Genomic DNA, 717,552 nt, shown 5'->3' with positions numbered 1-717,552 from the left:
TGGTGCACTGCGAAGTCGAGCAATACTCAACAACCCCCGTCGGAAAGGACAGCTCGCCCACTTCTTCTGAACAAGGTCCATTTCGGCGGTAAGCGCTGTCCGGGGTGGCGCATGCCAATAGTCTGGCGTGGAAACGGGGGAGAGAATATGAAAAGTGCGATGTTGGCCGGGTGTCTGGCGCTGTTAGCGGCCGGCTGCCTGAGTACCGATGCGGATGCGAGGCGATCATCGCACTCGGTCGCAAAGATGCACACGACCCGTGTTCGTGGATCCCGGGGATCCTATGGCACACGGGGGGAGGCGGCGAGCGGTCAATGCCCGTGCAATGGCGGCGACGTGTGTGTTGGCCCGAGAGGCGGCCGCTATTGCATCACCAGCGGGGGTAACAAGCGCTACGGTGTCTGACCCCGACGTCGATGCTTGACACGCAAGCTGCTGAAACATCTGATGAGTGTCTGGTCGGGGGGACCGACCTGTATCCGGGGGGAAATGAAGTATGAGAGGATTGCTTTGCGCGCTTGCGGGCGCGTCCATGGTGTTGCCGATCGCTGCCAGCGCGCAGACCGCGATCGTTCAACCAGCGTCGCCGCCTTCGGTCACGGTCGGCGCATCCGCGGATACCGTTCTGCGCGTCGGTACGCAGGTGCCGCTGAAGATGGCGGAAGGCCTGACGACGAAGGGCAAGAACTTGAAAGTCGGACAGCGCTTCAACCTCGAGACGGCAGAGGCCGTGATGCTGAATGGTAGCGTCGTGATTCCGGCTGGCAGCCCCGCGGTCGGTGAAGTGACCGATGTGCGCAACAAGGGCATGTGGGGCAAGTCCGGCAAGATCAATGCCCGTGTTCTCTATGTCCGTGCGAACGGACGCCAGATCCGATTGAGCGGTTCGCTCGACGACAAGGGCACGACCGGAACCGCAGGCGTCGTCGGCGCCATCGCAGTCTTGCCGATCGCTGGCTTTTTCACGACGGGCACCAGTGCCAAGATTCCGCTCGGCGCGCCGGTCACGGCGTTCATCGACGAGGACGTGCCGGTCGCTTTTGCCGCAGGCGCCGGGCCTGCTCCAATGGTAGTTGCACCGGCGGCATCGGTTCCAGTCGAGGGTGCCGTGAAAACCGGTAAATAGGCTGGCCCGGGCGCCGGCCCTTACGCTGGCGCCCGCACTAACGGCATTGGCCCATGCGGTAGCTGCGCCAGTATCGATCCCACCGGACCGCCGCACCGGTTGCCAGGATTGCGCAGGACAGCGATCGCCCGTCGGGCAGGGTGCATCGTGCCACCACCCTGCTGTAGCTACGGTCGACCGGCTGACACGACAGCCTCCGGCCTAGTGTCAGCTGCTCGACGGTCCGTTGGCTTTCCCTCGCACGCCGATCATCACAGACATATTCTGAGCGCCGCTGGCGACAAGGGCTGGCAGTTTCGAAATCAGGCGCTTGAATGCCCGCGACACGGACTTTTATCCCATTGGCACACCAGATGGGACCGTCACCATCATGAACCCTGACGACCTGACACTCGAAAACCATTGGTAAAGCCGCAATCACGACCAGCTGCCCGCGAGAAGCGCGATCAGCGCTGCGGTCGCCACGGCAAAGATTGCCATATCTCTTACACCGGATACCGGAGCGGGGCGGCGTCGTTCCTCCCCCCGCCATGCCCGATACCATTCATCCCGCCGGTTCAATGGAGCCGCACGCCCGCCGCACGCAGCTCATCAATTCTTCGGGCGATCAGAAGCATGCGAGCGACGCCACCGGCATCGCCCGCAGATGCCAGGTCGCCGATCCTGTCGGCGACCCAGGCAGGAGCGTCGTCACCATACATCCGGTCGATCGTGAGAGCTTCGGCCCAGCGCTCCTGCTCGGCATTCATCAGGCGGGCTTTGCACCCGGCGTTCCGCACTTTGCGAACTTGCCCTTTGCATCCTTGCAACGGACCGGCTTTGCAGGCGCCTTGTCCGCGCATTTGATGAACTTGCCCTTGGCATCGCGACACGCAACGGCATTGGCGGGCACCGCGCCGAACGACAGCAACGCGGTGGCAAGAAGAACAGAACGAAGCATGGCATCCCTCCAGCCGGTGAGTCGGCACTCTGCAGGGTAGCCGACGCTGCTAGGCGCTCAACCACGTAGTGAACGTAAACGGGCCTTCGATAGTCCGTTATAGAGACGGAAGGGCGTCCAATTTTTGCTGCTCTGCGCTTCAGGCTCTTGCGAACCAACGATTTAATGCTTCGACAGCGACCGGCGTCAAAGTCAGGAAGTGTCGTCGTCCGTCCAATGGGTCACTGTGCCGGTTGATCATTCCCTCTTCGCATAATTTGCCAACCCAACGCAGGGCGGTGGTGGCTGGCACCCTCGCCGCAATACAAGCGCTCGACACCGAGACTTGGGCACCTTCGGCAGTGGCGGCGTAGAGGTCTACGAGAATGTCCCATGCCGGATCTGCAAGAAGGCCCGGCGGGAAAAGCTTGGCTCTTAGATCACGTTGCCGAATGTAGCGTTTTACCACCACAATGTTGGTGGCGGGATCAGCTTCCTCTACCAGGTCGCCATAATTTTGTTTCGCTGCCCTTCGCAGGGCTACTGACAACGTCGCCTGTTCGATGCTGTCAGTATGTGTTCTTCCGAACTCTGGCTTCATGCCGTACCCGCCAGTCGGCCATTACTCCGAAGAGAAGCACCGCCATTTTGGGTAGTGACCAGAGCGCCTCTAGAACGAAGTAGAATCGTCCCCCGAACGAGGGAGCGATGATCGCGCTGATATGCGCACATACCGTCAGGAGATGCAGACCGGTAATCCACAGCGGCCACCACCGGCGACTGCTCAATGCGACGGCATAAAGGGCTGCCAGAAGTAGCGCGTCGATCGCCAGAACCAGATAGTTCGGCCTCGTCCAATCCCAGTCGACACGAGTTGCAACGTTCGTCGCGGCACAGGCCGCGACATAGAATAAGGCTATCCATCGCCCCTCCTTGCCCCCAAGCGATGCGGCGGTGCCGCATGCTAGAAGGACGAGAGTCCAGAAAACGTAAGGTGCAGCCAGGAACAGAGATTGAATCATAAGCCTGGCCGCTGCCCCTTACGCGTCGATGCGAGCGGTATTCATAGCCGCAAGCGCATGGGACGGGCCGTCGTTCGGCTCATCGCCAATCATGGCGCTCGCGGGGCAAGGACCGGAGCAGCCTTCCATCACTTCTGCAGCGCCGCAGCGAACAGCGAGGTTGCGAACCATTTTGAGGCTGTTCCCGATAGCCCACCGCGTTTCGAGCATCTTGGTCGAACTGGCGTGAAGCGTGGCAAACATCTGCTGTTCGTCCTTGAACGCCACGCGTGCGTTACGAGCGGTTTTGATGATGGACACAAAAAGCATCTGATTGGCCAGCAGGGCGTCATCCTGCGCGGTGATCAGCGCGTTGACCTCTTCAGAAATTATCGTAGCGGCTGACATTGGAACGTGCGGCATTTCCCGTCTCCCGAGACTGCTGCGTTATCCGGCCAGCCATAGCAGTCCGGCCCCGGCGACGATGATGATCGCGAGTAGGCACAGCGAGACTATGGCAATCCGGAGGATCGCGAGCGTCTTCTCAATCCAGTTAAGGTCTTGTTCGATGCCTCCGATCGGAGGGACGTCGAACAACCACCGAACCCCGGTGGTTGGACGAGAAGAACCTGCCGTCGTGGGATTGCCAAGGCGGTCCGATCTGGATCGAGAAAGCGATCCAGAATTCTGGGCAGGACCGTTAAGAGCGTCAAGATACCTCTCTGCCGCGATCTGCCTCGTATCCGCGTCGAGCAGCTTGCACGCGCGTGACAGATACGTGTCGACCGTGCCCGGCTGCAGGTTCAGTTCGCGAGCAATCGCCTTCGATTTAGATACCCCCGATGCAACGAGGCGCAGGCAATCTATCTGAGCCGGAGAAAGCTCGGCGATTCGATATTCGATGCGCGTTTCCACCATATTGGTGGGATACCTACATCGTTTGCGGATGCCGCGGCAAAATTGCGGAAAGCCTCCATTTTGGAGGGACCGGCCTAGAGCTAGGTCGCAATGATGACCGAACCACTAGCCAGCCGGCTTAGCGGTCGCGGTCACCCTAAAACGTGAAAGCAGGCAATCGCAGTCGATAGCTCTTTCCGGTTGGCGGGAATCGTCCGAACGTTCGCAGGAGCTCCGAAAGCATCTCGTCGGCTTTGCTGCCGACGGAGCCCTGAAGCCGTTCGATCGAAGACGCCCTGCCATCGGGCGTAACGACGACAAGGATCATCACCTGCCCGCGCAATCCGGGAACGCGTGCGCGCAGCATGCCGTGGATCGCCTCGAGCATCAACCGGTCGACGCTGGCGGTCTGCGACGCCAGTCCGTTGGCGGTGACGGGGCCCTCGCGTCGCATCGGCGTGGCGCCCGCATAGGGATCATAGCCTCCCCCACCGGCCGATGCGGAGCCGGTTGCGCCCGCTGGACCTGACGCGATCGCCGGCGCTGGAACGGATGTTTCGGACGGAGCGAGCAGCGCGGGGATGGAAACGCGAATTCGCGCGGTCGTCCATTCCGCGGGTACTGGCGGTAGCGGCGGGACGACCGGCGTTCGCGGGGGCGGGGCCGAGGCTGACTTCGTGACCGGCTCGGCCCGGAGTGCCGGCGTGTCCGATGGGTTCGCAACGGTGAACACCTTGAGCGCGGCGGTATCGGGGCGATGCGCCGGTTCGACGGCCGCCACGAGACGGGAGATCAAGGCCCATAGCATCGCCGACGTGACCAGAACCGAAAGCCCCGCCGCGATCGGACGGCGTAGGGCCGTCGGGACGGCCACGCGGCCTCTGCTGCCCAACCGCTGCGCGATCCGGTCCTGTTCGACGATCTGGAACGCCACGCGAGGAGGTTTCGCCGATCGGTCGTCGCGGCGCCAGTCGCCCCGCCGGCAGATTGAACGGAAACCGACATAGTCACGATAGGCAGGGTCATCGGCCGGTCTATGGTCTGCCGGGGGTTGCGTGTGACATCGATGGCGTTCGAGACGAAGATCATCGACGGCGGGCTGGTGAGCGCCGCCGATCTCGAGCGCGCGCGTTCGCTGGCGGGGACATCGGGGCGACGACTGCCGGCCACGCTGGTCCGGCTGGGCATGATCGCCGAGGTCGATCTCGCGCCTATTCTGTCGGAGACGACCGACACACCGTTGCTGGGGCGCGACGCGCTTGCACAGGCCAGCCCGGACGGCCTGAACGTGCGATACCTGCGCAAGGCCGCGATCGTCCCCGTCACGACCAAGACCGGCTTCCTGCTTGCAATGGGCGACCCTGACGATGACGAGGTGGCGATCGCGGCGGCGTTCGCGCTTGGAACCGCGGAACTGCCCCGCGCGACCGCGAGCTTTTCCGATATCCTCGAGGCGATCGGCACCGATCCCGAGGAGGTCGTGGACGTGGCTGCGGTCGGGCACGGCGTCGACGATCTCGCGCGGATGGTCGAGGGTGAGTCCGATGCACCGGTGATCCGGCTGGTGCAGCGGCTGCTGACCGAGGCGGTGGATCGGCGCGCGTCGGACGTCCATATCGAGCCGATGGCGCGCCGGGTCGCGGTGCGGTTCCGGATCGACGGGCGGTTGATCGAGATCGAGGAGCATCCGGTTGCGCTGGCCGACGCGATCGCCTCGCGCGTGAAGGTTATCGCCGCGCTCGACATCGCGGAGACGCGGCTGCCGCAGGACGGGCGGCTTCGGATCACGGTGCGGGGCCGCGATGTCGATGTCCGTGTCTCGACTTCGCCGATTGCGCATGGCGAGAGCATCGTGATGCGGATCCTCGGCCGGGCCGAAGTGCCGCTCGATCTGGAAAAGCTCGGCCTGCCGCCGCAGGTGCTGGCGCGACTGCACGCGGTGCTCGACCGCCCGCACGGGATCATCCTGCTGACCGGACCGACGGGCAGCGGCAAGACGACGACGCTGTATGCCGCGATCAACCGGCTGCGGCGGCCCGACGTGAAGATCCTGACCGTCGAGGATCCGGTCGAGGTGCTGCTCGACGGGATCAACCAGGTCCAGGTGCGGCCCGAGATCGAGCTGAGCTATGCGGCCACGCTCCGGGCGTTCCTGCGACAGGATCCCGACATCCTGATGATCGGGGAGATCCGCGATGCGGAGACGGCCGAAATCGCGATGCGCGCGGCGTTGACCGGGCATCTGGTATTGTCGACGCTCCATACGAACAGTGCGACGGGGGCATTCACCCGGCTGACCGATATCGGGATCGAGCCGTATCTGACCGCGTCGACGGTGATCGCGGCAATCGCACAGCGGCTGGTACGCGTGTTGTGCGCGGACTGTGCCAGCGCCGTGCCGCTCGCGCCGGTGCACCGCGCACTGTTCGGACGCCACGGCGTCGAGGCGCCCGGCACGGTGCGCGAGGCGGTCGGGTGCGTCCGGTGCGGCGGCAGCGGATATCGCGGGCGGGCGCCGATCATCGAGATCTTCGAACTCGACGATGCAGCGCGCGATGCGGTGAGACGCGACGCGATCGAGGATCTGGTCCAGTCGGCCGATCATACGCTGCTGGCGCACGGGCTGGCGCTCGTGGCTGAAGGCCGCACCTCGATCGCCGAGATCCAGCGGGTCGTCGACATCGCATGACCGAATATCGGTGCCTGGTCGCGACCGAAGCCGGTCGCGTCGACTGGCGTCGGGTCGAGGCAGTCGACGCGCGGCAGGCGGCGGCGTCGTTGAGCGCGAGCGGGTTCACCCCGCTCGATATCCGCTCGGGGCGGATGGGCGTCGTCGAACGGCTCAACCAGCCGGTGCGACTGGGAGGTATCGGTCTGGCGGAGCAGGCGCTCGTGATGGGGCAATTGGCGGCGCTCGTGCGCTCGGGGCTCCCGGTCGACCGGTCGCTCGACCTGCTGCGCGATCAAGCGCCGAAGGCGCGGCAACGCGCGCTGTTGCGCGACATGCTGGCGGCGGTGCGCGAGGGACAGGGGCTGGCGAGCGCGATCGAGGCGCAGCGGATGTTTCCGGGCTATGTCGTCGGCGTCGTGCGCTCCGCGGAACGCTCGGGGCAGCTCGGGAGTGCGCTGACGTCGCTTGCCGACCGTCTCGCGCAGGCGTCGCGGACGCGTCGCCTGCTCGTTACCGCGCTGACCTATCCCGCCGCGGTGCTGGTCGCGACGGCGCTGGCGCTGGTGCTGGTGCTGACGGTCGTCGTGCCGCAGTTCGCACCGATCTTTCGCGGGCAGGAAGACCGGCTTCCGGCACTGACCCGGATGGTGCTGGCGCTGTCCGACGCGATCGACCGCCATGGCGTCGCGCTGGCGGGGATCGCGGTCGCATTGCCGGTGGCCGTCGTCATGCTCGTTCGCGCGCTGGCTGCCGATGCGCGGTATGATGCACTGCGTGCGCGTATTCCGGGGGCGGCGCTGCGCGATCAATATCTGGCGGCGCAGTTCACCGGATTGCTCGGGATGCTGGTCGCCAACGACGTCAGGGTGGTCGGCGCGCTCGAGCTGGCGCGCAGCGCGATCGGGAGCCGGCGCTGGCGCGCGCAGATCGCGCTTGCGACGGATCGGGTGCGTGAAGGGCAACGGCTCTCGCAGGCCTTGCAGGCGACGCGATTCGTGCCGCGCACCGCGATCCGGCTGATCGAGGTGGGCGAGCGGACGGGATCGCTGGCATCGACGTGCCGGCAGGCCAGCGAGATCCTGGCCGATGCGGCGACCGCGCGGATCGACCGTATCGTGGCGCTCGCCAATCCGATCGCGATCATGACGCTGGGCGGAATCGTCGCGCTGCTGGTGGGCGGGGTGATGCTCGGGATTTTCGCACTGGGGGATTTTGCCGGATGAGATCGCGACGCGAGCGCGGGTTCACGCTCATGGAAATGCTGATCGTGCTGGTCGTGATCGGGCTGATCGCGGCGGTCGCGGTGCCGCAGCTCATGCGGATGCTGGGCGGTGCGAAGTGGAAGGCGGCCAAGATCCAGCTCGAGACGGTGGGACAGGGGATTCATGCGTTTCAGCTCGACACCGGAGGCGAGCCCACCGACCAGCAGGGGCTCGACGTGCTGTGGACTGCGCCGCAGGGCGTGGGCACCTGGACGGGTCCCTATCTCCGCGAACAGACGCAGCTGATCGACCCGTGGGGGCGCAAGCTGATCTATCGGACGACCGCAAAGGGGTTCGAACTCCAATCGCTCGGGGCCGATGGCAAGGCGGGCGGGACGGGGGACGACGCGGACCTCGTCTATGCGCGGTGACGGGTTCCGCGGCGGCGGCGCGTCCGGCTTCACGCTGATCGAACTGATGGTGGTGTTCGCGATCATGGGGGTGCTGATGGCGGTGGCGCTTCCGGTTCTTCGGACGCGGTCGGGCGCGATCGACGCCGGCCGTGCCGGTGCCACGCTCGAGGAGGCGCTCGCCACGGCGCGTGCGACGGCGCGGACGACGGGCAAGCCGCAATCGATTTCGCCACGCGCGATCGCGGCGGAGGCGGTCTACACCGACCGGCGCGGAAGGCGTACTGACACGATCATCGTCTTCCCGGACGGATCGTCGTCGGGCGGGAGCATCAGTCTGGCGGGGCGACGCGTCGCCTCGATCGACTGGCTGACCGGCGCTGTGGTTGCTGCGCGATGAGGCGCGAGCGCGGGTTCACGCTGGTCGAGGTGCTGGTTGCGTTCGTGGTGACCGCGCTGCTGCTGACGATCTTGATGCGCGGCGAGTGGCAGGCGGTCGGGCGCAGCCAGGTCAACGACGCGCGTGCGCGCGCGTTCATTCTCGGGCGCGCGATGCTCGAAGAGCGTAAGGTCGGGCCGTTCGCCGAAGGGACGCAGGAGGGCGATGAGCAGGCGCTGCACTGGTCGCTGCGCGAGATGGGGGTGATGGCGGATCCGCGCGGATTGCTGGTGCTCAGCGAAATGCAGGTGACGGTATCCGACGCCCTTGGCCGCACTCTTTTCACCGCCGGCGCGCGACGGCTGAAGGCGATGCCGCGGGCATGAGGCGCAACGGGTTCACGCTGGTCGAGCTGCTCGTCGCGATGGTCGCGGGGGCGCTGCTGCTCGTCGGCCTCGGCTGGGCGATGGCGGGAACGACGCAGGCTTGGCGGCGTCAGGGCGCTACGGGCGAGCAGACGCGCATCGTGGATGCGGGCGTGGCGTTTGCGCGGTTCGTGGAAGCCGCATTGAGCCCCGATCGCGACGACGCTCCCGTTCTCGACGCGGATCGGCTGGTGTTGACGATCCCGCCGCCGCAGGCCCTTGGCCCGGTCGGGCCGGTGAAGCTCGAACTGGCGACCGTCGCGCGCAAGGATGGCACGGCCGTGACCGCAAGGGTGATCCCCGAACCGGGACAGGTCGACCGCACGCCCCCGGAGACGGTCCTGCTGGCGGGACTGCGTTCGGCGCGCTTCGCCTATGGCGAGGTTGCGGACGCGGCGCGACCGTCACTTCCGCGGACGATTGCGCTCGTCGTGGTCGATCGGCAGGGGCGGACGTCGCGGCTCGTCGCGTCACCGCAGATCAATGGCGGGGGGGCATGCCGCTTCGACCCGGTATCGCTGACATGCCGCGACTGATCGACCGCCTCCGGCCCTATGGCGCGATGGCCGCTGCCGCCTGGGCGTGGTGGATCGCGGAACTGGCCGCGATGCTGCCCGCGGCGTTGCGCAGGCCGGATCGGGTGCCGTCGGCGGACATCACACTGTTCGCCGACCGGGTCGAGATCGTGCGGATCGAGCGCGGCGAACGGATCCGGTTCGTCGATGCGCGCCCGGTCGAGGCGCTCGACGCCGAGGCGTGGGACGAGATGGCGCGGATCGTCGAGGGCAGCCGCGCGCGGCTCCTGCTGCCGTCGCCGCAGAGCTATATCGCCACGCTCGCGTTGCCGCGGCAGGCGCGGACGCGGCTTCGGTCCGCGGTCGCGCTGCAACTCGATACCGTGTCGCCGGTGCCGGTTGCGCAGATCCTGTGGGTGCCGCGCGTCGTCGGAAGCGATCGTACATCGATCACCGCCGCGATCGCGATGGTGAAGAGCGAGCGCATCGCGCAACTGTCGAGCCTGTTCGGGCAGCACGACTTGCCGCTGCCCGGCATCGCGGCAGTGCGCGACGCGCGCGTGATCGATCTCGTGCCCGGGCATGACGGCAGCCGGACGACCGATTGGCGGCGAAACCGGCAGGCGTTCGGGGTGGCGGCGGCGTTGCTCGCCACGATCCCGGTGTTGATCGTGGCGCTCGCGTGGATCGAGACGCAGGGGAATGACAGCCAGACCGCGTTTCTCCGCCACCAGGCGGCGCCGCGGATCGCGGCCGAGCGCCGGCTGCGCGATGCGGAGGCGGCGCGGACCGCGCTGCGCCCGATCCTGGCGCGGCGATCGGCGACGAAGACGCTCGATGCGATCGCGCGGATCCTGCCCGGCACCGCCTATGCGCGCCGCGCGATCGCGTCGCCGGCCGGGCCGTTGACGCTCGAGATCGAGACGAGTGCGCCCGACGCGGTAGAGGCGGCGCTCGTTTCGACGGGCGCGCAGCTGCGCGATCAGACGCCTATCGAGGCGGGGCGGGTGCGGCTGACCTGGGAGTTGCCGCGATGATCGATGCGCTGTCCCCGCCGATGCGACGTATCGTCGCGGTTGGGCTTCTGGTGCTGGCGATCCTGCTTGCGTTGCGGTTGGTCGTGCTGCCGGTGACCGCGCTGATCGGTACGAGCCTCGATGCGCTCGCGGCGTCGCGCGAGCGGCTGGCGCGGACGGCCGCGATCGCGTCGCGTCCGCCGCTTCCGACCAGCCAGCCGCTGCCGCCCGGGCTGACGATCGCGGCGGCCAGTGGCGCACGGGCGCAGGTCGCGCTGGCCGCGCGTCTGCGGTCGATCGCGGGTCGTGCCGGGCTGGCGGGTCTCGATGTCACGCCGCTCGCACGGCCAGTGCCGGGTCAGCGGATCGCAGCGCGGGTGGGAGCACAGGGACCCACGGCTGCGATCATGGCGCTGGTTCAGGAGATCGAGCGGAGCCGGCCGGTGATGCGGTTCGCCGCGTGGGAGATCGTGGCGGTCGACGGACAGCCCGGACAGTTGCGTCTCGCGGGAACGCTGGAGGTGGCATGGGCGTCGCATCGATGAGCCTCGTCCGGACGCGTTGGATCGCGATCGCGGGCGCCGCGGCGACCGCGGTCGCGGTGCCCGCATGGGCGTTGCGCGAAACGCCGGTCGCGATCGAGGGCGTGGCCCCGATCGTCGTGACCGTGCTGCCCGCGATCGAGACGCCGTCGCTCGACATGGCGGCGGTCGCGCCGCCCTTCTCGCCGACCCGTAGCGATGTCGTCGACACCACCGGGGTGATCGCTCCGGTCGCAGACCTCGCTTCCACGCCGGCACCCGCCGCGGACCCGCCCAGGCTGGTCGGGACGGTGGTCGCACCGCGCGGCCGGGCGGTCGCGCTCCTCAAGGACGCGGGCGGGCAGACGGTGACGGCGGGCGTCGGCGAGGCGGTCGGCGGCTGGACGATCGCGCGCATCACGGCATCGCGCGTCGATCTTTCGAAAGCAGGCGAGCGGCGCAGCGTCGCGCTCGATTACGGCAACCGGCAGGCCTCGACCGGCGCTGCCCCGACGACGGAACCCCCACAATGAAGGCTCTGATACTTGTGCCCGTGGCGTTGAGCGCGCTGGTGCTTGCGCCACCGGTGCTGGCACAGACATCGCGTGGTGCGCGTACCGAGGTTCAGGACGGCTATCGGCTCGCCTTTGTCGACGCCGATGCGAAACGGGTCGTCGATGCGGTGCTCGGGTCGATGCTCGGCGTCGACTATTCGGTCGATCCCGCGGTGCAGGGCAATATCACGTTGCGGACGCCGCAACCGGTATCGCGCGCGCAACTGGTGCCGCTGCTCGAGGGGGCGCTGCGGTCGGTCGATGCCGCGATCGTGGCGGCCGGGAAGGGCTACCGGGTCGTGCCGATCGCACAGGCACGCGCGCGTGCGCCGCTGGCGTCGGACGGTCCGACGACGGATGGGGCGACCACCGGCGCATCGCCGCCGGTCGCAGGCTTCGCGAGCGAGATCGTGACGCTCAAGCGTGCCAGCGCGCGAGAGATCGGACGCGTGCTGCAGCAGTTGCTCGGCAAGGAGGTGGTCGCCGGCACCAACGAGGCGTCGAACCAGATCATCCTGACGGGCACCGCCGACGAACGGGGTGCCGCGCGCCGGTTGATCGAGCGCCTCGATGTCGACAGTCTTGCCAGCATGAATTTCGAGCTGTTCCGGCTCGAGAATGTCGATGCCGACACGCTGCGCGCCGAACTCCAGAAGATCTTCCAGCCGCCGTACGACATCATCGGCTCTCGCGTCCGTCTGGTGCCGCTCGCGCGGTTGCGCTCGATGCTGGTGATCGCGTCGGATCGCGCGGACATCGCGAAGGTCGAGCCGTGGATCCGGCGGCTCGATTCGGGGGTGTCGGGCAAGCGCCGGCTCTACAGCTATGCGGTGCAGAACGGCCGCGCGCGCGATCTGGCGTCGTCGCTCCAGCGGGTGCTGGGGGTTGCGACCACGAGCGGTTCGACGCCCGTCGATCCGCAGCCTGGTCCAGCGACGGCATTTGCGCTCGGGACCGGAACGGGGGCGACCGGCGGGACGGGTGGGATGGGCGGCACCCCGGCGTCCGCGGCGCCGTCCGACGTGATCGGCGCGCAGACGCCCTTGCCGGGGTCCGAAGCCCCCGAGGTCGTCCCCGCCAACCAGCGCGGGCCCCGGATCGTCCCCAACGAACCCAACAATTCGCTGCTGATCTATGCGGATGGTGAGGAGTATGACTTCATCCGCGACGCGCTCCAGAAGCTCGACCAGCCGGTCGCGCAAGTGCTGATCGAGGCGACGCTGGCAGAGGTGACGTTGACGCGGGACCTGCGGTTCGGGGTCAATTTCAACGTGCTCAGCAAGGAGACCAGCATCGTCCATTCGAGTGCTGCGACCCCGATTCCGACCTCGATCTTTCCCGGCTTCTCGGTCTCGGTACTCGGCAACACCGCGCAGGCGGTGCTCAACACGCTGCAGTCGCGTACCAATGTCCGCGTCCTGTCGGCGCCCAAGCTGATGGTGCTTAACAACCAGACCGCGACATTGCAGGTCGGCGATCAGGTGCCGATCGTGATCCAGCAATCGCAAAGCGTGGCGGCGCCCGGCGCGCCGATCGTCAACAGCATCGAGCTGCGCGACACCGGCGTGATCCTGAAGGTGACGCCGCGGGTCAACGACAGCGGGACGGTGACGCTCGACATCGCGCAGGAGGTGAGCGACGTGTCGACCACGACGACGTCGGGGATCAATTCGCCAACGATCCAGCAGCGCCGCCTCGCCAGCACGGTCGCGACGCAGAGCGGTCAGATGATTGCGCTCGGTGGGCTGATCCGCGACCGGGTGTCGCGGACGAAGTCGGGGATCCCGCTGCTCAGCCAGATCCCGGTCGTCGGCGGGCTATTCGGGACGCAGTCGAATACCGGCACGCGCACCGAGCTCATCATCCTGCTGACGCCGACGGTGATCCGATCGCCGCAGGACATGCGCGCGACGGTCGATGCGCTGATGACGGGTCTGGAGGATGTCCGGCCGCTGGTCGACCGGGCGCTACAGAGGCAGGTGAGTGGCAGGCCTGCGCCACGTCGCTGACGCCTTGCCGCCCGCATCCGGCGAGCGCGGATTCGTCCTGATCGCGGTGCTGTGGCTGCTGGTGCTGATGGCGTCGATCGTGGCGCTGATGCTATTGCGCGCGAACCAGGCATCCGACAGAATCGCGTCTGCGCGCGACGACTATCGCGACGCCCAGGCGCGCGAGAGCGCGATCCAGACGGTGGTGGCGGATCGGATCCTGAGAGGTGTGCGCAGTCCCTGGTGGCAGTTGCCCGCGTCGGGTTCGGTCGTCATCGACGGGCAGGCGATAGCGGTCACGCTGTCGAGCGAGGCGACGCGGATCGACATCAATGATGCGGACATGCCGCTCATCGACGATGCGTTGCGCGGCGCTGGCACCGACGCAGCGGAGCGGGCGGCGCTGCTTGCCGAGCTTGGCACTCTCCGCGCGGCGAAACGGCGGATCGGGTCCTTTGCCGAGCTGGAGGCAATGATGGCGCGTCATCGCATCGCACCCTGCCGGGCACTGGACTTCACGTTCGCATCGGGTTTGGCCGCACCAGCGGCCGGCCGCCCGTTCGATGCGATCCGTGCGCTGACATTGTCATCTCAAGGGAGGCAGCAGGGACTGATCGTGCGCATGACACCCGGTGGAACCAATCCGGTGATCATCACAGCAATGCTAGGTGATGGAGATTGCGGACAAAGTTAAAGATCCTGCGCGGTCATGATTTCGACATACAACGGAAACGGACCAATATGTCCGTATCTGTCACGGAACGAGCGTTGACTGGAGACGGGCGCGTATCGCATTCCAATGTTGCTGGCCTGGGGGCAGGCTGAAAGCGGGGGGTTGCGTGATTAGCGGAACGATGTGTCGGCGCGCCTTGCTCGCGCCGTGTCTGGTCTTGTGCGCCTCGATGACGTACGCTGGGGAGACCGTCACCTATACCTATGATGCGCTCGGCCGCCTGGTCACCGCGCAGCACAGCGGGGGCCCCAACTCCGGCGCATCGGTCACGTACGACCATGACGTTACCGGCAATCGCAACGCTGTGATCGTGAGCGGCGTACCCGCCTCGGGGGCGTCGACGAGCGTCGTCAACGGATCGTTCGAGACGCCGTCGATGAACGGGGGTTATGCGTATCGCGGGTCGTTCACCGCACCTACAGGTATGTCGTTCAGCGGGAATGCAGGTCTGACCGCGAATGGAACGGCATGGGGATTTCCGAACGCGCCCGATGGCAGTCAAATCGCCTTTCTTCAAAGTGGTGATCCATCAAGCGTCGGCACCGTAACCCAGACGGTAACCGGCCTGACGGTGGGGGCCAGCTACAAGATCAATTTCTGGGCAGTGTACCGCCCCGGATTCGCTGCGACGAACGTCGGCGTGTCAGTTGGCGGAGCGTCGCTTGGCACGTTCAACCTGTCGCCCGGTTTCCAGCCCTTCAACAGCGCAGCCTTCACCGCGACCGGCACCAGCGCAAGCATCACGTTCCGTACCGCACAGACCGGTAGCGATACCGCAACCGGGCTCGATCAGGTGACCGTGACGCTGGCATCGGTTCCAATGCCGACGGTTGCGAACGCCTCGTTCGAGAACCCCGTCGTGACCGGATATAGTACCGGCTTTACCTATAACCCGTCCGTCTCGGGCCAGACCTTCCAGAGCGTGGCGGGCATTTCGTCGAACAACTCGGCGTTCGCGTTCGCGTCGGCGCCCGACGGCAACCAGACCGGGTTCGTGCAGTCATCGGCGGATGGGTATGCCGGGACGATGACGCAGAACGTCTCGGGCCTTGTATCGGGGCAGGCGTACCGGCTGTCGTTCAGTGCGGCGACACGGCCGAACTATCCCGGCAATCCGCTCGACGTGAGCATTGGCGGTGCGACGACTTCGGTCACGCCCGGCAACGGCTTTGCGACCTACGCGCTCGTGTTCACCGCGAACAATCCGACGATGGCGATCACCTACGCGGCCCGCAACACTGGCCAGCACGGTGCGTCCGCGATCGATAGCGTGTCCGTCACACCGCAATAGCGCTGCCGTCGACGGCACCCATTCTCTCCTCCCAGGAGTCTCCTCATGCTTGCCAGCCTCCTGTTCCTGACGCTTCAGGGCACCGACCTCACCACCAAACTCCCCGTCCAACTGCCCGTCTGCATGACGCGCCGATTTATCGACGCGAAGGGAAAGGCGCGCGACTTCGTCGTTGTCGCGCAAACAACGGATCGGGAAAAGCTGACTGCAGCCGGGTTTTCCGCCGTCATTTGCTCGAGGCTCAAGCTCGATCCGAAGCTTTACCGCGACAGCATCTGCAAAATGGCAGCATCTGGCAATCAGGCGGTGCAGAACCGGCTGGAGCATGTGGTCGGTGTCCAGCCAAAACTGATGTGCGACACCGCGAAGTCTCTCGGGACGACGCTAGATTCGGTGCTGTCCGCGCTGCCGACGGGATAGCCGCGCGCGCTCGACCGATCAGGGCAGATATTATTCCGGGGAACGACGATGACAAAGGGTAGGGGATATCATGGTGGCGTGAAAGCGCTCGCGTTGATGCTGGGCGCATCCTGTTCGACCGCCGCGCTGGCGCAGGCGGATATCCCGCTACCCCCAGTGCGCTCGCCGGTGGATGCCAAGGGGATCAACCTCAGCAATGGTCAGGTGCAGCTGGCGACGACCGACGTGGCGATCGGAACATCGGACATGGGGCTGTCGCATCAGCGCTTCTGGGTGCAGACCGGCTGGCGGCACAGCTATATGGCGTCGATCTCGATTTTCTCCGGCGGCGTCAGCGTCACTCTGGGGAACGACACCAACAACTTTCAACTGTCCGGCAACACTTACACGTCGTCCGAGCGCGACGGCTCGACGCTCAGCAAGTTGGGGACGCAATACACCTATCGAACCGCAAACGGCACCGTCGTCACGTTCGACAGGGGGCCGGTGTCGAACGACCAGGCCTACTACCGCGTCGTCGATGCGGTCGCGACGACGATCGTGCGCCCTGATGGCGAGCGACTGGAATTGAATTACACGCCGGATCAGTATGACGAGGAGTATTTCGACCCAAGGATTCAGGATAGCTATGCGATCACGCATTATGTCGTGAGATTGAATACGGTCACGAGCAGCAAGGGATTCCGTCTGCGCTACGGCTATGCGGGCAATGACCCCAATGCGACCAGCTTGTGGTATGAAATCGCATCGGTGACAGCGGAAAATACGGTAAGTTCCAACCCGCCCGTGCAGGGCTGGCCGCGGGTCAGTTACGCCCGAAGCGGCAATACGCAAACCGTGACCGACGCGATGACCCACCAGACGCGGTACACCGTCGATGGCAATGGTCGCATGCTTGCCATCAAGCGACCTGCGGCTGGATCGGATTCGACGATCTATCACTGGGACGGGAACGGCCGCGTCGACAGCGTCTCGAACGGTCAGGTGTCGTGGGGCTATGCCTGGACGCCGCTGGCGAACAACCAGATGTCGGTGACGATCACCGATCCGAAGTCTCATCAGAATGTGGTGACGGCAGATGCCTCGCAGGGCGTGATCCTGTCGCAGCGCGACGGGAAGAACCGGACCGACACGTTCGAACATGACCAATATGGCCGGTTGACGGCGTGGGTGATGCCGGAAGGGGGTCGCGTCGACTATACCAACGATGCGCGCGGCAATGTGACGGCGACGGTCTACACGGCAAAGCCGAGCGTAGGGGGCGGCCAGATCGGGACGTCCGCCGGGTACGATACCAACTGCGCCAATCCCCTCATCTGCAACCAGCCGATCTGGACGAAGGACGCGCGGGGCAAACAGACCGACTATAGCTACGACCCGACGCATGGCGGGGTGACGTCGATCACGCGGCCGACATCGCAGCAGGGGACCCGGCCGCAGACCCGGTTCACCTACACGCCGCTGTATGTGAACGGGAATACGGGCTCACCGCCGGTCTACAAGCTGACCGGAGTCTCGACGTGCGCGAGCGGCCAGTCGTGCGGCGGACAGGGGTCGGAGACGCGCACGACGCTGGCGTATGACACCCCGAACCTGTTCCTGTCGTCGGTTTCGCGCGGATCCGGTGACGGAACGCTGACCGCGACCGACGGCTACCAATACGACACGGTCGGCAACCGGATCAGTGTCGATGGTCCGCGCACCGACGTCGCCGACGTGACGAAGACCTTCTACGACGCCGACCGTCGGGTGATGCAGGTCGTCGGTCCGGATCCGGATGGCGGCGGCAGCCTGCCGAACCGTTCGGTGAAACTCTACCGCAATGCGGATGGCGCGGTCGAGGGCACGGTGTTCGGCACCTCCGACGGGGATGGCAACGCATTCGGCCCGTACCAATCGCAGACGACCGACTACGATACGCTGGGCCGTGTCTGGCGCACGCAGGTCTTCGCGAGCAGCACGCGCGAGAAGGTGACGCACTACAGCTACGACGTGGCGAACAACCTGCAATGCGTGGCGCTGCGGATGAACCCCTCGACGCTCGACAACACCAACCAGCCGGATGGACAGAGCAACCGGGCGTGCGATCAGACCGGCGCCGGGGTGTATGGCTATGACCGGATCACGTACCGCGAATATGATGAGGCGGATGCGCCGACGCTGGTGGCGAACGGCTGGGGGTCTCCGCTCCAGCAGGCGACGCAGAGCTTTACCTACAACGGCAGCGGTCAGGTCCAGACCGTGCGCGATGCCGCAAACAATACGACAACCTACGCCTATGACGGGTTCAACCGGCCGCTGCGTACGACCTATCCGGACGGTACTTACGAGGAGGTCGGATATAATGAGACCGGGCACGACAGTGGCTCGCTTGTGACAGGAAAACGGTTCCGCGACGGGACGGGAATGGCGTTCTTCTACGACGATCTCGGACGACTGATCTATCGCAATCGCCCGCAGCCGGCGGCGGTGCCGGCGGACACGAACACGGCGTACGCGTATGACGATCTGGGGCGGATGACGCGGGCGTATGACAGCCGGGGCTACGACTATCGGTATAGCTACGATGCGCTCGGGCGGCTGTTCGAGGAGACGAATACCAACGGGATCGGGACGCTGCGCTGGTATTACGACCAGGCGGGCAACATCCATTCGCAGCAATGGGCGGACGGGCTGTGGACCGACTATGCCTATGACGCGACGAACGCGCTGACGCGGGTCCGCGAGAATGACGGTTTCGTGCTGGCGACGTACGAATACGATGCGTACGGCCGACGCAAGACGATCGCGCGGGGCAACACGACGTGGACGCATTACGGCTATGACGGGCTGTCGCGGCTGTCGTCGCTGACGCACGACCTGATCGGCACGGCGCAGGACGTGACGCGCAGCTTCACCTATACGCCGGCGGACGAGATCCGGACGGTGACGATGTCGAACGACGCGTACGCGTTCGCCGACCGGGTGGATGTCCAGCGCGGGTATCAGAAGAATAGCCTGAACCAGTACACGACGGCCGGTCCGGCGTCGTTCGGCTATGACGGGCGCGGCAACCTGACGTCGTCGTCGACGCCGCAGGGAACGACCCAGTATCGGTACACGGTGGACAACCTGCTGGCGCAGACGCCGGGAGGGTATCTGCTGTACGATCCGCTCGACCGGCTGTTCAGCCAGGACGCGATCGGAAACGTGCTTCGCTACCGCGGCGACCAGCTGACGACGGAGCAGTCGGGGGCGACGGCGACGATCCTGCGTCGCTATGCGCTCGGCGCGGGTGGCGACGAGCCTTTGGTGTGGTATGAGGGGTCGGGCACGAACGACCGTCGGTGGCTGTACGCCGACGAACGTGGATCGGTGGTGGCAGTGGCGGACCAGGGCGGCAACACGCTGGCGATCAACACGTACGACGAGTACGGGATCCCGGGTGCGGCCAATCTGGGCCGGTTCCAGTATACCGGGCAGACGTGGCTGCCCGAGGCGCAGATGTACCACTATAAGGCCCGCGCCTACTCGCCCACGCTTGGGCGGTTCATGCAGCCCGACCCGATCGGGTATGGCGACGGCATGAACATGTACGCCTATGTCGGGAGCAGTCCGCTCAACGCGACAGACCCGACAGGATTAGAAGACGATATAATCGTTAAGGGGCGAAGGTACGATAATTTGCCAGAAATAAGTTTGGCAGATTTGATCGGAACTTGGTCTTTTGCTTCTGGCGGAGGTAGCAGTGGTCTTGCATCTGGCGGTGCTGGCACAGCAGCTAATGTCCCCTCGCAGCAGAATAAGCAGTGCTACGGGCCTCCGGCGGCCCCTGGAACAGGTGTCTCGCAAGCTAGGCTGGCTAGAGTGGCGCGAGCTAACGGTGCCGAAGCTGCCAAGCACTACGCAAACGCGATAGCGGCCCTTTGGTTTAAAGGCCAAGTCCAGAATAAAGGGCCTTGGGATTACAAGCAAAGGCATCGTGGATTTCAAGATTTTGGTAACTACAATTACGGTTATACTGGGAAAGCGGCAGGCATAGCGCCGAACATATTGCTCCAGCAGGCTGGTCGCGCACAGCAGGCTGCCGGGACGTCTCAGCCTGATTGGGGAGAGCCTGGGCCTTTGATGGGGCTCTTTGGTGGGGGCACCGCTCCTTACGGCGACGATCCGCACGATCAGGAAATGATTCGTCGTGGCATCGCAGATCGTAAGAACGGTTGCTGACATGCGGGTTGCGATCATCAGCGTCAGCGCGATCTTGCTGGCATCGTGCAGCACCGAACCATCATGCCGGAACGAACCTAAAGGGCGATCTATAAGTCCAAACGGCAAGATGGCTGCTGTAGTATTTTCTAGAAACTGCGGAGCGACAGTCGGAGACAATTACCAAGTATCAGTCATCCCAAGTTCCGATGAGCCGGAAGGCAAGGGCAATGTCTTGGTGCTCGACCAAGCCCCAAATTACTCACCTGATCTGAAACCGGTATGGAATGGAAATGGTACGGTTACTGTTCCGGTTCCTGCCGGGACGAGGACATTCAGTAAAAGCGACCATGCGAACAGTATTCAGGTAAGATTCCGAAATTTATAGGAGTGCCGTTCACCCGATCGCCATCCCTGCGGCCCTGACGGGCGCAGGCTTGGGGATGGTGATCGCGGCCCCCTTGCGCATCATCGTCTCGTCGATCGCGCCTACCTTGGCGCTGCTGCGTCTCTCGATGGCGCTGGCGAGGCGGTCGCGGTCGTCGGTGTAGATGATGGCGGAGGCCTTGGCGCGGGAGACGGCGACATAGGCGATGTTGGCGTCGACGTTGCTGCGGAACGATTCGAGGTGCGCCATGACGCGCTCGCAGGTTGCCCCTTGCGCGGAATGGATGGTGCGGACCCAGCCTGGGCGGATGTGACGGTCGGCGACGTTGGCCATGTCGAGGGCCTGGCGCTTGCCGTTCCTGGAGCGGACGACGAGGATACCTTCGTCCGGGTCGATCGCGACCACCTCGGCGGTGCGCCCGTTGAGCCGCTTGGCCTCGTAGTTGTTGCGGGTGAACTGCACCTTGTCGCCGGTGCGGAACTGCTGCTGCACCTCGGTGAAGGCGTCGGCATTGGCGGCGCTGCCGTCACCGGGGGACCAGGCGAGCGCCTGACCTTCGGGGTCGATCAGCCGGACGGTGCCGGCCTCGGCGTCGACAGACCCGACGCGGTAGCCGGTGTTGCGACGCGGCGCGCCGTCCTCTGCACCTTTACGGAAGATGACGACGGTGCCGGGGCGGTAGCTGGCGGCGCGGGCGCGCGCGGCGGGCATTGTCAGACCAACGTGGCAGGCAGGGCAGGGGGCTGGTAGCAGGCGTTATGAGCCGCAAATCTCGAGCGTTGCCACCCAGCCCGTTCCGCCGTTTCAACTCGTCGGCCGAAGTGATCCGGCTGGTGGTGCTGATGTACGTGCGCTTCCCGCTGTCGTTGAGGAACGTGGAGGACCTGCTGTTCGAGCGCGGGATCGACATCTGCCACGAGACAGTGCGTATGTGGTGGAACCGGTTTGGTCCGATGTTCGCAGGCGACATACGCCGCCAGCGGGTGAGCCGGATGCGGGGCTTCCGGCACTGGCGCTGGCACCTAGACGAAATGTACGTGAAGCTGAACGGCGAGATGGTGTACCTGTGGCGTGCGGTCGACCACGAGGGCGAGATTCTCGAAAGCTACATCACCAGGACCCGTGACAAGGACGCAGCGTTCACCTTCATGAAGAAGGCACTCAAGCGCCACGGCTCCCCGAACATCATCACGACCGACGGCCTTCGATCGTACCGTGCGGCGATGAAGGACCTGGGCAACGCCGACAAGCAGCAGGTCGGCCGCTGGGCAAACAATCGGGTGGAGAACAGCCACCTGCCGTTCCGACGACGAGAACGAGCGATGCAGCGTTTTCGGCGGATGAAGACGCTACAGAAGTTCGCCTCGGTACATGCCAACGTCCATAACCATTTCAGCCTGGAACGCCATCTCGTCGACCGGCAGACCTACAAGCAACGCCGCTCGGCCGCACTGGCCGAGTGGCAGATCCTCGCCAGCTAGACCGCTGTACCCAAAGCCCGAGGTGCATCGTGTGGAGAGCGGTTCGCGTTAGACTGACAGCACCCTCCAGTGCGCTGCGAAGTCGAGCGGGCTTTCAAGAATCTTCGACAGCCTCCACGCGCATATGAAGATCATGCATCACGTCGATCCTCTGAATCACAGCTACAACGTTAGCTATCTTAATTAACAAGACAAATTTATAAGTGGAAATTACATAAGTAAGAATTTAACTATAGCAAGACATCTTGGAGTATATAAGGATAAACAAAATAACTAAAACTTGTGAATTGTTTCCGACAAATGTCGAATTGTAGCTAAAATGGTAGCGGACAAACCCATGTTCACCCGCTACCTGGCACCACCTTTCAAGGGTAATAAATATATTTAGTGACTAGAAATTGTTAGTAACTGTCTTGTGAATTCCGGTGCCGTTATCGCTAACCCCCGCTTGCGTATTCCCACTAACGAGATTGGCTGACACGATGTAACGGTCGCTGTTGCCGGACTGGAGAAAGAAACCATAGGCCTGCTGCCCGGAAAATCCCAGCGTACCACCAAGTCTACTATTTGTGATTGAAAAATCACTTGTTCCGGAGTCTGCATAGATTCCTGAGAAGGTTCCCGGGCTAGACGTGCTGTTTCCTGACGCAGTGAAGTTGTTGAACGAGACAAATTTCGCATTCGCCCGTAGGACCGCTCCATGCTGCCCGTTATTGACGGCTCGGCCACCACTGAATCGCATACTTTCGACATCGGTCATTGTAATGCCAGGGCCGGGGCGATTGGAGAACCAGCAGCCGATAAAATCAAAATCGGCCACTTTCTCCAAGAGTACTCCGTTGTCGGAACTGTCGAAAAATACGTTCGCGAAATTATTATAGGCAGGCCGCTTGGACGCAACGTTCGCCTGCGCGTCCGTGGTCATCCCAAAAGCGCCTCCGATCACATCTCCGTTATTGGCTATAAGTGCTTCGACCTTATTGAGCAGGCGGATCCCACCCAACGCATGGTTCGGTGTCTGCGCGGCAACCACGAATGTGGCGCCGCTCGTGACCCCGGTCAACGTCTCGCCAACCACTAGATTGCCGTCGTAGACGAACATGCGGTATCGGGTTGGCGACAGGACGGTATCAATGCGGCCCAGGACGACGCCGTTCGAACGACGAATCTCCTCGCCTGCAACGATTGTTCCGCTTGCGCTGGACGCAGTCACGCGGTCGACCGGGGCGGAAATGAGGAAATTATCTATAAACACGTCGTTCGCATCGTGAACATAAAGCCCAATGGTAGAGCTGTCCAATATATCTGTAGATAGCACACGGGTTGCCGAAGCTTCATTTCCTATATCAATGCCGATATTGGATCCGCGAATAGCCACATCTCGAACGGTCACAAACCCGATCGATATCTCGATAGCTTTCCCTGAATCTGGTACGGTGTTGTAAGATTCGACTCCTAGCGTCATTCCTTCAAGGTTACTGCCGAGGGCTGAACTAAATGAAAAGCCGTTCGTGGTTGATGATGTATAATAGATTGTTGACTTAAATTTCCCAGCACCGCGGACGTGCTGGCCGTTGGTAACGGTGATTGGGGTTGACGTGCTCCCCAAAGCTCTACCAGTCATAACTGGAGTCCGGGGTTGGTATGGTGCCCCTCGGGGCGGTGTTGCGCAACCTGCCTGGCAGCATCGGCGGGCGTCAGCCCGCCAACGCCGCTATGCGGCCGCACGTGGTTGTAGTCGTCGCGCCAGAGCCGCAGCACCGAGCGGGCGTGGCCGAGCGACACGAACAGCGTCTCGTTGAGGCACTCGTCGCGCAGGCGGCCGTTGAAGCTCTCGACGTAGCCGTTCTGCTGCGGCTTGCCGGGCGCGATGTAGTGCCACTCGATGGGTCGCTCTTGCGTCCATCTCAGGATCGCCAGGCTGGTCAGCTCGGTGCCGTTGTCGCTCACGATCATCAGCGGCGGTGCGCCTCTGGCCGCGATGATGGCGTCGAGCTCGCGAGCGACGCGGGCGCCTGACAGTGAGGTGTCGACCACCAGCGCGAGGCATTCCCGCGTGAAGTCATCGACGACCGCAAGGATGCGGATGCGCCGGCCGCTGATCAGCGTGTCGCTGACGAAGTCGAGGCTCCATCTCTGGTTCGGACCTTGCGGCAGCGTCATCGGCGCCCTTGTCCCCATGGCTCGCTTCCGGCCACGACGGCGCCTGACCCGCAGGTTCTCCTCGCGGTAAAGCCGCAGCAGCTTCTTGTGGTTCATGACCAGGCCCTCACGAGCCAGCATGATGCCAAGCCGCCGGTAGCCGAAGCGACGACGTTCCGACGCGATCTCTCGCAGCCGCGACCGTAGGTCGCCATCATCACTACGCCGGGGCGCGTAGCGCACCGACGTCCTGTCCGCGCCGAAGATGGTACAGGCCCGACGCTCGCTGATGCCGAACAACCGTCGAGCATGCTCGACAGCCTTCCGCTGAGCGGCGGGCCTCACCAGTTTTTTGCCGCGACCTCCTTCAGAACGGCATTGTCGAGCATGGCATCGGCCAGCAGCCGTTTGAGCCGGCCGTTCTCCTCCTCCAGCACCTTCAGCTTGCGCGCCTGCGACACGTCCATGCCGCCATACTTGGCCTTCCACGCGTACAAGGTGGCGCTGCTGATCCCGTGCTTGCGACACACGTCGGCGGTCTTCATCCCGCCCTCCTGCTCGCGCAGCACCGCAATGATCTGCTCCTCGCTGAACCTGGTCTTCTTCACGTCCGTCTCCTCACGAAGGCGGACTCTAGCTCAAACTGGCAGAGTTTCAGGGGAGCACGTCAGGGTTTGTCCCGTGATACGAAAAGTACCGACCGGAAACTCAACGACTCCACCTGCAATTACGGCGTCCATCGCAGTTTGAAGTCGTGCGAGGGCGTCGCTGTTAATGTTCAATAACGAACCGGCGAACCATAGGACCTTCGATGTCTGGAGACCCTGGACCGCGCCTCCACCATAAAACACCTGCGAGTCCGGGATCGTCGGTTGCTGCTTGAATGTCAGTACCGCACCCGCATTGATGGTGATCTTGGCGTCGTCGACGAGATAGACCCGCCCCGAAAGCGTTGCGCTCGACTCAATAGTCAGTGGCTTGTCGATGACAATCGCATGGGTGGCGGACAAAGCGGCGAGTTGAGAAGCCGTTGTGCCTGCAGGAACGCGTAGCAGTGATTGCTCGAGGGCAATGGGCGTAATTCGTGACTGAAATATGTTGGATTGATCCAGGCAGCCGATCGGTACACCTTTTACCGAGCCTGTAATATTAGGGTCATCAATCGTAACGTTCCGACATTGACCAGATGGGTCTAGACCCCATCGTGGATTGATCTGCTCAGAGACTTGAGAAATAGCTGGGGCGCTGATAAATATAGATAATAAGATAATTGCAGGTCGCATGCCTAATCTCCTATTATAGTAGCGTAGATCAATCTGATTGAAGTTTTCCAACATCGCAACCGACCGAGGTGGAAAAAATTTCATATTGTTAGATTAAGGTGCGTTTTGCGTCGGGACTACCGAAGCCTTGTCTAGAAAAGTGTTCTGTCGACAATTCCTCAATGGTAACCATTCTGGCGGGAACCATTGTCCGGGGTGGCGCGTGCCAATAGGCTCGCGGCGGAAAACGGGCGGAATGTGAAAATCGCGATGTTGGCTGGGTGTCTGTCGCTGTTGGCAGCTGGCTGCCTGAGCGCCGGTGTAGAGGCGAGGAGATCATCGCACCCGGTCGGAAAGAAGCACACGACCCGTGTTCGTGGATCCCTTCGGCGGAATGATAGGCTCCACGCTGTCGAGTGACAGCTCGACGGTAGAGGTGTTGCCTGTCTTTATCGGTTTTAACGCCGGCAGGGACGCCGTCTGGCGAAGACGGACTGGTAGGCTGGTAGGCCACTGCATGCGGAGATGCGCTCGTCCGATCGGAAAGCCGTTCCAGGCTCCTGCGATCTGCTCGACATGTCCCTTTAGCTCGTGTCTGCATTAGCGGAGCCAGATCATGGCGCATGCAAGATGGACAAACCCCATGAAGGCAGGAAGCGTCTTCTCGCAGCGCAGAGCGATACGACGGAACCGCTTGAGCTTGTTGAAGAAGCATTCGACCTGGTGGCGTTCCTTGTAGAGCCTCCAGTCAATGGGCGGCTTTTTGGTACGGCTGGGATTGGCCTTGATCTGCGCAGTTGCGCCGAGGTCATCGGCAATGAAAGCGCGTAGCGGATCGGCGTCGTAAGCGGCGTCGGCGATGACGTGACCGACGCCCCGCAAGCCAGTCAGGAGACTCTCGGCCTGCGGAGCGTCACCGCGGTGTCCCGGCGTCGGGTGAATGCGGATCGGCAGGCCGATCGCATCGACGGCGGCATGGAGTTTGGTCGTCAGGCCACCGCGCGAACGCCCGATCGCGGCAGCTTCAGCCCCCCTTTTGCGCCGCTCGCATCGGCGTGGACTTTCGAGATGGTGCTGTCGATCAGGACGTATTCGAAGTCCGGCGTGTCGGCCATGGCGTGGAACAGCCTCTCCCAGACGCCGGCGTGCGACCAGCGCCGGAACCGCGCGTGGACCGCTGTCCATTTGCCGAACCCCTCCGGCAGGTCGCGCCAGCGCGTCGCGTTACCCGCCATCCACAGGATCGCATCCACAAACAGTCGGTTGTCGACACCGCTACGACCCCGCGTCCCGGCTCGGCCAGGAAGATGCCCTTCAATCCGTTCCCATTGCTCGTCTGTCAGCATGCGTCTGCTCATGGCCCGGCTCCTTCGCCAGACTTGAATCAGAACCGCCTAAACTTGGGAATCCTCTAAATGCAGACACCACCTGGCGTCGAATCGCTCGACGAAACTGACGCCGCGAACTCCAGCGTATCCCCGACCTGCAAGCCCTCGGGCTGGATGTTGGCTGTGAGGACGCCATCCAGTGTCGCGCTCTCCAGGTTCTGCTCACGTCTGAGAACCGTGAACGTCTGACCCGATTTGAGAACGTCAATGATCTGGTCGCCGCGTCGGATCAGGAGTTTGTGGACCGTCAGAACATCGGTTTCGGGGCGCCACGGCAACGAGATATTGCCGGCCGCCAACCCCTGCGGCGTCTGAATCTTCAACGATGTTTCAGAGTAGACCGTCTGTCGTCCGGGCTCCAACGCGAATTGCTGATCGGACAGCAAAATCCGGACGGGCACTTCGTCCGCCTTTGCGGGAAGGGGTAGCGGAGCGACGGGTTTTACCCAGGCAGGTGCCGGGGCAATTACCGGCTTGTCCGCAGCAAACGCTACACTCGTGAGCGCACTCGTGGTGACAAGCGCAGCGAGAAAAAGCTTCATAACCCCCCAAATTTACCCAACGGAAACACTATAGAAACGGAGATGGCGAACGGGCTAATGACCAAGGCGCTTACAAGTGACGAGCCGCATCCATGCGCTGATGCAGGATGCGAATAACGGCAATCCCATAACTGGTTGGCCGGAAATAGATAACATGCTGCTCGACCCCGCGCCGTCGATAGCCTGGCCGAATATTGGCGCAGCCCTGCGCCTGCTGCGGCGCTTCGGCCAGATCGGCACAAGCGGCTTCGATTAGGTCGGTGTAGCGCATCGCCTGGGGCAAGCCCCAGTGCGTCACGGTATAGTCGAACAGCCCATCAAGGTCGCGCTGCGCCCTCGGGGTGAGCCGGTATTTAGCCATGCTGCGCAGCTTTGCGCTGCTTGAACTCAGCGAAGTCGAACGGCTCCGGCTCGCCGCTCTGCTCGCCCTCGATCAACGCTTGGCGGATGCTCTCGATCTCAAGGCTGCGCTCCTGCTCGCGCCGGATGAGGTCGCGGATCGCCTCGCTGTCGTTGGTGTAGCTGCCGGCGTCGATCTGCGCGGCAATCCATGAATTCTGCTGCTCGGTGAGGGTGATGGTCTTGCGCACGGTCGCCATATTGGCCTCCATATCATACTATTGGTGCTATTTAGCACATTGCTTAGCTGATGTCATGAGGACCGGTGAGAGGATGTTCGGAAACGGTCAGCCAGGCATTGTCAGACCAACGTGGCAGGCAGGGCAGGGGGCTGGTAGCAGGCGTTATGAGCCGCAAATCTCGAGCGTTGCCACCCAGCCCGTTCCGCCGTTTCAACTCGTCGGCTGAAGTGATCCGGCTGGTGGTGCTGATGTACGTGCGCTTCCCGCTGTCGTTGAGGAACGTGGAGGACCTGCTGTTCGAGCGCGGGATCGACATCTGCCACGAGACGGTACGGATGTGGTGGAACCGGTTCGGTCCGATGTTCGCAGGTGACATACGCCGCCAGCGGGTGAGCCGGATGCGGGGCTTCCGGCACTGGCGCTGGCACCTAGACGAGATGTACGTGAAGCTGAACGGCGAGATGGTGTACCTGTGGCGTGCGGTCGACCACGAGGGCGAGATTCTCGAAAGCTATATCACCAGGACCCGTGACAAGGACGCAGCGTTCACCTTCATGAAGAAGGCACTCAAGCGCCACGGCTCCCCGAACATCATCACGACCGACGGCCTTCGATCGTACCGTGCGGCGATGAAGGACCTGGGCAACGCCGACAAGCAGCAGGTCGGCCGCTGGGCAAACAATCGGGTGGAGAACAGCCACCTGCCGTTCCGACGACGAGAACGAGCGATGCAGCGTTTTCGGCGGATGAAGACGCTACAGAAGTTCGCCTCGGTACATGCCAACGTCCACAACCATTTCAGCCTGGAACGCCATCTCGTCGACCGGCAGACCTACAAGCAACGCCGCTCGGCCGCACTGGCCGAGTGGCAGATCCTCGCCAGCTAGACCGCTGTACCCAAAGCCCGAGGTGCATCGTGTGGAGAGCGGTTCGCGTTAGACTGACAGCACCGACGCGAGGAATACCGCCGCGCCGCCCAGATCCTCCGCGTCGCCCCATCGCCCCGCCGGGATCCGGTCGAGGATCGACCGGTTGCGCGCCTCGTCCGCCTGGAGCGCCGCGGTATTGTTGGTCGCGATATAGCCTGGCGCGATCGCGTTCACCGTCACGCCGTGCTTCGCCCATTCGTTGGCGAGCAGCTTGGTCAGCCCGCCGACGCCGCTCTTCGACGCGGTGTAGCTCGGCACGCGGATCCCGCCCTGGAAGGTCAGCATCGACGCGATGTTGATGATTCGCCCGCCCCCTTGCGCGATCATGTGCCGGCCCGCCGCCTGGCACAGGAAGAACACCGATTTCAAATTGGTGTCGATCACCGCATCCCAGTCGTCCTCGCTGAAATCGACCGCGTCGGCCCGCCGGATGATGCCCGCATTGTTGACTAGGATGTCGACCCCGCCCAGCGCCGCGACCGTCTCGTCGACGACGCGCCGGACCGGCTCGATCGTGGACAGATCGGCGGACACGATCGCGGCCCTGCGCCCGAGCGCGCGGATCTTCGCCGCGGTGTCCTCGGCCGGGGTCCGCCCGACGCACGCCACGTCGGCGCCCGCCGCGGCGAGCGCGACCGCGATCGCCTGTCCGATCCCGGTATTCGCACCGGTGACGATCGCGACCTTGTCCGCAAGGTCGAAGGGGTTGGTCATGGAGTGCCTCAAATCCCCCCTCCCGCGTGCGGGAGGGGCCGGGGGTGGGCTCGCGCTGGATCACGAGCGATACCGCTGGAGGCCGGCCGGGCGCCCACCCCCCAACCCCTCCCGCATGAGGGAGGGGAACTCTCACGTCACGCCAGCTGGCAGATGTCCAGCACCGTCATGTCGGTATAATCCTGGTTCTCGCCCGCCATCGCCCAAATGAACGCATAGGCCTTCGTGCCGCTGCCCATATGGACCGACCAGGGCGGCGAGATCACCGCCTCCTCGTTCGCCATCACGATGTGGCGCAGATAGGCGGCTTCTCCGCATCGTGTGTCTCAATAACCAAATAGGAAATCGCCAGTGTATAAGCTCTGACAACGCCCGTATCGGGCAGGGGGGCAGGCTGCCGTCATCACGACGAGCAGCGTGGGCGAGCAGGATCGACTGGGTGTCGCTGAGCCTGGGCATGGTGGTGTCCTTTCGATCGGGGGAGCGTCAATGCTGCCCCCACCACCCAGAGCCCCGTCGGTCGCGCCGATCATGGCTGCGCCGGGCTTGTCTACCCCCGGCGAGTCGAGCTGTGCTGTCGCCCCGGTGCGCTGCGAAGTCGAGCGGGGTCATGCAGGCTGAAGCGCGGATATGAAGATTGCGCATCACGAGAGATCACAGCGTCAGCCCGTATTTCGCCGCGCGCGCGACCGTGCCGGGGTTGATCGCCAGCGCCGCCTTGCGGTCCGCCTCGGCGGCGTCCTTCCTGCCGACACGCATCTCGGCGATGGCGCGGCCATAGTGTGACCAGGCGTTGCGCGGGTTCGCGCGGATCGCGGCGTCATAGTCGGCGATCGCGTCGTCGAGCCGGCCCATGCGCAGCTGCACCAGCGCCCGGCTGTCGAGATAGGAGGCGTAGCCGGGGCGCAGTTTCGCCGCCGCATTGCAGTCGGACAATGCGCGATCGAGCTCACGATTCAGAAGCGCGCGTGCCCAGCAGCGCCCGTTATAGGCACGCGCGCGATCGTCGTCGTCGCGATGCAGCTTCAGCCACGCGTCGTAATTGGCGATCGCGGCCTCCGGCTGGTCGAGGTTTTCGTACAGCCCCGCCAGCGGCAGGCGACGATCCGACCCAGGCGGCAGCTTCAGATCCGCGACCTTCGCATCCTCCGCCGCGCCCGCGGGGTCGTGGCCGGCGAGCCGCAGGCGCGCGCGTGTCAGCCGCACCTCGCTGTCGTCGGGCATCAGCGCTGCGGCCTTGTCGAGGTCCGCTGCGGCCAGCAGCACCTGCCCGTTGGCGAGCCGCGCCTGCGCGCGCAGATAGACATAGCGTCCCTCGGCCGGCGCCATCGCGACGGCCCTGTCGAGATCGGCCAATCCCTCGGCGAACCGGCGCTTCGACAACAGGACCGCGCCGCGCCGGCTGAACCCGGCGGCATCGGTCGGCTCGGCGGCGGTGTCGGTCAGGTCCAGCGTCTGGCCGGTCGAGGTCTTCGCACCCGTCGGCTGGATGCCGAACAACGGCCCGCCCTCGTAGGTCATGTACATCTGGTGGGTCGCGTTCGACACGAACATGCGGTGGGTCCGGAAGAAGTCGAACCCGACGAGCATGTCTCCATCGATCTTGATGTCGGCGATCCGCAGCTTTGGATGAGGCACGATCTCTCCGCCGAGATCGATCGTGTCGAACGGGGCGAGCCAGGTCTCGACTTGCTTCGAGCCGAGTCCGCCATAAATGGCATCGGGCTTCACGCCCGGGCTCGACGGGAGCCTGCCTGCGCGCTTGGCGGCGGCGAGCGTCATGACCGTGCTCTGCGCGCCCGAATCGAACACCGCGCGCATCTTTACGCCGTTGACCAAGATCGTGCCGATCGTATGCGGCTTCCACGGTCCACCATCGCCGTGTTCGAGCGCGATGGTCGAGAACGGCCGGCCCGCGGACCAATAGGCGAGCGCGGCGTTGCCGCAGCCCTGCACGCGCATCAGCCGGACCGCCCCGTGCGGCAGATCATATTCGACGTCGGCCAGCCCCAGGATATTCTGACCGAGCAGGCCGGCCGTCCCGGTATCGCTGCCGCCGACGATGAAATCGGCCTTGGGAATGCGTACCCCCGCCAGCGCGAAATCCTTTGCATTGGCGACCGACGCCGACGTGTCGCCGTTGATGCCGCGCAACCGGAACGTCGCGGGCAAGGGCTCGGTCGACAGAGCGAATTCCGCAGCCGACGCGCGGGACAAGGTGCTGTAGAACGCGCCGCTGTCGACGATGAAGCGCGCGTCGTGCGCACCGAACTTCGCGTCCACAATAGCGCGACGGCCGGTCAGCGTGACCGGCAGGTCCGCGAGCTTGCCGATGCTGCACGCGGCGATCGCCGGTGCGGGGAGCAGCAGGACCAGCGACAGGAGCGGTCTTGCCAGCGCGAGCATCGTGTCCGCGAACTTCCCGCATGCGGGGCGACTGGCTGGCCGGGGGGCGCGGGGCAGGCGGCGGGGCGATGTGGGGGCCATAGCCGAATCTAGGCCGATCGAGTCTGACGGTTCGCTGACGGCGAGATGAAATCGACGATCATGCGAGATGCAGGTTGGGGCCTCGCAGGCGCCGCGTCTGACCGGCGCGCATCGTTTCGCTGTGGACGACATCGCCCGACCGGACCCGCACCGGGCCATCTGCCGTCGCTGTGATTGTCGCGGTCGCCAGACGCCCCGCGTGCCACGAGAACGCGATCTCGAACCCGCCGCGGGCACGCAGGCCCGTGATATGTCCGGCGGGCCATGCATCGGGCAAGGCCGGCAGCAGTACGATTTCGCCATCGACGCTGCTCATCAGCATTTCGATGATCGCCGCCGCACCCCCGAAATTTCCGTCGATCTGAAACGGCGGATGCGCATCGAACATGTTGGGATAGGTTCGTTTCGGCCCGATCAGGAACCGCAGGATCCGGTGCGCGCGATTGCCGTCGCCAAGCCGCGCCCACAACGCGATGCGCCAGGCGGTAGCCCACCCCGTCGCCTCCGATAGCTGGAGATGAAGCTGGCGCGAACCCTGGCGCCGAACTTCTCATCGCTCCGGGCACGCGCACTGGGCGCCCGAACCAGCCAGGCATGAAAGCCGCTGCGCGAAACACCGAGCGCTTCGCAGATCCACGATACGGGCCAGATCCCCCGGTGCTTCGCGACGAACTCGAACCTCATATCGAGTCCCTGGCGAAGTAGGCCGCCGCTTTTTTAGGATGTCGCGCTCCGCCTTCATCTTGGCCAACTCGCGGCGCAGCCGCTCAATCTCCTGCTGCTCGGGCTTCATCACGCCGTACCCAGGAAACGCCGACCCCGGGTCCGCCGCCTGCTCCCGCACCCATTTGCGCAGCACATTCTCGTGCAGGTCCAGATCGCGTGCGGCCTGCGACACCGACACCCCGCGTTCCCGCACCAGCTTCACCGCCTCGAGCTTGAACTCACGGCTGAACTTCCGTCGTTGCATCTCCATCCTCCGGTCTCAAAAACACCTTATCTCGGTGTCCGCGAAACCGGCAGCAGCTCAACGGTTCCCGACCGGCCACGTCACGCTCGATGCGCCGATCTAAATAGGAGCGAAAGATGTTGTGGACGGATCAGCACCGCAGTTCTGGGCCTTATAGCGGAAGTTTCGGAAAGGCTGTTTCGTAAACAAACAGGGTGGAGTTGTCGTCGTCGGGCATGAAATAGGCGCGTAATCCGCTTATGGTCGGTTCGATCCAGAACGGGTTCTGCGCCATCGCGCGACCCGACGGTGCCCATAAAGCGATCGGGGCTTGCCAAACTGTTCGATGTGTCTTCAAGTCGAGCAGATCGAGGCCGCCAAGCTGGAACGCGGGCGTGTCAGGGGTAATATTATATTCTGCGACCCCGCTACACAGCATCATCCGCAGCCCGGCGTAATGGCAATCTTGATAATCGACGTAGTTTTCAGGATTGGCAATCGGGTGAGCCGTGGAAGCGCTGACGCCGCCATAGCGGCGCGGGACCGGCCAAGAATAGAAGCGCCGAGATCCCCAGCTAAAACCTTCTATCTGTTTGCTCATTCTGTTGTGAACGACGCCGCCGATATGATCCGCTACGCTCAAAAACTTCGTTGCGGTCATCGCGACCGGATCTATCGCGTAGATGATCGCTCGGCTATTGGGACGGTATTCAGATACCGGAATCCAGATCGATGCGCCATCGTAATCAATTCCGCCAGGGTGATAGATCGATCCTTCACCCAAAATCATATCGGCGAGCAAATTGCCGTCCGCGTTGATTTTGAACAGATGCCCGACGCCAATTCCGGTATCGTAGGTGTGCCCTTCGATCGGCGTAGGCAGCTTTTTTGGCAGTGCCCGGATTTCCACCGACGACACGTAGAAATCGTTTCCGATCTTGACCATGCCTTGTGGGTGAAACGTTTTGAAGGCGATCGGTATCGCTGCGACTTGTGTCCACTTCGTCGCGCGCGTCAGCATTTTTACTCGCGTTGCGACACGCTCATTGAGCGGTGCGGCCAGCGTTGGCCCGCCCGGCGCGACCAGCGATGCCAGTGCGATCGTTAACCGCAATCGGCGTATCGAGCGTATCGCCGGTCTTTCTTTAGAACACCAACAATACTTCATAGGACCACTCGACCCTGCCTATTACCAATGCCAATCGCATTATGATTGCGATGCCTCAAGAAGTACGCATCACATTCAAGGAAGTCGATGGTGAAAAGTATCAAAATGTAGACGCACCGGTCGAAATATTTGGGCCGCGTCTTGGTCGATGCCGTGATCGTGCCGCTTGGCGGTGAAAATGGATGGCGCGGATCGTCACCAGCGCGTGATTGTACTTGTTGACGTGCTCCCCTGAAACTCTGCCAGTTTGAGCTAGAGTCCGCCTTCGTGAGGAGACGGACGTGAAGAAGACCAGGTTCAGCGAGGAGCAGATCATTGCGGTGCTGCGCGAGCAGGAGGGCGGGATGAAGACCGCCGACGTGTGTCGCAAGCACGGGATCAGCAGCGCCACCTTGTACGCGTGGAAGGCCAAGTATGGCGGCATGGACGTGTCGCAGGCGCGCAAGCTGAAGGTGCTGGAGGAGGAGAACGGCCGGCTCAAACGGCTGCTGGCCGATGCCATGCTCGACAATGCCGTTCTGAAGGAGGTCGCGGCAAAAAACTGGTGAGGCCCGCCGCTCAGCGGAAGGCTGTCGAGCATGCTCGACGGTTGTTCGGCATCAGCGAGCGTCGGGCCTGTACCATCTTCGGCGCGGACAGGACGTCGGTGCGCTACGCGCCCCGGCGTAGTGATGATGGCGACCTACGGTCGCGGCTGCGAGAGATCGCGTCGGAACGTCGTCGCTTCGGCTACCGGCGGCTTGGCATCATGCTGGCTCGTGAGGGCCTGGTCATGAACCACAAGAAGCTGCTGCGGCTTTACCGCGAGGAGAACCTGCGGGTCAGGCGCCGTCGTGGCCGGAAGCGAGCCATGGGGACAAGGGCGCCGATGACGCTGCCGCAAGGTCCGAACCAGAGATGGAGCCTCGACTTCGTCAGCGACACGCTGATCAGCGGCCGGCGCATCCGCATCCTTGCGGTCGTCGATGACTTCACGCGGGAATGCCTCGCGCTGGTGGTCGACACCTCACTGTCAGGCGCCCGCGTCGCTCGCGAGCTCGACGCCATCATCGCGGCCAGAGGCGCACCGCCGCTGATGATCGTGAGCGACAACGGCACCGAGCTGACCAGCCTGGCGATCCTGAGATGGACGCAAGAGCGACCCATCGAGTGGCACTACATCGCGCCCGGCAAGCCGCAGCAGAACGGCTACGTCGAGAGCTTCAACGGCCGCCTGCGCGACGAGTGCCTCAACGAGACGCTGTTCGTGTCGCTCGGCCACGCCCGCTCGGTGCTGCGGCTCTGGCGCGACGACTACAACCACGTGCGGCCGCATAGCGGCGTTGGCGGGCTGACGCCCGCCGATGCTGCCAGGCAGGTTGCGCAACACCGCCCCGAGGGGCACCATACCAACCCCGGACTCCAGTTATGACTGGTAGAGCTTTGGGGAGCACGTCATTGTGACGGGGGCAGGCACCCGTATGCACCGCTCCTGCGTGTCCAATCACATGATCGTAAACTGGAAAACAAGGGGGGCAACCTGGCTGGCGACTTTTCCTAAAAATTCTGTCAAAGGCAATTTTGAGTTTAAAGATGGGATCCGCAATTATTATGAATGTCTTCGAGCTAAGATGATCGCTAAATGCTATCGTGAAAGGTCAGCTTGCATAAGCCTTGCTGCGTAGCTGAAGGTTTCGTCAGCAGAAAGTCCCGTCTCCTCCTGAAGCATCTCGTCAATCGCAAATCCGATCTCGACTGAAATGCGAAGCCGGCGCCAGAGCTCAGCTCGGTCCAAGCGGGAGCCGAGGCGCATATAAGCATCGGTCAGGCGATCTGTGACGTAGCGATGGGATTCGAGCCGGACGTGGATCAACTTCGGCGATGCATGAAGAGCGCGCAGAATCCATACCGCGCCCGGTTCGCTGGCGGTTACTGCGGCGGTCGCTCTCAACAAGTCCTCGACGGCGCTGCGGAGCGCGGCGGCCCCGCCTGCCTCGTGGCGACGGATCCAGTCTTCCAGTGCGGCATTCTGCCGCCCCATCAGTCGGCGACCCAGCGCCTCGAGGACGGCATATTTGTCCACGAAGTACCGATAGAGCGCGGGCGGGGTGATTCCCGCCCGCGCGCAGATCATGTTGGTCGAGATCCGATCGATCCCGACCTCGGCCAGCAGGTCACCCGTCACGTCCAGGATCAGCTCGTACGTCTGCTGCGCCCGCTCCTGCTTCGGACGGTTGCGTGCCACCGGCTCCTCGCTGCTCATCATGCCTCTCCGCAGGATTTGGGCTTTCGCCATGCCCGTACCCTAAAGGATAAATCCATGCGGGCTAAATCAGCGATTGGTGTTGACCGGGTCACCGGGGCTGTAGTCGCGTTCGACATGGCCGGCGAGCTCCGCCTCGGTGAAGAGCACCGGTTTTGTCCGATGCGCCGCGAACATCGCCGACTGGTCGCTGTAATGCGAGGAGGCGGGGTCGAGCGTGGCGGAGCCGAACTGGTGGATGCTGCGCGAGGTCACCGCGCCGCTGCGATCCCAGTCGACGAACATCGTGTAGCCGTCGCCATTGAACGCGCGGTACCGCCCGTCGGGATCGGCGCGGCCGTAGATCGCGCGAAAGGCGTCGGGCCCGCCGTCGAGCGGCACGTCGACGGTACCGCGGCGCAGGCGGTTCACGTCCCCCCAGCGCGGATCGAGGCGACCGAACTTCGTCTTCAACTCGGCGATGACGTCGAGCGCCGCGGGCAGCGCGGCGCGGTGCGTGCGGCGCATGTTGAGCCAAGTCAGCCCGACGAGCGGCATCGCGCGATTGTCGAGGTCCGCGCGATAATCCCATTTGCGCACGATGGCCTGCGCCGCCGCCAGATCGGGGTTGCTCGACGCATCGGCGCCGAGGATCGCGACGACGATGTCCTGCGTGTCCGAACGACGGCTATAGGCGATGTCGTACTTGTAGGCGTCGAATTGCTCCGCGGTGATCCGGGTATTGACGCCGTACGTCTCCAGCGCGCGCCAGGCGCGGTTGGTCATCTCGGTCTGCAACCCCATGCTCGCCGGGAACCGCGCGCGCACCACGTCGTCGCGGGGATCGGACGCGCTGAACGGGGTGTTGTTGCTGTTGTAGACATAGCCCGATCGCGGGTTCCAGATCTGGGGAACCTGGTTCCACGGCCGCAACGTCGTCCAGATCAGGTCGCTGCGATCGCCGGGGACGACGCCGCGCCAGTCGAAGCCGTCCTTGCGCAGCGGGTACAGCCCGTTGGCGACGAAGCCGATATTGCCGCGCCCGTCGGCATAGAGATAGTTGATGTTGGGTAGCGCGCGCATCTTCATCGCCGCCTGCCACTGCGCCATCGTCCGCGCGGTGTTCATGCGGTAATATTGCAGCAGCTGGCGCGCGCCGCCCCAAGTCGGATAGCGCACCGCGAACGTGCCGCGCGCGTTGCGGATCACGGGGCCGTGGCGTGAGCGCAGCAGCGTGCGGGTGACCGTCGCCATCGTGCCGTCAGGCTGGCGCACCCTGATCGCGACGTCGCGCTTGTCGAACGCCAGCCATTTGCCGTCGAGCCGGTATTGGTCCGCATCGGTGGGGTTGATCGTCAGGCGATAGACGTCGACCAGATCGGGCCGGTTGGTGGTCGCCGCCCACGACAGATGCGCATTGTGGCCGCCGAGCAGGAACGGCGTGCCCGGGAAGAAGCCGCCGGCGACGTGCCAGCCCTCGCGGCTCTCGACCACGGCCTCCCACCAGCTGAACGGCCCGGTGAACGGCTGATGCGCGTTGAACAGCAGACGGGTATGGCCGTCCGCCGAGCGCGACGGCGCGACCGCGACCGCGTTCGATCCGGTGCCGTTGTCCTCGGGGAGCTTGCCGGTCGCCAGGTCGCCGATGGTGGTGTCCAGCCCGTAGAAGCTGGGGCCGCGCAGCAGCTGGAGCGCGGCGATGTCCTGCCCGGTGAACGGCGCCAGGCCCGGTGCCACCTTCGCCCGATGCGCGCGTGCATAGTCGTTGAGCCCGGCGGCATAGGCATCGAGGATATTGCGCAGCGACGCGGGCAGATCGGTTTCATAGCGATCACGCAGGACCTGCGGGATGTCGAGCAGCTGGAATAGCAGATCGCCGGCGACTCCGTCCTTGCCCTCGAACATCGCCCGCTGCCCGCGCGCGGCGACCAGCGTGGCCTGGATCGTCCCGAAATCATCTTCCGCATGGGCGTAGGCGAGGCCGTAGGCCGCGTCGGCATCCGTCCTGCCCAGGATGTGCGGCACCCCGAACGTGTCGCGGCGAATCCGGACATCATGGCCGGAGGACGCCTGCGCGGATGCGCCCGGCGCCTGCGGATGGGCGGGCGCGGCCAGCGTCGATCCCGCGACGATCGTCATCATCGCGACGCGAAACCCGGTCAAAGACGGCATCGATCGTTTCCCTCTTTCCATTTCGATAATCATTGCTAACATTCTGAGGCGTTGCAACCAGAATGTCGGCGGCGAGCATCCTTCAGCGAAGGAGCGCGAAGGCATAGAGGGAGATGAGGGTCATGGATATTTCCACGCTCGACCGGCGCTTTGCGCGCTTCGGCATGGCGAGTGGCGTAGCGATCGCATCGGCCTTGATCGCCTTGCCCGCGGCGGCCCAGCAGGTGCAGCCGCCGCAGCCGCTGGCGGATCAGACATCCCTTGCGCCGACCGCCGCCCCCGCTCCGCAGGATAGCGAGATCGTGGTGACGGGTTCGCTGATTCGCGGATCGCGCGAGGACAGCGCCCTGCCCATCGACGTGATCGGGCGCGACGAGCTTGAGCGCCAGGGATCGCCGACCCTCGTCGACCTGCTGAAGGCGTTGCCCGGATCGAACGGCATTCTGGGGGAGACGAATCAGTTCGACGGCCGGGCGTCGGGGGCGGAAGGATCGGGATCGGTCAACCTGCGCGGGCTGGGCGCGGAGCGGACGCTGGTCCTGCTGAACGGTCGACGGATGGCGATCAACCCGGTCGCGGCGGGCGGATCGGGGATCGTCGACACTAACATCATCCCGGTGGCCGCCATCGGCCGGATCGAGGTGTTGAAGGATGGCGCCGCCGCGACCTACGGTTCGGACGCGATCGGCGGGGTCGTGAACTTCATCACGCGCGACGATCTCAAGGGCTTCGAGCTTGGCGGCGACTATCGCTTCGTGGGCGGCAGCGACGACGATTACAGCGTGCGCGCCGCCTATGGCTTCCAGAAAAACGGGATCAAGCTGTTCCTGGCCGGCGGGCACCAGCATCGTAGCGAACTGAGTACCTTGAAGCGCGACTTCTTCCGCTCCAGCTATGCCGCCAATCCTGAGGGCGGCTATACGGCGGGCGGCAATCCGGGCAGCTTCCTGAGTTCGGCGGGCACGCTGTTCCGCGATCCGGGCTGCGCCAGCCTAGGCGGTACGCCGGGGTTCAGCGGTTCCACCCCGGTCTGCTACAACCGGTACATCGACTATGACAATCTGGTCGAGACGGAGAACCGGTATCAGGTGTTCGGATCGTTGAACGTCGACTTGGGCAGCAAGGCCGAAGTGTACGTCAACGGCATGTATTCGCATACGGACGTCCCCGAATACAACACGTCGCCCTCCTACATCATCCTGGCGTCGCCCTCGGCGGAAGCGCAGCAGGCCGGGCTGCCGAGCTTCCTGCAGGGGCGCTATTACGTCCCGCGCACCAACCCCGGGCTGATCGACTTCGCGGCGCGCAACCCGACGCTCGCGGCGTCGGTCGCCGGCGGTGCGGCGGTGCTGGCGCCGGCGGCGCGCCCGATCCTGCTGGGCGGCAACCCGCTGTTCGGCAATGGCGGCGCGGAGGCGCAGCGGCGCTACGACGCATTCCGGATCAGCGGGGGCGTGCGCGGCCAGTTCGGCGACAGCGGCATCGATTACGATGTCGGCGCGACGTACAGCGAGGAGAAGGTGTTCTTCACCAACTTCGATACGCTGGCGAACCGCTATGCACTGGCGCTGCGCGGGTTCGGCGGCCCCAATTGTGATACCCAGCCGGGCACCCCCGGAATCCAAGGACCCGGCGGCAGCGCCCCGGTCGCTGGGGCCAATGGCTGCCAGTATTTTAACCCGTTCGCCAGCGCGATCCAGGCGAACGCGATCACCGGACAGGTGAACCCGAACTACGTCTCCGGGCTCGCCAACGGCAACGACCTGATCGGGTGGTTCTTCCAGGAGCGGCGGACCCGCCAGAAATCGCGGCTGTTCGTCGCCGACGCGCTGGTCAGCGGCGATACGGGCATCGGGCTGCCCGGGGGCACGATCAAGTTCGCGCTGGGCGGCCAGTACCGCAAGGATTATTATGACGCGCAGTTCAGCGACCTGAACAACGAACTCGTCAATCCGTGCGTGTCCTCGGTCGACTTCAACAACAACAACTGCACCGGCGCGCAGCGCAACGGGCCGTTCGTCTTCCTGGGCACCGCGACCCCCAAGAGCCTGAACAACGACGTCTGGGCCGCCTTCACCGAATTGCAGCTGCCCGTGGCGGACCGGCTGAACTTCCAGCTGGCCGCGCGCTACGAAAGCTATGGGGGGCTGGTCGGCTCGACCTTCAATCCCAAGATCGCGGGCAAGTGGCGGGTCGTCGACGGCATCGCGATCCGCGGTTCGGCGGGCACCACGTTCCGCGGGCCGCCGACGACCCAGCTGGTCAACAGCAATTCGTCGACCGCGCTGTCGTCGATCCTGGGATCGTTCCGCGCCGTCGACGTGTTCGGCAATCCCGCGCTCCGCCCGGAAAAGGCGAATACCTACAATGCGGGCTTCCTCGCCAATTTCGGCGGCTTTCGCGGGTCGATCGATTATTACCGGTTCGACTTCAAGGACGCGATCGTGGCCGAGCCGGTGTCCGGGATCGTCAACGCGGTGTTCCCGAACGGATCGACCGGCGCGAACAATTGCGCCAACCCCGCGCTGGCCGCGCTGGTCAACCGCTTCACCTTCATCGGCGCGTGTTCGCCCGCCAATATCAGCCGGTTGCGCACGCAATATGTGAACGGCGCGGACGTGAAGACGTCGGGGGTCGACGTGGTGGCCGACTATGAGATCGACAATGTGTTCGGAGGCCAGTTGGAGCTGGGTGTCAACGGCACTTATGTCATCGAGTATAAGACGGGGGCGCAGCAGGTCGAGGGGGTTACAGTCGCGCCGGGGTTCGAGGCGGCTGGCTTCCTGAACTACCAGACGACGGCCTTCCCGATCCCCAAGATCAAGGGCCAGGGTTACGCGCAATATACCCTTGGCGCTCACAATGTCCGGGTCAGCGTGAATTATGTCGACGGCTATACCGACCAGCGCACCGGGCCGTTCGCGACCGACGCGTTCCGCAACGCCGACGGCAGCTTCTTTACGAACACCGACGGCAAGCAGATCGGATCGTTCACGACCGTCGACGCGACGTATCGGGTACGGCTGCCGATGGGTGCCGCGCTGACCTTCTCAGTCGACAATGTGTTTGACCAGGCGCCGCCGTTCGCGCGGCTGGACCTGTCCTACGATCCGTTCACCGCCGACGCGCTGGGGCGGACGTTCAAGCTCGGCGCGAGCTTCGCGTTCTGATGCGCAACGCCACGCCATCGATCGCGACGCTGGATGCGACGGCGCGGCGCATCCGCCGCCGGGTCGTCGAAATGGTCGCACGGCTGGGGATCGGGTATCTCCAGCAGGGACTGGGCGCGGCGGACCTGTTCGCGGCGCTCTACGGCGCGGAACTGCGCCTCGACGCGACCGATCCCCACTGGCGCGATCGCGACCGGATGCTGTTGTCGACCGCGCACAACACCGCGGTGTTCTATGCGGCGATGGCGGAGCGCGGGCTGATCCCCGAAGCCGCGCTGGAGGAGTACACACGCGACGGATCGCCGTTCGAGGTCAACGCGTCGGAGCGCGTCGGCGCGCTGGTAGAGGCGACGTGCGGGTCGCTGGGGCAGGGCTTGTCGGTGGGGGTCGGCATGGCGCTGAGCCTGCGCCGCCAGGGATCGCCGGCCCGCGTCTATGTCGTGCTGGGCGACGGCGAGTTGCAAGAGGGGCAGGTCTGGGAAGCCGCGATGAGCGCGGCGGGCTTCGCGCTCGGCAACCTGTGCCTCGTCATCGATCGCAACTTCATGCAGGTCGAGGGGCATACCGACGCGGTGATGCCGATGGAGCCGGTCGCGGACAAATGGACCGCGTTCGGGTGGCGGACGCGGACGATCGACGGCCATGACATGGCGGCGATCATGGCGGCGTTCGGCGATGCGCGCGTCGCGACAGATCGCCCGACCTGCATCATCGCCAACACCGTGCCCGGCCGGGGCGTCCCGGATTTCGAGGGGCGGCTGAGCCACATGACCGCGATATCGCGCGATCAGGCGGACGTCGCGCTGCGCGCGCTGGAGGATGTGGCATGACCGGCGGGCTGGATGGCGCGACGATGGGCGGGTTCGCCGACGGCCTCTACGGGTCCGAGGACCTGACCGCGCGGTCCTATGGCAAGGCGCTGATCGCGCTGGCAGAGGCGGACCCGCGGATCGTCTGCCTGGGGGCCGACCTGACCCAGCCGACCGAGACGCAGCTGATGCGCGATACCGCGTCCGACCGGTTCGTGATGGTCGGAATCGCGGAGGCCAACATGATCGGCATCGCCGCCGGAATGGCGCGGTGCGGCGACATCCCCTTCACGCATACCTTCTGCGTCTTCGCGACGCGACGATGCTACGATCAGGTCGCGATGCAGGTCGCCTATCCGCGCGCGAACGTGAAGATCGTGGGCTTCATGCCGGGATTGACGACGCCGCTGGGCGTGTCTCACCAGGCGATCGACGACGTCGCGCTGATGCGCGCGCTGCCCAACATGACGATCGTCGAACCGTCGGGCCCCGAACAGGTCCATGCCGCGGTCCGCGCGGCGGCGGCGCATGACGGGCCGGTATATCTGCGCCTGCCGGTGTCGACGCGGCGTCCCGACGAAAGCGTGGCCCTGCGCGGGCTGCGCATCGGTCGCGGCGAAACGCTGATGCGGGGCAGCGATATCGCGATCGTCGCCAGCGGGATCACTGTGGCCGCGGCGCTGGAAGCGGCGGCGCGGCTGGCCCCTGCCGTGACTGCGACGGTCGTCAACATGCACAGCGTCAAGCCGCTGGATACCGAGCTTGTGGTCGAACTGGCGCGGACGCACCGCGGGGTGCTGACGGTCGAGAATCATTCGACGATCGGCGGGCTGGGCGCGGCGGTTGCCGAAACGCTGGCGCTGGGCGGCATCGCGACGCGCTTCGCGATGCTGGGCGTCCAGGACGTGTTCGCGGAGGGCGGATCGACCGCTTTCCTGATGCGCCGGTACGGGCTGGATGCCGACGCCATCGTAGCGAAGGCGCGGGAGATGACGGCATGACCGACGTGGCGGATGCGCGCGTACCCGCGCTGAGCGCAACCTACGCCTGGGCCCTGCTGGGCATGGGCGTGCTATCGCTGCTGTCGACCGGGGTGATGTCCGCGCTGCTCGGCGCGATGGTCGACGAACAGCGGCTGACGCATGGCGGGGTCGGCTATGCCGCGACGCTGGAAGCGCTGATGATGGCGTTGTCCACCGGCGTCGCCAGCGTGTTCTTCCGCCCGCAGCGGCTGCGTCTGATCGGCGTGGCGGCGACGATCGCGCTGATCGTCGCCAATGTGGCGACGATGGGCGCGGCGGGGGAGGGCGTCTACCTGATCCGCGGGATCGCCGGATTCGCGGAAGGCGTGCTGCTGTGGCTGGCGTCGAGCATGATCGTGCGGACGCAGACCCCGGCACGCTGGGCCGCGCTGCTGTTCCTGTCGCTCAGCCTGTTGCAGCTGGCGGTGTCGGCGGTGCTCGGCGCGTGGACGCTGCCGCGTTTCGGTGCGGACGGCGGATATCTGCTGCTTGCCGGCATCACGCTGGCCGGGCTTGCGCTGGCGGCGCTGTCGCCGCGCGAACTCGGCGCATTGCCGGGGATCGCGGGGGAGGATCACGGATTGCCGACCCCGCGCGGCTGGGCGGCGTTGTTCGCGACGGTGCTGTTCACGGGGGCAACCGCGGCGGTCAGCATCTATCTGGTGCCGCTGGCGCAGGATGCCGGGCTGAGCGTCGATGCGGCGCGACTGGCGCTGTCGGCGGGGCTTGGCGCGCAGATCCTGGGATCGATCCTCGCGACCGTGCTGGCCGGGCGCGCGCGCTACCTGCCGGTCTTTGCGCTGGTTACAATCGGTTATCTGGCGGTCTGGGGCTTCTACACGCTGCCGACGACGACATGGCCGTTCGTGATCGTGACCGCGGCCAGCGGCGTGGTGGCGATGTTCGTGTCGCCCTTCCTGCTGCCGATGCTCATCAACGCCGACCCGACGCGCCGGGCCGCGCTCCAGGCGCCGGCCGCGCAGCTGTTGAGCGGCGGGCTGGGGCCGTTCGCGGCGGCATGGGCGGTGGAGCAGGGGGGGATGCGGCTGATGCTGCAACTCAGCGCGGCGCTGCTGGTCGCGGGGTTCGCCATCATCCTGCTGATCCGCCGCCGCGACGCCACAGCGGCGTAGCGGCGCGCGGATCAGGGCAGCCAGCTGCGATACAGCGGGTGGTCCGCGCCCAGCGGCAGCGCCACCGGCGCGTCGGTGCGGCTGGAATGATAGGCCGCGGTGATGAGCTCCAGCGCGTTGCGGGCGTCCTGCAACGTCACCGGTGGTTCGCCGCCCGTCATCAGCGCCTGGTGGAACAGCTCGAACTGGCGCGTATAGCTGTCCTCGGTCGCGACGAACGCGGCCAGCGCCGCATCGACCTTCGCCTGATGCGCCGCGTCCCCCGCCACAAAGGTCCAGGGATCGCGGTACATCGTGTAGGCGTCGGTCTGGCTTTCGGCGACGAGGTCGCGAAACGCGAAGCGCAGGCGGGAAATCTCGCGGCGCGATCCCAGGGTCATCGACAGCGCGGCTAGCGATCCGTTCGCCATCCGCACCGACAGCGCCGCAGTATCCTCCACCTCGATCGGATTCACAAGCGTCGAGGTCATCGCATACACCGCCGCAGAGGGGCCGTGGACATAGTTCAGCATGTCGTGCGCGTGGATCGCATGGCCCAGCAGCCCGCCGCCCAGTTCGGTCGCCCATTTGCCGCGCCACGGCACCGCATAATACTCGGCATCGCGCCACCAATGGGTCTCGATCGTCGTCAGGAAGGGATCGCCCGCCAGACCCTCGGCGATCAGATGCTTCAGCTTCTGCAGCCCCGCGCCGTACCGATATTGGAAGATCGGCATGACGACCCGGTTCGCCGATCGCGACAGCGCGATCATCTGGTCCACTTCGGCGATCGACCCGAACAGCGGCTTCTCGCAGATGACGTGCTTGCCCGCGGCCAGCGCCTTGCGACACATCTCGTAATGCAGGTCGGGGGGCGTCGCGATATCGACGATGTCGATGTCGTCGCGCGCGATCGTGGCGTCGAAATCCTCGCTAAACTCGGCGATGTCGAACTTCGCCGCGACCCGGCGGCCGCGCTCCGCGTCGAGCGAGCAGAGGACGGGAATGTCGTATAGCTCGGGAAGCCAGCGAAACCCCTTCGCGTGGAGATAGGCGATGCCCGATCCGATGATCGCGACGCGCAGTCTGGTCATGCGTTACCTTTCCGACAGGGGCGAGAGGATCTCGGCGCGACGCTGGGCGTCGATGGCCAGTCGCGAGACTTCGAAGACATGCGCCTGCGGCATCGCGGTCTCGGTCCGGTCGCGGACGTCGGCGAGGAAGTTGGCGAAATAGGCCAGCGGCTCGTCGCGGCAATCGATATGCTCGACGCGGTCCGCATTGGCCAGGAACAGGTGGTCCCCACCCTCGCGCCCGGCGATGTCGACATATTTGCGCAGCTCGATGTAGCCATCGGTGCCCAGGATCGTCAGCCGGCCATCGCCCCAGGTCGGCAGCGCGTCGGGGGTGAACCAGTCGACGCGGATATAGCCGGTCGCGCTATCGCTCTTCAGCAGCAGCTGGCCGAAATCCTGTAGGCCCGGGTCGCGCGGATTGCCGTAATTGCCGACCGTACTCGCGATCACCTCGCCGTGGGTCGAGCCGGTATAGAACAGGAACTGGTCGATCTGGTGCGATGCGATGTCGGTAATGATCCCGCCATAGCGATCGGGATCGAAGAACCAGTCGGGCCGGATCTTTCGGTTCAGCCGGTGCGGGCCCATCCCGATCGTCTGGACGACACGGCCGATCGCGCCCTGCGCGATCAGCTTGCCCGCGCGTTCGGCGGCACGCACCGTCAGGCGTTCGGAAAAGCAGATCGAGAAGATCCGCCCGGTTTCCTCCACGCAGGCGCGCAAGGCCGCGACTTGCTTCAGCGTCGTCGCGCCGGGCTTGTCGACCATCACGTCCTTGCCGTGGCGCATCGCGGTCATCGCCATCCCCGCGCGGTCCGCGGGGATCGATGCGTTGCAGACGACCTGAATGCTCTCGTCGCCCAGGATCTTCTCCGCGGTGAGCACGGGGGCGTCGGGCCATGTCTTCGCGACCCCCGCGATGATCCGCGGGGATCCCCCGACCTCGGCGAAGCCGGCGAATTCGGCGCCGGCGGCGATTAGGCCCTCGATATGGTCGAAGATGTGGAAATGGTCGATGCCGAGCGCGGCGAAGCGGATGGTCATGCGGCGATCCTCGTGTCCGGTGTCATGACTTGCCGAAAAGCCCGGCCAGCCGATCGACCGGGCTCAGCGTCGGGATCGCGGCCTTCAGCCGCACGAACGCGTCCTCCGCGGCGTCGAGCGCGGCGTCGATATCGGCCTCGGTCATCGCGGCGCCAACGAACATGTTGTGCCACGGGTGGGTGTAGATGCCTCGGCGCAGCATCGCCTCGCACCAGAAGAACCCGCGGCGCAGGTCGGGATCGTCGTCGAACAGGATCAGCGGCATCTGCGCTGGCCCCGTCTGGCGGATCGACAGGCCGGATGCGGCGGCACGATCGGCCAGCCCCGTCCGAAACCGCGTGCCCAGCGCCTCGATCCGCTCCAGATAGTCCGTCTCGCGAATGCGGCGCAGCGTTTCCAGGCTGGCGGCCATCGCGGCGCCGGCGAACCAGAAGCTGCCCGTGACGTAGATCGACGATGCCGCCGCGCGCGCGGTGTCGGACCCGAGCAGCGCGGAGATCGGGTGTCCGTTGGCGATGCACTTTCCCCACGCCGACAGGTCGGGCCGGACCCCGACGAGGCTCCACGAACAGTCGCGCGACAGGCGGAATCCGCCGCGGACGTCGTCCACGACCAGCAGCGCGCCGTGCCGGTCGCACAGCTCGCGCGCGCGCCGGGCATAGGCGGGATCGACCGGATGCTGGTCGACGAAGCTGTCATGCTTGAACGGGGTGGCGAAGATCGCGGCGAGATCGTCGCCCGCGCGCGCGACGGCTTCCTCCAGACTGGCGACATCGTTGTAGACGCAGTGGATTTGGTTCGCGCGATCCTCGGGCGTCACGCCGCCGCGGCGGGGCGTGCACCAAGGGGCGGCGCCGTGATAGGATCCCTGCGCCAGGATGACTGTCTTGCGCCCGGTATGCGCGCGCGCGACCGTCAGCGCCATCGTCGTCGCGTCGGTGCCGTTCTTGCACGGCATCGCCCAGTCCGCATGCGTAACCATCGCGGTAAAGGCCTCCGCGAACGCGACCATCAGTTCGCCCGGCCCGGTTAGGCAGTCGCCCTGCGCCAGCCGCGCGACATAGGCGGCATCGATCCCGGCATCCGCATAGCCGAACAGGCTGGGGCCATAGGCGCACATCAGGTCCAGATAGCGCTGGCCGTCGACGTCGGTCAGGTACGCGCCCTGTCCGGACGCGAAGAATTGCGGATAGCTCTCGGGCAGCATCGCGGTCGACAGGTGGCCGTACATGCCCCCCGGGATCACGCGCTCGGCCCGGTCGCGCAGCGCGCGGTCGCGGGCATTGGACGATTGCTGGGTCATCATCTCTCCATTCCGTCGCGACTAACGATAGCGTACGCTATCTTAATGCGCAATCAGGCGTTCTGACGAGTCGCGCGGACACTGTCAGACCAAATGCACTCTTCGTTAGGGGGAGGTGGGTAGCGCGCGCAGATGCCCCGCCCGCGCAGACTGAGCAGCCCCCACCGGGTGGTCCGGGTAGTTAGTTAGTGCATCGTCGTCTTGAGGGTCCCCCGGTTTCTCATCCGGGCTGAAGGTGGGTTTCCGGCGCTCATTCGGCCACGATCTTGGCCGCGACAGCAGCATATTCGACCGGCGTCATCCAGCCAAGCGATGTGTGAGGACGCCTCTCGTTATAGTCCCGTCGCCAAGCCTCGATCTTGGCTCGAGCGTCCGCGATGGACAGGAACCAGTGCGCGTTCAGGCACTCATCGCGCAGGCGGCCGTTGAAGGATTCCACAAAGGCATTGTCGGTGGGTTTGCCCGGTCGGCTGAAGTCCAGCGTCACGCCATTCTCGTACGCCCAGCGGTCGAGTGCCTTCGAGATGAACTCCGGCCCATTGTCCACGCGAATGGTCTTGGGGGCATTGTCAGACCAACGTGGCAGGCAGGGCAGGGGGCTGGTAGCAGGCGTTATGAGGGCAAGGCGCGAACCCTACGCTAAACAACGCCAAGATCCGCTGACTGGTATATGCGGGTATGTCATTTTGTAATGACAGGGATGCTATAGCGCCACGGCATGATTGGCAGTCGTTCTCCGCAAGCTTCCAACCGACGCCTGTTCGGAGCGGCCCATGCGGCGCGGTCGCTCGGTTGGTCCGTCGTCGATCTTCTGTTGGCCTGGCATCTTCATGCCAGGATGGGGCTGACGGGGACGCAGACGGGCTGGTTGCTGTTCGCGTTTCTCCTGCTGGGCGGCACCGCAACGTTCCTCGTGGGACTTGCCTTCAGCCGATACCAGGCGAGGGGCGCTTTAGTTGTCCGTGTCCAACTGCCCGCCACGATAGCCACCGCAGTGCTGTTGAGTATCCAGTTTTCCACCGCCAGTATCTCGATCGCCGTCTGTGCCGGCTTTGCCTTCCGTCTCGCCTATGCCGTCCAGGACGTAGCGCAAAACATGCTCGCATCCCTGCTGCCAACCGACGCGGCCGATGCTTTCCGCTATGCCCGGTTACGCGTGATCCTCAGCGCCGTTACGCGTTGCATCGTGGTGGGTGGGTTCGCACTGGCGCTACCGGTTGGCATGACCGTCATGCTGGTGCCGGTCGGGTTCGCCATGGTCGTCTCGGCAATCTCATTGCGGAAACTGGTCTTTCCAGCTCGTCCCGATGTCGCCCCGCCGTGGCGCGTCGATGACATCATGCCTTTAAGGCTCCCGATCCTACTCGTAGCGTGGGTAATCGCAGCATCCTTGCTGCCGACACTCAACCGGCTGCTGATCTTTGCACCTGCCATCGATGGGCTGAACCGATCGGGGGCCTGGTTGCTGGGGGGATTTTGCCTCGGCTCGGTTATTGGTCCGCTCTTGCGGGATTATGTCGAGCGTTCGGCGTTGATGGCAATGATTGCGGCGAGCGGATTGGTAATGATCCTGCCCATCCCATTCCTGAGCAGCGCATCATGGCCAGTTGCGGGAGCGATCGTGCACGGCATGGCGGTCAGCATCATCGGCGTGCAACTCTGGACCGCGACATCGCGCATCGCGATGGACGATACTCGCCGCGGCCGCAGCAGCGACGGGGTGGTCTTCGGCAGCGTGATCCTGACCATCCATCTGGCCTCCGCTGCGGGGATGCTGGTGCTGGGGCCGTTGATCGAAGGGTTCGAGGCGGGGCGGCCGGGCATCGCCCTTGCCGCGCTGGCGCTGACTTTTGCCGGGGCGCTCCTCATCACGGCGATCGGCGTTAGCGAAAGAAGAGCGCCCGCAGCGGCATAAGCGCCGCGCCGATCGCGGTGGCGTCGCCATCGACCTCGCCCGCTACGACGACGGGAAGCGGAAAAGGCCGCTCGTGGCGTGTGGGACTTGTCGGCAGATGTACCGACCCTGCCAGCGTTGTCGCAAGCCATCGCGGCAGCCGCCCCCCGATCACGACCTTCTCCGGCGCCACGATATGGCCGAGCAGGAAGGCGAGCGTCGCAAACGGCTCCTTGGCCTCGGTCAGCCAGGCATCGACACCCGGCGTGGCTGGCGTGACATTGGCCAGCATCTCCTCGACGGTCGCAAAGACGGTTCCGCCATTCGTGACCAACGCATGGAGCCGGTCCAGCCCCGGATATCCTCCATCTGCCCGCTCCCGTCCCAGCAGCCACCACACAGCGCCGAAATCGCCGGCATTGCCCAGCGCACCGCGCATCGGCTGACCATCGACGATCAGACCGCCACCAAAACCGTTGGTCAGGTGGCAATAGGCGAAGGTCGCCGTGGTCCGCCCGACGCCCAACAACCCTTCCGCGATGGCGGCGCAGGTCGCGTCGTTATCGCACAACAGATTGGGTCCCAGCACTGGAGAGAGAGTCTCTACCAGATCGATATCAACCCAATCCGCCAGCATCGCCGGTGGATTGAAGCACGGCGGATTGCCTACCAGGAAGCCCGAAAACCCTACCCCTGTCCCGACCAGACGAGCTTGATCGATCGCCGAGGTGGAGAGCAGATCGGCGCGCATCGTCGCCAGTTGCGCCACGACCGCCCGGGATGATCGATCCGCTATTGCACTGCGTCGCGTCGCGCGGACCGCGCCGGCAAAATCGATGAGCGCCATCGAGACAGCATCGCCAGCGATGCCGATGCCAAGACTGAAGGCGTAATCCGGCATCAGTCCCAACGCGACGCTGGGGTTGCCCCGACCGGTCGCCGTGCGGGTGGTCGCGTCGATCAGACCGTCGCTGATGAAACCGCTGGCGAGCCGCGCGACGCTGGGTTGCGACAGGTCCAGCAAGGCTGGCAGCGCCGCCTGCACCGCTGTTTGGCGTCGCAATAACAGATCGAGCATCGCTCTCCCGCCGACACCGATCGACCGGCTCCAGTCAGGGCGATCGACCTTTCCGATCGGAATTTCGCAATCGATTGTCATTTTACTGTCACCAGATCAAAATACATGGCAAATACTATTCGACTCGATCGTGCCGTAATTGAACGCGGACCGCAACCGGGTCGGGAGGATGCAGGGAAACGGTCATGGCATAACGCCATGTTTCGGCGAGATTAAGCAGTCGAAGCTGCTGATCCACCGTGCCGCCCCGCATTGCACGGACGACAAAAGGGGCAAGACAATGAACACGTTCACGATAATCCGGTTGATGGGCGCGGCATCGACGCTGACCTTGTCGAACGTAGCCACCGCGGAGCAGATCGCTGCCCCGGCACCCGAACCCACTACCGCGCAAGCCCCTGATTTGCAGGCCGGGGACGACATCGTGGTGACGGGCACATCCACCCGGCAGCGTAAGTTCGATGCCCCCTACTCGGTTTCCACCATCGATGCGGAGCAGATCGCCGATGCCGCTCCACACAGCGTCGCCGACCTGCTCGCTGCCACGCCCGGCATCACGGTCGAAGCATCGGGCGGCGAAGGTGGTGGCGAGAATGTCGTCATCCGCGGCCTGCCGTGGAGTGGCTGGCGGCTGATCGATTTCAATCAGGACGGATTGCCGCTGTTCGAGAGCAATACCGAGCGGTTCATGAACATCGACCAGTTCTACCGCGTCGATCTTGATACCCAGCGGGTCGAGGTAGTCCGTGGCGGCACGGCACCCTTGTTCTCGAATAACGCGCCGGGTGGCGTGGTCAATTTCATCACCAATCATGGCACCGACACCTATCAGGGCGCGCTGCGGCTGGAATCGGGAACCGGCAATCGCGCGCGGACCGACTTGACTGTCTCCGGGCCGCTCAGCGATCGGCTGCTGGTCAGCGTCAGCGGCTTCTATCGTCGTGACGATGGCCTGCGCGATCCGGGCTACGACAATGCCGACCGCGGTGGCCAGTTCAAGGTTGGTGCCACCTACAAGTTGGATCATGGCCGCATCTGGGGCGACTTCAAATATCTCAACGATCGTAGTATCTTCTACACCGCTGTGCCGCTCGCCGATCCGGTAACGGGCGCCTCGCTGGAAGGGCTCATTGATCCGCGCGATGGAACACTCAGCTCTCCCGCCTTCCGCCGTGTGACGCTGCGCACGCTCGACGCCAGTGGCCGACCGACGATGATCCGCCGCGATCTCGCGGACGGCATCCATCCCGACGTGTGGACCGCGACGCTGGGCGGCGATCACGAACTGGGCGCGGGCTTTGCGGTCGCCGCCACCTATCGCCACATGGAGGGCACGACCGGATTCGACACTATCCTGAACGGCGCGCCGGTGACGGCAGCCTCTTTCCTCGCCGGACGCCTCGCAGGCGCGCGCACGGCATTCGGGGCTGGCGTATCGTCGCTGCGGTATGTGGTGGCCGGCACCAACACCGTCTATGATCCGGCGACCACCGGCAATCTGGTAATGGCCAACACCTGGGCGTCGATCCGCACCCGCACGCGGTACGACGCGGGTGACATCAGGCTGACCAAGACGCTTGAAACGCCGATCGGCAGCCACGCACTGACCGGCGGAGTGTATTACAGCGACTATCGCTATGCCCAGGACCAGTCGCTCAACTCGCTGCTCGTCAACGTCAGGAACCAGCCGATCGCGCTCGACGTACAGGCGCTGAACGCGACCGGCGCGGTCGTCGGCAACGTCACCGAGAACGGGTTCATCAACTATGGTGCGGGCAGCCAGAATGGCTCGCTCGACGGGCGCTCGTTTGCTTTCTATCTTGCCGATACCTGGAAAGTGACATCCGCCTGGTCAATCGACGCTGGTATTCGCCGCGTATCGCGCAAGCAGGACGGCGTGCAGGGTATCCTCGGCACGGTCAACGCCGATCCAGGGGGCTCGGTTGCCGCCCGTTCGGTCGCCGGCGTGGTTAGCACTGTCGCCAGGTCGGAAAATCTGAAGGGCACGAGCTGGACGGTGGGCAGCGGCTATATCTTCTCGCGGCAGGCCAACGTGTTCGGACGCTATACCCGCAGTTTCAGCTACCCGCGCTTCGACACGATCTTGGGTGGCGCGACGCTGCCCGGTTCGACCGAGCCCTTGCCCGTCGCCAAGGTCCAGCAGGCGGAAGCCGGCTTCAAGTTCGCGACCACCGGCCTGCGCCTGACCACGACGGGGTTCTGGTCAAAGTTCGACCGGCTGAACGGCGGTACGCAGGTCGCTGCTGCGGACGGCACGATCACCAACGCCAACATCATCTTTGACACCCGCACCTACGGCGTCGAAGTGGAGGCGGTCGTCAGCCCGTTCGCAGGGTTCGACGTCTCGGCGGTCGGCATGTGGCAGGATCCGAAGATCATCCGGGTCGACACGCTGACCGGCGCCAACGCACAAAGCTCGCAAGGCGGAGACATCACGCGCGTGCCACGCGTCCAGCTGACGGTACAACCGTCCTACGCCTTTGCACTCGGCGATGCGCAGGCACGGCTGTACGGCACCTTCTTCACGATCGGGCGCCGGTTCCAGGATGCGTCGAACCTGAGCCGTCTGCCGGCGTATTCATCGGTTGATCTGGGTGCCAGCATCGAGACTGGCGGACTTGAACTGCGCGCAAGCGTCAACAACGTCTTCGACGTGGTCGGCCTGACCGAGGGCAATGCGCGCGCGGCCGTGATCGGCAGCGGCACCGGTGTGCTGGACGCGACGGTAGGCCGGTCGATCTTCGGCCGCAACTTCACCGTCGCACTGACCAAGCGGTGGTAAGGCTGTCGTTGTCCGCCGCATTGGCGGCGCTGGCTTTTGCCGGTGCCGTCTCCGCGACCGCCCCCGTGACCGCACGTGGCCCTGCCGTATCGGTCGCGGCGCGGTTCGGGGATCCGGCCATGCCGGTGCTGGTGGTGGCGCATCGCGCCTGCCACAATCCGGCACCGCGGCATGGCATGGCCATGAGCAATCCGGAAAACGCACTGGCTGGCATCGAGCGCTGCATCGCGCTTGGCGTCGATGTCGCGGAGGTCGACATACGGCGGACGCGCGATGGCTATCTGGTGCTGATGCACGACGAGACGGTCGATCGTACGACCGACGGGCATGGCAAGGTGGCGGATCTCTCGCTGGCTGAAATCCGCATCTTGCGGCTGCGCGAGAATGAAGGCGGGGCCGGTGCGCCGCTGACCAGCCTGCACGTCCCGACGCTAGACGATGCGCTGGTTGCGGCAAACGGCCGTATCCTGCTCAACCTCGATGTTCAGGCGGGCCTGTATGTCGAAACTGTCGCGGCGGTGCGCCGGGTCGGGCAGCAGGACGGCGTGATCGTCAAGCAGCTTGCCGGTATCGGCAGCCCGGTGTTGGCGGATACCCCGCCGTTCAATACCATTCCGTTCATGCCGGTTCTGGCCGGAGAGAGTGACTTACCCGAGGTCGCTGCCCACCAGTTGACGGGCGCGCGTTCTCCGATCGCCCTCGAACTGCCGCGTATGACGGTTGCCGCGCTTCCTGCATTGGCCACTGTGGCACGTCGCGCCCGGGTCCGCCTGTGGGTCAATTCCCTCTGGGAGGGCTTCCTGGCGGGCGTAGGCGGCGATGTCGATGCGTTACGCGACCCGGATGCCGTCTGGGGGCGCATGCTCGGGGCGGGCATTTCGGTAATCCAGACCGATGAACCCGAGGCGCTGTTGCGTTACCTGGGCCGATAGAAATGACGTGAAGATCGAACGCTAGTCACGCGATATGCCGACCCGTTTCATTTCCCTATATACGGTCGAGCGCCCAATCCCGAGTTGGCGCGCAGCCTCTGTCGGCGTCACCTTTGCCGCAACCAGTTTCAATGCCGCGTCCACCTTGTCGTCATCGAGGGGCTGTCGGCCGGGCAGTTTGCCCTTCGCGCGCGCCGCAGCGATGCCGTCGCGGGTACGTTCGGAGATCAGTCGGCGTTCGAAATGCGCGATGGCACCGAAAACGTGAAAAACCAGCTCGCCGGCCGCAGAAGAGGTATCGATTTTCTCCTCCAGACTGAGCAGCGCGATCCCGCGCTCGCGCAGCATATTCACCGTCGTCAGCAGCTCGCCCAGTGAACGGCCGAGGCGGTCGAGGCGTACGATCGCCAGCGTGTCACCCTCGCGCGCAAAATCGAGCAACTCGGCCAAGCCTGGCCTGACCATATTTTTGCCCGACATCACGTCGGTGAACACACGGATCGCGCCTGCCTGTTCGAGGCGCATCCGTTGGCCCGCCACATCCTGATCGCCGGTGCTGACGCGTGCGTAGCCCAGAATGCCGCCCATCGATCGCGTCCCCCAAACGGCCGTTCTGTGGACGATCGTGCAGACCGACCACCAGTGTACTCAAACTCGTCCACAAACTACGTCTCTTTAACTCGATCCGTCTACGCGCGCCAAGCACGTTTCAGGGACGGTCAAATGCCAGCACGCGAGGATGTTCTTCTCAGTGATGCCGAAAGGACAACGTTGTTCGGCATTCCGACCGCCCCGGACGAACTCGCTCGGCGCTTCGCGCTCGAACAGCCTGACCTCGACCTGATCGGGTAGCGCCGACACGATAGCAATCGACTGGGCGTGGCGTTGCAGTTCGCGTTGATCCGTCATTCCGGAATGACGCTCGCGCAGGTGCTCCAGATCGAAGGCGACGTAGCACGCCCGCTTGTCACCTTTATCGCGCGTCAGCTTTCGCTCGATCACTCAGTCCTGTCCGATTACGCGACCCGCTCGCAGACCATGACCGATCACGCCCGGCTGATCGCTGCGTCCCTCGACGCTCGTCTGCCCGTGCGCGGCGACATCGCGCTGATGATCGCGAGCGCCGAACGGGCCGCTGCGGCGACGGATGCCGCTCTCCCCATCGCAACCGCCGTCGTCGAGGCGTTGCGTGCGGCCAATATCCTGTTGCCGATGCCCTCGACGATCGAGCGGGCGGGGATCGCAGACCGCGCCCGCGCGCGAAAGCACGCCGCGCGCCTGATGGTCGCCGACCTGTCGCCGGTGCAGATCGGTCGCATCGATGCGCTGTTCGACGAACAGGGCGGGGAACGACTGGGCTGGCTGAAGACGATCCCGATCGCAACGAAGACCGACAGCGTGCGTGATATCGTCGAGCGCCTGCGCGTCGTGCGCGCAATCGGCATTGCCCATGACGCCGGAAGCGGCGTCCATCCCAACCGGCGTCATCAGTTCGTGCAGGAAGGACGGCTGTCGCCCGCCTGTCTGATCCGGCGCTAAACACTGCCCCGGCGACGCGCGATCCTCGCCGCGCTGTTGGTCGATCTGGAAGCCCGGCTGATCGACGCCGCGCTGGACATCGCCGACAAGCTCATCGGCGGCATGTTCCGGCGCGCCACCAATATGCAGCAGCGCCGCTATACCGCGTCGTCGCGCGAGGTCGCGCGGCTCATGCGCCTGTTCCGCATCACCATCGACACCCTCGCGCAAGCCCACGAGGAGGGCCGCGACCCGATCGCGGCGCTGGAAACCGCGGTCGGATGGCCTGCGCTCATGAAGGCCCGGGGCCAGGTGGGCGAGATCGCCGATACCGTCGAGCAGGATCCGCTGGTCATCGCCACGGACAGATATGCGACGCTGCGCAAGTTCGCGCCGCTGCTGATCGAGGTGCTGGACTTCCAGTCGGGGCGCGGCAGTGCCGCCAGCGTAAAAGCGATCGACATGCTGCGCGATCTGAACGCTTCCGGCAAACGTGACATACCGGCCGACGCACCGATGCCGTTCCGCAAGGAATGGCGCAGGCTGGTGGTGGGCAAGGACGGCCGGATCAACCGCCGCCTCTATGAAACCGCCACGATGGCGCACCTCCGCAACAAGCTGCGATCCGGGGATATCTGGGTTGAGCGGTCCTCGGGCTATCGCAGGTTCGACAGCCATTTTCTTTCGGCCGAGGCGAGCGCGCCGATCGTCGCGAGTTTGAACCTGACCCCGTCCGCCGACGCCTGGCTAGCCGAGCGGACCGCCCGTCTCGATCGACGGTTAAAACGCTTCGCACATGACCTGTCGAACGGTCGGCTCGAAGGCGTCCGACTGATCGATGGCCGGTTGCAGATCACGCCGGTCAGGACCGATCCCGACGCCGGGGCGAAGGCGCTGGGCAACCGCATCGATGGACTGATGCCGCGGATCAGGATCACCGAGCTGCTGCACGATGTCGCCAGCGAAACCGGCTTCCTCGCCGGCTTCACCAACCTGCGAACCGGACGGCGGAGCGACAACCCCAATGCGTTGCTCGCGGCGATCCTCGCCGATGGCACCAATCTCGGGCTCGCGCGCATGGCCGCGGCCAGCCAGGGCGTGACCCGCGACCAGCTGGTCTGGACGAAGGACGCCTATGTCCGGGAAGACGGCTACCACCGCGCGCTCGCGATCCTGATCGACGCGCATTCCCGGTTGCCGATCGCCTCGACCTGGGGAACGGGCACGACATCGAGTTCGGACGGCCAGTTCTTCCGGGGCGGCAAGCGGATGGCGGTCGGCGATATCAACGCCCGGTATGGCGTCGATCCGGGCTTCAGCTTCTACACCCATGTCTCCGACCAGCACGCGCCATATCATGTCACCGTCATATCCGCGGCGACGCACGAGGCACCTTATGTCCTCGACGGCCTCCTCCATCACGGCTCGTCGCTGAAGATCGGCGAGCATTATACCGATACGGGTGGCGCAACCGACCATGTGTTCGCGCTCTGCGCGATGCTGGGATTCCGGTTCTGTCCGCGCCTGCGCGATTTCCCCGACCGGCGTCTGGCAGCGCTCGGCCCCGTGGCCTCCTATCCGGCGATCGGGTCGCTTCTCGGCAAGCGCGTGAAGACCGACACGATCCGCGAGCATTGGGGCGAGGTCCTGCGCCTCGTCGCCTCGCTGAAGGCGGGGCACGTCGCGCCATCGGCGATGCTGCGCAAACTGGCCGCCTACGAACGCCAGAACCAGGTCGACCTCGCCCTCCAGGAAATCGGCCGGATCGAGCGGACCTTCTTCATGCTCGACTGGCTGGAAAATCCCGATCTTCGCCGGCGCTGCCAGGCCGGGCTGAACAAGAGCGAGCAGCGTCACGTCCTGACGCAGGCGATCTACACGTTCCGCCAGGGCCGGATCATCGACCGGACCCACGAGACGCTGCAATATCGCGCGTCCGGATTGAACCTGGTCATCGCCGCGATCGTCTACTGGAACTCCACCTACATCGCCGATGCCGTCCAGCATCTCCGGTCGATCGGCGAGGCACCGGATCCTGCGCTGCTCGCCCACACTTCCCCGGTCGGTTGGGAGCATATTGCGTTCTCCGGCGACTTCCTGTGGGATCGCGCAGCCGAAACCGTCCGCCGCAAGCCCCTTAATATCGCAGGCGACGGTAATCCCCGCTAAGGGCACTGTCAGACGTAATGCACCGGTCGTTAGGGGATGCCGGGTAGGGCGCGCGGATGCCTCGTCCGCGCAAACCTGCCAGCCCGTTTCGCTATTTCAACTCGTCGCCGGAGGTGATCCGGCTGGTGGTGCTGATGTACGTGCGCTTCCCGCTGTCGCTGCGCAATTTGGAGGATCTGCTGTTCGAGCGCGGGATCGACATCTGCCAAGAGACGGTACGGATGTGGTGGAACCGGTCCGGTCCGCTGTTCGCAGGCGACATCCGCCGCCGCGGGTGAGCCGGATGCGGGGCTTCCGGCACTGGCGCTGGCACATGGACGAGATGTACGTGAAGCTGAACGGCGAGATGGTGTATCTCTGGCGTGCGGTCGATCACGAGGGCGAGATCCTCGAGAGCTACATCACCAGGACCCGCGACAAGGATGCGGCACTCACCTTCATGAAGAAGGCGCTCAAGCGCCACGGCTCGCCGGACAAGGTCACCACCGATGGCCTTCGCTGGCGCTGTCAAACTAACCAGAATGCGGTTCGTTTGAGCCGCGACGACGGTCGCGCTTGGCCCTGCGGGCATGAACGAAAGCCGATCAAATGGGCGGCATTCTGGTAACGGCTCTGCATCTCGCTCCGCCCTAACCAAATAGGAAATCGCGAGTACATTAGCTCTGACAATGCCCTTTCCTAGCATCAAGGCTATGGTCCCCTCCCACGGATTTTGCCGGCGTAGTGTGGTCGCATCTACGTTGCACATAGGCGGCTCGCCAGCCGATCGTTGCGCTATCTGAATTATCTGGTATGATGTTCAAATGAGAATTGAGCCAGATATTGATTTGGACGCGGATGCGACGCTTGGATACCGCGTTCCCGTCATCGAGAAGATGATGGAAATTCTGACGTTCCTGGAGGAGGAACCGCATAAAGAACCGCGGATTGCGCAGATCGTCGCGGAGACGAAATTGTCGCGCTCGACGGTTTATCGCATCCTGAACACTCTGGTTCATCACGGCCTTCTTTATCGTTCGCCGGAAGGAGGTTATCGGCTGGGTTTGCGGATCAAGGGCTTGGCCGCGTCCGTAACGATGGAAATGACGCTCGACGATCTGCTGGCGACTATTCGCCCTGTGTTGAAAAGCTTGTCGGAGCAGACGCGCGAGACGAGCAAGTTCACGATCCTGGACCAAGGGTTCGCCAAGGTCGTGGCGCTCGAGATCGGCACCGATCCGTTCGCGCCTACGTCGCGTCTGGGAAGTACGTTCGAGCTGCACGCGGGCGCCGCCTCGAAGCTGCTGCTGGCCCATGCGCCCGCGGCGCAGCGGAACGCCGTCCTTGGCGAGCCGCTCTCCCGTCACACGGACGCGACGATTGTCGACGCGGCGGTCCTCGAACGTGAATTGGCGCAAATCCGGGAAACGGGCATCAGCTTCGATCGTGGAGAATGGACGAGCAACGTCCACGCCGTGGCCGCGCCCGTACTGGGGCCGGGTGGTGCAGTCCTGGGCGCGCTGAGCGTCACCTTCTTCCCCAAGCCGCGCGAGGGGGAGTTCCTCGTCCCTATCATGCAGGTCCTGCGTGATACCGCCTCGGACGTTTCGGCGCGTTTGGCGCGTGGCGTCTCGCCCGTCCTGCCAGTTACCTCACCCCGCTAGACGGAAGAGGGGCATCGCGCGATGACACAAGGACGTGCAGCGGCCACGTCCCTTCCGCTGCCAGTTGGTCGAATGCGATCTGCTGCAACGCGACCGCGACCGCGGGATCGATGCCCAGTTCGTCCGCCGCCCGTTCGCCCCGGCCGAGCCAGCGGGGATCGTCCCGCGTCACGGCGCCGAACGTCACGAGGGCTTCGAGGTAATAGCCTTCGATGCTGCCGTGATAGTCGTCATATGCCCATAGATTTGCCTGGCCACGGGTCTTCCCGTCATAGGGATCGGGGTCCGCGACGCCGGTGGCGAAGCTGCGGTTCCACGCTTCTCCCACCGGCACCACGCCCATCAGCCCGGGGATCGCCGCCACCGCATCGTCGGCGGCGGCGCGAAGATCGAGCGCCATTCTGGCGATCGGCTGCCCATGCCAGCGGCCCGTCGCGGCATGGACGAGATCGGCCCGGCTCCATGTCGCCATGAGGTGGATCGCGACCTGTGGATTGCGCCCCCGGAACAGCCGCGTCAGATCCGCGACGCCCGCCTTGTATCGCGTCGTGTCACCCGGGCGCTCGCGGTCGAGCGTGCTGTATTCCTGTAGCACCACGACATCCCAGTGCCGGTCGATGACATCGCGGCGTTCGGCATGGTGGAAGGCGAGCGATTTTCCCCCGATGGTTTCCTGGGCGACCGCGTATCGCAACCCCCGTTGTTGCGCGAAGGCCGCGAACAATGCCGGCACCCCGCCCAGCCGCGTCCGGTTGAGGTCCTCGACACTGTCGGCGCGCCAGTTGCGCAGCGCCGAATGCGCGCCTTGCGTGAAGCTGTTGCCCACGAACAGGATCGTGCGCGATGCCGGCGTGGCATCCGGGCGCGGCACCGCCGCGGTGCGAGCCTGCGCGGCGAGGGGCAACGCGAGGAGCAAGAGCGCGAGGATGGACGTGGTCAGGTACGGCAACCTCATCGGCGTTTCTCCCACGCACCATTTAGCGACGCGAGCGGATAGGCGAGCAGTTCGCCCCGCTCGGCTTCGGTCACGACCAGTCCCAGAGGCCCGCCGGGATCGAAGGCGAGGTTGGTCGGCCGGGAACCGGGGGTCCGCAGGCAGACGCGCGTATTGCCGTCTTCGGTGACGGCATGGATCTCCCCGCGGCCATAAAGCGCGACGTACAGGACCCCATCCGGGCCAAAGGCCATCCCGTCCGGTCCGATCGGGATCGGCAGGCGGGCCCAGGGGCGGCGCGAGCGCCATGTCGCCGTCGCGCCATCCCACGCGCCGCGCCACAGCTGTCCCGTCAGCGTCTCCGCCACGATCAGCTCATCCCCGTCCGGCGTGAACGCAAGCCCGTTAGGAAAACACATCTCGTCCGCGAGCAGCGTCGTCTCCCCCGACGGATCGAGGCACCATATTTGGCCGTGCCGCTCGCCCGTCGGCAGGCCCGGGCAGGTGAAGACCAGCGTTCCGCCCGCATCGAAGGCGAGATCGTTGGGCCTGCGTAGCGGCGGATGATCTTGCGGCAGGACGATCGCGGGCGCCGCCGCGCCATCGAGCCGCCGTATCGATCCGGCGGCGTCGCAAAACCACGGTACGTCGCTGGACATCGTCAGGCCGTTCGGCTCGCCGCCGACGTCGAACCGCTCGATCCCGTACTGCCCGGAGCCATCGCTCGTCAGGCGCGCCAGCGCGCCGCCGCGCATTTCGACGCACCACAGACGGCCATCGGTCGCGAAGGCGGGGCCTTCGGGAAATCGAAGCCCTTGCGCGATGACGCGTGGCGCATCCTGCGCCGCGGCATCATCGCACAGCACGGCGCTGTGCCGCGACGGCCACGAGCAGCAGAATTCCGGCCGCCAGGAAAACGGCGGCGATCAGGACGAAGCCGCCGGTCAGTCCGTAATTCTCCTTCATCGCGCCCATCGTCCATGGCGCAACGGCGCCAAGCAGAAACCCTGACGAGATGAGCAGTCCGACGACCGTCGATCGCAGCCGGTCCTCCACCATGTCGATGATCGCGGCGAACAGATTGGCATCATACACCCCGCGCGCCACGCCGAAGCCAGCCAGCCCCACGAACATGACCAGCGGTGTCGTCGCGGCCGCGGCAAGGAGGATCCACGGCGTGCACGCGACCAGTCCCGCTCCCATCGTCATCAACCGGATCCGCGGCCAGCGCGAAACCAGGCGGTCGGTCAGCACGCCTGCGCCGAGCACGCCGACATACGCCGCCAGATAATGCCACAGAACGGCATGAAACCCCGCCGCGGTAATGCCATAGCCGAACCGTTCCCGCAAAAGCGTCGGCGTCCAGGTCAGAAAGCCGACCGTGCCGAACACCATCGCGCCGAACGCGACGAGCTGCACGATAAGCAGCGGGCGCGAGGCGATCAACCGGATCGCTTCGCCGAACGGCGCAACATTGAGACGGCTACGCGCCGCAGGTGCTGGCCCGGGCAATCCACCGCGCCGTGTCCGCCAGTGGAATATCGCCGCCCATATCAGACCGCCGATGCCATAGACCAGGAAGGTGACACGCCAGCCGTAATTCTCCGCGATCCATCCGCTCAACAGTGATCCCAGGACGATGCCCGAATAGTTCGCGGTCTGGTGGATCGACAAGGCGCGGGCGCGGGTCCGGTCGTGCGTTTCGCTGATGAGGGACGCGGCGGCCGGTGCATAAAAGGCCTCGCCGCCGCCGGTCGCTACCCCACGCAGCAGGATAAGTGCGATGAGCCCGGACGCGAAACCGGTAGCCAGCGTACCGAGACTGAACAGAACCAGGCTGAATACCACTATACGGCGACGGTCGAACAAGTCGCCCGCCAGCCCGGCGACCGGCACCAGCACGCCCAGTACGATCGTGAAGACGGTTGCGATCGCGCCGACAGCCTGGCTGGACAGGTCAAGATCGGCCTGGATAAGCGGCAGGACGACGTTGAAGACCTGTCGATCCGCCTGATTGAGGAAGAATGCCACCCAGAGCAGCCCGATGATGCCCCAATCGGCTTGGCCGCCATCGGCACGATCGGCCCCGTCATCACGCTTCGCATCGACCTTTGGATACATTGACCTTCACTCCCGCGGTCACTTTTGTGACTTGACCGAGTCCGTACCAGCATTCAATTTCAAAGCCTAGCGGTTCAAAAAGGAATAATGATCGCATTTGAATTGACTAAGTCGTGGTTCGGGTTATGGCGACCGTCACAATGCGGATCGATCGGCGATCCGGGCCTCGCCCACGTCGTCGATGGCCGGCAACGCACGGCGGTCGATCCACGGTGACGGGGTCAGGACGGCGTGTCCGGCCTCATGCAAGCGTTCGACGCGATGTGTTGTGAAGTATCGACCGACCGCAATCAAAGCGGCGTATCTTTTGGGGGAGTAAGTAAATGTCCAGTCGCAGCATCGCTCTTTGTCACTGGTCCGCAGGCGCCGGAGCACTGGCATTCGCGTTGGCCGCGCAGTCGGCGTTCGCGCAGACCGTCGATGCGCCTGCGGTCCAGCCCCCCGGCACCCCGCCTGGCACCATCCTGACGGAACCTGTCACGGGCGAGGGACCGGGCACGAGCGCCGGTGACGATATCGTCATCACAGGGTCGCGCATCCGGTCTCAGAACGTCGTGTCGGAGGCGCCGATCCAGTCGGTGGGCGAGGAGGCGATCGAACGCGCCGGCGTGACGCTCGCATCCGAGCTGCTGACCGATCTTCCCCAGTTCGGCAGCACCTTCGGCAATTCGAACCAGAATTCCAACACCGCCGCCGCCGGGTTCAATACGGGCGTCGAACTCGTCAACCTGCGAAACCTGGGCGTTCAGCGGACGCTGGTGCTGGTCAACAATCGCCGCCATGTCGGCGGGGACCCCGGGACGTCCTCGGTCGACCTCAATTCCATTCCCAGCTCGATGATCGCGCGAATCGATGTCGTCACCGGCGCGGCGTCGGCCGTCTATGGCGCCGACGCGGTCAGCGGCGTGGTCAACATCGTCCTGAAGGATGATGTGGACGGCCTGATGGTATCGGACCGTTCGGGCATTTCGAGCCGCGGCGATGGCGGGCAGCGGCAAGTCAGCGCGGTGCTGGGGGGCCGGTTCGCGGACGATCGCGGGCGTTTCACCATCGGGGCTGAATATAGCGACGACGACGGCGTGATTGCGGGCGACCGCGCCTATGGCCTCGCCGACGGCCTGAACAACCGTGTCGACCTGGCCGGCGGATCGACCGGCATTCCCGGCGGCACGATATCGGGCGGCGCCAACGGCACCTTCATCTTCGATCTCCAGAACCGGCTTGTCCGCGCCGCGGGGCAGCCGCTGACCGAGACGCGCTACCAGCGCGCGCCGGAGCGCAGCCAGCTTGCGGCCAACGAACGCTTTCTGGTGTCCGCCAATGGCCGCTATTCGCTGATCGAAGGAGACGGTCGCGCACCGCGCATGGAGGTCTATTTCGAAACCGGCTACGCCAACACCACGACCAATCTCCAGATCGAGCCGCAGGTCATCTTCTTCCAGGGGCTGCCGCGTCTGGGTACCGAGGCTGAATCGCCCGCCGACGCTCCTGCCATCCCCGCGAACAACCCCTTCCTCCTGCCGCTGATCCCCACCATCGGCGCGGTTCCCGCGACCGGGGTGCAGGTGCTTCGCCGAATCTCGGAGTCGGGCAACCGCAGCATCGACGTCGAGCGCGAGACGTTCCGGATCGTCGGGGGGGTGCGCGGCGAGCTTGCGCCAGGTGTCAACTACGACGTCTATTACCAGCACGGCACCGTGCGCGCGGTCCAGGAGGATACCGAGGTTCTCGATCGGTTCCGCCTGGCCGCGGCGCTGAACGTCGACAATAACGGCACGCCGACGATCCTGTCAGACGATCGTTGCGCCGATGCGCGCTTCCGCGCGCTCGGCTGCACCCCGCTGAACGTGTTCGGCATCAACTCCATATCGCCGGCGTTCCTGGCTTATGCACGAGTTCCGTCGGTGTCCGTGACGAAGGCGACGCAGGACGTCGTCTCGGGCTATGTCAGCGCCGACCTGTTCGCGCTTCCGGGCGGTGACGCCACCGTCGTGGGCGGCGCCGAATACCGCCGCGAATCAGTGCGGTACGATCCGGCAGCCTCCAACCTCGACCGGTCCAGCTCGGTCCGCTTCCTCGATGCATCCGACGGCAGCTACACCGTTACCGAGCAATTCGGGGAGGTTCGGCTGCCGCTGCTGCGCGATCTTCCGTTCTTCCGCGCGCTCAGTCTCGGGGGCGCCGCGCGCTACAGCGACTACAGCACCATCGGCACGGAGTTTACCTACAACGTCAGGGTCGACTGGATGGTGGACGACTGGCTACGCTTGCGCGGCACCACGGGTACGGCCGTCCGCGCGCCCAACATCAACGAACTGCGCGCACCACGCAGCCGGGCCAACAGCTCCGCCTTCGATCCGTGCGATCGCTTCACCGACGCCGGTGCTCCGATCACGCTGTCGGGCACGCGCGCCACGAATTGCAACGCCGCGCTCGGCGCGCTGGCCGCTACCCTGAACCAGAGCCAGATCCAGCGCGACACCGTGGCGTCGCAAAATTCGGGCAACCCCGATCTGACCGCGGAAAAGGCGCGTACCTACACCGGCGGCGTGGTCCTGACGCCGCAATCGTTCCTGCGCGGATTGTCGCTTTCGGCGGATTATTACCAGATCAAGATCGATCGGGTGATCTCGAACCTCAGCGTGCAGGACACCGTCAACCAATGCTACGATCAGGTCGGTCTGCCCGCCGTGTTCTGCGACCGGGTGGCGCGCGACCCGGTTAACGGTCAGCTGATCGGGGTCAACAACCAGTTGTTCAACGCCGCTACCGAGGAGGTCGCGGGCGTCGACGTCCAGCTCCTGTACGGGTTCGGCCTCGGCACGATCGGTGGAGCGCCGGCGCGGCTCAATCTGCGTGGCAGCTATGCCTTGTTGCTCAAGCACGATTTCATCGCCCGCGAAGGCGCCGCGGTCGACCGGCGTGTGTCGCAGGTCGGCGATGCGCGTCACCGCGTGCAGGGCGGCGCGACGATCGCGCTCGGGTCGGGGCGTTTCAGCTGGGATACCCGTTTCGTCTCCCGCAGCATTGCCGACACGACCGCGACGGGTGCCGCCGCGCTCAACAACGTGGTTCCGAAATATTTCATTCACGATGCGCAGTTCAGCGTCGACGCCGCGCGCAACCTCCGGCTCGATTTCGGTCTTCAGAACGTGTTCGACAGACAACCGCCGATCGTGACGAACCCGTCGCGTACGGTATCCGGTGGCACCGTCGCCGGTGGGGTGTACGACGTGCGCGGACGCTTCTTCTACGTTTCGGGCGTCGCGCGCTTTTAAGGACACCGGCGATGATCCCGACGATGCTTCTCACTCCACCGCACGACCGGCGCTGGGGCAACGCGCGGCAGATGGGGGTCACCCATGCGATCGCCAAGCTGGCGCCGGAGCTGACCGGGGATCTCGCCATCGACGATCCAGCGGCGCTGGATCGTCAGGTGGCGCGCTACCGGGCCGGCGGTCTTGAGATCGCCGGCCTGGAGGGCGATCAGTTCGACATGACCCGTATCAAGCTGGGTCTGCCGGGCCGAGACGAGGACATTGCCCGGTATCGCGCCATGCTCTCGAACATGGGCGCGTGTGGAATCGGGCTGCTCTGCTACAATTGGATGCCGCTGGGCTGGCTGCGCAATCGCTTCGACGTTCCCGCACGCGGCGGCGCGACCGTGACGGGATATCGCCACGACGTCGATGCGCAGGCGCGTTTCGACGCGGTCATCGACGCGGAGGCGCTCTGGGCCAACTACCGCTATTTCATCGCAGGTGTCGTCGATGCCGCGGAGGCGGCGGGCGTTGTCATGGGGCTGCATCCCGACGATCCGCCGCTCGCCACGATCGACGGGGTCGCGCGCATCTTCACCACGGTTGCAGGTGTGGACCGGGCCCTGGCGCTGTCCGACAGTCCGGCGCATCGGCTGACCTTTTGCCAGGGTACCTACAGCTTGATCGAGCCGGACCTGCCGGGGCTGGCGCGCCGCTGGGGGGAGGCGGGGCGGATCGCGTTCGTCCACGTCCGCGACCTGCGGGGCACTGCCGAGGACTTCGTGGAGACATTCCCCGACGATGGCCATACCGATATGGCGGCGATGTTCGCCACCTATCGCGCGGTCGGGTTCGACGGGTATATACGGCCCGATCACGCGCCTGACATGACGGCGGAGGCCGCGACCTTCAACGGCGGCACCAGCGTTGGCTACAGTGCCGAAGGCATGATTTTTACCATGGGCTATATGAAGGGCCTGCTGCACGCGGTAGCCCGCTCGTGACCGCCCTCGCGCTTGCCGGCCGGACCGCCCTTGTGACCGGGTCGAGCGACGGCATCGGCGCTGCGATAGCCGATGCGCTCACCCGGTGCGGCGCGCGCGTCATCCGGCACGGGCTCGAGCTAGCGCCGCCGCAGGGCATTGTAGCCGACGACTGGATCGACGGCGATCTGGCCCAACCCAATGGCGGCGCCATTCTGGCCGCGCGTGCGATGGCGCGGACACCGACGATCGACATCGTCGTCTCCACGGTCGCGATCCAGACCCGGGCGACCTTCGCCGAGGTCAGCGATCAGGATGTCGTGCGGATGTTGACCGTCAACATGGGCGCGGCCTTTGCGCTGATGCAGGCGCTGATCCCGCCGATGATGGCGCGCGGTTGGGGCCGGGTCGTGACGATCGGGAGTGTCCAGCAGCGCCGGCCGCGGCCCGACATGCCGATCTACGCTGCCACGAAGGCGGGGCAGGCGCACTTGGCCGCCAATCTGGCGCGGCAGGTCGCGTCGCGGGGGGTCACCGTCAACAACGTCGCCCCCGGCGTCGTCCTGACGGGCCGCAACGCCGAGGCGCTGGCCGATCCTGCATATCGTGCGAGCGTCTTGACCGAGATACCGGCGGGCCGCCTGGGCGGGGTCGAGGAGGTCGCCTCGCTGGTGTCGTTCCTTTGTTCGCCTGCGGCCGATTATATCACGGGTCAGGATATCGCGGTCGACGGCGGCATGGGCGCGTGATGTCCCGGCGGTGCGCACCCTGTTCGATCGCTTGTGCCGCTGCGCTGCTGACGCTGCCCGCGCCAGGCATGGCGCACATGGCGCCGCCTCCGCCGCCCGCGCTGGTTTCGGTTGCGCAGACGCTGACCGCGCCGGATGCGCGCAATCCTGCACTGGCCATGTTGCCGGGGGGCATCGCCGTCACGCAGTCCGACCTGCTGCGCTGGATCGATGACAGCGGGGGATCACCGCGAGACTTCGACACGGCCGATGCCGAAACCCGGACGGAGATGCTCTGCGGCTTTGTCGACGACCTCGACCTGGGCACCGAGCAACTGGCGATGACGCGGCCGATCGCACTGGACGTGGATCGCGCCGCCCTGTGGCGTGAAACGCTGATCCGGGCGGCGTATCGCGATCTCGTCGATCCCGCGATTGCTGACGACAGCCTGCGGACGCCGGCGGTCCGGATCGCCCGCCTCCAGACGGCGATGGCCCCGATCGGTCCGCGACCGTCCAACGTTCCGGTCGACCGTTTCGCCGCCGACCCCAGGCTTGATCCGGCGCTGGTGCGCCATGCCATCGCCAATGGTTTCGCGACCCGTACGACAATGGCGGACCGATACCGCCGCGCATTGTTCACCCGGCTGGCGCAAGCCCGCAAGGCGGCGAAAGTGTCCGCCGCCGCCGAGCGATACGCGCGCGATCCAACGGTCGAGATCGACGCCGGCCGAAGTGTTCGCATCGGCGCGCGCCCGGCCTGTCTGCCGGATGGGCAGCCCGTACTGACCTTCGTGGCAGCGCAGCGAGCCGGTGCGCAAAGGGCGTTCCTTGATCGGTCGGTCACGCTGGACATTCGCCGCCGATCGCGAAGCACCATCATCCAAAACGCCGGGCCGCCCCCGCAATGACCAACTTCCAGGAGGAACCATGAGGTATTTTCTAGCGGCTTGCGCGCTCGCCCTCCTGCCCGGCACGGCGGCGACGGCGCAGATATCCGATTACAAGAGCCTGTCGGCAATACGGTCGCGGTTCCCCACCGACGGTTTCGCCAATGTCCAGATCTTCTCGACCACGGGCTGGTCGACGCTGGATGTCACATCGGCGGCCGATGTCGGGGCGGCCAACGTCATTACCCCGAACACGTCCTCGATCGATGCGGCGGCGCGGATCGAGGCGATCGTCGCGGCAACCTCGGGCAATCGCATCCTGCAGTTTCCGGCCGGCGCCTTCTATCTCTACAGCCACCTTTCCGTCACCGAATCCAACGTCCTACTTCAGGGTGCCGGCGTCGGCGCCACGCGCTTTTTGATAAAGACCGAGGATATCGAGAACGGTGAGGTATCGTTTTCGGGGCCCGGGATCGGCGCGGAGGTCGATGTCGTCGGTCTTCCCCAACGTGGCGACAACACCGTGACGCTCGCAAGCGCCGCGGGCCTGACGCTTGGCAGCATCGTCCACCTCTATGACAAGTCCTTCGGGCCGCATCTTGGCACCTATACCTATGGACAGATGGGAGAGATCATCTCCATCTCGGGAAACAAGATTGTTGTGTCGCCCAGCATCGACCTCGACATGGTCAGCGATCCGAAGATCAAGCCCGTATCGGTGATCCGCAACGTCGGGATTCGCGGGATTTCGGTCTATCGCGATCGTGCCGCCGATGCGGCTGGAACCCACAATATCAAATTTGCCTTCGTCAAGAACGGGATGGCCCGCGAGGTTGAAAGCTCCTGGCTGGAACGGGGCGGTATCGCGAGCCTCTGGTCAATGGACGTCGTCGTCATCAGCAGTTTCATCCACGACGCCTATGCCTATGGCGGCGGTGGCCAGGCATACGGGATCACGATCACCGGCAACGCCACCCGGAACCGCGTGACGGACAACAAGGTCTGGAATATGCGGCATCATTTCATCCTGTCGAACGGCGCGAACCATAGCGTCGTCTCGCTGAATTCCGCCGAACCCGCCTTCAACGGCGGATACGGATCACTCGATACGCATGGCTTCACCGTCCACAATTCCCTGTTCGAGTCCAATATGGGCGTGGACCTGGACTTCGATGGCCGCTCGGACCCCAATGCCGAACAGTATCAGGGACTGTGGAACGTGGCATTTCGCAACAATCTGCAGAATTATAGCGGAAGCGAGTTGCGTATTGCGGGGCCGGTCGAAGCGGGAAACTTTCCCCATGTCAGCCCCACGATTATCGGAAATTTGACCGACGCGATGCCGATTTCGCCGACGACCCAAGATCTATGGGTCGGGGCCAACAAGATCGGCTCGACCGTGGCATATGGTCAGGCGTCCGCAAGCTGGACCTACCCGGCTTCTCTCTACACCACCACGAAACCTCCCTATTTCGGATCGCGGCCGTGGCCCCTGTTCGGCCCCGGCGTCACCGTCGGCGGCACGTTCGGCGTGGGCAACAACCTTCCCGCGCTCGACCGAGCTAAGCCTCCGACCTACCCATAAGGCACAGGCCCCTGTCGCCGGCGGTCGTCACAAGACCCGCCCGGCACCTTTCTATGGCCCGGCCGGTAATTTGAATTCGCGACCGGCACCGTCGGTCGCCACGCTGCGCAAACGGACTCGCCCAACAGATGCCGGGCGCGCTGCCTTGCCTCGTCATCAGCACAGCGCCGCCAAGGCTGCGGCATAAAGGGATTGCGCGATGTTGCCGGTAAAGCTCATGCGAAGCCGTGTGGAGACGGTGTCCCGTCTTCCCGGTCTGGTCGCATTCTGGTCGTTCGCGGACACCGAGAATTGCGACATTGTGTCGCGGTGCGATGCATCGCTGGACATCACTCCGCTGCCGTTCCTGTTGGGGCAGGTGGGAGACGACACTGCCTATCCGATTTCGCGATGGCCCTATGACGGCGCCGCCCGTTTGCTGTTTCCAGACGCCGGTCATTTCGGCCGATCGATCAGGCTGAACCAAGGGCACCTGTTCGGGATCCTTCCGCGCGAAATGTTCGAGGGGTCGCTGCTCGACATCAATCGCCGGCAGGCATTCACGATGGTGGCGTGGCTGCGCTTCACCGGGGCGCGGCACCTGATCGGCGGAATATGGGATGAAGGCGGATGGGATCGATATGGCGGTCGTCGGCAGGTGGCGCTGTTTGGCGGGCTTTTCGAACAACCCGGCGTCATCGCGCATGTGTCGGCCACCGGCGCTGCCTGTTACCCGCAATCGACCGCCGAAGGTGCGCAATATGCCAGGACCCGTGCGATCGACGGGGCCGCGATCGAAACCGGCGAGTGGGTATCGGTTGCGATGACGTTCGACCCGGCGTCGGACGAGGTGACGGCGTACAAGAACGGCGTTGCTTCCGTCATGTCGCTTACCGACCCGGTCATGGCCGACGCGCTGGGTATCAACGAGGCCTTGCCGGCGAATCCGATCCGGTTTCCGGACAAGATATTCCATCCGGACTCCACCCTGCTGAAATTCTCCGGTTTCGATTACAAGGACGGGACGGTCGCTGAGCACCGACTGGCGATAGATTTCGGCGCGGGCTTCCTCGAGTATCAGCAGATCGGCAGGGAGGGTCTGCTCGACTTTCGCGTGAGAGGCTGCGTGACGGCGGGCGATACCGCGGCGTTTGAGGTCGACAGGAACGAGCCGATCGTAATCTTCAAGCCTGCTTCGGAAGGCCATGTCGCCGCATCGCTGGAGGTGCGGACCCAGAAGGGCTGGAGTCGGATCGCAAATGATCTGTCCTACACGACACGGGCGGGCGCGCCGTTCACGTTCGGGCGTGCGCCGGGGGTAGGCGACCACGGGCTGGATTTCGGATCCCAGATCGACCTTTCGGGATTTGCTGTTTTCAACCGGACGCTCTCATCGGCCGAGTTGGCTAGGATCGCTTTTCCTGGCTGACGAGCTTCGTCGGATGCTATTGCCCTGGCCATCTTCACGTACGCCTGGATTTAGCTGAGGACATTTCGCGGAACGGTCGGGTCGCCAGCCTGATTGACGTCTTCGGCCCTTGCCTGCTGGGCCAGCAGGAGCGCTCCCAATATGCCGGATGGCACTGTCAGACCAAGTGCACCGATCGTTTAGGGCAGGGGGGGATAGGGCGCGCAGATGCCTCGCCCGCGCAAACCTGACAGCCCGTTTCGCTACTTCAACTCGTCGGCCGAGGTGATCCGGCTGGTGGTGCTGATGTACGTGCGCTTCCCGCTGTCGCTGCGCAATTTGGAGGATCTGCTGTTCGAGCGCGGGATCGACATCTGCCAAGAGACGGTACGGATGTGGTGGAACCGGTCCGGTCCGCTGTTCGCAGGCGACATCCGCCGCCGCGGGCGAGCCGGGTGCTGGGTTTCCGGCACTGGCGCTGGCACATGGACGAGATGTACGTGAAGCCGAACGGCGAGATGGTGTATCTCTGGCGTGCGGTCGATCATGAGGGTGAGATCCTCGAAAGCTACATCACCAGGACCCGTGACAAGGACGCAGCGTTCACCTTCATGAAGAAGGCGCTCAAGCGCCACGGCACGCCAAACAAGGTCACCACCGATGGCCTTCGCTCGTACCGCGCGGCGATGAAGGACCTGGGCAATGCCGAGAAGCAGGAGGTCGGTCGCTGGGCCAACAACCGGGTGGAGAACTCCCACCTGCCGTTCCGACGACGAGAACGAGCGATGCAGCGTTTTCGGCGGATGAAGACGCTCCAGAAGTTCGCCTCGGTACATGCCAACGTCCACAACCATTTCAGCCTGGAACGCCATCTCGTCGACCGACAGACCTACAAGGAACGACGCTCAGCCGCGCTGGCCGAGTGGCAGATCCTCGCCAGCTAGACCGCTGTACCCAAAGCCCGAAACGCATCCTGTGGAGAGCGGTTCGCGTTAGACTGACAGCACCCACCAATGATCTGATCCTCGGTAAATCGGCCTCGCCGCATCACTCGTCTCCATCTGACGAGCTAACTTACCAATGGCATGAATTCTGGGGAGCAGGTCAGCGGCTATGACCAGGACTGATCGGAATCCGTTCTAGTGGCTCTTAGTTGGTACGTTACGAGCGGTCAGCAACGTTCCAATTATGGTCGTTTAGAGGCCAGACCCACAATCTTCAAAGCTGCCATTTCGCCGCAACCTCGGACTGGGCTCGAAAGGAGCGCTCTTCCCAAGCGTGACCAGGATATGTCACCCGACTAGCGGGGCATCGAGCTCGGTCATGGACTTGCAGATATGCTGGACCAACAGCACCGCTGGCGCGGGCAGCGTGCGGCCGTTGGCGGTGATCAGCGAGAAGACCGACAGCGGGATTTTGAAGCCCTTGAGCGGGATGAAGCGCATCGTCCCGGCCTCGATTTCCTTGATCACGTCGATCCGCGTTAGCATGGCGATGCTGTTGTCGTCCTCGACCAGACGCTTCATCAGCCCAATATTGTTGACCGAGATCGAGAAGCGCTCCTTGCCGCCGACGGTCTTGGCCCAGGCTTGGTCAAAGATTGCACGCAGGCGGAAGCCCTCGACCGGAATGACCAGAGGGTAATCGGCGCAATCGGCGAGCTCGAGCTCTTCGGCATCGGCCAAAGGATGCGCCGACGATACCACTGCCCCGATCTGGAAGATCAACGCGCGCTCTATGCGCAGCGCGTGCGAATTGGGCGGATTGAAGGTCAGCCCAATATCGGCGTCGCCGCTTAGCACCATGTCGATGATCGACCCCGAGGTGTTGACGCGCATGCCAAACGAGATGCCGGGATAATCGAGCTTGAACGACTTGATGCTGCGCGCGAGGAAATCGACGCTGCTTTCGGCCAGCGCGATCGAGACTTCGCCGCGCTTGAGACCCTGGAGGTCATCGATCTGTGCCTTGACGTTCTTGAGGTCACGCTGCCAGCGGCGGATCGCATCGACCAGCACTTCGCCGGCCGCGGTCAGCCGCAGCCCTTGCGGCCTGCGTTCGAACAGCGGCACGCCGAGTTCTTCTTCCATCTTGAGGATATGACGATCGACCGCCGAGGGCGCGATATGGAGGCGTTCGGACGCGCGGCGGATCGAGCCGGACCGCGCGACCTCTTCGAAATAGCGGGTGAACCGCGAGAACATGATCATCTCCAGGCGCCCGGCCGGCGATCGGGCGCCTAGAAACGTCTAGCGGTCGCACCGATCCACGAACAAGTCACTTTGGTTGCAAGTCTCAGAACTTCACGGTCGCGCCGACAAAGGCGTAGCGGCCGAGCGGATCATACATGCCGGCATAGAAGCTGCCGTTCGAGGTCTGGCCGCCGAGGCTGGCGGTGACCGGCGGGTCGATGTCAAAGGCATTGTTGACGCCGGCGCGCAGGGTGAACTGGTCGATCGTGACGCTGCCGGCGAAGTCGAAATAGTCGATCGTGGGCAACGTACCGTCATAGGCGCGATAGGTGGCGGCGAGGAACGGGCTGGTGCTCGACTTGTCGTTATGCGTGCGGGCGATGTGCCGCCAGGTTGCCGAAAGCTGGAGGTTGGATGGCGACGTCCAGCTCAGCCGCGCGCGGTGGCGCCATTCGGGGATCGGCTGGCCGCACGTCGCGCCGAACAAGCCGGCGCAATCGTACGAGCCGAGATTGGGCAGGCTCTGGACGCGGTACTTATTGGTATAGGTGCCGGCGAAGGCGAGATCGATGCGGCCGGGATCGCCACCGAACACGTCGCCGAGTTGCTGGCGGTAATTGACCGAGACATCGACGCCGGAAGTTGCCAGCGAGCCGGTATTGAGGCTGGTGCTTGAGACATAGACGCCCGGTGCCTGGAGCAGCGAGCCCGAGGCCGGATCGCGGTGGATCAGCCCGCAGAAATAAGCGGCGCCGGTGGTGATGCATTGCGCCAGGGACAGGTTGATCGGGATCGTGCCGATCAGATCCTTCACCTTGATGTTGTAATAATCGACCGAGATCGACAGCCGCGGCAGGAAGCCCGGGGTGAGCTGGAAGCCGACCGACCTGGTGTTCGAGGTTTCTGGGCTGAGATTGGGATTGCCGCCAATCAGCGTCCCGAGCGCCTGGCCGTTGGAAGGGGGCAGCGTGCCGTATTGCGCCGCGGTCAACCCGGTGCGCTGGCACGCCGCCAGCGAGTTGACCGGGGTCGTACCTTCGCACGGATCGAGCACGGTGAAGATCGACTGGCGCTGCGGCGCGAACAATTCGATCAGGTTGGGCGCGCGTACCGCGCGTTGATAGCTGGCGCGGATGCGGAAGCCGGAGACCGGCGCCCAGTCGCCACCGATCTTGTACGAGGTGTTGCCGCCCGAATTGGTATAATCCGAATAGCGGATGCCGCCTTCGAGCGAAAGTGAGTGGAACAACGTCACGTCATCGATCAGCGGGACGCGGATTTCGCCGTAGACCTCCTTGACGGTGTATTTGCCCGAGATCGGCAGCTTCTTGCCTGCCGCCGAAAGGTTGCCCGATTGCCATGCCGCGTCCGGCGACAGGCCCAAGGCTTCCTCGCGGTATTCGGCGCCGACCGCGACGGCGAGATTGGATTTGGCGAACGGGCTGGCGAAGCCGAGATCGCCGCTCACCGAGCTGCTGATGACGGTCTCGCGGGTGAAGCCGGTTTCGTCGGCGGGGACCTGCACATAGTTCAGCGCCTGCTGGGTGATGCCGCCTACCGCGAAGATGTTGAATGGCACGCAGGCGAGGTCGGTGCCGGAAATCACCGACTTGCAGGTCGGTGCGCCGCCGGGGCCGGCGACGACCTGGAGCGCGTTGCGGACGCGGTCGAGCGAATAATCGTTGACGTAATGCGAGCGGTAGTCGGTGCGGCCATACTGGGCGTAGACGTCGTAGGTCCAGTTGGGCGCGAACTCGCCGCGGGCGCCGACGATGCCACGATAGGCGCGGTGGCGGACATAATCGAAGCGCGAGCCGCCGGTGACGTTGCGGTTGCCGAGCGCGACGCTGGCATTGGCGGCGCCGACAAGCCCGACCGAGGTGCAAATCAGAGTGCGCTCCTGCGCCGACATCAGCGGGTTGTCGCAATTAAGCGAGAAGACCGTCGAAAAGGTCGCGGTCGGCGAAATCTTGATGTTGGCCTGGTCGTTCATGAACATCGCGTCAGCGTAGAGATCGAGCGCCCGCGACACTTTGAAATGCGCCATGATCCCGGCATTGTAGCGCTCGTCGGGCGCCTGCAGGTCGTAGGTGGGCCCGATATTATAGCCGTCCGCGGTGGCATAGGTGCGCAGCGTGTTGCCGGTCGCCGAATCGAGGATGTAGTTGCCGCGGCCGATGCCGGCGTTGGTGCGCAACTGAAACTGGGTCGGGCTGGTCGAGCCCGACAGCGCGCAGCTATAGGCGGTGACGCCGGCGGTGAGGCCGCAGATTGTATAGTCGCGGTCGCCGGTGCTGACGCCCTCGATCTTGCGATAGCTGCCATAGGCAGTGACGTTGCCGCGGCCGGCGGCGAAATTCTTGCCGAGCGTCAGCGACAGGCTCGACTGGCCGCCATCGGCGGTCCGGCCACTCGGTGCGGGTGAGCCGGCCAAGGCGGCGACGCTACGGATCGGATTATCGTTGTTGTGGAGGAACAGGCCGTATTGCCCGTCGAGCTGCACGCCCTCGAAATTGCGCTTCATGATGAAGTTGACGACGCCCGCGATCGCGTCCGAGCCATAGACCGCCGAGGCGCCGCCGGTGACGACGTCGATGCGCTGAACGAGCGTGGCGGGGACGTTGTTGATGTCGGGCGCCTGCGCCGAGACGCGATCGGGATCGCCCGGCATCAGTCGGCGCCCGTCGATCAGCACCAGGGTGCGCTGGTTGCCTAGGTTGCGCAGATTGATCGTCGCGGTGCCACTGGCGCCGGTGCCGCCGCCGCGGTTGCTGCCGCCCTGGTCGGCAAAGGCCTGGGGCAAAGTGTTGATCAGTTCCTCGACGCGCGTTGCGCCGCGCACGGTGAGGTCTTCCCCAGAGACGGTATTGACCGGGCTAATGCTGGTGTTGTTGGGATTGCGGATGCGCGATCCGGTGACGACGATGGTTTCCTCGGGCGCGGGTGCCACGGATTTGTCGGTCTGGGCCGTAGGATCCGCGGGGGTCTGCTGCGCCAGCGCCGGCGCGGCAAACAGCGAAGCGAGGACGAAGGGCAGTCTGGAGACGCCCTTGATGCGGTTTGACCTGGCCGAGCTCGGCGCTGTGTCGGCGGCGTGAATCATCTCCGGTGATGCGATTGGCTGCTGCATGTGCGACACAGTAATTCCCCCATTAGGTCAGACGGTTATCTGGCCATCTCCCGGCTTAATGAGATCATGATGCGCAGCGGAATTGTCACATTCCAGCGCCGAATATGCTTCGTGCGGTCCTCATTTCGAGAACGGCAGGTGTTTCAGGCAGCTGCGGCTTCGCCCTCGTGCGCGTGGTTGAAAATGGCGCGGATGTCCTCGACGCAGCGGGCGAATTCGGGGGTGACCAGCAGGGTCGTGTCGCGCGGGCGCGCGAAAGGAATGTCGATCACCGCCGAAACCTTGCCCGGCCGACTGGTCATGACGACGACGCGATCGCCGAGGAACACCGCTTCGCCGATGCCGTGGGTGATGAACAATACGGTCTTCTTCTGCTCGAGCCAGATGCGCTGGAGTTCGTGGTTCATCGTCTCGCGAGTCATCGCGTCGAGTGCGGCGAACGGTTCGTCCATCAGCAGCACCGCCGGATCGTGGACCAGCGCGCGGGCGAGGGCGACGCGCTGCTGCATCCCGCCCGACAACTCGGCGGGCAGGCGCTTCTCGAACCCCCTGAGCCCGACCATCGCGATCAGTTCGTGCGCGCGGTCGAGATAGTCGCGGCGGCGGCGGCCCTGGACGGTGACCGGGACCAGGACATTGTCGAGCACGCTCAGCCAGGGCAGCAGCAAAGGCTGCTGGAACACCACGCCGATATCGGGGCGCGGGCGCGCCACGGCTTCGTTGGAGACGCGGACCGTGCCCCAGCTCGGGGTGAGCAATCCGGCGACCATCCGCATCAGCGTAGTCTTGCCGCAGCCGCTGGGCCCGAGCACGCTGACGAACTCGCCGGCCGCGATTTCGAGATCGACCTTTTCGAGCGCAAGTAGCGGCTGGCCGGCGCGGGTGACATATTCCTTGCCGGCGCCCTGGAACGAGATGCCCTTCGAAATCTGGGTCATGGGCGTGCCCCCTTGGCGGTCCAGCTCCGCGCCGAGCGGACGATCGCCTTGTGGTCGAAGCGATTATAGTCGGCGACGAACTTGTTGGTGAAATAGTCGTTGAGGTCGATCGGCGCCTTGATCTGGCCGAAGCGCAGCATGTCGTCCTGCATCCGCGTGATGGTCGCCGGATCATGGCTGCCCCAGGCGAAATCGACCGGCAGGCTGGTCTGGAGATCGGCCATCTGTGCCGTCAGGATCGCGAGATCGGTGCGGAAGGCCTCCGGATCGTTGCGATCCTTGGGTGCGCGATCGGGATATTGATCCCAGAAAATCCGCACCGCTGCCTGAGGGTTGGTCTTGAGGAACACCGTCGCCTTGGCGGTGGCGCGACCGATCGCGGCGATCACTTGCGGGTTCGCGGCGATGTAATCGGTGCGGGCATAGAGGTTGAAGCTGTAGCGGCTGACCTCGTCCTGGCTGCGCGGCAGCAAGCGGAACTTGTAGCCGGCGATCAATGCGCGGGCGAAACCGGCGCCATGGATGTAGGTGGCATCGACATCGCCGCGCTGCACCGCCTCGTACGATGGCGTACCATAGCCGGTAGCGATCAGCCTGATCTCGTTCTCGGCAATGTTCGCGGTGGTCAGGCTGCGGCGCAAGGCGAAATAGCCGCCGCTGCCATAATCGGGCGTGCCGATGCGTTTGCCGCGCAGATCCGCGATGGTCCGCACGGGCGAATCATCGCGGACGACCATGCCGCCGCCATTGATGCGCGAGGCGGTGAAGAATGAGATCAGCGGGGCACCGGTGGTGGCGCGCTGAATCATCACCGATTCAGGAACAGCGACGCCGACGTCGGCGCGGCCCGACAGCAACAGCTGGATCACTGCCGATGTCGATTGGCCGGGGACGACGGTCACCTCGAGGCCTTCGTCGCGGAAGTAGCCGAGCGCGTTGGGCAAGGTTGCGAAGGGATAGCCGACATTGAGGTCGGCGGTGGCGATGGCATAGGTGACATGGGTCAGGCGCTTGCCCCCCGTCGGCAGCGCTTCCTTGCGCGGCCACAATGCGATGGCGGCGAGGATCGATACCAGCAGCATCGCCAGCAGACCGTATTTGGAACGTGGCGGCATCAGCGCGTCTCCCCTGCGCGGTTCATATCGCCACCCCGTCGCTGCGGCCGTTGCCCCAGAAGATGATGAAGTCGCCGCAGGCGCGGACGATCGCATGCAGCGTGAAGCCGACCATCGACAACAGGATCAACGCCGCGAACTCGGAGGCCATTTCGAGATTGGTGTTAAGCTGGAGGATGCGGTGGCCGAGCCCGGCGGTGGAGCCGAGATATTCGGCGACGACCGCGGACAACAAGGAGAAGACGATCGCCAGCTCCAGTCCCGCGAACAGTGACGGCAGCGCGCTCGGCAGCTTGACCGCCGCGAACACTTTCCAGCGCTTGCCGGAGAATGCCCGCATCATGTCGAGCTGGTCCGCATCGATCCGCGACAGGCCCGAGAGCATGTTGATGAACACCGGGAAGAACGAGGCGAGGATGACCTGCGCGATCTTGGATTCGATGCCGAAGCCGAACCAGATGAGGAACATCGGCGCCAAGGCGGTCTTGGGCATCGATTGGAAAGCGATGACATAGGGATAGAGGATCGTGCGGACGATGCGGAATTCCGACGTCAGCAGCGCCAGCACCGCGCCGACGATGCTGCCGACGACGAAACCGACGGTGATCTCGGCCATCGTAACGCGCAGATCGCCGAGGAAGGTGCCGTCGAGCATGTTCTGCCAGAAGGCGTGCCAGACCGCGCCGGGGCCGGGGAAGATCGACGGCGAGACGTGCCTGCTGGTCACGGACCAGTCCCAGAACCACACCAGCAGCACCGCGCTGGCCAGCCAGATCAAATGCCCGCCAAGCCGCTGCGCCAATAGCCGCCGGCGCATCTGGCGGCGGCGCTTGCTGACGTCGCGGCGCGAGCGATCGTCGGCAGGGATCGGCGCGGCCTGGGTCACACGAAGGCGCCGACGTCGGTGAATTGCTGCTTCTGCCACTTGAGCGCGACGCTCAGACCGTCGATCCGCGAGCGGCGGGTGAACTCGTCTTCCTCGCGCTCGGGGCGGCCCGAGGCGCTGGCGATGGTCGATCGCTGCATGAACTGGGCGAGCCGCTCCTGGCCGTAATGGTCGTAGAATTCGTGGTTGATGCGCTTGTTGCGCGTCAGCGTTTCGGGCGGGAGCAGCAGCATGTGCCGGGCGATCTTGTCGACCCGGGCATCGAGCTGGTCGAGCGGAACCGCCTCGTTGATCAGGCCGAGCGTCTCGGCGCGTCGCGCGGTTAGCGTCCGGCCGGTGAGCAGCAACTCGTTGAACACGCGGATCGGCAGCGCCCAGACCAGGATCGGCGACATCGTTCCCCCGCCGAACTTGACCTCGGGTTCGCCGAAGATCGCGTCGTCGCTGGCATAGCACAGGTCGCACATCAGGCTGAGCGCGAAGCCGCCGCCGACACAGGCGCCGCGGACCTTGGCGATGATCGGCTGGGGCAGGCTCCACATCCGTTCGAGCGTGCGGAACGCCAGGCGGAAATGCTCGCGCCACCACGCCGCGTCGCGGTCGGGAATGTCAGGGGTGAAGCCAAGGTCGTAGCCTGCCGAGAAGGCGCGGCCCTCTCCCGCCAGCACGACGACCTTGATCGCGTCGTCTGCGGCGATCTTATTGAACAGCGCATAGAGTTCGCGGTTGATCGTATCGGTCAGCGCATTGAGCCGCTCGGGGCGCTTGAGGGTGATGGTGGCGACGCCATCGGCCAGTTCATAGCCTATCTGGGTCAGTTCTACGGTCATGCGATGTCCTTCAGGATCAGTCGGGCGTCGGCGATGCAGCCGCCGGGATGGTCGTGGTTGATGATCACGGGATTGAGATCGAGGATATCGAGCGAGGCCCCAAGCGCCGCGCCGAAATCGCCGACCTTCACCAGCAAAGCCGCCAGCGCGTCGAGATCGGCCGCGGGGCTGCCGCGGAAGCCGGCGAGGAATGGCGCGGCACCGCTGCGATGGATCGCATCGAGCGCTTGTTGGGGAGTGAAGGGCGCGATCAGCATCGCGGTCTTGCAGAGCAGCTCGACCAGCTTGCCGCCCATCCCGCACAGGACGACCGCGCCGAACGCCTCGTCCTGCTTGACGCCGATGTAAAATTCGACGCCGCCGGAGAGCATCTCGGCGACAAACACGCCTTCGCCGGCTTCGCTACCGATCAACGGGTCGAGCGCAGCGACGATGCGATCGAAGTTTTCTGCCGCGGTGTCGGGGGTGACGTTGAGGGCAACGCCGCCGACATCGCTTTTGTGAATCACGCGGGCGGTGTCGATCTTCATCACCACCTTGCCGCCGATGCGCTCCGCCGCGGCGATGGCTTCGTCGGCAGTGCCGGCAAAGGCGGAGGGGGTGACCGGCAGGTCGTGGTTGGCGAGCAGCGGGAACAGGGCCGCCTGTGGCACCAGGCCGCTGCCAAAGACCGGTCCGTCATAAGCGATCGGGGCCGGCACATCGCGACGCAAGTATGGCAGGTCCACGTGGTGCGACATATGCTTGACGGCGCGCAGCGTCTCGCGCGCACCCTGCATGGCCGGGATGCCCGATTCGCGAACCTCGGCGAGCGTGTCGGCATTGGCCGCTTCGCTGCGCACCGAGAACACCATCACCGGCTTGCCGAGCGTCGGCGCCTCCGCGGCGGCGGCCGACAGCATCTCGCGGGCGTGCGGATTGGGGCCGAAGCTGGCCATCACCGCGACGATGTCGACAGCATCGTCCTTGGCGATCTCACGAATGCTGGCGCGCATGCGGTCGTGGTAACTTGCCGGATTGCGGAAGCCGATGCCGACATCGACCGGGTTGCGCACGCCGACGTCGTCGGGGACGTGCAGCACGTCCTGGAGCCCGCGCACGGTGGCATCGGCAAGCGCGGGCAGGGCGACATCGTGCGCGATGCTCTGGTCCGTGATCGCGCCGAGCTCGCCGCCCGAGGTCGATAGGATTCCGAGCTGGAATCGTTTCGGTGGCGCCTTGAGCGCAGTGACGAGCTCGACGGTCTGGACCAGTTCGTCGAAATCCTCGACCAGCATGATCCCGGCCTGGCGAAAGGCCTGGCGGTTGACTTCGCCCGATCCGGCCAGCGCGCCGGTATGGCCGCGCGACACTTCGGCGCCGTGATCGGTCAGCCCGACCTTCATCACCACGATCGGCTTGTTGGCGGCATGTGCACGCTCGGCCAGGGTGAACAGGTCGCGCGGACGGCGCAGCGCCTCGATGAAAGCGGTGATCACGCGTGTCTCAGGATCGTCGATCGCGAAGGAGATCAGATCCTCGGTGGTGGTCACGGCTTCGTTGCCGGTCGAGGCGAGGAACGACAGACCGTGGCGGAAGCCAGCGGCGAGGAGGATGCCGGCGACCGATCCGCTTTGGCTGATCGCCGCGACCGGACCCGGCTTCCAGCCCGGCGAGGCACGAAAACTCGAGGCCGATACGCGGTTCGCATAATGGAGGATGCCGAGGCAATTCGGCCCCATCGCCGGGACGCCGGCGGCGGCGCAGAGCTGCTGCAACTCGAGTTGGCGCGCCGCACCCTCTTCGCCGCGTTCGCCGAAGCCGCCCGAATGGATCACGAGCGCCTTGGCGCCATGCGCGATGGCATCGCGTACGGCGTCGAGCACCTTGGCGTCGGGCAACGCGATGATCACCAGCTCGGCGGGTTCGGGAAGATCGGCGAGACTGCGCCAGCAACGTTCGCCGAACACTTCGTCTCGCGTCGGGTTCACAGGCATAATCCGGCCCGTGTAGCCGAGGTCGCGATTAGCCTGGAGGAAGGTGGCGGTGAAGCCGACTGCGCTGACCCGGCCGCTGGCGCCGACCAAAGCAATCGTGCGCGGGTTGGTGAAGGCGTTCCAGCCGACGGCGGTGAGCGGGGGGATCGAGATCGTCATGCGGCGAGGGTCTCGGCATAGGCGGCATCGAGATCGGCGAGGTAGCGCTGGCGCAGATCGTCGGCGATGAACGAAGCGGCGAAGGAATTGCGCGCGACCTGGAACTGCTCGGCGAGCGTCAGGTCATGCGCGTCGATGACGGCACGGTAATTCGCGTTGACGAAGCCGCCGAAGAAAGGCGGATCGTCCGAATTGATCGTCACGCAAACACCCGCACGCAGCATCTTGGCGATGGTGTGTTCGGCCATCGTGTCGAACACGCGCAAGGCGATGTTGGACAAAGGGCAGACTGTCAGCGGCACCTGTTCGTCGGCCAGCCGCTCGATCAGTTCCGGGTCTTCCCAGGCGCGGACGCCGTGATCGATGCGATCGACCTTGAGGATGTCGAGCGTGTCGCGGACGAATTGCGGCGGGCCCTCCTCGCCGGCATGCGCGACGGTCTTCCACCCCCAGTCGCGCGCACGATCGAACACCGGCGCGAACGGCGCGGGGGGATTGGGCGATTCGAGCCCAGCGAGGCCGAGCGCGCAGAACCGTTGCTTGTCGGGCGCGATCGCGTCGAGCAGCGCCATTGCCATCTCCGGCCCGCGATGCCGCTGGAGCCCAAGGATGACGCCGGCGCTCATCCCGAAGTCGCGCTGCGCCTCTTTGAGTCCGGCGAAGGTCCCTTCGAGCACCAGATCGAGCGGGATGCCGCGGGCGAGATGGTTGTGCGGCGCCAGCGCGATCTCGGCATGGACTACATGGTCGGCATGGGCGGCCTTCATATAGGCATAGGTGATGTCGCGATAATCTTCGGCGGTCTGGAGCAGGCTGACGCCGAGCTGATAGGCCGCGCCGAAGCTAGCGAGATCGGTGAAGACGAAAGTTTCGGCGATCGCCTCGGGCGAAGCATAGGGAATGGCGATGCGGTTGCGCTCGGCGAGCCGGAACATCGTCTCGGGTTCGATCGAACCCTCGATATGCAAGTGCAGCTCGGCCTTAGGAGCGAGCTCGATCGGACTCATGCGACCGCTCCGCGCAGCGGAATCTCGACGCGGACGACACCGCTGTTGGCGCGGAAACCGAGCTCGCTATGACATTCGACCGCGATCTCGACGATGCCGCGACCGTCGACGGTCCGCTTGCCCGTGACAACGCCTTTCATCGTCAGCGCGAAGCCGACCAGCACCCAATCCTCGTTGCGCTGGTTGATATGCGTGACGAACGCGTCGGGTCCGGCCCAGCGCAGAACCAGCGACCCGAACCACTGGATGCGCAGCACCCCCGGCGCGAACGCGTCGGGGATATGCCCGGAACGGCCGATCCGGTCATAGCCGGAGCCGGCCGTTGCGCCGTTGAACAGAGCAATGTCGGCGACCTTGAGCTTGGGCAAGGTCCATTCGGGCAGCACTTCGCCGACCGTCACGTCTTCGAACAAGCGCGGGTCGTCGTAGCGCTTGGCCGGCAGCTCGAACGTACCCGGCAGCCGCGGCGGGGTGGCGGTGTTGCGCGTATGCTGCCCCGGTGCCATCGGCGGATAGTGGCCGGCAAGCTCGCCGCCGGTCGCGGCCTTCTGATTGTCGAAGCGGAAGCTGTACGAGCTGAGTTGCGCGACAATCTCGCCGCGCTGGTTGATGTAGCGCATCGTCTCGTTGACCAGCACCGCGTCGCCAAGCTTGCGCGACTTCTTGACTACCGCGCTGGCGACCTTGCCGTGCGACAGGATCGTGTCGCCCGGGCGGACCGGGCGGTAGAAATCCCATTGTTCGGTGGCATTGTCGGCGCTGGTGAGCTCCTTGCCTTTGGCATCGACGATGCCGCTCAGCTTGGAAAGCCAGGCCGGCGAGCCGTGCGCATAGAGATAGCCGGGCGGAGCGATAACCCCGCCCCAGCGCGTCGTGCGGGCATATTCGGGATCGAGATATAGCGCGTTGGCGTCTGGCACGGCATACGCGAAATTGCGGATACCGTCGCGGCTGACATCGTACAGATACTGCTCGGGCTGCGGATAATCCTGGCCGACATGCTCCAGGAACTTGTCGATATTTACGGCGCTTGCGGGCACGGGGATCTTTCGGATGCGCGATCGGGGCGATCGCGATGCCCCGATACTTTCACCCTCAGCCGGTGCTTTCCATATCCGATTTTTGGTCCAGCTGTTCTCAAAAAGAGGTCAGGCGTACCTAACCGGCTCGTTGCGGGATTTCCGGCCCGGCATGTAAGGCTTGATACTCTTGGCCTGCAGAGAATCCCTGAACCAGTCGGTATGGCGTTGTCAGACCAACGTGGCAGCAGGCGTGGGCTGCTGATAGTGGCGGCTGATGGCCCGCAAATCTCGAGCGTTGCCACCCAGCCCGTTCCGCCGTTTCAACTCGTCGGCCGAAGTGATCCGGCTGGTGGTGCTGATGTACGTGCGCTTCCCGCTGTCGCTGCGGAGCGTGGAGGACCTGCTGTTCGAGCGCGGGATCGACATCTGCCACGAGACGGTGCGGATGTGGTGGAACAGGTTCGGTCCGATGTTCGCGGGCGACATTCGCCGCCAGCGGGTGAGCCGGATGCGGGGCTTCCGGCACTGGCGCTGGCACATGGACGAGATGTACGTGAAGCCGAACGGCGAGATGGTGTATCTCTGGCGTGCGGTCGATCACGAGGGCGAGATCCTCGAGAGCTACATCACCAGGACCCGCGACAAGGATGCAGCGCTCACCTTCATGAAGAAGGCACTCAAGCGCCACGGCGCCCCTGACAAGGTCACCACCGATGGCCTTCGCTCGTACCGTGCCGCGATGAAGGATCTTGGCAATGCCGAGAAGCAGGAGGTCGGTCGCTGGTCCAACAACCGGGTGGAGAACTCCCACCTGCCGTTTCGACGACGAGAGCGGGCGATGCTCCGATTCAGGCGGATGAAGACGCTACAGAAGTTCGCCTCGGTACATGCCAACGTCCACAACCATTTCAGCCTGGAACGCCATCTCGTCGACCGGCAGACCTACAAGCAACGCCGCTCGGCCGCACTGGCCGAGTGGCAGATCCTCGCCAGCTAGACCGCTGTACCCAAAGCCCGGCCTACATCGTGTGGAGAGCGGTTCGCGTTAGACTGACAGCACCACTGTCAGACCTTCCTCGCGGTAAAGCCGCTGTGTCTTCTTGCGGTGGATCGTGATGCCCTCCCGCCGCAGCAGGATGTGCAACCGCCGATAGCCGAACCGTCGGCGCTGCTGCGCCTGCTCACGCAGACGCGACCGAAGGTCGCCATCATCTGCCCGGCTTGAACGATACCGCATGCTCGTGCGATCCGGTCCGACGACAGTACACGCCCGCCGCTCGCTCATCACCAGCGCCGTCTGGAGATGCGCGACCGCTTCCCGCTTCGCGGCAGGCGTCACCATTTTTTTGAAAGCAGGTCCTTCAGACCTGCGTTGTCGAGCATCGTGTCCGCCAGCAGTCGCTTGAGCCGGGCGTTCTCCTCCTCGAGCGCCCGCAGCCGCTTCGCATCGGACACCTCCAGGCCGCCGAACTTCGCCTTCCAGGCGTAGTAGGTCGCGCTCGGCATACCGTGCTTGCGGCACAGTTCCGTCACCACCGCACCCGCCTCGGCTTCTTTGAGGATGCCGATGATCTGCTCTTCCGAAAACTGCTTCCGCTTCATTCCGTCCGTCCCTTCGAGGGGCCGGTCTCTAGCTCCAGGTGGATGAAGAAACGGGGGTCACGTCACATCTTGCGAACTGATCCGATCAGCGCGGCGAGGTCAACACATCAGCATAGCGCGCGCCGGCGCATCGTTAACTGGTGGCAGGTCATGCACCGGAAGCCGCGAAAAAGGGGATCTGCAATGAACGGCAGATTTGTCCCAACCCAGGCCGTTCCGAGCTTTGGCTGGTGCGGCCAAAATCGTTCGACTCGCGTACATGAGGGCAGAGCGCTGATCCTCCGCTAAACAACGCTAGCGGCGGTAGTCGTCAAAAAATGGAAGCTTATCGCTCCGGCAGAAACAATCGAAACATGGTTGGCGGTGTCGGTTCGAGGGTCAACGTACCACCGTGGGCATGGCCGATCTGACGGGCAAGGCTGAGGCCGATGCCGGTGCCGTCCGGCTTGGTGGTGTGAAATGGCCGAAAGACGCGGTCGATACTGTCCGGGGGGACGCCATCACCATTGTCGCTGATCTCGATTGCCAGCCCGGTTCCCGCCACGTAGGCCGTCAGCGACACCTGCGGTTGCCGATCGTTCGCGACGGATGCGGCTTCCGTTGCGTTCTGGAGCAAAGCCCAGGTCGCCTGGCTCACCTGATCGCGGTCGAACGTCCATGACAGGTCATCGGGTACGTCCACCGACAACGCCACGCCGGGCCAGCGTCCGGCGAACAGCCGTGCCAGGTCTTTGGCCAGTTCGCGGACCGATACCGGGCGGACGCTCGGCTCCGGCAGGCGGGCGAGCGCGCGGTACGCCTCCGTAAAGCGTTGCAGTCCCTCCGCGCGGCGGGCGAGCGTGCCGAGGATCTCGGGCAGCAACGTCGGGTCGCGGTCGGCTATCCCGACGGCAGCCAGCCCGCTTTCGGCGAGCGAGACGATGGGAGCCAGGCCGTTGAGCAATTCATGGCCGAGGACATGGATCAGCTCGGCGGTCGCACGCGCCTCGGCGGCGCGCTCCTCCCGCTCGATATCGATCAGCGCCACGACCATGCGCCCGGCACCGGCATCCGGCACGTCGACGCGGTCGATCCGCCAGCTTCGTCCCTCGTGGCGCAGATGGCTTGCGCTCTGGTCGAGCAATTCGCCGGGCACGGGCAGGACACGGTCGTCGGTCATGAAATGCTGGCGCGCGGAGCGGTTGAGCGCGCGTACCGTTACCCCCTCGATGCCCAGCAACGGCGTCGGGGCGGCGTCGAGCAGTACCCGCAGCACGATCGCATGGCCGACTTCGGGAGCGGGGGCGGCGGGACCGGCTATGGGTCGTGGCCGCAGAACGCTCCAGCAATGCAGCGCGCCCAGCCACACGACTACGAGCACCGCACCCGTCAGCAGCCCCCACAATCCGTTCCGCAACGCCGCGGCGCCGATCGCGCCACAGGCGAGCAGGCCTGCCGCGCTCAGGACGGGGAACAGCGCGCGCCTATAAGCCATAACGCGCCATCCGGCGGTACAGCGCGCCCCGGCTCAGCCCCAGCGCGGTTGCGGCATGGGTGACGTTGTGGCGATGCTCGCGCAACGCCGCTTCGATCACCTTCCTTTCGGCATCGCTCAGATCGAAGCCGCCGTCTGCGGCAGTCGCGATGGCGGCACGGACGGGAAGCGCGAGGGCCGCGGCGTCGATCGTCCCGTCCTCGGCCAGCAGGACCGCACGCTCGACCGCCAGCGCGAGGCCCCGCACCTCGTCGGGCCAGACGGTCGCGCGGATCGCTGCCTCCGCCCCATCGGTTAGCGTCGTCGCTGAACGACCGAAACGCCCGGCGGCCACGCGGACGAAGTGGCGCCCGAGCAGCACCGCGTCGTCGGAACGTTCGGCGAGCGGGGGCACCGCGATTTCGACGGTCGCGATCCGCCGGTGCAGCGCCGGGGACAGCGGCGCGACGCTGTCGGCGATGGCGATGCAGCGCAGCCCTGGCGGCAGGCGATCGAGCAGCCGCGCCTGCGCCACCATGTCGAGACGGTCGGGATGCCGCAGGATGAGGGTGCCCGATGCGGTATCGAGCGACGCCCAAGCCGCGTCATCGCGCAGATCGACGCGTACCGGCGGGGTGCTGGCATCGCGCGAGGCGACGACGATCGCCATCGCCGTCAGCGTGCGGCCCGAACCCGATGGTCCGGTGATCGTCACCCCGGCCGATGTCGGGGCGACGCGCCGGATGAGGTCGCGCAGCGCCGTCATCGCCGGACTGTCGCCCAGCAGCCGCGCAGGACCTTCGTCGGTCGCCACGGGCCTGGCGGCAGGCTGGGCATATCCTGTGCTACGCGCGATCGCCGCTTCGACCTTGGCGATGAGTTCGGCATTGCGCCACGGCTTCATCACGAAATCGCGCGCGCCGGCCTGCATCGCGGAGACCGCGATGCGGATGCCGCTGTGCGCGGTGATGACCACCACGCATGCGCCGGGATCGTCGGCGATGATCCGGTCGAGGCAGGCGAGGCCCTCGTCGCCGTTCGACCGCCCGGCGGTGAAGTTCATGTCGAGCAGGGTCGCGTCGTACCGGCGCAGCGCGAGGCGCGAATACGCGTCTTTCGGCCCGGTCGCGGTTTCGAGCCGGTGACCGGCCATGCGGAACGCGATCTCCATCGCACGCGCCACCGCCGGATTGTCGTCGATCAGCAGGATCGTCGCCTGGCTTGACACTGCGTCGGACCGTCCATTCGTGGACGGTGTGTCCATCGCTGGACGGTCACCCGCTCGGGGGTCGTGTGAAAATGGTTCGATCATAGTGGTTTAGGCTTTCGGGCCATTCCGGGTGACACTGCGCCCATGATGACCGAACAGCCCGAACACGCAACTGCCACGTCCGAACCGGCGCCGGGTGCCGCGATGGATCGCCGCGTGGCCCGGAAAGCGACGCCGTGGTGGCGCCGCCGCACGACGCTCGCGATCGTCGCGGTGGTGCTGGCGACGCTCGTCGTCTGGCGGTTCCTGCCGGCGAGCGGATCGACCGATATCGCGGCTGCCGACATCGAGACCGGTGTCGTCGCCCGCGCACCGTTCGCCGATTACCTGCCGGTGCGCGCGACCGTCGCGCCCAAGGTGACGACCTTGGTCGGCGTGCTGTCGGGCGGCCAGGTCGAGACGCTGCTAGTCCAGGACGGCGCGATGGTCGTCGCGGGGCAACCGCTGGCGCGCCTCGCCAACCCGGAATTGCGGCTGGAGGTGCTGACCCGCGAGGCGCAGATCGCCGGACAGCTCGGCGACGTGTCAGGACAGGATTTGAGCATCGAGCGCAACCGGCTCGACCGTGCCGGCCAGATCGCGCAGGCCAACTACGACCTCATCAAGGCGCGCCGCGAGCTTGCGATCCGCCAGCAGCTTCACGATCAGGGGTTCGTCGCCGATGCCGGCGTCAAGAGCTTCGCGGAGGAAGCCGCCTATCAGGAGAAAAGGCTCGGGCAGCTGCAATCGGGTGGCGCGGCGGAAGCGCGGATCACCGCGACGCAGGAAGCGCGGCTCGCCGATACGCGCGGGCGGCTGTCGGGCAATCTGGCGGCGGTGCGGGCCGGGCTGGATGCGCTGGTGGTGCGCGCGCCGGTCGGCGGGCGGCTGACCAACTTCACGATCCAGCCGGGGCAGACGCTGAAGCCCGGCGATCCGGCGGGGCAGGTCGACAGCGAGGGATCGTGGAAACTCGTCGCCGACGTCGACGAATATTACCTCGGCCGCGTCGCGGTGGGGCAGAAGGCAAGCGTCGATGCCGCACGCCTGACGGTTTCCAGGGTACTGCCCGCGGTGAAGGACGGGCGCTTCCGCGTCGAACTGACGTTCGATGCGCAGCCGCCCGCCGGTCTCAACCGCGGCCAGACGCTCGACATCCGCATCACGCTGGGCAGCACCGCCCCCGCGCTGGTCGCACCGGTCGGCGGCTGGCTGGACGCCGGTGGCGGATCGTCGGTCTTCGTCATCAATGCCGACGGCCGCCATGCCCGCCGCCGCACCGTGAAGGTCGGCCGCCGCAATCCCGAACAGGTCGAGATCCTCTCCGGCCTCGCGTCGGGCGACCGCATCGTCACCTCCGACACGTCGTCCGTAAAGGGCGACATCCTCAACCTCCGCTGAAAGGCCGCCCGATGATCCGTCTAGAGAATATCCAGCGCCGCTACGTCTCCGACGAGGTCGAGACGACCGCGCTCCACGACATCGACCTGCATGTCGAGAGCGGCGAGTTCGTCGCGATCATGGGGCCGTCTGGGTGCGGCAAGTCGACGCTGCTCAACACGCTCGGCACGGTCGATCGGCCGACCTCCGGCAAATACCTGTTCGGCGACCGCGATCTCGCCGCGCTGGACGAGGCGGCGCTGGCGCGCTTCCGGGGGCAGACGCTCGGGTTCGTGTTCCAGAGCTTCAACCTGATCGACGAACTGACGATCGCCGAGAATGTCGAACTGGGCCTCGCGTATCGCAAGGACAAGGCGGGGGATCGCCGCCAGCGCGTCGCCGCGGCGATGGACAAGGTCGGCATCGCCCATCGTGCGCGCCACTATCCGCACCAGCTGTCCGGCGGCCAGCAGCAGCGCGCGGCGATCGCCCGCGCGATCGTCGGCGACCCGAAGCTGATCCTCGCCGACGAGCCGACCGGCAATCTCGATACCGAGAACGGCGCGCAGGTCATGAACATCCTGACCGGCCTCAACCAGGAGGGCGCGACGATCGTGATGGTCACCCACTCGCCCAGCCATGCCGACATCGCACGTCGCCGCATCGACATGCTCGACGGCCGCATCGTCGCCTCCGTCGCCCGCGCGCTTTGAGGATCGCCCGATGAACCGCTTCGCGCTGCTCACGCTCTACCGCTCGCTCACCCGCCACAAGCTCTACGCCGCACTCAACATCGGCGGGCTGGGGGTCGGCATCGCAGTATTCCTCGTTCTCGCCCTCTACGTTCGGTTCGAGACCAGCTACGAGAAATGGCTACCCGACCACGATCAGATATATCTGGTCCAAACTGAAAACGTGCTGGTTCCGGGTTTCCAGTCCGGCACGATGAGCGGGATGCTCGAACAGCTGAAAGTCTATTTCCCTGACGTACGAGGCACACGCATCCGTGGTGCGACAGCCAATGTGATCCGGAACGGCGTCGCGACCGCGGAGCAGGCCGTTCAGGTTGATGCGACCTTCCTGGACACGTTCGCGCTGCCGATCGTGCGGGGCGCGGCAGCAGGAGCGCTGGCTAACCCGTCGAGTCTTCTGATCGACCAGGCTATGGCTGAGAAGTATTTCCCAGGCACCGATCCGGTCGGGAGGCCCTTGAAGATCAGCGTCGCCGGCGTAACCGCGGTCTATCGCGTTTCGGCTGTCTTCCGTAACGTTCCCGCCAATTCCGATTTCGAATACAATTTGGTCGCGCGTCTGCCCGACGGACCAAAGAGTGCGGATTGGTATGATTGGTCGACGCGATCGCTCGTTACGTATCTTCGTTTCGCTACGCCTGCCGCCGCGCAAGCCTTTTCCAGGAACTTTCCCTATTTCGTTCAACGACACGGAACGGCAAACCTCGGACCGGATGCGAAGACCCGTTATCACTTCAGGCTGATGCCGCTAACGGATCGGCATCTGTCGAAACCGATCGACAAGCTCACTGTGATGGCGCTTGGGATCGTGGGCTTGCTCACGCTGCTTATCGCCGTCGTGAACTACGTGAATCTGGCAACGGCACGCGCCGGTATGCGTGCTCGTGAAGTGGCTATGCGAAAGGTGTTGGGCGCGGACCGGGCGGCACTTGTCCGTCAATTCCTCGGCGAGGCCGTGCTGACAGTGATATTGGCGGCGTTGATTGGTCTGATAATCGTCGAGCTCGGTTTGCCGGCCGTCAACGCGGCCGGCGGACTATCGTTGTCGATACCGTACGCCATCATGGCGCCGGCCCTTGCCGGACTCGCGATCGTGGTCGGCGGTATGGCGGGTTCCTATCCGGCTCTATTGCTCTCAAGATTTCCCGCCGCGGCCGTGCTCGCAGCGGCTCGGTCGCCTGGTGGCGGGCGGTCCGGGACGCGCGTCCGCGAAACCCTGGTCGTGTTTCAGTTCGCACTGACGATCGCCTTCATTATAGGGACCTCCGTTCTTACCGCGCAAACGCGGCACTTGCGGTCGTCCGACCTCGGGTTTCAGCGCGACGGTTTGTTGGTCGTCAGTTCGTTCAGCGACAATGCGCTGACCGAACCCCAGCGCAAAACCTTGAGCGCCGCCATCGCCGGCATTCCTTCCGTCGGCTCGTCGACGGTTGCCGATACCGCGGCAGGGGACCGGCTAAATAACAGCAATGACGTCATTTGGCACGGAAAAGACCTGCAAATCCAAAGAGTTGAGGTCGGTCCTGAATTCTTCAAAACCTATGGCGCACGTCTGATGGCAGGGCGGCTATTCGATAACGATCATCGCACGGACGACACGGCCGATCGTCAGTGGGACGATTCGGGAAGCTATAATATCGTCATCAACCGGCGCGCCGCTTCTGCACTCGGTTTTGCGTCGCCCGCCGACGCCGTCGGTACGACGATAAGTGGCGGGGGGCACCCACGAACGATCGTCGGGGTGATTGACGACCTGCGCCTTTTCTCGCCGCGCGATCCGCTCATGCCGGCATACTACAAGTACGGCACGCGCGGACCGGCAGCCAATTCCATATTGACCCTGCGGTTTTCCGGCGACCCACGCACGACGATGGGCGCGGTCCGGGCAACGTGGCAACGCATCGCGCCGCAGGTGTCTTTCGAAGCGAAGACGGTCTCGCAGAGATTGGCCACCTATTACGAAGCCGATGAGCGGGTGGCGCGACTGTTCGGTATCGGATCCGGTCTTGCGGTGCTGATCGGCTGCGTCGGCCTGTGGGGCCTTGCTTCCTTCAACACCGCGCGGCGTGTGAAGGAGATCGGCATCCGCAAGGTGCTGGGCGCTTCATCGACCGATATCGTCAAGCTGCTGATAGGCCAGTTCCTGCGGCCGGTGCTGATCGCCAACCTTTTCGCGTGGCCGCTTGCCTATGTCGCGATGCGAGCCTGGCTCGCAGGGTTCGACGACCGCATCGCGCTGTCGCCGCTCTACTTCATCGGGGCCAGCCTCGTCGCGATCGTCATCGCGGTCCTCACAGTGCTGGCGCAATCGCATCGCGCATCGCGCGCCGCCCCGGCCTGGGCGCTGCGTCATGAATAGAACCGTCGCGACTATTGTGGCGCTGCTCCTTGCCGCGCCGGCGTCCGCTGAGACACTGAACGAAGCGATCGCTCGGGCCTATGAGACCAACCCGCAGCTCGCCGCAGCACGGGCGCGGCAGGAAGCGTTGGCCGAGACGGTGGAACAGGCGCGCGCTGCCGGGCGTCCGGTCGCCGAAACCGATGCCGGTGCCGGTTACGATCGGCTCGGTTACGGCAACGCCGCATCGATGACGGTGGGCGCGACGCTGCCGATATGGACCGGGGGCCGGGTCCGGTCGGCAATCCGCGCGGCAAATGGCGATGTCGCTGCCGGGGCCGAGGGGTTGCGTGATACCGAAGCCGCGATCCTCGAAAGCGTCGTCTCGGCTTATGCCGACCTGCTTTACAACCAGCAGGCGGTCGAGGTCGCACGGGTCGGCATCGGGCGGCTCGATGCCCAGGTAGCGGAGGCGCGCTCCCGCTTCGGGCTGGGGCAGGCGACCCGCACCGATGTCGCCCAGCTGGAGGCGCAGCGGGCGACCGTCGTCGCCAACCTCGCCGATGCGGAAGGAACGTTGGCCACTGTCGCGGCATCGTACCGCGCCATCGTCGGGCAGGCAGCGGGAACGCTGTCTGCCGATGTTCCGCCATCGACGGCCATGCCGCACACCCTGGACGAAGCACGCGCGGAAGCCGGTGCGAGCAATCCGTTGCTGCGCCAGCAGCGCCGCGTCGTCGAGGCATCCGGCGCACGGATCGACCAGGAGCGTGCCGCGCGCGCGCCCTCGCTCGGGCTGAGCGGCAGCTATGGCTATGGGGCGCGCCTCGTCGACGGCGAGGTGCGGGGTTATGACACGGCCGCCACGGCAGGCCTTGCCTTGCGTATCCCATTGTTGACGGGCGGACTGGTGGCATCGCGCGTCAGGCAGGCCGAAGCGACCTACCGCGCCGAACGCTTCCAGGCGGATGCAGCCACGCGCGAGGCGATGCGTACCGTCGAAGCCGCCTGGGCGACGCTAATTGCCGCGCAGGGACGACTTGCGGCCAACATTCAAGGGCTGGCCGCCGCAGACCTCGCGCTCAAAGGTGTGCGCGCCGAATATGGCTTTGGCCTCCGCTCGACGATCGACATCCTCGTCGCCGACCAAAGCTTCCGTTCGGCTCAATTGGCGGTGGCACGCAGTCGCAGCGACATGCTGGTCGGGCAGGCTGCCCTGCTACGCGCAACGGGGCGGTTGGGGCGCGACGCCTATGCCTGACCACATGGAATGGGCCGCGCCATCCCAAGTCGTTTCATCTCCCGGTAGACGGTCGAGCGCCCGATACCGAGCTGTTTGGCAACTTGCGCAGGCGAGACGTTGGCTGCGATGAGAGCGAGCGCAGCGTTCACCTTGTCGGCATCAAGCGGTTGTCGTCCCGGCAGTTTGCCCTTCGCGCGCGCCGCGGCGATCCCGTCACGGGTGCGGTCGGAAATCAGTCGGCGCTCGAAATGCGCGATGGCGCCGAAGACGTGGAAAACCAGCTCGCCGGCCGCGGACGAGGTATCGATCTTTTCCTCCAGGCTGAGCAGTGCAATGCCGGGCACTGTCAGACCAAATGCACCGATCGTTAGGGGAGGGCGGGTAGGACGCGCGGATGCCCCGTCCGCGCAAGCCTGCCAGCCCATTTCGCTACTTCAACTCGTCGCCGGAGGTGATCCGGTTGGTGGTGTTGATGTACGTGCGCTTCCCGCTGTCGCTGCGCAATTTGGAGGATCTGCTGTTCGAGCGCGGGATCGACATTTGCCAAGAGACGGTACGGATGTGGTGGAACCGGTCCGGTCCGCTGTTCGCAGGCGACATCCGCCGCCGCGGGCGAGCCGGGTGCTGGGTTTCCGGCACTGGCGCTGGCACATGGACGAGATGTACGTGAAGCTGAACGGCGAGATGGTGTATCTCTGGCGTGCGGTCGATCACGAGGGCGAGATCCTGGAGAGCTACATCACCAGGACCCGCGACAAGGATGCAGCACTCACCTTCATGAAGAAGGCGCTCAAGCGCCACGGCGCCCCTGACAAGGTCACCACCGATGGCCTTCGCTCGTACCGCGCGGCGATGAAGGACCTAGGCAATGCCGAGAAGCAGGAGGTCGGCCGCTGGGCCAACAACTGGGTGGAGAACTCCCACCTGCCGTTTCGACGACGAGAGCGGGCGATGCTCCGGTTCAGGCGGATGAAGACGCTCCAAAAGTTCGCCTCGGTGCATGCCAACGTCCACAACCATTTCAGCCTGGAACGCCACCTCGCCGACCGACAGACCTACAGGCAACGCCGCTCAGCCGCACTGGCCAAGGGGCAGATCCTCGCGAGCTAGGCCGCTGCCCCCAAAGCCCAGAGTGCATCCTGTGGAGAGCGGTTCGCGTTAGACTGACAGCACTCACTAACCATCTACCCGGACCACCCGGTGGGGGCTGCTACCGCTACGACCGATGCCCTACCGTCCTCTTCTTCGTCATCGCCCTCGCGGCCACCATCATCTTCTGGCTATGACCAATGAGTTCTGACTCTAGACTGACAGTACCTGCGGTCGCTTGCTTCACGCACCCATGTTAAGTACGGCTGCTTAAAAAGGGTATTCGTGCATGAACGGTACACGAGTGTTGGTGGTCGGCAGCGTCAATCTGGACATCACGGTAAGCGTGCCAGCAATACCACGGCCGGGCCAGACGATCCTCGGCGGCGACGCGCGACAGACGGTCGGTGGCAAGGGGCTGAACCAGGCGGCGGCTGCGCAGGGGCTGGGTGGATGGGTCCGCTTCGTCGGGGCGATCGGCGACGATGCGTTCGGGGACAGCATCGCGCGTCATCTGGACACGCTCGGGCTGGCGGGTGACCTCGTTCCGACGATCGCCGATTGTCCGTCGGGCATCGCCCTCATCACGGTCGACGCAGCCGGTGCCAACGCGATCGCGGTATCCCCCGGCGCGAACGCGCGCGTCACGGTGGGGCAGGTGCAACGGGCGATTGCGGCGGAGCGACCCGACGCGGTGCTGGTCCAGTTGGAAATTCCCATCGCCACGGTCGTCGGCGCGCTCGAACAGGCGCGGCGGCAAGGGGCGAGGACGATCCTCAATCCGGCGCCGGCGGATGCAGCGATCCTCGATCACCTGCACCTTGTCGACGTGCTGATCCCGAACGAACATGAACTGGCCGAACTGACCGGCGCGGCGGTGGCCGACGTGCTGGCCGGTGGTGCGGCGCTGGACCGCGCCGTGATCGACCTGCAGGCGCGCAGCGGCGGAACGATCCTGGTCACCCGCGGAGGCGAGGGTTGTCTGGCGTTCGATGGCGTTGTCTTCATCCGTATGCCCGCGTTCGCCGTGACGGTCGTCGATACGACGGGCGCGGGCGATGTCTTCAACGGCATGTTCGCCGCGGCGATCGGGGCGGGGGCCGAGCTTGAGGATGCGATGCGTACGGCGTCGGCTGCGGCAGCGCTGTCGGTCACGCGCCGCACCGCGCAGGGCAGCGCACCGACGCTGGACGAGGTCCGCGCGCTGATCGACGGAACCAAGGCATAATGGTCGCGGTGATGTCGCGACAGGAGCGTGGGATGACGATGGACAGGCGATCGGCGATCGGCGGAATCTCGGCGCTGGCGCTGGCCCCCGCGGCATGGCGCGCGACGGCGGCGCCGGTGCGGCGACCCAATATCCTGTTCCTGCTCGCCGACGACTGGGGCTGGGGCGGGGCGCGGCCGATCGACCCGTCCAACGCGCGGATGCCCAATCTCGACCGTCTGCGGCGGACGGGAATGGACTTCACCAACGCCTTTGCCGCCGCGCCGTCGTGCACCGCGTCGCGCGGCGCGATCCTGTCGGGCCGATGGCCGTGGCGGTTGCGCGAGGGCGCGAACCTGCAGGGCAGCCTGCCGCGCGACATACCGTTGTACACCGAGATGCTGGCGCAGGCGGGGTATCACGTCGGGGCGACCGGCAAGGGCTGGGCACCCGGATCGATCGAGGCCGCGGGCCGCACGCTGAACCCGGCGGGGCGGGACTATGCGTCGTTCGATGCGTTTCTGGCGGCGCGACCAGCGGGCGCAGGGTTCTGTTTCTGGATGGGAACCGCCGACCCGCACCGGCCCTTCCGCAAGGGCATCGGTGTGGAAAGCGGGATCGATCCGCGTTCCGTCGATGTGCCCCCCTATCTGCCCGATACCCCCATGGTCCGCAGCGACATCGCCGATTATCGCTATGGTCTGGAACGCGTCGACCGCGATCTGGGGCTGGCACTGGCGCGGCTGGAGCGGGATGGCGAACTCGACAATACACTGGTCGTCGTGACCGGGGACAATGGCTGGCCGTTCCCGCGCGCGAAAGCGACATTGTTCGATGCGGGCTGGCATGTGCCGCTGACGATCGCGTGGTCGGGGCGCATCCGGGCCGGGGGGACCAGCGACGCGATGATCAGCCTGATCGACCTGGCGGCGACGTTCCTCGATGTGGCGGGCGTGTCGCGCCCGCGGACGATGGACGCGCAGAGCCTGGTGCCCCTGCTGTTCGGCCAGCGGACGCAGCATCGCCCGGCCGTGCTGGGCGGGATGGAGCGCCACATGGACGGGCGCGCGGTGGCGGGGCAGGGCTATCCGGCGCGGGCACTGCGCACCCGCGATCACCTGTATATCCGCAACTTCCGGCCAGATCGCTGGCCCGCTGGCGACCCGGAACGGCGCGCGGTGACCGCGACCGACGTCGAGAGCGATATCTGGACCGCCTTCGCCGATATCGACAAGGGGCCGACCAAGGCGGAGGTCGTCACCCGGCCGGAGTTCCGGGCGTTCCGCGCGCTGGCGACGGCGCGACACCCGGCGCGAATGCTGTTCGACGTCCGCGCCGATCCGTTCGAGTTCCGGGACCTGGCCAGCGATCCGAGATACCTTGCGCTGGCCGATACGCTCGACCGGCGGCTCCTTGCCGAGCTGCGCCGGACCAACGACCCGCGCGTGCTCGATCCGGCGAGCGACGTGTTCGACCAGTACCGGCCCAACGCCAGCGGCGCCTTCGCGCGGCCGGCGGACTGGCAGGGCCACTGAGCGGCCTGGCGAACGTTGCAGATTTTCGAACGGCGTGGGCGGTTTAAAAGCGCCGCAACATGGCCCTCTGTCAACCCGCTGATCCACCATGAAAAATTCTCAAGCGCGGTGTCGTAGAGTTAAAGGGCGCCGGCACGACTCACCAAATATAAGTATATTGACTTAAATCCACCGTCCCGGCAGTTTGCTCCCCGGATCGCGAGACGCTCCACGCCGCGGTTCACATCCTTTGGGGGGAACAGACATGGTTGCGCTTCGTCACGACACCCTGCGTCGGTCGCGCGTCGTCCTGCTGGCGGCGACGACGCTGGCCGGCCTGCTCGCCCCCGCCGCCCAGGCCCAGGATGCCCAGCCGCAGCGCACCGAGGCGGACGCGCGGGCGGGCGAGGGCGCGGCCGGCGATATCGTCGTCACCGGCATCCGCGGCAGTCTGACCCAGGCGGTCGACATCAAGCGCGATTCGGCGTCGATCGTCGATGCGATCAGTGCAGAGGATATCGGCAAGTTTCCCGACACCAATATCGCCGAGTCGGTCCAGCGCATCACCGGCGTCCAGATCAACCGCACCCGCGGCGAGGGGCGGACGGTCAACATCCGCGGCCTGCCGGCCAATTTCACGCTGACTACGCTCAACGGCCGGTTGCTCCCCAACGCCATTTCGAACGCCACGTCGTCGTCGTCGCGGACGTTCGACTTCTCGATCATGGCGCCCGAATTCGTCCGCACGCTGGAGGTGTCGAAGTCGCCGACCGCCGACCTGGAGGACGGCGGGCTTGCGGGTAACGTCAACATCCAGACCCCGCATGCCCTGTCGATCCGCAAGATGATCCTGTCAGGATCGGCGCAGGGCGAATATTCCAGCAACAACGGCAAGACTTCGCCGCGCGTCTCGGCGATCTTTGCCGACACCTTCTTCGACCACCGGCTGGGCGTAACTCTGGGGCTGTCCTACACCCGGCGGCGGGGCGAGACGCATCAGGTCAGCCAGGCCTATACCACCGCGCAGGAAGCCGCCGGCCGCGACTATAATGGTGACGGGGTCATCAACGCCGCCCAGACCTATCGCACGCTGGCATCGGGCTTCTACAGCATCTTCCAGGAAGACAGCGAGCGGATCGGCGGGATCGGGTCGATAGAATTCCAGGCGACCGACAGCCTGCGCTTCACGATCGACGGCTTCTACAGCCACCTCGACGTGGTCAACGTCGCCAACCAGCATCTCCATTTCAACCAGATGAACCCGGTCGTCGTCAGTTCGGCGGTGCAGGCGCTGGAGGGGATGGGGACGGTCACCAGCACCCGGCTGCGCAATCTCGACCTGCGCGATATCGGCCGCGTCGAGGATCGCAGCGGCGACATCGCCAACTCGGTGGCGTCGGTGAAGTACAAGCGGGACGGCTGGGACGTCTCGGTCGAGGGTTCCTACGGCAAATCGACCCAGACGCGCAGCAACCTGGGCCTCGCCAACCAGATCGTGAACAACGCCAGCACCTCGACCGGTGAAGTGAGCTACACCGCGGTGCCCGGCGACATCGTCGGCACGACGACCTACTTCGCCGGCTTCGACCAAGCGCGGCTGAGCCCGGCCAATTTCCGCCTGCTCAGCATCAACGGCGAATTCAACCGCCGCAGCCGCGACACCGTCTGGGATCTGAAGGCCGACGTGCGCCGCGACGTGGACGACAGCATCGTGACGCGGATCAGCGCCGGTGCCAAATATGCCGATCGCGCAATCTATCAGGACAACAACGCCCTGAACGTCGCGGTCGCCGGGTTGCGCACGCTGCGCCCCGACACGCCGGCCGGGCTGGTGTCGGGATCGCTCAGCGCCGCGCCCTACATGACCCAGGTGTCTGCGGGTAAGGGCGCGTTCCTGGGCAGCTACGACGGGCCCGTCACCTTCCCGACGACGTGGCTCAGCGCGGACTATCGACTGTTCACCGCGGGCATTACTGACGCTCAGCTTGCCGCCGCCGGAACGATCACCAACGACGCGTCCGGCGTGATCGACGTCTCCGAACGCACGCTGGCCGGCTATGCCCGCGTCGACTGGGCGTCGGGGCCGCTGACCGGCAACCTGGGCCTGCGCGTGGTCAGGACGTGGCAGGCGTCGACCGGCGCGGTGCCGAACTTCAACGGCATCACCGTCGATGCCGAAGGGGGCAACGTCCTGCGCCTGCCCGTGTCGACGGCGACTGCGGTGAAGAAAGACTATACCGACCTGCTGCCCAGCCTGAACATGAAGTGGGAAGCGGCCGACGACCTTCTGGTCCGCCTGGCGGCGTCGCGCACGCTGACGCGGCCGAACCTGATCGAGATCTCGCCATCGGCGACCGCCAGCTTCTTCAACCTGACAGTGGTGAAGAACAATCCGCTGCTCGATCCCTTCCGCGCCGACAATCTGGACCTGTCGGTCGAATATTATTTCGGCCAGGGCAATCTGGTCGGCGCGGCGCTGTTCTACAAGAATCTGCGTTCGCTGGTGCGGCGCCAGATCAGCATCCAGACCTATCCGGTCACCTTCCTGCGCGCGGCGGGCAACACGGTCGAGAACCGCAATTTCGCGGTCAGCGAACTGGTCAACGGCGGCGGCGTGAAGGTGAAGGGCGTCGAACTCTACTACCAGCAGGCGTTCACCGGCCTGCCGGCGCCGCTCGACGGGCTCGGCACGATCGTCAACTACACCTACATCGACAATTCCGACCCGCTGCAGCTGACCGCGGCGTCGAAGCATAATTTCAACCTGATCGGCTATTATGAAAAGGGGCCGGTCGGCCTGCGCCTATCCTATTCGTGGCGCGACGGCTTCCTGACGACTGCTCCGGCGTTTCCGGTGATGGGCGAGAAGGTGAAGGCCTATGGCACGCTCGATGCCAGCCTGAGCCTGAAGATCACGCCGCAGATCAGCGCGACGCTGGAGGCGCTGAACCTAACCGATGCCGACGACGTAACGCTTTTTACAACCAACCTGCCGTCGGTCTACACCGATCCGGGCCGCCGGTTCATCGCCGGGTTCCGCTTCTCATTCTGAATTCGCCGAAAGGATACCGGGGGTGCCAAAGCTGACACGTACGATCCGGCACCTGACTCTGGCCGCTGTATGGGCGACGTCCGGTGCGACCGGTGCGCTGGCGGCCGGACGGGCGGTCGACCGCAGCGTGCTGCCGATCCCGCTGCCCGTTTTCCGGGGCGAGATCGGCCCGACGCTCGCCACGTCGCGCGTCGAAGGCGCCGCCGGGGTGCCGGTGCAGGCTCCAAAGGGTGCCCCCAACATCCTGCTTATCCTGCTCGACGATGCCGGCTATGCGCAGACGAGCACCTTCGGCGGACCGATCCCGACGCCGACGCTCGACGCGCTGGCGAAGAATGGCCTGCGATATCCGCGTTTCCACGTCGCCTCGATGTGTTCGCCGACGCGCGCGGCGCTGCTCGGCGGGCGCAACAACCATGTCATGGGCATGGGCCAGATCTCGAACATCACCGGACCCTATCCGGGCTATACCGCGATGCTGCCGCCCGACGCGGCGCTGGTGTCGGAGGTGCTGCGCGGCAACGGATACTCGACCGCACTGTTCGGCAAATGGCATCTGACGCCGTCGCGCGAACTGTCGATCGCCGGGCCGTTCGATCGCTGGCCCACGCGGCAGGGGTTCGATCATTTCTGGGGTTTCCTGGCGGCCGAGGCCGACCAGTTCAACCCGCAGCTGACGCAGGACCAGAGCCCGGTCGACTTCGCCAAGCCCCCCGGTCGCGACGATTACACGCTGACCGAGGGGATGGCCGACCACGCGATCGCGTGGATCCGCTCGCAGGAATCGGTGGCGAGGGATCGGCCATTCTTCGTCTATTTCGCGCCCGGCGCGGTGCACGAGCCGCAACAGGCGCCCAGGGCATGGATCGACCGATTCAGGGGCCGGTTCGACATGGGCTGGGACGCGTATCGCGAGGCGGCGCTGGCGCGGCAGAAGGCGCTGGGCATCGTGCCCCCCGATACCCGCCTGTCCCCGCGACCGAAGGAAATCCCCGCGTGGGCCACCCTGTCGCGCGAGGAGCAGCGGGCGCAGGCGCGCGAGATGGAGGTGTTCGCCGGGATGGTGGCGCAGACCGATCAAGAGATCGGGCGGGTGATCGATGCGGTGCGCGCGACCGGGCAACTCGACAACACCCTAATCGTGTTCCTGACCGGCGACAATGGCGCGTCGCAGGAGGGTGGGCCAGAGGGCGCGACCAACACGATGGGCTACATCAACGGTATCGCCGAGACGCTGGCGGCGAAGCAGGCGAAGGCCGCGATGCTGGGCGGGCCGCATGCCAGCGGCGGTTACTCGGCGGGCTGGGCCTGGGCGGGCAATACGCCGTTCCCGTGGGGCAAGCGGATCGGGTCGTCGCTCGGCGGATCGATGAACGGCATGGTCGTGCAATGGCCGCGGCGAATCCGCGATGCGGGCGTGATCCGCACCCAGTTCGGCCATGTCATCGATATCGCGCCGACCCTGCTGGAGGCGGCCGGAGTGCCGCAGCCGCGGACGGTGAATGGCGTCGCGCAGCGGCCGATGGACGGCCGCAGCCTGCTTGCGACGATCGACGACGCCCGCGCTCCGGCGCCGCGATCGATTCAGTATAACGAGATGCTCGGCAGCGTCTCGATCCTGCAGGACGGCTGGATGGCGTCGCGGTGGAGCGGCATCCTGCCCTGGTCGCACCGCGGGCCGCAGCCGGGGCAGGCGCCGCCGGCCGAACAACCGTGGCAATTGTTTGACCTCAACACCGATTTCTCGCAATCGACCGACGTCGCACGACGCCATCCGGCACGGCTCAAAACGCTGCAGGCGCTGTTCGAGGCCGAGGCGCGGCGCAACCGGGTCTATCCGCTGTCGCCCGCCACGACCTTCGTCGAACCGCTGCGCGCGCCCGCCTTCGCCGCGACCTATTACGGACGGACGCGGCTCTATGCCTGGCCGCCGCTCGAGAACCGCAGCTATACGCTGACCGCGCGGATCATCGTGCCGGTGGGCAAGGGCGACGGCGTGATCGCGAGCGCGGGCGCGGATTCGGGCGGCTGGTCGCTCCACGTGCGGGACGGGCGCATCACCTACACCTATAATTATTTCCAGCAGCGGGTGACGACGATCGTCGCCGATGCGCCGCTGCTGCCCGGGCCGGCGATAGTCGCCCTGCGGATCGCGGCGCAGGGGACGACGCCGGGCGGGCCGGCTGCGGTGACGCTGACGGTGAACGACGTCGAGGTCGCGCGCGGCGTGCTGCCGGAGACGACGCCGGGAAAATTCTCCTACGAGGACACGTTCGACATCGGCGAGGACAGCGGATCGCCGGTTGCCGACTATCCGGTGCCCTCGGCCTATCCCGGAACGATCGAACGCGTCGACCTGACCGTCGATCCGCGCAACGGCTGACGAGGGTATGGCAATGAACAAGCGGGATGTACTCAAGCGGGCGTCGCTGCTGGCGCTGGCCGGGCTGGTGCCCGGCGCGGCGGCGGGTCAGGCGCCTGCGGCCAAGCGGCCGAACATCCTGTTCATCATCGCCGACGACCTCGACTATTCCCTGCTCGACTTCATGGGCGGGCCCAAGGGGCTGATGCCCAACACCGCCGCGCTGGCGGCGCGGTCGCACCGGCTGGTCAACGCGCGCGCGGTCGCGCCGATCTGCCAGCCTTCGCGCGAGGCGCTGCTGTCGGGCCGGCTGCCGCACAACAGCGGCGCGATGGGCTTCGATCCGATGCGGGAAGGGACGCCGACCCTCGTCACGATGTTGCAGTCGCAGGGCTATGTCGCGGGCACGGTGCGCAAGATCGAACATATGCTGCCGGCGTCGTCCTTCCCGTGGGACTATGCGCAGGGGGCGGGGACGTTCGCGCGCGCGTCGACCGATCGCAACCCGCTACTGTATCCGGCGGGACTCGAGCTTGCGATCGCCGAGGCGCGGTCGCGGTTCCGGCCGTTCCTGTTCTGCTGTAACATCAGCGACCCGCACCGGCCGTTCTACGGCAGTCCGGCGGGGATGCAGATGGACCACCAGAACGAGGGACCATATCGCATTGCGCGTCCGGTGGGACCGGCCGACGTCGTCGTGCCGGCATGCCTGGAGGATCTGCCGCAGGTGCGCGCCGAGATCTCGCAATATTGGAACAGCGCCCAGCGGCTGGACGTCTCGGTCGGCAAGGTGCTGGCGGCGCTGAAAGCGAGCGGCGCAGCAGACGACACGATTCTGGTGTTCCTGTCCGACAACGGCATGCCGATGCCGTTCGCCAAGGCGACCGTGTACGACAGCGGGACGCGCTGCCCGGTACTGATCTCCTGGCCGGGGATGCCGCCGCCGCGGACGCACGACGCCCCGACGACGCACGTCGATATCGTACCCACGCTGCTTGACATGCTGCACGTGCCTGCTCCGGCGGGTCTCGACGGCCGGTCGCTGCTGCCGCTGCTGACAGGCGTGACGTCGACGCTGACCGACCATGCCGTCACCTATGTCAACACGCTGGCGGGCGGTGCCAATTATCCGCAGCGCGCGATTCAGACTAGGCAATTCGCCTATCTGTTCAGCCCATGGTCGGACGGAACGCTGGCGTTTCAGGCCGAGAGCATGCGCGGCCTGACCTACCCCGCGATGGTCGAGGCGGCGAAAACCGATCCCGCGATCGCCGAACGCGTGAAGCAATACCGCTACGGCACGGTCGAGGCGTTCTACGATATCGTCGCCGATCCGGGGCAGCGCCGCAACCTGATCGGCAGCCGCCGCCACGCCGCGCAGATCACGCGGATGAAGGGGCAGTTGCGCGAGCACATGCGCCGCACCGCCGACCCGCAGCTCGACAATTTCCTGCGGCTGGGGACCGGGCAACCGATGGTCGTCCCCCAGGCAAAGGCCGGCGGGGACAAGGTGGAGTGACGCCGGCAATCTGCCAGGCGCTGTCGTCGTGAAGACCCCGTCCGCATCCGCACCGATCGACGCCCGCACTGCCGGCATGCTGCACTTGCCCGGCGGCACGTTTGCGATCGGATCGGACCGCTATTACCCCGAGGAGGCGCCGGTCCGCCGGGTCAGGGTCGGCGCGTTCTGGATCGACGAGACGCCCGTCACCAATCGCGATTTCGCGCGTTTCGTGGCGGCGACGCGCCATCGCACCTTCGCCGAGATCGCACCCGACCCCGCCGACTATCCCGACATGCTGCCCGGCATGGCGCAGGCCGGGTCGCTGCTGTTCCAGCGGACGTCCGGGCCCGTCGACCTGAGCGACTATGCGCAGTGGTGGACGTTCAGCTTCGGCACCGACTGGCGCCACCCGCACGGGCCGGACAGCGACCTCGGCGCGCTGTGGGATCATCCCGTCGTCCACGTCAATTACGACGATGCCGCGGCCTATGCGGCGTGGGCGGGCAAGGCGCTGCCGACCGAGGCGGAATGGGAATATGCCGCGCGCGGCGGACTGGACGACGCCGATTTCGCCTGGGGCGATGAACTGGCACCCGGCGGCGTCCACCGCGCTAACACCTGGCAGGGGCTGTTCCCGTTCAGCAACCTGCTCGACGACGGTTACGAGCGGACATCGCCGGTGCGCGCGTTTCCGGCCAACGGCTATGGCCTGTACGACATGATCGGCAACGTCTGGGAATGGACCGCCGACTGGTATGCGATGCCGCGCCGCCACGTGAAGGCCAGGGGCGCCTGCTGCGTCCCCGCCAACCCGCGCGGCGCGACGCGGCGCGAGAGTGTCGATGCCGCGCAGGGCGATACGCGGTTCGGGCGCAAGGTTCTGAAGGGCGGATCGCACCTGTGCGCACCAAACTATTGCCAGCGTTACCGACCCGCCGCGCGGCATCCCCAGACGACCGACAGCGCGACCAGCCATATCGGCTTTCGCTGCGTGATCCGCGGCGCCTAGCCGACCCGCCCGCTGCGGTTGGAGACAAGTCGCCCGCCGACCCACACCGCGGCCAGGTTGGACGCGGTCGCGTTGAGCAGGATGCGCGACACCAGATCCTGGTTCATCGCGCATCCGAACCGCCGGATGCCGCCATGGGCGTGGTCATAGTCGACCAGCACCGCATCGAAGTGATAGCCGGCCCGGAACAGCCCGATCGGCAGGCCCAGTGCTTCCCCGCCGCCGCGGGTGGCGAGGTGGAAGGCGGTGGCGAGCGTCACGCGTGACCCCGTCCGGCCGCGCCGGTCGCGCGACAGGGCGGGATCGACGCCCTTCTCCAGCTGGCGCGAGGCATTGAATGCCGCGCGCACCGACCCGAGCATTGCGGGATCGTATCCACCCGACACGTCGCTGCCGAGCCCGACGCGGACCGATCGCGACAGCGCGTGCGCCAGCGGGAAGACGGCGTCGGAGAAATGAATGTTCGACAGCGGGCAATGCGCGACCGCACTGCCACGCGTGCGCAGCAGGTCCATGTCGGTATCGTCCAGGAAATTGCCATGGGCCAGTACGGTGTGCTTGCCGAGCAGGCCGAATCGGTCAAGGCTGTGGGCGTCGGTCATGCCGTGGCGGTCGAGGACGTAGCCATGTTCCCAGTCGCTTTCCGAACAATGCGTCTGGACGTGGCAGCCGGTCTCGCGGGCGAGCGCGCCCAGGCCATAGAGCACCTCGTCGCTGCACGCGGGAATGAAGCGCGGGGTGATGACCGGAAGGACGCGACGATCCGCGTTGTCGGGATGCGCATGCAGATAGTCGATGAGCGCGCGGTTGTCGGCGAGCGCCGCTGCGGGGGAGGCGTCGCGGTAATCCGGCGGGCAGCTGTCGGCCAAGTCCATCGTCACCTTGCCGACCAGCGCGCGCTGGCCGCGATCCAGGCAGATGTCGGCGAGCAGCTTCGTCGCGGCGAGATGGATCGTTGCGAAGTACAGCGCGGTCGTCGTGCCCGACGCCAGCAGGTCGTCGACCACCGCGGAATAGACGGTGGTCGCGAGCTCCAGGTCTTCGAAGCGCCGCTCGGTCGGGAAAGTATAGTGCTGCAGCCAGTCCTCGAGCGGCAGGTCGAGCGCGGTGCCGATCTGGGCATATTGCGGGGCGTGGCAGTGAAGATCGACCATGCCGGGCATCAGGCACGTGCCCGCGGGCAGTGCATACAGGCGCCCGCTGGCGGCATGGCGGTCGATTAGCGCCTGGCCGCCTGCCGCGTCGGCATTGATCACCTGCGCGCACCGACCCGCCGCGTCGACCTCGATCAGCCCGTCGGCGACGATCGTAATCGCGTCGGCATCGGTGGCGTGGAAATAGGCGCCCCTGACCAGAAACGCCGCGCCTGTGCTCACATCCATGGCTTCAGATCCCTACAAGCGCCTTGCCGTGCCGATATATTGTTCTAGGAAATCGCCATGCCGCAACTTGCCGACATGCCGGTGCCGATGACGCTCGATACCACGACGACGTCGGGCAAGCTGATGGCGGTCGGCGAGACGATGATGGGTCGCCGCGGGTTCAGCGTCGCGATGCACGAGATCGCGCAGGAAGCGCAGCAGGCCAACAAATATTCGGTGCAGTATCATTTCGGCAGCCGCGAGGGGCTGGTCGGCGCGATCTTCGAGGCGCGCGGGCGGCTGATCTTCGAACGGCGCGCCGAATTGCTCGGCATCGCGGGCCGTGCGCGCCGGCTGCGCAACGTGGCGGCGCTGCTGGAGGTCATCTACCTGCCGATCGCCGAACAGGTCGATGCGCAGGGGCGGCACAGCTTCGCGCGCTTCTGGCTGCACTATTATGCCCGCCCCGACGCGGGCGGACTGCACCTCCACCCGTTCGGTGACGACGTGGCGCAGTATGAGACGATCATAGACCGGCTGGCGGGTGTCCTGAAACTCGACTCCGACCTGGTCACCCACCAGTTGCAGCTGATCGGCTGGATGTTCTTCGCCTCGCTGATCGACCGCGAAAGCCGCGATGCGGCCAGCGGCCTGGTATCCAGCCTGTTCGACGTGCTCGACAATGCCATCGCGCTGGCCGTGCCCGCCATATCGAACTTTGCGCAAGTGCGGCGCAGAATGAGATCGGGTGATGGGCACGTTCAGTAGATTTACTTAAACTCAGGATTTTGGCAAGGTGGCATCCGCGCCACCCCATCCGGCGCGATTGGCGCAGGACACCGGCGTGACGCACAACCGTTTCATCATCGACACCGATACCGCGGGCGACGATTGCTTCGCACTGCTGCTGGCGCTGTCGGACCCCGACACGACGGTCGAGGCGGTGACGATCTGCAACGGCAACGTCGATTTCGACCAGCAGGTCGAGAACGCGCTCTACACGATCGAGGTCGCCGGGCTGGGCGGGCAGGTGCCGGTGATACCGGGCTGTCGTCGCCCCCTGCTGCGCGACCCGATCGACGCGACCTATGTGTTCGGCCGCGACGGCATGAGCGACATGTCCTTCGACCGTGCGCTCCAGCGGCCGGACGAGGCGCATGCCGTCGACGCGATGATCGAATGCATTATGCGCAACCCAGGCGAGATCAGCCTGATCGCGTTGGCACCATTGACCAACATCGCGGTCGCAGTGGCGAAGGAGCCGCGGATCGCACAGGCGGTGCGCCATCTGTGGATCATGGGCGGGACCGACAATGGCATCGGCAACGTGACGCCGGCCGCCGAATTCAACATCTACGTCGATCCTGAGGCGGCGGCGATCGTGCTGCGTGCTGGATTCCCGACGTCGATGTTCACCTGGACCGGCACGGTCGCGCACTCGCGGCTGACCGAGGACGACCTGGCGGCGCTGGAGGCGTTAGGGACGGCGCGGTCGCGCTTCTTCACCGACGTCAACCGCCAGTCGTCGCGGTTCAGCCGCGACCGCTACGGCCACGGCGGGACGCTGCATCCCGATGCCATGCTGATGGCGTGCGCGCTCGACGCAGGGTCGATCCTGGGCCATCGGATGAGCCGGGTCGAGGTCAGTACGGAGCAGGGGCTGACCCGCGGCTATACTAGCGTGTCGTCGACCCTGCTGCCCGATCAGGCGGAGGCCGACCCGGCGCTGGGCACGGCGGGCGAGGCCAATGTCCGCATCCTCGAGAAGGTCGACACCGCGGGGTTCCGCGAGCGACTGAGGCTTGCGCTGGCAGGATAGCGGTCACACCAGCGCGGTGACCAGCCCGACCACCGTGGTGGTGAAGAAGGTCGTGACCAGCGCAGCGGCCAGTGCCCGCATGCCCAGCGCCGCGACATCGTGGCGCCGCTCGGGCACGATCGACGAGAACAGGCCGATCACGATCGCGACGCTGCCGAAATTGGCGAAGTTGCTGAGCGCGAAGGTCATCATGACCAGACCGTGCGGCGAGATCGCGCCCGGCGGCAGCGCGAGAACGCGGGTATAGGCCAGCACCTCGTTGGCAGCGACCTTGCTGCCGATGATGCTCGCCGCGGTCGACACGTCGCCGCCCGGAAAGCCCATCAGCCAGGCGGCGGGAGTCAGCAGCCAGCCGAGAATCCGCGCGACGCTCAGGCCGCCGGGGACCGGAAACAGCATCAGCACGGTGTCGATCAGCGCGAAGATCGCGACGAACACGATCAGTAGCACGACGACCGTCACCGCCAGCCGCACCGCCGCCATCGCGCCCTCCGCGACCGCGTCGACCAGCCCGTGGTAGCGGCTTTCCATCGCGATCGGCGTGCCCTGCGTCACCGTGTCGTCGGGCAGGATGGCGCGCGCTACCGCGATCGCCATCGGCGTGCCGATCAAGGTCGCCATCAGGATATAGCCGAACGCATCGGGGGTGCGCTGGCCCATAATCGTGCCCAGCACCACCATCATCGATCCGCCGACGATCGCCATGCTGTTGACCATCAGGATGAAGATCTCGCTGCGCGTCATCGCGGGCAGCAGCGGCTTGATGAGCAATGGCGCCTCGACGCTGCCGAGCAGGATGCTGGCCGACGAGAAGGTGCCGACCGGGCCGCTGACGCCCAGCAGGCGCTGGAACACGCGACCCGCGACGCGGATGACCGGCGGCAGGACGCGCAGGTGCCACAGCACCGCCGACAGCGATCCGACGAGCAGGATGACCGGCACCGCCTGGAATGCGAACAGGAACGGCGCCCTTGCCCCTTGCGCCATCACGAACGGCTGTTGGCCTCCCGCCAGATAGCCAAAGACGAACCCCGTGCCGGTGGTCGCCGCCGCCTGGATCGCCAGCACCCCGTGCGACAGCCACAAGAAGCCGGAGGTGACGATCGGCGTGCGCGTCAGCAACAACGCCAGCACGACCTGAAAGCCCAGCCCTCGCGCCATCAATCCGACCGGAAAGCCACGCTTGCGCGACGACAACAGCCAGACGATGCCGGTGAACACCCCGAGCCCGATAAGTGCGCGCAAGATTTCCGACATCGCGTTCCGATCTGTCCCGTGCGGCCTGCGAGATGGGAGCGGGACCGCAGAGCTCAGGTCCGATGCGTATCACCGGGGCCGGATCAGCACAACGAGTTAAGTGATAATACTCAAGTCGAAGCGGAGGGCATTGTCAGACGGGTACTGTCAGACCTGCTGTTCGAGCGCGGGATCGATATCTGCCAAGAGACGGTACGGATGTGGTGGAACCGGTTCGGTCCGATGTTCGCGGGCGACATCCGCCGCCGCGGGCGAGCCGGGTGCTGGGTTTCCGGCACTGGCGCTGGCACATGGACGAGATGTACGTGAAGCCGAACGGCGAGATGGTGTATCTCTGGCGTGCGGTCGATCACGAGGGCGAGATCCTGGAGAGGTACATCACCAGGACCCGCGACAAGGATGCGGCACTCACCTTCATGAAGAAGGCGCTCAAGCGCCACGGCGCCCCTGACAAGGTCACCACCGATGGCCTTCGCTCGTACCGCGCGGCGATGAAGGACCTAGGCAATGCCGAGAAGCAGCAGGTCGGCCGCTGGGCCAACAACCGGGTGGAGAACTCCCACCTGCCGTTTCGACGACGAGAGCGGGCGATGCTCCGGTTCAGGCGGATGAAGACGCTCCAAAAGTTCGCCTCGATACATGCCAACGTCCACAACCATTTCAGCCTGGAACGCCATCTCGTCGACCGACAGACCTACAAGCAACGCCGCTCGGCCGCACTGGCCGAGTGGCAAATCCTCGCGAGCTAGGCTGCCGCACCCAAAGCCCGGAGTGCATCGTGTAGAGAGCGGTTCATGTTAGACTGACAGCACCGTTTTGGGTGTTAAACCTGTTTCACGGCAAGTTTTTATTGCATCGCCGGCGTGACGGGCTCGGTGCATCGTCGATGGCGAGCGAGCGTGCAAAAATCGGCGGAAATGTGCGGATAGTAAGCTTCTTCAAACACGGCTGGAGCACGGCAGCCGCACGTCGTGGCGATATCAGAACAGGTTCTGAACAGGTATTTAACCGGGCAAAACAGGTAACTTGGCGGTCGGCAACAAAGAATCGACACACACACTAGAAACCTCTTGCATCCAGTCGCGACGGAGCATCGATAGATATCAGGCCGTGTGAGAGCGCAACTATCGTCGCCCAAGGAAAGAAACGCCGATCAGGTTTCTCGTCCGTAAGGATGAGTGGCTCGATCTGCGGTCCTTTGCGGGTCGATCGAGCTATTCACCCCTGCGGCATGCTGTGGGGTGCTGATATGAAGTCCATTGCTACCTGTTTGTTGAAGCCAGCGCTTCTTGAAAAGAGTGCTAGGATCAAGAAAGCGCAGAAGGCCTGCTCGTTAACCCAGGCGGTGGTTCGCGTTAGACTGACAGCAGCGAATATCGACCTCGCGCATCGCCGCAATCAGGGCATGATGACCGAGCGGCCGGTCACCGTCGTTCGGCACGGCGACGTGACGGGTCGCCAACACCTGCTCGACCGGATCGGGGAGGCGTCACGTGACGCGGACGGTCGCGTTCACCGGGCCACCAAGGACGGCAAAGGTGCGTCGGCCCGCACCAGACCCTCCGTTGCCAGTGCTTGCCAGAAGGCATCGGGAATAGGGAATCGATATCCGTCGAGCGTCTGCGCCAAGCGATACGGATCGCCGATGCCCGGCAGGACGCTGGCGACGCACGGATGCGCCAGCGGGAATTGCAGCGCCGCCGCCGACAACGGGACCGCGAAGCCATCCGCGATCGCCTCGATCCGCCGCACCCGCGCGACGACGTCGGCCGGGGCGGGGCCGTAGTCGTAGAACGGCGTGCCCGATCCACGCGTACCGGTGGCCAGGATGCCGCTGTTGTATGGCGCCCCGGCGATCACCGACACGCCGTTTGCCGCGCACAGTGGAAACAGGGCGTCGAGCGGGGTTTGTTCGAGCAACGTGTAGCGATTGGCGAGCAGCAACACGTCAACCGGCGCGGCGCGGATCGCGTCGATGCACACGTGCACCTCGTTCACCCCCAGCCCGAATGCCGAGATCGCCCCCTGTTCGCGCAGCGACACCAGTGCATCGAACCCGCCGCCCGTCGTGAGCTGCTCCCAATAGCCGTCATGCGCGTCGCCCTGCACGAAGCGGCCGATGTCGTGGACCAGCAGCACATCGATGCGATCGAGGCCCAGGCGATGCAGGCTGGCCTCGAACGACCGCAAAATGCCGTCGCGGCTGTAATCATACGTGACGCGGAACGGCATTGGCGAGAGGAAGCCGTCGCGCGCTTCCGTCGCCGAGGCGGAGGGGTCGGGCGCCAGCAACCGACCCGCCTTTGTCGACAGGACGACGCCGGAACGATGTTCGCGCAGCGCATCGCCGACGCGTCGCTCGCTGAGACCTCGACCGTAGAAGGGCGCGGTATCGACGAAGTTGATCCCGGCCGCCAGCGCCGCATGCACCGCCGCCTGCGCTGTCGCGTCGTCAATGGGCCGGTTCAGATTGCCAAGTGAGGCCGCACCGAAGCCGAGTTCGGTCACATGGAGCGCCGTGCGCCCGAGCGGGCGGGTAGGCAGATCGATCATCGCGCCTTCAACTCCTGGCCGGTGCGGCGACGAAGTCCTGGCGCTGCTCGCCGAGACCGGCGATGCCGAGCGTCACCACATCGCCCGCCTTCAGGAACCACGGCGCCGGCTTCTGGCCAAGGCCCACGCCTGGGGGCGTGCCGGTAGTGATGATGTCGCCCGGCTCCAGCATCATGAAGCGCGAGCAATAGGCGACGATCTGCGCCACCGAGAAGATCATCGTCGCGGTGCTGCCGTCCTGCTTGCGCTCGCCGTTGACGTCCAGCCACATCGACAAGGCCTGTGGGTCGCCGACCTCGTCCGCCGTCACCAACCACGGGCCGATGGGGCCGAAGGTCGGGAAGCCCTTGCCCTTGTCCCACGTCGGGCCGCGCTCCTGTTGCCATTCGCGTTCGGAGACGTCGTTGACGACGAGGTAGCCGGCGACATGATCGAGCGCTCGTTCTTCGTCGATGTCGTGCGCGGCCGATCCGATGACGATGCCCAGCTCGACCTCCCAGTCGGTCTTGATCGATCCGCGCGGGATCGTAACCGGGTCGTTCGGCCCCTGGATACAGTTCACCCACTTGTTGAACACCACCGGCTCTTCGGGGATCGGTAGGTTCGATTCGGCGGCGTGGTCGGCATAGTTCAAACCGATCGCGATGAATTTGCGCGTGCTGGTGACGGGCGGACCATAGCGGACGCCCGAATCGACCAGCGGCAGGTCACCGGGTGCGATCGCCGACAGGCGGCGCAGGGCATCGGGACCGATCTCGGCCGGTCCCAGATCCGCGACATGCGCGGACAGGTCGCGGATGCGGCCTTCGTCGTCGATCACACCGGGCTTTTCCTGGCCGGCCTCGCCGTAACGACAGAGCTTCATGGATTATCCTTTCGATGTTTCGGTCAGTATCCTGTGGTCGATCGCGGAAACGGCGTTGACGCCGGTCAGCGTCATCGCGACTGCCATCTCGCGCGCCAGCATCGTCAGCATCCGGTCGACGCCCGCCTCGCCCTGCGCCGCCATCGCCCAGAGCCATGCGCGTCCCAGCATCACGCCTTTCGCCCCCAGTGCCAGCAGGCGAACGACGTCCAGCCCCGAGCGGACGCCGCCATCGGCCAGCACGGTCAGCCGGTTGCCCACCGCCGCCACGATCGGCGGCAGTGCGGCGGCGGTGGACAGCACGCCGTCCAGCTGCCGTCCGCCATGATTGGAGACGACGATGCCTTCCGCGCCATAGTCGGCGGCGGCGCGTGCATCCTCGGGATCGAGGATGCCCTTGATGACGAGCGGGCCGTCCCATTCGGTGCGCAGCCAGTCCAGGTCGCGCCAGCGGATTCCAGGATCGAAATTGGCGCCTAGCCAGCCGATGTAATCGTTCAGCCCGCTGGCATTGCCGAGCACTGGCTCCAGGTTGCCCAGCCGGTGCGGCCGCCCCTTGATGCCTACGTCCCATGCCCAGCCAGGCTTGCCGATCGCTTGCGCGATCCGCTTCACCGCCGCCCCCGGCCCCGACATGCCCGAATGCGCGTCGCGATAGCGGATGCCGGGGGTCGGCATGTCGACGGTGAAGACCAGTGCCTCCGCACCTGCCGCCTTCGCGCGCGCGATCAGTTCGCGCATGAAGCCGCGGTCGCGGATGACGTAGAGTTGGAACCACAAGGGGCCGTCGGACGCGCCCTTGCGCAGTTCGTCCATCGCGCAGATGCCGACCGTCGATAGCGTGAAGGGCACGCCGTGCTGATGCGCGCCGCGCGCCGCCTGCACCTCGCCGCGGCGCCGGAACATGCCGGCGATCCCGACCGGGCCAAGCACGACGGGCAGTGGCAGATGACAGCCGAACAAACTGGTGCCCAGATCGAGTGTTGCGACGTCCCGCAGTACGCGCTGGCGCAGCGCGAGACTGCGCAGGTCGGCGACGTTGCGACGCAGCGTCTCCTCGGCGAACGCGCCCCCGTCGGCATAGTCGAACAGGAAGCGCGGCAGCCGCCGGCGCGCTGCGGTGCGAAAATCCTCGACCGAGGCGATCGCGGTCATCGCCGGCTCAGGCCATCGTCCAGCCACCATCGACCGCCATAAGGCAACCGGTGGTGTAGGCGCTCTCGTCCGACGCGAGGTAAAGCGCGAGCGCGGCGATCTCGGTCGTGGTGCCGATCCGACCCATCGGCTGGCGTGCGACGAAGGCGGCGCGTGCCGCATCGGCGTCCCCGGTCGCTGCCAAGCGCTGGTCGAGCGACGGCGACTGCACGGTGCCGGGGCAAATGGCGTTGCAACGAATACCCTGCGCGACGTAATCCACCGCCACCGATTTTGTCAGGCCGCCCAGCGCACCCTTGGATACGCAATAGGCGAAGCGGTTGGGCACGCCGATCATCGTGCCCGCGACCGAGGCGATGTTGACGATCGATCCGCCGCCGCCCGCGATCATCGTCGGTAGTAGCGTGCGGATCATCCGCATCGCGGCGTCGACGTTGAGGTCGAATGACAGCCGATAGCCACGCTCCCCGGTCGACAGAAGGTCGCCGGCATCTACATAGCCGGCGCAGTTGACGAGCACGTCGATCGTTCCGAACTCCGCGCCCAGCGCATCGACGGCCACGGCATCGAGCAGGTCGATGACCTTCGTCGTGCACCCGTCCAGCGTCGCCAGCGCATCGCCCTGTACGTCGATCGCGATTACCTCCGCGCCCTCGCGTAAGAACAATTCGGCGGTCGCGCGCCCGATACCCTGCGCCGCGCCGGTGATTAGGGCGCGCTTGCCGGCCAGTCTTGTCATGAAGCCTCCATCGTCGTCAGATGATCGGATTGCCGGAACACGCGCTGCGCCTCCGGCCAGACCACGCCGTCCGCGAACGGCGCGCGTTGCAGTCCGGCCATGCGCCGGTGCCAGTTGTCGATGACGGCCTGTACGGCGCGTTCGGCATCCAGCGCATCGGGGTCGAAGTCCGCCGTCACGTCCATCAGCATGACCAGCCGGTTGCCGACGCGGAATATCTCCATGTCCGCGATGCCGTGGCGGCGCTGCGCCGCGAGAACCGCGGCCGGGGTCTGGCCCGGCGAATGCGCATGATCGTACGCCGCAAGCGTCGTGGCATCGTCGTGCAGGTCCATGATCCGGATCTGGCGGCACAGCGTCATTTCGGCACCGCCACCGGCTCGATCACTGCGCACGCCATCATGGCGCGGTCGATGGTGGACCGGCGCGGTCTCGCCGGCGCGCGCGTGGCCGCGGTCGCGATCGTCATCCGCATCGATTGGGCTCCAGTCCGTAGAAGTCCTCGGCCGCTCCGGCGAACAACCGGTCGCGTGCCGGGCCTTGCAGTCCGGTCAGCCGGTCGGCGTCGCGGAACCAGTCGCCTAGGTCGTCGCCCGCCAGCCGCAGCACCGGCCAGTCGCTGCCCCACATCAGGCGCTCGCCGAAACAGGCAACGAGGTGATCGACACAGGTGCTCAACTCATCGGTAGCCGCGCCGGGGGTCTGCTCGGTGCGCAGGCCGGACAGCTTGCACCACGCCCCGCGCGCTGCGAGCGCAGCAATATCCTCGCGCCAGGGATCGAGGACGCCGCGGGCGACATACGGCTTGGCGGCATGATCGATCACGATCGGCAGATCGGGCCAGCGATCGGCGAAACGCGCCAGCATCGGAAGGTGACGCGGCTGCACCAGCGCGTCGAAGCGAAGACCGTGCATCCGCATCGCGTCGAGCGCCGGTTCCAGCGCCGCGCTCATCAGCCAGTCGGTATCCGCGATCGATTGCAGCATCGGCCGCACACCCCGCAGCTTGCGCCGTCCGGCCAGCGCGGCGATCCGCGTCGGCGCGGTCGGCTCGGCCAGATCCACCCACCCGACCACAGCTGCGATCAGGGGGTCGCCATCGGCTGTCGCCAGAATCCAGTCAGTATCGGCGTCCGTTGGCTGCGACTGAACCAGGACCGTCGCCACCAGCGGCACATGCGCCGCCGCCGACGCGAGATCGGCTCTACCGAAATCACGATGGATCACCGCTTCCGCCGGGGTCGGCCACGCGTGCCCTGTGGTGTCGAGCGCCCACAGATGGTGATGCGCGTCGATCACCCGCATGTCGCTACGCCATTCCGAGGATCCGTTGCAGCGCCTGCTGGAAATGATGCGCAAGGGCCGCTTCCGCGGCGTCCGCGTCGCGGTCCGCGCACGCTTTCAGGATATCGAGATGCTCGCGCAGGGTTCGTAGCGCTAACGGCCGGGTCACCAGCCGATCGAGCCTGACGAGGGTGACGTAGTTCTTGAGACGTCGCGCGGTCGTTTCGATCAGCGGGTTGCGTAGAGCAGCGATCAACGATCCATGCAGTTGCTCCTCCAACTGGTCCAGGCGGTCCTCTTCGGACGGCCCCAGATCGCGTTGTTCCAGTATCGCGATCAGATCGCCGTGCGCTGCGATCATCTGGGCGATTTCTCCCGCATCGCCCATTTCCGCCATGGCGCGTGCGCCCGCCCGTTCGATCAGCGATCGGAACTGATAGGTTGATCGCGACAGTTCCAGATCCGCCTTCACGAACCGGATGCACGATCGGGCGTGGATCGTCACCAGACCTTCCGTTTCCAGCGTACGCAATGCGTCGCGCAATGGCTGGACGGTCAGACCCAGCAGCCGCATCAACTCGTTCTGCGAAACTTCCGCGCCTGCGGGAATGGTCCGGTCGAACAATCCTTGCAGGATTGCACGATATGCCTTCTCCGCCAACGGGAGCTCGGCTTCTTGCCGGCTCGCGGCCAAGTCGCTCGCCGGTATGGCGCTGATTTTCAATCGTGGCATGGCATGTCAGAATGACGCTCCTACGAGAAAGGATCAACCGCAAAGCCTGTCGGGCGCCAACTCGCATGTCCATCATCGCACCGACCGGATCGGGAGAACGAGGCACGCGCCCGCCACGACGAACAGGCCCGCCACGATGAACAGCAGAGGATAGTCGTTGCCGGTGGCTCCCAGCAGCATCGCGGCAAACACAGGGCTGAGGATTTGCGGCACGTTGACCGCGGTGGTCAGGATGCCCAGATCCTTACCGGTGTCGTCGGTGGCCTCGCTTTCAGGCAGAACCTGCGTCATCAACGCGAGGTCAACCGACATGAAAGCGCCGTAGCCGAGCCCGATCAGCACCGCATAGGCCAGCATGCCCCCGGTCGTGGGGTAGACGAGTGGCGCGGCGACGGCGAGCGCCATGACGACGCCTGCGACGAACACCAGCGGCTTGCGACGCTGCCACCGGTCGGAAAGCCAGCCCGAAATCAGACCTGAGAAGACCAATGTCACGAATGTTACCGACGACAGGCGTGCGATGGTGGTGTTCGCGTTGTCCTGGCTCAGTCCGATATGATCCTGCAGGATATAGAGCAGGTATGTGACGATCGCCTGATAGCCCATGTAGATGGTAAATCTGCCGAGGAAGGCCCAAGCAAAGTCAGGATGCTCGCGCGGATCGATCCAGAAGGATCGTACGAAGGCGCCTAGACGGAACGGCGGTGCCGGCTTCAGCACGCCCCTCGGCTCCGGGTTGAGCGCGACGAATCCGATGCAAACGACGATGATGGCCACGCCAAGAACGCCGTAGGCGCGCGACAGATCGTCGGCGAGCAGCCCGCCATAGATGGTGCCGGCCGATATCCCCGCAGTCATTGCCGCGCCGACGACGCCGGATACGAAGCCGCGCTCTTCCGCGGCGAACCGGTCGGCAACGATAGTGGTGATCGCCGGCTGCATCGAGTTGAGGCTGATCGTCGCGACCACCCAAAGGGCGGTGACTGCGACGATACCAGATCCGTAGGGCACCAGAATGACGGCGATCCCGCCGATGACGCCGCCAATGACGATCCACGGCGTCCGCCGGCCGAAGCGTGACCGCGTCCGATCGGAGAAAGCACCCGCAAGCGGCGTCGCCAGCGTGCTGAACACCGAGGTGACCGCGAACACGATGCCCAGCGACCGCGTCTTCGTTTCAGGATCAATGTCTTGAATCTGGTTGGGCAACAGTACGCCCAGCACCGCCGCATAGAGCGTCAGCAGAACAAAGAACACCACGCCGAGCGAGAGAATCAGTCGCCAATCACGCTGCCCCGCGCGTTGCGTTATGCGAGCGGAAGCAGGCGAGGGTGCTGTCATGCCACCACCAATGCGGGCACCGCGCGGGATTCATCCTGCGCGGTGCGGCTCAGGCGGAGCCCATGGCCAGGTGCATCGTTGCCGAAGATCATGCCGTCGCGGATCGCGAACGTCTCCTCCACCAGATGATCGAAGTTCTGGAAGCTGTATTCCAGCCATCGCACGCCGGGCAGCGCGAGCGCCATATTGACGCCGATCTCCAGGAAACTGTTGCCAAGCGTCACCTCGACATTGTGCTCGCTCGCCAGCCAACCCGCGCGCATGACGTCGCCGACTTGCGCGTGGACGTTGAGCATGTCGCACGCGCGCTGTTCGAGCAGGCGGCGCTTGCCCGACAGGTCGAGATATTCGCCGGCGTTGACGCGGGTGATGCCAAGGCTTCGGATCAGACGCAGCCCGTCGATATCGTCGCGCGGCACCGGATCCTCGACCCAGAAGATGCGGTGCCCGGCCCGCTCGAACGTCCGCAGCGCGTCGATGGCCTGACCGGCATTCCACGCCTCGTTGGGATCGATCATGATCGGACGATCGGATCCAACTGCGCGGCGTAGAAGGTCGAGCCGGTGGACGTCGCGCTCCAAGTCGGGATGACCGACCTTGATCTTGAACCCGCGATAGCCCTGTTCGGCGGCATTGCCGAACAGTTCGGTGAACGCATGATCCGAAAGATGGAAATCGAGCCCGCTGGCATAGACCGGCACGGACGACTGCTCCGCCCCCAGCATCCGCCACAATGGCAGGTCTTGCTGTTGCGCGAACAGATCCCACACCGCCTGCTGGATCGCTTCTTCGAACGGTAGCGACATGCGCCGCACATTGCCCCCGCGCGACCTGCGCACGGCAAGCGCGAGCGCGGAGGGCTCCTTTCCTTCAAGGCTGGGCCAAGCCTGCTCCAGAAAGATTCTCTCGATCTCGACGGCTTCGGGAAGGACCGCGAACAGCGTCTGGGCGAAGCCCAGTCCGGCCCGATTCGTTGCGTCAAGCAATTCTATTGCAGCGACGTTGACCTCGGTCGTTCGCACCTGCGAGTCCCCGACCGGTCGGTCACGAGGATACTGAAAGCGTGTGATGCGGAATCCCGCTATCCTCGTCCCGTTGCTCATTTTTTACCTGATCTGATATTTCAACTATCCATAAAACATATCTGGTATTGGCCTGCAAGAGGCTTTTACAAATCGGCTTGGCCTGCCGGTCCAGCGTCGCCTCTAGCGGCTTCACGACGTACCTGGCTCCATCGGACCGCCCTAGCATCGACAAGAAGGCCATACGGCCCTGAGGTGGCGACCAACCAAATCAACTGCGTGAAATATCAGAACGTGGTGATTTTGTCATTTTTTGTCTTGAATGAAATTCAGATTACCGTCATCTACTGGCTCAAGTGCGGCGAGCGATCTGCATTTTAGGGAGAGTGATAATGAAGCGACTGCGGTTGATCTGCCTGTGTTCGGCAGGGGTATTCTCTCTGGCGCAGGCATCGGTTGCGTCGGCGCAGTCGGGTAGCGCCGCCACCGTACCGCCCTCCGGAACGGCCCCGCAGCCGCAGAACCCCGTGGCCGCGACCGCCCCGTCGTCCACGACGACGGATGCGGCCGATGCGTCTCAGGTCGAGGATATCGTCGTCACTGGTTATCGTGCGTCTGCGGAGCGTTCTGTCGCCGTCAAGCGCGACGCGAGCTCGGTGGTCGAGGCGGTCACCAGCCAGGATCTCGGCCGTTTCAGCGACGTCAACATCGCCGATGTGCTGCAGCGCGTTCCCGGCGTCCAGATCGAGCGGAACGATAGCGGCACTGCCGGTGACCGGGCATCGATCCGCGGGCTTGGACCGAGCTATACACAGGTTACGTTCAATGGCCGCGTTCCGCTGACCGGCGGCAATGAGGGTATCGGGTCGCTGCGCCAAGTCAATCTCGATGTGCTGCCGACGGAGGTCATATCCGGCATGCTGGTCTACAAGACCCCGACCGCTGACCTCGTCGAAACGGGGATCGCCGGCGCGATCGACGTCCAGACGCTTCGCCCGCTGGACTATCGCGTACCCAGCGGCGGCACGTCGTTCGGCAGCGTCACCACGCGCGCCGACTACGACGACCAGACCAAGAACTTCATTCCGCGGATCAGTGGGATCGTCGGCACCAAGCTTCTCGACAACAGGCTCGGCGTTTACCTGTCTGGCCTGTGGTCACGGGGCGATACGGCGAATTCGGAGCTGTTCTCGCGCTTCGCCACCCGCGACCTTTCGTTCGACGACAATGCCGACGGCCGGGTCGACCGAATCGAGCGGGGCGTGCTGGTGCCCTCGCGCATCACAACGTCCAAGAACGACGGCAAGATTACCCGGCTCGCGTTCAGCGGCGGCCTTCAGTTCAAGCCGAACGACCATTGGGAATTCACCGCGGACGGCACCTATTCGAAGTTCCTCAACCGCCAGTATCGCCCGACCAGCGACCTTCAGCTCAATAGCGCGAACAGCGTCTATGACGGGGTCGCGCGTCCGGGCGGCTACACCACGCGCGACGGGCGCTTGATCGGTTTTGACACCTCGCGCCTCACTTACGCCGGCGGGACCGGCCCGGGCGTCACGCTCGATCCGCAGCCGCTGAAGTTCTTCAACGATCAGTACGCGATCGTCGCTGGCGGCAACATCAAATACACCGGTGAGCGTATCCGTGCGAGTGTCGATTACGGCTATTCGAACGGGAGCTACGATCAGGATCTGCGGTTGTTCTTCGGTGGGACCAGCGCGCCGAATCTCAATGTGCAATTCGACGGTAGTACGATGGTCCCCACGATCACCGGCGTGACCAACGTCACGACGCCGGCGGGCGGCGTCTTCAACGGCTTCTTCGGGCGGAAATACTTCAATCGATCGCATGCCCACGCGCTGCGCGGCGACGTCGCCTTCGATGCGACGCCCAATCTCGTTTTGAAGGCAGGCGCACGCTACCAGAACACCACCATCCGTCTGCGCAGTACGTCGCTGTTCGTGCCCGCGCCGGATATGGCCACGGGCTTCAGCACCGCGATTTCCCAGCAGTTGCCCAGCGTCGTGTTTAACGGGACCAGCGCCGATTTCCTGACTCGCTTCAACTTCGGCGTGCCGGTTCCCTTCCTCGACTATCCGGCGGCGGAGAACCTCGTTCCGGCGCTACGCGATGCGCCGATCGATCGGGAGGATGCATCTTTCGCCGTCACGGCGCTGGAGACGACGACAGCTCTCTACGCCCAGGCCGAGGGTGATGGCACGCTGGCGGGCGTGCCCGTCAAGGGTAACGTCGGCCTGCGCGCGGTTCATACCGATCTGACCTCGCGATCGGCGCAGAGCACGACGATCCTCAACGGGCTGAACGCGACGCTGAGCCAGACGCTGACGCCGACCAGCGACACCAACCGCTACTGGACGTTCCTGCCGTCGGCGAATCTCAACATCAGCGCGAGCGATGATCTGCGCCTACGGCTCGGTGTGTCGCGCGTCATGTCCCGCCCGGAGTATGAGGACACGGCACCTCGCAATGCAGTCAGCTACTACGACCCCAACGACCCGCGCGTCGACCGCAGCCAGCGCGGCACGGCGACGCTGGGCAACACGCAGTTGAAGCCGCTAACGGCGTGGCAGTTCGATGCCACACTGGAATATTACACCGGTGGCGGCGGTGCGCTCTACGTTGGCGGCTTCTACAAGAACGTCGACAACTTCATCCTGCGCACGGTCACGCTGAACACGACGGTTCCCGGACAGGGTGCAACCCGACTGGACGTTACCCAGCCGGTCAACGCCTCCGACGGTCGCGTCTATGGCGCAGAGATCGGGCTGAACCAGCCGTTCACCTTCCTGCCCGCGCCATGGGACGGTTTCGGCGTGCAAGGCAATTACACCTACATCAACTCAAAGATCAGCATCGACAGCGTAGCCAGCACTACGTCCTACGGCTTCCCGGGTGCATCGAAGCACAATGCGAACGCGGTAGCCTATTACGAGAAGGGGCCGTTCGCGACCCGAGTCGCCTATGCCTACCGGTCGAGCTACTTCCAGGCGCTGGGCGGCGGCAACGATCGCGCCGCACAGCCGACTTTTACCAAGGGATATGGCCAGTTGAATGCCAGCATTTCCTATCGTCCGCTCCAGCATCTCGAACTGAGCGTCACGGGCACCAACCTGACGCGGGCGGACAGGCGCGACTATATCGTCGATCCCGACGTTTTCCGGTCGTTCATCCAGCGCAGCCGTACGATCGCGTTCGCGGTGCGCGCTTTCTACTGATCGATCAGATACCGGCCATGTTTCTTGGCCTCGATGTCGGCACGTCAGGCGTAACGGCCGTCGTTCTGGACGAGGCGGGAAGCATGGCCGGTGACGGCGCGGCGGCGCCGACGATGCAGCGCGCGCATCTGTCCTGGGCGGAGGAAGACCCATGCGCATGGCGGTGCGCGACGGATGCGGTGGTGCGGGCGATCAATCCGACGCTGCGCCGGTAGCTGACGAACAGCGCGCCACGCATGATGCATGCGCAGCGCGCCCGACTACCTAGTCTGCCAAAGCCGTTCTGATGGCCTGATCCAGGAATGCCGCGGCGTTCGCGATCGCCTCCCGCCCTTCGTCCAGTTCGGCATGGAACATGTGCCAGACATGGAACATGTCCGGCCATACCTCCAGCGAGACGCGTACGCGGTTCTCGCCCAGATGCGCCGCAAGGCGGATGGCGTCGCTCAGCATCAGTTCGCCTTCCCCGATCTGCACCAGGATCGGCGGCAGTCCCCGGACATCGGCGAAGACCGGTGACGCCTCGGGGCTGTTCGGCAGTGCGCCGCCCAGAAATGTGCGGGCCATCAGGTCGAGGCCTGCCTTGGTGTTCAGCTTGTCCAGCCCCTCGCGGTTGAACATCGACGCGCCGGTGTGCTCCAGGTTCGCCCAAGGCGAGAGTGCCGCCCCGCCGGCCGGTAGAGGGACGCTGGCATTGCGCGCCATGACCATCACCGAGATGACCATCGCACCGCCGGCGGAGTCGCCCGCGAACGTCACCGATTTCGGGTTCTGACCCTGCGCGATCAGCCAACGGTAGGCGGCGAACGTATCCTGGATCGGCACGGGGAACGCGTGCTCCGGCGCCAGTCGGTAGTCCGGCAGGTAGACGCGCGCCTTCATGGCCTTCGCAAACGCGGCGGCCAGCCCGTGATAGCCACCCGGCCCGCCGACGATATAGGCCCCGCCGTGGATATAGAAGAGCACCCGGTCGCCCTCGATCTCCTCCGGGGTGACGAGCGTCGCTGGTACACCGCCCATGTCGACCTGCTCGATGCGCACGTCGGCGGGCGTCGGATGTTCGGCCATCTTGCGCACATAGGATTGGCGGATTTCCTCGATCGTCACATCGGTGTTCTCGCCGAGGATGACGGGGCCGAGATCCTGCAGGCTTTCGGCCCATTGGTCGAGGCGGTGGGTCACCATGTCGTTGAAGGCCATTTCGCTTGCTCCTGCTGTCGCTGATCTGCTCAGATGATTCATATAGGCCATCGATTGGCGAATGGCTGTCGACACTGCGAAGGAGCGGAAGCGTCCTGGCACCTGGAAATATCAATGATATCGTCGCCTTCGTGGCGGCGGCGGAAGCGGGAAGCTTCGTGGGGGCGGCACGCGCGCGATCGATGACGCGATCGGGCATAGCCAAGAGCGTCGCCCGCCTGGAGGATCGGCTGGGCGTGCGGTTGTTCCACCGAACGACACGCAGCCTGGGGCTGACCGATGATGGCGGTGTCTTCCTCGATCGCTGCACGCAGATTCTCGCCGACCTCGAAGACGCGGAGTCGTCGATGTCGGACGGCGGCGGAGAGCCGCAGGGCCTGTTCCGGATGACCGCGCCGATGACGTTCGGACGCGTGATGATCCTGCCGCTGCTCAACGACTTTCTTGCGTCGTGGCCCAAGCTCAAGGCGGATGTCAGTTTCACGGACCGGGTCAGCGACATCATCGAGGACGGCATCGATCTGGCAATCCGCATCGGCGAGGCTCGCGAGAACAGCAGCCTCATCACCAGAACCCTGACCCATCAGCATGACCTGGTCGTCGCAAGCCCCGCCTATCTGGCGGTGAATCCGTCACCCCGGCACCCCGACGACCTGTCAGGCCACATCTGCCTGAACTACATGAGCGCCGGGCATAAGCGAGCCTGGCGGTTCGCGGTCGAGGGCACGACGGTCGCGGTCAAGCCGCGAGCACGTCTTTCGCTCGACAGTGGGGAAGCATTACGCGATGCTGCGGTTTCCGGGGCGGGATTGGCGTTCCTGCCCCGCTACCTTGTCGACCGGGATCTGTCCCATGGCCGCCTCGTGACGCTGCTGGCGGACTATGCGGCACCCCCGGTGCCGATCAGCATGATCTATCCAAGTCGCCGCCACCTCGCTTCCAAGGTCCGTCGATTCATCGATCTGCTGGCGCTGAATATCGGCCTTCCGACTCCGCCCACCACCTGAACGTGCTGTGTGTCAGGGCCAAAGCTAGGCGTTCACACGTTCAAGCACCCTGACTATTCCCAAAACTGGCTCCGTCAAACCAACGTGGCAGTTGGGGCAGGGGACTGGTATATATGGAAAATGAGCCAGAAAACGAGCGCATTGCCGCCCAGCCCGTCTGGCAGGTTCAACTCCTCACCGCAGGTCGTAAGGCCGGTGGAGCCGATGTAGGTCCGCTTCCCGTTGTCGCTTCGCAAAGCCGAGGATCTGCTTTTCGAGCGCGGGATCGACATCTGCCATGAGACGGTAAGGCTGTGGTGGAACAGGTTTGGTCCGCGGTCTGCCGGCGATATCCGCCGGCAGCGGATCAGTCGCAGAACCGGGTGGAGAACAGTCATCTACCGTTTCGACGCCGAGAGCGGGCGATGCGCCGGTTCTGGCGGTTGGCGGCGTCGCGCGGCGTCAGCGACACCAGGCCAGCGCTGCGGCATGGCCGGGCGGGGCGGGGAGGATGGCACATCCGCCGACGGACAGGTCGGCGGGGGCGTTCAGGATCGTCGGGGGGTCGGCCAACACGTCGATGGATAGGCTGCAAGGATTGACGAGCAGGCCTTGGCCCGCGGCCTTCAATACGGCTTCCTTGAGCGTCCATAACCGGAAGAACAGCGCGATCCGGTCGCGCGCATTGCGCAGAGCATCCAATTCTGCCGCCGCGAATACCTGCTGACCAAGCGTGAGCGGATCGATATCGTGTCGAATCGTCTCGATATCGATTCCGATCGCCAGCCCTTGTTCTGGGGCAATCGCAAGCACGACATGGTCGCCCGCATGGGTAAGACTAAATGGGGGCGCATCGGCGATACCGGGCCGGCCGTAACCGTCGATCACGATTGAGACATCGGCTGGAGCACATCCCAGCAGTGTGCCGAGCGTCGTGCGGACAAGATGCCGCCCGGTTACGAACCGGCGCTGGTCGTCGGCTTTCACGAAGCGGTCCGCACGGTCGCGCTCGTCCGGCGACAGTGGCTCCCACAGCGCCGGGGACCAATCGCGGCAAAGATTCCGGCTGTGGATCGCGATCCCCGCGGGCCGGATCGTCACGAGCGCGCGGGGGCGACGCCCAGACTGCGCAGGCGGCTTTGCTTGAACCGCTCGAGCTGGTCGATCGCGGTCTGCCCGGTGCCGGGAGACATCAGCAGACTGGCGCGATCGACGCCGACGAACCGTGCACAGACCTGTTTGTGATTGTCATAGAGCCGGATCATGCTGGCGACCAGATCGGCATGGGGGCCGGGCACGCCGTCGCGCAACGCCTCGAACATCGGCCGCTCCTCGCGCAGTCGGCGGACGAGATGGCGATGATCGCTCGAGAAGACGCCACTGAACCCTTCGGGCATGAACGGCGGCGCCATCGCCACGCGGATCACCTGATCGTAGATGTGCGCGCAGAAATCGCCCGTCAGGCAGATCGCGTCGGCCGACGCGTCGATCAGCGCCGAAAACGACGCCAGCGCCGCCATCCGATTCGTCTCGTGTGCGGTATCGCCCGCCTGCGTGGGCGCGGTGTCGACGACATCGTCGAGCGCTCTTATCAGGCCGTGCGTGATCGCGAGGAAGATGTGATGCCCGCGCAGCCAGCGCCGCGCCGCGCGATCGGGATCGTCGATCGTGCCGGTCCGGCGTGGCGGCAACATCAGCGTCGCGGGTCGCACGCCTGTCGCCAGCGCGAAGCATTCCTGGATCCCGCGCGCGACGCGTTCGAGCATGGTATCGTCGAGCGCCGTTTGCGAATCGCCGAGATCGGCCTGAAGAAGCAGTGCGGCGTCGAGGATCATCGCCAGATGACGGACCTCGGGCTGATCCTCGCTGCGATAGATGTGGAAGAAGGCGTCGTGGACGTCGCTGTCGAGCGTGTTGCCGCGCTGCACCAGTTCGGTCACATCGGGCCAGTGGTTGTCGGGTATGCGCGGCATCGCCGCGGCGAGCTGTCGCCGCCTGCGCGCCAGGGCGGCGGGGCGGGCGAACGATCCGGCGATCACGGCCAGTGCCTTGTCGCCGAACGCGGCGCGAACCGTCGCGCGCGACGGCAGCCGATCCGCGGGCAACGCGACGATCCGCGACAATGTGTCCCGCGCACGGGCAATCGGACCGCGATCGGCCGGCGCACGGTGTGTTACGTCGATCTGGTAGTTCGCCACCATCTCCAATCGCGCCGGTGCAAGCGGCTGCATCTGCGCGCTATCGGGCGAAGCACCGGATGGCCGGGCATCGGGATAGACGGGAGTGGGGATCACGGTCATGATGACGCCCAGTAACGCGGTTTCGTTAATAGGCACTTTAATCGCCGTCGCGCCATCAATATTGTCATCGTGAATAAGATTTTGTCTTATGAGCCTCATTAACAAGATTTATTTCTCATCCAGCGCGCCAGATTGGTAGATTGTCATCGTTGCAGGGCCAAGCCGGCCGGCACTTAACCGTGTGTCGATCGTGCGGACTACGCTGAATTTTAACCTCTCAGGCAGTACGGGGTGGGCGGATACTGCTATCATCCTGAATCTGGGGCCGCCCGTGACCGTTCAAGACTATCGCTTTCCCTCCGCCGACGAAGCCAGCCGGACGATGGTGGCGCCGATCGCGATCGTGGGCCTGTCTGGCCGCTATCCCAAGGCGCCCGACCTCGACACGCTGTGGCGCAACTTGGTCAATCGGCTCGACGCGGTCGGCGAAGTCGACGGCGTGCGTTGGGACATCGGCCATCATGTCGCCGGCACCTCCAACGGGACGCGCATCTATACCAAAGCGGGCGGTTTCCTCGATCGGATCGACATGTTCGATGCGGACTTCTTCGGCATCACCCCGCGCGAGGCCAAGCAGATCGATCCGCAACATCGCCTGCTGCTGGAACTGGCATGGGAGGCGTTCGAGAGCGCGGGCATCGTCCCTGCCGCACTGGCGGGCAGCGCGACGGGCGTCTTCGTCGGCATCTCCGGCAACGATTACGCCAACCTGGCGCAAGACGAGGTGCCCGATGCGTACACCAACATCGGCAGCGCGCTGTCGATCGCGGCCAACCGCATCTCCTATGTCTTCGATTTCCACGGACCGAGCATGGCGATCGACACCGCATGTTCGTCGTCGATGGTCGCGATTCACCAGGCCTGCCGCGCGTTGGCATCCGGCGAGGCGGAGGCGGCACTGGCGGGCGGGATCAACATCCTCGCCAGCCACCGCCCCTTCATCGGTTTTGCACGCGCGTCGATGCTGTCGCCCGATGGCCGCTGCAAGAGCTTCGATGCCGACGGCAAGGGCTATGTCCGCGCCGAGGGCGGGGGGCTGATCCTGCTCAAGCGGCTGGCGGATGCCGAGCGTGACGGCGATCCGATCCTGGCGGTGATCCGCGCGACCGGGGTCAATTCGGACGGGCGGACGATGGGCATGGCGCTGCCCAACGGCGCGGCGCAGGAGGCATTGCTGCGGCAGGTCTATGGCGAGAGCGGCGTCGCGGCGGACGACGTCTTCTATGTCGAGGCGCACGGCACTGGCACCGCGGCGGGTGACCCGATCGAATGTGGCGCGATCGGTCGGGTGCTGGGCGCGCCGCGCACCGGCGACGGCGACGTTTGCCGAATCGGGTCGATCAAGTCGAACATCGGCCATCTGGAATCGGGCGCGGGGATCGCGGGCCTCACCAAGGTGCTGCTGTCGATCAAGCATCGCGCACTGCCCGGGAACCTGCATTTCCACACCCCCAATCCCAAGATCGCGTTCGACGACTGGAAGCTGCAGGTCGTCGATACCGTCACGCCGCTGCCCGACAGCGCGACGCCGTTGTGCTTCGGGATCAATTCGTTCGGGTTCGGCGGCACCAATGCGCATCTGATCCTCGAGGAATATCACGCGACGGCCCCGCTTCTCGCCGCCGCCGGTGACATCGCGCCCGACGAAGCGTGGAATCCGCTGTTCATCCTGTCGGGGCAGTCGGCTGCCGCGCTCGACGCGCAGGCCGCGGCGTGGATCGACCGTCTCGACGGCCTCGACGCCGCCGGTTGGAACCAGGCGAAGGTCGGCGTGGCGCGGATGCGCGCGCTGCACGCGCACCGGCTCGTCCTGTGGGCGGACGATGCGGCGGATGCGCGCGCGCAGCTGATCGCGTTCCGCGCGGGTGAGACGCCCGATCTGTCGAGCGCCGCGCGCGGTCGCGGGCTCGCCGCGGCGGGGGGCGCGCCGATCGCGTTCGTGTTTTCGGGCAATGGCCCGCAATGGTGGGGCATGGGGCGCGAATTGCTGGCCGAATGTCCGCCGTTCCGCGCCGCGATCGAGGAGGTCGATGCGGTGTTCGCGCCGCTCGCCGGATGGTCGCTGATCGAGCGGATGGCGCGCGACGAAGCCGCGACCGACATCGCGCTGACCGAGATCGCGCAGCCGATGCTGTTCGCGCAGCAGGTGGCGCTGTGCCGCGTGCTCGCGCTGGTGGGCATCGCGCCCGCCGCGGTGTTCGGCCACAGCGTGGGCGAGGCGGCGGCGGCCTGGGCGTCAGGGGCGCTGACGCTCGAACAGGCGACGACCGTGATCTATCACCGCAGCCAGCAGCAGGCGACGACGCGCGGTGCGGGCAAGATGGCCGCGATCGGCCTGTCCCCCGCCGAGGCGGAGCGCGAGATCGCCGATATCGACGGCTGGATCGAGATCGCCGCGGTCAATTCGCCGCGTGCGGTGACGGTCGCGGGTGACGAGGCGGCGCTGAAGATTTTGGAGGAACGCCTGACCGCGAAGGACCGGTTCGTCCGCATCCTCGCGCTCGACTATGCCTTCCACACCCGCGCGATGGATCCGATCGAAGCGCCTCTGCGCACGGCGCTGCACGGTCTGGCCCCCGGTGCCACGACGGTGCCGATGGTATCGACCGTGACCGGCGCGGTGATCGAAGGCGCCGCGCTGGATGCCGATTACTGGTGGCGCAACATCCGCTGCCCGGTCGCGTTCGATGCCGCCGCACGTGCGGTGATCGAGGATCTGGGGATCACGACGCTGATCGAGGTCGGCCCGCATCCGGTGCTCAAGGACTATATCCTTCAGGTCGCCAAGGCCGCGGGGATCGCAGGCGTCGACGCGCGCACGACGCTGCGCCGCCCGTCGGAGCGCAAGCCCGCGCCCGAGATGCCGACGCTGAAGACCGCGATCACCGGTGTGTACGCGGCAGGCGCGGGCAATGTCGAAACGCTGTTTCCCGTGGTCGACCGGACGCTGTCGCTGCCGACCGTGTCGTGGCAGCGCCAGCGCCACTGGCGCGGCGGCGCGGAACTGCCCGATGCCGTGCCGGTCAGCGTGCGCGATCATGTCCTGCTCGGCGCGCGGTCGCGCACCGCCGAGGGGCTGTGGACCAACGCGATCCAGCCGACGCTGCAACCGCATCTGCGCGACCATGTGATCCAGGATGCCGCGGTGTTCCCCGCGGCGGGCTATATCGAGGTCAGCCTGGCCGCGGGCCGGCTGACGATGGGCAGCGACCGGATCGATATCGAGACGTTCGAGATCCTGCGCCCGCTGGTCCTGCCGACCGACAGCGAACCGGTGCTGGAAACGACGCTGGACGCCGCCGACGGATCGATCGTGATCCGCTCGCGCAGCGACATCTTCGCGACCGACTATACCGTCCATTGCAAGGGCCGCCTGTCGAAGGTCGACGGCGCGCAAGCGGGGACGATCGATCTGGATGCGCTGCGTATCGCGCTGCCGGTCGCGGTCGACGCCGCGGATCACTATGCCGGCTGCGACCGCCGCGGGCTGCGCTATGGCTCGACCTTCCAGGGCGTTCGTTCGATCGCGCTGACCGCGCCCGACGCGCGCACGCGGATGGCGCTGGGCGAGATCGCGCTCGACTGGCTGGGCGAGGCCGACCTGGCCGACAATCACTCGCATCCGTCGATCGTCGATGGCTGTCTTCAGGTGCTTATCACGCTGATCGGGCAGAACGACGCGCGGGCCTGCGCGACGATTCCGGTGCAGGTGGACCGCATCCGATCGTTCGCGCCGATCCCCGCGCGCGTGTTCTGCCGCGTCACGCTGCGCCGCGAGAGCGAGCGATCCGGGGTGGCCGACATCGACGTGACCGATGCCGAGGGCACGGTGCTGATGCAGATGTTCGGCGCGCGGTTCCAGAAGGTGGAATTCGGCGCGGTCGCGCTGACCCGCACCGCCGAGGACTGGCGCCCGGACCTGACCTGGCTGCCGCGCCTGTCGCAGGCGCTCGCGCTGCCCGACCTCGACACGCTGGTCGGCGCGATCGGAACCGATGCGACCGATCCTGCGCTGGTGGCGGGGATCGACCGGCTGATCGGCGCGCATGCGGCCCTGGCGCTGCGCGCGCTCGACGATACAGGCACTGGGGCGGACGACGGCTTCACCATCGCGGGCCTTGCGCTGGCCGGGGATGTGGAGGAGGACCGCAAGCCGCTGCTGCGCGCGCTGGTCGCGATGGCGCAGGCCGATGGCGCGCTGGTGCGCGACGAGGCGAGCGGGCGGTTCCACTGGGCTGCCGACAATGACGAAACCGATGCCGGCGCGACGCTGCGATCGCTGATGCTCGACCACCCGTCATGGGTCGCCGAGCTGGTGGCGATCAGTCGCGCCGGTGCCGCGCTGGTTGCGACGCTGCGAGGCGAAGGCGACGGAAGCGTCGCGATGGTCGAGGCGCTGGAGGATGGTGCGCCGAGTCGCGCCGCCGCCAACCGCGCCGCCGCCGACGTCCTCGCGCGCGTCGTCGCGTCGTGGCCCGAAGGGCGCGGCATCCGCGTGCTGGAGATCGGCGGCGGGACCGGTGGACTCGCAGCGGCGCTGCTGCCCGTATTGCCTCCGGTGCGCGGCGATTATCTGTTCACCGATCCGTCCGAGGCGCTGGTCGCGCGCGCGCAGTACCGGTTCGGCGGCGAGATGCATTTCCGTGCGGCCGTGTATGACGAGGCGCTGGTGGCGGATCGCGGGTTCGACGTGGTCGTCGCCGGATCGGCCGAGGATCCCGCCGACCTGGCGCGGCATCTGGCGCCGGGCGGCGTGCTGATCGCACTGCACCCGCGCGCCAATCGCCTGACGACGCTGCTCCACGGTCCCGTGGAGGCGGCCCCCGCCGCCGATGCCGCCCACCTGCCGTTCGGCGGGCAGCAGGTGGTGGCCGAGGTGTCGCCGTTCGGTCCCGATCTGGTCGTCGCGCGGCGCGACGCGGCGGCCGACGTCGTCCTGCCCGACATGCCGACCGACACGCTGCGCCGCACGCTGATCGTATCCGCGGCGGAAATCGGTACGCCGTTTCTCGACGCGCTGGTTTCGGCACTGGGCGCGGGCGGCGTCGCGCCGTCGGTGCGGGTGATCGACCCGTGCGCGCTGGACGAGGCGACGATGGCCGCGCTGGTCGCCGAAGAACGCCCCGACGCCTTCGTCCACCTCGCCGGCTGGGCGCACCGTAGCGATGCCGCCGATCTGGACGCGATGCTCCGCTATCAGGACACGCGCGCGTTCAGCCTGATCGCGCTGACCAAAGCCGTCGAGACGCATATCGCCGACCATCCCGACGACGTCGATTTCCAGCCGCAGATGCGCATCGTGACGCGCGGTGCGCTGGCGGGCGTGACGGACGGGCCGATCGATCCGTTCCAGGCGACCGCCGCGGGCATCGGGCGGGTGATGGCGAACGAGGTCGGCAGCCTGCACTGCCGCCTGATCGACGTGCATGCCGAACCCGACGACGTGGCCGCCGCGCAGGATGTCGCCCGCGCGCTGCTGACCACCGGCGACGAACCCGAGGTGCAGCTGGTATCGGGCATGCGCTATGTCGCGCGCGTCCGCGAGACGGGGCATGCCGAACAGGCGCGGATCGCACCGTCGCCGACGCCGGTCGCGGCATACCGTCTCGACACGCTGGCGCAGGGCGGGCTCGATTCGCTCCACCTGCGCGAGATCGCACGTCGTGCGCCGGACGCGGGCGAGGTGGAAATCCGCATTGCCGCCGCCGGCCTCAACTTCCGCGACGTGTTGTGGGCGATGGGGATGCTGCCCGAGGAGGCGGTCGAGCACGGCTTTTCCGGCGCCACGATCGGCATGGAATGTTCCGGCATCGTCGAGCGCGTCGGCTCGGGCGTGACCCATATCGCCGCGGGCGACCGCGTCGTCGCCTTCGCGTCCTCCACCTTCGCCACGCATGTGACGACCGCGGCGCTGGGCGTCGCGAAACTGGCCGACGGCATCGCGCTGGCGGCGGGCGCGACGATCCCGACGACGTTCGTCACCGCCTGGTACGCGCTCGACCATCTCGCGCGGCTGGAGCCTGGCGAATCGATCCTGATCCACGGTGCCGCCGGCGGCGTCGGGCTGGCCGCGATCCAGATCGCCAAGATGAAGGGCGCGACGGTCTTCGCGACCGCCGGTGCCGACGACAAGCAGCGGCTGGTGCGCGACATGGGGGCGGACCACGTCCTGCATTCGCGCTCGCTCGCCTTCGCGGACGAGGTGATGCGGCTGACCGGCGGCAAGGGCGTCGACGTCGTGCTCAATTCGCTGGCGGGCGAGGCGATCACCAAGGGGTTGCAGTTGCTGAAGCCCTTCGGTCGCTTCCTCGAGATCGGCAAGCGCGACCTGTACGCCAACAGCCGCATCGGGCTTCGTCCGTTCCGTCAGAATCTCAGCTATTTCGGGATCGACGCCGACACGCTGCTGGTCGAGCGCCCCGATCTGGGCGCGCGCGTCTTTGCCGAGGTATCGACGCATCTGGCGAGCGGCGCGCTGCGCCCGCTGCCCTATCTCGCTACCCCGATCGCGCGGGCGCACGAGGCGTTCCGCGCGATGCAGCAGTCGCGCCACGTCGGCAAGCTGGTGGTCACGATCGACCATGATGCGACCCCGGCGGTGGTGCCGATCGACGGCGTGCGGCTGCGCGACGATGCGACCTATGTCGTGTCGGGCGGCCTCGGCGGTTTCGGCCTCGCCACCGCGATCTGGCTGGCGGAACGGGGCGCCAAGCACCTCGCGCTGTTCAGCCGGCGCGGCGATGCGACCGACGAGGCGCGGGACGGCATCGCGACGCTGGCCGCGATGGGCGTGACGGTGAAACCGATCGCGCTCGACGTGACCGATGGCGCCGCGGTGACGGCGGCCTTTGCGGACATCCGCGCGGCGATGCCGGCGATCCGCGGCATCGTCCATGCGGCGGCGGTGATCGAGGACGCGCCGATCATCATGATCGACCGCGACCTGATGCACCGCGTGATGGCCGCCAAGATGCAGGGCGCATGGAACCTGCACGTCGCGTCGCTGGCGGATCCGATCGAGCAGTTCGTGCTGTATTCGTCGTCCAGCGCGGTCGTCGGCAATCCGGGGCAGGCCGCCTATGTCGGCGCCAACCTGTTCCTCGACGCGCTGGCGCAGTTGCGGCGGGCGGCGGGGCTGCCCGCGCTGTCGATCGGCTGGGGCGCGATCAAGGGCGCGGGCTTCCTGACCCGCAATGCGCAGGTCGAGGAGATGTTGTCGAGCCGTGCGGGCATGGGCGCGACGCCGTTCGCGGTGGCACTGGAGGATCTGGGCCGGATGCTCGCGGTGGATGCGACGCGGGTCGCGGTGGCGCAGTTCAACCTGCTGCGGCTCGGCCAGTCGCTGGCGCTGGCGCGCACGCCGCGGTTCGAACGGCTGGTGCCGCAGGGGATCAACGTCGGCATGGTCGGCGGCGGATCGATGGCGGGCGTGCTGGAGGCGGCGGACGAGGACGAGCGGTTCGACCTGCTGATGACGGTGGTGCGCGAACAGGTCGCGCGCGTCGTCGGCTCGACCGCGGCGCAGATCGAGGCGGATCGCGCGCTGGCCGAACTGGGGCTCGATTCGCTGATGGCGGTCGAACTGGCGGAATCGCTGGAGCAGGAGATCGGCCGCCCGGTGTCGGTGATGCAGATGATCCAGGCGGGCACCGTGCTGGGCGTCGTCAACGTCGCGATGCGCAGCTTCCGTGTCAGGGGCCCGGCGGCGGAGGCCCCTGCGGCGCTCGCCGATGCCGCCTGAACCGGGCGTCGGCGGGCGCCCGCGCGGGATCGTCGCGCGGCTGACCTTCCTGTCGGAAACCGCCCCGCTCATCATCTCGCGCGCGGGGCTCGCGACGATGGGGATCGTCGACATGGTCATGCTCGCGCGGCACGGCTCGGCGGACCTGTCGGCGGCGGCGCTGGCGGAGGGGAGCTTCGGGCGCGTCCTGGACATTTGCGTCGCGTTCCTCGTCGGCGCGCTGCCGTTGCTGGGGTTCGTGCAGATGATGGGCAACCGCGCCGCCGCGCTGGCGATCTGGCGGCGCGCCTGCGTCGCGGCGCTGGTGCTGGGCGCGCTGTGTCTGCTGCTTGCGGTGGCGTCGGGAGCGCTGTTCGCGCTGGCCGGACAGCCCCCTGTGCTGGCGGCGGCGGCGGGCCGGGTGGTGGCGATTCACGGCGCGGGTGCGCCGTTCGCGCTGATCGCGGTGGCGAGCGCGGTGCTGCTGGAGGGGATGAAGCGCGCGCCGGTCGTGGCGGCGGCGGTGGTTGTCGCCAACCTCGTCAACCTGGCGTTCAACCCGCTGTTCATCGCCGGCGGGTGGGGGGTGCCCGCGATGGGGGCGGTCGGCTCCGCGCTGGTGACGCTGGGCGTGCGCGTCCTGTTGTGTGCGATGCTGGTGGCGCTGGTGATGCGCGAGGCGCGGGCGTGGGGCGAACCGGTCGCGCGGCGTCCGGCGCTGATCGAACGGGGCGGACGCGAACAATGGCGGATCGGCGGCACGATCGCGGGCACCGCGGCGTCGATGCACGTCTTCGGCATCGTGCTGACGATCATGGCGGGGTGGCACGGTGCGCTGGCGTTGGCCGCCTATTGCTCGTGCTGGATATTGAACCTGCCGTTCATGCTGGTGGCGGGCGGTTATGGCGATGCCGCGACGCTGCGCGTGGCGCGTGGCGAGCAGCGGCGCGTGCGTCGCGACGCCGCGTTGCTGGCGCTGTGGCTGGCGCTGCCCGCGCTGGCGCTGATCGGCGGCGCCAGCGCGGTCGCATCGCTTTATTCGGGCGACCCCGCGATGCGCGCGATGCTGGCGGCGTTGCTGCCGATGAGCGGCGCGGTGCTGTGGCTGGACGGCATGGGGCTGTTCCTGCTCGCGGCGCAGCGCGGCGCGCGCGACGTGACGATCCCCGCCGCGATCCAGATCGCGACGATGGCGCTGACCCCGCCGCTCGCCGCGCTGGCGGCCTTCGCGCTCGACCGCGGGATCGCGGGGATGGTGATCGCGATCCTGACGACCAGCGTGCTGCGCCTTGCGCTGCTGGCGCTGCGTGCGGCGCCGCTGTTCCGGTCGACGCCATCGACCGGCCTGCCCCTTGCCGATACGAGGCCGATTTGACCCCTGTCCGTACCGATCACGACTGGTATCCGCTGGGCCTCGCGCAGCACGGCGTGTGGCTCGATGCCGCGCTGCTGGACGATCCGAGCGTCTATCAGGTGGGCTGCGTGCTGCGTGTGCGCGCGCCGCTCGATCCGGCGACGATGCGCGCGGCGACCGTCGCGCTGATCGAGGATCATGACGCATTGCGGCTGCGGATCGATGCGGATGCGCCGCGCCAGCGGATCGCGCCCGCCGCCGCCGCCGCGTTCGTGCTGACCGAACTGGACGATCCCGCCGCGCTCGACGCGCATCTGGTGGCGGGGATGCGACGCGGCTTCGCGCTGGGCGACGTGCCGCTGTTCCGGGTGGAGGCGATCCGGCTGGCGGCGGACGACTGGTGCGTCGTCCTCGCGGCGCATCACCTGGTGTGCGACGGGGTGTCCGTGGCGATGCTGGAAGGGGCGTGGACCGCGCGTTACGATCGGATCGCGGGGCGCACGACCTCGCGCGCGCCGCTCGCGCCGTCGAGCATGTTGGCCGGGCTGGCCGACGACCAGAGCTATGCGGTTTCGCCGGCGATGACCGCCGACCTCCAATACTGGCGCGCACGGATGGCGCCGCTGCCGCAACTGGCGTTCGACGATCGCGCCGCGCCGGCCACCAGCGGCGAGGGGCCGTCGCCGCTCGTCATCGCCGCGGATCGTTATGCCGCGATCGCGGCCGCGGCGCGGGGCGTGGGGACGACCCCGCATCGCGCGCTGGTCGCGCTGGCTGGGATCGCGGTGGCGCGCCGCAGCGGTCGCGACGATCTGGCGATCGGGATGGCGCTGCACGGGCGCGAGCCGGCGATGCTGAACAGCGTCGGCATGTTCGCGCGGGTGATCCCGGTGCGTTGTCCCGCCCCCTCCGCCGCGACTCTGGGCGAGACGGTGAAGACCATCGCCGCCGGGATCGACGCCGACCTGCGCCACGCGCGCCTGCCGATCGATGCAATCGGTCGCGAACTGGGGCTTGCGGCACAGGAGCGTGCCCACCTGTTCGATGTCGCGGTGACGATCATGCCGTGGCTGGGCGACGGCATCGAGCCGTCGCTGGCGGGGGTGCCGATCACGCGAAAGCCGCTCGACAAGCGCGAGACGACGCCGCTGTCCTTCTACATGCGCGAAACCGGCGATGGCGGTGTCACGGTGGCGTTCGGCTTCGATCCCGCCGCGCTCGACGGGGCGGAGGTCACGCGGATCGCCGAGCGTTTCGATGCGATCGTGCGGCGGTTTTGCGAACGCCCGGCCACGAAACTGTCGGCGATATCCCCGCTGGCCACCGGCGAGGCGCAACGGATCGCCGCGTTCGGCCATGGCCCGCGCGTGGCCGTGCCCGCCGGCACCGCGTTCGACGCCTTCGCCGCGCGCGTCGCCGAATCGCGGGATGCCATCGCCGTGATCGATGGCGACGACGCAATCGACTATGCCACGTTGGATACGCGGGCCACGCGCCTTGCGATGCGGCTGGTCGCGGCGGGCGTCGCCCCTGGCCAGGTCGTGGCTGTCGCGATCGATCGCTCGGCGGGCAGCGTCGTCGCGATCCTCGGCATCGTCCGCGCGGGCGGAGTCTATCTGCCGATCGATACAGGCCACCCACCCGCCCGCATCGCCGCCACGCTGGCCGCCGCCGACGCGCGGATCACGATTACTCGCCCAGGGCCGGACATTTGCCTGCCCGCCGACACGGTCCGTCTCCACATCGACGATGACGATGGCGCGGTCGCCGAACTGCCGTCGCCGCGCACGGCGGCCGACCCCGCCTATGTCATCTTCACCTCGGGATCGACGGGGGTGCCCAAGGGCGTGGTGGTGCCGCACCGCGCGCTGGTCAATCTCGACGTCGCGCGGCAGGATCACGATCCTCTCGGCCCCGGCGACCGCGTGCTCGCGGCGATCTCGGTCGGCTTCGACGTATCGATCGGTCAGCTGCTGCTGCCGCTGCTGCGCGGTGCCGCGATCGTCGTCGCGCCCGATCTGCGCGGGATGGCGGCGGCGGGGTTCTGGGCGTTCCTGAGCGACAACCGTGTCACCCACGTCAACAGCGTGCCGTCCTTCCTCGAGGCGATGTTGGCCGAAGCGCCCGCCGATGCGCGGCTGACCCGGCTGATGCTGGGCGGCGAGCCGCTGTCGCCGGCACTCGCCCGCCGGTTGCGTGCGCGGCTGAACGATACGCCGGTCGTCAACATGTACGGACCGACCGAGGCCTGTATCGACGCCAGCGCCTTTCCTGTTCCCGCGGATCTGGACCCGGCGTGCGCGGTGCTGCCGATCGGGCGGCCGCTGCCCAACTACGTCTTTCATATCCTCGACGATCGTGGCGGGACCGTCGGCATCGGCCGCAGCGGCGAACTGCATATCGGAGGCCCCGGCCTTGCGACCGGCTATCTCAACGATCCGTCGCTGACCGCGGCGCGGTTCGTCGAGACCGACCATGGCCGCCTCTATCGCACCGGCGATCTCGCCGCATGGCAGGAGGACGGCACGGTCGCGTTCCTCGGCCGCGTCGACGGGCAGGTGAAGATCCGCGGTCACCGCGTCGAAACCGGCGAGATCGCGGCGGCCCTGCTCGCGCACCCGGCGGTGCGGCAGGCGGCGGTGATCGCGCGGCCCGATGCGCGCGGGCTGCTGCGCCTGATCGGCTATGTGGTGACGGACGTGGCGGTCGATCCGGCGACGCTTGCGCGGCACCTGTCGGCCACCCTGCCCGGTTACATGGTGCCCGCCGCGATCGTCGCGCTGCCCGCGTTGCCGCTGACCGCGAACGGCAAGCTCGATGCGGGCGCGCTGCCCGATCCGGCGCGAGAAGCGATCGCGGGCAGTCCGCCCGAAACGCCGACCGAGATCGTCGTCGCCGGGCTGTTCGCCGAGCTTCTCGGCGTCGATGCGGTCGGGCGCGAGGACGACTTCTTCCGGCTGGGCGGCGATTCGCTGCTCGCGACCCAGATGGCGGCGCGATTGCGTGAGCGCCACGCGATGACGGTGCCGATCCGCGCGCTGTTCGAGGCGCCGGGCGTCGCCGCCTTTGCCGCGCGGCTCGATGCGGCGGGTGCCGCGGATGCCGGGCGTCCGCCGCTGGTCCATGTCGCGGCACGCCCCGCCGCGCTGCCATTGTCCTTCGCGCAGGAGCGGCTGTGGTTCACCGACCGGATGATGCCGGGTTCGCCGCTGTACAACATCCCGATGCTGTTCCGCATCGACGGCGCGATCGACCCCGCGCGGCTCGGCCGGGCGCTGGATGCCGTGATCGCGCGGCACCCCTCGCTGCGCACCCGGTTCGCCGACGATGGCGGCGTTCCCGTCCAATCCATCGATCCCCCCGCCGCGATGCCGTTCGACGTCGAGGACATGACCGGCGCGTCGCCGCACGACGTGCAGGCGCGTGCGTTCGCGGCGGCGATGCGGCCGTTCGATCTCGGCACCGCGCCGCTGTGCCGCTTCACGCTGCTGCGGCTGGGCGACGACCGGTATCTGGCGGTGCTTACGATCCACCACATCGTCGCCGATGGCTGGTCGATGGGCGTGCTGCTCGGCGAACTGGGTGCATTCCATGCCGGGCAGGGCGATGCGCTGCCGCCGCTGGACGTCGACTATGCCGATTACGCGCTGTGGCAGCGCGTGCTGCTGGACGGCGCCGAGATGGAGCGGCAGCTGGCGTTCTGGAAGCGCGCGCTGGCGGAGGCGCCGACGCTGCTCGCGCTGCCCACCGATCGTCCGCGCCCGGCGGTGGAGACGCACCGCGGCGGGCTCCACCCGGTTGCGTTGCCGCCGGCGCTGGCCGGGCGGATCGCGGCATTCGCGCGCGATCGGCGCGCGAGCCTGTTCACAGTGCTGCTGGCGGGCTGGAGCGCGACGCTGGCGCGGTGGAGCGGGCAGCACGACGTGGTCATCGGCACTGCGATGGCGGGGCGCACCGATGCGCGGCTGGAGCCGCTGGTCGGGTTCTTCGTCAACATGCTGCCGGTGCGGGCGACGATCGACATGGGCGACGGGTTCGCCGTGCTGGTCGACGCGCTGCGCGACCGGATGCTCGACATCCACGCGCATCAGGACGTGCCGTTCGAAAAGCTGGTCGAGGCGCTGCGCCCGCCGCGCGACCCGGCGCATCACCCGCTGTTCCAGGTGATGTTCGTTCTGCAGAACACGCCCGCCGGCGCGCTCGCGCTGGGCGATGCGCGGCTGGAGCCGGTGGCCCTGCCCAGCGCACCCGCGCGGTTCGACCTGACGCTGTCGCTGAACGAGGGCGCGGACGGGATCGCGGGCGAGATCAGCTATGCCGCCGACCTGTTCGATGCGACCACGATCGCGCGGCTGGCGGACCGGCTGGTCGCGCTGCTCGACGCCGCGCTGGCCGATCCGGCGCAGCCGCTGGGCGCGGTGGCGGCGATCGGGGACGACGAACGCGCGACGATCGCGCGCTGGAGCGAGGATGCGACGGCCCCGATCCCGGCCGCGACGATCCCCGCGCTGTTCGCGGCGCAATGCGCAGCGACGCCCGATGCGGTTGCGGTGATGCACCGCGGCACCGCGCTGACCTATGCCGAACTGGATGCACGATCGGATGCGCTCGCCACCGCGCTGGCCGCGCAGGGCGTCGGGCCGGGCGTCGCGGTGGCGACGATGCTGCCGCGATCGGTGGACCTGTCGGTCGCGGCGCTGGGGGTGATGAAGGCGGGCGGGATCTATCTGCCGCTGATGCCCGATCATCCGCCCGCCCGGCTGGCGGCGGCGGTCGCGGCGGCGGAGGTGCGCGTCGCGGTCGTCGCGCGCGACACCGCGGCGCGGTTGCCCCCGGTCGCCACGTCGATCGCGATCGAGGATCTGGTCGATGGTCCGCGTTTCGTCGCCCCATGTTTCGTCGCGGAGACGCCGCCGGAACCGGCGACGATCGCCTATGGCATCTTTACATCGGGATCGACCGGCGCGCCCAAATGCGTCGCCATGTCGCACGGCGGGCTGGCGCATCTGGCGCGCGCGCGGCTGGCGCATGACCCGATCGTGTCGGGCGACCGCGTGCTGGCGACGTTCAGCGTCAGCTCCGACGTCAGCGTCGGCCAGCTCGTCACCCCGTTGCTGAGTGGAGCCACCATCGTGATCGCCGACGAGCTGGCGACGATGGCCCCGGCGGCATTCTGGCGACTGGTCGCCGACGCGCGGATCACGCATATCAACAGCGGCCCCGCCTATATGGCGGCGGTGATCGACGCCGCGCCGCCGGGGCTGGCGCTCAAGCGCGTGATGCTGGGGGGCGAGCCGTTCCCGGTCGCGCTGGCCGCCCGGTTGCAGACGCGGCTGCCCGGCGTCGAGCTGTTCAACATGTACGGCCCGACCGAGACGTGCATCGACGCGGTCTGCCACCGCGCGACGGGCGCGGAAACCGGCGCGGGCCTGCCGATGGGGCGGCCGCTGCCGGGCTATGCGGTGTCGGTGTTGACGCCGCTGGGCGACGTCGCCGGGATCGGCGTGACGGGCGAGATCCATATCGGCGGGCCGGCGCTGGCGGCCGGGTATCTGGGGCGCGCCGATCTGACCGCGGAACGATTCGTCGAGCGCGACGGACGGCGACTCTACCGCACCGGCGACCTCGGCCGCTGGACGGCGGAGGGCGTCCTGGAATTCGGCGGGCGGATCGACCAGCAGATCAAGCTGCGCGGATTCCGTATCGAGCCCGGCGAGATCGAGGCGGCGCTGTGCGCGCATCCCGCGATCGCCGCCGCCGCGGTCGTCATCAGCCGCGACGACGGCCCACAGCGGTTGCTCGCCTATCTGGTCGGCGAACCGGGCGCGGAGGATCTGCCTGCGCCGGCGGGTTTGATCGCGTATCTGAAGGCGCGGTTGCCGGAGGCGATGGTGCCGCGCGGCTATCGCTTCCTGGATGCGATCCCATTCACCGCGCACGCCAAGCTCGACGTGGCGCGGCTTCCCGCGATCCCCGTGGAGGCGGATGCGGGGACGTTCGTCGCGCCCCGCAATGACGCTGAGGCGACGATGGCGGCGCGCTGGGTCGAAACGCTGGGGGTGGAACGCGTCGGCGTCCACGACAATTTCTTCGCGCTCGGTGGCCATTCGCTGGCGGCGCTGCGGCTGATCGCGGCGATCGGTGCGGACAGCGGCCGGGACGTGGCCGTCAGCCTGATCTTCCGCCACCAGACCGTCGCGACCCTTTGCGCCGCACTGGCGGACGGGATCGTGGACAGCACCGGCCCGCTGGTGCCGATCCAGCCCGGCGAAGGCCCGCCGCTGTTCTGCGTCCACCCGATCGGCGGCGGCGTGTTCGGCTATGCCGCGCTCGCCCGCGCACTGATGCCGGGACGCGTCGTGTACGGTCTTCAGGCCGCCGGGTTCGACGGCCCCGCCGACCTGCCCGACAGCGTCGAGGCGATGGCGGCGGACTATGTCGCGGCGATCCGCGCGGTCCAGCCGACCGGTCCCTATCACCTGCTCGGCCATTCGTTCGGCGGCCTCGTCGCGCATGCGATGGCGGTCGCGCTGATCGCGGCTGGGGAGGCGATCGGGACGCTCGCGATGCTCGACACCGACCGGTGCGGGGAGGGCGGGGCGATCGTCGCGCCCGCCGACATTCCCGACGGCCATCTGGCCCGCCTGGTCGCCAACGGCATCGCGCTCGCCGGGCGCTACCGCCCCGCCGGGCGCGTGCGGTCGCTGGTGTATCTGCGCGCCGATGGCGACGGTCGCGACATCGCGCGCGAGGCCTTCTGGCATGCGCTGGCCGATCATGCGCCCGCGGTCGCGCCGGTATCGTGCGGGCATTACGCGATGCTCGACACCGACAAGGCGGACCTGATCGCGTACCATCTTCGTGAGGGCGGCATTAACCGGGATTACACGCTGCCGCAGGTAGAGGCGGCGTGATGCGGACAGGAACGATCAGCGCGGGCATGGCCGCGGCCATGGCGGCCCTGCTGGCAGGATGCGTCCGCGTCGCGCCGCCGCCGCCGCTGGCGACGAAGGTGCCCGCGGCGTTCACCGCGGATGCGGGCGACGACGGCGCGGATAGCGCGATGCTGACCGAGTGGTGGCGCGCGTTCCGCGATTCACAGCTCGATACGCTGATCGCGGGCGCGCTGCACGATTCGCCCGATCTGAAGACGGTGCAGGCGCGCGTCGCGGAGGCGGACGCGACGATGTCGCGTGCGCTGCGCCGGTTCGATCCGCAGGGCGGGCTGGCCGCCAATGCCGGCGCCCGCAACGTCCGCCAGTTGAGCGGCGACATCAACCTGCCCAACCTGCCGGTCGACGTTCCGCTGGTGCAGACGGGCACGACCGGGACCCTCAATTCCAGCTTCGACGTCAGCTGGGAAGTGGACGTGTTCGGTCGACGCGGCGCGACAGCCGTCGTCGCGCGATCGCGGCTCTATTCCGCGCAGTTGCAGGCCGCGGCCTCGCGCGCCAGCCTTGCCGCCGCGGTCGCCGACGCGCTGTTCGCGGCCCGCGGCGTCGCGGTCGAACTCGCCCGCGCGCGCACGGCGCTCGACACCGAGCGTAGCGTTGCGAACCTGCTGGAACGGCGGATCGTGCGCGGCCTTGCCCCCACTGGCGAGCGGCTGCCCGCGCGCGCGCGGCTGCGCGCGGCATCGTTGCAGGCCGATGCGCTCTCGACCGAACTCGACGTCGCGCGTCGCCAGTTGCTGGTGCTGGTGGGCCGCGGCACCGCGCCTCTGGCCGATCTCGTGATCGAACCCGCGCTGCCCGATGCGCCGCCGGTGCCGCGCACGGCCCCGGGCGACCTGTTGAAGCGCCGGCCCGACGTGATGGCGGCGCGCAGCGCGGTGACCGCCGCGCTCGGCAACCGCGCGCTGGCCAAGCTCGATCTGTTCCCTACCTTCTCGCTGTCGCCCGGGGTCGGGATCGAACAGCGTGTGAGGACGAACAACAGCTTCGCCACCAGCTTCTGGTCGCTGGGGATCGGGATGCTGATGCCGATCCTCGACCGTGGACGCCTGATGGCCGAGCTGCGCGCCAGCGACGCGCGCGTGGCGCAGTCGATCGGCGACTATGAGAAATCGGTCCAGACCGCCTATGGCGAGGCCGATGTCGTGCTGGCGCGGCTGGTGTCGGATCATCGCCAGCTCGACGGCGTCGCGGACAACGAGCGTGACGCGCAGGCCTATTACCGGACGATGCGGACCGGCGAGGCGGCGGGCGTGCTCGATCCCGACGTGGCGTTCGCCGCGCGACGACAATGGCAGTCCGCCGAGATCGATCTGGTCCGGTCGCGCGTGCTGGTGCTGCGCCGTTCGGTCCAGGCGTTCAAGGCGCTGGGCGGGGGCTGGGACGACGGCATGGTCTGTGCACAGGGGCGGGGCTGCGGATCATGACCTCGATCGTCATCTATCGCTACAAGCGCAAACCGCCGCCGTCGAGATGGTGGCTGCCCGCGATCCTGCTGGGCGTATCGACGTGCAGCGTGCCCGCCGCGACACCTGAAAAGCCGGCCGAGGCCGACGCGGCGGTGCCGCGCAGCGTCCGCGTGACGCGCGTCGAGACGCGGACCGGCGATATCGGGCTGAGCGCGCCCGGAATCCTCGTGCCCCGCCAGATCTTCGCGGCGACCAGCGACGTGCCCGGCATCGTGGTGAAGCGCGTGCTGGCCGACGAGGGCGCGTTCGTCGCGGCCGGGCAGGTGTTGGTGGTGCTGGACGATACGCTGATCCGATCGCAGATCGCGCAGCAGTCCGCGGTGATCGCGCAGCAGCGCATCGCGGTGCGGCAGGCGGAGGCGGAAGCCGCGCGCGCGAAGCCGATGGCGGGCGCGGGGGTGCTGTCCGCGGAGACGGTGCAGGCGCGGCGGTTCAAGGCCGATGGCGCGACCGGGGCGCTGCGCGTGCAGGAAGCGCAGATGCGCGATCTCCAGGCGCGCGCGGCGCGGCTGCTGGTGCGCGCGCCGGTCGGCGGGCGCGTGATCGAGCGCAACGTGCGGGTGGGCGACATCACCGGAGCGCCGCAGCCGATGTTTACGATCGTGCCCGGCGGCACGATCGAATTGCAGGTGCAGGTGCCCGAAAACCGGCTGGCGCAACTGCGCGTCGGCATGCCCGCGGCGGTGACGCTGGCGGACGGCGCCGCGCTCGACGGGCGCGTGGCCTCGCTCGGCACCCGGATCGACCGGCAGTCCGCGCAGGGCAATGTTCGCCTGCGGCTGACCCCGCCGGCCGGTGCGCCCTGGCCCGAACTGCGCCCCGGCGCGAGCGGGTCCGCGCGGTTCGAGGGGGCCGGCCGCGCCGCCAGCGCCGTGCCCGAGGCCGCGGTCCAGTATGACACCGGCGGCGCGAGCGTGATGGTGCTGGGGGCGGGCGACCGCGTCCGCCGGGTTGCGGTCCGCACCGGATCGCGCGGCGGGGGGTATGTCACGCTGGTCGACGGGCCACCGCCGGGCACCCCGATCCTCGCCGCCTCTGCCGCGTTCGTCGCGGACGGCGACACGGTGACCCCGGTGTTCGCGGGCCGGTGATGCCGCGCGCGGCCAGCCGATCGTTCCGCCTGTCGACCTGGGCGGTGGCGAACCCGTTGCCCGTCGTGCTGCTGTTCGTGGTCCTGGCGATCGCGGGCGCGATCGCGTTCGCGACGCTGCCGGTGAAGCGCTATCCCGACATCAACTTCCCCGCCGTATCGGTGACGGTCGTCCAGCCGGGCACCGCGGCAGGAGAGATGGAAACCACCGTAACCCGCCCGATCGAACAGGCGGTGGCGGGGCTGCCGCGTGTCGAGATCGTGGTCTCCACGGTTGCACAGGGCGTGTCGACCACGGTCGTCCAGTTCGACCTGGGGCAGGACCTGCGCGAGGCGACCGACCGGATCAGGACCCAGATCGAGCAGGTCCGCACCCGCCTGCCCGCGGGCACCGATCCGCCGATCGTCCGGCAGGTGGAGATCGAGGACATCCCGATCCTGAGCTATGCCGTCACCTCGTCACGACGTTCGATCGGGGCGCTGTCGACGCTGATCGACGACGATGTGGTCGCCGCGATCCAGCGCGTGCCCGGTGTGTCGAAGGTGACGCGCGTCGGCGGCGTCGCGCGCGAGATCAACGTGATCGCGGATCCGGCGCGGATGACCGCGCTGGGGCTGACGGTGCCGCAGCTGAACGAGGCATTGCGCCGGTTCAGCCGCGACGATCCCGCCGGGCTGGCGCAGGTCGGCGGGCGCGAACAGGCGATGCGGCTGGCCAATGCCGCGATCGGCGTCGACGACCTGCGCGCGATGACGATCCCCACCGGCGACGGCCGCGTCGTGCGGCTGGGCGACGTCGCGGAAATCGGCGACGGTGCGGCCGAGACGCGCAGCTTCGCGCGGCTGAACGGCGCGCCCGCGATCGGCTTCCAGATCGCGCGCACCCGCGAGGCGAGCGAACTCGCGGTCGAGGACGGCGTGACCAAGGCCGTGGCCGCGCTGGGCGCCACGCACCGCGACCTGCAATTCCAGCGCATCTTCTCGACCGTCGACGAGACGCGCGCGAGCTATGACGCGACGCTGAAGGCGCTGCTGGAGGGGCTGGTCCTGACCAGCCTTGCGGTGTGGCTGTTCCTGCGCGACTGGCGCGCCACCGCGATCGCGGCGATCGCCATGCCCGCCTCGCTGGTCCCCACCTTCGCGGCGATGGCGCTGCTGGGGTTCAGTCTCAACATCGTCACGCTGCTCGCGCTGACGCTGGTGATCGGCATTCTCGTCGACGATGCGATCGTCGAGATCGAGAATATCGAGAAGCGCCTGCAGGCGGGGATGCCGCCGCGCGAGGCCGCGATCGATGGCGCGAACGCGATCGGGCTGGCGGTGGTGGCGACGACGCTGGCGATCGTCGTGGTCTTCCTGCCGGTGTCGTTCATGGCCGGGGTGCCGGGGCGGTTCTTCCACGAATTCGGGATCGCGGTGTCGATCGCGGTGCTGTTCTCGCTGGCGGTCGCGCGGCTGCTGACCCCGCTGATGGCGGCACGGTTCCTGCGCGCGGGCCGTGTCCATGCCGCGCCGCCGCGCTCGCGCGCCTATGCCCGCATCCTCGATCGCGCGCTGCGCGCGCCGTGGTGGACGGTCGCGGCGTGCGTCGCGATGCTGGCGGGCACGGCGGCGATCGTGCCGCTGTTGTCGACCGGGTTCCAGCCGGCGGGCAACCCCGACCATATCTATGTCAAGGTGCAGGGCGCGCCGGGCGCCTCCGCGGTCGAGATGGACCGCGCGGTCGGCACGGCGACCGCGCTGTTCCGCGCCGAACCCGAGGTGGCGAGCGTGTTCGCGCAGGTCGGTTCCAAGATCGGCGGCGGCGCGGGCGGCGATCGCGGCCTGCCCGACCTGCGCGACGCGACGCTGACCGTGGTGTTCCGCGCCGACCGCACGACCAGCGCCACCGCGTTCCGCGACCGGTTGCGCGCGCGGCTGCGTACGCTGCCCGACGCGCGGGTCAACTTCCTGGGCGATACCGCCGGACCCGATCTGGTGACCGTGCTGACCGGCGACGATCCTGCGGTGCTGGAGGCGGCCGCCGCGCGCGTGCTGAGCGAGATGAAGCGCCTGCCCGGCGTCGAGGATCCGCGCCTGTCGTCCCCGCCCGGCGCGCCCGAGATCGTGATTCGGCCGGATCGCGACACGATGGCGCGGCTGGGCATCAGCGCGGACACGCTGGCGGCGATCGCGCGCGTCGCGACGATGGGCGACATCGACCGCAATCTGGCCAAGCTGGCCGATGGCGCAGATCAGGTGAACATCCGCCTCCGCTTCCCCGATGCCGACCGGCAGGACCTGGACCAGCTGCGCAACCTGCGCATCCCGACGGGCACCGGCGGCACGACGACGCTGGGTGCGGTCGCGACGCTCGACTTCGCCGCCGCGCCGCCCAAGATCACGCGCATGGACCAGCGCCGCCAGATCGCGATCGAGGCGGATCTGGGGCCGGGCACGGAGTTCGGCGACGCCACCGCGGCGATCCGCGGCTTGCCGGCGATGCGCGCGCTGCCCGCCGGGGTGGAAACCGCGGCGCTGGGCAACCAGCGCGCGATGGAACAGCTGTTCACCTCGCTCGCGCTCGTCTTCTTGACCGCGATCGGGCTGCTGTACATCCTGCTGGTGCTGCTGTTCGGCAACCTGTCGCGGCCGGTGGTGATCCTGTGCGCGCTGCCGCCCGCGCTGACGGGCGCGTTCCTGGCGCTGCTGGCGGGGGGCTTCGCGCTCAACCTGCCGTCGCTGATCGGGATCCTGATGCTGATCGGGCTGGCCGCGAAAAACTCGATCCTGATCGTCGATCACGCCATGCAGCGCGAACGCGACGGCGACACCGCACGGAACGCGATCGTCACCGCATGCCACGAGCGCGCACGCCCGATCGTGATGACCACCGTGGCGATGGCGGCGGGCATGGTTCCCGCCGCGCTGGCGCTGGGGCAGGGTGCCGAGTTCCGCCAGCCGATGGCGATCTGCGTCATCGGGGGGCTGGCGACCTCGACGCTGGTGTCGCTGGTGATCGTGCCGGTCGTCTATCTGCTGCTGGCCGGGGGGCGTGCGCGCCGTCTGGCATTGTCAGACCGAATGCATCGCTCGTCGGGGGAGGGCGGGTAGGGGGCGGGGATGCCCCGCCCGCGCAAGCCTGCCAGTCCCATCGGCTACTTCAACTCGTCGCCTGAAGTGATCCCCTGATGGTGATTATGTACGTGCGCTTCCCGCTGTGATTGCGGAACGTCGAGGATCTGCTGTTCGAGCGCGGCATCGATCCGCATCGTGTAGAAGCGATTTCGCGTTAGACTGACAGCATCAGCATAAGTGCTGGCCGCACCACCCAGAGCCCGTCGGTCGTGCCGATCAGGACTGCGCCGACGCGTGTCCACCACCCGGCGAGTCGAGCTGTCCTGTCGCGTCTGTGCGCAGCGAAGTCGAGCGGGTTGCACTCGAGAGGCGCCTCGCACTTACCTGCCCTTAACCCGCTGATGTCATTACCGGATTCGACCAAGATGGGATGCGTTCGGATGATCGGAAGGCTATTGCGCGAATGTGCCCGCACTCGTGAGGTCGGTAACCTTACTGGTAGCGTCGCAAGATCGAAATCATTCTATGAAAAACTTGTTGAACAGGCCGCGAACGCGTTCGCCGCTCCGATCGCTTTGATCACCTTGGTCCACGACAATCATCTTTCGATTCAGGCGAGCCACGGCTTCCCGATCGGATGCGTCCCGCGGGAAGACAGCTTCTGTACGCATGCGCTCGATCATGACGGAGTGATCTTCGAGGTGTGCGATGCAACGGTCGACGTGGTGTTCCGTGCTCTGCCTGGTGTGATCGGCGAACCGCATGTGTGCTACTATATCGGCGCACCACTGATTCTTGAGGACGGGATCGAGGTGGGTATGCTGTGCGTCCTCGACACAAAGTCCAGGCCGCCGGCATCGCGCGACCAGCGCACTTATCTGTCCGCGCTCGCTCGCCAGGCCGCCATCGGGATGGAGCGAAATGCCCGCCTCCCGGGCATGGTTGTGGCATGATCGACGTCGTCGCCTGCATCGGCCAGGATCACAACCTGTGGCTGGTGGGGCTCGCGCTCTTGGTCTGTCTGATCGGTTCGGCGGGCACCGTGCAGCTCTTCGGTCGTATCCGTGCGGCACGGGGCCGTAGCCGGGCCGGCTGGATCACGCTGTCGGCGGTCGGCACGGGGACGATGGTATGGTGCACGCATTTCGTCGCGATGATGGCGTTCCATTCGGGCGTTCCCGTGACGCTCGATCCGGTGCTGACGCTCGCCTCGCTCGCTATCGCAATCCTGATTGCCGCGCCGGGTCTTGCACTGGCGTCGTCGACACGACGCAAACATGTTCTTCCTGGTGGCGCAATCATCGGAATCGCCATTTCCGCGATGCATTATACCGGCATGGTCGCGTACCGCATCGACGGACTCGTCGAGTGGCGTCCGGGCTACGTAACCGCGTCGGTATTGTTGTCGTCGCTGCTCGCAGCGGCCGCCTTCGACATGTTGCGCAGTGGACGTCGACGGCGCAGCATATACGGGGGCATGCTGCTGGGAGCGGCTGTTGCCGCGCTGCATTTTACTGGCATGGCCGCAATGCGCATCCGCGCGTTCGATCTGCGCGGTGGCGAGGGACTGTCTGATCCAGCGATGACCGCGCTGGGGGTGGCCACCGCGTGCGCAGGACTGCTGTTCATCGGCTGCGCAGCGGTGAGCGCGTTGATCGACGGGCAGACGCAGACCGATTCCTATCGGCGGATGCGTCGCATGGCTTTGCACGACGGGCTGACCGACTTGCCGAACCGGATGTCCTTCAATGACATGCTGACCGCTCAACTGCATCATGAGGAACGGGTCTCGAACACGGCAGTCGTCATGCTCGACCTGTCGCGGTTCAAGAGCGTCAACGACACCTATGGGCATCAGGCGGGCGATCAGCTGCTGATCGCGCTGGCAGGGCGGATGGCGGAGGTCCTTGGCCAGAACGAATGCATCGCCCGCCTTGGCGGCGATGAATTCGCCGCATTGATCCCGTATGAGGACCGGGGCGAGCTCGACGCGTTTTTCGGCCGTTTGTCCGCGATCTTCAGGGAGCCATTTCTGTTCGAGCGGTTCTCGACATCGGTCGGCTGCAATATCGGCGTCGCCACGGCGCCGCAGGACGGGTTCGAAGCGGATACCCTGCTCGCCCGGGCGGACCTTGCAATGTATCGTGCCAAGCGCGAGCACTCGGGCGTGCCATGCTTCTACGACCCGACGATGGACGAGGCAGTCCGCGAGCGACGCGAACTGGCGAACGAATTGCGTCAGGCGGTCGCCACGGGTGCCTTCGAATTGCACTATCAGGTGCAGGCATCCCCCGTTGCCGGTGAAATCATCGGCTACGAGGCTCTGGTCCGCTGGCGACATCCGTCGCGAGGCCTGATGTCACCCGCCCTGTTCATCCCGCTCGCCGAAGAGATAGGGGAGATCATTGCGCTGAGCGAGTGGGTCCTCAACCAAGCCTGCTTCGAAGCCGCGCTTTGGCCGAACCGGCACGTCGTTGCGATAAATCTGTCTCCGCTGCACCTGTCTGATCCCAGGCTGGTCGATACGGTCCGCGATGCGCTGGACCGCAGCCGATTGCCGCCGGAGCGGCTTGCGCTGGAACTGACCGAAAGCGCGATCATCCGCGACCGCGACTTCGCGCTGATCCAGCTGCGCGCGCTCAAGGAGATGGGTGTCGGCCTGGCGCTCGACGATTTCGGCGTCGGCTATTCCTCGCTCGACGTGCTGCGATCGTTCCCATTCGACAAAATCAAGCTCGACGCCTCCTTCGTGGCGGAGATCGACAAGGACGAACAGGCCGTCGCGATCCTGTGCGCGGTCGTGTCGCTGGGTAGCACGCTAGGGATACCGATTCTCGCAGAAGGCATCGAGACAGCGGGTCAGCTTCGCATCGTGGCGCAGGAGGGCTGCTCGGCAATCCAGGGCTATCTCATCGGGCGACCGTCGCGCTCACTCGCTGATGCGCATATGGTTCGGTCTACCATTCGGGGGACCGCGAAGGCGCCGCCAAGCTGCGCTTTGGTAGCTTAAACGCCTCGATGCCGGTTGGCAGCGGGTCGGCCGGTCGATCTTGTGGACGATGATGATGTCGAGCCATTCGGCTGCCACGTCGGCGAGTGGCCACTGTAGGGCAGGGCGGGCAAGCGTGCCCCTCAAGATGCTGCCGTCGTCATAGCGTTCGGGGGTGAGCGTCCAGGCATCGCTCGCCTGCGAGAAGATATAGGCCGCACGGCATTGTCAAAGCCGATGCACCGGCGATGTCCTATCCGGTTAAGGAAGCGCGAGATGCGGAGCCGTTACCAGAATGCTGCCGATTTGATCGTGTTTTGCTCATGCGCGCGTGCTGGCGCGACTCCCGTCACGACCCAAACGAACCACTTCCGGTTAGTTCGACAGCGCCAGCTGCGCTTGTTGGAAGATGAACGCTCAACTTCGACGGATGAGCGCCCTGACGAGACGGCGATCTTCCAGCGAATAATATAGCCAGATCATGCCGTCGGCGACGACCACGGACGCGGCAAACGCGATATCCGTGGCTCCACGATCATCGACGGGCGGCGGAGTGATAAGCGGTTCGATGCCTCGTGCCACCACACGGGTATAGTCCGCATCGAAGGCGATCCAGCCGATGCGCCAGCGCGCATCTCGCGTCGCGCCGTTGTAGAACATGACCGGCATGGCGGCGTCGTCGGTCAGCAGGGGACCCGTGGACAGGTGCCAGTCGTCCCAGCTCTCTTCGCGCGGCATGAAGGGCGTCGACTGCTCGGTCCATGGCCCGGCGACACCGGTGCCGATCGCCAGCCCGACACGCGATGCATCGTCGGCAGCATATTCGTAAAAGAGGCGCCAGCGACCATCGGCGGTGCGATCGACCGTCGCTTCTTTGGTGTTTCCTTCGGATCTGGAAGAGGCCAATGCGACGCCGCTCTTCACCAACCGGTCCAGAGACGGGCCGGTGGCGTAGGACAGTTCGCCGTGCGCGTGATCGGCCAACACGCCCGAATAATAGACGATATAACCGTCAGGCTGTCGCACGACCGTCGGGTCCTCCACCCCGCCGGAATCGTGGGCGTCCGGGCCGGGCACGATCGAAGGCGCGTCCAGCATTCTGAACGTCACGCCGTCGTCGCTCCATCCGGCCCATATCTGCCCGGTATCGGTCATCGGTTCTCCGGCCTTGAGCGTGGCGCGGACCATGATGCCCCACCGACCATCCGCCTCGCGCCAGATATAGGGGCTCATCAGGTCGCGACGCATGAGATCGGCCGGACCGTCCAGCACAACCGTCTCGATCCGCTTCACGTTGAAGTCGAGTGCCATGTCCGTCGCGGCGACCGCCTCCTTGCGATGGGGATCGGCAAGGGTAGTGCCTGCGTCCTGCGTCATCATGCGCCGATCGCCTGCATCAGCGACAAACCGCCATCGATCACGATCCGCGCACCGGTGATGTAACGCGCGCGGTCGGACGCGAGAAATACGGCAAGGTCGGCGACCTCGCCGGGGTTCCCGGCGCGCCCCATCGGGATGTTGTTCTCAAGCGTACGCCGATAGGTTTCGTCCTGCTGCGCCCGAGCATTCATCGGCGTCAGGATCATGCCCGGCTCGATCGCATTGACGCGAATGCCACGCGGCGCCTCCTCGATCGCCAATGTCTCGACCAGGTTCGTCAGCCCACCCTTCGCTGCACAATAATCCGCCCCGCCCGCGCGCACCGCATAGGCGTGGATCGAGGATATATGAATGATCGCCGCATCGCCGGTCGCTTCCCCCCTCCCGGTCAGAAAACGGCGTGAAACGAGGAACGCACCAGTCAGGTCGGTGTCGAGCAGACGACGCCATTGCACCAGGCCCATGTCGCGGACCGCAACCCCCGTCATGTTCAATCCCGCCGAATTGACGAGCACATCCGCCGGGCCCCATGCCCGCTCGACACTCTCAAAGGCGGCATCGACGGATCCTTCGTCGTTGACATGCGCCTGGACCAGCATCGCCTCGCCACCCGCCTTCCGGACCGCCGCTGCGGTAGTCTCGGCTGCGGCGGTGTCGCCGAAATACAGAACTGCCACCCGGTCGCCCGCGATGCCGAACGCCGCGGCGCAAGCGGCTCCGATCCCAGACTCCGCGCCTGTCACTACGATCGTCCGCTTACTCATCGATGTTCCCTTGTGAAGCCCGATAGTGACCGCGCTTCTATCGATGCTAGTTAGGTTTGTAGCCCATCGCGATCAATGGTCCGCCTCGGACCCGAGGGGAAATTAGCGATCGAAGGGGCACTGTCAGATCGAATGCACCGATCGTAGCGGAAGGCGGTAGCGCGCCCCGATGCCCCGCCCGCGCAAACCGGCCAGCCCGTTCCGCTACGTCAACTCGTCGGCCGAAGTGATCCGGCTGGTGGTGCTGATGTACGTGCGCTTCCCGCTGTCGCTGCGGAGCGTGGAGGACCTGCTGTTCGAGCGCGGGATCGACATCTGCCATGAGACGGTACGGATGTGGTGGAACCGGTCCGGTCCGATGTTCGCAGGCGACATCCGTCGCTAGCGGGGCTTCCGACACTGGCGCTGGCACCTAGACGAGATGTACGTGAAGCTGAAGGGCGAGATGGTGTATCTCTGGCGTGCGGTCGATCACGAGGGCGAGATCCTCGAGAGCTAGGCTGCTGTCCCCAAAGCCAGAAGTGCATCGTGTGGAGAGCGGTTCGCGTTAGACTGACAGCACCCGTCCCCGGCAACGCAGCGACCCCAGGCCCGTCGAATGGCAGCCCGCCCGCTGGGGCGCCGACGCGGCCGAAGCCTTCACCGAGGTGCAGCAGGAGTTCCGCGCCGGCGACCGGGTGCAGTTCACCCGCAACAACTACCGCGCCGACCGCCTCAACGGGCAGACCGCCGAGGTGGTCGCGATCGACCCCCAGGGGGCGAGCATGGTGCTGGAGCGTGAGGACGGGCTACGCGAGATGCTCGACCTCGCCCACCTCGCCCACCTCGCCGACCGGCATGTCCGGCCGGGCTGGGTGCGGACGATCCATTCCGTGCAAGGGGCGACGTGCGATCGGGTCATGGCTCATCTGGAGGCGTTCAGCGCGAACACGGTGGATGCGCGCTCCGTCTATGTCGCGATCAGTCGGGCCCGACACGGCGCGGCCGTCCGCAGCAACGTCGATGCCAACATCGCCTATGTCGCCGTCTCCCGCGCCAAGGCCTCCGCGATCATCTACACCGACGACCGCGACCGCCTCGCAGGTGCCATCAAAGGACGCAGCAGCGCCAAGGTCGGCGCGATCGATGAAATGCTGATGCGCAAAGGGGCGACGATCGCCATCCCCAAGCCCGTCAGGGCGATGGGGGTGGCGATCGGGTGATGCGAGCGTCGCTATCCACACATGCCAGTTTTATTAGTATGGCGCGTTTAAGAACGGAAACGGCTTTTGAAATCTGAGATGCATATTGCGAGGGCTTGTCGAATATGTTCGACCGCCTCGATTGGCACCTCACTAGCAAGAAGATCGTCTTCCATACCTGCTAATGAGTTTAAAACAGTTATGTGATACTCTCTCTGCTTCTGCGGCGTAATTTCCATCTAAATAAACTATAATGGCAGTTTTCAGATTGAGCTGGAGCGCACCCTTTAGGAATATTAAATAAAGATGGGATATAGGCACGGATGAGAACTGTCTCGGCATTATGTCGAAGAGTCAGGCCTGAATTGCTGAAACTGGTGTAACCCGAGACAGGATTTGTGCTCACAAGCCAACTGTCACCCATGCCATGCGGTATCGCGGCCAGGATTGATGCTCCGGTGGTGAACGAGTTCACCATCACATCACCTAGCGGCTTTATCCCATTCGCAGCTGCGATGCGGCCAACATCGTTTAATGCCGTGCAGTCACCTCCAGTTTTACCTGAGTTGATGCGGCCAAACGGGTTGAAGCGGTTGGCACGTCCAACGGTGGGTCCACCACAGAAGGTATCGCCTGTATAAGGCTGGGCCACCTTCACTATTTGCGGCGATCCGGCGGTTCCTGCCCCGAGCGAGGAGGTGCCCTGAAGCAACGAATTCTGCCAGTTTAGGATGGTCCTGCCCAGCGCTCCATAGTCGATCGTCACAGAAAGGTAGACGACGTCCGGTAACGACGATGTCGGTGCCAGTCGGCACCGGGCAGATTTCCGCAGGTCCGCCACCCCCCGGGCAACTCGCATCGGCAGGCGCGGTCTGCTCAGCCAACCCGCTCGGATCGATCCGGTTCACTGGACTCCCCTCGACATAGTCGTACAGGTTCATCCCGTCGCCGTACCCGATCCGAAACACATCGTCTGGGGCGGGGGAGGGAGGGTGGCTACGGGCTGCTCGTAACCTAATCGATCGCGAGCCATCGGGTGATAGACCCACATGGCGACATGCGTGGAGTTAAACGGTCGCTCCAGTTCCGTACATTCATCCACCTTGCCTCGATGCTCCACAACACCCGCTCATTGGTGACGCAAAGGCAGGGGTGCATAGCCTGCCAGCCCCTTGGCACAGCGAAACCGTTTGTCGATCCGCGCCCGATGCGCGCAGCCTGTCCTGATCGTTCCAGCGGACATCGGAGCGGTGATGCAGTCGGCGAGCGCCGCCGTCCGCGTCGGCCATTCCGACAAACGGGAGGCGTCGCGCGCTAGGAGACGGTTATGAAGACCGCATGGATGCCGGCACTGACCATCGCTGGTGCAGGGATGGCCGTGGCGGCGACGCTCGGACTGTCTGGCAGCCTTGGCGTCGGCTCGAATATTCCAGCGATCGCGGTGGTAAGCGGCACCGCGAGTGTATCTGCCGTTCCGGCCATCGCGATTGCCAGAACGCCGGCCACCACCGCATGCACCGTGCTGACCGCTTCGGCGGGCGCAACCGATCCCGCCCCCGGGACGACCGGATGCGGCCTCCCGAGCCACACCGCGCTGCAGGATCGCGTTTGGTTCGGCGCGTACTGGCAACTGCTTCAAACGCCGATCGTGCTTGGCGGCGGCTATACCAATGCGCGCATCGATCGCACGAGCGATGGCGGGGAGACGCGTGTCGAGATCGCGCTTGGGGGCGGCGCTTCGCCCGACAGGGTCATCCGCCTGAGCGGGCGCGTTCCGCTCATCGCCAGCGACTTCCGGCTGAGCCGTGGCTGAGGGCCGACACGATGCGACTTGATCGTGTGAACAACGTTGCCGACCTGCGCGCGATGGCGCGGTGCCGGCTGCCGCGACCGATCTTCGACTATATCGACGGCGGCGCGGATGACGAGCTGTCGCTGCGTCGCAATGCGGCCGCGTTCGCGGAGTATGAGCTGGTCCCCGACGTCCTTAACGACGTGTCGCAGATCCGGACGGGCACCAGGATCTTCGGGCAGCCATCGCGCTGGCCGCTGATGCTGTCGCCCACCGGTCTCACCCGCATGTTCCACGGGCATGCCGAACTCGCGGTGGCCCGCGCGGCGGCGCGCCACGGGCTTCTCTATAGCCTCTCGACGATGGGCACGACCCGACTGGAGGATCTCGCGCAGGCGTCTGCCGGCCCAAAGGTCTTCCAGATCTACATCTTCAAGGATCGCGGCCTGACCGCCGAGTTCGTGGCGCGCTGCCGCGACGCCGGCTTCCACGGCCTTGCACTGACGGTCGACACGCCGGTCGCCGGCAATCGGGAGCGCGACCGGGTCAGCGGCCTGTCGCTGCCCCCGAAGCTGACGCTCCGGTCGTTGCTCAGCTTCGCGCTCCACCCCGGCTGGTCGATTCCCGCGCTGACGGGGTCGAAGTTCGATCTCGCCAACGTCAGCCACAAGGTCGACGCGCTGGCCTCGGGGCCGATGAGCCTGTTCGACTATATCGGCGGTCAGTTCGACCGCTCGGTCGGCTGGCGCGACGTCGAATGGCTTGCCCGCGAATGGGACGGGCCGCTCGCGATCAAGGGCGTGATGACGCCCGAGGATGCGCGCCGCTCGATCGCCTCGGGAGCGACCGGCGTCATGATCTCGAACCACGGCGGGCGTCAGTTGGACGGTGCGCCCGCACCGATCGATCAGATCGAGGCGGTACGAAACGCCGTCGGCGACTCAGCGGACGTAATCTGCGATGGCGGAATCAGACGTGGCTCGGACGTGGTGAAGGCGCTCGCGCTGGGGGCGACCGCCTGCTCGATCGGACGCCCGTATTTGTATGGCTTGGCAGCGGGCGGTGAGCCGGGCGTCGATCGCTTGCTGACGCTGCTGAGGGAGGAGTTCGAGCGCACCCTGACGCTTGCGGGGATCAACGACATCGCCGACTTGTCCCGCCGCCACGTTCGCTGCAGGCTGGGTGAACGCGGTCACGCATGTTGACGGCGCAGGATCGTGACGGTGCGGCCAACGGCTTCCTTTCCTCGGTCGCTCGTTGCCTGAAGGGAAGACCCACCCCCCAGGTGAAAGATGCCCAGCAGGTCCCGCTCGCGGCGGGATCGTCGTTGTTGCTGCGGACGCGGTGCTTGGTACGGTTCAGCCGGGCCAGCAGTGCCGGGACGTCCGCCGAACGGCGTGCCACGTCGCCCATGCGCCGCCGATGACGGTTTGGTCTCTTGCATCGACGTCATCAATCGCTCGCGTCTCTTGAGGGAGCCACAGTTCGGTTGGTTCGACGGCAACCCCGCAGAACGTCGGCCCGCGGGCGCGCCTGTCACCAGCTCGGTGGGAGCCAGTCGAACGCGTGTACGGCGGAATAGCCGGTCCAGCGTTTGCAGAGGCGCTCCAGCGGCCAGGAGAGCAGGCCGCCAAAGGCGAGGCCGGGGAGGAAGCCCAGCATGAAGATGCCGAAGCCCGCATCTCCCGAGGCCGGTCCCGCGATCGCCTGCGCGATGACGACGCCAAGAACGACGCCGCCCAGCAGCATCGCGAGCTCGAGCCCCACGAAGACCAGGAGCAGCATGCCCTTCCATAGCGGCTCGGGCTGCTGACGCCGCCGCATCCGTTCGATGTCGCGGTCGGCGACCCGCTGTTCGCGAAGACGCTCGCGCTGGACCGCGGTCAAAAGTCGGTCGAAGCGCAGGCGCCGGATCGTCAGGAACGCTCCGATCATCACCGCAACGGTGGCGAACGCGATATAGGACGACGCCGGCTGCCGGGTGCCGATCGCCGCCGCGAAGAGCAGAAGCGCCACCACCGCCACGATCGTCGAATAATTGGGCTGTGTCGACGCGTCGGGGTCGCGGGCAGGCCGCTGCGGCGGACGCCGTACAAGCGCGCGGGCGGGTGCATCGGCATGGTGGCCAAGCGACCCGTAGAGCGCCATCCCGATCAGCGAGAGGACCAAGCCGAACGCGATCGCCTGCGAATCGTCGCCCCAGCCCGGCAGCATCCGTTCGACGAGCAGCCATGCAAGCGTCGCGAATACCGCCAGCGCGGTCGCGTGCAGGATGACCGCACGCCAGCCGGCGCGCATGAAGCCGGCATATTCGTCGTCGGACACGTGGATCGCGGGGCCGTGGCCATGACGGCGGAACCACCAGCCATTGTCGGTGCGTTCGAACTGCGGCGGCACTCCGGCAAACCGGTCGATGCCGGCGTGTCGATGAAAGCGTCGGAACTGCGGTGAGGTCGGCATCGGGCTCTCCTGTCAGTGTCGTGTGCGCTCCGCGGCCAGGCTCTCGCGAACCCGCATCAGCGCGACCGCCTCGGGATCATGCTGTCCCATCGCCGCCCAGGATCCGGTGATCGCGAAGCTGCAATGGCCGTGGACGGTGGCGACGAGCGAGCGCGCGAACGTGCCGAGCGCCGCGTCCACGCTGCGGCCCAGCGCCTGCGCGACTTCCGCGGCGACGATCAGCATAAGCCGCCCGCGCGTCGCCTCCTGCTCGGGCGTCAGCGTCTCGCAGGCCGGCCGGTGATCGTAGATCGCCGCCCAGCGATGCGGGTTGTCGCGCGCGAACGCGAAATACCCGGCGACGAGCGCCGCGATCCGGTCCTCGCTCGTGGCATCGAGCTTCGCCTCAAGCGCATCCGCCCACTCGCCGAACGTGGCGGTGTTGATCGCGGTCAACAGGCCGTCGACGTTGCCGAACACGTTGTGGACCGTGCCGATCGTGTAGCCGACGCGCTTGACGACCTCCCGCGCGGAAAAGGCGGCAAACCCCGTCTCCGCCATCAATATGGTGCCTGCGTCGAGGAGCAGCGCGCGGAGTTCGTCGCGGCTGTGGTCGGATCGTCTGCCCATATGCGGCGGCGGCTTTCGTAAGAGGCGAGGGCGTGGCTGCCACGTCCGGTGGCGGCCACGCCTTTCGGGGGGTATCGGTCGATCAGCCGACGCGGCTGAAGAGGCGTCCGCTGCGCGGGCTCATCTCGCTGGTCGCATCATAGGCTTCAAGCCGGGTCATCAGGCCGTTCTCGCCCCGCGTGATCCGGAACAGGCGGGTGCCGGACACCCCGCGGCCGGGATCGGTCGGACGCAGCTTGAACAGCTTGATGATGACCGACTCCATCTCGGGCGTGGCGGTGCACTTCCAGTGCTTGTCGGTCTGGTATCCCTCGGCGTCGAGGCGGCATCCGGTCGGGCCCGCGCTCGGCCCGAGGGTCAGCGTATGCGTGACGAAGATCGCCACGCCGTCGCGGCCCTCCCCGCCGATGCGGCCAAGCGCCTCTTCCCAGACGAACTTGCCGTACCAGGTCGATAGCGGCGCGGCCGAGGCGGGCGCGATGGCGAGAAGGCTGGCGGCGGCGAGCACTGCGACACTTTTGATCGACGTGAACATGATGATTCTCCCGTTACGTGAAGGACTGAACGTTTCGCGGGCGGTTGGGCTTCACCGCGTATACAGCGGCATCGGGCCGCTGGCGCGTTGCACCGCGTAGTCGCTGCCCCCGCGCGGCGAGGGCCACATGGTGATGCGGAACCGCTGCTTTGCGCCGCACAGGTTGAGCGTCCAGATCTCCGCGTGAGCGCCCTGCTGCGTGAAGCTGCCGGGCACGACGCGCATGTCGGCCGAGAAGATGAAATTGCACCCGCCGGCCGCCCTGGAATAGCGGGCGATGTCGGTGAGCACGTCGACGGTGAGGCGCGGGGTCGCGAGCGTCCGGCCGGTGGTGGTCAGGCCGTAGGCGGCGGCGGGCTGGCTGGCGAAACCGGTCGCTGCGACGATCGCGGCGGCGATCAGGGTCATGCGTTTCATGGTCGTTCTCCTGTGTGCCGATCCCGCAAGAGGATCTCCGGTACGGTCGAACATGGCCGTGGAAGCAGAAATGCGCACTGCTCAATTAATGGAAAATGAACGGTGCTTAATTAAATTTGTCGATGGGGGTCCGGTCGTTGTGGTCGATACGCCAAGGGAACGATTGGCGGGACCGAGCGTCGTCGGTGGGAGCGAACGGGAGAGCAGGCCATGTCCTTCTGCAACCAATGCGGAACCGAGCTTCCAGATGACGCCAGGTTCTGCGCAAAGTGCGGCGCCGCTGTCGCTGGCGCCACTGCCGATCCGCCCGGCTTCGATCGTGTGCCCGACCAGACAGCGACGGTTGATCGGACAGCGCCTTCAGCCTCGCCACCCCGCTCGCGGGGAACTGAGCCGCTCGTGCCGGGAACTGGCGGTGGCCTGCGCTGGGTCCTCCCTGCGCTGGTCGCGGTGGCGGTCATCATCATCGGCTATCTGCTGCTCGCACCCAAGGCGACGACTCCGGTGACCGAGATGCGTGACGTCGCCGCCATGGCGGATCGAAGCGACGCCCGGCAGGGCGGGGCGTCGGATCGCCGCGCGGTCGACGAAGCGTCCGACGCTGCGACGGTTGCGGCCGGCAACACGCGCGCGAGCGACAGCGTGTCGGCAGCGGTGCTCGATTCGGCCTTCAACAGCGACCCGGCCGGCGCCGCGGTGCGTTATGCGGGGCCGATCCGCGTGTCGGGCACGATCGCGACGATGGTCCAGCCCGGGCCGACGCCGTCGCTTTCGCTCGAGGGGCGGACGCGGTTCAACTACATGATCGTCGAGTTTCCCGAGGGGTATCGCACGCGTCTCGCGCCGCTCGCCAAGGGGCAGTTCGTCAGCGTCGCCTGCGATCGGGTCCGGGGACTGGCTGGTACGACGATCCTGTCGGGGTGCCTGCTGTCCTGACCCGTCAGCGGACGCAGCGGCGCCGCAACCGATCGGTCCAGATCACCGGGTAGATCGCGATCACCGCACCCAGCCCCCATGCGATCAGGAAGCCGTTCCCGATATTGATGTTGTATCCGCGCGCGGCCAACGACGGCGAAATCGCGTCGGCGACTAGCGCCATGACGACGATGCCGACCACCAGTTCGATATGGAAGAACAGGACGGTCAGCAGGCAGCCACGCGCGTCCGCCAGCGGAGAGCGGGTGCGGGGAGGCGGATCGGGAGGCATCGTCACGCAGTGCGGCTCCTGGCAGAAGACTGGCCGCGCGAGGGTATCAGACATGCGCGCATGCTCCCACCGCGGTGCTTTCCATTGAAATGACGGCTGGCGGCTGGCAGGTTCGCTACGGCAGGAGAGACGTTCGATGGACAAGGTGCGGCGGTTCGGCTGGCTCTATTTCATCGGGTTCATGGCCGTCGTCGCGATCGGCTATGTGCCCGCTTTCCACGACGCGGATGGCAACCTGTTCGGCCTGTTCAAGCTGGACCTGTACGACGACAGCCTGCACGCCTTCTCGGGCCTGTGGGCGGGCGTCGCGGCCTGGTGGTCGTACGGCGCGGCGCGGACGTATTTCCGGTTGTTCGGCCCGCTCTACTGCGCCGACGGGGTGATGGGGCTGTTCCTGGGCAGCGGGTATCTCGACGGCGGGATCTTCCTGTACGGGCCCGTCAGGGAATCGCTCTATGCGCATGTCTTTGCCAACCTGCCGCATCTCGTGATCGGCGGGCTGGCGATCTGGGTCGGCTATCGTCTGGCGCACGGACCCGCGAACCGTGGCGTCGCGTGAAGCGGCGCTGGCGCATCGGCCTCGCGCTCGGCGCGACGGTCGCGGCGATCGTTATCGTCCCGCTGGCCTATATCGAGGGCGGGTGCCGCAGGGCCATCGCGGCACCTGCCGCCGTGCCGCACGCGTCGGTGCTGCCGCCCGCGGAGCGCCGCCCGCTCGCCCGCACCTTCCTGACCTATCCCGAATGGCACATCGTCTATGAGGCGGACGCGTTCGCACGCCATCTGATGCGCGGCGCGCCGCCCAGCAGCTTTGCGTACGGAACGCAGATCGCGAGCTTCTGGACATCCTATTGCGCCGTCAATCGCGCGACGCGCGGCAGCGCGGCGGCAGGCGATGCCAAGGTGATGATCTACACGATCGGGATCAGCTATACCGTCGAACTGGCAGTGAAGGCAGCGTACGAGCGCACGATCGGACGGTTCTTCGAATGGGCGAGCGGCTGGCACAGCGCGGACGACCGTTATGCCGCCCGCGTCCAGGCGGACTATGGCGCGTTCATGCACGAGACGCCGTGGTATCGCTTTCCGTTCGGCAAGGCGCTCGCCGGCCTGTGGCGGACCAGCGAACCCACGCTGCATGCGCGACACTGGGAGCGCCGCCTCGCGCTGTCGGGCGAATATGGCGTAAAGGCGGGCTATGCCTGGTCGATCGATCGCGCGACCGGCGCGACGCTGGGCCGCGACGACGCCACGCTGCGCTTCGTGGCGACCGCGTCGCCCGCGGCTATCCGGGCGATCGACCCGCGGCTCGTGCCCGTCCGGATGGTGGCAGGGGGTGGCACGGTCGTCGAGGCACCGCGCTATCAGCAGTTCAACGCGCTGCTCGAGAAACTGGCGGCGGCGCGGGTGCCGTTGGTCGAGATCGCGGGCAACGACGCGATCTTCGTCACGCTGCTGCTGCCGGCATCGCAGCCGAACCCGGCGGGGGCCTTGCTGACCATGCCGATCGAGCGCGCGGGCTGGCGGCGCGTCGGGGTCACGGTTAGCGTACCGGGACTGACCGCCTTGCTGCGCGAGACGGATGCGCGCGGCGGCGTGGTCGAGCATGTCTATGACTATTAGGATCGCGCGCGCTGCGGCGCTCGCGGCGCTGGTGCTGGGCATGTGGACGCTGGTGATGGTCGCGATGCCGTTCATGGGGCCGGCGGGGCGGCAGGTCGCGGTGATCGGCGATGGCGCCGCGGCGGTACGCACGATCGTGGCGGCGGGCGGCACCGTGGTCGAGGTCCGGCGCGGTGCGACGCTCGCGCGGTCGGATCATCGTGGTTTCGTCGCGGCGCTCTATGCCGCGGGCGCGCCGCTGGTGATCGAGGGGCGGATCGCGGCGGGATGCTTCGCGAAGGCGGGGGCGTAGCGCGCATACCAGGTGTTGCTGAACACGCCGCCTGGATCCCATGCGCGCTTGACGGCGAAGAACGCGCCGATTTCCGGATAGGACCGCTCGAGCTGTGCGGGCGTGTAATGGAGTTGATAGGGCAGGAAGAAGCGACCCCCCTCCTGATTGGTCAGATCGATCAGGTCGCTGGTCAGCCGCCGCATCCGCGCCGTGCCCTCGTCGGTAGTCGGCTGGTTGAGATAGAGCACGACCGAGAAGGCGGGGGCGGGGGCATAGGACAGCGCATTGTCCTCCACCCCCACCGCGCGGATCGAGGCGTTGACGACATTGGCATTCTGCGCCTGGAAGATCCGGCGCATGCCGTCGATGAACGGGACGATGCGCGTCCGCGGCACGAAATACTCGTGGAGGATATCCGTTTCGCCCGGCAGGTCGTTGAAAAGATAGGCGACCGAATCGTGCATCGGGTCGTTGCGCGCGACGAGGCATGCCTCGCCCGATCCTTGCGCCTGCGCGCGCGTCACGGTGCAGGTTTCGATCCGATGCTCGATATTCTTCTCGCTCCACCATTTGAGCGATTTGAACAGGTCGTTCTTCTTGGCGAGGTTGACGGTGAGCCGCCGGACCTTGGTCGAGGCGACCTCGCCCAGCGGTGCGCGAGCGAGCGCCTGATCCTCCGGGAAGCGGCGATATTCGTAGACCAGCGCTTCCCGCAGCAACGTCTTCGGTGCGGTCGACAGATGGACGTAGCTCAAGCCCACGCTGGGATCGGCGGCAATCCGTGCGAACGTGTCGGGGAAGGCGCGATAGTCGATCAGCTGGCGTTCGGAGCGGTAGATGTCGTTGGGCACCACATCGAGGACGGCGGACAGGATCACCCCGAACAAGCCATAGCCGCCGACGACGTGGCGGAAGAGATCGGCGTTCTCCTCGCGCGACGCGGTGACGATCCGGCCGTCGGCAAGCATGACGCGCAGGCTGCGCAGCGACCCCATCACCGCGCCCGCCTGATGATCCATGCCGTGCGCGTTGACCGAGATCGACCCCCCGACCGAGAAGATGTCGGTCGATTGCATCGCCTTCACCGCGAAGCGCGGATGGACCGCCCGCTGGATCGCGTGCCACGTCGCGCCGCCACCGACGGTGACCGTCCGCGCGGCTGCGTCGAGCCGGATCGCCTGCATCCCGCGCATGTCGAGCACGACGCCGCCCGCGCGGAAAGCCTGCCCTCCCATCGAATGTTTCACGCCGGCCGCCGACACCGGCAAGCGGTGCGCGCGCGCATAGGCCAGCGCGGTCGCGACGTCGCCCTCGCTGCGCGGACGCACGACGCCCGCCACCGCGGTTCGGCTGAGACAGCTGGCGTCGTTGACGGTGCCGCCGCGTTGCGACCAGCGCGGCTCGGCGACCGTCGCGGCCTGCGCGGGCACTCCGGGCAGCCGTGGCAGGATGTCGGCGCAATCCTTCGGCCCGACCGGATCCGCCGCGAGCGGTGCGACCCATAGCGCGGTTGCGGCCGCCATCAGCGCCAGCACCGATGCCCCTGCCAGCCAGTGCCGTGCGCGCCGCGACATGATTCCTTCTCCCTCGATCCGCCACGCATCGGCGACGGGCCGGCAGTCTGGTCGAGCTTCGCCTGCGGTACAAGCGTGCGCGATGCGCTCGCCGCCGGACCGCGCGGCGGTGGGAGCCGCGCAGGGCACCGTCAGACCAGATGCACCGATCGTCAGGGAAGGGCGGGTGCCGGATCGTAGGGCCGCGTCCGCCATCACCGGCCATAGCGTCTCGCACGCCGCTACGGCGGCGCGATCACCGCGAAGCGTCGAGCCGGTCGGCAGCCGCCTTCAGATAGGGCCTTGCATCCACGGATCGGTATCCGGGCGTCGCGATATTGATGAGCTTGGAGAAGATCTTGCCGTTTCGCAGATACCACATGGCGTTCAGGTATGCGCCCGGCTGATCTTCCCCGTCACCGAAATGAAGGAGCGCGTCATACAGGTCCTGGCCCCCCATCGGCGTGGAGGGATCGTTGTACCGGATCAGCATCCGGGGAATGCTGGTCGTCCCCTGGTCGGCCTCGAACCGGCGCGCTGCCGCCCGCACCAACGGCGCTTACGTGCTTCGCTTCGGCTTTCGGGATTTAGGTGTCGGTAGCTCCGCCGCCGTGACGCGCAGCAGTTCCCCCAGCCACTCCGCGTCGTCCCACCGATCGGTCTCGATCAGCAGGTGCGGCTTGGCCCCTGGATAGGGCGACGCTTCCGATACCGTTTCGGCATGGAGGCGACCGGATGCCGTCGGCTTTACGTAAAGCTGATCGTCGCAGATCGAGCCGACCATCTTGCCGTCGACGTAGACGCCGTATTCGCCAAACATCGGCTTGGTCGACACCGCGCCGGCGCCAGTCGCCTGTTCGAGCAGGTAATCGACTGTGCCTCGCTGCGTTGCCATGCCCCGAACCTAACAGACGCGTCGCCGGGAGCAATAGGCCCACCATCGTCTGTGTCGCCGACCTCATTGAACGCGCCGCCGCTTTCAGGGAGGGGCAAGGTGTCGGTGAATGAACGAGGATGGGTCCCTGCCGCCGTGGCGCAGGCGCGGGTAACCAACGGAGCATCAGCTATGGCGTCCGAACTATCTGCCCCGGACTGTGACGACTTTCCCGCTCCCGTTTCCGCCGATCATTTCCGACAAGACGGCCTCATTGCCTTCCGCCAGCAGAATTGGAGGGGATGCTCTTCTCGGCAGATTTCCAATCGGAAAGACTGGTAAGCGGCGGTTGTTGCACGACAGTTCATTTTCTGAGAGCGAAGCGGCGGCAATGTTCGAGGTAGCCGACTTCATGTGTTCCAGCCATGGCGACGATGGCTTGCCATAGCCATGACGGGGCATCGAGTTCGCCATCGCGGGCCGTCAACTGGTCGCACCATGCCAATCGGGCGTCGTCGCTGAGCTGGCGAGCGTGCGCCTCCCCCACGATGAACGACAGGTAGGACGCGGCGACGACCGCTTCCTTGCGGCTGAACTGATCGACTTCGATCTTGAGATCCTGCGGAGCGAGTTCGCGCAGGATCACGGGCTTGCCCATGAGATGCGCTGCGATCATCCGGTTTCCCAGATTCGGAGACAGGGCCCTGGCGCCCGCGACCACCCGTTCGGCGGGGTCGGGTGGCATCTTTGCTTTTGCGGCAACGGGTACGACGGAGGGGACCGCCTCCTTGATGTCGACCAGCGCGAGGCGTTCATCCTTTGCCTTTCCGTCCGGAATGCCGATGAGCACGGCAAAGCGAAGGCGACCGAGCGAACTGCACCCCTTGCGCCAATACGCGGCGTCGATCACCCGAAGGCGTCCATCGCCCGTAACGCCGGCCAGCCCGATGCTCCGTGAGCGGATCGGTTCACTGGCGAACAGTGCGTCGATCGCGTCCTTTTCAGCGCGCAAGAGCTTCCAGAAGCGCTTGTTGTGCGGGATGTTGGGTTCGACATCCTCGAGCCGGTCCTTGGCGAGATGCCGCCACCGCCTGCCGATCGCCTCGCGCCGTACCGACCGCACGACATCGGGTTCACGCGGATCGTCGTCGACCGTCGGGGTCAGCGCCCGGATATATCCATCGATCATCGCCTCGACCATCTGTGCGGTCGTGACACCCGGCAGGTCCGAGCTGCGCGCCGCGGTTTCGAGCGAGAGGCCGAGGCGGATGAGATCGTACGCGGGGTTGGCGATCACGGTCTGGTCGAGATCGCGGATCTGGATGTCGACGCGATGATCGGCGTCGGCCACCGGCCCCAGATTGCCGAGGTGGCAGTCGCCGCAGATCCACACCGGCGGGCCGTTCGGGATACTGGCGGCGACCTGGGATGCTTCGAGCCATTCATAGAACTGCGCCGTGTTGCCGCGAACATAGGCGTGGACCGACCGCGCCATCTTGAGCGCGCGGGTTCGCGCGAGCACGGTCGAACGTTCGTCGGGAGACACGGCCATCAATGAACTTTCGAAGCGAGAACGGCGAAAGGGCGACGCGTACCTTATTGATAATCATGCTGCGACTGCGCATCGGCGGCTTTCGGCGATGTCGATCCGGTGACGCGACGATAGTTCTGACGCTTTCTCCAGCGGCCGGCGAAGACGCGCTGTTTACCGTGGCGCTCGGTTGCCGGTTTACGGGCAGGCTGGCAGCACGCAGCCGGCATTCATCACCGTTTCCGCGACGCGAGCCGGCGGCGGTGGCGCGTCCGGGTCGTGCGACGGACCGCGCCTTGGATCGTCCTGGCGTGCCGCCCGATCCGAGCCGCGCCGTCTGGCGATGCGCGCCGATAGTCGCGGTGCAGATCCGATGCTAGTGCAACACTTTGTTTGCCCTTGGGGGGTACACACCCGGGGTATTTACGGCCGGCGGGAGCGAGCATGTGGTTGAGGTAACGGATCGGCGTGCGCTGCTGACGATCTTTTCGCTGGCGGGTTCCGATCCGGCGGGCCAGCCGCTGACGAACCACCCGATCTTCGTCACCTATGCGTTTCAGGACAGCGTGGCCGGCCTGTCGATCGCCAGCAATGGCCAGGCGTTTGCAAACAGCTTCCGCGTCCTGAGCGACGTCGAGAAGGCGAACGCGCGAGCAGCCTTCGCCGAATGGGACAAATGGAGCGGGATCACCTTCCTTGAGGTGCCGAGCGGCCAGGGCGACATCAAGCTCGCGCACTTCAATTTCGACCTCGGCGGACCATACACCTCGGCGCAGGCGGCTGCGTATGGCGGCGGCGGCATCGTCTTCGTTTCCGACAAGGTCGTCGGATCGGTCCAGCTCATGCTTCACGAGATCGGGCACAATCTTGGCCTGAAGCATCCCTTCGAAGGCGACTACACGTTGCCGAAGGCGGGCGACAATTTCCAGGCGACCGTCATGAGCTATACCAGCGGCGGGACGAGCGGCGATACGCTCGGCACGCTCGACAAGGATGCGATTTCGTATCTTTACGGCGCACCCGGATCGGACGGAACGCAGGTCGCGAGCTGGAGCTGGAACGCCTCGATCTACCAGCTGACGCAGATCGGACGCGATACCAGCGAGACGATCACCGGCGTCGGCACCAGCGACGTGATAGAGGGGCGGGGCGGGGACGACCGGATCGACGGATTGGGTGGCAACGACCGGTTGTACGGCGGCGCCGGCAACGACGTCCTCAACGGCGGCGACGGCCGCGATCTGCTCGATGGCGGCGATGGCAACGATACGCTGACCGGTAGCAACTACGAGAACGATCAGGCCGGCGGGGACACGCTGTACGGCGGCGCCGGGCAGGATATGCTGTGGGGCAATGTCGGCGGGTTCCTAGACCTGCTCGACGGTGGCGACGGCGACGACGTCATCTATGCGAATGCCGGCGACACCATCTATGGCGGCGGCGGCAACGATCAGATCCTGTTGTCGAACGTCGTCGACCTGGGTTCGACGATCATCGACGGCGGGGCCGGCGACGACCGCGCCTCGATCGGCTTTTCGGGATCGACCGGCCGAACCCTCGCCGTTTCGGGGCTTCGCCTGACCGGGATCGAGACGCTCACGCTGTACGGCGGCGCCGGCAACGACCAGATCACGGACGATTCCGCGCTGGCGAAGGTGGACCTGAGCGGCGGCGCGGGGGACGACGTGATCCGCGCGGGATCGGGCGATGGCAGCATCCGCGGGGAGGCCGGCAACGACGTGCTGTTCGCCGGCACGGGGTTCACGTTCCTGTATGGCGGCGCTGGCGCGGACCGGTTCGTGTTCGCCAGCGCCGCCACCTCGCCCAATTCTCGCGCGGACCAGATCGAGGATTTCGAGACCGGCGTCGACGTGATCGACCTGTCCGCGATGGGCGCGACCGCTATCCGTATCGAGGCGGCGGGGACGAGCAACTGGATCACCGCCACGGCGAAGGACGGCGCGTTCCGGTTGTTCGTTCGCCAAGCGGTGAGCATGGGCGATATCGTGACGCAGAGCGGGCTGATTACCGGCACCGCGGGCAACGACGTGCTGAAGGGCAGCGCGGCGAACGACACGATCTATGGCTATGCCGGCAACGACTCACTCGACGGCGGCGCGGGCAACGACCTGATCGATGGCGGCGACGGGCAGGATACGCTGGTCGGCGGCAGCGGCATCGATACGCTGATCGGCGGGCTGGGGAACGACCTGCACGTCATCGGGTCGACCGACACGATGATCCGCGAGAATGCCGGCGAGGGCACCGACACCGCGGTCGTCACCGCGGCTGCGGGGCTGACGAGTTACACGCTCAACGCCGACGCACAGGTCGAGATCGTCTCTGCCGAGGCTGGCACCGCGAAGATCAACATCACCGGCAACGGCTTCTCGCAGGTCATCAACGGCAACGACGGCGCGAACATCCTCTCCACCGGCGGCGGCGCGCCCGACACGATGAACGGCGGGCTGGGCGACGACATCTACCGCGTGTTCTCGACCGGGGACGTGATCGAGGATGCGGGCGGGTTCGACACCGTCTACGCCTCGGGCACCAGCTATTTCCTCTATTCGACCGCCTCGGTGGAGTATCTGTCGACGTCGGAGCAGGCGGGGACGCAAGGCTTCTACATGGTCGGCAACGGCGCATCCCAGGTGATCGTCGGCAATTACGGCGACAACACGATCAACGGCCGCGGCGGCGACGGCGTGCTGCTGCCCGACACGCTGATCGGCCTGTTCGGCAACGACACCTACGGCGTGTTCAGCCAGGGCGACGTCGTCCGCGAGGTCGACGGCCAGGGCACCGACATCGTCTATGCCAACGCCAGCTACCAGCTGCGCGCCGGCACCTCGATCGAAGTGCTGTCCGCGGTCGACCAGTCCGCGACGGGCGCGGCCAACGCGTTCACGCTGCGCGGCAACGCCTTTGCGCAGACGGTCGCGGGCAACGGCGCGGACAATGTGCTCGACGGGCGCGGCGGCAGCGACACGCTGGTGGGCCTGGGCGGCGCGGACGTCTTCGCCTTCACCACCGCGCTCGACGGGACCGGCAACGTCGACACGATCCGCGACTTCGGCGACGGCGCGGACCGGATCGGGCTGGCGACCGACATCTTTGCCGCCGTCACCGACGGCGGCGTCACCGCGGGCGAGTTCGTGACCGGCACCGCCGCCGCCGACGCCGACGACCGGCTGGTCTACGACCAGGCGACCGGGCGCCTCTGGTACGACGCCGACGGCAACGGCGCGGGCGCGCAGATCCTCTTCGCGCAGCTGACCGCCGGCACGACGCTGACCGCTGCCAGCTTCATCCCGATCGCGCCCGTCGCGGAGCTCGCCGCGGCGTAAGGAATCGCGAGGGTTCCGTCAGCCGAACGGGGCATTGGGTCACTTTTGCAATTCTGTCTTTCGACCGGCAGTCAGCCGCCCGCGTGCTGCTCTTTCGTGGCTGATGGAGCGCTTCGATGGACGCAGGTAGGACGACCGGCCGCTTCCCCGATATGTGATCCCTAGCTTCTGGTGTCGACGACGCTAAGGCTGATCGGCATGGATCTGGTCTTCGGCTGGCGGACGGCTGTGCTCACGGTGGCGGCGGCAGTCCTGATTCCGTTGGCGGCCGGCTTGTGGGCGTCGTTCCGCAATCGGCTGGCGGCGCGTACGCTCGCCGCGCTGCTCGTCGTGATGATTGGCGTCTTCGTGCCTTGGCTGATCGGGTTCGCCGGCTTTTACGATCGCTGGTGGTGGCTGACCTTCGCGCCGTTTTCGAACGCGCTGCTGGTCCCGCCGCTGCTCTATCTTCACGCATGCGCGCTCGTCACCGGCCGCTGGCCGCGCGCGGCGTGGCGGCACCTGCTACCGGGCGCGATCCAGTTCGTCTATCAGGCCGCCGCCTTTCTCCTGCCGACGCCGCTGAAACGTCGCTGGGCGGATATTGCTTTCACGGCCGGTGACGCGATCGTCGCTTTGCTGCTGGCGATCAGCTTCGTCGTCTATGGCGTGTGGACGGTCCGCCTGTTGCGCGGCTATCGCACCTCCTTGTCGCAGCAGCACAGCGACGACGCGCGGTTCGCGACCGCCTGGCTAAGTCGCACCGCCGTTGCCTACCCGGCGTTGGCGATCGTCTGGGCGGGCTGGCTGCTTGTCGATGTCGCGACGCCGCTCGGCTACACGGGGCTGATGCCGCTTTACGCCGCGATCGCGGGATTTGCGCTGTATCTGGGGATCGCCGGCTGGCGGTATCTCGCTTTGCCGTTTCCGGCATTCGACGCGCTGCGGCTACCGGAGGTGCCATTGCCCCCGAGCCGGAACTGGCGAGCGCAGGGCGAGGACTGGGCGACGCGGATCCGCGACAACCGCTGGTATCGCGACGACGCGCTTACGCTGCGGCGGCTGGCGAACCTACTCGCGACCAACGAGACGTACCTGTCGCGCGCCTTCAATGAAGGGCTGGGCGTCGGCTTTTCGGACTTCGTCAACGGCCTGCGCTGCGAGGATGTGGCGGCGGCACTGGCGGCGGCCGACCCCCGGCCGCTGCTGGCGATCGCGCTCGACGCCGGGTTCGCGTCGAAGGCAAGCTTCAACCGCGCTTTCCAGCGGCGCTATGGCCAGTCGCCGAGTGCGTATCGGGCGTCTCACAAACCATAAACCGCATGACGTTGGCGATCATGAGGCGACCGGCATGGGGCGAGCCATGCTTGGAACGCGCATCCATAACACCGGAGCTGCCATGATCGTATCGAAGCCTTCCCGCCGTACCATTCTCGGCGGTATCGGCGCCACGTTCGCCGCCCGGCAGCTGTGCGCCCGGACCGTCTCCAGCCCGACGCGTCTTGATCCCGCCGCGATGCGCGCGGACGCAGCTTTGCTGCGCAGGGCATACGACGCACTTCACCCCGGTCTTCTGCGTTACAACACGCCCCGCGAGATCGACATCCGCTTCGACGCGCTGGAGCAGGCGGTGGCTGCTCCGATGACGCTACGGGCCTTCTATCTCACGCTGTCGCGCTTCCTCGCCACCGTGCGCTGCGGCCATAGCTATGCCAATTTCTACAACCAGCGACGCGAGGTCGCCGCCACGTTGTTTGAAGCGCCGGACCGATTGCCGCTCGAATTCCGCTGGATCGACGACGCGATGATCGTCACGGCCGATCCGTTCGCCAGCGGAATCGCGCCCGGCAGCCGCATCCTGGCGATCAACGGCCGATCGGCGAGCGCCATTCTCGCCGCGCTCATGCCGTTCGCGCGCGCGGACGGGCACAACGACGCCAAGCGGCGCCGGCTTCTCTCGGTCCAGGGCGACGATCGCTACGAGACCTTCGACGTCTTCTTCTCGATGCTGTTCGGGCAGGACCGCTACCGGTTGGCGGTGGAGGATCCGTCCGGACGGCGACGCGTCGCGACCGTTTCCGCCGTCTCACTGGCGCAGCGCCGCGCCACCGCGCACGCCGGCGTCGATGCGGGCGGCGACACGCCGGTCTGGACGTTCGAGCGGCGTGGCGACGCCGCGCTCCTGTCGATGCCGAACTGGGGTCTCTACGACAGCAAGTGGGACTGGCGCGGCTGGCTCGACCAGGCAGTCGATCGGCTCATCGCCGAACGGGTGCCGCGCCTCGTCGTCGATCTGCGCGCGAACGAGGGAGGGCTCGACTGTGGAAATGCGCTCGCAGAGCGCCTGCTCACGCGCGAGGCACCGTTCGAGGAAGTCCAGCGGCTTATCCGCTACCGCAGCGTTCCCGACGACCTGCGCCCCGCGCTCGATACCTGGGACCGTAGCTTCGACCATCTGGGCGAGAATGCGACCAGGATCGACGAACGTTTCCTGCGGCTCGATGCGAAAGGCGATCGGGTCGATCCGATCACACCGCGCGGTAAGCGCTATGAGGGCGACGTGCGTATCCTGATCGGTCCGCAGAACAGCTCGGCGACGTTCCAGTTCGCCGATTTCGTCCGCCGCAACCGCCTCGCGACGCTGATCGGTGAGACGACAGGCGGCAACCAGCGCGGGATCAACGGCGGCTGTTTCTATTTCGTGCGTCTGCCCGCGACCGGGCTGGAAGCCGACCTGCCGCTGATCGGCCGGTTCCAGACGGCACCGCAACCCGACCAAGGTGTCACGCCGGACATCGCCCTCCCGATCACGCGGGCTGACATCATGAGGGGCAGGGATAGCCAGTTGCTCCGCGCACTTGCGTGACGGATCCCGGCGAGCTGGAGCGTTTGGAAGGCGAAACGGGACGCGATTGTTCGTCGTGATTGGGTCCGTCACTTCGTGAAACGCCACCCGGCCACTTCCAGACCGGGCGGCGCTTTTACGCAGTTACTTTTTATCTTCGCCCGATGCGCTGGAGATCGCGGTTCCCGCGGACTTCACGTCCTTGCCAGCGCCGTTCACCGTATTGCAGCCTGCAAGGCCGATCATGGTCGTCAACGCCAGCACCAGGCCGATTTTCTTCGTCATGACATTCTCCTTCGGATGGGGAAACGGGGCACGACGGATACGGTATGCCGATCCGCCGCGATCACTCAGCGCAGGCGACGACGGGTTGCCGCGGTCGCGCCGAATCCTGATGCAGCTGCGCCGATCAGCAATGCGAGCACGAGAACGAACGACGTGCCGGCAGCTGCGCCGGCAGCCTTGTCGGTGGCCGACTTGGCGGTGGCGACCGTTTCGTTCTTCGTCCGAACGAACTGCTGCTTGGCGCGCGTCACCTGGGCCTGGGCTTCGGGACGGCTGATCTTGCGCTGGGCAGCGACGATATCGACGATGCGGCTCTCGGCCTGCCGGCCATCGTTCCCGCCGCGCGCGAGGGCGGGAAGCTCCTTGGCGATTTCCTTCTGCGCCTGCTCGGGCGTCATCTGCGACGGATCGCTGGGCGCATCGGACAGATAGGCCGCGGCTTCGCTGCGCACGTCGCCTTCGTCGATACCGGCGATCGAGGCGGCCTTCGGTGCCGCCGCGCCCACCGTCGTGCCGGCCGCGCCGGCCACCGCACCGACGGTCCGGAATGCGCCGCCGATGATTCCGCCGACGGCCGAGGTCAGCAGGTACAGGGTGAGGATTAGGGTCACGCCCCAAACGACCAGGCCGTGGACCAGGGCATCGAACCGCTCGTGCACACCCGCGACCCGCGCCGCGGCATAGCCACCGGCACCCAGCGCCAGGATGGTCGTGACCAGCCAATAGATGCCGGCGCCGATCCCGAATCCGGCTGCACCCGGCGTGGAGCCCTCCACCGGATCAATCATCGTCAGCCCGATACCCGCCCCGAGAATGCCCAGGACGAGTTGCACCGCGACGGCGATGACGACACCGGCGAAGATCGCCCCCCATGACAGCCGGGTCACGGTCTTGCCGACATAAGCATCGTCGACCGGCGCGAGGCCGGTAGGTACGTTGGTCGCCATATATACTCCTGTTGAAACGATTGGATCGCCGCGGTCAGGGCCGCGATGATTTTGGGATGTCGGCGGCATCGGCTGCGCCGGCCTCCTTCTCGGCCGTACCGCGCGCGGCCGCCGCGTCGTCGCCGATCAGCTTGCCGATCGCCTCTTGGACGGAGCCCTTGGCTTCACGCGTCGCTGCGGTCTTCGCCTCGGCATCGGTCGGTGCCGCTGCGTCCGAACGTCGGGTGGTCATGCTGCCGTCTCCTGTTCCGTCCGCTCCTGCATGACGCCTTCGCCGTCGAAGCCGCGGGCACGGGCCCAGGCGACTGCGGCGATACGGCGATTGACCCCGATCTTGGCGTAGATGCGGGCGACATGGTTGCGGACGGTGTTGCCGGCGACATCAAGGGTCCGGGCGATCGTCTTGTCGTCGTAACCGCGGCAGATCAGCGCCAGCACATCGCGTTCGCGCGTCGTGAGATCATCGAGGCCGGGGCCGGTGACGTCCGGCTGGGGCGCTCGAAGCCGTGCCAGCTTGTCCATGATCGAACGGCTGAACCAGCTCGTATCCTTCATCACCGCCTCGATCGCCTCGACCAGTTCGAGTTCGGTCGCCTTGCGCTGCGTGATGTCCTGGAACGCCCACAATACGCAGGCGTCGTCACCCAGCGTGATCGCCTCGGTCGAGACGATGCAATCGATCCTGGCACCGTCCTTGGCACGAATACGCGCTTCGTGGCCCCGCAGGTCGTGTCCGCCGTGGATCGACGCCTCGATCTCGCGACGTTTCGCGTCGCTTTCCCACAACTCTATGTCGCCGAGCGGGCGATCGATGATCTCGGTTGGGTCGTAGCCGGTCATCTCGGTGAAGCTGGCGTTGACCTCGCACAGCAGGCGTCCGTCGCGCACGCCGATCGCCATTGGTACGGGTGCGAGCTGGAAGGTGCGGGTGAACCGCTCTTCGCTGTGCCGTAATGCCCCTTCGGCCTTCCGGCGCGGTTCGAGATCCGCGAAGGTGAACAGCATGCAGGGCTGATCGCCCATATCGATCGGCTGCCCCGCGACGATGACGAGCTTGGTGCCGCCATCAGGCAGTTCGATTTCCGCCTCCATTTGCAGGATGGTCCGCCCTTCGGACAGGCGTTCCTTGGCCAGGTCGCGCTTTTCCGCGTGGCGCAGCACATCGATGTCATAGACCGTCTTGAGCAGCACCTGATCTCGATCGTGCCCGGTCATGTCGAGAAACCCCTGATTGACCTTGATGAAGCGTAGATCGCTCAGACGGCAGATCAGGGCGGGCGCCGGGTTGGCGTTGAAGGATTGCTCGAAGCGATCCTCTGCCTCGAACCGCGCCGATACGTCCTGAATCACCATCACCAGGCACGCAGGCTCAGCGTCATCGGCATCGTTGAGCACGAGACTGCGCACTTGGTGCACCCAGCGCGGGTCGTCTTCCCCGGCGACGGTGACCTCCACCACGACTTCCGAAAAGGAGTCGCCCGTGACCACGCGTTCGATGGGATAATCATCCGCTTCGAGGCGGTGATTGTTGCGATAGCGCAGCTGGAACCGCGAACGATACTCGTCCACGGTCGCACCCAGTTCCGCAATGTCCTTGACACCGTGCATGGCCAAGGCGGCATCATTAGCCCAGAGCAGGCTCTGATCGGGATCGATCAGGATCACACCCTCGTCGAGACCGACGATGATCTGGCGCAGGTGCCGCAGATCCGCCGTTTCGCGAAGGGATTTGAACGCCGCTTCGGCCATGACGGGATCAGGAGCGTCGTGCGTGAATGAACCAGGCAAGGCCGTAACCGACCAGTGCCGCTGCGACCGCCCAGAGTGCGGGCGTATCCTGAACCGTCTGCGCTGCGGCTTTCCCGGTCTTCTGGGCGGTGTCCGCGATACGCTCGCCGGCGTCCTTCAGGCGGTCGCGCGCCTCATCGGCCAGCTCGGGCGCACTGTCGATCGCATCGCCGACGATGGACCGGGCGCGGCCATATCCGTGCTGCGCCCCGCCAGCGACCTGATCGACGACGCCATCGACCTTCCAGTCGCGGCTGTCGACGGCATCGCCGATCGCCTTTTCGACCTTGCCGCCTACATAGCGGGCGCCACCCTGAAATTCGTCTTTGTTCATGATCGCTTCCTTGCAGGAGTGAATAGATGGATGGTCAGGGAAGGACGCCGCAACCCGCGGCGGCTTTACCCACCGCCAGCGCGATGGCCGGGTCCTTCAGCTCACCGGCAACACGCAGGAGGTCACCGACCGTCAGGACGCCGGGCGTGGAATCGTCTTTGCCATAGGCCGCAGCGGCGCGGCCGAGCTGCTGAAGCTGACCGAGCGACAGATCGCCCTGGAGGCGGGTGCCGACGCAGTCAGCACGCTGGCTGTCTAGGCCATAGCGCTGAAGCCCGGTAGAAATGCGGGCGGCTGGCGCGGCACAGCCGGTTATCGCCAGCGCGCAGAATGCTGCTATTGCAAACACCTTCATGGGGGTTCCTTCCCGGCCGGATCCGCAAGCGCGGCCGGTTCGGGCGGTTGAACAGTCCGGGGAGGTGCCTGTTCCTGGTCTTTTTGCGTGGTAAGCTAGTCGGTAAGTACCACAACCGTGCAAGCGGCGCGTTCCTCATAGAGTTGCTGGAGACGTTCGTGGATCAACCGGGCGCCCGGCTCATAGCTCTCTTCCGCGAGACGACGATGGTCCGCAGCGCGACGCTGCAGATAGTCGCGCTCCTCCATGCCGGATCGGACCGCGTGGTGGGTATCAGGTTCTACGCTCATCGCTTTCTGCTATCAGCGGAAAGCATGCCAGGACATCGTGCGGATGTACCATGCGCCTGGTAGTTTTGCAGCGTTCCGCTCAAGCTCTCGAAGGCGATAGTCCGACCACGGATGAACCATGATGAAAATTCGTGAGACGATGACCTTCATGGCGGCGCTGGCGCTCTGTACGCCAGCCACGTAGGCCGCGCCGGGTCGCGCTCAATTCGCCAGACAGGCCCCGGCCGTCGCGGACGGCGTGTCGAACGAGCGCCTGGCGATGCTGGACCGTGTGATCGCGGCGCGGGTTGCGAAGGGGGAGATGGCGGGTGCCGTGGTGCTGGTCGCGCGTCACGGAAAGATCGTTCACCTGACAGCGACCGGCATGGCCGATATCGATGCCCGGCGCCCGATGGCGGACGACACGATCTTCCGCGCCTATTCGACGACCAAGCCGGTCGCCGCGGTCGCGATGATGATGCTCTACGAGCGGGGGCTGTTCCAGCTCGACGACCCGGTCGCGAAATACCTGCCCGAGTTCAAGGACGTCCGGGTGCTCAAGACGCCGAAATCGCCGCTGACCGAGACGGTCGCGGCCGACCGGCCGCCGACGATCCGCGACCTGATGCGGCACACGTCCGGGCTCAGCCGCGGTTGGGGCGACGATGCGGTCAATGCCGAGTACCGCAGGCAGGGCGTCTTCGAGCTGGACGTGTCGATGACGGCGATGTCGGAGAAGCTCGGGCGAATACCGCTGCTCTTTCAGCCCGGCACCGTGTTTCACTATGCCGTGGGCGCGGATGTGGAGGCGCGGCTGGTCGAGTTGCTCTCGGGCGAGCCGTTCGACCTGTTCCTGCGCGACGAGCCGTTCGGCCCGCTGGGCATGGCCGACAGCGGCTTCTGGGTCGACCCCGCGCGCGCCGGGCGGCTCGTCACCGTCTACTGGCACAAGGACGGCAAGCTGACACCGCTCGATCAAGCGCATGGCTACCCGACGGGGCAGGGCTTCCTGGTCGAGCCATGGAGCGTGAACAACTATACGGTGGACCACCCGCGCAAGGGCGGCAGCTATCGGCTGGTCACGACCGCCACCGACTATTGGCGGTTCGCGCAGATGCTGCTCGATCACGGCACCTTCCGGGGGAAACGGCTGCTGAGCCCGAGCACGGTGGACTATATCGCCCGCGACCATCTGCCCCCGAAGGTGAAGCCGGGCGTCCCGTCGGGGCTGGGCCATGGACTGGGTTTCGCGGTGGTGGAGGATGCCGCGGCGACCAGCGGGGTGGGGACCGACGGCACCTTCTACTGGAGCGGGGCCGCCAACACACATTTCTGGATCGATCCGAAAAAGAACCTGATCGTCGTCGCCATGACCCAGGAAATGGCCAACCCGCAGACCCAGCCGTTCCGCGATCAGGTCAGGTCGATCGTCTATGGCGCGCTGATCGAATGATGACCGGTAGCGGCCTCACGCTGCTGGCCGACCATTGTACCTCACGACCATATCGGACACTTCGCGGCGGATCGGCGGTAGTCTTCGGATCGCCGCCAATCGGGTGCGCTTGAAATGATCGCCGAGAGCGGCTGGTTCACCTCATGCGCGATCGAGGCGGCAAGCTGCCCCAGCGTCGTCACGCGCGCCATATGGGTCAGCTCCGCCTGCGATTCCGCCAGCCGTGCCTGCGCCCGGTTGCGTTGCGTCACGTCCAGCGCGGTGATCAGGACATGCCGCCATCCATCATGGTCGGGCCGCAGCGTCACCCGCGGGACGACGTCGATCACCTCTCCGGCGATGGTGCGGAACTGCATCTCCTCCTCGACCGGCATAATAGCCGCGCAGCAACCGGTCGAAGATGCGGACCTGCGCCGCCATTGCCGAGGTCGTGTGGTGCGCGATGATGTTGCCGCCGATCAGGTCGGATCGATCCGCATAGCCGAACAGGCGCGCGACCTCTTCGTTCGCATCGCGGATATGGGTGCGCCCGGCAGCGCGCTGTACCAGATCGAGGCTCGGTGTGTCGCCCGCATGAAGCATCGCATGGACTGCCGAGCAGTCGGATTCCCAGAACGGAAATCCCGCCACGCTGAAGATCATGCCATAGCGCTGGTCGGCCCGCCGCCGTTCCGCCGCCACCGTGATCTGGCGGGCGTACAGCAGGGCGGTGGTCGCAATCGCGACCAGGCTGACGGCGAGGCGCATCGTCGGCGAACCGATGCCGTCGGCGCCGTGGCTGATCCCATAGCCGACGATCGCCAGCGCTGCGCAGACCGAACCCGCCAGATGGACCGCCGATCGCCGCTATTCGCGCGACGCCAGGAGGACGACGATCGTATAGAGCACCGCAACCGCGCCCTGGAGCGGGCTGAGCACGTCGAGCGCGAAAATGCCAAGGGCGAGCAGCGCGGCCATTCCGATCCGCCCGGCGGCTATCCACCGCCCCGCCTCGCCGTCACCGCGCATCGCCGCCCCCCGGACCGTCCGAAAGGATCGCCGTCCCGAAGCGACGCTGGCCGATCGCGCAAGGAACCGCAACTCCACTCCATCTCCATCCGGTCAGAGCCGCACGTCCATCCGGAACCGCGTTCCCGGGCAGGCGGCCTCCCACGTCACGGTCGCGCCCAGCTTCGCCGCCGTGGCGTGGATCAGGCGGCTGCCCAGTCCGGTCCGTTACCTGGTGTTCCGGAGCCAACCCCCCGGTTCTCCACCGAGAACCGATAGCTGCCATCCGCACGACCGCGAAGGGTCACCAGAATGCCGCCGGGTTCGCCGGATCGGTAGGCGTGTTTGCAGGCCTTCGTCACCAGCTCGGTCGCGAGTACGCCGACCATCGTTGCGGCAGTGCTGGCGGCGGGAACCCTCGCGGCATCCACGACCACCGGCCGGTCTGGCCCGCAACTGCGGGAAAGCCACCCGCCCAGGCCCTCGAGATACTCGCCCAGATCGATCTCGTCGTCGTCGCGCGCGTAGAGATGGCGGTGCACGGCACCGATCGCGACGATGCGCTCGCGCGTCCGTTCCGGCGCCGCCAGCGTCTCCCGCGAAGCCCCTCGCACCTCGACCGCGATCAGCGCCGCGACGAGCTGAAGCTGGTTGGCGATGCGGTGGTTCGCTTCATCGGCGGCGCTTGGCATTGCCGGCCCCGGCGTTTCGCACGTCGGCGAAGGCGGCAGCCCTGCGATCATCATGCACATCCTGGCCACACCCCGCTGCGATTGACGATGTCATCTGGCAGGGGAAAACGGGGGGGCACCATCATACGCAGGTTTATGTATCGGGCGATGTCGCCCGAAACCTGCGTATGATGGCGTCGAGGAGACAAAGGGACGATCGTCAGCTGTTGAACGATGCGGTCACGGCCGGCACGAAGGGGAATCAGCATGATCGATACGCGTGAGCACCAGCGCTTTCCGGTTCTGACGCCGTCGCAGATCGAAACCGCGCGCCGGTTCGCCAGCGGCCCTGAGCGACGCTTCGCGGCAGGCGAGACGATCTATGCGATCGGGGATCATGGCGCACCGGCGTGGCTGGTGCTGGACGGCGCGATCGAGGTGGTCCGCCGCGACGGCTTGAGCCGCGAGGCGACGATCACGGTCCACCATGCCGGGCAATTCTCCGGGGAGGTCAATCAGCTGGCGGGGCGGCCGTCGATCGCGGCTGGCCGGGCCGGGCCCGGCGGCTGCACGGCCCTGCCGATCGACCCTGCGCATCTGCGCGCGCTGATGGTCGGATCGGCGGATCTCGGCGAGATCGTCATGCGCGCGCTGATCCTGCGCCGGGTCGGCCTGATCGAGGAGGGCGGTGCCGGCACGATCCTGATCGGTACGCCCGGCAGCCCCGACATGGTGCGGTTGCAGGATTTCCTGGCGCGCAGCGGACTGCCCAACCTGATGCTCGACGTCCGGTCGGACGAGGAGGGCAGGGCCCTGGTCGAGCGCACCGGCGTGCTGCCGGAGGACCTTCCGCTGGTGGTCTGCCCGACGGGATCGGTGCTGAAGCGGCCCGGCGTCGAAGAACTTGCCGCCTGCCTCGGCGTCGTTCCCGACATCGACCCGGATCGCGTGTTCGATGTCGCGATCGTCGGTGCCGGCCCGGCCGGTCTGGCGACGGCCGTCTATGCGGCATCGGAAGGGCTGTCGGTCCTCGTCCTCGATGCCAGGGCGATGGGTGGGCAGGCGGGTGCATCGGCGCGGATCGAGAATTACCTCGGCTTTCCCACCGGCATCTCCGGTCAGGCCCTCGCGGGCAGGGCGTTCAATCAGGCCCTGAAATTCGGTGCCGAGGTCGCGATCCCGGTCTCTGTCGAGCGGCTCGACTGCGACGCGCCGGACCTGCGCCTGCTATGCGCTGACGAGCGCCGGGTGAAGGCGCGCGCGGTGGTCATCGCCTCCGGCGCGCGATACCGCCGGCCCGACGTGCCGAACCTCGCCGCATTCGAAGGCGCGGGCATTTCCTACTGGGTCTCGGCGATCGAGGCGCGGCTGTGCGCCGGCGAGGAGGTGGTGCTGGTCGGCGGCGGCAATTCCGCCGGACAGGCCGTCGTTTTCCTCGCGCCGCATGTCCGCACGCTGCACCTCGTCGTGCGTCGGGAACTCGCCGCCACCATGTCGCGCTACCTGATCGACCGTATCGCCGCACTGCCGAACGTCGAATTGCATATCGGCACCGAGATCGCGGGCCTGGAGGGCGATCGCGAGACCGGGCTGACCGCCGCGACGTTCCGCAACCGGCGCGACGGCTCGCTCACGCGGCGCGCGGTTCGGCACATGTTCCTCTTCATCGGCGCGGATCCGAATGCCGATTGGGCGCAGGGCTGCGTCGAGACGGACTCCAGGGGTTTCATCGTGACCGGCGGCGGCACCCTGCCGCTGGAGACGAGCCGCCCTGGCGTGTTCGCGATCGGCGACGTTCGCGCCGGCTCCACCAAGCGCGTCGCCGCCGCCGTCGGCGAAGGCGCCGCGGTCGTCGCCCAGATCCACGGCATGTTTGCGGCACGGTCCAGCGAGGAGACGCATCGATGACCTGCACGCACATGGCCACCATCCATGAGGTGACGCCGAGCGCCAGAGGCTGCGAGGAGTGCCTGAAGATCGGCAGCGAATGGGTGCATCTGCGGTTGTGCCGCGAATGCGGTCACGTCGGCTGCTGCGACCAGTCGCCGCATCGTCACGCACGTGCGCACTTCCACGCGACCCGGCACCCGATCATCGAGGGCTATGAGCCGCCCGAGGGCTGGGGCTGGTGCTATGTCGACGACGTCGAGGTCGACCTGCCGGACCAGACGCCGCAGGTCGGGCCGATCCCGCGCTTTTGGTGAAGGCGGTTCGGTCGCACGATCCGTGCAGGCCGAACCCGTCGACGTCGCGCCGTCCACGATCATGGGTCGTCGTGGACGGCCGCGTCTCAGGTCGCAATGCAACAAGACGAGGGGCGGATCCCGTCCGCGCCTCGTCCCCGGGGTAAGACGACGATCAGTCGCGGACGAACGCCAGCAGGTCCGGGTTGATTACGTCGGCATGGGTGGTGAGCATGCCGTGCGGGAAGCCCTCATAGACCTTCAGCGTCGCATGCCGCAGGAGCCTCGCCTGGAGTAGCGAGCCCGTCTTGTAGGGAACGATCTGGTCGTCATCGCCCTGCAGGACCAGCGTCGGCACGATGATCGCCTTCAGATCCTCGGTCTGGTCGGTCTCGGAGAATGCCTTGATCCCCTCGTAACGGGCCTTGGCACTGCCCATCATGCCCTGCCGCCACCAGTTGCGGACGAACCCGTCGTACATGGCCGCGCCATCGCGATTGAAGCCGTAGAAGGGGCCGGACGCCACATCGAGGAAGAACTGGGCCCTATTGGCGGCCAGCGCCTGCCGGAAGCCGTCGAACACCGCGATCGGCGTCCCGTCCGGGTTGGCCTCCGTCTTCACCGTCAGCGGCGGCACCGCGCTGACCAACACCGCCTTGGCGCCCCGCCCTTGCGGCTGACCGTAGTTCGCCACGTACCGCGCCACTTCGCCGCCCCCCGTGGAATGGCGATATGCACCGCGTTGCGAAGATCGAGGTGTTCCGCCACGGCCGAGGCGTCCGCGGCGTAATGATCCATGTCGTGGCCGATGCCGACCTGCGCCGAGCGCCCATGACCGCGGCGATCATGCGCGACGACGCGATATCCATTGGCGAGGAAGAACAGCATCTGCGCGTCCCAGTCATTGGACGACAGCGGCCAGCCGTGATGGAAGACGATGGGCTGCGCGTCCTCGGGCCCCAGTCCTTGTAGAAGATCTCGACGCCGTCTGCGGTAGTCACGTAAGCCATGCTGTCCTCCGTCCGGTCGGGCGGGGCGATCGCCCGTCCGACACGCCGGACATCGGACATCCACCGCCGTGGCGCTATCATACGGACGTTTCGGGTGGTGCGCCGCAGGCGATCGGTGGGTCCGATCGCTGCCGCGACTGGGAACGACCGAGATGGCCGCGCTCGGCAGGCGTAGCTATTCGAGCAATGACCCTCGCGCGCTGCTCTTCGTGGGCCGGGTCTAACCCGGCGGCGATCGCCTTCCGCGCCTCCCGGCATGTCCCTCGTGCGTCGGCGCGCGAGTTGGTTGCTCAGGCGTCGATGTGACGCGTCTTCTGCTGGCCGGCAAATCGATAGCGTGGAGCCCGTCGTCTGGACGACAGGAGCAGTCCCTGGCCGTCGATGAGATTGTACGGCTTCGCCTTCGGTTTGGCGGAGGGGATCCGGCGTTGTGTCCGTGTCGCCGTGTTGATCGCGCCACACGACTGCCGGCGATCGGCGATTCAATCGTACTGTAAGGCCAGCCGCCTGCTGGACGCCCCTGGACGAATCCGGGGAGAACAAATGGTGCCCAGAAGAGGACTCGAACCTCCACGACCTTGCGATCGCCAGCACCTGAAGCTGGTGCGTCTACCAATTCCGCCATCTGGGCACGGGGTAGGCCGGCGCCTCTAGGGGAGGGGTGGCGGCCTTGTCAACCGTGCTTGTGCGCGGCTAGGGCGGCGGCACGAGATTCCTATCGACAAGGGTGTGCGACGATGACCATCGGACTGGTGACGCTGATCGGCGGCGGGGGGTTCCTGGGGCGGTACATGGCACAGGCGCTGCTGCAGGCGGGGGCGCGGGTGCGCGTCGCGCAGCGCGATCCGCGGCAGGCGTTCTTCCTCAAGCCCCTGGGTGGGTTGGGCCAGACGCAGTTCGTCGCGGCGGACGTGACGCGGCCGGCGACGATCGCGAACGCGGTCCATGGCGCGGATGCGGTCGTCAATCTGGTGGGCACGTTCACCGGCGATCTCGACCGGGTGCATGTTCGCGGTGCGGGGGCCGTGGCGGAGGCCTGCACGGGGGCCGGGGTCGGCGCGCTGGTGCATGTGTCGGCGATCGGGGCGGACGCTGCGTCCGACTCGCGCTATGGCCGGACGAAGGGTGAGGGCGAGGCTGCGGTGCGCGCGGCGTTCCCCGGCGCGACGATCCTGCGCCCCTCGACGGTGTTCGGCCGCGAGGATGCGTTCGTGAACCGCTTCGCCGACATGATCGCCAAGCTGCCGGTGGTGCCGGTGCTGCGCGCAAGCGCGCGGTTCCAGCCGGTGTTCGTCGGCGACGTCGCGAATGCGGCGGTCGCGGCGCTCTCCGACCCGGCGGCGCATGGCGGGCATGTCTATGAACTGGGCGGCCCCGACATCCTGACGATGGGCGAACTCCAGCGCTGGATCGCCGCGGCGATCGGGCGCGACCCGTCGTTCGTCGAACTGCCCGATGTCGCGGGCGCGGCGATCGCGGCGCTGGGCTTCCTGCCCGGCGCGCCGATCACCGGCGACCAGTGGAAGATGCTCCAGCGCGATAGCGTCATGTCACAGGGCGCCGAGGGCTTCGCCGCGCTGGGACTGACGCCGACCGCGCTGGAGGCGATCGCGCCCAGTTGGTTGATGCGGTATCGGCGGGCGGGGCGGTTCGGCGCACGCACCGCGGCGGTCCAGGCCTGACGTGAGCGACATCCTGACCGCGATCCTGCTCGGCATCATCGAGGGGGTGACCGAGTTCTTGCCGGTGTCCTCGACCGGGCATCTGGTGCTGGCGACCGAACTGCTGGGGTATGACCCCGAGCGCTGGGCGGTGTTCAACATCGCGATCCAGCCGGGTGCGATCCTGGCGATCGTGGTGCTGTACTGGCGGACCTTCTGGGCAGTGTTGCAGGGGCTGGTACAGCGCGAGCCCGCCTCGATCGCGTTCGTGCGCAACTTGCTCATCGCGTTCGTACCGGCGGTGGTGCTGGGGCTGGCGTTCAACAAGCAGATCGAGGCGCTGCTCGAGAGTGCGGTGGTGGTCGCGTGGGCGCTGATCGCGGGGGGCGTCGCGATCCTCGTGATCGAGCGGGTGGCAAAGACGCACGGCGTCGGCGGCATATCGGGCGTGACGACCGCGCAATCGGCGAAGATCGGGCTGGTGCAGTGCATCGCGATGATTCCGGGGGTGAGCCGGTCGGGAGCGACGATCATGGGGGCGATGGCGCTGGGGATCGACCGGCGGACCGCGGCGGAATTCTCGTTCTTCCTCGCACTGCCGACGTTGACGGGGGCGACCGTGCTCCAGCTGTTCAAGCATCGCGACGCGATCACGCACGACCAGCTTGGACTGATCGCGATCGGGTTCGTGGTCTCGTTCGTCGTCGCGCTGGCCGTGGTGAAGGCATTCATGGCGGTGGTGACGAAGCATGGCTTCGCACCGTTCGCGTGGTATCGGATTGTTGCGGGCGCCACCGCGCTGGCGATGCTGACGTTACGATAGGCATGAATTCGGCCGTAAAAACTGTTCGCAATTGCAGCAGGATCGGGTTTGTTGGCGTAAAGTATCAGTTTTTAGGTAAGCAAAACTGACCCATCATCTGGACGTGCCTTCCCACCGTCGCTAAAGCGGCGGTCGGAGGGCGCACATGGCTGCTGATTCGATGCTGAAGTTCGTGGGGACCGCGCAGGCTTATCCGGCCAAGCGTGCCGCGGAGGCGCGCGCGGAGGATTTCCGCGAGATCGCCGAGCGCTATGCCGTCCAGCCCGCGGAGGACCAGGCGTCGCGCTGTTCGCAGTGCGGCGTACCCTATTGCTCGGTGCATTGCCCGCTTCACAATCATATCCCGGACTGGCTCCGGCTGACGGCCGAGGGGCGGCTGCGTGAAGCGTACGAGCTGTCGAACGCGACCTCGACGATGCCCGAGATCTGCGGGCGGATCTGCCCGCAGGACCGCCTGTGCGAGGGCAATTGCGTGATCGAGTTCTCGGGCCACGGCGCGGTGACGATCGGGTCGGTGGAGAAGTTCATCACCGATACCGCCTGGGAAGAAGGCTGGGTCGAACCGCTCGTCGCCGGGCCGGCGCGGGGGCAGTCGGTGGGCGTGATCGGCGCTGGGCCGGCGGGGCTGAGCGCGGCGGAATATCTGCGCGGCTATGGCTATGAGGTTCACGTCTATGATCGCCACGATCGTGCGGGCGGACTGCTGACATACGGCATTCCGGGCTTCAAGCTGGAGAAGCCCGTCGTGATGCGCCGCGTCGATCGGCTGAAGGCGGGCGGGATCGTGTTCCACGAAGGATTTTCGGTCGGGGTCGACGCGACGCTCGACGAACTGCGCCAGCGCCACGACGCCGTGCTGATCGCTACGGGCGTGTACAAGGCGCGCGCGATCGACGTCGAGAATGCGGGCGCGCACGGCGTGGTCGAGGCGCTCGATTTCCTGACCGCGTCGAATCGCAAGGGCTTCGGCGATATCGTGCCTGCGTTCGAGGACGGCTCGCTCAACGCCGAAGGCAAGGCCGTCGTCGTGATCGGTGGCGGCGACACCGCGATGGACTGCGTGCGCACCGCCATCCGGCAGGGCGCGACCAGCGTGAAGTGCCTCTATCGTCGCGACCGCGCGAACATGCCGGGATCGCAACGCGAGGTGGCGAATGCCGAGGAGGAGGGCGCCGAGTTCGCATGGCTGTCCGCGCCGCAGGGGTTCGCCTCCGCAGAAAATGGGGGATTGGAGCGGGTGACTGCGGTACGCGTCAACCGGATGCGCCTCGGCAGCCCTGACGCCAGCGGGCGGCGTGCGCCCGAGATCGATCCGGGCGCGGGCGAGACGATGGACGCCGATCTGGTCATCAAGGCGCTGGGCTTCGACGCGGAGGAGTTGCCGCGGCTGTTCGGCGCGCCCGAACTGGGTGTGACGCGCTGGGGCACCGTGCTGGTCGACGGCAAGACGCTGATGACGAGCCTGGACGGCGTGTTCGCGGCGGGGGACATCGTGCGCGGGGCCTCGCTGGTGGTGTGGGCGATCCGCGACGGCCGCGACGTGTCCGCGCAGATGCACAAGCATCTCAAGGCGAAGGCGGCGGCGGGAAGGCAGGCGGCGTGAGGTTGAGTGCCGGAGAGGTGGATGCGATCAAGGCGGCGGCGGCGGAAGCCTTCGGCGCGGATGCGGTCGTGCGCCTGTTCGGCAGCCGGGTGGACGACAGCCTGCGAGGGGGCGATATCGACCTGCATATCGAGGCGAGGGAGGCTTGTGCCGATCTCGATCACGAAATCCGGTTCCGCGCGCTGGTCTGGAAGATGCTCGACGAGCCGCAGATCGACGTGGTGGTTGCGGCGCGGGGCGCGACGCCGCGATGGATCGACCGCGCGGCGTTGCGCGACGGGGTCCGCCTGTGACGCGCGACGAGGTCCTTGAGGCAACGACCGAGGCGGCGCAGGCCGCGGGAGCGGTCGCGGCGCATCTCGAACGGTTGATGGCGCGGATGGCGGGGTGGTTGCCCGTCGAAGGCTCCGTTATCGCCGACTGGGACGACGATCGTCGCGAGAGGCTGCATGCATTGCTGAGGATGTTCGATCAGCTGTACGACATGACGACGCGAAAACTGTTCCGCGGACTGCTCTTCCTGTCGGGCGAGACGATCGCGGGCCTGTCGGCGCGGAACCAGTTCCGGCGCATCGAGGCGATTGGCGGACCAATGGCCGATCGCTGGATCGAACTGGGCGCGACCCGCAACCTGCTGGCGCACGAATATCCGACCAATCCGGTCGCCCAGGCGCAGCGTGCGAACCGCGCCTGGGCCGATCTGCCGACGCTTATCGACGGTACGCGCACCACCCTCAATCTGCTTCGTTCGGAAGGCCATCTGTCATGACCGCAACCACCGACCAGCGTGACCGTCTCGCCGAGCATGGCATGTACCGCCCCGAATTCGAGGGCGACGCGTGCGGCGTCGGGCTGGTCGCGGCGACCGACGGCACCGCCTCGCGCCGGGTCGTGCAGAGTGCGATCGATGCGCTGAAGGCGGTGTGGCATCGCGGCGCGGTCGATGCGGACGGCAAGACCGGCGACGGCGCGGGAATCCATATCGACCTGCCTGCGCGGTTCTTCGACGATGCGATCGCGGCGGGCGGGCACAAGGTGATGCCGAACCGGCTGGCGGTGGGGCAGATCTTCCTGCCGCGCACCGATCTGGGCGCGCAGGAGAGCTGCCGGACGATCGTCGAGAGCGCGATCATCGAGGCGGGCTATACCATCTATGGCTGGCGACAGGTGCCGGTGAACGTCTCGGTGATCGGGCAGAAGGCGCAGGCGACGCGGCCCGAGATCGAGCAGATCATGATCGCAGGGCCGCTGCCCGAAGATCAGGACGCCGACGAGTTCGAGAAGACGCTGTATCTCGTCCGCCGGCGGATCGAGAAGCGCGTGATCGCGGCGCAGATCCAGGGCTTCTACATCTGTTCGCTCAGCTGCCGGTCGATCGTCTACAAGGGGCTGTTCCTCGCCGAGAGCCTGTCGGTGTTCTACCCGGACCTGACGGACAAGCGCTTCGAGAGCCGGGTCGCGATCTTCCACCAGCGCTATTCGACCAACACCTTTCCGCAGTGGTGGCTCGCGCAACCCTTCCGCACGCTGGCGCACAACGGCGAGATCAACACGATCCGCGGCAACAAGAACTGGATGCTCAGCCACGAGATCCGGATGGCGAGCCTGGCGTTCGGGGACAATTCGGAGGACATCAAGCCGGTGATCCCGGCTGGTGCGAGCGATACCGCCGCGCTCGACGCGGTGTTCGAGGCCATTTGTCGCTCCGGCCGCGACGCGCCGACCGCCAAGCTGATGCTGGTGCCCGAGGCCTTGCTGGAGGACGGCGACACCCCGCCGACGCACGCCGCGATGTACCAGTATCTCGCCTCCGTCATGGAGCCGTGGGACGGCCCAGCCGCGCTGGCGATGACGGACGGGCGATGGGCGGTGGCGGGGATGGACCGCAACGCGCTGCGTCCGCTGCGCTATACGCTGACTGCGGACGGGCTGCTGATCGTCGGGTCGGAAAGCGGGATGGTCGTGGTGCCCGAGAGCACGATCGTCGCCAAGGGCCGGCTGGGGCCGGGGCAGATGATCGCGGTCGACCTGAAGGACGGCGTGCTGCTGTACGACCGCGACGTGAAGGACCGGATCGCGGGCGAGCAGGACTATGCCGCGATGACCGGCGCGTTCCAGACGCTCGCCGACCTTCCCAAGGTCGAGGATGCGGTGGTGCGCTACGATCGCGCCGAGCTGGCGCGGCGGCAGGTCGCGGCGGGGCAGACGCTGGAGGACATGGAGCTGATCCTGTCGCCGATGGTCGAGACCGGCAAGGAAGCCGTCGGCTCGATGGGCGACGACACGCCGCTGGCGGTGATTTCCGACAAGCCCCGGCTCATCAGCCAGTTCTTCCGGCAGAATTTCTCGCAGGTGACGAACCCGCCGATCGACAGCTTGCGCGAACGCTATGTGATGTCGCTGCGGACGCGTTTCGGCAACCTCGCCAATATCCTCGACACCGAGGATCGGCGCGAGCGCGTGCTGGTGCTCGATTCGCCGGTGCTGACGGGCGAGCACTGGGCGCGTCTGAAGGCGTATTTCGGCGCGAGCGTCGCGGAGATCGACTGCACGTTCGAGGCGGGCGCCAATGGCGATCGTGGAGGCCCCGAGAAGCTGCGCGCCGCGATCCAGCGGATCCGCAACCAGGCCGAGCAGGCGGTGCGCGAGGGCAAGAGCGAACTGTTCCTGACCGACGAGCATATCTCGGTAGACCGCGTCGCGATCCCGGGCGTGCTGGCGGCCGCGGCGGTGCATACGCATCTCGTCCGGCGGGGCTTGCGTTCCTACGCCAGCGTCAACGTGCGGACCGCGGAATGCCTCGACACGCATTATTATGCGGTACTGATCGGCGTGGGGGCGACCACCGTGAACGCGTATCTGGCGGAGGCCGCGATCGCGGACCGGCACGCGCGCGGGCTGTTCGGCACGATGGCGATCGAGGAGTGCCTCAAGCGGCATCGGATCGCGGTCGAGGAAGGGCTGCTCAAGATCATGTCGAAGATGGGGATCGCGGTGATCTCCAGCTATCGCGGCGGGTATAATTTCGAGGCGGTGGGCCTGAGCCGCAGCCTCGTCAACGACCTGTTCCCCGGCATGCCCGCCAAGATCTCGGGCGAGGGCTATGCCTCGCTCCACATCAACGCGAGCGACCGGCACGACATGGCGTATGACGAGGCAGTCGCACGGCTGCCGATCGGCGGCTTCTATCGCCAGCGCAACGGCGGGGAGCCGCATGCCTATTCGGCGCAGTTGATGCACCTGTTGCAGACCGCGGTGTCGACCGACAGCTATTCGAGCTACCTGCAATTCTCGCGCGGGGTGGCGGACCTGCCGCCGATCTACCTGCGCGACCTGCTCCAGTTCAACTATCCGGCGGAGGGCGTGCCCGTCGACCAGGTCGAGGCGATCACCGAGATCCGCAAGCGGTTCGTGACGCCGGGCATGTCGCTCGGCGCGCTGGGGCCGGAGGCGCACGAGACGCTGGCGATCGCGATGAACCGGATCGGCGCGAAGGCGGTGTCGGGCGAGGGCGGCGAGGATAGCAAGCGCTATGTGCCCTACGCCAATGGCGACAACGCCAATTCGGGGGTGAAGCAGATCGCGAGCGGGCGCTTCGGCGTGACCGCGGAGTATCTGAACGCGTGCGAGGAGATCGAGATCAAGGTCGCGCAGGGCGCCAAGCCCGGCGAGGGCGGACAGCTGCCCGGCTTCAAGGTGACCGAGTTCATCGCCAGGCTGCGCCATGCGACACCGGGGGTGACGCTCATCAGCCCGCCGCCGCATCACGACATCTATTCGATCGAGGATCTCGCCCAGCTCATCTACGACTGCAAGCAGATCAACCCGACCGCGCGGGTGTGCGTGAAGCTCGTCTCGTCGGCAGGCATCGGGACGGTCGCGGCGGGCGTGGCGAAGGCCCATGCCGACGTCATCCTGGTCGCGGGGCATGTCGGCGGGACGGCCGCGAGCCCGCAGACCTCGATCAAGTACGCCGGCACGCCGTGGGAAATGGGGCTGAGCGAGGTCAACCAGGTGCTGACGCTCAACGGCCTTCGCGGGCGGGTGAAGCTGCGCACCGATGGCGGGCTGAAGACCGGGCGCGACATCGTGATCGCGGCGATCCTGGGTGCGGAGGAGTTCGGGATCGGGACGCTGAGCCTGGTCGCGATGGGGTGCATCATGGTGCGCCAGTGCCATTCGAACACCTGCCCGGTGGGCGTGTGCACGCAGGACCCCGCGCTGCGCGAGAAGTTCGTCGGCACGCCCGAGAAGGTCATCAACCTGATGACGTTCATCGCCGAGGAAGTGCGCGACATCCTCGCCAGGCTGGGCGTGCGCAGCCTCGACGAGATCATCGGACGGACCGAGCTGTTGCGGCAGGTGAGCCGCGGGGCGGAGCATCTCGACGATCTCGACCTGAACCCGGTGCTGGCGAAGGTCGACGCGAGCGATGCCGAGCGGCGGTTCAGCCTGACGACGTTCCGCAACGAGGTGCCCGACAGCCTCGACGCGCAGATCATCAAGGATGCCGCGGCGGTGTTCTCGCGCGGGGAGAAGATGCAGCTGACGTACAGCGTGCGCAACACGCACCGCGCGGTCGGCACGCGGCTGTCGAGCGAGATCACGCGCAAGTTCGGCATGTCGAAGCTGAACGACGGGCACGTCACGATCCGGCTGCGCGGCTCTGCGGGGCAGTCGCTGGGCGCGTTCCTGTGCAAGGGGATCCGGCTGGAGGTGTTCGGCGATTCGAACGACTATGTCGGCAAGGGGCTGTCTGGGGGCGAGATCATCGTGCGCCCGGCGGTGTCGTCGCCGCTGGCGAGCCAGGACAACACGATCGTCGGCAACACCGTGCTGTACGGCGCGACCAGCGGCAAGCTGCTGGCGGCTGGGCAGGCGGGAGAGCGGTTCGCGGTGCGCAATTCGGGCGCGACCGTGGTGGTCGAGGGCTGCGGCGCGAACGGATGCGAATACATGACCGGCGGCGTAGCGGTGGTTCTGGGCAAGGTGGGCCAGAATTTCGGCGCGGGGATGACCGGGGGAATGGCGTTCGTCTACGATCCCGATGCGCTGTTCGCCAAGCGCGCGAACCCGGACAGCATCGTGTGGCAGCGCGTCGCGACGCTGCACTGGGCGGAGCTGTTGCAGGGTCTGGTGCGCGAGCACGCCGACGCGACCGACAGCAAATGGTCGCGCGCGCTGCTCGAGGACTGGGATCGGGTGGCGGGCGATTTCTGGCAGGTGGTGCCCAAGGAAATGCTGACGCGGCTGGCGCATCCGCTCTCGGACGAGGTGGAGCCGGTCGCGGCGGAGTGAGGTGACTAAATCCTCTCCTGGAAGGGGAGGTGTCAGGCGTCAGCCTGACGGAGGGGGGCTTCCTCAAGCGACAGCGTTCGTGGCGTGCCCCCTCCGTCGCTTCGCGCTACCTCCCCGTGCCGGGGAGGATCTGACTGTCGCAAACCCGCTTCCGTCGCGCGCCGGTGCGCCGTAACAGGGGGCATGTGGCAGCTTCACCAGTTCACCCTGTGTCCCTTCTCGCGCAAGGTTCGCCTGCTGCTTAACGAGAAGGACGTCGGCTACGAGTTGGTCGCGGAGAAGCCGTGGGAGCGACGCGACGAGTTCGTCGACATGAATCCGGCGGGGCAGACCCCGGTGATGGTCGACGCGACGCGCGGGACGCTGCTGATCGATTCAATGGCGATCTGCGAGTATTTCGAGGAGACGGTCGAGAAGGCGGCGATGATTAACGGCAGCGCCGCCAATCGCGCCGAGATCCGCCGGCTGGTCGCGTGGTTCGACAATCAGTTCCACCGCGACGTGACGGGGCCGCTGCTTCACGAGCGGATGGTCAAACGCGTGGTGCACCGCTCCTCGCCCGATGCGAAGGTGCTGCGCGAGGCGATGCGCTCCGCGATCGGGCATCTCGACTATCTCGACTGGCTGCTCGACCATCGCCACTGGATGGCGGGCGCGACGATCAGCCTGGCCGATCTGGCCGCCGCCGCGCAGATCTCGATCGCGGACTATCTGGGCGGGATCGACTGGAAGGGGCACGAGGCGACCGCGCGCTGGTATCGCGGGTTCAAGAGCCGGCGCAGCTTCCGCCCGATGCTGGAGACCGAGCGGATGAGCGGGATCGAGCCGCCGTCGCATTATGCGAATCCCGACTTCTGAGATGCACATGACGCATGACGATGCCGCGCCGATCGCGGAGACGATCGGGTTCGACGATTTCCTGAAGGTCGACATCCGCGTCGGCACGATCGTCGCGGTCGATCCGTTTCCCGAGGCGCGCAAGCCGGCGTGGAAGCTGACGATCGATTTCGGCGACGTGATCGGGCGCAAGCGATCGTCGGCGCAGATCACCGAGCATTACGACGCGGCGACGCTGGTCGGGCGGCAGGTCGCGGCGGTCGTGAACTTCCCGCCGCGGCAGATCGGGCCGATGATGTCGGAGGTGCTGACGCTGGGGTTCCCCGATGCGGACGGGCGGGTGGTGCTGGTGTCGCCGACGCTGGCGGTGCCGGACGGGGGGCGGTTGTTCTGAGCAGGCGATGATCCACCCCCGTTCTTGCTGAGCCTGTCGAAGCACCGGTCTTCTCGATTGAGCGGTTGGCAGAAGAAGGGCAGCACTTCGACACGCTCAGTGCGAGCGGATGGGGAAGCGCGTGCCCTCTCTCAAGTCAGCGATGCGCGGCTCTCTGTAGCCGGTCCATGATCGCCTCGCCGATGCCGGTCGCGGGGATCGGCGCGATCGCGATCCTTGCGCGGGGCGACGCGTCGGCGCGGTGGAGCGCGGCGAAGAGGGTGGCGGCGGCTTCGGTGAGGTCGCCGGTGGCGGAAAGGGTGTCGTCGCCGGGAACGGGGCCGAAGCCGATCAGCCATTCGTCGCCGGCGGCGTCGGTGGCGTTCAGGCGGAGGGGTTTGGCGGGCGCATAATGGGTCGCTTGCTGGCCGGGGGCGGTGATCTTCGAGCTGGTCGGGACTGGCCCCCGGCCCCTTCGGATGCCTGCCAGAGGCAGACGCTCAGGACAGGCTTCACCGGGGAATAGCGCTTCGTACGGGATCGGGCCGGGGCGCAGGATCGTCCGGCCTTGCACGATCGTCGACTCGAGGCCCGCCTCGCAAGCGCCGTCGTCCAATATGAGCGGGACGCGGTCGCCTAGGCTGGCAGCGACGTGCTCGGCGCGGGTCGGGCTTATGGCGTTGCTGGCGTTGGCGGACGGGGCGGCGAGGGGGCGCTGCGTCGCTTCGAGCAGCGCGCGCATCGCCCGATGCGCGGGGACGCGGATCGCGATCGTGTCGAGCCCGGCGGTGACGAGCGACGCGATGCCGCTGTCGGCGCGGAGCGGCAGGACGAGCGTGAGCGGGCCGGGCCAGAAGCGGGCGGCGAGCGCGCGTGCATCGGCGTCGAACGTCGCGAGGCATTCGGCGGCGGCGACATCGAGGATGTGGACGATCAGCGGGTTGAACGACGGGCGGCCCTTCGCGGCGTAGATCCGCGCGACCGCGTGCGAATCGGTGGCGTCGGCGGCGAGGCCGTAGACCGTCTCGGTCGGCACCGCGACGATGCCGCCCGCGCGGATCAGCGCGGCGGCCTCGGCGATCGCGGCGGTGCCGTAGCGTCGGATGGCTGGGTGTTGAGCGGTCATCGCGAGCGGCTATAGCGGCGTGAACGAGGAGAGAGAAATGGCCTTCACCGCCCCCACGCCGGAGCAGCGTTTCGTGCTGGAGCATGTCGTGCGTATCGGCGAGCTCGCCGCGACCGAGCGGTTCGCGGCGGCGAGCGACGACGTGGTCGACGCGGTGCTGGAGGGGGTCGGCGACTTCGCGGGCGGGGAATGGGCGCCGCTGGCGCGCGCGGGCGACACGGTGGGCGCGACATGGACCGCCGAGGGCGTGGTGATGCCCGACGGATACCGCCAGGCGTATCGCGACTATGTCGATGGCGGCTGGGGGACGATCGGGGTCGAGGAGGCGTGGGGCGGGCAGGGGCTGCCTTTCGCGATCCAGACCGCGGTGCTGGAGGCGCTGGGCGCGGCGAACATGGGGTTCGCGCTGTGCCCGACGCTGACGGTGGGCGCGATCGAGGCGCTGGCGCATCATGGCAGCCCCGAGCAGCAGGCGCTGTACCTGCCGCATCTGGCGACGGGGGCGTGGACGGGGACGATGAACCTGACCGAGCCGCAGGCGGGGAGCGACGTCGGCGCGCTGCGGAGCATGGCGACGCCGCTGGGGGACGGGCGGTTCTCGATCAAGGGCACGAAGATCTACATCTCGTTCGGCGATCACGACATGGCGGAGAACATCGTCCACCTCGTACTCGCGCGGACGCCGGGCGCGCCCGAGGGGACGCGCGGGATTTCGCTGTTCCTGGTGCCGAAGTACCGGCTGGACGCGGACGGAAAGCCGGGCGACTTCAACGACGTGCGGGTGGTGTCGATCGAGCACAAGATGGGGCTGCACGCCTCGCCGACCTGCGTGCTGAGCTTCGGCGACCATGACGACTGCATCGGCGAACTGATCGGGCGCGAACATGGCGGGATGCGCGCGATGTTCACGATGATGAACAATGCGCGGCTGAACGTGGGGCTTCAGGGCGTGCAGGTCGCGGAAGGCGCGACGCAGGCGGCGATCCGCTATGCGAAGGAGCGGGTGCAGTCGGCGCGCGCGGGATCGGCGGACAAGACGCCGGTCGCGATCATCGAGCATCCCGACGTGCGGCGGATGCTGATGCGGATGACCGCGCAGACGCAGGCGGCGCGTGCGCTGGTCTATTACGCCGCAGGGCAGGTCGATCGTGCGGGGCTGGGGGACGACTCTGCGAAGGACCGGCTGGAGCTGGTGACGCCGCTGGCGAAGGCGCACGGGACCGACCTGGGCAATGAGGTCGCGTCGCTGGGCATCCAAGTGCATGGCGGGATGGGCTATATCGAGGAGACGGGGGCGGCGCAGTTCTTCCGCGATGCGCGGATCACGCCGATCTACGAGGGGACCAACGGCATCCAGGCGGCGGATCTGGTCGGGCGCAAGCTGGGGCTGGCGAATGGCGGGGCGTTCGCTGCGCTCGTCGCGGACATGCGCGGCGAGGCGGAGCATCAGCGGCTGATCGCGCTGATCGACGCGTGCGAGGGCGTCGGGCGGCGGCTGGCGACCGCGGATGCGGACGACCGGCTGGCGGCGAGCTATCCGTTCCTGACGATGCTGTCGGTGGCGGCGTGCGGCTGGCTGATGGAGCGCGAGGGGCGCGCGGCGGGGGACGATCCGTTCGGCACGGCGAAGCGCGCGGCGGTGCGATTCTATCTGGAGCAGGTGGTGCCCGAGGCGCTGGGGCTGGAGGCGGCGGCGTCCGCGGATGCGAGCGTGTTGTATGCGGTGTCGGCGGAGGCGTTCGGGGGGTAATATATCCCGTACCCCGGCGCAGGCCGGGGTCCAGGCTCGGCCCGCAGGGCCGATCGGGCTGCCGCGCGAGTTTTTCTGATTGGGGCTGGGCCCCGGCCTTCGCCGGGGTACGGCTTCGCCCCCTAGTGGTTTCGCCCGGATTTGAGCGGCACGGACATTGGGGGTATGGGCGCTTCATGTTCGATCTCGACGCCTATCTCGCGCGCATCGGCCTGGCCGAGCGACCCGCCGCCGATTCCGACGGGCTGATCCTGCTCCAGCGGGCACACCGGCTCGCGATCCCGTTCGAGTGCCTCGACATCGCGCTGGGCCGCGGGATCGCGATCGATAGTGCGTCGGTGTTCGCCAAGCTGGTGACCGCGCGGCGCGGGGGCTATTGCTTCGAGCATGACCGCCTGTTCCGCGATGCGCTGGCGGCGCTGGGGTTCGAGGCGCGCGCGCTGCTCGCGCGGGTGTGGCTGGGCGAGCCCGCCGAGGTGCCGCCGCTGACGCACACTTTCAGCCTCGTCACGATCGAGGGGCAGGCGTGGATCGCGGATACCGGGTTCGGCGGCAGCTATGCGCCCGCGATGCCGCTGATCGACGGGGTGGAGGCGTCGGCGCCCGACGATGCGCGGTTCCGGCTGGAGACGCATCCGTCGCTCGGCTGGATGCTGTCGCGCGACGGCGATCCGGCGAGCACCGACGGGCGGACGACGACTGCGGGGCTGCACCCGCAGTACAGCTTCTCGCTGGAGCCGGTGCACGATGCCGACCTGGCCCTGGCGAGCCACTGGACGGCGACCGCGCCCGCCAGCCGGTTCGTGCGGCACCGGATCGTCAGCATCGTGCTGCCGCACGGGCTCGCGTCGCTGACGGGCACGCAGTATCGGCGGCGCGCGGGGGCGGACGTGAGCGCGGGCGAGATCACCGATCCGCGAGTGTACCGGATGCGGCTGAGCCTGATGTTCGGGATCGACCTGTCGGCGGAGGAGGTCGCGGCGCTGGGGTTGTTCTGAGGGGGTGAGGATTGGCGCGATCCGGATGGGGAGTGGGTCAACGGACCGTGAAGGCGCGCCTCAGTTCGCGTCGTCGCCCGATGGGCAGGTGGTCGCGTCCGCACCGTCCGGTGTTCCGCCGTACCAGCGGGCGTCGGCGTCGTCGGGTTTGTAGCACAGCGCGGCGGCCTTGCCGTCCGGAGTGATGCTGAGCGCCCAGTTGTGCGGGCCGCAATTGTGCGCCTCGCAGCCCCAGGACAGGAGACGACCGTCCTGCGACACGATCGGGGTGGATGGCCCATCGCCGGCGAGGACGGTGCGCGCGACATCGGCGTCGGGGGCGAGCGCCTCGACCTGCCGGCGGACTGCGGGGGCATCGAGGAAGCGCTGGCCGTCGACGCGGTCGAACGGATAGTGGCCGGCATAGCGGGCGAGTGACGCGGGCGGGGGCGTGGCGGACGGGGTCGGCGATGGCCTGGGCGTCGCGGCGGTGTCGGGCGCGGAGGGTGTCGGGCCGCAGGCGGCGAGCGCGAGGCAGGTGGCGGCGAGAGTGAAGGAGCGGATCATCATCGGGTCCAACGAATCAGGCGGCGCGAAAGGTTCAGGCGCGTTCCATCAGGTCGGCGATGTCGAGCCCCAGCAGGTCGATATGCGCGCGGATTCGGGGCCAATGGACGGTGACGAAGCTGTCGCGCTCGGCGAGGCGCAGCTTCTCCGCCGCGCCGGGAAGAACGAACATGCCGACGCCGCGGCGGACCTCGACATAGCCGTCGTCCTGGAAGCTCTGATACGCTTTCGCGACGGTGAGCGGGTTCGCGCCGTGCTCGGCGGCGAGCGCGCGGACCGAGGGGAGCTGGTCGCCCGCGCGGAAATCGCCGCGCAGGATGCCCGCGGCGATCGTGCCGCGGAGGCGGATGTAGACGGGACTGTCCTCGCTGCTGAGCGCTGTCATGCCGTTATACTACAGCAACTGTGTCCCGCGTCGAGTCCCTATGCGCGCCAGTGGCTGACGACGCGTGCCATGTCCGGGCGGGGGCGTTCGTCGAGCGGGCGCGATGGGGTGCCGAGGAAGACGAAGCCCGCGATCCGTTCCGGCTCGGCGCCGAACGCGTCGCGCACCGCATCGCTGAACGCGGGCCAACCGGTGAGCCAGCCGCCGGCATAGCCGCAGGCGTGCGCGGCGTGGAGCAGGTTCATGCACGCCGCACCCGCGGACAGCTCCTGTTCCCAGAGCGGGATGTGGCTGTCGGGCTTCGGACTGGCGAGGACGACGACGAGCGTCGGGGCCTGATGCGCGAACTGTTCGAGCGATTCGATCTCCAGCCGCTTCGCCTCGGGGCGCTCGGCGCGGTACGCGTCGGTGATGACGCGTGCGAGATCGGCGCGGGCGTGCGCGTCGACGATGACGAAGCGCCACGGGGCGAGCTTGCCGTGATCGGGAGTGCGCGCGGCGATCGCGAGGATCGCGTCGAGCTCGGCGGCGGTCGGGCCGGGCGCGACGAGGTCGCGCGGCTTGCCCGAGCGGCGGGTGGCGAGGAGCGCGAGCGGGGTGGAGCGGTCGTTGAACATGCGGGACAGGTAGGGCGGATCCCGGACTATTGCGATCCTCCCCTCGATAGGGTGGTGGCGCGAAGCGATGGAGGGTGTCGCGCCATCGAGAGGGCGACACCCCTCCACCACCCTGCGGGTGGTCCCCCTCCCCTTGCAGGGGAGGATCTCGGGTGTGGCGGGCATTTACACGCGCGGCGTTGGCGTTAGTCTCCGCCGCAACGAAGTCCGGGCGCACGACCCGGCATGGTCTTCAGGGAGCGTATCTTTTGCCCATCATTCCGACGATCGCGTTCGCGTTCCTGGCGCTGCTGCTGGGGGGCGGGGCGTATGCCGCGACGACGAAGAGCCCGGAGGTCTTCGGGCATCCCAAGGGGCTCTACATCCTGTTCTTCACCGAGATGTGGGAGCGGTTCTCCTATTACGGCATGCGCGCGCTGCTGATCTTCTACCTGACGAAGCACTGGATGTTCAGCGACGGCAAGGCCAACCTGATCTATGGCGCGTACACCTCGCTGGTCTATGTCACCCCGGTGCTGGGCGGGTATCTGGCGGACCGCTATCTGGGGCAGCGCAAGGCGGTGACGTTCGGCGCGGCGCTGCTGACGCTGGGCCACCTGCTGATGGCGTTCGAGGGCGACGGCGGGCAGGCGGACGCGACGATCAACATATTCTGGCTGGCGCTGGCGTTCATCATCGTCGGCGTCGGCTTCCTGAAGGCCAACGTCTCGGTGATCGTGGGCGAGCTGTACCCGATGACCGACGTGCGTCGCGACGGCGCGTACACGATCTTCTACATCGGCATCAACGTGGGCGCGGCGATCGGGACGGTGCTGGCGGGCTGGCTGGGCGAGACCTATGGCTGGTCGTACGGGTTCGGCGCGGCGGGCGTGGGCATGCTGCTGGGGCTGGTGGTGTTCGTGCTCGGCAAGCCGCTGCTGCTGGGCAAGGGCGAGGCGCCGCGGGTGCTGGCGAAGTCCAAGGAATGGTCGGTCTATGGCATCGGGGTCGCCTCGATCGCGGTGATCTGGGCGCTGGTGCAGTATCAGGACGTGATCCAGACGCTGCTGATCGTGTCCGGCATCGGGTTGCTCGGATACGTGCTGTTCGAAAGTTTCAAGCTGGAGCCGCATGCACGCGACCGGATGTTCGCGGTGCTGTTCCTGATCGCGTTGAACCCGGTATTCTGGGGGCTGTTCGAGCAGGCGGGCGGGAGCCTCAACCTCTACACGGACCGGTTCGTCGATCGCGGCGGGGTGCCCGCGTCGCTGTTCCAGTCGATCAACCCGATCTACATCGTGCTGCTGGGGCCGATTTTCGCCGCCTTGTGGGTGTTCCTGGGCAAGCGTGGAGTCGAGCCCTCCGCGCCGGCAAAGTTCGGGCTGGCGCTGGCGCAGGTCGGGCTGGCGTTCCTCGTCTTCGTTTGGGGCGCGCGTTCGGTGGGGCCGGAGATCGCGACGCCGGTGTTCTTCGTGTTCCTGACCTATTTCTTCCAGACGACGGGCGAGCTGTGCCTGTCGCCCGTCGGGCTGTCGGCGATGAACCGGCTGGCGCCCAAGCACCTGGCGAGCCTCATCATGGGCGCGTGGTTCTACATGACCGCGGTCGGCAATTTCGTGGCGGGGAAGATCGGCGAAGCGACCGGCGGCGGCGAGGGCGGCGCGATGACCAAGGAGGGCACGCTGGCGATCTACGCGACGATCGGCTGGTGGACGATCGGAGTCGCGGTGGCGGTGCTGGCACTGTCACCGATCGTGAAGAAGTGGATGCACCTCGATACGCTGCGCGACGCGGACCATGCGATGGCCGGCGAGGCGGAACTGGGCGAGCCGGCGGCGGCGGGCCTGGATACGCGCGGAGAGACGCGGCGCTAGGCTCCGTATCGAGCAGGCTTGCACCGCCATTCCTTCGTGCTGAGCGAAATCGAAGCATGGCCCTTCGATTTCGCTCAGGGCGAACGGGTGGAACTGGTCAGACCCGAATGAAACAGAGTGCGGGCGAGGGGTGAGCCTCGCCGCAAAAGGGAGAATCCCCGGCCGGTTACAACCGGACCATCGCCATCATGCGTTCGCCGTAGCGGGGACCCGCGGTGGCGCCGCGGGGGGCGGCTTCGTCGAGCTTCGTCAGATCGTCGGGTGACAGCGTCAGGTCGGCGGCCTTCATGCTGTCTTCTAGCGTGACGCGGCGCTTCGAACCGGGGATCGGCACGATATCCGACCCCTGCGCGAGCAGCCAGGCGAGCGCGACCTGCGCGGGGCTGGCGTGGTGCGCGTCGGCGATCGCCTTGACCACCGCCACGATCTCGAGGTTCTTCGCGAAATTCTCTTCCGAGTAGCGCGGGTCGTTGAGACGGTAGTCGCCGTCGGGGAGGTCGGCGCGCGACGCGATCTGGCCGGTAAGGAAGCCGCGGCCGAGCGGGCTGTAGGGGACGAAGCCGATGCCGAGTTCGCGGCAGGCGGGAAGGATCTCCGCCTCGATATCGCGTTCCCAGAGCGAATATTCGGACTGGAGCGCGGCGATCGGATGGACCGCGGCGGCGCGGCGGAGCGTGTCGACGCCCGCCTCCGATAGACCCAGATGGCGGACCTTGCCCTCGCGGACCAGCTCGGCCATCGCACCGACGGTGTCCTCGATCGGAACCGCGGGATCGACGCGGTGCTGGTAGAACAGGTCGATCGTGTCGATGCCGAGCCGCTTGAGCGAACCCTCGCACGCCTTGCGGACATTTTCCGGCGAGCTGTCGGTGCCGCGGATGCCACCCTCGCCGATACGGAAACCGAACTTGGTCGCGATCACGAGGCCGTCGCGGCGCGCGCGGATCGCGCGGCCGACGAGTTCCTCGTTGACGTGCGGGCCGTAGACTTCCGCAGTGTCGAAAAAGGTGACGCCGAGTTCGATCGCATGGTGGAGCGTCGCGATGCTCTCGTCCTCGGTCGCGGCGCCGTACATGTTGGGGCCGACACCCGCCATCGGCATGCAGCCGAGGCCTAGGGCGGACACGGACAGGCCATCGCCTAGCGTGCGGTATTTCATCGTAGGGGCGCTCCTTCGCGAGGGGAAGCCGAATATATGGGGAGATCGGATGCGCGGGGGGAGGGGCGATTTGTCTTCTACCCGTTCGGGTTGAGCCTGTCGAAGCCCTGTCCTCCTGCGGCGTCCAAGAAGGAGAAAGGCAGCACCCTTCGACTGCCTGCCAAGGCAGGCGCTCAGGACAGGCTTCGACAAGCTCAGTGCGAACGGGCTTGGTATACCGGCGGCGTTCTCTCAGCTCGCATCCTCGTCCGCGATGCCGGCGCGGCGGGCCAGCGTGGCGGTGGTGGCGATGTCCATCATGACGTTGCCGAGCGTGCGGACGATGTCGGGGATCGTCTCGACCGCCACCAGCAGGCCGAGCGGTGCGATCGGGGCGCCGATGGCGGACGCGATCGGCGCGATCGCGCTGACGTAGCTGATCGTGCCGGGCAGGCTGACCGAACCGAGCGAGGTGAGCGTGGCGACGATCACCCCGATCGCGAGCGTCGCGGGGCCGAGATGGATGCCGAACCACTCGGCGACGTAGATCGCGACCGCGAGGTTCATCGCCGGCCCCGTCCAGCGGAAGATCGCGACCGCGAGTGGGAGCGTGACGCCCGAAGTCGCGACGGGCACGCCGAGCGCGCGCGTGCCCTCGAGCATCGCCGGGAGCGAGGCGAGCGACGACTGGGTGCTGACCGCGACCGCCTGCGCGGGGAGCGCGGCGCGGGCATAGCGCGCGAGCCCGGTGCGCCCGGCGAACACCGCGACCGGATAGGCGAACAGCGACACGACGATGCCGACCGACGCGACCGTCAGGATGTAGTGGATCAGCGCGCCGAACGCGCCCGTCCCCGCCTTCGCCCCGACGACGAGCGCGAGCGCGAAGACGCCGATCGGCGCGATCCACAGGATCCAGCCGATGACGACCAGCATCGTGTCGCGGATCGCGGTGAAGAAGGCGACGAGTAGGCGGCGGCCCTCGCCGTCGATCCGCGCGATCGCGAACGCGAAGATGAGCGTGAAGATGATGATCGACAGGAACGCGTTGTCCGCGGCGGCCTTGATGATGTTCGTCGGGACGATCGCGGCGAAGAACTGGCCGAGCGGCGGCGCGGCGGGGATCGCTTCCGCGCCCGCGAGCGCGGCACGGAGCGCGGCGGCGGATTCGGCCGGGAGCGGCGCGATCGCGAGGAACAGCGGGGTCAGCAGCGCCGCCGCGGTCGCCGAGAGCGCCAGCATCGTGGTGTAGAGCGCGATCGCCTTGCCCGCGAGCCGGCCCGCCTTCGCGGCCTCCGCGGTGGCGGCGACCCCGGTGACGAGCAGCGAGACGACGAGCGGGACGATCGTCATCTGGAGCGAGTTGAGCCACGCGGTGCCGATCGGCTGCGCGACGAGCGCGACCGGATCGACCGCGGCGGGTGCGAACGCGGCGAGCGCGATCCCGCCGGTGAGACCGATCACGAGCGAAAGGAGGATGCGGGAGGCTTGCGACATGCGGTTGGGCTTGGCTCTTGGCTGGAGGCGGGACTATCAGGCGGGACATAGCGGAACGGAGCGCGGCCACGATGGCAAGGAAATATTTCGGCACCGACGGGATTCGCGGGCGGACGAACGCGGGCGCGATGACCGCGGCGATGGCGATGAAGGTGGGCATGGCGGCGGGCGCGTATTTCCAGCGCGGCGACCACCGGCACCGCGTGGTGATCGGCAAGGACACGCGGCTGTCGGGCTATATGCTCGAGAACGCGATGGTCGCGGGGTTCACCGCGGTGGGGATGGACGTGGTGCTGCTGGGGCCGATGCCGACGCCCGCGGTCGCGATGCTGACGCAATCGATGCGCGCGGACATCGGCGTGATGATTTCCGCCAGCCACAATCCGTTCGCGGACAACGGGATCAAGCTGTTCGGCCCCGACGGCTACAAGCTGAGCGACGAGGCGGAGGAAGCGATCGAGGCGCTGATCGACGGCGACGTGCCGCTGGCGCCCGCCGAGCAGATCGGGCGCGCGCGGCGCGTGGAGGATGCGCGCGGGCGGTACATCCACTTCGCCAAGTCGACCTTTCCCGAGGATCTGCGGCTCGACGGCATGAAGGTGGTGGTCGATTGCGCGAACGGGGCGGCGTATCAGGTCGCGCCCTCCGCCCTGTGGGAACTGGGCGCGGAGGTGGTCGCGATCGGGGTGGAGCCCAACGGCAAGAACATCAACGACCGCGTCGGATCGACCGCGCCGCAGACGCTGAGCGAGACGGTGGTGGCGAGCGGGGCGGCGATCGGGATCGCGCTGGACGGCGATGCGGACCGGCTGATCGTGGTCGACGAGACGGGGACGGTGGTCGATGGCGACCAGCTGATGGCGACGATCGCGACCGGGTTCGCGCGGCGCGGGAAGCTCGTCGGCGGCGGGCTGGTGGCGACCGTGATGTCGAACCTGGGGCTCGAGCGGCATCTGGCGGCGCAGGGGCTGGGGCTGGTGCGGACCAAGGTGGGCGACCGCCACGTGCTGGAGGCGATGCGCGCGCGGGGGTATAATGTCGGCGGCGAGCAGTCCGGGCACATCATCCTGTCGGACTATGCGACGACGGGGGACGGGCTGGTCGCGGGGTTGCAGATCCTGGCCGAGCTGAAGCGCGCGGGCGCGCCGGCGAGCGAGGTGCTCCACCGGTTCGAGCCGCTGCCGCAGCTCCTGAAGAACGTGCGGTTCGCGGGCGGCAAGCCCCTGGAGACGGCGGCGGTGAAGGCGGTGATCGCGGAGGCCGAGGCGGAGCTGAAGGGGATCGGGCGGCTCGTGATCCGTCCATCGGGGACCGAACCCGTCATCCGCGTGATGGCGGAAGGGGACGACGCCGCGCAGGTGACGCGCGTGGTCGACCGGATCTGCGACGCAGTACAGACGGCGGCCGCGTAGATGCTGGAGATGCGGCCCGATTGCGAGCGCTGCGGCGCGGACCTGCCCGCGAATGCGGGGGGTGCGTTCATCTGCTCGTTCGAATGCACCTTCTGCGCGGAGTGCGCGGACGATCTCGACGAGCGATGCCCGAATTGCGGGGGCGAACTGCTCGACCGGCCGACGCGGGTGGGGGCGGCGCTAAAGAAATCCCCGGCATCCGGCGAGCGGCGGTTCGCAGGGTGATTCCGGGGATGACGGCGCGGATATTGATCGTCGCGGGCTCCGATTCCGGGGGCGGGGCGGGGATCCAGGCGGATATCAAGACCGTCACGATGCTGGGCGGCCACGCGATGACCGCAGTGACCGCGATCACCGCGCAGAACACGCTGGGGGTGCATGCGGTGCATGCGGTGCCGGCGGATGTCGTGGTGGCGCAGATGCGCGCGTGCATCGACGATATCGGCGTGGATGCGGTCAAGATCGGGATGATCGGGTCCGCGGAGACGGCGCATGCGGTGGCGGACGTGCTGGAAGGTCTGACCGAACCGTACCCCGGCGAAGGCCGGGGTCCAGTGGCGTTGGACGACGAGGCGCACGCAACGCCGGCCTCACCGATACTGGGCCCCGGCCTTCGCCGGGGTACGGGGCAGGGTATTCCGATCGTGTTCGATCCCGTCATGGTCGCGACCTCGGGCTCGATCCTTGCCGATGCGGAGACGATCGCGGCGTTCGGGCGGCTGATGGCGCTGGCGAGCGTGGTGACGCCCAACCTCCCGGAGCTCGCGGCGCTGGGGGGCAAGACGGTGGTACGGGCGAGCGGCGCGGCGGTGCTGGTGAAGGGCGGGCACGGCGCGGGCGACGTGATCGAGGACCGGCTGGTCGCGGCGGACGGCGCGGTGACCCGGTGGCGCGACGCGCGGATCGAGACGCGACATACCCATGGCACCGGCTGCACGCTGGCGAGCGCGATCGCGGAGGGGCTGGGGCGCGGGATGGCCCTGGCCGATGCGGTGGCGCGGGCGCGGGTGTTCGTGCGGATGGCGTTGCGGGAGGCGCCCGGACTGGGCGGCAGACACGGGCCGATGGGGCATCAGGCGGTGCGGCTGGATTGCGACCTGGGTGGGCCGGTCGGCAATCAGGTGACGGTTGCGACGGACGACTATGGCGCGTCGCGGGACTTCTATGCGCTGCTGGGGTTGCAGCAGATCGTCGACGCGGCACCGCGGTACGCGCGGTTCGAAAGCCTCGGGGGGACGACGCTGTCGATCGAGGCGCGGGGCGAGATGCCGGCGGGACCGGTCGTCTATTTCGAGTGCGGGGACCTCGACGGCGTCGTCGCGCGGTTGCGCGCGGGCGGTGTCGCGGTGAGCGATACGCGCGACGAGCGCTGGGGGTGGCGCGAGGCGCGGTGCGTCGATCCGGCCGGGAATGCGGTGTGCCTGTACCGTGCGGGCGAGGCGCGGCGCTATCCGGACTGGCGGATCGCGTGATGCGGCCGTCGATGCGCCACGAAAAGCTGTGCGTCGGCCCCGTCGCGGGGGTCGACGAGGCGGGGCGCGGGCCGCTGGCGGGGCCGGTGGTGGCGGCGGCGGTGATCCTGCCGGCACGGGGCGTGCCGCGCGGGATCGACGATTCGAAGAAACTGTCCGCGGCGGAGCGCGAGCGGCTGTGCGCGCGGCTGAAGGACTGCGCGATCGTCGGCGTCGGGATCGTCGAGCCGGAGGAGATCGATGCGCTCAACATCTACTGGGCGACGATGAAGGCGATGACGTTGGCGGTGGACCAGCTGTCCGGCGCGCTCGGGTGCGCGCCGGGGCATGTGCTGGTGGACGGGAACCGGCTGCCGCGCTGGGGCTATGCGGGGACGCCGATCGTCGGCGGGGACGCGAAATCGCTGTCGATCGCGGCGGCCTCGATCGTCGCCAAGCACACCCGCGACGGTATCATGATCGCGGCGGCGGACGCATATCCGGCGTATAACTGGCATTCGAACAAGGGCTATGGCTGCGCGCACCACCTGCGTGCGCTGCGCGAGCATGGGCCGACGCCGCTCCATCGGCGCAGCTTTTCGCCGGTCGCGGAGGCGTATCGGCGGCTGGCCGGGGCGGTTGCGACGAACTGAGTCGTCGCCGCCACACCCCTAGCGGTTGAGTCCGCGCGCGCGGCGGGACTCAAGATGTGGATGCGGCGACTCGTTTCGGCGACATTAACCGGATCTCCACGAAACTGGTTAACCATTGTTTTCTTGACGGAGTCGCCGTCATCCGCATTTTCGCGTCCTGGATACCCGGGGGACTGCATGGCCGTTATCGACATTCTCGCGCCGAAGCGCGCGACGCGGGCGCCCGCCCCGGCTCCGGTGGTGGACCCCTCGACCCTGCCGCTCGACACGATCCTGCGTGGCGACTGCATCGCGGCGATGCGCGCGTTGCCCGCCAAGTCCGTCGACATGATCTTCGCGGACCCGCCGTACAACCTCCAGCTCGGCGGCGACCTGAACCGGCCCGACGGCAGCCATGTCGACGCGGTGACCGACGACTGGGACAAGTTCGACAGCCTGGCCATCTACGACGCGTTCACGCGCGCGTGGCTGGCGGAGGCGAGGCGCGTGCTGAAGGACGACGGCACGATCTGGGTGATCGGCAGCTATCACAACATCTTCAAGGTGGGCTCCGCGATCCAGGACCTGGGGTTCTGGATCCTGAACGACATCGTGTGGCGGAAAGCCAACCCGATGCCCAATTTCAAGGGCACGCGCTTCACCAATGCGCACGAGACGCTGATCTGGGCATCGACCGCGGAGAAGGCGAAATACACCTTCAACTATCGCAGCATGAAGACGCTGAACGACGAGATCCAGATGCGCAGCGACTGGGAATTCCCGATCTGCGGCGGGCAGGAGCGGCTGAAGAAGGACGGGCACAAGGTACACCCCACGCAAAAGCCCGAGGCGCTGCTGTACCGCGTGCTGCTGGCGTGCACGAAACCCGGCGACGTGGTGCTCGATCCGTTCTTCGGGACGGGGACGACGGGCGCGGTGGCCAAGCGGCTGGGACGGCGCTGGATCGGCATCGAGCGCGAGGGCGTGTATATCGCGGCGGCGGAAGAGCGGATCGCGGCCGCACTGCCGCTCGACGAATCCGCGCTGGCGACGATGCAGTCGCCGCGGGCGCAGCCCAAGGTGGCGTTCGGGGTGCTGGTCGAGAACGGTTACCTGACGCCGGGCGCGGTGCTGAGCGATGCGAAGCGGCGGTGGCGCGCGACGGTGCGCGCGGACGGATCGCTGCTGAGCGAGTGCGGGCAGACGGGATCGATCCACAAGCTGGGCGCGGCGTTGCAGGCGGCGCCCGCGTGCAACGGGTGGACCTTCTGGCACCATGACGCGGCGGACGGGCTGCGGCCGATCGATACGCTGCGGCAGACGTATCTGCTGGCGACGCAGCCTTGACCAAAGGTGCCGTTCGTTTCGAGCCCTTCGACTGCCTGCCACGGCAGGCGCTCAGGACAGGCCGAGGTCGAGAAACGTGAACCGGTCTTAGCGTTTCTCGACTTCGCTCGAAACGAACGGATGAGCTTTTGACCGGTCTTCACCTGAAACCCACGCAATTCGTCGACACCCCCGTCACGCACGCCGACGGCGCGGTCGCTCGGCTGGCGGGGGGGATGCAGTGGTTCGCGGCCTATGAGGTGCGCGAGGGCGGCGCGCGGCGGACGGTGCCGGTGGCTGAGGTCGCTTCGCTGGGTGCGCAGGCGATGGCGGTGCATGCGCGTGTGACCGCTCCGCGGACGCCGCTGGTGCTGGGCGCGCGGACGCTGCGGTTCGATCAGGCGGCGGTCGCGGGGATCCTGAACGTGACGCCGGACAGCTTTTCCGATGGCGGCGCGCACCATGACGATGCCGCAGCCGCCGCATCCGCGGGCGTCGCGCTGGCGGCGGAGGGGGCGGCGATCGTCGATGTCGGGGGGGAATCGACGCGGCCGGGTGCGGCGCTGGTTTGGGAGGGCGACGAGATCGAGCGCGTCGTGCCGGTCGTCGAACGGCTGGTGGCGTCGGGCGCGATCGTCTCGATCGATACGCGCAAGGCGGCCGTGATGGAGGCGGCGCTGACGGCAGGGGCGCAGATCGTCAACGACGTCTCCGCGCTGCTGTGGGACGATCGCGCGCTGGCGGTGGTGGCGGCGGCGGGGTGCCCGGTGATCCTGATGCACTCGCCCGACCCGAAGGCGGGGCCGCATGCGGGCGGCGGGCAGTATGGCGACGTGGCGGGCGCGGTGTTCGACTGGCTGGCGGCGCGGATCGACGCGGTGGTGGCGGGCGGAGTGGAACGGTCGCGGATCCTGGTCGATCCGGGCATCGGGTTCGGCAAGACGCTGGGTGACAATCTTGCGATCCTGAACGCGCTGCCGCTGTTCCATGGGCTCGGCTGCCCGATCATGCTGGGGGCGAGCCGCAAGCGGATGATCGGTGCGCTGTCGAACGAGGCACCCGCGGACGCGCGGCTGGCGGGATCGATCGCGCTGGCATTGAAGGGCGTCGAGGCGGGCGTGCAGCTGCTGCGGGTGCACGACGTGGCGGAGACGGTGCAGGCGGTGCGGGTGTGGCGCGGCCTGCGGGATGCGGCACTGGTGGCGCGGTAGGATCGGCATATGGAACATGCCGGCGTCAGGTCGGCCGGCTCCCTTCTCCGTTCGTTTCTCGACCTCGGCCTGTCCTGAGCGCCTGCCGTGGCAGGCGGTCGAAGGGCTCGAAACGAACGGATCCAAAGCCGGACCTCTCGAACCCGGACGGTCGCGTTGCACCCGATCATTGCTGGACAGGCCGTCGTCCCGGCAGTGTGAAGGCGTCGAAAGACCTGTCTTGTGGCGATCGCCACGCATCCATTCCGGCTCGGTAACGTTGGGCCGGGCGTGACACCGATGGGAGCCCTTACGTGATTGTCGACGCCGTTCCGCGCCTGAGCACGATCGTCCGCGAGGTGTGGAAGCCGCTTCTCGTGCTGTTCGTATGGGACTGCATCGTCACGCTCGTCTACTTCATCCTGCCGTTCAAGGCGCCGTCGCTGCCGCTGACGCTGTTCGGCTCCGCGCTGGCGCTGTTCCTGGGGTTTCGGGACAATTCCGCCTATCAGCGCTGGTGGGAGGGGCGGATCCTGTGGGGATCGATGATCAACGCCTCGCGCAGCCTGGCGCGCGCCACGCGCAACTATCTCCAGCAGCCCGAGGCGCTCGACATGAAGCGGTCGATCGTGCTGCGGCAGGTGGCCTATGTGAACGCGCTGCGCTGCCAGCTGCGGCGCCAGCCCGCGGACGGCGAGGTGCTGCGCTTCCTGTCGAAGGGCGAGGCGGACTTCGCGCTGGCGCGGACCAACATCGCCAACGGGATCGTCGACGGCACGGGGCGACGGATCGACCTGGCGCGGCAGAACGGGTGGATCGACACGATCCAGCAGGCGTCGTTCGAGCGCGTGCTGGTCGATATCGCGAATGCGCAGGGCGGGATGGAGCGGCTGAAGAACACGCCGTTGCCCAACCAGTACCGGTTCTTCCCGACGCTGTTCACGCATCTGTTCTGCATCCTGCTGCCGATCGGGCTGGTCGAATCGCTGGGGTTCGCGACGCCGCTGGGATCGACGGTGGCGGGGCTGATGTTCCTGGCGGTGCTCCAGATCGGCGACGACCTGGTCGATCCGTTCGCGAACACGGTGCACGACGTGTCGCTGTCCGCGATGTGCCGGACGATCGAGATCGACCTGTTGCAGGCGATCGGCGACGAGGCGCCCGCTCCGTTGCAGCCGGTGAAGGGGGTGTTGTGGTGAGGGCTGATTATCGGCGGTTCATCGTCGGTTTCCGTTCGTTTCGAGCGAAGTCGAGAAACGTATGACCGGCGCGGCGTTTCTCGACTTCGCTCGAAACGAATGGATCGGCGGGCGATCCTAAAGCGTGTAGCCGCCGTCGGTGACGAGGGTGGCGCCGGTGACGAGTGCGGCGGCGTCGGACAGCAGGAACGCGGTCTGCGCGGCGATCTCCTCGGGCTTGGCGTAGCGCGCGAGCGGGGTCGCCATGGCGGCGAGTTCGGCGAAGGCGGCGTCTCGGCCGACCTGCGCGGCACGATCGGCGAACATCGGGACCGCGTCCCACACCGGGGTTTCGACGCCTGCGGGGGCGATCGCGTTGACGCGGATGCGGCGCGGGGCGGCCTCCTTCGCGGCGACCTTCGTCAGGTGGATCAACGCGGCCTTCGACGCGCCATAGGCGGCGACGCCGGCTTCGGGCTTGATCCCGGCGGCGGAGGCGACGGTGACGATGCTGCCGCCGTCGGTCATCGCGCGGAGTGCGGCGCGCAGCGTGAGGAATGCGCCGTCGAGGTTGACCGAGAGGATGCGGCGCCACTCGTCGAGCGCGAGGTCCGCGATCGTACCCGCGCCCGCGACGCCAGCGTTGAGGACCGCGTGGTCGAGCCCGGCGAGGCGGGGGGCGGCCTCGTCCCAGAACGCCTCGTCGCGGATGTCGCCGGGGAGCAGGTCGAGCGTGCACGGCAGGTCGATGCGCGCGAGCGCGGCGGCGTCGATGTCGACGAGGATCAGGCGGTGGGCCCCGTGCGCGGCGAGGTGCCGCGCCGTGGCGAGGCCGATGCCGGAGGCGGCGCCGGTGACGAGCGCGGTTCGGTTGTGAAAGGGGAGCATGGGGCGTTTCTACGCGGTTGCTTCGCTGGGAGTCGAGACAAGTCGCTCCCCTCCCGCTTGCGGGAGGGGAGAAGGTTAGGCCGCGGCGTTGTCGATGCCGAGTTCGCCGAGCTTGCGGTAGAGCGTCGAGCGGCCGATGCCGAGGCGACGGGCGACTTCGGTCATGCGGCCGCGGTAGTGGCCGATCGCGAGGCGGATGACGTCGGCCTCGATCTCTTCCAGCGCGCGCAAATTGCCGTCGGGGCGGAAGAGGGTGACGCCGCCGGACATCGCCATCTGCGCCTCGACCGGCAGCGTCTCGCGGCGGTTGCCGAGGCTGGCGATCTGCGGGAAATCGGCGCGGGTGAGCGCGGCGCCCTCGCACAGCACCGCGGCGCGGAAGAGCGCGTTCTGGAGCTGGCGGACGTTGCCGGGCCAGTCGTATCCCTCGAGCAGCGCCAGCGCGTCGTCGGTGATGCCGAGCGGGCGCAGGCCGGGCTGGCGGGCGATGCGCGCGAGGAGGTGACGCGCGAGCGCGGGGATGTCGCCGGTGCGTTCGCGCAAGGGCGGGATCGTGACCTGGACGACGTTGAGCCGGTAATAGAGATCCTCGCGGAAGCGGCCCGCCTCGACCTCGTCGAGGAGGCGCTTGTTGGTGGCGGCGATGACGCGGACGTCGACCTCGCGCGGGTGGCGCGCGCCGATCGGCTGGACCTCGCCCGACTGGAGGACGCGAAGCAGCTTGACCTGCGCCTCCAGCGGCATCTCGCCGATCTCGTCGAGGAACAGCGTGCCGCCGTCGGCGGCGACGAACTTGCCGATCTTGCGTTCGAACGCGCCGGTGAACGCACCCTTCTCGTGCCCGAACAGCTCGCTTTCGACGAGGTTCGCGGGGATCGCGCCGCAATTGATCGCGATCATCGGCTTCTTGCCGCGCGGGGAGGCGGCGTGGACGGCCTCGGCGACGACTTCCTTGCCGACGCCGCTCTCGCCCTCCAGCAGGACGGGAACGCGCGCGCGTGCGGCCTTGGCGGCGATCGCGAGCGCGGCGCGGAAATCGGGCGTGGAACCGACGATCTCGTCGAAGGCGAGGAGCGCGGGGATCTTCTCGGTCAGCGGACGCAGCTCGCCCGCGGTGGTGCCCGCGACCGCGGCCTCGAGCGCGGCGAGCAGGCGTTCGGGTGCGATCGGCTTGACGAGGAAGTCGGTGGCGCCGCTGCGCATCGCGGCGACCGCATGCGCGACCGAGCCGTTGGCGGTGAGCATCAGCAACGGCAGCGCGGGGCGGCGTTCGCGCAGTTCGTGGATCAGCGCGGACGCATCCGATTCGTGGCGCCAGTGATCGAGGATGATCGCATCGAGCTGCATCCCGTCCTGCGTGCCGAGCGTGGCGATCGCCATTTCCGCATCGGTGGCGAAGATCGCGCGCCAGCCGCCACGCGCGGCGAGCGCGGCGACGAGGCGGCGCTGCGCGGGCTCGTCGTCGATCAGCATCAGCAGGCGCTGGCCGTTTCGCGTCATGGTGTATCCCGTTCCATCCAGCGGCGAGCGATAGCGCCGCGAGGTAAAGTTCGGCTTAAGCGCGATGAAACCCGTCCGGCATCGGTTAAGGCTTGAGGACAGGAGATGTGCGCGATAGGACCCCTGACCGTAACGATATGTCGTACAGGAGGGTTTATGGCGGGACAGTCCAGCGCAGGCGCGGAGCCCAGGGCGAACATGAAGGCGCATGTCTCGACCTACGACAGCGTGATCTCGCTGATGAAGTGGGGCGCTGTCGGCTGTGCGCTGATCGCCGCGCTCGTCGTCTGGCTGATCGCCTGACGCGATGAAGATCGCCGTCCTGAAGGAAACCGCCGGCGGCGAGCAGCGCGTCGCCGCGACGCCCGAGACCGTCAAGAAGTTCGTGGGGCTCGGTGCGACGGTGGCGGTCGAGGCCGGCGCGGGCGCGACCGCATCGATCGCGGACCAGGCCTATGCCGAGGCGGGCGCGACGGTGGGCGACCGTGTCGCCACGCTGGCGGGGGCGGAGATCGTGCTGGCGGTGCAGGGGCCGGAGGCGTCGGCGCTGGCAGGCGTGGCGCCAGGCGCGTGGCTGGTCGCGGGACTCAATCCGTTCGGTGAGCGCGCCAAGATCGACGGCTATGCCGCGGCGGGCGTCGAGGCGCTGGCGATGGAGTTCATGCCGCGGATCACCCGCGCGCAGTCGATGGACATCCTGTCGTCGCAGTCGAATCTCAGCGGCTACAAGGCGGTGCTCGACGCGGCGGCGGAATATGGCCGCGCGTTCCCGATGATGATGACCGCGGCGGGGACCGTCAGCGCGGCGAAGTGCTTCGTGATGGGCGTCGGCGTCGCCGGGCTGCAGGCGATCGCGACCGCGCGGCGGCTGGGCGCGCAGGTGTCCGCGACCGACGTGCGCTCCGCCACGAAGGAGCAGATCCAGTCGCTGGGCGCGAAGCCGATCTTCGTCGAGAACGTGAAGGGGATCGAGGGCGAAGGCGCGGGCGGCTATGCCGGCGAGATGTCGCCCGAATATCAGGCGGCGCAGGCGGAGCTGGTGTCGGCGCATATCGCCAAGCAGGACATCGTCATCACCACCGCGCTGATCCCCGGACGCCCAGCGCCGCGGCTCGTCAGCGACGCACAGATCGCGACGATGCGCGCCGGCAGCGTGATCGTCGACCTGGCGGTGGAGCAGGGCGGCAATGTCGAGGGCGCAGTCGCGGGCGAGGTGGTGGTGCGCCACGGCGTGAAGATCGTGGGGCATCGCAACGTGCCGTCACGGCTGGCGGCGGATACGAGCGCCCTGTTCTCGCGCAACCTGCTCAACTTCCTGTCGGCGTTCTGGGACAAGGAATCCGGGCGACCGGTGCTGGACGAAGAGATCGGCGATGCGGTGCGGCTGACGAAGGGCGGGCAGATCGTCAACGCGCGGCTGCTGTCGTGAGCACACGGGCGGCCACGGTCGCCGATCCTCCCCGTGCGGAGCATGGGGAGGGGGACCGGCCGCAGGCCGGTGGAGGGGTCTCGACCGTTCGGCAGGCGCGCCGCCTGCGTCGGAGCATGAGCCTGCCGGAAGTCCTGCTGTGGCAGCGACTCCGCGGGCGGCAGGGTGGCGCGCGGTTCCGGCGACAGCATCCAATCGGTGGCTATATACTCGATTTCTACTGCCCGTCTGCCCGGCTGGCTATCGAGATCGACGGGGCCGCGCACGATCATGGTGATCGCCCCGGTCGTGACACCCGGCGCGATGGCGTGCTTGCCTCGCTGGGCCTGACAGTCCTGCGTATCACCGCCGGCGACGTCCTGCGCGATCCCGATGTCGTTGCCGACGCGCTCGCGCGTGCGGCGTTGCCCCTCCACCCCCCGGCTGCGCCGGGCGGTCCCCCTCCCCATGCTCGGCATGGGGAGGATCCATGCGGAGCCGAATAATGGACTTCATCGCGATCCTTTCGATCTTCGTCATGGCCTGTTTCGTGGGCTATTATGTCGTGTGGTCGGTGACGCCCGCGCTGCATACGCCGCTGATGGCGGTGACCAATGCGATCTCCAGCGTCATCATCGTCGGCGCGCTGATCGCCGCGGCGGCGGCGGGCGTCGGGGCGAGCGGATCGTCGTCGAAATGGCTGGGGCTGCTGGCGGTGGTGCTGGCGAGCGTCAATATCTTCGGCGGCTTCGCGGTGACGCACCGGATGCTGGCGATGTACAAGAAGAAGGAGCGGCCCGCGGCCGCATCCAAGTAACGGTTTGATTTCGTCATCCCGGCGCAGGCCGGGATCCATCGCGCCGCGCGAGCGCCGGTGGAAAGATGGACCCCGGTCTTCGCCGGGGTGACGACGGGGGTCTGGAATATGGAACATCAAGTCAATCCCTGGGCCGCGCTGGCCTATCTGGTGTCCGGCGTGTGCTTCATCCTCGCGCTGCGCGGGCTGTCGAGCCCGGCGACGAGCCAGCGCGGCAACCGGATGGGGATCATCGGGATGGCGATCGCGGTGGTGACGACGCTCGTCACGCACGTGCCGACGATCGAGGTGCTGGTGACGGGATCGACCCCGGCCTATGATTACTGGGCGATCCTGCAGCGTGTCGACGCGGTCGCGGTGATCGAGATCCTGGCGGCGATCGCGCTGGGCGGCGTCATCGGGCTCGTCACCGCAAGGCGGATCGCGATGACCGACATGCCGCAGCTGGTGGCGGCGTTTCACTCGCTGGTCGGGCTGGCGGCGGTGCTGGTCGCGTGCGCGGCGTATCTCAACCCGGTCGCGTTCGGGATCGTCGACCCGCTGGGGCAGATCCTGACGGTCAGCCGCGTCGAGATGGGGCTGGGCGTCGCGATCGGCGCGATCACCTTCTCGGGCTCGGTGATCGCGTTCCTGAAGCTGAACGGCAACATGGGCGGCAAGCCGATCATGCTGCCGGGCCGGCATGTCATCAACCTGGGCGTGCTGGCGGGGATCCTGGGGCTGATCGCGTATTTCACGGTCGACCAGGGGCCGGGCGTGTTCTGGACGATCACGCTGCTGAGCTTTGCGATCGGATTCCTGCTCATCATCCCGATCGGCGGCGCGGACATGCCCGTCGTGGTCAGCATGCTGAACAGCTATTCGGGCTGGGCGGCGGCGGCGATGGGGTTCACGCTCCACAACAGCGCCATGATTATCACCGGCGCGCTGGTGGGATCGTCGGGCGCGATCCTGAGCTATATCATGTGCCGCGCGATGAACCGCAGCTTCGTCAGCGTGATCGCGGGCGGGTTCGGCGCGGAGGCGGCGGTCGCCGGCGGCGAGGCGAAGGAACAGCGGCCGTGGAAGCGCGGCTCGGCGGAGGATGCGGCCTTCCTGATGCAGCAGGCCGAACAAGTCATCATCGTGCCGGGCTACGGCATGGCGGTGGCGCAGGCGCAGCACGTGCTGCGCGAGATGGGCGACAAGCTCAAGGAACACGGCGTCCGCGTAAAATACGCGATCCACCCGGTCGCGGGGCGGATGCCCGGGCACATGAACGTGCTGCTCGCCGAGGCGAACGTGCCGTATGACGAGGTGTTCGAGCTGGAGGACATCAACTCCGAATTCGCGCAGACCGACGTGGCGTTCGTGATCGGCGCGAACGACGTCACCAATCCGGCGGCGAAGACCGACAAGACGTCGCCGATCTACGGCATGCCGATCCTGGACGTGGAGAAGGCCAAGACGGTGTTGTTCATCAAGCGGAGCATGGGGGGCGTGGGCTATGCCGGCGTCGACAACGACGTGTTCTACATGGACAATACGATGATGCTGCTGGCGGACGCCAAGAAGATGGTCGAGGAAATCGTCAAGTCGCTGGATTGACCCGCGCCGGAGGTTCCGGCGGAGTATCTCCGAAACGGACGGAACGGGTGCGTGACGCCGCCAGATCGATCGGTTCCGGCGGGAAATCGTCGCGACCATTTCGGCGGGATGCGTAGACTTGGCGGCATCCAACCGGGAGACTGCATCTTGACGACGCCGCACGAGACCATGCCGTGGCAGACGCCGGCCGCCGACGGCTTCGCCGCGCTCGTCGTCGCAAGTGACGATGTAGAGGCGGCGGATGCGTTGCAGGCGGTGGCGCTGACCGGCGGGCGGACGCTCGCGCGGATCGGGTGGAGCGCGGCGGCGGAGGCGATCGCGGCGTCCGGGCCGCGCCCGGTGGTGTGGCTGGAGGCGATCGGGGTGTCCGATGCGGACCTAGTTGCCGCGCTGCCGAAGATCGTCGCGGGCGCGGAGGCGGAATCGCTGGGGGTGGTGGTCGCGCTGGAGGAGGCACAGATCGACCTGATCGGTGCCGCGACATTGGGCGAGCGGACGCACCTGCTGTGCCGGCCGTCGATGGCTGAGCGTGTGGCCGCGCTGGCGATGATGGCGGAGGATGCGGGGCGGGTGACGCTCCACGACCAGCTGGCGGAGGGCGAGGCGGCGCGGCTGGCGCGGCTGAACGCCGAGGTCGCGCGGATCGCAGGCGTGCTGGCGCGGCTGACGCGGCGCGACGGGTTCGAGATCGACCCGATGGGCGCGCGGATCGCGGACCGGCGGCAGACGTTCGACGTGGGGCCGGTGAGCGATCACGAGGCGATCGACCCGCAGGAGATTCGCCGGACGATCCGCGCGCGGCGGATGCGCGACCAGCAGTTCGGCGCAGGGCTGTTCGAGGATCCGGCATGGGACATGATGTTGGACCTGTTCGCGGCGCATCTGGAGCATGCGCAGGTCTCCGTTTCCAGCCTGTGCATCGCCGCCGCGGTCGCGCCGACGACCGCGCTGCGCTGGATCGGGAAGCTGACCGATGCGGGGCTGTTCGAGCGGCGGCCCGATCCGTTCGACAAGCGTCGCGCCTTCATGGTGCTGTCGCGGCGGGCGGTGGAGGGCATGCACGCGCATTGCGCGGCGTTGCGGCGGGCCGGGCTGGCGCTTGCGTGATCCGCGGCCTGACGACGCGCGACCGGCGTCGTTCCGTGTCTCGACCGCGCTCGTAACGACTGGCAAACGGGCCGACCTGATGGAACCCCGCGCTCTTGGGCCTGATCCGGGGTCTGATCGTGGTGGGCGCTGACGGGTTCGAACCGCCGACCTACTCGGTGTAAACGAGCCGCTCTACCAGCTGAGCTAAGCGCCCCACGCGGGATGCTGTTGGCAGCATGCGCGGCGGATCGCAAGGGGTTGGGCGATCGGTGCGTCGCAAGCCGGCCATCACCCGCGACGCGTCGATGGAAGCGGGGTGACGACGGTGGCGTATGCGTTACTTCGGCAGCGTGATCTCGTAGAGCTTCGGCCAGTTCTTGCCCGTCACGTAGAGGCGGCGCGCCGTGCGGTCGTAGGCGATGCCGTTGGCGACCGAATCGCGATCGGTGGCCGCGACGTCGGCGACGAGCGCGGACAGGTCGACGATGCCGCGGACCGCGCCGGTGGCGGGATCGATCCGCGCGATCGCGGGCGTCATCCAGATGTTGGCGAGGATCTCGCCGTTCACATATTCGAGTTCGTTGATCTGGCGGAGCGGGCGGCCGGCGAGCGTGACCGTCAGGCGGCGCGCGACCTTCATCGTCGCGGGATCGAGGAAGCGGAGCACCGGCGTGCCGTCCGACAGGATGATGTGGCGGCCGTCGTCGGTCATCGCCCAGCCCTCGCCCTCGTAACGGAAGCCGCCGGTGCGTTTCAGGAGGGGGAGCGACCAGCGATAGCCCTGACCGCCATGCCAGGTGACGCTGCGCAGCTCGCCCTTCCACGCGACGATGCCCTCGCCGAAGACCGCGGGCGGGAGCGCGACCTGGCGGACGACGCGCCCGGTGGGGAGATCGACCTCGCGGATGTACGACTGGCCCTCGCGGCCGGTGCTTTCGTAGAGCTTGCCCGCGGTGACGAGCAGGCCTTCGGTGAAGGCCGCGGGATCGTGCGGGTAGGTGCGGACGATCGTCGGACGGCCGACGGGCGGGGTGGCGGGTTCGGCGGCGCCGAGCGTGCAGAGCGCCGCGAACGCGAGGGCGAGGCGCGCGATCACAGCGTGCGGACCAGCCGGACCGCGCGTGCGATCCAGGGCGGATCGGCGACGACCTGTTGCCGGGCGCCCGTGCCGAGCGGGAGGAGGTGGAGCTTCGCATCGGCAGGGTCGCGGCCGATGAGGCGGCCGAAGAGGAACTTGCCGGTGGGGCGGGGGACGAGGATGTCGCGGTTCATGGCGTCGGCGAACATGGCAGGCGCGAGCGGTTCGCACCAGAGCGCGTCGCCCGCGCGATAGTCGCCGACGCTGCCCGTGACGGTGACCGCGACCATGCCGGGACCGGGCGCGGGCGGTGCGACGGTGGCGGACCGGCGCGGGGCGTGCGCGCCGCCCGCGTCGAGGAGCGCGGCCACGGGCAGGTCGGCGCGATCGGGGAGCGTGACGAGATCGGCGGCGGTGACGCCGAGCGCGACGGCGATCCGGTTGAGCCACGCGACCGAGACGGTGCGAGTGCCCGTCTCGAGGCGGCCGATCGTCTGTGCGGTCGTCGGGGGAACGCAGGCGCGCGCGACGTCGTCGAGTGTCATGTGCTTCGCGCGACGGACTTCGCGGATCGCGGTTATCATGGGCGGGTCTTTCTAACCAGATCGGTTTTAACGCTGTCCTACAAAGCGGGCGGCATGGCAAGCACCGGCGCGAAGGAGACGGCGATGCGGGATCTGGTGGAGCGCGGGGTGGATGCGACGGGGGTGACGGCGGAGGCGCCGGCGCGGGGGCGGCGGTCCGTCCGGGTGCATGTCGGCGAATCGCCGCTGGCGTGGTTGCGGTCGCGGGACATGATCGATGCGCGGCAGTTCGAGGCGGGCGAGCGGCTGCGTGGCGATTACGAGATGGCGTCGCTGGGTGCGCGGGTGACGATGCGATGGGCGGCGCGGGTGGATGGCGGCGCGGGGGGTGAGCGCCTCGACCCGACGATGGCGCAGGTGTCGGCGAAGCGGCGGTTCGACGCGGCGGTGGCGGCGGCCGGCCCCGGGCTGGCGGATGTGCTGTGGCGGGTGGTGTGTGCGGGCGAGGGACTGCCGGTGGCGGAGAAGGCGCTGGGCTGGCCGGCGCGGGCGGGCAGGGTGGTGCTGACGCTGGCGCTCGACCGGGTGGCGGGGCATTACGGGTTGCGGTAGGGCGTGGTCACTCTTGATGGAGGGACGCGTCGGGGCCGGCCCCCTCCGTCAGGCCTGCGGCCTGCCACCTCCCCGTGCCGGGGAGGATCTTTTGAGGATCATCAGGGTGAAGCTGTCGTTCGTGAAATGCCATGGGTCCGGGAACGCGTTTCCGCTGGTCGATGGGCGGGGCGTCGATTTCGACGACGCGACCTGGGCGCGGGTGGCGCGCGCGCTGGCGGATCGCGACGGACCGGTGGGCGGCGACGGGATCCTGGTGTTCGACGACAGGGTTGCCGCGCCAGCGCGGTTTTCGATGCAGATGCGCAACAACGACGGATCGGAGGCGGAGACGTGCCTCAACGGACTGCGGCTGGTGGCGCGGATGGGGTTCGAGACGCTCGGGATCGATGCGGCGACGGTGCGGCTGAAGACGAGCCGCGCGACGGTGGCGCGCGACACGGATCTGGCGGCGGGGGTCTACACGGTGCGCGAGACGGCGGGGCCGGCGACGCTCGACGTGGCGGCGTGGCCGATGGCGATCGGCGCGGAGACGCTGGTCGAGGCGGTGGTGCCGGCGCTGTCCGGGACGCTTCGGTTCACCGCGGTGGCGATCCCGAATCCGCACCTGATCGCGTTCGTCGATACGATCGACGAGGCGGAGCTGGTGCGGGTGGGATTGCTCTGCGAGGCGGCGCCGGCGTGGCTGCCGAACCGGGCGAACGTGTCGTTCGTCGAGGTGCGCGCGCGCAATGCGATCTTCGTGCGGACGCATGAGCGCGGGGTGGGGCTGACCGACAGCTGCGGGAGCGCGATGGCGTCGTCGACCTATGCCGCGTGCCTGACCGGGCGATGCGACTGGGGCACGGACGTCACCGTGTTCAATGCGGGCGGACTGGTACGCGCGCGGGCGGAGCGCGATGCTATGGTGACGCTGTCGGGCAATGCGACCTGGGAATGGGCGGGGTCGATCGCGGTCGATCCGGCGACGGGGGCGCTGGGGGACCTGGTGGTCGAGCGGCGGTTTCCGGCGGAAGTGGCGGCGTGGGCGGCGGTTCGGGCGGCGGCGGGGTAGGGGGTGGCGGAGAGTCGCTGCGCTTCCGCCCGTTTCGGGCGACGTCGGGAAACGTAGCGCGGCGGCTGTGGCAGGTTTCTCGACTTCGCTCGAAACGAACGGGTGTACCCGGACCTCTCGTCGACGAAGCGGTGCTCGTGGGGATGACGAACGGCTAGATCGCGATTGATAACCAGATCGGTTATTTGTTCTTGACAGCGCGACGCTGTTTTGGTACATATCAGGAACGCTGAGGAATTGCGGGTCGGGCGGTGTCGGGGCGGGGGCCCGGGCGTCGCGCCGGCCCGTTCGCGTTTATGCCGGGGGGCCTGACATGGTGGTGACGACGGGCAAGCAGCGCCGCATGCCGGTGCGCGCGGCGCGCAAGGGCGGATGGACGAAGGCGCGCCGCGCCAGGTTCCTGTCGGTGCTGGCGGAGACGTGCAACGTGCGCGCCGCGGTGCGCGCGGCGGGGATGGGGCAGCGCGAGGTGTACCGGCTGCGCCAGCGCGACGCGGAGTTCGCGGCGCTTTGGGCGGAGGCGCTGGCGAGTGGGTATGACCGGATCGAAACAACGCTGATGGCGCGGGCCATGGGCGGCGGTGACGGCGACGACCGGGTCCGCGAGGACAATCCCGACGAGGACGAGATCGCGGCGGCGGATAACGGCGAGGCGGCGGCTGGGCCGTTCGATGCGGACCTGGCGCTCAAGCTGCTGGCGCAGCGCAATGCGGCGCTGCGTGCGGGCGGGGCGCGGCGGGGGCCGGCGCTCCAACGGGTGACGCTGACTGCGCTGGAGGCGTCGCTGCTGCGCAAGCTGGACGCGCTGGAGAAGGCGATCGCGCGGCGTGGGCCGGTGGTGTCCGCTTGAGCGGCGCGGAGACGACGGTCCGCGCGCTGGCCGAGCGTGCCACGCGGCTGGGCGTGGCGGACCGGCTGACGCTGCTTCGGCGGCTGGGCGCGCCAGGACAGCGGACGCTGGACGAGGCGTGGTGGCTGTGGGCGCATCCGGGGCAGCTGGCGCCTGTGGGGGATTGGCGCGTGTGGCTGATCCGCGCGGGGCGCGGGTTCGGGAAGACGCGGGCCGGCGCGGAATGGGTGAGCGACATCGCGCGGCGCGTGCCGGGCGCGCGGATCGCGCTGGTCGGCGCGACCGGCGACGATGTGCGCCGCGTGATGGTGGAGGGGCCGAGCGGGATCCTGGCGGTGGCGCGCGCGGACGAGCGCGTCGACTGGCGCGCGAGCGCGGGCGAGCTGACCTGGGGGAACGACGCGGTCGCGCACGTCTATTCGGCGGAGGCGGGCGAGGCGCTGCGCGGCCCCGAGCATCATGCGGCGTGGTGCGACGAGCTGGCGAAGTGGCGGCACGGCGAACGCGCGTGGGACAATCTGATGATGGGGATGCGCGTGGGCGACGATCCGCGCGTGCTGGTGACGACGACGCCCCGGCCGACCGCGCTGATGCGGCGCGTGATCGCGACGCCGGGGCTGGCCGAGACGGTGGGGCGGACCGCGGACAATCCGCACCTGCCCGCCAGTTTCGTCGCGGCGATGGCGGAGAGCTATGGCGGGACGCGGACCGGGCGGCAGGAGCTGGACGGCGAGATGCTCGACGACGTGGCGGGCGCCTTGTGGACGCGCGCGATGGTGGAGGCGTGCCGGGTCGAGGCGGTGCCCGCGGTGGCGCGCGTGGTGGTGGGCGTCGATCCGCCGGCGGGGGTCGGGCACGATGCGTGCGGGATCGTCGCGGTGGCGAAGGCGCGCGACGGGCATGCCTATGTGATCGAGGACGCGAGCGTCGTCGGCGCGACGCCCGAGGGCTGGGCGCGCGCGGTGGCGGCGTGCGCGGCGCGGACCGGCGCGGACCGGGTGGTGGCGGAAGCGAACCAGGGCGGGGCGATGGTCGCCTCGACGCTGAAGGCCGCGGAAGCCACGATGCCGGTGACGCTGGTGCATGCGACGCGAGGCAAGGTGGCACGCGCGGAGCCGGTCGCGGCGCTCTACGAATGCGGGCGGGCGTGGCATGTCGGCGCGTTTCCCGCGCTGGAGGACGAGCTGTGCGGGCTGGTGACCGGCGGCGGTTATGAGGGGCCGGGCCGCTCGCCCGACCGCGCCGACGCGCTGGTCTGGGCGATGACCGCGTTGATGCTCGGCGGGCGCGAGGGCGGCGGGCCGGCGGTGCGCGGGGTGTAGGCGGTACGCTTCGTTTCGAGCGGCGATGCCCCTCCACCACCCTTCGGGTGGTCCCCCTCCCCCTCCGGGGGAGGATCTGAGTCAGGAGATCTTGCATGAAATGGTTCGGCTTCGGGGCCGGGCGCGAAGGGTCGCGTCCGGTGCTTTCGCGTGGAGGTGGTCTGGGCGTCGCGGCGCCGCCGGGAAGCTGGCCGCAATCCTATGAGGCGCAGGTTCGCAGCGGGTATCTGGGCAATGCGGTGGCGCAGCGGGCGGTGCGACTGGTGGCGGAGAGCGTGGGCGGGGCGCCGGTGGATGCGTCGGACCCGGCGCTGGCGGCGCTGGTGTCGGCGCGGTCGGGCGGGCAGGGGCTGACCGGCACGGTCGCAGCGCAGCTGCTGCTGCACGGGAACGCCTATGTCCAGGTGCTGCGCGATGCGGACGGCGCGGCGGCGGAGCTGTTCGCGCTGCGGCCCGAGCGGGTGAGCGTCGAGGCGGATGCCGGCGGGTGGCCCGCGGCGTACCGGTATGCGGTCGCGGGGCGGGTGACGCGGCTGTCGACCGAGGAGGTGATCCATGTGCGCGCCTTCTCCCCGCTCGACGATCATTACGGCGCGGGGTGCCTGGGGGCGGCATCCGCGGCGATCGCGATCCACAATGCGGCGGCGATCTGGGCCAAGGCGCTGCTCGACAACGCCGCGCGGCCGTCGGGGGCGCTGGTCTATGATCCCGGCGACGGATCGACCTTGTCGGCGGACCAGTTCGAGCGGCTGAAGCGCGAGATGGACGGCGGCTTTGCGGGCGCGGCCAATGCGGGACGGCCGATGCTGCTGGAGGGCGGGCTGAAGTGGCAGGCGATGAGTCTCAGCCCCGCGGACATGGACTTCGTGGGGACGAAGGCGGCGGCGGCGCGCGAGATCGCGCTGGCGTTCGGGGTGCCGCCGATGCTGCTCGGGCTGCCGGGCGACGCGACCTATTCGAACTACAAGGAGGCGAACCGCGCGCTGTGGCGGCTGACGGTGCTGCCGCTGGCGGACGCGGTGCTGTCCGCGCTGGCGGGGGGCCTCGCGCCGTGGTTTCCGGGGGGGACGCTGACGGTCGATCTCGATCGGGTGCCCGCACTGGTCGATGATCGCGAGCGGCTGTGGCGACTGGTGTCGGCGGCGGACTTCATCACCACCGAGGAGAAGCGGCAGATGGTGGGGTGGGCGCAGTGATCCTTCAATACGCGCCCCTTCGACTGCCTGCCTGCGGCAGGCGCTCAGGACAGGTCTCGATACGCGCCTGCGGCGCTACTCGATCGCTACTCGGGACGAGCGGACATGGGGGTGGGGCATGATGCAGTCCCAGGCAAACGGGGCGCAGGGCGGGGCGGTGCTGGCGCAGCTGATCGCGCAAGCGGCGGCGGCGGGGGCGGACATGGCGACGCTGCGCGCGATCGCGGAGGAGGCGGGCGAACTGGGCGCGATGCGCGCGCTGACGCGGCTGGGGCTGTCGGACGAGGGGGCGTTGCGCGACGTGGCGGAACTGCGCGAACTGCTGGCGGCATGGCGCGATGCGAAGCGATCGGCGTGGAAGGCGGTGGCGGGGTGGCTGTCCGCGATCGTGCTGGCGGCGCTGGCGATCCGGCTGGGGTTCGGGGAGTGGGTGAAGTGATCCTTCGAGACGGGTCTTCGACAAGCTCAGCCCCTCCTCAGGACGGGCGGGTACGGATCACGGGCTACGCGGCGGTGTTCGACCGGGTCGACCGGGCGGGGGACGTGGTGCGCGGTGGTGCGTTCGCGGACGCCGTGCCGGTGCCGCTGCTGGTGCAGCATCGTGGGGACGCGGTGGGCGAGATCCTGGCGATCGGGGAGGATCCGACCGGCGTGTGGATCGAGGCCGACGTGACCGCGCCCGAGGTAGCGGCGGCGGTCCGGTCAGGCGCGTTGCGGGGACTGTCGGTGGGGTATCGCGCAACCGCGGTCCGGCAGGGCGCGTGGCGGGAGATCCTGCGCGCGGTGCTGGTCGAGGTGAGTCTCGTCGCGATCCCGATGCAGGCGGCGGCGCGGTTGACGAGCGTGGAGTCTATGGGCGCCCCGCTTCCGGCCCAGGGGTAGGAAGAAGCGGAATCCCCGCCTTCGCGGGGATGACGAGAGGTTTTTCGGGGCGTGGCCGGTCGGCTGCGCCCCTTTTTCTTTGCAAGCAGGAGACGGACATGGGTGAGACGGTGATGGCGCGGCCGGTGCTTGAGGGTGCGGCTGCGGGCAAGAGCGATGCGGCATTCGCGGGTTTCGTGCGGACCGGTGCCGCGATCGAGATGAAGGCGTTCACCGGGGTGACCGGGGATGCGGGCGGCTATGCCGTGCCGCGCGAGATCGATGCGGAGATCGGGCGCGTGCTGACCGCGGCGAGCCCGATCCGCAGCATCGCGAACGTGGTGACGGTGGGAAGCGCCGGGTATCGCAAGCTGGTGACGACGGGGGGCACGCCCTCGGGCTGGGCAGCGGAGACGAGCGCGCGGCCCGAGACGGCCTCGCCCGTGTTCGTCGAGATCGCGCCGCCGATGGGCGAGCTGTACGCCAATCCGAGCGCGAGCCAGGCGATGTTGGACGATGCGGCGTTCGACGTCGAGGACTGGCTGGCGGCGGAGATCGCGGCGGAGTTCGCGAAGGCGGAAGGGGCTGCGTTCGTGAACGGCAGCGGGGTGAACCGGCCGAAGGGCTTCCTGCAGCAGCCGACCGCGGCGACGCCGGACGGGGTGCGTGCATTCGGGACGCTCCAGCATAGCGCGAGCGGGGCGGCGGGCGATTTCGGCATGAACCCGCAGGAGCGGCTGATCGACCTGGTCCAGGCGTTGCGCGCGCCGTACCGGCAGGGGGCGTCGTTCGTGATGAATGCGGCGACGCTGGCGCGGATCCGAAAGTTCAAGACAAGCGACGGCGCGTTCGTGTGGCAGCCCTCGCTGGCGGCGGGGCAGCCGGCGACGCTGCTGGGCTATCCGGTGGTGGAGGCCGAGGACATGCCCGACATCGCGGCGAACGCCGCCGCGATCGCGTTCGGCAACTTCAAGGCTGGCTACGTCATCGCGGAGCGCAGCGAGACCGCGATCCTGCGCGATCCCTATTCGAACAAGCCGTTCGTCACCTTCTACGCCACGAAGCGCGTCGGCGGGTGCGTGGCGAACAGCGAGGCGATCAAGGTGATGAAGTTCGCGGCCTGACGCGCGGCCTTCCCCCTTATCTTTCCTTCTCCCCCGGCGGGGGAGAGGGGTTTTGCTTCGGAGACTTTCGATGGATCAATTTGCCAATCTGGCGGACCAGGTGTCCGCGCCGGCGTCGCGGGCGGTGGCAGTCGTGCCGAGCGATGCGGCAGTGTTGGCCGATGTGCCCAAGGCGATCTGGGTCGGGCGCGGCGGGACGGTGGTGCTGCGCGGCGCAGACGGGGCGGACAGCGTATGGCGGGGGGTGCAAGACGGCACCGTGCTGCCGTTCCGCGCGCGCGGGGTGCGTGCGACGGGGACGACCGCGGCCGACCTGCTGGCGCTGTACTGATGCGCGGCGTCGGCATGGCGATCGGACTGGGGCCGGCCGTGACGCGCGGCATCGCGCGCGCGGCGGGGACCTATGACTTCACCGGCGGGACGCTGCCGCCTGGCGCGTCGCTGGCGCGTGCTTCGCAGGCGACGAGGATCGCGCCCGACCGTCGGATCGAGACGGTGGCGGCGGACGTCGCGCGGTTCGATCACGATCCGCGCACGGGGCTGCTGCTGGGCCTGCTGATCGAGCCCGAGGCGACCAACCTGATGCGGGGCGCCACGGGTACGGCCACCGTCGCCTGTACGGCGACGCCGGGGGGCGCCGATCCGGCAGGTGGCACATCGGCGGTGCGGATGGTGGTGAGCGGCAGCGATCCGTCGTTGCGGATCGATCCGCCGGTGCCGCTCGCGCCGCGCGGGATCGCGATCGCGACGAGCCAATATATCCGCACGACCTCCGCGACGACCGCGGTGGCGACGTCGTTCGCGATCGCGTCCGGCTATTCCGAAGTCCAGGTGGTGACACGGATCGTCGATCAGGACTGGCGCCGATTCGTCCAGATGGTGACGACGATGACGAGCGACGTGCCGGTATTCGTCGTCCGGCTCGATCCGTTCGACGGCGAGGGCGGCACCAACGACCCGGCGATCGGCGCGACGATGGACACCGCCTTCTGGCAGATCGAGCTGGGCGCGCGCGCGACGAGTTATATCCCGGTGATCGGCAACGCACCGACGACGCGCCGCGAGGACGTGCTGACGCTCGACTGGGGCCGACGGGGCGTCGCCGACGGCACGACGACGGTGCGTTACGTCTTCGACGACGACAGCCACGCCGATGTCGCGACGACGATCGCGGACGGGCGGGCGACGGTGCCGACGACGTTGCCGCGATCGGTGATCCGGCGTGCGACCGCGCTGTAGCAACCAAGGGGACAGGACATGGACGTGATGACGGACGGCGCCGACGCGCGCCGGGCCAAGGCGTGAACGCGTCCGCGATTCCGCCGGCTGCGGTCGCGGCGGCCTCCGCAGCGGCGCGCGCGTTCCTGCGCAGCGACGCGGCGGGCGAGGACGCGCTGGTCGAAAGGCTGGCGGCGACCGCGATCCAGCTGGGCGAGGCGTTCACGGGGACGCTGTTCGTGCGGCGCGGGTGCGAGGACGTGCTGGCGGCGGCGAGCGGGTGGCAGCCGCTGGCGGCGGTGCCGGTGGTGGCGATCTCGGGGGTGACCGGGCTGGTCGCCGACGGGGCGCCGTTCGTGCTGTCCGCGGCGGACTTCGCGATCGATATCGACTCCGATGCGCGCGGCTGGGTGCGGGTGCTGCGCGGTGGCGCGGCGACGCGGGTGGCGGTGGCCTATCGCGCGGGGCTGGCGGAGACCTGGGACATGCTGCCCGCGCCGATCGCGCAGGGCGTGGTGGCGCTGATCGCGCATCTGTTCGACGACCGCACGGGCGCGACGTTGCCGCCCGCTGCGGTCGCGGCGCTGTGGCGACCGTACCGGCGGATGCGGATCGGGGAGGAGGCGCGCGCATGAGCGGCGCGGTGGAGCGCATCGCGGCGGCGCGCGCGGAGGCGGTCGCGGCCCGGTTGGCGGAGGCGCTGGCGGGCGAGCCATGGGTGAGCGTGACGCGCGCGGGGGGCGATGTCGTCGTCACCGGGCGCGCGCTCGACACGGTCGCGGCGCTGCGCTGGCCGGCGGGGCTGGTGCGATGAGCGCGGCGGGAGCGGTGCTTCAGGCGGCGGTGGTCGCGGCGCTGGACGATGCGCTGGCGGGCTTCGCGGTGTTCGACGCGCCGCCGGTGCGCGGGGGCGTGCCGCACGCGATCGTCGAGGAGCCGGTGCTGGCGGACTGGTCGACCAAGGACTGGACCGGGCGCGAGGGGCGCGTCGCGGTGACGCTGGTCGATGCGGGCGAGCGGCCGGTGCGCGTGCGCGCGGCGATCGGTGCGGTCGAGGATCGGGTGGCGGCGCTGGCGCGCGACCTCTCCGGCGGGTGGCGGGTGGCGACGGTGACGCTGGTGCGGTCGCGGCTGGTACGTGCCGGCAGCGACCGGTGGCGCGCGACGATCGAGTTTCAGGTGCGGATGCACCGGGTGGACGGCTGAGGGAGACACGAGATGGCGGTGGAGAAGGGATCGGCGTTCCTGCTGAAGGTGGGCGACGGGGCGACGCCGCCCGCGTTCGCGACGGTGGCGGGAATGCGCACGACGCAGATGAGCGTCAACGGCGAGGCGGTGGTGGTGACGACGAAGGATTCGGGCGGGTGGCGCGAGCTGCTGTCCGGGGCCGGGGTGCGCCATGTCAGCGTGTCGGCGGCGGGGGTTTTCACCGGATCGGCGGCGGAGGCGCGGGTGAAGGCGGGGGCGCTGGCGGGAACGCTCGACGACTATCGGCTGACGTTCGAGGGGGGCGAGACGATGACCGGGCGGTTCCTGGTGACGCGGCTGGACTATGCCGGCGATTTCAACGGCGAGCGATCGTACACGCTGGCGCTGGAGAGTTCCGGCCGGGTGGTGGCGGCGTGACGCCGGCGGCGAACCCCGTCCGGGGGGAGGCGTCGTTGCGGGTGGCGGGGGAGACACTGGTGCTGCGGCCGACCTTCGCGGCGCTGGTGGCGGCGGAGGCGGAGCTGGGACCGCTGTTCGCGCTGGTCGAGCGCGCGGCGTCCGGCGGGCTGACGCTGGGGGAGATGGTGGGGCTGTTCTGGCACTGCCTGCACGATGCGCCCGAGGGGGTTGCGCGCGACGCGGTCGGCGAGGCGGTCGTGGCGGCAGGGCTGGCGGGGGTGACGCCGGCGCTGAAGACGCTGCTGGGACAGATCCTGGGCGGGCGGTGAGTGTCGCGGGGACACGGCGATGATGCGTTTGCCGACGCCGCGACGCGGCTCGCGGGGCTGGCCGGCGTCGTCTTCGGGTGGAGCCCGGATGCGTTCTGGCGCGCGACGCCGGCGGAGCTGGGCGCGCTGGTGGCGGTGATCGTGGGGGATGAGGGGCTGCCGCCCGATGCGGGTCTGGTGGCGCGGTTGAGAGAGGCGTTTCCCGATGGATGACGAGATCGAGCGGCTGGTGGTGCGGGTGCGCGCCGACACGGCCGGGTTCGCACGCGACGTGGCGACGATGCGCGAGACGCTGGACGGGCCGTTCGGCGCGGGCGTCGACCGCGCGGGGCGCGCGCTGGAGACGACGCTGGCGCGCGCGGTGCGAACGGGCAAGCTGGGGTTCGAGGACCTGGCGAAGGTGGCGTTGCAGACGCTGAACGCGATCGCCTCGGCGGCGCTGCGCGAGGGGATCGACACGATCCTTGGCGGCGGAGACCGAGGCGGTGGACATGGCGGACTGCTGACCGCGTTGGGGCGCGTCGTAGGCGGACTGCCGGGGCGCGCGACGGGCGGGCCGGTGTCGCCGGGGCGCGCATATCTGGTCGGCGAGCGGGGCCCGGAGATGTTCGTGCCGACCGCGACCGGATCGATCGCGACAGGCGGGAGCGGCGCGCGCGAGGTGCGGGTGGCGATCACCGTCAATGCGCGCGGGGGCGAGGCGCCGGGGGCGCTGGCGCGGTCCTCGCGGCAGGTGGCGCGGGCGGTGAAGGCGGCGCTGGCGGGAGTGGAGGACTGATGGGGTGGTGGCTGGCGCGCGAGCGGGACGAGCAGGCGGAAGGCCTGATCTCGCGGTTCGATCCTCGGTTCTGGACGGTGGACTTTCCACGGCCGATGATGGCGGCGGTGACGACGCCCGACGCGGCGGACGCGCTGCGGGTCGATTGCGTCTTCTATCGGCGCGACGATCTGGCGGGGCTGATCTGGGCGTCGGCGGATGCGTACGACCACCCGCTGTTGGGGTACGAGACGAACCGGGATTACCGGGGGTGCGGGCTGACGTTCCGGTGGCGGTCTTCGGGGGTGAAGCCGCTCGACGCCATTCATGGGCCGACGCTGACGATCGAGGGTCGCGACGAGGGCGGCGTGGCGCGGGCCTGGTACGTGCGGCTGTGGAACCATGCGGTGGGGACGCCCGAGGATGCGGTCGTCACGATCGACTTCGCGGATCTCGACGGCGGGTTCGCGCTGCCGGGGGAGGCGGACCCGGTGTGGGCGGGGGATGTCGAGCGGATGTTCGTGTCGCTGGTCGCGCCGGGGTTCGATACGACCGATGCGCCGCTGGATGCGCCCGCCGAAGGGTGGGTCGAGCTGAGCGGCATGGCGTGCACCGGAGTCGATTGCGTGCTGGCGATCGGCGAGGTGGTGGTGCCCGAGCATGGGCTGGGAATCGCGAGCGGGTATGACGACAGCTACAACCTGACGCCCGCGCGGCTGCTGCGCAACGCGCTGATGCTCGGCTATCGCGGGGCGATCGACCATTATGTGGGGATGAGCCATTATTTCCGGCTCGAGGGAGCGGCGGGCGGGCTGTTCGTCTCGCTGGCGGGCGGCGCGCTGAACGTCGCGTGCGCGGCGTGGCACCGGGATTTCGCGCGGCGGGCGAAGGCGCTGGGCTATGACGTGATCTGGTCGCTGAGCTACGAACTGTTCGACGCGCATTGCTGGGGGGACTGGAAGCAGCGGGCGGCGGACGGGTCGCCGGCGCTGACGGGGTGGGTGCCGCCCTCGACGCTGCTGTCGCCCGCGCAAGGGTCGGCGATGGCGTATCTCCAGGTGGTGGCGCGCGCGTTCCTGGCGATCGCGGGGGCGGCGGGGTTGCACGCGAGATTCCAGGTGGGCGAGCCGTGGTGGTGGATCCGCGGGGACGGGACGCCCTGCCTCTATGATGCGAGCGCGGTGGCGGCGTTCGCGCCGGTGCCGATCGCGAGCGTGAAAGGGGTGCTGTCCGCGGCGCAGTGCGCGACGCTGGATGTGGCGGGGGCGTGCCTCGCGGCGTCGACCGCGGCATTGGTGGCGGCGGTGCGCCTCGATCATCCGGCGTGCGAGACATATCTGCTGGCGTATCTGCCGACGGTGCTCGATCGCGAAGCGCCCGAGGCGAAGCGCGCGAACCTGCCGGTGGGGTGGGCCAGCCCGGCGTTCGATGTGCTCCAGCTCGAGGATTATGACTGGGTGACCGCGGGGGACACCGCCTCGACGCGCGCCGGCGTGGCGGCGGCGGAGGCGCGGCTGGGGTATCTGGTGGCGCAACAGGACTATCTGTCCGGGTTCGTGCTGCGCGCCGAGCAGGCGATGCAGTGGCGCGAGATCGATGCGGCGGCCGACGCGGCGCGACGGCGCGGGGTGCGCCGCGTGTTCCTGTGGGCGCTGCCGCAGGTGATGCGCGACGGGTTCGTGCACTTTGACGGGGAGAATGATTTGGAGGCGTTCGACGACGTGACGTTCCCGATCGCGCTGGGGCGCGAGGCGGAGGTGAGCCCCGAATATGCGACCGCGATCACCGCGAGCGCGGGCGGGCGCGAGGCACGCAATGCGGGTTGGGCGGAGGCGCGGACGCGGTACGACGTGGGGCCGGGGGTGCGCAGCGAGGACGATATCCGCATGCTGCTCGACTTCTTTCGCGCGCGGATGGGGGCGGCGCGCGGGTTCCGGTTGCGCGATCCGTTCGACTTTGCGGGCGATGCGACGATCGGCGCGGGCGACGGCGCGACGCGGCGGTTCGCGCTGGTGAAGCATTATGGCGGGGTCGCACGGCGGATCACGCGGCCGGTGGCGGGAAGCGTGTCGGTCTCGGTCGGCGGGGTCGCGACGCAGGCGTTCGCGGTCGCGCCGGGCGGGTGGGTCGTGCTCGATGTGGCGCCCGCGACTGGAGCGGCGGTGAGTGCGCGATTCGTGTTCGACGTGCCGGTGCGCTTCGCGGAGGACCGGCTGAACGTGACGCGCGCGACGTTCCTGGCGGGAGCGGCGGCGTCGGTGCCGCTGGTCGAGGTGCGCGACGATGTTGGGTGACGGGTCGGGTGACGCGGTGACGACGCTGGCCTTGTGCTGGCGGGTCGAGCGGCGCGACGGGGTGACGATCGGGCTGACCGATCATGACCGGGATCTGGTGATCGACGGACTGGTCCATCGCACCGCGCCGGGGATGGTGCCCTCCGCGATCGTGCGGAGCGACGGGCTCGACGCGGATACGATGGAGGTGGCGGGCGCGCTGTCGGCGGCGGCGATCGGCGAGCGCGACCTGCTGGCGGGGCGCTGGGACGGGGCGCGGGTGGCGCTGTTCGCGATCGACTGGGCGACGCTGGACGGACGGATCGCGCTGGGCGTCGGGACGATCGGGGCGGTGGAGATCCGTGACGGGGCGTTCTCCGCGGAACTGCGCGGGGCGACCGCGGCGCTCGACGCGGCGGTGGTGGAGGAGACGTCGCCCGATTGTCGGGCGGAGCTGGGCGACCGGCGGTGCCGGGTGGCGATGGCGGGGCGGCGGCGGTTCGCGGGGGTGGTGGCGGGCGCGGGCGCGACGCTCACGATCGATGCGGCCGAGCCGGTGGCGAATGCGTGGGGCGGGGGGCTGGTGCGATGGATCGGGGGCATGAATTCGGGGCTGGAGAGCGCGGTCGCGGTGTCCGCAGGCTCCGAGCTGACGTTGTTCTCGACACCGCGGCTTGCGGTGGCGGCGGGGGACCTGATCGAGACGATCGAGGGATGCGACAAAACGATCGCGACCTGTGCGGCGCGATTCGGGAATGCGGCGAACTTTCGCGGGGAGCCGTATCTGCCGGGGGTGGACCTGCTGACGCGCTATCCGGGGGGGTGATCGTCGCGCGGGCGCGGGCGTGTCTCGGAGGGCGGTTTCGCGCGCATGGGCGGGATCCGGTGGAGGGGCTCGATTGCGTCGGGCTGGTCGCGGTGGCGCTCGGGGTGGGCGGGATGCCCGATGGGTATGCGATGCGGCGCGGTGATGCGGCGGGCGTGGCCGGGATGATGCGCGCGGCGGGGTTGCGCGCGGTCGGCGGGGCGGCGGCGGGGGACGTGCTGCTGGCGGCGAGCGCGCCGGGGCAACTGCATCTGGCGATCTGGACCGGCGACGGCGTGATCCACGCCGATGCGATGCTGCGGCGCGTGGTCGAGCGGCCGGGCGACGTGCCGTGGCCGGTGCTGGGACGCTGGCGGATGGGGGATTGAGACGATGGCGACATTGGTGCTGACCGCGGTGGGCGGCGCTATCGGGGGGCCGATCGGCGCGGCGATCGGTGGAATGCTGGGGCAGGCAGTCGACGCGCGGGTGCTCGCGCCCAAGGGCCGGCAGGGACCGCGACTGAGCGAACTGTCGGTGCAGACCTCGTCCTACGGCACCGCGATTCCGCGGATCTTCGGGACGATGCGCGTGGCGGGGACGGTGATCTGGGCGACGGACCTGGTCGAGCACGCCTCGCGGTCCGGCGGCGGCAAGGGGCAGGGGGCGTCGACGGCGTACAACTATACTGCGTCGTTCGCGGTTGCGCTGTCGGCGCGCGTGCTCCTGCGCGTCGGGCGCGTGTGGGCGGACGGCGCGCTGTTGCGCGGAAGCGGGGGCGACTTCCGGGTGGCGACCGGGTTTCGCGTGCATCGCGGGGACGAGGCGCAGGCGGTCGATCCGCTGATCGCGGCGGCGGAGGGGATAGGGCTGGCGCCGGCACATCGCGGCTTGGCCTATGCGGTGTTCGAGGATCTGGCGCTGGCGGAATTCGGGAACCGGATCCCGTCGCTGACCTTCGAGGTGATCGCGGATGAGGGCGCGGTGCCGGTCGGCGCGGTCGCGACGGCGCTGGCGTCGCGGACGGTGTTCGGCGCGGGGCCGATGCTGGCGCTCGATGGGTTCGCGGCGGCGGGGGACAGCGTGCGCGGGGTGCTGGAGGCGTTGCAGGCGGCGAGCGGGGCGTGGTTCCGCGCGGTGCCCGGTGGCGTCGCGATGGAAGCAGGGAGCGGAGAAACGATCGTCGTCGAGGATGCGGGCGCGGGTGGCGCGCCCCACCGGACGCGTGCGATCGCGCCGGTCGACACGCTGCCGCGGACGATCTCGGTCCGGCATTACGATCCCGCGCGCGACTGGCAGGTGGGCGTCCAGCAGGCACGGCGACCGGGGGCGGGGCGCCGTGTCGAGCGGGTCGAGGTGGCGGCGGCGATGTCCGGCGCGGTCGCCAAGACGATCGCGGCGGCGATGCTGGCGCGCGGCGAGGCGGAGCGGACGCGGCGACAGGTGACGCTCGACATGCGCGGGGCTGCGATCGCGCCGGGCGCACGGGTGACGATCGCGGGTGAGACGGGCGAGTGGCGAGTTGCGCGGACGACGATCGAGGCGATGGCGACGGTGCTGGAACTGGTGCCGATCCTCGGCATGATGCCGGCGGTCGCGGCGACGTCGGGCCGCGTGCTGGCGCAAGCGGACATCGCGGGCGTGGCGACGATCGTGCGGGTGTTCGAGACGCCCGCGCTCGACGAGGCGCTGCTGTCCGCGCCGCGTCTCTCGATCGCGGCGGCGGGGGTTTCGCCGGGGTGGCGACGGGCGACGTTGCTGTACAGCCTCGACGATGGCGCGACGTGGGGTGAGGCGGAGGTGACTGCGGCGCCGGCGACGATCGGCGCGCTGGCCGGGGCAGTCGGCAGCGGGACGACGACGTTGGTCGACCGGGCCGGTACGATCGAGGTGGCGCTGGCGCATGCTGGTATGGTGCTGTCGTCGGCGGAGGCGGGCGCCGTCGATGCAGGGGCGAACGTCGCGCTGGTCGGGGACGAACTGATCCAGTTCGCGCGCGCCGACATGGTGTCCGCCGGACGGTGGCGATTGTCGGGGCTGCGGCGCGGGTGGCGCGGGACCGAGGCGCGCGCGCATGCGGCGGGAACGCCGTTCGTACTGGTCGAGGCGGCGAGCGTGGCGACGATCGCGTTGCCGTCCTGGGCGATGGGGCGGACGGTGCGCGTGCTCGCGAGCGGGGCGGGCGACGGCGGGGGCGCCGCGACGGCCGAAGCGGTGGTGGCGGGGGTGTCGATACGTCCCCCGGCACCCACCGCCGCGACGCGCACGGTGCTCGCGGATGGCGGGATACGCCTCGGGTGGCGGCGACGGAGTCGCGTCGGCTGGCAATGGCGCGACGGGGTCGACACGCCGCTGGGCGAAGAGACCGAGCGCTACCGGGTGACGATCGTGGCACCCGACGGCACGCGGCGGGCCACGGAGACGACGATGCCGATGCTGGACCTGCCCCCAGGCGACGCCGGCGTGGGGACGGCGATCTCGATCCGGCAGGTGGGCGTGGCCGGCGAGTCGGCGGCGCTCGAACTCACCCTTTGAAGGACGACGATCATGGCGAATACGACCGAGCGATTGATGATGCCGCTGCTCCATGCCGGGCAGGCGCAGAAGGAACTGACGCACAACGAGGCGCTGGCGACGCTCGACATCGCGGTGGCGGCGGCGGTGTCCGGCGCGCGGGACACGCCGCCGGCCGGGCCTGTGCCGGGCGAGGCATGGATCGTCGGCGCGTCCCCGACGGGGGCGTGGACCGGACAGGCGGGGGCCATCGCAGGGTGGACCGCGGGTGGCTGGCGCTTCGTTCCCGCGACGGAGGGGATGACGGCGTGGTCGGTGCCCGGGCGGGTGACGCTGCGCCGCGAAGCGGGGGTGTGGCAGCACGGTGTCGTGCGGGGCGACCGCCTGGCGATCGGCGGCGTCCAGGTGGTGGGCGCGCAGGCGCCGGCGATCGCGGCTCCGGCGGGAGGTACGGCGATCGATACCGAGGGGCGGGCAGCGATTTCGCAAATCCTCACCGCCTTGCGCGCCCACGGACTGATCGCAGGATGACGATGGACGGACCGTGTCGTTTGAGCAACACTAGAGTTTTTGTGCGCTTGCGCGGAAACCAACGTTCCGATAGTGGGTTTGCGTGTCCGTAGTGACAACCTAGAAAGGGGATTAAGATGCGGAAGATTGCCGTAGTTCTGGCACTCGCCTCCACCGCACTCGCCACACCCGCCCTCGCCCGCGACAAGTCGTGGTACGTTGGCGCCGAGGGTGGTGCGATGATCGTGGAAGATATCAATTACGACATCGGTGCGCTCAGCAACGCCGGGACCGTCGACCACGACTATGGCTACGACGCCGGCGGCATGATCGGTTACGACTTCGGTGCATTCCGCCTCGAAGCCGAAACCAGCTATCGTTCCGCGACCGTCGATGGCTATCGGTCGACGACGACGACCCCCTATGTCACGGCAGCTGGCGGCGTCGCGAACGCACCGGCGGGTTCGTATGGCTATGCAGGCGGGCGCAGCTCGGCGCTCAGCTTCATGGTCAACGGCATGCTCGACTTCGGTGACGACGATGCCATCTCCGGCTTCGTCGGCGGCGGTGTCGGCGTTGCGCGCGTCAAGGCCAAGTATGGCCTGAACACGCGTCGCGATTTCCTGAACGACTCGGACACCGTGTTCGCGTGGCAGGCCATCGCGGGCGTTCGCGCTCCGTTGACCAACCACCTCGACGCGACGTTGAAGTATCGCTTCTTCAACGCCGACAACGTCAAGTTGGTCGACATCTCGAACCGCACGCTGGACGGCCGTTACCGGTCGCACAGCATTCTGGGTGGGCTGACGTACAACTTCGGCGAGCCGGCAGCACCGCCGCCGCCGCCGCCGCCGCCTCCCCCGCCGCCGCCGCCTCCGCCGCCGCCGCCGCCGCCTCCGCCCGAGGTGGTCTGCTCGCCGGGCCCGTTCATCGTGTTCTTCGAGTGGGACAAGTCGGACATCACGCCGGAAGCGTCGTCGATCCTCGACAACGCGGTTACCCAGTACCAGAGCTGCGGCAACGCCAAGGTCATGGTCGCTGGTTTCACCGACACGTCGGGCACCGCGAAGTACAATGTCGGCCTCTCGCAGCGTCGTGCGGATGCGGTAAAGTCCTACCTGTCGTCGAAGGCAGTCGCGGACACGAACATCACCACGGAAGCGTTCGGCGAAACCCGCCTGCGCGTCCAGACCGCGGACGGTGTCCGCGAGGTGCAGAACCGTCGCGTCGAGATCACCTACGGACCGGGTTCGGGCCAGTAAGCCCGGATCCTCGGGTCCCGAGGGTTTCGAAAAGAAGGGAGGTCGGCGAAAGCCGGCCTCCTTTTTTTGTGCCTCGCGCATCGGGGCTGTTCGACCATCTCTGCTGACGATTGTCGGTGTATGCCCGGCCGATGGCAGGGCCGACCTTCGCCCAGGGTTGGCGGCGGGCCGTTCGGTGCTATCCGGCGTCTTCATGGCCGATCAGCCGTCAAGTTCGCGAGGTCGATCGCCCGGACGGGCGCTGTCATCTCGGAGCCACGGCAGGCGCCTGCTCACTCCCATATGTGAGACGAAGCGCGACCCCGGCTCAAGGCAGGGGTGACAGGTCAAGATACCTGATGTTCCACGATGGCGACTTTCCGATACGGCTGGATAGTCCGCGTATCCTTGGAAGGGCCGCTTTTGCGCCGATCCTCGCGTTGACGAGTATGCCGCGTGGGAGCCGCGCCGGCGCCATCGCGTCGCGACGGGTGGCTTTTTCCGCCGCCGTAGCTAGAGGCAGGCGCAGCGACCGGTGGAGGATTCTCACATGCGTATCACGATGATCGGATCGGGCTATGTGGGGCTCGTCTCTGGCGCCTGCTTCTCCGATTTCGGGCATGACGTGACCTGCGTCGACAAGGACGCAGCCAAGATCGAGGCGCTGCTGGCCGGGCGGATGCCGATCTACGAGCCGGGGCTCGACCAGCTCGTCGCGGCGAACGTCGCGGCGGGACGGCTGGCTTTTACGACCGACTTGGCGGCGGGCGTCGCCGGCGCGGAGGCGGTCTTCATCGCGGTGGGCACGCCCTCGAGACGTGGCGACGGGCATGCCGACCTGACCTATGTGTTCGACGCGACGCGTGAGATCGCCGCGGCGGCGACCGGGCCGCTGGTGGTCGTCACCAAGTCGACGGTGCCGGTGGGGACGGGCGACCGGGTCGAGGCGATCCTGCGCGAGGCGCGGCCCGATATCGCGTTCGCTGTGGTGTCGAACCCCGAGTTCCTGCGCGAGGGCGCGGCGATCGGCGACTTCAAGCGGCCCGACCGCGTCGTCGTCGGGACCGAGGATGCGCGCGCGCGTGAGGTGATGCGCGAGGTGTACCGGCCGCTGTACCTGTCCGAAAGTCCGCTGATGTTCACCGGGCGGCGCACCGCGGAGCTGACGAAATACGCGGCGAACGCGTTCCTGGCGACCAAGATCACCTTCATCAACGAGATGGCGGACCTGTGCGAGGCGGTGGGGGCCGATGTGCAGGACGTGGCGCGCGGGATCGGGCTGGACAACCGGATCGGGCGCAAGTTCCTGCATGCGGGACCGGGCTATGGCGGGTCGTGCTTCCCCAAGGACACGCTCGCGCTGCTCAAGACCGCGGAGGATTACGAGACGCCGGTGCGGATCGTCGAGGCGGTCGTCCAGGTCAACGACGCGCGCAAGCGGGCGATGGGGCGCAAGGTGCTGGCGGCGCTGACGGGAGAACTGCGCGGGCAGACGGTCGCGGTGCTGGGGCTGACGTTCAAGCCGAACACCGACGACATGCGCGACGCGCCGTCGATCGCGATCATCCAGGCGCTGACCGATGCGGGCGTCACGGTGCGCGCGCACGATCCCGAGGGCATGGCGACCGCGCGGACGGTGATGCCCGACATCACCTATTGCACGGGAGCGTATGACGCCGTGGCGGGCGCGGACGCGGCGGTGATCGTGACCGAGTGGGACGCGTATCGCGCGCTGGACCTGAAGCGGCTGGCAGGGGTGATGTCGGCGCCGGTGCTGGTCGACCTGCGCAACGTGTATCATCGCGTCGAGGCGGAGCGGGCGGGTTTCGCCTATACCGCCGTCGGCCGGTGACGCCGCCGCCGATCGGCGGGGTGCTGGAGACGGCGCTCTATGTCGACGACATCGCACGATCGGCGGCGTTCTTCCGAGACGTGGTCGGGCTGGCGCCGATGTTCGAGAGCGAGCGGCTGGTCGCGTTCGATGCGGGGCAGGCGAGCGTGTTGCTGGTGTTCGCGCGGGGCCAGTCGACCGCCGACGTCGCGACGCCGGGCGGGACGATTCCGGCGCACGACGGCGCGGGGGCGCTGCACATGGCGTTCGCGATCGACGCCGACCGCTACGAGGACTGGCGCGCGCATCCGGCCGCGGCGGGGATCGCGATCCGCAGCGAGGTGACATGGCCGGCGGGGGGACGGAGCCTGTATTGCGCGGATCCCGACGGCCATGTCCTCGAACTCGCGACGCCGGGGCTCTGGCGGAACTACTGAGCCAGCGCCGACGCAAGCCAGTCCGGGACGATCGCGTCGCCGAGCGATTCGACGCGGCGGTGCTCGATCATCAGGCCCAGGTCCGGATAGGCGATACGGGTGCGGTCGGTTTCAGGGCCGATCGGGGTGACGACGAGGCGGCGGTTCACCTTCGCGCGGTGGTGCATCCGCGCGGTATTCTCCTGCCCGACATAGCAGCCCTTGGCGAAACTGACGCCGTTCAGTTCGCGCGCGTTGCATTCGAGCCATAGCGTTTCGCCCGAACCAAGTTCCGCCACGCCTTCGGTCACGCCAAGGGACAGGCGGTGCCGGGCCCAGCCGGTCGCGGCGCCGGCTGGCGGGGCGAGCCAGCGATGGCCGAGATCGGGCAGGCGCGGATCTGGCGAGGTGCCTTCGAGCGACCAGTGCACCGCGAGCGTTTCGTCGCGCGCGATCGTGATGGGGCGGCGCAGGCGATACATCGACAGACGGCGTATGAGCGCATCGGCCTGTGCGACTTCGCAATCGATCAGGATGTCGTCGCCATCGCTCCAGAGGATGAAATCGAACAGGGCCTTGCCTTGCGGCGACAGCAGCCCGGTCCAGCATGGGAGCGAACCTGCGACGTCGTTGGTGACGAGTCCCTGGAGGAAGCCGCGAACGTCTTCTCCAGTGAGGCGGATCACCGCGCGGTCGGCGAGCATCGTGGCGGTGTCCATCATCCCTAGCTAGGGATCGCGCCGCCCGCCCGCAACGCCGGGTGCTTGAGACGGATGCTGGGGCCGGTCGCTGGGGCCGGGTGTCGGGGTCGGTTGCCCGACGGCGTCGCGCCGCGTAATCGTGCGCGTCATGACCGACCACCTCACGATCCGCCGCCCCGACGACTGGCATGTCCACCTGCGCGACGGCGCGATGCTGGAGGCGGTGGCCGGGCATACCGCGCGCCAGTTCGCGCGCGCGATCGTGATGCCGAACCTGACCCCGCCGGTGACCACGATGGCTGCGGCGCGCGACTATCGTGCGCGAATCCTGGCGGCCGTACCGGCGGGGAGCGACTTCACGCCGCTGATGACCTGCTACCTGACCGACGGGGCCGATGCCGACGAGATCGTGCGCGGGCATGGCGAGGGGGTGTTCACCGCGTGCAAGCTGTACCCGGCGAACGCGACGACGAACTCGGCGCACGGGGTGACCGACATTCGCCGGATCGCGCCGGTGCTCGAGGCGATGCAGCGCATCGGCATGCCGTTGCTGATCCATGGCGAAGTGACCGATCGCGACATCGATATCTTCGATCGGGAGGCGGTGTTTATCGACCGCGTGCTGATCGGGCTGACGCGTGATTTTCCCGCGCTGAGGATCGTGCTCGAACATATCACGACCGCGGAGGCGGCCGCGTTCGTGGCGGAGGCCGATCACCCGATCGCAGCGACGATCACACCACAGCACCTGCTGGTCAACCGCAACGCGATCTTCAACGGCGGGCTGCGTCCCCACGCCTATTGCCTGCCCGTCCTCAAGCGCGAGCGGCATCGCGCGGCCGTCAGGGATGCTGCGGTGTCGGGTAGCCCGCGCTTCTTCCTAGGCACCGATAGCGCGCCGCACGAGGTGGGACGTAAGGAATCGGCGTGTGGGTGTGCTGGCATCTTCAACGCGCCGTTCGCGCTGGAGAGCTATGCGCGGGTGTTCGACGACGCGGGCGCGCTGGACCGGTTCGAGGGATTCGCCTCCGAGCATGGCGCGCGCTTCTACGGGCTGCCGCTCAATGAGGGGACGGTGACGCTGGAGCGCGGGGCGGTGACGGTGCCCGAGCAGATCGGGGCGGTCGTGCCGTTCCATGCGGGCGAGACGCTGGGGTGGCGGTTCGTGGGGTAAGGTCGATTGGTACGTGTGGCCGGACCTGGGCGAAGCCCAGGTCGTCGAACGGGCTGAGGCCCGCCGGCCGGGCTTGCGCGAGCCAGGGGTGAAGGCCCTGCCGCGCTGCGCCTAGAACGGCAGCCATTTCGAGGTGCGGGTGAACTTCATGTACCCGACGTTGACGCCCGCGCGCCAGCCGACGCCCAGCCGCACCGGGATCAGCACGACGTTGCCGCGCCGCAGATACGTCGCGGCGAACCCGCCGACGAAATAGAGCCGGCCTTCCGCCGCAGGGAAGCGCTTGTAGAGCTCCGCGGTATCGTAGAGGTTGTAGACCAGTACGAAGACCTTGTTCGCGTCGCCGCCGACGTCGAACCCGACCGACGGGCCGGTCCAGTAGACGGGCATCTGTCCCTCCACCTTGTGCGTCATGATCCCCGAGCCGTAGCGCAACCCGACGACGAACGCGCCCGAGGCCTCGCGCCCGGCGATATAGGCGTTGGGTTCGCCCTGATCCTTGAGGATCTTCTCGATGATGCCGCCGAAGCCCTCCGCGCCCTTGCCGAACACGCCTTCGCCGGCGCCGATCAGGTCGTCGCGCTTGAAAGTGGCGGCGGCTTGCGTCGTGGCGTCGGCGCGCGCCTCGGTGCCGGTCTGGGGCGCGGGCGTCGCCTGCTGCGTCGGCGGGGCGACGGGATCGGCCTCGACGGGCTCGTCGGGATAGCGCTGAACCGGCTCCGCCGCGGGCGCGCGGGCGGGGCCCGAGATGTCGCCGTCGATCGCCTTGTTGGGATCGATCGTCTTGACCTGTGCGGGTGCCGACGCCGCGAACAGCGCAGCCATCATCCCGACAATCATCGTCCTGCCGCGCATTATAGTTCCCCCGGGCTGTCCCAAACCGATCGCAGCCCCCGATCGCGACATAGTAAACGCGCTCCGCCTGTCGCTGCAATGAACGGCGTAACGGCGTGAGTCGATTCCAGGGTCGATCGATCCCGGCGAGGCACCGGTCGCGTCAGTGCGGGTTCGACCTTGCCGCGAATCGCTGATACCAGACGCGCAGAGCGCCCGGACCACGGCGGCGCGGCGGAGGCAGGATGCAGAGACGGGCCGTGAAGTCGGCGATGAGGACGTTCGAAGTCCTCGAGCTTTTCGCCGAGCGGCGTCGCTCGATGGCCCTCAACGAGATCTATACCGAGCTGGGCTATCCGCAGTCCAGCACGACCAACCTGCTGAAAAGCATGGTTCTGCTAGGGTATCTCAACTATAATCGGAGCAAGCGGACCTATCTGCCGACGATGCGGCTAAGCATGCTGGGCAATTGGGTGGCGGGCTATATCCAGTCCGAGGGGCATTTCCGCGACCTGGTCGACGAGATGCAGCGGCGGACCGACGAAACCGTCGGCCTGTCGACGCAGAACGACCTGTTCATCCAGTATCTGTTCCTTCACGGCCCCAACCACGAGTTCAAGAACGTGCCGCCCGACGGCACGATGCGGCTGCTCGTCGATTCGAGCGGCGGACGCGCGATGATGGCGCGGATGAACGATCGCGCGATCGACAAGCTGTGCCGGTACACCAACCATTACGAAATGAAGGACGACCGCGTCAGCTACGAAGCGGTGATGAAGGACATCGCCTGGATCCGGCACGTCGGATATTGCTATTTTCCAAACTGGCCGACGCCCGACGTGTCGTCCATCTCGATCGCGCTGGATGCGGACCTGCACGGGATTCCGCTGGCGATCGGGGTGGGCGGGCTGGCGGACCGGATCTCGCGCAACAAGGCCGATATCCTGTCCATCATGCGCGAACTGATCGCCGAGTTCAACGAGCGCCACGCTCCGGCGGCGGCGTTGGCCGCGCCGACCGAGGATGCGCCGATCGAGGACGGGCCGGTGGCGGACGACCGATAGGGTCAAGACCCCGGCGCCACGATACGCGTATGTGATTTTCGCGGCCTTGCGCGGCTTTTCGTCCGGTTCGCGCGCCGTGCGCCGCATGTGTCTCTCCAACACGCTCGAATGTGGAGAGGTTTCGGATGGGCGATATGCAGCAACAGGACTCGGGCCCGGTGGTAAGGCTGGACGCCATCGTCGTCGGGGCGGGGTTCGGCGGGATGTACATGGCGTATCGTCTGCGCGAACGCGGGATGGCGATGGTGGGGATCGAAGCCGCGGGTGATGTCGGCGGGGTCTGGTACTGGAACCGGTATCCGGGCGCGCGGTGCGACCTGATGTGCGTCGACTACAGCTATTCCTTCTCCCCCGAGATCGAGCAGGAATGGACGTGGAGCGAGCAGTTCGCCGCGCAGCCCGAGATCCTGGCCTATGCCAATTTCGTCGCGGACCGGCTGGACCTGCGCAAGGATTTCCGGTTCGAGACTCGCGTGACCAGCGCGGTGTGGGACGATGCGCGCCGCCTGTGGACGGTGAGGACCGATCGCGGCGACATGTATGAGGCGACCTATTGCATCATGGCGACGGGGCCGCTGTCGATCCCCAAGGATCCCGAGATCGCGGGGCTCGACCGGTTCGCGGGCGACATCTATCGCGCGCAGAAATGGCCGCATGAGGCGGTCGATTTCGCCGACCGACGCGTGGGGCTGATCGGCACCGGATCGACGGGAATCCAGATCGTCACCGAGGTCGGCAAGTCGGTGGGCGAGTTCTATGTCTTCCAGCGCACGCCCAGCTTCACGCTGCCGATGCGCAACGACAAGCTCGACGCAGCCTATGTCAGGGAGATCAAGGAGCATTATGCGGGGCTGCGCACCGCCGCACGCGCGAGCACGCTGGGCGGGGTGCGGCCGTCGACGACGCGGCCGTTCTTCAGCCTGCCGCCGAGCCAGCGCATTCAGCTGATGGAAGATGCCTGGAAGATGGGCGGCCACGCGTTCCTCGGCACTTTCTCGGACCTGATGACGAACCCCGACGCGAACGAGCAGGTCGCGGAGTGGGTGCGGAACAAGATCAGCGAGGTCGTCGAGGATCCGAAGACCGCGGAGGCGCTGAAGCCGCGCGGCTATCCGATCTTCGCGCGCCGGGCCTGCCTCGACACCTTCTATTACGAGCAGTTCAACAAGCCCAACGTCCATCTGGTGAACCTGCTCGAGGACCCGATCGTCGAGATCACCGAGACGGGCGTGCGGACAAAGAGCGGGGAGGTGCCGCTCGACGCGCTGATCCTGGCGACGGGCTATGACGGGCTGACCGGCGCGCTGATGGCGTTCGAGGTGCGCGGGCGAAACGGGCGCGACCTGCGCGAGAAGTGGAGCCACGGTGCCGAGTCCTATCTCGGGCTGATGATCGCGGGTTTTCCGAACCTGTTCATGATCTGCGGCGCGAACGGGCCGGCGGCGCTCGCCAACATCATCTCGATCAACGAGCAGAATGTCGATTGGGTCTGCGCGCTGATCGAGCATATGGAGGCGACCGGCCAGGTTACCGTCGAGCCGACCGCCGAGGGGGAGGCGCGCTGGATGGAGATCGTCCACGAACTGGCGGAGAAGACCCTGCTGTCCAAGGCCAACACCTGGTATGTCGGTGCGAACGTCGCGGGGAAGACGCGAGGGCTGACGATGTTCACCGGTGGCTTCGCGAAATATGGCGAGCATTGCCAGGCGGTCGTCGAGACGGGGTATGGCGAGTTGGTGTTCGAACCGGCCTCAGAGATGGCGAACGCCTGAGGCGATCGTCAGGCGGGTGGGGCGATCGTTTCGAGCGCTGCCCGCCACGCCGCAGGCAGCGTCACCGGGCGGCGACCGTCGCGCGCGACATAAACATGGGTGAAGGCGGCTTCCGCGACGGGCAGGTCTTCGCCGGCGACGAACGCGCCCAGTTCGTAGGTGACGCTGGATGACCCGATGCGGCCCACCGCGAGCCCGATCTCGACCGGGGTCGGATAGGCGACCGAGCGCGCGTAGCGGCAGCGGGTATCGACGACGAGCCCGATCGGATCGCCACGCTCGATATCGAGAAGCCCGCGATCGATCAGCCATGCGTTCACCGCGGTGTCGAACCAGTGGTAATAGATCGCATTGTTGACGTGGCCATAGGCGTCGTTGTCGCTCCAGCGCGTGGGGATCGCCTGCCAGACGGGGTAGTGCGTGCGTAGGCGTAGCGGGGGTCTGCTCATGCGGGCCTCGTAGTCCGGTCGATGCCGGCAGCCTTGAACCGGACCGGCGTTCGCGCGCAATATCGTGCATGGAATAGTCGGATCGCGGCCGCACGGCGTGGTGCTTTGCGCTTGCCCGCGTGATGGCGAGGCGGGAGAGAAGCGCCATGAAGATCCAGGCCGCCATACTGCGCACCATCGGTGCACCTTCGCCCTATGCCGAGAGCCGGCCGTTGCAGATCGAGACGCTCGAGCTCGACCCGCCGGGCAAGGGCGAGGTGCTGGTCCGGATCGCGGCGGCGGGGCTGTGCCATTCCGACCTGTCGGTCATCAACGGCGATCGCCCGCGCCCGGTGCCTATGGCGCTGGGGCACGAGGCGGCGGGCGTGGTCGAGGCGCTTGGCGAGGACGTGGCGGACCTTGCGATCGGCGACCATGTGGTGATGGTGTTCATGCCGAGCTGCGGGCACTGCCTGCCGTGCGCCGAGGGGCGGCCGGCCTTGTGCGGCCCCGGCGCAGTCGCGAACGGGGCGGGGACGCTGCTGAATGCGGGGATGCGGCTGCACGACGAGGCGGGGGCGGTGCATCATCATCTGGGTGTCTCCGCCTTTGCGACCCATGCGGTGGTATCGCGTCGCTCGCTGGTGAAGGTCGACCCGGACCTGCCGCTGCACGAGGCGGCGCTATTCGGGTGCGCGGTGCTGACCGGGGTGGGGGCGGTGGTGAATACCGCCGCCGTAAAGGCCGGGCAGACGGTTGCGGTGATCGGGCTGGGCGGAGTCGGGCTCGCTGCGGTGCTGGGCGCGATCGCGGCGGGGGCGGCGCAGGTGATCGCGGTGGATCTGGCGGAGGACAAGCTGGCGCTGGCGACCGAACTGGGCGCGACCGCAGTGGTTAAGGCCGGGGCGGATGCCGTCGCGGCGGTGCGCGCGCTGACCGACGGGGGATGCGACGTGGTGCTGGAGATGGCGGGATCGGTCCGCGCGCTCGAAAGCGCGGTCGCGATGACGCGGCGGGGCGGGACGACGGTGACCGCAGGGCTGCCGCCGCCCGACGCCGCGCTGGCGGTGAACGTCGTCGCACTGGTGGCGGAAGAGCGGACGCTGAAGGGCAGCTATATCGGCACCTGCGTGCCGACGCGCGACATCCCGCGCTATGTCGCGCTGTATCGCGCCGGGCGGCTGCCGGTCGACCGGCTGGTGAGCGGGTATCTGCGCCTCGACGAGATCAATGCGGGGTTCGATGCGTTGCATGCCGGGCGCGCGGTGCGCCAGATCATAAGGTTCGACGCATGACCGATTTCGTTTCGACCAACCCCGCGACCGGGGAGGTCATCGCCCGCTATCCCGTGATCGATGCGGCTATGCTCGACGCGACGCTCGACCGTGCGGTCGCGGCGGCGCGGGCGTGGGGAGAGACGCCGATCGACCGGCGCGCCGACGTGCTGCGTGCCGCGGCGGGCGTGTTGCGGGAGCGCGCGGAGGATCTGGCGCGGACGATCACCGCAGAGATGGGCAAGCCGATCGCCCAGGCGCGCAGCGAGGTGGAAAAATGCACCGGCCTTTGCGACTGGTATGCGGCGAACGGTGCGGCGTTCCTCGCCGACGAGGCGCTGCCGGTCAGTGACGACGGCGCGGCGACGCTGTGCTGGCAGCCGATCGGCGTGGTGCTGGCGGTGATGCCGTGGAACTTCCCGTTGTGGCAGGCGCTGCGCGCAGCGGTGCCGATCCTGCTGGCGGGCAATGGCTATCTGCTGAAGCATTCGGACAATGTGCAGGGGTGCGCGGAGGCGCTGGTCGATGCGCTTGCGGCGGCGGGGTTGCCGGGGGGAGTGTTCGTCAACGCGGCCCTCGCGCAGGACGCGATCGTGCCGCTGATCGCGGACCGGCGGATCGCCGCGGTGACCGTCACCGCCGGGGTCGCGGCGGGTGCGGCGATCGCGGCGGAGGCGGGGCGCAACATCAAGAAGTCCGTGCTGGAACTCGGCGGGATCGATCCGTTCGTGGTGCTCGCGGACTGCGATCTCGACGCCGCAGTGGCCGCGGCAGTGCGCTCGCGCTTCCTCAACGGCGGGCAGGTGTGCATCGCCGCCAAGCGTCTGATCGTCGAGGCGCCGATCCTTGAGGCGTTCACCGCGAAGTTCGTCGAGGCGGTCCGCGCGCTCGAAATGGGCGATCCGATGGACGAGGCGACCTTCATCGGGCCGATGGCGCGCGCGCGTGGCCGTGACGAGTTGCACCGGCATGTCGAGGCGAGCGTGGCGGCGGGGGCGGACCTGCTGCTGGGTGGCATGCCGGTCGACGGGCCGGGAACCTATTACCAGCCGACCGTCCTCGGCGGGGTGACGCCCGACATGGCAGCATCGTGCAACGAGCTGTTCGGGCCGGTGGCGGCGATCATGGCGGCGGACGATACGGAGCACGCGATCGGACTCGCCAATGACAGCGACTATGGCCTGTCCGCAGCGTTGTGGTGCGGCGATCCCGCGCGCGCGCAGGCGCTGGCGCGACGGATCGAGGCGGGGGCGGTGTTCGTCAACGGCATGTCCGCGTCCGATCCGCGGGTGCCGATCGGCGGGATCCGGAAATCGGGCTATGGGCGCGAGCTGTCGTGGTTCGGGCTGCGCGAATTCACCAATGCGAAGCTGATCTGGGCGCGGTGAGGCCCGGGCGTCTTCTTCGCGGAAGTGGAGGAAGCCTGATTTTGACGATCGAACGAATGGCGTGCCCAGCGACGCCCGGGCCGACGAACGCACTATCGTCATGCCGGGCTCGTCCCGGCATCCACCGTTGCGTGAACGGATCGGATTTGTGTTCGCGGCACGGTGGACCCCGGAACCCGTCCGGGGTGACGATCGAGGCGGGTGATCTGGAATCGCTACCGCCGACTGGTATCCGACCGGACGGTCATCCCCCCAGATGATCGCGGTAGCGCGCGCGGAGTTCGGTCTTCAGCAGCTTGCCGGTCGCGGTGTGAGGGAGATCGTCGACGACGAGGATGTCGTCGGGGAGCCACCATTTCGCGACGTGCGCGGTCAGGTGATCGAGCATCGCGGGCGGCGCGATCGTCTCGCCGGGGTGGAGGCGCAGGAGGAGGATCGGGCGTTCCTGCCAACGCGGGTGGGGCACGCCGATCACCGCGGCCTCGGCGACCGCGGGATGCGCGGTGGCGGCGTTCTCGAGGTCGATCGAGCTGATCCATTCGCCGCCAGACTTGATGACGTCCTTGGCGCGATCGGTGAGGTGGAGGAAGCCGTCGGCGTCGATCTTCGCGACGTCGCCGGTGTCGAGCCAGCCCTCGGCGTCGACCGCGGAACCGGGCGCGTTACCGTAATAGGCGTTCAGGACCCATGGCCCCCGGACCTTGAGCAGCCCCGCCTCGGCGCCGTCGCGCGCGAGTTCGCGGCCATCCTCGCCCTCGATCCGCAGTTCGATGCCGAACACCGCGCGGCCCTGGCAGGCGAGCACATCGGTCAGCGCATCGCCGGTATAGTCGGCCTGATGCGCGAGCGGGCGGCAGACGGTGGCGACGGGGCTGGTTTCGGTCATTCCCCAGGCCTGGTTGGCCTGGACGCCGAGCAGGTCGCGGAACGTTTCGATCAGCGCGCGCGGGGTCGCGGCGCCGCCCATGAAGACGCGGTTCAGTTTCAGCGCCGCGCGGTCCGCCGCGCTCACGTGGCGCGCGATGTGGTCGAGCACCGCGAACCACAGCGTCGGCACGCCGAGCGAGAAGGTGACGCCCTCGTCGCGGAGGAGTTCGTAGACCGACGCGCCGTCGAGCGCGGATCCGGGCATGACGAGCTTGGCGCCGCACATCGCCGCCGCGAACGGCAGGCCCCAGGCGTTGACGTGGAACAGCGGCGGCGCGAGCAGCACGGTGTCGCGCGCCGACAGCGCCATCGAATCCGCCGCGCACGCCGAGAACGCGTGGAGGACGGTGGAGCGGTGGGAGTACAGCACGCCCTTGGGATTGCCGGTGGTGCCCGAGGTGTAGCACAGGCTCGACGCGCTATCCTCGTCGAGCACCGGCCATGCGGCGAGCGGTTCGGCGGCGGCGACCAGCTCTTCATAGGCGATAAGGCCGGGGATCGGGCTGGCGGGAACGTCGGCGGCAGCGCACAGCACGATGACGGTTTCGATGCCCGTCAGGTCCGCGATCACGGGTTCGAGGATCGGCAACAGGTCCGGGTCGACGCAGAGGATGCGCGCGCCGCCGTGGTCGACGATGTAGCGGATCTGCTCCGCGAACAGCCGCGGGTTGACGGTATGGAGCACCATCCCCGCGGCGGTGACGCCGTAATAGAGTTCGAGATGCGGCAACCGGTTCCACGCCAGCGTCGCGATGCGGTCGCCGGGTTTCGCGCCGAGGTCCCGGAGCATCGTCGCGACGCGTCGCGCCCGCTGCGAAACCCGCGCCCAGTCCGATCGCTCGAGGGTGCCGTCGGGGCGGCGCGAGACGATTTCGGTGCGCGCGTGGTTGCACGCGGCGTGGTCGATCAGCGCGCCGGTCGTCAGCGGCTGGCGTTGCATCAGGCCGATCATGTCAGATTCTCCGCAATTACAGGGGGCGAGCTGCCGCCGCGTCCTCGCGGTGGACCAGCCGGGTCGCGTGGACGAACATCAAACCGCTGAGCAGCATCGGCGCGCCGACCAGCGCGATCGCGACCCGAAGGCCGTGGATCGGGCCGAGCCATGCGCCGAGCCAGTCGCTCATGACGCCGACGAACAGCGGGCCGAGCGCCAGCCCGATGAGGTTCACGAACAGGATCTGGATCGCCACCGCCATGCCGCGCATCCTGGGCTCCGCGACGGTCTGGATCGCGGCATAGACGGGCCCGTAGCTGAGCGTCTGGCAGAACAATGCGGCGCCGAGCAGCGCCATCGACACGCGCATGTCGGGCGCGAGCGCGACGATCGCGAACAGCGGTGCGGCGACGGTGAGCGCGACCGCGCAGAACAGTACGTAGTTGGCGATGCTGGCGCGCGCGAACCGGTCCGACAGGAATCCGCCGAGGAAGGTGCCGAGGCCGCCGCACACGCCGACCATCAGGCCGAGCAGGATGCCGAGCAGCGCGGTGGGCGCCATGCCGACGCCGGTCGCGAGCGCGCCGAGCTGGTCGGGATGGGTGCGCAGGTACAGCGAGCCCGAAAAGGCGCTGAGCCCGTAGAAGGCGAAGGCGGAGAAGCCCGAGGCGACGCAGATATAGGCGAAGGAGCGTTTGCGCCACAGCGTCGCGAGGCCCTCGCGCAGCGGGATCGCTGGCGTGGCGACGGCATGGCGGCGCGGTTCCTTCATCACCAGCGGGACGATCACCGCGAGCACGAGCCCGGGCGCGCCTGCGATGAAGAAGGCCCAGCGCCAGCCGAGCGTCGAGGCGAGGATGCCGCCGACGACGAGCCCGGTGAGCGAGCCGAGCGGCACCCCCATCTGGTACATCGCGAGCGCCAGGGCGCGGCGCTCGCGCGGGACGTAATCGGTGATGAGGCTGTGCGCGGCGGGGGTGCAACCGGCCTCGCCGACGCCGACCCCGACGCGGGTCAGCAGCATCTGGCCGAAGGTGCGCGTGAAGCCGCAGGCGATGGTGAAGACGCTCCACACCGCAAGTGCGCCCGCGATCAGGTGGACCCGGTTGGTCTTGTCCGCGAAGCGCGCGAGCGGCAGCCCGGCGGCAGTGTAGAGCAGCGCGAAGGCGAGCCCGCTGATCGCGCCGATCTGGCCGTCCGACAGGTGCAGGTCCGCCTTGATCGGCTCGACCAGGATGGTGAGGATCTGGCGATCGAAGAAGTTGAGCGTGTAGATCAGCATCATCAGCAGCATGATGCCGAGGGGGAAGACGCGGGGGGCGTCGACGGCCGGGGCGGGGGCTGATGCCAGGTCGGTGGGCATGTCCGTCACGACGACGCCGTCGGGTACGGTGGGCGGGAACTGGGCCGTCGTCTGGGATGTCACGTCGCTCTCCGGGCAGCCGATCTGCCGTCGGGCCGGGCGCGATGATAGGCGGGCGCGGCGGCTTGTTGATCGCGCGCGGCAGGGATGCGGCTTTATCACCTATGTAAATTGCCGACAGTCCGGTGCGGGCGACGCGCGTTGGACGGCCGGGCGCGTCACGATCCGCGAAATAGGCAACGGCTTGGGAGAGGCGCGACGTGACGCGGCGTATCGATGCGCATCATCACCTGTGGGACGTGGACAGCGGCAACCATCCGATGCTGTCGACCGCGCCGGTGATGCGGTTCTGGGGGAACAGCGGCGAACTGCCGAAACATTATGCGATCGACGCGTTCCTCGCGGATGCGACGTCGCAGGGCGTGGTCGCTTCGGTGCATGTCGAGGCGGCGTTCACTCCGCCCGAGCGCGAGGCGGCGGCGATGCAGGCGATCGCGGATACGCATGGCTTCCCGCAGGCGTTCCTGACGCGGATCGACCTCGCCGCGCCCGATGCGGAGGTCCGTGTCGCGGTGGATGCGACGCATGCGAACTGGCGCGGGGTGCGAATCACAGCGCCGTGGCCGGGGGATCCGGCGCTAGCGGATACCACCCCGCCCTTCGCGCGGAGCGACTGGCGGCGGGGGTTCCGCGCGCTGGGGGCGGCGGGGGGTGTCGCGGACGTGATGGCGTGGCCGGGGCAGCTGGCCGAGGTGGCGACGCTCGCGCGGGCATTCCTGGACATCGCGATCGTGATCGAGCATCTCGGGTTGGCGGACGGCGATCCGGCATGGGACGCGGGAATGGTCGCGTTGGCGGCGTGCCCGAACGTGACGGTGAAGCTGTCGGGGCCGGGGCTGGTGCGTCGCGACTGGTCCGCCGCGACGATCGCGCCGGTGATCGCGCGGCTGATCGCGCTGTTCGGGGGCGACCGGCTGATGATCGGCAGCAACGCGCCGGTCGACCTGGTGATGGCGGACTATGCAACGATCGTCGCGCGGTTCGACGCAGCGATCGTGGACCTGCCGGCGCGCGACCGGGCTGCGCTGTGGCACGATACCGCCGCGCGGTTCTACCGGATCGCGTGATGGAAATCGCGTTCTTCGGGGAGCATCGTGCGAAGCTGGGTGAGAGCCCGGTGTGGGACGACGCGCGGCAATGCCTGTGGTGGGTCGATTCGCTAGCGAGGCTCATCCACGCCGCCGCGGCGGACGGCACGCCGGTCGCGACGTTCTCGCAGGAGCAGCCGGTGGGAAGCATCGGACTGGCGCCTGGAGGACTGGTCGCGGCGCTGGCGGACGGGTTCTACCGGATCGACGGAACGACGGGGGCGGCGGAGGCGATCATGCGCTTGCCGCGCGACGCGACGCTCAGGCTCAACGACGGCAAGGCGGATCGCAGCGGGCGGTTCCTGAGCGGGCAGATGCAGGTGCATGGCACCGGCGCGACCCCATCAGAGGCGGGGCTGTGGCAGCTCGATGCCGGCGTCGCGACGCGGGTGGAAGGGGGACTCGCGCTGACGAATGCGATCTGTTTCTCGCCCGACGGCGCAACGCTGTATTTCGCGGACAGCCTGGAAGGGGTGATCCGCGCCTATCCCTATGACGCGGCGACGGGGGCGATCGGGGCACGGCGCGATCTGGTCGATTGCCGCGACTTCGGATCGGGGCCCGACGGTGCGACCGTCGATGCCGAGGGCAACCTCTGGGTCGCGCTGGTGCTGGCGCAGCGCATCGCGTGCATCGCCGCCGACGGCACGCTGTTGCGCGCGATCGACCTGCCGATCCCCTATCCCGCCTGCCCGGCGTTCGGCGGCGCGGACATGGCGACGCTGTTCGTCACCTGCATCGCGGATTCGGGCCAGCGGCTGAAGAGCGACCACCCCGATGCGGGGCGGATCCTCGCCATCACCGGGCTGGGCGCGACCGGCATCCCGGAGGGGCGCTACGCGGCGGACAATCACATCCGCGAATAACCCGCCGCTGCACTCGCCCGGATTGTCCGCGCGGGTGCGGCATCTATCGCTGGCTGCCGAGAGGATAACGGGAACGCCCATGAACCTGGATTTCGACGCCGCCGATCTCGCCTTCCGCGACGAGGTGCGGGAGTTCTTCGCCGAGGGCATACCGGAGGCGTGGCGGACGAAGGTTCGCGCCGGGCTGCGGCTGGAGCCCGAGGATCTGGTCTATTACCAGCGCCGGCTCAACGATCGCGGCTGGGGCGCACCGACCTGGCCGGTCGAATATGGCGGCACCGGCTGGACGCCGACGCAGCAATATATCTTCTGGAGCGAAGCCGCGCGCGCCGATGCGCCCGCGCAGTTCCATCAAGGGCTCGAGCTGATCGGGCCGATCATCTTCACCTATGGCACCGACGCGCAGAAGGCGCGCTACCTGCCGCGGATCCTGACGCTGGAGAACTGGTGGTGCCAGGGCTATTCGGAGCCGGGCGCGGGTTCAGACCTCGCCGCGTTGCGTACGCGCGCGGACCGCGACGGTGATGATTACATCCTCAACGGGCAGAAGATGTGGACCAGCTATGCGCATGTCGCGAGCCACGTCTTCGTGCTGGCGCGCACCTCGCAGGAGGCCAAGCGGCAGCAGGGTATCTCGCTGATCCTCGTCGACATGACGACGCCGGGGCTGCGCGTGCAGAAGATCCCGACGATGGACGAGAAATACCACACCAACGAGCTGTTCCTCGACGACGTCCGCGTGCCTGTCGCGAACCTGCTGGGCGAGGAGGGCAAGGGCTGGGGATACGGCAAGGTGCTGCTCGACCGCGAACGGATGGTGAGCGCCGCCACCGCGATCTTCCTGACGCAGACGGTGCGCGGGATCCGCGACGCCGCGACCCGGCGGCGCATCGGCACCCTGCCGCTGATCGAGACGCCGGGGTTCGCGAGCAAGCTGGCGCAGTACGAGATCGAGGTGATCGCGTTGCAGACGATGGTGCTGCGGCTGATGGACGACGCCGCGAGGGGCGCGGATTCCGGGCCGCGCGGATCGATGGTGAAGCTGCGCTGGTCGCAGCTGACGCAGGCGGGGACCGCGCTGTGGGCTGAGGCGCTGGGGCCGGAGGCGGCGCATTTCGCGGCGCTGGGCGAGGGCGGGTCGCTCGATCCCGACATGCCCTATGCAATGCAGGGCGCGCTCTATTCGCGCGTCACCTCGATCTATGGCGGATCGAGCGAGATCCAGCACAACATCATCGCGCGCCGCGCGCTCGGCCTCTAGAAAAGGGCGCTCATTCATGGATTTCAGCTATTCGGACGAGCAGCAGATGCTGCGCGACAGCGTCGACCGCTATGGCGCGGAGACATGGGCGGCATCGGACCGCCTGAAGATCCTGGCGGCGGGTCCCGAGGCGGCGAAGCGGCGCTGGGCGGAGATGGCGGAGCTGGGCTGGCTGATGCTGCCGATCGCAGAGGCCTATGGCGGGCTCGGTGGTGGTGTCGCGGACGTGATGGCGGTGATGGAGGGCGTGGGACGGCACCTGATGGCTGTGCCTTATGTCACGTCGTGCGTGCTGGTTCCGGCGCTGATCGACGGCAGCGACGCGGGTGGCGAATTGCTCGAACGGATCGGCGCGGGCGAGAGGCTGGCGGCGGCGGGGCTGATCGAGGCGGATGGCGGCTACGACCTTCACCGCGTCACGACGCGCGCGGAGCACGGCGCGGACGGCTGGCGCGTGTCGGGCGCGAAATGCCATGTCGAGGACGGCGCGGATGCGGACTGGTTCCTCGTTTCCGCCCGGAGCGCGGGCAGTGTCGACGAGCGCGACGGCATCGGCCTGTTCCTCGTCCCCCGCACGGGGGAGGGCGTGACGGTGGAAGCGTTCCGCGCGATCGACGGGCATCGCCATGCGCGGCTGACGCTCGACTGCGTGGCGGCGGTGCCGGTCGGCGAGCCGGAGGGGGCGTTGCCGGGGATCGAGGCGGCGGTCGACCGCGCGATCGCGGCGCAACTGGCCGAGGCGGTGGGGTCGATGGAGGCGGCTTCCGCAGCGACGCTCGACTATCTCCGCACGCGCCAGCAGTTCGGCGTGGCGATCGGCAGCTTCCAGGTGCTCCAGCACCGGATGGTCGACATGATCGTGGCGGGCGAGGAGGCGCGGTCGATGGCGTATCACGCGACGCTCAACCTGCACCGCGACGCGCGCGAGCGTGCGCGGGCAGTGTCGGCGGGGAAGGTTCGCGTGTCGGAAAGCGGCGTGTATGTCGGGCAGCAGGCGGTGCAACTTCACGGCGGGGTCGGGATCAGCGAGGAACTGATCGTGAGCCACCATCTGCGCCGGCAGATGATGCTGGGCCTCGCCTTCGGTCCGCCCGAGCATCACCGCGCGCGCTTCGCCGGGATCTGGGCATGAGCGCCCTCCAGACGCTGCTTGACCGCGAGGCGATCCGCGACTGCCTCTATCGCTATTGCCGCGGGATCGATCGGGTCGACGAGGCGGCGCTGCGCTCCTCTTACTGGCCCGACGGCACCGACGACCACGGCCAGTACAAGGGCAGCGCGCAAGGGTTCTGCGACTGGGCGATGGGCGTGCTGCCGTCGATCGATCGCGGGATCCACCAGTTGCACAACATGCTGATCGAGCTGCGTGGGGAGCAGGCCGCGGTCGAGACCTATTTCTCCGCGTTCCAACGCCAGCCGGGGCCGGAGGGGTTGCAGCAGTGGGACCTGAAGGGACGCTATGTCGACCGGTTCGAGAAGCGCGGCGGCGAATGGCGGATCCTGAACCGCGTGGTTGTGTACGACTGGGTAGAGGAGATGCCGCTGCCGCCCGGGAACGAGGCGGTGCGGTTCGGGAAGCGCCAGCCGGTGGGGGGGCGGTATTCCGACGATCCGGTGTACGCGCTGTTCGGGTAGATTTATATGTCACGTCCATCCCAGCGAAAGCTGGGATCGCGGTGGGGCGGGCATGACGCCTTACCGAAAGAGACCCCAGCTTTCGCTGGGGTGACGGGACGGGGCCGGGGTGACGGGCGCGTTTGTCACGGCATGAACGCATGCCCGAGCCCGCCGTCGACCGCGATCGACTGGCCGTTGATGAAGCTGGAGCGGTCTGAGGCGAGCCACAGCGCGGTCTGCGCGATGTCGCCGGTTTCGCCGAGCCGACCGAGCGGGGAGCGTTCGAGGCGCCGGGCCATCATCTCGTCGCTGAGCATCGCGAGGACGCCCTCGGTCGCGATCGTCGAGGGCGCGATCGCGTTGACGCGGATGCGGTGCTTGCCGAGTTCGATCGAGGCGGCGCGGGTCAGCCCATCGACGCCCGCCTTCACGCCCGCATAGATCAGCGCGTTCGGGCTGCCGAGCCGGCCCGCCATCGACCCGATGTTGACGATCGAGCCGCCCGCCTCGCGCATCGCGGGCGCAGCGGCCTGGATGCCCCAGACGATCCCGCCCATGCCGATCCGGGTCATCCGGTCGAACGTGTCGGGGGTGACGTCCGCGATCGGCTCGTACTTGTTCCACATCGCGTTGTTGACGAGGATGTCGAGGCGGCCGAATGCGGCCATCGTCTGCGCGACCGCGGCGTGGACCGCGCCCTGATCCGACACGTCGCAGCCGATGCCGATCGCCTCGCCGCCCTTTGCGACGATCTCGTCGGCGACTACGCCCGCCCAGGGCTGCTTCAGGTCGAGGACCGCGACGCGTGCGCCTTCCGCGACGAACAGTTCCGCGATCGCACGGCCCAGCCCGCGCGAGGCCCCTGTCACGATCGCCACCCGGCCCGCCAGTTCGCCCGCCATGCTCACTCTCCCATTCGTTATCGGGCCGACCGGTATCAGCGCGGCGCCGCGCCGGTCACGCGCGGGCGTGGCCGCGGCACCGGGTATCTCATGCGCGATAAGCCCAGCGCGGCGTGCGCGGGCTTTGCGCGCGAGGACGCGTGGGCGTTTCCTGTGGGGCAAAGACAAGCAAGGAGAGGACAATGTCCCGGATCGTGATCGTCACCGGTGCCGCGGCGGGCATCGGGCTGGCCGCCGCACGCGGGTTCGCCGCGGCTGGCGATACCGTGGTGCTGACCGACCTGTCGGTCGCCGCGGTGGAGCGGCAGGCGGCGCTGCTGGGCGACCGGCATGTCGGGCTGGCGATGGACGTGTCGGACGCGGCGGCGGTGGATGCCGGCATCGCGGCGGTGGCGGCGCGGTTCGGGCGCATCGACGTGCTGGTCAACAACGCAGGCATCGTCGACGCGGCGGCGAGCGCGGTGCTCGACAAGCCGATCGCGGAGGTCCGCCGGCTGGTCGCGGTGAATGTCGAGGGCAGCTATGCCGCAGCATGCGCGGCGGGGCGGGTGATGGTGGCGCAGGGGGCGGGGTCGATCGTGAACCTGTCGTCGGGCGCGGCGCTGTCCGCGCTGCCGGGGCGGACGCCGTACAGCATGACGAAGGCGGCGATCCTGGGGATGACGCGCGCGCTGGCGTCCGAATGGGCGGGGCAGGGCGTGCGGGTGAACGCGGTGCTGCCCGGCTATGTGCGGACCGAAATCCTCGCCTCGCTGGAGCGCGCGGGGAAGTTCGACCCCGTCGCCGTAGGCGGCGCCGTCCCGATGGGGCGCCTCGCCGAGCCCGACGAGATCGCGGCGGCGATCGTGCATGTCGCGGGGGCGGGGTTCGTGACGGGGGCCGCATTTCTGGCGGATGGCGGGTATGCCGCGTTCGGGGCGCGTTCGGCGGCTGCGGCGAAGGCGGTGAGCGGGCTGGTGCCCGACGGGGCGGTCGTGGTGGCCGGCGGGGCCTCAGGAGTCGGGGCGGCGATCGCGGATCGCTTTGTTGCGATGGGTCGGGCAGTGGCGGTGCTCGACGCGGACGTGAGCGCGATCCCCGCGGATCGCAACGGTTATGCGATCGACCTTGCGGATGAGGATGCGGTGGAGGGGGTGATGGCGCGGATCGGTGCGGTCGCGGTGCTCGTCCATGCCGCGGGGGGTCGGGATATGGCCGATTTCGCGCGAGCGTTCGATGCGGGGGCGACCTGCGCGATGATCGTCGCGCGTGCGGCGGCGCGCGAGATGCGGGGCGGAGCGATCGTCTTCGTGGCGCAAGGGGGCGCGACGCATGCGCAGCGGGCGACGGATGCCGCGATCGCGATGCTGACGAAGAGCCTGGCGTGCGAGTGGGCGGAACGCGGCATACGGGTCAACGCGGTCGCGACGCGCGCCGTGCGCGGCGTGGACGACGATAGGCGATCGAACCCAATGGGGCGGCTCGGCGAACCTGCGGAGGTGGCGGACGCGGTCGCGTTCCTTGCGTCGGACGCGGCGTCCTATGTCACGGGGACGACGCATGTCGTCGATGGCGGCCATGCTGCCGCGTCGATCTGAGGGGGCATAAAAAATGCCGGTCCCGAAGGACCGGCTGCGAGGTGATGGGAGCACGAGGCCCCCGGGGGATCGTGACGATCGTCAGAACTTGTACTGGAACTCCGCCCCGATCACGCGGCCCTTGTTGAGCGCGGAGAAGGTGCCGTTCGGGATGAACGGTGTGGGGCCGGAGATGCCGTAGGTCACCTCGTTGAGCAGGTTCGTGCCGAACACCGAGAATTTGTACCGGCCCATCGTGTAGGCGAGGTTCGCGTCGAGCATCGTCGCCGCGGGAAGGATGCCGGTGTTCAGTTCGTTGTAATAGGCGATGCTGCGGTGGTTGGCGGACACGCGCGCATCGACCGCGCCGGGGCCGGCGGGCAGCGAATAGGCGATCGAGCCGCCATAGGTCCATTTCGACAGCCGCGGCAGGACCAGCGCGAAATCCTTCGCATCGATCACGCGATCGTTGTTCAGGTCCGCGAAGATCTTGTCATAATTGCCGTCGGTATAGCCAAGCTGTCCGGTGAGCGTCAGCCCGCGACCGATCTTGAGCGTGCCTTCCGCATCGATGCCCTTGATCGTGACGTTGGCGGCGTTGGCGACGACCTGGAGCGCGCCGACGCCCGCGACCGGGGTGACGATCTCGCGCTGGACGTTGTCGACCTTGTTGTAGAAGCCCGCGATGTTGACGCGCGCGACGCGGCCGAAATCCTGTTTCACGCCGACCTCGAACGAGTTCTGCGTCTCCTGGTCGAACGGCCCCGGCGCGACCGCGGTGTTGATGCTGCGCAGGTTGTAGCCGCCGCTGCGGAAGCCGCGCGCGTAGAAGCCGTAGAGCTGGGTCTGCTCGGTCGGCTTGTACTGGAGGCCGAGCCGCGGGGTGAAGCCGTCCCAGTCCTTGTTGCTGAAGAAGGTATAGTTGCAGGTGCGCGCGTCGAAGTTGCAGCCGCCCGCGATGATGTTCGCGATGCGGACCTTCTTGTCCTCCTTCGAATAGCGGCCGCCGACGTTGAGCGTGATCTGCTCGTTCAGGTGGACGTCGAACGAGGCGAACGCCCCGTAGCTGTGCTGGTTCTGGACGCCGCCGCCTGCGATCGTCAGCGCGCCGCCCGACAGCAGGCGCTTCTCGAGATAATCGATCTGCTGCCCGAAATAATAGAGGCCGGTCGTCACGTCGACGTGGCCGAACGTGCCCGCGTAGCGCAGTTCGTTGGAGAACTGGTTCTGCTCAGTATGGGTGTAGAAGTGATAGGCGGTCGCGGGCGACGCATCGAGATCGGTGATGAGATCGCCCTGGAAGTTGCGATAGCCCGCGATGTTGGTGATCTTGCCGTCGCCGAAGCCGACGTCGACGTTCGCCTCGAGGCTGGCCATGTTCCAGTTGTTGCGCGACAGGCCTTCCTCGTTGACCGAGATGTTGAAGGTGTCGCGGCCGAACAGCCCGAAGTTCGTCGCGCGCGCGCCGTCACCGAACTGGTGGCCATGTTCGTAGCGCGCGATCAGCTCGACCGTTTCGGTGGGCGTGAAGCGCAGCGCGGGGCGGACGATGATCGTCTCCTCCGCACCGAAATTCCTGTTGCCGTTGAAGCGGTTGGTGAACCAGCCATTGTCGTCGTTGTAGTAGACGGCGAGCTTGGCCTGGAGCTTGTCGGTGACGATCGGGCCGCTGATGACGCCGCTGATGTTCTTTTCCAGACCGGTCGACAGCGCCGCCTTGAAATCCATGTGGAGCGTGTTGCTGGGCACCGTCGAGCGGATGACCACGGCGCCGCCCGTCACGTTGCGGCCGAACAGCAGCCCCTGCGGCCCGCGCAGCACCTCGACGCCCGCCAGATCGAACGTGTCGAGCACGACGCCCGCGCCGATGCCGAGATAGACGCCGTCGATGAAGGTGCCGACGGTGGGGTCGATCGAGGGGATCGAGCTGTTGATGCCCAGGCCGCGGATCGAGAAGTTCGCGTAGCCCGGGCTGGTGCCGAGCTCGGTCAGCTGGACGTTGGGGATGTCGTAGCTGAGGCCCGCGATGCTGCGGATGTGCTGCTCGTCGAGCTGGGTGCTGCCGAACGCGGTGACCGCGAAGGGCACGTCCTGGACGTTCTGCGCCGCGCCGCGCTTCGTCGCGGTGACGACGATGTCCGCGATGCCGCCGTCCTGCGCGGGCTTCTCGTTCGACTGCTGCTCGGGCGTGTCGGCGGCGGCGGGCGGCGTGTCGGCGGCCGGCGTCGCGGTCGTCTGGGCCAGCGCGGCGGGCGACAGGCCGAGCAACGCGACGGCGCCACCTGTCAGCAATGCGGTCTTCAAGCGCGTAACGTGCATCAATAGATCCTCCCCCAACCGGGTCCTGATGGCACGACGTTGCGTGCCGGTATCATTAGGCTGTGTCGGCCCTGGTTGCCGTGGCGTCGGATCGACATGGCACTTGCGTTCGACGCGCCGCTTGTCGCCCCCCGACCCCGCTTTCCTCAACGCCGGGTTCGTTTCGCCCCCGTAAAATCACAAGCGGGATTTCCGCTACGGCGCGCCGTGCTGCGCAGCAAATCGCGTATGGGATTCTGCGCGGGGCGGGCCGTCCGGTCGGTGGCGGCGGCGGGGGTTTGGCTAGAACGCGGACAACGAGCAGGACAAGCCGGGAGAGAGTAGCGTGAGCCTGATAAAGCTGGACGTCGCGGATTACGTCGCGGTCGTGACGATGGACAACCCGCCGGTGAATGCACAGCCGATGGAGTTCATCCAGGAGCTGATCGCGACGTTCGACACCTTCAACGATCGCGACGACGTGCGCTGCGTGGTGCTGACGGGGGCGGGCAAGTGCTTCTCGGCCGGCGCGGAGCTGAAGAACCGGATGGACCTGTCGGCGCCGGGCGCGCGCTGGTCGCGCAATCGCTGGGTGCGCGAGGTGGGCTATGCGATCGCGGACAACGCCAAGCCGACGATCGCGGCGGTGAACGGCGCGGCGCTGGGCGCGGGGATGGGGCTGGTCGCGATGTGCGACATCATCGTCGCATCGGAGCGCGCGGTGTTCGGGCTTCCCGAGGTCGATGTCGGGCTGATGGGCGGGGGCAAGCATGCCGCACGGATCCTGCCGCACTCGCTGGCGCGCCGCATGATGCTGACCGGCTATCGCGCGCCGGCCGAGGAGTTGTACCGACGCGGCATCATCGAGGCCTGCCTGCCGCACGACGAGCTGATGCCGTACGTGATGGACATGGCGCTCAACATCGCGTCGAAGAGCCCGCTCGCGACGCGGTTGGCCAAGGACAGCATGCGTACGATCGAGAACATGACGCTGCGCGACGGCTATGTCTACGAGCAGGGCAATACCGCCAAGCTGGCGCAGTCCGACGACGCGAAGGAAGCGGTCGCGGCGTTCGTCGAGAAGCGCAAGCCGGTCTTCCAGGGGCGCTGAGCGTCATGACGGCGCGCGCGACCGCGATGGACTGGAACTTCGGCGACCTGCTGGATGCCACCGCCGCCCATGTGCCGGGGGACCGCCCCGCGCTGATCCACGGCGAGCGGACGACCAGCTGGGCCGAGTTCGACGCACGCACCAATCGCGTCGCGCGCGCGATGCTGGCGGCGGGGCTGCCGACGGGCGCGCGCGTCGCGATTCTGGCGCGCAACATCCCCGAGTTCATCGAGATCGCATGCGCCGCGTTCAAGGCGCGGCTGAGCCACGTCAATATCAACTATCGCTACACCACTGCAGAGATCGAATATGTGCTGGCGGACTGCCAGGCGCAGGCGCTGTTCTACCAGGGCGAATTCGCCGAACTGGTCGCGCCGCTGTTCGATGCGCTGCCCGACCTGACGCTGAACGTGCAGATCGACGATGACAGGCCTTATGCGGCGATGGCCGGAGAAGGCGACGGCAGTCCGCTGGGGATCGTGCGATCGCCCGAGGACGGCTACCTGCTCTACACCGGCGGGACGACGGGCAAGCCCAAGGGTGTGATGTGGCGCTCCGGCGACGCGCGGACGTCGCAGCTGGAAGCGCCGACGATCAGGACGGTGGTGCGCGACATGGCGGATCATGTCGCGATGGTCGCGGGCAATGCCGCCCCCGGGCGGGTGATCCCGGCGTGCCCGCTCATGCACGGCGCTGGGCTCAACAGCGCGATGGCCGAGTTGGTCGGCGGGGGCACGGCGATCCTGCTGCCCAATACGCGCTTCGATGCCGAGGAACTTTGGGACGAAGCGGAGCGGACGCGCGCGACGCGGGTCCTGATCGTCGGCGACGTGTTCGCGCGGCCGATGGCACAGGCGCTGCAGCGGCATCCCGGCCGGTGGGACCTGTCCGCGATGCGCGTCATCTCGTCCGCCGGGCTGATGTGGAGCCGCGAGGTGAAGCGCATCCTGGTCGACATGCTGCCGCAGGTGACCCTTGTCGATATCCTGGGCGCGTCGGAGGCGTCGGGGTTCGGCTATGCGATCACCACTGCGGAGAGCGAGACGCCGACGGGCTGGTTCGAGCCCGGCCGCCACACCGTGCTGATCGAGGCGGAGACCGATCGCGTGCTGGAAGCGGACGAGCCGGGCGAGGGATGGCTGGCGCGGCGGCCGCCGTTCGCGCTGGGCTATCACGGCGATCCGGCGAAGACCGCGACGACCTATCGCCGGATCGGCGACGAGACGTTCGCGATCCCCGGCGACATGGCGGTGCGCGAGGCGGACGGGCGGCTGCGGCTCGTGGGGCGCGGCAACATGGTCATCAATACCGGCGGCGAGAAGGTGTTCGCCGAAGAGGTGGAGGAGGCGATGAAGCGTGCGCCGGGCGTGGAGGACGCGATCATCGTGGGCGTGCCGGACCCGGTCTGGGGCAAGATGGTGGTGGCGCTGGCGCGCGTGTCCGACGGGTATGACGCTGAGGGCGTGCGCACGGCGATGCTGTCGGAACTGGCGGCGTACAAGCTTCCCAAGCGGACGATCCTGCTCGACGACCTGCCGCGGCATGCGAGCGGGAAGAGCGACTATCGCCGGGCGCTGGAGATCGCGCTGGCGGGGGCTTAGCGGGGGCCGGCCTCGTCACGTTCGCGCTTCGGAGGGACCGTCGATCCAGTGAGCACCGTCACCCCGGACCCTTCGACAGGCTCAGGAGAGTCTCGAGCCGGGGTCCCGCTTCCGGCGGTCGCTTGAGAAGAAGCTGGACCCCGGCTCGAGGCCGGGGTGACGTGCCAGGGCGGGGCGTGTCGCTGAACTTGGGTTATGCCCGAAAGAAGTCGAGTGCTTCGACAGGGCCGACACGGACGGTCGTTGACCCTTAGCGCCGGCGGGCTTGGCGGAATTTCAGGTTTGCGCCGGCGTCGAGCAGGATCGTCTGGCCGGTGATCGATGGCATGGCAAACAACGCGCGGGCCTGTGCCGCGGCGTCGGCGATCGTGGCGGTGTCGGCGGTGGTCGTACCGAGCGGCAGCGCCAGGAGGTTGGCGCGGATGCCGCGGCGGTCGTGTTCCATCGCGACGCTGCGCATCGTGCCGACCAGTGCTGCGCTTGCCGCCGCCTGCGCGGTCGCGTGCCAGCGGCCGAGATAGGCGTCGGATCCGATCACGACGATGCTACCCGACGCGGCGATGCGCGGGAGCGCGCGTTGCAGCGCGGCGATCCGCGCGAGCGTCGCATCGATCGCCTGCGCGGCGAAGGTATCGTCGGCGAGATCGAGGAACGGGGTCTGCGGCGCGGCGTCCATGCCGTCGAGCAGCACCGCGTCGGCTTCGCCGGTCGCGGAGACGCACGCGCCGTCCGCGATCAGCGCCGCGGCGACCGCGGCGGCGATGTTGTCGGCGGGGCTATCGACGGGCGCGGCGAGGAGGAGACGATGCGGCACCATCAGTAGAGCCCCGTGCCGATGGTCTTGCCGCCGTCGACCAGCAGGACCTGCCCCGTCATGGACCGGCCGGCGGGGGAAGCCAGGTACGCGACCGTACCCGCGATCACGTCGGGATCGAGTGGCGCGCCGCCGGGCTCCATCTCGGTCAGCCGCTCGCGCATCGCAGGCGAGAAGCCGTCGATCATCCGCGTCTCGACCATGCCGGGCGCGACCGCGTTGACGCTGATGCCGCGCCAGCGCAACTCGACCGCCATCGCGCGCGTCATGCCCACGATCGCGGCCTTGGACGCGACGTAATGCGCGCCGCCGATGCCGCCGAGATACCCGCGCGAGGCGATGTTGACGATCGCGCCGGTCGCCATCCGCCGCGCGGCCTCCTGCGCGACGACGAAGCTGCCCATGACGTTGATGCGCATCGTCCGCTCGATGAGCGCGGCGGTGAGATCGGCGAAGGGCAGCATGTCTGCGGCGATCGCGGCGTTGTTGACGACGACGTCGAACGGCGCGTGCGCGTCGAGCAGCGCGGACACTGCGGCGCGATCGGTGACGTCGAGGGGCGTACCGACGATCGGCGCGCCGTCCGCGTCCCAGTTCACCTGCGCCGCCGCGACTGCGTCGGCATCGACGTCGGCGGCGACCACGCACCAGCCTGCGGTCGCGAGTGTTCGCGCGATCGCGCCACCGATCCCCCGTGCGCCACCCGTCACCAGCGCATGTTTCGAGGGGCTGCGATCCATGGCGGGATCGTCACCCCGCCCACGCGCGATCGTCATGCGGTTTCGCGCATCCAGGCCGAAGATCACATGGCGGATTGTTGCCGATGCCCCCCGCCATGATGGCCTTGCAGTGCGATGATACCGGTGTCATTCTGGCAGAAGGAAGAGGATCGCAGTATGACCAGCACAGCGGGCGTCAGTCGGCGCGAAGCGGTATCGCTCGTCGCGGCCGGGGCCGGGATCGGCATTGCGGCGGGCGCTGAGGCGCGGGGTGACGCGGAGGTCGCGCCCCAGGCGACGTCGACGCTGTTGTGGTACGCGCAACCCGCGGCAAGCTGGGTCGAGGCGCTGCCGGTGGGCAACGGGCGGATCAGCGCGATGGTGCATGGCGGCACCGATCACGAGCATATCCAGCTGAACGAGGACACGATGTGGGCGGGCGGGCCGTACGATCCGGCCAGCCCGGAGGCGCTGGCGGCACTGCCCGAAGTGCGACGGCTGGTGTTCGCGGGCAAGTTTGCCGAGGCGCAGGCACTGGTGGGCGAGAGGCTGATGGCGCGGCCGATCCGGCAGATGCCCTATGGCACGATCGGCACGCTGGTGATCGACCGTGCGGGTGCGCCGCCGGCACCCGCGCCCGCACGGTCGCCGAGCGGGCTGACGAGCGTGGTGACGCCCGAGCAGCCGGCGGTGCCGATTGCGGGCTATCGACGTGAACTCGATCTGGACAGCGCGGTGGCGACCACCCGCTGGTCCGACGGCGGCGCGGACTATCGGCGCGAGGTGATCGCGTCGCCGGTCGATCAGGTGATCGCGGTGCGGCTGACGGCGAAGGGTTCCGCCACGATCGACGTCGACTTGTCGCTGACGACGCCGCTGAAGCGCGCCGCGACCGAGGAGGGGCGGGGCGGCGAGATCGTGCTGGCGGGTCGCAACGACGATGCGCATGGGATCGCGGGCGCGCTCCGGTTCGAGGCGCGGGTGCGCGCGATCGCGCGGGGCGGGACGGTCCGTCGCGAGGGCGACCGGCTGGTCGTCCGCGGGGCGCGCGAGGTGGTCGTGCTGATCGCGATGGCGACCAGCTATCGGCGTTTCGACGATGTCGGCAGCGATCCGGCCGCGATCACCCGCGCGCAGATCGATGCGGCGGCGAAGCGGGGCCATGCCGCGATCGCGCGCGACGCGAAGGCGGCGCATCGCGCGCTGTTCCGGCGCGTCTCGCTCGACCTGGGCACCACCCCGGCCGCGGATCGCCCAACCGACCGGCGGGTGCGCGACGGGGAGAGCGGCGGGGATCCGGCGCTGGCGACGTTGTACTTCAACCATGCGCGCTACATGCTGATCGCGTGCTCGCGCCCGGGCAGCCAGCCGGCCAACCTGCAGGGGATCTGGAACGACGTGACCAACCCGCCCTGGGGCGGCAAGTACACGATCAACATCAACACCCAGATGAATTACTGGCCCGCCGAGCCGACGAACCTCGCGGAGTGCGTCGCGCCGCTGGTGGCGATGGTGCGCGATCTGGCGATCACCGGGGCGCGGACCGCGCGGACGATGTACGGCGCGCGCGGGTGGGTGTGCCATCACAATACCGACCTGTGGCGCGCGACCGCGCCGATCGACGGGCCGGCGTTCGGCATGTGGCCGACCGGGGGCGCGTGGCTGTGCACGCATCTGTGGGACCATTACGACTATGGTCGCGACACCGCGTATCTGGCGTCGGTCTATCCGCTGATGCGCGATGCCGCGTTGTTCTTCGTCGACGTGCTGCAGGAGGATCCGGGGACGGGTTTCCTGGTCACCAACCCGTCGCTGTCGCCCGAGAACAACCACGGCCACGGATCGTCGATCTGCGCGGGGCCGACGATGGACATGGCGATCCTGCGCGACCTGTTCGACCAGACCGCGCAGGCCGCGACGATCCTTGGCCGTGACGCCGAACTCGCCGCGCAGTTCCGCACGACCCGCGCGCGGCTGGCGCCGTACAGGATCGGCCGCGCCGGCCAGCTTCAGGAGTGGCAGGCCGACTGGGACGCGGACGCGAAGGATCCGCATCACCGCCATGTCAGCCACCTGTACGGCGTCTATCCGAGCCAGCAGATCCAGGCATCGCGCACCCCCGGCCTCGCGGCGGCGGCGCGCCGGTCGCTCGACATCCGCGGCGACGAGGCGACGGGCTGGGCGACGGCGTGGCGGATCGCGCTGTGGGCGCGGCTGGGCGACGGCAATCGCGCGCATCATATCCTGCGCTTCCTGATCGGGCCCAAGCGCACCTATCCCAACCTGTTCGACGCGCACCCGCCGTTCCAGATCGACGGCAATTTCGGCGGCGCCGCGGCGATCGCGGAGATGCTGGTGCGCAGCACGGGCGACGAGATCGTGCTGCTGCCCGCGTTGCCCGATGCGTGGCCGGCGGGTTCCGTGACGGGGCTGCGCGCGCGGGGCGCGTGCGAGATCGCCCTGGCATGGCGATCGGGGCAGGTGGCGGAGGCCACGATCACGCCGTTCGCGGATGGCCGCCGGACGATCCGTGCGGGAGGCGCGACGCGGACGCTGGACGTTCGGCGGGGCCGGCCGGTGCGGCTGTTGGGGCCGGGGTTGGTGTAGGGGCTGCGGGGTTCGTTCGATTCGGGCGGTAACGCGATGCGACCACCGGCGTTATCGCGTCATGACCACCGATAGACCCGCCGCGCGCACCGGCCCGTCCCACCCCGTCACCCCAGACGGCCGCTATTTCGTCGTTCGCGGCCGGTTGTGGCGGATGTCCGATCCCGGCCTGCCGGCGGATCGGCGCGATGCGCTGGTCCATGACCTGATGGACGCCCGCCGCGACGTCGGGGCGGCGCGAAGGGCGGGCGACGCGGCGGTCGAGGCGGAGGCGCGGGCGCGGGTCGACGTGGCGAAGCGCGGACTTGGGGAACGCGGCGACGTGTGGTGGCGCGATGGCGCGCCCGACCTGAACCGGCACGGGGTGCGCGGGACGGGCTATGCGGCGTGGTACGCGACGCTCGGGGAGGACGCCGCGCGATGACGCTGCTGATCCCGGTGCTGGGGGACCAGCTGTCGCCGACGCTCGCCAGCCTGCGCGATGTCGACCGCGCCGACGCGGTGGTGCTGATGATGGAGGTGCGCGACGAGGCGACCTATGTCCGGCACCACAAGAAGAAGATCGCGCTGGTCTTCTCCGCGATGCGCCACTTCGCGGAGGACCTTCGGCGCGAGGGCTGGACCGTCGACTATGTCGCGCTTCACGATCACGGCAATACGCACGGCTTCACCGACGAGGTGCGGCGCGGGGCGGAGCGGCACGAGGCGACCGCGATCCGGGTGGTGGCTGGCGCGGAATATCGCGTGCGGCAGATGCAGGACGAATGGCACGACCGCATCGGCGTGCCCGTCACCGTGCTGGAGGACGATCGGTTCGTGTGTCCGCTGTCCGATTTCTACACCTGGGCGCAGGGGCGCAAGGAGCATCGGATGGAGTATTTCTATCGCGACATGCGCCGGCGTACCGGGGTGCTGGTGGAGGCGGACGGCAAGCCGACCGGCGGGCAGTGGAACTTCGACAAGGACAATCGCGAGACGCCGCCGCGGGGGCTGAACTATCCCGCGCCGGCGCGGTTCGCGCCCGATGCGATCACGACGGAGGTGCTGCGGCTGGTGGCGGCGGAGTTCGGCGGGCATTTCGGCGAGCTGGAGCCGTTCGGGCTTCCCGTGACGCGCGCGCAGGCGCTGGAGGCATTGGCGCAGTTCGTCGCGGAGGCGCTGCCCGATTTCGGGCGCTATCAGGACGCGATGGTGGCGGGGCAGGACTATCTCTACCATTCGAGCCTGTCGTCGTCGCTGAACCTGGGGCTGCTCGATCCCGTCGAGGTCTGCGAAGCCGCGGTCGCGGCGTATGAGAGCGGGGCGGCGCCGATCAATTCGGTCGAGGGGTTCGTGCGGCAGATCATCGGGTGGCGCGAATATATCCGCGGCATGTACTGGTGGGACATGCCGCAGTTCGCGACGCGCAACGCGCTGAAGGCGGATCGCGCACTGCCCGACTTCTACTGGACCGGCGAGACCGAGATGCGGTGCCTGTCCGAAAGCGTAGGGCAGACGAAGCGCGAGGCCTATGCGCATCATATCCAGCGGCTGATGGTGCTCGGCAATTTCGCGCTGATCGCAGGTGTGGATCCGCAGGCGGTGTCGGACTGGTTCCTGGTCGTCTATTTCGACGCGTACGAATGGGTCGAGCTGCCCAACGTCGTCGGGATGAGCCAGTTCGCGGACGGCGGGATGATCGCGTCGAAGCCCTATGCCTCTGGCGGGGCGTATATCCACCGGATGTCGGACTATTGCACGCGGTGCCGGTACGACGTGAAGCAGAAGACCGGGCCGGATGCGTGCCCGTTCAACGCGCTGTACTGGGATTTCCTCGCGCGGCACGAGCCGCGGCTGAAGGGCAATGCGCGGATGCGGACGATGTATGCGACATGGCATCGCTTCAACGAGGAAACGCGGGCAGAGTATCGCGCGAGTGCGCGGGCGTTCTTGGATACGCTGACGCCGGCGGAAACGGGATGGGCGCGGTAGCCGCACCATGATCGTCATGCCGGGCTCGTCCCGGCATCCACCGTTGCGCGACCGCAACCGGCATTGCTCTTGCGGCAGGATGGACCCCGGAACCTGTCCGGTGTGACGGGGTGGTCGGGCTCATCCGCCTTGGATGCCCTGGATGGCGATCCGATCCGTCCTCGGAGCGATCCCCCGATCCGAACGTTCAGCACCACGCATTCGTAAATGTGACCCGTCGTGCGACTGCGTCCCCCACCATTTCATCAAGGCCCACGCAATGACCATCGCCCGAGAGCGCGTCGAGAATGGCGGCCTGATCCTCTTCGTCGTGCTCGTCACCATCGGGCTGTCGCTGGTCGTGTCGAGCTTTGCGGGTGCGCTGCTGTGGGCGGCGCTGGCGGCGTTGCTGTTCCAGCCGCTGTTCCAGCGCCTGCTGGCCCGGTGGCCGGGGCGGCGTACCATGGTGGCGGCGGTGACGATGCTCGTCATCACCGTCGCCGTGGTGATCCCCGCGATCGTGATCGCCAGCCTGGTCGTCGACCAGGCCGCGGGGGTCTATACCCAGATGCGCAGCGGGCAGATCAACTTCGCGTCCTATTTCCAGCAGGTTCACGACGCGCTGCCGACGCGGATCCAGCAGCTGCTCCAGAGTTCGGGGTTCGATAGCTTCGAGCGGGTGCAGGCGCGGCTGTCCGACGTGATCGGCAACAGCGTCAGCACGATCGCGCGGCAGGCGTTTTCGATCGGGGCGAACGCCGCGGCGTTCCTGCTGGCGTTCGGGGTGGGGCTGTACGTCACCTTCTTCCTGTTGCGCGACGGCGAGCGGATCGGCCCCGCGATCGTCCGCGCCATGCCGCTGGAGCCGGCGGTGGCGGGGCGCGTGGCGGACAAGTTCACCGCGGTGGTGCGCGCGACGATCAAGGGATCGGGCGTCGTCGCGCTGGTGCAGGGCGCGCTGGGGGCGATGACGTTCTGGATCGTGGGGCTGCCGGCCGCGTTGCTCTGGGGGATGCTGATGGCGATCGCGGCGCTGCTGCCCGCGATCGGGCCGGCGATCGTGTGGGCGCCGGTTGCGGTCTATCTGCTGGCGACGGGGGCGATCTGGCAGGCGGTGGTCGTGGTGGTGTCGGGCGTGCTGGTGATCGGGCTGGCGGACAATATCCTGCGCCCGATCCTTGTCGGACGCGATACCGGGATTCCCGACTGGATGGTGCTGGTGACGACGCTGGGCGGGATCGACCTGATGGGCCTGAGCGGGATCGTCGTCGGGCCGCTCGCCGGCGCGCTGTTCATCACGGGGTGGCAGATCCTGACCGAACAGCGGCGGGGCGAGGCTGCGGTGGAATCGCCATAGCCGTCGTACACGCCGCGGCGTCGCGGGGGATGGAGAGGATGGCGCGGCGATAACGGGTGAGCGCGGGGGTGCCCGTATCGGTGGCCTCGAGGATGACGTGGAACCGGACGACCGGAGCGTCCCCCCGTCGCCACGGATCGACGACGACCTGCGCGTCTTCGCCCTGCGCACGCACGATGCGGAGCGGCGGCGGGTGCATCCCGGTTGCCTCGTGATACCACCACCAGCGCAGCGTCAGCGCGTCGCCGTCCGGGTCGCGCGACCCGCGTGCGGACAGCGTCACGACCTGTCCCGGACAGGCCGCGACCTCGACCGGCGCGGTGCCCGCGACGCCGTTGAGGACCAAGTGGGGCGGGTGGTTGGCCTCCTTGACGTTCGGCGTGACCGTCCACGCCATGCGCGCGGCGAAGTCGTTCTGGAACGCGCGGCGCCAGCGCCAGACGGAGGCGTGGTTGCTCGTCACCTCCGCGCCGTCGCGGCCCGCGGCGCTGTCCTGCACGTCGGTCCACAGACCGAGCGAGGGCGACAGGCGACCATAGCGCCCGCCCCAACTGCCCCAGTCGGGATGCTCCGCGCTGCCGAGGCCGTTGGGGAGGAGATAGAGGAAGGACGGCGTGTCGCCCTCCATCAGATACAGCCATTCGGGGTAGAGCGCGCCGAGCGGGCCGTGTGTGCGGATGTTGGCCGTCAGCCAGGGGTTGGACACGAGTCCGGGATCCGCACCCGCGACCGGGGCGGAGATGCCGCTCCATGTCGCCAGCGGATACTGGCCGGCGGCGTGGATGCTCGCGATCCAGGACAGCGTGGGGAAGCTGGTGCGCAGCCAGGGGCCGGCGTCGTCCTGGTCGGAGATCGAATAGACCCGCAGCTTCGCCACGAACCGCGCGAGCGCGGCGGGTGGGCGCGTGTCGCGGACGTGCAGCAGCGCCTGCGCCAGATCCGCCGCGCCGCCCCACACGGTGATCCACACCGGCCGCGGATCGTCGCGATCGACGGCCTCGACGATCGCGCGCGCGCCGTCGCTCAACTTGCCATGGCGGACGCTCGCCATGCCGTACGGGGTCGTACCTCGGCGGATCCGCCGCAGCAGTACGTCCGCGTCGGGAAAGCCGGGTTCGTGGCGACGAAGGTTGGCGAGCACCCGGCCGTACGCGCGCACGCGCTCCTCGATCAGGTCCGGGCGGATCCGGTCGCGCTGGTGGGTGGAGGTGGTGGCGACCAGCGCCTCGATCTCGAACGCATTCGCATAGACGAGCAGGCGAACGAGCGATTCGGCATCGTCGGGCTCGTTGCCGATGTCGGTCAGAACGATCAGCCGCGGGCGTGCAGGTTCGGGCGGCGAGGCCGCCGTGGCGGGGGTGGGCGAGGCGCTCGCGAACGCCAGCGACAGGCCTAGCTGACGCAGCCATGAAATCGTAACCGATCCAGAGATTCCCATCTATCGAATATGCATCCCGATATGCGGGATTGGCAAGATCGCGCGCCTCGACCGTGCAGGCGATCCAAAACGGGACGCCACTTCAGTCGCTTGCGCGACGAACGACGATGGTGCGGCCTTCATCTTTGATTTACCGCGTGTCGTGTTGGGACGAACCAACGCGCGATTAGCCATAATATCGCTGTTTCGAAGCGCCCGCCCGCTTTGTAGGGGTGGCTGACGGGTGGCGTGCAGCGGCGCCGCGCGACATCGACATGATCCGGAATACGATCCGGCGACGGCAAGGGACGTTTTCATGGCCAGCATCACCCTCGACGGCAAGCTCGACGACTGGACCGCCAAGGACCGGATCGATCGCGGGCTCGACGCTGGCTATGCGATCCGCGCGCGCAGCGACGGCGCGGACTTCGCGTTCGCGATCACCGCGACGTCCGCGATCGGCGCGAACACCACCGCGTGGCTCAACACCGATCGCAACGCCAAGACCGGCTATCAGGTATTCGGCTTCGCAGGCGGGGCCGAGTACAACGTCAACTTCGCGGCGGACGGGACGGTGTCGCTGTACAGCGGCGCGGCGGGCCAGACGCTGGTCGCGGCCGGGTTGCAGGCGGCGTGGTCCGCGGATCGCACCACCGTCGAGTTCCGCGTGCCCAAGGCCGCGATCGGCAACCCCCAGGCGATCGACACGATCTACGACGTGAACGACGCAGTGTTCCTGCCGGGCAGCTATTCGAGCGCGCCGTTCACCGTGTTCAACGACACCGGCGTGGTGGCGGACCCGGCGCAGCGGATCGCGATCGTCTGGTCCGACACGACCGCCAACAACTATTTCAGCAAGACCGCCTATTCGCAGCTGTTCATGGCCGCGCAGAGCCAGGCGATGCAGGCGGGCGTGCCGTTCGACATCCTGACCGAGAGCGACCTGACGAGTCTCGCCACGCTGGCGAAGTACGATACGATCGTCTTCCCGTCGTTCCGCAACGTCGATGCGACCAAGGCGGACGTGATCGCGCAGACGCTGGAGCAGGCGACGAAGCAATATGGCATCGGGCTGGTCGCGGCGGGCGAGTTCATGACCAACGGCGCGGACAACGCCGCGCTCGCAGGCGATTCCTATGCGCGGATGAAGCTGCTGTTCGACGCGACGCGCGTGACCGGCGGCTTCCCCGCGGACGTGACGCTGAAGGCGACCGATGCGGCCGGGCTGGTCCTCGACGGCTACGACAACGGGCAGGTGATCCGCCAATATACCGGCGTGGGCTGGAACGCGTTCACCAGCGTCAGCGGCACCGGCACCACGATCGCGACCGAGACGGTGAACGGCCAGACCTATGCCGCCGCGATCGCGACGCAGACGGGCGGGCGCAACGTGCTGTTCTCCAGCGAGGCCGTGATGGCCGACGACAACATGCTGCAGAAGGCGATCGACTACAGCGTCCACGGCAGCGGGCTGTCGGTGGGTCTGCAGATGACGCGGCAGGCGGGGATGGTCGCGTCGCGCGTCGACATGGACCAGAGCCAGGAGCAGATCGAGGTCAACCCCGACGGCACCGCGCCCGGGATCTACGACAAGCTGCTGCCGACTCTGGCGGACTGGAAGGCCAAGTATAACTTCGTCGGCAGCTATTACGTCAACGTCGGCAACGACGCGGCGAACGGGCAGACGACCGACTGGGCGGTGTCGCTGCCCTATTACAAGCAGATGATCGCGATGGGCAACGAGCTGGGCTCGCACAGCTATACCCATCCCGAGAACACCAACCTGCTGACCGACACGCAGATCGCGTTCGAATTCGGCCAGTCGCGCGCCGAGCTGGAAAAGCAGCTGAGCGCGTATCTGGGCAAGACCGTGACGGTCGGCGGCGCCGCGGTGCCGGGCGCGCCTGAGCAGATCGCGACCTCGCAGGAAATTCTGAAGTACGTGACGTACCTGTCGGGCGGCTATTCGGGGGTCGGCGCGGGCTATCCCAACGCGTTCGGCTACATGACGCCGCAGAACGCCGCGGACGACAAGGTATATATCGCACCCAATACCGCGTTCGACTTCACACTGATGGAGTTCCAGAAGAAGACCGTGGCGGAGGCCGAGGCGGTCTGGGCCAAGGAGTTCGCCGCGATCACCGCGGAGGGCGACGCCCCCGTCGTGGTGTGGCCGTGGCATGATTACGGCCCCGCCATGTGGTCGACCGGGGTCGCCAGCCCGTACACCACGCAGATGTTCACCAACTGGATCGCGCGCGCGTCCGCTGCGAACATGGAGTTCGTGACGCTGGCCGATCTGGCGGGTCGCATCTCCGCCTTCGAGAAGGCGACGATCACCTCGACCGTCGTCGGCAACACGATCACCGCCAAGGTCTCGTCGATCGCGGGAACGGGGACGTTCGCGCTCGACGTCGACGGGCAGACCGCGGGGCAGGTCATCAAGGGGGTCGCGGGCTGGTACGCCTACGACGCGGATACGGTGTTCCTGCCGAAGGCGGGCGGCACCTTCGCGATCACGATGGGCGCGGTGGCGGACGACGTGACGCACATCACCGCGCTGCCGATGCGCGCGACGCTGATGAACCTGAGCGGCGACGGGCGGAACCTGGCGTTCACCGTCGAGGGCGAGGGCAAGGTCGTGGTCGACATCGCGGCGCCCGGCACCAACTGGGCGACGGTGACGGGCGGCACGGTCGCGAGCCTGGTCGGCGAGATCCTGACGATCGACATCGGCGCGATCGGCCCGCACACCGTGACCGTCGGGTACGCCGCCAATGCCGGCCCGGTCATCACCTCGCTGGGCGGCGGCGACGCCGCGAAGCTGTCTATCGCGGAGAACGGCAACGCCGTCACGACCGTGACCGCCACCGACGCCAACATCGCGCTGGGCGATGCGGTGACCTATTCGATCGCGGCAGGAAGCGACGGGGCGAAGTTCGCGATCGACGCGAAGACGGGCGTCCTCAAGTTCGTCGCCGCACCCGATTTCGAGACGCCGACCGATGCCAATCGCGACAACGTCTATGACGTGACCGTCGTCGCGACCGACCTGCGCGGCGCGACGGATACGCAGACGCTGTCGATCGGGGTGACCGATGTGGTGGGTATCACGCGGACCGGCTCGATCTTCAGCGAGACGATGACGGGGACGAGCGAGCAGGACGTGCTCGACGGCAGCTGGGGCAACGACGTGCTGAACGGGCTGGGGGGCAACGACAAGCTGACCGGCGGACTGGGCAACGATACGCTCAACGGCGACGCCGGCAACGATACGCTGATCGGCGGCGACGGGCGCGACGTGCTGAACGGCGGGGACGGCAACGACCTGCTGATCGGCGGCGACGACAGCGATACGATGACCGGCGGGGCGGGCAACGACGTCTTCCGCCTGGAGGTGAGGGGCGACAGCCTCAGCTCGTCTTCGCGAGACGTCATCCTCGATTTCGTGCGTGGGCAAGACAAGATCGACCTGTCGGGGATCGATGGGAACACCTCGAGCCGCGCGCCCGGCGACCAGGCGTTCACGCTGCTGGCCGGAACCGGCGCGAAGTTCACCGATGCGGCGCAGCTGCGGTACAACTACCAGATCATTGGCGGCAAGGAATACACGATCGTCGAGGGGACGACCGACACCGGTTCCGCCGCCGAGTTCTCGATCGCGCTGCTGGGGCATCACACGCTGACGGCCAACGATTTCTTCATGTAGTTCGCGCTAGGGCGCCGTCGATGTCATGGCGGGAATAGGCTTTCAACTGGCGCGCGTGGCGCGCGAAGGCGGCGTCGGCGGTCTCGCGGGCGCCGCCGTCTATGGCGCCGCGATCAGCGCCGGGCCGTGGCTTGTCACCGCGATCGCGATGACCGTGCTCGATCGCTGGATGCTGGCCCATCTTGCGGACGCGGACGCGCGGATCGTGCGAACCGTGCTGGTCTATGCGTTCAGCCTGTCCGCGCTGGCGGCGGCGCCGATCGGCATCGTCACGACGCGGATGATCGCCGACCGGATCTTCGCTCGCGACGCGACCGGCGTGTCGGGGATCCTGGCGATCGCGCTGGCGGCGGGCGGGGCGATCGCGCTGCTGGCCGGTGCGACGGTGTTTGGCGGGCTGGCTGCGCTGCCGCTGCCGCAGGCGATGCTGGCGACGGTCGTGCTGGCGGCACTGACCCAGATCTGGATAGCGGCGCCGCTGCTGACGACGTTGCGCCGCTATCGCGCGGTGCCGGCCGCGTACCTGTTGGGTATCCTGACCGCGGCCGGGGTTCTGGCGGGACTGGACGGACCTGGGGCGACGGTAGTGCTGGCGGTGGTTGCGGGCGGCACGGGGCTGACGCTGGCGGCGATCGTGGCGATGATCCGATGGCAGTTCGGCGATGCCGCGAGCCTGCCCCGGCACGATGCGCTGGCCCCGCGGCTGGCGCTGATGATCGCTGCGGCTGGCGTTGCCGGGGTAGCGGCGATCTGGATCGACAAGTGGCTGTTGTGGGCGGCTGCGGACAGCGTGATCGCGACGGGGGGGCTGCGTTTCAACCCGATCAACGACCAGGGCAGCTTCCTGGGGCTGCTGACGATGGTGCCGGGGCTTACGCTGATCCTGATCGTGACCGAGACGCGGTTCGACCACGCGTTTGGCGACCTCATCGCGCGGTGCACGGGCACCTCGACCCTCCAGCGGATCGAGGATGCGCGGGGCGAGGTGGTGCGGACGATGGTGGACAGCCTGCGGCTGCTGGTCCTCGCGCAGATGCTGGTCGCGGCGCTCGCCTGGGTGATGGCGGTGCCGCTGTTCGATGCGATCGGCGCCGATGCGCGCGCGATCTTCGCGTTCCGCCAGACATCGGTCGGCGCGGTCTTCCACCTCGTCGCGATCGCGGCGACGGTGGTGCTGGCGTACTACGACCTGTTCGGACGCATCCTGTGGACGTGGACCGCCTTCGCGGCGGCGAGCGCGATCGCGACGCTGTTGCAGTGGGATGCGGGATTCGCGGCCTATGGCTGGGGCTATATGGCCGGGGCGGTGGTCGGCGCGTCGGTGGGGATCGCGCTGGTGGCGGAGGCGACGGTGAACCTCGCCTATCTGCTGTTCGTCGGCAACAATCCCTCGGTGGTGGGGCAGGGGGGGCGATTGTTGTGACGCGGACGGCGGATATCGCGCGGCGGCGCATCCTGGGACTGGGAGCGATCGCGATGACGCTGGGGCTCCGTGCGCCGATCGAGGCGGCGGCGGATGCTGCGGCCGAGCCGTGGCGCTGGGCGGTCGACTATGGCCCGGCGACCGATCCCGTGCTGGCGCGGACCTATCGCCTGCTGGTGCTGGAGCCGCATCATCCGCGCCCGATCGCGCCGCTGCGCGGACTGGGCAGCACGCTGCTGGGCTATGTGAGCCTGGGGGAGGTCGAGCGGTCGCGGCCCTATTTCGCGGCGCTGGAAAAGGCGGGGGCGCTGGGACCTGCGAACCCCAACTGGCCCGACGCGCGACTGGTCGACCTGAGGCACGCGGCGTGGCGCGCGGCGGTGCTCGATCGCATCGTGCCCGCGATCCTGGCGCTGGGCTATGACGGAATCTTCATCGATACGATGGATAACGCCGAGGCAATGGAACGGCAGGATCCGATCGCCAATGCGGGCATGGTGGCGGCGGGCGCGGCGCTGGTCGCAGCGGTGCGCGCACGGTTCCCGCGCATCCGGATCATGCTGAACCGCGGCTATGCGGTGCTGCCGCAGGTGGCGGGCGCGATCGATTACGTGCTGGGGGAAGCGATGGCGTCGCGCTGGACCTTCGCGGGCAAGCGCTATGAGCGCGTCGTCGATTCGGACTGGCTGTGGCAGGCGGAACGGCTGCGCGCGGCGAAGGCGCGGAACCCGGCGCTGACGCTGACGACGCTGGATTACTGGGATCCCGCGGATCGCCGGCAGGTCGCGGCCCTGTACGCGCGCGAACGTGCGGCAGGGTTCCAGCCCTATGTTGCGACGCTGGCGCTCGACCGGCTGATCCCGGAGCCCGTCGGATGAGCGCGGGACGCCACACCGGGCGGCTGGCGATCGCGGTGCCGGTGGCGATCGGTGTCGGTCTGCTGGCGGGCGGGGTGCTGCTGCTACCCGGCCGGCTCGAGATCCTTCACGCCAACCGGCGGGCGGAGCCGGTGCCCGCGCCGGTTGCCCCCGTCGCGCCGCCGGCGCCTGCGGCCGTCGAGGCGCCGCCGGTCGCGCTTCCGCCTGCGCCGCCCTCGCTGGCGGCGGTGATCCCGACCGCGGATGCCGCCACGCTCGCCGAGTTGACCGCGCGGCTGATCGGCGGAGGGCAGGCCGTGTCGACCCGGCAGGTGGCCTTTGACCTGATCGCGGCGGGGCGGCCTGCGGTGGCGCTGGCGTATCTGGCGGTGCGGCCCGATGGCGTGACGCCGGCGACGTGGCGGCTGCGGTTCGACCTGTTGCACAAGGCAGGGCGGACCGATGAGGCCACCGCGCTGGTCGAATCGGCGGCACGCGCGCCGGGTGGCGCACCGCCCGGGGACATGATCGCGGCGGCCTATGCGATCGACCGCGCGGACCTGATCGTCGCGGCGGCGGCGAAGGGAGCGATCCCGGCGCCCGATGCGACGCTCGCGCTGGATCTCGCGCGCCGCGCGGACCGGGCGGGACGCGCCGACCTGATCGCGACGCTCGACCGCACGACGCGTGCGGACTGGCGGGCGGCCGACCCGTGGCTTGCGATCCGGGTCGCCGAGCGGGGCGGCGACACCGCGGCGGCGCTGCGCGCGGCGGGCGGGTTGCCGCCCGCGCAGCGCGAGGCGGCGCGCGAGGCGATCCTGACGAAGGCGGGGGACCGCGCCGCGCTGCGGACAATGCTGCTCGCGCGGGCGGCGGCGCCGGGCGCACGGGTCGATGCGATCGCCGAGCAATTGCTGGCGGCAGGGCAGCGCGACGATGCGATCGCGGTGCTGAAGCGTGGCGCGACCGGGCGCGGGCCTGCGACGCGCGAGGCGCAGCGGCTGCTCTATCTGATGGGGCCGCGCCCCGCGCCGGCGGACCTGACGTGGTTGCGCCAGCAGGCGACGCGCGGCGCGTCCGGGAGCCAGCTGGCATGGCTCGCCGTCTATGCCGAGCGCGATCGCGCGGCGGACGCGCTGGCATTCGTGTCGCGGCATCCGCTGGCGGGGCGGACCGAGGTGATGGTGACCCGGCTGTCGCTGGCGCGTGCTGCGGGGGACGAGGGGGCGGCGCGGACGCTGGTCGCGCAGTTGCTCGACGGACGGACGCTCGACGCGGGACAGCTGCGGACCTTGTCGGCATCGGCGCCGCGCGGGATCGCGCCGGCCCAGGCGAGCGCGATCGTGGCGCGTCGCGTCGATACCGGAGCGGCGAACCCGCGCGACCGGCTCGACCTCGCCTGGACGGCGTGGAACGGCGGCGACGCGGCGAAGGCGGCGACGTGGCTGGACCGGTATCTTGACGACAGGCCGGACGATCCGGCGGCGCTGCGACTGATGGCCGATATCCAGGCGAAATTGCGCGGTGCGGCGGCGGCGCGACCGTGGCTGGAGCGCGCGCTGGCGAAGGTGCCGCGCGACAGCCGCACGCACGCCGAACTGCTCGACCGGCTGGGGCGGCGCGCGGAGGCGGTCGCGCTGGTCGAACAGTTGCGGCGCGATGCGCCGGGAGATCGCGGACTGGCGGCGCTTCATGCGCGTTTGCTGATCGCCCAGGGTCAGCCGGGGCGCGCGCGCGCGGTGCTGGCGCAATGATCGCGGCACTGCTCCTGCTCGCCGACATTGCGGCGCGCCCGCCGGTGATCCCGGTCGCGGGCGCGGTGTTCGCAGACGACCGGGTGGCGTCGCCCGACGCGCGACTGACGTGGCCGGCGGGAACGCGGCTGCGTGTCGAGGATCGTGACGGCGAGATCGTCGTGCGCTTCGACCGGGCGTTGCCCGAGGACCGGATCGCGGCGTTCCGCGACGCAGCGGGGGCGGCGGTAGGGGACCTGCGCTGGAACGACGAGAGCCTTGTGCTGCGCGCCGCGCCGGGCTGGACGATGCGGTGGCGGCAGGCCGGCGCAGTGGTGTCGATCGGGTTTGCGCCGCCGCAGGGCGAGACAACGGGCGCGACGGTGGCGGACGACGGCACGCGCGACGTCGCGCTGGCGACGATCGAGGCGGATTCGGCGGCAGGCTATCCGGGCCGTGCGCGCCGTGCCGCTGCTGCGCTCGCGTCGCGCTATCCCGAGGACACGCGTGTCGCGCGGATCATGGCGGATACTCAGGCCGCCGACGGCGACGTGCGCGGCGCGGCGCGCGGCTATCGCACGCTCGACGCACGCGACCGCGCGGCGCGGCGCGCGATCGCTGCGGCGCCGGGCGTGGCCAGTATCGGCGTGACCGCGCGCGACGGCAGCGACTTCTCGCAGATCGAAGGCGCGGCGCGGATCGACGTCGCCATGGACGACGCGGTCACGCTGGGCGGCGCGGTGCGCCAAGTCGCGAGCCGGGTGCGGCTGGGCACGGCGACGCGGCGGACCGGGCGGACGGTGGTCGACGCGACGCTGGGCGTGGTGCCCGCCGACGCGGTCCGCGTGCAGGTGGTGGCGTCGTCGCTGATCGACGACGGCGTGACCGGCGGCGGCGCGCGCGTGACCGCCGGGTCCGCCGACGCGCAGCTGCGCGCGACGCTGGTGCGGCACATGCCGGATTTCTCGACGGTGCCGCAGGCGCTGGTGGGCGGGTATCTGTCGCGCGCGGCGCTGGGGGGCACGTACCGGGTGACGCCCGGGCTGGTCGCGCAGATCGACGCGGGATGGAACCGGTACGGGCTGGCGGGGCAGGCGGGGGCGGCGGACACGATCACCGCGAGCGGGGGGCTGGACTATCTGGTGCGACGGCAGTTCCCCGCGCTGGGGCTGAGCTACCGGTTCGAGGCGGAATATGTCCAGACGCTGCGGCTGGCCGCAGACGGCAGCGCGATCGTGCCGCTGGCCAATCGCGAGAACCATACGCTACAGGCGCTCATCAGCGGGGCGGCGGGCGACGTGCAGATGACGGGACTGGCGGGGTGGACGATCGACCGGTTCGGGGGCGATGGCCCGACCGCGAGCGTCGGCATCGCCGCGCCGATCGCGATCGCGTGGCGCGTCGAGGGCGGCGGCGGCGTCACCTCCGTCGCGCGGCCCGGTTTCTCGGGACGCCAGCTCTATGCGCGCGCGCTGCTGTCCTACAGCCTGGGCGATGCGCGATGACGGCGGGGTGGCGCGGTGACTGGCGACGGCGCGGGCGGATCGCGATCGAGATCGGCGCGGTGTTCGCCGCCCTGGTGCTGGCGGATCGGACATGGACCGGCGGGACGGGGTTCGCGGGCATCCAGCCGAATCCGTTCTGGCTCCCCGTACTCGTCATGGCGGTGGCCTACGGGACCGGGCCGGCGGTCGCTGCGGCGGGGATCGCGTCCGCTTTGTGGCTGGGGCAGGCGCATGGCGATGCGGGCGAGCGCGACTATCTGGATCACCTGTTCCACCTGTCGCTGCAGCCGCTGCTGTGGTTCGTCGCCGCGGTGGCGATCGGCGAGGTGACGATGATCCGCGCGGCGCGCCGCATCCGGCTGGAGCGCCGGGCGGGCACCGCGACCCGCAACATCGCGCGGCTGACCGACGCGTTCGACCGGCTGTCGCGCACGAACCGCGCGCTGGAGGTACGGATCGCGACCGAGGCGGGCACGACGGGGCACCTGATCGCGACCGCGACGCGGCTGTCGGCGAGCGAGCCCGCCGAGCGACGCGCGGCGATCGCACAGCTGATCGCTCTGGCGACGCGGACCGAGGATTACAGCTGCTACCGGATCGTCGGCGGCGAGGCGCGTGCATGGCTGCGTGGCGCTGCGACCGCAGGGCAGCGCGACGTGCTGCCCGATGCGCTGGTCGACCGCGCGGCGCGGCGCGGCGTGATCCATGTCGCGCGACGCGGCGACCGGGCGGTGCTGGAGGGCGTCGGCGTCGTCGCGGTGGCGTTGCGGGCCAACGGCGCGGTGGTCGGCTGCCTGGTGCTCCACGACATCCCCTATGCGGTCCTCAACGCGCACCGGGTGGCCGAGATGGCGGAGATCGAGACGTGGCTGACCCCGCTGCTGGGGGACCTGCCGCGGCCCGCGCATCGATCGGTGAGGCCCGCCGGGCTGGTCGCATGATCGCGCGGCTGATCGCGCTGGCGATCCTGGACGTTGTGGCGTTGGGCGCGGGGTGGGTGATCCCGGGCGCGGTGAGTTGGGCACTGGCGGCGCATGCGGTGCTGAGCGCGGCCGGATGGGCGGTGTGGCTGCGGGGGGCGCGCGCGATCGGATTCGCGCCCGCGATCCTGGGAACCCTGGGCCCCGGCGCGATCCTGCTCTCGCTGCCGCTGCGGGGCGTACGGTGGCGACGCGCGACCGGGCCGGCATTCGGCGCGCGGCGGCCGGGCACGCGCCACAGCGGGGCGCGGCTGGCGGTGGCACGGATGCTGGACGGGCGGGTCCACCATTCGCCCGCGGAGACGTCGCGCTCGCTCGTCACGATCATGCGCCACGGCGATGTCGGCGCACGCCGGCGGGCGCTGGAGACGGTGGTGCGATCCTTCCAGCCCGCGCTGTCGCCCGTCGTCGCACTGGCGCTGACCGATGCGGACCAGACGATCCGTGCGCTGGCAGCGGCAGCCTCGGCACGCGTGGTCCAGAACCTGGCGTCGGCGCGGGCGGCGCTGGAGGCGCGGTGCGGGACGGATCCCGAGGCGACCACGGCGCTGGCGGCGCTGCTGGCGGGCCATGCGCGGGCCAATGTGCTGCTGTCCGATTCGCAGCGCGCGCACCTGCGCGACGATGCGGTGGCGCTGGGGGCCGGGACGGAAGGCACGGCGACGCGGATCGAGGCGCTGTGGGCGGCGCGCGACTATGCCGCGATCGACCGGCTGGCGGAGGCGGGACGCGCGGACGCGTGGTGGCGCGCGGAATCGGCGGCGTGACCGACGCGGACGCGGACATCTGCCTGATCGTCGAGGGGGCCTATCCCTATGTGGTGGGCGGCGTGTCCGCGTGGCTGCAGGATCTCGTCACCCACCTGCCCGACATCCGCTTCGCGATCGTCGCGATCAAGCCGGGCGCACCGCCGCTGGCGTTCAAGCTGGCGCCGCCCGCCAACGTGGTGTCGATCACCGAGATCGGGCTGGCGCCCGAACCCGCGCCGCCGCGCGCCTGCCCCGAACGGACGGTGACCGCGATCGCCGACGCGCTGGTGGCGTTCGTCGCGACCGGCGCGGGGGACCGCCTCGATGCGCTGATCGACTTGATCGGCGGGCTGAAACGTGCGCCCGCGCCGGGCGACATCCTGTCGCACCCCGCGATGTTCGCGCGGCTGCGCCGGCATTACCAGGCGATGCTGCCGCAGGCGTCGTTCCACCATTATTTCTGGGCGATGCGCGTGTTGCTGGGCGGGCTGCTCGCGGTGCTGACCGCGCCGCTGCCGCGCGCGCGGGCGTATCACACGATCTCGACCGGGTTCGCCGGGCTGCTGGCGGCGCGCGCGGCGCGGCAGACCGGGCGGCCCGCGTTCATCACCGAACACGGCATCTACCTGCTGGAGCGGCAGATCGAGGTGATGATGGCGGACTGGATCGGCGACCAGGTCGACACCGGGCTGGAGCTGGAACGCAGCGTGCGCGACCTGCGCGACCTGTGGGTGCGCGCGTTCACCAGCTATGCCGCCGCCTGCTATGAGGCGTGCGACCCGATCGTGGCATTGTATGGCGACAACACGCAGGTGCAGCGCCGGCTGGGGGCCGCCGCGGAGCGGGTGCGCGTGATCCCCAACGGCATCGACGCGCGTCGCTTCGCCGAGATGCCCGACCGGCGCGACCCCGCGCGGCCGCTGGTCGCGCTGCTGGGCCGCGTGGTGCCGATCAAGGACATCAAGACGTTCATCCGCGCCGCCGCGATCGTCCATGCCGAGCGCCCGGACATCGCGTTCGTGGTGATGGGGCCGGAGGACGAGGACCCGGAATATGCCGCGGAGTGCGCGCGGCTGGTCGCCGACCTGGCGCTGGGCGCGGCGCTGACGTTCGCGGGGCGGGTGCGGATCGAGGACTGGATGCCGCGGATCGACCTGCTGGTGCTGACCAGCCTGTCGGAGGCGCAGCCGCTGGTGATCCTGGAGGGCGGCGCATGCGGAATCCCCATCGTCGCGCCCGACGTCGGCAGCTGTCGCGAGATGATCGAGGGGCGCGGTGGCGAGGATTGCGGGCATGGCGGGATCGTGACCCCGCTGGTCAACCCGGCGGCGACCGCCGCGGCGATCCTGCGGATCGTCGGCGACGCGGCCGTGCGGCGGACGATGGGCGAGGCGATGCGCGCGCGGGTGCTGCGCGATTACGACCACGACACGATCATCGGGGCGTATCGGGGGCTGTATCGGGAGCTGGCGGAGCGGTGATCCTTTCGGTGCGAGGCTGATAGCCGGAGTGGGCCGAAACAGGATCGTCGTGCAACATGCCGTCACCCCGGACCTGGTCCGGGGGCCACGGTGCCGCGACCGCGATGGCGGCGGCGTGTGTGGGACAGTGGATGCCGGAGCAAGCCCGGCATGACGGCTATGAGTTGGTCGGTGCGCCTCGACCTTATCCGCCGGTGACGATCGTGTCGGTCAGCGCGTCTGCTGTCGGGATCGGGAGGGCAGTGCCGAGGGGGCCGGGGAGGGTCTGGACGAGCGCGGGGCGTATGGTCGTGTCGATCGCGGGGGTGGGGAGCGAGGGGGGCGGGGCCTTGTCGCCCGGCACCTGTGCGCGATCGATGGGTGCGAGGACGGCGTCGAACGGGCCGAACTGCGCGGCGCGGACCGCGCGGGTGTTGCGGGCGGGATCGTAGGCGGGGACGTCGCGGTCGAGGGCGGCGGCCTGGAGCCGGCCGAGCGTGGCGAGCAGGCGCGCCTGCCCGGTATAGGCGGCATAGGCGGCGTTGGTCGCGACGAGCTGCGCGGTCAGCAGCCGCTGTTCGGAATCGAGCACCTCGAAATTGGAGCGGAAGCCCTCGCCGAAGCCGCGGCGGACGCCCTTGAGCGCCTCTTCCGCCGACTCCGTCGCGAGGCGGCCGGCGTCCATCTGGTCGCTGGCGGCGATCGACTGGTTCCACGCCTCCTGCGTCCGCGCAAAGGCGGTGCGGCGCGCGGTCTCGATCTCGAACCCCAATTGCTGGCGCTCGGCGATCGCGGCGCGGACGCGCGAGCCGATCACCCCGCCCGTGAGCAGCGGCATCGTCAGCGTCACCCCGCCGGTCGCCTGCGGCCCCAGATCGCGGACGCGGTAGGAATAGGGGCTGGTGTAGCCGTAGCTGCCCGAGAGCGCGACGATCGGCGCACGTTCGGCGCGCTGCGCGGCGATGCGCGCGTCGCCAGCCTTCGCCGCGAGGATCGCCTGCCACAGCGCGGGGCTTTCCTTCTCCGCGACCGCGAACGCGCCGTCGAGCGTGGCGGGGAGGCCGGGCAGCGTCGGCGGCGCGGCGAGGTCGCCCGGGTTCCGTCCTACGACTGCGGCGAAGCGCGCGCGGCTGGACTGGAGGTTGGCCTGCGCCTGCGACAGCTGCGCGCGGATGATCTCGCGCTGCGCCTGCGCCTGCGCGATATCGGTGCGGGTCAGGTCGCCGCCGCGCTCGCGCGCGACCGCCTGGTCGACCTGTCGGCCATAGGAGTCGAGCGAGCGCTGCTGGATCACGACGAGCGCCTGATCGCGGCGGACCGCGACGAACGCGTCGACCACCTCGAGCAGGATCGCGTTCTCCGCCTCGCGCAGGCGTTCGCGGCCGGCGAGGACGCTCGCCTCCGCCGCCGAAACCTGCGCGGCGGTGCGCCCGCCGTTGAGCAGGATCTGCGACGCGGTGAGCGAGGCGCCCATCGTGCGTGCGCGGACGGTGTCGAAATCGCCGAGCAGCCCGCGCTGGTCCTGGTCGCGATATTGCAGCGTCATGCTGACGCCGACATTGAGGCGATACGGCGCGCCGGCCTGCACGATCTGTTCGTCGAGCGCGCGGAGTTGGGCACGCTGAGCGTTGAGGGTCGGGTTGGTGCGGTAGGCGTCGGCGATCGCCTGGCCGAGGGTTTCGGTGGCGGTTCGGTCGTCTTCGTCGTGCGAGCTTGGGCCGGGGGCCCTCCGGGCTTTCGTCGCGTTTTCACCGCCGGGCGATCCCAGCTTTCGCTGGGATGACGGGTGGTGGGATCGCTGGGAGGACGTGCCGGGGCTGGCCGCGACCAGCAGCGTGACGGCAAGCGCGAGGCGGAGCGCGTCAGCGTTCATGGAGCGACCGCGAAAAGGCCTCGGTCAACGGATCGAGGAGATAGGCGAGAGCCGTGCGCGAGCGCAGCTTGACGAGGACGGTGACGGGGACGCCCGCGCGGATGCCGGTGTCGCGTCCGCGCAGCGCCTCGACCTTGGCGATCTGGTCGCGGGGGACGAGGATCTCGGCGCTGAAATAGCTGTGGCCGGTCGCCTCGTCCCGCAGGCTGTCGGCGGAGACGGTGCGGACGGTGCCGGTGAGGATCGGCAGGTCGCGTTCGTGGAGCGAGAGGAACTTCACCTCCGCCTCGCGTCCCGCGACGACGCCGTCGACGTCGCCCGGCGAGAAATTGGCGCGGACCACCAGCGGCGCGGAATCGGGGACGATGTCGAGGATCGGCTGCCCCGCCTGGATCACCCCGCCGACCGAGAAGACGCGCAGGCCGACGACCTTGCCCGCAACGGGCGCGCGGATCTCGGTCCGCGCGAGCTGCTCGCGTGCGGCGGCGAGCTTGGGGAGCATCTCGTTGAGCTGGAACTGGGTGTCGCGGAGCAGGGCTGCACTGTCCTCGACATATTTGCGGCTGGTCTGGACGAACTGCGCACGCGTCTGGCCGATCTGTTCGCGCGCGGCGGCGGCGCGCGCGCCATATTCGGCGTCGGTGCCTTCCAGCTGCTGGATCGAGCGTTCGATCGCGCGGACGGTGTTGCGCGAGACATAGCCCTCGTCCGCGAGCGCGCGGGTGCTGTCGAGCTGCTGACGGAGCGAGGCGCGCTGCCGCGCGGTGGCCTGCGCCTGCGCGCCATAGCCGCGGGTCTGCTGCGACACCTCGGCCGCCTGCTGGCGAAGCACCGCGCCGTTGGCGGCGAGTGCGGCGGCGCGGGCGGAGCGCTGCGCGAGCTGGAGTGTGCGGGCGCGCTCGACGAGGCGGAGGTCGTCGCCCTGCGCGGTCGCGAACGCGGGAGGCCAGACGATCGCGCCGCCGCGGACATCGGCCTCGAGCCGGGCGCGTTGCGCCTGGAGATCGATGACGCTGGCGGCGAGCGCGCGCTCGCTGGCGGCGACTTCGGCGCCTTCGAGGCGGAACAGGATTTCGCCCGCGCGGACATGCTGGCCGTCGCGGACCGCCATCGCCTTCACGATGCCGCCGTCACGGTGCTGGACGGTCTGGCGGTTGCCCGCGACGACGACCTGCCCGTCGCCCGCGGCGGCGGCGTCGAGATGTGCGATCGCGGCCCAGCCGAGCCCGACGACGAAGAACAGCACCGCGACGATGCCGCCCACGAGCGTCGCGTGGCGCGGCGAATCGTCAAGGCGGAGGCGGTCGGCGATGGTCTGGCGTGGAGCCGTGGCGGCGGTCATGCGCGGGCTCCCGCGGTTGCGGCGATCGGCGGGGCGGGGCGGAGCGCCTTGGCGCGCTCGTCGAACAGCTGGATCGCGCCGTCCTGCAACAGCATGATCTTGTCGACCGCCTGGAGGAGCCCGGTGCGGTGCGTAGACACCACCACCGTCGCGCCGCGTGCGCGCAGCGCGGCGAGCGTCGCGATCAGGCGCGTCTCCCCGTCGCTGTCGAGATGCGCGTTGGGTTCGTCGAGGAACAGGATCGTCGGCGCGTCGAACAACGCACGCGCGAGCGCGATCGACTGTGCCTGCCCCGCAGACAGGCCCGACTCGGCGGTGCCGACCATCGTGGCATAACCCTGCGGGAGGCCGAGGATCACCTCGTGCGCGCCCGCGGCCTGCGCCGCGGCGACGACCGCGGCGTCGAGATCCTCGCTCTCGCCCGCCAGCACCGACCGGAAGCGCGAGATGTTGGTGTGGACGCTGGTGGGGAAGAGCGACGCGGCCTGCGGCATGTAGCCGAGGTGACGGCCGAGCTGCTCGCGGTTCCAGTCGGGCAGGCTGGCGCCGTCGATCCGCACCTCGCCCTTGTCGGGTGCGAGCGCGCCGGCGAGCACGCGCAGCAGCGTCGACTTGCCCGCGCCGCTGGGGCCGACGAGCGCGACGATCTCGCCGGGGGCGATCGTGAAGGCGATGTCGGACAGCAGCGTCCGCTCGGTGCCGGGCGCGAAGACGGTGACGCCGCGCACCTCGATCCGGCCGGTGGGCGCAGGGAGCGTCGTCGCGGCGGTGCCGGGGCCGGGAAGCGCGCAGAAGGCGTTCAGATCGCGGTAGGCGGTTCTCGCCGCGGCGAGCGGCTTCATCGCGCCGAGGATCTGCTCGACCGGCTGGAGCGCGCGGCCGAGCAGCAGCGAGGCGGCGAAGATCGCACCGCCCGAAATGTCCTGCCGGATCGCGAGCAAGGCGCCAAGCGCGAGCGCGAGCGACTGGAGCAGCAACCGCAGGAACTTGGTGACCGCCAGGAATTGCGATGCGGTGCCCGCCAGCGCGGCCTGGCGGCGGACGAGCTCGGCACGCTCCAGCAGGTGGCGAGTGACGAGCGCGTTGCGCATGCCGAGCACGCGCGCGACCTCCGATGTCTGGATCGATACGTCCTGCTCGCGGTTCGCCAGCACCGCGCGGGCGTTGGCGTCGCGCGAGGCCGACGCCGTCACCCGGTCGCCCGCGATCGCGATGCCGCCGAGCAGCAGCGCGCTGACGAGCGCGAGGACGCCGATCCACGGATGGAGCAGGAACGCGATGAGGATGTAGATCGGCGCCCAGGGCGCATCGAACAGCGCGACGACCGTCGGGCCGGTGAGCGTGCCGCGGATCGTGTCGAAGTCGCGCATCGCCTGCGTACGCTGCGCGACGGTGGCGCGATCGGTGCCGAGGATGCGCAGCAGGATGCCGGGCGCGGCCTGCCGCTCCAGACGCAAGCTGGCGCGCAGCAGCAGCCGCATCCGCACCGCATCGAGGACCGCGAACACGACGAGCGACACGACGAGGATCAGTGTGAGCAGCAGCAGCGTCGCGCCGCCGCGCGTCGGCACGACCCGATCATAGACCTGGAGCATGAAGATCGACGGTACGAGATAGAGGATGTTGACGAGCCCGGAGAAGAGCGCGGCGGACGCGAGATGCCGCCGGCACGCGCGCACCGCCGCGGCCAGGACGTTGGTGGTCCCGGTGGCATCGGTCATGGGTGGCGGCCGGGGCGGGGCATCTGCATGGCGAGGGGCTGTAGGACGGAAAGGTTAAACTATGCCTGATCGCACCACCGCGACCGTCGTCGTGATATGATCGAAGTGAATCGGATTTCGTGTATGGTCGCCCGATCGGCGCGCAACTTCGCAGATGAACCGTTCGTTCATGTGGCGGGACCGTTCTGGAGTCCCGTCTTCACGAACAAGGGATTTGCGGCTGGTGTTCATCCTGTCGATCGCGCTCGGTGGTTGCCTGAAAGGGCCGCCGATCGAGTTCGGCCTTACCGAGGATACGGGTGGGCACATCACCTATGCGCTGGGCGCGGCGCAGGCGTTGGCGGCGCGTGGCGACGTCGAGCGGGTGGAGATCGTCACCCGGTTGATCGAGGATCCCGCGTTGGGCGCGGCCTATGCCGTGCCGGTCGAGCCGTTGTCAGGGAAGCTGGCGATCCGGCGGATCGACAGCGGCAACCGCGCCTATCTGGCGAAGGCGGCGGGCACGGCGGATCGCCCCGCCTTCGCGCGAGCGCTGATCGCGTATCTGGAAACGCTGGACCGGCTGCCCGACGTGATCCACGCGCATTTCGCGGACGCCGCCGAGGTGGCGATGCTGGTCCGCGCGCGGTTCGGCATTCCGTTCGTCTACACCGCGCATTCGCTGGGGATCGACAAGGCGCAGTGCAGCGAAGATGGCGACGCCGCGCTCGCGCCACGGATCGCCGCGGAGGATCGCGCGATCGGCGCGGCGGATGCGATCGTCGCGTCGTCCCGCGACGAGGCGGAGCGGCAGCTGATGCTGTATCCTTCGGCCAGCGCCGCTCGAATTCACTGCGTGCCGCCGGGGGCGGGGCTGGCGCATCGGGAGCCGGCAGACCTGACGGTCGCGCGCGCTCTGGTCGCGCCGTTCCTGCGCGATCCGGACAAGCCGATCGTGCTGGCGATCGCGCGGCCGGTGAAGAAGAAGAACCTGGAGGGGCTGATCGACCTGTTCGCAGCCGATACGGATTTGCGCGCGCGGGCGAACCTGGTGATCGTCGCGGGGCTGCGCGACGGCCCGGAGTGCGGCGAGGCGGAGCAGCGTGGGGTGATCGGCGGGTTGCTCGCGCGGCTCGACCGACACGGCCTGTACGGTACGCTCGCGCTGCCCAAGCGGCATCGCGCCGACGACGTGGCGGCGCTCTATGGGCTGGCGCGGGAGAGCGGCGGGGTGTTCGTCAATCCCGCCTTCACCGAACCCTATGGCCTGACGCTGACCGAGGCGGCGCTCCACGGCGTGCCGGTGGTGGCGACCTGTCATGGCGGGGCGGCGGACATCGTCGCACGGCTGCGTCACGGCAGCGTCGCCGATCCGCGCGATCCGGCGGCGTTCGCGGGGGCGATCCGCGCGCTGCTCGACGACCGGGTCGAGTGGGCGCGCGCGTCGGCGGCGGGGCGGATCCATGCGAAGGCGCTCGACTGGCATGGCTATGCCGCCCGCTTCGTCGCGATCGTCGCGGCGTTGCGCGCGCAGCCGATGGCGAAGCCGCGGCCGGCACGCCTGCTGCTGTGCGACATCGACAATACGCTGACCGGGTGTACCGTCGGTGCGCAGGGCATGGCGGCGTTCCTGGCGGAAGAGCCGCGGTTGGCGTTCGGCGTCGCGACCGGGCGGTCGCTGCAGGAGGCGGAGCGGCTGCTGGGCGAATGGGGGCAGCCCGCGCCTGACGTGCTCATCACCTCGGTAGGCGCGGAGATCTACTGGCGCGAGGGCGCGCGGCTGGTCGGCGATGCGGACTATGCGCGGCATATCGATGCCGGGTGGGACGCCGAGGCGGTCGACGCGCGGGTCGCGGGGCTGGCGGGGGTCGAGCGCCAGCCGCCGGTCGAGCAGCGGCGGCACAAGCGCAGCTATTTCGCCGCCGAACCCGCGGTGATCGCGGCGATCCGCGATGCGGTGGCGGACCTGCCGGTGCGCGTGATCCACAGCCACGGACGGTTGCTCGACATCGTCCCCGAGCGCGCGGGCAAGGGCGCGGCGATGGCGTGGGCGGCGCGCCGGATGGGGATCGCGCTGGACCATGTCTATGCCGCGGGCGACAGCGGCAACGATCTCGACATGCTCGACGCATGCCGCAACGGCATCCTCGTCGCGAACCACAGCGCCGAACTGGCGGGGCTGGTCGGGCGGCCGACGATCTATGTCGCGCGGTCGCCGCATGCCGCGGGCATCGTCGAGGGGATGCGCGCGTTCGCCAAGGCGCGCGCGGCATGACGCGCCCGATCGGCTATTTCGTCCATCACCAGGGGCGCGGGCATGCCGAGCGGGCGGCGGCGATCGTCAACGCGCTGCCCGCGACGCGCCCGGTGACGCTGTTTTCTGCGCGGGCGGACATCTTTCCCGCACTCGCGCCGCACGTCGCGGTCCGCACGATCCCGTCGCTGTTCGAGGCGACGGGGGCGGAGGCGCCCGCACTGGCGAACGCGCGGACGCCGGCGACCTTGCACTGCGCGCCGCTGGGCTGGGCGAGCATCACGCATGCGGTGGCGACGATCGCATCGTGGTTCGACACGGCGCGACCGGCACTGTTCGTCACCGACGTATCGGCGGAACTCGCGCAGCTGGCGCGGATCGCGTCGATCCCGTGCGTCAGCGTGCTCCAGCATGGCGCGCGGGGCGATGCGGGGCACATGGCGGCGTATGAGGCGGCGCTGGGGATCCTTGCGCCCTATGCGCCGGTGCTCGAGCAGCCGGGGCGGCCTGGCTGGATGCTGGCCAAGACGCATTATGCCCCGGGGGTCGGCGTCGAGGGAGTCGCTGTCGAGCGCGAGGCGGCGCGGATGGTGCTGGGTCTGCCGCGCGACGCCGAGATCGTGGTGGTGGTCGCGGGCGGCGGCGGGACGGGCACGCCCGCGACGCCGCTGACGCTGGGCGCGCGGGCGGAGCCGGATGCGCTGTGGCTGACGATCGGCGCGGTCGAGCAGGAATGGCATGCGACCGCACCGGGTAACCTCAGGCATCTGGGCTGGGTCGATACCCCCGCGCTGTACATCGCGGCGGCGGACCGGGTGGTGTCGTCGGCGGGGAACACGACGGTGCATATGATCGCCGCGGCGGGGCGGCCGTGGATCGTCGTGCCGGAGTGGCGCTATTTCGACGAACAGCTCTGGAAGGCGCGGATGCTGGCGGAGGCGGGGGCGGCGACGATGCTGGAGCATTGGCCGTCGCACGCGGAAGCCTGGACGCAGGCGTGGGCGCGCGCCGCCACGCTCGATCTGGCTGCGCAGCGGGGGCTGGTCGATCCGCACGCGGCGGCGAAGGCGGCGGCGTGGCTGTCCGCGCTGGCGGACGATGCGTGGGCGCAGCCGGTCGTCGAGATCCCCCTCATCGAAAGTCTGGCATGACCGTTTCCGTCTGTACGCTCGCGCATGGCCGTGCCGAGCATCTGGCCAATCTCGTCCGCGGACTCGATGCGCAGACGCGCGTGCCCGACGAGTTGGTGATCGCGGTGATGCAGGCGGAGGCGTATGTGCTTCCGGCTGCGCGCTTTCCGGTGCGGCAGATCATGATGGGGGCGCAGGGCATCCCGCTGGCGGCGGCGCGCAACGCGGCGGCGCGGGCGGCGGCGGGGGCGCATCTGGTGTTTCTCGATGTCGACTGCATTCCCGCCCCGTCGCTCGTCGCGGACTATGCGGGGCATCTGGACGCGATCGACGCGCTGCTGATGGGGGAGGTGCTGTACCTGCCGTCGGGCGCGACCGCGGCGGGCCTCGACTTCGCGCGGTTCGCGGCGATCGGGGTGAAGCATTCGGAGCGTGCGGCGCCGCCCGCCGAGGCGCTGGGCGAGTGTAGCGATTATCGCTGTTTCTGGTCGCTCAACTTCGCGATGCGGCGCGCGACGTTTTTGCGCGTCGGCGGGTTCGACGAACGCTATGTCGGCTATGGCGGCGAGGATACCGATTTCGGAAGGGTCGTGATGGATGAGGGCGTCCCGCTCCACTGGGTGCGCGGCGCGCGGGCGTATCATCAATATCATCCGCACCACATGCCGCCCGTCCACCATGTCGACAGCGTGATCGCGAACGCGGCGCGGTTCCGCGACAAATGGGGGCATTTCACGATGGAGCACTGGCTGCGCGCGTTTACGCTGATGGGGCTGGTGACGCTGCGCGACGGCGAGCATGTGCGAATGCGCGACGTGTCCGAAGCCGACTTGGCGCTGACGCGGCAGCAGGCGGACCAGCCCTATGCCAGTACCGCGACCGTGCTGGCCGCGCTGGAGGCGCGCGCACCCGCGATCGCGGCCGCGTAGGCGCGCTCATAGCCGTCGATCATCGCGGCTACCGAGAACAGCCGCTCGACGCGGGCGCGGCAGGCGTCGCGGGGGATCGCCAGCGCGGTGCCAATCGCGGTCGCGAGCGACGTCGCGTCGGTGGCCATGGCTCCACAATCGCCGACCACCTCGCGCATCGCGCCGCGATCGAGCGCGGCGACGGGGACGCCGCAGGCCAGCGCCTCGGCTGCGACCAGCCCGAACGGCTCGTCCCACATCGGGGTCGATAGCAGCACCGACGCGCTGCCGATCATGTCGACCAGCGCCGCGCCACCGAGATGGCCGCGATGGACGCGGGTGGCGTCGAGCCGGGGGGCGACCTGTTCGTCGAAATAATCCATGCAGTCGATCGGGCCGATCACGTCCAGCGCTATGGCCGCGCTCTGCGCCGCGTCGAGCGCGACATGGGTGCCCTTGTTGGGGGTGATCCGCCCGGCCCAGACCGCGCGACCGTTGCCGTGCGGGACGAAGCGCCAGTGCGCGGTATCGATGCCGTTGTGGACGACCGAGGCGGTGGCGGGCGCGTCGCGCCACCATGTCGCGCGATGCGCGCGCGAGGTCGCGGTCTGATGCAGCCACGACGCGGTGTGCGTGGCGACCGCGTCGGCGAGCCCGGCGAAGGGCGGGACGTGGAGCGAGGTGACCATCGCACGGCGGTCGCGCTTCGCCCATGCGTGAAGCGGGGGGTGCATCGTGTTGTTGTGGACGACGTCGAACCCGCCCGTCGCGATCGCGTCCCATGCGCGGGTGAAGGCGGCGTCCTGGAACCCGGTCAGCGCGGGGGTGCCGTGCCACTGCGCCCAGGGGAGCGTCGCCTCGTAGTGTCGGTCCGCGATCGGGTGGAGCGGGAGCGCGGGATCGCTGTCCGCGCTGGCGAAGAGCGTGACGGCGTGGCCGCGATCGGCGAGCGCGCGGACGAGCTGGTGCGCGTGCGCCTCCATGCCGCCCATGAAGGGCGGGGCGATCGGATGGCGGAGATGCGCGAGGACGGCGATCTTGAGGGGAGTGTGCGACACCGGGGTTATCCGATCGCGCGGTGGGCCAGCGCCGCCGCGGCCACGCCGATCGCGGCGCCGGCGGCGAGGTCGGTGGGATAATGGGTGCCGCGCGGGATCTGGATCGCGGCGATCGTGCCGGCGGCGAGGTACAGCGCGGGCGCGGCGGATGGATAGTCGCGGGCGACCGCGCGCGCGACCGCGACCGCACCGGCGGTGTGGCCCGAGGGGAAGGACCGTTCGTCGCCGTCGTCGCTGTCACCGGGGGCCATGGCGTAACGGCCCTCGTCGAGCATGACGTGCGGGCGGGTGCGGTCGACCCGGTCCTTAATGCGGCCCTTGGCCAGCGTTGCGAGCGCGTGCGCGGCGAGCATGCGCGCGCCGGTGCGGACCAGCCGCGGGTCGCGGCGGGCGAGGCCGACCGCGAGCGTGACCGCGCAGACCGCGACGAGCTGGGGCTGGTCCGCGATCTCGCTGAGCATGCCGGCGACACGGACCGGCAGCGTATGGCGGTGCCGGGCGGCGTCGTTCGCCACCGCGGCGTCGGCACGTTCGATTCCGGTGGCGGCGGCGGCGGCGGGGGGAACGGGCAGGTCGGGTGTGTCCATCGCGCATGAACCCGCCACCGGCGCGGTTGTGCCGTGCGATCGGCTGGAGTCGCTATTCGCATCCGGGATTCGCGACGTGCGGCGTGGCGCTAAGCGCTGCGGGAGCCTAGGGGAGACGACGTCCGATCCGGACGGGTGACGTCGCTTTGCCCCCGGCGTCGCTCTGTAGCGGGACCCCGGATCAAGTCCGGGGAGACGGGGTTGGGCGGGGTGCGGATCGGCACGGCGGGCGGTCGTCCGGCCCATAGGAGAAGCAATGACGGATCAGGATAATGCGGCGGCGATGCCACGGGGCGAGTTCGTGGCATTCGTCGCGGCGGTGATGGCGGTGAACGCGCTGGGGGTGGACCTGATGCTGCCCGCGCTGGCGGACATCGGGCGCGATCTGACGATCGGCGCGGCGAACCACCGACAGTGGATCATCACCGCCTATATGCTCGGCTTCGGCGGGGGGCAGCTGGTCTATGGCCCGCTGGCCGACCGGTACGGGCGCAAGCCGGTGCTGGCGGTGACGCTGGCGGGGTTCGTCGCGGCGAGCCTGTTCGCGGCCGGGTCCGCGACGTTCGCGGCGTTGCTGGGCGCGCGCGTGTTGCAGGGATTGATGTCGGCCTCGACGCGGGTGCTGGCGGTGGCGATCGTGCGCGACCGGTTTTCCGGGCGACAGATGGCGCGGACGTTGTCGGTGGCGCAGATGATCTTCTTCCTCGTCCCCATTCTCGCGCCGACGCTGGGGCAGGGCTTGCTGGCGTTCGGGCCGTGGCGGTTCATCTTTTACGCGCTCGGCGCGTTCGCGGCGCTGGTGCTGGCGTGGACGCTGGTGCGGCTGCCCGAGACGCTGCCGCGGGCGCGGCGCATCCCGCTGTCGCTCGTCTCGCTCAAACAGGCGTACCGGCTGACGCTGACGAACCGCTATTCGGCGGGCTATGCGGTCGCGGCGTCGCTGACGTTCGGGGGGATCATCGCGTTCGTCTCGTCCGCGCAGCAGATCTTCGTCGACGAGTTCGGCGCGGGCGAGCGGTTCACGCTGCTGTTCGCGTTGTGCGCGTTCGCGATGGGATGCGCGTCGTTCGCGAACAGTCGGCTGGTCGAGCGGCTGGGGACGCGGCTCATTTCGCAGAGCGCGGTGTTCGGGTTGATCGCGCTGTCCGGCGCGCATGTGCTGGTGATCGCCACGGGGTGGGAGACGCTGTGGAGCTATATCGCGTTCCAGTCGCTGAGCATGACGTGCATCGGGCTGTGCGGCGCCAATTTCGGCGCGATGGCGATGGAGCCGGTGGGGCATATCGCGGGCACAGCCTCGTCGATCCAGGGGTTCATCACCAGCGTGGGGGCCGTGCTGGTCGGCTCCGCGATCGGGCAATCCTATGACGGAACGACGCTGCCACTGGCGCTGGGTTATCTGGCGATCGGACTGGCGGTGCTCGCGGTCGTCTATGCGGTCGAGGGCGGGCGGCTGTTCCGCGCGCACGATCGCCCGCGGCCGGAGGCGTCCGCCCCACCACCGGAGGCGTCTACATAGCGCAGCTTTGCGTCCGCCAACCGAATATTGGTCGCGCCGACTCATCTCCTACTGATCTAGTAGGAATAGACATGAGGAGATGCCGCCATGACCACATCGTTCGTCAACAGTCCCGACGCCGCATCGCCGCTCGACATTCTGCCCGTGACTGGGCGGATCGGGGCCGAGGTGCGGGGCCTGACACTCTCCGCCGATCTCGACGAGGCGACGCTCGACGCGTTGCGGCAGGCGCTGGCGCGGCACAAGGTGCTGTTCCTCAGAGACCAGCACCAGCTCGACGATGCCGGGCAGGAGGCGTTCGCGGCACGGTTCGGCGATCCCGTCTCGCACCCGACGGTGCCGGTGCGCGCCGGCACGCAGCACATCCTCGACCTCGATTCGACCGACGGGCGTGCGGCGAGTTCGTGGCACACCGACGTGACGTTCGTCGACGCCTACCCGTCCGCCTCGATCCTGCGCGGGGTGACGATCCCCGAGGCGGGAGGCGACACGCAATGGGCGAACACCGCGACCGCCTATGACGACCTGCCCGCGCCACTGAAGGCGCTGGCCGACACGCTGTGGGCGGTCCATTCGAACGCGTACGACTATGCCGCGCAATATCCCACGCGGTCGCAGGCGGCGAGCCAGTTCCACCGCGACGTGTTCGCCGCCACCGTCTACGAAACCGAACATCCGGTGGTGCGCGTGCACCCGGTAACGGGGGAGCGGACGCTGGTGCTGGGGCATTTCGTCCAGCGCTTCGTCGGGCTGAACCAGGCGGATTCGCAGGCGCTGTTCCAGATCCTGCAGGCGCACGCGACGAAGCCGGAGAATGTCGTGCGCTGGCGCTGGCGCACGGGCGACGTGGTTATCTGGGACAACCGCGCGACGCAGCACCGGGCGACCGCGGACTTCGGGTTGCAGCGGCGGACGGTACGCCGGGTGACGATCGCGGGCGACGTTCCGGTATCGATCGACGGCGAGCATAGCCGCGTCCTGAAGCCCGAGCCCGAGGCTGCGCTGCTCGAGGCGGCAGAGTGAGCGCCGCCGCGCGCGCGCCGCTCGATTTCCTGTGGTTCCTGCCTTCCGCTGGGGACCAACGGTATCTGGCCTCGACCGAGGGCGCGCGCGCGGCGACGCCGGCCTATCTGAAGCAGATCGCGATCGCGGCCGACCAGCTCGGCTTTTCGGGCGCGCTGATGCCGACGGGCGCGCATTGCATGGATGCGTGGATCACCGCGGCGAGCCTTGCGCCCGTCACCGAGCGGCTGCGGCTGCTGGTGGCGTTGCGCCCCGGATTGACGCTGCCCGCGGAATCGGTGCGGCAGGCGGTTGCGGTCGACCGGATCAGCGAAGGGCGGGCTGCTGCTCAACGTCGTGACCGGGGGCAGTACCGAACTGCTGGAGAAGGACGGGATCTTCCTGGGCCATCGCGAGCGGTACGAGCAGACCGCGGAGTATCTGGACATCTTTCGCGCGCTGGGGCGCGGCGAGACCGTGACGCGCGAAGGCAGATATCTGTCGATCAAGGGCGGGCGGCTGGAGTTTCCGTTCGTCCAGAAACCCCATGCGCCGATCTGGTTCGGCGGCTCGTCCGACATCGCGCGCGAGATCGCGGCGGAGCATGTCGACGTCTATCTGGCGTGGGGCGAGCCGCCCGCGCAGCTGAAGGACGTGATCGACGACGTGCGCGCGCGGGCGGCGGCGCGGGGGCGCACGATCCGCTTCGGCATCCGGCTGCACTTCATCGTGCGCGAAACCGAGGGCGCGGCATGGGATGCGGCGCACGGCCTCATCAAGCACGTCACCGACGACGACATCGCGCGCTTTCAGGCGGCGCTGGCGACGACGGAGTCGGTCGGGCAGGCGCGGATGCGCGACCTGCACGGCGGCAGCCGCGCCGCGCTGGAGGTCAGCCCGAATTTGTGGGCGGGGATCGGGCTGGTCCGCACCGGCGCGGGCACGGCGCTGGTCGGCGATCCGGCGACGATCGCGAAGCGGCTGGAGGAGTATGCCGCGATCGGGATCGATACCGTGATCGGGTCGGGCTATCCGCATCTGGAGGAGGCATATCGGGTCGCGGAGCTGCTATTCCCGCACCTGAACCTCGTCCACGGCGCGCGTGCGCAGGACGCGCCGCCGCAGTTTCCGTTCACGACGCTGAACCGGGCGGCGAGTTAAGGCTTCGACGCTGCCGTCTGCCCGTTCGTGCTTCGACAGGTTCAGTGCGAACGGCATGAGCGGGTTTCCGATGCAAACCTATCCCGCCAGCAGCCGGTCCAGGATTTCGCCCTCGATCGCGGCGAGGCCGGTGTCGCCGTGGCGGCGCGGGCGGGGGGCGGGCACGGCGAGGTCCTGCGTGATGCGGCCATGCTCCATGACTACCACCCGATCGCCGAGCGCGACGGCCTCCGTAACGTCATGGGTGACGAGGAGCGCGGTGAAGCGCTGTTGCCGCCACACGCGTTCGAGGAGGCGCTGCATCTCGATCCGGGTGAGCGCGTCGAGCGCGCCGAGCGGTTCGTCGAGGAGGAGGAGGCGCGGGCGGCTGACGAGCGCGCGGGCGAGCGCGACGCGCTGGCGCTGCCCGCCCGATAGGCGCGCGGGCCATTCGCGCGCCTTTTCGGTGAGGCCGACCAGCGCGAGCGACTCGTCCGCCTGATCGCGCTTCTCCGCAGTGCTGCCGGTCGCGCCGACCTCGACGTTCGCGCGGACGTCGGCCCAGGGAAGCAGGCGCGGTTCCTGGAAGACGACGCGGGTGCGCGCGCGATCGGTTTCGATACTGCCCGCATCGGGCATCTCCAGCGCGGTGATCGCGCGGAGCAGGGTGCTCTTGCCGCAGCCCGACCGGCCGACGATCGAGACGAACTGGCCGCTGTCGATCGACAGGTCCAGCCCGTCGATCACGCGATTGTCGCCGAACGACAACGCGAGGCTGCGGATCGCGACCGAGGCGCCCTCCTGCGTGGCGTGGCGGGCGAGGGTGTGGACGGTAGCCATGTCAGTGCGCTCCGTAAGCGGGGTTCCAGCGCAGGAAGCGCCGTTCGATGACGCGGGTGGCGGTGTCCGCGAGCTTGCCGAGCGCGGCGTAGACGAGGATCGCGAGCACGATCACGTCGGTCTGGCTGAACTCGCGCGCCTGGTTGGCCATGTAGCCGATGCCCGAACTGGCCGCGATCGTCTCCGCGACGATCAGCGTCAGCCACATGATGCCCAGCGCGAAGCGCAGCCCCACGAGGATCGAGGGCAGCGCACCGGGCAGGATCACGCGCCGGAACAGCGTCCACCGGTTCATGCCGTAGACGCGCCCCATTTCGATCAACCCCGCATCGACCGAGACGACGCCGTGATAGGTGTTGAGATAGATCGGGAAGAACACCCCCCATGCGACGAGCAGGATCTTGGCGCCCTCGTCGATCCCGAACCACAGGATGACGAGCGGGATGAGCGCCAGGTGCGGGATCGTCCGGATCGCCTGAAGGGTGGGGTCGAGCAGCCGGCGCAGCCCCTGCGACAGCGCGGTAGCGAAGCCGAGCGCGAGCGCGAGCAGCCCGCCCGCGAGCAATCCGGTGATCGCACGCGCGGTGCTGACGCCCAGATTGGTCAGCAGTGTGCCGTCGCGCAGCAGCTCGCCGCCGACGCCGATCACCGCGGTGGGCGCCGGCAGGATCGTGTCGGGCAGTACGCCGGTGGCGGACGCGAGCTGCCAGCCCGCCAGCAGCGCGACGGGGAGGATCGCGGGCGTCCAGCGCCACCACGCGAGGCCGCCGTGCGCATCCGGGGCGGCGGCGGTGCGCGCGGCGGCGTTGGGCGATCGTTCGCGTGACGCGGAGGTGTAGGGGGCCAGGGTGGCCATCATCGCTCTCCTTCTGAGGAACGGAGCAGTCTTCGGTGAAGATCGTCCGTTCGTGCCGAGCGCAGTCGAAGCACAGCCACCGGCGCCTGGGCTTCGCTGGCGCTCATGTCGCCGGCTTCCAGCCGCTCCAGGCGATCGCTGCGGCGTCGAGCTTGCGATCCAGCACGCCTGCCTCGGTCAGATAGTCGACGACGCGCTGCTGGTTGGCGATGTCGGCGGGAGAGACAGGGTTCACCGCATAGGCAGCACCCTTGTAGCGATCGAGCATGCGCGCCTGGAAAGCCGGCGGGATGCGCGTGGCGTCGGCGGTCAGCCGCGCGGCTTCGGGCAGGTGCGCGCGGGCCCACGCCGCTTCGTCGCGCAGAACATCGAGCGTGGCGGTCAGCGCCTTCGGGCGTTCGTCCACGAGCTTGCCGCGGGCGATATAGAAGACCGTCGCGGCGAGGCCGGCACGGTCGATCGGCACCTCGTGCGCGCCGACCCGGTCCTCGGCGAGCGCGCGATAGGGGTCCCAGGTGATCCAAGCGTCGACCGAGCCGTTCGTGAACGCGGTCATCGCATCGCCGGGGGTGAGGTAGACCGGGGTCAGGTCCTTGAGCGTCAGGCCGTATTTCTTCAGTGCGATCACCGCCGCCAGTTCGGACGCGGACCCCCTGGTGAAGGCGAGGCGCTTTCCCTTCAGGTCCGCGGCGGTACGGATCGTCGATCCCTTCGGAACGATCAGCCCGCCGGTCACCGCGCTGGGGAAGCTGTGCGTGGCGACGTAGCGGATGTCCGACCCCGACCCCGACGCCTGCGCATAGGCGACGGGCGTGTCGCCGACGACGCCCAGATCGACCGCACCCGCGCGCATCGCCTCTATCAGCGGCGGACCGGAGGGGAACTCGACCCATTTGAGCGGGGTGACGCCCTTTTCGGCGAGCCGCTTCTCGACCTCGCCGCGCGCCTTGGCGACGAAGAGTACGCCGCCCTTCTGGTAGCCGATGGTGATGCCCTTGGCGCTCTTATCGCCGCCGCCACCGCAGGCGGCGAGCAGTAGCGCGAGCGCGCCGGCGAGGATCGTGCGACATGTCGTCATCGCCATCACTCCGCCGCCTGCGCGAAGGCGCGCGCGCTGTGTTCCGGGAACGGCAGGCCGAGGTTTTCGCGCAGCGTCGCGCCCTCATACTCCTCGCGGAAGCGCCCGCGGCGGCGCAGTTCGGGGATGACGTGCGCGATGAAGTCGTCGAGGTGATCGGGCAGGTGCGGGGGCATGACGTTGAAGCCGTCCGCGCCGTGCCCGTCGAACCACGCCTCCAGCTGGTCGGCGATCTGGCCAGCGTCGCCGAAGATCGTCCAGTGGCCACGTGCGCCGGTCACGCGCAGGTGGAGTTCGCGCGCGGTCAGCCCGTCGCGCCGCGCCATGTCGAGGAGAAGCGCGGGACGGCTCTTGCGGCCGTCGACCTGCAGCCAGTCGGGTAGTGGCCGGTCCGGATCGTGATCGAGCAGGCGCGGATCCTCGAACAGCCGCGCAAGGAAGCGGCGGCCGATGTCCGGGTGGACGAGTTGCTGGAGTTCCTCGTATTTCTCGCGGGCGTGGCGCTCGCTGTCGCCGACGACCGCCATGACGCCGGGCATGACCTTGAGCGTATCGGGGCGGCGGCCGAACTTCGCCATCCGCGCCTTTACGTCGGCATAGAAATCCGCGGCGGAGTCCAGCGTCTGGTGCGCGCTGAAGACGACCTCCGCGGTCGCGGCGGCGAGTTCGCGGCCCGGCTCGGACGAGCCGGCCTGGACGACGACGGGGTGCCCCTGCGGCGAGCGAGGGACGTTGAGCGGGCCGGCGACCGAGAAATGCGCGCCCTTGTGGCCGAGGATATGGAGCTTGTCCGGATCGGCGAACAGCCCCTCGTCGCGGTCGCGCGGGAAGGCGTCATCCTCCCAGCTTTCCCACAGGCCCTTGACGACGCGCGCGAATTCCTCCGCTCGGGCGTAGCGCGCCTCGGGCTCGGGATGCTCGTCCAGCCCGAAATTCTGCGCCTCCGCGGTGGACGCCGAGGTGACGAGGTTCCACCCCGCGCGGCCCTTGCTGACGGTGTCGAGCGAGGCGAACAGGCGTGCGAGCAGGAACGGCGGATAGTAGGTGGTGGTCGCGGTGGCGACGAGGCCGATGTCCCGCGTGCGCGCCGCGATCGCCGACAGCAGCGTCAGCGGCTCGAACCCCGCCACCTGCGCGACGCGCGCGATGCTCTCGGGCTCGCTGCGGTCGATCCACCCGCCCTGGCTGTCGGCCAGGAACATCATGTCGAACTTCGCGGCTTCCGCCTTCTGCGCGATCGACACGTAATGCTCGAGATCGATGCCCGCGTTCGCAGCCGCGCGCGGGTGGCGCCACGCCGCGACGTGGTGGCCGGTCGCCATCAGGAAGGCGCCGAGGCGGATCTTGTCCGTGCGTTTGCTCATCATGGATCTCCCGGATGGTCAGAGGCGGTGGCGCAGCGTGGCGCCGAAGGTGCGCGGATCGCCGGTCAGCCCGAAGAGCACGGCGCCGTTCTCGCTGATGCCCCTGGTGTAGTAGGTCAGCGTGTCGAAGATGTTGCGGCCCCACAGCGAGGCCTCCCACTTGCCGTTCGCCGAGCGCACGCCGATCCGCGCATTCGCCAGCCCGAACCCGTCGACCAGCGAGAAGCGGCTGAGATTGTAGCTGGTGTAGAAGGACGAGCGGTACGCATAGTCGCCGCCGACGAACGCGGTGACGCGGTCGCTGACCGGCAGGTCATAGGTATAGCCCGCGGACCAGGCCCAGGTGGGCGCGGCGGGAAGCTGGCGGCCGGAGAGGTCGCACACCGTCGGCAGGCCGGGGGCGCGCTGTTCGAACGGGCATTGCGCGTTGGTGTAGCGGCGATACTCGGCGGGGTTCCACGTTCCGCTGGCATAGAGCGATAGCCCGTCGACGGGCCGCGCCTTTACCTCCGCCTCGATGCCGTAGGACCGGACGTCGCCGACATTCGCGATGTAGGCGCGGGGGGGCGTGACGCTCGCGTCGACGATGGTCGACTGATAGTTGCTGACGTCTGTGAGAAATGCGGAAAGGTTCGCGGTGAGCCGGCGATCGAACCACTGCGTCTTCAGGCCGATCTCGTAATTGTCGACCTTCTCCGGCGCGACGACGGCGAGATCGAGGAGCGGCTGGCCGGTCGCCGACAGCGGCAGCGTCGAAAAGTTGAGCCCGCCCGATTTCTGGCCCCGCGCATAGGTGGCGTAGGCGAGCGCGTCGGGCGCCAGGTTCGCCGACAGGCTGACCGATCCGGAAACGTCGCCCCAGGTGCGATCGAGCTCGTAGCGGGGATAGACCGGGGTGTAGGCGTTGCGCAGCGCGACCTGGGCCGCGTTGAGCGTCGAGACGTCGGATCCGCCGCCCCGGACCTGTTCGTAATAGCCGTACTTGCGTTCATGGGTGTAGCGCAGGCCGGTCGTCAGATCGAAGACGGGGGACAGGTGCCACACCGCCTGGCCGAACGCGGCGAGGCTGGTCGTCTGCGGCTTCGACGGCGCGTAGGTGTAGGTGCCCTCCAGCGCGGCGCGGCGCTGTGCCGCGGTCAGCCCCAGCGTGCCGGGTGCGATCAGGAACTCGCCCGCGTCGCGGCCATAGGCGTTGCGGAACCAGCCCCGGATCGACTGGTGGAACGCGTAGAGGCCGACGACCCAGTCGATCGTACGCTTTCCGTTGGAGGCGAGGCGCAGCTCCTGGCTGAACTGGCGCTGGCGATCGTACTGATTGCCCTCCAGCGAGATGTTGAGCGCGGAGTAATCGGGGTCGTTGCGCGGCGTCCAGTCCCAGAAACGGAACGCGGACACCGAGGTGAGCGTGGCGCCGCCCAGATCCCATTCGACGTTCGCCTGCACGCCGCCCTGCTTCATGCGGATCGGGCCGAGCCAGTCGGCGTCGGTGATGCGATCCTTCGGATCGGCGAGCGGCGGGGTGTAGCCGAACTGCGCGGTGCGCTGCGCATAGGTGTAGGGGATCGCGGCGCCGTTGTCGTAGGTCGCGACCGTGCCGAGCAGGAGGGGGACGCAGCAATCCTGCCGCTGTTCGGCATAGTCGCCGATCACCCGGATCGACAGGTCCTCGCGCGGGCGGAACAGCAGTTGCCCGCGCACCGTGTAGTTCTGGAAATCGTGGACGTCGCGCCGCTGGAGCGTGTCGTAGAGATAGCCGCCGCGGCGCGTCGCCTCGAACGACACGCGCCCTGCGAGCGTATCGGTGATCCTGCCCGAGATCGTGCCGCGGCCCTGGAACAGCCCGTAATTGCCGACGGTGACGTCGCCCGACGCTTCGGTCTCGAACGTCGGCTTCTTCGTGTTGACGACGATCGCGCCGGCGGTGGTGTTGCGCCCGAACAGCGTGCCCTGCGGCCCGCGCAGGATCTCGATCCGGTCCAGATCGACGAGATCGAACCCGGACTGACCGACGCGCGCGTAATAGACGTCGTCGACGTAGAAGCCGACGCCCAGATCGAGCCCGTTGTTGGCGGTCGACACGTTGGAGCCGAGCCCGCGGATGTTGATCGTCACGTTGCGCGGGTTGGAGGTGTAGACGGTGAGGCTGGGCACCTCCTGGTAGATCTGCTGGAGGTGATAGGCGCCCTTCTGCGCCAGCGCCTCGCCGCCCAGCACGCTGATCGCGACGGGCACGTCCTGCACGCTTTCGCTGCGGCGGCGCGCGGTGACGAGAATCTCGTCGGCGGTATCCGCATCGGGTTCGACGGCGGTGGCAGCGGCGGGTGCGTCCGTCTTCGCCGGATCGGCCGACGCGGACGGGGCAAGCGCGGCGAGCGCGACCCCGGCCAGCAACGCACCTGTATGGATGGTCTTCAACATGGTCGTTCGTCCCCCTTGGACGTCGATGTCCCGCGATCGTTCGAGATCGTTGCCCACCGCGCATCGCGGCGGCGGGATGGTGTCGCACCCCGATCGGGGGCGGCGGTTCGTGGTGGAATCGGTGGGCCGGGTCTATCGACAGGTCGGGTGCATCGTCGTCTCCGCAGGTTCGCGGGAACACGCGACGTGCCGTTTGCGACACTGCCGGTGCGCTTTAGCTGTTGGTGACGCGGAGCAAGCTGATCCCATCAAAAGCCGCGGGTCGAACACGAGCACCGGTCGACCAGCCCGGTTAATTCATACTGGATCAATAGGAATTAAACACGAGATAGTTTTGATTGGCCCGCCCATAGCAATCACTTTCGACTTCACTCCACGCCCGTCGAGCCCCTATCGACCGGTCGCGAAGGAAAAGCCCAGCTTTGGCGAGGCAAAGAACTGGTGGCCTTTTAAATCCTATCGATAAAGAGGACATTAGGATATTGCCGCTGAAAGGTCCGCGCGCGTCATGCCGAGCGTCCGTCTCCCCAAGTTCGAGCTTCCGACCGTCCTGCTGGCGGTGGCGATCCATGGCGGGTGGCTCGCGCTGACCGCGTGGCATGCGAGCGTGCCGTGGCCGCTGCTGGCGCTGGCGGGCGCGGTGCTGGTCGCGTGGCACGGATCGTTGCAGCACGAGGTGATCCACGGCCACCCGACGGGGGTGCGCGCGATCGACGACGCAATCGGATCGATCCCGCTGGCGCTGTGGTTGCCGTACCGCGTGTATCGGCGGACGCATCTGGCGCATCATGGCGCGCACGACATCACCGATCCGCGGGTCGATCCCGAATCGCGCTATGGCGACGGGCGGCACGGGGTGTGGCGCGCGCTGGCGCGGGTGCAGGCGACGCTGGCGGGGCAGCTGGTGTTGGGGCCGGCGATCGTGATCGCGCGGTTCCTGGCGGGCGAGGTCGCGCGGGCGCGCCGCCGCGATCCGCGCGTGCTGCGCGACTGGGCGCCGCACCTGCTGGGTATGGCGGCGGTGTTGCTGTGGCTCGACCATGTCGGGCTGGGGGTGGGGACGTACCTGCTTGCGTTCGTGTATCCGGGGACCGCGCTGACGCTGCTGCGCTCCTATGCCGAGCATCGCGCCGAACTGGTCACGCCGGGGCGCGCGGCGAGCGTCGAATCGCGGGGGCTGCTGGCGCTGCTGTTCCTGAACAACAATCTGCACGCCGCGCATCACGAACGACCCAAGCTGCCCTGGTATCGGCTGCCGGGCTATCACCGGCGGCACCGGCTGCGCTTCACGCTGGACGGTGCGCGCAGCTATCGCGGCTATGGCGAGGTGGCGCGGCGGTTCGCCTTTTCCGCGCACGACGTGGTCGATCACCCGCGGTGCGCGCTGACGGAGCCGCTGGCGTGACCGAGCGGATCGCGTCGCTCGGGATGTATGACCACGCCGCGCAGCACGGGGCGAACGATCGCCTGTGGAGCGAGATCGCGCGGATCGTGCGCGCGCATGGTGTCGACGGGGTGCCGACGCGGCTCGATCGCACGCGGGGAGTCCATGATGTGTGGCATGCGCCCGAACTGCTGTTCGGGCAGGCGTGTGGCTATCCGCTGACCGATGGAGCGGGGTTGCCGGTAAAGGTGCTGGCGCTGCCCGAATATGACGCGCGCGGATGCGAGGGCGCGCGGCATGCCAGCGTGTTCGTGGCGCGCGCCGGGGATGCGGCGGCCGGACTGGAGGCGATGCGCGGGCGGCGGGCGGCGATCAACGACGCCGGATCCAACACGGGGATGAACCTGTTGCGGGCCGCGGTCGCACCATTCGCGGTGGAGGGGCGGTTCTTCGCCGACGTCGTGGTGACGGGCGCGCATCGCGAGAGCGTCTGGGCGGTGCTGCTCGACAAGGCGGACGTGGCGGCGATCGATGCGGTGACCTGGGCCGCGCTGGCGCGGTTCGAGCCGGAGCTGACACGACGGCTGCGCGTGATCGGGCGGAGCGCGGCGTCGCCGACGCTGCCGTTCGTGACGTCGGACCGGACGGATGCGGCGACGGTTGCGGTGCTGCGGCTGGCGCTGGAACAGGTGGTGGCGGATCCGGGGCTGGCGGAGGCGCGGGGGGCGCTGTTTCTTTCGGGAGTGGCGCCGCTGGAGGCGGAGAGTTTCGGGGCGGTGCAGGATCTGCGGCGCGAGGCGGAGCGGGTGGGGTATCCGGTGCTGGCCTGAGGCGGGATCGTCATGCCGGGCTTGTTCCCGCATCCACCGGTCCGCGATCACAGACCGATGGGCGTTCGCGGCACGGTGGGCCCCGGAACAAGCCCCCGGTGACGACCGGGAGCCTGGTCACGCGCCGCGTAGCGCGTCGCCGATCAGGGTGAAGAATCGGTGGCTGGCGGGGCTGTCGGCGACGTCCCATTCGGGATGCCACTGGACCGCCAGGACGTCCGCGCCGCAGGGGCGCGCGGCGACCGCCTCGACGAGGCCGTCATCGGCATGCGCCTCCGCGACCAGCCCCGCGCCGAGCCGGTCGATCCCCTGGTGGTGGACCGAGTTGACCTCGATCCGGCGCGCGCCCGTCGCGGTCGCGAGGCGGCCGTCGGCGACGAGGGTGACCTCATGGCGATGTGCGAACAGGTCCGCGAAATCCTCGTCGGGGTGCTGGGCGCGGTGGTGATCGTCGGGGGCGAGGGCGAGGGTGCCGCCGAACAGGACGTTGATCTCCTGCAACCCGCGGCAGATGCCGAACACCGGGCGGCCCGCCTCGATCATCCGGCCCGCGAGCGACAGCGCGACCTCGTCGCGCGCCTCGTCGAGCGGGGTGCCGGGGAGCGCGCCGCCATAGCGCGCGGGCGCGACGTTCGAGCGCGAGCCGGTCAGCAGCAGCCCGTCGAGCCGTGCGACGAACCCGGCGACGTCGCACGCGTCGATCATCGCGGGGACGAGGAAGACGAGCGCGTCGGAGATCTGCGCGAGCGGGCGGACGAAGCGCGTGGCGACGACCTGGACGGGCCGGTCGATCACCTCGTTGCAGCACAGGACGCCGATCGCGGGACGGGCGGCACAGCTGGTCATGCGCCCGCCTCCCCGAGCGTCTGGCGCAGCAGCGCGCCGTCGCCGTGCGGCAGCACCGAGGCCTCGGGCTGGGTGACGACCGCGTGTGCGGGCACGTCGCCGAGCAGCCAGACATTGCCGCCGATCGTCGCGCCTTCGCCGATCGTGACTCGGCCGAGGATCGTCGCGCCGGCATAGATGACGACGTCGTCGCCGACGATCGGGTGCCGCGCGAACCGGTCGCGCACCGAATGGCGCGCGGCGCCGAGCGGGCTGCGCGCACCGAGCGTGACGTGCTGGTAGAGGCGGACGCGCGCGCCGACGATCGCGGTTTCGCCGATCACCACGCCGGTGCCGTGGTCGATGAAGAAGCTGGGGCCGATCGTCGCACCCGGGTGAATATCGATGCCGGTGCGCGCGTTGGCAAGTTCGGACACGATCCGCGCGACGATCGGGACGCCGAGCGCGTCGAGTTCGTGCGCGATGCGGTGGTGGAGCGAGGCGATCGCGCCGGGGTAGCAGACGAGGATCTCGTCGACGCTGCGCGCGGCGGGATCGGCGAGGAACGCGGCCTCGACGTCGCTGTCGACGAGTCGGCGGATCGCGGGGAGGGTGGCGGCGAACAGGTTCGCGAGCGTGGCGGGCAGGTCTGCGTCGAACGGCGCATCCGCTTCGTCCTGCCAATAGCCGAGTTCGATCGCGATCTGGTCCTCGAGCGCGGCGAGCGCGTCGGCGAGGTGGCGCGCGACGAAATCGTCCTCGGCGTGGCGGGTGCCCGCGAAGGTGCCGAGCCGGCGGGGGAAGAGGACCACCGACAGGTCCTCGATCACGCCGGCCAGCATGGTGCGCGAGGGGAAGGCGGCGGGGGTGCGGCGCAGACCTTGCGCCTCGCGCCACGCCGCCCGGACGCCGGACAGCGCGGCGACCGTATCGTCGATCGCGGCGTCGCGCGGGGTGTCGACCGTTCGCATCGCTCAGCCTGCGGGTTCGGGTTGCGGGACGGTGCGTAGATAGGGGGTGTGCGTCGTCAATCCGCACCCCGAGACCGAGCTGGAATCTTGCGGGACGGTGCGTAGATAGGGGGTGTGCGTCGTCCAGCCCGCGGGGAACAGCGCCTTCGCGGCGGCGTCGTCGAGCGAAGGTGCGATGATGACGTCGTCGCCCTGTCGCCAGTTGGCGGGCGTCGCGACCTTGTGCGCGTCGGTCAGCTGGACGCTGTCGATGACGCGCAGGATCTCGGCGAAGTCGCGCCCCGTCGAGGCGGGATAGGCGAGTGTCAGCCGGATGCGGCGTGCGGGATCGACGAGGAACGCCCCGCGCACCGTCGCGGTCTCCGACGCTTGCGGGTGGATGAGCCCGAGCAGCGAGGCGACGCGGCGATCCTGGTCCGCGAGCAGCGGGAAGTTGAGCGCGGCCCCCTGCGTCTGCGCGATGTCGCCGGCCCAGCGCACGTGGCGGTCGAGCGAGTCGACCGAGAGGCCGAGCACCTTCACCCCGCGCCGGTCGAACTCCGGCTTCAGCCGTGCGACCGCGCCGAGCTCCGTGGTGCAGACCGGGGTGAAATCCGCAGGGTGCGAGACCAGCAGGACCCAGTCGGCGCCCGCCCACGCATAGAAAGACAGCGGCCCGATCGTCGAATCCTGTGTGAAATCGGGTAGGGTGTCGAACAGCCTCAGCGTCATGGCATGTCTCCGGTTGACCTGCCTGCATACTCTACCGATACGGTGGGATATGAGCCGAAGAATATGTTGAGGCCGCCCAACGGCGCCTTGCCGTCCCGCGTCCGGGGCGTCGTCGCAGTGCTGCCGAGCGCGTGGTGGCTGGACACCGGAGTATGAGGTCGCGGGATCGCAGCCGGCCTTCGCGGCGAATCAGAAAAACTGTTTCGCCGCCCGTCGCGTCGGAGATCATGCTGTCGTTCGGCGGACCTTTGCCCGGGAGAACTCGATGACCCTCGCAGCCATGATCGCGGATCGTCCCACGCTGATCTCGCTCGTCCCCGATGCGGACGCGCCGCTGTTCGCGCGGATGTTCGGCAGCGCTCCATTCCAGGGCGCGCGGCATATCGCAATCGGCGAGGAGACTGCGGCGCGGCGCGCGGTGCTGGCAGCGCGGATCGATGCGGCGGTGGCGCAGGCGGAGCGGCGGGTGGTGATCGTCGCGCACGGGATCGGCTGCAACGCGGCGGCGTGGTGGGCGCGGCTGTCGCCCCATGATTATGTGTCGAAGATCGCAGGGGCGATCCTGATCGCGCCTGCCGCCCCGGCGACGCGCGTGTTCGCCGCGCCGCGCTGTGCCCTGCCATTCCCTTCGGTCGTGGTCGGCGCGGCGGATGATGCGCAGGCGCGCGAATGGGGCAGCCGCGTCGTGGCGTCGCCGGTCGCGCTCCCCGCGCACCGGACGGGCGGGCTGGTGAGACGCTTCACCGCGGCGGTCGTCGCGCGCGAGGTGCGGACGGCGGAGGCGTTGATGGGGCTCGCCGCGGACTGGTGAGCGCCCGGGTGCACGCGAGGGCGTGACCCGGGCGACGGCTTTGCCTATATGGCATCGCCCGGCCTGCCGCCGGGGTTACGCTAAGCAAAGGCCCGTCATGTCCGCCCATCCGGCTGAGTTGTTCCGCATCACGCTGCCCGACGGTTCCGTCCGCGAGGTTGCGCCCGGGACTACCCCCGCGGACGTCGCCGCCGCGATCGGACCGGGCCTGGCCAAGGCGGCGCTGGCGGCGCGGATCGACGGGCAGGTGCGCGACCTGACGCGGCCGTTCGAGGGCGATACGCAGCTGGCGCTGGTCACCGCGCGCGACGAGGCGGATGCGCTGGAGCTGGTGCGCCACGACCTGGCGCACGTGATGGCGGAGGCGGTGCAGCATCTGTTTCCCGGCACGCAGATCACCTTCGGCCCGGCGACCGACGATGGCTTCTACTATGACTTCGCGCCTGCCGAGCGGCCGTTCACCGAGGACGACCTGCCCGCGATCGAGGCGGAGATGCGCGCGATCATCGCGCGCAACGAGCCGTTCACGCGCGAGGTGTGGACCCGCGAGCAGCTGATCGAAACCTGGCAGCGTCAGGGCGAGACCTTCAAGGCCGAATGGGCTGCCGAACTTCCCGACGGCGAGGAACTGACGATCTATCGGCAGGGCGCGTGGCTCGACATGTGCCGGGGGCCGCACATGGTGTCGACGGGCAAGCTCGATCCGCAGGCGTTCAAGCTCACGCGGGTGTCCGGCGCCTATTGGCGCGGCGACCAGAAGAACGCGATGCTCAGCCGGATCTACGGCACCGGCTGGCTCAACAAGAAGCAGCTCGACCAGCACCTGTTCCGGCTGGAGGAGGCGGCCAAGCGCGACCATCGCAAGATCGGCGCGGAGATGGACCTGTTCCACCTCCAGTCCGAAGCGCAGGGGAGCGTGTTCTGGCACCCCAAGGGCTTCGTCCTGTGGCGGCAGATGGAGGCGTATATGCGCCGCCGGCTCGACGCGGCGGACTATGCAGAGGTGAAGACCCCGCAGTTGATGGACGCGCGCCAGTGGGAGCAGTCCGGCCATTGGGGCAAGTATCGCGAGAACATGTTCGTCGTGCCCGACGAGGTGCCCAATACCGAGGAGGAGGGTGCGGTCCTGTCGGGCGAGGGCGACCTGATGGCGCTCAAGCCGATGAACTGCCCGGCGCACGTCCTGATCTTCAAGCAGGGGATCAAGAGCTATCGCGACCTGCCGATCCGCATGGCGGAGTTCGGCTGCTGCCACAGGAACGAGCCGCACGGCGCGCTCCACGGTATCATGCGCGTCCGCCAGTTCACGCAGGACGACGCGCATATCTTCGTGCGCGAGGACCAGCTGGTCGGCGAAGTCACGCGGTTCTGCGAGCTGCTCGACAGCGTGTACAAGGACCTGGGGTTCGACGACTATGCCGTGAAGCTGGCGTTGCGCCCGGAAAAGCGGTTCGGCGACGACGCGATGTGGGACAAGGCGGAGGAGGAGCTGCGTCAGGCGGTCCACGCCTCCGGGCTGAGCGACGCGATCAAGGCGAAGTTCGAGGAGCTGCCCGGCGAGGGGGCCTTCTATGCGCCGAAGCTGGAATTCCACCTGACCGACGCGATCGGGCGGACGTGGCAGGTCGGCACGATTCAGTCGGACCGTGTGCTGCCCGAGCGGCTCGACGCGTCGTACATCGGCGAGGACGGCAACCGCCACCGCCCGGTGATGCTCCACCGCGCGATCCTGGGAACGTTCGAACGCTTCATCGGCATCCTGATCGAGCATCATGCAGGGCGCTTCCCGCTATGGCTGTCGCCGGTGCAGGTGGTGGTGGCGACGATCGTGTCGGATGCGGACGACTATGCGGGCCAGGTTGCGGATGCGCTGCGCAAGGCGGGGCTGCGCGTCGAGACGGACCTGCGCAACGAGAAGATCAACTACAAGGTGCGCGAGCACTCGCTGGCCAAGGTGCCGGTGATGCTGGTGGTTGGCAAGCGCGAGGCCGAGGAAGGCAAGGTCGCGGTCCGGCGGCTGGGGAGCCAGGCGCAGGAGATCGTCGACCTCGCCACGATCGTCCCGCGTCTTGCCGAAGAGGCGCGCGCACCCGATATGTAAGTCCGGTTCCCGTGGGCCGCGTTTTGCGCTATGGTCACGGACACAGGTCTATTTTCGAAACAACCAGGAGCAATACCCATACGTCCTCCCATGATGCGCCGGCCAAACCAGGCGCCGCCGATGAACGGTCCCCGTTTCAACGAGTGGATCGTCAGCCCCAAGGTTCGCGTGATCGACCATGAGGGCGAGAATCTCGGCGTGATGTACACCCGCGAGGCGATGGAGCAGGCGCAGGAGCTGGGCCTCGACCTGGTCGAGGTGTCGCCCAACGCGGATCCGCCCGTCGCCAAGTTCCTCGATGTCGGCAAGTTCAAGTACGAGGCGCAGAAGAAGGCGAACCTCGCGCGGAAGTCGCAGAAGACGCAGGAGATCAAGGAGATCAAGATGCGTCCGAACATCGACGACCACGATTACGACACCAAGATGAAGAAGATCCACGAGTTCATCGGCGAGGGCGACAAGGTCAAGGTGACGTTGCGCTTCCGCGGGCGCGAGCTGAGCCATGGCCAGCTCGGCATGGCGGTGCTCCAGCGCGTGCAGGTCGACACGACCGAGGTCGCCAAGGTCGAGGCGTATCCGCGCATGGAAGGCCGGCAGATGCTGATGGTGCTGTCGCCAAAGTAATTTTCAGCCCGTCATCGGGAACCGGAAAGCGCTTGCACTTTCCGCAAGCGGAAACCCGTGGATGACGTAGCGTCAAGAGCCCGCCCCGCTGGTGCCGCGGCGGGCTCTTTGTTGCAGCTTTGCGACACCCCCATTCGAAAAGTCGATGCTGCGTTCGAAAAACCTGTATTTTCACGCCTGCGGTCGTATCCGGCCTCTCAATACCGAAAATTCGAATTGCAAAAATTCGAAGTGGGAGAGAGTCGTATGCGCAAGTCCGCCCTTCTAATGTCCGCCGCCGCGATCGCCGTCGCTGCCAGCCCCGCCCATGCCCAGACCGACGCGGCGACCACGCCCGTCCAGGCACAGCAGGCGTCGCCCGCCACCGCCAATGCCGCGACCACCGGGCAGGTCGACGAGACCGCGGCGCCCGCCGACGACTATACCAATGCCGGCGACATCGTCGTCACCGCGACCCGCCGGTCCGAGCGGTTGTCCGACGTGCCGATCGCGGTGAGCGCGGTGAGCCAGGAGACGCTGCAGAATTCGGGCGCGAACGACATTCGCGGGGTCGCGCAGCTGGCGCCGTCGCTGATCGTGTCGTCGACCGGCAGCGAGGCGAACGCCTCCGCCCGCATCCGCGGCATCGGCACCGTCGGCGACAATCCGGGCCTCGAAAGCTCGGTCGCGGTGTTCATCGACGGGGTGTATCGCAGCCGCACGGGCTCGGGCCTCAACGACCTGGGCGAGGTCGACCGGATCGAGGTGCTGCGCGGGCCGCAGGGCACGCTATCCGGCCGCAACGCCAGCGCGGGCGCGATCAACATCTATACCAAGGCGCCGTCGAACACCTTCGGCGGTTATGGCGAGGCGACGTACGGCAACTACAACAATGTCCGTGTCGCGGGCGCGGTGACGGGGCCGGTCATCAAGGACGTGCTGTCGTTCCGCCTCGACGGAATCTATGCGCGCCGCGACGGCTTTCTGTACGACGTCGTCAACAACACCGACTATAACGACCGCAACCGCTATTTCGTCCGCGGCCAGCTGCTGTTCGAGCCGTCGAGCGACCTGACGATCCGGCTGATCGGCGATTACAGCCGCCGCGACGAGAAGTGCTGTGGCGCGGTCTATGTCGACTTGCGCGAGAAGACCGATCCGACACCGGGCGTCCCCGGCGACTTCGCGGTGGCAAGCAGCAACCGCATCGTCGACCTGATGACCAGCATGGGCGCGGTGTTCCCGAGCGCGGGCGATCCGTACAACCGCCGGATCGCGAACTCGCCGGGCCGCGCCTATTCGAACATCACGAAGGATTATGGCGGATCGATGCAGATCGACTATAATCTGGGGGGCGCCTCGCTGACCTCGATCACCGCGTATCGCGAATACAAGTCGGGCGGGGCGGCCGACATCGATTACGGCAATCTCGACATCGGCTACCGCGCCGACGACGGCAACAGCTTCCGCCAGTTCCACACCTTCACGCAGGAACTCCGGTTGCAGGGCTCCGCGCTGGGCGATCGCCTCAACTGGCTGGTCGGCGGCTATTATTCGAAGGAAGACCTGCTCGTCCGCGACAACCTGAAGTTCGGGACGCAGTACGGCGCGTTCGCCGCGTGCCGGATCGTCGCGACGATCAATCCGGCGGCGGCGCTGCGTAATCCGGCGGCGGCGGGCTGCCTGAGCGCGGCGGGGCGTGCGACGCTGACGGGCGCGTTCGGCGCGGCGGCGCCGCTGATCCTGTCTGGGATCGACCGGCTGTCGACGGTCAACAATGTCGGCGATCAGCGTTCCGACTATTACCAGAACAGCGAGAACTACGCGTTCTTCACGCACAACATCCTGAAGGTCACCGATACGCTGAGCCTGACGGGGGGCCTTCGCTGGACGCACGAGCAGAAGAAGTTCACCGGCGCATTCAACAACAACAATTCGATCTGCCCGACGCAGCAGGCCGCACTCAGCCCGCTGCTGAGCAACGCCGCGCTGGCCGCAATCACTGGCGGCATCATCACGCTGACCTGCACCGGCAATTCCTCGACGGCGCTCAACGCGCTGTCGCTGAACGACAAGTTCTCGGAAAGCCAGCTGACGGGGACCGGCGTCGTCTCGTGGAAGCCGGTGGACCAGGTGATGCTCTACGCCAGCTATTCGCGCGGCTACAAGGCGGGCGGGTACAATCTCGACCGGTCGGACCTGACCGCGAACGTGTTCGCACCGCCGACGAACGCGAGCGTAACGCGGCTCCGCTTCGACCCCGAACTGGTCAACAGCTATGAGGCGGGCGTGAAGTTCCGCAGCCGCAGGTTCACCGCGAACGTCGCGGCGTTCCGCTCGGACTTCAAGAACTTCCAGCTGAACACGTTCAACGGCACCAACTTCGTCGTCCAGAATATCGGCAGCTGCGACCAGTCGCTGAACGGCGCGGATGCCGACAACAACGCGGTGACGGGCGCATGCGCCGGCAAGGTGGGCACGGGCGTTCGCAGCCAGGGCGTCGAGGTGGAGCTGGGCTTCTATCCGGCGCGCAACTTCGCGGTGAGCGCGGGCTATACCTTCGCCGAGACGAAGTTCCGCAACAACCTAGTCGGCAGCGCATCGGGCGAGGCGCTCGATCCGGCGCTGTTCCTGCTGCCGGGCAGCTTCATGTCGAACGCACCGGCGAACGTCGTGACCACGTCGGTCAGCTGGACGCCGGAGATCGGATCGTCGGGGCTGTCGGCGCTGGCCTATGTCGACGGGCGCCTGTCGAGCGACTACAATACCGGCTCGGACAAGTTCCTCGAGAAGCGGCAGGACAGCTTCTTCGTGATGAACGCGCGTATCGGCCTGCGCGGACCGGATCAGAAATGGGCGCTGGAGCTGTGGGCGCAGAACCTGCTCGACACCAATTACCAGCAGGTGGCGTTCAACGCGCCGTTCCAGGGCGCAGGCAGCCTGGGGCAGGTGCTGAAGTTCGGGTCGCCCTCGTTCGCGGCGGCGAACCAGGTCTTCAGCTCGTTTCTGGCCGAGCCGCGGACGTACGGCGTGACGCTGCGCTCGCGCTTCTGATTTCGGTCTAGGCCCAAAGCTCCGTTCGGGCTGAGCCTGTCGAAGCCCTGTCCTTCTTACTCCGCGGTTGGAGAAGAAGGGCAGCACCCTTCGACTGCCTGCCAAGGCAGTCGCTCAGGACAGGCTTCGACAAGCTCAGTGCGAACGGGTTTTTGTGTCGGGGGTTACGCCGCCAGGTCGATCGCGGTGCCCGAGGCGGCCGCCAGCAGCCGCTTTTCGAGCGACCGCAGGCGGGTGGCCGAGGCGATCTTGTCGCCCGTCAGATCGGTCAGGTAGAACACGTCGACCGCGCGCTCGCCATAGGTGGCGACATGTGCGGAGTGGATCGTCACCTTCGACTGGAAGAGCGCATTGGCGAGCTGGTTGAGCAGCGCGGGCCGATCGCGCGCGTTGACCTCGACGACGGTGAAGCGGTTCGACGCCTTGTTGTCGACCAGTACGTTGGGCTCGATCCGGAACGCCTCCGCGCGGGTGCGGGGCAGCGGCTTGGCCTGCAACCGGTCCGCCAGCTTGCCGCGATTGGCGAGTGCGTCCTCGATCGCTTCCTTGAGGCGCGCGACCTGCGCGGCTTCGTCGAACGGGCGGCCGAGCGGATCCTGGACGAGGAAATTGTCGAGCGCCATGCCGTCGCGCGTGGTATGGATCCGCGCATCGATGATGTTGCCGCCCGCGACGTGGATCGCGCCCGCGATTCGGTAGAAGATGCCCGGATGATCGGCCGCGTAAACAGTGACGAGCGTCGCGCCGCGCTGCGCATAGACCTGCGCGTCGATCGCGAGCTGCGCGTCGCCGATCCGCGTGACGAAGCGCGCGTTGTGCGCCAGCACGTCCTCGGGCTCCGCGATCCAGTAGGGCTCGGGCATGCGGCGGACGTAGCGCGCGAGCGCGGCCTCGTCCCACGCCATCGCGGCGGCGAGATTCTCCTGCTTCGTCAGCACCCGCTCGCCGCGCCCCTTCTGCTTGTGGCCGAGCCGGAGGACCTCCTCCGCGCTTTCGTAGAGGTCGCTGAGCAGCTGGCGCTTCCAGCCGTTCCACACACCGGGGCCGACCGCGCGGATATCGACGACGGTGAGTGCGAGGAGCAGGCGGAGCCGCTCCGGGCTCTGGACGATCGCGGTGAAGTCGAGGATCGTCTTGAAATCCGACAGGTCGCGCTTGAACGCGGTGGCGGACATGAGGAGGTGGTAGCGAATGAGCCATGCCACGGTCTCGGTCTCCGCGGCGGACAGCCCGAAGCGCGGACACAATTTCTCCGCGACCGCGGCGCCCAGCACCGAATGGTCGCCGCCGCGTCCCTTGGCGATGTCGTGGAGTAATACCGAAACGTAGAGCGCGCGGCGCGACACGACCTGGTCGAGGATCGCGGTGGCGAGCGGATGATCGTCGATCAGCTCGCGCTTCTCGATCCGCGCGAGCAGCCCGATCGCGCGGATCGTGTGCTCGTCGACGGTGTAGTGATGGTACATGTCGAACTGCATCTGCGCGACGACACGGCCGAAATCGGGAACGAAGCGGCCGAAGACGCCGGCTTCGTTCATCCAGCGCAGGACGAGTTCGGGATCGCGCGGGGAGGTGAGCACGTCAAGGAACAGCGCATTGGCGCGCGGATCGGCGCGGTAATCATCGACCAGCTTGGCGTCGCGCGTCGCGGCGCGCATTGCGAGCGGGTGAATCTCGACGCCGTGGAGGTCCGCGAGCTGGAAGATCTCGATCAGCCGCACCGGATCGTCGGCGAAGAACCCGTCCGAGGGCAGCGCGAGGCGCCCGCGATCGAGGACGAAGCCGTTCAGCCGGCGCGGGCTGCGGCGCAGCGTCGGCAGGCCGAAGCGGCGGCCGCGCGCGGCGAACTTCTCGTCGAGATGCGCGAGGAAGACGCCGGTCAGCGTGCCGACCGCCTTCGCCTCGAGGAAGTAGAGCTGCATGAACCGCTCCACCTGCGACTTGCCCGGGCGGTCGCTGAACCGCATCCGCTCCGCGATCTCGCGCTGGTAGTCGAAGGTCAGCCGGTCCTCCGCGCGGCCCGCGAGCGTGTGGAGGTGGCAACGGACCGCCCACAGGAAATTGTCAGCGCGGTGGAACTGGCGATATTCGGCCTTGGTGAACAGCCCGGCCTCGACGAGTTCGGCGGCGCGCTGGACGTCGTAGACGTACTTGCCGATCCAGAAGAGCGCGTGGAGATCGCGCAGCGAGCCCTTGCCCTCCTTAACGTTGGGTTCGACGACGTAGCGCGTGTCGCCCATCTTGCGGTGGCGCGCGTCGCGTTCGGCGAGCTTCTCCGCGATGAAGGTGCGCTCGGTGCCGTGCTGGACCTCCGCCTTGAAGCGGCGCGACGCCTCGTTGTAGAGCGACTGGTCGCCCCAGACATAGCGGCCCTCGAGCAGCGCGGTGCGGATCGTGATGTCGCCCTTCGCCTGGCGGACCATCTCGTCGAGGCTGCGGCTGGAATGGCCGATCTTCAGCCCGAGGTCCCACAGCGCATAGAGCATCGATTCGATGACCTGCTCGCTCCACGGCGTCTGCTTCGAGGGGGTGAGGAAGCCGATGTCGACGTCCGAATGCGGCGCCATCTCGCCGCGCCCATAGCCGCCGACCGCGATCAGCGTCAGCCGCTCCGCCGCGGTCGGGTTCGCCTTGGGATGGAGCCGCTCGACGGCGAAGTCGAACAGCAGCCGCAGCAACTGATCGACGAGGAACGCCATCGCGCTGGCGGCCTCCAGCCCGCGCGAGGGATGCGCGAGCAGGCGACGCGCGATCTCCTCGCGGCCGGCGTCGAGCGCGTCCTTGAGAAGGAGCGTGCCTGCGCGGCGTAGCGCGGCGCGATCGGCGAGGTCGAGCGCGGCGAGCGCATCGGCGAGCGCGCGCCGATCGACGATCGCGCGGCGGTTGGGGAGATGGTCGAAGCGGGCGGACATGGCGCTCCCTTGCCACAGCGAACGCGCAAGCGCGACAGGGTCAGCCGTCGCGGGTGAGCGCCTTCAGGCGATAGAGCGTATCGAGCGCCTCGCGCGGGGTGAGCGCGTCGATGTCGAGCGCCTCGACCTCGGCGCGGATCGCATCGCAGGCAGCCTCCTCGACGACCGCGGCGGCGGCGAACAGCGGCAGGTCGTCGAGCCCTGCGGCGAGCCCGCCGGTCTTCGCCCTGCCGGCTTCCAGCTTGGCCAGAACGGCCTTGGCGCGCGCGACGGTCGCGGGGGCCATCCCCGCGAGGCGCGCGACTGCGAGGCCGTAGCTGCGGTCGGCGGGGCCGTCGGCGAGTTCGTGGAGGAGGACCAGCTCGCCCTTCCACTCGCGTGCGCGGACGTGGTGGAGGGTGAGCGCGTCGCAGCGTTCGGCGAGGCGCGTCAGCTCGTGATAGTGCGTCGCGAACAGGCAGCGGCAGCGATTGTCTTCGTGGATCGCCTCGACCACCGCCCAGGCGATCGCCAGCCCGTCATAGGTCGACGTGCCCCGCCCGACCTCGTCTAGGATCACGAAGCTGCGCGGGGTGGCCTGCGCGAGGATCGCGGCGGTCTCGACCATCTCGACCATGAAGGTGGAGCGACCGCGCGCGAGATTGTCCGACGCGCCGACGCGGCTGAAGAGGCGATCGACGAGGCCGAGCGTCGCTTTGGTCGCGGGCACGTAGCTGCCCGCCTGTGCGAGGACCGCTATCAGTGCGTTCTGGCGCAGGAAGGTGGACTTGCCGCCCATATTGGGGCCGGTGACGAGCCAGAGCCGCGACGTTTCCAAGAGCGTGCAGTCGTTGGCGACGAAACGCTCGCCGGATTTCGCGACCGCGGCCTCGACCACGGGATGGCGGCCGCCCTCGATCTCGAAACAGGCATGATCGACGAGGCGCGGGGGTGCCCATGCGCCTTCCGCGGCGCGCTCGGCGAGGGCTGCGGCGACGTCGAGCCGGGCGAGCGCGTCGGCGGTCGCGGCGACGGCCTCGCGCGCGGCGAGTGCCTGCGCGGTCAGGTCCTCGAGATGCGCGGCCTCCGCCGCCAGCGCGTGCGCGCCCGCCTGCGTGACGCGCGACGCGATGTCGTGGAGCTCGGGCGCGTTGAAGCGGACCACGCCCGCCAGCGTCTGGCGGTGGGTAAAGCCCGAATCGGCGTGCATCAGCGGGTCCGCGACCTTGGCGGGAACCTCGATATGATAGCCGAGCACGCCGTTGTGGCGGATCTTGAGCGCGGAGACGCCGGTGCGGGTGCGAAACGCCGCCTCCAGCGCGGCGATCGCACGGCGGCCGCCCGCGCCCGCGTCGCGCAGGTCGTCGAGTGCGGCGTCATAGCCTTCCGCGATATAGCCGCCCGTCGACGCCTCGATCGGCGGGGTCGCGACGAGCGCGCGGCGGAGGAGGTCGATCAACGCGCCGTGGCCGTGGAGCTTCGGCACAGTGGCGGCGAGCATCGGGGGCGGTGCGTCGATCCGCGCTAGCGTCTCGGCGAGTCGCCATGCGCCGTCGAGCCCGTCGCGCAGCTGCCCCAGATCGCGCGGGCTGCCGCGCCCCGCGACCAGCCGGCCGAGCGCGCGGCCGATATCGGGGAGCGCGCGCAGCGTCGCGCGGGTGCGTTCGCGCAAGGCCGGATCGTCGTGGAACAGCGCGACGAGCGCGAGGCGCGCCTCGACCTGCGTGCGGTCCATCAGCGGCGCGCCGATGTCGGCGGCGAGCAGGCGCGCGCCCGCGCCGGTGACGGTGCGGTCGACCGCGTCGAGCAGCGAGCCCTTGCGCTGGCCCGAGGCGGTGGCGGTAAGCTCGAGGCTCTCGCGCGTCGCGGCATCAATCGCCATCGTCTCGGCTGCCTGCGACAGCGTCGGCGGGCGCAGGAACGGGAGTGCGCCCTTGGCGGTATGGTCGAGATAGGCGACGAGCCCGCCGGCCGCGGCGAGCTCGGCGCGGCCGAACTGGCCGAACCCGTCGAGCGTCGCGACGCCCCATACGCGCCTGAGGCGCGCATCGGCGGCGGTGCTGTCGAACTCCGCCTTCGGGCGCAGCACCGTCGCAGCGTCGGCGAAGGCGCTCGCTTCCGAGGCGACGACCTCGGCCGCGGCGAGCCGTGCGAGTTCGGCGGCGACGCCGTCGGGCGTGCACGCGATCACCGCGAACCGGCCGGTCGAGACGTCCGCGGCGGCGATCGCGACATGCCCTGCGGCCTCGCCGATCGCGACGCACCAGTTGGCGGTGCGCGAGTCGAGCAGCGCCTCCTCGGTCAGCGTGCCCGCGGTGACGACGCGGACGATCGCGCGGCCGACGAGCGCCTTGCTGCCGCGCGCCTTCTTGGCCTGATCGGGCGTCTCGGTCTGCTCGGCGATCGCGACGCGGTGGCCCGCCTTGATGAGCCGCTGGAGATAGGCGGTCGCGGCGTGGACGGGGACACCGCACATCGGGATCTTCGTCCCCTCATGCTCGCCCCGCGCGGTCAGCGCGATGTCGAGCACCGCGGCGGCGATGCGCGCGTCGTCGAAGAACATCTCGAAGAAGTCGCCCATCCGGTAGAAGAGCAGGCAATCCTGTGCTTCGGCCTTGAGCGCGAGGTACTGCGCCATCATCGGGGTAGGGGCGGGGGTGGGGACGGTCATGGCGTGGCGGTCAGTTCGGGTTTCGTGCGCCGTGGTGCACGGAGAGGATCAGGACATCGCCGCCGCGGATCGCGTAGCGCAGGATGTATGGGGGCACCGTCGTCATCTCCCGCATATCGTCCTTCAATAGGCGACCGCGTCGCGGAAAATCTGCGAGGCTTTCTCCCAGGTCGAACAGGCGAAGACCGATGGTCTGTGCGGCGGCAGGATCGAATTCAGTGATGTATCGGATGATCGCGCGAATATCGTCGATGGCTTCGGTCTGCCAGACGACCCTAGCCATCCTGTTCCGCAAGCCAGTCCGGGAAATCCTTCTGGTCCGGCATGCCCCAGGTGAGCAGCCATTGGCCGACGACGATATGCTCGATGCCGGTCCCGGCCGCGTAGCTGGCCTTGGCGCGCGAGAAATCGGCTGTGTCGGGCGCGCGCCGTACGCGTGGAGACAGGCCGGTATCGTGCTTCATCGCGATACCATACCCCGCCGCGCCGATCTTGCCTAGGCGCGCACGAAAGGGCTTGCCCCTACGGCACCGCCCGGTAGGAGGTTATCGGCATGTCCGAACCCACGAACGTGCAATTCTCCGAGCGCGAGGCGCTTCTCTTCCATTCCGAAGGGAGGCCCGGCAAGATCGAGATCGTCGCGTCCAAGCCGATGGCGACCCAGCGCGACCTGGCGCTGGCCTATTCGCCCGGCGTCGCGGTGCCCGTGCAGGCGATCGCGGATGATCCGGCCAAGGCGTACGACTATACCACCAAGGGCAACCTGGTCGCGGTGATCTCGAACGGGACCGCGATCCTGGGGATGGGCAATCTGGGCGCGCTGGCGTCCAAGCCGGTGATGGAAGGCAAGGCGGTGCTCTTCAAGCGCTTCGCTGACGTCGATTCGATCGATATCGAGCTGAAGACCGAGGACGTCGACCGCTTCATCGACGCGGTCGAGCTGATGGAGCCCAGCTTCGGGGGGATCAACCTCGAGGACATCAAGGCGCCCGAATGCTTCATCATCGAGCAGACGCTGCGCGAGCGGATGAACATTCCCGTCTTCCACGACGACCAGCACGGAACCGCGATCATCACCGCCGCCGGGCTCATCAACGCCTGCCTGCTGACGGGGCGCAAGCTGTCGGACGTCAAGGTGGTCGTCAACGGCGCGGGCGCCGCGGCGATCGCGTGCACCGAACTGATGAAGGCGATGGGCGTCCGCCACGACAACGTCATCATGTGCGACCGCACCGGCGTGATCTACCAGGGACGCGACGACGTGAACCAGTGGCAGTCGGCGCACGCCGCGGTCACCGACCGGCGGACGCTGACCGAGGCGCTGCACGGCGCCGACGTGTTCCTGGGACTGTCCGCGGCGGGCGCGCTCAAGCCCGAGATGGTCAAGGACATGGCGCCTGCGCCGATCATCTTCGCGATGGCCAACCCGGAGCCGGAGATCCGCCCCGAACTCGCCAAGGCGGCGCGCCCCGACGCGATCATCGCGACGGGCCGGTCGGACTATCCCAACCAGGTCAACAACGTCATCGGCTTCCCGTTCATCTTCCGCGGCGCGCTCGACGTGCGCGCGACGGGAATCAACGACGCGATGAAGATCGCCGCCGCGAACGCGATCGCCGAACTGGCGCGCGAGCGTGTGCCCGAGGAGGTCGCGGTCGCGTATGGCGTCCAGCACAGCTTCGGCCCCGAATACATCATTCCCGCGCCGTTCGATCCGCGGCTGATGGAACTGGTGCCGTCCGCGGTCGCGAAGGCGGCGATGGATTCGGGCGTCGCGACCAAGCCGATCCTCGACATGGACGCGTACCGCCAGTCGCTGCGCGCGCGGCTCAATCCGACCACCTCGGTGCTGTCGATGGCGTATGAGGGCGCGCGCGCGCATCCCAAGCGCGTGATCTTCGCGGAGGGTGAGGAGGAAGTGGTGCTGCGCGCCGCGATCGCGTTCCGCGAGGGCGGGTACGGCGTGCCGGTGCTCGTCGGCCGCGACGATGTGCCCGATCGGCTGCGCGCGCTGGGCGTCGCGGACCCGGAGTCGTTCGAGCTGCACAACAGCCGGATCTCGCCGCTCGTGCCGAAGATGGTCGAGCTGCTCTATGCGCGGCTCCAGCGGCGTGGCTATCTGCGTCGCGACTGCGAGCGGATGGTGAACCAGGACCGCAACATCTTCGGCGCGCTGCTGCTCCACATGGGCGAGGGTGATGCGATGATTACCGGCATCACGCGCACCTATGGCGAGACGATGCGCCAGATCTATCGTGTGATCGACCCGCAAGCGGGCAAGACGCCGTTCGGCATCCACCTGCTCGTCGGGCAGAGCCACACCGTGTTCATCGCGGACACCACGGTCAACGAACGGCCGACCGCCGAACAGCTGGCCGACATCGCGGAAAGCACCGCGGCGGTCGCGCGGCGGATGGGGCACGAGCCGCGGGTGGCGTTCCTTAGCTATTCCAACTTCGGCAACCCGAAGGGCGAGTGGCTCGACAATATCCGCGACGCGGTGACCGTCCTCGACGGGCGACAGGTGGGCTTCGAATATGAAGGCGAGATGGCGCCCGACGTCGCGCTGAACCCCAAGCAGTTGGCGAACTATCCGTTCGCGCGGCTGTCCGGCCCGGCCAACGTGCTCATCATGCCGGGGCTCCAGTCCGCGCACATCTCCGCCAAGCTGCTGCGCGAGCTAGGCGGCGATTCGGTGATCGGGCCGATGCTGATCGGGATGGAGAAGCCCGTGCAGGTCGCGCCGATGACGTCGACCGCGAGCGAACTGGTGACGCTGGCGGTGCTGGCGGCGGGGGGCATCGCGCGATAGGCCGGCCGCGCGCGGCAACCATTGCGGCGTCGGCGCATTGAACCTGCCTCAGGGTAACAGGAGGCGAGTGATGCGTGTGATGGCAATGGCCGCGATGGGTGCGGCGATGATGGTGACCGGCTGTTCCGATTACGGACGTCCCGGCTACGCGAGCGACCCGTACGGCTATTCGGCGTACGACTATAACCGCCCCGATCCGGCCGCGAACGGCTATTACGCGGATCGCTATTACCGTGACGGGCCGAGCTACCGCGAGCGTCGCCTGTCGCGCAACGACCGTGTCTATGCGGGCAATGACGGACGCTATTATTGCCGCCGCAACGATGGAACAACCGGGCTGATCGTCGGCGGGATCGCGGGCGGCGCACTGGGCGCGGCGATCGCGCCGGGTGGGTCGGGGCTGCTCGGCGCGCTGATCGGTGGTGCGGGTGGTGCGCTGGCAGGCAAGTCGATCGATCGCAACAACGTGCGTTGCCGCTGAGTCCGGAACCGGGAAGGCGGTCGCATCAGCGCAAAGGCTTGCCCGAATCCTTCCAGCGATCGAGGATCCGAGACGGCGGCGGCAGGGTATCCCTTGCCGCCGCCGTCTGCGTCTTGGCGGTGCCGCTGGCGGCATAGGCGGGCAGGATCGCGACGGGCGGGGTGACCAGCATCGGCGTCAGGGTCGCCGCGATCGCGACCGGGGGCGCTGCCGGCGCGTCGAGCTTCGCATGCGGACCGGGGAGCGGCTCGCCGCCGGCATAGCGGCGCGAGAAGGCGGCGGCGGTGCCCCAATAGCCTTTCCAGCGATGGAAAAAATGCGCGCCGACCGCGTCGGTCATCACCAGCGTGCGGTTCCAGGCGGGGGTGACAGCGAAAGTGTGGTAATGCGTCGCAAGGCCCACGGGCGCGTAGACCTGCCCTGCGAGTGCCGCGCCGGCGATGCGGATCGCGCGCGCCCAGCCGGCACGTGACGGGATCCGGGCCATCGCGCCATCGCACGCGAAGCTGAACTGGCACCCGCTCGCGCGTTCCGATCCCTGGTAGACGACGCCGCATACCGTCGCTGGGAAGACGTGGTGGCGGACACGGTTCAGCACGACCTGCGCGACCGCGCGCTGGCCGTCGTCGGACTCGGACGCCGCCTCGTAGTAGATCGCGGCGGCGAGGCATTGCAGCGCGCGGCCGCGATCGGTTGCGCTAGCGCCGAGCGTGGAGAAGGCGCGCGCGGGAACGATCGTCGTCCCGACCGGGATGGTGGCGGCGGGCAGCGCGAGCGGCTCGGGTGGGAGCGCGATCGTACCGGTCGTACCTTGCGCCGGGGAGGCGTTGTCGGATGTGGGGACTGCAACGATTGGCGCGGGGCTCGCTGCGCTCGGGGCTGGGCGGGATATGACCCTGGCTTGCGACACGGGCACGCGATCGATCATCGCGAAGGCGGATCCGGTCGATACTGCGACACCTGCGATGACGATCGCCAGCACCGGCCAGCGAGTCCGCCCCCGCGCGGCGCGCAGGGCGGCGCGTTCGCTGGGATGGAGGGCGGGTGCGGTCATTGGCGTCGGGTCTCCGGTGCGCCCTGTCGGCGCGCAGCCCGCGCGTAGCGTATCAGGGTTGACGATTTGAGCCCCCGAACGGCGGGCGTGCCGGTTCGGGACGGATGGGACGGGCGTCAACCTTTTGGTCGTGACGTCACCCCGGATTCTATCCGGGGTGACGAAGTGTGGCGGGGGTGGCGCGCCTTACTTCAACGCAGGCGTGTCCAGATCGAGCGCCGCCACCGGGATCACCTCGACTGCCGGATAGGCTGCGCGCAGCGCCGGCAGGAACGCCTTCGCGTCGCCGACCACGACGATGCTCGCCGACTTCGGATCGAGCCAGCGTGCCGCGACGCGCTGGACCGTGGCGGCGTCGACGCCGTTCACCTTGCCGGTGAACGCCGCGATCTCGCTCAGCGGGACCTGCTGGACGATAGTGTCGCCGACGATGCCGGCGATGCCGTCGGTCGTCCCGATCGTACGGCCGAACCCGCCGATGATGACCGCCTTGCGCGTGTCGACCTCATCCTGCGTCGGCGCGGGCGACTGGCCCATGCGTGCCATCTCCACAGCGATCAGTGACACGACCTCGGCCGCGGAGGCGTTCTTGGTCGAGGTGGTGGCGGAGACGGTTCCGGGGAGGCGGCGGGCCTGCACCGAGCTGCGCGCGCCGTAGGACAGGCCACGCTTGATGCGGATTTCCTGATTGAGCCGAGAGGTGAAGCTGCCGCCCAGCAGCGTGTTTGCCACCTGAAGCGGATAATAGGCGTCGTCGCGGCGTGCGATGCCGGGGCGGGCGAGGACGATGCCGGCCTGCGCGGCCTCCGGCATGTCGACGACGATGACCCGGGGGGCCGGGGGGGCGATCGCGACGGGCTCGGCCGGAGCGGGGCCGGACGCCTTCCACGCGCCGAAGTCGCGCTCGGCGATCGCTTTCGCCCGCGCGGGCGTGACGTCGCCGACCAGGACGAGCGCGGCGGTGTCGGGACGCCAGGTGCGCGCGTAGGCGGACTGGAGATCGGCGCGGGTGATCGCCTTGAGCGAGCGCTGCGTGCCGTCGATCGGTGCGGCATAGGGGCCGGAGCCGCCCACCGCACGGGTGGCCACCAGACCCGCGAGCTGGCCGGGATCCTTGATCGTCAGCTGGACCGCGTCGACCGCCTGCGCACGGGCGCGTTCGATCTCCTCCGCGGCGAAGGCGGGGTGCTGCGCGACGTCGGCGAGGATCGCGATCGCGGGCGCGAGCTGGTCCGACTTGACCGTCAGGTCGACGCTGGCCCCGTCTCGGCTGGCGCTGGCGTCGATCGCACCGCCGAGCGATTCGACCGCGCGTGCGATCTGCGTCGCGGAGCGGGTGGCGGTGCCCTTCGTCATCAGCGCGGCGGCGAGGCTGCTGGTGCCCGCGCGCGTATCGAGCGCCGCGCCCCCGGACGCGACGAGCGCGGCGGTGACGAGCGGCAGGTCATGGCGCTCGACCGTGACGACCCGCAGGCCGTTGGCGAGCCGCGTCTCGACGGGGACGGGGAGCGTCGCGGCCAGCGGTGCGGAGGGTGCGGGGGGGAGAATGCGCTGCGCGTCAGGCGCAGGCGTGACGATCGCCACGTCGGCGGGCGCGGTCACCGGGCGGGTGACGACGGTGGGCGCGACCGCGATGGCGTCGCCCTTCGCTGCCTTGGCGGCGTCGGCAGGGAGGTAGCGGATCGCGACCGCGGCGGTGTCGACCAGATATTTGCGTGCGACGCGCTGGACGTCGGCCGGGGTGACGCGCGCGATCGCGGCGAGCTGCGCGTCGAATGCGCGGGGATCGCCGTCGACGATGACCGAGCTGGCGAGCGCGCTGGCTTTCCCTTCCGCGGTCTCGACGCGCTTGAGCGAGGCGGTGAGGAGCTCGTTCTGCGCTTCCTTCACTTCGGCGGCGGTGGGGGCGGCGTCCCGGAAGCGCGCGACTTCCTTGCGCAGCGCGGCCTCGCCCTCCGCGACGGGCTTGCCGCCTGCGACGATCGCGAACGCGACGAGGTTGCCGGTGCCCTGCTTGGTATCGAGGAACGCCTCCGCCGACTGCGCGAGCTGCTGCTTGTAAACGAGACTTTCGTAGAGGCGGCTGCTCTCGCCTGTCGCGAGGATCGCGCTCAGCACCGACAGCGCGGGAGTGTCGGCATCGCGGTCGGCGGGGACGGGCCAGGCGAGCAGGATCGCGGGCAGCGGCGTGTTGGGCTCGTAGACGGTATAGGCCTTGGCGGCGGTGCGCGCGGGTTCGGCGACGGTCACGCGCGGGATCGCGCCCGCGGGCTTGGCGATGCCGGCGAAGTAGCGATCGACCCACGCGTCGAGCTGCGCGGGATCGAAATTGCCCGAGACGACGAGGATCGCGTTGTCGGGACGGTAGAAGGTGGCGTGGAACGCGCGGACGTCGTCGATCGTCGCCGAATCGAGATCGGCGATGCTGCCGATCGTGCCGCGTGCATAGGGATGCACGGCGTAGGCGGCGGCGGGATAGTAGAGCGAGAACAGCTTGCCGTATGGCCGCGCGAGCGTGTTCTGGCGAAGCTCCTCCTTCACCACGTCGCGCTCCGAGGCGAAGGACTTCGCCTCGACGACGAGGCTGGCCATCCGGTCGGCCTCCGCGAACAGCAGCCGCTGGAGGTGGTTGGCGGGGACGACCTCGAAATAATTGGTGTAGTCGTCGCCCGTCGAGGCATTGTTGTAGCCGCCGACATCTTCGGTCAGCCGGTCCATCTGTTCGGGGACGAGATTGCGCGTCGCCTTGAACATCAGGTGCTCGAACATGTGCGCGAAGCCCGAGCGGCCGGTGGGATCGTCCTTCGACCCGACATCGTACCAGACCTGCACCGCCACGTTGGGCGTCGTGGTGTCGCGGATCGCATAGACGCGCAAGCCGTTGGCGAGCGTGCGCGTGGTGAACGCGATCGGTTTCGCGGCGGGTGCGGGCGTGGTGGTCGGGACGGTCTGGGCGCTTGCCGCAGCCGGGATCGACGCGGAGGCGAGGAGGGCGGCGGCGAGGATGCGCATGGAGTGGATCAGGCCTTCTTGCCGCGATTGGCGAACAGCACGGCGGCGGCGACCGCGGCGGAGCCGATGCCCACGCCGATGATCTTGCCCGCGTTCCAGCGGCTGGCGCGCGCGGCTTCCTGGGCCTTCGCGGCGCCGGCCTCGCTGGCCTTCACCGCCTCGGCCTCGCGCAGGATCTCGTTGTCTTCGTTCACGCTTACTCTCCCTTGCCTTGACGATAGCGCGTCCGGAACCCGTCCGCGAACGTCTTCAACGCGCCCGCGGCGATCGCCGCGCGCAGGTCCGCCATCAACGCCTCGTAGAAGGCGATATTATGTTCGGTCATCAACATCGCGCCCAGCATCTCGCCCGCGCGGACGCAGTGGTGGAGATAGGCGCGGCTCCATGTGGCGCAGACCGGGCACGCGCATTCGGGGTCGAGCGGCGCGGTATCCTCCGCGAATTTCGCGTTGCGGATGTTGATCGGGCCTTGCCTCGTGAAGGCCTGTCCGGTGCGGCCCGATCGCGTCGGCATCACGCAATCGAACATGTCGACCCCGCGCTCGACCGCGCCGACGATGTCGTCGGGCTTGCCGACGCCCATCAGGTAGCGGGGCTTGTCGGCTGGAAGCTGTGCCGGCGCGAAATCGAGGCAGGCGAACATCGCCTCTTGCCCCTCGCCGACCGCGAGGCCGCCGATCGCATAGCCGTCGAACCCGATATCGATCAGCGCGTCGGCGCTGGCCTTGCGCAGCCCTTCGTCGAGCGCGCCCTGCTGGATGCCGAAGATCGCGTTGTTCGCGGCGTGGACGCCGCCGTCACCGCCGTGGAACGCGTCGCGGCTGCGGCGGGCCCAGCGCATCGATCGCTCCATCGCGGCGGCCTGCACTTCGCGTGTCGAGGTCGTCGGGACGAGTTCGTCGAACGCCATCGTGATGTTGCTGCCGAGCAGGCGCTGGATTGCGATCGAACGCTCCGGCGTCAGCAGGTGGCGGGTGCCGTCGAGGTGCGACTTGAACGCGACGCCGTCCTCGCTGCGCTTCGTCAGGTCGGCGAGGCTCATCACCTGATAGCCGCCCGAATCGGTCAGGATCGGCCTCGACCAGCCCATGAAGTCGTGAAGCCCGCCCAGCCGGTGGACGCGCTCCGCGCCGGGGCGCAGCATCAGGTGATAGGTGTTGCCCAGGATGATGTCCGCGCCCGCCGCCTCGACGTCGGCGGGCTTCATCGCCTTGACCGTCGCGGCGGTGCCGACGGGCATGAAGGCGGGCGTGCGGATGACCCCGCGCTGCATCGCGATCGCGCCGGTGCGCGCGGCGCCGTCGGTGGCGGTGATCGTGAAGGCGAAGCGGTCGCTCACTTGCGCTTCCCGCCTTTTCCCTTGCCGCCGCGGTCGCGGTCGTCGCCGGTGCTGGCACGGATCGTCAGGCATTCGGCGCGGGTGACGGCGCCGTCCCGGTCGCGGTCGAGCCGGTCGAAGATCACCGTCATCCCTGCGACGAGTTCGTCGGCGGAAATCCTGTCGTCGCCGTTCGCATCGACTTCATAGGGGCTGGGCAGCGCGTTGCGGTCGCCCAGCCAGCGTTCCGCCCAGTCGGAATAGACGATGTAGCCGACGCCCCGGCCGTCGCGATCGACCGTTGCGAACGTCCGCCGCAGCCCGCGGTCCAACTCGGTGCGGGTGGTTCGCCCGTCGCCATCGGCGTCGAGCGTGGCGATCAGCATCGCGGCGGGCTCCACGACCATCGTCGCGTGTGGCTGTGCGGGGGCGGGCGGCGGGGCGGCCGCGACGGCCTGGAGCAGGAGGACGGCGAGGATCATGCGCGGGCTCCGGGGATCAGCAGCGAGGCGTCGCCATAGGAATAGAAGCGATACCCGCCCGCGATCGCATGCGCATAGGCACGCTGCATCGTCTCCAGCCCCATCAGCGCCGAGACCAGCATGAACAGCGTCGATCGCGGCAGGTGGAAGTTGGTGACGAGGCCGTCGATGCCACGGAACGCGTAGCCGGGGGTGATGAAGATCGCGGTGTCGCCCTCAAAAGGCTGGATCGCGCCGTCGGGGTCGCAGGCGCTTTCGATCAGGCGGAGCGAGGTGGTGCCGACCGCGATCACGCGGCCGCCGTTTGCGCGGACCGCGTTGAGGCGGGCGGCGGTGTCGGCGTCGATGCGGCCCCATTCGGCGTGCATGACGTGATCGGCGGTGTCGTCCGCCTTGACGGGCAGGAAGGTGCCTGCGCCGACGTGGAGCGTCAGCGTTTCGTGCGCGATGCCGCGATCGGCGAGCGCTGCCATGAGCTCGGGTGTGAAGTGGAGCGCGGCGGTGGGGGCCGCGACCGCGCCGGCCTCTCGCGCGAACATCGTCTGGTAATCGTCGGCGTCGGCGGCGTCGAGCGCGCGCTTTTGCGCGATATAGGGGGGCAGCGGCATGCGGCCCGCGCGCTCCAGCAGCAGTTCGACGGGTTCGTCGCCAGCGAATTCGAGCGCGAGGCTGCCGTCGGCGGCACGATCGCGCGCGGTGGCGGTGACGCCCTCTCCGAAGTCGACCGTCTCGCCCTCGCGCAGTTTCTTCGCGTTGCGGACGAAGGCGCGCCATCTGCGGAGCCCTTCGCGCTTGTGGAGGGTCGCGCCGATGCGGGCGTCACCGCGGCGGCCTTCGAGTTGGGCGGGGATCACGCGGGTGTCGTTGAAGACGAGGCAGTCGCCCGCGCGCAACTCGTCCGGGAGATCGGCGACGCCGCGGTCGCGCATCGTATCGCCCGCCACGACGAGCATCCGTGCGGCGTCGCGCGGACGTGCGGGACGCAGCGCGATGGCTTCGTTCGGCAGGTCGAAGTCGAACAGGTCGACGTTCATCGATGCGCCTACTTCGGCTTGCGCGCGGGAGCCTTCTTCGCGGGAGCGGCGGCGGGGGCGCCGAGCGTCACCGGCGCACCCAGCGACGCCGGCGCGGCGGTCGCGGGCGCGCGCTGGTAGGCGGGCGGGCCGTCGCTGGCGATATAGGCGTGGACGATCCGCGAGGGGGCCTGCGGCGGCTCGCCGCGGGTGATGGTGTCGACATACTGCATGCCGTCGACGACGCGGCCGAAGACGGTGTACTTCTTGTCGAGGCTCAGGCGCGGCTGGAAGACGATGAAGAACTGGCTGTTCGCGCTGTCCGGGCTGTCGGATCGCGCCGCCGACACCGCACCGCGGACGTGGGGGAGATAGTTGAACTCCGCCGCGACGTCGGGCAGCGGCGAGCCGCCGGTGCCATCCCCCTTGGGATCGCCGCCCTGCGCCATGAATCCGTCGATCACGCGGTGGAACAGCAGCCCGTCGTAGAAATGCTCGCGCGTCAGCGTCTTGATCCGCTTCACCATGTTGGGCGCGACATCGGGGCGCAGCCAGATCGTGACGCGCCCGCCGGTCGACAGATCGAGCAGCCAGAGATTCTGCTTGTCGCTGGTGACCGCGGTGCCCGTGGTGGCGGGCGATGCGCCCTGCGCGACCTGCGCGACGGCGGGAAGGGTAGCGACGCTGGCGATCAGCGCGAGGACGGCGGCGACGAGACGCATGGAAACCTTACGAAGAAAGGGGGATCGACGGCGGGCTTTAGACCAGATCGGCGCTTGCGCCAACGTGAATGGGCAAGGGGGGTCGGAGCCATCGTTACCCTAGGAAGAAAAGCTGGACCCCGGATCAAGGCTCTCCTGAGCTTGTCGAAGGGTCCGGGGTGACGGAGTCTCTCAGACCCCGCGGCGGCCGAGGACCTGGACGCGGGCGGCGACTTCGTCGCGGACCGCGGGGGTGACGAACTTGCCGATTTCGCCGCCGAAGATCGCGATTTCCTTGACGAGGCGCGAGGCGATCGGCTGAAGCGCGACGTCGGCCATCAGGAAGACCGTCTCGATCCGGTCGTTGAGCTGCTGGTTCATGCCCGCCATCTGGTACTCGTACTCGAAGTCCGCGACCGCGCGCAGCCCGCGGACGATCACGCTCGCGCCCTCGCGCTCCGCGAAGTCCATCAGCAGCGAATCGAAGCTGACGACGCCGATATCGGCATCGAGCCCCGCGACCTCGCGCTCGACGATCGCGAGCCGCTCGGGGAGCGAGAACATCGGCGACTTGGACGGGTTGGTGGTGACGCCGATGACGAGCCGGTCGACCAGCTTCGCGCCGCGGCGGATGATGTCCATGTGCCCGAGCGTGATCGGATCGAAGGTGCCGGGATAGACGCCGATACGGGTCATGATGTGCTCCAGTTGGTCCCTTGGGACGCGGCCCGGGACGGATCGATCCTCACGTTCGCGCCACGAGAATGTCCCCCGAAACTACGTCACCCCGGCCTTGAGCCGGGGTCCCGCTGTTGTGCCCCGCTCTTAAAGAAGCGGGACCCCGGATCAAGTCCGGGGTGACGTGGGACGCCAGCGTGTATCGTAACCGTCGACCGTCGACCGTCGACCGAGCATCGGCCGTCAGCGGTCGCGTTCCAGGACGTAGCGCGCGATGTCGCGGAGCAGGTCCGCTTCCGGGCCGTAGCTGTGGAGGTGCGCGATCGCCTGGTCGACGAGAATGCTGCTCTGCTGGCGCGCGGCGTCGACGCCCAGCAGCGAGACGAAGGTCGCCTTGCCCGCATCGCCGTCCTTGCGCAGCTTCTTGCCCGCGAGCGTCTCGTCGCCCTCGACGTCGAGCAGGTCGTCGACGATCTGGAAGGCTAGGCCGATGTCGTGGGCATAGCCGCGCAGCCCCGTGCGCGCCTCGTACGGCACGCGGCCGAGGATCGCGCCCGCCTCGACCGCGGCGCAGATCAGCGCGCCGGTCTTCATCGCCTGGAGCCGGGTGATGGTGGGAAGATCGAAGGTCGTCGTCTCCGCGACGAGGTCCATCATCTGCCCGCCCGCCATGCCGGCAGGGCCCGAGGCGCGCGCGAGGTCCGCGATCAGCTCGGCGCGGACAAAGGGATCGGCATGGGTGGCGGGATCGGCGAGGATCTCGAACGCGAGCGCGTGGAGGCAATCGCCGGCAAGGATCGCGGTGGCCTCGTCATAGGCCTTGTGGGCAGTCGGCTTGCCGCGGCGCAGGTCGTCGTCGTCCATCGCGGGCAGGTCGTCATGGACGAGGCTGTAGACGTGGATCGCCTCGATCGCGGTGCCCGCGCGCGTCGCGGCGTCGCGCGCCACGCCGAACAGCCGCGCGGTGGCGGAGACGAGCAACGGTCGCAGCCGCTTGCCGCCGCCGATCGCCGCATGGCGCATCGCCTCGTAAAGCCGCGCGCGGGGATCGTCGGGGATCGCCAGCAGCGTGTCGAAGCTGGCGTCGATCGCGTCGGCGACCTCGATCAGCGCGAGTTCGAGCGGGGTTGCGGCGCGCGCCATTGCAGTCACGCCGCCGCGAAGGGCTTGGTGCCCGCGGCGCGCCCCTCGGCATCGACTCGGATCGCCTCGATCCGGGCCTGCGCGGCATCGAGCCGGTCGGCGCAGCGCTGGCGCAGCGCGTTGCCGCGCTCGTACAGCCGGATCGATTCGTCGAGCGTCTCCTGCCCGGATTCGAGGCGGGCGACGATCGCCTCCAGCTCCTTCAGCGCGGCTTCGAACGACAGCGTGTCGACACTGGTGTCGGGGCCGGTATCGGGAAGAGTATCCATCGGGTCGCTATGGGGCAGGGGGTGATGGAGGGTCAAGGATGGCTGGCTTCCTCCCGCCATCCCGGCGAAGGCCGGGATCGCTTGCGGTTAGGTGTTAAGGAAGGGGCCGATCGACACTCAGCTATTGTTGCCGGCGCCACCTGCCAAACCCGTCACCCCGGACCTGTTCCGGGGTGACGAACAGGATGGCGGACCAAGTTGAATGTCGATTGGACCAAGATCGAGACAGGCCGCAGCTTTCGCCGGGATGACGATGGGGCATCACCCCTCCGCCATCACCTCGGCGACCAGATCCTTGCGGCTGAGCTTGCCGATCATCGTCTTGGGGAGCGCGTCGCGGATCACGACGCGGTCGACGCGCTCGTGCTTGCCGAGCTGGGGGTTGAGCCAGTCGCGCAGCGCGGCGTCGGACACGCCCGCTTCCGCATCGACGGTGACATAAGCGCGCGGGACCTCGCCGCGATAGGTGTCGGGCAAGCCGATCACCAGCGCCTCGCGGACCGCGGGGTGGTGATAGAGGGCCGCCTCGATCTGGCTGGGAAACACCTTGAAACCGGCGACCGCGATCATGTCCTTCAACCGGTCTACGATCGCGACGAAGCCGTCGACGTCGATCGTGCCGACATCGCCGGTCCGCAGCCAGCGCGTGCCGTCGGCATCGGTGACGAACACCTCCGCATCGGCATCCTCGCGGCGCCAGTAACCCTTCATGATCTGCGGGCCTGCTGCGACGATCTCGCCCGGCTCGCCGGCGGGGGCGGGACGCGTCGGATCCTCTTTGTCGACCAGGGCGAGGCGGGTGGCGGGGAGCGGCTGGCCGATCGTGCCGGGCTTGCCGGGAACGGCATAGGGGTTGGCGGTGAGCACGCCCGAGCTTTCCGACAGGCCGTATCCCTCGACCAGCGCGGCGCCGGTCGCGTCGCGCCAGCGCTGCGCGAGCTCGGCGGGGAGCGGCGCGCCACCCGAGATGCAGACGCGCAGCGACGCCATGTCGGTCTTCGCGAGCGTGGGATGATCGAGCAGCGCGCGGTACATCGTCGGCACGCCGGGCAGTGCGGTCGCCTTCGTCCGCGCGATCGTCGCCAGCACCTGCGCGGCATCGAAACGCGGCAGCAGCGCGATCATGCCGCCGTTGGCGACGGTGCGGTTGAGGACGCAGATGTTGGCGAAGACATGGAACAGCGGCAGCGCGCCGACGATCACGTCGGGGAGATCTGGATGGGGATCGATCGCGCAGACCTGCCGCGCGTTGGCGGTGAGGTTCGCATGGGTGAGCATCGCGCCCTTGGGCACCCCGGTGGTGCCGCCGGTATACTGGATCAGCGCGACGTCGCGCTCGGGCTCGACCAGTGCGGCGGGCTGCGCGCCGTCGTTGGCGATCAGCGCGGAGAAGGCGGTGATGCGGGCATCGGCGGGGCGGGTCGCGGTCTCGCTGCCGCGGAACAGGCGGTAGAAGAGCGACTTGGTGGCAGGCAGCGCCCCCGCGACCGAGCCGACGACGAGCCGTTCGAGCGCGCTCTTCTCCAGCACCGCCAGCGCGGTGGGGAGCAGGGCGGTGGCGGAGATCGTGAACAGCACGCGCGTGCCCGAATCGGCGACCTGGTGCGCGAGTTCGTCGACGGTGTAGAGCGGCGAGAAATTGACGACGGTCGCGCCCAGGCGGAGAATGCCGTAATAGGCGGCGAGATAATGCGGGACATTAGGCAGGAACAGACCGATCCGGTCGCCCTCGCCATAACCGAGTGCGGCCAGCCCCTGGGCGACGCGGCGCGCCCCGTCGGCAACCTCGGCATAGGAATAGCGGCGACCGAGGAAATCGATCAGCGGGGCAGGGCCATGCACGCTGGCGGATGCCTCGAACAGATCGGTCACCGACAGCGGGGCAAAGGTGGCGTTCCAGCGGGCGGGATGGCGATAGGCGCTGTGCCAGGCGGTCTCGGCAGCTCTCATTGACACGGGTGTAAGCAAGCGGCCCGGCAGCCGCAAGCGCCGGTGTCAGCGGATCACCGCCACGATCACCTGCGCGAGCATCGCCGCGACCGCATCGAGCGGGGGCGCGAGCCGGGCGTCGACCCGCGGCGCGTGTCCCGGATCGAGGCTGAGCGACACCGTGCCGACCGCGGGCGTCTCGCGCTGTGCGACCGCGAACAGCGCGACGGCGGCGAGCGCGACGCCGATCCGGCGGCGGCGGTAATCGGGTGGCTGGGTCATCGGCGGTCTCCCTCTTGCGAGCGCGATAGCCGATTCGTGCAAGCGGCGGAAGGTGTCAGGCTGCGATCGCGGGCGCGGCGTGGCGGGCGCGATCGCGGCCCGCATCCTTGGCATCGAACAACGCCCGGTCGGCGCGGCGATAGAGTGCCTTCCAATGCGCGTCGGTCTCGATCGCACCACGGGCAAGGCCCAGCGAGACGGTGACCGCGATATCGTAGGGCATCCGTGCGGTGCGGACCGAATCGAGGATGTCGGCGGGGGCCATGCCGGCGTCGGCGGGCGCCAGGATGGCGAACTCCTCGCCGCCCAGCCGCGCAACGATCGCGCCCGCCGGTGCAACGGCGCGCAGCGCCCGCGCGACGATCCGCAGGACCTCGTCGCCGCCGTCGTGGCCGATCGTGTCGTTGACGCCCTTGAAATGATCGATGTCCGCCAGCAGCAACACCTGCTCCCGGTCGCGCCCGATCGCGTCGCGCAGGAACGCGCGCCGGTTCGCCAGCCCGGTCAGCGGATCGCTGTCCGCCAGCAGGCGCGCGGCAACCTCGTTGTCGAGCGCATGATCGCGCTCGATCATCAGGAGGCGGAGCCGGTAGGCGATGGCGAGGCTCGACGCCAGCGCTTCGGCCGACATCGCGGCCAGGGTCGAATTGTCGAGCAGGAAGCTCCAGCGGAGCATGCCCAGATTGACGGCCACGCGCAACGCCGCCAGCGCGATCGGGGCGGCCCAAGTCAGCGCGAACAGCCAGAGATATGGGCTGCCGACGCGCCACGCCCGCCACAGGATCGGCACCGTGATCGCGACGACGGTGAGGAAGCAGATCGTGTAGACCCGGTTGAACAGCGCGAGTTGCCAGGGCGCGACCAGCGCGAACAGGATCGCGGCGCCGAGCTGCATCGCCATGATTACCGGCAGCAGCCGGCCGAGCCAGCCTGCGAACACGCGGCCTTCAAAGAAATGGCGCGCGAACAGCAGCGCCATCGCCCCCGCGCTCGCCAGCGACAGATAATTGACCCGCAGCCGCAACGTGTTCGGCATGTCGGGGAAGACCCACCCAAGCCAGCCCGACGACGACGCCGCATAGACCAGCAGCATCGCGACCATGCCGCAATAGACCAGCTGGAAACGGTGGCGCAGCGCAGCCCACACCGCCAGGTTGTAGACGAGAAGCGCGATGCACATTCCCGCGAACGCGCCGTAGAATAGCGCAAGCGTCTGGCCTGCCTGCTCGCTTTGATGCGGCGTCGCCAATCGCGGCCCGATCACGACGCCGAACAGATTGCCCGATCCCTCGACCCGCCACAGCAATGTGCGCAACGGGCCCGCATGGCGATCGGGCAGCGCCTGCTCGATGATCGCGCCGAGCCTGATTCGGTGCGAGGCGCCGCGATCGTCGATCTCCGCGCGATAGACCGCGCCGTCGCCATAGACGGCGTAGAGGGTCGCGTGGCGTTGCCAGACGCTGGCGACGCGCAACCGCGTCGCATCCGGCGCATGGGGAAGGCCTGTGGCGCGAACCCAGAAATCGCCCGAGCCGAAGCGGCGTTGCGGCGTCGTGCAATCAAAGCGTCCGGTCGCGGTCAGCATCGCGCGGGCGGTGTCACCGGCACGGACCGGCGCGATGCACGTGGCGATCGGCGTGCCGGCCATTCCCGCCTGCGCCCGGGCAGGTGCAGCAGCGACGACGAAGCCGATGACGGCGATCATCATCGCCACCACCGCAGAACCCCGGTTTGTCAGCCTCCGCCACATGCGGACCCGGATACGGGGGCGTATGCCAAAATAAGGTAAAGGCCGCGAAGTTTCCCTCGCGACCTTCGCCGTCCTTATCGCTGCGCCAAGGCGTCAGCCTGCATCGACCTTCTCGGCCTTCCCGCCCTTCTTGCGCGGCTTCTTGGGCGCGGCGGGTGCGATTTCGAACGCGAGAGCGCCGTCCTTCATCTTCACCGTCACCTCGCCGCCATGGACGAGCTTGCCGAACAGCAGTTCCTCCGCGAGCGGCTGCTTGATCTTCTCCTGGATCAGGCGGCCCATCGGGCGTGCGCCGTAGAGCTTGTCATAGCCCTTGGTCGTCAGCCACGCCTTCGATTCGTCGTCGAGATGGATGTGGACGTTCCGGTCGGCCAGCTGGAGCTCGAGCTGGAGGATGAACTTCTCCACCACCCGCGCGACGACCTCGGTCGGCAGGTAACCGAACGGCACGATCGCATCGAGCCGGTTGCGGAACTCCGGCGTGAACATTTTCTGCACCGCCTGCTCGTCCTCGCCCTCGCGGGTGAGCGTGCCGAAGCCGACCGTTTCGCGCGCCATGTCGCTTGCGCCTGCGTTCGTCGTCATGATGAGGATGACGTTGCGGAAGTCGACCGACTTGCCGTGCTGGTCGGTCAGGCGACCGTTATCCATCACCTGTAACAGGATGTTGAACAGGTCCGGATGCGCCTTCTCGATCTCGTCGAGCAGGAGGACGCAGTGCGGATTCTGGTCGACCGCGTCGGTCAGCAGGCCACCCTGGTCGAACCCGACATAGCCCGGGGGCGCACCGATCAGCCGCGAGACGCTGTGGCGCTCCATGTACTCGGACATGTCGAAGCGCTGGAGCGGGATTCCCAGTATCTGCGACAGCTGCTTGGCGACCTCGGTCTTGCCGACGCCGGTGGGGCCGGTGAACAGATAGTTGCCGATCGGCTTCTCCGGCTCGCGGAGGCCGGCACGCGCGAGCTTGATCGCGGAGGACAGCTTCTCGATCGCGGAGTTCTGGCCGAACACCACGCGCTTCAGATCCGTCTCGAGCGTGGCGAGTGCCATCTTGTCGTCGGTCGACACGCTCTTGGGCGGGATGCGCGCCATCGTCGCGATCACCTGCTCGATCTCCTTGGCGGTGATCGTCTTCTTGCGCTTGTTCGGCGGCACGAGCATCTGCATCGCGCCGACCTCGTCGATCACGTCGATCGCCTTGTCGGGCAGCTTACGGTCGTTGATGTAGCGCGCGCTGAGCTCCACCGCCGACTTGATCGCGTCGGGGGTGTATTTGACGTTGTGATGATCCTCGAACGCGCTGCGCAGTCCCGCCAGGATCTTGATCGTATCCTCGATGCTCGGCTCGTTGACGTCGATCTTCTGGAACCGGCGCAGCAGCGCGCGGTCCTTCTCGAAATGGTTGCGGAACTCCTTGTACGTCGTCGAGCCGATGCAGCGGATCGTGCCGCCGCTGAGCGCGGGCTTGAGCAGGTTCGACGCGTCCATCGCGCCGCCGCTGGTCGCGCCCGCGCCGATCACGGTGTGGATCTCGTCGATGAAGAGCACGGCGTCAGGCAGCTTCTCCAGCTCGTTGACGACCGCCTTCAAGCGCTCCTCGAAGTCGCCGCGATACCGCGTCCCAGCGAGGAGCGCGCCCATGTCGAGCGAGTAGATCACCGCGGGCAGCAGCACGTCGGGCACTTCACCCTCGACGATCTTGCGCGCCAGCCCTTCCGCGATCGCGGTCTTGCCGACGCCGGGATCGCCGACATAGAGCGGATTGTTCTTCGAGCGGCGGCACAGGATCTGGATCGTGCGGTCGACCTCCGCCGAGCGGCCGATCAGCGGATCGACCTTGCCGATCTTCGCCTTCTCGTTGAGGTCGACGCAGAACTGCTTGAGCGCGCTTTCGCCCTTCTTGTCCGTGGCCTTATCCTTCTTCTCGTCGTCGGCGCCCTTGGGCGCGGGGGCCTCCGCGGCGGTGGTGCCCTTGCCGACGCCGTGGCTGATGAAGCTGACCGCATCGAGCCGGCTCATGTCCTGCTGTTGCAGGAAATAGACGGCGTAGCTCTCGCGCTCGCTGAACAGCGCGACGAGGACGTTGCCGCCGGTCACCTCGTCGCGGCCCGACGACTGGACGTGGAGGATCGCGCGCTGGACGACCCGCTGGAAGCCGCTGGTCGGCGACGGATCGGTGGCGCTGTCGACCTTCAGCGCATCGAGCTCGGTGTCGAGATACTGCGCGACGGTGGCCTTGAGCTCGCCCAGGTCGACCCCGCAGCCGCTCATCACCTTGGACGCATGCTCGTCGTCCACCAGCGCGAGCAGCAGATGCTCGAGCGTGGCATATTCATGACGGCGTGAAGACGCGGCCTCGAGCGCCTTGTGCAGCGTGGACTCGAGAGCGCTGGCAAAGGATGGCATTACATTACTCCTGTCGGGCCGCGGCGCATGCGCAGGCCCTTTTTGGATATGTCGGAACGGCGCGGCTCCACATCAAGCATCGGGCGAGGCGTCCCTGCGGCTCGCCGGACCGATCCGCCGGCATTCATCGCCGGAAGAGCTGATCGGCGCTTGCGCGGTGATCGGTGGCGTGGGCCACCCGTGCGCGGGCGCGTTCGATCTCGCGCGTCAGGATCGCGATACGCGCTTCGAGTTCCGCTACCGAAAGCGGGTCCAGATCCTGGGCGACGAGTGCGGTGAGCGGGTCGCCGGGGCTTCGTCCGAGGATTTCGTCCAAGTCCACATCCGACAACGTTGACCCCCGTCGGAGCGAAGTCAATAAGGCCCGCGCCGATTTCAGCCGGCGCGAGGGGCCCCCCGACGATGAGCGACCTACCCGAGACGATGCAGGCGATCGATCCCGAGGAGCCGGGCGGTGCCGAGATCCTGTTGCCCGTTACCCGCGCAGTGCCGGCGCCGGGGGCGGGCGAGGTGCTGGTCGAGATCGCCGCTACGGGCGTGAACCGGCCCGACGTGCTCCAGCGCAAGGGCGGCTATCCCCCGCCGCCGGGGGCACCCTCGATCCCCGGGCTCGAGTTCGCGGGCATCGTCGTCGCGCTGGGCGAGGGCGTCGAGCGCGAGGCCCTGGGGCAGCCGGTATGCGCGCTGGTCGCGGGCGGGGCCTATGCCGAATATGCGGTCGCACCGTGGGGACAGTGCCTGCCGGTGCCCGAGGCGCTGACGATGATCGAGGCCGCCGCGATCCCCGAGACGCTGTTCACCGTCTGGACGAACCTGTTCGAGCGCGGCTTCGCGAGCGAGGGCGACAGCGTGCTCGTCCATGGTGGCACCAGCGGCATCGGGACGATGGCGATCGCGCTGTGCAACATCTTCGGCATCCGCGTGATCGTGACCACGGGATCGGCGGACAAGTGCGCGGCGGCGACGCGGCTGGGCGCGGATCACGCGATCGACTACAAGGCGGAGGACTTCGTCGCGCGGGTGGCGGAGATCACCGGCGGCAAGGGCGTGCAGGTGGTGCTCGACATGGTCGGCGGGGACTATGTGCCGCGCAACCTGAAGTGCCTGGCCGACGATGGTCGCCATGTCTCGATCGCGGTGCAGGGCGGCGCGACCGCGACGATCCCGATCTTCGAGATCATGCGGCGGCGGCTCACGCTGACCGGATCGACGCTGCGCGCGCGCGACACCGCGTTCAAGGCGATGGTCGCTGACGAGCTGTCGCGGATGGTGTGGCCGCACGTCGAGGCAGGCCGGCTGAAGCCGGTGATCGACCGGACGTTTCCGCTGGCGGAGGCGGCGGACGCCCATCGGCGGATGGAGGCGGGGGATCATGTGGGGAAGATCGTGTTGATCCCCTGACCACCGTCGTCCCCGCGAAGGCGGGGGTCCATCTCCGGGAGAAGGGAAATGCGCGGCGGTTGGGTCTCTATTCTGGCGAACCGCGAGAACGGGGCGCTCTACACCGGGGCGACGTCGGATCTGCCCGCGCGAATGGTGCAGCATCGGGATGGGCAGGGCAGTGCGTTCTGCCGGGAGTATGGGATCGATCGGCTGGTCTATGCCGAGGCGCATGACCGGATCGAGGACGCGATTGGGCGGGAGAAGGCGATCAAGAGGAGGTGGAACCGGGCGTGGAAGATCGCGCTGACCGAAGAGGGGAATTCCGAGTGGCGCGATCTGTTCTTCGACCTCAATCGGTAGCGCGCGGCCAGATCGCAGGAGATGGATCCCCGCGTTCGCGGGGATGACGGGAGAGGCGGGGATGACGGGGGGTAGCGATTGTCCCCGAACCGTCACGCCGCCGTGACGCCTACGTAACACAAGGCGCCTACAGGCATCGGGCAGGGGAGGGCCTGCGCATGCCGCCGATCACGACGACCGCCGACATCACCGATCTGCTCGACTTCGCGAACTCGCGGCCGAGCGTGCCCGAGCGCGAGGATATCGCCCGGACGCGCTACCGCACGATCTGGATCAGCGACGTCCATCTCGGCACGCGCGGGTGCAACGCGGGGATGCTGATCGACTTCCTCGACCATGTCGACAGCGACACGATGTACCTGGTCGGCGACATGATCGACGGGTGGCGGCTCAAGAAGAAATTCTACTGGCCCGCGGCGCACAACGATGTCGTCTGGCGGCTGCTCAAGCGCGCGCGGCGCGGCACGCGGATGGTATATATCCCCGGCAACCACGACGAGGTGTTCCGCCAGTTCTCCGGCCTCGACTTCGGCGGGATCGCGATCCGCAGGAAGGCGATTCACGAGACCGCGGACGGACGCCGGCTGCTGGTGCTCCACGGCGACGAGTTCGACGCGATCACGCTGGCGCATCGCTGGCTCGCGCATGTCGGCGACACCGCGTACGAGGCGCTGATGGCGGCGAACCGCTGGGTCAACGCGGCGCGGCGGCGGCTGGGGATGCCCTATTGGTCGCTGTCGAAGCACGCCAAGGCCAAGGTGAAGAACGCGGTCGCCTTCATCTCGCATTTCGAGGAGGTCGTCGCGCATGCCGCCGGGGTCCGCGGCGTCGACGGCGTGGTGTGCGGGCACATCCACACCGCCGAGATCCGCGAGATCGCGGGCGTCGCCTATTACAACGACGGCGACTGGGTGGAGGGCTGCACCGCGCTGGTCGAGCATTTCGACGGGCGGATGGAGTTGCTCCACTGGGCCGACGTGATGGCCGCGCGGACGGCGCCGGTGAAGCGGCTGGCGGCGTGAGGATCGGTCCGAACGGACGCTAGAGCGAAAGGCATCAAGGCATGAGGATCGCGATCGTCACCGATGCGTGGGCGCCGCAGGTCAACGGCGTGGTCCGCACGCTGGAGGCGGTGACGGGCGAGTTGCGCGCCGGTGGGCACGACATCCTCGTCGTCTCGCCCGAGGGGCGGCGATCGGTGCCGTGCCCGACCTACCCCGAGATCCGCCTCGCGCTGACCACCCCGGCGGCGATCGGGCGGAGTCTCGCGTCGTTCGGCGCGGACGCGATCCATGTCGCCACCGAAGGTCCGTTGGGCCTGGCGGCGCGCCACTGGTGCATCGCGCGGCGGATCCCGTTCACCACCGCCTATCACACGCAGTTTCCCGATTACGTCGCGCGGCGGACAGGGGCGGACCCCGAATGGATCTGGCGCTATGTCCGCTGGTTCCACGCGCCCGCCGCCGCGGTGCTTGCCTCGACCCCGTCGATCGAGCGCGACCTGCGCGCGCACGGCCTGACGCAGGTGCGGCGCTGGGGGCGCGGGGTGTCGTCGACCTTCGCGGCGACGGTCGCGCCCGACGCGGCGATCCGCGCTCTACCCGGCCCGGTGTTGCTGTACGTTGGGCGCGTGGCGGTCGAGAAGAATGTCGAGGCGTTCCTCGCGTGCGCGCATCCCGGAACCAAGGTGGTCGTCGGCGACGGCCCCGCCCGCGCCGGGCTGGAGGCGCGGTTTCCCGAGGCGCGGTTCGTCGGCAGCCGCTATGGCGCCGAGCTGGCCGCGGCGTATCGTGCCGCGGACGTCTTCGTGTTCCCAAGCCACACCGACACGTTCGGGCTGGTCATGATCGAGGCGATGGCGTGCGGCACGCCGGTCGCGGCCTATCCGGTGACCGGGCCGGTCGACGTGCTGACCCCCGCCTCGGGTGCGATGCGCGAAGACCTGAGCACCGCGATCGCCGCCGCGCTGGCGCTCGACCGCGCGAGCGTTGCCGCGGAGGCGCGTCGCTTCACATGGGCGGCGAGCGCGGCGCAGTTCCTCGACGCGCTGGTGCCGATCGGATCGGCCCTGCGCGCGGCGTGACGCCTATCGACGCGTCAGCAATTGCCGAAATCGACCCACTTCCCGTTCCAGCATCCGCGACGCTGCCCGCTGTCGCAGATCGTCGCGCCGTCCGAGTATTTCTTGTCGTTCCAGTAGCAGTCGGCATGGCCCGGGCGGTTCTGGCCGCTTTCGACAAGCGCGGCACCGGCCTCGTCGGCTGCGTCGGACAGCTTTTCGTCCGACAGTGGCGAATTGCGCAGTGCGAGATCCTGTGGCGAAACCTGATCGTCGTCCATCGCTATCGTCTCCCCGGGCGGCAGGCCCGATGGCGATGCTGCAACCGGGCGCCGTGCCGCGCAAGGCAGGTCGGCATCCGAAATGGCGCGACGGCGCGAACGCCTTGCCCTTGTGCGCGCGACGCACTAAGTCGCACGGCAGCCAGCGGCCGCTCCGACAAGGGGCGGCCCTATTTGTTTCTGACGGAGTTCACGCCGTGGCCCAGCCGCTCATGCCCCATGCGACCGCCTCGTGGATGGTCGACAACACCGCGCTCAGCTTCGAGCAGATCGCGGACTTCTGCGGATTGCACATCCTCGAGGTGCAGGCGATCGCCGACGATACCGCCGCCACCAAGCTGACCGGGCGCGACCCGATCCGCGCGCACGAGGTGACGCAGGAGGAGATCGACAAGGCGGCGGCCGATCCCGATTACCGGATGAAGATCATCAAGGGCCCCGAGCAGGTCCGCCGCACGAAGGGCCCGCGCTACACGCCGGTCAGCAAGCGGCAGGACAAGCCCGACGGCATCGCCTGGATCATCCGCAACCATCCCGAGATCACCGATGGCGCGATCAGCCTGCTGATCGGCACGACGCGCACGACGATCGCGGCGATCCGCGACCGCAGCCACTGGAACATCGCCAACATCACGCCGAAGGATCCGGTGACGCTGGGGTTGACCTCGCAGCGCGAGCTCGACGCGGCGGTGGCGAAGGCGGCGAAGGCGGCGGGGCTCGAGGCGCCGACCGATACGCGGCTCGACGGCGATCGCGAGGTGCTGCTGGCACAGCTGCGCGCCGAGCGCGAGCAGGCCGCGCGCGACCTGGAAATGGGCGTGGACACGACGCCCAAGCCGCTGTTCGACGATCCGTTCAAGCGGTAGGTTCGTCGCAGCGAATGGGAGTTTCCCCAAGGCGATCTGTTGGCAGTACGTCACCCCGGACTTGATCCGGGGTCCCGCTTTTGTCTGCCGGTCGCGAAGACGCGGGACCCCGGATCAAGTCCGGGGTGACGGTAGAGTGTTGCGCCCTGCCCACTGAGACGAGCCCGGCATGACGGGGGGCGACGCACGAAAGCGCGTGACGTAACCTTGGTTATGTTGCTACCGCTCGCCGCATGGCCACCGCTTTCGACCGCGCGCTGATCGGCGACGAGCTGCTCGTCCCCACCAGCCATGCCGGACTGACCTTTCCGTTCGGCACGCGCGGGCCGCAGCCGGGCGAGCTGCTGACGGTGATGCCGGGTATCCGCTGGTGGCGGGTGCCGATGTCGGGGCCGCTCAAGCACGTCAACGGGCTGATCCTCGACGACGCCGCGGGCGCGACCGTCGTCGATACCGGCACTGCGAGCCCGCGCACGACCGAGGCGTGGCGAGAGATCCTGGATGGCCCCCTGGCAGGCACGCCCGTGGCGCGCGTGCTGTGCACGCACTATCATCCCGATCACGTAGGCCTGGCGGGCTGGCTGTGTCGCAAGTTCGACGCGCCGCTGGTGATGACTCGCACCGAGTGGCTGCTGCTGCGGATGCTCGCCGCCGATTTTCACGACGAGGTGCCCCCGGAGCAGTTCGCGTTCTGGCGCGCAGCCGGGTGGGACGAGGCGCAGGTCGCGCGCGGGGCGGGCGAGGGCTGGGGCCGGTTCGGCAAGATGGTGTCGCGGCTCCCCTTGAGCTTCGTGCGGATCCGTGATGGCGACGTGCTGCGGATCGGCGATGGCGACTGGCATGTCGTGGTCGGTAGCGGGCACAGCCCCGAACATGCGTGCCTCGTCGATCATGACCGCAAGGTGATGATCGCGGGGGATCAGGTACTGCCGCGGATCAGCAGCAACGTGTCGCTGATGCTCAGCGAGCCCGAGGCGGATCCGCTCGGCGAATGGCTTGTCTCGATCGCGCGGCTGAAGGCGCTGCCCGACGATTTGCTGGTGCTGCCGGGGCATGGCGATCCGTTCTACGGGCTCGATGCGCGGCTCGATGCGCTCGACCGCGAGCATCGCGACCGGCTCGACGCGGTCGAGGCGCTGCTAGCGGAGGCGCCGCGGCGCGCGGTCGATTGCTTCGCGACGCTGTTCTCCCGCCCGATCGGCGCCGATGTGATCGGGATGGCGACGGGCGAGGCGCTGGCGCATCTGCGGCGGCTGGAGGTCGAGGGGCGGGCGGTGAAGTCCGTGGTCGACGGCGTCTGGTGGTATACGCGGGCGTGACGGGTTAAGCCTTTGCAGGCCGGACGATTCGCGAGGAGCCAAGCCGATGTGCGACGACCATACCGCCGAGGATAATGCGCGCTTCCTGTCGGGGGTTTCCCGGCGCAATTTCGGCGCGATGGCGGGCGCCGCCGGGCTGGCGATGATGCTCCCGGCCCCGGCGGACGCGGCGACCGTCAAGGGCCGCGACGTGACGATCCGGACTGCGGATGGCACTGCGGACGCCTATTTCGTCGCGCCGACGACCGGGCGGCATCCGGCGGTGCTCGTCTGGCCTGACATCATGGGGCTGCGGCCCGCGTTCCGGCAGATGGCGGACCGGCTGGCGCAGTCGGGCTATGCGGTTCTGGTGGTCAACCAGTTCTACCGATCGGTGAAGGCGCCGTTCCTGAAGGCGGGCGAGTCGTTCGACCAGCCCGAGGTTCGCGCGCGGATCATGCCGTGGCGCACGCCGCTGACCAACGCGGCGGTTTCCGCCGATGCGCGGGCGTTCGTGTCATGGCTCGATATGCAGAAGTCGGTCGATACGAAGCGCGGGATGGCGACCAGTGGATATTGCATGGGCGGGCCGATGGTGATGCTGACGGCGGCGGAACGTGCGGACCGGGTGCGCGCGGCGGCGACCTTCCACGGCGGCGGGATGGCGACCGACAAGCCCGACAGCCCGCACCTCCTGGCCCCGAAGATGAAGGCGCGCTACCTGGTCGCGATCGCCGAGAACGACGATGCGCGCTCGCCCAAGGACAAGGACGTGCTGCGCGACGCCTTCGCCGCGGCGAAGCTTCCCGCGGAGATCGAGGTCTATGCCGGCACGATGCATGGCTGGTGCCCGCCCGACAGCAAGGTCTATGATGCCGCGCAGGCGGACAAGGCGTGGGCGCGGATGCTGGCGACGTTTTCGGCGGCGCTCGCCTGAGACTTGACTCGGACGGGATGACACGGGATCATCGTTCCCCGTCCGTTCCGGGAGTGTGCCATGACGCTGACCTTTTACACCAACCCGATGTCGCGCGGGCGGATCGCGCGGTGGATGCTCGAGGAAGTGGGCGTGCCGTACGACACGGTCATCCTCGACTATGCCGATTCGATGAAGGCGTCGGCGTATCTGGCGGTCAACCCGATGGGGAAGGTGCCCGCGATCGTCCATGACGGGCGCGTCGTCACCGAATGCGCGGCGATCTGCGCGTATCTGGCGGAGGCGTTTCCCGAGGCGGGACTGGCGCCGACCGCGGCGGAGCGCGCCGATTATTATCGCTGGATGTTCTTCGCGGCAGGGCCGGTCGAGGCGGCGGTGACCAACCGGTCGCTGGGCGTCGAGGTGTCGGGAGACAAGACGCGGATGGCGGGATACGGCACCTACGACATGACGGTGTCGGTGCTGGAACGCGCGGTGACCGCGCACGACTTCATCGCGGGCGACCGGTTTACGGCGGCGGACGTCTATGTCGGCAGCCACATCGCATGGGGAAAGATGTTCGGCTCGCTGCCGCAGCGCGACGCGTTCGATGCGTATCTGGCGCGAATCACCGAGCGGCCTGCGGCGGTGCGGGCGCGGGAGATCGACGATGCGCTGATGGCGGAGATGCAGGCGGCGGGGTGAGGGGGCGGCTCGATGGCAACACATCGAGTCAGCCCAGCGGAAGGTGGGGTCTCTTTCGGATCGAATACCCCGCCCGGATGAGAGCGATCCCAGCTTTCGCTGGGATGACGAGGTTTGGGGGCGTCACTTCGCCCATTGCGCGAGCCAGTCGGCGAGCGCCTGCGGCGTGAGCGAGCGCGCGTCGGCGAGCGCGGTTTCGCGGCCCTTGTTGATGAGCGTGTCGGTCTTCGGATCGACAATCAGCACCGCAGGGACGCCCTTCAGCCGATCGGTGATGCCGTAGCGCGCGGGGATCTGGAGGTTCTTGTCGAACCGGCCGATATCGACCGCGACGATCTCGAAATGCTTTGCGAGGAAGGGGCGCAGCTCGCGCAAATCCATCGTGCCCGCGAGGATCCGGCAGTCGAGGCACCAGTTGCCGCCGAGATCGATCAGCAGCCGCTTTCCGGTCTTCGCCGCGCGAGCCTTGGCAGCGGCGACCGCGCGGTTCGCGTCAACGCTTTCGTTGTAGGGCAGCGGAAGGGGCTTCGCGAGCTGCTCGATCGAGGCGGCGCGGACGCGCGGGGCGGTGGGGGCAGCGATCGCGGGGGTCGCGATGAGGGCAGCGAGCGACAGGGCGAGGGCGACGGGGTTGGGCGAGATCGGCATGGGGGAGAAACTCCGCTAGGACTGCCGACCGTCATGCCGGGATGCCGCATCTTAGCCAAGCCGGGGATTCTTGCGTCGGGGACAGCCAAGCTATCCGGGCGAAGCGGGATAGGCGTAGCCATCGAACATTTCAGTGTGACCGGGTCGACATGCTTCGTCCTTCGTCGCTTGAGACCAAGCTGGACCCCGGATCAAGTCCGGGGTGACGGCCGTGGCAAGGGGCGGACATATCCTCAAGGCCGTGAGGTCCGTTCGGATCGGCCGCTATCCCTGTCCCCGGAGTCCCCGGCTTTCGCCGGGGTGACGTATCAGTGCGTTAGTCCGCGAAGCGGGCGTTGAGGAAGTCCGGGATCGGGCCGTTCCAGCCGCCGTCGTCGGGGGCGTCGTCGTTGCGATGGCGCGGGCGATGATCGGTCTGGCCGTCGGGCCGGCGCTCGTCCCGCGCGGGGGCGTCGCGATAGGGATCGCGTGCGGGCGTCTCGCGGCGCGGCGCGCGCTCTTCGCGCCGGGCGCGGGGCTGGCGTTCTTCGCGAACGGCTTCGGCGCGAACGGGTTCCTCGGCGACGGGGGCTTCGACCTCCGTCTCGGCGACCGTTTCGACCGGGGCTTCGCGACGGCCGCGGCCGCCACGCGTTCGGCGCGGGCGCTCTTCGCGCTCGGTCGAGTCGCCCGCAATCGTGGCGGCGGCGGGGGCCGCGCTCTTGCCGCCGAGCGCGAGGCGCTCGATCGTGTGACCGGTCAGCTTCTCGATATTGGCGATGTTCTCGGCATCGTCGGGAGCGACGAGCGTATAGGCCTTGCCCGTCGCGCCCGCGCGGCCGGTGCGGCCGATGCGGTGGACGTAATCGTCGGGATGCCACGGCGCGTCGAAGTTGAAGACGTGGCTGACGCCCTTGATGTCGAGCCCGCGCGCCGCGACGTCGGACGCGACGAGAACGGTGACGTCACCCGCCTTGAATCGGTCGAGCTCTGCGATCCGCGACGACTGGTCCATGTCGCCATGGATCTCGGCGGAGCGAAACCCCTGTGCTTTCAGCGTCTTGTTGAGCTCGCGCACCGTCGTCTTGCGGTTGCAGAAGATGATCGCGGTGCGCACGTCCTCCGCGCCGAGCAGCGTGCGCAGCGCGTCGCGCTTGTCCGCATTGCTCTTCACCGGCACCAAATACTGCGTGATCTGGAGATTGGTGGAGGCGGGGCGCGCGACCTCGATCGTCTTGGGGTTCGACAGGAACCGGTCCGCCAGCTTCTTGATCGGCGGCGGCATCGTCGCGGAGAACAGCAGCGTCTGGCGGGTTGCGGGCAGCTTCGTGCAGATCTCCTCGATATCGGGGATGAACCCCATGTCGAGCATCCGGTCCGCCTCGTCGATCACCAGCAGCGAACAGCCGTTGAGCATGATCTTGCCGCGCCCGAACAGGTCCATCAGCCGGCCCGGCGTCGCGATCAGGACGTCGACGCCCTTTTCCAGCGCCTTGACCTGATCGCCCATCTGCACGCCGCCGATGAGGAGCGCCATCGAGAGCTTGTGATACTTGCCGTACTTCTCGAAATTCTCGGCCACCTGGGCGGCGAGTTCGCGCGTGGGCTCGAGGATCAGGCTGCGCGGCATGCGGGCGCGGCTGCGACCGTGCGCCAGGATGTCGATCATCGGCAGTACGAACGACGCGGTCTTGCCGGTGCCCGTCTGCGCGATGCCGATGATGTCGCGCATCATCAGCACGCTGGGGATCGCGGCCGCCTGGATCAGCGTCGGCTCGGTATAGCCGGTGTCGTCCACCGCCTTGAGAAGTTCGTCGGAGAGGCCGAGATCGGCGAAGCTCATGCAAATGTCCGAAAAAGCGCGTGCGGGATCATGCCGCATGCCAGCGTGCGCGCTAACGCGGGGCGCGCAAAAGTCAAGGAAAGGCGCCCGGAAACTAGCGTTTCGCCACCAGGGTGCGGAACCGGTCGATCGGGCAGGTCGCGCCCGATCGCGAGCGGATCGAGTCGCGATCGGCGCACAGCCGCCCGTCGGGCGTGGGCTTCAGATAGAATCCCGAATAGAAATCGAGTGCGGGGCAATCGTCGCCCAGCTTCGCGCGGAGCCGCCGGCCGTCGTTGACGATCAGGTCGACATCACCCTCGCGCGATACCGCCGCGCCGGTGAGCGTGGCGATCGCGACGCATTGCGGCGCCTTCCTCTCGGTCCATCGCGGCTGCGGCGCGCGCTCCAGCGTCCGTCCGTCGACGCGCGGCGCGACGCGGGGGATGCGCACGATGATGCGTTCGTGGATCGTCATCTGCGCGAGTTCGACGCCGGCGAGCGGATTGCCGAACAGCGCGCCGTCCTGCGCCGCGAGCGCAGCGGGCAGGGTGAGCATCGCGAGGAGCGGAAGGGAATGGATCGGCATCAAGCCGCCGACTCGTACCGCGAGTCGTTGAACCGCGGATGAACTTTCGGACCGGCAACGGTATCCTTGCCTTCACCTGTTGCAACCTTGCCACTATAGCCGCCGCCATGCCAGACCCCGCCGCCCGCCTGCTCGCCGCGCTCGACGGCGTGCTGCCGCCTGCCGCGATCGTTACCGATGCGGCCACGATCGCGCCGTGGCTGGTCGACTGGCGCGGGCGGTATCGCGGGACCGCGACGCTGCTGCTCCAGCCCGCGACGACGGCGGAGGTGCAGGCGATCGTCCGCGCGGCCGCCGCGACCGGGGCGGCGCTGGTGCCGCAGGGAGGCAACACCTCGATGGTGGGCGGCGCGACCCCGCCGGGCGATGGCGGGGCGGCGATCCTGTCGCTCCGGCGGATGGCCGCGATCCGCAGCCTCGATGCCGACGCCGGCATCGCGATCGTCGAGGCGGGGGTGATCCTCCAGGCGCTCCACGACGCGGCGGCGGCGGTGGGTCGCCGGTTCCCGCTGACACTGGGGGCGAAGGGATCGGCGACGATCGGCGGGTTGGTGTCGACGAATGCGGGGGGCACGCAGGTGCTGCGCTGGGGGACGATGCGCGCGTTGGTCGCCGGCGTGGAAGCGGTGCTGCCGGACGGATCGGTGCATGACGGCACCGCGGCGCTGAAGAAGGACAATCGTGGCTACGACCTCGACCAGCTGCTGATCGGGGCCGAGGGGACGCTGGGGATCGTGACCGCGGCGGCGTTGCGGCTGGCGCCCGCGATCGTCGCGCGCGGAGCGGCGTGGGTGGGGGTCGCGTCGCCCGAAGTGGCGCTGGCGCTGCTGCGGCGGTTCGAGGCGGCGACCACCGCGGTCGAGAGCTTCGAGCTGCTGCCGCGCGAGTCGCTCGCGGCGGTGCTGGCGCATGTGCCGGGGACGCGATCGCCGCTGGCCGGGGACCCCGCGTGGCACGTGCTGGTCGAGGCGGTCACCGGATCAGCGGGGGATGAGGCGCCCGACGCGGTGCTGGAGCGCGTGCTCGAGTCGGCGGCGGAGGCGGGACTGGTCGACGATGCGACGATCGCGGCGAGCGAGGCGCAGGTCGAGGCGTTCTGGCGGATCCGCGACTCGATCTCCGCGTCGGAGCGCGCGACGGGTCCCGCGGCGCAACACGACATCTCTGTCCCGGTGCCCGCGATGCCGCGCTTCATGATCGAGGCGGCGGCGGCGTGCGAGGCGCGGTTCCCGGGCACGCGCGCGTCGGGGTTCGGCCATCTGGGCGACGGCAACGTCCATTTTCACGTCCGTGCGCCCGCAGGCGTCGACGCGGCGCACTGGTATGCCGAGGAGGTGCCCCTCGTCAGCGCGTTCGTCCATGATCTGGTCGTCGCGGCGGGGGGATCGATCTCTGCGGAGCACGGGATCGGGCAGATGAAGCGCGACGAGCTCGCACGCGTCGCGCCGCCCTCCCGGATGTACGCGCTGCGTGCGATCAAGCGGGCGGTCGATCCGCTGGGGATCCTCAATCCGGGCAAGCTGGTGGCGTAGGAGGGATCGAGAGGTACGGGGCGGGGGGGGGTAAGGCCGGAGCGTACTGCCCGCTGCGAAAACGTGGTGACGCTTGCACCGCCGCGCCGGGGCGCATAGGGCGCGCGGGTTCGGGTGCGCGACGTCCGCGTGACCCCAAGGCATCACGGAGATTTCGCATGGCCAGCGCGCCGCAGGCACTTCCGCTCTTCTACAACGGGCTCGAGCCGCTTTCGAGCGAAGCGCATGCCGACTACAAGATCCGCCAGGCGGACCGCGCGCCGTTCCTGCGCGGCCAGCATGCGATCCCGATCACCGTCGACGAATTCCCGCTGGCACAGCGCTTCATGCCGATCATCTTCTCCGACGGCCCCGATGCGATCCCGCTCGCGCTGATGGGGCTGAACGAGGGCATCAACGTCTTCATCGACGACGACGGCAAGCTGACGCAGGACAATCTGTACATCCCGGCTTACATCCGCCGCTATCCGTACATGCTCGCGCGGCTGAGCCCCGATGCGCAGGAGCTGTCGCTGTGCTTCGACCCGACGTCGGACACGGTCGGCGCGTTCCCGGACGGTGAGCCGCTGTTCGCGGACGGCCAGCCGACCGAGCTGACCAAGAACATCCTGTCGTTCAACGAATCGTTCGAGCAGGCCGGCGCGCGCACCGCGGCGTTCATGAACGACCTGCGCGAGGCCGAGCTGCTGATGGACGGCGAGGTCTCGATCCAGCAGGAGGGCATCGAGCAGCCGTTCGTCTATCGCGGCTTCCAGATGGTCAACGAGGAGAAGCTGACCAACCTGCGCGGCGACCAGCTGCGCAAGTTCGTCCAGTCCGGGATGCTCCCGCTGCTGTACGCGCACCTCTTCTCGCTCTCGCTGATGAGCGATATCTTCAGCCGGCAGGCACGGCTGGGCAAGGCGCCGCAGCCCAACCTGCAAGGCTGACGAAGAGGAACGAAACGATGGCGACCAGGCTTCCCCGCGACGGGCGTTATTCCTCGGTCGCCATCGCGTTCCACTGGACGATCGCGCTGCTGGTGATCCTGAACCTTGCGGTCGGGCTGCTTCACGACGGAGTGCCGGCGCTCCGCGCTTGGATGCCGGGGCACAAGGCGATCGGGCTGCTCGTGCTGGCCCTGACCGCGGCGCGGGTGGGCTGGCGGATCGCGCATCGCCCGCCAGCGCTGCCTGCCGACATGCCGGTGCTGGAGAAGCGTGCGGCGCATGCGGTCCACGGGGTGCTCTATGCGTTGCTGATCGCAATGCCGCTGACCGGGTGGATGATGGTGTCGGGCGGGACGCGGCCGCTGACGTTCTTCGGCCTGTTCGACGTACCGCAACTGCCGATCGGCAAGGCGGCGAGCGGGTTCGGGCACGAGGCGCACGGCGTGCTCGGCTGGCTGATGCTCGCGCTGGTGGTGCTGCATGTCGGCGCGGCGCTGCGTCACCACCTGCTGCTGCGTGACGACATTCTGGCGCGGATGGCGCCGGGTCTTGCCCGGTCCGGGGCGCGCTTGCGGGGCATGTGACGACCGCATCGTCTTTTTTGAAAAGACGTCTTGAAGCCCGTTTTCATCCGCCTATATTGCTGGTGTACGGTGTCGTGTCCCCCCTTTCGCGACGCTGTATGGTCCGCCTTCGGCGGACCTCCTCCCTGAACCTTGGCCACCTCGTGCGTACGTCGCACGGGGTGGTTTTTTTATGATCTGGACTGCGTCACTCGGCGGCGAGCGGGATCACGCTGTCGAACGCCTCGTCCGCCAGCGCGTCAATCATCCGGCGGACCAGGCCGGCGATCCGGCCGAGGCCGGCGCCGGGCTGGTCGAGCCGGTCGCACAGATAGAGCGATCGATCGATCTCGACCTGCACCGCATGGATCCCCGCCGCCGGATCGGCGTGCCGTTCGAGCACATGTCCGCCGGCATAGGGGGCGTTGAGCGCGTGCGGCAGCCCCGACGCTTCGCACACGCTTTCCAGTCGTCCGACATAGCGCGCTCCCGCCGCCCGGCCGAACCGATCGCCCAGCACGATCCGTGCGCCGCTGGCGAGCGGCGGCATCGAGTGGAGATCGAGCAGGATCGCGACCCCGAACCGCGCGCGCGCCGCGACCAGAGCGGCCGACAGCGCGGCATGATAGGGCCGGTGCGCCTCCGCGATCCGGTGCGTCACTTCCTCGCCCGACAACCGGCAACGCCAGATGTCGCCCGCCAGCGGAGTGCGGCGCGGCACCAGCCCCAGCCCGCTGCGCAGCTTGGCGGACGGCTGCGGCCCGCCCCGCGTCCGCGCGCCCTCGTCGACGCGCGGATCGCGCTCGTGCTCGGCACGGTTGAGGTCGATCCAGGCGCGCGGCAGGCGCTGGACGAAAAGCGTTTCCACGCCGCGCGCCGCCAGGGCGACCGAGTCGACATGCCGGTCCTCCAGCGCGACCAGCGCGCCGACCGGCACCCTGAGCGCCGCGCGCAATGCCAGCGGATAGTCGCGCCCCGCATGCGGCACCGACACCACGACCGGGCTCTCGGGGGTGTCACCGCCGAAGCGATCGAAGGAGTGGGCGGCGAGCATCACGTGCAACCTATGGAAGGCGGCGCCGTACCGCAATCATCCTCGCCCGATCGCCGATCCCGACACCGCGCATCGACCCGGCGCATCCGGGCGCGCACGCAGTGGAAAATCTTAAAGGGTTCGCGCATAGTCGCGAGCGCTGCGGGTGCGGGGACGTGATGATCAGGATCTTGTTGGCGGAAGACGATCAGGTAATGCGCGAATATCTCGCGCGCGCGCTGGAACGGTCGGGCTATGCGGTCGTCGCGGTCGATCGCGGCACCGCGGCCATCCCGCTGCTGGAGGCGGAGCGGTTCGACCTGCTGCTGACCGACATCGTCATGCCCGAGATGGACGGGATCGAACTGGCGCAGAAGGCGTCGGAGATGGCGCCCGACATGCGCGTGATGTTCATCACCGGCTTCGCCGCGGTGACGCTGAAGGCGGGCAAGACGATGCCGCAGGCGCGCGTCCTGTCGAAGCCGTTCCACCTGCGCGACCTGGTGCTGGAGGTCGACCGGATGTTCGAATTCGGGAATGCGACGGGATTGTCGTGAACGGGCTTGCGTCCACCGGATGCCCCGGCTAGAGGCGCTCTCCTCACGGGCGTGTAGCTCAGTGGTAGAGCACTGTGTTGACATCGCAGGGGTCGCAAGTTCAATCCTTGCCACGCCCACCATAAAAAGCCCTGCTAGGCCAATGGCTTAGTAGGGCTTTTTTGTTGTCCGGCTCCCGTTTTCGCCTCTCAGCGAGCGGTAAATCTGCGGTATCGAAGCCGGAATGGTGGGGGGTGAGCCGAACGGGCCGCACCTGTCCCGATCCTGCATCGTGCAACGAGCCGTAGACCTGGCGGCGCGCCGGGCCCTTGCCCAAGTCCAACGTATCCGCACTGCATCTCAGAGGCGCGACAGCAGATCCGCGACTGCCGCAGGGTCGGCGATCAATCCGCGAAGGGCCGCCGACTGCCAGCTGTTCGCCCACGTTGTGGCTTCGGCGATGAGAAGTTCGAGTGCGAGCTGGTCATCGAGCGCGGCCGCGGATACGGGTCCCACGAACCGGAAGGCCAACGCCGCCGGCAGTGTCGACCACCAGTTGCCCATCGCGGTCCGGAACTGCTTCCCGACTACCGTGGCGAGATGGAAGTCGACGATTGCCAGCTGAGCGGCGGTCAGCCCAGGTAGTGGTTCCGCCACGAACGTTGGAGCGGCGAGCGGCGGCACCAGCCTGACCCGCCATATCGCGGTGTTGATCCAGTCGTCGAAATAGGGGTGCACGAGCCTGGCTGGAGCGATCCCCTTGAAGATGGTGCCCTTCTCGTCGGAGTTGCAGTGGCTGCACCCAGGGACGAGGTTCGCCCGCATGATCGAGAACTCCCCGTAATGGTCCTTGGGGAGGTAGTGGTCGAGCGATCCCTGGCTCGAGGATCCGCAGATTGGGCAGCTCAGGAGGCCGGCCTGTCTCCGGATGTCCTCGAACGGCCTGGTCCGCCGCCGCCCCTCGTATAGACTTGCCTGCGCCGCACCGGTGGGGGCATCGAACGCCGACTTCGTTATGACGTGGGGATCGCCGCCGGCCTTGGCATAGGCGTCGTAGGTGGCTTCCCATGCGGCGTGGTGCGGTGCCCAGAGCATCTGCTTGGCCAGCTTCGCGAGCACCTTCCGCTCTTCGGCGACCGTCGCGGGGAGCGGAAGGTGCCTCAACCGGCGAGGTCCGTCGCTTCGCGTTCCGCGAGCAGCTGGGCGATATAGGAGAGGCTCTCGCGGTTGAGCTCGGCGCCGTGGCGCTCGATGATCACGTCGAGGCCCAGCGCAACGCCCTCGCGCTCGACCCAATCCCTCAAGGCCCTCTGGTACCGATGCGCGAAGTTCGTGTCGCCGAACACGAACTGCGAGATGGTGTCGATGCTGGCACCGAACGTCTGTAGCCTCGGCGGACCCACGTCTACGCCGCGGTCGGTTAGCGTGAGGATGTTGACTCGACGGCGCGGGACCTCGCGGACCACATATGCCGAATGCGTCGCCACGACCGCGATCGAACCGGTCGCGGAAAGCAGGTTGTGCAGCATCTCCATGAGATCGGAGATGAAGTTGGGATGAAGGTGGGTCTCCGGCTCGTCGAGTAGCAGGAGACTGCCCTTCTCGATCGAGAGTGTCGCCTGCGCAGCGAACCGCAGCATCACCTGCTCGCCGCTGCTGAGCTGCCTGCGACCACCTTCGCCGTCGATCAGGATGATCGGCCGGTCCCAGTCCACCTGCCGACCGAGCTGTACGGTCCCCAGCTCGTCCAGTCGCCGATGGAGCGGATGATACCTTCCTTCGGCGAGATCGAGCCCTCCAAGCCGGTCATCGGCGCCGGCCGGCAGCAGCGGCACATGAAGTTGGGTCCAGATGCCGAGTGGCGCGATTGCCTCACGCAGCAGGTCGCCCCGGTCGTAGATCTGCCCGTCGATCGTGAACGAGAAGCTCGGATCGCCACGCACCGATGCGAGGAGAGACGCGAGGAGCGGGTCGCGCCCTTCGATCGGCGGTGCAGTCAGGGGCTGGTAGTCGTAGTCGATCCCGCGCCACGGGGCGATCTGAGCAGGATACTGGTTCGTGGCCGTCGACGCGAAGACGATCACCCTACTGATCCGCGGCTTCCGGAACAGGACGGTCCGCCGAGAGGCATCGTCGGCGATGCCGCCGTCGGTCAGGCGACCGAGCAGGGCCCGCAACGCGAGGGTCTTGCCGGTGCCGTTCCGGCCGATCAGGACATTGATGCGGTCCTCGAGCAACTCGTCGGCCGAGAAGTCGAACGGGATTGTGTAGAGATTGTCGGCGCAGGGAAGCGACGCGAACAGGACGAACGACTTGGCAGCCTCGTCGACCTCCGGGGCAGGCTCGCGCCTGATAAAGCGCGCGCCCTTGATCGACGCCTCGTAGGCCGAAGGGTTTCGCAGCACGCCGACGTGGAAATCCTCGCTACCAGCTAGCTCGAGGCGCTTCGCGTCCTGTCCCTCCAGGCGCGTCACGACCGCGTCGCCGATCGCGCGCAGCGCCGCGACACCGGCCTCGAATCCCAGATGGGCGATCAGACTGCGGTATGCCCCCGGCTCGATCAGCTGCGATACGAACGCACCGTTCTCGTTGCCGATCGGGACCACCGGACCGTCGGCTTCGAACAGGGTGTCCATGAACGCCGACGTGATCCTCCTTCCCTCGACCATCGTGCGCAGGTCCAGCTTCAGCGCCTCCCCTTCAGCATTGACGAGGAGGAGTTTCGCCAGAAACCTGCGACCATAGTCGTTCCAATTGTTATAATCGGGAAGGATCGCGGCGTAGGGCGGCTGCGCAGCCGCAGCCTGCAGCGCGCCGTAGCCCTTCGCCCAGAAGGCCGCGATCTCGACATCGACTGGTATCCGTTCAGCCATGCAGCCCGCTATAACGGTCTCTGGCCCATTGGCATCCGCTCATTTTGATCGCGTCCAGGTCTACCTGTCAGTCTGGTTTGAGGTGACAGGTCCAAGGAAGGCGATTGACCGGATCGACAGCATCGCCAACGAAGAGCTGGTCAGCCGCGACCAATACTGGTGTGGTCGCCAAGATGGGTTTGTCGGCACAGGTCGTCGTAGCCGGGAATTGGTTGGTCTGTGCCGGTCGCCAATGGTTGATGATCCCGTCCCATGGCCGCTGGAAGCATTGGCTCGCGCGAACAAGGGAGATTAACCCGTCCCATGATCGAACTCATCCGAATCACGGACAAGTATCAGCCCTCCTACATCACCGAGCACTTTCGATCGCTCGAGGGCCTTCACGCGTTCTCGCTGCAGTTCTTCCAGGACGTTTCCGCGACCTACGATGTGCTCGTCAGGATGCGCAACGTCGACCGTAACCCGTCAGGCTACGACCTTGATGATGCGCCGATCCTGGGTCTGCTCGTCCGGATATCGAAGCTCCTGAAGGAGTGCGTCGCCTATTACGAGCAGGGCAACGCGGAGGTGATCGCGATCTTCGAACGCGGGATCATCGAAGCGAGCACGATCTCGGCCTACCTTATGCTGAAAGGCCGCGCGGCGATCGAGGACTATCGCAAGTGCTCCTACAAGGATCGGTTGAGGATCCTGCGCGAACTCGAGGGCGGCTCGCCGTTCTTCGACACCAAGGCGGGGAAGCGCCTACTCGCGGCAGTGCAAGAGAAGATGGCTTTCGAAGGCCTGACCCAGGACGACTTCGCCGAGCAGAAGCGCAACAGGTGGCGCCTTCAGGGGAGATCCTTCCGCGACATCTTCGCCGAGATCGAGCGCGACGACCTCTATCCGGCGACCTACGGCATGATGTCGGAATCCATCCATGGATCCTGGAACGAGTCGATGGACTGGGGCCTGGTGCGTAACGATGACGGCACCTTCCTCGCATTCACCGACAGCCATCCTGCCGACATCAGGTACGTCGTGCCTATCGTGAAGTTCACGATCCGGCCCTTCCGGCTCTGGCTCAAGCGGATCGACGCCTATGATGAAAACCTGAAGGGCACGGTGGACTGGATCGAGCGGGTAAACGATCGGCTGTTCCACACGTTCGACGGCCTCTACTCTGGCGAATACGACGCCACGACGACAGGCGGCACGGTTTAGATGCGGCTTGCTGCAACGGATTGCGTGACGGATCATCGCCCGTCATCATCGCCCGTCATCATCGCCCGTCATCATCGCCCGTCATCATCGCCCGTCATCATCGCCCGTCATCATCGCCCGTCATCATCGGTCAGCCGCCAACGGTGGAACGTTCTCACCGAAGCATCGGGGTCGTCCGGGTCATCAACGGCACGATGTGTCCAATCAGTAACTGCATAGGACGCCGTTCGATGCGGCCATCCATCCCATGATCTTTTCCCGCCGCTCCCTCCAACATCGCCTCGATCAGCTTCGCGCGACGCTTGCGCCAGCCACCGTCGACGATCTGGCCGCCCGCCTGAACCGGGCGGGCCGCGACCGCATGGCGGCGATGTGGGAGGTCGTCGTCCTCCACGCGCTGTCCCTGCGCGGCAAGCTCGAGAACGAGGAGCCTCTTCCCTCCGGGCGGCGTCCAGACATTCGGTTCGACGACGGAGCGATCGCGTTCACGGCCGATGTAACGTGCGTGTCGGACGAGGGGTTGGACGACGCCAACCCCTACCAGGAGCTCAGCCAAGAGATCGAGGCCGCGAAGACGAGGCTCGGGATGCCAATCGGCGGGGTCGACCTGCGTGTCGGCGGTCGGACTGAAAAGGTGAAGGGAGGCGAGCGGCGCAGCCTCCGTCTACCCCCGCGCAAGCGCATCCGCGAGTTCGTCCGCGACGAGATCGTGCCGCGGCTGAGAGAGCAGATGGATGCGGGTGAGACGGTCTTCCGCGTCGCCATCGAGGACGATGACGTCTCGATCGCTCTGTCCATCGATCCGGCGCGCGGGCATTACAGCTCTGGCGGCTACACCGCGTACGATGTGCCTGCCAGCCTCACGAAGAACCCGCTCTGGAACGCGCTGCGCAAGAAGGCGGATCAGCTCCAGGGCGCCCCCGGCATGACGGGCATCATAGTGGGGAACGGGGACTGCGCGCTGCTGAGCAGCCTGCCACGCACGCGGGGCGACATCGGACCTGGCGATGTCGCCACGGAACTCCTGCGGCAATGCAGGTCGGTTGACTTCGTGCTCCTGCTGACGATCAGCGAGGAACCCTGGCAATTCGCTCGCATAGGGCCGCCGGGACGGTCGGTGGAACCGCTGCTGGTGATGCGGGACGCAGCCGCTGCCGCACCGATCGAGGCGCTCTTCCGGGCCGCGCTCGCGGATCTGCCACAACCGGACCTGATGCCCGTGAACGCGGCACTCCGGGCAAGGGAAGACGACTACGACCTGGGTCATCATGGAGGATACGGAATGGATGGCGGCAAGCTCCGCATCGGGTCCAGGGAGTTCACGGAGATACTCGCCGGGCTTCGCACGATACAGGACGACGGTGCGAAGTACGTCGGCATACGGCCAGCCAAGGACCGCCGCCCGAACATCTTCGAGGCGGCGGTCCTGCGAAATCTCCAAGCCGGGCGTCTCCCGAAGACGGTCACGGTCCTGAAGACGGGCGAGGACGACGACGATGACTGGATTGAGATCGAGTTCGGCGATCCCGATCCGGCCATCAGTCCGCTGAAGTGACGCGGCGCATCGGGGAGGATCTTCATGCTCGGTCGTCACGCCGCTTCGGCGCCCTTACCGTCGTCTGCCATGGGACCGTCTGGCCCCATCGAGATGGTGAGTGGCTTGGACAAGTTGATGACCGCTCCCTCGGGCGTGAGGGGGCCGGAGCTAGCCGTTCTGATAGATGTACGAGACCTGGCAACGCTCTCATCGGAAGCGGTGCGAGTCCCTAGCACTGTAGGTGAAGCGTCAGCGGACTTCCGATCGCCATCTTCGGGCTTATCGAGACTTCGCTTCATCGAGTTCATATCGGCTGTTATGAAATATGCATGAGCTACCGATGGTCGTCCTGCCCGCACGCCGGCTCCATTCGCTCCGGCCATGAGGACCGCGAGATCGCCGAGGGTCCGGCCTCCCGACCACCGCCTCCGGACGACGTGCTCTCCTTTCCCCTGGTCCATCTCTGGCGGGACCGCTTCTGGCGGCTGATCCAGGATGTCGTCACCGAAGACGTGAAGGCCAAGTTCGTCCGCAAGCCCCCGGAATACGTGGTTTCCGACGATCTCGGTTGGCTCGACGAGATCGTCCTGCGCGTCACCGGTTCAGTCGTCGACATGAGGGAGATGGTGGCCGTCCTGCTTTCCGGCGAATACCGGGCCTTCCGCGCTGCGCACGGGACGCGCACCCGACGACGTTGGCCAGTTCTACGAGCACGGCCTGCGGATCCTGCGCGCAGGCGAGATGGAGGAGAGGGCACGCGCGATATTCCTTGGCGGCAGCTTCGCCGGCGCGACCGAGGATCGACTCGCCGCAGCTATCGCCGAGGTCGATGCGAGGTCACTGGAGGGTGGTCGCGAGGGTGTCCTGTATTTCTGTGCCGACGAGCGCAGCCTTGTCACCCGGATCGGCGGCTGCGGACACTATCTTTTCTATGGCAGCGAATATCTCTTCTGCCTGGGTATCCGGGTGATAGACCGGTGGAGTGCTAAGCGCGCGCTCAAGTCGATCGGACGTCCAACGGTGCTCGTCTGCGACATCCCGATGAGCTTGATGCGCGAGCGTACGTTGCGCGAATTTGCGGGGATGATGGTCGAGCACGCGTTCTCCGAGTTGCTGCCCGGCCGGAAGAGCCACTCGGGCAGTCCATACGCGGGTACGGCATTGAGCATCGCGACCGACCTGCCCGGCGATTGCATCGTCGGGCATTACCACCCGCATGTCGTCCACGACCCGCTACCCTGAGGCGGGGCGCTGCGGCAGCTGGATCCGACACGGATCAGACGGCTTTCCCCGCCACGAAGGGATGCACGTCGGCCATGCCACGATGCTGCGCGCGCCCGGCTGACGTCGGGCCGTTCGGAACCGGAAGGATCGTGATCGCCTCGCCGATCAGCAGCATCGAGGGATCGTCATCGCCGATCGTCGCGACGGGGAGCGCCAGTGCCGACAGCCGCCCCCAGCAGCGTGCGCTCGGTCGGGAGCGAGACGTTGGCCGCGGCCATCATCGGCGTGCTGATCTCGATGATCGCGGTGCGCATGGAATGGTCCCAGGCGGAACGGTTTCGGGTGGTGAGGGCCCCTGGGTCCACACCCGACGACTTCACGCCGCCCAATCCATGCCGGTCGGGGCCGATCGGGGTCTTGTGGCTCGGGCGCTGGAAAAGGGACTATCCGAAGTTGGTTGGCAGGCACCGATCACGTAGGTGGCGATCATCACCGTCATCGCGGGCCGGGAGAGGCAGATCCGCGCAGTGCGCCGGTAAGGTCGGATGCTTCGGCGGGAAGGTTCACGCCAGCGGCCCGGGCGTGGTGCTTTCGCGGGACCTCGACGATCTAGAGGTCGTCGGCCACGTTCCGGTCGTCGCCCTCGTCGTCGGTAGCGCGTTCGGGGACCTGGAACGCTCCGGGGACGAGCGCCTCGATTTCCCCCATGACCTGATCGACCACCGCGAGTGCCCGCCGCAGATATGTCGGTCGGAACGGCGCGTACAGGTCCGACACGTCGTCGAAGCGGTCGTGCCCGAGGTAGATCTCGATCTCTCCCCAGGCTTCCTCGACGAGTCGCTGGCGCAGGAGATGGGCCATGGATCGCCGGATCAGCTTCATGCCCGATTCCCCGTCGCGAGGAAGGTCGAGGGCATCCGCCATGCTCTCCCAGGCCGACTTCACGCTGATCGCGGGTACGAAGAAGCCGGTCGTCGCGTCCATCAGCGCGGCGAAGCATTCGGGGACCGGCACGACGGCGCGGTACTTCCGCGTCTGCCGGCGGCCTTCGGGATTGAGCGCGATGACGCGCATGCTCGGGTTCCATTGACGACGGTCGGGCGAGGTCGACACGTCGTGCGCGGCGTCGGGCCGCGCCAGCGTGCAGACGCTGATGCGCAGGAACGCGAGCAATCCTGCCCGGTCGCGTCGCGCCCGATCCGCCGGCTGCCTGCCTGCCTCAGGATGAAGGCAGTAACGGAACATCGATGCCAGTTCGGCGAGGTCGGAGCGGTGCTGCGGCGTACGGTTTACCTCCTTCGGCTGGATCGGACGGAAACCGGGTTCGATGCCGCCGCCGCAGGCTTTGATCGCGGCTGCCATCTGCAGGACGGAGTTCTCGATGGTGGACAGCGTTCGCTCTCTCGTCCTGCCGGTGGGCGAGACGATGGGGACCTTGGCGAACCACTTCCGGAAGCGTTCGATCCACGCCTCGTCGATGGCTTCGCACTTGATCGTCGGCTGGCTGCTGGCGACGAGATAGTGGATCACGTGCGCGAGACGGGCCCGGATCGAATCGATCGAGGATTTTCCCGTCGAGAGGGTGAGGTAGTCCGCGATGGCGCTGCTGAGGAGCACGCCGCCTGTCTGGCGCCTCTGTCCGCAGGTCGGACAGAAGTGCTCGCCACCCGTCCGTTCTAGGTAGAGGCGATCGAGCGCAGCACGTCCGGCTTCAGGATCGCTTGTGCCCGCGCTAGCGCTTCGTTCGCGTCCTCGGTCCTGGTCGTACCATATGATCTGGAGCTGTTCGCGCCCTGGGCGGCGGACGAGCTGATAGCCGCCGCGGTGGTAGAGCGGCTTTCCTCGCTTCGTTGCAGGCATATTTCCCTCTGGTGCTTGGCGACCGCCTCCCGGAAGACCTGGACGGCTCCCGTGTTGACGAGGAGGTCGAGGTCATCGGCGGACAACTGTATGCCCCGGCCCGCTTCGATCCGACGGGACAGTCGGCGATCGAGATCGGTGAGGCTGCTCATGACGGCGCGCCGGTCGGTCCGGTGGCCGGACGTCTGCCGAATTGCGGATTGCTTGCGATCATGGCGTGGTTATAGCGGCGGCGGTGGACACCGCTGAAAGGAAGTCACATCTCATTTTCCCCTCCTCCGAGATTTCCAACCTCGTCGGTCCGGAATACGGTTGGCCGGGCGCTCGCCGCCGAGCGCAGGGCCTGTGGCTGGTCGCAGGCGATGCTGGCGGCTCGTGCCGGCATTCGCAGGGAGACCGTCGTGCGGCTTGAAGCGGGATCCAGGCTACCCGAGGCGGACACGGTGTTCCGACTGGAGGCGGCACTTGATCTGGCGCCTGGGACGCTCGTGCCGACGTGGGAGGAGTGGGCGCCGATCGGTTCGTCGTCGCTGGGGGCCGGCTCGAGACGCCGTCGTCGCGAACTTGGGCTGTCGCTTGAGGCCGTCGCCTGGCAGGCGGGCGTGAGTCCGGCGACACTGTCGCGCTTCGAGCGCGAGGAGCGTCCGACGCCATCGCTGGTCTCGGTGAAGGTCACCGAGTTGGGGACGCCGTTCCCATCGTTGACCAGCGAGCGCTACGCCAAGGCCCTGGGGTTTCCCGACGTCTCGACGCATGAGGACTGGTGCAGCGGCGGCGGCTGAGCGGGTGCGGCCGCATGGTGGGCGGCCTTCTTGGCTTCACGGTCTACCGTGGGCGGAAAGTCCGACTCGGTTGTGCTCGACGATGCGGAATTCGAACGGGTGGTCAGGTCGTTGATCCGCAGCTGCATGCTGAATTTCGGTCAGACCTACTCGGCTAAGACGATGCTGGTGGCTACGCACGCTTGGCAAGACGAGGTCATCGCACTGACGATCGGCACGCTCGATTCGCAGACAGCGAAGATTGTCGCTACTACGATGGCTGGCGCGCCGTGCTGCCGCGTGGACCACTGCCGCCACAGACATTCTTACCAAACGTCGCGGCAACCTGCCGGCGCGACTGGGCGCCTCAACCGGTCGAATCGCCACCTCGTGCCGTCGTCGCTTTAAACCCAATCGTGGCATGTCGACAACCGACATTAGAACATATACGGAACATATCCATGGTTCGGGGTCCTGCGCACGGTTCAGCCGGTCGAGGATCGCGGCGTGGCCCCGATGCGGTGATCGATCGTAAGAAATTTGCTGTTAGGATGGGCTGGATGACGATCTTCGCCGAAAAGCTCTCGACACTGGTCGACACGGTGCGCGCCGGCGGCGCGGGACCGGTGGACGATGTCGCGGCTGCTCTGCGCGACGGCGCCGGACGCCGGGCTGTCGCGATCGGGTCCGGCGGGTCCGCGATCGTGGCGGAGCACTTCGCCCGATGTCGCTCGACGCTCGGGCTGGGCGTGACGACGGTCCAGACCCCGATGGAGGCCGTCCTTTCGCAGGGCGAGCTCGATGGCACGGACGTCTGGATCTTCAGCGCCGGCGCCGACAACCCCGACACGGCCGCTGCACTCATGGGCGCCCTCGGGTCGTCCGCCGCCAGCATCACGCTGATGACCGTAAACGCCGACGGCGCTTCCGCGAGGTCGGCTGCGGCGAATCCGCGGGCATCCGTCGTCGTCGTACCGGTCACCGAGCGCAAGGACGGGTTCCTCGCCACGCATTCGCTCGTCGCGATGGGAACCGCGACTCTCGCCGCAGCTGCCGCCGTGACGGGGGGGACGGCTCCCGGCCTGATCGTGGAGCGGCTTGCGGCTGAGTTCGCGCGCATCGCCCGTGATGGCGCCTTGTCGATGCTGGACTTCAGACCCGGCGATACGGTCGTCGTCTTGCACGATCCGCAGTGCCGTACGCTCGCGACGCTGATCGAGACCTCGCTGTGGGAAACCGCGATCGCGCCGGTGCAGCGCGCCGACTTCCGCAACTTCGCCCATGGCCGCCACGTGTGGGCGGCACGACATCCGGACAGCATGTTCGTGATAGCGCTGACCACGGCCACGTCGCGCGACATCTGGTCGGCCATCCGGTCGGCGCTCCCGGCGACGATCCGGTTCCACGAGACTGACCTGGGGCATGCCGGCCGGTTCAGGACGGCGAGTTCGATCGCCGAGGGGCTCGCGATCGTCCGGGCGCTCGGCGACATCGCGGGCATCGATCCGGGCAGGCCGGGCCGCGGCGAGTTCGCGGGAGCGATCTACGGCGACACGGGCCTCGCCGACCTCGCCCGCCGGCTCGGACCCACGGTTCGGCACAAGCTCGAGGCCGTCCAGCTGCACGACGATCCGGACTGCCCGGCGATCGCCGCATGCTCCGCCCGCGAGGGCTGGATCGAGGGTCTGTCGAAGGCGCGGATCGGCGGGATCCTGCTCGATTACGACGGGACCGTCGTCACCACCGAGGCGCGGCTCGACCCACCGGCGGACGAGGTGATCGCCGAGCTGGCGCGGCTCGTCGACGCCGGGATCGGGCTGGGGTTCGCCACAGGGCGAGGCGGATCCGCCGGGACGGCGCTGAGGGAGGCGCTGCCCGCCCGCCTGCACAGGTCGGTCACGGTCGGCTACTACAATGGCGGTCACGTCAGAACGCTCGACGTGGACATCGAGAGGGACCAGCCGCCGGCGGATCCCGACCTCTCCGCACTGGCGGACTTCATCGAGGGGCGGGGACTGCTGCGGACAGGGGTGACCCTTAAGCGGGGCAGGGTCCAGATCACGATGGCGCATGGCGATGTGGTGGACCCCGCGACGTTCCTGTCGGCGATCGGCGGTTTCCCGGCGATGGTCGATGGACGGATCAAGGCGCTGAGTTCGCACCACAGCTTCGACCTGGTGCCGGCCCGGACGACCAAGACGACGGTGACGGACACCATGAGGGGCGCGCTCGGAAATGGCCTGGATGTTCTCGCCATCGGCGACAGCGGCGAGCCGGGCGGCAACGACTGCGAACTGCTCGGCCGGCCACCGAGCGTCAGCGTCGACGGCGTGTGCGGTCATCTGGGTGGTAGCTGGTCGGCGTTCGGGCGGTCGCCATCGGGTCCGGACGCGTTGCTGAGGATTCTGCGCGCGCTGACCGTCGAAAACGGGCATGCTCGCCTCGACACCGATTCCCTGGGGTCCGATCACGGAGGAGCGAACGAATGAACACGTCGGCTTCGCATCGCGACAGGGTGGTCGGGACCGGGCTCGTCGCGCTCGACCTGATACACGTCGGGGCGGCGGAGCCCCTCTTCGAGGAGCTTGGCGGATCGTGCGGCAACGTCATGATCTCGCTGGCGATGCTCGGTCGGTCCGTCACGCCCGTGTTGCGTCTCGGCCGCGACGTGGTCGGTGGCCGGCTCGAACGGGACCTGCGCGCGGCCGGCGCCGACACCCGGCTCGTCAGCCGCAGGGCGGACGTGCGTTCACCGGTGATCGTGGAGCTGCTGGACCTGGCCTCGAGCGACCACAGCTTCTCCTTCACCTGTCCGCGGTCGTCCGAGCGGTTCGGTTCATACGAGCCGATCACGCACAGTGAGTTCGAGCCCGCGAGGTCGATGGTCGAGGCGTGCGGCGTGTTCTACGCCGACCGGGTATCCAACGCGATCTGCGACGCGATGGAGGCGGCGGCCGAGGGCGGCGCAATCGTTCACTTCGAGCCTTCTGGGATCAGCGACCCGGACCAGTTCCGGCGGGCGATCTCGATCGCGCACATCTTCAAGTATTCCGTGGACCGCCTGGATCCGGGCGTCGCCGATGCGCTCAGGCCTGAGGCGTTCAGCATCGTCACGGCGGGTCGGTCGGGCCTCGAGGTGAGGCACGGGGGCAAGGTCCATCGCTGCGAGGCGCTAGACGCGGAGACCGTGCGGGACACGTGCGGTTCCGGCGACATGGTGACGCTAGGCCTGCTCGACGCGATTATCCACCATGGCGTCCGTGGTGCGGCCTACCTGACGCTCTCCACGGTCCTCGCCGGCGTCCGTTCGGGGCAGCGCCTGGCCGCGGCCAACTGCGCCTTCATCGGTGCCCGCGGGATCTTCCGCGAGCGCGGGGCCCAGCACGCCAGACGGATCCTCGAGGACGCCTGACGCCGATCAGGCGGCGCGACGGGACAGTCCGCTCGCCTCGTCACGCAGTTCCGAACGCAGTTCCATCAGCAATTGGCCGAGCATGTTGCGGCCGGTGCCGTTCACCTCGCCCCATAGGCGGTTGACCTCGTTGTCGACCGTCGCGCTCTCCACGAGCCGCGCGTCGCCGGTGGAAAGCAGCAGTTCCCGCAGGTCCTCGTGCTGCGTGAACTTCGCGCGCAGGACGCCCCGCATGCGGTCGAACTTCGTCCGCGACCAGCCGGGGGCGATGTCCCAGTAGTAGAGGCCGTGTGCGGCCATCGCGACGAGCGCCGGCGATGGCGCCGACAGAACCCAGTCCCTGACTTCCGGCTTCCGGGCCTTCCCGGCCTGATAGGCGTGCTCGCTCGTCGCGAACGTGCCGCCCTCGAACTCGACCGGCCGCCGCAGGAGGTTGCTGAACGCGCCGAAGGGTTTCTCGCTCGCCCGGTAGAAGCGGATCTCGTCTGTGGCCACTGGCAAGCTCCTATTGCATATTAGCATCAAATCTGCATGTTAATATGCATGAAACCGAGTCGCGAGGAAAGGGAAAAGTTGGTCCGGAGGATCAGGCGCAGGCGTGGGAAGTCGGCCCTTTCCAATGCGGAGATCGCCGCACTTGCGAGTGTGGACCCCGGGCAGACCTCGCGAATACTCGACGGCGGGTTCCGGACCGTGAGCGGCAACGTCTTGCGAATCTGCAATGTCCTCGGCGTCGATCCACACACCGACGACGCGACCGATCCGACTCCGGTCCAGGTCAGGAAGCGTGCGGCGTGGGCGAAGCTCGAGGCGTCGATGCGCCGGGCCTGGGACGAGACGCCGCAGGGCGCCGACCGTCTGGTCGCCGTGATCGACGCCGTCGCGAGCGTCCGGCCCCCCAAGCGGGGGAAAGCTGCCATTCCGGATGTTTTGCCGGTGGGCAACGAGATGGCTTAGCTGAATCCTGGTGCAATCGCCGGGCCGCTGTGTATTGCGTAAGTGGGAGGAACCGGTCGCCCGAGAAGAATTGGCCGGGACCGGGAGCGCTGCGTGAAGAAGGAATTGGCCGAGACGCTCTTGGCCAAGATCATGGACTGGAGCGACAAGGACAAGGCGCGGGAGCGTGCCCGGCTCGAGACGCTTGCGAGCTACAAGTACGACGAATACCAGCAGTTCTCGCCCGGCCGGCGTTTCATCGAGAGCCTGGCGCTCTGGCTGGCGCAATTCGACGCCGGCGACGAACGCCGGACCGCGTACGACTTCGTCTGCGGCCGGCTGATCTTCTTCAACGCCGCCGAGATCAACCATCTGGTCGAGCTGACCTTCCCGACCATCGTCCGGCCGCAGTTGATCAGGACGGCGAGCCAGCGCAGCGGCATTCCGGCGGACCGGATCAAGGCCGTCATCGACGCGCCGGAATACCAGACGCTGCATCGTCGCACGCTGTATCTCGGGATGAGCGACGGTGCGCGGACGGACTGGTTCCGGCGGGCGAACCCGTCGATCTCCAACGAGCAGGTCTTCCACGCCTACGACGTCTCGCAGGTGAAGACGGCCAACATGCTCGGCAAGCTCAAGAAGGACCTCGCCAAGCTGACCGGCGCGCCGCCCACCGGCGACGAGGCCCTGTTCGAGAGCGTCGTGCTGATCGACGACTTCACGGCCAGCGGGACGAGCGCCATCCGGTTCGATCCCACCGACGGCTGGGACGGCAAGATACCGAACATCCTGAAGGCCCTGGCCGACCCCGCGGCCCTCGGCGCATGCGTGGTGGACGGCGTGAAGGTCACCATCGTCGCCTACATCGCCAGCGATCAGGCGATTGACCACATACAGGACCTGCTGCCCAAGCTGCCGTTCGAGAAGGGCGAGGCCCGCTTCGAGGTCGTCTGCAGGCTTGGTCCCGACGTCCCGCTCGACCGCACGCGCGACGCCGCCTTCTACGCGCTCATGGACGACGACCGGTATTTCGATACCGAGGCCGACGACGAGCACAACAACGCGGCCGGTGGCGCCACGAAGCGCTACGGCTATGCGAACGGGCGCCTTCCGGTCGTTCTCAACCACAACACGCCGAACAACTCGGTCTACGTCCTGTGGGCCGAGGACGTGCACACGGTCCGCGGCCTCTTCCCCCGCGTCAGCCGGCATCGGAAGCTGCAGCAGCCGTGAGGAACCCTTTCCGCATAAGGGCGTCGCAACGCGCCACGACGGACGACGAGTTCGTCAGGCTGTTCGGCGCCGGGGCGATCGACCTGCTCCAGAACGTGCGCGATCCTTGGGGCAGCGTCACGTTCCTGCGGAGTGCGCCGGGTGGTGGGAAGACGACGTTCCTGCGGCTGCTCACCCCGCGGCCGCTCGCACTCGCCAACTCGCTTGCCAGCGGCAGTTCGGCCGTCAAGGCGACGCAGGAGGCCTTGCGCGACGTGGGCGCGATCGGCGCGCACGGTCCCGAACTGCTCGGGACCATGGTGGAGTTCACGGCGGAGTTCCGAGAGCTGGCGGCGTTCGACCGGGGGAACTCGCTGTTCCGCGAGCTGGTCAACTCCCGCATCGTCATCGCGACGCTGCGCGCCGTGCTCGAGCGGCAAGGCAGGCAGTTCCCGCGCGAGCTCGACCAGATCAGGTTCGAGTGGGAGCCGGAATCCGGCAGCACCATCCCTGCGGCGGCGACCGGGCAGGAGCTGTTCGACTGGGCGTCGCAGATCGAGACCGACTTCTATGGGCGGATGGATGTGCTCGGCGAGCCGGAGCCGGTGAAGGGTGGCCACGCCAGGCTCGATGGCCTGAAGTGGTTCGCCAATTCGCGCATCATCGGCAAGCTCGGGCTGATCGAGGTCATCCGGCTCCTCCTCTTCGACGAGCTCCAGACGCTGTCGTCGGGCCAGCGGCAATCGCTGCTCGACCTGGTGACCGGCGCCCGCGCGTCCTGCGGCGTCTGGATCGCGGAGAGGCTCGAGACGCTGACGCACAAGGATCTGCTGTCGGAGGGGGCGCTCGAGGATCGCGACTACAGCGGCGTGATCCAGCTCGAACGGCGCTGGAGCGACAAGCGCGGCGCCGGCTACATCAAGTTCGTCGAGAACATCGCGAAGCTGCGCGCCGCGAAGGCCGACAATTTCGGCGAGCGCGACCTTTTCTCCCTGATCTCGGACACGGACGACCTCGGCACATGGGCGTCGAAGTTCGAGGACGCCTCCTCCGCCATCGAGGAGCGGTTGCGGTCGAGCAGGAGCCAGACCCCGCGCTACGACCTGTGGCTGGATGCGGCGCAGCGGAAGAAGGGGAACGCCGTGGAGCGTGCCGTCCACTGGCGGGCGACGGAGATCCTGGTCGCGCGGGACCGCCGGAACGAGCAGCAGGCGTTCGATTTCCTGTCCCTCTCGACGGAGGAGCTCGACAAGCGAAACAGCAGCGGCCTGATGCGCGCCGCGGAGCACTTCGTCCGTACCGAGACCGGTGCGCCGATCTACTTCGGGCGGGAGGCGATCGCCGACGTCTCCTCGTTCAACGTGGAGCAGTACCTCGCGGTGAGCGGTGAGCTGTTCGAGGAGATCTCGGCCAAGATCCAGTTCCTGCGTGACAATCCGATGCCGCTTTCCGCCGACCGGCAGGACAGCATCATCCGGGAGGTCGCGAAGGCGCGGTGGAACGACCTGACGCGCCGCCTGCCCAATGGTCGTGACGCGCGGACGCTGCTCGAGGGCATCGGCGCGTTCTGTCGGGCGCAGACATTCCGCGACACCGCATCCTACGTGCCGGGCGTCACCGGGATCGCGATAACCATGCAGGATCGCGAGACGCTGATCGACACGCCGGAAGACAAGATCAAGCACCTGCGGGGACTGCGGGACGTGCTCACGACGCTCGTCGCGCACAATCTGCTCGTCCCCCGCCTGGACCACAGCAACAAGAACAAGAAGTTCGTCGTCTTCTACCTCAACCGTCTGCTCTGCGTGCATTTCGGTCTGCCGCTGGGCTACGGTGGCTGGCGCGAGAAGAAGATCAAGGATCTGATCGTCTGGCAGGAGCACGGCGCCAAGGAGGAGGAGCCGAAACTTGTCTGACGCCGAGGCCGTCATGCGCTGGGACCCATACTCGCTCACCGGCGACACGGAGTTCCATGCCTTCTGGACGCGGCATCTGGCGCAGCGTGACCGGCGGCTCCTCCTCGTCCTCGGCAAGGGCTTCGACGTCCGCGCAGTCGAGACGGCACGTCGGTTGAGCGGCCTGGGGGCCGACGTCGACGTCTGGCTGCTGTCGTTCCACAACGGTCAGGAGGACAGCGCGCTCAGGCGCGCGAGGACGGACCAGAACGCGTCCGACCTCGCGACGCTGATCCCGGCGGACCGCATTCGTCAGGTGGACATCGACCTCGGCGGAGCATTCGACGCGCCGGTGGCTTCGCGCAACACATACCTGCAGCTTCGCGCCGCCGGAGACCCTACGGTCTACGACGACGTGATCGTCGACATCAGCGCGATGCCGAGGATGGTCGCCATGACGAGCGTGGCCGTGCTGCTGAAGTGGCTCGACGATGCCGCGGCGGCGGACCGTTGCGTCAATCTCCATGTCGCGACCGCCGAGAGCGTCCTTGCGGACATCGCCGCCGGCCAGGGCTCGCTGAGGGATCAGGTGTCGTTCGTGCGCGGCTTCTCCGGCGAGCTCACGGCGCAGACCTCGAAGGAGCTACCGCACGTCTGGTTTCCCGTTCTCGGCGAGAACCAGCGGGACCGGCTCGACACCATCCATCAGAGCCTGACGCCCGACGAGATCTGCCCGGTCGTCCCGTTCCCGTCGCGCGCTCCGCGCCGTGGCGACGAGATCATCTACGCGCACCGTGAGCTGCTCTTCGACACCTTCCAGGTGGAGCCGCGAAACATCCTCCTCGCCTGCGAGTACAATCCGTTCGAGGCATACAAGCAGGTGTTCCAGGCGATGGACCGCTACCGGCGCGCGCTCAGCGCGATGGGCGGCTGCAAGGCGTTCGTGTCGCCGCTTTCGTCCAAGCTGCTGTCGATCGCGGTGCTGCTCGCCTGCTACGACCACCTGTTCGGCGAGGTCCCGGGCAAGCGGCTGAAGGTCGGCATCCCGTATGTGGAGACGGCGACCTACGCCGACCCCGTCCAGAAGCCCGACGATCCGTTCGAGCTCTACACGATGTGGATCCGCGGCGAGTGGGAACTGGCTGGCGATGGAGCCCAGCCGCAGGCGCCATCGGCAGATCACGCAACGGAGTCCGAGGACGCTGGGTAGGATTGGTGGTATGGTATGCGTCCGGCTTCTGCACGCTGTACTCCGGCGACGCCATCACCGCGCAAATCGAGACTGTTGGATCCGCGTCACCGTCGGACGCCGGCCGACCGCGGCGTGACGTTCGCGGACGAAGCGGACGACGCGGCCGGTATGCCGCGCCGTCCGCTTCGGGTCAGCGCAGGAAGTGCTGCAGCGACGCGCGGCGCAGCCATGCGACGGTGAGGCACAGCGCGAGCAGGACCAGCGCGGGTGCGGGTGTGGTGTGCAGGATGGCCAGATGCGCGATCGTCGCGCCGACCATCGTCACCGCCAGCATCAGCGCAGCCAGCGCGGTCGTGCGCGGCAGGAGCAGCCCGATCGCGCCGACGATCTCGACCGCGGCGGTCACGTAGCGGAACCACTGGCCGACGCCGATCTGGGCGAAGGTATCGACCATCATCGGCACGCCCGTCAGCTTGGCGCCGCCCGCGGCGAGGAAGCCGATCGCGAGCAGGATCTGCAGGATCCAGGGGATGATGTTGATCGGGCCGGAGGTGGTCGTGGCGTTCGTGGCAGGCATTGATATTCCCCTTTTTCGAATGATGGGTTGCGCGGTGGCTAGCGCAGGAATTCGTAGCGATGGATGCGCTCGATGCGGTCGCGCACCGCGGTTTCGTGCGTAGCGAACGGCAGCGGCTTGACCTTGCCATCCAGCACGAAGCTGCCGGTCGGATAGGCACCGGTGTCGAACGCGGCATCGTGCAGCTTCGCGACTGCGACGGCTGGCGGCTTGAACGCGACCTTCGCGATCAGCCGCAGCCACCACGGCATCCCGTCGCCCGCGGTCAGCGGCGATTTCGTCGGGCCGGGATCGACCGACACGATCGAGATGCCCTGTGCCGCGAAGTCGCGAGCCACGCCTTGCGTCCAAAGCGACAGGGCCAGCTTCGACGTTGCATAGGCACCGAACAGCTTCCGGAAATCCTTGCCGGAGCCCAGCGTTTCGGGATCGAACCGCTTGACCATCAGCAGCGCGTTGGAGGAGGTGTTGACGATCCGCCGGTGCGTGCCGCGCGCGAGCAGCGGACGCATTTCCTGCGCGAAGATATAGGGCACGACCGCGTTCACCTCGTAGCACAGCTCGCGCCCCTGCGGCGACGGCTCGAACGTCGCCGGGTTCACCTCGGCGTTGTTGAACAGCAGGTCGATCGCGCGTTCCTGCGCGACGATCTCCGCGATCGCGCGGCGTAGGCTGGCGAAATCGGCGAGGTCCGCCTCGTACTGGCGCAGCCGTCCTTGCGCGGCCGCCTCGGCCAGCGCCGGCTCCGGCGGCAGCGCCGCGCGCGTCAGCGTCGCCACGTCCCAGCCCTCGCCCAGCAACCGCCGGGTGAGTTCCAGGCCCACGCCGGTACGCGCGCCCGTGACCAGGGCGATGGGTCTCGTCGGTGCCGTCGCCATGGTCAGGCGATCTGCTTCTTGAGGTTCATGTTCTCGACGTACAGCGCCTGCATCCGCTTCAGCGGGCCATCGAGATAGACGTTGTAGGTCGGGAGCGTCGCGGGATCGACGCCATGCGCCGTCGCCAGCCGCGCGACGATCGCGTCGCTGTCAGACAGATAGTTGCCGGACGCGAGTTCGGCGGTGGGGAAGGTGATCTTCTCCACCTTGCCCTCCAGTTCGGCGCGGATCGCGGCTTCGTCCGGCGTGCCGGGGACGAATTCGCGCAGGGTGACGCTGTCGAGCAGTCCGCCCTCCAGCAGGAAGATGCGCAGTTTCAGGCAGAACGGGCAGTCCTGCTTGACGAAGACGACGGGCGTGAAGGTGTCGGTCATGGGTCGAATTCCCTCGAAGGATGGATCAGACGAGTTCGACGAACACGACATCGGTCGCGGCGTCGGCGGTGATGGTCAGCGCGGTTTCGCCGTCGATCAGGCCACCGTCGAGCGCGGCGATGGCGACGCCGTTGACGGTGATCCCGGCATCGGTCGGGACCAGATAGCCCCGGCCGGTCGCGGGCAGCGTGTGGACGAGCGTCTCGCCCGCCGCCAGCCGCGCCGCCAGCACGCGCGCGTCGGTGTTGATCGGTGCCGCATCGGTGTCGCCGGCGACGCCGCCCGCCAGCGCGACGAAGCCCTGCGCATCGGCGGGCAGCTTCGTCATGCCCCAGCGCGGCGCCCCGCCGGGCGCGCGCGGGGTGAACCACAACTGGAACAGCTTGACCGGCACGGTTTCGTCGTTGCGTTCCGAATGCTGGATGCCCGCGCCCGCGCTCATAGCCTGCACCTCGCCGGGACCGGCAGAGCCCTTGTTGCCCAGCGTGTCCTCATGCACGATCGCGCCTTCGCGGACGTAGGTGACGATATCGACATTGGCATGCGGATGCGTCGGGAAGCCCGACACCGGCGCGACCTCGTCGTCGTTCCACGCGATCAGCGGGCCGAGCGACGAGGCCGGGCCGAGGCCCGAACCGGCGGGGACGAAATGGAAATGCGACTTGATGCCGCGATGATCGATCGCGGGCATGGCGGACAGGGGACGGTGCTGGATCATGGCGGTTCTTTCGTGGTATCGTTTTGTTACCTGGAGTAGATAAATGACCCCGACGATCCCGCAAGACGGCACAATTTCTATACCCGGTAACATGCTTGTGACCGACGATGAGGTGCCGCAGCACCCCGGCGCGTGTTCGGGGATCAGCGAGGTGCTGAACCGCATCGGCGACAAGTGGAGCGTGCTGATCGTGATGCTGCTGCGCGACGGACCGCGGCGGTTCAGCGAATTGCGGCGCGGCGTCGCGGGCATCTCGCAACGCATGCTGTCGCTAACGCTGCGCGGGCTGGAGCGCGACGGGCTGGTGACGCGCACCGTGTTCCCGACGGTGCCGCCGCGCGTCGAATACGAACTGACCACGCTCGGCCATTCGCTGCGCGGCCCGGTCGAGGCGCTGGGGCAATGGGCGATGGCGAACCAGCCCGCGATGCGCGCGGCGCAGACTGCGTTCGATGGGCGAGTCGGCGATGACGTCTCGGTCGTTTATCGCCGACGTCCTTCGGTAGGATGAGGCGATCGAGCGGCGGGTGCGCGCCGTAACCCTCGAAATTTTGGGGCCAGCCTAGCGCGGAGAACCAGGGCGAACGAGATCGAGAGTTGGTAGTCGAGCGGGCTGTGGGTCATGGGAATGCCCGGCGGCGCGGGGCCGCCGGGCATTCCGGTCAGGCTGCCGCGAACATGTCGGCCATCGCTCGCATGTCGAGTACCGTCATCAGGTTGCCTATCGGCGACACGACGGGACCGGTGCCCGGCTTGCGCGCGGCGCGCGCGCGAACTGCCTCGAGCGCGAGGTCGTAGCCGTGATCGTGGTAGCGGTCGCGCATCTCGCTCACGTTCAGCCGCCCCTTCGCGTTGATCCGGACGATCGCCCGGACGTCCGGGAAGAGCAGGACGGCGGGCGCGGAGCGGTCCCGCTTCCACAAACGCCCGTTCGTCATGATGATCGACTCCGTGACGCCGTCGGTGACGACGGCGTGGAACCCGGTCGGACCATCGGTCGCGTTGGCGGTGTCGAATGACGGGAAGATGATCTTCCAGTTTTTGCGGAGGCCGAAGATGGCGAGGGCGTCCTCGTCTTGGGAGGACGGACGCCCACCGCCCATGAACAGCGTGTCCCCCTGCGCGGGGCGCCGTGCGCCGTGAGGGCTCATCTCGCGATTGATCGCGACGGTCATGTCGTTGATCGAGTGCTGGTCGAATGCGATGGTCATGTCTGTCGTTCCTCAAGGCGCCATGGCGCGTGCTGGTGCTGTCGAGGATCTCGAAAGGGCATTTTTCCCCTACTCCAAGATCTTCACTCCGAATTTCATTGGAATTGCCGCAGTGGCGGCCCCTAGGGTCTGCAGCGGCCGCGGCGTCATGCCGTCCGGCAACCTTTCCCACCGCCCGTCCGTGATAGCCGGGGGCCATCGAGGCCAAGGCGAGTGCGCATCTGCACGGCCTGGAGGACGCGGGGGCCGCTCGCTCCGTCCGAACGCGTCTTCACCTGCCGCTGGCCGCACTGACGGTGGTCTACCTCCTGCTCCGCCGCGATAATCGCTTGCGTCGGCCGTATCTCGGGGCTTGATGCGGGCAGGGGGTTGAAGATGCCGTCATTGGACTTCGAGGCCGAGAAGGCCGTCTTTCGCGACTACTACAACGACAATTCCCAGCGCCTGGATCAGGCGATGGAGGCGTTCCTGACGTTGATCAGGTCGCTCCTGGCGCACGCGGGGCTAGATGTGGCCGCCACCACGGGGCGCATCAAGGATCGCGAGGAATCGATAAAGAAGTTCATGCGCAAGTATCAGGGCGATCTGGAGGCACGTGGCGTTCCCTGCGAGATCGGGGACCACGTCACCGACTTGATCGGCTTGCGGCTCGTCTGTCTCTACGAGGACGAGATCGAGCCGATCGGAGAACTGATCCGCGAGCATTTCGACGTGATCGACGTGACGGACAAGACCGCCGAGATCGAGGGCACCGAGAACGCGTTCGGCTACAAGGGCCTGTATCTCGACCTTCGGCTGAACGAGGCACGCTCCGCGATGCCGGACTACGCGCTGTTCGCCCCTTACAGGTTCGAGCTCCAGATGCGCACGGTCGTCCAGGATTCCTGGAGCACGCTCGATCACAGGATCAAGTACAAGAAGTCGATACCGGCTGCTCTGAAGCGCCGTATCAACACGCTTGCTGCGCTGTTCGAACTGGCGGACCGGGAGTTCCGCCAGATCCGCGACGAGACCGAGATCGAGATCCAGCGTGCGGCGGCGGAACCGGAACCCGAGCCCGAGCCCGAGAGTGAGTCCGGGGATGCGCTTGACCAGGCCGTGCAGGGGGCGGGAGGCGTCGCGTCAGCCTCCGACGCCGATCTCGCGCGCAAGCAGTCCGCCCCGCTCGACGCGTTCCGGCTGCTGCGCATCGCCCGTCACTTCTTCCCCGGGGTCGAGCTCGAACCGCGGAAGCTCGATGGCTTCACTGCGGACGTGATCGAGCGGGAGCCCGGGATCAGTCGCGGGAAGTTCAATCACTATCTGCGCACGACCATCGGCCTGGTACACCAGTACAGGTCCTGGTTCCTGGAAGAGGAGAAGGGCGCGAGGTTCAACGCCTTCACGGAGATGCGCCATGCGCTCTACGCCGCGAACCCGGATGCCTTCGCGGACATGCTGACCAGCGTCGCCCGCGCGACCTTCGACGAATGGCGGGCCGAACAGGCGAATGGCCTGACGTAGCTTGGCCGGTCGGCCGGCACGGTCGCTTGCCGCCCGCGGTGTGGCGGATCGCTGGACGTCAGCCATCGTGGGGATAGCCCGCATCCACCCCGTTCCGCCGGCGCGGAGGCCGGCGGAACGGGGCAAGCCACCGCATCTTCTGAGATATGCGGTCGTCACCCCGTCGGCATCGCTGCATGCAGTCGTGGCGACAATCGCAGACATGCCGGTTCGAGGCCGCTTGACCCGCGCCGAACCGGCTTCGACCTGTTGCCCACGATATGGACCAGGCGCGGTCACCCGCACGATCAGAAGCGCACGGCGCGCTGGTCAAGCGACTGCAGCCTGCGATCGCTGGCCAGCGTCCCGTCGGCCCCTATGAGCCTCTCCAGCAGCGCGGGCATCTCGTGGCTCGTGCCTCCGCTGGGTCCGCACATCAGCCAGAGCAGGTCGAGCGTCGGCCGGGGATGGTTCGTTGGGGCAGCGCTCGACGCGATGTCGTGGAGGTGGACGTGCCCTTTGCTGCGCGGTCGGATATGATCTCGGACCATCGCGAGCGCCTGGGGGAAGGCGGCACCCGCGCCGACCGCGAGTCGGGCTAAGGTGGCGCTGTTCGCTTCATCCACGAGTCGCGCCTCCTTCGGCCATAGGTCGCGCATGAAGGGTTGCGCCAGCTTGGCCCATCCCTGCTCGGCGCCATCGGGATCGCCGATCATCCACCGTGTCGCTACGGCTATGGCCCCGTGCCGAAGGGATGCGGGGCCATCGCGCAATGCCCGCCGGACCTGTGCGGCGGTGATGCCCCATTGTGGCTCGGTCTCGTCCCTCAGCTCGGCGAACGCAGGTCAAAGTATGCCGGCGGCGATGTTCTCGCCGACCCTGCGGTCGGGTTGGTCCTCGACGACCGCGGTCAGTATCTCGTCCGTCATGAGCCGTGTGAGCTGCGACGAGATGTGGGTGTGCCGGACGAGCAGCTGGCGCAGCTCGCGCGCTTCCGGCCCCGCGGCGAGGCGGGGCTTGAGATGGTTTACCACGAGGGCGGGAGCTGCCGTCAGCAGGAAGGCGAGCTGCCTCACCATCGTCGCCCGTGCGAACTTGGCGACGGGCGTTTGGGCTTCGGCCATCTCTTCGAGCCGTCCGCGCTGCCGATCCGCGAGTTCGACGCCGGCTGCGCCCTGTTTCACCGCAGCCTCCAGTTCCTCGGCGAGGATTTGGGTCAAACGCCCCACTGGACGGTTGAGCGAGCCATCGGCGATATCCGCACCGACCTCGTCGCCACCTTGCGCAAGGGCTGCCCAGAGTCGGTCGTACCAGTCCTCGCGGTCCGGGAACCGGATGCGCGGGCCGACCATGAACAGGTCGACCAGCTTGTCCATGACGGGCGCGAGCTGCTGCGCGGGCAGTGTCGCCAGATGCAACACGGCTTCTTCGGCGATGTCGCCGCGCGCCGCCTTGCTGTTCTCGTCCCCGAAGCTGAGGGCGGAGATGAATGTGGCCCAGAGTTGGAGATTGGCTGGGGTCAGATCGGCCGAGAGCAGGGTATCGAACGCGCCGCGTGGATCCGTCCGGCAGTATGCGCTCCAGCTATGTCGCTGCTCGATGTCCGGGCTGAGTTCTTGGATCCGCACGACCCGGAGCCGGTCATCCGGCGCTGCCTCCGCGATGGGGGCGACGTCGCCCGAGACCATCTGGACGCCGCTGGTGTAGGACGTGAAGAAGTCCCGGTCCTCGACGGCGCGCGCGAGATGCTCGCGGCGGCTTCTGATGTGCGCAAGTTCCTTTGCGCCGACAGCGCTCAGCGCCCCCGCCTTGGACATCAGCTCCAGGCGCAGCCAGACCTCGTTGTCGCGCGCGAAGGGTCGCCAGTCGGGCTGGTCCGCCACGATGTCGTAGCGGCTGAAGTAGGTACTGCCCGTATCGATGATCCGCGTCTCGATGGCACCGACGAGCGATGGATCCGCCTCGCCCGATCGGTCTGCCAGAAGCATCGCGACCTCCCGGCGGATCAGCCAGAAATCGCCGTCGGAGGCGTCGAGCAGGAACCGCATCGCCTCGTCCGCGTCGAAGGCGTCGGCGTTCCGGAGTGCATGGAGCGAGAGGCGCACGCCCAGCCGGCCGGGGATGTCCATCCATGCGGCGAGCATTCCCCGGGCGAGCGGTCGATCGGTCGCGGCGACCTTTCCGAAGGCTTGGACGATCGCGCGGACCAGGAATACCGGACCATCGTGATGCTCGTTCTGACCGTGCTCCTCGATCGAGGGTACCGAGCTCTCGAAGGCATCCGCATCGCCCGCGATCAGGTAGAGGTCCGTCGCCTGCCAGGCGGCTGCGCGCAGGGCTGCGCTCGCGGCCTGGAGGATGCGCGGGGCCAGCGCCTGGACCGAATCCATCGCCGCGAGCACTTCGCTTGCACCATGGCTATCGCCGCCGCCGTAATCGACCCAGGCGAGGTCGGCGAGCCGTTGCGGGGGCGCGGCCTTCTCATGTCCCCCGTCGCCGAACAGCCCGGCAAACCGCTTCCGCAACCGAACGGCTGGGGTGAGCAGCCTCATCGCGCGTTGTAGGTCCTCCTCCAGCACGAACCCTGATTCGAGCCTTCGCCTCACGGTGAAGGCACGCTCTTCGAAGTCATCCACGTCCTTCGGCCGGGCATATCCGAATTGCCGCCAGACCTTCTACCAGACCTGGTCGAGCGGGCCGGCCTGTTGCAGCCGTTGCAGCAGGCGTGTCGTGAACAAATGTCCGAGGCGGTTCGCCCACTCCACGGCCACCTCGAACCTGGCCGCGTCCTGAGGTTGCTTCGCCACCCATGCGGCGATCACCCAGTACGCGTCGCCCGGAGACCATAGACTGCTCTCCTGCAGCACGGAAAACCACTCCGGGTCCACCAGCGTGTCGATGACGGTGGGCCACAGGTCGCTACGACCGGAGATCAGCCAACGGAGTTCGGCATCCATCCGACTGGTGAGTGCGGACGCCGGCTGCGAGAGGATCGCCCTCAGCCGCTCCTCTCGTCGCGCGCGCGGATGCTCCACCAGATCGGCGAGGAGCGTCAGATCGGCCCAGAGCGGCGAATGGTCGGGTTCGCCGGTGTCGGGATCGATGCGGCAGTAGGGGATCGGCGTGACCGACACCGTGCCCCAGCGGCTTTCCGCCTCCGCGGGGTCGGCATCGTAGAAATCGAACGCGTAGACGGCGTTCAGGTCCGGGAAGCGATGACGGTCCGCGGCGAGGACGTTGAGGAAGTAGCGGACGGGCGCATCGCCCGCGCTGTATCCCAGCAGCACGATGGTCTTGCTGCGGGCGAGGTCGAACAGGAAGCGTGAGGCCCAGCCGGCCCGCATGTAGGCGTCGCCGTAGTCCGCGCTGGTCAGCACCAGCGGCGTGTCATCGAGGGCAAGCGTCGCGTCGTGGAGGCGGCCGTGGATGTGGATGATGCCGGCGAAGTCGCCGCCACCCGGGGCAGGGAGGGCCTGGCCGGCGAAGCTGCCGCCTGAGACGTCGGCCATGGGATCGACGACGGCGAGCGCCCGCTCGAGCAGGGTATCGAAATTGGTGGTCACGACGAGCACGCGGTTTTCCATGTCGCGCGAGAGGCGCAGTACCGTCCGGTGCTGATCGAGCCGCGGTTCGGCGGGAACGGCGAGTTGGCGGCCCGCCTCCTCGACCATGGCCGTACGGCTGGCGAGGCGGCGCGCGAGCGAACCCAGCACCTCCTCGTAACGCCTGTCGTCGTAGGCGGCCTGTTCCGATGGATCGAGTGGCACGTCCAGGGCGAGCGCCACCCGGTCGACGAGCTGTTGGAAGGTCGGCAACTGCGGTGCGCTGATGCCGGTTCCGCACAGGAACACCACGTCGCCAGCCAGGAGAGCGTCGATCAGCTCCCCCGGGAAGCTGGGGCCCTTGTCGGAAAAGCGCAGTGACAGCGGAAGTGGTCCCTTCGGAAGCTCTCCCGTGATCTAGCATCGGCCATTCATCGATGCACATGCCATTGCATTGGTTCGGCGGACCTGGCCGTGGTCCGCGCCATACCCCAATGCGGAAAGGTGCCGAAGGGAAGATGCTGGAGTATCGGGAGTACGGGCTCCATATGTTGTGACGTGCTCCCCTGAAACTCTGCCAGTTTGAGCTAGAGTCCGCCTTCGTGAGGAGACGGACGTGAAGAAGACCAGGTTCAGCGAGGAGCAGATCATTGCGGTGCTGCGCGAGCAGGAGGGCGGGATGAAGACCGCCGACGTGTGTCGCAAGCACGGGATCAGCAGCGCCACCTTGTACGCGTGGAAGGCCAAGTATGGCGGCATGGACGTGTCGCAGGCGCGCAAGCTGAAGGTGCTGGAGGAGGAGAACGGCCGGCTCAAACGGCTGCTGGCCGATGCCATGCTCGACAATGCCGTTCTGAAGGAGGTCGCGGCAAAAAACTGGTGAGGCCCGCCGCTCAGCGGAAGGCTGTCGAGCATGCTCGACGGTTGTTCGGCATCAGCGAGCGTCGGGCCTGTACCATCTTCGGCGCGGACAGGACGTCGGTGCGCTACGCGCCCCGGCGTAGTGATGATGGCGACCTACGGTCGCGGCTGCGAGAGATCGCGTCGGAACGTCGTCGCTTCGGCTACCGGCGGCTTGGCATCATGCTGGCTCGTGAGGGCCTGGTCATGAACCACAAGAAGCTGCTGCGGCTTTACCGCGAGGAGAACCTGCGGGTCAGGCGCCGTCGTGGCCGGAAGCGAGCCATGGGGACAAGGGCGCCGATGACGCTGCCGCAAGGTCCGAACCAGAGATGGAGCCTCGACTTCGTCAGCGACACGCTGATCAGCGGCCGGCGCATCCGCATCCTTGCGGTCGTCGATGACTTCACGCGGGAATGCCTCGCGCTGGTGGTCGACACCTCACTGTCAGGCGCCCGCGTCGCTCGCGAGCTCGACGCCATCATCGCGGCCAGAGGCGCACCGCCGCTGATGATCGTGAGCGACAACGGCACCGAGCTGACCAGCCTGGCGATCCTGAGATGGACGCAAGAGCGACCCATCGAGTGGCACTACATCGCGCCCGGCAAGCCGCAGCAGAACGGCTACGTCGAGAGCTTCAACGGCCGCCTGCGCGACGAGTGCCTCAACGAGACGCTGTTCGTGTCGCTCGGCCACGCCCGCTCGGTGCTGCGGCTCTGGCGCGACGACTACAACCACGTGCGGCCGCATAGCGGCGTTGGCGGGCTGACGCCCGCCGATGCTGCCAGGCAGGTTGCGCAACACCGCCCCGAGGGGCACCATACCAACCCCGGACTCCAGTTATGACTGGTAGAGCTTTGGGGAGCACGTCAAACTGGCCAAGCGGGCCGTGCCGCCGCCGCGCAAGTTTGGTGCAGGGTGGATCGGCATCGGCATAGCGGGTGGTATCGTGATGCTAGCCTTGGGCGGCATCGTTATCGCGCTGGTCGTTGTCGCTGGCAGCGTTGCTATCGCCCAGCCGGGCATCCGCTATAATCGCGATGTCCACCCCGGCCTGCAAGCGGCGTGGGAGCAAAGCTGGCTCTGTCACCGTTGCGGCGCGATCACCAGAATCCAATAAGGTAGTTGCGCCTCACGCGCCGAGTGGCGCGGCGTTACAGCGCTTGGCTAGCCACCAGATCTTCATGGTCGAAGGCGGAGGCCATGCGGGTGATGTCGCGACCACTGAGGCCCAGAGCTGATGCCCGCTCACGCCATTGCGCGACGGCCGCGCCAACCTCCCGAACGATAGCCCTCGCACCTGGCGTTTTGAGGCCGAACTGACGCGCGACGTTCAAGGCTACATCAAGGGAGGCCGTGTCGTCGGCTTCGTCGATTGCGAGGCTCAGGATGCGGTCACGGATATCGGTTGGCGTTGGATTCATGTCGTAGGCTGGCGACAGCCGCCATCCGCCAGCACCGTCATATAGGAACCCGTGGTTGCGCAGATGGTCATCCGTGTTGGAGATCAAGACGTTGAAGACGATCCGCCGCCACAGCTGCGCGCAGTCCTGCTCTGGGCGTGACCCATATTGGCGGAGTGCATCCACCATTTCGAGATAGCTGTGGGCCTCATTGTCAGCGGCGCCGAGCATGCTCATGGCCGAGAGGAACGGAATCCGGGTTTCACGCTCACGGTCAAAGCGGCGCAGCAGCAGACTGGTTCGTTCCCCGACCTGTTCCAATCGCCAAGTCGGCACGTCGATGCCGGCACGGCCAGCGAGGTCAAGGGCGACAGCCTCCCACTGCATGACCGGGAAAGTGTCGTCTGCCTGCGGGAACTTGGCGATCGACAGCTGTCCGTCGAGATCGAGCACAGATGCTTTCGCCCGTGCACCGCCCAGCGATGAGCCGGGGGCTAGGATTAGGCGCAGATCGTTCTCGTCCTCATTGTCCGCCGCGACGCGCATGGCCGCGTTCAACAACTCCCCGAGCCGGATCAGCGGTGGGATTGCGCGCCCGTCCGCCAGAAAGGGGCCATCCACCTGTTCCTTGAACCTAAGTGCGCCCTGCCGCGCGACATCGCCCACACCAAGCAAGTAGTCAGCCTCGCTGAGGCTGCGCGCGGCCCGGCCTTCCGCTGCCGCCTTGCGGCGTTCCTCGCGCTGGATCAGCGTCCGGCCCCAGCGGTCAGGCGCGGAGTCGCCGAAGGCCCCAAACAACGCCCGCCCGTTCTGGGTGTGCTGTGGCCCACGGCCTAGCGCCAGCGCGGGCTCCAGTGCGAACTGCGCGGGGTTTTCCAGCCACTGCGGATCATATTCAAAAGTTGCGCTTTCGCGGTTGCGCGCACGGCGCGCCCACAATTGCCCGACAAGATGCGAAGTTTGGTCAAGGTCGACATAGGCGAAGATTTTTCGGTCGCTCATGTCGAGCCTGCTGACTTACGCTTGCTCCTGACCCGTTGTGGTAGGCGCTCCTCTTCCAGTTGTAGGCCGACGCTATCCGTGGCGATGTCGGCTAAGTCGCTCAGCCGTTCGCTAAGTCCGAGGATAAAAAGGATCGTCGCATAAACCCCAAGCGACACCGATGGGTCGCCTTGCTCCACCTTCTGAAGTGTACTGCGTGATATGAAGGCGCGCTCCGCCATGAGCACCGTCGTGACACGACGGCGGAGGCGGGCGCTCCTGATATCGGCGCCTAGTTTGCTCAGTGCCCTTTTGACAGGGAGTGGCATGGGGGGGGTGTTACGCATAATAGCCTCTATGGCTGTTATACTAACCACAAAACTCTTTAATGTCCATTAAAACGGTCATAAGGCGTATGTGAGGCTGTGTGGCAACCTTTGCATAATATCCTATTTGCGTCAGCCCGCAGCTAGGCGGGAAGGGGGTAATTCGGATAAGACCAAAATCCTATATACGGCATGTGTGTGCGCTCACCGCCAGCATGGTTAGGATAGGTAAGCACTGATTGGCACGGCGCGTGATGGTCAAAGGACGTGATATCGAAAATAGAAATTCAGAGTCTAAATTAGCACAAATTTTAGCACACACTATTTTCAAAATAAATTTTTATATTTTAAAATCAACGCACTAGCATATAATGCGTCCTGCCTCATAACCTGAAGGTCACAGGTTCAAATCCTGTCCCCGCAACCAACGCACAAACAACCAGACCGTCTCAGGGAAACCCGGGGCGGTTTTTTTGGCTTTTTTCCGTGGCTTGCGCCCGGTTCAGGGCGCTTCCGTTTGTCCCGTCCAGACCCTTGAAAAGCCAGAACGTCGGTTTGCATTCTGGGGTATTTTCAGGGGGGCTGCCCGGCATCACTGCCGGAGTACCCCCATGGCCCTGAAGGCACTCGAAGCCCGCTACGCCACGAAGCGCGCGAAAGACTACAAGCTTGCCGACGGCGAGGGGCTCTACCTCCTCGTCCGTGCAAGCGGCTCGAAGCTGTGGCGTTTCAAATACCGCTTTGCCGGCAAGGAGAAGCTGCTCGCCCTTGGCGTCTACCCTGCGGTCAGCGGGCTTGGAGACACCGCCACCGCCGAGGCGACGCAAGCGGTTTATGATCTCGCGACCGCGCTGAAAGGCACGATCCCCGACGAAATCCGCGACGCAATCACGACCGCCCAAACTGCCGTGCGTGACATCGAACACGCCATACTGGATCAGCGCCGCGGTCGCACCCTTGATCGGGTCGGGCGGACTGGTGAATGAAGTGTCGCGGCGACGAGCAGCGTCCTCCTTGCCTTCACGCTGGCCGGAGCGCTGGCGGTCCTGGTGGTGTGGCTGACGGACCCGTTCGAGGTCGTGGCTCTGTCTTCACGTGCGTTCGCGCTGTTCTGCGCGATGCACAATGCGCGCTCGCGCTATTGATAGCGCGAGGCCGGCGGGGCGTCGACAGCGCATCGGCTTGGGTTCGTGGCAGTGGGTTTGATCTGCCTCGTGGCGGTCCTTGTCGCTGCGCAGGCCGAAGGCCGACACCGTTCGATGAGGGGCCTTTCCAATAATCGATGGCGAAGCCGTCTCGGCTGGCCAGGCGTCGCGTGCCCGTTCTGCAGGGAGCGCCTCGCAAACTGTGAGGCCACGCACGGCTGTTTCGGATTCCCTCGTGAGCTTAGGCTGCCGTTCGCCAATGCTGCCACATGCCGTCGAGCGCCAGATAGGCCTGCGCGGGGACATGAATTCCAATGAACGCCTTGGCCACGGGTAAAACAACAAGTTCGCTTACTTATACATATATGATGATAGTTCCCTGTTTGTTCGCAGTTGGCCATGATGGCGCGGCTATTACGTAGCATGTCGATCATATATTTGACGGAGCGATTCCGGTAATTGCCACAGTGGCACCATAGCATTCCGGATATTCCGGAATGCGCGATCGTCAAATACCCGCGCAGCAGCGAAAAAAGCGCCGACTATATGCGCGCTATATGGCTTTTCCCGGAATCGATCTCGAATTGCTACGCTGGATGCGCCTAATCGCACATCCCTGAAGGCATCGTCGTGTGACGAGCGCCGCTCAAGGGGTGTAACAATGAAGTTCCGTCATGCGACCGTGGTCGTCGCGATCCTGGCTTTCCCGATCGCGGCGCAGGCGCAGTCGACACCGAACGACAAGGCCGAAGCTGCGGGCGATACGGCGCCGCGCTCGACGCTGAGCGTCAGCGGTTCCGCTTCGATCGCCTCCGACTACCGGTTTCGTGGCGTGTCGCAGTCCGATCAGGAGATGGCGGTGCAGGGCGGCATCACCATCGCGCACGGGAGCGGCCTCTATGTCGGCAGTTGGGCATCGAACCTTGCCGGATGGGGGGCGTTCGGCGGTGCCAATATGGAGCTCGACCTCATCGGCGGCTACAAGGCGAAGTTCGCCGACAATGCGACGCTCGATGTCGGCCTGACCTGGTACATGTATCCGGGCGGCGCCGACAAGACCGACTTCGCCGAGCCGTATGTGAAGCTGACCGGCACGACGGGGCCAACGATGCTGACCGCGGGTGCCGCTTATGCCCCCAGGCAGCAGGCGATCGGCAAATGGTACGAGACCGGTAGGGATGCTGCGAGCGGCGTCTATGACAATCCCGGCGCCAAGGACGACAATCTGTATCTCTGGGGCGATGGCGCGGTCGCGCTTGCCGGCACGCCCGTCACTGCCAAGGCCCATGTCGGCCATAGCTGGGGCCAGAATGGCCTGGGGCCGAATGCGACCGCAGTCGCGCCGACCGGCGCCTATTGGGATTGGTCGCTCGGTGCCGATGCCACCTACAGGACCCTGACGTTCAACGTCAGCTACATCGACACCGATATCTCGAACGGGGAGGCAACTTACCTCCGCCCCAGCTTCAGCACAGGTCAGGACGGCACCGGCAACATCGCCGGCAGCACCGTCGTGGTCTCGCTGACCGCTGCCTTCTGACCGTTGGAAAGGACGTCCGATGCAGGACCTGCTCTGGATCGCACTCATGGTCGGACTGGTGGCGCTCACGCTCGCCTATGCCCGCCTGTGCGACAACGCTTGAGGTGATGCGATGACCCTCGATCTGTGGCTGGCGGCGCTCACCGCGATTGGCCTCCTCGTCTACCTGGTGGCGGTCCTCATCCGCCCCGAACGCTTTTGAAGGAGGCGGACCGATGACACTCCAGGGCTGGTTCCTGATTCTGGGCTTCGTCGCCCTATTGCTCGCGCTGACCAAGCCGGTCGGCACCTGGCTTTTCACGCTGTACGAGGGGCGGCGCACGCCGCCTCACACCGTGCTCGGTCCGGTCGAGCGCGGCTTCTATAGACTCGCCGGGATCGATCCGACGGCCGAACAGGGTTGGCGGCGTTATGCGCTGCACATGCTGCTGTTCAACGCGACGCTCATGGTATTCACCTATGCGGTGCTGCGTCTGCAGGGCGTGCTCCCGGGCAATCCCCAGGGGCTGGCCGGGCTGTCGCCGAACCTGGCGTTCAATACCGCGATCAGCTTTACCACCAACACCAACTGGCAAAGCTATGCTGGCGAGAGCACCATGTCGAACCTCAGCCAGATGCTGGGGCTGACGATCCATAATTTCCTGTCGGCAGCCACCGGCATCGCACTTGCCTTCGCGCTGTTCCGCGGCTTCGCGCGGCGGGAGTCGCATGTTCGCGGGATGGGGACGATCGGCAATTTCTGGGCCGATGTGACGCGCGTCACGCTCTACGTCCTGCTGCCGATCTCGATCGTCTACGCGCTCTTCCTGATCGCCGGCGGCGTACCGCAGACGATGGCCGGCGTCGTCGACGTCCAGACGCTGGAGGGCGCGAAACAGTCTCTGCTGCTCGGCCCGGTGGCGAGCCAGGAGGCGATCAAGATGCTCGGCACCAACGGTGGCGGCTTCTTCAACGCGAACTCCGCGCATCCGTTCGAGAACCCGACTGCACTGACCAACCTTATCCAGATGCTGTCGATCTTCGTGATCGGCTTCGGGCTGACGTGGACGTTCGGCAAGGCGGTGGGCAACACCAGGCAGGGCTGGGCGATCCTGTCGGCGATGGTGATCCTGTTCCTCGCTGGTGTCGCCGTCACCTATTGGCAGGAGGCGGCGGGCAACCCGGTGTTGCACAATCTAGGCGTCGCGGGCAGCAACATGGAGGGCAAGGAGGTGCGCTTCGGCATCGCCGCATCCGCGCTGTTCTCGGTCGTCACCACCGCCGCGTCGTGCGGGGCCGTCAACAGCATGCACGACAGCTTCACCGCGCTCGGCGGCATGATCCCGCTGTTCAACATCCAACTCGGCGAAGTCGTCATCGGCGGGGTCGGTGCCGGTATCTACGGCTTCCTGCTGTTCGCCATCCTTGCGGTGTTCGTCGCCGGGCTGATGGTCGGTCGCACGCCGGAATATGTCGGCAAGAAGATCGAGGCGCGGGAGGTCAAGCTCGCGGTGCTTGCGATCGCCGTCCTGCCGCTAATGATTTTGGGACTCACCGCGCTGTCATCCGTGCTGGCGCAGGGATTGGCGGGGCCGCTGAACAAGGGGCCGCACGGCTTCTCGGAAATCCTCTACGCCTTCACCAGCGCGGTCGGGAACAACGGCTCCGCCTTTGCCGGCCTTACCGCCAACACGCCCTATTATAACGGGTTGCTCGGCGTCGCGATGTGGATCGGCCGCTTCTTCATCATCGTGCCGATGCTGGCGATCGCTGGCGGCCTGGCTGCGAAGAAGTATACGCCGGAGAGCGCCGGGTCCTTCCCGACGACGGGCGGACTGTGGGTCGGATTGCTGGTCGGTATCGTGCTGATCCTTGGCGGTCTCACCTTCCTGCCGAGCCTCGCGCTCGGTCCCATCGCCGATCATCTCGCGATGATCCGCGGCACATTGTCCTGATCGGGGGCCATCATGGCAAATACCCAGCAAAAGAGCCTGTTCACGGCCGACCTCGTCGGGCCCGCGATCAAGGCGTCGGTCCTGAAGCTCAACCCCAAGGACCTCGTTCGCAACCCGGTCATGTTCGTCACGGCGGCGGTCGCGGCGCTGATGACCGTCCTGCTCGTGATCGGTCAGGACCATTTGTCCGTCGGCTTCAAGCTCCAGCTCGTCATCTGGTTGTGGCTGACCGTATTGTTCGGCACGTTCGCCGAAGCGCTCGCCGAGGGGCGCGGCAAGGCGCAGGCGGCCAGCCTGCGCGCGACCAAGGCGGAACTGACCGCCAAGCGGTTGAAAGGCGACGGGCGCCAGTTCGATACTGTCCCCGCAAGCCAGCTCAAGGTGGGCGACATCGTGCTGGTCGAGACCAACGACCTGATCCCGTCGGACGGTGATGTCGTGTCGGGTGTCGCCTCGGTCAACGAGGCGGCGATCACCGGCGAGAGCGCGCCGGTGATCCGCGAGGCGGGCGGCGATCGTTCGGCGGTGACGGCCGGCACGCGCGTCATCTCCGACGAGATCCGCGTCAAAGTCACCGTCGAGCCCGGCAAGGGCTTCCTCGACCGGATGATCGCGCTGGTGGAGGGCGCCGAGCGGCAGAAGACGCCGAACGAGATCGCGCTGACCCTGCTGCTCGTCGGCCTGACGATCATCTTCCTGATCGCGGTCGCCACCATCCCGGGCTTCGCCGCCTATGCCGGCGGGTCGATCCCGGTGGCGATCCTGGCGGCGCTGCTCATCACGCTGATCCCGACGACGATCGCGGCGCTGCTGTCGGCGATCGGCATCGCCGGCATGGACCGGCTGGTACGCTTCAACGTGCTCGCCAAGTCGGGTCGCGCGGTCGAAGCGGCCGGCGACATCGACGTCCTGTTGCTCGACAAGACCGGCACGATCACGATCGGTGACCGTCAGGCGAGCGCGTTCCGGGCGGTGTCCGGGACCACCCCTCAGGAATTGGCCGAAGCCGCGCTGGTGGCAAGCCTGGCCGATGAAACGCCGGAAGGCCGCTCGATCGTGCTTCTCGCGCGCGAGAGGTTTCACGTCGCGACCGCGGAACTCCCGGCCGGTGCCGAGATCATCCCGTTCACGGCGCAGACGCGTATCTCGGGCGTGAAGGTCGGCGGATCGTTGATCCAGAAGGGTGCGGTGGACTCGATCCTGCGCGCCAACGCCGGTTCCGGCGAAACCGCCGCCGCTACCGAGTTGCGCCGGATCACCGACGAAATCGCCCGCGCCGGTGGTACGCCGCTCGCCGTTGCGCAGGACGGGCGTCTGCTTGGCGCAATCTTCCTCAAGGATGTGGTCAAGGCCGGCATTCGCGAGCGGTTCGGCGAGCTGCGTGCCATGGGCATTCGGACGGTGATGATCACCGGCGACAACCCGCTCACTGCCGCAGCGATCGCGGCAGAGGCCGGAGTGGACGACTTCCTCGCCCAGGCGACGCCGGAGGACAAGCTGGAGCTGATCCGCAAGGAACAGACGGGCGGTCGACTGGTCGCGATGTGCGGCGACGGCACCAACGACGCGCCCGCGCTCGCACAGGCCGATGTCGGCGTGGCGATGAACACCGGCACGCAGGCCGCGCGCGAGGCGGGCAATATGGTCGATCTCGACAGCGACCCGACCAAGCTGATCGAGGTCGTCGGCCTCGGCAAGCAGTTGCTGATGACGCGTGGTGCGCTGACCACGTTCTCGGTCGCCAACGACGTGGCGAAATACTTCGCGATCATCCCGGCTATGTTCGTCGTGCTCTATCCGGGGCTTGGCGTGCTGAACGTAATGCGGCTGGGCAGCCCTGAAAGCGCGATCCTGTCGGCCATCATCTTCAACGCCGTCATCATCCCCTGCCTGGTGCCGCTGGCCCTGCGCGGCGTCGCCTACAAGCCGATGGCGGCCGGGCCACTGCTCGCCCGCAACCTCGCGGTCTACGGCCTTGGCGGCCTGGTCGCACCATTCATCGGTATCAAGATCATCGACGTCGTGGTCGGCGGCCTCGGTCTCGCGTAAGGAAAGACAGACATGGGCAAGGATTTCTCCTCCGCGCTGCGGCCTGCGATTGTCATGACGATCCTGTTCGCGACCCTTCTAGGACTCGTCTACCCGCTTGCCGTCACCGGGATCGGCCAGGCGATTTTCCCGAGCCAGGCGAATGGCAGCCTGGTGCGGGACGCTCGTGGCACGGTCATCGGTTCGAGTGTGGTTGGACAGGCGTTCACCGCAGACCGCTACTTCCAGACGCGTCCGTCCGCTGCCGGAAAAGGCTATGATGGCCTTGCGTCGTCCGGTTCGAACCTAGGTCCGGCGAGCCAAGCCCTGGTCGACCGCGTGAAGCCCGACGTAGCGAGGCGTCGCGCCGAAGGCGTACCCGGTCCCATGCCCGCCGACCTCGTCACCGCGAGTGGCTCTGGGCTTGATCCCGATCTGTCGCCCGCTGCCGCATTGGCGCAAGCGTCGCGCGTGGCTCAGGTTCGCGGCGTGCCAATCGACCGTGTACGTCAGCTGGTCGCTGACACGACCGAGGCGTCCATCCTGGGTGAGGCGCATGTCAACGTACTGGCGCTCAACCGTGCGCTCGACGCGCTGTCAGGCACCGGCACCTCCGGGATACCCCCGCGCTGATGCCTGTCTCGGGCGATGGGAGACCTGACCCTGACGCCCTCCTGCGCGTCGCCGCGCAGGAGGGCAGGGGGCGCTTCAAGCTTTTCCTCGGCGCTGCGCCCGGAGTCGGCAAGACTTTCGAGATGCTGTCCGAGGGCGCGGCGCGCAAACGGGACGGCGTCGACATCGTCGTCGGCGTGGTGGAAACCCACGGGCGCGCGGAAACCGAGGCACTCACCCGTAGTCACGAGATCATGCCGAGGCGGGCGATCGCCTATGAAGGCCGGACGCTCCAGGAGATGGATCTGGACGCGATCCTCGAGCGCGCACCTCGCCTCGTCCTCGTCGATGAACTCGCGCATACCAACGCGCCAGGCAGCCGGCATCCCAAACGCTATCAGGATGTCGAGGAACTGCTGTCCGCCGGGATCGACGTTTATTCGACCGTCAACATCCAGCACGTCGAGAGCCTGAACGACGTGGTCGCCAGCTTCACGCGCGTCCGTGTCCGCGAAACGGTGCCGGACAGCGTGCTGGAGATGGCCGAGATCGAAGTCGTCGACATCCCGCCGGACGAACTGATCGAGCGCTTGCGGGCCGGGAAAGTCTACCTGCCCCATGAGGCGACCCGAGCGCTGTCGCACTTCTTTTCCAAATCCAATCTGTCTGCCCTGCGCGAACTGGCGCTGCATCGCGCGGCGCAGGCGGTCGATGCGCGGATGCTGGACGACGTGCGGGCGCTCGGGCTTGGCGGCACCTGGGCGGGCACCGACCGGATCGTCGTTGCGATCAACGAACTGCCCGGGGCGGACGCGCTGGTTCGCGCCGCCAAGCGGGTCGCGGACGGACTGCGTGGCCCATGGACCGCGGTCTTTATCGAAACCCCGCGTGCCGCGCATTTCTCCGACATGCAGCACCAGCGTGTCGCCGCGGCCATGACGCTGGCGACGCAACTTGGCGCAGCGGTCGCGACGGTGCCTGCGACCAACGTGGTGGAAGGTATTCAGACCTTCCTGGTCGATGCGCGCGCGACCCAGTTGGTCATGGGCAAATCGCGACGCTCGCGGTGGTTCGAGTTCCTCCACGGCTCGGTCGTCGGTCGGCTGATCCGCGATACGCCGGGCGTCACCGTCCACGTTCTGCCCGTCCATACGGAGCAAGGCGACCGCGAGCGTGGGCGGCGCCGGCCGGCCCATTGGGGCACGCCTGCCGGCTACGCGATCACCACGGCGCTCGTCGCGGGCGTCACCGCCATCGCCAGTGCGCTGTTTCACGTGCTCAACCTCGGCAATGTCGGCCTGCTGTACCTCCTGCCGGTGATGACGGCCGCAAGCCTTTACGGCCTGCGCACCGGACTTTTCGCCGGCATCGCCTCCAGCCTCGCCTATAATTTCTTCTTTCTGCCACCCGTCGGGACGCTGACGATCAGCAATCCCGAGAACGTGATCTCGGTCGTCGTCCTGCTCGGGATCGCCATCGCGACCAGCCAATTGACCTCGCGCGTCCGTGCACAGGCCGATCTCGCCGCGGCCAGTGCGCGGACCAATGCGACGCTGGCGGGCTTTCTCCGCCAGATTGCCAGCGTCAACGATCCCGACGTGGCGGCGCAAATGATCTGCGACGACGTCCGCGGGTTGCTCGACGTGCAGGTGGTTCTGCTCGTACCCGGTGTCGGAACAGGTCTCGAGATCCTTGCTGCGAGCGATGCTTCCTATCATCTGGGGACGATGGATACGGCGGCCGCCGCTTGGGCGCTGGACACGGGCATGGCGGCCGGGAAAGGCTCCGGCACACTCGCGGCGTCGGAATGGCTGTTCCAGCCGTTGAAGGCGGGCGGTCGCGTGCTGGCGGTGCTCGGCGTTGCCAAGGATAGCACAACCGACCCCGTGCGCGCCGATCAACTGCCGTTGCTGAGCAGTCTCCTGGACCAGTCCGCGCTCGTGCTGGAGCGATTGCGGCTCGAGGTCGAGATGCGCGATGTCGAGACCGTGCGAACCAGGGACCGCCTGCGCGCGGCGCTCCTCTCGTCGGTCAGCCACGACCTCCGGACTCCGCTCACCGCTGTCATCGCGGCAGCCGCGCAATTGCATCACGGTGCCACGCCCGAACTGATCGGCACCATCGAAAGCGAGGCCGCCCGCCTCAGCCGGTTCGTCGCCAACCTCCTCGACATGGCCCGGGTCGAGGCAGGGGCGCTGAAGCTGAAGATCGAAGCGATCGACCTCGAAGACGCCGTGACCGGCGCGGCCCACGATGCGCGTCGCGCACTGGAAGGCCATGCGCTACGGCTCGACGTTCCCCCTGGACTTCCTCTGGTCCGGGCCGATCCCCAACTCCTCCACCACTGCCTGCTCAACCTGCTCGACAATGCCGGTCGATATGGGGATCCGGGCACCGAGATCGTCATCGAGGGTCGCAATTGCTTCGGCGAACTTCGCCTGACCGTCATGGATCATGGGCCGGGCCTGCCGACCGGCCGCGAGAAGGAAGTGTTCGAGACGTTCCGGCGGCTCGAGGGCTCCGACCGGGCCATCGGTGGCACAGGCCTGGGGCTGGCGATCGTCAAGGCGTTCGCCGAAGCGATGGGCATGACCGTCGAGGCTGCAAACCGGGACGACGGAGCCGGTGCCGCCTTCACGCTGGTCTTCCCGACCAGCCTGATCGTCCGGGATCCCGTACCAGAAGGTCTGACCTGAAAATGCCTGCCAAAGTTCTTGTGGTGGACGATGAGCCCGCCATCCGCCGTCTGCTGCGCAACACGCTCACCCGGGCCGGCTACACCGTCGTCGAGGCTGGCGACGGCAGGCAGGCGCTTCAGCAGGCCGCAACCGAGCATCCCAGCGCCGTGCTCCTTGACCTCGGCTTGCCGGATCGCGACGGGTTGACGCTGATTCCGCTGCTGCGAACCCATGGTGACGCGGTCATTCTGGTTGTGTCCGCACGCGATGCGGTCGATGAGAAGGTGACGGCACTCGATCTCGGCGCGGACGATTTCGTCGGCAAGCCGTTCGATACCGACGAGTTGCTCGCGCGTCTGCGCGTCGCGCTTCGGCATCACGGATTGTCCGTAGCGACGCAGAAGATCGTGCGGCGCGGCGACATCAGCATCGATCTCGACCGCAGGATGGTATCGCGTGGAGACGAGGAACTGCACCTGACCCGGAAGGAACATGATGTGCTGGCCGTTCTGGCCAGGCATGTCGGCCGGGTCGTAACGCACGACCGCGTGCTCGCCGCGGCTTGGGGCGGCGAGGAAGAGCCGCGCATCGAATATCTCCGGATCGTCATCCGCAATCTGCGTCAGAAGCTCGAGCACCCGGGACCGGTTGGCAGCGTGATCGCCAATGAGTTGGGTGTCGGTTACCGGCTGCGCTCCGATGCGTGACGATCGGCCATAGCCCGGACGGAATTGTACCTTACAAACCAAGCATACAAGCCTATCTGCGCTGGCAGATCAGCAAGGTGCCCCTCTCTCTGACAGCCGCCACTAGCTCCGGCTTCGTTTCGCTATTCGCGCGGATCACAACTTCGATCGTTTCATCTGATACATCGCCGGAAATAGAGAGAGTGTCATCAACGGCTGGAAGTTTATCCATCTCGCGTCGATCCTGGAACCCTGGCCCCGCATAGAGGGGCGATGTCAGGTAGAAAATGATGACCATTCTGGGCATCTCGATGGGCTTATGTTTCACCAGCGCCCCCAGCCTCGCGCTTGCGTGCACACATATTCACTCCCCGTCATCTGACAGGGCACGCACCCGGAGCGGCCAATCCGGGTGCCACCAAATAATAAGCCTTCCCGGTCAGAGGTGAACGCTATGAACGACCGGATTCGGCCCTCAAGCGACAGACCTGACTATTAGACGGCGATCAGTTCGAACGATCTCCAGCCCGGCCCAAGCCCATGCGCTTCATCGTCTCTGATGATGGATGCTCAGGGGGGATGTTGGCCGTCTTGCCATGAGTGGAGGCGCGGCTTGCCGCCAGACTTTCGGGGAGCCGGTGGTGATGAAGGGGGCGATCGACCAGTCTTCGGATACGCGCTGGCGGCCTCCCAACGCTTGGCCGTGTCGGCGCACGGCCGCGACGCCGACCGGATCGTCGGACTGGCGCCGGGTGTCGGCGAGCATAGACGCGGCCGGGCACGGGGCGCAGGCGCGCACCTCGCCTGCCGACGGCCTGTCACGACGATGCGGCGCGGAACAGCCCCGCATCGATACCGTGTCGTTGCAGACGGTCGTACAGGCTTCGCTTGGGCAATTGCAGGACTTCCGCCGCTCGCCCCACATCCCCGTTCACCTGCCTGAGGGTGGCGCTCAGCCTCGCGGCTTCGAACCTTGCCAGCTGTTCCGACAGCGGCGGCGTGTCGCCGTCGCTGGCCGGCGTCTCGTCGATGCCCAGCACCACGCGTATCGCATAGCTGCGCAGTTCGCGGACGTTGCCCGTCCAGTCGTCCGTCATCAGCCGCGCTTCGATGATCGCGTCGATCATAGGCACCGGACGGCCGAACTTGCCGGCCGCCTCCGTCAGGAAATAGGCGAACAGCAGCGGGATATCGGCGCGGCGCTCCCGCAGCGGCGGGATGCGCAGGCGCACCGCATCCAGCCTGTACAGCAGGTCGGCGCGAAGCCGGCCTGCGGCGACCGCGGCCGCCGGGTCTGCCTTCGCCGCGGCCAGGATGCGCAGGTCGACGATGCGCGGCGTACCGGCGATCGCGGGCAATTCCCGCTCTTCCACCACGCGTAGCAGCTTGCCCTGAAGGGCATGGGGCATGCTGTCGACCTCGTCGAGGAACAGGGTGCCGCGATCGGCCTCGGCGATCCGCCCGCGCTGCGTCCGGTCGCCGAACAGCGTCTCGTCCGCGATCGCCTCCGGCAAGGCGGCGCAATCGATCGCGACGAAGCCGCGCGTCCGCCGGGCGCTCCAGCGGTGGAGCAGCAGCGCGACGAGTTCCTTGCCGGTTCCCGTCTCGCCCTCGATCAGGACATCGACATCGACCTGCGTCAACTGCCGGATCGTATCGCGCAGACGCGCCATGACCGGGCTTTCGCCGATCAGCGGATAATGTTCCCCGCCATCCTCCGCGGCCCGGCGAAGCCGGCGGTTCTCCAGGACCAGCCGCCGCATCTCCAGCGCGCGGCGCACGCTGGCGATCAGGTGGTCGGTGGCAAATGGCTTGGCGATGAAATCGAACGCTCCGCCCTTGAGCGCCGCGACGGCCATCGAGATATCGCCGTGACCGGTCATCAGGATCACCGGCAACTCGGGATCGCGCGCCGCGACCGCTTCGAAGACGGCATGGCCGTCCAGCCGCGGCATCCGGATGTCGGTGACGACGACGCCCCGAAAATCCGTGTCGAGCCCCGCGAGCGCGGCGACGGGATCGCCGAACGGCTCGACATCGATCCCGGCGATCGCGAACGAATCCGCCAGCGCGATGCGCAAGCCATCGTCGTCGTCGATGAGGCGGACCCGCAGGGCGTCGTCGTCCATGTCCATGTCTAACGCTCCCTGCCGGCATGGCGGACCGTCGCAACGAACGTCGCGCCCGATCCGGATGACGCGGTCAGCGCCAGCTGCCCGTCGAACTCCGCCATGATGTCGCGCGCGATCCCCAGGCCCAGGCCAAGGCCATCGGCCTTGCCGGTGATGAACGGCGTGAAGATGTCGTCGGTCAGGTGCGGCGGGACGCCCGGACCGTTATCGGCGACGGTCAACAGGATCAGGTCGTCCGCGACGGCGGCGGTGAAGGCGACCGCCGGTGCCGCGCGGCCCTTCACCGCATCCAGCGCATTCTGCAACAGATTGACCAGCACCTGTTCCAGCCGAACTCGGCCCGCCAGCACGTGCGGCTGGCCCGGTGCGGGCCATGCCAGCGCCACGCCCGCCGCGCGGAACCGGTCGCCCATCAGCAAGCGTGCGCCAGCGATCACGTCGTCGAGTGCGACCGGCCCGATCGCGCCTTTGCCGCGGCGCGCGAAGCGGCGCATCTCCTGCGTGATCGAACCGATCCGGGCGGTCAGGTCGATCATCGTGGCGAGACTGCCCGCCACCCGATCATAGCGTGCCCCGGCGAGATGATGCTGCGCGTTCTCCGCCAGCGTCCGGATCGTCGCGACCGGCTGGTTCACCTCGTGCGCGAGCCCTGCGGTGATCGAGCCGAGCGAGGCCAGCCGGTTGGCCTGCGCCAGTTCCTCGCGCGCCTCGCGGAACCGTCGATCGGCATGGATGCGCTCGGCGATCTCCTCGTTGAGCGCGGCGGTACGCGACGCGACGGCGTCCTCCAGTGCAATGCGATCCGCAGCGGAGCGTCGCGCCCGCGTCGTGCGCCAGAACAGCGCCGCGACAAGGATCGCGAGCAACAGCGTGCCGATCAGCGTCGCCAGACGCGCCACGGCGGCCGCCTGCCGCCGAACCGGTTCGAAGGACGCGGCATGCAACAGGCGCCATCCCGGCACCGACACCGGCGCGGTTCCGACGACCAGTCGCTCGCCCGCGGGGCCGCGCGCCGTACCGTCGGCGGCAAGGCGATAGCGGGCGACCCGGAGCGGCGCGCCCAGAAACTGGCCACTGCGCGCGATCGACGCCGCGACCGGCGGCGGCAATGCCTTCAACGTGCGGAACCGCTCCGCCGCATCGGTCGCGATCAGCACGATCCCGCGTCTCTCGACGACAAAGCTCGTACCACCGTCACCGGCCCAGGCACGGGTCAGCCCTTCGAATTCGACCTTGACGACGACGACGCCCAGCGGCCGCTCGGCCGTGCCGAGCCGACGGGCGAGGAACAGCCCGGGCCGTCCGCTTACATTGCCGACCGCGAAATACTCGGCCACGCCGCTGCGCATCGCTGCGACGAAATACGGTCGGAAGCGATAGTTTCGTCCGACGAAGCTTTCCGGCGTGTGGGCATTGGATGCGAGCCGGGTGTTTCCGCGCGCGTCGATGATATAGATCACAGGCGCGCCCGTCTCCTGCGCCAGCAAGGCCAGCTTGCGGTTCATCGCATCGGCCGCCGATGGGGCGGTGCCGTCCAGCGCGCCGACCAGATCGTTATATTCCCGCAGCACGATCGGCAGCAGCCGGAAGCGGGCAAGCTCGGTATCCAGCAACCGCGCCTGCTGGTGGGCGGTGCGCATCATGTCCGCCCGCATGCCGGCGAGCGCGCGCTGCTCCGTCCATGCGCCGACCGCGATCCATGCGATCGCGCCGATGACGGCGACCAGGGCGCCGGACAAGATCACGACAAATCGACGGGAAAAGCGCATGTGTGCAGTTAATCGCAAACAGCTCGCCCTAGCCATGCGAAATCTCGCACGGAAGTCGATGGCAAAGGAGCCTCCAGTTGCGAAGAATGTTCGTATAACAAGAGATTAGCATATTCTGGCGCCCATTATTGCCGGTGCGCAGGCGTTGCCCCACCACCATGACAAATCCGAAACGTCGGAGTGGGGAGGAGTACCGTGGGCGATTTTCAGAGATTACTGGGACCGGTTCATCGGTACGCACCAATGGCGGCGCTGCTTTCGCTGGTGAGCGTTTCCGCCCAGGCCCAGACCGCCATGCCGACCGGGGACAAGAAAGCCCCCGCGACACCGATCGCCACCGCCTGTCCGGCCGCCGGCACCGGCGAGGGCACGGCACAGGGAGCCTATAACCTGTCTCGCTGGGCGGAGGACTGGCGGGGCATGCGGGATCCCGCCAAGCGCGACGATCCGCTCGACCGCCTCAAGTTCCTGCCGCTCGATACGGATGGATCGAGCTACCTGACGTTGTCCGGCGAGCTTCGGCTTCGTATCCAGCAGACCACCAACCCCAATCTGCGCGATACGCGCGCGCAGCGGCAGGATCGCACCCGCGTCTTCGCCGGCGCGGACCTGCATCTGGGAGACCATGTCCGTGCCTATGGCGAAATCGCGACGGGACGGCAGGGCGGGGTCGAACTCGGCACCCCCAATACCAACCTGCGCAACGATCTGGTCGTCCAGCAGGCGTTCGCGGAGATCGGGGGCGATGTCGCGGGCGTCGCGGGGGGCGTACGCGGCGGGCGGCAGGAATTCACCGATGGTCCCAACCTGCTGACATCGTCCCGCGACGACAACACGCTGCGCTTCGTGCTGGACGGCGTGCGGCTCCATGCCCGCGGGCGGCGGGTGCGCGCCGACCTCTTCGACTATCGCTATGTCCGCTACGGCTATGGCGGGACCGGCGACGACGAGACCGACCCCTCCCGCCGGTTCAGCGGCGTCACCTTCGGCTATGTCGTGCCTCCCGGGTTCCTGGGCGGGTCGAAGCTGTACTTCGATCCGTTCGTCTGGCGGTTGCGCAACCGCGGAGCGGCATGGGGCACCCGCACCGCGCGCGAGAAACGGATGTTCTACGGCCTGCACCTGTACGGCGACGCCGGGCCGGTGACGCTCGACTGGACGGTCAACCATCAGCGCGGAACGTTCGACGGGCGGCCGATCCGCGCGTGGCAGGGGTTCATCGCCCAGACGTATCGCCTCGGCAGCACGGCCGCGGCGCCACGGATCGGTGTCCATCTGGACTATGCCAGCGGCGGCGGGGCGTATGATCGCGATACGCTGCGGACGCCGAGCGGCCTGTTCGGCAACAACATCTACTACAGCTACCAGCTCTTCCTGACGCCGAGCAACCTGGCGGTCGTCGCGCCCAATCTGACGGTACAGCCCGTCCGCAAGGTACGCGCGACGGGCGAATACGGGTTCGCGTGGCGGCCGGCGACGGACGACGCGGTGTACCGTGCATCGGGCGCCGCCTTCGCCGGCACGCAGAACGGTGCCGGTCACCGCGTCGCCGACGTGATGCGGTTGCAGGCGATCTGGACCGTGGCGCCGCGTCTCACGCTGACCGGGCTCTATGAACATCTGGTAGCCAAGGCCGCCCTTGTCCGCGCAGGATATGCCAATTCGGATTTCCTCGCCGCCTGGGCGAGCTTCAGATTCTGATCTTCACGCACAACGACAACCGCAGGGGATATGTCATGGCATCGACAGCATCACATCCGGAGGCCGGTCCGACGCCCGGCCCGACGACCAACAGTCGCCTCAAATCCATTATCGGCGGATCGACGGGCAATCTGGTCGAATGGTTCGACTGGTATGTCTATTCCGCCTTCACACTGTATTTCGCGCCGCATTTCTTTCCGAAGGGCGACCAGACCGCACAGTTGCTGAGCGCCGCTGCGGTGTTCGCGGTCGGTTTCGTCATGCGCCCGATCGGGGCGTGGGTGATGGGGGTCTATGCGGATCGGCACGGCCGCAAGTCGGGCCTGACGCTGTCGGTCACGCTGATGTGCCTGGGTTCGCTCATCATCGCCTGCACGCCGGGGTACGCGACGATCGGCATCGCCGCCCCGGCGCTGCTGGTGCTGGCGCGGATGATGCAGGGCCTGTCGGTCGGCGGCGAATATGGCGCGTCCGCCACCTACCTGTCGGAAATGGCGGGCAAGGACCGGCGCGGTTTCTTCTCCTCGTTCCAGTACGTCACGCTGATCTCGGGCCAGTTGCTCGCGATCCTGCTGTTGCTGCTGCTGCAATCGGTGATGGACAAGGCGGCGCTGGATGCCTGGGGCTGGCGCATCCCGTTCGCGATCGGCGCAGTGCTGGCGATCGTGGTGTTCCGCATCCGTCGCGGTCTGGCCGAAACGCAGAGCTACAAGAACACCAAGGGGCAGGACACGCCCAAGTCGGGCTTCATGACCCTGCTGCGCAACCACCCCAAGGAAACCGCGCTGGTGATGCTCCTCACCGCCGGCGGTACGCTCGCCTTCTACGCCTATTCGATCTATATGCAGAAGTTCCTGGTCAATACCTCGGGATTCAGCAAGGAAGCCGCGACACAGATCAACGCGATCACGCTGTTCGTGTTCATGCTGATCCAGCCCTTTGCCGGCGCGCTCAGCGACCGGATCGGGCGCAAGCCGCTGATGGTCGCGTTCGGCATCGCCGGTGTGCTGTTCACCTATCCGATCTTCATCACGCTGGAACATACCCGCGATCCGCTGACCGCAGGGCTGCTGGTGATGGCCGCGCTCATCATCGTCACCGGCTACACCTCGATCAACGCGGTGGTGAAGGCGGAGATGTTCCCCGCCCACATCCGCGCGCTGGGCGTCGCGCTGCCCTATGCGCTGGCCAACACCATCTTCGGCGGCACGGCGGAATATGTCGCGCTCAGCTTCAAGGGGGCGGGCTGGGAGCAGGGCTTCTACTGGTACGTGACGGCGATGATCGGCGTATCGCTGCTGGTCTACCTGCGGATGCGCGATACCCGTCGCGACAGTCTCATCCAGGAAGATTGAACGGATGGCGGTGCCCGGCTTCGTGACGGGCACCGCCGAACGCCTTGCGGCATTCACCATGGCCCGCTGAAGGCCACCGCGCGGATACCGAGACCTGCGCCACATGGCCGCGTCCCAGCCGGACATCTTCGGCCGGAGACCGCGCACGTTCCATGCGCCGCGCCGCCTTTGGCGACCAGCCCGCCCGACCCCTGCCGGGCGATGGCGTACGGGCCATTCAGCGTCCATGTCATCCGCGACTGAACCGACCCCACAGGGACACCGGCCCCGTGAGGATATTGCGACCGCGACCCTCGCGCCTGTGCCCGGCCCGGCGCGATCGCCTGTCGGATCGACCCGCATGGTCGCGAAGGCGGTTCCGATCGGATCGCCCGACGATCTCAATCGAGGGTGGCGAGCAGGCTCTGCACATAGGGTTCGATCGCGTGTCCGCGGCGCACCCGGTTGGGCCATTGGGGATTGGCGATCAGCGCGCGACCCACCGCGACGAAATCGAAATCGCCGCGTGCCATGCGTGCACGCAGCAGCGGCAGGTTGTTCGCGATTTCGCTGCCCGAGCCGTCGAAGCTGTCGACCAGATCGCGCTGGAGCGTCACCGAACCGACCGCGATCGCGGGCTTGCCCGACAGCTTCTGCGCCCAGCCGGCAAGGTTCAGGTCGGTGCCGAACTCGCCCTCCCAGAAGCGCCGCTGCGACGCGTGGAAGGCATCGACCCCGGCATCGACCAGCGGCTCAAGGAACGCCGCCATTTCCGTCGGATTCGCAAACAGCATCGCGCCGAAATCATGCATCTTCCACTGCGAGAAGCGCAGCGTGACCGGGAAGCCGGCGCCGGTGCGGCGCTTGATCTCGGCGACGATCTCCGCCGCGAAGCGGGTTCGTCCCGCAACGTCCCCGCCATAGCGGTCGGTCCGGATGTTGGTGGCGGCCCAGAAGAACTGGTCGATGAGATAGCCATGCCCGGCATGCAGTTCGACCCCGTCGAAGCCCAGCGCCTGTGCGGACGCCGCCGCCGTCGCATACGCGTCGATCACCGCATCGATCTCCTGCCCGGTCGCCGGGGTGTCGGTCGGCTTCGGCGCGATTCCGACGCCGCCGGTCAGGCCGGAGGGACCGAACAGATGCCCGCGCGACGCGCCGGTCTTGTCGAGCAACTGTCCGACATGCCAGAGCTGCGGCATGATCGCGGCGCCGCCGGCGTGGACCTCGTCGACGACATGCTTCCAGCCGGCCAGCGCCGCCTCGCCGTGGAAGGTCGGCGCGTCGGGATCGTCGGAGGCGGTCGGGTGCGGCACCCATGTGCCCTCGGTGACGATCAGGCCGACACCGCCTTCGGCGCGGCGGCGATAATAGGCGGCCACATCCGCCCCCGGTACGCCACCGGGCGACCGCGACCGGGTCATCGGCGCCATGACGATGCGGTTGCGCACCGGCAACGTGCCGATGGTGCCGGGCTGGAACAGGGCGTCGGCGTTGGGCTGGGTCATGGAGGTACGGCCTTCTGGACGAAGCGCAGCCGGATGCCGGCCGCAGGGGGGCGGTCCGGCCCACGCGATGGGCGGGATAGCACCGGGAATGCGTGCGGGATCAGGCGGCGCGCGGGGCGCTCACCACACCGCCATGCCGCCATCGACCTTGATATCGACGCCGGTCACGAACGAGCTTTCGTCGGACGCCAGGAACAGCGCGACGTTGGCGACCTCGCCGGGCTTGCCGAGCCGCCCGGTCAGCGTCTTGCCGAGCATATAGTCGGCCCATTCCTTGTCCTTGAGCTGCTCGGCCGTCTGGCTGGTCTCGATCACGCCGGGCGAGATCGAATTGGCGCGCATGCCGTGCGCGCGGCCTTCCATCGCCAGCTGCTTCGTCATGCCGACGATGCCCATCTTGGCGGTGGCATGCGCCAGCCCGCCGAGCGTCCGGAACACCCGGTGCCCGGTCAGCGACGCGGTGTTGACGATCGTCCCGCCGCTGGCCTTCAGGTGCGGCCAGGCGGACTTGGTCAGGAAGAACACCAGATCGACCTCGTCGCGGGTGTTCTGCCGCCACTCCTCCTCGGTGATGTCCTCGATCCAGTTGAAATGCGCCATCGCCGCGTTGTTGAACAGCACGTCGATCCGGCCATGTTCGCGAACCGCGAAATCGACGACGCTCTGGCATCCCGCCATCGTGCCGAGATCGGCGGGGTGCAGCGACACCATCCGCCCGCCCGCCGCCGTGACCGCATCGACCGTCGCCTGTGCGCCCGCCGCGTTCACGTCGGTCCCGACCACCAGCGCACCCTCGGCGGCGAAGCGCAACGCCGCCTCGCGCCCGATGCTCCCGCCGGTGCCCGTGATGACGCACACCTTGTCCTGCAACCGTCCTGCCATGTCCGTCACTCCTGGAAGAAACGGGGTCAGCCGACCCGGTATTGCCCGCCGTCCACCACGACCGCCTGCGCGGTCATGAACGCGGCGTCGTCGCTGGTGAGGAACAGCACCGGGCCGACGATCTCGTCGGGTTCGGCGAAGCGCCGGATCGCCTGCGCCTGCCACACCGCGCGGCGCGCTTCCTCGCCCTGCGCCTCGGTGGCGACGGTATGCGTCAGCCCGGGCAGGATCGCGTTGCAGGTGATGCCGTCGCTGGCGACATCGTTGGCCAGCCCGCGCATGAAGCCGATGATGCCCATCTTCGACGCCATGTAATGGCTCATGCCCTGCACGTTCAGGCCGATCGAGTTGGACGAGATGCCGACGAACCGGCCCCAGCCGTTGCGCCGCATCGCGGGCACGAACTGCTTCGCCGACAGGAATTGCGCGTCGAGATTGACCGCCATCGTGCGCCGCCACGTGTCGAAATCGAGGTCGTCGATCGGATGGTTGGGATAATAAGCGGCGTTGTTGACGACGATGCCGACGTCGCCGAACGCCGCGGTTGCCGCCTGCTCGATCGCGGCCCAGCCCTCGGGACTGGACACGTCGGCCGCGACGCCGACCGCGTTCGCCCCGATCGCGGCGACGGTATCGTCGGGCATCGCCAGATCGGCGGCGACCACCTTCGCCCCGCGTCGCGCCAGACCCAGCGCGATCGCCGCGCCGATCCCCCGTCCGGAGCCCGTGACGACCGCCACGCGGCCCGCATGTGTTGGAAAGTCCATCATGATCCCTCACCCGCCAGTCGATCGCCGTGCGGACTCATCCGCAGGGTCGATCCGTCTTCGCTGGCGCCAATCTGGTCTCGCCCCGTCGGATTTCTCAGTCGGCAAATATCGAGCGCTACGTTCGATAATATCGATCGGGCTAGGCGGCTCGACCGGTGCTGCCATCGATTACCGGTCCTCGAGCGTCGCGAACAGCCGCACCTCGGCGATGCCGACCGGCAGCCCGGCGGGGGTGATCGGGCGTACCCGGATGCGCTCGCCGACCAGCGGCTTCGTCGGCACCCGCCGGACACGCGTCGTGCCGGAGCCGGGCGCTTCCTCCGCCAGCACCTCCCAGCGTCCGCCCGGCCCCGATACCTCGACGACGAAGCCATAGCCGCCGTCCTGCGGGAAGGTCACCTCGACGCTGTGGAAGCGCAGGATGCGTTCGGTGCTGATCGACACCCACGGATCGGCGTCGCCCGCGGCGGGGCTCCAATAGGTCGCGGCGTCGCCGTCGTTCGCCAGCCGTGGCGAATGGCCGGGCGCGGACGAACTCGCGCCGGTGGGGTTGTCGGTCCCGAACACCGCTTCGACGCCGTCGCCGACCCGGTCGTCCGCCCGGTACGGCCGGTCGGCGGCGAGCGGCGTCACCCCGGCGACGAAGCGCGGTCCGGCGACCGTCGCGATGTCGAGCGTCCCCGCCGCCAGACCGGGGGAGGTGGCGCGCAGCCGCGTCGTCCCACTCTGCCAGCTGCGCAGCGCGATCGCGGCCTGTCCGTCGCGGATCGGGATGTCGCCGTCGGGCGCGAAGTCGATCGCGCGGCCGGTCGGCAGCTCGCCCGGCCCCGATTCGATCGCCAGATGCACCGGCGGGCTGTTGCTGATCGCGCGGCCTTTCGCGTCCACGACGGTGACGAGCAGCTGCACGTCGTCGGTGCCGTCCGCCTGCGTGATCTGCGGCGCGCTGGCGGTGATGCGCAGCCCGGCGGAGGTGCCGGCCTGCGGCCATGCCGGCGGGGCGATGCCGCGATAGGCGTTGCGATACCAGTACCATGCCCGTTTCGGCAGCCGCGCGTAGTCGACGATGCCCATCGACCCGAACTTGCGCCCCGCGACCGATCCATGATCGAACCCGGCCCAGATCGCCTCGCCCGATCGCCACGCGAACCGCCACGGATAGGCGCCGGTCTTTGGCGCCGCCTGCGGCAAATCGCCCCAGCCGGGTGCGTATTCCCCCGGCCGATCCGCGATCGTCGATCCATATTCGGTCACGATGCTGGGCACGCCGGGGTTCAGGAACAGCGTCGCGCCGTCGCCATTATAGCCCGCCACGTCACCGATCTTGTCGGTCTCGCCGCGCTGCGCCCCGCCGATCACCGCCGCGCGCGTCGGATCGAGCCGGTGGGTCAGCGCCACTAGCTCGCCCAGGAACCGCCGCAGCGCCGGCATCGCTTCGGGCGTGGAGAAGAAGGTCTCGTTGCCCATGCTCCACCCCAGGATCGAGGGATGGTTGCGGTGGATCCGGATCATCTCGGTCAGTTGCTGGCGGACGCTCGCCTCGAACGCCGGCCGGTCGGTGGGGTCGGTGGGATAGGCGGGCGAGGTCCACCCGCTATCCTCCCGGAAGCCACCGGTGCCCCAGAACGGTGCCTCCGACAGGAACAGCATCCCCTGCCGGTCGGTCGCGTCGGTGAAGGCGGGGTCATGGGGGTAATGCGATCCGCGGATGAAGTCGAACCCGGCCTCCTTCATCATCGCGACGTCGCGTGCCATCGCGCCGTTGGTCACTGCATCGCCCCAGCCCGCCTGATCCTGATGGACGTTCGCACCCTGCAGATAGCGGTGCGTGCCGTTGAGGAAGAAGCCTTGGTCGGCGGTCCAGCGGAACCAGCGGAAGCCGAACGGCGTCTCGACGCGGTCGCGTATCGTGCCGCCGACGCGCAGCGTGGTGACCACCCGGTACAGCGCGGGCGTCTCCGGCGTCCACAGCGCGACGCCCGCGATCGGCGCGGACACCTGCGTCACCATCGCCACCGCGCCGGGGACCACGGTCACGGTGCGATCGGGCAGGGTCGCGACCACGCGGTTCCGCCCGTCCAGCACCTGCGTGACGGCGACGACCGTTTCCGGGGCCGAGCGGTCGTTGCGGATCTCGGTGGCGACCGAGACGCGCGGCGTGCCGGTGTCGACGCCGGGCGTCGTCACCGCCGTGCCCGTCCATGGCACGTGCACCGCGTCGGTCGCGACCAGCCACACGTCGCGGTAGAGGCCGCCGCTGAACACATGCTCGCCCGCGCGCGGCGCCTGCGTCGCCTTCCACAGATTGTCGACACGAACCGCGACGACGTTGCGGCCGGGTCGCACCGCCGTGGTGATGTCGATCGGGAAGCCGGTATAGCCGCCGCGATGCCCGCCGACAGCGACGCCGTTGACGAACACCTCCACCCGCTGGAACGCGCCCTCGAACTCGAGGGTCAGTCGGCGGCCCGGTGGCAGCGTCCGCAGGGTGACGTCCTTGCGATACCAGCCATAGCCTTCGTAGAAGGACGCCGCCTGGAAATAGGGCGTGCCGAAGCTGTGCGGCAAGCCGACGCGTTCCCACTCGCGATCGTCGAACCCGGCCTGGCGTGCCTCCACGACGTCACCCCGTGTGAAGCGCCAGTCGGCGTTGAAGTTCAGCCGTTGGCGGCCCTCCGCCGCCACGTGTATGACTGTGGGCGCGGCGACACCCGTCTGCGCGAAGGCGGGCGTAACGATCGCCATGCCCAGCAACAGCAGCGCGTGTCCGACGGCGCGCCACGAGCTTGGGCGGTGAGAATCGTTGCCGATGGCGTCAACCCGTGGCGGCATCGTTCAGGCTCCCGCGAAATCGAGCCTATAGGCCCGGCCCGCCTGCGCCGCGAAGACCGTCCATGGTCCCTGCTGCCGGATCCGGATCGGCGTCGCCCCGTCGCGGATCCTGGCGATCCGCTGACCCGGTGGGGCGAGGACCGGCTGGTCGCCGGTGACCGCCGCGGCGATGACGGCCGCGCGCACCAGACCCGCCGTCCAGCGCAGGTCCACCGTCGCCCCGCCGCGCGCGCGCAGCCCGGTGACCGCGCCGTCCTGCCATGCCGGCGACAGCGCGGGGGCGAGCGCGATGCCGCCGTCATGGCTCTGCACCAGCATCTCGGCGATCCCGGCGGTGATGCCGAAATTGCCGTCGATCTGGAATATGGGACGCGGACTGCCCGGATGCGTGCCGAACAGATTGGCGGCGACGCTGTTGCGGACGAACTGGTCGACCGCGTAGCCGGCATGGTCGCGGTCGCCTAGCCGCGCCCAGATGCAGGTCGACCATGCCCTGCTCCATCCGGTCTGCGCGCCGCCATTGGTCTCGCGCCGCTGCATCGACACCTGCGCCGCCTTCGCCCATTTCGGCGTGCGACGGGGCGTGAACTCGCCGCCGGGGTAAAGCGGATAGAGGTGCGAGATATGCCGCTGGCCGGGTTCCGGCTCCGCGAAGTCGTGCGACCATTCCTGTAACTGGCCGTAGCGGCCGATGCGGTAGGGTGCCAGCGCCGCGCTCAACGCGGTCAGCCGTTTGGCGAAGTCGGCGTCGATCTTCAGGATTGCGGCGGCGGCGATGCAATTGGCGAACAATTCGCGGGTCAGCGCGAGGTCCATCGTGCATCCCGCGCTGACCGCCGCGCGCCTGCCGTCGGGGGTAAAGAAGACGTTCTCCGGCGATGTCGACGGTGCTGTCGTCAGAAAAGCGCTGTGCGGATCCTTGACGAGCCACGCCGCACAGAATTCCGCCGCGCCGCGCATCAGCGGATAGGCGGTGTCGCGCAGATAGGCGACGTCGCCGCCGAACGCATAATGCTCCCACAGATGCTGCGCCAGCCATGGCCCCGCCATCGGCCAGTTCGCCCAGTTGGGATCGCCCTGCCCCTCGCCGACCGGGTTGGCGATCGCCCACAGGTCCGAATTCTGGTTCACGCACCAGCCCGGCATCCCGAAATAGCCCGATGCGACCCGGCGCCCGGCGTGCGCCACGCGGCCGATGAAGTCGATCATCGGACCATGGCACTCCCCCAGGTTGGTGGTTTCGGCATGCCAGTAGTTCATCTGGATATTGATGTTGGTCGTGTAGTTGCTGCTCCATGGTGGGCGGACCATGTCGTTCCAGATACCCTGAAGATTGGCCGCCTGCGTCCCGGCCCGCGAACTCGCGATCAGCAGGTAGCGGCCGAAGTTGAACAGCAGCGCGGCCAGCGCCGGCTCCGGCACCGCGTCGTTGTCGCGGCGGCGGCGGTCGGTCGGCACGTCGTTGCGCGGTACGCCGATCGCCAGCCGCGCGCGGCGGTACAGCCCGCGATGGTCCGCGACATGCGCCGCCTTGGCCGCGTCGAACGTCTTGGCACGCGCGGCATCGATCTGTCCGGTCGCCATCGCGACGATTTCGTCGATTGGGCGATCGGGCGCGACATCGAAGGCACGGAAGCCGGTGCCGGTCGCGATCCGCAGCACGATCTCGCTGGCGCCGGTGACCGTCACGCCGTCGCCATCCGCGACGACGGTGCCGCCGGTCGCCGCGACATCGACGATCGCGGCGAACGCCATGCCCTTGCCGGGTGTGGGGTCGTACACCACGGGATCGGGCACATCGCGATAGCCCGGCTCCGATACCGTCGGCGCCCTGCCCGTCAGCACGAGGCGCGATCCGCTCGCCGTCACGCTTCCCTGCAACGGCGTTTTCAACCCGACGCGGCAGGACAGCGACCCCGGGCGGTCCGCCGACAGCCGGATCATCATGACCTGATCGGGATGCGACACGAACAGCTCGCGCCGATGGCGGACGCCGCCCTGCGTATAGCCGACGCTGGCCACCGCGCTGTCCAGATCGAGCGCGCGGCGGTATTCGCCGACCGCACCGGTGCCGGCGATGTCCAGGATCAGGTCACCGACCGGTTCGTAATTGTTGCAGAATGGCCCCTGCATCTGCTTGCTCAGTGCGTCGGCGCGACCATAGTCGCCCGCGAACACCGCCTCGCGCAGTGTCGGCAGCACCGCCAGCGCGCCGGGATTGTCGGGGTCCGAGGGCTGCCCCGACCACAGCGTGTCATCGTTGAGCGACACGATCTCCTGCGCGACGCCGCCGCGGACCATCCCGCCGATCCGGCCATTGCCGATCGGCACCGCATCGTTCCAGCCGGCGGCGGGCGTGTCGAACCACAGGAGATCATGGTCGCCGATCGTCGCGGGTCCGTCCGCCGACGCCGGTGAGGCGACCGCCTGCACGACCCCGACGCTGGCCTGCCCGATCATCGCGGCCGCGCCACCCGTCAATATGCCGCGTCTACTCCAGCGTGCCATCATGCGCCCCCGTGTTGGAACTCCTGGTCGTGACAAAGGTCGATCGACCAGCTTCGGCACTCATCCATATTATGATTTATCCGATAAAGCGAAAATGATGTCGGGGCGGAGATTCTTCGGCGCCTGCCGAAGACGCGATATCTCCTGTCGGCCACAGACGTGCCGCACGTCCGGCACGATTGTGTCGTGCCAGGCCCCCGGTGCCCGGCAGGCGGGTCGGTCGCCGTCATGGTTTGCGAGACGCGCGCGATCACGCAGCGTGTCGACGGCGTTGGACGACGGGACGGTCGACGGAATGGGATCCGCGTGCGGCAGGTCTTCGCCACCGCCGGCAGTCATGCCCGCAGCCGTCGCGTCCGACCTCGCTTCGGATCGGTCACGACAATCGCGCGCTCTACTCCCGCGCACGGTCGCCATAATGGATGCCCGACCGCAATGCGCGCCTGATTAAATATGACATTATTTGCCTCGCCCCCTTCCGTGGCCCCGGCGATGGAGCTAGAAATACCGCGTGCGCCATACGGATCCTCTCGACCGGGCGGATTGCAACGACAAGGTGAGGGTGGAATGAGGAAGCTGCTGCGAACGGTGTTGCTGGCGACCGGCGTGATCGGGGCGGGGGCTCCCGGCGCGGCGCTGGCGCAGGCGAGCTACGATGCCGGCAACAAGATGTTCCGCCTCGATGGCGGGGAGGTGACCTATGCGTTCAAGGTCAACGCCACCGGCATCCTCCAGTCGGTCTACTGGGGCAAGCGCCTGCCCGACAAGGCGCCGCTCGCCGCGCCCGAGCTGTCTGGCCTGTCGGGGTTCGACGTCGCCGCCAATGTGGTGCCGCAGGAATATGCCGGGCAGGGCGGGGGTCTCTATGCCGAGCCGGCGCTGAAGGTCACCTATGCCGACGGCAACCGCGACCTCGTCCTCTATTATCGCAGCCACCAGATCGCGAAGGACGAGATCCGCGTCACGCTCAGCGATCTCGACCGTCCACTCTACGTCACGCTGATCTATCGCATCGATCCCGACACCGGCGTCGTCGCCCGCTCCGCGATGGTAGAGAACCGCGGCACGACCGACGTGCGCGTCGATCAGGCGGCGGCGGCGGGCTATACGTTGCCGGTCGCGTACGACTACCGGCTCCATTATTCGACCGGGCGATGGGCGGCGGAATGGACGTTGCAGAACCGCGCGCTGACCGCGGGCTCGACCGTGCTGGAAAGCCGGCGCGGCTCGACCGGCAGCCAGAACAATCCTTGGTTCACCATCACCCGCGGCGACACCACCGAGGAGAACGGCCCCGCCTGGATCGGCGCGCTGGCGTGGAGCGGGTCGTGGCGGATGACGTTCGACCAGGACGTCACCGGCCGCATCCGCGTCGTGGGGGGCTACAACCCGTTCGACTTCGCCTATCGCCTGCGCCCCGGCGCGACGATGGAGACCCCGATCTTCTACACCGGCTTCTCGAACGAGGGACGGGGCGGGGCCTCGCGCCTGTTCCACCGCTTCCAGCGCGAGCACATTCTCCCGAGGAGCGGGGGGAAGACGCTACCCCCCTTGCGCAAGGTTCTCTACAATAGCTGGGAGGCGACCGAATTCCATGTCGACGAGGCCGGGCAGCTGGCGCTCGCCGAGCGGGCCGCGAAGCTGGGCGTCGAGCGGTTCGTGATGGACGATGGCTGGTTCGGCGCGCGCAACAACGACAAGGCGGGTCTGGGCGACTGGACGGTCAACCCGACCAAGTTCCCCAATGGGCTGAAGCCGCTGATCGACCGGGTAAAGGGCCTCGGCATGGATTTCGGCCTGTGGGTCGAGCCCGAGATGATCAATGCCGACAGCGACCTCTACCGCGCGCATCCGGACTGGGTGATGCAGTTCAAGGAGCGGCCGCGGACTGAGGGGCGCAACCAGCTGGTCCTCAACCTCGCCCGCACCGATGTGCGCGACCATCTGCTCAAGGTGCTCGACGACCTCGTCACCCGGAACGACATCGCCTTCCTCAAATGGGACTACAACCGCAACTGGTCCGAGCCCGGCTGGCCCGATGCGGACGTCAACGACCAGCAGACGATTTACGTCGCCTATGTTCGCAACCTCTACTGGATCATCGACGAGCTGCGTAAACGCCACCCCGGGCTGGAGATCGAAAGCTGCTCGGGCGGTGGGGGGCGCGTCGATCTCGGCATCATGGCGCGCACCGATCAGGTCTGGCCGTCGGACAATACCGATCCGTTCGATCGCCTCCAGATCCAGGACGGCTACACCCAGGCCTATGCCCCCGCAGCGATGATGGCGTGGGTGACCGACAGTCCCAACTGGGTGAACCAGCGCCAGACGACGCTGTCGTTCCGCTTCCTGTCGGCGATGCAGGGTGGGCTGGGCATCGGCACCAACCTCAACAAATGGCAGGACAACGACATGGCGACCGCCCGCTATTATGTCGCTTCGTACAAGCGCATCCGCGAGACCGTGCAGCATGGCGACCTCCATCGCCTCAACCGCGCCGACGAGGCGGATGCGCGCTGGACCAACCTCTATGTCGCGGCCGATAAGTCTCAGGCGGCGCTGTTCACCCTGGTCGGCTCGACGCACAAGTTCGACGTGATGCCGACGATCACGCTGCGCGGACTCGATCCCAAGGCGCAGTACCGGATCGAGGCGATGGACGCGACCCCGCTGCCCGCCACCATCCCCCCCAAGGCGACCGGCGCCTATTGGATGAACCACGGCGTCGACCTGACGCTGCGCGGCGATTTCCAGGGTGTGGGGATGATCCTGACGCGGATGTAGGGACCTAATAAGTCTGACATAACGAGCCGCTCCCGCCCCGATGCTCTCATCCGTCGAGGGTTCGGGCTTTCTGCGCGCGCGCGCTGGATCCGCCGCGCGGATGGGTCCGGTCTATGTCGGATGGTGGTAACATCATGGAAAAAATGGTCTTTGTTCAGGGTTGGCCCAGGCAAGCACGCCTGGCGCGATGTGACACTCCCGCATCATTAATCCCGTCCCGGGGGCGCTACCCGAACGAATCTGCTGGACAGGAGGTTTAATATCATATTTGTTTTGGGTGTCGCCATGAGACTGGAGGGGGATTTCCTATGAGGCACGCACATCGCACCATCGCTCTGTTGTCCGGCACCGCCTTTGGTCTGCTGGCCGTGATCCCGGCCCAGGCGGCCGCCCAGGCCGGGCCGCCTGCGAACCCCACCGACTCCCCCGCCACCCGGCCGAGCGGCGGACAGGTCGCCCCGGAGACGGGTCCAGATACGGGTCCAGATACGGGCCCAGAGATGGGCGGGGCCAGCGACATCGTCGTCACGGGCATCCGCGCCAGCCTCCAGACCGCGCTGGACCTGAAGCGCGAGACGATCGGCGTGGTCGATGCGATTTCCGCCGAGGATATCGGCAACTTCCCCGATGCGAATATCGCGGAATCGCTCCAGCGCATTCCCGGCGTGTCGGTCGACCGCGTCAACGGCGAGGGCCGCGGCGTCACCGTCCGCGGGCTCGGGCCGGAGTTCAACACCGTCCTCCTCAACAACCGCCTGCTGTCGACCGAGGGAGGCGGGCGCTCCTTCTCGTTCGACATCCTGTCGTCCGAGCTCATCAGCGGGGCGGAGGTCTACAAGTCGTCCGAGGCACGGTTGCAGGAGGGCGGCATCGGCTCGACCGTGGTCCTGCGCACCGCACGCCCGACCGACCGCGCCGGCTTCCGCTTCGCCGGCAGCGCCTCGGGCCGCCACGACAACACCTCGGACGAGATCACGCCGGTCGTCTCCGGGGTCATCAGTGCGTCGAACCAGGACCGCACGTTCGGCGTGCTGGCCAGTTTCATCTACGACAAGCGCATCTCGCGCCTGTCCAACATCTCGACCGACGGCTGGATCACCAACCAGAACATCGACACGAACGGCGACGGGGTGCGCGACAGCCGCCTGGCCGGGGGGGAGGGCGTGTCGCTGCCCCGTACGCTCAACTTCACCTCCACCCTCAACAATCGCGAGCGGATCGGCGGGACGTTCGCCGTCGACTATGTCGCATCCGACACGCTCAAGTTCGAGCTGGACGCGCTCTACACCCAGCAGAAGACCGACAGCGTCACTAACCAGCTGGGCTATTATACCGACCCCGACCGCATCACCCGCGCGACCGTCAACGCTAACCGAACCGTAACCAGCTTCACCGTCCTGCCGGCGACCGCGACCAGCGGCCTGGCGTCCGACAATATCCTGGCGACCAGCCCGCAGGATGCCCGCACCTACCAGATCGGCCTGAACGCCGAGTGGAAGCCGGCCGACGCGCTGACCGTGGTGTTCGACGCTGCGCATTCGAACACGCGCAACACTTCGGACCAGCTGTTCTACGTCGTCGGCACCCGCCAGATCGGCGTCACGCCGACCTTCAACCTCGACGGCCCCGGCGGCCTTCCGACGCTCACCAACACGCTGGCGACCAACGACCGCTCGGCACCGCGCCTGCATTGCTGCTCGGAGCGGGGCGGCCGCAACAGCGATACCATCAACCAGGGCACGATCGACGTGACCTGGGATTTCGGCAGCATCCTCGACAAGTTGCAGGGCGGCGTACTGTTCACCAACCGCAAGAAGACGACGGTCGTACGCGAATCGCCGGAGCCGCTCGGCTGCTTCTATTGCGGATACCAGGCGGTCGCGCCGGGATCGCTGTTCACCGATTTCAACGCCAACGTGCTGGGCCGCGACCTGACCTGGCTGACCTACAACCGCGACGCGCTGGTCCAGTATTACGGATCCAGTGCCGCGGTGAACCAGGTGGGTGGAACGTCGCAGGCGGGGATCGATGCGCGCAATCGCTTCCTCGCCGTCTATCAGGGCAACAACAACAGCCTCGATCCGATCGACCGCGAGCGCGGCTCGGGCGCTGTGCGCGAGAATACCTATGCCGCCTATGTCCAGGCCCTGTTCAAGGGCGATTTCGGCGGCAGCGGCAAGTGGAGCGCGATGGCCGGCGCCCGGCTGGTCCATACCAACGTCTATGCGACCGGTTACTCGGTGACCTTGCTCAACATCATCCAGAACCCCGCCGATCCCACCGCGGCGGTTCCGGTGTACAGTCCCACCGTGCCGGTCGATGCGACCAACACATACACCTATATCCTGCCGACGCTGAACTTCCGCCTCGACGTGACCGAGCAGCTGGCCCTACGCCTCGCCGGCTCGCGGACGCTGACCCGGCCGACGCTCGGGCGTCTCGGCCTCAGCCAGGATTTCGTGTTCCGCCCGCCCAACTCGAACACCGTCAGTGGCGGCAACCCGTTCCTGAAGCCGTTCCTCGCCTGGAACGCAGATGCGTCGGTCGACTACTACTTCACCCGGACGAGCTATGCGAGCGTGTCGGGCTTCTACAAGAAACTCCAGAACTTCATCATCTCCGGCCAGCAGCCGGAGCAGTATTTCGGGCTGAACTTCATCGCCAACCGTCCGTACAATGCCCAGAACGGCGACGTGTACGGCGTGGAGGGCGCGATCCAGTCGACCTTCGATTTCCTGCCCGCGCCTTTCGACCATCTGGGCGTGACGGCGAACTACACGCTGGTCAAAAGCTCGATCCGGTTCGACCCCTCGCTCAGCAACCAGACCTTCAATGTCGAGGGGCTCTCCGATACCGCCAACCTGGTGCTGTTCTACGAGGACGATCGCTTCCAGCTGCGCGGCGCGTACAACTGGCGCGCCCCGTTCCTGCGCCAGACGTTCGGGCCGCAGAGTCAGCCCGAGAACATCTTCGGCTATGACCAGATCGACCTCAGCGGTTCGATCAAGATGAACGACAGCCTGTCGGTGTTCGGCGAGGTGCTGAACCTCACCAACGCACGCTTCCGCAGCTATTCGCGCTTCGAGGAACGGCTCATCACCGTGTCCGACCAGGGCCGCCGCATCTCGCTCGGCGTACGGGCGACGTTCTGACCGTTTCGGGGAGGGGGGCGGATGCGGTGGGCGACCCCCCCGCATCCGTCATCTTTTCGACGGTATCCCGCCCCCCGGCGTGCGCCGGGCGGTATGGCGTGTAAGGTGATCGCGATGCCCGGCCCCCGCTCGTTTACTCTGACCTCGCCGAGCGGCGTCACCGTCCGCGTCACCGACTTCGGCGCCCGCCTGACCCGCATCGATGCCCCCGATCGCGACGGTCGCGCCGCCCGCGTCCTGCTCGGCTTCGACGATGTGGCGGACTATCTGGCGGAGGCAGGGCAGGAGGGTGGTGCGTATCTCGGGGCGACGTGCGGCCGGGTCGCCAACCGCATCGCGGGGGCCGCCCTCGTCCTTGACGGCACCCGCCATGCGCTCGCCGCCAACGAAGGCGCCAACCAGCGCCATGGCGGCCCGACTGGGTTCGACCGGGCGACGTGGCAGGTCGTCGACGTCGCGGACGCCCGGCTGGTCCTGCGTCACCACAGCCCCGACGGCGACCAGGGCTATCCCGGCGCCCTGGCCGTCACCGCCACTTTCACCCTGTCCGATACCGGCGAGTTGGCGATCGTCTACGCGGCGACGACGACCCGGCCGACCGCCGTCAACCTCGTCTCGCACGGCTATTTCAACCTGTCGGGCGACGCCGGGGCACCGATCGCCGACCACCACCTCCGTATCGCGGCGGACGCGTATCTTCCCGTCGACGCCGCCCAACTCCCCCTCGGCGAGCAGCGGGCGGTGGCGGGCACCCCGTTCGACTTCACCCGCGCGCGCGATATCGGCGAGGCGCTGGCGACCGACGACGAGCAGCTCCGCCTCGGCCGCGGCTACAACCATAATTTCTGCCTGGGGGGCACCGGCCTGCGCGAGGTCGCGTGGCTCATCCATCCGCCCAGCGGCCGCACCCTGACCGTCACCACCGACCGCCCCGGCCTGCAATTCTACAGCGGTGGGTGGCTGGCGGGCTGCTTCCCCCGCGAAGCCGGCCTCTGCCTCGAGGCGCAGGATTGGCCCGACGCCTGCAACCGCGCCGACTTCCCGTCCACCCGGCTCGATCCCGGCGACATCTACCGGGCGGAAACCCGGCTGCGGTTCGGAACGCTCCAGCCTCCGGCCTCTTGACCTGGCCGGCGACCAGAAGGCCACCGGTCACGATCCTGACGCGTCGTCACAGCTTTCCCATCCGCCCGCCGTCCGCGACCACGTCCTCGCCGGTGATGAAGCGGGCCCGGTCCGACGCCAGGAACAACGCCAGCGCCGCGACCTCGTCCGGGGTGCCGATATCGCCGGGATCGATCACCTCCACGCCCGACCGGATGTTGGGGCTGTCGCGCAGCATCGCGGTGTCGATCGCACCGGGCAGGATCGCATTGCAGCGGATGCCGAGCGCGCGGCCTTCGATCGCGGTCGATCGGGTCAGGCTGACCAGCGCGGCTTTGGACGCGGCATAGGACGACACCAGGGCCGACGTGCGCCGCGCATGGACCGAGGCGACGTTCACGATCGCCCCGCCCGGCGCCATGTGGCGCAACGCATGGCCCGTGAACAGCGCTGGCGCGATCAGGTTGACCGCCAGCAGTCGCTGCCAGTCGTCCGCGTCCTGCTCGGCGATAGGCCGGTAGAGCATCGTCCCGGCGACGTTGACCAGGATGTCGAGCCGCCCGAACCGGTCGATCGTCCGGGCGACCGCATGGTCGACGGTGGCAGGGTCGCCGACATCGCCGACGATCACCTCCGCCCCCGCGACATCCGCCGCCAGCCGGTCGACCAGCGCGAGCGCGGCGCCCTCCGCCGCCAGCGCGCGCGCGACTGCCCCGCCAATTCCGCCCGCGGCCCCCGTCACCAAAGCTACCCGGCCCGCCAGTTCCCCTACCATTCGCGTAGAGATCCGTCGGGGCCGCGCCATACCGGGTTGCGCCAGCGATGGGGCTGGCGCGACGCCTCTCGGACCCGTGCCTCGTCGATCGTTAAGCCCAGCCCGGGCTTTTCCAGCACCGCGATCGATCCGCGTTCCACGGTCAGCACTTCGGGATCGGTCAGATAGGTGAGCAGGTCGGCATCGGCCTGGTTGTAGTGGATGCCGAGCGAGATTTCCTGGATCACGAAATTGGGGGTCGCGGCCGCCAGTTGCAGGCAGGCGGCCAGTGCCAGCGGCCCCAGCGGACAATGCGGCGCGATCGCCACGTCATACGCCTCCGCCATCGCCGCAATCCGCCGGCACTCGGAGATTCCACCGGCATGGCTCAGGTCGGGCTGCGCGATATCGATCGCCGCGGAGGCCAGGAACGGCTTGAAGTCCCACCGGCTGTACAGCCGTTCGCCCAGCGCCAGCGGGATGCTGGTCTGCCCGGCGATCTGCGCCATCGCCTCGGGATGTTCGCCCAGCACGACTTCCTCGAAGAACAGCGGCCCCAGCGGTTCCATCGCCTGCACCAGCCGGCGCGCCATCGGCTTGTGGACGCGGCCGTGGAAATCGATGCCGACATCCATGCCGGTCTCGCGCACCTGCGCCAGCCGCTCGACCGCCTCGTCGACTGCGGCAGGGCCGGCCAGCCAGCCCAGGTCCTCGACCCCGTTCATCTTCACCGCATCGAAGCCCTGCTCGCGGCGGGCCAGCGCGGCTGCGGCGACGTCGGCCGGGCGATCTCCCCCGATCCACGCATAGACGCGGATCCGGTCGCGCACCCGTCCGCCCAGCAGGTCCGACACCGGCACCCCCAGCATCCGGCCGCGCAGGTCCCACAGCGCCTGGTCGACGCCCGAGATCGCCGACATCAGAACGGGGCCGCCGCGATAGAAGCCCAGCCGGTACAGCGTCTGCCACGCATCCTCGATCCGGGCCGGGTCGGCGCCGACCAGCCGGTCGCGCACGCTCTCGATCGCGCCGGCCACCGCCTCGGCATGTCCCTCCAGACTGGCCTCGCCCCAGCCGACCGCGCCGTCGTCGGTCTCGATCCGGACGAACAGCCAGCGCGGCGGCACGATGAAGCTTTCGATCTTGGCGATTTTAGACATGGCTGGTCCGGTTCCGGTCGGCAAAGAGGCCGGGAAGGGTGAACGTCAGGCTGCCGGTCTGGCGCAGGCGATCGGCGATCACCGCCAGCAGCAGGATCCCGCCCCGGACGACATATTGATAGAAAGTGGGCACGTTCAGCAGGTTCAGCGCGTTCTGCGCCGCTCCCATGATGAACACGCCGACGATCACCCCGGCGATGGTGGCGACCCCGCCCGCCAGCGACACGCCGCCCAGCACGCAGGCGGAGATCACCGCCAGTTCCAGCCCGACGCTGGTATTGGGCTGGCCGCTGGTGATCCGCGCCGCAAGGATGATCCCGGCCAGCCCCGCGACCAGCCCCTGCAGCGCGAACACCGTGATCCGCACCCGCGTGATCGGCACGCCGGCCAGCCGGGCGGCCTCCGGATTGCCTCCGATCGCCAGCACGTTGCGCCCGAACACGGTGCGGTTCAGGACGATGCCGAACACCGCGAAGCTGGCGATCATCGACCAGATCGGCCAGCCGATACCCAGAACCCCGCCCGATCCCAGCGCATAGAAGCGCTGGAGCGGGATCGCCACGCTTTCCCCGCCCGACGCCAGAAAGGCGAGGCCGCGGACCATTTCCATCGTGGCCAGCGTGACGATCAGCGAATTCACCTTGAAGCCCGCCACCAGCACGCCGTTCAGCGCGCCCACCGCGGTTCCGCCTGCCAGCCCGGCGAGCACGCCCGTGGCGACGCTGCCGGTCGCGTTCATCGTGACCGCCGCGAGCACCCCGGACAGCGCGACGATCGAGCCGACCGACAGATCGACCTCGCGCATCGCCAGCACCATCATCATCGTCGCGGCGATCGTGCCTACCAGGGTGACCGACAGCAGCAGCCCCTGCAGGTTGCGGACCCCGAGAAAGTCCGGGACGGCGAACGAAAGGACCGCGAGCAGCACCGCCAGCGCGATCAGCGGCCCGGTGCGCTTGAGGATCGGGGCGATCATGCCGTCTCCTCGAATGCGCCGTCATCGCTGCCCGGGCGCGAATGCGGGGCCGTCGACGCCGCGGCGATCGCCACAACTCCGGCGAGTCTCGATCTTCGCCCACGCAGGGCCGACGGTGGACCCTGGATAGGGGAATGGCATCTCATGCGGCGGTCCGGTCCTGCGATGGAGAGGAAGGAAGGGCGAGGCGCAGCAGCCCGTCGGGTGTCGCCTGCTCGCGCGGCACCTCGCCCGCCACCATGCCCTCGCGCATCACGACGACGCGGTCGGCGACGCCCAGCACCTCCGCCATGTCGCTCGACGCAAACAGCACCGAGCCCCCCGCCTCCGCAAAGCCATAGATCAGGTCGTAGATTTCGCTGCGTGCGCCGACATCGATCCCACGCGTCGGTTCGTCGAGCAGCAGCACGCGCGCGCCCGCCATCAGCCAGCGCGCGATCACCGCCTTCTGCTGGTTGCCGCCGGAAAGCGTGCCGATCGGCGTCTCGGTGCTGGCGGTCCTGATCCGCATCCGGTCGATGAGCGTGCGCGCGTCCTGCGCCTCCGCGCGCGGCCGAAGCAGGGGCGTCGTGCCCCGCCGGTTGCGCCAGGCCAGCGCGACGTTCTCGCGCACCGGTGACAGCGGCACGATCGCCTGATCCTTGCGATCCTCCGGGCACAGTCCCAGCCCCGCCGCGATCGCTGCGCGAGGGTCGCCCGGGCGCAGGACCTTGCCGTACACCGTCACGCGGCCCGCATCCGGACGCTCGGCCCCGAACACCAGCCGGAACAACTCCGAACGGCCCGCGCCGACCAGCCCGAACAGTCCGACGATCTCGCCTTGCCGTACGTCCAGATCGACCGGTCGCCGCACTCCCGGCCCGGACAGCCCCTCGATCCGCACTGCCGGCTCGCCGGTCGGCCGTGCGCGATAGCCATAGATGTCGGCGATCGTCCGCCCCGCCATCGCAGACACCAGCCGGTCGGAATCCGTCGCGCTCACCGGTGCGATATCGACGACGTGGCGCCCGTCGCGCAGTACCGTCGCACTGTCGGCGCGGGCATAGACCTCCTCCATCCGGTGGCTGACATAGAGGATTGCCCGCCCCTGAGCCTTCAGGTCGCCGATGATCGCCATCAGCCGCCCGGTTTCGCGGGTCGACAGCGAACTGGTCGGCTCGTCGAAGGCGATGATGCGGGCGTCGCGCATCAGCGCGCGCCCGATCTCGACCATCTGGCGTTGCCCGATCGACAGGTCGCCCAGTCGCGCGTTCGCCGCGATCGGCTCGCCCAGCCGGTCGAGGATCGCGGTCGCGCGTTCGTGCAGCGACCGGCGATCCACGAAGCCGTTCTTCGCCGGGAGCACGCCCAGCATGAGGTTCTCCGCGACGCTCAGGTCGGGAAACAGCTGCAATTCCTGATGGATGATCGCGATGCCCGCATCCTGGCTGTCGCGCGGGGTCGCGAAGCGGCGCGGCACCCCGTCCACCAGCAGCGTACCGGTGTCGGGCGGATGATGCCCCGCCAGGATCTTGAGCAACGTCGACTTGCCCGCACCGTTCTCGCCGATCAGCGCCCGCACCTCGCCGCCCGCGACGGCGAAGCCGACCCTGTCCAGCGCGATGACGCCGGGAAAGACCTTGCCGATGTCGTGGAACGCGATGAGCGGCGTCATGCCGCCGCCTCCGCGGCCAGCAGCGTGCGAAAATTGGCCCTGGTCATCAGCGTGCCGCTGGTCAGCGTCTCCGCCGGCGGGCGCACGGCGCGCGTGATCCAGCGATACATCGCGACCGCCGTGTCATAGCCATGCGCCCGCGGGCTGAGCAGCACGGTCGCGACGAAGCCGGTCGGGCGTTGCTTGGCGAGCTCCGCGATCGCCGCCTGCGATCCGCCGATGCCGATGCCGACGATCGCGTCCGCCGCCATCGACAGCCCCTCCGCCGCGCGGATCCCGCCGACGACCGTCTCGTCGTTCAGCCCCAGTATGATCCAGCGATCGATGCCGGCATTGCGGGTGAGAACGGGCGCCGCGGCGGTGAAGGCCCCCTCGGTATCCGAGGTGCGCTGCGCGGCGTCGAACACGCGGGCGAAGCCCTTGTCCCGAAGCGCCGCGACCGCACCCGCCGTCCGCTCGCGACCCGTCTCCAGGCTGTCGAACGCCAGCCGCAGTACGCCGGTATCCGCCGGCGTCCAGCCGCGCCGCGCCGCCTCCGCCGCGGCCGCCTCGCCCGCCAGCCGACCGATCGCGACCGCGGAGATGCCCACATACGGGACGCTGGTGATCGGCCGGTCGCCCGCGCGGGTCAGGCGATCGTCGACCGCCATCGCCTTCATTCCCGTCCGCTCGGCGAAGCCGGCGATGGCCGGACCCAGCCGGGGATCGGGTGCGCAGATGATGAAGCCCGCCGCATAGCGCGCATACAGCGTGCCCAGCGCCGACAGCACGCGGTCGCCATCCTCCGCCCCGATCGCGATCAGCGAAAATCCCAGGTCCCGGGCCGCCGCGCGCGCGAAACGCCATTCGTCTTGGAACCACTGCGCCTCGGGCATCTTCACCACGAAACCGATCCGCACGTCCCGGGGAGGGCGCGCGCACCCCGACAGCAGCGCCGCACCACCGGCGCCACTCGTCACTCCCTTTCCCAGCAAGGTCCTGCGCGTGATCGTCATGTGCCGGTCCGGTCCTCCCCTGGCGGACGGTCATGGCCCGTGTCGCTTCGCTTTATATCATACATAATAAGAGAGCAGGTCAATACCGCATGGTGCGAACGCGTGCCGTGCCGAAACCATCGGGGAGAGACGGTGGCGCCGGGCGTTCACGTCCGATAGGCTGGGGGAATGGAAGCGACGAAGGAGACTCGGCAGCGGACCGAGGGGATGGGCATGATCGCCACCCCCGACGAGGGACTGAATCTCACCGCCAGCATCGTCAACGACCTGGGCCTGTCGATCGTCACCCAGGCCTATCGGCCCGACGAGCCCTTCCCGACCGAGGCGGCGCTGTGCGAGCGTTATGGCGTCAGCCGGCCGGTTTTGCGCGAAGCCGTGAAGATGTTGACCGCCAAGGGCCTGTTGCTCGGCCGCAAGCGCGCCGGCACGGGCGTCCAGCCCGAAGACAATTGGAACCTGCTCGATCCGGATGTGCTGCGATGGATGCTCCAGCGCGAATTCTCGATCGATCTGCTGATCGATTTCACCGAGATCCGCATGTCGATCGAACCGCGTGCCGCGACGCTGGCGGCGCATTCGGCGAGCGGGCCTCAGCGGCGCGCGATCATCGACGCGGTCGCGCGCATGGCCGCGGCCGATCGGGGCAAGGAGGATGCACTGGAGGCCGACATCGCGTTCCACATCGCGGTGCTGGAAGCGAGCAACAACCGCTTCATGCGCCAGTTCACCGGGCTGGTCGACACGACGCTGCGCTTCTCGATCCGCCGCACCAACGAATACAAGGGCGTCCCCCGCGCCAGCGCGCGCGACCACAAGCGCGTCGCCGATGCGATCATCGAGGGCCAGCCGGCACTGGCGGGCGAACGGATGAGCGAACTGATCCGCGGCGCGCTGGAACTGCTGCTGACCGCAGGGAAGCACCCGATGCGGCCGTGACCGTCGCGATGCCGTCGAGCGACCGACGGCAGACGACAGACCGCTTTGCCTCCATCACCATAGGGGCGTGTCGGCGTGGATGGTCGCTTACGGCACGGTGCGAGGGCGGGGCGATGCCGACCGCGTCGTCGAAGGGAAGACCTGTCCGGTCAGCCGCATCGGCCTGCAAATCTCGATAGGCCTCATGGCTCTCCGCACACACGTCCTCGCGCGGCCACCCGCGCCGGTTCGGCCGGTCGCGCCTCGCCCGGCCGGTACGGCGTGAAGCCGCGCAGGCCCTCCGCATCCAGCACGATCGCACGCAGATCGCCGGTGGTGTAGCGGAGCGCCTGATCGTCGAAATGCGGCGAGGCCGGGTCGCCGCTCTCGCCGCCTGCCGATACCGCCCAGGCGCGCGGGCCGGTCGCCGCGAACTCGACCACCGCGACGAAGCTGTTGCCGCTGGTGCCATAGAAACAGCGCCGTCCCGGCTGCCGTTCGACCCCGAACGCCGCCAGCGAACCGAAATTGCCCGAGGTGAAGCCGACCGGCAGGCTGGGCGCCCCGTCGTCGAAGCGCGAGGCGATCGCGCCGTCCAGCCGCTGGAAGCGGTTGATCCGCCCCCATGCGATCCGCCACGTGCCGTGATCGCGCCGCATCTGTTCGACCGCGGTCGCCAGCGCCTCGACCCGCGCGGCATCGGTGGTGCGCGTCGCCATGTAGGTGAACAACGGCACGTTCGCGGCATGGGCGCGGGGCCCCTCGCGCGCCCACAGCGCCTCGCCCCAATACACCGCGAGCGAGGTCGCCTCGGATCCGGTGGCCCAGCGCCGGTCCCATGACTTGAGCAGGGCCAGCGGTTCCGCCAGCACGCGGCTGCGCGGATCGCTCGCGGGCAGGGCGGCATGACCGCGGACCAGCCCGCCGATCTGTTCGTCGAACAGCGGCAGGAAGCCGTCGAACGCAGCGCGGGTCAGTGTCTGCGGCGTGAAGCGCGCCGCGTTGTCGAACAGCATCAGCGCATGGCGCCCGCGCGGGTTCTCCCCGAACTGGTCCATGTAGCGCGGGAAATCGGCGGCCCGCAGCGTGCCCGGCCCGGCCGCCGCCCAGGGCGCGTTGTTGGTGTTCATCACCCAGCCGCTCGGCGGATTCACCACCTGCGGCAACTGGTCCAGTCGGTGCAGTCCGTGCCAGTCGGTCGCCGGATCGCTGCCGTCCACCGGCCGGGTATAATCGAACCGCACGTCGCGGACCGGCACGAACTGCGGATGCAGATAGGCGATCGTCCCGTCGGCTGCGGCCAGGATCGTATTGTTCGACGAGTTCGCCTTGCGCTCGGCGACCGCGAGATAGTCCGCCAGCGTCGTCGCGCGGGTGCGCAGCCAGCTCTGCTCCAGCGCGGCCAGCGGATTGTTCAGCAGCGCCACCGCGATCCAGCGGTTGCCTTCGCGGCGGATCACGGGGCCATGATGCGTCGCCAGCGTGGTGAAGCGGCGCGGCGCCTGCGTTCCATCCGGCCGGCGAACCGACAGCGTCACCACCCGGCGTTTCATCGGCCGCCACGCGTTACCGTAGCGGTAGCGAAGACGGTTGCCTCGTTCTGCCACCTCGACCGCGAACTCGTCGATATTGTCGACCCCGCTCGACGTGTGCATCCAGCCGAGCCGACGGTTGAAACCTTGATAGACGAAGAACTGGCCCCAGGTCGCGGCGCCGTACACGTCGAGCCCCTGGTCGCTCGTTACCTGTTGCTCGGCGCGAAAGAAGAACGAGGTGTGCGGATTGATCCACAGCAGCGGATGGCCGCTCGCGCTGCGTCCGGGGCCGAAGGCGAAGCCGTTCGATCCCTTGGGCTCGACCAGCCGCCCTGCATCTGCCAGCGCGGGAGCAGCACCGGAGCCTGAGCCGGCCGCCCCGCCATAGAAGGCGGCGAGCGCCCCGGGATCGACTCCGCGCTCGATATCCCCCCCGATGCTGCCTTCGGAAAAGGCGAGCGCCATCCACGGCTCGAACCGCCCGATCGCTTGCGGGCGCACGGCGGGATGGGTGGCGAGATAATGGTTCAACCCCGCCGCCCATGCGTCCGTCAGCGTGCGCAGCCAGCGCGGGCTGCGCGCATAGTCGCGGCGCAGATCGGCCGGATCGACGAACAGCCGCTGCCGCAGGTCGGTCCACACCGCCGCCTCGCCATCGACCTCCGCCAGCCGGCCGAGCGCGACCAGATAATTGCGCTCGATCCGGGGGAAGTCGTCCTCCGCCTGCGCATAGATCATCCCGAATACGGCATCCGCATCGGTCCGGCCATGGATGTGCGCGATCCCGAACCGGTCGCGCGTGATCGTGACCGCAGCGGGGGAGGGGGAAGGCGTCACGCCCGCGCGATCCTGCGGCGCACCCGGCAGCGCGGCGCATGCGGGACCCGCCGCCAGGATCGCCACCGCCCATCCGATCATACCGCGCATTGCTCTTGCCCCTTCGGCCATCGCCAGATTACACCGCAATAAGTCATATATATTGCTGTCAGCAAGCCCTTGAAAGGTTCCACCGCACCATGACTGTCACGCTCCGGCCAATCCAGATACCCGATTTCGGCGCGGTGCCCGAGCCGCCGGCCCTGCCCGCCGAGCGCTATGCCGCCCGGTGTGACGCGGCGCTTGCCGCGGCGGGGACCGACTGGCTGGTGGTCTATGCCGATCGCGAGCATCTGGCGAACGTCATGTTCCTGTCGGGGTTCGAGCCACGGTTCGAGGAAGCGCTGCTGCTGCTCGGGCCCGGGGGACGCCGCGTGCTGGTGACCGGGAACGAGTGCGTTCCCTATGCCGTCATCTCGCCATTGCCCGGGCTGGAGGTCCGCCTGTCGCAGACGATGAGCCTGCCCGGTCAGGACCGCAGCCAGGCCCCGCGTCTCACCGAGGTGTTACGCGCGATCGGCATCGGCAAGCGCGACCGCGTCGGCATGATCGGGTGGAAATATCTCGAACCCGAGGAGTGGGACGGCGCGGGGGAGGCGCCCGGCTTCGTGCCCGCGCCGTATCTTGCCGCGGTCGAGCACGTCGCCGGCACGGTCGTCGATCGTACCCCCGTCCTGCTTCACCCCGGGCATGGCCAGCGATCGATCATCGACGCAGACCAGATCGCGATTTTCGAGGCGGCGGCCGCGCGCGGGTCGGAGATGGTGTGGAACATCCTCAGCCAGCTGCGCCCCGGCGACAGCGAGGCGGAGGGCGCGGCCCGGATGCTGTACCGGGGCGAGCCGTTCAACGTCCACGCGATGCTCGCATCCGGCAATGCCACGACCGGCCCGGTGATCGGGCTGGCGAGCGCAGGCTCTCGCCGGATCGAGAAGGGCGACGGCGTCTCGACCGCGGTCGGTCTATGGGGCGGGCTGACCGCGCGCGCCGGGCTGGTCGATGACGACGATGATGCGTTCGTCGCGGTGGCGGCCGATTACTTCAAGGCCTTGGTCCGCTGGTACGCGGTCGCCGACATCGGCGTGGCGGGTGGCGACCTGTTCGATGCGGTGACCGGCACGCTGGCGGAAGGCGGCCTGCGCTCGTTGCTCAACCCGGGCCATCTGACAGGGCACGAGGAATGGTCGACAAGCCCCGTCCGCGCGGGTTCTCCCGAGCGGTTGCGCTCGGGCATGCACATGCAGGTCGACGTGATCCCGACCCCGATCCGCGACGGTTGGGCGCTCAATTGCGAGGACAGCGTCGTCTTCGCCGACGCGGCGCTGCGGGCGGAGCTTGCCGAGCGTCATCCGGCGGTCTGGGCGCGGATGCAGGCGAGGCGCCGCTTCATGCGCGACACGCTGGGCGTCGCGGTGGCCGAGACGGTGCTGCCGCTGTCCTCGACCCCGATGTGCCTGGCGCCGTTGTGGCTGCGCAGCGACTGGCTGTTCTGTCGGGAATAGAGGCGTCCGCGTGCCGGCAGGCTCTGCTCGCGAACGCCGCCGGCCGACCGGCTCCAACGACCGTCTGGCGCTATCGGCAGGAGGCCGTCGATCTCATCCGTGAACCGGTTCTTGTCACCTGGCCTTATCGGTTGCAGGTCGACGGACCCGGTCGGACGCCATGTCGGGACGGATCCCGCCCGCCGCCGCTATCGCGACCGGGCATTCGATTGCGCTCGACCTCCATCCGGAACGAACGGGCGGGGAGGCGCAGATCGCGTCCCCCGAACGTCGATCCGGACCCACTTTCGACCGGCCCGGGGATCATGCCGATGACACGCCGTCGACGCTGACCAGCGCGGTATCGACCAGCGTGCCGACGATGCGGACGCGCTTGGCGACGTGATCGACCGGCACGCGGTGCAGCTCGAGCTGGTATCGTCCGCCCATGTCGCGGCGGAGCATGAACGCCGCGCCGTCGCGCAGCAGCGTCCCCGTCTCGTCGATACGCGTTCCAATCGTCGTCACGGTCGCAAGTCCTCCCTGGCCGGGCCATAACGCTTGCGGAAGGATCGGGGTGCAGCCGGTCTGAAAGAATACGCCGCGATCAGGCGGCCGCGGCCAGCGTCGCCACATCCGGGGCATAGCGCGGCGACCACATCATCGCCGCGACCCGCCGGGGCCAGTCGTCTGCATCGGGGCCCGGGGCGGAGCCGTCGGCGATCGCGGCGCGCGCCACGGCCGCGCCGACATGGACGGCGACCGCGCGCAGGTCTGTGATCGGCGGCAACAGCGCGGCCGATCGCGCGCCGATCTCGCCAAGCGCACGCGCCGCGGCCATCACCATGCCGTCGCTGATCCGCGTCGCCCCCGCCGCCAGCGCCCCCAGGCCGATGCCGGGGAAGACATAGACGTTGTTCACCTGTGCTGCGCGGACGCCGTCGATCGCGGGAAACGGGCTGCCGGTGCCGACGATCGCCCGCCCGTCGGTCCACGCCATCAGGTCCGCTGGCGCGGCTTCGGCGCGCGAGACGGGGTTGGAAAGCGGGAAGATCACCGGGCGCGGGGTGTTCGCGGCCATCGCGCGGATCACCGCTTCCCCGAACGCGCCGCCGCGCCCGGACGTGCCGACCAGTACCGTCGGATGGACGTTGCGGACCGTCTCGAGCAGGCTGATGCCGCCATGCACCGTCTCGAACCCGGCCAGCGACCAGCCCGCCAGGTCGGCGGGATCGCGCGCGAGCGCAGCCTGCGGCTCCGTCAACCCGTTCATCCCGCGCACCAGCAGCCCGTCGCAGTCGACCGCCCAGATCCGCGCGCGCGCCGCGGCCTCGTCCAGCCCGTCGTCGACCATGGCGCGGACCAGCATCTCGGCGATCCCGCATCCCGCGGCACCCGCGCCGAGCAGCACCATGCGCTGGTCGCGCAGCGCGCGCCCCGTCACCTCGACCGCGGACAATAATGTGCCGACCGCGGTCGCCGCGGTGCCCTGGATATCGTCGTTGAAGCTCAGCAGCCGGTCGCGATAGCGCGCCAGCAGACGATAGGCGTTATGTCCTGCGAAATCCTCCCACTGAAGCAGCGCGTCGGGCCAGCGCCGGGCGGCGGCCTCGACGAAGGTCTCGACGAACGCGTCATAGTCCTCGCCGCGCACGCGCGCGTGGCGCCAGCCGACATAGAGCGGGTCTTCCCGCCGTGCGACATTGTCGGTGCCGACGTCGAGCAGGATCGGCAGCACCTGCGACGGGTGGATCCCCGCGCACGCGGTATAGAGCGCGAGCTTGCCGATCGGGATGCCCATCCCGCCCGCACCCTGATCGCCCAGCCCCAGGATCCGCTCGCCATCGCTCACGACGATCACCTTGACGCCGTCATAGGCGGGATCGGCGAGGATGTCGGCGATGCGGTGGCGGTTCGGCCAGCTGAGGAAGAGCCCACGCGGCCGCCGCCAGATCTCGCTGAACCGCTCGCAGCCCTCGCCGACCGTGGGGGTGTAGACCAGCGGCAGCATCCGAGGCAGGTCGCTGGCGACCAGCGCGTGGAACAGCACCTCGTTGCTGTCCTGCAGGTCGCGCAGGAACGCATAGCGGTGGAAGTCGTCGGGCATCCCGTCGAGCGCCCGCCGACGGCGCGCGATCTGGCTGTCGAGCGTGCCGACATGCGGCGGCAGCAGCCCGTGCAGGCCCAGCGCATCGCGCTCCGCCTCGCTGAACGCGGTGCCCTTGTTGGTCAGCGGGTTGGCGAGCAGCCCGCGGGCGGTGGCATGACGGGACATAAAAGGTCCTTCGAGATCAGAAGCGGAAGCTGAGCCAGCCGGCGATGAAGTCCGAGCTCTTGAAGTTGGCATCGGTCAGCGCGGGGCCGGCGGAGAGATGCTCGTACCGCCCGGTGAACGACAGCCGCGGCGTGATCGACCAGATCGCCTGCAACCGCGCGACGTCGGCGATCTTGCGCGCGCGGAAATTCTGCGTGCCCGCGAAAGGCTGGCCGTTGGCGCGATAGACCGCGTCGGTCACGCTGTCGCGCCATGTCAGCTGGTATTCGGCGGTGACGCGCACCGGCTTGACCGGATTGAACGTCACGTTGGGCGCGAACGCGACCAGGTTCGACGGCGTCAGGAACAGCTGGTAGCTGTAATAGATGTTGTTGCCGAACGGTGCGTACGCGTTGCGCAGCTTGCCGTCGCCATATCCGCCGCCGCCGCTGGCGTAATCGAAATGGACGCCGACACGCGGCGCGGTCTTCGCCTTGCCGACGCGGTACGTCTGCGCGAGGAATACCTGCCAGGCGTCGATGTCCTGGTTGATATAGTGGCCGTACTGGTGGTTCGCGGTCCAGTCGATCGTCAGCGCCCCCGCCTCGCCCCACAGCCGTGCGCCCGCATAATAGCGCGTCGCCGGCCCGATCCGCCCGCCCCACGCACCCACCGAATTGCGACGGCGCCAGAAATAGGGATCGAAGTACAGCTTCGATCCGCCGAACCAGCCCGTCGGGACGACGACGCCCAGCGTCACGCCCGAAAAGCGGCGGGCGGGATCGCTGACGTCGTCTTCCGCGCCCAGGTCGCCATAGGCGGTCGGCTTCAGGTCGAACAGGTCGGCGCGCAGCGTCTTGCCGCGCGCCCAGGCGCGGATGCCGTTGAGCGTGTAGCGGATCGTGTTGTTGTCGCGCTGCGAGACGAGCAGGTTGGGGCCGTCGGTGAACTCCTGCCGGCCATAGCGCGCGCCCAGCGACACGCCCGCGACATCGACATCGCCCTCGACGAACGCCTGCTGGACGACGAAATCGTTGCGCAGCGTCGCGGCGGGCACGCCGAGCTCGACGCCCGAGATGCCGCCATGCGCGACTTCGCCATAGGCGCGCAGGTGCGGGCCGACATGCAGGTCCGCGCCCGCGACCAGCCTTGTGATGTCCTGCCGCTGCGCGCGCAGGTCGCGCAGATTGGGATTGGTCGTGTGGTTGATGCGGAACCGAGCCTCGCCCGACAGCGTCAGATAGACGTCGCCGTCGCGGTCGATCGGCAGGAACTTCAGCCGGTCGAGCAGGTCGTCGCGCTTCTTCGAATCGCGCATCCCGCGCCAGTCCTCGGCCCAGCGCGACAGGTTGTAGCCGCCGGTGGTTGCGCCGTCACCCGCCGCGCCCTGCGGATAGGACGTGACGATCGGGGACGCGGGATTGCGCGTCTGGCCGGCTTCGGAAGGGGGAGTTTGCGCGAGCGCAGGGGTGGCAAGCGCGGCGAGCGCCAGCGTGGTGGCGCGGAGCGGGATCGTCGACATCGCGTGTCTTTCCGATGAAAGGACAGGGCGGCGCGCCGACGTGCGGCGCGCCGGGCAGCGTCACTCGGCGGGAATGGCGCTTGCGTCCATCCGGTCGATACGGGGCATCTCGCCGCGCATCGCCGCATCGAACCGATCCTGGTCGAGCGCGCCTTCCCAGCGCGAGACGACCACGGTGGCGACCGCGTTGCCGATGAAGTTGGTGAGGCTGCGGCATTCCGACATGAACCGGTCGACGCCCAGGATCAGCGCCATGCCCGCGACGGGCACCGACGGAACGATCGACAGCGTCGCGGCCAGCGTGATGAACCCCGCGCCGGTAACCCCCGCCGCCCCCTTCGACGACAGCATCGCGACCGACAGGAGCAGGAGCTGCTGCCCGAGCGTCAGGTCGACGTTGCACGCCTGCGCGATGAACAACGCGGCCAGCGTCATGTAGATGTTGGTGCCGTCGAGGTTGAACGAATAGCCGGTCGGCACGACCAGCCCGACGATCGCCTTGGGACAGCCCGCGCGCTCCATCTTTTCGATGAGCGACGGCAGCGCGCTTTCCGACGAGGAGGTGCCGAGCACCAGCAGCAGCTCGCCCTTCAGATACGCGATCAGCTTGAAGATCGAGAAGCCGCACAGCCGCGCGACGACGCCCAGCACGACCGCGACGAACAGGAAGGCCGTCAGATAGAAGGTGCCGACCAGCATCGCGAGATTGGCGAGGCTGCCGACGCCGTACTTGCCGATCGTGAACGCCATCGCGCCGAACGCGCCGATCGGCGCCGCCTTCATCAGGATCGAGACGAGCTTGAAGAACGCGATCGAGATGTCCTCGAGCAGCGTCAGGACCTTGTCGCCGCGATCGCCGATCATCGCCAGCGCGATGCCGAACAGGATCGACACGAACAGCACCTGGAGGATGTTGCCCTCCGTCATCGAGGACAGGAAGGTGTCGGGGATGATCCCGGTCAGGAACCCCGTCAGCGTCGTGTCGTGCGCCTTGGCGGCATAGTCCGCGATCTTGCTGGTATCGAGCGTGGCGGGATCGATGTTGAGCCCCGCGCCCGGCCGCACCACGTTGGCGACGATCATCCCGATGATGAGCGCGAGCGTGGAGAAGAAGAAGAAATAGGCGAACGCCTTGCCCGCGACGCGACCGACCGACGCCAGATCGCGCATGCCCGCGATCCCGGTGACGATCGTCAGGAAGATCACCGGCGCGATAATCATCTTCACCAGCTTGATGAAGGCGTCGCCGACCGGCTTCATCGACTCGCCGACCGACGGATAGAAATGCCCGAGCAGCACGCCCGCCACGATCGCGACGAGGACCTGTGCATAGAGATGCGCGTACCAGGGGCGGCGCACGACGGGCCCTCCGGTTGCTGGAATGTGGGTGGCGGGTTGCAGCATGGTCTAGCCTTTCATCCTCTGGTCGGCGTTCCGGCTTCGAGCGGCCGGATCTATGTCAGGACAATGCGATGGCGCGTCGCGGCGGCCAATCGAAATCCCGGAAACGCCAAAAACGAGAAAAAACAATGACGTAAAGGTGAGCGTGACGGTTGCGACGTGTGCATTCTGACATGCGACGGATGCATGCGTGCAACAATTTGCACACACTGGCGTGCGGGCGTACCGTCGCATGATGACGATGGCGTCGCTACGACGATTCGGGTGGGTGGCCGCGGCGGTGCTTCTGTCGCTGCTCGTCGTGGTCGTGACCGGCGAGATCGCGCAGCGCCGTGCGCTTGCCCGGCTGGCGGAGGGCGCGCGCGCCGATGGCCAGCTGCGCAGCGCGCTGCTGACGAGCGAGATCCGTCGCTTCCGGCTGCTCCCCGTCGCGCTGGCCGGCGATGTCGATCTGCTCGCGGCGCTCGATCGTTCGAGTTCGGCCCGACGCACGCTCGACGCGAAGCTGGAAGCGCTGGCGCGGACGACGGGGGCGGCGGTGCTCTACGTCCTCGATGCGGAAGGGCGCGCGATCGCCGCGAGCAACTGGCGCACGCCCGACAGTTTCGTGGGCACCGACTATCGCTTCCGCCGCTATTATCGCGAAGCGGTCGCACGCGGCAGTGCCAGCCAGTTCGCGATGGGCACCGTCAGCCGCCGCGCGGGGCTGTACCTGGTCCAGCGGACCCGGACGGCGGGGGCGCGGACGTATGGCTATGTCGTCGTGAAACTGGAATTCGACCGCGTGGAGGCGGCGTGGCGGCGTGCAGGCGGGATCACCTTCGCCACCGACGCGAACGGCGTGGTGCTGGTGACGAGCCGTCCCGATTGGCGCTTCGCCGTGACACGCGCGCTGGCGCCCGCCCGGCGGGCGGCGTTGATCCCCGCGTACCAGACCGGGGCGGGGACGCTCGCGCCGCTGCCGCTCAGGGTCGAGGATCCGGGCGCGCCGGTGTCGCTCGCCAGCGTCGCTGGCGGGGTGCCGATGGTGCGCGTGGCGCTGCCGGCCATGGATGATGCGTGGCGGCTCGACCTGCTGGTGCCGACGCGGGGGATCACCGCAGGGGTGCGGACCGCACAGCTCGCCGCGCTGCTGGCGACGCTCGCGCTGTCGGTGGGGATCTGGGCGTGGATCGAGCGGCGGCGGCGTTACCGCGAGCGCGTCGCCTCGGCACGGGCGCGGACTGCGGGGCTCGAGTCGCTGGTCGCCGAACGCACCGCCGAACTTCGTCGCGAGATCGCCGAGCGGGCCGCTTTGGAGACGCGTGCGGACGGGCTGCGCGAGGGGCTGCGACAGGCGAACCGGCTCGCCACGCTGGGGCAGGTCACCGCGAGCGTCGCGCACGAGACCGCGCAGCCGGTCGCCGCGATCCGCGCCTATGCTGCCAACGGCGCGCGTTTCCTCGATCAGGGCGATACCGGCGCGGTGGCGGAGAACCTGGCCGCGATCGGGCGGCTGACCGAGCGGATCGGCGCGATCACCGACCAGCTGCGCGGGTTCGCGCGCAAGGGCACGCACGGTGTCGTCGCGCTGCCGCTCGCCACCGCGATCGACGGCGCGACGCTGATCCTGCGTGAGCGGCTGTCGCAGGTGACGCTGATGGTCGCGCCGATTTCCCCCGATCTCGTCGTGATGGCGGGGCGGGTGCGGCTGGAACAGGTGCTGGTCAATCTCCTCCAGAACGCGGTCGAGGCGCTGGATGCGCACCCCGATCCGCGCATCGCGGTGAACGTCGCGGTCGCGGCGGACAGCGTGACGGTGTCGGTGTGCGACAACGGCCCCGGCGTCGCCCCCGAGGTGGCGGCGCGGATCTTCACCCCGTTCGTCACCAGCCGCGCGGCGGGGCTGGGGCTCGGGCTCGTCATCTCGCACGACATCATGGCGGACATGGGCGGCGCGCTGCGACTGGTGCCGTCCGATCGCGGCGCGCGGTTCGACCTGACGCTGAGGCGCGCGGCATGATCGCGGACGAGGCCCGCACCGTGATGCTCGTCGACGACGACGACGACCTGCGCGAGGCGATGCGCCAGACGCTGGCGCTTGCGGGCTATACGGTTCTGGCGTTCGATCGTGCCGCGACCGCGCTGGCCGCGCTGGGGGAGGATTTCGCGGGTGTCGTCGTCACCGACGTGCGGATGCCGCAAATGTCGGGGATCGAACTGTTCCACGCGATCCGCGCGCGCGATGCGGACCTGCCCGTCATCCTCGTCACGGGACATGGCGACGTCGCGATGGCGGTGGAGGCACTGCACGCCGGGGCTTGGGATTTCCTGACCAAGCCGTTCGATCCCGACGCGATCGTCGCCGCGATCGGGCGCGGCCTCACCTCCCGCGCGCTCGCGCTCGACAACCGCCGGCTGCGTGCGCTGGTCGAGGCACCCACGGACTCGGCGCTGGTCGGGCGCTCACCCGCGATCGTTCGGCTGCGCGAGACGATCGCGATGCTCGCCGACGCCGCTATCGACGTATTCGTCGAGGGCGAATCGGGGACGGGCAAGGACCTGATCGCGCGGTTGATCCATCGCGGGGGGCGGCGTGCGCGCCACGCCTTCGTCACCGTCACGTGTGCCGCGATCCCCGACGCGCTGATCGACGCGGACCTGTACGGCACCGGCGCGAGCGGAGAGGGGCGGGTGCGGCAGGCGCATCGGGGCACGCTGCTGCTCGACGATGTCGACCGCGCCAGCCCGGCCTTGCAGGCGCGGCTGGTGGAGATCGCGGAGACGCGCGCGGCGCGGCCTGCGGGAGTGCGCGACACCGCCCCGCTCGACCTGCGGCTGGTGTCGACCGGTAGCGGTAGCGACGGGATCGCGCCCGGGCTGTTCTATCGCCTCGCCCCCGTCCAGCTGCGCGTGCCGCCGTTGCGCGAACGGCGCGAGGACGTGCCGCTGCTGTTCGCGCACCTGCTGGGCACGGCTGCGGCGCGGCTGCGGCGCGCGGTGCCCGATCTTACCACTGCCGTGCGGCGGCGGCTGATCGAGCATGACTGGCCGGGCAATGTCCGCGAACTGGAGAATTTTGCGGAGCGCGTCCTGCTCGGGCTCGACTCGTCGCAGGAACAAGCGCCGCCGCCGTCGGGCGAACCGCTCGCGGACCAGGTCGCCACGTTCGAGCGTCGGTTGATCTGCGACGCGGTGGCGGACGCGCGCGGTGACGCCAGCGTCGCAATGGCGGCGCTCGGGCTGCCGCGCAAGACCTTCTACTACAAGGTCAATCGCCATGCGATCGATCTTGACGCGTTGCGTCGCGCAGCGCGGCGATAGGCTGGGTCCTCGCTCCACATGTCGTCATCCCGGACTTGGCCGGAGATCCACGGTGCCGCGGACGCACAGGGGTCGGCGTCCGCGGACCGGTGGATGCCGGGACGAGCCCGGCATGACGGGGAGGGCGCGTCAGGCGGGCTTGGCGCCCGGCGTGCCGCACTTCACGAACTTGCCCGCCGCGCGGCAGCGTTGCGCGCCCTTGGGCTTTTCGGGGCATTTCACGAACTTGCCCTTCGCGTCCTTGCACGGCGCGGCGAGCACGGGCGCGGCGCTGGCGAGCGACAGCCCGGCGGCGGCGAACAACAGGGTGCGGATCATCGCAAATCTCTCCTCACGACGCGGTCCGGCGTGACTGCGCGCCGACCATGCTGCACCCAAGTCGCCGGGGACGCAATGATGGGAAAGGGGTGGAGCGGGTAACGGGAATCGAACCCGTGTATTCAGCTTGGAAGGCTGCTGTACTACCATTGTACTATACCCGCCCGGGTCGCTTCGAGCGTTCCGGCGTCCCTGCCACAGCCCCGCCGCGAGCGTCAACGGGCTAGGGGCAGATCGACATTCGGTGGACGCGATCGGTTTCGCCCTTCCCGTTCGTCTCGACTTCGCTCGACGGCTACTCGAGACGAACGGCAATCTTTAAGCCTATAGCCGCAGCGGGCGGCCCTCGCCGCGGCCATAGCGCAGATAATGGTCGCCCGCCTCCATCCCGCCGGCCGCGACATCGGGGTTGGCGGCGAGATAGGCGTCCGCGTCGAAATCGTCGGGCAGCCGGGCCTTTGCGCGCGGATCGACATAGCGGACGAACGCGGGGTCGACGGGCTCGCCGGCATAGCGGTTCTCCATCCGCTCGCCCGTCAGCACGTTGCGTGGTTCGCGAAACATGATCGAGCCGGCGGCGGGATCGGAGCCCATCGGGGTGTAGTAGCTGCACCCCTCGAAATAATAATGCGTCACCTGACTCCAGCGGGTGCGCGCGCGGTCGCGGTGCTCGTCGCCGCCGTGGAGCAGGTTGGCGGCCCAGATCAGCGCCTGCCCCTTCTTCACCGTCAACCGCTCGGGCGCGATGCCGTGGACCTCGACCAGCCGCTCCCACAGCGGCTCGTACACCGATTGCTGCGTATCGGTCTCGGGATCGTAGGCGCGACCGATATGCTCGTTGACGTAGATCGGCCAGCTATGGCTGCCGGGATAATAGACCAGCGGTCCGGCATCGACATGGATGTCCTCCAGCGCCAGCCACACCCCGCACATGAAACGCTCGGGGATCGACGAGAAGTGGACCGAATCGGTGTGGAAATGCTGTTGCGTGCCGACGGGAAAGTTCAGCGTCTGGAATGGCACCGCCTGCCGCCCGTACAGGTCCGACAGCAGCTGGATCAGCCGCGCGTTGACCGCCACTGCGCGGACGTCGTCGTTATATTCCCATGCGTCCTGCAGACGCAGGCCGGGGACAGTGCCTTGCCGCCATGCCTCCCACGGATAGTCGGGTTCCAGCGTCGCGACGATGCGGTCCGCGCGTTCGGCGATCTCGGCATCGGGGAAGTCGATCACCGCATAGCCGTCGCGGCGCAGGTCGCACGCGACGCGCCACGTCCATGGATCGGTGCGATCGGCATCGAAATGGTCCGCGAAGAACGGGCTTTCGACGTTGGGCACGCCGGGCAGAAGATCGGTATCGTTGCGCAACATCGTCAGACACTCTCCGCGGGCGAGCGTATCGAAGGTTTCGCTGCCCCGCCAGCGCGTTGATCCTTCACGCGATGCTTACCATTCGCGTGGCACAGCGACGCGCATGTATCACGACACCTCCCTGTCGCGCGCCGCCAAGAGCGATCCGCGCCCGGCCTCCGCCGTCAGCGCCGGTGCGGGGCTTTCGGGGCTGGTTGGCCTCGCGGCGTGGATCGCGGTCGCCCTGTGGTTCCGGATGGACGGGCCGTACGCGGCGCTGGTAAACCTCGCGGCGTGCGCGGTGCCGATCGTCGCGTGGTCGCTGCTGGTCGACAAGGTGCACCGCAATCCGTCGACCGGGATCGACTGGGCCGCGCGCAAGCCCTGGCGAAAGACGCGCGACGTCAGCCTCGTCAAGCTCGCCGGGCTGTGGGCGACATGGGGCGGGATCGCGCTGATCTACGCGACCGGGCGGTTCTACTGGCAGGGGCCCTACACCTTCGCGATGGCGTGCCTGACGACGATCGCGCCGGCGCTGTTCGCGCTGTCGATCCCGTACATATTCTGGATCGACCGCCATCTGGTGGAGCCGCGCGACGGCGCATGGGCGCTGGGCGCATGGCTGACGGGCACCGGGACGCCGCCGCCGGGCGCGATCCCCGCGCATCTGCGCACCTGGGCGGTGAAGGCGTTCTTCTGCGCGTTTATGCTCGCGATCGTGCCCGCGGGGTTCGGCGAGTTCGTCCGCCGCGACACGTTCGGCATTCTGGCCGATCCGGTCGCGCTGGCAGGATGGCTCATCACGCTGATGTTCGTGATCGACGTGGCGTTCGCGACGGTCGGCTATCTCCTTACCTTCCGCCCGCTCGATTCGCACATCCGCAGTGCCAACCCGTTCGCCGCGGCGTGGATGGCGGCGCTGATCTGCTATCCGCCGTTCATCATGATGGAGGAGGGGCGGCCGTTCGACTATCGTCCAGGCACGCAGGAATGGAGCGTCTGGTTCGCCGGGCACCCGGTGATCCTGTCGCTGATCGGCGCGACGCTGGTCGCGCTGACCGCGATCTATGCGTGGGCGACGGTCGCGTTCGGGATGCGCTTCTCCAACCTGACGCATCGCGGCATCATCACGCACGGACCCTATGCGTGGTCGCGCCACCCCGCCTATCTTTCGAAGAACCTGTTCTGGTGGGTGTCGACGGTGCCGATCCTGACGACGGGCTCGCTCGTCGATGCGGCGCGCGCGACGATCCTGATGGGGGTGGTGTCGGGCATCTATTACTGGCGGGCGCGGACCGAGGAACGGCATCTGGGGCTCGACCCGGCCTACGTGGCGTACAGCGCATGGATGGCGCGCAACGCGCCGGTGCCGCGGTTCTTCGCGTGGGTGGGGGGCAGAGCCTCCCCGGCAGGGGGAGGTGGCAGCCCGCAGGGCTGACGGAGGGGGGTGTCCGCCGCCGCAACGTCGGTGATCTGAAGCGATGCCCTTTCCACCACGCTTCGGGCGGTCCCCCCCTCCCCGCGAGCGAGGAGGATCTAGGGCCGATCGACATTCAGCCATGGTGCCCAGATATGTGCCGAAACCCGTCACCCCGGACCCTTCGACAAGCTCAGGAGAGCCCCGTTCCGGGGGCCACCTGTCCGCGAACGATGGCGATATCGTCTCGAACGGCATCGTTTGCAGCGCGGTGGATCCCGGAACAGGGCTCTCCTGAGCTTGTCGAAGGGTCCGGGGTGACGCACAGGACAGCGCACCAAGCGGAATGTCGATCGACCCTAGAACGTCATCTCGTCATAGACCTTCGTCACGTCTTCGCCCCACGCGCCGTGATAGCGTTCGAGCAGCATCTCGGCGGGCACCTTGCCCGAACGGACGATCTCGCGGAGCGGATCGAGGAAGCCGTTCTCGCTGTCTCCGCTCGCGTTGAACCGCGCCCGCGCGGTCAGCCCCGCCCCTGCGATGTCGAGCACGGCGCCCGCGATGTCGCGAAGCTGGCCGCCGCGGATCGGCGCGGACAGCCCCAGTTTGGGCACCGCGTCGCGCAGCGCCTGCCGCTCGTCGAGCGTCCAGTCCCTGACGAGATCCCACGCCGCGTCGAGCGCCGCATCGTCGTACAGCAGCCCGACCCACAAGGCGGGCAGCGCGCAGATCCGGTTCCACGGCCCGCCATCCGCGCCGCGCATCTCGAGGAAGGTCTTGAGCCGCACCTCGGGAAAGGCGGTCGACAGATGGTCGTTCCAGTCCTCGATCGTCGGCTTTTCACCGGGCAGGACGGACAGCTCGCCCTTCAGGAAGTCGCGGAAGTTCAGGCCCGCGGCGTCGATGTAGCGCCCCTCGCGGTAGACGAAGTACATCGGCACATCGAGCATGTAGTCGGCATAGCGCTCATACCCGAACCCGTCCTCGAACACGAAGGGCAGCATGCCGGTGCGCGCGGGGTCGGTATCCGACCAGATATGGCTGCGATAGCTCAGATACCCGTTGGGCTTGCCTTCGGTGAACGGCGAGTTCGCGAACAGCGCGGTCGCCAGCGGCTGGAGCGCAAGGCCGACGCGGAACTTCTTCGCCATGTCGACTTCGGACGCATAGTCGAGATTCACCTGGATCGTGCAGGTGCGCAGCATCATGTCGAGGCCCATCGAGCCGACCCGCGGCATGTGCCGCAGCATGATCGCATAGCGCCCCTTGGGCATGATCGGCAGCTCTGCGCGCGTCTTGTCGGGCCACATGCCGAGCCCGAGGAACCCGATCCCCAGCTTCTCGCCCGCCGCCTTCACCTGCTCCAGATGCCGCCCGGTTTCCGCGCAGGTCTGGTGGAGATTGTCGAGCGGCGCGCCCGACAGCTCGAACTGGCCCGCGGGCTCGAGGCTGATCGAGCCGTCCGCGCCGGACATCGCGATGACGTGCCCGTTCTCCTCGACCGGACGCCAGCCATGCTGCTCCAGCTCGCCCAGCAGCGCGCGGATGCCGCCCGCCTCATCATAGGAGGGCGCATGATGGTCGTCCCGGGCATAGACGAACTTCTCGTGCTCGGTGCCGATCCGCCAGCGGTCCTTCGTTTTCTCGCCGGTCGCGAAATGGGCGATGAGCTGCTCGCGCGACTCGATGCGATTCGAGTTGCTGGTCGAGTTGCCGGTCGAAACGGTCTTGGTCGTCATGACGCGCGCCTTACGCCGCGATGAACGAGCGCGCCAGCGGGGAAACGCGCAAGGCGGGAGGGCGGCTTACCGCCAGTCCCCGGCGGTCCCCATCCACAGCGCGACCGCCGCCGCCGCCGCGGTTTCCGCGCGCAGGATGCGTGGGCCGAGCGCGATCGCGATCGCCTGCGGGCAGGCGCGGATGCTCGCGCGTTCGTCGTCGTCGAAGCCGCCTTCGGGGCCGATCAGGATCGCCGCGGGGCCGGGGTGCGCGCGCATCGCCTCCGCCGCGGGCGCGCCGCCCGTCTCGTCCGCGAAGAACAGCACGCGGTCCGTGGGCCAGTCGCGCAGCGTCGCCGCGAGCTTCACCGCCTCCGCGACCTCGGGCAACGCGGTGCGCCCGCACTGCTCCGCCGCCTCTATCATCTGCGTGCGCAGCCGGTCGGTATTGGGCTTGTCGACCACCGTGCGTCGCGTGACGACGGGGACGAGCCGCGCGACGCCCAGCTCGCACGCCTTCTCCGCCAGCCAGTCGACGCGGCCCTTCTTTAGCGGCGCGGCGCACAGCCAGAGATCGGGCACGGCCTCGCGCTCGCGCAGCCGCTCACGCACGTCGAGCGTCAGCGTGCGCTTCGCCACGTCGGTCGCGACCGCAAGCCACTCGCCGGTCGCGTCGTCGAACAGCGTCACCGGATCGCCCGGCTTCGTACGCATCACCGATACGAGGTAATGCGCCGCCGCGCCGTCGAGCGTGATCGCGCCGGGGGCGAGCGGGGTTTCGACGAACAGTCGCGGCGTGGAGCGCGGCGGCCAGGCGGGGGTGGCGATCATCGCGGCGTGTTAGCCGAGGCGGGTCCCTCCCGTCATCCCCTGCCTTCCGTCATACCCGCGCAGGCGGGGACCCATCTCGTTACGTCGGAACGAGCGCCACGGCCGGGAGATGGCGCCCGCCTGCGCGGGGTGGCGGCTACTTTCGCGACAGCATCCACCGCGCCGCCATGAACAGCAGGAACCCCGTCAGCGCGACGCCGACGACCGCCATCGTCACCACTCCGGCCACGCGGAGGATCGCGTAGAACAGCGCCTCCACGAAGCGTCCGACCGCGACCGAGAGGTGGATCACGTCATTTCACGCCAGTTCATTTTACCCTGGTCCACGTCTGCGACTTGCACCCGAAATTGCCGAACAGGCACCCGGTGCCGACGATCGTGTCCGGCCCCTGCATCTCGATCGTGCCCTGGAAGGTCTTGTCGATGTCGGGGACATAGACCTCGCCATACCACAGCCCGTCATCCTCGCGGCGGAAATCGTGGAACAGCTCGGTGCCGACCAGCCGCTCCGTGCCGCCGCGTGCGGCATCGTCCTGCGCCTTGGGACTGGCCCAGATCACCCGCCCGCACATGCCCGCATCCCGACCGGACCCGCAGCGCGCCGCCTTGATCCGCACGCTGTTTGACGCGTTGCGCCAAGTGCCCGACCAGTCGCCCCGCGATTGCGCGAGCGCGGGGGAGGCGAGCGTGGCGAACGCGGCGGCGGCGAGGATGACGGCTTTCATGACGGATACTCCTGTACCGGGAACGCGGCCAAGATAGGGCGGGGTCATCGCGGATCCATTACCTGGCCCATTTCCTTTCTTCCGTTCGTACCGAGCTTGTCGAAGTGCTGCCCTTCTCTTACCGCCCGAAGGAAGAAGGGCAGGGCTTCGACATGGCTCTCCTGAGCGAAGTCGAAGGGCTCAGCCCGAACGGAAAGGGGTAACGGGTGATCGAAGACGGAACCCGGATCGTCCCCGACACCCAGCATCGCGGACTCGTCGCCGCGCTGCCGCCGCGGGTGCGCGCGTTCGCGTCGCTGGCGCGGTTCGACCGGCCGATCGGGTGGTGGCTGCTGTTCTGGCCGGGCGCGTGGGGCGTCGCGCTGGCGGGCGGGGCGGTCGAACGGTTCGGGCTGATCCTGTGGCTGCTGCTCGGCGCGATCGCGATGCGCGGGGCGGGGTGCGTCTACAACGACATCGTCGACCGCAAGCTGGACGCCAGCGTCGCGCGGACGCGCGACCGGCCGCTCGCGTCGGGCGCGGTGTCGGTGCGCGCGGCGTGGATCTGGCTGGCGATGCTGTGCGCGGTCGGCCTCGTCGTGCTGTTCCAGCTGCACGTCTTCGCCGCGATCGTCGCGGTCGCCAGCGTAGGCGCGGTCGCGGCGTACCCGTTCATGAAGCGCATCACCGGCTGGCCGCAGGCGTGGCTGGGCATCGTCTTCTCCTGGGCGGCGCTGGTCGCCTGGGCGGAGGTGACGGGCACGCTCTCGCTTGCCGGGCTGACGCTGTACGCGGGATCGATCCTGTGGGTGATCGGCTACGATACGATCTACGCGCTGCAGGACCGCGAGGACGACGCGATGATCGGCATCCGTTCGTCCGCGCTGACGCTGGGCGGCGCGGTGAAGCCGGGGGTGGCGGGGTTCTATGCCGGTGCCGTGGCGCTGTGGGCGCTCGCGATCTGGCAGGTGCGCCCCGACGGGCTGGCGTTGCTGGCGCTCGCCCCGGTCGCGCTGCACTTGGCGTGGCAGGTCGCGACGCTCGACCCCGACGACGGCGAGGGCGCGCTCCGCCGGTTCCGGTCGAACCGGTTCGCGGGTCTGCTGCTGTTCCTTGCCTGCGCGGTCGTGGGGACGACGCTGGACTTTGCACCCTAGCATCGCGTCCCCGCGGCCCCTAAGTCCATCCTCATGCTGACCCCACCCGAGGCGCAGGATCGCGCCGCCGAGATCGTTGCCAGAGCCCGCGCCGCGGGTGCCGACGCCGCCGATGCGGTCTTTGCCGCCGATGCCGCGACCGAGGTGTCGGTGCGGCTCGGCAAGCTCGAGGATGTCGGTCGCTCCGAAAGCGAGGAGCTGGGGCTGCGCGTGTTCGTCGGGCGGCGATCCGCGAGCGTCTCGACCTCCGACCTGTCGTCGGCGGCGATGGACGCGCTGGTCGAGCGCGCGGTCGCGATGGCGCGCGAGGCGCCCGAGGACGCGTGGGCGGGGCTCGCGCCCGAGGAGCGGCTGATGCGCGGCAGCCCGCCGCTGCTCGATCTCGACGACGGCGGGGAGATCACCCCCGCGTCGCTGCGGGCGATGGCGGAGGCGGCGGAGGATGCCGCGCGCGCCGTCCCCGGCGTCACCAATAGCGAGGGCGGCGGCGCGAGCGCATCGCGGATGGTGTGGGCGCTGGCGACCAGCCACGGCTTCGCGGGCGCCTATGCCGCGACCGGCTACGGCCTGTCCGCCAGCGTGCTCGCGGAGGCGGACGGCGCGATGGAGCGCGATTATGCGCACCACTCCGCCCGCCACCGCGCGCATCTCGATTCGCCCGAAGAGATTGGCCGGCGCGCGGGCGAGCGCGTCGTCGCGCGGCGCGGCGCGGGCAAGGTCGCGAGCGGGACGATGCCCGTGGTGTTCGATCGCCGCGTCGGCTCCAGCCTGATCGGCCACCTCGTCGGCTCGATCTCGGGCGGGGCGATCACGCGCAAGACGAGCTTTCTGCTCGATGCGCTCGGCACCCGGATCCTGCCCGAGGGCATCGTGATCCGCGACGATCCGCACCGCCCGCATGGCCTGCGCTCGCGCCCGTTCGATGGCGAGGGGCTGCCGGTGTCGCCGACCGCGATCGTCGAGGACGGGGTTCTGGAGACGTGGCTGCTCGATTCGGCCTCTGCGCGCCAGCTGGGGCTCGAGCCGACGGGGCACGCCGCGCGCGGCGGCGGCGGATCGCCCGGCGCGACGACGAGCAATCTGTTCATGGAAGCCGGCCACGTCCCCCCCGAAACGCTGATCGCGGACATCGACCGCGGGGTGTTCGTCACCGAGCTGATCGGGATGGGGGTCAATGGCGTAACCGGCGACTATAGCCGCGGCGCGGCGGGGTTCCTGATCGAGGACGGCCGCATCACCCGCCCGGTCAACGAGTTCACGATCGCGGGCAACCTGAAGTCGATGTATCTGGCGCTCACCCCCGCCAACGATCTCGAATTCCGCTACGGCACCAACGTGCCGACGATCCGCGTCGACGGGATGACGGTGGCGGGTGGCTGACACCGCCGCTTTGGCGGGCGCGGTCGCGCAGATCGCGGGTGAGGCCGCGGCGATGGCGCTCGCGCGCTGGCGGACCGATATCTGCGGCTCGCAGAAGGCGGACGGATCGCCGGTGTGCGAGGTCGATCTCGACGTCGACCGGATGCTCCATGCGCGGCTGTCGGCGTTGCTGCCCGATGCGGGCTGGCTGTCGGAGGAGACCGCGGACGACCCTGCGCGGCTGGCGCGGCGACGGGTGTGGGTGGTCGATCCGATCGACGGCACGCGCGACTATATCCGCGGGCGGCGCGGCTGGGCGATCTCGATCGCGCTGGTCGAGGACGGGCGCCCGGTGATCGGCGTGCTCGACGCACCCGCCAGGCGGGAGGCGTGGATCGCGCGCGCGGACGCCGGCGCCTGGCGCAACGGCGTGAAGCTGGCGGTGGGGAATCACGCGACGCTCGCCGGCGCGCGTATCCCCGCCGACGCGCTGCCCAAGGCGGACCGCGACTTCACGCTGGTCGACAAGCCCAATTCGATCGCGCTGCGGATTGCGATGGTCGCGGCGGACGAGGCGGACCTGATCGCGACGCTGCGCTGGGGCGCGGAGTGGGATATCGCCGCCGCGGTACTGGTCGCCAGCGAGGCGGGGGCTGGGGTCAGCGATGCGCTGGGCGGCGCGCTGGCGTTCAACAAGCCCGATCCGCGCGCGTTCGGCGTGCTGGTGACGACGCCCGCGATCCACGCCGCCGCGGTCGACCGGCTGGCGGAACGCGCGCGGGTGCTGTCGGTGGAGTGATCCCCCGCCCCTCGTTGGTTTCGAGCGAAGTCGAGAAACGGGCCACGGGCGGTAGCGCAGCGTTTCTCGACTTCGCTCGAAACGAACAACGGAGACGTGTCAGCGCCGGATCGCGGCGGTCGCCAGCCCGGCGAAGACCAGCGCGCCGCCGCCGATGCGCTTCGACCAGGCCTGCGCGCGCGGCGATCGAAGAAGGCGGCCTGCGCCCGATGCAATCCATGCGTAGCCCGAATCGGTCACCGCCAGCACCGCGCAGAAGGTCGCGACGAGGATCGCGGCCTGCGGCCAATAGGCGCGCGCGGGATCGAGGAACTGTGGCGCGAAGGCGGCGAGGAACAGGATCGTCTTGGGATGGAACGTCCCGATGCCGAGGTTGCCGAGCAGCGCAGCGCGGGGCGACAGCGCCGCCGGGCGGATCGCGATCGCCGCCGCGTCGCGCGCGCGCCAGATCGTCAGCACGCCCGCCGACACCAGATACAGCGCGCCCGCCCATTTGAGCAGCGCGAACGCGCTCGCCGAGGTCGCGAGCAGCGCGCCGACCCCGGCGAGGCTCGCGCTCGCCGCCAGGATATTGCCGAGCATCAGCCCCGCGACCGAGGCGAACGCGGTCCGCCGCCCCGATCCGATCGCATAGCCGATGATCGCCGCCACCCCCGGCCCCGGCACCAGCCCGATCACCAGCGATGCCGCGACCAGCGCAAGCCAAAGGTCCGCGCGCATTACTTCCCGCCGCTGCGCCGCGACAGCGCCGCGACGCAGCTGGCGCGGTCGATCGCGCTGCCATCGGGCTCGCGCGCGTCGAGATAGGTCACCTTGGGCTCCGCCGATCCGCGCGGGTAGAGATAGGCGTCGAGCACGCAGAACTGGCTCTCGAACTGCAGCTTGCGCGCGGTGCCCTCGCGGATGTCCGCGTCGGGCTGGCCGAACAGTGCGACCAGCCCGGCGGCGTTCGTCCCGATCACGCGCTCCAGCCCGGCGCTGGTATAGGGGATCGGCACGCGTGCGGCGCGCTGCGGCGGCGGGGTGGCGGTGGTCGCGCAGCCGGCGAGCGCCGCGCCAAGCGACAGGATCGGGAAGCGCTTCATCGGGGCCTCTTGTGGAAGATATGCGTCGCCATCGCCGCCCCCAGCACGGGCGCGACGAGGTTGACCAGCGGAACCATGAGCAGCCCCGTCGTGGCAAGCCCGGTCGCCATGCGCGCGGGCACGCTCGCCTTGCGCCAGCCCCGCATCGCCGCATCGTCCATGTGCCGCGCCGCGACCATGTCGCCCAGGTCGCGCGCGAGCAGCCAGCCGTTGACGAGGAAGAACGCGACCGGTGTGCCGATGGCGGTGAACAGCAGCGCGACGTAGATAGGCAGCATCAGCGCATTGATCGCCACCGCGCGCCCTGCCGAGCCCAGCGCCATCCGCATCGAGCGCGCGAGGCGGACCGGGCGTGCGCTCGCCATCGCGGCGGGGTAGTGCCGCGCCTCGACCGCGGCGACCACGTCGTCGCCGAAGATGCCGATCACCGCGATCGCGACGATGCGAAACAGCAGCCACGCGGCGAGGATCTCGATCACGACGGTCGCGACCGCGACGATCGCGCCCAGATCCTGCTGCCCGGTCGCCCACGCGACCGCGACGCCGAGCGCGTGATAGAGCCCGACGCCAAGGACGACGAAGATCGCCAGCGTCAGCGCGAGCGACTCGGCCAGCACGCGCAGGATCGCGGCGTCGCCGAGCTGGCCGAGCGATAGGAGGAAGGCGCGGATCATGCGGCAGGGGTGGCGTGGGCTGCGGCGCGCGTCAATGCGTGCGGTTGCGTTGGCGTCGTCCAGAATTTAGGGCGATGCCATAACCCCGTTCGCACTGAGCCTGTCGGAGTGCTGTCCTTCTTTCCTCCTGGACGAAGAAGGGCAGGGCTTCGACAGGCTCAGCCCGAACGGCTTGATGGAGCGAGCATAACTTGGCCGACACCAATCCCACCTACGACGTCGTCGCGATCGGCAACGCCATCGTCGACATCCTGGCGCAGGCTGACGACGCGTTCATCGCGGACAACGGCATGACGAAAGGCGCGATGCAGCTGATCTTCTCGCCGGAAGACGCCGACGCGCTCTACGCTAAGATGGGCCCGGGGCTCGAAGTGTCGGGCGGCTCCGCGGCGAACACGATCGCGGGCATGGCGGCGCTCGGCGGCAAGTGCGCCTTCATCGGGCAGGTCGCGGACGACCAGCTGGGCGACGTGTTCGCGCACGACATCCGCGCCGCGGGCATCCGCTTCGATACCGCAGCGCGCGCCGGTTCGCCGACGACGGGGCGCTGCCTGATCTTTGTGACGCCCGACGGGCAGCGGACGATGAACACCTTCCTCGGCGCCTCGCACTATCTGCCCGCCGACGCGCTAGATCGCGGGCTGATCGCGGATTCGGCCTATCTCTATATCGAGGGCTATCTGTGGGACCCCGAGGAGCCGCGCGCCGCGATGCGCGCCGCGATCGAGGTCGCCAAGGCGGCGGGGCGCAAGGTGGCGTTCACGACGTCGGCGGAGTTCGTGATCGATCGCCACCGCGGCGACTTCCTCGCGCTGATCGACGGTGGCGCGATCGACCTGATCTTCGCCAACGAGTCGGAACTGCTGCATCTGACGCAGGCCGCGGATCTCGAAGCCGCGATCGCGACGATCGCGCCGAAGGTCGAGACGCTGGTCGTGACGCTGGCGGAGAAGGGCGCGATGGCGATCGAGCGTGGCACGCGCACGCTGGTGGCGGCCGAGCCGGTCCACGCCGTGGTCGACACCACCGGCGCGGGGGACCTGTTCGCGGCGGGGTTCCTCTACGGGCGCACGCATGGGCACGATATCGAGGCGTCGCTCAAGCTCGGCGCGATCTGTGCGGCGGAAGTGATCGGCCATGTCGGCGCGCGACCGCAGACGGACCTGAAGGTGCTGGCGAAGCCCGTTCTGGGGTGAAGCATCCCGCATCGTCGGACATGAAAAAGGCCGGGATCGCTCCCGGCCTTTCTTGTTTCATCATTCCCGCCGGATCGGTTCAGGGCTGTTCGCCCACCGGGGCGACATATTCGCCCATGTCCGGCGCGTCTTCCTGGTCCAGCCCCTTGTAGAGCCGGCTGTTGTGCATGCCGTAGACGAAATACAGCACGATCGCGATCAGCGTGTACCAGCCGAAGAAGATCAGCACTCGCGTCTCGACCGTGAAGATCAGCGCGATGCACGAGACGATCCCCAGCGCCGGCAGCACCGGGAACAGGGGCACGCGGAATCCGCGCGGGATCTCCGGGTGCGAGCGTCGCAGCCAGATCACTGACAGGCAGACGATGGCGAACGCCGCCAGCGTGCCCACCGACGTCATGTCGCCCAGCGTGTTGATGTCGAAGAACGCGGCCGCGCACGCGGTGATGAGCCCGACCAGAACGGTGTTGACCCACGGCGTCTTGAACTTCTTGTGCACCGTTGCGAACACCCGGGGCAGCAGGCCGTCGCGCGCCATCGTGTAGAAGATCCGAGTCTGCCCATACATCAGCACGAGGACGACCGAGGTGAGCCCGACGATCGCGCCCGCCTTCACGAGCTTGGCGAACCACGCCCATTGCGGCCCCAGCGCGTCGACCGCGACCGCGACGGGATCGGGCACGTTGAGCGTCTTGTAGTTGACGATCAGCGTCATCACGATCGAGACGAGGATGTAGATCGCGGTACACGCGAACAGCGATCCCAGCAGCCCGATCGGCATGTCCTTCTTGGGATCTTTGGCTTCCTGACCCGCGGTGGAAACCGCCTCGAACCCGATATAGGCGAAGAACACGATCGACGCGGCGCGCAGGATCCCGCCCCAGCCGAACTCGCCCTTGTCGCCCGAGGGCGGCGGGATGAACGGGTCCCAGTTGCTCTTCAGCGTATCGAAATGCGCGATCACGAACCCGCCGCAGATCAGGATGAACGCGACGATCACGGTCACCTTGATCGCGACAATCACATTGTTGACCTTCGCGCTCTCCGACACGCCGACGACCAGCAGCGCGGTGAGCGCCATGCAGATCAGGAACGCGGGCAGGTTGAAGAAATAGGTGACCGGCGCGCCGTTCACCAGCAGCGGCACGAGATCGGTGCCCGTGCTGGTCATCACGGTGTGCCCGGTGGGTCCGGTCAGCTGCACCGGGATCGCGAGTCCGAAGTCCTTGAGCAGGCTGACGACATAGCCCGCCCAGCCGACCGCGACGACCGAGGCTGCAAGGCCGTATTCGAGCAGCAGCAGCGCGCCCATGATCCACGCCGCGAACTCGCCGATCGTGGTGTAGCTGTAGGTATAGGCGGAGCCCGAGACGGGCAGCGTCGACGACAGCTCGGCATAACACAAACCGGCAAGCGCGCAGACCGCGCCCGCGATCAGGAACGACAGCAGCACCGCAGGACCGGCATGGAGCGCGGCGGCGTTGCCGGTACGCACGAAGATGCCCGCGCCGATGATACAGCCGATGCCGAGGAACACGAGGTTCCACGCGCCGAGCGTGCGCTTGAGTTCGCTTTGCTGGGTCTCGCGCTGCACCTGCTCCACCGTCTTGCGAAGCAACATGCGCTGGACGAGCCCGTATGCGGGTCTGGTCGCCATCAAATCTCCCTCGGCCACCCCCCGGCGGCCCGAATTGCGTGAAGCCGCCGAGCCTAGTGGGAAACGGGGCTCGCGCAATCCCTTGATGCGGCGGGCGCGGTCAGCCCGCCGAGTCGTTGCGCGCCAGCATCGGGCCGAGTGGACGCCCGGCGAGGATGTGGACGTGGAGGTGCGGCACCTCCTGATGGCTGTGCGGCCCCGCATTGGCCAGCAGGCGATAGCCCGGCTCGACCAGCCCGGCCTCGCGCGCGACATGGCCTACGGCGCGCACGAAGCCCGCGATCTCCGCATCGGTGCCGCGGGCGCTGAAATCGTCCCACGATACGTACGCGCCCTTGGGGATCACCAGGATATGCGTCGGGGCCCAGGGCGCGATGTCGTGGAAGGCGAGCGCGTGCGCGTCCTCGTAGACGCGCTTCGCGGGGATCTCGCCGCGCAGGATCCTCGCGAAGATGTTCTGGTCGTCATAGGGCTGCGTCGCATTGACTGGCATGAAACTCTCCTTCGTCTTGTTCCCTTCCGGCCCGCGGCAGGGAAAAGGTCACTTCGCCCGCGCGGCCTTCTCGTCATGCCCCGACACGCCTTCGCGCCGCGCCAGTTCGGCGCGGACGTCGTCGAGCCCGAGCCCGGCATCGGCGAGCAGCACGATCAGGTGGAACATCAGGTCTGCGGCCTCGGGCACGATGGCGCCGGGCTCATCGCCCATCGCGGCAATGACGGTCTCCACCGCCTCCTCGCCCAGCTTCTGCGCGATCTTGCCGCGCCCGCGCGCGAACAGCGATGCGGTGTAGGAGGAGCCCGCGTCCGCGCCCCGGCGCGCGCGGATCGTGGCTTCGAGGGCGTCGAACTGGTCCATGCCGCGCGGCGTGCCGCGTGCGCGCGGGGGCGTCAATCCTTGCCCGCGTCGCGCTTCGCCCGCCGCCGCAGCGCCCGCCGCGTCAACGCCACCGCGATCACCGCGACCGCGAACAGCGCAAGGTCGGACCATTCGGGCGACGTCCGGTGGCGGACGGTCCCGTCGTGGCTGGCCGCGGCGACGGCGATGGCGGGCAGGAGCATCGGGCGGGTGTAGCGCAGGAAGGCTGAGCGAATCGTTAGCGGCGGGCGATGAGGCCGCGGAAGTTGCCGAAGTTGCCACTACGTCGGGGTCGAAACACCTCCCCGCTTTGTTTATTGGCGACCAAGCAAACGCGTGGCCTCGCGTGCGGTGCCGACGATGCGAAAGAGCCCGGCAGAGCCGGTGTCACTGGCGATGCTATCATCGCGGGACGATGTAGGACAGCAGGGTGGAATGGCTGCTCTCGCCCAATTGCTGACATCGTGAAGGCGCTATCGAGCTTACCGGATCACAGCCTGCGGCGGGACTTGCCGCAGGACACCTTTCCCCAAGGACGCATTCTGACCATAGGTTGTCGGGATTGTCGTGCCGATCGGACGACAGATGACGCGGGCCGGAGCGGTGAAGGCGCCAATCCGAGCGAGTTGCGCATAATCCTTCGGCAGGCCGGCTCGCGTCAGAACGCCATCGAACCAGGCCAACGAATTTCCCAGCCTCGCATTAGTATATCGCGCATCGCTGAGCGCCGCGTAGAGCGCACCTTCGGTCACCGGATCGAGCGGTCGTCCAGGGCCTACCATCATCGCCAGCGTCTGCCAGGATTGTGAATCGGCTGCGCTCAGCCGGTCATAATCCTTGATCCAGTAATAATAGCCACTTAGTGCGCGGAATTCCTGCGCAGGAAAATGGGTGGCGGTCTGAGCGGACTGGAAGCTTTCCCATACGACCGAACCCCAGCCGGGACGACCCGGCGAAGAGATAGCCCCGACGGGCGGTAGGCGGCGCGTGCGCGAGGCTTCGGCAAGAATCGTAGCCAGTTGGTCTAGGCGCCGCTCGACGCAGGGCGAAACCGCGGATCGCTCTCGCGCAATCGCCTGGTTGCCGGCGATCTCTGTTCGGATCGTCGCGCGCGCATCGTTGACCTCGAACCGCCAGCCGATCTCGGTCGCGATGGCACCAAGCCCCAACGCAATCAGGACGCCGAGCACGACGCTGCCGACTTCGCGCAGGAATTTGCGCGTCAGTTCGGCGCGCAATACGATCGCAAGACGCCTGATCATGGCCCCGTCTCTCAGTCTATCCTAAGGGGAAGAATCGCAGCAACGCCGATCCGAGACAATAGCCGAGGGAAATTTTCAGTGGCTCCGCGCTCCGAATTCATAAGCGCGATCGGATAAGCAGACCGTCCGCTAACCACCAGGACCAGACATCAGCCCCGAACCGGCACCCCCGCCGCCGCGAGCGCGGCGTGCGCCTGGGCCACGGTCGCCTCGCCGAAGTGGAAGATCGACGCCGCCAGCACGGCTGAGGCGTGGCCTTCGGTCACCCCGGCGACGAGGTGTGCCAGCGTGCCGACTCCGCCCGACGCGACCACGGGTACGCGCGTTTCGTCCGCGATCGCGCGGATGAGGGCGAGGTCGTAGCCGTCCTTCGTGCCGTCGCGGTCCATCGAGGTGACGAGCAGTTCGCCCGCACCCAGTCCGGCCAGGCGCAGCGCGTGTTCGACCGCATCGATGCCCGTCGCCCGCCGGCCGCCATGCGTGAAGACCTCCCATCGACCCCCGACGCGGCGTGCGTCGACGCTGGCGACGCAGCATTGCGCGCCGAACCGTTCCGCGATGTCGGCGACGACTTCGGGCCGCGACACGGCGGCGGAATTGACCGCGACCTTGTCCGCGCCCGCCAGCAGCAGCGCGCGTGCGTCGTCCGCGCTGCGCACCCCGCCGCCGACGGTCAGCGGCATGAAACAGACCGAGGCCGTGCGGCGGACGACGTCGAGGATCGTGTCGCGCCCCTCGTGGCTGGCGCCGATGTCCAGAAAACACAGCTCGTCCGCGCCCGCGGCGTCATAGGCGCGCGCCTGTTCTACGGGGTCGCCGGCATCGCGCAGGGAGACGAAGTTGACGCCCTTGACGACGCGGCCGTTCGCGACGTCGAGGCAGGGGATGACGCGGGCCCTAACCGTCACGCGCATGGCTCCTGCCGTTCGTTTCGAGCGAAGTCGAGAAACTCTGCGTCCGGCCAACGCTTCTCGACTTCGCTCGAAACGAACGGGGAGGGGGGGCTGCATTGGCGGGCAACGACCGTGTAATCCTCACGCCGCCGCCGCCGCTACGCTCAGCGCCGCCGCCAGATCGAGCCGGCCATCGTACAGCGCCCGCCCGGTGATGACGCCCTCCACGCCCCCTTTTTCTCCTTTGGCGCGCGTATGGAGCGCGAGGACGTGGATTTCCGCGATCCCCTTCACCCCGCCGCTCGCGATCACGGGGATGTCGACCGAGCGCGCGAGATCGACCGTCGCCTCGACGTTGCAGCCCTTGAGCATCCCGTCGCGGCCCACGTCGGTGAACAGCAGCGACGCGACGCCCGCATCCTCGAACCGGCGGGCCAGATCGGTCGCGCTGGTGGTCGAGACGTCGGCCCAGCCCTTGGTCGCGACCATGCCGTCCTTCGCGTCGACCGCGACGACGATCCCGCCGGGGAAGGCCTTCGCCATGTCGCGGACGAACTGGGGGTTCTCCAGCGCGGCGGTGCCGATCACGACGCGCGAGACGCCGAGCGCGAACCACGCCTCGACCGCCACGGCGGTGCGGATGCCGCCGCCGAGCTGGACGTGGCCGGGGAAACGCTGGACCACCGCCTTCACCGCCTCGCCGTTGACGCTTTCGCCGGCGAACGCGCCGTCGAGGTCGACGACGTGGAGATGCTGCGCGCCCGCCTCGGCGAAAAGCATCGCCTGGTGCGCGGGGTCGTCGCCATAGACGGTCGCGCGGTCCATATCGCCTTCGGCGAGGCGGACGACCTGGCCGGCCTTCAGGTCGATCGCGGGGAAGACGATCAGGGTCACAGCGAGATCCTCCCCGGCACGGGGAGGGGGACCGCGCGAAGCGTGGTGGAGGGGGCTCTCCACCAGTGTCGTCCGGTGGGGAGGTTTCCCTCCACCAGCTCCGCTGGTCCCCCTCCCCGTGCCGGGGAGGATCCTATGGCCGCCATGTCAGAAACCTTTCCAGCAGCGCCAGGCCATAGCGCTGGCTCTTTTCGGGGTGGAACTGCGCGCCGATCAGATTGTCTCGCCCGATCGCGGCGGTGACGGGGCCGGCATGGTCGGTGGTCGCGATCACGTCGTCTCCCTCGAAGGCATAGCTGTGGAGGAAATACGCCTCGCCGGGCTCGATCAGCGGGTGCGGCATCGCGGGGCGGACGTCGTTCCAGCCCATGTGCGGCACCTTCGCGGTCGCGTCGGCGGGCTGGAGCAAACGCACCCGGCCGCGAATCCAGCCGAGCCCGGCATGCGTGCCCATCTCCTCGCCCGCGTCCGCCATCAGCTGCATGCCGACGCAGATGCCGAGAAACGGCGCGCCCTCGCCGCGGACGCGCCGCTCGAGCGCCTCGACCATGCCGTCGACGCCGCGCAGCGCGGCCGCGCACGCGCCGAACGCGCCGACGCCGGGGAGCACGATCCGGTCGGCGCGTGCGACCGCATCGGGGTCCGCGGTCACCGCCAGATCGGTGCATCCCGCCGCGCGCAACGCGTTCTCGACCGAATGGAGGTTCCCCGCGCCATAGTCGATCAGCGCCAGCGTCATCCGAGCAGCGCCTGTACTTGCGGCTGCGCGAAGCTGGCGGCGAACGCGACGACCTCGAACGCGGCGACCCCGCCGGTGACGAACGGGTCGGTGTTCGCGATCGCGGTCGCCGCATCGGCATCGCCGCGTACGACGATCACGCCGCCGGTGCGCGGATCCCGCCTGCCCGCGACGACGAACGCGCCCTCGTCGAACCCCTTCGTCAGCCATGCGACGTGATCCGCCATCAACGCGTCGACGTCAGCGAGCGGTTTCCCATAGGTGAGCAGGATCACGCAGAGCGCGCCGGAGGCACGATACGCGCTCACAGCGAACCCTTGGTCGAGGGGATCGCATCGGCCTTGCGCGGATCGATCTCGACCGCGGTCCGCAAGGCGCGCGCGAGGCCCTTGAACGCGCTTTCGGCGATATGGTGGTTGTTCTCGCCGTGAAGCGTCTCGACGTGGAGCGTCAGCCCCGCGGTCTGCGCGAACGAGTGGAACCAGTGCTGGAACATCTCGGTATCCATTTCCCCGAGGCGCTTCTGCGAGAATACGGTCTTCCACACCAGCCACGGCCGCCCGGAGATGTCGAGCGCGACGCGGGTCAGAGTCTCGTCCATCGGGCTCAGCGCGTCGCCGTAGCGGCGGATCCCGCGCTTGTCGCCGAGCGCCTTGGCCACCGCCTCGCCGATCGCGAGACCGGTGTCCTCGACGGTGTGGTGCTGGTCGATATGCAGGTCGCCCTCGGTGCGGACGTGCAGGTCGATCAGCGAGTGGCGCGACAGTTGCTCCAGCATGTGATCGAAGAAGCCGACGCCGGTGGCGACGTCGTACACCCCCGTCCCGTCGAGGTTGACGGTGACAGCGATCCTGGTCTCGCTGGTGTTTCGCTCGATCGTGGCGGTGCGCATGGCAAGCGCCATAGCGCCTCGCCCCTCTCATGCAATTCCCAGTCACGTAATTCCCGGCCGTGCAATCTTGACCGGGGCGGGGAGGGCGCTACCCAAGGGCGCATGAACGATGGTCTCCCCGACAGCCTGATCCCGTATGACGAGATCGTCCAGGAAGCGCTGCGCGCGGTGGTGGGCCGCGTGCTCGATTCGGTCGCCGACGGCGGCGGGACGCTGCCCGGCGAGCATCATTTCTACATCACCTTCAAGACGCAGGCGCCCGGCGTCGACATCCCGCAGCGCCTCGTCGAGCGGTTCCCCGACGAGATGACGATCGTGATCCAGAACCGCTTCTGGGATCTGACCGCGGATGCCGAGAAATTCTCGGTGGGGCTGAGCTTCAACCAGGTGCCGTCGAAGCTGATCGTGCCCTATGCCGCGATCACCGGATTCCACGATCCGGCGGTCAATTTCGAGCTGCGCTTCCAGGTGCAGGAAGGCCCGAACGAAGGCCCCGAAGGGCACGACCCGGCGGAGAATGACGGCCCGCTCGCGACCCCGGTCGAGGATGGATCGAACGTCGTCAGCGTGGACTTCAAGCGGAAGAAGTAGGCCGGAGCGAGCGGCGCCCGCGCCGCGCTCGCGCCAGCGACGCGACCGGCCGGCCGGCGCGGGCGTGCCCGCGTCCGACGTCACGGGATTTACTCCCGTGACGGCCGTCCCCATCTCCGCCCCATGACCGACACCCGCACCGAAACCGACTCGATCGGACCCGTAGAGGTTCCCGCCACCGCCTATTGGGGCGCGCAGACCGAGCGCAGCGTCGAGAATTTCCCCTTCGGCGGGATGGAGCGGATGCCGATCGGAATCTTCCACGCGCTCGCGATCGTGAAGCGCGCCGCCGCGCGGGTGAACCGCGAAGCGCTGGGCGCCGAAAAGGCCGACGCGATCGAGGCGGCGGCCGACGCGATTATTGCGGGACGGTACGACGACCAGTTTCCGCTCGTCATCTGGCAGACGGGCAGCGGCACGCAATCGAACATGAACGTCAACGAGGTGATCGCGGGGATCGCGAACGAGGCGCTGGCGGGCACGCGCGGCGGGAAGGCCCCGGTCCACCCGAACGACGACGTCAACCGCGCGCAATCGTCGAACGACAGCTTCCCGACCGCGCTCCATGTCGCCGCCGCGCTGGCGGTGACGCGCGACCTGCTGCCCGCGCTCGACCGGCTCCACGCCGCGCTCGACGCGAAGGCAAGGGGATGGGCGGACGTCGCAAAGATCGGACGGACCCATCTTCAGGACGCGACGCCGCTGACGCTGGGCCAGGAAATGTCGGGCTATGCGCAGCAACTCGCCAACGCGCGCGCGCGGATCGAGGGGACGCTGGAGCGCAACATCCTGCCACTCGCGCAAGGCGGCACTGCGGTCGGCACCGGGCTCAACGCGCCCGCCGGATTCGCGGAGGCGGTGGCAGGCGAGATCGCGGCGCTCACCGGCGTCCCCTTCGTCACCGCGCCTAACAAGTTCGAGGCGCTGGCGTCGAACGACGGGCTGGTCGACCTGCACGGCACGCTCAACGTGCTGGCGGTCGCGCTGACCAAGATCGCGAACGACATCCGCCTGCTCGGCTCGGGGCCGCGCTGCGGGTTCGGCGAGCTCGACTTGCCTGCCAACGAGCCCGGCAGCTCGATCATGCCGGGCAAGGTGAACCCGACGCAGTGCGAGATGCTGACGATGGTCGCGGCACAGATAATGGGGAACAATGTCGCGGTCACGATGGGCGGGATGCAGGGGCATCTGGAGCTCAACGTGTTCAAGCCGCTGATCGGCGCGAACGTGATGCGATCGATCGCGTTGCTGTCGGTCGGGATGACGAGCTTCGCCGAGCGAACGGTGGAGGGCATGACCGCGAACACGCAGCGGATCGCGGAGCTGCTCGACCGCTCGCTGATGCTTGTCACCGCGCTCGCCCCCGAGATCGGGTACGACGCCGCCGCGCAGATCGCCAAGCATGCGCATGCGGAAGGGTTGACGCTGCGCGAGGCCGCGCTCGCGCTCGGGCTGGTCGACGGCGCGACGTTCGACCGGGTCGTGCGCGCGGAGGCGATGCTGGGAACCTGATCGCCGCCCGCGCGCTTGGGGGTCTTCGCCAAGGGAGATCGCTACGTGGGAGCAACGACGATAGGCGCGCTGGTGGGCGGCGCGATCGATGGGATGTCGGGCGACGATGGCGTCGCGGATGGCGCGATCATTGGCGCGGTGACCGCCAACGTCCTCAAGGTCGTGGTGCCGATCGCGATCACCTACGCGATCGGATGGGCGGTGCTTCGTGGCATCGGCCAGTTGAAGGATCTGGCATTCGGCGAAATTTCAAAGGGAGCAGGGGCATGATTCGCACCATCATTCACGCGCTGGTCGGGCGCGAACTCGGCAAGCGTTCGGGCGCTGGCGGCACGCGTGGCGCGGTGACCGGCGCGCTGGCGTTCAGCGCGATGCGCCGCATGGGACCGCTCGGCGCGCTGCTCGGCGGCGGCTATGTCGCGAAGAAGGCGTATGACCGGCACAAGGCGGGCAAGGCGTATCGGGACTGAGTTCGCGATACTCGGATACCCCATCCCGCTCGTGCTGAGCTTGTCGAAGCACTGTCCTTCTTTGCCATCGATGCAGGAAGAATGGCACTTCAACAGGCTTGTGCGAACGGGCAGGGGAGAGTTTATCCCGTCTGCCACGCGCGCACCGCGTCGTTCGGCGCGATCAGCATCCACAGGTTCAGCATCAGATCGTCGCGAATCGCGGCCAGCGCGATCAGTTCTAGCGCGATCGCCAGCATGACGCCCGCCCCTCGCGGCAACCGCCACGCCAGCCAGAACCCCAGTGTCATCATCGCAATGTCGCTCACCGAATTGAGCACGCTGTCGCCCGAATAGCCGAACGCCATCGTCACGCTGCGATAGCGATCGATGATGACGGGCGAATTCTCCAGCACCTCCCACGCCGCCTCGACCGCGACTGCGAGCGCGAGGCGCCATTCGAGCCGCCAGCGTCGCAGCAGCCATGTGCCCGCGGCATAGAAGATCAGCCCGTGGACGACATGGCTGAGCGAATACCAGTCCGCGATCTGCTGGCTGTTCTGGTCCGACGTCACGTCGCCGGACCACAGCGCGACATGCCCGCACGGGCACGTCGGGGCACGCCCCATCGCCAGCAATGCCGCCCCGGCGACCGCCACGATCGCCAGAGCGACGCCCGCTGCGATCGCAACGCTTGATCGCCGCGCGCTTGACGCGCCCCATCCGGTTCCGCCAATGGCGCGCATGCCCGTCTCCAACCCGCTCGACCCCCATGGCATGAAGCGCCGCGGTGTCCTGTTCGTGCTATCCTCGCCGTCGGGCGCCGGAAAGTCGACGATCGCCCGCAAGCTGCTCGCCGCGACGCCAAGCCTCGGCATGTCGGTATCGGCGACGACCCGCCCGATCCGCAAGGGCGAGGTGGATGGCAAGGACTATCACTTCGTCGATCTCGAGCGCTTCCGCGAGATGGTGTCGAACCATGAGTTCATCGAATGGGCGCACGTCTTCGGCGAGCGCTATGGCACGCCGCGCGAGCCCGTCGAGGCGATGCTGTCGTCGGGGCAGGACGTGCTGTTCGACATCGACTGGCAGGGCGCGCAGCAGCTGTTCCAGATCGCGGGCGGCGACGTCGTCCGCGTCTTCATCCTGCCGCCGTCGATGGAGGAGCTGCGGTCGCGGCTCGAACGTCGCGCGACCGATTCGATGGAGATCATCGATCGCCGGATGGACCGCGCCGCGAACGAGGTGAGCCACTGGGACGGCTACGACTACGTGCTGGTCAACGACGATGTCGAGCAATGCTTCGAATCGGTGCGCACGATCCTGGCGGCGGAGCGGCTGAAGCGCTCGCGGCAGACCGGGCTGATCGGGCTGATCCGGCGGCTGACAAGGGCGGTTTGAGGGCGTTCGCCGTTTGAAATGTCGTCACCCCGGACTTGATCCGGGGGCCCGCTTCTTCGTCGGCGTCATCAAAAAGCGGGACCCCGGATCAAGTCCGGGGTGACGGCGAGATTACGCGCCGCTCGCCAACGCCAGAAAACGCACCCCCGCCTCGAACTCGCGCCGGTGCCCTTCGCGCGTCTGCGTCGCGAGATCGTCCTCCCCCCACATCTCCCGCTGCCAGTCCTCGTCGACCTGCGCGGCGGCCCATATCGTTTCGGCATCCGCGGCGCGCTCCGCCAGCGCGAGCGCGGCGACCAGCGAGCCGGTGACGCTCACCACCGGCGACAGCCCCGCCAGCGCGAACGCATCGCGCGCCGCCACCGCCTCCGCCAGCCGCGCGACCGTCGCGGGCGGCTGCGCTTGGAACATCACGCCGGTCGCGGTCTCGAAATGCACGTCGTAGCGCGCGCGTGCCCAGTCGAGCAGTGGGTCCCACGCTGCGCGCTGGCGCTCGACCAGCGGCGCGGGCTCGACGGCGCGGTAATAGAGCAGGTCCGTCTCGCCATAGCGCGCCAGCCCCGCCGCGAACGCCGCGGTGTCGGGCGCGACGCGGTCGATCGCGGCGTTCGCGAGCCCGGTCAGCGGCATCGCACGCGGATCGATGTCGCCCTCCACCGCGCGCCATTCCTCCGCGACCGCCGCCGCCAGCGCGTCGCTCGGCAGGAGCAGCGGCACGCGGCCGGGGGTGCGCACCGGCCGCGCATCGAGCCGCACGCCGCGGTCCGCGTCGATCGTCACGTCGGTCCAGAAGCGCTTCATGCGTCGTCGCCCTCCTTGCGGGTGCGCCAGCGATGCGCGAGCGCGGCGGGCACCGTCGCGGTCATGTAGAGCGCGGCCAGCACGATCGCGACGCCCAGCACCTTGCTCGCGGTATCGTGCGCGCGGGCGAGCAGGATCAGCCCCAGCACCGCGCCCGCGCTGCCAGCGAGGCGCGCGCCGACCAGCGCCATCCAGCGACCCCGCGCGCTCATGCGACGCACGCCATCAGGTCGCCGCACCGCGCCGCGACGACATGCGCGCCTGCCGCGCGCAGCTCGTCGGCGGCATGATAGCCCCAGGCGACGCCGACCGCGCGGACCCCCGCGGCGCGCGCCATCGCCATGTCATAGCTGGTGTCGCCGATCATCACCGCGTCCGCCGCGATTGCGCCCGCCTCCGCCAGCGCGGCCGCGATCATCGCGGGGTGCGGCTTGGACGGGTGCCGGTCCGCGGTCTGGAGCGTGACGAACCGGTCCGCCAACCCATGATGCGCGAGCAGAAGCGCCAGTCCGCGATCGGACTTGCCCGTCGCGATCCCGAGCGCCCAGCCGTCCGCCGCCAGCGCGTCGAGCACCTTGACGATGCCGTCGAACAGCGGCTCGTCGTCGAGCCCGCCATCGGCGCGCATCGCGCGGAACGCCCCCTTGTAGTCCGCCGCGAGGCTCGCGTGCAGCGCCGCGTCGCCTGCCGGGACCAGCGCCGCCATCGCCTCGACCAGGCTCAATCCGACGATCCGGCGGACCCGGTCGGGCGACGGGGCGGGGAGGCCGGCGCGCGCGAACGCCGCGTCCATCGCGCGACAGATGTTGCGCTGGCTGTCGACGAGGGTGCCGTCGCAGTCGAAGATGGCGAGCTTGGTGGTCATCGTTCCCGCGCATAGGCGGTGTAGCGCGCCAAGGGAACGGCGAGCCGTGCTTCACGGCTTGGTAAGCGTCCGTGGATATGCTTAATGCGATGCAGCATGCCGGGGGGCAGGCACATGGAACGGGATACTCGAGCGGAGCGGGGCGACGATGGTCGGCGCGGTGGCATTTACGTACGGTTTGCTGATGAGCTTCGTGATGAGCGCCATCGCCCGCAACGCGAAGCTGAAACGCCCCAATCCGCGCGTGGTGCAGGCGATCGGCTATGTCCTGTGCGGGATGACCGCGATGCTCTCGATCACGCTCTTCGCAGGCGCCGCCGCGCTCGAGATGGGGCTGGTGGAGCTGTAGTTCCTCCGCGGGGCAAGCCACCCGTCACCCCGGACTTGATCCGGGGTCCCGCTTATTCTTGATTGGCGCAGAAAAGCGGGATCCCGGATCAAGTCCGGGATGACGGTCAAGGGTAAGTAACTCGCCTTCATGCAAGCGCTGCCTGCATCGCATCGGCGATCGCCTTCTCGCCCTGTCGTTTGAACGCCGCCGCCACGCGCGCACGGTCCTCGGCGGACTTGTTCTGGCTCAGCTTGCGCGTCATCCACACCGCTTCCGCCTCGAGCGCGAACCCGGTGATCGCGCCGCGCAGCCGGACGAACGCGGCCTCGTCCATCTTGTCGCGATGCCAGGGGTTCTCGCGCGGTTCGAACATCGCTGCCAGCGCGTCGAGCTGCGCGGTCAGCCCGGCATCGTCGAGGCGGCGGACGACGCCCTCGATCTCGGCGGTGACGTAGTTCCACGTCGGCACCTGATTGCCCGGCGTTGCATACCAGTTCGGGCTGACATAGCCGTCCGGCCCCGCGACACTCACCAGTACGCGCGTGCCCTCCAGATGCCCGACGATCCGGTTCGCGCGCGAGACGTGGAACGTCAGCGTTTCGCCCATGACGGTCACCGGCGCGTGGACCACCATCGGCCCGTCCGGCGTCCCGGCGAAGATATGCGCGAACCCGACGCCGCCCACGAAGGCGAGCGCGGCGGCGCGATCGTCGACGTGGAACGACGGGGCGGGGTGCGTCACGCCTTGGGCTTGGGCTTCGGCCGGGGTTTCGGCTTGGCGGCGACCTTGGGGCCGGGTTTGGGCTTGGGCTTCACCTTGGCCGCACCGCGCGCGCCGTCGCGCGGATCGGGGCGCTTCTCCGCATTCTGGTCCGCACGACCGCGCCGCTCGCCGCGGCGCTCCTTGCGGACCCCCTTGGCGTGCGCCCGTGCGCGCGCCTTCTGCTCCTCGCGTGTCGGCGGGGGCAGTTCGTCGAGCGGCATCGTGTTGCCCAGCATCTCCTCGAAGCCGAGCATCTTGAGGCTTTCGGAGAAATGCGTCGGCAACTCCGCCTCGACATCGATCGTGCCGCCATCGGGATGGTCGATCCGCAGCCGCCGCGCGTGGAGGTGCATCTTGCGGCTGACCCCGCCGGTCAGGAACGCCGCAGCGCCGCCGTACTTGGCGTCGCCGACGATCGGGTGGCCGATCGCCGCCATGTGGACGCGCAGCTGGTGCGTGCGCCCGGTGTAGGGCTGGAGCTCGACCCACGCCGCCTTGTTGCCCGCGCGCGCGATCACGCGGTAGCGGGTACGCGCGGCCTGTCCGTTCTCCTCGTCGACATGCATCTTCTCGCCGCCGGTGCCGGGTTGCTTGGCGATCGGCAGCTCGACCATGCCGTCCTCGATCGAGGGGACGTCGACGATCAGCGCCCAGTACACCTTCTTGGCGGTGCGCGAGGAAAAGGCCTTGGCGAAATGCCCTGCCGCCCGCGCCGAGCGCGCGACGAGCAGCACGCCCGAGGTGTCCTTGTCGAGCCGGTGGACCAGCTTGGGCCGCCCCTCCGCCTCGTACTGGACGCCGTCGAGCAGACCGTCGACATGCGTGATCGTCTTGGTGCCGCCCTGCGTGGCGAGGCCGGGCGGCTTGTTGAGCACCAGCGCGGCGGCGTCCTTGTGGATCACCATCTCGCGGACGTAGGCGGCTTCCTCGTCGCTGATCGGCGCGCGCTCGCGCTTGGCGGGCGCATCGGTGCGGACGGGTTCGGGCGGGGGCACGCGCAGCACCTGCCCCGCGGCGAGCCGGTCGCCGGGATCGACGCGCGCGCCATCGACGCGCAGCTGGCCGGTCCGCGCCCATTTGGCGACGGTGGTGAAGCTCGTCTCGGGCAGGTGCCGCTTGAACCAGCGATCGACGCGGATCCCGTCGTCGTCATAGCCCACGTTGAACTGGCGGACGGCGTCGCTCATGCCACGACGCTCCGCGTGAGATGCAGCCCGAGCGCGAGCGCTGCGACCGAACCGACGACCGACAGCGCGACATAGCCGAGCGCGGGGACGAGGTCGCCCCGCTCGATCATCGTCATCGTATCGAGCGAGAAGGCGGAAAAGGTGGTGAACCCGCCGAGCACGCCGACGCCCAGCACCACGCGCGCGGTTTCGCCGCCACCGGTCCGCGCGAGCATGCCGACGAGCACCCCCATCAGGAATCCGCCGGCCAGGTTCACCGTCAGCGTGCCCCACGGCCAGGCGGGGCCGAACGCCGCGAGCGTGGCACGCCCGGTCAGATAGCGCGCCGCGGTGCCGATCGCACCGCCGGCCATCACGAGAAGAAGTTGCAACATCCGTCGCGCCCTACGCGAAAGTGCGTGGGAAAGGAATGGATGGGGTGGCGAAGTTCACGGCCTCGAGACGAGATCACCCATGAAGACGTCGTCACCCCGGACTTGATCCGGGGTCCCGCTTCTTCTTATTTTTCCTGGACGACGGCAGATAAAGCGTCACCCCGGATCAAGTCCGGGGTGACGTGACGGGCTTCAGCCCCCGTCGGCCATCAGGTCCACCTCGGTGCCGCCGCCCTTGCGGTCGCGCATCACCGCCAGGAACGCGGCGCCGTCCTTGCGCGTGCCCGCCAGCACATGGTCCGCGCCGTCCGCCTGATGCGCCGCGGCAAAGCCCGCCGCGCTCGTCTTCGTGTAGTACCAGTCGAGCAGACGCTGCATCGGCGCGCCGCTCGCGAAGCTGACGACGCGCAGCGCGCAGCCCGTCGCGTCCGCGCCCGCCGCCTCCGCCACGCGCGCGTCGGGATAGAGCGGCACGCCCGCGGGCAGGCGGTTCGCCCAGGCGGCGGAATAATGGATCGAGGTGGCGCATGCCGCCGGCCGACCGCCCTGCGCCGCCGCGAGTGCGCCCAGCGTCAGCGCGCGCCGTGCCTCGACGCATTTCGGGCAACTCGCGGACGCCGCGGGGGCCGGGCGCAGCGCGTCGCGTTCCGCCGGGCCGGGCGTCAGGCCGTCGGGGGCGGTTGCCCCCGAATAGGGCTGGGTCGGCGGGCGGACGCTATCGTCGTTCGCCTGCTGCGCGAGCGCGGGATCGACCATGATCTGGTCGCGCAGCGCGCTCTGCAACGCCGGATCGCGTGCTGGCTTCGTGTCCGCCGCCGCCAGCTGGTTGTCGAGGTCGTTCACCGCCGCCGCTTCGTCGGGCGCACCGCCGCATGCCGCCAGCGCAAGCAGCGCGGCGACGCCGATGCCGGTGCGGCCAAATCCTGTGTTCGTCATTCGAAGCCCCATGATGTCGTGATCCGCCATGCACCGGGGCGCGTAAAGACCCGTTCAGCAAGCACGGTTAACCTGAACCGGGTTTTCATCCTGAACGCGTTTTTCACCACGCGGCGGGTTGAACCGCACGGGCGCGTCGGCCATCTTGCGCGGCATGCTGAACATCGTCTCGATCCTGATCGGTCTCGTCGCTCTGGTGCTGGGGATCATCCCGTTCATCCCCTTCTTCGCCTGGGGGTACTGGTTCGTGATCCCGATCGCGGTCGTCGGCGCGGCGATCGGTGCGCTCTCGTCGAAGAATGGCGGGCGCAACCTGAACCTGATCCTGATCCTGATCTTCGCGGTCCGGCTGTCGCTGGGCGGCGGGATCATCTGACGTGAAAAGGGCCCGCCGGTCGCCCGGCGAGCCCTTCCTTCATCCTTCGCGTCGGATCAGCGGCAGACGACCTGCCCGCGATCGACCGACTGGCCGAGCAACGCACCGCCGCCTGCGCCGATCAGCGTGCCGAGCAGCCGCGATCCGCCGCCCGCGATGACGTTGCCGAGCGCACCGCCCGCCAGACCGCCGACGATCAACCCCGTCGTGCCGTCGTTGCGGCGGCAGTAATAGCGGTTGTCCTGACCGCGATAGATGCGGTCGTTCCGGCCCAGCCGGCGCTGCTGATAGTTGCTGCCGTCGCGGTAATAATGGTCCGCATAATAAGCGCGCTGGCCGCTAGGCAGGCGGTTGTAGTCGTAGTTGCGATACTGGCGCCAGTCGCGCTGGCGGTCCTGCCGGATGTCGCGCAGGTCGCCGCGGCGGTCCTGCCGTGCGTCGCGGACTTCGTCGCGATAGTCGCGGCGTGCCTCGCGGACGTCGCGGCGGCTGTCGGCGCTGCGCACGTCCCTGCGATAGTCGCGCTGCGCGTCGCGGACCTGCTCGCGATATTCGCGATTCGCCTCGCGCGGGGTGTCCTGCGCCGTCGCGGGCACCGCCGCGAAGGTGGTGGCGGCGATCGCCGCTGCCAGAATGATACGCATACCGTCTCTCCTCATGGATCGTGATAGCTGAACGGGCCGCGCAGCCGCTGGGTTGCGTGAACCGAAAACTACGTTTCGTTCACGCAACGGACAGGCGCTATTCGGCGAGGCTGGCGGTCAGCGTGATCTCGGCGTTGAGCAGCTTGGAAATCGGGCAGCCCGCCTTCGCCTCGCCCGAGATTCGGTCGAAATCGTCCGACGAAATACCCGGAATCGCGGCGCGCAGCGTCAGGTCCGACTTGGTGACCTTGAACCCGTCGCCGTCCTTGTCGAGCGTCACCTTCGCATCGGTTTCCAGCGTGCCCTTGTCGTACCCGGCCTTGGCCAGCGCGAAGCTGAGCGCCATCGTGAAGCAGCTGGCATGGGCCGCCGCGATCAACTCCTCGGGATTGGTGCCCGGCTCGCTCTCGAACCGCGTGGCGAAGCCGTAAGGATTGTCGGCAAGCGCGCCCGACTGGGTGGAGACGAACCCCTTGCCGTCCTTGCCGAGACCTTCGTACCGGGCCGAACCGCTATGTACTGGCATGCTGTGTGCTCCTGATGTGAAAAGGGGCGCTGTCCGGAAATGGACCACGCCCCTGCTTGTGATCGCGTGTCGCTGAACGATCAGCGGCGGCGACGGTTTCCTCTGTCGTCAGATCAGCGGCAGCGGCGGTTGCTCGTGCCGCGCTCGACCTCGCGACCTGCCAGCGCACCGACCGCGGCACCGCCCAGCGTGCCGAGCGTGCGGTCGCCGCGCGTGTCGATCGTACGACCGAGCAACGCGCCCGCTACGCCGCCGACGACGAGGCCGGTGGTGCCGTCAGGCTTGCGGCAGCGATAGCGGCCGTCATTGCCCTTCCACTCCCGATACTTGTAGCGGCGCTGGGCGTCGGCGTCGGGCACCGTCACGCTCAGCGTGGGGGCGACGATGGCGAAGGCGCACAGCGCCATGGTGAACTTGCGCATGATACTCACTCCCGTAGAAAACTCGTGACCGAAACCTAACGTCGCTTCCTACCCCCGGTTGCATGAACCCGAAACAACGGCGTGTTCAGGTCGCGCTTTGCACAGGGAGGGCGGACGGCTAAGCGCGCGGCCATGCCGCCGTTCACGCTCCTGCCCACGCTCACGCCGTGGTTCGATCTTGCCGGACTTGCGGTGTTCGCCGCGTCGGGCGCGCTGGCGGCGGCACGGCGCGGGCAGACGATCGTCACGCTCACCTTCTTCGCGCTCGTCACCGGGGTCGGCGGGGGGACGATGCGCGACCTGCTGATCGGCGCGCCGGTCTTCTGGGTGCACGATGCGCGCGCGGCGGGCGTGTGCCTCACCGCGGCGTTCGTGATCTGGGTGACGCCGGAGCGGTGGTGGTCGGGTGCGGCGCTCGCCTGGTTCGACGCTGTGGGGCTGGCGGCCTATGCGGTCTATGGCGCGGGCAAGGCGATCGGATACGGCGTGCCGCCGGTGCCCGCCGCCGTCATGGGGGTCGTCACCGCGTGCGTCGGCGGGATCGTCCGCGACGTGCTGGCGGGAGAGCCGTCGATCCTGATGCGGCCGGAGCTGTACGTGACCGCGGCTGCGCTGGCCTCCGGGCTATACGTCGGGCTCGGGCTGCTCGGCGTGCCGATCGCGGTGGCGGCGGTGGTGTCCGCCGGGGCGGGGTTCCTGCTGCGTGCGGCGGCAATCCGGCTGCATCTGGCGCTGCCGGCCTATCGGGGACGGCCCAACCAGTAGGCGGGCTATCCCCGGACCACGCCGGTATCCGCGAACCGCCGCGGTTCGACGGGCGGCACCTGCGAATCGTTGAGTTCGCACTGCCAGAAGCCGACGTCGATCCAGCGCCCGTGCTTGAACCCGATCTCGCGGTACACGCCCGCGCGGCGAAAGCCCACCGCCTCGTGCAGCGTGATCGACCCCGGGTTGGGCAGCGCGATCACGCCGATCGCCTGGGTGAAGCCCTGCGCGCGCAGCGTGTCGACCAGCGCCTCGTACACCAGCCGCCCCGCGCCCCGGCCCTGCACCGCGCCCGCGACATAGACAGACGTCTCGACGACATAGCGATAGGCGGGGCGATCGCGGAACCGCCCGGCATAGGCATAGGCCATCACCGGCGCATCGTCGCCCGCGCCCTCGGTCGCGACGATCCAGGGATAGAGCCCCTCCGACGCCGCCATCCGGGTGCGCATCGCGCGGGTGTCGGGCGCGTCGGTCTCGAAGGATACCGTGCCCGACAGCACATAGGGCGCGTAGATCGCCGCGATCGAGGCGGCGTCCTCGGGACGGGCAGGGCGGATCGCGATCATTGGGGTCTCCCGGGGTGAGGCGTCGGGCTACCGGGCGGGCGTCGGGCGGGCAAGGGTGCACGCTCCTCCCCGCACGGGGGGAGGTGTCGCGAAGCGACCGAGGGGGCCTGCCGCGATCGACACGGCAGCGATCGGGGATGCCCCCCTTCCGTCAGGCCTGCGGCCTGCCACCTCCCCGTGCCGGGGAGGATCGGGATCGTCCTCTCACCAGCCAAAGCGCGCCAGCACCAGCTGCATCAGCGTGCGGTCGTCCGCGCTCGCGGTCATCGGCCCCAGCCCGGTGCATTCGAGACACCGCGCCTGGATACCGCCGCCCATCGTCAGCCGCCGCACGTCGCCCAGCGCGCGCGCGAGCATCTGGCGGTTCGCGCCCGCGATTCGCGCGAACGCGTCGGTCGGCGCGCTGGCGTCGTCGTCGTCCTTGTTCGCGATCTGGCGCGCGATCTCGGCGAACTTGCCGGGCTTCTTCTCCAGATACTGGATCGTCGCGTCGTCGGCGTCGAGCTTCGCGCGCTTCGCCGCCTCGGCCACCGCGTCCTTCAGCCCGCCGAACCGGTCGACCAGCCCCAATTGGCGCGCGGTGCCGCCGTCCCACACGCGGCCCTGCGCGATCTCGTTGACGCGCGCGACGGGCAGGTGGCGGGCGTTAGCGACGCGCGCGAGGAACTGCGCATAGCCGCGCTCGATCGCGGCCTGCAGCACCGCGTCGGTCTGCGCATTGGTGCCCGCGAGGACGTCCGGCTGCCCCGACAGCGGCGTCGTCTTCACCCCGTCGGTGGTGATGCCGATCTTGGCGAGCGTATTCTCGAACGTCGGGATCAACCCGAAGATGCCGATCGATCCGGTGATCGTGCCGGGCTCGGCGAAGATCGTGTCGCCCGCGGTCGATACCCAATAGCCGCCCGACGCCGCCATCCCGCCCATCGACACGACGACCGGCAGACCCTTCGCCTTCGCCTCGAGCACCGCGAGCCGGATTCGCTCCGACGCCAGCGCGGAGCCGCCCGGCGAGTCGACGCGCACCACCAGCGCCTTGAGGTCGCCCTTGGCGAGCCCGTCATAGATGAACTTGGCGATCGTATCGCCGCCCGCGGTGCCCGCGCCCGCCTTGCCGTCGACGATGTCGCCTGCGACCGTCACGACGCCGATCTTTCCCTTCCTGGGCAACGGGTTGGCATCGACATAGGCGTCGTACTTGATCGTGTTGAAGAAGCCCGCGGGCTTCGACGCGTCGCCGCCTGCGATCTGCGCGACGCGCTTGCCGAACGCCACGCGGTCGCCGAGCTTGTCGACGATCCCGGTCGACAGGTTGGCCTGCGCGATGTCGCCCTGCGCCGCGGTGACGACGGCCTGCGGATCGGTGAGCCACTGCGCCACCTGCGCCTTGGGGCGTGCGGTCGCGATCGCGGTCTTCCAGTTGTCGAAGAACGAGCCGTACAGCGCGGTCGCGGCTTCCTTCGCCTCGGGGCTCTGGTCGGCGCGGGTATAGGGCTCGACGAACGACTTGTACTTGCCGACGCGGTAGACGTGCGCGTTGACCCCCAGCTTGTCGATCAGGCCCTTGTAATACATCGTCGATCCGCCCGGCCCGGCGAACAGCGTGCCGCCCATCGGGTGGACCCAGATCTCGCTCGCCTGCGCCGCCAGCCGGTAGCCGCCGTCGGTATAGCCCGTCGCATAGGCCAGCACCGGCTTGCCCGCCGCCTTCACCTGCCGCAGCGCCTCCGCCACCTCGCCGAGCGCGGCCGGATAGGCGCCGCCGAACCGGTCGAGATCGAGCACCACCGCCTTGACTCGCGGATCGGTCTTCGCGGCCTCCAGCACGCGCAGCACGTCGCGCAGGCGGTATTGCCGGCCGACCTGCTGGCCGGAGAGCAGCGCGAACGGCGCGACCTCCTCGGGCTGCTCCACGATCGGTCCGTCGAGATCGAGCACCAGCGCGCCGTCCTTGATCGACGCGGGCGTCGGGCGGGCGTTGAGGGCGGCGAACAGCGCGCCGAAGAACAGCAGCATCAAGGCGAGCACCAGCGCATCCTTGATCCCGACCAGCAGTTTCCACGCACCGCGAACGAGCTTCATGTCCATCTCCGCACCCGGCGCATATCGCGCGCGGGCGTCATCAAGCGCGCGGTGTAGCCGGAAGTGTATGGGCCGGGCAATACGCCTTCTCGTTTCCGTCATCCCCGCGATGGCGGGGAAGGGCGGGCAGGGCGCCAGGACGAACGACGGGTGACGACAACCCGGCCGCCACCCGCTAAGGCCCCGCGCGATGCATGCCGCCCTGCCCGTCACAGCCACCGGCGCCGCCCCGGCCTCCGCCCGTGCGGAGCTCGGCGCGCTGACGCGGCTGGCGGGGCCGCTGGTCGCGGCGAACCTGCTCCAGATGGCGGTGTACGCGGTCGACGTCGTGTTCGTCGCGCGGCTGGGCACCGTCGAGTTCGCGGCCGCCACGCTGGGCGTGTTCCTGTTCAGCCTGATCCTGTGGGCGCTGATGAGCATGGCGAGCGCGTGCGCGCCGATCATCGCCGCCGAACTCGGCGCCAGGCGGCATGCGGTACGCGAGGTCCGGCGCTCGTTCCGCATGGCGATGTGGCTCGGGGTCGTCGCCGCGCTGCCGTTCGTCGTGCTGCTGCTGTTCGGCGAGACGCTGTTGCTGGCGGTGGGGCAGGATGCGCGGGTCGCGGCGCGTGCGGGCGCGTTCCTCGACATCCTCGTCATCGCGCTGATCCCCAACATCGTCGCGGGCGTGATGCGCAGCGTCGCGGCGACGCTGGGCCGCGCGAACTGGGCGATGGCGGTCACCGCGATGGCGCTGGCGGTCGGCGCGCTGTTCAACTGGCTGCTGGTGTTCGGCAATGCCGGGTTTCCCGCGCTGGGGCTGGAGGGATCGGCGATCGCCAGCGTGGTGACGTCGATCGCGATGGTCGCGGCCTATGCCGCGATCCTGACGTTCGACCCCAAGATCCGCCGCTATCGCCTGTTCGGCAGGTGGTGGCGCACCGAATGGTCGCGTTTCGCTGAGATCGCGCGGCTGGGCATTCCGATCGCGCTCACCGTCACGCTGGAGGCGGGGCTGTTCGGTGGCGCCGCGCTGCTCATGGGCCTGATCGGCGTGACGGAGGTGGCAGCGCATGCGATCGCGCTCAACATCGCCGCGGTCGCGTTCCAGGTGCCGCTGGGGATCGGGCAGGCGGCCACGATCCGTGTCGGCATGGCCTATGGCGCGGGCGACCGGTTGTGGGTGGCGCGCGCGGGCTGGGTCGCGATCGTCGCGGGCACCGCGTTCATGGGGCTGACGGCGGCGGCGATCTGGATCGCGCCCCGCGCGTTCATCGGCATCTATGTCGATGCGGACGCCGCGCAGAACGCAGCCGTCGTCGCGCTCGCGGTGCGCTATCTCGCGATCGCGGCGATGTTCCAGCTGTTCGACGGCGCGCAGGCGGTGGCGGCAGGCGTGCTGCGCGGGTTGCAGGATACGCGCGTGCCGATGATCGTCGCGGGCGTCGGCTACTGGGCGATCGGATTCGTCGTGTCGATCGCACTCGGCTTCTGGGCGGACTGGCAGGGCGTGGGCATCTGGATCGGGCTGGCGGCGGGGCTGGCGGCGGTGTCGGCGATGCTGGTGTGGCGCTGGCATGCGCGCGATCGCTTCGGCCTGGTCGCACGCACGACCTGACGACGGGTTCCGAAAAAATCGCATCGCCGCCGTTGACGACGGGTGCGTGCCTCCACATATGCGAACCGCTGGCACTCGCTTCGTTCGAGTGCCAAAAATCTGTCACACGAACCTGAAAGAGGGTATCGCACATGAACTTTCGTCCGTTGCACGATCGCGTTCTCGTCCGCCGTCTCGAGGCGCAGGAGAAGACGGCCGGCGGGATCATCATCCCCGACACCGCCAAGGAAAAGCCGCAGGAGGGCGAGGTCGTCGCCGCCGGCACCGGCGCGCGCAACGAGGCCGGCGAGGTCCACCCGCTCGAGGTGAAGGCCGGCGACAAGGTGCTGTTCGGCAAGTGGTCCGGCACCGAGGTCAAGGTCGATGGCGAGGACCTGCTCATCATGAAGGAATCGGACATCCTCGGCATCGTCGAGGGCTGATTTCCGCGCGCTCGCGGGGACGGTTTCGCACCCCCCGTGAGTGGCAACTTCCACAACTTCCAGATTTCGAAAGGGTAGCCACCATGGCAGCCAAGGACGTAAAATTTTCGCGTGACGCGCGTGAGCGCATTCTCCGCGGCGTCGACATCCTCGCCGATGCGGTGAAGGTCACGCTGGGGCCGAAGGGCCGCAACGTCGTGATCGACAAGAGCTTCGGCGCACCGCGCATCACCAAGGACGGCGTCACCGTCGCCAAGGAGATCGAGCTGAAGGACAAGTTCGAGAACATGGGCGCGCAGATGCTGCGCGAAGTCGCCTCGAAGACCAACGACATCGCCGGCGACGGCACGACCACCGCGACCGTCCTGGCGCAGGCGATCGTCCGCGAGGGCATGAAGTCGGTCGCGGCGGGCATGAACCCGATGGACCTGAAGCGCGGCATCGACCTCGCCGTCGTCAAGGTCGTCGAGGACGTGAAGGCGCGCTCGAAGCCCGTCTCGGGATCGAAGGAAGTCGCGCAGGTCGGCATCATCTCCGCCAATGGCGACCGTGAGGTCGGCGAGAAGATCGCCGAGGCGATGGAGAAGGTCGGCAAGGAAGGCGTCATCACCGTCGAGGAGGCCAAGGGCCTCGAGTTCGAGCTGGACGTCGTCGAGGGCATGCAGTTCGATCGCGGCTACCTGTCGCCCTACTTCATCACCAACCCGGAGAAGATGACGGTCGAGCTCAACGATCCGTACATCCTGATCCACGAGAAGAAGCTCAGCAACCTGCAGGCGATGCTCCCGATCCTGGAAGCCGTCGTCCAGTCGGGTCGCCCGCTGCTCATCATCGCCGAGGACATCGAGGGCGAGGCGCTCGCCACGCTCGTGGTGAACAAGCTGCGCGGCGGCCTGAAGGTCGCAGCGGTCAAGGCGCCGGGCTTCGGCGATCGCCGCAAGGCGATGCTCGAGGACATCGCGATCCTGACGAAGGGCGAGATGATCTCCGAGGATCTGGGCATCAAGCTCGAGACCGTGACGCTGGGCATGCTGGGCACCGCCAAGCGCGTCACGATCGACAAGGACAACACCGTGATCGTCGACGGTGCCGGCGACGTCGACTCGATCAAGGGGCGCACCGAGGCGATCCGCCAGCAGATCGAGAACACCACCAGCGACTATGACAAGGAGAAGCTCCAGGAGCGTCTCGCCAAGCTCGCCGGCGGCGTCGCGGTCATCAAGGTCGGTGGATCGTCCGAGGTCGAGGTGAAGGAGCGCAAGGATCGCGTCGACGACGCGCTGCACGCGACCCGCGCCGCGGTCGAGGAAGGTATCGTTCCCGGTGGCGGCACCGCGCTGTTGTACGCCACCAAGGCGCTCGACGGCCTGACCGGCGCGAACGAGGACCAGACGCGCGGTATCGACATCGTCCGCAAGTCGCTGACCGCGCTGGTTCGCCAGATCGCCAGCAATGCCGGGCATGACGGTGCGGTGGTGTCGGGCAAGCTGCTCGACGGCAACGACTCCAACATCGGCTTCAATGCCGCGACCGACACGTACGAGAACCTGGTGGAAGCCGGCGTGATCGACCCGACCAAGGTCGTCCGCACCGCGCTCCAGAATGCGGCGTCGGTCGCCGGCCTGCTCATCACGACCGAAGCGGCCGTGAGCGAGCTGCCGGAAGACAAGCCCGCCATGCCCATGGGCGGCGGCGGCATGGGCGGCATGGGCGGCATGGACTTCTGATTTTCGACCGGGCGAGCGAACGCTCGCCTGGACAGAAAATCGGAACGGCCGGCGGGCTGGCGGCAAAGCCATCGGCCCCGTCCGACGAAGAGCATGGGCTCTGCCCGTGCTCCGACCCAGGCCTGCCAGACGACCCACGGCGAAGGGCCGGCGGATCACTCCGCCGGCCCTTTGTTTGTCGGCGCGCCGATGGTAAAAGCATCGGGATGGCAAGCCTGCTCGCCCTTTCGAATCCGCGGCTCCTGACAGCCGAGGAGTTCTACCAGATCGATTTCGGTCCCGATCTGAAAGCCGAGCTGAATAACGGCTACATCCGCATGATGGCGGGCGGTATGCGCGACCATGCGCGGGTACAGGCGAATGTGATGATCGCGCTGGGTATTCGCCTGCATGGGTCGGGCTGCCGCCCCTACGGCTCCGACATGTCGGTGCGCGCACATGACCTGTCGGTCCGCCATCCGGATATCACGGTGGACTGCGGCAGTGCTGGCGACATGGGTCGTGACATTCGCCTTACCGCGCCGCGTGTCCTATTCGAGGTCCTGTCGCCTTCGACCCGCGATCTCGATCTTCGCGTCAAGAAGGAGGAATATCGCGCGATCGACACCGTCGACACGATCGTCTTCATCGATCCCGACGCCGAGACGGTGGCCATCAGTCAGCGCCGGGATGACGATTGGGTCGATACACCGTTCCGGCTATGCGACGTCGCGCTACCCTCGCTGCACCTTACCATCCCCCACGCGGAAATCTTCGCCCGCGACTGATCGCCGCCTCAAGCGTTCCCCTCTCAATACGAACCCCCGAGAGGACCGACATGAAGCTCTATTACTCCCCCGGCGCATGCAGCCTGGCCGACCATATCGCGCTCCACGAAGCCGGCTTGGCATTCGAACATGAAAAGGTCGACCTCAAGGCGAAGACGACCGAGAGCGGCGCGGACTTCGCCGCGATCAATCCCAAGGGCTATGTCCCCGCGCTGACGCTCGACAGCGGCGAGACGCTCAGCGAGAACATCGCGATCCTCGACTGGATCGCGCATCAGGACGGCGCGCTGAAGCCCGAAGGCGCGATGGGCCACACCCACCTGCTCGAGGCGTTGGCCTTTATCTCGACCGAGATCCACAAGAGTTTCAAGCCGTTCTTCGCGGGCGGCAGCGACGCCGACAAGGCCAAGGCGGGGGAGACGATCGTCCAGCGGATGACGCATCTCGCCGATACGATGCAGGGCGACTATCTGTTCGGCGCGCAGGTGGGCGTCGCGGACTTCTACCTGTTCGTGATGCTGCTGTGGGCGAAGAAGATGGGCGTCGACGCGCCGGCCGCGCTGGTGGCGTATCGCGACCGGATGATGCAGCTGCCGTCGGTGGTGACGGCAATGACGCATGAGGGGTTGATCTGACGCGCTGCCGCTAGCTCTGTTCGTGCTGAGCCCGTCGATGCACTGTCCTTCTTCCGCGCCGGTCGAAGAAGAAAGGCAGCACTTCGACAGGGTCGGTGCGAACGGGGCAGGGACAACCGCTGTTCCCAGGCCGACACACCCCATTCCGCATCGCACCATTTTCCGCTATGGCCCGACGATGCTCAACCTCAACGGCATCACCGTGCGCCTCGGCGGCCGCACGATCCTCGACGGCGCGACCGCGGCGCTTCCTCCGGGCAGCCGCGTCGGGCTGATCGGGCGCAACGGCGCGGGCAAGTCGACGATGGTCCGCGTCATCGCGGGGCTGCTCGAGCCCGACGGCGGCTCGGCCGACATGCCGCGCGGCAGCCGCATCGGCTATATCGCGCAGGAGGCCCCCACCGGCACCGCGACGCCGTTCGACACCGTGCTGGAGGCGGACACCGAGCGCGCCACGCTGATGGTCGCGAGCGAGACCGAGACCGATCCCGAAAAGCTCGGCGACATCTACGAACGCCTGATCGCGATCGATGCGTACACCGCGCCGGCGCGCGCCGCCCGCATCCTGCTGGGCCTCGGCTTCGACGAGGCGATGCAGGCGCAGCCGCTCGACAGCTTTTCGGGCGGGTGGAAGATGCGCGTCGCGCTCGCGGCCCTGCTGTTCTCGCAGCCCGACCTGCTGCTGCTCGACGAGCCGTCGAACCACCTCGATCTCGAAGCGGTGATGTGGCTCGAGGACTTCCTCCAGAGCTACAAGGCGACGATCGTCGTCGTCAGCCACGAGCGCGATTTCCTCAACAACGTCGTCGACCACATCCTCCACCTCCAGGGCGGCAAGATCACGCTCTATCCCGGCGGCTACGACGCGTTCGAGAAGCAGCGCGCCGAGCGGATGGCGCAGCTCGCCGCCGCAAAGGCCAGCCAGGACGCGCAGCGCGCCAAGCTGCAGGATTACGTCGCCCGCAACTCCGCGCGCGCCTCGACCGCCAAGCAGGCGCAGAGCCGGCAGAAGATGCTGTCGAAGATGCAGCCGATCGCGGAGATGGCGAACGACCCCACGCTGTCGTTCGGCTTCCCCAACCCGACCGAGCTGCGCCCGCCGCTCATCACGCTCGATCACGCGTCGGTCGGCTATGCGGAGACGCCGATCCTCAAGCGGCTCAACATGCGGATCGATCCCGACGACCGGATCGCGTTGCTGGGCCGCAACGGCAACGGCAAGACGACGCTCGCCCGCCTGCTCGCCGCACAGCTTGCGCCGATGGATGGCGCAATGGCGGCGACGGGCAAGATGTCGGTCGGCTATTTCACGCAGTATCAGGTCGAGGAGCTCGATACCGACGACACCCCGCTCGAACACATGACGCGCACGATGAAGGGCGCCAGCCCCGCCGCGGTGCGCGCGCAGCTCGGCCGGTTCGGCTTTTCGGGGGACAAGGCGACGACCAAGGTCGGCAAGCTGTCGGGCGGCGAGCGCGCGCGCCTCGCGCTCGCGATCATCACCCGCGACGCGCCGCACCTGCTGATCCTCGACGAGCCGACCAACCATCTCGACGTCGATGCGCGCGAGGCGCTGGTCCAGGCGCTCAACGACTATACGGGGGCGGTCATCCTCGTCAGCCACGACCGCCACATGGTCGAGCTGACCGCGGACCGGCTGGTGCTGGTCGATCACGGCACCGCGAAGGACTATGACGGCACGCTCGACGATTACATCGCGATGATCCTGTCGGGCGATTCGAAGACCGAGAAGGCGACGAAAAAGAAGGACAAGGCCGCCGCCGCCGCCGCGCGCGATGCGGAGAAGGCATTGCGCGCTGCGGCGAAGGAAGCCGAAGGCGAACTCGCCAAGCTCACCGAACAGCGCGCCGCGATCGAACGCGCGATGTTCGACCCCTCGACCGCGCCGGGGCATCTGGCCAAACTGTCGATGAGCGACCTGATGAAGCGGCGCGCCGAGCTTGCGGACCGGATCGAGGTCGCGGAGGCACGGTGGATGGAGGCGAGCGAGGCGCTGGAGACGGTTTGATGCCCTCTCCCGTTGACATCTCCATCCATTGATATCTCCCCCGTTCGCACTGAGCTTGTCGAAGTGCTGTTCTTCTCCTCAACGGACGAGAAAAAGGCAGCACTTCGACAAGCTCAGTGCGAACGGGGGCTAGGTGTAACCGTTGAACGACGACCCCGTCACGCGTTTACGTGTGAACGGCAGCAATGATATAAAGTCGATGCTGCCTTCCGATCAGCACTGCTTTTTCGGTTTCGTGCTTCATTGGCTTGGCAATACCCGACCGGAGTTCATCCAGATTGGGATAGTTCGTCAGTAACGATCCCCTTACACGATTTCCTACCTTGTGATCGTCGTCGACCTCAACGCGTGCGACGAGGCCGCCGCGTTTGTCGGCAGTGGCTACCGTGATCCGCAAGATCAAGTCGTCGCCCTCCTGCATGTCAGGGAACGTCATCCTGCGGAACGGGGAGCCTTCGACGTCGCTCAGGCCGAACCGAGTTGGTGAAAGGTAACCGGAAACCGCTCAAAGCCCCCGCAAAGGCAGCCCCGACAACCCCGTCACCCGCTTCTGCGCCAGCGTCTGGAAATCGCACAGCACACCGCGCCGGAACCCCATGCACGACAGTGCGAAATACAAAAGCCACAGCCGCGTGCGCGTCAGTCCCGCTTCCGCCGCCGCCTCGTCCTTGCGCGCGTAGAGCCGTTCGCTCCACGCCTTCAATGACAGATAATAATGCTCGCGCATCGTCTCGACGGCGCGCACCTCGAAGCCGTGGCGTTCCAGGTTGGTCGTCGTCAGCCCGATGTAATCCAGCTCGCCGCCGGGGAAGATCCAGCGGTTGATGACCTTCATGTATGCGCTCTGCTTGCGGAACTTCGACAGGTCCATCATCGCCCGCCTGGTCGTCGCCTGATGCACGTACAGGCCGTTGCCCTTCAGCAGCGTCTTCATCTGCGCGAAGAACGTGTCGTGATTGTCGATCCCGACATGCTCGAACATCCCGATCTGCGCGATCGCGTCATAGGCTTCGGGCTGGTCGAGCGTGCGATAGTCGCGCAGCTCCAGCGTCACCCGGTTCGCCAGCCCGCGCTCGTGCACGCGCTGCCATGCGCGATCGAGCTGCGCCTGGCTCAGCGTCACGCCGTGGACGGTCGCGCCGTAATGCTCCGCGGCATGGCACGCAAGCCCGCCCCAGCCGCAGCCGATGTCGAGCATCTGCGATCCCGGCTTCAGCCGCAGCTTGGTGCAGATCAGGTCGAGCTTCGTGCGTTGCGCGGTATCCAGATCGGTGTCGAAACTGTCGAACACCGCGGCGGAATATTGCATCTCCGCATCGAGGAACATCGCATAGAAGGCATTCGACACGTCGTAATGGAACTGGATCATCGCCTGGTCATCGCGCCCGCGCCCGGCGATCCGCTTCACCTGGGCGGCGAAGCCCATGCCGGCGTCCGCGGGCGGCCGCGCGGTCAGGAAGGGCAGGGCGCAGCGCAGCACCAGCGCCTTGTCGACGTCGCGCTTGAGGTGGACGGCGCGGAGGTGGTCCCAGCGGTCGAGCGCCTCGAGCGGGCTGCCCCCGGTGATGTCGAGCCCGCCTGCGAGGTACACCTCCACCAGGGTGGTCAGCTTGGGCGAGCGCACCAACCGGCCGATCGTGGCGGGCGAGGATATGACGATGCGGATATCGTCACGCGCGTTCGGCCCGAGTGGCAGGACCTCGCCGTTCCACAGCTGGAGCGAGGCATCCGCCTGCAAATGCTCGGCGATATGCGCGACGAGGCGGCGCGCGGCGGTCAGTCTCTCCATGCGGGCAGGCTGTCATCGCCCGCGTGTCGACGCAAATTATTCCGCGTCTTCGCTCGCGTCCGCATCCGCCGCGGGGCGTTCGAAATAAGGCTCGACCTCGCCGGTCAGCTTGAGCGTCAGCGGCCGTCCCTTGCGATCGACCTTCTTGCCGAGCGCGACGCGGATCCAGCCTTCGGACACCGAATATTCCTCGACGTCGCGGCGTTCGACGCCCTTGAAGCGAATGCCGATCCCGCGTTCCAGCGTGGGCTGGTCGAAATGCGGGCTGCTGGGGTCGATCGAAAGGCGGTCGGGGGGCGTGTCGGTCATCCGCGCGCATCTAGCGGTCGATCCTGCGGGGGGCAACCGAAACGGCGCGGAAGTCGCCTCCCGCGCCGTCCGACCCGTCGTCCCGATGTCAGTCGCAGACCCGGACGCGGACATTCCGCCCGTAATAGGGATCCCACCGCCACTGGTTCCAGCACCGCGGCTGGTAGTTGTAGCGATAGTCGTTGTAATAGACCTGCGGCGGGGGCGCGTTGTAATAGCCGCGCGGCTGCGGATAATAGCCGCGATCGTAATATCCCCGATCGTAATAGCGGTTGTTGTTGCTCGACGCGATCGCCGCACCGACCCCGAGCCCGAGGATGCCGCCGAGCACCGCTCCCGCCGCGACATCGCCGCCATTGCCGCGGTGGCCGCGATAGCCGCCCCAGCGCTGCGCATCCGCCGGCACGGCCGCCGTCAGCGCGGTCGCCGCGAGGACGGCGCTCAGTCCTGCCTTCTTCATGAAACCGTTCATCTCGAACCCTCCTTACACTGGTACGCCCGGTCCGCTGGTGGAACAAACGCATAGGCTGCGAGCGTGTTTCGTGGCGTAGGCGAGTCGAACTGAACCGGTGCGGAATGCGGCGTTAACCGGGCGTGCAGGGAGGAAGCGATGGCGTACTGGCTGCTGAAGTCCGAGCCGGAGAGCTATGGCTGGGACGATCTGGTCCGGGATGGCGGGACCGAGTGGGACGGCGTGCGCAACCATGCGGCGGCGGCGCACCTGCGGGCGATGGCGGTGGGGGACGAAGCGCTGTTCTATCACAGCGGCAAGGAGAAGGCGGCGGTGGGTGTGGCGCGCGTCGTGCGGGCGGCGCGAAAGGACGGCAACGAGGGCAACTGGGTGTCGGTGCGGATCGAGCCGGTCGCGGCGTTGAAGGCGCCCGTCACGCTGGCGGCGATGAAGGCGGATGCGGCGCTGGCGGGGATGGCGATGTTGCGCCAGTCGCGGCTGTCGGTGTCGCCGGTGACGGCGACGGAGTGGGTAGTGTTGGTGGGGTAGGAGCTACGCCACCCAACGCCGTTTGCCCTGAGCCCTTCGACTTCGCTCGGGAGAGCCTTGTCGAAGGGCCGTCCTTCTTTCGCGCGAAGAGTAGAAGGACAGTGCTTCGACAGGCTCAGCACGAACGCACCTGGGGTCGGTCGGATCAGGCGATCCGTTCGGGCACCGCGGCGGAATCCTCGACGATCGTCGCGGTGGGGGCGACGGCCTCCCATGGGAAGACGAACCAGTCCTTGAGCACCGTCCGGTCGATCGTCCGCGCGGCATAGTCGACGCGCTCGGCGGAGACGATGTTGTCGATCAGCGTCGCGACGCGGACGTTCGCCATGTCGCCGCCCGCGGCCTTGAGTGCGGCGCGGATGAAGCCGAGCGTGCGCCCGCTGTCGTTGATGTCGTCGACCAGCAGCAGCCGGGTGCCCTCTACGGTGCGGGCGGCGAGCTTCTCGAGAAGGTCCGCGGCGAAGTCGGGCTGTTCGGACGAGTGGTCGACCGACAGCAGCGGCTTGCCCGTCGCGTGGCTGAGATAGGTGGCGGGCACCAACCCGCCACGCCCGATCCCGACGAGGAAGTCGGGTGCCCAGCTGTCGCCCTTGAGCGAGGCGGCCAGCGCATGGATCGCGTCGACGAACGCGGCCTGCGGAATCGGGGTGAGGGTTGGGGTCATATGTGGGCTTTAGCGCCGCGATACCCTTACGTCATCCCCGCGAAGGCGGGGATCCATCGTGTGACCGTGATCGCTCGAACGACGGTCGGGAGATGGACCCCCGCCTGCGCGGGGGTGACGGATAAGTTACGCGGTGACCTTCGCGCGCGAGGCCTTCTTGCGCTCGTTGGCGTCGAGATGGCGCTTGCGCAGCCGGATCGACTTGGGCGTCACCTCGACCATCTCGTCGTCGTCGATATAGGCGATCGCCTGCTCGAGCGTCGCGCGCTTCGGCGGGGTGAGGCGGACCTGGTCGTCCTTGCCGCCCGAGGCGCGGAAGTTCGTCAGCGCCTTGGTCTTCATCGGGTTGACCTCAAGGTCGTCCGGCTTGGCGTTCTCGCCGACGATCATGCCCTCGTACAGCGCCTCGCCGTGGCCGACGAACAGGATGCCGCGCTCCTCGAGCGGACCCAGCGCATAGTTGTTGGCCTCGCCGGTGCCGTTCGAGATCAGGACGCCGTTCTTGCGACCCTCGATCTTGCCCTTGTGGGGGCCGTACTTCTCGAACAGCCGGTTCATGATGCCGGTGCCGCGCGTGTCCGACAGGAACTCGCCGTGATAGCCGATCATCCCGCGCGACGGGGCGGAGAAGGTGATGCGCGTCTTGCCGCCGCCCGAGGGGCGCATGTCGGTCATCTCGGCCTTGCGCAGGTTCATCTTCTCGACGACCGTGCCCGAATACTCGTCGTCGACGTCGATGATGACGGTTTCGTACGGCTCGGTCTTGCCGCCATTCTCGTCCTCGGAGAACAGCACGCGCGGGCGGCTGATGCCCAGCTCGAAGCCTTCGCGGCGCATCGTCTCAATCAGCACGCCCAGCTGGAGCTCGCCGCGCCCGGCGACCTCGTAGCTGTCGCGATCGGACGCTTCGGTCACCTTCACGGCGACGTTCGATTCTGCCTCGCGGAACAGGCGGTCGCGGATCATGCGCGACGTCACCTTGCTGCCCTCGCGGCCCGCCATCGGCGAGTCGTTCACCGCGAAGCGCATCGACAGCGTCGGCGGATCGATCGGCTGCGCGTGGAGCGGCTCGGTCACCTGCGGATCGGCGATCGTGTTCGCGACGGTGGCGACCGACAGGCCCGCGAGGCTGATGATGTCGCCCGCCTTGGCCTCGTCGACCGGCACGCGATCGAGCCCGCGGAACGAAAGGATCTTCGACGCGCGGCCCGTCTCGATGACCTTGCCATCGTTGTCGAGCGCGTGGATCGGCTGGTTGAGCTTGATCGTGCCCGAATTGACGCGGCCCGTCAGCACGCGGCCGAGGAAGGGATCGCGGTCGAGCAGCGTGACCAGGAAGGTGAACGGCACGTCCTCGACTTCCACCGCGGGGGCGGGGACGTGGCTGACGATCGTCTCGAACATCGGGATCAGCGTGCCTTCGCGCGCGTCCATGTCGGTCGAGGCATAGCCGTTGCGGCCCGAGGCGTACAGCACCGGGAAGTCGAGCTGCTCATCGTTCGCGTCGAGCGACACGAACAGGTCGAACACCTCGTCCAGCACTTCCTGGATGCGCGCGTCGCTGCGGTCGACCTTGTTGACGACGACGATCGGCTTGAGGCCCAGCGCCAGCGCCTTGCCGGTCACGAACTTCGTCTGCGGCATCGCGCCTTCCGACGAATCGACGAGCAGGACGACGCCGTCGACCATCGACAGGATGCGTTCCACTTCGCCACCGAAGTCGGCGTGGCCGGGGGTGTCGACGATGTTGATGCGGATGCTCTCCGAAGCGCCCGGGGGCGTCCAGTCGACCGAGGTCGGCTTGGCGAGAATCGTGATCCCGCGCTCCTTTTCGAGATCGTTCGAATCCATCGCGCGCTCTTCGATGCGCTGGTTGTCGCGGAAGGTGCCGGACTGGCGGAAGAGCTGATCGACCAGGGTGGTTTTACCATGATCGACGTGCGCGATGATCGCCACGTTGCGGAGGCTCATGAAGGTCTCTCGATGTAAGAAAGCGGAAAAGTTCCGCGCCCCCTAGCGCATTTGCTGCGCCGCGGGAAGTCCCGCGACGCAGCCCGCGCCGATCGCGTCAGAACTTGCCGCCAATCTCCACCCCGTAGAAGCGCGGCTCGCCCGCGATATAGGTCGGCACGCCGAATCCGCCGCCGGTGTTACCCGCGTCGATCAGGTAGCGCTTGTTGAGCAGGTTGCGGGCGAATCCGCCGATACGGTAGCGGCCTTCGGCGAACTCGACGCCCGCGCGCAGGTTGACCAGGGTATAGCCGCCCTGGCTGATGTCCTGCCGGTTGGGCAGCTCGAAGAAGACCTTCGACTGGTAGGTCGCCGAGGGCACCGCGTAGAGCGTCGCGTTGGTGCCAAGCGGCACCCGCAGGTTCGCACCCGCCGATGCGGTGTATTTCGGCTGGAGGCGGAAGCGGTTGCCTGCGAACACGCCGTTCGACGCGTCCTTGCCGATTCCGCCGTCGATGAACGCGAAGCTGCCGAAGAGCTGGAGCGCCTGGCCGAGGCGCAGGTTGCCTTCCGCCTCGACGCCCAGATTCTTCGCCGAGCCCGCGCTGCGCGTCGTCGTCACGCCGTTCTCCGTCACCGACACCTGGAACCCGTCATAGGTCTGGTAGAACACGCCGAGCGAACCCGACCATGGGCCGTAACGCCCCTTCACGCCGCCCTCGTAGTTCCAGACGATCTCGTCGGGAACGACCTGCAGGTTGGGGACGACGCCCGCGACGGTGCTGCTCGCGGCGAGCTGGACGACCGCGGAGCGGCGCCCCTTGCTGACGGTGCCGTAAAGGTTGATCGCATCGGTGACGCGGTACAGCGCGTTGAAGCGCGGGAGGATCGCGGCGAAGCTCTTTTGCGCCTCGAACTTCACGTTGTTGGTGTTGGCGGTGCCGAGCAGGCTGGAGCGCACGCCCAGCGCGGCGAGGATCGTCGAATTGGGCTGGGTGGAGGAATAGCCCGACTGGCGATCCTCGATCAGGATGCGTGCGCCTGCGGTCAGCTCAAGCTTCGGGGTGGGGATCCAGGTGCCGTCGGCGAACATCGACCACGTGTCGTTGTTGCCGAAATTCGTGAAGACCGCGGCGTACGGGATCTGCGTCGCGGCGCCGCGGGTCAGCACCGCGGTGGCGCGGGTCGCGGGGATCGTGCCGTTCGCGGCGACGCAGCCGGTGCCGGTCGCGATGCCCGCGAGGTTCAGGTTCGCGCGGATCGCGGCGAAGGTGGGAGTGACCGAACAGGCGAGGTAGGTGCCCTCCTCGGTCGAGAACGGCACGCGCTGCTGGTTGTTCTCGAAGAAGGCGTTCCAGCCGAACGAGGCGCGCCAGGTGTCGCGGGTGAAGGCGAAGCGGCCTTCGTGGCTCCACTGGTCGCCCTTCGCGTCCTCCGCGAATTCCAGATACCAGGCGGGGCCGCCATCGGCGTCGAACACCTCGTTGCTGTCGAAGCGGCGATAGCCGTTGACCGTGGTGAAGGTAACGCCCGGCGCCAGATCGACCGCCAGCGTGAAATTGGCGTCGTAGACGTTGCGATCGAGACCCAGCTTCGAGCGGCCAAACACCTGCTGGCTGAACGGCGAGCCCGACAGCTCGGCATAGCCATAGTCGCCGGTCTGCCCGCCGGTGGGGGCGAAGGCCCGGCTCTTGAACGCGGTGCCCGGATTGCGCTGGCCGTCATAGGTCAGCACCAGATCTGCGGTGACCGCGTCGTTCGGGGTATAGCGCAGCGAACCGCGCAGGCCGCGCTGGTTCTGCCCGTTCAGGTCGTGCTGGTCGATCCGGCCCTGGTTCTGGTTGGGTACGTTCGGATCGCCCGCGATGTTGCGAACATAGCCCTCGCGATATTTGTACGCATAGGCCAGCCGGCCCGCGAGCACGTCGTTGCCGAGGTTGATATAGCCCTGCGCCTGCGCGCGGTTGTAGTTGCCGTAGGTCGCGGTGATCCCCGCCTCGGTCCCCGGCTTGGGCACCGCCGATACGATCGAAACCGCGCCGATCGCGGCGGCCGTGCCGAACAAAGTCGCCTGCGGGCCCTTCACGACCTCGACCCGCTCGAGATCGAACAGGTCCTGATACGCGCCGCGCGACCGCGAGATGTCGACGCCGTTGTAATAGAGCGTGACTCGCGCGCCCTGCTGCGACGATCCCGAATCGGAGGTGATGCCGCGGATGACGAAGCCCGGGTTGTTCGCGCTCTGCTCCTGGATACGCAGCCCGGGGACGTAGAGCGCGACTTCGGACAGCGAGTTGACGCCGATCTCGGCCATCCTCTCGGCGGTCACGGCGGTGACGGTCAGCGGCACGTCCTCGATCTTCTGCGCGCGCTTCTGCGCGGTCACGACGATGTCGGTGCCTTCGGCCGCGACGTCGGCGGGTGCGGTCTGCGCGAGGGCGACGGGCGACAGGCAGCAGGCGAGAACGGCGAGCGATGCGCCGGCGTGGAACCGCTTCATGGTGGTGGGACCCCTTTTGTGTTCGTTGCCCGCGCGCTAGCCCCGAGATGTTACGGTTCCGCGTAGCGCGGGCTCCGCCATGGACAGCGACCGTTGCGCGTATTATCTATGCAACACACTTGAACCGCGGGTCCGCGGGCGCGATGATAGGCGCCACGCGACTGGAGATCGATACGATGGCGACTACCCCGGAAACCGTGACGGCGCCTGCCGCCCCCGCGCTGGTGCTGACCCCGCCCGAGCCCGTTCCCGTCGTCGCGGCGTCGCAGGCGTCGGGGCTGGTGCCGGTCGATCCGGGCACCAAGTCGAAGCTGGAGGAGAAGGTCGACGGGTTCGTCGCGCAACTGGTCGCGCAGGACGTCAACTCGCCCGAATTCGGTCGGCAGGTCGACGCTATCACCGCTATGGGGGGCAAGGAGATCCGCGACGCCGCGGGCCAATCGAACCGGTTCCTCGATCGCCCGGTGCGCGCGATGGACAAGGATACCGGCGTCGGTGCCGATCTCGCGCAGCTGCGCCGCATCATCGAGGATCTCGATCCCGGCAAGCGCGGCAACCTGACCGCGCCGCAGAAGCTGTTCGGGATCCTGCCGTTCGGCAACAAGATGCGGAACTACTTCGACAGCTACAAGTCGAGCCAGACGCACATCGCCTCGATCCTCAAGAGCCTGGGCTCGGGCAAGGACGAGCTGCTGATGGACAATGCCGCGATCGATACCGAGCGCGCGAACCTGTGGACCGCGATGGGGCGGCTCGAACAGATGATCCACCTGTCGAAGACGATGGACGAGAAGCTGGAGGATAAGGCGAACGAGCTGGACCACACCGATCCCGCCAAGGCCAAGGCAATCCGCGAGACCGCCTTGTTCTATGCGCGCCAGCGCACGCAGGACCTGCTGACGCAGATGGCGGTGACGGTGCAGGGCTATCTCGCGCTCGATCTGGTCAAGAAGAACAATGTCGAGCTCATCAAGGGCGTCGACCGCGCCTCGACGACGACCGTCTCGGCCCTGCGCACCGCGGTGACGGTGGCGCAGGCGCTGACCAACCAGAAGCTGGTGCTGGAGCAGATCACCCAGCTCAACACCACCACCGCGAACCTGATCGACTCGACCGGCAAGCTGCTGCGCGAGAACACCGCGCGGATCCATGAGCAGGCGGCGTCCTCGACGATTCCGATCGAGACGCTCCAGCGCGCGTTCCAGAACGTCTACGACACGATGGACGCGATCGACACGTTCAAGCTGAAGGCGCTCGATACGATGAAGACGACGGTCGGCACGCTGACGACCGAGGTGGAGAAGTCGCGTGGCTATATCGCGCGGGCCGAGGGCGCGCAGCAGAACCGTGTCGCCGCGCCCGCGGACCAGTTCAAGCTGGAGTCGCTGTGACCTCGACCGAGACCGACCACGCCGTCGCGGACGCGCGCGCGGTGCGCGACCGGGTGACGGGGCGCGACGTACAGCTGGAGAGGCGTCGCCCGCGCGCGCGCAGCGGCGGTACGCTGGCGCGTCGCGTCGCGATGATCGGGGGCGCGAACCTCGCGATCCTGGTCGTCGCGATCGTCGTCGGGATGGTCGTGCCGCTCGGGATGTTCGGCGCGCTGGCGGTGATGCTGGCGATGCTGGTCGTCACCTGCCTGATCGCGTTCGCGCCGACCGCCAAGCCCGTCACCTACGAAAAGCTGCGCGAGGCGGACGTGCGTGCGCTGCCGCAGCAGACCGAGCGGTGGCTTGAGGCGCAGCGCCCTGCGCTGCCTGCGCCCGCACGGACGCTGGTCGATGCGATCGGCGTGCGGCTCGACACGCTCGGCGCGCAGATCGCCGCACTCGATGCGGGCGAGCCCGCGGCGGCGGAGGTGCGCAAGCTGGTCGGCGAGCAGCTGCCCGAGTTCGTTCGCGAATATCAGAAGGTGCCGCCGACGCTGCGCGCCGTCGAGCGCAACGGGCGGACGCCGGACGCGCAGCTTGTCGACGGGTTGAAGGTGATCGAGCGCGAGATCGCGGAGATGACCGAGCAACTGGCGCAGGGCGACCTCGACAGCCTCGCGACGCGGGGACGGTATCTCGAGATGCGGTACAAGGGGGATGAGGGGTAAGGGTTGTATCTAGCGCTGCCGTACCCCGGCGAAGGCCGGGGTCCAGTCTCGGCGCAACGCGCCGAATACGCTGTCGCGTATGATTTTTGATGGAACTGGGCCCCGGCCTTCGCCGGGGTACGATTGTGCTATTACGTGGCGACGTGCGCTCAGCTCGCCGCCGGCAACCTGAGCCGGACCATCAGCCCGCCCAGATCCTCGCTCTCCTCGAGCGCCACCGTGCCCTCGTAGATTTCCGCCACGTCGCGCACGATCGCGAGCCCCAGCCCGGTGCCGGGCTTGCCCGTATCGAGCCGCACGCCGCGATCGAAGATGCGGACGCGCTCCTCCTCCGGAATGCCGGTGCCGTCGTCCTCGATCAGGAATTCGACGAACCCGGCCTGCGCGCCAACCGTGACGAACACGCTGCCGCCGCCATATTTGGCGGCGTTCTCGATCAGGTTGCCGAGCATCTCGTCGAGATCCTGCCGCTCGACATGGACTTGCAGGTCGCGCGGGCCGGTCACGTCGATGCGGACGTGGCGATAGAGCCGCCCGACCGCGCGCTCGACCGATTCGAGGCTAGGCCACACCTCGGCGCGGCTGTGCGCCGACCCGCGGCGCCCGACCGCGCGGGCGCGCGCGAGGTGGTGATCGACCTGCCGCCGCATCGTGCGCGCTTCGCGCACCACCGTTTCCGCGAGGTCGTCCGCCTGCGCGGTCGCGGCGTTCATGATGACGGTCAGCGGCGTCTTGAGCGCGTGCGCGAGGTTGCCGGCATGCCGACGGGCTTCCTCAGCCTGGCGCTCGTTATGCTCGACCAGCGCGTTGAGTTCGTCGACCATCGGCGCGACCTCGAGCGGCATCGACCCCGCGACCTGGTTCGAGCGGCCCGCGCGCATCCGTGCGATCTCGGCGCGGACCTTCCTGAGAGGCCACAGGCCATAGAAGGTCTGGAGCGCGGCCATCACGATGAGTCCGAGCGCGAGCAACGCGAAGCTGCGCACCAGCGTCCGTCGGAGTGCGGCGATCTGGGCGTCGAGCCCGACCCGGCTTTGCGCGACCTGGAAGCGCCAGCGGATCGGGGATCCCGGCAGCGTCACGTCGCGCTCGACGATGCGCAGCTTCTCGTCCTTGAACTGCGTGCTGTCGTAGCTGTGGACACTGCGATCGTCGTGCGGCGCGCCATAGGCGAGCTGGCGATCCCACAGCGAGCGCGACGGGAACGCCTCGCGCCCCCTTGCCGAGACCTGCCAATAGAGCCCCGAATAGGGCTCGAGAAAGCGCTGGTCCGCGGGTTCGCGATTGAAGATCACCTCGCCGTCCGGGCCGATCTCCGACGAGACGATCAGCGCGGTCAGGACATATTCGAGCTGGTCGTCCGCGTTGCGGGTCACCGCCGAGGCGAGCACCCGGTCGAGCGCGAAGCCGCCGCCCGCCAGTAGCACGCTGATCCACAAGGCCGCGACCAGGATCATCCGCCGCGACAGCGAGCCGGTGCGTCGTGCGGGCTGGCGGGGCAGGGGGGCGGTGTCGGTCATCGCGGCGTCCGGAACGCGCACCCGCGATGGTCGTTGAGGCGGGCGACAGGGAGAGCCGCCATGCGCCGCAACGTTCCGGCATATCTACTCGCCGCGATCTTCGGGTCGCTGCTCAGCATGAGCGGGGGCTGGGCGCTCGGCGCCTATGCGACGACGGGGATCGAGCCATATGGCGTCGGGCTCCACGCACCGCAGGCGACCGCAGGGTCGTCGACGTCGCGCCCACTCGACGATCCGTGGAGCGAGCCGACGCTGCGTGCGCAACCGGACGGAGAGGAAACGCCACGCTACGCCTCGCTCGACTGACTCAGGCCGGCTCGTCGAGGCTGTAGCCGAGCCCGCGTATCGTCGTGATGACGTCCTGCCCCAGCTTCTTGCGGATGCGCGTGACGAATACCTCGATCGTGTTGGAATCGCGATCGAAATCCTGGTCGTAGATATGTTCGATCAGCTCGGTGCGGCTGACGACCTTGCCCTTGTGGTGGAGCAGGTAGCTCAGCAGCTTGTATTCCTGAGCGGTCAGCTTCACGGGCTCGCCCGCGCGTGTCACCTTGCCACTTCGCGTGTCGAGGCGCACGTCGCCCGCCGTTAGCTCGGACGAGGCGTTGCCCGAGGCGCGGCGGATCAGCGCGCGCAGCCGGGCGATCAGCTCCTCCGACTGGAACGGCTTGGCGACATAATCGTCCGCCCCGGCATCGAGCCCGGCGACCTTGTCCGACCAGCTGTCTCTTGCGGTGAGCACCAGCACGGGCATCACCTTGCCTTCCTTGCGCCAGCGATCGAGCACCGTCAGGCCATCGATCTCCGGCAGCCCGAGATCGAGCACGACGGCGTCGTAATTCTCGGTGCTGCCGAGGAACAACCCCTCCTCGCCATCGGTCGCGAGATCGATCGCGTAGCCGGCGCCTTCCAACGTGTTCTTCAACTGTTGACCGAGGCTGGGTTCGTCCTCGACGATCAGAACGCGCATTCTTGTCTCCTTCGGAGGGCGGTGCCGGCCCGCTCCCCCACCCCGCCTCCCAGACATGATGCCGATGGGGGGCGGGGTGGGGGAGCGGGCCGGCACCGCGAGTTCATCGTATCAACGCCCGGTGCGGCCGATGACGTCGCCCGAGCGGCCATCGACGTCGACCCAGATCACGTTGCCATCGCGCAGGAACTTGAGCGTGTAAATGGCGCCGCCCGAATCATAGTCGAACCCCAGATACTGCGCGCCACGCATCGTCGGCACCACGCGGCGCTCGATATCCTTGATCGACAGGATGCGGCCCTCGCGCTTGGCCTGCCATGCCGCGATGCTGTCGCGCTGCTGGTCGATCGGCTGCGCCGCCGCGGGGCCTGCGATCAGGACGGGCAGGATCAGGAAAGGGGCCATCGGCATCTTCATGAGGGTTGGCATAGGCAGGCGGCATTGAACAGCCTGTGAATGGCGACGTCAGCCCCGCGTAACTTGCGGGCAGGCGCGGCGTTCCCTAGGTGCGCGGGCATGGCAGCCCCGATCCTATCCTTCGAAGACCTCGGCCTCGTTCAGGGATCGGGGTGGCTGTTCCGCCATCTCGACATCCATGTGGGCCCGCGCGACCGGCTCGCGCTGATCGGGCGCAACGGGGCAGGCAAGACGACGCTGCTGCGGCTGATCGCGGGCGCGATCGAGGCGGACGAGGGGCGGCGCGTGATCGTGCCGGGCACCCGCGTCGTCTATCTGGAGCAAGACCCCAGCGTCGCGGGGCATGCGACGCTCGCCGACTATGTGATGGCGGGCGACGACGCCCCGCTCCAGTACGAGGCGGAGGCGATCGCGGGGCAGTTGGGGATCGACCTGACGCGCGAGGCGGCGTCCGCCAGCGGGGGTGAGCGCCGCCGCGCCGCGATCGTCCGCGCGCTGGCGCAGAACCCCGACGTCCTGCTGCTCGACGAGCCGACCAACCATCTCGACATCGCCGCGATCGAGTGGATTGAGGACTGGCTGAGCCGCTACAAGGGCGCGTTCATCGTCATCAGCCACGATCGTACCTTTCTGACGCGGCTGACGAAGCAGACGCTGTGGCTCGACCGCGGATCGCTGCGCCGCGCGGAAGTGGGCTTTGGCGGGTTCGAGGCGTGGACCGAGGCCGTCTATGCCGAGGAACAGCGCCAAGCGGAGAAGCTCGACGCGCGACTGAAGCTGGAGGAGCACTGGCTGCTGCGCGGCGTGACCGGGCGGCGCAAGCGCAACCAGGGGCGGCTGACCAAGCTGCACGCAATGCGCGCGGAGCGCGCTTCGATGATCGGGCCACAGGGCGCCGCCGCGCTGGCGGTGGGCGCCGACGACAGCAAGACGAAGGTGGTGATCGACGTCGAGCACGTCTCCAAGGCGTACGGAGAGCGCCCGATCATCCGCGACCTGACGCTGCGCATCACCCGCGGCGACCGGATCGGGATCGTCGGGCGCAACGGCGCGGGCAAGACGACGCTGCTCAAGCTGCTGACCGGCGAGCTCGAGGCGGACGAGGGGAAGATCAGGCGCGCGAAGACGCTCGACGGCATCGTCATCGACCAGCAGCGCAGCCTGATGGCGCCGACCAAGACGGTGCGCGACGTGCTGGCGGACGGCGGCGAGTGGATCGACGTGCTTGGCGTGCGCAAGCATATCCACGGGTATCTCAAGGAGTTCCTGTTCGATACGAACCTGGTCGACGCGAAGGTGGGCACGCTGTCGGGTGGCGAGCGCTCGCGGCTGCTGCTGGCGCGCGAGTTCGCGCGGGAATCGAACCTGCTGGTGCTCGACGAGCCGACCAACGACCTCGATCTCGAGACGCTCGACCTGTTGCAGGAGGTGATCGCGGATTATGGCGGCACCGTCCTGATTGTCAGCCACGATCGCGACTTTCTCGACCGGACGGTGACGGTGACGCTGGGGCTCGATGGCTCCGGGGCGGTCGACGTCGTCGCGGGTGGCTACGAGGACTGGGAGCGCAAGCGCCGCGCGGTGCGAGAGCCGTCGAAGAAGGCGGCGGCCAAACTGACCATGCCCGCGCCCGCGTCGCCGTCGCGCGCGAAGCTGACCTACAAGGACCAGCGTGACTACGATCAGCTGCCCGCACGGATCGAGGCGCTCGACGCACAGATCGCACGCGACGAGGCGGCGCTGGAGGCGCCCGATCTCTACACGCGCGACCCGGCGGGGTTCGAGCGGCTGATGGCCGCGCTCGCCAAGGCGCGCGACGAGAAGGACGCGGCGGAGATGCGCTGGCTGGAGCTGGCGGAGACGGTCGAGGGAATGGGGTAGCCGATTCGCCTTGTCGCATCGCCCGCGCTATGATCGTTCCATTGGGGGGCATCATGGTCGATGACGTCGTCGTGCAAGCGATGGAGGATGCGGGTGATTCGCGGATCCTCGTGCTGCTGGAAGATGTATGCCGGATCACCGGCATGGGCTTTGCCGCGGTCGCGCGGATCACCGACACGCGCTGGATCGCGGCGCAGGTGGTCGACCGTATCGACTTCGGGCTGAAGGCGGGCGACGAGCTCGATCTGAAGACGACGATCTGCGACGAGATCCGCCAGACCGGCAACGCGGTCATCATCGATCATGTCGGGCGCGAGGAGCATTGGCGCACGCATCCGACGCCGATGATGTACGGCTTCGAAAGCTATGTCTCGTTGCCGATCGTGCTGGCGGATGGTCGCTTTTTCGGAACGTTGTGCGCGATTGATCCCGAACCGCGCGCGCTCAGCGAACCGGCGATCGTCGCGGCGATGCGACGGTTCGCGATCGAGCTCGCGGTCATGCTGTCGTCACGGTTCGAGCACGCCTAGGCCCTTTCGAGGGCCACCCCAGCGCGCCCCGCCAGATCCACCACATATTGCCACGCCACGCGCCCCGATCGGCTGCCGCGCTTCGTCGCCCACTGCACCGCCTCGGCCGCGTCGAAAGGCAGGGCGTAGCGTTCGGCATAGCCGCGGACGATCGCGAGATACGCGTCCTGATCGACGACGTGGAAGCCGAGGCTGAGACCGAAGCGATCGGCGAGCGCGAGCTGGTCGTCGATCGCGTCGCGCGGATTGATCGCGCTTTCCTGTTCGGCGATATCGCGTGGGATCAGGTGGCGGCGGTTCGAGGTGACGAGCAGGCGGACGTTCGCCGGGCGTGCCTCCGCGCCGCCTTCGAGAAGCGAGCGCAGCGCTCGGGCGTCGGCGGCGGCGTCGAAGCCGAGATCGTCGAGGAACAGCGCGAAGGCGCGCGGCGCGTCGGCGATGCTGGCGAACAGCGCGGGCAAAGTGTCGAGCCGGTCCGCGGCGACCTCGACCAGTGCGAGCGCTCCGCCCGCTGCCTGCACCGCGGCGACCGCGGCCTTGACGAGCGCGGACTTGCCGGTGCCGCGCGCGCCCCACAGCAGCACGTCCTGCGCGGCATGCCCCGCCGCCAGCCGCTCGAGATTGGCGACCAGCGCGCGCTTCTGCGCGTCCGCCCCGACGAGCAGGTCGAGCGGGAGCGGCGCGAACGCGCGCGCCGCCGCCAGCGCGTCGTCGCGCCAGACATAGGCGGGGTGCGCGAGCGGGTCCGCGGCGTCGGCGGGGGGTGGTGCGAGGCGTTCGAGCGCGGCGGCGATGCGATCGAGCGAGCGGGCAAGCGTGTCGTCCATGCGCGACGGGTTAGGCCGGATCGCGCGTCCGCGCTACCGGTCGCGGGCGATCAGCCGAGCGACGTGAGCAGCGCGGCGGCGGGTGCGCGATCGGTGAACGCCGGATCGGCGAGCAGCCGCCCGATCACCGCCTTCGCGCTGGTCGCATCGCCCGCCTCGGCGAGGACCTGCGCGCGGTGCCATGCGATGCCGGTGTCGCCGGGCGCCAGGCGGGCGGCCTTTTCCAGGAGCTGTACGGCACCGCGGAGGTCGCCTGCGGCGTAGCGGGCCCAGCCATAGGCGTCGACCACGCCGGGGTTCATCGGTGCGAGCCTGTACGCGGCGCGGGCGTAGCCGCTCGCGACCGCGCCATCGTCGTCACCCGCATACGCAAGCGCGAGTTGCGCCAGCAGCCCGGAGTCGCGATCACCGAGCGCGGCGCGCAGGCTTTCGAGCGTCTCGATCGCGGCGTCCCAGTCCTGCGTCGCGAGCCGGAGGGTCGCGGCGACGCGTCGCGCTGCCACCGATTGTGGATTCTGCCCCAGGAACAGCGCGAGCGCCTGCGCCGCCCCCGCCTGGTCGCCAGCGCGCGCGCGGGCATCGACCAGGCGGAGCATCGTCGGGGTGTCGAAACGTAGGTCGGCGGCACGGGCATAGGCGCGCGCGGCGTCGGCCATGCGGTTCGCCGCGGCGAGGGTGTCGCCGACGGTGAGTTGCGCGTCGGCCGATCCGGGGTTGGCCGAAACCAGCCGGTCCGCCTGCGCGAGCGCGCCTGCGGCGTTGCCGCCCACAAGCAGCGCACGGATATAGGCGACGCCTGCTGCGATGTCCCCGGGTGCCTCGCCGGCGGCGCTCGCCGTGACTGCGATGCCATCGGCATCGGCGAAGGCGAGCGGGGAAGGGGCGGCGGGGCGGGCAACGCGATCGAGATAGGCGGCGGCCCAGTCGCGCTGCCCCGTCGCCTCGAACGAACGCGCGACGATGCCGAGCGTGTAGCCGTCGGCATCGCTCCGCAACGCCGCCGGGCGGAGCGTGTCGAGCGCGCCCTGCGCATCGCGTCCGCGGAGCAGCGCTGCACCGAGCAGCCGTCGCGCGACGAGGTTCATCGGTTGCCGTCCGACGAGCTCGCGCCATTTCACCGCTGCCTGTTCGTAGCGGCCCGCGGCATAGTCGATCCCGCCCGCGACGAGCAGCCGCCCGGGGACGCCGTCGAGCGCGGCGCCGGTCTTCGCCAGCATCGCGCCTGCCAGTTCCCACCGGCCCGCGCGCGCCGCCATCACGGCTTGCAGGTACAGCGCGCGCGCACTGCCCGGTCGCGCGAGAAGCGCCTTGCGCGTGGCGGCCAGCATGTCGATGTAGCGGCCGAGGTCGCCAAGCGTCGCGGCCTTCTCGATCAGCGCGGGGTGGTAATAGGCGTCGCGCGACAGTGCGGCGTCGAACCATGGCAGCGCGGCGGCGAGGCCGTAGCGCGAGCGGACGATCTCACCCTTCAGCACGACCGCGTCGAGATTGCCGCGGCGAAGCGTAAGCGCGCGGGAGGCGGCCTCGTCCGCGCCGGTGATGTCGCCGCTCGCGAAGCGGACGCGCGCGAGATCGGACCAGGCGAGATCGTCGGCGGGTGATCGGGCAATAACCTGACGCAGGGTGTCGGTCGCATCGGCATAGTCGGCCTGATCGCCGAGCGCGCGGGCGCGCACGCGGGCGGCGTAGAGCGCGTAGCGCGGGGGCGCGCTGTCCGCCTCGTCGAGCGCCTGATCGGTCTGGCCCTGGAGGAGCCATGCGTGCGCGAGCAGGTGGTGGGTACGCTCGATCGGGAAGCCGGTGGAGCGTGCGCGGGTGACCTCGCCCTCGGCGGCGTAGCCATCGCCCAGCGCCAGATGCGCGCGCGCGAGCACGGCGTGCGCGAGGCCCCAGTCGGGCTGTGCCTGCACCGCGATCGCCGCCTTGTTGCGCGCCGCTGAATAGTTGCCGGCGTCGAGCAGCGCGACGCCCTGCGCGAGTGACAGCCGGGCATCGGGCGGGGCGGGGCGGAGCGCGAGCGCGACGACGCCCGCGATCGCCAGCGCGCCGATCGCGAGCGCCAGCCAACGCCAAGGCATCCTGCGGCGGCGGCGGACCGGGCGCACGGGGCGGCCGCGGCGCTGCCACCTGGCGGCAGGGGCAGGGGCGGCGTCAGCCATGCAGGTCGTAGCTCTTGAGCAGGTCGTAGAGCGTCGGGCGGCTGATCCCGAGGAGGCGCGCGGTGCCGGAGATGTTGCCGTCGGCGCGCGCCAGCGCGTGGCGGATCGCGGTCCGGTCGGCGCGTTCGCGTGCGGCGCGCAGGTTGATGTCGAGGGGGTCGGCGGGGGCGGCGAGATCGAGATCGGCGGCGGTGACCTGGCGGCCATCCGCCATGACGACCGCGCGCTTCATCCGGTTTTCCAGCTCGCGGACGTTGCCGGGCCATGGGTGCGCATCGATCGCGGCGAGCGCGTCGGCGCCAAGCGCGGTCACCGCGGGATTCATCGCCCTGAACTTCGTCAGGAAATGGCGTGCGAGCAACCCGGCGTCGCCCGCGCGCTCGCCCAGCGACGGGATCCGCACGACGATCTCCGCGAGCCGGTAATAAAGGTCCTCGCGGAAGCGGCCGTCGGCGACCATCGCGTCGATATCCTGATGCGTCGCGCAGACGATGCGGGTGTCGACCGGGATCGCCTTGCGCCCGCCGACGCGCTCGATCACACGCTCCTGCAGGAAGCGCAACAGCTTGACCTGTAACGGCTGGGGAACGTCCCCGATCTCGTCGAGGAACAGCGTGCCACCGCCCGCGGCCTCGATCTTGCCCTCCACGGTGCGGACCGCGCCGGTGAACGCGCCCTTCTCGTGCCCGAACAGCTCGCTTTCGAGCAAAGCCTCGGGGATCGCCGCGCAATTGATCGCCACGAACGCGCCGCGGCGACGCGGGGAGGCGTCGTGGAGCGCGCGTGCGAGGAGTTCCTTGCCGGTGCCGCTGGCGCCGAGCAGCATCACCGAGACGTCGGCGGGGGCGATGCGTTCGATCGTGCGCGTCACCTTCAGCATCTCGGGCGCGGCGGTGATGATGCCGGCATGTGCCTGCCCCTCGACGCGCGCGGCGAGGCGCCGGTTCTCCGCCTCCAGCGCATGGACGTGGAACGCGCGTGCGACGATCAGCCCCAGCGCGTCGATGTCGATCGGCTTGGCATAGAAGTCCCACGCCCCCTCGCCGATCGCGCGCAAGGCGCTTTCGCGCGCGCCGTGGCCGGAGGCAACGATCACCTTGGTATCGGGCTGGAGCGCGAGGATCTCGGCGAGCGTCGCGAACCCCTCGGTGACGCCGTCGGGGTCGGGCGGCAGGCCAAGGTCAAGCGTGACGACCGCGGGTTCGTGCGCACGCACCGCCTCGATCGCCTCCGCACGGGTGCCTGCGACGACGACCTCGTAGCCGTCATAGGCCCAGCGCAGCTGGCGCTGGAGCCCGGCATCGTCCTCGACGATCAACAGCACGGGCAGCTCGATCATGCGGCGTGATCCATGCGCGAAGGGGCCTTGAGCGTCAGGCGGAAGGCGGTGCCCTCGCCCTCGCGGGTGTCGACGTCGAGCGTGGCGTCCATCGCCTCGGCGAGCTGGCGCGCCTCGAACGCGCCGATCCCGAAACCGCCCTGCTTGGTCGAGACGAACGGCTTGAACAGCCGCGAGCGCACGAAGCTGCCCGACATGCCGCACCCGCGATCGATCACCGCGATCGTCGCGCCCTCGACATGGAGCGTGACGGGGGTGTCGGCATCGCTCGCCTCGATCGCATTCTGGACGAGGTGACCGAGGATCTGTTCGAGTCGCGTGGGATCGGCGATCGCGGTGGTGGCGGCGTCGCCGGTGCACGCGATCGGATGCTGCGCGCGGCGCGTCGCGGCGACGCGCTCGACCAGCGGCATCAGCGTGACCGTCTGGAGCGGCTGTGCGGTGCCGCCATGATGCTGCGACAACCGGGCGAGCAGCGCGTTCATCCGCGCCGACGTCTCGGTCAGCGTCGCGACCATATCGGCGCGGAAGGCGGGGTTCTCGGCATGGCGTTCGGCGTTGCGCGCGACCAGCGTCAACTGGCTGACCATGTTCTTCAGATCGTGCATGATGAATGCGAAACGGCGGTTGAACTCGTCGAACCGCGCGGCTTCCGCCAGCGCCTCGTGTGCGCGGTCTTCCGCCAGATAGCTTGCGACTTGGCGCCCGGCGACGCCGAGCAGGTCGAAATCCTCCCAGTCGAGCCGCCGGTCGACGAGCGGGCGCGCGAGCACGATCGCGCCTGCCAGCCGGCCGAGATGGATGAGCGGGACGATCGCCCAGGCGTCGCTGCGCGCGAGGAGCCATGCCGGGGCCGCCGCGACCTCGTTCGCGTCGGTAGTGCCGGCGCGCACCGCATCGAGCTCGACGATCCGTGCGCTGTGCGACAGGTGGAGCGCCAGCGCCTCGTTGCCCGTGGCGGGCATGCCGGCATCGTCCCAGTTCCAGCGCGCGCCCGCCGTCAGGCCCGCGCCGTCGGCCGCCAGCAGCACGCCGCCGGGCGAATCGGTCATGTCCGCCACCGCCTTCACGACGCGGACATCGAGCGGGTCGGCGCCCTCGCCGGGCTGGCCGATCGTCGAGGTGAAGCGCAGCCACTCGGCACGATAGTCATAGCGGTGCGAGAACAGGTGCTTGGCCACCAGCACCTTGGCCCAGGCGCGGGTCCAGGGCGTCGAGACGATCGTGAGCAGCGCCGCGGTCGATCCGAACACGAACGCGGTCTGCGCGATGCGGGCGTGATCGCCGCCGACCTGCGCGATGATCCCCGTCGCCAGCGCCATCGCCAGCGCATAGAGCGCGATCCCCGCCGCCGACAGCGACTGGACCGCGACGGTGCGCGAGACGCTGAGCGTCCAGTCGCCGTCGCGCGCCACCGCGACCGCGAGCGCAGGCGCCGCGACCACCATCACCGCACCGCGCAGCTCCACCATGTGCTGCGGCCACTCTTCGGTCGCATAGGCGGTGGCGTAGGTGATGAGGTCTACCCCCCACATCGCGGCGAGCGCGACCGCGACGAGGCGGATGCCGCGCCGCTCCCCCCCGCCGATCGCGCGGGCGAACTGGTGGAGCAGGATCAGCGCGCCGAGCGCGGCGATGATCCGCATCGTGAGGCGGGCGGATATCAGCGCCTCGGCGGGGTCGTCGCCCAGCACGATCTGCGCGACCGACAGCGCCATCGTCATCGCGATGACCGCGATGACCGCGGCGTAGACGACCGCGAGCGGGGTCGAGCGGCCGCCGCGCAGCAGGACGAGCATGAAGGCGAGCCACGCGATGTTGCGCGCGCCCTCCGCCAGCCGGGTCGCGACGTCGGTCGCGCCGATCCCCGCCACCGCGAGCGCCCACAGCGCGGTGACCGCGAGCGCTACGACGAACGCGGTCCGCCCCGCGGCCTGTGCGGGGCGTGGCTCGGGCCGGCGCAACTGCGCGAGTGCGAGCGCGCCGAACAGGAACGCCGCCAGCGCGTGCGTCCAGAGGATGGCGGTGCCGGTCATCGCGCGCCCTCCGGCCACAGGATCACCCGCGCGGTCTGGAGCAGGATCAGCAGGTCGAGGAATGGGGAGTAGTTCTTGGCGTAATAGAGGTCGTACTCCAGCTTGTTGCGCGAATCGTCGATCGACGCGCCGTACGGATAGTTGATCTGCGCCCAGCCGGTGATGCCGGGCTTCACCATGTGGCGCTCGGCATAGAAGGGCAGCGCCTGTTCGAGATCGGCGACGAATTGCGGGCGTTCGGGGCGCGGGCCGACGAAGCTCATCTCGCCCTTCAGCACGCTCCAGCACTGCGGCAGCTCGTCGATGCGGACCTTGCGGATGAACCGGCCGATCCGGGTGACGCGGGGGTCGTCGGTGGCCGCCCAGATCGCCTGCCCCCCGACCTCGGCATCGGTGCGCATCGAGCGGAGCTTCAGGATGTCGAACGGCTCGTTGAACAGCCCGACGCGGCGCTGGCGATAGAAGGCGGGGCCCTTGCTCTCCAGCTTGATCGCCAGCGCGGTGAGGAGGATCACCGGCCAGGTGAGCGCGAGCAGCACCAGGCTGGCGGTCACGTCGAACGCGCGCTTCGAAATGCTCGACACCATCCGCCCCGACGAGAACCCGTCGGAGAAGATCAGCCAGGACGGGTTGACCGTCTTCAGGTCGATTCGCCCGGTCTGGCGCTCTAGGAAGGTCGAAAATTCGCTGACCAGCACCCCCGTCGTCTTCACCCGAAGCAGATCGGCGAGCGGCAGCGCGTTGCGGCGCTCCTCGATCGCGAGGACGACTTCGGACGCATCGAGCAGCATGACGTGATCGGCGAGATTGGCGATCGCCTCGCGCGGGACGGCGTGGGGAATGGTGCGCGCGGATTCCATCGCGACGAACCCGGCGACGACGAAGCTCGACCCCGGGCGGTCCGCGAGTTCCTGCAATCGTGCCGCGCGCGGGCCGGAGCCCAGCACGACGACACGGCGGCTGAACGCCTCGCCGCCGATCGTCTTGCCCGCGATCGCGCGCACCAGAATCAGTAGCGCGCCCGCGATCGTCATCGCGAAGAGCAGGTTCGATCGCCAGAAGGTGATCGCGGGAACGAGGAAGAACAGTACGCTGAGGAAGATGACGCCCAGCGAGATCGCGACGATCAGCCGCGCGGTGGCGTAGCGGATCGACTGGAACGCCTGCGCGCCGTACGCGCCGACCGCGACCATCGCGATCGTCAGCGGCACCGCGAACGACAGCAGCTGCGGGATCCGCGTCCAGATCGGCTCGACCAGCATCCCGATCTGCGCGGCGCGGACCTGCCACCCGCATTCCGCCGCGATCAGCAGCAGGACGAAATCGAGCAGCCCCATAAGCAGCGCGGCATTGGGCACGTAGTGCTTGAAGACTCGGATCATCGTCGCCGCTCCACGGCCCGTCCGGGCGGGGTGCCGGGTGTAAGCTTTCCCGACATGGGCTGGCTGTGGCAGGAAATGGCAAAGAAAGGTTGAACGGGGGGCTGCGGGTCCGTCGGGTCACGTCACCCCGGATCAGCCCGGGGTGACGGACGGGTCACGGGATCGGCACTCGCGTCCGCTGTGGAGTGCGCTCGATCGCATCCGCGACCGGCTTGCGCGTGCGTTCGCGCAGATGCGCGATCTCGGCGGCGCGGACCGCCAGATAGGCGTCACGGTTGGCGGAATAGGCGTCGACCGAGGCCTTGCGCTGTGCCGCGAGCTTTGTGTCGTTCTCGACCCGGTCGTCGAGTGCGCCGCCGAGGCCGGTCGACACCGTGTAGGCGCGCTTGTCGAACGGACTGCCGACCGCGACGGGCAGCAGCAGCCCGTCGATCGTGTTGCCGAACAGGTCGCGCACCGTCGTCGGCCCGACGATCGGAAGGAACAGGAACGCGCCGGGCTTCACCCCGTAATAGCCGAGCGTATCGGCGAAGCCGTTGGCGCGGCGCGGCAGCTTGAAGGGGTTGCGCTTGGCGAAATCGAACAGCCCGACCACGCCGAGCGTCGTGTTGACCGCGAACCGCCCGACCGTCTCGAACGCCTTGCCGGGCTTCAGCTGGAGCAGGTAGTTGAGGAAGACCACCGGCTCGGTCAGATTGTAGAGGAAATTGCGCAGCCCGTTGCGCACCGGCTTGGGCACGACCTTGGCATAGCCCATCGCGACCGGGCGGACGACCGCGGTGTCGACCGCCTGCGTCGCGGCGAACGCGACCTCGTTGACCGCCGCGACGGGATCGCCCTCGCGACTGCCGCGTCGCCTGGCGGTTACGACGATCTCGTCGGGGTCAACCGCGACGGCCGGTGAGTCGGCTTGCGCGCCGGGTTCGGCGGGCGGGGGCAGCGTCGCGAGGCCGGTGGACGACGGAATCACGAACGGCGGCGGCGTGGTCTGCAGCGAGATGGCCGGATCGGGTTGTTGCACCGGCGTCGTGACGGGGCAGGACGGGCTAGCCGTCGCGTCCCCCGCCAAGTGCGGGGTCGTGCAGGACAAAGTCAGGGCTACGGCGACGGCGGTCGGGATCATGCCCGCATCGTCCTGCCGCTGTGCCGTTCGCAGCAGGTGGCTGCCATAGGGAAATCCTGAGTCGTCGTTCCCGGACCCTCGGTCACCCTTCCGGTGTCGTCAAGTAACGTCGCTGCCACATTGGCCCGTGGCTGGCGAGGCCGCCGCATCGCCGAGTTCGACCAGCCCGTGGCCGACCGCGACTCGCTGGTCGAACACGAAACAGCCGCCATGCCAGCGCGAGTCCGCCTCGGGCACCTCCTCCAGATAGCGCAGGATGCCGCCGTCCAGATGATAGACCTCGTCGATCCCCTCCGCCTTCAGCAGCGCGGTGGCCTTTTCGCAGCGGATGCCGCCGGTGCAGAACATCGCGACACGCTTGCTCCCCGCGAGCAGCGCGTCGCGATTGTCGCGGAACCAGGCGGGGAACTCGCCGAACGCGCGCGTGCCGGGATCGACCGCGCCCGCGAACGACCCCATCGCAACCTCGAATGCGTTGCGCGTGTCGATCACGACGGTGTCGGGCGCGTCGATCAGCGCGTTCCAGTCGGCGGGCGCGACATAGGTGCCCGCGTCGCGTCGCGGATCGAGCGCGGGGACGCCCATCGTGACGATCTCGCGCTTGAGGCGGACCTTCAAGCGGTCGAACGGCATCGCGGCAGCCGTCGAATATTTCACGTCGAGATCGGCGCAACCGGGCAGCGCGCGGGTATGGGCCAGCGCGGCGGCGACCCCCTCCGCCGGCCCCGCGATCGTCCCGTTGATCCCCTCGCGGGCGAGCAACAGCGTGCCGCGTACGCCGCCGTCGGCGCACACCGCCAGCAACGGCGTGCGCAAGGCGGCGGGATCGGGAAAGTCCGCGAACCGGTAGAGCGCCGCCACTTGGACGGCCGTGCCGTTCATGTCAGTGGACGAAGCGCGCCACGACATCGCGGTAGCTGCGCGACACCTTCACGCTGGCGCCCGATTCGAGGACGAGGAAGCATTCGCCGTTGGTGTGCGGCTTCACCTGCTTGACGAGATCGAGGTTGACGATCGTCGAGCGGTGGACGCGCTGGAACCGACGCGGATCGAGGCGCTTCTCCAGGTCCTTCATCGTCTCGCGCAGGACGAGCGAATTGTCGCCGGTGTTGATGACCATATAGTCGCCCGCGGCCTCGATCAGCTCGATCGTGTCGACGTCGACGCGGAAGATCTGGCCGCGATCCTTGATGTTTATCATCTTTTCGAAGCGGTTCGCGTTCGGCTCCGCGCCGCCAGTGCCGCCGTCCGCGAGATCCGCGGCGGCTTCGGGGGCATGCTCTGCGAGTACCTCCTTGAGCATCTCGGCTTCCTCGACGCCCTTCTTGTCGTTGAGCCGCTGGCGGACGCGGTCGAGCGTGTCGGCGAGGCGCGCCTCCTCGACGGGCTTCATCAGATAATCGACCGCCTGCGCCTCGAACGCACGCAACGCGTGGTCGCTATAGGCGGTGACGAAGACGAACAACGGCGGCTCCACTTCCATCAACCCCTGCACCACCGAGAAGCCATCGAAGCCGGGCATCTGGATGTCGAGGAAGACGAGGTCGGGCTTGTGGGTCTTGATCGCGCTGATCGCCTCGCGCCCGTTCTGGCACTTGGCGATGATCTCCACGTCCTCGTGCACCGCGAGGCGCAGTTCGAGCCCCTGGATCGCGAGCGGCTCGTCGTCGACGAGGATGGTTCGGATGGTCATGGTCGTCGTCTTCTCCGAGTATCCGTGCCGCGATCGTGAAGGATCAGAACTGGCGGTCACGGTCATACGTCTCTGTTCGGTTCGTCGAGCTGGAACGGAATCTCGATCTCCACCCCGAACCCGCCGGTCGGCATCGCCCGCACCTCGAACCGGTGGTCCGGGCCGTAGGCCTGCACCAACCGCTCCCTGATATTGGCGATGCCGACGCCGGTTGAAAGGGAAGGCCGGTTTTTGTTCGCCTGCAATCCCGGACCGGTATCGGATACGCCGATCTGCACCCGGTCCCCGGCGAGCCGCACGACGACGCGGATTTCGGCGCCGTCCTCCTGCGGGGTGACCGCGTATTTGATGGCGTTTTCGACCAGCGGCTGGAGCAGCAGCGAGGGCAGGCGCCCCTTCTCCACCAGCGGATCGATCTCGAACTTGGGGCGCAGACGCTCCTCGAACCGCATCTTCTCGATCTCGAGATAGAGTTTCAGCGTCTCCACCTCCTGGAGGATCGTGACGTGCGCGGTCGGCTCGTTCGCCAGCGTGTAGCGCAGGAACGACGACAGCCGGCTGAGCATCGCGTTGGCGCGCTCGGTCTGTTTCAGCAGCACCAGCGTCGAGATCGAATTGAGCGTGTTGAACAGGAAATGCGGGTTCAGCTGGTAGCGCAGCATCGCCAGCTGCGCGGACGAGGCCTGCGTCTCCAGATGCCGCATCTGGTCGATCTGGTCCTCGACGATCAGGTAGAAATTGATCCCGAAATAGAGCGCGGACCAGCCCGCCAGAACCGTGAAGTTCAGGAAGACGGTGCCGAGCAGCAGCGCGATGTCGATCCCCGGCGCGGCCAGCTTGATGAAGCTGAACGAGAAGGCGTTGAGCAGCGAATAGAGGAAGGTGGCGGCGCCCAGCGTAAAGATCGACAGCAATATGCCCGTCACGCGCGGCAGCTGGCGGTAATAGCCGTACAGCGTCGAGAGCAGCAGCGTGATGCAATAGCCGATGATGGCTTCGATGATGTTGGTGATGATCGCCTGGAGCCCGACGCCGTTCGACAACGTCGAGACCGAGCGCAGGATCAGATAACCGGTCCATCCTGCCGCCTGGAGCATCCAGAACGCGCGCGCCTTGTCCTCGAAGAACGGGCGGACGAAATGCGTCGGGGTGGGGCGTGTGGTGGGGGAGGGGGCGGGCGCCATGATGCGCGGGGCTCTACACGCGCCGCGACGGTTTCGCAAAAGGGGCGGTTTCGCGAGAAGGCCGGCACGAAGAGGCCGCCGCTCCCGGATGGGAACGGCGGCCTTTTCCGTGGTCCCGACGGACCGCGCGGATCAGAACGAGAAGCGCGCGCCCAGACGGATCAGATACAACGAGTTGTTGAACTGCACGACTTCGTTCGCGTCGCGGAACGTCGAGTAGCGATATTGCGCACACGGCGTCGCGGCCGACAGCGAATATTGCGCCGCCGTTGGGGTGGTGCCCGTCGCGACCGGCGCCTGCAGGCACTGCACGCGCACCGTGGATGCGGTGTACGGGAACCCGAACTGACGCAGGCCACCCCACTTGCTGTTCAGCAGGTTGGGCAGGTTCTCGATGTCGCCGAACAGCGTGATCCGTGACTTGCCGATGAAGGTCGGGATCTGCTGTTCGAGATGGAGATCGATGCGGGTAAAGGCACGGTTGCGGGCGATGTTCTTCGCCGCGATGCGACCGCGATAATCCTTCAGATTGGTCGCGCCGATCAGCGTCTCCAGCGACGCCTGGGTTGCCGCGCTGTCATAGCTGACGAGCGGATCGTTGCCGCTGGTCGGCACGTACAGCAGATGGGCGTCGTTGTTGCCGATCGTACCGAAGGTGCAGGTCCGCGCGCAGTTCTGGCCTGCGGGTGCCAGATCCTGCATCGTGAAGCTGTAACGACGTCCCGCGCGGGTTTCGCCGAACAGCTGAACCACGGTGCGATAATCGCCGAAGAACGCGCGATCGAACCCGACATTGTAGGTGTAGCGCCACGTGGTCTCGTCGTTCGACTTGCCATAGGCGGGGAAGTTCGGATCCGACTTCGCCGCATTGTTGTACAGCGAGCCAGGCGTCGATGATGTCGCCGGGCTGACGTCCTTGACGTCCTGCAGCGCGAAGCTGCCGCCGAGCGACAGGCCGAAGTCGAAGTCCTTGTTGACCCGCACGACGCCGACATGGCTGCGACCGCGACCATCGTTATACAGCAAATAGTCGCCGTTCAGATCGGTCGTGGCGGCGACGCCTGGGGTCGGCACGAAGTTGTACCGCGGACGGCCATCGGGCAGCCGGCCGACGACCCGCGAGCGCAGATCGGTGAAGCTGACGCCCTCGTTCGTCATGGTGTAGAGATAGTCGGCACCCACGTCGAAACCGAACAGCTTGTAATCCGCGGACAGATTGAACTTCGTTACCGACGGCGGACGGAAGTCCTGTGCGAGCGCGGACGTCGGTGCGGTGCGCAGCGCGGCCGTGGCGGTCGAGAGGTAGCTGTTGACGACGGGCGAGATGCTGGTGCCCGTCACTCCGTCCAGCCCGGCCGCGCAGACTGCGGCGGTCGGCGTCGTGCAGACCCCGGTGCCGGTGCCCGAACGAAGCAGGTTGACCTGGTTCGACAGCACGCCGGTGTTCGAATAGCTGTTCGACAGGTAGATGTCGGGCGAACCGCCGCCGAAGACCGATGCGCCGCCGCGGATCCGCAGGCCGTCGATCGGCTTCCAGTTGAAGCTGATCCTAGGCTGGAAGTTGTCCAGACCCTTGTAGTTCTTGGTGTTGTAGAAGCCGTAGCGCGAGAAGAACGAGTCGTTCTGGGCAATCGCGGAGCGCATGCCGTAGAGATCATAACGCACGCCATAGGTAAGGTCGAACGTATCGGCGATCTGCCATGTGTCCTGCGCGCCGAACGTCCACTGATCGTAAACGAAGTTCGATGCGACATCCGGCAGATTACCGGAAATGGCGTTTGCGTAGGTCAGCGAGCTTGCGCGACGGCTTTGAAAATCGGCCAGCGAGTCGAAATAGTAATTGCCGGCTGCGTTCTGAAGAAACAGGTTCGTCGTACGGTTGCGGTTGTATTCGGCCAGAAGCCGGACCTCATGGCCTTCCGCATTATACTTGCCGAGCAGGGAGCCGCCCCAGGTATCGAAGTACAGCTCGTTGGCCTGGCGGCTGTTATCCGGGCCGAACGAGATGATCGGCGCAGTGCCGCAGTTGGTGATGCTGTTGGTCACGCCGCCGACGGTCGCATTGACACTGGTGGGATCGGTGCAGACCCGGAACTGGGCGAAGCCCAGGCCGTTCAGCGGGGTCTGGCCGACCTTGTTCGACTTGTAGATGAAGCGTGCCTCGGTCGACAGCTTGTCCGTCCAGTCGGAATTGAGCTGTGCGATCCCCGCGCGCAGCAGCACACTGCGCTGGTAGCCGTTGGAGGCAAGGCCCAGTGCCGGTGTCGTCAGGCTGGTCGACGTGTTGTTGCCGACCGTGCTCGATTCATATGCGTTCGTGTAGGACACCGACAGTCGCTGGCCATCGGTGATGTTGAGATCGATGCGCCCGACGATCTTCTCGTCCTTCTGGTTGTTCACCGTCAGGAAGTCGCCCGCCTGATAGTTGTACACGCTGCTGGCGATCGACTGGACGCTGGTGATCTGCTGCGCGGTCAGGCCGGGGATCTGGCCGATCGTCGAGATGGAGAAGGGACGCGGATCGGTGTTGCGCTCACCCGAAACCATGAAGAACAGACGGTCCTTGATGATCGGCCCACGCAGGGTCGCGCCATAGGTTTCCGACTTGTACTTGGGCAGGACCTGGGTGTTGGAGCCGATCGTGCTGCCCTGCAGTCCGTCGGTCGACTGGGAGTAGAAACCGGTGCCGTGGAACTCGTTGGTGCCCGACAGCAGGACGGTATCGATCGCGCCGCCCTGGAAATTACCCTGGCGGATGTCCGATGGGGCGATCGAAACGGAAAACTGGCCGATCGCGTCGAAGGGAACGGGGCCGCGTCCGGTGGGGTTCGCATCCGAGTTCAAGCCGAAATTGTCGCCGACCTGGACGCCGTTGATCGTGAACCGATTGAAGCGCGGGTTGACGCCCGCGAAGCTGACCGCCCGGCTGTTGGACAGATCCAGCGCGGCGAGCGGATCGCGGCGCGCCAGATCGCGAATGTCGCGATTGACCGAAGCGACCTTCGAGATGTCGTCCTGCGTCAGCACGGTACGCGGGCCCGAGCTGACCGTGCCGGCGCCTGCGATCGAGGAGGCGGTGACGACGATCTCGGTGCCTGTGTCGCCCGAAGCGAGTTCGATCGGCAGGTCATAGCTCTGGCCGACGACGGTGTAGATGTCGGTCACCTGGGTCGAGCCCTGCGCGCTGCTGACCGTCACGCTGAACGGGCCGCCGGTGCGAAGGCCGGAAGCGTTGAACGTGCCGTTGGCATCGGTGGTGGTCGTGGAGCGCGTGCCGGAGGGGACGTTGACGACGACGACTTCGGCGCCCGCGACGGCGGTGCCGGCGGCGGTGACGGTGCCGCGGATCGACGCGGTGGTTTCCTGCGCGCTGGCTGCCGCAGGCATCACGAGGGCAGCGATGGCCGCGCCCAGGAAAAGGTTGTTTCGCATGACTTGGTTCCCCTTAGCGCGGTGCGCTGCCGGCCACTCTTTTGTGATCCGTCAGCGGCGCCCCTGCACAACGAGTATTTCGATTCCGTGACACACGCCAGCGGGAGTCGGGCAGCGAACGAAACGAGTCGTTGTGCGTTGCAAAAAGGCGACAGTTCCTGCCCTATTCCGGCCTCAATCCGTTCCCGTCGCGGCGGCCACGATCGCCTGCCACTGCGCCTCGTCGATCACGCGGATGCCGAGGTCCGCCGCCTTCTTCGCCTTCGATCCTGCGCCCGGGCCGGCGACCAGCAGGTCGGTCCTGGCGGATACCGATGCGGACACCCGGGCGCCCAGCGCCTCCGCCTGCGCCTTCGCCTCGTCGCGGCTCAGCGCCTCGAGCGTGCCGGTGAAGACGACGGTCTTGCCCGAGACTTCGGAGGCGCGGGTTTCGTGGACGACGTCGGTGGGGCGCACCTGCCGCAGCAGGTCGAACACGACGTCGCGATTGTGTTTCTCCGCCGCGAAGCCGACCAGCGCGCCTGCGACTTCGGGGCCGATGCCAGCCGTTTCTATCGCGGCGACCAGCAATTTGTCGCGGCGCAGGACGAACTTGCGCTCGGTTTCGCCCAGCACCGGCCGCGTCTGGTGATGAAGGAACACCGCGTGACGCAGCGCGCTCCCCAGCGCCGTGGCCGAGCGATAGCGGCGCGCCAGATCGCGTGCGGTGATCTCGCCGACATGGCGGATGCCGAGCGAGAACAGGAAGCGGTCGAGCGGGACCTCGCGCTTCGCCGTGATCGCAGCGATCAGGTTCGCCGCCCAGACGCGGCCGTCCTTCTTGCGCGCGACCAGTTGTTCCTCGGTCAATCGGAAGATGTCCGCGGGCGACGCGATCAGCCCATCGGCGAAGAACGCCTCGATCAGCGTCGCGCCGAGCCCGGCGATGTCGAACGCATGGCGGGATACGAAGTGGATCAACCGCTCGACGCGCTGCGCGGGGCAGATCAGCCCGCCGGTGCAGCGATACACGACTTCTCCCTCGCCGCGTTCCGCGAGCGATCCGCATTCGGGGCAATGCGTCGGGAAGGCCCACGGATCGCGGGGTTCGCGGGCGGTAAGGTTCTCGACGATCTGCGGGATGACATCGCCCGCACGCTGGACGACCACGCGGTCGCCCGGGCGCACCCCCAGCCGCTCGATCTCGTCGGCATTGTGGAGCGTCGCGTTGGTGACGACGACGCCGCCGACCGTCACCGGCTCCAGCCGCGCGACCGGGGTGAGTGCCCCGGTACGCCCGACCTGGATGTCGATCGCGTTGAGGCTGGTCTGCGCGCGCTCGGCGGGGAATTTGTGTGCGATGGCCCAGCGGGGCGCCTTGGCGACCTGGCCAAGCCGCGCCTGCCAGTCGAGCCGGTCGACCTTGTAGACGACGCCGTCGATGTCGAAGGGAAGGTCGGCACGCGCGGCCTCGATCCGGCTATAGAGCGCGAGCGCCGCCTCCGCATCGTCCACGCGGGCGAACGCATCGGAGACGGGGAACCCCCAGCCGCCGATGACCTCGATTATCTGTGCCTGGGTTTCCCCGGGCAGGTCCGACGCCTCGCCCCAGCCATGCGCGAGGAAGCGCAACGGCCGTGCGGCAGTGACGCTGGCGTCCTTCTGGCGCAGCGACCCCGCGGCGGCGTTGCGCGGGTTGGCGAACTGGCGTGCCTCCTTGCCCGTCGCCGCAGCCTCGGCGAGCAGGCGGGCGTTGAGCGCGGCGAAATCCTCCTTCGCCATGTAGACCTCGCCCCGGATCTCGAAAATGGCGGGGAAGACCGCAAGGGCGGGGCCGTTCAGCTCGGCGGGAATGTCCGCGATCGTGCGGACATTCTCGGTCACGTCCTCTCCGGTCGTGCCGTCGCCGCGGGTCAGCGCCTGGACCAGTCGACCACCCTCGTAACGCAGCGAGCAGGACAGGCCGTCGATCTTGGGTTCGGCGGTAAGCGCGACGGGCGTGTCGTCGGCGAGCTTCAGGAACCGGCGGACACGCTGCACGAATTCCGCGACTTCCGTGTCGCTGAATGCGTTGTCGAGGCTGGTCATCGGCTTCGCGTGACGCACCTTGGCCAGATGCCCGGCGGGGGCCGCGCCGATCGCCTTGCTGGGCGAATCGCCGCGGACCAGATGCGGAAACGCTTGCTCGATGGCGGTGTTGCGACGCACCAGCGCGTCGTACGCCGCGTCACTGATCTCCGGCGCGTCGTGGGCGTGATAGAGCGTGTTGTGGTGCGCGATCGTCAGCGCGAGCGTTTCCAATTCCGCCGCGGCGGCTTCGTCGGTGTCGGGCTGCGGTGTCATCTCGCGCGGAGGATTAGGGGACCCGGGGAGGCGCACGCAAGCCTTGCGCGGTGTTTCCCGACGAATGAAAGGAAACCGTTGATCGTCGATTCCGCAACGATGAATCCGATATGGAGGCAATCTTTCTTCCCGCAATGGCTAAATGCTACCGGTATCATCCATACGGGTGCGCATGGGGATCCAGGCAACATCGGGATATGTGCCGGCGGAGGTGGAAGATTTCCGCCGACGGCTGTTCGACCTTGGACTGTCTTCCGCCGTCACCGACACGATCATCCAGACCGTGATGGACAATCTGCCGAGCAGCTTCGAACCGGGGGGGGCAACGGCAGTTCCCCTCGCCGCGATCGCGCGCAGTTTCTACAAGTCGTCGCTGTTGCGGACCGAGCAGCTGGGACACAATCTCGTGGCCGACGTCGCCTGGAACATGCTGCTCGACCTGTTCGCGGCGAGCGAGGAAGGGCGCTCGATCTCGGTCACCAGCCTGTGCATCGCGAGCGGCGGACCGCCGACCACCGCGCTGCGTCACCTGAAGGCGATGGAGGCGCAGGGGCTGATCCGCCGTACCGAGGACCGCAACGACCGGCGTCGCACCTGGATCGAGCCGACCGAGCACACCAAGACGGTGATGCGCGACCTGATCCTGAAATTCTACGTGCCGATCGAACTGCCCCCGCGCCGCTGACGGCGTCAGGCGGTCTCCAGCAACCGATCCGCCTGCGCGCGCGCCTCGTCGGTGATCGTCGCGCCCGAAAGCATGCGGGCGATCTCCTCGCGACGATCGCGGTCGTCGAGCCGGCGGACGCCGGTGCGGGTGACGGTGCCGTCGTGGCTCTTGGCGATCAGCAGGTGCGCCGCGCCGCGTGCCGCGACCTGTGGCGAGTGGGTCACGACCAGCAACTGGGTGCGCGTCGCCAGCCGGGCCAGCCGATCGCCGATCGCGCTGGCCACCGCGCCGCCGACGCCGCGATCGATCTCGTCGAAGATCATCGTCGCCGCGCCGCCCTCTTCCGCCAGCGCGACCTTGAGCGCGAGGATGAAGCGCGACAGTTCGCCGCCGCTGGCGATCTTGGTCAGCGGCGCGAACGGCGCGCCGGGATTGGTCGCGATCTCGAACTCGACGCGGTCCTTGCCCGCGGGGCCCCACGCATCGGCACCCGCCACGTCGACACGGGTGCGGAACTTGGCCGAATCGAGCTTGAGCGGCGCGAGTTCGCCCGCCACCGCCAGGTCGAGCCGCGCCGCGGCCGCGCGCCGCGATGCGCCCGCGACATCGGCCGTGGCGGTGTAGTCGGCGCGCGCTGCGACGACGCCCGCCTCAAGCAGCGCGACGCCATCCTCGCCAGCGTCGAGCCGGTCGAGCTTCGCGCGCAAATCCTCGGTCAACGCGGCGAGGTCGTCGGGCTGGACGCGGTGCTTGCGTGCCATTGCGCGCAGCTCGAACAGCCGCGCCTCGTCGTTCTCCTGCGCGCGCGGATCGAAGGCGAGGTCGCGTCGGGCGTCGCGCAACCGGTCCTCGGCGACCGAACCCTCGATGATCGCGCGATCGACCGCGGCGAGCGCGTCGGCCAGGCCGGCATGGTCCGCCGCCACGCGCTCCAGCCCGCGAGCGGCCTGCCGCAGCTGCGCCAGGCCGCCGTTCGGTCCTTCCAGCCAGCCCTCGATCTGTTCGAGTTCGTCCGCGATCTTCTCGGCGCGCTGCATCGACCGGCGGGTGTCGGCGAGTGTCTCCTCCTCCCCCGGCTCGGCGGCGAGCGCGGTCAGTTCGCCGACCGCGTGTTCCAGCCATTCGCGGTCACGCGCTGCGGTTTCGATCTCCGCGCGGGCGGCGTCCAGCGCATCCTCGGCGGCGCGCCACGCGCGCCATGCGATCGCGACCGAGGCGGTGTCCACCCGCCCGAACGTGTCGAGCAGCGCGCGGTGGCCAGCGGGTGCGAGCAGCCCGCGATCGTCGTGCTGGCCGTGGATCTCCACGAGCATCGCGCCGAGCTCGCGCAGCAGCGCGGCAGAGGCGGGCTGGTCGTTGACGAAGCCGCGGCTGCCGCCATCGCGCTTGACGAGGCGGCGGACGATCAGCGGCTCGCCGGCGTCGATCTCCAGCCCCTGCGCGTCGAGCAGCGCCAGCGCGGCGGCGGGCGCATCGAACGTCGCGGTCACCGCCGCCTGCGCCGCGCCGTGGCGGACCAGCGCGCTGTCCCCGCGCGCACCGAGCGCGAGCCCAAGCGCGTCGAGCAGGATCGATTTGCCCGCGCCGGTCTCCCCGGTCAGGACGCCCAGGCCGGCGTCGAACTCGAGGTCCAGCGCCTCGATCAGGACGACGTCACGGATGGCCAGCGCGGTCAGCATGGCTGCGTCCATAGCGGGTTTTCGCGATCGGCGTGACCCGTTTTTGTTCTCATCGCGCGAACGCCCGCGCGACTCAGGTGTTGGGCGACCCCGGGGTGGGCGCGGTGGAGGGCTGGCGCGTGCTGCCCGCGCCGCCGCTGGGCGAGGTGGGGGTGGGGGCGCCGGGCGCTTCGGCCTTTGGCGTCGCGTCGCCGGGGTTCTCGGGCAGGACCTCGACGGTGCCGCGACGCGGCGGCGGCACGATCTGCGTGCCGGGCGCGACCGGCGGGATCGGCGTCGACGGGTTCTCGCCGAGCAGGTCGAAGGCGTGCTTGTACCACTCGGTCCCCGGATAGTTCGCCCCGAGCACCGCCGCGGTCTTGCGTGCCTCGCCGCGCACACCGAGCGCGAGGTAGCTCTCGACCAGCCGCATCAGCGCCTCGGGCGTGTGCGTGGTCGTCTGGTATTCGTCGACGACGCGGCGGAAGCGCAGCGTGCTCGCCAGCCACTGGCCGCGCGATTCGTAGAATCGCCCGATCTCCATCTCCTTGCCCGCGAGGTGATCGCGGACGAGATCGATCTTGAGCCGCGCATCGGCGGCATAGCGGGTGTTGGGATAGCGGCGGACGAGCTCGCCCAGCGAGTCCTGCGCCTGGCTGGTGATCTTCTGGTCGCGCGTCACGTCGCTGATCTGCTCGTAATAGCCGAGCGCGACGAGATAATAGGCATAGGCCGCATCGCGGTTGCCGGGATGGACCGCGAGGAAGCGCTGCGCCGACTGGATCGATTCGGTATAGTCGCGATTGAGGTAATAGCTGAACGCGCCCATCAACTGCGCGCGTCGCGCCCAGACCGAATAGGGATGCTGGCGCTCCACTTCGTCGAAGAGCTGCGCGGCTTCCTTGTAGCGATGCTGGTCGAGCCGCAGCTTGGCGGTGCTGTACAGCGTGCCGACGTCGCGCGCGACGTAGGGCAAGTCGCCCTTCTTCGTGCGACCGCCGCAGGCCGCGAGCGGCAGGGCGAGGGCGGCGAGAGCGAGGATCGCGGCGGGGCGGGACAGGAGACTACGCATGTGGAGGCGTCCTTAGCGCAGGGCTACCCCTGCGAACAATCGATGTTTACGCGTGCGGCTGTGGCGGGCGTTCGTGGCGATTTGGCGGCGGAACGTCCCACGGATTTTCTTCCAATTGCCGACATCGCCCGTATGCAACGCTCGCGCCGGCTGCGACGTTGTCCTAGCCAGTCCACCTTGCCTTGGGATGTATCGCCATGACCGCCACGCTCCTCGCCACCAAGCGCGTCGAAAAGCCATGGGGCAGCCACACGCTGTGGCCCGGCTTCCCCGATCCCGCGCCCAATGCCGATCCGATCGGCGAGGTCTGGTTCCAGTCGCCGCATCCCAAGGAGCCCGACTTGCTGGTGAAGTATCTGTTCACCAGCGAGAAGCTGTCGGTGCAGGATCATCCAAGCGACGAGGAAGCGCACAAGCGAGGTCTACTGCGGGGCAAGGACGAATGCTGGCTGGTGCTGGCGGCAGAGCCCGATTCGACGATCGCGATCGGGCCGAAGCAGGCGATGACGGCGGACGAGCTTCGTGCCAGCGCGCTCGACGGCAGCATCGAGGACAAGCTGGACTGGGTGCCGGTGAAGGCGGGCGATTTCTATTATTCGCACTCGGGCGTGATCCACGCGATTGGCGCGGGGCTGACGGTGATCGAGATCCAGCAGAACTCGGATACCACCTATCGGCTGTACGATTACGGCCGGCCGCGCGAACTGCATCTGGACGACGGCGTCGCGGTCGCCGAACTGACGCCCTATGTCGCGCCCGACGCGCCGGGCCAAATCTCTGAGGACCGTACCATCCTGGTCGAGGGGCCGAAATTCGTTCTTGAGCGCTGGCCGGGCGGGCGCCGGCGGGTGTCGCTGCCCGAAGGCAACGAGGGCTGGCTGGTGCCGGTGACGGGCAAGGGCGAGGTCGGCGGCGTCGCGTTCAAGGCGGGCGAGTGCGTGCTGGTGACGGGGGACGAGGAGATCGTGTCCGAAGCCGGGAGCGACTTGCTGTTCGCCTATTCCGGTGCGACGCGGATCTAAGGTGGGGTACACGGTGTCGAATTGCGGAAGGTGAAACCGACAATGCGCATGCTGCCCATCGCCCTGTTGCTCGTCGGCCTATCCGGCTCCGTTCACGCACAGCAGTCGGCGCAGCCGCCCGTCGCGCGTCCCGCCAGTCAGGGCGCGAATGGCGACTGGGGCAATCTCGCCCGCTATCGGGACGCCAACGTTGCGATCCGGGCCGAGGCCATGCCTGACCGCGTGGTGTTCATGGGCGATTCGATCACCGAGGGCTGGGCGCTCCAGCCCTTCATCAAGGATGAGCCCCGGTTCGTCGGGCGCGGGATCTCGGGGCAGACCGCGGCGCAGATGCTGGTCCGATTCCACGCCGACGTCGTCGCGCTGAAACCGCGCGTCGTGCATATCATGGCGGGCACCAACGATGTCGCGCGCAACCAGGGGCCGGCGACAACCGAGGAGGTACTTGGCTACATCACCGGCATGGCGGAGATCGCGCGCGCCAACCGCATAACCGTCGTCCTCGCCTCGATTCCGCCCGCGGCAGCGTTCAAGTGGCGGCCCGAGGTCAGCCCCGTCGCGCAGATCCGGGAGATCAATGCCGGGCTCAAGGCCTATGCGGATCGGCACAGGATCGTCTGGGTCGACTACTGGCCCGCGCTGGCGACCCAGGACGGCGCGATGAAGCCCGATTTCGCGAGGGATGGGGTGCATCCGAACGCCGCGGGCTATGCGGCGATGCGCCCACTTGCCGAGGCGGCGTTGCGACGTGCGGTAAGGTATTAGGCCGGAATCGCGTTCGATCGCTGGCGGTTCTCGATTCCGAACAATTCCGTTCCGGATAGCGATCCGCCTGTGATTCCAAGGCCTGAGTGTCCATCCGCCACATGGCGCCAAGAGCTGGCACAGACAGCCCGGATGCCAACCTGGCCTTAACCCTGCGCCTCTACAGCGGCAGGCGCGATGCTGCGCGTGCTGACCCTCTCGACGTTGTTCCCCGATTCGACGCGGCCCAATTTCGGCGTGTTCGTCGAGCGCCAGACGCTGGCGCTCGCGGCGCTCGCATCGGTGGTTGTCACGGTCGTCGCGCCGGTCGGAGTGCCGCCCGCGCCGATCTCGCGGATGGCACGGTATCGATCGTTGGCGACGCTGCCCCGGCGCGAGACGTGGAAGGGGATCGATGTCCATCGCCCGCGCTTCCTGTCGTTGCCGGGCACCGACGGGCGCTTCCATCCGCGCACGCTGTCGGCGACGCTGGTGCCGCTGCTCGACACGCTGGCAGGGTCGTTCGACGTGATCGACGCGTCGTTCTTCTTTCCCGACGGCCCTGCCGCAGTGGCGCTCGGCAGGCGATACGGCGTGCCGGTGTCGATCAAGGCGCGCGGCGCCGACATCCATCATTCGGGGCGCGTCTCCGCCAGCCGTGCGCAGGTGCTGGAGGCGGGGCGCGGAGCCGACGGACTGCTCGCGGTGAGCCACGCGATGAAAGCGGACATGGTGGCCCTCGGCATGCCTGCCGACCGGATCACGGTGCATCTGACCGGGATCGATCGCACGCGGTTCGCGCCGGTCGATCGCGCGCCGGCAAAGGCCGCGTTCGGCGTCGCGGGGCCGCTCGTGGTCTCGGTCGGCGCGCTGATTCCGCGCAAGGGACATGCGATCGTCGTCAAGGCGGTCGCGCGGTTGCCCGGCGTCTCGCTGTTGATCGCAGGCGCCGGCCCGGACCACGCGGCGTTGCAGGCGCTGATCGACACGCTCCGGGTGGGGGACCGCGTGCGCCTGCTCGGTGCGCTGCCGCATGCGGACCTGCCCGCGCTGATCGCGGCGGCGGACGTGATGGCGCTGGCGTCCGAATCGGAGGGGCTGGCCAATGCCTGGGTCGAGTCGCTGGCGTGCGGCACGCCGATCCTCGTGTCCGACGCGGGCGGCGCGCGTGAGGTGGTGACGTCGCCGGTGGCCGGGCGTATCGTCGCACGCGACGCCAGCGCCTATGCCGCAGCGATCGCGACGATGATCGCACATCCGCCCGCACAGGAGTCGATCCGTGCGATGGCGGCCCAGTTCAGCTGGGAGGCGAATGGCGCGACGTTGCGCGATCATCTCGCCGCGCTGGTGGCGAGGCGCGTCGACGCGGCTCAGGCGTCGAGAGGATAGAGCGCCGCGGCGATCCGGCGACCCTCGCCGCGCAGCACGCCCCAGGCACGCGCAGCGGCGCGGCTGTCCATCGCCTCGACGCCGATGCCGTCCGCCTCCAGCGCACGGACCAGCGGGACGGGCGGATGCACCAGTGCGAGGCCTGTGCCGAACAGGATGAACTCCGGGCGTGCGGCGATCAGGTCGGCGAGGTCGGCCAGCGTCAGCGCGGAAACCGCGGGGGGCGTCCACGCGCGTGCGAAGTCTGCGGTCAGCAGGGCCGCGGGGGCAACCGTATCGTCGATGCGGAAGCTGGTGCCCGAAAACCCCAGGATCGTCGGCCCGGTGCTCCCGCGCTCCAGCTCCATCCGCATCAGCGCTTCGGCCCGACCCGCTCCGCGCCCGAATGGTCGGCGCCACGATCGACGCTGCCCGGTTTCGCCGCGGTCGGTTCGGCCCGCAGGCCCAGCGTGATGAGCAGCGACGACGAGACGTAGATCGACGAATAGGTGCCGACAACGATGCCCAGCATCATCGCCGCGGTGAACCCGCGCAGCACATGCCCGCCGAGCAGCAGCAGCGCGAACAGCGCGAGCAGGATCGTGACCGAGGTCATGACGGTGCGCGGCAGCGTCTCGTTCACCGACAGGTTGATGATCTCGCGCATCTCCATCTTGCGATAGCGGCGCATGTTCTCGCGGATGCGGTCGTCGATCACGATCTTGTCATTGATCGAATAGCCGATGATCGTCAGCACGGCGGCGACGATGTTCAGGTCGAACTCGAACTGCGTCAGCGCGAAGAACCCCAGCGTCATCAACAGATCGTGGACGATCGCGACGACGGTCGACACGCCGAACTGCCATTCGAAACGGAAGATCGCGAACAGCGCGATGCCGACGATCGCGAGGACCACCGCGAGCACCCCGTTGCGGATCAGCTCGTCGGATACCTTGCCCGAGACGGTGTCGTAGCGGCTGAAGGTAGCGCCGGGGAATTGCTGTGCCAGTGCGGCCTCGACCTTGCGGACGACGACGTTGGCGGCACCGTCGTCAGTGGAGGCGGGGAGGGGGAGGCGGATCGATACGGTCTTGCCGTCGCCCACCGTCTGGAGCGAGGCCTCGCCGACGCCGAGCCCGTCGACGACCTGGCGGACGCGGTCGCTGTCAGGGACGGTCGCGAACTTCTCCTCGACCATCAGCCCGCCGACGAAATCGACACCCAGGTTGAGCCCGCGCCCGACCGTCAGGCCAACCGCGAGGATGCTGAGCAGCAGCGTCAGCCCGAATGCCCAGCCGCGAAGCCGGACAAAATCGAAATTGGTATCGTCGGGGACGAGTTTCAGCAGTTTCATGACAGGACCTTTGCCGTCACCCCGGCGACGGCCGGGGTCCAGCGACCCGGCCGCGGCGCGCGCGGTTCCGGATCCCGGCCTTCGCCGGGATGACGGGGGGAGGAGAGGCGGGCGATCATATCGTGATCGTCTTCGGCTTGGCGCGCCGCAACCAGATCGCGACCATCATCCGCGTGAACGTCACCGCGGTGAACACCGAGGTGCAGATGCCGATCAGCAGCACCACCGCGAATCCCTTCACCGGACCCGAGCCCAGCAGGAACATGATGATGCCCGAGATCGCGTGCGTCACGTTCGCCTCGAAGATCGTGCGGCTGGCTTCCTTGTAGCCGAGTTCGACGGACTGGACGATGCTGCGCCCGCGGCGATGCTCCTCGCGGATGCGCTCGTTGATGAGCACGTTCGCGTCGACCGCGGTGCCGATCGTCAGCACGAAGCCCGCGATACCCGGCAGCGTCAGCGTGCCGTTGAGCAGCGCCAGCACGCCCAGGATCACGAACACGTTGATGACGACCGCGAGGTTCGCATAGACGCCGAACCGGCCATAGGTGACGAGCATGAACGCGACGACGAGCGCGACCGCGACGCCCGAGGCAAGGATGCCCGCACGGATCGAATCGGCGCCCAGATCGGGACCGACCGTGCGTTCCTCGATCACCTTCAGCGCCACCGGCAGCTTGCCCGAACGCAGCGCGATCGCGAGCTGGTTCGCCGAATCGGCGTTGAAGCTGCCCGAGATCGAGGCGCGCCCACCAAGAATGGGCTCGTTGATGTTGGGCGCGGAGACGACCGAATTGTCGAGGATGATCGCGAACGGCTTGTTGACGTTCTCCTGCGTCACCCGCGCGAAGCGGCGGCCGCCCTGGCTGTCGAACGCGATCGCGACCTGCCACTGATTGTTTTCGCCGTTCACCTCGGCTTTCGCGTCGACCAGCTGGTCGCCCGAGAGGATGACCGAGCGCTTGACCGCGATCTTCGGAAGGCCGGAGGGATTCGACGGATAGGGCAGGACCTGGCTGCCAGCAGGCGCCTGGTTGCGCGCCAGCGCCTGCGGATCGGCGGACTGGTCGACCAGCTTGAATTCCAGCTTGGCGGTCTTGCCCAGCAGGTCCTTCAAGGCCTGCGGATTCTGGAGGCCCGGGACCTGGACGACGATGCGGCTCGATCCCGAGCGTACGATCGTCGGCTCACGCGTGCCGAGTTCGTCAATGCGGCGGCGCACGACTTCCGTCGCGTCCTGCATCGCGGTGTCGATCGCCTGGGTCAGGCCGGCCTGCGTCGGCGTCAGTACGAAGCGGCTCGAATCGACGACCTGGATGTCCCACTCGCGCTGGCCTGTCATGCCCGCACCACCGCCGGTGATCGACAGCAATCGCTCGCGCGCAGCGTCGACCTGGCCGGGATCGCGGAGCATGAACGACAGGCTGCCGCCGCGCGTCGAGATGTCGCCGATCTCGATCCGCGGCGTCTGGCGGCGCATCTCGGTCGATACCTGCTCGCGCATCTGTTCGATGCGGCTGGCGGCGACGTCGTTCACGTCCGCCTCGAGCAGCAGGTAGCTGCCGCCGGCCAGATCGAGCCCGAGGTTGATCCGCGGCGCCTTGACGGGCCAGCTGGCGGTCATGCGTTCGGGCAGGAAGCTCGGAATCGCCAGCGCGCAGAGCACCGCGAGCACTCCGACGATCGACCAGACCTTCCAGCGGGGAAAGTCGAGCATGTCAGTCGTTCGCCGGCTTGGAGTTCGGGCTGGTCACCTCGGCGAGCGTCGCCTTGACGACGCGGACGCGGGTGTTTGGCGCGATCTCGACCTCGACGAACGCGTCCTCAACCTTCGTCACCTTGCCGAGCAGCCCGCCCGCGGTGACGACCGAATCGCCCTTCTTCACCGCGGCCACCGCGGCCTGGATGGTCTTCATCCGCTTTTGCTGTGGGCGGATCATCAGGAAATAGAAGACGACGAAGACGAGGAACAGCGGCGCGAGGCTGAGGAAGCTCGCGATGCCGCTCGACGGTGCGGCGGCGCCCGCGGCCTGGGCGTAAGCGGAAGGAATGAACATCGGCCCCAAACATGGCTGGTGGCGCAGGCGGAAGGCCCACGCAGGAACCGCCGCGCGCTATCATCGCTTGGGCGGCGGCGCAACGTTTGGCGGGCGAGTTCCGCGTGTGTCGCGCAAGGCCTTGCATCGCCGGGCGGTGCCGCGTAATGGCCCGTCCCTCGGTCGGGGCGTAGCGCAGCCTGGTAGCGCATCACACTGGGGGTGTGGGGGTCGCAGGTTCGAATCCTGTCGCCCCGACCAACAAACCAAGCAATCGCTATGGTTTAAGCGGGCAGCGAAAGCTGCCCGTTCGCGTAAGCAGTTCATCCATAAGCGGACCATAGCTGATCCGCGCGGATGACTGTGCTCATAGCAGCACCCCACGTCCGAAGGGTTGAGGGTGCTGGCAGTGTCAGAGTCGGGAAAGCCGATACCCCCCCCCACTGCTGGCCCCGAGGCTAGTTGGCGAGGGGTCGATGGCGTTAACCATCATTGCGGGAGCCCAGATGGCAACTCCCGCAACTTTGTCATCTGTATTTGTCTTCGTCTTCCCGGCAGCCCTGAGCGCCGCTGCACAAGCGCAGACGAACCACGTCCTTTAAGAAGAATGAACGGCGGCACTTCAGGCAGCGACGCCAGCCCACTGTCCTGATCCCGCGATGCGGGTCGTCGGCATCCGTAACGGCTCCCGGCGCTCGCGCTCGACCGCATAGGCATTCCGGTGATCGTCAATGAACGCGATCATCGCCGAAACGGGCGGTCGAGCTCCGCCTGAGCAAAATACGCGGAAGCGTTGCGCAGTATCTCGTTGGCCCGCCGTAACTCCTGGACCTCGCGCTCCAGTGCCTCCAGCCTGTCGACAATCTCGTTTGGAAAACCGCCGCGCTTACCGCTGTCGACCTCGGCCTTGTTCACCCGCTCATGCAGCGTCTGCGGCACGCAGCCGATCTTGTCCGCGATCGACACAACCGTCGCCCATGGCGATGGATGATCCCGCTGGTGGTCGAGAACCAACCGTACCGGTCGCTCGCGGCCTTCGGGCGTAAATTTGTTCGTCGTCTTGCCCGTTATGGCTCCACCTGCTCAAGAGTTGGAGCCTCCGACGAACCCGGAGCCGTTCAATATCGTCGTTCCCAGGACTTTGGAACCCGACGACAGAGTGTCTATAGCGAAGATGGCGTGATGCCCGTTTCGGGCACGGCGCTTTCCTTAATCAGGTCAAGCACGTCGCCGATAATCCCCCGCATCGCGTTCCTGGCGTTGCTGGAATCTCGCCGCGCGATCGCGTCCGCTACCGCGGCGTGATCGTCGATGTTCGCGCTGCGGCCCTTGATACGGTTGGTGAAACGGATCGACGTCCGCAGCGCCGTGGAAACCATCGCCTCGAACTGGCCGTAGAAGGGATTGCGGGACGCCCGCAAGATCGCGACGTGAAACGCGATGTCGGCGTCCAGCGCGTCGTCCCCCCCCTGTTCGGCGGCGATCATCCGGGCCAGGCCGGCCTGAATGTCCGTCAATTCCCCCTCCCTATGATAGCCTGCCGCAAGGCTCGCTGCCTCCGGTTCGATTGCAATGCGCAGTTCGTTGAACTGTTGGAGAAGTTCGATCGAAAATTTCCGGTCGAGCAGCCAGCGCAGCACATCTGTATCGAACAGGTTCCAGAGCGAGGTCGGCTGCACCACCGTGCCCTGCCGGGGGCGGGCGGCAACCAGCCCCTTGGCCGTCAGCATCTTGACGGCCTCACGCGTGACCGAGCGGCTGACGCCGTAGGTTTTTGATATTTCCGCCTCGGTCGGAAAGCGGCTGGAGTCGTAGCGGCCCGTCACAATGGCCTTGCCCAGCGCGTCGAGCATGCCATGCGTCAAGTTACGGCCGAGTTCCACGGGCAACTCTGGAATGATCATGCCATCCTTCCGCGGGGGGGCGTTGGCTAGAATGTGTGATAATCCTCGTTGTCGGACAACCGGATGACATGCAGCCGTTGTTCCGCGCCGGCATTGTGCAACTGGCATAATCGTTCGACCTGGGAGAGCGACGCGGTGAGCAGCGCAGCCGAGGCGAGGGCTCCGGAGCGATGCATCGGCACGACAGCATCGTCCGGCAATTGCATCAGTGCTTCGGTGCTGATCGTGTAGAGTCCGTCGATTACATGATCGTGGCCGGAATCGTCACGAAGCACGAAGTGAAGCGGCCGGATGAGGCGCTGCACGCCATAGCCATCGACGAGGCTGCGCGCCGCATCGATGTCCGCCAGCAAATCCTCCAGCGCCGCTGCGATCCCGGTCGGCAGCGACGTCGGTTCACCGTCGCGAAACAGCGGGTCGCCCGAGCTGCCGATCGAGGGATCGCTCGCATCCACCGCCAGTCCTGCGACACCGCCCGCATCGAGCCGGAAGCCCGTCAGTTGCAATGCGCGCGGGCAATAGGTCGCACGGAAACGGCAATCGTGGACGAACAGGTTGACCGGTTCCACGAGACCCGTGAGCGCCACGAGGTTGAACTTGCCGGTGTTCGCATCCTTGGCGAGGCAGATCGGCATGTCCGCGGCGACCAGCGCGATTTCGGACAGTCCGATCTGGACGATGCGCCGGGCAGGGCCGACGACGGTGCGATCGAAACACAGCGATCCGTGGTCGGTACGGTTCAGGGGGCGAACCTGGCTCATACCAGCTGAAGCCCGTGTTCGCGGACCGCACGCAGGAGATCGCGGTGCCGCGGCAACTTACCCATCAGGTCGGTACGAATCCGCGCATTTCGCGCAACGAGCGCGGCGACCGACGCGCCCTCGGCGGTGGCGGGCCGCCCCATATAGCTCCCGCCGAAGCGCATTCCGTGGAGAATATATTGGTAGCTGGGCCAGGAGAAGACCTCGCGCGCGTGCGAGAAGTCCTGCGGCGCCGGTGAGTGGTGCGTCCACAGGTCGAGACGTTCCTGCAACGCAGCAGGGATCGATGATGCCGCGACATTGTCGCGCCAGAAATCGGTGTCGCGTCGCTTGGTGAGGACATAGTGGAGTTTCAGGAACTCGATGATCCGTTGCCAGTGATGCTGGAAGGTCTCGTTGAACTGCCGCGATACCGCATCCATCGTCGATCGGGTCTGCGGCAATCGATCGACCAGCGCGTCCAGTGACGTTTCGATCAGCATCAGGGCCGATGCCTCGAGCGGCTCGATAAACCCTGCGGACAGGCCGATCGCGACGCAGTTGTTCTGCCAGAAGCGCGCGCGATGACCGGCGATGAAGGCGATCTTGCGCGCCGTCAGGGCGTCCGCGGCGGGGCCGACATAGCGCCGCAGTGCCGCTTCGGCCTCGTCATCGCTGGTGTGGGCGCTGCTGTAGACATGCCCGACGCCGCGGCGCGTCCACAGGCCGATGTCCCAGACCCACCCTGCGTCCTGCGCGGTCGAGATGGTATGGCACGCGATCGGGTCGTCTTCGCCCCGATACGGCACCTGCATCGCAAGGGCCCGGTCGGCGAAGAGAATATCGCCGCAGGGCTGGAACGGGACATCGTAGACGCCGCCGATCAACAGCGCGGCAAAACCCGAGCAATCGACGAACAGGTCGCCGGCGAGCGCGCGGCCGTCCGCCAGTTCGACGCTCTCGATATCGCCATTGTCCCGCTGATGGACCCGAACGACGTCGCCGACGACATGTTCGACGCCGAGCGAGGCGACCGCGTGGTCGCGCAACAATGTCGCGAACCTGCCCGCGTCGAGATGGTACGCGTAATTGGCGTGACCGCCATATTCCGGCGCGGTGATGGTCTTGGGCGCCAGTCCCGCCTCGCAAAGCGCGGCCTGGTAATCGACCCAGTCGGCGAAGTCCGTGTCGTCGGCGTCCGCTCGATTGAGCCAATAGGGCGCAAGATCGATGTCCCCCATGCCCGCGGGGGGATTGAGCGGATGATAATAGGCATCGGCCGGCGTGCCGTCGGTCCAGCCGACGAAACATGCCCCCTGCTTCAACGCCGCATCGCATGACCGGATGAACGTCGTTTCGCTGATGCCGATCTTGCGCAGCGTATTGCGCATGGTCGGCCACGTGCCTTCGCCCACGCCGACACTTGGCACCGTCGCTGATTCGACGAGTCGGACCGTAAGATTGCTGCCGGTCTGAACCGCCCGTGCGGCCAGCCGACAGGCGGCAAGCCAGCCGGCCGACCCGCCCCCGACCACCACGATCGCCCGTACACCCTCGTGTGTCACGTCCACCTTTGGCATCACTTCTCCCGCCTTTTCAAGGCATTGAGCCTCACATTACCTGTGATGGCATTTATAAGATAATTGGGAATTGTATTTGTCAGATAAATCTGTAGCAGATGGCTCAGGTCTGCTCAATCGAGGCGGGTCAAAAATTCAGAGGGAGAGTGATGATGATCAAGCAAGGGCGGTCGAAATCCAAAATTCTTTATGCCGCATATGGGCTTGCGAGCGCATTTGGCGCGCTGATCGTCACGGCGTCTGCAGCGGCGCAGGTGGCACCGGGACAAGCCGAGGCGGATGTCAGCGCAGAGGACATCGTCGTGACCGGTATCCGCCGCAGTATCGAATCGTCAGGTGCGCAGAAGCGCGAAGCCTCCGGCATCCTCGATGCCATCTCGTCCGAGGATCTGGGCAAGTTCCCCGACGCGAACGTCGCCGAATCGCTCCAGCGGATCCCCGGGGTCGCGATCGACCGCAGCAACGGCGAAGGCCAGTCCGTGACCGTTCGCGGCCTGGGCCCCAACTTCAACACGGTTCTGTTCAACGGACGCAGCTTCGCGTCGGACAACTACAACCGTTCCTTCTCGTTCGATCTTCTCCCCGCAGAACTGATCAGCGGCGCACAGGTGTACAAGAGCTCGCAGGCGCCCCTGCAGAGCGGTGGCATCGGTGCGACGATCAACCTCCAGACGCCCAAGCCGCTGGCCCTGAAAGAATTCAAGGGCGTCTTCACCGCCAAGGCGAACTACGAGAAGAACAGCGAAAAGTTCACGCCGCAACTGTTCGGCCTGCTGAGCGACACGTTCGCCGACGGTAAGCTAGGTCTGCTCGCGTCGCTTTCCTATCAGCGCCGCAAGGCGGCGGTGACGTCGATCACCACGGACGGCTACATCCCGCGCACGGCGGTGGGCCCAGCCAACGCGCCGCTGTTCACCAACGTCTACGCCCCGCGTAACCAGGACGTCGGCACGACGCTTGACGACCGGACGCGTCTTGGCGCGACGTTGGTCGCGCAGTATGCGCCCAGCGACGAACTCACGTTCACCGTCGATGGCCTGTTCAACCGCTTCAAGAGCGATTCTACCCGCCGCGCGCTCGGCAGTTGGTTCGAGCCGTCGAGCTACACGGCGGCGACGATCGACGGCAACCGTTCGATCACGTCCTTGACGACCAATGGCAACGCTGACTTCATCGCCGGCGGCGCGGTGCGCGAAACCAAGACGTATGAAGCCGGGTTCAACGCCGAGTGGCGTCCCAGCGACACCGTGCACATGGTATTCGACGCGACGTGGTCCCGTGCCAAGAACGCCGGCGGCGGCAAGAGCTATTTCGCGGTCATCGGATCGCCGTCGCGCTACTCGTTCACCGCCGCGGGGCAGAACGAAATCCCCTCCACCTTCGGTTATGGCGCCGGAGCACTGACCGATCCGTCGCGGGGGCTGACGCATATCGCCGGAATCAGCGGCAACGACATCACCGAGAAAGTGAATGAATTCCGCTGGAACACCGAGTGGAAGCCGGGCTGGGGGATCTTCGATACGTTCCGGTTCGGCCTGACGCGAACCTCCCGCGACAAGAACAACGTGCCGATCACGTCCGACCCGAATGTCGGCTGCGTCTATTGCGGGTATCCGACGGCGGCCGATCCCTCGTTGCTGAGCCTGTACACGCTGAATTCGCTCGGAGCGGGCAGCGGCTCGGTGCCGGCCCAGTTTCTGAGTTTCGACGCCCGTCGCTACTTTTCGTTCCTGACCAGCCCGGCGGCAACGGCGGCGCTGGATCGGGCTCGCAATCAGCCTGTCGGCACCACTGCGGCGCTGTATGCCACGACCAACGGCTATGCCGTGTCGCCCCAGCCTTCCAGTCGTGTCAAGGAAGTGGTGTATGCAAGCTATGCCGACATGGATCTCAACGGCGATATCGGTGGCATGCCGTGGTTCATCAACGTGGGCGCCCGTTACGAATATACGGAACTGCAGTCGGACGGCCAGCAGCTGCAACTGACCGATCTCCTGCCCGTGCCGGGCGATCCCACGATCTACAACGGCGTCTTTGGCAACAATCGTGCGGCGGTATCGGTCTCGCGTCGATCCTCCTACAACAACTTCCTGCCGAATCTGAGCGCACGGCTGAGCTTCACGCCGAAGTTCCAGCTTCGTCTGGCGGCGTACAGGACGCTGACCCGGCCCGCGATCGGGGATCTCGCCCCGAGCCTCAACTTCGAAACCCTGCGGCCGGCCACGCTGACCGCAAGCGGCGGCAATCCCGCCCTGAAGCCCTACCGTGCGACGAACTTCGACGCATCGCTGGAATGGTATCCCACCCCGACGACGACCGTGTCGGCTGCCGTATTCCACAAGACGATCGATGACTTCATCGTCCAGAGCTTTGGCGACGAGGTGTTCCCGATCGCCAATGCCGGCAACCTGCCTGTCGGGGGCCTCATCGTTAGCCGGAATGCCGCGAGGTTCAGCGTTCGTCGGCCGCGCAACGCGCAGTCGCTCAAGGTCAAGGGGCTGGAACTCAACGTGGTGCACACGCTGGACTGGTTGCCCGGCGTCCTCAGCGGCTTCGGCGTGCAGGCGAACGCCACGTTCGTGGAGACGAACAGGGAGTTCGATATCAACCAGGTCGGCCAGTCCTTTGCTGCCGAAGGGATCGGCAACTCGCAGAACGCGACCATATTCTATGAAAAATACGGCATCTCGGCCCGCATGGCCTACAACCGTCGCGAACGCTTCCTCCAGACGCTTGCCGGCGGCCCCGGCAACGAGCCTGTCTTTGTCCGCAACTACGGCCAGTTCGACGGTAGCATCTCCGTCAACGTCACGCCCTTTGCGCAGGTGTTCGTAGAGGGTACGAACCTGTTCAATGCCAAATACATCACGACCGGACGGTTCGACAATCAGGTGCTGACGTACCAGAATTTCGGGCCGCGCTACGACGCGGGGGTACGCTTCTCCTTCTGATACCGGCCAGGGTGCGGACGGGTCCGGGTTACCGGCCCGTCCGCCTCTTTCCAGCTCGGCGAACGGGCGGTTGACCAGGATTGTTCTTATGAAAAATTTCGGTTTTGGATGCGCGGTCGCGATCGTTGCGATCGGCGATCTGGCGTCCGGCGGCAGCGCGCGCGCACAGGCCCCCAGCGTCCAGCCGGTACAGATCGATCCATCGCGTCCCGATTGGGAAAACCCGGCGGTGTTCGCCCGCGGCAAGATGCCCGCGCGCGCCACCGGCTTTCCGTTCGAGACGCGGGACGAAGCCATCGCGGGCGACCGCACGAAGTCTGCGCGTTTCCTGTCGCTCGACGGTCCGTGGCGTTTTCAGTTCTCGCCCAGTGCGGACGCGGTGCCGACCGGGTTCGAGCGGCCCGATTACGACCTGTCCGCCTGGAAATCGATCAAGGTGCCCGCCGACTGGCAGGCCGAGGGATACGACCAGGCGCGCTACAACAACATCACCTATCCCTTTCCCGCCAATCGCCCGCTGATCCCGCACGCGACCAACCCGGTCGGATCCTATCGCCGCGATATCGAGATCCCGGCCGGCTGGCGGGGGCAGGACGTCATTCTGCACATCGGTGCGGCCGGGTCGGCGTACCGCGTGTGGGTCAACGGTCAGAGCGTCGGCTATTCGGAGGATTCCAAGCTGCCGAGCGAGTTCGACGTCACCCGCTGGGTGAAGCCGGGCCGCAACATGATCGCGATCCAGATCCATCGCTGGTCGGACGGCAGCTATCTGGAGGATCAGGACTTCTGGCGCGTGTCGGGAATCGAGCGCGAGGTCTTCCTGATGGCCGCGCCGCCCACCCGCGTGCGCGACGTGTTCGTCCATGCCGGACTGTCCGACGATTATCGCGACGGCGTGCTCGGTGTCGATGTCGCGGTGACTCCGGGCGTCGCCACCAGCGCGCGCTACGTCCTGACCGATGGCGATCGTCAGGTGCTGGAGGGCCGCATGGCCGTACCCGCCGGAAAGGACGAACGCAGCGTCACGCTGCGCGGTCGCGTCCCCGGCGTGAAGGCGTGGACCGCCGAAACGCCCAATCTCTACCGGTTGCTGGTCGAGCTCTACGACGCGAAGGGCCGCATCATCCAGTCGACCGTCCGGTCGATCGGCTTTCGCACGGTCGCGATCAGGAACGGGCTGGTCAGCGTCAACGGTCGACCGATCACCATTCGCGGCGTCAATCGCCACGAGCATGATCCCGAAACCTTCCACGTCGTCAGCCGCGAATCGATGGAACGCGACATCCGGCTGATGAAGGGCGCCAACATCAATGCGGTGCGTACGTCGCACTATCCCAACGACCCGTATCTCTACGAACTCGCGGATCGATACGGCCTCTACGTCATGGACGAGGCGAATATCGAGAGCCACGCCTATATGGATTATGCCAACAAGCATCCCGAGGATCGCGGCAAATATCAGATCGGCTTCGACCCCGCCTGGAAGGACGCGCATGTCAGCCGCGTCGTCAACATGGTCGATCGTGACAAGAACCATCCGTCGATCATCTTCTGGTCGCTGGGCAACGAAGCCGGCATCGGCCCCAATTTCGAGGCGGCTGCGGCTGCGGCAAAGGCGCGCGATCCGGGTCGCCTCATCAGCTATCTCGGCTGGGGCACATGGGACGGGATCAGCGACCATCGCCCCAACTGGTACGCCGATATCTATGCGCCGATGTACGATCCGGCGGTGAAGCTGGCGGATTATGCCACCAACTGGAATTTCAAGCAGCCCGTGATCCAGTGCGAATATGCGCACATGATGGGCAATTCGGGCGGCAACCTGAAGGAATATTGGGACACGATCTACGCGCACCCCGACAAGCTGCAGGGCGGTTTCGCGTGGGACTGGGTCGATCAGTCGATGTATCGCTATACGAAGGACGGTCGGCGCTATTGGGGCGACGGCAGCGAATATGGCCCCAATCCGGGCGGCGAGATCGAATTCGGCGACGGGTTGCTGCAGTCCGATCGCACACCCAATCCCCCCTTCTACGAGCTGCGCAAGGTCTATGCGCCGGTGCAGTTCGACAGCTTTGATCCTGCCAGCGGCAGGGTCACGGTGCGCAACCGCCACGATTTCAGCACCCTGTCCGGCTTCTATCTGGACTGGACGGTGGAGGAGAACGGCGTCGCGGTCGCGTCGGGCAAGCTGCCCGGCCTGACCACCGCCGCGCGTAGCGCCGAAACGATCACGTTGCCCGTGGCGTCGGTCACACGGCGACCCGATGCGGAGTATTTCGTCACCGTCACGGTGCGCGCAAAGGGCGGCACGGTGCCGCTGGTGCCGGGTGGCACGGTGATCGGCTTCGAGCAGTTCGCGCTGTCGCCGGCTGCCGTTCCCGCCTTGCCATCTCCCTCCGCTGCCAAGGCGGTCGCGGTAACGCAGGCGAGCGGCGGCATCACGCTGGCCGCGGGTGGCGCCTCGCTGGAAATCGATCGCAAGACCGGGCTGGTCGCCGGATATCGCAAGGACGGGCGGATCATCGCGAGCGGGGGGCAACCGCATTTCTGGCGGGCGGTGACCGATAACGACATCGGCATCGGCACCGACAAGCAGCTGGCGATGTGGAAGACGATGAGCGATACTCGCACGGTCCGCTCGGTGATCGCGGATCGGAGCGCCGGGGCGATCGTCGCCACCTATGATCTGGGCAATGGCACCGCGGCGTTCGAGACGCGCTATACCATGGCGCCGGACGGGTCGGTCGGAATCGCGGGCCGGTTCACGCCGATCAAGCAGGACCTTCCCGGCCCATTTCGCGTCGGACTGGCCCTCGCGATGCCCTCCGACCTGAAGACGGTCGAATGGTACGGCCGTGGCCCGCACGAAAGCTATGTCGATCGCCTGACGTCGGCGCCGATCGGCCTGTGGCGCGGCGCGATCGCGGCACAGAACCACGACTATATTCGCCCGCAGGAAACCGGCAACAAGGTCGATGTGCGCTGGATGGAATTGTCCGACACCACCGGCGGCGTGCGGATCGAGGGCGACCGGCCGCTGATGATGAACGCGCTGGCGTTCCCCTACGCGGACCTCGATCGCAAGACGCCGGGCACGTGGAAGTCCACCGACGTGGTGCCGCACGGCCAGGTCACGCTGCTGGTCGACGCCGCACAGTGGGGCGTCGGCGGAGACACGCAGTGGAGCGAATTCGGCAAGCCGCTTGCCGCCTATCGCGTCCCGCTGACGCCGGTCACCGTGGCGTTCCGCCTGACGCCGTTCATGGGGCAGGGAACGACCCCCGAAAGGGCTCGATCGGCCGCGGAACCGGCCCAATAGCAAGTCGGGATGACGCAGCGAACGCCACCGAGGCGGTGCGAAGGCCGAGGAAGGCGTGAGTGGCCCACACCCGGACCTGGCTGACGAGGCCGGACCAGGTCGACATTCCACCCATTCCGTTCGCCTCAGGTCGCCGTCGGGCTTGTCGAGACGGCGTACACGTGAGGTCGGTGCCCAAAGGGAGCCTCTCTCGATACTGGATATCGACAGGCGCGGCCCCTAGTCGAGACGAACGGTTCGGGTGAATGGCGATCCGCGTCAGGTCCATAGGCGACGACGGGTATCGCCGGCCGTGATCGTGGCTCGTCTTGGGGAAGGCGCGCTTTCACGCCATTATCGCGCAACAGGGGGGAATCTGCATGCGCATGACGCCGACGGAGGTGTTCCTCCTGGCAATAATGGTCATCTTCACGATGCCATATCTGGTGTGGCGGCTGGGACGGACGGATTTCTGGGCACCGCTCGTCGTCGTTCAGATCGTGGGGGGCATCCTGCTCGGGCCTGGGGTGCTGGGGGCTACGTTCCCGGACTATTATGCGACGATCTTCACGGCCGCGACGCTGGGTTCTCTGAACGGTATCGCATGGTGGGCGGTCATGATGTTCGTCTGGGTCGCCGGCATCGAGCTCGATCTGGCCGAAGCGTGGAAATGCCGTCGTGAAACGGGCGTGACCGCCGGCTTGGCGCTCGCTTTTCCCCTCGCGATCGGTAGCCTCATGGCGTTGCTGATGCTGCGCTTTCCCGGCTGGCGTGGACCGGACGGCGCGACGTGGCAGGTGGTGCTGGGCATCGGCATGGCATGCGCGGTGACCGCCCTGCCGATCCTGGTGCTGTTCCTTGAAAAGCTGGATATTCTCCGCCATCCGCTCGGCCAGCGTATCCTTCGGTACGCCAGCATCGACGATATCGCGATCTGGGGCGTGCTGGCGTTGATCCTGCTCGATTGGGAACGGGTCGGGCGACAGGCCGGATTTCTGGCCGGCTTCGCGGTGGCGACCGTCATCGTCCGCCGATTGATGGCGCGGATCGAAGAGCGCGACCGCTGGTATGTCAGCCTCATCTGGCTCGCGGGATGCGGCTTCGCGGCGGACTGGGCGGGGTTGCACTTCATGGTCGGCGCCTTCGTGTCGGGCGCGGTCCTCGAACGCCGCTGGTTCGATACCGGGCGTCTCGATCAGTTCCGCCACTTCGTGCTGCTTGCGGTGATGCCGGTGTTCTTCCTGTCGACCGGCCTCAAGACGCAATGGGGCGTCGGCGGCGCGCAGGTCTGCGGTGCCGCCGCGCTGCTGCTCGCGGCTTCGGTCGGCGGCAAGCTGGCGGGGGTTCACGTCGCCGGGCGTATCCTCAAGTGGCGCAAGGGCGAGGCCGCGGTAATCGGCTGGCTGCTCCAGACCAAGGCGTTGATCATGATTATCTTCGTCAACATCCTGCTGGACAAGAAGATCATCACCCACGAGACATTCACCGCGCTGCTGCTCATGGCACTGGCCAGCACGATGCTGACCGTGCCGATGGTCACGCGCCGGCTTGCCCGCTTGTCCCAAGTGTGAGCGGCTTGCTGGCATCACGATGTCGGGGGCGCCTCGGTCGTGAGCGCTCGACGGTAGGAAATGGCGGTCGAACACGCTTCTGGCGGAGCGGAAGCACGACGTGTCTGTGCTGAAGGAAAGCGAAACGCCGGCTTCAGATCGTCGTTCGATCCGCAGGCCCAAGAACCCTGCTGTCGCGCTCGACACCCGTTGCCGGAGGCGCGCAGGGCGATGATCCCAGGCTCTTACCGAATTGCCTCGTTTCGAACATCCTGTCGGGGCCGCACTGCCCTTGCATCGCCTCGCTGCCGGGCTATTGTCTGACATTTAGTTCCGCCATTCGAGCGGACCCACGGGAGAACGGGATCATGCGCGGAACAATCGTGGGCGCGGTCGCGCTTGCCCTGTCCACTCCGGCGTTCGCGCAGCAGGGAATGCGTGCCGCGGTGCCGGCCGATGGTGCGCGCGCGACCGTGACGGTCCACGGCGACACGCCCGCACCAAAATTCGACCGACGCATCCTCGGCCAGTTCGCCGAGCATCTGGGCTCGGGCATCTATGGCGGGATCTGGGTGGGCAAGGGCAGCAAGGTGCCCAATGTCGACGGCTATCGCCGCGACGTGCTCGACGCGCTGAAGGCGATCCGCGTGCCGGTGATCCGCTGGCCGGGCGGGTGCTTCGCGGACGAATATCACTGGCGCGAGGGGATCGGCGCACCGGGCAAGCGCAAGGTTAAGATCAATACCCACTGGGGTGGGGTGACCGAGGACAATGCCGTCGGTACGCACGAGTTCATGAACTATTCCGAACTGGTCGGCGCGGAACCGTATGTTTCGGGCAATATCGGCTCGGCACCGCCTTACGAAATGGCCGAGTGGGTCGAGTACATGACCTCTCCGACGGGATCGAGTCTAGCGAAGGAGCGGGCAGCCAACGGGCGCAAAGCGCCCTGGGCGCTGCCGATGTTCGGCCTCGGCAACGAACTGTGGGGCTGCGGCGGTGCCATGCTGCCCGACTATGCAGCGGACGAGACACGGCGCTATTCCACCTTCGTCAAGGCGCCGAGCGGCGTGAAGATCATGAAGATCGCCAGTGGGGCCAACATGGCCGACTATAACTGGACCGATGTGATGATGCGCAAGGCCGGCGACACGTTCGACGGCATCGGCATCCATTACTATACCATCCCCTATACCTGGGAGAAGAAGGGCGCGGCGACCGGCTTCGACGAAGACCAGTGGGCGCGCACGCTGGCCAAGACGCTGAAGATGGACGAATACATCACCGGCCATGCGAAGATGATGGACAAGCACGATCCGCAGAAGCGCGTCGCTCTGCTGGTCGACGAATGGGGCACCTGGTACGATGTGGAGCCCGGTACGAACCCCGGCTTCCTGTACCAGCAGAACTCGCTGCGCGACGCCCTGGTGACGAGCCTGAACCTCGACATCTTCGCCAGGCACACGGACCGCGTACGCGGCGCCAACATCGCACAGATGGTCAACGTGCTCCAGGCGATGCTGCTGACCGACGGTGCGCGGATGGTGAAGACGCCGACCTATTGGGTGTTCGATCTGTACAAGGATTATCAGGACGGCCTCGTCCTGCCCGTCGAGGTGCAGTCGCGCTGGTACAACAAGAACGAATGGACGATGAAGGCCGTCAGCGCGAGCGCGGTGCGCGGCGTCGACGGTGCAGTCCATATGGGGCTGACCAACGTCGATCCGAACCAGTCCGCGAATGTCACCGTGACGCTTGCCGGGGTGAACGGCAAGGCCGTCACCGGCCGGATCGTCACCGCGGCGGCGATGGACGCGCACAATACGTTCGATGCGCCCGACACGGTGAAGCCGGCCGCCTTCACCGGCGCGACGCTGGCCGACGGCATGCTCACCGTGACCTTGCCGCCGAAGTCAGTCGTAATGCTCGACATCCGCTGAGACACGCGCCGCGGCGTCCCACAGCCGCGGCGATGGTCCAGCATTCTGGTTTGGCTCGAAACCGTACAAGGCTATGAAAATGGTGGACGCACTTGGGCTCGAACCAAGGACCCGCTGATTAAGAGCGCAAAGCACCTTAAACCGCATGTTACGCTGCGTTACCGAAATAGACCCAAAGCAACGACTTAGTTAACCGAAAAGTCGGTCGTCGGTACATTGGTGTAACATAGCGTAAAACTAAACGGTACCTGAGCGATACCTCTGGCTAGTAAGCGGGTATGCCCACCTATCAAAAATAAGTAGCTCCTAAGATAACCCGCAAGAAATGTATTGACACTCATTTCGCTTGCCAGTCTGATCTGACTCCTATTAAGCGCGTCGTCCTTCAACAGAAAGGATCGACGAATGCCGAAAAAAGTGATCAGCGATAAGATGATACAGTCCATCAGTACTGTAGATAAGTCTTATGAGATTCAGGATGCGAGGTGTCCAGGACTCGTAGTATGTGTATATCCCACTGGTAACCACTCCTTTGCACTTCGCCGGCGAGTGAATGGTACTGGAAAGAAGTTCACTTTCGGTCCATGTTCGCGGTACAGTGTTGAAGAAGCCCGCCAATGGGCTTGGGGCATGCAGCGGGGATATGATCAGGGTGGCGATCCGGTCCACGAGGTGGCCGCGAAGGAGCAAGCTGCAGCACAACGCGCATCTCGAACGGTCGACTGGCTCTTCGAAAAGTATATGGCCCACGAAGGCAACACCCGTCGGTCCGCGAGCGAGAAGCGGCGGATGTACGAGCGGGACATCCGCCCTGCCATCGGCGACATGTGTTACTTCGACGTCGAGCATAACCACTTGGCTCGCATCCTTCAGGCGAAGGTCGAGCACGCTCCCGCGATGGCCAACGGGCTGCAGAGTTTTATGCGTCGGAAATATCGGTGGGCTACCACGAAGGGGCGGCACATCACCGACCTTACCGTCGATCCTGCGGCTCACCTGATGAAGCTCGGTGAGGTCCATGCTCGCGAGCGGACGCTCAGTAACGCTGAAATCCCTTTGCTCATGAAGGCATTGGACCAGCGGGGAGGTCCGTTTCGAGAACCGCTGTTAATGGTCCTGCACACCGGCTGCCGTCGTGCTGAGGTATTCGGTATGCGCTGGTCGGAGATCGATTTTGAACGCGGCGATTTTCTTCTTCCCAGTAGTCGAAGCAAGACCAAAGTGGAACTCTTGTTGGGTCTTCCGCCGGTGATGATCGATTTGCTCTCAGATGCTCATGGACGCCGCAGGAGGGATCAGCAGCTCGTCTGGCCGAGCCGCAACCATCCCGATCGGGAGATGAGTGGGTTTAGCAAGATTACTTCCACCCTCAATGCGGACATGGCGAAGCTTGCGGAGCCGATGGGGCTGAAGATCGATCCTTGGAGCATTCATGATCTCCGTCGCACGGTTGTGACGGGTATGAACGGACTGCTTGATGAGCACGATCAGCCCCGTATTCCTCCGCACATCGTCGAGCGCGTGGTGAACCACAAGCTCCCAGGGCTGCAATCGGTGTACAATCGATACCCGTATTACGGTGAAAAGAAGGCTGCGTTACTCGCGTGGGCTACGCATCTCGAGAGTCTCCGCTGACAGTCGGCATTCACGAAAGAAGGTTCGGGCTGACAGTGCTTGCTTCTAAACAATCTGGACACGCTCGCTGGAAATAGTGCCAATCCCCATAAAATATAAGTATAGGACCGATCAAAAATGATGAATGTGCAATGGCAAGTTAATCAGCTGCAATATACGCAGCGTGATATTATCGCGATGGCCGGGGAGCTGAAATTCGGGCCATATGTCTATCACGACCTGTATGACCGTCTGGGTATGGGCATGGGTCGCGCTGATAATGTGACGTCAAGCATAGCGGTGATGTTGTTCGCCACCGCCCGCAAGTTGGGTATGCCTATCGATGTTGTCTCTAAGCATGCTTCGCAGCTGATCTATTCCGCAATGAACTACCTCTGTGGCCAGAACTCGGTCTGGCGATTTGAAGGCTCCGAGGAGGACCAGACCTCGTTCAACGAGTGGTTCTTCCACCAGCCTGAGTTCGAGCGGGTGTTGCGTGCGAAGCAGTTGCTTCAGATTGCAGACCGACGTTGTTCTCGGTTTTTGACGTGGAACGGACAGAAGGTAGGCACGGCGGATCAGGCAGATGAGATTTTTGAAAAGCGGCAGCTCGCTGGGGTTGCGATGACGTGCTCCCCTGAAACTCTGCCAGTTTGAGCTAGAGTCCGCCTTCGTGAGGAGACGGACGTGAAGAAGACCAGGTTCAGCGAGGAGCAGATCATTGCGGTGCTGCGCGAGCAGGAGGGCGGGATGAAGACCGCCGACGTGTGTCGCAAGCACGGGATCAGCAGCGCCACCTTGTACGCGTGGAAGGCCAAGTATGGCGGCATGGACGTGTCGCAGGCGCGCAAGCTGAAGGTGCTGGAGGAGGAGAACGGCCGGCTCAAACGGCTGCTGGCCGATGCCATGCTCGACAATGCCGTTCTGAAGGAGGTCGCGGCAAAAAACTGGTGAGGCCCGCCGCTCAGCGGAAGGCTGTCGAGCATGCTCGACGGTTGTTCGGCATCAGCGAGCGTCGGGCCTGTACCATCTTCGGCGCGGACAGGACGTCGGTGCGCTACGCGCCCCGGCGTAGTGATGATGGCGACCTACGGTCGCGGCTGCGAGAGATCGCGTCGGAACGTCGTCGCTTCGGCTACCGGCGGCTTGGCATCATGCTGGCTCGTGAGGGCCTGGTCATGAACCACAAGAAGCTGCTGCGGCTTTACCGCGAGGAGAACCTGCGGGTCAGGCGCCGTCGTGGCCGGAAGCGAGCCATGGGGACAAGGGCGCCGATGACGCTGCCGCAAGGTCCGAACCAGAGATGGAGCCTCGACTTCGTCAGCGACACGCTGATCAGCGGCCGGCGCATCCGCATCCTTGCGGTCGTCGATGACTTCACGCGGGAATGCCTCGCGCTGGTGGTCGACACCTCACTGTCAGGCGCCCGCGTCGCTCGCGAGCTCGACGCCATCATCGCGGCCAGAGGCGCACCGCCGCTGATGATCGTGAGCGACAACGGCACCGAGCTGACCAGCCTGGCGATCCTGAGATGGACGCAAGAGCGACCCATCGAGTGGCACTACATCGCGCCCGGCAAGCCGCAGCAGAACGGCTACGTCGAGAGCTTCAACGGCCGCCTGCGCGACGAGTGCCTCAACGAGACGCTGTTCGTGTCGCTCGGCCACGCCCGCTCGGTGCTGCGGCTCTGGCGCGACGACTACAACCACGTGCGGCCGCATAGCGGCGTTGGCGGGCTGACGCCCGCCGATGCTGCCAGGCAGGTTGCGCAACACCGCCCCGAGGGGCACCATACCAACCCCGGACTCCAGTTATGACTGGTAGAGCTTTGGGGAGCACGTCAGCGATCGTCGACGCCACTGCAATCGCTAACGGAGTTCGTCAGCATAAGCCGACCGCCCTGTTCACCATCTCCAGGCACTAGGAAGCAGACCCGCGCTCGCCACGCTGGCGCTTGCGCGTCGATTGCTGCAAAGTCGTCTCGATATTATGGGAGGCTTTGTTCTGGCACGGATAGGGTTTGAGCTTCTTGGCGCCGCAAATCTCGTAGTAGATGCAACATACGAGAGCGATCGTACGCGCCAAACGGTGGGAAGCGAGCCGCTGGCTCGGCTTACCGGCACCGGTAACCAAGGCGGATTCCGGTTTTCGGGATCGACGGCGGAACCCGACGTCGTCGTTCTTTATACCACCCTCGCTGAACCGGATTGGCCTGATACGCTCGACGAGGAAAACGGTGTTTTCTACTATTACGGCGACAATCGTCGGCCCGGCTTCGAGCTACATGATCGGCGTGCGGGACGCGGCGGCAATCAAATCCTGAGAAATGTGTTTGCCGCGCTGCATGCGAAAGAACGCGATAAGATTCCGCCCTTTCTCATTTTCTCAAAAGGTGCCGAGCGCCGGGACGTCGTGTTCCGTGGCTTAGCGGTTCCGGGTGCTGCCCATCTCGATCAGCAGTCCGACCTCGTTGCGATGTGGAAATCGGTCGCTGGAGAGCGGTTCCAGAACTACCGCGCGATCTTCACCATTCTAGATGTGGCTGAGATTGATCGACGTTGGCTGGCTGAGATCCGCGTCGGAATGAAGCTGGGTCATCACTGTCCGACCGCTTTCCGATCGTGGATCGAGACTGGGCGCGCACCAGTTTTGCGGGCCGAGAAGGTTAAGCAAACCCGCACGAAGCAACAGCAGCTTGGGCGAACTTCACTGCACCGCGAGATTGCCGCCGCGGTTTTCGAACACTTTTCGGGTCATGCGGTCGCTTTCGAGCACTTCGCCGCCGACGTTGCGCGCATGATTGATCCCAACATCGTATCGCTCGACGTGACCCGGCCGAGCCGCGACGGTGGGCGCGACGGTGTCGGCCGTTATCGGATCGGTCAGGCGCAAAACTGCATCACCGTCGACTTCGCGATCGAAGCGAAATGTCACAGCCCGACGAACGGCCTTGGGGTCCGTGTGTTGGCGCGTCTCATTTCGAGACTTCGGCATCGCCAGTTTGGCATGCTGATAACAACAAGCTTTCTTGCAGATCAGGCTTACGATGAGTTAGTCGAGGATCGGCACCCGATCGTTGTCTGTGCAGCCGGTGACATCGCAGAGCTTCTGATAGAACGCGCAAGTCTTGGCTCTCGCGCTGCAACGCTAGATTGGCTTGGCAAAGCTTACCCAGTCGTTGTCGGTCGTACTCCATCCGGATCCACCTCGCTTCTCGATCAGTGATAGCAACGTGAGAAAGTAGCCTAAGCAGGCCATTGTCGGAAGCGGCCTCGATCAAGAGATTTCTCACAAACCTCTTTGTGTCGCTATGTGCCATGCACGACATCAGCGCGCACAGGGCCGACTCTACGATGTTTTCCGCATTGATCGGGATCGTGGAAAAATGCTCGGATATTAAGGCCGCATTGGAGACATTTTCCTTGTCCCCGAAATTGTGGCAGGGCTAGCAATGAAAATAGTTACGCTTTTCCCCAGTTTCGGGCGCTTCGAACCGAAATGCGACGAAAGTCTTTGCTCCATGGACACTTGCCCACTGTCCCACAAAAAGCCGAAAGGCGAACGGATCGGCATCAGAATTTCAACGCAGCTACAGACCGAGTATCTTTTCGTCTTCACTTCCGGGATGAGGCATAAGCAGTATGTTTTTCGAAGGCAGATTGCCTAGGGTCGGTTGCCGGCGATTGTCTGTCATGCTTTCGCGCGCGCGCATCGAAGACTTCGGACAATCGAGCCGTTAAGCGCTAGGCGTCGCATCGACAATGGAAAGGTCTGCCTGGAGGTTTGATTGAGCACGAGCTATTTCACTGATCGCGAATACGGGCAACGGCCGGCTGTTTCGGAGGTCGTTGATGAGCGTGTGTGGGACGCGCTCAAGGTGGCGATCGAGATGCGGTCTGAGAACGGGGCCTTCGGCTACCGTTTCACGGCACAGTGCGCCGATGGCGACGGGCCTTGCGGGTGCGACCGGCAGGCCTTCGCCCGCTTCGTCAAGGCGGAGGTGCCGTGGATCGAATGGCCGCTTCGGCACGGCGATCTTCCCGATACGCCCGTCATCCTCGATCTGCTGGAGTTCTGCGCGTCGGCCGTCGGCGAGCCGATCCTCGGCAGCTACCACTCATTCCAGCACCATCACCACATGAGGTGGGATCGTGCCGTCGGTTTGGCGAACTTCGTCGCTGAGGTGAACGTACTGTTCCAGCGGAACGGCATCGCGTTCAAGCTCGATGGCGATGGTCACGCTCAGCGGATCCTGCCGCAACCGGTCGCGCAGGCGCTCGGCTGGCATATGTTCCGAACCGGCGACGACCAGCTGGACGGACTTCTGGAATACGCGCGTTCGCACTTCCTGTCGCCGAAGCTGCAGGATCGTCGGGATGCCACGGAGAAGCTGTGGGATGCCTTTGAGCGCATGAAGACGCTCGAGCCCGGCGCTGGAAAGCGGGTGCAGGCGGACGCGCTGCTGGATCGCGCCGCCCTGCAAGGCACCGCGATGCGGTCCGCACTCGACGATGAGGCCAAGGAGCTCACCAGCATCGGCAACAGCCTGCGCATCCGTCACTCGGAGACCACGCAAGAAATTATCGATCGCGCGGAGCAGCTGGACTGGCTGTTCGTGCGGATGTTCAGCTTCGTGCGTCTTCTGCTGCAGAGTTCCGGTCGAAGCGCTTAGCGGCGGGCGAGCACTAAAAAGGCGCGCCTGCCCCTGCTCAGCCAATCGCGCGTTTCGCGAACCCGGTCGTCGCCAGCAACCCATCCTCTTCGACGCTGTGCTCGACGCCCGGCGAGACGTGCGTCCGGAAGTCGACGCCGATGGCCGTGAGCGCAGTCCTTGCCATTTCCATCGACCGGAAGGGAACGACGCCGTCCGCGGTGCCATGGACCAGCAGCACGAATGGGCAGCTGCCTACTACGGCACACAGGCGTTCCGGCTCCACCAGCATGCCCGAGATACCAACGATTCTGGCCACCGGCTCGGGGCGGCGGAGCGCGACGTGCAGCGACATCATCGTCCCTTGTTGCCGGGGTTTAGGCGTCGATGGCGTTGCGATGTCTTACTTGTTATCCATGCAGCGTGAGGGGATCTCGAATATGATTGAGAAAGCGGGCGCAGAAGACTTGGGCGTCGCGACGGACGTCCTCGACGTACTTTCGGGGACTGGAATGGGGTCCGATGCGGGAGAGGGTGCGGAGCGGCCTCCGGTCATGCCGATGGAGATCCAGAGCGGAATTCTGAAAAGCTTGGGCATCAATCTCTACACCAATCTCGGCAAGGTCCTCGTCGAGTTCATCGCCAATGCCTACGATGGTGACGCGAGCTACGTGAAGGTCACGATTCCAGAGGCGGAGATCGCGACCGAGCGCGCGGCGGCGAAAGCTCGCGCTGACTCGGCCGCCGCGATTCAGGCCGACGAGGCCGTGGGGCAGGTGCCGCTAGATCTTCCTGTGGCGAAATCGGACGGCGACGAAGTCCCAACCACGTCGGTCACGCCGGCGCTGAACCTGGAATCACTGTTCGAGACGCTCCCTGACGCCATCGAGGTGGTGATCGAGGACGATGGGCATGGCATGAGCTGGCAGGAGGTCCAGCGGAAGTTTCTTCCCCTCAACCGGCAACGCCGCTCCAATGCGAAGGGCAAGGAGACCGAGCTCACTTCGCCGGGCGGACGATACGTCATGGGACGCAAGGGGGTCGGCAAGCTGGCGGGCTTCGGCGCCGCCCTCACGGTCCGGCTTTGGACCAAGAGGGCCGGCGAGACGTCGGCTACGGTGATCACCCTCGTTGACGAGGATCTCAATCACGCTGGATCGATTCACAACGTGCGGGTGCCGGTGCAATACGAGGACGGCCTGGATCCGGCATCGCATGGCACTCGGATCATCCTCAGCCGGCTGAAGGCGGACGCTACACGCGACCCGATGGAGAAGATCCGCAAGGTGATCGCGAAATCGTTCCACGCCATCCGTCCCGACGACTTCGCGATAATCGTCAACGACGAGACCCTGCAGTTCGACCTGCCCGACTATGAGTTCGTCTACCCGATCAGTCTGACGCGCGCGGCGATCGGGGCCGGGGAGCGGGCGCACGAGACCGTGCCGGTGCCGGGCGTGGGCACTCTGAAGTTCAGCTACTATGTCGGCTTCCTGGCCCGCTCGCACGGATCCGGGGCGGATCGCGGTGCGACCATATATTGCAACAACCGCTTGGCGGCCGGGCCGGCGCTCTTCGGTCTGCCGACCGGCATGCACAGCTTCCACTCGGTTGACTACATGGACTGCGTGGTCGAGGCGGACGACCTGGACCGCAGCTCGATCGACTTCGTGAACACGGCCCGCAACGGGATCAAGGAGGGCAATGAGGTCGTCGGGGCGATGCTCCAGCAGGTCGTCGTCGTTATGAAGCGCGCCATCGCCGCACATGCGCGCTTCAAGAAGGCTGAGGCCGATCGCAAGATACTTGAGGATCCGCAGGCTCGGATCATAGCGGCCACACTTGAGCTGCTGCCCGCGAAGACGCGCAAGGCCGGAGCGAGATTGCTGCAGACCATCGCTCAGACCTTCGAGGTCGGCACACCCGAGTTCGAGGAGCTCGCCCCGACCATAATGCATTCGATCAACGCGACCGAGGTGCTGATCAGTCTTGCCTCGCACGGGACCGATCCCGCGACGATCGCCCAGATCATGGGGCAGCTGCGTCAGCTCTCTGAGATCGAGAAGCGCGACGCGATCAAGCTCTACCGCGCCCGTCGCGGCGGCATCGAGAAGCTCCAGATCCTCTACGATCGCGGCAAGGAGAACTGGAAGAAGAAGCAGTTCGAGAAGGACCTCCATCAGCTCCTGAAGGAGAATCCCTGGCTCATCAGGCCGGAGTTCTCGACCTACATCTCCAGCGACCAGAACGTGAACACGACCGTCGCGAAGCTCGCGGAGATAATGAAGGTCGATCGGTTCGCGACGATCAAGGATGGCGAGGTGGACACGGACGTAAGGCCCGACCTCGTATTCCTGCTCTCTGATCCCATGGTCGAGGGCCCCTACACCCTTAAGATCGTCGAGCTGAAGAGCCCGGCGCTCCCGTTGACGATCGAGCACTGGCGCCAGCTCGAGAACTACGTCGCCGACGTTGAGGAATGGTGCAGGACCAACCTGACGCACGTCGTTCGCGTCAACGGCTTCCTGATCGGGACCATGCCGGAGCCGAACCCGTCCAAGCGGTTCGAGAAGATGCTGATCGACAAGTTCGTCGAGACCGGCCCCGGGGACCAGATCCAGATTATCGGGCTATACGAGCTGATCAAGCACGCGCGCACGGTTCACGTCGAGGCGATCAAGGCGCTGGAGCGCGACATCGAGGAGTTCGGCGACGACGATAACGACACCGATGTCGATGAGGCCGCCGATGACGCGGATGCCGCGCTCGATGCGTCAGGCGGCGAGCCGGACGGCGTCCGCAGCTGAGAGGGCTGCGCTGATCACTCCGGCCACTGCGGTGGCCAACGGGACGGGCACGCCGTTGCCGATCTGCCGGGCGACGGGGTAGGGGCGGCCGACGAACTGCCAGTGATCTGGAACGCCCTGGAGGCGGGCACCCTCGCGCAGCGACAGCGTGCGGTTCTCAACGGGGTGTAGGTAGCGCCCCTTGGACGGGTTCTGGAACGTGCAGCGGACCGTGTTCGAGGGGGCCGAGGGATCGATCCTTCCCCAGACGTCGGTCGCCTGGCAGCCGACGCGAGCCCACGATGGCGGACAGAGGTGTGGCGCCTGCCGCATCACGTCTCGCTTGTCCCCCTTCGGCGGGATGATCGAGATGCGTTCCGCCGCCACGCCTCTGGCGATGGGCCAGGAGTGGAGAGGATCGCCTTCCGCGATCGGTAGCGCGATCGCGTCGCCGGCGGTGAGGACGACCTTGCGGGCGACCGGCGCCGAGAACCGCCCGATCTTCGATGCGATGGTGAAGGCGCGGCGACGGAGCTGGGGAGTGCCATGCTCCACGGCGTCGAGCACCCAGGTGAAGACCTCGTAACCCTGGTCCTCCAGCGCGGCGGCGAGCGCCCGCCACTGCGCGGAGGCGAGGAATGGCGGCACGTTCTCGATGACCACGACCCTGGCGCCCGATGCGGCGGCCCAGCGGGGCACCTGCAGCGCCAGGTCGTTTCGGACGTCGAGCGGGTCCTGCCTGCCGAGCGTCGAAAACCCTTGGCAGGGCGGCCCCGCGATCAGCACGTCTGCTGTCGGGATGTCGGTGGCGTCGACGACGGAACCGGCGACCGCGACCGGTCGGAGGTTGAGGTTGTAGGAGGCTGTGGCCTCCTTCGAGAGATCGATCGCCATCACTGGATCGAAACCGTGGCCGACGAAGCCGGCGCTAAAAAGCCCGGCGCCGCTGAACATATCGATGAAGGTAACACCTTGCATAATACGCATGGCTTTAATGTGAGTAAGTGATTATGCAAGGTAATTATGCAGGATGACGATATACCAGGAGACGTGCTGCAGCGGCTTCCGCCGATGCTGAGGAGCGCTCATCTTCCCGTGCAGTCCGTCATCGCGAAGGCGATCGACGCGGATCAGCCCTTCGTGTCGAGGGTGTTGAACGGAGAGGTGAAGCGTGTCACCGAGCGGGTCGAGCGTCTGTGGAGATATGCGAGTTCTCGCATGGCCGAGGCTGAGCGGGCGGTGGATGCGGTCGCCGAACTGGAGCGCGAGGCGCGGCCGGCCACGGGCGGGAGCGCAACCGTTAATGCCGCCCGACCCGGGCGGAAGAAGCAGTCGACGATCACGTCAACCGGATCCAACGCCTATGCCGACGACGCCCTGAGTGGCGTTAAGGCCTACCTCGCCGATGGCTACGACCCCCGGCTGATTGTGGAGCAGCTGGTAGTGCTCAGGCGGGCGCAGCAGGTCCGGCGCCCAGGCCGCGTTAGCGGGGAGTCGGTATAGTCGGATGGCCAAACACCGTAGAAACAGCATTCGCGGCGGGGATCGTATTGGCGGATGGAGACTGACAAGTCGCCTTGGCCAGGGTGGCAACGGCGAGGTGTGGCGCGCCGAACAGGCCGGCCGGGAGGCGACCGCGATCAAGATCCTGAAGCGCGTTGATGGCGAGGCGCTCGCCAGGTTCGAAGCCGAGACAGCGGCTCTAGCGCTGGCCATCGCCGTCCCTGGCATCGTCCCCCTGATCGAGCAGGGGACGCTCCCTGGCCGCACGGGCGCGGTTCATTGGTTCTCGATGCCGCTCGCGGCGCCGTTCGCCAGCCGCATCGCCAAGCGGACGGCGGTCGAGGTCGTGACCGAGTTTCTCCCTCTCGCGAAGACGTTGGCCGATCTCCACGCGCTGCAGATATTCCATCGCGACATCAAGCCGGCCAACATCCTGGTCCTTGGCGGCCGCCTCTGCTTCGCGGACTTCGGCCTGGTCAAGTATCCGGCGCGGCCCGGCATCACCCCGGCGCGGCAGGATGTGGGTCCCAAGTTCACGATGGCACCGGAGATGCGACGCGCCGCTGCGGCGGCGGCCGGTGGACCGGCGGACGTGTTCTCCTTCGCGAAGACGCTGTGGATCGGACTCACCGGACAGCAGCTAGGCTTCGACGGGCAATATGTGTCCGCCGGGAACCTGGCGCTGTCGAACTACATGGCCGACGTCTTCACGACTCCCCTCGACGAGCTCCTCGGCGAATGCACCGGCAACGACCCGGAGGCTCGGCCGACGATGGATGGGGTGCGCGAGCGGTTGGCAGAATGGCTCGCCATGATGGAAGACTTCGACGAACGGAACCTGGGAGAGTGGACCGAGGTTCAGAACCGGCTCTTCCCGGCGGGGGCGCCATCTTCCGCCACGTGGACCGACATCGACAGCATATGCTCGCTGCTCCGACTCGTCGGGCAGAACGAGTCCCTGAACCACATGTTCTTTCCGGACGGCGGCGGAATGACGGTGTCGGGCGTGGCGCGGGCTACGGAGGCCGGTTTGATCGAACTGCATTCGGGCTTCGTCACCGTCCTTCAACCCGAGAAGCTGACGTTCGAGTCGTTTCGGGCGGGCTCCCAGTGGAATTACTTCCGCCTCGTCGCAGCGCCCATTGATCCTACCGGCACCGATCGTGCCTATCTTACCGACGATGGCTATGCCGAGGAGGTCTACGAACTTTCCGATGGTCGTTTCGTGTCGCCCTACGCTTGGGACAATGGCGACTATGAGGAAGATCCCGCAGCCAAGGCGGCGAAGCATGTTCGTCGCTATCTCAAGGGCGCATTCGTCATCTTCAGCACGGCCTCGCCTTACAACCGCACGACCGCCACCTACGACGCTCGGCACGAGAGGATGACCGAGGCTGAGTTCCGAGCCTATATGCAGGCCAATGCCGATCGCGTGGTCGCAGCTGAGGTCGTCGAGCGCCGGCCTTCCTTCTTATCTCAAGTCCGAACGGCGCGGCCTTATTGATGATTGGCTTTGCGACGGGAACCGCACGCAGTGGTAAGGATCGCCATCGCGGATAGCGGCACGGCCGCTTTCGGATATGCCCAAGGTGCCTGATTATCGCCGATGGTCTCCGCCGGTATTTCGGCGTGTCATCTAGTCCCGCCGCACCGAGCTCTGATGACAAGCGCGCATCAGGGGCAGGTGAGATCCCCGTAGCGGATCACCGCGTACCCAGAGCGAACCTGCGAGCACGACAGGTCCACCCGGCCGTTCGAGCAGAGCGCGACGACGCGACCGTAGTGGTCGACGTCGGTCTGGCGACATATCAGCGGTCCGCCCTCGACGAGCTCTCGCAGGTGGTCGGTGCTCGCAACGGGATCGCCAGGCGTGCAGGCGCGCCCGCGCCTGCAATGGCCGGGCATCTCGGGCGCGTCGATGCTAGCGAGGCGGACGCGCATCGGACCGCACCGCAGGGTGTCACCGTCAGTGACCATCGGCTCCGGGCAGTCGAATGCGTCACCCCCGCCAGCCGTGACCGACCCCTCCGCCGTACGCCGAGCGGGGTCGGGTGACGCTTTCCCCTCGGTAGAGGTTGGAGAAGCGTCTGTGCGCCGCGAAGCGTCTGCGGCCCGAACCGGACCGCTGTCCGACCGGGTCGCTGGTGGTCGTGAAAACGTGCAGGCGATCAGACCCGCGAAGGCCGCGCAGACGACCACCAGCGCGATGGCCTCGACGAGGCCCAGGCGGCTCCTCTGACTCGATGCGCGCGGAACCGGCTGGCGCTCGTGCTTGGTGCGAATGCGTCGTTGATGTGTTCCCCTCACCTCCCGAGCAACCGGCGTAGCAGGTCGGTCCAGGACAGGTTGACCTCCGGCTCCCGGCGAGGCGGGGCGATCTCCTCGGGCTTCGAGTGATGCGGCGCGTTCTCAGCCCCCTGCACTAGCGGCGGCCCTCGCGACGGGTTCGGACCTTGAGCCTGCGCCTGGGCCAGGCCGTTAAGCGGCGTCGGTCGCCTTCGGTGGCGATCCTCGATGGCCCGCCGCAGGCGGGCGAGGCTGGCGTCGAGTGCGTCCGTCACTTTGCAATTGTCGGGCTGGCCTGGGCGGTAGACCGCCGGAGCCTGATTTCGATACGGCGGCGGCGCTGATCGCCTCCGCGGGCAGCGCCGTTTGCCATGTGGTCCACGGGTACGATCATCTGCGCGCCGGAGAGGGGCAGGATGGCGGCCTTGGCAAGCCGCGGGTCCGTCCGCAGGATCCTCGTCACGGCCACGGCGCGCGCCATGGCGAGGCCGGCGTTGTCAGTTGAGCGTAGTTCCGCGACGGGGAAGCGGCCGGCGGAGGCGTTGATGATCTGGCTGTCCAGGTTGCTGTTGCCGGACATCGGGACCTCGTCGGTGTGGCCGATGACCTCGACGACGTCGACGTCGTAGTCCGCGACGCTCTTTGCGAGCATGGGGATGATCTGCGAGCGCAGGTTGCGCTCGAACTCGGGTCGCAGCGTGGCCTTGCCCGAATCGAAGAAGTAGCCGCCCGCCTCGCTGAGGTTGAAGAACGGCGGCCACTGTCCCTTGCGCCCGCGTGACGACGCCTCGACGACCTCCTTCGTGAATCGCTCGGGATCCTTGACTCCTGAGGCGGCGGCGGCCTCGCGGATGCGCCGCCCGGTCTCCGCGTCAGTGAGCAGCTGCTGCCGGCCGGCCGTGGGGCCCGCGCTCTCGACCACCTGCCGCGCCTCGATCGCCTTGGTCAGCTCCTTGAAGTAGTCGTCGCTCGTCTTCGCCTGCGGGTAGGCCTTCTGCACCGCTTCCACGAGCCTCGATGCGCCCCCTTTGTCCAGCGCTTGGATGCGCTGGTCGCGGTTCTGTAGCGCGGCGGCCAGTGCCATGAGCAGGACGAAGATCAGGAGGATCATGATCTCGGCGACGGTGAGGCCGAGCACCAGGCCGCGGCGGTAGGCCTTGTCCTGTCGCAGATCGAATTGGCTGGACATCAGCCGGCTTGCGCCTCGACGCGCGCGGCGAGCCCGTCCGTCATCTCGACGAGCGCCGCGTGCACCTTAGCCACGTTCCCGCGGGAGCGCGCGAGCTCGGCCTCCAGCGCCTCGTTGTGCCGGGCGATGGCGGCCGATCCCTCGCCGACGTCCCTGACCAGGTTGGCGGCGGTCTCGGCCTGCGCCTTGGCGAGTCGGTCTAGGCTCTCGCGGATCGCGGCGACGTAGCGGTCGATCTGCTCGGCCGCTCTATCGGTGACCTCGGTCGGAACGCGGCGCACCTCTTCGAGCCGGGCGGCCACCAGCTTGTCGAACCGGTCGGCCGCACCATCGAAGCCCTTCACGTGGCCGACCAGCTCGGCGGCCGCGTCGCGGAGCGCGCGGCCGGCGCCGGCGACGCCTTCCTCCGCCTCGTCCACGTGGCGGGCGCGGGCGTCGAGCGCCTCCATGGAGAAGAGCGTGGCGGTCGCCGCGGTTTCGAGCGCGGCGAGGCCCGCGGTGATCCCGCCGGTCGTCTTCTCGACCTGACCGATCACCCCGACATGCTTTTCGATGCCGGCCACCACCTTCTCGGTGGCGGTAGATAGCCGCCGCGTTCGGGCGACCGCCTCGCTGGTCTGCTCGGTTACGGCCTGCGTCGCCTGGCCGGCGGTCTCCGCGATGGCGCCGGAGGCGCGGGTGGCGGTTTCGGCGACCGAGCGGATCGCCTCCTCGCCGACGGTGCGGATAGATGTGGTGGTCTGCTCCGCGGCCGCGTTGACGGCCTGCGTGGCCGCGGTCTGGACGTTGCCGAGCGCTTCGACCACCGCCTCGCTCAGTTCTTCAAGGGACTGCCGGGTGCGCCGCCCGAAGTCGTTCATGCTGACCACGGTGGCGGCGAGCTCGGCCTTCAGCCGGCCCGCCGCGTCCGCGAGCTCCACGCGCGCCGTGTCCTCGGTCTCCACCAGATCGACCCTCGTCTGGTTGAAGAACACGCGTAGGACGATTCCCATGATGGTGGTCGCGAGCGCGATGCCGAACCCCTGGACGATGGTCGTCGCGGTTTCGGCTGGATCGAACAGGAAGATCGCGTAGGCGAGGCTGGTTAGCGTGTAGATAAGGCCGAGGTAGTAGCAGTTGTCGCCCGCTTGGTCCCCGCGCAGGCGTCCAGTCCCCTTGGCCTGGGCGAGCGCCGCGTAGAGCACCATCGTGATCGCGGCCGCCGCGGCGACCAGCACCGGCGAGAGCCCGGTGTGCTTGGCGACCAGGATGCAGGAGGCGCCACCTAGCGCGAAGGCAAGGAAGCCCCAGCGGTCGATGAGCCCACGCTCGGCTAGACGGTCGATCAGACCCGTTCGGCTACCCTGCATCGTTCACCCGCTGACGTTGTAGATGCGCTTGAGGTCGCCGCCCTGTTCGATGATCACACGGTCCCACAGGTCCGCGAGCGACCGGGGCTGCGTGGACGCGGCGTCGGAGCGCTCGAGCATCCAGAGCTCGACCTCCACGCCGCGCAGGTCCGTGCGGGCGCGTCTGAAGGCTGCACTGGACGCGAAGTCCCGTGGATCTGGAAGGCCGCGGTAGAAGCTGATCTCAGCCGTATTCTGCAGGAGGTCGGACGCGACGACGAGCCGTCGGGGGACGTCCTCGCGCCCGGGCTTCTGAAACTCTGTAAGTGCCACCGACTGTATGGACTCCAGGATCGGCGACCTGTCGGAGCCGCTCGCCGCCGCCAGCCTCCCGAACGAGGCTTGTAGCGGCTTGTCGAAGCCCTCGCTCCATTGCCTCTGCACGAACGCGGGATCCCCCGTTGCCTCGCTGACATCCGCCGCGGTGCCCGGGTTGCAGCGGGTAATGATTGGGGAGAGGAGGTTCGCGTCGGTCGGATCGACCTTCGACACCACCAGCGCACCGTATCTTGGGATCGAGTTCTTGAGCCGCGCGAGCTGGTTCATGAAGTCCTGCCGCTGCGGCGTGTTCATCGGGTCGGTGACGTCGACTAGCAGCACGGTCACGCTTGTGGGCTTGGCCGGGCACAGCGTCACCTGGTCCAGCGCCCTGTGGGAGGCCTGGACCCTGAGATAGAACGTCACCACCACGCCCACGACGAGGATGGCGGCGGCGATCTTGACGAGCGCCGACTGGTTCTGCTTGCGGACGCGCTCCTCCCGGACGGTCCCCCGGCGCGCCTGCCGGCGCCCGCCTGACGATGGTCGCTTAGCCATTCGCGAGGCTCGACTTCAGCTTGTCGAGGGGTTCGAAGCTGGAGATCGCCGCGTCGCAGCCATCGCTGATCTGGCCGACGGCCTCGGTCAGCGCTGCCTCGGCCGCGCGGACCTCGCCTTCCCCGACGCTGCTGGCAGGCGGGGGTGGCAGGACGCTGTGCGGGAGCGTCCAGTGATCGTCGAAGTGGGGCGGGGCTGGCGTCGTTCGGGCGCCGACGTTCGCGGCCCGATAGATCTGGAGTAGCGCGTTCCCGGTCTGCTCCAGCTGTGCGGCGTGCTCGTCGTAGCGGCGGCGGAAGGTGTCACGAGCCGACAGTATCTGCGCACGCTCCGCCAGCTGCGTCTCCAACTCCTCGCGCACCTCGGATGCCTCGTCGATCGCCGCGTCGCGGATCTCCAGCAGTTCGCTGCTGGCCTGCTGCACCTCGTCGGCGTAGTCCTCGCAACGCTCCTCGTGCCGCCGCGCCCGCTCGCCGTAGCCGGGATAGGGATCGTCCATCCGGTATCCGGCCCGTGCGGCAAGTACGGCGAAGACGACGCCCGCGACGAGGAGGCCATAGGAGTAGATGCTGTCGAGGCCCGAGGCCATCATATCAAGCGCCGCCTGCTCCGGTACCGCAACACCCAGCGACTTCGCGTCGCGGTAGTGTGCCGCAAGGAGGTTCCACCCCAACATCAGCACGGCCCAGGCGCCGATGCCGGCATAGGCCAGCTTGCGGGCGGTAGGATCGCGCAGGTTTGTCCGCGGCCAGACCTGCCGCCCGACGAAGGCGGCGACCAACACGTTGACAGCGCCAACGGTCGCGGCGGCGACGATGCCGCCGAGATAGCCCATACTGTCGTTCAGCCGGAGCAGGAAGGCGTTCGCGGCCGTTTCGCCAAGCCATGAGAGCACGATAGTGCCGACCGTGCTGAGCGTCGGCGGCAAAGTATGCGCCGGGCGGTCAAGCCCGTTGGCACGGCGGAACGACCGCAGCTCCCCGTAGGACGCCTCGATAGCGTCGCGGCTGTTCGACAGTCGGTTACGCCGGTTGGCCACCTGCGCCTTGAAGTCGGTGATTGCCCGACGCGACTGCGTCCTGATCGAGGACAAGCGCGAAAGCAGCGCGAGTCCGTTAAGCGCATCGTCGTACGTCCTGACGCTGTTCGCCGCGTCGATCTGCGCCCGCGAGTGGTGATCGGCCATGATGGCGGCGACTTCCGCCTCAACGCTGTCGAGCGTCCTCATCGTCTGCGAGGGGAGTTCCTGGCTTCCCTGCTCGGCTCCGCGCTCCGCCAACCGCAGCTGCCGCGCGGCGTCCTCCCGATCGAGCTGGATGAACGGGTCGTCCATCGGCGCGAAAACCGGTTCACGCCGCTCGAAGAGCTCCCTTAATGCTGTCCATGCCCCCATCTGGAAGGACTATAGCCAGGAGGGCGCAGCATTTCCAAGCGGAGATAATTGATTGAATGCCATCGCCATCGCAGTGTGTGACGGCTGTCACACGGGGAGCAGTGTTTGACGATCAAAGCCGCGGGCCTGCATCATCAGGTGTCTCGGATATGGAAGGGCTAAGCCAGGCCGATGTCTATCAGATGATGGCATACGGAAGGCTCTACGAATGCCCTTCACCCGCATCACGGCAAGCTGTCGGAGGCGGGTGAGACGGGCCGCTACCGAGTGGTAGGCAGCGGCGACGAGCTGATCACGGCAACTCTCAACTTAGCGGCGCCAGACATACGCGCTCAGGCAAAAGGGATCGTTTTTAACGCAATTGGCGGTTCTGCATTCGCCTAAGCACCGCAATGCATTCCAATCCATGCATCGATGGCAGACCGAGAGAACTTTTGAAGTCCGCCATCAATTGCCGGTGCCGGAAGTCTACCGTCCTCGACCATCTTACGAACAGTCGTCGTAGTGACGCCGAGCGCACTCGCCAGTTCGCTTACGGTTAGCACCTCGGCAGTAATCCCAAGGACTACAGGCGCGCGCCACGGCGGACGGCGTACGCCAGTCGTGGCCAGCCTGTAGGCCGTAGTGGCTTCCTTGCGCTCCCGCGCCAATTTTTTTGCCGTCTCGTCTAGGTGATTGCGAAGATTGAGTGTTAGTCTCGCTAACTTCTCAAGCGAGGCAATGTGTCGCCCCAACTCCGATGCACCCCAATCGTGATATGCTTTATGCTCTGCCATGCCGTCATTATTTTAGATAATCTGAATTTCCGCAAGCGAAATGTGGACCCTGCTGGCGTGCTTAGCCATCGCTAGGAGTGAAGCCACGCGCGAACGATCTCGTCTCGGCGCCCTCATAGTCGAGAGGCGCAAGAGGGCTGGCCTGACCCAGGGTGCGGCGTCCCTTCTGCTAAAACGCCCGCAGTCAGTCCTTGCTGAGATTGAAGCGGGCCGCCGACGATTGGACGTGACCGAACTCTTGGACCTGGCCGAGATACTTGGCTTTGCGGCATCAGAGGTGGTAAGCCGTCTAGCAGAGGAGCGGCAGCCCGGGTCAAGCGCCGACACAAGCGAGCACTAGGAGTCGATAGGGGTTAACTCACATTTGGCTCGCGGACCTAAATATCCGTTTCAGGTAGAAACCGGACGGGCCGCTACCGGGCACGCGATAGCGGAAAGCTGCCCTTCTTCCATTGAAAGCGGCATGCGGAGGATCCCAGCTGGCGTTAGCCAACTCTTCGAAAGCTCACTTCTCGGCGACCGACCGAGGCGTAGCCTCAGCGGCAGGCGATGCGATGAACCGCTACTATCGCTGACGCGGCCTAATCGACCGACTGCGTGGGTACGACCCGACGAAAGACCTCTTCGAGTTCCGCCTGAGCTGCATCGGCAGCAGTGCGCGCCGCCCGGAGGCGAGGGAAATATCCGTTCCACGTTCCCTGATTAACTTGAGCCATTGCCTTCTGCATTCCCTCGTCAGCCAAGCGGCCTAATGCGTCCTGCGTTCGGGCAAGCTTCTTAAATGCGCCGTCGAGCTCCAGTCGTTCTTCCGGCGTCATTCTCTATTCCGATAGGTAATGAAGTGTGGCTCACTGCCAAGCCAGCGTCGCACACCTATCGGCATCCCGCAATGGCTCGGAAGAGGATGGCAATTCCTTGCCTAGCTTGCAGCGATTGGCTTTCTGTCACCTGCGAACCAGTTGCGGCGCCTCTGGCCATAAAGTGCCTCTGTTGATTCGTTGAGTTCCTCTGGACCCTTCCATCTCTCGGACATGTGCAAGAGCGCACCATTGAGGCGCCGGACGACTCGATCCTTTGTCGTTGCTGGACTGTCGAAAACCTGCCGGCTCAGTTCGTGAAGTTTGAAGAATGGTGCGCCGATCGCGATGTCCACCACAAGCTCGGCATTCTCTGCCTGCCGATCGGAGTCGTAGGCACCGTGAAGGACGGATATGCACGATACGATAGCGTCGCAAACCGTAAGTGTGTCTTGAAACCCAAGACCGCCTAGGCGGTCGGTCAGCGCGGCAAACCGCTCTTCGCGAAACATTTTACTTGCTGTCCCGCGGATCAGCCTCGCCTCGCGTACTGCGAAGTCGTCCTTCTTTGACCAGAACTCGCTCGTGCCCGCATCCACCAACTTCATCGAGACTGCTGCCTTGCCTCGCAAGTCCTGAGATGTGTGGGCCTCCGCCTCGTCCTCAAACACGATGATGTTGCCTAGGTGCGGGTCCCCGTGCACCACTCCAGCCGAGTGCAGGTGCCTGAGCGCCTGCACATATAGTCGCCAGACCTTTATGCGCGTACGCACGCTTGGAGACGTCGCCATCCATTCCTTTCCCGAGATGCCGGCGACGAGCTCCATCACGGCGTATGGGTGGCCGTTCAGTTCGCCGAAGAAATGCGTGGTGACGACGAGCGGGTGATTCAACGCGGCGATCTTTGCCGTCTCGTGCCTTGCCCGGTCCCGACCACGCGAGTTCCAAAACTTGACCGCGACACTGCGTCCAAGCTGCGCGTCCTTGGCCTCGTAGACAGTTCCGTTAGCTCCTTTGCCGATGCCGCGTACGAAGGTAAAGTTTGGTATTTCTAAATACGGGGCGCTCTTCGGCTCTGTGTCCATAATCATTCTTTCTCGTAAGGCCAGGCCAGGGGATCGCCAATGTCGGAATTCGCAACTGCGCGCTGCCCGCCTTCCGAATGCCCGGATTAGTCGAAGATGAGCTCTTCTATTATCGGGGGAGATAAGCTGCCCAATTTCACCGCGCAACGGCTTAGATCCTGACGCCCGAACGCAAATGAACCAATGGCCGTGATTACGAGACCTGAGGCGTGCGCAAACTGACCATTTGTGGATCGCATCAACTGCCGGGGGGGGGGGCGGCTAAACCGATAGCGGCCCATCTTCTGGTTGGGACGCCGGTAGCGAGGATCGAACATCCCAGACATCAAGTGCAATATCGGCGAACCAAAGCTGCCGCCGGTCCACTGCCGCTGAGTTCCAGACTGGCGCAGGGTCGAGCCGCTTCATCGCGCGGGTAATGCGGTCGTTGGTCCCGACCTTCAAGCGCGCCGCTTGGCATCGAGACAACAGGAACTTCGACGACGGGTAAACGCCGCACTTTTGCGAATACGGTGCATTGCTTGCTACGATGTTGACACTCTTTTCGAGCAGCATCAAATTGCCTAGGCATTGAATGTAGCTCTCGTCGCGAGCGTTCTTCCCGAACTCCCCGGCCGCGGCCGGCGTCGAGCCCTGTGCCAAGATGTGTTCGACCTCATTGCTCGACAGCAGGTACGTGGACAGTGCCTCGTAGCCCTCGCGCCCGTATGCTTGGATGTCGACGTGCTGAACGATCTTAGCCAAGAGGTACTTCATTCTAAAATGCCGCACATCCGAGGTCGTCAGTTCTTGCAACGCTTCGAGAAAGTCTTCGCCGTGCGCGCGCTTCTCGGCAATGACGAAACCCTGTTCGAAGGCGGAGAACTCAGCTTCGGTCTCAACGCTCCGCAATACGCGCGCGGCAGCCGTAACCGCGCGTTCGTAGTCTTTGGCCGGGACCCCGGCAAACAGCCACACGCACATCACCTGCTCGATGCCGTTGCACAACCGGGTGAAGAGCGGCGCCGGTAGGTGCCGGCCGGCGAGCAGGAGCACATAGTGCTGCTTAATTGCGCTGCCACCGAGCGCACGGGTATTAAGCAGTCCATGCTCGCTCGTGCCGCGCGGATTTTCGCCCCTAGAAAAGCGCGCATAGGCTTTCGCACCCGCTTTCAGAGTCGCCGCGAAGCCAAGCGGGTCCGCCGAATGGTTGGTCTGCGACGCAGACTTGGTTAGCCAGTCGTAGATGTCCTCCTCCCGGAGCTTTGCGTCCTTGACGTCGTAATTCGCCAGAATGAAGTAGCGAAGAAAACGCAGCGGCTTCTCCGACGCGTCAAATAGCTCTTGAGTCAGCTCTTTCCACTCAACCTTCAGTTTGGCGAACTGCTCCGGTCTGGCCTTCATGAAAAGCAGGTTCTTCAGCAGGTCCATACCGTCGAGCCCCGCCCCGCGATCGTTGATGGTCTCGAAGATCTTGAGCGCGCGGCTGACGCTCGGAGTTTGGATCCGGATTAGCTTAACTTTGGTGGCGAAGTAGCCGTAAAAGCGCTGCAGCATGGCGGCGTCACCTCCGAAGTTGTCGCGGAGGAAGTCGCGTATCGTCTCATAGGCGTTGGCCAAGTTGCGGGTCGATCGCGTTGCTGTTCTGTCGCTCGGCTGCCGGGCCTCACCGTAGTCGGATAGCACGCCGCAAGCGTCTTCGTATTGCAGATCAAGGCGAATCACGTGCTTGGTGTCCCCTCGCCAGTCCATGCTGCTGGAAGAAATCTGATCTTTCAATGTCGGAGGAACTGCTGCGCCGGCAGCCACGAAAGCGTCACGTAGTGCGCAGAGCGTCAGGAAGCTGGTCGTAGTACGTTGTTGTCCGTCAATCAGATCAAAATGACCGTCTTGCGGCTCCCAGACGACAATTGTTCCGATGAAATACTCCTCGACATGCTCAGGAGTGGCAGCCTCGAACTCGCTATATATATCTTGCAAAAACTGATCGACTTGGTCCCCACCTTCTCCATTCGGACCCTTCTCACCCCATACATACTCCCGCTGATAGTCGGGAACGCGGTAAAACGATTGAAAGACCTTGGCTAAACTGAGGTCTTCTGAATCGATCGTCTTCGACATGGTGTGTAATCCCCTGAATTGCGCAACTTGTAAACGAGTGCTCGGTCGGCGGCTAGGGTCAGGGCACATTGATGTGAGCGTCGCGATCTGATGCAGTGTCCACAAGGAGACCGCGGAGGAGCGACTTGTACTGGTTGACGGATGAGCAGATGGCGCGCCTGCAGCCGTACGTCCCCAAGAGCCATGGCAAGCCGCGGGTCGATGACCGACGGGTGCTGAGTGACCTCGTCTTCATCAATCGCAACGGACGGCGCTGGTGTGATGAACCGAGCGCGTTTGAGGCCTGCAGCAACCCACCGGACGTTACTTAAACGAATCTTCACGCTGAGACCCAGGACCGTCTCACATCTATAAGTCCGGTAAGCTGCTCCAGCTGGCGAAAAGAGCGGTTTTCTGGGATTTTGGTGGTGGACGCACTTGGGCTCGAACCAAGGACCCGCTGATTAAGAGTCAGCTGCTCTACCAACTGAGCTATGCGTCCACGCCGTTGCCGCGCTGCCTCGGGAAGAGGCGGCCCCGCACTCGGGAAGCGCGCTGTTAGCAGGACGGGCGGCGGGCGCAACCCCTTTTGTCGCGGCGACGTGCGCTTTCGTGCGTCACCAGCGTGCAGAGCGACGGCTCTGGCGGTCTATCGACAGGAGGATGCCGATGCAAAGCAGCACCGTCATCTGTGCCGATCCCCCGAAGCTGACCAGCGGCAGCGGAATTCCGACGACGGGGGCCAGGCCCATCACCATCGACAGGTTGATCGCGACGTAGAAGAAGATCGTCGTTGCTAGGCCAGCGGCGGTCAGCTTGGCGAAGCGGGTGTTCGCGCGCTGGCCGACGTTGAGCCCCCAGCGGACGACCAGCAGAAACGCGACGATCAGGAAGATGCCGCCCATCAGCCCCCATTCCTCCGCCATCGTCGCGAAGACGAAGTCGGTATGGCCCTCGGGGAGGTAGTCGAGGTGGCTCTGGGTGCCGTTGAGGAAGCCCTTGCCGAAGATCCCGCCCGACCCGATCGCGATCTTCGACTGGCTGATATGATAGCCGGTGCCAAGCGGATCGCTTTCGGGATCCATGAAGATCAGCACGCGATGGCGCTGGTAGTCGTGGAGCAGGAAGTTGACGGCGAGCGGCGCTGCGACCGCGAGCCCGACGACTCCGCCGACGAACAGCCGGAGCGGGACGCCCGCGAGGAACATGACGGTCGCACCGCCCGCGCAGATCATCAGTGCGGTCCCCAGATCGGGCTGAAGCATCACCAGCGCGGCGGGAAGCCCGATCAGCACCGCTGCGGGCCAGATCGCGCCGAACCGTCGCGTCTCGGCCGGAGGGAGCATCTCGTAGAAGCGCGCGACGGCGAGCACGATCGCGACCTTCATCAGTTCGGAGGGCTGTAACCGGATGATGCCGATGTCGAGCCAGCGCTGGCTGCCGCCGCGTACCGCGCCGAGCAGTTCGACGAGCAGGAGCATGACGAGAAGGAGCAGGTAGACCGGGATCGCGCCATGTCGCCAGACGTCCTCCGGCACGCGCGACAGCACGATCGCGCCCGCGACGAGGACGAAGAAGCGAATCCCCTGCGAGAACGCCCAGGGGCGCACCGAGCCGCCCGCCGCGGAGTAGAGCACCACCAGCCCGAACCCGCCGATCGCGAGGATGAGCAGGATGATGCCCCAAGGGAGGGCGGCAAGGGGCGCGGGGACGATCGACGGGCGACTCATGGATGGTCCTTGGCGCGTGCCGGAGTGCTTCGCGTCTTGGGGGCGGGTAGAAGAAGGCAGTGCTTCGACGGGCTCAGCACGAACGGGGCGGTGCGCGGCGTGCTCCCGTACCGCCCAGCGCGGCGCGCCGACATGAGGCTGTGGCTGGGCCGCATCACGGCTGCGGCTCGGGCGAGCCGACCTGTGCGGGGCCACCGGTCGCTTCGATATCGTTGACCACCGCGGCGGCGCTGGCGTTCGAAGCGTCGGTCGCGGCCTCGACCGCGGGGGCCGAGGTGGGGGCGGGGGCGTCGGTTTCGGTCGCGAGAGCCTGATCGGGCGGGGGGGCGTTGGCGGCGGCGCGATAGGCGGCTTCCTGCGCGGCCATGCGGGTGCGGATGTCGCCGCCCCAGGTCGGCTCGACCTCGGCGAGGCTCTTCAGCGCGCGTTCGCGATCGAACAGGTAGGTCATGATGTCGCGCCCGATCAGCGGGGTGTCGAGGTTGCGGACGGTATGGCCGTTATGCTCGAGCACCACCGCGGCAGCGTAGCGGGGGTTCTCGGCGGGGGCGAAGCAGACGAACAGCGCGTGGTCGCGCAGCTTGAACGGCAATTGCGCATTGCCGAGCACGCCGGTGCCGCGCTCCGCCATCGTGATGCGGCGGACCTGCGCGGTGCCCGTCTTGGCGGCGAGGCTGATGCCGGGAACCTGGAGACGCGACGCGCCACCGGTGCCGCCGCCGTTGACTACGCCGAACATCGCCGCGCGGACGATGTCGAGATGTTCGGGCCGGACCGGCAGCACCGCGGCGTCGCGGTGGACGTGGCTGGCGAGGATGCTGGGCTGGAGCGCGCGTCCGCTTGCGATCCGTGCCGCCATGACGGCCAGCTGCAACGGGTTGGCGAGAACATAGCCCTGGCCGATCGAGGCGTTGAGCGAATCGGCGACCGTCCAGTTCGCCTTGTACTTGCGCTGCTTCCACGCGCTGTCGGGCACGGTGCCGTAGCGCTGGGTGGAAAAGGGCAGGTCGAACTTCTCGCCCAGCCCGGTCATCCGCGCGATCGGCGCGATCCGGTCATAGCCGAGCCGGCGGACCATCTCGTAGAAATAGATGTCGCACGACTGCATGACCGCGTTCTTCATGTCGAGCGGACCGTGGCCGCGGCGTTTGTGGCAGTGGAACACGCCGTTGCCGAAGCGCATCGCGCCCGAGCAGAACACGCGCTCGTCGGGGCTGACCCCCGCTTCCAGCAGCGCGAGCGCGTTCATCGGCTTCACTGTCGAGCCGGGGGGATAGAGCCCCTGCGTGACCTTGTTCATCAAGGGCACGTGATCGTCCTCGCTCAGCATCTTCCATTCGAGATGGCTGATCCCATCCGAAAAGCTGTTGGGGTCGTAGGCGGGCATCGACACCATGCACAGCATCTCGCCGGTGCGGCAGTCGAACACCACCGCACTGCCCGAATTGGTGCCGAGGCGGCGCGCGGCATACTCCTGAAGGCCCGCGTCGATCGTCAGGCGCGCGGTTTGGCCGGGCACGTCGGGCTTGGTCGCGAGCGTCTTTACAAGCTTGCCGCGCGCAGTGACCTCGACGCGCTTGGCGCCCGCCTGCCCGCGCAGGCCCTTCTCAAGCTGCTTTTCCAGCCCGTCCTTGCCCAGCTTGAAGCCGGGGGTGACGAGGAGGGGGTCGCGCGTGGCCTTGAACTGTTCCGCATTGGCGGCGCCGACATAGCCCGTCAGGTGCGCGACTGCGGCGCCCGCGGGATAGCTGCGCGCGAAGCCGCGGGTGGGGGCGACGCCAGGCAACTCGGGCTGGCGGACGCTGACCGCGGCGAACTGTTCCCAAGTCAGGTCCTCCGCGATCTGGACGGGCTGGAATCCGGCGGCCTTTTTCAGGTCGGCGTCGATCCGCAGCATGTCGTCGTCGGTCAGCGACAGGATTCCGCGGAGCATCGATAGGACCCGGTCCTTGTCCTCATCGGGCATCCGGTCCGGAATGATGTCGACGCGAAAATCGGTCCGGTTGTTGGCCAGCGGCAGCCCGTTGCGATCGACGATCCAGCCGCGGCGCGGGGGCACCAGCGTCATGTTGACGCGGTTGCTCTCGGACAGCGCCTGATAGCGCTCGTTCTCCGCGATCGCGAGCCAGCCCATCCGGCCGATCAGCATCGCGCCCATGCCCGCCTGCGCGGTGCCGAGCAGCCATGCCCGGCGCGAGAAGGTGAAACCCTGGCTGGCCTCGGTGACGACGCGCGGCCCCCTCATGCCCCGATCCTCATGCTAAGCCGCGCTTGCGATCGAGCCACGCGACGATCCGCGTTGCGAGCGGAAAGGCGAGGATCGCGATCGCGATCTGAACGACCAGCGCCGCGTCGACATGCGCGCCGAGCGGCAGCGCGATCACGCGCCCGCCGACGAGGCAGAACGCGATCACGCTCGCCGCGATCAGCCAGTCCTGCCCGAAATCGCGGAACATCGTGCGCTGGTCGACCAGCTGGATCGCGAACGCGCCGAGCTGCCACAGCAGCATCGCGCTGCCGAGCGGCTGGCCGCTGACGAGATCGTCGAACAGCCCGAGCAGCGCGGGCGCCCACAGCCGGAGCGACAGCGGCGCGGACAGCCGCCACGCCAGCAGCATCAGCAGACCCATCGGCGGCAGCAGCGGCAATCCCGCGACCACGGGGACGATCGTGACGAGTGAGCCCACCATCACTGTCGTCCACGGCAGCAGGCGTGCGCGGGCGGGTGGCAGCGGTTGGGCGAATGGGTTGCGGGGAGGCAGCGTCACGGCACGGTCCGGCGCGGGGCGGGCGGGGCGGGCATGAACGCGTGCTCGACGATCGCGAAATCGAGGATGTCGGGGCGCGCGAAGGGAGCGGCCAGCGCGGTGTCGCGGTGCGGGGTCAGCACGCGCGCAACGGGCGTGCCCGGCGCGTAGATGCCGCCCGTGCCCGAGGTGACGAAGACGTCGCCGGGGCGGAAGCCGGCGTCGGCGGTGTCGACCGAGCGGATGTCGAGCTGGCCGTCGCCGCGCCCCGCCGCGATCGCGGGCTGGCCGTCGCGGGTACGGCGGACGGGAACGATGCTCTCCGCATCGGTGAGGAGCAGGACGCGCGCGGTGTTGGGTCCGGTCTCGACGACGCGGCCGATCAGGCCCTCGGGGCCGCGGACCGGCTGGCCCTCGCGCACGCCCTGCCACAATCCGGCGTTGAGGAGGCCGAAACGGCGCGTGCTCGCCGCGGTGGAGCTGACGATCCGCGCGACGGCGACCGGCGCGTCGCCGGCATCGCGCAGCGCGAGCAATGTGCGCAGGCGCCGATTATCATAGGCGATGGTGCGCGCGCGCATCAGTAGCGGGCGCGCACGATCGAGCTCGGCGCGCAGTGCGGCATTCTCGTCATGGACGCGGAAATAGGTGCCGATCGTCTCGGGAACCGACGCCACGGCGCGCACGATCGCGCCGAGCCCGGTCGAGACGGGCGTGGTGATCTCGGCGACGCCTGATCGCAGCGCGGCGAACGCGGGGGGATTGAAGGTGGACAGCGCGAGCAGCACCGCACCCACCACCGCGCCCGCAATGGCAAGCACATAGCTTGCGAAGAGTGAATATTGCGCCCGCCGCGAGAAGCCCGGGCGCCGATCCCGCGACGGCGCCATGCCTTAGGTCCTGTGGTGGAGCGCGCCGCGCTCCGCTTCGAAAGTCAAGGACCGGTCCTTAGTCGTGCGAAGGGCAGGCGTCGCGTGGAAATTGTGCGACGCCCCGATCTCCCCGCTTGGGCTGAGCCTGTCGAAGCCCTGCCCTTCTTGTCCGGCCGTTGAAAGAGGGACAGCCCTTCGACAAGCTCAAGGCGAACGGGTGTAGCGGCCCGAGCGCGAATCTCAGCTGCTCTGGAGCACGCCGCGGAACATCGGGTCCTCAAGCGCGCGGCCGGTGCCGAGCGCGACGCAGGTCAGCGGATCCTCCGCGACCGTCACCGGCAGGCCGGTCTCGTCGCGCAGCACCTCGTCCAGCCCCTCGAGCAGCGCGCCGCCGCCGGTCAGGACGATGCCCTGGTCGACGATGTCGGCGGCCAGTTCCGGCGCGGTATTCTCGAGCGCGACGCGGACGCCCTCGACGATCGTCGCGACGGGCTCGCTCAGCGCCTCGGCGATCTGGCCCTGGTTGATTTGGATCTCCTTGGGCACGCCGTTGACGAGGTCGCGGCCCTTGATGTGGATGATCGTGCCGATGCCGTCCGCGGGCGGCTTGGCGATGCCGACCTGGTGCTTGATCCGCTCCGCAGTCGATTCGCCGATCAGCAGATTGTGGTTGCGGCGGACGTAGCTGACGATCGCCTCGTCCATCTTGTCGCCGCCGACGCGCACTGACGTAGTGTAGGCGAGCCCGCGCAAGCTCAGCACCGCGACCTCGGTCGTACCGCCGCCGATATCGACGACCATGCTGCCGATCGGCTCGGTGACGGGCATCCCCGCGCCGATCGCGGCGGCCATCGGCTCGTCGATCAGCCACACCTGACTGGCGCCGGCGTTCGACGCGGCGTCGCGGATCGCGCGGCGCTCGACCTTGGTCGATCCCGAGGGGACGCAGACCACGATCTCGGGCCAGCGCATGAAGCGGCGCTGGCCGTGCACCTTGTAGATGAAGCTCTTTATCATCTGCTCGGCGACGTCGATGTCCGCGATCACACCGTCACGCAACGGGCGGATCGCCTCGATGTTGCCGGGCGTCTTGCCCATCATCAGCTTGGCGTCGTCGCCGACCGCCTTGACGCGCTTGACGCCATTGATCGTCTCGACCGCGACCACCGACGGCTCGTTCAGGACGATGCCCTTGCCGCGCAGGTAGACGACCGTGTTCGCGGTCCCGAGATCGATCGCCATGTCGTGCGACATGAACTTGAAGAAGCGCGAGAATGCCATGAGTCGTTTCATTCCGTCCCGAATCGCCGGCAATCCGGCGTAAAGCGCCTATGTGTCTCGCGAGGAACCGCCGCAGGCGGCGACGCCCGAGCCCGGAAATCCGGGCCGCCGGGGATCACGTCTTGCGGGGTCGCGGGATGCGTCCGCTTGGTCTAGGGCTTGCCCCATGTCAATACGCCGCCTCCCCGCGCATCTGGTCAACCGTATCGCGGCCGGTGAAGTGGTGGAAAGACCCGCCAGTGCGTTGAAGGAGCTGGTCGAGAACGCGATCGACTCGGGCGCGACGCGCATCGCGATCGCGCTCTCGGACGGCGGCACGCAGCGGATCGAGGTGACCGACGACGGCTGCGGGATGAGCCCGCAAGACATGGCGCTGGCGCTGGAGCGGCATGCGACGTCGAAGCTGCCGACCGAGGACATCGAGCAGGTGACGACGATGGGCTTCCGCGGCGAAGCGCTGCCCTCGATCGCGAGCGTCGCGCGGCTGACGCTGGAGAGCCGTGTGCGCGGCGCGGAGGGCTGGGCGCGGGTCGTCGACAATGGCGACGTGGTGCGCGAGGGGCCGGCGGCGCTGCCGCCGGGGACGCGGGTGGTGGTGGAGGACCTGTTCGCGCGGGTGCCGGCGCGGCGCAAGTTCCTGCGATCGGCGCGCTCCGAATATGCGGCCTGTCTCGATTCGGTACGCCGGCTGGCGATGGCGCGGCCCGATATCGCGTTCACGGTGGAGCATGACGGCCGCCGCGTGCTGGCGGCGACGCAGGCGGAGGACCGGCCGGGGCGAGTCGCGGCGCTGACCGACCGCGCGCTGGCGGACAATGCGGTGACGATCGACCTGGTCCGCGAGGGCGCGGTGCTGGGCGGGGTCGCGAGCCTGCCGACCTATAATCGCGGGGTGGCGGACCATCAGTATCTGTTCGTCAACGGGCGGCCGGTGAAGGACCGGCTGCTGATGGGCGCGATCCGCGGCGCCTATGCGGAGATGCTGCCGCGCGACCGGCACGCGGTGGTCGCGCTGTTCCTCGACCTCGCGCCGAGCGAGGTCGACGTGAACGTCCATCCGGCCAAGACCGAGGTGCGGTTCCGCGAACCCGCGATGATCCGCGGGCTGATCGTGTCGGGGCTGCGGCAGGCGCTCGATGCGGCGGAGCATCGCAGCGTGCAGCGGCCGAGTGCCGACGCGCTGGCGATGTGGACGCCCGAGCCGATGCGCGACGATCCGCGCCCGGCCGACATCTTCGCGATCGGGGCGTCTGTCCAGGATCGCCGCCCGACCTTCTTCGCGCCGCCGCCGCAGGCGCGTGCGGAGGCGGCGTGGGCGCCGCCGCCGGAGACCGTCGATCATCCGCTGGGCGTCGCGCGCGGGCAGGTCGCGAAGACCTATATCGTCGCGGAGGCGGAGGACGGGCTGGTGCTGGTCGACCAGCATGCCGCGCACGAGCGGCTGGTGCTGGAGCGGATGCGCGCGGCGCTGAACGGCGGGCGGGTGGCGTCGCAGGCGCTGCTGCTGCCCGAGGTGGTCGAGCTCGACGAGCCCGCGTGCGACCGGCTGGAGGCGCGCGGCGAGGAGCTGGCGGAGCTGGGACTGGAGCTGGAGCGGTTCGGCGTGCGCGCGATGCTGGTGCGCGCGACCCCCGCGCTGCTGGGGCAGAGCGATCCGAGCGGGCTGGTCGCCGATCTGGCGGACGAACTGGCGGCGTTCGACCAGGCGCTCTCCTTGCGCGAGCGGCTCGATGCGGTGGCGGGGACGATGGCGTGCCACGGATCGGTGCGCGCCGGGCGCGTGCTGTCGGTCGCGGAGATGAACGCGCTGCTCCGCGAGATGGAGGCGACGCCGCATTCGGGGCAATGCAACCACGGCCGGCCGACCTGGGTGAAGCTGGCGCATGGGGATATCGAGAAGCTGTTCGGGCGGCGGTGAGGCGGCGGCGGTGTGGGTATGGCGGTGCCGCGCCTATAATCGAACGAATGACGACTGACGCCCACGCCCGGACGCTCAGGCTGGTGATCCGGGCTCCCGTTAGCGGCTATTCCTTAAACGCGATCTTTCCCGTTTCGTCGTCTCTGACAGGCTATTTTAGGAACCAGCAATCGGGAACAGATTTTGGGAAAGGGATGCCCCGGACGGCTTTCGGCACAATCACGCGGGCGGCTGTCCCGCTATGGGTTCCTAATCGGGAAGCCAATCCGTTTACGCGCAGGCGACATGCGTTGTGGGAACAACCCGTGCCGAAGCTGTAGCGCGAGCGACGCAGCGACCGCTGGCGTCGAATAACTCACCTTCGAGAAATGCGACTGTCTTGCCCATTTGAACGAGCCGGCCGATGCCGGTGAATGTACCGGGTCGGGCGGGACAGAGATAACTCACGTGCAGGTCGATCGTCGCGCAATAGTGCGTCCCGCCTGACTTAACGAGAACAGTCGGTCCGAGCGTGTCGTCGAGCATCGCGGCGAGGAAGCCGCCCTGAATGTTACCACCCGGATTGCAGAAGGCCGGCGTTCCTTCCAGCGTCACGCGCACCGTCCCCGTGTCGGGGTCGGCTTCGACGAGCTGCCAACCGAGCGTATCGGCGCAGGGCGGGCGGGCGAAAGCGTCGAACACAGTCATCGTCATCTCCTCGCGCGGTAGGCGTTATAGCGTCGCACGCGCGGCGTTGATCGATAAGACGATCAGGCAGGCGCTCGAAATCGTGAACAGCAACATGCGAACCGGCAGCCTGTTGATCGTGGCCTGCCAGACGCTGTGCATGACGCGCAATGCCACGTAGCTCCAAGCAAGCGTCGCGTTGATGCCGGCTCCGGCGCCTGCGAGCGCCAGAATTACGACCGCTGCATAGAAGACGGTCGGCTGCTCCATCAGGTGCGTGTAATTGTGCGACTTCCAGTTCGCCCGATCCGGCAGGACACGCTCCAAATCAGGTCCGCGCGTCCCCGCCGTGGAGAGACCTTGAAGCTGGTCCTTCGATAAGCGCGAGATGGCCGCGAAGCGCGTCATCGTCACCCACACCAGTACGATCATCGACCAGAGGACGAGCATGGCCGCAGGTGCCAGTATCGGACTGTGCATCACTTTCTCCGTCATATATTGATCGGGTGGTCAGCCGATACGGCTACCACCCGGATCAGGCATTTAAGCCGCCGCGGGCGCGAAGACGCGCAGCCGGTGACCGTCGGGATCGAGCGCAACGAAGGTTGTGCCGAAGCTCATCAGCGTCGGAGCCTGTGCGATGGTCAGGCCGCGCCGTTGCCAGTCGGCGTGCATCGTCTCGACCGTGGCTGCGTCAGCGACAGCAAAGGCGATTTCGCTCGCGCCGGTCTGGCCCGAACTTTCCGGTTCCACCGTCTCGCGTGACCACAAGCCCAGCATGACGCCCTCGCGTAGCGGCAGTATGGCGATATCGGGCTTCTGGTCGACGATCGGGATGCCCAATAGCTCGTGGTACAGCGCAGCGCTGGCCGCATGGTCCTGGACGTGCAGAAGCAGGAAATTGAAGTCCGGCATGAAACCCCTTTCAAATTGGCGGCACGCGGGATCGGTGCCGACGAAAGGAAGCTACGGCTCCATCCTGTCAGTTTCTGTCAGCAGTCATTGTTCGGGGACGCCTTGGACTGTGTGCCACTCCTTGAGCAATTTGGCGCGCCGGCCCGGATATCGCTCTGCGTTGCATTCAAGCGATGCGATGCGATCGATCCTGAAATGGCGGTAGCCGGCGCGTAACTCGCACCAGGCGACGAGAACACGCACGCGATCATAGAAGGCCAGCGCGATCGGCCAGATCGTCCGTTCGGTGGCGTTCCCTCGTTCATCGGCATAGGCCACCTGTATCTTGTGTTCGGACCGGATCGCCTGACGGATCGCAGCAAGCTCGCCGTCCCGCGCTGCGATCGGCTCACCGGGGCCGATCAGCAGGCCAGAGGCCTCTATGCCCGCTTTGAGGTCGTCGGGGAGTACGGCTCCGATCTTCGCGAGCACGTTGCGCGCGGCTTTGCCCAGAAGGCCGTCCGCCCGTTCCGAAACCCATCGCGAGCCGAGCACCAGCGCTTCGATCTCCTCTTCGGAGAACATCAGCGGGGGCAGCATAAAGCCGGGTCGGAGCACATAGCCTAAGCCTGCCTCGCCCTCGATATGCGCGCCTTGGGCCTTCAACGTCTCTATATCGCGATAGACTGTGCGCAACGACACGCCGAGTTCTTCTGCCAACACGGCACCCGCAACCGCTCGGCGGTGCTGACGTAGCACTTGGATCAGGTCGAGCAGACGTTGCGCGCGGGACATGGCAGTCACTTTCTGGGCGGCATACTGCCACAATTTGGCAGTGGAGCAATATTCCCGATATTCGATCCTTTTTGGGAAAGATCGCACCTGCCCGATGTCTGCTATCGCCACCCGCCTTTCCGAATGCGGGGCGGTCCGCTGTCCACCGCACTTGGACCTTACCTGGAATCGCCTCTCGGCGCGACGCGCCGAATGCGCTGCCGCGCATGCCCTGGATTGGGGCTGGGCCCCGGCCTGCGCCGGGGTACGGGACCCTCCAGATCACGCGAACGTCACCCAGGGGTCCTCGCGGAACCACTTGGTCACGACGTACTTCACGCCCTCGACCACCGCCATGCCTTCGTGGAGCGTGGCGATGTTGGGGCTGCCGTCGGGGTTCATGTTGTTCCAGGCGAGGAGCAGGCCGGGCTTGGGCGCGACCTTGATGCCGGCTTGCGGGAACCAGGTGGCGCCGCCTTCGGGGACGGCGTTGAGATAGATCATCGCGGTCCAGGTGCGCTGGCCGCCACCGGCCTTCATCTTGGGCCAGTAGCTTTCGCGCTCGTGGAAATAATCGTTGTGCGCGCGGAAGTGCTGGCCGGGAGCGTAGCGCTGGCCCTGCATCGTCTCGCCATGGTTGGGGTCGATGCCGAAGAGCGCAGCGATCGCCTCGTCGATCGGGCGGATCGTGTCGGACCAGCGATCCATGTCGCAACTCTCGCTGGTGCGGAACGCCGCGCCGCCATGGTCGCTCAGCAGCCCCGAGGGGCGACGATCGGCGTCGACCATCGCGATCAGCGTCGCGCAGGTCGCGGCGTCGAGGAAGTCCGCGACCTTGTAGACCTGCGCCGCGTCGGTCGGCACGCGGCGCGCGCGCGGATCGGCATCGAGCCGGGCGACGACGTCGCGGCCGATCGCCTCGCGGTGCTTCGAGGGGCCACCGGGCTTTTCGAGGAGGGGGTTGCGGCTTGCCATGATGCGTCGCGGTCTATCGTCGGCGCGATGCGGACCGCAAGGGGCCCGGTGATGGACCGGGCCCCCGCCGCACGACGCCTACCAGAAGATGTCGTAGACGCTGTCGACGACACGCCCGTTGCGGATGTCGACGAGCAGCGCGTCGTTGTAATAGCGCACCCAGCGATACGGGCCGTAGGCGGCGGGCAGGCGATAGTCGTAGGGGTCGTCGATCCAGTAATTCTCGCCCCACAGCGACTGGTTGAGCGACACGCCCACCGAGAAACGGCGGTAGCCCGCGCCCCAGCCGCTGGGCGCGTAATAGCGCGGCATCCGGTACGCACCGCGGTTCGCGCTGCGATACTGGCCATAGTCGTAGCGGTCGTCGTTGCGCCAGCCGCGGTTCCAAGCCGCGCGATCGGCGAAGCCCATGTCGGCGCGCGCATGGTCGCGCCAGTTCGCGTCGCTGCGGTTCCATTGCTGGCGGACCTGATCGCGGCGGGGGTCGCGACCGTTGGCCCGGTCGTTCCCCCAGTCGTTCCACTGCCCGCGGTCGGCACGCTGGCCGTCGCGGTTCCAGTCGCGGCGCGGGTCATCGCCGCGGGGGGCGTTGCCGCGGTCCGCGCGCTGGCCGCGATCCTGCCAGCCGCCGGGGGCGGGGCGAGGCTGGGGGGCTGGTTGCGCCTGTTGCCGATCGCGGTCGCCGGCCCAGCCGCCGGACTGTCCGCGATCGCCCCGGTCGCCGCGCTGGCCGTTCCAGCCGCCGCGGCTCGCATCGACCTGCGCTTGTGCGCGGACCTGCGGCTGCGGTTCGGGACGGGGGGAATGCTCGACCTCCTCGCGTTGCGGCTGGATGCTGGCTTCGCGTTGCTGGAAGCGTTCGCCGGGTTGCTGCTGGCCGCGCCAGCCGCCGCGCTGCCGGTCAGGCCCCTCCTGAGCAAGTGCCATCGCCGGCACCAGCGATGCCGCCGCCATCACTGCCGCGATCCACGTCTTCGTCATCTCGCCCATCCTCGCGCTCGCCGGCGCAGCTGCCGGCCCCATCGTGCAACGACGTCTGCCCGAGTGGCGCTGATCGCTCGCTGAACCCGTCCGTCAGCGTTGCGAAAGGAAGCGCTATCGCGTCGGCGGCGCGAGCGCGGGGGAGACGCGCGCGGCGCCCGCGGCATCGATCCCGGGGCGGGGGCCGGCTGGCAGCGTCTCGTCGCCGCGCGATATCCGCGCGGCCTGCTGGATCGCCTCGACCAGCCGGGGATAGATGCCGCAGCGGCACAGGTTGGTGATGCCCGCGCGGATCGCGTCCTCGTCGGGGTTGCGGTTCCTGCGGATCAGCGCGGCGGCGGCCATCACGATGCCGGGGATGCAATAGCCGCATTGCGGGACGTTGGCGGCGATGAAGGCGAGCTGGACGGGGTGGGTGCGCTCGCGCGACAGGCCCTCGATCGTCGTCACGAAGCTGCCCTCCACCGCGGCGATCGTTACCTGGCACGACCGGACTGCGGCGCCGTCGATGTCGACGGTGCACGCGCCGCATGCGCCGGTGCCGCAGCCATATTTGGTGCCGGTAAGGTTCGACGCGTCGCGCAGCGCCCATAGCAGCGGCGTTTCGGGGTCCATGCGATACTGGACGGGCTGGTTGTTGACGGTGAAGCGGGTCACGCGGGGCGGTGTAGCGCGGAGTGCGGCAGGGCGAAACGACCTGTTTCCATCGGCGCGATTGTCGCGGGCGCGGCGCGCGCCATATCGTGGGGCATGACGCTTCCCACCCTCTTCGTGCCGCATGGCGGCGGACCCTGCTTCTTCATGGACCCCGATGGCGGCCGGCCCGATGCGATGTGGCACGCGATGCAGGCGTATCTGGCCGGGCTGATCGCGTCGCTGCCCGAGCGGCCGCGTGCGATCCTGCTGGTGTCGGGGCATTGGGAAGAGGCGGCGGTGACGGTGCATGTCGGCGCGCAGCCGGGGCTGCTCTACGACTATCACGGCTTTCCCGAGCACACCTATCGATTGCGCTGGGATGCGCCCGGTGCGCCGGATGTCGCGCGGCGGGCGGCGGGTTTGCTGCGCGAGGCGGGGCATGTGGTGCGCGAGGAAGCGGCGCGGGGTTGGGACCACGGCGTGTTCGTGCCGATGAAGGTCGCGGTGCCGGGGGCGGACATCCCGCTGGTGCAGATGTCGCTGCGCGCCGACCTCGACCCGGCGGCGCATGTCGCGATTGGGGCAGCGCTGGCGCCGTTGCGCGACGAGGGCGTGCTGATCGTCGGTTCGGGGATGAGCTTCCACAACATGCGCGCGCGGGGCGGCGAGGCGCTGGCGCGCGCCGCGGCGTTCGACGACGCGCTGACCGCGGCGGTGACCGACTCCGACGCAGCGGCGCGGGCAAGGCGGGTCGCAGCCTGGGAGGCGCTGCCGTTTGCGCGCTATGCGCATCCGCGCGAGGAGCATCTGCTGCCGCTGATGGTCGCGTTGGGCGCAGGCGGGGGTTCTGCGGCGGTGCGCGACTATCGCGACGAGGTGATCGGGTGGGTGGTGTCTGGGTATCGGTTCGGGTGAGGGGGTCAGTGGCCGAGCGCGGCGATCTCGTCGGCCGCGAAGCCCAGATCGCGTAGCACGTCCGCGTCGGCCCGTGACGCCGCCATCGCGGGGGGGACGGTGGGGCTGGCGGAATAGCGCGGGGCGGGGGCGGGCTGGGTGACGGCGCCGGCTTCGACGAAGGTGCCGCGGGCGCGGTTGTGGGGATGGGCGAGTGCTTCGTCGAAGTCGAGGACGGGGGCGAAGCAGACCTCGTGGCCCGCGAACGCGGCGACCCAGTGGTCGCGGGTCTGCGCCCTGAAGGCGGCGGCGACCTCGGTTTTCAGCGCGGCCCAGCTCGCAGGGTGCATCTGGACGTCCCACTTCGCGTCGTCGAACCCCATCACGCGGCGGAATTCGGCGTAGAATTGCGGCTCGATCGCGCCGAGCGAGATCCACTTGCCGTCGGCGGTCTCGTAGGTGTCGTAGAAATGCGCCGCGGTGTCTAGCAGGTTGCCGCCGCGCCCGCCGCCCCAGCGGCCCATGCCGCGAAACCCCCAGATCATGCTCATCAGCAACGCCGAGCCATCGGTCATCGCGGCGTCGACCACCTGGCCCTCGCCGGTGCGCTGCGCATGGAGGAGCGCGGCGAGCATGCCGAACGCGAGCATCATCGCGCCGCCGCCGAAATCGCCGACCATGTTGATCGGCGGGGTGGGCTTCTCGCCCCTGCGGCCATAAGCGTGGAGTGCGCCAGAGATCGCGATATAGTTGATGTCGTGCCCCGGCTCGTGCGCCATCGGCCCGGTCTGGCCCCAGCCGGTCATCCGACCGTAGACGAGCTTGGGATTGTCCGCGAGCAGGACGTCGGGACCGAGGCCGAGCCGCTCCATCACGCCGGGGCGGAAGCCTTCGATCAGCGCGTCGGCGTCGCGGACGATGCGGCGGACAGCGTCGATCGATCCGGGCTTCTTCAGGTCGAGCGCGATCGAACGGCGCGACCGGAGCAGCGGGTCCTGCGCGTCGATCGTCAGGCTTGCGCCCCTGGCGGGGCGGTCGATGCGGATCACCTCGGCACCGTGGTCCGCGAGCATCATGCCGGCGAAGGGGCCGGGGCCGATGCCCGCCATCTCGACGATGCGCAGGCCGTGCAGGGGTGGGGTGCTTGGCATGTCGGCTCTCCGCTGGGTCTTTTGCGGGGAGGGTAGCGGGGGCGGTGCCTGGGCACAACAAATGTTATGGTGCTGCGATCGCCGATGCCTGCGGCACAGTCGTCATCCCCGCGCAGGCGGGGATCCATCTCCCCACGCGCCCACGAACGACGCCGGTCGCGATCAGCTGAAACGACAGGAGATGGATCCGCGACTGCGCGGGGATGACGGGAGGATCGGGAGGGCGTCAGGTCAGAACGCGGCGATGCCCGTGATCGCGCGGCCCAGGATCAGCGCGTGGACGTCGTGCGCTCCTTCGTAGGTGTTGACCGTCTCGAGGTTCATCGCGTGGCGCATGACGTGGTATTCGCCCGCGATGCCGTTGCCGCCGTGCATGTCGCGCGCCATCCGCGCGATGTCGAGCGCCTTGCCGACATTGTTGCGCTTGACGATCGAGACCATCTCGGGCGCGAACCGGCCCTCGTCCATCAGGCGGCCCACGCGCAGGGAGGCCTGGAGGCCCAGCGCGATCTCGGTTTCCATGTCGGCGAGCTTCTTCTGGTAGAGCTGGCGGCCGGCGAGCGGGGTGCCGAACTGCATCCGGTCCAGCCCGTACTGGCGCGCGGCGTGGAAACAGAACTCCGCGGCGCCGAGCGAGCCCCAACTGATCCCGTAACGCGCGCGGTTGAGGCAGCCGAACGGGCCCTTGAGCCCCTGCACGTCGGGGAGCAGCGCGTCCTCGCCGACCTCGACATCGTCGAGCATAATCATCCCGGTGATCGACGCGCGGAGCGACAGCTTGCCCTCGATCTTGGGCGCGGACAGACCTTTCATGCCCTTTTCGAGGACGAAGCCGCGGATGCCGTCGCCATGCGCCTCGCTCTTCGCCCAGATGACGAAGACGTCTGCGATCGGGCTGTTCGAGATCCACGTCTTGGCGCCCGACAGCACGTAGCCGCCATCGGTCTTGCGCGCGCGCGTCGTCATCCCGCCGGGGTCGGAGCCGGCATCGGGCTCGGTCAGGCCGAAACAGCCGATCCATTCGCCGCTGGCGAGCTTCGGGAGATATTTCCGCTTCTGCGCCTCCGAGCCATAGGCGTGGATCGGATACATAACGAGGCTCGACTGGACGCTCATCATCGAGCGGTAGCCGCTGTCGATCCGCTCCACCTCGCGTGCGACGAGGCCGTAGGCGACGTAGGATGCGCCGACGCCGCCATATTCCTCGGGGATCGTCGGGCCGAGCAGGCCGAGCGCGCCCATCTCGCGGAAGATCGCGGGGTCGGTCACCTCGTTCTGGAACGCGTCGACGATGCGCGGCGCGAGCTTGTCTTCCGCATAGGCGCGCGCGGTATCGCGCACCATGCGTTCGTCCTCGGTCAACTGATCGTCGATCAGGAACGGGTCCGCCCAGTCGAACTTGCCCATGCCGGCCATCGGTGCATCTCCTCTTTTCGAGGGTGCGGTACGGGGTTGGGGGAGGGGCCGCAAGGGGTTGGGGAACGATCCTGCCCGGCACGGGGCGGTGTCGCAGAGCGACGGAGGGGGTGTGCCGGGGACGATACGGCAGCGACCGTGGATGCCCCCCTCCACCAGCCTTTGGCTGGTCCCCCTCCCCGTGCCGGGGAGGATCCCTTACAGCGCGAAGCTCAAGGTCGCGCGCAGGTCGCGGCCGGCGAGGGGGGCGAAGTCCTTCAGCACGCTGGCGGCGCGGCGGGCGTCGACGTCGAAGATGTTGTTCGCCGACAGCGTCAGCATCGTGCGCGGGCTGGCCGAGAAGGGCTTGAGCTGGACCGAGGCGTTGACGAGCGTGAACGCGTCGGTGGTCGTCTCGAACGCGGCGACGCGGCGCTGCGCGAAGCTGTGCTCCACCTCGACGCGCGCGTTGACGCTGTCGGCCTGTGCCTCCAGCCCGCCGAGCAGGCGAACCGGCGGGATCCGCGGCACCGCGCCCTGGTCGACGATGCTGGCATGGACCCAGTCGCCGAGCAGATCGGCATTGATCTTGTAACCGCCGAGCGTGGCCAGCGTGACCGAGCCCTGCGCCTCGACACCGTAATAGCGCGCATCGGCCTGCCGGTACTGGAAGCACGGCAGATCGACGTCGCGCCCCGAGGGCGAGGCGGCGGCGACGCAGACGCTCTGCGCGACCTGGCTGTCGTAGATGTAGTTGGAGAACCAGTTGTAGAACGCCGACGCGTCGAAGCTGTAGCCCTCGCCGTGTCCATGGAGCGTCGCCTCGACCCCCCACGACTTTTCGAGGCGGAAGTTCGGGTTGCCGAGCTCGTACGCCTCGGTGCCGGCATGCGGGCCGTTGGCGAACAGTTCCTCCGCGGCGGGCGCGCGCTCGGTGCGCGAGACGTTGACGCCGAACCGCCAGTCGGGCGCAAAACCGTAGGAGGCGCCGGCGGAGGCGGAGAAGGCCCCGAAGTTGCGCGACGCGTCGGCGAAGCGAAGGTCGCCGCCCACGACGCGACTGGCGACGTCGGTATTCTCGTAGCGGACGCCGGCCTCGGCCTTCAGCTTGCCGAGATCGAGCTGCTGGAGCGTGAAGACGCCGATCTGCGTCGTCGCGTTGCGGGGCAGGAACGCCTCGTCGCCCTCGACGTCGAACTCGCGGTTGAAGATCTGGACGCCCGACGCGCCGGCCCATGCGCCGCGCTTCGCCTGGACCAGCTCGGCGCGGCCCTCGATCCCCTTGTTGTAGAAGGCGGTGCCGATCGCGCCATCGGGCTCCAGCTCGAAATGGCGGTAGTTGGCATAGCCTGCGCGGACGCGGATCTTGTCGACGAACGCGCCGCCCGCGTCGATCTCGCCGCGCAGGTCGAAGCGGTTCTGGACGATGTCGAGGCGCGGCGATTCGGGCGCGTCGCCGCCCGGCGTCAGCGTGTAGCGCGAGGGGATGCCGTAGAAGCTGTCGTAATGGCTGTATGACAGGCCGAGACTGCCGCCATCGGTGATGATCGACGCGCCGACGCCCGCGGTCCAGGTCTGCGAGGCGGAGTTGGGCAGGCGATCCTTCAGGCTGGCGAGGTTCGCGAAGTCGAGCGGGTCGTTCGGGGCCGCGGCGGCGGCGGCGAGCGCGGTGGCGCGGGCCTGGCGCGAGAGGACGGTGCCGCCGATCCGCAGGTCGTCGGTCTTGAGGTACGAGCCGTCGGCGTGGAGCACGAGCATCTCGCCGACCGCGACGTCGCCCGCGAGCGCGCCCGACCGCTCGTTCGCCGCCGACGCGTAGGTGGCGTTGCCCGCGAGACGATAGCCGTTCTCCGGCACCGAACGCGGGATGCGGGTGTCGACGACGTTGACGACGCCGCCGACCGCGGACGACCCGAACAGCAGCGCGGTAGGCCCGCGCAGCACCTCGACGCGCTCGGCGAGCAGCGGGTTGATCGCGACGGCATGGTCGACCGAGGTGTTGGAGACGTCGATCGAGCCGATCCCGTCGGTCAGCACGCGGATCCGCTCGCCCTGGAAGCCGCGCAGCACGGGGCGCGACGCGTTGGGGCCGAACGCTGTGGACGACACGCCCGGCTGGCGGCTGAGCGTCTCGCCGATCGTCGCGCGGATATCGCGGGTCAGTTCGTCGCCGCGCAGGATCGAGGTGCCCGACAACACGTCGCGCTCGCTCTGCTGGATCGGCGCGGTGACGACGATCTCGCCGCCCGAGCGGGTGCCGGCGGGGGTGCCGCCCTGGTCGTCGGCGGGGGCGACGGTCTGGTCCGGGACGGTCTGGGCCAAGGTGGGGGTGGCGACGACCAGCGCGATGCCGGCGAGGAGGATGGCTTTGTTCATTGTGGGCGACTCCGAGGGGCTCGGGTCTCGCCTAGAGGTGATGTTACACTATCACAACATTGTCATGTTCGGTTCGTCGCTGCGCTGCGTCATTTCGTCGGCGCTACAGTCGCGTGCGGACCGCGAGGAGCTCGGGGAAGAAGCGCTGCTCGACGACGCGCGCCAGATAGGGGACGCCTGCGGTGCCGCCGGTGCCCTGCTTGAACCCGATCACGCGCTCGACCGTCTTGAGATGCCCGAAGCGCCAGAGCTGGAAGTGATATTCGAGATCGACGAGCTTTTCGGCGAGCTCGTACAGGTCCCAGTGCCGGTCCGGGTCGGCGTAGATCGTGGACCATGCCGCCTCGACCGCGTCGGAGACGGGCGCGGCGTACGCGAAGTCGCGATCGAGGCGGTCGGCGGGGATCGCGAAGCCGCGGCGCGCAAGCAGGCGCAGCGCCTCGTCGTAGAGGCTCGGGCGCGCGAGCTCGGCGGCGAGCGCGGCGTGGAGATCGGGCTCGTCGGCGAACAGCGCGGCCATCGCGGGGCTACGGTTGCCCATCACGAATTCGAAGCGTCGATACTGGTCCGACTGGAAGCCCGACGACGTGCCGAGGCTGGCGCGCATCCGCTGATAGTCCGCCGGGGTCATCGTCGCGAGGACCTCCCACGACTGAATCAATTGCGCCTGGATGCGGCTGACGCGCGCCATCATCTTGAACGCGGGGTTGAGCGCGTCGGCGGCGATCAGGTCGCGCGCGGTCTCGAGTTCGTGGAGGCACAGCTTCATCCACAGCTCGGACGCCTGGTGGATGGTGATGAACAGCAGCTCGTCATGCGCATCCGACCGCGGCGACTGAAGCGCGAGCAGTTCGGGAAGGCGCAGATAGCGGCGATAGGTGAGCGCGTCGGTCATGCGTGTCCGCATAGCATCGGGTGCGCGCGAGTGCCGCGCGAAAACCGTAGATGAGATATTGTAACGTCCTGCGCGCCGGCCTAGATGCGTCTCACGATGCCGTTCGCGACTCGCCTTTCCCTGCCGACCGGGCTCGATCGCATGGCGATCGCGCTGTCGGGTCTGTGCGTCGTCCACTGCGTGGCCAGCGCGGTGCTGCTGACGTTCCTGTCGGCCGCGGGCGGGCTGCTGGTCGATCCGATCTTCCACGAGATCGGGCTGACGCTGGCGATCGGGCTGGGCGCGCTGGCGCTGGGGCGCGGCATCGTCCAGCACGGCTATATGATGCCCGCGGCGATGGGTGCGCTGGGGCTGGGGATCATGGCCGGCGCGATGTCGCTGCCGCATGACGGGATGGGCGGCGAGACGCTGTGGACGATCGTGGGCGTGGGGCTGCTGGCGTTCGGGCACGACCTGAACCGGCGGGCTGACGCCTGACACCTTCAGCCCGGCGGGGTTTCCTCGAGCGCGATCGCGAGCGCCTCGAGCTGTTCGGCGATGCGGATGAGCGTCGCCTCGCTGGCCAGCGACCCCACGGGCGGTCGCTGTTCGGATTCGACGAGCGAATCGGCGAGCATTAGCGCGATCAGCAGCATCGTGCGTTCCGCGCTTTGCCCGCCCGCGGCGCGCGAGGCGGCGGGCCAGCGCTGGTCCAGCATCTCGCCCAGCCGCCGTACCGCGCCCTCCTCGCCGTCGCGGCAGGCAACGCTGTGGCGACGATCGCCGATCTTGATCGAGACCTCCGCCATGCTCAGCCCTGTCCGCGCGCGAGCACGTCGTCGAGTGCGGCGACCGCTTCCGCCATCCGTGCCTTGAGCGCGGCGTGGCGCTTCTGCATCGCTTCCGCGGCGCGGGCGCGCGACTCCGCCGCCGCCTCGATGCGGGCGAGCGCGGCGTCGATGCGCGCGAGAGGCTCGGAAGGGTCGGGGTCGGCCATGACGGGACCGGAGTAGCACTCTGGAATGACGCGACAAGCCGCAATCGGGCCGGGACAAGGGGAGGCGTTGTACGAGTCCGTTTGAAAACGCGCCACAGCGCGTTTTGCGGTGCCGGCCCGCTCCCCCTCCCGACCTCCCATCCAGGATACGCTGTGGGAGGTCGGGAGGGGGAGCGGGCCGGCACCGCCTTGAAACGCGCACTCTCGCGCGTTTCCGATACGGACTCTTGGGCCGCGCCGGTTGACGCGAACGCCGCGCGCCACCAAAGACCCGCGCAACATTTCAATTACGCAGGCGGGGAGAGTCGACGCGATGACGAAGGTAGCGATCAACGGGTTCGGGCGCATCGGTCGCCTCGTCGCGCGGGCGATCCTGGAGCGCGGCGACAGCGGGCTGGAGCTCGTCGCGATCAACGACCTGGCGGATGCGAAGTCGAATGCGTGGCTGTTCAGCCGCGACAGCGTCCATGGCAAGTACGCCGGCACCGTCGAGGCCGAGGGCCAGGACCTGGTGATCGACGGCAGGCGCATCCGCGTGACCGCCGAGCGCGACCCCGCCAACCTGCCGCACGGCGAGCTGGGCGTCGACATCGTGCTGGAATGCACCGGCTTCTTCACCGACCGCGAGAGCTGCCAGAAGCATATCGACGCGGGCGCGCGCAAGGTGCTGATCTCCGCGCCGGGCAAGGGCGTCGACCTGACCGTCGTCTACGGCGTGAACCACGACAAGCTGGAGGCGGCGCATACGATCGTGTCGAACGCGTCGTGCACCACCAACTGTCTGGCGCCGGTCGCCAAGGTGCTGAACGATGCGATCGGGATCGAGCGCGGGCTGATGACGACGGTCCACGCCTATACCAACGACCAGAAGATTCTCGACCAGATCCACCCGGACCTGCGCCGCGCGCGCGCCGCCGCGATGAGCATGATCCCGACGACCACCGGCGCGGCGCGCGCGGTGGGCGAGGTGCTGCCGGAGCTGAAGGGCAAGCTGGACGGTTCCGCGATCCGCGTGCCCGTGCCCGACGGCAGCCTGGTCGACCTGACCTTCACGCCCTCGCGCGACACGACGCGCGACGAGGTGAACGCGATCCTGAAGGCGGCGTCGGAGAGCGGACCGCTCAAGGGCGTGCTGGTGTTCTCCGACGAGCCGCTGGTCTCGATCGACATCGTGCACACCCCGGCCTCGTCGACGATCGACAGCCTGGAGACCGCGGTGATCGACGGCAAGCTGGTGCGCGTCGTCAGCTGGTACGACAACGAATGGGGCTTCTCGAACCGGATGGTCGATACCGCCGCGGCGATGGCGAAGCTTGGCTGAGGTGGCTTCGCCTTCCCTCGTCACCCCCGCGAAAGCGGGGGTCCATCGTCTGACGGTGGCCCGTATGGCGACGGCGGGAGATGGATTCCCGCTTCCGCGGGAATGACGGAGGGGGCGGTCGTGACCGGCCGGATCGCAGGCATCGCACGCCACGCCTATCCCAAGGCGCCGATGGAGGTGATCGACCATGTCGACGTCACCGTCGAGGGCGGGCTAGCGGGCGATTTCCGCGGCGCGGTGAAGCCCGGCGGGCGCGGGCGGCGGCAGGTGACGCTGATCGAGCGCGGCGACTGGGACGCGGCGATGGCGGAGGTCGGCCATTCGATCCCGTGGCAGGAGCGGCGCGCGAACCTGCTGGTCGAGGGGCTCGACCTGCCGCAGGTGGCGGGCGTCCGCTTGCGGATCGGCGCGGACGTGATCCTCGAGGTGACGCGCGAGACCGATCCGTGCGAGCGGATGGAAGCGCTGGCCGAGGGGCTGAGGGGGGCGCTGTCGTCGGACTGGCGCGGCGGCGCGTGCACGCGCGTGAAACAGGGCGGCGCGATCGCCGTCGGCGATACGATCAGGATCGAGATACCATGACCAAGCCGTTCAAGACGCTCGACGATATCGGTGACGTGACGGGCCGGCGCGTGCTGGTGCGCGAGGACCTGAACGTACCGATGGCGGACGGCAAGGTGACCGACGACACCCGCCTGCGCGCGACCGTCGCGACCGTCGCCGAGCTGGCGGACAAGGGCGCGATCGTGCTGGTGCTGGCGCATTTCGGGCGCCCCAAGGGGCAGCCGAGCGCGGCGCTGTCGCTCGCGCAGCTGGCGGCGCCCTACGCGGCGGTGCTGGGGCGTGCGGTGCGCTATATCGACTGGGAGGGCGACGAGGCCGCGGTCGCGACGCTGAAGGCGGGGGATATCGCGATCCTCGAGAATACGCGCTTCTTCGGCGGCGAAGAGACGAACGATGCGCAGGTCGTCGCGCGGTTTGCGAAGCTGGGCGAGTTGTATGTCAACGACGCCTTCTCCGCGGCGCACCGCGCGCACGCCTCGACCGAGGGGCTGGCGCACGCGCTGCCCGCGTTCGCGGGGCGCGCGATGGAGGCCGAACTCGACGCGCTCCAGAAGGCGCTGGGCGCGCCCGAGCATCCGGTCGCCGCGGTCGTCGGCGGGGCGAAGGTGTCGACCAAGCTCGACGTGCTCAAGCATCTCGTATCGAAGGTCGACCACCTCATCATCGGCGGCGGGATGGCGAACACCTTCCTCGCGGCGCGGGGCGTCGATGTCGGCAAGAGCCTGTGCGAGCATGACCTGACGGGGACGGCCGACGAAATCCTCGAGGCCGCCGACAAGGCGGGGTGCACCGTCCACCTGCCGTACGACGTCGTCGTCGCGAAGGAGTTCAGGGCGAACCCGGGGACGCGCACCGTCAACGTCCACGAGGTGGCGGCGGACGAGATGATCCTCGACGTGGGGCCCGCGGCGACCGAGGCGCTGGGCGACGTCCTCAAGAACTGCCGGACCTTGGTGTGGAACGGCCCGATGGGCGCGTTCGAGACGGCGCCGTTCGATACCGCGACGGTGGCGCTGGCCAAGACCGCGGCGGCGCTGACGCAGGACGGCAGCCTCGTCTCGGTCGCGGGCGGCGGCGACACGGTGGCCGCGCTGAACCATGCCGGCGTCGCGGGGGACTTCACCTTCGTGTCGACCGCCGGCGGCGCATTCCTGGAATGGATGGAAGGGCGCGAGCTTCCCGGCGTGGCGGCGCTGGCGCGCTGATCTTCAACCCGCGGCGTCGGCGGGCGGCGCGGGTTCGTTGAGCAGTGGCGTGATCTCGCGGTTGAGATCGTCGAGCGTGAGCGCGGCGGCCTTGGCGTAGCGGATCCGTCCGCTGCGATCGATGATGTAGTTCGTCGGTAGCGCGGAGACGTTGGCGTAGCGGCCCGTCATCCGTTTGGCGGCGGGGATCTGCATCGCGGCGAACAGCGGCTTGAGCTTGGAGAGCGGGACCGAATCTTCCGTCGTCGCGGCGAACACGCGCAGGCCGTTGGCCTTGCGCAGCGCATAGTAGCGATCGAGCAGCGGCAATTCGGTGCGGCAGGGCACGCACCAGGTCGCCCAATAGTTCAGGATCACGACCTGCCCGCGCAGTTCGCGAGAGGTGACCTTGGTGCCGTCGACCAGTGACAGCGTGAAGTCGGGCGCCATCTCGCCCGCCCTAGGCTGGCGCTTGAGCATGATCGACTGGCCCGCCGCCATGGCGGGCATGGTGGCTGCCACGGCCGCCAATGCCAGCATTCCGATCGCCCCTCGCATCGTCCGCTTCTCCATAAGATTGACGTATGGTTGCCGAGCGATCCGTGCGCGTCAAGGCGGCCCGCGCGGACGATTCGCGCTTGAAGACGGGCGATGCCGCGCGTATGTTTAACATGTTAAACGACGGAGGCGGCGATGCTCGGCGTCAGACTCGATACCGAACTGGAAGAACGGCTTGCCGCCGTCGCGCGATCGCAGGGACGCAGCAAGAGCGACATCGCGCGCGAGGCGGTGCGGCGCTATGTCGAGCGCCACGACGAAGCGTTCAAGGCGGAGGCGCGGCGCCAGTCGCTGCGCGCGGCGGAGCGTGACAAGGCCGAGGACTATGCGTTCTGGGAAGCGCTGGAGGCCGACTTTTGGAGCTGAGGCGCGGGATGATCGTACTCGCCGCCGGGCCGGGGGACTATTCGGCCAAGCCGCGGCCGTTCCTGGTCGTCCAGTCCGATGTCTTCAATGACACGCATGGCAGCGTCACGCTGTGCCCGATGACCAGCGTGATCGGCGGGCAGCCGCTGTTCCGGGTTCCATTCGCGCCCGCGCCGGGTACAGGTCTGATCGCGGAGAGCGAGGTGCAGGTCGACAAGATGCAGTCGGTCCGCCGCGACCGCATCACCCGCGCGATCGGGCTCGCGCCCACCACCGCGATGGAACAGGTCGACCAGGCGCTCCGGCGCTGGCTCGCACTTTGATCTTATATGCAATCCAATAAAGTCAGGGGACGATGATGACACCGATCGTGAAGGCCATTCTCGACAAGTACGAAGCCGATTCGCCGTCGACCAAGGCGAATCTCGCGAAAATCCTGATGCACGGGCGGCTGGGCGGCACCGGCAAGCTGGTGATCCTGCCGGTCGACCAGGGGTTCGAGCATGGACCCGCGCGCAGCTTCGCGATCAACCCGGAGGCGTACGATCCGCACTATCACTACCAGATCGCGATCGACGCGGGGCTGAGCGCCTATGCCGCGCCGCTGGGCATGATCGAAGCGGGGGCGGAGACGTTCGCGGGGCAGATCCCGACGATCCTCAAGGTCAATTCGTCGAATAGCTGGGCGACCAGCGTCGACCAGGCGGTGACCGGCGGGGTCGAGGATGCGCTGAAGCTGGGCTGCGCGGCGATCGGGTTCACGATCTATCCGGGATCGGACCTGATCTTCGAGCAGATGGAGGAGTTTCGCGAACTGGCGGCCGAGGCGAAGGCGGCCGGGCTGGCGACGGTGCTGTGGTCGTACCCGCGCGGCGGCGAGCTGCCCAAGTCGGGCGAGCTGGCGCTCGACGTCGGCGCCTATGCCGCGCACATGGCGGCGCTGCTGGGCGCGCATATCATCAAGGTGAAGCTGCCGGGCGATCATATCGAGCAGAAGGACGCGAAGAAGGCCTATGAGGGCTTCGATGCGTCGACGCAGGCGAAGCGGGTGGCGCATGTCGTCCAGTCGTGCTTCGCGGGGCGGCGGATCGTCGTATTCTCGGGCGGGGCGGCGAAGGGCGCCGACGCGGTCTATCAGGACGCGCGCGACATTCGCGACGGCGGCGGCAACGGATCGATCATCGGGCGCAACACCTTCCAGCGCGAGCGCGGCGAGGCGCTGGCGATGCTCGACCGGCTGGTGCGGATCTACAAGAACGAGGAGTGAGACGTAGGTGCCGGCGCGATCGTTTTCCTATCACCGGGCGATCGCGCCGATGATGTGGATCCTGGTCGGCGTCGGCTGCGTCGAGCTGCTGGTGACGCACGGGTTGCTGGCGCTTTGGTCGTGGCGGGTCGCGGCGGCGGCGAGCGTCGTCACGCTGGCCTCGCTCGTCTGGCTGGTGGCGACGATCCGGTCGTTCCGGCACCTGCCGGTGCTGCTCGACGAGCGCGTGCTGGTGATGCGGGTGGGGCGTTTCCGGTCGCTGACGGTGGCGCGGGACGATGTCGCGGGGTTGCGCGCGACATGGGACCGCGCCGCGATCCGCGACCCGTCGGTCCTCAACCTCGCACTGATCGCGTGGCCCAATGTGGTGATCGACCTGATCGCGCCGGTGCCGATGGGGCGGCGGACGATCCGCGCGGTCGCGCACCGGCTGGACGATCCCGCCGCTTTCGTCGCGGCGCTGGACGCGGTAGGGCGCGCGGATGACTGAAGACGATCCCCTCGGCCCCCTCGACCCCGATTTCGCCGTTGCGTTCAAGCGCGACCTGCGCCGGCCGCCGTGCCAGCTGTACCTCGTGTCGCCGCTCGACGTGGGCGGCGCGTTTCCCGACCGGCTGGCGCGCGCGCTGGATGCGGGGCCGGTCGCGGCGTTCCAGTTCCGCGTGAAGGACATCGACCAGCACGAGGCGGCGCGCCTCGCCGAGCCGCTCCAGCGCCTCTGCGCGGACCGGCAGGTGGCGTTCATCGTCAACGACAGCGTGAGCCTCGCCAAGCGGCTGGGCGCGGACGGCGTCCATCTGGGGCAGGACGACGGCGATCCGCGCGAGGCGCGCGACCTGCTGGGCCCCGAGGTGCAGATCGGCGTGACCTGCCACGACAGTCGCCATCTGGCGATGGGCGCGGGTGAGGCGGGGGCGGACTATGTCGCGTTCGGCAGCTTCCATCCGACGACGACCAAGGCGACCGAGCATCGGCCCGAGCCGTCGATCCTGTCGTGGTGGGCGACTTTGTTCGAACTGCCCTCGGTCGCGATCGGGGGGATCACGCCTGCTAACGCGCCGCCGCTGGTGGCGGCGGGGGCGGATTTCCTGGCGGTGAGCCATGGGGTGTGGGGTGGCGACGAAGCGGCGGCGGTGCGGGCGTTTGCGGCGGTGCTGGGGGCGTAATCCGATCGGGAGCGCTCGATCGAAGACGTGCAGCACTCTTCGGCTTCCTGCCTGCGGCGGGCGCTCAGGACAGGCTTCGACAAGTTCAGTGCGAACGGGGAGAGGCTTCTTCCCGTCACCCCGGATCGAGCCCGGGGTGACGGATCGGTCTGGCTCGCCTTTGGATCAACCGCCCAGATAATGCGCGTGCTCTGCGGCGGCGGGCGGAATGGCGAGGATCGAGCGGGCGTCGCCGGGGGTGCGGGTGCTGCCGCGCGAGTCGCCCGAGGCGTGGATGACGCGTTCGAGCAGGTCCTGCCCCTCGGGCCACGAACCGAGCCCGCTGGCGGCGTTGATGTGGCCGAGTGCGCCTGCGTCGACGAAGTGGCTGCCCCAGTCGACCGCGAGGCTGTGCGCGCGCTCGTGATCGATCCACGGATCGTCGTGCGAGGCGACGACGATCGAGGGGAAGGGCAGCGGCGACTTGGGTGCAGGGGCGAAGGCCTTGAGTTCGTCACGCGCGTCGGCGCGATCGACATCGGCGGGGGCGACGAGCAGCGCACCCGCGACCGGCCAGCCATAGGGCTGCCCCGACAGTTCCGCCCACCACGCGACCGCGAGGCAGCCGAGGCTGTGCGCGACGAGAATCACGGGCGCACGCGTCTGCGAGATCGCCTGATCGAGCTTGGTCACCCAGGCGTTGCGATGCGGCGTGGACCACATGCCCAGATCGACGCGCGCGGTATCGGGGCGCGACTGCTCCCACAGCGTCTGCCAATGCGAAGGACCCGAGCCGCCGAGACCCGGAACGGTAAGGACGGCGACACGACCGGGGAAATCCGGCGATAACTGACCCATGACGTCTCTCCTGCTGGCCCGAAAGGGCGAGAACGAGACCACCGGCGGACGCTCTAGGGGGACGCCGCCAACGGCCTCATTCCCGCCACAGATGTTAATCCTACTATCCAGATAGGCAATAGGTTCCGTGCATCGTCGCGCCGGGTCGAACCGGGGTTGCGACGATCCGAGGCGCCCGCGATAGGACAGCGATGGCCAGAAAGCGTGCAGACCAGATGCTCGTCGATTCGGGGCAGGCCGAATCGAAAACGCGGGCGCAGGCGCTCATCATGGCGGGGCTGGTCTTCGCGGGCACGCGCAAGGTGGAGAAGCCGGGACAGGCGCTGGCGGACGATGTCGTGCTCGACGTGCGGGGGCGCGACCATCCCTGGGTGTCGCGCGGCGGGGTGAAGCTGGCGCATGGCCTCGCGCATTTCGGCTGGGATGTGACGGGGGCGGTGGCGATCGACGTCGGATCGTCGACGGGCGGGTTCACCGACGTGCTGCTGACGCAGGGCGCGGCGAAGGTCCATGCGGTCGATTCGGGGACGAACCAGCTGGCGTGGCGGCTGCGGCAGGACGCGCGCGTCGTCGTGCACGAACAGACCAGCGCGCGGATCCTGACCTCGGCGCACATCCCCGACGCGATCGACCTGGTGGTGTGCGACGCGAGCTTCATCGGGCTGGCCAAGGTGCTGGAGGTGCCGCTGGGCTTCGTGAAGCCGGGCGGGCGCGTGATGGCGCTGGTCAAGCCGCAGTTCGAGGCGGGGCGCGAGGAGGTGGGCAAGGGCGGCGTGGTGCGCGATCCGGCGGTCCGCGCGCGGGTGTGCGACGAGGTCGCGGCATGGCTGGCGGGCGGCGGGTGGCGTGTCGCGGGCGTGGTCGAGAGCCCGATCACCGGCCCCGAGGGCAATGTCGAATATCTGATCGCGGCCGACCGATGACGGGACGGTTGCGGAACGATTGACACATATGCGTGATTTACGTGTGCGACAGGACGCGGCATGGGCCAAGGCCCGGGGAGCCGTCAAAGGGAGTAGCCGCATAGTGGGTGGGATCGCATCGAAGGGTCAGTTGCGGATGTCGTTCGTCCGGTGGGCGATCGTGTGCGTGCCGGCCATCCTGTTGCTGGGCTTCCTTTCGGGGCGTGCGGTGCCCGCTGGCGACGAGAATCGCTGGTATCAGGCGCTGGTGAAGCCCGCGGTGACGCCGCCTGGCTGGGTTTTCCCGGTCGCATGGACGACGCTGTACATCCTGCTGGGGCTGGCGATCGCGCTGATCCTGAATGCGCGCGGCGCGAAGGGGCGCGGGATCGCGATCACGCTGTTCGTCGTCCAGTTCGGGCTGAACCTCGCGTGGACGCCGCTGTTCTTCGGGGCGCACATGGTGGATGCGGCGCTGTTGGTGATCGTCGCGATGCTGGCGCTGTCGATCGCGGCGACGGTGATGTTCGCGCGCGTCCGCACGCTGGCGGCGTGGCTGATGGTGCCGTACATGGTGTGGATCAGCTTCGCGGGCGTGCTGACGTGGAGCATCGGCCGGCTGAACCCCAACGCCGAAACCCTTGTGCCGGGGGCCAGAACAACCCAGATGATCGACTGACCGGCCCTGTCTCAAGGGCCCAGTACCGGGAATGTGTGACGATGCAGAGCGAAAATCGGCTGTTCGACGATCTGGTGAAGTTCGTGAACGGCGCCGCGGGCACCATCGCGGGCGTCGGGCGCGAGGCGGAAGCCGGCACGCGCGATCGTGCGCGCGAGTGGATCGGCGGCCTCGATTTCGTCGGCCGTGACGAGTTCGAGGCGGTGAAGGCGATGGCCGCCGCCGCGCGCGACGAAGCGGATGCGCTCAAGGCGCGGCTCGACGCGATCGAGGCGGCGCGGAAGGCCGCCGTCTGAGCGACCGTTCGGCAGCGACGGACACGGGGCGTCGACGCGACTTTGCGTCGACGCCCCCAGTCGTGCGATAGGGGCCGCCTGATGCTCGACCAAGCCGATTACGACCGCGAATCCGACGCTCCGATCGACATGCTCGAAAGCTACTATGCCGCGCATGGCTGGACGCACGAGCGCCACGACGACGAGATCGTCGCGACCGTCAAGGGCAGCTGGACCGAATATGAGCTGCGCGCGCTGTGGCGCGAAGACGACAGCGTGCTCCAGTTCCTGGCCTTTCCCGACGTGAAGGTGACCGAGGATCGCCGGGCTGCGATCTACGAGGCGATCGGGCTGGTCAACGAACAGCTGTGGGTCGGCCATTTCGAGCTGTGGTCGTCGAGCGGGATCCTGCTCTATCGCCATGCCGCGATGATCGATGGCGAGGAGGAGGGCACGATGTCGCTCGCCGCCGCCGAGCTGCTGGTGGAGTCCGCGATCGACGAGTGCGAGCGTTTCTATCCGGTGTTCCAGTTCGTGCTGTGGGGCGGCAAGACGCCGAAGGAGGCGCTCGCCGCGGCCCTGGTCGAGACGCAAGGCGAAGCCTGATCTGGGCCTGATCGGGGCGACCATCACCGGGGATTTTCGATGCGCATCTGGATGATCGGCTGCGGCAACATGGGCGGCGCGATGCTGCGGCGCTGGATATCGAGCGGCGTGGTCGCGGCGGCGGACGTCGATGTCGTCAATCGGAGCGACCGGGCGCTGCCCGAGGGCGTGCGGCAGGCGCGGACGTTGCCTGAGGGCACGGCGCCGGATGTCGTCGTGCTGGCAGTGAAGCCGCAGCAGCTGGCCGAGGTTGCGGCGCTCCATGCGGAGGGCGTGGCGGGCGCGCGGGTGATCGTGTCGATCCTCGCGGGTGTCGACGAGGCGGTGCTGTCGCGCGCGTTTCCGGGGCCGGTGCCGATTCCCTCGCTGCCCAACCTGCCGGTCGAGATCGGGCGCGGGGTCGTGGCGCTCCACGCACCATCGGCGGATGCGGCGGCGCGCTCGCTGGTCGATATGCTGATGGCGCCGCTGGGGCTGGTCGTGTGGCATGACGATGCGGCGCGGTACGAGGCGGTCAGCGCGCTGTCGGGGTGCGGGCCGGCGTTCGTGTTCCGCGTGATCGATGCGTTCGCGCAGGCGTCGGTCGCGGCGGGCCTGTCGCCCGACGAGGCGCGCGCGGTGGCAATGGCGACCGTCGCGGGCGCGACCGAGATGGCGGCGGCGAGCGACCGGACGCCTGCGGCGCTGGCCGATGCGGTCGCCAGCCCCGGGGGCATGACGCGCAGGGGGCTGGACGTGCTCGACGCAGACGGCGCACTCGCGGATCTGATGACGCGCACGCTGGCGGCGTCGATCGCGCGGGGGCGCGAGATGGCGGACGCGGCTCGGCAAGGATAGTCCGTCATGCCAGCGGAAGCTGGGATCTTTCGCCGTGAAGGCGCGCCCGTTGAGGCAGATCCCAGCTTTCGCTGGGGTGACGTTACCCCCGCAACGCCTCGAGCCGCGCGCGTTCCTCGGGCGGGATCAGCCCCTCGAGCACCGCCCAGAAGCCGCCGACCGCGCCTTGGCCTGCCTTGGAATAGGCGGCGGACAGCTTTTCGCGGAGTTTCTCGAACAGGTCCGATTCGAGCGCCTTGCCCTGCGCGGTCAGCCGCAGCAGGCGCTGGCGCCGGTCGCGTTCGCCGGGGCGCGTCTCGACGAGGTGGCGCTCGGCGAGCTCGTTGAGGACGCGGCCCAGCGACTGCTTGGTGATCGCCAGGATCGCGAGCAGCTCGCTGACCGTCATGTCGGGCTTGCGCGCGATGAAATAGAGCGCGCGGTGGTGCGCGCGGCCGAGCCCCTGATCCGCCAGCCCGCGATCGATCGATCGCGTGACGTGGCTGTTGCCGAAGTACAGCAGCTCCAGCCCGCGCCGGATCTCGGGCTCGCGCAGGAACAGCGGGGAGGCGGAGGGGGACGCCGAAAGCGCGGGGGGGGACTGGGGTGGGGCAGCCATGTTGACCGGCTTTGCCATCGGCCCTAGTCGTCCGCAACCCATCCCCGCGTGCTTTGGCCGCGTTTTTCCTGGAGGCCCCCCGCGTGTTCGTGTTCGAGCCCAATCCGTTGCCGATCCCCGCCAGCGACCGCGCGGCGCAGCTCGTCGATCCCGGGTTCGGGCGCGTCTTCACCGATCACATGGCGACGCTGCGCTGGAACGAGACGCAAGGCTGGCACGACGCGCGAATCCACGCGCGCAAGCCGATCTCGGTCGATCCCGCGACCGCGGTGCTCCATTACGCGCAGGAAATCTTCGAGGGGCTGAAAGCGTACCGGCTCGACGATGGCGGGGTGGCGCTGTTCCGGCCCGACGCCAATGCGCGGCGCTTCCAGGCATCGGCGCGCCGGCTGGCGATGCCCGAGCTGCCCGAGGCACTGTTCGTCGACTCGATCGAGGCGCTGGTCCGCGCCGAGGCGGACTGGATCCCCGCGATCGAGGGCGGCGCGCTGTACCTGCGCCCGTTCATGATCGCGAGCGAGGCATTCCTGGGCGTCAAGCCGTCGGGCGAGTATCTCTACATGGTGCTCGCATCGTCGGTCGGCGCGTACTGGAAGGGCGGCGCGCGCGCGATCTCGCTGTGGGTCAGCCACGATTACACGCGCGCGGCGCCCGGCGGCACCGGCGAGGCGAAGTGCGGCGGCAACTATGCGACGAGCCTCGTCGCGCAGCAGGAGGCGATCGCGCGCGGGCACGACCAGGTCGTGTTCCTGGATTCGTCCGAGCGGCGCTGGATCGAGGAGCTGGGGGGCATGAACATCTTCTTCGTGTTCGATGACGGCTCGCTCGTCACGCCGCCGCTGGGCGGCACGATCCTGCCCGGCATCACGCGCGATTCGATCATCGCGCTCGCTCGCGCCGATGGACTGACGGTCCGCGAGGAGCCCTATGCGATCGAGCAGTGGCGCGCGGATGCCGAAAGCGGCCGGCTGACCGAGAGCTTCGCGTGCGGCACCGCGGCGGTGGTGACGCCGATCGGCACGGTCGCGGGGCCGGACTATGCGTTCACCGTCGGCAGCGGCGCGACGGGGCAGACGACCGCGCGGATCCTCGAGCGGCTCGGTGCGATCCAGCGCGGCCGGGCTGCCGATCCGCATGGCTGGCTCCGTCGGCTGGACTGACCCTCTCGGGTCTGCGCGACCATGCGCGATCAGGGGTTTTCACGCGGGATCGGACAGCTATAAGCCCGCTTCCCGCATTGGGGCGTCGCCAAGTGGTAAGGCAGCGGCTTTTGATGCCGCCATTCGCAGGTTCGAATCCTGCCGCCCCAGCCAACCGCCCATTCGGCGGCTGATTTTCCGCAGAAATCCCTAGGTTCGCCCCGCCAGAATCTTGGCTGGGCCGGAACTGTAACAAGTCGCTGTAACAAGTGGGTGTTGCAGTTGGCCAATCCATCAAATCTGCTGAAACACAATTATGCCTATTATTGGCGCCGTTCGCTGCTGGTCACGGACGCTCCGATAACCCTTGTTCTGAGCCTTCGTACGAAGGCGCCGACCGTTGCCCGCCGCCGCTGCGCGCTGATGACGGTCAAGAGCGAGGATGTGAGAATGAGCCTGTATGCCCGCCTCCGGACCGAGGGCATTCCACCGGATCGCCGCTTGGCGATCTTCCGCGCGGAGATGACCGAATATCGTAACGCGCTCGACCATGAAGTGCTTCGCTGGGAGTCGGCTTCTGAGCCTGTAGATGCGTGCAGCACACAGTCCGGATTGCGCATCTTTCAGTCGCTATGGGGTCACATCGCCGAGCACGGCGTTCCGGCTGGCGCGATCGACGATCGATATCTGCGCGACCATCTCGCCGACCTCGAACCGATCGAGCGGCACGGTCTCGCAAGCGTCATGGCCGGACTACCGGATTTTCTCGGAACCCTCGCGGGTGAGGCGACCGAACGCTTGGCGAACCAAGGCTTAACGCTGACGCCGACCAACCGCGCACTCGCCATCCGGCTGGTGGCAGCCGCACGTGCGCAGGCCGCCCACGAGCTGCTGGTCGGTATCCCAGCCGATGCGGGTCTATCAGCGACCAAGGAACAGCTCGACAATCCCGCCACGCCTGCGCCGTTAGCGAAACCTATATCCGCGCCCCTGGCTGCGCACCCGGCGCCTGCCATTGACGTGCCGACCGACTGGATCGCCAAAAGCGCGCACGACATCGCCGAGTTGATCATCGCCACCAATCCGCAGCTGTTGGCGCATCGCGCCGACGGCAAGCGGGCGGTCAATCAGGTCGGCGAGCAGACAAAGCGCCAACTCAGATGGGCAGCGACTCTGCTCGACAAGTCGATGGGCGGTCGGCCGTTCTGGACGCGCACCCGTGCGGACATCGTCAATCTGGATAAGTGGTTCGAGCGCCTGCCGGACCACGCTCGCGCGCCCAGCGCGGTGCTGGCCTATGACATCGAAACCGTCGCACCGCCGATAGCGGACGGATCGTTTCCGCCCTGGCCGACCCACCGTCCCGTCGCCATCGGCTTCGCCACAGCTTGGCAGACCGCAAAAGGATGGTCGTTCGACGTCGCCGCCATGGTCGTTGCCGATGCTGTCGAAGAAGCGGATCTGGTGCGGGAAGCCAATCGCCGCATCGGTGCCGCCAGCGTCGTGACCGGCTATAACTCTCGCCAGTTCGATGCATTGGTCCTTCGCCTTGTCGCCCAGAAGATGCGGCTCTGGTCGCTTAAGGCGCTCGCTGATCATGTCGCCGCCAATCGATTTGGTGCCGAACACGCCGATCTGGCTTACCTGTACGCGAGTCATGGCTGCAAGGTCGGGCTGGCATCGCTCTGCAACGAGATCCGCATCCCGGTGGAGACCGACGTCTCCGGCGGTGACGTCGGCGCTCCGTGGGCAGCCGGCGAGACCGAGCGCATCCGGCACTACGTCATGGAAGATGCCGTGGCCACGCTGTGCCTGTTCTTCGCTTGGACCGCCGCGCGTGCCGGCAATGAGGCGCTGGTCACCCGGCCGATGGCCGCACTCGCCCGGCATCTTGAAGCGACACAAGACCTGGCGCATCTGTCCGCCTTCGTCGACTGCACGTCGATGCGCTGGTGCCGCCCGCGTGCGCTCAAGGCCGACGTCGCCGCCGCGCTCGAGCGCTTCACGGCGCGGTTGCGTCGAGAGGAGCACGAGCGAGCGTTCGTCGCGGCCTAATCCGCCACCACCATCAACGCCCCGTCGGCCCGGCCATCCTCGTGATGGTCGGGCTGCTTCCGTTCTGGAGAACTGTCATGACCACCGAAACGACCGCCCTTGCCACCGCTTGGGTCCGCCAGCCCGCATTTGCCGAACGACCCGCCCGCACACTGCTGATCGGCGCCTCAATCCTAAAGGTCTACTACAGGTTCGGCACGCTTGGGTTCGACGTCCAAGCGCATTCCACTACCGTGACCGACGATCCGGTCGAGACCATTTTATGTTTGGCCGACGCTCTCCATGTGCCGCCTGAGCGCCTGCTGCTGTGGCGGGCGGAAGACATCGTTGTCCCATCGCTGATCGCCGCCGCCGAGACGGCTCGCGACGACGTCGCCGGGGTCAGGCTACTGCGCGAGCTTGACCTGACCTTCGCGGGCGAAGTGGTCGATGTCGCTGAATCTTACGGCCGCTCGGCAGCCACTTCTTTCGATGCAATCGCGCACGTCGCGGGCATTCCGTTCATGCCGATGACGCGGGCAGATCTCGCCGAGGCGCACCGAATCGGCCACCACGGCGCTATCCGAGACCATCTCGCTGCGCGTGTGAAGGCCACGTGGCGGCTGTGGCTGGCCAGTCGCGAAGATTCCGAGTCGCCGATCGCCGCGACCGACGCCTGGGTCGCCACCCCGGACGCGCAGGTGCGGCTGTGATGGTTGTCACCGGCATGCCGCACGTCCGCCCGTGCGTGTCGATCCCCGCCGACGGCAACGAGGGCAACGACTGGATCGCGTCGAACTGCGATCTGTATGCGCCGCTGACGACGCCGCTGCCGCTGGCAGGAGCATCGGCGTTGTCGCGCATCCGCGGCAGAGCGGAGCCGCAACCCTGCGTTCAGGATCGCCGTGGATGACGGCGGCGATTGATCGGATCGTCGATCAGGCGGTCATGCAGCTCTGGGCGGGACGGCCATGGATTGCGTTCCGGCCGATGCTGCTCGTCGGTCCGCCGGGTTCGGGCAAGACCCATTTCGCACGGCGGCTCGCCGCGCTTTCCGGCTGCGGCGATGCGCTGCTGTCGATGGCTGGTGTCAGCAGCAACGCCGAACTGGCGGGGTCGCCGAGAGGGGTTTCGACATCCGCTTCCGGCCTTTCCCGCGATGGCGATGCTGCGCACCGGCACCGCCAATTCGGTCATCGTCATCGACGAGGTTGACAAGGCCGCCTGCAGCGATCTGGGCGATCCCATCGCGATGTTACTCGGGCTGACCGATCGATCGACCGCAGGGCGGTATTTCGATGGCTGCCTCGCCGCCGAAATCGACCTTTCCCACGTCAACTGGATCATGACTGCGAACAACATCAAGCGCTTACCGGCGCCGCTGCTGTCGCGTGTCGAGGTGATCGAGGTGGCGGGCCCCGAGCCGGAACACGCCGAACTAGTCCTCGCCAGCCTGTGGCGGGCGGTCGCCCGCGACGTCGGCCTCCCGCCATCGGCGCTGCCGCACATCGAGGCTGGCTCTAAAGCAGCGCTGCTGCGGCTGTTCCGCAACACGCGCTCCGTCCCCCGCCTGCGCCGCGCGATCGAGACGCTGGTGGCGGTATCCGCACGGCAACTTCCGCGGACGCTCAACTAAAGAAAGTAATTTCGGGAAGTCACGGTCGGGCACCGTGGAAGACGGAAAAAGCTCCGGCCTGCAGGCCGTCACCAAAGAGGAAACAACAGATGGCCATGATACTCCGCCACCAGAACCTGATGCTCGCGCTGCGGGTCGAAATGGGCTGGCCCCGCTTCAAGCCGAGCAACGACTGCTTGGCGTTCACGTCCGGCAAGGCGATGGATATCGAGACCGGCATGGAGATCGCGCGGATCGCGACCATGCTGGGCAAGGACGTGATCTACTCGGGCTGGGCCAGCACGAAGGCGACCAGGCCGACCGGGTTCACCGTCGGATATCGCATGATGTTCAGCGTCGACATCGTCGACAAGCTCGTACCTTATGCCGCTAACGATACGGCGCCGTTGACCCTCGTCAGCACCCGCGAAGACGAGCTCTTCGCCATCGACCAGCGCGGAAGCCTCGTCCGCATACGGAGCAAACCGAGAAACATCCGCAAGGCGCGCGAACTCGCGATGAAGCGGATCAATGTCACGGCCGCGGCGATGGATGACACGCTCCTACCCACCAACCGGTTCGTGCCGACCGGGCAGGACTGGGTCGAGCCGGACGCCGTGCCTGTCGAAACCGTGGTCCGCTGCGGTTGATCACCATGGCGGGCGCCATCCGGTGCCCGCCTATTACCGAGTTGGAGACAATCATGAAGATCGACACCCTCACCACCCCGCGCGGCCCGCGTTCCTAGATCGTGCTCGACATCGAATCCGCCGTGATCAACGACACCGCGCACAAGCGCTATCAGGCGATGGAGCGCTGGATTCCCTCCGACAACAAACCGATCCGGCGCGGCTACCAACGCAGCGAAGACCCGCTGACCTGCCCCCGGTGGATTTTCCAGACCATCACCACCGCCGCGATGATAGTGCTGGTCGAGGATGCGCAGGGCGGCATCGACGTACAGCGCTTCGTGACGCTGTCCGCGCCGGACCACAGCGAACGTGAGGTGGTCGCCGGTATTCTGCAGGTTCTGGCGGAAGCGCCGGCCGACGCCGAAATCTGCACGTGGATGGGCCTTGCTCATGACCTACGAGAACAAGCTGTTCATCGTGCCGAGCCCCTACACCGCCGAGGCCGGCATGGGCTGCGCTTCCATCATATTGCGAACGGCATCTTCGACACCGGCACGACGCGGACCAACATGGTCGAGGCGAAGATCGTCGCGCAGGCGATCATCGCGCATGCCCGCGACCATCCCGATCTGTCGCTCGGCGTCGCCGCCTTCTCGTCGGCGCAGCGCCGGGCGATCGTCGATCAGCTGGAGCTGCTTCGCCGCGCACTGCCGCCGGAGGTCGAAGGATTTTTCCAGGCGCATCATGCCGAGCCGTTCTTCGTCAAGAATCTGGAGAACGTTCAGGGCGACGAACGCGACGTCATCTTCATCTCGGTCGGCTACGGTCCGACCGTGCCGGGCGGGCGGGTGCCGATGCGGTTCGGACCACTCGGCACCGATGGTGGCGAGCGGCGTCTGAACGTGCTCATCAGCCGCGCCAAACAGCGGTGCGAGGTGTTCGCGTCGATGACCGACGAGGACATCGATCCTGACTTCGCTAGCACGCGCAAGGGCGTGTTCGCCTTCCGCCTGTTCCTCCATTTCGCTCGGACCGGCCGAATGACGCTCGCCGAAAGCACCGGTCGCGACCATGACAGCGTGTTCGAGGAACAGGTCGCCAATGCGCTGCAGGCCCGCGGCCTGCAGGTCCACCGCCAGGTCGGCCTAGCGGGTTTCTATATCGATCTCGCGGTGGCCGATCCGGATCGGCCCGGCCGCTATCTGCTCGGCATCGAATGCGACGGCGCATCCTATCATGGCGCGAAGTCGGCGCGCGACCGGGATAGGCTGCGCCAGTCGGTCCTCGAAAGCCACGGCTGGTCAATCCACCGGGTGTGGAGCACCGACTGGTTCCAGCGACCGGCGGAACAGCTCGACCTGATCCTCGCCCGCGTCGAAGCTGCCAAGGCCGAACATGACGCACAGGAGACGGGAGCCGCGGCCAGACGCGCGGTGCCCTTCGAGATCGTGACGATCGAGCGCGAAGACGTGACCGAGATCGGCCTCGTCGCCAGCGACGATGTGGCGGCGGGCGTGCTTCCTTACGTCGAGGCTGCAGTCACGCGCCCCGCGCATATCGTCAGCGAGCTCCACGACGCCCCACGGGGCATTCTTTCCGGGCTGGCTGAACAGGTCGTAGACGTCGAAGGCCCGGTCCACATCGACGAGATCGTCGCCAGGATCCGCAGCGCTTGGGGGCTTAGGCGGGCGGGCGGAAGGATCCAGACAGCGATCGAGCAAGCCGTGGACGTCTCGGCGCGGACGGGGCGTCTGGCACGTCACGGTGACTTTCTCTCGATCCCCGGGCGGGAGCCGAAGGTCCGGGATCGCAGCGACGTAATCTCGACCACCTTGCGCCGCTGCGAGGCGTTGCCGCCCGCCGAACTCGAACGTGGCGTGCTGGATATCGTCCGCACCCACTTCGGTGCAACCGACGACCAGATCGCTCTCGCCGTGTCGCGCGCGATCGGCTTTAAGTCGACCAGCAGCCAGCTGCGAACGCTCATCGCCGACGTCGTCACCGCGGCGATCGGCAAAGGGTGGATCGACCGCAAGAACGGCGTGCTGGTAACAGGGGCCGAGGCACCCGTCGCCCCGGCTCCTGCCATCGCTCCATCGCTACTGGTCGCGCTGATTGCCGAGGGCGAGCACGAGCGGCTGGAGTTCAAGGAGACGCTGCGGTGGGACGTGGTGGCCGCCACCCAGAACAAGAAGCTGGAGGATGTCGCAATCAAGACGCTCGCCGGATTCGCCAACCGTGTCGGTGGCACACTGCTGATTGGTGTCGCGGACGACGGCACTATCCGCGGGCTGGATCGCGACTATGGCTGCCTCGGGGGCAATCGCGACAGGATGCAACTCCACCTGACCAATCTGGTGACCAACCATTTCGGACAGGCCTATCGGGCCGCGCGCATACGGATCGTCTTTCCCGAGCATGAAGGCACCGACGTCTGCCGGATCGATATTGATCGATCACCATCGCCGGTTTTCGTGACGACCAAGGATGCCCGCGATGTGCCCGCCGAGCGATTCTTCGTGCGCTCGGGCAACTCCACGCAGGAATTAAGTCCCAGCCAGACCGCAGCCTATATCCGCGAGCATTTCGCAACATGATGCTTTCTAGTCGGCTCGCGTCACCGCCCCCTTACAAGAATTTCAAAATGAAAGAGTGCCCATCTTTTTCCCATGTGGGACACCACTCTCTAAAACCGCAGAAAAGCGCGATTCCCCGTCACCCCCATAGAGGACGGATAAGAAATGGATCTGGCCAAGGCGGTATAACGCTCCGCAAAAGATAGCGGCGCAACTATCTATTCGGTCACCTCGCGACACCGACGAAAAGCCCCGCCATCGGGCTATCAAGGCAGACACGGTTGGCTTGCCAGTCTAAACGACTGCGATCGGGCGAGTATGTGCGAGTAAGGTGGCATGGCGGGAGCGAGCGGTACGACGCAGGCGAGCAGGGACGAGGTGCTCGATCGCCTGAGCCGTCTGAAGCTGTATCGATGGTGGCGGCGGCGCGTTGTCGGGCAAGTCGATCACGCGGGTGTCGTCGCGCGGATCGCCGAGGATAGCGGCTGGTCGCCGCGATATGCCTTCATGATTATGATGTCGGCCGGTATCGCGGTGCTGGGTCTGCTGCTGTCGTCCCCCGCGGTCGTGATCGGCGCGATGCTGATCTCGCCGCTGATGAGTCCGATCCTCGGCTTCGGTTTCAGCCTGGCGCTGTTCGACTTTGCCGAGATGCGAAGGTCGCTGTTCGCGCTCGCCGCCGGGTCGGTGGCGGCGGTCGCCTTTACCGCGCTGATCGTTACCGTCTCTCCCCTGCAGGCACCGACCGCGGAAATCGTCGCGCGGACGCGGCCGAACCTGTTCGATCTCGGCGTCGCGCTGTTCGCGGCACTGGCCGGCAGCTTCGCCATCATCCGCGGACGGGGCGAGACGATTGTCGGTGTCGCCATCGCTACCGCGCTGATGCCGCCGCTCGCCGTCGTCGGCTATGGCTGCGCGACCGGGAACCTGCCGGTGCTGGGTGGCGCGCTGGCCCTGTTCATTACCAACTTCATTACCATCGCGCTCTCGGCCACCGTGATGGCGCGCTACTATGGATTCGGTCACCACCTTTCGAGCCGTCAGAGCTGGACCCAGACCATATTGCTGTTGCTGGTGTTCGCGGTGATGGCGGTGCCGCTCGGGCTGGCGCTCAATCGCATCGCGCGTGAGGCACTGACGGTATCGCAGGTACGCTCGCTGCTCAACGCGCGGTTCGGTGACGATGCGCGGGTGACGCAGCTCGAGGTGGCCTTCGACCGCGATCCGATCACGGTTCGGTCTGTCGTGATCGCACCGCGCGCACGGATGCAGAAGACCGCACCGCTGCAGAAGGCCATCGAGGCCTCGCTCGGCAGGCCCGTGCGGCTCGACATCGACCAGGTGCTGCTCGAAGCCGGCGCCGATGCACTCGACGCCCAGCGCGAGGAGCTGCGCCAGGCCGGCGCCGCTCCTGACTTGGAGGCGCAGCGCATGACCGCGCTCGCGCGAATGATCGCGCTCATCACCGGGGTTTCCAGCGATGACGTGACGATCGATCGCGACCACCGCCGGGCGACCGCCGCGGCGGTGCCGCTGCCCGGCGCAACGATCGCCACCTATCGCACGCTCGAAGCCCGCGCCGCCGCCGAGACGGACGGCTGGAGCGTGGCCGTCGTGCCGCCACAGGGGCCGCTTCCCGAAATCGCGTTCGCCGACAATGCGGACACGCTCGACGCGGCGGGCCGGGCCGCGGTGCTGACCTCCGCCTGGGCCGCACGGCGATGGAATGTGCCGGCGCTGGCGGTGCCGGGCCTGCCGCCGGGCGATCCGCCGCCGCGCCCGACCCTGACGCAGCGGCGCGCGCAGGCCGTGGCGGCGGCGTTGACGACCCAAGGCGTCGCCGCGGTCGCCGCGCCGGCAGCAGGACAGCGCTTCACGCTCATGATCGCCGCCGCGCAGTGATCGGCGGCCTTGCGCTCACCCCTTTCGATGCGGCCGCGATCCTGATCGCGCTCGCTGCCGTCCTCGGCTACGTCAACTATCGCTTCCTGAAGCTGCCGTCGTCGATCGGCCTCACCGTGATGGGAGCGATCGCGTCGCTGCTGGTCATCGCGATCGATCGCATCCTGCCCGGCGCCGACTTCGCGAACGATATCGTGCGATTCATCGCGGGGATCGATTTCCACACCACGCTGATGGACGGGATGCTGTCGTTCCTGCTGTTCGCCGGCGCGCTCCACGTCGACTGGCACGAGCTACGGCGCGGGCGCTGGCCGATCATCGTGCTGAGCACGATCGGCGTGGCGCTGTCGACCGCCTTGGTCGGTGGCGGGTTCCTGATGCTGTCGCACGCGATTGGCTTCGATCTGCCGCCGATCTGGTGCTTTGTATTTGGGGCGCTCATCAGCCCGACCGATCCTGTGTCGGTGATCGGCGTGCTGAAGCGCGCGCAGGTGTCGCCGGCGCTGGAGGCGACTGTCGCGGGCGAAAGCCTTTTCAACGATGGTGTCGGCGTCGTCATCTTCACGATCCTGCTGGCATCGGCGCTGTCGGGCGAGGCGTTCTCGGTCGGCCATGCCGCCGAGCTGTTCGCGGTGGAAGCGGGCGGCGGCGTGGTGCTAGGCCTCGTCATCGGCTGGATCGCGTTTCGGATGATGCGCTCGATCGACGACTATAAGGTCGAGGTGCTCATCAGTCTCGCGGTCGTGATGGGGGGCTATGCGATCGCGCGACCGCTCCATGCCAGCGGTCCCGTGGCGATGGCGGTCGCAGGCCTCATCATCGGCAACGCCGGGGTCGCGCATGCGATGAGCGAGACGACGCGCGACTATCTGCACAAATTCTGGGACCTGATCGACGATATCCTCAACACCGTGCTGTTCCTGCTGATCGGGCTGGAGGTGGTGACGATCCCCGGTGACCTGCGGCTGGTGCTGCTCGGCATCGGCGCGATCCCGCTGGCGCTCGCCGCGCGCGCGCTGTCGGTGCTGCTGCCGCTCCGGGCGATCCGGCCGACGCAACGCTATGGCCTGATCGCGCCGGTGACATTGATCTGGGGCGGGTTGCGCGGCGGCATCTCGATCGCGCTGGCGCTGGGCCTACCGGACGGTCCGGCGCGTTCGGTCATCCTGGCGGCGACCTATGTGGTCGTCCTGTTCTCGGTGATCGTGCAGGGCGGTACGATCAAGCGTGTGCTGGAACGACTGACCCCGGACAAGGCGGAGACCGACACATGAAAGCCCGCCTGCTGCGCCTGTCGAACGACCTGCGCGAAAGCTACTGGTTCGTGCCGACCGTGATGGCGGTGGCCGCGCTGCTCCTCGCGCTCGCGATGGTCTATGTCGACAGCCACGCCGGCTCGACCTGGATGGACGGGCTGCCGTGGCTCTATGCGGCCCGGCCGGATGGCGCGCGCAGCCTGTTGTCGTCGATCGGCGGCTCGATGATCGGCGTCGCTGGTACGACGTTTTCGGTGACGATCGCGGCGGTCGTCTATGCCTCCGGGCAATACGGCCCGCGCCTGCTGAGCAACTTCATGTCCGATCGCGGCAATCAGGTGACGCTCGGCACCTTCATCGCGACGTTCGTCTACTCGCTCATCGTCCTGCGTACGATCCGCTCGGCCGGCGAGAGCGGCGCCGGGACGCCGGCATTCGTACCGCAACTCGCGCTGCTCGTGGCGCTGATCCTCGTCCTCTGCTCGATCGCGGTGCTGATCTTCTTCATCCACCACGTGCCGATGCGGATCCACATCAATAATGTGATCGAGCGCATCGGCGACCGGCTGATCGAAGAGATCGACACCCGCTTCCCCGTGTTCGTCGGCGTTCCGCTCAAGGAGAACCCGGACGATCCGCGCATACCGATAGCCTTTCGCGACGATGCCGGCCACACGGAATACGAACGTCGTGCGCCCGTCCGCGCCAAGCACACCGGCTACATCCAGCTGATCGACGAAAACACCCTGCTGGAAGCCGCACGCGATCACGACCTCGTCATCCGCCTTCAATACCAATCGGGGGATTTCGCCCACAATGGCAGCGTGCTGCTGGAGGCGTGGCCCGCCGAACAGTGCGACGAGGATGCCGCCACGGCCCTGCGGGGCGCATTCGCGGTCGGGTCGCGGCGCACCGCGCTGCAGGACCTGCGCTTCCTGATCGATGAGCTGGTCGAGATCGCAGCGCGCGCGCTGTCGCCCGGCGTCAACGACCCCTTCACCGCCAACAGCTGCTTGGACTGGCTGGGCGCCGCGATGTCAGATCTCGCCCGGCGCGACCTGCCGTCGCGGTTGCGCGCCGACGGGGACGGCGCGCTGCGGGTCATCGCGCATCCGATGCGCTTCGACGGCTTCATCGACCGTGCGTTCGGCGCCCTGGCCCAATATGCCAGCGCGGATATGATCGCCGGCAAGCGGTTCCTGAACGCGCTGGGCGACGTGGCGCTCAGCTGCGACGATCCGGGCAGGATCGCCACGCTGGCACGGCAGACGCGCGATTTCCGCTCGCTCGCCGAGGGCGCGCTCGACGGCGCCTGCCGCGATGCGGTGCTGGTGCGCGCCGACGACCTGCTCCGTGCGCTCGCCGAGCCGGACTATAAGCGCCGTCTGCGCGACGGCAACGCCTGGCTCGGAGGAACCGCATGATCGTCGCCATCGCCTTGGTCGTCGCCGTCATCGTCGCGCTGGCGCTGACGTTCGGCAGGTTCGCCCGCTCGGACGGGTGGCGTGCTACAGTGACCCCGCTCGCCTCGATTATCGGGTCGGGCTTCCTGATCTGCGGGCCGCTGCTGGCACGCGAATTCGGTGGCGCCGCGCTGGGTGCGATGGCCGTGCTGCTGGCGATGGCCTATGCCGCCGGCTGGGTGATCCGGTTCAACATCGTAAATGTCGAGCCGCACCTCGCCGCGGCACGGTTCAACGATCCGGTCGCGTGGCTGGCGCGGGTCACGCAGGGGGTGCTGGCGCTCGCCTATGCGGTGTCGGTCGCCTACTATCTAAAACTGCTGGCCGAGTTCGCGCTGAAGCCGATCGCGATCGATGCCGGGTCGCAGCCTTTGGCCGCCAACGTCATCGTCACGGTCCTGATCGTGCTGATGACGCTGCTGGCGCTGGGCGGCAACCTGCGCAAGGTCGAGCATCTCGCGCACGGCACGGTATCGATCAAGATCGGGATCATCGCGGGCCTGCTCGCCGCGCTCGGTATCTCCTGGGCTCTAACCGGCGCAGGTGAGTCGCTGCCGCCCGCCCGGCTCTCGTTCGCCAGCGTGCCGATGCTGTTGGGCCTGCTCATCACGGTGCAGGGGTTCGAGACGTCGCGCTATCTGGGGCACGCCTATCCCGCCGAGTTGCGGGTCCGCACGATGCGCCACGCGCAATGGATCTCGTCGGCGATCTATCTCGCCTTCATTGCGCTGCTGACGCCGTTCCTGAGCCGCGCCGCCGAAACCGAGGGCGTTGCCGGTATCCTCGACATCATGGAGCTGATCGCGCCGGCGCTGGGCATTTTCGTGCTGGCCGGTGCGGTATCTAGTCAGCTGAGCGCGGCCGTCGCCGACTCGATCGGATCGGGCGGGCTGGTCAACGAGGTTTCGCGCCACAAGGTCAGCGTGCCGCTCGCGTTCGCGCTTGCGGGTGCGCTGGCCATCATTGTCGTCTGGCTCACCGACCCGTTCGAGGTGGTCGCTTTGTCGTCCCGCGCCTTCGCATTGTTCTATGCGTTGCAATGCGCGCTTGCCCTGATCGTCTCGGTCAAGGATGGAAAGGGTTCGGCGGCGCAGCGGGGCGGCTTCGTCGCGATCGGGCTAGTGTGCCTCGTCGCCACCGCGGTCGGCGCACCGGCGGAGGGATGATGGCGCCACGATTGCCAGAACAGGCGCGCGATCTGCTGCGTAAGCATGGTCCGACGGCGCCGGTGTGGCGGCGGCGCGTGGCGATCCTCGGCGGGGCGGTGACGATCGGTCTGGTCGCGCTTGCCTTCGCCCACCTCGCCGACTGGGCGGGGGAACGCTTCCTCTCACTCGTCGCCCGGTGGTGGTGGGCGCCGCTGATCGTCACACCGTTGGGCTATGCCGCCATCGCCTGGATCACCGCGCGTATCGCACCGGCCGCGCGAGGATCGGGCATCCCGCAGGTGATGGCGGCGACCCGCGACCCGGACCATGCGATGGGCGCGCTGGTGTCGGCGAGGACCGTCGTCGTCAAGCTCGTCCTCACGATCGGCACGCTGCTGGTCGGCGCGTCGACCGGCCGCGAGGGGCCGACCGTGCAGATCGCCGCGGCGATCATGGGTTATGCCCACCGGCTGATGGCGATCCCGCTGCGCGCATCGGTGTTCATCGCGGGTGGCGCCGCCGGCGTGGCGGGAGCCTTCAACACGCCGCTCGCCGGAGTCGCCTTCGCCATCGAGGAGCTGGCCGCTGCGTACGAGCAGCGCATGACGCTGCTGGTCATGACCGCGGTGCTGATCGCAGGCATGACCAGCCTCGGCCTGTCCGGCGACTATGTCTATTTCGGTATCATGCGGCAGACGCTGTCGGCCCGCGAGACGATGCTGGCCGCTCCCGTTGCAGGCGTGCTGGGGGGCCTGCTGGGTGCGTTCTTCTCGCGCGCGGTGCTGGCGACGGGCAGGACGCGCTGGGCGCCCGTCGCCCGGCTGCGCGCAAGGCCTGCGCTGTTCGCCGGATCGCTCGGTCTGATCGTGGCGATCATCGGCGTCGGCAGCGGGCTGACCTGGGGAACGGGTTACGGCACGGCGCGGGCGATCATCACGGGTGCCGATACGCCGCACTGGTTCGGGATCGCGAAGCTGGTGACGACGCTGGCGACGGCGGTGTCGGGCATGCCGGGCGGCATCTTCGCGCCCTCGCTCGCCGTAGGTGCCGGGATCGGCGATATGCTGAGCTGGCTGTTTCCGACCTATCCGGGCGGCGCGATCGTGCTGCTGGGCATGGTCGCCTATTTCACCGGGGTGGTCCGCGCACCGCTGACCGCGGTCATCATCATCTCCGAGACGACGGCGAGTCGCGGATTGATGATGCCGCTGCTCGCATCGGCGCTGATCGCCGACGTGGTGGCGCAGGCCGTGTCGAAGGAGCGGCTTTACCACGCGCTTTCGCAGGCGTTCCTCCCGTCGGACGATCAACGCGAGCATGATAGCGAGATCGATGACACCCCTGTCAGTTCAGCGTCGAAGGCCGGGAGTTGAACGTCCTGCTCGCCACGCCGTCCGCCCATGCCATCGGCGCGATGATGCTGACGGCGGCGATGTTCTACGGCTTCGTATCCGGCCGCGCGCGGGTGGAAATCATCTCGCTGTTGACGATCAGTGCGATCGCGCTTGGCCTCTACTGGTTTCCATTGCCTGGCCAATCGCCGACCGACGGGCTGAAGCTCGCGTTCGAGGGGTTCGGCCACTACGCGCTCATCACGATCTGCGCCTTGATGGTGCTGGGGCGCGGGCTGGTGACGACCGGCGCGCTCGAACCGGCGGCACGATTGCTGACGCGGGTCTGGCGCTTCAACCGGCAGGTCGGCCTGCTCGTCACGCTGCTGCTGGCATTCGGCATGAGCATGATGGTCAACGACACGCCGGTGCTCGTCCTGATGCTGCCGGTAATGGCGGCGATCGCGGCGAACGGCGGGATGCCCGCGTCCCGCACGCTGATCCCGGTGAACAGCGCGGTGCTGATCGGCGGCATGTCGACAACCATCGGCACCTCGACCAACCTGCTGGTCGTGTCGATCGCCGGCGATCTCGGCCTGCCGCCGATGTCGGTGTTCCACTTCACGCCGATCGTGCTGCTGGCGGCACTCGTGGCACTGCCGTTCATCTGGCTGGTCATGCCGCGCCTGCTGCCGGACAATTCCGTCGAAGCCGGTCACGAGCCCCGGCGGTTCGCCGCGATGCTGCGGCTGGGCGAGACGTCGGTCGCGCATGATCTGCCCCGGGAACAGGTCGCCGCCAGATTGCCGGCAGACGTCGAGATCCTCGCCGACATCTCCGCAGGCCGATTGCCGGTCCGCGCCTCGCACGCCGCACTGGAGGAGACGATGCGCATCCTCGGCGCGACCGCCGCGCCAGCCTGGCTGATGGAGCGGCTGGCCGGTGGCTATGCGAAGACCGGCGAGGATCTGATCGTTGCCGAGCTGGCGGTGACGAAGGACACGGGGTTGGTCGGAAAGGGCGTGGCGTCGGCCAACGTCGCCGAGTTGTACAACGTCGCGATCCTCGGCGTGCATCGCGCGCATCGCCCGTGGATCGCGCAGCCGCTGGTCGAGATCGCGACCGAAAGTCCCTTCGACGAGGGCGACATCCTGCTGGTCGCCGGCGCGCTAGGCAGTATCGAGCGGATGTCGCTGGCCGAGAACATGCTCGTTCTGGATGGCGCGAAGGAACTGCCGCGCACGGCTAAGGCGCCGCTGGCGCTGGCGATCATGGCCGCCGCGGTCGTGCCGGCCAGTCTCGGCATCGTCCCGATCGCGATCTCCGCACTGGGCGGGGCGATCGTCATGCTGGTCACCGGCTGCGTGCGTTTCGATCGTATCGGCCGCGCGCTGTCGGCCAAGGTCATCGTGCTGGTCGCGGCCAGCATCGCGATCGGTCGCGTGGTCCTCGAAACCGGCGCGGCGACGTGGCTCAGCGAATTGCTGGCGCTGGGATTGCAGTTCTTGCCCGCGGCCGGCGTGCTGGCGGCAGTGATGCTGTTCGTGACGGTGCTGACCAATTTCGCGTCGAACACCACCGCGGCGGCGGTCGGAACGCCGATCGCCTTCAGCCTCGGCCAGCAGCTGGGCATCCCGGTCGAACCACTTGTCCTGGCCGTGCTGTTCGGTTGCAACCTGTGCTACGCGACCCCGGTCGCCTACCAGACCAACATGCTCATCATGTCGGCTGGCGACTACGAGTTTTCCGACTATACGCGCACGGGATTGCCGCTGGTGGGGATCATGGTCGTGACTTTGTCGGGACTGCTGGTGCTTCGATACGGTCTGTATTGAGGTTCAAGCCCTACGCGGTTCGTACGTCGGGCCGATCCGCTCCAAACCCAGCAGATGGTCGAGCGACCACCGCCCCGGCCCGCGCGCGATCAGCGGGAGCAGGATCGCGGTCCAGCTGAGATGCATCGGCCATGCATCCGGATAGACGAAGATCTCGATCACCAGTGTCATGCCGAGCAAGGCAGCGGCAGCACCGCGCGTGAACAGCCCGAGCACGAGCAGTACCGGGAACAGATGCTCCGCATAGGTCGCGGCATGGACGGCGATGTTCGGTGGGATCAGTGGCAGGACATATTCCGTGTCGAACAGATCGCGCGCGGAATCGGTGATGGTCAGCAGTCCCTCGACCTTGGTGCGGCCCGACAGGAAGAAGATCGCGGCGATGCCCGTCCGCGCGACCGCGAGGAGCAGGTCGCGGGGGATGGCGTGGTCAAACCACGAAGCGGCGCGGCCATAGGCGTGTGTCATGATCTTCTCCGTCGGGCCGCGTGTCGGCTCAGGACTTGGCGGTGAGCGAGCCGAGGCCCTTGGGCGTCTTGATCTTCGTGCAGGCGCCGGCGGGTACGAGCTTCCACGCATCGCCCTGATAGGCGATCTTCGAGGTGCCGGCGCAGCTGGTGCCGGCGCCCGCCTTGCAGTCGTTCTTGCCGGCGAGGGACACGCCGTAGCATTTTTCCATCGGCTTCTTGGCGCCCTGGGCATTGGCGGCGCTGCCGAGGGCGATACTGAGCGCGAGGGCGGCGGCGATCGCGGCGGGGGTCTTAGTCATCGGATCGATCCTTCGAAACATCGGCCTCGTCGTGCGGCGGGCATCGAGGGTTCGATCCCGCCGCACGGTGACCCTGGGAGGCCTGTAGGGCGGGGTCACGATGGTGTTTCGCGCGGTCGCGACGATCGGTTACAGTCGTGTCGCGACCTTATGCGTCCGCGGTGACGTAACCTTTTGCCGCTTGCTGCGAATACCCGTTCGGGAGTGCATGTTGAGGGCGAGCGAAAACCAGCTCAGGATATGGATGATCGGGGGCCTCGATGGAGATCCGCGTGCCTATACCGCCCTGCTCGATGCGCTCGTGCCGATGCTGCGATCCTTCTTCGCGCGCCGCCTTCGCGGGGCCACCGAGGATGTCGAGGATCTGGTGCAGGACACGATGATAGCCATTCACACCCGCCGCGCGAGCTACGACCGGGACCGCCTGTTCACCGCCTGGGCCTATGCGATCGCGCGGTACAAGATGATCGACCATTTCCGCCGCCGCCGCGTTACCGTACCGATGGAAGGACTGGAGGACATCCTCGTCGCAGAAGGTTTCGAGGATGCGAGCTCGGCGCGCATGGACGTCGATCGGCTGCTCGGCGGCCTATCGCCAAAGCAGGCGCGCATCATTCGCCAGACCAGGATCGAGGGCCTGAGCACCGCGGAAGCCGCGAAGCGCGGCAACATTAGCGAGTCCGATGTGAAGGTGTCGGTGCATCGCGGGCTGCTGGCGATGGCGAAGCGCCTGGCGGGCGGTTCGTGATGCGGATCGAGGACCTGATCGCCTCGCTGGCCGGCAACGTGCGCGCAGTGCCGCGAGGCGCGGTGCCGCGTCGGATCGCGCTCGGCGTCGCCGGCGGCGGCGTCGTGACGATGGTGCTGGTGGCCGCGTGGCTCGGCGTGCGGCCCAATCTGGGCCAAGCAATGCTCGGCTTTCCGTTCTGGATGAAGTGGGGCTACACGATCTCGATCGCGGTCATCGCATTGCTGGCGACCATGCATCTTGCCCGGCCCGATTCCGATCGACCACGCTGGCTGGCGTGGCTGATCGTGCCCATCGGCATCCTCGTCCTGCTCGCCATCCTGCAACTGCTGACGACGCCGCCGGGCGACTGGGCCGCCCTGTGGCAGGGGCAGAGCTGGCGCATCTGCACGCGTAACGTCGCGATCCTGTCGCTGCCGATCTTCGCCGGCATGATGCTCGCCTTTCGCCGTTTCGCACCGACGCGGCTGCGGCTAACGGGCGCGGTGGCGGGGTTGGCAGCGGGAGCATGCGGCGCGGTGCTGTATTGCCTGCACTGCCCTGAAGTGTCGGCGCTGTTCATTCTCGTCTGGTATTCGCTCGGCATCCTCGCCGCCGCCGCGATCGGGGCGCTCACGGGTCCGAGATTGTTGCGCTGGTGATGTAACCGGGCGCGAGGCGCTCGCGAATGGATCGATAGCCGCTTCCGGCTACCATTCGGAGATCGACCCATGACTACCCGCATCCTCGGCGCCAGCTTCGCCGCCACCGCCGCCATCATCGCCGTCGCCGGCGTCACCACTGCGACGCCTGCCGCGGCCAAGGGTGCGGCGGTGCATTGCTACGGCATCAACAGCTGCAAGGGCACGTCGGACTGCAAGACCGCGGCGAACGAGTGCAAGGGCCAGAATGCGTGCAAGGGCCAAGGCTTCAAGGAGATGTCGACCAAGGCCTGCGCCAAGGCAGGCGGCAGCCTGACCGAAGCCAAGTGATCGCGCGTGGGCCCGCGCCGGCGACGGCCGGGTCCGCTTTTTCCCGGGAGCAGCGCATGACGATCCCCAATCCTCGCTTCCACGGTTTCGGCCTCGGCCTGCGTTCGGCGCATTATCCGGATTTCCTGGAAAATGCCGTGCCCGTCGATTTCGTCGAGGTGATCTCGGAGAACTTCATGATACACGGGGGCCGCCCCCTCGACATTCTCGACCGCATCCGCGCGCGGTATCCGGTGGCGCTACACGGCGTGTCGATGTCGATCGGATCGGCCGACGGGCTCGACCGCGATCACCTCGCGCGACTGAAGACGTTGGTCGATCGGATCGATCCGCTGTTCGTGTCCGATCATCTGTGCTGGACGCGGATTGACGGGTTCAATTCGCACGACCTGCTGCCGCTGCCCTACACGCAGGAGACGATGGACGTGGTCTGTGCCAACATATCGCAGGCGCAGGACGTGCTCGGCCGCGCGATGTTGATCGAGAATCCGTCCAGCTACGTGCAGTTCGTGGGTAGCGACGCGACCGAGTGGCAGTTCATCGCCGAGATGTGCGCACGGACCGGGTGCGACCTGCTGCTCGACGTCAACAACATCTTCGTCAGCGCGAGCAACCACGGCTTCGACGCGCTGGAATATATCGGCGGCGTCCCCGCCGAACGCGTCCGTCAGATCCATCTGGCCGGCCACAGCCAGAGCGAGCATCTGCTGATCGACACGCACGATCGCGCGGTGCCGGACCCCGTCTGGGCGCTGTACGAAGCCGCGTTTGCGCGGGTCGGCTCGGTCGCGACGATGATCGAGCGCGACGACGACATCCCGCCGCTTACCGAGCTGATCGCCGAACTCGATATTGCGCGCGGCATCGCGGCATCGCGCGATCGGCTGGCGGCGTGAGCCTGCTCGCGCTCCAACAGGATTTCCGGCGGCACCTGCTCGACGCGCCGGGTGCGATCGGCGATTGGGTCGATCACCGTGCACCGGGACTGGCGGTCTATCACAACGCTTATCGCGCGCAGCTGGTCGATTGCCTGACCGAAACCTATCCCCGGACGCACGCCTGGCTGGGCAGCGAGGCGTTCCTGGCCGCGATGCGCGCGCATATCGAGCATTCGTCGCCCAGCGGCTGGACGCTGGGGGCTTATGGCGGGGATTTCGAGAAAACTCTGGCGCGGGCGTATCCCGACGATCCCGAGGTCGCTGAACTCGCCGCGCTCGAATGGCGGCTATCGCGCACGTTCGAGGGCGAGAATGCCGCAGCGATGCCCGCCGACGCGATTACCGGGATCGATTGGGATGCGGCAGAAATCGTCTTCGTGCCGAGCCTCGACGTGGTTCCGGCAATGACCAATGCGGGCGCGATCTGGTCGGCGCTCGCCGCGGGCGAGGCGCCACCCGCCGCCGCCCTGCTGGCGGAACCTAGCATGATGCTGGTGTGGCGGAAGGATTTCACACCCTGTTTTCGCACCGCAAAAGCGGCCGAAGGTGACGCGATCGCGCTGGTAGGTGCGGGCACCGCGTTCGCCGATCTCTGCACAATACTGGTCAAGGGGCACGGCGAGGCCGAAGGATTGACGCTCGCCGGACAGATGCTCGGCCAATGGTTCGCCGATGGCATGATCCACACCGTCACCACTAAGGAGCCACCATGCGCCTGATCGCCCCGCTTTCGCTCTGCGCTCTCCTCCTCGCCGCCTCGGCATCGGTCGCCGCGCCGCCGACCGCGCTGCCTGCCCGCCAACCGGTCGTGGTCGAGCTCTACCAGAGCCAGGGCTGTTCCTCGTGCCCGCCCGCCAACGCCGTGCTCAACGCGCTCGCCGCGCGCGCCGACGTCATCGCGTTCAATTTCTCGGTGACCTATCGGGATCGGCTCGGATGGAAGGACACGTTCGCCAAGCCTGCCTATACCGCGCGGCAATGGGACTATGCCCGCGCCGCGGGCCGCGGCAACGTCGCGACGCCGCAGATGATCGTCGGCGGCCGCACCGCGGTCCTGGGCAGCCGCCCGGGCGAGGTCGATGCGGTCATCGCTCACGCCCGCACCGCGCAGACCGGACCTGCCATCCTCGTCAACGGGACCACCATCGGCATCCCTGAGAGCGCGACGCAGCGGCCCGCAACGCTGTGGCTGGTGCGCTACGATCCGCGCACGATCGAGGTGGCGATCAAGGCCGGCGAGAACGGCGGCAGAACGATCCCACATCGCAACATCGTCCGCGAACTCACCCCGCTCGGCACCTGGACCGGCGCGGCGAAGCGATTCACCTTGCCGGCCGCGGTGCCCGGCATGGCAACCGCGCTCATACTCCAGGCGGGAAAGGGCGGACCGATCATTGCTGCGCGGCGGGTAATCCAGTCGACGAGTTCCGCTTCGACCCTGTCCATGATGAAGTTTGGCGTCGCCTCCGCCACATCGGCGAGGTAGGCGGTGGCATCGCGGCAATAATGGATGATGTTCATGCTGGGGGGCAGCAGCTCACATTCTGCCAATAACTATGCACTGCTCTAATTTATCTAATTAATGGAAAATGAGGATGCCGTGGAGATCCTCAACACGGCATCCTCAAGCGTCGGGAAGGTTGCAGGCGCACTATCACTGATTGGCGAAACGCCGATCAGTGTGCGCGGGACCGCCACGGTGCGACGGTCCTGAGATCAGCTGCGGGCACAGCCGAGACGGCCTCAGGCACCGAGACCGGGGCGCGCAGCGTGACTACGCTTTAATTCAGAAATCAACAAAGAAGTGAATTGATGGCGGCGTTCGGCGCGCCAGCGACTGCCAACCTACAACCCTGTTCACGCCCGAACTTTCGGGTGGTGCGGGGATCAGGACGTGGCGAAGGAACTACCGGTCTACAAGCTGCGCGTCCGCGAACTGCGGGACGCAGTCGAGCGCCTGATGGACGGCGACGAGCCCGAAACGCTGTTCATCAGCCGGGTGCGTCCGGTACCCCGGTTAGAATGCTCCGCCAGCGTCGACGAGTTCCCCGAGCATGCATCGATCGACTTTCATAAGCCGGTGAGGCGCGCCCATCGGTTGGCGACGGCTGACGGCAGAACAAGTTTCCATTTCTCGCACCGGACCGTCGTGCGGCTGCGCTCGGGCAGCTTCTACGATGGCGTGCTGCTTCGCCCCGGCGCGGCGCGCGAACACTGCCGCTACGTCGAACGCGAGAGCGCCGTCGCCAACGTCGCGCTCGATCTGACCTCCTTCCCGAGCAGCCTGATCGTGGATCGGACGGACAACCTTCAGGCCTATGTGGAAACCGACGATGACCTTAGACCCTATATCCACCATCACGCCCCGGCTGACCACCCAGGACTTGTCTCGGAGCGACTATACAGCGCCAATCTTCGCCTTGCTGAGGCGCGATCCGCCGTCGACGGATTGCGCTCGGTGCCCAGCTTCGATGTGGCGGATGCGGCAGGGCAGGCTGCTGGCCTATTGTACCGCACTGCGGGAGGAGAGCTGGAACGAGCGATCGGCGACCGCGACGAAAGCCTGCGAGGGCCGGCTGATTGCTCTGGTACATTGGCGCAAGCATCAGCTCGAAGGATCAGCGGACGTGGCGCAAGGTCGGTAGCGGCGGGGCATCTGGCCTATCTCGAGCGCAACGCGGCTGTCGCCATCCAGCCGACCGCCGCAACCCTCGTCTGGTCGGCAAGGCGCGCGAGCAGCAGCGTCACGCGCGGGCCGTAATTCAACAGTTCGTCACGAAGTACCCCGGCTCCATCGTGAAGAGCGGAGACGTCTGCTCGCTGTCCGCCAAGGTCACGCCGGATGTACTGGCCTTCTTCGCGGATCATAACGATCCTTGGATACAGGTCATGCTGCGGCGCGCGCTCGACGTACATGAGGCGGCAAGAGGGGCAGCGGTCGCGACTGACCTCGCCGCTTCGCCGTCTGCCGTCGTGGAAAGCCGGGAGACGGTGTCGCCCTCGATGACGACGCTCAAGCGCGACCCGGCGATGATCGCTGCCGCCCAGGCGCGCCAGCGCGAACGCGCGGAGCGACAGGCACCGGTGCGCGAGGTCGCAAGCCAGCGCAGCAGCGCGCTGCCGCCGAGCGATAAAGATCATCAGGCCGGCTCGCCACTGCCCACGACACCGGGACCGCGCCGGCCGCCGCCGGGCCGGGACGGCGGTTTTGGGCGGTGACTTGTAGCTTGTGAGTGTACCGGGAATGTGTAACAGATTGCGCAGCGACGAGAGCCGTTCCCCTAGGGAATTCTGCTGCAAGAATCGGGTGTTAACCGTGGCTGGGCCTCCTGCCGCCCCAGCCAGGCATTGATTTCACGCATTGACGCGCTGAAAACGACCATGCTCGTCGTCGCAAGCTGACTGGACGGGCGGGCCGACGTCGATGTCGGCGAAGACCATGTGCCGCGCAGGATCGAGCAGCTTCGCGAAGGGCGCAGCGACGTGCCGGCATCGCGCGGTTCGTCCTTCGCGAGTCGCTCGCCGATCTGGATGCGGTTGCCAGGCGGCAGTTCATGGCCGTGCCGCAGCGACAGGCTTGGCCCGGGCGGCGCCGGTTCTCCGATGGGTCTGGGCGGGCGGGCGCCCGTGATGTGCTCGCGTTCGACGCTTGCGTACCGCGCCACGATGGCTCAAGTTTTTCTTACAAGAATTTGAAAACCATTGATCTGGCGGTGCTTTCATCGAAACGATGCGCTGCCATCGCACCAGATGCGAGGCGGTGGGGGGGCGATGAAGGGAACGAGCATATGCGGCGAGCCGCGCAACGACGTGGTGGCGCAGACCTGGCTCGAACTGGATCAGCGCGCCCGGTTGGTGCTCGATCCTGCAGGCCATCGCCTCTGGAGCAACATGTGCGCCGACGCGCTGCTGGGGGAGGGACGCGGGGTCAGTCTTCGCGATGGCGCGCTGCATTTCGCGACGCCGCAGACACAGCGCGATTTCGAACTTTTCCTGATGCGGCTGTCGACCGACACGGCGGCGATCATCCTGGAGCCGCATCCCGGGGAGGGGGCGCTGGTGATCCGCGGCTGGCGCGTTGGCGGTGATCGCCAAGGCCAGGCCTGGATCGAGATCACGCGAGACGATGTGGGCCGCCCGCTCCACTATGTCGATTTCGAACGCGTGTTCCGGCTGACTCCGGCAGAGCATCGCGCCGCGCTGGCCCTGCTCGACGGCAAGAGCGCCGCGGAAATCGCGACGGCTCATTCTGTGTCGCTCGAGACGGTGCGCACCCAGATCAAGAGCGTGTACGCCAAGGTGGGCGTCAGCCATCGCGACGGATTCCACAGCCGGATGCGACACTATCTGCTGCATTGATCGAGATCAGAATGCTGGTCACCCGGCTTTCGCGACAGTCGCTGAGCAATCCTTACAACGCTGCTATCGTACGATTTTGTGACAGTTTTTCACAACTGTGGTTAAAACGGCGCGTATCCCCAAAGTTGGTGATGAAGCGGTTTCGGCACGGCATTAACAAGCTGTTCATAACTGGACATCGACTCGTTGCCGGCCAGGCCGTGGCGCGACTTCGGATCCACAACACAACACGGGGGGAAGCCTTGGCCATGCCAAGTCGACTGATCGCATCGTCACGTCCGGGCAAGATCGCCCGACATCTGGGGGCCGCCTTGACCATCGCGGCGGCTGCGCTGTTTCCGGCGGGACCTGCGGCCGCGCAGGACATCACCTATCAGCCGATCAGTCCGACGTTCGGGGGCAACCCGTTCAACTCATCCCACCTGCTGGGTGTGGCGGGCGCGCAGAACAACTTCAAGGATCCGACCGCGACGACCAGCTCGTCGCAGGCAGATATCTTCGCCAGCCAGCTCCAGTCGCGACTGCTGTCGGCGCTGTCGTCGCAGATCGTCGACGCGATCTTCGGCGAGAACCCGCAGAACCAGGGCACGATCACGTTCGGCGGGCAGACGATCAACTTCGTCCGATCGCTGGAGAACGTGACGCTGACGATCACGAACGATGCCGGCGGCGCGACGACGACGATCGTCGTGCCGACCTTCGTCAAGGTCAACTGAGCCATGGCCCGGGGGGGATACAAGGCCGGCGTCGCCGGGCTGGCACTGATCGCGCTCAGCGGATGCGTGTCGCTGGGCAAGGACGGACGCTCGATGATCCCGAGCACGTCGAGCCTCGCGATCGTGCCCCAGAAGACCCAGACGCAGCGCATGCTGGAGGCGATTCCCGCCCCGACGCGCCCGGTGGCGATCGCGGTATACGGCTTCGGCGACCAGACCGGGCAGTTCAAGCCGAGCGAACAGGGCCAGACGCTGTCGCGCGCGGTGACGCAGGGCGGCGGATCGATCCTGGTCAAGGCGTTGCAGGACGCGGGCAACCGCGCCTGGTTCACGATCGTCGAGCGCGAGTCGTTGAAGAACCTGCTCAACGAGCGCCAGATCATCCGCGAGATGCGCGAACGTTATCTGGGCGAAACCTCGGTCAACCCGCAGGCGCTGCCCTCGATGCTGTTCGCGGGCGTGCTGCTGGAGGGCGGCATCGTCGGCTACGACACCAACACCGTCACCGGCGGCGCAGGGGCGGGGTTCCTGGGGATCAGCGGGAAGAGCGAGTACCGGCAGGATACCGTCACCGTCTATCTGCGTGCGGTTTCGGTGCGGACGGGCGAAGTTCTGACGTCGGTCACCGCTTCGAAGACGATCGCATCGACCGCGCTGAGCGCGAACGTGTTCAAGTTCGTCGCGTTCAAGCAGCTGCTCGAGGCCGAGGCCGGGATCACCACCAACGAACCCGACCAGATCGCGCTCCAGCAGGCGATCGAGAAGGCGGTGTACGCGCTGGTGATGGAAGGCGTCGACCTCAAGCTGTGGGACTTCGCCGACCGTCAGGCCGGCTGGCCGCTGCTCTGGCGCTATCGTCAGGAGCGCGCCGGCGTGTTCAGCGCCGAACAGGTTCGCGATGCCATGAAGGCGTCCGCAGGCTCTGCGCCGGTAAAGATCTCGCCGCGCAAGGTTCCGGAAGAGGAGAAGCCCGCACGGGAGATATCCTCGATCAGATAGGAGAGCTTGGCGCGTCGGCACCTCTTGCCGGCGCGTGACGAGACAAGCTGGCCGGCGACCTGGCGCCGAGCGAGCGGAGTAACAGGGCCAGGAAACTCGGGGATGCGGCGGTTGCAGTCGTCGCATCGGGGCCGAGAACGAAATCGCGCGCCGGAGTTGCAGCTCCGACGCGCGAGGTGAAGTCCGTTGGGTAAAAACTGGACCACGTGTGCCCTCTGAGGGGCGGCGTGGTTATCATCTCCAAACTAGGGATAGACAACCATGAAACTCTCTTTGTTCGCTTCGGTTTCCGCCGTTGCACTCTTTGCATCCGTACCTGCGTTCGCGCAGACCATCTATAGCAACACCTCGACGGTGACGCAGAACGGTTCGAGCAACAATGCCGCCGTGACCCAGTCGCGTACCGCGGGTGGCGACAGCTCGACGGTCGAGCAGAACGCCGCGACCTCGGGCGGCAACAACAAGGCGACCGTCACGCAGCGCGGCGTGGTCGCTTCCGGCTCGAGCAAGAGCGTGTCGGAGGTCTTCCAGAAGGGCTCCAAGGACATCGCGACGGTGACGCAGGAAGCCGCAGCGGGCGGTGGCACGGCCAAGTCGACGGTCGACCAGACCGGCACCGGCCTTGGCAGCACCGCCACGGTCGAGCAGAACGGCGCCAACACCTCGATGGTCAGCCAGGCCGGCGCGAACGCCGCCACCGTCAAGCAGGGCATCCTGGGTTCGCTCGCGGTGAAGGGCAACGCCTCGACTGTCGTGCAGAATGGTGACGACAAGGCGACCGTGCTGCAGAACAACAATGCGCCGACCGGCGCGACGGGCAACAACACGTCGTTCGTGACGCAGACCGCTGGCGCCAACGAGGCTTCGGTGACGCAGAACGGGTCGCTCGGCTATTCGAGCGTCATCCAGAGCGGCGGCGCGGTCGCGACCGTGGCCCAGAACGGTGACGGCCATCGCTCGACGGTCAGCCAGACCAACGGCGGCACCGCGACGGTGACGCAGTCCGGCATGGACAACGACTCGAGCGTGGAGCAGACCGCGAACGCCACCGCGACGGTGACCCAGAGCGGCGCGCGCGACGGTTTCGGCGGAACGTTCAACAACCACTCCTATGTCCTGCAGACCGCGGATAACGCCAAGGCGACCGTATCGCAGACCGGCGCGCTCAATGAATCGAGCGTCGAGCAACGCTCGGCGGCGACCGCTACCGTCACCCAGGCGGGCGTGTACAATCACTCCTTCGTCAGCCAGTCGGCGGCGGCAGCGGGCGCGACCGCAAAGGTCAAGCAGACCGGCACCCCCGGCACCGGTGGACCGGGCACCGCACAGGGCGATAACAAGTCGTCGGTGATCCAGTCGGCCAAGGCGTTCGCCGATGTCGAGCAACTCGCGAACGTGGCGACCAACGGCTATCCGAGCAACGAGTCGCAGGTAACTCAGACGGCAGCAAATGTGTCCGCCAAGATCCGCCAGACCGGGAATGACAATTTCTCGCGGGTGAATCAGGGTGGGACGTCGAACGTCGTCTATCCGGGCAGCAACAGCACCTATGCCGAGGTGACGCAGACCGGCCTGAACCAGCGCTCCGAGATCGACCAGATTGGTTCCAACCAGTGGGCGTTCGTTACACAGGCGGTGGCGAACAACGTCTCCACCATCGACCAGCGCGGCAACACGCATAACGCGTTCGTCAGCCAGACCGGCAGCGACAACAAGTCGACTTTCATCCAGTCTGGCACCAACAACAACCTCGCGAACGCGGCGTTCGGAGTGCGGCAGTCGGGTGACTTCAACACGTCGCTCATCAACCAGTCCGGCGTGACCGGATTGGTGAACCTGACCCAGTCGGGCGATCACAACGACTCGACCGTCATGCAGAGCGGCACCGGCAACAGCGCCACCGTCATGCAGACGTCCGACTACAATCTGTCGACGGTCACGCAGACGGGCACCAACGGCGTCGTCAACGTCCATCAGGGCAACTGATCCGAACCGGTCGGCCGGCGTCGCAAGTGACGCCGGCCGCCTTCGATCCGACGATTTTCAAGGATAACAGATCATGAAGACTCTTCTCCTCATCGGCGCCTCGGCGCTCGGCCTGATGGCCGCACCCGTGATGGCGCAGGTCACCAATACCTCGACCGTCAACCAGGGCGGCGACGCGAACAATGCGAGCGTCACCCAGTCGCGCACCACCAGCGCGGACGTCTCGACCGTCAAGCAGAACGAAGGTTCGACCGCGGGCGGCCATAACGTCGCGACCGTGATCCAGCGCGGCGTGAGCGCGGCGGCGACCAGCAAGAGCGTGTCGACCGTCACGCAGCTGGGCAAGTACGACACCGCCACCGTCACGCAGGAAGCCGCATCGGCGACCGGCAACCGGAAGAACGAGTCTACGATCACGCAGACCGGCACCGGGACGACGCTCGCGGATGGCAACACGGCCACCGTTCGCCAGAACGGCTACAACGCCTCGATCGTCACGCAGGCGGCGATGAAGAACAGCGCGACCGTGCAGCAGGGCGTATTAGGCGGGCAGGTCGCGCGCTCCAACACGTCGACGATCGGCCAGGACGGCAACGACACCGCCACCGTCAACCAGAACGCCCCCGGTTCGACCGGCGCATTCGGCCTCGCGGGCAGCAACGCATCGAGCGTGTCGCAGGGCGCGGGCAAGAATAGCGCCACCGTGAGCCAGACCGGCTATCTCGGCCAGTCGTTCGTCACCCAGGGCACCGCGGGCACCGCGACCGCCAGCGTGACGCAGAACGGCACCAGCCAGTATTCGTCGGTCAATCAGACGGGCGACGGATCGGACGCTATCGTCAGCCAGAGCGGTTCGTTCGGCACTTCGCAGGTGACCCAGGCCGGAACCAACGGAAAGGCCGATGTGACTCAGTCGGGCACGCTGCAGGACTCGACGATCACGCAGACCGCGTCGAGCAGCAACGCGTCCGCTAAGGTGACCCAGTCGGGCACCGGCAACGGCTCCACCGTCACCCAGCGCGGGAATGACGGCAAGGCGACGGTGACGCAGTCGGCCAGCGCCAATACCTCGGCGGTGACCCAGCGCGGTGGATACGAAACCGCGACCGTCACGCAGGGCGGCGGCACGCTGAACACGTCGACGGTGACGCAGAACACCACCGGCGGTACGGCGGGTGCCGGCAACGGCGCAGTCGTGCTAGTGGCACAGCAGGGCTCGCTCAACGGGTCGACGGTCAGCCAGACGGGCAACGTCTCGCGCGCCGAGGTCAACCAGAACGGCCTGGGCAACACCTCGGGCGTGACGCAGTCGGGCTACAAGGCGCTCGCGGTCGTCAAGCAGACGAACACCGGGCTGATCGGCAACCGCTCGACGATCGACCAGAGCGCTGGCCAGAGCGTGTACGGTGCGCAGTACCAGACGGCGAGCGCCTATGTGGAGCAGGTTGGCTCGAACAACGTGTCGAGGGTCACGCAGACCGGAACGTCCACCCCGCCGCACGGCACCGGCGCGCAGTACGCCGCGACCGTGTATCAGGGTGGCCGCAACAACCAGTCGACGATCACCCAGGCAGGCGGCAATCCGGGCGAGAACAGCGCATCGGTGATGCAGCGTGACGGGTCGAACGGCAACGTCTCGACGATCAACCAGACCGGCGTCGAAGGCGTCGCGAAGGTCGATCAGTACGGCGTGGGCAACGACTCGCTCATCCTTCAGGGCGGCATCCAGAACGTCGCCGATGTGGGTCAGGCCGGCAGCAGCCAGTCGACGGTCACCCAGGGTGGTGACCACAATGTCGCGACGGTCCGCCAGGGCGGGTTCTGAGGCGACGATCCCACCGGCGCCATCGTGGCGCCGGTGGGCTTTTTCCCGGTGGTCGCACGCGCGTGCGGCCGCAGGGCGAGTTTTGGAGGACGAGATGCGTCACGCGTTTGGAAAGACCGCGGCTATCCTGGGCGGACTGCTGCTCGCCTCCGCGGCACAGGCCGGCGGTGATGCGACGACCGAGAAGAAGCCGATCAAGCCGCCGCCGCCGTGCGCGCAATATGGCGTCTGCTCGTCGGTCGCGTCGGAAACGGTCAACGTCTGGACGGTCGGCAATCTGGGGCTCGGCCGGGCCTCCGCCACCGGGCGCAGCGTGTATGTGTCGCAGGTCGGCGACGCGAATGTCGCGACGGTGCGGCAGAGTGCGCCGGATGCGACCGCCTCCATCGCGCAATCGGGGGATCGCAACAGCGTCGGCCTCGTGCAGGGCGGCAACGCCATGAGCTATACCTCGGTGACGCAGACCGGCGATCGCAACGGCGTGTCGGTCAACCAGTCGGGCGTGGGCAATCTGTTGCTGACGACGGTCCAGCGCGGCAGCGGCAACCAGATGACCGCGAGCCAGACCGCGGCCGGCGGCGCTAACGCCGCGCTGATGGTCCAGAACGGCGGCGGCAATACCATGGCGCTGGCGCAGGGCGGCAACGACAATCAGGCCGCGCTCGTCCAGAACGGCAATGGCAATGCGATGTCTGCAGCCCAATATGGCGGCAACAACAATCTCGCCTGGACGCAGAACGGGGACAACCTGTCCAATCTGGGCGTGACGCAATATGGCAACCAGTCGATCCAGATCGTCCAGAGCCGTTGAGGCCGGAGATCGCGGGATCGGGGAGACGGGCATGACGATCGCACGATCGCTGGGATTGGCGCTGACGGCCGCTATGCTGTCGATGTCGTTCGCCGTACGCGCACAGGATGCGCGCGGCGCGGAAGTCGTACCACCGGGCGGCCAGATCGACGCGACGCGGCAGTCGGTGTCCGCGGGCCAGGTCGATGCGGCCGTCGCGGCGGATGTGCGCACCGGGCAACTCACCCAGCGCCGGACCGCGCGCGATCCGCAGGGGCAGCTCAACGTCGAGCGGCGCAGCGCGCAATCGGGGGGGCAGCTCTATCGTGGTGGCCGTACCGCACAGCCGACCGATCCGCTCTCGCGACCCAGCGACGGACGTCGCCAGACGGTGGTCCGCGTCGGCGGCAAGGATCGGTGCGACCCCGGCCATGCCGATGGCGCCGCGCCGAAGATCTGCGATCGCGTGATCGAGACGCGCGCGGCGGAATTCGCCACGCCGGCCCCCAATCCCCTGTCGCCGGAACAGCGGCTGCTCGTCGACAAGCGATTGCGCGACGCGCCCGCCACCGCGGAGAGCGCGGTCGCGCAGATCGGCCGCAACGCGATCGACCCGCAGGCGAGCGCGGCACAGACGGTCGCCTCGCTCGTGTTGGCGACGCCCGCCGCAGAGCCTCCGAAGACCGGGGCCGCGGGCGACCTGACGACCGCGGGTGCCGGGGTGACTGACGCGATCATCCAGGCGATCGTGACCGGCGGCGTGACGCCGCGATGACCGCGCGCACAGCAGGAGACGGACGATGACGAACGCATCCGGGGCAACGATCCTCGCCGCCGCGCTCGCGGCGCTGTCCGGCGGGGCCGGCGCGACGCCGCCCGCCCCGCGGCCGATCGTGCTCAACGTGGTCGATCAGGGCGCGACGGTGCGGATCACGGTGAAGGGCCTGTCGCCCAGCGCGGTCGACGCGCGGTACTCGCTGCATGTCGAGGGCGACGTCGCGACCGGGGGCAACCGGTCGACGCAGGGGGGATCGGTCCACCTGGAGCCGGGGCGGGAGGTAACGCTGATCTCGCTCGCATTGGGGACGCCGCGCCCGGGCAACTGGAGCGCGGTGCTCGACGTGCAGCCCGTGGGGGGCGCGCCGTACCAGGTCCGCCAGGGTATCGGCAGCCCCTGGGGCCGCGCGCCCGGCGATTGACGCCGATACCGGCGAAACCCCGACCATCTGCGGAGCGAGGTCGGCTCGATCCGGCGGCACCGCCCGCTCACGTGTTGCGGGATCGGCGCAGGCGAGCGGGCGACCGCGAAGCCGACTCGTACCGCTTAGCGGGTTCGTCGATGTGCGAACCGGATCGCGGTCGATTGTCGGTCGGCAACAGTCCGGCCGGGTCGTCGCATTGGTGCGTCCCCGCGCGACGGCAGCAGGCCGCGTCGCGGCGGAAACCCGGCCACATCTATCGCCGGGAGGCCGGCGCGCTCCCTTTCACGCAAGCGCAGCGATCAGTCGAGCTTGCGTGCCAGCTCGCGGTTGAGACCCAGTGCGACGAGCGTGGCGAGCGCCCCCGAAAGCAGGTAGCCGCCCGCCGCGAGCAGCCCGAACTCCCGCGTGAGCCAGAGCGCGGCAAGCGGTGCGAAGCCGGCGCCGAACAGCCAGGCGAGGTCCGACGTCAGCGCCGAGCCGGTATAGCGGGACTGCTTGGTGAAGTTTGCGGCGACGACGCCCGAGGACTGGCCGAACGACAGGCCCAGAAGGATGAAGCCGAGGATCATGAAGGTAAGCTCGCCCGCTTCACCGCCCTCGAGCAACTGGGGCGCGAAGCCGCTGAACGCCGCGATCGCCGCCGCGCAGCCGCCGAGCAGCGATCGCCGCCCGATCCGGTCCGCGAGGATGCCCGACAGCACCACCGCGCCGAGCCCGAAGACCGCCGCGACCGACTCGATCACCATGAACCGCGCCAGATCCTCCTGCGTGAACAGCGCGACCCACGAGAGCGGAAACACGGTGACCATGTGGAACAGCGCGAAGCTGGCGAGCGGGGCGAACGCGCCGATCACGATCGCACGCCATTCGCGGCGGATCGTGGGGATCATCGGCGAGGCCTTGAGCTCCTGCGTCGTGAACATCTCGACATACTCGTTCGTCACCACCATCCGCAGGCGGGCGAACAGCGCGACGACGTTGAGCGCGAACGCGACGAAGAAGGGATAGCGCCAGCCCCAGTCGAGGAAATCGGCGTCGCTGAGGAAGACGAGGAAGAAGGCGAACAGGCTGCTGGCGATGATGAGGCCGAGCGGCGCGCCCAGCTGCGGGATCATCGCATACCAGCCGCGCCTGTTCTCCGGCGCGTTGATCGCGAGCAGCGAGGCGAGACCGTCCCATGCGCCGCCCAGCGCGATACCCTGGCCGATGCGGAACACCGCCAGCAGGATCGGCGCCCAAGCGCCGATCTGCGCATAGCCGGGCAGGAACGCGACCGCGACGGTGGAGCTGCCGAGCAGGAACAGCGCGATCGTCAGCTTCGTCCCGCGGCCTTGCTCGCGATCGACCCACATGAAGATCGCCGAGCCGATCGGACGCGCGATGAACGCGAGCGGGAAGACCGCGAACGACGCGAGCGTGCCGCTCAGCCGGTCCATGTACGGAAAGATCACCGCCGGGAAGACGAGGACCGAAGCGATCGCGTAGACGAAGAAGTCGAAGAACTCGCTGGTGCGCCCGATGATGACGCCGATCGCGATCTCGCCCGGATGCACCGTCTTGCCCTCGGCATGGATCGCGCGGGCGTCCTGTTCGAGTTCGGACGAATGAGATGCGGCTTGCGCCATACCGGGTAAGCTCCTCGTGCGGATAGCCCGCCGGGCACCCTATCACCGGGCGCCGCGCGCAGGAAACGCATCGTTGTCGACACCGGCTCCATTACGGCGCTCGCGCGTTTCGCGGGATAGGACAAAATGTCCTATGTCGAGCGCGTCGCCATCCCTCTATCGGGGCCGTCATGCCAGCACGCACCCTTTTTCGAGCCGCCCCCGCCAAAGGCCGCGCCGCGCTCGCGCTTGCGCTCGCGGCGCTACTCGGCGGCTGCAACATGGTCGTCCTGTCGCCCTCGGGCGACGTTGCGCGCCAGCAGGCGAACCTGGTCCTGATCTCGACGGGGCTGATGCTGCTCATCATCGTGCCGGTGATCGTGCTGGTGGTGGTGTTCGCCTGGAAATACCGCCAGTCGAACGAGGCCGCGACCTACGAGCCCGAATGGGACCACTCGACGGGGCTGGAGCTGGTGATCTGGTCCGCGCCGCTGCTGATCGTCATCATGCTGGGCGCGCTGACGTGGACGAGCACGCACCTCCTCGATCCGTATCGCCCGCTGGGGCAGATCGCGCGGAACACGCCGATCCCGCAGAACCAGAAGCCGCTGGAGATCCAGGTCGTCGCGCTCGACTGGAAATGGCTGTTCATCTATCCCGAACAGGGCGTAGCGACCGTCAACGCGCTGGCGCTGCCGACCGACCGCCAAGTGCGGTTCCGGCTGACCTCGGCGAACGTGATGAACGCGTTCTACGTGCCCGCGATGGCGGGCATGATCTATACGATGCCGGGCATGGAAACGAAGCTCCACGCGGTGATGAACAAGGCGGGCACGTTCGAAGGCTTCTCCGCCAACTATAGTGGCGCGGGCTTCTCCGACATGCGCTTCCCGGTGACGACGACCGACACCGCCGGGTTCGAGCGCTGGGCCGCCGAGACGCGTGCGGTCGGGCGGACGCTGGACGCCGCGACCTACCAGCGGCTGGAGAAGCCGAGCGAGAAGGTGCCCGCGATGCGCTTCGCGGCGGTCGAGGCGGGGCTGTTCGACCGGGTCGTCAAGATGTGCGTGACGCCGGGGCAGGCGTGCCAGACGATGTCGCACGGCGGCGGGCATGGCGGCCCGGTCAACGATACCGCGCGCGAGAAGCCGGGTGCGCCCGAGGGCGCGCTGCTCAAGGATGCCGAGGACAAGGGATCGAGCCCGCACATGACCAAGGATACCGCGCCGGGCGCCGGCGGCGGACGATCGACCGAGCCGACCGCCGACCGCAACATGACGATGCTCCGCCAGCCCGCGCTTCCCGGCGCGGTGGTGCGGACGAAGGGCTGATATGATGTCCGACACCTTCTTCAAGACGATCTTCGGTCGGCTGACGATCGAGAGCTTCCCGATCCACGAACCGATCGTCGTCGCGACCTTCGTCGGCGTGATGATCGGCGGCCTCGCGCTCCTGGGCGCGCTGACGTATTTCAAGCTGTGGGGCTATCTGTACCGCGAGTGGTTCACGACCGTGGACCACAAGCGGATCGGCATCATGTACATGATCCTGGGGATCATCATGCTGCTGCGCGGGTTCGCCGACGCGATCATGATGCGCGGGCAACAGGCGATGGCGTTCGGCGCGAACGAGGGCTACCTCAACGCGCACCATTACGACCAGGTCTTCACCGCGCACGGCGTCATCATGATCTTCTTCGTGGCGATGCCGTTCGTGACCGGGTTGATGAACTATGTCGTCCCGCTCCAGATCGGCGCGCGCGACGTCAGCTTTCCGTTCCTCAACAATTTCAGCTTCTGGATGACCGCGGCAGGCGCCGCGATCGTGATGGTCAGCCTGTTCGTCGGCGAGTTCGCGCGGACCGGGTGGCTGGCGATGGCCCCCTTGTCGGGGCTCGATTACTCGCCCGATGTCGGCGTCGACTATTATATCTGGGCGTTGCAGGTCGCGGGCGTCGGCACGCTGCTGTCGGGCGTCAACCTGGTCGCGACGATCGTCAAGATGCGCGCGCCGGGGATGGGGCTGATGAAGATGCCGATCTTCACGTGGTCCGCGCTCGTGACCAACATCCTGATCGTCGCCGCCTTCCCGGTGCTGACCGCGGTGCTCGCGCTGCTGAGCCTCGACCGGTATATCGGCACGAACTTTTTCACGAACACGCTGGGCGGCAACCCGATGATGTACGTGAACATGATCTGGATCTGGGGGCACCCGGAGGTCTACATCCTGATCCTGCCCGCGTTCGGGGTGTTCAGCGAGGTCGTCTCGACGTTCAGTGGCAAGCGGATCTTCGGTTATACGTCGATGGTCTATGCGCTGCTGGTCATCACGATCCTGTCGTACCTCGTCTGGCTCCACCATTTCTTCACGATGGGATCGGGCGCGAGCGTCAATTCGTTCTTCGGCATAACGACGATGATTATCTCGATCCCGACCGGGGCGAAGATCTTCAACTGGCTGTTCACGATGTACAAGGGACGGATCCGGTTCGAGCTGCCGATGCTGTGGGCGCTGTCGTTCATGATAACGTTCACGATCGGGGGGATGACGGGCGTGCTGCTCGCGGTGCCGCCGGCGGATTTCGTGCTGCACAACTCGCTGTTTCTGGTCGCGCATTTCCACAACGTCATCATCGGCGGCGTCGTGTTCGGGGCGTTCGCGGGGATCAACTACTGGTTCCCCAAGGCGTTCGGGTTCAAGCTCGACAAATTCTGGGGGCTCGTCAGCTTCTGGTGCTGGTCGATCGGATTCTGGGTCGCGTTCGCGCCGCTCTACGTGCTCGGCCTGATGGGCGTAACGCGGCGGCTGCGGCACTTCGAAGATCCGAGCCTGCAGATCTGGTTCATCATCGCGGGGATCGGGGCCGCGATCATCGCGGTCGGGATCGGGGCGTTCCTGATGCAGATCTACGTCTCGATCCGCGATCGTCACAGCGACCGACTTCGCGATGTCACGGGGGATCCGTGGGGTGGGCGGACGCTGGAATGGGCGACCTCGTCGCCGCCGCCCGACTACAACTTCGCGTTCACGCCCGTCATCCACGATCTCGACGCTTGGTACGACATGAAGAACCAGAAGTACGAGCGGCCGACCAAGGGCTTCCGCGCAATCCACATGCCGTCGAACACCGGCACCGGGCTGATCCTGGCGGGGCTGAGCACCGTCTTCGGGCTGGCGATGATCTGGTACATCTGGTGGCTGGCGGCGATCGCGTTCGTCGGGATCCTGGCGGTCGCGATCGGGCACACGTTCAACTATCACCGCGACTTCCACATCCCGGTCGAGACCGTCGTCGCGACCGAGGGCAGGCGCACCGAGATGCTGGCCGCAGCGGCGGCGAAGGGCTGAGGCGATGGCACACGCAACGACCGTGACCGCGGACGCACCGCGCCTCTACCATCTGGAGGAGGAGCATGAGCATGAAGAGGGCGCGTCGACCGCGCTCGGCTTCTGGCTCTACCTGATGAGCGACTGCCTGATCTTCGCGATGCTGTTCGCGGCCTGGGGCGTCTATGGATCGAGCTATGCCGGCGGGCCCGATCCGAAGGAGCTGTTCGAGCTGCCGCTGGTCGCGGTCAACACCGCGATGCTGCTGTTCTCGTCGCTGACCTATGGGATGGCGATGATCGCGGCGCATGAGGGGCGGCAGCGCGCGGTGCTTGGCTGGCTGGCGGCGACCGGCGTGTTCGGGCTGTGCTTCCTGGGCATCGAGATGTACGAGTTCGCCACCCTGATCCACGAGAGCGCGGGGCCGCAGCGCAGCGCGTTCCTGTCGTCATTCTTCACGCTGGTGGGGACGCACGGGCTCCACGTCTCGGTCGGCATCGTCTGGCTCGTCACGCTGATGGTGCAGGTGAGCCGCAAGGGCCTGATCGCGGCGAACACGCGGCGGCTGATGTGCCTGTCGATGTTCTGGCACTTCCTCGACGTCGTGTGGATCGGCGTCTTCACCTTCGTCTACCTGCTCGGAGTCCTGCGATGAGCGCGCCACATCACGACAACGGCCATGTCCACACGCATGGCCATGACGACACCGCGCCCGCGCATGGCAGCCGCCGGGAGTACATGATCGGCTTCGTGCTGTCGGTGATCCTGACCGCGGTGCCGTTCGCACTGGTGATGACCGGGGTGATCGCGGACGCGCGCGTCACCGCGGGGCTGGTGATGGTCGCCGCGCTGATCCAGATCGTCGTCCACATGGTGTACTTCCTCCACATGAACACCAAGTCCGAGAATGGCTGGACGCTGATGGCGCTGGTCTTCACCGCGGTGCTGGTGGTGATCGCGCTCGCAGGCTCGCTGTGGGTGATGTACCACATGAACATCAACATGATGCCGCAGATGGACGGGATGGCGAGCGGCAGCGAGATGGGCGGGATGTGACCCGCTCCCGGCCCGCGCGCGTCCTGCTCGCGACGACAATCGTCGCGCTGGTCGCCGGGCTGGCCGCGCTCGGGATGTGGCAGCTCCAGCGGCGCGCGTGGAAGCTGTCGCTGGTCGCGCAGGTGGAGGCTCGGCTGGCTGCGGCGCCGGTCGCGGCGCCGGGGCCGGCGCGATGGCCGCGGATCGGGCGCGAGGATGCGTATACCCGGGTACGGCTGACGGGACGTTGGGGCGCGGCGCGGCCGGTGTTCGCGCAGGCGACGACGGCGATTGGCGCTGGATACTGGGTGGTCGCGCCGTTCGAGAGCGACCGCGGGTTCACGGTGCTGGTCGATCGGGGGTTCGTGCCCGCGGAGGCCGGGGAGGTGCTCGTCGCGCCGGCGGGGGGCGGGCGCGTCACCGGGCTGTTGCGGGTGAGCGAACCGGGCGGGGGTTTCCTGCGATCGAACGATCCGGTGGCCGATCGTTGGTATTCGCGCGATGTCGCCGCGATCGCGCGGGCGCGCGGGCTGCGGAATGTAGCGCCGTATTTCGTCGATGCGGATGCGGTGCCGGGTGTGCGCTGGCCGCGGGGCGGGATGACGGTGGTGCGGTTTCCCAACAGCCATTTGTCCTATGCGCTGACGTGGTTCGCGATGGCGGCGTTGCTGGCGGGGGCTTCGGTGGCGGTGTGGCGGCGGGGACGGAGCGACGGATGATCGATTTTCCGTTATCCCGGCGAAAGCTGTGATCCAGTTCCGCGTGAGACACTGACCGTGGTGTGCGTAGCAAGGTGGATCCCGGCCTTCGCCGGGATGACGATGAGAAGCAGGCGCAGCTTTCGCTGGGCCGAAATGCGTGTGTCGCCTAGGATGGTTGCATGCCGACCGGCCCCTTGATCGCGGGATCGCCCGACCAGGCGGGCAACCGCAATCTGTTGCTGTTGGCGCAGCTGCGGTGGCTCGCCGTCGCGGGACAGCTGGGGACGATCCTGCTCGTCCATTACGGGCTTGGTATCGCATTGCCGCTGGTGCCGATGATCGCGGTGGCGGGGGGGCTGGTGGCGCTCAACCTCGCGACGCCGGCGCTGATGCGGCGCGAGACGATCGGGAACCCGACGCTGTTCCTGGGGCTGCTCGTCGATTTCGCGGGGTTGACGCTGCAGCTCTACTTCAGCGGCGGCGCGGACAATCCGTTCGTGTCGCTGTACCTGTTGCAGGTGGTGCTCGGCGCGGTGCTGCTGGAGGCGTGGTCGAGCTGGGCGCTGGTCGCGCTGTCGGGCGCGGCGTTCGGGCTGCTGACGATCGTGTACCGGCCGCTGGCGCTGCCGCCCGCCTATCGCAGCGTGCTGGCGCCGAGCTACATGTTCGGGACGTGGCTGGCGTTCCTGCTGGTCGCGGTGCTGCTGGTGCTGTTCGTGACGCGGATCGCAGCGAACCTGCGCGCGCGCGACGAGCATCTCCACGCAATGCGCGAGCGCGCGGCGGAGGAGGAGCAGATCGTGCGGATGGGGCTGCTGGCGTCGGGCGCGGCGCACGAGCTGGGAACGCCGCTGGCATCGCTGGCGGTGATCGCGGCGGACCTGACGAACGATCGCGCATTCGCGGGCGACGAGCGGCTGAGCGCCGAACTGGCGGACATGCGCGCCGAGATCGCGCGGTGCAAGGAGATCGTCTCCGGCATCCTGTTCGCGGCGGGCGAGGTGACGGGGCAGGCGCCCGAACGGACGACGGTGCGCGCGTTCCTGTCCGGGCTGACCGAGGGATGGACGCATTCGCGCGCGAGCCTGTTGGTGTTCGACGACCGGCTGGACCACGACATCGCGATCGTCGCGGACCGCGCGCTGGCGCAGACGATCACCAGCCTGCTCGACAATGCCGCAGAGGCCGAGGCGTCGCGCGTGGTGCTGTCGGCGCGGATCGACGGCGACATGCTGGTGATCGCGGTGCGCGACAACGGCACCGGGTTCGCGCCCGCGATGCTGGCGGCGGTGGGGACGCCGTATCGCAGCAGCAAGGACCGGCGCGGGGCGGGGCTTGGATTGTTCCTCGCGGTCAACACGCTGCGGACGCTCGGCGGACGGGTGGAGGCATGCAACCGCGAGGGTGGCCCGGATTCGAGCGGCGGGGCGGAGGTGGCGCTGATGCTGCCGTTGGCGACACTGGCGCTGGAGGACGGGAGATGACCGGCACGGGGACCGGCCGCCGCCTGCTGATCGTCGAGGACGACGCGACCTTTTCGCGCACGCTGTCGCGGTCGTTCGAGCGGCGCGGGTACGAGGTGCGCGCGATCGCGAACGCGGAGGCGCTGGGCGCGGCGCTGGCGACGTTCGCGCCGCAATGCGCGGTGGTCGACCTGCGGCTGGGCGGCGCATCGGGGTTGGCGTGCGTCGAGGCGCTCCACGCGCGCGATGCGGAGATGCGGATCATCGTGCTGACCGGGTTCGCGAGCATCGCGACCGCGGTGGAGGCGGTGAAGCTGGGCGCGACCAATTACCTGACCAAGCCGTCGACGACCGACGACATCGAGGCGGCGTTCGGGCAGGTGGCGGGCAATGCGGAGGCCGCGATCTCGACCCGGCCGACCTCGATCAAGACGACCGAGTGGGAGCAGATCCATCAGGCGTTGGCGGAGACGGACTTCAACGTGTCCGAAGCGGCGCGGCGGCTGGGGATGCACCGGCGGACGCTGGCGCGGCGGCTGGCGAAGCAGCATGTGAAATAGGGGGGCAGCCGTGGGTATGCCACCTATGGTCCGTTCGCCCTGAACTTGTCGGAGGGCGTCCCTCGCGCGCGTCTTTGGCGAGCACCCTTGTCGAGGGCATGCCGCCCTTCGACAGGCTCAGGGCGAACGGGGGAAGCGCGTTTCTCGACTTCGCTCGAAACGAACGGGGGATGGTCGTCGCCTCCGAGAGCGACGACCGTATCGCTTACGCTTCCTTGGGTGCCGCCTTGCGGCCGCGCTTCGGGGCGGGGGCCTCTCCGGTGGGGGCGGCATCGGCTTCGACCGCGGCGGGACGCTTCATGCCGGGCTTGCGGCCGAGGCCGATCTTCTTCGCCATGTCGCGGCGGCTTTCCGAATAGGAGGGTGCGACCATCGGATAGTCGGCCTTGAGGCCATAGCGCTCGCGATACTGGTCCGGCGTCATGCCGTGGCCCGCGAGATGGCGGCGCAGCGTGCGATAGGGCTTGCCGTCGATCATGCTGATGATGTGATCGCGCGAGGCGATCGATTTGCGGACCGACACAGCGGCGGTGTATTCGGCCGGTGCCTCCACCGTGCTGTCGTCCGCCGCGGGCGACGAGAGCGACTGTACCGCATCGTTCATCGACTTGAGGAACGCCGGAACATCTTCCGCGCTCGCGCGGGTATTGGGGTTGGAGAGCCAGGCGATGGTCAATTCGGTCGCGAGTTCGATGCTGTTGGCGGCTTCGTCGGACATGGACGTTCCTTTGTGCTTTGAAATTGGTTCGGTTCCCGGATACGTGGTCAATGTCCGAACCGGATCGATGTTGCAAGACAGGTTTCGATTTTGTGGAAACAAACGTCTGAATTGTTTCGATCGTCGTGGTGCGGACTATGATCTGTATCGTGGAAGTCATCGGTTGCGCGACACTTCGTGCGGTCACCATGAGTATTCACGACGTATCTGACGCACGCGCTGTGGTTCGGTGGCGCGGACATGGCTGGACGGGCCGGCGTGGCGTTCGTACGACATGGTGCAAACGAGAACAGCGAAGAGGGTGGTCGTCGATGAAATCTGGTTCCTGGATCCGCGCGGGTACGGGTGTGATCGGCGCGCTGGCGCTGGTCGCCTGTTCGGGGGACGAGGCCCGGCCCCAGTCCGCGTCCGGAAACGTCTCGAAGGATGAGGGCGAGCGTGCCGCCAGGGGCAGCGGGCCGGGGCTGAACAGGGGCTATGCGCACGATCCCTTCCCGTCGACCTATCGCGCCTATCCGGGCGCGCCGACCGTCGTGCGGAACGTGACGATCTACGACGGCGAAGGCGGGCGGATCGAGCGCGGCGCGGTGCTGTTCGCTGACGGCAAGGTGGTGGCGCTGGGCGCGGACGTGGCGGTGCCGCAGGGCGCGACCGTCATCGACGGCACGGGCAAGTGGGTGACGCCCGGGATCATCGACATTCACAGCCATCTGGGCGACTATCCGACGCCGTCGGTGCAGGCCCATTCGGACGGCAACGAGGCGACCGACCCCGTCACCGCGGACGTGTGGGCGGAGCATAGCGTCTGGCCGCAGGACCCGGGGTTCGGGCGCGCGCTGACCAATGGCGGCGTCACCACATTGCAGATCCTGCCGGGCTCCGCGAACCTGTTCGGCGGGCGATCGGTGGTGCTGAAAAACGTCTATGCGCGCACGATGCAGGGGATGAAGTTCCCGCAGGCGCCCTATGGCCTGAAGATGGCGTGCGGCGAGAATCCCAAGCGCGTGTATGGCGGCAAGGGGCGCAAGCCGTCGACGCGGATGGGCAATGTCGCGGTCGATCGCGCGACCTGGGCGCGCGCGGCGGCGTACAAGCGCAAATGGGACAAGTACGAGGCGGACGGCGGGACCGCGCCCGATCGCGACATCGCGATGGACACGCTGCGCGGCGTGCTGGCGGGCGAGATCCGGGTGCAGAACCACTGCTACCGCGCCGACGAGATGGCCATCGTCATGGATATGGCGAAGGAGTTCGGATACAAGGTGACGGCGTTCCACCACGCGGTCGAGGCGTACAAGATCGCCGACCTGCTGAAGGCCAACGACACCTGCGCGGCGGTGTGGGCCGACTGGTACGGGTTCAAGATGGAAAGCTATGACGGGATCGGCGAGAATCTCGCGCTGCTCCAGAAGGCGGGCGCGTGCGCGATGATCCATTCGGACGACGAGAACGGGATCCAGCGGCTGAACCAGGAGGTCGCCAAGGCGCTGGCCTCTGGGCGGCGCGCGGGGATCGACGTGTCCGACGCGGCGGCGTGGGAATGGCTGAGCTACAATCCGGCCAAGGCGCTGGGGATCGCGGACCGGACGGGGAGCCTCAAGCCCGGCAAGATGGCGGACGTGGTGCTGTGGAACGGCGATCCGTTCAGCGTCTATACCCGGCCCGACAAGGTGTGGGTGGACGGCGCGCTGCTCTACGATGCGCAGAACCCGAAACTGAGACCGGTGAGCGATTTCGAACTCGGCCAGCCCGGACAGGAGACGTCCAAGTGAAGCGCGTCCTTCTTCTCGCCGCGACGATGCTCGCGACGCCGGCTGCGGCCCAAAGTGACAGGGGCCAGACGATCGCGATCACGGGCGGCACCGTCGCGATCGGCGACGGATCGCAGCCGATCGCGAACGGCACCGTCGTGATCCGCGACGGGCGCGTGGTGGCGGCGGGGGCCGGTGTCGCGGTGCCCGCGGGCGCGACCGTGGTCGATGCGACGGGAAAGTGGGTGGCGGCGGGGATCGTCGCGGGGTTCACGCATCTGGGGCTGTCGGACGCGGACGGCGTGTCCGAGAGCAACGATGTGTCCGCGCGCACCGCGCCGTTCAACGCGGCGATCGATGTCGCGGGGTCGATCAACCCGGATTCGGTGATGATCGGCGACGAGCGGGTGGCTGGCGTGACGCGCGCGATCGTGTCGCCGAGCGCGGCGGGATCGATCTTCGCGGGCGAGGGCGCGGTGATCGATCTGGGGGTCGACGCGCAGCCGGTGACGAAGGCGAAGGCGTTCCAGTATGTCGAACTGGGCGAGGATGGCGGGCGACTGGCAGGCGGCAGCCGGCCCGCGGCCTATGCGATGCTGCGCGACGCGCTGGCGCAGGCGCAGGACTATCGCCGCAACCCGGCGGCGTTCGACGGGCGCGGGCGCGACGCGCTGCTGAAGCGCGGCGATGCGGCGGCGCTGTTGCGCGTGCTCGACGGGACGGTGCCGCTGCTGGTGCATGTCGAGCGCGCGAGCGACATCCGCAGCGTGCTGGGGTTGAAGCGCGACTATCCGGCGGTGAAGCTGGTGTTGCTGGGCGTCGCCGAGGGCTGGATGGTGGCGGGCGAGATCGCGGCGGCGCGCGTGCCGGTGATCGCGGCGGCGCTGGCGGACCTGCCCGCGTCGTTCGAGATGGTGGCGGCGACCGAGTCCAATGTCGGGCGGATGCGCGCGGCGGGCGTCTCGGTCGGGTTGTCGACGATCAACGCGAACGACGCGCCGGGCGAGCATATCCTGAAGCAATATGCGGGCAATCTGGTCGGCATCGCGAAGGTGCCGGGGAAGACCGGGCTCGACTGGGGCGCGGCGTTCGCGACGATCACCTCGGGGCCGGCGGCGGCGCTGGGGGTGGACGGCGAGATCGGTTCGCTGCGCGCCGGGCGGCGCGCGGACGTGGTGGTATGGAGCGGCGATCCGCTCGAGCTGTCGTCGCTGCCGGTGGCGGTGTGGATCGACGGCAGGCCGCAGCCGATGGCGTCGCGGCAGACGAAGCTGCGCGACCGGTATCTGGTGCCGGGCGAGGGGGCGTTGCCCAAGGCGTACGAGCGGTAGTTCGGCACCCGTGCGCGCGGAGCAATCCTCCCTCCGTTCGTCCCGAGTAGTCATCGAGTAGCCCGTAGGGCGTATCGAGAGGGCATATCGAAGGACGGGTTCCGCGCGTGGGGCGGTGCTTCGATACGAGCCCTCGATACGCCGCTGCGCGGCTACTCGGTCTCTACTCAGTACGAACGGGTTGGGGGGGGGCTGGTGCGGCGCTTGGTTCTACGGACAGTTCGCGCGCAGTTCCTCCACCCATGGCGTCGCGACCGAGTCGCTCGGCGCGCGCCAGTCGCCGCGGGGGCTGAGCGCGCCGCCCGCCGACACCTTCGGGCCGTTGGGGAGGGCGGAGCGCTTGAACTGGCTGGTCTGGAAGAAGCGGACCAGGAACTTCTCGAGCCAGGCCTTGATCGTCGGCAGGTCGTAGGCGACACGGGCGCTTTCCGGCAGGTCCTTGGGCCAGCGGCCCGCGTCCGCGTCGCACCACGCGTGCCACGCGAGGAACGCGATCTTCGAGGGCGCGGCGCCGTGCCGGATGACGTAGTGCACGAAGAAATCGTTGAGCGCGTAGGGGCCGATCCGCGCCTCGGTGCTCTGGATCGCGCCGCCCGCGTCGGCGGGGACGAGCTCGGGCGAGATTTCGGTGGCGAGGACGCGTTCGAGGACCGCGTCGGTCGCGCCGTCATACTGGTCGGTCGCGATGCACCAGCGGATGAGGTGCTGGATCAGCGTCTTGGGGACCCCCGCGTTGACGGCATAGTGGCTCATCTGGTCGCCGACGCCATAGGTGCACCAGCCGAGCGCGAGTTCGGAGAGGTCGCCCGTGCCGACGACGAGCCCGCCGCGCTGGTTGGCGAGGCGGAAGAGATAGTCGGTGCGCAGGCCGGCCTGAACGTTCTCGAAGGTGACGTCGTACGCCGGTTCGCCGTTCGCGAAGGGATGCGCCATGTCGGCGAGCATCTGGCGCGCGGCGGGGCGGATGTCGATCTCCGCCGCGGTGACGCCGAGCGCGCGCATCAGGTCCCATGCGCTGGCCTTGGTCGCGTCGCTGGTCGCGAAACCGGGCATGGTGAAGGCGAGGATGTCGGTGCGCGGCTTGCCGAGCCGGTCGAGCGCCTTGGCCGCGACGATCAGCGCGTGGGTGGAGTCGAGCCCGCCCGATACGCCGATGACCAGCGTCTTCGCCTGCGCCGCGACCATGCGCTGCGCGATGCCCTGCACCTGGATCTCGAACGCCTCGTAGCAATCGGCGTCGAGCGTCGCGGGGGTGTTGGGGACGAAGGGAAAGCGGCGGATCGCGCGCTGGAGGCCGATGTCCGCATAGTCCGGTTCATGCGCGAATGCGATGCGGCGGACATGGGTTTCGGGGTGGCCGGCGAGGGCGGCGGCGTCGTTGAAGGTGCCGTTGCGGGTGCGCTCCTGGATCAGGCGGCCGCAGTCGATATCCGCGACGAGCAGACCGGGCGCGTCCGCGAAGCGCTCGGATTCGGCGATCAGTTCGCCGAGTTCGTGGATCATGCCCTGGCCGTCCCACGCCAGATCGGTCGTGCTCTCGCCCGGGCCGCTCGCGGAGAAGACATAGGCGCAGATCGCGCGGGCGGATTGCGACGCGCAGTAGAGCGCGCGCTCGCGCGCCTTGCCGATGACGATGTTGGACGCGGACAGGTTGCAGCACACCAGCGCGCCCGCGAGCGCACCCGTGGTGGAGGGCGGCGTGGGGGCCCAGAAGTCCTCGCAGATCTCTGCGTGGAAGACGAAGTGCGGCAAGTCCGACGCGGCGAAGATCAGGTCGTTGCCGAAGGGGGCGATCTGCCCGGCGACGTCGATCGTCAAGCCGGTGAGGCCGGCACCGCTCGCGAACCAGCGTTTCTCGTAATATTCGCGGTAGTTGGGGAGGAAGGTCTTGGGCACGACGCCGAGCACCACGCCGCGCGCGATCGCGAGCGCGCAATTGTAGAGGCGGCCGTTCCGTTCGAGCGCGGCGCCGACGAGAAGGACTGGCCGGAGCGTCGCGCTGGCCGCGACGATCGCGGCGAGCCCCTCGTGCGTCGTGCGCTGGAGCGCGGATTGCAGGTGGAGATCATCGATCGCGTAGCCGGTGACGTTCAGTTCGGGATAGACGATCAGGTCGCACCCGCGCGCATCGCCGTCCTGGGCGAGCGCGATCGCGGCGGCGGCGTTCGCGCGCGGATCGCCGACATGCGCGCGTGGTGTCGCGGCGGCGACGCGCAGCAGCTGGTGGGCGTGGATCGAGGCGAAGGTCGTGGCTGGGGACGCGGCTGGCATGTGCCGAGACCTACTCCGCTTTTTGGATCGATGCCACACGAGCGCTCTTGGCGGCGGCGGCGCGAGGCAATAGACCGGCGCGCGCATGATAGCGCGTCCCGATCCCGCCTCCTCGCGTCTCGCAGCGCATTTCGCGGGCGGTGGCGAGATGGGCGCGCGCATCCTGGCGAAGGACTGGTCGGGCACGCCGCTGGGGCCGATCGAGACATGGCCCGCCGCGCTGGTCGATGCCGCCAGCCTGTTGCTGCCCGCGGCGGCGGAGATCGTGCTGTTCTGGGGCGCGGACTATGTCGCGCTCTACAACGACGCCTATGCGCCCACGATCGGCGACAAGCATCCGGGCGCGCTGGGCTGCCCGGCCCGCGAATGCTGGGCGGAGCTGTGGGACGATCTGGAGCCGCTGCTGGCGCATGTCCGCACGACCGGCGAGACGTATTCGGCGAAGGATCGCCCGTTTCATATCGAACGTCACGGATACCGCGAGGAGGTGTATTTCGACATCTCCTATTCCGCGGTGCGGCTGGAGGACGGCAGCGTCGGCGGGGTGCTGTGCATCGTGTCCGAGACGACCGAGCGGGTGCGCGCGGCGCGCGCGATCGCGGAGGACCGCGCGCGGCTGGGCGAGATGTTCGACCAGGGGCCAAGCTTCATGGCGATGCTGCGCTCGCCCGGGCATGTGTTCGAACTCGCCAACGCCTCGTACATGCGGCTCGTGGGGCGGACGGACTCGCTGATCGGCGTGCCGCTGGCGGAGGCGATTCCCGAGGTGGTCGAGCAGGGCTTCGTCGCGATCCTCGATCGCGTGGTCGAGAGCGGTCAGCCGCACCGCGACACCGACGTGCGCGTCGAACTCCAGAGCCGGCCGGGCGGCGCGATCGAGCCGCGCTACGTCGATTTCGTGTTCCAGCCGATCCGGGATGCCGGCGGGCAGGTGACCGGAGTGTTCGTCGAGGGGTTCGACGTGACCGAACGGCATACCGCGGAGCGCGCGCTCGACGAATCGCGCGAATCGGTGGCGCTGGCGACCGAGGCGGCGGAGATCGGGACCTGGGATCTCGACGTGCGCGCGGGACGGCTGTTCTGGTCCGACGGCACCTATCGTCTGTTCGGGCTGACGCCGGGTACGCCGGTCGATTTCGGCGTATTCCGTGCGGCGTTGCACCCCGACGACCGTAGCCGGGTCGATGCGGCGTTCGCGCGGACGATCGATCCGGCGCAGCGTGCCGCCTACGACCACGAGTATCGCGTGGTGGGCCTGGAGGATGGCCTCGTCCGGTGGATCGGGGCGAGGGGGCGTGCCGAATTCGACGGCGACACCTGTACCCGCGCGATCGGGACGGTGATCGACATCACCGAGCGCAAGCGGCTCGACGCGGAACTGGCAGAGAGCGAGGCGCGGTTCCGGCAACTGGCGGATACCGTGCCCGCGCTGATCTGGATGACCGACGATGCGGGGCGCGTGATCTTCGCCAATCGCGGGTTCGAGGACCTGCTGGGATACGACGTGGAGACGGTGCGCGAACGTGGGTTCGGTGCCATGGTGCCGGCGCGCGACCGCCCCCGCATCGACGCGCTGCGCCGCACGCATTTCGAGCAGCGCGTGCCGTGGGGCGGGGACATGCGTGTCATCGCGAACGACGGCGCGATCCGCTGGATCCACGCCGAAGGGCGGCCCCGGTTGCTGGCGGGCGCGTTCGCGGGGTTCGTCGGCTGCGCGGTCGACGTGACCGACGCGCATCTGGCGGCCGAGGCGCTGGAGCGGCGGATCGACGAGCGGACGCGCGAGCTGGCGGCGGCGAACCGCGCGCTGACCGAGCAGATCGCGGAGCGCGAGCAGGTCGAGGCGACGCTGTCGCAGATGCAGAGGCTGGAGGCGGTGGGGCAGTTGACGTCGGGCGTCGCACATGACTTCAACAACCTGCTGACGGTGGTGCTCGGCAATGTCGGGATGGTCGCCCGCGCGGCGCAGCAGGCGGGGCTGGACGACCGGACGATGCGGCGGCTCGACCATGTCCGCACTGCCGCCGAGCGCGGCGCGACGCTGACCGCGCAGCTGCTGGCCTTTTCGCGGCGGCAGCGGCTGGAGGCGCGGCCGATCGACCTGAACGCGACGGTGGCGGGGATGCGCGACCTGCTCCAGAGCTCGCTGGGCGGGACGGTGGCGGTCGAGACCGATCTGGCGGACGGGCTGTGGCCAGGACTGGTCGATCCGACGCAGATCGAGCTCATCATCCTGAACCTCGCCATCAACGCGCGCGACGCGATGGAGGGCGGCGGCACGCTGACCGTCGCGACCGCCAACGCGACGATGGGGGAACCCGGGCGCGCGCAGGACCCGCCGGCGGGGGATCACGTCGTCGTCGCGGTGCGCGATACCGGCAGCGGGATGCTGGACGCCGTGCTGGCGCGCGCGTTCGAGCCATTCTTCACGACCAAGCCGGTGGGCAAGGGATCGGGACTGGGGCTCGCGCAGGTCTATGGATTCGCCAAGCAGTCTGGCGGCGGCGTGACGATCGAGACGGCGCAGGGGCAGGGCACGACGGTCCGCGTCTACCTGCCGCGCGCGGGCGACGTGGTGGCGGCCGCGGCGGCGGAGGACATGACCTCGGGCGATATCGCGGGGCGGACGATCCTGGTGCTCGACGACGAGGATGCGGTGCGCGCGGTGACCGCGGACCATCTGCGCGAGCGCGGGTGCCGCGTGATCGAGGCGGCTGACGGCGCCGCGGCGCTGGAAGCGCTGGCGGCGGAGAGCGGCGTCGACGTGGTCGTCGCCGATTTCGCGATGCCGGGGATGAACGGGGTGGAGTTCGCCGAGGCGGCGCGACGGCGCTGGCCGGCGCTCCCGGTGCTGTTCGTGACGGGGTTTGCCGAACTCTCCGTGATCGCCGACGTGCCCGAGGGGGCGGTGCTGCAGAAGCCGTACCGGGAGGAGGATCTGGCGCGGCGGATCCGGGGGATGCTGGGGTGAATGGTACGCGCTAACCTGACCCGTCACCCCGGATCAAGTCCGGGGTGACGACGTCTCTTCCGGGGTCTTTTCCTACGCCGAGCGGCGGACCACCAGCCTTGGCGGGAGGAGCATCACGCCGGTGGGCTTGTCCGCGATGCGGTCGATCAGCGTGTCGACCAGCGCTTCGCCTGCGCGGCGATAATCCTGCGCGATCGTGGTGAGCGGGGGATGGCTGAGGCTGGCGGCGGGGATGTCGTCGAAGCCGACGATCGCGACGTCCTCGGGCACGCGCAGCCCGGCTTCGTCGAGCGCGCGGATCGCGCCGATCGCGATCATGTCCGATGCGGCGAAGATCGCGTCGAAGGGCCCGCGGGCGAGCAGGTCGCGGGTCGCGTCGTAGCCCGAGGCCTCGATCGACTGCGCGTCGACCTGGAGTGCTGAGTCGAAGGCGAGCCCGGCCTGCTCCATCGCATCGACGAGGCCGCGGTGGCGCATCAGGAATTCGGGGCGGCCGCTCGACGCCTCGCCGAGGAACGCGATGCGGCGGCGACCCTGCTCCAGCAAGTGGCGGCCCGCGGCGCGGCCGCCCTCGCGATTGTCGCAGCCGATCGTCGCGCCGAGCCCCTGCGGATCGACCGAGCCCCAGCGGACGAAATGCGTCCCCTGCCGCATCAGCTGTTCGAGCCGGGGCAGGTAATCCTCATAGTCGCCATAGCCGAGCAGGATGATCCCGTCCGCCTTGCGGCTGTCCTCGAAATCGACGTGCCAGTCCGCGGACAGCTGCTGGAACGAGGTGAGCAGGTCGTACCCACGCGCGGCGCAGCGCCGGAGGATCGAGCCGAGCATCGAGAGGAAGAAGGGGTTGATGTAGCTCTCGTCGGGCAGCGGATCCTCGAAGAACAGCAGCGCGAGCGTGTTCGACTGGCCGCGGCGCAGCGAGGAGGCGTTCTTGTCGACCTTGTAGTTCAGCTGGCGCGCGATCGCCTCGATCCGGAGGCGCGTCGCCTCGCTGACGGTGCGGTCGCCGCGCAGCGCACGACTGACGGTGGGTTGCGAGACGCCCGCCAGCGCGGCGATGTCGAACGACGTCGGCTTCTCGGTGGTCGACATGACCGCAGGCGTCCTCTTCCCCGCGCCGCCGTTGCAGGCGCGCCACACTCGCTACGCCGCTTGAAGGCGGGAGGGAAGGCAGGGGCGTGAATACGTATGCCGTCGGCTTGGCTTTGTGACTGCGCGGCCACAATGACGGTTCCGTTACAGGCCCAGCGCACGGGAGACGGCGTAAGGGCTTCTCAGGGGAGGGATTCATGACGGTATTTCCGCGTCTTCGCACGCAGCTTCTGATCGGCGCCAGCACGGTCTGCGCGATCGCCACGCCCGCCTTCGCGCAGGCGACCGACCCGGCCATCCAGCCGACCGCGAACCCCACCGCCAAGGCGCAGATCGACGCGACCGATGCCGGCACGGTGCCGACGCCCGCGCCCGACGCGACCGAGCAAGGGGCGGCCGCGGCGACCGATACCGCCGCCGCGCCCGCCGACGACGGCGAGATCGTCGTGACCGGCATTCGCGCCTCGCTCGCCTCGTCCGCCAGGATCAAGCGCAACGCAACGCTGATCGTCGATTCGGTGTCCGCCGAGGACATCGGCAAGCTGCCCGACGTCTCGATCGCCGACTCGCTGGCGCGCCTGCCCGGCGTGACCGCGCAACGTCTGGAAGGGCGCGACCAGCGCCTGTCGATCCGCGGGCTCGGCCCCGATTTCTCGACCACGTTGCTGAACGGGCGCGAACAGGTGACCGTCGGCGACAATCGCGGCGTGGAATACGACCAGTATCCGAGCGAGTTCTTCAAGAACGTCAACGTCTACAAGTCCGCGGACGCGTCGCTGGTGGCGGCGGGCATCTCGGGCACGGTTGACCTGCGCATGCTGCGCCCGCTCGACCAGAAGGAGCGCACGCTGGTCGTCTCCGCGCGCGGGCAGATGAACGGGATCACGTCGCTGAACCCCGACGTCTCGCGCTATGGCTACCGGGCGACGGGCACCTATGTCGACAAGTTCGCGAACGACACGCTGGGAATCGCGATCGGCGTGTCCGCGACCGAGGCGCCGTCGCAGAACGAACGCTACAACGCGTGGGGCTATGCGACAGACGCGGCGGGCAACCTGATCCTGGGCGGCGCGAAGCCGTACGTCCAGTCGAACACGCTGAAGCGCTATGGTGCGGTCGGCACGATCGAGTTCGAGCCCAACGCGACGTTCCATTCGACCTTCGATGTGCTGTATTCGCATTTCGAGGAGAACCAGACGCTGCGCGGGATCGAGTTCCCGCTGGGCTTCAACGTCGCGCCGACCTCCGCCACGATCGTCAACGGCTTCGCGACGCGCGCGGTGTTCACGCCCGGCTACACGGTGCAGCGCAACGACACCAACCGGCGCAAGGCCGATACCTTCTCGCTGGGCTGGAACAACCAGATCAACTTCAGCGACACGCTACACCTGAACGTGGACGCGAGCTGGAGCCGGGCGAAGCGCAAGGACTTCCTGCTCGAAACCTATTCGGGCACCGGCTATAACGGCACCGGACGCAAGGACACGCTGACCGTCACGCAACAGGGCAACGGCACCTTCTCGATCGTGCCGACGCTCAACTATGCCGACACCAGCGTGTTCAAGCTGACCGATCCGGGCGGCTGGGGCTATAACGGCACCACTGCGGTCGTGCAGGCGGGCTTCCTCAACCAGCCCGATTTCGTCGACGACCTGAAGTCGCTGCGCGCGAATCTCGGCGGCGAGTTCGCGAATGCGGGCGTGCTGCGGGGCTGGGAAGTCGGCGGCAACTTCAGCCGCCGCCGCAAGACCAGCGCGTTCACCTCCTATTTCCTGTGCCCCAAGGGCGCGGGGACGAACTGCACCGTCTCCAGCGGCACGCCGACGTCGGCGGCGGTGCCGTCCGCGGCGATCCTCGATAGCCAAGTGAGCCTCGCCTATCTGGGCGTGCCGCAGATGCTGACGCTCGATCCGCTGTATCTCTACGAGAACACGCTGAACGCGGTGTACGACAACCGGCCGGTGTCGCTGGTGCGCGACAACCGCATCACCGAGAACGTGGCGACGGGCTATGCCAAGCTCAACATCGACGGCCTGGTCGGCGGCAAGGCGCTGAAGGGCGCGATCGGGGCGCAGGTGGTCCACACCGTGCAGGATTCGCGCGGCTCGGTTTCCAGCTTCACCGCGGCGAACGGCGTGATCGTGCTGCCGGCGGCGGGCAAGACGACCTATACCGACTTTCTCCCGAGCGCGACGATGTCGGTCGAGCTGTTGCCGTCGACCTTCGTGAAGCTGGGCGCATCGACCACGATGGTGCGCCCGCGGCTCGATCAGGAGCGGATCAACCAGGAGCTGCAGCTGAGCCCGCAGAATGTCGGCATCGGCGGGGGGCCGCAGTTCAGCCCGTTCAAGATCGTCGGCGGCAACATCACCCTGAAGCCGTACCGCTCGCGCAATGTCGACCTGTCGATCGAGAAGTATTTCGACGGCGGCGGCTACATCTCGCTGGCGGGCTATTACAAGGCGCTGAGCCGCTATGTCGACAGCGGCAACAGCGTGGCGTTCGACTTCAGCCAGTATCTGTCGCAATTCTCGGCCGCGGACCAGGCGCGGATCCGCGCGACGAACGGGCAGGTCGGTCTGGCGCAGCAGCCGTCGAACCGCGGCAAGGGCTATCTGGTCGGGCTGGAGGCGACCGCGTCGCTGCCGTTCAAGACGTTCACGTCCGCGCTCGACGGGTTCGGCGCGTTCGTCAGCGGATCGTACACCGAGAGCCAGATCAAGCTGGGAAGCAACCCCACGCAGGCGATCACGTTGCCCGGCGCGTCGACCTATGTCGCGAACGGCACGCTCTATTTCGAGAAATGGGGCTTCCAGGCGCGCGGCAGCTATCGCTATCGCTCGTCGTTCCTCGCCGAGGTCGCCGGGCTGTCGGCAAACCCCGACTACCGGACCGCGAAGGCGGAAGGGATCCTGGATGCGCAGATCGGGTATGAGTTCCAGGACGGGCCGCTTCGGGGGCTCGCGATCCTGGCGCAGGGCAAGAACCTGACCGACCGGCCGTTCGTGACGTACCAGAACAACGACGTGCGGCAGGTGATCGACTACCAGCGTTACGGGCGCGACTATTATGTCGGCGTGACGTACAAGTTCTGATCGATCGGCCCCCGCCGGGTTCCTGCCCGGCGGGGGCGACCAAGTGCCGAGTCCGGGAGCCGCGGGAATGGATCCGATCCGTATCGTGATCGCAGGGGGCGGGACTGCGGGCTGGATGACCGCGGCCGCGTTTGCGCACATCTTGGGCCGGCACGCGCGCATCCACCTCGTCGAGTCCGACGCGATCGGGACGATTGGGGTGGGCGAGGCGACGATCCCGCAGATCCGGCTGTTCAACCAGGCGCTGGGCATCGACGAGCGCGCGTTCATGACGGCCACGCAGGCGACGTTCAAGCTGGCGATCGAGTTCGTCGGCTGGGGACGTGTGGGCGATCGCTACATGCACGCCTTCGGCGATGTCGGGCGGCCGTCGGGGGTGCTGCCGTTCCACCAGCTGTGGCTGCGTGGAACGCGCGACGGCGTGGCGCGCGAGGTCGGGCGCTATGCGCTCAACCATGGTGCGGCGGTCGCGAACCGGATGCAGACGGGCGCGGCACGGACCGCGGCGGTGCTGCCCGAGATGCCCTATGCCTATCATTTCGATGCGGGGCTGTACGCCGCGTTCCTGCGCGACTTCGCGGAGGCGCGCGGGGTCGTGCGGTCGGAGGGGCGGATCGTCGAGGTCGAGCGCGGCGGGGACGGCGACGTTGCGGCGCTGCGCATCGAGGCCGGCACGCGGGTGGCGGGCGACCTGTTCATCGACTGCACCGGGTTTCGCGGGCTGCTGATCGAGGAGACGCTGGGCGCGGGCTATGAGGACTGGACGCACCTGTTGCCGTGCGACCGCGCGATCGCGGTGCCGTGCGCGCGGGGCGGGGCGTTCACGCCCTATACGCGCGCGACCGCGCACGGCGCGGGGTGGCAGTGGCGGATCCCGCTCCAGCACCGCACCGGCAACGGCATCGTCTATGCAAGCGACCACCTGAGCGAGGACGAGGCGACCGCGCGGCTGCTCGCCGGGCTCGACGCGCCCGCGCTGGCGGAGCCGCGTGCGATCCGGTTCACGACCGGCAGGCGCCGCGAGATGTGGCGGCGCAACGTGATCGCGGTGGGGCTGGCGAGCGGGTTCATGGAGCCGCTCGAATCGACCAGCATCCACCTGATCCAGACCGCGATCGAGCGAATCCTGAAGATGCTGCCCGGCAAGGCCGCGACGCAGGCGGATCGCGACGAATATAATCGGCAGGGCGACGTGGAATATGCGCGGATCCGCGACTTCCTCGTGCTGCATTATCACGCGAACGATCGCGACGAGCCGTTCTGGCGCAAGCGCCGCGCGGCGCCGCTGCCCGAGGAGCTGGCGCACAAGCTGGCCTTATGGCGCGGCAGCGGGCAGATCGTGCGCGGGGAGGGCGACCTGTTCAGCGAGGTGGCGTGGTTCCAGGTCCTGACGGGGCAGGGCGTGAGCGCGGCAGGCGGGCATCCGCTGGCCGACGCGCTGCCGCGCGATCATGTGGCGGAGTATCTCGACATCATCGACAAGCTCAACGCGCGCGAGGTCGCGCAGATGGCATCGCATGCGGACTTCGTGGCGCGGCATTGCGATGCGCGGGTGGCGGCGTGACGCGCTGGCTGCTTCTGCTGCTGGCGACTCCGGTCGCGGCTCAGGATTATCGCCAGCGGTTGCCGCAGGACGAAGTGATCTATTTCGTGCTGCCCGACCGGTTCGAGAATGGCGACACGGCGAACGATCGCGGCGGGCTGACGGGCGACCGGCTCGTGACCGGGTTCGATCCGACGGCCAAGGGCTTCTATCATGGCGGGGACCTGAAGGGGCTGACGAAGCGGCTCGACTATATCCAGGCGCTGGGCGCGACCGCGATCTGGGTGGGGCCGATCTTCCGCAACAATGCGGTGCAGGGCGCGCCCGGGCAGGAGAGCGCGGGCTATCACGGCTACTGGATCACCGACTTCACGCATGTCGACCCGCATCTGGGGACCGACGCGGACTTCAAGGCGCTGGTCGATGCGGCGCATGCGCGCGGCATGAAGGTCTATATGGACATCATCGCCAACCACACCGCCGACGTGATCCAGTACCGCGAATGTGTCGGCAAGCCCGAATGCCCGTATCGCAGCATCGCGGACTATCCGTTCCAGCGGCGCGGCGGGGTGGGCGGCAAGGCGATCAATCCGGGGTTCGCAGGGGAGGGCGTGCGGACCGCGGCCAACTTCGCGAAGCTGGTCGATCCGTCCTACGCCTATACACCCTACGTTCCGGCCGCGGAGAAGTCCGTGAAGGTGCCGGCATGGCTCAACGACGTGCGGCTCTATCATAATCGCGGCGACACGACCTATCGCAACGAAAGCTCGACCTATGGCGATTTCGTCGGGCTCGACGATCTGGATACCGAGAATCCGCGCGTGGTGGCGGGGATGATCGCCATCTTCGGCGGGTGGATCGACCGGTTCGGGGTCGACGGGTTCCGCATCGACACCGCGCGGCACGTGAACCCGGAATTCTGGCAGGCGTTCGTGCCCGCGATGCTGGCGCGCGCGGCGGCGAAGGGGATCCCGAACTTCCACATCTTCGGCGAGGTGTCGGACCATGACGTGCGTCCGGCGGTGCTGGCGGAACACACGATCGTCGATCGGTTGCCCGCGGTGCTCGACTTCTCGTTCCGGCAGGCGGTGATCGAGACGGTGGCGGGGACGCGCGGGACCGATGCGTTCGAGGCGCTGTTCGCGGGCGACGTGCTGTACGCGAAGGGCTTCGACACCGCGGTGACGCTGCCGACCTTCACCGGCAACCATGACGACGGGCGGTTCGCCACCTTCGTGCGCAAGGCGTTTCCGCGGGCAGACGATGCGGAGGTGCTGGCGCGGACGATGCTGGCGAACGCGATGCTGCTGACGCTGCGCGGGGTGCCGACGATCTATTCGGGCGACGAACAAGGCTTCGTCGGCGACGGCGGCGATCAGGATGCGCGTGAGGACCTGTTCGCGAGCAAGGTCGCGACGTACAACGACAACCGCCTGCTCGGCACGACGACGACGACCGCGATGCCGCATTTCGGGCGCGACAACCCGCTATACGTGCAGACCGCGATGCTGGCGAAGCTGCGCCTCGCGACCCCGGCGCTGACGCGCGGGCGGCAGGTGCTGCGCGCGCGCGAGGAGACGCCGGGGCTGCTCGCGATCTCGCGGTTCGATCCGGTGAGCGGCGCGGAGGTGCTGCTCGCGTTCAACACGTCGGCGCGCGCGATCACGCGGCAAGTGCAGGTGGAGACCGGATCTACCGCGTTTCGTGCGCTCGCCGGACGGTGCGCGCCGCGCGCCTCGGCCCCCGGCAGCGTCGCGATCACGCTGCCCCCCTTCGGCTATGCGGTGTGCGCCGCGGAGACAAACCGGTGAGTATCACGTCGAACGAACGCCCGTGGTGGAAGGGCGCGACCGTCTACCAGATCTATCCGCGCAGTTTCGCGGATTCGAATGGCGACGGGGTGGGCGACCTGCCCGGTATCACCGCGCATCTGGATCATGTCGCCGGGCTGGGCGTCGACGCGGTGTGGATCTCGCCGTTCTTCAAGAGCCCGCAGGCCGATTTCGGTTACGACGTGTCCGACTATCGCGACATCGATCCGCAATACGGCACGCTGGCGGATTTCGACGCACTGATCGCGCGCGCGCATGCGCTGGGGCTGCGCGTGCTGGTCGACATGGTGTGGGCGCATACCTCGGACCAGCATCCGTGGTTCGTCGAGAGCCGCGCCAGCCGCGACAACCCCAAGGCCGACTGGTATGTCTGGAAGGACGCCAAGCCCGAAGGCTCGCCGCCCAACAACTGGCAGTCGGTGTTCGGCGGGCCGGCCTGGACGTGGGACGCGCGGCGCGGCCAATATTACATGCACAATTTCCTGAAGGAGCAGCCGCAGCTCGACGGGCACAATCCGGCGGTGCAGGACGAACTGATCGCGATCACACGCTACTGGCTCGATCGCGGGGTCGACGGGTTCCGCGTCGATGCGATCAACTTCCTGATGTACGACCCCGCCTTCACCGACAATCCGCCTGCGCCCGACGACGGCACGCCGCGGACGCGGCCGTTCGACTTCCAGCTCCATGCGTACAACCAGAGCCACGCGGACATTCCGGTGTTCCTCGAAAAGGTGCGCGGCGCGTTCGACGCCTATGGCGACCGGTTCACCGTCGCCGAGGTGGGCGGGGCGGACAGCGACCGCGAGATGAAGCTGTTCACCGCCGACGACCGGCGGCTGAACAGCGCATACGGGTTCGACTTCCTCTATGCGCCCGCGCTGACGCCGCAGGTGGTGCGGGACGCGCTGGCGAACTGGCCCGATGCGCCGGGGGTGGGCTGGCCGAGCTGGGCGTTCGAGAACCACGATGCGCCGCGCGCGATCTCGCGCTGGGCACCCGAGGGGCATGAGGACGCGTTCGCGCGGATGAAGATGCTGCTGCTGGCGTCGCTCCGCGGCAACATCTTCCTCTATTATGGCGAGGAGCTGGGGCTGACGCAGGTCGATATCGCGTTCGAGGACCTGCGCGATCCCGAGGCGATCGCGAACTGGCCGCGCACGCTGTCGCGCGACGGGGCGCGGACGCCGATGCCCTGGGCGGCGGATGCGCCGGCGCTGGGATTCTCGAGCGCGAAGCCGTGGCTGCCGGTGGGGGCGGACCATGCCGCGCTGGCGGTCGACCGGCAGGCGGCGGACCCGGCGTCGCTGCTGGCGTTCACGAAGGCGGTGCTGGCGATGCGCAAGGCGAACCCCGCGCTGCTGGCGGGGACGCTGGCGTTCCGCGACGCGCCCGAAGGCCTGCTGGCGTTCGACCGCGAGGCCGAGGGCGAGCGGGTGTTCTGCGCGTTCAACATGACCGATGCGGCGGTGGCGTTTCCGGTGGCGGGCGAGATTCTGCTGTCGACCGGGGGCGTCGATGGTGGGGTGTTGCGCGCATTTGCCGCGGTGGTCGCGAGGATTTGAGAACGGTCTGCATCCATCCGTTCGTTTCGAGCGACGTCGAGAAACAGGCCACGAGCGCTACGCAGCGTCTCTCGACTTCGCTCGAAACGAACCGAGCAAGAACAGATCGAAATGACGCCATTTTCCGTTTCCAAGGAGTCGCTTTCCATGAAGACCATCACCCGCGGCGCGCTGTCGCTGCTCGCGCTCGTCGCCGCTACGCCGGCGCTGGCGGACCCCGTCGCGAAGGTCGCGTCGCCCGATGGGCGGACCGTCGTCAATGTCAGCCTCGATAATGACGGGCGGGCGCTCTATGCGATCGTCCGGGGCGGCAAGCCGCTGGTGAACGACAGCCGGCTGGGGTTCCTGTTCACCGACGCGCCCAAGATCGAGCGCGGGCTGACCTTCGTCGATGCGAAGCGCGACAGTGTCGACACGACGTGGCGCCAGCCGTTCGGCGAGTGGAGCACGATCCGCGACCGCCACAACGAGGTGACGGTGCGGTTTCGCGAGCGCGACCGGTTGAAGCGCGAGATGGCGGTGACGTTCCGCGTGTTCGACGACGGCGTGGGATTTCGCTACACGCTGCCCGACCAGCCCAACCTGCACCACGCCAACATCGCCGAGGAGCTGACGCAGTTCGCATTCGCCGAGCCCGGCACCGCGTGGTGGAAGCCCGCGTTCGAGTGGAACCGCGAAGAATATCTCTACAACAAGACCCCGCTCGATGCGGTGGGCACCGCGCAGACGGTGATGACGATCAAGCTGGCGTCGGGCACGCACGTCGCGGTGCACGAGGCGGCGCTGATCGACTATTCGGCGATGAACCTCGCGCGGGTCGAGGGGAATACGCTGAAGGCGGTGCTGACGCCGGGTTCGGGCGCGCCCAAGGTCAGCCGCGATGCGGGATTCTCGACGCCGTGGCGGACGCTGGCGATCGCGGACGATGCGGCGGGCTTGTACGCGGCGAGCCGGATGGAGCTGAACCTGAACGAGCCCAACACGCTGGGCGACGTCAGCTGGATCAGGCCGGGCAAGTTCGCGGGTGTGTGGTGGAACATGATAAAGGGCGAATGGAGCTGGGCGACCGGGCCCAAGCACGGCGCCACCACCGCGAACGTGCGCAAATATATCGACTTCGCCGCGGCCAACAACATCCAGGGCGTGCTGGTCGAGGGGTGGAACGTCGGCTGGGACGGCGACTGGTTCGGCAACGGCAACGCGATGAAGTTCGACACGCCGACGCCCGATTTCGACGCGGCGGCACTGGCGGCCTATGCCAAGTCGAAGGGCGTGTACCTGATCGGGCATCACGAAACCGGGGGCTCGGCGAGCCATTACGACGCGCAGCTCGACCGCGCGTTCAAGTTCGCTGCCGACCACGGCGAGCCGGTGGTGAAGACCGGCTATGTCACCGATGCGGGACAGATCGAGCGCGTCGACGCCGATGGGTCTCATCACCGCGAATGGCATGAGGGGCAGTGGATGGTGAACCACTATCTGCGCGTCGTGCAGGCGGCGGCGAAGTACAGGGTCGGGATCGACAGCCACGAGCCGGTCAAGGACACCGGGCTGCGGCGGACCTGGCCGAACTGGCTGGCGCGCGAGGGCGGGCGCGGGATGGAGTATAACAGCTGGCCGGGGAAGAACCCGCCGAACCACGAGGCGAACCTGGTGTTCACCCAGATGCTGGGCGGGCCGATGGACTTCACGCCGGGCGTGCTGAGCCTGACCGGCAGCGAAGGCAGTGCGATCCAGTCGACGATCGCCAAGCAGCTGGCGCTGTACGTCGTGCTCTATTCGCCGGTGGTGATGGCGGCGGACACGCCCGAGAATTACGCGAAGTATCCGGGGCCCATGCAGTTCATCCGCGACGTGCCGACCGACTGGTCCGACACGCGCGTGCTGAACGGCGAGGTGGGCGATTATGTGACGGTGGTGCGCAAGGATAAGCGGGGCGACGACTGGTTCCTGGGCGCGGTGGGCGACGAGGAGGCACGGTCTTCGGTCGTCACGCTCGACTTCCTCGACGCTGGCAAGACGTACACTGCGCAGGTCTATCGCGACGGCCCGGGGGCGGATTACCGGACGGATGCGCGGCACGCGATCACGATCGAGACCAAACAGGTGAAGAAGGGCGACACCCTGACGATCGCGCTGGCGCCGGGTGGCGGCGAGGCGATCCGGTTCGTCGCGCCGAAGGGGCGTGGGCGGCGGTGACCGTCGTGACGCCGTCCGTGCCGGGTCCTTCACGCAAGCGCCAGGGTTTCGCAGGGCTGTGGAACATCAGCTTCGGGTTCTTCGGGATCCAGATCGGGTTCGCGTTGCAGAACGCGAATGCCAGTCGGATCTTCCAGTCGCTGGGGACGCCGCTCGAATCGCTCGGGCTGATGTGGATCGCGGCGCCGCTGACGGGGCTGCTCGTCCAGCCGCTGGTGGGGCATTATAGCGACCGGACGTGGGGGCGACTGGGGCGGCGGCGGCCGTATTTCCTCGTCGGCGCGATCCTGTCGACGCTGGCGCTGTTCGTGATGCCGAATGCGCCCGCGATCTGGATCGCGGCGATCACCTTGTGGCTGCTCGACGCGTCGCTCAACATCTCGATGGAGCCGTTCCGCGCGTTCGTCGGCGACATGCTCGACAAGCCGCAGCGCCCGGCGGGCTATGCGTTCCAGACCGCGTTCATCGGCGCGGGCGCGGTGGTGGCGAGCCTTGCGCCCTGGGTGCTGGAGCATCGGTTCGGGGTGTCGAACGTCGCCGCGCCGGGAGAGGTGCCCGCGGCGGTGCGCTATGGCTTCTACCTCGGCGGGGCCGCGCTGCTCGGCGCGGTGGCGTGGACGGTGCTGACGACGCGTGAATATGCGCCCGACGAGATGGCGTCGTTCGAGGCGGAGGACGCGGACGCCCCGCACGAGGCTCCGCCGGCACCCGCCGGGGGCGGCGTCGCGTGGATCGCGGGGGGCGTCGCGCTGGCGGCGCTGATCTGGCTGGCGGAACGCGTGGCGTGGCTGGCATCGGCGCAGGAGGCGTATCTGGTCGCGGCAGGTGTCGCGGCGTTCGGTGTCGCGAAACTGGTGTCGCGCGCACTGGTCGCGCGCGGGCATGGCGACAACGTCCTGAGCCATATCGTCGGCGACCTTGCGACGATGCCCGCAACGATGAAGCGGCTGGCGCTGGTGCAGGTGTTCACCTGGGGCGCGCTCATCATCATGTGGGTGTATACCACGCCCGTCGTCGCCAGCCATGTGTACGGGACGATCGATCCGGCGTCGGCCGCGTATAACGACGCGGCGAGCTGGGTGGGCGTGCTGTTCGCGATCTATTCGGGTGTGGCGGCGCTCGGCGCGTTCGCGTTGCCGGTGCTGGCGCGCGCGATCGGCGCGGCGAGGACGCATGTCGTGGGGCTGCTGTTCGGCGCGGCGGGGTTCGCCGGCGTGTTCGTGGTTCGCGACGCCCATGCGCTGATCGTGCCGTTCGTGGCGATCGGGGTGGCGTGGGCGTCGATCCTGACGATGCCGTACGTGATCCTTGCCGACGCGCTGCCGCAGCGGAAGCTGGGGGTGTACATGGGCATCTTCAACTTCTTCGTCGTGCTGCCGCAGCTGATCGTCGCGACGATCATGGGCGGGGTGCTGAAGGCCTGGTTCCCGACCGAGCCGGTGTGGACGATGCTGATCGCGGCCGGGGTGATGGCGGCGGCGGCGGTGGCGATGCTGCGGGTGGAGGCGACGCGGTGACGCGCTGATCGGTTCGCCCCAGCTCGGTTCGCGCCGAGCTTGTCGAAGCCTGTCCTGAGCGACTGCCGCAGGCGGGCAGTCGAAGGGTGCCGTCCTTTGTATCAGCGGTCGAAAGAAGAGCAGTGTTCCGACAACTCGGCGCGAACGGTCAAGTGGCGTTTGTCACGCCGCCACCGCGACGCGTTCGCGGATCATGTCCGCCGCCTTTTCCGCGATCATGATCGTGGGCGCGTTGGTGTTCGAGCCGATGAGCGTGGGCATCACCGAGGCGTCGATCACGCGCAGCCCGTCCAGCCCGCGCACCTTGAGTCGCGCGTCGACCACCGCGCGGGCGTCGTCGTCGGCGCCCATGCGGCAGGTGCCGACGGGGTGGTAGATCGTCTCCGCATTGGCGCGGACCCAGGCGTCGATCTCGGCATCGGTCCGGACATCGCGGCCGGGGGCGAGTTCGTCGCCGCGATAGGGATCGAGCGCCGTCTGTGACGCGACGTCGCGCGCGATCTTCACGCATTCGCGCATCACGCGGCGATCCTCGGGGGTGGCGAGATAGTTGGCGAAGATCGTGGGGTCTGCGAACGGATCGGCCGACGCCAGCCCTATCCGGCCGCGGCTTTCGGGGCGGAGCTGGCAGAGGTGGAGCGAGAATCCGTCGCGCTTCACCTTCACCTTGCCATGGTCGCGCATGATCGCCAGCACGCCGTGGATCTGGACGTCGGGGCGCGACAGCCCCTCGCGCGAGCGGACGAACGCGCCGCTCTCCAGGAATTGCTGGCGGCCGAGCCCGGTGCCCTTGAAGAGATATTCGAGCCCGACCGCGAGCTGCCGCAGCCCCTTCGTCGCGGAATAGCCGGTGACGAGATCGTGGCACGACCAGTTCATGATGATGTCGAGATGGTCCTGGAGGTTCTCGCCGACGCCGGGCAGATCGTGGACCGGCGTGACGCCCGCCGCCGAGAGCCGCGCAGGATCGCCGATGCCCGAGAGCTGGAGGATCTGCGGCGACTGGACCGCGCCCGCCGACAGCAGCACCTCGCCCGCGACCTCGACGCGCGCGCGGCGGCGACCGACCGCGTATTCGACCGCGACCGCGCGGCCGCGCTCCAGGACGATGCGCGTGGTTCGCGCGCCGGTGACGACCGTCAGGTTCGCGCGCTCCAGCACCGGGCGGAGATAGGCGGCGGCGGTCGACCAGCGCTGGCCGCCGTTGATCGTCAGATCGTAGCGGCCGAAGCCCTCCTGCGCGTCGCCGTTGAAATCGGGGGTGACGGGGTAGCCTGCCTGCTGCCCGGCGGCGATCAGCGCGTCGTGGAACGGGCTGTCGCTTTCGCCGCCCGAGATGCGCAAGGGGCCGTCGCTGCCGTGCAGCTCGCCGCCGCGGTGATGCCCCTCGAGCCTGCGGAAATAGGGGAGGACGTCGTCGAATGCCCAGCCGGCGAGCCCCATCTGGCGCCACTCGTCATAATCCTGCGGGTGGCCGCGGGTGTAGACCATGCCGTTGATCGACGAGCTGCCGCCCAGCCCCCGGCCGCGCGGCCACCAGAGCCGGCGGTTGTCCATGTGCGGCTCGGGCTGGGTCCAGAAGCCCCAATTGTGCTTCGACTTCTTCTTGATGAGATTGCCGACGCCGGCGGGCATGCGGACGATCATCTCCATGTTCGTGCCGCCCGCCTCGAGCAGGCATACGGTGGCGGCGGGGTCTTCGCTCAGCCGTGCAGCGAGGGTGCAGCCGGCGCTGCCGCCGCCGATGATGACGTAATCGTAGCCGGTCATTCGCTCTCTCTCCTGCTTCCCCCATATTTCCGTTCGCCCTTCGACAGGCTCAGCCCGAACGGGGAGGGGGTTCTTCATTCTACGGCACCAGCACCAGCTTTCCGACCATGTCGCTTGCGCGCATCGCGTCGAAGGCGGCGCGCCAGTCGGACAGCGGATACTCGGCGTGGACGCGGGGGCGGATCGTGCCCGCCTCGGCCAGCGCCCAGATCGCGTCGAGATTTTCCGCGCCCTGCTCGGGAAAGCGTCGGCCATATTCGCCCGCGCGCACCCCGATCACCGAGAAGCCCTTGATGAGCGGGATGTTGGTGGCGACGTCCGCGATCCGGCCCGAGGCGAAGCCGACGACCAGCAGGCGCCCGCCGAACGCGACACAGCGGGTCGATTCGTCGAACACGTCACCGCCGACGGGATCGAACACCACATCCGCGCCGTCGCCGGTCAGATCCTTCACCGCATCGCGGAAGCCCGGCGAGGGGACGATCGCGGCGGGGGCATAATCCCCCATGACGGTCGCCAGCTTCTCCACCGAGCGCGAGGTGGCGATGACGCGGCAGCCGAGCGCGCCCGCGAGATCGACCGCGGCGAGCCCGACGCCCCCGGTCGCGCCGTGGACGAGAACCCACTCGCCGGGCTCGACCCGCGCGAGGCGGACGAGCGCGACATAGGCGGTGAGATAGGCGGTGCCGACGCTGGCGGCCTCGGCGAAGGAGAGGTGGGCGGGCTTGCGGCGGACCGCGGCGGCGTCGACGCGGACGATCTCGGCGAACCCGCCGAGCCGGGTGCCTGCGACGACCGCTTCACCGGGGGCGAACCCGTCTCCGGCGATCACCTCGCCCGCGACTTCCATGCCGGGGACGAAGGGGAGCGGTGGCTTCAACTGGTATTCGCCGCGCGTCATCAGCAGATCGGGATAGTTGAGCGACGCCGCGCGGACGCGGATCGTGACCGTCCCCGGCGCCGCGGCGGGCGCGGTGACGTCGGCGATCGCGGTGCCGGACAGATCCGGCGACAGCGCGGAGACGACGAGCGCCTTCACGCCTGTTCCGGCGGGACCGCGAGGATCGACAGCATGCGTTCGAACAACGTGTTCATGTCGAGATGCGGCGCGTGGAGCTTGCCGTGACCGAGCATCATCAGCGCATAGGCGCGTATGTCCGCCTCCTCGCGATCGAACCCGGCTTCCTCCAGGCAGGCGCCGATGAAGCGAAGCAACATCGCGTCGTGGCGCTCGACCGCGGCCTGCGCGCGGCTGTCGCTCTCCGCCCAGGCGCGCATCGCGATGCCGAGGCGCGATAGCCCGCGCCGCCGGACGGTCTGGCCCAGCAGGCGGATGCGATCGATCGGATCGGGCGCGGCGCGCTTGAGCGACTCCACCAGTTCCGCGATGTGCGCGTCGGAGAAATAGTCGGCCAGCCGGTCCTGGTACGCCGCGAAGTCCGCGAAATGATGGTAGAAGCTGCCGGTCGAGACGCGCAGTTCCTCCGCCAGCGGGCGCAGCTTGAGCGCGCGCAGCCCACCACGGCGAAGCAGCGACTGCCCGGCCTCCAGCCAGTCCTTCTGCGTCAGATCGGGGGCCCGCGCGGCAGCGGCGGGTGACCGGCTCGGACTTGACATCGCATCGACCATAACGAAGGTTATGCTGGAACGGCGCGGGCGTAAAGACGCCAGACGGTCGGAAAGTGGACGGAGAGCGATTTCATGCCAGACGCCTATATCATCGACGCGTGCCGTACACCCCGCGGGATCGGCAAGCAGGGCGCCAACGGGAAGATCGGGGGCGCGCTGGCGGACATGCATCCACAGCATCTGGCGGCGACGGTGCTGAAGGCGATCAGGGAGCGCAACGGGATCGACACCGCGGACGTCGATGACATCATCTGGTCGACCAGCACGCAGCGCGGGAAGCAGGGTGGCGACCTGGGGCGGATGGCGGCGCTCGACGCGGGATACGACGTCAAGGCCAGCGGCACGACGCTCGACCGGTTTTGCGGGGGCGGGATCACCGCGGTGAATTTCGCCGCGGCGCAGATCATGAGCGGCATGGAAGACCTCGTCATCGCCGGGGGGACCGAGATGATGTCGCTGACCGCGGCGATGTCCGTGGAGGACATGCAGGCGGGCAAGCCGCCGCAGCTGATGGGATCGGGCAATCCGCGGCTGAACCTGTCGCATCCGCAATCGCACCAGGGCGTGTGCGGCGACGCGATCGCGAGCATGGAAGGGATCGACCGCGAAGCGCTGGACGCGCTGGGGCTGGAAAGCCAGCGCAAGGCGAAGATCGCGATGGACGAGGGGCGATTCGACAAGTCGATCGTGCCCGTCGTCGACGATGCTGGAAACGTGGTTCTCGACCGTGACGAATATCCCCGGCCGCAGACGACCGCGGAAGGACTGGCCGCGCTGAAACCCTCGTTCACCGCGATCGCGGACATGCCGTACGACGCGAAGGGCAGCACCTTCCGCAAGCAGATCAACGCGAAATACCCCGACCTGACGATCGAGCATTTCCACCATGCGGGCAATTCGAGCGGCGTCGTCGACGGTGCGGCCGCGGTGCTGCTGGCGTCGAAGGCCTATGCCGACGCGCACGGGCTGAAGCCGCGTGCGAGGATCGTCGCGATGGCCAATATCGGCGACGATCCCACGCTGATGCTCAACGCGCCGGTCCCGGCGGCGCGCAAGGTGCTCGCGAAGGCGGGACTGTCGGTCGAGGATATCGACCTTTGGGAGATCAACGAGGCGTTCGCGGTGGTGGCGGAGAAGTTCATCCGCGACCTGGACCTCGATCGCGCGAAGGTGAATGTCAACGGCGGATCGATCGCGCTCGGGCATCCGATCGGCGCGACGGGCGCGATCCTGATCGGCACGGTGGTGGACGAACTGGAGCGGACCGGCGGGCGCTACGGCCTCGTCACGATGTGCGCGGCGGGCGGGATGGCGCCGGCAATCATCGTCGAGCGCGTCGACGGCTGACGCGAGAACGGACGGGGGCGGGGACTGTCCCCGCTTCCGTCGCCATAAGGCCGACCAGCGCAATCGCGGCGGCGACGAGAGGATATCATGCTCCATCCCCTGGCCCACGCCCGGAACACGCCCGACAAGCCCGCCTATATCATGGCGGCGTCCGGCGAGACCGTCACCTATGGCCAGCTCGACGCGCGCGCGGACCAGGGATCGCAGCTGATCCGGTCGCTGGGGCTGAAGCGCGGCGACGGGATGGCGGTGCTGATGGACAATTCGGCGCGGTATCTGGAAGTGATGTGGGCGGCGGAGCGCAGCGGCGTCTATTGCACCGCGATCTCGTCGAAGCTGACCGCGGCGGAAGCGGAATATATCCTGCGCGACGGCGATTGCCGCGTGCTGGTCGCGTCAAAGGGGGTGGCGGGGTGTGCGGAAGCGCTGCTGCCCGCGATCCCGGACGTGCGGCGCTTCATGGTCGACGGGACGATCCCCGGGTACGACAGCTTCGAGGATGCGCGCGCGGCGATGCCCGCGGAGGCGATCGCGGACCGCTCGCCGGGCGGGATCATGCTGTACTCGTCGGGGACGACGGGACAGCCCAAGGGGGTGAAGCACAAGCTGAGCGAACTGGGAATGGGCGAGGAGGTGACCCCGCTCGTCCGCCTGGGAGTGGGGCTGTACGCGTTCACGCCCGACATGATCTATCTCAGCCCCGCCCCGCTGTACCATGCGGCCCCGCTGCGCTGGTCGATGGCGGTGCAGTCACTGGGCGGCACCGTGGTGGTGATGGAGAAGTTCGATCCCGAGATGGCGCTCGAGTATATCGGGCGCTACCGCGTGACGCATGCGCAGTGGGTGCCGACGCACTTCATCCGCATGCTCAAGCTGCCCGACGACGTGCGCGCGACGTACGACGTCTCGTCCTTGCAGGCCGTGTGGCACGCCGCGGCGCCGTGCCCGATCCCGGTCAAACAGGCGATGATCGACTGGTGGGGGCCGATCGTCGGGGAATATTATGCGGGGACCGAGGGCAGCGGGTTCCACGCGATCTCCGCCGCGGAATGGCTGACGCACCGCGGATCGGTGGGGCGCAACCTGACGTCCGAGACGAAGATCTGCGACGACGAGGGCGATCCGATCGACGCGCCGCGGACCGAGGGGACCGTCTATTTCGCGAACGGGCCCGCCTACGAATATCACAACGACCCGGGCAAGACCGCGGAGTCCGCGAACCGGCATGGCTGGACGACGCTGGGCGATGTCGGCTGGATCGACGAGGAGGGGTATCTGTACCTTACCGATCGCAAGAGCTTCATGATTATCTCGGGCGGGGTGAACATCTATCCCGCCGAGATCGAGAACCTGCTGGTGACGCACCCGGAGGTGGCGGACGTCGCGGTGATCGGCGCGCCGCACGAGGAGATGGGCGAGGAGGTGATCGCGATCGTCCAGCCGCGCGACCTTGGCGCGGACCGCGCAGCGCTGGCGGATCGGCTCAACGCGTTCGCGCGTGCGAACCTGAGTCATGTGAAGGCGCCGCGCCGGTTCGACTTTCGCGACGAACTTCCGCGTGCGGAAACGGGCAAGCTCTACAAGCGGCTCTTGCGCGACGAGTACTGGAAAACGGGCACGCCGGCATGAGCTGGAACTTCGCGGACATGATCGAGGCGGTCGAGGCGGAGATCCCCGCCGACCGCGTCGCGCTGGCGCATGGCGACCAGGTGATCGACTGGGGCGAGCTGCGCCGGCGGTCGAACAATCTCGCGCAGGCGCTGGTGGCGCGGGCGTTCGTGCCGGGCGAGCGGCTGGCGTTCTATTGCCACAATTGCGCGGACTATCTCGTCGCGCTGGTGGCGTGCTGGAAGGCGCGGGGGACCCATGTCAACGTCAACTATCGCTATGTGGCGGACGAACTCGCGTACATCCTCGACGATTCGGATGCGACGGTACTGATCTACGGTACGCCATTGCGCGACGCGGTGGCCGCGGTGGTCGGGCGCGCCAGCAAGGTGCGGACCTATATCGAAATCGGCGAGGAGGCCGCGCCGTTCGCGGAGCGCTTCGCCGATCTGGCGGAGACGGGCGAGGGCGAACCGCTGACGATCGAACGCTCGCCCGACGACCAGCTGTTCCTCTATACCGGCGGCACCACCGGCATGCCCAAGGGCGTGGTGTGGGCGCACCGCGACCTGAACGCGATCGGCCTGGGAATCGCGGCGTCGCAGGGGCTGCCGGTGCCGCAGGATCTGGCGGAGGCGGCGACGTTCGCGGCCGCCAACCCGGATTACCCGAAGGTGGTGTGCGGGCCGCCGCTGATGCATGGGACGGGGCTGCTCAGCGCCTATGGCGCGCTGCTGGCGGGCGGGTTCGTCGCCACGCTGCCGAGCCTGCATTTTCATGCCGAGGAAGTCCTCGACGCGGTCGATCGCTGGCGCGCGACCCGTATCATCGTGGTGGGGGACGCATTCGCCCGGCCGGTACTCGACGCGCTCGATCGCGAGCCGGGCCGCTGGGACGTGTCGAGCGTACGGCTGATCGTGTCGTCGGGGGTGATGTGGACGCAGGGCGTCAAGGCCGGGCTGCTCGCGCACATGCCCGATGCGGTGTGCCAGGACAATTTCTCGTCGTCGGAGGCGCTGGGGATGGGCGCGTCGATGACGACGCGCGACGGCACCGTCGAAACTGCACGGTTCATGCTCGGCACGCGGTGCCGCGTGCTCGACGACGACGATGTCGACGTGGCGCCGGGATCGGGCGCGACCGGCAAGGTGGTGCTCGGCGCGCCGATGCCGGTCGGCTATCACAAGGACCCGGAGAAGAGCGCGCGGGTGTTCCGCGAGATCGGCGGCGCGCGCTACACCGTGTCGGGCGATTTCGCGCAGGTGTTGGCGGACGGCACGCTGGTGCTGCTCGGCCGCGGCTCGGCGTGCATCAATACCGCAGGCGAGAAGGTGTTTCCCGAGGAGGTCGAGGAGGCGCTGAAGACGCATGCCGCGGTCGACGACGCGCTGGTCTACGGCGTGCCCGACGAGCGATGGGGGCAGGCGGTCGCGGCGACGGTGCAGGCGACGGGCGGGGCCGACGAAGGCGAGTTGCGCGCGCATGTCCACGGCGTGCTTGCGGGATATAAATGCCCGAAGCGGATCGCGGTGACGGGGGAATCGCTGAGGGCTGCGAACGGGAAGGCGGATTACGCGAAGGCGAAGGCGATCGCGGGGATTTGAGTGTTCGTCACCCCGGATTTGATCCGGTGTGACGGTAGCTTCACAAGGGCGCGAGCGTGCGCTCCATCGCCGGCATGCCCGTCACCGCGGCCTCGTCGCGCAGCAGGGCCCAGCCGCTGGGGCCGAGCACCTCGATCGGGCGGTAGCGGACCTTGTAGGCCATCCGCGCGGAGCCCTTCACCCAATAGCCCAGATAGACATAGGGCAGCCCGGCGGCGCGCGCGCGCAGGATGTGATCGAGGATGATGAGCGTGCCGAGGCCGGGACGCGCCTCTTCGTCCGCGGCGAAGAAGCTGTAGATCATCGACAGGCCGTCCGCCTGCCGGTCCGTCAGGCACGCGCCGACGAGGCGGCCGCGCTCTCCGTTGGTGCCAGGCTCGCGATATTCGACGATGACGGAATTGACCGGCGACTGCTCGATCATGTCGGCATAGTCGTCCTCGTCCATCCCGGCCATCCCGCCGCCGGGGTGGCGCGCGCCGAGATAGCCGCGCAACAGCTGGTACTGCTCGTCGGTCGCCCAGGGGCGGCAGGCGTTGACTTCGAGATCGGCGTGGCGGCGGATCAGCTTGCGCTGCGTTGCATTCGCCTCGAAATCATGCGTGACGACGCGCACCGACACGCACGCGCTGCACCCCGCGCAGCTGGGGCGATAGGCGACGCCCTGGCTGCGGCGAAAGCCGATCCGGCCGAGCGCGTCGTTCAGCTCGGTAGCGTGCGGCCCGGTGAGTTCGGTGAACACCTTCCGTTCCTGCCGGTCGGGCAGGTACGGGCACGGCGCGGGGCTCGTCACGAAGAAACGCGGAAAACGGAAAGGCGCAGTCACCGCCGGCAAACCCCTTTTCGGCACGCGTCCGACGCGCCGTCGCCCCTGCTATGAATCGTCGGCGGGGCGCTGAAAAGCGGCTTTACCATGATAGAGGGTTAACGCGTGCGAAAGAGTCTTTCCAGCACGCGTTTGGCGGGGGCGGGGGCGGGGGCGGGGGCGGGGGCGGGGGCGGGGGAGGACCATCCGTTCGTCTCGAGTAGCCGTCGAGCCCTTCGGCTGGCTGGCAAGCCAGCCGCTCAGGATAAACTTCGGCGCAAGCGCCGAAGTCGAGACGGCGTATCGAGAGCTCGCCTCACAAGCAGGTCTCTCGATACGGCCTCTCGACTTCGCTCGATCCCTACTCGAGACGAACGGAGTGGGCGGGAATGGATGCGTCCTATGCCAGCTCCACCGTCGTCGTCTCGTATCCCGCCGCGATCAGCGCGGCGACGAGCCGGTCGAGATGCGCGCGGTCGCGGGCTTCGCACTCGATGTCGGTGATGAGGCCCTTGGCGGGAAGCGTCGTGAAGACGCGCTGGTGATACACCTCGATGATGTTGACGCGTTCCTGATCGAAGATCCGCGCGACGTTGTAGAGCGCGCCGGGCTGGTCCTGGAGCCGGATGCGCAGCCGCGCGAGCCGGCCCGAGCGCGCGAGATCGCGCAGCAGCACGTTGGCGAGCAGCCGGGTGTCGATGTTGCCGCCGCACAGCACGACGCCGACCGTCTTCCCCGCGAACCGTCCGGGATGCTGGAGCAGCGCGGCGAGGCCGGCGGCCCCCGCGCCCTCGACCACGGTCTTCTCGATCTGGAGCAGCAGGCTGACCGCCTGTTCGAGACTGCGCTCGCTGACCAGCACGATGTCGTCGACCAGCCGCGCGACCATCTTCGCGGTGATGCCGCCGGGTTCCTTGACCGCGATGCCTTCCGCCAGCGTGTCGCCCGCGCATGGCATCGTCGTGCCGTTGATGCGGTTGTACATCGACGGGAACAGCTCCGCCTCGACGCCGACCACATCGATATCGCGGCCCGCCGCCTTGGCGACGGTGGCCATGCCGGAGATCAGCCCGCCGCCGCCGATCGGCGTGACGATCGTGTCGATCGCGGGCACGTCCTCCAGCATCTCGAGCGCGACGGTGCCCTGTCCGGCGATGACGCGCGCGTCGTCGAACGGGTGGACGAAGGTGTAGCCCTGCCGCGCCTCGAGCACGCGCGCGTGCGCATAGGCGTCGTCGAAGGTGTCGCCCTCGAGGATCACGCTGGCGCCGTGGCTCTCGGTCTGCATCACCTTCACGGTCGGGGTGGTGCGCGGCATCACGATCGTGGCGGGGATGCCGAGCCGGTGGGCGTTGTAGGCGACGCCCTGCGCATGATTGCCTGCCGACGCCGCGATCACGCCCTTGGCGCGCGCCGCCGCGTCGAGCTGGAGCAGCGTGTTGAGCGCGCCGCGCTCCTTGAAGGCGGCGGTGAACTGGAGGTTCTCGAACTTCAGGTACACGGTCGCGCCGGTCAGCTGCGACAGCGTGCGGCTGATGAGCGTGGGGGTGCGCACGATCGAATCGCGAATACGATCATGCGCGGTGCGGACGTCCTCGATCGAGACGGGCAGGGTGTCTTCGGTCTTCAACACGGTCGCCACAAAACCTCCGTTCGCCCTGAGCTTGTCGAAGCCCGTCCTGAGCTTCGCCGAAGGGGGCTGTCCTTCTTCTCCGACCGGGAAAGAAAAGGGCAGGGCTTCGACAAGCTCAGCCCGAACGGTGGAGATGCGGGCGCACTAGACCATCTGGCGCGTGGGGGAAACACCGCCTATCGCGGGCGCCATGAGGATCGCATTCATCGGCACGGGCGTGATGGGCGCCCCGATCGCAGGGCATCTGGCGAAGGCCGGGCACGCCGTCATCGTCTACAACCGCACGCGCGCGAAGGCGGAGGCGACCGGGCTGGCGGTCGCGGACACGCCTGCGGCCGCCGCGAAGGACTGTGACGCGGTGTTCGCCTGCGTCGGCAACGATGCGGATCTGGAGAGCGTGACGCTGGGCACCGACGGCGCGTTCGCGGCGATGCGCGACGATGCGGTGTTCGTCGACCACACCACCGTCTCCGCCGATATCGCGCGACGGCTCGCCGGGGAACGCGCGCTGGTGGTCGACGCGCCGGTGTCGGGCGGGCAGGCGGGCGCGGAAGGCGGCACGCTGTCGATCATGTGCGGCGGCTCGGCGGAGGCGATGGCGAAGGCCGTGCCGCTGATGCAGGCCTATGCCGCGCGGATCGTCCATGTCGGCGCCGCGGGCGCGGGGCAGCAGACCAAGATGTGCAACCAGATCGCGATCGCGGGCGTGATCGAGGGCGTCGCGGAGGCATTGCGGTTCGCGCAGAAGAGCGGGCTGGACACGGCGAAGGTGCTGGAGGCGATCTCGGGCGGCGCGGCGCAGAGCTGGCAGATGGTCAACCGCTGGCAGTCGATGACCGAGGACCGGTTCGATTTCGGGTTCGCGATCGACTGGATGCGCAAGGACCTGGGGCTCGCGCTCGACGAGGCGAAGCGCAACGGCGCGGTGCTGCCGGTGACCGCGCTGGTCGACCAGTTCTATGCCGAGGTGCAGGGCATGGGCGGTGCGCGACAGGATACCAGCGCGATCGTGCGGAGGCTGCCGAAGTGAGGTGGGGGAACGTCTCCGTCATCCCGGCGAAAGCCGGGATCTCGTACCGCAGGGGCGACCGTGGTGGCACAGGAGAGCGATCCCAGCTTTCGCTGGGACGATGGCTAGCGTGCGCGCTCGTCGCTCTCGCGTTCCCAACACCCGCAATGGCGGACGCGCTGATCGACAATGTCGCGGGGATCACGCTCGACAAGGAGGGCCGCGTCGTGCGGTTCACCGGAATCCAGATGTCGCTCGACGGCAAGGTGACGAAGCTGTTGTCGGCCAGGGACAAGCGCCCCGAGCGGCCCGACTGGCGCGCTGACCTGAAGGGCAAGGTGCTGCTGCCCGGCTTCATCGACGCACACGGGCACGTCATCGGACAGGGATTCCGTGCGCTGTCGCTCGACCTGTCGACGACGACCTCGCTCGACGAGGCGAAGGCGCGGATCGCGGCCTATGCGGCGGCGAACCCCGATCGCAAGTGGATCGTCGGCGGCGGCTGGAACCAGGAGGCGTGGGGGCTTGGGCGGTTCCCGACCGCGGCGGATCTCGACGCGGTGGTGAGCGACCGGCCGGTGTGGCTGGCGCGCGCCGATGGGCATGCCAGCTGGGGCAATTCGATGGCGCTGCGCGAGGCGGGCGTGACCGCGAAGAGCGTCTCGCCGCCGGGCGGGCGGATCGAGAAGACCGGCGCGCAGCCGTCGGGCGTGTTCGTCGACGCGGCGCAGGCGCTGGTCGACAAGGCGGTGCCGCAACCGCTGCCAAAGGAGCGCGACGCCGCGTTCCTGCGCGCGCAGGCGATCCTGTTGAGCCACGGCGTGACCGCGGCGGCGGACATGGGCACTTCGCTCGACGACTGGCTGACCTATCGGCGGATGGGCGACATCGGCGCGCTGCGCCTGCGGGTGATGGCCTATGCCGGCGGGGTCGACACCGCGATCCGGATCGGCGGCAAGGGGCCGACGCCGTGGCTGTACGGCGACCGGCTTCAGCTGGGCGGGGTCAAGATCTATGCCGATGGCGCGCTCGGCTCGCGCGGGGCGTGGCTGAAGGCGCCCTATGCGGATGCGGCAGGGCAGACGGGGGCGGGGTTCCTCACCGACGCGCAGTTGCAGAACCAGATGAGCCGCGCGGCGATGGACGGCTATCAGGTCGCGGTCCACGCGATCGGCGACCGTGCGAACCGGCAGGCGCTCGACGCGATCGAGGTCCTGGGAGAGACGTACAAGGGCGACCGGCGCTGGCGCGTCGAGCATGCGCAGGTGATCGATCCCGCCGACTTGCCGCGGTTCGGGAAGTTCGGGACGATCGCGTCGATGCAGCCCGTCCACCAGACGAGCGACCGCGTGATGGCGGAGGCGCGGCTGGGTCCGGCGCGGCTGGCGGGGGCGTATGCCTGGGCGTCGATGCTGCGGAACGGCAGCAAGCTGGCGTTCGGGACCGACTTTCCGGTCGAGACGCCCGATCCCTTCGCGACCTGGGCGGCTGCGTTCACGCGGACCGGCGCGGACGGCCAGCCCTATGGCGGGTGGCAGCCGCAGGAGGCGGTGACGCGCGAGCAGGCATGGTGGGCGATGACGGGCGGCGCGGCCTATGCGGGGTTCGCGGAAGGCAAGTTCGGCTCGCTCCAGCCCGGTCAGCGCGCGGACTTCATCATCGTCGACCGCGACCCGACGCTGGCGAGCGCGAGCGAGCTGCGCGCGAGCAAGGTGGAGCAGACGTGGGTCGGCGGGGAGAAGGTGTTCGAGGCGAAGTAGGGGAATGGTGCGCGCGGCAACCGTGGCGCTTGCAGCGCGTCGGGTGCTGGCGTCTTGATCGTGGATGGATTGTGGCGGAAGATCGGACCGATGCGTGGCCATATTCTGGTCGTCACATGCGCAGCGGGACTTGAGGGGGAGCGCTAAATTCATATCGTCGCGGAGCCGGCTGTCGAAGTCCGACCACGGCAAGGTCATCTGCGTGGCGACGCGCTTGGCGTCGGGAACGTCGACCGGGACGGCGATCTGCGCGTCCGGTCGTGATCGGAAAAGGCATTGGCGAAAGCCGTATCGATCAGGGCCGTCGAATGGACATATGGCGGCTCCCCGAGCGCGGCCCATCTCGCATCGCGCACCGATCGCGTGCGGTAAGAGGGCTTATCGTACGAGTGCGATCATCGACTTCGCGGAGCGCCGTCTCGAGAACATCGAGTGCTCGCTGTTGTCGCGCACGACCTGAAGCGGGCTGATATCCTTGTGGAAGGTGGCTCCGAACAGATCGTTTCGCGACCACACGACCGTGGCGACCGCCCTGAGATTTTTCAGGCAGACCAGTATCTCTTCACCCGGCTGAATAGCCATCTCACCGAAAAAGCAGATGCCGAGGGCCGAGATATCCTTGATGTGGACCTCGTATGTCGTGCGATCCGCAATCACATTCGCTGCGAGACTGGTTGGAAAGCGTTGTGACTGGCGCAGGTCCCGTCTGGACTGCGCATCGTGCAATGAACCCATCGGAATCTCCCGGCTCGACGATGGCGCCTGGCACTATACCGCGCAGGTGATTTTTACGGGTCACCAAAGCATCGCCATGCCGTCCTATTGCATCCAGAACGGATCTTTCATGACGGGCGATAATGAATCGCGATTAACGGTGATTTTTTGTCAGTAATTCCGTTCATTTAGCGTCGACGGCAAGCCTAAGACTCCCGCAATGCAGGTTTCTCGTATCCGGCGCGCCGGTCGCTACGCCGCTGTATCCCGCCTGCAGGGCAAGTCGCTGACCGCGCAGGTCCGGTCGATGAGGATGGACGCGGGGTGGATTCGTCGCGACATCGTCGCGCGGATCCTGTCGCTCAGGCCACCGCCGCTTCCGTCACCGCCACACCCACTTCGTCGGGCTCGCGCAGAACGTAGCCGCGGCCCCAGACCGTTTCGATGTAGTTCTCGCCGTCGCAAGCCATGCTGAGCTTCTTGCGCAGCTTGCAGATGAAGACGTCGATGATCTTCAGCTCGGGCTCGTCCATGCCGCCATAGAGGTGGTTGAGGAACATTTCCTTGGTGAGCGTCGTGCCCTTGCGCAGGCTCAGCAGCTCGAGCATCGCATATTCCTTGCCGGTCAGGTGGACGCGGCTGCCATCGACCTCGACGGTCTTGGCATCGAGGTTCACCGCCAGCTTGCCGGTCCTGATGACACTTTGCGAATGACCCTTCGAGCGGCGGACGACGGCGTGGATGCGCGCGACCAGTTCCTCGCGATGGAACGGCTTCGTCACGTAATCGTCGGCGCCGAAGCCGAAGCTGCGGACCTTCGAATCCATCTCGTTCACGCCCGACAGGATCAGCACCGGCGTCTGCACCCGCGCCACGCGCAGCTTCTTGAGCACGTCGTAGCCGTGCATGTCGGGCAGGTTCAGGTCGAGCAGGATGATGTCGTAGTCATACAGCTTGCCCAGATCGAGGCCCTCTTCGCCCAGATCGGTCGTGTAGATGTTGAAGCCTTCGGTCGTGAGCATCAGCTCGATCGCCTTGGCCGTCGTGGGCTCGTCTTCGATCAGCAGTACGCGCATCAGGCAATCCCCCGTTCGGAAAGCCGCAGGATCACCCCTGATCCGGCCCCTGAGATTCATTAACCAAACGGGGTGTGAAGGCAAAAGGTTAATTTTCGGCTAAGCGCCTGATTCGCGAGGGTCGTTTTGCACGCGCGCGGCGAGCAGCGTCTGGTGCTCGGCCCTCGGTATATCCTCGCCAAGCGTTTCGCGCAGGTAAAGACTGCGTACGAGCGTGAAGATCACGACGAGCAGCGCGGCGGAGAAGAACAGCCCGAACACGCCGAAGACGGTCCCGATCGCCAGGATCGCGAACAGCGTGATCGCGGGCGGGATCGCGACGACGCGCGAGGTGACAAACGGGGTGATGATGTTCGTCTGGACGACGCGGACGACCGCATAGGTGACCAGCGTGCCGATGATCGCGCCGGTCCCCTGCGTCGCCGCGAGCCCGAGCGCGGGGAGCATCGCGGCGATCGGCCCGACATAGGGGACGAACTCGCTGAGCCCGGTGAGCAGCCCCAGCGCGGCGGCCGAGGGCACGCCCGCGATCCACAGGCCGACGCCGACGAGGACCCCCATCGTCGTCATCTGGATCAGCTGCGCGCGCAGCCACAACTTGAGCGTCGAGGCGACGTCGAACAGCGCATCCTCGATCGCGGCACGCTTCGACGGCGGCATCAGCAGGAGGAAACCGCGCTCGTACACCGTCGGATCGACCGCGAGGAAGATCGCGCCGACGAAGACGAGCAGTGCGTTGAGGATCATCTCGCCTGCGCCCCGCGCCAGTCCGCCGATGTCCTGCGCGACGCGGCTGCCCGCGAACGCGGCCTGCACCGCATCGACGATCTTCGCGCCGACGGGCGAGCGTGAGAGGTACGCCGCGAACTGGTCGAGGATCGCGGGGAGGCGGGTGACGAGGACGTTGACCTGCTGGCGGAACTCCACCCCGAACAGCCAGCCGAGGAACGAGACGATCGCGACGACGGTGAGGATCGCGAGCGCCAGCGCGGGCTTCGCGGGGAGGCGCGCGTGGGTGCGATACATGTCCGCGATCGCGTGGATGACGATCGCGCCGAGGATCGAGCCGAACGCGAGGATCAGCAGGTCACCCGCGAGATAGAGTGCGGCGGCGACCGCGCCGACGACGATCGTGAGGACGAGGCGGCGCAGGTAGCGTGCGTCGTCGGCGTCGGGGGCGAGGCGATTCATGGCGAGCGTGGTGGCAGCGGCGGTGCTGCGCCGCAAGGGCGGTGGCGGTCCGTGGGTGAATCGAGGCTCATGGTCGCCGGGGCGACGTGGCTGCAACTGATCCGCCCCTTGCGGGAGAGCCGCTCAATCCCGCAGCCGGTCCGCCAGGAACGCGATCAGCGCCTCGACGCGGGCGGGGCGCAGCGGGCTGGGGGGGGTGAGGAGATGGAGGCCGATCGGCGCAGGGGTCCAGGCGTGCAGGATCTCGACGACCGCGCCCGTCGCCAGCGTGTCGCCGAGGATGAAGGCGGGCAGCCGCGCGATGCCGAGCCCGGCGACGAGCGCGGGCATCAGCGCATCGCCGCTGTTCGCCGCGAGCGGCCCGGCGGGCCTGACCGACACCTCCGCGCCGCCGGGGCCGCGAAAGCGCCACGGGCCGACGATGTTGGTATAGCCGAGCAGCCGGTGTTCGCCGAGCTGGCCCGGGTGGGTCGGCGTGCCGTGTTTCGCCAGATAGGCGGGCGCGGCGACGATGTGCGCAGGGATGCTGCATAGCCGCCGCGCGCGTAGCGAGCTGTCGGGCAGGTCCGCGATCCGGAGTGCGACGTCGAACCCCTCGGCGATGATATCGACGCGCGCATCGGACAGGTGCAGGTCGATCTCGATGCCCGGATGCGCAACGAGGAAATCGGGGAGCAGCGGCGCGATGTTGCCGACGCCGAAGGTCATCGGCACCGCCAGGCGGATCCGGCCTGCGGGTGCGGTCGCGCCGTCGCACGCGGCCTCTTCGGCCGCGATCGCCTCCGCCAGGATGCGCCGCGCACGTTCGGCAAGCGGAATCCCCGCCTCGGTCAGCGCGATCCGGCGCGAGGTGCGGTGGAACAGCGACTGGCCGATATGCGCCTCGAGCCGGGTCACCGCCTTGGATACGGTCGCCTTGCTGACGCCGATCGCCTCGGCCGCGGCGCTGAACGAACGGTGCTCCGCTACTGCGGCGAAGATCGCCCAGGCTTCGAGATCGGGGAGTCGCATACGGCAATCCTTGAAACGATCGGTTTCCGACGTTTCCATTTTCTAGCTGTCAAGCAACCCCTATCTGGTGTTCGACGCTAAAGGAGGGTCCCATGACCACCACCACGACAACCGCCATCGACCGCCGCCCCTTCGCGACGCTGGGCCACGCCGACCATGGTTGGCTCGACGCGCGGCACCATTTCAGCTTCGCGAGCTATTACGATCCCGCCCGGATGGGCTGGGGCGCGATCCGCGTGTGGAACGACGACGCGATCGCGGCGCAGACCGGCTTCCCGCCGCACCCGCACAGCGACATGGAGATCATCACCTATGTCCGTTCGGGCGCGATCACGCACAAGGACTCGATGGGCAATGCGGGCCGCACCGGCGCGGGCGACGTCCAGGTGATGAGCGCGGGTTCGGGCGTCCGGCACGCCGAGTATAATCTCGAGGACGAGACGACGACGCTGTTCCAGATCTGGATCGAGCCGCGCACGAAGGGCGGATCGCCGAGCTGGGGCGCCAAGCCCTTTCCCAAGGGCGAGCGCTCGGGCCAGTTCGTCGCGCTGGCGAGCGGGTTCGCCGAGGATGCCGACGCGCTGCCGATCCGCGCCGATGCGCGCGTGCTGGGCGCGACCGTGAAGGCGGGCGACACCGTCGAGTACGCGATCGGCGAGGGGCGGCACGTGTATCTCGTTCCCGCGACCGGACGGATCACGATCGACGGCCAGCCGTTTGCGACGCGGGACGGTGCGGCGATCCTCGGTGGGCGGACGATCGCGATCGTCGCGCAGGAGGATGCCGAGATCGTGCTCGTCGATTCGGAGTGACCATCATGGCCCCCGGCGCGTGCCGGGGGCCGATCTTCAATCAGGGAAACGCTTCATGACCAAGGTTCTCGTCCTCTATTACTCGTCCTACGGCCACATCGAGGCGATGGCGGATGCCGTTGCCGAGGGCGCGCGCGCCGGCGGCGCCGAGGTGGACATCCGCCGCGTGGCCGAAACCGCACCCGATGCGGTGGTCGAATCGGCCGGTTTCAAGACCGACACCGCGCACCCCGAGATCGAGGGCCCCGATGCACTGGTGGCCTATGACGCGATCATCGTCGGCGCGCCGACGCGGTTCGGGCGGATGCCCAGCCAGATGGCGAGCTTCTGGGACACGACCGGTGGTCTATGGTTCGGCGGCAAGCTGATCGGCAAGGTCGGCGGCGCGTTCACCTCGACCGCGAGCCAGCATGGCGGGCAGGAGACGACGCTGATGTCGATCATCACCAACCTGCTCCACCACGGCATGACGATCGTCGGGCTCGATTACGGGTTCCAGGGGCAGATGGGCCTCGACGCGGTCAAGGGCGGGACGCCGTACGGCGCGTCGACGCTGGCGGACGGCGACGGCTCGCGGATGCCGAGCGCGGTCGAGCTCGACGGCGCTCGCTATCAGGGCAAGCGGATCGCGGAGACGGCGGCGAAGCTGGCTAGATAAGCCATTGCTCTAATCCCGTTCGTGCTGAGCATGTCGAAGCACCGTCCTTTTTTTCCCGGGTTGGAGAAAAAGTACAGCACTTCGACACGCTCAGTGCGAACGGGTTTGGGGATAGGGTGCGCACCGCAATTTCGCGAGCGCGGTGTCGAGCGCTTGCAGGAAGCGCGAGCGATCCACCTTCGAGAAGGGGGCGGGGCCTCCTAGCTGCTCGCCACCCGCGCGCAGATCCGCCATGATCGCGCGGGTGGCGATCGCGCCACCGATCGAGCTGGTGGTGAAGGGCCTGCCGGTGGGCGACAGAACGACCGCGCCCGCCTTCAGCGCGCGATCCGCGAGCAATATGTCTGCGGTCACCACAATCGTGCCGGGGGCTGCGGCCTCCGCGATCCAGTCGTCGGCGGCGTCGAAGCCGTCGCTCACCACGACGCGCGACACCAGCGGATGGTCGGGCACGCGCAGATGGCTGTTGCTGACGATCGTGACGGGCACGCCGACGCGCCACGCGACGCGGTAGATCTCGTCCTTCACCGGGCAGGCGTCGGCGTCGACGAGGATGCGGCGGGGGTCGGGTACGGTTGCCACTCGCGGTTACCCTACCCCGGCGCAGGCCGGGGGCCAGTCTCGGCGCGCAGCGCCGATCGCGCTGCCGCGCGAGGCCTTGCTCGGGGCTGGGCCCCGGCGTGCGCCGGGGTACGGCGGCATCCTGATACTACCCCCGACGCGGGCCGCCGGGACGGCCGCCCGGCCGCGGTGCGCCGCCGGTGGGGCGGGCGCGGTAGGGGGCGGGGCGTCCGCCGCCGGCGTTCGAGCGGTTCGCGCCGCCGCCCTGGCTGCGCTGTTCGGGCGGGGGCGGGCCGTCCATCGGGATAATCATCACGCCGTTCTCGTCCTCACCGTCCGCATTGGCGGTCGCCTTGATCGCCTGTGCGAAGCGGTCCGCGACACCGCGGGGGACCTGGAACTGCGTCTCGGTCTGGCCAATGCGGATCGCGCCGATCTCGGCCTTCGTCACATGGCCGCGGCGGCAGATCAGTGGCAGCACCCAGCGCGGATCGGCGTTCTGGCGGCGGCCGATGTTCATGCGGAACCACACGACGTCGTCGAACCCCGCGCGATGCGCTGCGCTGGCCTGCGGATCGGCGGTGGGCGAGCGGTCGATCAGCTCCTCGGGCTGCGGCATCGCGGCGCGGTGCGCATGGACCAGCGCGCCCGCGATCTCCTCGGGGGTGCGCTGCGCCATCAGCTGCTCGGCGAGCGCGCGGTCCTCGTCGTCAATCTCGACCGGGGCCATCAGCGTCTCGAGCAGGCGCTCGCGATCCTTGGCGCGGATATCCTCGGCGGTCGGGACGTTGCCCCACTCCGCCGCGATCCGCGCACCGCGCAGCATCCCCTCGACGCGACGCCGCCGCGGATACGGGACGATGATGACAGCGGTGCCCTTCTTGCCCGCGCGGCCGGTGCGGCCCGAGCGATGCTGGAGCACCTCCGCATCGCGCGGGATCTCGACATGGACGACCAGGCTGAGCGTCGGCAGGTCGATCCCACGCGCGGCGACGTCGGTCGCGACGCAGACGCGCGCGCGGCGGTCGCGCAACGCTTGGAGCGCAGCGTTGCGCTCGTTCTGGCTATGCTCGCCCGACAGCGCGACCGCGGCGAACCCGCGCTCGGCCAAGCTAGCGTGGAGGTGACGGACATTGTCGCGTGTCGCGCAGAACAGCATCGCCGTCTCCGCCTCGTAGAAGCGCAGCAGGTTGATGACGGCGTGCTCGATGTCCGACGGCGCGACCGTCACCGCGCGGTAGGCGATGTCGCCATGCCCGCGATCCTCGCCGACGGTCGAGATGCGCAGCGCGTCGCGCTGGTAGGTCTTGGCGAGCCGCACGATCGGCTGCGGCATCGTCGCGGAGAACAGCAGCGTGCGACGCTCCTTTGGGGTCGCGTCGAGCAGCGTCTCGAGATCCTCGCGGAAGCCCATGTCGAGCATCTCGTCCGCCTCGTCGAGAACCGCGACGCGAAGCATCGAGAGGTCGAGCGCGCCTCGCTCCAGATGGTCCTTCAGGCGGCCGGGCGTGCCGACGACGATGTGCGTGCCGTGGTTGAGCGCGCGGCGCTCGCGGCTGGCATCCATCCCGCCGACGCAGGTCGCGATGCGCGCATGCGTGCCAGCGTAGAGCCACGACAGTTCCTTGGCGACCTGCAACGCCAGTTCGCGCGTCGGTGCGATGACGAGCGCCATCGGCAACGCGGCCGACGGAAGAACCCCCTCGTTGAGCATCTGCCCGGCCATCGCGAGCCCGAAGGCGACGGTCTTGCCCGAGCCGGTCTGCGCGGAGACGAGCAGGTCGCGACCATCGGCCGCGGGCTCGATCACCGAGGCCTGAACGGGGGTGAGGGTTTCGTAGCCGCGCGCGGTCAGCGCCTCGGAAAGGGCGGGGGTGAGATCGGGAAAGGACATGAGGCTTTTCGATATGGGCCACGGCGCGGCCGATGCAACGGGCAGCGAGTATCGGGGCTGTGAACTGTGAGCGGCTGCGATAGCACGGATGGCGCGGTGTGGCCACCCGCTCCTCCCGGCCTGTGGGGAGGGGGACCATGCGAAGCATGGGGGAGGAGGGGGCGTGCCGCGCGCGAACCGCTTGTGGCGATCCCCCTCCACCATTCGTTGCGCGAACGGTCCCCAGTTCGAGGTCGTTCGTGCCGCCCAGCACGAACTTGGATTGCCTGGGGCAATCCAACCTCGAACTCCGCGGGCGGGGAGGATCTTTGGAGGATGCGAAAAAGGGCCGGGATCGCTCCCGGCCCTTTTCGTGTGGCGGCCGACACGGGAGCAAGTCCCGTGTCGTCGGTCGCTGCTGTGCCGCGCCGGCCGGCCTCGTGCCGTCTCGTCGTCAGCTTGCGCTGACGTCGTGCGGCGTCGCGGGCGCTCAGGCGCCGGCGACTTCGGCGGTGTCCACCTTGATGCCCGCGCCCATCGTCGACGAGATCGCGACCTTGCGGACATACTTGCCCTTCGCACCCGACGGCTTCGCCTTCACGATCGCGTCCACCAGCGCGTCGAAGTTCGCGCGCAGGTCTTCCGCCGGGAACGACGCCTTGCCGATGCCCGAATGGATGATGCCCGCCTTCTCGACGCGATACTCGACCTGGCCGCCCTTGGCCGCTTCCACGGCGGCAGCGACGTTCATCGTGACGGTGCCCAGCTTCGGGTTCGGCATCAGGCCCTTGGGGCCCAGCACCTTGCCGAGGCGACCGACGACGCCCATCATGTCCGGGGTCGCGATGCAGCGATCGAAGTCGATCTTGCCGCCCTGGACGATCTCCATCAGGTCCTCCGCGCCGACCACGTCGGCCCCGGCGGCGAGCGCCTCCTCGGCCTTCGCGCCGCGCGCGAACACGCCGACGCGCACCGTCTTGCCGGTGCCCTTGGGCAGCGTCACCACGCCGCGGACCATCTGGTCTGCGTGACGCGGATCGACGCCCAGGTTCAGCGCGACTTCGATCGTCTCGTCGAACTTCGAGGTGGCGCCGGTCTTGGCGAGGCCGATCGCCTCGTCAACGCCGTACAGCTTCTCGCGGTCGATCGTGATCGCCTTCTGCTTCTTGCTCACGAATGCCATGATCTCAGCCCTCCACCACTTCGAGGCCCATCGCGCGGGCGGAACCTTCGATGATCTTGGTCGCAGCCTCGATGTCGTTGGCGTTCAGGTCCTTCATCTTCATCTCGGCGATCTCGCTGAGCTTCGAGCGCGCGATCTTGCCCGCGGACACCTTGCCCGGCTCCTTCGAGCCCGACTTCAGGTTCGCCGCCTTCTTGATGAGGTAGGTGGCCGGCGCGGTCTTCGTCTCGAACGAGAACGAGCGATCGGCATAGACGGTGATGACGGTGGGCAGCGGCGTGCCCTTCTCGACTTCGCCGGTCGACGCGTTGAACTGCTTGCAGAATTCCATGATGTTCACGCCGCGCTGACCCAGCGCCGGCCCGATCGGCGGCGAGGGGTTTGCGGCGCCCGCGGGCACCTGCAGCTTGATATAGCCTGTGATCTTCTTTGCCATGTCACTCTCGTTTCAAGTTTAGCGGTTCAAGCGGACGCCTTCGCGCCCTCCCGCAGCATTCCAGCGATGGTACGGTGGAAGCGCGGGCGCATAGCGGATGTGGGGAGCGTTGGGAAGGGGTCGTCGAGCCACAATCGCGAATGGCACCGCGAGATGTGGATGGGGCGTACAGCGACCTTGGTTCCGCCCCATCCCGCCCGGGCTCGACCCAGGCATCGTCTTCCGGTTATGGGCCGGACGTCGCTGACCGATCTGTAGCAGGCTGACGCTGGATGGCAAAGAGAGGGACGACGCGGGAGTAAATCCCGCGTCTTCGTCGGACGGGTTCGCTCTGGGAGCGACCCGCCGGCCGGTCGAGCGTCGTCTCGACGATAGCTTCGCTATCGGCGTGCGACACTCGAAATGCGGTTTCGCCTTATTTCGAGCGCTCGACCTGCTCGAAGTCGAGCTCGACCGGGGTCGCGCGGCCGAAGATCGAGACGCTGACCTTGACCTTCGACTTGTCGAAGTCGAGCTCTTCCACGGTGCCGTTGAAGCTGGCGAAGGGGCCGTCGAGCACCTTGACCGCATCGCCGATCTCGTAATCGACCTTGACCTGCGTCTTGGGCGCGGCGGCGGCTTCTTCCTTGCTGTTCAGCATCCGCGCGGCCTCGGCCTCGCTGATCGCCTGGGGCTTGCCCATGCTGCCGAGGAAGCCGGTGACCTTGGGCGTGTTCTTGACGAGGTGATAGACCTGGTCGGTCATGTCGAGCTTGGCGAGGACATAGCCGGGCATGAACTTGCGCTCGACCGCGATCTTCTTGCCGCGGCGCGCCTCGGTGACGGTCTCGGTCGGCACCTCGATCTGCTCGACCAGCGTCTCGAGACCCATCCGGGTCGCCTCCGCCATGATCGAATCGCGGACCTTGCCCTCGAACCCGGAATAGGCGTGGATGATGTACCAGCGCGACATCGTATAGTCCTCGATCAGATCTGTTAGCGGGCGAGCGCGAGCAGCGCCTTGACGGTCGCGTCGAACACCGAATCGACCGCCAGGAAGAAGATCGCGAGGATCGTCGTCATGATGACGACCATCACCGCGGTCATCATCGTCTCGCGCCGCGTCGGCCAGACGATCTTGCGCGTCTCGGTCTGGACTTGGCGGAGGAACTCGATCGGGGTCGTCTTGGCCATGCGCGTTGCGCCTCGAAATGCATGCAGCGAGGCATAGGTCCGCTACCGCCGCCCCGGCGTTCGGGGCAGCGGCAAGGGTCCGTCCTCGCTATCGGATGGGCTGCGCATGTAATCCGATGCGACGGCGAGGGCAAGCCCGCGTGCCCCGGCGTGTCCGATGCGGCTTTTCCGGGCGACCGGCGTTATGCGGGACGACCAGGCAGAGGGGACGGGCATGATCGGCAGCAAGGCGGAACTCGACAGGGTGCGCGAGGAAATGCGCGCCTCGGTGACGAAGCGCGCGCTCGTCTCCGCAGGCGCGGCGGCGGTGCCGATCCCGGGCGCGGATCTGGTGGCGGACATCGGCCTGCTGACGAAGATGCTGCCCGACATCTCGAAGGCGTTCGAGCTGGATCACGACCAGGTGCAGAAGCTCGATCCCAAGATCGGGCAGCAGGTGCTGGTGATGGCGGCGAGCATGGGCAACACCGTGATCGGGCGGATGGTGACGAAGCGGATCGTGCTGATGCTGCTGCGCCGCGTCGGCGCACGCGTGGCGACCGCGTCGGTAGCGAAGTTCGTGCCGTTCGCAGGCACGGCGGTGGCGGCGGGAATCAGCTTTGGTGCGATGAAGCTGGTCGGCGATGCGCATATCGAGGACTGCTATCGCACCGCGCTGGCGCTGCTGCCGGGGGAGGGTGGCGCGTCGGTGGCTACGGTCTGATCGCGCGAAATTTTGGAGAAAATTCGCATGAAGTGTTTCGCTGTCGCCGCCGTCATGCTTGCGATCACTCCGGCCATCGCACCCGCGGCGGACATTTCCACCCACGTCCTCGATCTCGCGCGCGGCGTCGGCGGGCAGGGGGTGCCGGTCGTGCTGTTGCGGCAGGAGAAGGCGGGCTGGCGCGAGGTCGCGCGCGGCACCACCGATGCGGCGGGGCGCGTCCGCTCGTTCGGCGATAGCGCGACGTTCCCTGCGGGGGTCTACAAGCTGCAATTCGACATGACGCGCTATCCGAGTGCGGACGCGACGCCGTTCTTCCCGGAGATCGATCTGGTGTTCCGCGTCAGCGATGCGGGCGCGCATTATCACGTGCCCGTCGTCGTCAGCCCTTACGGCTATTCGACCTATCGCGGCAATTGATGCGGGAAGCGTGGCAGGGGAGCTCGGACTCGAACCGAGGGCCTTCGGTTTTGGAGACCGACGCTCTAACCAACTGAGCTACACCCCTGTGCGGTCGTCGCCATTAGCGAGGTCCGCGCGCCGGGGCAAGCGCCCCGGCATATCCATCCTCAATACGTGATCCGTGTCGCGACGATGCCGCGCGCGGCGAGCTGGCGCTGGACGCTGTCGGGGCCGGCGAGATGCCCCGCGCCGACCGCGATGAAGACGGTGCCCGGGCGTGCCATGCGCTGCTGGATCCACGTCGCCCATGCCTTGTTGCGATCGGTCAGCAGCAGCTTGCCGACCTCCGGCGAGTCCTTCAGATTGTCGTTCATCGCGGCGGCGAGTGCGTCGGGATCGCCCTTCGACCAGTCGGCGACCATCGTCCGCATCGTCTCCGCGCCCTTGGGCAGTTCGTCGATCGTGCTGTCGAGCAAGGCCTTCTGCGCCTTGGCGGAGAGCGAATCGAAGATACCGAGCTGGCCCTCGAACGTCTCCAGCCCAATCACCGGCTTCTTCGCCTGCTTGGCGGCGGCGGCCAGCACCGTCTCCGGGCCCTGCTGGGGATCGTAGCCGAGCTTCTGCAGCGGGATGATCGTGAGGCTCATCGCGGCGAACCACGGCCGCATGCGGTCGAACGCGCCGACGGGCAGGCCGTTGTCGGTCAGGACCTTGGCCATCGTCGCGCGGCGGGCGGGGGTGAGGGTGGTGCTGAGCGGGGTGGGATCGGGGTTCACCGCCTTGGTCGCGACGATGCCCGCGGCGGTCCTCTGGTCGGGCTGGACCATCTCGAGCACCAGTTCGCCCGAGCGATCGAACGCGGTCTTGACCGCTTCGTCGAACCAGGTGAGGCCGGGTTTCAGGACATGGATCGTCCCGAACAGGTAGATCGTCGTGTCCTTGTCCTTCACGACCCAAAGCGCAGGGTCGGCGTCCGCGGGCGCCGCCGCCTGCGGGGTGGGGCGGGCGCAGGCGGGGAGCGCGAACGCCAGCGCGATCGCGGACAGGGCGGTGCTGAACGGGCGGAATGTCACGGGCTGGCGATCCTCGATCTGAAACGTCGCATGGCTGTATCGCGCGGGGGCGCGGCATACCACTTCGATTCGGCGCTCTTGATCGTTCCGGCCCCATCCGCCAAAGCCCGCGGCGTGACCCAGACACCCGATCGCCCCTTAAGCTTCCAGCGCATGATCCTCACGCTCCACGATTACTGGAGCGAGCGGGGCTGCGCGATCCTGCAACCCTATGACATGGAAATGGGGGCAGGCACGTTCCACCCGGCGACGACGCTGCGCGCGCTGGGGCCGAAACCGTGGAACGCGGCGTTCGTCCAGCCGTGCCGCCGCCCGACCGACGGGCGCTATGGCGAGAACCCCAACCGGCTCCAGCATTATTACCAGTACCAAGTGATCCTGAAGCCCTCGCCGCCCGACCTGCAGGAGCTGTACCTCGGCTCGCTCGCCGCGATCGGGGTGGACATGTCGGTTCACGACATCCGCTTCGTCGAGGACGACTGGGAAAGCCCGACGCTGGGCGCGTGGGGGCTGGGCTGGGAGGTCTGGTGCGACGGGATGGAGGTGACGCAGTTCACCTATTTCCAGCAGATGGGCGGGTATGACTGCAAGCCCGTGGCGGGCGAGCTGACCTACGGGCTCGAGCGGCTGGCGATGTACATCCAGGACGTCGACAATGTCTACGACCTGGCGTTCAACGACGCCGGAGTGACGTATGGCGACGTGTTCCTCGAGAACGAGCGCCAGATGTCGACGTGGAACTTCGAGGTGGCGGATACCGACCGTCTGTTCGACCTGTTCCGCAAGGCGACCGCGGAGTGCGAAAACTGCCTCGAAGCGAAGCTGCCGATCCCCGCGTACGAGCAGGCGATCAAGGCCAGCCACATTTTCAACCTGTTGCAGGCGCGCGGGGTGATCTCGGTCGCGGAACGGCAGGCCTATATGGGGCGCGTGCGCGATCTGGCGAAGGCGAGCTGCGCGGCGTGGATGGAGAAGAACGGGTGGGCGGCGTGACCAGCGGTTTTGTAAACCGATGCGCGTCTTTTAGCCGTACCCCGGCGAAGGCAGGGGCCCAGCCCATATCAAACAATTCGCGCGGTAGTGCGATCGGCGCTTCGCGCCGAGTCTGGACCCCGGCCTGCGCCGGGGTACGAGGATGCCTGTGACCGACTTCCTTCTCGAACTCCGCTCCGAGGAAATCCCTGCGCGGATGCAGGCCAAGGCGCGCGAGGATCTGGCGAAGCTGTTCGCGGGCGAACTGGCCAAGGCCGGGATCGTGGCGGGCGAGACGGTGACCTATGCCACTCCGCGCCGCCTCGCGCTGATCGCGCGGGGGTTGCCCGAGGCGACCGAGGCGGTGTCCGAGGAGCTAAAGGGCCCCAAGGCGTCCGCGCCGCCGCAGGCGCTCGAGGGATTCCTGCGCAAGACCGGGCTGACGCGCGAGCAGCTGACCGAGCGCGACGGCGTGTTCTACGCGGTAACGGAGAAGCCCGGCCGCGCGACCGTCGAGGTGCTGGCGGAGGCGATCCCCGCGATCGTGCGCGCGTTCCCGTGGCCCAAGTCGATGCGCTGGGGCGCGGCGTCCACCTCGACCGAGTCGCTGCGTTGGGTGCGCCCCTTGCACGGCATCGTCGCGCTGTTCGGCGAGACGATCGTGCCGTGCGAGATCGCGGGCGTCGTCTCGGGCGCGGCGACGCTGGGGCACCGGTTCCGCCATCCGTCCGCGATCACGATCGGGTCGGCGGCGGACTATGTCGAGAAACTGCGCGCGTGCCATGTGCTGGTCGACCAGCGCGAGCGCGAGGCGATCGTGCGGGACCGCGCGTCCGCGCTTGCGGCGGAAGCCGGGCTGGTGCTGGTCGAGGACGAGGGGCTGGTCGCGGAGAATGCGGGGCTGACCGAATGGCCGGTGCCGCTGCTGGGACGGTTCGACGCGGCGTTCCTCGACGTGCCGCCCGAGGTGATCCAGCTGACCGCGCGGGTGAACCAGAAATATTTCGTCTGCCGTGATGCGGACGGCGCGCTGGCGAACGCGTTCGTCTGCACCGCCAACATCGCAGCGTCGGACGGCGGCGCGACGATCGTGGAGGGCAACCGCAAGGTGCTCGCCGCACGGCTGAGCGACGCGCGGTTCTTCTACGACACGGACTTGAAGGTGCCGCTGGCGGAGCAGGCGGGCAGGCTCGACCGGATCGTGTTCCACGAGAAGCTGGGCACGGTCGCGGACAAGGTGGAGCGGGTGGCGAAGCTCGCGCGGTGGCTTGTGGAAGAAGGGATCGTCACCCCGGCGAAGGCCGGGGTCCACGGTGCCGCAAGTGCCGGTGGAGCGGTGGATCCCGGCCTTCGCCGGGATGACGGCGATGTGGCGGTGCTCGCCGACATGGCGGAGCGTGCGGCGCGGCTGGCGAAGGCGGATCTCGTCACCGGGATGGTCGGCGAGTTCCCCGAATTGCAGGGCCTGATGGGCGGTTACTACGCCGCTGCGCAGGGCGAGCCGCGCGAAGTCTGGGACGCGGTGCGCGATCACTACAAGCCGGTCGGGCAGGGCGACGACGTGCCGACCGCGCCGGTGACGGTCGCGGTTTCGCTGGCGGACAAGCTGGATACGATCACGAGCCTGTTCGCGGCGGACCAGCAGCCGACCGGATCGAAGGACCCGTTCGCGCTCCGCCGTGCCGCGCTGGGCGGGCTGGCGCTGATCCTGCGCAACGGCCTGCGCATCCGGCTGGGCGAGGCGGTCGGCCGCGCGCTGTTCAATCTGGGCTATCAGCGGGGAAGCGCGGAGTTCCAGGGGGCGTTCGCGAACATCTCCTCGGCATTGCGCCAGAATTTCGACGGCGAGACGGCCGACAGGAAGATGCTCGAACTCGTCCGCGACGGGAAGACGTTCGAGGCGGTCAAGCCGCTGCTCGACGTGACCGACGCGCATCAGGCGGCCATCATCGCCTTCTTCGCCGACCGCCTGAAGGTCCAGCAGCGCGAAGCGGGGGTCCGGCACGACCTGATCGACGCGGTGTTCGCGCTCGGCGGCGAGGACGATCTCGTCCGCCTGCTTGCGCGGGTGCGGGCGTTGCAGGCGTTCGTCGGGACCGTGGACGGGGCGAACCTGCTCGCGGGGTACAAGCGCGCGGCGAATATCCTGAAGAAGGAGGGGGTTGCCGCCGATCTCGTCCCCGTCTCCGGCGGGGTGACGGACTTCGGTTACACCCCGGACCCCGCCGAAGGCGCGCTGTCCGGCGCACTCGACGCCGCCGAGCCCGCAGCCGCCGCGGCGGTCGCGCGCGAGGATTTCGAGGGGGCGATGACCGCTCTGGCCTCACTGCGCGCGCCGATCGACGCGTTCTTCGAACAGGTGATCGTCAACGATGCCGATCCGGTGAAGCGCGAACGCCGGCTGGCGCTGCTCGCGCGGGTGCGCGGGGCGGTGCACGGGGTGGCGGATTTCTCGCGAATCGAAGGCTGAACGCAACGCTATCGCGCTTGTAAGGATTGCTGTGTGGTGCCCGGCGCGACGCTCCGTCACTAGCCTTGCGGGACACTGTGTTGCAGTGCACAACATACGAATGCACCGGCAAAGCCGGGCATGCGGGGACGATTTTCGGGGACGAGGACCAGACGATGGCGAGTGCGGTAGTGAGCGAGAACGCGGCGACGGGATCGGCCTCCGGGGCGGACGAGCAGTACGTCTATCGCTTCGGCGGCGGCGTGTCCGACGGCGGCAAGGGCGACAAGACGCTGCTGGGCGGCAAGGGCGCGAACCTGGCGGAAATGGCGTCGATCGGGCTGCCGGTGCCGCCGGGGCTGACGATCTCCACCGCGATGTGCACGCGATACTATGACGAGGGCGAGCAGTTCCCACAGTCGGTGCGCGACGAGGTCGCGGCGGGAATCGCGCATATCGAAGCGGTTACGGGCAAGACCTTCGGCGACGCCGCAGATCCGCTGCTGGTGTCGGTACGCTCGGGCGCGCGGGTGTCGATGCCCGGGATGATGGACACCGTCCTGAACCTGGGGCTCAACGACGCGACGGTCGAGGGGCTTGCCGCCACCTCGGGCGACGCGCGGTTCGCGTGGGACAGCTATCGCCGATTCATCCAGATGTACGCCGACGTCGTCCTCGAACTCGATCATGGCGCGTTCGAGGAAGCGCTGGAGATCGCGAAGGAAGACAAGGGCTTTCACCTCGATACCGAGTTGTCGTCCGAGGATCTGAGGGCGCTGGTCGCGGAGTACAAGCGGCTCGTCGAGGCGGAGTGGGGCAAGCCGTTCCCGCAGGATGTGCATGACCAGTTGTGGGGTGCCGTCGGCGCGGTGTTCGGATCGTGGCAGTCGGAGCGCGCGAAGGTCTATCGCCGGCTGAACGATATTCCGGCCAGCTGGGGTACAGCGGTGAACGTGCAGGCGATGGTGTTCGGCAACATGGGCGAGACCTCGGCCACCGGCGTCGCCTTCACGCGCGATCCCGCGAAGGGCGACCGCGCCTATTACGGCGAGTTCCTCATCAACGCGCAGGGCGAGGACGTCGTCGCCGGCATCCGCACGCCGCAATATCTGACGAAGGCCGCGCGCGAGGAGGCGAATGCCAAGCCCGCATCGATGGAAGAGGCGATGCCCGAGGTCTATGCCGAGCTGGCCGCGGTGTTCGACCGGCTCGAGACGCACTACCGCGACATGCAGGACATCGAGTTCACCGTCGAGCGCGGGACGCTGTGGATGCTCCAGACGCGTGCCGGCAAGCGGACCGCCAAGGCCGCGCTCAAGATCGCGGTCGAGATGGCGAGCGAGGGGCTGATCTCCGAGGAGGAAGCGGTCGCGCGCGTCGATCCGGCCGCGCTCGATCAGCTGCTCCACCCGACGCTCGATCCCAATGCGGCGCGCGACGTGCTGACCAAGGGGCTGCCCGCATCGCCGGGCGCGGCGTCCGGCAAGGTGGTGTTCGACGCGGATACCGCGGAACGCTGGAACGCGGCGGGCGAGGCGGTGATCCTGGTCCGGACCGAGACGTCGCCCGAGGACATCCACGGGATGCACGCGGCCAAGGGCATCCTGACCGCGCGCGGCGGGATGACGAGCCACGCCGCGGTCGTCGCGCGCGGCATGGGGCGGCCGTGCGTGTCAGGCGCGGGGACGCTGTCGATCGATGCGAAGACGAAGATCTTCCGGGTGGCGGGACGCGAGGTGCGCGAGGGTGACATCCTGACGATCGACGGCGCGACCGGCGAAGTGATGGCGGGCGCGGTCGCGACGATCCAGCCCGAGCTGGCGGGCGATTTCGGGACGCTGATGGTGTGGGCCGACAAGGTCCGCCGGCTGAAGGTGCGCGCGAACGCGGAGACGCCCGACGACTGCCGCACCGCGCGGGAGTTCGGCGCGGAGGGTGTCGGGCTGTGCCGGACCGAGCACATGTTCTTCGACGCCGCGCGGATCACCGCGGTGCGCCAGATGATCCTGGCGGAGGACGAGGCCGGGCGTCGCGTCGCGCTCGAGCGGTTGCTGCCCGAACAGCGCAGCGACTTCGCGGAGATCTTCGAGGTGATGGCGGGGCTGCCGGTGACGGTCCGGCTGCTCGATCCGCCCTTGCACGAGTTCCTGCCGCACGAGGAGGCGGAGTTCGCCGAGGTCGCGGCAGCGGCAGGCGTCGAGGTCGAGGTGCTCAAGCGGCGCGCGGCCGAGCTGCACGAGTTCAACCCGATGCTGGGGCATCGCGGGTGCCGGCTGGGCGTGACCTATCCCGAGATCTACGAGATGCAAGCGCGTGCGATCTTCGAGGCGGCGATCGACGTCGCGGAGAAGTCGGGCGAGGCGCCGATCCCCGAGGTGATGATCCCGCTGGTCGCGACCAAGCGCGAGCTGGAGCTGATGAAGGCGGTGGTCGATGCACAGGCGAAGGCGGTGTTCGCGGAGCGTGGCAGGACCATCGAGTATCTGGTCGGCACGATGATCGAATTGCCGCGCGCCGCGCTGCGTGCTGGCGAGATCGCGGAGGCCGGGGAGTTCTTCTCGTTCGGCACAAACGACCTGACGCAGACGACGCTGGGCGTCAGCCGCGACGATGCGGCGCGGTTCCTGGGCGCGTATGTCGAGCAGGGGATCTATGCCAAGGATCCGTTCGTCAGCATCGACGTCGAGGGCGTGGGCGAGCTGATCGAACTGGCTGCCGAGCGCGGGCGGGCGACGCGACCCGGGATCAAGCTGGGCATCTGCGGCGAGCATGGCGGCGATCCGGCATCGATCGCGTTCTGCGAAAAAGTCGGGCTCGATTACGTCTCGGCGTCGCCGTACCGCGTGCCGATCGCACGGCTCGCGGCGGCGCAGGCGGCGTTGGCGGCGCGGTGATCTGGGTGGATGCGGTCGTGATACGCGGCACGTAGAAGGACGGCACTTCGACACGCTCGGTGCGAGCGGTTCGGGGTATTGGCTCGATCCCAAGGACGTGCCCCGGCGCAGGCCGGGGTCCAGTCTCGGTGCGGTGCGCCGAATGCGCTGCCGCGCCTGTCTTCAGAGGGGCTGGGCCCGGCCTTCACCGGGGGAAGGCTTCGCCCCCGCTGACGGCTAGACGTTGCTGCCGACGCGGTTCTTCCAGTCGAACCAGCCGGCGCTCGTGCCGGTGCGTGCGGCCGGCACTGCCGCATCCTGTGTACGGGGCGCAGCGCCAGCCACGGGGGCGGGCGCCGCGACGGGCACCGCCTTGGCGAGGCGTTCGTTCTCACGCTCCAGCTCCTTGATCCGCGTGTTCGCGGCGGTCAGCTTCGTCTCATACTCCTTGCGGACGCCGGCGTGGGCGTCGCGCTCGGTATGGTAGCGCGTCTTCCAGCGCTTGCCGCCCGGATGGCTCGCCAGCCCGAACAGCCAGCCCGCGACCATCGCGACCGCGAGCGCGACATACTGGGTGGTGGTGGTGAACAGCATCGACGGCCTCCTTGTTACGGGAGGATAACGACGACCGGGCGCAGGTGTTCCGGTCCGGTGCGCGCGCGGTCAGGCGGTCAGCGCTGGCTGCACGTCAGGTCGATCGCCCGGAGGTCGAGGTCACTCGGCGCACCACCGAGCCGCGCCAGCCCGGCATCGCGGCAGCGTTCGCGCGGGGTGCGCGGATCGCGCGGCTGCACCGGCACGACATAGAGCGGCGCGGGCGCGACGCGGGTCGGCGCGGGGGCGGGCATCGGGGTGACCGTCATCCCCTGCGCCCCGGCCGTCGCGGCGGTGCCGAGCGCGGCGAGCGCGAGCCCCTGATGGAGCACGAGGCGGATCATGCCGGCCCGCCGACGAAGGCGTCGTGGATCGAACAGGCCGCGGGGCCGAGGATGACGACGAACAGCACGGGCAGGATGAACAGGATCAGCGGGATCGTCATGATCGCGGGCAGCCGCGCGGCCTTTTCCTCGGCGCGCATCATGCGTTCGTTGCGGAATTCCGCGGACAGCACGCGCAACGCGGAGGCGAGCGGGGTGCCGTACTTCTCGGTCTGGATCATCGTGGTGACGACGCCCTTCACCGCATCGAGCGCGACGCGCATCGACAGGTTCTCGAACGCCTGCCGCCGGTCGGTCAGGAAGCCCAGCTCGATCGCGGTGAGCGTGAACTCCTCGCCCAGCTCGGGATAGGCGCGGCCCAGTTCCTTGGCGACGCGGTGGAACGCGGCGTCGACGGTCAGCCCCGCCTCCGCGCAGATCACCAGCAGGTCGAGCGCGTCGGGCAGGCCCTTGCGGATCGCGTCGGAGCGTTTGGCGATCTTGTTCTTCAGGAAGATGTCGGGCGCCTTGTAGCTCAGGATGAACGACAGTGCGACGATCCCGTATTTCTTGATCGGCGAGTAATCCGCAAAGCCGTCGGTGCCATAGACCCAGAACAGCACCGGCCCGCCGATCACGAACGGCAGGACGAGCCGCCCGAAGATCACCGCGACTGCCCATTCCTTCGAGCGGATGCCGGCCTGGAGCAGCTTGACCTGCGCCGCCTTCACCTGACTGTCCTGGAGCACCTTGAGGCTCGACAGCAGGTTGCGCATCCGGTCCGCGGTGTCGTTGCGCTGGACGAGCTTGGCGCGACGCTTGGTGGAGGCGGTGATCCCCGCCTTGAGCTGCTCGCGCCGGTCGTTGAGCGCCTTGACGCGCTTGGCCATCGGATCGCGGACCGACAGCGCGATATAGATCGCGAACATCACCGCGAACGCCCCGATCCCCGACAGGATCGTCGCCACCCACAGGACGTCGATGCCCAGCAGCGTGGGTCCCCCCGTCTGTGCCATGCCTGGACCGGTCATCGAACCCTAACCCCCAATCAGATTTCGAAGCTGACCATCTTGGCCATGATCCCGGCGCCGATCGCCATCCAGCACATGCCCCCGATGCCCGCGACGATCAGCCGCTGGTCGACGAAGAAGTTCTGCATGTACGATCCCGACACCACCCAGATCAGCGCGAAGACGATGAACGGCAACGAGCCGACGATATAGGCCGACGCCTTCGATTCGGACGACATCGCCTTGATCTTGAGCTTCATCTGGCCGCGCTGGCGCAGCACGGTGGCAAGGTTCTGGAGGGTTTCCGCCAGGTTGCCGCCGGTTTCGCGCTGGATCGCGATGGTGATGACGAAGAACTGGAACTCGGGCGTGCCGAGCCGGTCCGCGGTTTCCTGAAGCGCGGCGTCCATCGAGCGACCGATCTTCATCTTGTCCGCGACCGACCGGAACTCCTCGCCCACGGGGCCGGGCACCTCGACGCCGACGACCGCCATCGTCTCGGTGATCGGCAGGCCGGACCGCAGGCCGCGCACCAGCAGTTCGATCGCGTCGGGAAACTTCGCGGTGAACTGCGCGATGCGACGCTTGATGAAATAGCCGACGACGAAATGCGGGATGCCCGCCCCCATCGCCACGCCCAGGAACAGCGCGAGGAACAGGGGAAGGCCCTTGAGCGCGAGCAGCAGCATCACGACCGCGGCGATACCCAGCGTCGCGGTGCCGTACTGGCTGACGGTCCACGGCTTGCCCGTCATCGCGAGACGCTTGGCGAGCTGCGCGGTATTCGGGAGGAAGCGGGTGAAGGCGATGTCCGCCTTCGTCGCCTTCTTGCCGGTGATGCGCTTCATCTGCGCAGCGACCGCGCCGGCTTCGGACGTGGAGTGGCGCTCGCGCAGGCCGGCGAGCCGGCGCGTGCCCGCGCGCTGTGGCGAGGGGCCGGCAAGCGCGACGACGGCCAGCGCGATCATCACGATCACGCCGAACCCGATCCCGATGAGCGGCATCATCGTCATGGCGTCATTTCTTCTCGCGCTTGGCGAACATCGCCTTCAGGTCGAGCTTGCCGATCAGCGAGGTGCCCTTGGCGCCCTTCGCACTGGCGGCGCCCGCCACGGGAGCCGCGCTGTCGCCGATCGCGGCGAGCTGGCCTGCCAGTTCGACGATCGCCGTGACGGTCTTGGAGGTCTTGCCCGCCTCGGACAGGGGCTTGCCGAGCTTGGCGGCCTGCGCCGCCAGCTTCTGGTCGAACGGGACGACGTGATCGATCTTGCGTTCGATCGAGCCTTCGAAATCCTTGCGCGTGATCTCCAGCTGCGTGCCGGGATGGACGCGGTTGGCGAGCACGAAGACCTGCGTCTGCGGCGCGTTGGACTTCAGCCACGACAGGATGCGGATCGTGTCGCGCGCGGCGGCCAGCGTCAGCTCGGTGACGACCACCGCGACCTGCACGTCGCTGATGAGGCGCGGATGCTGGACCAGCATCGCGCGCGGCAGATCGACGACGGTGCACTCGAACGCGGCGCGCATCTCCTCCTGAAGCTGGTAGAACGCCGCGCCATCGGTCAGCACCGGCGAGTTGATCGGCGCCTCCGCGCTGAGCACCGCGAGCTTTTCGGATGCCTTGACCATCGCGCGCTCGATGAACAGCCCGTCGATGCGGCTGGGATTCTCGATCGCGTCGGTCAGCCCGCGGCCGGGTTCCAGATCGAGGCTCAGCGCCCCGGTGCCGAAATGGACGTCGAGGTCGAGCAGCGCGGTGGTGCGCCCGCGCTTCTCCGACATCAGCCACGCGAGCGAGGTCGCGACCACGGTCGCGCCGACGCCGCCGCGCGCGCCGATGATCGCGGTCGACAAATGCGGGCGTTCGACCGACGCCTCGGCGATCTTGGGCGCGTTGAGCATCGCCTGCGCGTGGCTGAACGCCTCGCGCAGCATGTCGGGCGACAGCGGCTTGAGCAGGTAATCCTGGATGCCGCTGGCGACGAGATCGCGGTAGAGGCGCACGTCGTTGACCTGCCCCGCCGCGATCACGACGGTGCCGGGCTCGCACACTTCGGCGAGGCCGTTGATGTCGTTGAGCGGATCGCCCGACTCGGCGAGGTCGACGAACAGGATCTGGGGCGAGGCGGAGACGGACAGCGTCTGCACCGCGTTGCGCAGGCCGCCCTTCGAGACCTTTTCCGGCGCCCAGCCGAGCTCGGCCGCGATCGGGCGGACGACTTCTGCGGTGGCCTCGTCGCAGACGAACGCGGCGAACGGATCGCGGTTCGTCAGCCCGGCGGGTTTCCACGGTGCGTTCATCACTTGCTCCCTGCCTTCTCGACCTTCAGGCCTGCGGCGCCGGTCGGGATCGCCTTGCGGTACGTCTCGATCGCCTTCGCACCGACCTGAGGATCGTTGACGTCGCTGCCCACCTGTCCGCGGACGAGATCGGTCGGATTGGCGATCATCGAGGCCAGGTTCGCGTTGCTCGCGCAGCCATGGTTGGAATTGGTGCTGCCCTCGAATTCGGGGCCGCGATAGCGGCTGAAGTCGGGGCAGTGGGGGACGGTGGCGACGGTGCGGCTGACGACGACGCGCAGCGTGCCGGGCGCGACCGGCGCGGCGGTGACGGGCGCATCGTCGGAGACGAGCAGGCCGTAGCGCGCGACGGTGCGCGCGACGTCCTCGCGCGCGGCCGCGCCGTTGCCTGCGGGATCGTCGATCGCGACATGGTCGCCATAGCCGAGGCGGAGCGATTCGAGCCAACCGGCGAGGCGGCGCGTCTCGCCCTCGGCGAGGCCCGCGCCGGTCGTGCCGACATCGAACACGTAATCGGTGCGCGAGACGACGGGCTGGTGGATCGATTCCATCCCGCGGTTCACGGTGCCGCACGCGCCCAGCAGGACGAGCGCGGGGAGGACGGAGAGCAGGAGCGGACGCTTCGACATAAGTGTGTCCTTCGCGCGGATCAGTTGAACGAGAAGCCGGGCGCGGCCGGGGCGGCGTCGCCCTTCTTGCGGTCCTTCGGCCTGATCGCCTTGCGATCGTCGCCGTCGCGGCGGGTGTCGGGCGTCGGCATCGGCGTGACGGGGGCGACCGCGCCGATCGCGGGCGCGGCGCCCGCGGTGGTCGGCGGCGCCATCGTCGGCTTGGGCCGGTCACCGCCGGTCTTGCCGTCGCCCAGCTGGCCCAGCAGCACGCGGCCCAGATCGGTCGGTGCCTTGTAGCCGTCGGTCGGCAGGACGATGTCGTTCGCGTTGACCGGCTTCACCAGATACGGGGTGATGACGATCACCAGCTCGGTCTCGTTGCGCTGGAACCCGTTCGACCGGAACAGCGCGCCCAGCACCGGCACGTCGCCGAGCCCCGGGGTCTTGTCGATCGAGTTGTTGTGTGTGTTCTGGAGGAGGCCCGCGATCATGAAGCTCTGGCCCGAGCCGAGCTCGACCGTCGTCTCCGCGCGCCTTGTGGTCAGCGCCGGGATCGTCGTGCCGTTGAGCGTCACCGCGCCTTCCGACGACAGCTGCGACACTTCGGGGCGGACGCGCAGCGAGATGCGACCATCGGACAGCACCGTCGGCGTATAGGCCAGGCTGACGCCATATTGTTTGTACTCGATCGAGACGACGCCCAGCGTCTGCGCGACGGGGATCGGGATCTCGCCGCCCGCCAAGAAGGTGCCGGTCTCGCCCGACAGCGCGGTCAGGTTCGGGTTGGCGAGGCTCGTCACCTGGCCGATGCGCTCGCCCAGATCGAGCGCGGTCAGCACGTCGAGCCCGAGCAGCTTGCCCGCGAGCCCCAGCGTGGTGCGCTCGGTGCCTTTGGTGAAGCTGTAGGCGGAGCCGGAATTGGGATAGACGAAGTCGCCGGTCTTCGGATCGAACGGCAGCTTGATCGAGCCGGACGGCAGCCCGAAGCGCGACGAGGCGTCGAGCTGGGGCAGCGCGGAGGTGTCGAAATTGCCGATCGTGCCAGCGGTGCGGCCCGAGGCGACGCCGAACTGGAAGCCGCCGGTGCCGTCGCGCGTCAGCAGGTTCGCGCCGATATTCTTCACGAAGCTGCGGCTGACCTCGGCGAACTTCACCTGGAGGTTGACCTGGAGCGGCGTGGCGGTGCGCAGGCGCGAGACGATCTTGGTGCCCTCGCCGACGAACGCCGCGACCAGCCGTTCGGCCTCCGACGCGTCCTCCGGCCCCGCGACCGTGCCGGTCAGCAGGACCAGGCCGTTCATCGGCGTCGTCACGATGTTCGCATCGGGCATCGCCAGGCGCAGCATGTGGCCGAGCGAATCGATGTTGTTGCCGACCCGGACGGTCGAGGCATAGACGACCGCGCCCGACTTCGTCGTCGCCGACACCGTCGTCTCGCCCGCCTTCTTGGCGAAGACGTAGAGTTGGCGCGGGCTGCGGACCTGGACGTCGGCGACGTTGGAGTCCGCGACGAACACGTCGCTCATCGGCTGGCTGAGCGTGATGAGCCGACCGCGGCCGAGCGACAGCTGGATCACCGACGTGCCGTCGGCGGCGGCCTGCTGAGCGGGCGCGGCGGCGGGCATCGCGCCCAGGGTTGCGGCCGAGAGGGCGACCGCGAGCGGCCAGCCGATCGGCGTCATCGAAATGCGCATCTCAATTCTTCCCCCCGACCGGAACCTCGGTCACAGTGTTGCCGCGCGCGATCCGGACGACCGGACCCTGGGCGGGCGCGACGCCGCCCGGAAAATTGCCCGTCGGTGCGGACGGTGCGGCGACGCCCATCGGGCTGCCGTTCGGCCCCGGGCCGCCCATGTCGCCACGGGCCTTGCCGGGGACGGTGCGACGCTGGAACCGCGAGATGTCGGCACCCGTCTCGAACGTGGCATTGCCGGCCTGCGGCTGCGACGCGACGCGCAGCAGCATCGCCTTTTCGGCCTTGGGATCGGTGCCGTCGGGCACCTTGACCTCGCCGGAGGCGATCGCCTGCTCCAGCTCCGCCTGATTGTCCGCGATCGAGCGCAGCGACAGCGAGAGCGCGCCGAGCGTCTGCGCGACCGCGATCTGCTCTGCCAGCTTCGGTGTCGCCTCGACGGTGACGGTCGAGAAGGCGCGAACGACGGTGTTGCCCTTGTCGTCCTTTTCGTCCGACGTGCGCTGGTCGGTCGCCAGCACGCGCAGGTTGCGCAGTACCGTCTCCGACACCTTGAGCGGCGGGCCGTCGCCGCCGCCGGGCACCGACTGCGTCAGCACCACGTCGATCCGGTCGCCGGGAAACACGAAGCCCGCTACCGAGGTCTGCGTCTGCACCGGGAAGGTGACGGCGCGCATGCCGGGTCCGAGCGCGGCGGCGAGGAATCCGCGGTCGCCAGGCTTGACGAGCGCGCCCTGCGTCACCGGCTGTCCCGCCGTGATCGGGTTGCGGACGACGGTGCCCATCAGCGACTTCAGGTCCGCCTTTTCCTTGATGAAATAGGCGCTCTCGACGAGTTCCTTGGGCCAGGGCTGGAACTTCAGCGCGGTGGCGTCGAGGATCGTGCCGACCGGCAGCGCGCGGGTGGCGACCAGAACCTCGGGCCCGTCGACGACGGGGGCTGCCGCGACTGCGGCGTTCGCCTGCGGCGCGGAGCTGCCCACGATCAGGGTGCGCGCGAAGAACGCGGTAATGGCGGCGACGATCAGCGCCCCCACCAGCAATACGACCTTGCGACTATCCATGACGTACTGAGCCTTTCGCCACATACGGGCCGGTTGAACCGACGTTAATCATCACGCGAACTGGTTAAGGAGTGGTTCGCGGATCGCGAGAAGACCGGCGATCGCGATCGCGACGCCGTAGGGAATCTCGGGATTGCCCGGCTTTTTCTTCCAACGATGCTCGAAAAGGATCGCCAGCGTGACGCCGCCGCCGACGATCGACATCACCAGCAGCATCCCCAGCAGCGGAGTCGGCGGCAACCACAGCGCAAGCGCGCCGATCAGCTTCACGTCCCCGCCGCCCATCTGGCCGAAATGGAACGCGACGCAGAACAGCGCGAACACCGCCAGCGCCACCCCCAGTCGGGCCGCGACATCGGGCCAGGGCGACAGGCCGTTCGTCCACCACCATGCCAGCGCGAGCAGCGCGATCGTCGCGTTCTTCCAGTTCGCGATCTCACGGGTGCGCGCGTCCTCGATGCCCGCGGAAACGAGCAGCAGGCCGAGCGCGGCCAGCAATGCCAAGGAAAAGTCCCACCCCATCGCATGTTCACCTAGACGCGATGGCTTTCGAAAACGTAACCACGCGGGCACGATGTTCGACACCACCCGCTTCCGCCGCGCGTTTCCCGACGACGCCATCGTCACCGACTGGCGCGCCGCCGACGGCTGGGCATTGCGCCGGATCGACTGGCCCGCGCCGTCGGGATCGGGCGCCGGGGACGTACGCGGCGCGATCCTGTTCCAGGGCGGGCGCGGGGACGTGCTGGAGAAGTATCTGGAAACACTGGCGCACTGGCATCTGCGCGGCTGGGCGGTCACCTCGTTCGACTGGCGCGGGCAGGGCGGATCGGGGCGGCTGAGCGCCAACCCCAATGTCGGGCATGCCGACAGCTTCGCCCCCTTCGTCGACGATTTGGCGCAGGTGTGGCGCGACTGGAGCGCGACCGTTTCGGGGCCGCGCGTCCTCATGGGGCACTCTATGGGCGGGCATCTCGCGCTCCAAGCGATGCTGGAGGGGGTGGTCGATCCGCAGGCGGCGGTGCTGGTCGCGCCGATGCTTGGGCTGAAGTCGCCGCTCGGCGCATGGGCAGGCGGGCATCTGGCGCGGTTCCTGCGCGATCGCGGCGACCCGGCGCGGCAGGCGTGGAAGGGGCATGAGCGCCCCGGCACGCGACTCGACCGGCAGAAGATGCTGACGGGCGACCGCTCGCGCTACGACGACGAGCAATGGTGGTATGCGCAGACGCCCGCGATCAAGCTCGGGCCGCCGAGCTGGGCGTGGCTGGCGGAGGCGTTCGCGCGGACGCAGGCGCAGCAGCACGACCCGCGCCTCGCGACGCTCGCGACACCGATCCTGATCGAGCTGGCCGAGCGCGACACGCTCGTCGATCCCGCCGCCGCGCGCGCGATCGCGGCGACGCTGCCCGCTGGCGAACTGCTCGCGTTCGGTGCCGAATCGGCGCACGAGATCCTGCGCGAGGCGGATCCTGTGCGGACCCGCGCGCTCGACGCGATCGATGCGTTTCTCGACCGGCACGCACCCGCGCTGTGAGCGAGTACGATCCGGGCGCTGGAGGCGCGTACGATCCCGGCGCTGGAGGCGCGTACGATCCAGGCGCTGGAGGCGCGCATGACATCGCGATCGTCGGCGCTGGGATCGCGGGGGCGAGTCTGGCCGCCGCGATCGGATCGCGCGCGCGCGTGCTGCTGCTCGAGGGCGAGGACATGCCCGGCTACCACGCGACCGGGCGGTCCGCGGCGTTCTGGTCCGAAACCTATGGCGGGCCTGCGATCCAGCCGCTGACGTCGGCGTCGGGCGCGGCGCTCGCGCCCTTCCTCCAGCCGCTGGGCTCGCTCCATATCGGGCGCGCGACGGATGCGCCGCTCGCCGACGCGTTCCTCGCCGAGTTCGCGGGCTCGGGCGTCGCGCTGGAGCGCGTCGATCCGCGGGCGATCGTGCCGGGGCTGCGCGACGACTGGGGCGTCGGCGTACTCGAGCCGAGCTGCGCCTATATCGACGTCGCCGCGCTGCATGCCGATTGCCTCGCGCGGGCACGGCGCGCGGGCGCGACGCTCGTCACCGCCGCGCCGCTGCGCTCGGCGGTGCGCGAGGGCGGGCGGTGGCGGATCGCGGCGGGCGGCGAGACCTATGCGGCGGACGTGCTGGTGAACGCCGCGGGCGCGTGGGTCGACGCGGTCGCTGATCTGGCGGGCGTCGCGCGGCTGGGCTTCCAGCCCTATCGCCGCACGATGGTGCAGCTGCGCAGCGATCCCCCCGCGCCCGATCACCTGCCGCACGTCGCCGCGCTCGACGGCAGCTTCTATTTCAAGCCCGAGGGCGGCGGCCGGCTATGGCTGAGCCCGCACGACGAGATCCCCGCCGACCCCGGCGACGCGCAGCCCGAGGAGCTCGACGTCGCGATCGCGATCGACCGGTTCGAACACGCGGTCGACTGGCGCGTCGCGCAGGTCGAGCGGCGCTGGGCGGGCCTGCGGACGTTCGCGCCCGACCGGCTGCCGGTCTACGGCTTCGACGCGCGTACGCCGGGCTTCTTCTGGTTCGGCGGGCAGGGCGGGTTCGGGATCCAGACCGCGCCCGCGGCGGCGGCGATCGGCGCAGGGTTGCTGTTGGGCGGGACGGTGGACGCAAGCGTCGCGGGGATCGATTTCGCGCGCTACGCGGCCGGGCGGTTCGGCGCGGGCGACTGAACGCGTTTGCCGTCTGCCCCGGCCAACCGCTTCGCAAGCCAGCGTTCCGCGTCGGCGATCGTCAGGAACACGCGCAGCCGCGGATGCACCAGCGTGCGTTCCGCCTGCAGCTTGTTGAGATGGCTGCCCACCACCACGGCGGCATGCCCGCCGGTCTGCGCCATCCCGCCGCGCATGATCGCGGCCAGCCTATCGGCGACATCGTTCGCCTGCACCGGAAAGTCGAGCGAATCGACGATCACGTTGAAGTCCGCGTCGACCGCCCGCGCCTCACGCGCGGCAGTGCCGATCGCGGCCGCCAGCATGGGCACCTCGTCGGGCGTCAGGAAGCCCTTCACCGTGATCGTGATCGCGTTCAGCCGTGGGTCGGTTCCGATCTGGAACATGCGTCGTCCTGTCTGGTGAGGGTGGTCCGGCAGAGGTGACGGGCAAGGGTGGCTACCCCCGCCGCCCCGCCAGCGTCGCGGCGTCGCTCGCCAGCTTGTCGGCGCGTTCGTTCTCGGGGTGGCCGGCATGGCCCTTCACCCATTGCCACTCGATGCGGTGCGGCTTCACCGCGGCGAGCAGCGCCTGCCAGAGTTCCGCGTTCTTCACGGGCTTCCTGTCCGCGGTCTTCCAGCCGTTCTTCTGCCAGCCCTTGATCCACTTGGTCAGGCCATCCATCACGTACCGGCTGTCGGTCATCAGCGTCACCTGGCATGGGCGCTTCAGTGCGTTGAGCGCCTCGATCGCGGCGGTCATCTCCATGCGGTTGTTCGTGGTCAGCGCCTCGCCGCCCGACAGCTCCCTCTCCGCATCGCCCATCCGCAGCACCGCGCCCCAGCCGCCGGGGCCCGGATTGCCCTTGCACGCGCCGTCGGTGAAGATCTCGACCTTCTGGAGTTCGCTCACGTAAACGCTTTCGGGTTGGCGTCGTACCAGTCGAGGCGACGAAGATAGGCGAGCGGGTCCTTGCGGACGACGAGCGCGTCGGCGGGCGTGTTGAGCCAGTCCCACGCACGCGTCAGCAGGAAGCGGAGGCACGCGCCCTTCGCGAGCACGGGCAGCGCGGCGCGCTCCGCATCGGTCAGCGCGTGCGCGGCGGCGTAGCCCGCGAGGATCGCCGTGCCGATCCCGGGGGCGAGCGCTTCGCCCTTCGCGTCGAACGTCCACGACGTGTGCATCACCGCGAGGTCGTAGGCGCGGATGTCGGTGCAGGCGAAATAGAAGTCTATGAGGCCCGTCACGCGGTCGCCCAGCATCAGGACGTTGTCAGGGAAGAGATCCGCATGGATCGCGCTGACCGGCAGGTCGCGCGGCCACGCCTGCTCGACCGCGGCGAGCGCGGCGTCGATCCGGTCGTGGAGCCCCGGCGCGATCTGGTCGAGCGAGCGGCCGCATCGGACGAACAGCGGGCGCCAGTCGTCGATGCCGAGCGAATTGGCGCGCGTCTGGGTGAAATCGGCGAGCGCGGTGTGCATTGCGCCCATCGACGCGGCGGCGGCGCGCGCCTGCGCAGGCGTGGGGTGCGACACCGACACGCCCGTCAGGAAGCGGATCAGGCACGCGGCGCGGCCCTCCAGCTGCTGGATCGCGATGCCGCCGCGGTCCTTGATCGCCGGCGGCACCGCGAGGCCCTTGGCGGCCAGGTGATCGAGCAGGGCCATGAAGAAGGGCAGGTCGTCCGCCGACACGCGCTTTTCGTAGAGCGTCAGGATGAACCGGTCCGCGGTGGTGTCGACGAGGTAGTTCGAGTTCTCGACGCCCTCCGCGATGCCCTTGGCGGAGACGAGGTCGCCGACGTCGTAGCGCCGGAGGAACGCGGACAGCGCTTCCGCCGAGACCTGGGTGTAGACTGCCACGTGCAAGAACCCCGTTCGCCCTGAGCCTGTCGAAGGGCCGTCCTTCTGCCTGGGCGCATGCCGCTTAGAAGAAACGGCAGGGCTTCGACAAGCTCAGCCCGAACGGGTCAGGGATGGTACGCCGTATCAGGGGTTCTGCCTGTTATCAGGCCGAGGTCGTCAAGCCGCCGCGTCGAGGCCCTTGGGCAGCTTGAACGCGATCGTCTCACGGGTCGTCTCCACCTCGCGCTCGGTCACGGCATAGCGCTCGCCGATCCGGGCGACGAGTTCGCGGACCAGCACTTCCGGGGCGGACGCCCCCGCGGTGATCCCCAGCGTGCCGACCCCGGCTAGGAAGCTCCAGTCGAGATCCGCGGCGCGCTGGATCAGCCGGGCGGGTACGCCCTCGCGCTCCGCCACTTCCACGAGGCGCAACGAGTTCGACGAATTGGGTGCGCCGATCACCAGCACCGCGTCGCAGCTGCCCGCGATCGCCTTCACGGCGGCCTGCCGGTTCGAGGTGGCGTAGCAGATGTCGTCCGCCTTGGGCGCGACGATCGAGGGGAACCGGCGCATCAGCACCGCCATCACCGCCGCGGTATCGTCGACCGACAGCGTCGTCTGCGTCAGGAAGGCGAGGTTGTCCGCATCGGCGGGCGCCAGGGCCTCGGCGTCGGCGGCGGTCTCGATCAGCGTGATCGTGCCGTCCGGCACCTGCCCGAACGTGCCGATCACCTCAGGGTGGCCGGCATGGCCGACGAACAGGATGTGGCGGCCCGCCGCGACGAGCCGTTCGGCCTGCCGGTGGACCTTCGAGACGAGCGGGCAGGTGGCGTCGAGATAGTCGAGCCCGCGGCTCTGCGCGTTCGCGGGCACCGACTTGGGTACGCCGTGCGCGGAAAAGACGACGGGTGCGCCGTCGGGCACCTCGTCCAGCTCCTCGACGAACACCGCGCCCTGCGCCTTCAGCGTATCGACGACGAATTTGTTGTGGACGATCTCGTGGCGGACGAAGACGGGCGCGCCGTGCTTCTCGATCGCGAGTTCGACGATGCGGATGGCGCGGTCGACGCCGGCGCAGAAGCCGCGCGGGGCGGCGATCATCAGCTCGATGACGGGCTTTTCGGACATGCGCGCGTGCTTACGCGATTGCCTGCGCGGGCGGAAGCCGGTTATGGCCCACCGTCGTCGTTCGGCTGCTTGCCGCGCGGCGCTTTGTTCGAGGACCCGCCCGTGACCCTTCGTAAAGCCGCCATTCTGCTCGTTGCCCCGCTCGTCATCGCCGGGTGCGCGAAGAGCGGCGAGATCGATCCGACCGGCGGGATCACCGCGGTGCGCTCCGCCTGCCCGGTCGTGGGCGTGCCCGCGGGCACCGGCGACGTCACGCTGTTCGATCCCGCGACCAGCCGCGACGCGACCGCGATCGACGTGGTCGCGACGATGTCCAACGTGCGCAACACCTGCGACGATACCGGCGCGGAGGTGGCGACGACGGTGACGTTCGACGTGCGCGCGCGGCGGACCCGTACGGATGCCGCCCGCGACGTGACCTTGCCCTATTTCATCACGATCGTCCGCGGCGGCAGCGCGGTGGTGGCCAAGCGCGTCGGCCGCGTCGGGCTGCACTTCGATGCGGGGCAGGCGGTCGCCGAGGTCAACGGGCAGGCGAGCGCGCAGATCCTGCGCAGCGCCGCGACGCTGCCCGACGAGGTCCGCGACACGCTGACCAAGAAGCGCAAGGCGGGCGAGCAGGACGCCGCGATGGATCCGCTCGCGCGGCCCGAAGTGCGTCAGGCGGTACTGCGCGCCAGCTTCGAGGCGCTGGTCGGGTTCCAGCTGACCGACGAGCAGCTGAAGTACAACGCGACGCGCTGACGCGCGCGTCCCGCTGTCATCTTCCCCGTCATCCCCGCGCAGGCGGGGATGACGGGGAAGATGGCGCAAACACGGTTTTCGCACCGCACCGCAGCATCCCCGATTGACTCGACTCCACCGCGCGGCCAAGGCTGACGGAGTCGATGCAGGGCAACCGGCATGGGCGCGCGGGAGAGTGCGGACGGCCTTTCAGGCTCCCTCCGCCGCCGAAGGAGCAACCACCCCGGAATCTCTCAGGCACCAGGGACCGCGCGGCTCAACGATACTCTGGAAAGCGCTCCCGCCCCATGGCGGTGGCCACCGAAGGGGTAAGCGCGGGTTCGATCGCGTGAAAGCTCTCAGGTTCCCGTGACAGAGGGGGTTCGGATCGCAGACCGGCCGTGACGGCCGGTGGCGGTACGCCCTTTCGCCACGGAGTGCTCCGCATGACCCAGACCCCGCTCCCCGCCGACGACGGTTATGTCGAACCCGAGACGCTGCCGCTGCCGCTCGATGCGTGGCATCGCGCGAAGGGCGGGCGGATGGTCGCGTTCGCGAGCTATCACATGCCCGTCCAGTACGAAGGCATCATGGCCGAGCATCTGTGGGTGCGCGAGGCGGCCGGGTTGTTCGACGTCAGCCACATGGGCCAGCTGACGATCACCGGCAACGGTGTCGAGGCGGCGCTCGAGGCGCTGCTCCCCGCCGACATTGCCGGGCTGAAGCTGAACCAGGCGCGCTATTCGCTGCTGCTCGACGATGCGGGCGGGATCCTCGACGACCTGATGCTGACGCGGCGTGCGTCGGCCGAGGAGGGCGCACGCGTCTACATGGTCGTCAACGGCGCGACCAAGTATGACGATGTCGCGCACATGGTCGGCGAACTGCCCGACGACGTGACGCTCAACCTGATGGAGGACCACGCGCTGCTCGCGTTGCAGGGGCCGAAGGCGGTCGATGCGATGGCGCGCGTGGTGCCCGGCGTCGAGGCGCTGGTCTTCATGCAGGCCGCCGCGTTCGACTGGCAGGGGCATGACCTGTGGATCAGCCGCTCGGGCTATACCGGCGAGGACGGGTTCGAGATTTCGGTGCCTGCCGAGGGGGGCGAGGCGCTGGCGGATGCGCTGTGCGCCCAGCCGGAGGTCAAGCCGATCGGCCTCGGTGCGCGCGATTCGCTGCGGCTGGAGGCTGGGCTCCCGCTCTACGGCCACGACCTCGATCCGCAGACGACGCCGGTGATGGCGGATCTGGGCTTCGCGCTGTCGAAGCGCCGGCGCGAGGCGGCAGACTTTCCCGGCGCGGCGCGGATTCTGGCGGAGCGGGCCGATGGCCCGGTCGTGAAGCGCGTCGGCCTGCTGGTCGAGGGTCGGCAGCCGGTCCGCGAGGGCGCGACCGTCGTCGATGCCGACGGCTCCGAGGTCGGTCGCGTCACCAGCGGCGGGTTCGCCCCCACCGTCGGGGCACCGATCGCGATGGCGTACGTTCCCGCCGCGATGGCGGTGCCCGGCACCGTCGTCACGCTGGCGCAGCGCGGCAAGGTCCACCGGGCGACCGTCGCCCCGATGCCCTTCGTCGCACACCGTTATTTTCGAGGAGTGAAGTAAATGAGCCGCTATTTCACCGAAGACCATGAGTGGATCGACGTCGACGGCGAGGTCGGCACCGTCGGCATCAGCGAGTATGCGCAGAGCCAGCTCGGCGACATCGTGTTCGTCGATGTGCCCGAAGAGGGTAAGCGGCTGGACAAGGGCGACGAGGCTGCGGTCGTCGAATCGGTCAAGGCCGCGTCGGACGTGTATTCGCCCGCCTCGGGCACCGTGATCGAGGGCAACGCCGCGCTCGCGGACGATTCGTCGCTGGTGAACAGCGATGCTGAAGGCGAGGGCTGGTTTTTCAAGATCACGCTCAGCGATACGTCCGAGCTGGAAGAGCTGATGGATGAGACCGCCTACGAGGCGTTCGTCGCGAAGCTGTAGGTTCTTCTCCCCCTCCCGCATGCGGGAGGGGGCCGGGGGGTGGGCTCGCGCTTACCGCCCGCGTTGCCGCCCGCGATCGGCCGGGCGCCCACCCCCCGACCCCCTCCCGCATGCGGGAGGGGGGGAGTGTTGCGAATGCGCTACCTGCCCCTTACCGATACCGATCGCGCCGCGATGCTCGCCGTCATCGGGGCCGCCTCGATCGACGACCTGTTCGTCGACGTGCCCGAAGCCGCGCGGCTCGACGGACCGATCCGCCACCTGCCGGGCCACGCCAGCGAATTGTCGGTCGAGCGCCACATGACGGCGCTGGCCCGCCGGAACATGGTCGCGGGCGAGGTGCCGTTCTTCCTCGGTTGCGGCGCGTACCGGCATCATGTGCCGGCCAGCGTCGATCACCTGATCCAGCGCGGCGAGTTCCTGACCGCCTACACGCCCTATCAGCCAGAGATCGCGCAGGGCACGCTCCAGATGCTGTTCGAGTTCCAGACGCAGGTCGCGCGGCTGCTCGGCACCGACGTCGCCAATGCGTCGATGTACGACGGATCGACCGCGTGCTGGGAAGCGATCGGCATGGCGCGGCGGATCACGAAGCGCGGCAAGGCGATCCTGTCGGGCGGACTCCATCCGCATTACGTCTCGGTCGCCAGAACGATGGCGAAATATACCGGCGACACGCTCGAGACCGCGCTGCCGGTGCTCGATGCCGCGACCGATCTCGACGCGCTGATCGCGGGCATCGACGACGAGACCTCGTGCGTCGTCGTCCAGTATCCCGACATCCTCGGCCGGATCGCGGACCTGCGCCCGCTGGCGGACGCCTGTCACGCCAGGAAGGCGCTGCTGATCGCGGTCGTCACCGAGCCGGTGGCGCTGGGCGCGATCGTCTCGCCGGGCGAAATGGACGCGGACATCGTCGTGGGCGAGGGGCAGTCGATCGGCGTCGGGCTTCAGTTCGGCGGGCCGTATGTCGGCCTGTTCGGATGCAAGGACAAATATGTCCGCCAGATGCCGGGTCGACTGTGCGGCGAGACGGTCGACGCGGACGGCAAGCGCGGCTTCGTGCTGACGCTGTCGACGCGCGAGCAGCATATCCGGCGCGAGAAGGCGACGTCGAACATCTGCACCAACTCCGGACTGTGCGCGCTGGCCTTCTCGGTCCACATGACGCTGCTCGGCGAGGCGGGGCTGCGTGCGCTGGCGGCGGCGAACCATGCCGGCGCGGTCGCGGCGGCGGAGCGGCTGGCGCAGGTGCCGGGCGTGCGCGTGGTGAACGACACGTTCTTCAACGAGTTCACGATCGACCTGGGGCGCGAGGCGCGGCCGGTCGTCCGTGCACTGGCGGATCGCGGGATACTGGCAGGCGTGTCGCTGGGGCGGCTGTACCCGGGCGAGGATGCGCTCGAGAATGGGCTCGTCGTCGCAGTGACCGAGACGACGACCGCGGACGATGTCGAGGCGCTGGCGACCGCGCTCGAGGAGATAGTGGCATGAGCATCAACGCATCCGGCTGGCGCCCGACCGCGCCCGAGCAGGGCGACGCCGTCGCCGCCACCTTCACCGGCAACAAGGCGTTGATGCTCGAGGAAAAACTGATCTTCGAGATCGGCGATACGCAGACCACCGGCGTCGAGGTCGCGGCCCCCGTCACCGCCACGTCGAAGCTCGGAAGCCTCGCCCGCACTGCGCCGATCGGCCTGCCCGGGCTGTCGGAGCCGGAGACGGTGCGCCACTATACCCGCCTCAGCCGCCAGAACTACGCGATCGACCTGGGACTGTTCCCGCTCGGATCGTGCACGATGAAGCACAATCCGCGGCTCAACGAGAAGATGGCGCGGCTGCCCGGGTTCGCGGACGTCCACCCGCTCCAGCCCGTCGACACGGTGCAGGGCGCGCTGGCGGTCATCAACGAGCTGGCCTTCTGGCTGATCGACCTGACGGGGATGCACGGCGTCGCGATGAGCCCGAAGGCCGGCGCGCACGGCGAGCTGTGCGGGATGCTGTGCATCAAGGCGGCGCTGGAGAAGCGCGGCGAGGGGCACCGCAAGGTCGTGCTCGTCCCCGAAAGCGCGCACGGCACCAATCCGGCGACCGCGGCGTTCGCGGGCTTCACCGTGGAGGATATTCCTGCCACCGCCGAGGGCCGCGTCGACACCGCCGCGCTCGAGGCACGACTTGGGCCGGACGTGGCCGCGGTGATGATTACCAATCCCAACACCTGCGGCCTGTTCGAGCGCGACTTGAAGGCGATCTCGGACGCGGTCCATGCGGCGGGCGGCTATGTCTATTGCGACGGCGCGAACTTCAACGCGATCGTCGGGCGGGTGCGTCCGGGCGACCTTGGCGTCGACGCGATGCACATCAACTTGCACAAGACCTTTTCCACCCCGCATGGTGGTGGCGGGCCGGGATCGGGGCCGGTGGTGCTGTCGGAGGCGCTGTCGCCGTTCGGCCCGTTGCCCTTCACCGCGCGGATGGCGGACGGCCACGTCCAGCTGATCGAGGAAGAGACCGCGGGCGAGGATCATCCCGACACGTTCGGGCGGATGACCGCGTTCCACGGCCAGATGGGGATGTTCACCCGCGCGCTCACCTACATTCTCAGCCACGGTGCGGACGGGTTGCGGCAGGTTGCGGAGGATGCGGTACTCAACGCCAACTACATCCTGCGCTCGCTGGAGGATACGCTCGACGCGCCGTTCGCGCATTCGGGGCCGTGCATGCACGAGGCGATCTTCTCCGATGCCGGGGTCGCGGACGGCTTCTCGACGATCGACATCGCCAAGGGACTGATCGACGAAGGCTTCCACCCGATGACGATGTACTTCCCGCTGGTCGTCCACGGCGCGATGCTGGTCGAGCCGACCGAAACCGAATCGAAGGCCGCGCTCGACGAGTTCATCGGCGCGCTGCGCTCGGTCGCGGAGCGTGCGAAGGCGGGCGACCCCGCGCTCAAGACCGCGCCGCACTTCGCGCCCAGGGCACGGCTCGACGAGACGCGCGCGGCGCGCAAGCCGGTGCTGGTGTGGAAGGATACGGTGGCGGGGTAAGGCGTCGTTCTCGTCGGCAAGGCCGGACGATATCAATACCGTCACCCCGGACTTGATCCGGGGTCCCGCTTCCTTTCGGACGGACGAAGAAAAGCGGGATCCCGGATCAAGTCCGGGGCGACGGATGAGGGAAATGCTCCGCTTCCGGCTGGACGAAGCCCTGCCCGCCCGGCAGATTGCGCCGCATGACCGCGCATTCCAGCCCGCTGCTGTCCTACCTGATCCCCGCGATCGTCATCGCGGTCGTCTTCGCGCTCCGGTGGCGGCGGATGACGCGGGTGTCGCCGCTCAAGCTGGAGCGGCTGTGGATCTTCCCCACGCTCTACGCGGTCGTCGCGGTGGCGATGTACGCGAAGTTCCCGCCGCAGGGCTGGGCGTGGGCGTTCTGCGCGCTGGCGATCGGCGCCGGTGCCTTGCTGGGATGGCAACGCGGCAAGCTGATGCGGATCACGATCGATCCCGTCACCCACGCGCTCAACCAGACCGCGTCGCCCGCCGCGATCCTGTTCCTCGTCCTGCTGGTCGCGGTGCGCACCGGCGCGCGCCAGCTGCCGCTCCACATGAATGCGATGGCGCTGACGGACATGCTGATCGCCTTCGCGCTCGGCCTGTTCGTCGCGACGCGGGTGGAGATGTATCTGCGCGGGAAGCGGATGCTGGCGACGGCGCGAAGCGTGTCGCTGGGCTAGCCCTGCAACACCGCCTGCCGCGTTTCCACCTGGCGGCGGACATGCTCGCGCCAAACGATGTACAGCCCGCTCGCGACGATCACCGGCGCGCCGATCCAGGTCGCGGGGGCGGGCAGGCGATCGAACACCAGCCAGCCGAGCAGCGTCGCCCAGATCAGCGACGTATAATCCATCGGCACCACGACCGAGACGGCACCGAGCGACAGCGACCGTGTCATCGCCAGCTGCGCGCCGCCGCCGAACAGCCCAAGCGCGAGCATGATCGCCCACACGTCCCACGCATGCGCTCGCACCGAAAGCGCCAGCGCGACCCCCAGCGGCAGCAGCGAGAGCGTCGAGAACCAGAAGACGGTCGTCAGCGGCGCTTCGGTCCGCCCGATCCGGCGGATCAGCACGGTGACGGTCGCGGTGCCCGCCGCCGCGGCCAGCCCGGTGAGCGCACCCCAGAACGGGAAATGCCCGTCGCCTGGCTGGACGACGATCAGCACGCCGGCAAAGCCCGTCAGCACCGCGGCCCAGCGCCGCCATCCCGTCGGCTCCTGCAGGAAGAGCGCGCCCAGGATCGTCGCGAAGATCGGCATCGAGAAGCCGATCGTCGTCGCCTCCGCCAGTGGCAGCACCATCAGCGTGGTGAAGGTCAGCGCCATCGCGGTCAGCCCGACGACACAGCGCACGACATGCGCGCCGAACCGCTGCGTCTTGAGCGAGGCGAAGCCCGGGCCGGTGGCGACGACGGAGGCAACGAGCAGCGTCGCGCCGAACTGGCGGAAGAACAGGATCTCGCCCAGCGCCGCGCCACGCTGCTCCGCCAGCTTGATGCCGACGTTCATCAGCGCGAACAGCGCGACCGAGGTGAGGCGCAGCGCGATGGCGGGGAGCAGGCGGTCTGTGTTGGGAGCTAAGGACACGGTCGCCCTATCCGTCATCCATCGTCCCGGCGAAAGCTTGGATTCGCCTCCTGATCTTCATCCCCGCGCAGGCGGGGATCCATCTCCCGACCTTCGTATCGACTGCGGCCGTCGAATAGGTCCAACCCGCCGGCGATGGATCCCCGCCTGCGCGGGGATGACGGGGCAAGTAGGCCCGAGGGGGTGACGGCCCCCGCACGCGGCGCTATCGACGCCCCCATGAAGCACGCACTCCCCGTCACGCGCGAGGCCGATTTCGCGGCCTGGTATCAGTCCGTCATCACCGAGGCCGACCTCGCCGAGGAATCCGGCGTGCGCGGCTGCATGGTCATCCGGCCATGGGGCTATGGAATCTGGGAGCGGATCCAGCGCCTGCTCGACGACCGGATCAAGGCGACGGGGCACGAGAACTGCTATTTCCCGCTCTTCATCCCGCTCTCCTATTTCGAGAAGGAGGCGGAGCATGTCGAGGGTTTCGCCAAGGAGATGGCGGTCGTCACCCACCACCGCCTCGTCAGCGACGGCAAGGGCGGGCTGACCCCGGATCCGACCGCGAAGCTGGAGGAGCCGCTGGTCGTGCGGCCGACATCGGAAACGGTGATCGGCACCGCGTTCGCGCGCTGGGTGCAGTCGTGGCGCGACCTGCCGGTGCTCATCAACCAGTGGGCGAACGTCGTCCGTTGGGAGATGCGCACGCGGATGTTCCTGCGCACGTCGGAGTTCCTGTGGCAGGAGGGGCATACCGCGCACGCCACCGCGGACGAGGCGCGCGAGGAGACGCTCAAGATGCTCGAGGTGTACCGCGAATTCGCGGAAAACTGCCTCGCGCTGCCCGTCGTCGCGGGCGAGAAGCCCGAGAACGAGCGCTTCCCCGGCGCGGTCGCGACCTACAGCATTGAGGCGATGATGCAGGACGGCAAGGCGCTCCAGGCGGGCACCTCGCACTTTCTTGGCACCAATTTCGCGCATGCGCAGAACATCCGGTTCCAGAACGCCGCGGGCGAGCTGGAATATGCGAACACGACCAGCTGGGGCGTGTCGACGCGGATGATCGGCGGCGTCATCATGGTCCACGGCGACGACGACGGGCTGCGCGTGCCCCCGCGCGTCGCGCCGTGGCAGGTGGTGATCGTGCCCATGCTGCGCGACCAGCCCGAGGACGCCGCGATCGTCGACTATTGCAAGGCGCTCCAGGCGGAGCTCGCCGCGCAGACCGCGCTGGGCGAGCCGGTGCGTGCGCTGCTCGACCTGAAACCCGCCAAGGCTGCGACGAAGCGCTGGGGCTGGGTGAAGAAGGGCGCGCCCGTCATCGTCGAGGTCGGCGGGCGTGACGTCGCGGGGGGCAACGTCTCGGTGATCCGCCGCGACCGGCTGTACCGCGAGGACGGCAAGCTCGACAGCACGGTGGTGCCGCGCGACGCGTTCGTCGGCGAGGTCGCGGCGACGCTCTCCGATGTCCAGCGCGTGCTGTTCGACGAGGCGCATGCGCGGCTGCGCGCGAACATCGCGCCGGTCGAGGACTGGGCGGGGGTCGAGGCGGCGTTCGCCGACGGGCGGAGGAATCCCGGCTGGGTCGACGTGCGCTGGTCGAAGCCGACCGGTGCTGCACTCGACGCGGTGGTCGAGCGGCTGAAGGCGCTGAAGCTCACGATCCGCAACGCGCCGATGGGGCAGTCGCACACCGATGCGGGCGCGTGCGTCTTCACCGGCGCGCCCGCGGTCGAGCGGGTGCTGATCGGGCGGAGCTACTGATGGCGATCTGGCATGGCGGATCGCTCGACCTGACCGCGCTGACCGCGCTCGGCGAGGGATCGATGCCGGGGCTGCTGGGCATCGTCTTCACCGATGTCGGCGACGACTGGCTTTCCGCGTCGATGCCGGTCGATCACCGGACGAAGCAGCCGTTCGGGCGGCTCCACGGCGGCGCGTCGGTGGTGCTGGCGGAGACGGTCGCGTCGGTCGGCGGCGGGATGACGGTCGATCCCGCGGCCAAGGCGGTCGTCGGCATGGAGATCAACGCGAATCACATCCGCGCGGCGACCGGCGGCCACGTCCATGCGGTCGCGAAGGCCGAGTCGGTCGGGCGCACGACGCAGGTGTGGACGATCCGCATCACCGACGATGCGGGCAAGCTGGTCTGCCTGTCGCGGATCACGCTCGCGGTGATCGCACGAGGCTGATTCTCGTCACCCCCGGCGAAAGCTGGGAACTCTATCGGTATCGCGGCGCCCCGGCCGCAAGAGACTCCAGCGTTCGCTGGGCTTACAATAGGCGCTTCGGATCGACGACGACATGCCGGATGCGCCGACGGTCCCACGTGTAGGTCACATGGACCAGCCCGTCGCGCGTCTGGATCACCGCGGGATAGGCATAGCCGTCGGGCACCGGCCTGCTCTCCAGCGTCAGCACATGGCGCCAGCGCACGCCATCGTCGGAGAGTGCGATGTCGAGCGGCCAGCGCGGGCCGTCGCCGGGGCGGTCCGCGAAATGCGCGGCGTGGTTGTAGACGATCAGCTGGCGTCCGTCCTTCAGCGTCACCGCATCGGTGCCGGCATTGGGATTGGGCAGGTCGATCGCGGCGAGCGGCGACCACGTCACCCCCGAATCGCGCGACCAGGTCGCCGCCAGCGCGCCCTGCCGCGTGCGCGCGACCATCTCCAGCCGCCCGTCGCGGTGGAACAGGATGCTCGGCTGGATCGCCTCGATATGCATCGGCGAGGCGATCGGCGCGCCGACCGTCCACGTCCGCCCGCGATCGGTGCTGCGCTCCACGCGGAGCGACCAGATATTGTTCTCGGCGCTGACTTCCTCGCGGCTCGACGGGGCCAGCCATGCGCCATCGGCGGCGACGACGGGCTTGTTCTTGATCGGGCCGAGCACGCCGGCCGGGAGTCGCTCGGGCCGGCTCCACGTCCGCCCGCCATCGGCGCTGGCGATCGCCATGCCCCACCAGTCGCGGGGGGAGGGGCCAACCTTGTAGAACAGCCGCAGGTCACCGCCCGGCGGCTGGAACAGTACCGGGTTCCACGTCGGATAGCGCGTGCCGCCAGGCATTACCCCGTCCGCGACCCGGGCGGGCGGCGACCAGCCGCTACGCGTGCGCCGCGCGAACCAGATCGACACGTCGGGCCGGCTCTCGCCCGTCCCCCCGAACCACGCGGCGGCGAGCGTGCCGTCGGGCAGCTCGACGATCGTCGAGGCATGCGCCTGCGGATAGGGGGCGTCGGCGTAGACGAATTCGGAGGATAGGATCGGTGAGCGCTCAGCCGCCTCGGCCTGCGCCATCACCGCGACCAGCGCGCACAGGCCCGCCGTCAATCCGCCCCGACCCATCTTCGCCCCCTTTGATATCCGTGGTCGCCTGTCGCGGGGGACGCCGTGCGGGTCAATCCGCAGCGTCGCACCAGGCTGCGACCCGCGCGCGCGCCGCCGCGTCGAGGTGGAGCCCGATCTTCGAGCGGCGATCGAGCATGTCGTCCGCCGACCGCGCCCATTCCTTGTCGCGCATCCAGCGCGCCTCGATCTCGGTCAGCCCGCCGCCAAGGTCGGCACCCATCCCGCCCTCGTCGGTCACGCCCGCCAGCATCTCGCCGAGCAGCGCGCCATAGGCGTGCGCCATCCGCGCCGACCGCGCCTCGCCCAGGAACGACCAGGTCGCGCGCACCTGCGCGAGGTACGTATCGAACCCCGCGATCGCGCCGCCAGGGAACACGCGCGCGCGGGTCACCGGATGCGCATCGATGCCGAGGGCGGGGGCGAGCTTGCCCATCGCCTCCTCCGCCAAATGGCGCGCGGTCGTGATCTTGCCGCCGAAGACGCTCAGCAGCGCGGGGCCGTTGGTATCGAGCTCCAGCACATAGTCGCGCGTCACCGCCCGCGCCTCGCTCGCGCCGTCGTCGTAGAGCGGGCGGACGCCGCTCCAGGTCGAGGTGACGTCGGCGGGCGCGATCTGCGCCTTGAAGTGCCGGTTCGCAGCCTCGCACAAATAGGCGATCTCGTCCGCGCTGATCCGCGCATCCTCGGGCGCGTCGACGGGGACGTCGGTGGTGCCGATCTCGGTCTGCCCATGATAGGGGATGGCGAAGACGATGCGGCGGTCGGGCTGTTGCAGGATATAGGCGTGGTCGCCCTCGAACAGCTTCGGCACGACGATATGGCTGCCCTTGACCAGCCGCACGCCCGCGCCCGCATTGACGCCCAGCATCCCGAGCGTCTGCGCTACCCAAGGCCCGCCCGCGTTGACGATCGCACGCGTGCGCACCTGTTCGCCGCCCGCAAGCGTCGCCAGCCAGCTGTCGCCGTCGCGCCGCGCGCCGGTGAAGGCGGTGCGGGTGCGAATCGTCGCGCCGCCCGCCGCCGCGTCGACCGCGTTCAGCACCGTCAGCCGCGAATCGTCGACAAACGCATCCGAATAGACGAACCCGCGCCCGTCGCCCTTCAGCGGCGCAGTATAGGCGGCATCCGTCTTGCGCAGCCCGCGCGAGCGCTTGAGCGTCA

At 67.8% G+C, this 717,552-nt stretch carries 626 protein-coding genes, 8 tRNA genes, 16 pseudogenes, 1 riboswitch and 1 other annotated feature (1 of these 652 cut by a window edge); of the genes and pseudogenes, 339 read left to right on the top strand and 311 right to left on the bottom strand.

The genetic code is table 11. The features are described from left to right. Positions 1 to 532: 532 nt before the first annotated feature. Positions 533 to 1,126 carry a hypothetical protein gene (locus ACV7NO_RS17610; RefSeq protein WP_463407239.1) on the top strand — a complete coding sequence of 198 codons (594 nt, stop codon included), beginning with the start codon at positions 533 to 535 and terminating at the stop codon, positions 1,124 to 1,126. Between the two features lie 557 nt (positions 1,127 to 1,683). Here the strand turns inward: ACV7NO_RS17610 and ACV7NO_RS17605 are convergent. The 6 genes from ACV7NO_RS17605 to ACV7NO_RS17580 all read right to left on the bottom strand — a co-directional run bounded on the left by ACV7NO_RS17605 (position 1,684) and on the right by ACV7NO_RS17580 (position 4,877). Further along, entirely contained in the window at positions 1,684 to 1,875 is a 192-nt protein-coding gene (locus ACV7NO_RS17605; RefSeq protein ID WP_463407238.1) for a DUF6961 family protein, read from the bottom strand. Next, positions 1,875 to 2,066, bottom strand: a complete 192-nt coding sequence (locus ACV7NO_RS17600; RefSeq protein ID WP_463407237.1) for a hypothetical protein — start codon at positions 2,064 to 2,066, stop codon at positions 1,875 to 1,877. Before ACV7NO_RS17600 ends, ACV7NO_RS17605 begins: the two co-directional genes overlap by 1 nt. Positions 2,067 to 2,205: 139 nt before the next feature. Next, the gene (locus ACV7NO_RS17595; protein ID WP_463407236.1) at positions 2,206 to 2,646 is read right to left on the bottom strand and encodes a hypothetical protein; all 441 of its coding nucleotides are present in this window, start codon (positions 2,644 to 2,646) and stop codon (positions 2,206 to 2,208) included. Between the two features lie 439 nt (positions 2,647 to 3,085). Then, a complete protein-coding gene (locus tag ACV7NO_RS17590) occupies positions 3,086 to 3,469 on the bottom strand; it encodes a hypothetical protein (protein WP_463407235.1) in 384 nt (127 codons plus the stop codon). A gap of 24 nt (positions 3,470 to 3,493) precedes the next feature. Beyond that, positions 3,494 to 3,964, bottom strand: a complete 471-nt coding sequence (locus ACV7NO_RS17585) for a LuxR C-terminal-related transcriptional regulator (protein WP_463407234.1) — start codon at positions 3,962 to 3,964, stop codon at positions 3,494 to 3,496. Between the two features lie 136 nt (positions 3,965 to 4,100). Continuing rightward, positions 4,101 to 4,877, bottom strand: coding sequence for a hypothetical protein (locus tag ACV7NO_RS17580; protein WP_463407233.1), 777 nt, complete (start codon positions 4,875 to 4,877; stop codon positions 4,101 to 4,103). A gap of 132 nt (positions 4,878 to 5,009) precedes the next feature. Between ACV7NO_RS17580 and ACV7NO_RS17575 the strand changes: the two genes are divergently transcribed. The 14 genes from ACV7NO_RS17575 (at position 5,010) to ACV7NO_RS17510 (ending at position 20,274) form a co-directional block, all read left to right on the top strand. Continuing rightward, a complete protein-coding gene (locus ACV7NO_RS17575; protein ID WP_463407388.1) occupies positions 5,010 to 6,632 on the top strand; it encodes a GspE/PulE family protein in 1,623 nt (540 codons plus the stop codon). Further along, a complete protein-coding gene (locus tag ACV7NO_RS17570; protein ID WP_463407232.1) occupies positions 6,629 to 7,837 on the top strand; it encodes a type II secretion system F family protein in 1,209 nt (402 codons plus the stop codon). Before ACV7NO_RS17575 ends, ACV7NO_RS17570 begins: the two co-directional genes overlap by 4 nt. Next, positions 7,834 to 8,247: a type II secretion system major pseudopilin GspG gene (gene gspG / locus ACV7NO_RS17565; protein WP_463407231.1), complete on the top strand. Its 414-nt coding sequence runs from the start codon at positions 7,834 to 7,836 to the stop codon at positions 8,245 to 8,247. Before ACV7NO_RS17570 ends, gspG begins: the two co-directional genes overlap by 4 nt. Continuing rightward, complete coding sequence (locus ACV7NO_RS17560) at positions 8,237 to 8,626, top strand: type IV pilin protein (RefSeq protein ID WP_463407230.1); 390 nt, start codon at positions 8,237 to 8,239, stop codon at positions 8,624 to 8,626. The genes gspG and ACV7NO_RS17560 overlap by 11 nt, the downstream gene beginning before the upstream one ends. Beyond that, positions 8,623 to 8,991, top strand: coding sequence for a type IV pilus modification PilV family protein (locus tag ACV7NO_RS17555; protein ID WP_463407229.1), 369 nt, complete (start codon positions 8,623 to 8,625; stop codon positions 8,989 to 8,991). The genes ACV7NO_RS17560 and ACV7NO_RS17555 overlap by 4 nt, the downstream gene beginning before the upstream one ends. Further along, positions 8,988 to 9,566: a PulJ/GspJ family protein gene (locus tag ACV7NO_RS17550; protein WP_463407228.1), complete on the top strand. Its 579-nt coding sequence runs from the start codon at positions 8,988 to 8,990 to the stop codon at positions 9,564 to 9,566. Before ACV7NO_RS17555 ends, ACV7NO_RS17550 begins: the two co-directional genes overlap by 4 nt. Next, a complete protein-coding gene (locus ACV7NO_RS17545) occupies positions 9,554 to 10,582 on the top strand; it encodes a hypothetical protein (protein WP_463407227.1) in 1,029 nt (342 codons plus the stop codon). The genes ACV7NO_RS17550 and ACV7NO_RS17545 overlap by 13 nt, the downstream gene beginning before the upstream one ends. Beyond that, a complete protein-coding gene (locus ACV7NO_RS17540) occupies positions 10,579 to 11,106 on the top strand; it encodes a hypothetical protein (protein WP_463407226.1) in 528 nt (175 codons plus the stop codon). Before ACV7NO_RS17545 ends, ACV7NO_RS17540 begins: the two co-directional genes overlap by 4 nt. Beyond that, positions 11,088 to 11,615, top strand: a complete 528-nt coding sequence (locus tag ACV7NO_RS17535) for a hypothetical protein (RefSeq protein ID WP_463407225.1) — start codon at positions 11,088 to 11,090, stop codon at positions 11,613 to 11,615. The genes ACV7NO_RS17540 and ACV7NO_RS17535 overlap by 19 nt, the downstream gene beginning before the upstream one ends. Further along, the gene (gspD, locus tag ACV7NO_RS17530) at positions 11,612 to 13,645 is read left to right on the top strand and encodes a type II secretion system secretin GspD (protein WP_463407224.1); all 2,034 of its coding nucleotides are present in this window, start codon (positions 11,612 to 11,614) and stop codon (positions 13,643 to 13,645) included. Before ACV7NO_RS17535 ends, gspD begins: the two co-directional genes overlap by 4 nt. Beyond that, positions 13,620 to 14,318, top strand: coding sequence for a hypothetical protein (locus tag ACV7NO_RS17525; protein WP_463407223.1), 699 nt, complete (start codon positions 13,620 to 13,622; stop codon positions 14,316 to 14,318). The genes gspD and ACV7NO_RS17525 overlap by 26 nt, the downstream gene beginning before the upstream one ends. Positions 14,319 to 14,526: 208 nt before the next feature. Then, positions 14,527 to 15,648 carry a hypothetical protein gene (locus ACV7NO_RS17520; protein WP_463407222.1) on the top strand — a complete coding sequence of 374 codons (1,122 nt, stop codon included), beginning with the start codon at positions 14,527 to 14,529 and terminating at the stop codon, positions 15,646 to 15,648. A gap of 45 nt (positions 15,649 to 15,693) precedes the next feature. Next, entirely contained in the window at positions 15,694 to 16,068 is a 375-nt protein-coding gene (locus ACV7NO_RS17515) for a hypothetical protein (RefSeq protein ID WP_463407221.1), read from the top strand. Positions 16,069 to 16,146: 78 nt separating this feature from the next. Beyond that, the gene (locus tag ACV7NO_RS17510) at positions 16,147 to 20,274 is read left to right on the top strand and encodes an RHS repeat-associated core domain-containing protein (RefSeq protein WP_463407220.1); all 4,128 of its coding nucleotides are present in this window, start codon (positions 16,147 to 16,149) and stop codon (positions 20,272 to 20,274) included. 376 nt (positions 20,275 to 20,650) lie between these two features. On the opposite strand, the gene ACV7NO_RS17505 is transcribed toward ACV7NO_RS17510, so the two are convergent. Beyond that, positions 20,651 to 21,352: a hypothetical protein gene (locus ACV7NO_RS17505; RefSeq protein WP_463407219.1), complete on the bottom strand. Its 702-nt coding sequence runs from the start codon at positions 21,350 to 21,352 to the stop codon at positions 20,651 to 20,653. 47 nt (positions 21,353 to 21,399) lie between these two features. On the opposite strand from ACV7NO_RS17505, the gene ACV7NO_RS17500 reads away from it, so the two are divergent. Continuing rightward, on the top strand, positions 21,400 to 22,122 hold the full coding sequence (locus ACV7NO_RS17500) for an IS6 family transposase (RefSeq protein ID WP_463407212.1): 723 nt from the start codon (positions 21,400 to 21,402) through the stop codon (positions 22,120 to 22,122). A 391-nt stretch (positions 22,123 to 22,513) separates the two neighbouring features. Here ACV7NO_RS17500 and ACV7NO_RS17495 read toward each other — a convergent pair whose 3' ends face one another. From ACV7NO_RS17495 to ACV7NO_RS17465, 7 genes are all read right to left on the bottom strand, one after another. Further along, complete coding sequence (locus ACV7NO_RS17495) at positions 22,514 to 23,746, bottom strand: right-handed parallel beta-helix repeat-containing protein (protein WP_463407218.1); 1,233 nt, start codon at positions 23,744 to 23,746, stop codon at positions 22,514 to 22,516. Then, positions 23,743 to 24,872, bottom strand: a protein-coding gene (locus ACV7NO_RS17490) for an IS3 family transposase (RefSeq protein ID WP_463405004.1) whose coding sequence is annotated in 2 segments (ribosomal slippage) — positions 23,743 to 24,620 and positions 24,620 to 24,872 — 1,131 coding nt in all. Because the reading frame shifts where the segments join, the coding sequence is not laid out codon by codon here. Before ACV7NO_RS17490 ends, ACV7NO_RS17495 begins: the two co-directional genes overlap by 4 nt. A gap of 30 nt (positions 24,873 to 24,902) precedes the next feature. Further along, the gene (locus tag ACV7NO_RS17485) at positions 24,903 to 25,547 is read right to left on the bottom strand and encodes a hypothetical protein (protein ID WP_463407217.1); all 645 of its coding nucleotides are present in this window, start codon (positions 25,545 to 25,547) and stop codon (positions 24,903 to 24,905) included. A gap of 579 nt (positions 25,548 to 26,126) precedes the next feature. Continuing rightward, positions 26,127 to 26,884 (bottom strand): IS5 family transposase gene (locus ACV7NO_RS17480; protein ID WP_463407216.1). Its coding sequence is split into 2 segments (ribosomal slippage): positions 26,127 to 26,566 and positions 26,566 to 26,884, totalling 759 coding nucleotides; the frame shifts between segments, so codons are not numbered across the junction. A gap of 53 nt (positions 26,885 to 26,937) precedes the next feature. After that, positions 26,938 to 27,456 carry a DUF3857 domain-containing protein gene (locus ACV7NO_RS17475; RefSeq protein ID WP_463407215.1) on the bottom strand — a complete coding sequence of 173 codons (519 nt, stop codon included), beginning with the start codon at positions 27,454 to 27,456 and terminating at the stop codon, positions 26,938 to 26,940. A gap of 70 nt (positions 27,457 to 27,526) precedes the next feature. Then, positions 27,527 to 27,817, bottom strand: a complete 291-nt coding sequence (locus tag ACV7NO_RS17470) for a type II toxin-antitoxin system RelE/ParE family toxin (RefSeq protein ID WP_463407214.1) — start codon at positions 27,815 to 27,817, stop codon at positions 27,527 to 27,529. Beyond that, complete coding sequence (locus ACV7NO_RS17465; protein WP_463407213.1) at positions 27,810 to 28,055, bottom strand: type II toxin-antitoxin system ParD family antitoxin; 246 nt, start codon at positions 28,053 to 28,055, stop codon at positions 27,810 to 27,812. Before ACV7NO_RS17465 ends, ACV7NO_RS17470 begins: the two co-directional genes overlap by 8 nt. Before the next feature lie 146 nt (positions 28,056 to 28,201). Here ACV7NO_RS17465 and ACV7NO_RS17460 point away from each other — a divergent pair, with 146 nt between their 5' ends. Further along, the gene (locus ACV7NO_RS17460; protein ID WP_463407212.1) at positions 28,202 to 28,924 is read left to right on the top strand and encodes an IS6 family transposase; all 723 of its coding nucleotides are present in this window, start codon (positions 28,202 to 28,204) and stop codon (positions 28,922 to 28,924) included. A gap of 48 nt (positions 28,925 to 28,972) precedes the next feature. On the opposite strand, the gene kduD is transcribed toward ACV7NO_RS17460, so the two are convergent. The 6 genes and pseudogenes from kduD to ACV7NO_RS17430 all read right to left on the bottom strand — a co-directional run bounded on the left by kduD (position 28,973) and on the right by ACV7NO_RS17430 (position 34,230). Further along, positions 28,973 to 29,680, bottom strand: coding sequence for a 2-dehydro-3-deoxy-D-gluconate 5-dehydrogenase KduD (kduD, locus tag ACV7NO_RS17455; protein ID WP_463407211.1), 708 nt, complete (start codon positions 29,678 to 29,680; stop codon positions 28,973 to 28,975). 137 nt (positions 29,681 to 29,817) lie between these two features. Continuing rightward, positions 29,818 to 29,994, bottom strand: a pseudogene (locus tag ACV7NO_RS17450) (5-deoxy-glucuronate isomerase); the annotation flags it as partial. 340 nt (positions 29,995 to 30,334) lie between these two features. After that, positions 30,335 to 32,086 (bottom strand): aspartyl protease family protein, encoded by a 1,752-nt coding sequence (locus tag ACV7NO_RS17445; protein ID WP_463407210.1) that lies wholly within the window; start codon positions 32,084 to 32,086, stop codon positions 30,335 to 30,337. Positions 32,087 to 32,225: 139 nt separating this feature from the next. Further along, positions 32,226 to 32,636, bottom strand: coding sequence for a glycoside hydrolase family 95-like protein (locus ACV7NO_RS17440; protein WP_463407209.1), 411 nt, complete (start codon positions 32,634 to 32,636; stop codon positions 32,226 to 32,228). 35 nt (positions 32,637 to 32,671) lie between these two features. Next, positions 32,672 to 33,137 (bottom strand): annotated as a pseudogene (locus tag ACV7NO_RS17435) (transposase); the annotation flags it as partial. Between the two features lie 151 nt (positions 33,138 to 33,288). Further along, positions 33,289 to 34,230 carry a DUF6454 family protein gene (locus tag ACV7NO_RS17430; RefSeq protein ID WP_463407208.1) on the bottom strand — a complete coding sequence of 314 codons (942 nt, stop codon included), beginning with the start codon at positions 34,228 to 34,230 and terminating at the stop codon, positions 33,289 to 33,291. A 335-nt stretch (positions 34,231 to 34,565) separates the two neighbouring features. Between ACV7NO_RS17430 and ACV7NO_RS17425 the strand changes: the two genes are divergently transcribed. Beyond that, positions 34,566 to 35,695, top strand: a protein-coding gene (locus ACV7NO_RS17425; protein ID WP_463405004.1) for an IS3 family transposase whose coding sequence is annotated in 2 segments (ribosomal slippage) — positions 34,566 to 34,818 and positions 34,818 to 35,695 — 1,131 coding nt in all. Because the reading frame shifts where the segments join, the coding sequence is not laid out codon by codon here. A 213-nt stretch (positions 35,696 to 35,908) separates the two neighbouring features. Here ACV7NO_RS17425 and ACV7NO_RS17420 read toward each other — a convergent pair. Both ACV7NO_RS17420 and ACV7NO_RS17415 read right to left on the bottom strand, forming a co-directional pair. Beyond that, complete coding sequence (locus ACV7NO_RS17420) at positions 35,909 to 36,559, bottom strand: TetR/AcrR family transcriptional regulator (RefSeq protein ID WP_463407207.1); 651 nt, start codon at positions 36,557 to 36,559, stop codon at positions 35,909 to 35,911. A 36-nt stretch (positions 36,560 to 36,595) separates the two neighbouring features. After that, positions 36,596 to 38,677, bottom strand: a complete 2,082-nt coding sequence (locus tag ACV7NO_RS17415; protein WP_463407206.1) for an acylase — start codon at positions 38,675 to 38,677, stop codon at positions 36,596 to 36,598. A 122-nt stretch (positions 38,678 to 38,799) separates the two neighbouring features. Between ACV7NO_RS17415 and ACV7NO_RS17410 the strand changes: the two genes are divergently transcribed. Genes ACV7NO_RS17410 through ACV7NO_RS17395 form a run of 4 tightly spaced genes read left to right on the top strand, consistent with a single transcriptional unit; the run spans position 38,800 to position 44,811 of the window. Next, positions 38,800 to 41,847 carry a TonB-dependent receptor domain-containing protein gene (locus ACV7NO_RS17410; RefSeq protein ID WP_463407205.1) on the top strand — a complete coding sequence of 1,016 codons (3,048 nt, stop codon included), beginning with the start codon at positions 38,800 to 38,802 and terminating at the stop codon, positions 41,845 to 41,847. After that, entirely contained in the window at positions 41,847 to 42,677 is an 831-nt protein-coding gene (locus ACV7NO_RS17405; RefSeq protein WP_463407204.1) for a transketolase, read from the top strand. The genes ACV7NO_RS17410 and ACV7NO_RS17405 overlap by 1 nt, the downstream gene beginning before the upstream one ends. Next, entirely contained in the window at positions 42,674 to 43,657 is a 984-nt protein-coding gene (locus tag ACV7NO_RS17400) for a transketolase family protein (RefSeq protein ID WP_463407203.1), read from the top strand. The genes ACV7NO_RS17405 and ACV7NO_RS17400 overlap by 4 nt, the downstream gene beginning before the upstream one ends. After that, a complete protein-coding gene (locus ACV7NO_RS17395; RefSeq protein ID WP_463407202.1) occupies positions 43,654 to 44,811 on the top strand; it encodes a hypothetical protein in 1,158 nt (385 codons plus the stop codon). Before ACV7NO_RS17400 ends, ACV7NO_RS17395 begins: the two co-directional genes overlap by 4 nt. An 11-nt stretch (positions 44,812 to 44,822) precedes the next feature. Here ACV7NO_RS17395 and ACV7NO_RS17390 read toward each other — a convergent pair whose 3' ends face one another. From ACV7NO_RS17390 to ACV7NO_RS17375, 4 genes and pseudogenes are all read right to left on the bottom strand, one after another. Continuing rightward, positions 44,823 to 45,884 (bottom strand): Gfo/Idh/MocA family protein, encoded by a 1,062-nt coding sequence (locus ACV7NO_RS17390; protein ID WP_463407201.1) that lies wholly within the window; start codon positions 45,882 to 45,884, stop codon positions 44,823 to 44,825. 3 nt (positions 45,885 to 45,887) lie between these two features. Further along, positions 45,888 to 46,910 (bottom strand): Gfo/Idh/MocA family protein, encoded by a 1,023-nt coding sequence (locus tag ACV7NO_RS17385; RefSeq protein ID WP_463407200.1) that lies wholly within the window; start codon positions 46,908 to 46,910, stop codon positions 45,888 to 45,890. 22 nt (positions 46,911 to 46,932) lie between these two features. Further along, a complete protein-coding gene (locus ACV7NO_RS17380) occupies positions 46,933 to 48,213 on the bottom strand; it encodes an aminotransferase class III-fold pyridoxal phosphate-dependent enzyme (RefSeq protein ID WP_463407199.1) in 1,281 nt (426 codons plus the stop codon). 250 nt (positions 48,214 to 48,463) lie between these two features. Beyond that, positions 48,464 to 48,775, bottom strand: a pseudogene (locus ACV7NO_RS17375) (integrase core domain-containing protein); the annotation flags it as partial. 156 nt (positions 48,776 to 48,931) lie between these two features. Between ACV7NO_RS17375 and ACV7NO_RS17370 the strand changes: the two are divergent. Next, the gene (locus tag ACV7NO_RS17370) at positions 48,932 to 50,128 is read left to right on the top strand and encodes a hypothetical protein (protein ID WP_463407198.1); all 1,197 of its coding nucleotides are present in this window, start codon (positions 48,932 to 48,934) and stop codon (positions 50,126 to 50,128) included. Here the strand turns inward: ACV7NO_RS17370 and ACV7NO_RS17365 are convergent. Then, complete coding sequence (locus ACV7NO_RS17365) at positions 50,097 to 51,266, bottom strand: ROK family protein (RefSeq protein WP_463407197.1); 1,170 nt, start codon at positions 51,264 to 51,266, stop codon at positions 50,097 to 50,099. The two genes, ACV7NO_RS17370 and ACV7NO_RS17365, sit on opposite strands and share 32 nt — an antisense overlap. 58 nt (positions 51,267 to 51,324) lie before the next feature. On the opposite strand from ACV7NO_RS17365, the gene ACV7NO_RS17360 reads away from it, so the two are divergent. Both ACV7NO_RS17360 and ACV7NO_RS17355 read left to right on the top strand, forming a co-directional pair. Then, complete coding sequence (locus ACV7NO_RS17360) at positions 51,325 to 53,988, top strand: TonB-dependent siderophore receptor (protein ID WP_463407196.1); 2,664 nt, start codon at positions 51,325 to 51,327, stop codon at positions 53,986 to 53,988. Between the two features lie 65 nt (positions 53,989 to 54,053). Continuing rightward, positions 54,054 to 54,920 carry a glycerophosphodiester phosphodiesterase family protein gene (locus ACV7NO_RS17355; protein ID WP_463407195.1) on the top strand — a complete coding sequence of 289 codons (867 nt, stop codon included), beginning with the start codon at positions 54,054 to 54,056 and terminating at the stop codon, positions 54,918 to 54,920. 21 nt (positions 54,921 to 54,941) lie between these two features. On the opposite strand, the gene ACV7NO_RS17350 is transcribed toward ACV7NO_RS17355, so the two are convergent. Next, positions 54,942 to 55,508, bottom strand: coding sequence for a recombinase family protein (locus ACV7NO_RS17350; protein ID WP_463407194.1), 567 nt, complete (start codon positions 55,506 to 55,508; stop codon positions 54,942 to 54,944). A 135-nt stretch (positions 55,509 to 55,643) separates the two neighbouring features. Between ACV7NO_RS17350 and ACV7NO_RS17345 the strand changes: the two are divergent. The 3 genes and pseudogenes from ACV7NO_RS17345 to ACV7NO_RS17335 all read left to right on the top strand — a co-directional run bounded on the left by ACV7NO_RS17345 (position 55,644) and on the right by ACV7NO_RS17335 (position 60,250). Next, positions 55,644 to 58,607, top strand: a pseudogene (locus ACV7NO_RS17345) (Tn3 family transposase). A gap of 56 nt (positions 58,608 to 58,663) precedes the next feature. Then, positions 58,664 to 59,106, top strand: a pseudogene (locus ACV7NO_RS17340) (IS6 family transposase); the annotation flags it as partial. 328 nt (positions 59,107 to 59,434) lie between these two features. Beyond that, positions 59,435 to 60,250: an IclR family transcriptional regulator gene (locus tag ACV7NO_RS17335; protein WP_463407193.1), complete on the top strand. Its 816-nt coding sequence runs from the start codon at positions 59,435 to 59,437 to the stop codon at positions 60,248 to 60,250. Here ACV7NO_RS17335 and ACV7NO_RS17330 read toward each other — a convergent pair. The 3 genes from ACV7NO_RS17330 to ACV7NO_RS17320 are packed head-to-tail and all read right to left on the bottom strand — an operon-like array spanning position 60,234 to position 63,305. Next, the gene (locus ACV7NO_RS17330) at positions 60,234 to 61,205 is read right to left on the bottom strand and encodes a PEP-CTERM sorting domain-containing protein (protein ID WP_463407192.1); all 972 of its coding nucleotides are present in this window, start codon (positions 61,203 to 61,205) and stop codon (positions 60,234 to 60,236) included. The genes ACV7NO_RS17335 and ACV7NO_RS17330 overlap by 17 nt on opposite strands. Then, positions 61,202 to 62,050, bottom strand: coding sequence for an SMP-30/gluconolactonase/LRE family protein (locus ACV7NO_RS17325; protein WP_463407191.1), 849 nt, complete (start codon positions 62,048 to 62,050; stop codon positions 61,202 to 61,204). Before ACV7NO_RS17325 ends, ACV7NO_RS17330 begins: the two co-directional genes overlap by 4 nt. Continuing rightward, positions 62,037 to 63,305, bottom strand: coding sequence for an MFS transporter (locus ACV7NO_RS17320; RefSeq protein ID WP_463407190.1), 1,269 nt, complete (start codon positions 63,303 to 63,305; stop codon positions 62,037 to 62,039). The genes ACV7NO_RS17325 and ACV7NO_RS17320 overlap by 14 nt, the downstream gene beginning before the upstream one ends. 323 nt (positions 63,306 to 63,628) lie before the next feature. Between ACV7NO_RS17320 and ACV7NO_RS17315 the strand changes: the two genes are divergently transcribed. From ACV7NO_RS17315 to ACV7NO_RS17285, 7 genes and pseudogenes are all read left to right on the top strand, one after another. Then, positions 63,629 to 66,583 (top strand): TonB-dependent receptor plug domain-containing protein, encoded by a 2,955-nt coding sequence (locus ACV7NO_RS17315; protein ID WP_463407189.1) that lies wholly within the window; start codon positions 63,629 to 63,631, stop codon positions 66,581 to 66,583. Positions 66,584 to 66,594: 11 nt separating this feature from the next. Continuing rightward, positions 66,595 to 67,569: a mannonate dehydratase gene (locus ACV7NO_RS17310; RefSeq protein ID WP_463407188.1), complete on the top strand. Its 975-nt coding sequence runs from the start codon at positions 66,595 to 66,597 to the stop codon at positions 67,567 to 67,569. After that, the gene (locus tag ACV7NO_RS17305; RefSeq protein ID WP_463407187.1) at positions 67,566 to 68,297 is read left to right on the top strand and encodes an SDR family NAD(P)-dependent oxidoreductase; all 732 of its coding nucleotides are present in this window, start codon (positions 67,566 to 67,568) and stop codon (positions 68,295 to 68,297) included. Before ACV7NO_RS17310 ends, ACV7NO_RS17305 begins: the two co-directional genes overlap by 4 nt. A 68-nt stretch (positions 68,298 to 68,365) precedes the next feature. Continuing rightward, positions 68,366 to 69,187, top strand: a complete 822-nt coding sequence (locus tag ACV7NO_RS17300; RefSeq protein WP_463407186.1) for a hypothetical protein — start codon at positions 68,366 to 68,368, stop codon at positions 69,185 to 69,187. A 19-nt stretch (positions 69,188 to 69,206) separates the two neighbouring features. Beyond that, positions 69,207 to 70,751 carry a hypothetical protein gene (locus ACV7NO_RS17295; RefSeq protein ID WP_463407185.1) on the top strand — a complete coding sequence of 515 codons (1,545 nt, stop codon included), beginning with the start codon at positions 69,207 to 69,209 and terminating at the stop codon, positions 70,749 to 70,751. A 238-nt stretch (positions 70,752 to 70,989) separates the two neighbouring features. Beyond that, the gene (locus ACV7NO_RS17290; protein WP_463407184.1) at positions 70,990 to 72,159 is read left to right on the top strand and encodes a hypothetical protein; all 1,170 of its coding nucleotides are present in this window, start codon (positions 70,990 to 70,992) and stop codon (positions 72,157 to 72,159) included. Positions 72,160 to 72,366: 207 nt separating this feature from the next. After that, positions 72,367 to 73,082: pseudogene (locus ACV7NO_RS17285) on the top strand (IS6 family transposase). 348 nt (positions 73,083 to 73,430) lie between these two features. Here the strand turns inward: ACV7NO_RS17285 and ACV7NO_RS17280 are convergent. The 9 genes from ACV7NO_RS17280 to ACV7NO_RS17240 form a co-directional block, all read right to left on the bottom strand. Further along, the gene (locus tag ACV7NO_RS17280; protein ID WP_463407183.1) at positions 73,431 to 74,348 is read right to left on the bottom strand and encodes a LysR family transcriptional regulator; all 918 of its coding nucleotides are present in this window, start codon (positions 74,346 to 74,348) and stop codon (positions 73,431 to 73,433) included. 85 nt (positions 74,349 to 74,433) lie between these two features. Beyond that, entirely contained in the window at positions 74,434 to 77,433 is a 3,000-nt protein-coding gene (locus tag ACV7NO_RS17275; RefSeq protein WP_463407182.1) for a TonB-dependent receptor plug domain-containing protein, read from the bottom strand. A gap of 170 nt (positions 77,434 to 77,603) precedes the next feature. Continuing rightward, complete coding sequence (locus ACV7NO_RS17270; RefSeq protein WP_463407181.1) at positions 77,604 to 78,398, bottom strand: ABC transporter ATP-binding protein; 795 nt, start codon at positions 78,396 to 78,398, stop codon at positions 77,604 to 77,606. Continuing rightward, complete coding sequence (locus ACV7NO_RS17265) at positions 78,395 to 79,513, bottom strand: ABC transporter substrate-binding protein (RefSeq protein WP_463407180.1); 1,119 nt, start codon at positions 79,511 to 79,513, stop codon at positions 78,395 to 78,397. The genes ACV7NO_RS17270 and ACV7NO_RS17265 overlap by 4 nt, the downstream gene beginning before the upstream one ends. A 22-nt stretch (positions 79,514 to 79,535) precedes the next feature. Further along, positions 79,536 to 80,399 (bottom strand): ABC transporter permease, encoded by an 864-nt coding sequence (locus ACV7NO_RS17260; RefSeq protein WP_463407179.1) that lies wholly within the window; start codon positions 80,397 to 80,399, stop codon positions 79,536 to 79,538. Beyond that, positions 80,396 to 81,229, bottom strand: coding sequence for an enoyl-CoA hydratase/isomerase family protein (locus ACV7NO_RS17255; protein WP_463407178.1), 834 nt, complete (start codon positions 81,227 to 81,229; stop codon positions 80,396 to 80,398). Before ACV7NO_RS17255 ends, ACV7NO_RS17260 begins: the two co-directional genes overlap by 4 nt. After that, positions 81,226 to 83,364, bottom strand: coding sequence for an acetate--CoA ligase family protein (locus tag ACV7NO_RS17250; protein ID WP_463407177.1), 2,139 nt, complete (start codon positions 83,362 to 83,364; stop codon positions 81,226 to 81,228). The genes ACV7NO_RS17255 and ACV7NO_RS17250 overlap by 4 nt, the downstream gene beginning before the upstream one ends. Continuing rightward, on the bottom strand, positions 83,361 to 84,371 hold the full coding sequence (gene add, locus ACV7NO_RS17245) for an adenosine deaminase (RefSeq protein WP_463407176.1): 1,011 nt from the start codon (positions 84,369 to 84,371) through the stop codon (positions 83,361 to 83,363). The genes ACV7NO_RS17250 and add overlap by 4 nt, the downstream gene beginning before the upstream one ends. Beyond that, positions 84,368 to 85,411, bottom strand: a complete 1,044-nt coding sequence (locus tag ACV7NO_RS17240; protein WP_463407175.1) for an FAS1-like dehydratase domain-containing protein — start codon at positions 85,409 to 85,411, stop codon at positions 84,368 to 84,370. The genes add and ACV7NO_RS17240 overlap by 4 nt, the downstream gene beginning before the upstream one ends. Positions 85,412 to 85,667: 256 nt before the next feature. On the opposite strand from ACV7NO_RS17240, the gene ACV7NO_RS17235 reads away from it, so the two are divergent. Further along, entirely contained in the window at positions 85,668 to 86,390 is a 723-nt protein-coding gene (locus tag ACV7NO_RS17235; protein ID WP_463407174.1) for an IS6 family transposase, read from the top strand. A 63-nt stretch (positions 86,391 to 86,453) separates the two neighbouring features. On the opposite strand, the pseudogene ACV7NO_RS17230 reads toward ACV7NO_RS17235, so the two are convergent. The 3 genes and pseudogenes from ACV7NO_RS17230 to ACV7NO_RS17220 form a co-directional block, all read right to left on the bottom strand. Beyond that, positions 86,454 to 86,995 (bottom strand): annotated as a pseudogene (locus ACV7NO_RS17230) (transposase); the annotation flags it as partial. A gap of 325 nt (positions 86,996 to 87,320) precedes the next feature. After that, a complete protein-coding gene (locus tag ACV7NO_RS17225) occupies positions 87,321 to 88,469 on the bottom strand; it encodes a sensor histidine kinase (RefSeq protein WP_463407173.1) in 1,149 nt (382 codons plus the stop codon). Next, positions 88,459 to 89,676 (bottom strand): sigma-54-dependent transcriptional regulator, encoded by a 1,218-nt coding sequence (locus ACV7NO_RS17220; RefSeq protein ID WP_463407172.1) that lies wholly within the window; start codon positions 89,674 to 89,676, stop codon positions 88,459 to 88,461. The genes ACV7NO_RS17225 and ACV7NO_RS17220 overlap by 11 nt, the downstream gene beginning before the upstream one ends. Positions 89,677 to 89,874: 198 nt before the next feature. On the opposite strand from ACV7NO_RS17220, the gene ACV7NO_RS17215 reads away from it, so the two are divergent. The 4 genes from ACV7NO_RS17215 to ACV7NO_RS17200 are packed head-to-tail and all read left to right on the top strand — an operon-like array spanning position 89,875 to position 95,428. After that, positions 89,875 to 91,098 (top strand): efflux RND transporter periplasmic adaptor subunit, encoded by a 1,224-nt coding sequence (locus ACV7NO_RS17215; protein ID WP_463407171.1) that lies wholly within the window; start codon positions 89,875 to 89,877, stop codon positions 91,096 to 91,098. Between the two features lie 11 nt (positions 91,099 to 91,109). Next, a complete protein-coding gene (locus tag ACV7NO_RS17210) occupies positions 91,110 to 91,790 on the top strand; it encodes an ABC transporter ATP-binding protein (RefSeq protein ID WP_463407170.1) in 681 nt (226 codons plus the stop codon). A 10-nt stretch (positions 91,791 to 91,800) separates the two neighbouring features. Continuing rightward, positions 91,801 to 94,188: an FtsX-like permease family protein gene (locus tag ACV7NO_RS17205; protein ID WP_463407169.1), complete on the top strand. Its 2,388-nt coding sequence runs from the start codon at positions 91,801 to 91,803 to the stop codon at positions 94,186 to 94,188. Then, on the top strand, positions 94,181 to 95,428 hold the full coding sequence (locus tag ACV7NO_RS17200; RefSeq protein ID WP_463407168.1) for a TolC family outer membrane protein: 1,248 nt from the start codon (positions 94,181 to 94,183) through the stop codon (positions 95,426 to 95,428). Before ACV7NO_RS17205 ends, ACV7NO_RS17200 begins: the two co-directional genes overlap by 8 nt. On the opposite strand, the pseudogene ACV7NO_RS17195 reads toward ACV7NO_RS17200, so the two are convergent. Next, positions 95,419 to 95,748, bottom strand: a pseudogene (locus ACV7NO_RS17195) (recombinase family protein); the annotation flags it as partial. The gene ACV7NO_RS17200 and the pseudogene ACV7NO_RS17195 overlap by 10 nt on opposite strands. Positions 95,749 to 95,804: 56 nt before the next feature. Between ACV7NO_RS17195 and ACV7NO_RS17190 the strand changes: the two are divergent. The 7 genes and pseudogenes from ACV7NO_RS17190 to ACV7NO_RS17160 all read left to right on the top strand — a co-directional run bounded on the left by ACV7NO_RS17190 (position 95,805) and on the right by ACV7NO_RS17160 (position 107,147). Beyond that, positions 95,805 to 96,520, top strand: a pseudogene (locus tag ACV7NO_RS17190) (IS6 family transposase). Between the two features lie 268 nt (positions 96,521 to 96,788). Next, positions 96,789 to 97,727: a ribokinase gene (locus tag ACV7NO_RS17185; RefSeq protein WP_463407167.1), complete on the top strand. Its 939-nt coding sequence runs from the start codon at positions 96,789 to 96,791 to the stop codon at positions 97,725 to 97,727. Between the two features lie 32 nt (positions 97,728 to 97,759). Next, positions 97,760 to 99,241 carry a sulfatase family protein gene (locus ACV7NO_RS17180; protein WP_463407166.1) on the top strand — a complete coding sequence of 494 codons (1,482 nt, stop codon included), beginning with the start codon at positions 97,760 to 97,762 and terminating at the stop codon, positions 99,239 to 99,241. Between the two features lie 244 nt (positions 99,242 to 99,485). Then, positions 99,486 to 102,272, top strand: a complete 2,787-nt coding sequence (locus ACV7NO_RS17175) for a TonB-dependent receptor (protein ID WP_463407165.1) — start codon at positions 99,486 to 99,488, stop codon at positions 102,270 to 102,272. A gap of 22 nt (positions 102,273 to 102,294) precedes the next feature. Next, positions 102,295 to 104,655: an arylsulfatase gene (locus tag ACV7NO_RS17170; protein WP_463407164.1), complete on the top strand. Its 2,361-nt coding sequence runs from the start codon at positions 102,295 to 102,297 to the stop codon at positions 104,653 to 104,655. Between the two features lie 13 nt (positions 104,656 to 104,668). Beyond that, positions 104,669 to 106,153 carry a sulfatase family protein gene (locus ACV7NO_RS17165; RefSeq protein ID WP_463407163.1) on the top strand — a complete coding sequence of 495 codons (1,485 nt, stop codon included), beginning with the start codon at positions 104,669 to 104,671 and terminating at the stop codon, positions 106,151 to 106,153. Between the two features lie 76 nt (positions 106,154 to 106,229). Further along, positions 106,230 to 107,147, top strand: coding sequence for a formylglycine-generating enzyme family protein (locus tag ACV7NO_RS17160; RefSeq protein ID WP_463407387.1), 918 nt, complete (start codon positions 106,230 to 106,232; stop codon positions 107,145 to 107,147). Here the strand turns inward: ACV7NO_RS17160 and guaD are convergent. Continuing rightward, a complete protein-coding gene (gene guaD / locus ACV7NO_RS17155) occupies positions 107,144 to 108,529 on the bottom strand; it encodes a guanine deaminase (RefSeq protein ID WP_463407162.1) in 1,386 nt (461 codons plus the stop codon). The genes ACV7NO_RS17160 and guaD overlap by 4 nt on opposite strands. Positions 108,530 to 108,586: 57 nt before the next feature. On the opposite strand from guaD, the gene ACV7NO_RS17150 reads away from it, so the two are divergent. Then, positions 108,587 to 109,276, top strand: a complete 690-nt coding sequence (locus tag ACV7NO_RS17150; protein ID WP_463407161.1) for a hypothetical protein — start codon at positions 108,587 to 108,589, stop codon at positions 109,274 to 109,276. Positions 109,277 to 109,352: 76 nt separating this feature from the next. Beyond that, positions 109,353 to 110,327, top strand: a complete 975-nt coding sequence (locus ACV7NO_RS17145; protein WP_463407160.1) for a nucleoside hydrolase — start codon at positions 109,353 to 109,355, stop codon at positions 110,325 to 110,327. A gap of 3 nt (positions 110,328 to 110,330) precedes the next feature. Here ACV7NO_RS17145 and ACV7NO_RS17140 read toward each other — a convergent pair whose 3' ends face one another. Next, a complete protein-coding gene (locus ACV7NO_RS17140; protein WP_463407159.1) occupies positions 110,331 to 111,572 on the bottom strand; it encodes a NupC/NupG family nucleoside CNT transporter in 1,242 nt (413 codons plus the stop codon). 150 nt (positions 111,573 to 111,722) lie between these two features. Here ACV7NO_RS17140 and ACV7NO_RS17135 point away from each other — a divergent pair. Then, positions 111,723 to 112,333, top strand: a pseudogene (locus ACV7NO_RS17135) (IS6 family transposase); the annotation flags it as partial. Positions 112,334 to 113,096: 763 nt separating this feature from the next. Here ACV7NO_RS17135 and ACV7NO_RS17130 read toward each other — a convergent pair. The 9 genes from ACV7NO_RS17130 to ACV7NO_RS17090 all read right to left on the bottom strand — a co-directional run bounded on the left by ACV7NO_RS17130 (position 113,097) and on the right by ACV7NO_RS17090 (position 121,357). After that, positions 113,097 to 114,137 carry an aldo/keto reductase gene (locus ACV7NO_RS17130; protein ID WP_463407158.1) on the bottom strand — a complete coding sequence of 347 codons (1,041 nt, stop codon included), beginning with the start codon at positions 114,135 to 114,137 and terminating at the stop codon, positions 113,097 to 113,099. Positions 114,138 to 114,144: 7 nt separating this feature from the next. Further along, on the bottom strand, positions 114,145 to 115,002 hold the full coding sequence (locus ACV7NO_RS17125; RefSeq protein ID WP_463407157.1) for a fumarylacetoacetate hydrolase family protein: 858 nt from the start codon (positions 115,000 to 115,002) through the stop codon (positions 114,145 to 114,147). 3 nt (positions 115,003 to 115,005) lie between these two features. Next, positions 115,006 to 116,157: an FMN-dependent L-lactate dehydrogenase LldD gene (lldD, locus tag ACV7NO_RS17120; RefSeq protein ID WP_463407156.1), complete on the bottom strand. Its 1,152-nt coding sequence runs from the start codon at positions 116,155 to 116,157 to the stop codon at positions 115,006 to 115,008. 7 nt (positions 116,158 to 116,164) lie between these two features. Then, complete coding sequence (locus tag ACV7NO_RS17115) at positions 116,165 to 116,896, bottom strand: SDR family oxidoreductase (RefSeq protein ID WP_463407155.1); 732 nt, start codon at positions 116,894 to 116,896, stop codon at positions 116,165 to 116,167. Further along, on the bottom strand, positions 116,893 to 117,231 hold the full coding sequence (locus ACV7NO_RS17110; RefSeq protein WP_463407154.1) for an L-rhamnose mutarotase: 339 nt from the start codon (positions 117,229 to 117,231) through the stop codon (positions 116,893 to 116,895). Before ACV7NO_RS17110 ends, ACV7NO_RS17115 begins: the two co-directional genes overlap by 4 nt. Before the next feature lie 130 nt (positions 117,232 to 117,361). Then, the gene (locus ACV7NO_RS17105; RefSeq protein WP_463407153.1) at positions 117,362 to 118,201 is read right to left on the bottom strand and encodes an amidohydrolase family protein; all 840 of its coding nucleotides are present in this window, start codon (positions 118,199 to 118,201) and stop codon (positions 117,362 to 117,364) included. 4 nt (positions 118,202 to 118,205) lie between these two features. Continuing rightward, positions 118,206 to 118,913: a GntR family transcriptional regulator gene (locus tag ACV7NO_RS17100; protein WP_463407152.1), complete on the bottom strand. Its 708-nt coding sequence runs from the start codon at positions 118,911 to 118,913 to the stop codon at positions 118,206 to 118,208. Positions 118,914 to 118,985: 72 nt separating this feature from the next. After that, positions 118,986 to 120,254 carry an MFS transporter gene (locus tag ACV7NO_RS17095; protein WP_463407151.1) on the bottom strand — a complete coding sequence of 423 codons (1,269 nt, stop codon included), beginning with the start codon at positions 120,252 to 120,254 and terminating at the stop codon, positions 118,986 to 118,988. After that, positions 120,251 to 121,357 (bottom strand): mandelate racemase/muconate lactonizing enzyme family protein, encoded by a 1,107-nt coding sequence (locus ACV7NO_RS17090; RefSeq protein ID WP_463407150.1) that lies wholly within the window; start codon positions 121,355 to 121,357, stop codon positions 120,251 to 120,253. The genes ACV7NO_RS17095 and ACV7NO_RS17090 overlap by 4 nt, the downstream gene beginning before the upstream one ends. Before the next feature lie 311 nt (positions 121,358 to 121,668). Here ACV7NO_RS17090 and ACV7NO_RS17085 point away from each other — a divergent pair, with 311 nt between their 5' ends. Together ACV7NO_RS17085 and ACV7NO_RS17080 are read left to right on the top strand one after the other, a co-directional pair. Next, a complete protein-coding gene (locus ACV7NO_RS17085) occupies positions 121,669 to 124,512 on the top strand; it encodes a TonB-dependent receptor (protein WP_463407149.1) in 2,844 nt (947 codons plus the stop codon). 83 nt (positions 124,513 to 124,595) lie between these two features. Continuing rightward, positions 124,596 to 124,727, top strand: coding sequence for a hypothetical protein (locus ACV7NO_RS17080; RefSeq protein WP_463407148.1), 132 nt, complete (start codon positions 124,596 to 124,598; stop codon positions 124,725 to 124,727). Positions 124,728 to 124,776: 49 nt separating this feature from the next. Here the strand turns inward: ACV7NO_RS17080 and ACV7NO_RS17075 are convergent, their stop codons facing one another. After that, positions 124,777 to 125,712, bottom strand: coding sequence for an alpha/beta hydrolase (locus tag ACV7NO_RS17075; RefSeq protein ID WP_463407147.1), 936 nt, complete (start codon positions 125,710 to 125,712; stop codon positions 124,777 to 124,779). Between the two features lie 5 nt (positions 125,713 to 125,717). Here ACV7NO_RS17075 and ACV7NO_RS17070 point away from each other — a divergent pair, with 5 nt between their 5' ends. Further along, complete coding sequence (locus tag ACV7NO_RS17070) at positions 125,718 to 126,719, top strand: LysR family transcriptional regulator (protein ID WP_463407146.1); 1,002 nt, start codon at positions 125,718 to 125,720, stop codon at positions 126,717 to 126,719. 441 nt (positions 126,720 to 127,160) lie between these two features. On the opposite strand, the gene ACV7NO_RS17065 is transcribed toward ACV7NO_RS17070, so the two are convergent. Continuing rightward, positions 127,161 to 127,799 (bottom strand): 4'-phosphopantetheinyl transferase family protein, encoded by a 639-nt coding sequence (locus tag ACV7NO_RS17065; protein ID WP_463407145.1) that lies wholly within the window; start codon positions 127,797 to 127,799, stop codon positions 127,161 to 127,163. Next, a complete protein-coding gene (locus tag ACV7NO_RS17060) occupies positions 127,796 to 128,998 on the bottom strand; it encodes a hypothetical protein (RefSeq protein ID WP_463407144.1) in 1,203 nt (400 codons plus the stop codon). Before ACV7NO_RS17060 ends, ACV7NO_RS17065 begins: the two co-directional genes overlap by 4 nt. 271 nt (positions 128,999 to 129,269) lie before the next feature. On the opposite strand from ACV7NO_RS17060, the gene ACV7NO_RS17055 reads away from it, so the two are divergent. From ACV7NO_RS17055 to ACV7NO_RS17020, 8 genes are all read left to right on the top strand, one after another. Then, on the top strand, positions 129,270 to 136,739 hold the full coding sequence (locus ACV7NO_RS17055; RefSeq protein ID WP_463407143.1) for an SDR family NAD(P)-dependent oxidoreductase: 7,470 nt from the start codon (positions 129,270 to 129,272) through the stop codon (positions 136,737 to 136,739). Beyond that, entirely contained in the window at positions 136,729 to 138,093 is a 1,365-nt protein-coding gene (locus tag ACV7NO_RS17050) for an MATE family efflux transporter (RefSeq protein ID WP_463407142.1), read from the top strand. The genes ACV7NO_RS17055 and ACV7NO_RS17050 overlap by 11 nt, the downstream gene beginning before the upstream one ends. Then, positions 138,090 to 144,986: an amino acid adenylation domain-containing protein gene (locus ACV7NO_RS17045; RefSeq protein WP_463407141.1), complete on the top strand. Its 6,897-nt coding sequence runs from the start codon at positions 138,090 to 138,092 to the stop codon at positions 144,984 to 144,986. The genes ACV7NO_RS17050 and ACV7NO_RS17045 overlap by 4 nt, the downstream gene beginning before the upstream one ends. Beyond that, positions 144,986 to 146,452 (top strand): TolC family protein, encoded by a 1,467-nt coding sequence (locus tag ACV7NO_RS17040; RefSeq protein WP_463407140.1) that lies wholly within the window; start codon positions 144,986 to 144,988, stop codon positions 146,450 to 146,452. Before ACV7NO_RS17045 ends, ACV7NO_RS17040 begins: the two co-directional genes overlap by 1 nt. After that, a complete protein-coding gene (locus ACV7NO_RS17035; RefSeq protein WP_463407139.1) occupies positions 146,449 to 147,585 on the top strand; it encodes an efflux RND transporter periplasmic adaptor subunit in 1,137 nt (378 codons plus the stop codon). Before ACV7NO_RS17040 ends, ACV7NO_RS17035 begins: the two co-directional genes overlap by 4 nt. Further along, positions 147,585 to 150,677 (top strand): efflux RND transporter permease subunit, encoded by a 3,093-nt coding sequence (locus ACV7NO_RS17030; protein WP_463407138.1) that lies wholly within the window; start codon positions 147,585 to 147,587, stop codon positions 150,675 to 150,677. Before ACV7NO_RS17035 ends, ACV7NO_RS17030 begins: the two co-directional genes overlap by 1 nt. Before the next feature lie 404 nt (positions 150,678 to 151,081). Next, entirely contained in the window at positions 151,082 to 151,594 is a 513-nt protein-coding gene (locus ACV7NO_RS17025; RefSeq protein WP_463407137.1) for a GAF domain-containing protein, read from the top strand. Next, positions 151,591 to 153,651, top strand: coding sequence for a putative bifunctional diguanylate cyclase/phosphodiesterase (locus ACV7NO_RS17020; protein ID WP_463407136.1), 2,061 nt, complete (start codon positions 151,591 to 151,593; stop codon positions 153,649 to 153,651). The genes ACV7NO_RS17025 and ACV7NO_RS17020 overlap by 4 nt, the downstream gene beginning before the upstream one ends. Positions 153,652 to 154,047: 396 nt before the next feature. On the opposite strand, the gene ACV7NO_RS17015 is transcribed toward ACV7NO_RS17020, so the two are convergent. Both ACV7NO_RS17015 and ACV7NO_RS17010 read right to left on the bottom strand, forming a co-directional pair. Continuing rightward, positions 154,048 to 154,941 carry a glycoside hydrolase family protein gene (locus ACV7NO_RS17015; RefSeq protein ID WP_463407386.1) on the bottom strand — a complete coding sequence of 298 codons (894 nt, stop codon included), beginning with the start codon at positions 154,939 to 154,941 and terminating at the stop codon, positions 154,048 to 154,050. Positions 154,942 to 155,006: 65 nt separating this feature from the next. Further along, the gene (locus ACV7NO_RS17010) at positions 155,007 to 155,774 is read right to left on the bottom strand and encodes an SDR family oxidoreductase (RefSeq protein ID WP_463407135.1); all 768 of its coding nucleotides are present in this window, start codon (positions 155,772 to 155,774) and stop codon (positions 155,007 to 155,009) included. Between the two features lie 169 nt (positions 155,775 to 155,943). Here ACV7NO_RS17010 and ACV7NO_RS17005 point away from each other — a divergent pair. Both ACV7NO_RS17005 and ACV7NO_RS17000 read left to right on the top strand, forming a co-directional pair. Further along, positions 155,944 to 156,270: pseudogene (locus ACV7NO_RS17005) on the top strand (DDE-type integrase/transposase/recombinase); the annotation flags it as partial. 151 nt (positions 156,271 to 156,421) lie between these two features. Then, positions 156,422 to 156,976, top strand: coding sequence for a hypothetical protein (locus tag ACV7NO_RS17000; RefSeq protein WP_463407134.1), 555 nt, complete (start codon positions 156,422 to 156,424; stop codon positions 156,974 to 156,976). A 178-nt stretch (positions 156,977 to 157,154) separates the two neighbouring features. On the opposite strand, the gene ACV7NO_RS16995 is transcribed toward ACV7NO_RS17000, so the two are convergent. Continuing rightward, positions 157,155 to 157,721 (bottom strand): hypothetical protein, encoded by a 567-nt coding sequence (locus tag ACV7NO_RS16995; protein WP_463407133.1) that lies wholly within the window; start codon positions 157,719 to 157,721, stop codon positions 157,155 to 157,157. Between the two features lie 561 nt (positions 157,722 to 158,282). Here ACV7NO_RS16995 and ACV7NO_RS16990 point away from each other — a divergent pair. Next, positions 158,283 to 158,768, top strand: coding sequence for a hypothetical protein (locus ACV7NO_RS16990; RefSeq protein ID WP_463407132.1), 486 nt, complete (start codon positions 158,283 to 158,285; stop codon positions 158,766 to 158,768). Between the two features lie 11 nt (positions 158,769 to 158,779). Beyond that, the gene (locus tag ACV7NO_RS16985; protein WP_463407131.1) at positions 158,780 to 159,952 is read left to right on the top strand and encodes an alpha-hydroxy acid oxidase; all 1,173 of its coding nucleotides are present in this window, start codon (positions 158,780 to 158,782) and stop codon (positions 159,950 to 159,952) included. A gap of 331 nt (positions 159,953 to 160,283) precedes the next feature. Here the strand turns inward: ACV7NO_RS16985 and ACV7NO_RS16980 are convergent, their stop codons facing one another. From ACV7NO_RS16980 to ACV7NO_RS16965, 4 genes are all read right to left on the bottom strand, one after another. Further along, complete coding sequence (locus tag ACV7NO_RS16980; RefSeq protein WP_463407130.1) at positions 160,284 to 161,207, bottom strand: hypothetical protein; 924 nt, start codon at positions 161,205 to 161,207, stop codon at positions 160,284 to 160,286. A 12-nt stretch (positions 161,208 to 161,219) separates the two neighbouring features. Beyond that, the gene (locus ACV7NO_RS16975; protein ID WP_463407129.1) at positions 161,220 to 161,816 is read right to left on the bottom strand and encodes a TetR/AcrR family transcriptional regulator; all 597 of its coding nucleotides are present in this window, start codon (positions 161,814 to 161,816) and stop codon (positions 161,220 to 161,222) included. Between the two features lie 82 nt (positions 161,817 to 161,898). Beyond that, a complete protein-coding gene (locus ACV7NO_RS16970) occupies positions 161,899 to 162,351 on the bottom strand; it encodes a DUF5991 domain-containing protein (RefSeq protein ID WP_463407128.1) in 453 nt (150 codons plus the stop codon). A gap of 51 nt (positions 162,352 to 162,402) precedes the next feature. Further along, a complete protein-coding gene (locus ACV7NO_RS16965; protein WP_463407127.1) occupies positions 162,403 to 162,768 on the bottom strand; it encodes a hypothetical protein in 366 nt (121 codons plus the stop codon). Positions 162,769 to 162,978: 210 nt separating this feature from the next. Between ACV7NO_RS16965 and ACV7NO_RS16960 the strand changes: the two are divergent. Next, positions 162,979 to 163,044: pseudogene (locus tag ACV7NO_RS16960) on the top strand (zinc-ribbon domain-containing protein); the annotation flags it as partial. Positions 163,045 to 163,167: 123 nt separating this feature from the next. Next, positions 163,168 to 163,704: a hypothetical protein gene (locus tag ACV7NO_RS16955; protein ID WP_463407391.1), complete on the top strand. Its 537-nt coding sequence runs from the start codon at positions 163,168 to 163,170 to the stop codon at positions 163,702 to 163,704. Between the two features lie 4 nt (positions 163,705 to 163,708). Here the strand turns inward: ACV7NO_RS16955 and ACV7NO_RS16950 are convergent, their stop codons facing one another. Further along, entirely contained in the window at positions 163,709 to 164,029 is a 321-nt protein-coding gene (locus ACV7NO_RS16950; RefSeq protein ID WP_463407126.1) for a hypothetical protein, read from the bottom strand. 82 nt (positions 164,030 to 164,111) lie between these two features. Between ACV7NO_RS16950 and ACV7NO_RS16945 the strand changes: the two genes are divergently transcribed. Genes ACV7NO_RS16945 through ACV7NO_RS16935 form a run of 3 tightly spaced genes read left to right on the top strand, consistent with a single transcriptional unit; the run spans position 164,112 to position 165,890 of the window. Continuing rightward, on the top strand, positions 164,112 to 164,534 hold the full coding sequence (locus ACV7NO_RS16945; protein ID WP_463407125.1) for a DUF4383 domain-containing protein: 423 nt from the start codon (positions 164,112 to 164,114) through the stop codon (positions 164,532 to 164,534). Further along, a complete protein-coding gene (locus ACV7NO_RS16940; RefSeq protein ID WP_463407124.1) occupies positions 164,531 to 165,598 on the top strand; it encodes a hypothetical protein in 1,068 nt (355 codons plus the stop codon). Before ACV7NO_RS16945 ends, ACV7NO_RS16940 begins: the two co-directional genes overlap by 4 nt. Further along, positions 165,588 to 165,890, top strand: coding sequence for a hypothetical protein (locus tag ACV7NO_RS16935; RefSeq protein ID WP_463407123.1), 303 nt, complete (start codon positions 165,588 to 165,590; stop codon positions 165,888 to 165,890). The genes ACV7NO_RS16940 and ACV7NO_RS16935 overlap by 11 nt, the downstream gene beginning before the upstream one ends. On the opposite strand, the gene ACV7NO_RS16930 is transcribed toward ACV7NO_RS16935, so the two are convergent. The 4 genes from ACV7NO_RS16930 to ACV7NO_RS16915 all read right to left on the bottom strand — a co-directional run bounded on the left by ACV7NO_RS16930 (position 165,818) and on the right by ACV7NO_RS16915 (position 169,851). After that, complete coding sequence (locus tag ACV7NO_RS16930) at positions 165,818 to 167,446, bottom strand: FAD-binding oxidoreductase (RefSeq protein WP_463407122.1); 1,629 nt, start codon at positions 167,444 to 167,446, stop codon at positions 165,818 to 165,820. The genes ACV7NO_RS16935 and ACV7NO_RS16930 overlap by 73 nt on opposite strands. 235 nt (positions 167,447 to 167,681) lie before the next feature. Continuing rightward, positions 167,682 to 167,975, bottom strand: a complete 294-nt coding sequence (locus ACV7NO_RS16925; protein ID WP_463407121.1) for a DUF5694 domain-containing protein — start codon at positions 167,973 to 167,975, stop codon at positions 167,682 to 167,684. Between the two features lie 9 nt (positions 167,976 to 167,984). Continuing rightward, the gene (locus ACV7NO_RS16920) at positions 167,985 to 168,320 is read right to left on the bottom strand and encodes a TfoX/Sxy family protein (protein ID WP_463407120.1); all 336 of its coding nucleotides are present in this window, start codon (positions 168,318 to 168,320) and stop codon (positions 167,985 to 167,987) included. Between the two features lie 343 nt (positions 168,321 to 168,663). Then, a complete protein-coding gene (locus ACV7NO_RS16915) occupies positions 168,664 to 169,851 on the bottom strand; it encodes a DUF2252 family protein (RefSeq protein WP_463407119.1) in 1,188 nt (395 codons plus the stop codon). Between the two features lie 425 nt (positions 169,852 to 170,276). On the opposite strand from ACV7NO_RS16915, the gene ACV7NO_RS16910 reads away from it, so the two are divergent. The 3 genes from ACV7NO_RS16910 to ACV7NO_RS16900 all read left to right on the top strand — a co-directional run bounded on the left by ACV7NO_RS16910 (position 170,277) and on the right by ACV7NO_RS16900 (position 176,025). Next, positions 170,277 to 173,180 carry a M10 family metallopeptidase C-terminal domain-containing protein gene (locus ACV7NO_RS16910; protein ID WP_463407118.1) on the top strand — a complete coding sequence of 968 codons (2,904 nt, stop codon included), beginning with the start codon at positions 170,277 to 170,279 and terminating at the stop codon, positions 173,178 to 173,180. Positions 173,181 to 173,378: 198 nt separating this feature from the next. Then, a complete protein-coding gene (locus ACV7NO_RS16905; RefSeq protein WP_463407117.1) occupies positions 173,379 to 174,476 on the top strand; it encodes an AraC family transcriptional regulator in 1,098 nt (365 codons plus the stop codon). After that, positions 174,433 to 176,025 (top strand): S41 family peptidase, encoded by a 1,593-nt coding sequence (locus ACV7NO_RS16900; protein WP_463407385.1) that lies wholly within the window; start codon positions 174,433 to 174,435, stop codon positions 176,023 to 176,025. The genes ACV7NO_RS16905 and ACV7NO_RS16900 overlap by 44 nt, the downstream gene beginning before the upstream one ends. A 123-nt stretch (positions 176,026 to 176,148) precedes the next feature. Here the strand turns inward: ACV7NO_RS16900 and ACV7NO_RS16895 are convergent, their stop codons facing one another. The 6 genes from ACV7NO_RS16895 to ACV7NO_RS16870 form a co-directional block, all read right to left on the bottom strand. Then, positions 176,149 to 176,289 (bottom strand): entericidin A/B family lipoprotein, encoded by a 141-nt coding sequence (locus tag ACV7NO_RS16895; RefSeq protein ID WP_463407116.1) that lies wholly within the window; start codon positions 176,287 to 176,289, stop codon positions 176,149 to 176,151. Positions 176,290 to 176,354: 65 nt separating this feature from the next. Continuing rightward, complete coding sequence (locus ACV7NO_RS16890) at positions 176,355 to 177,236, bottom strand: hypothetical protein (RefSeq protein ID WP_463407115.1); 882 nt, start codon at positions 177,234 to 177,236, stop codon at positions 176,355 to 176,357. Between the two features lie 34 nt (positions 177,237 to 177,270). Next, positions 177,271 to 177,468, bottom strand: coding sequence for a hypothetical protein (locus ACV7NO_RS16885; protein ID WP_463407114.1), 198 nt, complete (start codon positions 177,466 to 177,468; stop codon positions 177,271 to 177,273). Next, complete coding sequence (locus ACV7NO_RS16880; RefSeq protein ID WP_463407113.1) at positions 177,465 to 178,985, bottom strand: PAS domain S-box protein; 1,521 nt, start codon at positions 178,983 to 178,985, stop codon at positions 177,465 to 177,467. Before ACV7NO_RS16880 ends, ACV7NO_RS16885 begins: the two co-directional genes overlap by 4 nt. A 7-nt stretch (positions 178,986 to 178,992) precedes the next feature. Continuing rightward, positions 178,993 to 179,358 carry a CsbD family protein gene (locus ACV7NO_RS16875; RefSeq protein WP_463407112.1) on the bottom strand — a complete coding sequence of 122 codons (366 nt, stop codon included), beginning with the start codon at positions 179,356 to 179,358 and terminating at the stop codon, positions 178,993 to 178,995. A 34-nt stretch (positions 179,359 to 179,392) separates the two neighbouring features. Then, entirely contained in the window at positions 179,393 to 179,713 is a 321-nt protein-coding gene (locus tag ACV7NO_RS16870) for a hypothetical protein (RefSeq protein WP_463407111.1), read from the bottom strand. Between the two features lie 528 nt (positions 179,714 to 180,241). Between ACV7NO_RS16870 and ACV7NO_RS16865 the strand changes: the two genes are divergently transcribed. Next, positions 180,242 to 181,435, top strand: coding sequence for a serine hydrolase domain-containing protein (locus ACV7NO_RS16865; RefSeq protein WP_463407110.1), 1,194 nt, complete (start codon positions 180,242 to 180,244; stop codon positions 181,433 to 181,435). Between the two features lie 41 nt (positions 181,436 to 181,476). Here ACV7NO_RS16865 and ACV7NO_RS16860 read toward each other — a convergent pair whose 3' ends face one another. From ACV7NO_RS16860 to ACV7NO_RS16845, 4 genes are all read right to left on the bottom strand, one after another. Further along, complete coding sequence (locus ACV7NO_RS16860; RefSeq protein ID WP_463407109.1) at positions 181,477 to 181,764, bottom strand: hypothetical protein; 288 nt, start codon at positions 181,762 to 181,764, stop codon at positions 181,477 to 181,479. Then, on the bottom strand, positions 181,721 to 182,182 hold the full coding sequence (locus ACV7NO_RS16855; protein ID WP_463407108.1) for a hypothetical protein: 462 nt from the start codon (positions 182,180 to 182,182) through the stop codon (positions 181,721 to 181,723). The genes ACV7NO_RS16860 and ACV7NO_RS16855 overlap by 44 nt, the downstream gene beginning before the upstream one ends. Before the next feature lie 99 nt (positions 182,183 to 182,281). After that, positions 182,282 to 182,443 (bottom strand): hypothetical protein, encoded by a 162-nt coding sequence (locus tag ACV7NO_RS16850; protein WP_463407107.1) that lies wholly within the window; start codon positions 182,441 to 182,443, stop codon positions 182,282 to 182,284. 182 nt (positions 182,444 to 182,625) lie between these two features. Continuing rightward, complete coding sequence (locus tag ACV7NO_RS16845) at positions 182,626 to 183,165, bottom strand: sensor histidine kinase (RefSeq protein WP_463407106.1); 540 nt, start codon at positions 183,163 to 183,165, stop codon at positions 182,626 to 182,628. A 189-nt stretch (positions 183,166 to 183,354) separates the two neighbouring features. On the opposite strand from ACV7NO_RS16845, the gene ACV7NO_RS16840 reads away from it, so the two are divergent. Next, the gene (locus ACV7NO_RS16840) at positions 183,355 to 185,001 is read left to right on the top strand and encodes an FAD-dependent oxidoreductase (RefSeq protein ID WP_463407384.1); all 1,647 of its coding nucleotides are present in this window, start codon (positions 183,355 to 183,357) and stop codon (positions 184,999 to 185,001) included. Further along, positions 184,998 to 185,297 carry a UBP-type zinc finger domain-containing protein gene (locus tag ACV7NO_RS16835; protein ID WP_463407105.1) on the top strand — a complete coding sequence of 100 codons (300 nt, stop codon included), beginning with the start codon at positions 184,998 to 185,000 and terminating at the stop codon, positions 185,295 to 185,297. Before ACV7NO_RS16840 ends, ACV7NO_RS16835 begins: the two co-directional genes overlap by 4 nt. Positions 185,298 to 185,451: 154 nt before the next feature. Here the strand turns inward: ACV7NO_RS16835 and ACV7NO_RS16830 are convergent. After that, positions 185,452 to 186,286, bottom strand: a pseudogene (locus ACV7NO_RS16830) (alpha/beta fold hydrolase). Between the two features lie 544 nt (positions 186,287 to 186,830). Next, positions 186,831 to 186,917 (bottom strand) — tRNA-Leu (locus ACV7NO_RS16825). Positions 186,918 to 187,023: 106 nt separating this feature from the next. Here ACV7NO_RS16825 and ACV7NO_RS16820 point away from each other — a divergent pair. The 8 genes from ACV7NO_RS16820 (at position 187,024) to ACV7NO_RS16785 (ending at position 196,902) form a co-directional block, all read left to right on the top strand. Beyond that, positions 187,024 to 187,968 carry a complex I NDUFA9 subunit family protein gene (locus ACV7NO_RS16820; protein WP_463407104.1) on the top strand — a complete coding sequence of 315 codons (945 nt, stop codon included), beginning with the start codon at positions 187,024 to 187,026 and terminating at the stop codon, positions 187,966 to 187,968. Position 187,969: 1 nt separating this feature from the next. Then, positions 187,970 to 188,770, top strand: coding sequence for an undecaprenyl-diphosphate phosphatase (locus ACV7NO_RS16815; RefSeq protein WP_463407103.1), 801 nt, complete (start codon positions 187,970 to 187,972; stop codon positions 188,768 to 188,770). A gap of 145 nt (positions 188,771 to 188,915) precedes the next feature. Next, on the top strand, positions 188,916 to 190,373 hold the full coding sequence (locus ACV7NO_RS16810) for an NAD(P)-dependent oxidoreductase (protein ID WP_463407102.1): 1,458 nt from the start codon (positions 188,916 to 188,918) through the stop codon (positions 190,371 to 190,373). After that, on the top strand, positions 190,370 to 190,666 hold the full coding sequence (locus tag ACV7NO_RS16805; RefSeq protein WP_463407101.1) for a hypothetical protein: 297 nt from the start codon (positions 190,370 to 190,372) through the stop codon (positions 190,664 to 190,666). The genes ACV7NO_RS16810 and ACV7NO_RS16805 overlap by 4 nt, the downstream gene beginning before the upstream one ends. Continuing rightward, complete coding sequence (locus tag ACV7NO_RS16800; protein WP_463407100.1) at positions 190,663 to 191,142, top strand: hypothetical protein; 480 nt, start codon at positions 190,663 to 190,665, stop codon at positions 191,140 to 191,142. The genes ACV7NO_RS16805 and ACV7NO_RS16800 overlap by 4 nt, the downstream gene beginning before the upstream one ends. Continuing rightward, positions 191,139 to 195,671: a glutamate synthase large subunit gene (gltB, locus tag ACV7NO_RS16795; RefSeq protein WP_463407099.1), complete on the top strand. Its 4,533-nt coding sequence runs from the start codon at positions 191,139 to 191,141 to the stop codon at positions 195,669 to 195,671. Before ACV7NO_RS16800 ends, gltB begins: the two co-directional genes overlap by 4 nt. A 183-nt stretch (positions 195,672 to 195,854) precedes the next feature. Next, positions 195,855 to 196,529 carry a glutathione S-transferase family protein gene (locus tag ACV7NO_RS16790; RefSeq protein WP_463407098.1) on the top strand — a complete coding sequence of 225 codons (675 nt, stop codon included), beginning with the start codon at positions 195,855 to 195,857 and terminating at the stop codon, positions 196,527 to 196,529. A gap of 1 nt (position 196,530) precedes the next feature. After that, positions 196,531 to 196,902 carry a tRNA-binding protein gene (locus tag ACV7NO_RS16785; RefSeq protein ID WP_463407097.1) on the top strand — a complete coding sequence of 124 codons (372 nt, stop codon included), beginning with the start codon at positions 196,531 to 196,533 and terminating at the stop codon, positions 196,900 to 196,902. 136 nt (positions 196,903 to 197,038) lie between these two features. On the opposite strand, the gene ACV7NO_RS16780 is transcribed toward ACV7NO_RS16785, so the two are convergent. After that, positions 197,039 to 198,007 carry an L-threonylcarbamoyladenylate synthase gene (locus ACV7NO_RS16780; protein WP_463407096.1) on the bottom strand — a complete coding sequence of 323 codons (969 nt, stop codon included), beginning with the start codon at positions 198,005 to 198,007 and terminating at the stop codon, positions 197,039 to 197,041. A 37-nt stretch (positions 198,008 to 198,044) separates the two neighbouring features. Here ACV7NO_RS16780 and ACV7NO_RS16775 point away from each other — a divergent pair, with 37 nt between their 5' ends. Further along, positions 198,045 to 199,757, top strand: a complete 1,713-nt coding sequence (locus tag ACV7NO_RS16775; RefSeq protein ID WP_463407095.1) for an acyl-CoA dehydrogenase — start codon at positions 198,045 to 198,047, stop codon at positions 199,755 to 199,757. A 176-nt stretch (positions 199,758 to 199,933) separates the two neighbouring features. Continuing rightward, positions 199,934 to 200,755: an arylamine N-acetyltransferase family protein gene (locus ACV7NO_RS16770; RefSeq protein ID WP_463407094.1), complete on the top strand. Its 822-nt coding sequence runs from the start codon at positions 199,934 to 199,936 to the stop codon at positions 200,753 to 200,755. A gap of 60 nt (positions 200,756 to 200,815) precedes the next feature. On the opposite strand, the gene ACV7NO_RS16765 is transcribed toward ACV7NO_RS16770, so the two are convergent. Genes ACV7NO_RS16765 through ACV7NO_RS16755 form a run of 3 tightly spaced genes read right to left on the bottom strand, consistent with a single transcriptional unit; the run spans position 200,816 to position 202,303 of the window. Further along, positions 200,816 to 201,301, bottom strand: a complete 486-nt coding sequence (locus ACV7NO_RS16765; RefSeq protein ID WP_463407093.1) for a hypothetical protein — start codon at positions 201,299 to 201,301, stop codon at positions 200,816 to 200,818. Positions 201,302 to 201,335: 34 nt separating this feature from the next. Next, positions 201,336 to 201,686 (bottom strand): GntR family transcriptional regulator, encoded by a 351-nt coding sequence (locus ACV7NO_RS16760; protein WP_463407092.1) that lies wholly within the window; start codon positions 201,684 to 201,686, stop codon positions 201,336 to 201,338. A gap of 38 nt (positions 201,687 to 201,724) precedes the next feature. Beyond that, a complete protein-coding gene (locus ACV7NO_RS16755) occupies positions 201,725 to 202,303 on the bottom strand; it encodes a nitroreductase family protein (protein ID WP_463407091.1) in 579 nt (192 codons plus the stop codon). 248 nt (positions 202,304 to 202,551) lie between these two features. Between ACV7NO_RS16755 and ACV7NO_RS16750 the strand changes: the two genes are divergently transcribed. Continuing rightward, entirely contained in the window at positions 202,552 to 204,156 is a 1,605-nt protein-coding gene (locus ACV7NO_RS16750; RefSeq protein WP_463407090.1) for a peptide MFS transporter, read from the top strand. Between the two features lie 166 nt (positions 204,157 to 204,322). Here the strand turns inward: ACV7NO_RS16750 and ACV7NO_RS16745 are convergent, their stop codons facing one another. Then, positions 204,323 to 205,315 carry an aldo/keto reductase gene (locus tag ACV7NO_RS16745; protein WP_463407089.1) on the bottom strand — a complete coding sequence of 331 codons (993 nt, stop codon included), beginning with the start codon at positions 205,313 to 205,315 and terminating at the stop codon, positions 204,323 to 204,325. Positions 205,316 to 205,546: 231 nt separating this feature from the next. Beyond that, positions 205,547 to 206,791 (bottom strand): dicarboxylate/amino acid:cation symporter, encoded by a 1,245-nt coding sequence (locus ACV7NO_RS16740; protein WP_463407088.1) that lies wholly within the window; start codon positions 206,789 to 206,791, stop codon positions 205,547 to 205,549. Between the two features lie 71 nt (positions 206,792 to 206,862). Here ACV7NO_RS16740 and glmM point away from each other — a divergent pair, with 71 nt between their 5' ends. The 7 genes from glmM to ACV7NO_RS16705 all read left to right on the top strand — a co-directional run bounded on the left by glmM (position 206,863) and on the right by ACV7NO_RS16705 (position 214,001). After that, complete coding sequence (glmM, locus tag ACV7NO_RS16735) at positions 206,863 to 208,203, top strand: phosphoglucosamine mutase (RefSeq protein WP_463407087.1); 1,341 nt, start codon at positions 206,863 to 206,865, stop codon at positions 208,201 to 208,203. Continuing rightward, positions 208,204 to 208,428, top strand: a complete 225-nt coding sequence (locus ACV7NO_RS16730; protein WP_463407086.1) for a DUF1272 domain-containing protein — start codon at positions 208,204 to 208,206, stop codon at positions 208,426 to 208,428. It abuts the gene before it with no gap. Positions 208,429 to 208,436: 8 nt separating this feature from the next. Continuing rightward, positions 208,437 to 209,675, top strand: coding sequence for a bifunctional hydroxymethylpyrimidine kinase/phosphomethylpyrimidine kinase (locus ACV7NO_RS16725; protein WP_463407085.1), 1,239 nt, complete (start codon positions 208,437 to 208,439; stop codon positions 209,673 to 209,675). After that, positions 209,675 to 210,307: a ribonuclease HII gene (locus ACV7NO_RS16720; RefSeq protein ID WP_463407084.1), complete on the top strand. Its 633-nt coding sequence runs from the start codon at positions 209,675 to 209,677 to the stop codon at positions 210,305 to 210,307. Before ACV7NO_RS16725 ends, ACV7NO_RS16720 begins: the two co-directional genes overlap by 1 nt. 177 nt (positions 210,308 to 210,484) lie before the next feature. Continuing rightward, the gene (locus ACV7NO_RS16715; protein WP_463407083.1) at positions 210,485 to 211,633 is read left to right on the top strand and encodes a DNA methyltransferase; all 1,149 of its coding nucleotides are present in this window, start codon (positions 210,485 to 210,487) and stop codon (positions 211,631 to 211,633) included. A gap of 128 nt (positions 211,634 to 211,761) precedes the next feature. Then, the gene (folP, locus tag ACV7NO_RS16710) at positions 211,762 to 212,823 is read left to right on the top strand and encodes a dihydropteroate synthase (protein WP_463407082.1); all 1,062 of its coding nucleotides are present in this window, start codon (positions 211,762 to 211,764) and stop codon (positions 212,821 to 212,823) included. Positions 212,824 to 213,116: 293 nt separating this feature from the next. Next, a complete protein-coding gene (locus tag ACV7NO_RS16705; RefSeq protein ID WP_463407081.1) occupies positions 213,117 to 214,001 on the top strand; it encodes a bestrophin family protein in 885 nt (294 codons plus the stop codon). A 117-nt stretch (positions 214,002 to 214,118) separates the two neighbouring features. Here the strand turns inward: ACV7NO_RS16705 and ACV7NO_RS16700 are convergent, their stop codons facing one another. Together ACV7NO_RS16700 and ACV7NO_RS16695 are read right to left on the bottom strand one after the other, a co-directional pair. Further along, the gene (locus ACV7NO_RS16700) at positions 214,119 to 214,868 is read right to left on the bottom strand and encodes an SDR family NAD(P)-dependent oxidoreductase (protein WP_463407080.1); all 750 of its coding nucleotides are present in this window, start codon (positions 214,866 to 214,868) and stop codon (positions 214,119 to 214,121) included. Between the two features lie 75 nt (positions 214,869 to 214,943). Then, complete coding sequence (locus ACV7NO_RS16695) at positions 214,944 to 216,368, bottom strand: sigma-54-dependent transcriptional regulator (protein WP_463407079.1); 1,425 nt, start codon at positions 216,366 to 216,368, stop codon at positions 214,944 to 214,946. Between the two features lie 156 nt (positions 216,369 to 216,524). Between ACV7NO_RS16695 and ACV7NO_RS16690 the strand changes: the two genes are divergently transcribed. The 6 genes from ACV7NO_RS16690 to ACV7NO_RS16665 all read left to right on the top strand — a co-directional run bounded on the left by ACV7NO_RS16690 (position 216,525) and on the right by ACV7NO_RS16665 (position 221,287). After that, the gene (locus ACV7NO_RS16690) at positions 216,525 to 216,671 is read left to right on the top strand and encodes an aa3-type cytochrome c oxidase subunit IV (protein ID WP_463407078.1); all 147 of its coding nucleotides are present in this window, start codon (positions 216,525 to 216,527) and stop codon (positions 216,669 to 216,671) included. Positions 216,672 to 216,675: 4 nt separating this feature from the next. After that, a complete protein-coding gene (locus ACV7NO_RS16685; protein ID WP_463407077.1) occupies positions 216,676 to 217,797 on the top strand; it encodes an NAD(P) transhydrogenase subunit alpha in 1,122 nt (373 codons plus the stop codon). Then, the gene (locus tag ACV7NO_RS16680) at positions 217,794 to 218,282 is read left to right on the top strand and encodes an endonuclease domain-containing protein (protein WP_463407076.1); all 489 of its coding nucleotides are present in this window, start codon (positions 217,794 to 217,796) and stop codon (positions 218,280 to 218,282) included. The genes ACV7NO_RS16685 and ACV7NO_RS16680 overlap by 4 nt, the downstream gene beginning before the upstream one ends. Then, on the top strand, positions 218,282 to 218,593 hold the full coding sequence (locus ACV7NO_RS16675; RefSeq protein WP_463407075.1) for an NAD(P) transhydrogenase subunit alpha part 2: 312 nt from the start codon (positions 218,282 to 218,284) through the stop codon (positions 218,591 to 218,593). The genes ACV7NO_RS16680 and ACV7NO_RS16675 overlap by 1 nt, the downstream gene beginning before the upstream one ends. A gap of 108 nt (positions 218,594 to 218,701) precedes the next feature. Beyond that, a complete protein-coding gene (locus tag ACV7NO_RS16670) occupies positions 218,702 to 220,180 on the top strand; it encodes an NAD(P)(+) transhydrogenase (Re/Si-specific) subunit beta (protein ID WP_463407074.1) in 1,479 nt (492 codons plus the stop codon). Positions 220,181 to 220,327: 147 nt separating this feature from the next. Beyond that, positions 220,328 to 221,287, top strand: a complete 960-nt coding sequence (locus ACV7NO_RS16665; RefSeq protein ID WP_463407073.1) for a hypothetical protein — start codon at positions 220,328 to 220,330, stop codon at positions 221,285 to 221,287. 120 nt (positions 221,288 to 221,407) lie between these two features. Here the strand turns inward: ACV7NO_RS16665 and ACV7NO_RS16660 are convergent. The 3 genes from ACV7NO_RS16660 to ACV7NO_RS16650 all read right to left on the bottom strand — a co-directional run bounded on the left by ACV7NO_RS16660 (position 221,408) and on the right by ACV7NO_RS16650 (position 222,931). Next, positions 221,408 to 221,483, bottom strand: a tRNA-Val gene (locus tag ACV7NO_RS16660). Between the two features lie 123 nt (positions 221,484 to 221,606). Then, positions 221,607 to 222,365, bottom strand: coding sequence for a glutaminyl-peptide cyclotransferase (locus ACV7NO_RS16655; protein ID WP_463407072.1), 759 nt, complete (start codon positions 222,363 to 222,365; stop codon positions 221,607 to 221,609). Continuing rightward, positions 222,362 to 222,931: a helix-turn-helix domain-containing protein gene (locus ACV7NO_RS16650; RefSeq protein WP_463407071.1), complete on the bottom strand. Its 570-nt coding sequence runs from the start codon at positions 222,929 to 222,931 to the stop codon at positions 222,362 to 222,364. The genes ACV7NO_RS16655 and ACV7NO_RS16650 overlap by 4 nt, the downstream gene beginning before the upstream one ends. Before the next feature lie 84 nt (positions 222,932 to 223,015). Here ACV7NO_RS16650 and ACV7NO_RS16645 point away from each other — a divergent pair, with 84 nt between their 5' ends. From ACV7NO_RS16645 to ACV7NO_RS16525, 25 genes are all read left to right on the top strand, one after another. Beyond that, the gene (locus ACV7NO_RS16645) at positions 223,016 to 223,483 is read left to right on the top strand and encodes a DUF6456 domain-containing protein (protein ID WP_463407383.1); all 468 of its coding nucleotides are present in this window, start codon (positions 223,016 to 223,018) and stop codon (positions 223,481 to 223,483) included. Between the two features lie 106 nt (positions 223,484 to 223,589). Then, entirely contained in the window at positions 223,590 to 224,537 is a 948-nt protein-coding gene (gene dapF / locus ACV7NO_RS16640) for a diaminopimelate epimerase (RefSeq protein ID WP_463407382.1), read from the top strand. 313 nt (positions 224,538 to 224,850) lie between these two features. After that, complete coding sequence (locus ACV7NO_RS16635; RefSeq protein ID WP_463407070.1) at positions 224,851 to 225,387, top strand: hypothetical protein; 537 nt, start codon at positions 224,851 to 224,853, stop codon at positions 225,385 to 225,387. Beyond that, positions 225,384 to 226,709: a DNA-packaging protein gene (locus ACV7NO_RS16630; protein WP_463407069.1), complete on the top strand. Its 1,326-nt coding sequence runs from the start codon at positions 225,384 to 225,386 to the stop codon at positions 226,707 to 226,709. Before ACV7NO_RS16635 ends, ACV7NO_RS16630 begins: the two co-directional genes overlap by 4 nt. A gap of 95 nt (positions 226,710 to 226,804) precedes the next feature. After that, entirely contained in the window at positions 226,805 to 227,905 is a 1,101-nt protein-coding gene (locus ACV7NO_RS16625; protein WP_463407068.1) for a phage portal protein, read from the top strand. A gap of 118 nt (positions 227,906 to 228,023) precedes the next feature. Then, complete coding sequence (locus ACV7NO_RS16620; RefSeq protein ID WP_463407067.1) at positions 228,024 to 228,344, top strand: DUF6127 family protein; 321 nt, start codon at positions 228,024 to 228,026, stop codon at positions 228,342 to 228,344. Continuing rightward, entirely contained in the window at positions 228,332 to 228,787 is a 456-nt protein-coding gene (locus tag ACV7NO_RS16615) for an HK97 family phage prohead protease (protein ID WP_463407066.1), read from the top strand. The genes ACV7NO_RS16620 and ACV7NO_RS16615 overlap by 13 nt, the downstream gene beginning before the upstream one ends. Positions 228,788 to 228,885: 98 nt before the next feature. Beyond that, positions 228,886 to 229,890, top strand: coding sequence for a phage major capsid protein (locus tag ACV7NO_RS16610; RefSeq protein ID WP_463407065.1), 1,005 nt, complete (start codon positions 228,886 to 228,888; stop codon positions 229,888 to 229,890). A 70-nt stretch (positions 229,891 to 229,960) separates the two neighbouring features. Further along, the gene (locus ACV7NO_RS16605) at positions 229,961 to 230,221 is read left to right on the top strand and encodes a spike base protein, RCAP_Rcc01079 family (RefSeq protein ID WP_463407064.1); all 261 of its coding nucleotides are present in this window, start codon (positions 229,961 to 229,963) and stop codon (positions 230,219 to 230,221) included. Then, the gene (locus tag ACV7NO_RS16600; RefSeq protein WP_463407063.1) at positions 230,221 to 231,129 is read left to right on the top strand and encodes a phage head spike fiber domain-containing protein; all 909 of its coding nucleotides are present in this window, start codon (positions 230,221 to 230,223) and stop codon (positions 231,127 to 231,129) included. Before ACV7NO_RS16605 ends, ACV7NO_RS16600 begins: the two co-directional genes overlap by 1 nt. Before the next feature lie 62 nt (positions 231,130 to 231,191). Continuing rightward, on the top strand, positions 231,192 to 231,743 hold the full coding sequence (locus tag ACV7NO_RS16595; RefSeq protein WP_463407062.1) for a head-tail connector protein: 552 nt from the start codon (positions 231,192 to 231,194) through the stop codon (positions 231,741 to 231,743). Continuing rightward, positions 231,740 to 231,922: a hypothetical protein gene (locus tag ACV7NO_RS16590; protein WP_463407061.1), complete on the top strand. Its 183-nt coding sequence runs from the start codon at positions 231,740 to 231,742 to the stop codon at positions 231,920 to 231,922. Before ACV7NO_RS16595 ends, ACV7NO_RS16590 begins: the two co-directional genes overlap by 4 nt. Beyond that, on the top strand, positions 231,919 to 232,314 hold the full coding sequence (gp17, locus tag ACV7NO_RS16585; protein WP_463407060.1) for a tail completion protein gp17: 396 nt from the start codon (positions 231,919 to 231,921) through the stop codon (positions 232,312 to 232,314). The genes ACV7NO_RS16590 and gp17 overlap by 4 nt, the downstream gene beginning before the upstream one ends. 12 nt (positions 232,315 to 232,326) lie before the next feature. Beyond that, positions 232,327 to 232,734: a phage major tail protein, TP901-1 family gene (locus tag ACV7NO_RS16580; RefSeq protein ID WP_463407059.1), complete on the top strand. Its 408-nt coding sequence runs from the start codon at positions 232,327 to 232,329 to the stop codon at positions 232,732 to 232,734. Then, a complete protein-coding gene (locus ACV7NO_RS16575) occupies positions 232,731 to 233,045 on the top strand; it encodes a gene transfer agent family protein (RefSeq protein WP_463407058.1) in 315 nt (104 codons plus the stop codon). The genes ACV7NO_RS16580 and ACV7NO_RS16575 overlap by 4 nt, the downstream gene beginning before the upstream one ends. Then, complete coding sequence (locus tag ACV7NO_RS16570; protein ID WP_463407057.1) at positions 233,046 to 233,258, top strand: phage tail assembly chaperone; 213 nt, start codon at positions 233,046 to 233,048, stop codon at positions 233,256 to 233,258. After that, positions 233,251 to 233,823 (top strand): tail tape measure protein, encoded by a 573-nt coding sequence (locus tag ACV7NO_RS16565; protein ID WP_463407056.1) that lies wholly within the window; start codon positions 233,251 to 233,253, stop codon positions 233,821 to 233,823. Before ACV7NO_RS16570 ends, ACV7NO_RS16565 begins: the two co-directional genes overlap by 8 nt. Continuing rightward, entirely contained in the window at positions 233,823 to 236,096 is a 2,274-nt protein-coding gene (locus tag ACV7NO_RS16560; RefSeq protein WP_463407055.1) for a DUF2460 domain-containing protein, read from the top strand. Before ACV7NO_RS16565 ends, ACV7NO_RS16560 begins: the two co-directional genes overlap by 1 nt. Next, the gene (locus ACV7NO_RS16555) at positions 236,086 to 236,901 is read left to right on the top strand and encodes a DUF2163 domain-containing protein (RefSeq protein WP_463407054.1); all 816 of its coding nucleotides are present in this window, start codon (positions 236,086 to 236,088) and stop codon (positions 236,899 to 236,901) included. The genes ACV7NO_RS16560 and ACV7NO_RS16555 overlap by 11 nt, the downstream gene beginning before the upstream one ends. Positions 236,902 to 236,960: 59 nt before the next feature. Then, on the top strand, positions 236,961 to 237,269 hold the full coding sequence (locus ACV7NO_RS16550) for a peptidoglycan endopeptidase (protein ID WP_463407053.1): 309 nt from the start codon (positions 236,961 to 236,963) through the stop codon (positions 237,267 to 237,269). Between the two features lie 4 nt (positions 237,270 to 237,273). Continuing rightward, positions 237,274 to 239,415 carry a GTA baseplate fiber-binding domain-containing protein gene (locus tag ACV7NO_RS16545; RefSeq protein WP_463407052.1) on the top strand — a complete coding sequence of 714 codons (2,142 nt, stop codon included), beginning with the start codon at positions 237,274 to 237,276 and terminating at the stop codon, positions 239,413 to 239,415. Positions 239,416 to 239,427: 12 nt separating this feature from the next. Further along, the gene (locus tag ACV7NO_RS16540) at positions 239,428 to 239,925 is read left to right on the top strand and encodes a DUF2793 domain-containing protein (RefSeq protein ID WP_463407051.1); all 498 of its coding nucleotides are present in this window, start codon (positions 239,428 to 239,430) and stop codon (positions 239,923 to 239,925) included. 116 nt (positions 239,926 to 240,041) lie between these two features. Then, a complete protein-coding gene (locus ACV7NO_RS16535; protein WP_463407050.1) occupies positions 240,042 to 241,166 on the top strand; it encodes an OmpA family protein in 1,125 nt (374 codons plus the stop codon). A 529-nt stretch (positions 241,167 to 241,695) separates the two neighbouring features. Continuing rightward, positions 241,696 to 242,997, top strand: coding sequence for a UDP-glucose dehydrogenase family protein (locus ACV7NO_RS16530; protein ID WP_463407049.1), 1,302 nt, complete (start codon positions 241,696 to 241,698; stop codon positions 242,995 to 242,997). Next, positions 242,994 to 243,413, top strand: a complete 420-nt coding sequence (locus tag ACV7NO_RS16525; protein WP_463407048.1) for a VOC family protein — start codon at positions 242,994 to 242,996, stop codon at positions 243,411 to 243,413. Before ACV7NO_RS16530 ends, ACV7NO_RS16525 begins: the two co-directional genes overlap by 4 nt. Here the strand turns inward: ACV7NO_RS16525 and ygfZ are convergent. Next, positions 243,407 to 244,111 carry a CAF17-like 4Fe-4S cluster assembly/insertion protein YgfZ gene (gene ygfZ / locus ACV7NO_RS16520; protein WP_463407047.1) on the bottom strand — a complete coding sequence of 235 codons (705 nt, stop codon included), beginning with the start codon at positions 244,109 to 244,111 and terminating at the stop codon, positions 243,407 to 243,409. The two genes, ACV7NO_RS16525 and ygfZ, sit on opposite strands and share 7 nt — an antisense overlap. A gap of 130 nt (positions 244,112 to 244,241) precedes the next feature. On the opposite strand from ygfZ, the gene pyrC reads away from it, so the two are divergent. Then, the gene (pyrC, locus tag ACV7NO_RS16515; RefSeq protein ID WP_463407046.1) at positions 244,242 to 245,267 is read left to right on the top strand and encodes a dihydroorotase; all 1,026 of its coding nucleotides are present in this window, start codon (positions 244,242 to 244,244) and stop codon (positions 245,265 to 245,267) included. A 111-nt stretch (positions 245,268 to 245,378) separates the two neighbouring features. Here the strand turns inward: pyrC and ACV7NO_RS16510 are convergent, their stop codons facing one another. Beyond that, a complete protein-coding gene (locus tag ACV7NO_RS16510) occupies positions 245,379 to 246,122 on the bottom strand; it encodes a DUF1134 domain-containing protein (protein ID WP_463407045.1) in 744 nt (247 codons plus the stop codon). Between the two features lie 251 nt (positions 246,123 to 246,373). On the opposite strand from ACV7NO_RS16510, the gene ACV7NO_RS16505 reads away from it, so the two are divergent. Continuing rightward, positions 246,374 to 247,165 carry an IclR family transcriptional regulator gene (locus ACV7NO_RS16505; protein ID WP_463407044.1) on the top strand — a complete coding sequence of 264 codons (792 nt, stop codon included), beginning with the start codon at positions 246,374 to 246,376 and terminating at the stop codon, positions 247,163 to 247,165. Between the two features lie 125 nt (positions 247,166 to 247,290). After that, the gene (locus ACV7NO_RS16500; protein WP_463407043.1) at positions 247,291 to 248,937 is read left to right on the top strand and encodes a flavin-containing monooxygenase; all 1,647 of its coding nucleotides are present in this window, start codon (positions 247,291 to 247,293) and stop codon (positions 248,935 to 248,937) included. An 8-nt stretch (positions 248,938 to 248,945) separates the two neighbouring features. Here the strand turns inward: ACV7NO_RS16500 and ACV7NO_RS16495 are convergent, their stop codons facing one another. Further along, positions 248,946 to 249,386 (bottom strand): acyl-CoA thioesterase, encoded by a 441-nt coding sequence (locus ACV7NO_RS16495; RefSeq protein ID WP_463407042.1) that lies wholly within the window; start codon positions 249,384 to 249,386, stop codon positions 248,946 to 248,948. A gap of 146 nt (positions 249,387 to 249,532) precedes the next feature. On the opposite strand from ACV7NO_RS16495, the gene ACV7NO_RS16490 reads away from it, so the two are divergent. Both ACV7NO_RS16490 and ACV7NO_RS16485 read left to right on the top strand, forming a co-directional pair. Further along, a complete protein-coding gene (locus ACV7NO_RS16490; protein WP_463407041.1) occupies positions 249,533 to 250,660 on the top strand; it encodes a zinc-dependent alcohol dehydrogenase family protein in 1,128 nt (375 codons plus the stop codon). Beyond that, the gene (locus ACV7NO_RS16485) at positions 250,657 to 252,027 is read left to right on the top strand and encodes an aldehyde dehydrogenase family protein (RefSeq protein ID WP_463407040.1); all 1,371 of its coding nucleotides are present in this window, start codon (positions 250,657 to 250,659) and stop codon (positions 252,025 to 252,027) included. Before ACV7NO_RS16490 ends, ACV7NO_RS16485 begins: the two co-directional genes overlap by 4 nt. A gap of 244 nt (positions 252,028 to 252,271) precedes the next feature. On the opposite strand, the gene ACV7NO_RS16480 is transcribed toward ACV7NO_RS16485, so the two are convergent. Together ACV7NO_RS16480 and ACV7NO_RS16475 are read right to left on the bottom strand one after the other, a co-directional pair. After that, positions 252,272 to 253,906 (bottom strand): long-chain fatty acid--CoA ligase, encoded by a 1,635-nt coding sequence (locus ACV7NO_RS16480; RefSeq protein WP_463407039.1) that lies wholly within the window; start codon positions 253,904 to 253,906, stop codon positions 252,272 to 252,274. A 16-nt stretch (positions 253,907 to 253,922) separates the two neighbouring features. After that, positions 253,923 to 255,314 (bottom strand): spinster family MFS transporter, encoded by a 1,392-nt coding sequence (locus ACV7NO_RS16475; protein WP_463407038.1) that lies wholly within the window; start codon positions 255,312 to 255,314, stop codon positions 253,923 to 253,925. A 197-nt stretch (positions 255,315 to 255,511) separates the two neighbouring features. On the opposite strand from ACV7NO_RS16475, the gene ACV7NO_RS16470 reads away from it, so the two are divergent. The 5 genes from ACV7NO_RS16470 to ACV7NO_RS16450 all read left to right on the top strand — a co-directional run bounded on the left by ACV7NO_RS16470 (position 255,512) and on the right by ACV7NO_RS16450 (position 260,161). After that, positions 255,512 to 256,378, top strand: a complete 867-nt coding sequence (locus ACV7NO_RS16470; protein ID WP_463407037.1) for an amidohydrolase family protein — start codon at positions 255,512 to 255,514, stop codon at positions 256,376 to 256,378. Further along, positions 256,378 to 257,265 (top strand): SMP-30/gluconolactonase/LRE family protein, encoded by an 888-nt coding sequence (locus tag ACV7NO_RS16465; RefSeq protein WP_463407036.1) that lies wholly within the window; start codon positions 256,378 to 256,380, stop codon positions 257,263 to 257,265. The genes ACV7NO_RS16470 and ACV7NO_RS16465 overlap by 1 nt, the downstream gene beginning before the upstream one ends. A gap of 79 nt (positions 257,266 to 257,344) precedes the next feature. Next, on the top strand, positions 257,345 to 258,526 hold the full coding sequence (locus tag ACV7NO_RS16460) for an acyl-CoA dehydrogenase family protein (RefSeq protein WP_463407035.1): 1,182 nt from the start codon (positions 257,345 to 257,347) through the stop codon (positions 258,524 to 258,526). A 16-nt stretch (positions 258,527 to 258,542) separates the two neighbouring features. Then, positions 258,543 to 259,658, top strand: a complete 1,116-nt coding sequence (locus tag ACV7NO_RS16455) for an acyl-CoA dehydrogenase family protein (protein ID WP_463407034.1) — start codon at positions 258,543 to 258,545, stop codon at positions 259,656 to 259,658. Continuing rightward, entirely contained in the window at positions 259,655 to 260,161 is a 507-nt protein-coding gene (locus ACV7NO_RS16450) for a nuclear transport factor 2 family protein (protein WP_463407033.1), read from the top strand. Before ACV7NO_RS16455 ends, ACV7NO_RS16450 begins: the two co-directional genes overlap by 4 nt. A 125-nt stretch (positions 260,162 to 260,286) precedes the next feature. Here the strand turns inward: ACV7NO_RS16450 and ACV7NO_RS16445 are convergent, their stop codons facing one another. Further along, positions 260,287 to 261,045 (bottom strand): SDR family NAD(P)-dependent oxidoreductase, encoded by a 759-nt coding sequence (locus tag ACV7NO_RS16445; RefSeq protein WP_463407032.1) that lies wholly within the window; start codon positions 261,043 to 261,045, stop codon positions 260,287 to 260,289. A gap of 182 nt (positions 261,046 to 261,227) precedes the next feature. Here ACV7NO_RS16445 and ACV7NO_RS16440 point away from each other — a divergent pair, with 182 nt between their 5' ends. Then, on the top strand, positions 261,228 to 262,622 hold the full coding sequence (locus ACV7NO_RS16440; RefSeq protein WP_463407031.1) for an SDR family oxidoreductase: 1,395 nt from the start codon (positions 261,228 to 261,230) through the stop codon (positions 262,620 to 262,622). Positions 262,623 to 262,703: 81 nt separating this feature from the next. Here the strand turns inward: ACV7NO_RS16440 and ACV7NO_RS16435 are convergent, their stop codons facing one another. Next, positions 262,704 to 264,920, bottom strand: a complete 2,217-nt coding sequence (locus tag ACV7NO_RS16435; RefSeq protein WP_463407030.1) for a TonB-dependent receptor — start codon at positions 264,918 to 264,920, stop codon at positions 262,704 to 262,706. Between the two features lie 325 nt (positions 264,921 to 265,245). Here ACV7NO_RS16435 and ACV7NO_RS16430 point away from each other — a divergent pair, with 325 nt between their 5' ends. Next, positions 265,246 to 266,010: an enoyl-CoA hydratase/isomerase family protein gene (locus ACV7NO_RS16430; RefSeq protein WP_463407029.1), complete on the top strand. Its 765-nt coding sequence runs from the start codon at positions 265,246 to 265,248 to the stop codon at positions 266,008 to 266,010. Between the two features lie 5 nt (positions 266,011 to 266,015). Continuing rightward, positions 266,016 to 267,611 (top strand): acyl-CoA synthetase, encoded by a 1,596-nt coding sequence (locus ACV7NO_RS16425; protein WP_463407028.1) that lies wholly within the window; start codon positions 266,016 to 266,018, stop codon positions 267,609 to 267,611. Between the two features lie 250 nt (positions 267,612 to 267,861). Here ACV7NO_RS16425 and ACV7NO_RS16420 read toward each other — a convergent pair whose 3' ends face one another. Together ACV7NO_RS16420 and ACV7NO_RS16415 are read right to left on the bottom strand one after the other, a co-directional pair. Further along, positions 267,862 to 268,428, bottom strand: coding sequence for an SDR family oxidoreductase (locus ACV7NO_RS16420; RefSeq protein ID WP_463407027.1), 567 nt, complete (start codon positions 268,426 to 268,428; stop codon positions 267,862 to 267,864). After that, positions 268,428 to 269,165 carry an SDR family NAD(P)-dependent oxidoreductase gene (locus ACV7NO_RS16415; protein WP_463407026.1) on the bottom strand — a complete coding sequence of 246 codons (738 nt, stop codon included), beginning with the start codon at positions 269,163 to 269,165 and terminating at the stop codon, positions 268,428 to 268,430. The genes ACV7NO_RS16420 and ACV7NO_RS16415 overlap by 1 nt, the downstream gene beginning before the upstream one ends. Positions 269,166 to 269,321: 156 nt before the next feature. On the opposite strand from ACV7NO_RS16415, the gene ACV7NO_RS16410 reads away from it, so the two are divergent. The 4 genes from ACV7NO_RS16410 to ACV7NO_RS16395 all read left to right on the top strand — a co-directional run bounded on the left by ACV7NO_RS16410 (position 269,322) and on the right by ACV7NO_RS16395 (position 275,058). Continuing rightward, positions 269,322 to 271,751, top strand: coding sequence for a glycoside hydrolase family 95 protein (locus ACV7NO_RS16410; protein WP_463407025.1), 2,430 nt, complete (start codon positions 269,322 to 269,324; stop codon positions 271,749 to 271,751). Between the two features lie 61 nt (positions 271,752 to 271,812). Further along, positions 271,813 to 272,175, top strand: coding sequence for a hypothetical protein (locus tag ACV7NO_RS16405; RefSeq protein ID WP_463407024.1), 363 nt, complete (start codon positions 271,813 to 271,815; stop codon positions 272,173 to 272,175). After that, positions 272,172 to 273,722, top strand: a complete 1,551-nt coding sequence (locus ACV7NO_RS16400) for a cryptochrome/photolyase family protein (protein WP_463407023.1) — start codon at positions 272,172 to 272,174, stop codon at positions 273,720 to 273,722. Before ACV7NO_RS16405 ends, ACV7NO_RS16400 begins: the two co-directional genes overlap by 4 nt. A 259-nt stretch (positions 273,723 to 273,981) precedes the next feature. Then, complete coding sequence (locus ACV7NO_RS16395) at positions 273,982 to 275,058, top strand: AI-2E family transporter (RefSeq protein ID WP_463407022.1); 1,077 nt, start codon at positions 273,982 to 273,984, stop codon at positions 275,056 to 275,058. On the opposite strand, the gene ACV7NO_RS16390 is transcribed toward ACV7NO_RS16395, so the two are convergent. Further along, a complete protein-coding gene (locus tag ACV7NO_RS16390; RefSeq protein WP_463407021.1) occupies positions 274,997 to 276,496 on the bottom strand; it encodes a nucleoside hydrolase-like domain-containing protein in 1,500 nt (499 codons plus the stop codon). The genes ACV7NO_RS16395 and ACV7NO_RS16390 overlap by 62 nt on opposite strands. Positions 276,497 to 276,791: 295 nt before the next feature. On the opposite strand from ACV7NO_RS16390, the gene ACV7NO_RS16385 reads away from it, so the two are divergent. From ACV7NO_RS16385 to pelF, 8 genes are read left to right on the top strand one after another with little or no spacing between them, the layout of a single operon-like run. After that, positions 276,792 to 280,184, top strand: a complete 3,393-nt coding sequence (locus ACV7NO_RS16385; RefSeq protein WP_463407020.1) for a M10 family metallopeptidase C-terminal domain-containing protein — start codon at positions 276,792 to 276,794, stop codon at positions 280,182 to 280,184. Between the two features lie 25 nt (positions 280,185 to 280,209). Continuing rightward, positions 280,210 to 281,607, top strand: coding sequence for an exopolysaccharide Pel transporter PelG (pelG, locus tag ACV7NO_RS16380; protein WP_463407019.1), 1,398 nt, complete (start codon positions 280,210 to 280,212; stop codon positions 281,605 to 281,607). Beyond that, the gene (locus tag ACV7NO_RS16375; protein WP_463407018.1) at positions 281,604 to 282,485 is read left to right on the top strand and encodes an endo alpha-1,4 polygalactosaminidase; all 882 of its coding nucleotides are present in this window, start codon (positions 281,604 to 281,606) and stop codon (positions 282,483 to 282,485) included. The genes pelG and ACV7NO_RS16375 overlap by 4 nt, the downstream gene beginning before the upstream one ends. Then, positions 282,482 to 284,218 carry a hypothetical protein gene (locus ACV7NO_RS16370; RefSeq protein ID WP_463407017.1) on the top strand — a complete coding sequence of 579 codons (1,737 nt, stop codon included), beginning with the start codon at positions 282,482 to 282,484 and terminating at the stop codon, positions 284,216 to 284,218. Before ACV7NO_RS16375 ends, ACV7NO_RS16370 begins: the two co-directional genes overlap by 4 nt. Next, the gene (locus tag ACV7NO_RS16365; RefSeq protein WP_463407016.1) at positions 284,215 to 285,702 is read left to right on the top strand and encodes a hypothetical protein; all 1,488 of its coding nucleotides are present in this window, start codon (positions 284,215 to 284,217) and stop codon (positions 285,700 to 285,702) included. Before ACV7NO_RS16370 ends, ACV7NO_RS16365 begins: the two co-directional genes overlap by 4 nt. Next, on the top strand, positions 285,699 to 286,643 hold the full coding sequence (locus ACV7NO_RS16360; protein ID WP_463407015.1) for a hypothetical protein: 945 nt from the start codon (positions 285,699 to 285,701) through the stop codon (positions 286,641 to 286,643). Before ACV7NO_RS16365 ends, ACV7NO_RS16360 begins: the two co-directional genes overlap by 4 nt. Next, positions 286,640 to 287,449 carry a hypothetical protein gene (locus tag ACV7NO_RS16355; protein WP_463407014.1) on the top strand — a complete coding sequence of 270 codons (810 nt, stop codon included), beginning with the start codon at positions 286,640 to 286,642 and terminating at the stop codon, positions 287,447 to 287,449. The genes ACV7NO_RS16360 and ACV7NO_RS16355 overlap by 4 nt, the downstream gene beginning before the upstream one ends. Then, positions 287,425 to 288,912, top strand: a complete 1,488-nt coding sequence (gene pelF, locus ACV7NO_RS16350) for a GT4 family glycosyltransferase PelF (protein ID WP_463407013.1) — start codon at positions 287,425 to 287,427, stop codon at positions 288,910 to 288,912. The genes ACV7NO_RS16355 and pelF overlap by 25 nt, the downstream gene beginning before the upstream one ends. A gap of 184 nt (positions 288,913 to 289,096) precedes the next feature. Here the strand turns inward: pelF and ACV7NO_RS16345 are convergent, their stop codons facing one another. Genes ACV7NO_RS16345 through ACV7NO_RS16335 form a run of 3 tightly spaced genes read right to left on the bottom strand, consistent with a single transcriptional unit; the run spans position 289,097 to position 293,827 of the window. Beyond that, positions 289,097 to 290,764 (bottom strand): TolC family outer membrane protein, encoded by a 1,668-nt coding sequence (locus ACV7NO_RS16345; RefSeq protein WP_463407012.1) that lies wholly within the window; start codon positions 290,762 to 290,764, stop codon positions 289,097 to 289,099. Next, on the bottom strand, positions 290,754 to 292,106 hold the full coding sequence (locus ACV7NO_RS16340) for an HlyD family type I secretion periplasmic adaptor subunit (protein ID WP_463407011.1): 1,353 nt from the start codon (positions 292,104 to 292,106) through the stop codon (positions 290,754 to 290,756). Before ACV7NO_RS16340 ends, ACV7NO_RS16345 begins: the two co-directional genes overlap by 11 nt. Next, the gene (locus ACV7NO_RS16335) at positions 292,103 to 293,827 is read right to left on the bottom strand and encodes a type I secretion system permease/ATPase (protein ID WP_463407010.1); all 1,725 of its coding nucleotides are present in this window, start codon (positions 293,825 to 293,827) and stop codon (positions 292,103 to 292,105) included. The genes ACV7NO_RS16340 and ACV7NO_RS16335 overlap by 4 nt, the downstream gene beginning before the upstream one ends. Before the next feature lie 223 nt (positions 293,828 to 294,050). On the opposite strand from ACV7NO_RS16335, the gene ACV7NO_RS16330 reads away from it, so the two are divergent. From ACV7NO_RS16330 to ACV7NO_RS16320, 3 genes are read left to right on the top strand one after another with little or no spacing between them, the layout of a single operon-like run. Further along, positions 294,051 to 296,081: an HAD-IIB family hydrolase gene (locus tag ACV7NO_RS16330; protein WP_463407009.1), complete on the top strand. Its 2,031-nt coding sequence runs from the start codon at positions 294,051 to 294,053 to the stop codon at positions 296,079 to 296,081. Continuing rightward, entirely contained in the window at positions 296,078 to 297,211 is a 1,134-nt protein-coding gene (locus ACV7NO_RS16325) for a glycosyltransferase (RefSeq protein ID WP_463407008.1), read from the top strand. The genes ACV7NO_RS16330 and ACV7NO_RS16325 overlap by 4 nt, the downstream gene beginning before the upstream one ends. Then, entirely contained in the window at positions 297,208 to 298,119 is a 912-nt protein-coding gene (locus ACV7NO_RS16320) for a galactosyltransferase-related protein (RefSeq protein WP_463407007.1), read from the top strand. Before ACV7NO_RS16325 ends, ACV7NO_RS16320 begins: the two co-directional genes overlap by 4 nt. On the opposite strand, the gene ACV7NO_RS16315 is transcribed toward ACV7NO_RS16320, so the two are convergent. Both ACV7NO_RS16315 and ACV7NO_RS16310 read right to left on the bottom strand, forming a co-directional pair. Beyond that, on the bottom strand, positions 298,053 to 299,156 hold the full coding sequence (locus tag ACV7NO_RS16315) for a glycosyltransferase (RefSeq protein WP_463407006.1): 1,104 nt from the start codon (positions 299,154 to 299,156) through the stop codon (positions 298,053 to 298,055). The genes ACV7NO_RS16320 and ACV7NO_RS16315 overlap by 67 nt on opposite strands. A gap of 5 nt (positions 299,157 to 299,161) precedes the next feature. Then, positions 299,162 to 299,743, bottom strand: coding sequence for a phosphatase PAP2 family protein (locus ACV7NO_RS16310; RefSeq protein ID WP_463407005.1), 582 nt, complete (start codon positions 299,741 to 299,743; stop codon positions 299,162 to 299,164). Between the two features lie 283 nt (positions 299,744 to 300,026). Here ACV7NO_RS16310 and ACV7NO_RS16305 point away from each other — a divergent pair, with 283 nt between their 5' ends. The 4 genes and pseudogenes from ACV7NO_RS16305 (at position 300,027) to ACV7NO_RS16290 (ending at position 303,425) form a co-directional block, all read left to right on the top strand. After that, entirely contained in the window at positions 300,027 to 301,262 is a 1,236-nt protein-coding gene (locus ACV7NO_RS16305) for a multidrug effflux MFS transporter (RefSeq protein WP_463407381.1), read from the top strand. 87 nt (positions 301,263 to 301,349) lie between these two features. Beyond that, positions 301,350 to 302,285 carry a TauD/TfdA dioxygenase family protein gene (locus ACV7NO_RS16300; protein WP_463407004.1) on the top strand — a complete coding sequence of 312 codons (936 nt, stop codon included), beginning with the start codon at positions 301,350 to 301,352 and terminating at the stop codon, positions 302,283 to 302,285. Next, positions 302,282 to 302,548, top strand: a pseudogene (locus ACV7NO_RS16295) (LLM class flavin-dependent oxidoreductase); the annotation flags it as partial. The gene ACV7NO_RS16300 and the pseudogene ACV7NO_RS16295, both read left to right, overlap by 4 nt. Before the next feature lie 28 nt (positions 302,549 to 302,576). Continuing rightward, positions 302,577 to 303,425, top strand: a complete 849-nt coding sequence (locus ACV7NO_RS16290) for an LLM class flavin-dependent oxidoreductase (protein ID WP_463407003.1) — start codon at positions 302,577 to 302,579, stop codon at positions 303,423 to 303,425. A 78-nt stretch (positions 303,426 to 303,503) separates the two neighbouring features. On the opposite strand, the gene ACV7NO_RS16285 is transcribed toward ACV7NO_RS16290, so the two are convergent. The 5 genes from ACV7NO_RS16285 to ACV7NO_RS16265 all read right to left on the bottom strand — a co-directional run bounded on the left by ACV7NO_RS16285 (position 303,504) and on the right by ACV7NO_RS16265 (position 309,960). Next, positions 303,504 to 304,244, bottom strand: a complete 741-nt coding sequence (locus tag ACV7NO_RS16285; protein ID WP_463407002.1) for an ABC transporter ATP-binding protein — start codon at positions 304,242 to 304,244, stop codon at positions 303,504 to 303,506. 1 nt (position 304,245) lies between these two features. Further along, positions 304,246 to 305,100, bottom strand: coding sequence for an ABC transporter permease subunit (locus tag ACV7NO_RS16280; protein ID WP_463407001.1), 855 nt, complete (start codon positions 305,098 to 305,100; stop codon positions 304,246 to 304,248). Between the two features lie 103 nt (positions 305,101 to 305,203). Continuing rightward, positions 305,204 to 306,178, bottom strand: a complete 975-nt coding sequence (locus ACV7NO_RS16275) for an aliphatic sulfonate ABC transporter substrate-binding protein (protein WP_463407000.1) — start codon at positions 306,176 to 306,178, stop codon at positions 305,204 to 305,206. Positions 306,179 to 306,183: 5 nt separating this feature from the next. Further along, complete coding sequence (locus tag ACV7NO_RS16270; RefSeq protein WP_463406999.1) at positions 306,184 to 307,542, bottom strand: LLM class flavin-dependent oxidoreductase; 1,359 nt, start codon at positions 307,540 to 307,542, stop codon at positions 306,184 to 306,186. 18 nt (positions 307,543 to 307,560) lie between these two features. Beyond that, positions 307,561 to 309,960 carry a TonB-dependent receptor gene (locus tag ACV7NO_RS16265; RefSeq protein ID WP_463406998.1) on the bottom strand — a complete coding sequence of 800 codons (2,400 nt, stop codon included), beginning with the start codon at positions 309,958 to 309,960 and terminating at the stop codon, positions 307,561 to 307,563. A gap of 508 nt (positions 309,961 to 310,468) precedes the next feature. Here ACV7NO_RS16265 and ACV7NO_RS16260 point away from each other — a divergent pair. Together ACV7NO_RS16260 and ACV7NO_RS16255 are read left to right on the top strand one after the other, a co-directional pair. Then, complete coding sequence (locus ACV7NO_RS16260) at positions 310,469 to 311,365, top strand: fatty acid desaturase (RefSeq protein ID WP_463406997.1); 897 nt, start codon at positions 310,469 to 310,471, stop codon at positions 311,363 to 311,365. Continuing rightward, on the top strand, positions 311,362 to 312,174 hold the full coding sequence (locus ACV7NO_RS16255) for a phosphate/phosphite/phosphonate ABC transporter substrate-binding protein (protein ID WP_463406996.1): 813 nt from the start codon (positions 311,362 to 311,364) through the stop codon (positions 312,172 to 312,174). The genes ACV7NO_RS16260 and ACV7NO_RS16255 overlap by 4 nt, the downstream gene beginning before the upstream one ends. A 117-nt stretch (positions 312,175 to 312,291) precedes the next feature. On the opposite strand, the gene ACV7NO_RS16250 is transcribed toward ACV7NO_RS16255, so the two are convergent. From ACV7NO_RS16250 to ACV7NO_RS16240, 3 genes are read right to left on the bottom strand one after another with little or no spacing between them, the layout of a single operon-like run. Continuing rightward, positions 312,292 to 313,020, bottom strand: coding sequence for a gamma-glutamyl-gamma-aminobutyrate hydrolase family protein (locus ACV7NO_RS16250; protein WP_463406995.1), 729 nt, complete (start codon positions 313,018 to 313,020; stop codon positions 312,292 to 312,294). Next, positions 313,017 to 313,970 carry a serine O-acetyltransferase EpsC gene (epsC, locus tag ACV7NO_RS16245; RefSeq protein ID WP_463406994.1) on the bottom strand — a complete coding sequence of 318 codons (954 nt, stop codon included), beginning with the start codon at positions 313,968 to 313,970 and terminating at the stop codon, positions 313,017 to 313,019. Before epsC ends, ACV7NO_RS16250 begins: the two co-directional genes overlap by 4 nt. A gap of 3 nt (positions 313,971 to 313,973) precedes the next feature. After that, a complete protein-coding gene (locus tag ACV7NO_RS16240; RefSeq protein ID WP_463406993.1) occupies positions 313,974 to 314,681 on the bottom strand; it encodes a peroxiredoxin in 708 nt (235 codons plus the stop codon). 265 nt (positions 314,682 to 314,946) lie between these two features. On the opposite strand from ACV7NO_RS16240, the gene ACV7NO_RS16235 reads away from it, so the two are divergent. The 4 genes from ACV7NO_RS16235 (at position 314,947) to ACV7NO_RS16220 (ending at position 321,250) form a co-directional block, all read left to right on the top strand. Continuing rightward, positions 314,947 to 315,492, top strand: a complete 546-nt coding sequence (locus tag ACV7NO_RS16235) for an alpha/beta hydrolase (protein WP_463406992.1) — start codon at positions 314,947 to 314,949, stop codon at positions 315,490 to 315,492. A gap of 97 nt (positions 315,493 to 315,589) precedes the next feature. After that, positions 315,590 to 317,593: a threonine--tRNA ligase gene (gene thrS, locus ACV7NO_RS16230; RefSeq protein WP_463406991.1), complete on the top strand. Its 2,004-nt coding sequence runs from the start codon at positions 315,590 to 315,592 to the stop codon at positions 317,591 to 317,593. A 90-nt stretch (positions 317,594 to 317,683) separates the two neighbouring features. Continuing rightward, on the top strand, positions 317,684 to 318,217 hold the full coding sequence (gene infC / locus ACV7NO_RS16225) for a translation initiation factor IF-3 (RefSeq protein WP_463406990.1): 534 nt from the start codon (positions 317,684 to 317,686) through the stop codon (positions 318,215 to 318,217). Positions 318,218 to 318,463: 246 nt separating this feature from the next. Then, a complete protein-coding gene (locus ACV7NO_RS16220) occupies positions 318,464 to 321,250 on the top strand; it encodes a TonB-dependent receptor (protein WP_463406989.1) in 2,787 nt (928 codons plus the stop codon). Positions 321,251 to 321,414: 164 nt separating this feature from the next. Here ACV7NO_RS16220 and ACV7NO_RS16215 read toward each other — a convergent pair whose 3' ends face one another. Genes ACV7NO_RS16215 through ACV7NO_RS16200 form a run of 4 tightly spaced genes read right to left on the bottom strand, consistent with a single transcriptional unit; the run spans position 321,415 to position 327,276 of the window. Beyond that, a complete protein-coding gene (locus ACV7NO_RS16215; RefSeq protein ID WP_463406988.1) occupies positions 321,415 to 324,162 on the bottom strand; it encodes a [protein-PII] uridylyltransferase in 2,748 nt (915 codons plus the stop codon). Positions 324,163 to 324,202: 40 nt separating this feature from the next. Further along, entirely contained in the window at positions 324,203 to 326,782 is a 2,580-nt protein-coding gene (gene mutS / locus ACV7NO_RS16210; RefSeq protein ID WP_463407380.1) for a DNA mismatch repair protein MutS, read from the bottom strand. A gap of 40 nt (positions 326,783 to 326,822) precedes the next feature. Beyond that, positions 326,823 to 327,095, bottom strand: a complete 273-nt coding sequence (locus tag ACV7NO_RS16205; protein WP_463406987.1) for a type II toxin-antitoxin system RelE/ParE family toxin — start codon at positions 327,093 to 327,095, stop codon at positions 326,823 to 326,825. Then, a complete protein-coding gene (locus tag ACV7NO_RS16200; RefSeq protein WP_463406986.1) occupies positions 327,088 to 327,276 on the bottom strand; it encodes a hypothetical protein in 189 nt (62 codons plus the stop codon). The genes ACV7NO_RS16205 and ACV7NO_RS16200 overlap by 8 nt, the downstream gene beginning before the upstream one ends. 89 nt (positions 327,277 to 327,365) lie before the next feature. Between ACV7NO_RS16200 and ACV7NO_RS16195 the strand changes: the two genes are divergently transcribed. Both ACV7NO_RS16195 and ACV7NO_RS16190 read left to right on the top strand, forming a co-directional pair. Beyond that, on the top strand, positions 327,366 to 329,624 hold the full coding sequence (locus ACV7NO_RS16195; protein WP_463406985.1) for an NADP-dependent malic enzyme: 2,259 nt from the start codon (positions 327,366 to 327,368) through the stop codon (positions 329,622 to 329,624). A gap of 70 nt (positions 329,625 to 329,694) precedes the next feature. Beyond that, complete coding sequence (locus tag ACV7NO_RS16190; protein ID WP_463406984.1) at positions 329,695 to 330,105, top strand: hypothetical protein; 411 nt, start codon at positions 329,695 to 329,697, stop codon at positions 330,103 to 330,105. A gap of 25 nt (positions 330,106 to 330,130) precedes the next feature. Here the strand turns inward: ACV7NO_RS16190 and ACV7NO_RS16185 are convergent, their stop codons facing one another. The 15 genes from ACV7NO_RS16185 to ACV7NO_RS16115 form a co-directional block, all read right to left on the bottom strand. After that, on the bottom strand, positions 330,131 to 331,159 hold the full coding sequence (locus ACV7NO_RS16185; protein ID WP_463406983.1) for a cell wall hydrolase: 1,029 nt from the start codon (positions 331,157 to 331,159) through the stop codon (positions 330,131 to 330,133). Between the two features lie 186 nt (positions 331,160 to 331,345). Then, a complete protein-coding gene (locus ACV7NO_RS16180; protein ID WP_463406982.1) occupies positions 331,346 to 334,171 on the bottom strand; it encodes a M16 family metallopeptidase in 2,826 nt (941 codons plus the stop codon). An 8-nt stretch (positions 334,172 to 334,179) separates the two neighbouring features. After that, complete coding sequence (locus ACV7NO_RS16175) at positions 334,180 to 334,365, bottom strand: hypothetical protein (RefSeq protein WP_463406981.1); 186 nt, start codon at positions 334,363 to 334,365, stop codon at positions 334,180 to 334,182. A 2-nt stretch (positions 334,366 to 334,367) separates the two neighbouring features. Next, on the bottom strand, positions 334,368 to 335,510 hold the full coding sequence (gene tgt, locus ACV7NO_RS16170) for a tRNA guanosine(34) transglycosylase Tgt (protein WP_463406980.1): 1,143 nt from the start codon (positions 335,508 to 335,510) through the stop codon (positions 334,368 to 334,370). Further along, complete coding sequence (locus tag ACV7NO_RS16165) at positions 335,507 to 335,971, bottom strand: EF-hand domain-containing protein (RefSeq protein WP_463406979.1); 465 nt, start codon at positions 335,969 to 335,971, stop codon at positions 335,507 to 335,509. The genes tgt and ACV7NO_RS16165 overlap by 4 nt, the downstream gene beginning before the upstream one ends. Continuing rightward, positions 335,968 to 337,005, bottom strand: coding sequence for a tRNA preQ1(34) S-adenosylmethionine ribosyltransferase-isomerase QueA (gene queA / locus ACV7NO_RS16160; RefSeq protein ID WP_463406978.1), 1,038 nt, complete (start codon positions 337,003 to 337,005; stop codon positions 335,968 to 335,970). The genes ACV7NO_RS16165 and queA overlap by 4 nt, the downstream gene beginning before the upstream one ends. An 8-nt stretch (positions 337,006 to 337,013) precedes the next feature. After that, on the bottom strand, positions 337,014 to 337,706 hold the full coding sequence (locus ACV7NO_RS16155) for a peptidylprolyl isomerase (protein ID WP_463406977.1): 693 nt from the start codon (positions 337,704 to 337,706) through the stop codon (positions 337,014 to 337,016). Positions 337,707 to 337,877: 171 nt separating this feature from the next. Continuing rightward, on the bottom strand, positions 337,878 to 338,381 hold the full coding sequence (coaD, locus tag ACV7NO_RS16150; RefSeq protein WP_463406976.1) for a pantetheine-phosphate adenylyltransferase: 504 nt from the start codon (positions 338,379 to 338,381) through the stop codon (positions 337,878 to 337,880). A 225-nt stretch (positions 338,382 to 338,606) separates the two neighbouring features. After that, complete coding sequence (locus ACV7NO_RS16145) at positions 338,607 to 339,506, bottom strand: polyprenyl synthetase family protein (protein WP_463406975.1); 900 nt, start codon at positions 339,504 to 339,506, stop codon at positions 338,607 to 338,609. A 5-nt stretch (positions 339,507 to 339,511) separates the two neighbouring features. Beyond that, complete coding sequence (locus ACV7NO_RS16140) at positions 339,512 to 339,775, bottom strand: exodeoxyribonuclease VII small subunit (RefSeq protein ID WP_463406974.1); 264 nt, start codon at positions 339,773 to 339,775, stop codon at positions 339,512 to 339,514. 261 nt (positions 339,776 to 340,036) lie between these two features. Further along, on the bottom strand, positions 340,037 to 341,725 hold the full coding sequence (locus ACV7NO_RS16135) for a long-chain-fatty-acid--CoA ligase (RefSeq protein ID WP_463406973.1): 1,689 nt from the start codon (positions 341,723 to 341,725) through the stop codon (positions 340,037 to 340,039). Between the two features lie 45 nt (positions 341,726 to 341,770). Then, positions 341,771 to 341,986: a hypothetical protein gene (locus ACV7NO_RS16130; protein ID WP_463406972.1), complete on the bottom strand. Its 216-nt coding sequence runs from the start codon at positions 341,984 to 341,986 to the stop codon at positions 341,771 to 341,773. A gap of 55 nt (positions 341,987 to 342,041) precedes the next feature. Further along, a complete protein-coding gene (locus ACV7NO_RS16125) occupies positions 342,042 to 343,691 on the bottom strand; it encodes a GGDEF domain-containing protein (RefSeq protein ID WP_463406971.1) in 1,650 nt (549 codons plus the stop codon). Positions 343,692 to 343,829: 138 nt separating this feature from the next. Next, positions 343,830 to 346,145: an ATP-dependent Clp protease ATP-binding subunit ClpA gene (gene clpA / locus ACV7NO_RS16120; RefSeq protein ID WP_463406970.1), complete on the bottom strand. Its 2,316-nt coding sequence runs from the start codon at positions 346,143 to 346,145 to the stop codon at positions 343,830 to 343,832. A gap of 124 nt (positions 346,146 to 346,269) precedes the next feature. Then, positions 346,270 to 346,467, bottom strand: a complete 198-nt coding sequence (locus tag ACV7NO_RS16115) for a DUF1192 domain-containing protein (RefSeq protein WP_463406969.1) — start codon at positions 346,465 to 346,467, stop codon at positions 346,270 to 346,272. An 80-nt stretch (positions 346,468 to 346,547) separates the two neighbouring features. Here ACV7NO_RS16115 and ACV7NO_RS16110 point away from each other — a divergent pair, with 80 nt between their 5' ends. From ACV7NO_RS16110 to ACV7NO_RS16095, 4 genes are all read left to right on the top strand, one after another. Next, the gene (locus tag ACV7NO_RS16110; RefSeq protein ID WP_463406968.1) at positions 346,548 to 347,546 is read left to right on the top strand and encodes an NAD(P)H-quinone oxidoreductase; all 999 of its coding nucleotides are present in this window, start codon (positions 346,548 to 346,550) and stop codon (positions 347,544 to 347,546) included. 48 nt (positions 347,547 to 347,594) lie between these two features. Next, a complete protein-coding gene (locus ACV7NO_RS16105; RefSeq protein ID WP_463406967.1) occupies positions 347,595 to 347,888 on the top strand; it encodes a GIY-YIG nuclease family protein in 294 nt (97 codons plus the stop codon). A 158-nt stretch (positions 347,889 to 348,046) separates the two neighbouring features. Then, a complete protein-coding gene (locus ACV7NO_RS16100; protein WP_463406966.1) occupies positions 348,047 to 348,910 on the top strand; it encodes a UDP-2,3-diacylglucosamine diphosphatase in 864 nt (287 codons plus the stop codon). Positions 348,911 to 348,951: 41 nt separating this feature from the next. Continuing rightward, positions 348,952 to 349,971: a glycosyltransferase family 4 protein gene (locus ACV7NO_RS16095; protein ID WP_463406965.1), complete on the top strand. Its 1,020-nt coding sequence runs from the start codon at positions 348,952 to 348,954 to the stop codon at positions 349,969 to 349,971. 14 nt (positions 349,972 to 349,985) lie between these two features. Here ACV7NO_RS16095 and ACV7NO_RS16090 read toward each other — a convergent pair whose 3' ends face one another. Continuing rightward, on the bottom strand, positions 349,986 to 350,228 hold the full coding sequence (locus ACV7NO_RS16090; RefSeq protein ID WP_463406964.1) for a hypothetical protein: 243 nt from the start codon (positions 350,226 to 350,228) through the stop codon (positions 349,986 to 349,988). 197 nt (positions 350,229 to 350,425) lie between these two features. Between ACV7NO_RS16090 and ACV7NO_RS16085 the strand changes: the two genes are divergently transcribed. The 4 genes from ACV7NO_RS16085 (at position 350,426) to ACV7NO_RS16070 (ending at position 354,013) form a co-directional block, all read left to right on the top strand. Continuing rightward, positions 350,426 to 351,094, top strand: a complete 669-nt coding sequence (locus ACV7NO_RS16085) for a cell cycle transcriptional regulator TrcR (RefSeq protein ID WP_463406963.1) — start codon at positions 350,426 to 350,428, stop codon at positions 351,092 to 351,094. A gap of 233 nt (positions 351,095 to 351,327) precedes the next feature. After that, the gene (locus ACV7NO_RS16080) at positions 351,328 to 352,413 is read left to right on the top strand and encodes an MBL fold metallo-hydrolase (protein WP_463406962.1); all 1,086 of its coding nucleotides are present in this window, start codon (positions 351,328 to 351,330) and stop codon (positions 352,411 to 352,413) included. Positions 352,414 to 352,459: 46 nt separating this feature from the next. Beyond that, a complete protein-coding gene (locus ACV7NO_RS16075; protein WP_463406961.1) occupies positions 352,460 to 353,329 on the top strand; it encodes a dienelactone hydrolase family protein in 870 nt (289 codons plus the stop codon). A gap of 60 nt (positions 353,330 to 353,389) precedes the next feature. Next, positions 353,390 to 354,013: a glutathione S-transferase family protein gene (locus ACV7NO_RS16070; protein ID WP_463406960.1), complete on the top strand. Its 624-nt coding sequence runs from the start codon at positions 353,390 to 353,392 to the stop codon at positions 354,011 to 354,013. A gap of 123 nt (positions 354,014 to 354,136) precedes the next feature. Here ACV7NO_RS16070 and ACV7NO_RS16065 read toward each other — a convergent pair whose 3' ends face one another. The 3 genes from ACV7NO_RS16065 to ACV7NO_RS16055 all read right to left on the bottom strand — a co-directional run bounded on the left by ACV7NO_RS16065 (position 354,137) and on the right by ACV7NO_RS16055 (position 357,051). Next, complete coding sequence (locus ACV7NO_RS16065) at positions 354,137 to 354,661, bottom strand: thioredoxin family protein (RefSeq protein ID WP_463406959.1); 525 nt, start codon at positions 354,659 to 354,661, stop codon at positions 354,137 to 354,139. Between the two features lie 316 nt (positions 354,662 to 354,977). Next, complete coding sequence (locus ACV7NO_RS16060; RefSeq protein WP_463406958.1) at positions 354,978 to 356,483, bottom strand: DEAD/DEAH box helicase; 1,506 nt, start codon at positions 356,481 to 356,483, stop codon at positions 354,978 to 354,980. Positions 356,484 to 356,577: 94 nt separating this feature from the next. Then, entirely contained in the window at positions 356,578 to 357,051 is a 474-nt protein-coding gene (locus tag ACV7NO_RS16055; RefSeq protein ID WP_463406957.1) for a hypothetical protein, read from the bottom strand. A 107-nt stretch (positions 357,052 to 357,158) separates the two neighbouring features. On the opposite strand from ACV7NO_RS16055, the gene ACV7NO_RS16050 reads away from it, so the two are divergent. The 3 genes from ACV7NO_RS16050 to ACV7NO_RS16040 all read left to right on the top strand — a co-directional run bounded on the left by ACV7NO_RS16050 (position 357,159) and on the right by ACV7NO_RS16040 (position 360,096). After that, positions 357,159 to 358,583 carry an FAD-binding oxidoreductase gene (locus tag ACV7NO_RS16050; RefSeq protein WP_463406956.1) on the top strand — a complete coding sequence of 475 codons (1,425 nt, stop codon included), beginning with the start codon at positions 357,159 to 357,161 and terminating at the stop codon, positions 358,581 to 358,583. Between the two features lie 158 nt (positions 358,584 to 358,741). Further along, entirely contained in the window at positions 358,742 to 359,512 is a 771-nt protein-coding gene (locus ACV7NO_RS16045) for a SapC family protein (RefSeq protein WP_463406955.1), read from the top strand. Between the two features lie 17 nt (positions 359,513 to 359,529). After that, a complete protein-coding gene (locus ACV7NO_RS16040) occupies positions 359,530 to 360,096 on the top strand; it encodes a cytochrome b (protein WP_463406954.1) in 567 nt (188 codons plus the stop codon). A 187-nt stretch (positions 360,097 to 360,283) separates the two neighbouring features. On the opposite strand, the gene ACV7NO_RS16035 is transcribed toward ACV7NO_RS16040, so the two are convergent. After that, a complete protein-coding gene (locus ACV7NO_RS16035; protein ID WP_463406953.1) occupies positions 360,284 to 361,129 on the bottom strand; it encodes an N-formylglutamate amidohydrolase in 846 nt (281 codons plus the stop codon). A gap of 158 nt (positions 361,130 to 361,287) precedes the next feature. Between ACV7NO_RS16035 and cpdR the strand changes: the two genes are divergently transcribed. Beyond that, the gene (cpdR, locus tag ACV7NO_RS16030) at positions 361,288 to 361,665 is read left to right on the top strand and encodes a cell cycle two-component system response regulator CpdR (RefSeq protein ID WP_463407379.1); all 378 of its coding nucleotides are present in this window, start codon (positions 361,288 to 361,290) and stop codon (positions 361,663 to 361,665) included. A 47-nt stretch (positions 361,666 to 361,712) separates the two neighbouring features. Continuing rightward, positions 361,713 to 361,787, top strand: a tRNA-Val gene (locus ACV7NO_RS16025). Between the two features lie 217 nt (positions 361,788 to 362,004). Here the strand turns inward: ACV7NO_RS16025 and ACV7NO_RS16020 are convergent. Together ACV7NO_RS16020 and ACV7NO_RS16015 are read right to left on the bottom strand one after the other, a co-directional pair. Next, a complete protein-coding gene (locus ACV7NO_RS16020; RefSeq protein ID WP_463406952.1) occupies positions 362,005 to 362,808 on the bottom strand; it encodes an HNH endonuclease in 804 nt (267 codons plus the stop codon). Continuing rightward, positions 362,805 to 364,517 (bottom strand): AAA family ATPase, encoded by a 1,713-nt coding sequence (locus ACV7NO_RS16015; protein ID WP_463406951.1) that lies wholly within the window; start codon positions 364,515 to 364,517, stop codon positions 362,805 to 362,807. The genes ACV7NO_RS16020 and ACV7NO_RS16015 overlap by 4 nt, the downstream gene beginning before the upstream one ends. 303 nt (positions 364,518 to 364,820) lie before the next feature. Between ACV7NO_RS16015 and ACV7NO_RS16010 the strand changes: the two genes are divergently transcribed. The 3 genes from ACV7NO_RS16010 to ACV7NO_RS16000 all read left to right on the top strand — a co-directional run bounded on the left by ACV7NO_RS16010 (position 364,821) and on the right by ACV7NO_RS16000 (position 368,499). Beyond that, entirely contained in the window at positions 364,821 to 365,720 is a 900-nt protein-coding gene (locus ACV7NO_RS16010; RefSeq protein ID WP_463406950.1) for a DUF5677 domain-containing protein, read from the top strand. 247 nt (positions 365,721 to 365,967) lie between these two features. Further along, positions 365,968 to 367,275: a hypothetical protein gene (locus tag ACV7NO_RS16005; protein WP_463406949.1), complete on the top strand. Its 1,308-nt coding sequence runs from the start codon at positions 365,968 to 365,970 to the stop codon at positions 367,273 to 367,275. 723 nt (positions 367,276 to 367,998) lie between these two features. Next, positions 367,999 to 368,499 (top strand): hypothetical protein, encoded by a 501-nt coding sequence (locus tag ACV7NO_RS16000; protein WP_463406948.1) that lies wholly within the window; start codon positions 367,999 to 368,001, stop codon positions 368,497 to 368,499. A 34-nt stretch (positions 368,500 to 368,533) separates the two neighbouring features. On the opposite strand, the gene ACV7NO_RS15995 is transcribed toward ACV7NO_RS16000, so the two are convergent. The 4 genes from ACV7NO_RS15995 to ACV7NO_RS15980 all read right to left on the bottom strand — a co-directional run bounded on the left by ACV7NO_RS15995 (position 368,534) and on the right by ACV7NO_RS15980 (position 370,493). Next, positions 368,534 to 368,656, bottom strand: a complete 123-nt coding sequence (locus ACV7NO_RS15995) for a hypothetical protein (RefSeq protein ID WP_463406947.1) — start codon at positions 368,654 to 368,656, stop codon at positions 368,534 to 368,536. Between the two features lie 10 nt (positions 368,657 to 368,666). Further along, the gene (locus tag ACV7NO_RS15990; RefSeq protein WP_463406946.1) at positions 368,667 to 368,795 is read right to left on the bottom strand and encodes a hypothetical protein; all 129 of its coding nucleotides are present in this window, start codon (positions 368,793 to 368,795) and stop codon (positions 368,667 to 368,669) included. Positions 368,796 to 369,090: 295 nt separating this feature from the next. Then, the gene (locus ACV7NO_RS15985; RefSeq protein ID WP_463406945.1) at positions 369,091 to 370,098 is read right to left on the bottom strand and encodes a hypothetical protein; all 1,008 of its coding nucleotides are present in this window, start codon (positions 370,096 to 370,098) and stop codon (positions 369,091 to 369,093) included. A gap of 59 nt (positions 370,099 to 370,157) precedes the next feature. After that, complete coding sequence (locus tag ACV7NO_RS15980) at positions 370,158 to 370,493, bottom strand: hypothetical protein (RefSeq protein ID WP_463406944.1); 336 nt, start codon at positions 370,491 to 370,493, stop codon at positions 370,158 to 370,160. Positions 370,494 to 370,586: 93 nt separating this feature from the next. Here ACV7NO_RS15980 and ACV7NO_RS15975 point away from each other — a divergent pair, with 93 nt between their 5' ends. From ACV7NO_RS15975 to ACV7NO_RS15960, 4 genes are all read left to right on the top strand, one after another. Beyond that, positions 370,587 to 371,123: a helix-turn-helix domain-containing protein gene (locus ACV7NO_RS15975; protein ID WP_463407378.1), complete on the top strand. Its 537-nt coding sequence runs from the start codon at positions 370,587 to 370,589 to the stop codon at positions 371,121 to 371,123. A 48-nt stretch (positions 371,124 to 371,171) separates the two neighbouring features. Next, positions 371,172 to 371,510, top strand: coding sequence for an aldehyde dehydrogenase family protein (locus ACV7NO_RS15970; protein ID WP_463406943.1), 339 nt, complete (start codon positions 371,172 to 371,174; stop codon positions 371,508 to 371,510). Positions 371,511 to 371,662: 152 nt separating this feature from the next. After that, entirely contained in the window at positions 371,663 to 373,591 is a 1,929-nt protein-coding gene (locus ACV7NO_RS15965) for a hypothetical protein (RefSeq protein ID WP_463406942.1), read from the top strand. Continuing rightward, positions 373,588 to 374,514, top strand: a complete 927-nt coding sequence (locus ACV7NO_RS15960) for a PfkB family carbohydrate kinase (RefSeq protein WP_463406941.1) — start codon at positions 373,588 to 373,590, stop codon at positions 374,512 to 374,514. Before ACV7NO_RS15965 ends, ACV7NO_RS15960 begins: the two co-directional genes overlap by 4 nt. Before the next feature lie 6 nt (positions 374,515 to 374,520). Here the strand turns inward: ACV7NO_RS15960 and ACV7NO_RS15955 are convergent, their stop codons facing one another. Then, a complete protein-coding gene (locus ACV7NO_RS15955; protein ID WP_463406940.1) occupies positions 374,521 to 375,009 on the bottom strand; it encodes an NADAR family protein in 489 nt (162 codons plus the stop codon). Between the two features lie 36 nt (positions 375,010 to 375,045). On the opposite strand from ACV7NO_RS15955, the gene ACV7NO_RS15950 reads away from it, so the two are divergent. The 4 genes from ACV7NO_RS15950 (at position 375,046) to ACV7NO_RS15935 (ending at position 379,770) form a co-directional block, all read left to right on the top strand. Further along, the gene (locus tag ACV7NO_RS15950) at positions 375,046 to 375,471 is read left to right on the top strand and encodes a helix-turn-helix domain-containing protein (protein WP_463406939.1); all 426 of its coding nucleotides are present in this window, start codon (positions 375,046 to 375,048) and stop codon (positions 375,469 to 375,471) included. Between the two features lie 93 nt (positions 375,472 to 375,564). Then, the gene (locus ACV7NO_RS15945; RefSeq protein WP_463406938.1) at positions 375,565 to 376,686 is read left to right on the top strand and encodes a phosphoribosyltransferase-like protein; all 1,122 of its coding nucleotides are present in this window, start codon (positions 375,565 to 375,567) and stop codon (positions 376,684 to 376,686) included. A gap of 95 nt (positions 376,687 to 376,781) precedes the next feature. Continuing rightward, a complete protein-coding gene (locus ACV7NO_RS15940; protein WP_463406937.1) occupies positions 376,782 to 378,581 on the top strand; it encodes an ORC-CDC6 family AAA ATPase in 1,800 nt (599 codons plus the stop codon). After that, positions 378,574 to 379,770, top strand: a complete 1,197-nt coding sequence (locus tag ACV7NO_RS15935) for a hypothetical protein (protein ID WP_463406936.1) — start codon at positions 378,574 to 378,576, stop codon at positions 379,768 to 379,770. The genes ACV7NO_RS15940 and ACV7NO_RS15935 overlap by 8 nt, the downstream gene beginning before the upstream one ends. Positions 379,771 to 379,942: 172 nt before the next feature. Here the strand turns inward: ACV7NO_RS15935 and ACV7NO_RS15930 are convergent, their stop codons facing one another. Genes ACV7NO_RS15930 through ACV7NO_RS15915 form a run of 4 tightly spaced genes read right to left on the bottom strand, consistent with a single transcriptional unit; the run spans position 379,943 to position 382,299 of the window. After that, positions 379,943 to 380,329 (bottom strand): DoxX family protein, encoded by a 387-nt coding sequence (locus ACV7NO_RS15930; RefSeq protein ID WP_463406935.1) that lies wholly within the window; start codon positions 380,327 to 380,329, stop codon positions 379,943 to 379,945. A gap of 38 nt (positions 380,330 to 380,367) precedes the next feature. Further along, positions 380,368 to 381,207, bottom strand: coding sequence for an SDR family NAD(P)-dependent oxidoreductase (locus ACV7NO_RS15925; RefSeq protein ID WP_463406934.1), 840 nt, complete (start codon positions 381,205 to 381,207; stop codon positions 380,368 to 380,370). Positions 381,208 to 381,209: 2 nt separating this feature from the next. Beyond that, on the bottom strand, positions 381,210 to 381,581 hold the full coding sequence (locus ACV7NO_RS15920; protein ID WP_463406933.1) for a glutathione S-transferase N-terminal domain-containing protein: 372 nt from the start codon (positions 381,579 to 381,581) through the stop codon (positions 381,210 to 381,212). Between the two features lie 25 nt (positions 381,582 to 381,606). Beyond that, positions 381,607 to 382,299, bottom strand: coding sequence for a pirin family protein (locus ACV7NO_RS15915; protein ID WP_463406932.1), 693 nt, complete (start codon positions 382,297 to 382,299; stop codon positions 381,607 to 381,609). A 91-nt stretch (positions 382,300 to 382,390) separates the two neighbouring features. Between ACV7NO_RS15915 and ACV7NO_RS15910 the strand changes: the two genes are divergently transcribed. Continuing rightward, on the top strand, positions 382,391 to 382,810 hold the full coding sequence (locus ACV7NO_RS15910) for a winged helix-turn-helix transcriptional regulator (RefSeq protein WP_463406931.1): 420 nt from the start codon (positions 382,391 to 382,393) through the stop codon (positions 382,808 to 382,810). Between the two features lie 151 nt (positions 382,811 to 382,961). Here ACV7NO_RS15910 and ACV7NO_RS15905 read toward each other — a convergent pair whose 3' ends face one another. Then, positions 382,962 to 383,510, bottom strand: coding sequence for a hypothetical protein (locus ACV7NO_RS15905; protein WP_463406930.1), 549 nt, complete (start codon positions 383,508 to 383,510; stop codon positions 382,962 to 382,964). A 375-nt stretch (positions 383,511 to 383,885) separates the two neighbouring features. Between ACV7NO_RS15905 and ACV7NO_RS15900 the strand changes: the two genes are divergently transcribed. Further along, complete coding sequence (locus ACV7NO_RS15900; protein ID WP_463407377.1) at positions 383,886 to 385,013, top strand: GTP pyrophosphokinase; 1,128 nt, start codon at positions 383,886 to 383,888, stop codon at positions 385,011 to 385,013. Positions 385,014 to 385,300: 287 nt separating this feature from the next. Here the strand turns inward: ACV7NO_RS15900 and ACV7NO_RS15895 are convergent, their stop codons facing one another. The 3 genes from ACV7NO_RS15895 to ACV7NO_RS15885 all read right to left on the bottom strand — a co-directional run bounded on the left by ACV7NO_RS15895 (position 385,301) and on the right by ACV7NO_RS15885 (position 388,846). Continuing rightward, positions 385,301 to 385,708: a hypothetical protein gene (locus tag ACV7NO_RS15895; RefSeq protein WP_463406929.1), complete on the bottom strand. Its 408-nt coding sequence runs from the start codon at positions 385,706 to 385,708 to the stop codon at positions 385,301 to 385,303. 129 nt (positions 385,709 to 385,837) lie between these two features. Further along, on the bottom strand, positions 385,838 to 387,628 hold the full coding sequence (locus ACV7NO_RS15890; RefSeq protein WP_463406928.1) for a hypothetical protein: 1,791 nt from the start codon (positions 387,626 to 387,628) through the stop codon (positions 385,838 to 385,840). 39 nt (positions 387,629 to 387,667) lie between these two features. Next, the gene (locus tag ACV7NO_RS15885) at positions 387,668 to 388,846 is read right to left on the bottom strand and encodes an SIR2 family protein (RefSeq protein WP_463406927.1); all 1,179 of its coding nucleotides are present in this window, start codon (positions 388,844 to 388,846) and stop codon (positions 387,668 to 387,670) included. Positions 388,847 to 389,150: 304 nt separating this feature from the next. Here ACV7NO_RS15885 and ACV7NO_RS15880 point away from each other — a divergent pair. Beyond that, positions 389,151 to 390,280 (top strand): IS3 family transposase gene (locus ACV7NO_RS15880; protein ID WP_463405004.1). Its coding sequence is split into 2 segments (ribosomal slippage): positions 389,151 to 389,403 and positions 389,403 to 390,280, totalling 1,131 coding nucleotides; the frame shifts between segments, so codons are not numbered across the junction. A gap of 43 nt (positions 390,281 to 390,323) precedes the next feature. Next, entirely contained in the window at positions 390,324 to 390,554 is a 231-nt protein-coding gene (locus ACV7NO_RS15875) for a hypothetical protein (protein WP_463406926.1), read from the top strand. A gap of 34 nt (positions 390,555 to 390,588) precedes the next feature. Here ACV7NO_RS15875 and ACV7NO_RS15870 read toward each other — a convergent pair whose 3' ends face one another. Then, on the bottom strand, positions 390,589 to 391,839 hold the full coding sequence (locus ACV7NO_RS15870) for a type II toxin-antitoxin system HipA family toxin (protein WP_463406925.1): 1,251 nt from the start codon (positions 391,837 to 391,839) through the stop codon (positions 390,589 to 390,591). Beyond that, on the bottom strand, positions 391,836 to 392,147 hold the full coding sequence (locus ACV7NO_RS15865; protein WP_463407376.1) for a helix-turn-helix domain-containing protein: 312 nt from the start codon (positions 392,145 to 392,147) through the stop codon (positions 391,836 to 391,838). Before ACV7NO_RS15865 ends, ACV7NO_RS15870 begins: the two co-directional genes overlap by 4 nt. Positions 392,148 to 392,755: 608 nt before the next feature. Here ACV7NO_RS15865 and ACV7NO_RS15860 point away from each other — a divergent pair. The 8 genes from ACV7NO_RS15860 to ACV7NO_RS15825 all read left to right on the top strand — a co-directional run bounded on the left by ACV7NO_RS15860 (position 392,756) and on the right by ACV7NO_RS15825 (position 402,788). Beyond that, complete coding sequence (locus ACV7NO_RS15860) at positions 392,756 to 393,130, top strand: Arm DNA-binding domain-containing protein (protein WP_463406924.1); 375 nt, start codon at positions 392,756 to 392,758, stop codon at positions 393,128 to 393,130. A gap of 820 nt (positions 393,131 to 393,950) precedes the next feature. Further along, positions 393,951 to 394,829: a TorF family putative porin gene (locus tag ACV7NO_RS15855; protein ID WP_463406923.1), complete on the top strand. Its 879-nt coding sequence runs from the start codon at positions 393,951 to 393,953 to the stop codon at positions 394,827 to 394,829. A gap of 112 nt (positions 394,830 to 394,941) precedes the next feature. Next, positions 394,942 to 395,031, top strand: a complete 90-nt coding sequence (kdpF, locus tag ACV7NO_RS15850) for a K(+)-transporting ATPase subunit F (protein ID WP_019517694.1) — start codon at positions 394,942 to 394,944, stop codon at positions 395,029 to 395,031. A 13-nt stretch (positions 395,032 to 395,044) separates the two neighbouring features. Continuing rightward, a complete protein-coding gene (gene kdpA / locus ACV7NO_RS15845) occupies positions 395,045 to 396,763 on the top strand; it encodes a potassium-transporting ATPase subunit KdpA (RefSeq protein ID WP_463406922.1) in 1,719 nt (572 codons plus the stop codon). 12 nt (positions 396,764 to 396,775) lie between these two features. Next, positions 396,776 to 398,812, top strand: a complete 2,037-nt coding sequence (gene kdpB / locus ACV7NO_RS15840) for a potassium-transporting ATPase subunit KdpB (RefSeq protein ID WP_463406921.1) — start codon at positions 396,776 to 396,778, stop codon at positions 398,810 to 398,812. A 12-nt stretch (positions 398,813 to 398,824) separates the two neighbouring features. Beyond that, entirely contained in the window at positions 398,825 to 399,424 is a 600-nt protein-coding gene (kdpC, locus tag ACV7NO_RS15835) for a potassium-transporting ATPase subunit KdpC (protein ID WP_463406920.1), read from the top strand. Beyond that, a complete protein-coding gene (locus ACV7NO_RS15830; protein WP_463406919.1) occupies positions 399,424 to 402,099 on the top strand; it encodes a DUF4118 domain-containing protein in 2,676 nt (891 codons plus the stop codon). The genes kdpC and ACV7NO_RS15830 overlap by 1 nt, the downstream gene beginning before the upstream one ends. A gap of 2 nt (positions 402,100 to 402,101) precedes the next feature. Continuing rightward, positions 402,102 to 402,788, top strand: coding sequence for a response regulator transcription factor (locus ACV7NO_RS15825; protein WP_463406918.1), 687 nt, complete (start codon positions 402,102 to 402,104; stop codon positions 402,786 to 402,788). Positions 402,789 to 402,840: 52 nt separating this feature from the next. On the opposite strand, the gene ACV7NO_RS15820 is transcribed toward ACV7NO_RS15825, so the two are convergent. The 3 genes from ACV7NO_RS15820 to ACV7NO_RS15810 all read right to left on the bottom strand — a co-directional run bounded on the left by ACV7NO_RS15820 (position 402,841) and on the right by ACV7NO_RS15810 (position 406,644). Continuing rightward, positions 402,841 to 403,095, bottom strand: a complete 255-nt coding sequence (locus tag ACV7NO_RS15820) for a hypothetical protein (protein WP_463406917.1) — start codon at positions 403,093 to 403,095, stop codon at positions 402,841 to 402,843. A gap of 490 nt (positions 403,096 to 403,585) precedes the next feature. Further along, positions 403,586 to 404,902, bottom strand: coding sequence for a sigma-54-dependent transcriptional regulator (locus ACV7NO_RS15815; RefSeq protein WP_463406916.1), 1,317 nt, complete (start codon positions 404,900 to 404,902; stop codon positions 403,586 to 403,588). Between the two features lie 2 nt (positions 404,903 to 404,904). Further along, positions 404,905 to 406,644: a sensor histidine kinase gene (locus ACV7NO_RS15810; protein WP_463406915.1), complete on the bottom strand. Its 1,740-nt coding sequence runs from the start codon at positions 406,642 to 406,644 to the stop codon at positions 404,905 to 404,907. A gap of 267 nt (positions 406,645 to 406,911) precedes the next feature. Here ACV7NO_RS15810 and ACV7NO_RS15805 point away from each other — a divergent pair, with 267 nt between their 5' ends. Further along, positions 406,912 to 408,369, top strand: coding sequence for an alginate export family protein (locus ACV7NO_RS15805; RefSeq protein WP_463406914.1), 1,458 nt, complete (start codon positions 406,912 to 406,914; stop codon positions 408,367 to 408,369). A 35-nt stretch (positions 408,370 to 408,404) separates the two neighbouring features. Continuing rightward, positions 408,405 to 409,724, top strand: a complete 1,320-nt coding sequence (locus tag ACV7NO_RS15800; protein WP_463406913.1) for an MFS transporter — start codon at positions 408,405 to 408,407, stop codon at positions 409,722 to 409,724. A 380-nt stretch (positions 409,725 to 410,104) separates the two neighbouring features. Here ACV7NO_RS15800 and ACV7NO_RS15795 read toward each other — a convergent pair whose 3' ends face one another. The 5 genes from ACV7NO_RS15795 to ACV7NO_RS15775 form a co-directional block, all read right to left on the bottom strand. After that, the gene (locus ACV7NO_RS15795) at positions 410,105 to 411,211 is read right to left on the bottom strand and encodes an oxidoreductase (protein ID WP_463406912.1); all 1,107 of its coding nucleotides are present in this window, start codon (positions 411,209 to 411,211) and stop codon (positions 410,105 to 410,107) included. Between the two features lie 120 nt (positions 411,212 to 411,331). Further along, positions 411,332 to 412,093, bottom strand: coding sequence for an SDR family NAD(P)-dependent oxidoreductase (locus tag ACV7NO_RS15790; RefSeq protein ID WP_463406911.1), 762 nt, complete (start codon positions 412,091 to 412,093; stop codon positions 411,332 to 411,334). A 26-nt stretch (positions 412,094 to 412,119) separates the two neighbouring features. Then, on the bottom strand, positions 412,120 to 412,833 hold the full coding sequence (locus ACV7NO_RS15785) for an SDR family NAD(P)-dependent oxidoreductase (RefSeq protein ID WP_463406910.1): 714 nt from the start codon (positions 412,831 to 412,833) through the stop codon (positions 412,120 to 412,122). Positions 412,834 to 413,031: 198 nt separating this feature from the next. Further along, on the bottom strand, positions 413,032 to 415,608 hold the full coding sequence (locus ACV7NO_RS15780; RefSeq protein ID WP_463406909.1) for a glycoside hydrolase family 2 protein: 2,577 nt from the start codon (positions 415,606 to 415,608) through the stop codon (positions 413,032 to 413,034). A 90-nt stretch (positions 415,609 to 415,698) separates the two neighbouring features. Next, positions 415,699 to 418,203 carry a glycoside hydrolase family 95 protein gene (locus ACV7NO_RS15775; RefSeq protein WP_463406908.1) on the bottom strand — a complete coding sequence of 835 codons (2,505 nt, stop codon included), beginning with the start codon at positions 418,201 to 418,203 and terminating at the stop codon, positions 415,699 to 415,701. Between the two features lie 567 nt (positions 418,204 to 418,770). Between ACV7NO_RS15775 and ACV7NO_RS15770 the strand changes: the two genes are divergently transcribed. The 3 genes from ACV7NO_RS15770 (at position 418,771) to ACV7NO_RS15760 (ending at position 425,264) form a co-directional block, all read left to right on the top strand. Then, positions 418,771 to 420,987 carry an alpha-galactosidase gene (locus ACV7NO_RS15770; RefSeq protein ID WP_463406907.1) on the top strand — a complete coding sequence of 739 codons (2,217 nt, stop codon included), beginning with the start codon at positions 418,771 to 418,773 and terminating at the stop codon, positions 420,985 to 420,987. Positions 420,988 to 421,295: 308 nt separating this feature from the next. Next, entirely contained in the window at positions 421,296 to 424,139 is a 2,844-nt protein-coding gene (locus ACV7NO_RS15765) for a TonB-dependent receptor (protein WP_463406906.1), read from the top strand. 114 nt (positions 424,140 to 424,253) lie between these two features. Beyond that, positions 424,254 to 425,264, top strand: coding sequence for an aldose epimerase family protein (locus ACV7NO_RS15760; protein ID WP_463406905.1), 1,011 nt, complete (start codon positions 424,254 to 424,256; stop codon positions 425,262 to 425,264). Positions 425,265 to 425,310: 46 nt separating this feature from the next. Here ACV7NO_RS15760 and ACV7NO_RS15755 read toward each other — a convergent pair whose 3' ends face one another. From ACV7NO_RS15755 to ACV7NO_RS15735, 5 genes are all read right to left on the bottom strand, one after another. Continuing rightward, positions 425,311 to 425,985: an SDR family NAD(P)-dependent oxidoreductase gene (locus tag ACV7NO_RS15755; RefSeq protein WP_463406904.1), complete on the bottom strand. Its 675-nt coding sequence runs from the start codon at positions 425,983 to 425,985 to the stop codon at positions 425,311 to 425,313. A gap of 26 nt (positions 425,986 to 426,011) precedes the next feature. Next, positions 426,012 to 427,157, bottom strand: coding sequence for a galactonate dehydratase (gene dgoD / locus ACV7NO_RS15750; RefSeq protein WP_463406903.1), 1,146 nt, complete (start codon positions 427,155 to 427,157; stop codon positions 426,012 to 426,014). After that, positions 427,150 to 428,133, bottom strand: a complete 984-nt coding sequence (gene araH, locus ACV7NO_RS15745) for an L-arabinose ABC transporter permease AraH (RefSeq protein ID WP_463406902.1) — start codon at positions 428,131 to 428,133, stop codon at positions 427,150 to 427,152. Before araH ends, dgoD begins: the two co-directional genes overlap by 8 nt. A 142-nt stretch (positions 428,134 to 428,275) precedes the next feature. Then, positions 428,276 to 429,787, bottom strand: coding sequence for a sugar ABC transporter ATP-binding protein (locus ACV7NO_RS15740; protein WP_463406901.1), 1,512 nt, complete (start codon positions 429,785 to 429,787; stop codon positions 428,276 to 428,278). Then, complete coding sequence (locus ACV7NO_RS15735) at positions 429,784 to 430,782, bottom strand: substrate-binding domain-containing protein (RefSeq protein WP_463406900.1); 999 nt, start codon at positions 430,780 to 430,782, stop codon at positions 429,784 to 429,786. Before ACV7NO_RS15735 ends, ACV7NO_RS15740 begins: the two co-directional genes overlap by 4 nt. A 213-nt stretch (positions 430,783 to 430,995) precedes the next feature. On the opposite strand from ACV7NO_RS15735, the gene ACV7NO_RS15730 reads away from it, so the two are divergent. Beyond that, positions 430,996 to 431,718, top strand: a complete 723-nt coding sequence (locus tag ACV7NO_RS15730; RefSeq protein ID WP_463406899.1) for a FadR/GntR family transcriptional regulator — start codon at positions 430,996 to 430,998, stop codon at positions 431,716 to 431,718. Positions 431,719 to 431,900: 182 nt separating this feature from the next. Here ACV7NO_RS15730 and ACV7NO_RS15725 read toward each other — a convergent pair whose 3' ends face one another. Further along, positions 431,901 to 434,159, bottom strand: coding sequence for a penicillin acylase family protein (locus ACV7NO_RS15725; protein WP_463406898.1), 2,259 nt, complete (start codon positions 434,157 to 434,159; stop codon positions 431,901 to 431,903). 89 nt (positions 434,160 to 434,248) lie between these two features. Between ACV7NO_RS15725 and ACV7NO_RS15720 the strand changes: the two genes are divergently transcribed. Next, positions 434,249 to 435,610: a M24 family metallopeptidase gene (locus tag ACV7NO_RS15720; RefSeq protein WP_463406897.1), complete on the top strand. Its 1,362-nt coding sequence runs from the start codon at positions 434,249 to 434,251 to the stop codon at positions 435,608 to 435,610. 303 nt (positions 435,611 to 435,913) lie between these two features. On the opposite strand, the gene ACV7NO_RS15715 is transcribed toward ACV7NO_RS15720, so the two are convergent. The 4 genes from ACV7NO_RS15715 to ACV7NO_RS15700 form a co-directional block, all read right to left on the bottom strand. Next, entirely contained in the window at positions 435,914 to 436,117 is a 204-nt protein-coding gene (locus tag ACV7NO_RS15715; protein ID WP_463406896.1) for a DUF5818 domain-containing protein, read from the bottom strand. Positions 436,118 to 436,196: 79 nt separating this feature from the next. Beyond that, a complete protein-coding gene (locus ACV7NO_RS15710; RefSeq protein ID WP_463406895.1) occupies positions 436,197 to 437,864 on the bottom strand; it encodes an NAD-dependent malic enzyme in 1,668 nt (555 codons plus the stop codon). 16 nt (positions 437,865 to 437,880) lie between these two features. Further along, complete coding sequence (locus ACV7NO_RS15705) at positions 437,881 to 439,365, bottom strand: alginate export family protein (protein ID WP_463406894.1); 1,485 nt, start codon at positions 439,363 to 439,365, stop codon at positions 437,881 to 437,883. Positions 439,366 to 439,425: 60 nt separating this feature from the next. After that, positions 439,426 to 440,769, bottom strand: a complete 1,344-nt coding sequence (locus ACV7NO_RS15700; RefSeq protein WP_463406893.1) for a dicarboxylate/amino acid:cation symporter — start codon at positions 440,767 to 440,769, stop codon at positions 439,426 to 439,428. Positions 440,770 to 441,001: 232 nt separating this feature from the next. Here ACV7NO_RS15700 and ACV7NO_RS15695 point away from each other — a divergent pair, with 232 nt between their 5' ends. Both ACV7NO_RS15695 and ACV7NO_RS15690 read left to right on the top strand, forming a co-directional pair. Further along, positions 441,002 to 442,768 (top strand): sensor histidine kinase, encoded by a 1,767-nt coding sequence (locus ACV7NO_RS15695; RefSeq protein ID WP_463406892.1) that lies wholly within the window; start codon positions 441,002 to 441,004, stop codon positions 442,766 to 442,768. Then, complete coding sequence (locus tag ACV7NO_RS15690) at positions 442,765 to 444,069, top strand: sigma-54-dependent transcriptional regulator (protein WP_463406891.1); 1,305 nt, start codon at positions 442,765 to 442,767, stop codon at positions 444,067 to 444,069. The genes ACV7NO_RS15695 and ACV7NO_RS15690 overlap by 4 nt, the downstream gene beginning before the upstream one ends. A 129-nt stretch (positions 444,070 to 444,198) precedes the next feature. Here ACV7NO_RS15690 and ACV7NO_RS15685 read toward each other — a convergent pair whose 3' ends face one another. The 3 genes from ACV7NO_RS15685 to ACV7NO_RS15675 all read right to left on the bottom strand — a co-directional run bounded on the left by ACV7NO_RS15685 (position 444,199) and on the right by ACV7NO_RS15675 (position 445,758). Continuing rightward, entirely contained in the window at positions 444,199 to 444,387 is a 189-nt protein-coding gene (locus ACV7NO_RS15685; RefSeq protein ID WP_463406890.1) for a hypothetical protein, read from the bottom strand. Positions 444,388 to 444,477: 90 nt separating this feature from the next. Then, positions 444,478 to 444,551: transfer RNA gene (locus ACV7NO_RS15680), tRNA-Gly, on the bottom strand. Between the two features lie 160 nt (positions 444,552 to 444,711). Then, complete coding sequence (locus ACV7NO_RS15675; protein WP_463406889.1) at positions 444,712 to 445,758, bottom strand: phytanoyl-CoA dioxygenase family protein; 1,047 nt, start codon at positions 445,756 to 445,758, stop codon at positions 444,712 to 444,714. Positions 445,759 to 445,861: 103 nt separating this feature from the next. Here ACV7NO_RS15675 and ACV7NO_RS15670 point away from each other — a divergent pair, with 103 nt between their 5' ends. Further along, positions 445,862 to 447,175 carry a methyltransferase family protein gene (locus ACV7NO_RS15670; RefSeq protein ID WP_463406888.1) on the top strand — a complete coding sequence of 438 codons (1,314 nt, stop codon included), beginning with the start codon at positions 445,862 to 445,864 and terminating at the stop codon, positions 447,173 to 447,175. 338 nt (positions 447,176 to 447,513) lie between these two features. Here ACV7NO_RS15670 and ACV7NO_RS15665 read toward each other — a convergent pair whose 3' ends face one another. The 4 genes from ACV7NO_RS15665 to ACV7NO_RS15650 form a co-directional block, all read right to left on the bottom strand. Further along, positions 447,514 to 448,896 (bottom strand): glutamate--cysteine ligase, encoded by a 1,383-nt coding sequence (locus ACV7NO_RS15665; protein WP_463406887.1) that lies wholly within the window; start codon positions 448,894 to 448,896, stop codon positions 447,514 to 447,516. A 66-nt stretch (positions 448,897 to 448,962) separates the two neighbouring features. Beyond that, positions 448,963 to 449,706, bottom strand: coding sequence for a 16S rRNA (uracil(1498)-N(3))-methyltransferase (locus ACV7NO_RS15660; protein WP_463406886.1), 744 nt, complete (start codon positions 449,704 to 449,706; stop codon positions 448,963 to 448,965). A 136-nt stretch (positions 449,707 to 449,842) separates the two neighbouring features. Further along, entirely contained in the window at positions 449,843 to 449,998 is a 156-nt protein-coding gene (locus tag ACV7NO_RS15655) for a hypothetical protein (RefSeq protein WP_463406885.1), read from the bottom strand. A gap of 16 nt (positions 449,999 to 450,014) precedes the next feature. Beyond that, on the bottom strand, positions 450,015 to 450,431 hold the full coding sequence (locus ACV7NO_RS15650; RefSeq protein ID WP_463406884.1) for a DUF2147 domain-containing protein: 417 nt from the start codon (positions 450,429 to 450,431) through the stop codon (positions 450,015 to 450,017). Positions 450,432 to 450,637: 206 nt separating this feature from the next. Between ACV7NO_RS15650 and ubiA the strand changes: the two genes are divergently transcribed. The 3 genes from ubiA to ACV7NO_RS15635 are packed head-to-tail and all read left to right on the top strand — an operon-like array spanning position 450,638 to position 453,725. Next, positions 450,638 to 451,567 (top strand): 4-hydroxybenzoate octaprenyltransferase, encoded by a 930-nt coding sequence (gene ubiA / locus ACV7NO_RS15645; RefSeq protein ID WP_463406883.1) that lies wholly within the window; start codon positions 450,638 to 450,640, stop codon positions 451,565 to 451,567. A 33-nt stretch (positions 451,568 to 451,600) separates the two neighbouring features. Then, the gene (locus tag ACV7NO_RS15640) at positions 451,601 to 452,947 is read left to right on the top strand and encodes a TldD/PmbA family protein (RefSeq protein ID WP_463406882.1); all 1,347 of its coding nucleotides are present in this window, start codon (positions 451,601 to 451,603) and stop codon (positions 452,945 to 452,947) included. Beyond that, positions 452,940 to 453,725, top strand: a complete 786-nt coding sequence (locus ACV7NO_RS15635) for a 3'(2'),5'-bisphosphate nucleotidase CysQ (RefSeq protein WP_463406881.1) — start codon at positions 452,940 to 452,942, stop codon at positions 453,723 to 453,725. Before ACV7NO_RS15640 ends, ACV7NO_RS15635 begins: the two co-directional genes overlap by 8 nt. A gap of 99 nt (positions 453,726 to 453,824) precedes the next feature. On the opposite strand, the gene ACV7NO_RS15630 is transcribed toward ACV7NO_RS15635, so the two are convergent. Genes ACV7NO_RS15630 through ACV7NO_RS15620 form a run of 3 tightly spaced genes read right to left on the bottom strand, consistent with a single transcriptional unit; the run spans position 453,825 to position 455,484 of the window. Beyond that, entirely contained in the window at positions 453,825 to 454,445 is a 621-nt protein-coding gene (locus ACV7NO_RS15630) for a LysE family translocator (RefSeq protein WP_463406880.1), read from the bottom strand. Continuing rightward, positions 454,445 to 454,810, bottom strand: a complete 366-nt coding sequence (locus ACV7NO_RS15625) for a hypothetical protein (RefSeq protein WP_463406879.1) — start codon at positions 454,808 to 454,810, stop codon at positions 454,445 to 454,447. The genes ACV7NO_RS15630 and ACV7NO_RS15625 overlap by 1 nt, the downstream gene beginning before the upstream one ends. Then, positions 454,807 to 455,484: an EI24 domain-containing protein gene (locus tag ACV7NO_RS15620; protein ID WP_463406878.1), complete on the bottom strand. Its 678-nt coding sequence runs from the start codon at positions 455,482 to 455,484 to the stop codon at positions 454,807 to 454,809. The genes ACV7NO_RS15625 and ACV7NO_RS15620 overlap by 4 nt, the downstream gene beginning before the upstream one ends. Positions 455,485 to 455,675: 191 nt before the next feature. Here ACV7NO_RS15620 and ACV7NO_RS15615 point away from each other — a divergent pair, with 191 nt between their 5' ends. Further along, complete coding sequence (locus tag ACV7NO_RS15615) at positions 455,676 to 456,680, top strand: adenosine kinase (RefSeq protein WP_463406877.1); 1,005 nt, start codon at positions 455,676 to 455,678, stop codon at positions 456,678 to 456,680. A gap of 79 nt (positions 456,681 to 456,759) precedes the next feature. On the opposite strand, the gene ACV7NO_RS15610 is transcribed toward ACV7NO_RS15615, so the two are convergent. The 10 genes from ACV7NO_RS15610 to hisB all read right to left on the bottom strand — a co-directional run bounded on the left by ACV7NO_RS15610 (position 456,760) and on the right by hisB (position 463,873). Then, positions 456,760 to 458,337, bottom strand: a complete 1,578-nt coding sequence (locus ACV7NO_RS15610) for an amino acid permease (RefSeq protein WP_463406876.1) — start codon at positions 458,335 to 458,337, stop codon at positions 456,760 to 456,762. 100 nt (positions 458,338 to 458,437) lie between these two features. Continuing rightward, the gene (locus tag ACV7NO_RS15605) at positions 458,438 to 458,830 is read right to left on the bottom strand and encodes a histidine triad nucleotide-binding protein (RefSeq protein ID WP_463406875.1); all 393 of its coding nucleotides are present in this window, start codon (positions 458,828 to 458,830) and stop codon (positions 458,438 to 458,440) included. A 48-nt stretch (positions 458,831 to 458,878) separates the two neighbouring features. Continuing rightward, entirely contained in the window at positions 458,879 to 459,193 is a 315-nt protein-coding gene (locus ACV7NO_RS15600; RefSeq protein WP_463406874.1) for a phosphoribosyl-ATP diphosphatase, read from the bottom strand. Between the two features lie 32 nt (positions 459,194 to 459,225). After that, on the bottom strand, positions 459,226 to 459,396 hold the full coding sequence (locus ACV7NO_RS15595; RefSeq protein WP_463406873.1) for a hypothetical protein: 171 nt from the start codon (positions 459,394 to 459,396) through the stop codon (positions 459,226 to 459,228). A 279-nt stretch (positions 459,397 to 459,675) separates the two neighbouring features. Further along, positions 459,676 to 460,455: a hypothetical protein gene (locus ACV7NO_RS15590; RefSeq protein WP_463406872.1), complete on the bottom strand. Its 780-nt coding sequence runs from the start codon at positions 460,453 to 460,455 to the stop codon at positions 459,676 to 459,678. 149 nt (positions 460,456 to 460,604) lie between these two features. Further along, positions 460,605 to 461,363 carry an imidazole glycerol phosphate synthase subunit HisF gene (hisF, locus tag ACV7NO_RS15585; protein WP_463406871.1) on the bottom strand — a complete coding sequence of 253 codons (759 nt, stop codon included), beginning with the start codon at positions 461,361 to 461,363 and terminating at the stop codon, positions 460,605 to 460,607. Positions 461,364 to 461,489: 126 nt separating this feature from the next. Then, positions 461,490 to 462,242: a 1-(5-phosphoribosyl)-5-[(5-phosphoribosylamino)methylideneamino]imidazole-4-carboxamide isomerase gene (gene hisA, locus ACV7NO_RS15580; RefSeq protein WP_463406870.1), complete on the bottom strand. Its 753-nt coding sequence runs from the start codon at positions 462,240 to 462,242 to the stop codon at positions 461,490 to 461,492. A 133-nt stretch (positions 462,243 to 462,375) separates the two neighbouring features. Next, complete coding sequence (gene hisH / locus ACV7NO_RS15575) at positions 462,376 to 462,981, bottom strand: imidazole glycerol phosphate synthase subunit HisH (protein ID WP_463406869.1); 606 nt, start codon at positions 462,979 to 462,981, stop codon at positions 462,376 to 462,378. Further along, on the bottom strand, positions 462,978 to 463,289 hold the full coding sequence (locus ACV7NO_RS15570) for a YciI family protein (protein WP_463406868.1): 312 nt from the start codon (positions 463,287 to 463,289) through the stop codon (positions 462,978 to 462,980). Before ACV7NO_RS15570 ends, hisH begins: the two co-directional genes overlap by 4 nt. Next, the gene (hisB, locus tag ACV7NO_RS15565; RefSeq protein ID WP_463406867.1) at positions 463,286 to 463,873 is read right to left on the bottom strand and encodes an imidazoleglycerol-phosphate dehydratase HisB; all 588 of its coding nucleotides are present in this window, start codon (positions 463,871 to 463,873) and stop codon (positions 463,286 to 463,288) included. The genes ACV7NO_RS15570 and hisB overlap by 4 nt, the downstream gene beginning before the upstream one ends. 102 nt (positions 463,874 to 463,975) lie before the next feature. Between hisB and ACV7NO_RS15560 the strand changes: the two genes are divergently transcribed. From ACV7NO_RS15560 to ACV7NO_RS15545, 4 genes are all read left to right on the top strand, one after another. Then, the gene (locus tag ACV7NO_RS15560) at positions 463,976 to 464,464 is read left to right on the top strand and encodes an SspB family protein (RefSeq protein ID WP_463406866.1); all 489 of its coding nucleotides are present in this window, start codon (positions 463,976 to 463,978) and stop codon (positions 464,462 to 464,464) included. Positions 464,465 to 464,587: 123 nt separating this feature from the next. After that, complete coding sequence (gene fumC / locus ACV7NO_RS15555; RefSeq protein ID WP_463406865.1) at positions 464,588 to 465,976, top strand: class II fumarate hydratase; 1,389 nt, start codon at positions 464,588 to 464,590, stop codon at positions 465,974 to 465,976. 15 nt (positions 465,977 to 465,991) lie between these two features. Continuing rightward, on the top strand, positions 465,992 to 466,246 hold the full coding sequence (locus ACV7NO_RS15550; protein WP_463406864.1) for a hypothetical protein: 255 nt from the start codon (positions 465,992 to 465,994) through the stop codon (positions 466,244 to 466,246). Continuing rightward, a complete protein-coding gene (locus tag ACV7NO_RS15545) occupies positions 466,243 to 466,446 on the top strand; it encodes a hypothetical protein (RefSeq protein ID WP_463406863.1) in 204 nt (67 codons plus the stop codon). The genes ACV7NO_RS15550 and ACV7NO_RS15545 overlap by 4 nt, the downstream gene beginning before the upstream one ends. Before the next feature lie 122 nt (positions 466,447 to 466,568). Here the strand turns inward: ACV7NO_RS15545 and ACV7NO_RS15540 are convergent, their stop codons facing one another. Then, positions 466,569 to 467,171, bottom strand: a complete 603-nt coding sequence (locus ACV7NO_RS15540) for a DUF2585 family protein (RefSeq protein WP_463406862.1) — start codon at positions 467,169 to 467,171, stop codon at positions 466,569 to 466,571. Here ACV7NO_RS15540 and gmk point away from each other — a divergent pair. Then, positions 467,170 to 467,826, top strand: coding sequence for a guanylate kinase (gene gmk, locus ACV7NO_RS15535; RefSeq protein ID WP_463406861.1), 657 nt, complete (start codon positions 467,170 to 467,172; stop codon positions 467,824 to 467,826). The genes ACV7NO_RS15540 and gmk overlap by 2 nt on opposite strands. 111 nt (positions 467,827 to 467,937) lie before the next feature. Here gmk and ACV7NO_RS15530 read toward each other — a convergent pair whose 3' ends face one another. Genes ACV7NO_RS15530 through ACV7NO_RS15520 form a run of 3 tightly spaced genes read right to left on the bottom strand, consistent with a single transcriptional unit; the run spans position 467,938 to position 469,492 of the window. Further along, a complete protein-coding gene (locus tag ACV7NO_RS15530; RefSeq protein ID WP_463406860.1) occupies positions 467,938 to 468,627 on the bottom strand; it encodes an ATP12 family chaperone protein in 690 nt (229 codons plus the stop codon). After that, on the bottom strand, positions 468,624 to 468,839 hold the full coding sequence (locus ACV7NO_RS15525; RefSeq protein ID WP_463406859.1) for a hypothetical protein: 216 nt from the start codon (positions 468,837 to 468,839) through the stop codon (positions 468,624 to 468,626). The genes ACV7NO_RS15530 and ACV7NO_RS15525 overlap by 4 nt, the downstream gene beginning before the upstream one ends. After that, positions 468,836 to 469,492, bottom strand: a complete 657-nt coding sequence (locus tag ACV7NO_RS15520) for an HAD-IA family hydrolase (RefSeq protein WP_463406858.1) — start codon at positions 469,490 to 469,492, stop codon at positions 468,836 to 468,838. The genes ACV7NO_RS15525 and ACV7NO_RS15520 overlap by 4 nt, the downstream gene beginning before the upstream one ends. Before the next feature lie 196 nt (positions 469,493 to 469,688). On the opposite strand from ACV7NO_RS15520, the gene ACV7NO_RS15515 reads away from it, so the two are divergent. Further along, a complete protein-coding gene (locus tag ACV7NO_RS15515; protein ID WP_463406857.1) occupies positions 469,689 to 469,841 on the top strand; it encodes a hypothetical protein in 153 nt (50 codons plus the stop codon). A 127-nt stretch (positions 469,842 to 469,968) separates the two neighbouring features. Here the strand turns inward: ACV7NO_RS15515 and ACV7NO_RS15510 are convergent, their stop codons facing one another. From ACV7NO_RS15510 to ACV7NO_RS15495, 4 genes are all read right to left on the bottom strand, one after another. Next, positions 469,969 to 470,565 (bottom strand): FMN-binding negative transcriptional regulator, encoded by a 597-nt coding sequence (locus ACV7NO_RS15510; RefSeq protein ID WP_463406856.1) that lies wholly within the window; start codon positions 470,563 to 470,565, stop codon positions 469,969 to 469,971. Then, the gene (locus tag ACV7NO_RS15505; protein WP_463406855.1) at positions 470,562 to 471,773 is read right to left on the bottom strand and encodes an RluA family pseudouridine synthase; all 1,212 of its coding nucleotides are present in this window, start codon (positions 471,771 to 471,773) and stop codon (positions 470,562 to 470,564) included. Before ACV7NO_RS15505 ends, ACV7NO_RS15510 begins: the two co-directional genes overlap by 4 nt. Then, positions 471,770 to 472,147 (bottom strand): fluoride efflux transporter CrcB, encoded by a 378-nt coding sequence (gene crcB / locus ACV7NO_RS15500; RefSeq protein ID WP_463406854.1) that lies wholly within the window; start codon positions 472,145 to 472,147, stop codon positions 471,770 to 471,772. Before crcB ends, ACV7NO_RS15505 begins: the two co-directional genes overlap by 4 nt. A gap of 192 nt (positions 472,148 to 472,339) precedes the next feature. Continuing rightward, on the bottom strand, positions 472,340 to 473,083 hold the full coding sequence (locus ACV7NO_RS15495; protein WP_463406853.1) for a hypothetical protein: 744 nt from the start codon (positions 473,081 to 473,083) through the stop codon (positions 472,340 to 472,342). 154 nt (positions 473,084 to 473,237) lie between these two features. Between ACV7NO_RS15495 and ACV7NO_RS15490 the strand changes: the two genes are divergently transcribed. Further along, positions 473,238 to 473,459: a hypothetical protein gene (locus ACV7NO_RS15490; RefSeq protein ID WP_463406852.1), complete on the top strand. Its 222-nt coding sequence runs from the start codon at positions 473,238 to 473,240 to the stop codon at positions 473,457 to 473,459. Between the two features lie 56 nt (positions 473,460 to 473,515). Here ACV7NO_RS15490 and ACV7NO_RS15485 read toward each other — a convergent pair whose 3' ends face one another. The 3 genes from ACV7NO_RS15485 to ACV7NO_RS15475 all read right to left on the bottom strand — a co-directional run bounded on the left by ACV7NO_RS15485 (position 473,516) and on the right by ACV7NO_RS15475 (position 475,036). Continuing rightward, the gene (locus tag ACV7NO_RS15485; protein WP_463406851.1) at positions 473,516 to 474,103 is read right to left on the bottom strand and encodes a glycine zipper 2TM domain-containing protein; all 588 of its coding nucleotides are present in this window, start codon (positions 474,101 to 474,103) and stop codon (positions 473,516 to 473,518) included. Positions 474,104 to 474,200: 97 nt separating this feature from the next. Then, entirely contained in the window at positions 474,201 to 474,629 is a 429-nt protein-coding gene (locus tag ACV7NO_RS15480) for an OsmC family protein (protein WP_463406850.1), read from the bottom strand. A gap of 113 nt (positions 474,630 to 474,742) precedes the next feature. Next, the gene (locus ACV7NO_RS15475; protein ID WP_463407375.1) at positions 474,743 to 475,036 is read right to left on the bottom strand and encodes a glycine zipper 2TM domain-containing protein; all 294 of its coding nucleotides are present in this window, start codon (positions 475,034 to 475,036) and stop codon (positions 474,743 to 474,745) included. A gap of 147 nt (positions 475,037 to 475,183) precedes the next feature. Here ACV7NO_RS15475 and ACV7NO_RS15470 point away from each other — a divergent pair, with 147 nt between their 5' ends. Continuing rightward, a complete protein-coding gene (locus ACV7NO_RS15470; RefSeq protein ID WP_463406849.1) occupies positions 475,184 to 475,816 on the top strand; it encodes a trimeric intracellular cation channel family protein in 633 nt (210 codons plus the stop codon). 5 nt (positions 475,817 to 475,821) lie between these two features. Here the strand turns inward: ACV7NO_RS15470 and ACV7NO_RS15465 are convergent, their stop codons facing one another. Further along, positions 475,822 to 476,385, bottom strand: a complete 564-nt coding sequence (locus ACV7NO_RS15465) for an N-acetyltransferase family protein (protein ID WP_463406848.1) — start codon at positions 476,383 to 476,385, stop codon at positions 475,822 to 475,824. A 204-nt stretch (positions 476,386 to 476,589) separates the two neighbouring features. Continuing rightward, positions 476,590 to 478,464: a signal peptide peptidase SppA gene (gene sppA / locus ACV7NO_RS15460; RefSeq protein WP_463406847.1), complete on the bottom strand. Its 1,875-nt coding sequence runs from the start codon at positions 478,462 to 478,464 to the stop codon at positions 476,590 to 476,592. Between the two features lie 190 nt (positions 478,465 to 478,654). Between sppA and ACV7NO_RS15455 the strand changes: the two genes are divergently transcribed. From ACV7NO_RS15455 to ACV7NO_RS15430, 6 genes are all read left to right on the top strand, one after another. Beyond that, entirely contained in the window at positions 478,655 to 480,061 is a 1,407-nt protein-coding gene (locus tag ACV7NO_RS15455; RefSeq protein WP_463406846.1) for an MATE family efflux transporter, read from the top strand. Between the two features lie 131 nt (positions 480,062 to 480,192). Further along, the gene (gene groES / locus ACV7NO_RS15450) at positions 480,193 to 480,483 is read left to right on the top strand and encodes a co-chaperone GroES (RefSeq protein WP_463406845.1); all 291 of its coding nucleotides are present in this window, start codon (positions 480,193 to 480,195) and stop codon (positions 480,481 to 480,483) included. 83 nt (positions 480,484 to 480,566) lie between these two features. Further along, the gene (groL, locus tag ACV7NO_RS15445; RefSeq protein WP_463406844.1) at positions 480,567 to 482,210 is read left to right on the top strand and encodes a chaperonin GroEL; all 1,644 of its coding nucleotides are present in this window, start codon (positions 480,567 to 480,569) and stop codon (positions 482,208 to 482,210) included. A gap of 206 nt (positions 482,211 to 482,416) precedes the next feature. Beyond that, entirely contained in the window at positions 482,417 to 482,977 is a 561-nt protein-coding gene (locus tag ACV7NO_RS15440; protein ID WP_463406843.1) for a Uma2 family endonuclease, read from the top strand. Positions 482,978 to 483,027: 50 nt separating this feature from the next. Next, positions 483,028 to 483,612 carry a glutathione S-transferase N-terminal domain-containing protein gene (locus ACV7NO_RS15435; RefSeq protein WP_463406842.1) on the top strand — a complete coding sequence of 195 codons (585 nt, stop codon included), beginning with the start codon at positions 483,028 to 483,030 and terminating at the stop codon, positions 483,610 to 483,612. A 178-nt stretch (positions 483,613 to 483,790) separates the two neighbouring features. After that, positions 483,791 to 485,641, top strand: coding sequence for an ABC-F family ATP-binding cassette domain-containing protein (locus ACV7NO_RS15430; protein ID WP_463406841.1), 1,851 nt, complete (start codon positions 483,791 to 483,793; stop codon positions 485,639 to 485,641). A 166-nt stretch (positions 485,642 to 485,807) separates the two neighbouring features. On the opposite strand, the gene ACV7NO_RS15425 is transcribed toward ACV7NO_RS15430, so the two are convergent. From ACV7NO_RS15425 to ACV7NO_RS15410, 4 genes are all read right to left on the bottom strand, one after another. Next, complete coding sequence (locus tag ACV7NO_RS15425; RefSeq protein ID WP_463406840.1) at positions 485,808 to 486,077, bottom strand: hypothetical protein; 270 nt, start codon at positions 486,075 to 486,077, stop codon at positions 485,808 to 485,810. 69 nt (positions 486,078 to 486,146) lie between these two features. Next, complete coding sequence (locus ACV7NO_RS15420; RefSeq protein ID WP_463406839.1) at positions 486,147 to 487,430, bottom strand: class I SAM-dependent methyltransferase; 1,284 nt, start codon at positions 487,428 to 487,430, stop codon at positions 486,147 to 486,149. Positions 487,431 to 487,466: 36 nt separating this feature from the next. Then, on the bottom strand, positions 487,467 to 487,739 hold the full coding sequence (locus ACV7NO_RS15415; protein ID WP_463406838.1) for a DUF3297 family protein: 273 nt from the start codon (positions 487,737 to 487,739) through the stop codon (positions 487,467 to 487,469). 88 nt (positions 487,740 to 487,827) lie between these two features. Beyond that, positions 487,828 to 488,211 carry a hypothetical protein gene (locus ACV7NO_RS15410; protein ID WP_463406837.1) on the bottom strand — a complete coding sequence of 128 codons (384 nt, stop codon included), beginning with the start codon at positions 488,209 to 488,211 and terminating at the stop codon, positions 487,828 to 487,830. Positions 488,212 to 488,349: 138 nt separating this feature from the next. Here ACV7NO_RS15410 and ACV7NO_RS15405 point away from each other — a divergent pair, with 138 nt between their 5' ends. Beyond that, positions 488,350 to 488,739 carry an EVE domain-containing protein gene (locus ACV7NO_RS15405; protein WP_463406836.1) on the top strand — a complete coding sequence of 130 codons (390 nt, stop codon included), beginning with the start codon at positions 488,350 to 488,352 and terminating at the stop codon, positions 488,737 to 488,739. A 145-nt stretch (positions 488,740 to 488,884) separates the two neighbouring features. On the opposite strand, the gene ACV7NO_RS15400 is transcribed toward ACV7NO_RS15405, so the two are convergent. From ACV7NO_RS15400 to ACV7NO_RS15390, 3 genes are all read right to left on the bottom strand, one after another. Further along, positions 488,885 to 489,403 carry a phosphoribosyltransferase gene (locus ACV7NO_RS15400; protein ID WP_463406835.1) on the bottom strand — a complete coding sequence of 173 codons (519 nt, stop codon included), beginning with the start codon at positions 489,401 to 489,403 and terminating at the stop codon, positions 488,885 to 488,887. 126 nt (positions 489,404 to 489,529) lie between these two features. Beyond that, the gene (gene typA / locus ACV7NO_RS15395) at positions 489,530 to 491,374 is read right to left on the bottom strand and encodes a translational GTPase TypA (RefSeq protein ID WP_463406834.1); all 1,845 of its coding nucleotides are present in this window, start codon (positions 491,372 to 491,374) and stop codon (positions 489,530 to 489,532) included. Between the two features lie 97 nt (positions 491,375 to 491,471). Then, positions 491,472 to 493,853 carry a TonB-dependent receptor gene (locus ACV7NO_RS15390; RefSeq protein ID WP_463406833.1) on the bottom strand — a complete coding sequence of 794 codons (2,382 nt, stop codon included), beginning with the start codon at positions 493,851 to 493,853 and terminating at the stop codon, positions 491,472 to 491,474. Positions 493,854 to 494,029: 176 nt separating this feature from the next. Here ACV7NO_RS15390 and ACV7NO_RS15385 point away from each other — a divergent pair, with 176 nt between their 5' ends. Then, positions 494,030 to 495,244 (top strand): toxic anion resistance protein, encoded by a 1,215-nt coding sequence (locus tag ACV7NO_RS15385; RefSeq protein WP_463407374.1) that lies wholly within the window; start codon positions 494,030 to 494,032, stop codon positions 495,242 to 495,244. Then, on the top strand, positions 495,241 to 495,951 hold the full coding sequence (locus ACV7NO_RS15380; protein WP_463406832.1) for an HAD family hydrolase: 711 nt from the start codon (positions 495,241 to 495,243) through the stop codon (positions 495,949 to 495,951). Before ACV7NO_RS15385 ends, ACV7NO_RS15380 begins: the two co-directional genes overlap by 4 nt. A gap of 149 nt (positions 495,952 to 496,100) precedes the next feature. Here ACV7NO_RS15380 and ACV7NO_RS15375 read toward each other — a convergent pair whose 3' ends face one another. Beyond that, positions 496,101 to 497,471, bottom strand: coding sequence for a sensor histidine kinase (locus ACV7NO_RS15375; protein WP_463406831.1), 1,371 nt, complete (start codon positions 497,469 to 497,471; stop codon positions 496,101 to 496,103). A 60-nt stretch (positions 497,472 to 497,531) separates the two neighbouring features. Here ACV7NO_RS15375 and ACV7NO_RS15370 point away from each other — a divergent pair, with 60 nt between their 5' ends. After that, positions 497,532 to 497,777: a hypothetical protein gene (locus ACV7NO_RS15370; RefSeq protein WP_463406830.1), complete on the top strand. Its 246-nt coding sequence runs from the start codon at positions 497,532 to 497,534 to the stop codon at positions 497,775 to 497,777. Position 497,778: 1 nt separating this feature from the next. On the opposite strand, the gene ACV7NO_RS15365 is transcribed toward ACV7NO_RS15370, so the two are convergent. Both ACV7NO_RS15365 and ACV7NO_RS15360 read right to left on the bottom strand, forming a co-directional pair. After that, positions 497,779 to 498,441, bottom strand: coding sequence for a response regulator transcription factor (locus ACV7NO_RS15365; protein ID WP_463406829.1), 663 nt, complete (start codon positions 498,439 to 498,441; stop codon positions 497,779 to 497,781). A 111-nt stretch (positions 498,442 to 498,552) separates the two neighbouring features. Next, a complete protein-coding gene (locus ACV7NO_RS15360) occupies positions 498,553 to 498,846 on the bottom strand; it encodes a PepSY domain-containing protein (RefSeq protein WP_463406828.1) in 294 nt (97 codons plus the stop codon). A gap of 111 nt (positions 498,847 to 498,957) precedes the next feature. On the opposite strand from ACV7NO_RS15360, the gene ACV7NO_RS15355 reads away from it, so the two are divergent. Beyond that, on the top strand, positions 498,958 to 500,739 hold the full coding sequence (locus ACV7NO_RS15355; protein ID WP_463406827.1) for an ABC-F family ATP-binding cassette domain-containing protein: 1,782 nt from the start codon (positions 498,958 to 498,960) through the stop codon (positions 500,737 to 500,739). Positions 500,740 to 500,792: 53 nt separating this feature from the next. Continuing rightward, complete coding sequence (locus tag ACV7NO_RS15350) at positions 500,793 to 501,269, top strand: GAF domain-containing protein (protein ID WP_463406826.1); 477 nt, start codon at positions 500,793 to 500,795, stop codon at positions 501,267 to 501,269. Here the strand turns inward: ACV7NO_RS15350 and ACV7NO_RS15345 are convergent. The 11 genes from ACV7NO_RS15345 to ligA all read right to left on the bottom strand — a co-directional run bounded on the left by ACV7NO_RS15345 (position 501,266) and on the right by ligA (position 518,766). Continuing rightward, entirely contained in the window at positions 501,266 to 502,096 is an 831-nt protein-coding gene (locus tag ACV7NO_RS15345) for a DUF815 domain-containing protein (protein ID WP_463406825.1), read from the bottom strand. The genes ACV7NO_RS15350 and ACV7NO_RS15345 overlap by 4 nt on opposite strands. A 50-nt stretch (positions 502,097 to 502,146) precedes the next feature. Continuing rightward, positions 502,147 to 504,174: a tetratricopeptide repeat protein gene (locus ACV7NO_RS15340; protein WP_463406824.1), complete on the bottom strand. Its 2,028-nt coding sequence runs from the start codon at positions 504,172 to 504,174 to the stop codon at positions 502,147 to 502,149. Between the two features lie 73 nt (positions 504,175 to 504,247). After that, positions 504,248 to 505,594, bottom strand: coding sequence for a PEP-CTERM-box response regulator transcription factor (prsR, locus tag ACV7NO_RS15335; RefSeq protein WP_463406823.1), 1,347 nt, complete (start codon positions 505,592 to 505,594; stop codon positions 504,248 to 504,250). Continuing rightward, positions 505,591 to 507,630: an XrtA/PEP-CTERM system histidine kinase PrsK gene (gene prsK / locus ACV7NO_RS15330; protein ID WP_463406822.1), complete on the bottom strand. Its 2,040-nt coding sequence runs from the start codon at positions 507,628 to 507,630 to the stop codon at positions 505,591 to 505,593. The genes prsR and prsK overlap by 4 nt, the downstream gene beginning before the upstream one ends. Next, positions 507,627 to 509,012 carry a TIGR03013 family XrtA/PEP-CTERM system glycosyltransferase gene (locus ACV7NO_RS15325; protein WP_463406821.1) on the bottom strand — a complete coding sequence of 462 codons (1,386 nt, stop codon included), beginning with the start codon at positions 509,010 to 509,012 and terminating at the stop codon, positions 507,627 to 507,629. Before ACV7NO_RS15325 ends, prsK begins: the two co-directional genes overlap by 4 nt. A 154-nt stretch (positions 509,013 to 509,166) precedes the next feature. Next, a complete protein-coding gene (locus tag ACV7NO_RS15320) occupies positions 509,167 to 510,135 on the bottom strand; it encodes an MlaA family lipoprotein (RefSeq protein ID WP_463406820.1) in 969 nt (322 codons plus the stop codon). 99 nt (positions 510,136 to 510,234) lie between these two features. After that, positions 510,235 to 511,017, bottom strand: a complete 783-nt coding sequence (gene trhO, locus ACV7NO_RS15315) for an oxygen-dependent tRNA uridine(34) hydroxylase TrhO (RefSeq protein WP_463406819.1) — start codon at positions 511,015 to 511,017, stop codon at positions 510,235 to 510,237. A gap of 1 nt (position 511,018) precedes the next feature. After that, complete coding sequence (locus ACV7NO_RS15310; protein WP_463406818.1) at positions 511,019 to 511,828, bottom strand: LytR/AlgR family response regulator transcription factor; 810 nt, start codon at positions 511,826 to 511,828, stop codon at positions 511,019 to 511,021. A gap of 62 nt (positions 511,829 to 511,890) precedes the next feature. Next, positions 511,891 to 513,012, bottom strand: coding sequence for a sensor histidine kinase (locus tag ACV7NO_RS15305; protein ID WP_463406817.1), 1,122 nt, complete (start codon positions 513,010 to 513,012; stop codon positions 511,891 to 511,893). A gap of 132 nt (positions 513,013 to 513,144) precedes the next feature. After that, entirely contained in the window at positions 513,145 to 516,444 is a 3,300-nt protein-coding gene (locus ACV7NO_RS15300) for a TonB-dependent receptor (RefSeq protein ID WP_463406816.1), read from the bottom strand. Positions 516,445 to 516,618: 174 nt separating this feature from the next. Next, on the bottom strand, positions 516,619 to 518,766 hold the full coding sequence (gene ligA, locus ACV7NO_RS15295) for an NAD-dependent DNA ligase LigA (protein WP_463406815.1): 2,148 nt from the start codon (positions 518,764 to 518,766) through the stop codon (positions 516,619 to 516,621). Positions 518,767 to 518,938: 172 nt separating this feature from the next. Here ligA and ACV7NO_RS15290 point away from each other — a divergent pair, with 172 nt between their 5' ends. Then, a complete protein-coding gene (locus tag ACV7NO_RS15290; RefSeq protein ID WP_463406814.1) occupies positions 518,939 to 519,451 on the top strand; it encodes a hypothetical protein in 513 nt (170 codons plus the stop codon). Positions 519,452 to 519,456: 5 nt separating this feature from the next. Here ACV7NO_RS15290 and recN read toward each other — a convergent pair whose 3' ends face one another. Together recN and ACV7NO_RS15280 are read right to left on the bottom strand one after the other, a co-directional pair. After that, positions 519,457 to 521,112 carry a DNA repair protein RecN gene (gene recN, locus ACV7NO_RS15285; RefSeq protein ID WP_463406813.1) on the bottom strand — a complete coding sequence of 552 codons (1,656 nt, stop codon included), beginning with the start codon at positions 521,110 to 521,112 and terminating at the stop codon, positions 519,457 to 519,459. 73 nt (positions 521,113 to 521,185) lie between these two features. Next, positions 521,186 to 522,163 (bottom strand): outer membrane protein assembly factor BamD, encoded by a 978-nt coding sequence (locus tag ACV7NO_RS15280; RefSeq protein ID WP_463406812.1) that lies wholly within the window; start codon positions 522,161 to 522,163, stop codon positions 521,186 to 521,188. 197 nt (positions 522,164 to 522,360) lie between these two features. Here ACV7NO_RS15280 and ACV7NO_RS15275 point away from each other — a divergent pair, with 197 nt between their 5' ends. From ACV7NO_RS15275 to ACV7NO_RS15265, 3 genes are all read left to right on the top strand, one after another. Beyond that, a complete protein-coding gene (locus ACV7NO_RS15275; RefSeq protein WP_463406811.1) occupies positions 522,361 to 523,185 on the top strand; it encodes a class I mannose-6-phosphate isomerase in 825 nt (274 codons plus the stop codon). 48 nt (positions 523,186 to 523,233) lie between these two features. Continuing rightward, entirely contained in the window at positions 523,234 to 523,950 is a 717-nt protein-coding gene (locus ACV7NO_RS15270) for a GDSL-type esterase/lipase family protein (RefSeq protein ID WP_463406810.1), read from the top strand. Positions 523,951 to 524,127: 177 nt separating this feature from the next. Then, complete coding sequence (locus tag ACV7NO_RS15265) at positions 524,128 to 525,318, top strand: glycosyltransferase (protein ID WP_463406809.1); 1,191 nt, start codon at positions 524,128 to 524,130, stop codon at positions 525,316 to 525,318. On the opposite strand, the gene ACV7NO_RS15260 is transcribed toward ACV7NO_RS15265, so the two are convergent. The 4 genes from ACV7NO_RS15260 to yajC form a co-directional block, all read right to left on the bottom strand. Beyond that, on the bottom strand, positions 525,300 to 525,671 hold the full coding sequence (locus ACV7NO_RS15260; RefSeq protein ID WP_463406808.1) for an Mth938-like domain-containing protein: 372 nt from the start codon (positions 525,669 to 525,671) through the stop codon (positions 525,300 to 525,302). The genes ACV7NO_RS15265 and ACV7NO_RS15260 overlap by 19 nt on opposite strands. Next, positions 525,671 to 526,651 carry a protein translocase subunit SecF gene (secF, locus tag ACV7NO_RS15255; RefSeq protein WP_463406807.1) on the bottom strand — a complete coding sequence of 327 codons (981 nt, stop codon included), beginning with the start codon at positions 526,649 to 526,651 and terminating at the stop codon, positions 525,671 to 525,673. The genes ACV7NO_RS15260 and secF overlap by 1 nt, the downstream gene beginning before the upstream one ends. A gap of 115 nt (positions 526,652 to 526,766) precedes the next feature. Further along, a complete protein-coding gene (gene secD, locus ACV7NO_RS15250; protein WP_463406806.1) occupies positions 526,767 to 528,368 on the bottom strand; it encodes a protein translocase subunit SecD in 1,602 nt (533 codons plus the stop codon). Between the two features lies 1 nt (position 528,369). Then, positions 528,370 to 528,708: a preprotein translocase subunit YajC gene (gene yajC / locus ACV7NO_RS15245; protein ID WP_463406805.1), complete on the bottom strand. Its 339-nt coding sequence runs from the start codon at positions 528,706 to 528,708 to the stop codon at positions 528,370 to 528,372. Between the two features lie 163 nt (positions 528,709 to 528,871). On the opposite strand from yajC, the gene ACV7NO_RS15240 reads away from it, so the two are divergent. Then, positions 528,872 to 528,948, top strand: a tRNA-Pro gene (locus ACV7NO_RS15240). 399 nt (positions 528,949 to 529,347) lie between these two features. Beyond that, positions 529,348 to 529,474: a sequence feature (AL1L pseudoknot), on the bottom strand. Here the strand turns inward: ACV7NO_RS15240 and ACV7NO_RS15235 are convergent. From ACV7NO_RS15235 to ACV7NO_RS15220, 4 genes and pseudogenes are all read right to left on the bottom strand, one after another. Beyond that, a pseudogene (locus ACV7NO_RS15235) lies at positions 529,388 to 529,758 on the bottom strand (transposase); the annotation flags it as partial. (Overlaps the previous feature by 87 nt.) Positions 529,759 to 529,850: 92 nt before the next feature. Continuing rightward, entirely contained in the window at positions 529,851 to 530,591 is a 741-nt protein-coding gene (locus ACV7NO_RS15230) for a FadR/GntR family transcriptional regulator (protein WP_463406804.1), read from the bottom strand. A gap of 26 nt (positions 530,592 to 530,617) precedes the next feature. Then, positions 530,618 to 531,352 (bottom strand): SapC family protein, encoded by a 735-nt coding sequence (locus ACV7NO_RS15225; RefSeq protein ID WP_463406803.1) that lies wholly within the window; start codon positions 531,350 to 531,352, stop codon positions 530,618 to 530,620. After that, complete coding sequence (locus ACV7NO_RS15220) at positions 531,349 to 532,911, bottom strand: tryptophan halogenase family protein (RefSeq protein ID WP_463406802.1); 1,563 nt, start codon at positions 532,909 to 532,911, stop codon at positions 531,349 to 531,351. The genes ACV7NO_RS15225 and ACV7NO_RS15220 overlap by 4 nt, the downstream gene beginning before the upstream one ends. 149 nt (positions 532,912 to 533,060) lie before the next feature. On the opposite strand from ACV7NO_RS15220, the gene ACV7NO_RS15215 reads away from it, so the two are divergent. The 9 genes from ACV7NO_RS15215 (at position 533,061) to ACV7NO_RS15175 (ending at position 548,939) form a co-directional block, all read left to right on the top strand. After that, the gene (locus ACV7NO_RS15215; protein WP_463406801.1) at positions 533,061 to 535,862 is read left to right on the top strand and encodes a TonB-dependent receptor; all 2,802 of its coding nucleotides are present in this window, start codon (positions 533,061 to 533,063) and stop codon (positions 535,860 to 535,862) included. An 88-nt stretch (positions 535,863 to 535,950) separates the two neighbouring features. Then, complete coding sequence (locus ACV7NO_RS15210) at positions 535,951 to 539,184, top strand: glycoside hydrolase family 2 TIM barrel-domain containing protein (protein ID WP_463406800.1); 3,234 nt, start codon at positions 535,951 to 535,953, stop codon at positions 539,182 to 539,184. Between the two features lie 365 nt (positions 539,185 to 539,549). After that, positions 539,550 to 540,734 carry a cation:proton antiporter gene (locus ACV7NO_RS15205; protein ID WP_463407373.1) on the top strand — a complete coding sequence of 395 codons (1,185 nt, stop codon included), beginning with the start codon at positions 539,550 to 539,552 and terminating at the stop codon, positions 540,732 to 540,734. A gap of 347 nt (positions 540,735 to 541,081) precedes the next feature. Next, the gene (locus ACV7NO_RS15200; RefSeq protein ID WP_463406799.1) at positions 541,082 to 542,653 is read left to right on the top strand and encodes an alpha-N-arabinofuranosidase; all 1,572 of its coding nucleotides are present in this window, start codon (positions 541,082 to 541,084) and stop codon (positions 542,651 to 542,653) included. Positions 542,654 to 543,058: 405 nt separating this feature from the next. Next, on the top strand, positions 543,059 to 544,288 hold the full coding sequence (locus tag ACV7NO_RS15195; protein WP_463406798.1) for a tyrosine-type recombinase/integrase: 1,230 nt from the start codon (positions 543,059 to 543,061) through the stop codon (positions 544,286 to 544,288). Between the two features lie 117 nt (positions 544,289 to 544,405). Beyond that, complete coding sequence (locus ACV7NO_RS15190) at positions 544,406 to 544,924, top strand: hypothetical protein (RefSeq protein ID WP_463406797.1); 519 nt, start codon at positions 544,406 to 544,408, stop codon at positions 544,922 to 544,924. 30 nt (positions 544,925 to 544,954) lie between these two features. After that, a protein-coding gene (locus ACV7NO_RS15185) for an IS3 family transposase (RefSeq protein ID WP_463405004.1) occupies positions 544,955 to 546,084 on the top strand; the annotation gives its coding sequence in 2 pieces (ribosomal slippage) (positions 544,955 to 545,207 and positions 545,207 to 546,084; 1,131 coding nt in all). Positions 546,085 to 546,355: 271 nt separating this feature from the next. Beyond that, positions 546,356 to 547,492, top strand: coding sequence for a restriction endonuclease (locus ACV7NO_RS15180; protein WP_463406796.1), 1,137 nt, complete (start codon positions 546,356 to 546,358; stop codon positions 547,490 to 547,492). Between the two features lie 562 nt (positions 547,493 to 548,054). After that, complete coding sequence (locus ACV7NO_RS15175; protein ID WP_463406795.1) at positions 548,055 to 548,939, top strand: hypothetical protein; 885 nt, start codon at positions 548,055 to 548,057, stop codon at positions 548,937 to 548,939. A 37-nt stretch (positions 548,940 to 548,976) separates the two neighbouring features. Here ACV7NO_RS15175 and ACV7NO_RS15170 read toward each other — a convergent pair whose 3' ends face one another. Continuing rightward, positions 548,977 to 549,273: an alpha/beta hydrolase gene (locus tag ACV7NO_RS15170; RefSeq protein WP_463406794.1), complete on the bottom strand. Its 297-nt coding sequence runs from the start codon at positions 549,271 to 549,273 to the stop codon at positions 548,977 to 548,979. Positions 549,274 to 549,358: 85 nt separating this feature from the next. Here ACV7NO_RS15170 and ACV7NO_RS15165 point away from each other — a divergent pair, with 85 nt between their 5' ends. Next, positions 549,359 to 551,725 (top strand): ATP-binding protein, encoded by a 2,367-nt coding sequence (locus tag ACV7NO_RS15165; protein ID WP_463406793.1) that lies wholly within the window; start codon positions 549,359 to 549,361, stop codon positions 551,723 to 551,725. Here ACV7NO_RS15165 and ACV7NO_RS15160 read toward each other — a convergent pair. Further along, complete coding sequence (locus ACV7NO_RS15160) at positions 551,693 to 552,691, bottom strand: DNA cytosine methyltransferase (protein WP_463406792.1); 999 nt, start codon at positions 552,689 to 552,691, stop codon at positions 551,693 to 551,695. The genes ACV7NO_RS15165 and ACV7NO_RS15160 overlap by 33 nt on opposite strands. 63 nt (positions 552,692 to 552,754) lie before the next feature. Between ACV7NO_RS15160 and ACV7NO_RS15155 the strand changes: the two genes are divergently transcribed. Next, positions 552,755 to 553,207, top strand: a complete 453-nt coding sequence (locus ACV7NO_RS15155) for a hypothetical protein (protein WP_463406791.1) — start codon at positions 552,755 to 552,757, stop codon at positions 553,205 to 553,207. A gap of 4 nt (positions 553,208 to 553,211) precedes the next feature. Further along, positions 553,212 to 554,711 carry a protein kinase domain-containing protein gene (locus tag ACV7NO_RS15150; protein WP_463406790.1) on the top strand — a complete coding sequence of 500 codons (1,500 nt, stop codon included), beginning with the start codon at positions 553,212 to 553,214 and terminating at the stop codon, positions 554,709 to 554,711. Between the two features lie 170 nt (positions 554,712 to 554,881). Here ACV7NO_RS15150 and ACV7NO_RS15145 read toward each other — a convergent pair whose 3' ends face one another. The 6 genes from ACV7NO_RS15145 to ACV7NO_RS15120 form a co-directional block, all read right to left on the bottom strand. Beyond that, the gene (locus tag ACV7NO_RS15145; RefSeq protein ID WP_463406789.1) at positions 554,882 to 555,148 is read right to left on the bottom strand and encodes a thermonuclease family protein; all 267 of its coding nucleotides are present in this window, start codon (positions 555,146 to 555,148) and stop codon (positions 554,882 to 554,884) included. A 616-nt stretch (positions 555,149 to 555,764) separates the two neighbouring features. Next, positions 555,765 to 556,682: a hypothetical protein gene (locus tag ACV7NO_RS15140; RefSeq protein ID WP_463406788.1), complete on the bottom strand. Its 918-nt coding sequence runs from the start codon at positions 556,680 to 556,682 to the stop codon at positions 555,765 to 555,767. Continuing rightward, positions 556,682 to 558,031, bottom strand: a complete 1,350-nt coding sequence (locus tag ACV7NO_RS15135; RefSeq protein ID WP_463406787.1) for a hypothetical protein — start codon at positions 558,029 to 558,031, stop codon at positions 556,682 to 556,684. Before ACV7NO_RS15135 ends, ACV7NO_RS15140 begins: the two co-directional genes overlap by 1 nt. Before the next feature lie 3 nt (positions 558,032 to 558,034). Further along, positions 558,035 to 558,886 carry a hypothetical protein gene (locus tag ACV7NO_RS15130; protein ID WP_463406786.1) on the bottom strand — a complete coding sequence of 284 codons (852 nt, stop codon included), beginning with the start codon at positions 558,884 to 558,886 and terminating at the stop codon, positions 558,035 to 558,037. Then, positions 558,879 to 560,219 (bottom strand): ATP synthase subunit B family protein, encoded by a 1,341-nt coding sequence (locus ACV7NO_RS15125; protein WP_463406785.1) that lies wholly within the window; start codon positions 560,217 to 560,219, stop codon positions 558,879 to 558,881. The genes ACV7NO_RS15130 and ACV7NO_RS15125 overlap by 8 nt, the downstream gene beginning before the upstream one ends. 440 nt (positions 560,220 to 560,659) lie before the next feature. After that, positions 560,660 to 561,055: a helix-turn-helix domain-containing protein gene (locus ACV7NO_RS15120; RefSeq protein ID WP_463406784.1), complete on the bottom strand. Its 396-nt coding sequence runs from the start codon at positions 561,053 to 561,055 to the stop codon at positions 560,660 to 560,662. 40 nt (positions 561,056 to 561,095) lie between these two features. On the opposite strand from ACV7NO_RS15120, the gene ACV7NO_RS15115 reads away from it, so the two are divergent. Beyond that, entirely contained in the window at positions 561,096 to 561,395 is a 300-nt protein-coding gene (locus ACV7NO_RS15115) for a helix-turn-helix domain-containing protein (protein WP_463406783.1), read from the top strand. 241 nt (positions 561,396 to 561,636) lie between these two features. Here the strand turns inward: ACV7NO_RS15115 and ACV7NO_RS15110 are convergent, their stop codons facing one another. The 3 genes from ACV7NO_RS15110 to ACV7NO_RS15100 all read right to left on the bottom strand — a co-directional run bounded on the left by ACV7NO_RS15110 (position 561,637) and on the right by ACV7NO_RS15100 (position 565,037). Then, positions 561,637 to 561,873 carry a hypothetical protein gene (locus ACV7NO_RS15110; protein ID WP_463406782.1) on the bottom strand — a complete coding sequence of 79 codons (237 nt, stop codon included), beginning with the start codon at positions 561,871 to 561,873 and terminating at the stop codon, positions 561,637 to 561,639. Between the two features lie 101 nt (positions 561,874 to 561,974). Further along, the gene (locus ACV7NO_RS15105; RefSeq protein ID WP_463406781.1) at positions 561,975 to 562,943 is read right to left on the bottom strand and encodes a protein kinase domain-containing protein; all 969 of its coding nucleotides are present in this window, start codon (positions 562,941 to 562,943) and stop codon (positions 561,975 to 561,977) included. A gap of 255 nt (positions 562,944 to 563,198) precedes the next feature. Next, positions 563,199 to 565,037 carry a DUF262 domain-containing protein gene (locus tag ACV7NO_RS15100; protein ID WP_463406780.1) on the bottom strand — a complete coding sequence of 613 codons (1,839 nt, stop codon included), beginning with the start codon at positions 565,035 to 565,037 and terminating at the stop codon, positions 563,199 to 563,201. A gap of 95 nt (positions 565,038 to 565,132) precedes the next feature. On the opposite strand from ACV7NO_RS15100, the pseudogene ACV7NO_RS15095 reads away from it, so the two are divergent. Further along, a pseudogene (locus ACV7NO_RS15095) lies at positions 565,133 to 565,315 on the top strand (transposase); the annotation flags it as partial. A 127-nt stretch (positions 565,316 to 565,442) separates the two neighbouring features. On the opposite strand, the gene ACV7NO_RS15090 reads toward ACV7NO_RS15095, so the two are convergent. From ACV7NO_RS15090 to ACV7NO_RS15065, 6 genes are all read right to left on the bottom strand, one after another. Beyond that, positions 565,443 to 565,518 (bottom strand) — tRNA-Lys (locus tag ACV7NO_RS15090). A gap of 115 nt (positions 565,519 to 565,633) precedes the next feature. Then, on the bottom strand, positions 565,634 to 566,746 hold the full coding sequence (gene rodA, locus ACV7NO_RS15085; RefSeq protein ID WP_463406779.1) for a rod shape-determining protein RodA: 1,113 nt from the start codon (positions 566,744 to 566,746) through the stop codon (positions 565,634 to 565,636). Positions 566,747 to 566,900: 154 nt separating this feature from the next. Further along, on the bottom strand, positions 566,901 to 568,991 hold the full coding sequence (mrdA, locus tag ACV7NO_RS15080) for a penicillin-binding protein 2 (RefSeq protein WP_463406778.1): 2,091 nt from the start codon (positions 568,989 to 568,991) through the stop codon (positions 566,901 to 566,903). Between the two features lie 10 nt (positions 568,992 to 569,001). Further along, on the bottom strand, positions 569,002 to 569,514 hold the full coding sequence (gene mreD, locus ACV7NO_RS15075) for a rod shape-determining protein MreD (protein WP_463406777.1): 513 nt from the start codon (positions 569,512 to 569,514) through the stop codon (positions 569,002 to 569,004). Beyond that, positions 569,511 to 570,314, bottom strand: a complete 804-nt coding sequence (gene mreC, locus ACV7NO_RS15070) for a rod shape-determining protein MreC (RefSeq protein WP_463406776.1) — start codon at positions 570,312 to 570,314, stop codon at positions 569,511 to 569,513. Before mreC ends, mreD begins: the two co-directional genes overlap by 4 nt. 291 nt (positions 570,315 to 570,605) lie before the next feature. Continuing rightward, positions 570,606 to 571,646: a rod shape-determining protein gene (locus ACV7NO_RS15065; protein ID WP_463407372.1), complete on the bottom strand. Its 1,041-nt coding sequence runs from the start codon at positions 571,644 to 571,646 to the stop codon at positions 570,606 to 570,608. Positions 571,647 to 571,812: 166 nt separating this feature from the next. On the opposite strand from ACV7NO_RS15065, the gene mutL reads away from it, so the two are divergent. Then, the gene (gene mutL / locus ACV7NO_RS15060) at positions 571,813 to 573,564 is read left to right on the top strand and encodes a DNA mismatch repair endonuclease MutL (RefSeq protein ID WP_463406775.1); all 1,752 of its coding nucleotides are present in this window, start codon (positions 571,813 to 571,815) and stop codon (positions 573,562 to 573,564) included. A gap of 270 nt (positions 573,565 to 573,834) precedes the next feature. Here mutL and ACV7NO_RS15055 read toward each other — a convergent pair whose 3' ends face one another. From ACV7NO_RS15055 to ACV7NO_RS15025, 7 genes are all read right to left on the bottom strand, one after another. Beyond that, on the bottom strand, positions 573,835 to 574,251 hold the full coding sequence (locus tag ACV7NO_RS15055) for a PaaI family thioesterase (RefSeq protein ID WP_463406774.1): 417 nt from the start codon (positions 574,249 to 574,251) through the stop codon (positions 573,835 to 573,837). Between the two features lie 24 nt (positions 574,252 to 574,275). Continuing rightward, positions 574,276 to 574,710, bottom strand: a complete 435-nt coding sequence (locus tag ACV7NO_RS15050; RefSeq protein ID WP_463406773.1) for an MAPEG family protein — start codon at positions 574,708 to 574,710, stop codon at positions 574,276 to 574,278. A 63-nt stretch (positions 574,711 to 574,773) separates the two neighbouring features. Further along, complete coding sequence (locus tag ACV7NO_RS15045; RefSeq protein ID WP_463406772.1) at positions 574,774 to 575,145, bottom strand: VOC family protein; 372 nt, start codon at positions 575,143 to 575,145, stop codon at positions 574,774 to 574,776. Between the two features lie 84 nt (positions 575,146 to 575,229). After that, complete coding sequence (locus tag ACV7NO_RS15040) at positions 575,230 to 576,030, bottom strand: helix-turn-helix transcriptional regulator (protein WP_463406771.1); 801 nt, start codon at positions 576,028 to 576,030, stop codon at positions 575,230 to 575,232. Positions 576,031 to 576,180: 150 nt separating this feature from the next. After that, the gene (locus ACV7NO_RS15035) at positions 576,181 to 576,873 is read right to left on the bottom strand and encodes a prolyl hydroxylase family protein (protein ID WP_463406770.1); all 693 of its coding nucleotides are present in this window, start codon (positions 576,871 to 576,873) and stop codon (positions 576,181 to 576,183) included. 78 nt (positions 576,874 to 576,951) lie between these two features. Then, on the bottom strand, positions 576,952 to 577,854 hold the full coding sequence (locus ACV7NO_RS15030) for an RcnB family protein (protein ID WP_463406769.1): 903 nt from the start codon (positions 577,852 to 577,854) through the stop codon (positions 576,952 to 576,954). Between the two features lie 114 nt (positions 577,855 to 577,968). Next, positions 577,969 to 578,511, bottom strand: a complete 543-nt coding sequence (locus ACV7NO_RS15025) for a (2Fe-2S)-binding protein (RefSeq protein ID WP_463406768.1) — start codon at positions 578,509 to 578,511, stop codon at positions 577,969 to 577,971. 93 nt (positions 578,512 to 578,604) lie between these two features. Between ACV7NO_RS15025 and ACV7NO_RS15020 the strand changes: the two genes are divergently transcribed. Further along, positions 578,605 to 579,405, top strand: a complete 801-nt coding sequence (locus tag ACV7NO_RS15020; protein ID WP_463406767.1) for a DODA-type extradiol aromatic ring-opening family dioxygenase — start codon at positions 578,605 to 578,607, stop codon at positions 579,403 to 579,405. A gap of 5 nt (positions 579,406 to 579,410) precedes the next feature. Here the strand turns inward: ACV7NO_RS15020 and ACV7NO_RS15015 are convergent, their stop codons facing one another. The 4 genes from ACV7NO_RS15015 to ACV7NO_RS15000 all read right to left on the bottom strand — a co-directional run bounded on the left by ACV7NO_RS15015 (position 579,411) and on the right by ACV7NO_RS15000 (position 585,201). Then, complete coding sequence (locus ACV7NO_RS15015; RefSeq protein WP_463406766.1) at positions 579,411 to 580,535, bottom strand: CaiB/BaiF CoA transferase family protein; 1,125 nt, start codon at positions 580,533 to 580,535, stop codon at positions 579,411 to 579,413. A 231-nt stretch (positions 580,536 to 580,766) separates the two neighbouring features. Continuing rightward, a complete protein-coding gene (locus ACV7NO_RS15010) occupies positions 580,767 to 581,951 on the bottom strand; it encodes an acyl-CoA dehydrogenase (protein WP_463406765.1) in 1,185 nt (394 codons plus the stop codon). 198 nt (positions 581,952 to 582,149) lie between these two features. Further along, the gene (locus tag ACV7NO_RS15005) at positions 582,150 to 584,306 is read right to left on the bottom strand and encodes a TonB-dependent receptor (protein ID WP_463406764.1); all 2,157 of its coding nucleotides are present in this window, start codon (positions 584,304 to 584,306) and stop codon (positions 582,150 to 582,152) included. A gap of 103 nt (positions 584,307 to 584,409) precedes the next feature. Beyond that, the gene (locus tag ACV7NO_RS15000; RefSeq protein WP_463406763.1) at positions 584,410 to 585,201 is read right to left on the bottom strand and encodes a tryptophan 2,3-dioxygenase; all 792 of its coding nucleotides are present in this window, start codon (positions 585,199 to 585,201) and stop codon (positions 584,410 to 584,412) included. Positions 585,202 to 585,285: 84 nt separating this feature from the next. On the opposite strand from ACV7NO_RS15000, the gene ACV7NO_RS14995 reads away from it, so the two are divergent. Further along, positions 585,286 to 585,678: a MerC domain-containing protein gene (locus ACV7NO_RS14995; protein WP_463406762.1), complete on the top strand. Its 393-nt coding sequence runs from the start codon at positions 585,286 to 585,288 to the stop codon at positions 585,676 to 585,678. A 5-nt stretch (positions 585,679 to 585,683) separates the two neighbouring features. On the opposite strand, the gene ACV7NO_RS14990 is transcribed toward ACV7NO_RS14995, so the two are convergent. Together ACV7NO_RS14990 and ACV7NO_RS14985 are read right to left on the bottom strand one after the other, a co-directional pair. After that, positions 585,684 to 585,989, bottom strand: coding sequence for a cell division protein ZapA (locus tag ACV7NO_RS14990; RefSeq protein ID WP_463406761.1), 306 nt, complete (start codon positions 585,987 to 585,989; stop codon positions 585,684 to 585,686). A gap of 2 nt (positions 585,990 to 585,991) precedes the next feature. After that, positions 585,992 to 586,177 (bottom strand): hypothetical protein, encoded by a 186-nt coding sequence (locus tag ACV7NO_RS14985; RefSeq protein ID WP_463406760.1) that lies wholly within the window; start codon positions 586,175 to 586,177, stop codon positions 585,992 to 585,994. Between the two features lie 313 nt (positions 586,178 to 586,490). Here ACV7NO_RS14985 and gap point away from each other — a divergent pair, with 313 nt between their 5' ends. From gap to ACV7NO_RS14970, 3 genes are all read left to right on the top strand, one after another. Continuing rightward, entirely contained in the window at positions 586,491 to 587,498 is a 1,008-nt protein-coding gene (gene gap, locus ACV7NO_RS14980; RefSeq protein ID WP_463406759.1) for a type I glyceraldehyde-3-phosphate dehydrogenase, read from the top strand. Positions 587,499 to 587,669: 171 nt separating this feature from the next. Then, a complete protein-coding gene (locus ACV7NO_RS14975) occupies positions 587,670 to 588,080 on the top strand; it encodes an MOSC domain-containing protein (RefSeq protein ID WP_463407371.1) in 411 nt (136 codons plus the stop codon). After that, the gene (locus ACV7NO_RS14970) at positions 588,077 to 589,267 is read left to right on the top strand and encodes a phosphoglycerate kinase (RefSeq protein ID WP_463406758.1); all 1,191 of its coding nucleotides are present in this window, start codon (positions 588,077 to 588,079) and stop codon (positions 589,265 to 589,267) included. Before ACV7NO_RS14975 ends, ACV7NO_RS14970 begins: the two co-directional genes overlap by 4 nt. A gap of 3 nt (positions 589,268 to 589,270) precedes the next feature. On the opposite strand, the gene ACV7NO_RS14965 is transcribed toward ACV7NO_RS14970, so the two are convergent. Then, on the bottom strand, positions 589,271 to 589,756 hold the full coding sequence (locus ACV7NO_RS14965; protein WP_463407370.1) for a TlpA family protein disulfide reductase: 486 nt from the start codon (positions 589,754 to 589,756) through the stop codon (positions 589,271 to 589,273). A 183-nt stretch (positions 589,757 to 589,939) separates the two neighbouring features. Here ACV7NO_RS14965 and relB point away from each other — a divergent pair, with 183 nt between their 5' ends. The 5 genes from relB to thiE are packed head-to-tail and all read left to right on the top strand — an operon-like array spanning position 589,940 to position 592,603. Continuing rightward, positions 589,940 to 590,170, top strand: a complete 231-nt coding sequence (relB, locus tag ACV7NO_RS14960) for a type II toxin-antitoxin system RelB family antitoxin (RefSeq protein WP_463406757.1) — start codon at positions 589,940 to 589,942, stop codon at positions 590,168 to 590,170. 8 nt (positions 590,171 to 590,178) lie between these two features. Further along, positions 590,179 to 590,493: a type II toxin-antitoxin system PemK/MazF family toxin gene (locus ACV7NO_RS14955; RefSeq protein WP_463406756.1), complete on the top strand. Its 315-nt coding sequence runs from the start codon at positions 590,179 to 590,181 to the stop codon at positions 590,491 to 590,493. Between the two features lie 35 nt (positions 590,494 to 590,528). Then, complete coding sequence (locus ACV7NO_RS14950; RefSeq protein ID WP_463407369.1) at positions 590,529 to 591,437, top strand: class I fructose-bisphosphate aldolase; 909 nt, start codon at positions 590,529 to 590,531, stop codon at positions 591,435 to 591,437. A 7-nt stretch (positions 591,438 to 591,444) separates the two neighbouring features. After that, on the top strand, positions 591,445 to 591,927 hold the full coding sequence (locus tag ACV7NO_RS14945; RefSeq protein WP_463406755.1) for a hypothetical protein: 483 nt from the start codon (positions 591,445 to 591,447) through the stop codon (positions 591,925 to 591,927). Further along, positions 591,920 to 592,603, top strand: coding sequence for a thiamine phosphate synthase (gene thiE / locus ACV7NO_RS14940; RefSeq protein WP_463406754.1), 684 nt, complete (start codon positions 591,920 to 591,922; stop codon positions 592,601 to 592,603). The genes ACV7NO_RS14945 and thiE overlap by 8 nt, the downstream gene beginning before the upstream one ends. Positions 592,604 to 592,768: 165 nt before the next feature. Here thiE and ACV7NO_RS14935 read toward each other — a convergent pair whose 3' ends face one another. After that, positions 592,769 to 593,440 carry an RBBP9/YdeN family alpha/beta hydrolase gene (locus ACV7NO_RS14935; RefSeq protein WP_463406753.1) on the bottom strand — a complete coding sequence of 224 codons (672 nt, stop codon included), beginning with the start codon at positions 593,438 to 593,440 and terminating at the stop codon, positions 592,769 to 592,771. 191 nt (positions 593,441 to 593,631) lie between these two features. Between ACV7NO_RS14935 and ACV7NO_RS14930 the strand changes: the two genes are divergently transcribed. From ACV7NO_RS14930 to ACV7NO_RS14910, 5 genes are all read left to right on the top strand, one after another. Next, positions 593,632 to 594,363: a TlyA family RNA methyltransferase gene (locus ACV7NO_RS14930; RefSeq protein ID WP_463406752.1), complete on the top strand. Its 732-nt coding sequence runs from the start codon at positions 593,632 to 593,634 to the stop codon at positions 594,361 to 594,363. A gap of 136 nt (positions 594,364 to 594,499) precedes the next feature. Beyond that, entirely contained in the window at positions 594,500 to 595,021 is a 522-nt protein-coding gene (locus tag ACV7NO_RS14925) for a TspO/MBR family protein (protein WP_463406751.1), read from the top strand. A gap of 41 nt (positions 595,022 to 595,062) precedes the next feature. Continuing rightward, positions 595,063 to 595,317, top strand: coding sequence for an accessory factor UbiK family protein (locus tag ACV7NO_RS14920; protein WP_463406750.1), 255 nt, complete (start codon positions 595,063 to 595,065; stop codon positions 595,315 to 595,317). Between the two features lie 81 nt (positions 595,318 to 595,398). Next, complete coding sequence (locus tag ACV7NO_RS14915; protein ID WP_463406749.1) at positions 595,399 to 595,902, top strand: type III secretion system chaperone family protein; 504 nt, start codon at positions 595,399 to 595,401, stop codon at positions 595,900 to 595,902. Positions 595,903 to 595,941: 39 nt separating this feature from the next. After that, positions 595,942 to 596,739 carry a pyrroline-5-carboxylate reductase family protein gene (locus ACV7NO_RS14910; protein ID WP_463406748.1) on the top strand — a complete coding sequence of 266 codons (798 nt, stop codon included), beginning with the start codon at positions 595,942 to 595,944 and terminating at the stop codon, positions 596,737 to 596,739. Between the two features lie 82 nt (positions 596,740 to 596,821). Here ACV7NO_RS14910 and ACV7NO_RS14905 read toward each other — a convergent pair whose 3' ends face one another. After that, entirely contained in the window at positions 596,822 to 597,337 is a 516-nt protein-coding gene (locus ACV7NO_RS14905; RefSeq protein WP_463406747.1) for a MarR family transcriptional regulator, read from the bottom strand. 68 nt (positions 597,338 to 597,405) lie between these two features. Here ACV7NO_RS14905 and ACV7NO_RS14900 point away from each other — a divergent pair, with 68 nt between their 5' ends. The 15 genes from ACV7NO_RS14900 (at position 597,406) to ACV7NO_RS14830 (ending at position 614,268) form a co-directional block, all read left to right on the top strand. Continuing rightward, positions 597,406 to 598,497 carry a branched-chain amino acid aminotransferase gene (locus ACV7NO_RS14900; protein WP_463407368.1) on the top strand — a complete coding sequence of 364 codons (1,092 nt, stop codon included), beginning with the start codon at positions 597,406 to 597,408 and terminating at the stop codon, positions 598,495 to 598,497. 78 nt (positions 598,498 to 598,575) lie between these two features. Continuing rightward, positions 598,576 to 598,650 (top strand) — tRNA-Gln (locus ACV7NO_RS14895). A gap of 99 nt (positions 598,651 to 598,749) precedes the next feature. After that, entirely contained in the window at positions 598,750 to 600,531 is a 1,782-nt protein-coding gene (locus tag ACV7NO_RS14890; protein ID WP_463406746.1) for a 3'-5' exonuclease family protein, read from the top strand. A 77-nt stretch (positions 600,532 to 600,608) separates the two neighbouring features. Next, a complete protein-coding gene (locus ACV7NO_RS14885; protein ID WP_463406745.1) occupies positions 600,609 to 601,223 on the top strand; it encodes a hypothetical protein in 615 nt (204 codons plus the stop codon). Continuing rightward, complete coding sequence (locus tag ACV7NO_RS14880; protein ID WP_463406744.1) at positions 601,223 to 601,423, top strand: hypothetical protein; 201 nt, start codon at positions 601,223 to 601,225, stop codon at positions 601,421 to 601,423. Before ACV7NO_RS14885 ends, ACV7NO_RS14880 begins: the two co-directional genes overlap by 1 nt. Beyond that, positions 601,420 to 601,725: an ATP-binding protein gene (locus tag ACV7NO_RS14875; protein ID WP_463406743.1), complete on the top strand. Its 306-nt coding sequence runs from the start codon at positions 601,420 to 601,422 to the stop codon at positions 601,723 to 601,725. The genes ACV7NO_RS14880 and ACV7NO_RS14875 overlap by 4 nt, the downstream gene beginning before the upstream one ends. Next, on the top strand, positions 601,670 to 602,146 hold the full coding sequence (locus ACV7NO_RS14870; protein WP_463406742.1) for an AAA family ATPase: 477 nt from the start codon (positions 601,670 to 601,672) through the stop codon (positions 602,144 to 602,146). Before ACV7NO_RS14875 ends, ACV7NO_RS14870 begins: the two co-directional genes overlap by 56 nt. An 89-nt stretch (positions 602,147 to 602,235) precedes the next feature. Then, positions 602,236 to 602,775 carry a hypothetical protein gene (locus ACV7NO_RS14865; protein WP_463406741.1) on the top strand — a complete coding sequence of 180 codons (540 nt, stop codon included), beginning with the start codon at positions 602,236 to 602,238 and terminating at the stop codon, positions 602,773 to 602,775. Between the two features lie 101 nt (positions 602,776 to 602,876). Beyond that, entirely contained in the window at positions 602,877 to 605,354 is a 2,478-nt protein-coding gene (locus tag ACV7NO_RS14860) for a DUF3320 domain-containing protein (RefSeq protein WP_463406740.1), read from the top strand. Between the two features lie 315 nt (positions 605,355 to 605,669). Beyond that, on the top strand, positions 605,670 to 607,235 hold the full coding sequence (locus tag ACV7NO_RS14855; RefSeq protein ID WP_463406739.1) for a DUF389 domain-containing protein: 1,566 nt from the start codon (positions 605,670 to 605,672) through the stop codon (positions 607,233 to 607,235). Then, positions 607,232 to 608,509, top strand: coding sequence for a cation:proton antiporter (locus ACV7NO_RS14850; RefSeq protein WP_463406738.1), 1,278 nt, complete (start codon positions 607,232 to 607,234; stop codon positions 608,507 to 608,509). The genes ACV7NO_RS14855 and ACV7NO_RS14850 overlap by 4 nt, the downstream gene beginning before the upstream one ends. Then, a complete protein-coding gene (locus tag ACV7NO_RS14845; RefSeq protein ID WP_463406737.1) occupies positions 608,506 to 609,915 on the top strand; it encodes a DUF2254 domain-containing protein in 1,410 nt (469 codons plus the stop codon). The genes ACV7NO_RS14850 and ACV7NO_RS14845 overlap by 4 nt, the downstream gene beginning before the upstream one ends. Then, a complete protein-coding gene (locus ACV7NO_RS14840; protein WP_463406736.1) occupies positions 609,912 to 611,120 on the top strand; it encodes a hypothetical protein in 1,209 nt (402 codons plus the stop codon). The genes ACV7NO_RS14845 and ACV7NO_RS14840 overlap by 4 nt, the downstream gene beginning before the upstream one ends. Continuing rightward, a complete protein-coding gene (locus tag ACV7NO_RS14835) occupies positions 611,120 to 612,475 on the top strand; it encodes a chloride channel protein (protein WP_463406735.1) in 1,356 nt (451 codons plus the stop codon). The genes ACV7NO_RS14840 and ACV7NO_RS14835 overlap by 1 nt, the downstream gene beginning before the upstream one ends. Then, positions 612,472 to 614,268 carry an SLC13 family permease gene (locus ACV7NO_RS14830; RefSeq protein WP_463406734.1) on the top strand — a complete coding sequence of 599 codons (1,797 nt, stop codon included), beginning with the start codon at positions 612,472 to 612,474 and terminating at the stop codon, positions 614,266 to 614,268. Before ACV7NO_RS14835 ends, ACV7NO_RS14830 begins: the two co-directional genes overlap by 4 nt. Before the next feature lie 3 nt (positions 614,269 to 614,271). Here ACV7NO_RS14830 and ACV7NO_RS14825 read toward each other — a convergent pair whose 3' ends face one another. Further along, positions 614,272 to 614,736 (bottom strand): DoxX family protein, encoded by a 465-nt coding sequence (locus tag ACV7NO_RS14825; protein ID WP_463406733.1) that lies wholly within the window; start codon positions 614,734 to 614,736, stop codon positions 614,272 to 614,274. A gap of 28 nt (positions 614,737 to 614,764) precedes the next feature. Then, complete coding sequence (locus ACV7NO_RS14820) at positions 614,765 to 615,037, bottom strand: BufA1 family periplasmic bufferin-type metallophore (RefSeq protein ID WP_463406732.1); 273 nt, start codon at positions 615,035 to 615,037, stop codon at positions 614,765 to 614,767. A gap of 244 nt (positions 615,038 to 615,281) precedes the next feature. On the opposite strand from ACV7NO_RS14820, the gene ACV7NO_RS14815 reads away from it, so the two are divergent. The 16 genes from ACV7NO_RS14815 (at position 615,282) to csgH (ending at position 629,568) form a co-directional block, all read left to right on the top strand. After that, positions 615,282 to 615,785, top strand: coding sequence for a sigma-70 family RNA polymerase sigma factor (locus ACV7NO_RS14815; RefSeq protein WP_463407367.1), 504 nt, complete (start codon positions 615,282 to 615,284; stop codon positions 615,783 to 615,785). Beyond that, on the top strand, positions 615,785 to 616,426 hold the full coding sequence (locus ACV7NO_RS14810; protein WP_463406731.1) for a DUF1109 domain-containing protein: 642 nt from the start codon (positions 615,785 to 615,787) through the stop codon (positions 616,424 to 616,426). The genes ACV7NO_RS14815 and ACV7NO_RS14810 overlap by 1 nt, the downstream gene beginning before the upstream one ends. Before the next feature lie 69 nt (positions 616,427 to 616,495). Next, positions 616,496 to 616,756: a BufA2 family periplasmic bufferin-type metallophore gene (gene bufA2 / locus ACV7NO_RS14805; protein ID WP_463406730.1), complete on the top strand. Its 261-nt coding sequence runs from the start codon at positions 616,496 to 616,498 to the stop codon at positions 616,754 to 616,756. Between the two features lie 56 nt (positions 616,757 to 616,812). Next, positions 616,813 to 617,652: an MNIO family bufferin maturase gene (gene bufB / locus ACV7NO_RS14800; protein WP_463406729.1), complete on the top strand. Its 840-nt coding sequence runs from the start codon at positions 616,813 to 616,815 to the stop codon at positions 617,650 to 617,652. Further along, a complete protein-coding gene (locus tag ACV7NO_RS14795; RefSeq protein WP_463406728.1) occupies positions 617,649 to 618,413 on the top strand; it encodes an HvfC/BufC family peptide modification chaperone in 765 nt (254 codons plus the stop codon). The genes bufB and ACV7NO_RS14795 overlap by 4 nt, the downstream gene beginning before the upstream one ends. Continuing rightward, positions 618,404 to 619,180 (top strand): DUF1223 domain-containing protein, encoded by a 777-nt coding sequence (locus ACV7NO_RS14790; protein ID WP_463406727.1) that lies wholly within the window; start codon positions 618,404 to 618,406, stop codon positions 619,178 to 619,180. Before ACV7NO_RS14795 ends, ACV7NO_RS14790 begins: the two co-directional genes overlap by 10 nt. A 408-nt stretch (positions 619,181 to 619,588) precedes the next feature. Continuing rightward, complete coding sequence (locus ACV7NO_RS14785; RefSeq protein WP_463406726.1) at positions 619,589 to 620,455, top strand: hypothetical protein; 867 nt, start codon at positions 619,589 to 619,591, stop codon at positions 620,453 to 620,455. 35 nt (positions 620,456 to 620,490) lie between these two features. Next, complete coding sequence (locus tag ACV7NO_RS14780) at positions 620,491 to 620,913, top strand: hypothetical protein (RefSeq protein WP_463406725.1); 423 nt, start codon at positions 620,491 to 620,493, stop codon at positions 620,911 to 620,913. 552 nt (positions 620,914 to 621,465) lie between these two features. Continuing rightward, complete coding sequence (locus ACV7NO_RS14775; protein ID WP_463406724.1) at positions 621,466 to 622,053, top strand: helix-turn-helix transcriptional regulator; 588 nt, start codon at positions 621,466 to 621,468, stop codon at positions 622,051 to 622,053. A 311-nt stretch (positions 622,054 to 622,364) separates the two neighbouring features. Continuing rightward, positions 622,365 to 622,769: a curli assembly protein CsgF gene (locus tag ACV7NO_RS14770; protein ID WP_463406723.1), complete on the top strand. Its 405-nt coding sequence runs from the start codon at positions 622,365 to 622,367 to the stop codon at positions 622,767 to 622,769. Between the two features lie 3 nt (positions 622,770 to 622,772). Continuing rightward, positions 622,773 to 623,768 carry a CsgG/HfaB family protein gene (locus ACV7NO_RS14765; protein WP_463406722.1) on the top strand — a complete coding sequence of 332 codons (996 nt, stop codon included), beginning with the start codon at positions 622,773 to 622,775 and terminating at the stop codon, positions 623,766 to 623,768. Between the two features lie 261 nt (positions 623,769 to 624,029). Then, complete coding sequence (locus tag ACV7NO_RS14760; protein ID WP_463406721.1) at positions 624,030 to 625,754, top strand: beta strand repeat-containing protein; 1,725 nt, start codon at positions 624,030 to 624,032, stop codon at positions 625,752 to 625,754. 73 nt (positions 625,755 to 625,827) lie between these two features. After that, entirely contained in the window at positions 625,828 to 627,579 is a 1,752-nt protein-coding gene (locus tag ACV7NO_RS14755) for a beta strand repeat-containing protein (RefSeq protein ID WP_463406720.1), read from the top strand. A gap of 94 nt (positions 627,580 to 627,673) precedes the next feature. Further along, a complete protein-coding gene (locus ACV7NO_RS14750) occupies positions 627,674 to 628,390 on the top strand; it encodes a hypothetical protein (RefSeq protein ID WP_463406719.1) in 717 nt (238 codons plus the stop codon). 31 nt (positions 628,391 to 628,421) lie between these two features. Further along, positions 628,422 to 629,144 (top strand): hypothetical protein, encoded by a 723-nt coding sequence (locus tag ACV7NO_RS14745; protein WP_463406718.1) that lies wholly within the window; start codon positions 628,422 to 628,424, stop codon positions 629,142 to 629,144. 25 nt (positions 629,145 to 629,169) lie between these two features. After that, positions 629,170 to 629,568 carry a curli-like amyloid fiber formation chaperone CsgH gene (gene csgH, locus ACV7NO_RS14740; RefSeq protein ID WP_463406717.1) on the top strand — a complete coding sequence of 133 codons (399 nt, stop codon included), beginning with the start codon at positions 629,170 to 629,172 and terminating at the stop codon, positions 629,566 to 629,568. Positions 629,569 to 629,870: 302 nt separating this feature from the next. Here csgH and ACV7NO_RS14735 read toward each other — a convergent pair whose 3' ends face one another. Next, on the bottom strand, positions 629,871 to 631,196 hold the full coding sequence (locus tag ACV7NO_RS14735) for an MFS transporter (RefSeq protein WP_463406716.1): 1,326 nt from the start codon (positions 631,194 to 631,196) through the stop codon (positions 629,871 to 629,873). 170 nt (positions 631,197 to 631,366) lie between these two features. Here ACV7NO_RS14735 and cyoA point away from each other — a divergent pair, with 170 nt between their 5' ends. From cyoA to ACV7NO_RS14700, 7 genes are all read left to right on the top strand, one after another. Then, on the top strand, positions 631,367 to 632,506 hold the full coding sequence (cyoA, locus tag ACV7NO_RS14730; protein WP_463406715.1) for a ubiquinol oxidase subunit II: 1,140 nt from the start codon (positions 631,367 to 631,369) through the stop codon (positions 632,504 to 632,506). Position 632,507: 1 nt separating this feature from the next. Then, entirely contained in the window at positions 632,508 to 634,523 is a 2,016-nt protein-coding gene (gene cyoB / locus ACV7NO_RS14725) for a cytochrome o ubiquinol oxidase subunit I (protein ID WP_463406714.1), read from the top strand. Positions 634,524 to 634,527: 4 nt separating this feature from the next. Next, positions 634,528 to 635,157 carry a cytochrome o ubiquinol oxidase subunit III gene (gene cyoC / locus ACV7NO_RS14720; RefSeq protein WP_463406713.1) on the top strand — a complete coding sequence of 210 codons (630 nt, stop codon included), beginning with the start codon at positions 634,528 to 634,530 and terminating at the stop codon, positions 635,155 to 635,157. Then, the gene (cyoD, locus tag ACV7NO_RS14715) at positions 635,154 to 635,558 is read left to right on the top strand and encodes a cytochrome o ubiquinol oxidase subunit IV (protein ID WP_463406712.1); all 405 of its coding nucleotides are present in this window, start codon (positions 635,154 to 635,156) and stop codon (positions 635,556 to 635,558) included. The genes cyoC and cyoD overlap by 4 nt, the downstream gene beginning before the upstream one ends. Further along, positions 635,555 to 636,256, top strand: coding sequence for an SURF1 family protein (locus tag ACV7NO_RS14710; RefSeq protein ID WP_463406711.1), 702 nt, complete (start codon positions 635,555 to 635,557; stop codon positions 636,254 to 636,256). Before cyoD ends, ACV7NO_RS14710 begins: the two co-directional genes overlap by 4 nt. Before the next feature lie 161 nt (positions 636,257 to 636,417). Then, on the top strand, positions 636,418 to 637,722 hold the full coding sequence (locus tag ACV7NO_RS14705; RefSeq protein WP_463406710.1) for an ATP-binding protein: 1,305 nt from the start codon (positions 636,418 to 636,420) through the stop codon (positions 637,720 to 637,722). Next, positions 637,719 to 638,261, top strand: coding sequence for a response regulator transcription factor (locus ACV7NO_RS14700; RefSeq protein ID WP_463406709.1), 543 nt, complete (start codon positions 637,719 to 637,721; stop codon positions 638,259 to 638,261). Before ACV7NO_RS14705 ends, ACV7NO_RS14700 begins: the two co-directional genes overlap by 4 nt. 205 nt (positions 638,262 to 638,466) lie before the next feature. Here the strand turns inward: ACV7NO_RS14700 and ACV7NO_RS14695 are convergent, their stop codons facing one another. Further along, the gene (locus ACV7NO_RS14695; protein WP_463406708.1) at positions 638,467 to 638,979 is read right to left on the bottom strand and encodes a Ros/MucR family transcriptional regulator; all 513 of its coding nucleotides are present in this window, start codon (positions 638,977 to 638,979) and stop codon (positions 638,467 to 638,469) included. A gap of 311 nt (positions 638,980 to 639,290) precedes the next feature. On the opposite strand from ACV7NO_RS14695, the gene ACV7NO_RS14690 reads away from it, so the two are divergent. Both ACV7NO_RS14690 and ACV7NO_RS14685 read left to right on the top strand, forming a co-directional pair. Beyond that, positions 639,291 to 640,751, top strand: coding sequence for an amidohydrolase (locus ACV7NO_RS14690; protein ID WP_463406707.1), 1,461 nt, complete (start codon positions 639,291 to 639,293; stop codon positions 640,749 to 640,751). After that, positions 640,748 to 642,061, top strand: coding sequence for an amidohydrolase family protein (locus ACV7NO_RS14685; RefSeq protein WP_463406706.1), 1,314 nt, complete (start codon positions 640,748 to 640,750; stop codon positions 642,059 to 642,061). The genes ACV7NO_RS14690 and ACV7NO_RS14685 overlap by 4 nt, the downstream gene beginning before the upstream one ends. Before the next feature lie 210 nt (positions 642,062 to 642,271). Here ACV7NO_RS14685 and ACV7NO_RS14680 read toward each other — a convergent pair whose 3' ends face one another. Then, entirely contained in the window at positions 642,272 to 644,332 is a 2,061-nt protein-coding gene (locus ACV7NO_RS14680) for an NAD(+) synthase (RefSeq protein ID WP_463406705.1), read from the bottom strand. 85 nt (positions 644,333 to 644,417) lie between these two features. Here ACV7NO_RS14680 and ACV7NO_RS14675 point away from each other — a divergent pair, with 85 nt between their 5' ends. Then, entirely contained in the window at positions 644,418 to 647,303 is a 2,886-nt protein-coding gene (locus ACV7NO_RS14675; RefSeq protein WP_463406704.1) for a PAS domain S-box protein, read from the top strand. Positions 647,304 to 647,375: 72 nt separating this feature from the next. Here ACV7NO_RS14675 and ACV7NO_RS14670 read toward each other — a convergent pair whose 3' ends face one another. After that, positions 647,376 to 648,395, bottom strand: coding sequence for a LacI family DNA-binding transcriptional regulator (locus ACV7NO_RS14670; RefSeq protein WP_463406703.1), 1,020 nt, complete (start codon positions 648,393 to 648,395; stop codon positions 647,376 to 647,378). Positions 648,396 to 648,592: 197 nt separating this feature from the next. On the opposite strand from ACV7NO_RS14670, the gene ACV7NO_RS14665 reads away from it, so the two are divergent. From ACV7NO_RS14665 to ACV7NO_RS14640, 6 genes are all read left to right on the top strand, one after another. Continuing rightward, entirely contained in the window at positions 648,593 to 651,490 is a 2,898-nt protein-coding gene (locus tag ACV7NO_RS14665; protein ID WP_463406702.1) for a TonB-dependent receptor, read from the top strand. A gap of 67 nt (positions 651,491 to 651,557) precedes the next feature. Beyond that, on the top strand, positions 651,558 to 653,054 hold the full coding sequence (locus tag ACV7NO_RS14660) for a tryptophan halogenase family protein (protein WP_463406701.1): 1,497 nt from the start codon (positions 651,558 to 651,560) through the stop codon (positions 653,052 to 653,054). Further along, positions 653,051 to 654,844, top strand: coding sequence for an alpha-amylase family glycosyl hydrolase (locus ACV7NO_RS14655; RefSeq protein WP_463406700.1), 1,794 nt, complete (start codon positions 653,051 to 653,053; stop codon positions 654,842 to 654,844). Before ACV7NO_RS14660 ends, ACV7NO_RS14655 begins: the two co-directional genes overlap by 4 nt. Before the next feature lie 2 nt (positions 654,845 to 654,846). Continuing rightward, entirely contained in the window at positions 654,847 to 656,430 is a 1,584-nt protein-coding gene (locus ACV7NO_RS14650; RefSeq protein WP_463407366.1) for an alpha-amylase family glycosyl hydrolase, read from the top strand. A gap of 147 nt (positions 656,431 to 656,577) precedes the next feature. After that, the gene (locus tag ACV7NO_RS14645; protein WP_463406699.1) at positions 656,578 to 658,629 is read left to right on the top strand and encodes a glycoside hydrolase family 97 protein; all 2,052 of its coding nucleotides are present in this window, start codon (positions 656,578 to 656,580) and stop codon (positions 658,627 to 658,629) included. A 17-nt stretch (positions 658,630 to 658,646) separates the two neighbouring features. Beyond that, positions 658,647 to 660,146 carry an MFS transporter gene (locus tag ACV7NO_RS14640; protein ID WP_463406698.1) on the top strand — a complete coding sequence of 500 codons (1,500 nt, stop codon included), beginning with the start codon at positions 658,647 to 658,649 and terminating at the stop codon, positions 660,144 to 660,146. Positions 660,147 to 660,308: 162 nt separating this feature from the next. Here the strand turns inward: ACV7NO_RS14640 and ACV7NO_RS14635 are convergent, their stop codons facing one another. The 3 genes from ACV7NO_RS14635 to ACV7NO_RS14625 all read right to left on the bottom strand — a co-directional run bounded on the left by ACV7NO_RS14635 (position 660,309) and on the right by ACV7NO_RS14625 (position 663,533). Then, positions 660,309 to 661,916 carry a choline dehydrogenase gene (locus tag ACV7NO_RS14635; RefSeq protein WP_463406697.1) on the bottom strand — a complete coding sequence of 536 codons (1,608 nt, stop codon included), beginning with the start codon at positions 661,914 to 661,916 and terminating at the stop codon, positions 660,309 to 660,311. A gap of 79 nt (positions 661,917 to 661,995) precedes the next feature. Further along, complete coding sequence (locus tag ACV7NO_RS14630) at positions 661,996 to 662,955, bottom strand: NADPH:quinone oxidoreductase family protein (protein WP_463406696.1); 960 nt, start codon at positions 662,953 to 662,955, stop codon at positions 661,996 to 661,998. Beyond that, entirely contained in the window at positions 662,952 to 663,533 is a 582-nt protein-coding gene (locus ACV7NO_RS14625; protein ID WP_463406695.1) for a TetR/AcrR family transcriptional regulator, read from the bottom strand. The genes ACV7NO_RS14630 and ACV7NO_RS14625 overlap by 4 nt, the downstream gene beginning before the upstream one ends. Before the next feature lie 84 nt (positions 663,534 to 663,617). Here ACV7NO_RS14625 and ACV7NO_RS14620 point away from each other — a divergent pair, with 84 nt between their 5' ends. The 3 genes from ACV7NO_RS14620 (at position 663,618) to ACV7NO_RS14610 (ending at position 668,104) form a co-directional block, all read left to right on the top strand. Then, positions 663,618 to 664,892 (top strand): acetyl-CoA C-acetyltransferase, encoded by a 1,275-nt coding sequence (locus ACV7NO_RS14620; RefSeq protein WP_463406694.1) that lies wholly within the window; start codon positions 663,618 to 663,620, stop codon positions 664,890 to 664,892. 87 nt (positions 664,893 to 664,979) lie between these two features. Next, positions 664,980 to 666,521: an acyl-CoA synthetase gene (locus ACV7NO_RS14615; protein ID WP_463406693.1), complete on the top strand. Its 1,542-nt coding sequence runs from the start codon at positions 664,980 to 664,982 to the stop codon at positions 666,519 to 666,521. Then, positions 666,518 to 668,104: an AMP-binding protein gene (locus ACV7NO_RS14610; RefSeq protein WP_463406692.1), complete on the top strand. Its 1,587-nt coding sequence runs from the start codon at positions 666,518 to 666,520 to the stop codon at positions 668,102 to 668,104. Before ACV7NO_RS14615 ends, ACV7NO_RS14610 begins: the two co-directional genes overlap by 4 nt. A 40-nt stretch (positions 668,105 to 668,144) precedes the next feature. Here the strand turns inward: ACV7NO_RS14610 and ACV7NO_RS14605 are convergent, their stop codons facing one another. Together ACV7NO_RS14605 and ACV7NO_RS14600 are read right to left on the bottom strand one after the other, a co-directional pair. Next, positions 668,145 to 668,930: an arginyltransferase gene (locus ACV7NO_RS14605; protein WP_463406691.1), complete on the bottom strand. Its 786-nt coding sequence runs from the start codon at positions 668,928 to 668,930 to the stop codon at positions 668,145 to 668,147. Between the two features lie 379 nt (positions 668,931 to 669,309). Continuing rightward, complete coding sequence (locus ACV7NO_RS14600) at positions 669,310 to 670,551, bottom strand: threonine ammonia-lyase (protein ID WP_463406690.1); 1,242 nt, start codon at positions 670,549 to 670,551, stop codon at positions 669,310 to 669,312. Positions 670,552 to 670,732: 181 nt separating this feature from the next. On the opposite strand from ACV7NO_RS14600, the gene ACV7NO_RS14595 reads away from it, so the two are divergent. Both ACV7NO_RS14595 and ACV7NO_RS14590 read left to right on the top strand, forming a co-directional pair. Beyond that, on the top strand, positions 670,733 to 671,572 hold the full coding sequence (locus ACV7NO_RS14595) for an NAD(P)-dependent oxidoreductase (protein ID WP_463406689.1): 840 nt from the start codon (positions 670,733 to 670,735) through the stop codon (positions 671,570 to 671,572). Positions 671,573 to 671,718: 146 nt separating this feature from the next. Continuing rightward, on the top strand, positions 671,719 to 673,311 hold the full coding sequence (locus ACV7NO_RS14590; RefSeq protein WP_463406688.1) for an amidohydrolase: 1,593 nt from the start codon (positions 671,719 to 671,721) through the stop codon (positions 673,309 to 673,311). A 378-nt stretch (positions 673,312 to 673,689) separates the two neighbouring features. Here ACV7NO_RS14590 and ACV7NO_RS14585 read toward each other — a convergent pair whose 3' ends face one another. From ACV7NO_RS14585 to ACV7NO_RS14570, 4 genes are all read right to left on the bottom strand, one after another. Then, positions 673,690 to 674,046 (bottom strand): PilZ domain-containing protein, encoded by a 357-nt coding sequence (locus ACV7NO_RS14585; protein ID WP_463406687.1) that lies wholly within the window; start codon positions 674,044 to 674,046, stop codon positions 673,690 to 673,692. 341 nt (positions 674,047 to 674,387) lie between these two features. Beyond that, complete coding sequence (gene ctrA / locus ACV7NO_RS14580) at positions 674,388 to 675,101, bottom strand: response regulator transcription factor CtrA (RefSeq protein WP_463406686.1); 714 nt, start codon at positions 675,099 to 675,101, stop codon at positions 674,388 to 674,390. 99 nt (positions 675,102 to 675,200) lie between these two features. Further along, positions 675,201 to 676,292, bottom strand: coding sequence for an AI-2E family transporter (locus ACV7NO_RS14575; protein ID WP_463406685.1), 1,092 nt, complete (start codon positions 676,290 to 676,292; stop codon positions 675,201 to 675,203). A gap of 123 nt (positions 676,293 to 676,415) precedes the next feature. Next, positions 676,416 to 677,303 carry a LysR family transcriptional regulator gene (locus tag ACV7NO_RS14570; protein ID WP_463406684.1) on the bottom strand — a complete coding sequence of 296 codons (888 nt, stop codon included), beginning with the start codon at positions 677,301 to 677,303 and terminating at the stop codon, positions 676,416 to 676,418. Between the two features lie 92 nt (positions 677,304 to 677,395). On the opposite strand from ACV7NO_RS14570, the gene ACV7NO_RS14565 reads away from it, so the two are divergent. Both ACV7NO_RS14565 and wrbA read left to right on the top strand, forming a co-directional pair. Continuing rightward, a complete protein-coding gene (locus tag ACV7NO_RS14565) occupies positions 677,396 to 678,115 on the top strand; it encodes a pirin family protein (protein ID WP_463406683.1) in 720 nt (239 codons plus the stop codon). 55 nt (positions 678,116 to 678,170) lie between these two features. After that, positions 678,171 to 678,773 (top strand): NAD(P)H:quinone oxidoreductase, encoded by a 603-nt coding sequence (gene wrbA, locus ACV7NO_RS14560; protein WP_463406682.1) that lies wholly within the window; start codon positions 678,171 to 678,173, stop codon positions 678,771 to 678,773. 90 nt (positions 678,774 to 678,863) lie between these two features. Here wrbA and ACV7NO_RS14555 read toward each other — a convergent pair whose 3' ends face one another. From ACV7NO_RS14555 to secE, 6 genes are all read right to left on the bottom strand, one after another. Beyond that, positions 678,864 to 679,355: a YaiI/YqxD family protein gene (locus ACV7NO_RS14555; protein ID WP_463406681.1), complete on the bottom strand. Its 492-nt coding sequence runs from the start codon at positions 679,353 to 679,355 to the stop codon at positions 678,864 to 678,866. Positions 679,356 to 679,482: 127 nt separating this feature from the next. Next, positions 679,483 to 681,228, bottom strand: a complete 1,746-nt coding sequence (locus ACV7NO_RS14550) for a DEAD/DEAH box helicase (RefSeq protein WP_463406680.1) — start codon at positions 681,226 to 681,228, stop codon at positions 679,483 to 679,485. A gap of 469 nt (positions 681,229 to 681,697) precedes the next feature. Then, positions 681,698 to 682,390 (bottom strand): 50S ribosomal protein L1, encoded by a 693-nt coding sequence (gene rplA, locus ACV7NO_RS14545; RefSeq protein WP_463406679.1) that lies wholly within the window; start codon positions 682,388 to 682,390, stop codon positions 681,698 to 681,700. Positions 682,391 to 682,394: 4 nt separating this feature from the next. Continuing rightward, complete coding sequence (gene rplK / locus ACV7NO_RS14540; protein ID WP_463406678.1) at positions 682,395 to 682,826, bottom strand: 50S ribosomal protein L11; 432 nt, start codon at positions 682,824 to 682,826, stop codon at positions 682,395 to 682,397. A gap of 415 nt (positions 682,827 to 683,241) precedes the next feature. Next, on the bottom strand, positions 683,242 to 683,778 hold the full coding sequence (gene nusG, locus ACV7NO_RS14535; RefSeq protein WP_463406677.1) for a transcription termination/antitermination protein NusG: 537 nt from the start codon (positions 683,776 to 683,778) through the stop codon (positions 683,242 to 683,244). A 23-nt stretch (positions 683,779 to 683,801) separates the two neighbouring features. Beyond that, positions 683,802 to 683,999: a preprotein translocase subunit SecE gene (gene secE / locus ACV7NO_RS14530; RefSeq protein WP_463406676.1), complete on the bottom strand. Its 198-nt coding sequence runs from the start codon at positions 683,997 to 683,999 to the stop codon at positions 683,802 to 683,804. A gap of 214 nt (positions 684,000 to 684,213) precedes the next feature. Between secE and ACV7NO_RS14525 the strand changes: the two genes are divergently transcribed. Continuing rightward, positions 684,214 to 684,702: a hypothetical protein gene (locus ACV7NO_RS14525; RefSeq protein ID WP_463406675.1), complete on the top strand. Its 489-nt coding sequence runs from the start codon at positions 684,214 to 684,216 to the stop codon at positions 684,700 to 684,702. Positions 684,703 to 684,729: 27 nt separating this feature from the next. Next, on the top strand, positions 684,730 to 685,122 hold the full coding sequence (gene uraH, locus ACV7NO_RS14520) for a hydroxyisourate hydrolase (protein WP_463406674.1): 393 nt from the start codon (positions 684,730 to 684,732) through the stop codon (positions 685,120 to 685,122). 11 nt (positions 685,123 to 685,133) lie between these two features. On the opposite strand, the gene ACV7NO_RS14515 is transcribed toward uraH, so the two are convergent. Together ACV7NO_RS14515 and ACV7NO_RS14510 are read right to left on the bottom strand one after the other, a co-directional pair. Continuing rightward, positions 685,134 to 685,210 (bottom strand) — tRNA-Trp (locus tag ACV7NO_RS14515). A 61-nt stretch (positions 685,211 to 685,271) separates the two neighbouring features. Beyond that, positions 685,272 to 686,177, bottom strand: coding sequence for a TraB/GumN family protein (locus ACV7NO_RS14510; protein ID WP_463406673.1), 906 nt, complete (start codon positions 686,175 to 686,177; stop codon positions 685,272 to 685,274). Positions 686,178 to 686,330: 153 nt separating this feature from the next. Between ACV7NO_RS14510 and ACV7NO_RS14505 the strand changes: the two genes are divergently transcribed. From ACV7NO_RS14505 to ppdK, 3 genes are all read left to right on the top strand, one after another. Beyond that, positions 686,331 to 687,170 carry a glycine--tRNA ligase subunit alpha gene (locus ACV7NO_RS14505; RefSeq protein ID WP_463407365.1) on the top strand — a complete coding sequence of 280 codons (840 nt, stop codon included), beginning with the start codon at positions 686,331 to 686,333 and terminating at the stop codon, positions 687,168 to 687,170. A gap of 148 nt (positions 687,171 to 687,318) precedes the next feature. Next, positions 687,319 to 689,619, top strand: coding sequence for a glycine--tRNA ligase subunit beta (gene glyS, locus ACV7NO_RS14500; protein ID WP_463406672.1), 2,301 nt, complete (start codon positions 687,319 to 687,321; stop codon positions 689,617 to 689,619). A gap of 155 nt (positions 689,620 to 689,774) precedes the next feature. Then, positions 689,775 to 692,492, top strand: a complete 2,718-nt coding sequence (gene ppdK, locus ACV7NO_RS14495) for a pyruvate, phosphate dikinase (protein WP_463406671.1) — start codon at positions 689,775 to 689,777, stop codon at positions 692,490 to 692,492. 216 nt (positions 692,493 to 692,708) lie between these two features. Here the strand turns inward: ppdK and ACV7NO_RS14490 are convergent, their stop codons facing one another. The 9 genes from ACV7NO_RS14490 to ACV7NO_RS14450 all read right to left on the bottom strand — a co-directional run bounded on the left by ACV7NO_RS14490 (position 692,709) and on the right by ACV7NO_RS14450 (position 700,589). Beyond that, positions 692,709 to 693,065, bottom strand: coding sequence for a hypothetical protein (locus ACV7NO_RS14490; RefSeq protein WP_463406670.1), 357 nt, complete (start codon positions 693,063 to 693,065; stop codon positions 692,709 to 692,711). 77 nt (positions 693,066 to 693,142) lie between these two features. Then, positions 693,143 to 693,409: a hypothetical protein gene (locus ACV7NO_RS14485; RefSeq protein ID WP_463406669.1), complete on the bottom strand. Its 267-nt coding sequence runs from the start codon at positions 693,407 to 693,409 to the stop codon at positions 693,143 to 693,145. After that, positions 693,406 to 694,419 carry a type II secretion system F family protein gene (locus tag ACV7NO_RS14480; RefSeq protein ID WP_463406668.1) on the bottom strand — a complete coding sequence of 338 codons (1,014 nt, stop codon included), beginning with the start codon at positions 694,417 to 694,419 and terminating at the stop codon, positions 693,406 to 693,408. Before ACV7NO_RS14480 ends, ACV7NO_RS14485 begins: the two co-directional genes overlap by 4 nt. Positions 694,420 to 694,436: 17 nt before the next feature. Beyond that, positions 694,437 to 695,411, bottom strand: coding sequence for a type II secretion system F family protein (locus ACV7NO_RS14475; protein ID WP_463406667.1), 975 nt, complete (start codon positions 695,409 to 695,411; stop codon positions 694,437 to 694,439). 4 nt (positions 695,412 to 695,415) lie between these two features. Beyond that, on the bottom strand, positions 695,416 to 696,699 hold the full coding sequence (locus ACV7NO_RS14470; RefSeq protein ID WP_463406666.1) for an AAA family ATPase: 1,284 nt from the start codon (positions 696,697 to 696,699) through the stop codon (positions 695,416 to 695,418). Beyond that, positions 696,699 to 697,328 (bottom strand): CpaD family pilus assembly protein, encoded by a 630-nt coding sequence (locus tag ACV7NO_RS14465; RefSeq protein ID WP_463406665.1) that lies wholly within the window; start codon positions 697,326 to 697,328, stop codon positions 696,699 to 696,701. The genes ACV7NO_RS14470 and ACV7NO_RS14465 overlap by 1 nt, the downstream gene beginning before the upstream one ends. 20 nt (positions 697,329 to 697,348) lie before the next feature. Then, complete coding sequence (locus ACV7NO_RS14460) at positions 697,349 to 699,004, bottom strand: type II and III secretion system protein family protein (RefSeq protein WP_463406664.1); 1,656 nt, start codon at positions 699,002 to 699,004, stop codon at positions 697,349 to 697,351. 1 nt (position 699,005) lies between these two features. Then, positions 699,006 to 700,067, bottom strand: a complete 1,062-nt coding sequence (gene cpaB / locus ACV7NO_RS14455; RefSeq protein WP_463406663.1) for a Flp pilus assembly protein CpaB — start codon at positions 700,065 to 700,067, stop codon at positions 699,006 to 699,008. A 51-nt stretch (positions 700,068 to 700,118) separates the two neighbouring features. After that, the gene (locus tag ACV7NO_RS14450) at positions 700,119 to 700,589 is read right to left on the bottom strand and encodes an A24 family peptidase (RefSeq protein WP_463406662.1); all 471 of its coding nucleotides are present in this window, start codon (positions 700,587 to 700,589) and stop codon (positions 700,119 to 700,121) included. Between the two features lie 52 nt (positions 700,590 to 700,641). Between ACV7NO_RS14450 and ACV7NO_RS14445 the strand changes: the two genes are divergently transcribed. Next, positions 700,642 to 701,601: an alpha/beta fold hydrolase gene (locus ACV7NO_RS14445; protein ID WP_463406661.1), complete on the top strand. Its 960-nt coding sequence runs from the start codon at positions 700,642 to 700,644 to the stop codon at positions 701,599 to 701,601. Between the two features lie 83 nt (positions 701,602 to 701,684). Next, positions 701,685 to 702,758: an NAD(P)/FAD-dependent oxidoreductase gene (locus ACV7NO_RS14440; RefSeq protein WP_463407364.1), complete on the top strand. Its 1,074-nt coding sequence runs from the start codon at positions 701,685 to 701,687 to the stop codon at positions 702,756 to 702,758. On the opposite strand, the gene ACV7NO_RS14435 is transcribed toward ACV7NO_RS14440, so the two are convergent. The 4 genes from ACV7NO_RS14435 to ispH all read right to left on the bottom strand — a co-directional run bounded on the left by ACV7NO_RS14435 (position 702,725) and on the right by ispH (position 705,709). After that, complete coding sequence (locus tag ACV7NO_RS14435; protein ID WP_463406660.1) at positions 702,725 to 703,144, bottom strand: hypothetical protein; 420 nt, start codon at positions 703,142 to 703,144, stop codon at positions 702,725 to 702,727. The two genes, ACV7NO_RS14440 and ACV7NO_RS14435, sit on opposite strands and share 34 nt — an antisense overlap. Before the next feature lie 52 nt (positions 703,145 to 703,196). Further along, positions 703,197 to 703,649, bottom strand: coding sequence for a ribonuclease HI (gene rnhA / locus ACV7NO_RS14430; protein ID WP_463406659.1), 453 nt, complete (start codon positions 703,647 to 703,649; stop codon positions 703,197 to 703,199). Beyond that, positions 703,646 to 704,599 (bottom strand): homoserine kinase, encoded by a 954-nt coding sequence (gene thrB, locus ACV7NO_RS14425; protein WP_463406658.1) that lies wholly within the window; start codon positions 704,597 to 704,599, stop codon positions 703,646 to 703,648. The genes rnhA and thrB overlap by 4 nt, the downstream gene beginning before the upstream one ends. Before the next feature lie 159 nt (positions 704,600 to 704,758). Continuing rightward, positions 704,759 to 705,709 carry a 4-hydroxy-3-methylbut-2-enyl diphosphate reductase gene (gene ispH / locus ACV7NO_RS14420; RefSeq protein WP_463406657.1) on the bottom strand — a complete coding sequence of 317 codons (951 nt, stop codon included), beginning with the start codon at positions 705,707 to 705,709 and terminating at the stop codon, positions 704,759 to 704,761. 102 nt (positions 705,710 to 705,811) lie between these two features. Here ispH and ACV7NO_RS14415 point away from each other — a divergent pair, with 102 nt between their 5' ends. From ACV7NO_RS14415 to ACV7NO_RS14390, 6 genes are all read left to right on the top strand, one after another. Continuing rightward, a complete protein-coding gene (locus tag ACV7NO_RS14415) occupies positions 705,812 to 706,453 on the top strand; it encodes a hypothetical protein (RefSeq protein ID WP_463406656.1) in 642 nt (213 codons plus the stop codon). A gap of 158 nt (positions 706,454 to 706,611) precedes the next feature. Beyond that, positions 706,612 to 706,713: riboswitch (glycine riboswitch) on the top strand. Positions 706,714 to 706,878: 165 nt separating this feature from the next. After that, positions 706,879 to 708,036 carry a glycine cleavage system aminomethyltransferase GcvT gene (gcvT, locus tag ACV7NO_RS14410; protein WP_463406655.1) on the top strand — a complete coding sequence of 386 codons (1,158 nt, stop codon included), beginning with the start codon at positions 706,879 to 706,881 and terminating at the stop codon, positions 708,034 to 708,036. Next, complete coding sequence (gene gcvH, locus ACV7NO_RS14405; protein ID WP_463406654.1) at positions 708,037 to 708,408, top strand: glycine cleavage system protein GcvH; 372 nt, start codon at positions 708,037 to 708,039, stop codon at positions 708,406 to 708,408. It begins immediately after the preceding gene. Between the two features lie 135 nt (positions 708,409 to 708,543). Further along, positions 708,544 to 709,902, top strand: a complete 1,359-nt coding sequence (gene gcvPA / locus ACV7NO_RS14400; protein ID WP_463406653.1) for an aminomethyl-transferring glycine dehydrogenase subunit GcvPA — start codon at positions 708,544 to 708,546, stop codon at positions 709,900 to 709,902. After that, positions 709,899 to 711,458 (top strand): aminomethyl-transferring glycine dehydrogenase subunit GcvPB, encoded by a 1,560-nt coding sequence (gcvPB, locus tag ACV7NO_RS14395; RefSeq protein WP_463406652.1) that lies wholly within the window; start codon positions 709,899 to 709,901, stop codon positions 711,456 to 711,458. The genes gcvPA and gcvPB overlap by 4 nt, the downstream gene beginning before the upstream one ends. A 185-nt stretch (positions 711,459 to 711,643) precedes the next feature. Further along, a complete protein-coding gene (locus tag ACV7NO_RS14390) occupies positions 711,644 to 712,147 on the top strand; it encodes a CcdC protein domain-containing protein (protein WP_463406651.1) in 504 nt (167 codons plus the stop codon). Here the strand turns inward: ACV7NO_RS14390 and ACV7NO_RS14385 are convergent. Further along, positions 712,144 to 713,073: a DMT family transporter gene (locus ACV7NO_RS14385; RefSeq protein ID WP_463406650.1), complete on the bottom strand. Its 930-nt coding sequence runs from the start codon at positions 713,071 to 713,073 to the stop codon at positions 712,144 to 712,146. The two genes, ACV7NO_RS14390 and ACV7NO_RS14385, sit on opposite strands and share 4 nt — an antisense overlap. A gap of 201 nt (positions 713,074 to 713,274) precedes the next feature. Here ACV7NO_RS14385 and proS point away from each other — a divergent pair, with 201 nt between their 5' ends. Both proS and ACV7NO_RS14375 read left to right on the top strand, forming a co-directional pair. After that, entirely contained in the window at positions 713,275 to 714,807 is a 1,533-nt protein-coding gene (gene proS, locus ACV7NO_RS14380) for a proline--tRNA ligase (RefSeq protein ID WP_463406649.1), read from the top strand. Beyond that, positions 714,807 to 715,235, top strand: a complete 429-nt coding sequence (locus ACV7NO_RS14375; RefSeq protein WP_463406648.1) for a hotdog fold thioesterase — start codon at positions 714,807 to 714,809, stop codon at positions 715,233 to 715,235. Before proS ends, ACV7NO_RS14375 begins: the two co-directional genes overlap by 1 nt. Before the next feature lie 82 nt (positions 715,236 to 715,317). Here the strand turns inward: ACV7NO_RS14375 and ACV7NO_RS14370 are convergent, their stop codons facing one another. Then, positions 715,318 to 716,388 (bottom strand): sialidase family protein, encoded by a 1,071-nt coding sequence (locus tag ACV7NO_RS14370; protein ID WP_463406647.1) that lies wholly within the window; start codon positions 716,386 to 716,388, stop codon positions 715,318 to 715,320. Positions 716,389 to 716,440: 52 nt separating this feature from the next. Beyond that, a protein-coding gene (gene glpD, locus ACV7NO_RS14365; RefSeq protein WP_463406646.1) for a glycerol-3-phosphate dehydrogenase crosses the window boundary here: on the bottom strand, positions 716,441 to 717,552 show its 3' portion. It continues 349 nt past the right edge of the window; the window shows 1,112 of its 1,461 coding nt (coding positions 350-1,461); the start codon falls outside the window, past its right edge; it ends in the stop codon at positions 716,441 to 716,443.

The sequence above is a fragment of the Sphingomonas sp. Ell38C01 genome, from assembly GCF_055231975.1.
The sequence above is the reverse complement of the archived record's forward strand: the minus strand, read 5'-3'. Positions and strand labels throughout refer to the sequence as shown.

Excerpts from the sequence above, each read along its gene's own strand:
- hisH (WP_463406869.1), bottom strand. The coding sequence starts at position 462,981 with ATGACGCTGGCGCTGATCGACTATGGCGCGGGGAACCTCCATTCGGTC.
- ACV7NO_RS16415 (WP_463407026.1), bottom strand. The coding sequence starts at position 269,165 with ATGGATCGCAGCCCCTCGAAACATGCGCTGGTGACGGGTGGCGCACGG.
- ACV7NO_RS17105 (WP_463407153.1), bottom strand. The coding sequence starts at position 118,201 with ATGCGGGTGATCGACGCGCATCACCATCTGTGGGCGCTCGACACCACA.
- ACV7NO_RS17060 (WP_463407144.1), bottom strand. The coding sequence starts at position 128,998 with ATGACCGTGATCCCCACTCCCGTCTATCCCGATGCCCGGCCATCCGGT.
- ACV7NO_RS15140 (WP_463406788.1), bottom strand. The coding sequence starts at position 556,682 with ATGTCCAGCCAATTCGATCTGCGACAGGACAAGGCCTACCGCCGCGGC.
- ACV7NO_RS16300 (WP_463407004.1), top strand. The coding sequence starts at position 301,350 with ATGACCACATCGTTCGTCAACAGTCCCGACGCCGCATCGCCGCTCGAC.
- ACV7NO_RS16990 (WP_463407132.1), top strand. The coding sequence starts at position 158,283 with ATGAAGACCGCATGGATGCCGGCACTGACCATCGCTGGTGCAGGGATG.
- ACV7NO_RS16510 (WP_463407045.1), bottom strand. The coding sequence starts at position 246,122 with ATGCGCGGCAGGACGATGATTGTCGGGATGATGGCTGCGCTGTTCGCG.
- ACV7NO_RS14465 (WP_463406665.1), bottom strand. The coding sequence starts at position 697,328 with ATGTCGAAGCGTCCGCTCCTGCTCTCCGTCCTCCCCGCGCTCGTCCTG.
- ACV7NO_RS17560 (WP_463407230.1), top strand. The coding sequence starts at position 8,237 with ATGCGCGGTGACGGGTTCCGCGGCGGCGGCGCGTCCGGCTTCACGCTG.
- ACV7NO_RS15045 (WP_463406772.1), bottom strand. The coding sequence starts at position 575,145 with ATGCCGGACTTCAATTTCCTGCTTCTGCACGTCCAGGACCATGCGGCC.
- groL (WP_463406844.1), top strand. The coding sequence starts at position 480,567 with ATGGCAGCCAAGGACGTAAAATTTTCGCGTGACGCGCGTGAGCGCATT.
- ACV7NO_RS16730 (WP_463407086.1), top strand. The coding sequence starts at position 208,204 with ATGCTGGAGATGCGGCCCGATTGCGAGCGCTGCGGCGCGGACCTGCCC.
- ACV7NO_RS16140 (WP_463406974.1), bottom strand. The coding sequence starts at position 339,775 with ATGGATACTCTTCCCGATACCGGCCCCGACACCAGTGTCGACACGCTG.
- mutL (WP_463406775.1), top strand. The coding sequence starts at position 571,813 with ATGTCAATACGCCGCCTCCCCGCGCATCTGGTCAACCGTATCGCGGCC.
- ACV7NO_RS17275 (WP_463407182.1), bottom strand. The coding sequence starts at position 77,433 with ATGATTCACGCCGCCGACACAGCGCCGAGCTCGGCCAGGTCAAACCGC.
- ACV7NO_RS15490 (WP_463406852.1), top strand. The coding sequence starts at position 473,238 with ATGCTGAACATCGTCTCGATCCTGATCGGTCTCGTCGCTCTGGTGCTG.
- ACV7NO_RS17200 (WP_463407168.1), top strand. The coding sequence starts at position 94,181 with ATGAATAGAACCGTCGCGACTATTGTGGCGCTGCTCCTTGCCGCGCCG.
- ACV7NO_RS15405 (WP_463406836.1), top strand. The coding sequence starts at position 488,350 with ATGGCGTACTGGCTGCTGAAGTCCGAGCCGGAGAGCTATGGCTGGGAC.
- ACV7NO_RS16590 (WP_463407061.1), top strand. The coding sequence starts at position 231,740 with ATGAGCGGCGCGGTGGAGCGCATCGCGGCGGCGCGCGCGGAGGCGGTC.
- ACV7NO_RS15775 (WP_463406908.1), bottom strand. The coding sequence starts at position 418,203 with ATGGCACGCTGGAGTAGACGCGGCATATTGACGGGTGGCGCGGCCGCG.
- ACV7NO_RS14765 (WP_463406722.1), top strand. The coding sequence starts at position 622,773 with ATGGCCCGGGGGGGATACAAGGCCGGCGTCGCCGGGCTGGCACTGATC.
- ACV7NO_RS17075 (WP_463407147.1), bottom strand. The coding sequence starts at position 125,712 with ATGGCCTTCAACGACATGGTGACCCACCGCCTCGACCAATGGGCCGAA.
- ACV7NO_RS15865 (WP_463407376.1), bottom strand. The coding sequence starts at position 392,147 with ATGCCACTCCCTGTCAAAAGGGCACTGAGCAAACTAGGCGCCGATATC.
- ACV7NO_RS16985 (WP_463407131.1), top strand. The coding sequence starts at position 158,780 with ATGCGACTTGATCGTGTGAACAACGTTGCCGACCTGCGCGCGATGGCG.
- ACV7NO_RS16895 (WP_463407116.1), bottom strand. The coding sequence starts at position 176,289 with ATGACGAAGAAAATCGGCCTGGTGCTGGCGTTGACGACCATGATCGGC.
- ACV7NO_RS14735 (WP_463406716.1), bottom strand. The coding sequence starts at position 631,196 with ATGGCGCAAGCCGCATCTCATTCGTCCGAACTCGAACAGGACGCCCGC.
- ACV7NO_RS15690 (WP_463406891.1), top strand. The coding sequence starts at position 442,765 with ATGATCGCGGACGAGGCCCGCACCGTGATGCTCGTCGACGACGACGAC.
- ACV7NO_RS15995 (WP_463406947.1), bottom strand. The coding sequence starts at position 368,656 with ATGCTGCTGATCGGCGAGGCGATCACGATCCTTCCGGTTCCGAACGGC.
- ACV7NO_RS16050 (WP_463406956.1), top strand. The coding sequence starts at position 357,159 with ATGCCAGACCCCGCCGCCCGCCTGCTCGCCGCGCTCGACGGCGTGCTG.
- ACV7NO_RS15035 (WP_463406770.1), bottom strand. The coding sequence starts at position 576,873 with ATGGCAAGCCGCAACCCCCTCCTCGAAAAGCCCGGTGGCCCCTCGAAG.
- ACV7NO_RS14950 (WP_463407369.1), top strand. The coding sequence starts at position 590,529 with ATGACACCGATCGTGAAGGCCATTCTCGACAAGTACGAAGCCGATTCG.
- ACV7NO_RS17475 (WP_463407215.1), bottom strand. The coding sequence starts at position 27,456 with ATGAAGCTTTTTCTCGCTGCGCTTGTCACCACGAGTGCGCTCACGAGT.
- ACV7NO_RS15520 (WP_463406858.1), bottom strand. The coding sequence starts at position 469,492 with ATGACCACCAAGCTCGCCATCTTCGACTGCGACGGCACCCTCGTCGAC.
- ACV7NO_RS17365 (WP_463407197.1), bottom strand. The coding sequence starts at position 51,266 with ATGACAATCGATTGCGAAATTCCGATCGGAAAGGTCGATCGCCCTGAC.
- ACV7NO_RS16635 (WP_463407070.1), top strand. The coding sequence starts at position 224,851 with ATGGTGGTGACGACGGGCAAGCAGCGCCGCATGCCGGTGCGCGCGGCG.
- ACV7NO_RS15410 (WP_463406837.1), bottom strand. The coding sequence starts at position 488,211 with ATGAACGGTTTCATGAAGAAGGCAGGACTGAGCGCCGTCCTCGCGGCG.
- ACV7NO_RS15530 (WP_463406860.1), bottom strand. The coding sequence starts at position 468,627 with ATGAAGCGCTTCTGGACCGACGTGACGATCGACGCGGACCGCGGCGTG.
- ACV7NO_RS15115 (WP_463406783.1), top strand. The coding sequence starts at position 561,096 with ATGTGGACCCTGCTGGCGTGCTTAGCCATCGCTAGGAGTGAAGCCACG.
- gmk (WP_463406861.1), top strand. The coding sequence starts at position 467,170 with ATGCCCGTCTCCAACCCGCTCGACCCCCATGGCATGAAGCGCCGCGGT.
- ACV7NO_RS14875 (WP_463406743.1), top strand. The coding sequence starts at position 601,420 with ATGACGGCGGCGATTGATCGGATCGTCGATCAGGCGGTCATGCAGCTC.
- ACV7NO_RS17235 (WP_463407174.1), top strand. The coding sequence starts at position 85,668 with ATGGCCCGCAAATCTCGAGCGTTGCCACCCAGCCCGTTCCGCCGTTTC.
- ACV7NO_RS17415 (WP_463407206.1), bottom strand. The coding sequence starts at position 38,677 with ATGCCGTCTTTGACCGGGTTTCGCGTCGCGATGATGACGATCGTCGCG.
- ACV7NO_RS16625 (WP_463407068.1), top strand. The coding sequence starts at position 226,805 with ATGAAATGGTTCGGCTTCGGGGCCGGGCGCGAAGGGTCGCGTCCGGTG.
- ACV7NO_RS15765 (WP_463406906.1), top strand. The coding sequence starts at position 421,296 with ATGAGGCACGCACATCGCACCATCGCTCTGTTGTCCGGCACCGCCTTT.
- ACV7NO_RS15540 (WP_463406862.1), bottom strand. The coding sequence starts at position 467,171 with ATGCGCGCCATTGGCGGAACCGGATGGGGCGCGTCAAGCGCGCGGCGA.
- ACV7NO_RS15160 (WP_463406792.1), bottom strand. The coding sequence starts at position 552,691 with ATGCGTATTATGCAAGGTGTTACCTTCATCGATATGTTCAGCGGCGCC.
- ACV7NO_RS16920 (WP_463407120.1), bottom strand. The coding sequence starts at position 168,320 with ATGGCAACGCAGCGAGGCACAGTCGATTACCTGCTCGAACAGGCGACT.
- ACV7NO_RS15960 (WP_463406941.1), top strand. The coding sequence starts at position 373,588 with ATGAACACGTCGGCTTCGCATCGCGACAGGGTGGTCGGGACCGGGCTC.
- ACV7NO_RS16610 (WP_463407065.1), top strand. The coding sequence starts at position 228,886 with ATGGGTGAGACGGTGATGGCGCGGCCGGTGCTTGAGGGTGCGGCTGCG.
- ACV7NO_RS15030 (WP_463406769.1), bottom strand. The coding sequence starts at position 577,854 with ATGACGAAGACGTGGATCGCGGCAGTGATGGCGGCGGCATCGCTGGTG.
- ACV7NO_RS14705 (WP_463406710.1), top strand. The coding sequence starts at position 636,418 with ATGCCGACCGGCCCCTTGATCGCGGGATCGCCCGACCAGGCGGGCAAC.
- coaD (WP_463406976.1), bottom strand. The coding sequence starts at position 338,381 with ATGACCCGTATCGGCGTCTATCCCGGCACCTTCGATCCGATCACGCTC.
- ACV7NO_RS16305 (WP_463407381.1), top strand. The coding sequence starts at position 300,027 with ATGCCACGGGGCGAGTTCGTGGCATTCGTCGCGGCGGTGATGGCGGTG.
- ACV7NO_RS16890 (WP_463407115.1), bottom strand. The coding sequence starts at position 177,236 with ATGGCGACCAACGTACCTACCGGCCTCGCGCCGGTCGACGATGCTTAT.
- ACV7NO_RS17310 (WP_463407188.1), top strand. The coding sequence starts at position 66,595 with ATGATCCCGACGATGCTTCTCACTCCACCGCACGACCGGCGCTGGGGC.
- yajC (WP_463406805.1), bottom strand. The coding sequence starts at position 528,708 with ATGTTCATTCCTTCCGCTTACGCCCAGGCCGCGGGCGCCGCCGCACCG.
- ACV7NO_RS16480 (WP_463407039.1), bottom strand. The coding sequence starts at position 253,906 with ATGATCGGCCTGATGCAACGCCAGCCGCTGACGACCGGCGCGCTGATC.
- ACV7NO_RS15360 (WP_463406828.1), bottom strand. The coding sequence starts at position 498,846 with ATGGCCCCTTTCCTGATCCTGCCCGTCCTGATCGCAGGCCCCGCGGCG.
- recN (WP_463406813.1), bottom strand. The coding sequence starts at position 521,112 with ATGCTGACCGCGCTGGCCATCCGTGACGTCGTCCTGATCGAGGCGCTG.
- ACV7NO_RS16580 (WP_463407059.1), top strand. The coding sequence starts at position 232,327 with ATGGCGGTGGAGAAGGGATCGGCGTTCCTGCTGAAGGTGGGCGACGGG.
- ACV7NO_RS16505 (WP_463407044.1), top strand. The coding sequence starts at position 246,374 with ATGAGGACGTTCGAAGTCCTCGAGCTTTTCGCCGAGCGGCGTCGCTCG.
- ACV7NO_RS16280 (WP_463407001.1), bottom strand. The coding sequence starts at position 305,100 with ATGGCCACCCTGGCCCCCTACACCTCCGCGTCACGCGAACGATCGCCC.
- ACV7NO_RS15135 (WP_463406787.1), bottom strand. The coding sequence starts at position 558,031 with ATGCAGGGTAGCCGAACGGGTCTGATCGACCGTCTAGCCGAGCGTGGG.
- ACV7NO_RS15400 (WP_463406835.1), bottom strand. The coding sequence starts at position 489,403 with ATGACCCCAACCCTCACCCCGATTCCGCAGGCCGCGTTCGTCGACGCG.
- ACV7NO_RS17080 (WP_463407148.1), top strand. The coding sequence starts at position 124,596 with ATGGCCGGTGACGGCGCGGCGGCGCCGACGATGCAGCGCGCGCATCTG.
- ACV7NO_RS16345 (WP_463407012.1), bottom strand. The coding sequence starts at position 290,764 with ATGAACGCTGACGCGCTCCGCCTCGCGCTTGCCGTCACGCTGCTGGTC.
- ACV7NO_RS15930 (WP_463406935.1), bottom strand. The coding sequence starts at position 380,329 with ATGCCTGCCACGAACGCCACGACCACCTCCGGCCCGATCAACATCATC.
- ACV7NO_RS17470 (WP_463407214.1), bottom strand. The coding sequence starts at position 27,817 with ATGGCTAAATACCGGCTCACCCCGAGGGCGCAGCGCGACCTTGATGGG.
- ACV7NO_RS15265 (WP_463406809.1), top strand. The coding sequence starts at position 524,128 with ATGCTGCGCGTGCTGACCCTCTCGACGTTGTTCCCCGATTCGACGCGG.
- ACV7NO_RS14505 (WP_463407365.1), top strand. The coding sequence starts at position 686,331 with ATGATCCTCACGCTCCACGATTACTGGAGCGAGCGGGGCTGCGCGATC.
- ACV7NO_RS17445 (WP_463407210.1), bottom strand. The coding sequence starts at position 32,086 with ATGCTCGCGCTGGCAAGACCGCTCCTGTCGCTGGTCCTGCTGCTCCCC.
- ACV7NO_RS16285 (WP_463407002.1), bottom strand. The coding sequence starts at position 304,244 with ATGGCTACCGTCCACACCCTCGCCCGCCACGCCACGCAGGAGGGCGCC.
- ACV7NO_RS15920 (WP_463406933.1), bottom strand. The coding sequence starts at position 381,581 with ATGACCGACACCTTCACGCCCGTCGTCTTCGTCAAGCAGGACTGCCCG.
- ACV7NO_RS16105 (WP_463406967.1), top strand. The coding sequence starts at position 347,595 with ATGCGCGGCGGTTGGGTCTCTATTCTGGCGAACCGCGAGAACGGGGCG.
- ACV7NO_RS17085 (WP_463407149.1), top strand. The coding sequence starts at position 121,669 with ATGAAGCGACTGCGGTTGATCTGCCTGTGTTCGGCAGGGGTATTCTCT.
- ACV7NO_RS16410 (WP_463407025.1), top strand. The coding sequence starts at position 269,322 with ATGACCAGCACAGCGGGCGTCAGTCGGCGCGAAGCGGTATCGCTCGTC.
- ctrA (WP_463406686.1), bottom strand. The coding sequence starts at position 675,101 with ATGCGCGTACTGCTGATCGAAGACGAGCCCACGACGGCCAAGGCGATC.
- ACV7NO_RS15005 (WP_463406764.1), bottom strand. The coding sequence starts at position 584,306 with ATGAACAAAGCCATCCTCCTCGCCGGCATCGCGCTGGTCGTCGCCACC.
- ACV7NO_RS15165 (WP_463406793.1), top strand. The coding sequence starts at position 549,359 with ATGATTGAGAAAGCGGGCGCAGAAGACTTGGGCGTCGCGACGGACGTC.
- ACV7NO_RS16870 (WP_463407111.1), bottom strand. The coding sequence starts at position 179,713 with ATGAAGGTGTTTGCAATAGCAGCATTCTGCGCGCTGGCGATAACCGGC.
- ACV7NO_RS16835 (WP_463407105.1), top strand. The coding sequence starts at position 184,998 with ATGACCTGCACGCACATGGCCACCATCCATGAGGTGACGCCGAGCGCC.
- ACV7NO_RS16810 (WP_463407102.1), top strand. The coding sequence starts at position 188,916 with ATGGCTGCTGATTCGATGCTGAAGTTCGTGGGGACCGCGCAGGCTTAT.
- ACV7NO_RS16760 (WP_463407092.1), bottom strand. The coding sequence starts at position 201,686 with ATGACAGCGCTCAGCAGCGAGGACAGTCCCGTCTACATCCGCCTCCGC.
- ACV7NO_RS14930 (WP_463406752.1), top strand. The coding sequence starts at position 593,632 with ATGGCCAGAAAGCGTGCAGACCAGATGCTCGTCGATTCGGGGCAGGCC.
- ACV7NO_RS15685 (WP_463406890.1), bottom strand. The coding sequence starts at position 444,387 with ATGATCCGCACCCTGTTGTTCGCCGCCGCCGGGCTGTCGCTCGCCAGC.
- ACV7NO_RS17265 (WP_463407180.1), bottom strand. The coding sequence starts at position 79,513 with ATGCCGCCACGTTCCAAATACGGTCTGCTGGCGATGCTGCTGGTATCG.
- ACV7NO_RS16235 (WP_463406992.1), top strand. The coding sequence starts at position 314,947 with ATGACCCTCGCAGCCATGATCGCGGATCGTCCCACGCTGATCTCGCTC.
- ACV7NO_RS17595 (WP_463407236.1), bottom strand. The coding sequence starts at position 2,646 with ATGAAGCCAGAGTTCGGAAGAACACATACTGACAGCATCGAACAGGCG.
- ACV7NO_RS16370 (WP_463407017.1), top strand. The coding sequence starts at position 282,482 with ATGAGCGCGGGACGCCACACCGGGCGGCTGGCGATCGCGGTGCCGGTG.
- ACV7NO_RS15145 (WP_463406789.1), bottom strand. The coding sequence starts at position 555,148 with ATGCGCGTCCGCCTCGCTAGCATCGACGCGCCCGAGATGCCCGGCCAT.
- ACV7NO_RS15650 (WP_463406884.1), bottom strand. The coding sequence starts at position 450,431 with ATGAAAGCCGTCATCCTCGCCGCCGCCGCGTTCGCCACGCTCGCCTCC.
- ACV7NO_RS17015 (WP_463407386.1), bottom strand. The coding sequence starts at position 154,941 with ATGGCACTCGACTTCAACGTGAAGCGGATCGAGACGGTTGTGCTGGAC.
- ACV7NO_RS16565 (WP_463407056.1), top strand. The coding sequence starts at position 233,251 with ATGGATGACGAGATCGAGCGGCTGGTGGTGCGGGTGCGCGCCGACACG.
- ACV7NO_RS14870 (WP_463406742.1), top strand. The coding sequence starts at position 601,670 with ATGGCGATGCTGCGCACCGGCACCGCCAATTCGGTCATCGTCATCGAC.
- ACV7NO_RS16530 (WP_463407049.1), top strand. The coding sequence starts at position 241,696 with ATGCGTATCACGATGATCGGATCGGGCTATGTGGGGCTCGTCTCTGGC.
- ACV7NO_RS15805 (WP_463406914.1), top strand. The coding sequence starts at position 406,912 with ATGGCGGCGCTGCTTTCGCTGGTGAGCGTTTCCGCCCAGGCCCAGACC.
- ACV7NO_RS17270 (WP_463407181.1), bottom strand. The coding sequence starts at position 78,398 with ATGACCCAGATTTCGAAGGGCATCTCGTTCCAGGGCGCCGGCAAGGAA.
- csgH (WP_463406717.1), top strand. The coding sequence starts at position 629,170 with ATGACGAACGCATCCGGGGCAACGATCCTCGCCGCCGCGCTCGCGGCG.
- ACV7NO_RS15050 (WP_463406773.1), bottom strand. The coding sequence starts at position 574,710 with ATGCACAGTCCGATACTGGCACCTGCGGCCATGCTCGTCCTCTGGTCG.
- ACV7NO_RS16450 (WP_463407033.1), top strand. The coding sequence starts at position 259,655 with ATGAGCGCCCTCCAGACGCTGCTTGACCGCGAGGCGATCCGCGACTGC.
- ACV7NO_RS16935 (WP_463407123.1), top strand. The coding sequence starts at position 165,588 with ATGACTATTAGGATCGCGCGCGCTGCGGCGCTCGCGGCGCTGGTGCTG.
- ACV7NO_RS14985 (WP_463406760.1), bottom strand. The coding sequence starts at position 586,177 with ATGGCCGACCCCGACCCTTCCGAGCCTCTCGCGCGCATCGACGCCGCG.
- ACV7NO_RS17420 (WP_463407207.1), bottom strand. The coding sequence starts at position 36,559 with ATGGCGAAAGCCCAAATCCTGCGGAGAGGCATGATGAGCAGCGAGGAG.
- ACV7NO_RS17380 (WP_463407199.1), bottom strand. The coding sequence starts at position 48,213 with ATGACCCAGCAATCGTCCAATGCCCGCGACCGCGCGCTGCGCGACCGG.
- ACV7NO_RS16600 (WP_463407063.1), top strand. The coding sequence starts at position 230,221 with ATGCGCGGCGTCGGCATGGCGATCGGACTGGGGCCGGCCGTGACGCGC.
- ligA (WP_463406815.1), bottom strand. The coding sequence starts at position 518,766 with ATGACACCGCAGCCCGACACCGACGAAGCCGCCGCGGCGGAATTGGAA.
- ACV7NO_RS16180 (WP_463406982.1), bottom strand. The coding sequence starts at position 334,171 with ATGCGCATCCTCGCCGCCGCCCTCCTCGCCTCCGCGTCGATCCCGGCT.
- ACV7NO_RS16790 (WP_463407098.1), top strand. The coding sequence starts at position 195,855 with ATGTGGCAGCTTCACCAGTTCACCCTGTGTCCCTTCTCGCGCAAGGTT.
- ACV7NO_RS17330 (WP_463407192.1), bottom strand. The coding sequence starts at position 61,205 with ATGAGGTTGCCGTACCTGACCACGTCCATCCTCGCGCTCTTGCTCCTC.
- secF (WP_463406807.1), bottom strand. The coding sequence starts at position 526,651 with ATGAAACTGCTGAAACTCGTCCCCGACGATACCAATTTCGATTTTGTC.
- ACV7NO_RS17520 (WP_463407222.1), top strand. The coding sequence starts at position 14,527 with ATGACGTACGCTGGGGAGACCGTCACCTATACCTATGATGCGCTCGGC.
- ACV7NO_RS17495 (WP_463407218.1), bottom strand. The coding sequence starts at position 23,746 with ATGACTGGTAGAGCTTTGGGGAGCACGTCAACCCCAATCACCGTTACC.
- ACV7NO_RS17485 (WP_463407217.1), bottom strand. The coding sequence starts at position 25,547 with ATGCGACCTGCAATTATCTTATTATCTATATTTATCAGCGCCCCAGCT.
- ACV7NO_RS15200 (WP_463406799.1), top strand. The coding sequence starts at position 541,082 with ATGCGCGGAACAATCGTGGGCGCGGTCGCGCTTGCCCTGTCCACTCCG.
- ACV7NO_RS14790 (WP_463406727.1), top strand. The coding sequence starts at position 618,404 with ATGCGCCTGATCGCCCCGCTTTCGCTCTGCGCTCTCCTCCTCGCCGCC.
- ACV7NO_RS14585 (WP_463406687.1), bottom strand. The coding sequence starts at position 674,046 with ATGGGTTCATTGCACGATGCGCAGTCCAGACGGGACCTGCGCCAGTCA.
- ACV7NO_RS16205 (WP_463406987.1), bottom strand. The coding sequence starts at position 327,095 with ATGGCTAGGGTCGTCTGGCAGACCGAAGCCATCGACGATATTCGCGCG.
- ACV7NO_RS14750 (WP_463406719.1), top strand. The coding sequence starts at position 627,674 with ATGCGTCACGCGTTTGGAAAGACCGCGGCTATCCTGGGCGGACTGCTG.
- ACV7NO_RS15010 (WP_463406765.1), bottom strand. The coding sequence starts at position 581,951 with ATGGCCGGCATGGGCAAGTTCGACTGGGCGGACCCGTTCCTGATCGAC.
- ACV7NO_RS15925 (WP_463406934.1), bottom strand. The coding sequence starts at position 381,207 with ATGGCGACGGCACCGACGAGACCCATCGCCCTGGTCACGGGCGCGCGT.
- ACV7NO_RS15120 (WP_463406784.1), bottom strand. The coding sequence starts at position 561,055 with ATGGCAGAGCATAAAGCATATCACGATTGGGGTGCATCGGAGTTGGGG.
- bufB (WP_463406729.1), top strand. The coding sequence starts at position 616,813 with ATGACGATCCCCAATCCTCGCTTCCACGGTTTCGGCCTCGGCCTGCGT.
- ACV7NO_RS17255 (WP_463407178.1), bottom strand. The coding sequence starts at position 81,229 with ATGACCGTAGAACTGACCCAGATAGGCTATGAACTGGCCGATGGCGTC.
- ACV7NO_RS16740 (WP_463407088.1), bottom strand. The coding sequence starts at position 206,791 with ATGTCGCAAGCCTCCCGCATCCTCCTTTCGCTCGTGATCGGTCTCACC.
- ACV7NO_RS16555 (WP_463407054.1), top strand. The coding sequence starts at position 236,086 with ATGTTGGGTGACGGGTCGGGTGACGCGGTGACGACGCTGGCCTTGTGC.
- ACV7NO_RS15065 (WP_463407372.1), bottom strand. The coding sequence starts at position 571,646 with ATGGCATTCTCGCGCTTCTTCAAGTTCATGTCGCACGACATGGCGATC.
- ACV7NO_RS15015 (WP_463406766.1), bottom strand. The coding sequence starts at position 580,535 with ATGCCAAGCACCCCACCCCTGCACGGCCTGCGCATCGTCGAGATGGCG.
- ACV7NO_RS16540 (WP_463407051.1), top strand. The coding sequence starts at position 239,428 with ATGGCGAATACGACCGAGCGATTGATGATGCCGCTGCTCCATGCCGGG.
- ACV7NO_RS15195 (WP_463406798.1), top strand. The coding sequence starts at position 543,059 with ATGCCGAAAAAAGTGATCAGCGATAAGATGATACAGTCCATCAGTACT.
- ACV7NO_RS14885 (WP_463406745.1), top strand. The coding sequence starts at position 600,609 with ATGACCACCGAAACGACCGCCCTTGCCACCGCTTGGGTCCGCCAGCCC.
- hisB (WP_463406867.1), bottom strand. The coding sequence starts at position 463,873 with ATGCGCACCGCCACGATCGAGCGAAACACCAGCGAGACCAGGATCGCT.
- ACV7NO_RS14565 (WP_463406683.1), top strand. The coding sequence starts at position 677,396 with ATGACCACCACCACGACAACCGCCATCGACCGCCGCCCCTTCGCGACG.
- ACV7NO_RS16130 (WP_463406972.1), bottom strand. The coding sequence starts at position 341,986 with ATGACCCAGCCACCCGATTACCGCCGCCGCCGGATCGGCGTCGCGCTC.
- ACV7NO_RS17545 (WP_463407227.1), top strand. The coding sequence starts at position 9,554 with ATGCCGCGACTGATCGACCGCCTCCGGCCCTATGGCGCGATGGCCGCT.
- ACV7NO_RS15280 (WP_463406812.1), bottom strand. The coding sequence starts at position 522,163 with ATGCGTAGTCTCCTGTCCCGCCCCGCCGCGATCCTCGCTCTCGCCGCC.
- ACV7NO_RS15770 (WP_463406907.1), top strand. The coding sequence starts at position 418,771 with ATGAGGAAGCTGCTGCGAACGGTGTTGCTGGCGACCGGCGTGATCGGG.
- ACV7NO_RS15435 (WP_463406842.1), top strand. The coding sequence starts at position 483,028 with ATGAAGCTCTATTACTCCCCCGGCGCATGCAGCCTGGCCGACCATATC.
- ACV7NO_RS15415 (WP_463406838.1), bottom strand. The coding sequence starts at position 487,739 with ATGACCGACACGCCCCCCGACCGCCTTTCGATCGACCCCAGCAGCCCG.
- ACV7NO_RS14525 (WP_463406675.1), top strand. The coding sequence starts at position 684,214 with ATGATCGGCAGCAAGGCGGAACTCGACAGGGTGCGCGAGGAAATGCGC.
- typA (WP_463406834.1), bottom strand. The coding sequence starts at position 491,374 with ATGAGCCTCCGCAACGTGGCGATCATCGCGCACGTCGATCATGGTAAA.
- ACV7NO_RS15270 (WP_463406810.1), top strand. The coding sequence starts at position 523,234 with ATGCTGCCCATCGCCCTGTTGCTCGTCGGCCTATCCGGCTCCGTTCAC.
- ACV7NO_RS15605 (WP_463406875.1), bottom strand. The coding sequence starts at position 458,830 with ATGCCAGTCAATGCGACGCAGCCCTATGACGACCAGAACATCTTCGCG.
- ACV7NO_RS17600 (WP_463407237.1), bottom strand. The coding sequence starts at position 2,066 with ATGCTTCGTTCTGTTCTTCTTGCCACCGCGTTGCTGTCGTTCGGCGCG.
- uraH (WP_463406674.1), top strand. The coding sequence starts at position 684,730 with ATGAAGTGTTTCGCTGTCGCCGCCGTCATGCTTGCGATCACTCCGGCC.
- ACV7NO_RS16335 (WP_463407010.1), bottom strand. The coding sequence starts at position 293,827 with ATGACCGATGCCACCGGGACCACCAACGTCCTGGCCGCGGCGGTGCGC.
- ACV7NO_RS14460 (WP_463406664.1), bottom strand. The coding sequence starts at position 699,004 with ATGCGCATTTCGATGACGCCGATCGGCTGGCCGCTCGCGGTCGCCCTC.
- ACV7NO_RS16110 (WP_463406968.1), top strand. The coding sequence starts at position 346,548 with ATGAGCGACCTACCCGAGACGATGCAGGCGATCGATCCCGAGGAGCCG.
- ACV7NO_RS15610 (WP_463406876.1), bottom strand. The coding sequence starts at position 458,337 with ATGGCGACCAGACCCGCATACGGGCTCGTCCAGCGCATGTTGCTTCGC.
- ACV7NO_RS14575 (WP_463406685.1), bottom strand. The coding sequence starts at position 676,292 with ATGAATCGCCTCGCCCCCGACGCCGACGACGCACGCTACCTGCGCCGC.
- trhO (WP_463406819.1), bottom strand. The coding sequence starts at position 511,017 with ATGAACGGCACGGCCGTCCAAGTGGCGGCGCTCTACCGGTTCGCGGAC.
- ACV7NO_RS16195 (WP_463406985.1), top strand. The coding sequence starts at position 327,366 with ATGTCCGAACCCACGAACGTGCAATTCTCCGAGCGCGAGGCGCTTCTC.
- ACV7NO_RS16765 (WP_463407093.1), bottom strand. The coding sequence starts at position 201,301 with ATGATCCGCTCCTTCACTCTCGCCGCCACCTGCCTCGCGCTCGCCGCC.
- ACV7NO_RS15100 (WP_463406780.1), bottom strand. The coding sequence starts at position 565,037 with ATGTCGAAGACGATCGATTCAGAAGACCTCAGTTTAGCCAAGGTCTTT.
- ACV7NO_RS17225 (WP_463407173.1), bottom strand. The coding sequence starts at position 88,469 with ATGGCTTATAGGCGCGCGCTGTTCCCCGTCCTGAGCGCGGCAGGCCTG.
- ACV7NO_RS15345 (WP_463406825.1), bottom strand. The coding sequence starts at position 502,096 with ATGGACGACACGCTTGCCCGCTCGCTCGATCGCATCGCCGCCGCGCTC.
- ACV7NO_RS17040 (WP_463407140.1), top strand. The coding sequence starts at position 144,986 with ATGCGGACAGGAACGATCAGCGCGGGCATGGCCGCGGCCATGGCGGCC.
- ACV7NO_RS16725 (WP_463407085.1), top strand. The coding sequence starts at position 208,437 with ATGACGGCGCGGATATTGATCGTCGCGGGCTCCGATTCCGGGGGCGGG.
- ACV7NO_RS16310 (WP_463407005.1), bottom strand. The coding sequence starts at position 299,743 with ATGGACACACCCGACCTGCCCGTTCCCCCCGCCGCCGCCGCCGCCACC.
- ACV7NO_RS15990 (WP_463406946.1), bottom strand. The coding sequence starts at position 368,795 with ATGCGCACCGCGATCATCGAGATCAGCACGCCGATGATGGCCGCGGCC.
- ACV7NO_RS15625 (WP_463406879.1), bottom strand. The coding sequence starts at position 454,810 with ATGAAGCGCTTCCCGATCCTGTCGCTTGGCGCGGCGCTCGCCGGCTGC.
- ACV7NO_RS17590 (WP_463407235.1), bottom strand. The coding sequence starts at position 3,469 with ATGCCGCACGTTCCAATGTCAGCCGCTACGATAATTTCTGAAGAGGTC.
- ACV7NO_RS17585 (WP_463407234.1), bottom strand. The coding sequence starts at position 3,964 with ATGGTGGAAACGCGCATCGAATATCGAATCGCCGAGCTTTCTCCGGCT.
- ACV7NO_RS15260 (WP_463406808.1), bottom strand. The coding sequence starts at position 525,671 with ATGCGGATGGAGCTGGAGCGCGGGAGCACCGGGCCGACGATCCTGGGG.
- ACV7NO_RS14700 (WP_463406709.1), top strand. The coding sequence starts at position 637,719 with ATGACCGGCACGGGGACCGGCCGCCGCCTGCTGATCGTCGAGGACGAC.
- ACV7NO_RS17390 (WP_463407201.1), bottom strand. The coding sequence starts at position 45,884 with ATGACCAGACTGCGCGTCGCGATCATCGGATCGGGCATCGCCTATCTC.
- ACV7NO_RS14810 (WP_463406731.1), top strand. The coding sequence starts at position 615,785 with ATGCGGATCGAGGACCTGATCGCCTCGCTGGCCGGCAACGTGCGCGCA.
- ACV7NO_RS17110 (WP_463407154.1), bottom strand. The coding sequence starts at position 117,231 with ATGGACCTGCACGACGATGCCACGACGCTTGCGGCGTACGATCATGCG.
- ACV7NO_RS15275 (WP_463406811.1), top strand. The coding sequence starts at position 522,361 with ATGACCGCCACGCTCCTCGCCACCAAGCGCGTCGAAAAGCCATGGGGC.
- ACV7NO_RS15705 (WP_463406894.1), bottom strand. The coding sequence starts at position 439,365 with ATGTCGACGATCCCGCTCCGCGCCACCACGCTGGCGCTCGCCGCGCTT.
- infC (WP_463406990.1), top strand. The coding sequence starts at position 317,684 with ATGATGCGCCGGCCAAACCAGGCGCCGCCGATGAACGGTCCCCGTTTC.
- groES (WP_463406845.1), top strand. The coding sequence starts at position 480,193 with ATGAACTTTCGTCCGTTGCACGATCGCGTTCTCGTCCGCCGTCTCGAG.
- ACV7NO_RS15730 (WP_463406899.1), top strand. The coding sequence starts at position 430,996 with ATGATCGCCACCCCCGACGAGGGACTGAATCTCACCGCCAGCATCGTC.
- ACV7NO_RS15305 (WP_463406817.1), bottom strand. The coding sequence starts at position 513,012 with ATGGCGCCCGCCCCCTCCCCCACCACACGCCCCACCCCGACGCATTTC.
- proS (WP_463406649.1), top strand. The coding sequence starts at position 713,275 with ATGAAGCACGCACTCCCCGTCACGCGCGAGGCCGATTTCGCGGCCTGG.
- ACV7NO_RS15855 (WP_463406923.1), top strand. The coding sequence starts at position 393,951 with ATGAAGTTCCGTCATGCGACCGTGGTCGTCGCGATCCTGGCTTTCCCG.
- ACV7NO_RS16460 (WP_463407035.1), top strand. The coding sequence starts at position 257,345 with ATGAACCTGGATTTCGACGCCGCCGATCTCGCCTTCCGCGACGAGGTG.
- ACV7NO_RS14840 (WP_463406736.1), top strand. The coding sequence starts at position 609,912 with ATGATCGTCGCCATCGCCTTGGTCGTCGCCGTCATCGTCGCGCTGGCG.
- ACV7NO_RS16850 (WP_463407107.1), bottom strand. The coding sequence starts at position 182,443 with ATGCGCGGTGACGGCGAGGCGGGGCGGTGGATAGCCGCCGGGCGGATC.
- sppA (WP_463406847.1), bottom strand. The coding sequence starts at position 478,464 with ATGAAGCTCGTTCGCGGTGCGTGGAAACTGCTGGTCGGGATCAAGGAT.
- dgoD (WP_463406903.1), bottom strand. The coding sequence starts at position 427,157 with ATGTCTAAAATCGCCAAGATCGAAAGCTTCATCGTGCCGCCGCGCTGG.
- ACV7NO_RS15965 (WP_463406942.1), top strand. The coding sequence starts at position 371,663 with ATGACGATCTTCGCCGAAAAGCTCTCGACACTGGTCGACACGGTGCGC.
- ACV7NO_RS15000 (WP_463406763.1), bottom strand. The coding sequence starts at position 585,201 with ATGACCGACGCGCTCACCTATCGCCGCTATCTGCGCCTTCCCGAACTG.
- ACV7NO_RS16645 (WP_463407383.1), top strand. The coding sequence starts at position 223,016 with ATGCGGGATCTGGTGGAGCGCGGGGTGGATGCGACGGGGGTGACGGCG.
- ACV7NO_RS17505 (WP_463407219.1), bottom strand. The coding sequence starts at position 21,352 with ATGCCCGCCGCGCGCGCCCGCGCCGCCAGCTACCGCCCCGGCACCGTC.
- ACV7NO_RS16040 (WP_463406954.1), top strand. The coding sequence starts at position 359,530 with ATGGCGACCAGGCTTCCCCGCGACGGGCGTTATTCCTCGGTCGCCATC.
- ACV7NO_RS16905 (WP_463407117.1), top strand. The coding sequence starts at position 173,379 with ATGGATCTGGTCTTCGGCTGGCGGACGGCTGTGCTCACGGTGGCGGCG.
- ACV7NO_RS15590 (WP_463406872.1), bottom strand. The coding sequence starts at position 460,455 with ATGATCAGGCGTCTTGCGATCGTATTGCGCGCCGAACTGACGCGCAAA.
- kdpF (WP_019517694.1), top strand. The coding sequence starts at position 394,942 with ATGACCCTCGATCTGTGGCTGGCGGCGCTCACCGCGATTGGCCTCCTC.
- ACV7NO_RS16880 (WP_463407113.1), bottom strand. The coding sequence starts at position 178,985 with ATGGCCGAAGCGGCGTTCAAATCCCTTCGCGAAACGGCGGATCTGCGG.
- ACV7NO_RS16560 (WP_463407055.1), top strand. The coding sequence starts at position 233,823 with ATGGGGTGGTGGCTGGCGCGCGAGCGGGACGAGCAGGCGGAAGGCCTG.
- ACV7NO_RS15980 (WP_463406944.1), bottom strand. The coding sequence starts at position 370,493 with ATGAGCAGCCTCACCGATCTCGATCGCCGACTGTCCCGTCGGATCGAA.
- wrbA (WP_463406682.1), top strand. The coding sequence starts at position 678,171 with ATGACCAAGGTTCTCGTCCTCTATTACTCGTCCTACGGCCACATCGAG.
- ACV7NO_RS16155 (WP_463406977.1), bottom strand. The coding sequence starts at position 337,706 with ATGCGTCTCGTCGCCGCCGTCCTCGCGCTGATCGCCAGCGTCGCTACC.
- ACV7NO_RS16875 (WP_463407112.1), bottom strand. The coding sequence starts at position 179,358 with ATGAACAAAGACGAATTTCAGGGTGGCGCCCGCTATGTAGGCGGCAAG.
- ACV7NO_RS16845 (WP_463407106.1), bottom strand. The coding sequence starts at position 183,165 with ATGATCGCAGGGCTGCCGCCTTCGCCGACGTGCGAAACGCCGGGGCCG.
- ACV7NO_RS15675 (WP_463406889.1), bottom strand. The coding sequence starts at position 445,758 with ATGTTGCGCAACGATACCGATCTTCTGCCCGGCGTGCCCAACGTCGAA.
- ACV7NO_RS14450 (WP_463406662.1), bottom strand. The coding sequence starts at position 700,589 with ATGGGGTGGGACTTTTCCTTGGCATTGCTGGCCGCGCTCGGCCTGCTG.
- ACV7NO_RS16135 (WP_463406973.1), bottom strand. The coding sequence starts at position 341,725 with ATGAGAGCTGCCGAGACCGCCTGGCACAGCGCCTATCGCCATCCCGCC.
- ACV7NO_RS14755 (WP_463406720.1), top strand. The coding sequence starts at position 625,828 with ATGAAGACTCTTCTCCTCATCGGCGCCTCGGCGCTCGGCCTGATGGCC.
- prsK (WP_463406822.1), bottom strand. The coding sequence starts at position 507,630 with ATGACCGGCACCGCCATCCTCTGGACGCACGCGCTGGCGGCGTTCCTG.
- ACV7NO_RS15860 (WP_463406924.1), top strand. The coding sequence starts at position 392,756 with ATGGCCCTGAAGGCACTCGAAGCCCGCTACGCCACGAAGCGCGCGAAA.
- ACV7NO_RS16945 (WP_463407125.1), top strand. The coding sequence starts at position 164,112 with ATGGACAAGGTGCGGCGGTTCGGCTGGCTCTATTTCATCGGGTTCATG.
- ACV7NO_RS15440 (WP_463406843.1), top strand. The coding sequence starts at position 482,417 with ATGGCAAGCCTGCTCGCCCTTTCGAATCCGCGGCTCCTGACAGCCGAG.
- ACV7NO_RS15480 (WP_463406850.1), bottom strand. The coding sequence starts at position 474,629 with ATGCCAGTACATAGCGGTTCGGCCCGGTACGAAGGTCTCGGCAAGGAC.
- ACV7NO_RS15300 (WP_463406816.1), bottom strand. The coding sequence starts at position 516,444 with ATGCGAAACAACCTTTTCCTGGGCGCGGCCATCGCTGCCCTCGTGATG.
- ACV7NO_RS15150 (WP_463406790.1), top strand. The coding sequence starts at position 553,212 with ATGGCCAAACACCGTAGAAACAGCATTCGCGGCGGGGATCGTATTGGC.
- ACV7NO_RS16325 (WP_463407008.1), top strand. The coding sequence starts at position 296,078 with ATGACGCGCCCGATCGGCTATTTCGTCCATCACCAGGGGCGCGGGCAT.
- ACV7NO_RS15325 (WP_463406821.1), bottom strand. The coding sequence starts at position 509,012 with ATGATCCGAGTCTTCAAGCACTACGTGCCCAATGCCGCGCTGCTTATG.
- ACV7NO_RS17465 (WP_463407213.1), bottom strand. The coding sequence starts at position 28,055 with ATGGCGACCGTGCGCAAGACCATCACCCTCACCGAGCAGCAGAATTCA.
- ACV7NO_RS15465 (WP_463406848.1), bottom strand. The coding sequence starts at position 476,385 with ATGATCGCGATCCGCCCTGCCCGTCCCGAGGACGCCGCCTCGATCGCG.
- ACV7NO_RS15320 (WP_463406820.1), bottom strand. The coding sequence starts at position 510,135 with ATGATCCCGACCGCCGTCGCCGTAGCCCTGACTTTGTCCTGCACGACC.
- ACV7NO_RS17540 (WP_463407226.1), top strand. The coding sequence starts at position 10,579 with ATGATCGATGCGCTGTCCCCGCCGATGCGACGTATCGTCGCGGTTGGG.
- ACV7NO_RS16535 (WP_463407050.1), top strand. The coding sequence starts at position 240,042 with ATGCGGAAGATTGCCGTAGTTCTGGCACTCGCCTCCACCGCACTCGCC.
- ACV7NO_RS17555 (WP_463407229.1), top strand. The coding sequence starts at position 8,623 with ATGAGGCGCGAGCGCGGGTTCACGCTGGTCGAGGTGCTGGTTGCGTTC.
- ACV7NO_RS16690 (WP_463407078.1), top strand. The coding sequence starts at position 216,525 with ATGGCGGGACAGTCCAGCGCAGGCGCGGAGCCCAGGGCGAACATGAAG.
- cpaB (WP_463406663.1), bottom strand. The coding sequence starts at position 700,067 with ATGGATAGTCGCAAGGTCGTATTGCTGGTGGGGGCGCTGATCGTCGCC.
- ACV7NO_RS14375 (WP_463406648.1), top strand. The coding sequence starts at position 714,807 with ATGGCGATCTGGCATGGCGGATCGCTCGACCTGACCGCGCTGACCGCG.
- ACV7NO_RS15340 (WP_463406824.1), bottom strand. The coding sequence starts at position 504,174 with ATGCCTTGGCGTTGGCTGGCGCTCGCGATCGGCGCGCTGGCGATCGCG.
- ACV7NO_RS14970 (WP_463406758.1), top strand. The coding sequence starts at position 588,077 with ATGACCAAGCCGTTCAAGACGCTCGACGATATCGGTGACGTGACGGGC.
- ACV7NO_RS14390 (WP_463406651.1), top strand. The coding sequence starts at position 711,644 with ATGACCGCGCATTCCAGCCCGCTGCTGTCCTACCTGATCCCCGCGATC.
- ACV7NO_RS17575 (WP_463407388.1), top strand. The coding sequence starts at position 5,010 with ATGGCGTTCGAGACGAAGATCATCGACGGCGGGCTGGTGAGCGCCGCC.
- ACV7NO_RS14620 (WP_463406694.1), top strand. The coding sequence starts at position 663,618 with ATGCCAGACGCCTATATCATCGACGCGTGCCGTACACCCCGCGGGATC.
- ACV7NO_RS16445 (WP_463407032.1), bottom strand. The coding sequence starts at position 261,045 with ATGGCGGGCGAACTGGCGGGCCGGGTGGCGATCGTGACAGGGGCCTCG.
- ACV7NO_RS14480 (WP_463406668.1), bottom strand. The coding sequence starts at position 694,419 with ATGACCGGTCCAGGCATGGCACAGACGGGGGGACCCACGCTGCTGGGC.
- kdpC (WP_463406920.1), top strand. The coding sequence starts at position 398,825 with ATGGGCAAGGATTTCTCCTCCGCGCTGCGGCCTGCGATTGTCATGACG.
- ACV7NO_RS17410 (WP_463407205.1), top strand. The coding sequence starts at position 38,800 with ATGGATATTTCCACGCTCGACCGGCGCTTTGCGCGCTTCGGCATGGCG.
- ACV7NO_RS17025 (WP_463407137.1), top strand. The coding sequence starts at position 151,082 with ATGATCGGAAGGCTATTGCGCGAATGTGCCCGCACTCGTGAGGTCGGT.
- mrdA (WP_463406778.1), bottom strand. The coding sequence starts at position 568,991 with ATGAGGGGGCCGCGCGTCGTCACCGAGGCCAGCCAGGGTTTCACCTTC.
- ACV7NO_RS16250 (WP_463406995.1), bottom strand. The coding sequence starts at position 313,020 with ATGACCAGCTGTGCCGCCCGTCCCGCGATCGGCGTCCTGTGCTGCAAC.
- ACV7NO_RS17050 (WP_463407142.1), top strand. The coding sequence starts at position 136,729 with ATGCCGCCTGAACCGGGCGTCGGCGGGCGCCCGCGCGGGATCGTCGCG.
- ACV7NO_RS16675 (WP_463407075.1), top strand. The coding sequence starts at position 218,282 with ATGGACTTCATCGCGATCCTTTCGATCTTCGTCATGGCCTGTTTCGTG.
- ACV7NO_RS15780 (WP_463406909.1), bottom strand. The coding sequence starts at position 415,608 with ATGGCGATCGTTACGCCCGCCTTCGCGCAGACGGGTGTCGCCGCGCCC.
- ACV7NO_RS16900 (WP_463407385.1), top strand. The coding sequence starts at position 174,433 with ATGGCCAGTCGCCGAGTGCGTATCGGGCGTCTCACAAACCATAAACCG.
- ACV7NO_RS17210 (WP_463407170.1), top strand. The coding sequence starts at position 91,110 with ATGATCCGTCTAGAGAATATCCAGCGCCGCTACGTCTCCGACGAGGTC.
- ACV7NO_RS16270 (WP_463406999.1), bottom strand. The coding sequence starts at position 307,542 with ATGAGCAAACGCACGGACAAGATCCGCCTCGGCGCCTTCCTGATGGCG.
- ACV7NO_RS16440 (WP_463407031.1), top strand. The coding sequence starts at position 261,228 with ATGTCCCGGATCGTGATCGTCACCGGTGCCGCGGCGGGCATCGGGCTG.
- ACV7NO_RS15420 (WP_463406839.1), bottom strand. The coding sequence starts at position 487,430 with ATGGAGAGACTGACCGCCGCGCGCCGCCTCGTCGCGCATATCGCCGAG.
- ACV7NO_RS15525 (WP_463406859.1), bottom strand. The coding sequence starts at position 468,839 with ATGAGCGCGCGGGGTCGCTGGATGGCGCTGGTCGGCGCGCGCCTCGCT.
- ACV7NO_RS14865 (WP_463406741.1), top strand. The coding sequence starts at position 602,236 with ATGGCCATGATACTCCGCCACCAGAACCTGATGCTCGCGCTGCGGGTC.
- ACV7NO_RS15595 (WP_463406873.1), bottom strand. The coding sequence starts at position 459,396 with ATGCTCCTGCCCGCCATCGCCGTCGCCGCGGCCAGCCACGACGGGACC.
- ACV7NO_RS15230 (WP_463406804.1), bottom strand. The coding sequence starts at position 530,591 with ATGATCATTCCAGAGTTGCCCGTGGAACTCGGCCGTAACTTGACGCAT.
- ACV7NO_RS16435 (WP_463407030.1), bottom strand. The coding sequence starts at position 264,920 with ATGCACGTTACGCGCTTGAAGACCGCATTGCTGACAGGTGGCGCCGTC.
- ACV7NO_RS16770 (WP_463407094.1), top strand. The coding sequence starts at position 199,934 with ATGTTCGATCTCGACGCCTATCTCGCGCGCATCGGCCTGGCCGAGCGA.
- rplK (WP_463406678.1), bottom strand. The coding sequence starts at position 682,826 with ATGGCAAAGAAGATCACAGGCTATATCAAGCTGCAGGTGCCCGCGGGC.
- ACV7NO_RS14935 (WP_463406753.1), bottom strand. The coding sequence starts at position 593,440 with ATGGGTCAGTTATCGCCGGATTTCCCCGGTCGTGTCGCCGTCCTTACC.
- ACV7NO_RS15725 (WP_463406898.1), bottom strand. The coding sequence starts at position 434,159 with ATGCGCGGTATGATCGGATGGGCGGTGGCGATCCTGGCGGCGGGTCCC.
- ACV7NO_RS17095 (WP_463407151.1), bottom strand. The coding sequence starts at position 120,254 with ATGACAGCACCCTCGCCTGCTTCCGCTCGCATAACGCAACGCGCGGGG.
- gcvH (WP_463406654.1), top strand. The coding sequence starts at position 708,037 with ATGAGCCGCTATTTCACCGAAGACCATGAGTGGATCGACGTCGACGGC.
- ACV7NO_RS14595 (WP_463406689.1), top strand. The coding sequence starts at position 670,733 with ATGAGGATCGCATTCATCGGCACGGGCGTGATGGGCGCCCCGATCGCA.
- ACV7NO_RS15700 (WP_463406893.1), bottom strand. The coding sequence starts at position 440,769 with ATGCTGCAACCCGCCACCCACATTCCAGCAACCGGAGGGCCCGTCGTG.
- ACV7NO_RS16015 (WP_463406951.1), bottom strand. The coding sequence starts at position 364,517 with ATGGCTGAACGGATACCAGTCGATGTCGAGATCGCGGCCTTCTGGGCG.
- ACV7NO_RS16930 (WP_463407122.1), bottom strand. The coding sequence starts at position 167,446 with ATGTCGCGGCGCGCACGGCACTGGCTGGCAGGGGCATCGGTGCTGGCG.
- ACV7NO_RS16670 (WP_463407074.1), top strand. The coding sequence starts at position 218,702 with ATGGAACATCAAGTCAATCCCTGGGCCGCGCTGGCCTATCTGGTGTCC.
- ACV7NO_RS16745 (WP_463407089.1), bottom strand. The coding sequence starts at position 205,315 with ATGAAATACCGCACGCTAGGCGATGGCCTGTCCGTGTCCGCCCTAGGC.
- ACV7NO_RS17035 (WP_463407139.1), top strand. The coding sequence starts at position 146,449 with ATGACCTCGATCGTCATCTATCGCTACAAGCGCAAACCGCCGCCGTCG.
- ACV7NO_RS14915 (WP_463406749.1), top strand. The coding sequence starts at position 595,399 with ATGCTCGACCAAGCCGATTACGACCGCGAATCCGACGCTCCGATCGAC.
- ACV7NO_RS14695 (WP_463406708.1), bottom strand. The coding sequence starts at position 638,979 with ATGTCCGACGAAGCCGCCAACAGCATCGAACTCGCGACCGAATTGACC.
- ACV7NO_RS16695 (WP_463407079.1), bottom strand. The coding sequence starts at position 216,368 with ATGACGCGAAACGGCCAGCGCCTGCTGATGCTGATCGACGACGAGCCC.
- ACV7NO_RS14775 (WP_463406724.1), top strand. The coding sequence starts at position 621,466 with ATGAAGGGAACGAGCATATGCGGCGAGCCGCGCAACGACGTGGTGGCG.
- ACV7NO_RS14635 (WP_463406697.1), bottom strand. The coding sequence starts at position 661,916 with ATGACCGGCTACGATTACGTCATCATCGGCGGCGGCAGCGCCGGCTGC.
- gap (WP_463406759.1), top strand. The coding sequence starts at position 586,491 with ATGACGAAGGTAGCGATCAACGGGTTCGGGCGCATCGGTCGCCTCGTC.
- prsR (WP_463406823.1), bottom strand. The coding sequence starts at position 505,594 with ATGATCGAGCTGCCCGTGCTGTTGATCGTCGAGGACGATGCCGGGCTC.
- fumC (WP_463406865.1), top strand. The coding sequence starts at position 464,588 with ATGACCGACACCCGCACCGAAACCGACTCGATCGGACCCGTAGAGGTT.
- cyoB (WP_463406714.1), top strand. The coding sequence starts at position 632,508 with ATGATGTCCGACACCTTCTTCAAGACGATCTTCGGTCGGCTGACGATC.
- ACV7NO_RS16980 (WP_463407130.1), bottom strand. The coding sequence starts at position 161,207 with ATGCCGACCTCACCGCAGTTCCGACGCTTTCATCGACACGCCGGCATC.
- ACV7NO_RS15455 (WP_463406846.1), top strand. The coding sequence starts at position 478,655 with ATGCATGCCGCCCTGCCCGTCACAGCCACCGGCGCCGCCCCGGCCTCC.
- ACV7NO_RS17610 (WP_463407239.1), top strand. The coding sequence starts at position 533 with ATGGTGTTGCCGATCGCTGCCAGCGCGCAGACCGCGATCGTTCAACCA.
- ACV7NO_RS16365 (WP_463407016.1), top strand. The coding sequence starts at position 284,215 with ATGATCGCGGCACTGCTCCTGCTCGCCGACATTGCGGCGCGCCCGCCG.
- rodA (WP_463406779.1), bottom strand. The coding sequence starts at position 566,746 with ATGAGTCGCCCGTCGATCGTCCCCGCGCCCCTTGCCGCCCTCCCTTGG.
- ACV7NO_RS17280 (WP_463407183.1), bottom strand. The coding sequence starts at position 74,348 with ATGATCATGTTCTCGCGGTTCACCCGCTATTTCGAAGAGGTCGCGCGG.
- ACV7NO_RS14370 (WP_463406647.1), bottom strand. The coding sequence starts at position 716,388 with ATGGGTCGGGGCGGATTGACGGCGGGCCTGTGCGCGCTGGTCGCGGTG.
- pelG (WP_463407019.1), top strand. The coding sequence starts at position 280,210 with ATGGCGGGAATAGGCTTTCAACTGGCGCGCGTGGCGCGCGAAGGCGGC.
- ACV7NO_RS15795 (WP_463406912.1), bottom strand. The coding sequence starts at position 411,211 with ATGACCCAGCCCAACGCCGACGCCCTGTTCCAGCCCGGCACCATCGGC.
- ACV7NO_RS16885 (WP_463407114.1), bottom strand. The coding sequence starts at position 177,468 with ATGACCACCCGACGTTCGGACGCAGCGGCACCGACCGATGCCGAGGCG.
- gcvPA (WP_463406653.1), top strand. The coding sequence starts at position 708,544 with ATGCGCTACCTGCCCCTTACCGATACCGATCGCGCCGCGATGCTCGCC.
- ACV7NO_RS17130 (WP_463407158.1), bottom strand. The coding sequence starts at position 114,137 with ATGATCGATCTGCCTACCCGCCCGCTCGGGCGCACGGCGCTCCATGTG.
- ACV7NO_RS15560 (WP_463406866.1), top strand. The coding sequence starts at position 463,976 with ATGAACGATGGTCTCCCCGACAGCCTGATCCCGTATGACGAGATCGTC.
- ACV7NO_RS16820 (WP_463407104.1), top strand. The coding sequence starts at position 187,024 with ATGACCATCGGACTGGTGACGCTGATCGGCGGCGGGGGGTTCCTGGGG.
- ACV7NO_RS16755 (WP_463407091.1), bottom strand. The coding sequence starts at position 202,303 with ATGTTCAACGACCGCTCCACCCCGCTCGCGCTCCTCGCCACCCGCCGC.
- add (WP_463407176.1), bottom strand. The coding sequence starts at position 84,371 with ATGAGTCCGATCGAGCTCGCTCCTAAGGCCGAGCTGCACTTGCATATC.
- ACV7NO_RS16005 (WP_463406949.1), top strand. The coding sequence starts at position 365,968 with ATGATCTTTTCCCGCCGCTCCCTCCAACATCGCCTCGATCAGCTTCGC.
- ACV7NO_RS14820 (WP_463406732.1), bottom strand. The coding sequence starts at position 615,037 with ATGACTAAGACCCCCGCCGCGATCGCCGCCGCCCTCGCGCTCAGTATC.
- pyrC (WP_463407046.1), top strand. The coding sequence starts at position 244,242 with ATGACCGACCACCTCACGATCCGCCGCCCCGACGACTGGCATGTCCAC.
- cyoA (WP_463406715.1), top strand. The coding sequence starts at position 631,367 with ATGCCAGCACGCACCCTTTTTCGAGCCGCCCCCGCCAAAGGCCGCGCC.
- ACV7NO_RS15390 (WP_463406833.1), bottom strand. The coding sequence starts at position 493,853 with ATGAAGCGGTTCCACGCCGGCGCATCGCTCGCCGTTCTCGCCTGCTGC.
- ACV7NO_RS17460 (WP_463407212.1), top strand. The coding sequence starts at position 28,202 with ATGAGCCGCAAATCTCGAGCGTTGCCACCCAGCCCGTTCCGCCGTTTC.
- ACV7NO_RS16970 (WP_463407128.1), bottom strand. The coding sequence starts at position 162,351 with ATGTTCACGTCGATCAAAAGTGTCGCAGTGCTCGCCGCCGCCAGCCTT.
- nusG (WP_463406677.1), bottom strand. The coding sequence starts at position 683,778 with ATGTCGCGCTGGTACATCATCCACGCCTATTCCGGGTTCGAGGGCAAG.
- rplA (WP_463406679.1), bottom strand. The coding sequence starts at position 682,390 with ATGGCATTCGTGAGCAAGAAGCAGAAGGCGATCACGATCGACCGCGAG.
- ACV7NO_RS16360 (WP_463407015.1), top strand. The coding sequence starts at position 285,699 with ATGACGGCGGGGTGGCGCGGTGACTGGCGACGGCGCGGGCGGATCGCG.
- ACV7NO_RS16055 (WP_463406957.1), bottom strand. The coding sequence starts at position 357,051 with ATGCCGATCCATTCCCTTCCGCTCCTCGCGATGCTCACCCTGCCCGCT.
- kdpA (WP_463406922.1), top strand. The coding sequence starts at position 395,045 with ATGACACTCCAGGGCTGGTTCCTGATTCTGGGCTTCGTCGCCCTATTG.
- gltB (WP_463407099.1), top strand. The coding sequence starts at position 191,139 with ATGACCGCAACCACCGACCAGCGTGACCGTCTCGCCGAGCATGGCATG.
- ACV7NO_RS14745 (WP_463406718.1), top strand. The coding sequence starts at position 628,422 with ATGACGATCGCACGATCGCTGGGATTGGCGCTGACGGCCGCTATGCTG.
- ACV7NO_RS15205 (WP_463407373.1), top strand. The coding sequence starts at position 539,550 with ATGACGCCGACGGAGGTGTTCCTCCTGGCAATAATGGTCATCTTCACG.
- ACV7NO_RS16775 (WP_463407095.1), top strand. The coding sequence starts at position 198,045 with ATGGCCTTCACCGCCCCCACGCCGGAGCAGCGTTTCGTGCTGGAGCAT.
- ACV7NO_RS16605 (WP_463407064.1), top strand. The coding sequence starts at position 229,961 with ATGGATCAATTTGCCAATCTGGCGGACCAGGTGTCCGCGCCGGCGTCG.
- ACV7NO_RS15900 (WP_463407377.1), top strand. The coding sequence starts at position 383,886 with ATGCCGTCATTGGACTTCGAGGCCGAGAAGGCCGTCTTTCGCGACTAC.
- ACV7NO_RS16545 (WP_463407052.1), top strand. The coding sequence starts at position 237,274 with ATGGCGACATTGGTGCTGACCGCGGTGGGCGGCGCTATCGGGGGGCCG.
- ACV7NO_RS16215 (WP_463406988.1), bottom strand. The coding sequence starts at position 324,162 with ATGTCCGCCCGCTTCGACCATCTCCCCAACCGCCGCGCGATCGTCGAT.
- relB (WP_463406757.1), top strand. The coding sequence starts at position 589,940 with ATGCTCGGCGTCAGACTCGATACCGAACTGGAAGAACGGCTTGCCGCC.
- ACV7NO_RS14845 (WP_463406737.1), top strand. The coding sequence starts at position 608,506 with ATGAAAGCCCGCCTGCTGCGCCTGTCGAACGACCTGCGCGAAAGCTAC.
- ACV7NO_RS17350 (WP_463407194.1), bottom strand. The coding sequence starts at position 55,508 with ATGGGCGGCATTCTGGGCTACGCACGCGTCAGCACCGGCGATCAGGAT.
- ACV7NO_RS16915 (WP_463407119.1), bottom strand. The coding sequence starts at position 169,851 with ATGGCCGTGTCTCCCGACGAACGTTCGACCGTGCTCGCGCGAACCCGC.
- ACV7NO_RS15055 (WP_463406774.1), bottom strand. The coding sequence starts at position 574,251 with ATGACTGTGTTCGACGCTTTCGCCCGCCCGCCCTGCGCCGATACGCTC.
- ACV7NO_RS15600 (WP_463406874.1), bottom strand. The coding sequence starts at position 459,193 with ATGGACCAGTTCGACGCCCTCGAAGCCACGATCCGCGCGCGCCGGGGC.
- ACV7NO_RS15640 (WP_463406882.1), top strand. The coding sequence starts at position 451,601 with ATGCTGACCCCACCCGAGGCGCAGGATCGCGCCGCCGAGATCGTTGCC.
- ispH (WP_463406657.1), bottom strand. The coding sequence starts at position 705,709 with ATGTCCGAAAAGCCCGTCATCGAGCTGATGATCGCCGCCCCGCGCGGC.
- ACV7NO_RS17030 (WP_463407138.1), top strand. The coding sequence starts at position 147,585 with ATGCCGCGCGCGGCCAGCCGATCGTTCCGCCTGTCGACCTGGGCGGTG.
- ACV7NO_RS17295 (WP_463407185.1), top strand. The coding sequence starts at position 69,207 with ATGAGGTATTTTCTAGCGGCTTGCGCGCTCGCCCTCCTGCCCGGCACG.
- ACV7NO_RS15710 (WP_463406895.1), bottom strand. The coding sequence starts at position 437,864 with ATGTCCCGTCATGCCACCGCCCGCGGGCTGCTCGCCAACCCGCTGACC.
- ACV7NO_RS15290 (WP_463406814.1), top strand. The coding sequence starts at position 518,939 with ATGGGGATCCAGGCAACATCGGGATATGTGCCGGCGGAGGTGGAAGAT.
- ACV7NO_RS16240 (WP_463406993.1), bottom strand. The coding sequence starts at position 314,681 with ATGACGCTGAGGCTGTTCGACACCCTACCCGATTTCACACAGGATTCG.
- ACV7NO_RS16220 (WP_463406989.1), top strand. The coding sequence starts at position 318,464 with ATGCGCAAGTCCGCCCTTCTAATGTCCGCCGCCGCGATCGCCGTCGCT.
- ACV7NO_RS16420 (WP_463407027.1), bottom strand. The coding sequence starts at position 268,428 with ATGGTGCCGCATCGTCTCCTCCTCGCCGCGCCCGTCGATAGCCCCGCC.
- ACV7NO_RS15170 (WP_463406794.1), bottom strand. The coding sequence starts at position 549,273 with ATGTCGCTGCACGTCGCGCTCCGCCGCCCCGAGCCGGTGGCCAGAATC.
- ACV7NO_RS14880 (WP_463406744.1), top strand. The coding sequence starts at position 601,223 with ATGGTTGTCACCGGCATGCCGCACGTCCGCCCGTGCGTGTCGATCCCC.
- ACV7NO_RS15830 (WP_463406919.1), top strand. The coding sequence starts at position 399,424 with ATGCCTGTCTCGGGCGATGGGAGACCTGACCCTGACGCCCTCCTGCGC.
- ACV7NO_RS14670 (WP_463406703.1), bottom strand. The coding sequence starts at position 648,395 with ATGTCGACCACCGAGAAGCCGACGTCGTTCGACATCGCCGCGCTGGCG.
- ppdK (WP_463406671.1), top strand. The coding sequence starts at position 689,775 with ATGGCGAGTGCGGTAGTGAGCGAGAACGCGGCGACGGGATCGGCCTCC.
- ACV7NO_RS15545 (WP_463406863.1), top strand. The coding sequence starts at position 466,243 with ATGATTCGCACCATCATTCACGCGCTGGTCGGGCGCGAACTCGGCAAG.
- ACV7NO_RS15430 (WP_463406841.1), top strand. The coding sequence starts at position 483,791 with ATGCTCAACCTCAACGGCATCACCGTGCGCCTCGGCGGCCGCACGATC.
- ACV7NO_RS14835 (WP_463406735.1), top strand. The coding sequence starts at position 611,120 with ATGGCGCCACGATTGCCAGAACAGGCGCGCGATCTGCTGCGTAAGCAT.
- ACV7NO_RS15735 (WP_463406900.1), bottom strand. The coding sequence starts at position 430,782 with ATGACGATCACGCGCAGGACCTTGCTGGGAAAGGGAGTGACGAGTGGC.
- ACV7NO_RS14645 (WP_463406699.1), top strand. The coding sequence starts at position 656,578 with ATGAAGACCATCACCCGCGGCGCGCTGTCGCTGCTCGCGCTCGTCGCC.
- ACV7NO_RS17175 (WP_463407165.1), top strand. The coding sequence starts at position 99,486 with ATGGTTGCGCTTCGTCACGACACCCTGCGTCGGTCGCGCGTCGTCCTG.
- ACV7NO_RS14490 (WP_463406670.1), bottom strand. The coding sequence starts at position 693,065 with ATGCTGTTCACCACCACCACCCAGTATGTCGCGCTCGCGGTCGCGATG.
- ACV7NO_RS16385 (WP_463407020.1), top strand. The coding sequence starts at position 276,792 with ATGGCCAGCATCACCCTCGACGGCAAGCTCGACGACTGGACCGCCAAG.
- ACV7NO_RS16965 (WP_463407127.1), bottom strand. The coding sequence starts at position 162,768 with ATGAAACGCATGACCCTGATCGCCGCCGCGATCGTCGCAGCGACCGGT.
- ACV7NO_RS15950 (WP_463406939.1), top strand. The coding sequence starts at position 375,046 with ATGTTAATATGCATGAAACCGAGTCGCGAGGAAAGGGAAAAGTTGGTC.
- ACV7NO_RS16700 (WP_463407080.1), bottom strand. The coding sequence starts at position 214,868 with ATGCTCCCCTTTCACAACCGAACCGCGCTCGTCACCGGCGCCGCCTCC.
- ACV7NO_RS16780 (WP_463407096.1), bottom strand. The coding sequence starts at position 198,007 with ATGACCGCTCAACACCCAGCCATCCGACGCTACGGCACCGCCGCGATC.
- ACV7NO_RS14920 (WP_463406750.1), top strand. The coding sequence starts at position 595,063 with ATGCAGAGCGAAAATCGGCTGTTCGACGATCTGGTGAAGTTCGTGAAC.
- ACV7NO_RS14385 (WP_463406650.1), bottom strand. The coding sequence starts at position 713,073 with ATGACGGATAGGGCGACCGTGTCCTTAGCTCCCAACACAGACCGCCTG.
- ACV7NO_RS17160 (WP_463407387.1), top strand. The coding sequence starts at position 106,230 with ATGCTGCACTTGCCCGGCGGCACGTTTGCGATCGGATCGGACCGCTAT.
- ACV7NO_RS17090 (WP_463407150.1), bottom strand. The coding sequence starts at position 121,357 with ATGAGCAACGGGACGAGGATAGCGGGATTCCGCATCACACGCTTTCAG.
- ACV7NO_RS16975 (WP_463407129.1), bottom strand. The coding sequence starts at position 161,816 with ATGGGCAGACGATCCGACCACAGCCGCGACGAACTCCGCGCGCTGCTC.
- ACV7NO_RS15020 (WP_463406767.1), top strand. The coding sequence starts at position 578,605 with ATGACGCTTCCCACCCTCTTCGTGCCGCATGGCGGCGGACCCTGCTTC.
- ACV7NO_RS17535 (WP_463407225.1), top strand. The coding sequence starts at position 11,088 with ATGGGCGTCGCATCGATGAGCCTCGTCCGGACGCGTTGGATCGCGATC.
- ACV7NO_RS17300 (WP_463407186.1), top strand. The coding sequence starts at position 68,366 with ATGGCGCACATGGCGCCGCCTCCGCCGCCCGCGCTGGTTTCGGTTGCG.
- ACV7NO_RS16045 (WP_463406955.1), top strand. The coding sequence starts at position 358,742 with ATGGCCAGCGCGCCGCAGGCACTTCCGCTCTTCTACAACGGGCTCGAG.
- ACV7NO_RS15910 (WP_463406931.1), top strand. The coding sequence starts at position 382,391 with ATGCTTGTGACCGACGATGAGGTGCCGCAGCACCCCGGCGCGTGTTCG.
- queA (WP_463406978.1), bottom strand. The coding sequence starts at position 337,005 with ATGAACGTCGACCTGTTCGACTTCGACCTGCCGAACGAAGCCATCGCG.
- ACV7NO_RS16485 (WP_463407040.1), top strand. The coding sequence starts at position 250,657 with ATGACCGATTTCGTTTCGACCAACCCCGCGACCGGGGAGGTCATCGCC.
- ACV7NO_RS15110 (WP_463406782.1), bottom strand. The coding sequence starts at position 561,873 with ATGACGCCGGAAGAACGACTGGAGCTCGACGGCGCATTTAAGAAGCTT.
- ACV7NO_RS15695 (WP_463406892.1), top strand. The coding sequence starts at position 441,002 with ATGACGATGGCGTCGCTACGACGATTCGGGTGGGTGGCCGCGGCGGTG.
- ACV7NO_RS14475 (WP_463406667.1), bottom strand. The coding sequence starts at position 695,411 with ATGACGATGATGCCGCTCATCGGGATCGGGTTCGGCGTGATCGTGATG.
- ACV7NO_RS17605 (WP_463407238.1), bottom strand. The coding sequence starts at position 1,875 with ATGAATGCCGAGCAGGAGCGCTGGGCCGAAGCTCTCACGATCGACCGG.
- ACV7NO_RS17395 (WP_463407202.1), top strand. The coding sequence starts at position 43,654 with ATGACCGACGTGGCGGATGCGCGCGTACCCGCGCTGAGCGCAACCTAC.
- ACV7NO_RS15130 (WP_463406786.1), bottom strand. The coding sequence starts at position 558,886 with ATGGCTAAGCGACCATCGTCAGGCGGGCGCCGGCAGGCGCGCCGGGGG.
- ACV7NO_RS16340 (WP_463407011.1), bottom strand. The coding sequence starts at position 292,106 with ATGACCGCCGCCACGGCTCCACGCCAGACCATCGCCGACCGCCTCCGC.
- ACV7NO_RS15425 (WP_463406840.1), bottom strand. The coding sequence starts at position 486,077 with ATGACGTTCCCTGACATGCAGGAGGGCGACGACTTGATCTTGCGGATC.
- ACV7NO_RS15215 (WP_463406801.1), top strand. The coding sequence starts at position 533,061 with ATGATGATCAAGCAAGGGCGGTCGAAATCCAAAATTCTTTATGCCGCA.
- ACV7NO_RS15365 (WP_463406829.1), bottom strand. The coding sequence starts at position 498,441 with ATGCGCGTTCTGATCGTCGAGGACGAACCCAGCCTCGGTCAACAGTTG.
- ACV7NO_RS14925 (WP_463406751.1), top strand. The coding sequence starts at position 594,500 with ATGTCGTTCGTCCGGTGGGCGATCGTGTGCGTGCCGGCCATCCTGTTG.
- ACV7NO_RS17370 (WP_463407198.1), top strand. The coding sequence starts at position 48,932 with ATGATTGGCAGTCGTTCTCCGCAAGCTTCCAACCGACGCCTGTTCGGA.
- ACV7NO_RS14625 (WP_463406695.1), bottom strand. The coding sequence starts at position 663,533 with ATGTCAAGTCCGAGCCGGTCACCCGCCGCTGCCGCGCGGGCCCCCGAT.
- ACV7NO_RS15470 (WP_463406849.1), top strand. The coding sequence starts at position 475,184 with ATGCCGCCGTTCACGCTCCTGCCCACGCTCACGCCGTGGTTCGATCTT.
- ACV7NO_RS17550 (WP_463407228.1), top strand. The coding sequence starts at position 8,988 with ATGAGGCGCAACGGGTTCACGCTGGTCGAGCTGCTCGTCGCGATGGTC.
- guaD (WP_463407162.1), bottom strand. The coding sequence starts at position 108,529 with ATGGATGTGAGCACAGGCGCGGCGTTTCTGGTCAGGGGCGCCTATTTC.
- ACV7NO_RS15790 (WP_463406911.1), bottom strand. The coding sequence starts at position 412,093 with ATGGCAGGACGGTTGCAGGACAAGGTGTGCGTCATCACGGGCACCGGC.
- ACV7NO_RS15720 (WP_463406897.1), top strand. The coding sequence starts at position 434,249 with ATGACTGTCACGCTCCGGCCAATCCAGATACCCGATTTCGGCGCGGTG.
- ACV7NO_RS16650 (WP_463407071.1), bottom strand. The coding sequence starts at position 222,931 with ATGATAACCGCGATCCGCGAAGTCCGTCGCGCGAAGCACATGACACTC.
- ACV7NO_RS14825 (WP_463406733.1), bottom strand. The coding sequence starts at position 614,736 with ATGACACACGCCTATGGCCGCGCCGCTTCGTGGTTTGACCACGCCATC.
- gcvPB (WP_463406652.1), top strand. The coding sequence starts at position 709,899 with ATGAGCATCAACGCATCCGGCTGGCGCCCGACCGCGCCCGAGCAGGGC.
- ACV7NO_RS14815 (WP_463407367.1), top strand. The coding sequence starts at position 615,282 with ATGATCGGGGGCCTCGATGGAGATCCGCGTGCCTATACCGCCCTGCTC.
- ACV7NO_RS14990 (WP_463406761.1), bottom strand. The coding sequence starts at position 585,989 with ATGGCGGAGGTCTCGATCAAGATCGGCGATCGTCGCCACAGCGTTGCC.
- ACV7NO_RS16200 (WP_463406986.1), bottom strand. The coding sequence starts at position 327,276 with ATGAAGCACGATACCGGCCTGTCTCCACGCGTACGGCGCGCGCCCGAC.
- cyoC (WP_463406713.1), top strand. The coding sequence starts at position 634,528 with ATGGCACACGCAACGACCGTGACCGCGGACGCACCGCGCCTCTACCAT.
- ACV7NO_RS16260 (WP_463406997.1), top strand. The coding sequence starts at position 310,469 with ATGCCGAGCGTCCGTCTCCCCAAGTTCGAGCTTCCGACCGTCCTGCTG.
- ACV7NO_RS14615 (WP_463406693.1), top strand. The coding sequence starts at position 664,980 with ATGCTCCATCCCCTGGCCCACGCCCGGAACACGCCCGACAAGCCCGCC.
- ACV7NO_RS16425 (WP_463407028.1), top strand. The coding sequence starts at position 266,016 with ATGACGGCGCGCGCGACCGCGATGGACTGGAACTTCGGCGACCTGCTG.
- ACV7NO_RS15825 (WP_463406918.1), top strand. The coding sequence starts at position 402,102 with ATGCCTGCCAAAGTTCTTGTGGTGGACGATGAGCCCGCCATCCGCCGT.
- ACV7NO_RS16400 (WP_463407023.1), top strand. The coding sequence starts at position 272,172 with ATGACGCTGCTGATCCCGGTGCTGGGGGACCAGCTGTCGCCGACGCTC.
- ACV7NO_RS17100 (WP_463407152.1), bottom strand. The coding sequence starts at position 118,913 with ATGCCACGATTGAAAATCAGCGCCATACCGGCGAGCGACTTGGCCGCG.
- ACV7NO_RS15915 (WP_463406932.1), bottom strand. The coding sequence starts at position 382,299 with ATGATCCAGCACCGTCCCCTGTCCGCCATGCCCGCGATCGATCATCGC.
- ACV7NO_RS16355 (WP_463407014.1), top strand. The coding sequence starts at position 286,640 with ATGATCGCGCGGCTGATCGCGCTGGCGATCCTGGACGTTGTGGCGTTG.
- ACV7NO_RS16490 (WP_463407041.1), top strand. The coding sequence starts at position 249,533 with ATGAAGATCCAGGCCGCCATACTGCGCACCATCGGTGCACCTTCGCCC.
- ACV7NO_RS15355 (WP_463406827.1), top strand. The coding sequence starts at position 498,958 with ATGGCAGCCCCGATCCTATCCTTCGAAGACCTCGGCCTCGTTCAGGGA.
- ACV7NO_RS17515 (WP_463407221.1), top strand. The coding sequence starts at position 15,694 with ATGCTTGCCAGCCTCCTGTTCCTGACGCTTCAGGGCACCGACCTCACC.
- ACV7NO_RS16950 (WP_463407126.1), bottom strand. The coding sequence starts at position 164,029 with ATGTCTGATACCCTCGCGCGGCCAGTCTTCTGCCAGGAGCCGCACTGC.
- epsC (WP_463406994.1), bottom strand. The coding sequence starts at position 313,970 with ATGCGAACGGTCGACACCCCGCGCGACGCCGCGATCGACGATACGGTC.
- ACV7NO_RS17020 (WP_463407136.1), top strand. The coding sequence starts at position 151,591 with ATGATCGACGTCGTCGCCTGCATCGGCCAGGATCACAACCTGTGGCTG.
- ACV7NO_RS17125 (WP_463407157.1), bottom strand. The coding sequence starts at position 115,002 with ATGAAGCTCTGTCGTTACGGCGAGGCCGGCCAGGAAAAGCCCGGTGTG.
- ACV7NO_RS16095 (WP_463406965.1), top strand. The coding sequence starts at position 348,952 with ATGAGGATCGCGATCGTCACCGATGCGTGGGCGCCGCAGGTCAACGGC.
- ACV7NO_RS15310 (WP_463406818.1), bottom strand. The coding sequence starts at position 511,828 with ATGACCATCCGAACCATCCTCGTCGACGACGAGCCGCTCGCGATCCAG.
- ACV7NO_RS15220 (WP_463406802.1), bottom strand. The coding sequence starts at position 532,911 with ATGCCAAAGGTGGACGTGACACACGAGGGTGTACGGGCGATCGTGGTG.
- ACV7NO_RS17185 (WP_463407167.1), top strand. The coding sequence starts at position 96,789 with ATGAACGGTACACGAGTGTTGGTGGTCGGCAGCGTCAATCTGGACATC.
- ACV7NO_RS16320 (WP_463407007.1), top strand. The coding sequence starts at position 297,208 with ATGACCGTTTCCGTCTGTACGCTCGCGCATGGCCGTGCCGAGCATCTG.
- ACV7NO_RS15670 (WP_463406888.1), top strand. The coding sequence starts at position 445,862 with ATGTATCACGACACCTCCCTGTCGCGCGCCGCCAAGAGCGATCCGCGC.
- ACV7NO_RS14965 (WP_463407370.1), bottom strand. The coding sequence starts at position 589,756 with ATGCCCGCCATGGCGGCGGGCCAGTCGATCATGCTCAAGCGCCAGCCT.
- ACV7NO_RS15905 (WP_463406930.1), bottom strand. The coding sequence starts at position 383,510 with ATGACCATCGCATTCGACCAGCACTCGATCAACGACATGACCGTCGCG.
- ygfZ (WP_463407047.1), bottom strand. The coding sequence starts at position 244,111 with ATGGACACCGCCACGATGCTCGCCGACCGCGCGGTGATCCGCCTCACT.
- ACV7NO_RS16715 (WP_463407083.1), top strand. The coding sequence starts at position 210,485 with ATGGCCGTTATCGACATTCTCGCGCCGAAGCGCGCGACGCGGGCGCCC.
- crcB (WP_463406854.1), bottom strand. The coding sequence starts at position 472,147 with ATGTTGCAACTTCTTCTCGTGATGGCCGGCGGTGCGATCGGCACCGCG.
- ACV7NO_RS16185 (WP_463406983.1), bottom strand. The coding sequence starts at position 331,159 with ATGACCGCACCCGCCCTCCATCCCAGCGAACGCGCCGCCCTGCGCGCC.
- ACV7NO_RS15495 (WP_463406853.1), bottom strand. The coding sequence starts at position 473,083 with ATGACGAACACAGGATTTGGCCGCACCGGCATCGGCGTCGCCGCGCTG.
- ACV7NO_RS16275 (WP_463407000.1), bottom strand. The coding sequence starts at position 306,178 with ATGACGACATGTCGCACGATCCTCGCCGGCGCGCTCGCGCTACTGCTC.
- ACV7NO_RS17315 (WP_463407189.1), top strand. The coding sequence starts at position 63,629 with ATGTCCAGTCGCAGCATCGCTCTTTGTCACTGGTCCGCAGGCGCCGGA.
- ACV7NO_RS15350 (WP_463406826.1), top strand. The coding sequence starts at position 500,793 with ATGGTCGATGACGTCGTCGTGCAAGCGATGGAGGATGCGGGTGATTCG.
- ACV7NO_RS16495 (WP_463407042.1), bottom strand. The coding sequence starts at position 249,386 with ATGAGCAGACCCCCGCTACGCCTACGCACGCACTACCCCGTCTGGCAG.
- ACV7NO_RS15125 (WP_463406785.1), bottom strand. The coding sequence starts at position 560,219 with ATGGACGACCCGTTCATCCAGCTCGATCGGGAGGACGCCGCGCGGCAG.
- ACV7NO_RS17570 (WP_463407232.1), top strand. The coding sequence starts at position 6,629 with ATGACCGAATATCGGTGCCTGGTCGCGACCGAAGCCGGTCGCGTCGAC.
- ACV7NO_RS15485 (WP_463406851.1), bottom strand. The coding sequence starts at position 474,103 with ATGCGTATCATTCTGGCAGCGGCGATCGCCGCCACCACCTTCGCGGCG.
- thrS (WP_463406991.1), top strand. The coding sequence starts at position 315,590 with ATGTCCGCCCATCCGGCTGAGTTGTTCCGCATCACGCTGCCCGACGGT.
- gspG (WP_463407231.1), top strand. The coding sequence starts at position 7,834 with ATGAGATCGCGACGCGAGCGCGGGTTCACGCTCATGGAAATGCTGATC.
- ACV7NO_RS15660 (WP_463406886.1), bottom strand. The coding sequence starts at position 449,706 with ATGATCGCCACCCCCGCCTGGCCGCCGCGCTCCACGCCGCGACTGTTC.
- thiE (WP_463406754.1), top strand. The coding sequence starts at position 591,920 with ATGACTGAAGACGATCCCCTCGGCCCCCTCGACCCCGATTTCGCCGTT.
- ACV7NO_RS15515 (WP_463406857.1), top strand. The coding sequence starts at position 469,689 with ATGAGCGCCATCGCCCGCAACGCGAAGCTGAAACGCCCCAATCCGCGC.
- ACV7NO_RS16010 (WP_463406950.1), top strand. The coding sequence starts at position 364,821 with ATGATCGAACTCATCCGAATCACGGACAAGTATCAGCCCTCCTACATC.
- ACV7NO_RS16455 (WP_463407034.1), top strand. The coding sequence starts at position 258,543 with ATGGATTTCAGCTATTCGGACGAGCAGCAGATGCTGCGCGACAGCGTC.
- gcvT (WP_463406655.1), top strand. The coding sequence starts at position 706,879 with ATGACCCAGACCCCGCTCCCCGCCGACGACGGTTATGTCGAACCCGAG.
- ACV7NO_RS14660 (WP_463406701.1), top strand. The coding sequence starts at position 651,558 with ATGGATCCGATCCGTATCGTGATCGCAGGGGGCGGGACTGCGGGCTGG.
- ACV7NO_RS17010 (WP_463407135.1), bottom strand. The coding sequence starts at position 155,774 with ATGAGTAAGCGGACGATCGTAGTGACAGGCGCGGAGTCTGGGATCGGA.
- ACV7NO_RS16405 (WP_463407024.1), top strand. The coding sequence starts at position 271,813 with ATGACCACCGATAGACCCGCCGCGCGCACCGGCCCGTCCCACCCCGTC.
- ACV7NO_RS17115 (WP_463407155.1), bottom strand. The coding sequence starts at position 116,896 with ATGACAAGACTGGCCGGCAAGCGCGCCCTAATCACCGGCGCGGCGCAG.
- ACV7NO_RS16785 (WP_463407097.1), top strand. The coding sequence starts at position 196,531 with ATGCACATGACGCATGACGATGCCGCGCCGATCGCGGAGACGATCGGG.
- ACV7NO_RS16265 (WP_463406998.1), bottom strand. The coding sequence starts at position 309,960 with ATGTTGAAGACCATCCATACAGGTGCGTTGCTGGCCGGGGTCGCGCTC.
- gp17 (WP_463407060.1), top strand. The coding sequence starts at position 231,919 with ATGAGCGCGGCGGGAGCGGTGCTTCAGGCGGCGGTGGTCGCGGCGCTG.
- ACV7NO_RS15630 (WP_463406880.1), bottom strand. The coding sequence starts at position 454,445 with ATGCGCGCGGACCTTTGGCTTGCGCTGGTCGCGGCATCGCTGGTGATC.
- ACV7NO_RS17405 (WP_463407204.1), top strand. The coding sequence starts at position 41,847 with ATGCGCAACGCCACGCCATCGATCGCGACGCTGGATGCGACGGCGCGG.
- ACV7NO_RS16395 (WP_463407022.1), top strand. The coding sequence starts at position 273,982 with ATGACCATCGCCCGAGAGCGCGTCGAGAATGGCGGCCTGATCCTCTTC.
- mutS (WP_463407380.1), bottom strand. The coding sequence starts at position 326,782 with ATGATGGCGCAGTACCTCGCGCTCAAGGCCGAAGCACAGGATTGCCTG.
- ACV7NO_RS14910 (WP_463406748.1), top strand. The coding sequence starts at position 595,942 with ATGCGCATCTGGATGATCGGCTGCGGCAACATGGGCGGCGCGATGCTG.
- gspD (WP_463407224.1), top strand. The coding sequence starts at position 11,612 with ATGAAGGCTCTGATACTTGTGCCCGTGGCGTTGAGCGCGCTGGTGCTT.
- ACV7NO_RS14680 (WP_463406705.1), bottom strand. The coding sequence starts at position 644,332 with ATGCCAGCCGCGTCCCCAGCCACGACCTTCGCCTCGATCCACGCCCAC.
- ACV7NO_RS14675 (WP_463406704.1), top strand. The coding sequence starts at position 644,418 with ATGATAGCGCGTCCCGATCCCGCCTCCTCGCGTCTCGCAGCGCATTTC.
- ACV7NO_RS14610 (WP_463406692.1), top strand. The coding sequence starts at position 666,518 with ATGAGCTGGAACTTCGCGGACATGATCGAGGCGGTCGAGGCGGAGATC.
- ACV7NO_RS16080 (WP_463406962.1), top strand. The coding sequence starts at position 351,328 with ATGGCCACCGCTTTCGACCGCGCGCTGATCGGCGACGAGCTGCTCGTC.
- ACV7NO_RS16100 (WP_463406966.1), top strand. The coding sequence starts at position 348,047 with ATGCCGCCGATCACGACGACCGCCGACATCACCGATCTGCTCGACTTC.
- ACV7NO_RS15620 (WP_463406878.1), bottom strand. The coding sequence starts at position 455,484 with ATGATCCGCGCCTTCCTCCTATCGCTCGGCCAGCTCGGCGACGCCGCG.
- ACV7NO_RS16165 (WP_463406979.1), bottom strand. The coding sequence starts at position 335,971 with ATGATCCTCGCCGTCCTCCTGCTCCAGGCCGTCGCGGCCGCCCCGCCG.
- ACV7NO_RS15740 (WP_463406901.1), bottom strand. The coding sequence starts at position 429,787 with ATGACGCCGCTCATCGCGTTCCACGACATCGGCAAGGTCTTTCCCGGC.
- ACV7NO_RS14590 (WP_463406688.1), top strand. The coding sequence starts at position 671,719 with ATGGCGGACGCGCTGATCGACAATGTCGCGGGGATCACGCTCGACAAG.
- ACV7NO_RS16465 (WP_463407036.1), top strand. The coding sequence starts at position 256,378 with ATGGAAATCGCGTTCTTCGGGGAGCATCGTGCGAAGCTGGGTGAGAGC.
- kdpB (WP_463406921.1), top strand. The coding sequence starts at position 396,776 with ATGGCAAATACCCAGCAAAAGAGCCTGTTCACGGCCGACCTCGTCGGG.
- ACV7NO_RS14570 (WP_463406684.1), bottom strand. The coding sequence starts at position 677,303 with ATGCGACTCCCCGATCTCGAAGCCTGGGCGATCTTCGCCGCAGTAGCG.
- cpdR (WP_463407379.1), top strand. The coding sequence starts at position 361,288 with ATGATCAGGATCTTGTTGGCGGAAGACGATCAGGTAATGCGCGAATAT.
- clpA (WP_463406970.1), bottom strand. The coding sequence starts at position 346,145 with ATGCCATCCTTTGCCAGCGCTCTCGAGTCCACGCTGCACAAGGCGCTC.
- ACV7NO_RS14550 (WP_463406680.1), bottom strand. The coding sequence starts at position 681,228 with ATGTCCTTTCCCGATCTCACCCCCGCCCTTTCCGAGGCGCTGACCGCG.
- ACV7NO_RS14905 (WP_463406747.1), bottom strand. The coding sequence starts at position 597,337 with ATGGCTGCCCCACCCCAGTCCCCCCCCGCGCTTTCGGCGTCCCCCTCC.
- ACV7NO_RS16620 (WP_463407067.1), top strand. The coding sequence starts at position 228,024 with ATGATGCAGTCCCAGGCAAACGGGGCGCAGGGCGGGGCGGTGCTGGCG.
- ACV7NO_RS14690 (WP_463406707.1), top strand. The coding sequence starts at position 639,291 with ATGAAATCTGGTTCCTGGATCCGCGCGGGTACGGGTGTGATCGGCGCG.
- ACV7NO_RS16720 (WP_463407084.1), top strand. The coding sequence starts at position 209,675 with ATGCGGCCGTCGATGCGCCACGAAAAGCTGTGCGTCGGCCCCGTCGCG.
- ACV7NO_RS14485 (WP_463406669.1), bottom strand. The coding sequence starts at position 693,409 with ATGATCCGCCTCGTGCTCCATCAGGGGCTCGCGCTCGCCGCGCTCGGC.
- ACV7NO_RS15105 (WP_463406781.1), bottom strand. The coding sequence starts at position 562,943 with ATGATTATGGACACAGAGCCGAAGAGCGCCCCGTATTTAGAAATACCA.
- secE (WP_463406676.1), bottom strand. The coding sequence starts at position 683,999 with ATGGCCAAGACGACCCCGATCGAGTTCCTCCGCCAAGTCCAGACCGAG.
- ACV7NO_RS15815 (WP_463406916.1), bottom strand. The coding sequence starts at position 404,902 with ATGGACATGGACGACGACGCCCTGCGGGTCCGCCTCATCGACGACGAC.
- ACV7NO_RS16190 (WP_463406984.1), top strand. The coding sequence starts at position 329,695 with ATGCGTGTGATGGCAATGGCCGCGATGGGTGCGGCGATGATGGTGACC.
- ACV7NO_RS14855 (WP_463406739.1), top strand. The coding sequence starts at position 605,670 with ATGGCGGGAGCGAGCGGTACGACGCAGGCGAGCAGGGACGAGGTGCTC.
- ACV7NO_RS16390 (WP_463407021.1), bottom strand. The coding sequence starts at position 276,496 with ATGGGAATCTCTGGATCGGTTACGATTTCATGGCTGCGTCAGCTAGGC.
- ACV7NO_RS16090 (WP_463406964.1), bottom strand. The coding sequence starts at position 350,228 with ATGGACGACGATCAGGTTTCGCCACAGGATCTCGCACTGCGCAATTCG.
- ACV7NO_RS16075 (WP_463406961.1), top strand. The coding sequence starts at position 352,460 with ATGTGCGACGACCATACCGCCGAGGATAATGCGCGCTTCCTGTCGGGG.
- ACV7NO_RS14445 (WP_463406661.1), top strand. The coding sequence starts at position 700,642 with ATGTTCGACACCACCCGCTTCCGCCGCGCGTTTCCCGACGACGCCATC.
- ACV7NO_RS16685 (WP_463407077.1), top strand. The coding sequence starts at position 216,676 with ATGAAGATCGCCGTCCTGAAGGAAACCGCCGGCGGCGAGCAGCGCGTC.
- ACV7NO_RS15760 (WP_463406905.1), top strand. The coding sequence starts at position 424,254 with ATGCCCGGCCCCCGCTCGTTTACTCTGACCTCGCCGAGCGGCGTCACC.
- ACV7NO_RS15895 (WP_463406929.1), bottom strand. The coding sequence starts at position 385,708 with ATGATCGGCGATCCCGATGGCGCCGAGCAGGGATGGGCCAAGCTGGCG.
- kduD (WP_463407211.1), bottom strand. The coding sequence starts at position 29,680 with ATGACCAACCCCTTCGACCTTGCGGACAAGGTCGCGATCGTCACCGGT.
- glmM (WP_463407087.1), top strand. The coding sequence starts at position 206,863 with ATGGCAAGGAAATATTTCGGCACCGACGGGATTCGCGGGCGGACGAAC.
- ACV7NO_RS16060 (WP_463406958.1), bottom strand. The coding sequence starts at position 356,483 with ATGAGCTTCGCCGATCTCGGCCTCTCCGACGAACTTCTCAAGGCGGTG.
- ACV7NO_RS17205 (WP_463407169.1), top strand. The coding sequence starts at position 91,801 with ATGAACCGCTTCGCGCTGCTCACGCTCTACCGCTCGCTCACCCGCCAC.
- ACV7NO_RS15665 (WP_463406887.1), bottom strand. The coding sequence starts at position 448,896 with ATGACGACCAAGACCGTTTCGACCGGCAACTCGACCAGCAACTCGAAT.
- cyoD (WP_463406712.1), top strand. The coding sequence starts at position 635,154 with ATGAGCGCGCCACATCACGACAACGGCCATGTCCACACGCATGGCCAT.
- ACV7NO_RS17320 (WP_463407190.1), bottom strand. The coding sequence starts at position 63,305 with ATGTATCCAAAGGTCGATGCGAAGCGTGATGACGGGGCCGATCGTGCC.
- ACV7NO_RS14975 (WP_463407371.1), top strand. The coding sequence starts at position 587,670 with ATGGAGGTGATCGACCATGTCGACGTCACCGTCGAGGGCGGGCTAGCG.
- ACV7NO_RS15375 (WP_463406831.1), bottom strand. The coding sequence starts at position 497,471 with ATGACCGACACCGCCCCCCTGCCCCGCCAGCCCGCACGACGCACCGGC.
- secD (WP_463406806.1), bottom strand. The coding sequence starts at position 528,368 with ATGCTCGACTTTCCCCGCTGGAAGGTCTGGTCGATCGTCGGAGTGCTC.
- ACV7NO_RS17385 (WP_463407200.1), bottom strand. The coding sequence starts at position 46,910 with ATGACCATCCGCTTCGCCGCGCTCGGCATCGACCATTTCCACATCTTC.
- ACV7NO_RS15210 (WP_463406800.1), top strand. The coding sequence starts at position 535,951 with ATGAAAAATTTCGGTTTTGGATGCGCGGTCGCGATCGTTGCGATCGGC.
- ACV7NO_RS15505 (WP_463406855.1), bottom strand. The coding sequence starts at position 471,773 with ATGAGCGACGCCGTCCGCCAGTTCAACGTGGGCTATGACGACGACGGG.
- lldD (WP_463407156.1), bottom strand. The coding sequence starts at position 116,157 with ATGACCGCGATCGCCTCGGTCGAGGATTTTCGCACCGCAGCGCGCCGG.
- ACV7NO_RS16035 (WP_463406953.1), bottom strand. The coding sequence starts at position 361,129 with ATGCTCGCCGCCCACTCCTTCGATCGCTTCGGCGGTGACACCCCCGAG.
- ACV7NO_RS15370 (WP_463406830.1), top strand. The coding sequence starts at position 497,532 with ATGCGCCGCAACGTTCCGGCATATCTACTCGCCGCGATCTTCGGGTCG.
- ACV7NO_RS17400 (WP_463407203.1), top strand. The coding sequence starts at position 42,674 with ATGACCGGCGGGCTGGATGGCGCGACGATGGGCGGGTTCGCCGACGGC.
- ACV7NO_RS14435 (WP_463406660.1), bottom strand. The coding sequence starts at position 703,144 with ATGTTCCAGATCGGAACCGACCCACGGCTGAACGCGATCACGATCACG.
- ACV7NO_RS16065 (WP_463406959.1), bottom strand. The coding sequence starts at position 354,661 with ATGCCGATCTCGCCCAACCCCGTCGCCCTCGCCCTGTCGCTCGCTGCC.
- ACV7NO_RS14955 (WP_463406756.1), top strand. The coding sequence starts at position 590,179 with ATGATCGTACTCGCCGCCGGGCCGGGGGACTATTCGGCCAAGCCGCGG.
- ACV7NO_RS15385 (WP_463407374.1), top strand. The coding sequence starts at position 494,030 with ATGGCGACTACCCCGGAAACCGTGACGGCGCCTGCCGCCCCCGCGCTG.
- ACV7NO_RS17150 (WP_463407161.1), top strand. The coding sequence starts at position 108,587 with ATGCCGCAACTTGCCGACATGCCGGTGCCGATGACGCTCGATACCACG.
- ACV7NO_RS16500 (WP_463407043.1), top strand. The coding sequence starts at position 247,291 with ATGGGCGATATGCAGCAACAGGACTCGGGCCCGGTGGTAAGGCTGGAC.
- ACV7NO_RS16125 (WP_463406971.1), bottom strand. The coding sequence starts at position 343,691 with ATGATCGCCGTCATCGGCTTCGTCGTCGCTGCTGCACCTGCCCGGGCG.
- ACV7NO_RS17250 (WP_463407177.1), bottom strand. The coding sequence starts at position 83,364 with ATGACGATCTCGATCCCCCCGCTCACCGCCGTCGGCTGGAACGCCTTC.
- ACV7NO_RS17180 (WP_463407166.1), top strand. The coding sequence starts at position 97,760 with ATGACGATGGACAGGCGATCGGCGATCGGCGGAATCTCGGCGCTGGCG.
- ACV7NO_RS17500 (WP_463407212.1), top strand. The coding sequence starts at position 21,400 with ATGAGCCGCAAATCTCGAGCGTTGCCACCCAGCCCGTTCCGCCGTTTC.
- ACV7NO_RS14760 (WP_463406721.1), top strand. The coding sequence starts at position 624,030 with ATGAAACTCTCTTTGTTCGCTTCGGTTTCCGCCGTTGCACTCTTTGCA.
- ACV7NO_RS16070 (WP_463406960.1), top strand. The coding sequence starts at position 353,390 with ATGACGCTGACCTTTTACACCAACCCGATGTCGCGCGGGCGGATCGCG.
- ACV7NO_RS17165 (WP_463407163.1), top strand. The coding sequence starts at position 104,669 with ATGAACAAGCGGGATGTACTCAAGCGGGCGTCGCTGCTGGCGCTGGCC.
- bufA2 (WP_463406730.1), top strand. The coding sequence starts at position 616,496 with ATGACTACCCGCATCCTCGGCGCCAGCTTCGCCGCCACCGCCGCCATC.
- ACV7NO_RS15190 (WP_463406797.1), top strand. The coding sequence starts at position 544,406 with ATGATGAATGTGCAATGGCAAGTTAATCAGCTGCAATATACGCAGCGT.
- ACV7NO_RS14995 (WP_463406762.1), top strand. The coding sequence starts at position 585,286 with ATGCGTCTCACGATGCCGTTCGCGACTCGCCTTTCCCTGCCGACCGGG.
- ACV7NO_RS15870 (WP_463406925.1), bottom strand. The coding sequence starts at position 391,839 with ATGAGCGACCGAAAAATCTTCGCCTATGTCGACCTTGACCAAACTTCG.
- ACV7NO_RS15800 (WP_463406913.1), top strand. The coding sequence starts at position 408,405 with ATGGCATCGACAGCATCACATCCGGAGGCCGGTCCGACGCCCGGCCCG.
- ACV7NO_RS16855 (WP_463407108.1), bottom strand. The coding sequence starts at position 182,182 with ATGCGCCTCGCCGTCAGCCTGGTCGCGATTGCGACCACCGCCCTGCTG.
- ACV7NO_RS15475 (WP_463407375.1), bottom strand. The coding sequence starts at position 475,036 with ATGGCGCTGTGCGCCTTCGCCATCGTCGCCCCCACGCTGAGCGTGACG.
- araH (WP_463406902.1), bottom strand. The coding sequence starts at position 428,133 with ATGATCGCCCCGATCCTCAAGCGCACCGGGCCGCTGATCGCGCTGGCG.
- ACV7NO_RS15225 (WP_463406803.1), bottom strand. The coding sequence starts at position 531,352 with ATGAGCCAGGTTCGCCCCCTGAACCGTACCGACCACGGATCGCTGTGT.
- ACV7NO_RS16000 (WP_463406948.1), top strand. The coding sequence starts at position 367,999 with ATGGAGGAGAGGGCACGCGCGATATTCCTTGGCGGCAGCTTCGCCGGC.
- ACV7NO_RS16145 (WP_463406975.1), bottom strand. The coding sequence starts at position 339,506 with ATGGCGCGCGCCGCAACCCCGCTCGAACTCGCGCTGATCGAGGTCGCC.
- ACV7NO_RS14470 (WP_463406666.1), bottom strand. The coding sequence starts at position 696,699 with ATGAACGCACCGTGGAAACCCGCCGGGCTGACGAACCGCGATCCGTTC.
- ACV7NO_RS14665 (WP_463406702.1), top strand. The coding sequence starts at position 648,593 with ATGACGGTATTTCCGCGTCTTCGCACGCAGCTTCTGATCGGCGCCAGC.